This is a genomic window from Achromobacter sp. CSND-B12 (assembly GCF_052906545.1).
The window spans coordinates 3,722,122-4,617,761 of the sequence record NZ_JBREGJ010000001.1; the positions used below are offsets into that span (position 1 = coordinate 3,722,122).

The 895,640-nt window shown below is 66.1% G+C and carries 864 protein-coding genes, 13 tRNA genes, 3 rRNA genes, 2 other RNA genes, 1 riboswitch and 1 other annotated feature (2 of these 884 only partly in view); of the genes, 519 read left to right on the plus strand and 363 right to left on the minus strand.

Going from position 1 to position 895,640, the window contains the following annotated elements:
- The 3 genes in view from ACUTAG_RS17470 to ACUTAG_RS17480 are tightly spaced (at most 52 nt apart) and all read left to right on the plus strand, a layout consistent with a single transcriptional unit that may run on beyond the window.
- Positions 1-149, plus strand: partial view of an AMP-binding protein gene (locus ACUTAG_RS17470; RefSeq protein ID WP_058665312.1) — the 3' portion only. The gene continues 1,492 nt to the left of window position 1, outside the view; only the last 149 of its 1,641 coding nucleotides appear in the window; its start codon lies beyond the left edge, outside the window; its stop codon occupies positions 147-149.
- Between the two features lie 20 nt (positions 150-169).
- Positions 170-595, plus strand: coding sequence for an acyl-CoA thioesterase (locus tag ACUTAG_RS17475; RefSeq protein ID WP_148319515.1), 426 nt, complete (start codon positions 170-172; stop codon positions 593-595).
- A 52-nt stretch (positions 596-647) separates the two neighbouring features.
- Positions 648-1,052: a RidA family protein gene (locus ACUTAG_RS17480; RefSeq protein WP_006388562.1), complete on the plus strand. Its 405-nt coding sequence runs from the start codon at positions 648-650 to the stop codon at positions 1,050-1,052.
- Between the two features lie 471 nt (positions 1,053-1,523).
- Here the strand turns inward: ACUTAG_RS17480 and ACUTAG_RS17485 are convergent, their stop codons facing one another.
- Positions 1,524-2,510: an AraC family transcriptional regulator gene (locus ACUTAG_RS17485; protein ID WP_054479707.1), complete on the minus strand. Its 987-nt coding sequence runs from the start codon at positions 2,508-2,510 to the stop codon at positions 1,524-1,526.
- Positions 2,511-2,772: 262 nt separating this feature from the next.
- Here ACUTAG_RS17485 and ACUTAG_RS17490 point away from each other — a divergent pair, with 262 nt between their 5' ends.
- The 6 genes from ACUTAG_RS17490 to ACUTAG_RS17515 are packed head-to-tail and all read left to right on the plus strand — an operon-like array spanning position 2,773 to position 8,552.
- Positions 2,773-3,960 carry an ABC transporter substrate-binding protein gene (locus tag ACUTAG_RS17490; protein WP_148319517.1) on the plus strand — a complete coding sequence of 396 codons (1,188 nt, stop codon included), beginning with the start codon at positions 2,773-2,775 and terminating at the stop codon, positions 3,958-3,960.
- A gap of 41 nt (positions 3,961-4,001) precedes the next feature.
- Positions 4,002-5,246: a dienelactone hydrolase family protein gene (locus ACUTAG_RS17495; protein ID WP_058665310.1), complete on the plus strand. Its 1,245-nt coding sequence runs from the start codon at positions 4,002-4,004 to the stop codon at positions 5,244-5,246.
- 9 nt (positions 5,247-5,255) lie between these two features.
- Complete coding sequence (locus ACUTAG_RS17500) at positions 5,256-6,599, plus strand: aromatic ring-hydroxylating dioxygenase subunit alpha (protein WP_148319519.1); 1,344 nt, start codon at positions 5,256-5,258, stop codon at positions 6,597-6,599.
- Positions 6,590-7,123 carry an aromatic-ring-hydroxylating dioxygenase subunit beta gene (locus tag ACUTAG_RS17505; protein ID WP_020925298.1) on the plus strand — a complete coding sequence of 178 codons (534 nt, stop codon included), beginning with the start codon at positions 6,590-6,592 and terminating at the stop codon, positions 7,121-7,123. Before ACUTAG_RS17500 ends, ACUTAG_RS17505 begins: the two co-directional genes overlap by 10 nt.
- The gene (locus ACUTAG_RS17510; RefSeq protein ID WP_020925297.1) at positions 7,120-7,731 is read left to right on the plus strand and encodes a cysteine hydrolase family protein; all 612 of its coding nucleotides are present in this window, start codon (positions 7,120-7,122) and stop codon (positions 7,729-7,731) included. The genes ACUTAG_RS17505 and ACUTAG_RS17510 overlap by 4 nt, the downstream gene beginning before the upstream one ends.
- A gap of 14 nt (positions 7,732-7,745) precedes the next feature.
- Entirely contained in the window at positions 7,746-8,552 is an 807-nt protein-coding gene (locus ACUTAG_RS17515) for an SDR family oxidoreductase (RefSeq protein ID WP_020925296.1), read from the plus strand.
- A gap of 130 nt (positions 8,553-8,682) precedes the next feature.
- Here the strand turns inward: ACUTAG_RS17515 and ACUTAG_RS17520 are convergent, their stop codons facing one another.
- Positions 8,683-10,410, minus strand: coding sequence for a DUF342 domain-containing protein (locus ACUTAG_RS17520; protein ID WP_024067662.1), 1,728 nt, complete (start codon positions 10,408-10,410; stop codon positions 8,683-8,685).
- A 308-nt stretch (positions 10,411-10,718) separates the two neighbouring features.
- Between ACUTAG_RS17520 and ACUTAG_RS17525 the strand changes: the two genes are divergently transcribed.
- Entirely contained in the window at positions 10,719-11,462 is a 744-nt protein-coding gene (locus tag ACUTAG_RS17525; RefSeq protein WP_148319521.1) for a lytic transglycosylase domain-containing protein, read from the plus strand.
- A 101-nt stretch (positions 11,463-11,563) separates the two neighbouring features.
- Here ACUTAG_RS17525 and hemL read toward each other — a convergent pair whose 3' ends face one another.
- The 3 genes from hemL to ACUTAG_RS17540 are packed head-to-tail and all read right to left on the minus strand — an operon-like array spanning position 11,564 to position 14,354.
- Positions 11,564-12,841: a glutamate-1-semialdehyde 2,1-aminomutase gene (hemL, locus tag ACUTAG_RS17530; protein WP_026384887.1), complete on the minus strand. Its 1,278-nt coding sequence runs from the start codon at positions 12,839-12,841 to the stop codon at positions 11,564-11,566.
- A gap of 5 nt (positions 12,842-12,846) precedes the next feature.
- On the minus strand, positions 12,847-13,512 hold the full coding sequence (gene thiE / locus ACUTAG_RS17535) for a thiamine phosphate synthase (RefSeq protein ID WP_058665305.1): 666 nt from the start codon (positions 13,510-13,512) through the stop codon (positions 12,847-12,849).
- The gene (locus tag ACUTAG_RS17540) at positions 13,509-14,354 is read right to left on the minus strand and encodes a bifunctional hydroxymethylpyrimidine kinase/phosphomethylpyrimidine kinase (protein ID WP_349666361.1); all 846 of its coding nucleotides are present in this window, start codon (positions 14,352-14,354) and stop codon (positions 13,509-13,511) included. The genes thiE and ACUTAG_RS17540 overlap by 4 nt, the downstream gene beginning before the upstream one ends.
- 119 nt (positions 14,355-14,473) lie before the next feature.
- Here ACUTAG_RS17540 and ACUTAG_RS17545 point away from each other — a divergent pair, with 119 nt between their 5' ends.
- From ACUTAG_RS17545 to ACUTAG_RS17570, 6 genes are all read left to right on the plus strand, one after another.
- Positions 14,474-14,638, plus strand: coding sequence for a rubredoxin (locus tag ACUTAG_RS17545; protein WP_003814980.1), 165 nt, complete (start codon positions 14,474-14,476; stop codon positions 14,636-14,638).
- Between the two features lie 127 nt (positions 14,639-14,765).
- On the plus strand, positions 14,766-15,353 hold the full coding sequence (locus ACUTAG_RS17550) for a YqgE/AlgH family protein (RefSeq protein ID WP_006388575.1): 588 nt from the start codon (positions 14,766-14,768) through the stop codon (positions 15,351-15,353).
- The gene (ruvX, locus tag ACUTAG_RS17555) at positions 15,346-15,747 is read left to right on the plus strand and encodes a Holliday junction resolvase RuvX (protein ID WP_006388576.1); all 402 of its coding nucleotides are present in this window, start codon (positions 15,346-15,348) and stop codon (positions 15,745-15,747) included. Before ACUTAG_RS17550 ends, ruvX begins: the two co-directional genes overlap by 8 nt.
- Positions 15,748-15,766: 19 nt before the next feature.
- Positions 15,767-16,756 (plus strand): aspartate carbamoyltransferase, encoded by a 990-nt coding sequence (locus ACUTAG_RS17560; protein ID WP_020925289.1) that lies wholly within the window; start codon positions 15,767-15,769, stop codon positions 16,754-16,756.
- Positions 16,753-18,057 carry a dihydroorotase gene (locus tag ACUTAG_RS17565; protein ID WP_446650253.1) on the plus strand — a complete coding sequence of 435 codons (1,305 nt, stop codon included), beginning with the start codon at positions 16,753-16,755 and terminating at the stop codon, positions 18,055-18,057. The genes ACUTAG_RS17560 and ACUTAG_RS17565 overlap by 4 nt, the downstream gene beginning before the upstream one ends.
- A complete protein-coding gene (locus ACUTAG_RS17570; RefSeq protein ID WP_047993570.1) occupies positions 18,054-18,794 on the plus strand; it encodes a lysophospholipid acyltransferase family protein in 741 nt (246 codons plus the stop codon). Before ACUTAG_RS17565 ends, ACUTAG_RS17570 begins: the two co-directional genes overlap by 4 nt.
- Before the next feature lie 225 nt (positions 18,795-19,019).
- Here ACUTAG_RS17570 and ACUTAG_RS17575 read toward each other — a convergent pair whose 3' ends face one another.
- Positions 19,020-20,375 carry an IS110 family transposase gene (locus ACUTAG_RS17575; protein ID WP_148316867.1) on the minus strand — a complete coding sequence of 452 codons (1,356 nt, stop codon included), beginning with the start codon at positions 20,373-20,375 and terminating at the stop codon, positions 19,020-19,022.
- Between the two features lie 979 nt (positions 20,376-21,354).
- Positions 21,355-22,251: a LysR family transcriptional regulator gene (locus ACUTAG_RS17580; RefSeq protein WP_006388580.1), complete on the minus strand. Its 897-nt coding sequence runs from the start codon at positions 22,249-22,251 to the stop codon at positions 21,355-21,357.
- A gap of 166 nt (positions 22,252-22,417) precedes the next feature.
- Between ACUTAG_RS17580 and ACUTAG_RS17585 the strand changes: the two genes are divergently transcribed.
- The 6 genes from ACUTAG_RS17585 (at position 22,418) to ACUTAG_RS17610 (ending at position 27,371) form a co-directional block, all read left to right on the plus strand.
- Positions 22,418-23,092: an RraA family protein gene (locus tag ACUTAG_RS17585; protein ID WP_006388581.1), complete on the plus strand. Its 675-nt coding sequence runs from the start codon at positions 22,418-22,420 to the stop codon at positions 23,090-23,092.
- Positions 23,089-24,306 (plus strand): aminotransferase class I/II-fold pyridoxal phosphate-dependent enzyme, encoded by a 1,218-nt coding sequence (locus tag ACUTAG_RS17590; RefSeq protein WP_148319511.1) that lies wholly within the window; start codon positions 23,089-23,091, stop codon positions 24,304-24,306. Before ACUTAG_RS17585 ends, ACUTAG_RS17590 begins: the two co-directional genes overlap by 4 nt.
- A gap of 68 nt (positions 24,307-24,374) precedes the next feature.
- Complete coding sequence (locus ACUTAG_RS17595) at positions 24,375-25,202, plus strand: ABC transporter substrate-binding protein (RefSeq protein ID WP_054473862.1); 828 nt, start codon at positions 24,375-24,377, stop codon at positions 25,200-25,202.
- Positions 25,203-25,230: 28 nt separating this feature from the next.
- Positions 25,231-25,932 carry an amino acid ABC transporter permease gene (locus ACUTAG_RS17600; protein WP_006388584.1) on the plus strand — a complete coding sequence of 234 codons (702 nt, stop codon included), beginning with the start codon at positions 25,231-25,233 and terminating at the stop codon, positions 25,930-25,932.
- Entirely contained in the window at positions 25,933-26,649 is a 717-nt protein-coding gene (locus ACUTAG_RS17605; protein ID WP_020925283.1) for an amino acid ABC transporter permease, read from the plus strand.
- Positions 26,646-27,371, plus strand: coding sequence for an amino acid ABC transporter ATP-binding protein (locus ACUTAG_RS17610; RefSeq protein WP_006388587.1), 726 nt, complete (start codon positions 26,646-26,648; stop codon positions 27,369-27,371). The genes ACUTAG_RS17605 and ACUTAG_RS17610 overlap by 4 nt, the downstream gene beginning before the upstream one ends.
- Before the next feature lie 901 nt (positions 27,372-28,272).
- Here the strand turns inward: ACUTAG_RS17610 and ACUTAG_RS17615 are convergent.
- The 13 genes from ACUTAG_RS17615 to mpl all read right to left on the minus strand — a co-directional run bounded on the left by ACUTAG_RS17615 (position 28,273) and on the right by mpl (position 45,376).
- Positions 28,273-29,106: a symmetrical bis(5'-nucleosyl)-tetraphosphatase gene (locus ACUTAG_RS17615; RefSeq protein WP_024067673.1), complete on the minus strand. Its 834-nt coding sequence runs from the start codon at positions 29,104-29,106 to the stop codon at positions 28,273-28,275.
- Positions 29,103-30,281: an LPS export ABC transporter permease LptG gene (gene lptG / locus ACUTAG_RS17620; protein WP_006388589.1), complete on the minus strand. Its 1,179-nt coding sequence runs from the start codon at positions 30,279-30,281 to the stop codon at positions 29,103-29,105. Before lptG ends, ACUTAG_RS17615 begins: the two co-directional genes overlap by 4 nt.
- 91 nt (positions 30,282-30,372) lie before the next feature.
- Positions 30,373-31,107 carry a monofunctional biosynthetic peptidoglycan transglycosylase gene (mtgA, locus tag ACUTAG_RS17625; protein WP_006388590.1) on the minus strand — a complete coding sequence of 245 codons (735 nt, stop codon included), beginning with the start codon at positions 31,105-31,107 and terminating at the stop codon, positions 30,373-30,375.
- A 4-nt stretch (positions 31,108-31,111) separates the two neighbouring features.
- The gene (gene aroE / locus ACUTAG_RS17630) at positions 31,112-31,975 is read right to left on the minus strand and encodes a shikimate dehydrogenase (RefSeq protein ID WP_006388591.1); all 864 of its coding nucleotides are present in this window, start codon (positions 31,973-31,975) and stop codon (positions 31,112-31,114) included.
- Complete coding sequence (locus ACUTAG_RS17635) at positions 31,972-32,871, minus strand: TonB family protein (RefSeq protein ID WP_148317622.1); 900 nt, start codon at positions 32,869-32,871, stop codon at positions 31,972-31,974. The genes aroE and ACUTAG_RS17635 overlap by 4 nt, the downstream gene beginning before the upstream one ends.
- 38 nt (positions 32,872-32,909) lie before the next feature.
- Positions 32,910-33,998, minus strand: a complete 1,089-nt coding sequence (locus ACUTAG_RS17640) for an ABC transporter ATP-binding protein (RefSeq protein ID WP_024067676.1) — start codon at positions 33,996-33,998, stop codon at positions 32,910-32,912.
- Positions 33,991-35,769 (minus strand): ABC transporter permease, encoded by a 1,779-nt coding sequence (locus tag ACUTAG_RS17645; protein ID WP_020925277.1) that lies wholly within the window; start codon positions 35,767-35,769, stop codon positions 33,991-33,993. The genes ACUTAG_RS17640 and ACUTAG_RS17645 overlap by 8 nt, the downstream gene beginning before the upstream one ends.
- A gap of 148 nt (positions 35,770-35,917) precedes the next feature.
- Complete coding sequence (locus tag ACUTAG_RS17650) at positions 35,918-37,015, minus strand: ABC transporter substrate-binding protein (RefSeq protein ID WP_006392747.1); 1,098 nt, start codon at positions 37,013-37,015, stop codon at positions 35,918-35,920.
- 197 nt (positions 37,016-37,212) lie between these two features.
- On the minus strand, positions 37,213-39,699 hold the full coding sequence (locus ACUTAG_RS17655) for a sensor histidine kinase (RefSeq protein WP_148317620.1): 2,487 nt from the start codon (positions 39,697-39,699) through the stop codon (positions 37,213-37,215).
- Complete coding sequence (locus ACUTAG_RS17660; protein ID WP_006388597.1) at positions 39,686-40,357, minus strand: response regulator transcription factor; 672 nt, start codon at positions 40,355-40,357, stop codon at positions 39,686-39,688. The genes ACUTAG_RS17655 and ACUTAG_RS17660 overlap by 14 nt, the downstream gene beginning before the upstream one ends.
- Before the next feature lie 1,023 nt (positions 40,358-41,380).
- Entirely contained in the window at positions 41,381-43,288 is a 1,908-nt protein-coding gene (locus tag ACUTAG_RS17665; RefSeq protein WP_026383199.1) for a ribonuclease catalytic domain-containing protein, read from the minus strand.
- A 65-nt stretch (positions 43,289-43,353) separates the two neighbouring features.
- Complete coding sequence (locus tag ACUTAG_RS17670) at positions 43,354-43,956, minus strand: YqiA/YcfP family alpha/beta fold hydrolase (protein ID WP_020925274.1); 603 nt, start codon at positions 43,954-43,956, stop codon at positions 43,354-43,356.
- Positions 43,957-44,005: 49 nt separating this feature from the next.
- Complete coding sequence (gene mpl, locus ACUTAG_RS17675) at positions 44,006-45,376, minus strand: UDP-N-acetylmuramate:L-alanyl-gamma-D-glutamyl-meso-diaminopimelate ligase (protein ID WP_006388600.1); 1,371 nt, start codon at positions 45,374-45,376, stop codon at positions 44,006-44,008.
- A 96-nt stretch (positions 45,377-45,472) separates the two neighbouring features.
- Between mpl and ACUTAG_RS17680 the strand changes: the two genes are divergently transcribed.
- From ACUTAG_RS17680 to ACUTAG_RS17740, 13 genes are all read left to right on the plus strand, one after another.
- Positions 45,473-46,003, plus strand: a complete 531-nt coding sequence (locus tag ACUTAG_RS17680) for a TlpA family protein disulfide reductase (protein WP_020925273.1) — start codon at positions 45,473-45,475, stop codon at positions 46,001-46,003.
- An 89-nt stretch (positions 46,004-46,092) separates the two neighbouring features.
- Positions 46,093-46,527, plus strand: a complete 435-nt coding sequence (gene aroQ, locus ACUTAG_RS17685) for a type II 3-dehydroquinate dehydratase (protein ID WP_006388602.1) — start codon at positions 46,093-46,095, stop codon at positions 46,525-46,527.
- An 88-nt stretch (positions 46,528-46,615) separates the two neighbouring features.
- Positions 46,616-47,077 carry an acetyl-CoA carboxylase biotin carboxyl carrier protein gene (accB, locus tag ACUTAG_RS17690; protein WP_006388603.1) on the plus strand — a complete coding sequence of 154 codons (462 nt, stop codon included), beginning with the start codon at positions 46,616-46,618 and terminating at the stop codon, positions 47,075-47,077.
- 9 nt (positions 47,078-47,086) lie between these two features.
- Positions 47,087-48,433: an acetyl-CoA carboxylase biotin carboxylase subunit gene (gene accC / locus ACUTAG_RS17695; protein ID WP_006388604.1), complete on the plus strand. Its 1,347-nt coding sequence runs from the start codon at positions 47,087-47,089 to the stop codon at positions 48,431-48,433.
- 102 nt (positions 48,434-48,535) lie between these two features.
- Entirely contained in the window at positions 48,536-49,462 is a 927-nt protein-coding gene (gene prmA / locus ACUTAG_RS17700; RefSeq protein WP_006388605.1) for a 50S ribosomal protein L11 methyltransferase, read from the plus strand.
- A 25-nt stretch (positions 49,463-49,487) separates the two neighbouring features.
- A complete protein-coding gene (locus tag ACUTAG_RS17705; protein ID WP_148317606.1) occupies positions 49,488-50,867 on the plus strand; it encodes a DUF3426 domain-containing protein in 1,380 nt (459 codons plus the stop codon).
- Positions 50,868-50,879: 12 nt separating this feature from the next.
- Positions 50,880-51,821, plus strand: a complete 942-nt coding sequence (locus ACUTAG_RS17710) for a carbohydrate kinase family protein (protein WP_020925270.1) — start codon at positions 50,880-50,882, stop codon at positions 51,819-51,821.
- A gap of 220 nt (positions 51,822-52,041) precedes the next feature.
- The gene (locus ACUTAG_RS17715) at positions 52,042-52,545 is read left to right on the plus strand and encodes a glycine zipper 2TM domain-containing protein (protein ID WP_006388608.1); all 504 of its coding nucleotides are present in this window, start codon (positions 52,042-52,044) and stop codon (positions 52,543-52,545) included.
- A 414-nt stretch (positions 52,546-52,959) separates the two neighbouring features.
- Positions 52,960-53,199, plus strand: a complete 240-nt coding sequence (locus ACUTAG_RS17720) for an acyl carrier protein (RefSeq protein WP_006388609.1) — start codon at positions 52,960-52,962, stop codon at positions 53,197-53,199.
- The gene (locus ACUTAG_RS17725) at positions 53,177-54,355 is read left to right on the plus strand and encodes a D-alanyl-lipoteichoic acid biosynthesis protein DltD (protein ID WP_006388610.1); all 1,179 of its coding nucleotides are present in this window, start codon (positions 53,177-53,179) and stop codon (positions 54,353-54,355) included. Before ACUTAG_RS17720 ends, ACUTAG_RS17725 begins: the two co-directional genes overlap by 23 nt.
- Positions 54,352-54,558, plus strand: coding sequence for a hypothetical protein (locus tag ACUTAG_RS17730; RefSeq protein WP_006388611.1), 207 nt, complete (start codon positions 54,352-54,354; stop codon positions 54,556-54,558). Before ACUTAG_RS17725 ends, ACUTAG_RS17730 begins: the two co-directional genes overlap by 4 nt.
- 7 nt (positions 54,559-54,565) lie before the next feature.
- Positions 54,566-55,693, plus strand: a complete 1,128-nt coding sequence (locus tag ACUTAG_RS17735; RefSeq protein ID WP_006388612.1) for a membrane-bound O-acyltransferase — start codon at positions 54,566-54,568, stop codon at positions 55,691-55,693.
- A gap of 16 nt (positions 55,694-55,709) precedes the next feature.
- Positions 55,710-57,158: a D-alanine--poly(phosphoribitol) ligase gene (locus ACUTAG_RS17740; RefSeq protein WP_020925269.1), complete on the plus strand. Its 1,449-nt coding sequence runs from the start codon at positions 55,710-55,712 to the stop codon at positions 57,156-57,158.
- A gap of 64 nt (positions 57,159-57,222) precedes the next feature.
- Here ACUTAG_RS17740 and ACUTAG_RS17745 read toward each other — a convergent pair whose 3' ends face one another.
- From ACUTAG_RS17745 to ACUTAG_RS17765, 5 genes are all read right to left on the minus strand, one after another.
- Positions 57,223-57,783 carry a YggT family protein gene (locus ACUTAG_RS17745; RefSeq protein WP_026383203.1) on the minus strand — a complete coding sequence of 187 codons (561 nt, stop codon included), beginning with the start codon at positions 57,781-57,783 and terminating at the stop codon, positions 57,223-57,225.
- A 179-nt stretch (positions 57,784-57,962) separates the two neighbouring features.
- Entirely contained in the window at positions 57,963-58,610 is a 648-nt protein-coding gene (locus tag ACUTAG_RS17750) for a histone H1-like DNA-binding protein (RefSeq protein ID WP_006388615.1), read from the minus strand.
- 345 nt (positions 58,611-58,955) lie between these two features.
- A complete protein-coding gene (locus tag ACUTAG_RS17755; protein ID WP_006388616.1) occupies positions 58,956-60,155 on the minus strand; it encodes a ribonucleotide-diphosphate reductase subunit beta in 1,200 nt (399 codons plus the stop codon).
- Between the two features lie 20 nt (positions 60,156-60,175).
- Positions 60,176-63,106, minus strand: coding sequence for a ribonucleoside-diphosphate reductase subunit alpha (locus ACUTAG_RS17760; protein ID WP_024067687.1), 2,931 nt, complete (start codon positions 63,104-63,106; stop codon positions 60,176-60,178).
- 303 nt (positions 63,107-63,409) lie between these two features.
- Positions 63,410-66,916 carry an indolepyruvate ferredoxin oxidoreductase family protein gene (locus ACUTAG_RS17765; protein WP_049054299.1) on the minus strand — a complete coding sequence of 1,169 codons (3,507 nt, stop codon included), beginning with the start codon at positions 66,914-66,916 and terminating at the stop codon, positions 63,410-63,412.
- Positions 66,917-67,054: 138 nt separating this feature from the next.
- Between ACUTAG_RS17765 and ACUTAG_RS17770 the strand changes: the two genes are divergently transcribed.
- Entirely contained in the window at positions 67,055-67,504 is a 450-nt protein-coding gene (locus ACUTAG_RS17770; RefSeq protein WP_006388620.1) for an Lrp/AsnC family transcriptional regulator, read from the plus strand.
- 556 nt (positions 67,505-68,060) lie between these two features.
- On the opposite strand, the gene ACUTAG_RS17775 is transcribed toward ACUTAG_RS17770, so the two are convergent.
- Together ACUTAG_RS17775 and ACUTAG_RS17780 are read right to left on the minus strand one after the other, a co-directional pair.
- Positions 68,061-69,041 carry a Bug family tripartite tricarboxylate transporter substrate binding protein gene (locus tag ACUTAG_RS17775; RefSeq protein ID WP_148317604.1) on the minus strand — a complete coding sequence of 327 codons (981 nt, stop codon included), beginning with the start codon at positions 69,039-69,041 and terminating at the stop codon, positions 68,061-68,063.
- Between the two features lie 144 nt (positions 69,042-69,185).
- Positions 69,186-70,028 (minus strand): alpha/beta hydrolase, encoded by an 843-nt coding sequence (locus tag ACUTAG_RS17780; RefSeq protein ID WP_233437035.1) that lies wholly within the window; start codon positions 70,026-70,028, stop codon positions 69,186-69,188.
- Between the two features lie 83 nt (positions 70,029-70,111).
- Here ACUTAG_RS17780 and ACUTAG_RS17785 point away from each other — a divergent pair, with 83 nt between their 5' ends.
- The 3 genes from ACUTAG_RS17785 (at position 70,112) to ACUTAG_RS17795 (ending at position 73,029) form a co-directional block, all read left to right on the plus strand.
- A complete protein-coding gene (locus ACUTAG_RS17785; protein ID WP_054518085.1) occupies positions 70,112-71,011 on the plus strand; it encodes a LysR family transcriptional regulator in 900 nt (299 codons plus the stop codon).
- Positions 71,012-71,199: 188 nt separating this feature from the next.
- Positions 71,200-71,706, plus strand: coding sequence for a hypothetical protein (locus ACUTAG_RS17790; RefSeq protein WP_026383208.1), 507 nt, complete (start codon positions 71,200-71,202; stop codon positions 71,704-71,706).
- A 129-nt stretch (positions 71,707-71,835) separates the two neighbouring features.
- Complete coding sequence (locus ACUTAG_RS17795; RefSeq protein WP_006388625.1) at positions 71,836-73,029, plus strand: MFS transporter; 1,194 nt, start codon at positions 71,836-71,838, stop codon at positions 73,027-73,029.
- A gap of 73 nt (positions 73,030-73,102) precedes the next feature.
- Here ACUTAG_RS17795 and gltX read toward each other — a convergent pair whose 3' ends face one another.
- Positions 73,103-74,509, minus strand: a complete 1,407-nt coding sequence (gene gltX / locus ACUTAG_RS17800; protein WP_148317602.1) for a glutamate--tRNA ligase — start codon at positions 74,507-74,509, stop codon at positions 73,103-73,105.
- 120 nt (positions 74,510-74,629) lie between these two features.
- On the opposite strand from gltX, the gene ACUTAG_RS17805 reads away from it, so the two are divergent.
- Complete coding sequence (locus tag ACUTAG_RS17805; protein ID WP_148317600.1) at positions 74,630-77,071, plus strand: bifunctional acetate--CoA ligase family protein/GNAT family N-acetyltransferase; 2,442 nt, start codon at positions 74,630-74,632, stop codon at positions 77,069-77,071.
- Between the two features lie 47 nt (positions 77,072-77,118).
- Here ACUTAG_RS17805 and ACUTAG_RS17810 read toward each other — a convergent pair whose 3' ends face one another.
- From ACUTAG_RS17810 to yjgA, 6 genes are all read right to left on the minus strand, one after another.
- On the minus strand, positions 77,119-77,811 hold the full coding sequence (locus ACUTAG_RS17810; protein ID WP_047993356.1) for an isochorismatase family cysteine hydrolase: 693 nt from the start codon (positions 77,809-77,811) through the stop codon (positions 77,119-77,121).
- Between the two features lie 9 nt (positions 77,812-77,820).
- Complete coding sequence (locus ACUTAG_RS17815; RefSeq protein WP_026383212.1) at positions 77,821-78,657, minus strand: ABC transporter permease; 837 nt, start codon at positions 78,655-78,657, stop codon at positions 77,821-77,823.
- Positions 78,658-78,660: 3 nt separating this feature from the next.
- The gene (locus tag ACUTAG_RS17820; RefSeq protein WP_006388630.1) at positions 78,661-79,473 is read right to left on the minus strand and encodes an ABC transporter ATP-binding protein; all 813 of its coding nucleotides are present in this window, start codon (positions 79,471-79,473) and stop codon (positions 78,661-78,663) included.
- The gene (locus ACUTAG_RS17825) at positions 79,473-80,477 is read right to left on the minus strand and encodes an ABC transporter substrate-binding protein (protein WP_148317598.1); all 1,005 of its coding nucleotides are present in this window, start codon (positions 80,475-80,477) and stop codon (positions 79,473-79,475) included. Before ACUTAG_RS17825 ends, ACUTAG_RS17820 begins: the two co-directional genes overlap by 1 nt.
- Before the next feature lie 315 nt (positions 80,478-80,792).
- Positions 80,793-81,470 (minus strand): alpha/beta hydrolase, encoded by a 678-nt coding sequence (locus ACUTAG_RS17830; RefSeq protein ID WP_148317596.1) that lies wholly within the window; start codon positions 81,468-81,470, stop codon positions 80,793-80,795.
- Positions 81,471-81,485: 15 nt separating this feature from the next.
- Complete coding sequence (yjgA, locus tag ACUTAG_RS17835) at positions 81,486-82,034, minus strand: ribosome biogenesis factor YjgA (RefSeq protein WP_006388633.1); 549 nt, start codon at positions 82,032-82,034, stop codon at positions 81,486-81,488.
- A 58-nt stretch (positions 82,035-82,092) separates the two neighbouring features.
- On the opposite strand from yjgA, the gene pmbA reads away from it, so the two are divergent.
- The 12 genes from pmbA to erpA all read left to right on the plus strand — a co-directional run bounded on the left by pmbA (position 82,093) and on the right by erpA (position 93,419).
- A complete protein-coding gene (gene pmbA / locus ACUTAG_RS17840; RefSeq protein WP_148317594.1) occupies positions 82,093-83,457 on the plus strand; it encodes a metalloprotease PmbA in 1,365 nt (454 codons plus the stop codon).
- A gap of 133 nt (positions 83,458-83,590) precedes the next feature.
- Complete coding sequence (locus ACUTAG_RS17845) at positions 83,591-84,823, plus strand: TRAP transporter substrate-binding protein (protein WP_148317592.1); 1,233 nt, start codon at positions 83,591-83,593, stop codon at positions 84,821-84,823.
- Between the two features lie 257 nt (positions 84,824-85,080).
- Complete coding sequence (locus ACUTAG_RS17850) at positions 85,081-86,235, plus strand: ABC transporter substrate-binding protein (protein WP_049071171.1); 1,155 nt, start codon at positions 85,081-85,083, stop codon at positions 86,233-86,235.
- 249 nt (positions 86,236-86,484) lie between these two features.
- Positions 86,485-87,366 (plus strand): branched-chain amino acid ABC transporter permease, encoded by an 882-nt coding sequence (locus ACUTAG_RS17855; RefSeq protein WP_006388637.1) that lies wholly within the window; start codon positions 86,485-86,487, stop codon positions 87,364-87,366.
- A 2-nt stretch (positions 87,367-87,368) separates the two neighbouring features.
- Positions 87,369-88,235: a branched-chain amino acid ABC transporter permease gene (locus ACUTAG_RS17860; protein ID WP_006388638.1), complete on the plus strand. Its 867-nt coding sequence runs from the start codon at positions 87,369-87,371 to the stop codon at positions 88,233-88,235.
- The gene (locus ACUTAG_RS17865; RefSeq protein ID WP_049071173.1) at positions 88,228-89,016 is read left to right on the plus strand and encodes an ABC transporter ATP-binding protein; all 789 of its coding nucleotides are present in this window, start codon (positions 88,228-88,230) and stop codon (positions 89,014-89,016) included. The genes ACUTAG_RS17860 and ACUTAG_RS17865 overlap by 8 nt, the downstream gene beginning before the upstream one ends.
- Positions 89,013-89,726 (plus strand): ABC transporter ATP-binding protein, encoded by a 714-nt coding sequence (locus tag ACUTAG_RS17870; RefSeq protein WP_006388640.1) that lies wholly within the window; start codon positions 89,013-89,015, stop codon positions 89,724-89,726. Before ACUTAG_RS17865 ends, ACUTAG_RS17870 begins: the two co-directional genes overlap by 4 nt.
- A gap of 364 nt (positions 89,727-90,090) precedes the next feature.
- A complete protein-coding gene (gene rplM, locus ACUTAG_RS17875) occupies positions 90,091-90,519 on the plus strand; it encodes a 50S ribosomal protein L13 (protein WP_006217309.1) in 429 nt (142 codons plus the stop codon).
- Between the two features lie 9 nt (positions 90,520-90,528).
- Complete coding sequence (gene rpsI / locus ACUTAG_RS17880) at positions 90,529-90,921, plus strand: 30S ribosomal protein S9 (RefSeq protein ID WP_006388641.1); 393 nt, start codon at positions 90,529-90,531, stop codon at positions 90,919-90,921.
- A gap of 189 nt (positions 90,922-91,110) precedes the next feature.
- Positions 91,111-92,175 (plus strand): N-acetyl-gamma-glutamyl-phosphate reductase, encoded by a 1,065-nt coding sequence (gene argC, locus ACUTAG_RS17885; RefSeq protein ID WP_148317590.1) that lies wholly within the window; start codon positions 91,111-91,113, stop codon positions 92,173-92,175.
- 40 nt (positions 92,176-92,215) lie between these two features.
- Positions 92,216-92,962, plus strand: coding sequence for a DUF6776 family protein (locus tag ACUTAG_RS17890; protein WP_006388643.1), 747 nt, complete (start codon positions 92,216-92,218; stop codon positions 92,960-92,962).
- A gap of 85 nt (positions 92,963-93,047) precedes the next feature.
- The gene (gene erpA, locus ACUTAG_RS17895; RefSeq protein WP_006388644.1) at positions 93,048-93,419 is read left to right on the plus strand and encodes an iron-sulfur cluster insertion protein ErpA; all 372 of its coding nucleotides are present in this window, start codon (positions 93,048-93,050) and stop codon (positions 93,417-93,419) included.
- A 105-nt stretch (positions 93,420-93,524) separates the two neighbouring features.
- On the opposite strand, the gene ACUTAG_RS17900 is transcribed toward erpA, so the two are convergent.
- Entirely contained in the window at positions 93,525-94,634 is a 1,110-nt protein-coding gene (locus tag ACUTAG_RS17900) for an anhydro-N-acetylmuramic acid kinase (RefSeq protein WP_024067699.1), read from the minus strand.
- Positions 94,635-94,712: 78 nt separating this feature from the next.
- Complete coding sequence (locus ACUTAG_RS17905; protein WP_026383217.1) at positions 94,713-96,122, minus strand: M23 family metallopeptidase; 1,410 nt, start codon at positions 96,120-96,122, stop codon at positions 94,713-94,715.
- Positions 96,123-96,379: 257 nt separating this feature from the next.
- Between ACUTAG_RS17905 and tyrS the strand changes: the two genes are divergently transcribed.
- From tyrS to nrdR, 4 genes are all read left to right on the plus strand, one after another.
- The gene (gene tyrS, locus ACUTAG_RS17910) at positions 96,380-97,609 is read left to right on the plus strand and encodes a tyrosine--tRNA ligase (protein WP_148317588.1); all 1,230 of its coding nucleotides are present in this window, start codon (positions 96,380-96,382) and stop codon (positions 97,607-97,609) included.
- A 72-nt stretch (positions 97,610-97,681) separates the two neighbouring features.
- On the plus strand, positions 97,682-98,338 hold the full coding sequence (locus ACUTAG_RS17915; protein WP_006388648.1) for a YbhB/YbcL family Raf kinase inhibitor-like protein: 657 nt from the start codon (positions 97,682-97,684) through the stop codon (positions 98,336-98,338).
- A 296-nt stretch (positions 98,339-98,634) separates the two neighbouring features.
- Entirely contained in the window at positions 98,635-99,885 is a 1,251-nt protein-coding gene (glyA, locus tag ACUTAG_RS17920) for a serine hydroxymethyltransferase (protein ID WP_006388650.1), read from the plus strand.
- A 206-nt stretch (positions 99,886-100,091) separates the two neighbouring features.
- Positions 100,092-100,571, plus strand: a complete 480-nt coding sequence (gene nrdR, locus ACUTAG_RS17925; protein WP_006388651.1) for a transcriptional regulator NrdR — start codon at positions 100,092-100,094, stop codon at positions 100,569-100,571.
- Positions 100,572-100,618: 47 nt separating this feature from the next.
- On the opposite strand, the gene ACUTAG_RS17930 is transcribed toward nrdR, so the two are convergent.
- Together ACUTAG_RS17930 and ACUTAG_RS17935 are read right to left on the minus strand one after the other, a co-directional pair.
- Positions 100,619-101,578, minus strand: coding sequence for a GlxA family transcriptional regulator (locus ACUTAG_RS17930; protein WP_024067703.1), 960 nt, complete (start codon positions 101,576-101,578; stop codon positions 100,619-100,621).
- Between the two features lie 12 nt (positions 101,579-101,590).
- Positions 101,591-102,160, minus strand: coding sequence for a cysteine hydrolase family protein (locus ACUTAG_RS17935; protein WP_446650254.1), 570 nt, complete (start codon positions 102,158-102,160; stop codon positions 101,591-101,593).
- A gap of 240 nt (positions 102,161-102,400) precedes the next feature.
- Between ACUTAG_RS17935 and ribD the strand changes: the two genes are divergently transcribed.
- Positions 102,401-103,522: a bifunctional diaminohydroxyphosphoribosylaminopyrimidine deaminase/5-amino-6-(5-phosphoribosylamino)uracil reductase RibD gene (ribD, locus tag ACUTAG_RS17940; protein WP_085941813.1), complete on the plus strand. Its 1,122-nt coding sequence runs from the start codon at positions 102,401-102,403 to the stop codon at positions 103,520-103,522.
- Here ribD and ACUTAG_RS17945 read toward each other — a convergent pair.
- On the minus strand, positions 103,519-105,975 hold the full coding sequence (locus tag ACUTAG_RS17945) for a hypothetical protein (protein ID WP_446650255.1): 2,457 nt from the start codon (positions 105,973-105,975) through the stop codon (positions 103,519-103,521). The genes ribD and ACUTAG_RS17945 overlap by 4 nt on opposite strands.
- Positions 105,962-107,158 carry a DUF3142 domain-containing protein gene (locus ACUTAG_RS17950; RefSeq protein ID WP_446650256.1) on the minus strand — a complete coding sequence of 399 codons (1,197 nt, stop codon included), beginning with the start codon at positions 107,156-107,158 and terminating at the stop codon, positions 105,962-105,964. The genes ACUTAG_RS17945 and ACUTAG_RS17950 overlap by 14 nt, the downstream gene beginning before the upstream one ends.
- A gap of 874 nt (positions 107,159-108,032) precedes the next feature.
- On the opposite strand from ACUTAG_RS17950, the gene ACUTAG_RS17955 reads away from it, so the two are divergent.
- The 5 genes from ACUTAG_RS17955 (at position 108,033) to ACUTAG_RS17975 (ending at position 113,641) form a co-directional block, all read left to right on the plus strand.
- Positions 108,033-109,949, plus strand: a complete 1,917-nt coding sequence (locus ACUTAG_RS17955; RefSeq protein WP_370445607.1) for a PrkA family serine protein kinase — start codon at positions 108,033-108,035, stop codon at positions 109,947-109,949.
- A 12-nt stretch (positions 109,950-109,961) separates the two neighbouring features.
- Positions 109,962-111,221: a YeaH/YhbH family protein gene (locus tag ACUTAG_RS17960; RefSeq protein WP_006388664.1), complete on the plus strand. Its 1,260-nt coding sequence runs from the start codon at positions 109,962-109,964 to the stop codon at positions 111,219-111,221.
- Positions 111,218-112,768 (plus strand): SpoVR family protein, encoded by a 1,551-nt coding sequence (locus tag ACUTAG_RS17965; RefSeq protein ID WP_020925243.1) that lies wholly within the window; start codon positions 111,218-111,220, stop codon positions 112,766-112,768. The genes ACUTAG_RS17960 and ACUTAG_RS17965 overlap by 4 nt, the downstream gene beginning before the upstream one ends.
- Positions 112,769-112,946: 178 nt before the next feature.
- Positions 112,947-113,037 (plus strand) — tRNA-Ser (locus ACUTAG_RS17970).
- A gap of 316 nt (positions 113,038-113,353) precedes the next feature.
- Positions 113,354-113,641: a hypothetical protein gene (locus ACUTAG_RS17975; RefSeq protein ID WP_148317583.1), complete on the plus strand. Its 288-nt coding sequence runs from the start codon at positions 113,354-113,356 to the stop codon at positions 113,639-113,641.
- Positions 113,642-114,381: 740 nt separating this feature from the next.
- Here ACUTAG_RS17975 and ACUTAG_RS17980 read toward each other — a convergent pair.
- Positions 114,382-114,654, minus strand: a complete 273-nt coding sequence (locus tag ACUTAG_RS17980; RefSeq protein WP_316242800.1) for a helix-turn-helix domain-containing protein — start codon at positions 114,652-114,654, stop codon at positions 114,382-114,384.
- Between the two features lie 82 nt (positions 114,655-114,736).
- On the opposite strand from ACUTAG_RS17980, the gene ACUTAG_RS17985 reads away from it, so the two are divergent.
- Both ACUTAG_RS17985 and ACUTAG_RS17990 read left to right on the plus strand, forming a co-directional pair.
- A complete protein-coding gene (locus ACUTAG_RS17985) occupies positions 114,737-114,931 on the plus strand; it encodes a hypothetical protein (protein ID WP_148317581.1) in 195 nt (64 codons plus the stop codon).
- A 59-nt stretch (positions 114,932-114,990) separates the two neighbouring features.
- A complete protein-coding gene (locus tag ACUTAG_RS17990) occupies positions 114,991-115,833 on the plus strand; it encodes a hypothetical protein (RefSeq protein ID WP_148317579.1) in 843 nt (280 codons plus the stop codon).
- A 495-nt stretch (positions 115,834-116,328) separates the two neighbouring features.
- On the opposite strand, the gene ACUTAG_RS17995 is transcribed toward ACUTAG_RS17990, so the two are convergent.
- The 11 genes from ACUTAG_RS17995 to ACUTAG_RS18045 all read right to left on the minus strand — a co-directional run bounded on the left by ACUTAG_RS17995 (position 116,329) and on the right by ACUTAG_RS18045 (position 127,243).
- The gene (locus ACUTAG_RS17995; RefSeq protein WP_148317577.1) at positions 116,329-117,279 is read right to left on the minus strand and encodes a hypothetical protein; all 951 of its coding nucleotides are present in this window, start codon (positions 117,277-117,279) and stop codon (positions 116,329-116,331) included.
- Between the two features lie 3 nt (positions 117,280-117,282).
- Positions 117,283-118,419 (minus strand): DUF3696 domain-containing protein, encoded by a 1,137-nt coding sequence (locus ACUTAG_RS18000; protein ID WP_148317575.1) that lies wholly within the window; start codon positions 118,417-118,419, stop codon positions 117,283-117,285.
- Complete coding sequence (locus tag ACUTAG_RS18005; RefSeq protein ID WP_446650257.1) at positions 118,412-119,458, minus strand: DUF262 domain-containing protein; 1,047 nt, start codon at positions 119,456-119,458, stop codon at positions 118,412-118,414. The genes ACUTAG_RS18000 and ACUTAG_RS18005 overlap by 8 nt, the downstream gene beginning before the upstream one ends.
- A gap of 85 nt (positions 119,459-119,543) precedes the next feature.
- Positions 119,544-120,188, minus strand: a complete 645-nt coding sequence (locus tag ACUTAG_RS18010; protein WP_446650258.1) for a hypothetical protein — start codon at positions 120,186-120,188, stop codon at positions 119,544-119,546.
- Positions 120,189-120,198: 10 nt separating this feature from the next.
- The gene (locus ACUTAG_RS18015) at positions 120,199-121,560 is read right to left on the minus strand and encodes a DNA cytosine methyltransferase (RefSeq protein WP_148317571.1); all 1,362 of its coding nucleotides are present in this window, start codon (positions 121,558-121,560) and stop codon (positions 120,199-120,201) included.
- Between the two features lie 54 nt (positions 121,561-121,614).
- Positions 121,615-121,899: an XRE family transcriptional regulator gene (locus ACUTAG_RS18020; RefSeq protein ID WP_148317569.1), complete on the minus strand. Its 285-nt coding sequence runs from the start codon at positions 121,897-121,899 to the stop codon at positions 121,615-121,617.
- Positions 121,900-122,276: 377 nt separating this feature from the next.
- On the minus strand, positions 122,277-123,368 hold the full coding sequence (locus ACUTAG_RS18025; protein WP_148317567.1) for a phage/plasmid replication protein, II/X family: 1,092 nt from the start codon (positions 123,366-123,368) through the stop codon (positions 122,277-122,279).
- Positions 123,369-123,639: 271 nt separating this feature from the next.
- Positions 123,640-123,885, minus strand: a complete 246-nt coding sequence (locus ACUTAG_RS18030; RefSeq protein WP_148317565.1) for a helix-turn-helix transcriptional regulator — start codon at positions 123,883-123,885, stop codon at positions 123,640-123,642.
- Positions 123,886-124,073: 188 nt separating this feature from the next.
- Complete coding sequence (locus ACUTAG_RS18035; RefSeq protein ID WP_148317563.1) at positions 124,074-124,847, minus strand: transcriptional regulator domain-containing protein; 774 nt, start codon at positions 124,845-124,847, stop codon at positions 124,074-124,076.
- A 77-nt stretch (positions 124,848-124,924) separates the two neighbouring features.
- Entirely contained in the window at positions 124,925-126,124 is a 1,200-nt protein-coding gene (locus tag ACUTAG_RS18040; protein WP_148317561.1) for a tyrosine-type recombinase/integrase, read from the minus strand.
- A gap of 261 nt (positions 126,125-126,385) precedes the next feature.
- Positions 126,386-127,243 (minus strand): LysR family transcriptional regulator, encoded by an 858-nt coding sequence (locus tag ACUTAG_RS18045; protein WP_148317559.1) that lies wholly within the window; start codon positions 127,241-127,243, stop codon positions 126,386-126,388.
- 83 nt (positions 127,244-127,326) lie between these two features.
- Between ACUTAG_RS18045 and ACUTAG_RS18050 the strand changes: the two genes are divergently transcribed.
- The 3 genes from ACUTAG_RS18050 (at position 127,327) to ACUTAG_RS18060 (ending at position 129,599) form a co-directional block, all read left to right on the plus strand.
- A complete protein-coding gene (locus ACUTAG_RS18050) occupies positions 127,327-127,707 on the plus strand; it encodes a tautomerase family protein (protein ID WP_026382496.1) in 381 nt (126 codons plus the stop codon).
- A gap of 313 nt (positions 127,708-128,020) precedes the next feature.
- Positions 128,021-128,779 carry a glycosyltransferase family 77 protein gene (locus tag ACUTAG_RS18055; protein ID WP_262352238.1) on the plus strand — a complete coding sequence of 253 codons (759 nt, stop codon included), beginning with the start codon at positions 128,021-128,023 and terminating at the stop codon, positions 128,777-128,779.
- 169 nt (positions 128,780-128,948) lie between these two features.
- Positions 128,949-129,599 (plus strand): DsbA family oxidoreductase, encoded by a 651-nt coding sequence (locus tag ACUTAG_RS18060; protein ID WP_006388669.1) that lies wholly within the window; start codon positions 128,949-128,951, stop codon positions 129,597-129,599.
- A 48-nt stretch (positions 129,600-129,647) separates the two neighbouring features.
- Here ACUTAG_RS18060 and ACUTAG_RS18065 read toward each other — a convergent pair whose 3' ends face one another.
- Positions 129,648-130,919: a hypothetical protein gene (locus ACUTAG_RS18065; RefSeq protein ID WP_148317557.1), complete on the minus strand. Its 1,272-nt coding sequence runs from the start codon at positions 130,917-130,919 to the stop codon at positions 129,648-129,650.
- Between the two features lie 17 nt (positions 130,920-130,936).
- Positions 130,937-131,929 (minus strand): Bug family tripartite tricarboxylate transporter substrate binding protein, encoded by a 993-nt coding sequence (locus ACUTAG_RS18070; RefSeq protein WP_020925237.1) that lies wholly within the window; start codon positions 131,927-131,929, stop codon positions 130,937-130,939.
- A 142-nt stretch (positions 131,930-132,071) separates the two neighbouring features.
- On the opposite strand from ACUTAG_RS18070, the gene ACUTAG_RS18075 reads away from it, so the two are divergent.
- Both ACUTAG_RS18075 and ACUTAG_RS18080 read left to right on the plus strand, forming a co-directional pair.
- Entirely contained in the window at positions 132,072-132,977 is a 906-nt protein-coding gene (locus tag ACUTAG_RS18075) for a LysR substrate-binding domain-containing protein (RefSeq protein ID WP_020925236.1), read from the plus strand.
- A gap of 144 nt (positions 132,978-133,121) precedes the next feature.
- Positions 133,122-134,600, plus strand: a complete 1,479-nt coding sequence (locus ACUTAG_RS18080) for a glutamate-cysteine ligase family protein (protein ID WP_047993373.1) — start codon at positions 133,122-133,124, stop codon at positions 134,598-134,600.
- A 57-nt stretch (positions 134,601-134,657) separates the two neighbouring features.
- On the opposite strand, the gene ACUTAG_RS18085 is transcribed toward ACUTAG_RS18080, so the two are convergent.
- Positions 134,658-136,445, minus strand: a complete 1,788-nt coding sequence (locus ACUTAG_RS18085) for a patatin-like phospholipase family protein (protein ID WP_054506170.1) — start codon at positions 136,443-136,445, stop codon at positions 134,658-134,660.
- Positions 136,442-137,359, minus strand: a complete 918-nt coding sequence (locus ACUTAG_RS18090) for a hypothetical protein (RefSeq protein WP_148317555.1) — start codon at positions 137,357-137,359, stop codon at positions 136,442-136,444. The genes ACUTAG_RS18085 and ACUTAG_RS18090 overlap by 4 nt, the downstream gene beginning before the upstream one ends.
- A gap of 95 nt (positions 137,360-137,454) precedes the next feature.
- Here ACUTAG_RS18090 and ACUTAG_RS18095 point away from each other — a divergent pair, with 95 nt between their 5' ends.
- The gene (locus ACUTAG_RS18095; RefSeq protein WP_020925232.1) at positions 137,455-137,961 is read left to right on the plus strand and encodes a CesT family type III secretion system chaperone; all 507 of its coding nucleotides are present in this window, start codon (positions 137,455-137,457) and stop codon (positions 137,959-137,961) included.
- A 32-nt stretch (positions 137,962-137,993) separates the two neighbouring features.
- Here ACUTAG_RS18095 and ACUTAG_RS18100 read toward each other — a convergent pair whose 3' ends face one another.
- Genes ACUTAG_RS18100 through sctW form a run of 8 tightly spaced genes read right to left on the minus strand, consistent with a single transcriptional unit; the run spans position 137,994 to position 144,334 of the window.
- On the minus strand, positions 137,994-138,260 hold the full coding sequence (locus tag ACUTAG_RS18100; RefSeq protein ID WP_020925231.1) for an EscF/YscF/HrpA family type III secretion system needle major subunit: 267 nt from the start codon (positions 138,258-138,260) through the stop codon (positions 137,994-137,996).
- A gap of 10 nt (positions 138,261-138,270) precedes the next feature.
- Positions 138,271-138,543, minus strand: coding sequence for an EscE/YscE/SsaE family type III secretion system needle protein co-chaperone (locus tag ACUTAG_RS18105; protein WP_020925230.1), 273 nt, complete (start codon positions 138,541-138,543; stop codon positions 138,271-138,273).
- A 26-nt stretch (positions 138,544-138,569) separates the two neighbouring features.
- The gene (gene sctD, locus ACUTAG_RS18110; protein ID WP_148317553.1) at positions 138,570-139,931 is read right to left on the minus strand and encodes a type III secretion system inner membrane ring subunit SctD; all 1,362 of its coding nucleotides are present in this window, start codon (positions 139,929-139,931) and stop codon (positions 138,570-138,572) included.
- 25 nt (positions 139,932-139,956) lie between these two features.
- A complete protein-coding gene (gene sctV / locus ACUTAG_RS18115; RefSeq protein WP_070780657.1) occupies positions 139,957-142,050 on the minus strand; it encodes a type III secretion system export apparatus subunit SctV in 2,094 nt (697 codons plus the stop codon).
- 8 nt (positions 142,051-142,058) lie between these two features.
- The gene (locus ACUTAG_RS18120; protein WP_020925227.1) at positions 142,059-142,418 is read right to left on the minus strand and encodes a type III secretion apparatus assembly chaperone SctY; all 360 of its coding nucleotides are present in this window, start codon (positions 142,416-142,418) and stop codon (positions 142,059-142,061) included.
- A gap of 8 nt (positions 142,419-142,426) precedes the next feature.
- On the minus strand, positions 142,427-142,834 hold the full coding sequence (locus tag ACUTAG_RS18125) for a type III secretion apparatus assembly protein SctX (RefSeq protein WP_020925226.1): 408 nt from the start codon (positions 142,832-142,834) through the stop codon (positions 142,427-142,429).
- 22 nt (positions 142,835-142,856) lie between these two features.
- The gene (locus tag ACUTAG_RS18130; RefSeq protein WP_148317551.1) at positions 142,857-143,237 is read right to left on the minus strand and encodes a hypothetical protein; all 381 of its coding nucleotides are present in this window, start codon (positions 143,235-143,237) and stop codon (positions 142,857-142,859) included.
- Positions 143,234-144,334, minus strand: coding sequence for a type III secretion system gatekeeper subunit SctW (gene sctW / locus ACUTAG_RS18135; protein WP_148317549.1), 1,101 nt, complete (start codon positions 144,332-144,334; stop codon positions 143,234-143,236). Before sctW ends, ACUTAG_RS18130 begins: the two co-directional genes overlap by 4 nt.
- Before the next feature lie 226 nt (positions 144,335-144,560).
- Here sctW and ACUTAG_RS18140 point away from each other — a divergent pair, with 226 nt between their 5' ends.
- From ACUTAG_RS18140 to sctC, 23 genes are all read left to right on the plus strand, one after another.
- A complete protein-coding gene (locus tag ACUTAG_RS18140; protein WP_242610385.1) occupies positions 144,561-145,301 on the plus strand; it encodes a hypothetical protein in 741 nt (246 codons plus the stop codon).
- A 105-nt stretch (positions 145,302-145,406) separates the two neighbouring features.
- Complete coding sequence (locus ACUTAG_RS18145) at positions 145,407-146,126, plus strand: hypothetical protein (protein ID WP_070780654.1); 720 nt, start codon at positions 145,407-145,409, stop codon at positions 146,124-146,126.
- Positions 146,127-146,210: 84 nt separating this feature from the next.
- Positions 146,211-146,807: a hypothetical protein gene (locus tag ACUTAG_RS18150; RefSeq protein ID WP_047993380.1), complete on the plus strand. Its 597-nt coding sequence runs from the start codon at positions 146,211-146,213 to the stop codon at positions 146,805-146,807.
- Between the two features lie 35 nt (positions 146,808-146,842).
- Positions 146,843-147,154 carry a hypothetical protein gene (locus tag ACUTAG_RS18155; RefSeq protein WP_047993381.1) on the plus strand — a complete coding sequence of 104 codons (312 nt, stop codon included), beginning with the start codon at positions 146,843-146,845 and terminating at the stop codon, positions 147,152-147,154.
- 22 nt (positions 147,155-147,176) lie between these two features.
- Positions 147,177-147,680: a SycD/LcrH family type III secretion system chaperone gene (locus ACUTAG_RS18160; RefSeq protein WP_053074847.1), complete on the plus strand. Its 504-nt coding sequence runs from the start codon at positions 147,177-147,179 to the stop codon at positions 147,678-147,680.
- Between the two features lies 1 nt (position 147,681).
- Positions 147,682-148,503 carry a type III secretion system translocon subunit SctB gene (gene sctB, locus ACUTAG_RS18165; RefSeq protein ID WP_054446620.1) on the plus strand — a complete coding sequence of 274 codons (822 nt, stop codon included), beginning with the start codon at positions 147,682-147,684 and terminating at the stop codon, positions 148,501-148,503.
- A 25-nt stretch (positions 148,504-148,528) separates the two neighbouring features.
- Complete coding sequence (gene sctE, locus ACUTAG_RS18170; protein ID WP_110059815.1) at positions 148,529-149,806, plus strand: type III secretion system translocon subunit SctE; 1,278 nt, start codon at positions 148,529-148,531, stop codon at positions 149,804-149,806.
- Positions 149,807-149,832: 26 nt separating this feature from the next.
- Entirely contained in the window at positions 149,833-150,312 is a 480-nt protein-coding gene (locus ACUTAG_RS18175) for a SycD/LcrH family type III secretion system chaperone (RefSeq protein ID WP_269474960.1), read from the plus strand.
- 69 nt (positions 150,313-150,381) lie between these two features.
- Positions 150,382-150,777: a hypothetical protein gene (locus ACUTAG_RS18180; RefSeq protein ID WP_227740002.1), complete on the plus strand. Its 396-nt coding sequence runs from the start codon at positions 150,382-150,384 to the stop codon at positions 150,775-150,777.
- Positions 150,758-151,201 (plus strand): type III secretion system inner rod subunit SctI, encoded by a 444-nt coding sequence (sctI, locus tag ACUTAG_RS18185; protein WP_223821552.1) that lies wholly within the window; start codon positions 150,758-150,760, stop codon positions 151,199-151,201. The genes ACUTAG_RS18180 and sctI overlap by 20 nt, the downstream gene beginning before the upstream one ends.
- Positions 151,201-152,046, plus strand: coding sequence for a type III secretion system inner membrane ring lipoprotein SctJ (gene sctJ, locus ACUTAG_RS18190; protein ID WP_240294559.1), 846 nt, complete (start codon positions 151,201-151,203; stop codon positions 152,044-152,046). Before sctI ends, sctJ begins: the two co-directional genes overlap by 1 nt.
- Positions 152,047-152,048: 2 nt before the next feature.
- A complete protein-coding gene (locus ACUTAG_RS18195) occupies positions 152,049-152,705 on the plus strand; it encodes a SctK family type III secretion system sorting platform protein (RefSeq protein ID WP_054448755.1) in 657 nt (218 codons plus the stop codon).
- On the plus strand, positions 152,675-153,325 hold the full coding sequence (locus tag ACUTAG_RS18200; protein WP_054448756.1) for an HrpE/YscL family type III secretion apparatus protein: 651 nt from the start codon (positions 152,675-152,677) through the stop codon (positions 153,323-153,325). The genes ACUTAG_RS18195 and ACUTAG_RS18200 overlap by 31 nt, the downstream gene beginning before the upstream one ends.
- 2 nt (positions 153,326-153,327) lie before the next feature.
- A complete protein-coding gene (gene sctN / locus ACUTAG_RS18205) occupies positions 153,328-154,659 on the plus strand; it encodes a type III secretion system ATPase SctN (protein ID WP_020925211.1) in 1,332 nt (443 codons plus the stop codon).
- Entirely contained in the window at positions 154,656-155,162 is a 507-nt protein-coding gene (locus ACUTAG_RS18210; protein WP_148317546.1) for a type III secretion protein, read from the plus strand. The genes sctN and ACUTAG_RS18210 overlap by 4 nt, the downstream gene beginning before the upstream one ends.
- Complete coding sequence (locus ACUTAG_RS18215) at positions 155,159-155,719, plus strand: hypothetical protein (RefSeq protein ID WP_020925209.1); 561 nt, start codon at positions 155,159-155,161, stop codon at positions 155,717-155,719. The genes ACUTAG_RS18210 and ACUTAG_RS18215 overlap by 4 nt, the downstream gene beginning before the upstream one ends.
- A gap of 12 nt (positions 155,720-155,731) precedes the next feature.
- Positions 155,732-156,811 (plus strand): type III secretion system cytoplasmic ring protein SctQ, encoded by a 1,080-nt coding sequence (sctQ, locus tag ACUTAG_RS18220; protein WP_058665277.1) that lies wholly within the window; start codon positions 155,732-155,734, stop codon positions 156,809-156,811.
- Positions 156,808-157,476 (plus strand): type III secretion system export apparatus subunit SctR, encoded by a 669-nt coding sequence (gene sctR, locus ACUTAG_RS18225; RefSeq protein WP_058665276.1) that lies wholly within the window; start codon positions 156,808-156,810, stop codon positions 157,474-157,476. Before sctQ ends, sctR begins: the two co-directional genes overlap by 4 nt.
- A gap of 7 nt (positions 157,477-157,483) precedes the next feature.
- On the plus strand, positions 157,484-157,750 hold the full coding sequence (gene sctS, locus ACUTAG_RS18230; RefSeq protein ID WP_008163300.1) for a type III secretion system export apparatus subunit SctS: 267 nt from the start codon (positions 157,484-157,486) through the stop codon (positions 157,748-157,750).
- A gap of 15 nt (positions 157,751-157,765) precedes the next feature.
- Positions 157,766-158,566: a type III secretion system export apparatus subunit SctT gene (gene sctT / locus ACUTAG_RS18235; protein WP_047993389.1), complete on the plus strand. Its 801-nt coding sequence runs from the start codon at positions 157,766-157,768 to the stop codon at positions 158,564-158,566.
- The gene (gene sctU, locus ACUTAG_RS18240; RefSeq protein WP_045953356.1) at positions 158,563-159,621 is read left to right on the plus strand and encodes a type III secretion system export apparatus subunit SctU; all 1,059 of its coding nucleotides are present in this window, start codon (positions 158,563-158,565) and stop codon (positions 159,619-159,621) included. Before sctT ends, sctU begins: the two co-directional genes overlap by 4 nt.
- Complete coding sequence (locus tag ACUTAG_RS18245; protein ID WP_020925204.1) at positions 159,618-160,016, plus strand: CesT family type III secretion system chaperone; 399 nt, start codon at positions 159,618-159,620, stop codon at positions 160,014-160,016. The genes sctU and ACUTAG_RS18245 overlap by 4 nt, the downstream gene beginning before the upstream one ends.
- 47 nt (positions 160,017-160,063) lie before the next feature.
- Positions 160,064-161,956 (plus strand): type III secretion system outer membrane ring subunit SctC, encoded by a 1,893-nt coding sequence (gene sctC / locus ACUTAG_RS18250; RefSeq protein WP_049051217.1) that lies wholly within the window; start codon positions 160,064-160,066, stop codon positions 161,954-161,956.
- A gap of 73 nt (positions 161,957-162,029) precedes the next feature.
- On the opposite strand, the gene ACUTAG_RS18255 is transcribed toward sctC, so the two are convergent.
- From ACUTAG_RS18255 to ACUTAG_RS18270, 4 genes are all read right to left on the minus strand, one after another.
- Positions 162,030-162,596, minus strand: coding sequence for an RNA polymerase sigma factor (locus ACUTAG_RS18255; RefSeq protein WP_020925202.1), 567 nt, complete (start codon positions 162,594-162,596; stop codon positions 162,030-162,032).
- Positions 162,597-162,838: 242 nt separating this feature from the next.
- Positions 162,839-163,411, minus strand: a complete 573-nt coding sequence (locus ACUTAG_RS18260; RefSeq protein WP_148317544.1) for a hypothetical protein — start codon at positions 163,409-163,411, stop codon at positions 162,839-162,841.
- A 157-nt stretch (positions 163,412-163,568) separates the two neighbouring features.
- A complete protein-coding gene (locus ACUTAG_RS18265; RefSeq protein WP_148317542.1) occupies positions 163,569-164,765 on the minus strand; it encodes an ABC transporter substrate-binding protein in 1,197 nt (398 codons plus the stop codon).
- Positions 164,762-166,765 (minus strand): SpoIIE family protein phosphatase, encoded by a 2,004-nt coding sequence (locus ACUTAG_RS18270; protein WP_054485496.1) that lies wholly within the window; start codon positions 166,763-166,765, stop codon positions 164,762-164,764. The genes ACUTAG_RS18265 and ACUTAG_RS18270 overlap by 4 nt, the downstream gene beginning before the upstream one ends.
- 109 nt (positions 166,766-166,874) lie before the next feature.
- On the opposite strand from ACUTAG_RS18270, the gene ACUTAG_RS18275 reads away from it, so the two are divergent.
- Complete coding sequence (locus ACUTAG_RS18275) at positions 166,875-169,343, plus strand: MFS transporter (protein ID WP_187378287.1); 2,469 nt, start codon at positions 166,875-166,877, stop codon at positions 169,341-169,343.
- Positions 169,344-169,421: 78 nt separating this feature from the next.
- On the opposite strand, the gene alr is transcribed toward ACUTAG_RS18275, so the two are convergent.
- Both alr and ACUTAG_RS18285 read right to left on the minus strand, forming a co-directional pair.
- Complete coding sequence (gene alr / locus ACUTAG_RS18280; RefSeq protein ID WP_148317540.1) at positions 169,422-170,567, minus strand: alanine racemase; 1,146 nt, start codon at positions 170,565-170,567, stop codon at positions 169,422-169,424.
- A gap of 130 nt (positions 170,568-170,697) precedes the next feature.
- Complete coding sequence (locus tag ACUTAG_RS18285) at positions 170,698-171,129, minus strand: ATP-binding protein (RefSeq protein ID WP_054446643.1); 432 nt, start codon at positions 171,127-171,129, stop codon at positions 170,698-170,700.
- Between the two features lie 195 nt (positions 171,130-171,324).
- Between ACUTAG_RS18285 and ACUTAG_RS18290 the strand changes: the two genes are divergently transcribed.
- Positions 171,325-171,660 carry an STAS domain-containing protein gene (locus tag ACUTAG_RS18290; RefSeq protein ID WP_006388680.1) on the plus strand — a complete coding sequence of 112 codons (336 nt, stop codon included), beginning with the start codon at positions 171,325-171,327 and terminating at the stop codon, positions 171,658-171,660.
- A gap of 42 nt (positions 171,661-171,702) precedes the next feature.
- On the opposite strand, the gene ACUTAG_RS18295 is transcribed toward ACUTAG_RS18290, so the two are convergent.
- Positions 171,703-171,939 carry a hypothetical protein gene (locus ACUTAG_RS18295; RefSeq protein ID WP_026382474.1) on the minus strand — a complete coding sequence of 79 codons (237 nt, stop codon included), beginning with the start codon at positions 171,937-171,939 and terminating at the stop codon, positions 171,703-171,705.
- A gap of 234 nt (positions 171,940-172,173) precedes the next feature.
- On the opposite strand from ACUTAG_RS18295, the gene ACUTAG_RS18300 reads away from it, so the two are divergent.
- The 3 genes from ACUTAG_RS18300 (at position 172,174) to ACUTAG_RS18310 (ending at position 175,087) form a co-directional block, all read left to right on the plus strand.
- Positions 172,174-173,109 carry an NUDIX hydrolase gene (locus ACUTAG_RS18300; protein WP_148317538.1) on the plus strand — a complete coding sequence of 312 codons (936 nt, stop codon included), beginning with the start codon at positions 172,174-172,176 and terminating at the stop codon, positions 173,107-173,109.
- Between the two features lie 84 nt (positions 173,110-173,193).
- Complete coding sequence (gene nadC / locus ACUTAG_RS18305) at positions 173,194-174,072, plus strand: carboxylating nicotinate-nucleotide diphosphorylase (RefSeq protein ID WP_006388683.1); 879 nt, start codon at positions 173,194-173,196, stop codon at positions 174,070-174,072.
- A 28-nt stretch (positions 174,073-174,100) separates the two neighbouring features.
- Positions 174,101-175,087, plus strand: coding sequence for a tripartite tricarboxylate transporter substrate binding protein (locus tag ACUTAG_RS18310; RefSeq protein ID WP_148317536.1), 987 nt, complete (start codon positions 174,101-174,103; stop codon positions 175,085-175,087).
- A 75-nt stretch (positions 175,088-175,162) separates the two neighbouring features.
- On the opposite strand, the gene ACUTAG_RS18315 is transcribed toward ACUTAG_RS18310, so the two are convergent.
- Positions 175,163-175,840: a tellurite resistance TerB family protein gene (locus tag ACUTAG_RS18315; protein ID WP_076467589.1), complete on the minus strand. Its 678-nt coding sequence runs from the start codon at positions 175,838-175,840 to the stop codon at positions 175,163-175,165.
- Between the two features lie 179 nt (positions 175,841-176,019).
- Between ACUTAG_RS18315 and ACUTAG_RS18320 the strand changes: the two genes are divergently transcribed.
- Positions 176,020-176,418 (plus strand): OsmC family protein, encoded by a 399-nt coding sequence (locus ACUTAG_RS18320; protein WP_020925191.1) that lies wholly within the window; start codon positions 176,020-176,022, stop codon positions 176,416-176,418.
- Positions 176,419-176,491: 73 nt separating this feature from the next.
- Here ACUTAG_RS18320 and fabI read toward each other — a convergent pair whose 3' ends face one another.
- The 3 genes from fabI to gloB all read right to left on the minus strand — a co-directional run bounded on the left by fabI (position 176,492) and on the right by gloB (position 179,649).
- Positions 176,492-177,277 (minus strand): enoyl-ACP reductase FabI, encoded by a 786-nt coding sequence (fabI, locus tag ACUTAG_RS18325; RefSeq protein ID WP_006388687.1) that lies wholly within the window; start codon positions 177,275-177,277, stop codon positions 176,492-176,494.
- Positions 177,278-177,401: 124 nt separating this feature from the next.
- Positions 177,402-178,820: a transglycosylase SLT domain-containing protein gene (locus ACUTAG_RS18330; RefSeq protein ID WP_006388688.1), complete on the minus strand. Its 1,419-nt coding sequence runs from the start codon at positions 178,818-178,820 to the stop codon at positions 177,402-177,404.
- Positions 178,821-178,827: 7 nt separating this feature from the next.
- Entirely contained in the window at positions 178,828-179,649 is an 822-nt protein-coding gene (gloB, locus tag ACUTAG_RS18335) for a hydroxyacylglutathione hydrolase (protein ID WP_020925188.1), read from the minus strand.
- 20 nt (positions 179,650-179,669) lie between these two features.
- Here gloB and ACUTAG_RS18340 point away from each other — a divergent pair, with 20 nt between their 5' ends.
- The 7 genes from ACUTAG_RS18340 to ACUTAG_RS18370 all read left to right on the plus strand — a co-directional run bounded on the left by ACUTAG_RS18340 (position 179,670) and on the right by ACUTAG_RS18370 (position 186,837).
- The gene (locus ACUTAG_RS18340; RefSeq protein ID WP_020925187.1) at positions 179,670-180,449 is read left to right on the plus strand and encodes a class I SAM-dependent methyltransferase; all 780 of its coding nucleotides are present in this window, start codon (positions 179,670-179,672) and stop codon (positions 180,447-180,449) included.
- Between the two features lie 49 nt (positions 180,450-180,498).
- Complete coding sequence (gene rnhA, locus ACUTAG_RS18345) at positions 180,499-180,960, plus strand: ribonuclease HI (protein WP_020925186.1); 462 nt, start codon at positions 180,499-180,501, stop codon at positions 180,958-180,960.
- Between the two features lie 240 nt (positions 180,961-181,200).
- On the plus strand, positions 181,201-182,289 hold the full coding sequence (locus ACUTAG_RS18350) for an efflux RND transporter periplasmic adaptor subunit (RefSeq protein ID WP_006388692.1): 1,089 nt from the start codon (positions 181,201-181,203) through the stop codon (positions 182,287-182,289).
- Positions 182,290-182,318: 29 nt separating this feature from the next.
- On the plus strand, positions 182,319-185,435 hold the full coding sequence (locus tag ACUTAG_RS18355; protein ID WP_148317534.1) for an efflux RND transporter permease subunit: 3,117 nt from the start codon (positions 182,319-182,321) through the stop codon (positions 185,433-185,435).
- Positions 185,436-185,439: 4 nt separating this feature from the next.
- Positions 185,440-186,162: a DNA polymerase III subunit epsilon gene (dnaQ, locus tag ACUTAG_RS18360; protein ID WP_020925183.1), complete on the plus strand. Its 723-nt coding sequence runs from the start codon at positions 185,440-185,442 to the stop codon at positions 186,160-186,162.
- Between the two features lie 60 nt (positions 186,163-186,222).
- Positions 186,223-186,297, plus strand: a tRNA-Val gene (locus tag ACUTAG_RS18365).
- A 372-nt stretch (positions 186,298-186,669) separates the two neighbouring features.
- On the plus strand, positions 186,670-186,837 hold the full coding sequence (locus ACUTAG_RS18370; RefSeq protein WP_006388695.1) for a hypothetical protein: 168 nt from the start codon (positions 186,670-186,672) through the stop codon (positions 186,835-186,837).
- 27 nt (positions 186,838-186,864) lie between these two features.
- On the opposite strand, the gene ACUTAG_RS18375 is transcribed toward ACUTAG_RS18370, so the two are convergent.
- The 5 genes from ACUTAG_RS18375 to ACUTAG_RS18395 form a co-directional block, all read right to left on the minus strand.
- Positions 186,865-187,332: a YaiI/YqxD family protein gene (locus ACUTAG_RS18375; protein WP_006388696.1), complete on the minus strand. Its 468-nt coding sequence runs from the start codon at positions 187,330-187,332 to the stop codon at positions 186,865-186,867.
- Positions 187,332-187,595, minus strand: a complete 264-nt coding sequence (locus tag ACUTAG_RS18380; RefSeq protein ID WP_006388697.1) for a hypothetical protein — start codon at positions 187,593-187,595, stop codon at positions 187,332-187,334. The genes ACUTAG_RS18375 and ACUTAG_RS18380 overlap by 1 nt, the downstream gene beginning before the upstream one ends.
- 42 nt (positions 187,596-187,637) lie before the next feature.
- The gene (locus ACUTAG_RS18385) at positions 187,638-189,140 is read right to left on the minus strand and encodes a TAXI family TRAP transporter solute-binding subunit (RefSeq protein WP_026382468.1); all 1,503 of its coding nucleotides are present in this window, start codon (positions 189,138-189,140) and stop codon (positions 187,638-187,640) included.
- Positions 189,137-190,345, minus strand: a complete 1,209-nt coding sequence (gene gltS, locus ACUTAG_RS18390; RefSeq protein ID WP_006388699.1) for a sodium/glutamate symporter — start codon at positions 190,343-190,345, stop codon at positions 189,137-189,139. Before gltS ends, ACUTAG_RS18385 begins: the two co-directional genes overlap by 4 nt.
- A 149-nt stretch (positions 190,346-190,494) precedes the next feature.
- A complete protein-coding gene (locus ACUTAG_RS18395; RefSeq protein WP_049054739.1) occupies positions 190,495-190,998 on the minus strand; it encodes a GNAT family N-acetyltransferase in 504 nt (167 codons plus the stop codon).
- Between the two features lie 268 nt (positions 190,999-191,266).
- Between ACUTAG_RS18395 and ACUTAG_RS18400 the strand changes: the two genes are divergently transcribed.
- Together ACUTAG_RS18400 and ACUTAG_RS18405 are read left to right on the plus strand one after the other, a co-directional pair.
- Positions 191,267-192,319 carry a glycosyltransferase family 2 protein gene (locus tag ACUTAG_RS18400; protein ID WP_006388701.1) on the plus strand — a complete coding sequence of 351 codons (1,053 nt, stop codon included), beginning with the start codon at positions 191,267-191,269 and terminating at the stop codon, positions 192,317-192,319.
- On the plus strand, positions 192,319-193,908 hold the full coding sequence (locus ACUTAG_RS18405; protein ID WP_148317532.1) for an ArnT family glycosyltransferase: 1,590 nt from the start codon (positions 192,319-192,321) through the stop codon (positions 193,906-193,908). Before ACUTAG_RS18400 ends, ACUTAG_RS18405 begins: the two co-directional genes overlap by 1 nt.
- On the opposite strand, the gene ACUTAG_RS18410 is transcribed toward ACUTAG_RS18405, so the two are convergent.
- A complete protein-coding gene (locus ACUTAG_RS18410; RefSeq protein ID WP_020925177.1) occupies positions 193,865-194,260 on the minus strand; it encodes a GtrA family protein in 396 nt (131 codons plus the stop codon). The genes ACUTAG_RS18405 and ACUTAG_RS18410 overlap by 44 nt on opposite strands.
- Positions 194,261-194,296: 36 nt before the next feature.
- On the opposite strand from ACUTAG_RS18410, the gene ACUTAG_RS18415 reads away from it, so the two are divergent.
- On the plus strand, positions 194,297-195,112 hold the full coding sequence (locus ACUTAG_RS18415) for a ChbG/HpnK family deacetylase (RefSeq protein ID WP_035199457.1): 816 nt from the start codon (positions 194,297-194,299) through the stop codon (positions 195,110-195,112).
- 51 nt (positions 195,113-195,163) lie between these two features.
- Here the strand turns inward: ACUTAG_RS18415 and ACUTAG_RS18420 are convergent, their stop codons facing one another.
- Entirely contained in the window at positions 195,164-196,027 is an 864-nt protein-coding gene (locus ACUTAG_RS18420) for a LysR family transcriptional regulator (protein ID WP_026382466.1), read from the minus strand.
- Between the two features lie 111 nt (positions 196,028-196,138).
- On the opposite strand from ACUTAG_RS18420, the gene ACUTAG_RS18425 reads away from it, so the two are divergent.
- Entirely contained in the window at positions 196,139-196,630 is a 492-nt protein-coding gene (locus ACUTAG_RS18425; RefSeq protein WP_058665270.1) for a multidrug/biocide efflux PACE transporter, read from the plus strand.
- Here ACUTAG_RS18425 and ACUTAG_RS18430 read toward each other — a convergent pair.
- From ACUTAG_RS18430 to ACUTAG_RS18470, 9 genes are all read right to left on the minus strand, one after another.
- Positions 196,605-197,255 (minus strand): GntR family transcriptional regulator, encoded by a 651-nt coding sequence (locus tag ACUTAG_RS18430; protein WP_020925174.1) that lies wholly within the window; start codon positions 197,253-197,255, stop codon positions 196,605-196,607. The genes ACUTAG_RS18425 and ACUTAG_RS18430 overlap by 26 nt on opposite strands.
- Positions 197,255-198,220, minus strand: a complete 966-nt coding sequence (locus ACUTAG_RS18435) for a branched-chain amino acid ABC transporter permease (protein WP_024067728.1) — start codon at positions 198,218-198,220, stop codon at positions 197,255-197,257. Before ACUTAG_RS18435 ends, ACUTAG_RS18430 begins: the two co-directional genes overlap by 1 nt.
- Before the next feature lies 1 nt (position 198,221).
- Positions 198,222-199,124 carry a branched-chain amino acid ABC transporter permease gene (locus tag ACUTAG_RS18440; RefSeq protein WP_006388713.1) on the minus strand — a complete coding sequence of 301 codons (903 nt, stop codon included), beginning with the start codon at positions 199,122-199,124 and terminating at the stop codon, positions 198,222-198,224.
- A gap of 112 nt (positions 199,125-199,236) precedes the next feature.
- Positions 199,237-200,442, minus strand: coding sequence for an ABC transporter substrate-binding protein (locus ACUTAG_RS18445; protein WP_148317531.1), 1,206 nt, complete (start codon positions 200,440-200,442; stop codon positions 199,237-199,239).
- Between the two features lie 86 nt (positions 200,443-200,528).
- Complete coding sequence (locus ACUTAG_RS18450) at positions 200,529-201,248, minus strand: ABC transporter ATP-binding protein (protein WP_148317529.1); 720 nt, start codon at positions 201,246-201,248, stop codon at positions 200,529-200,531.
- A complete protein-coding gene (locus ACUTAG_RS18455; protein WP_006388718.1) occupies positions 201,241-201,996 on the minus strand; it encodes an ABC transporter ATP-binding protein in 756 nt (251 codons plus the stop codon). Before ACUTAG_RS18455 ends, ACUTAG_RS18450 begins: the two co-directional genes overlap by 8 nt.
- A 76-nt stretch (positions 201,997-202,072) precedes the next feature.
- The gene (locus ACUTAG_RS18460; RefSeq protein WP_020925171.1) at positions 202,073-202,984 is read right to left on the minus strand and encodes a dihydrodipicolinate synthase family protein; all 912 of its coding nucleotides are present in this window, start codon (positions 202,982-202,984) and stop codon (positions 202,073-202,075) included.
- 258 nt (positions 202,985-203,242) lie between these two features.
- A complete protein-coding gene (locus tag ACUTAG_RS18465) occupies positions 203,243-204,130 on the minus strand; it encodes an alpha/beta hydrolase (protein ID WP_148317527.1) in 888 nt (295 codons plus the stop codon).
- Positions 204,131-204,201: 71 nt separating this feature from the next.
- Entirely contained in the window at positions 204,202-205,089 is an 888-nt protein-coding gene (locus ACUTAG_RS18470; protein WP_020925169.1) for a LysR family transcriptional regulator, read from the minus strand.
- Positions 205,090-205,184: 95 nt separating this feature from the next.
- Between ACUTAG_RS18470 and ACUTAG_RS18475 the strand changes: the two genes are divergently transcribed.
- Both ACUTAG_RS18475 and ACUTAG_RS18480 read left to right on the plus strand, forming a co-directional pair.
- Complete coding sequence (locus tag ACUTAG_RS18475; RefSeq protein WP_024067732.1) at positions 205,185-205,589, plus strand: CidA/LrgA family protein; 405 nt, start codon at positions 205,185-205,187, stop codon at positions 205,587-205,589.
- A complete protein-coding gene (locus ACUTAG_RS18480) occupies positions 205,579-206,271 on the plus strand; it encodes an LrgB family protein (protein ID WP_107316670.1) in 693 nt (230 codons plus the stop codon). The genes ACUTAG_RS18475 and ACUTAG_RS18480 overlap by 11 nt, the downstream gene beginning before the upstream one ends.
- Positions 206,272-206,322: 51 nt before the next feature.
- On the opposite strand, the gene ACUTAG_RS18485 is transcribed toward ACUTAG_RS18480, so the two are convergent.
- Together ACUTAG_RS18485 and ACUTAG_RS18490 are read right to left on the minus strand one after the other, a co-directional pair.
- Complete coding sequence (locus ACUTAG_RS18485) at positions 206,323-206,967, minus strand: LysE family translocator (protein WP_020925166.1); 645 nt, start codon at positions 206,965-206,967, stop codon at positions 206,323-206,325.
- Positions 206,964-207,890 (minus strand): DMT family transporter, encoded by a 927-nt coding sequence (locus ACUTAG_RS18490; protein ID WP_148317525.1) that lies wholly within the window; start codon positions 207,888-207,890, stop codon positions 206,964-206,966. Before ACUTAG_RS18490 ends, ACUTAG_RS18485 begins: the two co-directional genes overlap by 4 nt.
- A 172-nt stretch (positions 207,891-208,062) precedes the next feature.
- Between ACUTAG_RS18490 and ACUTAG_RS18495 the strand changes: the two genes are divergently transcribed.
- The 4 genes from ACUTAG_RS18495 to fusA all read left to right on the plus strand — a co-directional run bounded on the left by ACUTAG_RS18495 (position 208,063) and on the right by fusA (position 212,805).
- The gene (locus tag ACUTAG_RS18495; protein WP_085941815.1) at positions 208,063-209,460 is read left to right on the plus strand and encodes an aminotransferase-like domain-containing protein; all 1,398 of its coding nucleotides are present in this window, start codon (positions 208,063-208,065) and stop codon (positions 209,458-209,460) included.
- Between the two features lie 57 nt (positions 209,461-209,517).
- Positions 209,518-209,862: a TIGR01244 family sulfur transferase gene (locus tag ACUTAG_RS18500; RefSeq protein ID WP_006388727.1), complete on the plus strand. Its 345-nt coding sequence runs from the start codon at positions 209,518-209,520 to the stop codon at positions 209,860-209,862.
- An 87-nt stretch (positions 209,863-209,949) separates the two neighbouring features.
- Positions 209,950-210,414: a universal stress protein gene (locus ACUTAG_RS18505; protein WP_006388728.1), complete on the plus strand. Its 465-nt coding sequence runs from the start codon at positions 209,950-209,952 to the stop codon at positions 210,412-210,414.
- A gap of 279 nt (positions 210,415-210,693) precedes the next feature.
- Complete coding sequence (gene fusA / locus ACUTAG_RS18510) at positions 210,694-212,805, plus strand: elongation factor G (protein WP_006388729.1); 2,112 nt, start codon at positions 210,694-210,696, stop codon at positions 212,803-212,805.
- A gap of 61 nt (positions 212,806-212,866) precedes the next feature.
- Here the strand turns inward: fusA and ACUTAG_RS18515 are convergent, their stop codons facing one another.
- Positions 212,867-213,823 (minus strand): DMT family transporter, encoded by a 957-nt coding sequence (locus ACUTAG_RS18515; RefSeq protein WP_026382460.1) that lies wholly within the window; start codon positions 213,821-213,823, stop codon positions 212,867-212,869.
- Between the two features lie 243 nt (positions 213,824-214,066).
- On the opposite strand from ACUTAG_RS18515, the gene ACUTAG_RS18520 reads away from it, so the two are divergent.
- Complete coding sequence (locus ACUTAG_RS18520) at positions 214,067-214,537, plus strand: Lrp/AsnC family transcriptional regulator (protein ID WP_006388732.1); 471 nt, start codon at positions 214,067-214,069, stop codon at positions 214,535-214,537.
- Between the two features lie 12 nt (positions 214,538-214,549).
- Here the strand turns inward: ACUTAG_RS18520 and ACUTAG_RS18525 are convergent, their stop codons facing one another.
- Positions 214,550-215,359 carry an alpha/beta fold hydrolase gene (locus tag ACUTAG_RS18525; protein ID WP_148317523.1) on the minus strand — a complete coding sequence of 270 codons (810 nt, stop codon included), beginning with the start codon at positions 215,357-215,359 and terminating at the stop codon, positions 214,550-214,552.
- 142 nt (positions 215,360-215,501) lie between these two features.
- On the opposite strand from ACUTAG_RS18525, the gene ACUTAG_RS18530 reads away from it, so the two are divergent.
- Positions 215,502-215,999, plus strand: coding sequence for a YbaK/EbsC family protein (locus ACUTAG_RS18530; protein WP_006388734.1), 498 nt, complete (start codon positions 215,502-215,504; stop codon positions 215,997-215,999).
- Between the two features lie 53 nt (positions 216,000-216,052).
- Here the strand turns inward: ACUTAG_RS18530 and ACUTAG_RS18535 are convergent, their stop codons facing one another.
- From ACUTAG_RS18535 to ACUTAG_RS18580, 10 genes are all read right to left on the minus strand, one after another.
- Positions 216,053-216,853, minus strand: coding sequence for an ABC transporter ATP-binding protein (locus ACUTAG_RS18535; RefSeq protein WP_054446654.1), 801 nt, complete (start codon positions 216,851-216,853; stop codon positions 216,053-216,055).
- Entirely contained in the window at positions 216,850-217,893 is a 1,044-nt protein-coding gene (locus ACUTAG_RS18540; RefSeq protein ID WP_006388736.1) for a FecCD family ABC transporter permease, read from the minus strand. The genes ACUTAG_RS18535 and ACUTAG_RS18540 overlap by 4 nt, the downstream gene beginning before the upstream one ends.
- Entirely contained in the window at positions 217,893-218,585 is a 693-nt protein-coding gene (gene ybgF, locus ACUTAG_RS18545; protein WP_006388737.1) for a tol-pal system protein YbgF, read from the minus strand. The genes ACUTAG_RS18540 and ybgF overlap by 1 nt, the downstream gene beginning before the upstream one ends.
- A gap of 85 nt (positions 218,586-218,670) precedes the next feature.
- Positions 218,671-219,171, minus strand: a complete 501-nt coding sequence (gene pal, locus ACUTAG_RS18550; protein WP_006388738.1) for a peptidoglycan-associated lipoprotein Pal — start codon at positions 219,169-219,171, stop codon at positions 218,671-218,673.
- Between the two features lie 31 nt (positions 219,172-219,202).
- Positions 219,203-220,525, minus strand: a complete 1,323-nt coding sequence (tolB, locus tag ACUTAG_RS18555) for a Tol-Pal system beta propeller repeat protein TolB (protein ID WP_006388739.1) — start codon at positions 220,523-220,525, stop codon at positions 219,203-219,205.
- Between the two features lie 16 nt (positions 220,526-220,541).
- A complete protein-coding gene (tolA, locus tag ACUTAG_RS18560) occupies positions 220,542-221,636 on the minus strand; it encodes a cell envelope integrity protein TolA (protein WP_006388740.1) in 1,095 nt (364 codons plus the stop codon).
- Between the two features lie 39 nt (positions 221,637-221,675).
- Positions 221,676-222,134: an ExbD/TolR family protein gene (locus ACUTAG_RS18565; RefSeq protein WP_006388741.1), complete on the minus strand. Its 459-nt coding sequence runs from the start codon at positions 222,132-222,134 to the stop codon at positions 221,676-221,678.
- On the minus strand, positions 222,134-222,814 hold the full coding sequence (gene tolQ, locus ACUTAG_RS18570; protein ID WP_006388742.1) for a protein TolQ: 681 nt from the start codon (positions 222,812-222,814) through the stop codon (positions 222,134-222,136). The genes ACUTAG_RS18565 and tolQ overlap by 1 nt, the downstream gene beginning before the upstream one ends.
- 2 nt (positions 222,815-222,816) lie before the next feature.
- Positions 222,817-223,239 (minus strand): tol-pal system-associated acyl-CoA thioesterase, encoded by a 423-nt coding sequence (gene ybgC, locus ACUTAG_RS18575; RefSeq protein ID WP_006388743.1) that lies wholly within the window; start codon positions 223,237-223,239, stop codon positions 222,817-222,819.
- Positions 223,240-223,296: 57 nt separating this feature from the next.
- A complete protein-coding gene (locus tag ACUTAG_RS18580) occupies positions 223,297-225,027 on the minus strand; it encodes a proline--tRNA ligase (protein ID WP_006388744.1) in 1,731 nt (576 codons plus the stop codon).
- A gap of 65 nt (positions 225,028-225,092) precedes the next feature.
- On the opposite strand from ACUTAG_RS18580, the gene ACUTAG_RS18585 reads away from it, so the two are divergent.
- The 6 genes from ACUTAG_RS18585 to ACUTAG_RS18610 all read left to right on the plus strand — a co-directional run bounded on the left by ACUTAG_RS18585 (position 225,093) and on the right by ACUTAG_RS18610 (position 231,135).
- A complete protein-coding gene (locus tag ACUTAG_RS18585) occupies positions 225,093-225,665 on the plus strand; it encodes an RNA pyrophosphohydrolase (RefSeq protein WP_006217428.1) in 573 nt (190 codons plus the stop codon).
- Positions 225,646-226,332, plus strand: coding sequence for a response regulator (locus ACUTAG_RS18590; RefSeq protein ID WP_020925157.1), 687 nt, complete (start codon positions 225,646-225,648; stop codon positions 226,330-226,332). The genes ACUTAG_RS18585 and ACUTAG_RS18590 overlap by 20 nt, the downstream gene beginning before the upstream one ends.
- A 7-nt stretch (positions 226,333-226,339) precedes the next feature.
- On the plus strand, positions 226,340-227,872 hold the full coding sequence (locus ACUTAG_RS18595; RefSeq protein ID WP_026382455.1) for a sensor histidine kinase: 1,533 nt from the start codon (positions 226,340-226,342) through the stop codon (positions 227,870-227,872).
- Positions 227,873-228,084: 212 nt separating this feature from the next.
- Positions 228,085-228,564: a tripartite tricarboxylate transporter TctB family protein gene (locus tag ACUTAG_RS18600; RefSeq protein WP_006388747.1), complete on the plus strand. Its 480-nt coding sequence runs from the start codon at positions 228,085-228,087 to the stop codon at positions 228,562-228,564.
- A 6-nt stretch (positions 228,565-228,570) separates the two neighbouring features.
- Positions 228,571-230,094 (plus strand): tripartite tricarboxylate transporter permease, encoded by a 1,524-nt coding sequence (locus ACUTAG_RS18605; protein ID WP_024067742.1) that lies wholly within the window; start codon positions 228,571-228,573, stop codon positions 230,092-230,094.
- Positions 230,095-230,205: 111 nt separating this feature from the next.
- Entirely contained in the window at positions 230,206-231,135 is a 930-nt protein-coding gene (locus ACUTAG_RS18610; protein ID WP_148317521.1) for a 2-hydroxyacid dehydrogenase, read from the plus strand.
- Here ACUTAG_RS18610 and ACUTAG_RS18615 read toward each other — a convergent pair.
- Complete coding sequence (locus tag ACUTAG_RS18615; RefSeq protein WP_006388750.1) at positions 231,129-232,070, minus strand: LysR family transcriptional regulator; 942 nt, start codon at positions 232,068-232,070, stop codon at positions 231,129-231,131. The genes ACUTAG_RS18610 and ACUTAG_RS18615 overlap by 7 nt on opposite strands.
- 124 nt (positions 232,071-232,194) lie before the next feature.
- Between ACUTAG_RS18615 and ACUTAG_RS18620 the strand changes: the two genes are divergently transcribed.
- Positions 232,195-232,827, plus strand: a complete 633-nt coding sequence (locus ACUTAG_RS18620) for an FMN-dependent NADH-azoreductase (protein WP_006388751.1) — start codon at positions 232,195-232,197, stop codon at positions 232,825-232,827.
- A gap of 52 nt (positions 232,828-232,879) precedes the next feature.
- On the opposite strand, the gene ACUTAG_RS18625 is transcribed toward ACUTAG_RS18620, so the two are convergent.
- The 4 genes from ACUTAG_RS18625 to ACUTAG_RS18640 form a co-directional block, all read right to left on the minus strand.
- Positions 232,880-233,785, minus strand: a complete 906-nt coding sequence (locus ACUTAG_RS18625; RefSeq protein ID WP_006388752.1) for an NAD(P)-dependent oxidoreductase — start codon at positions 233,783-233,785, stop codon at positions 232,880-232,882.
- 52 nt (positions 233,786-233,837) lie between these two features.
- Positions 233,838-235,442, minus strand: a complete 1,605-nt coding sequence (locus ACUTAG_RS18630; RefSeq protein ID WP_026382454.1) for a gamma-glutamyltransferase family protein — start codon at positions 235,440-235,442, stop codon at positions 233,838-233,840.
- Positions 235,443-235,645: 203 nt separating this feature from the next.
- Entirely contained in the window at positions 235,646-237,151 is a 1,506-nt protein-coding gene (locus ACUTAG_RS18635; protein WP_006388754.1) for a tripartite tricarboxylate transporter permease, read from the minus strand.
- 13 nt (positions 237,152-237,164) lie between these two features.
- Positions 237,165-237,629 carry a tripartite tricarboxylate transporter TctB family protein gene (locus tag ACUTAG_RS18640; RefSeq protein WP_006388755.1) on the minus strand — a complete coding sequence of 155 codons (465 nt, stop codon included), beginning with the start codon at positions 237,627-237,629 and terminating at the stop codon, positions 237,165-237,167.
- Positions 237,630-238,113: 484 nt separating this feature from the next.
- Between ACUTAG_RS18640 and ACUTAG_RS18645 the strand changes: the two genes are divergently transcribed.
- The 4 genes from ACUTAG_RS18645 to ACUTAG_RS18660 all read left to right on the plus strand — a co-directional run bounded on the left by ACUTAG_RS18645 (position 238,114) and on the right by ACUTAG_RS18660 (position 239,944).
- Positions 238,114-238,560 (plus strand): hypothetical protein, encoded by a 447-nt coding sequence (locus tag ACUTAG_RS18645; protein ID WP_179840948.1) that lies wholly within the window; start codon positions 238,114-238,116, stop codon positions 238,558-238,560.
- Positions 238,560-238,871, plus strand: a complete 312-nt coding sequence (locus tag ACUTAG_RS18650) for a cell division protein ZapA (protein ID WP_006388757.1) — start codon at positions 238,560-238,562, stop codon at positions 238,869-238,871. Before ACUTAG_RS18645 ends, ACUTAG_RS18650 begins: the two co-directional genes overlap by 1 nt.
- Positions 238,872-238,914: 43 nt before the next feature.
- Positions 238,915-239,099, plus strand: a non-coding RNA gene (gene ssrS, locus ACUTAG_RS18655) — 6S RNA.
- Between the two features lie 74 nt (positions 239,100-239,173).
- Positions 239,174-239,944, plus strand: a complete 771-nt coding sequence (locus ACUTAG_RS18660; protein WP_026382452.1) for an SIMPL domain-containing protein — start codon at positions 239,174-239,176, stop codon at positions 239,942-239,944.
- Here ACUTAG_RS18660 and lgt read toward each other — a convergent pair.
- Positions 239,919-240,707 (minus strand): prolipoprotein diacylglyceryl transferase, encoded by a 789-nt coding sequence (gene lgt, locus ACUTAG_RS18665; RefSeq protein WP_006388759.1) that lies wholly within the window; start codon positions 240,705-240,707, stop codon positions 239,919-239,921. The two genes, ACUTAG_RS18660 and lgt, sit on opposite strands and share 26 nt — an antisense overlap.
- A gap of 180 nt (positions 240,708-240,887) precedes the next feature.
- Between lgt and ilvD the strand changes: the two genes are divergently transcribed.
- The 3 genes from ilvD to msrA are packed head-to-tail and all read left to right on the plus strand — an operon-like array spanning position 240,888 to position 243,485.
- On the plus strand, positions 240,888-242,573 hold the full coding sequence (gene ilvD / locus ACUTAG_RS18670) for a dihydroxy-acid dehydratase (RefSeq protein WP_006388760.1): 1,686 nt from the start codon (positions 240,888-240,890) through the stop codon (positions 242,571-242,573).
- Entirely contained in the window at positions 242,557-242,892 is a 336-nt protein-coding gene (locus tag ACUTAG_RS18675) for a c-type cytochrome (protein ID WP_006388761.1), read from the plus strand. Before ilvD ends, ACUTAG_RS18675 begins: the two co-directional genes overlap by 17 nt.
- Before the next feature lie 38 nt (positions 242,893-242,930).
- Positions 242,931-243,485, plus strand: a complete 555-nt coding sequence (gene msrA, locus ACUTAG_RS18680; RefSeq protein WP_020925148.1) for a peptide-methionine (S)-S-oxide reductase MsrA — start codon at positions 242,931-242,933, stop codon at positions 243,483-243,485.
- A gap of 84 nt (positions 243,486-243,569) precedes the next feature.
- On the opposite strand, the gene hppD is transcribed toward msrA, so the two are convergent.
- Positions 243,570-244,682, minus strand: a complete 1,113-nt coding sequence (gene hppD, locus ACUTAG_RS18685) for a 4-hydroxyphenylpyruvate dioxygenase (protein WP_024067744.1) — start codon at positions 244,680-244,682, stop codon at positions 243,570-243,572.
- 156 nt (positions 244,683-244,838) lie between these two features.
- Here hppD and ACUTAG_RS18690 point away from each other — a divergent pair, with 156 nt between their 5' ends.
- The 7 genes from ACUTAG_RS18690 to ACUTAG_RS18720 all read left to right on the plus strand — a co-directional run bounded on the left by ACUTAG_RS18690 (position 244,839) and on the right by ACUTAG_RS18720 (position 252,701).
- The gene (locus ACUTAG_RS18690) at positions 244,839-245,315 is read left to right on the plus strand and encodes an Lrp/AsnC family transcriptional regulator (protein WP_026382449.1); all 477 of its coding nucleotides are present in this window, start codon (positions 244,839-244,841) and stop codon (positions 245,313-245,315) included.
- Positions 245,316-246,660: 1,345 nt separating this feature from the next.
- A 16S ribosomal RNA gene (locus ACUTAG_RS18695) occupies positions 246,661-248,191 on the plus strand.
- Between the two features lie 130 nt (positions 248,192-248,321).
- Positions 248,322-248,398, plus strand: a tRNA-Ile gene (locus ACUTAG_RS18700).
- A 30-nt stretch (positions 248,399-248,428) separates the two neighbouring features.
- A tRNA-Ala gene (locus ACUTAG_RS18705) sits at positions 248,429-248,504 on the plus strand.
- Between the two features lie 296 nt (positions 248,505-248,800).
- Positions 248,801-251,681: ribosomal RNA gene (locus ACUTAG_RS18710) — 23S ribosomal RNA — on the plus strand.
- A 200-nt stretch (positions 251,682-251,881) separates the two neighbouring features.
- Positions 251,882-251,994 (plus strand): 5S ribosomal RNA (gene rrf, locus ACUTAG_RS18715).
- The 16S, 23S and 5S rRNA genes sit together here with 2 tRNA genes alongside, the layout of an rRNA operon.
- Before the next feature lie 341 nt (positions 251,995-252,335).
- Positions 252,336-252,701, plus strand: coding sequence for a DUF4870 family protein (locus ACUTAG_RS18720; protein WP_006388767.1), 366 nt, complete (start codon positions 252,336-252,338; stop codon positions 252,699-252,701).
- Between the two features lie 124 nt (positions 252,702-252,825).
- On the opposite strand, the gene ACUTAG_RS18725 is transcribed toward ACUTAG_RS18720, so the two are convergent.
- On the minus strand, positions 252,826-253,383 hold the full coding sequence (locus ACUTAG_RS18725) for a LysE family translocator (protein ID WP_262352302.1): 558 nt from the start codon (positions 253,381-253,383) through the stop codon (positions 252,826-252,828).
- A 179-nt stretch (positions 253,384-253,562) separates the two neighbouring features.
- On the opposite strand from ACUTAG_RS18725, the gene gcvA (ACUTAG_RS18730) reads away from it, so the two are divergent.
- A complete protein-coding gene (gene gcvA, locus ACUTAG_RS18730) occupies positions 253,563-254,468 on the plus strand; it encodes a transcriptional regulator GcvA (protein ID WP_006388769.1) in 906 nt (301 codons plus the stop codon).
- A gap of 313 nt (positions 254,469-254,781) precedes the next feature.
- On the opposite strand, the gene ACUTAG_RS18735 is transcribed toward gcvA (ACUTAG_RS18730), so the two are convergent.
- Positions 254,782-255,060, minus strand: a complete 279-nt coding sequence (locus ACUTAG_RS18735; protein ID WP_006217453.1) for an SWIB/MDM2 domain-containing protein — start codon at positions 255,058-255,060, stop codon at positions 254,782-254,784.
- A gap of 147 nt (positions 255,061-255,207) precedes the next feature.
- Here ACUTAG_RS18735 and ACUTAG_RS18740 point away from each other — a divergent pair, with 147 nt between their 5' ends.
- On the plus strand, positions 255,208-256,401 hold the full coding sequence (locus ACUTAG_RS18740; protein ID WP_006388770.1) for a M20 aminoacylase family protein: 1,194 nt from the start codon (positions 255,208-255,210) through the stop codon (positions 256,399-256,401).
- A gap of 11 nt (positions 256,402-256,412) precedes the next feature.
- Positions 256,413-257,477 (plus strand): dihydroorotase, encoded by a 1,065-nt coding sequence (pyrC, locus tag ACUTAG_RS18745; RefSeq protein ID WP_148319170.1) that lies wholly within the window; start codon positions 256,413-256,415, stop codon positions 257,475-257,477.
- Between the two features lie 47 nt (positions 257,478-257,524).
- Here the strand turns inward: pyrC and ACUTAG_RS18750 are convergent, their stop codons facing one another.
- On the minus strand, positions 257,525-259,360 hold the full coding sequence (locus tag ACUTAG_RS18750) for an ATP-binding cassette domain-containing protein (RefSeq protein ID WP_446650259.1): 1,836 nt from the start codon (positions 259,358-259,360) through the stop codon (positions 257,525-257,527).
- A gap of 108 nt (positions 259,361-259,468) precedes the next feature.
- Here ACUTAG_RS18750 and rnpB point away from each other — a divergent pair.
- From rnpB to lpxC, 16 genes are all read left to right on the plus strand, one after another.
- Positions 259,469-259,874: RNase P RNA component class A (gene rnpB, locus ACUTAG_RS18755), an RNA gene on the plus strand.
- 323 nt (positions 259,875-260,197) lie between these two features.
- Positions 260,198-260,626: a division/cell wall cluster transcriptional repressor MraZ gene (gene mraZ, locus ACUTAG_RS18760; protein ID WP_006392946.1), complete on the plus strand. Its 429-nt coding sequence runs from the start codon at positions 260,198-260,200 to the stop codon at positions 260,624-260,626.
- 7 nt (positions 260,627-260,633) lie between these two features.
- Positions 260,634-261,731, plus strand: a complete 1,098-nt coding sequence (rsmH, locus tag ACUTAG_RS18765) for a 16S rRNA (cytosine(1402)-N(4))-methyltransferase RsmH (RefSeq protein WP_446650260.1) — start codon at positions 260,634-260,636, stop codon at positions 261,729-261,731.
- Positions 261,731-262,021, plus strand: a complete 291-nt coding sequence (ftsL, locus tag ACUTAG_RS18770; protein WP_006388776.1) for a cell division protein FtsL — start codon at positions 261,731-261,733, stop codon at positions 262,019-262,021. Before rsmH ends, ftsL begins: the two co-directional genes overlap by 1 nt.
- Entirely contained in the window at positions 262,018-263,745 is a 1,728-nt protein-coding gene (locus ACUTAG_RS18775) for a peptidoglycan D,D-transpeptidase FtsI family protein (RefSeq protein WP_006388777.1), read from the plus strand. The genes ftsL and ACUTAG_RS18775 overlap by 4 nt, the downstream gene beginning before the upstream one ends.
- On the plus strand, positions 263,742-266,606 hold the full coding sequence (murF, locus tag ACUTAG_RS18780) for a bifunctional UDP-N-acetylmuramoyl-L-alanyl-D-glutamate--2,6-diaminopimelate ligase MurE/UDP-N-acetylmuramoyl-tripeptide--D-alanyl-D-alanine ligase MurF (protein ID WP_148319168.1): 2,865 nt from the start codon (positions 263,742-263,744) through the stop codon (positions 266,604-266,606). The genes ACUTAG_RS18775 and murF overlap by 4 nt, the downstream gene beginning before the upstream one ends.
- Positions 266,596-267,765 carry a phospho-N-acetylmuramoyl-pentapeptide-transferase gene (gene mraY, locus ACUTAG_RS18785; RefSeq protein WP_006388779.1) on the plus strand — a complete coding sequence of 390 codons (1,170 nt, stop codon included), beginning with the start codon at positions 266,596-266,598 and terminating at the stop codon, positions 267,763-267,765. Before murF ends, mraY begins: the two co-directional genes overlap by 11 nt.
- A complete protein-coding gene (gene murD / locus ACUTAG_RS18790; protein WP_148319167.1) occupies positions 267,762-269,294 on the plus strand; it encodes a UDP-N-acetylmuramoyl-L-alanine--D-glutamate ligase in 1,533 nt (510 codons plus the stop codon). Before mraY ends, murD begins: the two co-directional genes overlap by 4 nt.
- On the plus strand, positions 269,291-270,484 hold the full coding sequence (ftsW, locus tag ACUTAG_RS18795) for a putative lipid II flippase FtsW (protein ID WP_006388781.1): 1,194 nt from the start codon (positions 269,291-269,293) through the stop codon (positions 270,482-270,484). Before murD ends, ftsW begins: the two co-directional genes overlap by 4 nt.
- The gene (gene murG / locus ACUTAG_RS18800) at positions 270,481-271,560 is read left to right on the plus strand and encodes an undecaprenyldiphospho-muramoylpentapeptide beta-N-acetylglucosaminyltransferase (RefSeq protein WP_148319166.1); all 1,080 of its coding nucleotides are present in this window, start codon (positions 270,481-270,483) and stop codon (positions 271,558-271,560) included. The genes ftsW and murG overlap by 4 nt, the downstream gene beginning before the upstream one ends.
- Complete coding sequence (gene murC, locus ACUTAG_RS18805; protein ID WP_020925137.1) at positions 271,557-272,963, plus strand: UDP-N-acetylmuramate--L-alanine ligase; 1,407 nt, start codon at positions 271,557-271,559, stop codon at positions 272,961-272,963. The genes murG and murC overlap by 4 nt, the downstream gene beginning before the upstream one ends.
- Complete coding sequence (locus tag ACUTAG_RS18810; RefSeq protein ID WP_148319165.1) at positions 272,960-273,910, plus strand: D-alanine--D-alanine ligase; 951 nt, start codon at positions 272,960-272,962, stop codon at positions 273,908-273,910. The genes murC and ACUTAG_RS18810 overlap by 4 nt, the downstream gene beginning before the upstream one ends.
- Positions 273,911-273,922: 12 nt before the next feature.
- Entirely contained in the window at positions 273,923-274,747 is an 825-nt protein-coding gene (locus ACUTAG_RS18815) for a cell division protein FtsQ/DivIB (protein ID WP_006392957.1), read from the plus strand.
- Between the two features lie 4 nt (positions 274,748-274,751).
- Entirely contained in the window at positions 274,752-275,978 is a 1,227-nt protein-coding gene (gene ftsA / locus ACUTAG_RS18820; RefSeq protein ID WP_006217473.1) for a cell division protein FtsA, read from the plus strand.
- A 190-nt stretch (positions 275,979-276,168) separates the two neighbouring features.
- A complete protein-coding gene (gene ftsZ / locus ACUTAG_RS18825; RefSeq protein WP_020925134.1) occupies positions 276,169-277,353 on the plus strand; it encodes a cell division protein FtsZ in 1,185 nt (394 codons plus the stop codon).
- Positions 277,354-277,592: 239 nt separating this feature from the next.
- On the plus strand, positions 277,593-278,516 hold the full coding sequence (gene lpxC, locus ACUTAG_RS18830; RefSeq protein ID WP_006388787.1) for a UDP-3-O-acyl-N-acetylglucosamine deacetylase: 924 nt from the start codon (positions 277,593-277,595) through the stop codon (positions 278,514-278,516).
- 199 nt (positions 278,517-278,715) lie between these two features.
- Here lpxC and ACUTAG_RS18835 read toward each other — a convergent pair whose 3' ends face one another.
- Positions 278,716-279,123: a flagellar hook-length control protein FliK gene (locus ACUTAG_RS18835; protein WP_006388788.1), complete on the minus strand. Its 408-nt coding sequence runs from the start codon at positions 279,121-279,123 to the stop codon at positions 278,716-278,718.
- 127 nt (positions 279,124-279,250) lie between these two features.
- On the opposite strand from ACUTAG_RS18835, the gene ACUTAG_RS18840 reads away from it, so the two are divergent.
- From ACUTAG_RS18840 to ACUTAG_RS18865, 6 genes are all read left to right on the plus strand, one after another.
- On the plus strand, positions 279,251-280,234 hold the full coding sequence (locus ACUTAG_RS18840; RefSeq protein ID WP_006388789.1) for a M23 family metallopeptidase: 984 nt from the start codon (positions 279,251-279,253) through the stop codon (positions 280,232-280,234).
- Between the two features lie 175 nt (positions 280,235-280,409).
- Positions 280,410-283,145 carry a preprotein translocase subunit SecA gene (secA, locus tag ACUTAG_RS18845; protein WP_148319163.1) on the plus strand — a complete coding sequence of 912 codons (2,736 nt, stop codon included), beginning with the start codon at positions 280,410-280,412 and terminating at the stop codon, positions 283,143-283,145.
- Between the two features lie 12 nt (positions 283,146-283,157).
- A complete protein-coding gene (locus tag ACUTAG_RS18850; RefSeq protein ID WP_006388791.1) occupies positions 283,158-283,877 on the plus strand; it encodes a VOC family protein in 720 nt (239 codons plus the stop codon).
- Between the two features lie 184 nt (positions 283,878-284,061).
- Complete coding sequence (locus ACUTAG_RS18855; RefSeq protein ID WP_262352301.1) at positions 284,062-284,805, plus strand: GntR family transcriptional regulator; 744 nt, start codon at positions 284,062-284,064, stop codon at positions 284,803-284,805.
- Positions 284,802-285,791 carry a tripartite tricarboxylate transporter substrate binding protein gene (locus ACUTAG_RS18860; RefSeq protein WP_446650261.1) on the plus strand — a complete coding sequence of 330 codons (990 nt, stop codon included), beginning with the start codon at positions 284,802-284,804 and terminating at the stop codon, positions 285,789-285,791. Before ACUTAG_RS18855 ends, ACUTAG_RS18860 begins: the two co-directional genes overlap by 4 nt.
- A 58-nt stretch (positions 285,792-285,849) precedes the next feature.
- Entirely contained in the window at positions 285,850-287,544 is a 1,695-nt protein-coding gene (locus ACUTAG_RS18865; protein ID WP_047992642.1) for a thiamine pyrophosphate-binding protein, read from the plus strand.
- Positions 287,545-287,633: 89 nt separating this feature from the next.
- Here the strand turns inward: ACUTAG_RS18865 and ACUTAG_RS18870 are convergent, their stop codons facing one another.
- Positions 287,634-288,170, minus strand: a complete 537-nt coding sequence (locus ACUTAG_RS18870; protein ID WP_026382384.1) for a cysteine dioxygenase family protein — start codon at positions 288,168-288,170, stop codon at positions 287,634-287,636.
- A gap of 165 nt (positions 288,171-288,335) precedes the next feature.
- Here ACUTAG_RS18870 and ACUTAG_RS18875 point away from each other — a divergent pair, with 165 nt between their 5' ends.
- The 3 genes from ACUTAG_RS18875 to ACUTAG_RS18885 all read left to right on the plus strand — a co-directional run bounded on the left by ACUTAG_RS18875 (position 288,336) and on the right by ACUTAG_RS18885 (position 290,506).
- The gene (locus ACUTAG_RS18875; RefSeq protein WP_006388797.1) at positions 288,336-289,115 is read left to right on the plus strand and encodes an SDR family oxidoreductase; all 780 of its coding nucleotides are present in this window, start codon (positions 288,336-288,338) and stop codon (positions 289,113-289,115) included.
- Positions 289,116-289,205: 90 nt separating this feature from the next.
- On the plus strand, positions 289,206-289,664 hold the full coding sequence (locus ACUTAG_RS18880) for an Lrp/AsnC family transcriptional regulator (protein ID WP_006388798.1): 459 nt from the start codon (positions 289,206-289,208) through the stop codon (positions 289,662-289,664).
- 230 nt (positions 289,665-289,894) lie between these two features.
- On the plus strand, positions 289,895-290,506 hold the full coding sequence (locus ACUTAG_RS18885) for a gamma-glutamylcyclotransferase (protein WP_045952871.1): 612 nt from the start codon (positions 289,895-289,897) through the stop codon (positions 290,504-290,506).
- A gap of 37 nt (positions 290,507-290,543) precedes the next feature.
- Here ACUTAG_RS18885 and pagP read toward each other — a convergent pair whose 3' ends face one another.
- The 4 genes from pagP to ACUTAG_RS18905 all read right to left on the minus strand — a co-directional run bounded on the left by pagP (position 290,544) and on the right by ACUTAG_RS18905 (position 294,320).
- On the minus strand, positions 290,544-291,098 hold the full coding sequence (pagP, locus tag ACUTAG_RS18890) for a lipid IV(A) palmitoyltransferase PagP (RefSeq protein WP_006388800.1): 555 nt from the start codon (positions 291,096-291,098) through the stop codon (positions 290,544-290,546).
- Between the two features lie 133 nt (positions 291,099-291,231).
- Complete coding sequence (gene mgtE, locus ACUTAG_RS18895) at positions 291,232-292,704, minus strand: magnesium transporter (RefSeq protein WP_006388801.1); 1,473 nt, start codon at positions 292,702-292,704, stop codon at positions 291,232-291,234.
- Positions 292,705-292,714: 10 nt separating this feature from the next.
- On the minus strand, positions 292,715-293,125 hold the full coding sequence (locus ACUTAG_RS18900; RefSeq protein ID WP_006388802.1) for an acyl-CoA thioesterase: 411 nt from the start codon (positions 293,123-293,125) through the stop codon (positions 292,715-292,717).
- Between the two features lie 103 nt (positions 293,126-293,228).
- Positions 293,229-294,320 (minus strand): YeiH family protein, encoded by a 1,092-nt coding sequence (locus ACUTAG_RS18905; RefSeq protein WP_024067755.1) that lies wholly within the window; start codon positions 294,318-294,320, stop codon positions 293,229-293,231.
- Positions 294,321-294,459: 139 nt separating this feature from the next.
- On the opposite strand from ACUTAG_RS18905, the gene ACUTAG_RS18910 reads away from it, so the two are divergent.
- Positions 294,460-295,356: a LysR family transcriptional regulator gene (locus tag ACUTAG_RS18910; protein WP_058666121.1), complete on the plus strand. Its 897-nt coding sequence runs from the start codon at positions 294,460-294,462 to the stop codon at positions 295,354-295,356.
- A gap of 53 nt (positions 295,357-295,409) precedes the next feature.
- On the opposite strand, the gene ACUTAG_RS18915 is transcribed toward ACUTAG_RS18910, so the two are convergent.
- Positions 295,410-296,606 (minus strand): M20 aminoacylase family protein, encoded by a 1,197-nt coding sequence (locus ACUTAG_RS18915; protein WP_006388805.1) that lies wholly within the window; start codon positions 296,604-296,606, stop codon positions 295,410-295,412.
- A 76-nt stretch (positions 296,607-296,682) separates the two neighbouring features.
- Between ACUTAG_RS18915 and ACUTAG_RS18920 the strand changes: the two genes are divergently transcribed.
- On the plus strand, positions 296,683-298,383 hold the full coding sequence (locus ACUTAG_RS18920) for an AMP-binding protein (RefSeq protein ID WP_006388806.1): 1,701 nt from the start codon (positions 296,683-296,685) through the stop codon (positions 298,381-298,383).
- Between the two features lie 19 nt (positions 298,384-298,402).
- Here ACUTAG_RS18920 and ACUTAG_RS18925 read toward each other — a convergent pair whose 3' ends face one another.
- Positions 298,403-299,278 carry an inositol monophosphatase family protein gene (locus ACUTAG_RS18925; RefSeq protein ID WP_006388807.1) on the minus strand — a complete coding sequence of 292 codons (876 nt, stop codon included), beginning with the start codon at positions 299,276-299,278 and terminating at the stop codon, positions 298,403-298,405.
- A 148-nt stretch (positions 299,279-299,426) separates the two neighbouring features.
- On the opposite strand from ACUTAG_RS18925, the gene mnmD reads away from it, so the two are divergent.
- The 6 genes from mnmD to ACUTAG_RS18955 all read left to right on the plus strand — a co-directional run bounded on the left by mnmD (position 299,427) and on the right by ACUTAG_RS18955 (position 306,807).
- Positions 299,427-301,298: a tRNA (5-methylaminomethyl-2-thiouridine)(34)-methyltransferase MnmD gene (gene mnmD, locus ACUTAG_RS18930; RefSeq protein WP_058665252.1), complete on the plus strand. Its 1,872-nt coding sequence runs from the start codon at positions 299,427-299,429 to the stop codon at positions 301,296-301,298.
- A gap of 270 nt (positions 301,299-301,568) precedes the next feature.
- Positions 301,569-303,794, plus strand: a complete 2,226-nt coding sequence (locus ACUTAG_RS18935; RefSeq protein ID WP_024067760.1) for a glycoside hydrolase family 31 protein — start codon at positions 301,569-301,571, stop codon at positions 303,792-303,794.
- A gap of 174 nt (positions 303,795-303,968) precedes the next feature.
- Complete coding sequence (locus ACUTAG_RS18940) at positions 303,969-305,057, plus strand: methionine ABC transporter ATP-binding protein (protein ID WP_054433524.1); 1,089 nt, start codon at positions 303,969-303,971, stop codon at positions 305,055-305,057.
- Complete coding sequence (locus tag ACUTAG_RS18945) at positions 305,014-305,667, plus strand: methionine ABC transporter permease (protein WP_006388812.1); 654 nt, start codon at positions 305,014-305,016, stop codon at positions 305,665-305,667. Before ACUTAG_RS18940 ends, ACUTAG_RS18945 begins: the two co-directional genes overlap by 44 nt.
- Before the next feature lie 49 nt (positions 305,668-305,716).
- Positions 305,717-306,514 carry a MetQ/NlpA family ABC transporter substrate-binding protein gene (locus ACUTAG_RS18950; RefSeq protein WP_006388813.1) on the plus strand — a complete coding sequence of 266 codons (798 nt, stop codon included), beginning with the start codon at positions 305,717-305,719 and terminating at the stop codon, positions 306,512-306,514.
- A 217-nt stretch (positions 306,515-306,731) separates the two neighbouring features.
- Positions 306,732-306,807 (plus strand) — tRNA-Lys (locus ACUTAG_RS18955).
- Here ACUTAG_RS18955 and ACUTAG_RS18960 read toward each other — a convergent pair.
- On the minus strand, positions 306,797-306,997 hold the full coding sequence (locus ACUTAG_RS18960; RefSeq protein ID WP_187378328.1) for a hypothetical protein: 201 nt from the start codon (positions 306,995-306,997) through the stop codon (positions 306,797-306,799). The genes ACUTAG_RS18955 and ACUTAG_RS18960 overlap by 11 nt on opposite strands.
- 37 nt (positions 306,998-307,034) lie before the next feature.
- Here ACUTAG_RS18960 and ACUTAG_RS18965 point away from each other — a divergent pair, with 37 nt between their 5' ends.
- The 3 genes from ACUTAG_RS18965 to ACUTAG_RS18975 all read left to right on the plus strand — a co-directional run bounded on the left by ACUTAG_RS18965 (position 307,035) and on the right by ACUTAG_RS18975 (position 311,021).
- Positions 307,035-307,541 (plus strand): sigma-70 family RNA polymerase sigma factor, encoded by a 507-nt coding sequence (locus ACUTAG_RS18965; protein WP_006388814.1) that lies wholly within the window; start codon positions 307,035-307,037, stop codon positions 307,539-307,541.
- Positions 307,538-308,527, plus strand: a complete 990-nt coding sequence (locus ACUTAG_RS18970; protein ID WP_058665251.1) for a FecR family protein — start codon at positions 307,538-307,540, stop codon at positions 308,525-308,527. Before ACUTAG_RS18965 ends, ACUTAG_RS18970 begins: the two co-directional genes overlap by 4 nt.
- A 103-nt stretch (positions 308,528-308,630) precedes the next feature.
- On the plus strand, positions 308,631-311,021 hold the full coding sequence (locus ACUTAG_RS18975; RefSeq protein ID WP_446650262.1) for a TonB-dependent siderophore receptor: 2,391 nt from the start codon (positions 308,631-308,633) through the stop codon (positions 311,019-311,021).
- A gap of 10 nt (positions 311,022-311,031) precedes the next feature.
- Here ACUTAG_RS18975 and ACUTAG_RS18980 read toward each other — a convergent pair whose 3' ends face one another.
- From ACUTAG_RS18980 to ACUTAG_RS19005, 6 genes are all read right to left on the minus strand, one after another.
- Positions 311,032-311,463 (minus strand): RidA family protein, encoded by a 432-nt coding sequence (locus tag ACUTAG_RS18980; RefSeq protein WP_446650263.1) that lies wholly within the window; start codon positions 311,461-311,463, stop codon positions 311,032-311,034.
- 101 nt (positions 311,464-311,564) lie between these two features.
- Entirely contained in the window at positions 311,565-311,852 is a 288-nt protein-coding gene (locus ACUTAG_RS18985; protein WP_006388818.1) for a hypothetical protein, read from the minus strand.
- Between the two features lie 116 nt (positions 311,853-311,968).
- Complete coding sequence (locus tag ACUTAG_RS18990; protein WP_006388819.1) at positions 311,969-313,585, minus strand: methyl-accepting chemotaxis protein; 1,617 nt, start codon at positions 313,583-313,585, stop codon at positions 311,969-311,971.
- A gap of 148 nt (positions 313,586-313,733) precedes the next feature.
- On the minus strand, positions 313,734-314,645 hold the full coding sequence (locus ACUTAG_RS18995; RefSeq protein ID WP_006388820.1) for a LysR family transcriptional regulator: 912 nt from the start codon (positions 314,643-314,645) through the stop codon (positions 313,734-313,736).
- 451 nt (positions 314,646-315,096) lie between these two features.
- The gene (locus tag ACUTAG_RS19000; RefSeq protein WP_006388821.1) at positions 315,097-315,516 is read right to left on the minus strand and encodes a hypothetical protein; all 420 of its coding nucleotides are present in this window, start codon (positions 315,514-315,516) and stop codon (positions 315,097-315,099) included.
- Positions 315,513-315,953 (minus strand): Fur family transcriptional regulator, encoded by a 441-nt coding sequence (locus ACUTAG_RS19005; RefSeq protein ID WP_006388822.1) that lies wholly within the window; start codon positions 315,951-315,953, stop codon positions 315,513-315,515. Before ACUTAG_RS19005 ends, ACUTAG_RS19000 begins: the two co-directional genes overlap by 4 nt.
- Positions 315,954-316,060: 107 nt before the next feature.
- Between ACUTAG_RS19005 and ACUTAG_RS19010 the strand changes: the two genes are divergently transcribed.
- From ACUTAG_RS19010 to ACUTAG_RS19020, 3 genes are all read left to right on the plus strand, one after another.
- Positions 316,061-316,843, plus strand: coding sequence for a helix-turn-helix transcriptional regulator (locus ACUTAG_RS19010; RefSeq protein WP_006388823.1), 783 nt, complete (start codon positions 316,061-316,063; stop codon positions 316,841-316,843).
- 201 nt (positions 316,844-317,044) lie between these two features.
- Positions 317,045-317,203 (plus strand): hypothetical protein, encoded by a 159-nt coding sequence (locus tag ACUTAG_RS19015; RefSeq protein WP_020925112.1) that lies wholly within the window; start codon positions 317,045-317,047, stop codon positions 317,201-317,203.
- Positions 317,200-318,063 carry an alpha/beta hydrolase gene (locus tag ACUTAG_RS19020; protein ID WP_006388824.1) on the plus strand — a complete coding sequence of 288 codons (864 nt, stop codon included), beginning with the start codon at positions 317,200-317,202 and terminating at the stop codon, positions 318,061-318,063. Before ACUTAG_RS19015 ends, ACUTAG_RS19020 begins: the two co-directional genes overlap by 4 nt.
- 42 nt (positions 318,064-318,105) lie before the next feature.
- Here the strand turns inward: ACUTAG_RS19020 and ACUTAG_RS19025 are convergent, their stop codons facing one another.
- On the minus strand, positions 318,106-318,579 hold the full coding sequence (locus tag ACUTAG_RS19025; protein WP_024067768.1) for a YkgJ family cysteine cluster protein: 474 nt from the start codon (positions 318,577-318,579) through the stop codon (positions 318,106-318,108).
- Positions 318,580-318,798: 219 nt separating this feature from the next.
- Here ACUTAG_RS19025 and ACUTAG_RS19030 point away from each other — a divergent pair, with 219 nt between their 5' ends.
- Positions 318,799-319,440: a DNA-3-methyladenine glycosylase I gene (locus tag ACUTAG_RS19030; protein ID WP_054496864.1), complete on the plus strand. Its 642-nt coding sequence runs from the start codon at positions 318,799-318,801 to the stop codon at positions 319,438-319,440.
- Between the two features lie 16 nt (positions 319,441-319,456).
- On the opposite strand, the gene ACUTAG_RS19035 is transcribed toward ACUTAG_RS19030, so the two are convergent.
- A complete protein-coding gene (locus tag ACUTAG_RS19035) occupies positions 319,457-321,385 on the minus strand; it encodes an LTA synthase family protein (RefSeq protein WP_035183791.1) in 1,929 nt (642 codons plus the stop codon).
- 295 nt (positions 321,386-321,680) lie between these two features.
- Between ACUTAG_RS19035 and ACUTAG_RS19040 the strand changes: the two genes are divergently transcribed.
- Positions 321,681-323,753: an AsmA family protein gene (locus ACUTAG_RS19040; RefSeq protein ID WP_020925109.1), complete on the plus strand. Its 2,073-nt coding sequence runs from the start codon at positions 321,681-321,683 to the stop codon at positions 323,751-323,753.
- 6 nt (positions 323,754-323,759) lie between these two features.
- On the opposite strand, the gene ACUTAG_RS19045 is transcribed toward ACUTAG_RS19040, so the two are convergent.
- Together ACUTAG_RS19045 and ACUTAG_RS19050 are read right to left on the minus strand one after the other, a co-directional pair.
- A complete protein-coding gene (locus ACUTAG_RS19045; protein ID WP_006388829.1) occupies positions 323,760-325,355 on the minus strand; it encodes a sensor domain-containing diguanylate cyclase in 1,596 nt (531 codons plus the stop codon).
- An 11-nt stretch (positions 325,356-325,366) separates the two neighbouring features.
- Positions 325,367-326,011, minus strand: a complete 645-nt coding sequence (locus ACUTAG_RS19050; protein ID WP_006388830.1) for a TetR/AcrR family transcriptional regulator — start codon at positions 326,009-326,011, stop codon at positions 325,367-325,369.
- 117 nt (positions 326,012-326,128) lie between these two features.
- On the opposite strand from ACUTAG_RS19050, the gene ACUTAG_RS19055 reads away from it, so the two are divergent.
- Positions 326,129-326,875, plus strand: coding sequence for a 3-oxoacyl-ACP reductase family protein (locus ACUTAG_RS19055; protein WP_026382369.1), 747 nt, complete (start codon positions 326,129-326,131; stop codon positions 326,873-326,875).
- Positions 326,876-327,048: 173 nt separating this feature from the next.
- Positions 327,049-327,124: transfer RNA gene (locus ACUTAG_RS19060), tRNA-Lys, on the plus strand.
- A gap of 268 nt (positions 327,125-327,392) precedes the next feature.
- Here the strand turns inward: ACUTAG_RS19060 and ACUTAG_RS19065 are convergent.
- Positions 327,393-328,364, minus strand: coding sequence for an AraC family transcriptional regulator (locus tag ACUTAG_RS19065; RefSeq protein WP_446650264.1), 972 nt, complete (start codon positions 328,362-328,364; stop codon positions 327,393-327,395).
- 292 nt (positions 328,365-328,656) lie between these two features.
- On the opposite strand from ACUTAG_RS19065, the gene ACUTAG_RS19070 reads away from it, so the two are divergent.
- From ACUTAG_RS19070 to ACUTAG_RS19095, 6 genes are all read left to right on the plus strand, one after another.
- Entirely contained in the window at positions 328,657-329,877 is a 1,221-nt protein-coding gene (locus ACUTAG_RS19070) for a cytochrome P450 (protein WP_241071306.1), read from the plus strand.
- A 6-nt stretch (positions 329,878-329,883) separates the two neighbouring features.
- Positions 329,884-330,108, plus strand: a complete 225-nt coding sequence (locus tag ACUTAG_RS19075) for a ferredoxin (protein ID WP_047992630.1) — start codon at positions 329,884-329,886, stop codon at positions 330,106-330,108.
- Position 330,109: 1 nt separating this feature from the next.
- A complete protein-coding gene (locus ACUTAG_RS19080; RefSeq protein WP_446650265.1) occupies positions 330,110-331,099 on the plus strand; it encodes a PDR/VanB family oxidoreductase in 990 nt (329 codons plus the stop codon).
- Between the two features lie 76 nt (positions 331,100-331,175).
- On the plus strand, positions 331,176-332,042 hold the full coding sequence (locus ACUTAG_RS19085) for a fumarylacetoacetate hydrolase family protein (RefSeq protein ID WP_232066967.1): 867 nt from the start codon (positions 331,176-331,178) through the stop codon (positions 332,040-332,042).
- A gap of 73 nt (positions 332,043-332,115) precedes the next feature.
- Positions 332,116-332,928 (plus strand): polysaccharide deacetylase family protein, encoded by an 813-nt coding sequence (locus ACUTAG_RS19090; protein ID WP_054439578.1) that lies wholly within the window; start codon positions 332,116-332,118, stop codon positions 332,926-332,928.
- Between the two features lie 113 nt (positions 332,929-333,041).
- Positions 333,042-333,968, plus strand: coding sequence for a SphA family protein (locus ACUTAG_RS19095; protein ID WP_026382364.1), 927 nt, complete (start codon positions 333,042-333,044; stop codon positions 333,966-333,968).
- 108 nt (positions 333,969-334,076) lie between these two features.
- On the opposite strand, the gene ACUTAG_RS19100 is transcribed toward ACUTAG_RS19095, so the two are convergent.
- Together ACUTAG_RS19100 and ACUTAG_RS19105 are read right to left on the minus strand one after the other, a co-directional pair.
- Positions 334,077-334,700 carry an FMN-dependent NADH-azoreductase gene (locus ACUTAG_RS19100; protein ID WP_054496861.1) on the minus strand — a complete coding sequence of 208 codons (624 nt, stop codon included), beginning with the start codon at positions 334,698-334,700 and terminating at the stop codon, positions 334,077-334,079.
- Between the two features lie 44 nt (positions 334,701-334,744).
- Positions 334,745-334,948, minus strand: a complete 204-nt coding sequence (locus tag ACUTAG_RS19105) for a hypothetical protein (protein ID WP_127481515.1) — start codon at positions 334,946-334,948, stop codon at positions 334,745-334,747.
- Positions 334,949-335,042: 94 nt separating this feature from the next.
- Here ACUTAG_RS19105 and ACUTAG_RS19110 point away from each other — a divergent pair, with 94 nt between their 5' ends.
- From ACUTAG_RS19110 to ACUTAG_RS19120, 3 genes are all read left to right on the plus strand, one after another.
- A complete protein-coding gene (locus ACUTAG_RS19110; protein WP_446650266.1) occupies positions 335,043-335,726 on the plus strand; it encodes an HAD family hydrolase in 684 nt (227 codons plus the stop codon).
- Between the two features lie 84 nt (positions 335,727-335,810).
- Positions 335,811-336,458, plus strand: coding sequence for an OmpA family protein (locus ACUTAG_RS19115; RefSeq protein ID WP_035183793.1), 648 nt, complete (start codon positions 335,811-335,813; stop codon positions 336,456-336,458).
- 11 nt (positions 336,459-336,469) lie between these two features.
- Positions 336,470-336,796 (plus strand): 4a-hydroxytetrahydrobiopterin dehydratase, encoded by a 327-nt coding sequence (locus ACUTAG_RS19120; RefSeq protein WP_020925100.1) that lies wholly within the window; start codon positions 336,470-336,472, stop codon positions 336,794-336,796.
- 56 nt (positions 336,797-336,852) lie between these two features.
- Here the strand turns inward: ACUTAG_RS19120 and ACUTAG_RS19125 are convergent, their stop codons facing one another.
- The 6 genes from ACUTAG_RS19125 to ACUTAG_RS19150 form a co-directional block, all read right to left on the minus strand.
- A complete protein-coding gene (locus tag ACUTAG_RS19125; RefSeq protein ID WP_006388841.1) occupies positions 336,853-337,308 on the minus strand; it encodes a MarR family winged helix-turn-helix transcriptional regulator in 456 nt (151 codons plus the stop codon).
- A complete protein-coding gene (locus tag ACUTAG_RS19130; protein ID WP_006388842.1) occupies positions 337,305-337,526 on the minus strand; it encodes a hypothetical protein in 222 nt (73 codons plus the stop codon). Before ACUTAG_RS19130 ends, ACUTAG_RS19125 begins: the two co-directional genes overlap by 4 nt.
- Positions 337,523-339,169 (minus strand): FAD-dependent monooxygenase, encoded by a 1,647-nt coding sequence (locus ACUTAG_RS19135; protein ID WP_446650267.1) that lies wholly within the window; start codon positions 339,167-339,169, stop codon positions 337,523-337,525. Before ACUTAG_RS19135 ends, ACUTAG_RS19130 begins: the two co-directional genes overlap by 4 nt.
- A gap of 135 nt (positions 339,170-339,304) precedes the next feature.
- Positions 339,305-340,003: a DUF6776 family protein gene (locus tag ACUTAG_RS19140; RefSeq protein WP_006388844.1), complete on the minus strand. Its 699-nt coding sequence runs from the start codon at positions 340,001-340,003 to the stop codon at positions 339,305-339,307.
- A gap of 159 nt (positions 340,004-340,162) precedes the next feature.
- The gene (gene murU, locus ACUTAG_RS19145) at positions 340,163-340,849 is read right to left on the minus strand and encodes an N-acetylmuramate alpha-1-phosphate uridylyltransferase MurU (protein WP_238926781.1); all 687 of its coding nucleotides are present in this window, start codon (positions 340,847-340,849) and stop codon (positions 340,163-340,165) included.
- The gene (locus ACUTAG_RS19150) at positions 340,849-341,889 is read right to left on the minus strand and encodes an aminoglycoside phosphotransferase family protein (protein WP_446650268.1); all 1,041 of its coding nucleotides are present in this window, start codon (positions 341,887-341,889) and stop codon (positions 340,849-340,851) included. The genes murU and ACUTAG_RS19150 overlap by 1 nt, the downstream gene beginning before the upstream one ends.
- Before the next feature lie 168 nt (positions 341,890-342,057).
- Between ACUTAG_RS19150 and ACUTAG_RS19155 the strand changes: the two genes are divergently transcribed.
- From ACUTAG_RS19155 to rsmA, 3 genes are read left to right on the plus strand one after another with little or no spacing between them, the layout of a single operon-like run.
- The gene (locus tag ACUTAG_RS19155; protein ID WP_446650269.1) at positions 342,058-344,451 is read left to right on the plus strand and encodes an LPS-assembly protein LptD; all 2,394 of its coding nucleotides are present in this window, start codon (positions 342,058-342,060) and stop codon (positions 344,449-344,451) included.
- Positions 344,448-346,013: a peptidylprolyl isomerase gene (locus ACUTAG_RS19160; RefSeq protein ID WP_026382358.1), complete on the plus strand. Its 1,566-nt coding sequence runs from the start codon at positions 344,448-344,450 to the stop codon at positions 346,011-346,013. The genes ACUTAG_RS19155 and ACUTAG_RS19160 overlap by 4 nt, the downstream gene beginning before the upstream one ends.
- An 18-nt stretch (positions 346,014-346,031) precedes the next feature.
- Positions 346,032-346,823, plus strand: coding sequence for a 16S rRNA (adenine(1518)-N(6)/adenine(1519)-N(6))-dimethyltransferase RsmA (gene rsmA / locus ACUTAG_RS19165; protein ID WP_446650270.1), 792 nt, complete (start codon positions 346,032-346,034; stop codon positions 346,821-346,823).
- Positions 346,824-346,893: 70 nt separating this feature from the next.
- Here rsmA and ACUTAG_RS19170 read toward each other — a convergent pair whose 3' ends face one another.
- Positions 346,894-348,036 carry a glycerate kinase gene (locus ACUTAG_RS19170; RefSeq protein ID WP_446650271.1) on the minus strand — a complete coding sequence of 381 codons (1,143 nt, stop codon included), beginning with the start codon at positions 348,034-348,036 and terminating at the stop codon, positions 346,894-346,896.
- A gap of 106 nt (positions 348,037-348,142) precedes the next feature.
- Here ACUTAG_RS19170 and pyk point away from each other — a divergent pair, with 106 nt between their 5' ends.
- The gene (pyk, locus tag ACUTAG_RS19175) at positions 348,143-349,585 is read left to right on the plus strand and encodes a pyruvate kinase (RefSeq protein ID WP_006388851.1); all 1,443 of its coding nucleotides are present in this window, start codon (positions 348,143-348,145) and stop codon (positions 349,583-349,585) included.
- 76 nt (positions 349,586-349,661) lie between these two features.
- Here pyk and ACUTAG_RS19180 read toward each other — a convergent pair whose 3' ends face one another.
- Positions 349,662-350,891 carry a nucleoside recognition domain-containing protein gene (locus ACUTAG_RS19180; protein ID WP_054439563.1) on the minus strand — a complete coding sequence of 410 codons (1,230 nt, stop codon included), beginning with the start codon at positions 350,889-350,891 and terminating at the stop codon, positions 349,662-349,664.
- Positions 350,892-351,039: 148 nt separating this feature from the next.
- Here ACUTAG_RS19180 and ACUTAG_RS19185 point away from each other — a divergent pair, with 148 nt between their 5' ends.
- Entirely contained in the window at positions 351,040-353,313 is a 2,274-nt protein-coding gene (locus ACUTAG_RS19185; RefSeq protein WP_446650272.1) for an acyl-CoA dehydrogenase, read from the plus strand.
- On the opposite strand, the gene def is transcribed toward ACUTAG_RS19185, so the two are convergent.
- From def to glyQ, 8 genes are all read right to left on the minus strand, one after another.
- Positions 353,301-353,834 carry a peptide deformylase gene (gene def / locus ACUTAG_RS19190; protein ID WP_049052782.1) on the minus strand — a complete coding sequence of 178 codons (534 nt, stop codon included), beginning with the start codon at positions 353,832-353,834 and terminating at the stop codon, positions 353,301-353,303. The two genes, ACUTAG_RS19185 and def, sit on opposite strands and share 13 nt — an antisense overlap.
- Before the next feature lie 119 nt (positions 353,835-353,953).
- Entirely contained in the window at positions 353,954-354,349 is a 396-nt protein-coding gene (gene gloA / locus ACUTAG_RS19195; protein WP_006388855.1) for a lactoylglutathione lyase, read from the minus strand.
- A gap of 11 nt (positions 354,350-354,360) precedes the next feature.
- The gene (locus ACUTAG_RS19200) at positions 354,361-355,497 is read right to left on the minus strand and encodes a 2-aminoethylphosphonate--pyruvate transaminase (RefSeq protein ID WP_327764121.1); all 1,137 of its coding nucleotides are present in this window, start codon (positions 355,495-355,497) and stop codon (positions 354,361-354,363) included.
- Between the two features lie 51 nt (positions 355,498-355,548).
- A complete protein-coding gene (locus ACUTAG_RS19205; protein ID WP_024067787.1) occupies positions 355,549-356,532 on the minus strand; it encodes a M48 family metallopeptidase in 984 nt (327 codons plus the stop codon).
- Positions 356,519-357,247 carry a lysophospholipid acyltransferase family protein gene (locus ACUTAG_RS19210; protein WP_006388858.1) on the minus strand — a complete coding sequence of 243 codons (729 nt, stop codon included), beginning with the start codon at positions 357,245-357,247 and terminating at the stop codon, positions 356,519-356,521. The genes ACUTAG_RS19205 and ACUTAG_RS19210 overlap by 14 nt, the downstream gene beginning before the upstream one ends.
- Entirely contained in the window at positions 357,247-357,786 is a 540-nt protein-coding gene (gene gmhB / locus ACUTAG_RS19215) for a D-glycero-beta-D-manno-heptose 1,7-bisphosphate 7-phosphatase (protein WP_446650273.1), read from the minus strand. The genes ACUTAG_RS19210 and gmhB overlap by 1 nt, the downstream gene beginning before the upstream one ends.
- Positions 357,783-359,921: a glycine--tRNA ligase subunit beta gene (gene glyS / locus ACUTAG_RS19220; RefSeq protein WP_049054156.1), complete on the minus strand. Its 2,139-nt coding sequence runs from the start codon at positions 359,919-359,921 to the stop codon at positions 357,783-357,785. The genes gmhB and glyS overlap by 4 nt, the downstream gene beginning before the upstream one ends.
- On the minus strand, positions 359,922-360,833 hold the full coding sequence (glyQ, locus tag ACUTAG_RS19225; protein ID WP_006388861.1) for a glycine--tRNA ligase subunit alpha: 912 nt from the start codon (positions 360,831-360,833) through the stop codon (positions 359,922-359,924).
- Positions 360,834-361,103: 270 nt separating this feature from the next.
- Between glyQ and ACUTAG_RS19230 the strand changes: the two genes are divergently transcribed.
- Entirely contained in the window at positions 361,104-361,871 is a 768-nt protein-coding gene (locus tag ACUTAG_RS19230) for a crotonase/enoyl-CoA hydratase family protein (RefSeq protein ID WP_006388863.1), read from the plus strand.
- Positions 361,872-362,112: 241 nt separating this feature from the next.
- Entirely contained in the window at positions 362,113-363,636 is a 1,524-nt protein-coding gene (locus tag ACUTAG_RS19235; protein WP_006388864.1) for a fumarate hydratase, read from the plus strand.
- 113 nt (positions 363,637-363,749) lie between these two features.
- Here ACUTAG_RS19235 and ACUTAG_RS19240 read toward each other — a convergent pair whose 3' ends face one another.
- From ACUTAG_RS19240 to ACUTAG_RS19260, 5 genes are all read right to left on the minus strand, one after another.
- The gene (locus tag ACUTAG_RS19240) at positions 363,750-365,201 is read right to left on the minus strand and encodes a methyl-accepting chemotaxis protein (RefSeq protein WP_238865248.1); all 1,452 of its coding nucleotides are present in this window, start codon (positions 365,199-365,201) and stop codon (positions 363,750-363,752) included.
- Between the two features lie 208 nt (positions 365,202-365,409).
- On the minus strand, positions 365,410-368,154 hold the full coding sequence (locus tag ACUTAG_RS19245; protein ID WP_446650274.1) for an autotransporter outer membrane beta-barrel domain-containing protein: 2,745 nt from the start codon (positions 368,152-368,154) through the stop codon (positions 365,410-365,412).
- Positions 368,155-368,340: 186 nt separating this feature from the next.
- The gene (locus ACUTAG_RS19250; RefSeq protein WP_054471303.1) at positions 368,341-369,567 is read right to left on the minus strand and encodes a CaiB/BaiF CoA transferase family protein; all 1,227 of its coding nucleotides are present in this window, start codon (positions 369,565-369,567) and stop codon (positions 368,341-368,343) included.
- Positions 369,564-370,424: a MaoC/PaaZ C-terminal domain-containing protein gene (locus ACUTAG_RS19255; protein ID WP_054486115.1), complete on the minus strand. Its 861-nt coding sequence runs from the start codon at positions 370,422-370,424 to the stop codon at positions 369,564-369,566. The genes ACUTAG_RS19250 and ACUTAG_RS19255 overlap by 4 nt, the downstream gene beginning before the upstream one ends.
- Positions 370,425-370,431: 7 nt before the next feature.
- Positions 370,432-371,346, minus strand: coding sequence for an SDR family NAD(P)-dependent oxidoreductase (locus tag ACUTAG_RS19260; protein ID WP_446650275.1), 915 nt, complete (start codon positions 371,344-371,346; stop codon positions 370,432-370,434).
- Positions 371,347-371,494: 148 nt separating this feature from the next.
- Here ACUTAG_RS19260 and ACUTAG_RS19265 point away from each other — a divergent pair, with 148 nt between their 5' ends.
- Both ACUTAG_RS19265 and ACUTAG_RS19270 read left to right on the plus strand, forming a co-directional pair.
- Positions 371,495-372,394, plus strand: coding sequence for a LysR family transcriptional regulator (locus ACUTAG_RS19265; RefSeq protein WP_026382350.1), 900 nt, complete (start codon positions 371,495-371,497; stop codon positions 372,392-372,394).
- 318 nt (positions 372,395-372,712) lie between these two features.
- Positions 372,713-373,696, plus strand: coding sequence for a Bug family tripartite tricarboxylate transporter substrate binding protein (locus tag ACUTAG_RS19270; protein ID WP_024067796.1), 984 nt, complete (start codon positions 372,713-372,715; stop codon positions 373,694-373,696).
- A 370-nt stretch (positions 373,697-374,066) separates the two neighbouring features.
- Here the strand turns inward: ACUTAG_RS19270 and ACUTAG_RS19275 are convergent, their stop codons facing one another.
- The 5 genes from ACUTAG_RS19275 to ACUTAG_RS19295 are packed head-to-tail and all read right to left on the minus strand — an operon-like array spanning position 374,067 to position 379,178.
- Entirely contained in the window at positions 374,067-375,020 is a 954-nt protein-coding gene (locus ACUTAG_RS19275) for an NAD(P)H-dependent flavin oxidoreductase (protein WP_446650276.1), read from the minus strand.
- Positions 375,021-375,039: 19 nt separating this feature from the next.
- The gene (locus ACUTAG_RS19280; RefSeq protein ID WP_006388874.1) at positions 375,040-376,017 is read right to left on the minus strand and encodes a Bug family tripartite tricarboxylate transporter substrate binding protein; all 978 of its coding nucleotides are present in this window, start codon (positions 376,015-376,017) and stop codon (positions 375,040-375,042) included.
- 55 nt (positions 376,018-376,072) lie between these two features.
- Positions 376,073-377,593 (minus strand): class I adenylate-forming enzyme family protein, encoded by a 1,521-nt coding sequence (locus ACUTAG_RS19285; RefSeq protein WP_346506965.1) that lies wholly within the window; start codon positions 377,591-377,593, stop codon positions 376,073-376,075.
- A 17-nt stretch (positions 377,594-377,610) separates the two neighbouring features.
- A complete protein-coding gene (locus ACUTAG_RS19290; RefSeq protein ID WP_446650277.1) occupies positions 377,611-378,783 on the minus strand; it encodes a thiolase in 1,173 nt (390 codons plus the stop codon).
- Positions 378,780-379,178 carry a Zn-ribbon domain-containing OB-fold protein gene (locus tag ACUTAG_RS19295; RefSeq protein ID WP_047992605.1) on the minus strand — a complete coding sequence of 133 codons (399 nt, stop codon included), beginning with the start codon at positions 379,176-379,178 and terminating at the stop codon, positions 378,780-378,782. The genes ACUTAG_RS19290 and ACUTAG_RS19295 overlap by 4 nt, the downstream gene beginning before the upstream one ends.
- A gap of 194 nt (positions 379,179-379,372) precedes the next feature.
- On the opposite strand from ACUTAG_RS19295, the gene ACUTAG_RS19300 reads away from it, so the two are divergent.
- Genes ACUTAG_RS19300 through paaG form a run of 3 tightly spaced genes read left to right on the plus strand, consistent with a single transcriptional unit; the run spans position 379,373 to position 382,502 of the window.
- On the plus strand, positions 379,373-380,563 hold the full coding sequence (locus ACUTAG_RS19300) for an acyl-CoA dehydrogenase family protein (RefSeq protein WP_054473649.1): 1,191 nt from the start codon (positions 379,373-379,375) through the stop codon (positions 380,561-380,563).
- A gap of 29 nt (positions 380,564-380,592) precedes the next feature.
- Positions 380,593-381,705: an acyl-CoA dehydrogenase family protein gene (locus tag ACUTAG_RS19305; protein WP_054473648.1), complete on the plus strand. Its 1,113-nt coding sequence runs from the start codon at positions 380,593-380,595 to the stop codon at positions 381,703-381,705.
- Entirely contained in the window at positions 381,702-382,502 is an 801-nt protein-coding gene (gene paaG / locus ACUTAG_RS19310) for a 2-(1,2-epoxy-1,2-dihydrophenyl)acetyl-CoA isomerase PaaG (RefSeq protein ID WP_054473646.1), read from the plus strand. The genes ACUTAG_RS19305 and paaG overlap by 4 nt, the downstream gene beginning before the upstream one ends.
- A gap of 95 nt (positions 382,503-382,597) precedes the next feature.
- Here the strand turns inward: paaG and ACUTAG_RS19315 are convergent, their stop codons facing one another.
- Positions 382,598-383,491 carry a LysR substrate-binding domain-containing protein gene (locus tag ACUTAG_RS19315; RefSeq protein ID WP_049055670.1) on the minus strand — a complete coding sequence of 298 codons (894 nt, stop codon included), beginning with the start codon at positions 383,489-383,491 and terminating at the stop codon, positions 382,598-382,600.
- Between the two features lie 136 nt (positions 383,492-383,627).
- Here ACUTAG_RS19315 and ACUTAG_RS19320 point away from each other — a divergent pair, with 136 nt between their 5' ends.
- From ACUTAG_RS19320 to ACUTAG_RS19335, 4 genes are read left to right on the plus strand one after another with little or no spacing between them, the layout of a single operon-like run.
- Entirely contained in the window at positions 383,628-384,458 is an 831-nt protein-coding gene (locus ACUTAG_RS19320) for an FAS1-like dehydratase domain-containing protein (protein WP_054473645.1), read from the plus strand.
- Complete coding sequence (locus ACUTAG_RS19325) at positions 384,455-385,648, plus strand: CaiB/BaiF CoA transferase family protein (protein ID WP_054484508.1); 1,194 nt, start codon at positions 384,455-384,457, stop codon at positions 385,646-385,648. The genes ACUTAG_RS19320 and ACUTAG_RS19325 overlap by 4 nt, the downstream gene beginning before the upstream one ends.
- Complete coding sequence (locus ACUTAG_RS19330; RefSeq protein WP_047992599.1) at positions 385,645-386,478, plus strand: HpcH/HpaI aldolase/citrate lyase family protein; 834 nt, start codon at positions 385,645-385,647, stop codon at positions 386,476-386,478. Before ACUTAG_RS19325 ends, ACUTAG_RS19330 begins: the two co-directional genes overlap by 4 nt.
- Before the next feature lie 55 nt (positions 386,479-386,533).
- Positions 386,534-387,430, plus strand: coding sequence for a sugar kinase (locus tag ACUTAG_RS19335; protein ID WP_006388885.1), 897 nt, complete (start codon positions 386,534-386,536; stop codon positions 387,428-387,430).
- A gap of 66 nt (positions 387,431-387,496) precedes the next feature.
- Here the strand turns inward: ACUTAG_RS19335 and ACUTAG_RS19340 are convergent, their stop codons facing one another.
- Genes ACUTAG_RS19340 through hda form a run of 4 tightly spaced genes read right to left on the minus strand, consistent with a single transcriptional unit; the run spans position 387,497 to position 390,766 of the window.
- Entirely contained in the window at positions 387,497-387,979 is a 483-nt protein-coding gene (locus tag ACUTAG_RS19340; RefSeq protein ID WP_020925063.1) for a 2-amino-4-hydroxy-6-hydroxymethyldihydropteridine diphosphokinase, read from the minus strand.
- 4 nt (positions 387,980-387,983) lie between these two features.
- A complete protein-coding gene (gene pcnB, locus ACUTAG_RS19345) occupies positions 387,984-389,369 on the minus strand; it encodes a polynucleotide adenylyltransferase PcnB (RefSeq protein ID WP_020925062.1) in 1,386 nt (461 codons plus the stop codon).
- Positions 389,370-390,068: an HAD family hydrolase gene (locus tag ACUTAG_RS19350; protein WP_429942251.1), complete on the minus strand. Its 699-nt coding sequence runs from the start codon at positions 390,066-390,068 to the stop codon at positions 389,370-389,372.
- Positions 390,065-390,766, minus strand: coding sequence for a DnaA regulatory inactivator Hda (gene hda / locus ACUTAG_RS19355; protein ID WP_006388889.1), 702 nt, complete (start codon positions 390,764-390,766; stop codon positions 390,065-390,067). The genes ACUTAG_RS19350 and hda overlap by 4 nt, the downstream gene beginning before the upstream one ends.
- A gap of 316 nt (positions 390,767-391,082) precedes the next feature.
- On the opposite strand from hda, the gene purM reads away from it, so the two are divergent.
- Entirely contained in the window at positions 391,083-392,132 is a 1,050-nt protein-coding gene (purM, locus tag ACUTAG_RS19360) for a phosphoribosylformylglycinamidine cyclo-ligase (protein WP_054513469.1), read from the plus strand.
- Between the two features lie 60 nt (positions 392,133-392,192).
- Here purM and ACUTAG_RS19365 read toward each other — a convergent pair whose 3' ends face one another.
- The 3 genes from ACUTAG_RS19365 to mutL all read right to left on the minus strand — a co-directional run bounded on the left by ACUTAG_RS19365 (position 392,193) and on the right by mutL (position 395,678).
- A complete protein-coding gene (locus ACUTAG_RS19365) occupies positions 392,193-392,687 on the minus strand; it encodes a hypothetical protein (RefSeq protein ID WP_006388891.1) in 495 nt (164 codons plus the stop codon).
- 84 nt (positions 392,688-392,771) lie between these two features.
- The gene (miaA, locus tag ACUTAG_RS19370; protein WP_107316015.1) at positions 392,772-393,722 is read right to left on the minus strand and encodes a tRNA (adenosine(37)-N6)-dimethylallyltransferase MiaA; all 951 of its coding nucleotides are present in this window, start codon (positions 393,720-393,722) and stop codon (positions 392,772-392,774) included.
- A gap of 9 nt (positions 393,723-393,731) precedes the next feature.
- Positions 393,732-395,678 (minus strand): DNA mismatch repair endonuclease MutL, encoded by a 1,947-nt coding sequence (gene mutL / locus ACUTAG_RS19375; RefSeq protein WP_446650278.1) that lies wholly within the window; start codon positions 395,676-395,678, stop codon positions 393,732-393,734.
- 97 nt (positions 395,679-395,775) lie between these two features.
- Here mutL and ACUTAG_RS19380 point away from each other — a divergent pair, with 97 nt between their 5' ends.
- Positions 395,776-396,414, plus strand: coding sequence for a VTT domain-containing protein (locus ACUTAG_RS19380; RefSeq protein WP_020925056.1), 639 nt, complete (start codon positions 395,776-395,778; stop codon positions 396,412-396,414).
- A gap of 48 nt (positions 396,415-396,462) precedes the next feature.
- Here ACUTAG_RS19380 and ACUTAG_RS19385 read toward each other — a convergent pair whose 3' ends face one another.
- From ACUTAG_RS19385 to tsaE, 3 genes are all read right to left on the minus strand, one after another.
- Positions 396,463-398,898: a TonB-dependent receptor domain-containing protein gene (locus ACUTAG_RS19385; protein WP_227739998.1), complete on the minus strand. Its 2,436-nt coding sequence runs from the start codon at positions 398,896-398,898 to the stop codon at positions 396,463-396,465.
- Between the two features lie 315 nt (positions 398,899-399,213).
- Complete coding sequence (locus tag ACUTAG_RS19390) at positions 399,214-400,593, minus strand: N-acetylmuramoyl-L-alanine amidase (RefSeq protein WP_020925054.1); 1,380 nt, start codon at positions 400,591-400,593, stop codon at positions 399,214-399,216.
- Positions 400,521-401,060, minus strand: coding sequence for a tRNA (adenosine(37)-N6)-threonylcarbamoyltransferase complex ATPase subunit type 1 TsaE (gene tsaE / locus ACUTAG_RS19395; RefSeq protein ID WP_026384412.1), 540 nt, complete (start codon positions 401,058-401,060; stop codon positions 400,521-400,523). Before tsaE ends, ACUTAG_RS19390 begins: the two co-directional genes overlap by 73 nt.
- 169 nt (positions 401,061-401,229) lie before the next feature.
- Between tsaE and fumC the strand changes: the two genes are divergently transcribed.
- Positions 401,230-402,621 carry a class II fumarate hydratase gene (gene fumC / locus ACUTAG_RS19400; RefSeq protein ID WP_006388898.1) on the plus strand — a complete coding sequence of 464 codons (1,392 nt, stop codon included), beginning with the start codon at positions 401,230-401,232 and terminating at the stop codon, positions 402,619-402,621.
- Between the two features lie 142 nt (positions 402,622-402,763).
- Here the strand turns inward: fumC and ACUTAG_RS19405 are convergent, their stop codons facing one another.
- The gene (locus ACUTAG_RS19405) at positions 402,764-403,663 is read right to left on the minus strand and encodes an AEC family transporter (protein WP_372587115.1); all 900 of its coding nucleotides are present in this window, start codon (positions 403,661-403,663) and stop codon (positions 402,764-402,766) included.
- A 244-nt stretch (positions 403,664-403,907) separates the two neighbouring features.
- Here ACUTAG_RS19405 and ACUTAG_RS19410 point away from each other — a divergent pair, with 244 nt between their 5' ends.
- A complete protein-coding gene (locus ACUTAG_RS19410; protein WP_006388900.1) occupies positions 403,908-404,891 on the plus strand; it encodes a tripartite tricarboxylate transporter substrate binding protein BugE in 984 nt (327 codons plus the stop codon).
- A gap of 102 nt (positions 404,892-404,993) precedes the next feature.
- On the opposite strand, the gene ACUTAG_RS19415 is transcribed toward ACUTAG_RS19410, so the two are convergent.
- Entirely contained in the window at positions 404,994-405,884 is an 891-nt protein-coding gene (locus ACUTAG_RS19415; protein ID WP_020925051.1) for a LysR family transcriptional regulator, read from the minus strand.
- Positions 405,885-406,010: 126 nt separating this feature from the next.
- On the opposite strand from ACUTAG_RS19415, the gene ggt reads away from it, so the two are divergent.
- Positions 406,011-407,768, plus strand: coding sequence for a gamma-glutamyltransferase (ggt, locus tag ACUTAG_RS19420; protein ID WP_446650279.1), 1,758 nt, complete (start codon positions 406,011-406,013; stop codon positions 407,766-407,768).
- Between the two features lie 80 nt (positions 407,769-407,848).
- Here the strand turns inward: ggt and ACUTAG_RS19425 are convergent, their stop codons facing one another.
- The 4 genes from ACUTAG_RS19425 to ACUTAG_RS19440 all read right to left on the minus strand — a co-directional run bounded on the left by ACUTAG_RS19425 (position 407,849) and on the right by ACUTAG_RS19440 (position 413,454).
- The gene (locus ACUTAG_RS19425) at positions 407,849-409,252 is read right to left on the minus strand and encodes an APC family permease (RefSeq protein ID WP_047992591.1); all 1,404 of its coding nucleotides are present in this window, start codon (positions 409,250-409,252) and stop codon (positions 407,849-407,851) included.
- Positions 409,253-409,572: 320 nt separating this feature from the next.
- Complete coding sequence (locus ACUTAG_RS19430) at positions 409,573-410,694, minus strand: CaiB/BaiF CoA transferase family protein (RefSeq protein ID WP_054496842.1); 1,122 nt, start codon at positions 410,692-410,694, stop codon at positions 409,573-409,575.
- Positions 410,695-410,707: 13 nt separating this feature from the next.
- Positions 410,708-411,685, minus strand: a complete 978-nt coding sequence (locus ACUTAG_RS19435; RefSeq protein ID WP_054473632.1) for a Bug family tripartite tricarboxylate transporter substrate binding protein — start codon at positions 411,683-411,685, stop codon at positions 410,708-410,710.
- Between the two features lie 56 nt (positions 411,686-411,741).
- Positions 411,742-413,454 carry an acyl-CoA dehydrogenase family protein gene (locus ACUTAG_RS19440; RefSeq protein ID WP_173000790.1) on the minus strand — a complete coding sequence of 571 codons (1,713 nt, stop codon included), beginning with the start codon at positions 413,452-413,454 and terminating at the stop codon, positions 411,742-411,744.
- Positions 413,455-413,595: 141 nt separating this feature from the next.
- Here ACUTAG_RS19440 and ACUTAG_RS19445 point away from each other — a divergent pair, with 141 nt between their 5' ends.
- Complete coding sequence (locus ACUTAG_RS19445; RefSeq protein ID WP_006388910.1) at positions 413,596-414,486, plus strand: LysR family transcriptional regulator; 891 nt, start codon at positions 413,596-413,598, stop codon at positions 414,484-414,486.
- A 41-nt stretch (positions 414,487-414,527) separates the two neighbouring features.
- Here ACUTAG_RS19445 and ACUTAG_RS19450 read toward each other — a convergent pair whose 3' ends face one another.
- The 6 genes from ACUTAG_RS19450 to ACUTAG_RS19475 are packed head-to-tail and all read right to left on the minus strand — an operon-like array spanning position 414,528 to position 420,024.
- Positions 414,528-415,292, minus strand: a complete 765-nt coding sequence (locus tag ACUTAG_RS19450) for a fumarylacetoacetate hydrolase family protein (protein WP_049054001.1) — start codon at positions 415,290-415,292, stop codon at positions 414,528-414,530.
- Between the two features lie 11 nt (positions 415,293-415,303).
- The gene (locus ACUTAG_RS19455) at positions 415,304-415,726 is read right to left on the minus strand and encodes a nuclear transport factor 2 family protein (protein ID WP_006388914.1); all 423 of its coding nucleotides are present in this window, start codon (positions 415,724-415,726) and stop codon (positions 415,304-415,306) included.
- The gene (locus ACUTAG_RS19460) at positions 415,723-416,880 is read right to left on the minus strand and encodes an alpha-hydroxy acid oxidase (RefSeq protein ID WP_060721183.1); all 1,158 of its coding nucleotides are present in this window, start codon (positions 416,878-416,880) and stop codon (positions 415,723-415,725) included. The genes ACUTAG_RS19455 and ACUTAG_RS19460 overlap by 4 nt, the downstream gene beginning before the upstream one ends.
- 22 nt (positions 416,881-416,902) lie before the next feature.
- Complete coding sequence (locus ACUTAG_RS19465) at positions 416,903-417,883, minus strand: Bug family tripartite tricarboxylate transporter substrate binding protein (protein WP_446650280.1); 981 nt, start codon at positions 417,881-417,883, stop codon at positions 416,903-416,905.
- Positions 417,884-417,906: 23 nt separating this feature from the next.
- Positions 417,907-418,782: a TauD/TfdA dioxygenase family protein gene (locus ACUTAG_RS19470; RefSeq protein ID WP_049055537.1), complete on the minus strand. Its 876-nt coding sequence runs from the start codon at positions 418,780-418,782 to the stop codon at positions 417,907-417,909.
- A 57-nt stretch (positions 418,783-418,839) separates the two neighbouring features.
- Positions 418,840-420,024: an iron-containing alcohol dehydrogenase family protein gene (locus ACUTAG_RS19475; protein WP_054507041.1), complete on the minus strand. Its 1,185-nt coding sequence runs from the start codon at positions 420,022-420,024 to the stop codon at positions 418,840-418,842.
- Between the two features lie 86 nt (positions 420,025-420,110).
- On the opposite strand from ACUTAG_RS19475, the gene ACUTAG_RS19480 reads away from it, so the two are divergent.
- A complete protein-coding gene (locus tag ACUTAG_RS19480) occupies positions 420,111-421,016 on the plus strand; it encodes a LysR family transcriptional regulator (RefSeq protein ID WP_026384403.1) in 906 nt (301 codons plus the stop codon).
- A 28-nt stretch (positions 421,017-421,044) separates the two neighbouring features.
- On the opposite strand, the gene purU is transcribed toward ACUTAG_RS19480, so the two are convergent.
- The 6 genes from purU to ACUTAG_RS19510 form a co-directional block, all read right to left on the minus strand.
- Complete coding sequence (gene purU, locus ACUTAG_RS19485; RefSeq protein WP_006388922.1) at positions 421,045-421,899, minus strand: formyltetrahydrofolate deformylase; 855 nt, start codon at positions 421,897-421,899, stop codon at positions 421,045-421,047.
- Between the two features lie 3 nt (positions 421,900-421,902).
- Positions 421,903-423,036 (minus strand): NAD(P)/FAD-dependent oxidoreductase, encoded by a 1,134-nt coding sequence (locus ACUTAG_RS19490; protein ID WP_006388923.1) that lies wholly within the window; start codon positions 423,034-423,036, stop codon positions 421,903-421,905.
- Positions 423,033-423,557: a flavin reductase family protein gene (locus tag ACUTAG_RS19495; protein ID WP_006388924.1), complete on the minus strand. Its 525-nt coding sequence runs from the start codon at positions 423,555-423,557 to the stop codon at positions 423,033-423,035. Before ACUTAG_RS19495 ends, ACUTAG_RS19490 begins: the two co-directional genes overlap by 4 nt.
- A 47-nt stretch (positions 423,558-423,604) precedes the next feature.
- On the minus strand, positions 423,605-424,234 hold the full coding sequence (gene pdxH / locus ACUTAG_RS19500) for a pyridoxamine 5'-phosphate oxidase (RefSeq protein ID WP_006388925.1): 630 nt from the start codon (positions 424,232-424,234) through the stop codon (positions 423,605-423,607).
- Positions 424,235-424,340: 106 nt separating this feature from the next.
- Positions 424,341-424,994 carry a gamma-glutamylcyclotransferase gene (locus tag ACUTAG_RS19505; protein WP_006388926.1) on the minus strand — a complete coding sequence of 218 codons (654 nt, stop codon included), beginning with the start codon at positions 424,992-424,994 and terminating at the stop codon, positions 424,341-424,343.
- Between the two features lie 2 nt (positions 424,995-424,996).
- On the minus strand, positions 424,997-426,205 hold the full coding sequence (locus ACUTAG_RS19510; RefSeq protein ID WP_102949893.1) for an MFS transporter: 1,209 nt from the start codon (positions 426,203-426,205) through the stop codon (positions 424,997-424,999).
- Positions 426,206-426,620: 415 nt separating this feature from the next.
- Between ACUTAG_RS19510 and ACUTAG_RS19515 the strand changes: the two genes are divergently transcribed.
- The 14 genes from ACUTAG_RS19515 to ACUTAG_RS19580 all read left to right on the plus strand — a co-directional run bounded on the left by ACUTAG_RS19515 (position 426,621) and on the right by ACUTAG_RS19580 (position 442,061).
- Positions 426,621-427,805 carry an efflux RND transporter periplasmic adaptor subunit gene (locus ACUTAG_RS19515; RefSeq protein ID WP_006388928.1) on the plus strand — a complete coding sequence of 395 codons (1,185 nt, stop codon included), beginning with the start codon at positions 426,621-426,623 and terminating at the stop codon, positions 427,803-427,805.
- 1 nt (position 427,806) lies between these two features.
- On the plus strand, positions 427,807-429,765 hold the full coding sequence (locus ACUTAG_RS19520; RefSeq protein ID WP_006388929.1) for a MacB family efflux pump subunit: 1,959 nt from the start codon (positions 427,807-427,809) through the stop codon (positions 429,763-429,765).
- Between the two features lie 5 nt (positions 429,766-429,770).
- A complete protein-coding gene (locus ACUTAG_RS19525) occupies positions 429,771-431,201 on the plus strand; it encodes an efflux transporter outer membrane subunit (protein WP_148319123.1) in 1,431 nt (476 codons plus the stop codon).
- A gap of 341 nt (positions 431,202-431,542) precedes the next feature.
- Positions 431,543-432,451 (plus strand): LysR family transcriptional regulator, encoded by a 909-nt coding sequence (locus ACUTAG_RS19530; RefSeq protein WP_104413914.1) that lies wholly within the window; start codon positions 431,543-431,545, stop codon positions 432,449-432,451.
- 192 nt (positions 432,452-432,643) lie between these two features.
- Positions 432,644-433,495, plus strand: a complete 852-nt coding sequence (locus tag ACUTAG_RS19535; protein WP_446650281.1) for a hypothetical protein — start codon at positions 432,644-432,646, stop codon at positions 433,493-433,495.
- Between the two features lie 351 nt (positions 433,496-433,846).
- Positions 433,847-434,257 (plus strand): hypothetical protein, encoded by a 411-nt coding sequence (locus ACUTAG_RS19540; RefSeq protein WP_127913772.1) that lies wholly within the window; start codon positions 433,847-433,849, stop codon positions 434,255-434,257.
- Between the two features lie 87 nt (positions 434,258-434,344).
- The gene (locus ACUTAG_RS19545) at positions 434,345-434,584 is read left to right on the plus strand and encodes an ATP-binding cassette domain-containing protein (RefSeq protein ID WP_076472555.1); all 240 of its coding nucleotides are present in this window, start codon (positions 434,345-434,347) and stop codon (positions 434,582-434,584) included.
- A 253-nt stretch (positions 434,585-434,837) separates the two neighbouring features.
- Positions 434,838-435,677 carry a hypothetical protein gene (locus ACUTAG_RS19550; protein WP_123767394.1) on the plus strand — a complete coding sequence of 280 codons (840 nt, stop codon included), beginning with the start codon at positions 434,838-434,840 and terminating at the stop codon, positions 435,675-435,677.
- A 334-nt stretch (positions 435,678-436,011) separates the two neighbouring features.
- Positions 436,012-436,422, plus strand: a complete 411-nt coding sequence (locus tag ACUTAG_RS19555; RefSeq protein WP_127913771.1) for a hypothetical protein — start codon at positions 436,012-436,014, stop codon at positions 436,420-436,422.
- A gap of 70 nt (positions 436,423-436,492) precedes the next feature.
- The gene (locus tag ACUTAG_RS19560) at positions 436,493-437,227 is read left to right on the plus strand and encodes an ABC transporter ATP-binding protein (protein ID WP_227740227.1); all 735 of its coding nucleotides are present in this window, start codon (positions 436,493-436,495) and stop codon (positions 437,225-437,227) included.
- Between the two features lie 18 nt (positions 437,228-437,245).
- Positions 437,246-438,436 (plus strand): ABC transporter permease, encoded by a 1,191-nt coding sequence (locus tag ACUTAG_RS19565; protein ID WP_110135010.1) that lies wholly within the window; start codon positions 437,246-437,248, stop codon positions 438,434-438,436.
- Positions 438,437-438,446: 10 nt separating this feature from the next.
- On the plus strand, positions 438,447-439,910 hold the full coding sequence (locus ACUTAG_RS19570) for a TolC family protein (RefSeq protein WP_233256837.1): 1,464 nt from the start codon (positions 438,447-438,449) through the stop codon (positions 439,908-439,910).
- Entirely contained in the window at positions 439,903-441,177 is a 1,275-nt protein-coding gene (locus tag ACUTAG_RS19575) for an efflux RND transporter periplasmic adaptor subunit (RefSeq protein WP_446650282.1), read from the plus strand. Before ACUTAG_RS19570 ends, ACUTAG_RS19575 begins: the two co-directional genes overlap by 8 nt.
- A 47-nt stretch (positions 441,178-441,224) precedes the next feature.
- Positions 441,225-442,061 carry a tRNA threonylcarbamoyladenosine dehydratase gene (locus ACUTAG_RS19580; protein WP_446650283.1) on the plus strand — a complete coding sequence of 279 codons (837 nt, stop codon included), beginning with the start codon at positions 441,225-441,227 and terminating at the stop codon, positions 442,059-442,061.
- A gap of 42 nt (positions 442,062-442,103) precedes the next feature.
- On the opposite strand, the gene ACUTAG_RS19585 is transcribed toward ACUTAG_RS19580, so the two are convergent.
- The 4 genes from ACUTAG_RS19585 to ACUTAG_RS19600 are packed head-to-tail and all read right to left on the minus strand — an operon-like array spanning position 442,104 to position 444,436.
- Positions 442,104-442,415 (minus strand): non-heme iron oxygenase ferredoxin subunit, encoded by a 312-nt coding sequence (locus ACUTAG_RS19585; protein ID WP_024067829.1) that lies wholly within the window; start codon positions 442,413-442,415, stop codon positions 442,104-442,106.
- 15 nt (positions 442,416-442,430) lie between these two features.
- Positions 442,431-442,904 carry an aromatic-ring-hydroxylating dioxygenase subunit beta gene (locus tag ACUTAG_RS19590; protein ID WP_446650284.1) on the minus strand — a complete coding sequence of 158 codons (474 nt, stop codon included), beginning with the start codon at positions 442,902-442,904 and terminating at the stop codon, positions 442,431-442,433.
- Between the two features lie 2 nt (positions 442,905-442,906).
- Positions 442,907-444,241: an aromatic ring-hydroxylating dioxygenase subunit alpha gene (locus ACUTAG_RS19595; protein WP_262352298.1), complete on the minus strand. Its 1,335-nt coding sequence runs from the start codon at positions 444,239-444,241 to the stop codon at positions 442,907-442,909.
- Between the two features lie 27 nt (positions 444,242-444,268).
- Positions 444,269-444,436 (minus strand): hypothetical protein, encoded by a 168-nt coding sequence (locus ACUTAG_RS19600; RefSeq protein ID WP_187378326.1) that lies wholly within the window; start codon positions 444,434-444,436, stop codon positions 444,269-444,271.
- Between ACUTAG_RS19600 and ACUTAG_RS19605 the strand changes: the two genes are divergently transcribed.
- Positions 444,435-445,337 (plus strand): LysR family transcriptional regulator, encoded by a 903-nt coding sequence (locus tag ACUTAG_RS19605; RefSeq protein WP_006388935.1) that lies wholly within the window; start codon positions 444,435-444,437, stop codon positions 445,335-445,337. The two genes, ACUTAG_RS19600 and ACUTAG_RS19605, sit on opposite strands and share 2 nt — an antisense overlap.
- A 34-nt stretch (positions 445,338-445,371) precedes the next feature.
- On the opposite strand, the gene ACUTAG_RS19610 is transcribed toward ACUTAG_RS19605, so the two are convergent.
- From ACUTAG_RS19610 to uvrA, 3 genes are all read right to left on the minus strand, one after another.
- Complete coding sequence (locus ACUTAG_RS19610; RefSeq protein ID WP_006388938.1) at positions 445,372-446,004, minus strand: aminotransferase class IV family protein; 633 nt, start codon at positions 446,002-446,004, stop codon at positions 445,372-445,374.
- 76 nt (positions 446,005-446,080) lie between these two features.
- Positions 446,081-447,217 carry an aminodeoxychorismate synthase component I gene (locus ACUTAG_RS19615; RefSeq protein ID WP_148319107.1) on the minus strand — a complete coding sequence of 379 codons (1,137 nt, stop codon included), beginning with the start codon at positions 447,215-447,217 and terminating at the stop codon, positions 446,081-446,083.
- Positions 447,218-447,225: 8 nt separating this feature from the next.
- The gene (gene uvrA, locus ACUTAG_RS19620) at positions 447,226-452,985 is read right to left on the minus strand and encodes an excinuclease ABC subunit UvrA (protein WP_020925020.1); all 5,760 of its coding nucleotides are present in this window, start codon (positions 452,983-452,985) and stop codon (positions 447,226-447,228) included.
- 238 nt (positions 452,986-453,223) lie between these two features.
- Here uvrA and ACUTAG_RS19625 point away from each other — a divergent pair, with 238 nt between their 5' ends.
- Genes ACUTAG_RS19625 through ACUTAG_RS19635 form a run of 3 tightly spaced genes read left to right on the plus strand, consistent with a single transcriptional unit; the run spans position 453,224 to position 455,600 of the window.
- Positions 453,224-454,015: an IclR family transcriptional regulator gene (locus tag ACUTAG_RS19625; protein ID WP_053498301.1), complete on the plus strand. Its 792-nt coding sequence runs from the start codon at positions 453,224-453,226 to the stop codon at positions 454,013-454,015.
- A gap of 24 nt (positions 454,016-454,039) precedes the next feature.
- Positions 454,040-454,684: a bifunctional 4-hydroxy-2-oxoglutarate aldolase/2-dehydro-3-deoxy-phosphogluconate aldolase gene (locus ACUTAG_RS19630; RefSeq protein WP_020925018.1), complete on the plus strand. Its 645-nt coding sequence runs from the start codon at positions 454,040-454,042 to the stop codon at positions 454,682-454,684.
- Positions 454,677-455,600 carry a sugar kinase gene (locus ACUTAG_RS19635; RefSeq protein ID WP_054484531.1) on the plus strand — a complete coding sequence of 308 codons (924 nt, stop codon included), beginning with the start codon at positions 454,677-454,679 and terminating at the stop codon, positions 455,598-455,600. Before ACUTAG_RS19630 ends, ACUTAG_RS19635 begins: the two co-directional genes overlap by 8 nt.
- Positions 455,601-455,726: 126 nt before the next feature.
- On the opposite strand, the gene ACUTAG_RS19640 is transcribed toward ACUTAG_RS19635, so the two are convergent.
- Positions 455,727-455,855: a hypothetical protein gene (locus ACUTAG_RS19640; RefSeq protein ID WP_006226408.1), complete on the minus strand. Its 129-nt coding sequence runs from the start codon at positions 455,853-455,855 to the stop codon at positions 455,727-455,729.
- Between the two features lie 652 nt (positions 455,856-456,507).
- Positions 456,508-457,467: a LysR family transcriptional regulator gene (locus ACUTAG_RS19645; RefSeq protein ID WP_020925016.1), complete on the minus strand. Its 960-nt coding sequence runs from the start codon at positions 457,465-457,467 to the stop codon at positions 456,508-456,510.
- A 228-nt stretch (positions 457,468-457,695) separates the two neighbouring features.
- Here ACUTAG_RS19645 and ACUTAG_RS19650 point away from each other — a divergent pair, with 228 nt between their 5' ends.
- Positions 457,696-458,631: a glycosyltransferase family 2 protein gene (locus ACUTAG_RS19650; RefSeq protein WP_006388945.1), complete on the plus strand. Its 936-nt coding sequence runs from the start codon at positions 457,696-457,698 to the stop codon at positions 458,629-458,631.
- 54 nt (positions 458,632-458,685) lie between these two features.
- Here ACUTAG_RS19650 and ACUTAG_RS19655 read toward each other — a convergent pair whose 3' ends face one another.
- From ACUTAG_RS19655 to ACUTAG_RS19720, 14 genes are all read right to left on the minus strand, one after another.
- Positions 458,686-459,429 carry an ABC transporter ATP-binding protein gene (locus tag ACUTAG_RS19655; protein WP_035199580.1) on the minus strand — a complete coding sequence of 248 codons (744 nt, stop codon included), beginning with the start codon at positions 459,427-459,429 and terminating at the stop codon, positions 458,686-458,688.
- Entirely contained in the window at positions 459,429-461,222 is a 1,794-nt protein-coding gene (locus ACUTAG_RS19660) for a branched-chain amino acid ABC transporter ATP-binding protein/permease (RefSeq protein WP_054447006.1), read from the minus strand. The genes ACUTAG_RS19655 and ACUTAG_RS19660 overlap by 1 nt, the downstream gene beginning before the upstream one ends.
- Complete coding sequence (locus tag ACUTAG_RS19665) at positions 461,219-462,259, minus strand: branched-chain amino acid ABC transporter permease (protein ID WP_020925013.1); 1,041 nt, start codon at positions 462,257-462,259, stop codon at positions 461,219-461,221. The genes ACUTAG_RS19660 and ACUTAG_RS19665 overlap by 4 nt, the downstream gene beginning before the upstream one ends.
- Before the next feature lie 128 nt (positions 462,260-462,387).
- Complete coding sequence (locus ACUTAG_RS19670; RefSeq protein WP_446650285.1) at positions 462,388-463,536, minus strand: ABC transporter substrate-binding protein; 1,149 nt, start codon at positions 463,534-463,536, stop codon at positions 462,388-462,390.
- 163 nt (positions 463,537-463,699) lie between these two features.
- Complete coding sequence (locus tag ACUTAG_RS19675; RefSeq protein WP_026382659.1) at positions 463,700-464,428, minus strand: SDR family NAD(P)-dependent oxidoreductase; 729 nt, start codon at positions 464,426-464,428, stop codon at positions 463,700-463,702.
- Positions 464,429-464,466: 38 nt separating this feature from the next.
- Complete coding sequence (locus ACUTAG_RS19680; protein ID WP_054447005.1) at positions 464,467-465,252, minus strand: cyclase family protein; 786 nt, start codon at positions 465,250-465,252, stop codon at positions 464,467-464,469.
- 31 nt (positions 465,253-465,283) lie between these two features.
- Positions 465,284-466,525, minus strand: coding sequence for an SDR family NAD(P)-dependent oxidoreductase (locus tag ACUTAG_RS19685; RefSeq protein WP_054484532.1), 1,242 nt, complete (start codon positions 466,523-466,525; stop codon positions 465,284-465,286).
- A complete protein-coding gene (locus ACUTAG_RS19690) occupies positions 466,522-467,697 on the minus strand; it encodes a thiolase family protein (protein WP_054484533.1) in 1,176 nt (391 codons plus the stop codon). Before ACUTAG_RS19690 ends, ACUTAG_RS19685 begins: the two co-directional genes overlap by 4 nt.
- Positions 467,694-469,325: an AMP-binding protein gene (locus ACUTAG_RS19695; protein WP_148319105.1), complete on the minus strand. Its 1,632-nt coding sequence runs from the start codon at positions 469,323-469,325 to the stop codon at positions 467,694-467,696. Before ACUTAG_RS19695 ends, ACUTAG_RS19690 begins: the two co-directional genes overlap by 4 nt.
- A 9-nt stretch (positions 469,326-469,334) precedes the next feature.
- Positions 469,335-469,826 carry an aromatic-ring-hydroxylating dioxygenase subunit beta gene (locus tag ACUTAG_RS19700; RefSeq protein ID WP_006388956.1) on the minus strand — a complete coding sequence of 164 codons (492 nt, stop codon included), beginning with the start codon at positions 469,824-469,826 and terminating at the stop codon, positions 469,335-469,337.
- Positions 469,823-471,136, minus strand: coding sequence for an aromatic ring-hydroxylating dioxygenase subunit alpha (locus ACUTAG_RS19705; protein ID WP_053498295.1), 1,314 nt, complete (start codon positions 471,134-471,136; stop codon positions 469,823-469,825). Before ACUTAG_RS19705 ends, ACUTAG_RS19700 begins: the two co-directional genes overlap by 4 nt.
- Positions 471,137-471,162: 26 nt before the next feature.
- A complete protein-coding gene (locus ACUTAG_RS19710; protein ID WP_054448193.1) occupies positions 471,163-472,140 on the minus strand; it encodes a PDR/VanB family oxidoreductase in 978 nt (325 codons plus the stop codon).
- A gap of 21 nt (positions 472,141-472,161) precedes the next feature.
- The gene (locus ACUTAG_RS19715) at positions 472,162-473,706 is read right to left on the minus strand and encodes an indolepyruvate oxidoreductase subunit beta family protein (protein WP_054484536.1); all 1,545 of its coding nucleotides are present in this window, start codon (positions 473,704-473,706) and stop codon (positions 472,162-472,164) included.
- Positions 473,707-473,717: 11 nt separating this feature from the next.
- Complete coding sequence (locus tag ACUTAG_RS19720; RefSeq protein ID WP_054484725.1) at positions 473,718-475,940, minus strand: indolepyruvate ferredoxin oxidoreductase subunit alpha; 2,223 nt, start codon at positions 475,938-475,940, stop codon at positions 473,718-473,720.
- Between the two features lie 371 nt (positions 475,941-476,311).
- Here ACUTAG_RS19720 and ACUTAG_RS19725 point away from each other — a divergent pair, with 371 nt between their 5' ends.
- The 6 genes from ACUTAG_RS19725 to ACUTAG_RS19750 all read left to right on the plus strand — a co-directional run bounded on the left by ACUTAG_RS19725 (position 476,312) and on the right by ACUTAG_RS19750 (position 482,691).
- Positions 476,312-476,803: a MarR family winged helix-turn-helix transcriptional regulator gene (locus tag ACUTAG_RS19725; protein WP_035199584.1), complete on the plus strand. Its 492-nt coding sequence runs from the start codon at positions 476,312-476,314 to the stop codon at positions 476,801-476,803.
- Positions 476,804-477,030: 227 nt separating this feature from the next.
- The gene (locus ACUTAG_RS19730; protein ID WP_148319103.1) at positions 477,031-478,602 is read left to right on the plus strand and encodes an ABC transporter substrate-binding protein; all 1,572 of its coding nucleotides are present in this window, start codon (positions 477,031-477,033) and stop codon (positions 478,600-478,602) included.
- A 63-nt stretch (positions 478,603-478,665) separates the two neighbouring features.
- Positions 478,666-479,655 (plus strand): ABC transporter permease, encoded by a 990-nt coding sequence (locus ACUTAG_RS19735; RefSeq protein WP_006388963.1) that lies wholly within the window; start codon positions 478,666-478,668, stop codon positions 479,653-479,655.
- Positions 479,655-480,569 (plus strand): ABC transporter permease, encoded by a 915-nt coding sequence (locus ACUTAG_RS19740; RefSeq protein WP_026382652.1) that lies wholly within the window; start codon positions 479,655-479,657, stop codon positions 480,567-480,569. The genes ACUTAG_RS19735 and ACUTAG_RS19740 overlap by 1 nt, the downstream gene beginning before the upstream one ends.
- Before the next feature lie 149 nt (positions 480,570-480,718).
- Positions 480,719-481,699, plus strand: a complete 981-nt coding sequence (locus tag ACUTAG_RS19745; protein WP_020924999.1) for an ABC transporter ATP-binding protein — start codon at positions 480,719-480,721, stop codon at positions 481,697-481,699.
- Positions 481,696-482,691, plus strand: a complete 996-nt coding sequence (locus ACUTAG_RS19750) for an ABC transporter ATP-binding protein (RefSeq protein WP_054447002.1) — start codon at positions 481,696-481,698, stop codon at positions 482,689-482,691. Before ACUTAG_RS19745 ends, ACUTAG_RS19750 begins: the two co-directional genes overlap by 4 nt.
- A 488-nt stretch (positions 482,692-483,179) precedes the next feature.
- Here ACUTAG_RS19750 and ACUTAG_RS19755 read toward each other — a convergent pair whose 3' ends face one another.
- Complete coding sequence (locus ACUTAG_RS19755; protein WP_006388968.1) at positions 483,180-483,701, minus strand: hypothetical protein; 522 nt, start codon at positions 483,699-483,701, stop codon at positions 483,180-483,182.
- Between the two features lie 110 nt (positions 483,702-483,811).
- Positions 483,812-484,600, minus strand: coding sequence for an AraC family transcriptional regulator (locus ACUTAG_RS19760; protein WP_006388969.1), 789 nt, complete (start codon positions 484,598-484,600; stop codon positions 483,812-483,814).
- Between the two features lie 98 nt (positions 484,601-484,698).
- Here ACUTAG_RS19760 and ACUTAG_RS19765 point away from each other — a divergent pair, with 98 nt between their 5' ends.
- Positions 484,699-485,625, plus strand: coding sequence for a DMT family transporter (locus ACUTAG_RS19765; RefSeq protein ID WP_148319101.1), 927 nt, complete (start codon positions 484,699-484,701; stop codon positions 485,623-485,625).
- Between the two features lie 13 nt (positions 485,626-485,638).
- Here ACUTAG_RS19765 and ACUTAG_RS19770 read toward each other — a convergent pair whose 3' ends face one another.
- A complete protein-coding gene (locus tag ACUTAG_RS19770) occupies positions 485,639-486,457 on the minus strand; it encodes an aminoglycoside N(3)-acetyltransferase (protein ID WP_148319100.1) in 819 nt (272 codons plus the stop codon).
- Between the two features lie 150 nt (positions 486,458-486,607).
- On the opposite strand from ACUTAG_RS19770, the gene ettA reads away from it, so the two are divergent.
- The 5 genes from ettA (at position 486,608) to ACUTAG_RS19795 (ending at position 489,994) form a co-directional block, all read left to right on the plus strand.
- Positions 486,608-488,281: an energy-dependent translational throttle protein EttA gene (ettA, locus tag ACUTAG_RS19775; protein ID WP_024067854.1), complete on the plus strand. Its 1,674-nt coding sequence runs from the start codon at positions 486,608-486,610 to the stop codon at positions 488,279-488,281.
- A gap of 57 nt (positions 488,282-488,338) precedes the next feature.
- Positions 488,339-488,614: a type II toxin-antitoxin system VapB family antitoxin gene (locus tag ACUTAG_RS19780; protein ID WP_006388973.1), complete on the plus strand. Its 276-nt coding sequence runs from the start codon at positions 488,339-488,341 to the stop codon at positions 488,612-488,614.
- Positions 488,601-488,978 carry a type II toxin-antitoxin system VapC family toxin gene (locus tag ACUTAG_RS19785; protein WP_148319098.1) on the plus strand — a complete coding sequence of 126 codons (378 nt, stop codon included), beginning with the start codon at positions 488,601-488,603 and terminating at the stop codon, positions 488,976-488,978. The genes ACUTAG_RS19780 and ACUTAG_RS19785 overlap by 14 nt, the downstream gene beginning before the upstream one ends.
- A 67-nt stretch (positions 488,979-489,045) precedes the next feature.
- Positions 489,046-489,579 (plus strand): isochorismatase family protein, encoded by a 534-nt coding sequence (locus tag ACUTAG_RS19790; protein ID WP_053497645.1) that lies wholly within the window; start codon positions 489,046-489,048, stop codon positions 489,577-489,579.
- Between the two features lie 190 nt (positions 489,580-489,769).
- Complete coding sequence (locus ACUTAG_RS19795) at positions 489,770-489,994, plus strand: glycine zipper 2TM domain-containing protein (RefSeq protein WP_006388976.1); 225 nt, start codon at positions 489,770-489,772, stop codon at positions 489,992-489,994.
- A gap of 129 nt (positions 489,995-490,123) precedes the next feature.
- Here ACUTAG_RS19795 and minE read toward each other — a convergent pair whose 3' ends face one another.
- The 4 genes from minE to ACUTAG_RS19815 all read right to left on the minus strand — a co-directional run bounded on the left by minE (position 490,124) and on the right by ACUTAG_RS19815 (position 494,290).
- Entirely contained in the window at positions 490,124-490,381 is a 258-nt protein-coding gene (gene minE, locus ACUTAG_RS19800; protein ID WP_006388977.1) for a cell division topological specificity factor MinE, read from the minus strand.
- Between the two features lie 3 nt (positions 490,382-490,384).
- Positions 490,385-491,200 carry a septum site-determining protein MinD gene (minD, locus tag ACUTAG_RS19805; RefSeq protein WP_006388978.1) on the minus strand — a complete coding sequence of 272 codons (816 nt, stop codon included), beginning with the start codon at positions 491,198-491,200 and terminating at the stop codon, positions 490,385-490,387.
- Between the two features lie 189 nt (positions 491,201-491,389).
- Positions 491,390-492,307, minus strand: a complete 918-nt coding sequence (minC, locus tag ACUTAG_RS19810; protein WP_102964915.1) for a septum site-determining protein MinC — start codon at positions 492,305-492,307, stop codon at positions 491,390-491,392.
- Positions 492,308-492,523: 216 nt separating this feature from the next.
- Entirely contained in the window at positions 492,524-494,290 is a 1,767-nt protein-coding gene (locus ACUTAG_RS19815; protein WP_148319096.1) for a glutamine--tRNA ligase/YqeY domain fusion protein, read from the minus strand.
- Between the two features lie 136 nt (positions 494,291-494,426).
- Here ACUTAG_RS19815 and ACUTAG_RS19820 point away from each other — a divergent pair, with 136 nt between their 5' ends.
- Both ACUTAG_RS19820 and ACUTAG_RS19825 read left to right on the plus strand, forming a co-directional pair.
- Positions 494,427-495,770: a cytochrome ubiquinol oxidase subunit I gene (locus tag ACUTAG_RS19820; RefSeq protein WP_058665156.1), complete on the plus strand. Its 1,344-nt coding sequence runs from the start codon at positions 494,427-494,429 to the stop codon at positions 495,768-495,770.
- On the plus strand, positions 495,767-496,822 hold the full coding sequence (locus tag ACUTAG_RS19825) for a cytochrome d ubiquinol oxidase subunit II (RefSeq protein ID WP_047992556.1): 1,056 nt from the start codon (positions 495,767-495,769) through the stop codon (positions 496,820-496,822). Before ACUTAG_RS19820 ends, ACUTAG_RS19825 begins: the two co-directional genes overlap by 4 nt.
- A gap of 111 nt (positions 496,823-496,933) precedes the next feature.
- On the opposite strand, the gene recQ is transcribed toward ACUTAG_RS19825, so the two are convergent.
- Positions 496,934-498,763 carry a DNA helicase RecQ gene (gene recQ / locus ACUTAG_RS19830; protein WP_006388984.1) on the minus strand — a complete coding sequence of 610 codons (1,830 nt, stop codon included), beginning with the start codon at positions 498,761-498,763 and terminating at the stop codon, positions 496,934-496,936.
- 93 nt (positions 498,764-498,856) lie between these two features.
- Complete coding sequence (locus ACUTAG_RS19835; protein WP_054447220.1) at positions 498,857-500,161, minus strand: hypothetical protein; 1,305 nt, start codon at positions 500,159-500,161, stop codon at positions 498,857-498,859.
- A gap of 222 nt (positions 500,162-500,383) precedes the next feature.
- Here ACUTAG_RS19835 and ACUTAG_RS19840 point away from each other — a divergent pair, with 222 nt between their 5' ends.
- The 5 genes from ACUTAG_RS19840 to ACUTAG_RS19860 all read left to right on the plus strand — a co-directional run bounded on the left by ACUTAG_RS19840 (position 500,384) and on the right by ACUTAG_RS19860 (position 505,905).
- Positions 500,384-501,085 (plus strand): response regulator, encoded by a 702-nt coding sequence (locus tag ACUTAG_RS19840; protein WP_006388986.1) that lies wholly within the window; start codon positions 500,384-500,386, stop codon positions 501,083-501,085.
- Positions 501,085-502,635, plus strand: coding sequence for a sensor histidine kinase (locus tag ACUTAG_RS19845; protein ID WP_026382641.1), 1,551 nt, complete (start codon positions 501,085-501,087; stop codon positions 502,633-502,635). The genes ACUTAG_RS19840 and ACUTAG_RS19845 overlap by 1 nt, the downstream gene beginning before the upstream one ends.
- Positions 502,636-502,737: 102 nt before the next feature.
- Complete coding sequence (gene ruvB, locus ACUTAG_RS19850) at positions 502,738-503,811, plus strand: Holliday junction branch migration DNA helicase RuvB (RefSeq protein ID WP_026382640.1); 1,074 nt, start codon at positions 502,738-502,740, stop codon at positions 503,809-503,811.
- Positions 503,812-503,905: 94 nt separating this feature from the next.
- Positions 503,906-504,871, plus strand: a complete 966-nt coding sequence (locus ACUTAG_RS19855; protein WP_024067862.1) for a threo-3-hydroxy-L-aspartate ammonia-lyase — start codon at positions 503,906-503,908, stop codon at positions 504,869-504,871.
- 113 nt (positions 504,872-504,984) lie between these two features.
- Positions 504,985-505,905, plus strand: a complete 921-nt coding sequence (locus ACUTAG_RS19860) for a complex I NDUFA9 subunit family protein (RefSeq protein ID WP_006388991.1) — start codon at positions 504,985-504,987, stop codon at positions 505,903-505,905.
- 130 nt (positions 505,906-506,035) lie between these two features.
- Here the strand turns inward: ACUTAG_RS19860 and ruvA are convergent, their stop codons facing one another.
- The 6 genes from ruvA to ACUTAG_RS19890 form a co-directional block, all read right to left on the minus strand.
- Positions 506,036-506,608, minus strand: coding sequence for a Holliday junction branch migration protein RuvA (gene ruvA, locus ACUTAG_RS19865; RefSeq protein WP_006388992.1), 573 nt, complete (start codon positions 506,606-506,608; stop codon positions 506,036-506,038).
- Between the two features lie 99 nt (positions 506,609-506,707).
- On the minus strand, positions 506,708-507,256 hold the full coding sequence (ruvC, locus tag ACUTAG_RS19870; protein ID WP_006388993.1) for a crossover junction endodeoxyribonuclease RuvC: 549 nt from the start codon (positions 507,254-507,256) through the stop codon (positions 506,708-506,710).
- A complete protein-coding gene (gene purH, locus ACUTAG_RS19875; protein WP_049057796.1) occupies positions 507,256-508,845 on the minus strand; it encodes a bifunctional phosphoribosylaminoimidazolecarboxamide formyltransferase/IMP cyclohydrolase in 1,590 nt (529 codons plus the stop codon). The genes ruvC and purH overlap by 1 nt, the downstream gene beginning before the upstream one ends.
- Positions 508,846-508,948: 103 nt before the next feature.
- The gene (locus tag ACUTAG_RS19880; protein ID WP_006217670.1) at positions 508,949-509,188 is read right to left on the minus strand and encodes a helix-turn-helix domain-containing protein; all 240 of its coding nucleotides are present in this window, start codon (positions 509,186-509,188) and stop codon (positions 508,949-508,951) included.
- 36 nt (positions 509,189-509,224) lie between these two features.
- Positions 509,225-510,250, minus strand: coding sequence for a tRNA dihydrouridine synthase DusB (gene dusB, locus ACUTAG_RS19885; RefSeq protein WP_035199573.1), 1,026 nt, complete (start codon positions 510,248-510,250; stop codon positions 509,225-509,227).
- A gap of 83 nt (positions 510,251-510,333) precedes the next feature.
- Entirely contained in the window at positions 510,334-511,503 is a 1,170-nt protein-coding gene (locus tag ACUTAG_RS19890) for a UbiH/UbiF/VisC/COQ6 family ubiquinone biosynthesis hydroxylase (protein WP_148319094.1), read from the minus strand.
- A gap of 80 nt (positions 511,504-511,583) precedes the next feature.
- On the opposite strand from ACUTAG_RS19890, the gene ACUTAG_RS19895 reads away from it, so the two are divergent.
- Entirely contained in the window at positions 511,584-512,048 is a 465-nt protein-coding gene (locus tag ACUTAG_RS19895; RefSeq protein WP_148319092.1) for a hypothetical protein, read from the plus strand.
- Between the two features lie 70 nt (positions 512,049-512,118).
- On the opposite strand, the gene ACUTAG_RS19900 is transcribed toward ACUTAG_RS19895, so the two are convergent.
- The gene (locus ACUTAG_RS19900) at positions 512,119-513,462 is read right to left on the minus strand and encodes an aminopeptidase P N-terminal domain-containing protein (RefSeq protein WP_020924982.1); all 1,344 of its coding nucleotides are present in this window, start codon (positions 513,460-513,462) and stop codon (positions 512,119-512,121) included.
- A 134-nt stretch (positions 513,463-513,596) separates the two neighbouring features.
- A riboswitch (yybP-ykoY riboswitch) is annotated at positions 513,597-513,759 on the plus strand.
- Positions 513,760-513,837: 78 nt separating this feature from the next.
- On the opposite strand from ACUTAG_RS19900, the gene ACUTAG_RS19905 reads away from it, so the two are divergent.
- The 5 genes from ACUTAG_RS19905 to ACUTAG_RS19925 all read left to right on the plus strand — a co-directional run bounded on the left by ACUTAG_RS19905 (position 513,838) and on the right by ACUTAG_RS19925 (position 520,974).
- Positions 513,838-514,842, plus strand: a complete 1,005-nt coding sequence (locus ACUTAG_RS19905) for a sodium:calcium antiporter (protein WP_006388998.1) — start codon at positions 513,838-513,840, stop codon at positions 514,840-514,842.
- Positions 514,843-515,284: 442 nt separating this feature from the next.
- Positions 515,285-515,617, plus strand: coding sequence for a hypothetical protein (locus tag ACUTAG_RS19910; RefSeq protein ID WP_026382636.1), 333 nt, complete (start codon positions 515,285-515,287; stop codon positions 515,615-515,617).
- A gap of 419 nt (positions 515,618-516,036) precedes the next feature.
- Positions 516,037-518,838 (plus strand): magnesium-translocating P-type ATPase, encoded by a 2,802-nt coding sequence (mgtA, locus tag ACUTAG_RS19915; RefSeq protein WP_148319090.1) that lies wholly within the window; start codon positions 516,037-516,039, stop codon positions 518,836-518,838.
- Between the two features lie 54 nt (positions 518,839-518,892).
- Positions 518,893-519,999, plus strand: a complete 1,107-nt coding sequence (locus ACUTAG_RS19920) for a porin (protein WP_054472863.1) — start codon at positions 518,893-518,895, stop codon at positions 519,997-519,999.
- Positions 520,000-520,086: 87 nt separating this feature from the next.
- Positions 520,087-520,974 carry a cytochrome c oxidase assembly protein gene (locus ACUTAG_RS19925; RefSeq protein WP_006389002.1) on the plus strand — a complete coding sequence of 296 codons (888 nt, stop codon included), beginning with the start codon at positions 520,087-520,089 and terminating at the stop codon, positions 520,972-520,974.
- 28 nt (positions 520,975-521,002) lie between these two features.
- On the opposite strand, the gene galU is transcribed toward ACUTAG_RS19925, so the two are convergent.
- Complete coding sequence (gene galU / locus ACUTAG_RS19930; protein ID WP_024067870.1) at positions 521,003-521,848, minus strand: UTP--glucose-1-phosphate uridylyltransferase GalU; 846 nt, start codon at positions 521,846-521,848, stop codon at positions 521,003-521,005.
- A gap of 72 nt (positions 521,849-521,920) precedes the next feature.
- Between galU and ACUTAG_RS19935 the strand changes: the two genes are divergently transcribed.
- The gene (locus ACUTAG_RS19935; RefSeq protein WP_162838330.1) at positions 521,921-523,429 is read left to right on the plus strand and encodes a M48 family metalloprotease; all 1,509 of its coding nucleotides are present in this window, start codon (positions 521,921-521,923) and stop codon (positions 523,427-523,429) included.
- A 43-nt stretch (positions 523,430-523,472) separates the two neighbouring features.
- Here ACUTAG_RS19935 and ACUTAG_RS19940 read toward each other — a convergent pair whose 3' ends face one another.
- The 4 genes from ACUTAG_RS19940 to ACUTAG_RS19955 form a co-directional block, all read right to left on the minus strand.
- Entirely contained in the window at positions 523,473-524,573 is a 1,101-nt protein-coding gene (locus tag ACUTAG_RS19940; protein WP_006389005.1) for a YheT family hydrolase, read from the minus strand.
- Between the two features lie 11 nt (positions 524,574-524,584).
- Positions 524,585-525,007, minus strand: a complete 423-nt coding sequence (locus tag ACUTAG_RS19945; RefSeq protein ID WP_006389006.1) for a YybH family protein — start codon at positions 525,005-525,007, stop codon at positions 524,585-524,587.
- Positions 525,008-525,041: 34 nt separating this feature from the next.
- Positions 525,042-525,254 (minus strand): zinc-finger domain-containing protein, encoded by a 213-nt coding sequence (locus ACUTAG_RS19950; protein ID WP_006389007.1) that lies wholly within the window; start codon positions 525,252-525,254, stop codon positions 525,042-525,044.
- Between the two features lie 79 nt (positions 525,255-525,333).
- Positions 525,334-526,254 (minus strand): branched-chain amino acid transaminase, encoded by a 921-nt coding sequence (locus ACUTAG_RS19955; protein ID WP_006389008.1) that lies wholly within the window; start codon positions 526,252-526,254, stop codon positions 525,334-525,336.
- 186 nt (positions 526,255-526,440) lie between these two features.
- Between ACUTAG_RS19955 and ACUTAG_RS19960 the strand changes: the two genes are divergently transcribed.
- Both ACUTAG_RS19960 and ACUTAG_RS19965 read left to right on the plus strand, forming a co-directional pair.
- A complete protein-coding gene (locus ACUTAG_RS19960) occupies positions 526,441-527,190 on the plus strand; it encodes an AzlC family ABC transporter permease (RefSeq protein ID WP_006389009.1) in 750 nt (249 codons plus the stop codon).
- On the plus strand, positions 527,187-527,522 hold the full coding sequence (locus tag ACUTAG_RS19965) for an AzlD domain-containing protein (RefSeq protein ID WP_006389010.1): 336 nt from the start codon (positions 527,187-527,189) through the stop codon (positions 527,520-527,522). The genes ACUTAG_RS19960 and ACUTAG_RS19965 overlap by 4 nt, the downstream gene beginning before the upstream one ends.
- 6 nt (positions 527,523-527,528) lie before the next feature.
- On the opposite strand, the gene ACUTAG_RS19970 is transcribed toward ACUTAG_RS19965, so the two are convergent.
- The 3 genes from ACUTAG_RS19970 to ACUTAG_RS19980 are packed head-to-tail and all read right to left on the minus strand — an operon-like array spanning position 527,529 to position 532,082.
- On the minus strand, positions 527,529-528,695 hold the full coding sequence (locus tag ACUTAG_RS19970) for an FAD-dependent monooxygenase (protein WP_262352297.1): 1,167 nt from the start codon (positions 528,693-528,695) through the stop codon (positions 527,529-527,531).
- 2 nt (positions 528,696-528,697) lie between these two features.
- Positions 528,698-529,948, minus strand: coding sequence for an MFS transporter (locus ACUTAG_RS19975; RefSeq protein ID WP_035199570.1), 1,251 nt, complete (start codon positions 529,946-529,948; stop codon positions 528,698-528,700).
- Between the two features lie 16 nt (positions 529,949-529,964).
- Positions 529,965-532,082: a TonB-dependent receptor gene (locus ACUTAG_RS19980; protein ID WP_262352296.1), complete on the minus strand. Its 2,118-nt coding sequence runs from the start codon at positions 532,080-532,082 to the stop codon at positions 529,965-529,967.
- A gap of 101 nt (positions 532,083-532,183) precedes the next feature.
- On the opposite strand from ACUTAG_RS19980, the gene ACUTAG_RS19985 reads away from it, so the two are divergent.
- A complete protein-coding gene (locus ACUTAG_RS19985; protein WP_006389015.1) occupies positions 532,184-533,134 on the plus strand; it encodes a helix-turn-helix transcriptional regulator in 951 nt (316 codons plus the stop codon).
- Between the two features lie 244 nt (positions 533,135-533,378).
- Positions 533,379-534,824: a DEAD/DEAH box helicase gene (locus ACUTAG_RS19990; RefSeq protein ID WP_109442167.1), complete on the plus strand. Its 1,446-nt coding sequence runs from the start codon at positions 533,379-533,381 to the stop codon at positions 534,822-534,824.
- Positions 534,825-534,912: 88 nt separating this feature from the next.
- Here ACUTAG_RS19990 and ACUTAG_RS19995 read toward each other — a convergent pair whose 3' ends face one another.
- Positions 534,913-535,296 carry a thioredoxin family protein gene (locus ACUTAG_RS19995; protein ID WP_006389017.1) on the minus strand — a complete coding sequence of 128 codons (384 nt, stop codon included), beginning with the start codon at positions 535,294-535,296 and terminating at the stop codon, positions 534,913-534,915.
- Between the two features lie 63 nt (positions 535,297-535,359).
- Here ACUTAG_RS19995 and ACUTAG_RS20000 point away from each other — a divergent pair, with 63 nt between their 5' ends.
- The 3 genes from ACUTAG_RS20000 (at position 535,360) to ACUTAG_RS20010 (ending at position 538,044) form a co-directional block, all read left to right on the plus strand.
- Positions 535,360-536,163, plus strand: a complete 804-nt coding sequence (locus tag ACUTAG_RS20000) for an EI24 domain-containing protein (protein WP_148319086.1) — start codon at positions 535,360-535,362, stop codon at positions 536,161-536,163.
- 47 nt (positions 536,164-536,210) lie between these two features.
- The gene (locus ACUTAG_RS20005; RefSeq protein ID WP_047992545.1) at positions 536,211-537,023 is read left to right on the plus strand and encodes a competence/damage-inducible protein A; all 813 of its coding nucleotides are present in this window, start codon (positions 536,211-536,213) and stop codon (positions 537,021-537,023) included.
- A 157-nt stretch (positions 537,024-537,180) separates the two neighbouring features.
- Positions 537,181-538,044 (plus strand): IclR family transcriptional regulator, encoded by an 864-nt coding sequence (locus ACUTAG_RS20010; protein ID WP_006389020.1) that lies wholly within the window; start codon positions 537,181-537,183, stop codon positions 538,042-538,044.
- Between the two features lie 129 nt (positions 538,045-538,173).
- On the opposite strand, the gene ACUTAG_RS20015 is transcribed toward ACUTAG_RS20010, so the two are convergent.
- Positions 538,174-539,151 (minus strand): tripartite tricarboxylate transporter substrate binding protein BugD, encoded by a 978-nt coding sequence (locus ACUTAG_RS20015; protein ID WP_006389021.1) that lies wholly within the window; start codon positions 539,149-539,151, stop codon positions 538,174-538,176.
- Positions 539,152-539,533: 382 nt separating this feature from the next.
- Here ACUTAG_RS20015 and phaP point away from each other — a divergent pair, with 382 nt between their 5' ends.
- The gene (phaP, locus tag ACUTAG_RS20020) at positions 539,534-540,112 is read left to right on the plus strand and encodes a TIGR01841 family phasin (protein WP_006389022.1); all 579 of its coding nucleotides are present in this window, start codon (positions 539,534-539,536) and stop codon (positions 540,110-540,112) included.
- Positions 540,113-540,257: 145 nt separating this feature from the next.
- Here phaP and ACUTAG_RS20025 read toward each other — a convergent pair whose 3' ends face one another.
- The 5 genes from ACUTAG_RS20025 to ACUTAG_RS20045 all read right to left on the minus strand — a co-directional run bounded on the left by ACUTAG_RS20025 (position 540,258) and on the right by ACUTAG_RS20045 (position 544,503).
- Positions 540,258-541,298 (minus strand): quinone-dependent dihydroorotate dehydrogenase, encoded by a 1,041-nt coding sequence (locus ACUTAG_RS20025; protein WP_006389023.1) that lies wholly within the window; start codon positions 541,296-541,298, stop codon positions 540,258-540,260.
- A gap of 45 nt (positions 541,299-541,343) precedes the next feature.
- The gene (locus tag ACUTAG_RS20030) at positions 541,344-542,099 is read right to left on the minus strand and encodes an arginyltransferase (RefSeq protein ID WP_020924968.1); all 756 of its coding nucleotides are present in this window, start codon (positions 542,097-542,099) and stop codon (positions 541,344-541,346) included.
- A 127-nt stretch (positions 542,100-542,226) separates the two neighbouring features.
- Entirely contained in the window at positions 542,227-542,982 is a 756-nt protein-coding gene (aat, locus tag ACUTAG_RS20035; RefSeq protein ID WP_006389025.1) for a leucyl/phenylalanyl-tRNA--protein transferase, read from the minus strand.
- Complete coding sequence (locus tag ACUTAG_RS20040; protein ID WP_006389026.1) at positions 542,979-543,560, minus strand: NUDIX hydrolase; 582 nt, start codon at positions 543,558-543,560, stop codon at positions 542,979-542,981. The genes aat and ACUTAG_RS20040 overlap by 4 nt, the downstream gene beginning before the upstream one ends.
- A 10-nt stretch (positions 543,561-543,570) precedes the next feature.
- Entirely contained in the window at positions 543,571-544,503 is a 933-nt protein-coding gene (locus tag ACUTAG_RS20045) for a LysR family transcriptional regulator (RefSeq protein ID WP_020924967.1), read from the minus strand.
- A gap of 123 nt (positions 544,504-544,626) precedes the next feature.
- On the opposite strand from ACUTAG_RS20045, the gene ACUTAG_RS20050 reads away from it, so the two are divergent.
- Both ACUTAG_RS20050 and ACUTAG_RS20055 read left to right on the plus strand, forming a co-directional pair.
- On the plus strand, positions 544,627-545,028 hold the full coding sequence (locus ACUTAG_RS20050; RefSeq protein WP_076467737.1) for a DoxX family protein: 402 nt from the start codon (positions 544,627-544,629) through the stop codon (positions 545,026-545,028).
- Positions 545,029-545,124: 96 nt separating this feature from the next.
- Positions 545,125-545,577 (plus strand): nuclear transport factor 2 family protein, encoded by a 453-nt coding sequence (locus ACUTAG_RS20055; protein WP_006389029.1) that lies wholly within the window; start codon positions 545,125-545,127, stop codon positions 545,575-545,577.
- 42 nt (positions 545,578-545,619) lie between these two features.
- On the opposite strand, the gene ACUTAG_RS20060 is transcribed toward ACUTAG_RS20055, so the two are convergent.
- The 4 genes from ACUTAG_RS20060 to ACUTAG_RS20075 all read right to left on the minus strand — a co-directional run bounded on the left by ACUTAG_RS20060 (position 545,620) and on the right by ACUTAG_RS20075 (position 547,474).
- Positions 545,620-546,210: a DUF2946 family protein gene (locus ACUTAG_RS20060; RefSeq protein ID WP_049054329.1), complete on the minus strand. Its 591-nt coding sequence runs from the start codon at positions 546,208-546,210 to the stop codon at positions 545,620-545,622.
- Positions 546,211-546,212: 2 nt separating this feature from the next.
- Positions 546,213-546,581, minus strand: a complete 369-nt coding sequence (locus ACUTAG_RS20065; protein ID WP_148319084.1) for a hypothetical protein — start codon at positions 546,579-546,581, stop codon at positions 546,213-546,215.
- A 68-nt stretch (positions 546,582-546,649) separates the two neighbouring features.
- Positions 546,650-546,723: transfer RNA gene (locus ACUTAG_RS20070), tRNA-Cys, on the minus strand.
- A gap of 592 nt (positions 546,724-547,315) precedes the next feature.
- The gene (locus ACUTAG_RS20075) at positions 547,316-547,474 is read right to left on the minus strand and encodes a hypothetical protein (protein ID WP_167310314.1); all 159 of its coding nucleotides are present in this window, start codon (positions 547,472-547,474) and stop codon (positions 547,316-547,318) included.
- A gap of 29 nt (positions 547,475-547,503) precedes the next feature.
- Here ACUTAG_RS20075 and ACUTAG_RS20080 point away from each other — a divergent pair, with 29 nt between their 5' ends.
- Positions 547,504-548,259 (plus strand): hypothetical protein, encoded by a 756-nt coding sequence (locus tag ACUTAG_RS20080; protein WP_011347601.1) that lies wholly within the window; start codon positions 547,504-547,506, stop codon positions 548,257-548,259.
- A 22-nt stretch (positions 548,260-548,281) separates the two neighbouring features.
- Here ACUTAG_RS20080 and ACUTAG_RS20085 read toward each other — a convergent pair.
- Positions 548,282-549,528, minus strand: a protein-coding gene (locus ACUTAG_RS20085; protein ID WP_157128430.1) for an IS3 family transposase whose coding sequence is annotated in 2 segments (ribosomal slippage) — positions 548,282-549,246 and positions 549,246-549,528 — 1,248 coding nt in all. Because the reading frame shifts where the segments join, the coding sequence is not laid out codon by codon here.
- Positions 549,131-549,247: a sequence feature (AL1L pseudoknot), on the minus strand. It overlaps the preceding gene by 117 nt.
- Before the next feature lie 173 nt (positions 549,529-549,701).
- On the opposite strand from ACUTAG_RS20085, the gene ACUTAG_RS20090 reads away from it, so the two are divergent.
- The 31 genes from ACUTAG_RS20090 to ACUTAG_RS20240 all read left to right on the plus strand — a co-directional run bounded on the left by ACUTAG_RS20090 (position 549,702) and on the right by ACUTAG_RS20240 (position 575,771).
- On the plus strand, positions 549,702-549,914 hold the full coding sequence (locus tag ACUTAG_RS20090; protein ID WP_011347600.1) for an AlpA family transcriptional regulator: 213 nt from the start codon (positions 549,702-549,704) through the stop codon (positions 549,912-549,914).
- 42 nt (positions 549,915-549,956) lie between these two features.
- Positions 549,957-550,832, plus strand: coding sequence for a ParA family protein (locus tag ACUTAG_RS20095; protein ID WP_011347599.1), 876 nt, complete (start codon positions 549,957-549,959; stop codon positions 550,830-550,832).
- Positions 550,816-551,064, plus strand: coding sequence for a hypothetical protein (locus tag ACUTAG_RS20100; RefSeq protein WP_011347598.1), 249 nt, complete (start codon positions 550,816-550,818; stop codon positions 551,062-551,064). The genes ACUTAG_RS20095 and ACUTAG_RS20100 overlap by 17 nt, the downstream gene beginning before the upstream one ends.
- The gene (locus ACUTAG_RS20105) at positions 551,057-552,712 is read left to right on the plus strand and encodes a ParB family protein (RefSeq protein ID WP_011347597.1); all 1,656 of its coding nucleotides are present in this window, start codon (positions 551,057-551,059) and stop codon (positions 552,710-552,712) included. The genes ACUTAG_RS20100 and ACUTAG_RS20105 overlap by 8 nt, the downstream gene beginning before the upstream one ends.
- Positions 552,713-552,727: 15 nt before the next feature.
- Positions 552,728-553,288 (plus strand): DUF2857 domain-containing protein, encoded by a 561-nt coding sequence (locus tag ACUTAG_RS20110; protein ID WP_011347596.1) that lies wholly within the window; start codon positions 552,728-552,730, stop codon positions 553,286-553,288.
- A 2-nt stretch (positions 553,289-553,290) separates the two neighbouring features.
- Complete coding sequence (locus ACUTAG_RS20115) at positions 553,291-554,538, plus strand: STY4528 family pathogenicity island replication protein (protein ID WP_011347595.1); 1,248 nt, start codon at positions 553,291-553,293, stop codon at positions 554,536-554,538.
- A 316-nt stretch (positions 554,539-554,854) separates the two neighbouring features.
- On the plus strand, positions 554,855-555,637 hold the full coding sequence (locus ACUTAG_RS20120; RefSeq protein ID WP_011347594.1) for a PFL_4669 family integrating conjugative element protein: 783 nt from the start codon (positions 554,855-554,857) through the stop codon (positions 555,635-555,637).
- The gene (locus tag ACUTAG_RS20125) at positions 555,634-556,161 is read left to right on the plus strand and encodes a DUF3158 family protein (protein WP_011347593.1); all 528 of its coding nucleotides are present in this window, start codon (positions 555,634-555,636) and stop codon (positions 556,159-556,161) included. The genes ACUTAG_RS20120 and ACUTAG_RS20125 overlap by 4 nt, the downstream gene beginning before the upstream one ends.
- Positions 556,162-556,234: 73 nt before the next feature.
- Complete coding sequence (locus ACUTAG_RS20130) at positions 556,235-556,687, plus strand: single-stranded DNA-binding protein (protein WP_010894248.1); 453 nt, start codon at positions 556,235-556,237, stop codon at positions 556,685-556,687.
- A gap of 273 nt (positions 556,688-556,960) precedes the next feature.
- A complete protein-coding gene (locus ACUTAG_RS20135; RefSeq protein ID WP_011347592.1) occupies positions 556,961-558,973 on the plus strand; it encodes a DNA topoisomerase III in 2,013 nt (670 codons plus the stop codon).
- A gap of 533 nt (positions 558,974-559,506) precedes the next feature.
- A complete protein-coding gene (locus ACUTAG_RS20140) occupies positions 559,507-561,123 on the plus strand; it encodes a DNA cytosine methyltransferase (protein ID WP_011347591.1) in 1,617 nt (538 codons plus the stop codon).
- 243 nt (positions 561,124-561,366) lie between these two features.
- A complete protein-coding gene (locus ACUTAG_RS20145) occupies positions 561,367-561,924 on the plus strand; it encodes a hypothetical protein (RefSeq protein ID WP_041855055.1) in 558 nt (185 codons plus the stop codon).
- A 332-nt stretch (positions 561,925-562,256) separates the two neighbouring features.
- Positions 562,257-562,469, plus strand: coding sequence for a hypothetical protein (locus ACUTAG_RS20150; protein WP_003290186.1), 213 nt, complete (start codon positions 562,257-562,259; stop codon positions 562,467-562,469).
- A gap of 21 nt (positions 562,470-562,490) precedes the next feature.
- Entirely contained in the window at positions 562,491-562,883 is a 393-nt protein-coding gene (locus ACUTAG_RS20155; RefSeq protein ID WP_003290188.1) for a hypothetical protein, read from the plus strand.
- A 147-nt stretch (positions 562,884-563,030) separates the two neighbouring features.
- Positions 563,031-563,717 (plus strand): hypothetical protein, encoded by a 687-nt coding sequence (locus ACUTAG_RS20160; protein ID WP_011347588.1) that lies wholly within the window; start codon positions 563,031-563,033, stop codon positions 563,715-563,717.
- A 79-nt stretch (positions 563,718-563,796) separates the two neighbouring features.
- On the plus strand, positions 563,797-564,534 hold the full coding sequence (locus ACUTAG_RS20165; protein ID WP_011347587.1) for a DUF5983 family protein: 738 nt from the start codon (positions 563,797-563,799) through the stop codon (positions 564,532-564,534).
- A 97-nt stretch (positions 564,535-564,631) separates the two neighbouring features.
- Positions 564,632-564,910, plus strand: a complete 279-nt coding sequence (locus ACUTAG_RS20170; RefSeq protein ID WP_011347586.1) for a hypothetical protein — start codon at positions 564,632-564,634, stop codon at positions 564,908-564,910.
- A 282-nt stretch (positions 564,911-565,192) separates the two neighbouring features.
- Positions 565,193-566,005: a hypothetical protein gene (locus tag ACUTAG_RS20175; RefSeq protein ID WP_011347585.1), complete on the plus strand. Its 813-nt coding sequence runs from the start codon at positions 565,193-565,195 to the stop codon at positions 566,003-566,005.
- Complete coding sequence (locus tag ACUTAG_RS20180; protein ID WP_011347584.1) at positions 566,002-566,223, plus strand: hypothetical protein; 222 nt, start codon at positions 566,002-566,004, stop codon at positions 566,221-566,223. Before ACUTAG_RS20175 ends, ACUTAG_RS20180 begins: the two co-directional genes overlap by 4 nt.
- A 79-nt stretch (positions 566,224-566,302) precedes the next feature.
- On the plus strand, positions 566,303-566,656 hold the full coding sequence (locus ACUTAG_RS20185) for a DUF3085 domain-containing protein (protein ID WP_011804748.1): 354 nt from the start codon (positions 566,303-566,305) through the stop codon (positions 566,654-566,656).
- A 365-nt stretch (positions 566,657-567,021) separates the two neighbouring features.
- Positions 567,022-567,939, plus strand: coding sequence for a DUF3577 domain-containing protein (locus ACUTAG_RS20190; RefSeq protein ID WP_041855054.1), 918 nt, complete (start codon positions 567,022-567,024; stop codon positions 567,937-567,939).
- A gap of 57 nt (positions 567,940-567,996) precedes the next feature.
- Positions 567,997-568,686 carry a DUF3275 family protein gene (locus ACUTAG_RS20195; protein ID WP_011347581.1) on the plus strand — a complete coding sequence of 230 codons (690 nt, stop codon included), beginning with the start codon at positions 567,997-567,999 and terminating at the stop codon, positions 568,684-568,686.
- A gap of 94 nt (positions 568,687-568,780) precedes the next feature.
- Complete coding sequence (locus tag ACUTAG_RS20200) at positions 568,781-569,104, plus strand: hypothetical protein (protein WP_011347580.1); 324 nt, start codon at positions 568,781-568,783, stop codon at positions 569,102-569,104.
- A gap of 100 nt (positions 569,105-569,204) precedes the next feature.
- On the plus strand, positions 569,205-569,612 hold the full coding sequence (locus ACUTAG_RS20205) for a hypothetical protein (protein ID WP_011347579.1): 408 nt from the start codon (positions 569,205-569,207) through the stop codon (positions 569,610-569,612).
- A 16-nt stretch (positions 569,613-569,628) separates the two neighbouring features.
- The gene (locus ACUTAG_RS20210) at positions 569,629-569,889 is read left to right on the plus strand and encodes a hypothetical protein (RefSeq protein WP_011347578.1); all 261 of its coding nucleotides are present in this window, start codon (positions 569,629-569,631) and stop codon (positions 569,887-569,889) included.
- A gap of 76 nt (positions 569,890-569,965) precedes the next feature.
- Positions 569,966-570,616, plus strand: a complete 651-nt coding sequence (locus ACUTAG_RS20215) for a hypothetical protein (protein ID WP_011347577.1) — start codon at positions 569,966-569,968, stop codon at positions 570,614-570,616.
- A 40-nt stretch (positions 570,617-570,656) separates the two neighbouring features.
- Positions 570,657-571,790, plus strand: a complete 1,134-nt coding sequence (locus tag ACUTAG_RS20220) for a DUF6094 domain-containing protein (RefSeq protein WP_275041783.1) — start codon at positions 570,657-570,659, stop codon at positions 571,788-571,790.
- 51 nt (positions 571,791-571,841) lie between these two features.
- On the plus strand, positions 571,842-572,162 hold the full coding sequence (locus tag ACUTAG_RS20225) for a hypothetical protein (protein WP_011347575.1): 321 nt from the start codon (positions 571,842-571,844) through the stop codon (positions 572,160-572,162).
- Between the two features lie 90 nt (positions 572,163-572,252).
- The gene (locus ACUTAG_RS20230; protein WP_446650286.1) at positions 572,253-572,558 is read left to right on the plus strand and encodes a hypothetical protein; all 306 of its coding nucleotides are present in this window, start codon (positions 572,253-572,255) and stop codon (positions 572,556-572,558) included.
- A gap of 135 nt (positions 572,559-572,693) precedes the next feature.
- Complete coding sequence (locus tag ACUTAG_RS20235; protein ID WP_011347573.1) at positions 572,694-574,973, plus strand: helicase-related protein; 2,280 nt, start codon at positions 572,694-572,696, stop codon at positions 574,971-574,973.
- Positions 574,974-575,084: 111 nt separating this feature from the next.
- A complete protein-coding gene (locus tag ACUTAG_RS20240) occupies positions 575,085-575,771 on the plus strand; it encodes a hypothetical protein (protein ID WP_011347572.1) in 687 nt (228 codons plus the stop codon).
- Between the two features lie 208 nt (positions 575,772-575,979).
- Here the strand turns inward: ACUTAG_RS20240 and ACUTAG_RS20245 are convergent, their stop codons facing one another.
- Positions 575,980-577,029, minus strand: a complete 1,050-nt coding sequence (locus ACUTAG_RS20245; protein ID WP_105839346.1) for an IS30 family transposase — start codon at positions 577,027-577,029, stop codon at positions 575,980-575,982.
- A gap of 218 nt (positions 577,030-577,247) precedes the next feature.
- Here ACUTAG_RS20245 and ACUTAG_RS20250 point away from each other — a divergent pair, with 218 nt between their 5' ends.
- From ACUTAG_RS20250 to ACUTAG_RS20370, 25 genes are all read left to right on the plus strand, one after another.
- Entirely contained in the window at positions 577,248-579,443 is a 2,196-nt protein-coding gene (locus tag ACUTAG_RS20250) for a c-type cytochrome (RefSeq protein ID WP_011347571.1), read from the plus strand.
- Positions 579,430-580,548: a hypothetical protein gene (locus ACUTAG_RS20255; RefSeq protein WP_374439704.1), complete on the plus strand. Its 1,119-nt coding sequence runs from the start codon at positions 579,430-579,432 to the stop codon at positions 580,546-580,548. The genes ACUTAG_RS20250 and ACUTAG_RS20255 overlap by 14 nt, the downstream gene beginning before the upstream one ends.
- 188 nt (positions 580,549-580,736) lie before the next feature.
- Positions 580,737-581,336, plus strand: a complete 600-nt coding sequence (gene pilL2, locus ACUTAG_RS20260) for a PFGI-1 class ICE element type IV pilus protein PilL2 (RefSeq protein ID WP_011347569.1) — start codon at positions 580,737-580,739, stop codon at positions 581,334-581,336.
- Entirely contained in the window at positions 581,333-581,959 is a 627-nt protein-coding gene (locus ACUTAG_RS20265; protein ID WP_011804738.1) for a hypothetical protein, read from the plus strand. Before pilL2 (ACUTAG_RS20260) ends, ACUTAG_RS20265 begins: the two co-directional genes overlap by 4 nt.
- A 12-nt stretch (positions 581,960-581,971) precedes the next feature.
- Complete coding sequence (locus ACUTAG_RS20270) at positions 581,972-582,697, plus strand: TIGR03759 family integrating conjugative element protein (RefSeq protein ID WP_011347567.1); 726 nt, start codon at positions 581,972-581,974, stop codon at positions 582,695-582,697.
- The gene (locus ACUTAG_RS20275; protein ID WP_011347566.1) at positions 582,679-583,269 is read left to right on the plus strand and encodes a transglycosylase SLT domain-containing protein; all 591 of its coding nucleotides are present in this window, start codon (positions 582,679-582,681) and stop codon (positions 583,267-583,269) included. Before ACUTAG_RS20270 ends, ACUTAG_RS20275 begins: the two co-directional genes overlap by 19 nt.
- Positions 583,266-583,805, plus strand: a complete 540-nt coding sequence (locus ACUTAG_RS20280) for an integrating conjugative element protein (RefSeq protein ID WP_011347565.1) — start codon at positions 583,266-583,268, stop codon at positions 583,803-583,805. The genes ACUTAG_RS20275 and ACUTAG_RS20280 overlap by 4 nt, the downstream gene beginning before the upstream one ends.
- Before the next feature lie 4 nt (positions 583,806-583,809).
- Positions 583,810-586,002 (plus strand): type IV conjugative transfer system coupling protein TraD, encoded by a 2,193-nt coding sequence (gene traD / locus ACUTAG_RS20285; protein WP_046934842.1) that lies wholly within the window; start codon positions 583,810-583,812, stop codon positions 586,000-586,002.
- Positions 585,999-586,748 (plus strand): TIGR03747 family integrating conjugative element membrane protein, encoded by a 750-nt coding sequence (locus tag ACUTAG_RS20290; RefSeq protein WP_011347563.1) that lies wholly within the window; start codon positions 585,999-586,001, stop codon positions 586,746-586,748. Before traD (ACUTAG_RS20285) ends, ACUTAG_RS20290 begins: the two co-directional genes overlap by 4 nt.
- 98 nt (positions 586,749-586,846) lie before the next feature.
- Positions 586,847-587,227: an integrative conjugative element protein, RAQPRD family gene (locus tag ACUTAG_RS20295; RefSeq protein ID WP_011347562.1), complete on the plus strand. Its 381-nt coding sequence runs from the start codon at positions 586,847-586,849 to the stop codon at positions 587,225-587,227.
- The gene (locus ACUTAG_RS20300) at positions 587,224-587,457 is read left to right on the plus strand and encodes a TIGR03758 family integrating conjugative element protein (protein ID WP_011347561.1); all 234 of its coding nucleotides are present in this window, start codon (positions 587,224-587,226) and stop codon (positions 587,455-587,457) included. Before ACUTAG_RS20295 ends, ACUTAG_RS20300 begins: the two co-directional genes overlap by 4 nt.
- 17 nt (positions 587,458-587,474) lie before the next feature.
- Positions 587,475-587,831 carry a TIGR03745 family integrating conjugative element membrane protein gene (locus tag ACUTAG_RS20305; RefSeq protein ID WP_011347560.1) on the plus strand — a complete coding sequence of 119 codons (357 nt, stop codon included), beginning with the start codon at positions 587,475-587,477 and terminating at the stop codon, positions 587,829-587,831.
- A 12-nt stretch (positions 587,832-587,843) separates the two neighbouring features.
- Positions 587,844-588,242 carry a TIGR03750 family conjugal transfer protein gene (locus tag ACUTAG_RS20310; protein ID WP_011347559.1) on the plus strand — a complete coding sequence of 133 codons (399 nt, stop codon included), beginning with the start codon at positions 587,844-587,846 and terminating at the stop codon, positions 588,240-588,242.
- A complete protein-coding gene (locus ACUTAG_RS20315; protein WP_011347558.1) occupies positions 588,239-588,931 on the plus strand; it encodes a PFL_4703 family integrating conjugative element protein in 693 nt (230 codons plus the stop codon). Before ACUTAG_RS20310 ends, ACUTAG_RS20315 begins: the two co-directional genes overlap by 4 nt.
- Entirely contained in the window at positions 588,928-589,842 is a 915-nt protein-coding gene (locus ACUTAG_RS20320) for a TIGR03749 family integrating conjugative element protein (protein WP_011347557.1), read from the plus strand. The genes ACUTAG_RS20315 and ACUTAG_RS20320 overlap by 4 nt, the downstream gene beginning before the upstream one ends.
- The gene (locus tag ACUTAG_RS20325) at positions 589,832-591,262 is read left to right on the plus strand and encodes a TIGR03752 family integrating conjugative element protein (protein WP_011347556.1); all 1,431 of its coding nucleotides are present in this window, start codon (positions 589,832-589,834) and stop codon (positions 591,260-591,262) included. The genes ACUTAG_RS20320 and ACUTAG_RS20325 overlap by 11 nt, the downstream gene beginning before the upstream one ends.
- Positions 591,243-591,683 carry a TIGR03751 family conjugal transfer lipoprotein gene (locus tag ACUTAG_RS20330; protein WP_011347555.1) on the plus strand — a complete coding sequence of 147 codons (441 nt, stop codon included), beginning with the start codon at positions 591,243-591,245 and terminating at the stop codon, positions 591,681-591,683. Before ACUTAG_RS20325 ends, ACUTAG_RS20330 begins: the two co-directional genes overlap by 20 nt.
- A complete protein-coding gene (locus ACUTAG_RS20335; RefSeq protein WP_011347554.1) occupies positions 591,683-594,550 on the plus strand; it encodes a conjugative transfer ATPase in 2,868 nt (955 codons plus the stop codon). The genes ACUTAG_RS20330 and ACUTAG_RS20335 overlap by 1 nt, the downstream gene beginning before the upstream one ends.
- A 13-nt stretch (positions 594,551-594,563) precedes the next feature.
- On the plus strand, positions 594,564-595,349 hold the full coding sequence (locus tag ACUTAG_RS20340) for a DsbA family protein (protein WP_446650287.1): 786 nt from the start codon (positions 594,564-594,566) through the stop codon (positions 595,347-595,349).
- Between the two features lie 181 nt (positions 595,350-595,530).
- Positions 595,531-596,025, plus strand: coding sequence for a JAB domain-containing protein (locus tag ACUTAG_RS20345; protein ID WP_011347552.1), 495 nt, complete (start codon positions 595,531-595,533; stop codon positions 596,023-596,025).
- 162 nt (positions 596,026-596,187) lie between these two features.
- The gene (locus tag ACUTAG_RS20350; protein WP_011347551.1) at positions 596,188-596,634 is read left to right on the plus strand and encodes a TIGR03757 family integrating conjugative element protein; all 447 of its coding nucleotides are present in this window, start codon (positions 596,188-596,190) and stop codon (positions 596,632-596,634) included.
- Complete coding sequence (locus ACUTAG_RS20355) at positions 596,631-597,578, plus strand: TIGR03756 family integrating conjugative element protein (RefSeq protein ID WP_011347550.1); 948 nt, start codon at positions 596,631-596,633, stop codon at positions 597,576-597,578. The genes ACUTAG_RS20350 and ACUTAG_RS20355 overlap by 4 nt, the downstream gene beginning before the upstream one ends.
- A gap of 9 nt (positions 597,579-597,587) precedes the next feature.
- Positions 597,588-598,985, plus strand: a complete 1,398-nt coding sequence (locus ACUTAG_RS20360) for an integrating conjugative element protein (protein ID WP_011347549.1) — start codon at positions 597,588-597,590, stop codon at positions 598,983-598,985.
- Complete coding sequence (locus tag ACUTAG_RS20365) at positions 598,982-599,353, plus strand: hypothetical protein (RefSeq protein WP_011347548.1); 372 nt, start codon at positions 598,982-598,984, stop codon at positions 599,351-599,353. Before ACUTAG_RS20360 ends, ACUTAG_RS20365 begins: the two co-directional genes overlap by 4 nt.
- A 14-nt stretch (positions 599,354-599,367) precedes the next feature.
- Entirely contained in the window at positions 599,368-600,891 is a 1,524-nt protein-coding gene (locus tag ACUTAG_RS20370; protein ID WP_011347547.1) for a conjugal transfer protein TraG N-terminal domain-containing protein, read from the plus strand.
- A gap of 6 nt (positions 600,892-600,897) precedes the next feature.
- On the opposite strand, the gene ACUTAG_RS20375 is transcribed toward ACUTAG_RS20370, so the two are convergent.
- The 3 genes from ACUTAG_RS20375 to ACUTAG_RS20385 form a co-directional block, all read right to left on the minus strand.
- The gene (locus ACUTAG_RS20375; RefSeq protein ID WP_011347546.1) at positions 600,898-601,260 is read right to left on the minus strand and encodes a DUF3742 family protein; all 363 of its coding nucleotides are present in this window, start codon (positions 601,258-601,260) and stop codon (positions 600,898-600,900) included.
- Between the two features lie 99 nt (positions 601,261-601,359).
- Positions 601,360-601,977: an RES family NAD+ phosphorylase gene (locus ACUTAG_RS20380; RefSeq protein ID WP_011347545.1), complete on the minus strand. Its 618-nt coding sequence runs from the start codon at positions 601,975-601,977 to the stop codon at positions 601,360-601,362.
- Between the two features lie 12 nt (positions 601,978-601,989).
- Positions 601,990-602,616: a hypothetical protein gene (locus ACUTAG_RS20385; RefSeq protein WP_011347544.1), complete on the minus strand. Its 627-nt coding sequence runs from the start codon at positions 602,614-602,616 to the stop codon at positions 601,990-601,992.
- A gap of 313 nt (positions 602,617-602,929) precedes the next feature.
- Here ACUTAG_RS20385 and mobH (ACUTAG_RS20390) point away from each other — a divergent pair, with 313 nt between their 5' ends.
- On the plus strand, positions 602,930-604,762 hold the full coding sequence (mobH, locus tag ACUTAG_RS20390; protein WP_011347543.1) for a MobH family relaxase: 1,833 nt from the start codon (positions 602,930-602,932) through the stop codon (positions 604,760-604,762).
- Positions 604,763-604,826: 64 nt separating this feature from the next.
- On the opposite strand, the gene ACUTAG_RS20395 is transcribed toward mobH (ACUTAG_RS20390), so the two are convergent.
- The gene (locus ACUTAG_RS20395; RefSeq protein WP_228903378.1) at positions 604,827-605,399 is read right to left on the minus strand and encodes a DsrE family protein; all 573 of its coding nucleotides are present in this window, start codon (positions 605,397-605,399) and stop codon (positions 604,827-604,829) included.
- Between the two features lie 181 nt (positions 605,400-605,580).
- Positions 605,581-606,516: a transcriptional regulator GcvA gene (gcvA, locus tag ACUTAG_RS20400; protein ID WP_011347541.1), complete on the minus strand. Its 936-nt coding sequence runs from the start codon at positions 606,514-606,516 to the stop codon at positions 605,581-605,583.
- Positions 606,517-606,693: 177 nt separating this feature from the next.
- On the opposite strand from gcvA (ACUTAG_RS20400), the gene ACUTAG_RS20405 reads away from it, so the two are divergent.
- The 7 genes from ACUTAG_RS20405 (at position 606,694) to ACUTAG_RS20435 (ending at position 612,822) form a co-directional block, all read left to right on the plus strand.
- Positions 606,694-606,975 carry a hypothetical protein gene (locus tag ACUTAG_RS20405; protein ID WP_041836231.1) on the plus strand — a complete coding sequence of 94 codons (282 nt, stop codon included), beginning with the start codon at positions 606,694-606,696 and terminating at the stop codon, positions 606,973-606,975.
- Between the two features lie 110 nt (positions 606,976-607,085).
- The gene (locus tag ACUTAG_RS20410; protein WP_446650288.1) at positions 607,086-607,385 is read left to right on the plus strand and encodes a carboxymuconolactone decarboxylase family protein; all 300 of its coding nucleotides are present in this window, start codon (positions 607,086-607,088) and stop codon (positions 607,383-607,385) included.
- Between the two features lie 73 nt (positions 607,386-607,458).
- Positions 607,459-608,127 (plus strand): cupin domain-containing protein, encoded by a 669-nt coding sequence (locus ACUTAG_RS20415; protein WP_046934841.1) that lies wholly within the window; start codon positions 607,459-607,461, stop codon positions 608,125-608,127.
- 2 nt (positions 608,128-608,129) lie between these two features.
- Complete coding sequence (locus ACUTAG_RS20420) at positions 608,130-609,278, plus strand: flavin monoamine oxidase family protein (protein WP_011347522.1); 1,149 nt, start codon at positions 608,130-608,132, stop codon at positions 609,276-609,278.
- A gap of 18 nt (positions 609,279-609,296) precedes the next feature.
- Positions 609,297-610,475 (plus strand): MalY/PatB family protein, encoded by a 1,179-nt coding sequence (locus tag ACUTAG_RS20425; protein WP_011347523.1) that lies wholly within the window; start codon positions 609,297-609,299, stop codon positions 610,473-610,475.
- A 36-nt stretch (positions 610,476-610,511) separates the two neighbouring features.
- Positions 610,512-611,540 carry an alcohol dehydrogenase gene (locus tag ACUTAG_RS20430; protein WP_011347524.1) on the plus strand — a complete coding sequence of 343 codons (1,029 nt, stop codon included), beginning with the start codon at positions 610,512-610,514 and terminating at the stop codon, positions 611,538-611,540.
- A gap of 52 nt (positions 611,541-611,592) precedes the next feature.
- Positions 611,593-612,822 (plus strand): MFS transporter, encoded by a 1,230-nt coding sequence (locus ACUTAG_RS20435; RefSeq protein WP_011347525.1) that lies wholly within the window; start codon positions 611,593-611,595, stop codon positions 612,820-612,822.
- A gap of 73 nt (positions 612,823-612,895) precedes the next feature.
- On the opposite strand, the gene cueR is transcribed toward ACUTAG_RS20435, so the two are convergent.
- Together cueR and ACUTAG_RS20445 are read right to left on the minus strand one after the other, a co-directional pair.
- Positions 612,896-613,375 (minus strand): Cu(I)-responsive transcriptional regulator, encoded by a 480-nt coding sequence (gene cueR / locus ACUTAG_RS20440; protein ID WP_011347526.1) that lies wholly within the window; start codon positions 613,373-613,375, stop codon positions 612,896-612,898.
- A 15-nt stretch (positions 613,376-613,390) separates the two neighbouring features.
- Complete coding sequence (locus ACUTAG_RS20445) at positions 613,391-615,886, minus strand: heavy metal translocating P-type ATPase (protein WP_431521322.1); 2,496 nt, start codon at positions 615,884-615,886, stop codon at positions 613,391-613,393.
- A 173-nt stretch (positions 615,887-616,059) separates the two neighbouring features.
- On the opposite strand from ACUTAG_RS20445, the gene ACUTAG_RS20450 reads away from it, so the two are divergent.
- From ACUTAG_RS20450 to ACUTAG_RS20485, 8 genes are all read left to right on the plus strand, one after another.
- Complete coding sequence (locus tag ACUTAG_RS20450; RefSeq protein WP_011347528.1) at positions 616,060-616,413, plus strand: ArsR/SmtB family transcription factor; 354 nt, start codon at positions 616,060-616,062, stop codon at positions 616,411-616,413.
- A 188-nt stretch (positions 616,414-616,601) separates the two neighbouring features.
- The gene (locus ACUTAG_RS20455) at positions 616,602-617,603 is read left to right on the plus strand and encodes a cation diffusion facilitator family transporter (protein ID WP_011347529.1); all 1,002 of its coding nucleotides are present in this window, start codon (positions 616,602-616,604) and stop codon (positions 617,601-617,603) included.
- A 243-nt stretch (positions 617,604-617,846) separates the two neighbouring features.
- Positions 617,847-619,010 carry an MFS transporter gene (locus ACUTAG_RS20460; RefSeq protein ID WP_200143507.1) on the plus strand — a complete coding sequence of 388 codons (1,164 nt, stop codon included), beginning with the start codon at positions 617,847-617,849 and terminating at the stop codon, positions 619,008-619,010.
- Positions 619,011-619,168: 158 nt separating this feature from the next.
- On the plus strand, positions 619,169-619,426 hold the full coding sequence (locus tag ACUTAG_RS20465) for a heavy-metal-associated domain-containing protein (RefSeq protein WP_011347516.1): 258 nt from the start codon (positions 619,169-619,171) through the stop codon (positions 619,424-619,426).
- A gap of 87 nt (positions 619,427-619,513) precedes the next feature.
- The gene (tehA, locus tag ACUTAG_RS20470; RefSeq protein ID WP_011347515.1) at positions 619,514-620,491 is read left to right on the plus strand and encodes a dicarboxylate transporter/tellurite-resistance protein TehA; all 978 of its coding nucleotides are present in this window, start codon (positions 619,514-619,516) and stop codon (positions 620,489-620,491) included.
- A 109-nt stretch (positions 620,492-620,600) separates the two neighbouring features.
- The gene (locus ACUTAG_RS20475; protein ID WP_011347514.1) at positions 620,601-621,065 is read left to right on the plus strand and encodes a DsrE family protein; all 465 of its coding nucleotides are present in this window, start codon (positions 620,601-620,603) and stop codon (positions 621,063-621,065) included.
- A gap of 138 nt (positions 621,066-621,203) precedes the next feature.
- Positions 621,204-622,103: an MBL fold metallo-hydrolase gene (locus ACUTAG_RS20480; RefSeq protein ID WP_011347513.1), complete on the plus strand. Its 900-nt coding sequence runs from the start codon at positions 621,204-621,206 to the stop codon at positions 622,101-622,103.
- 63 nt (positions 622,104-622,166) lie between these two features.
- Complete coding sequence (locus ACUTAG_RS20485; protein ID WP_011347512.1) at positions 622,167-622,811, plus strand: thiol:disulfide interchange protein DsbA/DsbL; 645 nt, start codon at positions 622,167-622,169, stop codon at positions 622,809-622,811.
- Positions 622,812-622,828: 17 nt separating this feature from the next.
- Here ACUTAG_RS20485 and ACUTAG_RS20490 read toward each other — a convergent pair whose 3' ends face one another.
- A complete protein-coding gene (locus ACUTAG_RS20490) occupies positions 622,829-623,512 on the minus strand; it encodes an ArsR/SmtB family transcription factor (protein ID WP_011347511.1) in 684 nt (227 codons plus the stop codon).
- Positions 623,513-623,702: 190 nt separating this feature from the next.
- Between ACUTAG_RS20490 and trxA the strand changes: the two genes are divergently transcribed.
- The 3 genes from trxA (at position 623,703) to trxB (ACUTAG_RS20505) (ending at position 625,626) form a co-directional block, all read left to right on the plus strand.
- Positions 623,703-624,023 carry a thioredoxin gene (gene trxA / locus ACUTAG_RS20495; RefSeq protein ID WP_011347510.1) on the plus strand — a complete coding sequence of 107 codons (321 nt, stop codon included), beginning with the start codon at positions 623,703-623,705 and terminating at the stop codon, positions 624,021-624,023.
- A gap of 83 nt (positions 624,024-624,106) precedes the next feature.
- Positions 624,107-624,625: a carboxymuconolactone decarboxylase family protein gene (locus tag ACUTAG_RS20500; protein WP_446650289.1), complete on the plus strand. Its 519-nt coding sequence runs from the start codon at positions 624,107-624,109 to the stop codon at positions 624,623-624,625.
- Positions 624,626-624,666: 41 nt separating this feature from the next.
- Positions 624,667-625,626 carry a thioredoxin-disulfide reductase gene (trxB, locus tag ACUTAG_RS20505; protein WP_011347508.1) on the plus strand — a complete coding sequence of 320 codons (960 nt, stop codon included), beginning with the start codon at positions 624,667-624,669 and terminating at the stop codon, positions 625,624-625,626.
- A gap of 63 nt (positions 625,627-625,689) precedes the next feature.
- On the opposite strand, the gene ACUTAG_RS20510 is transcribed toward trxB (ACUTAG_RS20505), so the two are convergent.
- A complete protein-coding gene (locus ACUTAG_RS20510; RefSeq protein WP_011347507.1) occupies positions 625,690-627,048 on the minus strand; it encodes an ATP-binding protein in 1,359 nt (452 codons plus the stop codon).
- The gene (locus tag ACUTAG_RS20515) at positions 627,045-627,713 is read right to left on the minus strand and encodes a response regulator (RefSeq protein WP_011347506.1); all 669 of its coding nucleotides are present in this window, start codon (positions 627,711-627,713) and stop codon (positions 627,045-627,047) included. Before ACUTAG_RS20515 ends, ACUTAG_RS20510 begins: the two co-directional genes overlap by 4 nt.
- A gap of 194 nt (positions 627,714-627,907) precedes the next feature.
- On the opposite strand from ACUTAG_RS20515, the gene dsbD reads away from it, so the two are divergent.
- From dsbD to ACUTAG_RS20555, 8 genes are all read left to right on the plus strand, one after another.
- Positions 627,908-629,698: a protein-disulfide reductase DsbD gene (dsbD, locus tag ACUTAG_RS20520; protein WP_011347505.1), complete on the plus strand. Its 1,791-nt coding sequence runs from the start codon at positions 627,908-627,910 to the stop codon at positions 629,696-629,698.
- A complete protein-coding gene (locus ACUTAG_RS20525) occupies positions 629,698-630,534 on the plus strand; it encodes a TlpA disulfide reductase family protein (protein WP_011347504.1) in 837 nt (278 codons plus the stop codon). The genes dsbD and ACUTAG_RS20525 overlap by 1 nt, the downstream gene beginning before the upstream one ends.
- A 2-nt stretch (positions 630,535-630,536) precedes the next feature.
- Positions 630,537-631,310 (plus strand): thiol:disulfide interchange protein DsbG, encoded by a 774-nt coding sequence (gene dsbG / locus ACUTAG_RS20530; protein ID WP_011347503.1) that lies wholly within the window; start codon positions 630,537-630,539, stop codon positions 631,308-631,310.
- 95 nt (positions 631,311-631,405) lie between these two features.
- The gene (locus ACUTAG_RS20535; protein ID WP_011347502.1) at positions 631,406-631,918 is read left to right on the plus strand and encodes a DUF302 domain-containing protein; all 513 of its coding nucleotides are present in this window, start codon (positions 631,406-631,408) and stop codon (positions 631,916-631,918) included.
- Between the two features lie 18 nt (positions 631,919-631,936).
- Entirely contained in the window at positions 631,937-632,743 is an 807-nt protein-coding gene (locus ACUTAG_RS20540; protein WP_011347501.1) for a sulfite exporter TauE/SafE family protein, read from the plus strand.
- 40 nt (positions 632,744-632,783) lie between these two features.
- Positions 632,784-634,151 (plus strand): dihydrolipoyl dehydrogenase, encoded by a 1,368-nt coding sequence (locus ACUTAG_RS20545; protein WP_011347500.1) that lies wholly within the window; start codon positions 632,784-632,786, stop codon positions 634,149-634,151.
- A 37-nt stretch (positions 634,152-634,188) separates the two neighbouring features.
- Positions 634,189-634,512 carry a DsrE family protein gene (locus ACUTAG_RS20550; RefSeq protein WP_011347499.1) on the plus strand — a complete coding sequence of 108 codons (324 nt, stop codon included), beginning with the start codon at positions 634,189-634,191 and terminating at the stop codon, positions 634,510-634,512.
- Positions 634,513-634,548: 36 nt separating this feature from the next.
- Positions 634,549-635,439: a LysR family transcriptional regulator gene (locus tag ACUTAG_RS20555; RefSeq protein ID WP_011347498.1), complete on the plus strand. Its 891-nt coding sequence runs from the start codon at positions 634,549-634,551 to the stop codon at positions 635,437-635,439.
- Between the two features lie 6 nt (positions 635,440-635,445).
- On the opposite strand, the gene ACUTAG_RS20560 is transcribed toward ACUTAG_RS20555, so the two are convergent.
- Positions 635,446-635,739 (minus strand): helix-turn-helix domain-containing protein, encoded by a 294-nt coding sequence (locus ACUTAG_RS20560; protein ID WP_011347497.1) that lies wholly within the window; start codon positions 635,737-635,739, stop codon positions 635,446-635,448.
- Positions 635,740-635,843: 104 nt separating this feature from the next.
- Between ACUTAG_RS20560 and ACUTAG_RS20565 the strand changes: the two genes are divergently transcribed.
- Entirely contained in the window at positions 635,844-636,485 is a 642-nt protein-coding gene (locus ACUTAG_RS20565; RefSeq protein WP_011347496.1) for a substrate-binding domain-containing protein, read from the plus strand.
- Between the two features lie 49 nt (positions 636,486-636,534).
- Here the strand turns inward: ACUTAG_RS20565 and ACUTAG_RS20570 are convergent, their stop codons facing one another.
- Positions 636,535-638,478, minus strand: coding sequence for a tyrosine-type recombinase/integrase (locus ACUTAG_RS20570; protein ID WP_011347495.1), 1,944 nt, complete (start codon positions 638,476-638,478; stop codon positions 636,535-636,537).
- A 226-nt stretch (positions 638,479-638,704) separates the two neighbouring features.
- Positions 638,705-638,780 (minus strand) — tRNA-Gly (locus ACUTAG_RS20575).
- A 1,267-nt stretch (positions 638,781-640,047) separates the two neighbouring features.
- Here ACUTAG_RS20575 and ACUTAG_RS20580 point away from each other — a divergent pair.
- The 54 genes from ACUTAG_RS20580 to ACUTAG_RS20845 all read left to right on the plus strand — a co-directional run bounded on the left by ACUTAG_RS20580 (position 640,048) and on the right by ACUTAG_RS20845 (position 686,908).
- A complete protein-coding gene (locus ACUTAG_RS20580) occupies positions 640,048-640,800 on the plus strand; it encodes a hypothetical protein (protein WP_057380526.1) in 753 nt (250 codons plus the stop codon).
- Positions 640,801-640,918: 118 nt separating this feature from the next.
- Positions 640,919-641,131, plus strand: a complete 213-nt coding sequence (locus tag ACUTAG_RS20585; protein WP_023103939.1) for an AlpA family transcriptional regulator — start codon at positions 640,919-640,921, stop codon at positions 641,129-641,131.
- Positions 641,132-641,173: 42 nt separating this feature from the next.
- A complete protein-coding gene (locus tag ACUTAG_RS20590) occupies positions 641,174-642,049 on the plus strand; it encodes a ParA family protein (RefSeq protein ID WP_446650290.1) in 876 nt (291 codons plus the stop codon).
- Positions 642,033-642,281 carry a hypothetical protein gene (locus ACUTAG_RS20595; RefSeq protein WP_019726333.1) on the plus strand — a complete coding sequence of 83 codons (249 nt, stop codon included), beginning with the start codon at positions 642,033-642,035 and terminating at the stop codon, positions 642,279-642,281. The genes ACUTAG_RS20590 and ACUTAG_RS20595 overlap by 17 nt, the downstream gene beginning before the upstream one ends.
- Positions 642,274-643,932, plus strand: coding sequence for a ParB family protein (locus ACUTAG_RS20600; RefSeq protein WP_057380524.1), 1,659 nt, complete (start codon positions 642,274-642,276; stop codon positions 643,930-643,932). The genes ACUTAG_RS20595 and ACUTAG_RS20600 overlap by 8 nt, the downstream gene beginning before the upstream one ends.
- Before the next feature lie 15 nt (positions 643,933-643,947).
- Positions 643,948-644,508 (plus strand): DUF2857 domain-containing protein, encoded by a 561-nt coding sequence (locus ACUTAG_RS20605; RefSeq protein ID WP_023093474.1) that lies wholly within the window; start codon positions 643,948-643,950, stop codon positions 644,506-644,508.
- 3 nt (positions 644,509-644,511) lie between these two features.
- Entirely contained in the window at positions 644,512-645,744 is a 1,233-nt protein-coding gene (locus ACUTAG_RS20610) for an STY4528 family pathogenicity island replication protein (RefSeq protein WP_446650291.1), read from the plus strand.
- Positions 645,745-646,062: 318 nt separating this feature from the next.
- Positions 646,063-646,842 carry a PFL_4669 family integrating conjugative element protein gene (locus ACUTAG_RS20615; protein WP_057380522.1) on the plus strand — a complete coding sequence of 260 codons (780 nt, stop codon included), beginning with the start codon at positions 646,063-646,065 and terminating at the stop codon, positions 646,840-646,842.
- Complete coding sequence (locus ACUTAG_RS20620) at positions 646,839-647,366, plus strand: DUF3158 family protein (protein ID WP_034084952.1); 528 nt, start codon at positions 646,839-646,841, stop codon at positions 647,364-647,366. The genes ACUTAG_RS20615 and ACUTAG_RS20620 overlap by 4 nt, the downstream gene beginning before the upstream one ends.
- Positions 647,367-647,437: 71 nt before the next feature.
- Positions 647,438-647,878 carry a single-stranded DNA-binding protein gene (locus ACUTAG_RS20625; protein WP_057380521.1) on the plus strand — a complete coding sequence of 147 codons (441 nt, stop codon included), beginning with the start codon at positions 647,438-647,440 and terminating at the stop codon, positions 647,876-647,878.
- Between the two features lie 279 nt (positions 647,879-648,157).
- On the plus strand, positions 648,158-650,170 hold the full coding sequence (locus ACUTAG_RS20630) for a DNA topoisomerase III (protein ID WP_446650292.1): 2,013 nt from the start codon (positions 648,158-648,160) through the stop codon (positions 650,168-650,170).
- Positions 650,171-650,689: 519 nt separating this feature from the next.
- Positions 650,690-652,297 carry a DNA cytosine methyltransferase gene (locus tag ACUTAG_RS20635; RefSeq protein ID WP_057380519.1) on the plus strand — a complete coding sequence of 536 codons (1,608 nt, stop codon included), beginning with the start codon at positions 650,690-650,692 and terminating at the stop codon, positions 652,295-652,297.
- 243 nt (positions 652,298-652,540) lie between these two features.
- A complete protein-coding gene (locus ACUTAG_RS20640; protein ID WP_057380518.1) occupies positions 652,541-653,098 on the plus strand; it encodes a hypothetical protein in 558 nt (185 codons plus the stop codon).
- Between the two features lie 329 nt (positions 653,099-653,427).
- The gene (locus ACUTAG_RS20645) at positions 653,428-653,640 is read left to right on the plus strand and encodes a hypothetical protein (RefSeq protein WP_057380517.1); all 213 of its coding nucleotides are present in this window, start codon (positions 653,428-653,430) and stop codon (positions 653,638-653,640) included.
- Positions 653,641-653,661: 21 nt separating this feature from the next.
- Positions 653,662-654,054 (plus strand): hypothetical protein, encoded by a 393-nt coding sequence (locus ACUTAG_RS20650; protein ID WP_057380516.1) that lies wholly within the window; start codon positions 653,662-653,664, stop codon positions 654,052-654,054.
- Between the two features lie 174 nt (positions 654,055-654,228).
- Positions 654,229-654,915 carry a hypothetical protein gene (locus ACUTAG_RS20655; RefSeq protein WP_182964925.1) on the plus strand — a complete coding sequence of 229 codons (687 nt, stop codon included), beginning with the start codon at positions 654,229-654,231 and terminating at the stop codon, positions 654,913-654,915.
- 80 nt (positions 654,916-654,995) lie between these two features.
- Positions 654,996-655,733, plus strand: a complete 738-nt coding sequence (locus ACUTAG_RS20660; protein WP_057380514.1) for a DUF5983 family protein — start codon at positions 654,996-654,998, stop codon at positions 655,731-655,733.
- A 96-nt stretch (positions 655,734-655,829) separates the two neighbouring features.
- Positions 655,830-656,108: a hypothetical protein gene (locus ACUTAG_RS20665; RefSeq protein ID WP_057380513.1), complete on the plus strand. Its 279-nt coding sequence runs from the start codon at positions 655,830-655,832 to the stop codon at positions 656,106-656,108.
- 283 nt (positions 656,109-656,391) lie between these two features.
- The gene (locus ACUTAG_RS20670) at positions 656,392-657,204 is read left to right on the plus strand and encodes a GTPase (protein WP_446650293.1); all 813 of its coding nucleotides are present in this window, start codon (positions 656,392-656,394) and stop codon (positions 657,202-657,204) included.
- 123 nt (positions 657,205-657,327) lie between these two features.
- A complete protein-coding gene (locus ACUTAG_RS20675; protein WP_049231617.1) occupies positions 657,328-657,681 on the plus strand; it encodes a DUF3085 domain-containing protein in 354 nt (117 codons plus the stop codon).
- 366 nt (positions 657,682-658,047) lie between these two features.
- Entirely contained in the window at positions 658,048-658,965 is a 918-nt protein-coding gene (locus ACUTAG_RS20680) for a DUF3577 domain-containing protein (RefSeq protein WP_023093459.1), read from the plus strand.
- A 57-nt stretch (positions 658,966-659,022) separates the two neighbouring features.
- Positions 659,023-659,715, plus strand: coding sequence for a DUF3275 family protein (locus tag ACUTAG_RS20685; RefSeq protein ID WP_057380511.1), 693 nt, complete (start codon positions 659,023-659,025; stop codon positions 659,713-659,715).
- Between the two features lie 94 nt (positions 659,716-659,809).
- Positions 659,810-660,136 carry a hypothetical protein gene (locus ACUTAG_RS20690; protein ID WP_023093457.1) on the plus strand — a complete coding sequence of 109 codons (327 nt, stop codon included), beginning with the start codon at positions 659,810-659,812 and terminating at the stop codon, positions 660,134-660,136.
- Between the two features lie 102 nt (positions 660,137-660,238).
- The gene (locus ACUTAG_RS20695) at positions 660,239-660,646 is read left to right on the plus strand and encodes a hypothetical protein (protein ID WP_057380510.1); all 408 of its coding nucleotides are present in this window, start codon (positions 660,239-660,241) and stop codon (positions 660,644-660,646) included.
- Positions 660,647-660,662: 16 nt separating this feature from the next.
- Positions 660,663-660,923, plus strand: a complete 261-nt coding sequence (locus ACUTAG_RS20700; protein WP_003050326.1) for a hypothetical protein — start codon at positions 660,663-660,665, stop codon at positions 660,921-660,923.
- 73 nt (positions 660,924-660,996) lie between these two features.
- A complete protein-coding gene (locus ACUTAG_RS20705) occupies positions 660,997-661,644 on the plus strand; it encodes a hypothetical protein (RefSeq protein ID WP_446650294.1) in 648 nt (215 codons plus the stop codon).
- A 40-nt stretch (positions 661,645-661,684) separates the two neighbouring features.
- Complete coding sequence (locus ACUTAG_RS20710; protein WP_267462693.1) at positions 661,685-662,818, plus strand: DUF6094 domain-containing protein; 1,134 nt, start codon at positions 661,685-661,687, stop codon at positions 662,816-662,818.
- A 50-nt stretch (positions 662,819-662,868) separates the two neighbouring features.
- Positions 662,869-663,189, plus strand: a complete 321-nt coding sequence (locus ACUTAG_RS20715) for a hypothetical protein (protein WP_057380508.1) — start codon at positions 662,869-662,871, stop codon at positions 663,187-663,189.
- Between the two features lie 90 nt (positions 663,190-663,279).
- Positions 663,280-663,585 carry a hypothetical protein gene (locus ACUTAG_RS20720; RefSeq protein WP_023093452.1) on the plus strand — a complete coding sequence of 102 codons (306 nt, stop codon included), beginning with the start codon at positions 663,280-663,282 and terminating at the stop codon, positions 663,583-663,585.
- A 135-nt stretch (positions 663,586-663,720) separates the two neighbouring features.
- Positions 663,721-666,000, plus strand: a complete 2,280-nt coding sequence (locus tag ACUTAG_RS20725; RefSeq protein WP_446650295.1) for a helicase-related protein — start codon at positions 663,721-663,723, stop codon at positions 665,998-666,000.
- 112 nt (positions 666,001-666,112) lie between these two features.
- Positions 666,113-666,595, plus strand: coding sequence for a hypothetical protein (locus ACUTAG_RS20730; protein WP_446650296.1), 483 nt, complete (start codon positions 666,113-666,115; stop codon positions 666,593-666,595).
- A 160-nt stretch (positions 666,596-666,755) separates the two neighbouring features.
- Complete coding sequence (gene pilL2, locus ACUTAG_RS20735) at positions 666,756-667,355, plus strand: PFGI-1 class ICE element type IV pilus protein PilL2 (protein ID WP_057380505.1); 600 nt, start codon at positions 666,756-666,758, stop codon at positions 667,353-667,355.
- A complete protein-coding gene (locus ACUTAG_RS20740) occupies positions 667,352-667,993 on the plus strand; it encodes a hypothetical protein (RefSeq protein ID WP_057380504.1) in 642 nt (213 codons plus the stop codon). Before pilL2 (ACUTAG_RS20735) ends, ACUTAG_RS20740 begins: the two co-directional genes overlap by 4 nt.
- A gap of 14 nt (positions 667,994-668,007) precedes the next feature.
- Positions 668,008-668,733: a TIGR03759 family integrating conjugative element protein gene (locus tag ACUTAG_RS20745; protein WP_057380503.1), complete on the plus strand. Its 726-nt coding sequence runs from the start codon at positions 668,008-668,010 to the stop codon at positions 668,731-668,733.
- A complete protein-coding gene (locus ACUTAG_RS20750; RefSeq protein WP_057380502.1) occupies positions 668,715-669,320 on the plus strand; it encodes a transglycosylase SLT domain-containing protein in 606 nt (201 codons plus the stop codon). The genes ACUTAG_RS20745 and ACUTAG_RS20750 overlap by 19 nt, the downstream gene beginning before the upstream one ends.
- Positions 669,317-669,856, plus strand: coding sequence for an integrating conjugative element protein (locus ACUTAG_RS20755; protein WP_057380501.1), 540 nt, complete (start codon positions 669,317-669,319; stop codon positions 669,854-669,856). Before ACUTAG_RS20750 ends, ACUTAG_RS20755 begins: the two co-directional genes overlap by 4 nt.
- Positions 669,857-669,860: 4 nt before the next feature.
- Positions 669,861-672,050, plus strand: coding sequence for a type IV conjugative transfer system coupling protein TraD (gene traD, locus ACUTAG_RS20760; RefSeq protein ID WP_446650297.1), 2,190 nt, complete (start codon positions 669,861-669,863; stop codon positions 672,048-672,050).
- Positions 672,047-672,796: a TIGR03747 family integrating conjugative element membrane protein gene (locus ACUTAG_RS20765; RefSeq protein ID WP_023093439.1), complete on the plus strand. Its 750-nt coding sequence runs from the start codon at positions 672,047-672,049 to the stop codon at positions 672,794-672,796. The genes traD (ACUTAG_RS20760) and ACUTAG_RS20765 overlap by 4 nt, the downstream gene beginning before the upstream one ends.
- A 98-nt stretch (positions 672,797-672,894) precedes the next feature.
- A complete protein-coding gene (locus tag ACUTAG_RS20770) occupies positions 672,895-673,278 on the plus strand; it encodes an integrative conjugative element protein, RAQPRD family (RefSeq protein ID WP_446650298.1) in 384 nt (127 codons plus the stop codon).
- Positions 673,275-673,508 carry a TIGR03758 family integrating conjugative element protein gene (locus tag ACUTAG_RS20775; RefSeq protein WP_009459672.1) on the plus strand — a complete coding sequence of 78 codons (234 nt, stop codon included), beginning with the start codon at positions 673,275-673,277 and terminating at the stop codon, positions 673,506-673,508. The genes ACUTAG_RS20770 and ACUTAG_RS20775 overlap by 4 nt, the downstream gene beginning before the upstream one ends.
- A gap of 16 nt (positions 673,509-673,524) precedes the next feature.
- Complete coding sequence (locus ACUTAG_RS20780; protein ID WP_012248080.1) at positions 673,525-673,884, plus strand: TIGR03745 family integrating conjugative element membrane protein; 360 nt, start codon at positions 673,525-673,527, stop codon at positions 673,882-673,884.
- 11 nt (positions 673,885-673,895) lie between these two features.
- On the plus strand, positions 673,896-674,294 hold the full coding sequence (locus ACUTAG_RS20785) for a TIGR03750 family conjugal transfer protein (RefSeq protein WP_057380499.1): 399 nt from the start codon (positions 673,896-673,898) through the stop codon (positions 674,292-674,294).
- On the plus strand, positions 674,291-674,980 hold the full coding sequence (locus ACUTAG_RS20790; protein WP_023657224.1) for a PFL_4703 family integrating conjugative element protein: 690 nt from the start codon (positions 674,291-674,293) through the stop codon (positions 674,978-674,980). Before ACUTAG_RS20785 ends, ACUTAG_RS20790 begins: the two co-directional genes overlap by 4 nt.
- A complete protein-coding gene (locus tag ACUTAG_RS20795) occupies positions 674,977-675,903 on the plus strand; it encodes a TIGR03749 family integrating conjugative element protein (RefSeq protein ID WP_446650299.1) in 927 nt (308 codons plus the stop codon). The genes ACUTAG_RS20790 and ACUTAG_RS20795 overlap by 4 nt, the downstream gene beginning before the upstream one ends.
- Entirely contained in the window at positions 675,893-677,323 is a 1,431-nt protein-coding gene (locus ACUTAG_RS20800; RefSeq protein ID WP_446650300.1) for a TIGR03752 family integrating conjugative element protein, read from the plus strand. The genes ACUTAG_RS20795 and ACUTAG_RS20800 overlap by 11 nt, the downstream gene beginning before the upstream one ends.
- Positions 677,304-677,744: a TIGR03751 family conjugal transfer lipoprotein gene (locus ACUTAG_RS20805; RefSeq protein ID WP_057380496.1), complete on the plus strand. Its 441-nt coding sequence runs from the start codon at positions 677,304-677,306 to the stop codon at positions 677,742-677,744. Before ACUTAG_RS20800 ends, ACUTAG_RS20805 begins: the two co-directional genes overlap by 20 nt.
- Entirely contained in the window at positions 677,744-680,611 is a 2,868-nt protein-coding gene (locus tag ACUTAG_RS20810; protein ID WP_057380495.1) for a conjugative transfer ATPase, read from the plus strand. Before ACUTAG_RS20805 ends, ACUTAG_RS20810 begins: the two co-directional genes overlap by 1 nt.
- Positions 680,612-680,624: 13 nt before the next feature.
- On the plus strand, positions 680,625-681,389 hold the full coding sequence (locus ACUTAG_RS20815) for a DsbA family protein (RefSeq protein WP_057380494.1): 765 nt from the start codon (positions 680,625-680,627) through the stop codon (positions 681,387-681,389).
- A 178-nt stretch (positions 681,390-681,567) separates the two neighbouring features.
- Positions 681,568-682,062, plus strand: a complete 495-nt coding sequence (radC, locus tag ACUTAG_RS20820; protein ID WP_057380493.1) for a RadC family protein — start codon at positions 681,568-681,570, stop codon at positions 682,060-682,062.
- 162 nt (positions 682,063-682,224) lie between these two features.
- Positions 682,225-682,671: a TIGR03757 family integrating conjugative element protein gene (locus ACUTAG_RS20825; protein WP_057380492.1), complete on the plus strand. Its 447-nt coding sequence runs from the start codon at positions 682,225-682,227 to the stop codon at positions 682,669-682,671.
- A complete protein-coding gene (locus ACUTAG_RS20830) occupies positions 682,668-683,615 on the plus strand; it encodes a TIGR03756 family integrating conjugative element protein (RefSeq protein WP_057380491.1) in 948 nt (315 codons plus the stop codon). Before ACUTAG_RS20825 ends, ACUTAG_RS20830 begins: the two co-directional genes overlap by 4 nt.
- Positions 683,616-683,624: 9 nt before the next feature.
- A complete protein-coding gene (locus tag ACUTAG_RS20835; RefSeq protein ID WP_023657216.1) occupies positions 683,625-685,019 on the plus strand; it encodes an integrating conjugative element protein in 1,395 nt (464 codons plus the stop codon).
- A gap of 2 nt (positions 685,020-685,021) precedes the next feature.
- Positions 685,022-685,372 (plus strand): hypothetical protein, encoded by a 351-nt coding sequence (locus ACUTAG_RS20840; RefSeq protein WP_432419698.1) that lies wholly within the window; start codon positions 685,022-685,024, stop codon positions 685,370-685,372.
- 15 nt (positions 685,373-685,387) lie between these two features.
- Positions 685,388-686,908, plus strand: a complete 1,521-nt coding sequence (locus ACUTAG_RS20845) for a conjugal transfer protein TraG N-terminal domain-containing protein (RefSeq protein WP_057380490.1) — start codon at positions 685,388-685,390, stop codon at positions 686,906-686,908.
- Positions 686,909-686,919: 11 nt separating this feature from the next.
- Here the strand turns inward: ACUTAG_RS20845 and ACUTAG_RS20850 are convergent, their stop codons facing one another.
- The 3 genes from ACUTAG_RS20850 to ACUTAG_RS20860 form a co-directional block, all read right to left on the minus strand.
- Positions 686,920-687,285 carry a DUF3742 family protein gene (locus ACUTAG_RS20850; RefSeq protein WP_049232029.1) on the minus strand — a complete coding sequence of 122 codons (366 nt, stop codon included), beginning with the start codon at positions 687,283-687,285 and terminating at the stop codon, positions 686,920-686,922.
- An 85-nt stretch (positions 687,286-687,370) separates the two neighbouring features.
- Complete coding sequence (locus ACUTAG_RS20855) at positions 687,371-688,003, minus strand: RES family NAD+ phosphorylase (RefSeq protein ID WP_057380489.1); 633 nt, start codon at positions 688,001-688,003, stop codon at positions 687,371-687,373.
- Positions 688,004-688,015: 12 nt separating this feature from the next.
- Positions 688,016-688,642 (minus strand): hypothetical protein, encoded by a 627-nt coding sequence (locus tag ACUTAG_RS20860; protein ID WP_023093422.1) that lies wholly within the window; start codon positions 688,640-688,642, stop codon positions 688,016-688,018.
- Between the two features lie 317 nt (positions 688,643-688,959).
- On the opposite strand from ACUTAG_RS20860, the gene mobH (ACUTAG_RS20865) reads away from it, so the two are divergent.
- Positions 688,960-690,798 (plus strand): MobH family relaxase, encoded by a 1,839-nt coding sequence (mobH, locus tag ACUTAG_RS20865; RefSeq protein ID WP_023093421.1) that lies wholly within the window; start codon positions 688,960-688,962, stop codon positions 690,796-690,798.
- An 80-nt stretch (positions 690,799-690,878) separates the two neighbouring features.
- Here mobH (ACUTAG_RS20865) and ACUTAG_RS20870 read toward each other — a convergent pair whose 3' ends face one another.
- From ACUTAG_RS20870 to ACUTAG_RS20925, 12 genes are all read right to left on the minus strand, one after another.
- The gene (locus ACUTAG_RS20870) at positions 690,879-693,530 is read right to left on the minus strand and encodes an excinuclease ABC subunit A (RefSeq protein WP_446650301.1); all 2,652 of its coding nucleotides are present in this window, start codon (positions 693,528-693,530) and stop codon (positions 690,879-690,881) included.
- 25 nt (positions 693,531-693,555) lie between these two features.
- Positions 693,556-695,421, minus strand: a complete 1,866-nt coding sequence (gene nhaA / locus ACUTAG_RS20875) for a Na+/H+ antiporter NhaA (RefSeq protein WP_049233167.1) — start codon at positions 695,419-695,421, stop codon at positions 693,556-693,558.
- A gap of 60 nt (positions 695,422-695,481) precedes the next feature.
- Complete coding sequence (locus tag ACUTAG_RS20880) at positions 695,482-696,795, minus strand: replication-associated recombination protein A (protein ID WP_182964919.1); 1,314 nt, start codon at positions 696,793-696,795, stop codon at positions 695,482-695,484.
- Positions 696,796-696,846: 51 nt separating this feature from the next.
- Complete coding sequence (locus ACUTAG_RS20885; protein WP_057380486.1) at positions 696,847-698,154, minus strand: NAD(P)/FAD-dependent oxidoreductase; 1,308 nt, start codon at positions 698,152-698,154, stop codon at positions 696,847-696,849.
- An 18-nt stretch (positions 698,155-698,172) separates the two neighbouring features.
- Positions 698,173-699,003: an S-formylglutathione hydrolase gene (gene fghA / locus ACUTAG_RS20890; RefSeq protein WP_023464790.1), complete on the minus strand. Its 831-nt coding sequence runs from the start codon at positions 699,001-699,003 to the stop codon at positions 698,173-698,175.
- Positions 699,004-699,061: 58 nt separating this feature from the next.
- A complete protein-coding gene (locus tag ACUTAG_RS20895) occupies positions 699,062-700,396 on the minus strand; it encodes a DUF3422 family protein (protein ID WP_057380485.1) in 1,335 nt (444 codons plus the stop codon).
- Positions 700,397-700,578: 182 nt separating this feature from the next.
- The gene (locus tag ACUTAG_RS20900; protein WP_009459624.1) at positions 700,579-700,977 is read right to left on the minus strand and encodes a VOC family protein; all 399 of its coding nucleotides are present in this window, start codon (positions 700,975-700,977) and stop codon (positions 700,579-700,581) included.
- 43 nt (positions 700,978-701,020) lie between these two features.
- A complete protein-coding gene (locus tag ACUTAG_RS20905) occupies positions 701,021-702,130 on the minus strand; it encodes an S-(hydroxymethyl)glutathione dehydrogenase/class III alcohol dehydrogenase (protein WP_011871467.1) in 1,110 nt (369 codons plus the stop codon).
- A 59-nt stretch (positions 702,131-702,189) separates the two neighbouring features.
- Positions 702,190-702,465: a formaldehyde-responsive transcriptional repressor FrmR gene (frmR, locus tag ACUTAG_RS20910; RefSeq protein ID WP_007182548.1), complete on the minus strand. Its 276-nt coding sequence runs from the start codon at positions 702,463-702,465 to the stop codon at positions 702,190-702,192.
- 282 nt (positions 702,466-702,747) lie between these two features.
- On the minus strand, positions 702,748-703,638 hold the full coding sequence (locus ACUTAG_RS20915) for a carbon-nitrogen hydrolase family protein (RefSeq protein ID WP_446650302.1): 891 nt from the start codon (positions 703,636-703,638) through the stop codon (positions 702,748-702,750).
- Positions 703,635-704,243: a hypothetical protein gene (locus ACUTAG_RS20920; RefSeq protein ID WP_446650303.1), complete on the minus strand. Its 609-nt coding sequence runs from the start codon at positions 704,241-704,243 to the stop codon at positions 703,635-703,637. The genes ACUTAG_RS20915 and ACUTAG_RS20920 overlap by 4 nt, the downstream gene beginning before the upstream one ends.
- Before the next feature lies 1 nt (position 704,244).
- On the minus strand, positions 704,245-704,652 hold the full coding sequence (locus ACUTAG_RS20925; RefSeq protein ID WP_017514126.1) for a ketosteroid isomerase-related protein: 408 nt from the start codon (positions 704,650-704,652) through the stop codon (positions 704,245-704,247).
- 154 nt (positions 704,653-704,806) lie between these two features.
- On the opposite strand from ACUTAG_RS20925, the gene ACUTAG_RS20930 reads away from it, so the two are divergent.
- Complete coding sequence (locus tag ACUTAG_RS20930; protein WP_446650304.1) at positions 704,807-705,712, plus strand: LysR family transcriptional regulator; 906 nt, start codon at positions 704,807-704,809, stop codon at positions 705,710-705,712.
- Between the two features lie 146 nt (positions 705,713-705,858).
- Here ACUTAG_RS20930 and uvrB read toward each other — a convergent pair whose 3' ends face one another.
- The 3 genes from uvrB to intI1 form a co-directional block, all read right to left on the minus strand.
- Positions 705,859-707,835, minus strand: a complete 1,977-nt coding sequence (gene uvrB / locus ACUTAG_RS20935; RefSeq protein ID WP_446650305.1) for an excinuclease ABC subunit UvrB — start codon at positions 707,833-707,835, stop codon at positions 705,859-705,861.
- A 374-nt stretch (positions 707,836-708,209) separates the two neighbouring features.
- Positions 708,210-708,641, minus strand: coding sequence for a DUF488 domain-containing protein (locus ACUTAG_RS20940; protein ID WP_150101408.1), 432 nt, complete (start codon positions 708,639-708,641; stop codon positions 708,210-708,212).
- A gap of 382 nt (positions 708,642-709,023) precedes the next feature.
- Positions 709,024-710,037, minus strand: coding sequence for a class 1 integron integrase IntI1 (intI1, locus tag ACUTAG_RS20945; protein WP_000845048.1), 1,014 nt, complete (start codon positions 710,035-710,037; stop codon positions 709,024-709,026).
- A 161-nt stretch (positions 710,038-710,198) separates the two neighbouring features.
- Here intI1 and ACUTAG_RS20950 point away from each other — a divergent pair, with 161 nt between their 5' ends.
- Positions 710,199-710,750 carry a chlorite dismutase family protein gene (locus ACUTAG_RS20950; RefSeq protein WP_446650306.1) on the plus strand — a complete coding sequence of 184 codons (552 nt, stop codon included), beginning with the start codon at positions 710,199-710,201 and terminating at the stop codon, positions 710,748-710,750.
- 168 nt (positions 710,751-710,918) lie between these two features.
- Here the strand turns inward: ACUTAG_RS20950 and ACUTAG_RS20955 are convergent, their stop codons facing one another.
- From ACUTAG_RS20955 to ACUTAG_RS20970, 4 genes are all read right to left on the minus strand, one after another.
- Entirely contained in the window at positions 710,919-711,527 is a 609-nt protein-coding gene (locus ACUTAG_RS20955) for a recombinase family protein (RefSeq protein ID WP_152960984.1), read from the minus strand.
- A 76-nt stretch (positions 711,528-711,603) separates the two neighbouring features.
- Positions 711,604-712,821 carry a TniQ family protein gene (locus tag ACUTAG_RS20960; protein ID WP_006122485.1) on the minus strand — a complete coding sequence of 406 codons (1,218 nt, stop codon included), beginning with the start codon at positions 712,819-712,821 and terminating at the stop codon, positions 711,604-711,606.
- Positions 712,818-713,726 carry a TniB family NTP-binding protein gene (locus tag ACUTAG_RS20965; protein WP_003155746.1) on the minus strand — a complete coding sequence of 303 codons (909 nt, stop codon included), beginning with the start codon at positions 713,724-713,726 and terminating at the stop codon, positions 712,818-712,820. Before ACUTAG_RS20965 ends, ACUTAG_RS20960 begins: the two co-directional genes overlap by 4 nt.
- A 2-nt stretch (positions 713,727-713,728) precedes the next feature.
- Complete coding sequence (locus tag ACUTAG_RS20970; protein WP_000935451.1) at positions 713,729-715,444, minus strand: Mu transposase C-terminal domain-containing protein; 1,716 nt, start codon at positions 715,442-715,444, stop codon at positions 713,729-713,731.
- A gap of 421 nt (positions 715,445-715,865) precedes the next feature.
- Between ACUTAG_RS20970 and ACUTAG_RS20975 the strand changes: the two genes are divergently transcribed.
- The 3 genes from ACUTAG_RS20975 to ACUTAG_RS20985 all read left to right on the plus strand — a co-directional run bounded on the left by ACUTAG_RS20975 (position 715,866) and on the right by ACUTAG_RS20985 (position 719,866).
- The gene (locus ACUTAG_RS20975; protein ID WP_446650307.1) at positions 715,866-716,807 is read left to right on the plus strand and encodes a LysR family transcriptional regulator; all 942 of its coding nucleotides are present in this window, start codon (positions 715,866-715,868) and stop codon (positions 716,805-716,807) included.
- A gap of 469 nt (positions 716,808-717,276) precedes the next feature.
- Positions 717,277-718,491 carry a glutathione-independent formaldehyde dehydrogenase gene (locus tag ACUTAG_RS20980; RefSeq protein ID WP_057380843.1) on the plus strand — a complete coding sequence of 405 codons (1,215 nt, stop codon included), beginning with the start codon at positions 717,277-717,279 and terminating at the stop codon, positions 718,489-718,491.
- 484 nt (positions 718,492-718,975) lie between these two features.
- Positions 718,976-719,866: a LysR family transcriptional regulator gene (locus tag ACUTAG_RS20985; RefSeq protein ID WP_023093405.1), complete on the plus strand. Its 891-nt coding sequence runs from the start codon at positions 718,976-718,978 to the stop codon at positions 719,864-719,866.
- Positions 719,867-719,887: 21 nt separating this feature from the next.
- Here ACUTAG_RS20985 and ACUTAG_RS20990 read toward each other — a convergent pair whose 3' ends face one another.
- Positions 719,888-720,181, minus strand: coding sequence for a helix-turn-helix domain-containing protein (locus tag ACUTAG_RS20990; RefSeq protein WP_009459591.1), 294 nt, complete (start codon positions 720,179-720,181; stop codon positions 719,888-719,890).
- Between ACUTAG_RS20990 and ACUTAG_RS20995 the strand changes: the two genes are divergently transcribed.
- Both ACUTAG_RS20995 and ACUTAG_RS21000 read left to right on the plus strand, forming a co-directional pair.
- Positions 720,139-720,954 (plus strand): substrate-binding domain-containing protein, encoded by an 816-nt coding sequence (locus tag ACUTAG_RS20995; RefSeq protein ID WP_446650308.1) that lies wholly within the window; start codon positions 720,139-720,141, stop codon positions 720,952-720,954. The genes ACUTAG_RS20990 and ACUTAG_RS20995 overlap by 43 nt on opposite strands.
- A gap of 118 nt (positions 720,955-721,072) precedes the next feature.
- Positions 721,073-722,041 carry a Dyp-type peroxidase gene (locus ACUTAG_RS21000; protein WP_446650309.1) on the plus strand — a complete coding sequence of 323 codons (969 nt, stop codon included), beginning with the start codon at positions 721,073-721,075 and terminating at the stop codon, positions 722,039-722,041.
- A 37-nt stretch (positions 722,042-722,078) separates the two neighbouring features.
- Here ACUTAG_RS21000 and ACUTAG_RS21005 read toward each other — a convergent pair whose 3' ends face one another.
- Positions 722,079-724,022, minus strand: coding sequence for a tyrosine-type recombinase/integrase (locus ACUTAG_RS21005; protein ID WP_446650310.1), 1,944 nt, complete (start codon positions 724,020-724,022; stop codon positions 722,079-722,081).
- Between the two features lie 226 nt (positions 724,023-724,248).
- A tRNA-Gly gene (locus ACUTAG_RS21010) sits at positions 724,249-724,324 on the minus strand.
- Between the two features lie 228 nt (positions 724,325-724,552).
- Between ACUTAG_RS21010 and ACUTAG_RS21015 the strand changes: the two genes are divergently transcribed.
- Positions 724,553-725,032 (plus strand): carboxymuconolactone decarboxylase family protein, encoded by a 480-nt coding sequence (locus ACUTAG_RS21015; RefSeq protein WP_026382626.1) that lies wholly within the window; start codon positions 724,553-724,555, stop codon positions 725,030-725,032.
- 50 nt (positions 725,033-725,082) lie between these two features.
- Here ACUTAG_RS21015 and pdxR read toward each other — a convergent pair whose 3' ends face one another.
- A complete protein-coding gene (pdxR, locus tag ACUTAG_RS21020; protein ID WP_148319082.1) occupies positions 725,083-726,495 on the minus strand; it encodes a MocR-like pyridoxine biosynthesis transcription factor PdxR in 1,413 nt (470 codons plus the stop codon).
- Positions 726,496-726,605: 110 nt separating this feature from the next.
- Between pdxR and ACUTAG_RS21025 the strand changes: the two genes are divergently transcribed.
- Together ACUTAG_RS21025 and ACUTAG_RS21030 are read left to right on the plus strand one after the other, a co-directional pair.
- Positions 726,606-727,052, plus strand: a complete 447-nt coding sequence (locus tag ACUTAG_RS21025) for a GNAT family N-acetyltransferase (RefSeq protein ID WP_148319080.1) — start codon at positions 726,606-726,608, stop codon at positions 727,050-727,052.
- The gene (locus ACUTAG_RS21030; RefSeq protein WP_070781315.1) at positions 727,049-727,687 is read left to right on the plus strand and encodes an FMN-dependent NADH-azoreductase; all 639 of its coding nucleotides are present in this window, start codon (positions 727,049-727,051) and stop codon (positions 727,685-727,687) included. Before ACUTAG_RS21025 ends, ACUTAG_RS21030 begins: the two co-directional genes overlap by 4 nt.
- A 251-nt stretch (positions 727,688-727,938) precedes the next feature.
- Here ACUTAG_RS21030 and ACUTAG_RS21035 read toward each other — a convergent pair.
- A tRNA-Gly gene (locus ACUTAG_RS21035) sits at positions 727,939-728,014 on the minus strand.
- Here ACUTAG_RS21035 and ACUTAG_RS21040 point away from each other — a divergent pair.
- On the plus strand, positions 728,015-728,299 hold the full coding sequence (locus ACUTAG_RS21040; protein ID WP_127481512.1) for a hypothetical protein: 285 nt from the start codon (positions 728,015-728,017) through the stop codon (positions 728,297-728,299). It abuts the tRNA gene before it with no gap.
- Between the two features lie 36 nt (positions 728,300-728,335).
- The gene (murB, locus tag ACUTAG_RS21045) at positions 728,336-729,373 is read left to right on the plus strand and encodes a UDP-N-acetylmuramate dehydrogenase (RefSeq protein WP_148316319.1); all 1,038 of its coding nucleotides are present in this window, start codon (positions 728,336-728,338) and stop codon (positions 729,371-729,373) included.
- Between the two features lie 64 nt (positions 729,374-729,437).
- Here murB and dapB read toward each other — a convergent pair whose 3' ends face one another.
- The gene (gene dapB / locus ACUTAG_RS21050; protein WP_026382331.1) at positions 729,438-730,229 is read right to left on the minus strand and encodes a 4-hydroxy-tetrahydrodipicolinate reductase; all 792 of its coding nucleotides are present in this window, start codon (positions 730,227-730,229) and stop codon (positions 729,438-729,440) included.
- Positions 730,230-730,245: 16 nt separating this feature from the next.
- Positions 730,246-730,782, minus strand: a complete 537-nt coding sequence (locus ACUTAG_RS21055; RefSeq protein WP_446650311.1) for an outer membrane protein assembly factor BamE — start codon at positions 730,780-730,782, stop codon at positions 730,246-730,248.
- Between the two features lie 156 nt (positions 730,783-730,938).
- Here ACUTAG_RS21055 and fur point away from each other — a divergent pair, with 156 nt between their 5' ends.
- A complete protein-coding gene (gene fur, locus ACUTAG_RS21060) occupies positions 730,939-731,358 on the plus strand; it encodes a ferric iron uptake transcriptional regulator (RefSeq protein WP_006223539.1) in 420 nt (139 codons plus the stop codon).
- 139 nt (positions 731,359-731,497) lie between these two features.
- Here fur and recN read toward each other — a convergent pair whose 3' ends face one another.
- Together recN and ACUTAG_RS21070 are read right to left on the minus strand one after the other, a co-directional pair.
- Positions 731,498-733,159 carry a DNA repair protein RecN gene (gene recN / locus ACUTAG_RS21065; RefSeq protein WP_006389039.1) on the minus strand — a complete coding sequence of 554 codons (1,662 nt, stop codon included), beginning with the start codon at positions 733,157-733,159 and terminating at the stop codon, positions 731,498-731,500.
- Positions 733,160-733,172: 13 nt separating this feature from the next.
- Positions 733,173-734,072, minus strand: coding sequence for an NAD kinase (locus ACUTAG_RS21070; protein WP_020924910.1), 900 nt, complete (start codon positions 734,070-734,072; stop codon positions 733,173-733,175).
- A gap of 129 nt (positions 734,073-734,201) precedes the next feature.
- Here ACUTAG_RS21070 and hrcA point away from each other — a divergent pair, with 129 nt between their 5' ends.
- The 7 genes from hrcA (at position 734,202) to dnaJ (ending at position 741,020) form a co-directional block, all read left to right on the plus strand.
- The gene (gene hrcA / locus ACUTAG_RS21075) at positions 734,202-735,206 is read left to right on the plus strand and encodes a heat-inducible transcriptional repressor HrcA (RefSeq protein ID WP_006389041.1); all 1,005 of its coding nucleotides are present in this window, start codon (positions 734,202-734,204) and stop codon (positions 735,204-735,206) included.
- A gap of 45 nt (positions 735,207-735,251) precedes the next feature.
- Positions 735,252-736,343 carry a ferrochelatase gene (hemH, locus tag ACUTAG_RS21080; RefSeq protein WP_006389042.1) on the plus strand — a complete coding sequence of 364 codons (1,092 nt, stop codon included), beginning with the start codon at positions 735,252-735,254 and terminating at the stop codon, positions 736,341-736,343.
- Positions 736,344-736,355: 12 nt separating this feature from the next.
- Positions 736,356-736,589, plus strand: coding sequence for a hypothetical protein (locus ACUTAG_RS21085; RefSeq protein WP_006389043.1), 234 nt, complete (start codon positions 736,356-736,358; stop codon positions 736,587-736,589).
- A 207-nt stretch (positions 736,590-736,796) separates the two neighbouring features.
- Positions 736,797-737,354, plus strand: a complete 558-nt coding sequence (gene grpE / locus ACUTAG_RS21090; RefSeq protein ID WP_006389044.1) for a nucleotide exchange factor GrpE — start codon at positions 736,797-736,799, stop codon at positions 737,352-737,354.
- A gap of 14 nt (positions 737,355-737,368) precedes the next feature.
- Positions 737,369-737,773 carry a thioredoxin family protein gene (locus ACUTAG_RS21095; protein WP_006389045.1) on the plus strand — a complete coding sequence of 135 codons (405 nt, stop codon included), beginning with the start codon at positions 737,369-737,371 and terminating at the stop codon, positions 737,771-737,773.
- A gap of 81 nt (positions 737,774-737,854) precedes the next feature.
- Entirely contained in the window at positions 737,855-739,780 is a 1,926-nt protein-coding gene (gene dnaK / locus ACUTAG_RS21100) for a molecular chaperone DnaK (RefSeq protein WP_020924906.1), read from the plus strand.
- A gap of 109 nt (positions 739,781-739,889) precedes the next feature.
- The gene (gene dnaJ, locus ACUTAG_RS21105; protein WP_006389047.1) at positions 739,890-741,020 is read left to right on the plus strand and encodes a molecular chaperone DnaJ; all 1,131 of its coding nucleotides are present in this window, start codon (positions 739,890-739,892) and stop codon (positions 741,018-741,020) included.
- Between the two features lie 359 nt (positions 741,021-741,379).
- Here the strand turns inward: dnaJ and ACUTAG_RS21110 are convergent, their stop codons facing one another.
- Entirely contained in the window at positions 741,380-741,769 is a 390-nt protein-coding gene (locus ACUTAG_RS21110; RefSeq protein WP_006389048.1) for a DUF4148 domain-containing protein, read from the minus strand.
- 285 nt (positions 741,770-742,054) lie between these two features.
- A complete protein-coding gene (locus ACUTAG_RS21115) occupies positions 742,055-744,808 on the minus strand; it encodes a M16 family metallopeptidase (RefSeq protein WP_446650312.1) in 2,754 nt (917 codons plus the stop codon).
- 111 nt (positions 744,809-744,919) lie between these two features.
- Between ACUTAG_RS21115 and ACUTAG_RS21120 the strand changes: the two genes are divergently transcribed.
- The 3 genes from ACUTAG_RS21120 to ACUTAG_RS21130 all read left to right on the plus strand — a co-directional run bounded on the left by ACUTAG_RS21120 (position 744,920) and on the right by ACUTAG_RS21130 (position 746,865).
- Entirely contained in the window at positions 744,920-745,519 is a 600-nt protein-coding gene (locus ACUTAG_RS21120) for a GNAT family N-acetyltransferase (protein ID WP_006389050.1), read from the plus strand.
- Positions 745,520-745,834: 315 nt separating this feature from the next.
- On the plus strand, positions 745,835-746,215 hold the full coding sequence (locus tag ACUTAG_RS21125) for a hypothetical protein (RefSeq protein ID WP_006389051.1): 381 nt from the start codon (positions 745,835-745,837) through the stop codon (positions 746,213-746,215).
- A 92-nt stretch (positions 746,216-746,307) separates the two neighbouring features.
- Positions 746,308-746,865, plus strand: a complete 558-nt coding sequence (locus tag ACUTAG_RS21130; protein WP_053497028.1) for a GNAT family N-acetyltransferase — start codon at positions 746,308-746,310, stop codon at positions 746,863-746,865.
- 40 nt (positions 746,866-746,905) lie between these two features.
- On the opposite strand, the gene ACUTAG_RS21135 is transcribed toward ACUTAG_RS21130, so the two are convergent.
- Both ACUTAG_RS21135 and ACUTAG_RS21140 read right to left on the minus strand, forming a co-directional pair.
- Entirely contained in the window at positions 746,906-748,078 is a 1,173-nt protein-coding gene (locus ACUTAG_RS21135; protein WP_020924903.1) for a vWA domain-containing protein, read from the minus strand.
- A 22-nt stretch (positions 748,079-748,100) separates the two neighbouring features.
- Complete coding sequence (locus ACUTAG_RS21140) at positions 748,101-748,982, minus strand: AAA family ATPase (protein WP_006389054.1); 882 nt, start codon at positions 748,980-748,982, stop codon at positions 748,101-748,103.
- A gap of 178 nt (positions 748,983-749,160) precedes the next feature.
- Here ACUTAG_RS21140 and ACUTAG_RS21145 point away from each other — a divergent pair, with 178 nt between their 5' ends.
- Positions 749,161-749,514 carry a c-type cytochrome gene (locus ACUTAG_RS21145; protein ID WP_006389055.1) on the plus strand — a complete coding sequence of 118 codons (354 nt, stop codon included), beginning with the start codon at positions 749,161-749,163 and terminating at the stop codon, positions 749,512-749,514.
- A gap of 14 nt (positions 749,515-749,528) precedes the next feature.
- Positions 749,529-749,891 carry a c-type cytochrome gene (locus ACUTAG_RS21150; RefSeq protein ID WP_026382324.1) on the plus strand — a complete coding sequence of 121 codons (363 nt, stop codon included), beginning with the start codon at positions 749,529-749,531 and terminating at the stop codon, positions 749,889-749,891.
- A gap of 69 nt (positions 749,892-749,960) precedes the next feature.
- On the opposite strand, the gene ACUTAG_RS21155 is transcribed toward ACUTAG_RS21150, so the two are convergent.
- On the minus strand, positions 749,961-750,386 hold the full coding sequence (locus ACUTAG_RS21155; protein ID WP_148316325.1) for a DUF1841 family protein: 426 nt from the start codon (positions 750,384-750,386) through the stop codon (positions 749,961-749,963).
- Between the two features lie 205 nt (positions 750,387-750,591).
- On the opposite strand from ACUTAG_RS21155, the gene icd reads away from it, so the two are divergent.
- The 4 genes from icd (at position 750,592) to ACUTAG_RS21175 (ending at position 756,231) form a co-directional block, all read left to right on the plus strand.
- The gene (icd, locus tag ACUTAG_RS21160; protein WP_006389058.1) at positions 750,592-751,848 is read left to right on the plus strand and encodes an NADP-dependent isocitrate dehydrogenase; all 1,257 of its coding nucleotides are present in this window, start codon (positions 750,592-750,594) and stop codon (positions 751,846-751,848) included.
- A gap of 229 nt (positions 751,849-752,077) precedes the next feature.
- Positions 752,078-753,055: a glycosyltransferase family 9 protein gene (locus ACUTAG_RS21165; protein WP_058665137.1), complete on the plus strand. Its 978-nt coding sequence runs from the start codon at positions 752,078-752,080 to the stop codon at positions 753,053-753,055.
- A 115-nt stretch (positions 753,056-753,170) separates the two neighbouring features.
- A complete protein-coding gene (locus ACUTAG_RS21170; protein ID WP_148316327.1) occupies positions 753,171-754,442 on the plus strand; it encodes an O-antigen ligase family protein in 1,272 nt (423 codons plus the stop codon).
- 244 nt (positions 754,443-754,686) lie between these two features.
- Positions 754,687-756,231 (plus strand): methyl-accepting chemotaxis protein, encoded by a 1,545-nt coding sequence (locus ACUTAG_RS21175; RefSeq protein ID WP_148316329.1) that lies wholly within the window; start codon positions 754,687-754,689, stop codon positions 756,229-756,231.
- Here the strand turns inward: ACUTAG_RS21175 and ACUTAG_RS21180 are convergent.
- The 9 genes from ACUTAG_RS21180 to kdpF form a co-directional block, all read right to left on the minus strand.
- Complete coding sequence (locus tag ACUTAG_RS21180; protein ID WP_054447103.1) at positions 756,209-757,108, minus strand: 4-hydroxy-tetrahydrodipicolinate synthase family protein; 900 nt, start codon at positions 757,106-757,108, stop codon at positions 756,209-756,211. The two genes, ACUTAG_RS21175 and ACUTAG_RS21180, sit on opposite strands and share 23 nt — an antisense overlap.
- A 3-nt stretch (positions 757,109-757,111) precedes the next feature.
- Positions 757,112-757,357, minus strand: a complete 246-nt coding sequence (locus tag ACUTAG_RS21185) for a hypothetical protein (protein ID WP_024067991.1) — start codon at positions 757,355-757,357, stop codon at positions 757,112-757,114.
- Between the two features lie 217 nt (positions 757,358-757,574).
- Positions 757,575-758,330, minus strand: coding sequence for a TorF family putative porin (locus ACUTAG_RS21190; RefSeq protein ID WP_020924896.1), 756 nt, complete (start codon positions 758,328-758,330; stop codon positions 757,575-757,577).
- A gap of 162 nt (positions 758,331-758,492) precedes the next feature.
- Complete coding sequence (kdpE, locus tag ACUTAG_RS21195) at positions 758,493-759,185, minus strand: two-component system response regulator KdpE (RefSeq protein ID WP_020924895.1); 693 nt, start codon at positions 759,183-759,185, stop codon at positions 758,493-758,495.
- A gap of 9 nt (positions 759,186-759,194) precedes the next feature.
- The gene (locus ACUTAG_RS21200) at positions 759,195-761,981 is read right to left on the minus strand and encodes a sensor histidine kinase (RefSeq protein WP_058665135.1); all 2,787 of its coding nucleotides are present in this window, start codon (positions 761,979-761,981) and stop codon (positions 759,195-759,197) included.
- Between the two features lie 51 nt (positions 761,982-762,032).
- The gene (gene kdpC, locus ACUTAG_RS21205; RefSeq protein WP_054447101.1) at positions 762,033-762,641 is read right to left on the minus strand and encodes a potassium-transporting ATPase subunit KdpC; all 609 of its coding nucleotides are present in this window, start codon (positions 762,639-762,641) and stop codon (positions 762,033-762,035) included.
- Positions 762,642-762,671: 30 nt separating this feature from the next.
- Positions 762,672-764,831, minus strand: coding sequence for a potassium-transporting ATPase subunit KdpB (kdpB, locus tag ACUTAG_RS21210; RefSeq protein WP_047992532.1), 2,160 nt, complete (start codon positions 764,829-764,831; stop codon positions 762,672-762,674).
- 22 nt (positions 764,832-764,853) lie between these two features.
- Complete coding sequence (gene kdpA, locus ACUTAG_RS21215; RefSeq protein WP_020924891.1) at positions 764,854-766,650, minus strand: potassium-transporting ATPase subunit KdpA; 1,797 nt, start codon at positions 766,648-766,650, stop codon at positions 764,854-764,856.
- Complete coding sequence (kdpF, locus tag ACUTAG_RS21220) at positions 766,650-766,739, minus strand: K(+)-transporting ATPase subunit F (protein WP_035183859.1); 90 nt, start codon at positions 766,737-766,739, stop codon at positions 766,650-766,652. The genes kdpA and kdpF overlap by 1 nt, the downstream gene beginning before the upstream one ends.
- Positions 766,740-767,475: 736 nt before the next feature.
- Here kdpF and ACUTAG_RS21225 point away from each other — a divergent pair.
- Positions 767,476-767,751: a DUF4212 domain-containing protein gene (locus ACUTAG_RS21225; protein WP_026382317.1), complete on the plus strand. Its 276-nt coding sequence runs from the start codon at positions 767,476-767,478 to the stop codon at positions 767,749-767,751.
- The gene (locus ACUTAG_RS21230; RefSeq protein ID WP_058665132.1) at positions 767,751-769,844 is read left to right on the plus strand and encodes a sodium:solute symporter family protein; all 2,094 of its coding nucleotides are present in this window, start codon (positions 767,751-767,753) and stop codon (positions 769,842-769,844) included. Before ACUTAG_RS21225 ends, ACUTAG_RS21230 begins: the two co-directional genes overlap by 1 nt.
- A gap of 73 nt (positions 769,845-769,917) precedes the next feature.
- On the opposite strand, the gene ACUTAG_RS21235 is transcribed toward ACUTAG_RS21230, so the two are convergent.
- From ACUTAG_RS21235 to trxB (ACUTAG_RS21245), 3 genes are read right to left on the minus strand one after another with little or no spacing between them, the layout of a single operon-like run.
- A complete protein-coding gene (locus ACUTAG_RS21235; protein WP_026382315.1) occupies positions 769,918-770,247 on the minus strand; it encodes a DMT family transporter in 330 nt (109 codons plus the stop codon).
- Entirely contained in the window at positions 770,244-770,930 is a 687-nt protein-coding gene (locus tag ACUTAG_RS21240) for a Smr/MutS family protein (RefSeq protein ID WP_006389079.1), read from the minus strand. The genes ACUTAG_RS21235 and ACUTAG_RS21240 overlap by 4 nt, the downstream gene beginning before the upstream one ends.
- Entirely contained in the window at positions 770,917-771,876 is a 960-nt protein-coding gene (gene trxB, locus ACUTAG_RS21245; protein ID WP_006389080.1) for a thioredoxin-disulfide reductase, read from the minus strand. The genes ACUTAG_RS21240 and trxB (ACUTAG_RS21245) overlap by 14 nt, the downstream gene beginning before the upstream one ends.
- Before the next feature lie 42 nt (positions 771,877-771,918).
- Here trxB (ACUTAG_RS21245) and ACUTAG_RS21250 point away from each other — a divergent pair, with 42 nt between their 5' ends.
- Both ACUTAG_RS21250 and lolA read left to right on the plus strand, forming a co-directional pair.
- Entirely contained in the window at positions 771,919-774,297 is a 2,379-nt protein-coding gene (locus tag ACUTAG_RS21250; protein WP_006389081.1) for a DNA translocase FtsK, read from the plus strand.
- Positions 774,297-774,932, plus strand: a complete 636-nt coding sequence (gene lolA, locus ACUTAG_RS21255; RefSeq protein WP_024067998.1) for an outer membrane lipoprotein chaperone LolA — start codon at positions 774,297-774,299, stop codon at positions 774,930-774,932. The genes ACUTAG_RS21250 and lolA overlap by 1 nt, the downstream gene beginning before the upstream one ends.
- A gap of 441 nt (positions 774,933-775,373) precedes the next feature.
- On the opposite strand, the gene ACUTAG_RS21260 is transcribed toward lolA, so the two are convergent.
- The 9 genes from ACUTAG_RS21260 to ACUTAG_RS21300 form a co-directional block, all read right to left on the minus strand.
- The gene (locus tag ACUTAG_RS21260) at positions 775,374-775,808 is read right to left on the minus strand and encodes a RidA family protein (RefSeq protein ID WP_006389083.1); all 435 of its coding nucleotides are present in this window, start codon (positions 775,806-775,808) and stop codon (positions 775,374-775,376) included.
- Position 775,809: 1 nt separating this feature from the next.
- A complete protein-coding gene (locus tag ACUTAG_RS21265) occupies positions 775,810-777,291 on the minus strand; it encodes an N-acyl-D-amino-acid deacylase family protein (RefSeq protein WP_020924883.1) in 1,482 nt (493 codons plus the stop codon).
- Positions 777,292-777,305: 14 nt separating this feature from the next.
- Positions 777,306-778,178, minus strand: a complete 873-nt coding sequence (locus tag ACUTAG_RS21270) for a MurR/RpiR family transcriptional regulator (RefSeq protein ID WP_006389085.1) — start codon at positions 778,176-778,178, stop codon at positions 777,306-777,308.
- Positions 778,179-778,210: 32 nt separating this feature from the next.
- Complete coding sequence (locus ACUTAG_RS21275) at positions 778,211-779,212, minus strand: ABC transporter ATP-binding protein (RefSeq protein WP_006389086.1); 1,002 nt, start codon at positions 779,210-779,212, stop codon at positions 778,211-778,213.
- Positions 779,209-780,216: an ABC transporter ATP-binding protein gene (locus ACUTAG_RS21280; protein WP_020924881.1), complete on the minus strand. Its 1,008-nt coding sequence runs from the start codon at positions 780,214-780,216 to the stop codon at positions 779,209-779,211. The genes ACUTAG_RS21275 and ACUTAG_RS21280 overlap by 4 nt, the downstream gene beginning before the upstream one ends.
- 2 nt (positions 780,217-780,218) lie before the next feature.
- Entirely contained in the window at positions 780,219-781,088 is an 870-nt protein-coding gene (locus tag ACUTAG_RS21285) for an ABC transporter permease (RefSeq protein ID WP_006389088.1), read from the minus strand.
- A gap of 27 nt (positions 781,089-781,115) precedes the next feature.
- Positions 781,116-782,057 carry an ABC transporter permease gene (locus ACUTAG_RS21290; protein ID WP_148316333.1) on the minus strand — a complete coding sequence of 314 codons (942 nt, stop codon included), beginning with the start codon at positions 782,055-782,057 and terminating at the stop codon, positions 781,116-781,118.
- An 85-nt stretch (positions 782,058-782,142) separates the two neighbouring features.
- Positions 782,143-783,702, minus strand: coding sequence for an ABC transporter substrate-binding protein (locus tag ACUTAG_RS21295; RefSeq protein WP_006389090.1), 1,560 nt, complete (start codon positions 783,700-783,702; stop codon positions 782,143-782,145).
- 148 nt (positions 783,703-783,850) lie between these two features.
- Positions 783,851-785,119 (minus strand): amino acid deaminase, encoded by a 1,269-nt coding sequence (locus ACUTAG_RS21300; RefSeq protein WP_148316336.1) that lies wholly within the window; start codon positions 785,117-785,119, stop codon positions 783,851-783,853.
- A 230-nt stretch (positions 785,120-785,349) separates the two neighbouring features.
- Here ACUTAG_RS21300 and ACUTAG_RS21305 point away from each other — a divergent pair, with 230 nt between their 5' ends.
- From ACUTAG_RS21305 to ACUTAG_RS21325, 5 genes are all read left to right on the plus strand, one after another.
- Positions 785,350-786,141, plus strand: coding sequence for a deaminated glutathione amidase (locus tag ACUTAG_RS21305; protein ID WP_081273456.1), 792 nt, complete (start codon positions 785,350-785,352; stop codon positions 786,139-786,141).
- Between the two features lie 135 nt (positions 786,142-786,276).
- Positions 786,277-787,617: a replication-associated recombination protein A gene (locus tag ACUTAG_RS21310; protein WP_020924876.1), complete on the plus strand. Its 1,341-nt coding sequence runs from the start codon at positions 786,277-786,279 to the stop codon at positions 787,615-787,617.
- Between the two features lie 42 nt (positions 787,618-787,659).
- Positions 787,660-789,006 carry a serine--tRNA ligase gene (gene serS, locus ACUTAG_RS21315; protein WP_006389094.1) on the plus strand — a complete coding sequence of 449 codons (1,347 nt, stop codon included), beginning with the start codon at positions 787,660-787,662 and terminating at the stop codon, positions 789,004-789,006.
- A gap of 300 nt (positions 789,007-789,306) precedes the next feature.
- Positions 789,307-789,555 carry a hypothetical protein gene (locus tag ACUTAG_RS21320; RefSeq protein WP_080564301.1) on the plus strand — a complete coding sequence of 83 codons (249 nt, stop codon included), beginning with the start codon at positions 789,307-789,309 and terminating at the stop codon, positions 789,553-789,555.
- Positions 789,542-789,703: a hypothetical protein gene (locus ACUTAG_RS21325; protein WP_153228617.1), complete on the plus strand. Its 162-nt coding sequence runs from the start codon at positions 789,542-789,544 to the stop codon at positions 789,701-789,703. The genes ACUTAG_RS21320 and ACUTAG_RS21325 overlap by 14 nt, the downstream gene beginning before the upstream one ends.
- 87 nt (positions 789,704-789,790) lie before the next feature.
- Here the strand turns inward: ACUTAG_RS21325 and ACUTAG_RS21330 are convergent, their stop codons facing one another.
- Complete coding sequence (locus tag ACUTAG_RS21330) at positions 789,791-790,129, minus strand: virulence factor (protein ID WP_006389096.1); 339 nt, start codon at positions 790,127-790,129, stop codon at positions 789,791-789,793.
- A gap of 351 nt (positions 790,130-790,480) precedes the next feature.
- Entirely contained in the window at positions 790,481-790,981 is a 501-nt protein-coding gene (locus ACUTAG_RS21335; RefSeq protein ID WP_006389097.1) for an ASCH domain-containing protein, read from the minus strand.
- 191 nt (positions 790,982-791,172) lie between these two features.
- On the opposite strand from ACUTAG_RS21335, the gene ACUTAG_RS21340 reads away from it, so the two are divergent.
- Both ACUTAG_RS21340 and ACUTAG_RS21345 read left to right on the plus strand, forming a co-directional pair.
- On the plus strand, positions 791,173-791,373 hold the full coding sequence (locus ACUTAG_RS21340) for a hypothetical protein (RefSeq protein WP_006389098.1): 201 nt from the start codon (positions 791,173-791,175) through the stop codon (positions 791,371-791,373).
- A gap of 60 nt (positions 791,374-791,433) precedes the next feature.
- On the plus strand, positions 791,434-792,633 hold the full coding sequence (locus ACUTAG_RS21345; protein WP_047992653.1) for an amidohydrolase family protein: 1,200 nt from the start codon (positions 791,434-791,436) through the stop codon (positions 792,631-792,633).
- Between the two features lie 14 nt (positions 792,634-792,647).
- Here the strand turns inward: ACUTAG_RS21345 and ACUTAG_RS21350 are convergent, their stop codons facing one another.
- On the minus strand, positions 792,648-793,526 hold the full coding sequence (locus tag ACUTAG_RS21350; RefSeq protein WP_020924871.1) for a LysR family transcriptional regulator: 879 nt from the start codon (positions 793,524-793,526) through the stop codon (positions 792,648-792,650).
- Between the two features lie 158 nt (positions 793,527-793,684).
- Here ACUTAG_RS21350 and ACUTAG_RS21355 point away from each other — a divergent pair, with 158 nt between their 5' ends.
- From ACUTAG_RS21355 to ACUTAG_RS21365, 3 genes are all read left to right on the plus strand, one after another.
- A complete protein-coding gene (locus ACUTAG_RS21355) occupies positions 793,685-794,812 on the plus strand; it encodes a mandelate racemase/muconate lactonizing enzyme family protein (RefSeq protein ID WP_148316338.1) in 1,128 nt (375 codons plus the stop codon).
- A 13-nt stretch (positions 794,813-794,825) separates the two neighbouring features.
- On the plus strand, positions 794,826-795,734 hold the full coding sequence (locus tag ACUTAG_RS21360; protein ID WP_148316340.1) for a dihydrodipicolinate synthase family protein: 909 nt from the start codon (positions 794,826-794,828) through the stop codon (positions 795,732-795,734).
- A 118-nt stretch (positions 795,735-795,852) separates the two neighbouring features.
- Complete coding sequence (locus ACUTAG_RS21365; RefSeq protein WP_148316342.1) at positions 795,853-796,830, plus strand: Bug family tripartite tricarboxylate transporter substrate binding protein; 978 nt, start codon at positions 795,853-795,855, stop codon at positions 796,828-796,830.
- 15 nt (positions 796,831-796,845) lie between these two features.
- Here the strand turns inward: ACUTAG_RS21365 and ACUTAG_RS21370 are convergent, their stop codons facing one another.
- The 7 genes from ACUTAG_RS21370 to ACUTAG_RS21400 form a co-directional block, all read right to left on the minus strand.
- Entirely contained in the window at positions 796,846-799,116 is a 2,271-nt protein-coding gene (locus tag ACUTAG_RS21370; RefSeq protein ID WP_187378249.1) for a TonB-dependent receptor, read from the minus strand.
- Between the two features lie 109 nt (positions 799,117-799,225).
- Positions 799,226-800,206, minus strand: coding sequence for a siderophore ABC transporter substrate-binding protein (locus tag ACUTAG_RS21375; protein WP_148316344.1), 981 nt, complete (start codon positions 800,204-800,206; stop codon positions 799,226-799,228).
- Positions 800,203-800,979 carry an iron ABC transporter ATP-binding protein gene (locus tag ACUTAG_RS21380; protein ID WP_054506996.1) on the minus strand — a complete coding sequence of 259 codons (777 nt, stop codon included), beginning with the start codon at positions 800,977-800,979 and terminating at the stop codon, positions 800,203-800,205. Before ACUTAG_RS21380 ends, ACUTAG_RS21375 begins: the two co-directional genes overlap by 4 nt.
- The gene (locus ACUTAG_RS21385) at positions 800,976-801,899 is read right to left on the minus strand and encodes an iron chelate uptake ABC transporter family permease subunit (RefSeq protein ID WP_148316871.1); all 924 of its coding nucleotides are present in this window, start codon (positions 801,897-801,899) and stop codon (positions 800,976-800,978) included. The genes ACUTAG_RS21380 and ACUTAG_RS21385 overlap by 4 nt, the downstream gene beginning before the upstream one ends.
- A 20-nt stretch (positions 801,900-801,919) precedes the next feature.
- The gene (locus ACUTAG_RS21390) at positions 801,920-802,861 is read right to left on the minus strand and encodes an ABC transporter permease (protein WP_026382302.1); all 942 of its coding nucleotides are present in this window, start codon (positions 802,859-802,861) and stop codon (positions 801,920-801,922) included.
- A complete protein-coding gene (locus ACUTAG_RS21395) occupies positions 802,861-804,627 on the minus strand; it encodes an ABC transporter ATP-binding protein (RefSeq protein ID WP_148316346.1) in 1,767 nt (588 codons plus the stop codon). Before ACUTAG_RS21395 ends, ACUTAG_RS21390 begins: the two co-directional genes overlap by 1 nt.
- A complete protein-coding gene (locus tag ACUTAG_RS21400) occupies positions 804,621-806,414 on the minus strand; it encodes an ABC transporter ATP-binding protein (protein ID WP_148316348.1) in 1,794 nt (597 codons plus the stop codon). The genes ACUTAG_RS21395 and ACUTAG_RS21400 overlap by 7 nt, the downstream gene beginning before the upstream one ends.
- 133 nt (positions 806,415-806,547) lie before the next feature.
- Here ACUTAG_RS21400 and ACUTAG_RS21405 point away from each other — a divergent pair, with 133 nt between their 5' ends.
- A complete protein-coding gene (locus ACUTAG_RS21405; RefSeq protein ID WP_006389111.1) occupies positions 806,548-807,177 on the plus strand; it encodes a TetR/AcrR family transcriptional regulator in 630 nt (209 codons plus the stop codon).
- A gap of 155 nt (positions 807,178-807,332) precedes the next feature.
- Here ACUTAG_RS21405 and ACUTAG_RS21410 read toward each other — a convergent pair.
- Positions 807,333-807,423 (minus strand) — tRNA-Ser (locus tag ACUTAG_RS21410).
- 257 nt (positions 807,424-807,680) lie between these two features.
- Here ACUTAG_RS21410 and ACUTAG_RS21415 point away from each other — a divergent pair.
- The 3 genes from ACUTAG_RS21415 (at position 807,681) to yaaA (ending at position 810,724) form a co-directional block, all read left to right on the plus strand.
- A complete protein-coding gene (locus tag ACUTAG_RS21415; RefSeq protein WP_262352220.1) occupies positions 807,681-809,006 on the plus strand; it encodes a cation:proton antiporter domain-containing protein in 1,326 nt (441 codons plus the stop codon).
- 148 nt (positions 809,007-809,154) lie between these two features.
- Positions 809,155-809,937: a 3-hydroxybutyrate dehydrogenase gene (locus tag ACUTAG_RS21420; protein WP_049052726.1), complete on the plus strand. Its 783-nt coding sequence runs from the start codon at positions 809,155-809,157 to the stop codon at positions 809,935-809,937.
- 16 nt (positions 809,938-809,953) lie between these two features.
- Complete coding sequence (gene yaaA / locus ACUTAG_RS21425; protein WP_020924859.1) at positions 809,954-810,724, plus strand: peroxide stress protein YaaA; 771 nt, start codon at positions 809,954-809,956, stop codon at positions 810,722-810,724.
- 77 nt (positions 810,725-810,801) lie between these two features.
- On the opposite strand, the gene ACUTAG_RS21430 is transcribed toward yaaA, so the two are convergent.
- On the minus strand, positions 810,802-813,024 hold the full coding sequence (locus ACUTAG_RS21430) for an FUSC family protein (RefSeq protein ID WP_148316350.1): 2,223 nt from the start codon (positions 813,022-813,024) through the stop codon (positions 810,802-810,804).
- Positions 813,025-813,464: 440 nt separating this feature from the next.
- Here ACUTAG_RS21430 and ACUTAG_RS21435 point away from each other — a divergent pair, with 440 nt between their 5' ends.
- The 4 genes from ACUTAG_RS21435 to pssA all read left to right on the plus strand — a co-directional run bounded on the left by ACUTAG_RS21435 (position 813,465) and on the right by pssA (position 817,832).
- Positions 813,465-815,234, plus strand: a complete 1,770-nt coding sequence (locus ACUTAG_RS21435; RefSeq protein WP_255288689.1) for an acetolactate synthase 3 catalytic subunit — start codon at positions 813,465-813,467, stop codon at positions 815,232-815,234.
- Positions 815,235-815,244: 10 nt separating this feature from the next.
- Entirely contained in the window at positions 815,245-815,736 is a 492-nt protein-coding gene (ilvN, locus tag ACUTAG_RS21440; protein WP_006389117.1) for an acetolactate synthase small subunit, read from the plus strand.
- A gap of 70 nt (positions 815,737-815,806) precedes the next feature.
- Entirely contained in the window at positions 815,807-816,823 is a 1,017-nt protein-coding gene (ilvC, locus tag ACUTAG_RS21445; RefSeq protein WP_148316352.1) for a ketol-acid reductoisomerase, read from the plus strand.
- A gap of 235 nt (positions 816,824-817,058) precedes the next feature.
- A complete protein-coding gene (pssA, locus tag ACUTAG_RS21450) occupies positions 817,059-817,832 on the plus strand; it encodes a CDP-diacylglycerol--serine O-phosphatidyltransferase (RefSeq protein ID WP_006389119.1) in 774 nt (257 codons plus the stop codon).
- A gap of 60 nt (positions 817,833-817,892) precedes the next feature.
- Here the strand turns inward: pssA and ACUTAG_RS21455 are convergent, their stop codons facing one another.
- Entirely contained in the window at positions 817,893-818,411 is a 519-nt protein-coding gene (locus ACUTAG_RS21455) for a hypothetical protein (protein ID WP_148316354.1), read from the minus strand.
- Positions 818,412-818,728: 317 nt separating this feature from the next.
- Here ACUTAG_RS21455 and rpsO point away from each other — a divergent pair, with 317 nt between their 5' ends.
- The 4 genes from rpsO to ACUTAG_RS21475 all read left to right on the plus strand — a co-directional run bounded on the left by rpsO (position 818,729) and on the right by ACUTAG_RS21475 (position 823,415).
- Entirely contained in the window at positions 818,729-818,998 is a 270-nt protein-coding gene (gene rpsO, locus ACUTAG_RS21460; protein ID WP_006223612.1) for a 30S ribosomal protein S15, read from the plus strand.
- Positions 818,999-819,088: 90 nt separating this feature from the next.
- Entirely contained in the window at positions 819,089-821,245 is a 2,157-nt protein-coding gene (gene pnp, locus ACUTAG_RS21465) for a polyribonucleotide nucleotidyltransferase (RefSeq protein ID WP_006389121.1), read from the plus strand.
- A gap of 208 nt (positions 821,246-821,453) precedes the next feature.
- A complete protein-coding gene (locus ACUTAG_RS21470) occupies positions 821,454-822,182 on the plus strand; it encodes a hypothetical protein (RefSeq protein ID WP_035199292.1) in 729 nt (242 codons plus the stop codon).
- Positions 822,183-822,197: 15 nt separating this feature from the next.
- Complete coding sequence (locus tag ACUTAG_RS21475; RefSeq protein WP_006389123.1) at positions 822,198-823,415, plus strand: threonine ammonia-lyase; 1,218 nt, start codon at positions 822,198-822,200, stop codon at positions 823,413-823,415.
- A gap of 1 nt (position 823,416) precedes the next feature.
- Here the strand turns inward: ACUTAG_RS21475 and ACUTAG_RS21480 are convergent, their stop codons facing one another.
- The gene (locus ACUTAG_RS21480; RefSeq protein ID WP_054484574.1) at positions 823,417-823,977 is read right to left on the minus strand and encodes a PIN domain-containing protein; all 561 of its coding nucleotides are present in this window, start codon (positions 823,975-823,977) and stop codon (positions 823,417-823,419) included.
- A gap of 557 nt (positions 823,978-824,534) precedes the next feature.
- Positions 824,535-825,458, minus strand: a complete 924-nt coding sequence (locus tag ACUTAG_RS21485) for a carbon-nitrogen hydrolase family protein (protein WP_054484575.1) — start codon at positions 825,456-825,458, stop codon at positions 824,535-824,537.
- Positions 825,459-825,550: 92 nt separating this feature from the next.
- On the opposite strand from ACUTAG_RS21485, the gene ACUTAG_RS21490 reads away from it, so the two are divergent.
- Positions 825,551-826,492 carry a LysR substrate-binding domain-containing protein gene (locus tag ACUTAG_RS21490; protein WP_026382290.1) on the plus strand — a complete coding sequence of 314 codons (942 nt, stop codon included), beginning with the start codon at positions 825,551-825,553 and terminating at the stop codon, positions 826,490-826,492.
- Here the strand turns inward: ACUTAG_RS21490 and ACUTAG_RS21495 are convergent.
- Positions 826,433-827,419 (minus strand): AraC family transcriptional regulator, encoded by a 987-nt coding sequence (locus ACUTAG_RS21495; protein WP_045952815.1) that lies wholly within the window; start codon positions 827,417-827,419, stop codon positions 826,433-826,435. The two genes, ACUTAG_RS21490 and ACUTAG_RS21495, sit on opposite strands and share 60 nt — an antisense overlap.
- 100 nt (positions 827,420-827,519) lie before the next feature.
- Between ACUTAG_RS21495 and ACUTAG_RS21500 the strand changes: the two genes are divergently transcribed.
- The gene (locus ACUTAG_RS21500; RefSeq protein ID WP_054445340.1) at positions 827,520-828,755 is read left to right on the plus strand and encodes an MFS transporter; all 1,236 of its coding nucleotides are present in this window, start codon (positions 827,520-827,522) and stop codon (positions 828,753-828,755) included.
- 108 nt (positions 828,756-828,863) lie between these two features.
- Entirely contained in the window at positions 828,864-830,126 is a 1,263-nt protein-coding gene (locus ACUTAG_RS21505) for a hypothetical protein (RefSeq protein ID WP_054484576.1), read from the plus strand.
- A gap of 36 nt (positions 830,127-830,162) precedes the next feature.
- Here the strand turns inward: ACUTAG_RS21505 and ACUTAG_RS21510 are convergent, their stop codons facing one another.
- Together ACUTAG_RS21510 and ACUTAG_RS21515 are read right to left on the minus strand one after the other, a co-directional pair.
- Complete coding sequence (locus tag ACUTAG_RS21510) at positions 830,163-830,795, minus strand: class I SAM-dependent methyltransferase (RefSeq protein ID WP_054484577.1); 633 nt, start codon at positions 830,793-830,795, stop codon at positions 830,163-830,165.
- Positions 830,796-831,043: 248 nt separating this feature from the next.
- Positions 831,044-831,131 (minus strand) — tRNA-Ser (locus ACUTAG_RS21515).
- A 121-nt stretch (positions 831,132-831,252) separates the two neighbouring features.
- Between ACUTAG_RS21515 and ACUTAG_RS21520 the strand changes: the two genes are divergently transcribed.
- From ACUTAG_RS21520 to secG, 3 genes are all read left to right on the plus strand, one after another.
- Entirely contained in the window at positions 831,253-832,230 is a 978-nt protein-coding gene (locus ACUTAG_RS21520) for an NAD(P)H-quinone oxidoreductase (protein ID WP_006389132.1), read from the plus strand.
- Between the two features lie 128 nt (positions 832,231-832,358).
- Positions 832,359-833,105 carry a triose-phosphate isomerase gene (tpiA, locus tag ACUTAG_RS21525; protein ID WP_054445343.1) on the plus strand — a complete coding sequence of 249 codons (747 nt, stop codon included), beginning with the start codon at positions 832,359-832,361 and terminating at the stop codon, positions 833,103-833,105.
- A 21-nt stretch (positions 833,106-833,126) separates the two neighbouring features.
- Positions 833,127-833,630 (plus strand): preprotein translocase subunit SecG, encoded by a 504-nt coding sequence (gene secG / locus ACUTAG_RS21530; RefSeq protein ID WP_054445344.1) that lies wholly within the window; start codon positions 833,127-833,129, stop codon positions 833,628-833,630.
- A gap of 87 nt (positions 833,631-833,717) precedes the next feature.
- Here secG and ACUTAG_RS21535 read toward each other — a convergent pair whose 3' ends face one another.
- Positions 833,718-833,897: a hypothetical protein gene (locus ACUTAG_RS21535; protein ID WP_006389135.1), complete on the minus strand. Its 180-nt coding sequence runs from the start codon at positions 833,895-833,897 to the stop codon at positions 833,718-833,720.
- Positions 833,898-834,230: 333 nt separating this feature from the next.
- Here ACUTAG_RS21535 and ACUTAG_RS21540 point away from each other — a divergent pair.
- Together ACUTAG_RS21540 and ACUTAG_RS21545 are read left to right on the plus strand one after the other, a co-directional pair.
- Positions 834,231-834,315 (plus strand) — tRNA-Leu (locus ACUTAG_RS21540).
- Between the two features lie 142 nt (positions 834,316-834,457).
- A complete protein-coding gene (locus ACUTAG_RS21545) occupies positions 834,458-835,450 on the plus strand; it encodes a tyrosine-type recombinase/integrase (RefSeq protein ID WP_446650313.1) in 993 nt (330 codons plus the stop codon).
- Here ACUTAG_RS21545 and ACUTAG_RS21550 read toward each other — a convergent pair.
- The 14 genes from ACUTAG_RS21550 to ACUTAG_RS21615 all read right to left on the minus strand — a co-directional run bounded on the left by ACUTAG_RS21550 (position 835,447) and on the right by ACUTAG_RS21615 (position 844,053).
- Positions 835,447-835,674: a hypothetical protein gene (locus ACUTAG_RS21550; RefSeq protein ID WP_035199289.1), complete on the minus strand. Its 228-nt coding sequence runs from the start codon at positions 835,672-835,674 to the stop codon at positions 835,447-835,449. The two genes, ACUTAG_RS21545 and ACUTAG_RS21550, sit on opposite strands and share 4 nt — an antisense overlap.
- Positions 835,658-836,383 (minus strand): hypothetical protein, encoded by a 726-nt coding sequence (locus tag ACUTAG_RS21555; protein ID WP_446650314.1) that lies wholly within the window; start codon positions 836,381-836,383, stop codon positions 835,658-835,660. Before ACUTAG_RS21555 ends, ACUTAG_RS21550 begins: the two co-directional genes overlap by 17 nt.
- The gene (locus tag ACUTAG_RS21560) at positions 836,376-836,582 is read right to left on the minus strand and encodes a hypothetical protein (RefSeq protein WP_446650315.1); all 207 of its coding nucleotides are present in this window, start codon (positions 836,580-836,582) and stop codon (positions 836,376-836,378) included. Before ACUTAG_RS21560 ends, ACUTAG_RS21555 begins: the two co-directional genes overlap by 8 nt.
- A complete protein-coding gene (locus ACUTAG_RS21565) occupies positions 836,575-837,747 on the minus strand; it encodes a hypothetical protein (protein WP_446650316.1) in 1,173 nt (390 codons plus the stop codon). The genes ACUTAG_RS21560 and ACUTAG_RS21565 overlap by 8 nt, the downstream gene beginning before the upstream one ends.
- Positions 837,737-838,618, minus strand: a complete 882-nt coding sequence (locus ACUTAG_RS21570; RefSeq protein ID WP_446650317.1) for a hypothetical protein — start codon at positions 838,616-838,618, stop codon at positions 837,737-837,739. Before ACUTAG_RS21570 ends, ACUTAG_RS21565 begins: the two co-directional genes overlap by 11 nt.
- Positions 838,611-839,570 carry a hypothetical protein gene (locus ACUTAG_RS21575; protein ID WP_446650318.1) on the minus strand — a complete coding sequence of 320 codons (960 nt, stop codon included), beginning with the start codon at positions 839,568-839,570 and terminating at the stop codon, positions 838,611-838,613. The genes ACUTAG_RS21570 and ACUTAG_RS21575 overlap by 8 nt, the downstream gene beginning before the upstream one ends.
- Before the next feature lies 1 nt (position 839,571).
- Positions 839,572-839,778, minus strand: a complete 207-nt coding sequence (locus tag ACUTAG_RS21580) for a hypothetical protein (RefSeq protein ID WP_446650319.1) — start codon at positions 839,776-839,778, stop codon at positions 839,572-839,574.
- Between the two features lie 10 nt (positions 839,779-839,788).
- Entirely contained in the window at positions 839,789-841,786 is a 1,998-nt protein-coding gene (locus ACUTAG_RS21585) for a ParB/RepB/Spo0J family partition protein (protein ID WP_446650320.1), read from the minus strand.
- 8 nt (positions 841,787-841,794) lie between these two features.
- Complete coding sequence (locus ACUTAG_RS21590) at positions 841,795-842,013, minus strand: hypothetical protein (protein ID WP_446650321.1); 219 nt, start codon at positions 842,011-842,013, stop codon at positions 841,795-841,797.
- On the minus strand, positions 842,010-842,519 hold the full coding sequence (locus ACUTAG_RS21595; RefSeq protein WP_446650322.1) for a hypothetical protein: 510 nt from the start codon (positions 842,517-842,519) through the stop codon (positions 842,010-842,012). The genes ACUTAG_RS21590 and ACUTAG_RS21595 overlap by 4 nt, the downstream gene beginning before the upstream one ends.
- Before the next feature lie 14 nt (positions 842,520-842,533).
- Positions 842,534-842,752, minus strand: a complete 219-nt coding sequence (locus ACUTAG_RS21600; RefSeq protein WP_026382276.1) for a hypothetical protein — start codon at positions 842,750-842,752, stop codon at positions 842,534-842,536.
- A gap of 5 nt (positions 842,753-842,757) precedes the next feature.
- Positions 842,758-843,084, minus strand: a complete 327-nt coding sequence (locus tag ACUTAG_RS21605; RefSeq protein WP_026382275.1) for a hypothetical protein — start codon at positions 843,082-843,084, stop codon at positions 842,758-842,760.
- Between the two features lie 3 nt (positions 843,085-843,087).
- Positions 843,088-843,414 (minus strand): hypothetical protein, encoded by a 327-nt coding sequence (locus ACUTAG_RS21610; protein ID WP_446650323.1) that lies wholly within the window; start codon positions 843,412-843,414, stop codon positions 843,088-843,090.
- 183 nt (positions 843,415-843,597) lie between these two features.
- The gene (locus ACUTAG_RS21615; RefSeq protein WP_446650324.1) at positions 843,598-844,053 is read right to left on the minus strand and encodes a helix-turn-helix domain-containing protein; all 456 of its coding nucleotides are present in this window, start codon (positions 844,051-844,053) and stop codon (positions 843,598-843,600) included.
- Positions 844,054-844,161: 108 nt separating this feature from the next.
- Here ACUTAG_RS21615 and ACUTAG_RS21620 point away from each other — a divergent pair, with 108 nt between their 5' ends.
- Positions 844,162-844,422, plus strand: a complete 261-nt coding sequence (locus tag ACUTAG_RS21620; RefSeq protein WP_446650325.1) for a helix-turn-helix domain-containing protein — start codon at positions 844,162-844,164, stop codon at positions 844,420-844,422.
- A 34-nt stretch (positions 844,423-844,456) separates the two neighbouring features.
- Here the strand turns inward: ACUTAG_RS21620 and ACUTAG_RS21625 are convergent, their stop codons facing one another.
- Positions 844,457-844,669 carry a hypothetical protein gene (locus ACUTAG_RS21625; protein WP_446650326.1) on the minus strand — a complete coding sequence of 71 codons (213 nt, stop codon included), beginning with the start codon at positions 844,667-844,669 and terminating at the stop codon, positions 844,457-844,459.
- Between the two features lie 302 nt (positions 844,670-844,971).
- On the opposite strand from ACUTAG_RS21625, the gene ACUTAG_RS21630 reads away from it, so the two are divergent.
- The 30 genes from ACUTAG_RS21630 to ACUTAG_RS21775 all read left to right on the plus strand — a co-directional run bounded on the left by ACUTAG_RS21630 (position 844,972) and on the right by ACUTAG_RS21775 (position 868,939).
- A complete protein-coding gene (locus tag ACUTAG_RS21630) occupies positions 844,972-845,361 on the plus strand; it encodes a hypothetical protein (protein ID WP_446650327.1) in 390 nt (129 codons plus the stop codon).
- Between the two features lie 988 nt (positions 845,362-846,349).
- Complete coding sequence (locus ACUTAG_RS21635; RefSeq protein WP_446650328.1) at positions 846,350-846,823, plus strand: hypothetical protein; 474 nt, start codon at positions 846,350-846,352, stop codon at positions 846,821-846,823.
- Between the two features lie 506 nt (positions 846,824-847,329).
- Entirely contained in the window at positions 847,330-847,734 is a 405-nt protein-coding gene (locus ACUTAG_RS21640) for a hypothetical protein (RefSeq protein WP_446650329.1), read from the plus strand.
- 838 nt (positions 847,735-848,572) lie between these two features.
- On the plus strand, positions 848,573-849,058 hold the full coding sequence (locus ACUTAG_RS21645; protein WP_446650330.1) for a hypothetical protein: 486 nt from the start codon (positions 848,573-848,575) through the stop codon (positions 849,056-849,058).
- Between the two features lie 77 nt (positions 849,059-849,135).
- Entirely contained in the window at positions 849,136-850,773 is a 1,638-nt protein-coding gene (locus ACUTAG_RS21650) for a terminase large subunit (RefSeq protein WP_446650331.1), read from the plus strand.
- A gap of 11 nt (positions 850,774-850,784) precedes the next feature.
- Complete coding sequence (locus ACUTAG_RS21655; protein WP_446650332.1) at positions 850,785-852,062, plus strand: phage portal protein; 1,278 nt, start codon at positions 850,785-850,787, stop codon at positions 852,060-852,062.
- Positions 852,052-852,738, plus strand: a complete 687-nt coding sequence (locus ACUTAG_RS21660) for an HK97 family phage prohead protease (protein WP_240680782.1) — start codon at positions 852,052-852,054, stop codon at positions 852,736-852,738. Before ACUTAG_RS21655 ends, ACUTAG_RS21660 begins: the two co-directional genes overlap by 11 nt.
- A 10-nt stretch (positions 852,739-852,748) precedes the next feature.
- The gene (locus ACUTAG_RS21665) at positions 852,749-854,035 is read left to right on the plus strand and encodes a phage major capsid protein (RefSeq protein WP_240680781.1); all 1,287 of its coding nucleotides are present in this window, start codon (positions 852,749-852,751) and stop codon (positions 854,033-854,035) included.
- 51 nt (positions 854,036-854,086) lie between these two features.
- Positions 854,087-854,344: a hypothetical protein gene (locus ACUTAG_RS21670; RefSeq protein ID WP_133434507.1), complete on the plus strand. Its 258-nt coding sequence runs from the start codon at positions 854,087-854,089 to the stop codon at positions 854,342-854,344.
- Positions 854,328-854,636, plus strand: a complete 309-nt coding sequence (locus ACUTAG_RS21675) for a head-tail connector protein (RefSeq protein ID WP_076415467.1) — start codon at positions 854,328-854,330, stop codon at positions 854,634-854,636. Before ACUTAG_RS21670 ends, ACUTAG_RS21675 begins: the two co-directional genes overlap by 17 nt.
- Positions 854,637-854,972 carry a phage head closure protein gene (locus tag ACUTAG_RS21680; protein ID WP_210815794.1) on the plus strand — a complete coding sequence of 112 codons (336 nt, stop codon included), beginning with the start codon at positions 854,637-854,639 and terminating at the stop codon, positions 854,970-854,972.
- Between the two features lie 52 nt (positions 854,973-855,024).
- Positions 855,025-855,426 carry a hypothetical protein gene (locus ACUTAG_RS21685; protein ID WP_446650333.1) on the plus strand — a complete coding sequence of 134 codons (402 nt, stop codon included), beginning with the start codon at positions 855,025-855,027 and terminating at the stop codon, positions 855,424-855,426.
- 9 nt (positions 855,427-855,435) lie between these two features.
- Complete coding sequence (locus ACUTAG_RS21690; RefSeq protein ID WP_026382261.1) at positions 855,436-856,044, plus strand: phage tail terminator protein; 609 nt, start codon at positions 855,436-855,438, stop codon at positions 856,042-856,044.
- Positions 856,031-856,219, plus strand: coding sequence for a DUF2635 domain-containing protein (locus ACUTAG_RS21695; RefSeq protein ID WP_035199277.1), 189 nt, complete (start codon positions 856,031-856,033; stop codon positions 856,217-856,219). Before ACUTAG_RS21690 ends, ACUTAG_RS21695 begins: the two co-directional genes overlap by 14 nt.
- Complete coding sequence (locus tag ACUTAG_RS21700; RefSeq protein WP_210815793.1) at positions 856,216-857,709, plus strand: phage tail sheath subtilisin-like domain-containing protein; 1,494 nt, start codon at positions 856,216-856,218, stop codon at positions 857,707-857,709. The genes ACUTAG_RS21695 and ACUTAG_RS21700 overlap by 4 nt, the downstream gene beginning before the upstream one ends.
- A 72-nt stretch (positions 857,710-857,781) precedes the next feature.
- Positions 857,782-858,129: a phage tail tube protein gene (locus ACUTAG_RS21705; RefSeq protein WP_026382259.1), complete on the plus strand. Its 348-nt coding sequence runs from the start codon at positions 857,782-857,784 to the stop codon at positions 858,127-858,129.
- Positions 858,126-858,464 carry a phage tail assembly protein gene (locus ACUTAG_RS21710; protein WP_026382258.1) on the plus strand — a complete coding sequence of 113 codons (339 nt, stop codon included), beginning with the start codon at positions 858,126-858,128 and terminating at the stop codon, positions 858,462-858,464. Before ACUTAG_RS21705 ends, ACUTAG_RS21710 begins: the two co-directional genes overlap by 4 nt.
- A 101-nt stretch (positions 858,465-858,565) precedes the next feature.
- Complete coding sequence (locus ACUTAG_RS21715; RefSeq protein ID WP_446650334.1) at positions 858,566-860,476, plus strand: phage tail tape measure protein; 1,911 nt, start codon at positions 858,566-858,568, stop codon at positions 860,474-860,476.
- A gap of 1 nt (position 860,477) precedes the next feature.
- Positions 860,478-861,782, plus strand: coding sequence for a DNA circularization protein (locus ACUTAG_RS21720; RefSeq protein WP_446650335.1), 1,305 nt, complete (start codon positions 860,478-860,480; stop codon positions 861,780-861,782).
- Between the two features lie 4 nt (positions 861,783-861,786).
- On the plus strand, positions 861,787-862,902 hold the full coding sequence (locus ACUTAG_RS21725) for a phage baseplate assembly protein (protein WP_210815861.1): 1,116 nt from the start codon (positions 861,787-861,789) through the stop codon (positions 862,900-862,902).
- A 2-nt stretch (positions 862,903-862,904) separates the two neighbouring features.
- Positions 862,905-863,435: a phage baseplate assembly protein V gene (locus ACUTAG_RS21730; RefSeq protein WP_241115821.1), complete on the plus strand. Its 531-nt coding sequence runs from the start codon at positions 862,905-862,907 to the stop codon at positions 863,433-863,435.
- Positions 863,435-863,845, plus strand: coding sequence for a phage GP46 family protein (locus ACUTAG_RS21735; protein ID WP_051429001.1), 411 nt, complete (start codon positions 863,435-863,437; stop codon positions 863,843-863,845). The genes ACUTAG_RS21730 and ACUTAG_RS21735 overlap by 1 nt, the downstream gene beginning before the upstream one ends.
- Positions 863,835-864,878, plus strand: coding sequence for a baseplate J/gp47 family protein (locus ACUTAG_RS21740; RefSeq protein WP_446650336.1), 1,044 nt, complete (start codon positions 863,835-863,837; stop codon positions 864,876-864,878). Before ACUTAG_RS21735 ends, ACUTAG_RS21740 begins: the two co-directional genes overlap by 11 nt.
- Positions 864,879-864,904: 26 nt before the next feature.
- Positions 864,905-865,465, plus strand: coding sequence for a YmfQ family protein (locus ACUTAG_RS21745; RefSeq protein ID WP_446650337.1), 561 nt, complete (start codon positions 864,905-864,907; stop codon positions 865,463-865,465).
- An 8-nt stretch (positions 865,466-865,473) separates the two neighbouring features.
- Complete coding sequence (locus tag ACUTAG_RS21750; RefSeq protein ID WP_446650338.1) at positions 865,474-866,451, plus strand: gp53-like domain-containing protein; 978 nt, start codon at positions 865,474-865,476, stop codon at positions 866,449-866,451.
- 10 nt (positions 866,452-866,461) lie between these two features.
- A complete protein-coding gene (locus ACUTAG_RS21755; RefSeq protein WP_446650339.1) occupies positions 866,462-866,944 on the plus strand; it encodes a tail fiber assembly protein in 483 nt (160 codons plus the stop codon).
- A gap of 81 nt (positions 866,945-867,025) precedes the next feature.
- Positions 867,026-867,505: a hypothetical protein gene (locus ACUTAG_RS21760; RefSeq protein WP_446650456.1), complete on the plus strand. Its 480-nt coding sequence runs from the start codon at positions 867,026-867,028 to the stop codon at positions 867,503-867,505.
- Positions 867,506-867,507: 2 nt separating this feature from the next.
- Positions 867,508-867,999, plus strand: a complete 492-nt coding sequence (locus ACUTAG_RS21765) for a hypothetical protein (protein WP_446650340.1) — start codon at positions 867,508-867,510, stop codon at positions 867,997-867,999.
- Positions 867,996-868,457 (plus strand): hypothetical protein, encoded by a 462-nt coding sequence (locus ACUTAG_RS21770; protein WP_446650341.1) that lies wholly within the window; start codon positions 867,996-867,998, stop codon positions 868,455-868,457. The genes ACUTAG_RS21765 and ACUTAG_RS21770 overlap by 4 nt, the downstream gene beginning before the upstream one ends.
- A 29-nt stretch (positions 868,458-868,486) precedes the next feature.
- Positions 868,487-868,939 (plus strand): hypothetical protein, encoded by a 453-nt coding sequence (locus ACUTAG_RS21775; RefSeq protein ID WP_446650342.1) that lies wholly within the window; start codon positions 868,487-868,489, stop codon positions 868,937-868,939.
- On the opposite strand, the gene ACUTAG_RS21780 is transcribed toward ACUTAG_RS21775, so the two are convergent.
- Entirely contained in the window at positions 868,940-869,611 is a 672-nt protein-coding gene (locus tag ACUTAG_RS21780; RefSeq protein ID WP_446650343.1) for a class I SAM-dependent methyltransferase, read from the minus strand.
- Positions 869,612-869,724: 113 nt separating this feature from the next.
- Positions 869,725-870,018 (minus strand): hypothetical protein, encoded by a 294-nt coding sequence (locus ACUTAG_RS21785; protein WP_446650344.1) that lies wholly within the window; start codon positions 870,016-870,018, stop codon positions 869,725-869,727.
- Positions 870,019-870,650: 632 nt separating this feature from the next.
- Between ACUTAG_RS21785 and ACUTAG_RS21790 the strand changes: the two genes are divergently transcribed.
- The 4 genes from ACUTAG_RS21790 to ACUTAG_RS21805 all read left to right on the plus strand — a co-directional run bounded on the left by ACUTAG_RS21790 (position 870,651) and on the right by ACUTAG_RS21805 (position 876,951).
- Entirely contained in the window at positions 870,651-872,345 is a 1,695-nt protein-coding gene (locus ACUTAG_RS21790; protein WP_148316356.1) for an OmpA family protein, read from the plus strand.
- Between the two features lie 45 nt (positions 872,346-872,390).
- Positions 872,391-873,854: a hypothetical protein gene (locus ACUTAG_RS21795; RefSeq protein ID WP_148316358.1), complete on the plus strand. Its 1,464-nt coding sequence runs from the start codon at positions 872,391-872,393 to the stop codon at positions 873,852-873,854.
- Between the two features lie 18 nt (positions 873,855-873,872).
- Complete coding sequence (locus ACUTAG_RS21800; RefSeq protein ID WP_070541363.1) at positions 873,873-874,724, plus strand: hypothetical protein; 852 nt, start codon at positions 873,873-873,875, stop codon at positions 874,722-874,724.
- Between the two features lie 124 nt (positions 874,725-874,848).
- Positions 874,849-876,951 (plus strand): PhoX family protein, encoded by a 2,103-nt coding sequence (locus tag ACUTAG_RS21805; RefSeq protein WP_148316360.1) that lies wholly within the window; start codon positions 874,849-874,851, stop codon positions 876,949-876,951.
- Between the two features lie 134 nt (positions 876,952-877,085).
- Here the strand turns inward: ACUTAG_RS21805 and ACUTAG_RS21810 are convergent, their stop codons facing one another.
- On the minus strand, positions 877,086-877,391 hold the full coding sequence (locus ACUTAG_RS21810) for a hypothetical protein (RefSeq protein WP_053074801.1): 306 nt from the start codon (positions 877,389-877,391) through the stop codon (positions 877,086-877,088).
- 319 nt (positions 877,392-877,710) lie between these two features.
- On the opposite strand from ACUTAG_RS21810, the gene ACUTAG_RS21815 reads away from it, so the two are divergent.
- From ACUTAG_RS21815 to ACUTAG_RS21825, 3 genes are all read left to right on the plus strand, one after another.
- The gene (locus tag ACUTAG_RS21815) at positions 877,711-879,351 is read left to right on the plus strand and encodes a methyl-accepting chemotaxis protein (RefSeq protein WP_060721145.1); all 1,641 of its coding nucleotides are present in this window, start codon (positions 877,711-877,713) and stop codon (positions 879,349-879,351) included.
- A 140-nt stretch (positions 879,352-879,491) separates the two neighbouring features.
- Positions 879,492-880,091, plus strand: coding sequence for a nitroreductase family protein (locus ACUTAG_RS21820; protein ID WP_006389142.1), 600 nt, complete (start codon positions 879,492-879,494; stop codon positions 880,089-880,091).
- A 221-nt stretch (positions 880,092-880,312) separates the two neighbouring features.
- Positions 880,313-880,927: a hypothetical protein gene (locus tag ACUTAG_RS21825; RefSeq protein ID WP_006389143.1), complete on the plus strand. Its 615-nt coding sequence runs from the start codon at positions 880,313-880,315 to the stop codon at positions 880,925-880,927.
- A gap of 15 nt (positions 880,928-880,942) precedes the next feature.
- Here the strand turns inward: ACUTAG_RS21825 and ACUTAG_RS21830 are convergent, their stop codons facing one another.
- Positions 880,943-881,875: a hypothetical protein gene (locus ACUTAG_RS21830; protein ID WP_006389144.1), complete on the minus strand. Its 933-nt coding sequence runs from the start codon at positions 881,873-881,875 to the stop codon at positions 880,943-880,945.
- A gap of 79 nt (positions 881,876-881,954) precedes the next feature.
- Entirely contained in the window at positions 881,955-882,740 is a 786-nt protein-coding gene (locus tag ACUTAG_RS21835; protein ID WP_148316362.1) for a substrate-binding domain-containing protein, read from the minus strand.
- Positions 882,741-882,926: 186 nt separating this feature from the next.
- Between ACUTAG_RS21835 and ACUTAG_RS21840 the strand changes: the two genes are divergently transcribed.
- Positions 882,927-888,980 carry a DUF3320 domain-containing protein gene (locus ACUTAG_RS21840; RefSeq protein ID WP_148316364.1) on the plus strand — a complete coding sequence of 2,018 codons (6,054 nt, stop codon included), beginning with the start codon at positions 882,927-882,929 and terminating at the stop codon, positions 888,978-888,980.
- Between the two features lie 406 nt (positions 888,981-889,386).
- Entirely contained in the window at positions 889,387-890,115 is a 729-nt protein-coding gene (locus ACUTAG_RS21845) for an META and DUF4377 domain-containing protein (protein ID WP_035200692.1), read from the plus strand.
- Between the two features lie 48 nt (positions 890,116-890,163).
- Here the strand turns inward: ACUTAG_RS21845 and ACUTAG_RS21850 are convergent, their stop codons facing one another.
- Positions 890,164-890,877 (minus strand): DUF1971 domain-containing protein, encoded by a 714-nt coding sequence (locus tag ACUTAG_RS21850; RefSeq protein ID WP_020924798.1) that lies wholly within the window; start codon positions 890,875-890,877, stop codon positions 890,164-890,166.
- Positions 890,878-891,003: 126 nt separating this feature from the next.
- Positions 891,004-891,723 carry a Crp/Fnr family transcriptional regulator gene (locus tag ACUTAG_RS21855; RefSeq protein ID WP_006389150.1) on the minus strand — a complete coding sequence of 240 codons (720 nt, stop codon included), beginning with the start codon at positions 891,721-891,723 and terminating at the stop codon, positions 891,004-891,006.
- A gap of 61 nt (positions 891,724-891,784) precedes the next feature.
- Here ACUTAG_RS21855 and ACUTAG_RS21860 point away from each other — a divergent pair, with 61 nt between their 5' ends.
- The 4 genes from ACUTAG_RS21860 to ACUTAG_RS21875 all read left to right on the plus strand — a co-directional run.
- Positions 891,785-892,780: an ABC transporter substrate-binding protein gene (locus ACUTAG_RS21860; protein WP_148316366.1), complete on the plus strand. Its 996-nt coding sequence runs from the start codon at positions 891,785-891,787 to the stop codon at positions 892,778-892,780.
- Positions 892,777-893,571 (plus strand): ABC transporter permease, encoded by a 795-nt coding sequence (locus ACUTAG_RS21865; protein WP_148316368.1) that lies wholly within the window; start codon positions 892,777-892,779, stop codon positions 893,569-893,571. Before ACUTAG_RS21860 ends, ACUTAG_RS21865 begins: the two co-directional genes overlap by 4 nt.
- Entirely contained in the window at positions 893,564-894,247 is a 684-nt protein-coding gene (locus ACUTAG_RS21870; RefSeq protein ID WP_148316369.1) for an ABC transporter ATP-binding protein, read from the plus strand. Before ACUTAG_RS21865 ends, ACUTAG_RS21870 begins: the two co-directional genes overlap by 8 nt.
- 96 nt (positions 894,248-894,343) lie before the next feature.
- Positions 894,344-895,640, plus strand: the 5' portion of a protein-coding gene (locus ACUTAG_RS21875) for a TonB-dependent receptor family protein (protein WP_024068038.1). It continues 830 nt past the right edge of the window; 1,297 of the gene's 2,127 nt are visible here — the first part of the coding sequence; it begins with the start codon at positions 894,344-894,346; its stop codon lies off the right edge, out of view.

Genomic DNA, 895,640 nt, shown 5'->3' on the forward strand with positions numbered 1-895,640 from the left:
CGAGCGAGGCGCTGGTGGCGGCGCTGCAGCAGTTCGTCAAGGCCAACATCGCGCCCTACAAGTATCCCCGTGCCATCGAGTTCGTCTCCGCGCTGCCGCGCACCGAGACGGGCAAGCTGCAGCGTTTCGCGCTGCGCAAGATGGCCTGATTCCGCATCAAGGAAATTCCATGGCAGCTCCGTTCGTCAGCCAGGTTGAAGTCCGCTTCCGTCATTGCGATCCGGCGGGCATCGTTTTCTACCCGCGCTATTTCGAGATGATCAATGATTTTGTCGAGGAGTGGTTCGACAAGGGCATGGGCTTGCCATTCCACGCGCTGCACGTGGAGCGCCATATCGGCACGCCGATGGCGTCGGTGACGTGCGATTTCAGCGCGCCGAGCCGCTGGCACGAGAAGCTGCGGCAGACGCTGCAGGTGCAGCGCATCGGCGGCGCGTCGTTCAAGGCGCTGGTTCGGTTCGAGGGGCCGGACGGGCAGTCGCGGCTGTCGGCGACGCTGACGATTGTGACGGTGGATCTGCGCACGATGAAGTCGATGCCGCTGCCGGCGGATCTGCGCGAGCGCATGCAGGATTATCTGGTTGCCGCCGAGTGAGTTCGGCGGGGGCCGCCCTGGTGTTTGTTTTTTGAAAATAGGATGAGACGTTATGAAGATTCTGCAACCGCCGGATTGGATGGCGCCGCGGGGCTATTCGAATGGGATCCTGACCGAGATGACGGTGGGGAGCAAGCTGGTGTTCGTGGGCGGGCAGGTGGGCTGGAACGGGCAGCAGCAGTTCGAGTCGGATGATCTGGCCGATCAGGTGCGGCAGACGTTGGCCAACATCGTGGCGATTCTCGCCGAGGGCGGGGCCAGGCCGGAGCATATCGTGCGGATGACGTGGTATGTGACGGACAAGGATGCGTATGTGGCGGCTTATCCGGAGATCGGGAAGCACTATCGTGAATTGATCGGGAGGCATTTCCCGGCGATGACGGCGGTGGAGGTGGCGGATCTGGTGGAGGATCGGGCCAAGGTGGAGATTGAAGTTACGGCTGTTGTGCCGGCTTGAGTATGGGCCGGCCTGGCGTGTGATGCGCTGGGTTGGGTTCTTTAGCCACGGGTGACGGGGCAGGCGGGGGATGGCGGGGCTACGATTGCGGTCCGGAGCCTTCGCTCCGGACTGCCCCTTCCTCATCTTCGTCACAGCCTTCGGCTGTTCCTTCAGATTCCGTCGGGCGCATCTACACGCCCCGCCATCCCCCGCCTGCCCCGTCACCCGCTCACGATAAGAATTAATGGCGGATGCCGGGGAGGACGCGTTTCTTGGCGATCTTAGCGGCGGTAATTCTTGTTCAGAGCGATTTGCGGGGCCCGCTTCAAGGCGGCCGCGCGGGCGGCCTTTTGAAGCTTACTTGGTGTCTTGCGGGGGCGGATGACGCTGCGCGCTTGCGGGGTGGTTTATCACATATGTAGTGGTTTTACTACGTTAGTGATTCTGTGCCCTTGGCTGCGGGGTTGGCGCATGGCGCCAGGTGGCTGGCTATTTGCCGGCCTGGAAAGTTTCGCGGGGGAGTTCGCCGAAGCGGTCGCGGTAGTACTCGGAGAATCTGCCCAGGTGGCTGATGCCTACGGATACCGCCACCTCGGTCACGCTTTCACAGGCGCCTTGTTGCAGTTTTTCGCGTGCGGCGTCCAGGCGCAGGACGCGTAGCGCCTGCATGGGGGTGGTCTCGCGGTGTTGCTGGAACAGGCGGGTGAGGGCGCTGGGGCTGGCGCCGGCGCCGCGGGCGATGTCGGTGAGGGTCAGGGGGGCGGCCAGGTGGGCGCGCATGTAGGCTTCGGCCTGGGCGACGCGGCGGGGCAGGGCGGGGGCCAGTCCGGCGTGGCGTTGCCAGGTGTTGGGCTGGTTGTAGAGCAGGTGCAGGACGAGCGTGTCTTCCAGGTGTTCGAGCCAGGCGGCGGGGGGCCTTGGGGCGCCGTCGTCCAGGGTGGGGAGCAGGTGGATCAGGCTGGTCATCATGCTGCGCCAGGCGGCGCCGACGGGGGTGTCCAGGCGTAGCGCGGGGCTGAAGTCCAGGGGGCGGGCGGCGGCGTCGCCGAAGATGCGGTGGCCGATGGCTTCGAGCTTGCCGCGCGGGATCTTCAGCAGCAGTTGTTCGCAGCCGGCTTCCCAGTGCAGTTTCAGGGCGCGGTTGGGGGCGATGACGGCGGCGCAGTCGGGGTGGGCGTCGACGCAGTCGGTGCCGCATTCGATGCGGGCGCGGCCGCGCAGCGGCACCTGCACCAGCATGAAGTCCTGCAAGCGGTCGGGTTCGATGTGGACTTCGGCGCCGTAGCGCAGCGTACAGACGCTCAGGGCGCCGAAGCGGGCGCGGTTCAGTTCGGCGTCGACACGGCCGCCTTTCCAGGTCAGGCGGTGTTCCTTGAGCGCTTCGGAGACGCGTTCGCGCGTTTCGGCGGGCTGGGTGGAACTGAAGACGCGTCGTTTGAGCAATGGCGCCAGCTCGATGCGGGACCAGCCGTGCATGGATGCCTCCGGGACGGGAACGCTCCCGTATCGCCGTCGAGCGTAATGCAATCGTCAAGCGTTTGGAATTAAGTGAATCCCGGATAGGCGTGCGCCGATTCGGATAGAGCCGCGCGCCCGGCCGTCCTAAGCTGGGGGTTGTTGGAAGGCGGCGCCGTGGCGCGTAAGCTGGCAGTTCTCATCGGTGGCTGGGTGTACCGACGGCAGACGGATTCTGTCAGCATTGCGCCGGCGGCGCCGGCGGATACCTGCGGGGTGGCTCATGAACGGAAAACTATGGCGCCGGCGCGCGCTGGCGGCGCTGGTCGCGGTGGGCTGTATGACGGCGGCCGGCGGCGCGTCGGCGGCGGGCAAGATCAAGGTCGGCCTGCTGACCACGTTGTCGGGGCCGGGCGCGGCGCTGGGCAATGAGATCCGCGACGGCTTCAATCTTGCGCTGCAGCATACCAGCGGCAAGCTGGGCGGCCTGCCGGCCGAGGTGGTGGTGGCCGATGACCAGCAGAAGGCCGATGCCGGGCGCCAGGCGGTCGAGCGGCTGCTCAAGCGCGACAAGGTCGACGTCATGACGGGGATCGTGTTTTCCAACGTGCTGCTGCCGGTGATGCCGGCCATCCTGCAGTCGGGCACGATCTACCTCAGCACCAACACCGGGCCCGAGAACTATGCCGGCGCGGGTTGCAATCCGAATTTCTTCGCGGTGGCCTGGCAGAACGAGGACATCCCGGCAGCCATGGGCAAGTACGCCGCCGACCAGGGCTTCAAGCGGGTGGCGCTGATCGCGCCGGATTATCCGGGCGGGCGTGAGTCGCTCAATGGCTTCAAGCGCCTGTACAAGGGCGGTCTGTCGGAAGAGATCTATACCCAGCTCGGCCAGCTCGACTACGGCGTCGAGATCACGCGGCTGCGCGCCAGCAAGCCGGATGCCGTGTTTTTCTTTCTGCCCGGCGGCATGGGCGTGAATTTCATCAAGCAGTTCAACGGCGCCGGCCTGGGCAAGGAGATCGCGCTGCTGGCGCCGGGCTTCTCGGGCGACGAGGATACGATCGCGGCGGTGGGCGCGCCGATCGAAGGCCTGCATAACTCGTCGCAATGGGCGGCCGACCTGGACAACCCGGCCAACCGCAAGTTCGTCGAGGACTTCAGGAAAACCTACAACCGCACCCCCACGCTGTACGCCTCGCAGGGCTACGACGCCGCCATGCTGCTGGACAGCGCGGTCAGGCAGACCGGCGGCAAGCTGGGCGCCGATGGGCTGCGCCCGGCCCTGCGCCGCGCCGATTTCAAGTCGGTGCGCGGCGAATTCAAGTTCAACCGCAACCAGTACCCGATCCAGAACTACTACCTGCGCACCATCGTCAAGGGCGCGGACGGCAAGCTGGCCAACAAGCTGTCGGGCACGGTGCTGACGCAGTATCACGACCCGTTCGCCGCCGCCTGCCAGATGAAGTGAGGCAGGCGACGCATGCATCAGCACGCATCAAGGAGAGACGCATGACCGCAACCATCACGACGCGCGAGGTGACCATCGCCTCGCACGACGGCAAATCATTCAGCGCCTACCTGGCCGTCCCGGCCTCGGGCCACGGACCCGGGCTGGTGCTGTGCCAGGAGATATTCGGCATCAACGACTTCATGCGCCGCACCGCGCAGTCGCTGGCCGAGGAGGGCTACGTGGTGCTGGCGCCGGACCTGTTCTGGCGCCAGCAGCCCGGCATCCAGCTGACCGACGGCCCGGCCGACATGCCGCGCGCCTTCGAGCTGTATCAGCGTTTCGACGTTGAGCTGGGCGTCAAGGACATTGCCGCGACCCTGGCGGCGCTGCGCGCCCTGCCCGAGCAGCAGGGCGGCGCCGGCGTGCTGGGCTATTGCCTGGGCGGCAAGCTGGCCTACCTGGCCGCCTGCCGCACCGATGCCGACGTAGCCATCGGCTACTACGGCGTGGGCATCGAGGACAGCCTGGAAGAAGCCGCCAACCTGCGCGGCCGGCTGGTGCTGCACATCGCCGAAAAGGACGGCTTCTGTCCGCCGCCCGCGCGCCAGCGCATCCTGGAGGCGCTGGGCGGCAAGCCGAACGTCGAGCTGTACGTGTACCCCGGCATGGACCACGCTTTTGCCCGCACCGGCGGCGCGCACTATGACAAGCCGTCGGCGCTGATGGCGCACCAGCGCAGCATGGCCGCGCTGCAGCGCGTGATCGGACCGCAGTTCGATTATTCGTATCTGTGGGACAAGCACTGCGAATACGAGTTCGGCACCCGTGACGTGGCCGCTACCATGGCCACCATGGTGGCCGAGCCGTACGTCAACCACATCCCCACCATGACCGGCGGCGTGGGCTACCGCGAGCTGTCGCGCTTTTACCAGCACCACTTCGTCAACAGCAATCCGCCCGACACCAGACTGGTGCCGTTGTCGCGCACCGTGGGCGCGACGCAGATCGTCGACGAACTGCTGTTCTGCTTCACTCACACCACCGAGATCGACTGGCTGCTGCCCGGCGTCGCGCCCACCGGCAAATACGTCGAGATTCCGCTGGTGGCCATCGTCAAGTTCCGCGGCGACAAGCTCTGCCACGAACACATCTACTGGGACCAGGCCAGCGTGCTGGTGCAGATCGGCGTGCTCGACCCCAAGGGCCTGCCGGTGGCCGGCCGCGAGACCGCGCAGAAGCTGCTGGACGAGACCCTGCCTTCCAACACCCTGATGGCGCGCTGGAAAGACAGCGAGAACAAGTAGGAGACCGCCATGCCGTATAGCGATCAACAGTTGGGCGAGATGGTGCGCGGCGACAGCGTGCACCGCGCCCTGTACACCGACCCGGCGATCTTCGAGCTGGAGATGCAACGCATCTACGGCCGCGCCTGGGTCTACGTCGGCCACGAGAGCCAGGTGCCCAAGACGGGCGACTATCACACCACGCGCCTGGGCGACCAGGACGTGCTGATGGTGCGCGCCAGCGACGGCCGCGTGCACGCCCTGTACAACCGCTGCCCGCACAAGGGCGCCAAGGTGGTGGCCGACGGCGACGGCTGCGTTGGCAAGTTCTTCCGCTGCCCGTACCACGCCTGGACCTTCAAGCTCGACGGCAGCCATCTCGGCGTGCCGCTCAAGCAGGGGCTGGAAGGCACCGCCTACGATCCCACCGACCCCAGCTTCTCCATGCGGCGCCTGCCGCGCGTGGAAAGCTATCGCGGCTTCGTCTTCGCCAGCCAGGCGCGTGACGGCCAGGGCCTGGCGGAATTCCTGGGCGGCGTGCGTTCGTCGATCGACAACCTGTGCGACCGCTCGCCGGTGGGCGAAGTGGAAGTGGCCGGCGGCATCTTCCGCGTGATGCAGCGCTCGAACTGGAAGGTGTTCTACGAGAACCTGCACGACACCATGCACGCCCGCGTGACGCACGAATCGTCCTTTGCCGCCGCCCGCGACGAAGCCAAGGAGATCGGCGAGATGCCGTTCGAGCTGCACATCATGGACGGCAACGGCGAGCCCTACGAGTTCTGGGAAAAGCTGGAGCTGCGCGCCTACGACAACGGCCACGGCTACATGGAAGGCATCTTCAACCCGGGCGCGGCTGAACGCGACCCGGTGTCGCGCGCCCATTTCGAGGCGCTGACCGCGGCCTACGGCGCCGACCGCGCCCGCGAGATCCTCGGCATGAACCGCCACAACACCGTCATCTACGGCAGCGGCTCGCCGCACACGGTGTTCCAGCAGTTCCGCGTGATCCGGCCGATCGCTGTCGACCGCACCCTGATCGAGATCCAGACGTTCCGCTGCAAGGGCGCGCCGGACGGCGTGTTCAAACGCGCCATGCTGTACGCCAACGTCATCAATTCGCCGTCGTCCAACGTCATGCCGGACGACATCGAGCTCTACAACCGCTGCCAGGAAGGCAACGCCACCCGTGGCGGCGAGTGGGTCAGCATGCACCGCTACCATGGCACCGACCGCAGCGACGCCGACGGCATGGTGTCGGTCAACGGCACCAGCGAGCTGCCGATGCGCAACCAGTTCCGCGCCTGGAAAAACTACATGGAGGCCGGTCCCGTGGCGCCCGCCCACGGCCAAGGAGAAGGCGCATGCTGCTAGACCTGGAATTCGACGTATCCACCGCCAACCTGGCGCCGGCCGACGTGCCGGCCGAGGCCTATCACCGCATCGCCCAGTTCCTGTACCGCGAGGCGCGGCTGCTGGACGAGCGCCGCTACGACGACTGGCAGTCGCTGTGGACCGACGACGGCATGTACTGGATGCCGCGCGAGCCGGGCCAGGCCAGCCCCTACGACCATATCTCGCTGTTCTGGGAAGACCGCATGCTGCGCGACGTGCGCATCCGCCGGCTGCAACACCCGCGCAACTGGTCGCAGCAGCCGCCCACGCGCAGCGCGCGGCTGGTGGGCGCGGTGCAGGTCGAGGGCGTGGATGCCGGCGGCAACCTGGTGGTGCACTCGGCGTTCCAGATGACCGAATGGCGCAAGCGCCAGCCGCGCCAGCTGGCCGGCCGCTACACCCACAAGCTGGCCGCCGATGGCGACGGCTGGCGCATCCGCATGAAGCGCGTGGACCTGGTGAACTGCGACGACGCGCACGACGTGTTCGAGGTGTTCGTGTGAGCGCGATCGACGCCGCGGTGCTGGCGCTGCACTACCAGAACGACGTGCTGCATCCCGAAGGCAAGATCCGCGTCGGGCTGGACGCCGATGGCGCGGAGCGCCAGCGCCTGCTGCGCGGCGCCGCCGACCTGCTCGACGGCGCCCGTAGCCATGGCCTGCCGATCGTGCACGTGCGCATCGCCTTCAGGCCCGACTATGCCGACCTGCTGCCCAACTGCGACATCTTCCGCAACGTCGCCAGCATCGGCGCCGTGGCCGAGGGGCAATGGGGCAGCGCCTTCTACGACGGCCTGCAACCGCTGGCCGGCAGCCCGCGCGAGTTTGTCGTTAAGCACACTCGCATCAGCGCCTTCTACGGCACGCCGCTGGAAGAGACGCTGCGGCTGCTGGGCGCGCGCCGGCTGGTGGTGGCGGGCGTGGCCACCCACTCGGTGGTCGAGGGCACCGTGCGGCACGCGGCGGATATCGGTTTCAATGTCATGGTGGCCGAAGACGCCTGCGCTTCGGCCGATCCGGCGGTGCATGACGCTTCGCTGGCCAGCATGCGCCTGATCGCGCAGACCGGCTCGGTGGCGCAGGCGGTGCGCTGGGCGGCCACCGCGCACTGAACGAAGGACACATCATGGATTTTTCCGGCTTTCCCGGCCTGGCCGGCAAGACCGCAATCGTCACCGGTAGCACCCAGGGGCTGGGCGCGGACATCGCGCGCGGGCTGGCGGCGGCCAGCGCCAACGTGGTGCTGGTGGGGCGCAACGCGCAGGCGGGGCAGGCGTTGGCCGCCGCCCTCGGCGACCGCGCGCTGTTCCACGAGACCGACATCGGCCAGGACGACCAGATCCGCCACTGCCTGAATGCCGCGCTGGCGCGCTTCGGGCGGGTCGACATCCTGGTGAACAACGCTTGCCAGTACAACGATCGCGGGCTGGCCTCCAGCCGCGAGGAATGGCACGCCACGCTCGACACCAACCTGGTGTCGGCCGCGATCTTCACGCAGATGGCGGCGCCGCTGCTGCCGCGCGGCGGCGTGGTGGTCAACCTGGGCAGCACCGGCGGCAAGTTCGGCGCGGCCGGGCGCGCGCTGTATCCGGCCTCCAAGGCGGCCTTGCTGCAGATCACCAAGAACTTCGCCGTGGAACTGGCGCCGGCCGGCATCCGCGTGCTGGCGGTGTCGCCGGCGTGGACCTGGTCGCCGTCGGTTGAACAACTGGCCGGCGGCTCGCGCGAAGCCGCCGACGCGGTCGGCGCGCACTTCCATCCGCTGGGCCGGGTCGGCTCGGGCGAGGAGATCGCGGCGGCGGTGTGTTTCGCCTGCTCCGACGCGGCCTCGTGGATGACGGGCGTGGATATCCCCGTGGACGGCGGTTTCTCGATCCTGGGGCCGGACCGCGGCATTTCGCCGCGCGCCTGGTTCAAGCAGTTGGCGCCCTGAGGCGGGCTGCCGGCCGGAGGGACGCGGGATCGGACCGCGCGGGCATGGCCGGCATCGCGCCGCGATCCCGGCGCGGGCCGGGCGGCGCCGGGGCGTGATGCCGGGGGCCGGCCAGGCCGCGGGGCGCGCGTCAGCGGATGACGATCTCGCCTTCTTCCAGGGCGGCCTTGCCTCCCACCTGGTCTTCCAGGAATTCCTGCATGCGGTTGCCCACCTGGATCTTGGTGCCGCCGCAAAAGCGCCGCGCGGCGATGATGGTGGCCGTATGCAGCGGCTGCAGGTCGCGGATCAGCTGGGCTTCTTCCTCGTCCAGTTCGATCAGGTCGCGGCCCAGCTTGGTGTGGGTGTTGCGGGCGCGCTCGACCACGTCGCCGGCGGCGCGTCCGGGGTTGGCGTGCAGGAACAGCAGCAGCTGCTCGAGCTTGGCCTTTTCCTCGTTCATCTTCAGGCGCTTGCGCGTCAGCGCCGAACGCTTGATGTCGGCATGCGGATCCAGGCCGGCCTGCACCAGCGTGGGTACGCCCGCCGGCGAACCGATGGTGCCGGCGCGCACCGATTGCAGGGCGCGGGTCTGACCGCCGGTGATGGCGGTCTGCTGGGTATTGGGCGGGCCGACGTTGACGCTGCCGCCGGCGGCGATGCTGCTCTGGCGGATCTCGCGTTCCACTTCCACGTTCTGGCCGGCGCTGATGATGGCGTTGGTGATGAAGCGGGCCCGCACTTCGCCGCCACAGACGATGTGGGCAGTGCGCGCGGCGGTGTTGGCGGCCCCGCCACCGGCGCCGTCCGCCACGGCCTCGGCCATGCCGATGATGCCGCCCTTGACCGTGACGTTGCCGCCGGCCTCGACCAGCGCGGCCTCCATGGTGCCGTTGACGACCACGTCGCCGGTCACCCGCACTTCCATGGTGGCGCTGATGTCGCCGCGCACCTGCAGCGAACCCTGGAAGTTGATGTTGCCGGTGGACAGGTCGACCGCGTCGACCTCGACCACCGGATTGACCTGCGCGCCCTGGTGGATCAGCTTGGGCGAGCCGGCGATGGCGGCGCGCAGCAGGTTGGGGTCTTCCGGATCGATCTCGACGCCGGACATCTCGGCATTGAACGGCGTGTCGGGCAGTTCATCCGGCAGCACCGGCTGGCCCAGCACGTTGCAGCCGTCGATGCCGGGCAGCGGCGGAATGCGGCGCATCAGCGGCATGCCCGGGGTCACCAGCAACAGGCTGCCGAGGTCGCGGTAGTCGATCTGGGCCAGTTCGTCGATTTCCTGCGCGCGCGGCTTCAGGCGGTCCAGCAGGCTCTCGAAGCGGGTCGGGGTGCCGCGCGTGGGCGGCGTGCCTTGCGCGATCAGCACGGTCTGCGCGCCGCCGCGCTCGACGGCTTCGGCCAGTTCCTTTTCCAGCACGCCGTGGACGATGCCCTGGTCGGCGATGGCCTGGCGCAGCACGGCCAGGGCCACCGGCTTGCCGCCCTTGGGCGGATGCAGGGTGACCAGGGCGGACATGCAGGTCGCGTCCACTTCCAGGTCGAACGAACCGTCGATCAGCTTGCCCACCGGCACCTGGACCGGTTCGGCGGCGTGGCGGCACAGGTCGATGAAGGCGATGACGGCGTGGTTGTCCAGCGCCTCCGTCGACCAGCCCTGGGCAGTGGCCAGGGCGGCCAGGGTATCCCAGCTGGGCAGGGTGGCGGCCAGCGGAGCGGCGATGACGGTGTCCGAGGCTTCGGCCGATTCGCCTTCGGACGGCGCGGCCGGGGGCGCGTTGGCGCCCTCCGGGGCGGATGGCGGCGTGTAGATCGCCGTCAGGACGTTGGTAGTGGCATCCAGCACCAGCTGGAGCGTGTTGTCTGCGCCCATCTCCGCCTCCCGCCCGGCGGTCTGCGCCGGGTTCCATTCATTTAGTAATTAAACGAAATATTGCGACATGTTAACCCATGAATCCGGGGCTACTGCGCAGTAGAAGGGGGCTGGAGCGCATAAAAAGATGTAGGTCCGGCCCTTATTTCAGACGGATTGCCACCCCAGCCGCTGGGGGCGGCGCGGGGCGCGCTCGAACCGCAACGCCAGCGCGTCCTAGTCCATAGGCAGGAGCGACAAAGCGCGCGCAGCGGCTCAGCATAGGCGTTCGATCCCGCGTCCCCGGACGCCGCCGGAGCCTCGATGCCATGTCATCCCCCTTTTCCTTCCCGTCGGCCAGGCCGCGCCGCTGTCGTGGGCGCGTGGCCGGCCTGGTGATCGCGGCCCTGGTGGCCGGGGTGGCGGCGCTGGCGCCCGCCAGCGGCGCCAGTGCCGCAGAAATTTATCGTTATAAAGATCCGTTCGGCGTCTGGCGCGCCATGAAGGTGCCCAATGGCTATGCCAAGTATTACAAGCGCGCCCAGGTCCGCACCGCGCTGCGCGGCGCCCGCCTCAAAGTCTGCCTGGACTGCGAACCGCGTGCGGGTGACGGCGCGAGCCTGCTGACCCTGGGCGATCGCGCCGCCCGTTGGCGGGCGGCGCCGCCGTCCACCGCGCATGACGAACTGATCGCGCAGGCAGCCAGGGATTCAGGCGTGGACCGGGCTTTGCTGACCGCCGTCATCGCGGTGGAATCCGGGTTCCGCAGCGATGCGCGCTCGCCCAAGGGGGCGCTGGGCCTGATGCAACTGATGCCGGCGACGGCGGCGACCCTGCTGGTGTCGGACGACATCGAGCGGGCGCTGGTGGATCCGGCCACCAACGTGAAGGCGGGTTCAAGCCTGCTGCGGCGCCTGATCGACCAGTATCCCAACCGCCTGGACCTGGCGCTGGCGGCCTACAACGCGGGCGAGGGCGCGGTGCGCAAGTACGACGCGGTGCCGCCCTATGCCGAGACCCAGCAGTACGTGCGCAACGTCACGGCGCTGTACCAGCAATACAAGACACCCTAGGGCTGGATACAAAAACGCCCCGCAAGCCCTTCCAGGGCCGCCAGGGCGTGTTGCAGCGCGTCCGGCAGGCTGGGGACCCGCCGGCGCGCCTCGCGCCGCGCTCAGACCGTCGCGAAGACCTTCTCGGCGATATCCAGGGTGGCCTGGATGACGGCGTCGTCGTGGGTGGCCGAGACGAAGCCGGCCTCGAACGCCGACGGCGCGAAATGCACGCCGTGGTCCAGCATGGCGTGGAAAAAGCGGTTGAAGCGCGCCGTATCGCAGGCCGAGACCTCGGCGAACGTGGCCGGCACCTTGTCGCTGAAGTAGATGCCGAACATGCCGCCGACCGAATCGGCCGAAAACGCCAGGCCGGCGGCGCGGGCGCGTTCCTGCAGTCCCCGGGCCAGCTTGGCGGTCTGCGCCGCCAGCTTGTCGTAGAAGCCGGGCGCGGCGATCAGGCGCAGCGTGGCCAGGCCGGCGGCCACGGCCACCGGGTTGCCCGACAGCGTGCCCGCCTGGTAGACGCCGCCCAGCGGCGCGATGTGTTTCATGATCTCGGCGCTGCCGCCGAAGGCGCCCACCGGCATGCCGCCGCCGATCACCTTGGCCAGCGTGGTCAGGTCGGGCTTGACGCCCGACAGGCCCTGCACGCCCTGCGGGCCGACGCGGAAACCGGTCATGACTTCGTCGAAGATCAGCAGCGCGCCGTGCTGCGTGCAGACCTCGCGCAGCCCTTCCAGGAAGCCGGCGGCCGGCTTGATCAGGTTCATGTTGCCGGCGATCGGCTCGACGATGATGCAGGCGATGTCGGCGCCGTGCTGGGCGAAGGCCTCGCGCACCGCGTCCAGGTTGTTGTATTCCAGGGTCAGCGTGTGCGAGACGAACTCGGGCGGCACGCCGGCCGAGCTGGGGTTGCCGAAGGTCAGCAGGCCCGAGCCGGCCTTGACCAGCAGGCTGTCGGAGTGGCCGTGGTAGCAGCCCTCGAACTTGACGATCTTGTTGCGGCCGGTGGCGCCGCGCGCCAGGCGGATGGCCGTCATGGTGGCCTCGGTGCCGGAGCTGACCAGGCGCACCTGTTCCAGCGACGGCAGGCGCGCGATCAGCACTTCGGCCAGCTCGATCTCGGCCTCGGTGGGGGCGCCGAACGACAGGCCATTGACGGCCGCTTCCTGCACCGCGCGCACCACGTCCGGGTGCGAATGGCCCAGGATGGCCGGGCCCCACGAGCCGACGTAGTCGATGTACTGCTTGTCTTCCGCGTCCCACACGTACGGGCCTTGCGCGCGCTTGATGAAGCGCGGCGTGCCGCCCACGGAGCGGAAGGCGCGCACGGGCGAGTTGACGCCACCGGGGATGCTGCGGCTGGCGCGTTCGAAAAGCTGGGCGTTACGTGACATGGCGATCAAGGCTTCAGGTTGCGGTTGATGGAGTACGGCGCGGCGCAGGCCGCGGCGGCGGCGCGGATGGCGGGCGCCTCGAACAGGCCGGTGATGACGGCGATCGAGTCGGCGCCGGCCGCGGCCACCTGCGCCGCGTTCTCGGGCGTGATGCCGCCGATGGCGACCACCGCGGGGCGCGGCGCGTCGCGTTGCTCGACCAGCGCGCGGGCCTCGGTCAGGACCGACAGCGGCGCGCGCACGGTGTCCGGCTTGACGCGCGAGGCGAACATGGCGCCGAACGCGATGTAGTCGGCGCCGGCGTCCAGCAGCTCGCGGGCGCGGTCCAGGTCGTCGTAGCTGGAGCCGCCCAGGATCAGGTCGGGGCCGGCCTCGGCGCGGATGCGGGCCAGGCTGTCGTCGTCGCGGCCGACGTGGGCGCCGTCGGCCCCGACCTCCAGCGCCAGGCGCCAGTCGTCATTGATGAGGAACACCACGCCCAGCTCGCGGCACAGCGGCGCCAGGGCGCGCGCCTGCTCGGCGCGCACCGCGTCGGGCACGTCCTTGCGGCGCAGTTGCAGCGCCCGCATGCCGCCCTCGGCGGCCTGGCGCACCGCGCGCATCAGGCGCTCGGTGTCGTCCCATTCGGGGGTGACGCCGTACAGGCCGGCGGGAAAACGCAGGGCTTTCATTGCGGTTGGATCCGGTTGGGAATGCGCCGGCCCATGCCCGGCAGGAAGCTGGCGGCGACCGCCGCGTCGGCGTGGGCCAGGCCCTGGCGCACCGCCTCGGGCATTTCCAGGCCGCGCGCCAGCAGGGCGGTGATGGCGGTGGCCGCCAGGCCGCCCGCATCGCCGTTGCGGTCGGGCGGCGTCTGCCACGGCAGGGTGGTGGTCTGGCCGTTGGGGCCGAGCAGCACGTTGGCATGGTGGCCGGGCCGTTGCGGGCTGCCCAGCACCAGCACCCATTCGGCGCCGGCCGCCACCAGGGCGTGCATCGGCGACGGTGCGTCCCCGATATCGATGTCGCCGTCGGCATGCCATTGCGCCAGGCGCAGGTGTTCGACGATCAGCAAATCGGTCTGCGGCAGCACCAGTTCAAGAACGGCTGCCAGCAGATCGTCGGCCTCGTCCTCGTCGGCGGCGTCGGCCGGCACCTGGGCGCGCTGGCCCAGGTGCAGCACCAGCGGCACCTGGCTGTAATCGGCCGCTACCTGTGCGGCCACGCTTGCCGTTTCGGCGGTGTATAGTCCGCCCACCTTGATCGCCTGCACCGACATGTCTTCGAGCAGGCAGCGAGCCTGGTCGTCGAGCAGGTCGGGCGACACGGGATGGATTTCTTCGATGCCGGCGGTATCCTGCACGGTCAGCGCCGTGACGGCCGCCAAGCCATGACAGCCCAGGCGGGCGCAGGTGACGGCATCCGCGGGCAAGCCGTCGGCGCCCGAAGGATCGAGCGGGCCGAAGACCAAAACGAGAGGGGGAGTAACGGGGGCCACGTGGACAGCGCTAGAGTAAGGGTGCCCGGACTCAATTGCGAAGAATCAGGGGAACCCCTATTGGGTTTCGGTAAGATTGTCCCCATTCTAATGGATGCCTCCCGCCTTTGCCCCGTAGCGGGGACGACGGCAGGGATTTGATGTAAGAGAGAACTATGCGTACTTGGATGTGTCTGATTTGTGGCTGGGTTTACGACGAAGAGGCAGGCCTGCCCGACGAAGGCATCGCGCCCGGCACCCGCTGGGAAGATGTGCCGCCGAACTGGGTCTGTCCTGAATGCGGCGCCCGCAAAGAGGACTTCGAACTGATGGAAATCTGATCCGCAGCGCCGACGTATTCCGCCAAGGCTTGCAACGAGGCGAGGCCATGTCCACCCCGCGCTCCCGACGGGCCACGCCAGTGCGGCGGGCCCCCGGTTCTATCAGACTACCCACAGAGGGGTTGCCATGACGGAAAAACACCACGAAGAAACCACCACGCAGGCCGCCAACTTCGCCAACCAGTTCCTGATCGCCATGCCCGGCATGGTCGAGGGCAGCCTGGCCGGCTCGGTCATCTATATCTGCGAACACTCCGAACGCGGCGCGTTGGGCCTGGTCATCAACCGGCCCACGGACCTGACGCTCGGCACGCTGTTCGAGCGCATCGACCTGGCGCTGGAAATCGGCCCGGTCAAGGACACGCTGGTGTTCTTCGGCGGCCCGGTGCAGACCGACCGCGGCTTCGTGCTGCACGCGCCGGCCGGCGACTACAGCTCCAGCATCAAGCTGGGCGCCATGGCCCTGACCACTTCGCGCGACGTGCTGCAGGCCGTGGCCGACGGCAACGGCCCGGCCCGCATGCTGGTCACGCTGGGGTACGCCGGCTGGGGCGCCGGCCAGCTCGAAAGCGAGATGGGCCAGAACGCCTGGCTGTCGGTCGGCGCCGACGACCACATCATCTTCGACGTGCCGCCCGAGGATCGCTACCCCGCCGCGCTCAAGCTGCTGGGCATCGATCCCGTGATGCTGGCCGGCGACGCGGGCCATGCCTGAAGAAACCCTGCTGGCGTTCGACTTCGGCGAGAAGAAGATCGGCGTGGCCATCGGCAATACGCTGACGCGCCACGCGCGGCCGCTGGAAATCATCTTCAGCGAAGTGCGTGATGTGCGTTTCGCGCGCATCGAGGCGCTGCTGCGGGAATGGCAACCGCATCGCGTGGTGGTCGGCCTGGCGCTCGATGCCGATGGCGGCGAGCAGCCCGCCACCGCGCGCTGCCGCCGCTTCGCCAATCAGCTGCACGGCCGCTTCGGCGTCGCGGTGGAACTGGTCGACGAGCGCGGCTCCAGCATGGAGGCGCAACGCCTGCTCGGCACGCACGCGGCCGACGACGCCATGGCCGCGGCCGTCATCCTGCAACGCTACCTGGACAAGCCGCCGGCGCCTTGACGCCGACGCCGGCCCGCCCATGCTCAATCCGCAACTCGACCGCCGTGGCGAACTGATTCATCTGCTGACCACGGAAGGGTTGCCGCGCCGCCATGTCGAGCGGCTGCTCGACATGGCGGCGCGTTTTGCCGATGGCTCGCAGCCCGCCGCGCCCGCCGCCGACTTGCCATTGTTCCTGAGCCTGCCGGCCGGCGACATCGACCTGCGCCAGGGTTTCGAGGCCGCCGCGGGCCAGTTGGGCCTGCGGCCGGTGCCGCTCGCGGGCAGCGCGGGCGTCGATGCGGGCGTGGATCAAGGCCATGGCGTGGGCGCCGGGGCTCCACCCTCGACGCATGCTCCCGCCGCGCCGTCGCCCGCCGCCGTTGCCGCCGGCCTGCCGGCCGGCATCCTGGTGCTGCGGCATCCCGCCAGCGGCGCGGCCGTCTGTGCCGCCGGCGCCCAGGCGCCCGGCCTGCGCATCATCAACGCTGGCGACGGCGCCCATGCCGACCCGCTGCCGGCCCTTGCCCGGGTGCAGGCGATGCTGCGCGCCAAACGCGATCTGACCAACCTGGCCGTGGCGCTGGTGGGCGACATTCGCCATAGCGCCGTGGCTCGCAGCCTGATCCATGCCATGACCACGCTGGGCGTGCCGGAAGTGCGCGCCACCGCGCCGCGCACCCTGCTGCCCGATGGCCTGCCGCAACTGGGCGTACGGGCCTGCGGCACGCTGCGCGAATGCCTGGCCGACGCCGATGTCGTGATCGTGCTGCCGCTGCGCGCCGAACGCATGAGCGGCGCGCTGCTGCCGTCGGCCAGGGACTACGCGGCCGCCTGCGGAGTGACGCCGGCCCGCCTGGCCGTGGCGAAAGCCGACTTCCTGCTGTTGCCCGCCGGCCGCTTGACGCCCGGCATCGAGATCGACGGCGACATCGGCGCCGGCCTGCCCGACACCGAGGCCAGCCTGGCGCGATCCGAACGCGATCTGCGCCTGGCCGCCCTGAGCGTGCTGGCAGGAGGCGCCGCATGAGGCTGCACATCGCCAACGGCCGCCTGATCGATCCGGCCCACGGCCGCGACGGCCAGCAAGACCTGTTCATTGCCCACGGCCGCGTGGTCGCGAGCGGCCAGGCGCCGGACGGCTTCCAGGCCGACCGGCGCATCGACGCGGCCGGCCTGGCCGTGTTGCCAGGCCTGGTGGACCTGTCGGCGCGCCTGCTGCGCCAGGACAGCGGCGCGCCGGCGGACTCGCGCCTGTCCAGCGCCGAGTTGCGCGCAGCCCTGGCTGGTGGCGTAACCACGCTGGCCATGCCCCCGGATGCCGACGCGCCGCTGGACGAGCCGGCCAAGGTCGAGGCGCTGCTGCGCGAAGCGCCGTCCGGCCACGGCAGGGTGCTGCCGATCGGCGCGTTGACAGTCGGCCTGCGCGGCGAAACCCTGGCGGAAATGGGCCTGCTGGCGCAGGCGGGCTGCCCGGCGTTCTCGCCGGGCGAGTGCGGCATCGCCGATACGCGGGTGCTGTGGGGCGCCATGCGCTACGCCGCGGGGCTGGGCCTGGCATTGTGGCTGCGGCCGCAGGACCCATGGCTGGCGCAGGGCGCCGTGGTCGCCGCCGGCGCCTACGCCGACCGTCTCGGCCTGCCGGGCCTGCCGCCGCAGGCCGAGGCGCTGGCCCTGCAAACGATTTTCGAGCTGCAACGCGCCACGGGCGCGCGTGTCCATCTGTCGCGCCTGTCGACCGCCGGCGGCTTGGAACTGTTGCGCGCCGCGCGCCGCGAGGGACTGCCGGTCAGCGCGGACGTTTCGGCCAACAGCCTGCACCTGACCGATGTGGACATCGGTTATTTCAATACCGATTTCCACCTGCGCCCGCCGCTGCGCGGCCAGCGCGACCGCGATGCGATCCAGGCGGCGTTGCGCGAGGGGCTGGTGGAGGCGCTGTGCTCGGATCACGCGCTGGTGGACGACGCGGGCAAGGCCCTGCCGTTTCCCTATTCGCAACCCGGCGCCACGGGCCTGGAATTGCTGTTGTCGCTGACGCTGAAATGGGCCCGCGACAGCCGCCTGCCGCTGACGCAGGCGCTGGCCCGGGTGACCGCGGGGCCGGCGGCGCTGCTGCGCGGCCTGTCACCGGCCTTGTCCGGCCTGGGCGAGCTGGGCGTGGGCGCGCCCGCGGATCTGTGCCTGGTGGACCTGGAAACCGAATGGCTGGTGGCGCCCGGCGCCCTGCAAAGCCAAAGCCGCCATACGCCGTTCGCGGGTATGATGCTGCCCGGCCGTGTCCGCGCCACCCTGGTGGGTGGCAACCCGGCCTGGGAGACCCCTGCTTGAAGCTGCTGCGCTTTGTCCTTCGCCTGATGCTGGTGGTGCCGTTGATCGTCTTCGGCCTGCTGTGCGTGGGCCTGGTGTATCCGCTACTGCGCCCGAAGTCGCGGGCCTGGCTCAATCGAACCTGGTCGCGCTGCCTGATGGCGGCCTGTGGCCTGCGGGTCGTCTTCAAGGGCGAGCCGCGCATGACGGGTCCAGTACTGCTGGTGGCGAACCACGTTTCCTGGATCGACATCTTCGTGCTGAATTCGGCGCGGGCGACGTCGTTCGTGGCCAAGAGCGAGATCCGCAGCTGGCCGGTGATCGGCTGGCTGGTGGCGGGCGCGGGCACGCTGTTCATCGAACGCGGCCAACGCCACGCGGTGCACGCGATGGGCGAGTCGATGCAGGCGCGCTTCAAGCTGGGCGACGCGGTGGGCCTGTTCCCGGAAGGCACGACCAGCGAGGGCTTCACGCTGCGTCCGTTCCACGCCAGCCTGTTCGAACCGGCTCGCGCGGCGGCGGTCGAGATCCAGCCGGTGGCGCTGCGCTTCCTGCAACACGGCGAACGCAGCGGTTTCGCGGCGTTCGTGGGGGAGGAAACGCTGGTGGCGAATCTGTGGCGGGTGATGGGGACGACGGGGCTGTCGGTGGAGGTGGTGTTCTTGCCGGTATTGGCAACGAAGCATGCCGATGGGACGTTGCCGACGCGGTTGGAGCTGTCGCATCAGGCTCGGGATGCTATTCAGGCGGTGCTTTGAGGTTTTTGTTGCTGCGGGCTTGGGGGGGGATTCTTGCTTGTGGCGGGTTGTGTGTTTTTTTGGCGTCGGCGTTGTGCTTCGTAGGTCGCCCCTCGGTCGGGCGGACCCGGTGGCGGGCGCCCACGATTGCGGTCCGGAGCGTTCGCTCCGGACTTGCCTAGGCGGCCCCCCCCCTTCGTCATCCTCGTTGCCGCCTGGCGGCGGCTGCCTCTCAAGAAACTCCACTTAAGTCATTGATACCTCGTTGGTTTCTCCTGAGGCGGTTAACGGAACCAAGCTGTAGCCCATGGTCTCTGCACGTTTTGTCAGGTGATGCAGGACGCGTTGGCGGTGGCGTTCTTTGTAGTACAGCTCACCTTGGTCCACGTATTCGGACCCTTTGGTCAGTAGGGTGTAAATCAGTCGAGCCAGTTTGTGCGCGGCTGCGGTGATGGCGCGCCGCTTGTCCAGGCGAGCGCACAGCCTTCGGTAGTAGGCGCCCAAAGCGGACTGGCTGTGGCGTAGCGCCATTGCCGCCAGACGCAGGGCCTGTGCGGCGCGGTTGGGTGAGCGTTTGGTGGCGCCGTTCAGAACCTTGCCTCCGGAGATGCGTGTGCCCGGGCACAAGCCTAACCACGAAGCGAAGTGCTTGGCCGAAGGGAAGCGGTTCATGTCCGGACCGACCTCGGCCAGGACGGTAAAGGCAGTCATCTCGTCGATGCCGTTGATGCGGGTCAGGTCCACGCCGCACATGGCAAATAGATGCGTGCGCAGATCGAAGGCCATGGCCTTTTTGGGCCAGCGGCGCTGCGACTTGCCCGGATCGCCGTCATGGCGGTGCAGTTTGTGCAGTTCGGCTTGGATGTGCTGATCGCAATCGTTGAGCAGTTGTTGATAGGTGTCGTACAGGGCCAGCGCTTGCCGCAGCGCGAACAAGTGCTCGTGACGCCAGTTGCCTTGCAGCGCGGCAGCGATATCGTCCTCGCTGGCTTTGACCTGGCGCTTCTTCAGGCGGGCCAGTGCATGCGGGTCGCGCTCGCCGCCGACGATGGCGCGGATGATGGCCTGACCGGTGACCCCGACGATGTCGGACAGCACTTGCGTGAGCTGAATGTTCATCTGGGCAAGTGCCTTCTGCATGTGCTGCACGTGGCGCACCTGCGAGGCAAGCAGCATCTCGCGCTGGCGCGAGAACTCGCGCAAGACGCAAATCTCGTCAGAGGGACGGAAGGCGCCGGCCAACAGGCCATAGCTCATGAGCTGTTGCAGCCACTGGCAGTCCAGGACATCGGACTTGCGGCCCGAGACGTTCTTCACGTGACGGGCGTTGACCAGGTAAACGTTGAAACCCTGGCTATCGAGCAGCTCGTAAAGCGGGATCCAGTAAACGCCGGTGGACTCCATGGCCACGGCGGTAACGCCGCAGTCCTTGAGCCATTGCGCTAGGCGATACAAATCGGCCGTAAAGCTCTTGAACTCGCGGACAGGTTGGTCGTCGCGGTCATGAGGCACGGCGACGAAGTGGCTGGCCGACCCGATGTCGATGCCCGCGGCATCGGGATGGGCCAGGCTTAGGGTTGCATCGGACTTGCGAGGTGACATGGCTTGCTCCATCATCGCTAACGGAATGCCGCCAGGCATGGGTACGTCGTTGTACTCACTCTCTCAAACGGGATGCACGCGCTAAGCGTGTGCTCACCAATGTCGGTGACGTCACCCGGGGCCATGCTTCAGTACGGGCGTGGGCAAACACGCACCATTGGAAGGTCGGTCTTTACCTGAGCGGCATTCCACCTTGCCACAGGTGCAGCCACGAAGACAGTTTCTTCGTCACGGGCGTCGTGAATGACGACTATTGGGCTTCGGATTCCCTCGGGCGCATCGAGGTTGCCCGCCACCGGGTCCGCCCGCCCGAGGGGCTACGTGTGTCTAGGCTTGTCGCGCTGCTAGACCTGTGTGCGGGGAATGGAATCTGCGGGGCTGCCAGTTGCGGCCGCGCGGGCGGCCACAACTGGCGTCTGTTCATTTGAAAGTGTTGCGGGTGCGCTGCGCGCTGGCGGCGAGCGGTTTTCTAATGATTCCGCACGTCAGGGGGGAGGGGCGGTGGTGGTCGGCGCGGCATCAGACATGTTGCGCGTGACGACCTCTCGCGCCGACCACAAACAGGCGTGGTGCCAGCAGACTTTCAATAGCAAACTATTCCGCCGCGCCCACACGCGAGAGCGTCACCACCCCGACGCAAGACGCCGCGTAAGCCGCAAAAGGCCGCCCGCGCGGCCGGCTTGCGGCGGGCCCCGCAAGGCCCTCCCTCCAGCCCCGATGTGCGCCAAAACGCCAAGCACACCGTCCGCCCCAAAGCCCGAGGCTAAGCCTCATCGCGAGCGCGTGGCGGGGTCGGTGGGGGATGGCGGGGCGTGTAGATGCGCCCGGCGGAAACCGTAGGGAGCCGAAGGCGGACGAGGTTGAGCCCGGGGCAGTCCGGAGCGAACGCTCCGGACCGCAATCGTAGCCCCGCCATCCCCCACCGACCCCGCCACGCGCGCCTCAAGAACCCAACCCCGCGACACAAAAAAAACCCGCCTCAATGCCGCCCATTAGAAGAAAAATCACAACAACTACGCGCCACCTCCGCCACACTCTCACAAAACGCGTCATCAGCCCCCTTCCGGTACATCGCGCAGTACACCGATTGCGGCGCCGCGGTGCTGGTCCGCGCTATCACCAGTTGCCTGGCGCTCACCATCTCCGCGAAATAATCCCGCGGCAGGCAGCTCACCCCGAAGCCGGCCGCGGTCAGGCCCGCCATGGCGATCAGGCTGTTGATGGTGAACATGTTGCTGGCCGGCGTATGGGGCTTGAGCCAGCCGTCGTAGATCATGTTCAGGCCCGACTCGCGGCTTTGCCGCAACAGCGGCAGGGCGGCGATGTCGGCGGGGGTGTAGACACGGCTCGGGTCGATCATGTCGGGGCTGCCCATCCAGGCGAACTCCAGCCGCTGCAACGCCACGACCTGCAGCCCGGGCTCGGCGAATTCGCCGTGCAGGAATGCCATGTCCAATTGTCCGGCCTGCAATCGCTTCTGCAGGTCCGCGCCCAGGTCGATATGCGGCTCCAGCGTGATGCGCGGATAGTGCGCGCGCAGCAGGCGGATCAGGGCCGGCAGCCAGGTCATCGCGGTGATCTCGGTGATGCCGAAGCGGAACGTGCCGGTCAGCGTGTGCTGGCCCTTCAGGCGCACCAGCAGCCGGTCGCGGTGGCCCAGCATTTCCTCGGCCAGCGCATAGACCTCGTGGCCGCGCGCGGTCAGTTCGGCGCGGTGCCCGGAGCGGTCGAACAGGGCCACGTCGAAGTCCGCCTCCAGCTCCTGGATGCGCTTGGTGATGGCCGACTGGGTGGTGTGCAGCTTCTGCGCCGACGCCGAGAACGTGCCCAGGCGCACGGTCCAGTAGAGCGCCTCGATCTGTTTGAAGGTCAGCATGCGGGGTTCCGCGAGACAGTCTGATTCATTCCGAAATTTCCGATAAGGGCTAACCCCTATATTCCTAAAAGGGATGAAGTTCGTGGAAATTTAATCCCTTTTTCGGATTGCCGAAAGCGCCGACCATTCGGTCTGACTCATTCGATTCAGGACTACGCAGACCGCCATGGCCACCCTCATCACCGGCACGCGCATATTGCCGGCCGCTCCCGTTGCCCCCGATTCCATCCTGCAGGCGCTGGCCGGCATCGTCACGCCGCATCTCAGCGACAACCTGGCGCGCCGCGAAGGCATCGCCGGGCTGCATCGCTACAACCGCGCCGGCAAGCTGGTCGGCACCGCCCTCACCGTCAAGACCCGGCCCGGCGATAACCTGATGATCTACAAGGCCATGATGCAGGTGCAGCCCGGCCACGTGCTGGTGGTGGACGCCGGCGGCGACCTGTCCAACGCCGTGCTGGGCGAGATCATGAAACGCTACCTGCAGGCGCACGGCTGCGCCGGCGTGGTGGTGGACGGCGCCATTCGCGACGTCGGTGCGTTCGAGGCCGACGCGTTTCCCTGCTATGCGCGCGGCCACATCCACCGCGGCCCCTACAAGGACGGCCCGGGCGAGGTCAACGTGCCCGTGTCCATCGGCGGCCAGGTGATCCACCCCGGCGACATCGTCGTGGGCGACGAGGACGGCCTGGTGAGTTTCGCGGCCGACGAGGCGCCTGCGCTGATCGCGGCGGCGCGCGCGCATGCCGACAAGGAGGCGCGCATCATGGCCGAGATCGACGCCGGCGCGCGTACGCAAAGCTGGATGCAGGCTGCCTTCGCCGCCAAGGGGCTGGCATGAGCGGCGCCGATACCTTGCTGCTGGCGGCGCGCGCCCGCGCCATCAAGCCTTCGCCCAGCATGGCTGCCAAGACCCGGGTGGATCAATTGCGGGCGCAGGGGCGCGACATCATCGACTTCACCGTGGGCGAGCCCGACCTGCCGACGCCGGCGCACATCGTGCAGGCCGGCATCGATGCGCTGAACAGCGGCGACATCCGCTACACCGCGTCGGCCGGCTCGCGGCCGCTGCTGGAAGCGGCGCGCGCCAAGTTCCAGCGCGAGAACGGGCTGGATTATGCGATCGATGAGTTGATCGTCGGCGTGGGCGCCAAGCAACTGCTATACACCGCGCTGGCCGCCACCGTGCAGGCCGGCGACGAGGTCATCATTCCCGCGCCGTACTGGGTCTCGTATCCCGACATGGTGCTGGTCAATGACGGCACGCCGGTGGTGGTGGCGTGCCCGGAGGCCGACGGCTTCAAGCTCACGCCCGAGGCGCTGGAACGCGCCATCACGCCGCGCACCAAGTGGCTGCTGTTGAACACGCCATCCAATCCGACCGGCGCGATGTACAGCGCGGCGGAACTGCGCGCGCTGGCCGACGTGCTGGCGCGCCATCCCCAGGTCTGGCTGATGACCGACGAGATCTACGAGCATCTGGCCTATGGCGACGAGCGCCACGCCTCGCCGGCCGCCGTCGCGCCGGAACTGGCAAGCCGCACGCTGACGATCAACGGCGTTTCCAAGGCCTACGCGATGACCGGCTGGCGCCTGGGCTATGCCGGCGGCCCCAAGACGCTGGTCAAGGCCATGGCCACGCTGATCTCGCAAAGCACCAGCTGCGTCAGCGCCATCAGCCAGGCCGCCGCGCGCGTGGCATTGAGCGCCGACCAGGCCTGCGTCGGCGAGGCAGCCGCCGTGTTCCACGCGCGCCGCGACCGCATCGTGACGCTGCTGGACGCGGTGCCGGGCATCCGCTGTCCGCGGCCGCAGGGCGCGTTCTACGTCTACCCCAACGTCGAAGGCCTGTTGGGACGACGCACGCCGGCCGGCGCGTTGATGCGCACCGACCTGGACGTGGTCATGTTCCTGCTGGACGAGGCCGGCGTCGCGGTGCTGGACGGCACGGCCTACGGCCTGTCGCCCTACCTGCGCCTGAGCTTCGCCACTTCGATGGACAACATCGAGGAAGGCTGTCGCCGCATCGCCCAGGCCTGCGGCCGGCTGACCTGAATCCGACGGCCCCGCGCAGGGGCCGCCATTGTTGGCAGTACCCATACCTATATTTCAAGGGAATCGACATGAAGCACTGGATCATCACCTGCGCGGCCGCCATCGGCCTGGCCGCCACCCTGGCGCCCGCGGCCCACGCGGACACGCTGCAGGACATCAAGGCGCGCGGCAAATTCATCTGCGGCACCATGGGCACGGCCGAACCGTTCAGCTTCCAGGACCCCAAGACCCGCGCCATCGTCGGCTACGAGGTCGACATGTGCCAGGCGGTGGCCGACAGCCTGGGCGTGCCGCTGGAACTCAAGCTGATCGCGGTCGAGGCCCGCATTCCCGAACTGATCGCCGGCCGCGTCGACGTGGTCGCGGCCAACCTGGGCTGGAGCCCCGAGCGGGCGCAGCAGATCGACTATTCGCATCAGCATTTCGTGAGCCTGCAGAAGGTGCTGGCGCGTGAATCGGACAAGGACCTGAAGGCGCCCGCCGACCTGGCCGGCAAGCGCGTCAGCGCGGTGCGCGGCTCCTCGTCGGAACAAGGCGCGCGCAAGTTCATCCCCAACGTCGAGCCGGTGACCTTCAAGGACCCCAGCGGCGCCTTCCTGGCGTTGCAGCAGGGCAAGGTCAGCGGCTTTGTCGGCTCCGAGCTGATGCTGGTCAAGCTCAAACAGCAGGCCGCGACCAGCGCAGTGCCGGCCAAGATCCTCGAACCCGCGCTGTTCGTGGAGCCGTGGGGCATGGGCGTGCGCCGCGGCGATACCGCGATGCTGAACCAGGTGAATAAGGTGCTGGACGGCCTGGAAGCCTCGGGCAAGGCGACCCAGATCTTCGACAAGTGGTTCGGCGCCGGCACCCAGTTCAACATGAAGCGCGACTTCCGCATCGAAGCGATCAAGGGTTGACGCGCCGCGCGCGCCGGAGCCTTCGCCGATGCATTATGTCTTCGACTTCTCCGCCATCTTCCAGGGGGAGTACCCGGCCTGGCTGCTCAGGGGGCTCGTCACCACCCTGGCGCTGGCCGGACTGGCCTGGATCCTGGCGTTCCTGGTGGGCAGCCTGCTGGCGGTCATCCGCCTGACGGGCTCGCCCGTGGCCAACGCGTTGATCGCGCTTTACGTGGCCTTCCATCGCAACGTGCCGATGCTGGTGCACATCCTGTTCTGGTATTTCGGCGTGCCGGCCCTGCTGCCACAGGTCGCCACCGACTGGCTCAACACGCATGGCAGCGAGTTCATCCTGTCGTGCATCGCCATCGGCCTGGTGATGTCGGCCTATGTCTGCGAAGACCTGCGCAGCGCGGTGCGCGGCATCCCGCCGGGCCAGGTCGAGGCGGCGCGCGCGCTGGGCCTCGGTTTTCTGCGCACCATGCGCTGCGTGGTGCTGCCGCAGGCCTTCCGCATCGCCATCCCGCCGCTCTTGAACCAGACGCTGTTGCTGGTCAAGAACACCAGCCTGGCCATGGCCATCGGCGTGGCCGAGCTGACCGCCGCCGGCCGCGAGATCGAGAACTACACGTTCCGCACCTTCGAGGCCTACGCGGTGGTGACTGCGATCTACCTGCTGCTGTCGTTCCTGATCATGGGCGGCGGCGCGCTGCTGCAGCGGCGCTACCGTCCGCTGGGAGGCCATTGAATGTGGGATATCCTCAAAGACAACTGGCTGCTGCTGCTCATCGGCCAGTATCCGCATGGCCCGATCGGCGGCCTGGCCGCGACGCTGGGCCTGGCCGCCGTCAGCCTGGCGCTGGCCCTGCCTTGCGGCGTGCTGCTGGCGCTGGGCCGCATCAGCCCATACCGGGCGCTGCGCTGGCCGGCCTCGGCCATGGTGTACCTGGTGCGCGGCCTGCCGCTGCTGATGTTCATCTTCTGGGCCTACTTCTTCGTGCCGCTCATCATCGGCCGGCCGGTGGCGGGCACCACGACGATGGTGGTGGCGCTGGTGTGCTACGAAAGCGCCTACCTGGCCGAGATCATCCGCGCCGGCATCCAGGCGCTGCCCCCCGGCCAGCAGGAGGCCGGCCGCGCGCTCGGCCTGTCGTACATGCAGACCATGCGCCGGGTGATCCTGCCGCAGGCGCTCTACAACATGCTGCCCAGCATGCTGAGCCAGTTCGTCTCGACCGTGAAGGAAACCTCGCTGGCCTACGTGATCAGCGTGCAGGAACTGACGTACGCCGCCAACCAGATCAACAGCGTGCTGCTGACCAAACCGTTCGAAGTGTTCGCGTTGCTGGCGCTGACTTATTTCATCCTGAATTTCGGCCTGAGCGCCCTGGTGCACCTGACCGAAAAGCGCATCGGCAGCCGCCGCGCCGGCCGCGCACCCGTTCCCAAGGTGGTCCCGACATGATCCGATTTTCCGAAGTGCAGAAGTGGTACGGCGACTATCAGGCGCTGGCCGATGTGACCGCGCAGGTGCGCCGCGGCGAGGTGGTGGTGGTGTGCGGCCCGTCCGGATCGGGCAAGTCGACACTGATTCGCACCGTGAACCGATTGGAGCCCATCCAGAAGGGCGTGATCGAGGTCGATGGTCAGGACATCTACGGCGGCAAGGTGCACCTGGACACGCTGCGCAGCCACATCGGTTTCGTATTCCAGCAGTTCAACCTGTTTCCGCACCTGTCGGTGCTGGAGAACCTGATGCTGGCGCCGCTGCAACTGAAACGCGCCCGCCGTCCAGAGGCGCGCGAACGGGCGATGCAATTGCTCGACCGCGTTGGCCTGGCGCACAAGGCCGAGGCCTATCCGGCGCAGTTGTCCGGCGGCCAGCAGCAACGCGTGGCGATCGCGCGGGCGCTGGCGATGAATCCGCCGGTGATGCTGTTCGACGAGCCGACCAGCGCGCTGGATCCCGAGATGGTGGGCGAGGTGCTGCAGGTGATGAAGGGCCTGGCTCGCGACGGCATGACCATGGTGTGCGTGACGCACGAGATGGGGTTTGCGCGGGAGGTGGCCGATACGGTCTGGTTCATGGATGCGGGGCGGATCGTGGAGGTGGCTGGACCGGAGGCGTTTTTCGGTCGGCCGGAGACGGAGCGGGCGCGGAAGTTTCTGGCTGAGATTCGGAGGTGAACGGGGTGTTGCGTTTGGGGTTGGGTTCTTGAGGCGCGCGTGGCGGGGTCGGTGGGGGATGGCGGGGCTACGATTGCGGTCCGGAGCGTTCGCTCCGGACTGCCCCGGGCTCAACCTCGTACGCCTTCGGCTCCCTACGGTTTCCGCCGGGCGCATCTACACGCCCCGCCATCCCCCACCGACCCCGCCACGCGTTCGCGATGAGACGTAATGGCGGTCTCTGGGACGAGCGGTGTGCTTGGCGTTTTGGCGCACATCGGAGCTGGAGAGGAGGGTCTTGCGGGGCCCGCCGCAAGCCGGCCGCGCGGGCGGCCTTTTGCGGCTTACGCGGCGTTTTGCGTCGGGATGATGGCGCTCTCGCGTGTGGGAGAGACCAAATCGTTTGCTAGTGAAAGCCCGTTGGCATCACGACGGTTTGTGGTCGGCGCGAGAGGTCGTCCCGCGCAACATGCCTTATGTCGCGCCGACCACCACCGCCCCTCCCCCTGACGTGCGGAACCATTAGAAAACCGCCCACCGCCAGCGCGCAGCGCACCCGCAACACAGTCAAATGCACAGACGCCAGTTGTGGCCGCCCGCGCGGCCGCAACTGGCAGCCCCGCAGATTCCATTCCCTGCACACAGGTCTAGCAGCGCGACAAGCCTAGATACGCGTAGCCCCTCGGGCGGGCGGACCCGATGGCGGGCAACCTCGATGCGCCCGACGGAATCCGAAGGAGTCGCCGAAGGCGAGGACGAGGATGAGGATGGGGCAGTCCGGAGCGAACGCTCCGGACCGCAATCGTGGGCGCCCGCCATCGGGTCCGCCCGCCCGAGGGGCGACCTACGAAGATCAACGACGACGCCAAAAAAACACCAAACCCCAAAAGCAGCAGCAGAAAAAACCCGCCACCAAGCACAATCACTCAGCCAACGGATCCTGAAACTGCGAACACTTAACCTGCACCAGCTTCCGATCCTGCAACCGCAACGCCGTCAACGCCCCGCCCCATACGCATCCCGTATCCAGGCAGATCACATCCGGCCGCACCATCAGCCCCAGCGTCGACCAATGGCCGAACACCGTCGTCACGTTGCGCGTCGCGCGGTTCGGCACGTCGAACCACGGCACCAGGCCCGCCGGCCAGGCGCCCGGCGTCACCTTGGTCGCGAACTCCATATGGCCATTCGGCGTGCACAGGCGGATGCGCGTCAGCGCATTGATGATCACCCGCATCCGCTTGCCGCCCTTGTGGTCTTCCTTCCACGTGGCCGGCTCGTTGCCGTACATCTTCTGCAGCGCCTTCTGCCAGTTCGGGCCGCGCAGCGCATCCTGCACCTCGGCCGCCAGCGACAGCGTCTTGGCCACGTCCCACTTGGCCAGCGTGCCCGCGTGCACCATCAGGTGGTCCTGCTCGAAATGCGCCAGCGGCCGCGAGCGCAGCCAGTCGATCAGGTCGGCCGAATCCGGCGCCCGCAGGATCTCGTCCAGCGTGTCCGACTTGGACGGCTTGCGCACGCCCGCGGCGGCCGCCAGCAGGTGCAGGTCATGGTTGCCCAGCACCACCGTGGCGCGGTCACCCAGGTCGATGATGCGGCGCAGGGTCGCCAGCGATTGCGGGCCACGGTTGACCAGGTCTCCGGCGAACCAGAAGCGCGACTTCGGATCGCCGACCAGTTCGGGGTGGGACAGCAAGCGATCCAGCGGCGAGCAGCAACCTTGCACGTCGCCGATCATCCAGATACTGCCGTTCATGCGGGACTCTTGCTCCAGGGCCAACGTTGTTGGACGATACGGGTGATGGTGTGGCGGTACTCCATGTAGCTCATGGCGCCCAGCGCCAGGGCCATGGCGCCGATGTTCGGCCCCAGGGCGGTGAGCCAGGGCGGCCATTTGCCCAGCATGCCTACGTTCAGCGCCAGCTGGTTGAGCATGAAGAAGCCCACGCCCAGCAGGATGCCGATGAACACCTTGGCGCCCACGCCGCCACGGCGCGTCTGCATCAGGCCGATGGGGGCGGCGATGGTGATCATCACCAGCAACGTGAACGGATACGCCAGTTTGCGCCACAAGGCGACCACCTGTCGACCATATTGCAGCTGGTTGTTGCGCAAATAATCCACATAGTCCAGCAGCGTCACGATCGACATGCGCTCGGGGGTCAGGACCCGCGCCAGCAGGCGTTCCGCGCTCAGGGTGGTGTCGACCGTGCGCTCGGGCACCTTGACCACCACCGCCGGGGGATTCTTGGGCGGACGGGCGTCGGCCAGCGTCTCGGCGGCGTTGTCGTCCAGGCGGGTTTCCGAGACGTCCTTGAGGACCAGGTCGCCGTGGGCGAACAGGCCATTGGGCGCGGTCGACAGCACCGACAGCGTCAGGTCCTTCTTGAATTCGTAGAGGGTGACGCCGGTGACCTGGCCGTCGCCCTGCAGCGCGGCGATGTTGATGATGCGGGTGCCGCCGTTGGCCGTGGGTTCCTTGAACCAGTAGCCGCTGTTCAGGCGGTCGCCGCCGGCCTTGCCGCGGAACATCAGGTTGGCCTCGCCGGATTTCATCTCGGCCCAGGGGGTGACGTACTCGGACAGCAGGGCGGCCCCGATCATCAGCGGGATGGTGACGATCCAGAGCATGCGCAGCAGGCGCATGCCGCTGACGCCCGAGACCCGCAGGATCACCAGCTCGTTGCGCTGGGCCAGGCCGGCCAGGGCCAGGATGGCGCCGATCAGCAGGCCGATGGGCAGCAGGTCGTAAAGTCGGGTCGGGATGGCCAGCGCCTGCATGTACAGCAGGGCCATCATGGAGAACTTGTCACCCACGTTGTCCAGGTCGTCCACCAGTGCGAAGAACGTGAAAAGACCCAGCAGGGCCATAAGGACCACTGCGCAAGAGCGATAGATCTCGCGGGCCAGGTAGCGACGGGCGGTACGCATGTAAGGGACGAAGGAGCGCGTAAACGTGAAAGCTTAACAAATCCGGCCGCCCAAGGTGGGCGGGAATCGGTCCGGATGGCGGGTTTCCGTATCAGGGGATGTCGACCATCTGCATCCGCCGGGTCAGGGTGTACACGCGCGAGTTCAGGTAGTTGGAATTGCGGTGGCTGTCATAGAAGCGCGGATTGGGCAGCATGGCCGCCAGACGGGCCGACTGGCTGGCTCCCAGGTTGGCCGCCGGCACGTTGAAATAATGCCTGGCGGCCGCCTGGGCGCCGAACACGCCGGTGCCCCATTCCGCCACATTCAGGTACAGCTCCAGGATGCGTTCCTTGGTCATGACGTGTTCGATCATGTAGGTCAGCACCAGTTCCTGGCCCTTGCGCAGGTAGCTGCGGGAGCTGGACAGGAACAGGTTCTTGGCCAGCTGCTGGGTGATGGTCGAGCCGCCGCGCATCTTGCTGCGTCCGGCCGCTTCCTGTTTCTGGTTGTATTCCCAGGCCTTGCGGATGGCATCCCATTCGACGCCGTCGTGTTCCGTGAAGTTGGAATCCTCGGACGCCACCACCGCCCGCTTCAGGTTGCGGTTGATCTTGTCATAGGGCACCCACTCGTACTTCAGCTGGAAATCGGGGTTGCCGTCGCGCAGGCGCGCCAGTTCCTCGCGCATGATGGCGCTGCTGCCGGGGTTCTGGTAGTTGTACCAAACCACCAGTCCGAACAGCCAGAACTGGTAGAGCAGCACCGCGCACACCAGCGCCATCAGCGTGCCGGTGATGATACGGAACCAGGAGCGGCGCTTGCCGCTCTTGCCGCGGGCGGCCATGCCCTCAGGTCCCGGCCATGAGCGCCTCGCGCAGCGCCGTCAGCACCGGGGCGGGGTCGGGCCGCACCCCGTGCCAGATGAAGAAACTCTCGGCCGCCTGGCCGACCAGCATGCCGAGGCCGTCGGCCGTCAGCGCGGCGCCATCCTGGCGCGCCTGGCGCATGAACGCCGTCGGCTGGGCGCCGTACATCATGTCGTAGGCGGCGGCGCCTTCGGCGTACAGGCCGGCGGGCAGCTCGGGGGCGGCGTCCTGCAGCCCGCTGGCGGTGGCGTTGACGACCAGGTTCCAGCCGCCGGGCAGGGCGGCATCGGGCAGGCCGCCGGCGGTAACGCGGGTCTGCGGCTCGGCGCCCGTCTCGCGCCAGCTTTCGGCCAGCTCCAGGGCGCGGGCAGCCGTACGGTTGACGATATGGATGCGGGCGCAACCGGATTGCGCCAGCGGTTGCAGCACGCCGCGGGCGGCCCCGCCCGCGCCCACCAGCAGCACCGAGGCGCCGCTCAGGCGCACGCCCAGGCGCAGCAGGTCGGAAACCAGGCCGACGCCGTCGGTGTTGCACCCGTGCCAGGCGCCGTCGCGCCAGGACAGGGTATTGACCGCGCCCGCCAGCCGCGCGCGGCTGGACAGATGCCCCGATGCCAAGGCATAGGCTTCCTGCTTGAACGGCACCGTTACATTCAGCCCCAGGCCGCCCTCGGCGGCGAACCCGGCCACGGCCGCCGTGAAGCCGTCCACCGGCGCCAGCAGGCGCTCATAGCGCAGCGGCTTGCCGGTCTGGCGGGAAAACAGGGCGTGGATCTGGGGCGAACGGCTGTGCGCGATGGGGTTGCCGATCACGGCATAGCGGGCAAGAGGGGGCGCCTCGGTCATGGGGCTTCGGTTTCCAGGGTGTCGTTGACGAAATGCCAGGTGCGGGTGATGACCAGCACATCGGTGTCGCGCGCGATGTCGGGCGGGAACGGCGGAAACGGCGCGGCCAGTTGCACGATGCGGCGGGCGGCCTGGTTCAGCACCGCGTGCGGCGACGGCTGGTCGATCTCGACATTGGCGATGCTGCCGTCGGCCCGCACCGATACGGTGATGCGCAGCGAACCGTAGATGCGGCCGCGGGCTTCGTCGGGATAGTGCCGGGTGCCGACCGCCTCGATGCGCGCGCGCCAGGCGTCCAGGTAGGCGGCGTAGCGCGAGGCCTGGGCGGAGGGCGCCACGAACTGCTTGCGCGGTTCGGCGTTGTATTGCTGGACCTTGGCCGCCAGGGCGGCGACCTGGGCGTTCTGGATGACGCTGGCTTGGTCCTCGGCGTCCTTGCCCCGCTCGTTGCCGTCTGGCCAGGGGTTGACGGCCTGGCGCTCGGCGCCGGCCTTGTCGGCGGCCCGCAGCTGGGTCATCAGGCGGGTCTGTTCGGCCTCCAGCTGGACCTGGCGCTTGCGCATGGCCTCGAGCACGATGGTCTCGGCCGAGGTGCCGGTCTGGGGCAGCGGGGTGGTGGCCAGGCCGCGTTCGGCGTTGCCGCCGCCGCTCATCTGGTTCTGCGCCTGGGCGCGCGGTGTGTCGGGCGGGGTTTCGCTGCGCGCATTGAGCAGCACGATTTCCAGGCTGGTGGCCGGCGGGCGCGACAGGGCGGGCGCGCCGAAGCGCCACGCCAGCGCGCCGGCGTGCACCAACAGCGAAATCGCGATGCCGATGCGCAGGTAGTGCTGGGCGGGCGCGCCCAGCCACCGCAGCGGCCGGCTCAGCGGGGAGGGGGAGTCAGCGAGGCGTTGCACGCACGCATTGTAGAGCCACTCCGCCCGCCGCCGTCACCCTACTTGGCCGGGCGCGGGAACACCCACACCTTGCCGGCCGGCAGCGCCAGGCGGCAGGGGCCGGGTTCGCGGCCCTCGGGGCCGTAGGCGCGCAGCGCCAGGGTATTGGCCGGATCCGCGTCGGGGGTGCGGAACAGGTATTCCCAGCGGTCGCCCAGGTACATGCTGGTCAGCAGCGGCATGTCGATGTGGTTGCCGTCGGGGTCGTCCGCCAGGCGGACCTGTTCGACCCGGATCACGGCGGTGGCGTCCTGGCCCGCGGCCACGCCTTCGCCGGCCTGGCCCCACAGCGCCCAGCCGCGGCCCTCGATGCGGGCGCGGCCATCGCGCACTTCGGTGACCTTGCCGTCCAGGCGGTTGTTGCTGCCCATGAACTCGGCGGTGAACAAGGTCTTGGGCGCGCCGTACATCTCCTGCGGCGTGCCCTGCTGTTCGATCTTGCCGTTGTTCAGCAGCAGGATGCGGTCGGAAATGGCCATGGCTTCGCTCTGGTCATGCGTCACCATCAACGCCGACAGGCCCAGGCGGATGATCAGCTCGCGCAGGAAGGCGCGGGCCTCCTCGCGCAGCTTGGCGTCCAGGTTGGACAGCGGCTCGTCCAGCAGGATCACGGGCGGGCTGTAAACCAGGGCGCGGCCGATGGCCACGCGCTGCTGCTGGCCGCCGGACAGCGCGTGCGGATGGCGCTGGCCCAGCTTGCCCAGGCCGAGCTGGTCCAGCACCGCCTGCACGCGTTCGCGCACTTCGCCCGACGGCACCTTGCGCAGCTTGAGCGGGTAGGCGACGTTGTCGAACACGGTCTTGTGCGGCCACAGGGCATACGACTGGAACACCAGGCCGAGATTGCGCTCCTCGGCCGGGATCTCCTGGCGCGCGGCGCCGTCGTAGACGGTGCGATCGCCGATGGTGATGCGGCCGCGCTTGGGGCCTTCCAGGCCGGCCACGGCGCGCAGCAGGGTGGTCTTGCCGCTGCCCGAGGGGCCCAGCAGCGACACCACCTCGCCCTGGCGCAGCTGCATCGACACGCCCTTGAGCACCGGGTTGTCGCCGTAGTCCAGGTGCAGGTCTTCTACAGAAAGCTCAATCATGAAGTTTGACTCCGAATCGCAGGGCGATGCCCAGGCCGATCACGACCAGAACGATATTGATGAAGGAAAGCGCGGCCACGATGTCGATGGCGCCCGAGGCCCACAGCGACACCAGCATGGAGCCGATGGTCTCGGTGCCTGGCGACAGCAGGTAGACGCCGGTGGAGTATTCACGCTCGAAGATCAGGAACATCAGCAGCCATGAACCGATCAGGCCGTACTTGGCCAGCGGCACGGTGACGTGGCGCGTGACCTGGCCGCGGCGGGCGCCGGCGCTGCGGGCGGCTTCTTCCAGTTCGGGGCCGACCTGCAGCAGCGTCGACGAGATCAGCCGCAGCCCATAGGCCATCCACACCACCGTGTAGGCCAGCCACACGCTGAAGATGGTGCTGCGCATGGAACGCAGCCATTCGACGAAGTTCTCGCGCGCCCACTCGGCGAACGGCAGTCCCGACAGCCAGCCGCCCAGGTCGGCGTCCAGCGCGTTGTCCAGCCACATCGGCACGAACAGGAACACCCACAGGAAGGCCAGGCCCGCCAGCAGGCCGGGCACGGCGCGCGGCACCAGCACGCTGTAGTCCATGAAGCGCGTGACGTTGTCCGGCTTGCGGTGCATGGCCAGGCCGACGAAGGTGTAGCAGATCACCGCCAGCGCGCCGCCGAACACGCCGATGGCCACCGAGTTGACGATCGCGCGCATCAGGTTGGGTTGCGAGAACACGGTGCGGAACGCGTCCAGCGACAGCACGTCGAACAGCGACACGCCCATGCCCCAGTTGGACACGAAGGCGCGCAGCAACACGCCCAGCAGCGGCACCACGATGGTGACCAGCAGCCAGAACGCCACCACGCCGCCGGCCACCCAGCGCCACTTGCCCAGCGGCAGCGGACGGGCGCGCGAGGCCTTGCCCTTGACGGTGACGAAGCGGTTGGCGGTGCGCATCAGGCGGCGCTGCAGCATGACCAGCGGAATCGTCATGCAGATCAGCACCACGGCCACCGCGGCCATCAGGTGGTACGAGGGGATGCCGAGCTTGTTGGTCAACTTGTACAGGTAGGTGGCCAGCACCAGGTTGCCTTCGGGGTCACCCAGCACCAGCACCAGGCCGAACACTTCCAGGCCCAGGAAGAACAGCAGCACGGTGGCGTACAGCATGGCCGGCCGCACCATCGGCAGGCTCACCGACACCATCACGCGCAGCGGCGAGGCGCCGCTGACGCGCGCCGCCTCCTCGACGTCCGAGCCCATGCTGCGCAGCGCCGACGAAATGTACAGGTAGGCGTGCGGCACGTGCGTCAGGCCGGCGATGATGACGATGCTGGTCAGCGAATAGACGTTCCAGGGCACGAAGCCCAGGATGTTCTGCGCCCAGGTCGAGAAGAAGCCGACCGGGCCCGCCGCCACCACGTAGCCGAAGCCCAGCACCATTGGCGACACGAAGATCGGCACCAGGATCAGCGGTTCGATCCAGCGCCGGCCCGGCAGGTCGGTGCGGATCATCAGGAACGCCAGCATGCCGCCCAGCGGAATGGCGATGATGGCCAGCCCGAACGCCAGGATGAAGCCGCTTTTCAGCGCCTTGTAGAAATCGGGGTCCGCGAAGATGAAGCGGAACGCATCCAGGCTGAAGACCTTGGACGGCGTGAAGAAGGGCGCGGATAGAAAGCTCTGGATGATGATGAACGACAGCGGCACGTAGATGGCCAAGGCTGTGATCAGCACCACCACGCCGCGTGGCAGGGACTGCCATTTTCTGCGCAATGACTGCATGGGGAAATCCTGTTATCTCGATAGACGCGGGCCGCGCCCGTGGGCCATGAACACCCGGCCTGCGGGCGGCCTGGCGGGCGGCGGTGCTGCGCCCGCCCGCGTGCTTGCGGCCGGGGGCGCGCGGCCCCCGGCTGTACCGGCGACAGCCTTACTTGCCTGCGGCGGCGCGCCAGTCCTTGATGAACTGCAGGCGCTTGTTCTGCTCCAGGTAGTCGAGCAGGGTCTCGTTGACCGGGATCGGCTTGAGCGAGGCGCCCAGCTTCTTGGTCATGCCGTCAACGTCGTTGTCGCCTTCGATGTCGTCGCGGACCGACGCCAGGTCGGCCTGGTTGGCCATGATTTCCTGGCCCTTCTGCGACAGCAGGTAGTCCATCCACAGCTTGGCGGCGTTGCGGTTCTTGGCTTTCTTGCTGATGAACGCCACGCGCGACAGCACCAGCGCGTAGTCGGTCGGGTAGGCCACGCCCAGCGACGGATCGGTCTTGGCGCGGGTCTCGGCGTACGAGCCCAGGATGTTGTAGCCGACCAGGTTCTCGCCCGACGAGACGCGTTCCATCATGGTGCCGGTGGACGACTGCACGATCAGGCCGCCCTTGGCGATGTCCTTGAGCGTCTCGAAGTACTTGGGATCGTTGGCCTTGTCCTGCACCGCCAGCATGAAGCCCACGGCCGACTTCTCGATGTCGTAGGTGGTGACCTTGTTCTTGAACTTGTCCGGCTGGCTGGCGATCAGCTTGGCCAGGGCGCCGTGCGTGGTCGGCACTTCGTTGGCCGGGATCAGGCGCTTGTTGTAGATGAACACCGCCGGTTCGTAGGTGGTGCCGTAGGCCGAATCCTTCCACACCGCCCAGGCCGGCAGCTTGCCGATCTCGGGCGACTTGTACTGCAGCGCGTAGTCGGTGGCCAGCTTGAGCGCCGAGTCCATCGACGAGCTCCAGACGATGTCGCCGCTGCTGCCGCCCGCCGCCTGCTCGCTGATGTAGCGGTTGTACAGCTCGGTGCTGTTCATGTCGTTGTATTCGACCTTGACGCCGGGATACAGCGCTTCGAAGCCCTTGATGATGGGGCCGGCCGCCTTGGTGTCGGTGGTCGAGTAGATCACGACCTTGCCTTCCTTCTTGGCGCCGTCGAGGATCTTCTGGTAGTCGGCCGGGTAGCCCGCGGGCACTTGCTGGGCGTAGGCGCTGCCGGCGGCGATGGCGAATGCTGCGGCGCAGGCGGCCGCCAGTCTGGACTTGGCAAGCATGTCTTGTCTCCGTTTGGAATTGGTATCGACAGGCGCATGGACCTGTTGGCGCCCATCTTAGGATTCGGCGTCTGTCGTCGTCCTGTCATGGGGCGACAGCCGGGATAGGGGTAATCCCGGTGTTCGCGCAAGGGGCCGATCTTTTGGGGGCGGCCGTTCGCCTGCCTTGCCGCGCGCGAGTCCGGGGCAGCCGCGCCCTACGGCCGTTCGGGCGTGTCGGTGACCAGCCGGATCCAGTTCTGCACGAAGCGCGAATGGCGCCGCTGGTCCAGCCCCACCAGCAACGCCGGCGACAGCACCACCGGCTGCACGATGCCCTGCGAGCGCGCCAGCACCGCCTCGGAGGTCCAGCGGCCGGGCGTGTCCTCCATGATCGAGCCGAGCGCCGCGTGGCTGGACGCCACCTGCTGGCCGGCAGGCGACAGCAGCCAGTCGACCAGCGCGCGCCCCAGGTCGGGGTTGGGCGCGCGCCGCGCGATCAGCACCGAGCGCGCCAGCACCAGCACGTAGTCCTGCGGGAACACCACGCCGATTTTCGCGCCCGCCGCCTGGCGCGACAGGGCGTACGACCCGAGGATGTTGTAGCCCAGGTCCATCTCGTCGTTCTCGATGGCGTCCAGCAGTTCGGCGGTGGTGGCCGACAGCCGCACGCCGACCTGGCCGAAGGCGTTGGCCAGGCCCCAGAAGTTCGACGACACCAGCTCGTCCTGCTCGGCCATCAGGTAGCCCACGCTGCTGCGCGAGATATCGTAGGTGCCGACGCGGCCATGCAGGCGCGCGCGGTCCTGCTCCAGCGTGCGCAGCAGGTCCTGGCGCGAGCGCGGCACGGTGGCTTCGCTGTAGCGCTTGGGGTTGTAGACGATCACCGCCGGCTCGAAAGTGAAGCCGTAGACCTCGTTGCGCCACACCGCCCACGATGGCAGCCGCGCGGCATAGGGAGAGGTGTAGCGCTGCGCGTAGCCGTCGTTGGCCAGGCGGATCTGCAGGTCCGAGGCCGAACTCATCAGCACGTCCACGTCCTTGAGGCGGTCCTCGATCGCCGCTTCGTACAGTTCGCGGCTGCCCATCTCGCGATAGACCACGGTGACGTCGGGCCGCTGCGCCTGGAAGCCGAGGATCAGCGGCGCCACCACCGGTGTGTCGGTGGGGCCGGCAATGGTCAGCACGCGCGATGACGGCTGCGGCGCGGGATAGCGGGTGACGATCTCAGGGACCTCGGCGGCGCGCACGTCTGCCGGCGCGGCGGACAGCAGCAGGAACGCCGCGCCGACTACGCCTATCCATCCCGCCAGCCCGCGTCCCGTCCGCGGGCGCGCCAGCGGCAGGATGACGCGCGCCGACAGGCCGCCGCCGGACCGATCCTGCAGCCACAGCGAGCCGCCGTGCGCTACCGCGACCGATCGCACGATGGCCAGCCCGAGACCCGAGCCGGGCTGCGATTCACCGGTGCGCCCGCGCGTGAAGCGTTGCTGCACGGCTTCCTTTTCATCGTCGGCGATGCCTGGGCCGCGGTCGGACACCGTCAGCGCCACGCGATACCCCGCCACCGGCGTCGCCTGGATGTCGACGTTGCCCTGCGGCGCATAACGCAGGGCGTTGTCCACCAGGTTGCGCAGCATCTCGCGCAGCGCCACGCGATCGCCCGCGATGCGGGCACGGCGCACCTCGGGGGCGATCTCGATGCGCAGGCGCTGCGCCTCCAGCGGCCCGATGCGGCGCCGGGTTTCGTTGATGGTCTCGGCCACGCCCACCGGCGCGCGCGCGCCCTTGCCCAGCCGGTGCGTGATGGTGGCGTCCATCAGCAGCTGGTTGATGAGCTGGCTGGCGTGGGTGGCATTCTGGTGGATGCGGCCCAGGCGCTCGTGCAGGCGCTTGGAGTCGGTTTCGTCCAGCGCCACTTCGGCCTGGGCGCGCAGCGAGGCCAGCGGCGTGCGCACCTGGTGCGCGGCATCGGCAACCAGGGTGTTGAGGGTGTCCATGATGCCGGACAGGCGTTGCATGAAGGCGTTCAGGGCCTCGACCAGGCGCCGCACCTCGGTCGGCACCGGCGTGACCAGCGGCGCCAGGTCGTCCGGCGCCCGGTGCCGCAATTCGCTTTCGACCACGGCCAGCGGCGCGAAGGCGCGCTGCACGCCGAACCACAGCAGGCCCAGCGCGACCAGCGACACCACGATCAGCGGCAGCACGCTGCGGCCCAGGATCTCGTCGGCCAGCTCCTCGCGCGAGCCCAGTGTCTCGGCCACGCGCACGGTGACCCAGCCGGCGTGCTGGCTGGCCGACACCAGCCGTCCCACCGTGGCCACGCGCACCGGCTCATCGTGATAGCGCAGATAGGCGAACACCGGCGTGGCCGACTGCGCCAGCGGCAGGCCGGGCGCCAGGTCGGCATAGCCGGTGATGAGCCGGCCGTTGGACGCGCGGGCTTCGTAGAACACCCGTTCGCTGCCCGACAGCATGGCCAGCGACGAGACCGGCGGTTCGACCGTGACGCCGTTGTCCTCGATCTGCACGGAGCCGGCAATCGTCAACGCCGACGCCGCCAGCAGCCGGTCGAAGGCCTGTTCGGCGGCGCGTTGGGCATAGTCGCGCAGGAAGAACACCAGCCCGATGAGCGCGCAGGCGAGCAATGCCGCGCCCAGCGTGAAGACGCGGCGGCGGATCGAGAAGCTGTCAGGCAGGGTCATGGCTGCGGGCCTGGTAGCCGACGCCGCGCACGGTGACGATATCGATGGAGGCGCCGGCCAGTTTCTTGCGCAGGCGCGAGATCAGCAGTTCCAGCGCGTTGAGGGAACCGTCGTCCAGGTCGAACAGCTGGTTCATGAGCCGTTCCTTGGCCACGGTCTGGCCCAGCTTGCCCAGCAGGATCTCCAGCAGCCGGAACTCGCGCCGGCCCAGTTCCAGCGGCGCGCCGGCCAGCGTGACGTGGCGATTGGCCAGGTCCAGGCTCAGGTTGCCGTAGGCGGTGACGCTGCTGGTCTGCCCGGCCGGGCGCCGCAGCAGGGCGCGCAGCCGCGCTTCGAGTTCGCGCAGGTCGAAGGGCTTGACGAGATAGTCGTCGGCGCCCAGGTCGAGCATGTCGATCTTGTCTTCGATTTCGGAACGTGCGGTCATGACCAGCACGGGCGCTTCCAGCCCGGCGGCGCGCAACTCGCGGATGACGCTGAAGCCGTCCTTGCCGGGCAGGTTGATGTCCAGCACCAGCGCATCCCATGTTTCGTCCAGCCCCCAGCGCAGCGCGGCGACGCCGTCGCGCACCCACTGTACGCTATGGCCCGCCGAACGCAGTTTGCTCTCCACGGCATCGCCCAGGTCGAGGTTGTCCTCGACCAGCAGAATGCGCATGTCCGTCCTCCGATATCGATTGTGATTTTTTCGGGAGTTTAACGGGAGGCTTTGGTGCTGTCGCTGTCGGGGGGGAAGTGGTGTTCTTTTGGCCGCCCGTGGCGTCGGCGGCCGGTGGGGCGCGGGGCTACGATTGCGGTCCGGAGCGTTCGCTCCGGACTGCCCCTTCGTCATCCTCGTTGCCGCCTGCCGGCGGCTGCCTTCGGATTCCCTCGGGCGCATCTACACGCCCCGCGCCCCACCGGCCGCCGACGCCACGGGCTACAGCGTGATCACTTCACCGGCGTGGGGGCGAATCGTGTGCTTGGCGTTTTGGTGGAAGATCTAGTCGGGACGGAAGATTTTGCGGGGCCGCCAAAACCGGCCGCCCGCGCGGCCGGTTTTGGCATTTAGGGGGAGGTCGGGCGAGATGCGGAGGAATCGGTGAGGCAATGCCAGAGGTGTTCCGCTTGGAGGAATCCGGGATGCATCGGGCATTCTCCCCGTGAAAGGATCAGCGACGCATCGCAGGCATCTTCCCCGTCAGCCGTTCTTCCTCAGATCAGGCGCGCGCCAAGCCCGTCACGCGCACGCCAGCCCCCATCGCGCGCCGCCCACTCTCTTCCCTCCGACTGGCTGGACGGCACCCCAAGCAAGCAACCCGCCACCCGCGCGCAGCGCCAACGCGCCAAACCAGGACACCGCGTAAGTTGCGGGGGGGGCGCCCGCGCGGCCACCCGCAACGGGCATCAGCAATCTCGTGAAGTTTCCTCGCTCTTGCAGCGCCACAGGCCAAGAAAAACGTAGCTCGTCTGGCAGGCGGCCCAGGCGGCGGGCAACCTCGATGCGCCCGACGGAATCCGAAGGCAGCCGCCGGCAGGCGGCAACGAGGATGAGGCAGGGGGGGCCGCCGAGGCCAGTCCGGAGCGAACGCTCCGGACCGCAATCGTGGGCGCCCGCCGCCTGGGCCGCCTGCCAGACGGGCGGCCTAAGAAAGCCCCCCGCCGCCAGCAGAAACAACCCAGCGACAAGCCAACCGCCGCCCTAAGCAGCAGCCTCTTCAGCCGCCGGCCCCACCTGCCCCACATACCGGCAATCCAGCTCCAGCGACAACTCATCCATCCCCAGAATCTCCACCTCCACCGCCGTCCCGCGCTCCAGCTCGGGCATCCCCCCGATCCGGGTGACGAGCGGGCAGTTGGCGAAGCGCACCAGGTCTTCGCGCAGCACGTGGGCGACCGTGCGGGTGATGTTGTGCTGCTTGAGCCAGCGCAGGCACCAGTAGCGCTCCATCGCGCTCTGGAACTCGGCCCAGGCCGCGTACTGCGCGTCGAACGCGCCGATGATCGCGAACAGGTCCGCGTCGCGCGGCTTGAAGGGAGCCACCAGGCGCGCCGAGACGCCGTGCTCGACGGCGGCGATCAGCTGCCATTGGTTCACCAGGTCCACGTAGCGGCGCAGCGGCGACGTGCTCCAGGCGTACTGCGGCACGCCGATGGCCTCGTGCGGCAGCGCCTGGGTGCTCATGCGCACACGGCCGGCCTGTTGCGAGCGGTAGATGCCCGGCACGCCATGCTGGTTCAGCAGGCCGCCCCACAGGTTATTGGCCAGGATCATGTACTCGGCAACCATCCGGTCCAGCGGCGCGTTGCGCTGGCGCGGCACCAGGCGCACCGGGGTGTCGGGATCGTCGGGGTCGCCGTCCAGGTAGAAGCTGTACTCCACCCGCGAATTGTTCTCGGGCTTGCCGCGCACGTTCTCGCGCTGCGCCGACAAGGCCTGCGCCAGTTTCCACAGCGGGCGCAGCCAGTGGCCGTAGGGCAGCTCAGTGGAGGTGTCGTTCAGGCTGTCTTCGGTGACCTGGGCGTCCAGCATGTTGTGGCGCAGGTTCTCGCGCACCACCACGCGCTCCAGGCGCGTGTCGGATTCGATGATCTCGCCGGTTTCCGGGTTGGCCACCACGTACAGCGACAGCACCGGCACTTCGCGGCCCGCGTCCAGCGAGAAGGCCTTGATGACGTTGTCGGGCTGCATCGGGATCTTGTCGCCCGGCATGTAGACCGTGGACAGACGCGCGCGCGCCAGCTTGTCGAATTCGCTGTCGCGCGTCACCGTCAGGCCGGGCGCGGCCACGTGGATGCCGACGCGCAGGTTGCCGTCGGGCAGGGTGGAAACCGACAGGGCGTCGTCGATCTCGGTGGTGGTGACGTCGTCGACCGAATAGATCTCGGCGTCCGACAGCGGCAGTTCGCGGTCGATCGGCGGCAGTTCCAGCTCGGGAAAGGCCAGGCCCCGGGGAAAGTTCACCGCCAGGAAGCGGCGCTTGTGCAGCGCCAGGGCGTGCGGCCAGGCGCCCAGTTCCAGCAACAGGCGGTCGGGGCTCTTGCCGAGCCTGGCGCAGGCGGCGTCCAGCGCCTTCCATTGCTGCGAATTCTTGTCGGGCCGGATCAACAGCGATTCGGCGACCTGGGCGATGGGCTCGGGCAGGCGGCCGGCGGCCATCTCGTCCACCCATTCCTGCTGCTGTTCGGCCTGGCGCTGTTTCTTTTCCAGCGCGGCCAGTGCGGCGGCCAGGATGTCGGGCGGGGCAGGGCGGTAACTGCCCTTGCCGCGGCGGTGGAAATAGGCTGGCGCGCCATGCAGGCGCATCAGCAGGGCGGCCTGCTCGACCGGGGTGGGGGCGTGGCCGAAATAGTCGGCCGCCAGGGCCGGGGACTCGAATTCCTCCTGGGGCGCGCATTCCCACAGGAATTGCAGGTCCAGGGTTTCGGCCAGCGCGGCCGCCTGGGCCATCAGCGCGGCGGGTTCGGGCGCGGCGAAATTGAACAGCGTATTGGCGCGCTTGATCTTGCTGCGCTTGCCCGACTCCGACTCCACCTGGAGGCTGGCGTCGGTTTCGGACAGGATATGGCCGGCCTTGAAGCTGCCGTCGTCTTCGTAAAACACATACATGGTGAGGGTCGTCCTGGGCGGCGCGCACGCGCCGCCTTGCGCAGCAATATAAAGAGTGTTGAGAGTTATCTGGGGCCGGTTGGAGCGCAGCCAAGGGCGAATTCGAGCACCTCGGGCATCCAGTCGGCGAAATCCGACAGGCCATGGTCGCTACCGGCCACGATACGCTGCCGGCAGCCCGCGTAGCGGTCACGCATTTCGCGCCAGTCCAGCACCTCGTCGCCGGTCGCCGCCACCAGGAAATACCGGTCCGGCTGGCTGATCCGGCTGACGTGCAGGGCGGCCAGTTCCTCCACGTATTCGGGCAGGAACCGGAATGGCGCGTCGGAATGATACATGCGGTGTTCGCCCACCTGGGTCGCCAGGTCCCGCGCCGCCTCGACCGCCGGGTTGAGCAGCACCGCCTTGCAACCCAGTTGCTCGGCCAGCCAGGTCGCGTAGAAACCGCCCAGCGACGAGCCGACCACGGTCAGCGCGCGCGGCTCGGTGGCACGCGCCAGTTGCTGGCGGGCGATGCCCAGCGCCAGATCGATGGCCTCGCGCGGGCTGGCCGGCAATTGCGGGCAGGCCCAATCGCCTTCCCGCCCGCGCGCGGCCATGGCGTCGGCCATCATGCGGGCCTTGAACGACGTCGGCGAGGAACGAAAGCCGTGCAGGTAAAGGATCATTTCGTGCCTTTCCGAGGGATCTGCCTGTTGCGCGGCGGGTCGCGGCCCTTCAGCCGCGCGCCTCCAGGGCTGTCAACAGCTTGCCGTGGATGCCGCCGAAGCCGCCGTTGCTCATCACCAGCACCTGGTCGCCAGGCCGGGCGGCCTGCACGACGGCCGCCACCAGGGCGTCGATGTCATCGTAACTGGAGGCGCGGTCGCCCAGCGGCGCCAGCACTTCGGCCGGGTTCCAGCCCAGCGCGTGCTTGCCGGCGCGGGCGCCGAAGCAGAACACCAGGTCGGCGTCGCGCAGGGAATCGGGCAGCCGGGCCGCCATGGCGCCCAGCTTCATGGTGTTGGAACGCGGTTCCAGCACGGCCAGGATACGGGCCGGGCCGACCTGGCGACGCAGGCCTTGCACCGTGGTGGCGATGGCGGTGGGGTGGTGGGCGAAGTCGTCGTAGACCTTGACGCCGTTGACCGTGCCGCGCAGTTCCATGCGGCGTTTCACGCCGCCGAAACGGCTCAGGGCCGCCACGCCTTCGGCCGCCGGCACGCCGGCGTGTTCGGCGGCGGCCAGCGCGGCCAGGGCGTTCATGCGATTGTGCTCGCCGCCCAGGGCCCAGCGCACGGTTCCCACGGCGGCGCCATTGCAGCGCACCTCGAAGGCGCCGTCGGCATCGGGCGCGTCGGCCTGCCAGGCGCCGTCGGCGCCGAACGTGACGGTTTCGGACCAGCATCCGCGCGCAATCACCCGGTCCAGCGCGTCGGAGTGGGCGGGGCGGATGATGCGGCCGGAAGCCGGGATGGTGCGTACCAGGTGGTGGAATTGGGTTTCGATGGCCGCCAGATCCGGGAAGATGTCCGCGTGATCGTATTCCAGGTTGTTCAGGACGGCGGTGCGCGGGCGGTAGTGGACGAACTTCGAACGCTTGTCGAAGAAAGCCGTGTCGTATTCATCCGCCTCGATCACGAAGGGGCGGCGCGCGGGGTCGTAGCGCGCCGATACGTGCAGGTCTGGCGCGACGCCGCCGATCAGGAAGTTGGGGGCGAGCCCCGCGGCTTCCAGGATCCAGGCCAGCATCGAACTGGTGGTGGTCTTGCCGTGGGTGCCGGCCACCGCCAGCACATGGGCGCCGGGCAGGATGTTGTCGCCCAGCCATTGCGGGCCCGATACGTAGCGGGCGCCGGATTCCAGGATGGCTTCCATCAGCGGATTGCCGCGGCTGACCACGTTGCCGATCACGTACAGATCCGGCTTGAGGGCCATCTGTTCGGGGCCGAAGCCCTCGATCAGCTCGATGCCCTGTTCGGACAACTGGGTGCTCATGGGCGGATAAACGCCCGCGTCGCAACCCGTGACCTTGTGGCCGGCGGCGCGCGCGATCAGCGCCAGGCCGCCCATGAACGTACCGCAGATGCCAAGAATATGCAGATGCATTGAAAAATCTCCTGCCTGCATTGTATATATAGGCAGCGGTCAAGCGCCGTCCAGGCCGCGGCGGCGCAAACCGGCCGCAACGGTTATGATCGCGCCATGAATCGACGCCTACTCCTTTCCGCCGCCGTGGCCGTGGCCGCCACGGTCGCGGGTGGCTACACCCTGCTGGGCCGCAACAAGCCCCAGCCCGCGGCGCCCGCCGCCGAGGATCCCGTCGCCGCCCTGATGCAGTTGCAATTGCCCGACCTGAACGGCGCGACCCAGTCGCTGGCCGCCTGGAAGGGCCAGCCCATCGTGGTCAATTTCTGGGCAACCTGGTGCGCGCCTTGCGTCAAGGAAATGCCCGAACTCGACGCGTTGCAGAAAAAATATCCGCAAATCAAGTTTGTCGGCATCGGCGTGGATTCTGCCGCCAACATGCAAAAATTTGTCGAGAAAGTACAGGTTTCCTATCCGTTGTGGGTCATCGGCGCCGGCGCCATCGATACCTTGCGCAAGCTGGGGAATCCGAGCGGCGGCCTGCCGTTTACCATCGTTTTCAATGCAGATGGCAGCATTAACCGGAAGATATTGGGTGAAATCCAGCCTGATGATCTCGATCGGACGCTCGCTGGTTTGAAGGCGTAAGTCTGTTGGACAAATAGTAGGAATTGGCGTAAAAAGCTGGTTTATCGGCTGTTTTGCCAACAATTGGCAATCCACTCATTGGCAAGCGCATGGCGCAAAACATACTGGTATTGCATGGCCCGAATCTGAACCTGCTCGGCACCCGGGAACCTCACATCTACGGCAGCCTCACGCTGTCCCAGATCAATGAGGGCCTGGAGCGGCTGGCCGGTGATTTGGGCGCCACGCTGAGCGCGTGGCAAGGCAATCACGAAGGCGCGCTGGTTGACCGCATTCAGGCGGCCCGGCAAGACGGCACCGATTTCATCATCATCAACGCGGCGGCATATACGCACACCAGCGTCGCGATCCGCGATGCGCTGGCCGGGGTCGCGATCCCATTTATTGAAGTACATTTGTCCAACCTGTATAAGCGAGAGCCCTTCAGGCATCACTCATACCTGTCCGACTTGGCGGTAGGCCTCATCAGCGGCCTGGGCGCGGACGGTTACGAAGCGGCTCTGCGTTACGCAGTGCGGCATTGATCTCGCACCAACTCTCAGCTTTTACATCTTATATGGCGCGGACCCGACGACCGGGACGTTGCCGACACTATCTCGGGAAGCAGCTTCTATGGACCTTCGAAAACTCAAAACCCTGATCGACCTGGTGGCTGAATCGGGCATCGCCGAGCTGGAAATCACCGAAGGCGAAGGCAAGGTTCGCATCGTCAAATTCTCGCAGACCCTGCAGCCGGTGGCCTACCACCAGCCGGAAGCCGGCGTCGCCGTCGCCCCGGTTGCGCCCGCCGCCCCGGCCGCGCCCGCCGCCGCCGCGGCCGAAGCCGCTCCGGTGATCCAGGGCCACGTGGTCAAGGCGCCGATGGTCGGCACCTTCTACCGCTCGCCGAACCCGGGCGCCGCGCCGTTCATCGACGTGGGCCAGTCGGTCAAGGAAGGCGATCCGCTGTGCATCATTGAAGCCATGAAGCTGCTCAATGAAATCGAAGCCGACAAGTCCGGCGTCATCAAAGAAATCCTGGTCGAAAACGGCGAGCCCGTCGAGTACGGTCAACCCCTGTTCGTCATTGGCTGATAGCTGAAAATGTTCGAAAAAATCCTGATCGCCAACCGGGGCGAAATCGCCCTGCGCATTCAGCGCGCCTGCCGCGAGCTGGGCATCAAGACCGTGGTGGTGCACTCCGAGGCCGACCGCGAAGCCAAGTACGTGCGCCTGGCCGATGAATCCGTGTGCATCGGGCCCGCGCCGTCTCGTGAAAGCTACCTCAACATGCCGGCCATCATTTCGGCGGCCGAGGTCACGGATTCCGAGGCAATCCACCCGGGTTACGGGTTCTTGTCCGAAAATGCCGACTTCGCCGATCGCGTCGAGAAAAGCGGCTTCGTCTTCATCGGCCCGCGTCCCGACACGATCCGCCTGATGGGCGACAAGGTCAGCGCCAAGCGCGCCATGATCGAAGCCGGCGTGCCGGTGGTGCCGGGTTCCGAAGGCGCGTTGCCCGACGATCCGCAGGAAATCATCCGCGTTGCGCGCGAAGTCGGTTATCCGGTCATCATCAAGGCCGCCGGCGGCGGCGGTGGCCGTGGCATGCGCGTGGTGTACACCGAGGCCGCGCTGCTGAATGCCGTCACCATGACGCGTTCGGAAGCGGGCGCCGCGTTCAACAACCCGGAAGTCTATATGGAGAAGTTCCTCGAGAACCCGCGCCATGTGGAAATCCAGGTGCTGGCCGACGGCGGTCGCAACGCCGTGTGGCTGGGCGAACGCGACTGCTCCATGCAACGCCGCCACCAGAAGGTCATCGAGGAAGCGCCGGCCCCCGGCATCGCGCGCCGCCTGATCGAGCGCATCGGCGACCGCTGCGCCGACGCCTGCCGCAAGATGGGCTACCGTGGCGCCGGCACGTTCGAGTTCCTGTATGAAAACGGCGAGTTCTATTTCATCGAAATGAACACCCGCATCCAGGTCGAACACCCGGTCACCGAGCTGATCACCGGCGTCGACCTGGTGCAGCAGCAGATCCTGATCGCCGCCGGCGAGAAGTTCACGCTGCGCCAGCGCGACATCACCTTCAAGGGCCACGCGATCGAGTGCCGCATCAACGCCGAGGATCCGTTCCGCTTCGTGCCCAGCCCTGGCCGCATCACCAACTGGCACACGCCGGGCGGCCCGGGCGTGCGCATCGATTCGCACGCGTTCAACGGCTATTTCGTGCCGCCGAACTATGATTCGATGATCGCCAAGGTCATCACCTACGGCGACACGCGCGACCAGGCGCTGGCGCGCATGCGCACCGCGCTGTCGGAAATGGTGGTGGAAGGCATTTCCACCAACATCCCGCTGCATCGCGAACTGCTGCAGGATGCCCGCTTCGTCGAAGGCGGCACCAGCATCCACTATCTGGAAAACAAGCTGGCCCAGCGTCCCTGACCAGCCGATAGCAGGGGGGCTCAGGCCCCCCTTTTACTGCCTTAACCGGCTGACCGGGCCGCGGCGTTTGCCGCGGCCCGTTGGCCAGATGGAAGAATCATCATGCGTGAACTCGTGCTCCACTGCCAGGAGGCGCAAGCCGAAGCCCTGTCCGATGCGTTGCTGGAGGCGGGCGTGCTGTCGGTGTCCGTCGAGGATGCCGACCTGGGCACCGATGATGAGCGTCCGCTGTTCGGCGAGCCGGGCACCGAACCCGACGTGCAGGCCTGGGAACGCAACCGCGTCGTGGCCCTGCTGCCGGACGGCGCCGATCCCGCGCAGATCATGGAGGAAGCCGCCGCGGCGGGCGAACTCGATCCCGCGCTGTTTGCCGGCTGGAGCCTGCGCGACGTGCCCGACGCCGACTGGGTGCGCCTGACGCAATCGCAGTTCGGCCCCATCCACATCGCCGAACGCCTCTGGATCGTACCCAGCTGGCACCGCGACAGCCCGGACGTGCCGGGCCTGGAAACGCCCGCCGCCGAGGACGGCGCCATCCACATCGAACTCGATCCGGGCCTGGCCTTCGGCACCGGCAGCCATCCGACCACGCACCTGTGCCTGGCCTGGCTGGAAGCCGAACTGCCCAAGGGCGCGACCCTGCTGGACTACGGCTGCGGCTCGGGCATCCTGGCGATTGCCGCGCGCAAGCTGGGCGCCGGCCCGACCCAGGCCGTCGATATCGACGCCCAGGCGGTGCAGAGCACGGTCTTCAACGCCGAGGTCAACCACGTCGAGCTGCAGGCCATGCTGCCCGACGGCCTGGCCGACGGCACCTTCGAGGTCGTGGTGGCCAACATCCTGTCCAACCCGCTCAAGGTGCTGGCGCCCATGCTGGCCGGCCGCGTGGCCGCCGGCGGCCACCTGGTGCTGTCCGGCGTGCTGGAACGGCAGGCCGAGGAAGTGGCCGCCGCCTACGCGCCCTGGATCGCCATGTCGGTCTGGCGCGCCCGCGACGGCTGGGTCTGCCTGCACGGCCAGAAGGCCTGAGCCCGGTTCCGCAGGATCCCGCGCCATGGCTCTGACCACCCGCTGCCCGCAATGCGGTACATCGTTCAAGGTGGTGCCCGACCAGCTTCGGGTCCGCAACGGCCTGGTGCGCTGCGGCGCCTGCGCCACCGTGTTCGACGGCCGCGCCTGCCTGCTGCCCGAGACGGGCGCGGGCATGCCGGCCGCGGCCATTCCCGCCTCGAACACGCCAATCGCGCCGCCTGCGCCCGCCGCGCCGCAGGCGATCGCCGCGCCGGTCCTGGTGACGCCGCCGGTGCGGCGTCCGTCTGTCGAACCGCGCGAGGTCGCGCCCTGGGACGACCTGCCCGATGAGCCCGCCTCGCCGGGCATTCATCCGGGAGCCAGCGGCGCGTCCCCGGCCGCCGCCCCGTCAGTCGCGCCGACCGAGGAACCGGCCCCCCGGCCTCTCGCGTCCGCCGTGCCGCCCGCCGTGCTGCGCGGCCGCGACGACATCCGCCGCCGCATCGAACCCGACGCCGCGCTGGCGGAAGAGGGCGACGATGACGAAGACGAAAATGAAGACCTGGATCGCTACGACGACGAACCGCGCCTGAGCCATGCGCCGCCGCGCTGGCCGGCGCCGGCCGCGCCGCGCGACGAGCCCATCGTGGCGGTGCGCGACAGCGCGAACCACGAGGCGCCGCGCCATGCCCGGCCCGCCGAACCGGTATTCGTGGTGCGTGACGACGCGCGGCCCACGCCGCCCGGCGATGACGATGAGATCGGCCTGCGTCATCCCGATGACGATGATCAGGACGCCGATGACAGGCGCGACCTCGACGGCGCCGCCGAGCCGATCCTGGGAGACACGCGCACGCGCTATTCCAGCGCCACCGACGTCGGTCGCGCGCCGCCCGAATTTCTGGACCAGGATCGCCAGGAGCGCCATGGCCTGCTGCGCAAGCTGTGGGGCTACGCCTGCCTGATCGGCCTGCTCGCGCTGGGCTTGCAGCTGCTGTACGTGTACCGCATCGACATCGCCAATTCCGTGCCGGTGCTGCGGCCGGCGCTCGAAGCCGCCTGCAAGCCGCTGGGCTGCACGGTCGGTTACGCGCGCCGCCTGGAGCGCATCGCCATCTCTTCGTCGTCGTTACAGCCGCCCACGGGCGCGGCCGCCATCGATGACGGCCGCACGCGGCTGGTGCTGAACCTGGTGCTGCGCAATCGCTACGACAAGCCACAACATTGGCCGGCGCTGGTGCTGGACCTGACTGATTTGTCGGACACGGTGGTGGTGCGCCGCGTGCTGATGCCCGAGAATTACCTGACGCCCGAACAACTGCGCGGCCCCTTCGGGCCGGCGGGCGAACTGAAGATTTCCGTGCCGATTGAAGTGACCGGTGTTCAAGTCAACGGCTATCAACTCGACAAGTTCTTTCCTTGAAGGATGACATTCATGGCGACCCCCGTTCTGGTCTGCGGTTCGATGGCGTTCGACACCATCGCGGTGTTCGAAGGCCGCTTCAAAGAGCACATTCTGGCCGACCGCATCCAATCCCTGAGCGTGTCGTTCCTGGTGCCCAGCATGCGCAAGGAATACGGCGGTTGCTCCGGCAACATTGCCTACAACATGAATCTGCTGGGCGGCAAGCCGGTGCCGGTGGCCACCGTGGGCGAGGACGCCGGTGAATACCTCGAGCGCCTGACCGGCCTGGGCATCGACGTGAGCCGCGTCAAGGTGGTGCCGGGCACGTTCACCGCGCAATGCTTCATCACCACGGACCTGGACGACAACCAGATCACCGCGTTCCACCCGGGCGCCATGTCGTTCTCGGCCAGCAATGACCTGAGCGATGCCAAGGCGAGCTGGGGCATCGTCGCCCCGGATGCCAAGGAAGGCATGTTCGCCCACGCCGAACGCCTGCACCGCAGCGGCATCCCCTTCATCTTCGACCTGGGCCAGGCCATGCCGCTGTTCGACGGCGCCGACCTGGAACGCATGCTCGGCCTGGCCCAGGCCCTGACCGTCAACGATTACGAGGCCGGCGTGGTCGAGCAGCGCACGGGCCGCAGCATGGCGGACATCGCCACCGGCTTGCAGGCGGTGGTCGTTACCCGCGGCGCCGAAGGCGCCACGCTGCTGACCGAAGGCAAGAGCTTCCAGATCGATCCGGTGCGCGCCACCCAGGTGGTCGATCCCACCGGCTGCGGCGACGCCCAGCGGGGCGGCCTGCTCTACGGCTTGACCAGCGGCTGGAATTGGGAAGACAGCTGCCGCCTGGGCAACGTCATGGGCGCCATCAAGATCGCCTCGCGCGGTCCGCAGAACCATGCTCCGTCGCGCGCCGAGATCGACGCCGTGCTGCACGCCACCTACGGCATCCACCTGCCGGCCTGAGCCGGCGTCGGATTGGCAATACGGACGCATCGGGAACCCGGGCGTGCCGCACCGGTCGAATAGCCGGCAAAAACAGGCCGTGGGGGTTTGGCGCCGCGGCCGGTTCGCAAGCTGGTTTTCCGCCCGTGGCGGTGCGTTTCAGTGTGTTGCACGTTAGGCTGCCGCCCCCGTAGGGCGGAGTATTATCAGATCGTCGGCTGTGCCCGATCGAGGAGTCCAAATGAACCAAAGCAAAACCTTTTCCTTGTTGACGCCGCGTACCGGCCGGTGGCTGGCCGTGGCTGCCGTCGTGACCTCGATGGCAGTCCTGGGCGGTTGCGCCAATCGCAGCGCCTCCAGCGGTGTGTATAGCTATGATCAAGCCCAGCGCGAACAGATCGTCCGCACGGGCACGGTGACGGGCGTGCGCCCCATCGTCATCCAGAACGACAAGTCCAGCGGCGTCGGCATGCTGGCTGGCGGCGCGCTGGGTGGCGTGGCAGGTAACGCCATCGGTGGCGGCACGGGCCGTACCATCGCCACGGTCGGCGGCGCCATCCTGGGCGCACTGGCCGGCAACGCCGTGGAAAACCAGGTTGGCAAGAATTCCGGCTACGAAATCACGGTGCGTCTGGATAACGGCGAAACCCGCGTCGTGGCCCAGGAAGCCGATGTGCCGATCAGCGTCGGCCAGCGTGTGCAGGTCATCAGCGGCGCCGGTCCGACCCGCGTCACGCCGATGTAATCCTTCTGGCGCCAGCCACCACCCGAAGCCCGCGCATGCGGGCTTTTTTTCGTTCCGGCGGGCGGCTGGACAATCGCCTTGGTGGCTGGGGACAGGGCAGTCAGCGAGGCGAGGAGGGGATTCTGTAGCACCGCTGCAACGCAACACCCGGGATTTACCCCAAGACGTTACCTTTTCGAGCCATTTATAGCGATTTGGTCTGTAAGTTTCATGGCGATTCAACGTTTGAAGTGCCATGATGGCACCCGTGAACGAAGTCGCCGCGTGAATTTGATGTAACCAAGTGCATCGGCGACTCCTTCCGGAAGGCTGAAATCTGTCAGACGACTTTCAGCTGATTTCTATATACTCGCCGTCCAGAAACTCGGGGCGGGGATGATTTTGCCAACGAGGCAATGTAACGCCGTACTAGCTATGCACACCGAGCAAGAACTCCACACCAAGATCGGCGCGATCGTCGAGTCGATCGTCATGAAGAAAGTCACTCCCGATACGCAACTGATTGCCACCGGCCTGGTCGATTCGCTCGCCGCCGTGGATATCACGCTGGCGGTCGAGGCGGAGTACGGCTGCAGCATCCCGGCTCCCGAGATCGCCGAACATCTGCAGTCGGTACGCACGCTCGCCGGCTATGTCGCTGCCAATCTTTCGTAATCCCCGCCTGCTGTCCCACGCCGCGGCCGCCATTACGGCGGCCGCGCTGGCGTACGGGGCCTTTTGCGGCGCGGACGACGTACTGTCCCGGATTGTCCGCCCCGTTTCCACGGTGGCGTCGGACAAGAACAACTATCTGCCCAACCTGGGGCCGGATTGGGGCACGCAGCACGTCAACCTGAATCGCCTGGGCAATGCGCTCAGCGACGGCACGCTGGTGGTGCTGGGTTCGTCCGAGCTGTCCAGCCACGACTTGCGCTTCGTTCCCTACCGTTTCTTCCCCGAAGAATTGAAGGTACCGACGCTGGCCTATGGGCACGCGATGTTCCAGTCCTACGGCATCGTCAGCGTGCTCGAATCCGTCGCGGATTCACTGACCCCCAACACGCGCCTGGTGATCATGGTGTCGCCGGCCTGGTTCGCCTCGGGCGGCCAGCTGCCTCGCAGCGCGTTCGCCGAACACGTCACCGGCCCGGTCTGGGATCGTCTCTGGGACAAGCCCAGCACGCGCGAACAGATGCAGAACTGGATCAGCGACAACGCCAACTGGGGCTTGCTCTGGCTGATCGCCAACGGCCAGGTTGCCGAGCTCAAGGACAAGCTGTCGCTGTGGTGGAACGCGCGCAAGGAACCCGCGCCAGATCGTCCGCGCAGCAAGCTGTCGGTGCCCGCGCATCGCTTCGTGACATGGCCCTCGTCAGCGCGGCTCAACCCGGGCCAATGGTCGCGCCTTACGCACGAAGCGCGCGAAGTCGAACACCAGCTGGGCGGCAACAACCCCTACGACGTGCGCGACGACTACTACAAGCAATACCTGGCGCCCTTGTATTCGCCGGCGCGAAACGAGTTCGCCGACGTCGATCCGCTCACGCGCACCGAGCTGGGCGACCTGTCGCGTGTCATGGCCCTGTTGCAACGGCGCAAGGTCAAGGCCTACTTCGTGATCCAGCCGTTCAATCCCAAGCTCATCCTCGACGTCGAACGCTTCGATCCGGTGGTGGCCGCCATTACCGGCATGTGCCAGCGCTACCAGATGGGTTGCCTGGATATGTACAGCATTCCCTTCGAGCCGGGCATGGTGCGCGATGACATGCATCTGGCCGAACTCGGTTGGGCGATGGCGGACCAGGGCATTGCGGAGTACTTTTCCCGATGAATCTCATTCCAGGCGCCGATGCGGCGCAAGGCGAAGCCGGCCAGAAGCAGGACGCCCGCAAGGCGGCCAAGGCCTGGGGGCGGCGCTTCTTCTGGCACCTGTGCCTGTATATCGGGGTGATCCTGGTGTTCGTGCTGCAGGCGCAGCCCACCACGGGCAGCGGCGGACCTATCAAGGTCGAATTCCAATATCAACAGTTCTGACCGCAGCATGGAATTGTTCGCAAGTTTGAGTTTTTTCGGCGGCGCCTTGTTCGGCGGGCTGGGCCTGTTGGCCTACCGTTCGGTCGGCATGCCGCTGCGCATTGGTTATCGCCATATCATCGGCGTGATCTGCCTGGGCGTGTGGATGGCGGTGTTCTGGGCGCGTCCCTACCAGCCCATCGCGCTGCTGGCCATCTCGGGCAGCGCGCTGTGGGCCATGCGCCGCAACTACATCCCGACCTGGCTGGCCGTTGTCATCACCATGACGCCGCTGCTGCTGGTCAAGACCGGCGTGTCGCACCTGGGCGCGATGCTGGGCCTGTCGTTCGCCACCTTCCGCGCCATCGACGTGCTGCTGTTCGCGCCGCGCAACGAGCGGGTGTCGCCGCTGGACTACTTCATCTACCTGTTCTTCCCCCTGACGCTGCTGGCCGGCCCGATGTACCGCTGGCGCAATTTCCAGGCCGACCTCAAGCGCGGCTATGAAGGCGTCAACCTGAACACCTGGCTGACCGGCCTGGAACTGATCATGCTGGGCGTGATCCAGAAGTTCGGCCTGGCCGAGCTGATCTGGCGCTACGGCCTGTCGACCCTGGACGCCCACGATTATTCGTTCACCGGCGTGGCGCTGAACGCCTCGCTCTACAGCGCCTACCTGTTCTTCGATTTCGCCGGCTATTCCACCATGGCCATCGGCATCGGCATGCTGTTCGGCTTCACCTTGCCGATCAACTTCCGCAACCCGCTGGCGACGCTGAATCCGCAGGACTTCTGGCGCCGCTGGCACATCAGCCTGTCCGAATGGCTGCGCGACGTCGTGTTCATGCCGATCTACAAGGCGCTGAGCAAGACCTCGTTCTTCTCGCGCCACCGTCTGGCGGCGCAGAACATCGGCATCTTCGCCACGCTGCTGGCCATGGGTGTGTGGAACGGGTTGTCGGTGCACTACATCGTCAGCGGCCTGATGTTCGGCGCCTATTCGGTCGGTCACAACCTGCTGATCAACGCCGCCCGCACCCGGCCGGCGCTGCAGGCCACGCTGGCGCGGCCCGTCATGCGTTTCCTCGGACGCGTGCTCACCCTGATCCTGGCTGCCCTGGCGCTCTACGTGTTCAGCGGCCGCAGCCCCATCTGACGCCGGGAGTTTCGGCATGCGTTTCGACCTGAAGACATTCCAGTTCGTTGACTCCGCGCGCGCGCCCGACGCGCTCGCGGTGGTCGGCGCCGACCGCAGCCTGACCTGGGCGCAACTGCGCGAGGAGGCCGAGGCCTGGGCCGCCCAGGCGCGCGAACATGGCGCCGCGCCGGACGTGCCGGTGGCCATCTATGGCCACAAGGAAGCGTCGTTCTTCGTTGCCATGGTTGGCGCGCTGCTGATCGGCGCGCCATTCGTGCCGGTCGATACCATCTACCCGCCGGAACGCCTGCGCCGCATCGTCGAGATCGTGCGCGCCGCCGCCGTCTACGACGCCGCGGCCCAGGGCTTCGAGCCGGGCGAGGGCGCCGAGCTGGCCGAGCGCGGCCTGGCCTACGTCATGTTCACGTCCGGTAGCACCGGCGACCCCAAGGGCGTGCAGATCGGCCGCGAGAGCGTCGGCCTGCTGGGTGACTGGATGCTGGGCAGCTTCGGCTTGGGCGAGGCGCCGGTGTTCATGAACCAGGCGCCGTTCAGCTTCGACCTGTCGATGTACGAGGTATTCGCCACGCTCGCCGCCGGCGGCACTTGCGTGCTGAACTCCCGCGAGCAGATCGGCGCGGCCGCCACCTGGATGGGCCGGCTGGCGCAGAACGGCGTAAGCGTGTGGGTGTCGACGCCGTCGTTCGCGCACCAGCAACTGGCCAACCGCGACTTCTCGCCGGCCACGCTGCCGACGCTGCGCACCTTCCTGTTCTGCGGCGAGCCGCTGCCGGCCGCGCTGGCGAAGAAGCTGCGCCAGCGTTTCCCGGACGCGGTCATCCTGAATACCTATGGCCCGACCGAGGCCACCGTTGCCACCACCTGGATCGCCATCACCGATGCCGTGCTGGCGATGCACGACCCGTTGCCGGTCGGCCACGCCAAGCCGGATTGCGAGCTGCGCATCCAGGACGGCGAGATCTGCATCATCGGCGACCACGTCATGCGCGGCTACCTGAACCGCCAGGACCTGAACGAGACCAAGCTGTTCGTGGCCGAGGATGGCCGCCGCGGTTTTCGCACCGGTGACCTGGGTGAGTTGGGCGCGGACGGGCTGCTGTTCTGCCGTGGCCGCATGGATGACCAGATCAAGTTGAACGGCTATCGCATCGAGCTGGCCGAGATCGACGAGGCCTTGCATGGTCTGCCGGGCGTGGCGGGCGGCGCCTGCGCGGTGCTGCGCCGGCCCGATGGCACGGCGGTGCGCCTGATTGGATTCGTCGCCGGCACGGCCGCGGGGCGGGATGATGCCTGCCTGCTTGAGCAGGATGCGCTGTCGGGTTGGAAGGAGCGACTGGCGCAGCGCCTGCCGCCCTATATGGTTCCGTCCGAGCTGGTGGCCTGCGTGGTGCTGCCCATGTCGAACAACCACAAGATCGACCGCAAGAAGCTGATCGATATCTACGCCGCGATTCCGGCGTAGCGCGCCGGTTGCGGCGCATGGCGGAAAATGGCCCGGGCGGTATTGCCGGGCCGTTTCCGTTTTTTCAGACGCCCATCAGGCCGTAGCTCAGGCGCGCCAGGACCATCAGGAGGACCTGCGCCACGATCAGCAGTACCAAGGGCGAAAAGTCGATCGAGGTGCGCGGCAGCAGCCGGCGGATGGGATCCAGCATCGGCGCGGTCAGCGCCTGCAGCAGCGGCATCATGGGCGCCATCGGGTTGACCCACGAGAGCACTGCCTGGATCAGGGTCAGCCACACGATCAGGTTCAAGGCCCACTTGAGCGCCATGAGCAGCGCCGACAGCATGGCCGAAGGCAGCAATACGGCCGGGATCAGCGCGCCGATGGCGACCAGCCAGATCAACACCAGATAGACCAGCGCCGACAGCCAGGTTGCCACCAGGCTGGTCCAGTCTATCTTGTTGCCCGCGGGGATGATCTTGCGCAGAGGCAGCACCAGCCAATTGGTGGCCTGGTAAATGACGCGCGCCAGCGGGTTGAAGGGATGCAGCCGTATCGCGTGCATCCAGGCGCGGGCGATCAGGGCCGCGCCGAACAGCGTGAATGCGATTTCGAGCAGGAAGCGGAGGATTTCACCGAGCATGGACGCTATCTACCTAATGAAGACGGCTTTTATTGTCTCACGGCAATGCGGCAACGGTGGCGTCCTGCCCCTCGAGCGGGCGTTCTTTCTAGCGGTAGGCGCGCCAGGCGGCCCGAAATAAAAACCGCCTGGCCAAGGCCAGGCGGTTTGAGGCACTGCTGCCGTTGTGACCGGTCCGATTACGGACGGCCACCCGTCGGGAACGGCCACGACGCGGCGGGGTTCAGCGCGGTCTTCGCGCCCGGAGCGGCTGCCGTGGACGGCGGCGTGACGGGCTTCTTCGGAGCGGCTTTCTTCGCAGCCGGCTTCTTGGCAGCGGCGGGCTTCGCAGCCGGCTTGGCAGCGGGCTTCTTGGCGGCCGGGGCCTTCTTGGCTACGACTTTCTTGGCAACCGCCTTCTTGGCGGGGGCCTTCTTGGCAACCGCCTTCTTGGCGACGGCCTTCTTGGCTACCGCTTTCTTGGCGACGACCTTCTTGGCAACCGCTTTCTTGGCGGGGGCCTTCTTGGCTACCGCTTTCTTGGCGACGGCCTTCTTGGCAACCGCCTTCTTGGCGACGACCTTCTTGGCCGCTGCCTTCTTGGCTACCGGCTTCTTGGCCGCGACTTTCTTGGCGACGGCCTTCTTGGCTACCGCTTTCTTCGCGACCTTCTTGGCGGCCGGCTTCTTGGCGGCAACCTTCTTCACCGCCGGCTTCTTGGCGGCGACCTTCTTGACGGCTACCTTCTTGACGGCAGCTTTCTTGGCCGGAGCGGCCTTCTTAGCTACTGCCTTCTTGGCGGCGGGCTTCTTCACCGCTTTCTTTACGGCTTTCTTGGCTGTTGCCATGGTCATGCTCCTTAGGTTCAGGGGTCCCAGAACTTAAACCCGTGCCCCGATCCGCCAACAAGGCGAACCGTGCCCGGGCTATTCATCGGCGCATGCCGCTGTTCTGTGCGAGCAACAGCTACTACGGTTTGCGCTAATGAATTCGGCACAGCCATTTGATATGGCCCCCGCTCCTTTGGCGCGAGCCATTTCAAATGGCGCCGGTGGGCAGCCTGATCACAGACCGCCTACCGCTTGTTCTACGTGTTCGAAAACACCCTGACCTGGGAGATCGCCCTCAAGGCCTGGCGCGAACGCGACGCTCTTGCAAGAGCGTGCCCGCGCCGGGCCCGAAGGCGAACTGCGTTACTCCCAGCTCAGCGTGCCACCGGTTTGGTATTCGATCACGCGAGTTTCAAAAAAGTTGCGTTCCTTCTTAAGGTCGATCATTTCCGCCATCCACGGGAAGGGATTCTCTTCCTGCGGGTACAGCGGTTCGATACCGATTTGCTGGCAACGACGGTTGGCGATGAAGCGCAGGTAGGATTTGAACATGGGAGCGTTCAAGCCCAACACACCGCGCGGCATCGTGTCTTCGGCGTAAGCGTATTCGAGTTCGACCGCTTTGCGGAAGAGTTCTCGAATTTCTTCGCGGAATTCCGGCGTCCACAGATGCGGATTTTCCAGTTTGACGGTGTTGATCAGGTCGATGCCGAAATTGCAGTGCATGGATTCATCGCGCAGGATGTACATGTACTGCTCGGCCGCGCCGGTCATCTTGTTCTGGCGACCCAGCGCCAGGATCTGCGTGAAGCCAACGTAGAAGAACAGGCCTTCCATCAGGCAAGCGAAGACGATCAGCGACTTCAGCAGCGTCTGGTCGGCTTCGGGCGTGCCCGTCTTGAAGTTGGGGTCCGCGATCGCGTCGATGAACGGAATCAGGAACTCGTCCTTGGCGCGGATGGACGGCACTTCGTTGTAAGCGTTGAAGATCTCCGCTTCGTCCAGGTCCAGGCTTTCGACGATGTATTGATAGGCGTGCGTGTGGATGGCTTCTTCGAAGGCCTGGCGCAGCAGGAACTGGCGGCATTCGGGGGCCGTGATGTGGCGGTAGGTGCCCAGCACGATGTTGTTCGCGGCCAGCGAGTCGGCCGTGACGAAGAAACCCAGGTTGCGCTTGACGATGCGGCGTTCGTCCTCGGTGAGCCCGTTCGGGTTCTTCCAGAGGGCGATGTCGCGCGACATGTTGATTTCTTGCGGCATCCAGTGGTTCGCGCACGTGGCCAGGTATTTCTCCCATGCCCACTTGTACTTGAACGGCACCAGCTGGTTGACGTCGGTCTGGCCGTTGATGATGCGCTTGTCGGCGACCTTCACGCGTTGCGAGGTGGCGTTGCCGCTGGCCGTCAGGCCGGCCGCATGCTGCGGCGCGGCCGGGGTCGGCATGGCGGTGTCGCCGAACACGCCGGTCGCCGCCCGGACTTCGGGCGCAGCCTGCCCGCCCGCCGCGGGCGCGGGGGCTTGTGCAGGTTGCGTGGCGAGGGTGTCGTCTTCCCAATTAATCATGATTCATTCTCCGGAGGCGGTTATTGGCAGGCTTCGCACTCTTCGAAGCCGGGGTCGCCCGGCCGCATGGTGCAAACCGCCCCGAGAACTTCGGGTTCCGGCAAAACAGGTGCAGCGGACACGGGGGCGGCGGCGGAAGTGCCACCGGCGCTGACGGCGTTCAGTTCGCCGCCGCGTCCCGTCGACTTCTCGGCGCTGGTGGCGCCAAGGGTACGCAGGTAATAGGTCGTCTTCAGGCCACGCTTCCAGGCCAGCTTGTAGGTGTCGTCCAGCTTCTTGCCGGAGGCGCCGGCCATGTAGATGTTCAGCGACTGGGCTTGATCGATCCACTTCTGGCGACGCGAGGCGCATTCCACCAGCCAGCTCGGTTCGACTTCGAACGCGGTGGCGTAGAGTTCGCGGAGTTCGGAAGGTACGCGATCGATGCGGGACAGGCTGCCGTCGAAGTACTTGAGGTCGGCGACCATGACTTCGTCCCAGAGACCGAGTTTCTTCAGGTCACGCACGAGGTAATCGTTAACGACCGTGAACTCGCCGGAGAGATTCGATTTGACGTACAAGTTCTGGAAAGTGGGTTCGATGCACGCAGATACACCAATGATATTGGAAATAGTCGCGGTTGGGGCGATTGCGATGCAATTGGAGTTGCGCATGCCATGTTGTTTGATGCGCGCGCGCAACGCATCCCAATCGAGGGTGCTCGATTCATCGACCTCGACATGACCACCGCGTTCGTCACGCAGCATCTTCAACGTGTCTTGCGGCAGGATGCCACGCGACCACAGCGAGCCTTCGTACGATTGATAGCGGCCACGTTCTTCGGCCAGCAGGCTCGAGGCCCAGTAGGCGTGATAGCACACCGCTTCCATCGAGCGGTCGGCGAATTCAACGGCGGCTTGCGACGCGTACGGCACGCGCATCATCTGCAGGCAGTCCTGGAAGCCCATGATGCCCATGCCCACCGGACGATGGCGCGCGTTGGAGTTGCGGGCCTTGTCGACGGCGTAATAGTTGATGTCGATGACGTTGTCGAGCATGCGCATGGCGATGCTGACGGTGCGCTTGATCTTCTCGTGGTCGAGTTCGAAACCGCCGCCAGCGGCCGGCTTCATGTGCGCGACCAGGTTCACCGACCCCAGGTTGCAAACCGCGATTTCCGATTCGTTGGTGTTCAGCGTGATCTCGGTGCACAGGTTCGAGCTGTGGACCACACCGACGTGCTGCTGCGGCGAACGGATGTTGCACGGATCCTTGAACGTGATCCACGGGTGGCCGGTTTCGAACAGCATCGACAGCATCTTGCGCCACAGGGTCAGCGCCGGCATCTTCTTGAACAGCTTCAGGTCGCCGCTGGCGACGCGCGCTTCATAGCCGACGTAGGCTTCTTCGAAGGCCTTGCCGTACTTGTCGTGCAGGTCGGGGCAGTCGGACGGCGAGAACAGGGTCCATTCGCCGCCTTCCATGACGCGCTTCATGAACAGGTCGGGAATCCAGTTCGCCGTGTTCATGTCGTGGGTGCGACGACGCTCGTCGCCGGTGTTCTTGCGCAGTTCGAGGAATTCCTCGATGTCCAGGTGCCACGATTCCAGGTAGGTGCAGACCGCGCCCTTGCGCTTGCCGCCCTGGTTCACCGCCACGGCGGTGTCGTTGACGACCTTCAGGAACGGGACCACGCCCTGGCTTTCGCCGTTGGTGCCCTTGATGTGGCTGCGCAGCGCGCGCACCGGGGTCCAGTCGTTGCCCAGGCCGCCGGCGTACTTGGCCAGCAGAGCGTTTTCCTTGATGGCGTCGTAGATGCCTTCCAGGTCGTCGGAGACGGTGGTCAGGTAGCACGACGACAGCTGCGAGTGCAGGGTGCCCGAGTTGAACAGCGTCGGGGTCGAGCTCATGAAGTCGAACGACGACAGGATCTCGTAGAACTCGATGGCGCGGGCTTCGCGATCGGTCTCGCGCAGCGCCAGGCCCATGGCCACGCGCATGAAGAACACCTGCGGCAGTTCGATGCGGGTGCCGCGGATGTGCAGGAAGTAGCGGTCGTACAGGGTCTGCAGGCCGAGGTAGCCGAACTGCAGGTCGCGCTTGGCGTTCAGCGCCTTGCCCAGCTTGGTCAGGTCGTAGCCGGCCAGGTCGGGCGACAGCAGGCCGCCTTCGATGCCGCGGGCGATGAAGGTGGGGAAGTACTCGGCGTAGCGGGCGGCCATGCCGTCCTGCGAGACTTCCTCGCCCAGCACTTCCTTGCGGATCGTGTGCAGCAGCAGGCGGGCGGTGACCTGGCTGTAGGCCGGGTCCTTCTCGACCAGCGCGCGCGCCGACAGGATGGCGGACTTGAACACTTCGTCGACGGGGATGCCGTCGTACAGGTTCTTGACCGTTTCCTTCAGGATGGCTTCGGAGTCGATGAATTCGGCCAGGCCTTCACCGGCGGCGACGATGGTGGCGCGCAGTTCGGCGATGTCCAGCGGACGGCGGACACCCGCATCCGTGACGTGCAGCACGTTTTCCTGCGGCACGGCGTCGACCTTCTGCTGGCCTTCGGCGGCCGCGGCGGCGGCGCGTTCCTGGGTGCGCTTCTCGCGGTAGAGCACGTAGGCGCGGGCGACGTCGTGCTGGCCCGAGCGCATCAGGGCCAGTTCGACCTGGTCCTGGATGTCTTCGATATGGAAGGTGCCGCCACCGGGGCGGTTGCGCACCAGCGCGTTGACGGCCTGGGTCGTCAGTTGTTCAACCAGCTCGCGCACGCGGGCCGAGGCCGCGCCCTGGCCGCCGTTGACGGCCAGGAAGGCCTTGGTCATGGCGATGGCGATCTTGCCGGGTTCGAACCCGACCACCGAGCCATTGCGGCGGATGATGTTGTAGCTGGCCCATTGCCCGCCGTTGGCGTCGGCAGGGGAATCGGTTTGCGAGGGCGGCACGGCCGAGGGCCGGGTCACAGAGGCGATCGTAGTCTGCATGGAAGCTCCTGTGCGAAAAGCGCGTAGATAGCGACATGACGACGTCATGTCAGGTACGAAATTGGATCTTATTGAGGGGGTCGCAACGCTTGGACGGACGAATCCGCATGGCGTGGCCGACGAGTATCAGCGGTTAGGCGACCACAAGATGTAGTGTAGCACCCCTCGTTGGACACTAATTCTAGTGATCGAGTACGACAGCTACAAGAAGAAGATAGGATCAGGTTCCCAAAACATTGTTACTAAATGCACTGGGCGCGCCTAGCAAGGCGCGCCCAGGAGAATGCCGCTCAGCGCGAGTGTTTATGCGGTTTTCCGCAGGGGTACATCGCGCGGGGCAGGCGCCGTATAGCTTTGCATCAAGCGGGCCAGCTCCGTCCTGTACTTCTCGACGTTCGCAGCCTTCACGTGGCCGAAGCCGCGGATGGTTTCTGCAAGGGCGGCGATTGTAGCCGCTTGCGCCAGGTTGTCGCGGTTCAACCCTGCGAGCAACTGGTCTATGGTCTGGCGGTACTCGCCCACCAGCGCGCGCTCCATCTTGCGTTCGGCGGTGTGGCCGAACGGATCGAACCAGGTGCCGCGCAGGCGCTTGAAGCGGGTCAGCAGCTTGAGCGCGGTCATGGTGCGCGGGCCCAGCGTCACCTTGCGCGGCACACCGGTGCGCGGGTCCTTGCGCGCGAAGATCGGCGGCGCCATGTGGAAGCGCAGGCTGTAGTCGCCCTCGAACTGGCCCTTGAGCTGGGCCTGGAAGGCCTCGCCCGTATAGAGGCGGGCGACTTCGTATTCGTCCTTGTAGGCCATCAGCTTGAACAGTCCGCGCGCCACCGCCATGGCCAGGCGCGGCGTCCTGGCGTCGGGCGCCAGCTCGCGCTCGCGCGCGGCGACGCGTTCGACCACCTCGCGGTAGGCCTGCGCGTAGGCGGCGTCCTGGTAAGCGGTCAGGTCTTCGACGCGGCGCGCCACGGCGCGCTCGAAGGTTTCCGGCACATGCAGTTGCACCACCTGGGCGCGCGGGCGCAGCGCGCCTTCCAGCGCTTCGGGTTGGTGCGCGGCCAGGCGGCCGCTGTCGAAGGCCGCGCGGTTGGCGGCCACGGCGACGCCATTCAGTTCGATGGCGCGGTTGATGGCGGCCTGCGACAGCGGCACGCCGCCGCGCTGCCAGGCGTAGCCCAGCATGAACATGTTCGACAGGATGCTGTCGCCGAACAGCGCCAGCGCGGCCTCGTGCGCATCGATGGCGGCGGTGTGCTCGTCGCCGGCGGCGTGGCGGATCTTGGCCAGCAGCGCTTCCGGCCGCATGGCGGCGTCCGGGTTGCGGGTGAAATCGGACACCGGGGCGACGTAGGTGTTGACGGTGACCTGCGTGTGGCCGCGGCGCAGGGCGCCCAGCGAGTCGGGCGCCACGGCGGCGACCGGATCGCACAGGATGGCGGCGTCGGCCTGCTGCCAGTCCAGGCGCACCGGGCCGGCGGCCGCGCCCGCGGGCGCCAGGCGGATGTGGCTGACGACCGTGCCGCCCTTCTGCGCCAGGCCGGTCAGGTCCAGCACCGCGGCCGACAGGCCTTCCAGGTGAGCGGCCATCGAGACGATGGCGCCGATGGTGATGACGCCGGTGCCGCCCATGCCCGCCACCAGCAGGCGGTAAGGGCGCTCCAGCGCCGGCGGCTGCGGCAGCGGCAGTTGCTGGATCAGGTGCTGCAGGCGTTCCTGGTCGGCCTTGGGCGCCGCGCTCTTTCTGGGCTTGCCGCCCATGACCGAGACGAAGCTGGGGCAGAAGCCTTCGGCGCAGGAGTAGTCCTTGTTGCAGCTGGACTGGTCGATGGCGCGCTTGCGGCCGTAGGGCGTTTCCAGCGGCACTACCGACAGGCAGTTCGATTTCACGCCGCAGTCGCCGCAGCCTTCGCACACGGCGCTGTTGATCAGCATGCGGCGGGCCGGGTCGGGGAACTGGTTCTTCTTCCTGCGGCGGCGCTTTTCGGCGGCGCAGGTCTGGTCGTGGATCAGCACGGTGACGCCGGGGATCTCGCGCAGCTCGCGTTGCAGCGCGTCGAGGTCGCGGCGGTGGTGCACCTTGATGCCGGCGCCCAGGTCCACGCCCTGGTATTTCTCGGGTTCGTCGCTGGTGACGACGATGCGGGCGACGTTCTCGCCGCGCAGTTGCTGGCAGATCTGCGGCACCGAGATCGGCCCATCCACCGGCTGGCCGCCGGTCATGGCGACGGCGTCGTTGAACAGGATCTTGTAGGTGATGTTGGCCTTGGCGGCCACGGCCTGGCGGATCGCCAGGTAGCCGGAGTGGTAATAGGTGCCTTCCCCCATGTTCTGGAAGATGTGCGGCATCTTGGTGTAGCGCGACAGGCCGATCCAGTCGACCCCTTCGCCGCCCATCTGGGTCAGGCCGCCGGTGTCGCGGTCCATCCAGGCGGCCATGTAGTGGCAGCCCACGCCCGACAGCGCCTGGCTGCCTTCGGGCACCTTGGTCGAGGTGCTGTGCGGACAGCCGGAACAGAAGTAGGGCCGGCGGCGCATGCCGTCGGCGTCGTTGGACAGCATGTCCTGGCAGTCGAAGGTGGCCAGGTCGACGCCGGGCTGCAGGCCGGCGCTGCGCGACAGCCATTGGGCCAGCGGCCGCGCCAGCAGCGACGGGCGCAGCTGGCCGGCGGACGGCACCAGCGTCTCGCCGTCGAAACCCTTCTTGCCGACCACGGTGGCGCGCTCGGGCAGGTTGAACAGCAGGTCCTTGAGCTGGGTCTCGACCACGGCGCCTTTTTCCTCGATCACGAGGATGTGCGACAGGCCGCGCGCGAACTCGAGCATGCGTTCGGCGTCCAGCGGCCAGGTCAGGCCGGGCTTGTAGATGCGCACCGGCGCGTTGGCGGTGACGGTGTCCACGCCCAGGCGCGCCAGCGCTTCCATGGCGTCCAGGTGGGCCTTGCCGACGGTGACGATGCCGACGGTGGCCTTGGGTGCCGGACAGGTGAGGCGGTCGATGCTGTGGCGGCGGGCGAAGGCGGCCACCGCCTTCATGCGCAGGTTCATGCGGGTTTCGACCGCCAGCGACAGGAAGTCGCGGGCGGAGTATTCCAGCGCTTCCGGCGGCAGGTCCGGATCGGCCGGCATGTCGTAGCTGCGCACCGGCGCGGGCGTGAAGGAGTGGCCGCTCTCGATGGTCTCGGACACGGCCTTGAAGGCGACCCAGGTGCCGGAGTGGCGCGACAGGGCCCAGCCCCACAGGGCGAAGGTTTCGTATTCGTCGATCGAGGCCGGGTGCACGATGGGCATCTGCCAGCCGATCAGCGAGGCCTCGCTGGCGTGCGGGATCGATGAGGAGACGGCGGTGTGGTCGTCGCCCACCACCACCAGCACGCCGCCATGGCGCGAGGCGCCGGCGGCGTTGCCGTGGTGCAGGGCATCGCCGGCGCGATCCACGCCGGGGCCCTTGCCGTACCACATGGCGAAGACGCCATCGACATTGCGGTCGGCGCGCATGCCGGCCTGCTGCGTGCCCATGACGGCGGTGGCGGCCATGTCTTCGTTGATGCCGGGCAGGAACGAGATCTGGTTGGCGTCCAGCGCCTTCTGCGCCTTCCACATCGCCATGTCGACGCCGCCCAGGGGCGAGCCGCGGTAGCCGGAGACGAAGCCGGCGGTGTTCAGCCCGCGCTCGCGATCGACGCGGCGCTGGGTCAGCATGATGCGCACCAGGGCCTGGGTGCCGGTCAGGAAGATGCGGCCGGTCTGGCGGGTGAGGTTGTCGGCGAGCTGGTAGTCGAGGTCCAGCGCGGGCTCGGGGGCGGGGGTGCCGTCCATCATGAATGCTCCTGTAGTCGGCACCATGATAGGTTCGCGAGGCATCGGGTTTATTGCGTTTTCGGATCGTGCTATCCCTATAATTCGCAATGAATATTTCGTGTTCGCGGAATTTCGACCCAAAAAGGAGACAAGACGATGGACAAGACCGATATCGGCATCCTCAAGGCCCTGCAGGAGGATGGCCGGGCCTCGGCACAGCAGCTGTCGGACAAGGTGGGGCTATCGGCGGCGCCGGTGTGGCGGCGGGTGAAGGCGCTGGAGGCCAGCGGCGTGATCCAGGGTTACAGCGCGCAGGTGGATCGCAGCAAGGTGGGGCTGGGTTGCATGTTTGCGCAGATCAGCCTGGAGCGGCATTCGGCGAATACGGTGGAGAACTTCGAGCGGTCGGTGCGGGATGCGCCGGAGATTCTCGAATGCTATGCGGTGACGGGGGATTCGGATTTTCTGCTCAAGATTCTTGTGGAGAGTCCGGAGGCTTATGACCGGTTCTTGCATCGGTTCTTGTTCAATATGCCTGGGATTCGGCAGACGCGGACGATTGTGGCGTTGCGGGAGATCAAGCATGAGTTGAAGTTGCCTTTGTAGGGGGCTTCTTTATTTGCTTGCGGGGGGTGGGGTTCTTTAGTCGCGGGAGCCGGGGCAGGCGGGGGATGGCGGGGCTACGATTGCGGTCCGGAGCCTTCGCTCCGGACTGCCCCGGGCTCAACCTCGTCCGCCTTCGGCTCCCTACGGTTTCCGCCGGGCGCATCTACACGCCCCGCCATCCCCCGCCTGCCCCGGCTCCCGCTTTTGATGAGACTTAACGGCCGGGCTTTGGGGCGAGTTGTGTGCTTGGCGTTTTTGCCGTCAATCTGGGGTGGAGGGAGGATCTTGCGGGGTCGCCAAAAAGTGGCCGCGCGGGCGGCCGCCTTTTGGCATTTGGGTGTCTTGCGTCGTGGCGGCGGACGCTGCGCGCTGCTGGAGAGAGGCGTTGCTCGAGGGGGCAATGGCGCGGCGCGATCGTGATGGGAGGGGCTGGTGAATCCTGCGTCATCGCGCTTGATTCGATGGGCGCGATCTTTTGATGGTCTCTACTTTTGATGGTCTCTATATTGCGACGCCCTCTATATATAGAGGGCGTTTCTTTATTTGCTGTGGGCGGTTACTGCGGCTGGATGCCGGAGATCTTGATCCATTCCTTCCAGCGGGCGGTGTCTTCCTTGACGAAGGTGTCGAAGCGGGCGGTGTCCATGGCTTCGGGGGTCAGGCCGAGGGCGCGGAGTTTGTCGGCGGTGGCGGGGTCGTTGACGGCGGCCTGGGTGGCGGCGTTCATCTTGGCGACGATGTCGGGCGGGGTGCCGGCGGGGGCGGAGATGCCGAGCCAGCCGGCGACGACGAAGTCGGGGTAGTAGGTCGACATGGTGGGGACGTCGGGCCAGGCGGGGTGGCGCTGGGCGGCCGTGACGGCGAGGGGGGCGAGGCCCTTGCCGTCGATCTGGCCCATGGCGGTCAGGTAGTCGACGAAGGCGAAGCCGATCTGCTTGCCGCGCAGGTCGGTGATGATCTGGGTGATGTTCTTGTAGCCGGCGGCGCCGATGTTGATGCCTGCGCGTTGCTTGAACAGTTCGGACGGCACTTGCGAGGACGAGCTGTAGTAGCCGAAGAAGACTTCGCCGGGATGCTTCCTGGCGTACTCCACCAGTTCCGGCACGGTGCGATAGGGGCTGTCGGGGGCGACGATGCCGACGGTGCCGAAGGTGCCGAGCATGCCGACCTGCGCGAAGTCCTTTTGCGCGTCGTAGGGCAGGCGCTTGTAGAGGAACTGGTTGGCGGCGTGGGTGGAGTTGGTGGACAGGAGGAAGGTGTAGCCGTCGGCGGCGGCGTTCCTGGCGGCGTTGGTGCCGACGATGCCGCCGGCGCCGGGGCGGTCTTCGACGATGACGGTCTGGCCGGTCTGCTTGCCCAGGAACTGGGCGAAGGTGCGGGCGGTGAGGTCGGCGGCGCCGCCGGCGGCGGATGGGACGATCAGCGTGATGGGTTTCTCGGGCCAGCCGGCGGCGTGCGTGGTGGCGGCCAGCAGCAGGCTGGCGGCGGCGAGCGCAGGGCGCAGGAAGGCGTGGGGCGCGAAGGCGGTGAGGGTCATGCTTGTCTCCTGGGGCGGCGCTGGCGCCGTCATGTTCTATGGCTTGCGGTGTGTGTCATGGCACGCTGAGCGCGGGCCAGGTGGATCTGCTTGGGGTTCGTTGGCGGGATGTCGAGGGTGTCCGGCGTGGGCGGGCGTCGCGGGTCAGCCGAACTGCTGGCGATACCAGTCGAGGATCGCGTCCGCGCCAACCTGCCATTGGTCGCCGTACATCATGCAATGGGGCTGTCCGGCGAGGACGGCGTGGGAAAAGCCGAACAGGCGCGCGATCGCGTGGTCCTGGCCGGGGGGATGGCGGTCGTGGGTGTCCAGGCCGGCCTCCAGGCACAGTCCGGGAGCGGCAATGGCGGCGGGGTCGACGGGCACGCGCAGCAGGTAGCGGTCGTTGAGCACGCGCGGGCTTTCGGGATTCAGGCGCTGGGTGACGGCGCTGACGTCGCGTGTAGGCGTGGTGGCCAGGAAGCGGGCGCGGATCTCGCTGGCGGCGGGCGTGGCGCGCACGGCGTCGGCGGGTACCGGCGGCAGGCCCAGCGCGCCGGGCAGGTTGGCGGGCGGCGACGGCGCCATCAGCACCACGCCGGCAACGCGGCGTTGGCTGGCGGCCAGCAGCGCGGGCAGGGCGCCCATGCTGTGGCCCACCACGACGGTGGGCGCGTCCAGCAGGTCGAGCGCGCTGACGACGTCGGCGGCCAGGTCCGCGATGCCCGTGTCGACGAAGCCGGGCGGCTGCGGTAAGGGGCCGTGGCCGCGCAGGTCGATGGCGGCGCAGGCCAGGCCGGCGCGGGCGAAATGGTCCAGGTAGTGCGCGTAGCACCAGGCGCCGTGATAGGCGCCGGGCACGAGCAGCAGGCCGGGCCTGCCGTTGGGCGCGGCGGCGGTCAGCAGCCGGCCCTGGCCGGCAACGCAGGCGGGCAGCCGGTCGGCGAGGCTGAAGTCGAGCGGATCGACGGCCTGGGCGCGGGCGGGGGAGAGAGTCGCGGTAGTCATTGCGGCCATGTTAAGTGCCGCCCTATGATGAGAAAACTTTATTTTTCCTATGGTTTGATAAGTTCATCAAATCGACTGCCGCGATGCCCGCCTTGCCCGAACTCTCGATTGCGCACTACCGCCACTTCCTGCTGGTGGCGGAATTGCGCAGCTTTCGCGCCGCCGCCGCGCGCGCGTTCCGCTCGCAGCCGGCGCTGTCGCTGTCGATCCGCGAAATGGAGCAACGCCTGGGCCAGCCGCTGTTCGAGCGCGGCAATGGCAACGCGCTGACGCGTTTCGGCCAGGACTGCCTGCCGCTGGCGCGCGAGCTGGTCGAGCACCACGATCGCGTGGCCGGCACGTTGGCGGGGCTGGCCGGCAACGAGGCCGGCACCCTGACCATGGCCTCGGTGGCGACGGTCGCGATGCACTGGTTGCCCGAGCTGGTGGCGGCCTATCGCGAGCGCTATCCGGGGGTGGCGCTGCGCCTGTTCGACGACAACTCGGAGGGCGTGGAACGCATGGTGCTGGCGGGCGAGGTGGAACTGGGGGTGTGCAGCCCGGTGCTGCGCGACCGGCGGCTGGCGTTCGAGCCGCTGCTGCGCGACGCATTCGGGCTGGTCTGCCATCGCGGCCATCCCCTGGCGGGGCGCAAGTCCGTGACCTGGCGCGAGATCGCCGGGCTGCCGCTGGTGGGCACGGTGGCCCATCGCCAGTTGGCGGACTATCCGCAGGCCGCATTCATGATGGAGCGCCAGGTGTTCGTGTCGAACATGATGTCGCTGTTGGCGATGCTGGAGCGCGGCGTGGGCGTGACGGTGCTGGCGCGGTTGGGGGTGCCGCCGGATTCGCCTGGTCTGGTTTTCGTGCCGCTGGCCCGGCCGCGCATCGAACGCGAGCTGGGCATCACCCGGCTGGCTGGCCGCCACCTGTCGCCGGCCGCTGCGCGCATGGAGGAAATGCTGCGCGCCAAGGCCGCGCGCGGTGGTCGCAGTGTCGCTTGAAACCAACGCATTTTTGCGCGTTGAGGCCTTAAAACACGAGGTTTTCGGCAAGGACTGTTGCGCAATTGCACACGCCACCGATCGTCGTTGATTCTTCACCAGCGCATCTTTAGAGTGCGTGATGTTTGCTGCGCGGGGGCGTGCCGGTTTGAGCGGCGCGGCGCGTCGACAGACGTGTTGAGGAAGTCATGAGCAGTGTGTATTTGCGTTCGGCGGGCGTGGCCTGCGCCGTTCTGATCCTGGCCGGCTGCGCCGCCCGGAAACCCGCCTCCATCACCGAGGCCCAGCCGGAGGGGCCGCCCAAGCCGGCCGCGTGCGTACCGGCGAAAAGCGGCGATCCCATGATAGGCACCTGGTATTCGAACTCCAGGCCGAAGGGCGTCAGCGGTGACTTCCAGGCGCTCACGGTGCTGTACGCCGACGGCCGCATGGCCTACGAAACCCAGCTGAAGATCGGCCGCAAGACGCGCCCGGCGCTGCGCGAGACCGGTTGCTGGAGCGTGGTGGACGGCGTCTACACGATGCAGACCACGCAATCGAACGGCGAGATCGTCGACGCCGCCGATCCTATCTACGTCAACCGCTACCGTGTCGAGAAAGTCGAGCAGGCCAAGCTGACGCTGCGGGAACTCAAGAGCGGCGGCCAGGTCGTTACCGCGCGCCGCATGCCGCAGGGCTACCGCCTGCCGTATTGATCCCGGTCCGGCCGGCCCGGCCGGCAACCCGACGTTGCGCCGGACGGACGGAATCCGCCGGCCGGCGTCGCCAAGCGGGCGCGCCTGCGGTAAGGTGCGGACTTCGTCCTCCATCCCCGCCGGCCTTCCATGCCCGCCCTCTCTTCCGAAGCGCGCGCCATCGCGCTGCTCGCCCTGGCCGCTTTCGTCAGCGCCAGCGCCTTTCGTATCTGTGATCCCATGTTGCCGCAGTTGGCCGCCGAGTTCGGCGCCACCACTGGCCAGGCCGCGCGCGCGGTGACCGCGTTCGCCGTGGCCTACGGCGTATTGCAGATGTTCTTCGGCCCGGTGGGCGACCGCTACGGCAAGTATCGCGTGGTCAGCGTGGCGACGTTTGCCTGCGCGCTGGGCAGCGCCGGCGCGTTCGTGGCCGAGTCGCTGGACGTGCTGGTGTTCTGCCGCGCCCTGTCGGGCGCGGCGGGGGCCGGCATCGTGCCGCTGTCGATGGCCTGGATCGGCGACACCGTGCCGTACGAAAGGCGCCAGGCGACGCTGGCGCGCTTCCTGACCGGGACCATCCTGGGCATGGCGGCCGGACAACTGGCCGGCGGCCTGTTCGCCGACACCCTGGGCTGGCGTTGGGCCTTCGCGGCGCTGGTGGTCGGCTACCTCGTGGTGGGCACGCTGCTGCAGCTGGAAGTGCGGCGCCAGCGCGCGCTGGGATTGGGCGTGGTCGACCCCAACGCGCCGCGCCAGGGCTTCGTGGCGCAGGCGCGGCTGGTGCTGGGCACGCCCTGGGCGCGGGTGGTGCTGGCCACGGTGTTCATCGAGGGCCTGCTGGTGTTCGGCGCCCTGGCGTTCGCGCCGTCGTACCTGCACGAACGCTTCGATATCTCGCTGACCGCGGCCGGCGCCCTGGTGGCGGTGTACGCCGTGGGCGGGCTGCTGTACACGGTGGTGGCGGGCCGCGTCCTCAAGCGCCTGGGCGAACGTGGCCTGGCGGTCGCGGGCGGGCTGGTGCTGGGCGTGGCGTTCCTGTCGTACCTGCTGGGGCCGGTGTGGTTGTGGAGCCTGCTGGCCAGCGTGCTGGCGGGCTTCGGCTACTACCTGCTGCACGCGACGCTGCAGACCAACGCCACCCAGATGGTGCCGTCGGCGCGCGGCACGGCGGTGGCCTGGTTCGCGTCCTGCCTCTTCATGGGGCAGGCGGCCGGTGTGGCGCTGGCCGGTTCGGTGGTGGACGAGGCCGGCGCCGCGGTGCTGTTCGGCGGCTCGGCCGTGTTGCTGCCGCTGCTGGGCGCGTTCTTCTCGCGCGCCTTGAAGGCGCGTCCCAAGGCCGCCTGATACATCCTCTGCCCGATGAAAAAAGCCCCGAACGGCCAGGCCGGACGGGGCTTTTTCGTGGGCGGATGCCCGCTCAGATCGCGGCCAGGCGCTGGAGCACGGCATCCTTGCCCAACAGGGCCAGCACCGCGTCCACTGCGGGCGTCTGGGTCTGGCCGGTGACGGCCACGCGCAGCGGGATTGCCAGTTGCGGCATCTTCAGGCCGCGATCGGCCAGCACGGCCTTGATCAGCGCCGAAATGGCCTCGCGGGTCCAGTCGGTGCCCTGGGCGCGCTGGGCGAAATCGGCCAGCGCCTCGCGCGCGGCGGCGGTCAGGTGCTGCTCGACCAGTTCAGGCGCGGCCGGCTTGAAGGCGCCGCAGAACAGCATGGCGCCGTCGGCCAGCTGTTCCAGGGTCTCGGCGCGGTCCTTGAGCAGGCCCATCACCCCCGGCAGGTCGATCTTTTCCGGATGGCCGCCGCGATGGGCGACGCGCGGCGCCACGCGTTCGGCCAGTTCGGCGTTGTCCATCTGCTTGATGTAGTGGGCGTTGACCCAGTTCAGCTTCTTCGGGTCCCACTGCGAGGCCGACTTGGACAGGTGGCGGGTGTCGAACCATTCCACCAGCTGGTCGCGGCTGAAGAGTTCGTCGTCGCCGTGGCTCCAGCCCAGGCGCGCCAGGTAGTTGATCATGGCCTCGGGCAGGTAGCCCTCGTTGTCGTACTCCATGACATTGACCGCGCCGTGGCGCTTGGACAGCTTTTCGCCGTCCGGGCCGAGGATCATGGGCACGTGGCCGTATTCGGGCAGGGTGGCGCCCAGCGCGCGCAGGATGTTGATCTGGCGCGGGGTGTTGTTGACGTGGTCATCGCCCCGCAGCACGTGGGTGATGCCCATGTCCCAGTCGTCCACCACCACGCAGAAGTTGTAGGTGGGGGTGCCGTCCGGGCGCGCGATGATCAGGTCGTCCAGCTCGGTGTTGTCGAAGCTGATGGGGCCCTTGACCATGTCGTTCCAGGCGGTGGCGCCGTCCTGGGGATTCTTGAAGCGCACCACCGGCTTGCGGCCTTCGGGCACCGGCGGCAGGGTCTTGCCGGGCTCGGGGCGCCAGGTGCCGTCGTAGCGCGGCTTGTCGCCGCGGGCGCGGGCGGCCTCGCGCATGGCCTCGACTTCCTCGGGCGAGCTGTAGCAGTGGTAGGCGGTGCCGGCGGCCAGCATCTGCGCCACCACTTCACGGTAGCGTTCCATGCGCTGCATCTGGTAGAACGGGCCTTCGTCCGGCTGCATGCCGAGCCAGTCCATGCTGTCCAGGATGGCCTGCACCGCTTCCGGCGTGGAGCGTTCGACGTCCGTGTCTTCGATGCGCAGCACGAAGGTGCCCTTGTGGTGGCGCGCGAAGGCCCAGGAGAACAGCGCGGTGCGGGCGCCGCCCAGGTGCAGGAAGCCCGTGGGCGAAGGCGCGAAGCGGGTACGGATGGGGGAGGAGGCGTTGGAAGTCATAGGTGGCAATGATAGCGGCTGCGGCGCCGCGAATGCGGCGTCGGACTGGCCCGGATCAAGCGGACGGCGGGGTTGTCTTGTTACGATGGACGCTATTTTAGATTAGTGCCTGTTCCCGCCATGCTGCGACACGCTCTTGCCCCGATGTTCGAACCCGGTTCGCTGGTGATCGTCGCCGATCGGCCGCTGCCGGCGGCGACGTCGCTGCCACCCGCGCTCAAGGCGAAAACCACGGTGGTGGCCTGCGACCCTGGCGCCGCGCCCGACCTGCCGGAGACGCTCCAGGGCTTGGCCGCTGGCGAGCGGCCCGATCTGGCCCTGGTTTGCGTTTCGCCGGCCGTGCTGCCCGAGACCCTGCGCCGGCTGTCCCCGCTGGCCCCGCGCTCGGTCATCCTGTTGCCGCACGAGCTGCCCGACCCTTACCCGCGCGGCACGCTGGCGTTGTGCCGCGCCTGGGCCGAGGAAAACCGCTGCGAATTGCTGGGGCCGCGCTCGTTCGGCGCCCAGCGCCCGCATGCCGGCCTGAACCTGAGCCAGCATCCGGTGCTGGCGCGCGCCGGCCGCGTGGCGCTGCTGGCGCAGTCGCGCTCCATCATGGCCGCCGTCATGGACTGGGCCGAGGACGTGCATATCGGCTTTTCCACCGCCGTGTCGCTGGGCGACGAGGCGGTGGTGGGCCTGTCCAAGGTGCTGGACTACCTGGCCAGCGATCCTCGCACCGACAGCATCGTGCTGTACCTGGAAGACGTCGGGCCGGCGCGCGAGTTCATGAGCACGCTGCGGGCCGCGGCCAGCGTCAAGCCGGTCATCGTGCTCAAGGCCGGCCGCGCCGACACCGACAGCGCCGACGCCATCTTCGACGCCGCGCTGCGGCGCGCCGGCGCGGTGCGGGTGCGCTACTTCGTGCAGCTGTTCTCGGCGGTCAAGGTGCTGGGCTACACGCGCCGGCCCAAGGGGCGGCGGGTGGCGCTGATCTCCAACGGCAGCGGGCCTCCGCAGCTGGCCATGGACCTGATCGGCCCGGACGCGGCGGTGCTGCGCGCCGAGCTGGCGCCGGCCACGCAGCGCGCGCTGGCGGCAATGCTGGAGCCGGACGCGGCCAGCGCCAATCCTGTCATCACCTACGTGCCGCTGACGCCGGAACGCATCCGCGCCATCCTCGACGTGGTGCTGGACGACGCCGGCGTGGACGGCGTGCTGGTGCTGCTGGCGCCCGACGCGCTGGCCGACATGCCGGCGGTGGCGCGCGAGCTGGCGCAGATCGCGCCCAAGGCCAGAAAGCCCGTGGTCACCTGCTTCATGGGCGACGCCGGCATGCGGCCGTTGCGGCGCATGCTGGACGACGCCGGCACCTCGGCGTTCCGCACGCCCGAGTCCGCTGCCGACGCCTTCGGCGTGCTGGCCACGCACCACTACAACCAGCAACTGCTGTTGCAGACCCAGCCGCCCGAGCCGGCCACCCATGTGCCCGACCTGGCCGCCGCGCGCGAGATCCTGGCGCGGGTGCGGGCCGATTGCCGGCGCGAACTGAATACCTCCGAGGTCCGCGCGCTGCTGTCCCTGTTCTATGTCCCCTTGCGCGACATGCCGCTGGACGTGGCGGCGGCCGAACCGGAATCCCGCCCCATGGCGATCCGCGTACGGCGCGATCCGCAGTTCGGGCCGGTCATCCGCTTCGGCGCCGGCGGCCCGGACGCGGTGCTGTCGCAATCGGACCGCGGCATCGACCTGCCGCCGCTCAACGGCTTCCTGGCGCGCCAGATGATCGAGCGCAGCCGGCTGTGGCGCCGGGTGCTGGCGCCGCGTGTCGGCCACCTGGCCGCCGAGGCCTTGCAGCAGGCGCTGGTGCTGGTCTCGGAGATGGTGTCGGAGCTGCCGGACATCGAAACGCTCGACATCGACCCACTGTATGCCGGCGACACCCATCTGCGCGCCGGCGGCCTGCGCATGACGCTGGCCGAGAAGCCGGGCTGCGAAACGCCCCAGACCGCCGGCTATCCGCACATGGCGATTCACCCGTACCCGGCGCGCCTAGTGCAGGTGCGCCGCTTCGCCGATGGCATTCCGTGGGTGCTGCGGCCGATCCGCCCCGAGGACGGCCAGCCGCTGCAGGATTTCATCCGCGGCCTGTCGGAACGCTCGCGCTACATGCGTTTCGTGTCGATGATGCGCGAGCTGACGCCGCGCATGGTGTCGCGCTACACCCAGGTGGACTACCACCGCGAGCTGGCGCTGGTGGCCGCCACCCAGGTGCCCAACCCGGCCAACCGCGGCCATCCGCACGAAGTGCTGGTCGGCTTTGCGCACTACCTGCGCAACCCCGACGGGCGCGGCGCGGAATACGCACTGGTGATCGGCGACGACTGGCAGCGGCGCGGCCTGGGCCGCCAGCTGATGACGGCGCTGATCGACGCGGCGCGCGAGCAGGGGCTGGAATACATCGACGGCCTGGTGCTGTCGACCAACCGGCCGATGCTGGCGCTGATGACCAGCCTGGGGTTCACCAACGATCCGGATCCGGAAGACCCGACCATGCGGCGGGTCTGGCTCAACCTGCGCTGAGCGCCGCGGCCGGCGCGTGCCGGCGCCCGGCCGCGGCCATGCCGGCTTCAGGCCGTCTTGCGCGCGGCCTGCGCTGGCCGCAGCCGCGTCGACACCTCGTCCACCGACAGCACGTCGCCGAAGAACAGCAGCCAGCCGTGCAGGGCGTTTTCGTGTTCGGCCGGCGTGACCGCCGCCAGCGCGTCGTCCACCATGATGGTGCGGAAGTCGCGCATCATGGCGTCGCGCGCGGTCGATTCGCAGCAGACGTTGGTGACCGTGCCGGCGATCAGCAGCGTGTCCACGCCGCGTCCGCGCAGCAGCGGCTCCAGTTCCGACGAGCCCGTGGCCATGGCGCTGTAGAAGCGCTTGGTGACGCGCAGGTCGCCGTCGGCCGGCCGCAGGTCCGGATGCAGGGCGAAGCCCGGTGAGTCGCGGCGCAGGGTCTCCAGGCGCCGGGCGCTGCGCTCGGGCGTCAGCATCACGCCATGGTGGTGCGACCAGAAGGCATCGGCATTGTCGGAGGCGGTCTGCACCCAGACCACCGTGCCGCCGGCCGCGCGCACCGCGTCGCACAGGCGGTTGACCGGCGCGATGATGCCGCGCGCCGCCGCGCATTCGCCTTGGTAGCCGGGCAGCGTGAAGTACTGCTGCATGTCGATCACCACCACCGCGGTGCGGGCGCCGGGCAGGCTGTCGTAGGGATGCAGGCAGCCCTGGCGGGCGATGACGCGGTCCTGCACCCATTGCGGAATCTGCATGGCGGCTCCTTATCCGTAGCGCCGCGCCACGGCGGCTTCGATGCGGTACACCACCAGGTACATGACGCTGGAGATCAGCGCCAGCATGGCGATGGCGGTCATGACGATGTTCAGCTTGAAGACCTGGCTGCCGTTCATGATGAGAAAGCCCAGGCCCGAGTCGGCCGACTGGAATTCGCCGACGATGACGCCCACCAGCGCCAGGCCGATGTTCATCTTCACCGCGGCGATCAGGGTCGGCACGCTGCCGGGCAGCACCACCTTGGTCAGCACCTGCCAGCGGCTGGCCCCGAAGGTGCGGGCCAGCTTGACCTTGTTCAGGTCGATGGCGCGAAAGCCCGCATACACCACCATGATGGTCACGAACACCGCGATCGCCACGGCCATGCCGTAGACCGCGTAGTCCGAGCCCAGCCACAGGTAGAAGATCGGCACGAAGGCGATCTTGGGCATGGCGTTGGCCACCACCAGGAACGGATCCAGCACCTTGTACAGGAAGTCCGACCACCACAGCGCGGCGGCGACGATGATGCCGATCACCATGCTGAGCGTGAAGCCGACCAGCGTGGCCGACAGCGTGGTGGCGATGTGGTGCGCCAGGTTGCCCTGGTTCCACAGTTCCAGGAAGGTCGGCCACAGCGCGCTCGGATAGCTGGTCAGCAGCGGGTTCAGGATGTGCATGCGCGGCAGGATCTCCCAGGCGCACAGGAACACCACCAGCAGCAGCGCCTGGGCGATGCGGATGTTGCGGCGGCGGGCGCGGTCGTGCCGCAGGTAGTCCAGGTACTTCTGGCTGGGCGCGGGCACGGCGCGCAGCGGCACGGTGTTGGCGATCGGTGCGTTCACGGCTCAACCCTCCACATGGACGTCCAGCTCGTCCCAGAGTTGCTTGAAGTAGGCATTGAATTCCGGCCGGGAACGGGCCTGGAACGGCGTCGGCCGCGCGCCGTCGCCATAATGGATGCGGTACTGGCTCTTGAGCCGTCCGGGCCGGCGCGACAGCACGATGACGCGGTCGGTCATGGCGATGGCCTCGCCGATGTCGTGGGTCACCAGCACCACCGTCTTGCCCTCGCGACGCAGGATGTCGACGACCTCGTCGGAGATCGCCAGCCGGGTCTGCGAATCGAGCGCCGAGAATGGCTCGTCCAGCAGGATCACGTCGGGCTCGGTCACCAGCGTGCGCGCCAGCGCGGCGCGCTGGCGCATGCCGCCCGACAACTGGCGTGGCGTATGTGACAGGAACGCGCCCAGTCCGCACTTTTCCAGCAGGTGCACGGCCCGCGCCTCGCTGCGCGCATCGCGCCGGCCCTGGATCTCGGCGCCCAGCATGACGTTGTCGAGAATGGTGCGCCACTCGAAAAGATAATCCTGCTGCAGCATGTAGCCGATGCGCGGATTGGGTTCGGTGACCGCCTGGCCGTCGATCATCACCGTGCCCGAGGTCGGCGCGTGCAGGCCGGCGATCAGCGACAGCAGCGTGCTCTTGCCACAGCCGCTCTGGCCGATCAGGCTGACGAATTCGCCGGGCGCCAGCGCGAACGACACCTGCGACAGCGCTTCGGTCTCGCCTTCCGGCGTGAAGTAGCTCAGGCAGACATCGCGCAGTTCGATCTTGGCGGTGGCCGGGTCCGGCTTGAGGTTGTGGACGACGGCGCTCATCACGGCACCTTCCTGGCGAAGTCCGCCACCACCACATCCTCGTACTTGACCCGGGCGCCGTCCTTCATTACCGCGCTGGCGACCAGCATGTCCTGCAGCCGGTTCATGGCCTCGGCCGTCACCAGCGGCGTGGTCTTCCAGATCTGGTACTGCTTGTAGCGCTCGATCGCGTCGGTCACCGCGGCAGCGTCCATGCCGGGGAAGTAGCTCATGATCTGCGGCGCCAGCGTGGCCGCGGGCGTGTCCTTGACGTACTTTTCCGCGCGCGCCACCACGTTGGTCCAGGCCTGGATCACCTTTGGGTTGTCGCGGATGTACTTGTCGGTGGCGGTGAAGACCGTGTAGTCCACCTGGCCGACCTCATGGCCGACCGAGGCCACGATGTAGCCCTTGCCGTTGCGCACCAGTTCGCCGGCCTCGGGCTCCAGGAAGATGCCGTATTCGCCCTGGCCCGCCATCCAGGCGCCGGCGCGGGCGGGGATGCCGATGTTGTTGAGCAGCTTGACGTCCTTCTGCGGGTCGAGGCCGTGCTTGCGCAGCGCGGTCTCCAGGAACACGATGGGGTTGGAACCGGGCCGAAAGCCGATCACCTCCTTGCCCTTGAGCATGCTCCAGTCGAACTTCTCGACCGGCTTGCGCGCCAGCAGGAAGAAGCCGTCGGTGGCGGTCAGGCCGGCGAAGATCTTCGGCTTGACCGGCGATTCGCTGTTCTGCACGTAAATCGAGGCTTCGGGGCCGATCAGCACGATGTCGGCGCTGCCCGAGAGCAGGGCGGTCATGCCCTTGTCGGTGCCCTGCGAGGTCTTCATGGACACGTCCAGCCCGGCATCCTTGAAGTAGCCCTGCGACAGCGCGACGTACTTGGGCACGTACAGAATCGAGCGCACCACCTCTTCGTAGCGCACCTTTACCGGGGGATTGAGGGCTTCGCCGTGGCTGGCGAACGGGGCGAACGTGGCGGCAAGCAGCGCCGCCGCCAGGCGAGGCAATGACAAGGGCTTCACGGGACTTTCTCCTGCGTCTGAATGCCTCGCCGAAACCCGGCGCGACACGGCCAATGGGATGGATCGACTGCAACAACAGGGAAGCCCGAGGCGATTGCGATCGGGCCGATACGGCTTGGATTGAATACTATATTCAACATTCGCAAGCGACAAGCGTTTTGATATTGGCGTTTTTCTCTATGGACGAGCGACGTCGCGCCTCGGAAAATTCGAGGCTGGAATACCACTTGGTATACAAAGAAGGGAATCCCCGTTCGAACGGCCCGGAGAATCCGGACCCGGGGGAGGGCGGCGGCGCGGCGCGCGCCGCCCGAGTTACACCAGCACCTGGTTCAGAAAGCGCGAGATGTCCGCCACTTCCTCGGCGCAGACTGAGTGCGGCATGGGGTAGGTGTGCCAGCGCACGTCGTAGCCCAGCCGTTCCAGCTCGGCCCGCGAGGCCTCGGCGCGCGGCAGCGACACCACCGGGTCATACAGGCCGTGGGCCAGGAAGATCGGAGTGCGCTGGTTGGCCGGGTCGCGCTCGGCCTCGGCGCTGTCCAGCAGCGGCAGGTAGCCCGACAGGCCCATCATGCCGGCCAGCTTGTCCCGCAGGCGCAGGCCCGTGTGCAGGGTCATCGCGCAGCCCTGCGAGAAGCCCGCCAGCACGATGTTCGAGGTCGGGATGCCGCGGGCGTTCTCGCGCGCGATCAGTTTGTGGATCGCGGCTTCCGAGGCGCGGATGCCCTTGGCGTCTTCCACCCGCACCAGGTCCATCACCAGGATGTCGTACCAGGAGCGCATCGCCATGCCGTTGTTGATGGTGACGCGCTGCACGGGAGCGTTGGGGAATACGAAGCGCACGCCCAGGCCGGCCGGCAGGTCCAGTTCCGGCACGATTGGCGCGAAGTCGTTGCCGTCGGCGCCCAGGCCGTGCAGCCAGATCACGGCGTGCGTGGGATTGGAGGCGGTTTCGATCTCGATGCAATCGAGCAGGTCGGTGGGGGCGTTCATGGACGGCGGGCGCAATCAGTGGGTGAGGGTCTTGAGGGCCTGGAACAGGGCGCGATAGTGCTTCTTCTGCGGTTCCTGGCCTTGCAGCAGCGAGGCGTTGGCCAGCTTTTCCTTGCGCGCGGCGCGAATCACCGCGCGTAGCTGCTGCACATCCGCCTGCGGATTGTCGTTCAGCAGCTTGGTCAGCGCGTCGTCGTCGTCGAGCAGGCGGTCGCGCAGGGTTTCCAGGCGGTGCATGGCCGCGGTTTCCTCGCGCGAGCCGTTTTCCCATACGTCGAGCTGGGCGCGGATCTCGTCGGCGGGGGCGTCGCGCATCAGCTTGCCCACGAAGTGGGTCTGGCGGCGGCGGCCTTCGCGGCTGGTGGTGCGCTGCGCCTCGCGGATCGCCTCGTAGAGGCGTTCGGCCAGGGGCAACTGCTTGAGGCGTTCGGGGGACAGTTCGATCAGTTGCTTGCCCAGGTCCAGCAGCGCGTGCATTTCACGCTTGACCTGGGACTTGCTGGGACGATCGTAGCCGTTCTCGTCGTAGCCGTCGGAGGATTCTTCTTCGATGTGGGAATTCATGGAAAACTGCGCAATGACAGACTTGGCTATGATAACCGTCTCTGCAAATTGGACAGCAATGGTCAAATCCTCCTCCTCCTTGCCGCTGGCGGCCAATCACGCGCGTTTTTCCGAACTCGTCGAGCAAACCCTGGCTTACGCGCGCCAGATCGGCGCCTCGGACGCCGCGGCCGAAGTCTCCGAAAGCCTGGGCCTGTCGGTATCGGTGCGCAAGAACGACATCGAGACCGTCGAACAGACCCGTGACCGCTCGCTCGACCTGACGGTCTACGCCGGCCAGAGCCGCGGTTCCGCCTCGACCTCCGACTTCTCCGAAGCCGCGCTGCGCCAGACGGTCGAGGCCGCCTGGCACATCGCCCGCCACACCGCCGCCGATCCGGCCGCCGGCCTTCCCGACGCCGACCAGTTGGCCACCGAATTCCCCGACCTCGACCTGCACCGCGCCTGGACGGTTTCCACCGAGGAAGCCGCCGAACTGGCCCTGCGCGCCGAGCGCGCCGCGCGCGAGGTCGATGCCCGCATCACCAATACCGACGGCGCCGCGGTCGGCACCTACGAAGGCCAGTTCGTCATGGGCAACACCCGTGGCTTCCTGGGCGGCTACCCGTATTCGCGCCACAGCCTGTCGGTGGCGCCCATCGCCGGCCGCGGCAACGGCATGCAGCGCGACTACTGGTACACCTCCGAGCGCGATCCGGCCAAGCTGGCCACGCCCGAGGCCGTCGGCCGCTATGCCGCCGAGCGCACGCTGTCGCGCCTGTCGGCGCGCCGCATCCGCACCGGCAAGTTCCCGGTGCTGTTCGAGGCGCCGCTGGCGCTCGGCCTGGTCGGCGCCCTGACGCAGGCCGCCAACGGCGGCGCGCTGTACCGCAAGGCCAGCTTCCTGCTCGACGCCCTGGGCAAGCCGATCTTCCCCGAACACATCAACCTGACCGAAGACCCGCACATCCGCGGCGCCATGGGCAGTTCGCCGTTCGACGACGAAGGCGTGCGCACCCGCAAGCGCAACGTGGTCTCGGCCGGCGTGCTGGAAGGCTATTTCCTGTCCTCCTACACCGCGCGCAAGCTCGGCATGCAGACCACCGGCAACGCGGGCGGTTCGCACAACCTGGTCTTCAGCTCCACGCTGACGCGCCGTGGCGACGATTTCGAGGCGATGCTCAAGAAGATGGGCACGGGCTTCCTGGTCACCGAGCTGATCGGACAGGGCGTGAACTACGTCACCGGCGACTATTCGCGCGGCGCGTTCGGCTATTGGGTCGAGAACGGCCAGATTCAGCACGCGGTGCAGGAAGTCACCATCGCCGGCAACCTGTCGGACATGTTCCGCCAGATCGTCGCGGTGGGCGCCGACACCATCTCGCGCGGCACCAAGACCACCGGTTCGATCCTGATCGAACAGATGGCGATCGCCGGCACCTGACCCGGCAACCGCGTCACAACGCTCTTTGCAATCCTTGACCGCTCGGGAATTCCTCTAGCCGTCAGCGGCGATGGCAACGTGTAATATCCGGCGGGTATTGCTCAAACTGGTATCGCTGTAGAGGAGCAAAGAGATGCAACGACGTTCATTCTTGAAGCAGGCCGGCCTGGGCGCCGTGGCGGCGGGGGCGGCGGTCAGCGCTCCCGCCCTGGCGCAGGATTCCCCCTCGATCAGCTGGCGCCTGGCGTCCGGCTTTCCGGCGGCGCTGGACCTGCGCTTCGGCGCTGGCGAGATTTTCCGCAAATTCGTCTCCGATGCCACCGGCGGCAAGTTCAGCATCAAGCAACTGGCCGAAGGCGAGGTCGCGCCCGCGGCGCAACTGATGGACGCGGTCGGCGCCGCCACGGTCGAATGCGCCCACGTGTCATCAGGCATCTACTTCGCCAAAAACCCCGCCTTCTGCTTCGATTCGGCGGTGCCGTTCGGGCTGGACGCGGGCCAGATGAATGCCTGGATGCTCGAAGGCGACGGCCTGCGCCTGATGCGCGAACTGTTCAAGGCGCAGAAGATCATCAACTTTCCGCTCGGCAACACCGGTTCGCAGATGGGCCTGTGGTCCAACCGCGAGATCAAGCGCGCGACCGATTTGAAAGACTTGAGGATGCGCGTCGACGGCCTGGCGGCGCAGGTGCTGGCGCATCTGGGCGTGCTGCCGCAGCAGACCGGCGCGGCCGCGCAGGCCAATGACGGGAAGGGCGCCGAGGCCGCCCAGGATGCCAAGCCGGCAGAAGCCGCCAAGGATCCCAAGGACGCCAAGCCGGCGGAGGGCAGCAAGCCGACCGAGGCCGCCAAGTCCGCCGACGCCGCCAAGCCCGCCGAGGCCGCCGCCAAGGCGGGCCCGGACGCCGTGGCCGGCGCCGGCGCCTACGACGACGGCAAACTGGGCCTGAACAAGGCTGCCAGGTTCTATTACGGCCCCAGCTGGTGGGCCGCCAGCGAACAGTTGTCGCTCTATATCAATGAAGAGGCCTGGGCCAAGCTGCCCAAGCACTACCAGGCGGTGGTCGAAGCCGCCGCCCTGGCCGCGCATGCGCGCACCACGGCGGCCTATGCCGCCCGCAATCCCGCCGCACTGGCCCAACTGGTCGCGGCCGGCGCGCAGGTGCGCGCCTTGCCGCGCTCGGTCATGGACGCCGCGTTCGAGGCGACCCAGCAGGTCTACAAGGACCTGGGCGAGAAAGACCCGAAGTTCAAGGCGATCCATGACAACTACATGGGGTTTCGCGACAACGCGATGCCCTGGCTCCGCTTGACGGAGGGCGCCTACGACCAATACCTGGGCGTGGCGCTGTCGGCCCGCAGTTGATGGCAGGTCCGTGTGCCGAATGGCATTCGGTAGGAGGTGGGGTTTTCGCTGATAACCCCGTGTTTTTTACAAAAAAATGGGCGGTTTTACGCCTTTTGTTGAACGGCATTCGAGTTTCGGCCTGATACAAAGGAGTAATATCCCGGGTCTTGACGCGCAAACGTGACGCCTTCAGGCGCCATTGGACGTCAATCCGGCGGGAACATCCTGGCCTGGATAACCAACATTCCGAGACAGACTTTAAGGTGGTATCAACCATGCAATCCAAGACCAAGAAGCTGCTGGCCGCGCTGATCGCCGCCGGCATCGTCCCGGCTGCCCATGCGGCCGACCTCAAGCTGGGCGTGGCTGAAGCCCTGTCCGGCGGCGCCGCCCAGTACGGCGCGTCGATCCGCAACGGCTTCCAGCTCGCGGCCGACGAGATCAACGCCGCGGGCGGGATCAATGGCAACAAGATCGTGCTGGTGGTCGAGGACGAGCAGGGCAAGAAAGAAGAAGCCATCAACGTCTTCAAGAAGCTGATCTTCAAGGACAACGTCCTGATGGTATTCGGCCCGACGCTGTCGAACTCGGCCCAGGCCGCCGACCCGATCGCCCAGGCCGCCAAGACGGTCGCCTTCGGCACCTCCAACACCGCCGACGGCATCACTTCCATCGGCAACTACGTGTTCCGCAACTCGGTCACCGAAGCCGACGTGCTGCCCGCCACCATCTCCACCGTCAAGGCCAAGACCGGCCTGAAGAACGTGGCCGTGCTGTACGGCAACGACGACGTCTTCACCAAGAGCGGCTACGACAACTTCAAGAAGGCCCTGGAAGACCAGAAGATCCCGGTCACCACGACCGAAACGTTCGCCAAGGGCGACGTCGACTTCAAGGCCCAACTGACCAAGATCAAGGGCACCAACCCCGACGCCATCGTGCTGTCGGCGCTGCTGGCCGAAGGCGCCCCGATCATGGTGCAGGCCCGCCAACTGGGCATCAACGTGCCCGTCATCGGCGGCAACGGCATGAACTCGGTCAAGATCTTCGACCTGGCCCCCGGCGGCGCGTCGAACAACCTGTGGATCGGCAGCCCGTGGTCGATCGAGAACAAGGCCCCCGAGAATGTCAAGTTCATCGACGCCTACAAGGCCAAGTTCAACGGCGCGCCCGACCAGTTCGCCGCGCAGTCGTACGACGCCATGTACATCGTCGCCCAGGCCCTGAAGAACACCAAGATCACCGGCGAACTGGCCAAGGACCGCGCCGCCCTGCGTGACGCGCTGCCCTCGGTGCAATGGACCGGCGCCACCGGCGCCTTCAAGTTCCGCCAGGCCACCGACCGCGCCGGCAAGCCCGCCGGCTACGACGCCGACCAGGCGCCGATCGTCAGCGTGACCAAGGACGGCAAGTACGTCATCGAGAAGTAAGCAATCCGCATCCCCGCGCGGGGGGATGCGCCTTGCGGACCGCGGCTGGCCGCGGTCCGCAAGGCGCTTTTTATCGTAGGACTCCCCAGGAATAGAACGGCTCTCTCAGGGCGGCAGGTCCACGCAATGCGCGGCGTGGAAGGCCTTACACAGGCCTGCCCCGGGTCCCGAAGCCGAGCCTGGCGAGCGGCAAGTCCACGCAGGGGGCGCGGCGTGGGGGCTCTTTTTTGATTTGGAATATGTCCCATCATGTTGGAACAACAATTCGTTAACGCCTTGTCGCTGGGCTGTGTGTACGCACTGTTCGCGCTGGGCTTCACGCTGGTATTCGGCGTGCTCGGGGTGATCAACCTCGCGCATGGCGCCGTCTTCATGGTGGGGGCCTACGCGGCGCTCTCCGTGGTGCAGCATTTCGGCCTGCCCCTGTGGGCGGCGCTGATGGTGGCATTTTTCGTCGCCGGCTTCACCGGGGTCATCATCGACTACCTGGTGCTCAAGCCGCTGCGCAAGCGTAATGCTCCCCACCTGATCCCCATGATCGCCACGATCGGCGTGGGCATCATCCTGAACAATGGCGCGCAAGGCATCTTCGGCGCCAGCAACCTGCGCTTCCCGCACGGCACCGTGCCCGAGGAAGTCATCGAGATCGCCGGCCTGCACCTGACCGTGATCGAACTGGGCATCATCTTCCTGTCGTTCGCGCTGATGGCCCTGCTGATGTTCGTGATGCGTCGCACGCAGTTCGGTCGCGCCCTGCGCGCCATTGCCGAATCGCCCAAGGCCGCCTGGCTGCTGGGCATCAACGTCGAAAAGCTCTTCATCACCACCTCGTTCGCCGCCGCCGCTTTGGGCGGTGTCGCGGGCGTGCTGATCGGCCTGTACTCGAACGCGCTGTTCCCGCTGATGGGCCAGCCGATGCTGCACAAGGGCATCGCGGTCATCATCCTGGGCGGCATGGGCGACATTCGTGGCGCCATGCTGGGCGGGCTGTTCCTGGGCTTCGCGGAAGTGCTGTCGGTGGCCTACATCGGCTCCACCATGCGCGACGCGGTGGCATTCGGCCTGCTGTTCCTGATCCTGCTGGTGCGCCCGCAAGGTCTGTTCGGCAAAGTGGTTCAACGCAAGGCTTGAGTATGAGCGGATTCGAAAACTTCTGGGCCATCTATGGCAACCTGGTGCTGACGCTCGGCACCAACGCCCTGCTGGCCCTCTCCATCTGGCTGACGCTTGCCTGCGGCATGCTGGCCATGGCCAATGCGGCCTTCATGGGCATCGGCGCCTACGCGGCGGCGTTGCTCACCATGAACTACGACGTCTCGTTCCCGGTCGCGCTGGCCGGCGGCATGGCGGCGCCGGCCCTGGTGGCGGCGTTGATCGGCTTGCCGACCTTGCGGCTGTCAGGGGTCTACCTCGCCATGGCCACGCTGGGCTTTGGCGAAGTGGTGCGGGTGACGGTGCTGAACACCGAGTCGATCACCGGCGGCGCGCTGGGCCTGAACGGCATTCCGCAGCTGACGCAGTGGTGGCACGTCATCCTGGCGGTCGTCATCGTGCTGTTCGTGCTGTGGCGAGTGCGCGCCTCCAAGATCGGACGCGCCTTCGAGGCCATCCGCGGCGACGAGACCGCGGCCGGCCTGATGGGCATCGACGTGCGCGCCAACAAGATGCTGGCCTTCGTGGCGGGCGCCATGATCGCCGGCCTGGCCGGCGCGCTCAATGCGCACCTGACCTTCTTCATCGGCCCCAACGAATACGGCTTCGACCGTGGCGTGGAAATCCTGACGATGGCCATCCTGGGCGGTATCGGCGGCCTGGCCGGCCCCGTGCTGGGCAGCTTCATCATCACCGTGCTGCCGGAGTTGCTGCGCGGCTTCGCGGATTTCCGCCTGGTCATCAACGGAGTGATCCTGGTGGTGATTGTGCTGTTCCTGCCGCAAGGCATCTGGGATCCGGCGCGCTTCAAGCGCTGGATGCGTCAAGGAGGCAAGCGCCATGCTTGAGCTGACCTCCGTTTCCAAGAGCTTCGGCGGCCTGCACGTGCTGCATGACGTCAGCCTGTCGGTGCCCGAAGGCGCGATCTTCGGCCTGATCGGACCCAACGGCGCCGGCAAGACCACGGTGTTCAACCTGATCACCGGGCTGCTGCCGCCCAGCGGCGGCGGCATCGCCTTCAATGGCGAGAGCCTGCTGCGTCGCAAGCCGCACGCCATCACCCGCATGGGCATCGCCCGCACCTTCCAGAACATCCGTCTCTTCAAGGAGATGACGCTGCTGGAAAACGTGGTGGTGGGCGCCTACCGCCACATGAACTACGGCTTTCCCAGTCTCTTGCTGGGCCTGCCGGGCTACCGCGAGCACGAAAAGCGCGCCCGCGAGCGCGCCCACGAGCTGCTGACGTGGATGCGCCTGGACCACAAGGCCAACGACCTGGCCGACAACCTGTCGTACGGCGAGCAGCGCCGCCTGGAGCTGGCGCGCGCGCTGGCCACCGAGCCCAAGCTGCTGCTGCTGGACGAGCCGGTCGCCGGCATGAACACCGGCGAGCGCGCCGAGCTGATGCGCGAGATCCTGGCGATCCGCGACCGCGGCTACACCATCCTCATGATCGAGCACGACATGCGCTTCGTGATGGGGCTGTGCGAACGCATCGCGGTGTTGAACTTCGGCAAGATCATCGCTTGCGGCGGGCCTGAAGAGATCCGCAACAACGAGCAGGTCATCGAGGCCTACCTGGGCCGCGAGGACGACGACGACACCGACAACGCGGAGGCCGCACAATGAGCAGCGCAATGCTGGAAGTCCGCGGACTCGAGGTCAACTACGGCCACATCGAAGCCGTCCGCGGCATCGACCTGGACCTGGAAGCCAAGGAAATCACCGCCCTGGTCGGCGCCAACGGCGCCGGCAAATCGACCACGCTGCTGGCGCTGTCGGGCCTGCTGCCCAAGGCGCGCGGCAAGATCCTGTTCGAAGGCGAGGACGTCACCAACCTGGCGCCGCACCAGCTGGTGGCGCGCGGCATCGTCCAGGTGCCGGAAGGCCGGGCCATCCTCACCACCATGACCGTGCTGGAGAACCTCGAGCTGGGCGCCTACCGCCGCGGCCTGAAGAACATCGACTCGGACCTGGAATACGTCTTCAACCTGTTCCCGCGCCTGAAAGAGCGGATCACCGGCATCGCCGGCAATCTCTCCGGCGGCGAACAGCAGATGCTGGCGATCGGCCGCGCCCTGATGGCCAAGCCGCGCCTGTTGCTGCTGGACGAACCGTCGATGGGCCTGGCGCCGATCGTGGTGCAGGAAATCTTCCGCTCGCTGCGGGCCATCAACGCCGACGGCCTGACCCTGTTCCTGGTCGAGCAGAACGTGCGCCAGGCGCTCAAGATCGCCCAGCACGGCTATGTGCTGGAGAACGGCGCCATGGCGCTGTCGGGCACCGGTCGCGGGCTGCTGGGCCACCCGCGGGTGCTGGAAGCCTATCTGGGCGCATGATCCGCGCGGCGGAACGGGCAAGGGGCGCCGGAGCGCGCTGGCGGGGTTCCCGGCGGCGTGCACTTGCGTCCCCTTTAAAAATGCGACAGTCGTTTCCCTCGGAACGGCTGTCCATCCACCCGGATTCGATCGCGGCTGCCCATTTTTTGAGCATCCGTGGTAGAATTTCAGGCTTTCCCTCATTTTGACCATTGCACGGGCGGGTAATAACGCTTAGGCGGGACGTCGATAGGGACCGTGGGTTGGCTGAAACCCGGCACTGAAACCCAGTTGCTGGAAAGATGCCGGCTCCATTGTCTAGTTGGGGGAAAAAGCCTGGCTGGATCGTCCAGTCAGAGACCATTTTTCATATCTAGGAACCATCATGAAGACCTTTGTGGCCAAGCCGCATGAAGTCCAACGTGACTGGTTTGTGATCGACGCCAAGGGCAAAGTCCTCGGTCGTGTGGCCAGCGAAGTCGCACGTCGTCTGCGTGGCAAGCACAAACCTGAATTCACGCCGCACGTTGATACCGGCGATTACATCGTCATCATCAACGCTTCCGATATCGTCGTTACCGGTACCAAGGCGAAGGACAAGAAGTACTTCCGCCACACCACGTACCCGGGCGGTATCCGCGAAACGAACTTCGAGAAGATGCAAGAGCGTTTTCCCGGTCGCGCCATTCAGAAGGCCGTCAAGGGCATGCTGCCCAAGGGTCCTCTGGGCTACGCCATGATCAAGAAGCTGAAGGTCTATGCCGGTGCCGAGCACCCGCACACCGCCCAGCAGCCCAAGACGCTGGATATCTAAGGAAACGCCATGATCGGTAACTGGAACTACGGAACCGGCCGTCGCAAAACTTCGGTGGCTCGCGTTTTCATCAAGAAGGGCACCGGCAAGATCGTCGTCAACGGCAAGCCCGTCGACGAATTCTTCGCCCGTGAAACCGGCCGCATGGTCGTGCGCCAGCCGCTGGAACTGACCGGCCACCTGGAATCGTTCGACATCAAGGTCAACGTGCACGGCGGCGGTGAAACCGGCCAGGCCGGCGCAGTCCGTCACGGCATCACGCGTGCCCTGATCGACTACGACGCGACCCTGAAGCCCGCGCTGTCGCAAGCTGGTTTCGTGACCCGCGATGCCCGCGAAGTCGAACGCAAGAAGGTCGGCTTCCGCAAGGCGCGCCGTCGCAAGCAGTTCAGCAAGCGTTAATCGCTGCGAAAAAAGCCCGCCTCGTGCGGGCTTTTTTTTACATCCCGGGGGCCCAGGCCCCGTCCAGGCCCGCGGAACTCCGCGGGCTTCGTCCGGTCGGACAGCGGTTGCCGCGCGGTTTCCGGCGTGGCGGCAAGGCCGGTTGTCCGAGCGATACAATCGAGCCTCGTTCTACGAAGAGCACACATCATGGCCCAAGCATCGAACTCCCGTATCAAGGTTGGTATCGTCGGCGGCACCGGTTACACCGGCGTCGAACTGCTGCGCTTGCTGTCGCAGCATCCCCATGTGGAATTGACCGCCATCACGTCCCGCAAGGAAGACGGGCTGCCGGTGGCCGACATGTACCCGAACCTGCGCGGCCGCGTGCAGATCGCCTTCTCCGCGCCGGAAAAGGCCACGCTGACCGACTGCGACGTGGTGTTCTTCGCCACGCCCCACGGCGTGGCCATGGCCCAAGCCCAGGAACTGATCGCCGCCGGCACCAAGGTCATCGACCTGGCCGCGGACTTCCGCCTGCAGGACGTGCCCACCTTCGAACGCTGGTACAAGATTCCCCATACCTGCCCGGACATCCTGGCTGAATCCCAGTACGGCCTGGTCGAGCTGAACCGCGAAGCCATCGCCAAGGCGCGCGTCATCGGCAACCCGGGCTGCTACCCGACCACCGTGCTGCTGGGCCTGGCCCCGCTGCTCGAAGGCGGCAAGCAACTGGTCGATGCGCAGACCCTGATCGCCGACTGCAAGTCGGGTGTTTCCGGGGCCGGCCGCAAGGCCGAAGTCGGCTCGCTGTTCTCCGAGGCATCCGACAACTTCAAGGCCTACGGCGTGGCCGGCCACCGTCACCATCCCGAAATCGTCGCCCAGCTCGAGAAGATCGCCGGGGGCAAGGTCGGCCTGACCTTCGTGCCGCACCTGGTGCCGATGATCCGTGGCATGTACTCGACCATCTACGCCCGCATCAAGCCCGAGGCGCGCGACACCGACTTCCAGGCCCTGTTCGAGCAGCGCTACGCCGACGAAGCGTTCGTCGACGTCATGCCCGCCGGCAGCCTGCCCGAGACGCGCTCGGTGCGCGCTTCCAACAACCTGCGCATCGCACTGTCGCGCCCGGGCGGCGGCGACCAGCTCATCATCATGGTGGTGCAGGACAACCTGGTGAAGGGCGCGGCCGGCCAGGCCGTGCAAAACATGAACCTGATGTTCGGCTTGCCCGAGACCGTCGGCCTGGACCAGGTCGCGATCCTGCCTTGATGTCCGGCCGGGCTGGCGGTTTGCCGCCGGCCCGCTCCCCATGTCCAACGATTCCTCCGCGACGCCTCGAACTTCCCGTGCCGGCCTCGGCCTGCGGGTCGCCGCCGGCGTGCTGGCCGGTGTGCTGGCGGGCGCGGCGGCGGGCTATTACTACGCGCGCGGCGTCTACCAACCCAAGGACGCCGTCGTGCTCAGCGCGGCGCAGGTCGAGACGCGCGACGAAGCCATGCGCCAGCAGGCGGTGCAATTGCGCTACCTGCGCGGCCAGCTCGATACCGCCGACGGCGAGCTGGTGATCGAGCGCTCGGCGCGCCAGGAACTCGAAACCCAGCTGCACGCCGCGCAGGCCGAGATCGGCCGCGTGCGCGACCAGCTGGCGTTCTATGAACAACTGCTGCCCCCGGGGCCCGAAGGCACCGTGGACATCCGCGGCGCCCAGATCGACCGCGAAGGCGGCGGGCTGCGCTACAAGGTGCTGCTGATGCGCAGCGGCCGCAATGGTGCCGCCCCGTTCGCCGGCACGCTGCGGTTCCAGGCCGTCGGCACGCTCAAGGGCGAAACCGTCACCGTGGACCTGGCGCCGATGCAGGTCAAGGCCGAAAGCGGTCCCGTGCCCGCCACCGGCGAAACCACCACCGCGGCGTCGCTGGCCTTGCAGTTCGACCAGTACCAGCGCAGCCAGGGCGTCCTGGCCGTGCCCGAGGGATTTGTCCCCGAAAGCGTCACCATCAGTGTCCTGGAGGGCGATGTGGTCCGCGCCTCCCGCAGCGTCAAGCTCGAACTTTGAGTCCGGGCGGCGCTGCGCTATAGTGACTACATGCGAGCGGCGCAGCCGCTCATCGGAATACGGCCCCAGCGGCCAGGAGTGAATCATGAATGCAGTGACCGAAACTGTCGACCTGCAGGCCGCCCCGCCTGCTCCCCTGGTGTTCACCGACTCGGCTGCCGCCAAGGTCAAGGACCTGCTGGCCGAGGAAGGCAACCCCGAGCTGAAGCTGCGCGTGTTCGTGCAGGGCGGCGGCTGTTCGGGTTTCCAGTACGGTTTCACGTTCGACGAAGTCGTCAACGAAGACGACACCGTGCTGGACAAGGCCGGCGTGCAACTGCTGGTCGACCCCATGAGCTTCCAGTACCTGGTTGGCGCCGAGATCGACTACAAGGAAGACCTGGAAGGCGCCCAGTTCGTCATCCGCAATCCCAACGCCAGCACCACCTGCGGCTGCGGCTCGTCGTTCTCGGTGTAAGCCGGTAGCGGCGTTGCGCCGCGATGGCGGCGGGCCACGCCCGCTCGGCCACAAAAAAAGCCCTTCGGTTTTCCGAGGGGCTTTTTGTCGTGCGGGCGGCGCGCGTCAGGCGGGATACAAGGCGCCCAGGATGCGCGCGCCACGCGCACCGGTGACGCCGGGCAGGCCGGCGGGGCGGCGCGCCAGGAAGGCCTGGGCCAGCCAGGCGAACGCCAGCGCCTCCACCTGTTGCGCCGGGACGCCCAGCGCGTCGGTGGCATGCACCGGGCGCTGCAGGCAATACGCCAACTCACGCATCAGTCCGGGGTTGCAGGCGCCGCCGCCGCAGACATAGAGCTCGCGCACGTCCGTGCCGGCGGCGTCGATGGCGTTGGCGACTGTGCGGGCCGTCAGGCGTTGCAGGGTGGCCTGCACGTCCTGCGGCGCCGGCCTGGGACCATCGTAGGCGGCCAGCCGGTCGTCCAGCCAGCGCATGTTGAACAGGTCGCGGCCGGTCGATTTGGGCGGCGGCAGCGCGAACCACGGTTCGCTCGCGATCAGTTGTTCCAGCAGCGGCGCCAGCACCTGGCCGCTGGCGGCCCAGCGGCCGTCGGCGTCATAGGACTGGCCCAGGTGCCGCTGGCACCAGCCATCCAGGAAGACATTGGCCGGGCCCGTGTCGAAGCCGCGTGGCGGCTGGTCCGGCGCCAGCAGCGTGACGTTGGCGATGCCGCCCAGGTTCAGCACCGCGCGGCCTTGCGGCGCGCCGAACACGGCCGCGTGGAAGGGCGGCACCAGCGGCGCGCCCTGGCCGCCGGCGGCCACGTCGCGGCTGCGGAAGTCCGCCACCACGTCGATGCCGGTCAGCTCCGCCAGCAGGGCGGGCGCGTTCAATTGCACGGTATAGCCGCTGTCGGGGCGGTGGCGTACCGTCTGGCCATGGGCGCCGATGGCGGCAACGTCCCGCGCTTGCAGCTTGGCGCCGGCCAGCAGGTCCGCCACCACCTGCGCATACAGGCGGGCCAGTTCGTTGGCGGCGAGCGCGGCGCGGGCCAATTCGTCGTCGCCGGCAAGGTTCAGGGCCAGGAACTCGGCCCGCAGCGCGGCGGGCATTGACAGGCTGGCGCTGGCCAGCACCTGCGGCGGCTGGCCGTCGCGCAGTCGCGCCAGGACACCGTCGACGCCGTCCACGCTGGTGCCGGACATCAGGCCGATGAAATGCTGGGGTGTCGTCATGTCAAAAGCCGCCTGTAAAAAAGCGGCCCGGCATCGAGATGCGCGGGCCGCCTTGCGGATGCGTGATGCAGGTCCGGCTCAGCGGCTGGCCACGTTGGTCAGCGCGTCGGGCAGGGTCTGCTGGAATTCGGTGAGCAGCTGGATCTGCTGCTTGTACGGCGCCACGGCCTGATTGAAGGCGCGGATTTCGGCCGGTTCCAGGGCGCGGGCGACGGGCAGGTCGACCGACAACGGGTCGATCGGCTGGTTGTCGACGCGGAACTCGTAGTGCAGGTGCGGACCGGTGGCCCAGCCGGTGGCGCCGACGTAGCCGATCAGTTGCCCTTGCGAGATCTTGCTGCCCTTGGTGATGCCTTCGGCGATGCGGCTCTGGTGCGCGTAGAGCGTCGAGTACTTGCCGTGGTGCTTGACGATGACCACGTTGCCGTAGCCGTTCTGCCAGCCGGCGAATTCCACCGTGCCGTCGGCCGTGGAGTGGATCGGCGTGCCTGACGGCGCGGCATAGTCCACGCCCTTGTGCCCCGTCCAGGTCTTGTGGATGGGGTGCATGCGCATGCCGAACGTCGAGCTGATGCGGCTGAACTTCAGGGCGGTGCGCAGGAACGCGCCGCGCAGGCTGGTGCCGTCGAAGTCGTAGTACGAGCCGGTCTTGTTGTCGGCGCTGAACCAGACGGCGGAGTAGGTCTTGCCGCCGTTGATGAATTCCAGGGCCAGCACGCGGCCGGCGCCGGCGTAGCGGCCATCGTGCGAGCGCACTTCGTAGACCACGCGGAACTGGTCGCCCTGGCGCAGGTCGCGCAGGAAGTCGATCTTGGCGCTGAGGATGTCGGCCATCTGCATGGTGACCGAATCGGGGATGCCGGCGGCATCGGTGGCGCCGAACAGCGAGGACCGGATCGTGCCCACGGCGACGCGGGTCTGGCGATCGGTGCTTTCGGTGATTTCCTCGGCCTTGTAGCCGTCGTCGGTGCGCGCCACGTGCAGCATGCGAGTGACGACCTGGCCGTCGGCCTCGTTGCCCGGCGTGTGGATGTAGCGCAGCCAGATCAGGTTGCCTTCGGCGTCGGTCGCGGCCTGCACCGACCGGCCCGGGTACAGCTTGTAGATGCTGCGCGCGCTGGCGTCGTGGGTCAGGAAGGTCTGCAGGTCCGGGGAGTCCAGCTCCAGGCGCTGCAGCACGGCGGCCAGCGTGTCGCCCGCGCGGATGCGGGTTTCGCTGATGTAGGGCGCGGCGCTGGGGGTGCTGACTTCGACCTGTTCGGTGGTCAGCGGCAGGATGCTCTGGATGACGCGGGACGGGGGGAGTTCGCTGCGGTCGGGTTGCTGCACCATGCCCAAGGCGGCGGCGCCGGCAAACAGACCCATGGCGGTGACGAGGAGAGTGCGGCGGAAAAGTCCCGAGCGATGCGGCTTGGGCTCGACGGGCGCAAATACGGCGGCAACTTTGCGTTTGATGCTACTCGCCAGGTCGTGGAGGCCACGATTCATCGTGAAGATACCCTCTCAGGTGGCATGAGCTCGCAGGGTGCGTGACACGAACGGCCCCCGCGCGCCACGTTTTCCGGGGCAAGGGCTGGCGCGGGGCGCATCTTGTGAACAACGGGTGGTAACCGGAGCACAACTGCGTATATATGACAGTTGCGTATGATTAGGGCGGTATCCTAGCTGATTCGGCTAGAATTTTCGATAGTTTTCGTCACTTTTTACACCTTTTTATCGGCTGAAGCCGTTGCGGCCCCCCAAAAATGTCACCCTCCGAAGCCCCCATCACCCCCGAAGTCGAAGCCGATCTGCGTATTGCCAAGCGCGGATGCGATGAGTTGCTGGTCGAAGCCGAATTCGCCCGCAAGCTGGCCCGCAGCCGCGCCACCGGCGTGCCGCTGCGCATCAAGCTGGGGCTGGACCCGACCGCGCCGGACATCCACCTGGGCCACACGGTGGTGCTCAACAAGATGCGCCAGTTGCAGGACCTGGGCCATGAGGTCATCTTCCTGATCGGCGACTTCACCTCGACCATCGGCGATCCCAGCGGCCGCAACAGCACCCGCCCGCCGCTCACGCGCGAGCAGATCGAGGCCAACGCCAAGACCTACTACGCGCAGGCCAGCCTGGTACTGGATCCGGCTCGCACCGAGATCCGTTACAACTCGGAGTGGTGCGACCCGCTGGGCGCGCGCGGCATGATCCAGCTGGCGTCGCGCTATACCGTGGCGCGCATGATGGAACGCGAAGATTTCACCAAGCGCTTCAAGGGCGGCATCCCGATCTCGGTGCATGAATTCCTGTACCCGCTGATGCAGGGTTACGACTCGGTGGCGCTGAAGTCCGATCTGGAGCTGGGGGGCACCGATCAGAAGTTCAACCTGCTGGTCGGCCGCGAGCTGCAGAAGGAGTATGGACAGGAGCCGCAGTGCATCCTGACGATGCCGCTGCTGGTCGGCACCGACGGTGTCGAGAAGATGTCCAAGTCCAAGGGCAACTACATCGGCATTTCGGAGTCGCCGGATTCGATGTTCGGCAAGCTGATGTCGATTTCCGACACGCTGATGTGGCGCTACTTCGAGCTGCTGTCGTTCCGTTCGCTGGAAGACATCGCCGCGCTGCGCCAGGAGATCGACGGCGGCCGCAATCCGCGCGACGCCAAGGTCATGCTGGCGCAGGAAATCATCACCCGTTTCCATTCGGCCAAGGCCGCCGAGGACGCCCTGGCCGCGTTCGAGGCGCGTTTCCGCGACGGCGCGATTCCGGAGGACATGCCCGAGGTCAGCATCGGCCGCGCGCCGGTCGGCATCCTCAAACTGTTGCGCGAGGCTGGCCTGGTGGCTTCGGGTTCCGAGGCGCAGCGCAACGTCGAGCAGGGCGGGGTGCGCGTCAATGGCGACCGGGTCGAAGACAAATCGTTGCAACTGCCTGCGGGGACTTACGTGGTCCAGGTGGGCAAGCGCAAGTTCGCGCGTGTTAAGTTGAACCCATAATCGCGAAGATTTTGATACGCTGGGGGGACGTTCAAGGCTGGGATGCCTTCGCAGCACTTCAAGGAGCACGACATGAAACTTTCGAGTTTGTCTTTTTCCGATAACGAGTCGATTCCGGAGCGCTACGCCTTCGGCAAGATCGATGCGCAATCGCACGTCGCGCTGGCTGACAACTACAACCCGCAGTTTTCCTGGGACGATGTCCCGGCGGGTACGCAGTCGTTCGCCTTGATCTGCCACGACCCGGACGTTCCCTCCAAGCCCGACGACGTCAACCAGGAGGGCCGTGAAGTGCCGGCCGACCTGCCGCGGGTGGATTTCTTCCATTGGGTGCTGGTCGACCTGGCGGCCGACATGCGTGAAATCGACGAAGGCGCTTTTTCCAGCGGTATCACGCCGCGTGGCAAGGGCGGCCCGCTGGCGCCGCTGGATGCCCGCCAGGGCATCAACTCGTACTCGTCCTGGTTCGCCAACGACCACGACATGAGCGGCGACTATTTCGGCTATGACGGCCCGTGCCCGCCCTGGAACGACGCACTGGTGCACCGCTACGTGTTCACGCTGTATGCGCTGGACGTCCATACGCTGAACCTGCAGGGTTCGTTCACCGGCGAGGACGCGCTGCGCGCCATCCAGAAGCACGTGCTGGCGCAGGCGTCGCTGACCGGCACCTACACGCTCAACCCGAAGCTGGCGCCCAAGCAGATCGGGGCGACCTCGGCGTCCTGATCGCCGTTGTCGATCCGCCAGCCGAAAGGGCCGCGTTTGTTGCGGCCCTTTTTGTTTGCGCCGCGGGCGGGGTGGCGTCCACGCATTGCATGAAAGTTTTTCAAGCCGGATTGAGCGCGTTTTCCGGTTACGGCGGATGGGAGGAACTTTCCCGTCCTTGCCGGGACTTTTACCTCTGTTCGGGGCATTTTGGCGACAGGGAAAGCGGCGGTACGCGGTAAACTATTCGTCATTATCCGGGTTTACCCACCCGGGCGCAGTTTTCTCCTCTCTTACCGCCTCAGGAACCCCCCGTCATGTTTGACCGCAACCTCACCCTCTCCAAGGCTGACCCGGACGTCTGGGCCGCCGTCCAGAAGGAAGACGTTCGCCAGGAACAGCACATCGAGCTGATCGCTTCGGAGAACTACGCCAGCCCGGCCGTCATGGAAGCCCAGGGCACGCAGCTCACGAACAAGTACGCCGAAGGCTACCCGGGCAAGCGCTACTACGGCGGTTGCGAATACGTCGACGTGGTCGAGCAGCTGGCCATCGACCGCCTGAAGCAGATCTTCGGCGCCGAAGCCGCCAACGTGCAGCCCAACTCGGGTTCGCAGGCCAACCAGGGCGTGTACATGGCCGTCCTGAAGCCGGGCGACACGGTGCTGGGCATGAGCCTGGCCGAAGGTGGCCACCTGACGCACGGCGCGTCGGTCAACGCCTCGGGCAAGCTGTACAACTTCATCTCGTACGGCCTGGACGAAAACGAAGTCCTGAACTACGCCCAGGTCGAGCAGCTCGCCAAGGAACACAAGCCCAAGCTGATCGTCGCCGGCGCCTCGGCCTACGCCCTGCACATCGACTTCGAGCGCATGGCCCGCATCGCCCACGACAACGGCGCGCTGTTCATGGTCGACATCGCCCACTACGCCGGCCTGGTCGCCGGCGGCGCGTACCCCAACCCGGTGCCGCACGCCGACTTCGTCACCTCGACCACGCACAAGTCGCTGCGCGGCCCGCGCGGCGGCGTCATCATGATGAAGGCCGAATACGAGAAGATCATCAACTCGGCCATCTTCCCGGGCATCCAGGGCGGTCCGCTGATGCACGTCATCGCCGGCAAGGCCGTGGCCTTCAAGGAAGCGCTGGAACCCGAATTCAAGACCTACGCGCAACAAGTGGTCAAGAACGCCAAGGTGCTGGCCGACACGCTGGTCAAGCGCGGCCTGCGCATCGTTTCGGGCCGAACCGAAAGCCACGTCATGCTGGTGGACCTGCGTGCCAAGGGCATCACGGGCAAGGAAGCCGAAGCCGTGCTGGGCCAGGCTCATATCACCGTCAACAAGAACGCCATCCCGAACGATCCGGAAAAGCCCTTCGTGACCAGCGGCATCCGCCTGGGCACGCCGGCCATGACCACCCGCGGCTTCACCGAAGCCGAGGCCGAGCTGACCGCCAACCTGATCGCCGACGTGCTGGACAACCCGCGTGACGAAGCCAACATCGCCGCCGTGCGCGCCAAGGTCAATGAGCTGACCTCGCGCCTGCCGGTGTACGGCAAGAAGTGATGCGGCGGCGGATCTTTCCCGCCGGCACATGACGAGGACGGCTCCGCAAGGGGCCGTCCTTTTGTTTTCGGGCCAATGGCGCTTGCGCGCCAGCGGTCATCGTGGCAAAAATAATAGGGACGAATTTGTCATAGTCGCCACGGATCGACTGTCGCCTCGTTACAATGTGGGCGAATTATTGCTTTCCGTGTTTTCAGGGATCACACATGCGGTGTCCATTTTGCGGCAACTCCGAAACGCAGGTCGTCGACAGCCGTGTCTCGGAAGAGGGCGACGCCATCCGTCGCCGGCGCCGCTGCCAGTCCTGTGACAAGCGCTTCACCACCTACGAGCGGGTGGAGCTGGCGATGCCGTCCGTGGTCAAGCGCAACGGCAGCCGCAGCGACTACGATCCCGCCAAGCTGCGCGCCAGCCTGAGCCTGGCGCTGCGCAAGCGCCCGGTCAGCACCGAGGACGTGGACGCCGCCGTCGCCCGCATCGAGGAACAACTCCTGGCCAGCGGGCTGCGCGAAGTGGCTTCCGGGCATATCGGCGAACTGGTCATGAACGAGCTGCGCAAGCTCGACAAGGTGGCCTACGTGCGCTTTGCGTCGGTGTACAAGAGCTTCGAGGACATCGGCGAATTCGTCGAGGCGATCCGCGAGATGCAGGGGCCGGTGCTGCCCGCCAAGCTGCGCAAGGAATGAGGGCGCCGCGCGGCGCCTGAGGGGCGCGGATTGACTCGCAAGGCGCGCTACAGCGCGGGTGTCCGCGCCATGCTGGGCGTCTGCGGCTGGAATCGGCGCCACACGCGGCGCAGGTGCTGGGCCGAGCCGAATCCGGATTTCTCCGCCACCATCTCCAGGTTCAGGCGGGTTTCACGCAGCATGTCGCGCGCCAGCGCCACGCGTATCTGATACAGGTAGTCCATCGGCGTGCAGCCGGCGTGCTCGCGGAACAGCCGCGTCAGGTGGCGCGAACTGGTGTGGGCCTGCTCGGCCAGCGACTGCGCCGACCACGGCGCCGCCGGGTTGCGCACCACCGCGTCCTGGACCCGGTGCACACCGGGATGCATGTGGTTGCGGTGTTCCAGCCAGGGCGACAGGGCCGAGTCGGTGCCGGCGCGGCGCTGGTAGACCACCATGTCGCGCGCCACTTCACTGGCCACGCGTGGGCCGCAGTGGCGCGACACCATGTGCAGCGCCAGGTCGATGCCGGCGGTGATGCCGGCGCTGCTGACCAGGTTGCCGTCTTCGACGAAGATGCGGTTGTCGTGCAGCCGGGCGGACGGATCCATGTCGGCCAATTGCGCCAGGCAGCTGTGGTGCGTGGTGCATTCGCGCTGGCGCGTCAGGCCGGCCGCGGCGGCGAACAGGGCGCCGGCGCAGACGGTCATCAGCGTGAAGCCGTCGACCGGATGGCGCGCCGCCAGCCAGTCGATGATGACGCGGGCCTCGGGCTCGTCCAGGCGGATGTGCTTGCCCACCACCCCGGACACGATCACCAGCGCCTCGGGCGGCAGCTTCTGGGGCAGGGGCTGGATCCGCGCCAGGTGCAGGCCGGGAATGCCGCTTTCCACTTCGGTCGAGGGGCCGCAGAAATGCTGCGCGAAGGCGTCCGGGCACAGCTTGTTGGCAACCCGGAACGCCTCGGCCGGCCCGGCCACGTCGAGCAGCACGATTCCCCGCGGCAACACGAAGTACACGGGAATCATGGCGGCGCGTCCCTATTGCGCGTCGGCGAAGACGTCGGTGGCGCGGGCGATGCGGGCAAAGCGGCCCTGCAGCACCAGTTCGGTGGCGTCGCGGATCTCGGCCGGCGTGTAGTGCTTGCCCGACGGACTCTGCATGGCGAAAGTCAGCGTGGCGTCGGTCGGGAACACCACCTTGAAGCCGTCGTCGCTGGCATGGCGGGTGGTGGTCTCGCAGCACTGTTCGGTGCGGATGCCGCTGACGATGACGCCCTCTATGCCGTGCTTGCGCAGCCAGTCCCGCAGCGTGGCGCCGTCGGCGTCCTTGGCGTAGAGGGAGGAATGCACGGTCTTGTGGAACACGGCGTCGGGCTCGATGCGCAGTTCCTTCAATGTCCTGACATGGCCGGAGGCCAGCGAGAATGGGTTGGCTGGATCGTTGGCGACGCTGGTGTGAAACACCTGCAGCACCGGGATGTCGCGGGCACGGGCGGCGTCGATCAGGCCCTGGAGTTGCGAGACGAATGCCGGATATTCCGACTCGTCCCAAAACGGACGCTGGCGGAAGGAATCCTGGACGTCGATGACGATCAATGCTTGTTTCATGGCGGCGGGCTCCGTGCCTTGGGATTTCGAGAGATACGTGGCGTATTGTGGGCCTGCCCCGGCGGCGGGGCGAGGCCGTCCCGAGACCAGCATCGGCCCAAAACGGACATGACTGCCGGGCCGCTTGAACGATCATAGCGCGCCGGCGCGGAACGGCAAGCGCGGCGTGCCGGCGATCCGCCGCGGACATACAATCCGTGCATGATGAAGAACCCCAGCGAATCCGACGACCTGTCCTGGATGCGGCGCGCCCTGGCCCTGGCGCAGACCGTCATGTACTCGACGGCGCCCAACCCCCGGGTGGGCTGCGTCATCGTGCGCGATGGCCGCGTGCTGGGCGAGGGCGCCACCCAGCCTCCCGGCGGCCCGCATGCCGAAGTGTGCGCGCTGCGTGACGCGCAGGCGCGCGGCGAATCGGTGGCGGGCGCCACCGTCTACGTCACGCTGGAGCCGTGCAGCCATTTCGGCCGCACGCCGCCCTGCGTGGACGCCTTGCTGGCGGCCGCGCCGGCGCGGGTGGTGGTGGCGATCGGCGATCCCAACCCGCTGGTCAATGGCAAGGGGTTGGCGCGCCTGCGCCAGGCCGGTATCGCCGTCACCACCGGCATTTGCCGCGAAGAGGCGCTGGCCCTGAACGCCGGTTTCATTTCGCGCATGAGCCGCGGGCTGCCGTGGACCTGGCTCAAGATGGCGACATCGCTGGATGGCCGCAGCGCCCTGCATAACGGCCTGTCGCAATGGATCACCGGCCCCGAGGCGCGCGCCGACGGGCATCTGTGGCGCGCGCGCAGTTGCGTGGTGCTGACCGGCATCGGCACCGTGCTCAAGGACGATCCGCAACTGACCGTGCGCAGCGTGCAGACGCCGCGCCAGCCGCGCCGGGCGGTGGTCGACGGGCGCTTCGAGATTCCCGAGGACGCGCGCCTGTTCGACGGCGGCGAGGTCATCGTGTTCACGGCGCGGGTCGACGCCGCCAAGCAGGCGCGGCTGGAAGCCAGGAACGTCCGCGTGGTGTCGATGCCCGCCGCCGAGCCCGACCGCGTGGACCTGCCGGCGATGATGCGCTGGCTGGCCGCGCAGCAGTTCAACGAAGTCCACGTCGAGGCCGGCGCCGGTTTGAGCGGCGCGCTGGTGGCGGCCGGCTGCGTCGACGAACTGCTGATATATATGGCGCCGATGTTGCTGGGCGACGCCGCCGGCGTGGTCAGGCTGCCGCTGCTGGAGCGGCTGGACGCCGCCCCGCGCTACGAATTCATCGAGGCGCAGCGGGTGGCGGCAGACCTGCGCGTGCGCGCCCGGGTGCCGGAGCATTGGCGCGGACTGTTGCGGCGGGTCGAATTGCCGGCCGTCCAGACGCCCTAGCGCTTGCCGCCGCGAGCCGCCGGGGTGGCGCTGCGCCAGGCCCACAGCGCGGCGCCGAGCGCCGCCAGCGCAAGCAGGCCGCCGGCCAACAGCAGGCCGGGATGTTGCTGGCGCGCGCGCTCCCAGGCTTTCCATGCCTGGATGTAGTGAAAGCGCGCGGCCGACTGGAAGTCCGGTTCAGGGCATTCGCGGCCGAAGGTGTCGCTGAAGGGCACCCGGGCGCCCTGGTCCACGTAGCGCAGATAGATGGCGGAGGCGCGTTCCGGCGTGTCGTCGATGACGTACCGCGCGCCGCGGCACAGCACGGCGGCGAAGGCCTGCGAGCGGCTGGGCAGTTCGTCGGCCGCCTTCATGGCGTAGTCGGCGGCGATCTGGCGGTAGTGGTAGCGCACGTTGGGGCGCGCCTCGCTGGCGGCATAGCGCTTGCGTTCTTCCTGTGTCACATAAGGGCCCGGCAGGTCGGCCTCGGCGCGCTGCAGCGGGGTATCCAGCGGCATGCCGGTGTCGGCGCGGGCTTCGCGCCACCACGGGTTGGCGTCGCGACCCGCGCCGGTTGAATAGTTGCCGTCATAGACGGCGTAGTCCGGGCCCTGTTCATAGCCCATGATGCGGATGCCGTCGCGGCGCGCCAGCGTCGCCGCCTGGTACCAGGCCTGGGCACGGGCGGTGCGGCCCCAGGCGCTGCCTGCCGCTCGCAGGGCGTCGCCGTACCGGGCGGCGCGCTGGCGCACGTCGGACTCCTGGATCTTCCATGCGCCGTCGTCGTAGCCCCCGCTGGCAAAGCGCGGATCGGAATCGGCCGGAAAGTAGGGCAGGGCCTCGGCCACGCGGCCCTCGCGCACCAGGCGCCGCGCTAGCAGCTGGCGCAGGCGGTCATGCGCGGGCGGCGGATTCAGGCGGCTCCATTGATAGAACTGTTCGGGCGTATAGCGGCTGAAGCCGGCCGGACGCGCAGGCGCCGGCGCGGGCGGCGGCAGGCGGTCGACATAGGCCTTGAGCTCCTCGGTCGTGAGCACGCGTTCGGCCACGTAGGCGGCATCGTTCCAGTAGGGCGACAGGGGCCAGCCTTCATCGGCCGGGCTGGCGCCGTGGCGGGTCGCGGCGGCGCGGTACAGCTGGTCCAGCGCTTCCACGTACTGGCCGCGCGACAGCGACAGCACGCCTTGTTCGGCCTTGAGCAGGGAGGCCGATCCAGGTTCGAGACTGCCATCGGCCCGCGGGAATGCCGCGATCGCGCGGGCATAGGCCTGGGCGGCGAGTTCGTTGTCACCGCGGCGGATGGCCAGTTTGGCGCGCACCCACCAGGCCAATGCCGTGTCGAGCCGCTCGGCCAGGGTCTGGGCGAGATCGTAGCGGCCCACGCGATAGGCCAGCGCCGCGACCCGATCGGCATCGGCGATGCGTTGCGGGTCCTGGGTCTGCAACGCGGCCACGAGCGATTGCAGCGCCGGGTTGGGCACGACGTTGGGCGCGCCGCCGGCGGCATCGGCCAGGCTCAGGCGGCCGGTCTGTTCGAAGTTGGCGAACGGGTCGCGGGCGCTGTCTGGCTTGCCGTCGACGATATCGCCGATACGGGCCAGGCCATACGCCACCAGCAGGCGTTGGCCCACCGGGTCGTCGATCAGGCGGCCGGCTCGCGCCGCCGAGGCCAGCGCCCAGTCGGCGATCAGGCGCAGCGATTCGCGCCCGCTGATCGAGTCGCGGGCGGCCTGGGCGGCGTACAGGCGCACCGCCTGATGCAGGTTGGCCGGGGCGATGGCGTCCAGGCAGGGCGTTGCATTGACCACGTCTTCATACGCGCATTGTCCCAGGCTGCCGGTCAGCGACAGCCGCGCCTGCTGGCCGTAGCTGGCAACGGCCAGGCCGAGCGGATCGGGGGCGCCTTGCAGCGCCATCTCGCGCACGCGCGCATAGTCCTGCGCCGCCGTGCCCGGGTTCCCGGTTTCGGCCAGCATGTAGGCGGCCCAGACGCTGCGCGTCGCCGCCTGCTCGGCAGGCAGCGCCAGGATTGCCCGCAGGCGCTGGCGCGCCCGTTCCCAGCGCTGCTCGTGCGGGGCCTGCGGCGCTGTGTGGTAGTCGACCGCGGCCGCGGCATAGAGGCGGACCGCTTCAGGCAGGCCGGCGCCCGCGGCGTACGCCTGCTCGCCGTCCGGACGGGTGCGCATCAACCGCAGCTGGTCGAGCTGTGCCGGCGTGAGCGCGGGGTCGTAGGCTTCCGGGATGGCGTCGGAGCGGTAGCTGCCGTCCGGCAGCAGTGGTGATTCATTGGCGCGCAGCGAGTCCGTGGCGGGGACCAGGCGCATCGCCTCGTAGGCGAACGAATTGGCGGGCGTGCCCTGCAGCGTGCCGGCGCGGTCGTCCAGCAGCTGTGGCGGGAAGTCGGGACCGCAGGCAATGACGATGCCCGCGCCGGCCAGCAGCAAGGCGGCGATCAGCGATTTACGGTTGTACATGGAAGCTCGGGGTTGCGGCGTCACAGCGGATCCATCCTATGGCGCGTTCGGCGCCGGCGCGCAGCAGGCCATCCCGCGCGCGCCGAAGATACCCGCCCTGCCGATCATATTCAAGGGTATAGCCGTTGATGCCGTCGGCGGCGCGGCAGCGGGCGTCCAGCCTGACGATGAAGGGCAGCGGCGCATCGGTGCTGCCACGGTTGGACAGCAACACGTCGCGCGCCCCGCCCGGCCCTGGCGCAGCGGCCGCGACCGCGAGCGCCGGCGTCAGGGGGTGGCGCGCCAGCACCGCGCGCCAGGTCGGCAGGCTCCAGGCGCGCGTGTCCGTCTGGGTCGGCAGGCGGAACCAGGCGATGCCCGCCAGCCCGGCCGGCCGATCGCGGTCGAGCGTGGCGACAAAGGCCGCGATGGTGTCGGGCGCGACCAGCAGTTCCGCCGAACGGCCGCCCGGTATCAACGCAGGCCGTTCGCTTTCGACGGCGACGATCTGGCCTTGTTCGTCCCACGCGACGCGGCTGCCGTAGGCCGGCAGCGCCACCCGCCAGGGCTTTGCGGTGCGGTCGGCGTAGGCAGCGAGCCAGGCGCGCGCGCGCCTGGCGTCGAACAGCGACCCTTGCGCCGGATTCAATACGGCGTGGACCTGCAGCACGGTTTCGTCCGGCACCGCCAGCAGCTCGGTCAGCGCGGCGCTTTCCAGCCAGGTGGGCAGAGCGGTGATGGACAGCCGCAAGTCCTGCGGCAGGCGGGCCTTGAGCTTGGCCAGCAGCGCGCTGTAGGCCGGCAATCGCGCCGTGGGGCAGTCGTAGTCGATCTCCAGGCCGGTCAGCGCGATGCCGGCGCCGCGCCAGGCCGAGAGCAAGGCGGCCGCGCGCGCGTCGATGTCGGCTTCGCTCAGGGCGCCGACGCGACCGTCGAGCCGCAGTACCAGCACGACGGGACGCCCGGTTGCCGCCAGCGCGGCCAGGTCGGGCGTTGCCTCGAACCAGGCGCCGTCGGCGCGCAGTTCGGCCGCCAGCACGCGCCACGCGCGCAGCATGTCGGCGCTGTCAGCCAGTGCGTGGTTCAGCGCGGGCGTCCAGCGCCGCTGCCAGACGTAGGCATCGTTGGGCAAGGGAGGGGCGCTGCATTCGCAGGCTGCCAGCAGCAGCAGTCCGCACAGAACCGCCAGACGCCAACAGCGCATCGACGCGCGGGCGATGCGCGGCCGGTCCGGGACAGGGCGCGGGCGTGGCAACATGATGTGCGGACGGTGTTTGAAAAAGCGGCGCGCGGCGGCTGCGGCGGTTGCGTGATTCTATCCTTGACGCCGCCAGGGGTATTAGCACTCTCATGTCTTGGCTGCCAATCGATGCCGCGATAGCGCAGCGCGATCGGGTCGATAGCGTTTGCCCGCGCGGCTTGCGGCGTGATCGCAGCAAGTTTGAGAGCGATTCCCCGACGCCGCTCCAAGGGTTGTCGATTGGTATTTTTTTACCGTGACGCCCCAAATGAATTGCCACAAAACCGTCAATTGGGCTTAAGCTAGGCCATGACTTGGCGCTACGCGCTCATGGCCCGATCCATAACCCGCCACGCGCCCTCGTCACCACGGATTCCAGTGTCGCGTACCGGCGCTTTCACACACCGGACCGATACTTGCTGAACGTAGTCGCTTTGCGCCGTTCAGACCGTTCGCTGCCATCGCATAGCGAACGCACCGGACCTGTTGTCCGGATCATAAGAATCCACCGGGATATCTCATCCCTTCAAATCATTGCTGACCATTTCATGCGTGGCTGCATCCTGCGCCCGTTCTACAGCAATATGCTGAAGGCGTACGAGTGAACTTATTCACGTTGGTTGCAATCCCTGACGGAACTTGTGTCCGAACGGTGCAGCCTAAACGGAAAGGGCCCGATCGTGCTCTTGGTTGATGTGTGGCGAAAGCAACATACAACCGTGCCGAAATTGCTTATAGCGCGTTGACCCTAGTCACGCTGAAGCACTGAGGCACACAATGGGGACACGTAGGGACGTCATGGCTTTTTCGCGTGTTGTAGGAGGTTTCCGTGCAAAACATCGTCGAAGGCTTCAAGTCGCAGTATGCAAGAGAGCAGGAGTCGGAACTTTCCCTCGAGGAATATCTGAACCTCGCCAAGCGTGACCCGATGGCATATGCCAGCCCCGCTGAGCGCATGCTGGCGGCGATTGGCGAACCTGAAATCGTGGATACGCGCAACGACCCACGTCTTTCCCGTTTGTTTTCCAACCGGACCATCCGACGCTATCCGGCGTTCCAGGAGTTCTACGGCATGGAGGACGTCATCGGGCAGATCGTGGCGTTCTTCAAGCACGCCGCGCAGGGACTGGAAGAGCGCAAGCAAATCCTCTATCTGCTCGGGCCGGTGGGCGGCGGCAAGTCGTCCATCGCCGAACGCCTGAAGGTGCTGATGGAAGTCCACCCCATCTACGCGCTCAAGGGCTCGCCGGTGAACGAGTCGCCGCTCGGCCTGTTCCATCCGGAACGCTTCGGCGACACGCTCGAAAAGGAATACGGCATTCCGCGCCGCTATCTCACGGGCATCATGTCGCCGTGGGCGGTCAAGCGCCTGAAGGAGTTCGACGGCGACATCTCGCAATTCCGCGTGGTGCGCCTGAACCCGTCGGTGCTGCGCCAGGTGGCGATCGCCAAGACCGAGCCGGGTGACGAGAACAACCAGGACATCTCATCGCTGGTCGGCAAGGTCGACATCCGCAAGCTCGACCGCCATTCGCAGGACGACCCGGACGCCTACAGCTATTCCGGCGGCTTGTGCCTGGCCAACCAGGGCCTGCTCGAGTTCGTGGAAATGTTCAAGGCGCCGATCAAGATGCTGCATCCGCTCTTGACGGCGACGCAGGAAGGCAACTTCAAGGGCACCGAGGGTTTCTCGGCGATCCCGTTCAACGGTTGCATCCTGGCGCACTCGAACGAATCGGAGTGGCAGACCTTCCGCAACAACAAGCACAACGAGGCGTTCCTCGACCGTATCTATATCGTCAAGGTGCCTTACTGCCTGCAGGTGTCGGAAGAAGTCCGCATCTACGAAAAGCTGCTGCATCACAGCTCGCTGTCGACGGCGCCGTGCGCGCCGGGGACGCTGGACATGATGGCGCAGTTCTCGGTGCTGACGCGGCTGAAGGAGCCGGAGAATTCCAGCATCTACTCGAAGCTGCGCGTCTATGACGGCGAAAGCCTGAAGGACGTCGACCCGAAGGCCAAGGCGCTGCAGGAGTACAAGGACTACGCCGGCACCGACGAAGGCATGAACGGGGTCTCGACGCGCTTCGCGTACAAGATCCTGTCCAGCGTCTTCAATTACGACCAGACCGAGGTGGCGGCCAATCCGGTGCACCTGATGTACGTGCTCGAACAGCGCATCGGGCGCGAGGACTATCCGGAGGAAATCCGCCGGCGCTACCTGGAGTTCATCAAGGGCTTCCTGGCGCCGCGCTATGCCGAGTTCATCGGCAAGGAGATCCAGACGGCGTACCTCGAGTCGTACTCGGAGTATGGGCAGAACATCTTCGATCGCTACGTCACGTTCGCCGACTGCTGGATCCAGGACGAGGAATTCCGCGACCCGGAAACCGGCGAGAGCTTCGACCGCAGCGCCCTGAACGACGAACTGGAGAAGATCGAGAAGCCGGCCGGCATCGCCAATCCGAAGGACTTCCGCAACGAGATCGTGAACTTCGTGCTGCGGGCGCGCGCCAACAACAACGGCCGCAACCCGACCTGGACCAGCTATGAAAAGCTGCGCGAAGTGATCGAGAAGAAGATGTTCTCGAACACGGAAGACCTGCTGCCGGTGATCTCGTTCAACGCCAAGGCGTCGGCCGAGGACAAGACCAAGCACCAGAGCTTCGTCGACCGGATGGTGGAGAAGGGCTACACGGAAAAGCAGGTCAGGCTGCTGTGCGAGTGGTATCTCCGTGTGAGGAAGTCTTCCTGAGCGAGGTGAATCATGAATTCACTGATCGATCGCCGTCTTAACGGGCGCAACAAGAGCGCCGTTAACCGGGAGCGCTTTCTGCGGCGTTACAAGGACCAGATCCGCAAGGCGGTCCACGGGATGATCCGCGACCGCTCGATCCAGGACATGGATCAGGGCGGCGAGATCAACCTGCCCGCCCGCGATATTTCCGAGCCGACGTTCCGGCACGGCGCGGGCGGCGACCGGGAAATGGTGCATCCGGGCAACCGCGAGTTCGCCAAGGGCGATACGTTCGACCGGCCCCAGGGAGGAGAAGGCCAGGGCGGTTCCGAGCCCGGCGAAGGCGAGTCGGTCGATCAGTTCACCTTCAGCCTGTCGCGGGCGGAATTCCTCAACCTGTTCTTCGAAGACCTGGAACTGCCTCACCTGGCCCGCAACACGCTCGGCGAGGTCAGCCAGAAGAAATGGCAACGCGCCGGCTACACCACCACCGGCTCGCCCAGCATGCTCAGCATCAGCCGCACGCTGAAGTCGTCGCTGGCGCGGCGGGTGGCGTTGAGCGTGAAGGCGCGGGCCGACCTCGAGGACGCGGAGGAGCGCCTGGCCAAGGCCAAGGCGGCGGGCGCGCCCGCGGACCAGATCAAGGCCCTGGAACAGGATGTCGAGGACTGCCGCGAGCGCCTGGCCCGCGTGCCGTTCCTGGACGACCTGGACCTGCGCTACCGCAATCGCGTGTCGGTATCGATCCCGATGGCGCGCGCGGTCATGTTCTGCCTGATGGACGTGTCCGGCTCGATGGACGAGGGCAAGAAGGACCTGGCCAAGCGCTTTTTCACGCTGCTGTATCTGTTCCTGTCGCGCAAGTACGAGCACGTGGACCTGGTCTTCATCCGCCACACCGACAACGCCGAGGAAGTGGACGAGCAGACGTTTTTCTACGATCCCAAGAGCGGCGGCACCATCGTGCTGTCGGCGCTGGAACTGATGCGCGAGATCGTCGAGAAGCGCTATCCGCCCACCGCCTGGAATGTGTACGCGGCGCAGGCCAGCGACGGCGACTCGTTCGGCGCCGACGCCGGCAAGAGCGCGCGCTTCCTGGCCGAGCACCTGTTGCCAGCCACGCGCTACTTTGCCTATATCGAGGTTCCCGACTCGCAGGAGGCGCGCAAGAGCAGCCTGTGGGCGGAGTATGAACAGAAGCTGGAGCCGCATTTCGTGATGCGGCGGATTTGCGAGCGCGGGGAGATCTATCCCGTGTTCCATGACCTGTTCAAGAAGGAAACCGCATGAATGCCATCCTGGGCGCACTGGTGGAGCCGGAATCGGCCGACAGCCCCCGGCCGTTGTCGCAAGGTTCCGAATGGACGTTCGAACTGATCCAGTCCTATGACGAAGCGATCTCGCGGGTCGCGCGCGAGTACGGGCTGGACACCTATCCGAACCAGATCGAGGTCATCACCTCGGAGCAGATGCTGGACGCGTATGCGTCGGCGGGCCTGCCCATCGGTTATCCGCACTGGTCGTACGGCAAGGAGTTCATCCGCAACGAGCAGTTCTACCGGCGCGGCATGCAGGGCCTGGCCTACGAGATCGTGATCAATTCCAACCCCTGCATCGCGTATCTCATGGAAGAGAACTCCATGACCATGCAGGCGCTGGTGATCGCGCACGCCTGCTATGGCCACAACTCCTTCTTCAAGGGCAACTACCTGTTCCGCCAGTGGACCGACGCCGACGGCGTGCTGGACTACCTGGTGTTCGCCCGCAAGTACGTGATGGATTGCGAGGACCGCTACGGCATCGATGCGGTGGAGGCGCTGCTGGATTCCTGCCATGCGCTGTCGCACCATGGCGTGGACCGCTACAAGCGGCCGACGCCGATCTCGTACAAGGAAGAGGCCGCGCGCCAGGCCGAACGCCAGGAACACGCGCGCCTGCAATACAACGACCTGTGGCGCACGCTGCCGCGGCTGGAGGCCGACAAGGACGAGCGGGTCGCCGCGTCGGTGTTCCCGCCCGAGCCGGAAGAGAACCTGCTGTACTTCATCGAGAAGTATTCGCCCAAGCTGGCGCCGTGGCAGAAGGAGCTGGTGCGCATCGTGCGCAAGATCGCCCAGTATTTCTATCCGCAGACCCAGACCAAGGTCATGAACGAGGGCTGGGCCACGTTCTGGCACTACACCATCCTGAACCGGCTGCACGAGAAAGGGCTCGTCAATGACGGCTTCATGATGGAGTTCCTGCAGAGCCACACCAACGTGGTCAGCCAGCGCGGCTTCGACGAGCGCGGCTACGGCGGCATCAACCCGTACGCGCTGGGCTTTGCGATGATGTCGGATATTCGCCGCATCTGCGAAAAGCCCACCGACGAGGACCGCCGCTGGTTCCCCGACATCGCCGGCGGCGACTGGCTCAAGACGCTGGACTTCGCCATGCGCAACTTCAAGGACGAGTCGTTCATCTCGCAATACCTGTCGCCGCGCCTGATCCGCGAGTTCCGCTTCTTCGCGATCTCGGACCACCAGGCCAATCCCAAGCTGGAAGTGGCCGCGATCCACGACGACGAAGGCTACCGCGACATCCGCCGCCTGCTGGCCGCGCAGCACAACCGCGACAACCAGGTGCCGGACATCCAGGTCACGCGCTTCAACCGCGACACCGATCGCTCGCTGGTGCTGCGGCACCTGAGGAGCCGCGGCCGGCCGCTGGCGGCCGAGGACGCGGAGCAGGTCATGAAGCACCTGGCGCGGCTGTGGGGCTTCCGGGTGCGGCTGGAGGAAACCGAGCCGGACGGCACGGTCAGCTCGTATCGCGAACAGGATCCGCCGAACGCCTGAGTGAGCATGGCCGCCCCGGACGAGCGCGGGATGGCGGCCGCGGGGCACGCAGCGGAGCCTGCGGCAAAAGGGGACGCAATAACGTCCCCTTTTTCTTTACCCCGTTCCGCCAATGCAGCTTTCCTGCCGATCTGCTAGAATCGCGGATTCGCATTTTCAGGAATGCGTATCCAGATCAGGACAGGTGGCCGAGTGGTTGAAGGCGCACGCCTGGAAAGCGTGTATACGTCAAAAGCGTATCGGGGGTTCGAATCCCCCTCTGTCCGCCAAGAATGCATCTAAGCCCCTGATTTCGTTGAGAAATCGGGGGCTTTTTGTTTGCCGCTTACAAAACGACTATCAAAAATTCGGCGGTTAGCTCTGGAACTTCCTGGATTTCTCTGAAAAATTAGAATAAAATAGGGACGCATCATAGAGTCTGTGCAAGTTCTTTGCCCTGACTCTTGCAAGGCTGACGTCGTTACGTCCTCAGCCCGCCTCAACGGCCTCTCGCGCCCGTTCTCCCTTCCCCAAGAAATTTCCCCGAGCCTGATCGATCGGCGTCGCCATGGCGCGCGTTCGCTCGTCCATACAAGGAATCATCCTATGAATCGCCAGAGCCGTTCATCGTTCTGTCTTGGCCGCATCGTCGCGACCAAAAGCGCGCTCGCCGCTTGCCAGAATTATTCCGTCTCGCCTTTGGATCTACTTCGGCGTCATGCTGCGGAAGACTGGGGCGACCTCTGCATCGAAGACTTGCAGGCGAATAGCCAAGCAATCAGAAGTGGGGAGCGCCTACTGTCTGCATATCGACTGTCGCCACAGGATCGGATTTGGGTCATCACCGAGGCTGATCGAAGCGCGACAACGCTTCTCTTGCCTGAGGAGTACTGAACAGATGCCCAAGACTTCAGCAAAGCGGAGCAGGGCGACGGCTGCAAGAGATCGAACAGATGAAAGGCTGCAAAAGACCCTAAGCTTTTGTGCTTTGCGCTCCGATTCAGCATGGTGGTTCGACGAAGAATATTTCGGGCAAGCTCATTTTCCCCAAGGCGTCTATGCAGGATCATGCGGGATCTGCTGCCTGAGCTCTGTGCTTGCATTGCATGGTCTTGTGCCGCCGTGCTCGTTACGTGACATGGCCTATCGAACTCGTGGGCTACCCGCGAGAATGTGGCGGGCCCTGGGAGGCTCGTTCTTTACAGGCCTTGGCGCGAAAGAACTGATAGCGGCGTGCTCGGAGTTGGACCTTCCTCTTCAACTGCGTAGCTCGTTCGAGGCTGGCCCGCCGAATTGCCCGTCAGCGTTCGCGTTGGAACAACTGCTAGAGGGCAGGCTGACGATGATTCAGTTGGTGAGCACGAGGGGCACCGCTATGAATCATTGGAGCCTGGGTATTGGCATCGCGATGATTGGCGCAATGCCTGACACTAGTCCTACACGGATCTTGCTCATGGATTCAAGCGCCGAGGCCCCGAAGTCCGGCCATTACAACGCGTGGCTGACGATGATGCCGCGGTCACGGCGTGGTACGAGGGTTCAGCATCCGACATGGATCTACCGCGTTCCATCTTCTCATCGGGCCGAGGTAAGAATTGCCACCGCAGTGTCGTTCGAATATGCGGTCTCTTGACTCACTTGCTGCTATCAAGCGGCGCAAGTAGTTCACCCATAGAGACGTTCAATGCAATGGCGATCCGCTCGATGTTGCAGATGGAGATATTGCGTTCACCGCGTTCTACCGAGCTTATGTAGTTCACATGTAGTTCCGCTGCTTCAGCCACCTTTTCCTGGGTGAGCTTCTGCAGCAAGCGGATGCGTCGCATGTTGGCGGCGAACAGTTGTTGCGCCCCACACTTATTCGTTGGGTTGACCATGCCGGCAGTGTTTCCGACAGGCTCGCCCATTTCCACACACTTTAAGTTTGGTTTAGTGTAAATTCACGGCAAAACCAAACGTAAAGTGTGTATTTCAACCAATGGAGTCTTTATGAAGTCATCTCATGTGCTGATTGCCCAAGGCATTGTCGTAATAGCTGGATTGGTGGCAGCTTTTGCATGGTTTGATCGGATTCGCTGCCCTGAGATTCATGGTCAGGCCATGTGCGTTCTGTTCGATCACCAAGCTGACAAGGCTGCTGCGTTCAAAAAAGTGCTTACGGAAATTCCGAAGGGGTTGAAATGACGTCGTTCAGATGCGCAGGTGCACGAAAGCCCAGCATAGTTGTTCTACTACTCTGCGCAATGCCGGCACTCGCCCAGGCGGCAACGCCTACGCACTGCAAGTCGGAAGAGCAGGTGATCTTCTCGTGCAACGTAGGCAAGAAGGTTGTGTCGATCTGCGCGAGCAATACCCTTGGCCCTGCATCAGGAACGGCGCAATACCGCTTCGGCGCTTTAGGGAAGATTGAGCTCAAGATCCCCGCTCAACCACAGCACCCCACGACGTTCAGCCGACTAGGCGTGATGCGTGGGCCGGCATGGGTAGACACACACATACGGGTAGCTAACGGTGAATACGCCTATACCGTCTATGAAGGTGAGGGGAAGGGATGGCAGCGCGCCGGAGTGCTGGTATCTAAGCAGGATAGAACGCTCGCGAATCTTTCTTGCGTTGCGCCAACGTCGGGCATTTTCTCAGATGTCGTCTATTCCGACGCGCCCGCGTTTGCTGTTGAGACGGATGATCAGATGGCCCGTTGGCTAGATGTGATAAATGCTATCCAGACTGCAGAAGATCCAAACAAAAAAGCCCCACCAGTCCGGGCTGCACCTGTGGGGACCATACGCTCGGGACGAGGTAAGGATTTCGTATTAGATGCCGATTTCAATCCTGGGATTATGCTTCCGGTCGCTGCATCGGCTGGATGCACTGTAGAGTCACCGCCGCGCTTTTCGTTGCAGACGTCGGGGGGAACGGTACACGTAGACGAGTACAGGTTCCCCTACGGCTGCTTTGGGGACAAAAAGAACGATGCGACTCTTGGTGTTGGGTACGTGATCCCTCAGAATGGCTCGCCGCCGCTGGGCTTTCGTTATCGAAAAGGTGGACGTGCTGAATTACTTCAATTCTTGGGAGCGCAATGAGCATGGCAGTTAGACTCCGGCGGCGTCGGAATAGATGGTCGTGCTGCCTGGATCGGCCAGATGTGCTCCTCGTCTCCTACTGTCAAGAAGAAAATTCTTACCGCCGCTTCGGGCGCCCGCTTGGCCAAGTCTCGAACATGGAAGCCAGCGAGAAGTCAGTGGTGAGATGCCGGAATACGTACTAGCCTAGGCTCCACGCCTGTCATGTATGTCCTCGCCTCGCCTGGGCTACTACTCGTGGCGATCGCATGGCTCGGGTGCCAGCACCGATCAACCGGACCTTTGCGAGTCCGCGTTCGTTGACTCACTTCATCGTGAGCCAACCACAGGCCGCATTCTGTTGCGTCGAGCAAACCGGCATCTACAGGTACGAAGCTGCAGAATTGACCGACGGCACATTAGCCTTGGGGTTGGTTTTGTTCTAGGAGCGCCAGGGACGAAGAGTTAGCTGCGGTAGGCTCGGCGCCGTGCTTGAACGATTTTCGAGTCATTTGGCTAGCTCGAGATCTCCCTGGTTAACTTGTAGCCAACATATGCCACGACAATTGATCTCTCATTTCCGTCGACGCGGAAATGGACGCGCCCGGGAAAGCTGCCTGTGAAGCGAACATGCCAGTCAAATAGTTCCTTCTTTCCTGTGCCCTCGTCAAGGACCCAACAAAGTCTCCTGCGTTGTTCTCCTTCCGGGCTTGGCCGACTGGAAAATTGCGGCCAACCTGCATTCTGCTCCCAATTAGTGACGTCGCGTGCAAGTGCTTCAAGTGATGCTACCGCCTGAAGGAATGGGGCTCCGCTCCCGTCTAGCGCACCGAGATCCCCTTCCACTCGCGGTAAAAAACGAAGCCCTGGAAAACGTTCTGTCCTTTCGCTCCAAATTTGGCTGGCAGAAGGAGTGTCAGATAGGCTGAGCTGTTTCAGCCATGCAAGGTGTTCATCCGCGTGTGCAGGCTGGCTAGCGTTCTTTACACGCCCTTCCGCTTCGAGCAGATTTCCGTCGTCATCAAGTTCGCAGTAGACCGTTTCAACCCAAGCAAGAGACCAGTCAGGACGGGCGTCAAAGCTGACGGTTGCGGATTCCAGAAGTGTCGCCCATGCCAATGCGCCAGAGGGAGTCCGCGTTGGTTTGGTGCGGAATTCCATCCTGCCGATCTCGTGCCGTATTCCATCTGCCAACCCTGCAGAGAAAGGAGATCGATCGCTCAGGCTTCGAATGAAGTCCCATTCCTCTCTATAGGCATTCCCTCCGAGAACCGCCTGCAGAGTCCAATCCTCGGCAATCTGATACTGGGAAATCGGTTGGGCTGTATTCAGCGCGATTCTGTTGTTGATCTTTTTAAGACGTTTGAGAGTGGAGAGAAGCGTTTTTGCCGTTTGTTCTGCACGCGCACGGTCGATGACATCAGGATGGCTCGATGCGTCATCGAGAAACAGAACTGGTGTTGTCATTGGTCAGATGTCGAGTAGTTCATCAAGTGCCTTACTCCATTCGTCGAAAAAACCTTCGGGCCAGTCGCTGAAGCGGCCGTTGGCATGTAAAACCGGCGACGAAATAGAAGACTCGAAATTTTCGACGTTACGTGAGAAGAAATGTACAGCGACATCCTGATTCGCAATCTCAGAACGCTTTGCCGCCACGCGGATGCCATTAAGTACGTGATCACTGTGAGTTTCGACCACGATTTGTATGCCATCCGCTGCACAACGTGCGAGCAGTTGCCCAAGTGCGGACTGGCCTCGGGGGTGTAGGTGGGCCTCTGGATTTTCCAAGAGCAATAGGGCGCCCTTCGGAGCAGCCAAACAAGCCACTATGACGGGAAGGCAATAGGTCAGTCCGAAGCCAACATTAGACGGCCGATATTCTCGGCTCCCTGAGTCAACTGAAGTCCCTGTGTACGAGAAGCTTAGGGAGGCAGCGTCGGCAAGTTCTACTGCTATTGCTCGGGGTCGCACTCCGGGACTGAGATGCTGCAACCACCCGGAGGTTTGATCTATGAGGCTTTCTGTAGGCGCTACTTGGGTCAACAGTTCGGTCGATAGAGTGGGGTGCTCTGGTGGGAAAAGTCGCCCTGGTGACACTTTCATGCTCTCATGCTGGAGCAGAAAATCGACCGTAAACTCCCCGCCACATCCAAGCCAGCCTGATGCCCGTTCCGGCGTGCTGGCCTGCTGATATTGAACCGCTGGAGTGATTCTGTCCGCCTGTATGAATTGGAATCCATGCCCTAGTTCATCAACGACGTCCTGTATATCCCCGTCCCAGCGAAGGGATAGGGTATCAGCACCTGGCTCCGCTAATGCGAACATGCTAGTCCGACCCTTAGAGGTTTGAATGACAAAGCCGATCTCGTCGTCAGTCGCGTTTTCGAATCGAACGTCCTCACTCCGGCCCAGACGGACCAGTGCCCCGCGTAGGGCAAGCTCCTTCTTGCCATCTCCGGCTTTGAGGCTCTGCTTCAGCAGGGCAAGCGCTTGCAAGACCGTGCTCTTTCCTGAGCCATTCAGGCCTGTGAGAACGGTAAGTTGCCCGAGTTTGACTTTAAGGTCTCGCGCAGATTTGAAATTGTGAAGCTCAATGCTCTCAAGCACGTGTCACCTCTTCGATGATTCCGTTCAACGTAGCGATACGTGCGTTGGACGACTCAGCAGATCCCGTCCCATAAGACAACGACTGGATAAACTCCCCGTCGTTGGCTAGCGCACTTTCAAATACCGCTTCGAACGTCTGCTTCTGGGCGATTATTCGAAGAGAGGTATCGGGATCCAACGCACCGAAGACTACCAACTCAGCTTCGAAAAGGCCGCGATTAATTGGCTTCCTCTGCTGTGTCCCAGCGCTTTTCCGAAATGCATGCTTTCCACGGATTTGGCAAGTGGTGTTTATAGCGTGGAAAAATGCTTCTCCGGCTTCCTTCCATTTGCCCGTGTCCCATCGGCTCAACACGTGCTCAACGGTCAAGTTTAGGAATTCATCGAGTGTTTGGTTAGCCGGTCGTCGATAGGGCGCACCAAGCTGCCATAGCGCAATGTAGCGCAACACCAGTTCCATATCCTGTTGGCGATTGGTTCGAATCTTCCCATCTGTAGCTCTAATAAATGTGTCGCTCTCAGCTAGCCGCCGGAGTTCATTGCGCCATTCGCCAGGAAAGATTGCATTCCGGATTTCTTGTGCATTGAGCGGCATTCCACCCTGATTTAAGCGCGCAAAGACGTTGAACTTTACTGCGGATGGAGTGTTGGCCCGAATGATATTTGCAGTAATTTCAAGCTCAGAAATTCTACGCTGAAACTTTCGATCTAGGTCTGTGAAGGATTTTCCCTCCAATTCTTTCAAATACTGCAAGCCTTTCAGCTGCAGGGGGGCAAGCCCTGCGCCCGTTGCCGAATTGAGAAGCGAGGTATTTTTGAAATGAAATACGGCGCATAGGCGCTGAAGCCCATCAACGACAGCATATCCACCATCCATGTCTTCGCTGAAATAGAAGGAGGGCAATGGAATCTTAAGCAGAATCGACTCGATTAGACGCGCCTTCCGTTTTGGATCCCACACATTCGCTTGACGCTGAAAGTCTGGCGTCAGATCCAGTTCACAGTTTTTTAGGCGATCTTCAAGCGAACTAATGGTCATCGGCTTCGCGATGATATCGATCTTCGTTGGATCGAAGGGGACTTCAATCTCTAGGCCGCGATTATCTTCCGGCTCGAAGCCGTCTTCATCCTCGTCGAGGATATTGACTGTCGACTCGGAGGATGTCGCCCCTTCTGAAATAGGGGGGGGGGATTCGCAGCAATGGATGCTCTGGAGGCGCTAAAAGATGGCTGTTTGCCTCGAACAAAGGGAGTAAATCCGGATAGGCTAGTGAGGTCGCTGCTTCTAAGCCAGGGAGGATACTTTCGAGTGCGCTGAATAGCGCGGACAGATCCTGTCCGGGTTCAGTGGGATCTATCCGCTGGACAACTTGGCTACTGTAGTTGTTGACGCCGAGAACTGGCATGGCGGCAATTTCTGAATAGCGTGCACTTTGTTTGGTCACGATATCCATTTTGGTCACAGATTTTGGAAGTACCACTCCAATGGAGACGTGAACGGTCTTGGTAGACCCATAATCACCATTGCCGCTGACGCCATCAATTTGACCGATAGCTCGGAGCCCTTGAATCCAGGGTGTCTTGCCGCCCTTGTTGTTATTGGTTCCGAGCCAAATGAGCGCCATATCGCCGTGCGATACGTCCTTAGGTACTTGTCTACAATTGACGTTGATAGCGAAAGAATCAGTGGTGTAGGAGTCGAATGCATCGATCTTCCTGATTTCATGTTCGCTATCAGCGCCGAGCCGAATAATAAAATAATCAGTCACAGTACAGGTTCTATAGAGCCACAAGTTTTATGTCTTGGGCGTTAGGCTGCATTGGAGGCACTTCTTTGTCTTGCTTCAAGTCGGGGCTAGCGATCTTTCTTAGCACCGCATCGAGCGGAGGGAATAAATGGCGTCCCAATTTGTCCACTCGACGCAAAATGCCCTGCACCGCATTGGCGCTCAGAAAGTAGCGCTCGTGCACGCCTTCTTTCTCAATTACATCGATGAGCTTTGATGGCACTGCAACAACAGGGCTGGAAGATACCGTTGTAGTAAAAAAACAATCCTTATACGCAAGACCACCCGACTGCCATTTCGAGGCGCCTGGCTCAGTGAGGAAAGTTTGTAGTTCACACTTGGAAGAAAGAAACGATCTTGCCAAGTTTTGAAGATGTTCCTCGCATGCAGTTTTTTTTGTGCTCGTCATCTGAGCGTCAGGGTACTGCAGTATCTGCGAAATGCGCCCTGCTACCCACTGAACGACAGGGACGCAGACAGCATTACCAATCGCGTGATATCTATTGGTTTCTATGCCTCGGATTGGAATCACGTAATCGCTGGCCGGTAAGGTCCAATTTTCCGGCAGACCCTGGAGCCGCTCGCACTCTAGCGGAGTCAACCGGCGAACTGACGCCGGATAGGTGACGTATGATCTAGCCCAATCTAGACCTGTATGTCTGCCTGAAGTGGCAGATACACAAAAAGAAACCTGAGGGACAGATATTCCCGATTCTTGGCACGTAGATGGTGTTATGAAGCCTTGTCGCTCGTGCTTCGGCTTTGGTGCAATATTGTCTTCAAATAAGGTTTTTAACGCCTTGTCGGGAGATCCTTGCCAAGCGCATATGAAAACTCTGGGGCGTGATTGCGGGGCACCAAAGTATCGTGCGTTAAGAACCCGCCATGCTACTGCATAACCAAGCTTAGTGAGCGATAAAAGGAGGGCATTGAAGTCCGCACCTTTGTGCGAATTCAACAAGCCAGCAACATTCTCTAATAACACTACCGTTGGCTTATGCACTGCCAGGAGATCGAGGAATGTATAGAAAAGGCCCGATCGTGTTCCTTTCAAACCATGACGGGTTCCGTGCGGCGTGCGCGCTAAGGACAGATCTTGGCAGGGGAAGCCGGCAGTCCATACGCTTGCCGCTGGAATATCGGCGGCATCGAGCTGTCGTATGTCTGCTGCATTGGCGACCTCAGGCCAATGTCGTTTCAATATGCTGCGGCAAAAATCATTATTTTCGCAATAAAATGTCGGCAAAAATCCATGCTTCTCGAATGCAAGATCAAATCCACCAATCCCCGCAAAAAAAGAATTGATTCGCTTTTCATTTTCTTGGGTTTCTGGTTTTTTACGAGATTTTGCCATTATTTTGCCTTCAACGTCAGTTCTTCCGAGATCATGCGCACAAGCATCTCAAGTCTACAATTCCAGCCGATTTTGCTTGTCGCCACCAAATTGTCCCGGCCGTCCTCGACCGCGAGGCTTCTTTCGATCAGTGCTAATTCTCTCAACAGCAAGCTGAAAATCGATTCCATGAACATTCATTTCTGCAAGTAGTGCAGCGATGAGTGCCAGATGACGCGGTACTTCTGCTGCCTTGGCGTAGTTCGACACTGAATTGGGATTCATGCCATTCAGGTGTGCGAAAGCTCGGACGCTTAGGCCGGCCTTTCCTAACTCAGCGAGGAATACGTCATAGTTCATGGGCTACGTCAGCAACAAGCACAGTTGCACAGGATTTTATGATGAAAACACATAAATTTGTGTAACTTGAGAGCGAAAAAGCCATATTTAGGGGCTTGTCACGGATGCAGATGTCACGATTGTCTATCAAGCACACGAGCTAGGGGGGAGGGCGGTGCGCAGCTTTGTCACTATCTGAGGGCGGTCAGGCGCACATCGACAACGGGGGACAGGGAGACCGAAGATGCGGCCTAGGGTGGTCGGGGTCTAGCGTGTCTGTCGTGGGGCGGCGACGTGGGTAGCCGCATGGGGCGATGCGGGGAACAGACACGACTTCGGAACGCGCTGTATTCGGCAGGGCCTGCGTAGCCCCGCCTCCCGTGGTTCTAAGCGTTTACTTATGGTTTTCTTGATTGAGCATCCACGTCTTGTGAAGAACCGAGTTTTCTTCGGCCAGGCGCCCAGCCGGCCTCAATGAGCCACTGAGGCGTTTTCACGACGCGGTCAGGGTCAGACATAAGATCTACCAATCTCATGGTTCGTTGCTCACGATTGGGGCAGCGCAGGTCAAGGTGGCGCTTTTCTCGAAAGCTCTTGCGGAAACGCTGAGTTGATCGCTCCGTAAACAACAATCGCATCGGCGCACCGAGTTTGTGAAAAGCGAGGTAGCGTTTTTCTGCCGGTGATAGACCTTCGAGCTCCTCGGCGGTAAGGGGCCCGGAGGTTACGTTCCAGATCGGCATGCGTGCGAAGTAACGGCAAAAGGCGTTCGTCATACTTTGGCGTGTCCAGTCGGTCACCCGAGTCATACAGAGCTTTTGGAGCTCTGGACGGCGAAACCGAAGCTCTACTCGGAGCATGCCCACAGTTTCTTCGAGCATACGTTTGAGGATTGGATTGTCGTCCTTGCGGCGGTCATGCTTTGCTTGCAGTTCAGGCCCTTTCGCATACAACGCGATGACGTAGTCCTTGCCGAGGCGTGGATTCCAGTACAGGGTTGTTGCCTGCATGAACATGGAGCGTTGACGGGAAGCGAATTGCTGGCCAAGTTGAACAAGTGCCGAATTGGCATCCTCGTCGCTCCCCAAGTTCAGATTCATTGCAAGATCAAGCCGATCCACTACTACCTGATCCGCACTCCATTGGGCGAGTTGCGTTTCGGGAAGCGACAGTTTTTCGGCAACCTTCTTCAAAAGATGACGTGTGATCCATGGGAGGTTGATTCCCGTGAAGACATTTTGTCCATACAGAAAGCCATATGCTGAGCCCTCAATCTGAAGCTCATTGCGTTGTTGGTCGTGTCGAATTTTGACCGTGTGTTGTCCAGCTTTGCCCTTTATGCAAACGGCATAACTACCCATCTGTATTATTTCGCCATCAGGCGTAAGTCGCTGCGTGTACTGAGTACGCAGCCTTTCGCCGTGGTAGGGAACGCGTAAGATGACAGTATCAATGCCTATCGCTTCGGGAGATGAAATCTGGAGCTTCAATTCAGGATTCCTTGGATGGTTCTGTCGTGACTTTGGCCATTGGGTCGTCAGGGGTACGACAGAATGTGTATCTATATAAGGTAATGACTACCTCGCAAAGCGTTAGGCTGAGCGAGGCCCGCACGCCGACAAATCGGCGGCGCGCAGTTTTCTTGCGTTCTAATCGGTGATGCGTCTTGCGGTGCTACGAGATGCCGTGAAAAGTAGCGATGCTGGGAGTGACGAACGGCGTTAGTAGCTGTGTGGAGTGTGTTTTATGGCCTGAATAGGCCTATCCGCGCTGGGCGGTGCGCTCAGACATCCATGACAGAATTTCGCGGCTGGACCAGCGGACGGCTTTCGGCCCGATCGGAATCGGTTTGGGGAATCGATCGCGCGCCATGAAGCTGTAGATCGACGAGCGACTGAGGCCGGTCATCTGTTCGACAGATTGTCGCCGCAAAAATATCGTCCCGGCCTCTGCGTCAGCGGGAAAGCGCGTTAAGTCGGGAGACACTTGGTTCGAAGGGAGCGACATTTATGTTCCTTAGAGTCGTGGTTGGAAAGCGCACGACTACTATAAGGAGACCAAAACGCTTCGTACAGATTGGCACATTACGGTACTGACGTGCTCCCCCTTATGTGCGCGTCAGATTTTCGAGGGGACCACGTTGCGGGTCAATGTGGGCCCCCTTGCGTCATTTCATTGCTTGAATGTTGTTCTTCTCAGATAAGGGCGAGAGTCAAATAGTCCTTGCTGGAAAGTCTTCGTGCTGTCTTAAAGCGATCTTTCTCTCTCTGCACTTTGGTATGCGCATCCAGTTTCTTATCCTCGTTTGGGTAAACCGTTTTGAAGCGTTCAGCAGGGCTCAGCCTGTCCTCCTTTGCTTGCCCCCTTAAGTCTAGTATCCGGAGGTGCGCAATGAGGTCTTCAGACTTGTTTATCTTCGGTTTGCGGGAAACCGGTTTTTCTAGGTTGTTTCTTTCGGCATATTTTTTCAGTCTCTCCTCTAGTTGCTTGTAGGCAAAGGCCATTCGCTTTTGAAGTAATTCGAGATCGTCGAGGCATGGAAGGATTTCTAAAAGAATTAGAGCTTGTCCTTTCTCCAGCGGGGGTATGTCAGAAAGATCCATGGTGTCTTCTTTTAGGTTGGCTCGAATACGAACTCCATCGAAGATCGGTTGGTTATCTCGTAGAGCACCATATTCCTCTTTCCAGTGTTTGAATTGAGTTAGCCCGTACTTCCTGATTAATTTTTTCAGCTTGAGAATGCGATCTTCCCTTTCTTGAGGCAAGCTATCACAAGCCTTCTGGAATTCTTTATTCCTGCGTAGAAATTCCCAAGCCCAGCGATTGACTTCCCATGTTTCGTAACCAGCGTAGTCTGTCAGCTCCCTCCCGTTTGGAAGCTCAGAATGAGGGGAGGGAACGACAGACCATGTTCCCCTTGGCTTCCGTTTCGAGGGCTTTTGCTTTTTGGGAGCAATGACTTCGTTCACCTAGGATTCCTTGGAAATGTGTTCATGTCTTGGTATGTATACGAATAAAGGTATAAAAAGTGAGTTCGATTTGAAGCTTATTGGGTCAAGAGGAAGGTGGCCCAATCGTCCATGAGGGCCATACGCTTCATGAATAGATCACCACGAGCGTAGGCGGCCTCGGACTTATCTTTAATGGTGTGCGCCAACGCAGCCTCGGCGATTTCTCGGGCGTGAGCAGTGGTTTCTCCCACCCAGTCTCGAAAGGTAGAGCGGAATCCATGTGCAGTGATATCGCCGCGGTTCATCCGTTTCAACAGTTGGAGGAACGCCATATTTGAAAGAGGGCGCCCCACCCGCTGCCCGACGAACACATAGTCATCGCCGGCCGCATGCTCCGTTCGCGTTTCATGCAGAAGCTCAAGCGCAGCTTTGGACAGAGGTACGCGATGCTCCTTGCCCGCTTTCATGCGCTCGGCAGGGATTGTCCAAGTGCCAGCCGACAGGTCGATCTCCTTCCATCGAGCCCCAATCGTTTCGTTGGTGCGGGTCGCGGTCAGGATGAGGAAGGCCAAAGCCTTTCGCGAGTTGCTGGATTGGGCGCGCAGCGTTTGAAAGAACGCAGGGGCATCCTTGTACGGCAATGCGGGATGATGTTTGACGCGTTGCACTTTGGATCGCTTGGGCAGCAGATGATCAAGGTGTCCCTTCCAGCGTGCGGGATTCTCGCCAGTCCGATAGCCGCGAACGGTCGCCCAGTCTAGGATGGATTCGATTCGGCCGCGTACCCGCGTGGCGGTTTCTGTCTTCGTTTGCCAGATCGGCTCAAGTACCTTGAGCACGAGCGGGGTATCGACAAGGGAAACAGTTGCCGCGCCGAAGACCGGGCTCGCATATGTCCTGAGAGTGTTTGTCCACTGATCGACATGCTTGGCATTCCGCCAGCCCGCCTGGTGGGCGGCGATGTATGCGTCGGCGCATTGATCGAACGTGATCGACTTGGCCGCAGAGAGCTTTTCCGCTATCTTGGCGGCGCTCTTGGCCTCCAGGGGATCGATCCCCTCAAGCAGTTGCTGACGGCAGGCGAGCGCCTTGGAGCGGGCCTCGGCGAGGCTGATCGTATGAAGAGGCCCAAGGCCCATCCCTCGGGCGCGTCCGTTGCGCATATAGCGCAGTAGCCAGGACTTCACGCCAGCCGCTGTAATCTGCAAATAGAGGCCGCCGCCATCGCTATACAGCCCCGGCTTTTCCAGGCGGGCTGCTCCAATGGCCGTGAGCCTGTTGATTGATCGCGCCATTTATTCAACTCACAAATTGACTATCAAAATTATAACGGATTTGATAGGAATTCATTAGAATCTGGCGGACAGTATTTTCCGAAAGATTGTTGTTTTTAAAGGGAAATTTAGTACTTCCTGGATTGTCTCGGAATTAATGTTGGCGGCCCCTCTGTCCGCCAAGATTTCCCCAAGCCCTTGCCCGGCCTTGCCGGCAATGTCACAAACCCGCATGAACATTGGTTCTGCGGGTTTTTTGTTGCCCGCCGTTGTTTGCCTGCCTCAGTTTCGCGCCACGCTGCGAAAGGCGGCCGAGAGCGCGGCAAGCGCGTCGCGCGCCCGGCTCTCCCTGACCCTGGTATGAAGCAGAATGGGCAGGCGCGGCAATTCCGGCAACCCCAGCCTGGGCCCGACGTCGACCGCCCCGAACGGCACCATGCGCGCGGAGAGCGCGGCAACGCCGAGCCCGGCCATCACGGCGGCCGCGACCGCCATCACGCCGCCGCCCACGAATACTTCCGTCCAGGGTATGCCTGCCTCGTCGAGCAGCTGTCCAGCCATGGCGCGCACGCCGCAGGGTTCGGCCATCGTGGCCAGCGGCAGGGGCGTTCCCGCGCGATGTTGCCAGCCCGGCATGGCGAACCAGCCAAACTTCTCTTCGGCGAGGAGGTCTCCATCGCCGCGGCCCGCGTGGAAGCGGACGATCACCGTGTCGAGTTCCCTGCGGTCGAAACTCTGAAGCAGCTCCGCTGACGATCCGATCCGGATTTCGATCAGCAGTTGCGGGTCCTGCGCGTTCATGCGGGCAATCAAGGCGGGCAGTTCCGGGCCGGCGACATGGTCGCTGATGCCGATGGCGAGACGCCGCCGCGTTTGCGCGACAACCGAGACCGCCCGGTCATGGGCCTGCATGAGTTCGCGCGCATGTTCGAGAAAGGTCGCGCCCTGTGCAGAAAGTTCCACGCTGCGAGGCGTGCGTTCGACAAGCCTGAATCCCAGCCTGTCTTCGAGCCGCTTGAGCCGCAGGCTGACCGCCGCCTGCGTGGTCTGCAAGGCTTCGGCGGCGCGGGTGAAACTCCCGAGTTCCGCAATGCGGATGAAGGCTCGGACGGCTTCCAGGTCGAGGGCGCGCTCAGTCATTTCAATAATTTATCGTTGAAATAAAGATCAATACGTTATCAGAATAGATAACATGAAGGCTGACAACCATGGAGGAATCCACGATGCCGCTCGCTCATATCTCGTTGCGTACCGGAAAGACGGAGGCTTACAGGCAGGCGATCTTCGATGGCGTTTATCGCGCGATGCGCGAGACATTCGATGTTCCCGAAGACGACCAGTTCATGTTCCTGACCGAGCACGAGGCCGCGAACTTTCGCTACGGTGCGACTTACCTCGATGTCGCCCGCAGCGACGATCTCGTGTTCATTCAGATCACCGCGAACAACACGCGCGGCGTGGAGCAGAAGAAGGCGTTGTTCCAGCGGATCGCGGCATTGCTCGGCGACAATCCCGGCATCCGGTCCGAGGACGTGTTCGTCAGTCTCGTCGAGGTCGTGAAAGAAAACTGGTCGCTGGGACGCGGCCTGGCGCAATACGCCTGACCTGGCCTGCGGCAGGCCGTAATCTGGAAAGCCAGTTGAAAGTTGTGTTGACCCGGTGGCCGGGTTTCCCAGGGAAGTCCGCAGGGCGCGTGTTTCAGCATGGCGCTTTGCATTTCGACTGATTGCAAATGCATGGACGCCAAATGCGGCGATTCATACACTCCGCCTGCGCGTCATCCCGCGCCCGCTTGCGCGGCCCGGCAAACGCGCCGCGCGGCGGCGGGATGCCGCGTTGTGCGAGCCTGCCGCCGCGCTGTCGATCCGACGTTGCCGGTACGCCCGCTTTACCTCATCTTGAAAAGCGTGGCGCAGCATGTTCGATTGGTTTCGACGCAAGTGGTTCGGGTGGTCCGCGGAGCAGACGCGCGTGGTGCCGAGCTTTCCGCGGGATACGGGAGCGCCGGACCGGCGTGGCGGTGACGCCTCCGGCGTGGTGGTCGCGTTCTTCACGCGCGACAGCATCTACGAGACGGAAAAGAACCGTCTGCTGCGATCGGCGCAAAGACTGGGACTGGCCGTCGACGCCGAGCCGATCGAATCCACCGGGTCCTGGGTGCGCAATGCGTCCATGAAGCCGTCGGTGCTGGTTGCCATGCGCCGCAAGCACGCGGGCCCCATGTTATACGTCGACGTGGACGCGGTGTTTCACCGCGACCCGTGGCCGGCGCTGGCCGCGATGGACTGCGATATCGCCGCCTACTACGAGCCGCAGGGGCATCTGCTGAGCGGCACGCTGTTCATCAACCATACGCCGGCCGCCACCGCGTTGTTGCAAGCCTGGGCGCAGGCTTGCGCGGAGAATCCGGATGAATGGGATCAATTGGTGCTCGAGCGGCTGCTTGACAGCGACGCCGCCCGCGCCGAACCGCGCTATCGGCTGGTGCGGTTGCCCGTTGCCTATTGCTGGATCTTCGACAAGACCGACAATGCGCCGTGCGACGAGATCTACGTCGAGCATCTGCAGGCCAGCCGGGAAGCCACGCAACGCAAGCGCGTGTTCGGCAGGCCGGTCCGCGCGGTCAGGCGCCGGCGGGACCGGGTGCGCGCGATCGAGCGGATCCTGTTCGAATGAAAGGGCGCGTCAGGCCACGGCATAGATGATGTGGTCCAGCAGGCATTCGACCTGCCTGTCCGCCTGGCGCCGGCAGCCGGATTTGCCCTGAATCCCTGGCAGGCCCAGGGCTTTTGCATGGCGGCGCGCGGCAATGTTCTACGCTAATCGCCTGTTCCCGGAGATCGCCATGCCCAAGATCACTATCGATTTCGTGTCCGATGTTGCCTGCCCCTGGTGCGCGGTGGGCCTGGGCGGCCTGCTGGCCGCGATGGAGCGGGTGGCGGGCGAGGCCGACGTCGAACTGCATTTCCGGCCGTTCGAACTCAATCCCGACATGCCCAAGGGCGGGCAGAACACCATCGAACGGCTGATGGCGAAATACGGCTACAGCCGCGAGCAGGTGCAGGCCAATCGCAAGGTGATCAGCGAACGCGCGGCAGCCGTCGGCATGCGCATGCGCATGGAGGATGACAACCGCTCGTTCAATACCTTCGATGCCCATCGCCTGTTGCATTGGGCCGGATTGCAGGGCCAGGCCGGCCAGACCGCGCTGAAGAAGCGCCTGCTGGAGGTCTATCACTACGAGAACCACGACACCAGCGATGCCCAGGTGCTGGCGCGGGCCGCGGCCGACGCCGGACTGGATGAAGCGCAGGCGCGCGAGGTGCTGGCGTCCGGGCGCTATGCCGACGAGGTGCGTAAGGAAGAGGCCGACTGGCGCGACCGGGGCATCACGTCCGTGCCGTCGGTGATCCTCAACGGCAAGTACCTGGTGTCCGGCGGCCAGCCGGCCGACGTGTTCGAACAGGCGCTGCGCCAGGTGGCGCGCGAGGGCTGAGGCGGCGCCCTTGCGGGCAGCCCGGCCGCCGCATTCCGTCGACCGCCTTCAAGCCCGCACGATCGGGCCCACGTCCAGCACGTACATCTGCCGCTCGCCTTCGTGCACGGAATCGATGCAGACCTGGGTGCCGTCGCGGCTCCAGCGCGGATGCAGGTCGCAGCGGTTTTCCTTGGACAGCGCGGGATCGGCGTAGAAACTGCCGAGATCGTGGCGTTGTCCCGTGCGCATGTCGTACAGGAACAGGATGCGTTCGTGCGTGACGGGATCGGGATAGGTATCGCTCAGCAGCCAGCGGGTGTCCACCGGCGAAAAAGTCATGTGGCCGTTTTCGGTGAGGATGCCGTCGCCGACCACTTGCACCTGGCCGCCGTCGGCATCCTCGTACAGGTGGTAGTGGATGCTGCCGGCGTGCGGCCCCCACACGATGATCGAGCGGTCGTCGCGCCACAGCGGGTGCGAGATCTGGTATTCCGACTTCTCGTAGTCGAAGGTGCCGACCGCGTTCGGATCGAAGTCGGCGGCCAGCTGCGGCAAGGGATGGTCGGAGCATTCCAGCAGGCGCATGTCGCTGCCGTCCGGATTCATCGTGATGAGGCGGTGCAGGAAGCAGGTTTCGTCCTCGACCCGTTCGGTCCAGCGATGCAGGAACAGGACGCGGGTCGATGACGGGTTGACCTCGATGTGGCTGACCCAGTGGATGGCGCGCTCCATCGAGGCGCGCGGGTGGAAGTTGCGCAGTTCGGCATAGCTGACCAGCAGGCGGTGGTCGCCGCTGTCCAGGTCCAGGGCGTGGATGCCGTCGTCCGCCGGGGCGTTGGCCACCGGGCCCGGCGCGTGTTCGCTGTAGCCGATGGTCTGGTGCGTGATGTAGAGCCGCCGGTAGTCCACGCACAGCGCGTAGCGGCTGTTGGGCGCGGCGACGTAGATCGGCAGCGGCAGGTAGCGGGTTTCGCCGGTGGCGAGATCGTGCACCGCCGAGCGCAGGCCGGGATAGAAACCGCTTTCGTCGTCGCGGCGGCAGTTGTAGATCAGCTGCGGTTCGGCCTTGCCGTCCAGCCATTGCAGTTGGCAGCCCATCTGCCAGTTCCAGGCGGTGGTGGCGCCGACGGCGTGGTAGCGTCCGCCGTCGCGCAGGTCGAAGTAGCCCACTTCGGCCTGCAGTTGCGGGGTGAGCACCGCATCCTTGAACGCGGTGCGATTGGCCAGCAGATAGCGGCCGTCACGGTGCCAGACGGTCTTGTTGTAGTAGCCGAAGAAATGATGATGCGGCGCGGCGCCCAGGCGGCGGCAGGCGATGGGTGTGGTCATGCGAGTCATGGGTCGGGAAAAAAGGTTCAACCGGCGCTGATGTGTTCGGCCTCGATGACCTTGTTCCAGCGGGCGCGTTCGCGTTCGACGAAGGCGCGCGCCTCGGCCGGGGTGTTGCCCACCGGGGTCATGCCCAGGCGTTCGAGCCCGGCGCGGAACGCGGGGTCGGCGTAGACGCGGCGCAGGTCGGCGCTGATCTTCTCGATCAGCGCGTCGGGCACGTCCTTGCCGGCGGCCAGCGTGGTCCAGGAGGTGACCGTCAGGCCTGGCAGGCCGGCCTCGGCGGCGGTGGGAACGTCGGGCAGCGCGGCCGAACGCGTGGCGCCGGTGATGGCCAGCGCCTTGAGCTTGCCGGACTGGATGTAGCCGATGGTGGTGGGCACGTTCTCGAACAGCAGCTGGATCTGGCCGCCGAGCAGGTCGTTGAGGGCGGCGGAGCTGCCGCGGTACGGTATGTGTACGATCGGGGCCTGGGAGGCGGTCTTGTAGAGTTCGCCTACCATGTGTACCGAAGAGCCCACGCCGGCCGAGCCGAAGTGCAGCGTTTCCGGCTTGGCCTTGGCCTGCGCGGTAAGCTCGGCAAGGGTGGTGGCCTCCAGCGCTGGATTGGCTACCACGACGTGCGGCATCTCGGCGACGATGGTGATGAGCTTCAGGTCGTCGGCGGGGCGGTAGTTCAAGGTCTTGTAGACGCCATAGGTGGCGTGCAGGCCGATGGAGCCGAGCAGCAGGGTGTAGCCATCGGGCCCGGAATCGGCCACGTATTTGCCGCCGATATGGCCGCCGGCGCCGGGCCGGTTCTCGACCACGACGGACTGGCCATAGAGCTTGCCCAGGTGTTCGGCGAGCAGGCGCCCCTGGATGTCCGAACTGCCGCCGGCCGTGAACGGTACGATGATCCGTAACGGTCGGTCGGGATAATTGGCTTGGGCCTGCACGGTGAACGGCAGGGCCGCGCCGGCGAGGGTCAGGCAAAGGGCTTGCAGGACGCGGCGGCGCCAGGGACGGCATGAAAACATGGTAATTCCCCACAGCAGTTGGATTTCAAGAGGGGCGCGAGTGACCACACCCTGGGAGCCACGAGTGTAGGAGTGGCGAGGGTATTTGAAAAAATTCTTTTTTCGGCATAGGCTATGCAGGTTTGCAATACCCTGTGACGCCATGAGCCGACCGCTGAATTTCCGTCAGATCGAAGCCTTCCACGCGGTAATGCTGGCCGGCACCACCACGGGTGCCGCGCAGATGCTGCGCACCACCCAGCCGTCGATCAGCCGCCTGCTGGCGCAGGCGCAGCAGGCCAGCGGCCTGAAGCTGTTCGACATGGAGCGTGGCCGCCTGCGTCCGACACGCGAGGCCAAGGACCTGTTCGACACCGTCAAGCGGCACTTCGTGGGCCTGGAGCGCATCGAGGATCGCGTGGCCGCCATGCGCCGCAGCGGCAGCGGCGTGCTGCGGCTGGCCTGCACGCCGGCGCTGGGCCTGGGCATGTTGCCGGGCGCGGTCGAGGAATTCGCGCAGCGCTATCCCGACGTGCACATCAACATGCAGACCGTTGGCAGCCAGTACCTGCGCGAAGGCCTGCTGCATGGCACCTACGATGTGGTGGTGACGACGGTGCCGCTGGACGGCGCGCACCTGGCGCTGCACAGCCTGCACGAGAGCGCGGCGGTCTGCGTGATGCGGCCCGACCATCCGTTGGCCGCGCTGCCCGCCATCGGCATCGCCGACCTGAACGAGCGCCGGTTGCTGGTGTTGAACGCGGACGACGACGTCTACCTGCAGCTGCGCGGCGCCATGCTGGCGCACCAGGTGCAGCCGGTGTCCGAAATCGAGACCACCTATTCCTCGACGATCTGCGCGCTGGCCGCTGCCGGCACCGGCCTGGGCATCGTCAATCCGTACATTGCCGACGTGTTCGCGCAGCAACTGGCGATAAGGCCGTTCACGCCGAGCCTGCCGGTGCGCGTCTGCATGGCTTATCCCGCGCAGACGGCGCCGTCGGTGGTGACGGAAGCCTTTGTCGACATCCTGACGCAACGCTTCCGGGCCATGGCAGACGTCGCCTGATCCGGGGCCTGGCGGAACGTCCGCGCAATTCGTGTTACTAAGTCTGCACTGCGTCCATTGTCCCTGGAGAATTCGCCCCATGTCCGCCGCCATCCCTCGAGTCCGGCATCGCCCCGCCGCCATCCGCCCGGGCGGAGCGGCGCGATGACGCCGCTCGCCGGACGCACGCTGGGGTTGGAGATGGAAATGGCGGTGGCGCGGCACGATACCGGCGCCAGCCACCCGGTGGCCGGCTACTTCGAAGCGCTCGCCGCGATCAAGGCCGCGCGCGGCGAAGCGCCGGACCTGTCGCGCATTGGCGAGCGGGCGGTGGGCGTGTCGGTGGCGGCGGGCGAGAGCGGGCTGGACAACGGCTTCAACCTGCTGGAAACCGCGTTCGCCCCGGTGTCCGAGCAGGAAGGCGGATTGGCCGAACTGGCGCGGCGCATCACGCGCGAGCTGCGCGATGCCTGCGCCGCGCTGCAAGCGGAAGGCGCGGTGCTGTTGAATGTGTCGGAACATCCGGATTGCACGCTGGATCCGCAGTGGTACGCGGCGGTGCACGTGCCGCGGCCGATCTATCACGAACTGGTCGGCCACCGCGAATGGCTGCACCGCGTGGGCATCGACGCCAAGGCCCAGAACAGTCCCTGCACCTCGGTGGACGTGTCGCAGGCGGCGCGCGCGCTGAACGTGGTGCTGGCGCTGGCGCCGGCCAGCATCGCGATCTTCGCCAACAGTCCGCTCGCGCAGGGGCGCGTGACCGGCCTGAAGGAAAACCGGCTGACCGTTTGGGACCGCATGTTCCGCCATTCGCGCTATGCCGGTGATTACTACCTGCAGCGGCTGCCCGAAAGGCCGTTCGTGGACCTGGGTGATTACTTCCGCTGGATGTTCGCGCCCGGCACGGCGAGCCGTTGCCTGCCCTTGGCCGTGGACGAGGGCTACAAGTCCGCCGCTGGTGTGTATCTGCACGGCGCGCCGTCGCTGTCGGCCTTCCTGGCGTCGGATGGCTGGCCGGGCCGGCGTTCGGACACCGGTGAAACGGTGACCATGACGCCACAGGGCGGCCATTTCGAGTATTCGCAGTTCGCGCATTTCCTGGATGCGCGCTGGCGCTACCGGCTGGCAACGCCGCCGCCGCTGGAAGCGCTGCGCGAGGCCTGGCGGCGGCCGGGCGGTATCGAGGACCTGTACGCGGGCCTGGGCGCCATCGGTTATATCGAAGGCCGGGCGCCGGGCGCCGGGTTTGCCGACGCGCAGTTGCTGCGGGAGGCGGGGGCGTCGGTGGCGGCCACGCTGGTGATGGCGCCCTCCGCGTTGCAGCTGGGCCTGATGCGCAACCTGTCGCAGGCGGAAGACTTGCTGCGTTCGTGGGGTTGGTTGCGATTGCGCGCGATGCGCGCCGATGCCATGCGCGACGCGCTGCACGATCCCGCCGTGCGGGCCTTGGCGGGCGAGGTGCTGGCGGTGGCCGAGGGCGGGTTGGCGCGGCACGAGCGCCCTTGGCTGGCCTATGCCCGCTATGCGGTGGACGCGTGCAGCACCGGCGCCGACCGCATGCTGCGCCTGTGGCGCGAGCTGGAAGGCGACCCCAACCGGTTGGCGGCGATCTGCCGCGCGCGGGCCGTGGTGCCGCTGTAAGCGGCAGACGGCGGGCAGGCCTTGCACGGGCCGCCCGCTGCTTGCGGACGGCGCGCTTCAGACGCGCAGCAGCATGGGGTCCAGTCCCGGCGTCCGGTCCAGCAGCGCCAGCAACTGACGCTGCAAGCCATCCGGTGCGGCGCCCGTGCGCAACGCCTGCTTTTCATCGTCGGTCAACAGCCCCGCCAGTTCCTCCAGGCTGCCGCATTCCATCGAGTAGGCTTGCTGGGTGCGGGCGTCGATCTGCTCCAGCGATTTCCAGGCCGACAGCATATGGGCCTGGTGCTGGGTCTGGTCGCTGATGTTCGAGGTCAGCGTGCCGATGCCGCCATGGAACACCGGCAGCGCATTAGGACCGGCCGCCCACACCTTGCGCTGGTCGGCGAGATCCGCGTCCGCCTGGTTGGGATGGCCGGTGACCAGGTTGACGAAAAACGAGGTGATCTTGCCCAGCGCGCCCGGCGCCGGCCGCTGCGGCGGTCCGCCGTGCATGATCTGGTAGGCCTTGCCGTTCTCGTCGAAGGTCAGCAGCAGGGTACGGGCGCGGGCCTGCGCCATCTCCGGGCCGGCCAGCGGGACCCGAACGCCGTGGGCGTTGACGGGCCGGGTGAACACCTCGGAAGGCATGTTGCTGCCGATGCCGCCATCGGCATAGACCTTCCTGCCGCCCTCCGCGGTTTCGATCGACACGGCCTTGAATGCGATCGGGAACGCCATCGAGATGCGCGCGGCATACGCCACCGGCATGTCCGGATGGGTGTCGGCGTCGAAGTACGTTTCGCCGGGCGGGGTCTTGCCCCAGCCGGTCAGCGTCAACTGTTTGAATTTTTCAGGCGCCAGCTGGTTCAGCAATTTCAGGTCGCCGAACGTGACCATGTTGTCCTCGTGCGGCTGATCGAAATCGGGCGTTTGCTGCAAAAGGGAAAGACGGGCGAGTTGCCGGTCGTCCAGCCGCCCCTGGTCCGCCAGGGCCACCAATCTGTCCTGGAATGCCGGGGTGTTCCAGTGTTCCGTCAGATAGCTGCGCACGCTTTGGGCCGTGGTCTGATCGATCACCTTCAGCGACGCGAAGGCGGGCGCCAGGCCGCCTTCCATCCGCACGCCGGGATAGATGCGCGCGGCGTCGGCGCCACCCTTGAGCGCATCCAGCATGCCGGGGCGAAACAATGCGTCGGCCGGGCCTTTCTCGAATTGCGCCGCGCTCAGGCCGGCCGCCAGGCAGGTGGCAGTCAGCGCGCCCGCCGAGGAGCCCGCCAGGTGCTTGATACCCGCCAGCATGCCGGCTTTCTCCAGCTGGTCCAGCCCGGCGCTGTAGCCGATCCCCTTGGCGCCGCCGCCTCGCAGCACCATGTTCTCCAGCTGGGGCGCGGGACGGATGACCACGAACTTGTCGCCGCGTGGAATGATCTGCGGGCGGGTATCGACCGGGCCCAGATTGGACAGCAGTTCGGCGCGGGCGGCGTCGACCTTGAGCCGGTCCAGGGCCATGACGGCCTGCTTGCCGGCGGACTTCATGGCGTTGGCGAAATCCTTGCCGGCGACGGAGCCGTCGTCCTTGCGCGCAAGGGCATCGAAGGTGCGCTGGACGATGGAATCGAAACGGGTCTGCACGTCGCTGGCAAAGCCCTCGATACCCTTGGCGCCCATCATGTCGGCAAGCGCGCTGGTCTCGCGCAGGAAGTACTGCTCGAAGGACTGCCTGGCCGAGTCCACATGCGCGGCGTTGCTGTCGGGGGTGACGAACAGGCCTTTCAGCTGGCCCAGCAGTGATGCGGGTTGTTGCGCGGGCGGCTGCCAGACGGAGGCGGCGGCGCTGTTCTGGATGGCGCTGGAAATTCCGTTCATGCCAGGGCTCCCGGTGTGGTCGTGCCGGCCACGGCGGCCGCCGTGCCATACGCGATCTGCGCGTCTTCCAGCGCCAGGTTGCGGAGCAGGGCGCGCGTGTCGCTCGCCTGTGCCACCTGGTATTGCAGCCAGCGCGGCCACGTGTCGTCGTCCAGGCTTGTCAGCGCGACACGGCCGGTCGCGGTGATGAACTGGCGGCTGTCCAGGCCGACCACGTAGGCGTGGCCGCGCAACGCGTTCTGGTTGATCAGCAGCGCGCTCTTGATGACCGCGCGGCGCAGGGCGCCTTGCAGGGCGGCGGCGTCGTGCAGGAAGAAGTCGGCCAGCAGCAACCGGTTGGATGGGTGCAGCGTGATGCGGCCGGGCAGGTCGTCGAACAGCAGATCGAACTGGCGCGCGCCGATGGGCAGGGCGTCCAGTCCGCAAGCCCGGGCCAGGCGCGCCAGGTCGTGCTCGGCCTGGCGCGCATCGCCTTGCGGCCCGCGCGGCAGCGCCGATGCGGAGTATGTGTCGTGCGCGAGCGGTCGCTCGAGGCGATCGAGTTCGCGCAGCAGCGCATCGGCGGTGTCATGCAGCGCCTGGGCATCGCAAGGCGAATACAGCGCAATGCTGAGACTCGGGCCGAGTTCAGGGGAAATGCCGCCGATCAGGCCTGCGCCCAGCCGTGTATCGAAGCCGCGACGCAGCAGCGCTTCGCCTTGCGGATCGTCAAAGCCGGGGGCGTCGTTGAAGGCGTGGCGCCAGGCCGTGAGGACTACGCTGCCGTCATAGGCATTGCGGGCCATGCCCACCTGATGGTGGTCGTCCACCGGCGCGGCCCACTGCGCGGGCTGTTGCGTGTCGTTGGAATGGAAATGCGCGTGCGTGTATTGCGCGGCCGCTTGCGCGATGTCGAAGAGGGAGTTTTGCGCCATGAAGAGCTCGCCGAGTGGAAATCACTCCCTGAGTAACCGCGGACCCTCTCCGGGTTCCCAGTCGGGGCTGGGATTCGCGCGATGCGGGTGCCATAATGGCGGCTCTTCAATTTCGTGCCTACGGCCAGCCGCGCAAGACGACGCCGGTATCGCCCTCCATCATCGTGTCAGACTCCCACTTCGCCCAGGCGCTTTCCGAACTTGGCCAGGCGCTGGGCATTCCCGCCTTGGCGCCGGCCGAGGGCGGGCTGTGCCAGCTGGCGTTCGATGGCCGCCACCTGGTGCAACTGCTGGCGCACGGCGCGCGCGGCCAGATTCTGCTGTCATGCGCGGTGGGCGGCGGCAAGATGGACGGGGCGCAGGCGCTGTTGGCCGCGCAGGGCAACTTCCTGCAGGCGGGCGGCGGCGTGGTGGCGTGCGCGGCGCCGGACGGCCGCATGCATCTGCAGCTGGGCGTGCCGCGCGAACAATGCAACGCCCAGGCGCTGCTGGCGGCGATCGATGCGCTGCTCAACCAGGTCGAGGCCTGGGAAAAACGCGGCGCGCGCGCCGAACCGGACGCGCCGCGGCGCACCCCCACATTCATGCGGCAGTCGGTATAGCGCCGGCGGCCGGCATGCGCCGGCCGGACGGGTCAGCTGGCTTTCTGGATCACGCCCTTGAGCGAGTCGGCGATCTGCTTGGTGATCGTGCTCTGGATTTCGATCAGCATGGTCCATTGCTGCACTTGCTGCTGCATCTTCAGCATGTCCGCCTGGGACACGCTGCCGTCGGCGTTGGTGCGCATGGTCGACAAGGTCGTCTGCAGGTTGCTTTCCTGCGAGCGGATGCTGTCGTAGATCGTGTTGTTCACGCTGTTGAAATTCAGGCCGGACGAGCCGGTCAATCCGTTCAGTGCCATGGTGCGTCTCCTAGCGGGTCGAGCGAGAGAAGGGGGAAGGCGGCGCGGCGGTGCGCGCCGTTGAATCAAGCGTCATGCCGGCCAGCACCTCGCGCGCCGCGGCGGCGGCCTGCGCCACCGCCTGGCATTGCTGGAAAGCGACGGGCACCAGGCCCGAGTCCAGACGCTCGCGGGCGGCCTGTTCGAGCGTGGCGAGCCGTTGCGACAACGTGGCGCGCAGCTCGGCGCCGCCGGGCGCGGCAAGGCGTTGTTCCAGTTCGGTCAGGGCGGTCGGTGCGTTCATGGTTGCGAAATGGGCGGTTCAGGGGGTCAGCGCGTCACGATGGCCGTGCGCGGGCCTTCGAAGATGATGCGGGTGTTTTCCACGGCCACCAGACGGTACTTGCGGTAGACGCCGCCCACCAGCAGCTTGCTGCCGTCTTCGAGCACGACAAAGGGTTGGGCGCCGCCCACCACGCTGCGGATCACGAAGGGCACGCTGTCGGCCGCCGCGGTGGCGCTGGCGGCGGCCAGCCTGGCCACGCCGAGATGGCTTTTGTTGAAGTCGTCGAGCGCCTCCTGCAGGCGCGCCTGTTGATCGTCGTCGAGCGCGCCGGCGGCGATTTCGAGGTGATCGGGTTTCCAGGTCAGGGTGACGCCGGAAAGGCCGGCATCCACCAGCCTGCTGGAGAGCGTGTCGCTCACCTGCTGGGCCAGCGCGATATCGTTGCCCAGCACGGTCATGCCGGGCAGCTGCGCCCGCAGCGCGTCCAGCGCCGAGGCGCGCTCGCGCGCGCTGCTGGCGATGCCGGCCACAATGAGGCGGCCGTCGCCCTCGTAGCGCGGCTCATAGCGCACGTTGAAGGCGCGCAGCGCCGTGCTCGCGGTGCGCACCGCGGCGTCCTCGTTGCTGATGCGCATGGCCGGCATCGGCCAGATCTGCGACAGCGCCGCCGCCACGGCGTGCTGCTCGGCGGCGTTGCGCACCCAGCCCGATACCGTCACCACGCCGTCGCGCGCCATCGAGACATGCAGCCGCGAGGCCAGCCCCATGCGTTCGAAGACCGCGGATATCTGCCCCACGGATTTTTCCGCCGCGGCCAGGCGCGGATCGACCTGCGGCGCGCGGCTGGCGGTGGACTGCGGCATCCATGCCAGGAAAATGGCGACGACGACGGTCAGCACCACGGCCGCCAGCCCGAGCAGCACCGGCCAGGAGTCGCGTTTGCGACGTCGGCCTTGTATCGGCGGCAGCGGCAGGCGTCGCTCCAGCAGACGTTCTTCGTCCGGGTTGGGCGCCGCCGCCGCGGGAGCGACGGACGGCGCGGCCGCATCGTCGGCGGCCGCCACCACCACTGCGCCGCCGGCCAGCGCATCGTTGGCGGCGTCGGGCGGATGGGCCCAGGGGTCGCCGCGGCGGGCGACGGTGATCCAGACCGGACCCAGCGGCACGGGACGGTTGAATGGCGTGCGCGGCTGGCCGCCGGCCGGATCGGCCGGCGCGCCGTCATCGGTCGCCAGGTCCCAGCCGGTCTCGCCGATGCGCAGGCGGGCGGCGCGCGGACCCATGCCGTCGTCGGCCAGCACGATGTCGCAGGCCGGGTCGGCGCCCAGCACCGCGCCATCGGCGGCCAGGCAGCGGGCGTCGCGATGCAGGCCGGACAGCACGCGCAGTTCCAGTGCTTCGCTCATGAGGGGGCTCCGGTTGCGGGTGTCTTCACAGATCCACCCGGGCCAGCGGCTGCACGTTGATTTCCTGGGTCAGCTCCTGGTAGGACAGCACCGGCAACTCGTACAGGTCCTGCTCGATCATCTTGCGCAGGTAGCGACGGATGTCCATCGAGGTCAGCAGCACTGGCTTTTGCGCGGCCGCGGCCAGATCGCCGGCGGCGCGCTTGATGTTGTCCACCAGCTTCCTGGAGGCATTGGGGTCGAGCGCCAGGTAGCTGCCGGCCGAGGTCTGGCGGATGGCGCCGCGCACGGTTTCTTCGACGTTGGGCGCCAGCAGGTAGGCCGGCAGGATGTTCTGGCCGCTGGAGTACTTGTAGCTGATGTGGCGCTTGAGAGAGACGCGCACGTATTCGGTCAGCAGCACCGAGTCCTTTTCCTTCTGGCCCCATTCGATCAGCGCTTCCAGCACCGCGCGCAGGTTGCGAACCGAGATGTCCTCGGACACCAGCCGCTGCAGGATCTCGGCGATCTTCTGCACCGGCATCACCCGCAGCGCTTCCTTGACCAGGTCGGGGAAGCGGTCTTCCATGGCCGTCAACAGGAAGCGCGTTTCCTGGATGCCGATGAAGTCCGACGAGTATTTCTTCAGCACGAAGGCCAGGTGCCAGGTCAGCACCTGGTGCGGGTCCAGGAACGGGATGCCGGCGGCCGTCAAGGTGGGCGCCAGGCCGGCGTCGACCCAGAGCGTCGGGACGTTGGGCAGGAAGCGCTTGTCGGTTTCGTAGGGCACCTGCAGCGCCTGCAGGTTCTGTTCCGTGTCGCGCACCAGCACCGCGCCCGGCCGCAGCTTGCCCTGGGAGACCGGCACTTCGGACAGCAGGATGTTGTAGCTGTCCGCCGGCAGCGCGTCGTTGAAGCGCAGCTGGATGCCGGGGAACGGCACGCCCAGGTCGAAATAGAGCGCGCGACGGATCTTCAGCAGTTCTTCGTTGAGCTCGTCGGCGTCGAAGCTGCGTTGCAGCGCGGCGGCCACGTCGATCATCAGCGGCAGGGTGGGCGCGAACTCGGCGCTGCCGTCGGCGCGCGGCCTGGCCTGGGGCTTCTGGCCATCGGCCGCCAGGGCGGGGATTTCGGTGATCTCGCCGGTCTTCTCGTCCACCACCTTGCGCGTGCCGCGCAGCAGCACGAAGCCGATGGTGCCGACCACCGCGGCCAGCGCCAGGAAGGTCAGGGTCGGCATGCCCGGGATCAGGCCCATGCCGATCGCGATGGCGGCGGCGATCAAGAGCGCGCGCGGTTGCGCCAGCACCTGGGCGCCGATGTCCTTGCCGACGTTGGAGGGGCCGTCGCCGGTCTGCACCCGGGTCACGATGATGCCGGCGCAGATGGCGATGAACAGCGCCGGGATTTGCGCGATCAGGCCGTCGCCGATGGTCAGGATCGAGTACACCTGCACCGCCTCGCCGGCGGACAGGCCGCGCTGCATGGTGCCGATGAGGATGCCGCCCAGCAGGTTGACCGCGACGATGATGAGTCCGGCGATGGCGTCGCCCTTGACGAATTTCATGGCGCCGTCCATGGCGCCGTACAGCTGGCTTTCCTTTTCCACCACCGAGCGGCGCTTGCGCGCCTCGTCCATGTCGATGGTGCCGGCGCGCAGGTCGGCGTCGATCGACATCTGCTTGCCGGGCATGGCGTCCAGAGAGAAGCGCGCCGCCACTTCGGCCACGCGCTCGGCGCCCTTGGTGATGACCACGAATTGCACGATGGTGAGGATCAGGAACACCACCAGGCCGACAATGAGATTGCCGCCCACCACGAAGTTGCCGAAGGTCTCGATGATGTGGCCGGCATCGCCCTGCAGCAGGATCAGGCGGGTGGTGGCGATCGAGATGCCCAGGCGGAACAGCGTGGTGACCAGCAGCACCGACGGGAACGACGAGAACGCCAGCGGCGATGGCAGGTACATGGCCACCATCAGCAGGATGGCCGACAGCGTCATGTTGGCGCCGATCAGCACGTCGACCAGCGTCGTGGGCAGCGGCAGGATCATCATGAAGATGATCGAGACGATCAGGACCGCCAGGACGATATCGTTGCGGCTGGTGGCGGCGGCGACGACGCGGTTCAGGGCTTGCATGGGGCGGCTCAAGTCGTTTCTGCTTCGGTGGGCGCGGCCGCCGGGGCGGGGCGCAGGGCAACGTAGGCGCGCATGGCCGCGGCGGCCTCGTCGCGCCGCTCCAGGGCCAGCAGGGCCTGCGAGCGGATCAGGTGGAACGAGGCGTCGATGCCGCCCTGCATGGCCAACAGGTCGAGGGTAGCCAGGGCGGCTTCGGATTTGCCGGCGCGCAGTTGGGCCAGCGCCAGGGTGGCGAGCTGGCGGTTGTCGGCCAGGCCCAGTGTGCGCAGCGCATTCAACAGCACCGCGCTCTTTTCCGGGCGGTTGTTTTCCAGATAGACATAGGCGAGCAGGCTGAGCAGTTCGCGGGCGTCGGGCGTCAAGGACATGGAGGTGTTCATCCCTGGTACAGCGCGCTGCGATACATGGCGACCAGTTCGCGCAGGCCAGCTTCGTCCTTGAGCAGGCGCACCGCGCGGTTGAGCGCGCGGGCGTCGTCGGCGCTGCGCTCCGGGCCCTGTTCGGCCGCGGCGCTCAGGCCTTCCAGCGTCGATTGCAGGGCCTGCGCGAACTTGCCCGGCAGCAGCAGGTCGCGGTTGGACACAGTGGGGCGCAACTGGTTGTCGAGGTAGCGGTCGATGTTGGGCGTGTCGAGCAACTGGGCCAGCTGCGCCTTGACGCCGTCCGCGGGAGGCGCCAGTTCCTGGCGTTCCGGCAGGTGCTGGCCCGCCGCCTCGCGGCCGGCGTAGGAGATGCCGTCCAGGCCGCGGTCGAAGGCAAAGCTGTTGATGCGCATGTCGGACATGATTCGGGGTCTCCGTCGTGGGTCAGTCGGTGCGCGTGTCGTCGAGCCAGCGCGCAAGCTGCTCCACCGTACGCCGCAGCGCCGGCGCGTCGGCCTGTGCCGCGGGCAACCGGGCCAGCGCCAGCAGCCGCGGGATACCGTCCTGGTCGCGCAGGGCAGCCTGCACCGCCAGGCCCTCCAGGCGCGAATGGTGGGCCCGCCGCCAGGCGCGCTGCAGGCGCTGCGCGGCGTCGTAAGGCACCGGTTCCGAGACATAGACCAGCACTTCGTCGCCGATGGGCTCGATGGCAAGGCGGCGTCCCGAATCCAGTTGCAGGGCCAGGTTGCCGCGCGCGCCCAGCTCCAGCCGCTCCAGGCCGATGCTTTCACCGAATGCCCCCAGGGCGCCATCCAGGCCATTCATTCGTATTCCTCGTCGATGGCCGCATCCAGGGCCAGTTGCGCCGCGCCCAGGACGGATTGGCGCGCGTCGGCGTCCGGGTACATCGGCACGGGCAGGTCCTTGAGCACGGCGCGCACCCCGCCCAGGAATGCGATGCGCGCCGCCACGCTGTCGACGCCGTGGCTCGCGGCCAGCGCCGCGAAGCGGGATTCGGAAATCCACTTCTCGTTGCTGATATTGACCAGATCCTGCATCAGGCGGTCGGCCGCCAGCGGCTTGCCGTGTTCATGCGCCATTTTTTCGCCCAGTTCGCCGCAGCCGTCCAGCACCGTGACCGCCACGCCGAGCTGGTACAGGTCCTGCATGAGGGCCTGCAGCCGGTCGGGGCTGGTGGACGGGCGGGCGGCGGCCAGGTCCTGGCCCAGGGCCTGGATCAGTTGCTGCAGGCCGCGGCCCACGTCCTTGCCGCCGAATTGTTCCAGCGCCAGCGACAGGGTTCTGGCCAGCGAGGCCTCCCCCAGCACCACATCCTGGTAGGTGCGCTGGAAATCAGCCACGCCGCGCGCGTCGTCGGCATAGCCGGCCGCCGCCCCGACGGTGTTCAGGCTGGCGCGTATCTGCGGGCCGCTTTCCAGTTCGAGATCGGCCAGGGCTTCGCGCAGTCTGTCCAGGATTTCTTCGGATGCGCCCTGCTGTTCACCTTGCCGCAGCGCGTATTGCAGGCCCAGGTACTGGCGGGCCGCATCGCCGAACGCCCGGGCGGCGCCCTGGCGCGGATCGGTCTGGCCGGTCAGCAGGTGGCGGGCCAGTTCCACCAGTTTTTCCTGGGCGTCGGCGTCATGCGATTCGGCCAGGTAGGCCATGATCGCCTCGGCGCCGAGCAGCTGCTGCGCGGGGTCCCGGCCAATCCTGCGTTCGGCGTGATGCTTGTCCTCGGTCTTCTCGGCCATGTGCAGGCTGAGTTCCTCGGCCGAATCCGCCAGCGAGATCTCGCCCTCCACCGTCACGACGGCCTGGCCCAGCATCGTGCCGACCTGCTGCTGGCCGTGCTGGACGTCGGCATGCGAGCTCGTGGATGAGAAGGCGGAGGCGGGCAGGCCGGCGTCGATACGGTTCATGGGGGCGCGAGGAAAGGCGGCCGGAGGCCGCGCACAGTCAGGGGTAGTAACGGTTGGGCTGGAAAAGTTCCATCTACTTTGCATGGAACCAAGGTCCGGCGGCCGTTACGTACAAGGGCAGGCCGCGGATTCCCCGGAATCCGGATGAGCCGCGAGAAATTTCAGGGTTAACCCGTGCCGTCCGATTGCCGCGTGGTGACCGGGAGGGGCGATCAAGGAGAAAGGAATGTCTACGGTTTCCGGAATGGGAGTAGGGGGTGTTGCGGGCATGGATCTGGCCAGCATGGATCTGGCCAGCATGGATCTGGAGACCGCGCTGATGGCGGTGCAGACCCAGCGCTCGCAGATGCTGGAGGACGCCTTGCGCCAGCAGCTCGATTCGGTCAATGGGCGCAATGCGCAGATGGCCGGCCTGAACGAGGCCATGAACGCCAAGAACGCTGAAAGCCTGAAGCTGGAATCGTCCAACGTGACGCTGCAGGGCCAGATCGATCAGCTCAAGGACCTGCAGGGGCGGCTGTCGGCCAGCAAGTGTCCCAACCCCGAGGGATGGTACGGATTGTCCTGGGGGCAGGGTGACGACAAGGCGCTTTCGCACGCCACGCTGGACCAGATCAAGGCGGCAGGACTGACGATCCCGACTGGCGACGACGCGCCCCGTGATGTTGATCGCAACGGGACCATGGATGCGAAGGGACGGGTGGTGCAGGGTTTCGTCGATCAGCTCGGCGCCAAGATTTCGGCGCTCGAGGCCCAGGTCGCCAACAACGCCAAGGCCATCGATGCCAATAGACAGGCGGTCAACGAGATCAAGAGCTCGCTCGACAACCTGAGCAATACCCAGCAGATGGAAATGTTGCGGCTGCAAGGGCTGACCGGCAAGCGCAACGAGGCCTTCGACGTGATGACCAACTTCATCAAGAAGATGCAGGAGAGCAGGTCGTCGATCATAGGCAACATGCGCTGATGAAATAAACGGGGGCGGATTATGGCCAGACCGGTCAACGGCAGTCAGCCCAGCCTGGGAGGCGTGGGCCTGGAAAGTTCCAGTGGCGTTCGTGGCGCCGACCTGGTGGGCGCCGACCAGGACACCGCGATGCTCAGTGTGCAGGGCGAGCGTGGGCGCCTGCTCGACAAGCAGATCGAGACGCAGATCCGGGAATTGCGGGCGCTTAACCGGCGCCTGGAGCTGCTCAACATCGTGCAGGCCGGCCTGAAAGCGGTACAGGCGCAGTTCAATGCGAGCGCCAAGTACGACAAGGAATGGGATGACGCCAGTGGTGGCTGGAGTTTCCGCTTGGCTGACCGCATCAATCGGGCGGCGGCCGAGGCGGGCATCAACCTGGGCTTCGCCGCCGACAGCAATACCTGGCGCCTGTTCGGCCACATGGGCGACATGAAGGACTTTGCCCGCGCCTATTTGCCCTCCGGGCAGGCCGACCTGCTGGCACAGTGGCGCGACAAGGGCGACCTGCGGGGCCAGTTGCTGGCCGCGCAACTGGTTGACCGGATGGCCGGCCGTGATGGCTTCATGGCGCCCGACTACCCCGGGCAAACCCTTAACCGCTGCCCTGGCGGCATTCGCTACGACTCGGAATACGGTGAATTGCGCAAGGCCGTGACCCGGGTCCAGGGCGCGATCGATGAGGCTTCGAATCTGCAGCAGGACCAGATGCTGCGGTTGCAGGCACTGATGAATCGCCGCAACGAGTCCGCCGACATGCTGACCAATTACATCAGGAAGATGCAGGACAGCCGGATGGCGATTTCCGAAAAGATTCGTGGAACCTGACGCCGGATTCCGTTACTTACGCTGCATAGTCGGTCAACCGCAACATCGAAACCAGGCGATCCGCCCGGACCAGGAGTCTCTCTCATGAGCGTGAACATGAACCCCGCCGGCGTTGGCGCCATCAACATAACCGATATCTCCGGCATGGATATCGAGACTGCCCTGATTATGGTACAGAGCGAGCGCACCAAGCTGCTGGACAGCCAGCTCAAAAGTCAGATCGAGGAAGTGCAGAAGCGCAACGAGCTGACCGGCGCGCTGAACGACATGCAGGCCAAGCTGAACGGCATGAAGGCCACGCTGGAGTCCAAGGACGCCAAGCCGGGGGACAAGGTAAGCGAAGGCGCTGGCACGCCCACCAACAAGACGCTGGCCACCGAATACGCCACGCAGGCGTTCAAGCTGGGCATGGATCCGGCGCCTGTGACGGCCACCCCGATCAAGGATGCCGCGGGTAACGTCGTTGGCGCCAATGTGACCGGCATGCCGACCCGCGAAGGTCTGGAGAAGGCGATCCCGGATCTCAAGAGCAAGCTCGATTCCGCCAGCAATAGCCAGCAGATGGACATGCTGCGCTTGCAGAGCCTGTCGAACAAGCGCAATGAAGCCTTCGACACTATGACCAACTTCATCAAGAAGATGCAGGACAGCCGTTCGTCGATCATCGGCAACATGCGCTGAGCCCCTCCCACCTGCCCGCAATCCGGAGAACGGCAATGGCCGACACCCAATATCAGAACATTCAGGACCTCATCGAACGCGCCGAAGCCGCCGTGCGCGAGGCCCAGCGGTCCCTCGAATCATCCGACGACAACCTGCGCAAGTTCGGGTTGGATCCGGACAAGGTGCGCGCCACGTTGCTGGCGCAGCCGATGGACGAGCGCCAGCGCCAGCAGGCCGAGGCGCTGTTCCGTCAGGACATGGAGGCGGTCGACCGCGAAGTCGAGCAGGAAGCCGCCTACGCCCGCCAGCGCAGCACGCCGCGCGCCTCGGGCGCGCCTGTCAAGCGTCCGCGCACGATGGTCTGATCCTGACGCCAGGGAGCCCGCCATGAATACCGCCACCCAGGCGCCGATGACCGGCGCGGAGTATGCAGCGTTGCACGACCAGATCGTCGATCAGATGGCCCGGGGCGGCAGTCTGCGGCAGCTCAAGAGTATGACCGCCGACGAATGCGAGGCGCTCTACGCGCTGGGCTACGGCTTGTATGAAAAGGGGCGCTACGCCGATGCCCTCAAGGTGCTGGCCTATCTGGTGACTTTGGACCACACGGAGCATCGCTATCTGATGGCTCTGGGCGCCACCGCGCAGGCCATGGGCAAGCATGCCGACGCGCTGCAGCAGTACATGGCCGCGACGCTGCTCGATCCGCTAGAACCGGCGCCCGTGTTCCATGCGGCGCAATGCCTGCTGGAAATGGGCCAACCCGCCGCGGCCCTGCAATCGTGCGACCTGGCGTTGGCCATGTGCAAACCGGATCGCCACGCCGCGCTGGCCGAGCGTGCGCGCGGCTTGCGTGATCTGCTGGCGGCGCGTGGCGCCAAGGAGAATTGAGATGATCAACGTTAACACCCCGGGCGCCATCAACCCGACGCTGCTCGATCCGCTGGCCGGCGTCGAAGGCGCCAAGTCGGCGGTTCCCGGTTACACCGCACTGGACGCCGCTCAGTTCGTTGGCAAGGGGGGCGGGGCCGACAAGCTGGCCGCGCTGGGCCTGCCGCCACCCGTGAGCGGGGCCTTTGCCGGCGCCACCGATGCACTGAACAAACTGATGAGCAATGCCGACACCGATATGTACGCCGTGATGGCGTTGCTGCAGAAGATCTCGCAGGAACAGCGCAATGCCGCCCGTGCCGATCGCGCCGCGTCGTTGGACGCGCAGACGCAGTCGTTGCTGGCCGCGGCCGACAAGATCAAGGAAGCGGCCGAGGAGCGTTTCAAGGGCGCTCTCGCGCAGGGCATCAGCCAGATCGTCGGCGGCGTGATGCAGGCCGGCGTCGGTGCCGGTGGCGTGGCCGCCATGGGCGCCTCGGCCCGCATGACCACCACCTCCAGCCCGCTGACCGCGCAGCAAACCGTGACGCAAGCGCGCCTGGATGGCTTTGCCAGTAATTCCTCCGGCATCGGCCAGGGCTTGAGCGGCATGGCCGGTGGAATCGGCGGCATCGTCCAGGCGGCCTACGACCGCAAGGCGGGCGAGGCCGACGCGGTCAGGGCCCAGCTGGAGGCCCAGGCCAAGGTGGCCGAGTCGGGGGCGCAGCATGCCAATGACATGATGCAGCAGATGATGGACATCATCCGCGACATCCGCGAAAAGCTCGGTGCGATCGAGCAGAGCCGTAGCGAGACCAATCGCGGCATCGCCCGCAACCTCTGAGTCCGCCACAAGAGGAGCCGACACCATGGACATCCGCCCTTCGACCGGCAACGCCGGATTGACGCCGACGCCGGATGCGTCCGGCGCTGGAGCCGCCGGCGCGGCGGCCGAGGCTGTGCTGCGTGCGGCCAGCGGCTTGGACCTGGCCGCACTGGCATCGCAGTGGGCATCCAGCGTCGCGCAAGCTCGCAGCGGCGGCGACGGCGTGACCAACGCCAACGGCAAGCCTGCCATCACACCACCGAGCCGCGAGTTCTCGGCCGCCGAAATGGTGGACTTGTTGCGGGCCCTGCAGGGCAAGACACAGGATGCGCAGTTGCGCAGCGCCAAGGAAAACATCGAAAACAACCGCATCGAGCAGGCCAAGAACAACGAGGAGCAGGCGCGCAAGGTCGACGAATGGATCCAGAAGAGCAAGGAAGCTGAAAAGGGTGGCATCCTGGGCAAGATCTTCGGCTGGATCGGCGCCATCGTGGCCGCAATCGCCGCGGCGCTGATGGTGGTGGCGGCGGTGGCGGCCACGGCCGTCACGGGCGGTGCGGCGGGTCCGGTCATGGTGACGCTGGCGGCCATCGCGGTGGCGGGTGCGGTCAGCCTGCTGGCCAATCAGATATCGGCAGAATGTGGCGGCCCCGAAATCAGCATCAGCAATCTGATCACCCAGGCTGTGAGCAAGTTGCTGCAGGCTTTTGGCGTGGAGCCGGATCTGGCGGAGAAGATCGGCAATATCGTCGCCGGCGCCTCGATGCTGATGACTGGCGCAATCCTTATCGAACCCGGCGCGCTGGGCAAGATGGCCGGCGCCATCGCGGTGGTCGCTGGGGCCGATCCGCAGACCGCGGGCTATATCGCGATGGCGGTCGGCCTTGCCGCGACGATCACGGTCGGGGTGGTGATGGCGGTGGCCTCGTTCGGCGCCGGGGCGATATCGGCCGGGGCCAACGCGGCCGCCAATGTCGGCTCGCAAACGGCGCGCACCGTGGCCGACAGCGTCAAGACTGCCGGCCAGGTGGCCTCGGGCGCGGCAGCGGTGGCCAAGGGCGCGGGTCAAGTCATTACCGGCGCCGAAACCATCAAGTCGGCGCAGGCGCAGGAGGCGGCCGACAAGGTGCTGGCCGACAAGAAGGCGCTCGAGGCGCTGTTGGTCAAGCTGCAGGCCTCAATGGAGGAAGACCGCGAGAAGATCAAGAGTGTGATGCAGGCCATGGACGAGTCGATGCAGATGGTCAGCAAGATGATCAATGCGGCGGCCGAGAGCATGAGCCAGGTCACCGCCAATATCGGCAAGCGCGCCATGGTCTGACTGGCGTCAATATCGGAGAAAACCAAGTGTCCCAATTCTCATCCGCGGCGTCGCGCAGCCCCTTCGGGCAGCAACTTTATGACGGTTTGGCGGCATTGCCGGGCAGCCAGCGGCTCACCGCCGACCAACTCGAAGTGATCTACGCCATGGCCTATGCGCACGTGGCGCAGGCCCAGTATGCCCAGGCATTGCCGCTGTTCGCCTTTCTGTCGCAGTACGGCCCCACCCGCAAGCATTACCTGGCCGGCCTGGCCCTGTGCCTGCAGATGCAGGCGCGCTACGAAGAAGCGATCCGGATCCATTCATTGATCGGCGTTCTGTATCCGCTGGCGCCGGAGGCGACGCTGCGCGTGGCGGAGTGCCAGTTGGCTCTGGAGCAGGCCGAGGAAGCACGAGAATCGTTGCAGCTCGTGATGGCCGTCGCTCAGGGTGACGACAGCTATGCCCAATTGGGGGCGCGGGCGGCAAGCCTGCTGGCACTGACCGGAAAAGGAGTCTCCTCGTGAGACGCAAACGCCATGATCGATAGGGGGGGTGCAGGCACCGCAACGGCCGTCTCGGATGAGACGGCTTTTGTGCTTGATGCGGACGATGCCCGCATCCTGGCCGAAGTAGGGTTTCTGGCCGCCGGCCGCGGCGACGTGGCGCATGCCGATTCCATCTTCCTGGCGTTGCGCGCCTTGCGGCCGGGCCGAGCTTACCCCTGGCTGGGATTGGCTGTGGCGCGGCTGAATGCGGATAGCGCGGACGAGGCGGTACGGCTGCTTGAGCAGGGCGAGGTCAGCGCGCCCGGCGAGCGCGCACTGTTGACGGCCTGGCGCGGCCTGGCCCTGCAACTGGCTGGCCGCAAAGCCGAAAGCACGCGCCTGTTGCGGGCCTGCGCGCAAGGCGGAGAGGGCGACGAGGGCGCCGCACTGGCGCGTTCGCTGCTGGGATTGCAGAACGAATTGAATGACGACAGATCTAGGTAGGGGAACCATGGAGATCACCGCGCTTTCCGCCGTAATGGCGCCCGTGCTGGACACGGTCAAGACCACGCCGTCCGAACTGGTCACGGAACGCTTTGCCCAATTGATGGCTGCGCCCGAAGCCGGAACGCCCGCGCTTACCGGCCTGCAGGCCGCGCTGCAAACCGCCTTCGCGCCCGCTGTAGACGCAGCCCCGGCCACGCTCGGCAACCAGATCCTGGCCAGCCTGCGCAGCACCACGACGGAGTATTCGGAGAAGTGGCAGAACATCTCGGGCCGCCTGGACGCGATGTCGTCCGCGCCGGCCATCGCCGACATGCTGCGGCTGCAGGCCGACCTGGTGCAGGTGTCGGTGCAGTACGAACTGGTCGGAAAGGCCGTCTCGCGCACCACCCAGAACATCGATTCGCTCGTCAGGATGTCCTAATGCAAGCTGTTCCAATGCCGTCTTCTTTCGCCGTCGATGGCCGCGCCCATGCCGGACCGCTGTCGCGCCTGCGCTGGCTGCTGCTGGGCCTGGCATTGCTCCTGGCCGCCTGCGGCGCCCGCGTGGAGCTGTTTTCCGCCGCCAACGAGAGCGAGGCCAACGAGGTGCTGTCGGTGCTGCTGGATGCCGGGATAGCGGCGCAGAAGGCCACCACCAAGACCGGCGTGGCGGTGTCGGTCGACGGGCAGCAGGTGGCCCGCGCGCTCGACATCCTGCGTTCCCGCGGCCTGCCGCGGGAACGCTTCGACGGCATGGGACAGATTTTCCGCAAGGAAGGACTGGTGTCGTCGCCCCTGGAGGAACGCGCCCGCTACATTTATGCGCTGTCGCAGGAGCTGACCAACACGCTGTCGCAGATGGATGGCGTGCTGGCCGCCAGGGTGCATGTGGTCTTGCCGGAGCGTGGCGGCGTGGGCGAGAACACCACGCCGTCCACCGCCGCGGTGTTCATCAAGCACCAGACCGGCTACAACCTGGATGCGTTGCAGCCGCAGATCCGCAAGCTGGTCACCCACGCGATTCCGGGGCTGACGGAAGACCGGGTCTCGATCGCCCTGGTGTCGGCGCAGCCGGCCGCGGCGGCATCGGCTGTCGCCGGCGGTAGCCGTCACGTCCTGGGCATCGAGGTCGGCGAGGGATCGTCGGCCACGCTGATAGCCTGGATGACGGCGCTGGTCCTGCTGGTGCTGTGCCTGGCTGGCGCCCTGGGCTACCTGCTGTGGCGCCACGGCATGCCGGGCCGCGTCCGGCCCGAGCGCCGCGAACCCGTGACCGAGGCGCGCTAGCGATGGTCGCGGCATCGACGCTGCTGGATCGCAGGTTGGTCGAGTTCAACCAACTGCCCAGTCGCACCCTGCATCCCAGCCGGCACGCCGCGTATGCGCCGCGCCCGGCATTGGCGCTGGTGGCCGCCGCGCCCGCCCTGGCGCCGGCGTGGCACCGGCACTGGTCGCGCGAGATCCTCGAGACGCTGGGCTTGCGGCAGCGCCCCGTGACCGATCCGGACCATCCGGAGCTGGCGCTGGCCTTGCTGGCGCCGGACGCGATGATGCGATGCGCGCGCCAGTTGGGGGCGGTGCTGTGCGGCCCGCGCCTGCGCCGCGCCATCGCCGGCGACGAGGTGCGCGCGCTCATCGCCGACCTGGGCGGGGACCTGCTCGCGTTCTCGCGCCGCACCGCCGCCAGCCTGCATGGCGGCCTGGCCGACAGCGTCGCCTGGACCGTGGCCGACACCACCGCCGCGATCGACTCGCTGGGACTGGGTGCGCTGCGCGCCGCCTGGAGCGGCGCCGGCCCCGAACTGGCGCGCCGCGCCGAATTGAAACTGCCCGACGTGGCCACGCCTGCGCCACCCCTGCCGGCGCCGCAGGCCCTGACGCTGGGCTTGTCGCTCCTGAAGCAAACGGATCCCACATGGCTTTCCTCATTCCCCGCGATCCGCTGACGCCGCGCAGCGCGGACACCGACGCCGCGGGCCGCATCGATCCGGCCGCGCGCGTGCTGCGGGCGGCCGAGCTGCTGGCCTGGGCCGACGCGGAGCGGCTGTTGGCGCATGCGCGGGCGCAGGCGGACGCGATCATCAGCGGCACCCAGGCGGCCTTCGAGGCGGAACGCCAGCGCGGCTACGATGAGGGCCACGAGGCGGCGCTGCTGGACCAGGCCGAGAAAATGATCGAGACCGTGGGTCGCACGGTGGATTATTTCGCTGGCGTCGAAAACGAGATGGTCGAGCTGGTGATGTCGGCGGTGCGCAAGGTGGTCGACGGCTTTGACGATCGAGAGAAGGTGATGGTGGTGGTGCGCAATGCCCTGGCCGTCGTGCGCAACCAGAAGCAGATGACGCTGCGCCTGAATCCGGCGGAAGTCGATACGGTGCGCGAACAGATCAACGACCTGCTGGCGGCCTATCCCGGCGTGGGCTATCTCGACATCCTGGCCGATGGCCGGCTGGCGCGTGGCTCCTGCATCCTGGAAAGCGAGATCGGCATGGTCGAAGCCAGTCTGGAAGGGCAGATCCAGGCCTTGCGCCAGGCCTTTCAGCGCACCCTGGGCAGCCGCGTATAGCCATGCGTCAGTTCGACTACATCTCCGAGATGATGGCGCTGGCGCTCCAGGACACGCCGACGCTGCGTATCAAGGGCCGTGTCACGCAGGTGATCGGCACCATCATCAAGGCCGTGGTGCCGTCGGTGAAGGTGGGCGAGGTCTGCATCCTGCGCAACCCGGGCGAGAATTTCGAGATGAAGGGCGAGGTGGTGGGATTCGCGCGCGACGCGGCGCTGCTCACGCCGATCGGCGACATGTATGGCATCTCCACCGCCACCGAAGTCATCCCCACCGGCCGTGCCCACATGGTGCCCGTCGGCCCGGGCCTGCTGGGCCGGGTGCTGGACGGGCTGGGCCGGCCGCTGGACGAAGCCGAGCGCGGGCCGCTGGAGGCCAGCAAGTTCTATCCCGTGTTCGCGGAGGCGCCGGACCCGCTCAAGCGCCGCATCATTTCACAGCCGCTGGAACTGGGGGTACGCGCCCTGGACAGCGTGCTGACCTGCGGCGAAGGCCAGCGCATGGGCATTTTCGCGGCCGCCGGCGGCGGCAAATCGACGCTGATGGGCATGCTGGTCAAGGGCGCGGCGGTGGACGTGACCGTGGTCGCCCTGATCGGCGAACGCGGCCGCGAGGTGCGGGAATTCCTGGAACACGAACTGGGCCGCGAGGGCCGGCGCAAGAGCGTGATCGTCTGCGCCACCAGCGACAAGTCGTCGATGGAGCGGGCCAAGGCTGCTTATGTAGCCACCGCCATTGCCGAATACTTCCGCGACCAGGGCAAGCGTGTGCTGTTCCTGATGGATTCCGTGACCCGGTTCGCCCGGGCGCAACGCGAAATCGGCCTGGCAGCCGGCGAGCCGCCGACCCGGCGGGGTTATCCGCCGTCGGTGTTCGCCACGCTGCCCAAGCTGATGGAGCGCGCCGGCATGAACGAGCATGGCTCCATCACCGCGCTGTACACGGTGCTGGTGGAGGGCGACGACATGACCGAGCCCATCGCCGACGAGACCCGCTCCATCCTCGACGGCCACATCGTGCTGTCGCGCAAGCTGGGCGCGGCCAATCACTATCCGGCGATCGACGTGCTGGCCTCCGCCAGCCGCGTCATGAACGCGGTCATCACGCCGGAGCACAAGCGCGCCGCCGGCCGGCTGCGCGAGCTGATGGCCAAGTACCAGGAAGTCGAATTGCTGGTCAAGATCGGCGAGTACAAGCGCGGCGGCGACGCGGTCACCGACGAGGCCATCGACAAGATCGGCGCGATCAACCAGTTCCTGCGGCAGCGCACCGACGAACGCGCCACGCTGCCCGAGGCGCTGGCGCAGATGACCGGCATCGTGGGGGCGGCATGAGCGTGTTCGACGAGCTGCTCGCGATCAAGCGCTTTCGCGAAGGCCAGGCCGAGATCGCGGTGTCGCGCCAGCGCCTGCGGCACGCCGAGGCCGATGCCGCGCGCCTGGCGTCGGAGCAGGCGCTGGCCGATTTCCGCGACGAATCCGAGCGGCGCGAGCGCGCCATGTACCGCGACCTGTGCAGCCGCGTGGTGCGGGTGCGGGAGATCGAGAACGTGCTGCAGGGCGTGGCCGGCCTGCGCGAAGGCGAACGCCAGCGAGAACAGGCCTTGGAGCAGGCGGCGCAGCGCCTGGGCGACGAGGCCCGGGCGCTGGCCGAGCGGCGCGATCAGCACCAGCAGGCGGTGCGCCTGACGGGCAAGTTCGTGGAGCTGGCCAGCCTCCATCTGGCCGAGCACCTGAAGGCGCTGGAGCACAAGGAAGACATGGAAATGGAAGAGGCCGCGTCGCTGTCCCGCGATCGCGAGGATTGGGAACAGCACGAGGAGTACGAGCCGGCATGAGCATCGACCGCCGCATCGGCCTGGATACCGCGATCACCCACGGCTCGGGCCTGGCCCAGTCGGATGCCCAGACGTCCGGACGCCAGGCCAGCGACGCCGATCGGCGCGCATTCGAGCAGGCCATGGCGCAAGGCGGCGACGAATCGAGCCCGGCGCCGTCCGCGGCGCCCACGCCGTTTTCGCTGTTCGGGGCCGCCGGCGCGCAGGCCGTTGTGCCCGCCGACGCGCCGTCCCGGGCACTGGCCGAGGCCCTGCTGGGCGGCGCCGAGCAGTTGCTGGTGGCCGACGGCAGCCAGGGCCGGCGCCAGGTGCGCGTGGAGTTGAAAGACGAGGTGTTGCCGGGCGTGAGCGTGTCGGTCTACGAAGCGGAAGGACGCGTCGTCGCCGATTTCGTCTGCGCCAACGAGACCTCGCGTGAACGCCTGGCCACTCTGGCGCGGCCGCTGGCCGAGCAGCTGGCCGAGAACCTGGGCCGGCCGACGCGCGTGCGCGTCGGCACCGATGACCCGGAAGACCCCTGCCTGACGGAGACCGACGCCGATGCGCCGCTCCGTTGATCCCTGGAACCCATGACCGCAAGTACGCTTTCCCCCTCGTCCTCGCTCCCGCTGCCGCGCCTGTCCGGCAACGAGGCCCGCGCCCGTTCGCTGATCGCGCGCCATGGCGCCGACCTGACGGTCACGCTGGCGCCACTGGCCGGCAGTGACGCCGAACCCGCGCGCTGGCGCCTGGGCTTCACGCCCGGGGCGCCCGACGCCGTGCAGCGCTCGGCCACGCTGTCGGCCGACCTGGAATGGGCCGGCGCGCGGCTGCGCCTGGGCCTGCCGGCCGGCGCGGCCCAGGCCTGGCTGGCGGCTCGCTGGCCCGACCTGGATGCGGGCGAGCTGCCTCCCGCCCTGGTGTCGGCCGCCATCGAAACGCTGCTGGCCGAGGTGGTCGCTGCCCTGGGCGAAACTTCCCCAGGCGGCCCGCTGCGGGTGGTCGCCCGCGACGCGCCGGCGGCGGCGCTGGCGCATGCCTGGACGCTCGCCGCGCGCCACCCTGCCAGCGGCGAGACGATTTACGCCACGTTGGCCGCGGACGGCCTTGGCCTGATGCTGTTGGCGGGTTTGATCGGCCGCGCCGCGCCGGCAGCCAACGAAATCGATGCCGACGCCGTGCCGGTGCGCATCGCCGCCTGCCTGGGCTGGACCGAGCTGGACGCGGCGCAACTGCGCAGCCTGGCGCCCCGCGACACGGTGTTCCTCGATCACTGCCTGGTGTCGCCCGAGGGCGAACTGTGGCTGGGCGCCGGCGCCCAGGGGCTGCGCGTGCGCCGCCAGGATTCTTCATACCTCGTTACCCAAGGCTGGACTTCCCTCATGACCGAGACGCCGCAATCGCCGCAGGATGCCGACGCGGGCGCCCAGACGCCGCTCGATATCGACGCCATCCCCGTCCGACTGACTTTCGAACTGGGCGAGCGCCAGATCACCCTGGGAGAGCTGCGCCAACTGCAGCCCGGCGAGACCTTCGATCTGGCGCGGCCGCTGGCCGAGGGGCCGGTGCTGGTGCGCGCCAACGGCGCGCTGGTCGGCAGCGGTGAATTGGTCGAGATCGACGGCCGCATCGGCGTCACGCTGCATCGCCTGGGCAAGGCGGGCGCATGAACGGCGCGGATCCGATCAGCCTGGCGGTTGTCCTGGCGCTGCTGGCGCTGGTGCCGCTGGCCGCCGTCATGACCACCTCGTTCCTGAAGATCGCGGTGGTGCTGACGCTGGTGCGCAACGCCCTGGGCGTGCAGCAGGTGCCGCCCAACATGGCGCTGTACGGGTTGGCGCTGATCCTGTCCGCGTATGTCATGGGGCCCGTGGTGATGCAGATCGGTGATGAGCTGCGCGCGCCGCCGGCCGTGGTGGCGCCTGGCACGCCCGAGCCGGACCGGCTCGAAGGCATTCTCGAGGCGGTGGCGCGCGGCGCCGAGCCGATGCGCGCCTTCATGCTCAAGAACAGCCGCGCGGAGCAGCGCGATTTCTTCCTGCGCACCGCGCGCGGACTGTGGGGCGAGCAGCAGGCCCGCAACCTGAAGGAAGACGACCTGCTGGTGCTGATTCCGTCGTTCCTGCTGTCGGAACTGACCGCCGCTTTCCAGATTGGCTTCCTGCTCTACCTGCCGTTCGTCATCATCGACCTGATCGTCTCCAACATCCTGCTGGCGATGGGCATGATGATGGTGTCGCCAGTCACGATTTCCATGCCCCTGAAGCTGTTCCTGTTCGTCATGGTCGACGGCTGGACGCGGCTGATCCAGGGTCTGGTGCTGTCCTATACCTGAGGCCGCCATGGGAACCGTCGACCTCGTTTCGTACATGACGCAGGCGCTCTACCTGGTGCTGTGGCTGTCCCTGCCGCCGATCGCCGTGGCGGCGATCGTGGGCACACTGTTCTCGCTGTTCCAGGCGCTGACGCAGATCCAGGAACAGACGCTGTCGTTCGCCGTCAAGCTGATCGCGGTGTTCGCCACCATCATGCTGACGGCGCGCTGGCTCAGCGCCGAGCTGTACAACTTCACGATCTCCGTGTTCGACCTCTTCTACAAGATCCACTAGGAGCGGCGCGCAACCATGACCTCGGGCATCAACTTCGTCGAAGCGAAAGTCTTCCTGGGCACGCTGGCGCTGACGCAGCCGCGGATCCTGGCGTTGTGCGCGATGTTGCCCCTGTTCAACCGCCAGCTGCTGCCCGGCATGCTGCGCTACGCCCTGTGCGCGGCCATCGGCCTGGTGCTGGTGCCAGCCTTGGCGCCGCGCTACGCCGTGATCGACCTGGACGCGGTCGAGCTGGTGCTGCTGGTGGCCAAGGAAGTCTTCATCGGCCTGGTGATGGGCTTTCTCGTGGCGATCCCGTTCTGGATCTTCGAGGCGGTGGGCTTCGTGGTCGACAACCAGCGCGGCGCCAGCCTGGGCGCCACCATCAACCCGGCCACGGGCAACGACTCGTCGCCGCTCGGGATCCTGTTCAACCAGGCCTTCATGGTGTTCTTCCTGGTGGGCGGCGGCTTCATGCTGATGCTGACGATGCTGTACGACAGCTTCCGCCTGTGGGACCTGTGGGACTGGGCGCCCACGCTGCGCCGCGAAAGCGTGCCGCTGATGCTGGACCAGCTGGGCCGCTTCCTGCGGCTGACGCTGCTGTTCGCCGCGCCGGCCATCATCTCCATGTTCCTGGCCGAAGTGGGGCTGGCGCTGGTCAGCCGCTTCGCGCCGCAGTTGCAGGTGTTCTTCCTGGCGATGCCGATCAAGAGCGCGCTGGCGTTGCTGGTGATGGTGCTCTACATGAGCACGCTGTTCGAGTATGCCGCCGAGGCCACGGGCCAGATCGGTTCGGCCCTGCCGTTCCTGGACAACCAATGGCGGGCGCCATGAGCGGCGAAAAGACCGAACAGCCCACCCAAAAGAAACTGCGCGACGCGCGCCAGAAAGGCGATGTCGCGCACAGCAAGGACTTCACCCAGACACTGCTGGTGCTGGCGTTGTTCGGCTACCTGCTGGGCAACGCCCATGGCATCGTCGAGGCGCTGGGGCGGCTGGTCCTGATCCCGTCCACGCTGGTGGGACAGTCTTTCGAACAAGCGCTGCCAATCGCGCTGGACGCGGCCCTGCGCGAAGCGGTCTACCTGGTGCTGCCGTTCGTGCTGATCGTGCTGGTGGTGGGCATGTTCTCCGAATTCCTGCAGGTGGGCGTGGTGCTGGCGTTCGAGAAGCTGAAGCCGTCGGCCAAGAAGCTCAACGTGATGAGCAACCTGAAGAACATCTTCTCGAAGAAGAACCTCGTGGAACTGCTCAAGTCCATCATCAAGATCGCCTTCCTGTCGGTGCTGGTGACGCTGGTGGTGCGTGACGCGCTGCCGGAATTGATGGCGGTGCCGCACAGCGGCCTGGCCGGCCTGGAAGCGGGCGTGGGCGGCATGATGCGCGCGCTGATCGTGAACATCGCCGTGGCCTATGTGGTGATTTCCCTGGCCGATTTCGTCTGGCAGCGCATGCAGTACCGCAAGGGGCTGATGATGAGCAAGGAAGACATCAAGCAGGAATTCAAGGAGATGGAGGGCGATCCCCACATCAAGCACAAGCGCAAGCACCTGCACCAGGAAATGGTGATGCACGGCGCGGTTGCCAGCACGCGCAAGGCCTCGGTGCTGGTGACCAACCCCACCCACCTGGCGGTGGCCATCTACTACGAGCCCGACGAGACGCCGCTGCCGGTGGTGCTGGCCAAGGGCGAGGGCGCGCTGGCCGAGCAGATGATGCGGGCGGCGCGCGAAGCCGGTGTGCCGGTGATGCAGAACATTCCCCTGGCGCGCGCGTTGATGGCGTCCGCGCTGCCAGACCAATACATTCCCAGTGAACTGATCGAGCCGGTCGCCGAAGTCCTGCGCCTCGTCAGGAAGCTGGCCGGCAATGCGGACGATCCGACATGAACGCACCCCAGCATCCCCTGATTGCCGCCTATGCGGCGCGCCATGGCCTGGCGCCGTCGACACGCGCCGACGGCCGCATCACCGTGGTGATCGACGACACCTACCGCGTCCACCTGCAGCCGGCGCGTGACGGCTGGCTGGCCATGTCCGCCCGCCTTTGCGCCTTGCCGGCCGGCGACGCCGACCGTGACCGGCTGGTGACGGAAATCGGCAAGCTGGCCGCGGGCATGCTGGCAAGGCATGCGGCCACCTGCGTGGTGGATCCGCAGGGGCGGGCGCTGTGGCTGCAGCAGTCCTTGCAGCCGGGCAGCGGGGAGCTGGCGCTGGACGAAGCCATGGGCGCGTTCGCCAATGCGCTTTCCTTTTGGGCCGGCGCCGCGCGGCGGCTGGCATGAACACGCGTGACGGGCATTCCGCCCGAGGAGAAAGAGTGTTGAAGCGGATGATTCTGGCGACCGCGTTGTCGCTGGGCCTGGCGGCCGGCGCGCAAGCCGCGCCGAACTGGCCCAACGTGCCCTACAGCTACTATGCCCGCGACGAGAACCTGCAGACGTTGCTGCGTGAATTCGCCGGGGGCTTCAGCCTGTCGCTGCAGATCGGCCCCAATGTCACGGGCACGGTCAATGGCAAATTCAACGCCAATACGCCGACCGAGTTCATGGACCGGCTGGGCGGGGTGTACGGCTTCAACTGGTTTGTCTACGCGGGCACGTTGTTCGTCAGCCGCACCAACGACATGAAAACGCGCTCGGTCAGCGCCATGGGCAGTTCCATCAGCGCCTTGCGCCAGGCCTTGCAGCAGCTGGGTGTGCTGGACCCGCGCTTTGGCTGGGGCGAATTGCCCGACCAGGGCATTGCACTGGTGTCGGGCCCTCCGGGCTACGTGGACCTGGTGGAACGCACCGTGGCCGCGCTGCCGATGGGCGCCGGCGGCCAGCAGGTGGCGGTGTTCCGGCTCAAGCATGCTTCGGTCAACGACCGCACCATCAGCTACCGCGACCAGAAGGTGGTGACGCCCGGCCTGTCGACCGTGCTGCGCAACCTGATCACCGGCGGCGGGGGCGGCGCCAATAACGAAACCCTGGCCGCGATCGCGGCGCCGTTGCGCGACAATCCGCCGGCGTTCCCGCAGGTGGCTGGCGACGGCGCCGCGGCGCCGGCCGGGCCGGCGGGCAATCAGCCTGCCGCGCCTGCCAGCACGGGCAAGTCGGGCCTGCGCCTGCGCGAGCCCACGGTGCAGGCCGATGCGCGCCTGAACGCCATCATCGTGCAGGATATCCCGGACCGCATTCCCATCTACCGCAGCCTGATCGAGCAGCTCGACCTGCCCAGCACGCTGGTCGAGATCGAGGCCATGATCGTGGACGTCAACTCCGACCTGGTCAGCGAACTGGGCGTGACCTGGGGCGCGCGCGCCGGCTCCACCACCTTCGGCTATGGCAACCTGGGCCTCGGCCCCAGCGGCGGCCTGCCGCTGGAAAGCGGCGCCGCCCTGTCGCCCGGCACCATCGGCGTGAGCGTCGGCAACACCCTGGCGGCGCGCCTGCGCGCGCTGCAGACTAAGGGACAGGCCAACATCCTGTCGCAGCCGTCGATCCTGACCGCCGACAATCTCGGCGCCATGATCGACCTGTCCGACACCTTCTATATCCAGACGCGCGGCGAGCGCGTGGCGACCGTGACACCGGTGACCGTGGGCACCTCATTGCGCGTGACGCCGCGCCATATCGAATCGAAGAACGGCGCGCGGGTCGAGCTGACGGTCGACATCGAAGACGGCCGCATCCAGGAAGAGCGCCAGATCGACAATCTGCCTACCGTCCGAAAGAGCAACATCAGCACCCTGGCCATCGTCGGCAACGACCAGACCCTGCTGATCGGCGGCTACAACAGCAGCCAGAATTCGGAGCAGGTCGACAAGGTGCCGATCCTGGGCGACATTCCGGGCCTGGGATTGCTGTTCTCCAACAAGTCCAAGACCGTGCAGCGGCGCGAACGCCTGTTCCTGATCCGGCCGAAGGTGGTCGCGATCAACGGCGAAGTGGTCGCCACGCCCGGCGCCGCGGGCACCGGCCCCATGCTCAACGCCACATGGGGAGGAGACGGGCGCATGACGGCGGGGCAGTATCTCGACCTGGCGCAAAGCCAGCGCACGCGCATCGTCTTCGGACCGAATGTGGAGTTGCGTCGCAGCAGCGGCCCGGTGCGGGCCTCCGAATGGCTCGATGGCACGCCTAGCGCCGCGCCGGTGCTGGAAGGCAAGTCCAACGCGCAGCAGGGGCCGGTGATCCAGGTCGAGCCGGTGGCGGCGCCGGGGACGGGCAGGGCGCCCTAGTGTGCTGTCCCGCAGATACGGCACGGCACATTAGCGGACAAGCCGCGAAGGGGGCGGCCTGGGCCGCCGCGGCTCAGGCGTCGAGCCGCAAGCCCTTCTGTGCCAGCTTGTCGCGCAGCGCGGCGCGTGCGCGCGACAGGCGGCTGCGCACGGTACCCACCGGCACCGTCAGCAGGGCGGCCGCGTCCTCGTACGAGATTTCGTCGATGCCCACCATCAGCAGGATGTCGCGCATGTTTTCCGGGAGTTCTTCCAGCGACTCCTGCAGCAGGGCCAGGGTCTGGTTCTGTTCCGCCACGCGGTCCGGAGACAGGTCGTCAGCGGCATGGTCGGCCAGCACGCTGTCGCTGACGAAGTCGTGGCGCCGCTCCGGCGCGCGCGAGAGGTGGTTGCGCACCAGGTTGAGCGCGATGCCGTACAGCCAGGAGGACAGTTGCGATTCGCCGCGGAAGCTGCGGTACGAACGGGCCGCTTCGACGAAGGCCTGCTGGGCCAGGTCTTCGGCCTCGCTGCTGTTGCCGATGTGCTTGACGATGAAGCGTTGCAGCCGGGTGGCGTGTTCCCGCACCAGGTCGCGCAGCAGGTATTCCTCGCCCGTGTCCCATCCCTGCCCTTCGCCGTCAGGGCGAATGGGAGGCAAATCCGCTTCCGGGGAAGCGGTTGTGCAATCGCTCGGATTGGTCATGGGTTGGGAAAAGAAACGTGTATTAAGCTACAAGTTACTACCGGCATGGCGCGAATTATCGCAGCTTACCTCTGTCACAATATTTCGAAAATCGAAATATTGAGGCAAAAGTAGCGTTTTTTAAGTCAGATATGTAAAAACAAGTAAACCGCGCGCGAGGATATTCCGGGGAGCGGAATCCTCTGCCGGCATGCGCTTCAGGCGGACTTGAGCAGCTCGCGCAGCCAGCCCGCCGCGGTGGCCAGGGAAACCGGGCTGTGGCCGGATTCGGCCGCCTGGTCGAAGCGCGCCTGCATGGCCTGGTCGAGCGCGCCGCGGCGCCCGGCGTCCAGGCCGGAGGGCGCCACGCCGGCGTCGCGACAGGCCTGCTGGAAGGCCGGCGCGTCGTTGGTGGCGGACAGCGCCAGGCGTGTCATGAAATCAACGCCCGACAGGGCGTCGCGCGAGGTTTGCGCCATGTCGAGCGCGAGCGTGACGGTGCGCGCCGACAGCGGCTTGCCCGGATTCGGTTCAAGTCCCAGTTCGCGCGACACCGCGCTGGCGATGCCCTGGCCGTAGCTGCGGGCCAACGCCTGGGCGAACATGCCGGTCGTGTCGACATTGGGCGCCACCCATGCCACGCTGCGGCCGCCGGGCGTGCTGCCCACGCCGAGAACCCGCAGCGTTTCGCCCGCGATGTCGACGTAGACGTCCTCGCCGCTCTGCGCCGCCTGGGCGAAGGCATCGAGAGAGACGAACGGCGATGATGGGGTAACCGATGAAATTGTCATGCAGCCAATAAATCCGGCGTGTCCGAGATCGGGCCCAGAGGAGATTCAACAGCCCCTGTGATTGAGTAACCCGGGTGGCGTTTTAGTTCCGTTGCCACGACACGTATGCGGATTTTATGCGATTGCGCGATTTCAGGCCGGCGCCGGATACAGGGGGTTACCGCGCCTCGTAGACTTCGTCGGCCGCCAGCAGGATATCCACGGGCGGATCGAAGCCGATCACGCGGGCGGTCTGCAGATTCAAGGCGATCTTGGCCGGATCGATCCAGACCTGGCTCAATTCGCGCGCCTTGGCGCCGTTGAAGATGCGCGCCATGGTCTCGGCATAGAACAGGCCGACGTACGAATAGTCGGCCTGCGCCAGGCTCAGCAACAGGCCATGCTTGACCTCTTCGGAACCCAGCATCGAGAAGCTGGGCACCCGCGCCTGCCGCAGGATCTCGGCCACCGTGTCGATCGACGTCGGGGTAACGCCGCGATGCACCGTGACGTAGGCCGCGTCGATCTGCGGCGCCAGCCTGGCATAGCATTCCAGCGCATTGCGGGTGGCCACTTCGGGCGCGATGCCGTTGGAGGGCGCGTTGCAGGTCAGCACCTTGAAACCCTGTTCGCGCGCCACCTGCTCGACCGCCTCGACCGCGCTGTAAGTGCGGCCTTCGGGGCTATCCTCGTATACCAGGCCGAGCCGCTTGAACGGCACGATCTCATGGAACAGGCGCACTTGCCGCTGATAGCGCTCAGGCTGGACGCGCGCGTGCAGATTGTCCAGGCCGCTGTCCTGCGCCGAGCGGGTGATGCGGGCGCCGACCGCATCGCTGGTCGAGGCCACGATCGTAGGCACCGGCGCGCCCAGGCCCGCCATGTCCTGGCCGGCCCAGGTGCCCATGGCGATGATCAGGTCGATGTCCTTCCTGCCCTCCAGGCGCTGCTTGATCGATTCGCGCACGGCGGGCCGCTGCGCGGCGTCGAAGTTGCCCGGCTGCCACCAGGCGTCGCGCACGAATTCCAGCGTGTCGCTGCGGACGTTGTCGGCCAGGTATTCCCACATCTGCCTGCCATTGAGGCCGTCGGGGATGGCGGGAACGGTGATCCAGCCCAGCTTCTGCAGGCCATCGACGGTGACGCGCAGCGTGCGCGGATATTCGCTGTAGTCGCCGCTCTCGAAATAGCCGATGCGCCATTTCCTGCCGTCGGGGCGCATCACCGGCTTGGTGGGGAACACCTGTGGCGTGGCGGCGGGCGGCGCGGCCGCGGCAGGACCGGCGGTGGGGGCCGCCGCCGCGGCCTGGGCCAGGCTCGCGGCGGGCGCCAGCAGGGCCAGGCTCAGCAATAGGGTGCACAGCGATGTCTTCATGGGCGGCGGATCACGATCAATGTGATGTCATCGGATTGCTCCGCGCCGTCGGCGAAGGCCTGCACGTCTTCCAGCAGACGCTTGGCCAGGCTGGCCGCCGGCACGGGGGGATTGGACAGCACGGCCAGCAGGCGCGGGTCGCCGTACTGCGCATTCTGCGGATTGACGGCCTCGGTGATGCCGTCGGTGTAGCCCACGAACATCTCGCCGGGCCCCAGCACGGTCGACAGGCAGCGGTACTCCAGGTTCTCCTGGACGCCGCAGGCGGGGCCGCTGCGGCCTTCCAGCAACCGCACCACGCCGTCCGCGCCCACCACCGCCGGCGGCAGGTGGCCGGCGTTGGCCCATTTGAGTTCGCCGGTGGTCATGTCCAGCACACCGACCAGCAGCGTGACGAACATCATGTTGGGATTGTTTTCGGACAGGCGATTGTTGATCTTCTGCATCATCAACGCCGGGTCGGTCTCGTCCTCGGCGGTGGCGCGGATCAAGGTGCGCGTCACCGCCATGAAGAGTGCCGCCGGCACCCCCTTGTCCGAAACGTCGCCGATGGCCAGGCACAGCCGGCCGTCGGGCAGGGTGAAGTAGTCGTACAGGTCGCCGCCGACTTCCTTGGCCGGCAGCATCACGGCATTCAGGTCGATCTGCTCCCGCGTAAGCGGCGACAGCGGCACCGGTAACAGGCCGAGCTGGATGGCGCGCGCGATATTGAGCTCGCTTTCGAAGCGTTCGCGGGCCGTGGTCTCGCGCATCAGCCGGGAGATGTTCTCGCGCAGCTTGCGGTCCATGAACAGGAACGAGGCCGCCAGCCGGCCGACCTCATCCTTGTGCCTGTCCGGCAGCGCGGCGATGTAGGCGGGCACGCTGGATGCCGCGGTCAGGTCCTGCTCGGGCAGCAGGCGGGCATAGTGGGTCAGCGTTTCCAGCGGGCGCACGATGCGCGCCGCCACCAGCCAGGCGCATACCAGCGCCACCAGCATCATGCCGACGAAGATCAGCGCCTGCCGATTCAGCAGCTCGCGCGCCGGCGCCGTCAGGTCGCTTTCGGGAACCACCGCCACCACGGTCCAGCCCAGCGGCGCGAAGCGGGCGCTGTCGATTTGCCAGGGCCCGTCGCCGCCCTCGAAGCGCAGGCTTTGCAGCGTGCCGCCGCGGTCCTGGCGCGCCAGCAGCGCGCGCAGCGTTTCGCCCTGGCCATCCTTGGCGTCGAGCAGGCCGGCGCGCGCCTCGGGAGGCGCCACGACCATGCGGCCGTCATCGGCCGCGATGAAGATGAAGCCCGATTGCGCCAGCGTCAGTTTCGACAGCGTGTCGCGCACCGAGTTTTCCAATTGCGCGCGGCGCGTCTCGATCTGCTCGATCACATCCTGGGCGCTGTCGGAGATGGCGAAGACCCAGTTCCAGGGACGGAAGTAGCCGAAATAGGCGTAGCGCGTTTCGCCATCGCCACGCTGGGCCGACGGCGGCCAGCGGTAGATGGCAAAGCCATAGCCCGAGCTGCGGCTTTCCTCGAGCAGGGCCTGGGCCAGCGGCCGGTTCTTGAAGTCGGACAGCGACGACAGATCGCGGTCGATCATGTCCGGGTTGCCGCTGGCCAGCACCTGGAAGTCGGCGTCATAGACGAAGGCGTAGCGGCGGTCGTCGAGTTTCAGGCGATTGATCCAGGCGCGCGCCATGCCCTTGGCCGCGCCGGGCGTCATGATGCCGCGCTCGGCCATGTCGGCATAGGCGTTCAGGGCCGCGGCCACCACCGTGCCGCTCTGCATCAACTGCCGCCGGCCGCTGCGCACCGTGGAAATCTTGTCCGCCAGCAGGGCGCCCCAGCGCGCCTCGGCATCCCGCAGCACCAGTTCCATCACGTTGCTGACGGCGTGGCGCTCGCTGTTGACCACCGTGCGCGTGACATTGCGCTGGGTGGTCAGCATCACGAATGCCGCGACCGCCAGGAGCAGCGCTACGACCAGTAGAAAAATCTTGCTACGGAGCGAGCGCAACGACATGGGGGCGATAGGCGGCGGATGAGGTGAAGGCGTGAAATAAGATGCAATTTGCATTAATTGTAAATACCATTGGTGCCCGTGTGTAAATACTTTGCGGCGGCGGGGCCCCATGCGTAGCGAACCAATACAAATAGTGCTCGATGGGTTGCGTCGTCGCCCCGTGCTTGAAGTCACGTTGGCCTGTCTGGCCGTGCTGCTGCTGGCGCAGGCATTGATCGGCGCGCTCAGCCTGTCCGCGCTGAACCGGCTGGTGGTGGATACCACCGCCGACCGCGTCGAGGTGGTGGCGCGCCGCGTCGCCGGCAATATCGAAAACGGCCTGCGCCTTGGCAAGCCGCTTGAACAGTACTTCGGTCTGCGCGACGCGTTGCGCGATGGGGCCGCGGGCTCGCGCGGCGTGCAGGGCGCCGCGGTGCTGCTGGCCGATGGCCAGGCACTGGCCACGCAGGGCGAGCTGCCCGAAGGCGCCGCGCGGTTGGCGCGCACGCTGGATGCGGGCGGCCCGCTCGCGGCGGGCCTGGCGCGCCGTGGCTCCGGCGCCCTGGTCGGCGTTGCCGACGACGGGGTGACGGTGGCCGTGCCGCTGAGCGCCGCGGGCGGCAAGGTGGTGGGTGCCGTGGTGCTGTCCGCCGCCAAGGACGGCGAGGCCAGCCGCCGGCTCATCATCGACAACCTGCAGGTGCTGTTGCTGGTTACGGTGCTGGTCGGATTGGGATTGGCGGCGGTCTTCAAATACGTTGTGCCGCTGACCTCGCTGGCCGCCGGCGGCCGGGCCCGTTTCGTGGTGCCGTTGCTGGCGCTGGTGCTGGCACAGGGCGTGTACGCGGCCTACACCATTTCCACTTTCCGCAGCGGCTGGCTCGACGTGACGCGCAATAACGTCGGCCTGTTGGCCGAGGGCCTGCAGCGCGACCTGAACCGGGTGCTCGGCTATGGGCTGGAAGTGGACCGGCTGCGTGGCGTCGAGGCGCCGTTCAGCCGCCTGGCCGGCACTTTCCCGGCGGTGGCGCAGATCGAACTGGCCGACCGCAACGGCCGCGTCCTCTACGGCGCCGATGCGCGCGGGGCGCTGGACGTGTCGCAGTTGCCCGTGAGCCGGCCGCAGGCCGACGACCTGACGCTGGTGCTGCCCCTTGGCGCGGCACTGGCCGATCCCAAGGCGCATGGCGACCTGGTGCTGCGCCTGTCCGGCGATGTCATCGCCGCGGGCGTGCGCAGTCGTGCGCTGGATGCCGTGACGGTGGTGGCGGTGGCGCTGGTGGCCGCGATCGAGATGCTGTTGCTGCTGGCGCTGCTGATGAACCGCGCCTTCGCCGCGCGCGCCACCCTGGCCGACGGCAGCCGCGTCGGTCCCGACGATGAATCCGAAGTGGGACGCATCGCGCGGCCGGTGATGTTCGGCTTCCTGTTCGCGTGGGCGTTGCCGCTGGGCTTCCTGCCGTTGTATGCGCGCAGCCTGCCGGCCGGCGGCCTGGACCTGCCGGCCAATCTGTTGCTGGCCCTGCCGATCTCGGTGGAAATGGGCTGTGGCCTGCTGACCTCGCTGCTGGCCGGCCGGCTGACCGACCGCAGGGGCTGGCAGGTGCCGGTGCTGGCGGGCCTGGGCGTGTCCGCCGCGGGCATGCTGGCCTGCGCCGCCGCCGCCAATCTGCTGATGTTCAGCGCCGCGCGCGGCCTGGTGGGCCTGGGCTACGGCCTGACGTGGATGGGGCTGCAGGGCTTCATCGTGACACGCAGCCCGCCGCAGTATCGTGGCCGCAACATGACCGGCGTGATCGCCGGCCTGTTCGCCGGGCACCTGTCTGGCGCCGCGGTGGGCGCGATGCTGATGGAGCAGGTGGGCTTTCGCGCCGTCTTCGCGGTGGGCGCGGTGATGCTGGCGATGCCGCTGGCGGGCGTGTTGGTGCTGATGCGCCCCTACATGGACCGCGGGCGCAAGCTGGCCGCCCAGGCGGCGGGACGCGTCCACGCGCATTTCACCGATACCTTGCGCCTGCTTTGCACGTGCGACTTCGGCCTGTTGCTGCTGGGCAGCGTGATTCCGTTCTCGATCGCCCAGGTCGGCCTGCTGTCCTTCGCCTTGCCGCTCTATCTCGAAGCCGAAGGCGTGGCCGCGTCCAGCATCGGCCGGGTGCTGATGATCTATGGCCTGTGCGTCATCTACGTCGGGCCGCTGATGGGGCGGGTGGTGGATCGCAGCAGCATCAAGAAAAGCTGGATCGTGCTGGGCGGCCTGGTGGGCAGCGCCGGCATGCTGGGCCTGTACTTCAACAGTGGCCTGCTGGCCGCCGCCGCCGCGGTGCTGCTGCTGGCGCTGGCGAGCTGCTTCGCCGGTGCGTCGCAATCGCCCTACATGCTGGCCCTGCCGGATGTGCAGCGCTACGGCGCCGCGGGCGCCACCAGCGTCATGCGGGCTGCCGACAAGCTGGGCCAGATGGCCGGTCCGCTGGTGGTCGGCGCGATGTTCGGCGCCGCCGGCATGGGCGCGGGCCTGGCCGCGACCGGCGTGATCTACCTGGGCGCGACGCTGGTGTTCCTGTTGTTCGCGCCGGCCAGGCCGCGCGAAGAAACGGCCTGACGCCGGCGACGGAACCGCCGTGGCGCGCCGCGCCGCGGCTTGCGTCGGGGAGGCGCCGCGTGTCCTGGGCGCCGTCATTCAGCGCGTGGCGCCGGCCAGCGCCACCGGCACGCGCGCGCTCAAGCCAGTCAGCAATTGCGCGGCGATGGTGCCCGCGGCCATCGCCACTTCTTCGACCGGCGGGCCGTCCGCGCCCCACAGCGTCACGGGGGAACCGATGGCGGCTTGCGGGATGGGATCCAGGTCCACCGCCATCATGTCCATGGACACGCGTCCAAGCAGGCGGGTGCGCACGCCGGCCACCATCACCGGCGTGCCGGTGGGCGCATGGCGCGGATAGCCGTCGGCATAGCCGCAGGTAACGATGCCGACGGCCATGGTCGCCGGCGCCACGAAGGCGCCGCTGTAGCCGACGCCGGCGCCGGCCCGCACGCGCTGGATGCCGACCACCTGCGAGTGCAGCGACATTGCGGGCCGCAATGCCAACTGTGCCGCGCTGCGGTCGGCGAAGGGACTGGCGCCATACAGTGCCAGGCCGGGGCGCACCCATTGCGTGCCGGCGGCCAGGCCGGCGTGCCCCAGCACGGCGGCGGAATTGCTGGTGGACACCGGGCCCGGCAATCCGCGGACCACCTCGCGGAAGTGCGCGTCGGCCTGGTCGACGCCGTCGGCTTCATCGGCGCGGGCGTAGTGGTTCAAGTGGCCGATTTCGCCGACCAGGCCGCGCGCGGCCAGCTGCCGGGCCTGTTCGAAGGCGGCGCGATAGTCGTCCGCGCAGAAGCCGGTGTGATGGATGTCTCCGGCGAAACGCAGCCAGATCGCCGGCCGCTCGCGCGCCGGCGATTGCGCCAGCCATTGCAGCTGCGCGGCGTGGGTGATGACCAGGTGCAGGTCCGGCGTGTCCAGCAACAAGGTGTCGGCGGGAGAGTACAGGCCGCCATAGACCAGCACCGGTCCGTTCCATCCGAGTTGCCGGCAGGCGCGGGCTTCGTCCAGGTGCAGCACGGCCAGGCCGTCGGCGTCGCGCAGGGCCGGCAGCACGCGCGCCAGGCCGTGGCCGTAGGCATCGGCTTTCACCGTGGCCCACAGCCGTGGCGCGTCGCTGTCCGGCAACGCGGCGCGCAAGCGCGCGAGGTTGTGGGCCACGGCGCTCGCGTCGACGCGGGCATGCAGGGGGCGGGCAAGCAATCCTTCTGGACGATAGGGAGCGTTCACGGGCGGCATCTGAGCGGGGGCCACGCGCAACCGGCGCGCAGTCTATGCATGAGTGACAGATCACCGGGTTTCGTTCGGTACTTTCTGTCTATGCATTGCAAGTTGTCGATAGCGCGTCTTGATGGGACGCGCCGGTGAGTCACGCGGCGCGCATCACGAGGGTCAGGCGATTGCGGCCGCCGTCGCGCGTGTAGCGCAGGTCGTGCAGATAGTGCTGCATCAGCCGCACGCCATGGCCGCCGATCTCGGCGTCGTCGAGCGTAGCGGCCAATGGGGGAGGCGCTGTCTTGGTGGGATCGTACGGTCGGCCATTGTCGATTATCTCCAGCGATATCCATCCGTCATCCTGGCGGCAGGCCAGGTTGACGCGGGCAGGATCGGGCGCGAGCAGGGGATCGTCGAAAGCATACGAAACGATGTTCGTCAGCGCTTCGTCCAGGCTCAAGGACAGACCGAAGCTCAGCTTGGGTGACCAGCCGTCGCGCTCGGCGATGGCCTCCAGCCATTCGATGGCGGAAGCGACGGCGCGGGCGTCGGGGACGAGGTCAAGCGTATCGGGCTGAGAGGGCATGGTCGCCTTGCGTTCAGTGGTACACGTGCAGGTGGAAGTATGCCCGAATGCGCGCCGACGGCGTACCGGCAGGCTATGGCGCGCGCGTTTTGAAGTTTGCGTTTGGCTGCGCGGGCGCCTCGCGTATCATCTCGGCATCGCGCCGCCGCCCGCAAGCGCCGGGATCGGGGCGCCGGTCAATTTCCGGGAACCACTATGAATCTCGCAATCGAGAAAGTCGGGGAAGTGCTGGTTGTCTCGCCCGAAGGGCAGATCAACAGCGGCAACGCCGCGGGCATCGAAGCGGACCTGTTGTCGCACGTGGAAAAGGGCGAGCACCGCTTCGTGCTCGACATGTCGAACCTGAACTACATCTCCAGCGCCGGGCTGCGCGTGGTGCTGGTGCTGGCCAAGCGCCTGAAGCAGAGCGCCGGCGCGCTGGCGCTGTGCGCGATGCAGCCGCACGTGCGCGAGGTGTTCGACATCAGCGGGTTCCTGGCCATCCTGACGGTGGTCGACACGCGCCAGGAAGCGGTGGCCAAGGTCGGCTGACGGCCCGCGCGCGGCGCCCCGGCCGGGGGGGGGCGCGCAGCCTCAGGGCTTGCGGTTTTCGTACGAGGTATCGAGCAGATCGTCCTCCGGCGTGATGATGCCGGGATCTCCGGGTGGCTCGATGGCGCGGCCCTGCCGTGGCATGCCGGCGACCGTGGGACTCTGGTCGGGCATCGGCAGCACGCCGGTGCCCTTGCGGGGGTCGACGGTGGCAGCCTTGTCCTTGGCCGGTTCCGGTTTGGTCGCGGCGGCGGAAGAATCGATGACGGTTTTCAGCATGATGACGTCTCCGGTTGTGGGCGTCCCAGGATGGCGACGCGCCGGGGATTTCCCTTCATCTTAGGGCCGCCATCGGCCCGCGGCGCCATTTGCGTTGTCACGTTTGCAAGGGGCTGTTGCAGCGTCCTGGCCCTTATAATGCCGAGCGCGTTGCGACGTTGCCAGACCACGAATGTCCTGGCCTCGCGACCTCCCTCCACAGCGCCCGGTTTCCTTCATTTCCAGCCATCCACCTTGACCGAATCCGTCGAACGCTCCGTCCATGCCGAACTCGTCGCCGTCCTGGTCGCCGTCACCAACGGCGAGCCGCGCGTCCTGACCACCGATGACGCGCGCGCCTTGCCGGCGGGGCCTTTCGAACTCTCGCACCGTTCGCTGCAAGCGGGCTTGCGGGCGTGGGTGGAGGCGCAGACGCATCATCCCCTGGGCTACGTCGAGCAGCTCTATACCTTCGCCGACGGCGATCGTTCCGACGAGTCGGGTGCGCGGGTCATGTCCGTCAGTTATCTCGGCCTGACTCGCGAGGCGGGCGAGACCGGCGTGGCGCAGGTCGGTTGGCAGGACTGGTACCGCTATTTCCCGTGGGAAGACCGGCGCGCGGGCACGCCCTCGGTGCTGGACGAACTGATCGTGCCACGCCTGCGGGCGTGGTGTGAAGGCGCTTCCGACACCGCCATGCGCAACCGCTGCAGCCAGCGCGTTGCCATCACCTTCGGCCTCGATGGCGCTGCCTGGAACGAAGACATGGTGCTGCAACGCTACGAGCTGCTGTTCGAGGCCGGCCTGGTGCCCGAGGCGGCGCGACGTCAGGCGGCGGGACAGGCCGCGGCGCTGCCGGGCGAGCCGATGCGCCATGACCACCGCCGCATCCTGGCCACTGGGATCGCGCGGCTGCGCGCCAAGATCAAGTACCGGCCGGTGGTGTTCGAACTCATGCCGGCGCAGTTCACGCTGCTGCAGTTGCAGCAGGCCGTCGAGGCCCTGGCCGGACGCGGCCTGCACAAGCAGAACTTCCGGCGCCTGATCGAGCAGCAGGCGCTGGTGGAAGAGACCGGCGAAATGGCAACCGGCACGGCCGGTCGTCCGGCCAAACTGTTCCGCTTCCGCCGCGACGTGCTGCTCGAGCGCGCCATCGCCGGCAGCAAGTTGCCCTTGTCGCGCGCCCTCTGACGCTTGACAAACGCATATACTCATCTTTAGCATAAGTGCATGCGCAATTGGAGCGCGCCTTTTTTTAACCAACAAATACTCAAAATGAGCATTAATGCTGAAGCCCCGTTCGCCCGATTGACCATTCCCTCCCTGCCGGATGTCATGCTGGAGCCGCTGGTGCGCGCGGCCCTGCTCGAAGACCTGGGACGGGCCGGAGACCTGACCACCGACGCCATCGTGCCGGCCGATGCCGTGGCGCAGACGCGCTTGGTGGCGCGCCAGGATGGCGTGCTGGCCGGTCTTGACCTGGCGCGCCTGGCGTTTCGCGCATTGGACCCCGCCATGGAGTTTCGCGTGGCGCAACGCGATGGCGCCGAGCTGGCGCCCGGCACCGAAATCGCGACCATCCGTGGCAACGCCCGCGCCATGCTCAGCGCCGAGCGGGTGGCGCTGAACTTCCTGTGCCACCTGAGCGGCGTGGCCACCGCAACGGCTTCGATCGCCCGCGCCATCGCCGGCCACGGCGCCCGCGTCACCTGCACCCGCAAGACCATGCCGGGCCTGCGCGCGGTGCAGAAGTACGCGGTGCGGGTGGGCGGCGGCAGCAACCACCGCTACGGCCTGGACGACGCCGTGCTGATCAAGGACAACCACATCGCGTTGGCCGGCAGCGTCGAGACCGCGGTGCAGCGGGCCCGCGCCAGCGTCGGCCACATGGTCAAGATCGAGCTGGAAGTGGACACGCTGGCGCAGCTGGAAACCGCGCTGGCGCTGGGCGTGGACGTGGTGCTGCTGGACAACATGAGCCTGGACGAATTGCGCCAGGCGGTTGCCATGGCGCGCGGCCGCGCCATTACCGAAGCCTCCGGCCGCATCACGCCCGACACCGCCGCCGCGGTGGCCGCCACCGGTGTCGACCAGATCGCCGTCGGTTGGGTGACGCACAGCGCCAAGGTGCTCGATATCGGACTGGACGCCTGAGTCCGGCCTTTTGCCAGGGATACGCATCATGAAACGCGCCCTTCGATTTTGCTTGCTGCCGCTGGCCCTGGCGCTGGGTGCCTGCGGCAATCCGCCATCCGGCGATCCCGTCGCGGACGCGACCTATCCGACCCGCCCCATCACCATCGTGGTGACCTTCCCGCCTGGCGGCGGCACCGACCTGTTGGCGCGGCGGCTGGGCGCCGACCTGCAGGAACAGTTCGGCCAGCCGGTGGTGGTCGAGAACAGGCCGGGCGCCAGCGGCAACATCGGCGCCCGCGTGGTCGCCGAATCGCCGCCCGACGGCTACACCTTGTTGATGGTCAACAGTTCGTTCGCGATCAACCCCGGTGTGTACCGCAGCCTGGGATTTGCGCCCAGGCGCGACTTCACGGCGGTGATGAATGTGGCGTTCGTGCCATCCGTGTTCGTGGTGCCGGCGGCCTCGCCGTTGCGCACGCTGGATGACGCGCTCAACGCGGCCCGACCCGAGCGTTCGCTGCCGTTTGCCTCCTGCGGCAACGGCACGCCGCAGCACCTGGCGGGTGAAATGCTGGCGCGGGCCACGGGCGCGCCCTTGCAGCAGGTGCCCTACAAGGGCTGCGGTCCGGCCCTGACCGATGTGATGTCCGGCCAGGTCGGCATGGGCGTGGTCACGGCGTCCAGCGCCGCGCCCTTGATCGCGGCGGGCCGCCTGCGCGCGCTGGCGGTGACGTCGCCGCAGCGTTCGCCCTTGCTGCCGGCCGTGCCGACCGTGGCCGAGCAAGGCATCAGCGGCTACGCGCTGGACCAATGGCACGGCCTGCTGGCTCCGGCCGCCACGCCGCCGGCGGTCGTGGCGAGGCTGAACGCCACGCTGGCGCGCATCATGCTGCGGCCCGACGTGCAGGCGGCATTGCGCGAGCAGGGCTTCACGCCGACGACGAGCTCGCCAGGCGCGTTCCAGGACATGATCAACGCCGATATCGACCGCTACACGGCGCTGACTGCCGCAATCGGCCTGCATGCCGATTGACAGGACATGAAAACGGCGGGGCCGGCGGTTGTGCCGCTGGCCCCGCCGCTGCGGGCTGGCGCGACGCGCCCGCCGTCAGCCTGCCGCGCGCGCGTGCTGTTCCAGCTGTTCCTTCAGCCCCGGTTGCAGCTTGAGCTGGCGCGCCAGTTCGTCCAGGTAGGCGCGCTCCATGTAGCTTTCCTCGTCGACCACCAGCAGGCTGGCCAGGTACATTTCGGCGGCCATTTCCGGTGTCTTGGCCGACTGCGCGATCACGGCGGGATCGAGCGGGCGCGACAACTCGGTTTCGAGCCAGCGACGGTCCTGCGCATCGCTGGACAGTTTGGCCAACTCGGTTTCCAGCAGGGCGCGTTCTTCAGGCCCGATATGACCGTCGGCCTTGGCCGCCCCGATCATCGCGGTCAGCACCGCCGTGCTGTGCTGTTCGGCCTCGGGCGCGGGCAGGCGGTCCAGCGTCTGCGGCGGGGCGGCGGGCGCCCCGGCCTGCTTGCGCTGCCAGTCGCCATAGGCGCGGTAGGCCAGGGCGCCAAGCGCGGCCATGCCGCCGTACATGGCGACCTTGCCGCCGATCTTGCGGGCCTTCTTGCTGCCCAGCAGCAGGCCCAGCGCCCCGGCGCCCAGGGCGCCGCCGCCCAACCCGGTCAGGAAGGACGATCCTTTGCCGCCCGTGGCTCCCTGCACCTTGGAACCGGCGTCGGCCAGCAGGCCCTGGCCGGATTGCAGTAATTGGTCTAGAAGTTGTCTGGCGCTCATGCGGTCTTCCTGTTGAATGCAAACGATCTTGCGGACAGCAATATCCGACCAGCGCCGAGGCTGGAAGTTCAGCTTACAGTCAGAAATGAGTGTTGCGGAAGCCCGATAGCCGGCCGCGGATGCTACAAACGGGGCAGGAGCGGCCCGTCGTGCCGCCCGCAACGCGAGGAACCCCGCCCATGACCATCCACGTGCGCCAGAACGCGCCCAAGACCCTGCAGTTCACCGCCACGGCCGAAGGCCACGACCTGCCGCTGGACATGCCGCAGCCGCAAGGCGCGGGCCCCGATCCCCACGATTACTTCGATACGGCGCTGGGCGGCTGCAAGGCCATGACGCTGATGGTCTACGCGCAGCGCAAGGGGCTGCCGCTGGAGTCGGTGGGCGTTGACGTGGTGCGCGATGCCAGCGAGGAACGCAAGGGCGTCTATCGCCTGACCGCCAAGCTCACCTTGCATGGCGAACTGTCGGACGCGCAGATCGACGAATTGCTGGCGGTGGCCGAGAAATGCCCGATCCACAAACTGATGACCGCGGTGGACGTGCAGGTGTCCACGCTGGTGGTGCGGCCGGCCTGAGGCGCCGGCAGCCCGGGCGGAAGACCCGCCCGGGGCGCAACGGCCGGGCGGCGCGCCCGGCCCGCCAACGGAATTACTCTTCCATGCCCGGGACGATGGTCGAGAAACCGGCGTCCACGTGGGTGATTTCGCCGGTGACGCCGGCGGCCAGGTCCGACAGCATGAACGCGGCGACGTTGCCGACGTCATCGATGGTGACGTTGCGGCGCAGCGGCGCCTGGGCCTCGACGAACTTCAGGATGGCCGAGAAGTCCTTGATGCCGCTGGCGGCCAGCGTCTTGATCGGGCCGGCCGAAATGCCGTTGGCGCGGATGCCGCGCGGACCCAGCGCCGTGGCCAGGTAGCGCACGCTGGCTTCGAGCGAGGCCTTGGCCAGGCCCATGGTGTTGTAGTTGGGCACCACGCGTTCGGCGCCCAGGTAGGTCAGCGTCAGCACAGAGCCGTTGCGGCCTTCCATCAGCGGCAGCGCGGCCTTGGCCATCGCGGCGAAGCTGTAGGCGGAAATGTCATGGGCGATGCGGAAGCCTTCGCGCGACAGGCCATCCAGGAAATTGCCGGCGATGGCTTCGCGCGGCGCGAAACCGATCGAGTGCACCAGGCCGTCCAGGCCGTCCCAGCGCTTGGCCAGCTCGGTGAAGGTGGCTTCGATCTGGCTGTCTTCGGCGACGTCGCAGGGCAGCACGATGTCGCTGCCGAACTCGGCGGCGAATTCGGCCACGCGGTCCTTGAAGCGGTCGCCGACGTAGGTGAAGGCCAGTTCGGCGCCCTGCTGATGGCAGGCGCGCGCGATGCCGTAGGCGATGGAGCGGTTGGAAAGCACCCCGGTGACCAGGATGCGTTTGCCGGCGAGAAAGCCCATGTGTGTGATTCCTTTGATTTTTTCCTGCTGGAGACCGCCTATTTTAAGGAGTTTGGCGGTTTCGCGGACAAAACAGAGCGGCGCCCTTGCGGGCGCCGCTGCATGAAGCGTATCGATCGCGGGGTCAGCCGCGGGCGTTGGTGCCCGGCACGCGCAGCTGGGTGCCGATCTTGAGCGCGCTGCCCTTGAGGTTGTTCAGGGCGCGCAGCGCGTCCACCGAGGTGCCGTATTGCTTGGCCAGCGAGAACAGCGTGTCGCCCTGGCGCACCTTGTGGGTGCGCACGTTGGGACGGGCATTGGCCCCGCGGGCGGCGGGCGCGGCGGCCTTGCCGCGCGGCGCCGGCGTCTTGCCGGTGCTGACGGGAGCCGAATCCAGCGCGCCCACCGGCGCGGCCAGCGAGGCCAGCTGCACGCCGCCGGTGCCCGGGTCGCCCGGCACCAGCAGCGACTGGCCCGACGCTACCTTCTGGCGCGAGCCTATGTCGTTGGTTTCGCGCAGCTTGGCTTCGGTCACGCCAAAACGCTTGGCGATCGAGGCGTAGGATTCGCCGCGGCGCGAGTGGTAGACCTTCCAGGCGCTCAGGTCGCCCTTGTAGTTGGTCAGGTTGGCGTTGAAGATCTCGACGCGGTCGGCCGGCAGCAGCAGGGTGGGGGCGTGGTCGCCGCGGATCACCGGGCGGTTGAACGACGGGTTCAACGCCTTGAATTCGTCCAGCGGCATCTCGGCCAGCTTGGCGGCGATTTCCAGATCGATGTCGCTGTTCTTCTGCACCGTCACGAAGTAGGGCGTGTTGCCGACCGGCGGCAGCGCCACCGCGTAGCGCTGCGGGTCGGCGATGATGTTCTTGATGGCCTGCAGCTTGGGCACGTAGTTGCGGGTCTCGTCCGGCATGTTCAGGGACAGGTAGTCCGTGGGCTGGCCGGCGGCCTCGTTCTTGGCCATGGCGCGCTGCACCGAGCCTTCGCCCCAGTTGTACGAGGCCAGCGCCAGGTACCAGTCGCCCTGCATCTCGAACAGCTTTTCAAGGTAGTCCAGCGCCGCGTTGGTCGAGGCGATGGGGTCGCGGCGCTCGTCGCGCCACCAGTCCTGCTTCAGGTTGAAGTGCTGGCCGGTGGCCGGCACGAACTGCCACAGGCCCGAGGCCTGGGCGCGCGACAGCGCGGTGGGGTTGTAGGCGCTTTCGACGAAAGGCAGCAGCGCCAGCTCGGTCGGCAGGCCGCGCCGGTTGATCTCGTCGACGATGAAATACAGGTACTTGCCGGCGCGCTCGGCCATGCGCTGCACCGCCTCGGGGTGGGACGCGTAGTAGTCGGTCCACTGCTGCGAGAGGTCGGTGTTCAGGTTGGGGATGGCGAAGCCGCGGCGGATGCGGTCCCAGGCGTCGACCGGCGGATTGGTCAGGTCGACCGTGCGGGACGTGTCGCGGGCGATGTAGCGCCCTTGGGAATTGGTGGTGAGGTTCTTGCTGTCGTGGGATTTGGTTCCTGCGCAACCGGCGAGGACTGCCAGCAGAAGTGGCAGAAGGAGTCGGGAGAAATTCATCGGGCGGTCACTTGAAATCGTTCTTCCATTCACGAAGGGAGGCAAAAACCTCTACCGGCGTCGGGTGGTCGTGGCCGGCCCAGTTGTCTGCGGCGCGGACGACGTCAGCTTGCTGCGTACGCAAAAACGGATTGGTCGCGCGTTCCTGGCCGATGGTCGACGGAAGCGTGGGGAGACCTTCTGCGCGTAATTGCCGGGCCCGCTGATACCACTGTTGCAGGGTGCGGTTGGCGGGTTCGACCGCCATGGCCCAGCGCAAGTTCGCTAGAGTGTACTCGTGTGCGCAAAAAACCTGTGTATCTGGCGGTAAAACAGAAAATTTTTCCAAAGAATCAGACATTTGCGCGGGAGTGCCCTCGAAAAGCCGGCCACAGCCCCCGGCAAACAGGGTGTCGCCACAGAACAGCACAGGCTGTTTTCCCGCCGCCCGCCCGGTGTAGGCGATGTGGCCGGCGGTATGTCCCGGCACGTCCAGCACGGCCAGGTCCAGGTCCAGTTCGGGCAGCACCACGCGGTCGCCTTCGACCAGCGGCACGTCGCAGCGCGGCAATTTTTCGCGCGCCGGGCCGTACACCGTGATGTCGCCGATGCGGGACAATTCGAGAACACCGCCCACATGGTCGCCATGATGGTGCGTGAGTAGAATGGCGCGCAGTCGCAGGCCTTCGCGGGCCAGCCATTGCAGCACCGGGCCGGCTTCGCCCGGGTCGACCACGGCGGCCTGGCCGTCGCGGACGATGGCCCAGATATAGTTGTCGGTGAAGGCGGGCAGGGGCAAGACCGCGGCATTGCGTTCGCGGCCGCCTGCGGGGGCGGTCAAGGCTTGCATGGGATTCGAAGGAATAAGACGTGGCAGAAGAGACTCCGCCGATTGTAGAACTGGCCGAATGGTTCCAGACTCCGCCAGGGCAATACGCCCTGGCCTGGGAGCGCGCGCAGTTCGACGCGGCGGTGGCGGACGTCTTTGGATATTACGCCTGGCAGGTCGGCCTGGCCGACCTGAACCTGCTGCGCGCCAACCGCATGCCCTTCAAGGGGTATGTCGGCACCGAAACCCCGACCGCCGAAAGCATCGCCGGTTGGCAGTCGCGGGTGGTGCTGGCGCAGCCCGAGGCGCTGCCGTTCGAATCGCAGAGCGTGGACCTGCTGATCCTGCCGCACGCCTTCGAATGCACCAGCGAGCCGCACAACGTGCTGCGCGAGGTCGAGCGCGTGCTGGTGCCGGAAGGGCGCGTGGTGATCTCCGGCTTCAATCCCTGGAGCATGTGGGGCGCGCGCACCCGCATGCCGGGCATGGAGCCCTGGCTGCCGCAACCGCCGTCGTCGCAGGTGTCGCTGCCGCGCCTGAAAGACTGGTTCAAGCTGCTGTCGCTCGAGGTCGAGCAAAGCCACTTTGGCTGCTACGCGCCGGCTTGCCGCAGCGAAAAATGGCTGCAGCGCTGGGGCTTCCTCGAATCGGCCGGCGCGCGTTGGTGGAGCGTGGGCGGCGCGGTCTACCTGGTGTCGGCGGTCAAGCGCGTGGCCGGCATGCGTATCATCGGCCCGGCCTGGAAGACCAAGCCCAAGCGGGCCCGCGCCGCGTCGGTGGTGGTCAACCGCCAGGCCGACGACGGCTTCGACCGCTCCTGAGCGGCCCGCCGCATTCACATCGAGAGTACAAGGACATACAAGCAGCACCATGCAGGACAACAACGCGAACGACCAGAAAGTGGAAATGTGGACCGACGGCGCCTGCAAGGGCAATCCCGGTCCGGGCGGCTGGGGGGTGCTGATGCGCGCCGGCGTGCACGAAAAGACCATGCACGGCGGCGAGGCCCAGACCACCAACAACCGCATGGAACTGCTGGCCGTGATCGAGGGGCTGCGCGCGCTCAAGCGTCCCTGCGCGGTCACCATCCACACCGACTCCCAGTACGTCATGAAAGGCATGACCGAATGGCTGGCCAACTGGAAGCGGCGCGGCTGGATGACGGCCGACAAGAAGCCGGTCAAGAATGCCGAGCTGTGGCAGTCCCTGGATGAGCAGGTGCGCCGTCACACCGTGTCGTGGCGCTGGGTGCGTGGCCATGCCGGCGATCCCGGCAACGAGCGCGCCGACCAATTGGCCAACCAGGGCGTCGAGTCGGTCCGACGCGGCTGAACGACCCGCCGGGGCGCCGCGGCGTCCGCCAACGGCTCTGTGTTTTCACCGATGCGGGCGCGCTGCGGCGGCCTGCCGCATCGGGAAATACCCTGGGTCGGCCGGTTTAGTGCTTTCAGTGCGCTTCAGGATTGTTCCAGGTTGTAAATCCGGTGCTAAAGTGCCAACCCTTGATCCTGTTCCTGCGGCGCCGTCCCAGCGGGGGATGCCTGGCACGCGCCGCGATACCGCCACATTCGCATGAAAAAAGCAGCATTGCTGGCCGCTATCGCGGCGGGAGTGGCCGCGGGGGCCGCTCTGGGCGTATTCGTGCCGCGCTGGCTCGCGCCGGTCGCCACGCAGGCGGCCAGCGCCGCCGCGCCCGCCCAACCCGTCTCCAAGGCGGCTCCAGTGCGGGTCGAAGTCTCCGCCGTCACGGAAATTCCGTTCGCCCGCGGCCTGTCGGCGGTGGGCAGCCTGCGCTCGGATGAGGCCGTGATGCTGCGGCCCGAAGTGGCCGGCCGGATCCAGTCGATCGAATTCAAGGAAGGCCAGCCGGTCAAGCGTGGCCAGGCGCTGATCCGCCTGGATGATTCCGTGCCGCGCGCCGAACTGGCGCAGGCCCGTGCCAACCTGGCGCTGGCGCAGAGCCACTATCGCCGCGCCGTGGCGCTGCAGGCCAAGGGCTTCGTCAGCCAGCAGGCGCGCGACGAGTCGGCCAGCACGCTCAAGGTGCAGGAGGCCGCGGTGGCGCTGGCGCAGGCGCGCCTGGACAAGATGACCATCAGCGCGCCGTTCGCCGGTTTCGCCGGCCTGCGCAGCGTGTCGGTGGGCGACTACGTCAACCAGGGCCAGGACCTGGCGCCGCTGGAAGCGATCGACCCGCTCAAGGTGGATTTCCGCGTGCCCGAGATGTATCTCAGCAAGGTCGGCGTGGGGCAGCAGCTGACGCTGCGCCTGGATGCCTTGCCAGGCCAGGAACGCCCCGGCCTGGTGTACGCGGTCAGCCCGCTGGTCGATGCGGGCGGGCGCTCCATCCTGCTGCGCGCCACCGTGGCCAACGCCGATTCGCTGCTACGCCCGGGCATGTTCGCGCGCGTGCAGTTGCTGTTCAACCAGGACAAGGCGCTGGTCGCGCCCGAGGCGGCGCTGTCGCCGTCCGGCGAGACGCAGTACGTATACCGCGTCAAGGACGGCGTGGCCGAGCGCCGCGAAGTCACCATCGGCGAGCGCCGTGAAGGCAAGGTCGAGATCCTGACGGGCGTGGCTGCGGGCGACCAACTGGTGGTCTCCGGACTGCAGCGCGTCACCGACGGCGGCCCGGTGCAGGTCGTCAACAACGGCGCCTGACGCCACTATCCCAGCGAGCGGCGGCCTTCATGCGCATTTCGGAAACCTGTATCCAGCGGCCGGTGTTCGCATCGGTGCTGTCACTGGTCATCGTGCTGATCGGCCTGATCTCGTATTCGCGCCTGACGGTGCGGGAATATCCCAAGATCGACGAGCCCATCGTGTCGGTGGACACGACCTACAAGGGCGCCTCGCCCGAGGTGATCGAGTCGCAGGTGACCAAGCCGCTGGAAGACCAGCTGGCCGGCATCGAGGGCGTGGACGTGATGACCTCGCGCAGCCGCTCCGAGCGCAGCCTGATCAACATCAAGTTCAACCTGTCGCGCAATCCGGACGCGGCGGCGGCCGAAGTGCGCGACAAGGTCTCGCGTGCGCGCCGTTTCCTGCCCGACGAGATCGACGAGCCCATCATCGGCAAGGTCGAGGCGGATTCGCAGCCCATCATCTACATCGCGGTCGAGTCCGGTTCGTATTCGGCCATCCAGACTTCCGACTACATCAACCGCTACATCAAGACCCGCCTGTCGGTGCTGCCCGGCGCGGCCGAGGTGCGCGTGTTCGGCGAACGGCTGCCGTCCATGCGCATCTACGTCGACCGCGACAAGCTCGCGGCCTACGGCCTCACGGTGCAGGACGTCGAGTCGGCGCTGCGCAGCCAGAACGTGGAGATCCCGGCCGGCCGCATCGAGTCGCGGGCGCGCGAGTTTTCGGTGGTGTCGTCCACCGACCTGCAGACCCCGGCGCAGTTCGAGAACGTCATCGTCGCCAACGTGAAGGGTTATCCGGTGCGGCTGCGGGACGTGTCCAAGGTGGAGATCGGGGCCGCCAACGACCGCATCCTGTCGCGCTTCAACGGCAAGCCGGCCATCAACATCGGGGTCACGCGCCAGTCCACCGCCAACCCGCTGGAGCTGTCCAAGGCGGCGCGCGAGGAAGTGGCGCGGCTGAACGAGAACCTGCCCGCGGGCATGAAGCTGACCATCGCCTACGACTCGTCGGTGTTCATCGAGCGCTCCATCGACTCGGTGTTCCACACCATCGGCGAAGCCATCGTCCTGGTGGTGCTGGTGATCTTCTTCTTCCTGCGCAACCTGCGCGCCAGCATCATTCCCATCGTCACCATCCCGGTGTCGCTGGTGGGCGCCTGCGCGCTGATGTACCTGTTCGGCTTCTCGATCAACACGCTGACGCTGCTGGCCATGGTGCTGGCCATCGGTTTGGTGGTGGACGATGCCATCGTGGTGCTGGAGAACATCTTCCGCCACATCGAGGACGGCATGCCGCGCAAGGAAGCGGCGCTGCGCGGCTCGCGCGAGATCGGCTTCGCCGTGGTGGCCATGACCATGACCCTGGTGACGGTGTACGCGCCGCTGGCCTTTGCCACCGGCCGCACCGGGCGGCTGTTCATCGAGTTCGCGCTGGCGCTGGCCGGCGCGGTGCTGGTGTCCGGCTTCGTGGCGCTGACGCTGACGCCCATGATGTGCTCGGTGCTGCTGCGCCACCAGAGCAGCCACAGCCGCTGGTACAACCTGATCGAAGGCTGGCTCGACGCCATGAGCAATGGCTACCGGCGGACACTGGCGCTGGCGCTGCGCCATCGCTGGCTGGTGGTGGCGATCGGCATCGCGGTGGCGGCGGCCAGCGGCGTGCTGTTCAAGGTGGTCAAGAGCGAGCTGGCGCCGGTCGAGGACCGCGGCGTCGTGTTCGGCATCGTCAGTTCGCCGGAAGGCGCGACGCTGAACTACACGCTCGACAGCATGCTCGGCATCGAGAAGTTCTACGCCGCCATTCCCGAGGCCAGCGGCAGCCAGGTCACCGTCGGTTTTCCCACGGTCACCGACGGCACCGCGATCCTGCGCCTCAAGCCCTGGGAGGAGCGCGGCCGCCGCCAGCAGGCCATCACCCAGGAACTGCAACCGTTGTTCTCGTCGCTGCCGGGGGTGCGGGCGTTCCCGACCAATCCGCCGTCGCTGGGCCAGTCGGCGCGTTCCAAGCCGGTGGAATTCATCATCATGAGCCAGGCCTCCTATGAGGAACTGGCGCGCCTGACCGAGGTGTTCCTGACGGAACTGCGCAAGTATCCCGGCCTGCTCAACTTGGACACCGACCTGCGCCTGAACACGCCCGAGTTGCGGGTGCGGGTGGACCGCGACAAGATGGCCGACGTCGGCACCAACGTCGACACCGTGGGCCGCACCCTCGAATCGATGCTGGGCGGGCGCCAGGTGACCCGCTACAAGGACCAGGGCGAGCAGTACGACGTGATCGTGCAGGTCACGCCGCGCGACCGCGCCACCCCCACCGACATTTCCGGCATCCACGTGCGGGCGCGTGACGGCAGCATGGTGCAACTGGACAACCTGGTGGCCGTGCACGAAGGCGTGTCGCCGCAGTCGCTGAACCACTTCAACCGCCTGCGCGCGGTCAAGATCGACGCCGCCGTGGCGCCGGGCTATGCGTTGGGCGAGGTGCTGACCCACATGCACCAGGTGGCGCGTGACGTGCTGCCCAATACGGTGGTGACGGACCTGGACGGCCAGTCGCGCGAGTTCCGCGATTCGTCAGGCAGCATCTACCTGGTGTTCGCCATGGCGCTGGCCTTCATCTACCTGGTGCTGGCGGCCCAGTTCGAAAGCTGGCGCAACCCCTTCATCATCATGCTGTCGGTGCCGCTGTCGATGACCGGCGCGCTGCTGGCGCTGTGGCTGACGGGCGGCACGCTGTCGATCTACAGCCAGATCGGCCTTATCACGCTGGTGGGCCTGATCACCAAGCACGGCATCCTGATCGTCGAATTCACCAACCAGCTGCGCGACGAGGGCAAGGCCCTGTTCGAGGCCGTCACCGAGGCCAGTGTGCTGCGCCTGCGGCCGATCCTGATGACCACCGGCGCCATGGTGCTGGGCACCGTGCCGCTGGCGCTGTCGTCGGGCGCGGGCGCCGAATCGCGCCAGCAGATCGGCTGGGTCCTGGTGGGCGGGCTGATGCTGGGTACACTATTGACCTTGTTCGTCGTGCCGGTGGCCTACACCCTGATCGCCACCGCACGCAGGAAACCCGGCCCGGCCGGCAGCGCAGCGCATCCCCCGGCCGGCCCGGCGGATGGCCAGGCGCCGTCGGCGCCAGCGGCCCAAGCGTCGGAATAGCTTTATGCGCCAGATCATCTTTGACACTGAAACCACCGGGCTGGATCCCGCCCAGGGACACCGCATCGTCGAAATCGGCTGCGTCGAACTGGTCAACCGGATGGCCACCGGCAACAACCTGCACATCTACCTGAACCCGGACCGCGACAGCGACCCCGAGGCGCTGGCGGTGCACGGCCTGACCACCGAGTTCCTGTCCGACAAGCCGCGCTTTGCGGAAGTGGCCGACGAGTTCGTCAAGTTCATCCAGGGCGCCGAACTGATCGCGCACAACGCGGCGTTCGACGTGAAGTTCTTCAACGCCGAGCTGGCCAAGACCGGCCGCGGCCCGATCACCGAATACTGCGCGACGGTCACCGATTCGCTGTTGCACGCGCGTTCGCTGTTCCCGGGCAAGCGCAACTCGCTGGACGCGCTGTGCGACCGCTTCGGCATCTCCAACGCGCACCGCACGCTGCACGGCGCGTTGCTCGACTCGCAACTGCTGGCGGAAGTCTGGCTGGCCATGACCCGCGGCCAGGATGCGCTGCTGATCGATGTCGACGACAACGACTCGGGCGCGGGCGGCGGCGTGGTGCTGGCCAGGTTCGACGCCTCCGGCCTGCCGGTGGTGAAGGCCAGCGAAGCCGAACTGGCCGAGCACGAAACCTACCTGGCGGCGCTGGACAAGTCGGTTGGCGGCGAATGCGTGTGGCGCAAGCTGGACGCGCCGGTGGCGGCCGCTTGAAGTTTTTTCGAGGCGACTTGCACACTTTCAAAAAAGCGTGCTAATATTTCGCCTCTTTCGGGGTGGTTAGCTCAGTGGTAGAGCACTGCCTTCACACGGCAGGGGTCACTGGTTCGAACCCAGTACTACCCACCAAAGACCCTCGAAGAGCGCCGTCAGGCTGAAAAGCCGGCAGTCGCGACTCGAGACCGGTGCAAGCGCTTTGCGCAAGCAAAGACGCAAACCCGAGCGACAATGAAGCCAACCTTAGCCGGTTGGCTTTTTTGTTTTGCGCGTGGCCTTGATATGCCGCAAGCGCGACCGCCGGATTTGCGCGCCATCGTGCCCCGGGTTGTCTATGATGAAATCTGAAGTCGCAATTTCGGCCCAAAGCTCGGTCCAAAGCTCGACCCTAAGCTCGACCCAAAGCGCGTGGCCGGGCCGCGGCAACCGGATGTGGATGCAAAAGCAAGAGCAAAGGCAAACGCAGACTGAGACGCGAAACGCGTCGTTTACCGGGAGACCTTCATGCACCCCAGCACCAACACCATGTTGATCATCATCGTCACGGGCGTGGCGCTCATGCTGCTCGGGTTTGGGCTGCGGGATCGCAACATCGGCATGGGGCTGATGGGCATCGGCCTTATCACGGCCATCGGCACCATCATCTACAAGGCGTACATCACGTTCTATTGACGCGGCCGGGCGCATTGCCCGCGTCGTTCAGGCCTTGGGCGCGGCCAGCCGCGCCGCGCGCGCCAGCAGGGTGTCGAGCTGGTTGGCGAAGGCCTTGCGGTCGGATTGGCTGAACGAAGACGGTCCGCCCGTGTCCACGCCGCTCGCGCGCAATTCCTCCATCATGTCCCGCAGCGCCAGCCGTTCACGGATGGTCTCGGGCGAATAGCGTTCGCCGCGCGGGTTCAGCGCCATGGCGCCTTTTTCCAGCACCTGCGCCGCCAGCGGGATGTCGCCGGTGATCACCAGGTCGCCGGCCACCGCGCGTTCGGCGATGTGAGCGTCGGCCACGTCGAAGCCGCGCGGCACCTGCACCGCCCGGATCAGTGGCGAAGGCGGCGTATGCAGCGCCTGATTCGCCACCAGGGTCACCGGCACCTGCCAGCGCTGCGCGGCGCGGAACAGGATGTCCTTGATGACCCCGGGGCAGGCGTCGGCGTCGACCCAGATATGCATCAGCCCAGGGCCTTCTGCAAGGCTTCGGCGATGATGTCGTTGGTGCTCAGGCCGCGTTCGGCGGCGGCCGCGCGCAGCTGGTCCGCCTGCGCCTGCGACAGCTTCAGCGGAAACGGCACCAGGCCGGCGGCCTGGTCGAGCTTGCGCTGCTCGCGGCGGTCGGGCACTTGCGAGGCGGCGCCGAAGCGGTCGGGCGTGCCGGCTTGCTTGAGTTGGCCGGCCAGTTTCAGCGCCTGGTTCTTCTGCAGATCGAATTTGTTCATGAATATTCCTGATTGGGAGCGCCATCATAAGCGCAAGCGCGGTCAGCGGGGTTTGGCGTTCTCCAGCGCGGCCAGGCCTTCCTCGGCGCCGTCGTGCAACGGCACGGTCAGGCCACGCCGGGCGTTGGCGATGTTGACCTGGGCGCCCTGGGCCGAGCCGGCGGCCAGCAGGTCCTGGCCGGTCTGGTAGACCGCCCGCACCACCTGCAGGGCCTCATCGCGTGTCAGGTCGGACGTGGTCAGCAGCAGCGCCGCGGTGCCGATGGTGGCGACCGGTTCCGATTGGTTCGGATAGGTGCCCGCCGCGATTTCCAGGGGCATCAGCGCGTTGTCCTGGGCGGCCAGCGTCTTGACCGCGGCCGGATCGAGCGGCAGCAGTTTCAGGTGGGCCTGCGTCAGGGCGTCGCGCAGGGGCGTGGCGGGAATGCCGATCACCTGCGCCGCGGCGTCGATCAGGCCGGCATTGAGCGCCGGCAGCGAAGCCGTGAAGGGCGTGGGAACCGCCTCGTAGTCGCGCCCAGGCTGCAGCCCATGCGCCGCCAGCACCGCTTCCAGCGTGGCCCGCACCGCCGAACCCTGCGCGCCGAGCGCGATCTTCTTGCCCTTGAGGTCGCGCACGCCGCGCAGCTTGGCGTCGTCGCGCACGACGATATGCACCATTTCGGGATAGAGGCTGCCCAGCGCCCGCAGGCCGGCGAACGGCCCTTGCGACGCGAACGGACCGCGGCCCTCGTACGCCAGCTTGGCGGTATCGCCCTGGGCCAGCCCGACCACGGCGTCGCCGCTGCGCAGCAGGGCGATGTTCTCGGCGCCGCCGCCGGTGATCAGCGGCGTGACGCGGATCTGGCGCGCCTGGCCCACCGCGCCCAGCGCGCGCGCGAAGGTGACGTACTCGCCGCGGTCCGGCCCGCCGGCCAGCGGATAGCCCTGCTGCATGCGCGCCAGCCGGCCATTGATGCGGGCGACCGAGCGTTCCAGTTCCTGTTGCACCACGTGCTGCGCGGTGCTGGAGGCGCTGTAGGCAACCGAATGGGTGATCTGGTCGAGCGTGTCCAGCAGCCGCTGCGTCACGGGCGGCGGCGCGCCGGTGTCCAATGAGGGCGCCTCGGCGGCCTTGAAGCCGGCGGGGGTCACCAGCGTCCAGCCTTCGCCTTCCTTGCGGTAGATGGCGCTGGCATGCGCCACGATCTGGTCGCCGGCCTGGTTGCCGCTGGATTTCACGCCGCTGATGCTGCGCGGGCCCGCGCCCAGCAGCGTTACCAGGGCGGCGGCGCCGGGTTGGTCCCAGGCGCCGAGCGCGATGTCGCGGGTCACTTCCAGCCGCAGGTCGTAATAGACCACGCGGCGGGTTTCGCCTGCCGGAGCGCTGCTGTCGGTGGCGGAGCCCATTCTCTTGAGCTGGTCGATGCGGAACAGGCCCGCGCCGTAGGTGGCGGCCAGGCCGCGTTCGACGTCGGCGCGCAGCGCGTCGGTATCGGGCGCGCGGCCGCAGGCGGCCACGAGCAGGCACAGGGCCATAAGGAGGATGCGCTTGAGCATGGTCACATTCCTCCCACGAACGGCAGCGAGATCAACGAGGTCAGCACGATCACGTTGAGGATGTCCACCAGGAATGCGCCGGTCACCGGCACCACGATGAAGGCTTGCGGCGCGGGGCCATGGCGCCGCGTCAGCGCCTGCATGTTGGCGATGGCGGTGGCGGTGGCGCCCAGCGAGAAACCGCAGAAGGCGGCCGACATGATGGCGGCCTCGTAGTCGCTCTTGAGCAGGCGGAACACCACCCAGGCCGAATACAGCGCGCAGAACAGCGTCTGCACCGCCAGGATCAGCGCCAGGGGCCCGGCCAGGCGCGCCACGCTGGTCAGGTCCAGCGTCATCATGGTCATGGCCAGGAACAGCGACAGGGTGATGGTGCCGATGATCTCGGTGGCGCGGTCGTCCAGTTTCAGGCCCAGGCGTTCGCCGCCATTGCGGATCAGCACGCCGGTCGCCAGGCACCAGAGGAAGTTGGGCAGGCTTACCGGCGCGCCTTCCACCAGCGTGGCCAGGTAGCCGCCCGCCACCAGGCAGACGAAGGCGGCGGTCATCGAGGTGATGAACGAGGCGGCCGTCGACGGCGCCTGCGCTTCGCTCAGGTCCGGCGCCTCGTGGCCCGCCGCCGATTGGCGATCCAGGCTGCCGGCCAGCTTGTGGCGGCGCATCAGCCATTCCGCCACGGGGCCGCCGACCACGCCGCCCAGCACCAATCCTATCGTCGCCGCGGTCATGGCCAGCGCCATCACGTCCTGGATATTGTTGACGTCCGCAAAGCGGGTGGCGTAGGCCGCGCCCGTGCCGTGGCCGCCGACCAGCGTGATGGTGCCGCCCAGCAGCCCCATCAGCGGATGCATGTCCAACAGCCAGGCCATGCCCAGCCCGACCGCGTTCTGCAGCACCAGGAACGGGATCAGCGCCAGCAGGAAGGCGATCAGCCGCGGGCCGCCCTTGGCCAGCAGTTTCAGGTTCGCCGTCAGGCCGATGCAACCGAAGAACAGCAGCAGCAGGGTCGGTTTGATGCTGGTTTCCAGGGAAACGGCATGGCCGCCCCAGGTCGACAGCGCATAGGCGCCGATCGCGAACAGCAGGCCGCCGACGATCGGGTCCGGAATGCTGTAGCGCGCCAGCACGCCGATCCGGGTGGTCAGGACGCGGCCGATGGCCAGCACCAGGCAGCAGGCCAGCAGGGATTGGACGGGCGAGAGTGAAATCATGGAAACCTTCGCGCCCGCGGGCGCAGCGAAGTCAGGCTGTGGAAACCGTTGCCGCCATGTCTTTCCGGGATTGCGTTCCCATCTTAACGGGACGCCGGCGGCGCGGCATGCGTGCGGCAACGAGCAGGGGCGGGGGCGTGCCGCGCCAGTCAGAGCGGAAAGGCGCGCGCCATGTAGCTGGCCTGGGGCCCGTAGCCCTCGAGTTTGTCGGCCAGTTCCCGGCCGCCGGCCGCGACGGGCGCGTAGCCATGCCGCGTCCAATAACCGACCGCCGAACCCAGCGACACCAGGCTGGCGCGTTGCAACCCGGTTTGCGCGGCATGGCCGGCGGCCGTGCGCAACAGCGCCTGTCCCACGCCCAGCCCCTGGGCCGAGGGCGCCACCGCGCAATCGTGCAGGAACCAGTGGTCCGGACGCTCGGGCAGGGCGGCAAGCGGAGCGTCCAGCGTGGGCGGCAGGCCGGCGTCCCACGGGTACGACACCAGATAGCCGAGCAGCTGCCCGGAATCCGGCACCGCGTCGGCCTGCGCCACCCAGCAATGGGCTGGCGCCAGCGTCAGCCGGTTCAGGAAGAAATCAGCGCTCTCCAGCAGGAAACCCGGATAGGCGCCGGCCTGGATTGCCAGGATGCCGTCCATGTCGCCGGCCAGCATGGGGCGGACTCGATATTGCATAACCACCTTTGAAAACAAGAGCTTCGCGCATTTTACCGATGCCGGGGCCGGGGCCGCTTTACGCCCTTTCACAAATCGGGGACAGAGGTTTACGGAGCCTAAACGGCGCTTCATACATTTGGCCGCATGCCTGCCTAGAATCGCCTCGATTGCGACGAGTCCGATACCGAAAGCATTTCATGAAAATTCGACGAGGGCTTGCGCATACTGCCGGGCATAACGTCCCGCATTCCAGTTCCAGAGCCTTATGCACATTCAATTCCGGTCCGAGCCCATGGGGCAGCAAGTCCTGGCCAAAGCGCTTCCCGTGGAAGCGATCTGGCGCACGGCCGCTGCCAACGTGCCTTACGACGCCTGCGTCACCTGCGTCATTCCCTGCCTGAATGAATGCGAAAACCTGCGCGTGCTGTTGCCGTTGCTCCGCAGCCGGCTGGCGGCCCTGTGCACCGGCTGGGAAATCATCGTGGCCGACGACGGCAGCACCGACGGCACCGAGGCCCTGATGGCTGAATGGACCCAATACGACGGCTTCCGCTACGTGCAGCTGTCGCGCAATTTCGGCAAGGAGGCCGCGCTCAGCGCCGGCCTGGAAAGCGCCACGGGTGACGCCATCATCTGCCTGGACGCCGACATGCAGCATCCGCCGGCCCTGATCGAGCAGATGCTGGCGCGCTGGGCCGCCGGCGCCGAAATGGTCTATGCCGTGCGCGAGACCCGCGCCGACGAGTCCTGGCTCAAGCGCACCGGCGCCCGCTGGTTCTACAAGCTGCTCAGCGGCGCCCGCGGCGTCGAGGTGCCGGCCCACGCCGGCGACTTCCGTCTCATGAGCCGCAACGTGGTGGACGCGCTGAACGCGCTGCCCGAGCGCACCCGTTTCATGAAAGGCCTGTACGCCTGGGTCGGTTTCAAGGGTGAAGCGCTGCCCTATACGCCCGACGAGCGCATGCATGGCGACAGCCGTTTCGGGGGCATGCGCCTGGCACGCCTCGCGCTGGATGGATTGACGGCGTTCACGACCTGGCCGCTGCGCCTGGTCAGCCTGGTGGGCGTGCTGTTCGCGGTGCTGGCAATGGCCTATGCGAGCTATCTCGTGATCGATTACCTGGTCTCCGGCAATGCCGTGTCGGGCTGGACCACCATCGTGACGGCCGTGCTGTTCTTCGCCGGCGTCAACCTGATCTCGCTTGGCGTGGTGGGCGAGTACGTGTCGCGCATCTTCGACGAGGTCAAGGGACGGCCGTTGTTCGTGGTGCGCCGCCGCCAGGGGCGAGCCTCCCATTCTGACAAGGTCGCATCCTGATGGCCGCCGCAATGCAACGGCCGGCGCGTTCCGATTGGATCCCGCCGGCGGGATGGTTCCTGCTCGCGGTCGGCGTCTGGCTGGCGTTCCTGGCCTGGGTGCGGCCGCTGACGCTGCCTGACGAAGGCCGCTATGCCGGTGTCGCCTGGGACATGCTGCGCAGCGGTTCGCACGCCGTGCCGTTGCTCGATGGCATGCCTTATTTCCACAAACCACCGCTGTATTACTGGTTGACCGAACTGTCGTTCACGGTGTTCGGCGTGCATCCCTGGGCCGCGCGCCTGCCGTCGCTGCTGGCGGCATGGGCCGCCGCCGCCGCGCTGTATGGTTTCCTGCGGCGCTATCGCGATGCCGCCACCGCGACGCTGACCGTGCTGGCGCTGGCGACCCTGCCTTTCTTCTACGGCGGCGCGCAGTTCGCCAATCTCGACATGCTGGTGGCCGGCATGATCACCCTGTGCGTGCTGGCCGCGGCCGACACCGTGCTGCGCCTGGAGCGCGGCCAGGCCTATCGGTGGATGTCGCTCGCCGCCGCCGCGCTGGCGGCCCTGGCGGTGCTGGCCAAGGGGCTGATCGGCCTGGTTCTGCCCGGCGCCATCCTTTTCATCTGGCTGGTCTGGGGGCGCCGCTGGCGCGCGCTCGGGGCGCTGTTGTGGCCGCCCGCGCTGCTGGTGTTCGCGGCGGTCGCCGTGCCGTGGTTCGTCCTGATGCAGGTCCGCTATCCGGGCTTCTACGACTATTTCTTCGTCTACCAGCATTTTCAGCGCTTCGCCGCCACCGGTTTCAACAACGTCCAGCCGTTCTGGTTTTACCTGCCGGTGGTGGTGGGACTGAGCCTGCCCTGGTCGCTGTGGGGCGGCGGCATCCTGCGCAAGGCGTTCTGGGCGGCGGGGCCGCAGCGCGATCTGCGGCGCCTGGCGCTGGTATGGTTCGTGGTGGTGGTGGGGTTCTTTTCACTGCCGAATTCCAAGCTGGTGGGCTATGTGTTGCCGGCGGTGCCGCCGCTGGCCTTCCTGCTGGTCGAAGTGATCGTGGCCGCGAGCCGCGACAAGGCCGACTCCCTGGCGCCGCGCCTGGTGCGCGTCTGCGCCGGGGTTGGCGCCGCGATCTGCGTGTTGGCCATCGGCATTGCGGCCCATTCAGCCCGCGGCAGCGCGGGCCCGCTGGCCGCGATGGTCCGTCCGCTGGCCAAGCCTGGCGATACCTATGTGTCGCTGCACACTTATCCGTTCGACCTGGCGCTGTACGCCCAGGCGCCCAGGCCAACCTGGGTGGTGGACGACTGGCTCAATCCGGAAGTGCCGGTGCGCGACAACTGGCGCAAGGAACTCTACGACGCGGCCAGGTTCGAGCCCGAGGTGGGCAGGCAAGTGTTGATCAGCCCGCAGGAATTCCAGTCCCGCCTGTGCGCGGCGCCCGAAGGCGCGCGCTACTGGGTCTGGGGCACCCGGTCGGACGCGGGCGCCTATCGGGCGTTGGCGGGCCTGGAACCGGCCGCGAACAACGTGAAATACGTGATCTGGCAGGTCGTGTCGGATGCCGCCTTTAAGCAGCGGGTTTGTGGCGGAACGCCCACAGCCGGCTCGTGATGAAGGTGGCCACCGCCAGCGCAATCAGGATCAGGGCCAGCAGCACGTCATAGGGAACCGACGTTACCCGCAGCAACCAGGCGTAAGCGGATTCATTGATGATGAAGCCGACGGCTGAAATGAAGAAGAAACGGCGTACTGCTATGGTCCAGGGTGTTTTCGAATGTCTGAACGTAAGCCGGTAGTGTCCGCTGAAGGAAACGACGAACGCCACCAGCCAGCCGAGCAGGTTGGCCAGGAGCGGAGCGGCGCCCAGGCCTTCGACGCAGGCGACCGCGACGCCCCAGTGGGTGGCGGCCGCTGCGCATCCGACGGCGATGAACAGGCTGACTTGTTGAAGCAGGGCGCGCATGTGGGGCGTGTCGAAGAAAGAAAGCGAGGTGAGAACTTGACCAAGCGCATCGTGGTTTGCGGTGATGATTTTGGCATGAATGCCGATATCGATGAAGGCATGATCGCGTTGGCGGGCATGCGTCGGCTGAGCGCCATCAGCTGCCTGTCGTTGGGCCCGACCTTCGTGGCCAACGCGCCGCGGCTGGCGTTGATGGACGCCGATCTCGGCCTGCATGTGAATCTGACCGAACGCCTGGGCGATGGCGATGCGGACCTGCCGTCTTTGTCCCGGCTGATCCTGCGGGCCTACACCGGCCGGCTGGACGCCGCCTGGGTCGACCGGCACCTGGCGCGCCAGTTCGACGCCTTCGAGGCCGCATTCGGACGCGCGCCGGATTACGTGGACGGGCATCAGCACGTGCACCAGTTGCCGGTGGTGCGTGATCGCCTGCTGCTGGCGCTCAAGCAGCGCTATGGCGCGCACCGGCCCTGGCTGCGCCAGACCGCGCCGGGCATGCTTTGCGGCATTCCCCTCAAGGAATCGATCAAGGCTCGCATCATCGGCGCGCTGGGCGCGGCGGAACTGGGCCGCCGGGCTGACCGCGAGGGGCTGCGCACCAACCGCCGGTTGCTGGGAGTGTATGGCTTCGACGGAGGCCGCCGGCGCTATGCCGACCTGCTGCAGAACTGGCTGTTCAACGCGCGCGATGGCGACCTGTTGATGTGCCACCCGGCCAAGGATGCCCGGGGCGGCGGCGCCATGGCGCGCCAGCGCCGTGCCGAATACGACGTGCTGGCCTGCCCCAAGCTGGGCGACTGGATGCTCGCCAACGGCGTGCGTATCTCGCGCCTGCCCTCGGGGGCGCGCTAGCGCCCGGGTAGTTGGCTGCGCCTGCGAGGCGCCTTTCAGCGTAAACAGGCCCTAGGCCCGCGTGAGGCTTTGCAGCAGCCACGCGCCGGCCGGCCCCAGCGGACGGCGCGTCGACCACACCGCGTCGACGCGGATCTGGCGCGGCCAGCCCGGCACCGCCAGTTCCACCAGCTGTCCGCGCCCGAAACGGTGCAGCATCCAGCGCGGCAACTCCGCCCAGCCGAATCCCAGCGTGGCCATTTCCAGCAACATCAGATAGCCCGGCGCCGACCAGGTGGACTGCGATGGCGCGGGGGCCTTGTCGTCCAGCTCGTAGGTGCTCAGGCGCAATTCACGTTCGGTCTTCAGGTGGTCCTTGGTCACCCCGGACAAGGTCGCCAGTGGATGGCCGCGGCCCACGCACAGCACGATTTCCGAGGCCTCGCGCAGCGTCGCGTGAGCCATGTCGGGCGGGTAGTCTTCCTGGGCCGCCATCAACCCCAGGTGGGCGCGGCCCTGCTGCACCAGCGCCACCACGTCCTCGTATTCGGCGATCAGGCATTCGAAGCGCAGCGCCGGATAGCGCTGGTCGATCTGGCTGAGCATGTTCTCAAAGGTTTCGGACTGAAACGTATCCGACAGCACCACGGTCAGGCGCGGTTCCAGCCCCGCCGACAGCTGGCTGGCGCTGCGGTTCAGGCGGTCGTTGGCCGCCAGCACCTGCAGGGCCTGGCCCAGCAGCACCTGGCCGGCCTCGGTCAAGGCCGGCTGGCGCTGGCTGCGGTCGAACAGCGTCACGTTAAGGTCGACCTCCAAATTGGCGATGGTCTCGCTGACAGTGGACTGGCTCTTGCCCAGCTTGCGGGCCGCCGCCGAAAACGTGCCCTCGGCGGCCACCTGGGCGAAGGTGGCCAGGGACTCGAGGGAGTGGCGCATGGCGGCGGGCGTTTTCATTATCGGTTTTTCCGATGGATACGATCTTTATCGTACCGGAAATATCGTCGAAAATCCCCCGGTCACTGAAACAAACGACCTCAGAGGTGGGTCATGACGCAAGCCAAGAAAACCATCAAAGAGCGCTTCATCCACGCTTTCCTGTTCGAAATCCTCGCCATCGGCCTGTGCGCGCCGGTGGCCGCCTGGGCCATGGGCAAGTCGCTGTTCGAAATGGGCGTGCTGACCGCCGTGATCGCCTGGATCGCGCTGGTCTGGAACATGATCTACAACGCCGGCTTCGACCGCCTGGAGAACCGCCTGGGCATCACCCGCAACCTGCGCGTGCGCGTGATCCACGCGTTTGGCTTCGAGCTCGGGCTGATCCTGATCGTGATCCCGCTGGCCGCCTGGTGGCTGAACATCAGCCTGTGGCAGGCCTTCGTGCTGGACATCGCGCTGGTGCTGTTCTACCTGCCGTACGCCTTCTTCTACAACCTGGGCTACGACCGCGCCCGCCCGCGCGTCATGGCGTGGCTGGCGCGCGGCGCCAAGGACGCCGCCGCCCCGGCCGCGAGCGTTACGCGTCAATCACCTTGCGCGTAAACATCTCCAGGTAGTCCATCAGAGAATCCGCGCCCCGGATGGCCGCCGCTTCGTCGCCCGTGGCGATGCCGGCGGCCATGGCCATGTGGCGGCGCGCGCCCTCGGCGATGTCGCCTTCGTGCTGGTAGGCGTACCAGAAGCGCCGGCACTGGATGATCAGCGGTTCCACCGCGTTCACCGCCGACACGTTGCGGCAGGCGCTGTGGCAGACGTGGTCGAGCAACTGGTCGGCCTGCATGTAGTCGTCCAGGTTGCCGCCCTCGGCCGCGCGCACCATCTGCGTCGCGCATTCGACGATCTGGGCGCGTTGCGCCGGCGTGGCGCGGCGCGCGGCGCTGGCGGCGATCAACTGCTCCAGCGCCCGGCGGGTCTGGATCAGGTCCATGTGGTCGGCCAGCTGGATCATCGACACCCGCAGGCCGCGCCGCGGCTCCTGGCGGATCAGCCCGGCCGCCACCATGCGCAGCAGGGCTTCGCGCAGCGGGGTGCGGCCCAGGCCGGTCTTTTCGACCAGATCGGCTTCCACCACCGCGCTGCCCGGCTGCAATTGCAGGGTGGCGATCATGCTTTCGATCTGGTCATAGGCGACGTCTGCCGCGCGCCTTTTGGGTTCTGCTCCTGCCATCAACGGTTGTTTTCCTTCGTTTTGCGCCACTGCGTGTAGGCCAGCCATTCGCCGACGAACCCGCGCCGGAAGAACGACACGCACAACACGAAAATCAACCCGATGACGATGGTGACGACATCGCCCAGGGTGGCCAGGTAGTTCTGCAGGCTGACGACCAGCGTGGCGCCCACCACGGGACCCCACACGGTGCCGATCCCGCCCAGCAGCGTCATCAGCAGGACTTCGGTGGAGGTGGCCAGCGACACGTCGTTCAGCGCCACCAGCTGCAGCACCAGCGCCTTGAGCGAACCGGCCAGGCCGGCCACCGAGGCCGACAGCACGAACGCCAGCAGCTTGCACCGATCCGTATCGTACCCCAGCGAAATCGCCCGCGGCGCGTTGTCGCGGATGGTCTTGAGCACCTGGCCGAAGGGCGAATGGATGACCCGGTAGACGAACAGGAACCCCAGCACGAACACGCCCAGCGTGAAGTAATACATGTTGGTGTCGGCGCTCAGGTCGACCAGGCCCAGGAACTTGCCGCGCGGAATGCCCTGCATGCCGTCCTCGCCGCGCGTCCAGCGGACCTGCACCGCCATGAAGTAGGCCACCTGCGACAGCGCCAGCGTGATCATGGCGAAATAGATGCCGGTGCGGCGGATCGCCAGCCAGCCAATCGCGTAACCGATGGCGGCGGCCATGGCCACGCCGCACAGCATGGCCAGTTCCGGCGGCAGGCCGGCCGCGCCGTACAGGATCATCATCTCGCCCGCGGCATAGCCGGCCCAGCCGAAGAAGGCCGCATGGCCGAACGACACCAGGCCGGTGAAGCCGGTCAGCAGGTTGAAGGCCAGCGCGAACAGCGCGAAGCACAGCACCTTCATGACGAAGACCGGATAGACAATCTGCGGGAACCACGGAACCAGCAGCGCCGGCACCAGCAGCAGCGCCAGGATGCGGATGGAAAGAGGAAAGCGCGACACCTTATTTCTCCTTGCCGAACAGGCCCGCGGGGCGCGTCAGCAGCACCACCGCCATCACGATGAATACGACCACGGTGGACGCTTCGGGGTAGAACACCTTGGCCAGACCTTCCAGCAGGCCCAGCGCCAGGCCGGTGACGATGGCGCCCATGATCGAGCCGAGGCCGCCGATCACCACCACCGCGAACACGATATTGAGCAGGTTGGAGCCCATCAGCGGATTGATCTGCATGACGGGCGCGGCCAGCACGCCGGCCACGCCGGCCAGCGCCACGCCGAAGCCGTAGGTCAGCGTGATCATCACCGGCACGTTGACGCCGAAGGCCTGCAGCAGCCGGGCGTTCTCGGTGCCGGCGCGCAGCAGCGCGCCCAGGCGGGTGCGCTCGAACAGGTACCAGGTCAGCAGGCACAGCAGCAGCGACGCCACCACCACGAAGGCGCGGTACGCCGGCAGGAACATGAAGCCCAGGTCGAAGCCGCCCTGCAGGATCTCGGGCGGCTCGTAGCCCACGCCGGATATGCCGTAGAAGTAGCGAAAGCCGCCTTCCATCATCAGCGCGATGCCAAAGGTCAGCAGCAGGCCGTACAGGTGGTCCAGGTGGTAGAGCCGCTTGAGCAGCGTCTTCTCGATGACCACTCCGACCGCGCCGACAATTAGCGGCGCCAGCACCAGGGCCGCCCAGAAGTTGATCTGCGCGCCCGGGCCCAGCAGTTGCGGCAGCTGGGTGAAGCCGATCCACGCCAGGAACGCCGCCATCATGAACTGGGCGCCGTGAGTGAAATTGACGATGTTGAGCAGGCCGAAGATGATGGCCAGCCCCATGCTGAGGATGGCGTAGAAGCAGCCGTTGATCAGCCCCACCAGCAGTTGGGCGAGCAGGGCGGGAAGCGAGATGTCGAACATAGTGGGCGGCGATCGGACACGGGACGCGTCGGTTTGCGGGAAGCGCGCGTTGCCGCGCGCCGCGGGCGGATCGAACCAGCGCCGGGCGCAAGCCGCCCGGCGCCAGCGGGCGTCAGGACTTGTTCAACGCGCAGGCGGCCTGCGGCTTGGGGAAGACCTCGTCGCCCTTGAGCACCGACTTCACGTGGTAGTAGTCCCAAGGCGCCTTGGACTCGGCCGGCGCCTTCACCTGCAACAGCAGCATGTCGTGCACCAGCGCGCCGTCCGCGCGCAGCTTGCCGTTGCGGATCACGGCGTCGTTGATGGTCATCTCGCGCAGCTTGGCCATGACCACCGGCGCCTCGTCGGTGCCGGCCGCCTCGATCGCCTTCAGGTACGACAGCGTGGCCGAGTAGACGCCGGCCTGCGATGCCGTCGGCATCTTTTTGGTCTTCTCGAAGAACTTCCTGGCCCAGGCGCGCGAGGCGTCGTCGTAGTCCCAGTAGAACGCTTCGGTCAGGTACATGCCCTGCGCCTTGGCCAGGCCCATGCTGTGCACGTCCGAAATGTAGGTCAGCAGCGGCGCCACGATCTGCTTCTTGGTGATGCCGAACTCATTGGCCTGCTTGACCGCGTTGACGGTGTCGTTGCCGGCGTTGGCCAGGGCGATCACGTCGGCCTTGGAGGCCTGCGCCTTCAGCAGGAACGACGAGAAGTCGTTGCCGGGGAAGGGGTGGCGCGAGACGCCGACGACGCTGCCACCGTTCTCCTGGATGACTTCGGTGGCGTCCTTCTCCAGCGAATGGCCGAAGGTGTAGTCGGCGGTGATGAAGTACCAGCTCTTCTTGCCCTCCTTGACCAGCGCGCGCGCCGTGCCGGCCGCCAGCGCGTAGGTGTTGGTGGTCCATTGCGCGTTCAGCGGCGAGCACTTCTCGCCCAGGATCGCGGTCGACAGGCCCGCGGACGGCATGGTCACGCGGTTCTTCTGGCGCGCGATCTCCATCACGGCCAGCGCGGTCGACGCGGTGGGAAAGTCGGTGATCATGTCGACCTTGCCCTGGTCGAACCATTCGCGCGCCAGGTTGGCGGCGACGTCGGGCTTGTTCTGATGGTCGGCGGCCACTACTTCGACCGGCTTGCCCAGCACCTTGTTGCCCATCTCCTCGGCCGCCATGCGCGCCGCGATCACCGAGCCGTTGCCGGCCAGGTCGGAATAGACGCCGGACAGGTCGGTCAGTACCCCGACCTTGACGATGCCGTCGCTGATGCCGGCCTCGGCGTGGGCGGCGCCCGCCAGGCCGATGGCGCACAGCGCCGCTGCGATTCGATTCAATTTCATCTGACTACGCTCCGTAGGGGAATGGGGGGACTGCGGTCGGAAGCAACACGGGAACTGCAATGACGGGGAACTGCGCGCGACGGCCTTCAGATGCCGAGCAGGGCGTTGAGCCGGTCCTGCGACCGCTCGACCTCGGCCCGCTCGATCACGGCGGCCACCTGGCCATGTTCGATGACGTAATGGCGGTCCGCCAGGTGCCGGGCGAAGCGGAAGTTCTGCTCGACCAGCACGGTGGTGTAGCCGCGCTCCTGCAATTGCCGGATCACCCGGCCCAGCGCCTGCACGATGACGGGCGCCAGGCCTTCGGTGATTTCATCGAGCAGCAGCAGGCGGGCGCCGGTGCGCAGGATGCGCGCCATCGCCAGCATCTGCTGCTCGCCGCCCGACAGCCGCGTTCCGGGGCTGTGGGCGCGTTCCTTCAGGTTGGGGAACATCGTGTAGATCTCTTCCACCGACATGCCGTCCGGCCCCACCGAGGGCAGCAGCATGAGGTTCTCCTCGGCGGTCAGCGAGGCGTAGATGCCGCGCTCTTCGGGGCAATAGCCGATGCCCCGGCGCGCGATCTTGTGCGGCGGCAGGCCGATGGTTTCCTGGCCTTGCACCTTGATGGAGCCGCTGCGCCGGCCCACCAGGCCCAGCACCGACTTCAGGGTCGAGCTGCGGCCCGCGCCATTGCGGCCCAGCAGCGTGATGCACTCGCCCGCCTTCACGTCCAGGTCGATGCCGTGCAGGATGTGCGATTCGCCATACCAGGCGTGCAGATCGCGGATCTCCAGCATGGACCGCGCCGGGGTCTTGTCATTCATCTTCCGCTCCCATGTACGCTTCGCGCACCGCGGGGTTCGCGGACACCTCGGCGTACGGACCCTCGGCCAGGATCTCGCCGCGTTGCAGGACGGTGATGGTGTCGCAGATGTCGGCCACCACCTTCATGTTGTGTTCCACCATCAGGATGCTGCGGCCGGCCGAGACCTGCTTGATCAGGTGCTTGACGCGGTCCACGTCCTCGTGGCCCATGCCTTGCGTCGGCTCATCCAGCAACAGCAGTTCGGGCTCCAGCGCCAGCGTGGTGGCGATCTCCAGCGTGCGCTTGCGGCCGTAGGGCAGGTCGCCGGCAGCCACGTCCAGCTGCGCGCGCAGGCCGACCTGGTCGAGCAGTTCCTCGACCCGTGCATGCAGGCGCTCCAGCGAGCGCTCCGAACGCCAGAAGCAATAGTCCACGCCCAGCTTGCGCTGCAAGGCCACGCGCACGTTCTCGCGCACCGACAGCTGCGGGAACACCGCCGAAATCTGGAACGAGCGCACGATGCCGCGCCGCGCCGTCTGCGCCGGCCGTTCGCCGGTGATGTCGACGCCGTCGTAGACGATCTCGCCGCGGGTCGGGATGTGGAACTTGGTGAGCAGGTTGAAGACCGTGGTCTTGCCGGCCCCGTTGGGACCGATCAGCGCATGGATCGCGCCGCGCCTGACGCTCAGGTTGACGTCGTTGACCGCCACGAAGCCGCGGAATTCCTTGGTGAGGCCCCGGGTCTGAAGGATGATGTCGCTGTGCATGGTGTCCAAGAGGCTGGCGGGAGGATGGCGCGCCCCGGCCCTGCGGGCGCGCCTGTCCTGCTTCGGGCTGGGTCGTTTACTTCGACTGGTATTGCCGCGGCCGCTTGGCCAGCGCCGCTTCGATGATGCCGGCGCAGCGCTCGCGCTCGGCGCCCACCAGCGGCAGGCGCGGACGACGCACGTGCTCGTTGCCGACGCCGGCGAGGGTCTCGGCCAGCTTGATGTTCTGCACCAGCTTGGTCGACACATCCAGGTGCAGCAGCGGCGTGAACCACTGGTACAGCGCCAGCGCTTCCTGCCACTTGCCGGCCTTCATCAGGTCGTAAAGCGCCACGGTCTCGCGCGGGAAGGCGGTCACCAGGCCGGCCAGCAGGCCGTCGGCGCCCAGCGCCAGGGCTTCGAACGACAGGTCGTCGACGCCGATGAACAGCTGGTAGCGGTCGCCCAGCTTGTTGCGCAGGTCGGTCACGCGGCGGATGTCGTCGCTGCTTTCCTTGATCGCCACCAGCCAGGGGCAATCGGCCAGCTCGGCCATGTGCTCGGGCTTGAGGTCGACGCGGTAGGCGACCGGGTTGTTGTAGATCATGCAGGGCTTGGCGGCGGCCTCGGCCATGGTGCGGATGCTCTGCATCGCCTCGCGCGCATCGGCCACGTAGATGAGCGACGGCATCAGCATGAAGCCGTCCACGCCCAGCTCGACCGCGGCCTTGATGAAGCGCAGCGCCTCGCGGGTGCTGGTCTCCGACACGTTGGCCAGCACCGGGATGCGGCCGCCGCTGACTTCCACGGCGCAACGCGTCACCGCCAGCTTTTCCTCCAGCGTCAGGGTGCTGGCTTCACCCAGCGAACCGCAGGTGACGAGGCCATGCACGCCGTTGTCGATCAGGAAGCCGAAGTGCTTGCGCATCGCTTCGAAGTCGAGGGTTTCGTCGGCATGGAACTTACTGGTTACGGCAGGAAAGACGCCCTGCCAACGCACGTTACTCAACTGGATTCTCCTCGGATGGCCGGCGCCGCGAAGGAAGGGCGGCGGGTGGGAGAAAGTCTAATATCCGTTAAATATATTTAGAAGATATTTTGATATGGGAGTTTCCCGAGAGCGGGTTTCCCCGGGGAGAACGGTGCGGGCGCCTTATCGGGCGCAGGGGGAGCGGGCCGGAAAGGGAACCGGCGAACGCCGGGCACGCATGCCCGATCCGGGAAGGATTCGACGGATGGCCCCGCCCCTGGTCGCGGGGCGCGAGGGTCAGCCGGCCTTGCGTTGATAGGCGCGACTGGCGTCGCGCATGAAGGTCTTCACGGCGTCGTCGTACTGTTCGCCGCTGCGGAACGCGCCCGAATGCGTCGCGCCCTCGATCTTGACCAGCCGCTTCAGTTCGGGCGCCACCCCCCGGGCGGCGGCGTAGAGTTCGTCGCTCATGGTGTGCGGCACTACGCGATCGGCGGTGCCATGCATGAACAGCATCGGCGTGTGGAGCTGCGCCAGCGTCTGCACCGAGTCGAACGGTTGCGTGACCAGCAGGCTGGCGCCGGGCACGCGGCCCCACTTCATGGTGGACAGCATCGCGCTGATGCTGGTGAAACTGGATTCGACGATCAGCCCGGCGAAGTCCGGTTGCTCCGGGCGCGCCGCCAGGTTGATGGCGATGGCGCCGCCCAGGCTGTGTCCGTAGACGAAGCGGCGCGCCGGGTCCGGTTGCAGGCGGGCCAACTCCTTCAAGCCCGCCATGGCGTCCTCCAGCGCGCTGGCCTCGGACGGCAGGCGCGGTGTCGACGCGCCGAACCCGCGATAGTCGATGGCCAGCACCGAATAGCCCTTGCGGGTCCAGCCGTCGATGCGGAAGGCGCTGCCGTTCAGGTTCCAGCGCGCGCCATGCAGGTACAGGACTGTGGGCGCGTTGGGTTGCGGGCTTTGCCAGTACCAGGCCCGCACCTTGTCGCCATTGGCCAGCGCCAGGTCGTAGACCTGCGTGCCCTTGGCCGGCTCGCGCCACCAGGTCTGAGGTTCGGATTGCGGCGAAAAAATGGTCTGGCGCTGCCAGGAGTCAAGCTGCGAACAGCCGACCACGCTGGCGGCGGCGAGCACGGCGGCGCCGAACAGGCGGCGGACGGTGAAGCGGGGCAGGGCGGGCATGATCAATGAAACCCGCGCCGACGGGCGCGGTCGCGCCGCCAGCATACAACGCGGATTGTTGGCGCATCGCTTCAAGCCGTGTCCGGATGCATCTCGCGCGCCAGCGCCAGCCAGGCCTGCGCCGCGGGCGACAGGTAACCGCCACGCCGCCACACCAGTCCCATCTCCCAATCCGTATGGGCATCGCGCAACGGCACCAGCGCCACGCCCGCGTGCCGTTCTTCCTCCGCCTTGACGCGCGGCAGGAAGGCCACGCCCAGCCCGGCGCTGACCAGCGCCACGATGAAGTCGATCTGGCCGCTCCTCGCGGCGATGGCCGGCGCAAAGCCGGCGCGCCGGCAAGCCTCCTGGATGATGCGGTTCAGGGCGAAGCCGGTCTCGAACAGGATGAAGGGGGAGTCGCGCAATTGGTCGAGGCCGACGGTGGCGGCCCGGGCGTGCGGGTGATCGGCCGGCAGCAACGCCACCAGCGGCTCGCGCGCCACCGGTTGCCAGTCGAAATTGTCGGAGTCCGGCCGCAGCGACGCCGCCAGCTCGATCCCGCCGGCCATCACCATTTCTTCGAGCCGGTGGCCGCCGTGTTCCAGCAGGCTGATCTCGATGTGCGGATAGCGGCTCCGAAAGCGCGCGAACATCGGCGCGAACAGCGTGCTGCTGCCCAGCGGCGGCAGGCCCAGCCGCAGCACGCCGCGCTTGAGGCCGCGCAGCTCGTCCAGTTCGGCGTACAGATCGTCGCGCTCGGCCAACATTTTCACGGCGCGCCGGTAGACGATTTCACCGGCCTCGGTCAGCCGGGGCGGCTGCGCCTGGCGGTCGAGCAACGGCATGCCGATCTCGTCTTCCAGCTGGCGCACGGCCTTGCTGACCGTGGGCTGGGTGGCGAAAACCGCTTTCGCGGCCTGGGAGAATCCGCCCTGGCGGACCACTTCCACCAGCGCGCGCAAGGGGCGCAGATCCATAGGGGTATGCCTGTTTGGAATGGGATGAATTCGACAAATTCATTTTATCTATGGCCGCGCCGAGCGTAAAACGTTTCCTGTCCGCTGGAAATTCCATGTCTCGCCCTCGCTATCCCATCGTCCTGCGCAGCCTGCTGCGCCGCAGCCGCGTGCTGCAGATCGTCCTGCTGATCCTGTTTTCCCTGCTCGGCCAGGTACTGGCCAACGCCGCCGGCCTGCCCATACCGGGCGGCGTCATCGGCATGGTGCTGGTGCTGGCCCTGCTGGCCGCCGGCCTGTTGCGGGTGCGCAATGTGCACCGAGGCGCCAGCTGGCTGCTGGGCGAGATGCTGCTGTTCTTCGTGCCCGCGGTGATGTCGCTGCTGGACCATCGCGAATTCCTCGGCGTGCTGGGCGCGAAACTGCTGGCCGTGATCCTGCTGGGCACGGCCCTGGTCATGGTCGGCACCGCGCTGACGATCGACCTTTGCTACCGCTGGATGAACCGCCATGCGGGCTGAATTCAATCTGCTGTTCTGGCCGCTGGCCACGGTGCTGGCCTATGTCTGCGCGCGCCTGTTCTATCGCCGCTATGCCTATTGGTGGACGTCCACGCTGGTGGTGGCGCCAGCCTTGCTGCTGATGCTGGCGTTGCTGCTGCATACCGGCTATCGCGACTACATGTCCGGCTCCCACTGGCTGATGACGATGCTGGGGCCGATCATCGTTGCGTTCGCGTTGCCGCTGTACGAGCAGCGCGCGCTGATCCGGCGCTATTGGCCGGTGCTGTTGGCCGGCGTGGCGGTGGGCAGCGCCATCGCGGGCGCCAGCGCCTGGCTGCTGGGCAGTCTGCTGGACCTGCCGCCGGGCCTGCGGTTGAGCCTGTTGCCGCGTTCGGTGGCCACGCCGTTCGCGGTGGCGGTGTCGTCGCACGTCGGCGGCGTGCCCGACCTGACGGCGGTGTTCGTCATTGTCACGGGGGTGTTCGGCGCGGCCATCGGCCAGTTCATGCGACGCTGGCTGCCGCTACGCTCGGCCCTGGCGCGCGGCGCGCTGTTCGGCATGGGCGCGCATGGCGCCGGCACCGCCAAGGCGCGCGAGCTGGCGGCCGAAGAGGGCGCGGTGGCGGGCCTGGTGATGGTGATGGCGGGCCTGTTCAACGTGCTCGTCACGCCCGTCGTGGTGGTCGCCCTGCTGGCCTGAGGCCAGGGTCAGTGCGTCACGAACAGCGCGGCGCGCCGGCCCCCGGCCATGTCAGTGCAGCGCTTCCAGCGCCACCGGATACAGCGAGGCCACCAGCAGCAGGGCCATGGTGATGTTGAAGGCCCGGATCGCCCAGGGTTTGTGCAGCACCCGGCGCAGCGCCGTGCCGAAGGTGACCCAGATGCCGATGCTGGGCAGGTTGACGAGGCCGCAGACCAGTGTGGCGATCACCAGGTTGGCGAAGAAGCCGGCCTGCGGCGTGTAGGTGGCGATGATGCCCACCGCCATCACCCAGGCCTTGGGGTTGACCCACTGGAAGGCCGCTGCCTGCAGGAAGGTCATCGGCTTGCCGCGCGCTTCACCCTCCTCCACGCCGCCGGAGTTGGCGATCTTCCAGGCCAGGTACAGCAGGTAGGCGGCGCCCACGTACTTCAGCACGGTGTACAGCACCGGCGCCTGCTGGAAAACCGAGCCGAGCCCGATGCCCACCAGGAAGATCATCAGCGTGAATCCCAGGTTCACGCCAAGCAGGTGCGGCATGCTGCGGCGGAAGCCGAAGTTCAGCCCGGAGGCGGCCAGCATGACGTTGTTCGGCCCGGGCGTGATCGAGCTGACCAGCGCGAACAGCGCCAGGGGCCCCAGCAGGGACAGGGAAGCGAGCGGCACATCGGCCAGGCTGGAAGGGAACAGCGTCATTTCTTGACTCCAACGATCGCGCGGCGTCCACCGGCGATCACAACGATAACGGCGGCGGCAAACAGGAAGGTGATCATGTCCGCCGATTCGCCAAAGAACAGGGTGGCGGCCAGTACCGTCAGGAACGGTTGCAACAGCTGAATCTGCCCGACACGGGCAATGCCACCCGCGGCCAGGCCGCGATACCAGGCGAAAAACCCCAGGAACATCGAGCCAAATGCCAGGTAGGCGCTGGCCCAGATGACGTCGGCCGCTGGCCAGGCCGCCTGTTGCGCAGCCATCCAGCCCACCGGTGCGACCAGCACCGGGGCGCTGATCACCAGCGCCCAGCAGATGGTGCGCCAGCCGCCCAGCGTGCGCGAGGCGCGCGCGCCTTCGGCATAACCCATGCCGCCCAGCAGCACGGCCAGCAACAGCCAGAAATCGCCCATCACCAGGCTGCCCTGGCCCTCGCGCAGCGCAAATGCGCATACCAGCGCGGCGCCCACCATGGCCCAGCCCCAGAACGCCGGCGAGGGCCGTTCGCCGCTGCGCCAGGCCGCGAAAACCGCCGTGGACAGGGGCAGCAGGCCGTTGAACACCGCGCCGTGCGAAGACGCCACGGTCTGCATCGCCAGCGACGACGCCAGCGGCCAGCCCACCACGATGCCGATCGCGGCCAGGATGACGCCGGGCCATTCGCGGCGATCGGGCCGCCGGCTGCGTGTCAGCCACAACAGCGCCAGGGCCGGCACGGCCGCCAGCAGGGCCCGGCCCAGGCCCACCAGCAACGGCGGCAGCTCGGCGACGGCGACGCGGGTCATCGGCAGAGTCAGCGAGAACACCACCACCCCCAGCAGGCCGTAGCCATAGCCTTCCCAGGAGGAGGCCGCGGACGCGGCGGGAGCGACCTGGGGCGAGGGATACAGCACGGAACGGCTCATCGGTGGACATCCGGAAGAAGGGGCGGTCCACAGGGCTTGCGGGTTGGCGCCATTGCTGTCACTCTACGCATAGTCATCGGTACAGTACCGGTACACTTTTGCATGTCACTTTAACCACTGGCCTGGTGAAATCCCCATGACAGTTGCCTCCCCCTCCATGCCCTGGCAGCCGGTGCGCCAGGCCGACGCCACCTTGGTGGCGCAACTGGCCGACGGCCTGGCCCGCCGTATCGACGAGCAGGGCCTGCGTCCCGGCACCCGCCTGCCCTCCATCCGCAAGATGGCCGAGCAATCCGGCGTCAGCCGATTTACGGTGGTGGAGGCTTACGACCGGCTGGTGGCGCGCGGCCTGGTGCAGTCGCGCCGCGGCGCCGGTTTCTTCGTGCGGGCCCGCAACGGCCCGCTGGCCGCGGCCGCCGCGGTTCCCGAAAGCCAGGGTTTCACGCCGCCCGCGCGGGTGGATATCGCCTGGCTCTTGCGCAGCATGTTCCGTGAAGGTGGCGGCCCGGGCATGCCGGGCGGCGCCGGCCTGTTGCCGGCCGACTGGCTGGATCCGGACATGGTGGCGAGCGCGGTGCGCGCCGTCGGGCGCTCGGTGCGCGGCCATCTGGTGTCCTACGGGCATCCGCAGGGATTTTCGCCGCTGCGCCAGCAGATCGCGGCGTCGCTGCAGAGCGAAGGCGTGCCGGCCCATCCCGATCGCAACCTGCTCACCACCAACGGCGTCACGCACGGCCTGGACCTGATTGCCCGCCTGCTGGTGCAGCCCGGCGACACCGTGCTGGTCGAGGATCCGGCGTGGTTCGTCATCTTCGGCCGGCTGGCCGCGTTCGGCGCTCGGCTGATCGGCGTGCCGCGCGGTCCCGATGGTCCCGACATCGCGCAGCTGGAGCAACTGGCGGCGCAGCACAAGCCCAGGCTCTTCATCGTCAACAGCGCGGTGCACAACCCCACCGGCCATACCCTGTCGGCCGGCGCCGCCTACGACATCCTGCGCATCGCCGAGCGCCACGATTTCATGGTGGTGGAAGACGACACGTATGGCGATCTGCACCCCGGCGGCGCCATGAAGCTGGCGGTGCTCGATCGCCTGAACCGCGTGATCCTGGTCAGCGGCTATTCAAAGATGCTGGCCGCCAGCCTGCGGGTCGGCTACCTGGCCGCCAATCCCGACATCCTGCAGAAACTGGCCGACCTGAAAATGCTGGCGGGCCTGACCTCGCCCGAACTGGGCGAACGGGTGGTGCACCGGGTGCTGATGGAAGGCCAGTACCGGCGTCATATCGAGCGTGTGCGCCAGCGGGTGGACGAAGCCCGCCAGCGCTGCCTGAAAGGCCTGTTGAAGCTGGGCCTGACGGTCCCTCACGAGCCGCAGGCAGGCATGTTCGTCTGGGCCGACTGCGGCCGCGACAGCGAGGTGCTGGCCCGCGCCGCCGCCGACCGCGGCATGCTGCTGGCGCCGGGCACGCTGTTCTCGCCATCGCAGGCGCCATCCACCATGTTGCGTTTTTCGGTGTCGATGGCGGACGAACGCGGGGCCTGGAGCGTATTGGAAAAACTGTTCGGCTGAAACGGCACCTGCAATAATAGGATCCAGCCCTCTCTACCTCGCCATCAAGGAATCGCCATGTCCGCACCGATCAAGCCCCTGACCGACAATTTCGCCGTCGCCCCGCAACTGGGGCCCGACGACATGGCCGACGTGGCGGCCGCCGGCTACAAGAGCGTCATCATCAACCGTCCCGATTTCGAGGGCGGCCCCGACCAGCCGACCGCCGCCGATGTGTCCAAGGCCGCCGCTGCCGCCGGTCTGAAAATCGAATACCAGCCGGTCGTCGGCAGCGCCATGACCGCCGCGGACGTGGTCCGCTTCGCCGAACTGCTGCGCACGCTGCCGGGCCCGGTGCTGGCGTACTGCCGCACCGGGACGCGTTGCACCAACCTGTTCGCTGCCGCCCAGCAACTGGGTTGACGCGCATCAAGGACCCCGGGTTCGCTTGATGTGAACCTGGCGGGTTTCCGGTAGCATGGAACTTCCTCTCAAACAGGAGCAGGCAAGATGTTCAAGAAGATCCTGATTCCCACCGACGGCTCGCCGCTGTCGGCCCAAGCCGCCAACGCCGGCATTTCCTTCGCGCGCTCGGTGGGCGCTGACGTCGTCGCCCTCTACGTGACGCAGCCGTTCGCCGCCACCATCGGTTTCGACGGCATGGCCGCGGCCTACGCCATCACCGACGAAGACTACGAGAAAGCCTCGGCCGAACAGGCCGACAAGTACCTCAAGCAGATCACCGATCGCGCCGACACCGCCGGGGTGAAGTCCGAGGCGCGCGCCGTGTCCAACTTCAACGTGGCCGACGGCATCGTCCAGGCCGCCGCCGACGCCGGTTGCGACCTGATCTTCATTGGCAGCCACGGCCGCAGCGGCCTGTCGCGCCTGCTGCTGGGCAGCGTCACCGCCAAGGTGCTGTCGCTGGCCAGCACCGCCGTGCTGGTGTACCGCGTCAAGGAAGAAAAGAAGTAACACCGCTGCCCGCCGCCGGTGTCAGGCCGCTGTCAGGCCCGCCGGCGCCGACGCATGCCAGGCCCCTCCCGCCGAGGGGCTTTTTCTTGTCCGCGCCATTCCCTATGGCGCTTATGGCTAAAGCTTGTAAACCGGCTCGCGGCGCGTAATATTCACGGATAGTGCGGGCGCGGTTTCGCAATCCCCGAGCACACCTCTCAACGCGGCATGGCGCCCGCCGCGGCAGTATCCGGTCGGACCTGCCGCCCATTCCTGGTGATTACTGCAAGGAACGAGGCCATGACTCGCAAGACGCCTATCGAGCTATACCGGAACATCGGCATCAGCGCCCACATCGACGCGGGCAAGACGACGACCACCGAGCGCATCCTCTTCTATACCGGTATCACCCACAAGATCGGCGAAGTGCACAATGGCGCCGCCGTGATGGACTGGATGGAACAGGAACAGGAACGTGGCATTACGATCACGTCCGCCGCCACCACCGCCTTCTGGAAAGGCATGGCCGGCAACTATCCCGAACACCGCATCAACATCATCGACACGCCGGGCCACGTCGACTTCACCATCGAGGTCGAGCGCTCCATGCGCGTGCTGGATGGCGCGGTCATGGTCTATGACGCGGTCGGCGGCGTGCAGCCGCAATCCGAGACCGTCTGGCGCCAGGCCAACAAGTACCGCGTGCCGCGGCTGGCCTTCGTCAACAAGATGGACCGCGTCGGCGCGGACTTCCTGCGCGTGCAGCGCCAGATCAGCGAACGCCTCAAGGGCGACGCCGTGCCGGTGCAGTTGCCGGTGGGCGCCGAAGACGGCTTCGAGGGCGTGATCGACCTGGTCAAGATGAAGGCCATCATCTGGGACGACGCCAGCCAGGGCGTGCGCTTCGAGTATCGCGACATTCCGGCGGCGCTGCAGGCGCAGGCGCAGGAGTGGCACGACAAGATGGTCGAGAAGGCCGCCGAGGCCAACGAGGCGCTGCTGGAGAAATACCTGGGCGGCGAGGCGCTGACCGAAGCCGAGATCAAGCAGGGCCTGCGCCAGCGCACGGTCGCCAACGAGATCGTGCCGATGCTGTGCGGCAGCGCCTTCAAGAACAAGGGCGTGCAGGCCATGCTGGACGCGGTCATCGACTACCTGCCGTCGCCGGTCGACGTGCCCGCCATCAAGGGCCACGACGAGCGCGACCACGAGATCGAGCGCCATCCCACCGACAAGGAACCGTTCTCGGCGCTGGCCTTCAAGATCATGACCGACCCGTTCGTGGGTCAGCTGGTGTTCTTCCGCGTCTACTCCGGGGTGGTCAAGTCCGGCGACTCGGTCTACAACCCGGTCAAGGAAAAGAAGGAACGCCTGGGCCGCATCCTGCAGATGCATGCCAACGAGCGGCGCGAAATCACCGAGGTCTACGCCGGCGACATCGCCGCCGCGGTGGGCGTCAAGGACGTCACCACGGGCGACACGCTGACCGACCCGGCGCACGTCATCGTGCTGGAGCGCATGGTGTTCCCCGAGCCGGTCATCTCGCAGGCGGTCGAGCCCAAGACCAAGGCCGACCAGGAAAAGATGGGCATCGCCCTGGGCCGGCTGGCGCAGGAAGATCCCTCGTTCCGCGTGCGCACCGACGAGGAGTCCGGCCAGACCATCATTTCCGGCATGGGCGAGCTGCACCTGGAAATCCTGGTCGACCGCATGAAGCGCGAGTTCGGCGTCGAGGCCACGGTGGGCAAGCCGCAGGTGGCCTATCGCGAGACCATCCGCAAGACCTGTGACGAGGTCGAAGGCAAGTTCGTCAAGCAGTCGGGCGGCCGCGGCCAGTACGGCCACGTGGTGCTCAAGCTCGAGCCGCAGGAGCCGGGCAAGGGCTACGAATTCGTCGACGCCATCAAGGGCGGCGTGGTGCCGCGCGAGTTCATCCCGGCGGTCGACAAGGGCATCCGCGAGGCGCTCAACGCCGGTGTGCTGGCGGGCTACCCGGTGGTCGACGTCAAGGCGACACTGTTCTTCGGCTCGTACCACGACGTGGATTCGAACGAGAACGCCTTCAAGATGGCCGGTTCGATGGCCTTCAAGGAAGGCATGCGGCGCGCCGATCCGGTGCTGCTGGAGCCGATGATGCAGGTCGAGGTGGAAACGCCCGAGGACTTCACCGGCAACGTCATGGGCGATCTGTCGTCACGCCGCGGCATGGTGCAGGGCATGGAAGACATCGCCGGGGGCGGCGGCAAGGTGGTGCGCGCCGAGGTGCCGCTGGCCGAGATGTTCGGCTACTCCACCTCGCTGCGCTCGCTGACGCAGGGCCGCGCCACCTACACGATGGAGTTCAAGCACTACGCCGAAGCGCCGCGCCAGGTGGCGCAGGAAGTGATCGCGGCCCAGGGCACGGGCCGCTGAATCCGGAGCTGCCCGTAACGAGGGCCACCCGCGCGGGTGGCCCTTTTTTCTTTCTCGCGCCTCAGGCCGGCGCGGCGGCGCCGGCCGTCGTCGTCCGCATGCGCAAGGACGCCAGTTTCACGCCCGACAGGATCATCACGAAGCCATAGGCATGGAATAGCTGCGGCGCCTCGCCCAGCAGCGGCCAGGCCAGCAACGCCGCATACACCGGCACCAGGAACATCGACAGGCCCGCGGTGGCGGGGCCGGCGCGGCTGATCAGCCGGCCGTAGACGTAGTACGCGCCCAGGCTCGGCACGACCGCCAGGAACAGCAGCACCGCCGCCAGGCGCGGATCGCTCCAGGGGGGAGTGGCGCCGGCGGCGGCCTCGATCCCGGCGAAGGGCGCCAGCGCGATCGCGCCGCCCAGCATCATCGCCGCCAGCCGCGCGCCGTCCGGCACGGCCGGCAGCGTCAGGCGCTTCTGCAGCACCGTATAGAACGCCCAGCCGGTGGCGGCCAGCAGCACCCACAGGTCGCCCTGGCCGAACGCCAGCCGCGCCAGCGCCCAGGCGTCGCCGCGCGTCAGCACCACCAGCACGCCGCCCAGCGCCAGCGCCAGCCCGGCGGCGCGCAGCGGCGAGAGAGGCTTGCGCCAGATGATCGCTTCCAGCAGCGCCACCAGGATCGGGCTGCACGAGAAGATCAGGGCGATGTTGGTGGCGCTGGTGCTCTGGGCGCCGATGTACTGCGGCGCCACCGCCACGCCCATGCCCAACACCGCCAGCGGCAGCAGCGTGGGCAGGCCGCGCCACAGCGCCTGGCGATGCCGCAGCAAGGCCGGCGCGGCCAGCGGCAACAGGATCAGGAAGGCGATCAGCCAGCGGCCGAAGGCCAGGAAAACGGGGGGGAGGGCGGCGTCGTGGGCCCAGCGGGCGGCCACCATGTTGGAGGCGAATAGCGCCGGCGCGGCCAGGAGCATGGCGGTGCCGGACAGGCCCAGGCCGGTTCTTGCGGGTACTGCTGCTGCGTGAGACATGATTTCCCGCCGCGCGGATCGGCGCGCGGCAACTGCGGTGGACTACACCGGCGCCAAGGCCGGGTTGTGCCGCGGCGCAGGCGCTGGATCCGACGGGCGGGGTAATGCCCGTCTTGCTGGAAAGTCTACGACCGGGTCGGGAAAATAGGTTTCCTGTTTCCCGCCATTTCCGCAGAGGTAGAGGAATATATATCCTATAAAATTAAGTTTTACAGGGATATTCTCTTCTGCGAATTCTCAGCCGTGTCCACCCCGCCCAAAATCGACGAAACCGACCGCAAGATCCTGCGCGCGCTGCGCACCGATGGCCGCCTCACCAACCTGAAACTGGCCGAGCAGGTGGGCCTGTCGCCCACGCCCTGCTGGAACCGGGTCAAGGCCCTGGAGGACGCGGGCGTGATCGAGGGCTACGCGGCGCTGTTGAACCAGAAGGCGCTGGGCCTGCCCGACACGGTGATGATCGAGGTCACGCTCGAACACCACGACGACGACACGCTGGCGCGCTTCGGCGAGGCGATCACGCGCCTGCCGCAGGTAGTGGAGGCGTTCCTGGTGACGGGCGAATACGACTACCTGATCAAGGTCGCGGTGGCGGGCACCGAAGGCTATGAGGAATTCCTGCGCAAGCGGCTCTACAAGCTGCCCGGCGTGCGCCACAGCCGCTCGACCTTCGTGCTCAAGCGCCTGAAGCACACGCCGTCGGTCGAACCCTGACGGCGCGCGGGGTCAGCCGCGCAGGAACGATTCGATGGCGCCATTGAAGGCGCGCGGGTTGCCCAGGTTCATGCCGTGCGACGAGCCGGCGATGTCGACGCGCCGCGCCTGGGGTAGCCAGTGCGCCAGCGCGTCGAGTACCGCGGGGTAGGGCGCGGGGCTGAGCGCGCCGCCGATCAGCAGCGTCGGCAGGGCCAGCGAACCGATCTGTTCCGGGCTCAGGGTGGCGGGCGTTTCGCGGGCCTGGCCGAACAGCGTGCCGGCGTTGTCGCGCACCATCTCCTTGAACCAGGGCACCATGCGCTGCCAGGTGTCCGGCCCTGTCACGGTGTCGACGAACAGCGCCAGGCCCTCTTCGAGCGCGCCGTCGCGGATCAATTCCAGCGCGCGCTGACGGAAGCCGCCGCGCAGATCGTTGTCTCCGGGCAGCGGCAGGCCCGGGTCGGCCAGCGTCAGGCTGCGCAGCGCGTCGGGGCGCGCCAGCGCCGCCTCCAGCGCCACGCGGCCGCCGCGAGAATGGCCTACCAGGTGGGCCGGCTGGCCCGCGACCTGGTCGATGAAGGCCAGCACGTCGGCGCCATGCTGCGCCACCGAAAACCCCTCGCCTTCGCCATCCCAGGTTTCGGGCCAGTAGCGCCGCAGGCACACCGCCAGCACCCGGAACGAGCGGCCCAGCGGCGCCATCTGCGACTTCCAGTAGCGACAGTCCGACAGCGAGCCGTGCACCAGCACCAGGGGCTCGCCCTCGCCGTATTCGGTGTAGGACATGGCATAGCCGCCGATGTCGGCGGTTTGCAGGGGCAGGACGGGTTCTGAACGCATCGGATCGGGTTGGGAAAGCCAGGCGGGCATTCTAGCCGGTTCGCTCCCCCGCCCACGGCACGCCCGCGCCCGCGGCGGGGGCATTGGCGGGGGCTGATAAACTCGTTTCCCGATCTTTTTTCCCTTGAACGGAGTTCGCCAGATGTCCCCCGCCACCCCCGCCGATCTTCCCGAGTCCGCCCAACGCGTCGCCCGACTGCTCGCCGAAATGGGTCATGACAAGCCGGTGGTGGTGCTACCGCAGACCGGCAAGACCTCGGCGGAAGCGGCCGCGGGGCTGGGCTGCGAAGTGGCCCAGATCGCCAAGTCGATCATCTTCCGCCGGGCCGCGGACGATGCGCCGGTGCTGGTCATCGCCAGCGGCGTCAATCGCGTCGATGAGGCCAAGGTCGCGCAGCAGGTCGGCGCCCTGGCCAAGGCCGACGCCAAGTTCGTGCGCGACATGACCGGCTACGCCATCGGCGGCGTCTGCCCCATCGGCCACGCGGTCAAGCCGGTCATGCTGCTCGACCAGGACCTGTTCCAGTACGACAGCCTGTGGGCGGCGGCGGGGCACCCGCACGCCGTGTTCAACCTGACGCCGCAGCAGTTGGCCGCCATGACCGGCGCGCCGGTTGCGGACGTCGCGCAGCGCGCCTAGCGTTGCCTGGCCGCCGGACCGCCGGCCTCAGGGTCCCGCGCGGGACGTAGCGGTCAGTGCGGACGCGCTTCCAGGTCGTCGATCAGCACCTGGAGCCGTCCGCGCGAGCAGGCTTCGACCCGGCCCTGCACTCCATATACAGCCGCCAGCGACGCTGGCGTGATCACCTCGGCAGGCGCGCCGGCGGCGGCCAGCCTGCCGCCATGGATCATCACCGCGCGGTCGGCATGCTGCAGGGCCACGTTCAGGTCGTGCAGCACGATCACCGTGATCAGCCCGTGCTGCGCGGTTTCCTGCCGCAGCAGCCGCATCACGTGGAACTGGTAGTTCAGGTCCAGCGCCGACAGCGGCTCGTCCAACAGCAGCACGCGCGGACGGCGCACCAGCGCCTGCGCCAGCCCCACCAGCTGCTTCTGTCCGCCCGACAGGGCGTCCAGGTAGCACAGCGCCAGGTGAGCGATGCCCAGCCGCTCCAGCAGCCGGTCGATCCCGTGCAGATCCGCCGGCGGTCCTTCGGCCTGGCTGGCGCGGGCGGCCACCAGCACCGATTCGAACACCCGCAGGTGCACGGCGGCAGGCAGGCTTTGCGGCAGGTAGACAAGATGGCGCGCGCGGGTCGCGAAATCCATCCGCGTCAGATCGAGGTGGTCCAGCCGCGCCTGGCCGGCGCGCGCCTTCACCAGGCCCGCCAGCGCCTTGAGCAGCGTCGATTTGCCGCTACCGTTGGGACCCAGCAGGGCCGTGACTTCGCCCGCGTCCAGCCGGGGCAGCGACAGATCGTGCAGCACGTCCGTGCCGCCATAGCCGGCGGTGATGCCTTCGATCGCCAGCGCCGGCTGCGGGGCGGCCGTCATGGCAGCCTCCGGCGCAGCACTACCGCCACGAAGAACGGGATGCCGATCAGCGAAGTGACGATGCCCACTGGCACGATCACGCCTGGCGCCAGGTTCTTGGAGGCGACCGAGGCCAGCGACAGGATCACGCCGCCGACCAGCGCGCTGCCCGGCAGGAAGAAGCGATGATCCTCGCCCACCAGGCGGCGGGCGATGTGCGGCGCGATCAGGCCGATGAAGCCGATGGTGCCGACGAACGCCACCGCCAGCGCCGACAGCAGGCTGACGCGCGCCAGCGCCGTCACGCGCACGCGGCGCACGTCCACGCCGAAGCTGGCGGCGCGTTCCTCGCCCAGCCGCAGGGCGGTCAGCTTCCAGGACTGGCGCAACGCCAACGGCAATGCCACGGCGAAGGCCAGTCCAAGCGTGGCCACGGTGGTCCAGCTCGAGCGCGCCAGGCTGCCCATGGTCCAGAACACCAGGTTTTGCAGCGCCTCGGCGCTGGCGGTGAACTGCACCAGCGACACCAGCGCGTTGAAAGTGAACACCATGGCGATGCCGAACAGCACCACGCCCGACGTGTTCATGCCGCCGCGCCGCGCCACGCCGTCCAGCATCAGGGCGGCAAGCAGGGCGAACAGGAAGGCATTGCCGGCGATCAGCCAGCCGTCGGGGATGCCGGGCACGCCCAGGTGCAGCACGATGGCCAGCGACGCGCCGAAGGCGGCCGCCGACGACACGCCCAACGTGAATGGGCTGGCCAGGGGATTGTTCAGGATGGTCTGCATTTCCGCGCCCGCCAGGCCCAGCGCCATGCCGACCAGCGCGGCCATGAGGGCGTAAGGTAGCCGGATATCCCAGACGATGACGCGCAGCGTCGGATCGGCCGACGCCGGCGCGCTCAGCGTGCGCCACAACTCGCCCCAGCCCAGGCCCGAGGGACCGAGCGTGAAATCGAGCAGCAGCCCAATGCAAATCGCCGCCAGCAGCAGGGCGATGAGCCCTGCCCGGCGGCGCAGGATGTGCCGGTAGGCGGCGACCGCGGTTGCGGCTTCCGCCATTACTGCAGCAGTTGCAGGCGGCTCTTGGCCGTGTTGGCGGCCGGCGTGGTCGGGTAGTCGCGGACGATGCGCTGCAACGTGGTCTTGGCGCCGGCGCGGTTGTTCATCTCGATCTGGCTGCCGGCGATGACCAGCAGGGCGTCAGGGGCGCGGGCGTTGTCGGGCGCCTTCTGCACCATGGCGTTCAGTTGTTCGATGGCGCCCTTGAAGTCCTTCAGCGCGTAGCGGCTGCTGCCCAGGTAGAACTGGGCGCTGGGCGCGAGCTGGCTGGCGGGGTAGAGCGCGGTGAAGGCGGCCAGCGATTCGGACGCTTCCTTGTACTGGCCCTTGCGGAACAGGTCGATGGCGCCGTCGTAGGCGGCCTGCTCCTGCGGATCGCCGGCCGTCGCGCCCGGCGGGTTGGCGCCGCCGGCGGCGCCGCCCGGCTTGTTGGCGCTGGGCTGTTGGCGCGACACCAGCTCGAGCTGGTCGCGCAACTGGGCGACTTCCTGCTGCAGGGCCTGGATCTGATCGGCCAATTGCAGCTTGGCCCGTTGGCTCTGCTCGTTCTGCTGCTGCACCTGCTGGCGCAAATCCAGGATGGCCTTGCGGGCCTCGTCATCGGAGAAAGCGTGGGCGGGGGCCGCCAGGGCCGCCAGCACCAGGCCAGTGGCCGCCATCAAGGGACGCAGGGACAGAACGTAATCGCGCATGAAAATTCCCGGGGATAAAAACAAACGTCGGGACGGCCGGCTGACCGTCCCGACGCGTGGTGGGGCACTTAACTATACGAAAAGCTTAGCGCTGATAAACGATATCGGCGCGGCGGTTTTCCGCAAAGTCGGCTTCCGACGAGCCAGTCGCCTTCGGCTTTTCTTTACCGAAGCTGATGGTTTCGATCTGGTTGTCGCTGACGCCCAGCAGGGTCATCATGCGACGCACGGCGTCGGCACGGCGCTGGCCCAGGGCCAGGTTGTATTCGGCGCCGCCGCGTTCGTCGGTGTTGCCTTCGATCTTGATTTTCTGCTGCTGGTGCGAAGCCAGGTAACGGGCGTGGGTTTCCACCAAGCCGCGGTACTGGTCGGACACCGTGTAGCTGTCGAAGTCAAAGTATACCGAGCGCTGTTGCGCCAGGATGCTTTGGGGGTTGAAGGGATCAAGGATCTGGCCGGAGGCCGAGGATCCTTGGCCAGCGCCTCCGCCCTGACCCGCTTTATCGTCGAGAGGGACGGAGCTGCAAGCTGCCAGGGTGGCGGCCAGAGCGGCGATGGTTAGGCTTTTGGCAATGCGCGACTTCATGATAGTTCCTTTGCAAAGAGAGTCACACGTGTTATCGGGTAAATGGGCCCCAAGTCGGTTCACGTATTTCCCCGTTCAGTACCGAAAGCGTCTGCCGTACGCGACCATCGCTCGAAACACCTGCAAGCACGCTACGTCCGTTTTGGATCGCGGCGTAGAGGACTTGCATGCCGTTCGGCGCGAAGCTTGGCGACTGATCGTCACGACCATCGGTCAACAAGTTCTCCGAGCCGGAGGACAGGTTCAACGATGCGATTCGAAACGCGCCGTCGCGTCTGGCAACGTACAGCAGCGTCGATCCATCGGGGGAAATTCGGGGTGAGATGTTGTAACCACCATTAAACGTGAGGCGGCGAGCATCGCCACCGTCCAGGCCGGTTTGGTAAATTTGCGGCCCGCCGCTGCGGTCACTGGTAAAGATAATGGAACGGCCGTCCGGCGTAAAGCTCGGCTCGGTGTCAATCCCGGGAGAACGCGTAACTCGCTTCATATTCGAGCCGCCGGCCGCGCTAACGATGTAAATTTGCGACAGACCATCACGCGTCAGGGCCACGGCAAGCTGGGTGCCATCGGGCGACCAGCCGGGGGCGCTGTTGTTGCCCTTGAAGTTGGCGACCGGCACGCGGGCGCTGGTGGCCAGGGTGTGCACGTACACCACCGGCTTGCCGGATTCGAAGCTCACGTACGCCAGCTTGGAACCATCGGGCGACCAGGACGGCGAGATGATCGGCTCACGCGAACGCAGGGCGACCTGCGGATTCTGGCCGTCGGCGTCAGCCACCTGCAGTTCGTAGGTGGCGCCTTGCTTGAGCACGTAGGCGATGCGGGTCGAGAACACGCCGCGCACGCCGGTGATCTTTTCATAGATGCGGTCGGCGATCTGGTGGGCGACGCGGCGCAGTTCCTGCTCGGTGCCGGAGAACGCGACGCCATCCAGCTGGCCCTTCTTGACCGTGTCGGCCAGGCGGTAGCGCACGTCGTAGCGGCCGTCGTTGCCGCGCACGATGCTGCCGTAGGCGATGAAGTCGGCGCCCTTGGCGCGCCAGTCGTCATGGGCGATGGGCGAATCGACGTTCAGGCCCGAACCGGCGGCGCTGATCAGGCGGAACTGGCCGGTGCGGGTCAGGTCGGCGCGAATCACTTCGGCCAGGGCGCGGCCATGGGCGTCGTCCACCGCGAAATCGGCGATGGCAACGGGGTATTGGGTGGCGCCGGTGCCGGAAATGTCGACACGCAGCTGGGCCTGGGCGGGCTTGAGGGCCATCAGGCAGGCCAGCGCCAGCAGCAACAGGCCGAATCCATACGATCGCCAGAGAACGAGGGGGGAAGCTCGTCGGCTATGGGCGGGAGTCATAATCAGCAATCTCCTGTCAATCATACATTCTGTACACAACGTCAATGATGGGCTCGTAGCGGCCGGTCGAAGGCTTGGGGAAGGGGTTGCAGCGGCGGATGCCGGTCTCGACCGCGCGGTCGAAGCCCGCGTTGCCGGAGGAACTGGTCAACGTGACCCCGTTAACCTTCCCGTCAGAACCTAACTGTACCCGGTATTGGGCCGTCGGATTGTCCGAGCCGCTGCGCGGCGGCGGCGGGTAGGCCACGCCGGGTTGCACGCAGGCGCGCACCTTGGCGCCATAGCCGCTGTCGCGCCCGCCACCGGCCTGGTTGCGGTCGGCGGTGCCGCCGGGAATGCCGGCCGCGCCCAGGGCGTCGTTGCGGAACGCATCCTTCAGGGCCTTGTCGGCCGCGGCCTTCTTGGCGGCTTCTTCCTTGGCCTTCTTTTCGGCGGCGGCTTTTTCAGCGGCGGCTTTGTCGGCCGCGGCCTTTTCAGCCGCGGCCTTCTCGGCAGCCGCCTTTTCAGCCGCTGCCTTCTTGGCGGCGTCTTCCTTGGCCTTCTTTTCGGCAGCGGCCTTGTCCGCAGCCGCCTTCTCCGCCGCAGCCTTGTCGGCGGCGGCCTTCTCGGCCGCCTGGCGTTCCTGTTCGAGGCGCTTCTTTTCCTTCAGCTCGGCCTGCTTGCGCTCTTCCTCCAGGCGCGCCTTTTCCTTGGCGGCCTCGGCGGCCTGGCGGGCCTGTTCTTCCTTCTCTTTCTTCTTCTTGGCTTCCTGCAGCGCGATCTCGGGATCGACCTCGTCGGCCTTGGGCTGGGCCTGGGGCTCCGGCTTGGGCGGGGGCGGCGGCGGCGGGGGCTCGGGCTGCTTTTCCGGCTCGGGCTCGGGTTGCGGCTTGGGCTGGGGCTTGGGCGGTTCGGGTTGCGGTTGGGGCGGGGGCGAGACCGGCGAATTGCCGTCGGCCCACAGCTGCACTTCCACCGGTCCCGGGTTTTCAGTGCGCCAGTTCAGGTTGAAGATCAACACGGCCAGCAGCAGCGCGTGCACCAGCAACGCCAGGACCAGCGCGATCCGGTTGTCGTTGTTGGGCGGCGTGGCCGGGGGGCCGCTGTGGTGTCGAATGATGGGTGGCGTCATGAGCGTTGCAGGCCGGCGGCGCCGGCGGAGGACGTCGCGTTAGCGTTTTTTCGCGGGGGCGGGCTGGTTGCCGCCGGCGGACTGGTCCACCAGCAGGCCCAGGCGGGTGATGCCATTGGTACGCAGTTCGTCCATGACCTTCACGACCGTCTCGTAGGGCACCTTGCCGTCGGCCGCGATCACCACCGGCGTTTCCGCCGTGATGCGCGAACGCACCTGCGCCACCAGTTCGGGACGGGCAATGTCCTGCATGGTGGCGCCGGGTTCGCGCATGCGCAGCGCGATCTTGCCGTCTTCCGAAATCTGGACTTCCAGCGGCTTGACGGGAACGTCGGACGCGGCGCCCACCGAGGGCAGCTGGATCAGGCCCGGCGTGATCAGCGGTGCGGTCACCATGAAGATGACCAGCAGCACCAGCATCACGTCGATGTAGGGCACCACGTTGATGTCGGCCTTCATGCGGCGGCCGGACCTGCCGCGCGAGCTTACCGAGGGCATTAGCGCACCTGCCGTTGCAGAATGTTCAGGAATTCATCGACGAAGCTGTCGAAACGGATCGAGATGCGATCGATGTCGTTGGTGAAGCGGTTGTACGCGACCACCGCGGGGATGGCGGCGAACAGGCCGATGGCGGTGGCGATCAGCGCTTCGGCGATACCCGGGGCCACCGAGGCCAGCGTGGCCTGCTGCATGTTCGACAGACCGATGAAGGCGTGCATGATGCCCCAGACCGTGCCGAGCAGGCCGATGTAGGGCGAAACCGAGCCGGCCGAGGCCAGGAAGTTCAAGTGGGATTCCAGCGCGTCCATTTCGCGCTGGTAGGCGGCGCGCATGGCGCGGCGCGGGCCGTCGAGCACGGCGGTGGCGTCATTGCTGGCGTTGCCGCGGCGGGCCTTCAGGAACTCGGTCATGCCGGCATCGAAGATGCGGGCCAGCGCACCTTGCTCGTCGCGGCGCGAGGCCACCGCCTGTTGCAGCATCGACAGGTCGCCGCCCGACCAGAAATCGTCTTCGAAACGGCGGGTCTGGGCGTGGGCGCGCTTGATGGCCAGCCGCTTGGCGAAGATGTACGTCCAGGACATGATCGAGATGCCCAGGAGCATCAGCATGATCAGCTGGACCGGCACGCTGGCGTGCGAAATCAACGAAAGCAACGACATGTCGTTGGTGGCTTGCATGGTTATTCCTGAATTGATTCCAGTTTGGCGCGGACGTCGGCCGGTAGTTCCACCGGCCGCATGTTGACGGCATCGACGCAGCAGACTTGGATATTGCCTTCGGCAAGCAGTTCCCCGTCCCGTTCTGCGCGCTGCGCGAAGTGTATCGAAGCGCGGCCCAGTCGTGTGACCCGGCTGCGTATCGTAAGCAAATCGTCCAGCTTGGCCGGTTTGCGATAAGACATGTCCAGGGCGCGGACAACGAACAGGCGCTGCTCGCCGACGGCCAGGTCGGATTGATTGACTCCCAGGTCGCGCAGCCATTCGGTGCGGGCGCGCTCCAGGAATTTCAAATAGTTGGCGTAGAAAACCACCCCGCCCGCGTCCGTGTCTTCGTAGTAGACACGGACCTGCAGGAGGGATTCGGTGGACTTCGGATCGGTCACGATGGGAGATTCGATGATGCGGGTCGGGACGCGAAAAGTCCGTAGTTACTTTAAGGTTTACAGCGTGTCGAGTTTCGTCAGCACGGTTTCAAGCGCGGACTCTACCGGAATCTTGGCCGCTTCGGTTTCCCGACGGGCCTGCAATTCCACCACACCGTCGTTCAATCCGCGTTCTCCAACTGTTACACGGAGCGGCGCGCCGATCAATTCCCATTCGGCAAACATGACGCCGGGGCGGGCGTCGCGGTCGTCCAGGATGACGTCCACGCCGCGCGCCAGCAGCGATTCGTACAGCTTCAGGGAGGTGTTACGCACGGTTTCGCTTTTGCCCCAGCCCACCGGGCAGATGACGACTTCGAACGGCGCGATGGCGCGCGGCCAGATGATGCCGCGGTCGTCGTGGTTCTGCTCGATGGCGGCGCCGACGATACGGGTGATGCCGATGCCGTAGCAGCCCATTTCCAGCACGGCCGGCTTGCCGGTTTCGTCCAGGAAGGTGGCCTTGAGGGCTTCGGAGTACTTTTTACCCAGGTAGAAAACGTGTCCGACCTCGATGCCGCGCTGGATCGACAGCGTGCCCTTGCCGTCCGGCGAAGGGTCGCCGGCGACCACGTTGCGCAAGTCGGCCACCTGTTCGGGTTCGGGCAGGTCACGGCCCCAGTTCACTCCCTGGATGTGGAAGTCTTCGCGGTTGGCGCCGCAGACGAAATCGGCCATGTTGGCCACGGTGCGGTCGGCGATGACGTGCACCGGGCGCGCGGTGCGCACCGGGCCCAGGTAGCCGGGCTTGCAGCCGAAATGCTCGACGATTTCGCTTTCGGTGGCGAAACGGAAGCCGGCCAGGCCGGGCAGCTTGCTGGCCTTGATCTCGTTCAGTTCGTGGTCGCCGCGCAGCAGCAGCAGCCAGATCTCGACCTTGCCCTTGTCGCCATCGGTGGCCAGGACGATGGACTTCACCGTGCGCTCCAGCGGCAGGTCCAGCAGGCGGGCCACGTCTTCGCACTTGGCGGCGCCCGGGGTGGCCACGTCGGCCATGGGCTGGGTGGGCGCGCCGCGCTCGGCGTACAGGCCGGGCGCCTCGGCCAGCTCGATGTTGGCGGCGTAGTCGGAATCGGCGTTGTAGACCAGCAGGTCTTCGCCGGTGTCGGCGATCACCTGGAATTCATGGCTGCGAGTGCCGCCGATGGAGCCGGTGTCGGCCGCGACGGCGCGGAACTCCAGGCCCAGGCGGCCAAAGATGCGCATGTACGCGGCGTACATGTTGTCGTAGCTCTTCTGGGCGCCGGCTTCGTCGCGGTCGAAGGAGTAGGCGTCCTTCATGGTGAATTCACGGCCGCGCATCAGGCCGAAGCGGGGGCGGCGCTCGTCCCGGAACTTGGTCTGGATGTGATAGAAATTCAGCGGCAGCTGGCGATAGCTGTGGATCTCGTTGCGGGCGATGTCGGTGATCACCTCTTCCGAGGTCGGCTGCAGCACGAAATCGCGCTGGTGCCGGTCCTTGATGCGCAGCAGCTCGGCGCCGTACTGCTCCCAGCGGCCCGATTCCATCCAGAGTTCGGCCGGCTGGACTACCGGCATCAGCAGTTCGATCGCGCCCGAGGCGTTCATTTCCTCGCGGACGATGGCCTCGACCTTGCGGATGATCTTCAGGCCCAGCGGCATGTAGGTGTAGATCCCGCCCGCGAGCTTGCGGATCATGCCGGCCCGGGTCATCAGCTGGTGGCTGGCGACTTCGGCTTCGGAAGGGGCTTCTTTCAGGGTGTTGATATGGTAGTTGGATGCGCGCATGTTTAAAGGTGGCAGCAGATACGTATAATCGACTGTAATTGTATTGAATTCGGTGGGGGTGGCCCATGCTTGACCGCGAAGGCTACCGCCCCAATGTCGGCATCATTCTCGTCAATAGCAGAAACGAGGTCTTTTGGGGCAAGCGTATCAGGGAACATGCCTGGCAGTTCCCGCAGGGCGGCATCAAGTACGGCGAAAGCCCGGTGCAGGCCATGTATCGCGAGCTCCATGAAGAGGTGGGCCTGAAGCCCGAGCATGTCCGTATTTTGGGGCGTACACGCGATTGGTTACGTTATAACGTGCCCGATCACTTCGTCCGGCGTGAGTGGCGTGGCCACTATAAAGGACAAAAGCAGATTTGGTTCTTGTTGCGCCTGGTGGGACGTGACAGCGACGTATGCCTGCGCGCGACGCAGCATCCGGAATTCGACGCCTGGCGCTGGAGCCAGTACTGGGTGCCGCTGGATGCCGTGATCGAGTTCAAGCGGGACGTCTATACCCAGGCGTTGAACGAGTTGTCGGCAATCCTCTTTCGGCGTCATCACGAAACCCGCTACCTGCGTCAGCGCGTGCATGGGCAGCGGGCGGCGGAGAACTTGCCCGAAGGAACGGACGGTCATGCGCATATTGTTGGTTGAAGATGAACGGGACATGGCGTCCTGGCTGATGCGCGCGCTCGCGCAAAGCGGCTTCGTGCCGGACCACGCGGCCGACGCCCGCACGGCCGAGGCCTTCATGGCGGGCACCGAGTACGACGCCATCGTCATGGACCTGCGCCTGCCCGACAAGCACGGCCTGGTGGTGCTGCGTGAGATGCGCAACCGCGATGACCGCACCCCGGTGCTGCTGCTGACCGCCCAGGGCGCCCTGCAGGACCGGGTCCGCGGCCTGAACCTGGGCGCTGACGATTTCCTGACCAAGCCGTTCGCCCTGGAAGAACTGGAAGCCCGCCTGACCGCGCTGGTGCGCCGCAGCCGCGGCCGCCAGCATCCGCGCCTGCAGTGCGGATCGCTGTCGTACGACAGTGAAAGCCGCGCCTTCACGCTCGACGGCTCCCTGCTGTTCCTGACCCCGCGCGAGCATGCCGCCCTGGCGGCGCTGCTGACGCGCAGCGGCTACCCGGTGGACAAGTCGCAACTGTTCGGCAAGGTCTTCACCCACGACAGCGAGGCCAATCCGGACGCCATCGAGGTGGTGCTGCACCGCCTGCGCAAGAAGCTGGCCGGCAGCGACGTGCGCATCGTCACGGTGCGCGGGCTCGGCTACATGCTGGAAAGCGTCGCCAGCGAAGCCGCCGACTCCTGACGCCCTCGTGAGCCTCCGGATCCCTGGGTTGCCGCGGGTCGGCATCCGCGCGCTGCTGATCATCCTGTTGCTGCCCGGCGTGGTGGCGCTGCTGGTCATCGACAGCCTGAACGACTACCGCACCCTGTCCGAGATCACCAACGAGGCCTACGACAGCGCGCTGGTCGAGCCTGCCCGGGTCCTCGAAAGCAGCCTGGAATTCACGCCCGACGGCTCGCTCCAGGTGGCGACGCCACTGTACGCCCAGGTCATGCTGGAATCGCGCGCCGGGCTGCGCAAGTATTTCCGCATCGAACAGATTGATCCGCCCTTGCCGGACGGCGCGCCGGTGCCCCTGGAACAGGGCAAGACGCTGCTGGGCATGCCCGAACTGCCGCGCCCGCCAAGCTGGCCGCGCTCCAACGGGCCGCCGGTGTTCTACGACGGGGTCTACCGCAACGACCCGGTGCGGGTGGTATCGCTGGTGCGCGACCTGTATTACCAGGGCGTGCATCGCCAGGTGTTGGTGCTGGTGGCCGAAAGCACGGGCAAGCGCATCGAGGCCGAGAACAGCGCCCGGCGCCAGGAAATCCTGCGCGACGCGCGCATGCTGGCGCTCGTGGTGCTGCTGGTCTGGTGGGGGGTGTCCTGGGCCTTGAAGCCGCTGCGCCGCCTGCGCGCCGACATCCGCAACCGCAGGCCCGACGACCTGACCCCGCTCGATGCCTCTCGCGTGCCCAGCGAAGTTGCGCCGCTGGTCGACGCCGTCAATCACCACATCGCCCGTTACCGCCGCGTGCTGGAAGAGCAGTCGCATTTCCTGGCCGACGCCTCGCACCAGTTGCGCACGCCGTTGGCCATCATGCTGACGCAGGCGCAATACGCCTTGCGCGAACGCGATCCGGCGCGGGCCCAGGAAGGCTTGCGCGCCATCGTCGACCAACTGGGCCGCACCCGCCGCCTGACCGAGCAATTGCTGTCGCTGGCGCACGCCAACCAGGCGGACCAGTTGCCGCGCCAACTGCTCGACATGAACGCCGTCTCGCGCGAGGTGGTGTTGCAGTACCTGCCGCTGGCGCATGAAAAACAACAGGATCTGGGCTGGGTGCAGGCCGTCAACGCGCAGGGCCAGGAAATCGGCGCGCCCGTGTCCGGCAGCGAAGCCGAATTGCATGAGGCCTTGTCCAACCTGGTCCACAACGCCATCCATTACGCGCCCGTCGGGGCGCGCATCACGGTATCGGTCAGCCGGGTCGAAAACCGCGCCGAGGTGGCCGTGTCCGACAACGGCCCCGGCCTGCAGCCGCTCCTGCGGGCCCGCGCCTTCGCCCGCTTCGAGCGTGTCGGGACCGACAAACCGGTGGCATCCTCCGGCTCGGGCCTGGGACTGGCCATCGCCCGGGCCTATGCCCGCCGCAACGATGGCGACATCGAATTGCGCGACGGCGAGCCCAACGCGCAGGGCGGGGTCGGCCTGGCCTCCGTGCTGTGGCTGCCGCTGGCGACGACCGTTTCGCAGTATCCGCGTCCCGCCGACGTCGAGTTCACCGGCGAACAATAATTCCGCCAAGCTTTCATTCCATCGCCCCGAGCCGCGTGGCGCGACGCATCTTTCTCCATCAGGGATAACCCCCGGATTCAGGATCGCGACAGCGCATAGAAAGCGGATTAGCAGCTTCCTTCCGTAATCTGCCAGCCGGCTTGTTGTAAAGAGCCGGATGGCGCACGCTCTTGGCGCCATCCCGAGGGCCCGCACGGCCCTGCTCCAGGAGGATGGAAGTGCAAAAAACAATTAATAGAAAGGACTACTACGGCGGCGCGCTGATGGTCCTTGTCGGGTTGGGGGCGATCTACGGTGGTACGGACTATCACATCGGAACGCTCAGTCACATGGGGCCGGGGTTCTTCCCCGCGGCACTGGGCGGCCTGCTGGCGCTGACGGGGATCCTGATCGCGATCTCGGCGCGCTCCGGCGAATCCACGCCGCCCGCGCCGGGCGATGGCCACGCGCACGGCCTGCCGGACCTGCGCGGCAGCGTCTGCATCCTGCTCGGGACGCTGGCGTTCCTGCTGTTGGGCCACTACGGCGGCCTGCTGCCCGCCACGTTCGCCATCGTGTTCATCTCCGCCCTGGGCGACCGCAAGAACACGGTCAAGCAGGCATTCGTGCTGTCGATCGGCATGTCCGTGATCGCGGTGGTGGTTTTCTGGTGGGCGCTGCAACTGCAGCTGCCGCTGTTTCGCTGGGGTTGATACGCCATGATTTCTCAAGCTTTGACCGATCTCTGGTACGGCTTCGGCGTCGCGTTCCAGCTCCATAACCTGATGTGGTCGTTCTTCGGCGTGCTGGTGGGCAACCTCATCGGCGTGCTGCCCGGCATGGGCGCGCTGTCGGCCATCTCGATCCTGCTGCCGCTGACCTACGTGATGCAGCCGGTGCCCGCCATCCTGATGCTGGCCGGCATCTTCTACGGCTCGCAGTACGGCGGCGCCATCGGCGCGATCCTGCTCAACCTGCCTTCGCATCCGCCGCACGCAGTGACGTGTCTTGACGGGTATCCACTGACCAAACAGGGCAAGGGAGGGACGGCGCTCGGCATCACGATGATCTGCTCGTTCTTCGCGGCCTCGGTCGGCATCATCGTCATGATCTTCGCCTCGCCGCTGCTGGTCGAGGTGGCCTTCAAGTTCGGCCCGACCGAGATCTTCTCGATCATGCTGCTGGGCCTGCTGGCCGGCGCCACGATGTCGCGCGGCTCGCCGCTCAAGGGCGTGGCCATGACGCTGTTCGGCCTGATGTGCGGCGTGGTCGGCACCGACGTGAACACCGGCACCATCCGCTTCTCGTTCGGCCTGCTGGACCTGTCCGATGGCCTGGAACTGGTGGCGATCTCGATGGGCCTGTTCGGCGTTGCCGACTTCCTGATGAGCGTCAACCGCATGACCATCATCGGCAGCGGCGCCAAGCTGCGCCTGCGCGACATGCGCCCCAGCAAGCAGGAAATGAAGACGGCCTTCTGGCCGATGGTGCGCGGCACCGCGGTGGGCACGCTGTTTGGCGCCATGCCCGGCACCGGTCCCACCATCACCACCTTCGTGGCCTACGCGCTGGAACGCAAGATCTCCAAGACGCCCGAGCAGTTCGGCACCGGCATGATCGCGGGCGTGGCCTCGCCCGAAGCCTCGTCGCACTCCAAGACGCAGGTCGACTTCATCCCCACGATGAGCCTGGGCATCCCCGGCGACGCGGTGATGGCGCTGATCCTGGGCGCGCTGCTGATCCAGGGCATCCAGCCCGGCCCGCAGCTGATCACCGAGCATCCGGACATCTTCTGGGGCCTGATCGCCAGCTTCTGGGTCGGCAACGTGCTGCTGATGGTGCTCAACGTGCCGCTGATCGGCGTCTGGGTCAAGCTGCTGCAGGTGCCATACCGCTACCTGTTCCCGTCGGCGCTGTTCTTCATCGCGGTGGGCGTGTTCAGTACCCAGAACAGCCTCTTCCAGATCTGGGAAGTGCTGGCCTTCGGTGTGATCGGCGCCATCCTCATGACGCTGGAATTCTCGGTCGCGCCCATCCTGCTCGGCTTTGTGCTGGGCCCCATGGTCGAAGAAAACTTCCGCCGCGCCTTGCTATTGTCGCGCGGTGACCTGGCGGTGTTCGTGCAACGCCCGATCAGCGCCTGGTTCATTGCCGCCAGCGCCTTGCTGATCCTGCTGCAGTTGTGGGCCTTCGCGCGCCGCAGCCGCGGCAAGAACAAGCCGCAGGTGCCGCAAGCGGCCTGACACCCGGCATTGTCCGCAGCGCAAACGGCCCGGCCTTCACGCCGGGCCGTTTGATTTGTGCGCCGTCTTCCCCCATGCTTGCGATTTCCCGAGCCCGTCCGGATCTACGCCATGCATATCCTCTTCGCCTGCCCCCTGCACGACCCCGACGTCTGGGTCCCGCGCCTGCAAGCCGCCATGCCCGGCTGTCGCATTTCCGTCTGGAATCCCGACGGCCCGCCATCCGGCGCCGAGGTCGCCCTGGTATGGAAGCCGCCGGTCGAGCTGTTCCAGCACGAGACCGGCATCGAGACGCTGTTCAACCTGGGAGCGGGCGTGGACGCCTTGCTCAAGATGAAGGAGATTCCGCCGCACGTGCGCATCGTGCGGCTGGAGGACGCCGGCATGTCGGTGCAGATGGCCGAGTACGCGCTTTACGCGCTGCTGCGCGTGTCGCGCGATTTCCAGGCCTTCGACGAATCGCAGGCGCGCCAGCACTGGGATACCCGCGAAGGCACGCGCCAGGCCGATTGGCCGGTGGGCGTTCTGGGCCTGGGCCAGGTCGGCGCGCGCGTGGCGCAGACGCTGGCCGAGTTCGGTTATCCGGTGGCGGGCTGGTCGCGCACGCCGCGCGAGATTCCCGGCGTGGAGTCCTTCTCCGGGCAGGACGCCTTGCCGGCCTTCCTGGCGCGCACCCGCTTCCTGGTGAACGTGCTGCCGCTCACGCCCGACACCCGTGGCATCCTCAACCGCGGCACGCTCGGCCAACTGCTGCCCGGGGCGCACCTGGTCAACGTCGGCCGTGGTGAACACCTGGTCGAGGAAGACCTGGTGCAGATGCTGGAAGAGGGCGAAATCGCCGGCGCCACGCTCGACGTGTTCCACACCGAACCGTTGCCCAAGGATCATCCGTTCTGGCGCGATCCGCGCGTGCATGTCACGCCGCACATCGCCGCCCGCACGCTGCGCGACGAAAGCATCGAGCAGATCGCCGGCAAGGTCGCCCGGCTGATGCGCGGCGAACCCCTCACCGGCGTGGTCGAGCGCGAGCGCGGCTACTGAGCGGCGGGCGCCGTGGCGCCTTGCTTCTCCAGCCGCTGATAGGTGGGGGGCAGGCGCTGCGACAGGAAATCCAGCAGCGTGCGCACCGCCGGCATCATGCCGCGCCGCGACGGATAGATGCAGTGGACGATGCCTTCCGGCGATTGCCACTGCGGCAGCACCGGCACCAGTTGGCCGCGGCGCAGTTCTTCCTGGGTCGCGATCGAGGGCAGCAACGCGATGCCGCGGCCGCGCACGGCGGCTTCCACCAGCACGATGAAGTCGTTGCACGAGAGCTGCGGCTTGAGTTCGATGTGCACCTCTTCGCCCTTGTCGTTGCGCAGCGGCCAGCGCACCTCGTTCTGCGGATCGCTGAAGCTCAGGGTGGTGTGCGAGGCCAGGTCCTGGGGCGTGTCGGGCGCGCCGTGGCGCTGCAGGTAGCCCGGGCTGGCCACCAGCGTGCCGCGCGCCGTGCCCAGGTGCCGCACCACCAGTTCCGCGTCGGTATCGAGCTTGGTGCGCACCCGCAGTGCCAGGTCCACCCCTTCGCGGATCAGGTCCACGCGGCGATTGGTCACCAGCAACTGCACCGAAATGGCCGGCCAGGCGTCCAGGAATTCCGGCAATAGCGGCGCCAGCACGTCCTGCGCGATAGAGACCGGGCAGCTGACCACCACCGGGCCGGTGGGTTCTGACTGCAACTGGCGCATGGCGTCGTCGGCCGCGCGCGCCGAGGCGGCCATTTCACGGCAGTAATGCAGATAGCGTTCGCCGGCGGCCGTCAGGCGCAGGCGGCGGGTGGTGCGTTGCAGGAGCCGCACGCCCAGGCTTTCTTCCAGGTGCGAGATGCGGCGCGACAGGCGTGATTTGGGAATGTCCAGGGCTCGCGCCGCCGCGCTGAAACCGCCTTGTTCGACGACTTGGGAAAAATAGTAGAGGTCGTTTAGATCTTGCATGATTGTTCTATACCTGGAACGAATAGTTCATCATACCCGGGTTTATGTGATCAATTAAGCGGTCTACAGTGACGCCATGCATTCAGGACCCGCGCCCTTCGCGGTCCGCACTGGAGATCACGTCATGAAGACCCTCGTCATCCTTTCCTCGATTCTCGGCAACCGCTCGCACAGCAAGGAGCTGGCCGATCACATGGTGGCCCGCATCAAGCAGGCCAATCCCGCTGCCGTCATCACCACCCGCGACATCGGCGCCGAGCCCTTGCCGTACTTCGACGGCGCGACCGCCGGCGCCCTGTTCACGCCCGCCGATGCGCGTACGCTGGAGCAGCAACGCATCGTCGAACGCAGCGACGCGCTGGTTGCGGAACTGCTGCAGGCCGATCGCATCGTGTTCGCGGTGCCGGTCTACAACTTCAACCTGCCCGCCCAATTCAAGAGCTACCTGGACCACGTGGCCCGTGCCGGCGTCACGTTCCGTTATACGCCGGAAGGCGTGGCCGAGGGCCTGGTGAAGGGTAAGCAGGTGTTCGTGCTGACCGCGCGCGGCGGCAAGGCGGAAGGCACGCCCGCCGATACCATGACGCCGTACCTGCGGCAGATGCTGGGCTTCCTGGGCATGGATGAAGTCACGTTCATCGCCGCCGAAGGCATGGCGATGGGCGAAGTCGCGGCGCTCGAAGGCGTGGCACTGGCGCGCCAGCGCATCGACGCGCTCGACCTGGCGCCGTCGCAAGTCTCGCGGCAGGCCGCCTGACGCAACGAAAAAGCGGACCCGGCTGGTCCGCTTTTTTCATGTCGGCGGGCGTTCAATCCCGCAGGCGCTTGATCAGGCTGGAAGTATCCCAGCGGCCGCCGCCCATTTTCTGCACGTCGCCGTAGAACTGGTCCACCAGCGCCGTCAGCGGCAGACGCGCGCCATTGTGGCGGGCCTCGGCCAGCACCAGGCCGAGATCTTTGCGCATCCAGTCCACCGCGAAGCCGAAGTCGAACTTGTCGTCGACCATGGTGCCGCCGCGGTTTTCCATCTGCCAGCTCTGCGCCGCGCCCTTGCTGATCACGTCCAGCACCAGCTTCATGTCCAGGTCGGCGGCCTGGCCGAACGCCACGGCCTCGGACAGGCCCTGCACGATGCCGGCGATACAGATCTGGTTGACCATCTTGGCCAGTTGGCCGGCTCCGGGCGGACCCACGCGCGTCACGGCGCGGCCAAAGGCCTGAGCCACCGGCTTGATGGCGTCGAACACGGCCTGTTCTCCGCCGCACATGATGGTGAGAACGCCGTTGACCGCGCCGGCCTGGCCGCCTGACACGGGGGCGTCGATGAAGTTCAGGCCAAGATCCTTGGCTTGCGCGTAAAGTTCGCGCGCCACGTCCGCCGAGGCGGTGGTGTGGTCGACGAACACCGCGCCCGGGGCCATGCCGGCGAAGGCGCCGTCGGGTCCCAGGGTGACGCTGCGCAGGTCATCGTCGTTGCCGACGCAGGCGAACACGATCTGCGCGCCCGCGACCGCCTCGCGCGGCGTCATGGCGCTGCGGCCGCCGAATTCAGCGGCCCAGGCCTGGGCCTTGGAAGACGTGCGGTTGTAGACGGTGACGTCGTGCCCGGCGCGGGCCAGGTGGCCGGCCATGGGCAGGCCCATCACGCCCAGGCCGAGGAATGCGACTTTCTGGGCCACGACCGCGTCGTAGCTCTTGGTACCGATCGATGCCATGCAGGGGACTCCGCTGTGGAAAGGAAAACCTGAGGCAGTAACCTTAACGCAATCAATAGCCGGCGGCGAGTCCATCGCGACGGCTGTCGCTGGCGCTGACGTAGCCGTCGACGGCGGGATCGCCCAGGCGCCAGATGAACTGGCCGGAGCCGAAATCCATGTACGGGTCGTCGATGCCTTCAAGCACGTGGCCGCGCGCGCGCAGGCCCTGCGTCACGGCGGCGGGCATCGAGGTCTCCACGTCGACCGCCAGCCCCTGGTTCCACTTCCAGCGCGGGGCGTCGCAGGCCGCCTGGGGCTGCTGGCCGTAGTCGAGCATGCGCACCAGCGTCTGCACCTGGCCCTGCGGTTGCATGTTGCCGCCCATCACGCCAAAGCTCATCACCGGCGCGCCGTCGCGCATCAGGAAACCGGGAATGATGGTGTGGAACGGGCGCTTGCCGCCGGCCACCGCATTGGGATGATCGGCCTGGTTGCTGAAGCAGTGGCCGCGGTTTTGCAGGCTGACGCCGGTGCCCGGCACCACCACGCCCGAACCGAAGCCCATGTAGTTCGACTGGATGAAGCTGACCATCATGCCGCTGCGGTCGGCCGCGGTCAGGTAGACCGTGCCGCCCTGCGGGGCGTGGCCGCAGGCGAATGCCTGGGCGACGTTGGGATCGATCAGCCGGGCGCGTTCGGCCAGGTAGTCGGCGCGCAGCATCTGCTCGGGCGCCAGGCGCATGTGGCGGGCGTCGGCGACGTGGGCATAGACGTCGGCAAAGGCCAGCTTCATGGCCTCGAGCAGCAGGTGCTGCGTGTCGGGATGGTCGATGGGCCGTGCGGCCAGGTCGAAGTTCTGCAGGATGCCCAGCGCGATCAGGGCGGCGATGCCCTGGCCGTTCGGCGGAATCTGGTGCAGGGTGTGGCCGCGGTACGACTGGCTGATCGGCGTCACCCATTCCGGCGCGAAATCGCGCAGGTCGGCCAGCGTCATGGCGGCCTCATGGGCCTGTGCGTGGGCCACCAGCTTGTGGGCGGTTTCGCCCTCGTAGAAATCACGGCCGCCGCTTGCGGCGATGCGCTTGAGCGTTGCCGCGGCGCCTTTCAGGATGAAGTGCTCGCCGATCAGCGGAGCCCGTCCACGCGGCAGGAAGTGTTCCGAAAAGCCAGGCTGCGGTTGCAGCACGTCGGCCTGCGCCGCCCATTTCCGATGCACCATCGGACTGACGGCGAAGCCGCGCTCGGCGTAATCGATGGCGGGCGCGAGGACGTCGGCGAACGACAGCCGGCCCAGTTTTTCATGCAGCGCCGCCCAGCCCGCGACGCAGCCCGGCACCGTGACGCTGTCCCAGCCTCGGGTCGGTATCGCGCCCTGATGCCTGCGGCGGAAATAATCCGGGTTCCAGGCCATGGGCGCGGGACCCGATGCGTTCAGGCCGTGCAGTTTCGAGCCGTCCCAGACGATGGCGAAGCAATCCGATCCCAGGCCGTTGCTGACCGGCTCGGTCAGCGTCAGCGTCGCCGCCGCGGCGATGGCCGCGTCCACCGCGTTGCCGCCGCTGGCCAATACGCGTAGCCCCGCCTGCGCCGCCAATGGCTGCGAGGTGGCGACGATATTGCGGGCGAAGACCGGCGTGCGCGTCGTGGGGTAGGGGTTGTTCCAGTCGAAATTCATGTCGAATCATCGCGTGGGGTAAACCCGTAGCTTAACGTAGATGCCGGTGTTTGCGAGCACACCTTGTATTGGGTTGTAGTGGTTTGTTTCGTATGCCGGCTCGCGCCGGCGCCGGCCCGCCAAGCCGCGCGCGCAAAGAAAAACCCCCGGCAAGCCGGGGGTCGGTAGGGGACGCGATGCCGCCGCGCGCGGCGGCATTGTCCTCAATCTTCTTCGACGAAGGTCTCTTCGCGCTTCTTGCGGATCGCCGGCAGGGCCACCAGCACCACCAGGAACAGCGCCACGGCCAGCAGCGAGGCCGACAGGGGGCGCGTCACGAAGGTGCTGAAGTCGCCGCGCGACAGCAGCAGGGCGCGACGGAAGTTCTCTTCCATCATGGGGCCGAGCACCAGGCCCAGCAGCAGCGGGGCGCCTTCGCACTTCAGCTTCGACCAGACGTAGCCGATGATGCCGAAGATGGCGGTGGTGAAGATGTCGAACGTGTTGTAGTTCAACGAATACACCCCGATCGTGCAGAACACCAGGATCGCCGGGAACAGGATGCGGTAGGGCACCTTGAGCAGCTTGACCCACAGGCCGATCAGCGGCAGGTTCAGCACCACCAGCATCAGGTTGCCGATCCACATCGAGGCGATCAGGCCCCAGAACAGCTCGGGGTGGCTCGTCATCACTTGCGGGCCGGGCTGGATGTTGTGGATCGTCATCGCGCCGACCATCAGCGCCATCACGGCGTTGCCCGGGATGCCCAGGGTCAGCAGCGGGATGAACGAGGTCTGCGCGGCCGCGTTGTTGGCCGATTCCGGGCCCGCCAGGCCGGCCGGGTGGCCCTTGCCGAAGCGTTCCGGATTCTTCGAGATCTTCTTTTCCAGCGTGTACGACGCGAACGACGACAGCACCGCGCCGCCACCCGGCAGGATGCCCAGGGCCGAACCCAGGGCCGTGCCGCGCAGCACGGCGGGAGCGGATTCCTTGAACTCCTGCTTGTTCGGGTACAGGGTACCGATCTTGTCGGTGATGTCGACGCGGTTTTCCTTCTGCTCCAGGTTGGTCATGATTTCGGCGAAGCCGAACACGCCCATGGCCACGATGGCGAAGTCGATGCCGTCCTGCAGTTCGGGGATGCCGAAGTCGAAGCGGGCCACGCCCGAGTTGACGTCGGTGCCGACCATGCCCAGCAACAGGCCCAGGATGATCATCGCGATCGCCTTGGGCAGCGAGCCCGAGGCCAGCACCACGGCGCCGACCAGGCCCAGGCACATCAGCGAGAAGTACTCGGCGGGGCCGAACTTGAACGCGACTTCAGCCAGCGGGGGCGCGAAGGCGGCCAGCAGCAGCGTGGCCACGCAGCCCGCGAAGAACGAGCCCAGCGCGGCGATCGCCAGGGCGGCGCCGGCACGGCCATTGCGCGCCATCTGGTGACCGTCGAGCACGGTCACCACCGCGGACGTCTCACCGGGCAGCGCCACCAGAATGGCCGTGGTCGAGCCGCCGTACTGGGCGCCGTAATAGATACCCGCCAGCATGATCAGGCCGGCCACCGGGGGCAGCACGTACGTGATCGGCAGCAGCATCGCGATGGTCGGGACCGGGCCGATACCCGGCAGCACGCCGATCAGGGTGCCCAGAATGCAGCCCAGCAGGGCGTACAGCAGGTTCTCGGGCGTGAACGCCACCGAGAAACCCAACATCAGGTGATCAATCAATTCCATGGCCGCTTGCTCCTTAATTCATGCCCAGAAACGACGGCCACAGCGGGAAAATCAGCCCCAGCCCCTTGACGAACGCCAGATACGAGAACACCACCAGGAAGATGCCGTTGGCGACGGCGACCTTGAGGCTGAACTCGTGGCTGGCCAGGCTGCTGAGCACCACCAGCAGGAACACCGAGATATAGATACCCAGCAGTTTCAGGACCAGGCCATAGAAAACCACGGACCCCACCACCAGGAACACGATGCGCCAGTCGAACTTGTCGACGTGGGTTTCATGGGCCTTCTTGGACAGCGAGCCAAGCAGCACGATGGCACCCAGCAATGCGAGAACAATGCCCAGCCAGAAAGGAAAATACCCGGGGCCCATCCGGGCGGCAGTACCCATTTGGTAGCTGCTGGCTTGCCAGGCGAATCCCAGTCCAAGGGCGATGAACATCACCCCCGACCAGAAGTCCTGTCGATTGCGTAGCTGCATGATTGGTTGGCTCCTGTTTACAGCATGTAGATAAAAAGGGCTTGTGGTCCGCCACGCCGCCCGAAAGGCGAGTGACAGGCACAAAAAAGGCACGTCTGGGGTGCCCTTGGGTTCTTCTGAAAGCGTCGGCGAGGCTTCTTGAAAGGGCGAATGGTAATGGACGCCCGCGGCGATGCAAACCCTGTAAGCTAGGTGAAAGCCTGGGGTTTTCCCTAAAATTGGGGAACTCCCGATCCCCAGTTGTAACGGGACGGGCCAATTGAGGGTTTTTTGAAAGCTAAGTGAAAGTTGATAGAAAGAAATGCGAAAGCGGTCGTGGTGTGATCGTCGCGTTCCTGCCGCGCGGGGGACTTTTCTAGTCGGGCTCGATCGGTTATGTTGCCCGCCGCCGGCATGACCGCCGCATTTCCTACTGAATATTGCCGTGTTTCTCACCTTGCGTGAAGAGGCCCGATTCCCCACTGGATGGTTTACGATAGCGCCCATGCTGCAAGACCTAGACCAACTCGCCGCCCGTATCGGGCAACTGGTGCAACGCACCCGGCAACTCCACGCCGAGCGTGACGCGCTGCGCGCGCGCCTGAACGACTCCGAAACCGAGCAGCGTATGCTCAAGCAACGCGCCGCCGAGCGTGATGCCGACATCGCCGCGCTGCAGGCCAAATTGCAGGACAACGACGGCGCCGTCACCGCGATGCTTGAGCAGGCGCAACAGGCCGAAGCCGCCTTGCGCGAACAGCTCGCACGCGAAACCGCCGAGCGCCAGTCGCTCGAGACGCGTTTCTCCGCCCGGGAAACCGAACTGCAGGGCAACCTGCAACGCAGCGACACCGAACTACAGCGCCTGCGCGTGGCGGCCGCCGCCGCCCGCGAGCGCATCGACGCCGTCCTGGCCCGTCTGCCGGGTGCGCCGTCCGGAGAGCAACACTGATGGAACGCGTAGATGTAACGATACTCGGGCGCGACTACTCGCTGGCGTGCTCGGCCGAGGAAAAGCCCACGCTGCTGGCCGCGGTGCGCCACGTCGACCAGCTCATGCTGCGCATCCAGGGCACCGGCAAGGTCTCCAGCAACGAGCGCATCGCCGTGATGGCCGCGCTGCAGGTGGCTGGCGAGCTGCTCGCCATGAAAGCGCCGGATGGTCCGTTGGGTGGTTTGGCGGTCGGCGACTTCAAGCGTAGAATCGAGGACATGAACGCAGTCCTGGACGACGCCCTGTCAGGGCAAGAAAAGCTGCTCTGACGTTCATACGCGGTTTTCACCAAGGTTTTTCAGTATTTTCAGTTTGTCCCTGCCGTGTCCGTGACCTGGCCATACATTCTCTGAACCTATGTCTTATGGCATATTGGTTGCGGGAGTGCAGAGCTGGAGCGATTGTCTCTCGTAGACGAACCCGACGCTCTTCGGAACGCGACCACCTTGAACCTCAGGGTTCGAGATGCCGGCCTTGACGGCACAGGCGGGGCATCTATCCCAGCGGGCCTGCCACGAGCGCAGGTCCGCGTCGGGCGCCTCCCCATCGTCGTCCCTCATAGGACCAGTCCATGTCGAAATCCCCCGTTTTTTCGCTGACCAAACTTGGCGCGGCGTGCGCAGCCGTGGCCGCTTTGTCCATGGCGCAGCCCGTCTTCGCGCAGGCCCAGGCGCCGGCTCCCGCCACGGCGGAAGCCACGGCCAACCGGTCGCCGGAGCTGACCCTGCAAGCCACCGCGTCGTCCGAGGTCAAGCAGGACACGGTGCGCATCTCGCTGTCGGCCGAGACCGAGGCCGCCGACCAGCCCACCGCCGGCAAGAAGCTGACGGAGATGCTGGACGACGTGGCCAAGCGCGCGCGTGACACCAAGGGTGTCGAGGTGCGCACGGGCAGCTTCAACGTCTGGCCCAATTCCACCAGCAGCAGCAAAGGCAAGACCAGCACCACCTGGCGCGGCCAGGGCGAGATCATCCTCGAATCCAAGGATTTCGCGGCCGCCGCCGCGCTCGCGTCCAAGCTGTCCGACAAGACCGCCATTTCCAACATCAGCTTCTCGCTGTCGCGCGCCGTGCGCGAGGCCGAGGAACGCAAGCTGCTCAAGGAAGCCGCGCAGGCCTTCAAGGATCGCGCGCTGGCTGCCGCCAACGCCTTCGGCTTTTCGGGCTACCGCCTGAGCAAGCTCGAACTGGGCGGCTCCGGCGGCGTCACGCCGATGCCGCGCATGATGGGCGCCATGGCCAAGGACGCCTCGGGTGGCGCGGGCTTCAGCGCGGACGTCCCCCTGGAAGCGGGAGACGTCACGGTCAGCGTCGCCGTCAACGGGACGATCGTTTTGCAGTAAGCGCGAACATGATGGCGCCCAGGGCGACCATCGGCAGGGACAGCCACTGTCCCATGCTCAGTCCGCCCGCGAGCAGGCCCAGGAAGTTGTCCGGCTCGCGGGTGAACTCCACCAGGAAACGGAACGTTCCGTAACCCATCAGGAAGACCGCGCTCACCTGCCCCAGCGGGCGCGGCTTGCTAGAGAACCACCACATCAGCGCGAACAGCACGATGCCTTCCAGCCCCAGTTCATACAACTGGGACGGGTGGCGCGCGATGCCGTCGCCGCTGCTCGGGAACACCATCGCCCACGGCACGTCGGTCGGGCGGCCCCACAGTTCGCCGTTGATGAAATTGCCCAGGCGGCCGAAGCCCAGCCCCAGGGGAATCAGCGGCGCGATGAAGTCGCTGACGGCGAAGAAGGGCAGGCCTTTCTTGCGCGCGAACAGCAGCATCACCACGATCACGCCGATCAGCCCGCCGTGGAACGACATGCCGCCTTCCCACAGGTAGGCCACTTCCAGCGGATGGGCCAGGTAGTAGTTCGGCTTGTAGAACAGCACGTAGCCCAGCCGCCCGCCCAGCACCACCCCCAGCACGCTATAGAAGATCAGGTCTTCCAGGTCGCGCACGTTCAGGGACGTGGTGTGGCCGCTGGTGATGCGGCGCCGGCCCAGCAGATAGACCAGCGCAAAGCCCACCAGGTACATCAGCCCGTACCAATGGATGGACAGCGGCCCGATCTGCAGGGCAACGGGGTCGAATTTTGGATATTGCAGCATGTTCCGCCCGACACAATGAAGTTGAATGATAATAACCGGCGAGCCCTGCGGTAGATCGACATGCCAGGCGGTTGCCCTCGAATGCCGATGTATCCCGAGACTCGCCCGCGAGCGAGCTGGCACCCTCCCGGGCGCGATCGCCATGTCCGCGCCCTGACGGCCGACAGGAGACAACAGACCATGTCGCACAACGAACGTTCCCGCCACATCACCCACGGCGTCGCCCGCGCGCCCAATCGCGCCATGTATTACGCGCTCGGCTACCAGGAAGCCGACTTCGAGAACCCCATGATCGGCGTGGCCAACGGCCATTCGACCATCACGCCGTGCAACAGCGGCCTGCAGCGCCTGGCCGATGCCGCCATCGAGGCCATCCGGGGCGCCAGGGCCAATCCGCAGGTGTTCGGCACGCCCACCATTTCCGACGGCATGTCCATGGGCACCGAGGGCATGAAGTACTCCCTGGTGTCGCGCGAGGTCATCGCCGACTGTATCGAGACCGCGGCGCAGGGCCAGTGGATGGACGGCGTGGTGGTCATCGGCGGCTGCGACAAGAACATGCCGGGCGGCATGATCGCGCTGGCGCGCACCAATGTGCCGGGCATCTACGTCTATGGCGGCACCATCAAGCCGGGCCATTACCAGGGCAAGGACCTGACCATCGTGTCGGTGTTCGAGGCCGTCGGCGAATACACCATGGGCCGCATGGACGAGGCCGATTTCAAGCAGATCGAAAAATGCGCCATTCCCGGCTCGGGTTCCTGTGGCGGCATGTATACCGCCAACACCATGAGTTCGGCCTTCGAGGCCATGGGCATGAGCCTGCCCTATTCCAGCACGATGGCCAACGAAGACGACGAGAAAGTCGCCTCGGCCGCGGAATCGGCCCGGGTGCTCGTGGATGCGGTCAGGCGCGGCCTGCGGCCGCGCGACATCATTACGCGCGAATCCATCGAGAACGCGGTGTCGGTCATCATGGCGACGGGCGGTTCGACCAACGCCGTGCTGCATTTCCTGGCCATCGCCCACGCCGCCGAAGTGCCCTGGACCATCGACGATTTCGAACGCATCCGCCAGCGCGTGCCGGTGCTGTGCGATCTCAAGCCTTCCGGCAAATACGTGGCGACCGACCTGCACCGGGCCGGCGGCATTCCGCAGGTCATGAAGCTGTTGCTCAACGCGGGCCTGCTGCATGGCGATTGCATCACCATCACCGGCCAAACCGTGGCGCAATCGTTGGCCGACGTGCCTGATACGCCGCGCGCCGACCAGGACGTGATCATGCCGCTGGACCGCGCCCTCTACCCCCAGGGCCATCTGGCCATTCTCAAGGGCAATCTGTCGCCGGAAGGCTGCGTGGCCAAGATCACCGGCCTGAAGAATCCGGTGATCACGGGCCCGGCGCGGGTCTTCGACTCCGAAGACGACGCCATGGCCGCCATCATGGCGCGTCAGATCCGCGATGGCGACGTGGTGGTGATCCGCTACGAAGGGCCGAAGGGCGGACCCGGCATGCGTGAAATGCTGGCGCCGACTTCCGCGCTGGTGGGGCAGGGCCTGGGAGAAACCGTCGGCCTCATCACCGACGGCCGCTTTTCGGGAGGCACGTGGGGCATGGTGGTGGGCCACGTGGCGCCCGAGGCCTTCGTCGGCGGCCCGATCGCGCTGATCCGCGAGGGCGATTCGGTTACCATCGATGCCCACAAGCTGCTGTTGCAGCTCAATATCAGCGACGAAGAGATGGCGGCTCGTCGCCAGGCCTGGGTCCAGCCCAAGCCGCGTTATACACGCGGTGTGCTTGCCAAGTTCGGCAAGCTCGCCAGCACCGCGAGCCGTGGGGCAGTAACCGATGCATTTGATACGTAGTCTGTTGGCGGTCGCCGCCGGCCTGCTGGTCGCCGGCGCGGCCCAAGGGCAAACCACCGGCCTGGATCTGGCCAAGAGCAAGGCCTGCATGGCCTGTCACCAGGTCGACGTCAAGCGCGTCGGGCCGCCGCTGGCCAGCGTGGCCGAACGCTACGCCGGGCAGGGCGACGCCATGGTGGATTACCTGGCCGGCAAGATCCGCAGCGGTGGCCGTGGCGCCTGGGGCGCCGTGCCCATGCCGGCGCAAACCCATGTCAGCCCGGAAGACGCCCGCCTGCTGGCCGAATGGATCCTGTCACTGGCGCCGGCCAAGAAGTAGTCGTATCGTTTCTGGATAGTTTCAGCAAAGGAATCGTCATGGCAGAACTACCCTCCCCGGGCAATGAGGTCGCCGTTCTCGGCGGCGGCTGTTTCTGGTGCGTCGAGGCGGTCTTCACCGACCTGCGCGGCGTCAAGAGCGTGCTGCCCGGCTACAGCGGCGGACACGTCGACAATCCCAGCTACGAGCAGGTCTGCGGCAAGGACACCGGGCATATCGAGGTCGCGCGCGTCGAGTTCGATCCCGCCGAACTGTCCTACAGCGACCTGCTGCGCGTGTTCTTCGCTACCCACGACCCGACCACCCCGGGCCGCCAGGGCAACGACATCGGCCCGCAGTATGAATCGGCCATCTTCTGGCAGAACGAAACCCAGCGCGAGCAGGCCGAGGCCGTGATCGCCGAGGTCGAGGCGCAGAAGGTCTACGACGCGCCCATCGTGACCAAGCTCCTGGCGCCCGCGCGATTCTGGCCGGCCGAAGACTATCACCGCGATTATTTCGCGCTGCATCCCGAGCAGGGCTATTGCCAGTTCGTGATCGCGCCCAAGGTCGCCAAGTTCCGCAAGCAGTTCCAGGATCGCCTGAAGAAATAGGCGGGACGAAAAAAAACCTCGCGCAAGGCGAGGTTTCAAGGCCAGCGCCGGGCACATGGGTACCGGCGCTGGAGGGGGAAGCGGTCAGTCGACGGCCTTCACCACGCCGCGGCGCATCTGGTCCAGTTCGATGGATTCGAACAGCGCCTTGAAATTGCCTTCGCCGAAACCGTCGTTGCCCTTGCGCTGGATGATCTCGAAGAAGATCGGGCCGATCTGGTTCTCGGTGAAGATCTGCAGCAGCAGGCCGCCATCGGGGGCGCCGTCCAGCAGGATACGGTTCTTCTGCAGGCGCGGCACGTCTTCGCCATGGTTGGGCAGGCGGCGGTCCAGCAGTTCGTAGTAGGTTTCCGGCGTATCCAGGAATACCACGCCGTTGGCGCGCAGCGCCTCGATGGTGCCGTAGATGTCCTCGGTAGCCATGGCGATGTGCTGGATGCCTTCGCCACGGTACAGGTCCAGGTATTCCTGGATCTGGCCCTTCTCCTCGGTGCCTTCCTCGTTGATCGGAATGCGGATGTTGCCGCAGGGCGAGGTCATCGCCTTGGACTTCACGCCGGTCACCTTGCCTTCGATGTCGAAGTAACGCACTTCGCGGAAGTTGAACAGGCGCTCGTAGAACTCCGACCACTCGGCCATGCGGCCCTTGTGCACGTTGTGCGTCAGGTGGTCTACCAGCGTCAGCCCGGCGCCGCGGTGGTTCAGGTCGGCCTGCGCGTTCTGCGGATCCACCGGCACGAAGTCGACGTCATAGATGCTGATGTCGCCGATGCCGCCGTGGCCTTCCTTGCCGTTCCAGCGGTCCACCAGGTAGATCAGCGAATCGCCGATGCCCTTGATGGCGGGAATGTTCAGTTCCATCGGGCCGCTGTGCGAGTCGAAGCCCCAGGCGCCCAGCTCCAGCGCGCGCTTGTACGCGGCGGCCGCATCCTGGACACGGAAACCGATCGCACAGATCGACGGGCCGTGCAGGCGGGCGAAACGTTGGGCGAAGGAATCGGGTTCGGCGTTGATCAGGAAATTCACGCCGCCCTGGCGGTACAGCGTCACGTCCTTGTGGCGGTGCTTGGCGATTGCCTTGAAGCCCAGCAGTTCGAACACCTTGCGCAGCGCGGCGGGGTCCGGCGCGGCATATTCGATGAATTCGAACCCGGCGGTGCCCATCGGGTTGTCCCAGGGTTGGAAAGCGCTGCTCATGAGTCTGCTCCCTTGAGTCGTTGTAGAGGCGACTTGTCGTTCAAGTCTAGGATGAAGATTGTAGGGAGGAAAGGCAGGCAGACAATTGCAAACATGTCGCGAAAGTGGCAAGGTTGAGCAATAATATTGCCCACGATAAAAAATATGGGGCTGAAAATGTCTGACATGGAGCTGGATAGGACAGATATAAGGATCCTGGCCGAATTGCAACGGGACGGCCGCCTCAGCAACCAGGAGCTGGCGGACCGCGTATCGCTGTCGCCCAGTCCCTGCCTGCGCCGGGTGCGGCGGCTGGAAGAGAAGGGCTTCATCAAGAAGTACGTGGCGCTGATCGATGCCGACAAGGTCGGGCTGGGCCTGCTGGCCTACGTCAACATTCGCCTGAACAAGCACAGCGGTTCCAGCCACGCGCCCATGAGCGACTTCGCCCGCGACGTCCAGCTCTGGCCCGAGGTGGTCGAGTGCTATGCCATGTCCGGCGACATGGACTACCTGCTGCGCATCCAGGTCGCGGACCTGGCGCATTTCTCCAAGTTCGCCATGGACACCCTCATGCGCCATCCCGCCGTGGTCGACATGCGGTCATTCTTCGCACTCCAGCAGATCAAGGAAACGACGGAGCTGCGGCTGTAGCGAGCGGGATGAGCCCCTACCTGTCTGGTCTTCCATATAGGTGTCTATATAGAGATCGGAGAGCGCCGCGGTGGGCTGGATGCTTCCCGTCCGTGATGCTCTGTATATATATAGGGTGTCATCAGGAAGAGGGGGGGGCTCGGTGGATTTCCACCGAAACATAAGTGGGGCCGAAAACGGGAACGCCTATCTACTATCTATATAGGGACGTATATCCATCTCGGCGCGCTGTGGGGGCCTTCAGCCAAGGGGCAATCCAGAGGGAGCAGCCATATGGATACGTACTCTATATAGAGCGAATGGCGCAGAACGGATGACTTTCCCATGGCAAATGCGGGGTGCGTCCCCGGAAAACATCATCTTTCTGCAAAATGGTTGTCACGCCGGCATGACAAGCCAAAATTCTGTGCTATAGTCTCGCTCCTTCGCAGTTCAAGCAGTTTTGTTGAGCGGCGAGGCCAGGCAAGTGCAACGGATCCGAGTGCTACGGCAAGTGGATCTGACGCAGGGCAGCAAGGCGGTGAGTCAGCGATGATCCTCTCGAACCGGCGGTCGGCGAGTTTTGCGTAAGTCGGTGCAAATCAGGCAGAAGCCAGTTGCACGATCTGCAAAAATTGTGCTATAGTCTTGGGCTTGGTTGGTGACAGCGAATCAGGGTTTACCCGGTAGGGTAGGGTAGGGTAGGGTAGGGTAGGGTAGGGTGGTCTGGTCAACGTTGCAAGCCAGCTGGGGCGGTAACCAACCTCCGAAGCGATTTGGGGCTGCTGCGAAGTGAAGCGATTCACGAAGCGGCGGGGTTGCAAGATAGGATGCAAGTTAGGCAAAAGCCGGTTGCATAATCTGCAAAAGTTGTGTTATAGTTTCAGGCTTGGCGGTTACCGAAAACTTAGGGTTAACCCTGATATTTCGATAGCTGCTAAAGAGAAAGCCGGGTGCGAGCCTGGTGAGGCCTGAAGAGGTCGTAGGCAAGGCAGCGAAGTGAAGCAAGCGACGCTGACTTGACAAACGATAAAAACTTCTTCATAATCTCGTTTCTCTGCTGCTGACACAGCGATCGACGCGAAAGCGAAATCGCCGAAGAAAGCAGAAGATGCAGTAAGTAGTTTGGTAGTACAGAATTTGGCAGTACCGCTCTTTAACAATTAAACAACCGATAAGTGTGGGCGCTTGATGCGGGTGCACAGTGACTGGGTTTTAAGCCCCTTCACAAGCACAATGAAATCAAGTGCTCACTAGAAGTGAAGTACCTTAGATGTCAAGTCTAAGCACATACCTCACTTCCTTTGAGTAGCGACGTATGACTCGGTTCTTCGGAACTAAGAAATACGAAACAAATACAGAGATTAAACTGAAGAGTTTGATCCTGGCTCAGATTGAACGCTAGCGGGATGCCTTACACATGCAAGTCGAACGGCAGCACGGACTTCGGTCTGGTGGCGAGTGGCGAACGGGTGAGTAATGTATCGGAACGTGCCCAGTAGCGGGGGATAACTACGCGAAAGCGTAGCTAATACCGCATACGCCCTACGGGGGAAAGCAGGGGATCGCAAGACCTTGCACTATTGGAGCGGCCGATATCGGATTAGCTAGTTGGTGGGGTAACGGCTCACCAAGGCGACGATCCGTAGCTGGTTTGAGAGGACGACCAGCCACACTGGGACTGAGACACGGCCCAGACTCCTACGGGAGGCAGCAGTGGGGAATTTTGGACAATGGGGGAAACCCTGATCCAGCCATCCCGCGTGTGCGATGAAGGCCTTCGGGTTGTAAAGCACTTTTGGCAGGAAAGAAACGTCGCGGGTTAATACCCCGCGAAACTGACGGTACCTGCAGAATAAGCACCGGCTAACTACGTGCCAGCAGCCGCGGTAATACGTAGGGTGCAAGCGTTAATCGGAATTACTGGGCGTAAAGCGTGCGCAGGCGGTTCGGAAAGAAAGATGTGAAATCCCAGAGCTTAACTTTGGAACTGCATTTTTAACTACCGGGCTAGAGTGTGTCAGAGGGAGGTGGAATTCCGCGTGTAGCAGTGAAATGCGTAGATATGCGGAGGAACACCGATGGCGAAGGCAGCCTCCTGGGATAACACTGACGCTCATGCACGAAAGCGTGGGGAGCAAACAGGATTAGATACCCTGGTAGTCCACGCCCTAAACGATGTCAACTAGCTGTTGGGGCCTTCGGGCCTTGGTAGCGCAGCTAACGCGTGAAGTTGACCGCCTGGGGAGTACGGTCGCAAGATTAAAACTCAAAGGAATTGACGGGGACCCGCACAAGCGGTGGATGATGTGGATTAATTCGATGCAACGCGAAAAACCTTACCTACCCTTGACATGTCTGGAATGCCGAAGAGATTTGGCAGTGCTCGCAAGAGAACCGGAACACAGGTGCTGCATGGCTGTCGTCAGCTCGTGTCGTGAGATGTTGGGTTAAGTCCCGCAACGAGCGCAACCCTTGTCATTAGTTGCTACGAAAGGGCACTCTAATGAGACTGCCGGTGACAAACCGGAGGAAGGTGGGGATGACGTCAAGTCCTCATGGCCCTTATGGGTAGGGCTTCACACGTCATACAATGGTCGGGACAGAGGGTCGCCAACCCGCGAGGGGGAGCCAATCCCAGAAACCCGATCGTAGTCCGGATCGCAGTCTGCAACTCGACTGCGTGAAGTCGGAATCGCTAGTAATCGCGGATCAGCATGTCGCGGTGAATACGTTCCCGGGTCTTGTACACACCGCCCGTCACACCATGGGAGTGGGTTTTACCAGAAGTAGTTAGCCTAACCGCAAGGGGGGCGATTACCACGGTAGGATTCATGACTGGGGTGAAGTCGTAACAAGGTAGCCGTATCGGAAGGTGCGGCTGGATCACCTCCTTTCAGAGCTTAGTGCTCGTGTTAAGCGTCCACTCTTATCGGTTGTTTGATATAGCTGGGATCGGTTGTGGGCTTGGGTAGAGGGACTCCTCCCTGTGTCCATGACTTCTGACTACTGATCCGGGAAGGTTTTGGGTCTGTAGCTCAGTCGGTTAGAGCACCGTCTTGATAAGGCGGGGGTCGTTGGTTCGAATCCAACCAGACCCACCAAGTATTCGCAGGTAGAGATGCCGTGAATATGGGGGTGTAGCTCAGCTGGGAGAGCGCCTGCTTTGCAAGCAGGATGTCATCGGTTCGATCCCGTTCACCTCCACCAAGACCTGTGCCTGGTGGGATGTAGAGGCTAACTCATAGCGTCGTGCGGATAGTATCTGCCCGGTCTTATGAGTTGGGTTTTACTCAACAGCTATATTTGTTCTTTAACAATCTGGAAGAAGCACAACGAAATGTGCTCATCGAGTAGTCAGCTTGCTGATGAAGATGGGTACGGGTTGTGATTGCATTAATTTTGTTCCAAGTTCTCAAGACTGGGGTGAATAACCTCAGACTGCTTTGAAACTTATGAACGGCACAAACGCTAATACTCAGGTCCTATAGCCTACAGCGTTATAGGATCAAGCGACTAAGTGCATATGGTGGATGCCTTGGCGATCACAGGCGATGAAGGACGTAGTAGCCTGCGAAAAGCTGCGGGGAGCTGGCAAACAAGCTTTGATCCGCAGATATCCGAATGGGGAAACCCACTGCGCAAGCAGTATCCCTGACTGAATACATAGGTCAGTGGAAGCGAACCGGGTGAACTGAAACATCTCAGTAGCTCGAGGAAAAGAAATCAACCGAGATTCCGAAAGTAGTGGCGAGCGAAATCGGAAGAGCCTTCACGTTTTAGCATGCAAGATAGTCGAACGGAATGGAAAGTCCGGCCGTAGCAGGTGATAGCCCTGTAGACGAAATTTTGTGTGTGGAACTAAGCGTGAGAAAAGTAGGGCGGGACACGTGAAATCCTGTTTGAAGATGGGGGGACCATCCTCCAAGGCTAAATACTCGTGATCGACCGATAGTGAACCAGTACCGTGAGGGAAAGGCGAAAAGAACCCCGGAAGGGGAGTGAAATAGATCCTGAAACCGTATGCATACAAACAGTAGGAGCCTCCTTGTGGGGTGACTGCGTACCTTTTGTATAATGGGTCAGCGACTTACATTCAGTGGCAAGGTTAACCGAATAGGGAAGCCGTAGCGAAAGCGAGTCCGAATAGGGCGATTCAGTCGCTGGGTGTAGACCCGAAACCAGATGATCTATCCATGGCCAGGTTGAAGGCACGGTAACACGTGCTGGAGGACCGAACCCACTAATGTTGAAAAATTAGGGGATGAGCTGTGGATAGGGGTGAAAGGCTAAACAAATCTGGAAATAGCTGGTTCTCTCCGAAAACTATTTAGGTAGTGCCTCAAGTATTACTGCGGGGGGTAGAGCACTGTTATAGCTAGGGGGTCATGGCGACTTACCAAACTATGGCAAACTCCGAATACCCGCAAGTACAGCTTGGGAGACAGAGCACCGGGTGCTAACGTCCGGACTCAAGAGGGAAACAACCCAGACCGCCAGCTAAGGTCCCAAATTATCGCTAAGTGGGAAACGAAGTGGGAAGGCATAGACAGTCAGGAGGTTGGCTTAGAAGCAGCCATCCTTTAAAGAAAGCGTAATAGCTCACTGATCGAGTCGTCCTGCGCGGAAGATGTAACGGGGCTAAGCGATAAACCGAAGCTGCGGGTGTGTACTTTGTACACGCGGTAGGAGAGCGTTCTGTAAGCCTGCGAAGGTGGCTTGTAAAGGCTGCTGGAGGTATCAGAAGTGCGAATGCTGACATGAGTAGCGATAAAGGGGGTGAAAAGCCCCCTCGCCGTAAGTCCAAGGTTTCCTGCGCAACGTTCATCGGCGCAGGGTGAGTCGGCCCCTAAGGCGAGGCAGAGATGCGTAGCTGATGGGAAGCTGGTTAATATTCCAGCACCGTCGTACAGTGCGATGGGGGGACGGATCGCGGAAGATCATCAGGGTGTTGGATGTCCCTGTTGACGTATCGAAGATGGCGCTTAGGCAAATCCGGGCGCGTAAATCAAGGGTACGGCACGAGCGAGCATTGCTTGCGAAGTGATTGGAAGTGGTTCCAAGAAAAGCCTCTAAGCTTCAGCTGTACGAGACCGTACCGCAAACCGACACAGGTGGACGGGATGAATATTCCAAGGCGCTTGAGAGAACTCAGGAGAAGGAACTCGGCAAATTGATACCGTAACTTCGGGAGAAGGTATACCCCGGTAGTGTGAAGCGCCTGCGCGCTTAGCATGATGGGGTCGCAGAGAATCGGTGGCTGCGACTGTTTATTAAAAACACAGCACTCTGCAAAGACGAAAGTCGACGTATAGGGTGTGACGCCTGCCCGGTGCCGGAAGGTTAAGTGATGGGGTGCAAGCTCTTGATCGAAGCCCCGGTAAACGGCGGCCGTAACTATAACGGTCCTAAGGTAGCGAAATTCCTTGTCGGGTAAGTTCCGACCTGCACGAATGGCGTAACGATGGCCACACTGTCTCCTCCTGAGACTCAGCGAAGTTGAAGTGTTTGTGATGATGCAATCTACCCGCGGCTAGACGGAAAGACCCCATGAACCTTTACTGTAGCTTTGCATTGGACTGTGAACCGGCCTGTGTAGGATAGGTGGGAGGCTTTGAAGCGTGGTCGCTAGATCACGTGGAGCCATCCTTGAAATACCACCCTGGTTTGTTTGCGGTTCTAACCTTGGTCCGTTATCCGGATCGGGGACAGTGCATGGTGGGCAGTTTGACTGGGGCGGTCTCCTCCCAAAGTGTAACGGAGGAGTTCGAAGGTACGCTAGGTACGGTCGGAAATCGTGCTGATAGTGCAATGGCATAAGCGTGCTTGACTGTGAGACTGACAAGTCGAACAGGTGCGAAAGCAGGACATAGTGATCCGGTGGTTCTGAATGGAAGGGCCATCGCTCAACGGATAAAAGGTACTCTGGGGATAACAGGCTGATACCGCCCAAGAGTTCATATCGACGGCGGTGTTTGGCACCTCGATGTCGGCTCATCTCATCCTGGGGCTGTAGCCGGTCCCAAGGGTATGGCTGTTCGCCATTTAAAGAGGTACGTGAGCTGGGTTTAAAACGTCGTGAGACAGTTTGGTCCCTATCTGCCGTGGGCGTTGGATACTTGACGGAGCCTGCTCCTAGTACGAGAGGACCGGAGTGGACGTACCTCTGGTGTACCGGTTGTCATGCCAATGGCATTGCCGGGTAGCTAAGTACGGAAGAGATAACCGCTGAAGGCATCTAAGCGGGAAACTCGTCTGAAGATTAGGTATCCCGGGGACTTGATCCCCCTGAAGAGTCGTTCGAGACCAGGACGTTGATAGGTCGGGTGTGGAAGCGCAGTAATGCGTTAAGCTAACCGATACTAATTGCTCGTGAGGCTTGATCCTATAACACTGATGGTTATGACCTGGTGATATAGCGTTCCAAGTGTCGTTCAATACAAAATCTGGCTGCCCCGTCAGCAGCCAGCCAACACCAATTACACCCACTGTGCGGGATCATCGAGACACTCTCTGATCCCCACACGTTGCGCTTCTTCCAAGATTGGAGCGGTTGTCCCTCAAAGACAATCTCTCAACCCGTTACGCCTGACGACCATAGCAAGGTGGTACCACTCCTTCCCATCCCGAACAGGACAGTGAAACGCCTTTGCGCCGATGATAGTGGACGGACGTCTGTGAAAGTAGGTCATCGTCAGGCTTTTATTGCTCAAAACCCCATAGGCTCGCGCCTGTGGGGTTTTGTTTTTGTGGCGTGTGAAACAAGAACCCCCGTGCGGCTGGCGCCGCATGGGGGTTCTTGTTTGTTGGGGCGATGACTTGCGGAGCCGGTTTCACCTCGGCGATGCTCCCTTCAAGGCGGCCCGACAGCTCGCGCAATCGACGTTCCGGCGATCTTCCCGGCGCTGAAAATGGACAGCCAAAATCTCCTCCAGCAAGCCTGCAAGCCGCGCCAGCATTGAATGTGCCTAAATAACAACGCTCGTGGGCCGGCTGGCTTTGTGCGGTAAGATTGACCGAGTCAATTGTTGGAGCGTAATCGTGAGTGATACCCAGACCCCCGCGCCCGGTACGGCATTAGACCTGCGCACGCTGACCCATGTGGCCTATGGCTTGTTTGCCCTGGGCTTTCTGACCAGTGGTTTCCTGGGCATTGCCACGCTGGCGGCCGTCGTGCTGATGTATCTGAAGCGCTCGGATGCCGCCGGCACCGTCTACGCCGCCCATTTCGACTGGCTGCTGCGCACTTTCTGGTGGGCGCTGTTGTGGCTCGCCATCAGCGGCCTGGCCCTGGTCATCTATATTGGATGGATCGGCGTGGTCGCGACGGTGGTCTGGGGCCTGTATCGCCTGATCAAGGGTTGGCTGGCCCTGCTGGAAGGTACCGCGCCGACCAGCTACGCCTGATCCCGGGCGATTTCCGTTAGAAAGGCCGACGTCACCGTCGGCCTTTTCATTTACAGCGAGCCCGGGGAATCGTGTTTGCGCAAGCCAGGGCATGTCGCCCGCCGTCCCGGCAGGAACGCCTGGCTCAGTTCAAGACGACATACAGCGCCACCAGCAGCATGGAGGTGCCAAACACCGCAGCCTGAATCCGTAATGCACGGGGCGATTCAAAGCGTCCAAGTATCACCTTGCCGCCGTAGATCCACGGGAAATGGCAGAACAGGCCCAGTACGACGAAAGCGGCGCTGAGCTGGCCGACCTGCGATGACAGGTTGGCGTCGGGCGCCAGGAACTGCGCGAACATGACCGCGATCATCGAATGGATCTTCGGGTTGAAGATCACGCAGATGAAGCCGTCGATGAAGCCGAGCCGCTTGCCGCCGGCTGTCTGGCTGGACGGTTTGGCGGAGGCGCGGAAGAACCCCCACGCCAGGTAGAGAAGGTAGACGATGCCGGCCCATTTCAGGGCCGCGTGTATCTCCGGATGCTCATGCAGGGCGCCACCCAGGCCCAGGCCGTAAATCAGGCACAACGCCAGGTTGGCTGCCTCGAAACCAGCCCAGAATGGCACCGAGCCGCCGACGCCGTGGCGGCCTCCCGCAGTGGCCAGCAAGGTATTGCCGGGTCCCGGGCTGATGATCATGGGTACCGCGTAACCCAGGAATGCCGCCCATGTTTCCCAACCCGCCATTGCCGCTCCTTTTTCGTGTATGAGCCGGCACGCGGGGATTCGATTGCCGGCGGAGCCGTTATTAGAAGAGGCTTATCCGGCGTGGCCAAACGATCTATTCTCATGCCTTCGATAACTCCAGCTAATCGACCATGCGACGCCTGCCTCCGTTGGGTGCGTTACGCGCTTTTGAAGCCGCTGCGCGGCACCTGAGTTTCACGCGCGCGGCAATGGAACTCTGCGTGACCCAGGCCGCCATCAGCCACCAGGTCCGACAGCTCGAACAATGGCTGGGCAGGCCGCTGTTCGAAAGGCGTGGCCATGTATTGGCACTGACCCGCAAGGGCGAGACCTACCTGGATGAGCTATCGCTCGCGTTTGATCGGATGGCGGCGGCGACCGAGCGGGTGCGGGAGCGCCGTGACGGGCCTTTGCGGATCACGGTGTTGCCATCTTTTGCGTCGCGCTGGTTGCTGCCGCGGTTGCCGGCGTTTCGCGAACGTCACCCCGAGATTGAATTCCGTGTTTCCAGTGCGACGCGATTGTGGGAGGGCAACGATGAATTCGATCTGGGGATACGGTCCGGCCTGGGGCGCTGGCCAGGTTTGAAAGCCGATTTGGTCGCACGGGAATATCTCAGTCCGGTATGTCATCCGGACCTGGCGCAAGGACCGCCTGCTTTGACCGAACCGGCCGATCTTGCGAAGGTCATGCTGCTGCATGACGAACCGCGTGCAGCCTGGCGTCTATGGTGCGAACTGGCTGGCGTGTCGCTCGATCTGGAGCAGGGAGTGCAATTCAGCGATGCCGCGCTGGTGTTGCAGGCCGCCGCCGATGGCGCAGGCGTGGCGCTGGGACGCCTGCTGCTGGCTGCCGACGATCTGCGCGCGGGCCGCCTGGTCCAGTTGTTCGACACGGTGCTGGCCAATGACTACAGCTACTGGCTGGTCTATCCGCGCGCGGCCTTGCAACGGCCGCAAGCCATGGCATTCCGGAACTGGTTGCTGCAAGAGGCGCAGCAAGCGCGTTTGCCGCCACATCCAGGGAAAGTTGCATGAGCCAGGCGTGGCGCGGCTTTGCGGCAATTCGTGCGATTGCTTGCGGAGCGTGGCGAAGTCATTGCGGGTGTGCAATGGCGCACTGATGACACGGCTCGCGCGCTGCAATTACGCATGATGATGCGTGGTGGGCGGAAAAGTTGGGGAGTTTGGCCATGTACCCATTGCGTGTATGGCACTGGCGCGGCAAAGCGGGGATGCTTGCCTGGCTGTGGCGTGGAGGTGCCACAGGAAGTCGGTTCCGCCCGGCGTTCAAGCCAGGGCGTCGCGACAGTATCGAGGCAGGGACGTACGGGGTACGCCCTTTGCCTGCTTACTTCAGATGTGCGTTGACCAGCTTGGTCAGTTCGAACATCGTGACCTGATCCTTGCCGAAGATCGGGCGCAGCTTGGCATCGGCGTTGATGTTGCGCTTGTTGCTCGCATCTTGCAGGTTGTGCTTCTTGATGTATTCCCAGATCTTCTTGGTGACCTCGGTGCGCGGCACGGCTTCCGAACCGATCACAGCAGCCAGTTCGGCGCTGGGAGTCAGGGGCTTCATGAATGCAGCGTTCGGCTTGCGCGCGGTCGCGGGTTTGGAGGTTGTGGCCATAATGCGGCGCTCCTTCTCTGGCTGTTGGAAAAATTGTCCTGCGGCCGGAGCATAACGTGTCTCTCCCGTAAAGACAAAGGCATTTATCCTCTGTAGCAACTAAAATATCCCAACCGTCCCCCTTCCCACGTCATTCTGTAACCTCCTATGTACGCACGTTCTCCTTTGGAATCAATTCGCCTGTTTCATGACGAATTGACGGCGCTGAGGCGCGACTTGCATGCCCATCCTGAATTGGGCTTCGAAGAAGTCCGGACCTCCGGGATCGTCGCGGGAGCGCTGGAAGCGCTGGGAATCGAGGTGCACCGGGGCATTGGCAAGACCGGCGTGGTAGGCGTGATCCGCGGCAGACGCTGTGATAGCGGGCGCATGATCGGCCTGCGTGCCGACATGGATGCCTTGCCGATGACCGAAGACAACGAGTTCGGCCACAAGTCGACCAAGCCGGGTCTGATGCATGGCTGTGGTCATGACGGCCACACGGCGGTCCTGATCGGCGCGGCCAAGTACCTAGCGCAGACCCGCAATTTCGATGGGACAGCCGTGCTCATCTTCCAGCCGGCCGAGGAAGGTCGAGGCGGGGCGAAAGCCATGATGGAGGACGGGTTATTCGATACCTTCCCCTGTGACGCGATCTATGCGTTGCACAATTGGCCGGGCCTGCGGCCCGGCACCATCGGCATCAATCCAGGCCCCATGATGGCGGCGGCCGACCGGTTCGAGATCCTGATCACCGGTCGCGGCGGACACGGCGCGCATCCTTATCAGACCATTGACCCGGTCACCATCGCCGGCCAGGTCATCACGGCATTGCAGACGATCGTGTCGCGCAACGTCAATCCGCTGGATTCCGCGGTGGTGTCCATCGGATCGCTGCAGGCCGGGCACCCGGGCGCGATGAGCGTGATCCCGCGCGAGGCCCGCCTGGTGGGCACGGTACGCACTTTCCGCAAGTCGGTGCAGGAGATGGTCGAGACACGCATGCGCGAGTTGGTCACGGCCATCGCCGGCGCGTTCGGCGGCACCGCCGAACTCACCTACGAACGCATCTATCCCGCCACGCTGAATACGCCGCAGCATGCCAATCTGGTCGCGGATATCGCGACCGAGATGATCGGCAAGGAAAACGTGGTGCGCGATCTGGTGCCTTCGATGGGATCGGAGGATTTTTCCTTCATGCTGCAAAGCAAGCCTGGCGCCTACTTCCGGCTGGGCCAGGGCGGAGCCGAGTCCGGCTGCGTACTGCACAACTCGCATTTCGATTTCAACGATGCCGTCATTCCCCTGGGGAGCGCGATGTTCTGCGCGCTGGCCGAACGGGGCATGCCGCTGGCAGATTAAGAAGCTTCCATATGTCTACGCAAAACACGACCCAACTGACGATTACCCGCCCCGACGACTGGCACCTGCACCTGCGCGACGGCGCGGCGCTGGAAGCGGTGGTGGCGGATACGGCGCGGCAATTCGCGCGCGCCATCATCATGCCCAACCTGAAGCCGCCGGTGACCACCACCGAGCAGGCGCTGGCCTACCGCGGCCGCATCCTGGCGGCGCTGGCCAAGGCCGGTGGCAAGGTCGACGCCTTCACGCCGCTGATGACGCTGTACCTGACGGACAATACCTCGGCCGAAGAAATCTTTCGTGCGCACGAATCGGGCCAGGTCTATGCGGTCAAGCTGTATCCGGCCGGCGCCACCACCAACTCCGACGCCGGCGTGACCGACCTGCTGGGCAAGTGCGCCAAGGCCCTGGAAGCGCTGGAAAAATGCGGCATGCCGCTGCTGGTCCATGGCGAAGTGACTGACCCGTCGATCGATGTGTTCGACCGCGAAGCGATCTTCGTCGAGCGCGTGATGAAGCCGCTGCGCCGTGCGTTCCCGGCCCTGAAGGTGGTGTTCGAACACATCACCACCAAGGAAGGCGCCGAGTACGTGCGCGATGCCGAAGGCCCGATCGCGGCCACGATCACGCCGCAGCACATGCTGTACAACCGCAACGCGATTTTCCAGGGCGGCGTGCGGCCCCATTGGTATTGCCTGCCGATCCTCAAGCGCGAAACCCATCGGCTGGCGCTGGTGGAAGCGGCGACCAGCGGCAGTCCGCGCTTCTTCCTGGGCACGGACAGCGCGCCGCATGCGCGCGGCCTGAAGGAGCATGCATGCGGCTGTGCGGGCTGCTATACCGCGCTGCACGCGATGGAACTTTACGCCACGGCGTTCGACGCCGTCGGCAAGCTCGACAAGCTGGAGGGTTTCGCCAGCTTCCATGGTCCGGATTTCTACGGCCTGCCGCGCAATACCGGAACCCTGACGCTGGTGCGCGAAAGCTTCCAGATTCCCGAAGAGCTGCCGTTCGGCAATACCGCGCTGGTGCCCTTGGCGGCGGGCGGGACGCTGACCTGGCGCGCGGCCATCTGATCGCGCCAGCCGCCGCCCTCTATATATAAGAGGGCGGCCGAGTCATCTCAGAGGGCGCCTTCGCGGCGCGCCTCGAGCAATTCCCAGCGCGCGAATCTTTCCTCGAGTTCGCTTTCCAGCTTGGACAGCTCGGCGTTGATGCGTTCGACTTCGGCGGGCGCATCGCGGTACAGGCCGCCGTCCGCCAGTTTGCCGGCCAGTTCGGCCTGCTGCGCCTCAAGTGCGGCGATGGCATCGGGCAGGCCTTCGAGTTCGCGCAATTCCCACGAATTCATCTTCGCCGCGCGCGCCGGTTTCGGCTTGGCGGCCTTGGCGCGGGCCGCGGCTTCGTCCGCCGCGCGCGCCGCCTTGGCGGCATCGTCGTCCGCGCTGGAGGCGGGCGCCGGGGCGGGGCGCTGGGCAACCCATTCGTCGTATCCGCCGACATAGTCGCGCCAGTGGCCGTTGCCTTCGCAGGCGATGGTCTGGGTGACGACGTTGTTCAGGAATGCGCGATCGTGGCTGACCAGCAGGACGGTGCCCGAATATTCCTGCAGCAGTTCCTCGAGCAGTTCCAGCGTTTCGATATCGAGGTCGTTGGTGGGCTCGTCCAGCACCAGCACGTTGGCGGGACGCGCGAACAGGCGGGCCAACAGCAGGCGGGCGCGCTCGCCGCCAGACAGGCTGCGCACCGGAGAGCCGGCGCGGGCGGGCGAGAACAGGAAGTCGCCCAGATAGCTCATGACGTGCTTGCGGGTGCCGCCGATCTCGACCCATTCGCTGCCCGGGCTGATGATGTCGACCAGCGTTGCGTTCTCATCGAGTTGGGCGCGCATCTGGTCGAAATAGGCCACCGACACGTTGGTGCCGGTGCGGGTCTTGCCGCTGTCGGGCTGCATTTCGCCCAGGATCAGCTTGAGCAATGTGGTTTTGCCGGCGCCGTTGGGGCCGATGATGCCGATGCGGTCGCCGCGCAGGATGGTGGTGGAGTAGTCCTCGACCACGACTTTGTCGCCGAAGCGTTTGCCGACGTGTTCCAGTTCGGCCACCAGCTTGCCGGAGCGCTGGCCTTCGGCCAAGGCCAGCGATACGTCGCCGACGCGTTCGCGGCGCTCGGCGCGTTCCACCCGCAGGCGTTCCAGGCGCCGCACGCGGCCTTCGTTGCGGGTGCGGCGGGCTTCCACACCCTTGCGGATCCAGACTTCTTCCTGGGCCAGCAGCTTGTCGAAGCGCGCCTGTTCGAGGCGCTCGGATTCCAGCCATTGGGCTTTGCGTTCCTGCCATTGCGAGAAGTTGCCGGGGAAGCTGAGCAGCCGGCCGCGGTCGAGTTCAACGATGCGAGTGGCCACCGAATCGAGGAAGCGGCGGTCGTGGGTGATGATGACCGCGGCGCCCTTCCAGGCGCGCAGCATTTCTTCGAGCCAGGCAATGCCGTCGAAGTCGAGGTGGTTGGTGGGCTCGTCGAGCAGCAGCAGGTCGGGCTCCTCGACCAGGGCGCGGGCCAGCGCGACGCGCTTGCGCGTACCGCCCGACAGGCCGGCGATCTGGGCGTCCGCGGGCAGGCCGAGCTTTTCCAGCATGGCGCGCACGCGCGACGGGCGTTGCCAGTCTTCGTGGTCGCCTTCGACGTTGCAGACCACGTCGAAGACAGTGGCGTTTTCGTCCAGCTCCGGCTCCTGTTCGACCGTGGCCACGCGCAGGCCCGAACTGCGGGCGATGTCGCCGTCGTCGGGAACGGTGCGGCCGTCCAGCAGCCGCAGCAGCGAGGACTTGCCTGCGCCGTTGCGGCCGATGAGGCCGATGCGCTCGCCGGCCTGGATGGCGAAGTCGGCGTGGTCCAGCAGTGGATGGTGGCCATAGGCCAGCTGGATGTCGGTCAGGGTGATGAGCGTTGCGAGGGCCATGTAGTGAGGTCGTTCTTGCGGCGGATAAGCGGATCAGGCCGTATTGTCGCAGGAACCCGGGATGGTGTTCGGGGACGGAGCAGCGAGCTGTACTAGAATACGCACCGCAGGGCGGATCGGGCGATCGCGGTGGATGCAAGTCCATCGAGGAAGGTCCGGACTCCACAGGGCAGGGTAGCGGCTAACGGCCGTCCGGTCGCGTCTTCGGACGCGGCCGAGGAATAGGGCCACAGAGACGAGTCTGCGGGGCGGGCGCGCCAGTCGCGCACAGATACGGCCATCTCCGTATCGCGCCGGCCGGTAACGGTCGGCGGCATCGCAGGGTGAAACGCGGCAACCTCTACCCGGAGCAACATCAAATAGGCATGCGTGCGGCTTTCGGGCCGCGAAGGGCGGCTCCGTCCGAGCATGCGGGTAGGTGGCTACAGCGGCTCAGTAATGATCCGCGCAGAGGAATGATCGTCCGCCAGGGAAACCTGGTGTACAGAATCCGGCCTATAGATCCGTCCTGCATTGGATTTCAACCGGCGCGCGGCGCCACGGGGGCTTTTTTTCGCCCCGACATCCGCCACCTGGCGCGCAACGCCCGCCAGTCTTCGGCAAGCGGGCTGGGTAAAACAATGCAAAGGCATTGTTAGCCGCCACTTCTTAAGAAGCACTTTTAGATAGTGACGCAACCTCCTGATTTATTGGGAGGTTTTTCTTTTTGCGTATTTACAAGTTGCTCTAAGTCCTTGTTGTGATTGAAAAAATTGCAACCGCGCGCTTGACCGCCCCATTGCCATACCGTAGAGTGGGAAATAGTAGGAAATTGTGCAATTAAGTGGGGTAAAAGTGGTGTTTCAGGGAAGCAGCGCGCTCACGCTGGATGCCAAGGGACGGATCTCGATTCCGACCCGGCATCGTGACGCGCTGATGGCGCAGGCCGAAGGCCGCCTGACCCTGACCCGCCATCCAGACGGCTGCCTGCTGGTGTACCCGCGGCCCGAGTGGGAAAAGAAGCGCGAGCAGATTGCCGCCTTTCCCATGACGGCGCGCGCGTTGCAGCGGCTGTTGCTGGGCAACGCTCAGGACGTGGAACTGGACGGCTCCGGCCGCGTCCTGATCGCGCCTGAACTGCGCAACGCTTCCGGTATGACGCGCGATGTGATGCTGCTCGGTCTGGGCGCTCATTTCGAGCTGTGGGATGCCGCTACCCTGGCGAGCCGCGAGGCTGAGGACCTGGCCAAGGGTATGCCGGATGTGTTGAATCAGTTTTCGTTCTGAAAGAGTTATGGAATTCGAACATCGGCCCGTCCTGCTGGAGCCGACGGTGGACGCGCTGTTGCTGGCCGATTTCGGCGGCAAGGGCGCGGCACGGTCGCAGCCCGGCGACGAGCCGGCTGCGGCTACGCGAGCGGAACGGGGTGTCTTCGTCGACGGCACCTTCGGTCGCGGCGGCCACAGCCGCGAGCTGCTCGGCCGCCTGGGACCGACGGCCCGCCTGGTGGTGTTCGACAAGGATCCCGAGGCGATCGCGGTGGCCAATGCGTTGGCGGCGGCGGATTCCCGGGTGACGGTGGTGCATGGCGGCTTTGCCACCATGGCCGAAGAGTTGCGGCAGCTCGGCATCGACAAGGTCGATGGCGTGATGCTGGATCTGGGCGTGTCGTCGCCTCAGATCGATGACGCCGAGCGCGGTTTCTCGTTCATGCGGGATGGCCCGCTCGACATGCGGATGGACACCACTCGTGGACCCACGGTGGCGGATTGGCTGGCGCAAGCCAGTGTGGATGAGATGCGGGAGGTCATAGCGGATTATGGCGAAGAACGGTTTGCTTTTCAGGTTGCAAAGGCGATTGCTGCTCGCCGCGCAACAAGGCCGCTGCGCACCACGCTCGAGCTTGCCGAGTGCGTCGCCAGCGCCGTCCGCACGCGCGAAAAGGGGCAGCATCCGGCCACACGCACCTTTCAAGCTCTACGGATTTACATCAATCGGGAACTCGAAGAGCTCGCGCGCACCCTCGCGTCAGCTCTAGACCTGCTCGCCCCGGGGGGGAGGTTGGCGGTGATCAGCTTTCATTCGCTTGAAGACCGCATGGTCAAGCAGTGCATCGCGGCGGCGGCTCGTCCGGCTGCCGCGCATGCGCGCCTGCCCCTGCGCGAAAGCGAAATGCCCCAGCCGGTGCTGCGTTCCCTGGGACGCGTGCTGGCCGAGGACGAAGAGGTTTCGGCCAATGCGCGCGCCCGCTCGGCGGTGCTGCGCGTTGCCGAACGCACCGCCACGCCCTTGCCCGCCGAGGGCGGCATGGCCTTCGTGAAAATCGGTGCGCTGCCCGGCAGCGACCTGGCTCCGCCGCCGCGCCGCGGCGGCAAGGGAGGGCGCCGCTGATGGGTCGCGTCAACCTGATCGTTGCGGCTTTGCTGATGCTGTCGGCCATTTCCCTGGTCACCAGCCGGTATCAGTCGCGCCAGCTTTTCGTGGAGCTGGGCCGCGATCAGGCGCAGGAGCGCGACCTGGAAACCAACTGGCGGCGGTTGCAGCTGGAACGCGCCGAACTGGCGCGCAACGCCCGGGTCGACGTGATCGCCCGCGACAACCTGAAGATGATTCCCATCGTGCCTGACCGCACGCTGTATCTGAATCAGGCGCCGGTCCCGGCCAGCGGAGGTGCCCAATGAAGCGCGTTCCGTTCTTCGACAATCCGGTGCTGCGCGGACAGCTGCCAACCTGGCGCGCGCGCCTGGTGCTGATCCTGCTGTTCGGCGGATTCACCGTGCTGGCCGGCCGCGCGCTGTTCCTGCAAGGGTTGTCCACGGAATTCCTGCAGCAGCAGGGCGAGCGCCGCTACGAGCGCACGCTGACGCTGGCCGCGACGCGCGGCAAGATCATGGATCGCAACGGCGCCGTGCTGGCTTCCAGCGTGCCGGCGCGAGCCATCTGGGCGATCCCGGAAGACCTCAAGCAGGCCACGCCCGCTCAACTGGATACGTTGGCCAAACTGCTGGAAACCCCGGTGGCCGACCTGCGCCGCCGGGTGGAAGAAGACAAGAATTTCGTCTACCTGAAGCGTCAGGTGGCGATGGACGTGGCCGACAAGATCAAGCAGCTCGGCCTGCCGGGCGTGCACCAGCAGCCCGAGACCCGCCGCTATTACCCGGACGGCGACGTGATGGCCCACGTGGTGGGTTTCAACAGCGTCGAGGACCAGGGACAGGAAGGCGTCGAGCTGACCTTCAACCAGCAGCTGTCGGGCCGGCCGGGCAGCCGCCGCGTCATCAAGGACCGGTTGGGCCGCGTCATCGAGGACGTGCAGGCCGTGACGCTGCCGGTGGACGGCCGCGACCTGCGCCTGTCGATCGATACTCGTCTTCAGTACCTGGTGTTCAAGGAACTGAAGGACGCCATGGACAAGCACCAGGCCAAGGGCGCCACCGCCGTGGTCGTCGACGTGCATACCGGCGAGATCCTGGCGCTGGCCAACGTGCCGACCTTCGATCCGAACAAGCGCGAGACCTTTCACGGCGCCAACCTGCGCAACCAGGCCATCACCGACACGTTCGAGCCCGGTTCGATCATGAAGCCGTTCACCGCCGCGCTGGCGCTGGACCTGGGCCGCATCACCACCTCGACCCTGTTCGAGACCGGCAACGGCCGCTTCACCTACCAGGGCAGCACCATCAGTGACGTCAGCCGCAATGGCACGCTGGACGTGGCCGGCGTGCTGCGCAAGTCCAGCAACATCGGCATGACGATGATCTCCGAGAAGCTGGAATCCCGTGAAATGTGGGATCGCTTCACCGAATTGGGGCTGGGCCAGGCGCCCCAGGTGGGATTCCCGGGCGCGGCGCCCGGCCGCCTGCGTCCGTGGGATCGCTGGCGCCTGATCGAGAAGGCCACCATGGCCTACGGCTACGGCCTGTCGGTGTCGCTGCTGCAGGTGGCGCGCGCCTACACGGTGTTCGCCCGCAACGGCGACATGGTGTCGCTGACCCTGGTCAAGCGCGACAGCGATCCGACCAGCGTCAAGATCTACACGCCCAAGACCACCGCGCTGGTGCGCGGCATGCTGGAAGCGGCCGCCGGCCCGGAAGGCACCAAGGCCGCCCAGGTCCAGGGCTACCGCGTGGCCGGCAAGAGCGGCACCGCGCGCAAGATCGTCGACGGCAAGTACAGCATGCAGCGCTATCGCAGCTCGTATGTCGGCTTTGCGCCGGTGTCCGACCCCAAGATCGTGGTGGCCGTCTCGATCGATGAGCCCACGGTCGGCGGTTATTACGGCGGCGCGATCGCCGCGCCCGTGTTCTCCCATATCGTCGGTGGGAGTCTGCGGTTGATGGGGGTGCGGCCGGACGCGCCCTTCGAATCGACAATTGTTGCTGGTATCAAGGAGCCAGGCAGATGAGCGCCAAGGGCTTCCTCTCATCCCCCGCCGCCACGGTCGAACAAGCCGTGGCGTGGTTGCATTCGCGCGTGTCGTTGACCGCGCACCTGAAGCTGGACTCGCGCGAGATCGAGCCGGGCGACGTGTTCGTCGCCTGCCCGGGCTTGTCCAGCGACGGCCGTCTATATATAGAGAAGGCGCTGGCGCTGGGCGCCAGCGCGGTGCTGTTCGAAGCGCCCGCGACCGCGGCCATCGAGGCCGCGGCCGCCGCCGGCGATACGCCGATGCTGCCGGTGACCGGCCTGCGCGCCCTGCTGGGCGAGCTGGGCGACACCTGGTACGGCCGGCCGTCGTCCACGCTGGCCGTGGTGGCCGTGACCGGCACCAACGGCAAGACCTCGTCGGTGCAATGGATCGCCCACGCGCTGGGCCGCAACGACAAGCCCTGCGGCACCATCGGCACCCTGGGCGCCGTGCTGCCCGACGGGCAGACGCTGGGCGGCCATCTTACGACCCCGGATGTGCTGACCGTGCATCGCCTGCTGGCCGCCATGCGCGATGCCGGCGCCAAGGCGGTGGCGATGGAGGCATCGTCGATCGGCATCGAGCAGGGGCGCATGGACGGCGTGCGGGTGGCGCTGGCTGCCTACACCAACCTGACCCGCGATCACCTCGACTATCACGGCACCATGGAACGCTACGAGGCGGCCAAGGCCAGCCTGTTCCGCTGGCCCGGCCTGAGCGCTGCGGTGGTCAATGCCGATGACGAAGCCGGGCGCCGCCTGATCGCTTCGCTGCCGGCGGACCTGTCGGTGATGGGCTACAGCCTGAGCGCGGATCCCGCGATTCCCGCGGCGATGCGCGCGCGCGACTTGCAGGCCACCGCGCAAGGCCAGATCTTCACGCTGGTGTCGCCGCATGGCGAGGCCCAGATCGTGACGCGCCTGCTGGGGGCGCACAACGTCTCCAACCTGTTGCTGGTGGCGGGCGTGCTGTACAAACTGGGCCTGCCGTTCGCGCAGATCGCGCGCGAACTGGCCGCGACCGATCCGGTCGACGGCCGCCTGCAGACCGTGGAGCCGGTTGCCGCCAGCACGCAGGCCCATGCGGGCCGGGGCGCGCTGGTGGTGGTGGACTACTCCCATACCCCCGATTCGCTGGCGCGCGCGCTGATGGCATTGCGCCCCGTGGCCCACGCGCGGGCGGGCCGCCTGGTGTGCGTGTTCGGTTGCGGCGGTGATCGCGATGCCGGCAAGCGCCCGGAGATGGGCCGCATCGCCGCCGAATTGGCGGATCACGTGGTGGTGTCCAGCGACAACCCGCGCAGCGAGTCGCCCGACGCCATCGTGGCGCAGATCCTGGCCGGCATTCCGGCGTCGGTGGCGGTCGAAGTGCAGGTCGACCGCGCCCGCGCCATCATGCAGGCCATCTGGGCCAGCGCGCCCGAGGACGTGGTGCTGCTGGCAGGCAAGGGCCACGAGACCTATCAGGAAATCGCCGGCGAGAAGCTGCCCTTCGACGATCGCGAGTGGGCGCGTCTGGCGCTACTGCTGCCGCTGGTCAAGGGCGTCTCCACGGATACGCGACGCATTGGCGCCGGCGAGTTGTTCGTGGCGCTGGTGGGCGAGAACTTCGACGCGCACAACTACCTGGATCAGGCCGCAGAGCGCGGCGCCTGCGCCGCGGTGGTGGCGCACGCGGTGCCGGAATCGAGCCTGCCGCAGCTGGTGCTGGGCGATACGCGCGTGGCGCTGATGCGCATCGGCGCGGCCTGGCGCGCCCGTTTCAAGCTGCCGGTGGTGGCGGTGACGGGCAGCAACGGCAAGACCACCACCAAGGAAATGATCTCGGCCATGTTGGCCGGCTGGCGCGGCGAGGCCGGCCGCCTGGCCACGGCCGGCAACCTGAACAACGACATCGGCGTGCCGTTGACCGTGCTGCGCCTGCGCCCGGAACATCGCGCCGCCGTTTTCGAGCTGGGCATGAATCATCCGGGCGAGATCGCCCAGTTGGCGGCCATCGCGGCACCGAGCGTGGCGCTGGTGACCAATGCCCAGCGCGAGCATCAGGAGTTCATGCACACCGTGGAAGCGGTGGCGCTGGAAAATGGCGCCGCCATCGCGGCGCTGCCGGCGGACGGCGTGGCGGTCTATCCGGGCGACGAGCCTTATGCGGCCATCTGGGACAGGCTGGCCGCGCCGCGCCGCGCGCTGCGTTTCGGCCTGCAGCCCGGCCTGGATGTCTACGCCGAGCAGATCCTGGCGGACGTCGATTCGACGCGCTGCCGCGTGGTGACGCCGGTGGGCAGCGCCGACCTGACGCTGCCGGTGCCCGGCGTGCACAACCTGCGCAATGCGCTGGCGGCGATCGCCAGTGCCATCGCCGCGGAGGCGCCGTTGGACGTGGCGGTACGGGCGCTGGCCGGTTTCAGCCCCGTGGCGGGCCGCATGCAATACAAGAAATTGAGTGACGGAACGTTGCTCATCGATGACACCTACAATGCCAACCCCGACTCGGTTCGCGCGGCCATCGACGTGCTGGCGCGTATCGCCGGAACCCGCGTCCTGGTACTGGGCGACATGGGCGAGGTCGGGGACAACGGCCCCGCCATGCATGAAGAGGTGGGCAATTACGCGCGCGAGCTTGGCCTCGACGCGCTCATCACGCTAGGCGATGCCAGCCGGGCGGCCGCGGCCGCGTTCGGCACGGGCGCGCACGCCTGCGCATCGGTAGACGAAGTCGTTGCCGCATTGCGCGGCCTGCGCGCGTCCTGCGTATTGATAAAGGGATCGCGCTTTATGCGCATGGAGCGGGTAGTGACGGCTTTTACTTCGAATGACGGACAGGCGTCCAAGGGGCAGGGGGACAACCATGCTGCTTGAGATCGCCCGCCTGCTTTCCGATGATGTGCGCGCCTTGGGCGTGTTCGAGTACATCACGCTGCGCGCGGTGCTGGCGTGCGCCACCGCGCTGCTGATCGGCCTGGTGGCCGGCCCGCGCGTGATCCGCAAGCTGACCGAGATGAAGATCGGCCAGGCCGTGCGTTCGTATGGCCCGGAAAGCCACCTGGTCAAGACCGGCACCCCGACCATGGGCGGCGTGCTGATCCTGATTTCCATCGCCATCAGCACGCTGCTGTGGGCCGACTGGACCAACCGCTTCGTGTGGGTGGTGCTGCTGGTGACGTTCGGCTTTGGCTGGATCGGCTGGATGGACGATTACCGCAAGGTGGTCTATCGCGATCCGGAAGGCATGCCGGCGCGCCAGAAGTTCTTCTGGCAGGCGTCCATCGGCCTGGTGGCCGCGGTCTATTTGGCGTTCGCCGTGTCGGCGCCCGCCAACACCGAGCTGTGGCCGCTGTTCAAGGCCTGGGTGGGCAGCGGCTTCACGATGTCGCTGCCGACGCGCGCCGACCTGATCGTGCCGTTCTTCAAGACCGTCAGCTACCCGCTGGGCGTGCTTGGTTTCGTGGCGTTGACGTGGGCCGTGATCGTCGGCACCAGCAACGCCGTCAACCTGACCGACGGCCTGGATGGCCTGGCGATCATGCCCACCGTGATGGTCGGCAGCGCGCTCGGCATCTTCGCCTACGTGGTCGGCCGTGTCGACTATTCGAAGTACCTGCTGTTCCCGTACATCCCCGGGGCATCGGAATTGATGGTGCTGTGCGCGGCGATCGGCGGCGCGGGCCTGGCATTTTTGTGGTTCAACGCGTATCCGGCGCAGGTCTTCATGGGTGACGTCGGCGCGCTGGCGCTGGGTGGCGCGCTGGGCACCATCGCGGTCATCGTGCGCCAGGAGATCGTGCTGTTCATCATGGGCGGCGTGTTCGTGGTCGAGACCCTGTCGGTGATGATCCAGGTGACGTGGTTCAAGTACACCAAGCGACGTTATGGAACAGGTAGACGCATATTCCGCATGGCTCCGCTGCATCATCACTTCGAAGTTGGCGGCTGGAAGGAAACCCAGGTGGTCGTGCGTTTCTGGATCATCAGCATGATGCTGGTGCTGATTGGCCTCTCTACCCTGAAGTTGCGATGAACACGATGGAAACCTCCCGCGCCGATGCGCCGCTCGTCCTGATCCTCGGATTGGGCGAGTCGGGCGTGGCCGCCGCACGCTGGAGCGCCCGCCAGGGCGCCCGCCTGCGCGTGGCCGACACGCGCGCGGAGCCGGGTGGGCTGTCCGCGTTGCGCGACGCGCTGGCGCAGGCCGAGGTCGAATACCGCCTGGGTTGCGATACGTCTTTCGATGTCGCGTTGCTGGACGGCGTGAGCCAGGTCGTCGTCAGCCCGGGGCTCGCTCCGGACGGCGTGCCGGCCGGCGACCTGCTGCGCGAGGCCAAGGCCCGCGGCATCGAGGTCATCGGCGAGATCGAACTGTTTGCGCGGGCGCTGGCCGAACTGGCCGAGACCCGCGAGTACCGCCCGCGCGTGCTGGCCGTGACCGGCACCAATGGCAAGACCACCGTCACCGCGCTGACGCGCGACCTGGTGGCAGCCAGCGGCCTGTCGGTGCTGGCCGCCGGCAACATCAGCCCGGCCGCGCTGACCGCCTTGATGCAGGCCCTGGATGCCGACGACCTGCCGCAGGTGTGGGTGCTGGAACTGTCGAGCTTCCAGCTCGAGACCACGCACACGCTGATGGCCGACGCGGCCGTCGTGCTCAACGTGACGCAGGATCACCTGGACTGGCACGGCGGCATGGACGCCTACGCGCGGACCAAGGCGCGCCTGCTGAAGATGACGCGCATCGCCATCGTCAACCGCGACGATCCGTATACCGTCGACATGGTGCCGTCGCTGGCCGCCATGCCGGTGCGCAGCTTTGGCCGCGAAGTGCCCGAGCTGGTCGGCGACATGGGCCTGGAATTGGGCCAGGGCGTGGCCTGGCTGGTGGCGGCCGAGCCGCTCGATTTCGACGAACCGGTGGCGCCGGTGCGCCGCAAGAAGGACGCGCCGGAGCCGACTCGCGCCAAGGGCCGCATGAGCCGCCTGATGCCGGTCGATGCCTTGCGCATCCGCGGCATCCACAATGCCTTGAACGCGCTGGCCGCATTGCAGCTGGCGCGCTGCCTCGACCTCGGTTGGGGCCCCATGCTGCGCGCCCTGCGCGAATACGCGGGCGAGCCGCATCGCGCCGCCTTCGTGCGCAGTATCGGCGGCGTGGACTACATCAACGACAGCAAGGGCACCAACGTCGGCGCCACCGTGGCCGCGCTCGAAGGCATGGGCCAGCCGGTGGTGCTGATCGCCGGCGGCCAGGGCAAGGGCCAGGACTTCTCGCCGCTGATCCCCGTCGTGTCGCGCCATGCGCGCGCCGTGCTGCTGATCGGCCAGGATGGTCCCGAGATTGGCCGCGTGCTGGCTGCCACCGGCGTCGACTGCATCGCCGTGGAATCGCTGCGCGACGCCGTGCGCCGCGCCGCCGAACTGGCCCAGGCCGGCGACGTGGTGCTGCTCTCGCCCGCCTGCGCCAGCCTGGACATGTTCCGCAATTACCCGCACCGCGGGCAAGTGTTCGTGGAAGAGGTCGAAGACCTGGCCCGCGACCGGGGAGAGGTGGCATGAGCCTGATCGCCGATCTCACCGCCAGCGTCAATGCCGTACGGCCCGGCCGTACCCGCATGCGCAATTTCGACATGCCGCTCGCGATTGCGGCGTCGACCTTGCTGCTGCTCGGCCTGCTGATGGTGTATTCGGCATCGATCGCGCTGGCTGACGGTCCGCGCTATGCCTCCTATGGCCGCTACTACTTCGTGATCCGCCACGGCCTGTTCATCAGCGCCGGCCTGGTGGCGGCCGCGGTCGTGCTGGCGGTGCCGATCCGTGTCTGGCAGCGCCTGGCGGTGCCGCTGTTCGTGGTGGCGATGGTGCTGCTGGTGGCCGTGCTGATTCCGGGCATCGGCCGCGAGGTTAATGGCGCGCATCGCTGGATTCCGCTGGGCCCGCTGAATTTCCAGCCGTCGGAACTGATGAAGCTGGCCGCGCTGCTCTATGCCGCCGACTACACCGTGCGCAAGCAGGAACACATGCAGGCCTTCGCCCGCGGCTTCCTGCCCATGGCGTTCGCGCTGGCCGGCGTCGGCATGCTGCTGCTGCTCGAGCCCGACCTGGGCGCGTTCATGGTGATCGTGGCGATCGCCATCGGCATCCTGTTCCTGGGAGGCATCAACGGCAAGTATTTCAGCAGCCTGCTGGCGGTGCTGGTGGGCACTTTCCTGATGCTGATCTGGCTGTCGCCGTGGCGCCGCGCGCGCCTGTTCGCCTATCTGGATCCCTGGAACGAAGACAACGCCTACGGCAGCGCCTACCAGCTGTCGCATTCGCTCATCGCCCTGGGGCGCGGGGAGTGGCTGGGCGTGGGCCTGGGCGCCAGCGTCGAGAAATTGCACTACCTGCCGGAAGCCCATACCGACTTCCTGATGGCGGTGGTGGGCGAGGAACTCGGCTTCGCCGGCGTGATGCTGGTGATCTCGCTGTTCGCCATCATCGTCTACCGCGGCTTCGACATCGGCCGCCAGGCCATCGCCATGGAACGCACTTTCGCGGGCCTGGTGGCGCATGGCGTGGCGATGTGGTTCGGCGTGCAGGCCTTCATCAACATGGGCGTGTGCCTGGGGCTGCTGCCGACCAAGGGCCTCACGCTGCCGCTGATGAGCTATGGCGGTTCGGGCGTGGTGATGAACCTGTGCGCCCTGGCCATGCTGATACGGGTGGATGTGGAAAACCGCATCATGATGCGCGGGGGACGGGTATGACCGCGTCGTCGCGCACCATCCTCATCATGGCCGGCGGCACCGGCGGGCACATCATGCCCGGCCTGGCCGTGGCCGATGTGCTGCGCCAGCGCGGCTGGCGCGTGCTGTGGCTGGGCAATCCCGACAAGATGGAAGGCAAGCTGGTGCCGCCGCGCGGCATCGAGCTGGTGCCGCTGCGTTTCGCCGGCGTGCGCGGCAAGGGCGCGGCTGCCTTGCTGAAGCTGCCGTTCCTGCTGGTGCGCGCCTTTGCGCAGGCCTGGTCGCGGTTGTCGGCGGTGCGGCCGGACGTGGTGCTGGGCATGGGCGGCTATGTCGCCTTCCCCGGCGGCGTCATCGCGGCGCTACGCGGCACGCCGCTGGTGGTGCACGAACAGAACGCAGTGGCCGGCACCGCCAACAAGTGGCTGGCGCGCATGGCCCGTCGCGTCTTGAGTGGTTTTCCCGGCGTGCTGCCCAAGGGCGAGGCCATGGGTAATCCCGTGCGCGCCGACCTGTGCGCCTTGCCCGATCCGGCGCAGCGCTATGCCGGCCGCGGCGGCCCGCTGCGGCTGCTGGTGGTGGGCGGCAGCCTGGGCGCCCAGGCGCTGAACACCGCCGTGCCGCAGGCGCTGGCGCGGCTGCCGCAGGAGCGTCGTCCGGTGGTGGTGCACCAGGCCGGCGAACAACATCTGCCGGCGCTGCAGCAGGCCTACGCCCAGGCGGGCGTGGCGGCCGACTGCCGCGCCTTCATCGACGACATGGCCGGCGCCATGGGCGACGCCGACCTGCTGATCTGCCGCGCGGGCGCCATGACGGTGTCCGAAGTGGCCGCGGCGGGCGTGGCGGCGCTGTTCGTGCCGTTCCCCCATGCCATCGACGATCACCAGACCGCCAACGCGCGCTTCCTGAGCGACGCGCAGGCCGCCTGGCTGCAGCCGCAGAACGCCTTGAGCCCCGAGTGGCTGGCGGACTGGCTGGGTCTGCGCAATCGACAAGAACTGCAAGCCGTCGCAGAACGGGCCCGCGCGCATGCGCACCCGCAAGCGGCGGCGCATATCGCCGACGTCTGTGAACAAGCAGCGGGGCGTTCATCATGAAACACAGAATCCAACATATCCATTTCGTAGGCATCGGCGGCTCCGGCATGAGCGGCATTGCCGAGGTGTTGCTCAACCTGGGCTACACCGTCAGCGGCTCCGACCTGAACGAGTCGGCCGTGACGCGCCGCCTGGCCGCGCTGGGCGTGAACATCGCCATCGGCCACGTCGCCAGCAATGTCACCGGCGCCGACGCCATCGTCACGTCGACCGCGGTGGCGGGCGATAACCCCGAGGTCATCGCGGCCCGCGCCGCGCGCATTCCGGTGGTGCCGCGCGCCATCATGCTGGCCGAGCTGATGCGCCTGAAGCGCGGCATCGCGGTGGCGGGCACGCACGGCAAGACCACCACCACCAGCCTGGTGGCCAGCATCCTGGCCGCCGGCGACCTGGACCCGACCTTCGTGATCGGCGGACGCCTGAATTCCGCCGGCGCCAATGCGCGGCTGGGACAGGGCGACTACATCGTGGTCGAGGCCGACGAATCCGACGCTTCGTTCCTGAACCTGCTGCCGGTGATGGCCATCGTGACCAACATCGACGCGGATCACATGGACACCTATGGCCACGACGTGGCCCGCCTCAAGAGCGCGTTCATCGAATTCACCCAGCGCCTGCCGTTCTACGGCAGCGCGGTGCTGTGCACCGATGACGCCAACGTGCGCGAGATTATGCCGTTCGTGTCGCGCCCCATTACCTCGTATGGCCTGAACGAAGACGCGATGGTGCGCGGCTACGAAGTGCAGGCGGACGGCACGCGCATGCGCTTCAACGTGCAGCGCAGCCACCGCGACACGCTGCTGCCGCCGCTGCAGGTGGAGCTGAACCTGCCGGGCCTGCACAACGTGCGCAACGCGCTGGCGGCGATCGCCGTGGCGACCGAGCTGGGCGTGGCCGATGAAGCCATTCGCGACGCGCTGGCGTCGTTCAAGGGCGTGGGCCGCCGCTTTACGCAGACGGGCGAATTCTCGGTGCCGGCCACGCATGGCGGCGGCACCTTCACGGTGATCGACGACTACGGCCACCACCCGGTGGAAATGGCCGCCACGCTGGCCGCGGCCCGCGGCGCCTGGCCCGACCGCCGCATCGTGCTGGCGTTCCAGCCGCACCGCTACACGCGTACCCGCGACTGCTTCGAGGATTTCGTGCGCGTGCTGGGCACGGCCGACGCGGTGCTGCTGACCGAGGTCTATGCCGCCGGCGAGCCGCCGCTGGTGGCCGCCGACGGCCGCGCCCTGTCGCGCGCCCTGCGCGTGGCCGGCAAGGTCGAGCCGGTGTTCGTCGAGGACGTGGCCGACCTGCCGCAGGCGGTGGTCGATTTCGTGCGCGATGGCGACGTGGTGATCGTCATGGGGGCGGGCTCGATCAGCAAGGTCCCGGCCCAAGTTGGAGAATTGGCATGAGCGCGAAATTCGGCAAAGTAGGTGTGTTGTACGGCGGCCGTTCCGCCGAACGCGAGGTGTCGCTGATGTCCGGGGCCGGCGTGCACCAGGCGCTGCTGAGCGCCGGCGTCGACGCGCACCTGTTCGACACCGGTGAACGCAGCCTGGCTGAACTGGCCGCCGAGGGCTTCGAGCGCGTGTTCATCGCGCTGCATGGCCGCTTCGGCGAGGACGGCTCGATCCAGGGCGCGCTGGAACTGCTGGGCATCCCCTATACCGGCAGCGGCCCGCTGGCCTCGGCCCTGGCCATGGACAAGACCATGACCAAGCGCGTGTGGCTGCAGCATGGCCTGCCCACGCCGGAATTCGAGTTGCTGGATGCCGACACCGAACTGCGCCTGGTGCCGGACCGCCTGAGCCTGCCGCTGATCATCAAGCCGCCGCACGAAGGTTCGACCGTGGGCATCACCAAGGTGGTGGGCTATTCCGACATGAAGGAAGCCTATGCCCTGGCCGCCAAGTTCGACGCCGAGGTGCTGGCCGAGCAGTTCATCCAGGGCCGCGAGCTGACCGTGGCGATCCTGGGCGGCGGCAAGGCCGCGCGCGCGCTGCCGGTGATCGAGATCGCCGCGCCCGGCGGCAACTACGACTACGAACACAAGTACTTCTCCGACGACACGCAGTACTTCTGCCCGGCGGCGCTGCCGCCTGCCGTTGCCGACGAAGTCGCCGACATCGCGGTGCGCGCCTATCGCGCGCTGGGTTGTGAAGGCTGGGGCCGCGCCGACTTCATGCTGGACGCCGACAACCGCCCCTGGCTGCTCGAAATGAATACCTCGCCCGGCATGACCAGCCATTCGCTGGTGCCGATGGCGGCCCGCGCCACCGGCATGAGCTATGCCGAGCTGTGCGTGGCGATCCTGGCCGACGCCTCGTGCAAGTTGCACAGCGCCGCTCGCAATACTTGACCCGGACATTCTGTGTGGAACGACGCTCGCACGACCAACCTGATCGCCAACACGCTTGCCGTGCTGGCGGTCTGCGCCATGCTCCTGGCGGGTGTGGTGTGGGTGGCGCAGCGTCCGTACTTCACGCTGTCGGCCATCGAGCTGGAGTCCACGCCGGACACCGAGCTGCACTATGTCTCGCCGGGCGCGGTGCGCGCGGCGATCGCGGGGCGCTTCAAGGGCAACTTCTTCACGGTGGACCTGGACGACGCGCGCGAGATCTTCGAGTCGGTGCCATGGGTGCGCCACGCCACGGTGCGGCGGATCTGGCCCAATGTGCTGCGCGTGCGCATCGAGGAGCAGCAGCCGCTGGCGCTGTGGAACGAGAACCAGATGATCAACACCTGGGGCGAGGCGTTCACGGCCAACACGGGCGAAGTGGACGACGAGACGGTGCTGCCGCAGTTCTCCGGGCCCGAGGGCACCGAGTCGCTGGTGGTGCAACGCTACGCCGAGCTGGCGCGCTGGTTCGCGCCGCTCGATATGCACGTCAAGCAGCTGGAGCTGAGTCCGCGCTACGCCTGGCGCGTGGTGCTGTCCAACGGCATGCTGCTGGACCTGGGCCGCGATCCGGGCGCCGATGCGCCGGACCCGCACGGCCTGCCCGGCGCGCTGCCTTTCGCGGCGCGCATTCAACGTTTTGTGCAGGCCTGGCCCGCCGTGGCGGGGCGCCTGGAAGGGCGCACCATCACGCAGGCCGACCTGCGCTATCCCAATGGTTTCGCCCTGGCGCTGGCCCCGTTGCCCGCGTCGGCAAACAAACCCAAATCCACACCGAAACCTCCCAAGAAACGCTAACGCCATGACCCGTGACATCAAGGACCTCATCGTCGCCCTCGATATCGGCACCAGCAAGGTGGTGGCTGTGGTGGCTGAAATCCTGCCCGAAGGGCGATTCGAAGTGCTCGGCCTGGGCCAGCACGAGTCGCGCGGCATGCGCAAGGGCGTGGTCGTCAATATCGAGACCACTGTGAATTCGATTCAGCGCGCGCTTGAAGAAGCCGAGCTGATGGCAGATTGCAAGATCCGAGACGTCTACACCGGCATCGCCGGCAGCCATATCCGCAGCTTCAATTCCAGCGGCATGGTCGCCGTCAAGGACAAGGAAGTCACCGCCACCGACGTCGCCCGCGTCATCGAGACCGCCAAGGCGGTGAACATCCCGACCGATCAGCAGGTGCTGCACGTGCTGACGCAGGAGTTCATCGTCGACGGCCAGGAAGACATCCGCGAGCCGATCGGCATGAGCGGCCTGCGCCTGGAAGTGCGCGTGCACATCGTGACCGGCGCCGTCAGCGCCGCGCAGAACATCGTCAAGTGCGTGCGCCGCTGCGGCCTGGAAGTGCAGGACCTGATCCTGCAGCCGCTGGCCTCCAGCCTGGCCGTGCTGACCGCCGACGAAAAGGAACTGGGCGTCGTCCTGGTGGATATCGGCGGCGGCACCACCGACGTCGCGATCTTCACCGGCGGCGCGATCCGCCACACCGCCGTGCTGCCGATCGCCGGCGACCAGATCACCAACGACATCGCGGCCATGCTGCGCACGCCGACGCCCGATGCCGAGGAAATCAAGCTGCGCTACGGCGTGGCCAAGCAGGTGCTGGCGAGCCCGGACGAGTCCGTGGAAGTGCCGGGCCTGGGCGACCGCGGCCCGCGCCAGGTCAAGCGCCAGGCGCTGGGCGCCGTGATCGAGCCGCGCGTGGAAGAACTGTTCACGCTGGTGCAGCAGGTGGTGCGCGACTCCGGCTACGAGGACCTGCTGGCTTCCGGCGTGGTGCTGACCGGCGGCTCGGCGCAATTGCCCGGCATGATCGAACTGGCCGAGGACGTGTTCCTCAAGCCGGTGCGCGTGGCGGTGCCCGAATACGAAGGCAGCCTGGCCGACGTGATGCGCAATCCGCGCTTCTCGACCGTGATGGGGCTGTTGCAGGAGGCGCGCATGCAGCGCGTGCGTGGCCGCAAGGTGGCCGCGCAGACCGGCAATTTCAAGAGCCTGCTGGCGCGCATGAAGGAATGGTTCATGAATTGAAGAGGGGGGCAGGTTGGGGCCTGCTCCTTGGCACGATCCGCGGCGGTAGGGCGGGCCGGGCCAGAAAGGGGAGGCGTCTCAAACCCGTTGCGGACCAAAGCAGTCGGCTTCGGCTTTGAGGCGATTCACAAAATATAGGTTGTTGGGGAATTTTTGTGATTTGCAAAATCGGACTTGTGAGGGAGTCATCATGATGAACTTTGAGATGCTTGAGAACAACACCAAAGGGACCGTAATCAAGGTCGTTGGTGTGGGCGGTGCGGGCGGCAATGCCGTCGCGCACATGATTCGCAGCGGCGTGCACGGCGTGGACTTCATCTGCGCCAACACCGATGCGCAGGCGCTGGCGGCGACCAACGCCCCGGTGCAGATCCGCCTGGGCCGCACCGGCCTGGGCGCGGGCGCCAAGCCCGAGCAAGGCCGCGCGTCGGCCGAAACCGCGCGTGAAGAGATCCGTGCCGCCCTGAACGGCGCGCACATGGTCTTCATCACCGCGGGCATGGGCGGCGGCACCGGCACGGGCGCAGGCCCGGTCGTGGCCGAAGTCGCCAAGGAGCTGGGCATTCTGACGGTGGGCGTGGTCACCAAGCCCTTCTCGTTCGAAGGCAACAAGCGCCTGAAGATGGCCGAGGACGGCATCGCCGAACTGGCCAAGCACGTGCATTCGCTCATCGTGGTGCTCAACGAGAACCTGTATGAACTGATGGACGAGGACGCGACGCAGGAAGACTGCTTCCGTTCGGCCGACGACATCCTGCACAACGCCTGCGCGGGTATCGCCGAAATCATCAACGTCGAAGGCAACGTCAACGTCGACTTCGAAGACGTCAAGACGATCATGGGCGAGCAGGGCCAGGCCATGATGGGCACGGCATCGGCTTCGGGCGCTGACCGCGCCCGCGTCGCCGCCGAGCACGCCATCGCCTGCCCGCTGCTGGAAGGCGTGGACCTGAACGGCGCGCGCGGCGTGCTGGTCAACATCACCGCCAGCCGCTCGCTGAAGATGCGCGAAACGCGCGAAATCATGGAAACGATCCGCAGCTACGCTTCGGACGACGCCACCGTGATCTTCGGCACCGCCTACGACGAATCGATGGGTGAAAACCTGCGCGTGACCGTGGTTGCGACCGGCCTGGGCCGTGCGCAGGCGCGTCCGCAACTGGTGCAGAACACCGCCGAGGCGCTGCGCACCGGCACCGACAACCTGCCCATGGGCACGATGCCGGCCGCCGGTCAGGGCGACTACCGCAATCTGGACATGCCGTCTGTCATGCGCAACCCGCGCAGCCAGGCGTCGGCCCAGGTGCGCGCGCTGGAAAGCTCGGGCATGGATCATTTCGACATCCCGGCATTCCTGCGCAAGCAGGCGGATTGAACCTGGAGCCTGGTTTCAGGCTCCTATGCACTCCCTCATCTCCGGCCTGCCTGTCCCCGCGGGCAGGCCGGAGGCGGAGCGGTCCGTTTTTCGTTTGTATGATTTGAATCGGGGACGGTTTTATCGGTCGGTCCTGACGCTTTGATGGCGTTGAGAACCGGACAGAGTTACAATACGTCAGTTACGCCGGCAATCTCTTGTCATCTTGCCGGCTTCCTGGCTCAAAATACCTTAGTCTCATGTTCCGACAGCGCAGCATTCAGAATCTCGTCCGCACGACAGGCGTCGGCGTCCACTCCGGACGGCGGGTCGAGCTCACTCTGCGTCCGGCGGCGCCCAATACGGGCATCGTGTTCCACCGCGTCGATCTGCCCGAAGTCGTCGACCTGCCCGCGCAGGCCACTGGCGTGGGCGATACGCGCATGGCCTCGGTGCTGCAGCAGGGCAACGTGCGCGTGTCCACGGTGGAACATCTCATGTCGGCGCTGGCCGGCCTGGGCATCGACAACCTGCATATCGACCTCACTGCCGAAGAAGTCCCCATCATGGACGGCAGTGCGGCAACCTTCGTGTACCTGTTGCGCTCGGCGGGTATCGTCGAGCAGAACGCGCCGAAGCAGTTCATCCGTGTGTTGAAAACGGTGGAAGTGCGCGAGGGCGAAGGCCGCAACGAGAAGTGGGCCCGGCTCGAACCCCATGAAGGGTACGCGCTGGCGTTCTCGATCGACTTCCGCCACCCCGCCATCGACTCAACCGCCAATTTCGCCGAAATCGACTTCGCCACCCATTCGTACGTGCGCGAGATCGCGCGCGCCCGCACCTTCGGCTTCGTCAACGAAGTCGAGGCGCTGCGCTCCATGGGCCTGGCCCGCGGCGGCAGCCTGGACAACGCCATCGTGATGGACGAGTACCGGGTGCTGAACAGCGATGGGCTGCGCTACGACGACGAATTCGTCAAGCACAAGATCCTGGACGCCATCGGCGACCTGTATCTGCTGGGCAAGCCCCTGGTGGCGCGCTACGTGGCCTGCAAGTCGGGCCACGGCCTGAACAACCAGCTGGCGCGCGCGCTGCTGGCGCAGCGCGATGCCTGGGAACTGGTGAGCTACGAATCGCAGGCCGAGGCGCCCCAGGCGTTCCGGCACGAATGGCAGCTGGCCTGAGGCCGGCTTGCCGCTGATGGTCGGTGCGCCGGGGGCCGTCCCCGGCTGACTACCGGCCATTTTCATTTGGATGGCGCCGATGGTTGCCATCCGACCGTCGCGCCAACGCCTTGCGGGGGCAGGCCGCGGGTTCATCCTGTCGCGCCATCCGGCCATTGCGGCCATCCGAAAGGCTGGCATCCGGACAAGCCCGGCTATCTCAGCTACTCTTGTGGTGCTTCAATAGCCTGGCGACCGCGTCGGCCAGCGGACCGGGACGCAGGTTGTCATGCAGGGTTTCAAAGGCGCCCAGCGCCGCGTCTCCCAGCGGTTGCGCCTCTTTGGGAGGCAGCGGCTTGCGGGCGCCGGGCTTGGGCAGGCCGGCTTGTACCTTCACGGCAATTTCGTTAAGGTTCCAGCCTTGGTCGGCCAGGGCCTGCGCGATGCGCGGGGCCAATTGACGCATCTTCGCCGCGTGCGCGGCACTGGGCACCACCAGTTGAAGGCGCTGGTTTTCCAGCTTGCCTACCTGGCAGACGGAGCCCAACGGGGCGGGCAGGATCGCCGCCACCGCATATTGGATTTGCAAGTGCTTGCGGGCGGTCGCCAGTACCCCGGCGCCCCGCATGTCATGACCCAGCCATCCCAGGGCGGTATTTTCCCCTCGCCGGCTGGAACTGGAACGTTGACGGTATGAAGTGGGTCTATTCATCCCGGCTCTGAGAATTAGGAAGCAAACCTTGAAAATCGTGATTATGCACGCCCGCGACGGGCAGGACGGGCATTTCACCCTGGGAGGCGCGCGCTTGGCGTTGTTTCTGGGGGGCGCCCTGGTGACGGCCGCCATCTTCGGCGCCGCGCTACAGCGCTACATTACTCCCATCCTGCCCGCCGTACATACGGTGGGATGGCCTTTGTCCGAACAGCCGGGGCGCGACGCCGATTTCCTGCGCGGCAACATGAACCTGCTGGCCGCCAAGGTGGGCGCGCTGCAGGCCAAGCTGGCCAGCATCGACGGGCTGGGCCAGCGGGTGGCCCAGGTCGCCGGGGTGGCCTACACCGATCCTGAAGTGGCCAAGCAACTGGCCTCCGCGCCAGCCGAGGCGCCCCATGCGCCCGAAGCCACCCAGGTCATGGATGATCTTTTCACCGAGGGCACGCCGCCTTCCGCGGCTTCGGCCGAGGAGCTGGGACGCCAGCTGGACGAGATCCAGGAACGGCTGGCCCTGCAGACCGACAACCTCAAGCTGCTGGATGCGGCGCTGACCCGGCGCTCGGCCGATCAGGCCCGCATGCCGACGGCGATGCCGATCACCGACTATCCCTACCTGAGTTCTTCCTACGGTTGGCGCCGCAATCCGGTGACCGGACGTTCCGCCATGCATGAAGGGCTGGATTTCGCCGCGCCGCCGGGCACGCCCATCCTGGCCGCCTCGGGAGGGGTGGTGCTGGAAGCCAAATTCCATCCCGGCTACGGCAATATGGTCGAAATCGACCATGGCGATGGTCTGATTACGCGTTACGCCCACGCCTCGTCGCTGATGGTCAAGCAGGGCCAGTTGGTCGAGCGCGGCCAGCAAGTGGCGCGCGTCGGATCCTCGGGCCGTTCCACCGGGCCGCACCTGCATTTCGAGGTCCGGCTGGCGGGGCAGCCGCTGGATCCGCGCCTGTTCCTGGGGCCGCAGCAGAACGCGCCGCCGACGGTGGCCCAGGCCGGCGCCGGCACGGCCGCGCGCTGAATCCCGATCCGGGCTACAGTGCCTGCCTGGCCATAGTGCCAGGCTATTACGCGCCAGGTGCGTTAAACTGGTTCGTTTCCCAGCGGACCCCCGCTCAACCAATAACATCAAGTCACGGGCGACGCCGCCCTCTGCCCATCGCGGGCGCGGCGGGGCTCGTGCGGCCGACATACGCATGGTTTCTCTGCTCAAAAAACTCATAGGCAGCCGCAACGACCGGCTGCTTAAGCAGTATCGCAAGCTGGTAACCCAGATCAATGGGCTGGAGCCCAAGATCTCCGCGCTCTCCGATGCGGAGCTGGCGGCCAAGACCGAGGAGTTCCGCTCCCGTCATGCCCAGGGCACGTCGCTCGACGACCTGCTGCCCGAAGCCTTCGCCGTCGTGCGCGAGGCGGGCAAGCGGGTGTTCGGCATGCGCCACTTCGATGCGCAGCTGCTGGGCGGCATTGCCCTGCACAGCGGCAAGATCGCCGAAATGCGCACCGGTGAAGGCAAGACGCTGATGGCGACGCTGCCGGTCTACCTGAACGCGATCGCGGGCAAGGGCGTGCACGTGGTCACGGTGAACGACTACCTGGCCCGCCGCGACGCCGAGTGGATGGGGCGCCTGTACCAGTTCCTGGGCCTGACCACGGGCGTGGTGGTGCCGCAGCAGCCGAACGAGGAAAAGAAGGCCGCCTACGCCGCCGACATCACTTACGGCACCAATAACGAATTCGGTTTCGACTACCTGCGCGACAACATGGAATACCGTGTTGAGGACCGGCGCCAGCGTGCGCTGTTCTATGCGATCGTCGACGAAGTGGACTCGATCCTGATCGACGAGGCGCGCACGCCGCTGATCATCTCCGGCCAGGCCGAAGACCACACCGAACTCTACATCCGCATGAACGCGGTGCCGCCGCTGCTGACCCGCATGGCCAGCGAGCCCAAGCCGCAGGAGCCGGAACCCGAGGGCGACTACTGGGTCGACGAAAAGAGCCAGCAGGTCTACCTGTCGGAAGCCGGCCACGTCCACGCCGAAGGCATCCTGGCGCGCCTGGGCATCCTGCCCGAAGGCGAATCGCTGTACGACCCGCGCCACATCGCGCTGATGCACCACCTGATGGTGGCGCTGCGCGCCAACACGCTGTTCTTCCGCGACCAGCAGTACGTGGTGCAGGACGGCGAAGTCATCATCGTCGACGAATTCACGGGCCGCCTGATGGTGGGCCGCCGCTGGTCCGACGGCCTGCACCAGGCGGTCGAGGCCAAGGAAGGGGTGAAGATCCAGCACGAGAACCAGACGCTGGCCTCGATCACCTTCCAGAACTACTTCCGCATGTACGAGAAGCTGTCCGGCATGACCGGCACGGCCGACACGGAAGCGTACGAATTCCAGGAAATCTACGGGCTCGAGACGGTCATCATCCCGACCAACAAGCCCATGATCCGCAAGGACCAGAACGACCAGGTCTTCAAGACGGACACGGAAAAGTACAACGCCATTCTCGAAGACATCCGCGATTGCCACGAGCGCGGCCAGCCGGTGCTGGTGGGCACCACCAGCATCGAGAACTCCGAGCTGCTGTCGGGCCTGCTGAAAAAGGCCAAGCTGCCCCACGAAGTGCTGAACGCCAAGCAGCACGCGCGTGAAGCCGAGATCGTCGCCGAAGCCGGCAAGCCGGGCCACATCACCATCGCCACCAACATGGCGGGCCGCGGCACCGACATCGTGCTGGGCGGCAGCGTCGACAAGCAGGTCGACCTGATCCGCGCCGACGAATCGCTGTCCGAAGCCGAAAAGACCGCCCGCATCGAAAAGGTGCGCGCCGACTGGAAGCCGCAGAACGAGCAGGTCAAGGCCGCCGGCGGCCTGCGCATCATCGGCACCGAACGCCACGAATCGCGCCGTATCGACAACCAGCTGCGCGGCCGCGCCGGCCGCCAGGGCGACCCGGGTTCGTCGCGCTTCTACCTGTCGCTGGAAGATTCGCTGATGCGCATCTTCGCGGGCGACCGCGTGCGCGCCATCATGGAACGCCTCAAGCTGCCCGAGGGCGAGCCGATCGAGGCCGGCATGGTGACGCGCTCCATCGAGACCGCGCAGCGCAAGGTCGAGGGCCGCAACTTCGACATCCGCAAGCAGCTGCTGGAATACGACGACGTCGCCAACGACCAGCGCAAGGTGCTGTACTCGCAGCGCAATGAAGTGCTGGAAGCGGCCAGCGTCGGCGCAATGGTCGAGAACCTGCGCGATGCCGCCGTGGTCGACCTGTTCAATACCTACGTGCCGCCGGAATCGGTGGAAGAGCAGTGGGACATCCCGGCGCTGCAGAAGGCGCTGGAGGCCGACTGGCAGATCCATCTGCCGTTGACCGAGATGCTCGAGAAGGAAGCTTCCCTGACCGACGAAGACCTGCGCGAACGCGTGGTCGCCGCGGCCCGCGATGTCTACCAGGCCAAGGTCGACCAGGTCGGCACCGAATCGTGGTCGCAGTTCGAGCGTTCGATCATGCTGCAGGCGATTGACACGCACTGGCGCGAGCACCTGTCGGCGCTGGACTACCTGCGCCAGGGCATCCATCTGCGCGGCTATGCGCAGAAGAACCCCAAGCAGGAATACAAGCGCGAGGCCTTCGAACTGTTTTCGGGCATGCTGGACCGCATCCGCGACGACGTGGTGCGCGTGCTGATGACGGTGCGCGTGCAGTCGTCCGAGCAGGTCGAGCAGGCCGAGGCCGAAGCGGCCCAGTCGCACGTGCAGAACGTGCAGTACCACCACTCCGACTACGACGAGGCGCTGGCCCAGTCGGCCGACGACACGGGCGCCCAGCCGGTGCGCAACGCGCTGCCCAAGGTGGGCCGCAACGATCCGTGCCCGTGCGGCAGCGGCAAGAAGTACAAGCAGTGCCACGGCAAGCTGGTCTGAGCGGATAACGCCATGCTGCATGCCGTCGGCCAGACCGAGTTCGACCACGCCGTGGTCATGGTGCGCGACCGGCTGGATGCGCTGGCGCCGCACTTCGAGCGCCAGGGCTTTCACCTGAGCGAAAAGGCGGTGCACAACCTGGGTTCGTGCAACCGCCTGATCGTGCTCGAAGGCACCTACGTCGAACTGCTGGGCTGGCCGCCCGGCGCGCCGCCGGCGCGCAAGGAAATCGCCGATTCGCCCTTCGGGCTCGAAGCGCTGGTGTTCCGCACCTACGACGCCGAGGCCACCCGCGAGCGCCTGCTCGCGGCCGGTTTCGCCGTCAATCCGATGCAGGAACTGTCCCGTCCGGCGATGCTGGACGGCCAGGAAGTCGAGGCCCGTTTCCATACCGTGCGTTTCGCCGAGCAGCCGCTGCCCGGCATCCGCATGTATTTCTGCCGCCACCTGACGCCCGAGTGCGTCTGGTCGCCCGAACTGATGGCGCATCCCAACGGCGCCCGTAGTCTGCTTCGCATCGACGCCCGCGCCGCGCAGCCGCGCCAGGTGGCCGAGCGGCTGGCCCTGGTGGCAGGCGTGACGGCCGAGGCCGTCGCGGGCGGCTGGGACGTGCCGCTGGCCAACCTGCGCATCCACGTGCGGGAAGACGCCATGGCGGCGACGCCGGTGTTGTCCACGCTGACGCTGGAAAATCGCGACGGCGCCCATTACACGCTCGATACCGGCGTCTGATCCTGTCCCGCCCGCGATCGCCGGGCGGGCGCCTTCCCCTTCCTGAAATCTTCCCGCTCACCCTTCTTGGGGGACGGATCGTGGCCGTGCGCGTTGCGGGCAAACCCGGGTTGTGAGGCGAAGTGTATGCACTTTAGTATGCACTTCATCCCCACCCCGGAGCGCCCTGGCGGCCCGCACGCTCATGACCTCATCCCGACCCGCAGCCCGCACCATGGCCGGCCAGGCCGAGCTGTACAACGCCGTCAAGGCGATGGCGGTGAGTTTCGAGTTCAAGCCGGGCGAACGCATCAACGAAGTCGAACTGGCCCGGCGGCTCAACGTGAGCCGCACGCCCCTGCGCGAGGTGCTCAACCAGTTGATGGTGGAGGGGTTCCTGACCCGCTCGGTTAACCGGGGGTTCATCGCCCGCCTGCTGGATGCCAAGCAGATTCACAGTCTCTATGAATACCGCGCGGTGCTCGAAGCCGGCATCGTGCGCGCTGCCTGCGAGCGCGCCACCGACGAGGAACTGGCAGCCTTGCGCGCCTTTGTCGAACGGTCCCGCGACGTGCCCGAAGACAGCGATGCGACCCGCCTGCTGGAACTGGACGAGGCGTTTCACCTGACCCTGGCGCGCTACTCGCGCAACGACGAATTCGTGCGGGCGCTGGAAAGCGTCAATGCCCGCATCCATTTCGTGCGCTGGATCGACATGCAGCAGGGGCGCCGCAGCCATACCCAGGCCGAACACATGCGCATCGTCCAGGCGCTGGAGCGACGCGACGGCGACGCCTTGCCGGACATGATGCGCAGCCACATCGGCCGGCGGCTGGACCAGATCACCGATGTCATCCGCACCGGCTTTTCCACGATTTACATGCGGGACCAGGCCGAACCCGCTATCGCAGCGCCGGCCAACACCACAACAGCAGGGGAAAACACATGACCTACACAACCTTGCGGCGCGCCTTGGCGGCCGTCTGCGCGCTCGCCGCGCTGGGGGGGGGCCTGGCCGCCGCGCCCGCCCGGGCGGAAGAAAAGCCGCTGATCCTGGTGGTGCCGTATCCGCCGGGCGGCAGCACCGACATCCTGGCGCGCATCCTGCAGCCACGGCTGTCCAAGGAGCTGGGCGGCCGCGCCGTGGTGGTGGAAAACCGCCCGGGCGCGGCCAGCCAGATCGCCACCGCCTTCGTGGCGCGGGCCGAGCCTGACGGCAGCACGCTGCTGGTCAGCTTCGACAACCACGGCATCAATCCGGCGGTGAAACCCAAGCTGCCGTACGACACCTTCAAGGACTTCGTCGCCATCACCCAGACCGTGCGCTTTCCGCTGGTGCTGGGCGCCAATCCGGGCGTGCCGGGCGACAACCTGAAGGAATTCCTGGCGGCCGCGGCCAAGCAGCCGCCCAACAAGTTCAACTATGCCTCCACCGGCGTGGGGTCGCTGAACCACCTGGCGCCCGAAGAACTCAAGCGCCTGTCCAAGGTGGAGCTGCTGCACGTGCCGTATGGCGGCGGCGGGCCGGCCATCCAGGCCGTGGTGGGCGGCCAGGCCAACATGACCTGGCTGAGCTTTGCCGCGCTGCGCGGCCAGATCCAGGCCGGCAAGATCAAGCCGCTGGCGGTGGCCGGCGAAAAGCGCCTGCCGGACCTGCCCAACGTGCCGACGGTGGCCGAGTCTGGCTTCCCAGGGTTCGTGGCCTATTCGTGGAGCGGCATGTTCGCGCCCAAGGGCACGCCCGAGGCGACCATCAAGAAGCTGACGCAGGCATTCAACACGGTGTTGGCCGATGCGGACGTCAAGAAGAAGCTGGAAGAGGCGGGCTTCGAGATCGTGGCGTCGAACGGCCCGGCGCTGGATGCCTACGTGAAGGCGGAGTACGACCGCTGGAGCAAGTTCATCAAGAGCAGCAACATCAATCTGGATAACTGAGCGGCCGGGGCGGGGCGCGATGGCGCGCCGCCCGGTCCGCGCATCGCGTGGAGAAGACATGGATACATTGACCGGCGCCGAAGCAATGGTGCGGATGCTGCAACACAACGGCGTCAAACATATTTTCGGCCTGTGCGGCGATACCAGCCTGCCGTTCTACGACGCGCTCTACCGGCTCGATCACGGCATGCAGCACATTCTGACCCGCGACGAACGCAGCGCCGGCTACATGGCCGACGCCTACGCTCGCGTGACCGGCAAGGTCGGCGTGTGCGAAGGGCCGAGCGGCGGCGGCGCGACCTATCTGCTGCCGGGGCTGGTGGAGGCCAACGAGTCGTCCATTCCGGTGCTGGGCATTACGTCCGATGTGGCGGTGGGCTCGCGCGGCAAGTACCCGCTGACCGAGCTGGACCAGGAGGCGTTGTACCGACCGCTGACCAAATGGAACCGCACCATCGATCGCGCCGATCAGATTCCCGGCATGGTGCGCGCCGCGTTCCGCGCCATGACCACCGGCAAGCCCGGCTCGGCGCACCTGTGCTTTCCCTATGACGTGATGAAGCAGCAGGTCGATGCCGCCGACGTCTGGGCCCAACCGGAACACGCGCAATTCCCGTCGCTGCGCTACGCGCCGGATCCGGCGGACGTGGCGCGCGCGGCGCAGCGCCTGGTGGGCGCGCGTTCGCCTGTCATCATCTGCGGCGGCGGCGTGGTGATCGCCGGCGCCAGCGGCGCGCTGCAGGAACTGGCCGAGAGCCTGAAGGCGGCGGTGTGCGTGACCGTCAGCGGCCAGGGCAGCCTGGCCGACACGCATCCGCTGAACGCGGGCGTGGTGGGGTCGAACGGAGGCGTGATGGCCACGCGCGACGTGGTGGCCGCCGCCGACGTGGTGCTGTTCGTCGGTTGCCGCGCGGGTTCGACCTCGACCGAGCACTGGCGCTTCCCGAACCGCGACGTGCCGATCCTGCACATCGATATCGACCCGATGGTGATCGGCGCCAACTACCTGACCGAGGTCGGCATGGTGGGCGATGCCAGGCTGGCCTTGCAGGCGCTGGGCGCCGAGGTGCGCGAGCGCCTCGCGCACCGGCCATCCGACGCGACCGATGGCGCGGTGCTGGCGGGCCGCGCCAAGGCCGCGCGGCGCGCGCAGCTGGAGCCGCTGGCGAGCAGCCTGGACGCGCCGATCCGTCCGGAACGCGTGGTGCAATCGCTCAATCGCCTGCTGCCCGACGACGCGGTGGTGTGCGCCGACCCCGGCACGCCATGCCCGTACTTCTCGGCCTACTACGATGTGTCGCGGCCCGGCCGCCATTTCATCACCAACCGCGCCCATGGCGCATTGGGGTTCTCGATGTCGGCGGCGCTGGGCGCCTGGGTCGGGCGGCCGAATGCCAAGTGCGTGTCGGTGATGGGCGACGGCAGCTTCGGCTTCACGGTCGGCGAGCTCGAGACCATCGTGCGCCACAAGGCGCCGCTGCTGATGGTGGTGTTTTCGAACTCGGTCTATGGCTGGATCAAGGCCAGCCAGAAGGCCGGCTACGACAAGCGCTATTACAGCGTGGACTTCGACCGCACCGACCACGCCCGCATCGCCGAGGCCTATGGCGTGAAGGCCTGGCGGGTCGAGGACCCGGCCAAGCTGGACGCGGCGATCAAGGCGGCCATGGAGCATGACGGCCCGGCGTTGATCGACGTGGTGGCGCAGCCGTTGCAGGATGCGGCGGCGCCGGTCAGCCAGTGGATGGGCTGAAGGCCAGGCAGGGAATGCGAAGCGGGGCCAGGGTTGGCCCCGCTTTTTTCATGGGCTCGATGCCGTGGGACGGGCGCCGTGGCGCGCGTTCAGTGGGGCGCCGGCGTGGGCACCAGATGGTTGACGCCGGTGCAGAGGTCGGCCTGGTCGACTCCGTAGATGTGCAGCGACACGGCGACGCCCGGGCCGGCGTTGCCGAGGCGGTGGATCTGATGCAGGCCCTGGGTGGCGGTGACGATGTCGCCCGGGCGGCGGCTGACCTGGCCGCAGGGCCGGGCCGCGCCCGCCGCCGGATCCCAGCGGTAATGGGTTTCGACCAGCTCGCCTTGCAGCACCTGGTAGGTGCACCAGGTCTTGTGGCCGTGCACCGGGCTGAATTGCCCCGGGCGCCAGATCAGGTAGGCGACGGTGAAGGCGCCATGCGGATCGGCATAGGCGATGTGGCGGGTGTAGTGCTCGGGCCGGCCGTCGCGCAGGTCTGGTGGCAGCGCGCGCAGCATGTCGCCCGCATTGGCGACGCTGGCGGCAAGCTCGCGCAGGAAGGCGCGCGCCGCGCTCATCTGGGCGGCCTGCACCGATTCACACAGCGTACGCAGGTCGGCGGTGGCGAGTGGAAGGTTGGGCATGGTGGCACGCCTGAAGGACAAGCCTTCATCTTAGGGATTCGGGTTGGAATGCCTTTGCCAAATTGGCCCGTGTCGAACCGATGTTTAGAAAAAAATTCCACCCCCGCGCGCCGCCCCGGCTCCTATACTGGTTCGCTTCTTGGTACCACTCTGGAGGGGGTTGGCATGGATCTCGGGATCAGCGGCAAGACGGCACTGGTATTCGGCGGCAGCCGCGGCATGGGCCGCGCCTGCGCCCTGCAATTGGCGCGCGAGGGCGTGGCGGTGACGATCGCCGCCCGCAATCCGCAGACGCTGGAGCAGGCGGCGGCCGAGATCTCGCGCGTGGCGGGCATCGGCGTGGGCTGGGTCTCGGCCGACCTGACCCGTCCCGAAGGGCGCGATGCCGCGTTGGCCGCCTGCCCGCGTCCGGACATCCTGGTGAACAACGCCGACGGTCCCATGCCGGGCGATTTCCGCGATTGGTCGCACGACGACTGGATCGCGGCGCTGGACGCGATGATGCTGGGCCCGATCGACATGATCCGCCGCGTGGTCGACGGCATGATCGAGCGGCGCTTCGGCCGCATCGTCAACATCGTGTCGCGCAGCGTCAAGGCGCCGCATGCCGAACTGGGGCTGTCCAATGGCGCGCGGGCGGGGCTGATCGGCTTTGTCAGCGGCCTGGCGCGGCAGACCGTCAGGCACAACGTCACCATCAACAACTTGTTGCCCGGCGCCTTCGCCACCGATGCGCAGGCTCGCCACATCCGCGGCATGCTGGAAGAGGGCGGCAAGACCTTCGAGCAGCTGTGGGACGAGCGCGGCCGCGCCAGCCCGGCCGGCCGCTATGGCCAGCCCGAGGAGCTGGGCGCGCTGTGCGCCTACGTCTGTTCGGCGCAGGCCGGCTACATGACAGCGCAGAACATCCTGCTCGATGGCGGCGGCTACCCGGGCACGTACTGACGCCGCGCCAAGGGCCGCCTAGGGTGTTCCTCGGGTGGACGGCGCGCAGGCGCCAAGGCAAGATGCGCCGATACCGCTTGAGGAGCCTCCATGGACCAGACCGACATCAAGATCCTGGCGTTGTTGCAGAAGGATGCCACCTGTTCGGTCGCCGAAATCGCCGAGCAGGTCAACCTGTCCGTCACGCCGTGCTGGCGCCGCATCCAGAAACTCAAGGACGACGGGGTCATTGCGCGCAATGCGATCCTGCTGGATCCCCGCGCGCTGGGCCTGAACCTGACCGTGTTCGTGTCCATCAAGACCAGCCAGCACAACGAGAAGTGGACCCAGAGCCTGATCAATGCCGTCATGGCGCTGCCCAACGTGGTTGAATTCCATCGCATGGCCGGGGATATCGATTACCTGCTCAAGGTGGTGGTCGAGGACATGGCGGCCTATGACCGCTTCTACCGCCGCCTGATCGCCGCCGTGGACCTGCTGGACGTGAGTGCCAGCTTTTCCATGGAAGTGATCAAGAGCACCACCGAGCTACCGCTGGACGCGCTCTGACCGGCTGCCGGCGCGCGGGCGGCATGTGCCCGCGCCGCGCCGCCGCGCGCGGTCGTGGCGACGGCCTGGCGTCCGGACGCAATTTTTTTCTCCGGCGCGGGGCCGCCGCGAATACAAATTTCTTTCCGCGTGTTGCAGGCGCCCCATCTCGCAATTCTTTTGCGCGGCAGGCGGCGTAGCATATCCATCGTTCCCGCCATGGGAATGAACCCGGGATATCAGAGGACCCTATGTCGTTGGCAGTACCCGCCGGCTGCGCCGGACTGGCGAAGACGCTACCCGCGTCGGTGGAAGATCTTTTGGTTGGATGGAATGGCGCCGACGACCTGTGGGTGTTCGCCTATGGTTCCCTGATCTGGCATCCCGGCTTCGCGTGGCGCGAACGCCGCCTGGCCACCGTGCGTGGCTACCATCGTTCGCTCTGCCTGTGGTCGCACGACCATCGCGGCTCGCCCGACAATCCCGGACTGGTGTTCGGGCTGGACCGCGGCGGCTGCTGCCGCGGCGTGGCCTTCCAGATCGCGGCCAGCGATGTCCCCACGGTGTTCGCGGCGCTGTGGCGCCGCGAGATGGTGACCGGCGCCTACACGCCGCGCTGGCTGACCTGCCATACCGACCAGGCGCCAGTGCGCGGGCTGGTGTTCCTGCTCAATCGCGCCTGCCAGGAATACGCCGCCGACCTCACCGATGACCGCCTGCTGGCGTCGGTGCGCAATGCGGTGGGACATTCGGGTCCGTGCCTGGACTACGTGGTGGAGACCGAGAAGGCGCTGCGCGCCCACGGCATCGACGATTGGCGCCTGGGCGAGCTGGTGCGCCGCCTGGGCATGCAGCCCTGCTGAACGCGCGGACCGCCGCCGGCGCGGCGGTGCCTGGCCGTCAGAAGGACCAGCGGCCGAACATGAACAGCACGTTGCCGGCGCCACGCGAGCCGGGGATGTAGGTGGCGTACAGCATGGTGTCCTTGTAGCCGGCCGAGACCAGTGGCAGCACGCCGGGGAACGGCACGTAGCTCATGATGTCGTGGCGTGCCGTCAGGAACACGGTGTAGCCGGCGCCGAGCCGGAAATTCTCGCTGACCCGTCCGATCTTCAGGAAGCCGTAGCCGGCGATCGGTTCGACCTTGCTGTGCGAATCCAGGAACGCCATGGCGTACAGGCCCTGCCAGTCGCCGTCTTCGTCGTAGATGCTGCGTCCGTAGCCGCCGCCCCACGCCAGTTCGTTGAAGCTGTTGATCTTGTCGCGGCTGTACATGGCGCGGTTGTGCCAGGCGTAGCCGCTGAAATAGAGGTCATTGCCGCCTTCCGTCCAGATCTGGTCCAGGCGGTTGCAGGCGGATTGGGCCCACGAGGGCAGGTTTTCGCAGGCATGCGCGGCGGCGCTGAAGGTCGAGAGCAGCAGGCAAAAAAGCACTGCCCGGAGTCTGGCGGTCATTGCGGAAACACGAAAGATGATGACAACCCCGTTACTGTAACGGAGCGCCTGTCATCTTTACTGTCACGCAGCTGTCAAATGCGGGCCTGGGACATGCCGTGAAACAATCACGTGCAGGTCCGTTGTGGACGCGCTACAGCAGGAAAATGGTGGCCAGTCCCAGGAAGATGAAAAAGCCCAGCGAGTCCGTGGCGAAGGTCAACAGCACCGACGAACCCATGGCGGGATCCTTGCCGAAGCGGGCCCGCACCATCGGCACCAGCACGCCGACCGAGGCGCCCACCAGCATGTTGCAGACCATGGCGGCCATCATCACCAGCGCGATCGAGATCGAGTGCGAGATCGCCCAGGCGAACAAGGCCGCCACCAGGCTGCCGCACAGGCCCACCATCAGGGTCACGAACAGTTCGCGCTTGACCAACTGCCACAGGTTGCGGCCGGTGATGCGGCCCATGGCCAGGGCGCGGATGATCAGCGTCATGGTCTGGTTGCCCGAATTGCCGCCGATGCCGGCGACGATGGACATCAGGAACGCCAGGATCACGATCTGGCTGACCGTGCCCTCGAATTGCGAGGCCACGAACGAGGCCGTGGCGGCGGTACAGAGGTTGAACAGCAGCCAGGGCGCGCGGTTGCGCAGCGCCGTGCTGACCGGAGCGAAGATGTCCTCTTCCTGCAGGCCGGCGCGCGACAGCGCCTGTTCCTGGGAGTCTTCGCGCATCACGTCGACCACGTCGGCGATGGTGACGCGGCCGATCAGGCGGCCCTGGTCGTCCATCACGGGGGCCGAAACCAGGTCGTAGCGCTCGAATGCGCCGGCGGCGTCGGCGTCGGAGTCGAGCGGGTTGAGCGTCAGGAAGTCCGAGTTCATGACCGCGCGCACTTCGGTCTCGGGTTCGCTGACCAGCAGGCGCGACAGCGGCAGGATGCCTTGCAGCTTGTCCTGGCGGTCGACCACGAAGATCTGGTCGGTGTGGTCGGGCAGTTCGTGCAGGCGGCGCAGGTAGCGCAGCACCACTTCGAGCGTGACATCCTCGCGCACCCGGACCATTTCGAAGTCCATGATGGCGCCGACGCTGTCTTCCGGATAGCCCATGGCTTCCAGCAACTGGGCCCGTTCTTCCTCGGTCAGGCCCTTCTGCACCTCGGCCACCACGTCCGGCGGCAGGTCGGGCGCCAGGTCGGCCAGCTCGTCGGCATCCATGTTGCCGGTGGCGGCCACCAGGTCCTGGCGGTCCATCGCTTCGATCAGCGATTCACGGACCCAGTCCTCGACCTCGAGCAGCACGTCGGCGTCGTGCTCGGGGCTGACCAGCTTCCAGATGGACTGGCGTTCGTCCTTGGGCAGCGACTCCAGGATGAACGCGATATCCGCGGGATGCAGGCCGTCCAGCAGGGTCTTGAGTTCCGCCTCGTGCTGGCGGTGCACCAGGTCCTCGACCAGGTTGGCCTTGGCGTCGCCTTCTTCCTGGCGATGCACCAGGTCGGCGACCAGTTGCTGGCGGCGCAGGCGTTCCTGGACTTCGGCCAGGGCGTGCTGCGCGTCTTCCGGGTCGAGGCGGCGGGGCGTCGCGGGCGGTTTCTGCGCGGCGGCGGACTGCGTCATGCGTTACGACTCAAAGAATGGGAAGAGGGCGGCTGCGCCGCGCTTCGTCGGTGGCGACGTAGGTCAGCGTGGCCTCGGTGACCTTGACGACTTCGGCGTCCAGGCGCTGGCGTTCCGCGTAGACCTCGACCGACACGGTGATGGAGGTCTTGCCGGTCTTGACGATGGACGCGTAGAAACTGAGCAGGTCGCCCACGAACACGGGTTGCTTGAACTGGAAGGCGTTGACGGCGACGGTGGCCACGCGGCCCGCCGCGCGGCGCGCGGCGGGGATGGACCCGGCGATGTCGACCTGGGACATGATCCAGCCGCCGAAAACGTCCCCGTGGATGTTGGCATCCGCCGGCATCGGCATGACGCGCAATACGGCGTCGCGATTGGCGGGCAAGGTCGTGAAGGGAGTTTTGGTGCTGGAGGTCATGCGGCCGGCTCCAATGCAAGGCAACCAGCCGATTATGCAGGAAAAACGGGGCGCCGGCGCGGGCCGGCGCCCCGCCGAGGCGCTTTATCGAAGCCGGCGCGGATCAGGACGCAAGCTTGACGATGCCGTAGCCGCCGACCAGCAGCCAGGCGTACAGGATCAGGCCCAGCGCCATCACGCGCGGACCGGCCTTGCGGATGTTGGCGAAGCGGGTCTCGATGCCCAGCGCCGTCATGGCCATGGTCAGGGCGAAGACGTCCAGGCGGCGGATGGCGGCGACGACGTCGGCCGGGATGATGTTGAGCGAGTTGACGATGGCCAGGACCAGGAAGCCGACCGCGAACCAGGGGATCGGCAGCTTGGCGCCCTTGGCGTTGCCGCCGGCGTGGCTGGCGGCGCTGCGCAGGTACAGGCCGAGGATCAGCAGCACCGGCACCAGCAGGGCGACGCGGGTCATCTTGACGATGGTGGCCACTTCCGTGGTGGCGGGGTCGATGTTGCTGGCCGCGCCGACCACCTGCGCCACTTCGTGGATGGTGCCGCCGATGTAGATGCCCAGCGCCTGGGTGTCGAAAGGCAGCCAGCCGGCGTGGTAAAGCACCGGATACAGGAACATCGACAGCGTGCCGAACAGCACCACGGTGGCCACCGCCACGGCGCTCTTGTGCGGCTGCGCGCGCAGGGTCGGCTCGAAGGCCAGCACGGCCGCCGCGCCGCAGATGGCGCTGCCGGCGGCGGTCAGCATGGCGGTGTCGCGGTCCAGCCCCAGCATGCGCTGGCCGACCCAGGTGCCCAGCAGCAGCGTGCCCACCACCACCGCCACCGACACCGCCAGGCCGGGCAGGCCGACGGCGGCGATCTGCTGGATGCTGATGTTCAGGCCGTAGAAGGCCACCGCGATGCGCAGCAGGCGGCGCGCGGTGAAGTTGACGCCCACGCCCCAGTCGACCGGCATGGTGCCGCGCAGGAAGTTGCCGTACAGCATGCCGCAGACGATGCCGACCACCAGCGGCGAAAAGCCCAGCTGGCGGATGGCGGGGAAGTCCGCCAGCTGCATGACCGCGGCCGACATGAGGCCGACGAACAGGACGCCGTTGAGCTTGTCGCGCCAGGGCGTGGCGGTGGCGGCCGAGGCGCCGGGAGTTGCGGCAGGCGCGGCGGCGGGTGGCGGGGCGGTCGTGGTGGCGGTGCTCATGGCGGGCCTTTCTGCATATCTAAATAACTAGGCGAAATATTAATTTCGGCGCTGTTATTTGGAAAATTTTCATTTTTGATATGAAATATCAGGAATTCTGATATCAATGCCGCCATGGCCGCCGGCTCGCCAGGAACTCATGACTCCCGATCAATTGCTCACCTTCGCCACCGTGGCCGACGCCGGCAATATCAGCCGCGCCGCCCAGCAGCTGCATCTGTCGCAGCCGGCGGTTTCGGGCCAGTTGCGGGCCTTGCAGGAATGGTTCGGCGAACCGCTGTATCGCCGCAGCGGCCACGGCATCGCCTTGACCGAGGCGGGCGAGCGCCTGGCCGAGCAGGCGCGCCAGCTGCGCCAGGTGTACCGCCAGGCGCAGGCCGTGCGCGAATCGTGGCGCGGCCTGGAAACCGGCGTGCTGCGGCTGGGGGCCAGCACCACGCCGGCCAGCTACCTGCTACCCGGCCTGGTGGCCGATTTCCGCCATGCCTTTCCGGCCGTCAGCTTGCACCTGTCCGATGGCAACACCCGGGAAATCGTCGAACGCCTGCCGGCGCTGGACCTGGCCTTCATCGAAGGCGACGTGCCCGCGGGCCTGCCGGCCGAGACCGCCGTGCATGCCTGGCGGCAGGACGAGGTGGTGGCCATCGTGCGCGCCGACCATGCCCTGGCGGGCAAGGGCGCGGTCACGCTGCGGGATCTGGCGGCTTCGCCGCTGGTGATGCGCGAACCCGGTTCGGGCGTGCGGCGGCTGGTCGAGCGCGCTTTCACCGATGCCGGCCTGGCGCCCTCGGTCGGCTTGGAGCTGGCCGGGGTGGAAGGCGTGAAGCAGGCCGTGCGCGCCGGCCTCGGCGTGGGGTTCGTGTCGGCCATGTCGATGCGGCACGAGGATGGCGCGCTGGCGGCGCTGCGGCTGTTGCCGCGGCCATTGACGCGCACCTTGAGCATCCTGGTGCCGCATGCCGACGCGGCCGCGCGCGCCGCCCAGCGCTTCCTGGCGATGTGCCAGGCAGTGCGGGCGGGGCAGGGAGTCATCTAGCGCGGGGAAGCCGTTGCCTTCTTCGTGAGGCAGGCGCCTTTCCCGGCGCCGCGTCAGGCCTTGGCCAGGCGCTTGAGCGCCAGCTGTACCCAGTAGGTGCCGCCCAGTGGCAGCAGTTCGTCGTTGAAGTCATAGCTGCCGTTGTGCAGCATGCACGGGCCCAGGCCATGGCCGGCGGCGCGGTGATCGCCAACGCCGTTGCCGATCCAGACGTAGCAGCCCGGCAATTCCTGCAGCATGAAGGCGAAGTCCTCGGCGCCCATGGTGGGCTGCACGTGGTCGTTGACCTTGTCGTCGCCGACGATGTCGCGCATGACTTCGGCACAGAAAGCCGCTTCTTCCGGATGGTTGATGGTGGGCGGGTAGTTGCGCTGGAAGGTGAATTCCACTTCGCAGTCCATCGCCGCGCAGGTATGGCGCGCGATCTCTTCCATACGGCGTTCGATCAGGTCCAGCACCTCCAGCGTGAAGGTGCGCACCGTGCCGCGCAGTTCGGCGTGGTTGGGCACCACGTTGTCGGCGCTGCCGGCGTGGATCTGCGTGATGCTCAGCACCGCCGCGTCGAGCGGGTTGCGGTTGCGCGTGATGATGGTCTGCAGCGATTGCGCCAGCTGCACCGCCGCCATGACCGGGTCGATGCCCAGGTTGGGCATGCCGGCGTGGGTGCCCTTGCCCTTGATGACGATGGAGAACTCGTTGCTGGAAGCCATGATGGGGCCGGCGGTCACGCCGAACTGGCCGGGCGCCATGCCGGGCCAGTTGTGCATGCCGAACACCGCTTCCATGGGGAAGCGCGTGAACAGGCCGTCGTCGATCATGCGCTTGGCGCCGCCGCCGCCTTCCTCGGCGGGTTGGAAGATGACGTAGACCGTGCCGGCGAAGTCGCGGTGCTGCGCCAGGTAGCGCGCGGCGGCCAGCAGCATGGCGGTGTGGCCGTCGTGGCCGCAGGCGTGCATCTTGCCGGCGTGCTTGCTGGCGTGGGCGAAGGTGTTGGCTTCCTGCATGGGCAGGGCGTCCATGTCGGCGCGCAGGCCGACGGCGCGCTCGCCGGGACGGTCGCCGCGGATGATGCCGACCACGCCGGTGCCGCCGAGGCCGCGATGGATTTCAATGCCCCATTCCTCGAGCTTGGCCGCCACCACGTCGGCGGTGCGGAATTCCTCGAACGCCAATTCGGGATGCGCGTGGATGTCGCGCCGGATCTGGGAGATATCGTCGCGCCAGGCAACGATGGGATCGAGCAGTTTCATGGGAAGAACCAGGCGGAATTTGGGAACGCAACAAGGTTATCATCATTCAAAAACCAATTTAATGGAGACAAACACCATGACTCGCCCGTGGCTTGCCCATTACCCGCAAGGGGTTCCCGCCGACATCTCCATCGACGGCTATGCATCGCTGACCGACCTGCTGGACCGGGCCTGCAAGCAGTACGCGGGACGCGTCGCCTGCACCGCCATGGGCAGCGACATCACCTATGCGCAGCTGGATGCGCACGCCCGCGGATTCGCCGGCTGGTTGCAGGGCCTGGGGCTGCCGAAGGGGTCGCGGGTCGCGCTGATGATGCCCAACGTGCCGGCCTACCTGGTGGCCCTGCTGGGCACCTTGCGCACCGGTCATGCGGTGGTCAACGTCAACCCGCTGTACACGGCCGACGAATTGCAGCGGCAGTTGCTCGACAGCGGCGCGGCGGTCATCGTCATTCTCGAGAATTTCGCCCACACGCTGCAGAGCGTGGCCGACCGCGGCCAGCTCAGGCACATCGTGGTGACCGGACCGGGCGATCTGCTGGGCGGGCTGAAGGCGCCGCTGGTGAACCTGGCGGCGCGCTACATCAAGAAGATGGTGCCGCCCTGGCGGATCGATGGCGCGCTGACGCTGCCGAAGGTGCTGGCCAAGGGAGCCGGCCTGCCGTTCACCGCGCCGACCATCTCGATGGACGACCTGGCGGTGCTGCAATATACCGGCGGCACCACCGGGGTGCCCAAGGGCGCCATGCTGACGCATCGCAACCTGACCGCCAACGTGAAGCAGATGGAGGCGGTGGCGGCGCCGGCGCTGCGCGACATGGCGGATCGGCAGATCACCGTGCTGAGCGCGCTGCCGCTTTACCACGTGTTCGCCATGACGGTCTGCGGCCTGTATGGCATGTACGCGGGCATGCGCAACGTGCTCATCATCAATCCGCGCGACCAGCCGTCGCTGATCAACGCCTGGCGCAAGACGCCCATCAACGTGTTCCCCGGCGTCAATACGCTGTTCAACGCGCTGGTGCACAACGAGGATTTCGCCAGGCTGGATTTTTCGGGATTGCGCCTGGCGCTGGGGGGCGGCATGGCGGTGCAGCAGGCGGTGGCCGAACGCTGGCTGAAGATCACCGGGCGGCCCCTGATCGAAGGCTATGGCCTGTCGGAAACCTCGCCGGTGGCCACGGTCAATCCCTGCGATGCCACGGCGTATTCGGGTTCCATCGGCCTGCCGTTGCCGTCCACCTATGTCGCCATCCTGGACGATGCGGGCAACGAGGTGCCGCTGGGCGAGCGCGGCGAAGTCTGCATCCGCGGGCCGCAGGTCATGGCCGGCTACTGGCAGAAGCCCGAAGAGACCCGTCATGTCATGACGGCGGACGGCTATTTCCGCACCGGCGATATCGGCATCATGGACGACAAGGGCTACACGCGCATCGTCGATCGCAAGAAGGACATGATCACCGTGTCGGGCTTCAAGGTCTATCCGAACGAGGTGGAGGCGGCGGTGTCGCAGATGCCCGGCGTGCTCGAATGCGCGGCCATCGGCGTGCCGGACGAGCACTCGGGCGAGGCGGTCAAGGTGTTCGTGGTGAAGAAGGATCCCGCGCTGACCGAGGCCCAGGTGCAGCAGTGGTGCAAGGACAAGCTGACCGGCTACAAGCGGCCGCGCTTCGTGGAGTTCCGTGACGAGCTGCCCAAGAGCAATGTCGGCAAGATCCTGCGGCGCGAGTTGCGTCCGGATGCCGAAGCCGCTGCCGGACAGGGCCAGGCGGCTTGACCCTGTGGGCTGCCGGGCGTCAGTCCGGCTGGTCCAGGTGCGGGGCGATCATCGCGTGCAGGGCGCGTTCGATGTCAGGGTTGCCGGCCACGACGCGTCCGCCGATGGGCCAGGAATCCCGCTGGTGCATATCGCTGCAGGCGCCGCCCGCCTCGCGCACGATCAGGGTGCCGGCGGCCACGTCCCACGGCGCCAGGCCCATTTCCCAATAGCCGTCGTAGCGGCCGCAGGCGGTCCAGGCCAGGTCGAGCGCCGCCGCGCCCATGCGCCGCACGCCGCGGGCGCGGTTGATGGCGTCGTGCAGCATGGGCATGTACTGGCTGGCGAAGGAGAAATCGCGGAAAGGGAAGCCCGTGGCCAGCACCGAGTCTTCGATCGTGCGGGTGCGCGAGCAGCTGATGCGGCGGCCATTGAGCCAGGCGCCCAGGCCATACACCGCGGTGAAGAGTTCCTCGCGGCTGGGATCGTAGACCACGCCGGCCACCGGCATGTCCTGCGCCAGGCGTTCATTGGCCGAGATGGCGGTGCCGGCGTGCGCGATCAGGGCAATCGAGACCGCGTAGTGGGGAATGTCGTGCAGGAAGTTGGTGGTGCCGTCGAGCGGGTCGATGTACCAGGTGGCGGCGCCCTGCGCCTGGCCGCCGGTTTCCTCGGCGACGATGCCGAACCGGGGCGTGCGGGCCCGCAGTTCGTCGATGATGGCCGCCTCGGCCTCGCGATCGGCTTGCGAGACGAGATCGTTGCGCGCCTTGCGATCGATCACGAGGTCGGCGCGGTGATGCGCGTAGGATTGCAGGATGGCCGCGCCGGCATGGGCCGCTGTGACCGCGGCGTCCAGTGCCGCGCACAGGTCGATGGGCGAGGTCAGCGAGCGGGGCGTGTCGTAGGTTTCCATGAAACCAGTGTAAGCCCAGGTATGCGTCAGGACCGTTGCGGCGGGGCAAAAGCCGCGCCGCGCGTGGTGTGCATCCAACGCACGCGGCCGCGTCGTCCGATAATCCCGCCTTGCCGATATTCCCGATTTTTACTTGAGCCGCCGTCCCATGTCTTCGTCCTATGTGCCCCTGACCCCCGCCGTTGCCGGATTCGACGAGCAGGGCCGGCTCTACAGTCCCGCGTATGGCGATGTCTACCATTCGCCGTCCGGCGCCCTGGGGCAGGCCGAGCATGTATTCCTGCGCGGTAACGGCCTGCCGGAGCGATGGCGCGGGCGCGATGCGTTCACGGTGTGCGAAACCGGCTTTGGCCTGGGCCTGAACTTCCTGGCGCTGTGGCGCGCGTGGCGCGACGACCCGCAACGCGCGCGTCGCCTGCACGTCGTATCGCTGGAGGCGCATCCTTTCGGCGGTGAAGACCTGGCAGCCCTGCTGGCGCGGCATGCGCCCGAGGCCCTGGCGCCGCTGGCGGCGCAGCTGGCGGCGCAATGGCCGCCCTTGCTGCCCGGGCTGCACCGGCTCGAATTCGAGGGGGGCGCGGTGACGCTGACGCTCGGGTTCGGCGACGCGCAGGCGCTGGCGCCGCGGCTGTCAGCGCGCGTGGACGCGTATTTCCTGGACGGCTTTGCGCCCGAGCGCAACCCGCGCATGTGGGAAGCGCCCTTGCTCAAAGACCTGGCGCGGCTGGCTGCGCCGGACGCCACGGTCGCCACCTGGGCCTGCACTGGAGAGCTGCGGCGGGCCTTGCAGGAGGCGGGTTTCGCGGTGCGGCGCGCGCCGGGCTACGGCGGCAAATGGCACATGACGGCGGGCACGGCGACTGCGGGCGCGGACGCCGCGCCGGCCGCGGTCGGCGAAAACGCCCGGCATGCGCTGGTGGTGGGCGGCGGATTGGCCGGCGCGGGCATCGCGCAAGCGCTGGCCCTGCGCGGCTGGGGCGTGACCGTGCTGGACGCCGGCTTGGCGCGGGGCGTGCCGGCCCATGCCGGCCATGTGGCGGCGGCGCTGACGCCGGTGCTGGCGCGTGACGACAATGCCCGGGCGCGATTGTCGCGCGCCGGCAGCGGCCGCGCCCTGGCGCGTTGGGCCGGCCTGCCGGGTGGCGCGGCGCCGCGGGTCTGCGGCACGGTCCAGCTCGAGCGTGATGCGGGCCGCGCGGCGGCACTGGCGGACACCTTGGCAACCCTGGCCTTCCCCGCCGACTGGGCGCGCGCGGTGAGCCGCGACGAAGCCAGTGCGCTGGCGGGCCTGCCGCTGGCGCGCGGCGGCGTTTTTTTTGGGCAGGGCATGTTGGTGCAGCCCAGCGAATTGATTCCGGCCTTGCTGGCAACGCCGGGCGTGCGGGCGGTGCCGGGCAGTGTGGCCCGGGTGGAGCGCGGCGCCGACGGCTGGCGCGCGCTGGATGCGGCGGGGGCGACGCTGGCGCGGGCCGATCATGTGATCCTCGCCAACGCTTTTGGCGCGCAACAGGTGCTGGCCGCCAGCAATCTGCTGGCGCCCTTGCCGCGGGTGGCGCAGATGCATGCGCTGGCGGGTGAAGTCACGCTGGTGCCGGCGGCCGCGCTGGGCGGCGGCCCGCGTTGCGTGGTGGGAGGCGAAGGCTATCTGCTGCCGGACACCGGTCGCGGCTGTGTGGCGGGCAGCACCTACGTGCATGGCGCCAGCGAGGCGCGCATCGGCGCCGAGGGCCAGCGCGTTACCTTGGATAAGGCGGCCGGCCTGCTGGGCGAAGGTTTTGCCGCCTTCCATGCCCTGGCGCCGGGCAGCCTGCCGGGCTGGGCGGGGTGGCGCGCGGTGTTGCCGGGGCGCCTGCCGGCGGTGGGCGAATTGCCGCATGCGCCAGGCCTGTGGCTGGCCGTCGGCTATGCCTCGCGCGGCCTGTCGTGGTCGGCGCTGATGGGCGACCTGATCGCGGCCCGCCTCTGCGGCGAGCCGTCACCTCTTGAAACGGATCTGGCTGGCCTGATCGCGCCCCGCTGAAAAAAACTTCGGGCTGGCGCGGGGCGCTGCGTCCGCTAGCGTAGAATTGTGGCAAATGCCAGGATTTGGCGCCAAATGGGTTCGCGTTGCGGACAAACCAGGCGTTTCGGCGGCGCGTCGGCAACGCTCTGGATGCCGGCCCGCCGGGGCTTTGTGACCCCTTTTTTGGATGATATCGCCGTCCAAAAGAGGGACCGAGTTTATTTCAAAGCTCAAATCCGTCAAAATAGCGTCTTTTGATGGTTTTTGGCTTAAGCCGGGGGATGCTCTGTGCCGCCCAAGTTCGACTTTGCCCATACTACCCAGCTCGACAACATCGAGCTGCTGACGTCCCGCCCCAGTCGCATCGATTTCGACGCGGGCGATGGGTTGCACCTGGTAGTCGAGGCGCATGCGCCTGGTGTGTTCCGCCTGCGCTGCGGCGAGGCGAACCACCTTACCGATGACAAACCCGGCGCGCGCGCGCGCGCCGTGGCCGAGATGTTGCTCGCGCGCCAGGAGGCGGTGGGCGAGGCCGCCATCGCCCCGCGCGACGGCGGCGACGGTTGGCGCATCACCCAGGGCGACGTGGCCCTGGAAATCCAATCCAATCCCGTCCGCTTCGCGCTCTACCGCAACGAAGAGCGGGTGTTCGAGTCCGAGGTTTCCGCGCATACGCCCGCATTCGGGCACAACGCGCTGGACCAGGCCGACGCCGCAGCCTGGACCGCCGGTTTCACCCTGCTGCCGGACGAACGCGTCTACGGCCTGGGCGAAACCCCGGGCGACCTGAATCGCCGCGAAGAATCCGTCGTGTCCGACGACCCCGAGCATCGCGCCCTGCCGCTGGCATGGAGTCCGCGCGGCTGGGGCCTGTACGTCAACACGATGCGCCGGGTCGAACACTCGGTCGGCGTGGCGCCGGCCGATTCTGCCTATGTCGTCAGTGTCGACGACGTGGTGCTGGACGTGTTCCTGTTCGCCGGCGAACCCGCCGAAATCCTGAACCAGTACACCGCGCTGACCGGCCGCGCCGGCCAGCCGGTGCTGTGGGCCATGGGCGCCTGGCTGCAGCAGGCCAGCGGCGAAATGCCGACGCAGACCGTGGCGCTGCTGGGCCGCATGCGCGAGAACCAGATCCCGGTCGACGCCGTGACGCTGGCGCAGCCGGCGGCCTGGGGCTTCCAGGCCGACAAGACCGTGTTCGAATGGGACGCCCAGCGCTTCCCCGACGCCAAGCAGATGCTGGCGCTGTTCCACAAGCACAACGTGCACGTGGCGGCCTCGGGTTTCCCGGGTGTCATCAAGACCAGTCCGCTGTTCGAGGAACTCGAGGACCGTGGCTGGCTGCTGACGCGCGAAGACGGTTCGGCACAGGTGTTCGACGGCAATGCCGCCACCTCGGGCCAGCCCTATGGCCTGCTGGACCTGACCTATCGCGACATCTACAACCTGTGGGTCGAGCGCCATCGCCAACTGGTCGAGGACGGCCTGGACGCGCCGGCCTGCGACGCCCAGATCGCCATCCCCGACGGCGTATCCGCCCGCAATGGCGAGACCGGCCCGGCGCTGCGCAGCATGTATCCGCTGCTGGTGCGCCGCGCGCTGTTCGACGCCGTCGCCGGCCTGAAGGTGCCGCCCGAAGGCGTGGTGCCCAGCACCGACCTGTTCCCGGCCGCGCAGCGCCTGCCGTGGCAGGTGGGGCCGCAGGTCGACAACACCTGGGAAGGCCTGCGCCACACCCTGCGTACCGCGCTGTCGATCGGCGCCTCGGGCCTGCCGGTCCAGGTGCACGGCATCGGCACGGGCGGGCGCGGCACCGCCGACATGACGCCCGAGTTGTACCTGCGCTGGCTGACCGCCGGCGTGTTCTCGGCGAATTTCTCGTTCCAGGGCGTGGCCGGCCTGCTGCCGTGGGACTTCGGTGACGAGACCCTGGCCCACGTCAAGACCTGGATGCAGTGGCGTTACCGCCTGGTGCCCTACGTGCTGGGCGCCATCGAGGATGCCGCGCGCACCGGCCTGCCGGTGCAGCGTTCCATGGCGCTGTCGTTCCCGAATGATCCGCATGCCCACGAATGGGACCTGCAATACCTGCTGGGGCCGGCCTTGCTGGTGGCGCCGATCACCGCGCCGGGCAAGCAGGTGCGGGTGTATCTGCCCAAGGGCGAAGCGTGGTGGGACCTGAACACCGGCCATCGCTATGAAGGCGGCACCACCTGGACCATCGACTGCGAGCCGGGACAATACCCGGTGTTCGGGCGCGAAGGGCACATGCTCTGTCTCGGCCCGGCGGCGCAGCATACCGGCGAATTCAATTCGGCCCGCATCCTGGACGAAGTCTGGATGTTCGGCATGCCGGTGCACAACCCGGTAGTCATGCGCAACAAGATCCGCGTCATGCAGATGCAGGGCTCCAGCTACATCAAGGGGCTGGAAGGCCTGCGCATTTCGCCGTCCGAGGGGCTGGAGGTCAAGCGCCGCGGCGCGGAAGTCCGCATCTCGCGCGCTCGCTGAAGCCAGGCGAGGCCGGCGCGCCGGCCGCCGATAAAAAAAGGGCAGTCAGGAAGGCTTTCCTTCCCGACTGCCCTTTACGTCTTTGCGCGGACGTCTTTTATATTACTGTTAGTTATTAAAAATGGAAAAAACGGTCGTTCTCTTTAGAAGAGAAAAGATACAAAATCGCTTGCCATGATTCAGATCGAGAACCTATCCAAGACCTACGCCACACCGCACGGCCAGTTCCAGGCGCTGCGTGGCATCAACCTGCATATCCAGCAGGGCGAGGTCTTCGGCATCATCGGCCCCAGCGGGGCCGGTAAAAGCACGCTGGTCCAGTGCATCAACCTGCTGGAGCGCCCGAACGAAGGTTCCATCGCCATCGGCGGCCAGGCCCTGACCGGGCTGAGCGAGGCGCAGTTGCGCGCCCAGCGCCGCCGTATCGGCATGGTGTTCCAGGGCTTCAACCTGCTGTCGCGCCGCACGGTGTATGGCAACGTGGCGTTGCCGCTGGAAATCGCCGGCGTCGCCAAGAGCGAGATCCCGGCCCGCGTCGAGCGCCTCTTGGCGCTGGTGGGCCTGGAGCACCTGCGCGACCGTTATCCCAGCCAGATCAGCGGCGGCCAGAAGCAGCGTGTCGGCATCGCGCGCGCCCTGGCCAACAATCCGGACGTGCTGCTCAGCGACGAAGCCACCTCCGCGCTCGACCCCGAGACCACGCACAACATCCTGGCGCTGCTGCGCGACATCAATCGCAAGACCGGTGTCACCGTGGTCATGATCACGCACCAGATGGAAGTGGTGCGCGAGGTCTGCGACCGCGTGGCCGTGCTGTCGCAGGGCGAAGTGGTCGAGATGGGCAGCACGCGCGAAGTGTTCGCGCAGCCGCGCCACGAAGTGACCCGCGCCATGGTGTCGGCCGCGACCGCGTCGGACCTGACCGACGCCACGCTGGCTGCCGTCAAGCAGCGCATCGAGACGCTGGCCGCCGCCAAGCCGGGCCAGGCCGTGCGCCTGCTGCGCCTGTCGCTGACCGGCACCGACGCGTCGGGCTCGTTCCTGTCCGACCTGTCGACGCAGTATTCGCTGGACGTGGGCCTGGTGCAGGCGCGCGTCGAAGACATCCAGGGCGTGGCCGTCGGCACGATGTTCGTGCTGGCCCAAGGCGCGCCCGCCGCGGTCAAGGACGCCATCGCCGCGTTGACCGCCCGTGACATCACCGTTGAAGAAATTGCCCATGAGTCCGCAACTGATCGACCTGCTTATTACGTCGCTGCTTGACACCCTGCTGATGGTGGGCGTGGCCAGCGCCATCGCGGTGCTGGTCGGCATTCCGCTGGGCGTGATCCTGACCGTCACCGCGCGCGGCAACATGCTGGAGAACCAGGCCGTCAACCACGCGCTGGGCGCGGTCATCAACGCCACCCGCTCGGTGCCGTTCGTGATCCTGATGGTCGCCATCATCCCGTTCACGCGCCTGGTGGCGCAGACCTCGATCGGTACCACCGCCGCCATCGTGCCGCTGTCGGTGGCCGCGATCCCGTTCATGGCGCGCATCGCCGAAAACGCCATGCGCGAAGTCGATCCGGGCCTGATCACCGCCGCGCGCGCCATGGGCGCCTCGCCGATGCAGATCATCATGAAGGTGCTGTTGCCCGAGGCGCTGCCCGGCCTGATCGCCGCCACCATCGTCACCGTGGTCAGCCTGATCGGCTACTCGGCCATGGCCGGCGCCATCGGCGGCGGTGGCCTCGGCGACCTGGCGATCCGCTACGGCTACCAGCGCTTCCAGTCCGACGTGATGGCCGCCGTGGTCATCGTGCTGATCGTGCTGGTGCAACTGATCCAGAGCCTGGGCGATCGCTACGTGCGCCGCATCTCGCACCGTTGAGCACACCGAACATTCTTCTCCTCCTTCCGACATTCGGGATATTCGCAACATGAGCATCAAGGTTTTGAAGTCGCTGGCCGCGTTCGCCCTCGGCGCCGCCGTATTCGCCCAGCCCGCGCTGGCCCAGGACAAGCCGCTGAAGGTCGGCGTCACGGCCGGCCCGCACGCCCAGATCTTCGACGTGGTCAAGCAGGAAGCCGCCAAGCAGGGCTTGAACATCCAGGTGATCGAGTTCACCGACTACGTGCAGCCGAACGTCGCGCTGGCCTCGGGCGACCTGGATCTGAACAGCTACCAGCACCAGCCGTACCTGGACAACGCCAACGCCGATCGCGGCTACAAGCTGGTCAGCATCGCCAAGACCGTGATCTTCCCGATCGGCATCTACAGTAAGAAGATCAAGTCGCTGTCCGAGCTGAAGGACGGCGCCCGCATCGCGCTGCCGAACGACCCGACCAACGGCGGCCGCGCCCTGTTGCTGCTGCAGGCCAATGGCCTGATCAAGCTGCGTCCGGAAGCGGGCCTGAAGGCCACCCCGATCGACGTCATCGAGAACCCGAAGAAGCTGCGCTTCATCGAACTGGACGCCGCCCAGCTGCCGCGTTCGCTGGACGACACCGACGCCTCCGCCGTGAATACCAACTTCGCGTTGGAAGCGGGCCTGAACCCGGCCACCGACGCCATCGCCCAGGAATCGCCCAACTCGCCGTACGCCAACGTGCTGGTGGTGCGTGAAAAGGACAAGGACCGTCCCGAGTTCGCCAAGCTGGTGAGCATCTACCACAGCCCGGCCGTGAAGCAGTTCATCGAGACCAAGTTCAAGGGCGCGGTGGTCGCCGCCTGGTAAGCCAGGATCGCCTCTCCGATGCAGAACGGCCGCGCAAGCGGCCGTTTTTCGTTGGCGCGCGCGGGCCGGCCATTTTTCATGGTCCCACCGGGGCGACCGAGGGGGCGTGTGCACTGGCGCGTTGGGCGGGGCGCGAACGGATGTTGCGTCACTGAGGCGCCTCGTCTCTATTTTTTGACAAGGTCTGCGAAATCAGCCATAATTTCTGGCTTCGGTCGGGCTGATAGCTCAGTCGGTAGAGCAGCGGACTTTTAATCCGTTGGTCGCGAGTTCGAGTCTCGCTCAGCCCACCACCCAAATTTGTTGGAGCCAAGTGCCTGCGAGGTTGTTCAGGTCTTTGTTCCTGGCGGCCAGATTGCCTCTGGCGCTGCCGCATCGAAAAGACGCCGCTTTCATAGCGGCGTTTTTTTTTGCGACGCAGGCCTTGCCGCGGTTTTCTTCTGGCAGGGCCAGCATCGCATCCCGGCGGGGGAATCGTGTCATAATCAATAACGATTCCTATTTCCCTATTTTGTGCGCCGTGGACTCCCATCTGGCCAGAAACGCCCGCTTCGCCAGCATCTACAAAGACGATCATCCGTGGCTCGAGCGGCGCCTGCGCGATGGCCTGCGCAACCGGGAAGATGCGCAGGACGTCGCCAGCGAGACCTTCACCCAGCTGCTGCAGGCGCCGGCGCTGCACCAGTTGCACGAGCCGCGCGCGATGCTGGTCACGATCGCGCGGCGCATCACCTGGCGGCTCTGGCGCAGGCGTGAACTGGAGCGGGCCTGGCTCGACATGCTGCGCATCCAGCCCGAACTGGTGGAACCCTCGGCGGAGAGCCGCTACCAGACCTTGCAGGCATTGCAGGCCCTGGATGCCGTGCTCGATGGCTTGTCCTCCAAGGCCCGCATGGCGTTTCTCTACAGCCAGCTCGACGGCATGACGCACGTCGATATCGCCGGCCGCCTGGATGTGTCTCCCACGATGGTGCGCAAGTACATCGCCCAGGCCTTGCAGCGCTGCTGCGCGGTGTTCGACGCATGAGCGCCACTTCCGCCGCCGCGGCGCGCGAAGCCGCCATTGCCTGGCGGCTCTGTCTGTCCGGGGGCGCGGCCACGGAGGCCGACCAGCGCGCATTCGAGGCCTGGTTGGCCGCCAGCCCTTTGCACCAGGCGGCCTGGCAGCACCTGGAGGCCGCGCTTGGCAGTGCGCTGCACGCCATCGATCCCCGTCTATTGAGCGCTTCCGGCGCGTTGCGGCGCTCCTTGCTGCGGCCGCAGGAGGCCCAGCGGCGTCGGCTGAACAAGCTGCTCCTGACCGCTGGCGGACTGGTCGGCGGCGCCGTCTGCCTGGACCGGTTCCTGCCGCTGACCCACGTGGCGGCGGACTACCTGACCGCCACCGGACAGCGCCGCACCGTGGCCTTGCCCGATGGCGCCGTCATGGAACTGGACGCGCGCAGCGCGGCCAGCGTCGATTTTTCGGGCGGGCGGCGGCGGGTGCGACTGGAGGCGGGCGCCATTGTCTTGAAGTTGGCCGACGGCGCCGGCGCGGTTGGCGGGGCGCCACCGTTGCGCATCCAGACCGCGCAAGGCGCGGTGCTGCCGCGCAGCGGCAGCGTCCTGGTGCAATGCGCCGAGGATCGCAGCCAGTGCGTGGCGCTGACCGGACAGGCCGGGATCGTCACCGTGGGCGGCCAGCAGCGCCTGCTGGCCGAGGGGGAGGGCGCGTGGTTCGACGCGCACAGGATCGACCCGGTCCAGGCGGCGCAGACCCATGCGGCCGCCTGGCAGGAAGGGCGGATCGAGGTCCACGACGAGCCGCTGCAACGGGTGGTCGATGCGCTGGCGCGCTATCGCCCCGGCTGGATCCGGGTGTCCGCCGCCGCCAGCCGCCTGCGGGTGTCCGGCCTGTTCCCGCTGGACGATACCGAGCGCGCCCTCGAGGCCCTGCGCCACACGCAGCCGATCACCCTGCGCCGCTTCGGCGCCTGGCTGGTGATGATCGACGTCGCTGCGCGGCAGGCCTGAGGCGCGCTTGCCGCGCCATGGAAAATTTTCCGCGCCGGGTGTTTTTTTGGCGATGCCATTGCACATACATGGAACGCGTCTTCACGCAATCACGGAGTGCTCCATGTTCTGCTTCAGGTCCCCGGCTTCCCGCGCGCTGGCCGCGCTCGCCTTCGCCAGCGCCGTCCCGGTCCAGGCGCAAGTCGCCCAGGAGGTCCGGTCGTATCGCATCGCGGCCGGCCCGCTCGACGTCGCGCTGACCCAGATCGCGCGGACCGCGGGCGCGGTGATCTCGTATTCGCCCGAATTGGTGGCCGGCAAGATGGCGCCGGCGGTCACTGGCGACCTGACGCTGCGGCAGGCCGCCGGGCGCGCGCTGGCCGACTCGGGCCTGGAGCTGTCCACGGCGGTGGACGGCACTTTGACGCTGCGGCGTAGCGCGACAGGCGTTGCCACGCTGGCGCCGGTGAATGTCGAGGGCGCCACGCTGGGGCCGGTCACCGAGGGCTCCGGCGCGTACACGATCGGTTCGATGAGCACCGCGACCAAGTTCCAGTTGTCCCAGCGCGAGACGCCGCAGTCGATCAGCGTGGTGACGCGGCAGCAGATGGATGACCGGGGCTTCCAGTCATTGGATGAGGTGGCGCGCGATACCACGGGCCTGACCACGCGCCAGATCGGCGGCGGCGAGCGGACCCAGTTCTTCTCGCGCGGGTTCGAGATCAGCTCCTTCCTGGCCGATGGCGTGCCGCTGGCCTATGACTACGACACGCAGGGCGTCGCCACCCTGGCGATGTATGACCACGTGGAGGTGCTGCGAGGCGCCTCCGGGCTGATGACCGGCGTGGGCAATCCGTCGGGCACGATCAATCTGGTGCGCAAGCGGCCGACCTCCACGCCGCAATTCTCGGTGACGACCAGCGCGGGCAGCTGGGACAACTACCGTGGCGAGGTCGATGGGTCGGGGCCCCTGAACGCCAGCGGCAGCGTGCGCGCGCGTGGCGTGGTCGCCTACCAGGATTCGCGCACCTTCAAGAAGGCGTACGAGCATCAGCGGCAGCTGTACTACGGCACGATCGAGGCCGACCTGGGCGCGAACACCACGCTGAGCGTGGGCGGCTACTACAACCGCGAGGACAACCCGGGCGCCGACTGGAACGGCCTGCCGACGCGGCGTGATGGCTCGTTCTATGACTTCAATCGGTCGACCCGCCTGACCCCCGACTGGGCCTACTGGAACAAGGAGAACTCCAGCCTGTTCGCCGAGCTGGACCACGGTTTCGCGAACGGCTGGAAAGGCCGGGTGACGGCCCGCGTGCTGCGCTCGAAGCTGGACATGCTGGGCACATATCTCTATCCCCTGGAGGATTCCGAGGACTTCGGCCAGGGCGCGGGCCAATACGCCTACGACAAGACGCAGCACAGCATCGACGGCTACCTGAGCGGTCCGTTCCAGCTGCTGGGCCGCACCCACGAACTGGTGCTGGGCGGCAGCTTTCGCCGCAACAAGGACGATGACGGCCCGGGCGGCTGGCCCACGGATTACAACGTGATCGTCGATCCCATGAACTGGGATTCCAGCGCGGTGCCCAAGCCCGCGTTCACCTACCCGTGGTCGCGCAAGGGCCACCAGCGCTTGTCCAGCGCGTACGCCACCACCCGGCTCAGCCTGGCTGATCCCCTGACGCTGATGCTGGGGGCGCGGGTCGATTCGTATGAATACCGCATGACGCTGAAGTCCGGCGACTACGTCGATCCGGCCGGCTACAAGGTGAGCAATGAGATCACGCCCTACGCCGGGCTGGTCTACGACCTGGACGCCCACCACTCGGTGTATGCCAGCTGGACCTCGATTTTCCAGCCACAGAACTACCAGACGGCGACGGGCGCGTTGCTGGATCCGGTGACGGGCACCAATCTGGAGGCCGGGGTCAAGGGTGAGTACTTCGATGGCAGGCTCAATGCCAGCGCCGCGATTTTCCAGATCAACCAGCGCAACCTGCCGATCACGCAGTTGCAGTCCACTTGCGCGAATCCGACCCAGTCGTGCTATTCGCAAGCGGGCGAGGTGCGGAGCCGGGGGGTGGAGCTGGAACTGGGCGGCACCTTGACGCCGGGTTGGCAGGTCATGGCCGGCTACACCTACAACCAGTCCACGTACCTCAAGGATTCGGAGAACGGTCCGGCCGGCACGCGCTATGACACGCAGACGCCGCGCCACCTGTTCAAGCTGTCCACCATGGTCACGCTGCCCGGCGCGCTGAACGCATGGCGCGTGGGCGGCGCGGTCCGCCTGCAAAGTCCGATCAGCCTGCCGCGCTACAACGTGCGGCAGGCGGGCTATGGCATTGTCGATACGGTCGTGTCGTACCAGGCGAGCCGCAACCTGGATCTGCGCCTGAACGTGTACAACATCTTCGACAAGTACTACTACCAGGCGATCGGCAGCACCCAGGACAACAACCATTTCGGCGCGCCGCGGTCGTTCCTGCTGACCGCCAAATACACTTTCTGAGGCAGGGGGATCAGAGCGGCAGCAGCGCCGTCGCCTCGATCTCGACCAGCATGCCGTCGAGCGCCAGCCGCGGCACCGGGATCAGGGTGCAGGCGGGCGCCAGGTGGATGCCCCAGCGCGACTTGATCTCGTTGGAGAACAGCGCCAGGCGTTCCTGGGTGTGGTCGACCACCAGCACCGTCAGCTTGGCCACATCGAACAGGGTGGCGCCGGCCGCGTGCAGGGCGGTCTGCACGTTGTCCAGCGCCTGGCGCACCTGGACGAGGAAGTCAGGGGATAGTTCGCCCCGGCTGTTTTCGCCACCCTGGCCGGCCGCGAACACCAGCCGGGCGGGCGTGTCGGCCACGGCCACATGCGAGTAGCCATTGGGGCGGGGGTCGTACAGGCCCGGCGGGTTGATGAAGGCGAGCGAGGACAAGGCGGGGGTGATGCGGGGCGACATGCGGAACTCCGGGAACAACCGTATTGGCGAAGCCGGAGTATCGAACCTCAACCGCGGTTGAGGTCAAGCGATCGCCCGCAATCGTCGGCGGGCCCCAAGGATCAGGACAGGGTGCGGGGCGGCATTGCCGACAGGTCGGCCAGGCTCAGGCCGCAGCCGCGCGCGCGTTCGGCCAGGGTGGCGCTTTGTTCCAGCGCCCGTTTGCTTTCGATCAGCAGTACGTCGAGCTGCTCGTCCAGCGACGACGCCATGGCCCAGGCCCGCTCGGCGAATTCGGCGGAGAAGGCGTCGACACAGGATTTGCAGATGGACGAGCCATTTCTTTCCAGCAGCGGCGCGCCTTGGGCCAGCGTCGATAGGCAGAAATGGCAGGCGAGGGCGCGGTTCATGCGTCGGGGCTCGTGGTCGGGTGGAGGCCCGCCGCGGCAACGGCTGCGGCGGGCCTGACCTACAGGACAACGGCCGATCCGGCGAAGTCTTAAATCGCCGTCTTCCCAGGCGTGTTTCAGGCGACGTAGGCCGCGCGCAGCGGCGCGGCAATGGCCTGCGGCGTCACGTCGATGACGGTCTCGGCCGGCAGCTTGAAGAACGCCGCGGTGGCCGCCAGGCGCTTGGCCTGCTCTTCCAGCGATGCGGCCGCGGCCGCGGCTTCCTCGACCAGCGCCGCATTCTGCTGGGTGACGTCGTCCATCTGGGTGACGGCGCGGTTGATCTGGTCGATGCCGAGGGACTGTTCGGTCGAGGCTTCGGTGATCTCCGCCATGATGTGGGTGACGCGCTGCACCGAGGCGACGATTTCCTGCATGGTGTCGCCCGCCACGCGCACTTGCTGCGCGCCGTTGTCGACATTGCTGGAGGATTGCTCGATCAGGTCTTTCACTTCCCGGGCGGCCTGGGCGCTGCGCTGGGCCAGCGTGCGCACTTCGCCGGCGACCACGGCGAAACCCTTGCCCTGCTCGCCGGCGCGGGCCGCCTCGACCGCGGCGTTCAAGGCCAGGATATTGGTCTGGAAGGCGATGCCGTCGATCACCGAGACGATCTCGGCGATGCGGCGCGAGCTTTCCGAGATCCGGGCCATGGTTTCCACCACCTGGCCGACCGCTACTCCGCCGCGCAGCGCGACCCCGCGGCTTTCGGCCGCGAGACCGTTGGCCTGGTGCGCATGCTCGGTGTTCTGCTTGACCGCGGTGGCGAGCTCTTCCATGGAGGCGGCGGTTTCCTCCAGCGAGGCGGCCTGTTCCTCGGTGCGGGACGACAGATTGGTGTTGCCCGAGGCGATCTCGGCGGCGCCGGTATTGATTTCGGTGACGCTGCGGCGCACCTCGGCGACAGTACGGGTCAGGCTCTCCTGCATGCGCTTGAGCGCCGTGAACAGGACGCCGATTTCGTTGTCCGAGTTCACCGCGACGCGCTGGGTCAGGTCGCCCGACGCGATGCGGTCGAAATGCAGGGCGGCGTCTTTCAGCGGTTGCAGCACCTGGCGGCTGATGAAGCGCCAGCAGCCCAGCGCCAGGACGGCGGCCAGGGCCAACATGATGATGGTGGACAGTTCCGCCCGGTCGTAACGCTGGTCGGAAGCCGTGTTGATGGCGGCACTGCGGCGTTCGGTGTGCTCCAGGAAGCCATTGACCCGCTCGACGAAGCGGGCGTCGGCGCCGCGCGTGTCGGCGACCGCGGCCGCGTAGCCTTCCGCCGACTGCTTCTGCAGCGCCTGCTCCAGGGTTTCGATGCTGCGCACGTAGCCGTTGAAGACGCTGTCCAGTTCGCTGGCAAGCCTGGCGCCGGCCTCGGTGTTCTTGGGCACCTGCTGGTAGACGGCGAAGCGCTTGCGCGCCTCGCGCAGGTATTGCGTGGCCTGGTCGATGCTGCCTTGCGCCTGGCTGCCCTTGCCGGACACGATGTCCAGGTAGGCGGCCACCAGCGTCAGCCGGCTGCGCAGCAGCAACGTCTGGGTGTCATAGAGCGGGCGGGTCTGCTCGGTGGCGACTGAGTTCAGGTCGTCCACCGCCGTGTCGGCGTCGAGCGCATACAGCCAGCCCATGCCGGTGGCGACCGCCAGCGCCAGGACGAAGATGGCCAGGACGGCCAGCAGGCCGGTGCGTATCTTCAGGTTCTTCAGCATGCTCGCAGGCTCCTATGTATGTCTTGGTGCTGACCCGTCAAAGCGCGGTGTCGGAAAAATCCGGATTGACTGTAAATTTGAATTACATATTTAACAATTGATCATTTTTCATCGGGGCATTCTGGTTTCGGCAATGCCAGCCGGCCGGCTAGAAAAACCGGTGCGTGTCGTTGCGGATGAAGCGCAGGAACCGGTGCGCGGCATCGGACAAGGGACGCGAGGCATGCGTCTGGAACTGCAGCTGGCCGGCGTTGAGCAGGGCATCGTTGAGCGGGCGGCAGATGAGCCGGCCGCTTGCCAGGTGATCGGCGGCCGTCAGGCGGGCGCACAGGGTGATCGCGTCGCCCGTCAGGACATAGTGATAGGCCGCTTCCGGCAGATTGGAGGTGAATGCCGCCGACAGCGTGATGTTGTACAGGCTGCAGGCCGTGTCCAGGATCTGGCGCAGGGCGCTGCCTCCGTCGGGCAATGCCAGCGGATACGCGGACAGCTGGGTGAGATGCAGGGATTCGCAGGCGGCCAGCGGGTGGTCGGGCCGCATCACGGCGACGATCTCCGCCGGATGCGCGTAGAAGACGGCAATGTCCTTTTCCGCGATGTGGCTATAGGTGACGCCAATGTCGGCCTGTGCCGAGCGGACGCTCTCGGAGACCTGGCCGGCGTCCAGGATATGCAGGTTGAAGCGGACCGAGGGGTGCTCGGCCTGGAAAGCGGCGAATTTGCGTGGCAGCGCATAGGTGGCAAAGCCGGGAGCGCCGGCGACTTTCACGGTCTGGGTATAGCGGCCGTTCTGGCCGTCGATCTCCGCATAGGTGCGGGCGGCGTCGGCTTCCACCCGGCGCGCATGATCCGCCAGGATGCGGCCGGCTTCGGTCACCCGCATGCCCTTGGGATGGCGTTCGAACAACTGGTTGTGCAGGCGTTGTTCCAGGCCGGCGATCTGGCGGCTGACCGCCGAACTGACGACATTGAGCCGCGCGGCGGCGCCATTGACGGATCCTGTGTCGACGACGGCGAGAAAGTAACGAAGCGCGGTGCTGTCGAATTGGAATCGCTTCATTGATATGAGTGCCGTAAATCGCAGTGTCGAGTCCGGGCGGCTGGCAACCGTAAAAGCAGCGCGCGAGACGGTGGCCCCCTGGCATACCGGTAAGCAAAGCGTACCGATACCCGTCGGGGGCGGCCGCGCGCCGTGGCGTCTTGTGAACGCCGCGGCCAACGGCGTCGGACCACGGAAGCGATGGCGGGTTGCGCGGCCGGCGGGACGGATGCGCCGTCCGGGGAGCCCGGTGCGCGGGGATGCCAGTCCCGGGGCCTGCGGGACAGGCGATTGGGCCAGAGGTGGAATTTATTCCAGCAACACCTTTTGCCACAATCGCAAATTTATCAATATTGCATTCTAATTTCGGCAATAAGACGCTGTGGCTGGAGTTGCGGCCGGGCGCGGGCGGAAGACGAAAAAAAGCGCGCCGGAGGGCGCGCCTGCAAAGTGGACCGTGGCGGAGGGAGGATCAGTCCAGCACGAAGCCGCCGGGGCCGGCCTGGCCCAGCAGTTCACGGGCGCATTGCACCGCCTCGTGGGCCGTCGCCACGGCCAGGAACGGCATGCCGAAGGCGCGCGCCATTTTCTCGCCGCGTTTGCGGATCTTGTCCAGCGCGCCGGCGTCGCGTTCGACGGCGATGAAGGCGCGGCAGCGCGCCTTCAGCCGCGACATGTTGCTGGTCTGCCATTCGATCATGGCCTTGCGATCGTCGTGGCTGGCTTCGTTGCGCATGTCGGGCACCACCATGACGAAGGTCTGCGGGTTGTTCACCAGCATCTCCATCTCGCGGATCCAGCTGGCGGAATAGCCCGCCGGGGCGCTGCCGTGCTTGGCGGTGACGATGGGGAACTGGGATAGGTCGTGGAAGAAAAACTGGTCGCGGTTCATTCGAATTCTCCGATGGAAAGGGCGGGACCGCCCTTGTGGCAGCCGCAGCCGCCGTAAAGCACCAGGCTGTAGGAGTCCAGCGCGAAGCCGCTTTGCCTGGCGATCTTGCGCACCAGTTGCGTCATTGCGCTGTCGCTGGACTCCTGGATCCGGCCGCAATGGCGGCAGACCAGGTGGTCGTGGTGTCCCTTGTCATTCAACTCGTACACGGTGGAGTGCGAGTCGAGCTGAGTACGTTTGAGCAGTCCGGCGTCCTCGAGTTGCGTGATGACGCGATAAACCGTGGCCAGGCCGATGCTGCTGTGTTCCGAGATGAGGCTGCGGTAGATGTCCGCCGCGCTCAGGTGCTGGTCCGCGTGCTGGTGGAAGATGTCCAGGATCTTCAGGCGCGGGAAGGTGGCTTTGATGCCGGCCACCCGCAGGCGGGTATGGTCCATGATGATTCTCCATTCCGGGGCTGCTGCCCGAATGATGAGAATGATGTACATTTTCAAAAAGTCCCGCTAACGGGAACCCGTCAACCTGTAGCTCAAATCTGCCAACCATGTCCGACCTGGTCGTGGTCCACCACGCCATCCCCGATGTCTTGTTGACGCCCTTCAGCATCCAGCACCCCCGGGCGTCCAAGGGCATCTCCGTGCCCGACCATTCCCACAACGAGGGCATGCTGGTGCTCGTGCATGCGGGTCTGGTGCTGGTGCAGGTCGGCACCCAGGTCTGGACGGTGCTGCCCGGCAGCCTCGGCTGGATTCCACCCGGGGTGCAGCATGCCGCGCGCTGGTTCGGCGAGGCGCGTGGTTCGTTCCTGTACGTGCGGGCCGACGCCTGCGCCCGGCTGCCGGATCATTGCCGCTCCTGGCCGTCGTCGCGGCTGATCGACGCGTTGATCGAGCGCTTCACCACCAGCCAGTCGGGCGAGCTGTCCGACGTCTACCTGGAGCAGCTGTTCGACGTGCTGCTGGCCGAGATCACGCAACGCGAGCACGCGCCGGTGTTGCTGCCGATGCCGCATGATCCGCGCCTGCAGGACCTGGCCAATTCCCTGCTGGGCACGCCCGACGACACCTCCGGCATCGACGAATGGGCGCAACGGTTGAACATGTCGTCGCGCACCCTGATGCGCCGTTTCCGCCAGGAGACCGGCGTCACGCTGGGCCAATGGCGCCAGCAGGCGCGGCTGTTGCGCGCGCTGGAAATGCTCTGCCGCGGCGGGTCGGTGACCGAGGCGGCGCTGTCTGTGGGCTACGAAAGCACCAGCGCCTTCATCGGCAGTTTCCGCAGCGCTTTTGGCATGACGCCCACGCGCTACCTGGCCGGCCGGGAATAGGCCGCCTGCATTTCCCGCCGGCCGCGTCCGGCCGCCGAGCCGGTTGCCCCGGCCACGCCCGGACGCGGTGGCCGTCCAGCCTTTACGCATCTTCACTTTTTCCCGACAGATTTGCGGATCTTCCCGCGCGCCCCTTGCCTACCATGGCGCCAGGGTAGGACAGGTCTTCTCGTCCCGCCCTCCATGCATCAAGGGTGTTCCATGACTTGCCAACCAATCTTCGCTTTCCCGCCGGCCGGGAGCGCCGGCGGCGCCGCGGCGCCGGCCCCGGTTATCGCCTTCGCCCACGTCCTGGCGCGCCTGCTGGCCGCCACGCGCAACGCCTGGCAGCTCGACGCCGTGGCCGGGAGCGCGCCGTGACGACGCCTCGCACCGGAGCGCTGCTGATCCATGGCCTGGGCGGCACCGAATTCGACATGGGCTCGCTGCACAAGGTGCTGGCGCGCGCGGGAGTGGAAACCCATGGCGTGACGTTGCCCGGCCACGCCGGCCGGCCCGAGGACCTGCTGGACGTGCGGGTCGAGGACTGGATGGACGTGGTGACGCGCCGCTACCGCGAGTTGTGCGAGCAGTACGAAGTCGTGCACGTCATCGGCATGTGCCTGGGCGCGCTGCTGGCCGTGGAGCTGTGCAAACGCGAATCGCATACCCGGGGCGCGCTGGTGTCGCTGTCCGCGCCCGTGTTCCTGGATGGCTGGAGCACGCCGTGGTATCGCGGCCTGCGCTACCTGCTTTACCACGTGCCGGGGGTGCCGCGCCGCATCCGGGTCGAGGAAGAAGACCCCTACGGCGTCAAGAGCGAACTGGTGCGGGCCTTCATCAAGGCCGGCTTCGCGCGGGGCGACGGCTTCCATTACCAATGGGTGCCGCTGGCCTGCGTGCGCCAGGTCGACCGGTTGCGCGGCATGGTCAAGCGCGGGCTGGAGCAGATGCGCTGCCCGACGCTGGTGATGCACGCGGTCGAGGACGAGCTGACCAGCCCGCGTTCGGCGCGCCTGCTGGGCGCGCGGATTCCCGGCGCGTCGGTGGTGTTGCTGCAGGACAGTTACCACATGATCTGCGTGGATCACGAGCGCGAGCGCGTGATGCAGAACGTGCTGGCATTCCTGGGCAAGGATCCGGGCATCGTGCGTGTGCGGCGGCGCGCCGCAGAATCGCGGCGAACCCGCGGCGCAACCGCGCCGGACGAGGCGCAAGGCCTGCTGGTGGCCGCCCGCTAGCGGCGCTTGTCTGCGCAGGGCCGGGACGCCTTGCGCGGGGGCTCAGGCGGCCGCGGGCTGGTCGGGCTGATTGGGATGCGAAGGGCCCTGCGGGTCGTTTTCGGCATCGGGGCGCGGCGGCACTGCCGGCAGGCCCAGGGCCAGCCTCAGGCGCTGGCAATCGGGGTTGGGCGAGCCGTCGGGCTGCCAGATGTCGAATTCGCGGCAGGGTGTCGGGCGGTTTTCGTAGATGGCGCAATGGATGCCCGGCCGGCCCAGTTCGCCGCGCAGCGAGATGCAGCGGCCGCCGCCCATTTCGGTGCCTTTCATGCAGGCGCGCAGCGGGCTCATCTGGGTGACCAGATCCAGCGGCACCTGGCCGCCATTTTCACCGGCCAGTTCGCCGATATAGAACGACACCCGGAAATGCGAGCAACAGGCGCCGCAGTCCAGGCAGGGATTGGTGGCGGGGTTGTTGTCGCCGGCCAGCAGGGCGGGCGACATCAGGGTCAGGGCGGCTGTCTCGAGCAGGGACATGGCGGAGGATCCGAAAGCCCCGTCCGGGCCCCGGCATGGACGCAAAACGGGCTTGCATGCCGCAAGCCCGCCAGGCCGATCCGGGACGGCGCGCGGACACGGCCGGCGCGGGATCAGGGTGGGGAAATAGTAGCTGGATTCGGCTTGCGGCCGCTACGACTTTTTTCGGGGACGTTGCTGCGGTAGCATCGGAAACCCGACAGCCGCCAGGACGCTTCCATGAACGCCAATTCCGACTTCTCCGACGGCCTTGCCCGCTGCGGCTGGGTCGACACATCCGCCGAATACATGGCGTACCACGATACCGAATGGGGCTTCCCGCAAGGCGACGACCGCGCCCTGTTCGAGCAATTGTGCCTAGAAGGCTTCCAGTCGGGCCTGAGCTGGCGCACCATCCTGAGCAAGCGCGAGGCGTTCCGCCGCGGCTTTGCCGGCTTCGATCCGGCCAAGGTCGCGCGCTTCGGCGAAGCGCAGATCCAGGCGCTGCTGGCCGATGCCGGCATCGTGCGCCATCGCGGCAAGATCGAGGCCGTCATCAACAACGCGCAACGCGCGCTCGAAATGATCGAGCGCGAGGGCTCGCTGGGGGCGTTCCTGTGGCGCTTCGAGGCCCCGGCCGGGGCCGCGTCCACGCGCGGCGCATCGACCTCGGCGCAATCCGAGGCTTTGTCCAAGGCGCTCAAGAAGCTGGGCTGGAAGTTCGTGGGGCCGACCACCGTCTATGCGTTCATGCAGTCGGTGGGCATGGTCAACGACCACCATCCCGACTGCCATTGCCACGCTCCGAGTGAGCGGGCCCGCAAGGCGTTCCGGCGGCCGGCCCAGGCTGCCGCGCACAAGGGCGGGGCCGCCGGCCCGTGATCGGCCGCCGCGTGGCTCAGCGCGTGGCCGTCAGCGGCGCGGACGCGGTTTGCGCGGGCGCGGCCGCGGCGGGGATGCAGTAGCGGCCTTCGCGGTAGGCCCAGCTGGGCCACAGCGCGTGTGCCAGCGCTTCCTCGGCCAGTTCCGGGTCCAGCGCCACCGGCGCGTAGTCTTCGGGCGCGGTGTAGCGGTATTGCACGGGCGTCTTGTTCGGCGCCATCACCAGCAGGTCGTTTTCCTTCAGGTAGCCATAGGTGTTGTCGTACTGCATGATGGCGCGGCCCGGGGTGCTGCGGGTCAGGTCGTGGCCCAGCATGGGGTGCTCGGTGTCGACGCCGATCAGCGACAACAGCGTCGGCGCCAGGTCGATCTGGCTGATCAGGCGATCGTCGCGCCGCGCTTCGATACCCGCGCCCAGGATCACCGCCGGTATATGGAAATGGCGCACCGGCACCAGGCTGGCGCCGAACACGCGCGAGTCATGGTCGGCGGCAATCAGGAATACGGTGTTTTCCCAATACGGCGCGTCCTTGGCGCGCTCGAAGAAGCGGCCCAGCGCCCAGTCGGCATAGCGCACGGTGTTTTCCACCGTGGCCGGATTGCCGTCGGTCTGGATGCGGCCCGCCGGATATTCCCACGGCGAATGGTTCGACACGCTGAAGGCCAGGGTGAAGGTGGGCTGGTCGCCATCTTCGCGCAGCAGGCGGTCGAGCTGGTTGAACATGTCCTCGTCCGACGCGCCCCAGGTGCCGACGAAGGCGGGATCGACGAAGTCCTCGCGGTCGACGATCTGCTTGAAACCGTTGCCCAGGAAGAAGCCTTTCATGTTGTCGAAGTGCGATTCGCCGCCGTAGATGAAGCGCGAGTGGTAGCCGTGGCGGCCCAGCAGGTCGGCCAGCGAGAAGAAGCCGCGCTGCGATCGCGGCAGCTTCAGCACCGCCTGCGCCGGAGTCGGCAGGAAACCCGTCACCACGGCCTCCAGGCCGCGCACGGAGCGCGTGCCGGTGGCGTAGGCGCGGGTGAAGGTCCAGGCCTGGCGCGCCAGCGCGTCCAGTTCGGGCGTCAGGTCCATGCCGCCCAGGCCGGCGCTGTATTGGGCGCCCAGGCTCTCTTCCAGGATGATGACCAGGTTGAGGGGGCGGGCGGTTTTACGGCTGGCGGGCTGGCGATGCAGGCTGGGGTGGTCGGCGTTGGCCGGCGGGTAAGGCAGGCCGGCTTGCGTCAGCACGCGGCGATGCATGTCGTCGTCGTCCATGCCGCCATACACGGCCGAGGCCGACTTCTCGTTCTTCATGCTGTAGACGGCGTAGAACACGTTGTACAGCGAGTTCAGCGCCAGGGTGTTGAGCATGCCGTCCGAACTGTAGGCGACCGATGACGGATTGATGGGACGGTGGCCCAGCGTGCCGCGGATCGCCAGGATCACCACGGCCAGGATCGCCAGGCTGGCCAGCGGCATCTGCCACCAGGCCAGTGGCGCATCGGGCACGGCGTGGCCGAACAGCTCATACGCGCCCCAGCCGATCAACCCCAGGGCGCCGAAGCCGCCCAGCAGCGCACCCTTGTAGCCACGCCACAGCATGCCGGAGACTTCGCGCGGGTGCTTCAGGTATTCGACGAACAGCCGGTTGGGACGGGTGTCGTATTCCAGGATGAAAGGCGGCGTGGCCACCTCGAGGAACGCCATCAGGATGAAAGCCACCAGATACCAGATGCCGGCGGCCGTGGCGGCAAATGGCAAATGCCCGAACCATGGCGACAACACCGCCGGCAGCGCCGCCATGACGCCGATCTGGTGGGCGTCGATGCGCAGGCCGCCCAGCAGCAGCGGCAGCAGGCCGCCCGCGTTGCGTACGCGCTGCCATTGCCATGCGGCCAGGGCCAGGCGGCTGAGGGTGAGCAGCGCAAAGGCCGCCACCACGAAAATCAAGCTTGAATGCCGCATCGGGCCTCCAGGTAGTGCCGCGGTTCCGCGCCGAACGCGCGGCGGGTCGATCGCCCCGCGCATTTGAACAGGGCCGGCGTCAAAAATTCGGTATGGATTATTCCTGCCATGCCAGCGAAACCTCCGCTTTCGCCCGGCCGCTTTGTAACTTTTGCCGACCGGGCTCTCTATGACATGGAAAAATCCGTACACATTATGGGGCCGGCAAGCTTAACCCGCCTGGCCGGGCGCGCTACCCTTGAGGGTAAATAGGGCCGGTATCGGCGTTCCGGCGGCAACGGCAAGGATCATAACGATGACACGCAAAACAAAAATAGCGGGCGGAATCGTGGGGGGCATTGTCCTCCTGGTGGCGGTGCTGGTGGTGGTGGTCGCGACCTTCGACTGGAACCGTGCCCGGCCGATGATCAACGAGCGGGTCAGCGCGGCCATCGGCCGTCCCTTCGCCATCAATGGCGATCTCAGCGTGGAATGGTCGCGGGAATCGGACGAAGGCGGCTGGCGTGCCTGGGTGCCATGGCCGCGCGTCGTGGCCAATGACATCAGCGTCGCCAACACCGAATGGGGCAAGGCGCCGCAGTTCGCCACCCTGAAACGCGGCGAGTTCAGCCTGTCGCCGCTGCCGTTGCTGAGCCAGCGGGTGGTGATACGCCGGATCCAGCTGACCGAGCCCGCCGCCGACCTGGAGCGGCTGGCGGATGGCCGCGCCAATTGGGTTTTCACGCTGCCCGAGTCGGGCGAGCCGTCGCCCTGGGTGCTGGATATCAATGAAATCGGCTTCGACAAGGGGCGGGTCGGCCTGTCGGACGCGATCCTGCAGGCCGACCTGACCGTGGTGGTCGACCCCTTGGGCAAACCGGTGCCTTTCGCCGATGTCGCGGGCGCTTCCTTCGTGCCGGAGGATGCGGCCGCCACGGCGCCGCGCGACTACGTTTTCGGCTGGAAGGCCGAGGGCAAATACAAGGGCCTGGCGACCAAGGGCGAAGGCAAGGTGGGCGGCATGCTCGCCTTGCAGGACCCCAGGCAGCCCTTCCCGGTGCAGGCCGATGTGACAATCGGCGGCACCAAGGCAGCGGTCGCCGGCACGCTGACCGACCCGGTGAACCTGGGCGCGCTGGACCTGCGGCTGAAACTCTCCGGGGGGTCGATGGCGCAACTGTATCCGCTGACCGGCGTGACCCTGCCGGACACGCCGCCGTATTCGACCGACGGCCATCTGGTGGCCAAGCTGCGCAACGCCGGCGGCGCCGTCTTCGATTACCGCGACTTCAACGGCCGGGTCGGCGGCAGCGACCTGCACGGCGACGTGTCGTTCGCGTTGAGCGCGCCGCGTCCCAAGCTGACCGGCAAGCTGACGTCCAGGCAGTTGCGCATGGAAGACCTGGGGCCGCTGATCGGCGTGCCCTCGGGCAAGCAGGCGCCGGCCCAGGACAAGCCCAAGGATGCGCCGGCCAAGCGGGCCGGCGGCAAGGTCCTGCCGACCCAGGCGTTTCGTACCGATCGCTGGCGCGACATGGACGCCGACGTGGCGCTGGAGGCCGGCCGCATCGTGCATGACGCCAAGTTGCCCCTGTCCGATCTGTCGGTCCATCTGGTGCTGCAGGACGGCCAGCTGACGCTGGACCCGCTGCGCTTCGGCATGGCGGGCGGCAGCATGGCCGCGACGGTGCGGCTGGACGGTTCCCAGCAGACGCTTACGGGACGCGTCGACATGCATGCGCGGCGGCTGCGCCTGAAGCAGTTGTTTCCCTCCGCGCAGGCCATGCAGAAGACGCTGGGCGAACTCAATGGCGACCTGGCGTTGTCCGGCACCGGCAATTCGGTGGCCGCGCTGCTGGGATCGGCCAGCGGTGATGTGAAGATGCTGGTCAACGATGGCGTGATCAGTCGCAGCCTGATGGAGATCGCCGGACTCAATGTCGGCAATTATGTGGTCTCCAAACTGTTCGGTGACGACGAGGTGAAGATCAACTGCGGCGCCGCCGATCTGTCGATGAAGAACGGCGTGATGACACCGCGCGTATTCGTGTTCGACACCGAGAACGCGCTGATCAACATCACAGGCACCACCGATTTCAAGAACGAGAAACTGGATCTGGACATCACGCCGGACAGCAAGGGTTTTCGCATCTTCTCGCTGCGTTCGCCGCTGTACGTGCGCGGCACCTTCGGATCGCCGGACGTGGGCGTGCACGTGGGACCGCTGGCGGCGCGCGGCGCGGGCATGGTGGCGTTGGGCGTGATCCTGACGCCCGCCGCCGGCCTGCTGGCCCTGATCGCGCCCAGCACGACCGACGACAATTCTTGCGGCACGCTGCTCAAGCAGATGCGGACACCGCCCAAGGCGCCCGCGCCCAAGGGCAAGTAGGCGCGGTCAGCGCGGCAGCGCCATGCGCGCGCCGTCCGCGGCATGGTTGTCCGCCACGCAGACCGCGTTGCGGCCGTGGTTCTTGGCGTAGTAGAGGGCGCGGTCGGCGCGTTGCATGACTTCGTCCAGCGTCGCGCCATGGGCGGGGTAGCAGGCCACGCCGGCCGACAGGGTGATGGGGGCGGGCAGGCCCGTGTCGGTCCCCAGCCGTTCGAGTTTCAGGCGCAGGCGCTCGGCGGCGCCCACCGCGGCCGCCAGCGACGCGCCGGGCATCAGCATCACGAATTCCTCGCCGCCGCTGCGGGCGACGGTGTCGCCGCCGCGTGAACCTTCGGTCAGCAACGCCGCCAGAATCTGCAGGGCGCGGTCGCCGGCGGCGTGGCCGTAGCGGTCGTTGATGTTCTTGAAGTGATCGATGTCCAGCGCCACGATGGCCAGCGGCGTCTCGGCCGCCTGCAGCAACGCCATGGCCTCGTTCAGGCCACGCCGGTTCAGCAGGCTGGTCAGGGTGTCGGTGGTGGACGCGCGGCGCAGGTCGCGGATCTTGTGCTGGATCGACGTCAGTCCCATCAACAGCGCGCGCTTGAGCTGCGAGGCCTCGAAATACCAGGAGCGCACCTTGCGGATGCGCTCGGCGGAATCGGGGTCCTGCATGCGCTTGGCAATGCCGGCCAGCTCGCCGAGCGGGCGGGCGATCCAGCGCGACAGCAACCAGATCAGCACGATCGACATCACCAGCAACGGCAGGGTGTTGCGCGCCGTCGCCATCAGCAGATCGTTCAGCGGCAGCAAGGTGCTGGCGACCGGCCGTTGCGCGATGATGGTCCAGCCGGTGCTGGGCACGGGCGCATAGCCTGCCAGGATCGCGTTGCGGGAGGCGTCGGTGAAACGGATTTCGCCGGTCTCGCCGCGCAACGCCGCGGCCAGCGCGGCCTTGTCGGCGGACGCCTGGCCGAGGCGGCTGCGGTCCGGATGGTAGATCAGGGTGCCATCGCGCGACAGCACGTACAACAGGGAATCGTCGCGGTTGAAATGCTGGCCCAGCAGGCGGTCCAGCACGTTGTCCTCGTGCAGGTAGAGCGTGCCGGCGATATAGCCGAGATAGCGGTAGTCGCGCGAGAAGATGGGATGGGTGTACAGGATCAGCCAGCGCCCGTTGCTGGCGCGAAACGGTTCGCTGATGAACGGCCGCCGCGTGGTCAGCGCCGTCTTGGCGGCGTCGCTGGTCATGTGCTGGCCCCGCAGCTGCGGATACGAGGTCGACACCGCCAGCACCTCGCCTTGCGCCGATACCACGAAGCTGGAGTTGAAATGGCCCAGCTGCTCTTCCTGGCGGCGGGTTTCCGACGCCATGAGTCCGGGATGGGTCTCCATGTCCGCCAGCACATCGGCGCTATAGGCCAGGTGCCGGCGCAGGTCGCCCAGGAAATATTCGGTGGTGGCCGCCAGCTTGGCCGCGTAGACCCGGTTGCTCTCGAGCGCGTTATGCAGCAGCAGGTCGCGCTGCACCAGGTAGCTGGCATGCAGGCCCGCCGCCAGTACCAGGAAGATCGACAGCAGGCTGATCCAGAGGATGAGGCGCCGTAGGTCGATGCGGAGCATGGAAGGGGGCGTCAGGCGTGAGCCCGGCCGGAGGGCGGGTCGGATTGGGGCGCGCTGCCCGTGAGCGCATCCCAGGCGCACATTGCCTGGCGCGCCACGGCTTGCAGGGTCTTGCGGCTGGCGCCGTCGCGCGCCTGGATCGACATTCCGTGAAGGATCGTGGTGTAGAACGCCGCGAGGCCTTTCAGGTCGGCCCCCGCGGGCAGCTCGCCGGCGCTGGCGGCAGCGGTCAGGCGGGCGAGGATGCGGCTTTGCATTTCGCGGCGGTTGTCGCCCAGGAAGACGCCCACGCCGTCGTGGCTTTCCGCGCCGGACGGCGCGCCCAGCACGATCAGGCAACCGGGCGGGGCGCCAGGGGCGGTGAAGCGCTCGGCCGCCGCCAGCAGCATGCCGCAGACCCCTTCGCGGGCGGTGGCGCCCGCGGCCAGCGCGCGGCGCGAAGCGGCGCCATCGGTGTCGCGATAAAGCTGCACGGCCTCGCGAAATAGTCCTTCTTTTGAGCCGAATGCGCCGTAGAGGCTGGGCGAGTTGATGCCCATCGCGGCCGTCAGATCGGTTAGCGATGCTCCTTCGTATCCCTTCGACCAGAAGACTTCCATGGCCTTGCGCAAGGCCTGGGCTCGGTCGAAGTTCCGGGGGCGCCCACGTTCTGCCATATGCGCATGATTTTACTCGGGACAGATATTTTGTGTTGATCGATAAAAAAATCATTGACGTCCGTTCGTGGGCGTCGGATCATATTTGTACTGATCACTACAAATTAAGGTTGAACCATGCAGAATCTGAACGGAAAAGTGGCTTTCGTAACCGGCGGCAGCCGCGGCATCGGCGCGGCGATCGTGCGGCGCCTGGCGGCGGATGGCGCCGATGTCGCCTTCACCTATGTCAGCGCGTCGTCGCGCGACAGCGCCGCCGCGCTGGCACGCGAGCTGGAAGCCGGCGGCCGCCGCGCGCGGGCCATCCAGGCGGATTCGGCCGATCCGGCGCAGGTGCGCCAGGCGGTGGAGCAGGCCATCGACGAACTGGGGCCCGTGGACGTGCTGGTGAACAACGCGGGCATCTTCCTCGCCGGCCCGCTGGACGAGGTCACGCTGGACGACTACGAGCGCACCATGAACATCAACGTGCGCGCGCCATTCGTGGCCATCCAGGCGGCGCAGGCGTCGATGCCGGACGGCGGGCGCATCATCAATATCGGCAGTTGCCTGGCGGAACGCTCGGGCCGCGCGGGCGTGACGCTGTACTCGGCCAGCAAGTCGGCGTTGCTGGGAATGACGCGTGGACTGGCGCGCGACCTTGGCGCGCGCGGCATCACCGCCAACGTGGTGCACCCGGGGCCCATCGACACCGACATGAACCCGGCCGACGGCGAACGCGCCGGCGACCTGGTGGCGGTGCTGTCACTGCCACATTACGGTGAGACGCGCGACATCGCGGGCATGGTCGCCTTCCTGGCCGGGCCGGACGGGCGCTACGTGACGGGAGCCAGCCTGGCGGTGGATGGCGGCTACGCGGCCTGATCGCGGCGCTTCGGTTGTCCCCGGCTGGCAACTTTTTGCGGCGGATCGACAACCGACTTGCACATTTAAAAAAAGCTCCCTATAATCTCGCTTCTTCGCAGTTCAAACACAACGAAACGCAGCGGCAACGACGCGAAAGCGCCGGGTCCCAAGCAGATGTGGATGAGCATGCAGGGCTGTTAGCTCAGTTGGTAGAGCAGCGGACTCTTAATCCGTAGGTCGAGTGTTCGAGCCACTCACAGCCCACCAGAATTCCTAATGAAATCTACGCCCTGGTTGCCTGGCAACCAGGGCGTTTTTCATTGCCCGGTTGAGCCACCTGGGCTGGTCCCCTCAGCTCGGGGAGCGCGGTGCGGTAGCGATGCCTGGCGGCGGTTCCGCAGGTCCGATCATCCAGAGGCGAGCATGCCCTGGTAGGGCCACGAGCCAGTCACAGTCACAGTCACAGTCACAGTCACAGCGCACCAGGATTCAAGCAAGCGTCCACCCTTTGCGGTGGGCTTTTTGTTTTGTGGAGTCAGTGCTTGGACGGCGTGTCGGCGCCGGGAGTGCCGGTGCCGGCGCCCCCGGCGCCACCGCGAAACTGACGCGGCTGCACGCCGCTGTATCGCTTGAACGCGATCGAGAACGCGGCTTCGGATCGATATCCCACCTGCCAGGCGATCTGGCCGACCGATGCCGAGGTATCGGCCAACAGCCTTGATGCTTCCTGCATTCTGATGCGCGTGACGTAGCTGAAGAGACCTTCACGCAGTTCGCGCTGCGCCGCGGCGATCAAACGCGAGCGCGATGTTCCCGCCACGTCGGCGAGCATTTCCAGCGTCCAGGGCCGGGAGATATCGCGATGGAACTCGCGCAAGGCCGCCGCCACTCGGGAGTGATCCGGCAGCGATATCCACGCGGGCAGCGTGGGCGTATGCGAGGCGATGTAATGGCGGATCAGGTTGAGCACGGCCAACTCGGCCTGGCGCAACGCCACCGCTCGAAATCCCGGGCGCTGCCAGGTCAGCTCGTCGCGAATGGCATCCGTTGCCTGGCTCAACCACGCCGGCAGTTCGTCGAAATCCAGCAGCAATACGTCCGGCAGCGCGTCGAACAGCGACGTGTTCGCACCCCTTGCCGGCGCCATTCCCACGAAAAACGTCGATGTCACGCCCGTTTCGGGGGATTCCCCGAACGCGATCGTCTGGAAGCGGTCGGCCTTGGCGGGGTTGCGCAGATCGACGGGCTGATTGGGCCGGGTGAGCAGCGAATCCTGGACGAGGTGTTCCTGCGCACGCAGGATCAGGCACACGCTTTTGTCGCGCAGGGTTTTGCGTTGTCCGGACCGCGTCATGAACAGACTGCAGGCCGCGCCGGTGAAGACATACATCGAGACTGGCCATACGCCGCCCGGCATATGTACGGCCCATGGATTGCTCGATTGTGCCTGGCCTGCTTCGATCTCGGCGAAGCGGCACGTATCAAGCGCAGCGGTTATCGGGTCCATTTTCCGTATTCCATCGATCCTGCCCGGCAATTCCTCCGGCGCCGGTTGTCATTCCCGACTCCAGGGCATAAGGGAAGCACCGCGGGCCGCCGCGCGCAATCCGTGGATCCCCTAGCGTGGTTCAGACCCTGCTCATACCCGAACGGCTCTCTTGCGAAAGGAAACGAGTCCCTCGCGATGCTGGAGAAAACCATACTAGCGCCAGACCGACGTGCAAGCGCCTCGCATACCGGAGACACCAGGGCGGGGCGCGGCAAGCACGACGGATTGCCGACCTATTTTCAAAAGAACGATGCAATCTCTCGACACCCCCGATCTGAAATCGGCCGACTTTCTCGCCGACCGCTATCCCACCTATCGCAGGCTGCAGAAGGATTTCCCGCTTTTCGATATCGAGATCAACGGGGAAAGTTGCAAAGTCCTGACGCGGTACCGCGACGTCGACGAGGTGCTGCGCAACCCCTTGGCCACGGTGCAGCAGGCGCCTGGCGAATTCCCCGAACGGATCGGCAAGGGCGCCGCGTCGCGCTTTTACCGTGAATCGCTGCCGAATATCGACGCGCCGGACCATACGCGTATCCGACGCATCGTCACGCCCGCGTTCAATCCAAAGACCGTGGCCAACATGCGCGGCTGGGTGGAGAAGGTCATCGTGGACCATCTGGACAGGCTCGCCGGCGCCGGCGAGATCGATTTCGTCTCGGCGTTCGCGGATCCAGTGCCGGCAGAGATCGCGTGCCGGCTGCTGCATGTGCCGGTTTCGGATGCCGCCGAACTGTTCGCGCGGCAGCATGGCCTGAACGCGGTGCTGAGCGTGGCTGACATCACGCCGGAGCGCCTGGCCGAAGCGGATGCGTCCGCCGCCTTCTACTACGAGTACATGGATGATGTGCTGGATGCGCTCAAGGGAAAACTGCCGGAAGATGATTTCGTCGGTGCGTTGATGGCGGCCGAAGACGCGGACAACGGCCTGACCCGATCCGAGCTGGTCACGACCCTGATCGGTTTTCTTGTCGCCAGTTATCACACGACCAAGGTGGCGATGAGCAATGCGGTGCTGGCCTTCCTGAACCATGACGACGAGAGGGCCCGCCTGGTCGCGCAGCCGGATCTCGCCCGCGCGGCTTGGGAAGAATCGTTGCGCTACGACGCTCCCGTGCATTTCGTGCACCGCTACGCATCGGAAGCGTTTGTGGTCGGTGGCAGCGAAGTCAAAAAGGGCCAGCGCCTCTTGCTGGGGCTTCATGCGGCGAGCCGCGACGAGGCCCGCTTTCCCCATGCCGACCGATTCGTGATCGACCGTTCCGACAACCGTCATCTGGCTTTCGCGGGGGGAGGGCACTTCTGTCTGGGGTCGCAGCTTTCCCGCCTTGAGGGCGATGTCCTGCTGCGAACGATCTTCCAGCGCTTTCCCCGGATGCGCCTGACGGAGACCCGACTCGATCGCGTGCCGGACCTGACCTTCCCGATGTTGTTGCGCATGACGGTCGATCTGCGCGGCTCCGAAGGTTGAGCGATCATGAACCAGGTCATCGTACAGATACAGGGCGGCATGTGTTGCGGGTTTGGCAACTGCGCAGGCCTTTGTCCTCAAGTGTTCAGGCTCGACTATGAGACGAATCGCGCACAATTGGTGCCCGATGCGCAGCTCGATGTCCATGCCGAGCAGATCGCGCGGGCGGCGAGCGAGTGCCCGACGCAGGCGATCTTCTTTTTTCGCTCCGGCGACGACGCGTGGGCATAGCATGGACGACCAGACCCGACGCCGCGCGATGAGCGAATGGCGGCCCATGCGCCTGGCGGACCGCTATCGCCTGGCCGAACGGATATTCGCGCTCAAACTCGTGGACGAACATGGCGCGTCGCTCTCCGAAATCGCGCCTGGCGATCATGTCGAGGTGCGGGTGCCGGGAGGCACCCGGGCGTACTCCTTGTGCAATGCCCCCGGCGAGCGCGACCACTACTTGCTGGGCATCCACCATTCGTCGTTGCACGGTGGCGCGCATTATCTGTGCGACACCTGCGACGTGGGCGACACGCTGCAGGTGAGAGGGCCTGGCAATTTCTTTTCCCTGTCGCCCCAGCACCGGCGCATCGTGCTGGTTGCGGGAGGTATCGGCATCACGCCCATCATCTCGATGGCGCAGCATCTGGCATCGCAGGGGCTGGACTTCGAGATGCACTACTGCGCGCGCAGCTACGCCGCCGCAGCGTTCGTGGATCGTATCGATGCCAGCGCCTACCGTGATCGGGTCCGCTATCACTTCGACGATGATCCCGCGCACCAGAAGCTGGACCTCGACGCGCTCTTCGGCGGCCTGAGCGCAGACCAGCACGTCTATCTGTGCGGCCCCAACGCCATGCTTGCCGAGGCCTTGACGCTGCGTGAGCGCTACGCCCTGTCCCATCGCCTGCACTATGAGCGTTTCGGCGCAAGCCCGTCGGATTCGACAGGCGCAGCCGTGGATACTGGCTTCGAGGTGTGCACGGCGCGCAGCGGAAGGCGCATCGAAGTGCCCGCGGGTTGCTCGATAGTTACCGCGCTGAACCGGGCAGGTGTCGAGGTGCCGCTGTCCTGTGAACAGGGCGTCTGCGGCATGTGCCTGACGCGGGTGCTCGACGGCATCCCGGACCATCGCGACGACGTGCTCTCCGATGCGGAGCGCGCGGCCAACGACGTCATCCTGCCTTGCGTATCGCGCGCGAGATCGGCCGTGCTCACGCTGGATCTGTGAAACGGCCTGGCGCTGCCTGGAATCTCCGTTCGGAAGCACCCTCATCCACCCTTCAGGAAAGAAGATGAAACTAGCCATGTTCCGCGAAGGCGGCAAGGACCGCATCGGCGTGGTCGAAGCAGACACGATTGTCGACGTGACCGCCGGTTTGCCGTCGCTGTCGCCGGATCTCTTCGACTGGCTGCCCGGCCTGGCCACTTCCTGGCAAGTGCTGGCGCTGCTGGCGCGGGAATCGAAGACGCGCTTGCCCTTGTCCTCGGTCCGGTTGTTGCCGCCGATCCGGCGTCCGTCGACGTTTCTGGCGATTGGCGGCAACTACGAATCCCATCTGCGCGAAATCGCCCGTTTGAAGATACAGGTCGGCGAGCACCAGGTCTGGTTCAACAAGCAGGTCTCCTGTATTTCCGGGCCGTTCGATGACCTCGTCATCCCGGCCGGCATGTCGACGCTCGACTACGAGGTGGAACTGGCGGTGATCATCGGTCGCCGCTGCCGCAATGTTCCGGCGCGGCATGCCGTCGACTACATCGCCGGCTATACGGTCTGCAACGATGCCAGCGTCCGTGAACGGCATGGCCGCAGCCCGACCATGACGCTGGCCAAGTCATTCGATTCGCTGGGGCCGTTGGGGCCCTGGATGACGACGGTCGATGAGATTCCGGACCCGCATGCGCTGCGGATCCGCACTTGGGTCAATGGCGACTTGCGGCAAGACGGCAGCACGGCGGACATGCGTTTCAACATCTTCGAGCAGATTGAAGAACTGAGCCACGCCATGACGCTGGAGCCCGGCGACGTGCTGGCCACGGGTACGCCGGCCGGTATCGGAGCCGCGCGCCAGCCTCCCATTTTCCTCGCGCCTGGAGACGTCGTGCGCATGCAGATCGAAAACATCGGAGAAATCGAGAACCGGGTGGTGGCCGCGGGCGCGGTTCGCGCCTGACCCGTTTCGCCGCAAGATCGGTGCCCTCCAGCGGGACGGCCATCAACATCCATTTCAAATTGAGCGACAGATCATGCTGTGTATCACCTTTGACAATTTCGGCAGCGCGGCGGGTGAACAGCTGCCATGGGGGTGCCCCGCGGACGTGCCGTCGGCGGAGTGGGATGCCTACAACAGGCTTGGGCTTGAACTGGGCCATCCGCGCATTCTCAAGCTGCTGGCGGATCTGAAAATCCGTTGTACCTATTTCGCGGAAGGGTATGCGGCCGAGCGGTATCCGGAAGAGATGAAGCGCTGGCATGGCGCGGGCCACGAGATCGCGGTTCATGGCTGGCGGCATGAATCGTGGCTGGACATTGCTTCGCGTGAGGAGGAAAACCGCCTGATTGAACGCGCGGTGACGAGCATCCGTACTCTGACCGGCGAGGCGCCGGTGGGGTTTCGGCCGCCGGGGCTGGCCATCAATGGCTGGACCGACGATGTGCTGCAAGCGCATGGCATCCGATATGTGTCGCAGGCACTTCCTGCGACCGACGGCGGCGCATCCGGCCGCGCGTCGACGGTCGTGAGCCGGCTCGACGTTCTGCCCACCGAGCCCGCGCTGATCGATGGCGCCATGATCCATCCGCGCTTTGGCGGGATCTTCGGCGCGCTCGATGACGCCGCCGCCTACGACAAGTTCTATCAATTGGCGGTGGCCCACGAGACCTCCCGGCCGCAGGAGCCCTGGGTGCTGGTGGTGCATCCGTTCACATCAGGCAACCGGGCATGGTTCGGATTCGAAGACTTCATGAGACGCCTGGCAGGTGAGTTCGGTTCCTCTCGTTTCGGGCTGGCCAGGGACCTGGCGTCAAAAACGACGGCGGCAGGCGCGGGCCCGCGCTGATGCGGGACGGGCCTTTGCAGGCGCAGTGATCAGGGTCCATGCAGGACGCTGGCAGGACCCGGCCATGCCGGGCGGATTGCAAAAACAGAAAACACGAACAAGGGAGACAAACCATGAGGCGACTCATCATTCCAGGCATGCTGGCCCTGGCGCTGTCGCGCGGCGTGATGGCCGCGCAGGGCGTGACATTTGGCGGTCCGGTCGGCGGCACCGACATACAAAGCGCCTACCTGCCGCCTGAGGCCGGGTTCTACGGCTCGCTCATCGCCGTGGGCGCATATGGAGACAGGTTCTATGACAACGCCGGAATGAGTCCGACCACCTCGGTGCGTCTGCCAGGCGGGATCGCCGAGTTCGGCCTGCTCTACGTCTATCCCCAAAAACTGTTCGGCGGCACCTTGGCCAGTTCCGTCGCCTCCGGGTATTCCTGGGGCAGCATTACCGTCAATGGCAAGCGCCAGAATTTCCAGGGCATGAACGACATCTATACCGACGTCCTCATGTGGAGCAAGCACCTGGGGACTATCGAGGGGGGCAGGCCGCGAGGGCTGACGATGAAGTTGGGATACTCGATGGTGCTGCCCACCGGCAAATACGATTCCGCCGATCTGTATTCACCAGGGCGCCATACCTACTACTACATCCCGAACGGCGCGTTCACCTATCTGACCGGCCCCAACTTCCTGGGCGATGGCACGGAGTTCAGCATGAGCTACTTTCTGGACATCGCTGGCAAGAACTCCGCGAACGGCTACAAGAACGGTCTGGTCGCGGACGTCGATGTCGCGGTCAGCGAAGTGGTCGGCCGGTGGCAGTTGGGCGTGGCGGGCTACTACGCACGGCAGTTGACCGACGACAAAGTCAATGGAGAGCGCAGGTCGGGGAACCGGTTCGCCGGCGCGGCGGTGGGACCGGTGGTGTCGTACAACATTCCCGACTGCAAGTGCAGCGTCAAGTTCAAAGCTCAATTTTCCGTGTTCACGCGCAATTCGCTGGCGCCCAATGCGGCCTATCTGTTTTTCAACAAGGCATTCAACTAGAGGGCCAGGCTCCAGCCACGGCCTTACCGGGTGGATCCTCGCCCGGTAAGGCGTATTCTCGTGCCTGTCGGACCCGGCGGACACGGATTCCGCGGGTAGCCGGCGGGGCTAGAAATCCGCCGCCATCGTCGCGGCGTCAGCCCGGCCGCGCGCAATGGTCTCCGTCGCCCTGCCATCCCAGGTGTGTTCCACCATCAGGCGCCGGATCTCCTTGACGCCGATGAAGCGGAGCCAGAAGTCGAGATAGTCGGCCTGATGCGCGAAGCCGGGGCTGGCCGCGTACGTGGATGGATCGTGGCTCTGTCCGCGCACGTGGATGACCAAGGCGCGCGGGATGCCGAGCAGCGGTTCGTAGGCTTTGCCGTCGAAGCCGAACAACATTCCGCGCTGGCTGACCAGGTCGATCAGCTGCTTGAGCTTGTAGGGGTAGTCGAAATTCCACATCGGCACCCCCAGGACGATCCGGTCCGCTTGCTGGAAGCGCCGCGCGAGCGCGCCGATGCGTGTCCAGATCGACGCTTCGGCAGGGTCCAGCGGTTCTTTCGACACGCCTTTGTACTTGGCGCCTATCGCCTTGCCGTCGAATTCCGGCAGGTCTTCCTCCCAGACATTCAGCGTATCGACCTGCAGCGCGGGGCAGGCCTTGCCGTAGGCATCGATGAAGGCGTTGGCGATGGAGATCGACGCGGAGCGGGGGCCGCGCGGGGAGGATTCGATGTTCAAGAGACGCATGCTGCGTGATCCGGAGAAGGGCGGGAAGGGCTGGCCGCGGCCAATCACGCCACGCCGGGCAAGATAATTGCAATTGCAATTGTTTCGAAGGCAATTTTATCGTGACCCGATTCAATTGCAAGCCCGGCCGCTCCGCGCGTTCGCGCGCCGCCGGACGGCACGTTTTCGTGATCGTGGCGATCGCCCGCACTGCCCTGGATCGCGCCGCGCACGCCTGCCGTGCCCACTTCGCGCAGGCCTGCCAGCATTAAGGTTCAACTTAAAGGTGCTTGCATTCAGGCTAAATCACGGCCAGCGGCCATGTCTCTATAGTGGTGCCATCGAATTCCAAGGAGTATTGCCATGTCCGCCGTTGCCGCGCCCGCCGCCTATCCCCGTGTCGTGCTGTTCGATCTGTTGACCGCGTTGCTGGATTCCTGGACGGTGTGGAATGCCGCCGCGGGGTCCGAGGCGCGAGGCCGGGCCTGGCGCGCGGAATATCTGCGCCTGACCTATGGCTGCGGCGCCTACCAGCCGTATGAGCAACTGGTCGAGGCGGCGGCCTTGGCGGTCGGATTGCCGGCCAGCGCGCCGGCGGCGTTGGAGGCGGGTTGGGATCAGCTTGCGGCGTGGGATGGAGCGCGGGAGTTGCTGGCTGCCTTGCGGCCGCACTGCCGGCTGGGCGTGGTGACCAATTGTTCGAGGCGCCTGGGACACCGCGCGGCGGACCTGCTGGACGTGGATTGGGACGTGGTGGTGACTTCGGAAGAGGCGGGCTACTACAAGCCGGACCCGCGGCCCTACCAGCTGGCGCTGGCGCGCCTGGAAACGCCGGCATCGCAGGCGGCGTTCGTGGCGGGTTCCGGATATGACCTGTTCGGCACCAGCAAGGTGGGGCTGGCCACCTACTGGCACAATCGTGTCGGCCTGGCATTGCCGGCGGGCGCGCCGGCGCCCGCCGCGCAGTCGGCGCGACTGGAAGATGCGTTGCCGTGGCTGGCCCGGTTCGGCGGGGCCGGCCGCGACGGTACAAACTGTTGCGCGTAGCCGGCTGACACGGGGGACGGACCTGGGCTTAACATGATCCTGCCGGCATGGTGCCGGCGCACCGACAGGATCGTGGAGGTTGTCATGTACTCAAGAACAATGCTCAAGCGTATCGCTGTAGTCGCGGCATCGGGCGCCCTGCTGGCGGGTTGCGCCACCCAGCAGCAAACCAATACCGCCGTGGGGACCGGGGCCGGCGCCGCCGTGGGGGCCGGCATCGGCGCCCTGATCGGCCATGGCACCGGCGCGGCCGTGGGCGCCGGCATCGGCGCGGTGGCCGGCGGCCTGATCGGCTACAACTGGAAGGTGGTGAAGGACGATGTGCAGCGGTCGGGCGCGACTTCGCTGGGCATCGACGTGGTCGAAATGCCGGATGGCAGCCTGAAGGTCAATATTCCCAGCAATGTGTCCTTCGACACCGACAAGACCGATCTCAAGCCGGCGTTGCTGCCGGTGCTGGACAGCGTGGCGCGTTCGCTCAACCAGCATCCCGAGTTGCGCGCCAAGGTGGTGGGCCATACCGACAGCACGGGCGCGTTGGCGCACAACCAGACCCTGTCGGTGAACCGGGCGCGCAGCGTGACGGATTATCTGTCGCGCCAGGGCGTGGCGGCGACACGGCTTTCGGTCGAGGGACGCGGACCCAGCGATCCGATCGGCGACAATGCCACCGCCGAAGGCCGGGCGCTGAATCGCCGGGTCGAAGTCTATCTGTACGCGGTCAAGTCGTAGCGGAGTTCACCATGAGCATGTTTCCTCCAGCCCGCATTGGCACCGACACCGCGGTCGCCGCCCTGTCCGGTTGGCAGGCGGTCGCGATGCGCGACGCCATCGAAAAGCGCTTCCGGTTCCCCAATTTCAACGCCGCTTTCGGCTTCATGGCGCGCGTGGCCATGTTCGCCGAGAAGCTCAATCACCACCCCGAATGGACCAACGTCTACAACCGGGTGGACGTCATGTTGACCACGCATGACGCGGGCGGCGTGACCGAGCTGGATGTGCGCATGGCGCAATTCATGGACGAGGCCGCCGCGCAGATGGGCGCGACCGCGCCGAAAGCGGGCCTCTAGGAGGCGGCGGGAAGGCAGTCCGCCCGCCCACCGGCGGGCGGACGAGCCGGCGGCGCTCAGTCTTGCGGCGCCTCGGGGCGTTCGCGCTGGTGCGCGATCAGGCGGTCGAGCATGTCGCCCAATTGGCGCTGCTCTTCGGCGCTCAGGCAGCCGAAGATATCCTGGTTGCGGCGCGCGATCAGGTCGATGATGCGCCGATACTGCGCCTGGCCGGTGGGGGTCAGGGACAGCACGACGCCGCGGCCATCCGCGGCCGAATCCTTTTTCTCGATCAGCCCGCGCCCGGCCAGGGCCTGGGCCGAACGGCTGGCCTGGCCCTTGTTCAGGTTGGCGGCCCGGGCCAGGTCGTTGACCGATAGCGGCGCGTAGCGGCCGATGGCCGCCAGGCAGCGCGCTTCCCCCAGCGGGATGCCGCAATCTTCCAGGTAGGCGCGATTCGTGTCCCGGTCGGTGATCTTGTTGATCACGTGGAGGCGATAGGTCAGGAATCGTTCGAGGGCGGGCGTGGTCACGTCGGGCTGTCGGCGGTGGCGGCGGGATAGTTTGCCACAGGGGCGGCGCAGGCGGCCTCGGCCTGCGCCAGCAAGGCGCAGGCCGCCTGGGCGTCGGGCAGGCGCGCCAGCGCCGACAGGCCCAGGATCGACAGGAACAGCGGCGCCCGCGCTTCGCCCACCCGTGTCAGGGCCTGCGCCATCCGGGTGTAGACCTGGTCCAGTTGGTCGTCGTTCATGGTTGTGTCTCCTGGCGGGACGATTCGAGCATGGGGTAGTAGGGCGCCAGTGCGGCGCGCAGGGCCGTTGCGTCGGGCATGGCCCAGCGGCCCATCACGTAGCCGTCCGGGCGCAGCAGCCAGGCCGTGCCGGGTTGCGCGCCAAACCGCTCGTGCAGATGCCCGTGCGGATCGCTCCAGGCGCCCGGCGCGGGCCCGCCCACCACGATCGTGACCAGCGGGTCGGGCGCCTGGCGGGTGGCGGCGGCCAGCCTTTGCAGGCCAGCGGCCATCGCCGCATCCGGCGCGCAGGCCAGCAGCACGAAGCCCTGGCCGAAACAAGCGCTGAGGTAGCGCGGAACGGCGTCGGCATCGGCCAGCAGCAGGTCGGGAGCCGGCTGGCCGGGCGCGGCGGCCAGGGGCTGCGCGGCGGCATCGTCCGCCAGGTTCAGCGGCGAGCCCTCGTAGGAGAGGGGGGCGGACTGGCGCGGATTGATCAGCGGCCGCACTCGCTCGTCGCTCAAGGCCAGCCGCAGCGCGGCCTCGCGCATCAGCCGAAAGCCGAAGTCGGGGGGCGCCATGAATTCGGTGCTCTTGGCGCCGTAGGCCAGGTTCTGGCGGGTGGCGTGGACGCGTTCGTCGCTGTAGCTGTCGAGCAGGCTGTCGGGCGCCTGGCCGCGCAGGACCCAGGCCAGCTTCCAGGCCAGCTTCCAGGCCAGGTTGCCGGCATCGTCCAGGCCCGAATTCAGGCCGCGCACGCCGAAGATCGGCACCAGGTGGGCGGCGTCGCCCGCGAACAGCACGCGGCCATGGCGGTAGCGCTCCAGCGTCAGGCATTTGGCGTTGTAGAGCGAGATCCAGAGCGGCTTCCATGGCGCTGTTTCGCCAATCATGTCCAGATGGCTCTGCACGCGGGGCAGCACGTTGCCGGGGGCGACGGCGTCGGCCGCGTCTTCGTCGTCGCGGATCTGGTAGTCCACCCGCCAGACATTGCCGGGTTGGCGGTGCATCAACAGCGTCGAGCCGGGATTGGAGGGCGGATCGAACCAGGCCAGGCGTTCCACCGGCCGGTGGGACGCCTGTTCGATATCGACGATGACGTAGCGGCCTTCGTATTGCATGCCCTCCAGCTTCAGGCCGAGCGCTTCCCGCACGCTGCTGCGCCCGCCATCGCAGGCCACCAGCCAGTCGGCCCGCAAGGCATGGCGGTGTCCGGCGATGTCCACATCGACCTGCACGCCGTCCGCCGTCGAGCGCACGCCGACGGCGCGGGCGGACCAATGCAGTGCCGCCGGGCCTGGCTGGCGTTGCAAGGCCTGATGGGCGTATTCCTCGACGAAGTACTGCTGGATGTTGACCATGGGCGCGAAGCGCTGCAGCGGGTCGTGCGGCATTTCGAAGTGCAGCACTTCGCGGTCGCGGTAGTAGCTGCGGCCGCCGGTCCACGGCAGTCCGGTGGCATTGAGCGCCGCGTCGGCGCCGATCCAGCCGAGTATTTCCTGCGAGCGGCGCGAGATGCAGATGGCGCGGCTGCCGTCGCAATAGCCGTCGTCGGCTTCCAGCGTGAGCGAGGCGATGCCGTAGTGCGCGAGCAGGGCGGCCAGGGTGAGCCCCACCGGACCGCCGCCGACGATCAGGACGGGCACGTGGGCAGGCAGTGTCATGAGGTCTCCGATAGTTGGTTGTTTGCGCAACTATATGATCGAAATGGTTGAGTGCGCAACCATTTCGACTGGACCAAAAAAAACCCGCCGGCGAGGGCGGGTTCCGTGTGGCGCGATGGCGTTCAGTTGCGCACTTCAGTTGCGCACGTAATAGATGCGCATCGCCTGCTGTTTCTGGTTGCCGTCCATGACGCGCAGCACCACGACCTTGGGCGTGAAGCCGTCCGGCAACTTCAACTGGCCCAGGGCGTAGTCGTAACGGTCGACGTTGAGGGCGGGGCCTTCCGGCGTGACGGTGGCGGCGCGGCCATTGGAGTAGCTGCCATCGATCGAGAAGGTGAGCGTGCCCTTGAAGGGCGCGCCGGTGCGCTCTTCGCGCATCACCAGCACCTGGTAGTCGAGCAGGCCGGGCTGGCGCTTGAAGGTGGCCGAGCGGATGCCCAGGTTGCCGCCGCGCGGATCGGGCGGCATGGCGTCCTGGAACAGCACCAGTTCCTTGTTCAGCGTGTCCAGCTTGGCGCGGGCGTCGGCCAGGTCCGCGGTGAGCTTTTCATGACCGGATTTGTTGGCGTCGCGCTGCTGCGTGGCTTCTTCGAGCTGGCTTTGCAGGCGCTGGTTTTCCAGCTTGGAGGCGCTGAGTTCGGTGTGCAGTTGTTCGGATTGCTCGACGGTCAGCCGCTGCGGGCCGTAGTTGGTCTGCAGGAAGAGCACGCCGCCCGCGCCGAGGGCGATGCCCACCAGCAGCAGGACCAGCCAGCGCGGCATGCGGCGCGTGCGTTGGCCGGGTTGGTATACGGAGGGCTTGAATACGGCCCGTTGCGATCTTCCAAACATCCCCATTCCTAGAAAACGTCCTGTGTGTTGTGCCTGGCCGCGCGCCGCGCGCACTGGCCAAAGCGTCAGAGAATACCCGGTTAACCGGGCGCGATGGGTACGCGGACAAGCCTGGTTGCGCACCTTGATATTGTGAAATATGTGGGCATCGAGCGGACCTCAGGCCGGACTGGAACCGAGCTCGGCATCGAGGTCTGCCAGTCGTTGGGGGGTGCCGACGTCGACCCAGCGGCCGGTGTGGCGCGCGCCGCGGACGTGATCATGCTCCATGGCCTGCCGCAGCAGCGGTGCGAGCCGCGCGGCCGTGCCGCGGGCCACGCCCGCGAATAGCATGGGATGGTAGACGCCGATGCCGGAGAAGGTCAAACGGGGTTCGCCGTCAGCGCGGACGCGGCCGTCGCGGTCCAGCGCGAAATCGCCGAGGGGATGTTGCGGCGGATTGTCGACCATCAGCAGCCAGGCGCCGCCCGTGGGCAGCGCGGTTGCCAGGGCGGGGGCGGCGGCCGGGTTCCAGTCGCACCAGATGTCGCCGTTGATGACGAGGAACGGATCCGGTCCCAGCAGCGGCAGCGCCTGGGCAATGCCGCCGGCGGTTTCCAGGGCGGCGGCCTCGGGGGAATAACGGATCCGCAGGCCGAAGGCGGCGCCGTCGGCCAGGGCGCGCTCGATCTCGTGGCCGAGCCAGGCGTGGTTGATGACAACGTCCCGGAAGCCGGCCGCGGCCAGCCGTTCCAGGTGCCAGGCGATCAGCGGCTTGCCGCCGACCGGCAGCAGCGGCTTGGGCAGCCGGTCGGTCAGCGGACGCATGCGTTCGCCGCGGCCCGCGGCGAGGATCATGGCGCGCATCAGAAGGTGTATCCGACGCTGACCTGGCGGTCGTCGAGCCTGTCCAGCAGGCGCAGCAGGGGCGTGAAGACGCCGTAGCGCTGCGCCACTTGGCGCACGTAGCCGTTCACCCGCGGCATATGGGCCAGGTAGTGGGCCTTGCCGTCGCGGTGGTTCAGGCGCGCGAACACGCCCAGGATGCGCAGGTTGCGCTGCAGGCCCATCCATTCGTAGGCGCGGTGGAACTCGGCGAAATCGGCGTCGACCGGCAGCCCGGCCGCGCGCGCCATTTCCCAGTAGCGGATGGCCCAGTCGAGCTGCTGGGGCTCTTCCCAGGTGGTCCGGGCATCCGTCACCAGCGACGCCAGGTCATAGGTGATGGGGCCGGCAAGGGCGTCCTGGAAGTCGATGACGCCGGGGTTGGGGCCGTATTGCGGCTGGTCGCAGACCATCAGGTTGGGCGAATGGTAGTCGCGATGCACCAGCACCGTGGGCTGGTTGCCATTGCTGGCCGAGAGCAGGGCGAAGATCTTTTCCAGCGCCTGGGCGGTCTTGTCGTCGAGCGTGGCGCCGTGGTGCTTCTGTACGTACCACTCGGGAAACAGCTTGAGTTCTTCGGCCAGCCGCGCGCTGTCGTAGTGGGCCAGGCCGGTGGTCCTGGCCTGCTGCAGGCGCACCAGCGCCGCCAGGGCGTCGCGGTACATCGATTGCAGGCTGGCGTCGTCCACGCCGTCCTGGATGCGCTGGTAATAGGTCTGCTCGCCCAGGTCGGACAACAGCAGCAGTCCCTGGCTGAGGTCCTGCTCGATGACGGCGGGCACGTTCAGGCCGGCGTCGCTCAGAAGCTGGTCCACATGCAGGAAGGGGCGGCAATCTTCATGCTGGGGCGGGGCGTCCATCACAATCAGGGTACGACCGGCGGCGTCCAGGCGGAAATAGCGGCGGAAGCTGGCGTCGGCGGAGGCGGGGCGCAGGGTATCCACCGCCAGTCCCAACGCGGCGGGCAGGCCCTGCAGCCAGGCGCGGATCTGCTCCAGGCGGGGGTCATGATCGTTTTTCAAGGAAGATCCGTGTCAGAAGTGCAATATTGCGGAAAAATGGGTTGCGCGCACATAAGGCTGGGCGTCTGGCGCGGCTTCTCTATAATACCGGCTCGTTTCCGTTAGCATTGGCCCTTCCCGGGCGCCTTTGCCTGGTTCCCCCATCGTAAAAAAGGGCTGTTTTCACTCGTGCGCAAGGTTCGGTGGTTGATCCTATCTGCTATCAGCGTCGCCGGGGCCGTTCAGGCCCAGGGCAGCCAAGGTTCGGCTTCCTCGGCGACGTCGATCACCGCGGCTCCCGAGCTGCGCACGTCCCCCGGACTGCGGATGCACCGCCTGCCGGACGGCAACATCCCCGCCTACATGGAAGCGGACACCATCGAGGGTGATCCGGACTCCGACCTGACCCTGACCGGCGCGGCGCAGGTGCGCCGCATCGACGGCGTGATCAAGGGCGACCGCATCAACTACCGCAAGGACACCGGCGAGGTCGACGTGCAGGGCAACGCGCGCATGATGCGCGATGGCACGCTGGTCACCGGGCCCAACGCCAAGTTCAACGTCGACAAGTATTCGGGCGAAGTCGAAAAGCCGAATTTCTGGCTGGGCGCCACCGGCGGCTTCGCCGTGGCCGACAAAGCCGACATCTTCAGCAAGTCGCAGATGCGGCTGCACACGGTGACCTACAGCGGCTGCTCGTGCGAGACGCCGTCGTGGTACATCAAGGCCAACATGGTCGACATCGACTTCGACGAAAACGAAGGCGTGGCGCGCAATGGCGTGCTGTACTTCAAGGACGTGCCGATCCTGGCTTCGCCCTACATGACCTTCCCGGTCAAGAAGGAGCGCAAGTCGGGTTTCCTGATGCCGACCTACGGCACCACCAGCAAAGGCGGTTTCGACTTCTCGCTGCCGTATTACCTGAACATCGCGCCGAATTACGACGCAACCCTCCAGCCGCGCTACTTCTCCAAGCGCGGGTTGCAACTGGGGGGGGAATTCCGTTACCTGGGGGCGAGCTACGCCGGCAGTGTCTACGGCGCCTATCTGCCGCATGACAACGTCAGTGGCGAAGACCGCTGGATGTACTGGTGGCGTCACCAGCAATTGCTCGGCAACGGCTTCTACGCCGACTGGGACGTGGCCAAGGTCTCGGACGACGATTACTTCCGCGACATTTCCCAGCTGGGTTTGAACCAGGCATCCACCACCTACCTGCCGCAGCGCGCGCGGGTGGGCTGGTCCTCGACGTACTGGAGCGCCTATGCGCAGGTCTACAAGTACCAGACCCTGCAGGATCCGGATGCGCTGTTGACGCCGCCCTATGACAAGCAGCCCGAACTGTACCTGCGCGGCGCCCGCTACGATTGGGGCGGCTTCGATGTGGACTGGACCTCGACCGCGGTGCGTTTCAGCAAGCCGCTGTTCCTGGGCAATCGCAACGGCCCCAACGGCGACCGCCTGCAGACTTACCCGACGGTGTCGTATCCGATCGTCCGTCCGGGCTGGTTCGTGATTCCCAAGGCCGGGGTCAATTACACCCAATACCAGACCGATTGGTATAACGGCGACTGGCTCGGTTTGAACTCGGGCACGGCCAACTCCGGCACCTCGTTCGGCTATCCGCGCTCGCAGTCGCGCACGGTGCCCATCATGTCGCTGGATGCCGGCCTGATCTTCGAGCGCGACACCACGCTGTTCGGCAAGGATTCGATCCAGACCCTGGAGCCGCGGCTGTACTACCTGCGCGTGCCGTACCGCGACCAATCCAAGATTCCGGTCTACGACACGTCGCTGTCCGATTTCAGCTTTTCGCAAGCCTTCGACGAGAACATCTATACCGGTGGCTGGGACCGTATTTCCAACGCCAATCAGCTCACTGCTGCGCTGACCACGCGCTGGCTCGATGCGTCGACCGGTTTCGAGCGCGCCTCGGTGGCCGTGGCGCAGCGCCTGTACTTCGCCGACCAGAAGGTCACCTTGCCGGGAGAAACGCCGCGCGAGAATGTCCGGTCGGACTTCCTCGTGGGCGCCAGCGCGGCGTTGACCGATACCCTCACCACCGACGTGGCCGCGCAGTACAACCCCTATGACAACCAATGGTCGCGCGGGCTGCTTAGCGCCCGCTGGTCGCCGCAGCGCTTGACGACGGTGGCGCTGGCCTATCGTTATCAGCGCGATCCGCAGCCCGGCGTGCTCTACCAGCCGCAAGGGCAGAACCAGATCAGTCTGGCGGTGCAATGGCCGTTCACCAAGCGTTGGTACGGTGTGGGCCGGGTCGACTATTCCTTGCGCGACGGCCCGTCCAGCACGGTCAATGGCACCACCGATTCGCCCCGTGTCACGCAGGCCATCGCCGGCCTCGAATACAAGGGCGACTGCTGCTGGGTCGGCCGCATGGTCTTCCAGCGCTACGCCGTGTCGGCCACCGACGCCAATACGGCACTGTTCTTCCAGCTCGAGTTGACCGGCCTGGGTTCCCTGGGAACCGATCCGATGAACCTGCTGAACAGAAGTATCCCCGGTTACTCGCGCATCACCCCGCCCGCGCCGACCGGGACCACATTTGAAAGGTATGAATGATGCGTAGGTTGCACTCTTTGCGCCGCTTCTCCGGCAATGCGCTGTTGCTGGCTGTTTGCGCCGCCTTCTCCGCCGCGCATGCGGTGGAGCCGAATGGCAAGGGCGCCAGGAACGCGCCCGCGGCACAGAAAAGCGCGCCGCCCGCGGCCGGAGAGCAATTCGTCGACGGTATCGCCGCCGTGGTCGACAAGGACGTGATCACCCTGCGCGAACTGCGCGACGCTTCCCAGCGCATCGCCGGCGAACTGAAGGCCCGCGGCATCCAGGTGCCCGACGACAAGACCCTGCAGCACCAGGTGCTGCAGCGCCTCATCATGGAGCGCGTGCAGCGCCACGAGGCCGACCGCCTCGGCATCCGTGTCGATGACGCCCAGGTTGACCAGGCCATCGCCACGATCGCCGGACGCAACAAGATCACCGTGGCGCAGCTGCGCCAGGAAATCGAGAAATCCGGCGTCAACTGGGATAGCTACCGCAAGTCGCTGAAGGACGAAATCCGTTCGGATCGGTTGCGCCAGCGCGCGGTGGATTCGAATATCGTCATTTCCGATGCCGAGGTCGACGCCTTCCTGAAGGACCAGCGCCGCAATCCGGCCTTCGCGGCCGCGCCGCAGCAGGCCCAGCCGCAGCCGCAACCGGAAGCCGCGCCCGAGCAGGCCGCCGCGCCGGCCGGCCCGATGCTCTATGCCGTGGCCCAGATCCTGGTGCGGGTGCCGGAAGGCTCGTCGCCGGAGCAACTGGCCGCGCTGCGCAAGAAGGCCGAAGACCTGCTGGCGCGCGTCAAGCGCGGCGACGACTTCGCCAGCCTGGCCGCCGCCAGTTCGGACGGTCCCGAAGCGCTGCAGGGCGGCGTCATGGGCGTGCGCCCGCTGGACGGTTGGCCCGACCTGTTCGCCAAGGCCATCGCCAATCTGCAGAAGGGCCAGGTCAGCGGCCTGCTCCAGAGCGGCAACGGCTTCCATATCCTCAAGGTGATGGATCGTGGCACGGCCCAGCCGGCGCCCAGCCGCACCGCCCGCGCCCCGGTTCCCACGCCGGCGCCGCAACCCCGTCCGCAGCCGCAGGCCCAGGCGCCGCAAGGCCCGGTGGAAGTGATGCAGACGCATGCGCGTCACATCCTGATCAAGACCTCGACGGTCATGAGCGACGAGCAGGCGCGCCAACGCCTGGAGCAAGTGCGCCAGCGCCTGGTGGCCGGCGATGCCAAGTTCGACGACATGGCGCGCCAGTATTCGCAGGACGCGACCGCGCCGCAGGGCGGCGACCTGGGCTGGCTCAACCCCGGCGAGACCGTGCCGCCCTTCGAGGCTGCCATGAACGCGCTCAAGCCCGGCGAGATCAGCCAGCCCATCCAGACGCCGTTTGGCTGGCACCTGATCCAGGTCGAAGAGCGCCGCCAGCACGACGCCACCGACGACCTGGCCCGCATGAAGGCGCGCCAGACCTTGTTCGAGCGCCGCGCCCAACCCGCTTTCGAAGACTGGCTGGATCAGTTGCGCGCCCAGGCGTACATCGACAACCGGCTTGAAAAGCAGGACCGTATCAACCAGAACAACCGCTGATCGCAGCCCGGGTTTTTCATGTCTCAACACCAGGCGCGCAAGCGCTTTGGCCAGAACTTCCTGACCGACGAAAGCGTGGTCGAGTCGATCGTGCGGGCGGTCAATCCCGCCCGCGGCGATACCGTGGTCGAGATCGGCCCCGGCCTGTTGGCGCTGACGCGGCCCTTGCTCGAGCGGCTCGATCACCTGACCGCGGTCGAGATCGACCGCGACCTGGCGGCGCGCCTGCGCAAGCAGTTCGAGGAAGGCCGCCTGACGGTGGTCGAGGCCGACGCGCTGACGGTGGATTTCTCGCAGTTCGGCGCGGGCCTGCGGGTGGTCGGCAACCTGCCTTACAACATCTCCAGCCCGCTGCTGTTCCACCTGATGGCCTGGGCCGATCACGTGCGCGACCAGCATTTCATGTTGCAGCGGGAAGTGATCGACCGCATGGTCGCGCAGCCCGGCAGCGGCGATTTCAGCCGCCTGTCCGTGATGCTGCAATCGCGCTATCGCATGCACAAGCTGTTCGACGTGCCGCCGGAGGCGTTCGATCCGCCGCCCAAGGTGGTGTCGGCCATCGTGCGCATGGTGCCGCTGCCGGCCGAGCGCCTGCGCCCGGTCAGCGCGCGCGCGTTCGAGACCGTGGTGGCGCGCGCCTTCTCGCAGCGCCGCAAGATGCTGCGCCGGGTGCTGGCCGACTGGGCGCCGCAGGTGCCCTGGGAGGCGCTGGACATCGCGCCCACCGCGCGCGCCGAGGATATCTCGGTGGACCGCTACATCCACCTGTCGGATGCGCTGGTCGAGGCCGGCGTGTTGCAGGGCGGTTGATGCCGCGCCGCCACAGGCAAGCAAAAGCCCGCGATCAGCGGGCTTTTTTTCGTCAATGACGCGGTGACCACTACAGCATGCGCTTCTGCGCCGCCATCCACAATTGCATGACGTCGCGCGCGCGGTCATGCAGCAGGCGTTCGGCATCGGCCAGGGCCTGTTGCAGGGTGATCGGACCGGGCGCCAGGCTGAAGGCGGCGCTGATGCCGCCTGCATGCAGGGCCTCGTAGCCCTCGCCCAGCGAGCCGGCCAGCGCCACCACCGGCACGCCGGCTCGTTGCGCGATGCGGGCCACGCCCGCGGGCGTCTTGCCGCGCAGGGTCTGCGCGTCCATGCGGCCCTCGCCGGTGAAGGCCAGCGTGGCGCCTTCCATGGCCTGGGCCAGCCCGCCCAGCTCGGCGACGATCTCGACACCGGGCCGGAAGTCGGCGTTCAGGAAGGTCTTGGCGGCGAAACCCAGGCCGCCGGCCGCGCCCGCGCCAGCGTCATGGCGGCGGTCGCTGCCCAGCTGGCGCGCGCAGATGTCGGCAAAGTGGCCGAGCATGGCGTCCAGCGTCTGCACCTGTTCGGGCGTGGCCCCCTTCTGCGGGCCAAAGACATGCGAGGCGCCTTGCGGGCCGCACAGTGGATTGTCGACGTCGGATGCGATGATGATGCGCGTGTTCGCCAACCGGGAGTCGAGGCCGCGTGGGTCGATGCTGGCCAACTGGCCCAGCGCGCCGCCGCCGGGCGGCAGGCTGCGGCCGTCCTTGTCGAGCAGGCGCAGGCCCAGCGCGGTCAGCATGCCGGCGCCGCCGTCGTTGGTGGCGGAGCCGCCCAGGCCGAGGATGATGCGCACGGCGCCGGCGTCCAGCGCCGCCAGGATCAATTCGCCCACGCCGTGACTGCTGGCGCGCAGCGGGTCGCGCCTGGACGGCGCGATCAGTTCCAGGCCGGCGGCCGCCGCCATTTCGATGACGGCGGTGCCATCTTCCAGCAAACCCCACATGGCATCGACCTTGTGGCCCAGCGCATCGTTGACCGTGCGTTGGCGCGCCTGGCCTCCCGCCGCCGCGAGCACCGCCTCGACCGTGCCTTCGCCGCCGTCAGCCATCGGGATGCAGACCGTGTGCGCGCCGGGACAGGCGGCCTTGACGCCGCGCGCGATGGCCGCGGCCGCGTCGGGGGCGGAGACGCTTTCCTTGAAGGAGTCGGGTGCGATGACGATTTTCACGAGGTCGGCCACGGTGCGTTGAGGGACGGGATGTCGATCATGATACCCGCGTGTCCGCCGCCGTCGTACCATAGCGCTTTCGTTGTTCATGTGAGAGTGGATCGCCATGCCTGTATTGCGCCGCACCAAAATTGTCGCCACCCTGGGCCCCTCGACGTCGACGCCGGAACGCATCGACGCCATGATCAAGGCCGGCCTGGACGTGGCGCGGCTGAACTTCTCGCACGGCAGCGCCGACGACCACCGCGAACGCGCCCGCCTGGTGCGCGAGAGCGCCGCGCGGCAGGGCCGCTTCGTCGCCATCATGGGCGACCTGCAGGGCCCCAAGATCCGCATCGCGCGCTTCACCGACAAGCTGGTGCAGCTGCAGGTCGGGCAGCCGTTCACGCTGTCGCGGGTGCATCCGAAGGACGCCGGCACGGCCAGCATCGTCGGCATCGACTATCCCGAACTGGTGACGGACTGCCGCGTCGGCGACGAGCTGCTGCTCGATGACGGCCGCGTGGTGCTGGTGGTCGACAGCGTCGAGGGCGACGAGGTCCACACCACCGTCACGGTGGGCGGCCCGCTGTCCAACAACAAGGGCATCAACCGCCGCGGCGGCGGCCTGTCGGCGCCGAGCCTGACCGACAAGGACCGCGTCGACATCAAGCTGGCCGCCGAAATGCAGCTGGACTACGTGGCGGTGTCGTTCCCGCGCTACGGCAGCGATATCGACGAGGCGCGCGAACTGCTGCGCGCCGCCGGCAGCGAGGCCTGGATCATCGCCAAGATCGAACGCGCCGAGGCCGTGGCCGACGACGAGGCGCTGGACGCGCTGATCCGCGCCAGCGACGGCGTGATGGTGGCGCGCGGCGACCTGGGCGTGGAAGTGGGCGACGCCGAACTGGTCGGCATCCAGAAGCGCATCATCCAGCATGCCCGAACCCTGAACAAGGTGGTGATCACCGCGACCCAGATGATGGAGTCGATGATCTCCAGCCCGATGCCCACCCGGGCCGAAGTCTCGGACGTGGCCAACGCGGTGCTGGACTACACCGACGCGGTAATGTTGTCGGCCGAGAGCGCCTCGGGTTCGTATCCGGTCGAGACGGTGCAGGCCATGGCGCGCGTCTGCCTGGGCGCGGAAAAGCATCCCACCAGCACGCAGTCGCATCACCGCCTGGGCGAGACCTTCACGCGCTGCGACGAAACCATCGCGCTCGCGGCCATGTACGCGGCCAACCACTTCCCCGGCGTCAAGGCCATCATCGCGCTGACCGAAAGCGGCCACACGCCGCTGATCATGTCGCGCATCCGCTCGGGCGTGCCGATCTACTGCTACAGCCCGCACAGCGTCACGCAGAACCGCGTGACCATGTTCCGCGGCGTCTACACCATCCCGTTCGCGCCGTCGGACTACGAGCCGGCTGATCTGAGCAACGCCGCCATCGACGAGCTGAAGAAGCGCAATCTGGTGAAAGAGGGCGACTGGGTCATCCTGACCAAGGGCGACTTCTACCGCGACAGCGGCGGCACCAACGGCATGAAGATCCTGCTGGTGGATTGATCGGTCTCGCGGCGCGCGGTGCCTGTAGGCAGGCCTGGCGCGCCGTCGAGGCAGCGTGGCTGGCGGCCGGCGCCGTTCAACCGAAGAACCAGTAGCACACGCCGATGGCCGCCAGCACCCCGGCCAGGTCGGCGACCAGCGCGCAACCCACCGCATGGCGCGCGCGCAGGATGCCGACCGAGCCGAAATACACCGCCAGCACGTAGAAGGTGGTCTCGGTGCTGCCTTGCACCACCGCCGCCAGCAGCGCGGGGAAGCTATCGACGCCGAAGTGCGTCATGGTTTCGAGCATCATGGCGCGGGCCGCGCTGCCCGAGAACGGCTTGACCAGCGCGGTGGGCAGCGCGTCGACGAAGCGCGTGTCCCAGCCGGCATTGGCGGCCAGCCAGCGGATGCCGTCGAGCAGGAAATCCAGCGCGCCCGAGGCCCGCAGCACGCCGACCGCGCACAGCATTGCCACCAGGTACGGCAGCAGGCTCCTGGCGATGTCGAAGCCTTCCTTGGCGCCTTCGATGAAGGCCTCGTACACCGGCACCTTCTTGCAGGCGCCGACGATGAGAAAGGCCAGCAGGATGCCGAACAGCGCCAGGTTGCCCATCAGCGACGACAGCGCGGCGATGGCGCTGGCCGACATGCTGGCCAGCAGCGCCATGAAGCCGCCCAGCAGCAGCGCCGCGCCGCCCAGCCACAGCATCACGACGGGATCGACCAGCCGCAGGCGCTGGCACGCCGCCACCGCCAGGAAACCCGCCAGCGTCGACGCGCTGGTGGCCAGCAGGATCGGCAGGAACACCAGAGTGGGATCGGGCGCGCCCTGCTGCGCGCGGAACATGAACAGCGTCACCGGCAGCAGCGTCAGCGACGAGGCGTTGAGCACCAGGAACAGGATCTGGGCATTGCTGGCGGTGTCGGGTTTGGGATTGAGCGATTGCAGTTCGCGCATGGCGCGCAGGCCGATGGGCGTGGCGGCGTTGTCCAGTCCCAGGCCGTTGGCGGCGAAGTTGAGCGTGATCAAGCCGATCGCGGGGTGATTGCGCGGCACCTCGGGCATCAGGCGCGCGAACAGCGGCCCCAGCAGCCGCGCCAGTTTTTCCACCAGCCCGGCGCCCTCGGCGATGCGCAGGAACCCCAGCCACAGCGTCAGCGTGCCGAACAGCAGCACCATCACCTCGACGGATACGCGCGCCATGTCGAACAGGCTGGCGACCATGGCGCGGAACACGTCCGGGTCGCCGATGGCGAGCCAGCGGTACAGCGCGGCCGCGGCGGCGGTCAGGAAGAAGCCCAGCCAGAGTTTGTTCAGCATGCGGTGTGTGCCCGGATAGCGATTGGATTGCGCACCAGCGCGGGGAGGCCCATTGTCGCAGAGTCGGACCATCGCGGTTTGGCCCCGATGGCGCAATTCTGGTACTTTGCCCCGATATGCCCAGTGGCATCGAACGACAGGGGGTCACATGGATTTCAACGCATGGCGCCGGCGCCGCATCTCCGAACCCGCGTACCGTTGGGCCCGCAACGCGATGCCGCCGCTGTCGGCCACCGAACGCGAGGCCATCGAGGCCGGCGACACCTGGTGGGAGGCCGACCTGTTCACCGGCAACCCCGATTGGCGCAAGCTGCTGGACGTGCCCGCCGCGGCCCTGACGCCGGATGAGCAACGCTTCATCGACGGCCCGGTGGCGCAGCTGTGCGCCATGCTGGACGAATGGGATATCACCTGGCACCGGCGCGACCTGCCGCGGGAAGTCTGGAGTTTCCTGAAGGCGCAGCGCTTCTTCGGGATGATCATCCCCAAGCGCCACGGCGGCCTGGGCTTCTCGCCCTACGCCCATTCCGAGGTGGTGCGGCGCATCTCCGCCTATTCGATCACCGCCGGCGTCACGGTCATGGTGCCCAACTCGCTCGGGCCGGGCGAGCTGTTGATGCAGTTCGGCACGCAAGCCCAGCGCGACTACTGGCTGCCGCGCCTGGCCGACGGCCGCGAGGTGCCGTGCTTCGGCCTGACCAGCCCCGAGGCCGGCTCCGACGCTGCCTCCATGGTCGATACCGGCGTGGTCTGCCGCCAGGTGGTGGACGGCCGCGAGCTGATCGGCGTGCGCTTGAACTGGCACAAGCGCTACATCACGCTGGGGCCGGTGGCCACGGTGCTGGGGTTGGCGTTCAAGATGTCGGATCCCGACGGCATCCTGGGCGGCGGTCCGCGCGACATCGGCATTTCGGTGGCGCTGGTGCCGACCGACGCGCCCGGCGTCGAGATCGGCCGCCGCCACCTGCCGGCGATGCAGGTGTTCCAGAACGGCCCCAACCGCGGCCGCGACGTATTCGTGCCGCTGGACGCGCTGATCGGCGGCGTCGAGCGCGCCGGGCACGGCTGGCAGATGCTGATGAGCGCGCTGGCGGCGGGGCGTGGCATTTCCTTGCCGTCGCTGTCGGCGGCGGCGTGCGTGATGAGCGCGCACGCCACCGGCATGTACGCGCGGGTGCGGGAACAGTTCGGCATCCCGGTCGGCAAGTTCGAGGGCGTGCAGGAAAAGCTCGCCAGCCTGGCGGGCAACGCGTACCTGGTGGAAGCGGCCCGGCGCCTGACCTGCGCGGCGCTGAACCAGGGCGTGAAGCCGGCGGTGGTGTCCGGCATCATGAAATACCACGCCACCGAGCGCATGCGGATATCGGTCAACGACGCCATGGATGTGCATGCCGGCCGCGCCGTGATCGACGGGCCCAGCAACTACCTGGGCGCGCTGTACCGGGCGGTGCCCATCGCCATCACGGTCGAGGGCGCCAACATCCTGACGCGCAACCTGATCATCTTCGGCCAGGGCGCGATCCGCGCCCACCCCTACCTGATGCCGGAGATCCTGGCGCTGGGCAATCCCGACGAAGAGCGCGGCATGGAGGTGTTCCACGACGTGTTCTGGCGCCACCTGCGCCACACCGGCATGAACACGCTGCGCGCCATCGGCCGCGCCTGGAGCGGTGGCGTGCTGGCGCCGTCGCCGGTGTCCGGCCCCACCGCCGGCCACTACCGCCGGCTGGGACGCTATGCGGCCGGCTTCGCGCTGCTGGCCGACGCCGCGCTGGCGCGGCTGGGCGGCGGTCTCAAGCGCCGCGAGCTGCTCTCGGCTCGGTTGGGCGACATCCTGGCCGAACTGTACCTGCTGTCGGCCGTGCTCAAGCGCTGGGAGGACGAAGGGCGCAAGCACGACGACCTGCCGCTGGTGCGCTGGTGCATGGAGCAGGGCTACGCCGAGATCGAAAAACGCATGGACCAGGTGTTGTCGAACCTGCCTGGCCGACCGTTGGCCTGGGCGCTGCGCGCGGCCATCCTGCCGCTGCGACTGGCGCGGGGGCCGGGCGATGCGCTGACCCGCGAATGCGCGGAACTGCTGCTCAAGCCGTCGCCCACCCATGCGCGGCTGGCGGCCGACCTGCAACGTTCAGCGGGCGGTGGCCAGGGCGATGACGATCCGCTGGCGCTGTTGACCCGCGCCTTCGCCGTGGTCGATGCGGTGCAGCCGATCCGTGACCGGCTGCGGCAGTCGGGCGTGCGCGATTGGCGCGAGGCGGACCGGCACGGCGCCATCACGGCGACGCAGGCGGCGCAGTTGGAGGAGGCCGAGGCGATCGTCTCGCGGGTGCTGCAGGTGGACGATTTCGCGCCGGAGGAACTGGCTCCGGGGCAGGAGCCGAGCCCGGCTCCCGCCCCGAAGGACGATCAGTCGTCCTGATTCGGGTCCATGCCGGGGAACAGGATTTCGGTGAAGCCGAATTTCGAGAAATCCTGGATCCGGGAAGGATAGAGCCGGCCGATCAGGTGGTCGCATTCGTGCTGCACCACGCGGGCGTGGAAGCCCTCGGCCTCGCGGTCGATGTCACGGCCGTAGGGATCCTTGCCCTGGTAGCGGATGCGGCGGTAGCGCGGCACCAGGCCGCGCAGCCCCGGCACCGACAGGCAGCCCTCCCAGCCGTCTTCCATGTCGTCGGACAGCGGCGTGATGACCGGGTTGCACAGGATGGTCTGCGGCACCGCCGGCGCGTCGGGATAGCGCTCGTTGCGGTCAAAGCCGAAGATGACCAGTTGCAGGTCGACGCCGATCTGCGGCGCGGCCAGGCCCACCCCTTGCGCCGCCGCCATGGTCTCGAACATGTCTTCGATCAGGGCGTGCAGTTCGGGGGTATCGAAGCGCTCGACCGGCGGCGCGACGCGCAGCAGTCGGGGATCGCCCATTTTGAGGATGGAGTGGATCATGGCGATGGTGGAAAAAGTGGTCGGTCGTTAGAAGGGGCCTTTCCCCGCCGGGCCGCCCCAAGGGGAAAGAGCCCCCTCGGGGGGCAGCTAGCCCACGTAGTGGGCGCGGCGTGGGGGCCTCAATCTACTCGTCCTTTTTTCTGGATGAATTCGATCTTGTAGCCGTCCGGATCTTCCACGAAGGCGATCACGGTGGTGCCGTGTTTCATCGGGCCGGCCTCGCGGGTGACCTTGCCGCCGCGTTCCTTGACCTTGTCACAGGCTTCGTAGGCGTTGTCGACTTCCAGGGCGATGTGGCCGTAGCCGGTGCCCAGGTCGTACTTGTCGGTGTCCCAGTTGTGGGTCAGCTCGATCACGGCGCCTTCGGATTCATCCTGGTAGCCGACGAACGCCAGCGTGAACTTGCCATCGGGGTAGTCGTTGCGGCGCAGGACGCGCATGCCGAGCACGTTGGTGTAGAAGTCGATGGACTTGTCGAGATTGCCGACTCGCAGCATGGTGTGGAGCATACGCATGGTGGAATTCCTTAAGCGATGAGAGGTGGCGGGAAACCCTGGACGTGGGGTTCCCCGGTTATGCCGAGGTCTTGCAGCGCGCCGCCCATGGCGTCGACCGCAAGCCGCATCTGGTCGGGCCCGAAGGCGCCGATGCAACCGACCCGGAAAGTGGGCGGTTCGGTGTTGGTGAAATTGCTGAGCACGAAGCCACGCTGCTTGACCGCGTCCACGAACAGCTGCAGGTTCCAGGTCGGTGCGTCGGGCGCGTGCACGTTGACGACGATGGGGCCTTGCAGCGCGGGCGGCAGGTAGGGGCTGAGCCCCAGGCCGGCCACGCCGTCGTAGAGGGCGCGCATGTTGGCGGTGTAGCGCGCCAGGCGGGCTTCGCGGCCTTCCCGATGATACAGCTCCAGCGCCACGGCCAGCGCCGCCAGTGTCGGCGCCGGCGGCGTGAAGCGCGGGCCGGCGTTGGGCGCCAGGGTGTGCTGGTAGATGTCGGCCAGGTCCAGCGACCAGCTGCCGGCGTTGCCGCGCGCCGCTTCCAGGCTGTCGCGGCGGCCCACCACGAAGGCGGCGCCGGGCAAGCCCTCCAGGCATTTGTTGGCGGTCAGCACCACGGCGTCCACGGCGGGCAGGGCGCGCATGTCGAGCGGCAATGCGCCGAACGCCGAGACCGCGTCAACGATGACGCGGCGGCCCAGAGAATGGGCGATGCGGGCCAGTTCCGGCACGTCATGGCAGATGCCGCTGCCGGTCTCGCTGTAGACCAGCGCCACGTGCGTCAGGCTCGGGTCCTGCTCCAGCGCCTGCGCCACGGCCAGGGGATCGACGCGGTCGCGCGCGCCCACGTACAGCGGCACGGCGACGCGGCCGGCCTCGGCGGCCAGTTTCTGCAGGCGGCCGGCGTAGGCGCCGGTGGAGGGCACCAGCAGGCGGCCGCCGGGCGGCACCAGGGTGCGGATGGCGGCTTCCACCGCGAAATGGCCGCAGCCCGGCAGCGCCAGTGCCACGTGCTCATTCGCATCGGCCTCGGCCACGCGCAGCACGTCGGCGCAGACCTGGCGGTACAGCGCGCGGAATTCGTTGTCCCAGGGCGCGTAGTCCTGCGCCATGGCGGCCTTGACCCGCGCATCGGTCGTGACCGGGCCGGGAATCAGCAGAAGCATGGGGTCGTCTCCGTGGGGCTGGGCCGATTGCGGGAGCGTCTCGCACCGACCCTAGAATTGCGGCAGCGAGGCCGGGTCGTGGCGCCGCAGCACGTTCTTGGCTTCCTCGAAATCGGGCAGGATCTGGCCGACCTCGCGCCAGAAATCCTGGCTGTGGTTCATTTCGCGCAGGTGCGCCAGTTCGTGCGCGATGACGTAGTCGATGATGGCCGGCGCGAAATGGATCAGGCGCCAGTTCAGCATGATGTTGCCGTCGCTGGTGCACGAGCCCCAGCGCGTGGCGGCGGACGACAGGCGCCAGCGGCGGATCTTCAGGCCGCTGATCTGCAGGAAGTGCGCCAGCCGGGCGCCGAACCAGGCGCCGGCGCGCTGCTGCAGCCAGGCCTGGGCGGCGTCGCGGATGCGGCCCTGGTCGGCGTCGGCCGGCAGCGCCAGCCACAGCGTGTCGCCGTCGGCCGGGGCTTCGGCATCGCCGGACAGGCGGGTCTGGCGGCTGTCGCCGCCCACGCCCAGGACGATGCGCCTGCCCAGGTAAGGCAGCTCGCCGCCGGCCTGCCAACGCGTGTGCGCCATGGCCAGCTGCTGCTTGCGGGTGTGCCATTCGCGCAGCTTGGCGACGATCCAGCGGGATTTCTCGCGCACCGCGTCGTCGATCTGTGCCAGCGTGACCCAGTTGGGCGCCGTGACGCGCAGGCCGTCGTCGGTGATGACGAAGCCGATGCTGCGGCGGCGCGAGCGCAGCAGCACGAAGCCGATGGGCTGCGGATCGGTGTCCACCTCGCGCCAGCGCGCGCCGGGTGGCAGCGGATCGGGGCAGGGGGTGGGCACGCGCGCCGCTGCATTGGGCGACAGCGTCAGCAGGGGTTCGCCGGCCGGCTTGGGCGCGGATGGCGCGGGGGGAGGGAACAGCGGGGCGGGCGGCGTGGCCACGGGTGCCGGGCGCGCCGCGGGGGACGCGGTCAGCGGCGACGCGTCCGTGGACGCGTCGGAGTCTTGCACGTCGAACAGGAGTTCGAGCTGGTCAGTGCTGGGCATACCTTTCTGGATTGAGACGCCGCATTTCCCCTTCGATCCAGTCCTGCACTTTCTGGTTCAGTTCCTCGGGGGAGATTCCCTTCGATTCTATCGCGGGACCGATGGACAGCGTAACCAGGCCTGGATATTTGACGAAGGCATTGCGGCGCCAGCATTCGCCGGCGTTGTGCGCCACCGGGATGACCACCGCGCCGGTGCGCGAGGCCAGCAACGCGCCGCCCATCTTGAAGCGCGCGGTCTTGCCGGGCGGCACGCGGGTGCCTTCCGGGAACAGCAGCGGCCAGCGGCCTTCGTCCAGCCGGACCTGTCCCTGCTTGACCACCTGCTCGAAGGCGTCGCGGCCCTTGGAGCGGTCGATGGCGATCATGCGCAGCAACGCCAGGCCCCAGCCGAAGAACGGCACCATGTGCAGTTCCTTTTTGTAGACGAAGCAGACTTCGCGCGGCATGTAGGCCGGGAAGAACAGCGTTTCCCAGGCCGACTGGTGCTTGGACAGCAGCACCGCCGGGCCGTCGGGCAGGTTTTCCCAGCCCTTGACCTGCCAGCGGATGCCGCAGAACACCTTGGCGCCCCAGATGGCCAGGCGCGGCCAGCCCACCGTGAGCTTGTAGCGCAGGTGCAGCGGCAGCGGCGCCCACAGCACGCAAGCGAAGGCATAGGGGATGACCGTGATGGCCAGGAACAGGAAATACAGGAGCGAGCGCAGCCGGGCCATCAGTTGTCCTGCAGCAGGGCGTCGGCCACGGCCGACAGGTCGTCGCAGACCCGGGTGTTCTCGGGCAGGCCGCCCTTGGCCAGCGTCTTCTTGCCGTTGCCGGTCAGCACCAGCCAGGGCGAGCAGCCCGCGGCGCTGGAGGCCTGCAGGTCGCGCAGCGAGTCGCCCACGGCCGGCACGCCGGCCAGGTTGACGTCGTAGCGATGGCCGATCTGCTCGAACATGCCGGGACGCGGCTTGCGGCAGGTGCAGTCGTCGTCCGGGCCGTGCGGGCACATGAAGACGGCGTCCACGCTGCCGCCGGCGGCGGCCAGCTCGCGCCGCATCTTGGCGTGGATGGCGGTCAGCGTGTCCATGTCGAACAGGCCGCGCGCCAGGCCGGACTGGTTGGTGGCGACCACCACCGTCCAGTCCGCCTGCGTCAGGCGGGCGATGGCCTGCAGGCTGCCGGGCAGGGCGATCCATTCGTCGGGATTCTTGACGAACGCATCGCTGTCCTGGTTGATGACGCCGTCGCGGTCGAGGATGATGAGCTTCACTGTGCCAGCCTGGAAATGTCAGCGACCTGGTTCATCAGGGTGTGCAGCTGGCCCAGCAGCGCCAGCCGGTTGGCGCGCACCGCCGGGTCCTCGGCCATGACCATGACGTCGGCGAAGAAGGCGTCCACCGGTTCGCGGGCCTGGGCCAGCGTGCGCAGGTTGGCGGCGAAGTCGCCGGCGGCCAGTTGCGCCTCGGCCTGCGGGCGCAGCGCGGCGATGGCGGCGGCCAGCGCCTTTTCGGCGGGCTCGACCAGCGCGGCGTCATTGACCGCGCCGATCTCGCCTTCGGCCTTCTTGAGCAGGTTGCCGATGCGCTTGTTGGCGGCCGCCAGGCTGGCGGCCTCGGGCATCTGCGCGAAGGCGGCGGCGGCGCGCACGCGCTCGGCCACCTGGTGCAGCGGCGGCGCCAGGGCGATGACGGCCTCGACCGCGTTGCGGTCGTGTTCGTTGATCAGCTGGTTGCGGTAGCGTTCGTAGATGAAGGCGCGCACTTCCGCCAGCGTGTCGGCGGGGATCTTGCCGGCCGGGAAGGTGGCGGCGGTGGCGGCCAGCAGGCCGTCCAGCGACAGCGGGCCGTCCTGGTTGAGCTTGAGCCAGCCGCCGGCGGCCAGTTGCTCGAAGGCGCTGATCAGGCCCAGCGCGGCGCGGCGCAGGCCGAAGGGGTCGCGTTCGCCGGTGGGCGCCAGGCCGATGGCCCAGATGCCGACCAGCGTCTCGGCGCGTTCGGCGATGAACAGCGTGGCGGCGGTCAGGTCGTCCTGCGAAACCGGCGTGTCGTAACGGTTGCGGTACTGGGTGCGCAGCGCCTGCACGACGCTGTCCGGCTCGCCGTCGCCGGCGGCGTAGTAGGCGCCCATGATGCCTTGCAGCTCGGGGAACTCGCCCACCATGTTCGAGCCCAGGTCGGCCTTGGCCAGCAGCGCGGCGCGGTCGGCGGCGGCGACATCGCCGCCCAGCTTGCCAGCCACGTCGCGGGCGATGGCGCGCACGCGCTCGACGCGTTCGAGCTGGGTGCCCAGCTTGTTGTGGTAGACGATCGAGCCCAGTTGCTCGACGCGCGCGGCCAGCGGCGTCTTGCGGTCGGTCTCGAAGAAGAACTGGGCGTCGGCCAGGCGCGGACGCACCACGCGCTGATTGCCTTCGACGATGTTCACCGGGTTGTCCGTGCGCATGTTGCTCACGATCAGGAAGCGGTGCGTCAGGCGTCCGCTGGCCGGGTCGAACAGCGGGAAGTACTTCTGGTTCAGGCGCATCGTCAGGATCAGGCATTCCTGCGGCACTTGCAGGAACTGTTCCTCGAACTCGCCGACGTAGACGGTGGGGTGTTCGACCAGGGCGGTGACTTCATCGAGCAGGGCGGCCACTTCGGGGTCGTCGCCCAGCGTGGCCGACAGACGGCCGGCGTGGTCCAGCAACTGGCGCTGGATCTCGTCGCGGCGGCCTTCGAACGAGGCCACCACGCGGCCCTTCTCGGCCAGGGTGGCGGCGTAGGCGTCGGCATCGGCGATGGCGATGGCGCCGCTGCTCATGTAGCGGTGGCCCAGCGTGTCGCGGCCGGCGGTCAGGCCGAGGGCGCTGACGGGAACCACGTCGGCGCCGAACAGCGCGATCAGGCCGTGCGCCGGGCGCACGAACTTGACGGTGGTCTCGCCGTCGGCCAGCTGGTAGCGCATGACCTTGGGGATCGGCAGGCCGTCGATGGCCGCGTCGATGCCTTCCTGCAGGCCGACGGCCAGCGCGGCGCCGGGGGCGGTGCCGCGGGCGACCAGGTAATCCTGCTTGCCGTCGGATTCACGTTCCAGGGTGGCCAGGTCGATGTTTTCCAGGCCCTTGGCGGCCAGCTTCTTCTGCAGCGCCGGGGTGGCCTTGCCGTCTTCGGTCAGGCCGATCTTCACCGGCATCAGCTTTTCGGCGTAGGCCTGATCGGGCGCCTGCGCCAGCACGGCCGACAGGCGCACCGCCAGGCGGCGCGGCGTGGCGTACGGCTCGACGGCGCAGCCATCGGCCAGCAGGCCGTGGCGCGCCAGCGTGGCGCGCACGCCTTCGGCGAAAGCCTGGCCCAGCTTCTGCAGGGCCTTGGGCGGGAGTTCTTCGGTCAGCAGCTCGACCAGCAGGGGGCGGATGTTCGTCGTCATTTATGCAGCCTCCCCGGCGGCCTTGTCGCGGCCCAGCATGGGAAAGCCCAGTCGTTCGCGGGAATCGTAGTAGGCCTGCGCGACGGCGCGCGACAGGTTGCGGATGCGGCCGATGTAGGCGGCGCGCTCGGTGACGCTGATCGCGCCGCGCGCGTCCAGCATGTTGAAGGTGTGTGCGGCCTTGAGCGTGGCTTCATAGGCCGGCAGGGCCAGCGGCACGTCCATCAGGCGCTTGGCCTCGGCTTCGTAGTCGTTGAAGTGCGCGAACAGCATCTCGGCCGACGAATATTCGAAGTTGTAGGTGGACTGTTCCACTTCGTTCTGGTGGAACACGTCGCGGTACAGCACGCGGCGGCCGTTGGCGCCTTCGGTCCAGACCAGGTCGTACACGCTCTGCACGTCCTGCAGGTACATGGCCAGGCGTTCCAGGCCGTAGGTGATCTCGCCCGTGGTCGGGGTGCAATCCAGGCCGCCGACCTGCTGGAAGTAGGTGAACTGGGTCACTTCCATGCCGTTCAGCCACACTTCCCAGCCCAGGCCCCAGGCGCCCAGCGTCGGGTTTTCCCAGTCGTCCTCGACGAAGCGGATGTCGTGCTGCGTGGGGTCGATGCCCAGCGCCTTGAGCGAGCCGATGTACAGGTCCAGGATTTCCGGGGGCGCGGGTTTCAGCACCACCTGGTACTGGTAGTAGTGCTGCAGGCGGTTGGGGTTCTCGCCGTAGCGGCCATCCTTGGGGCGGCGCGAGGGCTGCACGTAGGCCGCGCGCCAGGGCTCCGGGCCGATCGCCCGCAGGAAAGTGGCGGTGTGCGAGGTGCCGGCGCCGACTTCCATGTCGTAGGGCTGCAGCAGGGCGCAACCCTGCTTGTCCCAGTATTCCTGGAGCGTAAGGATGATTTGCTGAAAGGTGAGCATAGGATTCTTGGAATTCGGTCGCCGGGCGACGTCTGCCGTGGGCGTGGGAAACCGGGCATTTTAACTGGCCCGGGGCGGCCCCGGGGCGGGACCCCGGGATGGGGGTCGCATCCAGGCGGTTACATCCTCGCGGTTACATATCGGGCGGGGCGTGCTCCAGGCGGACGTTGCTCCGCCGGCGCCCTGCGGCGGCCGGGCATTGGTCGTATCATTCCAGGTTGACCAGTCTTATATAAAACCAATATCCAAAACCCCGGAAGGAGCATCCGCATGTCTGACCTGATCAAGGTGGAAGTCGCCGACGGCATCCAGATCATCACCATCAACCGTCCCGAGGCCAAGAACGCCATCAACCTGGAAACCGCCCAGGCCATGGCCGCCGCGCTGGACCAGCTGGACAGCCGCGACGACGTGCGCATCGGCATCCTGACGGGCGCGGGCGGCACGTTCTCGTCGGGCATGGACCTGAAGGCCTTCGCCAAGTCGGGCCAGCGTCCGTACGTGGAAGGCCGCGGTTTCGCCGGCCTGAACGAAGCGCCGCCGAAAAAGCCGCTGATCGCCGCGGTCGAAGGTTATGCGCTGGCCGGCGGTTGCGAGATGGCCCTGGCGTCCGACCTGATCGTGGCCGCCAGCAACGCAAAGTTCGGCCTGCCCGAAGTCAAGCGCGGCCTGGTGGCCGGCGCCGGCGGCATGCTGCGCCTGCCGCGCCGCCTGCCGTACCACATCGCCATGGAAGTGATCCTGACCGGCGACATGCTGGGCGCTGAGCGCGCCTACGGCTTCGGCCTGGTGAACCGCCTGACCGAGCCGGGCGGCGCCCTGGCCGGCGCGCTGGAACTGGCCCGCGCCATCGTCGAGAACGGCCCGCTGTCGGTGCAGACCGCCAAGAGCATCGTGGCGCAGTCCGGCGACTGGACCCAGGAAGAGATGTTCAACCGCCAGCGTCCGCTGATCGCCCACATCTTCTCGTCGGCCGACGCCAAGGAAGGCGCCACGGCTTTCGCCGAAAAGCGCAAACCGGTCTGGCAAGGCAAATAAATGGATGCCCCCACGCCGCGCTCGCCATGCGAGCTAGCTGCCCCCCGCGGGGGCTCTTTTGCCTTGGGGCGGCCCGGCGGGGGAATAACCCCCACGCCACGCTCGCCATGCGAGCTAGCTGCCCCCCGCGGGGGCCCTTTTGCCTTGGGGCGGCCCGGCGGCAAAAGTATTCCTTTCACCAGCGCGGCTGGCCGGTAGGTCGGCCGCGTTTTCACGTTCCCTTCGTTAATCGCATATCGCCATGTCCGTCCTCATCAAAGAAGAAGACTTCATCCAGTCGATAGCCGATGGCATCCAGTTCATCAGCTATTACCACCCCGTCGACTACATCCGCCACCTGGCCCGCGCCTACGAGCGCGAGGAAAGCCCGGCCGCGCGCGACGCGATGGCGCAGATCCTGACCAACTCGCGCATGTGCGCCGAGGGCAAGCGCCCGCTGTGCCAGGACACCGGCATCGTCAACGTGTTCCTGAAGGTCGGCATGGGCGTGCGTTTCGACACCAAGCGCACCCTGCAGGAACTGTGCGACGAAGGCGTGCGCCGCGGCTACCTGAACCCGGACAATCCCCTGCGCGCCTCGGTGCTGGACGATCCGCTGTTCGCCCGCAAGAACACCCGCGACAACACGCCCTGTATCCTGCACGTCGAGCTTGTCCCGGGTGACAAGGTCGACGTGCAGCTGGCTTCGAAGGGCGGCGGTTCGGAAAACAAGTCCAAGTTCGCCATGCTCAACCCCAGCGATTCGCTGGTGGACTGGGTGCTCAAGACGGTCCCGACCATGGGCGCCGGCTGGTGTCCGCCGGGCATGCTGGGCATCGGCGTCGGCGGCACCGCCGAAAAGGCCATGCTGATGGCCAAGCAGTCGCTGATGGAAGACATCGACATGTACGAACTGCTGGCCCGCGGCCCGCAGAACAAGCTCGAAGAACTGCGCATCGAGCTGTACGAAAAGGTCAACGCGCTGGGCATCGGCGCCCAGGGCCTGGGCGGCCTGACCACCGTGCTGGACGTCAAGATCAACACCTTCCCGACGCACGCGGCCTCCAAGCCCGTCGCCATGATCCCGAACTGCGCGGCCACCCGCCATGCCCACTTCGAGCTGGACGGCTCGGGCCCGGCGCGCCTGGACCCGCCGTCGCTGTCGGAATGGCCGGAAGTGCACTGGGCGCCGGACTACAACAAGTCCAAGCAGGTCGACCTGAACACGCTGACCAAGGAAGAAGTCGCCAGCTGGAAGCCGGGCCAGACCCTGCTGCTGTCGGGCAAGATGCTGACCGGCCGCGACGCCGCGCACAAGCGCATCCAGGACATGCTGGCCAAGGGCGAGCCGCTGCCCGTGGACTTCACCAACCGCGTCATCTACTACGTCGGCCCGGTCGATCCGGTGCGCGACGAAGTGGTGGGCCCGGCTGGTCCGACCACCGCCACCCGCATGGACAAGTTCACCGACATGATGCTGGAGCAGACCGGCCTGATCGCCATGATCGGCAAGTCCGAGCGCGGCCCGGTCGCGATCGAGTCGATCAAGAAGCACGGCTCGGCCTACCTGATGGCCGTGGGCGGCGCGGCCTACCTGGTGTCCAAGGCGATCCGCGGCGCCAAGGTGCTGGGTTTCGCCGACCTGGGCATGGAAGCCATCTACGAGTTCGACGTGAAGGACATGCCGGTGACCGTGGCGGTTGACGCCCAGGGCACTTCGGTCCACACCACCGGCCCGAAGGAATGGCAGGCCAGGATCGGCAAGATCCCGGTCGCCACCGCGTAAACGGGCGACATGAACGCGAGAAGGGCGCCGGTGACGGCGCCCTTTTTTTATCCCTGGGACGATTGGCGGCCTGCCGTCGGCACGGGCGCCCGTGGCCGCCCGATCAGGGCCGCTCAGTAGCGCACGTACTCCAGCGCCGATTGCGAGGACGCCGGCGCGCGGGGCGCCACGGCTCGCGCCGATGCTGTCTCCCGCGCCGCCTCGGGGCGGTCCTGGGCCTCATAGGCGCTCTGCAGTTCGTGCGCCGCCTCGGCCGTCATCTGGGTGATGTCCTCGGTGACCTCGCCCAGCTTGGCCGACTGCGCCAGCGACACTTCGACCACCTCGCCCATGATCTCCGTGACCCGGCGCGACGAAGTGACGATGTTCTCCATGGTGGCGCCGGCGGATTGCACCTGCTCGGCGCCGCTGCCGATCTGCTGGACCGAGGTGGTGATCAGGTCCTTGATCTCCTTGGCCGCGGATGCGCTGTTCTGGGCCAGGCTGCGCACCTCGGCCGCCACCACCGCGAAGCCTTTGCCGTGCGGGCCGGCGCGCGCCGCCTCGACCGCGGCATTGAGCGCCAGGATGTTTGTCTGGAACGCGATGCCATCCATCACGCCGATGATCTCCGAGATGCGCCGCGAGCTTTCGGTGATGGTGCCCATGGTGGCCACCACGCCGGCCACGGTCTTGCCGCCTTCCTCGGCCACCTGGCAGGCGTCGCGCGCCAGCGTGTTGGCCTGGCTGGCGCGCTCGGCGTTCTCGGTCAGGCCCTGCACCGCCACCCGCAGCGTCTGCGCGGCGGTGAAACGGCGGGTGATGTCGGTGGCGAACTTCACCACCTTGAAGGGCCGGCCCTCGGCATCGAAGATCGGGTTGTAGCTGGCCTCGATCCAGACGCGGCGCCCGTTCTTGCCGATGCGCAGGTATTGGCCGGTGTCGTATTCGCCGCCGCGCAGCTTGCGCCAGAATTCCTTGTAGGCGGGGCTGCGGACTTCCTCGGGCAGCACCAGCATGCTGTGGTGGCGGCCGCGCAGTTCGTCTTCGCGGTAGCCCATGGCGTCCAGGAACAGGTCGTTGGCGCGAATGATGGTGCCGTCCAGTTCGAACTCGATGATGCCCTGCACCTTGGAGATGGCGGCAAGCTGGCCCTCGGTGTCGGCCTGGCGGCGCTGCTGCTCGGTGACGTCGGTGGCGTACTTGACCACCTTGAAGGGCCGGCCGGACTCGTCGAGGATCGGGTTGTAGCTGGCCTGCAGCCAGACGTCGCTGCCGTCCTTGTGGATGCGGCGATAGCGGCCCGCGTCGTACTCGCCGCGCTTGAGCTTGTCCCAGAACGCCTGGTATTCAGGAGAGCCGCGCCGGTCGGGCGCCACGAAGATGCGGTGGTGCTGCCCCAGCAGTTCGTCGAGCGTGTAGCCCATGGCATCGAGGAAATTCTGGTTGGCCATGAGCACATGGCCGTCCAGGTCGAACTCGATGACCGCCTGCGCCTTGTGGATGGCCGCGATCTGGCCGTACAGATCCGCATTCCGTGTGTCTCGCTTGCGACGGAACAGGCGCTTGAAGGGAAACCAATGCATGTTGAACTCGAACGAAAAATGCCGTGCCGCCCGATGGGGGGCAAGGCCACGCGCCGTTTTGGAAGGGACGCCGCCATCGGTTATCAGGAGCCTTCTTGATGGGTGAGCCGAATCATAAGGTTTGCAAGGCGCCCGATCGCCGTTCTGGTCCTGTTATGCCGTCTGATAAAGGGCCACCTCGGCCCTCTATCTGTCGGGAAAGGTGCGGTCAGAATGTCCAGCGCCAATTCAGCATGGCGCTGTGGTCGCGATTGCCCGAGCCGAACTGTCCTGCGTAGTTCAGGCCGACCGTCGCGTTGCGGCCGGCTCGCGCCTGCAAGCCGGTTTCGAGCAGCGCGGCGTTGCGGGCGATAGGGGCGCCGGTCACGGTGAACGCCTCGCCGGCATCGAATGCCAGCGTCGAGACCGGGTGCAGATTGCCGAAGGCGCGGCGCCATCCCGCCCCGGCAGTGAGCGTGCCCTGGAACGCGCCCGCGCTCAGAGCCTGCCGCAGGCGCATGCCCAGAGTCGTAGTCGCGGTGCGGAGGCACTGGCTGTCGCCTGAAAGCGCGGCGCTGCCGCCCTTTTCCTGGAACGCCCGGTTGCGCTGGCCGGCCCATGCCAGACCGGCGTAGGGTTCGAGCGTGAGGGTCTGGTTCATCGGCATGGCATAACCCAATTCCCCAAAGAGCTGGGTCGTACCGGCGCGATAATCGGCGCGCAGCGTCTGATCCAGCCCGCCCACGGCGATGCGCCGCCGCGTGTTGACGTCGTGCCAGGTGTGGGACGCGCCCAGCATCAGGTTGAACGTACCTGTCCCCCGGGCGAAGGCTTTGCCGCCATAGATGCTGGCGCTGTAGCTGGCGATGCTGCTCCTGTCATCCGCGTCGTCGATACGCGAGCGGCTGTCGGTATACCCAAGCGCGACGCCCAGGCGCCAACCGTCGCCAATGGCATGGTCGGTACCCACGAAAATGCCAGCGGTATGCAGGCGCACGGCGGCGTTGTCGTTGCTTGCGGACTGGCGCTGCCAGTTGCCGACGAGCTGCGCCCATATGGGACGGGCGGCGCTGGCGGGCAGGGCCGACGCAGCGGGCGGCATGTCGGAGGCGCCCGCCGCCGCCATCGGCGCGCCGGGCTGCAGGCCGGCGGCCAGGTTCGCGCGCAGGTGTGACAACGGCAGCGCGCTGGCCGGACGGCTAAGACCGGCCAGCGCGTTGCGTGTGCTGGCATGCGCCTCTCCCGTCAGTGCCGAGAAGTACGCTTGCGGGGCGTCCTCAGGCAGGCTCAAGGCCCGGCGATAGATCTCATGTGTGCGCGGCAGGCTCTCGATGGCGTCGCTCACGGCCATGGCATTGCGGCCGGTGATGAGGTCCGCGAAGCGGATCGGCCGCTGGTCCGCACCGCCCTGTACGGGTGGCGCAGGCTCGGATGCCACCGGTGGCATCGGGTCGGCAGCCACCGGCGGGACTGGCTCTGAAGCCACGGGTGGAGCCGGATCGGAAGCCGCGGGCGGAGTCGGATCGGAATCCGCGGGTGGAGTCGGTAAGGAAGGTGCCGGCGGCACAACCGGCACCGATTTGCGCGCCAGCGTCAGAATGACGTCGCTGCTGCCAGCCATGGCATCTGTGGTGTACTTGAGCGAGGGAGTGAGATAGGCGAGATTGATTGACACGTCCCCGAAACGCGTATCCCCATTGAACCCTTTCCCGGCATGCAGAATCGTGTAATCGTGGTTCTCGTCATATAACTCCGCGCCTAAGGGAAGGCCGATGATCGAGACGTTTGCACCGTTGAGTCTGGCGGTACCCGTGACATCCACCCGGTCCGCCGTCGTGGGGGAGACCCGCACTACGTACTTGCCATTGGTGCCAAAATCAATCGAGCCTTCTACCTGGATGGCTCTATTGATCGGAGTGTCATCAGAAGAAGGACCAGAACCGCTGCCGAACGTCAGCCTGTTGTCCGCGCCCGCGAACTTGACATCGCCAACGAAGCGGGATCCCTCCCACATGATAAGGGAGTTGTGGTCGGCTTCGAACAGGACTGCGTTAAGGCCGCTCATGAGCCCTCTGTTGATGACCGCAGTATCGTGGTTCGCGCGCAGGGCATCGCCAGTCCGGCCGAAGGTGGAACCCGTGGGAGACTCTCTGTCGCCGCGTTGGCCACCGCGCACGGTGCCATTATTGGTGACATCCCCCGTGCCGATCGATATGCCAGTACCGCCGTCCCCGCTGGCCGAGACCGGGGAGACACTTCCACGCCTGCGCACACCGCCCTTGCCGCCGTCGATGAAGGCGCCTTTGTCGATAATTATGCCTCCGCCGGTTCCAAGCACCACACCATCGCCACCGCCCCCCGGATAGCTGTTGGAGCTTCCTCCCGCACCTCCGGCGACGTTGCCATACAGAAACAAGCTACCGGACTGGACGGCAATACCTGCGCCGCCGCCACCACCACCGCCGTTATCGGCGACTGTGCCATCCGGGTATACCGTTCCAATGTTTCCGCCAGCACCCGCTCCACCGCTCACGGTTATCCCGGGCATGACTGTCAAAGCGGAATCCGCTCCCCCGATGACGCCAACGCCGCCACCCCCACCCGAGCGGCGCTCGGCTCCTACAGCATTGGGACCGCAAGGCGCCTTGCATATTCCGTTCATCCCGGTGACATTGCTCAGAACGGTCGTGTAACCGGAGAACGTCAACCCCGGGGCGCCACCTGTGCCGGAGGTTTGCGGCGCCATGCCGCCGGCACCAGCAACGCCGCCCGGATCAATCACTGCCAGGCCGCCACCTTCGCCCCCCATCCATGCCCTGTTGGGCTTGCTGTCGTGTACACCTGCCCCCCCCTGGCCGCCGCCCCGCGTTCCCGCGTCGGCACGAGCCACACCCGGGACGCTCAACGGGACGCTCAACACGAGCAGGGTAACGGTGGCGGGAAAAAGGTTCTTTCTGAACGTTTGCGTGGTCATAGCCAACATTTACCGATCACTTGAATTGCGTGGCGGTTAGTGTAGGTATGGCGCACGGACGTTTTATCACCCGTTGGCGACTAATAAGACCAAGTCGGTAATGGCATGCGGCGGTCTTTATTGTTGATATGGAAATATAGGCGAGCACCGCGAAATAACACCGCGGGTGCGAAACAAATCAGACCGCTAAACGGCGCTCGCCTTGAACTCGGCAATCGCCTGCGGCGACTTCCCCAGCACCTCGCGCAGCACTTCCTCCGTATGCTGCCCCAGCAGCGGCGGCGCGCGCCGGTACACCACCGGCGAATCCGAAAAGCGCAACGGACTGGCCGTCACCGGCGCCACGCCGCCGCCCGGATGCGGCAGGTCGCGGCGCAGCTGCCGCGCCTGCGCCTGTGGGTGAGCGAAAGCCTGGGCGATGTTGTTGATCGGGCCGCAGGGCACGCCCACGGCTTCCAGCTTGGCGATCCAGTCGTCGCGCCGGCCCTGGCGCATGATGGCGGCCAGCATCCCCACCAGCTCGTCGCGGTTGGTCACGCGCAGCCGGTTGGTGGCAAAGCGCGGATCGTCGCCCAGCTCCGGCGCGCCGATCGCCGCGCAATAGGCGCGGTACTGCGATTCATTGCCGGTGGCCACGATCAAGTGGCCGTCGCTGGCGGCGAAGACCTGGTAGGGCACCACGTTCTGGTGCGCGTTGCCGGCGCGCGTCGGCGCCACGCCGGAATTGAAGTAGTTGGAATTCTGGTTGGCCAGCAGCGCCACGTGGCTGTCGAGCAGCGCGATGTCCAGGTGCTGGCCGAGGCCGCTGCGGTGGCGTTCCTGCAAGGCCGCCAGGATCGCCACGGTGGCGTACATGCCGGTGACGATGTCGGTCACCGCCACGCCGGCTTTCTGCGGTCCGCCGCCGGGCAGGTCGTCGCGTTCGCCGGTGATGCTCATCAGGCCGCCCATGCCCTGGATCATGAAGTCGTAGCCGGGGCGGCGCGCGAACGGCCCGTCCTGGCCGAAGCCGGTGACCGAGCAGTAGATCAGGCGCGGATTGATGGCCTTCAGGCTGGCATAGTCCAGGCCGTACTTGGCCAGCCCGCCGACCTTGAAGTTCTCGACTAGGATATCGCTGACCGCCGCCAGTTCGCGGATCAGCGCCGCGCCATGCGGCGTGGCCATGTCGGCCTCGACCGAGCGCTTGTTGCGGTTGGCGCTGAGGTAATAGGCGGATTCGTTGGTGTCGACGCCATTGCCGTCCTTCAGGAAGGGCGGGCCCCAGGCGCGGGTGTCGTCGCCGACGCCGGGGCGCTCGATCTTGATGACGTCGGCGCCCAGGTCGGCCAGGTTCTGCGTGCACCACGGGCCTGCCAGGATGCGCGACAGGTCCAGCACGCGGATGCCGTCCAATGCGGGCGGGCGCGTCATGATTGCACCTCGGCGGCGCCATGGCTCATCACGATGATGTCGCGTTCGACGGCGCGGGCGATGAAGCGGATCTGGCCGTCCGGCATGCGCCACATATCGCATTGCAAGGTTTCGCCCGGGTAGACCGGCGCGGAGAATCGCGCATCCAGCCGGGTCAGGCGGGAGGCGTCGTAGTCGCACCAGGTCTTCACCAGCGCGTGCGCGGCCACGCCGTAGGAACACAGTCCATGCAGGATCGGCTTGGGATAGCCGGCCTGGTGCGCGACCTCGGGGTCGGCGTGCAGCGGATTGCGGTCGGCGTTCAGGCGGTACAGCAGCGCCGCCTGCGGCGGAATGCGCAGTTCGCAGCGGCGCTCCGGCTCGCCCTGCGGCGCGGCGGGCAGCGGCTCGGGGCTGGCGTCGCCCTGGCCGAAGCCGCCGTCGCCACGGCAGAAGGTGCTTTGCCGCAAGGTGGCCAGGTGCGTGCCGGCGCTGTCGTGCAGCGTGCGTTCGGTGACCACGATGGCGCCCTTGTCCGCGCCCTTGTCTATCACGTGGGTAACGCGGCTCCTGCCGATCACGGTGCCGGACGTGGGCAGCGGCGCGTGTACCGCCAGTCGCTGTTCGCCATGCACCAGCCGGACCCAGTCGATGCCGGCGCGCGGATCGCTCATCCAGAATCCCGGATAGCCCAGCACCACGCTCATGGTGGGAAAGGCGCGCAGGTCCTTTTCGTACACGTAGCGCAGTTGCCGGGTGTCCTCGGGATCCTGTCCCAGGCCGATGCCCAGGGCATACAGCATGGTGTCCTTGTCGTCGTAGTGCTGGCGCACGTCGTCGAAGCGCCAGTGCTTCACGGTTGCGTAGTCGAGCGGCATGGCGGTCTCAGATGGGGTCCCAGTCGATTACGTCGGGCGAACGCTCCAGCGCGTAGAAATGCTTGCGCATGGCGGGCACGGCGATCTCGCCGATCAGTTCGGGCGTCCAGCCCTCGCTGTAGTGCACGGTGCGTAGCGGCCGCGGCTGGCTCATCAGCATGATCTCGTTGGCGCGCACCGCGAACACCTGCGCGGTGATGGCGCTGGCCGCGTCGCTGGCCAGGTACACGGCCATCGGCGCGACCTTGTTGGCCTCCATCTTCTTGAGCTTCTCGACGCGCGCCTTCTCTTCGTCGGTCTCGGCGGGAATGGAGCTGGTCATGCGGCTCCAGGCGAACGGCGCGATGCAGTTCGAGCGCACGTTGTAGCGCGCCATGTCCAGCGCGATCGACTTGGACAGCGCCACGATGCCGAGCTTGGCGGCGGCGTAGTTGGCCTGGCCGAAATTGCCGATCAGGCCGGACGTGGAAGTCATGTGCACGAAGGCGCCCGACTCCTGTTCACGGAAATACGGCGCGGCGGCGCGGCTCATGAAGAACGAGCCGTTCAGGTGCACGTCGATGACCTGGCGCCATTCCTCCTCGCTCATCTTGTGGAACACGCGGTCGCGCAGGTTGCCGGCGTTGTTGACCACCGCGTCGATGCGACCGAAGGCGTCGATGGCGGTCTGGACGACGCGGCTGGCGCTGTCGTAGGCTGCCACGCTGTCGGTGTTGGCGACGGCCTGCCCGCCCGCCGCCACGATCTCGCGCACCACGGCCTGCGCGGGGCCTTCGCCGCCGCCCTCGCCGGTGAGCGAGACGCCGATGTCGTTGACCACCACCTTGGCGCCCGCCTGCGCCATGGCCTGCGCGATGCCGCGGCCGATGCCGCCGCCCGCGCCTGTAACGACCACTACCTTGCCGGAAACAATACCGCTCATTGGGGCTTACTCCAGATGCCGCGGCGCGCGCCGCGTGGGAAACAGTTCCGCGTCAAACCGTATGGTTTACGGGGTTGCCCCATGGTATGGTCGTCACGGCATTCGAAGAATTCAAAATTAGAAATGCCCCCCTTCTGTGTGGTGGAACATGAGACATGATCTGACTGACCTGCGGCTATTCGTGAACGTGGGGGAAACGCTCAATCTGACCCGCGCGGCCGAACGCACCTTCCTGTCGCTGCCCGCCGCCAGCGCGCGCGTCAAGCACATGGAAGAGGCCTTCAAGGCGCGGCTGCTGGTGCGCATGGCCACGGGCGTGGCGCTGACCCCGGCCGGCGAGGTGCTGCTCAAGCACGCCAACGCGGTGTTCCGCCAGCTCGAATGCCTGAACGCCGACCTGCAGCCCTACGCCAGCGGCCTGAAGGGGCGGCTGCGCCTGCTGGCCAACACCACCGCCACCAATTCCTTCCTGGCGGACGCGCTGTCGACCTTCCTGGCCGAGAACCCCGACGTGGACGTCGAGCTGGAAGAGAAGATCTCGGGCGACATCGTCATCGCGATCCGCGCGGGCGCCGGCGACCTGGGGCTGGTGGCCGGCAACATCGACGTCGAGGGCCTGGATGTGACGCCGCTGTTCCGCGATGAGCTCACCGTGGTCACGGCGCTGGACCATCCGCTGGCGGCGTCGAAGTCGGCCCATTTCGCCGACCTGATCGATGCCTACCAGTTCGTCGGCATCCATCCCGACAGCGCCATCCAGACCTTCCTGGAGGACATCGCCAGCGGCCTGGGCAAGCGCATCTGCCAGCGCGTGCACGTGGGCAGTTTCGAGGCCGTGTGCCGCATGGTCGAGGCCGGCGCCGGCATCGCCGTGGTGCCGCGCGCCTGCGCGGCGCGCTACAGCCGGCCCGATGCCTTGCACGTGTTGAAACTGGAAGATCCCTGGGCCCTGCGCGACCGCCTGCTGTGCCGCCAGCGCGGCCGCGACCTGCCGAGCTTCGCCGAGTGCTTCATCGAGCACGTGCAGCGCGCGGCGCGGGGACAGTAGCCGCGGCGGGCGCGGTGTCATGCCGCGGCGAACGCGGTGTTCCGCCCGTCCTGACGGCTTGACGGTCCGCATGGCCGTCGCCGTGGCGCCACATCGGACCTGCGATAGTGTCCGATCAGCGAACACGGCATCGCGGCGAAAGAGGGGCTTTTGAAAATATGTAGCGGCAAAAGCGGCCGCGCGGCAAATAATAAAAAAAGCCCCGGCCGCGCCTGATGCGCGGACAGTAGAAAAATGGGGCCGGCAGGCGGCAAGCACCGCGTTGTTCCGGTGTGGTTTGCGGCCGCGCCACCGACAAGAACGACTCAGGAGACTGCCTTGCTAAATCCCCAACGCCGCCGCGTCATCGCGGGGCTGGGCGCTGCGTGCGCCACGACTCTGCTGCCCACTTTCGCCCGCGCCGCTGCCTGGCCTGGCCACGCCGTCACCTTCATCGTGCCGTTTCCGGCCGGCGGTCCGGTCGACACCACCGCGCGGTTCACCGCGCAGCCGCTGGGCCACCTGTGGTCGGTGCCTACTGTGGTGGACAACCGCTCGGGCGCCGGCGGCATCGTTGGCGCGCAGTTCGCCGCCAAGGCCGAGCCGGACGGCTACAACTTCTTCTTCGCCTCCATCCATCACGCGGTGCTGCCGAGCCTGCGGGACAACCTGACCTACGACATCAACCGTGATTTCGTGCCGGTGGGCATGGCGGCGGTGTTTCCGATCGTGCTGGTGGTGAACCCGTCGTTGCCGGTGACTTCGGTGAGCGAACTGATCGCCTATGCCAAGGCGAATCCGGGCAAGCTGTCGTTCAGTTCCTCCGGAACGGGCGGCGGCACGCATCTGGCGGGCGAGCTGTTCAATGCGATGGCGGGCGTGAAGATCCAGCACATTCCTTACCGGGGCAGCGCGCCGGCGATGCAGGATCTGCTGGGAGGGCAGGTGCAGGTGATGTTCGCGGACGGGCCGTCGGCGGTGCCGCATCTGAAGACGGGCAAGGTGCGCGCGTTGGGGGTAGGGAATCCGACGCGGTCGAGCATGTTGCCGGACGTGCCTACGATCGCCGAGTCTGGGTTGCCAGGCTACGAGGCGTACTCGTGGAGCGGGGTACTGGCGCCGAAGGGGACGCCCGCCGACATCGTGGCGCGGGTCAATGCGGACATGGTGAAGGTGTTGTCGGATCCCGCGACGGCCAAGGCGATGGTGGCGGCGGGGGCGGAACCCAAGCCCGGCAGCCCGGAGGCGTTTGGGGCGTTCGTGCGCGGCGAGGTGGCCAAGTGGCGGGATGTGATCAAGAAGGCGGGGGTCAAATTGGAGTAGGGCTTTTGGGTTCTTTAGACGCGTGTGCGGGGGCAGGCGGGGGACGGCGGGGCTACGATTGCGGTCCGGAGCGTTCGCTCCGGACTGCCCCGGGCTCAACCTCGTACGCCTTCGGCTCCCTACGGTTTCCGCCGGGCGCATCTACACGCCCCGCCGTCCCCCGCCTGCCCCCGCACACGCTCGCGATGTGACTCAGCGGCGCGGGTTGGGGAGGGGGGTGTTCTTGGCATTTTGGCCATCTTCGGCGTGGGGTTGGAGTAGCTTGCGGGGCCCGCCTCAAGGCGGCCGCGCGGGCGGCCTTTTGAGGCCTACGTGGTGTCTTGCGGTTTGGGATGACGCTGCGCGCTGGGGGTGAGTGCGCGTCAGCGCGTCAGCGCAGCAGCGCGGTCTTGGCTTCCTGGTATTCCGTTTCCAATTGGTTCACTAGTTCGGCCACCGACAGGACTTCCTGCGCGGCGCCCACGCCTTGGCCGGCGCTCCAGACGTCTTTCCAGGCTTTGGGCCGGGTGTTCTTGTCGAGGTTGGGCGGGGGGGCATCGTAATCGGGAAGTCGGGCGGGGTCGAGGCCCGTGGCGCGGATGCTCTCGCTCAGGTAGTTGGCGGGCACGCCCGAGAAGTACGGGGTGTAGGTGACGTCGGCGGCCTGGGCGCGCAGGATCATTTCGCGGTAGGCGTCGTTGGCCAGGGATTCGCGGGTGGCGATGAAGCGGGTGCCCATGTAGGCGAAGTCGCAGCCCAGGGCCTGGGCTGCGAGGACGTCCTTGCCGTGGCTGATGCAGCCGGACAGGGCCAGGGGGCCGTCGTAAAAGGCACGGATTTCGTTGACGAGGGCGATCGGGTTGAGCCGGCCGGCATGGCCGCCGGCGCCGGCGGAGACCAGGATCAGGCCGTCGACGCCGGCATCCAGGGCGCGGCGGGCGTGGCGTACCGTGGTGACGTCGTGGTAGACCTGGCCGCCGTAGGCATGGACGGCGCGCACCACGGCTTCGGGCGGATGCAGCGAGGTGATCACCAGGGGCACGCGGCGCTCGGCGCAGACGGCCAGGTCGCCCTGCCAGCGGGCGTTGCTGGGGTGGACGATGAGGTTGACGCCGTAGGGCGCCACCCGCGCGCGCGGATCCGCGCGGCGGGCGGCGGCCAGGCGTTCTTCGATGCGGTTGATCCAGTCGTGCAATTGTTCCTGCGGCCTGGCGTTGAGCGAGGGGAAGGTGCCGATGATGCCGGCGCCGCATTGCGCCGCCACCAGGTCCGGGCCGGAGACCAGGAACATGGGAGCGCCGATGATGGGCAGTCGGGTCTGCGCGCGCAGTGCGGATGGCTTCATGGGCGGGTTCCGGTCGGGGTCAGTTGGCCTGGATGTTGGCGCTCTTGATCACATCGGCCCACAGGGCATATTCGCGGTCGATGCGCTGTTGCAGGGCGGCGGCGTCGCCGCTGTTGATGGTGTAGCCGCCGTCGGTCATGGCGCGGCGGAAGGCGGGGTCCTTCGATACCTCGGATAGCGCGCGTTTCAGGCGCGCCTGCACCGCGTCGGGCAGCTTGCGCGGGCCGACCAGCGCATACCAGCCGACCACCTCGTAGTCCTTCATGCCGGCCTCGATCATGGTGGGCACGTCGGGCAGCTCGGGGTTGCGGGTGCGCGAGGTGACCGCCAGCGCGCGCGCCTTGCCGCTCTTGATGAACGGAATCGCGGTGCTGGTGATGTCGAACATGAAGGTGATCTTGCCGCTGACCACGTCCATCATCGCCGGCGAGTTGCCGCGATAGGGCACGTGCAGCATCGGCACGCCGGCCTGCTTCTTCAGCAGTTCGGCCGAAAGGTGGTTCGACGCCCCGATGCCGGCCGAGCCGAACGACACGGCATCGGGATGGGCGCGGGCGTAGTCGACCAGCTCGCCCACGCTCTTGGCCGGGGCCTGCGGGCCGATCAGCAGAACGTTGGCGTAGTCGACCACCAGGCCGATCAGCGAGAAATCCTTGCGTGGATCGAACAGGGTGCTGCGCTGGACCAGTGGCGACATGGTCAGCGTGGGGCTGGCGGCAAAGCCCAGCAGGTAGCCGTCGGGCGGCGCCTTGGCGGTGGCGTCGGAAGCGATCATGCCGCTGGCGCCGGCGCGGTTCTCGACCACGACCGCCTGGCCCAGCTTGTCGCCCAGGTATTTGGCGAAGACGCGCGCGGTGGTGTCCACGGGGCCGCCGGGGGCGTAGCCCACCAGCAGGCGGATGGGACGGTCGGGGTAGGCGCTGTCGGCGGCGGCGCTGGCGCCGGTCGCCATGGCCGCCACGGCGGCGGCCGCGGCGAGCAGGGTCTTGATGTTCACGCTCATGTCTCCTTGTGGAATGAGCCGGTCGCGGAGCGGAACAGCGGGGCCGCGCCTACGCCAGCCTTTCTTTCAGCGGCTGCTTGAGGATCTTGCCGCTGACGGTGGTGGGAATCGTGTCGATGCAGTGGATCTGCGCCGGCCGCTTGTACGGCGCCAGCTGGGCGCGCAGGTGCAGCATCAGCAGATGGGTGTCCAGGCGCGCGCCGGCCAGGGGTTCGACGAAGGCGATGACTTCCTCGTTGTGGTCCTCGGTGGGGCGGCCCACCACCGCCGACAGGCGCACGCCGGGAAAGGCGTTGATGACCGCCTCCACCTCGATCGGGTAGACGTTGAAGCCGGAACGGATGATCAGGTCCTTGGAGCGGCCGGCGATGTAGAGCGCGCCGCGGTCGTCCAGGTAGCCGATGTCGCCGGTGTTGAGCCAGCCGCCAGGCAGCAGCGCCTGCGCGGTCTGCGCCGGGTCGCGGTAGTAGCCCAGCATCACGCCGGGGCCGCGGATCAGGATGTCGCCGCGTTCGCCCGGGCGCGGCGCGTCGGCGTCGGGACGGCCGATGCGCAATTGCACGCCGTCCACCGCGTAGCCGGCGCTGCAATCGGTCGGCGGCGCATCGATGTCGGTGATGAACATGGAGCCGGCGTACTCGGTGATGCCGTAGCCGTGGTGCATGGCGATACCGAAGTAGCGTTCGGCGTCGCGCTTGAGCGTGGGGTCGAGCGCCGCGCCGCCGGTGTAGAGATAGCGCAGCGCCGGGGCGCGAAATTCAGCGCGAGGCGGCGCGGCCGCCAGCATGCGGTTGAACATGGTCGGCACGCCCTGCAGGATGCTGACGCCGGGGTGGGCCAGCGCCTTGAAGGCATCCTCGGGATCGAAACGGCTGCGCAGCACCAGGCTGGCGCCGGCGTGCAGCGTCGCCATCAGCACGGTGGCGATGCCGAAGATGTGCGACAGCGGCAGGGCGGCGTAGCCGATGTCCCGGGGCGTCAGGCGGCGCGACGCCGCGGAGACGCCGGCGAAGTGCAGCAGGCCGCGGTGCGGCACCATGACGCCCTTGGGCGCGCCGGTGGTGCCGGATGTGTAGATCAGGGTGGCGACCTCGGCGGCCGGGGCGCCGGTTTCGGGTTGGGTCGGAGAATCCGCGCGCCGTGCCCGTACGCCAGGCCCCCAGGCGGCGGCATCGGCGGGTTGCGCTCCGGCCGCGTCGGCATGGGCGGCGGCGGCGCCGGAAACCCCGCTGGTGTAGAGCGTGATCTCGGGTTGGGCGTGGGCGCTGATCGCGGCGATTTCCCGCGCCGACAAGCGCGCGTTCACGCCAACCGGCCAGGCCCCGATGATGCCGCAGCCGAACAACGCGGCGATCATGGCGGCGCAGTTCTCGCCGACCATCAGCACGCGATGCCCCGGCCGTACGCCCGCCGCTGCCAGCCAGTCGGCCGCATCGCGGGCGCGCTGCCACAGTTGCGCATAGGTCAGGATGCCGCCGCCTTCCTCGTACAGGCAGATGGCGTCGGGCTGGCTGCCGGCCTGGCGGGCCAGCAGTTGGTGGATGCGGGTGAGCGGTTCGGCGTGCGACATGGTTGCTGCGGTCGGAATCAAAGCGTGGCGGCGGTGCCGAGGATGGCGGTGGCCTGGCTGGACAGCGTGCCGCCGTTGCCGTGCACCAGCGCCAGTTCGGCGTTGGCCACCTGGCGCGCGCCGGCCTCGCCACGCAGCTGCCGCACGGCCTCGATCATGATGAAGACGCCGTACATGCCCGGATGCACGCAGCACAGGCCGCCGCCGTTGGTGTTGACCGGCAGCCGCCCGTCGGGCGCGATGGCGCCGCCGGCGATGAAGTCCTTGCTCTCGCCCTTGGCGCAGAAGCCCAGGTCCTCCAGGAACAGCAGGGTGTTGATGGTGAAGGCGTCGTACAGCTCGACCACGTCGATGTCCTGGGCCGAGACGCCCGCCATGGCATAGGCGCGGCGGCCCGATACGCTGGCGGCGGTGACGGTCAGGTCTTCCATCGACGAGATCTGCCGGTTCCAGACGGCGGTGGCGTTGCCCAGCACGTAGACCGGCGGGCGCGGCAGGTCGCGGGCGCGGTCGGCGCGCACCAGCACGTAGGCGCCGGCGCCGTCGGTGACCAGGCAGCAATCGCGCACGCTCAAGGGATCGGACACCATGCGCGCGGCCAGGATCTGCTCCAGCGTGGCCGGCTCGCGCAACTGCGCCTCGGGATTGAGCTGGGCCCACTGGTTGGCGGCCAGCGCGACCTGCGCCAGGTGTTCGCGGCGGGTGCCGTACTGGTGCATGTGGCGCGCCGCGGCCAGCGCATACGACGACAGCGGGCTCAACGGTTCGTACGGCGTCTCGTAGGGCTGCGGATCGAACTGCTTGCGCACGCGGCCGATCTCGGCGCGGCTCAGCGTCGAGGTGCGCTGGGTGCTGCCATAGCAGACCAGCACCGCGTTGCATTGGCCCGAGGCCAGCGCGTGCAGCGCCGGCAGCAGGTGCGCCACGAAGCTGGAACCGCCCAGCATGGTGCTGTCGATGAAGCTGGGGCGGATGCCCAGGTGCTCGATGACCGGCATCGCCCACATCGGCGCGGCCACGCTGGCGGTGCAGATGCCGTCGATGTCGCGCATTGACAGGCCGGCGTCGGCCACGGCGCGCTGTGCCGCCTGCACCAGGATTTCCATTTCGGTGTAGCCGTTGGCCTGGCCCAGGCCGGCATGGCCGACGCCCGCCACCGCGACGGCGCCGCGCAGATCGTTCAGCGTCATTGCGCCTCCTTGTTGGGAACAAAGACCAGCAGGCCGCGGCCTTCCGTCACGGCCACCTGGGCCCGCACCGCCATGCCGATGCGCACGGCATCGGGCGCCACGCCCTCGACCCGGCTCATCAGGCGCACGCCCTCGGCCAGGTCGACCAGCGCCACGTTGTAGTCGCCGCCCGCCTCGGGCTTGCGCCGCACGATGGTGGTGGAATAGACCGTGCCGCGCCCGTCCGGCGTGCGCCAGGACAACTGGTCCGCGCCGCAATGCGGGCAGATCATGCGGGGATAGAACACGGCGCGGTCGCAGGCGTCGCAGTGCTGGATCTGGAAGCGTCCCTGGTCGAGCGCCTGGCGGTATTGCGCCTCGGCGCCTTCGGCGGCGCGTGGGTCGGTTGCGGTCATTGCATGGGTTCCGGATGGACGAGCCGCCAGTGTCGGGGCTGGCGCCGGCCGGTGCCATTCTTCATTGCTGAAGCAGGCCTTTTGCCGGCCCGTAGTGCCCGTGCCCTACACCGAGGCAAAAGGCGGTCTTCCGCAACCGCAGATTGTCCGGCGCCGGGTCGGCATGGCTAGATAGCCGCCAAAGGAGGTAGGCCATGAATCTGACCTGGACGCCGGAGGAGATCCGGTTCCGCGAAATGGTGCGCGCGTTCGCCGCCGACCGGCTGCCGCGGGACATCCGCGACAAGGTGCGCCGGCATCAGCGGCTGGAACGCGACGACTACGTGCGTTGGCACAACATCCTGGCCGACCAGGGCTGGGGCGCGCCGAACTGGCCGGTCGAACATGGCGGCACCGGCTGGAACGCGCTGGAACGGCTGATCTTCGAAGTGGAATGCTTCAAGGCCGGCGCGCCGCGCCTGCTGCCGTTTGGCCTGTCCATGATCGGCCCGGTGCTGATGAAGTACGGCAGCGCCGAGCAGCAGGCGCGCTTCCTGCCGCGCATGCCGCGGGTGCAGGACTGGTGGTGCCAGGGCTATTCCGAGCCCGGCTCGGGGTCGGACCTGGCCTCGCTCAAGACCCGCGCGGAGCGCGATGGGGATGAATACGTGGTCAACGGCCAGAAGACCTGGACCACGCTGGCGCAGTACGCCGACTGGATGTTCTGCCTGGCGCGCACCGATCCCGACGCGCGCGCCCAGCGCGGCATCTCGATGCTGCTGCTGGACATGCGCGCGCCGGGCGTGACCGTTCGCCCGATCCGCACGCTCGACGGCGGTCACGATGTCAACGAAGTGTGGCTGGAGAACGTGCGGGTGCCCGTGGCCAACCTGGTGGGCGAGGAGAACCAGGGCTGGACGTACGCCAAGTACCTGCTGGGCCACGAGCGCACCGGCATCGCCGGCCTGGGCCATTGCCATCGCGAACTCGGCATCCTCAAGGACATGGCTGCGCGCGCCACTTCGCGCGGCCGGCCGCTGCTGGCCGACAGCCGCATGCGCGACCGCATCTCGCGCATCGAGGTCGACATCATGGCGCTGGAAATGCTGCTGCTGCGCGTGGCCGCCAGCAACGGCGGCACGCCCGGCCCGGAGGCCTCGGTGCTCAAGATCCGGGGTTCCGAGATCCAGCAGGACCTGGCCATGCTGCAGATGGAAATCGCCGGTCCCGACGCCTGGCCCTACGACCCCGAATGGATGCTGGCCGATGCCGCCTATCACGGCCCCGGCCCGGAGATGGCGGCGGCGTCGGGCGCGGGCTATGCCGACATGCGCAAGACCTCGATCTACGGCGGCACCACCGAAGTGCAGAAGGGCATCATCGCCCGCCTGGTGCTGGGCCTGTAGGCCCGGCCCGCATCCGCAAGGAACGACGCATGGATTTCCTCTATACCGAAGAACAGCGCATGCTGGCCGACAGCCTGCGCCGCCTGGTGGACCAGGCATGGACCCGCCCGCAGCGCCGCGCCCGCGAGGCCGCGGGCCGGCTCGATCCGGCGGCCTGGAGCGCGCTGGCCGAGCTGGGCGTGCTGGGGCTGAACATTCCGCAGGAAGCGGGCGGCTTTGGCGAAGTGCCGGCCAGCCTGCTGCCGGTGCACCTGGAGCTGGGGCGCGGACTGGTGGCCGAGCCGGTGATTCCCAGCGCGGTGATGGGCGCGGCATTGATCGGCGCCTGCGGCGACGCGGCGCGCGCCCGCTGGCTGCCGCACATCGCGTCGGGGGACAAGGTGGTCAGCGTGGCCTACCAGGAACCCGGACGCCGCTACCAGGCCGATCCCGAGGGCTGCCGCGCGACGCGCAGCGGCGACGGCTGGCGGCTGGATGGCGCCAAGCACCTGGTGTGGCACGGCGCGGCGGCCCAGGCCTGGCTGGTGAGCGCGCGCGGGGAAGACGGCGTCACGCTGCTGCTGGCGGTGCCGGCGCAGGCCGCCGGGGTGCGCGTCACCGATACGCCAACGCTGGACGGCGCGCGCTGCGCCCGGCTCGATTTCGATGCCGTATCGCTTGGCGCCGACGCCCTGCTGGCGCAAGGCGAGGCGGCCGACGCGGCCTTGGCGCAGGCGTTGCAATGGGGCACGGCGGCGCTGTGCGCCCATGCGGCGGGCGCGATGGAACGGTTGCTTGAGATCACCGTCGACTATCTCAAGACGCGCAAGCAGTTCGGCCAGCCGCTGGCCTCGTTCCAGGCGCTGCAGCATCGCCTGGCCGAGATGCTGGTGGCCAAGGAACTGGCGCTGTCCATGGCCTATGTGGCCGTGGCCGCGCTGACCGAAGCGGACCTGGCGCAGCGCCGCCGCATGCTGGCCTCGGCCAAGCTCGAAACCGCGCGCGCCGGCCGGCTGGTGGCGCAGATGGCGGTGCAGCTGCACGGCGGCATGGGCATGACGGACGAACTGGAGGTCGGCGATTACTTCAAGCGCCTGACGGTCGCGGACCTGCTGCTGGGCGACAGCGCCGAGCAACTGGCGGTGCTGGAGGAACTGGCATGAGCGCCGCCGACTATACCCAGATCACGTTCACCCTGGAGCGGGGCGTGGGCGTCATCACGCTCAACCGCCCCGAGCGTCTGAACAGCTTCACTGCGGTCATGCACGCCGAACTGGCGCGGGCGCTGGACGCACTGGAAGCGCACGCCGGATTGCGCGGCGTGATCCTGACCGGCGCCGGCCGCGGCTTCTGCGCCGGCCAGGACCTGGGCGAGCGCAAGCCGGCCGAGGACGGCTCGCGCCGCGACCTGAGCGAGAACCTGGAAAAACTGTACAAGCCGCTCATCCTGCGGTTGCGCGCGCTGCCGGCGCCAGTGGTGTGCGTCATGAACGGCGTGGCGGCCGGCGCTGGCGCCAGCCTGGTGCTGGCGTGCGACGTGGTGTTCGCGGTGGAGTCGGCGCGCTTCATCCAGGCCTTCAGCAAGATCGGTCTGTTGCCGGACGCGGGCGGCACCTGGTTCCTGCCGCGCCTGGTGGGTACGGCGCGGGCCATGGGCGCGGCCCTGTTCGGCGAGGCCGTCAGCGCGCGCCAGGCCGAGGCGTGGGGGCTGATCTGGCGCGTCGTGCCGGACGCGGCGCTGGCGGCAACCCTGGCCGACGTGCGCGCCACGCTGGCGGCCGGACCCACCCGCGCCTATGCCGCCACCAAGGCCGCCCTGCATGCCTCCAGCGGCAACACGCTGGCGCAGCAGTTCGATCTGGAATGCGCCTTGCAGCGCGAACTGGGCTACACCGACGATTACCTGGAAGGCATGCGCGCCTTCGCGCAGAAGCGCGCGCCAGCGTTCACCGGGCGCTAGGGCCCGCGGCGCGAGGCTCCTTGTCGTGTGAACAGCCTGCTGGGCGTGGCATCGCGGCGCGCGGGACGGCTGGGGCGCCTGCCGCCGCCAGCGCGTCACGCGGCCGCCGGCTGCCGGATCTGTTCGATCAGTTCGCGGGCGCAGCCGGGCAAGGCATCGATATCGCGCACCAGCAGCTTGCGCTCGCGCACCACCCATGGCTCGTCCAGTTCCACCACCCGCAGCTTCATTTCCGCGCCATAGCGGCGCGCCGCCGAATCCGGGATCACGCCGACGCCGACGCCCGCCTGCACCATGCGGCAGATCGAGTCGAAGCTGTACAGCTGGATGCGCTGCGGCAGGCGCTGGCCGATGCGCTCGAGCTGGTCGCGCAGGAACGCCACCAGCGTCGAGCCTTCGTGCATGGTGATGAATGGATAGCGCACCGCGTCGGCCAGCTTGACCTTGTCCTGCTCCTGCAGGGGGTGGCCGTTGGGCACCACCAGCACCAGCCGGTCGGTGCTGAAGTGGATGGTCTGCAATTCAGGGGCGTCGACCGGGCCGGCGACGATGCCCAGGTCGGTGGTGCCGTCCAGCACGCCGCGCACGATGTCGCGGGTCAGGCGTTCCTGCAGGTCGACCGTGACGCCGGGGTGGCCCGCCAGGAAGCGCGCCAGGATGTCGGGCATGAATTCCGTCACCGCCGTGGTGTTGGCGAAGATGCGGATGTGGCCGGCATCGCCGTCGGCCTGCTCCTGGAAGTCGTGCTTCAGGTGATCGACCTGGCGCATGATGACCCGCGCGTGCTGCAACAGCCGCTGGCCGGCCGGGGTGATTTCCACGCCGCGGCTGTCGCGGTACAACAGGCGGGTATTGAGCTGGTTCTCCAGCGCCTTGATCCGCACGCTGACGGCGGCCAGCGACAGGTGCGCCCGCTTGGCGGCCTGCGTCAGGCTGGGGGATTCGGCGATGTGGATGAACAGGCGGAGGTCGGCGAGATCGAAGTGCATGGCGCCTATATTACGGCGGCCGGCGCCGGGCGCACGATTCAGGCGCCCCAAACCCGGCCTTGAGTAAAAATGAATTCACAGCGCCCGCGGCATGCGGGATGCTAGCCGCCAGGACATTTATCAAAGGAATATCGGCATGACATCGACAGACCCGGCCGGCTGGATCGGCAGCGGCGAGCGCCAGGCGGACGCGCTGGACCCCGGCCATGCGGCGCGCATCGCCGCCACGCTGGGCGGCCCCGCGCCCGCCGTGGGCGATCCCTTGCCCCCCTTGTGGCAGTGGGCGTTCTTCATCAGCACGGTCGCGGCCGACGGATTGGGGACGGATGGGCACCCGGCTCGCGGCGGCTTCCTGCCGCCGGCGCAGGACCGCAACCGCATGTGGGCCGGCGGCCGCGTCGAATTCCGCCAGCCGCTTCGGGTGGGCGTGCCGGCCGAACGGGTCTCGGTGGTGGCCGACGTCAAGGAAAAGGCCGGCCGCACCGGCGCGCTGCTGTTCGTGACGGTGCGCCACGAATACCGCCAGGACGGCGAGGTGGCCATCCTGGAAGAGCAGGACATCGTCTACCGCCAACCCACGCCGCCCAAGCTCACCGGCACCGAGCCGGCGCCGCAGGCCCAGTGGCGCGACACCATCGAACCCACCTCGGTGCTGCTGTTCCGCTATTCCGCCGTGACCTTCAACGGCCACCGCATCCACTACGACCATCCCTACGTCACCGGCACCGAAGGCTATCCGGGGCTGGTGGTGCACGGCCCGTTGATCGCCACCGAGATGGTCGCCGCCTTCCTGCGCGCCCACCCCGGCGCGCGTCCCTCGCACCTGTCGTACCGCGGCCTGCGGCCGCTGATTTCACCCACGCCTTTCCAGGTGGCCGGCCGGGTCGAGGAACCGGGCCTGGCCCGGCTCTGGGCCGAGCAGGACGGCACGCTGGCCCACCAGGCCGAACTGAGGTTCACCGCATGAGCACGCCAGCCCCCCGCCCACTGGACGGCATCACCGTCGTCAGCCTCGAGCACGCCATCGCCGCGCCGTTCTGCACCCGCCAGCTGGCGGACATGGGCGCGCGCGTCATCAAGATCGAACGCCCCGGCGCGGGCGACTTCGCCCGCGGCTACGACGAGCGCGTGCGCGGCCTGTCGTCGCACTTCGTCTGGACCAACCGTTCCAAGGAAAGCCTGACGCTGGACCTCAAGCGCGACGAAGCCAGCGACATCATGGAACGCCTGCTGCAACAGGCCGACGTGCTGGTGCAGAACCTGGCCCCCGGCGCCGCGGCGCGCCTGGGGTTGTCGTTCGAGGCGCTGCACGCCAAGTATCCGCGCCTGATCGTCTGCGACATCTCCGGCTATGGCGAAGGCGGTCCCTACCAGGACAAGAAGGCCTACGACCTGCTGATCCAGAGCGAAAGCGGCTTCCTGTCGGTCACCGGCACCGCCGACGACCCGGTCAAGGCCGGCTGTTCCATCGCCGACATCTCGGCCGGCATGTACGCCTATTCCGCCATCCTCAACGCGCTGCTGCTGCGCCAGAAGACCGGCCTGGGCAGCCGCCTGGACGTCTCCATGCTCGAAAGCATGGTCGAGTGGATGGGCTTCCCGATGTACTACGCGTTCGAGGGCGCCAAGCCGCCGGTGCGCGCCGGCGCGGCCCACGCCTCGATCTACCCGTACGGCCCGTTCCCCACCGGCGACGGCAACACCATCATGCTGGGCTTGCAGAACGAACGCGAATGGCGCGTGTTCTGCGCCCAGGTGCTGCGCCAGGCCGAACTGGCCGAGGACCCGCGCTTCGCCACCAATTCGCTGCGCACCGCCAACCGCGAGGCCCTGCGCGCGCTGATCGTGGCGGCCTTCGCCGACCTCAGCGTGCAGCAGGTCACCGACCGGCTGGAGGACGCGCAGATCGCCAACGCCCGCGTCAACGACATGGCCGGGGTCTGGGCCCACCCGCAATTGCGGGCGCGCGATCGCTGGAGCCAGGTCGACAGCCCGGCAGGCACGCTGCCGGCGCTGCTGCCGCCGGCCAGCAGCAACGCCTTCGCGCCGCGCATGGCGGCGGTGCCCGCCGTGGGCGAGAACACGGATGCGGTGCTAGCATCATTGGGATACGCGCCCGAACAGGTGGCGCGATTCCATGCTTCGGAGGTGGTGTGATGCATTCCGTCGTTCGTACCGCGCTGTTCGTGCCGGCCTCCCGTGCCGAACGCATCCCCAAGGCCCTGGCCAGCGGCGCCGACGCCGTCATCGTCGACCTGGAAGACGCGGTCGAGCACCTGGCCAAGGCCTCGGCGCGCGAAGCGCTCTGTGACTTCCTGGGCACCCAGCCGCAGGCGCGGGTCTGGGTGCGCATCAACGACGCCTCCACCTCGTGGCACGACGACGACCTGAAGGCCTGCCGCGGCAAGCCCGCGGTGGCCGGCATCCTGCTGCCCAAGGCCGAAAGCCTGGCGCAGGTGCGCCACGTGGCGCAGACCGGGCTGCCGGTCATTCCCATCCTGGAAACCGCGCGCGGCATCCTCAACGCCGCCGAGGTCGCGGGCACGCCCGGCGTGGCGCGGCTGGCGTTCGGCAGCCTCGACTATGGCCTGGACCTGGGCGTGGCGCCGGACACGGCCGGCGCCGAGACCGTGCTGGACCAGGCCCGCGTGCAGGTGCTGCTGCATACCCGGTCCGCCGGCCTGGCGCCGGCGCTGGACGGCGTGTTCCCGGGCGTGGAGGACCAGGACGGCCTGTCCGCCGCCGCCGCGCGCGCGCTGCAGATGGGATTCGGCGGCATGCTGTGCATCCATCCCGCGCAGGTGCCGGTGATCCACGCCGCCTTCGCGCCCGATCCGGCCGAGCTGGCCTGGGCCCGCCGCGTGGTCGACGCGCATCGCGACAAGGCCGCCGGCACCTTCATGCTCGACGGCAAGATGGTGGACGCGCCCGTCATCACCCGCGCCCGCCGCGTGCTGGCGCAGGCCGGCGAAGCCAGCGCCGGTTGATCCCGTCCGGCGTTGTCCGGCCTACAATCCGGCAACCCTTTCCGCGGACGGTCTCATGAGTGCAGCGCTTTTCATCGGGCATACCTACATCGACGTCACCGTGCTGGCCGACGAATGGCCCACCGGCGACGAGAAAAGCGTGGCGCGCGACTACGCCGTGTCGTTCGGCGGCAATGCCGTCACCGCGGCGTTCGCCTGCGGCAGGCTGGGCACGAAGCCCGACCTTATCTGCTCGCTGGCGCCGGACTGGCTCGGCCACATGTACACCGACATGGCGGCCGCGCACGGCGTCACGCTGCACGGGCGCCAGGTGCGGCGCTCGTCGCTGTCGTTCATCATGCCCAACCATGGCAAGCGCGCCATCGTGCGGGCGCGCGATGCCGACTACCTGAACGATTTCCCGCGCCTGGACGTCAGCGGCTACCGCGCGCTGCACCTGGACGGCCACCAGCCCGACGCCGCGCTGCACTATGCGCGCGCCTGCCGCCAGGCCGGCATCCTGACCTCGCTCGATGGCGGCGGCGTGCGAGAGAACACCGACGAACTGCTGCGCCATATCGACGTGGCCGTCTGCGCCGAACGCATGTGCGAGCAGCTGGACCTGTCGCCGCATGGCTTGCTGGACCTGCTGAAACAGCGAGGATGCCGCATCGGGGCGGTGACGCTGGGCGAGCGCGGCATGCTCTGGTACGACGAAACCGGCGCGGTCGACACGCTGCCGTCGCTGGACGTGCCGGCCGACCGCATCATCGATACCTCCGGCGCGGGCGACGTGTTCCACGGCGCCTATGTCTGGTCGTACGTCAACCGGCCCGAGCTGGCCTGGCAGGAACACTTCACCTTCGCCCGCGCCGCCTCGGCGCACAAGATCCAGCACCTGGGCAACGAGGCCGGACTGCCCGGCGTGGACGACGTCGAACGCGCCATGCTGGCGTTCGCGCCCAAGGCGTGACGCGGCCGCAGGGCCGATCTTCAAGGTAATCAGGAAGGCGGCGGCAACCGTGCCGCCAGGCGCTGTTCAGTCCAGCCGTTCGATCGGCTGGTCGGTGATGTCGCCGAGCCAGGCGTCGAGGCCGCGGCCGGCCAGCGTCAGCGTCGGCGCCAGGTCGCGCAGCGGACGCAGCACGAAAGCGCGCAACTGCATGCGCGGGTGAGGCAGGACCAGGCGCTCATGCGCCATGGCGGCGTCGCCATGCAGCAGCAGGTCCAGGTCGAGGGTACGCGGCGCGTTGCGATAGGGCCGCTCACGGCCATGGCGCAATTCCAGCGCCTGCAGCAGATCCAGCAGGTCGAGAGGCGCCAGCGTGGTGTCGAGCGCGGCGACCGCGTTGACGAAGTCCGGGCCGGTGGCGTCCACCGGCGCCGTGCGGTAGAACGGCGAGGCCGTCACCGCGATGATGCCGTCGGTGGCGGCCAGCTCGGCCAGCACGCTGCGCAACGTTGCCGCGCTGTCGCCCAGGTTGGCGCCCAGCCCGATGTAGGCGCGCACGGGGGCGGCCATGGCTTTATTCGGCGCCGCCGGCACTGCCCGCGGCGCTGCCCGCGCCACGCGAGGACGAACGGCGGCGCGGCCGGCGCTTGCGCGCCGATGGCGCCGGGCCGTCGCTGGCGTCGCGCGGTAGGCGCGAGACTTCCTCGATCATGTCGGCGCGAGTGGCGTCGTCGGCGTTGGCCAGGTCCATCCACCACTGCGCCAGCACGCTGTCGAACTCGCCGGCGGCGGCCCGCAGTTGCAGGAAGTCGCAGGCGGCGCGGAAGCGCGGCTGCTCGATCATGCGGAAGATGGTCTTGCCCATGCGGCGCTCGAAGCGCGGCTGCATGAACCAGATCTCGCGCATGTCCGACGAGAAGCGGCGCTGGATCGCGAGCTTCTCGGTCTGCTCGTCGAGCACCGAGTCGGCGGCCTGCGACAGCGCCGGGATGGTGTGTTCGCCCTGGGCGCGCAGCTGCTTCCAGCGCACCTCCACCTGTTGCCACAGCAGCGCGGCGAACAGGAAGCTGGGGCTGATGGTCTTGCCGGCGCGCACGCGGGCGTCGGTGCGTTCCAGCGCCAGTTCCACGAAGTGCTCGCCGCCCGGCTGTTCCAGCACCACGTCCAGCAGCGGCAGCAGGCCGTTGTGCAGGCCGTCGGCGCGCAGCTGGCGCAGGCAGTCCATGGCGTGGCCGCAGGTCAGCAGCTTGAGCATCTCGTCGAACAGGCGCGAAGCCGGCACGTTCTCGATCAGGTCGGCCATGGTGCGGATCGGCTGGCGCGTGGCCGGGTCGATCGTGCCGTTCAGCTTGGCGGCGAAACGCACCGCGCGCAGCATGCGCACCGGATCTTCGCGGTAGCGCTTGGCCGGGTCGCCGATCATGCGGATCTGGCGCTTTTTCAGGTCGGCCACGCCGTTGTGGAAGTCGATGACTTCCTCGTTGTGCGGGTCGTAGTACAGCGCGTTCATGGTGAAGTCGCGGCGCGCCGCGTCTTCCTCGTGCGTGCCGAACACGTTGTCGCGCAGGATGCGGCCGTGCGCGTCGGTTTCCTGGTCTTCCGAGGCGGGCGCGCGGAAGGTGGAGGTCTCGATGATTTCCTGGCCGAACACCACGTGCACCAGCTGGAAGCGGCGGCCGATGATGCGGGCGCGGCGGAACAGCGGGCGGATCTGCTCGGGCGTGGCGTTGGTGGCGACGTCGAAGTCCTTGGGTTCCAGGCCGACGATCAGGTCGCGCACCGCGCCGCCGACGATATAGGCTTCATAGCCATGCTGGCGCAGCACCTCGCATACCTTGATGGCGTGGCGCGAGACGTTGCGGCGGTCGATGCCGTGCTTGTCGCGTCCGATGCGCAAAGGCCCCCGGGCTGCCGGCGCGAACAGTCGGCCGACGAATTTTTTTATGGTTTCGGTGATCATTTAGGACTTGGCATCCATGACGTGGTCGAACAGATCGATCACTTGCCAGCCGCGTTCCTGCGCGATGGCGCGCAGGGCGGGGCTGGGGTTGGCGGCGATCGGGCGGGTCACCTTTTCGAGCAGCGGGACATCGTTGACCGAATCACTATAGAAAAACGATTCGGGGAAATCCGCAAGCCCCAGGCCCATGGCCGCCAGCCAGTCGTTGACGCGCACGACCTTGCCTTCCTTGAAGCTGGGGGTGCCGAGGATGCGGCCGGTGTAGCGGCCGCGCTGGACTTCGGCGTCGGTGGCCACCAGGTGGGGGATGCCGAAGGCGCGGGCGATGGGGGCGGTGACGAAACTGTTGGTGGCGGTGACCACGGCGCACAGATCACCCGCCATCAGGTGCGATTCGACCAGCGCGCGCGCGGCGGGCGTGATCGACGGGCGGATGACCTCGGTCATGAAATCCTCGTGCCAGGCGGCCAGCTCGAACGGCGCGTGCGCCGCCAGCAGCCCCAGCATGAACTCGGCTGCCTGCTCGGCGGTGAGCTCGCCGCGGTTGTAGCGGTCCATCAGGTCGTCGTTCTGGCGGCGGGCCTCGGCGGGATCGCCGGCGCGGCCGGTGCGCGCCAGGTAGTCGGCCCATTGGTAGTCGCTGTCCAGCGGCAGCAGGGTGTGATCCAGGTCGAACAGGGCGAGACGTCGGGAGGTCATGTGCGTTGCGAATCGGGGTCTGCGAGCATGGCGCGCAGCAGGGGCAGGGTGATGGGACGGCCGGTGGCCAGGGAGTAGCGGTCCAGCGCGTCCAGCAACGCCGCCAGCTTGCGGATGTCGCGCTCGTGGTGCGTCAACATCCAGTTGATGATTTCGGGCGCCAGGTGCAGGCCGCGTTCGGCCGCCTGGGCCGCCAGCGCCGCCAGCTTGTCGGCGTCGGAAAGGGGATCGAGGCGGAACACCAGGTCCCAGCCCAGCCGGGTGCGCAGGTCTTCGCGCAGCGGCATCGACAGCGTCGAGCGGTCGCCGGCCACGGCCAGCGCGAAGGCGCGGCCGGTGGCGGCCGATTCGCGCCAGCGGTTGTACAGGGCAAAGAGGCCTGCCTGGCGGTGCTCGTCCATGAGGTGCACGTCGTCCACCGCCACGAACTTGGGCATGGGCGACTTGGAATCGGCCTCGGCCAGCACGCGCAGGATGTTGGCGCTGTTGGCCGCTTCGATGTAGACGGCGTCGGGGCGCGCGGTCAGCGCGCGCAGCAGATGGCTGCGGCCACAGCCGGCCGAGCCCCAGATGTACAGCGCGCGGCCGGGAGCGAGCGTGCGCACGGCCGCCAGCGCCTCTCCGTTGGGACCGGCGATGAAATTGTTCAGCGAGGGCGCTGGCGCGGGAAGAACGTCGAGCAGCAGCTGGCGGTTCATGAGAGGTTATCGATCAGGCGGGTAGAGCCAGGCTCCGGGGTGAGCCCATGGCCGGCGGCGGCGTTGCCCGCCAGAAACTGGCAAAATCGCTATCGGCCAACCCTACACTTTAAACCACCCGGGGCGCCGGTGTCGCGTCCAAGCCCTTTGCCTGGCTTGGGTTTGCGCCAAAATGGCGCCGCGCCGGGCCGGAGCCGTCCCGCCCGCCGCTGGCGGCTTTCGCCGGGCGCTGGCCAGGACCGGGCCGCAACATCGTAAAATGCAGGGCGTTCCACCCCAATTCCCAGCAATTGTTACATATCCCACGGCATTTCTCATGACGAATCAACCCAAAGCTCCCCTGACCTACCGTGACGCCGGTGTCGACATCGACGCGGGCGACGCCCTGGTCGACCGTATCAAACCGCTTGCGGCGCGCACCATGCGCCCCGGGGTGCTGGCCGGTATCGGCGGCTTTGGCGGCCTGTTCGAAGTGCCCAAGAACTACAAGGAGCCCGTGCTGGTCTCGGGCACCGACGGCGTCGGTACCAAGCTGCGCCTGGCGTTCGACTGGAACCGCCACGACACCGTCGGCATCGACCTGGTGGCGATGAGCGTCAACGACATCCTGGTGCAGGGCGCCGAGCCGCTGTTCTTCCTGGATTACTTCGGTTGCGGCAAGCTTTCGGTGGACACGGCGGCGTCGGTGGTGGGCGGCATCGCCAAGGGCTGCGAACTGTCGGGCTGCGCCCTGATCGGCGGCGAAACCGCCGAAATGCCGGGTATGTACCCCGACGGCGAATACGACCTGGCTGGGTTCGCGGTGGGCGCGGTCGAGAAGTCGGCCATCATCGACGGCAAGTCGATCAAGGTCGGCGACGTGGTGCTGGGCCTGGCGTCCAGCGGCGCGCACTCGAACGGCTATTCGCTGCTGCGCAAGATCCTGGAGCGCGCCGGCGCCAAGCCCGACGACGACTTCCACGGCCAGCCGCTGGTCGACGTGGTCATGGCCCCCACCCGCATCTACGTCAAGCAGGTGCTGGCCGCGCTGGCCAAGCACGGCGCCGCCATCAAGGGCCTGGCCCACATCACCGGCGGCGGCCTGCTCGACAACGTGCCGCGCATCCTGCAGGACGGCCTGTCGGCCCGCCTGCGGCGCGACAGTTGGGAAATGCCCAAGCTGTTCCAGTGGCTGCAGGAGCAGGGCGGCGTCGAGGACACCGAGATGTACCGCGTCTTCAACTGCGGCATCGGCATGGTGCTGGTGGTGGATCCGGCCCAGGCCGACGCCATCGCCGCCACGCTGCGCGAGCAGGGCGAAACCGTCAGCAAGCTGGGCGAGATCGTCGCGCAGACCGAAGGCATGCCCCAGACCGTGGTGGTCTGAGCCGGCTGGCCTCGCAATCAACAACCCGCCCTGGTGGCGGGTTTTTCTTTCGCAGTCCGGCTAGAAGAACTTGACCCGGCCCGCGTCCTCGCGGAATGCTTCTCCCGTATCCAGGTCCGTGCGCCAGATGGTGTCGTGAACGGACAGAAAGCCACGCACCTCCCGGTTGGCGTCCCGCGCGTCGCGCCAGGCCGCCTGGAACCAGGCGAGGTAGGTCTCCGTCATTATTTCGCGCAGTTCGTCGCCGAAATCGTCGTCCTCGTTGTCCATGGCTTCGGTCAACGCGGCGTCGACATCGGGCGCAATCAACGGGTACTGCAATGCCAGCCGCAGGCCCCGTCCACAGTAGCCGGAGCGTGTGTTCAGGGGAATCGCGACGGGAGTGAACGACTCCCAGTCGTACTCGAAGTGGATGGCGTCCACGGTTTCCCTGGAAACTCCCTCCTCCAGCGTGAACGGACGTTCCCGCAGCAACCGCTGGATTTCACTGATCAGGGCCTGGCCCTGCTTGCGCAGTCCGGCGGCAAAAGACTGGTTCGCTTCGTTGATTTCCATCCGTTCGATATCCCGTGGTCAGGCGCTGCCGCAAGGGCCGGCTGCGGCGAAAAGGTCAGGCGCGAAAGCAGGCAGCCTCTTGCGTCAGGATGCGTCGGCCAGTGCCGCGGCCACCGCGTCGATGGTCTGCGCCACCGCGTCGGCCGCCAGGCAGTCGACGATCACGCGCTCGGGCTGGGCCCGCAGCCAGGTGATCTGGCGCTTGGCCAGCTGGCGGGTGGCGGCGATGCCCTGTTCGCGGGCTTCCTCCAGGCTGATCTCGCCGTCGAGATGGGCCCACATCTGGCGGTAGCCCACGCAGCGCACCGACGGCAGGCCCGGGTGCAGGTCGGCGCGCGCATGCAGGCCGCGCACTTCTTCCAACAGGCCGCTGGCCAGCATCGCGTCGAAGCGCTGTTCGATGCGCGCGTGCAGCGCAGCGCGCTCCGAGGGTTCCAGGCTGATGGTCAGGTAGCGGTTGTCGTCGTCGCCGGCGGCGGCGCGCTGGCGGCCGAGCAGCGCCGACATGGGCTGGCCCGATAACTGGCAGATCTCCAGCGCGCGCTGGATCCGCTGGCTGTCGTTGGGCGCCAGGCGCGCGGCGGTGACGGGGTCGAGCCGCGCCAGCTCGGCGTGCAGCGCCGGCCAGCCGTCGCGGGCGGCGCGCGCTTCCAGTTCTGCGCGCAGCGCGGGGTCGGCCTGCGGCAGGTCGTCCAGGCCGTCGCGCAGCGCCTTGTAGTACATCATGGTGCCGCCGGCCAGAAGCGGAATGCGGCCGCGCGCGCGGATCTCGTCGATCAGGCGCAGCGCGTCGGCGCGGAATTCGGCAGCCGAATACGACTGCGCCGGGTCCCGGATATCCAGCAGATGCTGGGGCACCTGCGCTTGTTCGGCCGGCGACGGCTTGGCGGTGCCGATGTCCATGCCGCGGTAGATGGTGGCCGAATCGACGTTGACGATCTCCAGCGGCCAGCGTTCGGCCAGCGCCAGGGTGGAGGCGCTCTTGCCGGCCGCGGTGGGGCCGGCCAGGCAGATGACGAGGGGAGGGGCGGACACGGGCAAGACCTATTGCCCGCGCAGGAACAGCTTGTCCAGGTCGGACACCGACCACTGCACCCAGGTGGGCCGGCCGTGGTTGCACTGGTCGGCGCGCTCGGTGGCTTCCATCTGCCGCAGCAGGCCGTTCATCTCTTCGATCGTGAGCTTGCGGTTGGCGCGCACCGAACCGTGGCAGGCCATGGTCGAGAGCAGTTCGTTGCGCTGTTCGGTCAGCAGGCGCGACACGCCCACGCCGGCCAGGTCGCGCAGCACGGCGCGCGCCAGCGTCTCGATGTCGCCGCGCGCCAGGATCGCCGGCACCGAGCGCACCGCGATCGAGGTGGGGCCGGACGGTCGCATCTGGAAGCCGAGGTCTTCCAGCTGTTCCTCGAATTCCTCGACCACCGCCACATCCTTTTCCTGGGCGTGGAACACCACCGGCACCAGCAGGTCCTGGCGCGGCAGGCTGCGCGCGTCCAGCGCCTGCTTGAGCTGTTCGTAGACCACCCGTTCATGGGCGGCGTGCATGTCCACCAGCACCATGCCGCGGCGGTTCTGCGCCAGGATGTAGATGCCGTGCAACTGGCCCAGCGCCATGCCGAGCGGGTGTTCCTCGTCGGCCGGCAGCGTCGGCGCGGGCGCGGCCTGCGGCGCCAGCGCCGCCACGTCGCGCAGCGGCTCGACGCGCGCGGCGGTGTCTTCGGTCAGCGGGCGATACAGCGATTGCCAGTCGGCGGCGGGAATCCCGGCCGGCTCGGCGTGCAGGCGGAACGGCACCTGTGTATGCGGGCGCTGCGGCGCCGGCGTGGGCCGCAGGCCGTAGGCGGGCGCGGCGCCCGGGCTGGCGCCGGTATAGCCGGGGCGAGGCGTGTCGGCCGGCGTGGAGGCGGGCAAGCCGTCGGCTGCCGCGGGCGCTGACGGCGCCACGGTCTCGAATCCATCATCGTCATCGCGCGTCGCCGCGGCCGGCGCCACCGCCGACGATCCGCCGGTCTGCGCCAGCGTCTGGCTGACCGCGTGGTTGACGAAGCGGTGCACCGCGCCGCTGTCGCGAAAGCGCACCTCGTGCTTGGCCGGATGCACGTTGACGTCGACCGCGGCCGGGTCGATGTCCAGGAACAGCACATAGGCCGGCTGGCGGTCGCCATGCAGCACGTCGGCGTAGGCGGCGCGCAGCGCGTGGCTGACGGTGCGGTCGCGTACGTAGCGGCCGTTGACGTACAGGTACTGGCGGTCGGCGCGGGCGCGGGCCGCGGTGGGGCGGGTGATCATGCCGGCCAGGCTGACCGTGCCGACGCTGTGCGACAGCAGCAGGCCGTGCTCGGCGAACTCCGCGCCCAGCACGTCGCGGATGCGCTGCGGCGGTTCGGCCGGCAGCCATTGGCGTTGCGCGCGGTCGTGGTGGAACAGGCGGAAGGCGATCTGCGGATGGGCCAGCGCGATGCGCTCCATGGCGTCGACGCAGTGGCCGAACTCGGTGGCTTCCGAGCGCAGGAACTTGCGCCGCGCCGGCACCGCGTCGAACAGCTGGCGCACGTCCACGGTGGTGCCCGGCGGACCCGAGGCGGGGGTGACCTGCATGTTGCCGGCCTGGATCTGCCAGGCATGCTCGCCGTCACGGGTGCGCGAAATGATGGACACCTGCGCCACCGAGGCGATCGAGGCCAGGGCCTCGCCGCGGAACCCCATGGACGCGACCGATTCCAGTTCGTGCAGGTTGCGGATCTTGCTGGTGGCGTGGCGCGCCAGCGCCAGCGGCAGTTCCTCGGGGGGAATGCCGCCGCCATCGTCGGTCACGGCGATGCGGCGGATGCCGCCGCCCTCCAGGCGCACCTCGATCGCGCGCCCGCCGGCGTCGATGGCGTTCTCGAGGATTTCCTTGAGCACCGAGGCGGGTCTCTCGATCACTTCGCCCGCGGCGATCTGGCTGATCAGCAGATCGGGCAGCGCAAGAATGGAGCGGCGTTCTGTCATGGGGTGTTCCGGTATAGCCATAGGGAGGATTTTAGCCTCTGGATGGGCTGGGCTATAGTCGTGGCCTTATTCCCCTTCCGCTTCCAGGGACGTATTGATGCTCGATTTTTTCCAAATGGTGCTCCACATCGACCAGACCCTCGGCGTCTGGGTCCAGCAGTATGGCGTGTGGGTCTATCTGGTGCTGTTCCTGATCGTTTTCGCGGAAACCGGGCTGGTGGTGCTGCCGTTCCTGCCGGGCGATTCGCTGCTGTTCATCGCCGGCGCCTTCGGCGCCACCGGCAGCCTGGATCCGGTGCTGCTGGGGGCGCTGCTGATCGTGGCCGCCATCACCGGCAACAGCGTGAACTACGCCATCGGCCGCTACATCGGGCCGCGCGTGTTCTCGATGAACCTGCGCTTCCTGGATCGCGGCGCCCTGATGCGCACGCACGCGTTCTACGAAAAGCACGGCGGCAAGACCATCGTCATGTCGCGTTTCATCCCCGTGGTGCGCACGTTCGCGCCGTTCGTGGCCGGCGTGGCCGACATGCCGTTGTCGCGCTTCCAGCTGTTCAATATCCTGGGAGCCCTGCTGTGGGTGGTGAGCCTGGTGGCGGCGGGTTATTTCTTCGGCAACATCCCGCTGGTGAAGGAACACCTGAACACCATCGTGCTGATCGGCCTGGCCGCGGCCATCGTGCCGGTGGTGGGCGCGGCGTTGTTCAAGCTGCTGCGCGCGCGCCGGGGCGGCTGACCGCGGCAATGCGAGCCTGGCCACCCCGGAAATGGGATAACGACGGAATCAGAACATCGCGGTGAGGCTTAGCTGGTAGGTCCTGCCGGGCGCGGCGCCCAGGGCGATATCACGCAGATCCTGCTCCGAGGTCGTCGTCATTTTTCTATTGCTGGCGTATTCCCAGTATCTGCGGTTGGTGAGGTTGTAGACTCCCATCGCCACTGTCAGGTGTTTCTTCACGTTGTAGTAGGCCGTCAGATCGAAAATGCTGTATCCGGGGACGCGCAGGTAGTTCTTTTCGTACTTCCCGGAATATTCTTCGAATGAGAGGCTGCCATTGTTCGGGAAATTCTGGCGGACAGGATCGACGGCTTGCTTGCCCTTGACGAAGGTGGCGGTAAGGCTCGCGCCGTAGCGGTTCTGAGGATCATCCCACGCCAATGATGCAATGGCCTTGACAGGCAACACGCTGTCCAGCTCCACCCAGCCATCACCCGAATACGATGATTTCGATTTGCCCTGGTTGTAACCCACGGCAAAAGTGCTGCTCAGTCCGTGGCCGGCGCCGAACAGCGCGCCATAATCGATCCGGGTGACGACCTCGGCGCCATAGATGTATGCCTTGTCGCGGTTCTCCGCGATGGTGAGGCTGGAGATCGAGGCCGGAAGCCTGGCCAGCAGGCTTTGCACGCCCGGTTTCGGCGCGCCTGTCTGGTAGTCCCTCAAGGCGTATTTCCGGTTATAGATGAAATTGTCGTAGCTGTTGTAGAAGACATTGCCGCGCACCGTAAGGCCACGGGCTGCCTTGCCAACCACCCCTAATTCAAACTGGTTGCTGGTTTCGGACTTGAGGTCGGAATTGCCCACCATGGCGGGCGAGGCGCGCCCGATCCTGGGGTGCAGCCAGATTCCCGCTATCTGGCTGCTGGTGGGGTAGGAGACCCCGCGTTTGTACTGCAGGTAGGTATTGAACCCCTGCTTGGACGCATACATGACGGTCAACGAAGGCAATAGCTTCCAGTCCGTAAACGTCTTGCCATGTATCTCGTTGATTTCCGCCAGCGTCAATGCGCCCAGCGCCTTGTCGTCGGACGGCGCCTCAAAGCCCTGCGGGTTGATTTTGTGCCACGAGTATTTCAGGCCCGGCATTACCGAAAGCGCGCCGATGGTGATGGTGTCGCTCAGCCACACATTCGTGTCATAGGTCCTGTTGTTGCCCTGTGGCTGCAAGGTGGGATGGTCCGCGCCGACCTGTTCAAACGGCCGGGAAAAATCCGTTATCGAGAAATTCACGCCGTAATTCAATGCCTGGGCGCCATAGTCCTTGGTGATTTCGCTTTGCAGGCCATAAGTCTTGGTGTTCATGTTGGAGAAGGTCGAAACATTCTCCAAGGGGTTCTCCGTCTCCATGCCGGTCGACCTCCACCTGGAGGAAGTGACGATATCCTGTGCTGACACCGTGTCGTCGCCAACGCGCGTGCGCTGATAGAAGACCTTGCTTTCCATCGTGTCTATCAGGGTGTTGTTTCGTGGCGTGAATACGTGCGCCAGGCTGATTGAGTCGCGTTGCGTGGAGTTCTTCTGCCCGTGTGAGCCCACGATGCTCTCGCGGGCGGCGCTGCTGTTCAGCTTTTTATACATGGGCGCGCTCTCCCTGCTGGATTTACGGTAGAAATCCAGGGTGCCTATGATCCGGCCGCTGCCGCCGGTATCGATCACGCCATTGATCAGCGCCGCATCAGAATGCCAGCGCATCGGATAAGTATCCAGGTAGCCGCTGTTGTTTTGCGTCTGCCTGCCATCACGGCGGCTGTAGGCGAACAATGCCCGGGCGCTGTCATTGCCGAACGCGGTGGTCACGCCGTTGTGCCAGCCATGATCGGTCGTGTCGAACTCGCCGGTGTATTCCAGGTAGCTGCGTTTACCGTCCGTGAGATAGGCATCCGGTGATTTGCTGACGAATGACACGGAGCCGCCGACCACGTTCTTGACCGTGTTCTGGCGTGATCCGGAAGCGATGTTCACCTGGCCGTACAGATAGGGATCGATGTAATCGCGGCCAATGCCAAAAGTATCTTCACCGCTGGAGACCGCGTAACTGCGCCCGGTGGCGTCCGGCAAGGGGATGCCGTTGACATCCAGCGCCACCCGGTTGCCGTCCAGGCCGCGAATGTTGTAGCTGCTGTAACCGCCACGGTCAAAACCCGATTTGCCGTTGCGGGACCCGCTGTTCACGCCCGATGCGCTGATCAGCGGTTGGTAGCGCATGATGGTGCCAAAGTTGTTGCCACCCGTCCTTTTCAGCTCATCGGCGGAAATGGATTGCGTGGTGACATCTTCCGGCTTGATGGTTGCGCTAACAGTGATCGGCGAAAAAATCTTCAACCCATCACGAGCGTCGTGCCTGGCCTCGCCGGGCGTGGCCTCGTTCGGGACGGTCTGGCCATAAGAGGTTGTGGACAACAGGAGGGCTGCCGCCAGCGATATTTTCGTGCGTTTCATGTTCCAGAATCCCTGCATGATGAATACAGGATTGCGCTGGAACGCAAGGCGGAGCGGATAGCAGGCGGACGGCCATGGATCTTTCCAAAAGATGGCCGCTAATCTACCGGGGTCGCCTTTCGGTATCTGTATGGATCCGTCTGAAAATCCGGAGACAAGTCTCGCACCTGCCGGTATATAGGATGGTGTAACCCGGCGCTTGTGATAGCCGCACCGTATTCAAGCCGCAGCCGGATCGTCCGAAGGCATTGATGGCGCGGGCGCAAAAGAAAAGGGCCATGCGCAGGCATGGCCCTATTCGTATCCGGCGTAGTCTCAGCTGACGTCGCCGAGCCGCGCCAGCGGCGGGTTGGCGGTGAAGTAGCGCTGGATGCCGGTCAGCATGGCCTGCGCCAGTTTCTCCTGGTGCGCCGAGGTCTTGAGCAGCGCCTCTTCCTGCGGGTTGCTGATGAAGGCGGTTTCCACCAGCACCGACGGGATGTCCGGCGCCTTCAGCACGGCAAAGCCGGCCTGTTCGACGCTGTTCTTGTGCAGCCGGTTGATCTTCTTGATCTCGTCCAGGAAGGCATTGCCGACCTTGAGCGAGTCGTTGATCTGCGCGGTGGTGGACAGGTCCAGCAGCACCTTGGCCACCTGACGGTCGTGGCTGCCCAGGTTGACGCCGCCGATCAGGTCGGCCGCGTTTTCCTTGTCGGCCATCCAGCGTGCCTGGGCGCTGCTGGCGCCGCGCTGCGACAGCGCGAACACCGACGAGCCGTTGGCCGACGGCTTGATCCAGGCGTCGGCGTGGATCGACACGAACAGGTCGGCGTGCACCCGGCGCGCCTTCTGCACGCGCACATGCAGCGGCACGAAGAAGTCGTCGTCGCGCGTCAGGTAGGCGCGCATGTAGGGTTGGGCGTCGATCAGCGCCTTCAGGCGCCGCGCGATGCGCAGCACCACGTCTTTTTCACGCAGGCCGCTGCCGCCGATGGCGCCGGGGTCCTCGCCGCCGTGGCCGGGATCCAGCGCGATGGTCAGCATGCGTTGCTTGCCACGGCCGGCGGAGGCGGGCGGCGACTTCGGCACCGGCAGCGGCGCGGCGGGCTGCTGGCCGCGCACGCGCGGCGGTTCAGGCGGGTCGGCGCGAGTGGCCGGGTTGCGCTGGATGTCTTCGAGGATGCGCGCCAGCGGATCGTCGGCGTCGGGACCGGTCTTGTTGAGGATGGCGACCAGCGGATCCTGCGCGATCTTGGGATACAGGTCCAGCACCAAACGGTACTGGTAGTCGGCCACCGGCTTGAGCGTGAATACCTGCGGCGCCACGGCCTGCTTCAGGTCGAACACCAGCCGTACCACGTTGGGACGGTTCTGCGCCACGCGCAGGCTCTGGATGTAGGGATCGTCGGGGCGGACCTTGGACACCAGGTCGTTGAGCGCCGCGCTCAGGGTCAGTCCCTCGATATCCACCACCAGGCGGTGCGGATTTTCCAGGGTGAACTGTTCGGCCTTGAGCTCGCTGTCCAGTTCCAGCGTGACGCGGGTGTATTCGTCGGCCGGCCAGGTGCGCACGGCCAGGATGGTGGCGGCCTGCGCCAGCCGCGGCACCACCGGCAGGACGAGCAGGGTGGCGGCGACGCTGATCAGGCGACGTCGGGTGGCGCCTGCCGCTGGGAGGGCGCCGTGTCGGGCGGGGGGACAATCGCGTTCAACCATGTTTGTCCTCGAGCGGTGTGCGCGGTCAGCGTGACATCGCGTCCTTGGCCGGCGTATGCCAGGGAAATCTGCAGGTCGGGAGGGGGCAAAAGGCCCTCGGCCCGTTCCGGCCATTCAATCAAAACGACCGCATCCTCACGCAGCAAATCCCGGAATCCGGCGTCCAACCATTCGCGCGAATCACTAAATCTATAAAAATCAAGGTGATAGAAGTATAAGTTAGAAACTTTATAGGATTCAAGCAGCGCGTAGCTCGGACTCTTGATTCGGCCTGTGATGCCGCATTCCCGCAACAATGCCCTGGAGAAGGCCGTTTTTCCTGCCCCCAGGTCCCCTTGAAGGTGGATACATGCGCCTGCCAGCCCGGTTTCACGACCCGAGACAAGAGGCGCGAGCTGGCGTGCCAGCGCTTCCGTGGCGGCTTCATCGGGCAGGTGCAGGGTCAGGCTGCTGAGGGGAGCGGACATGGCGCGGGTCGGGGGCGAGTGGTAAAAGGTCTGGATGGGAACACGGATCGAACGCAATTATAGGAATTCGGGTTTCTGCTAATCTTATAAGTGATTGCTATTCTCAAATAAGTCCGGCCAGGCGGAATCCGCCGGCCGCGACGGACGCCGCCACGGAGCAGTAAGCGCCATGAAGACCCGCATCGAAAAAGACACCTTTGGCCCCATCGAAGTCCCGGAGGATCATCTCTGGGGCGCGCAGACGCAGCGTTCGCTGCATTTTTTCGCGATCTCCACCGAAAAGATGCCCGAGCCGCTGGTCATCGCGATGGCGCGCCTGAAGCGTGCGGCCGCCAAGGTCAACGCCGACCTGGGTGAGCTCGATCCCAAGATCGCCGATGGCATCATCCGCGCCGCCGATGAAGTCATCGCCGGCAAGTGGCCCAACGAATTCCCGCTGTCCGTGTGGCAGACCGGCTCGGGCACGCAGAGCAACATGAACATGAACGAGGTGCTGGCCAACCGCGCCTCCGAATTGCTGGGCGGCGTGCGCGGCGAAGAACGCAAGGTGCACCCCAACGACCACGTCAACCGCGGCCAGTCGTCCAACGATACCTTCCCCACCGCCATGCACGTGGCTGCCGCCGTGCAGGTCGAGCACCACCTGCTGCCGGCCCTGAAGACCCTGCGCGCCACCTTCGCCGCCAAGAGCGCCGAGTTCTACGATATCGTCAAGATCGGCCGCACCCACTTGCAGGACGCGACCCCGCTGACGCTGGGCCAGGAACTGTCCGGCTACGTCGCCCAGCTCGACCTGGCCGAACAGCAGATCCGCGCCACGCTGCCGGGCCTGCACCAGCTGGCCATCGGCGGCACCGCCGTCGGCACCGGCCTGAACGCCCATCCGCAATTTTCCGCCAAGGTCTCGGCCGAACTGGCCCACGCCACCGAAACCGCCTTCGTCTCCGCGCCCAACAAGTTCCAGGCCCTGGCCTCGCACGAAGCCCTGCTGTTCGCCCACGGCGCCCTCAAGTCGCTCGCCGCCGGCCTCATGAAGATCGCCAACGACGTGCGCTGGCTGTCCAGCGGCCCGCGTTCCGGCCTGGGTGAAATCAGCATCCCCGAAAACGAACCCGGCAGCTCCATCATGCCGGGCAAGGTCAACCCGACCCAGTGCGAAGCCATCACCATGCTGGCCGCCCAGGTCATGGGCAACGACGTCGCCATCAACATCGGCGGCGCCAGCGGCAACTTCGAGCTGAACGTCTACAAGCCCCTGGTGATCCACAACTTCCTGCAGTCGGTGCGCCTGCTGACCGACGGCATGGCCAGCTTCGACCAGCACTGCGCCGCCGGCATCCAGCCCAACCGCGAGCGCATCGCCGAACTGGTCGACCGCTCGCTGATGCTGGTCACCGCCCTGAACCCGCACATCGGCTACGACAAGGCCGCCCAGATCGCCAAGAAGGCGCACAAGGAAGGCCTGTCGCTGAAGGAATCGGCCCTGGCCCTGGGCTACGTCACCGAAGCCCAGTTCGCCGAATGGGTCGTGCCCGGCAGCATGACCAACGCCGGCAAGTAACGCTGCCGTCGCCAAACACGAAGCCGCCCAGTAGGGCGGCTTTTTTTTCAGGTCCAGCAGCGCAACATGCTTCAAAACCCGCCGCGACAGGCGACCTACGAAGAAAAACAAACCCGTGCAATACCCGCGGACAGAAACCTCGCTAAGCGTTCCCCGTCAACAGTAACCACCCCGGAATCGTCAAGGCAGAAAACAACGTCCCCAGGGAAATGAGCACCGCCACCATCCTCCCATCGCCCCCCATCCGCATCGCCAACACATAAGCCGCCGAAGCCGTGGGCAACGCCGCGAACAGCAGCAGCATGCGCGCCTCCAGCGGCGCCAGCCCCAGCAACCTGGCCACGCCGAGCGCCACCAGCGGCAATGCCACCAGCTTCACCGCCAGCATCCACGCGATCAACCCGCCATAGCCCTTGCCGCCTTCCCACGCCAGGCTGGCGCCCACGCACAGGATCCCCAACGCGATCGCCGCCGCGCCCAGGCGGGCCAGCACCGTGTCCACCGGCCCCGGCAGGTGCAGTCCCGCGAGGTTGCACGCCAACCCCGCCAGCGTCGACACCACCAGCGGATTGCGCGCCAGCTCGCGCAGCAGATTGCCGCCGTTGTGGCGCGCCAGGCCGTACACCGCCGCCACGTTCGCCATCGGCACGGCGAAACCGATGATCAGCGCCATCACCGTCTGGCCCTGCGCGCCGCCCAGGCTGGCGGATAAAGCCAGTCCGATATAGGTGTTGAAGCGGAAGCCGCATTGCGCCGATGACGCCAGCCCCAGCGACGTGGGCCTGAGCGCCAGCCCCGCCAGCCACGACAAGGCCACCCCCGAGACGATCACCGCCGCCGTCGCCTGCAACAGTATTGCGGCGTTGCCGGCGCTGATCGGCGTGCGCAGGATGGATTGGAACAACAGGGCGGGGAACAGCACGAAGTACACCAGGCGCTCGGTGCCGGCGAAAAACTCGCGCGAGAAATTGAGTTTGTGGCGCAGCGCCCAACCCAGCGCGACCAGCATGAAATCAGGGAAAACGAGCAGTGCAACCGACATGGATAAGCTATTTTTTCTGGCGCGGGCGCGGGGGATCGGCTCGCTATGCGACTGTAAGCATTTGCTGCTATTCTCCGTCATTCTGGCGGGCGCGTGTGCCACAAGCAACCCATAACAGCACGGCTTTCAGCCCTGCACAACAAGCGATGCCCCGCCAACGCTAACTGCTGACTCGTCCACAGACGAGTGCGCCACAAGACGGTCCGTTCACACCCGGGCTCGCATATTCGGAGGAAACACACCAATGATTAAAGTTCGCTCCCTGGCCATCGCCATCGCGCTGGCTGCCGGCACGGTCGGCGCCTCGGTTGCCCATGCCGCCGACAAGTATCCCGACAAGCCGATCCGCGTCATCGTCCCGTTCGCGCCCGGCGGCTCCACCGACATCATCGCGCGCCTGGTGACGCAGCGCATGAGCCAGGAACTGGGCCAGCCCATGGTCGTCGAGAACAAGGGCGGCGCCGGCGGGGCCATCGGCGCGGCCGAAGCCGCGCGCGCCGCGCCGGACGGCTACACGCTGTCGATCGCCACGGTCTCGACCATGGCCGTCAACCCTGCGTGCCGCCCCAACGACCTGCCCTACGATCCGATCAAGGACTTCCAGCCGGTCACCAACTTCGCCAACACCGCCAACGTGGTCGCCGTGAATCCGAAGTTCCCGGCCAAGGACTTCAAGGGCTTCGTCGAGGAACTGAAGAAGAACCCGGGCAAGTACTCGTACGGCAGCTCGGGCACTTGCGGCGTGCTGCACCTGATGGGCGAATCGTTCAAGATGGCCACCGGCACCGACATCGTGCACGTGCCCTACAAGGGCTCGGGCCCGGCCGTGGCCGACGCCGTCGGCGGCCAGATCGAAATCATCTTCGACAACCTGCCGTCCTCGATGCCGCAGATCCAGGCGGGCAAGTTGAACGCCATGGCGATCGCCTGGCCGGAAGACATCGCTTCGCTCAAGGGCGTGCCGAACTTCAAGCAAGCCGGCTTCCCCGTGCTGAACCAGCCGGTCTGGTACGGCCTGCTGGCGCCCAAGGGCACCCCGATGGAAGTCGTGAACAAGCTGCGCGACGCCGCCGTCGTGGCCCTGAAGGACCCCAAGGTCATCAAGGCGCTGGACGACCAGGGCTCGGCGCCCTCGGGCAACACGCCGGAAGAGTTCGCCAAGGAAATCAAGGAACAGTACGACTGGGCGAAGGACGTCGTGAAGAAGCAGAACATCAAGCTGGATTGATGGCCTGACGGCGCGGGCTCCGGCCCGCCGCCGGCCTGGCAGAGAAGGCGCCCCGCGGGGCGCTTTTTTTTCTTTGCGCGCGGGGCCCGCGCCCAAGGGGCGTCAGCGTTCCAGCGCCGCCTGGCTTGCGTCGCAGGCCGCGCGCAACCGGTCGATCAGGTCTCGATGCACGGCCGTCAGCGGATCCTGGCTGCGCGTCAACACGCTGATCGGCACGCCCAGCGTGGGCGACAGCCGCCGCAGGCGCATGTCGGGTCGCAGCATGGCCTGGGCCGTGATGGCGTCGACGATGGCGTCGCCGGCCCCGGCCTGCGCCAGCGCGCAGGCGACGTAGTGGGTCTGCACCCGGATCGCGGCGTGCGGGTCCACGCCCTGCGCGTCCAGCGCCATTTGGAGCAGGGCGCCGGCGGCGTCGCTGGCGTCCAGCAGGATCAGGTTGTCGCCTGCGACGTCGGCGAGCGCAAGCGGGCCGCCGGCGGGGCCGCGGCCCAGGTGCACCAGTTCGGTCTGGCCCAGTTCGGTGCGCGTCAGGCCGGGCGTCTCGCTGGTGTCGAAGGTCACCGCCAAGTCCAGCTCGCGCGTCAGCATGCCGCGCACCAGCTCGCTGCTGTGGTAGGTGTGGATATCGAAGGTCAGGCCGGGCTGCGCCTCGCGGCTGTCGCGCACCACGCCGGGCAGCAGGCCCAGGCCCAGCGCCGGCGCGCAGCCCAGCCGCAGGTGCGCGTGGGGCCGATCGCGCAGGCTGGCGGCCAGCCTGCGCACGCTGTCCAGGTCCTGGTTCAGGCGCGCCACTTCGGGCGTGAGGATGTCGGCTTCGCGCGTGGCCACCAGACGGCCCTTGACGCGCTCGAACAGCTTGAAGCCCAGTTGCGACTCGGCGCTGGCCAGCAGCTTGCTGGCGGCCGGCTGGGTGATGTGCAGCGCCGCCGCGGCCTGGGTCAGGGAGCCGGTGCGGCGGATCGCTTCGAAGATCTCGATGTGGCGCAGGCGCATGATGCGAAGGGTGGGTCGGCGCAATCCCGCATTCTACGGCGCGACGGGGCACTGCGACAGCGGCGCGGGTCTTGTCTATCATGGACGTCCATGCCGGCCATCCGGCGCCATCCTGGAGCCCTTTCCATGCGCGTGTGCCGTTCCACCGCCGCTCTTTTGCTCGCCGCCGCGCTGGCCGCGGCGCCGTCCGCCTGGGCCCGTTCGCCGGTGGCCGCCGACGACCTGAATCCCGAGGCCGCCACCGGCAGCCAGGCCCGCAAGCTGGTGCGCGCTCCGCATTTCATGATGGTCGCGGCCAACCCCCTGGCCACCGCCGCCGGCGACGAGATGCTGCGGCGCGGCGGCAGCGTGGTGGATGCCGCCATCGCCACTCAGCTGGTGCTCAATCTGGTCGAACCGCAATCGTCGGGCATCGGCGGCGGCGCCTTCATGGTGGTGTATTCGGCCAAGGATCGCGCCATCGTGACCTACGATAGCCGCGAGACGGCGCCCGCCGCGGCGCGTCCCGACCGCTTCCTGGATGCCGACGGCAAGCCGCTGCCGTTCGCGCAGGCGGTCAACAACGGCATGGCGGTGGGCGTCCCGGGCCTGCTGCGCGGCCTGGAAATGGCGCACCAGCGCCAGGGAAAGCTGCCGTGGGCCGACCTGTTCCAGCCCGCGATCCGGCTGGCCGAGCAGGGTTTCGCCGTGTCGCCGCGCTTGCACAAGCTGCTGGCGGGCAACAAGGAATTGCCGCGCCAGCCGGCCGCCGCGGCCTATTTCTACGCGCCCGATGGTAGCGCCTGGCCCGTCGGCCACGTGCTGAAGAATCCCGCCTTCGCGGCCACGCTGCGGGCCGTGGCGCAGGGCGGCGCGGACGCTTTCTACCAGGGCGATATCGCCCGCGACATCGTGGCCGCGGTGCATGCGCATCCCAAGCCGGGCGACCTGACGCTGGCCGACCTGGCGGGCTACCAGGCGCGCCAGCGTGAACCGGTGTGCGGCGCCTATCGCGGCTACGAGCTGTGCGGCATGGGGCCGCCCAGCAGCGGCCCGATCGCGGTGCTGCAGATGCTGGGCGAACTGGAGCAATATCCGATCGGCGATTTCGCGCCTGGCAGCGTCGAAGCGGTGCATTATTTCGCCGAGGCCGGCCGGCTGGCGTTTGCCGACCGCGACTTCTACGTGGCCGACCCGGATTTCGTCCGCGTGCGGGTGCGCGCGATGCTGGATCCGGCGTACTTGCGCGCGCGCGGCGCGCTGATCCGGCCCGACCGCAGCATGAAGGTGGCGCTGCCCGGCGACCCCGAAGGCAAGCTGCTGTCGCTGGGCCGCGACAACGCCCTGGAGCAACCTTCGACCAGCCATCTGGTGGCGGTGGACGCCGACGGCAATGCGCTGTCGATGACCACCACCATCGAGAACGAATTCGGCAGCAAGATCTTCGTGCGCGGCTTCCTGCTGAACAACGAGATGACGGACTTTTCGTCCTCGTTCAAGGATCCCGAAGGGCGGCTGGTGGCCAATCGCGTCGAACCTGGCAAGCGCCCGCGCAGCGCGATGGCGCCGATGATCGTGCTACGCGACGGCAAGCCCTACCTGCTGGTGGGATCCCCGGGCGGCAGCGCCATCATCAACTACGTCGCCAAGACCATCGTGGCGGTGCTCGACTGGAAGCTCGACATCCAGGCCGCCGCGGCCTTGCCGAACCTGGGCAGCCGCAACAAGGAGACCGAACTGGAAAAGGGCACCGCGCTGGAGGCGCTGGCGCCGGCCCTGGAGCGCATGGGGCATCCGGTCAAGGTCACCGATTTCCCCAGCGGCATCCATGGCATCGTGATCGACGCCGACGGCCTGCAGGGCGGGGTCGATCCGCGCCGCGAGGGTTTGGCGCAAGGCGGCTGAGGAGGATTCCCGGCGCGCCATCCGCCGTTCCCGCATGGGCCGGGGCAGGCCCCGCGCCAGGCAGGGCCTGGCGCGCCTTCCTATTCCAGCGCCGACGGATCCAGCCGCATCTTTTCCTCGCGGCTGCGTGCCAGGTAGGTGACGCCCCACATCACCACGCCCAGCAGCAGCAGCCAGCCGGCCACCTGGTACTGGATCACGTCGCGGCCGGTCAGCGGCGTCACCAGGAACAGGCAGGCGGCCGCGCCCAGCCACGGCACGATGCGGTTGATGCGGAAATGCTCGTGCTTGACCTGGTCGCGGCGCAGCACCAGCACCGCCACGTTGACGAAGGCGAACACGCCCAGCAGCAGCAGGGCGGTGGTGCCGCCCAGCGCGCGAATGGCCTCGGAGTCGGCCAGCGCCACCAGGATGATCAGGCCGAACGCCAGCGCGGTGGTGAACAGGATGGCGGTCCACGGCGTCTGGTTACGGCGATGCACGTGGGCCAGGAAGGCCGGCAGCACGCCCTGGCGCGACATGCCGTACAGCAGGCGGCTGGCCATCATCATGTTGATGAGCGCCGAGTTGGCGACGGCGAACATAGAGATCACCGGCATGATGTATTCCACTGGCAGGCCGGGCGCGGCGCGCTTGACCACCAGCACCAGCGGCGTGCTGCTGCCGGCCAGTTCGCCCACCGGCACCAGCGCCACCGCGCAGATCGACACCAGCACGTAGATCACCGCCGTCAGCCCCAGGCCGGTCAGCATCACCTTGGGAAAGATGCGGCTGGGGTTGTGGGTTTCCTCGGCCATGTTGACGGAGTCCTCGAAGCCGACCATGGCAAAGAAAGCCAACGCGGTGGCCGAGGTGACGGCCAGGAACACGCTCTTGTCTTCCGGCGTATCGAAGGCGATGACGCGCGAGAAGTCGGCCTGGCCTTCCGACATGGCGTAAAAGCCCAGCAGGATCACCATCAGCAGGCCGGACAGTTCGATCAGCGTCAGCACCACGTTGGCGCGCACGCTTTCGGACGCGCCGCGCAGGTTCACCAGCATCACCAGCGCCATGAATCCCAGCGCGCCCATGGTGATCCAGGTCTTGCTGGCCTCGATGCCGAAGGCGGCGAACAGATTGGCCGCGAAGGCCTGCGACGCGGTCGCGGCCGACGTCAGGCCCGAGCACATCACCGTGAAGCAGACGATAAAGGTCAGGAAGTGCAGGCCGAACGCCTTGTGCACGTAGAGCGCGGCGCCCGCCGCTTTCGGATACTTGGTCACCAGTTCCAGGTAGGACAGCGCGGTCAGCAGCGCCACGCCGAAGGCCACCAGGAACGGCAGCCAGGCCGCGCCGCCGACTTCCTTGGCGACCTGTCCGGTCAGGGCGTAGACCCCGGTGCCCAGGATGTCGCCGACGATGAAGAGCAGCAGCAGCTTGGGGCCCATCACCCGCTTGAGCGCGGCGTTCTGTTGCGGATCGCCGCTGGGGGCGTTCGTAGCCATAGTCTTTCTCCTTGTTCTCGTTCGATGGGGAGTCGCGCCAGGGCAACGTCGAGGGAGCGGGCATGCAGCGCGGGTATCGCCGCGCATCGCTCCCTCGGTGCCCGCCATGAAGGGCGGGCCGGTGTGATGGGAAAAGTCTAAATCGGCCGGGAGGCGGGCAATGCAACAGTCATGCAACGAATTGTCTGTGCATGCAAGACATGCAAGCGGGTGTAGGGAATGGCGGCAATCGCCGGCGCGGCTCCTGGTTAGGCAGGCATGAAAAGGCCCGCGCAAGGCGGGCAGGGCGGCGCATGGAGCGAGCGCTGATGCCGCGGCCGCTATGGCTGGGGCGGCTCCAGATCGGGCGGCAGGCGGCGCAGCGTGGCGGGCGTGCGCGACAGTTTGATGGGCGAGCCGACGCCGCGATAGTCGCCCTGTTCCAGCACCATGCCGCGATGGCGCGTGTGCGGATGCGCCAGCGCCTGGTCCACCGTCTGCACGGCCGCGGCCGGCACGCCGGCGCGCAGCAGGCGGTCGGCCAGGGCCGCCGCCTCGTGATGCGCGAGCAGGGCGGAGAGGTCGTCGCGCAGGGCCTGGCGATGCGCCAGCCGGTCGGCGTTGGCGGCATAGCGCGGGTCCGCGGCCAGCGCTGGCGCTTCCAGCACTTGCGCCAGCTGCGCGAACTGGCGGTTGTTGCCGACCGCCAGGAAGATCGGGCCGCTGGCGGTGGGCAGGGTCTCGTAGGGCGCGATGTTGGGATGCGCGTTGCCGCTGCGGCCCGGCGTCTTGCCGCTGTAGAAGTAATTGGGCGCGTGCGGATGCAGCAGCGACAGCGCGCAGTCGTACAGCGTGATGTCGAGGAACTGGCCCAGCCCGCTGCGCGCGCGCTCGTTCAGCGCCAGCAGGATCGCCACCGCCGCGTTCAGGCCCGTCACCATGTCCACCACCGGCAGGCCGACGCGGGTGGCGTCGCCGTCGGCTTCGCCGTTCACGCTCATCAGCCCGCACATGGCCTGCGCGCAGGCGTCATAGCCGGGCAGGCCGCCCAGCGGGCCGTCGGCGCCGAAGCCGCTGACGCGGCAGTGGATCAGTTTCGGGAAGCGTTCTTTCAAGGTGTCGTAGCCCAGCCCCCACTTCTCCAGCGTGCCGGGCTTGAAGTTCTCGACCAGCACGTCGGCATCGGCCAGCAGGTGGCGCAGCAGCTCCTGGCCGGCCGCCTGCGACAGGTCCAGCGTCATGCCGCGCTTGTTGCGGTTGACGCCGACGAAGTACGACGCGGTATCGCCCAGGAACGGCGGACCCCAGCCGCGCGTTTCGTCGCCGCCCGGCGGTTCGATCTTGAGCACGTCGGCGCCGTGGTCGGCCAGGATCTGGGTGCAGTAAGGACCGCCCAGCACGCGCGACAGGTCGATCACTTTGCAGCCGGCCAGGGCGCCGGCGTCGGGGAGCTTGGGAGCCATGAAGCCTCTGCGGTCAGTCGATGGAAACGTTGGCGCTCTTGATGAGCGTGCGCCACTTGGGCACTTCGGTCGTGATGAAGCGGGACAGCCCCTGCGGCGTCTGGTCCTGGGCGCGCACGATGCCCTGGTTGCGCAGGGTCTGTTCGATCGCGGGATCGGAAAGCGCGGCCTGGAATGCCTGGTTCAGCCTGGCCACGGTCTCGGCCGGCGTGGCCTTGGGCGCGACGATGCCGAAGAACACGCTGACGTCGTAGCCGGACAGCCCTTGTTCGGACAGCGTCGGCAGGTCGGGCAGGGCCTCGGAGCGCTGCGCGCTGGCCAGGCCGATGGCGCGCAGCTTGCCGGCCTTGATGTACGGCAGCGCCGTCAGGATGTCGGTGAACGACATCGACACCTGGCCGCCCAGCAGGTCGTTGAGCGCCGGCCCGGTGCCCTTGTAGGGAATGTGCATGATGCGCGTGCCGGCCATCTGGTTGAACAGGATGCCGGCCAGGTGCGACGACGCGCCGTTGCCGGACGAGGCGTAGCTGAGCTTGTCCGGGTTCTTTTTGGCGTAGGCGATCAGTTCCTGCGCGTTGGTGGCCGGCACCGAGGGGTTCACTACCAGGATGTTGGGCAGGTGGCCGATGCGGATGATGGGGGCGAAGCTGGTCTCGGGGTTGTAGCCCTGGTTCTTGTACAGGCTGACGTTGATGGCCAGCGGCCCGGAGGTGCCGAACAGGATGGTGTAGCCGTCCGGCTTGGCCGTGGCCACGTATTCGGAGCCGATGTTGCCGCCGGCGCCGGCGCGGTTCTCGACGATGACGGTCTGGCCCAGCGGCTGCTTGAGCTTTTCGGCCAGGCGGCGCGCCAGGGCGTCGGTCGGGCCGCCGGGCGGGAACGGCACCACCAGCGTGACCGGCCGCGACGGATAGGCGTCGGCGGCCAGCGCGGCGGGCGCGGCGGCGATGGCGGCGACCGCCAGCAGCAAAGGGGTGAACAGGCGTTTCATGGTTGTCTCCAGTGGTGGACGCGCCGGCTGTGCCGCCGGCGTCGTGGTGCGCCAGGCTACAGCGCGTGTTGCAGGATGCCGCGGCAGGCGGCGCTTTCGTCGGCGGGAATCGCGTACGGGTCGCGCGGGGCCAGGCGATGTTGCAGCACCTGGTCGGCCAGCAGGGCGCGGCTGGCCAGGCCGTCGCCGGCGGCTTCCCAGCGCAGCGCCGCCATCGATACCGCGTGGTACAGCAGCGAGGCGGCCTGCCGCGCCAGTTCGGCGTGGTCGCCCTGCGCGGCATGTTCGGCCAGCGCATAGGTCCGTTCCAGCGCGTCGGCCTGGGTGGCGGCGAGCGCCGGCGGGCAGGGCAGGCCTTCGGCCAGCAACTGGTCGACATGCCGGCGCAGCGCGGGCAGCGAGCCCTCTTTCCTGATGGCGCGCAGCACGTCCAGCGCCACGATGTTGCTGGTGCCTTCCCAGATCGAGCCCAGGTGCGCGTCGCGCACCAGGCGCGGCTCGGTCCATTCCTCGATGTAGCCGCAGCCGCCGCGCACTTCCATGGCGTCGCCGGTGACCTTGCGCGCATCGCGGCAGGCGCGGAACTTGATCAGCGGCGTCAGGATGCGCGCCAGCGCCGGATCGCCCCGGCCCTGGTCGGCGTCGGCCAGGGCGCGGGCGGTCTGGAACATGACGCTGCGGGCTTGTTCGGCCCATACCGTCATCTTCACCAGCTGGCGCTGCATCAGCGGCATGTCGATCAGGCGCTTGCCGAACGCGCGGCGGTGTTGCGAGACGTAGGTGGCCTCGGTGACGGCGCGGCGCATCAGGCCGGCCGCCCGCATGCCGTTGGACAGGCGCGAGTTGTTGATCATGTCGGCCATGTGCTTGAAGCCCTTGCCGCGCTCGCCCACCAGCCACGCCACCGCGCCTTCCAGGCGGATTTCGCCGCTGGCCATGGAACGGGTGCCGAGCTTGTCCTTCAGGCGCAGGATGCGGTAGTGGTTGTGCGTGCCGTCGGCCAGGTCGCGCGGCAGCAGGAACAGCGACACGCCCTTCAGGCCGGGCTCGCTTTCGCTGCGCGCCAGCACCATGGCGAAGCCGGCGTCGGGGTTGGAGCAGAACCACTTGTCGCCGTGGATGCGCCAGCTGCCGTCGTCCTGGCGCGTGGCCGTGACCTCGGTGGCGCTGACGTCCGAGCCGGCGCCCTGTTCGGTCATGAACATGGCGCCCTGGCGCAGGGCATCGAAATCCTGGCTGGTGACCTGCGGCAGCACCCGTTCGACCAGCGCCGGGTCGCCGAACTTGCGCAGCGTGCGCGCCAGCGAGTCGGTCATGCTGACCGGGCAGCACAGGCCGAATTCAGCCTGTACGAACAGGTGGCTGAGCGCGTACTTGGCGGCGGCGGGCATCGGCTCGGGCCAGCCCAGCACGCCGCCGCGATGCGACAGCGCCGCCAGGCCGAATTCGCTGTAGGCCAGGCGTTCCAGCTCGACATAGGCGGGATGCTTGTCGATGCGTGACTCGTCGGCGCCGGCGCGGCTGCGCACCGACAGGGTGGGCGGATGCTTGTCGGCGGTGGCCGCCAGTTCGTCCATCACGCCGCCCGCCAGTTCGCCCAGGCGGTCCAGGTGCGGCAGCAGGTGCGCGTGCAGCGCCGCGGGCAGATAGCGCCGGGCCAGGGGCGCGGCGTACGGATCGGCGCGGAACAGGTTCAGGCCGCGCGCGTCCGGGACGGGCGTGGCGGTGGCGCGGGTGGGGGCGACGGGGGGCTGGGCGGGGGTATCCATGGCGGCATCCTGCGCAAAAGGGGAGTTTCCGGCATGGTGCGATGATGGATTAATCTATACAAATACCGTTTTTGTGTAGACCTATCCAATAAAAATATGAATCTCGGGTGCCGCCGGCAGGCGCGCCCCGGGAGGAGACCGATGGACCTGGATCCGCGCTTGTTGCGCTATTTCATCGCCGTGGCCGAAGAACGCCATTTCAGCCGCGCCGCCGCGCGCCTGCACATTTCCCAGCCGCCCTTGAGCTACGCCATCCGCCAGCTCGAGGACAACGTCGGCGCGCGCCTGCTGGCGCGCACCAGCCGCCACGTCGAACTGACCGCCGCCGGCCAGGTGCTGTACCGCGAGGCCCTGACGCTGCTGCGCCAGGCCGAGGACGTGCGCATGCTGGTGCAGCGGGTCGACGCCGGCCTGCGCGGCCGCTTGCGCATCGGCTTCGTGGGGTCGATGCTGTACCGCGGCCTGCCGGCGCTGCTGGAGTCCATGCGGGCCGAACTGCCGGACGTCGAGCACGTGCTGACCGAATTGAATTCGCACGACCAGATCGAGGCGGTGCGGCGCGGCGAACAGGACCTGGGCTTCATCCATGCCAACCCGGTGCCGGCCGGCGTGGCGGCGCGCGATCTGTTGGCCGAACCCTTCGTGGTGTGCCTGCCGCAAAGCCATGCGCTGGCCGGGCGGCGTTCGTTGGCGTTGGCGGACCTGGCCGGCGATGATTTCGTGTTCTTCGCCCGCGCCGCCTCGCCGAGCTATTACGAGACTGTGCTGTCGCTGTGCGTGGGGGCGGGCTTCATGCCCGTGGTCCGCCACGAGGTGCGCCACTGGCTCAGCGTGGCTTCGCTGGTGTCGCAGGGCCTGGGCGTGTCGATCGTGCCGTCGTGCCTGTCGCGCAGCGGCCTGGCGGGCACCCGGTTCATCGCGTTCGAGCACCAGGCGCGCTCGGTCAGCCAGGTGATCTGGCCGCAAGAGGGCCGGTCGCCGCTGCAGGAAAAGGCGCTGGCGCTGGTCGAGCGCCAGTTCCCCGCGGGCTGAACGGGCGTCCGGGTGTTGTCACCTGACCGGCCCGCCTGAAATCAGTCCGGCAGCCGAGCGAAGCGGTTGGTGAGCGTGCCCAAACCCGTCAGCGTCACGTCGACTACGTCGCCGTCGCGCAGGTCGGGCGAATGGCCGTCGGTGCCCATCCACAGGATGTCGCCGGGCTGCAAGGTGAGGTAGCGGCTCATCGTGCTGATGAAGGTATCCACGCCGAACAGCATGTCGCCGGTGCCGAAGCGGGTGCTCTCGCGGCCGTTGACGCTGACCACCGTCTCCATGCGCGCCAGGTCCGGGTCGGTCTCGATCCAGGGCCCCATCGGCTTGAAGGTGTCGGTGTTCTTGGAGCGCCAGAAAGTGCGGTCGGAGGCCTGCCAATCGCGCGCGCTGACGTCGTTGCCGATGGTGTAGCCGAGGATGCCGGCGCGCACCTCGTCGGGCCGCACGTGCTTCATGCGCTTGCCGATCACCACCACCAGTTCGCCCTCGTAGTGCACGCGGTTGGCGTCGGCCGGCATCAGCACGTCCTGTCCATGCGCCAGCAGCGCGTTGTTGGCGCGGTAGCCGACGTCGGGCTGGGTGGGAATGTTCTTGCCCTCGGTGCCGATGTGCTGGACATAGTTCAGGCCGACGCAATAGAAGGTCGGCGGGATCACCGGCACTTCGATCCGCACGTCGGCCAGGCGCAGCGATTCGTTGCGCTTTTCATGGCCGTTGAACGGGTCGCCGCGCACCGGCGTGATGCGGTCGTCATCGAGGATGCCGTAGAACGTTTCGCCGTCGTGGGTGCAGCGTATCCATTTCATGGTGGGTTCCTTCAGGCCGCCTGGGCGGAAAAACTGGGTTCGTCATTGGTCATGCGGGCGATGAGCCATTCGCCGTCGCGGCGCGCCAGTTCGACGCGCAGGGTGCGGATGGTGTCCACGCCCGCCAGCGGCGCCGGGCCGGACAGCGGGCTGCCGCTGTCATGCCGCACCACCAGCATGTAGCCGCGCAGCGCGCAGTGGTCCGCGCTCCAGGCATGCGCCGCCAGGTTGCAGATCAGGTGATGGATGCGCTGGGTCGCGGAGCGGCGCGCCAGCGCCGCCAGCACGGCGTCGCGGCCCGCCAGCGTCTGGCCCTGGCGCAGCCAGACGCCGTCGGGAGCGAGGCGCCGCACCAGGTCGTCGTAGCGGCTTTCATCCAGGTCGCGAAAGAACGCCATGACCTGGTTGTGGCAGAGGGACAGGGTGTCGCTCATGGGGATGTCATCCTCAGCATGGTTTCATCGATGGCGGCCAGCGTCTCCGCGCCGCACAGTTGCATGGTGCGCGCCAGCTCGTCGCGCAATATCTCCAGCGCCTTGCAGGCGCCGGGGTGACCGCCCGCCAGCACGCCGTAGAGCGTGGCGCGGCCGGTCAACACACCGGCCGCGCCCAGCGCCAGCGCCTTGAAGATGTCGCTGCCGCGCCGCACGCCGCCGTCCAGCAGCACCGGCACCCGGCCGCGTGCGGCGGCGATCACTTCCGGCAAGGCGGCCAGCGTCGCGATGCCGGTGTCGAGCTGCCGCCCGCCGTGGTTGGAGACGACCAGCGCGTCGGCGCCGATAGCGACGATGGCGTCCACGTCCAGGGCATTGACCACGCCCTTGACGATGAGCTTGCCCTGCCAGTCTTCGCGCAGCCGCGCCAGGTCGTCGAGCTTGAACGCCGGATCGTAGTTGCGGCCGGCGACGGATTTCATGGCCTTGCGGTCCGTGGCGACCCGCGCCAGCCCCGCCAGGCTGGGCATGGCCGGCGGCCGCCGCAGCAGCATGTCCAGCGACCAGGCGGGCTTGCGCGCGAACTGGAAGAAGTTGCGCGGGTTGATCTTCATGGGAAACGCCAGGCCGTGCGCCAGGTCGCGTTCGCGCTTGCCGCCCACTGGCAGATCCACCGTGATCATCAGCGCCTCGTAGCCGGCGGCCCCGGCGCGCCGGATCAGGTCGGCGAGCCGGGCCTTGTCCTGCAGGATGTAGGCCTGGAACCAGAGCCGTCCGGGCGCCCGGTCGGCGATCTCCTCGATCGACGCGGTGGCGGACGTGGACAGGGTGTAGGGAATGCCGGCCTGGGCGGCGGCGCGCGCCAGCGCCACGTCGCCGCCGCGCCAGCCGAAGCCCACCGCGCCGGTGGGCGCGATGGCGCAGGGCAGGGCGGCGGGGGCGCCGACAAGCATCGCCGTGGCATCCACCCGCGAGACATCGCGCAGCACCCGCGGCGCCAGTCGCAGGCGCTGGAACGCGCCGGCGTTCTCGCGCAGCGTGATCTCGTCCTCGGCGCCGCCGTCGAAGAAGTCGAACACCGGCCGCGGCAGGCGCGCCCGGGCCGCGAGCCGCAGGCGCTCGATGGAATAGCAATCGTCCAGCCGGGCGGTCATTGCATGCTGCTCCGATGGACCATCATTCGCCTTTGACATTGCCTTTCTTGATCACGTCGGCCCAGCGCTTGCGGTCCTGCACCAGGAATTGGCTGAACTGTTGCGGCGTGCCGCCGTCGGCCAGGGCGCCGAGCGAGGCGAGCTGTTGCCGCACCGCCGGATCGGCCAGGGCCTCGTTGGCGGCCCGGTTCAGCTTGTCGACGATGGCCTTGGGCGTGGCGGGCGGCGCCAGCATGCCCACCCAGGTGGCGGCTTCGTCGAAGCCGGGATAGCCCAGGCTTTCGAGCGTCGGCACGCCGGGGAAGTCGGGCTGCGGCTCGCGCGTGCCGATGGCCAGCACGCGCAATTGCTTCTGCGCCACGTAGTTGGCGATGCCGACGCTGGGATAGAACATGAACGAAATGCGGCCCGCCAGCATTTCCTGCAGGGCCGGACCGTTGCCCTTGAAGGGCACGTGCATCATGCGCGCGCCGGTCATGTTGGCCAGCATCTCGGCCGTCAGGTGCGCCGACCCGCCGATGCCCGACGAGCCGAAGGTGAGCTTGTCCGGACTGGCCTTGGCCGCGGCCACCAGCTCCTGCATGGTCTTGTAGGGCGAGCCATAGCTGGTCACCACCACCATGGGCAGCTTGGCGAAGTTGCCGACGGGCGTGAAATCCTTGACCGCGTCATAGTTGTAGCGCTCGGGGTACAGCAACGGATTCACGTTCAGCGTGAGCGAGGTCACCAGCACCTTGTAGCCGTCGGGTTCGGCGCGCATCACGTCGTTGGCGGCGATGGACGCGCTGGCCCCCGGCTTGTTCTCCACCACGATCGAGGTATTCAGGCTCTCGGACATGCGCTTGGCGAGAATGCGCGCGATCACGTCGGTCGGCCCGCCGGCGGCGTAGCCGACTTCCATGCGGATCGGCCGCGACGGGTAGTCGTCGGCCCGGGCGGGCGCGGCAACGCCCGCGCCGATCAGCGCGGCGCACAGCAGCTTGGTCCATTTTTTTGTGTTCATGATGTCTCCTCCTTGTGTTGGTATCAGTATTGGTCGGGGAAGTACCGGTCCGCCATGACCTGGCAGCGCTTGATCAGGCGCGGCTCGTCCGGCCGGTAGTCGGCCACGGCGTTATGGATGGTCCCCATGTTGTCCCACATCAGCACATCGCCTTCCTGCCACTGGTGGCGATAGCGGTACTTCTCCTGCAGCTGGTGCCTGAACAGGAAGTCCAGCACCTCGGCGCTGCGCGCCTCGGGCAATTCGTTGATCCTGACGGAATAGCCGGGGTTGGCGTACAGCACCTTGCGGCCCGTGATCGGATGCGTCAGGAAAACGGGGTGCGACACCGGTGGCTTGCGGCGCTTCTGCTCCTCGGTCAACGGGGGCCGGGTGCTGCCTTTTTCCCGCCGCATCATTTCCCAGAACTTGTTGAAGTCGTGGGTGATGGTCATGCCGTCCAGCTCGTCCTTCAATGCCTGCGGCAGGTCGTCATAGGCGGCGTGCATGTTGCAGAACTCGGTGTTGCCCAGCGACTTGCCGTCGCGCATCGGGATGCGGATGCCGTACAACACGTTGCTGAAGGCGATGGTTCGGCTGTAGGACATGTCGGTGTGCCAGTCCTGGCCGGCGTCGCTCAGGCCCACCGGCTTGCCGTTCTCCACCATGTTCGACAGGATCATCACTTCCGGCAGGCCGGGCTCGAAGTACATGTTGGCGACGTTCACTTCCAGCGTGCCGAAGCGCTCGGCGAACGCCTTCAGGTGCCGCGCCTCCAGCGCCTGTTTCGGGAAGCTGACCACGCCATGCCGGCCCAGCGCCGCCTCGATGGCGCGATAGTCGGCGTCGGCCAGGGGGCGGGCCAGGTCGATATCCAGGATGCGGGCGCCCAACGGGCCTTCGCCAGCAACGATTTTCATGATCTCTCCGTTTTCGGGATGGGCAAGGCCAGGGACGGCCTTGCGGGGATGCCAGGGCTAGAAAGCGGCCTGCAGAATTCCTGAGGCCTCGGCTTCGGATACCGGCCGGGGATTGAGCGCCAGCCCTCGTTCGGTCAGGACGTCGCGGGCCATGGCGCCGAGCGCCTCGCGTGCCACGCCAAGTTCCGACAGCCGCGCGGGCATGGCGTGGCGCCGCTGGATGTCCCGCACCCAGGCCGACAGCGTGACGTGCGGCCGGCGCGCCCGCTGGTTGATTGCGTCGAGCGCCGGCCGCAGCGCGTCGGCCGCTGCCGCTTCGTTGAACGCCAGCGCATGCGGCAGGATCACGCTGTTGACCGCGCCGTGCGACAACCGCTGGCGCGACGCCACGACATGGCAGATGGCGTGATGCAGGCAGCTGCGCGCCATCGACAGGGCCAGCCCGGCCAGATGCGCCGCTTGCAGGATCGCGCCGCGCGCGTCGCCAGCGGCGAGGCTGTCGCCGTCGAGGGCGCTGTCGAACAGCCGGAGCGCCTGCACGGCGATGCAATCGGACACGGGCGATCGTCCCCGCGAATACAGGGCCTCCAGCGCGTGGGCGATGCCGTTCATGGCGCTGTCGCGCAGCAGCGCGACGGGTTGGCCCGCGCTCAGGCGCGGATCGATCAGCAGGGTCGCCGCGGCCACCCTGCGGTTCCAGAACATCAGCTTGTGGCCGTCTTGCCGGCGCACGCCGAACGACGACGTGGTTTCCGCGCCCGAGGCGGTCGTGGGGATGCCGATGATCGGCAGCTGCGGTCGGACACGGCGCGGAATGCGCACCGTGGCGGGCGGTTCGAAGGTGGTGACGTGGTCGGCCAGCCGGCCGCCTTCGGCCAGCAGCAGCGCCAGGGCCTTGGCGCTGTCGGCCACGCTGCCGCCGCCGATGGCGATCAGGCTGTCCGCGCCGAATGTCCGCACTTTTTCGGCCATTGTTTCCACAAAATCGACACTGGAGTGCCGCGGGACTGCCGGAAGCCGCAGGTGATCGAGTCCGCTCCAACAGGCGGACAGGGTCTCGAAAGCGGCGGATCGCGCCATCGCCTCCTGTGCCAGAATCGCCGGCCGGAAACAGCCTAGCGCGTCCAGTTCCTTTAATATCAAGGCCGATACGCCATCACCGAAACACACATGGGTGCCGAACAGGTGGTAGTCGAAAGCGGCGGCGCTGGCGGCGGCAGTGGGGGGACGTTCTTGGCTCATGCGGCCAGTATAGAGAGACCGATCGCCCTGAAAAATCACCAAAAAAGGAAATCGTTTTTTCCTTTTTGGAAACACACGAGTTGGAAATGAACGTCATCGATTGCCTGGAAGTCTTCGTCGAAGTCGGCAAGAGCCTGAGTTTCTCCAAGGCGGCGGAAAGCCTGGCGTCGAGCCGCTCGGCGGTCACCAAGAAGATCGCCTGGCTCGAAGCGCACTTCGAAGTGCAACTGCTCAACCGCAATACCAAGCACGTCAGCCTGACCGAGAGCGGCCGCCTGCTGCTGGAAAACGCCGATACGCTGGCGCTGAGCCTGATGAACCTGAAGGAGCTGGTGCAGGGGCCGGTGCTGACCGCCAGCGGCCGCATCCGCATCGGCACGCCGCCGTCGTTCGGCACCGTGCACATGGTGCCGGCGATCCAGGACTTCCTGGCGCGCTATCCCGCGATCAAGGTGTCGCTGCTGATCGATGACGGCCGTGGCGACCTGATCGCCGAAAATCTGGACCTGTCCGTGCGCATCGCGCCGAGGTTGAAGGATTCCAACCAGATCGCCTACAAGATCACGCTGGTGCCGCAAGTGGTGGTGGCGACGCGCGACTATCTGGCCCGCCACGGTCGGCCCGGGAAGCCGCAGGACCTGGAACGGCACAACTGCCTGGTGCACAACCTGAAGGCGCCCACCGGGCAATGGAGCTTCACCGACGCCCAGTCGAACACCCACGTGGTGCGGGTGGCGGGCTCGTTCAATTCGAACCTGGGGGAAGCGCTGATGAACATGACCAAGCGCGGCGGCGGGGTGTCGATGCACCCGCGCTACATGGTCGAACAGGACATTGCCGATGGCGCGCTGGAAGTGCTGCTGCCGGGCTACGAGCCGCAGGGGCTGGACATCCATGCGGTCGTGCAGACCCGCCGCAACCAGCCCGACAAGGTCAGGCTGGTCGTGGAACACCTGCGCAACTGGTTCAAGGACGCCGACTGGAAGCGCTGAGCGCGCGCCAGCGGATGCCGGTGCTGTCCTAGCGGAACACCACGGTCTTGTTGCGGTTCAGCAGGATGCGGTGCTCGACGTGGCTGCGCACGGCGCGCGACAGCACCAGCGATTCGATGTCGCTGCCGACCTGGGTCAGGTCCTGCGCCGTCATGGTGTGGTCGACGCGCTCGATGTCCTGGTCGATGATCGGGCCTTCGTCCAGGTCCGAGGTGACGAAGTGGGCGGTGGCGCCGATGATCTTCACGCCGCGCGCATGCGCCTGGTGGTACGGGCGGGCGCCCTTGAAGCTGGGCAGGAAGCTGTGGTGGATGTTGATGGCGCGGCCGTTCAGCGCGCGGCACATGTCGGCCGACAGGATCTGCATGTAGCGCGCCAGCACCACCAGGTCGATCTCGTAGCGGTCCACCAGCGCCAGCACCTGGCGTTCCTGTTCGGCCTTGGTGTCGGGCGTGACGGGCAGGTGGTGGAACGGGATGCCATAGGACGCGGCCAGGCTGGCGTAGTCGTTGTGGTTCGAGACGATGGCGGCCACTTCGGCATGCAGCTGGCCGCTGTGCACGCGGAACAGCAGGTCGTTCAGGCAATGGCCCTGCTTGCTGACCATGATCAGCAGGCGTTCCTTGCGGCGGGCGTCATGCAGCTGCAACTCCATGCCGTACTCGGCCGCCATCTCGTCCAGGCGGGCGCGCAGCGCGTCCGGAGCCGCGCCGGCCGGCAGGTCGAAGTGCACCCGCAGGAAGAAGCGGCCGGTCTCCTCGTCGCCAAACTGCTGCGAATCGAGGATGTTGCAACCCGATTCGAACAACAGGCCGCTGACGCGGAAGACGATGCCGGTGCGGTCGGGGCAGGACAGGGTCAGGATGTAGTCGTTGTGCTGCATTGTTCAGGGAAAGGAAGGAGAGGAAGCGTCGTCGGCCAGGCGCGCCAGGGTTTCTTCCGCCAGCGCCAGGCTGGAAGTCAGTCCGGGCGATTCTATGCCAAACAGGTTCACCAGGCCGGACACGCCATGCGTGGCCGGGCCGGCGATGACGAAATCGGCGGCCGGCTCGTGCGGACCGGAGATCTTGGGGCGGATGCCGGTATAGCCAGGCGCCAGGGCGTCGTCCGGCAGGGCCGGCCAGTAGCTGCGCACGGCGGCGTAGAAGACCTCGGCGCGGGCCGGGTCGATGGTGTAGTCCTCGGTGCCGACCCATTCGGTGTCGGGGCCGAACTTGGCCTGGCCGCCCATGTCGAGCGTCAGGTGCACGCCCAGGCCGGCGTGTTGCGGCACGGGGTAGATCAGGCGCGAGAACGGCGCGCGGCCGGACAGCGTGAAATAGCTGCCCTTGCACAGGTAGTCGGTGGGGATGCTGGCGGCCGGCACGCCTTCGATGCGGCGCGCCAGCGCCGGGGCCTGCAGGCCGGCGGAATTGATCAGCACGTTGCAGCTCAGGCTCATGGCCTCGTCGCCGCCGAACTGCAGGTCGAAGCCGCCTTCGGGGCGCACCCGGCCGGACACCAGCGGGGTGTGGAACACGCACTGGGCGCCAGCGTTCTCGGCATCGCCCTGGTAGGCCAGCATCAACGCGTGGCTGTCGACGATGCCGGTGGACGGCGACACCAGCGCCGCCGTGCAGCGCAGCGCCGGTTCCAGCCGCATGGCGTCTTCGCCGGAAATGAACTGCAGATCGTCCACGCCGTTGGCGCGGGCGCGCTGCGCGATGCCTTCGAGCTGCGCGGCCTGCTCGGTGCTGGTGGCCACGATCAGCTTGCCCAGCCGCTTGTGCGGAATGCCGCGTTCGGCGCAATAGGCGTACAGCAGGTGCTTGCCGCGCACGCACAGGCGGGCCTTGAGGCTGCCCGCGGGGTAATAGATGCCGGCGTGGATCACTTCGGAATTGCGCGAGCTGGTGCCGGTGCCGATGGCCTCGGTGGCCTCGGCCACCAGCACCTCGCGGCCCGACTGGGCCAGGGCGCGGGCGATGGCCAGGCCGACCACGCCTGCGCCGATGACGACGCAATCGATGTCGGCGCTCATGACTTCCTGCCCTCTGCACGGGCGCCGGCGGGCGTCAGGTCGAAACCGCCGGCGTGGAAGACCAGCGGCGGCTCGCCGCTATGTCCGCATCGTTCGACTTCTCCCACCATGATGACGTGATCTCCCTCGACATAGCGGCTGCGGTTGTGGCATTCGAACCAGGCGGCGCAATGGCCGTCCAGCATCGGCGTGCCGCCGGGCGCGTGGTGCACGGTCAGGCCGGCATAGCGGTCCGGCGTTTTGCCGGTGGCGAAGCGCCGCGCCAGCGCGATCTGGTCGGCGCTCAATACATTGACCACGTAGCGCTGGCACTGCTCGAAGGCGGCCAGCGACGAGGAATTGCGCGACAGGCTCCACAGCACCAGCGGCGGATTCAGGGACACCGAGTTGAACGAGCTGACCGTCAGGCCGATGGGGGCGCCATCGAGGTCGGCGGTGGTCACGACCGTGACGCCGGTGGCGTAGCGGCCGAGTGCGGTGCGGAAGAAGGCTGCGTCGAAATCAGGGGAGGAGGCTGGCATGCAATTGATAGATGGGGCGGGCGCCGCGGGAGCGGCGCCCGGCGGCGTCAGGGCGACAGGCGTTCGATCTTCCAGCCCTGGCCGTCGGCGACGTAGCGCAGGCGGTCGTGCAGGCGCGAGGGCCGGCCTTGCCAGAATTCCATCGCGGTGGGCTTGAGGCGGTAGCCGCCCCAGTGCGGCGGGCGCGGCGGCTGGTCGCCGTAGCGGGCGCGGAACTCCTGCTCGCGGGCTTCGAGTTCGGCGCGGGTGATGGGCTGGCTCTGGCGCGAGGCCCAGGCGCCGATGCGCGAACCGGCCGGGCGGCTGTGGTAGTAGGCGTCCGACTCTTCGGCCGGCACTTTTTCCACCACGCCCTCGATGCGCACCTGGCGCTCGAGCGGCTGCCAGAAGAACAGCAGGCAAGCGCGCGGCTCGGCCAGCAGGTCGGTGCCCTTGCGCGACTCGTAATTGGTGAAGAACGTGAAACCCTGCTCGTCGAAGCCCTTGATCAGGACGATGCGGGCACTGGGCTGGCCGTTGGCGTCGACCGTGGCCAGGGTCATGGCGTTGGGCTCGGGCACCTTGGCGGCCAGGGCCTCGTCGAACCAGCGGGTGAACTGCTCGAACGGGGACGCGGCGGCGTCGCTTTCCAGCAGCACGTTCTTTTCGTAGCTTTGACGCAGATCGGAGACAGACATGGGACGTTTGATTCAGCGTTGATAACAAGCAGTTTATACCGCCGAAGAAACGCTCCCCTCATTGACCCCGCGCAGGGCCCGGGCAAGTTTTTGCGCCGGGGGCGCCTCAGGCGCCTTCGGGCAGCGCGTGGCTGTCCTGTTCCAGGCGCCGGGCGATGGCGTCCAGGCGGGCATCGTGGATGCCGGCGGCGCGCAGGGCCTGGGCGGTCTGCACCACGTAGTCGGTGCAGGGGCCATAGCGGCCGGCGGCGCGGCGCACGATGGCCAGCAGCTCGGCCTCGGGCAGGGCGCGGATGTAGGCCGGGTTGTCCCGGTTCATGATGAAGACCAGGGCGCGGACCGGGCCGGCCTCGGTGCTGCAATTGATCCAGCGGGGCAGGTAGGCGCCGGTGGACATCTCGCGGTCCCACAGGGCGGGGAAATAGGTCGGCACCTGGTTGCCGGCCAGGCGGTAGACCACGCCGCGGCAGGAGCCGCCACGGTCCAGCCCAAACACCAGGCCGGGGCATTCCGGCGTGCCGCGGTTGACCCGCGACCACAGGCACAGCGCGCGGTGATGGCCGCGCAGGGTGGCCAGGCGGCGTTCCTCGAAGTCGAAGTCGGGGCGCCAGATCAGTGATCCGTACCCATATACCCAGACGTCTTCCCCGTCCCGCCAATGCTGCAAGGCCGCCTGCAGCGATGCCTGCCGCTCTTCGGGGGTCCACAGGCGAAAAGGCAGGCTGGCGCCGGCCACGGGAGGAGAAGACTGCATGTTCACGACTACGGTTTCCGGTCAGATTCGAGCGGGGGGTTGCGATTGGCCCAGCCGCCAGCCATCAGGGCCACGGAATAGGCCCAGAACAGCGGGGCGACGCCAATGACCGCGCCCAGCGCGCCGAAGGTCAGCGGCAGGGAAACCTGGGAGCCGTTGATCAGCGCCATCCGCAACCCCACGGCTTCGGCGGCGCGGCCCGGCGGCGAATGCTGGTGCAGCAATGAAAGCATACTCGGTTGGCAGCAACCCAGCGCAAGCCCCAGGATGAAGGACAGCACGATCAGGACGCCAACGTCGGTGAACAGCGGATAAAGCATGAAATCGATGGCGGCGGTGGCCATGGCCACCCGCACCAGTGTCCAGGACCGCACCCGGCGCTGGATCAGGGGCAGTACCAGGCGGATGATGAACGTTGCCGCCGCGAAGGACGCGAGAATGACGCCGATGGTGGTGGCGGACAGGCCGATGGCGACACCGAAGATCGGCACCACGAACAAGTGCGTGTCCCAGGCGCCCGACAGGATGGTGTTGACCATCAGGATGCGGCGCAGCGCCGGCACCGCCAGCAGTTCCGTCACGCGGCGGCGCTGCGCTTCCTTGGTGCCGGCCAGCTGCGAATCCACCGCCTTCAATTGGTGCCGCAGCGCATACAGGCCGCCGGCCGACAGTAGCGGACCGAGCGTCAGCAGGCCGAAGGCCAGCCGGGTGCCCAGATGGTCGATCGCCAGGCCGGCGATCAGCGGTCCCGAGAAGCCCGAGCCCGCCAGCGCCAGCGACATCAGCGAGAAATTGCGCAGCCGCTGGGCCGGCTCGGCGTGGCCCAACAGGTCCTGCGTGGCCACTTGGTGCAGCATGAAGCCGATGCCGATGCAACAGGACGCCACCAGCAGCGCGAACTGGGTCTGCGACAGGAACGGCAAGGCCGTGCCAACCGCCACCAGCGTGGTGCCGGTGACCAGCGGCCGGACGATGCCGACGCGGTCCACCCAGCGTCCGGCGCGCACCGAGAACAGCATCGGCAAAACCGCGAACACCGCCACCAGGGTGCCCACCTTGAAGGTCGACAGCCCCATTTGCAGCGCCGTCAGGGATACGGTGATCCGTCCCCCTGTCAGCGCCACATGGTTCAACATGGCCAGCAGGCACAACAGCGCCGCCCCGGAAAACTCCGGGGCGGCGCTGTGTGAAGAGGGGGGAGGGGGCGAATTGGACACGGATACGGCTTAACTGCATTCATTCTGTCCCTATCGTCGCCCTATGTCGAGACGTGGATTTTTTGCGCCGCCGCAATTCTCGATTGCCAATGGTGACAAGATAGGCGCCATCTATGGTCCAACTGAGATGGGGATGCGGCAAGATGGCATCACGTTGCCGGCAAGGTTCCATAGAATGGAAACGCTAATGCGCCGCAACAGATGTATCGTTCGTGCAACGGAACAATATTGCCTGCCCACGACCCAATGCCGGGTGCTTTACCGTTTTTCACCCTTTCGCCACAGATTGGCCATGCTTTGACGCAGCCCCCCGTTTAGGATGAGCGGGCAGTATGGGTACGTACAGCCGGCCCGATCCGTATCGAGTTATTCGAGTGGTGGACGATGCCTCCGCCGCCTCCTCCGAACTGGTTCAATGAAAAAGCCTCGTAGCAAAGTCCAGCGTTACGTCCTGATCGCCGTCGTTCTCCTGATCATCGCCTTTGGCGTCCGCGCCGCCTTTTTCTCATCGCCGCCGCCGCCCACCTTCGCCGTGGCCGAGGTCGTTCGCGGCAATCTCGAAGACAGTGTGCTGGCCAGCGGCACCATGGACGCCATCGAGCGCGTCAGTGTCGGCGCGCAGGCCACCGGTCAGTTGAAGTCGCTGAAGGTGGCGTTGGGTGACCGCGTGACGCGCGGCCAACTGGTCGCCGAGATCGACGACCTGACGCAGCAGAACGAACTGCGCAATACCCAGGCCGCCCTGCAGACACGCCGCGCCGAGCGCGCCGCCAAGGTCGCCACCCTGAAGCAGGCCGAGCTGGCTTTCCGCCGGCAGCGCCAGATGCTGGCGGCCGATGCCAGTTCGCGCGAGGCCTTTGAATCGGCCGAGGCCACGCTGGGCGTGACCCGGGCCGATATCGCCGCGCTCGACGCCCAGATCGTCCAGGCCGAAATCGAGGTCGACAAGGCCAAGGTCAACCTGGGCTACACCCGTATCGTGTCGCCGATCGACGGCGTGGTGGTGGCGGTGGTGACCAAGGAAGGCCAGACCGTCAACGCGATCCAGAGTGCGCCCACCATCATCAAGGTGGCCCAGGTGGCCACCATGACCATCAAGGCGCAAATCTCCGAGGCCGACGTGACCCGCGTCAAGCCGGGCCTGCCCGTGTACTTCACCATCCTGGGCGAGCCGGACCACCGCTATCACGCCACGCTGCGCGCGGTGGAGCCGGCGCCGGATTCGATCCAGAAGGACGACGCCGCCACGTCGCTGACCTCGTCCAGCTCCACATCCACCAGCGCGGCCGTCTATTACAACGGGCTGTTCGACGTGCCCAACCCGGACGAGAAGCTGCGCATCTCCATGACCGCGCAGGTTTCCATCGTGCTGGGCGAGGCGCGCGACGCCGTGGTGGTGCCGGCCTCGGCCTTGGGCAAGCGCGGCGAGGACGGGCGCTACGAGGTGCGGGTGGTCGGCAAGGACAACCAGACCGAGACCCGCAAGGTCAAGATCGGCATGAACAACAACGTGCAGGCGCAGGTGCTGGAAGGCCTGGAGGTGGGCGAGCGCGTGGTGTCGGCCGACGCCGCGCCGGTGGCCGCCGCGGCGGGACGCTGATATGGCCGAACCGTTGATTTCGCTGTCCGGCGTCCGGCGCGAATTCCCCGCTGGCGAGCAGACCATCGCCGTTCTCAAGGACATCAACCTGACCATCGAGGCCGGGGAAATGGTGGCCATCGTCGGCGCGTCCGGTTCGGGCAAGTCGACCCTGATGAACATCCTGGGCTGCCTGGACCGCGCCACCAGCGGCGACTACCGCGTCAGCGGCCGCAGCACGGGCGAACTGGATCCGGACGAACTGGCCGAATTGCGGCGCGAGCATTTCGGCTTCATCTTCCAGCGCTACCACCTGCTGTCCGACCTGACGGCGCAGGGCAACGTCGAAGTGCCGGCCGTCTACGCCGGCAAGCGCCGCGAGGCCCGGCTGGAACGCGCCGCCGACCTGCTCGAGCGCCTGGGGCTGGGCGAACGCACCGGCCACCGCCCGGGCCAACTGTCCGGCGGCCAGCAGCAGCGCGTGAGCATCGCCCGCGCGCTGATGAATGGCGGCGACATCATCCTGGCCGACGAGCCGACCGGCGCGCTGGACACGCACACCGGCCAGGAAGTGCTGCGCATCCTGGAGGAACTGAACGCCGCCGGCCACACCATCATCCTGGTCACCCACGACATGAACGTGGCGCGGCACGCGCAGCGCATCATCGAGATCAGCGACGGCGAGATCGTCTCGGACCGGCGCAACCCCGACGCGCCGCGCATCGAGGTCGTGCGCGAGGAGGCGGCGCCGCTGCCGCCGCGGCCGGCCTGGCAGGCCTACCTGGACCGCTGCGGCGAGGCGTTGCGCATGGCGCTGCTGGCCATGAACGCGCACCGCCTGCGCACCTCGCTGACCATGCTGGGCATCATCATCGGCATCGCCGCCGTGGTGTCGGTGGTGGCGCTGGGCGAGGGCTCGCGCCAGAAGATCCTGGAAGACATCAGCGAGATCGGCACCAATACCGTCGAAGTGTTTCCCGGCAAGGACTTCGGCGACGAAAAGGCCCTGACCATCCGCACCCTGGTGCCGGCCGATGCCGAGGCCCTGTCACGCGAGTCCTACGTGGACAGCGTCACGCCCGAGGTTTCCACCAGCAACACGCTGCGCTATCGCAACGTGGCGGTGAATGGCTCGATCCAGGGCGTGGGCGAGCAGTACTTCCGGGTGCGCGCGGTCAAGCTGGCGCAAGGCAAGTTCTTCGACGCCACCAGCGTGGCGCGGCGCGCCCAGGAAGTGGTGATCGACGAGAGCACCCGCAAGACCCTGTTCGGTTCGCACACCGACCCGATCGGTCAGGTGGTGTTCCTGGGGTCGATGCCGGCGCGGGTGATCGGCGTCACCAAGAAGAACGACACGGTGTTCGGCAACAACGAAACCTTGAACGTGTGGATTCCCTACACCACGGCGCTGTCGCGCGTGCTGGGGCAGCAGCACCTCAAAAGCATCACCGTGCGCGTCAACGACGCCGCGCCGCCGGCGGCGGCCGAGCAGGCCATCACCAAGGTGCTGCTGCGGCGCCACGTGGTGAAGGATTTCTTCGTGTTCAACACCGACGCGATCCGCAAGACCATCGAGCGCACCACGGCCACCATGACGCTGCTGGTATCGCTGATCGCGCTGATCTCGCTGATGGTGGGCGGTATCGGCGTCATGAACATCATGCTGGTGTCGGTGACCGAGCGTACCCGTGAGATCGGCGTGCGCATGGCGGTGGGCGCGCGGCGCAGCGACATCATGCAGCAGTTCCTGATCGAAGCCGTGCTGGTCTGCCTGATCGGCGGCGCCGTGGGCATCGCGCTGTCGCTGGGCCTGGGCGTGCTGGTCTCGAAAGCGACCGGCGGCTCCTTCCGCATGATCTATTCCACCGCGTCGATGGTGGCGGCATTCACCTGCTCGACCCTGATCGGTGTGCTGTTTGGTTATCTCCCGGCGCGCAACGCGGCGCGCCTGGATCCCGTCGAGGCCCTGGCCCGGGAATGAGAACGATGAAAGCTGTTTCCCTGATCCGCAAACCCGCCGCCCTGGCCCTGGCGCTGGCCCTGACCGGCTGCGGCGGCCTGCTCAAGAGCGAATACGAAACGCCGCGGACGCAGTCTCCGGCCGCCTGGCGCCACGGCGCGGGCGCCGACGCGCCCGCCAACGCGCTGGCCGCTGGCGGCGCCTGGTGGCGCAATTTCAACGACCCGGTGCTGGACGGCCTGGTCGATGGCGCGCTGGCGCGCAACAACGACCTGGCCGCCGCCGCCATCCGCGTGCGCCGCGCGCAATTGCAGGCCGGGCTGGCGCAGGACCAACTGATCCCGCAACTGTCCGGCACCGGCAACGTGACGCGCGCGCGCAACCTGCGCGGCGAACGCGAAATCACGCGCACCAACAGCGCCGAACTGTCGATCGGCTACGAGGTCGACCTGTGGGGCAAGCTGTCGCGCCAGCTCGACGCCGCCGAGTGGGAAGCGCTCGCCAGCGAGCAGGACCGCCAAAGCTCCGCGCTGTCGCTGGTGGGCACCACCGCCACGCTGTATTGGCAGACGGCCTTCATCAACCAGCGCATCGCCAGCAGCCTGGAGAGCATCGCCTACGCCCGCAAGACGCAGGAACTGGTGCGCGCGCAATATGCCGCCGGCGGCGCCTCGGCGCTGGAAGTGGCCGAGGCCGAGCAGACCGTGGCCAGCCAGCAGGCGGCGCATGCGCTGCTGGTGCAGCAGCGCGTGGAATACGTGAACGCGCTGGCGATCCTGTTCGACGGTCCGCCCGACCGCGTCATGGCCGACCCGCAACGCCTGCCGCAGTACCCGCTGCCGCAGGCGCGCGAAGGCGTGCCGGCCGAACTGCTGGGCCGCCGTCCCGACCTGCGCGCCGCCGAACTGCGCCTGCGGGAGTCGCTGTCGAACATCGACGCGGCCCGCGCCAGTTTCTACCCGACGCTGAACCTGACCGGCGCGCTGGGCAGCTCCAGCCCGACGCTGTCGAATGTGCTGCAGAACCCCGTGGGCACGCTGACGGGGGCGCTGACGCTGCCGTTCCTGCAATTCAACCGCCTGAACCTGAACCTGAAGGTCTCGCGCGCGGATTTCGACGAACGGGTGGTGAGCTTCCGGCAGGCCTTGTACCAGGCGATGGCGGATGTGGAAAACGCGTTGTCGAACCGGACGCAGTTGCGCCTGCAGGCGGAGCAGTTGGACGCCTCGCTGAAGGCGGCGCGCGAGGCGGAGCGCCTGTACGAGGTGCGCTACCGAGCCGGTTCGGTCTCGTTGCGGTTCTGGCTGGATGCGCAAGAGAAACGGCGCGCAGCCGAGATCGCGCGGGACGAGAATGCCCTGAATCGGTTGGTGAATCAGGTGAAGGTCTATCAGGCGCTGGGAGGGGACGATGCCGTCGTCATGGCCGGTGCTGCTGGCGCGGTGGACGGCCGATGAGCGGATCGCGCCCATAGCGCGTTGAAAAAGCCCCGGCGTCGGCGCGCGATATCGCCGGCGCCAGCGCTGAAATCCGATCGCGTTCGACCCTCCGGGCAGCGTCAACTTCGATATTGGCTCGGACAGTTCGCAAGCTGACCCGCAGCGCTTCGGCCTGTTCCCGAATCGTCGCCTATGCCGTCAGATTCGGACGGTTTCACCTGATGCAATAGAAGACGGAAAGCAGCGTCAGCCGACGCTGAATCATGAAGGCCGTCGCTACAATCTATTGACCGCGCAATACCCCGCCAGACTGATCACGTTCACCGCAACGTACGATCACCGTCACCGAAATACTCAGAATGAACTTGCGACTGCTGAAGTACTTCGCTGTGTTGGCCGACGAGTTGAACTATCGCCGCGCCGCCGAACGGCTGCATATTGAAATCTCGCCGTTATCTCGGGCGATTCAATCGCTGGAAACCACCTTGGGAGTGTCTCTTTTTGTGCGGTCCAACCGGGGCACCCTGCTCACGCCGGAGGGGGAGGCGCTACGGGAACACATCCCGGCCATATTCAGTGCAATCGGCCATGCACGCGACAGCGTCCTAGGCGTGGCCGTTGGCAATCGCGGCGCGCTACATATTGCCCTGTCAGAAGGAATGAACCCGACGCGACTGGCCACGTTGATGGCCGGTTGCCGCGCGGACGAGCCGCGCGTGGTCATCCATTTTTCGGAGGTGCCGTTCGCCCAGCAGCTCGCAGGCCTGGACCAAGGCCTTTACGACCTGGGTTTCGCGCCATCCGACCACGTGGGCCGCGGCATCGTGGCTGAACGAGCCTGGCAAGACCCGATCCATGTGGTCCTCCCCACCGGCCACCCGCTGCTGGCGATGGAAGTGATTCCCTTGAGCGAGGTTCTCAGGCATCCCCTGGTACTTGGCGATCCCAAGTATTGCGAGGGATGCCGCCAGCAAATCGACCGCTTGATCAGTAAGGGTTCGGCCCAACCTCTCGTGGCGGCGCAGGTGCAGTCGACCTATCTCATGCTTTCGATGGTGGCCGCTGGCGTCGGCCTCGCACTGGTGGGCGCTTCCCAGGCCCTTTCAAACTGGGAACTCGGCATCCTCAGCCGCCCGCTGGCCGAGCCGGCGGCGTTGACGACTTGGCTCCTGCGCTCAACCCGTGTCGCGCGCCAGAGCGTGACGCGCTTCGTTGAGCGGGTGATTGCCATGCGCGAAGACACCTCTCCACCTTCCCGCGCGCGGTAAACGGCCACTATCGGCGCGTGAGCCCGGCTCGATCACATCCCCACGTTACCTTTTGGGCCTATCACGTTGCCCATAAGGCAACGTGATAGGCCTTTCGCCGTTCTAGATTGAAAGATCCAATTCCCTGTCTTTGTGGCGCTTTTGGAAAAGAAGTCAGGGGTGTCAATTGCTGGAATCAATCAGGAGCTGCTTGTGCAAGTATCCAATTCAACGCTGTCAGGTCCGAGCGGCCCGCTCGGTTTCAACTATTCGTCGACGCGGTTCACTACGGACGCGAATGGGGAAGCCCGCTTCACCGAAGTCATGGGTTCTGCGAAGCAAAAATATATCGAAAGCCTCCCCGCATCGAAGGCCGTGACCCTGTCTGATAAGGCGGTGGCGCTGTCAAGCCAGGAGACCGAAGATGAGGATGCAGATCTCAGCTTGTTGGCGTGCTGGACACCGGCTGAGCTGGCGCGGTTCACCAGGAACTATACGGAAAGCGAGCGGCTCGAGGAACTGGATATTATGGTTTTTAACAGTCAATATTCACCGGGGTGCGATTGCAGTGAGCTCACTGAAGATGGTGGTCAGATTTACTATGCGACCACGAAGATTCCGGTTACCCCAGAAAGTGAAATTGTCGACAGGCGGCAGTCAGATACGTTCGTTGCGCAGTTGAAATCGATGTATAAGGCCGAAAGGAACAAAGGCAGCTCAGCGCTGGATATCTACAAGAAGATCGGAAAATTGATTCTGTCCCAACCGGATGATTTTGCTTATAGGTTCGGATTCAGTGTCACGTTTCGCGAGAGGGTGGAGTCCATGCAATTGGGGGGACGTGCTAACCCGGTCGAACGGCAGCGCGGTGATTTTTCTACCCTTAGTCACGCCGCTTCAGACGAATCGAATGTCGCGATGTTGAAAAAAATGAAAGATGGGTTTTCGCACAACACGCTGCAACAGAAAGTACATGATATGGAGCGAGACAGGCAGCATCAGTTGATGGACCTGTTGTATGGGAAAGTGAACCATAAGTCGAAACCCACAGGTCGCCAGGCGTAAATCAGGTTTCTCCGAAAAATGCGCATGTCGCATTTTCGGAAAGGCGTCGGCATATTGGATTCGCCGGGCCTAATAAAGATGGTCAGACAGAACCCCGCTAGGCGTAGCGCTTCGTGGGGATCGGGCTGACCATAGCTTTTTATGGCTAGGGGCAAAACCATATTTTTCTGACCGATACGGTAACGCGTGTTCCCAAAATAGCAATAAACGACGCCGTTGCTGCGTTCAAATTGATGTGCAGGTTGTCAACCTGTCCACCCCGTATGTTGTCAAGCTGAAAGCAAGTCATCTAAGGGGGGGCATCAATCGCTGATTGATGCGTAGTTTCATACCTAGCCCTGGAGAGATGTCATGAAAACCCCATTGCTGCGTGCATTGGTTATTACTTCGCTTTTTTTCTCCGGCAGCGCGTTTGCCGGTGATTATGTGTGGTCCACCTATAAGAGTGGCGACTATGTGTCGAGAAGAGGAGGAACCGCCACGGTTGTGTATCAACCCAGCAATTTCCTTGTTTCGCCGGTGGGGAAAACAATCAAGGGTGTGCAAGTTCAGCTTCAGGATAGTAGCCAGGCAAGCGTATCTATGCAGGTTTGCTATAACGGTCCGTTTGATTGCATTCCTTTATCCAACAACGGGCAGATATCGCAGTATTTTAATGGCAAACTCGCCGATAAGCCTTTCCATGTGAAATATACTGGAACAGGGCTTGGGCCATATCCTCGCTATATCCTTGCCACGATGGTGGTTTATTACAACGACTGAGAAAACAGCAATGGATGGCGATTTGTTTTCGATTTGAAAATAAATTGCCATCCGAAATATATAAGCTGATTCTGGACATCGTGACCGATGCAGAGCAAAGAGGCGTCGTCGGGCCATCCGCTCGTTCAAATCACACATGTCAGCCATGCCTATCGCATGAGCAGCCAATCCGTATCCGTGCTACGGGACGCGACGCTCGAAATCCATCCTGGCGAAACCTGCACGCTGCTTGGAGCGTCCGGTTCCGGCAAGAGCACCTTGCTCAATATCCTGGGCTTGCTCGACCGGCTTTCGGCGGACCGGTTCCTACCTGGGAAACCCCGCTAGGGGGCAACTCCCGGCAACAGAAAAACCTCATCAGGTTGACTAGCCATTGCCGGGCGAATTGCTCCCATGTGTGCAGTGAGTACCGCCTTCGGGTGGGGTGCCCGTACGTTACCTTTTCGGTCTGGCGCGTTTCTTATAAGGCAACGTCAAGGGCCACTCGCCGTTCTAGATTGAAAGATCCAATTCCTTGCCCTTGCGCCCATTTGGAGAACAGCCAATGGCATCAATGGCTTGAATCAATCAGGAGCTACTTGTGCAAGTATCCAATTCAACGCTGTCAGGTCCGAGCGGCCCGCTCGGATTCAACTATTCGTCCACGCGGTTCACTACGGACGCGAATGGGGAGGCCCGCTTCACCGAAGTCATGGGTTCTGCGAAGCAAAAATATATCGAAAGCCCCCCCGCATCGAAGGCCGTGACCCTGTCTGATAAGGCGGTGGCGCTGTCAAATAAGGAGTCGGAAGATAAGGATGCAGACCTCAGCTTGTTGACGGCCTGGACACCTGAAGAGTTGGCTCGCTTTGCTAACAACTATACCGAGGAGGAACGGTATCAACGGCTCGAGACTTGGGCTTTCTTCGGCGATGGGGCCGCATGTGACTGCAGCGACGCAATTTATGGGGGGCCGGATTACTACGCGACTACGAGAATTCCGATCACTCCTGAAAGTAAAATGATCGATAAACGACAAGCCGATGCGTGCAATGCCGAATTGAAAGCCATGTATGCCGCCGAGAAGGCAAAGGGCAGTTCAGCAATGGATATCTATAAAAAAATGGGGCATGTGATTTTGTCTCAGCCGAACGATTTCGCCTACAGATTCGGATTGAGTGTCAAGTATCGTGAAGCGGTAGAGTCAATGGATCCGTGGGGAGGTCACGGGAATCCGTTCGTTAATGGTATTACGTCCATCACGTATGTCCCACCAGATGAATCAGACGCTGGGACGCCTACGCAGACAAAGGATGAAATTTCCCGAAGCGTGTTGCAGCACAAAGTGCATGCTATGGAACGGGACAGGCAATACCTGCTGATGGATTTGCTTTATGGAAAATTGGGTCATACGTCGAAGGCATCCAATCGCTCGGTATAGATTATTAATTTCAGAGTGGCACGCTCTTATGTGCCTTTCCGAAAAAAACCCGATGCGTTCCGTCGGGTTTTTTTATGATCGTGACTCAATCTGATTTTTCTCTTTGATGTAGCGACGGTCCGCTAAGCAATGATGGGATTTTTCATGGTCTGACCAATTCGGTCGCGCGTGTTCCAAAAATAACAATATGCAATCCCATTGTGGTGCTCAAATTGAGTTGCAGGTTATCAACCTGTCGTCCTGTATGTTGATCGGGCCTCGCCAGCAAAAGCCGGGGAAGTTCAGCATCAGCCGATGATCGATACGAAGTTCACTTTTTTTTGGAAGAGATTTTATGAAGAATGGATTGCTGAATGCGTTGATGGCTGCTTCGCTGCTGTTCTCCGGCAGCGCATTCGCCGGGGATTATGTTTGGTCCGCTGATAATGGTAGCGACTCCGTGTCAAGGAAGGGGGCGACAACAATTGTTATGTATCGGCCGGCTAATTTTCTCGTCTCACCCTCGGGTAAAAAAATAAAGGGTGTGCAAGTGCAGCTTCGAGATAGCGCCCAGGCGGATGTATCGATGCAGGTTTGCTACGGTAATACAGTTAATTGCCTTCCGATATCCTACGATGGGAGGATTTACCAATATTTTGTTGGCAGTCCTGCCGATAATACGTTCTATGTCAAATATACCGGTACGGGTGCCGGGCCGTACCCCAGGTACATAATTTCCTCGATGGTGGTGTATTACAACGACTAAGCAAGTTCCGATCGATAGTGGGTCATTGCCGGTTTGGCTATAACCTGCTATCGAATACATTTGAATCGATTTGGACCTTTTGACTGATGCGGCTTGCAAGATGCTGCACCATCCGCTCATTCACGTCACACATGTCAGCCATGCCTATCGCATGAGCAGCCAATCCGTATCCGTGCTACGGGACGTGACGCTCGGGATCCATCCTGGCGAAACCTGCGCGCTGCTTGGGGCGTCCGGTTCCGGCAAGAGCACCTTGCTCAATATCCTGGGCTTGCTCGACCGGCCGTCGGCCGGCCAGTTCCTGTTTCGCGGAAGCGACATGCTGGCTATGGACGAGAACGCCCGCGCCTGGGTTCGCAATCGAGAGATCGGGTTTGTTTTTCAGTCCTTCAACCTGTTGCCCCGTATGAACGCCCTCGATAACGTTGCCTTGCCACTGTTCTATCGTGGTATCCCGCGAGCGCCGGCGCGGGCCACGGCCATGGATTGGCTTCGTCAAGTTGGATTGGCCGATCGCGGCGGGCATCTCCCTGCCGATCTCTCCGGCGGGCAGCGCCAGCGGGTCGCCATTGCCCGCGCCTTGGTCGGCAATCCCTCCGTCATTCTTGCGGACGAACCGACCGGTAATCTGGATCAAGCTTCAGCCGAGAGCATCATGGCCTTGCTCATGGGGCTGAATCGCGAGCGGGCGGTCACGATCGTGATGGTGACGCATGATGCCAACCTGGCTGGCCGCTTCTCGCGCCAGCTTCATGTGCGCGACGGTGTATTGCATGAACCCTGCCACTGCGATGAAAGGCGTTGATTTCCGGTGTTCCAGTGCATGGGCGGTCCATCGCTGACGCAAACTGCGCTGCAAGCGGCTGACAGCCTGCGCCAGATGGGTCGCAGGGCCTTGTTGGCTTTGCTCGGCATCGTGGTCGGCAGCACCGCCATCATCGCGCTCCTGAACATCGGGCATAGCGCCGCCGAACAGGTGATGCGCATGTTCAAGGACATGGGTACGGACGTCCTGGTGGTGACTTTCCCGGTGACGGGCGCCAAGCCGCGCGCGCTGCCCCGCACGCTGGATGCCGGCGCGTTGGCGCAAGCCGTGCCGGGCATCCGCCATGCGGCGCCCCTGTCGGTCTACAACGTGCCGCTGCGTTTCCCGGGGCGTACGATGGTTCCCAGGATCGTAGGCACGACGCCGGATCTTGCCGCCGCGATGAATCTGCGCATGGATCGCGGCCGTTTCCTGTCGCCGTTCGATCGTCATGCCACGTTTGCCGTCGTGGGTGCGGAAATCGCGCGTGAACTGGGCAGTCCGGCGCATCCGCTCGCCCTGGGTGCCTCGCTGCAAATTGGCGGCTACTTCTATCAGGTCATCGGCGTCGCGCGCAGCATGAAGGGGAATCCGCTGATTCCGGTCGATGCGGACCGATCGGTGATCGTTCCCATTGAAGGGCTGCACCGATTGTTTCCCAAGCCTGAACTCGGCGCCATCCTGGCCAAGGCGACGCCTATGGCCGACCTTGTGGAAACGGCCAGCGCGCTGCGCGAGTATGTCGGCACGCAGGTGCCCGGCAGGGAGGTCCAGGTGGATATTCCCCGGCAGTTGATCGACGGTCTCGAGCGCCAATCCCGAACCTTTTCATATCTGCTCGCGGGGCTGGGCGCGATCTCATTGCTGGTGGGCGGCGTGGGCGTGATGAACGTGATGCTGATGAGTGTCTCCGAAAGGCGGCGCGAGATCGGCGTTCGCCTGGCGCTCGGGGCGACCCGGCGCGACATCCGCCTGTTGTTCCTCGCCGAGGCGGGTCTGTTGGCCATGGTGGGCGCGGCGCTGGGCGCAGTGTGCGGCGTTGGCGCGGCCTACGCTTTTGCGCGTTTCTCCGGTTGGGATTTCGTGCTGGCGCCCGCGTCCTTGCCCTTGGGGATGGGCACGGCGCTGCTGACGGGCTTGTTCTTCGGTTGGTATCCGGCCGTCGCGGCTTCGCGGCTGGAGCCTGTCCAGGCCTTGCGCGATGCGTAGTGCGGCGCGGATGCTCATCGTGGCGCTTGGGTTGGCGGCGCTGTCACCCGTGGCACGCGCGGGTGATGAGCCGTTGCCGTCTCGCCCGACCATGCCGTATCAGGCGCCGGCCGTGTTGGGCGAAGGCGTCGTCGATCTGACCTTGACCGATGCCGTCTTTCTCGGGTTGCGCGCCAATCGCGGCATACGGAGCGCCTACCTGACCCGCGTGGCGCAGAAGTTCGACCTGCGCGTGGCCGAGGATTTCTTTTCGCCCAAGCTTCTCGTTACCGGGCAGATCACCGGCAACCGCAATCAGGACGATCGTTCGCGGCAGGGGGTGCTTTCGCCCGCGGCAACGATGGTGGGGGAATTCGGCACGCGTTTCAGCCTGGGTTGGACCAGCCAATTGAGCAAGGCCAACCGGGCGGGCGGGTTCCGGGACGACGGCGTCACGCTCGCGATCATCCAACCCTTGCTGCGCGGCGCGGGCCGCGAGGTGGCAACCGCGCCCTTGCGCATGGCGCGCTTGATCGAGCAAAGCAATCGGCTGGCCTTGCAGGATTCGGTTTCCCAGACCGTCACGCAGATCGTCCAGGCCTACTGGCAATTGATGCGGGCGCAAGAGCAAGTCACCCTCGCCAAGGCGGCGTTGCAGCGTTCCCAAGCGCTTCTGGAGATCAACCAGGCGCTGATCGCCGCCGGACGCATGGCGCGGGTCGACCTGGTGCAGACGGAGGCCGATGTGGCCGCCCAGGAATTCAATGTCGAGAATGCCGATAACGATCTCAACGCCAGCCGATTGGTGTTGCTGCAACTGCTGGCCCTGGATCTGCGCAGCCGGATCCGGGCCAGCGACACGCCCGGGAAAAAGCCCTCGACGCTCGGCGTGCAGGATGCGCAGCGCATCGCGTTGACGCACCAACCGCGCTATTTGCAGCAGGTGATCGCCCGGGAACAGGCCGATATCAATCTTGTGGTCGCGCGCGACAACCGCCTGTGGGATGTTTCCCTGATGGGCGGCGCCAGCCAGGGGCGAACGAGGCGGTCGAGCCGTGCGGACGCGGTGTCCGATCGCCATTGGGACGGGTATGTGGGTGTCCAGGTCCAGATACCGATCGGGGACCTGAGCGCACGACAGGCTGAAGTCCATGCAAAAGCCGACGCGGACAACCAGGCGCTGCTGCTCGAAGACGCCGAACAGCAGTTGGCGCTGGACGTGAACAACGCGGTGCGGGAACTGGCCTCGCGATGGCGCCAGTACGAAATCGCGGGGCGCGTCCGCGATCTTTCACGCAAGAAGCTCGAGATCGAACACCAGAAACTGCAGGCAGGACGATCGAGCAATTTTCAGGTGCTGGCCTTTGAAACCGATCTACGCGGGGCGGAGAACGCCCGACTCAATGCCTTGATCGGCTATCTGGATGCACAGGCGCAGCTGGACCTGAAGCTTGGCATGACATTGCAAAGTTGGGGTATCTCGCTGAATGACTAAGCTCTCTGCCTATAAATCCGGCCTGATGGCGGCGGGCGTGGCCCTGCTTGCCGTCGCGGCGATCGCCTTTGCATGGCATCGGCCGTCTGGCGGCAGGGCGCAAGATAAACCCTCGCTCTGGACATTGGTTTCTCCTCGGCCGGTCGAGATTCGTCTGGGCGTGGCGGGAAAGATCGTTTCGGCGCAGATCGTCACAATCACGGCGCCTTTCGATGGCAATATCAAGTCGCTTGAGGTGTCGGAAGGGCAGCGGGTGGAGGCGGGCCAGCGCCTGCTCGAGATGGATGTGACCCAACTCGACATACAGCGACGCCAGGCGCTGAGCGAACAGATCAAGGCGCGCAAGGTCCTGAGCGACATCGATCACTGGGAGTCGGGCCCTGACGTCGCCCGCGCTCGTCAAACCCTGTCGAGCGCGCGTCTCAGCGTGAGCGACACGCATCAGAAGCTGGTTGAGACCAGGCAGCTCTATGAGCGCGGAATCGTGCCCCGCATGGAGCTGGATGCTTTGATCCAGCAGGAAAAGATGCAATCCCTGTCGGTGGCCTCGGCAGAGGCGGAACTCGCCAACGCCCGGGAACGCGGCAAGGGGCAAGCGCGGCAACTCGCGGAAATGGAACTGGCCAATGCCACGGCCAGGCTCAATGCGCTGGCCGATGAGGCCTCGGGCGGGGTGGTGGCGCCGTTTTCCGGCGTTGTGGTCCGAGTTCCGGGCAACGTCGATGGCAGGCAGGATGCCGCGGGAGCGCCATTGCAGGCGGGTACGAAGGTAGGGCAGGGCCAGGGGCTCTTGGCCATCGCCAACGTCGCGCGGGTCCATGTCGTGGCCAAGGTCGACGAGACGGATCTGAATCAGCTGCGTCCAGGCCAGCCGGTGGAAATACGTGGCGAAGGATTCAGGGACCTGGCGCTTTCCGGCGAATTGAAATCGATCGGGGTGCAGGGACTCGAAGGAGACTCGCAGGCGGGCACGATGTATCCGGTAGTGATTGCATTGCCGCCGCTGACGGCGGCGCAACAGGCGGTGGTGCGGCTGGGAATGACGGCGAGCGCCTCGATCGTGATATTTCATGATGAGCAGGCGATGGTGGTGCCGGCCACGGCGATTCGTACTGACGCGGGAAAGAGCCTTGTCCGGTTTCGCGAATCGGCAAGCTCCCCCGAGCGGTCGGTCGTGGTCTCGGCCGGGCCGGCCACGCCGGACGGGGTGGTCGTGACGGGCCTTGCACCGGGTCATGTCCGGGATGAATGGCAACCTTCGCCCTGAAAAGACACGGGGGGATCGCCCGACGCGCGCCCATATAAAATACCCCCATGACCGCTCCAGAAGAAAAAGCCGACATCGCCCGCCGCTTCGGCAGCCTGTCCCGCCTCTACGGCCCCGACGCTCCCGCCCGCCTCCAGAACGCCCACATCGCCGTCGCCGGCCTGGGTGGCGTAGGCTCGTGGACGGTGGAAGCGCTGGCCCGCTGCGGCGTCGGCGCCCTGACGCTGATCGACCTGGACCACATCGCCGAATCCAACGTCAACCGGCAGATCCATGCGCTCACGGAAACCCTGGGGCAGTCCAAGGTGGATGCCATGGCCGAACGTATCCTGGCCATCAATCCCGAATGTCGCCTGACCCGTGTGGACGATTTCGTTTCTCCGGAAAACGTCGCGCAAGTGCTGCCCGGCCCCTACAGCGCCATCATCGACTGCACCGACCAGGCCGCGGCCAAGATCGCCATGATCCTGCATGCGCGGGCGCTGGGGATTCCGATGCTGCTGTGCGGCGGCGCCGGCGGCAAGACCGATCCGCTGGCGTTGCGCGCCGGCGACCTGTCGGCCGCGGTCAATGACGCCTTGCTGTCCAAGCTGCGCAACAAGCTGCGGCGCGAACACGGGTTGCCGCGCGCATCGGACAAGAATGGCAAGGCGCTTAAGCGCATTCCAAAAATGGGCATCCACGCGCTGTGGTTCGACCAGCCTGCCATCCTGCCCGATGAATGGACGCGGCAGGCCGAAGCCGAGGACGATATGGGCGTTTCGGCGCAGGCCGTGGCGCCGCAGGGGTTGTCCTGCGCCGGCTATGGCTCGGTGGTCACCGTGACCGCGGCCATGGGCATGGCGGCCGCCAACGAGGCCTTGCGGCTGGCGTTGCAAGGCTAGCTGGGCGGCGACGGCCCGTCACGGAACGCCGCCGCGCCCGGGTCACAGCGCCACGAACACCACGCCGTCCTCGATCCTGACCGGATAGGTCGCCAGGTTGTCGCGCAGCGGCGAACAGAGCGCGCGGCCGTCGCGCACGTCGAAGCGGCCCTGGTGCAGCGGGCACTCGATCTCGTGGCCCGTCAGGAAGCCGTCGCACAGGCGCGCATTGCCGTGCGTACAGAGGTTGTCGGTGGCGTAGACGTTGCCTTCCACGCCGTACAGCGCGATCTCGCGGTCGCCCGCCTGCACGGCGATCACGTCTTCGTCCGGCACGTCGGCCAGCGCGATGGCCTTGATCCAGTTCGTACTCATGTCTTGGTGTCCTGGTCAGATGGGGTAGATCAGCGAATTCGGGATCAGCTCGCTGTCGAAGATGCACAGCCGCGACTCGAACTTCAGCCCGCCGGGCGTCTGCCGGATCACGTCCAGGTAGCGGCCGACGTTGTAGACCGTGGTCAGCTGGTTCGGCTTGGTGCGGAACACCGCGTAGTTGGCTTCCGATTCGATGCGGTCGCCCTGCACCGACAGCACGCGCGGCGCGCCGACCACGTGGCGCTGGTAGTAGGGGTCGTGGAAGATGGTGTCGGTGGCGCCGTAGATGCGGTCCTTGAGCATGCCGCGGCTCTCGAACGACATGGTCGCCAGCGGGTAGCCGCGCTCGTGGTTCTCGCGCGGCAGCACCTTGTAGACGCAGTCCTCCAGGAAGAAGTCGGGCCATTGCTCCCACTGTTCGGCGTCGAGCGCGGCGGCGTAGTCGGCGTACAGCCGGGTCAGCTGGTAGTAGAGGGGGAAGTCCAGCATGTTCACGCCTCCGCTTCCATCACGCGGCGCCAGTAGGCGTACATCCCGCGGATCAGGGTTTCGGTCACCATGTGGTCGGTGTTCTCGGCGGTCTTGCCGCCCAGTTCGGCCACGCTGCGGTGCCAGGGCTTCTGCGCGAAGCCCGATTGCGAGAATTCGATGACCTCGCCATCGTCCGCCGAGACGAAGCCGGCCGGGCCGAACAGGTTTGCCTGGCGCAGGCGGCGCTGTGTCATCTCGGGGGTGTCGTCGGCGAAGCCGAAGTGGGTCCAGACGAAGTCGAAGGCGTCGTGGCCGACCGGCTGGATGTGGCGCGTGGACAGCGAGTTGACCTGCTGCTGGATGATGACGCTGGGGAACAGCGTCATCAGCACGGCGGTGGGGCCGTTCCACCAGGGTTCCGGCACGATGTCCAGGAAGCGGTCATCGTTCAGCGTCATCTGTTCCTTGAAGCTGGACACGCCGCTGGTGACGCTGCCCTTGCCGCCCTGGCCGCGGGTCGAGATCATGGCCGCGTGGCGGAAATGGCGGTCCATCTTCAGTTCCGAGCGGTTGTCGGCGCGCCACAGGCCGAAGGTGACGAACCAGGTGTGAAGCAGGCCGGGGTGGTACGGGTCCTTGATGTTCTCCTGCATCAGCTTCCAGTTGCCCGGGATGCGCTGGCGGCTGTAGCCGTGGATGACCAGTTGGCGGCCGTCGAAGACGCGGTCGAAGTAGTGAAGGATGTCCGGGCCCAGGTAGTCTTCCAGCGGCTCGACGTCGTGGTCGAACGAGGCGAACACCACGCCGTTGCGGCAGGCCACGGCCAGCTTGGTCAGGCCGTGCTCTTCCGGCTTGAAGTCGGGCGGCATGCCGCCGTTGACGCGGCCGTCCTGCTTGACGCCGCGGCGGAATGGCACGCCGATCAGATTGCCCTGCAGGTCGTAGTTCCACTGGTGGTAGGGGCAGACGAACTCGCTGCGGTTGCCGGAGCGTTCGCGGCAGAACTGCACGCCGCGATGGGCGCAGACGTTCTCCACCACGCGCACCTGTCCGTCGTTGTCGCGCAGCAGGATGACGGAACGCTCGCCCACGGCGGTGCGCTTGAAGTCGCCGGGATTGGGGATTTCCGCTTCCAGGCCGACGTAGCTCCAGTGGCCGCGATAGAAGAAACGCTCAAGCTCGCGCTGGTGCAGGGCGGCGTCTGTGTAGACGCCGAAGGGAATGCGGTGGCTGCCGTCGCCCTGCCAGGGCGGCACGAACGACAGCGGCTGTTCGCGGGCGGCGCTGGCGGGGCAGGCAGAGTTGGCGGCGGCGCCGGCGATCGAGTCCGGCGCGCTATCCAGGGGAGCGTTCATCGGCGGCCTCCGGCGAGGCGGCCGCGCCTACAGGGCGTGACGGGAGGATGGCGCATGGTTGTCTCCTTCATCCATCGGGGCCTGCGCGACATCGGCGCGGGCGTTTGTTGCATCATCGGCCAGGGTGTGAAATAAATAAATAGAATCTGGATGATGACAACAATCACCAAAATAAATATTGGTGGAGACAAGCATGAACCTCCAAGACATGGACTTGAACCTGCTGGTCGTGTTCAACGAGCTGTGCAAGCACGGCCGGGTGTCGGCGGTGGCGCAGAACCTGGGCATTTCGCAGCCGGGGGTCAGCAACGCGCTGGGGCGGTTGCGCAAACTGCTGGGCGACGAGCTGTTCCTGCGCACCTCGCGCGGCATGGTGCCCACGCCCTATGCCGAGGCGCTGGCGCAGCCGATCGCCGACGCGCTGGCGGCGCTGCACGGCACGCTCAATGCGCGCGCCAGCTTCGATCCTGCGCGCAGCGAGCGCGCCTTCGTCATCGGCGTCAACGACGTCGGCGAGACCTACTTCCTGCCGCGCCTGATGCGGGCGCTGGATGATGCCGCGCCCGGCGTCACCATCCGCACGGTGCGCACCACCTCGATCGACGTGAAGGATGAGATGGAGCGCGGCCGCATCGACCTGGCGATGGGTTTCCTGCCGGGCCTGAAGCACGGTTTCTTCCAGCGCCGGCTGTTCCGCCAGCCCTACGTGTGCATCTTTCGCGAGGATCATCCGCTGGCGCGCACCGGCGTGTCGGCGCGGCAGTTCCGCGCCGCCGAGCATGTCGCCATCGTGTCGGAGGGCACCGGCCACGGGGTGGTGGACCAGGTGATCGAGCAGGCCGGCATCCGCCGGCGTCTGCGCCTGACGGTGCCGCACTTCATGGCGGTGGGGCCGGTGCTGCAGGCCACCGACATGATCGCGGTGGTGCCGAGGCGCTTCGCCGATTGCGCCTGCAAGCCCTTCGGCCTGGCCACCGCGCCCTGTCCGGTGAAGATCCCCGAGTCCGTCATCAACGTGTTCTGGCACGCCCGCAACCACCGGGAGCCCGCCAACCAGTGGCTGCGGCAGGTGGTGGTGGAGCAGTTCGCGGATTAGGGGACCGCGTACTCACCGCCCGGCGCGGCGGGATTCAGGTTTCGCGCAGCGTGACCTTGAACCAGCCGCGCAGGGCGTTGGACAGCCGGATCTCGTCGGCGGCGTGCAGGTCGGCCAGGGTCAGCACGCGTTCGCTGACGTTGCCGGTATCGAGCAGTTCGGCGCGCTGCACGCCGGGCAGGCAGCCGCTGTCGACCGGCGGCGTGTACCAGTCGCCATCCAGGCGCAGGTAGACGTTGCTGCGGCTGCCTTCGCACAGCTCGCCGCGTTCGTTCAGGTAGACCAGGTCGAAGATGTGCGGATGGGCCGGCAGCCATTCGATGGTCTTGGTGTACCAGGGCCGGTAGGTGGTCTTGTAGCGCAGCAGCGGCTCGGACGAGCGCAGCGCCTCGGGCGCCAGCATGATTTCCTGCGCCGCCGGCAACGGCGGCAGCACGGCGGTCTGGATGTGGCGGCTGCCGTCGCGCGCCACCAACAGGCGCAGGCGGTGCGCGCCCGGGGTGTTCAGGCTGAGCGCGGCGATCATGATGTCGCTTTGCACCGCGTTGCCGCCCCAGGTGTAGCCCAGCGCCTTGCAGGAATGCTCCAGGCGATGCAGGTGGCGCGCCAGCAGCGGCACGCGGCGCTCGGCGTCGACCAGGATGGTCTCGATCAGTTCGGGTTGCATGCGGGCTCCTGGTAAACGGCGGGCGAAGGAGGGCGGGGCCGGGGTCTATCCTACCCCGCGGCCACGGATTGCGCACTCAGGCGCGCAGGATGCGGGCCTTCCAGTGGCATTCCTGCCATTCCTCGGCCGGATCGGAGTCGTGCACGATGCCGCCGCCGACGCTGTAGACGCCATGGCCGGCCGCATCCAGCACCAGCGTGCGGATCGCCACGTTGAGCGAGAAGTCGCCGTCCGGCGCCAGCCAGCCGATGCTGCCGCAATACAGACCGCGCGGCGCGGCCTCCATTTGCCGGATGCGGCGCATGGCGGCGACCTTGGGCGCGCCGGTGATGGAGCCGCACGGGAACAGCGCGCGCAGCACGTCTTCGAGCGTGGCGCGCGGCGCCTGCGCCGACACGGTCGAGGTCATGGTCCAGACGGTGGGATAGCGCTCCAGCGAGAACAGCGCCTCGACCTTGACCGAACCGGGCTCGGCCAGCCGGCCCAGGTCGTTGCGCAGCAGGTCGACGATCATCAGGTTCTCGGCGCGGTTCTTGTCGCTGGCCAGCAGCGCCTGGCCCAGGCGCTGGTCCTCGGCCGGGTCGGGGTGGCGCGGCGCCGTGCCCTTCATCGGCCGGGTGGTCAGTTGCGCGCCGCGGCGGGTCACGAACAGTTCGGGCGAGAACGACAGCACCGTGCGCGCGCCGTCCTCGATATAGGCGCCGTGCGCCACCGGATTGCGGGCGGCGATGCGGCGGTACAGCGTGGCGGCGTTGCCCTGGTACTGCACGTCGAGCGGCTGGGTGTAGTTGACCTGGTACAGCTCGCCGGCGCCGATCAGTTCGCGGATGGCGTCGATCTGGCGCACGTAGCCGGCCTCGGTCATGCGCGGCGCGGGGATGCTGAGGGCGCCCGGCGCGCTGTCGGCCGCTGGCGCGTCCCACGGGGCTTCGTCGATCTTGCGTTCGAATACCAGGGCCGTCAGGCGCGCCCGGCCGTCGTCGCGCGGCGGCGTCCAGGGCCCGGCGGGCGCGGGCAGGGTGGCTTCCGGCAGCAGCCATTCGCCCAGTTCGTAGTCCAGCAGCAGGGCGACCCAGTGTCCGCGCTGGCGCGCCGCGTCGATGGCGGCCAGCGCGGGGCCGACCTCGGCCGCCGTGCGCGCCTCGATGCGGGCCAGGAAGCCGTCCAGTCGCAGGGCGCGGCCGGCCAGCCGGTCTTCAAAACGACAATGCATGACGCTCTTTACTGTTGTGCCAGGAACTCCGTCAGCACCCGGCCCGTGTGGGAGTGATCGCGCAAGGTCATGACGTGTTCCGGCGACCCCTGCGCCACCAGCTTGCCGCCGCCGGTGCCGCCCTCGGGGCCCAGGTCCAGCAGCCAGTCGGCCTCGGCGATGACGTCGAGATTATGCTCGATCACCACCACCGTATTGCCGGCTTCCACCAGGCGGTGCAGCACGTGGATCAGCTTTTCCACGTCGGCCATCGACAGGCCCACGGTCGGCTCGTCCAGCACGTACAGCGTGTGCGGGATGCGCGAGGCGCGGCCGGTCTTGATCAGGCCGTCGGTCAGGCGGGCCTTGGACAGCTCGGTCACCAGCTTGATGCGCTGCGCCTCGCCGCCGGATAGCGTCGGCGACGGCTGGCCCAGCGTCAGGTAGCCCAGGCCGACGTCCTGCATCAGTTGCAGCGGGCGATGGATCTTGGGATGGGCGGCGAAGTATTCGATGGCGTCATCGACTTCCATGGCCAGCAGCTCGCCGGCGTTCTTGCCGCGCATCTGCACGCTCAGCGTGTCGCTGTTGAAGCGCGCGCCGTTGCAGGCGTCGCACGGCACCTTGACGTCGGGCAGGAAGTTCATTTCGATGGTGCGCATGCCCTGGCCTTCGCAGATCGGGCAGCGGCCGTCGCCGGTGTTGAAGGAGAAGCGCGCCGAGGTCCAGCCGCGCATGCGCGCTTCGCGGGTGTCGGCGAACTGCTTGCGCACGTCGTCCCAGAAACCGACGTAGGTGGCCGGGCACGAGCGCGGCGTCTTGCCGATCGGGGTCTGGTCCACTTCCAGCACGCGGTCGATCGCTTCCCAGCCCTTGATGCTTTCGCAGCCGGCCCAGCCGGGCGCCTTGCCCTGCGAGACGGCCTGCATCAGGTTGTCCAGCAGCACTTCGCGCGCCAGCGTCGATTTGCCGGAACCGGACACGCCGGTGACCACGCTCAGGCGGCCGACCGGGATCTTGGCGTCGACGCTGCGCAGGTTGTGCAGGCGCGCGCCCTTGATCTCGATCATGGGGGTGTCGGCCTCGACCGGACGGCGGCCTTGCAGCGGGTGCTGCAGCGGCTTGGCCAGGTAGCGGCCGGTGACGGATTCGGGCGCGTCGATCAGGTCCTGCGCGCTGCCCTGCGCCACCACGCGGCCGCCGCGGATGCCGGCGCCGGGGCCGATGTCGATGATGTGCGAGGCGCGGCGGATGGTGTCGTCGTCATGCTCGACCACCACCAGCGTGTTGCCGTTGCCTTCCAGGCGCGCCAGCGCGTCCAGCAGGATGCGGTTGTCGCGCGGGTGCAGGCCGATGGTGGGCTCGTCCAGCACGTAGCAGACGCCCTGCAGGTTCGAACCCAACTGCGCCGCCAGGCGGATGCGCTGCGCCTCGCCGCCCGACAGGGTGGGGGCGGCGCGGTCCAGCGCCAGGTAGTTCAGGCCGACTTCCTGCATGAAGTTCAGGCGCCCGCGGATCTCGGTGAGGATGTCGCGGGCGATCTCGCCTTCGCGGCCGCGCGCCACCAACCCGGTGAAGAAGGTGTGCGCGTCCGACACCGGAAGCGAGGCCAGCTCGGCGATCGACTTGTCGCGCCAGCGCACGGCGCGCGCGACTCGGTTCAGGCGTTGGCCGTCGCACTGCGTGCAGACCTTGGCCTCGCCTTCGTACCAGGCGTTCCAGGCGGTTTCCTCGCCGGTCTGTTCTTCGTCGAAGCCCTGCAGTTGCAGGCCGGTGCCGAAGCAGCCGGTGCACCAGCCATGCTTGGAGTTGTACGAGAACAGGCGCGGATCGGGCTCGGGAAAGCTGGTGCCGCACGAGGGGCAGGCGCGCTTGACCGAGAAGTGCTGCTGCTGCAGTTCGCTGTTCAGCGCCTCGTGCAGCTTGTCCACCGGCCACACCACCGACATCACGCCCTGGCCGTTTTCCAGCGCGCTCTTGACCGCGGCGCGCAGGTCGGCCTCGTTGGCCGGGTCGACCACCACGTCGGCCACGGGCAGTTCGATGGTGTGTTCCTTGTAGCGGTCCAGGCGCGGCCACGGCGCCACCGGGATGAATTCGCCGTCGACCCGCAGGTGCGTGTGGCCCTTGGAGCCGGCCCACTTGGCCAGGTCGGTGTAGTAGCCCTTGCGCGCGGTGACCAGCGGCGCCAGCAGGCCGATGTGCTCGCCCTTGCGCTCGCGCAGCAGGCGCGCCACGATCTGGTCGGTGTTCTGCGGTTCGACCGCGACGTTGCAGTCCGGGCAGTACTGCGTGCCCAGCTTCACGTACAGCAGCCGCAGGAAGTGGTGGATCTCGGTCATCGTGGCCACGGTCGACTTGCGGCCGCCGCGGCTGGTGCGCTGCTCGATGGCCACGGTGGGCGGGATGCCGAAGATGGCGTCCACATCCGGCTTGCCGGCAGGCTGCACGATGGCGCGGGCGTAGGCGTTGAGCGATTCGAGATAGCGGCGCTGGCCTTCGTTGAACAGGATGTCGAAGGCCAGGGTCGACTTGCCCGAGCCGGACACGCCGGTGATCACCGTGAACTTGTCGCGCGGGATCTCGACGCTGACGTTCTTCAGGTTGTGTTCGCGCGCGTTGCGGATCTCGATCGCCATGTTGTCCTGGCGGCGCTTGCGCATGACGGATTGCAGCGGCGTGCCTTCGCCGGCGCCATAGGCGGCGGTCGGCTCGGCGATGCGGGCCGTCAGGCCGGCCTGCTCGGCTTCCTGCGCGTCGATGTCGCTGCTGACCACCACGTCGGCGGGCAGGATGCTGACTTCGTAGTCGCGCAGCGCCGCGCCGGTGTGCGAGGCGGGGTTGGCCATCAGGTCCTGCGGCGTGCCGACGCCGATCACCAGGCCGCCGGCGTCGCCGCCTTCGGGGCCCAGGTCGATCAGCCAGTCGGCCGCGCGGATCACGTCCAGGTTGTGCTCGATGACCAGCAGCGTGTGGCCCGCGGCCAGCAGCTTGCGGAAGGCGCGCATCAGGCGCGCGACGTCATCGAAGTGCAGGCCGGTGGTGGGTTCGTCGAACAGGAACAGGCTGCCCTTCTTGGCGACTTTGGCGGTGGAGATGCCGCTGCGCGCCGCTTCGGCCAGGTGACCGGCCAGCTTCAGGCGCTGCGCCTCGCCGCCCGACAGGGTCGGCACCGGCTGGCCCAGCCGCACGTATTCCAGGCCGACGTCGGCCAGCGGCGCCAGGCCCGTCTGCACGTCGCGCAGACCCTTGAAGAACTCCAGCGCCTCGCTCACGGTCATTTCCAGCACCTCGTCGATCGAGGCGCTCTTGCCCAGGTGCTCGACGCGCACTTCCAGCACTTCAGGGCGGAAGCGCTTGCCGTCGCAATCGGGGCAGCGCAGGTAGACGTCGGACAGGAACTGCATCTCGACGTGTTCGAAGCCGGTGCCGCCGCAGGTTGGGCAGCGGCCGTCGCCGCCGTTGAAGCTGAAGGTGCCGGCGGTGTAGGCGCGTTCCCGCGCCAGCGGCGCCTGCGCGAACAGCTTGCGGATCGCGTCGAACGCGCCCACGTAGCTGGCCGGGTTGGAACGCGCGGTCTTGCCGATCGGGGTCTGGTCGACCATGACGACGTCGGCGATCTGCTCGGCGCCCAGCAGGCGCTCGAAGGCGCCCGGCGCTTCCGACGGCTTGCCCTTCTGCTTGAGCAGGGCGGGGAACAGCACGTCCTGCACCAGCGTCGACTTGCCCGAGCCGGACACGCCGGTGACGCACACCAGGCGGCCCAGCGGCAGTTCGACCGAGACATTCTTGAGGTTGTGCGCGCTGACGCCTTCGAGCAGCAGGCGCGGCGTGTTGGCCGCCACCGGCATGGGGCGCGGCGCTTCGACGCGCTGGCGTCCGCCGAGATAGTCCCCGGTCAGCGTGCGGGCGGCGCGCAACTGCGCCGGCGTGCCGTCGAACACGATCTGGCCGCCGCGTTCGCCGGGGCCGGGGCCGATGTCGATGATGCGGTCGGCGGCCACCATGACCTGCGGGTCGTGCTCCACCACCACCAGCGTATTGCCGGCGTTGCGCAGCCGGTGCATGACCTCGACCACGCGGTGCATGTCGCGCGGGTGCAGGCCGATGGACGGCTCGTCCAGCACGAACAGCGTGTTCACCAGCGAGGTGCCGAGCGCGGTGGTCAGGTTGATGCGCTGCACCTCGCCGCCGGACAGCGTGCGGCTCTGGCGGTCCAGCGTCAGGTAGCCCAGGCCGACGTCGCACAGGAATTTCAGGCGCGCGCGCACCTCGGTCATGAGCAGGTCGGTGGCGGCGTCGAGCGCGCCTTCGAACGACAGCTTGTCGAAGAACGCGCGCACCCGTTCGATGGGCAGCAGCATCACGTCATGGATCGACAGGCCGTCCAGCTTGTCGAGCTGCTCGCGGCTCCAGTTGGCGCCGACCGGCATGAAGCGCTTGTAGCGGCCGTCTTCCGGCGGCAGCACGCTGTCGGCCTCGGCCTTGGTGCCCAGGCGCCACAGCAGCGCATCGGGCTTGAGGCGCGCGCCGTTGCAGGTGGGGCAGGGGGTGTAGCTGCGGTACTTGGACAGCAGCACGCGCACGTGCATCTTGTACGACTTGGTCTCGAGCCAGTCGAAGAAACGCTGCACGCCGTACCACTGGTGCTTCCAGGCGTCGTTGCCGCCCTTCCAGTCGGGCGTGCCGTACAGCACCCAGCGCTTGTGCTCCTCGCTCATGCTCTTCCACGGCACGCCCAGCGGGATGCCGGCGCGCGGCGCGTACTTCTGCAGATCGTCCTGGCATTCCTTGTACGAGGGCGTGGTCCAGGGCTTGATGGCGCCTTCCAGCAGGGTCTTGTTTTCGTCGGGGATGACCAGGCCGAAGTCGATGCCGATCACGCGGCCGAAGCCGCGGCAGGCCTCGCAGGCGCCCAGCGGCGAGTTGAACGAGAAGCTGCTGGGCAGCGGGTCGGTGTATTCGATGTTGCAGTCGGCGCAGTGCAGGCGGTCGCTGTACTTCCAGATGTGCGCGTCGGCGCCCTCGGCGTCCATGACGTACACGGCCAGGTGGCCGGCGCCCATGCGCAATGCCGTATCCAGCGCTTCCATCACGCGTTCGCGTTCGGTGCCGGCGAAGCGGAAGCGATCCTGGATGACGTGCAGGATGCGGCGTTCCTCGGTGGCGGCCTTGGCCTTGCCCTTTTCCTTCTTGGCGCCCTTGGCCGGCGCGGTGGCGTTCGGCACGGCGGTTTCCTCGGCGTGCACGCGGGTATAGCCCTGCTGTTCGAGGAAGCCGCGCACTTCGTCTTCGGTGAAGTTGGCCGGCACGGCGATGGGGAAGGTCACCACCAGCCGCGGATCGCCGGCCGCGGCCGAGCGTTCGGCCAGCGAGCGGTGGATCGATTCCGGCGTGTCACGCTGCACCACCTTGCCACAGCCGCGGCAGTGCAGGCGCGCGCCGCGCGCGAACAGCAGCTTGATGTGGTCATTGAGCTCGGTCATCGTGCCGACCGTGCTGCGCGAACTGCGCACCGGATTGGTCTGGTCGATGGCGATGGCAGGCAGGATGCCTTCGATGCGGTCCACCTGCGGCTTGTCCATGCGGTCCAGGAACTGGCGCGCATAGGGCGAGAAGGTTTCCACGTAGCGGCGCTGGCCCTCGGCGTAGAGGGTGTCGAAGGCCAGCGAACTTTTGCCGGACCCCGACACGCCGGTCACGACCACCAGTTCGCCGGTGGCGATGGTCAGGTCCAGGTTCTTGAGATTGTTCTGGCGGGCGCCAACGATGCGGATTTGGGAGCTCATGGACGGTATCGTAGCCTGAGGGAGGAGGCGGCCCCGGACGGCGGCCTGTGGCTGGTTCCGGGCGCGGCGATGTGGAATAATTGCCTATATCGTGAGGCATGTGTCCACAATGTGGTCAATCATGCGCTCCGCTGCTGTACAAATAAACAGTATCGCAGATTCGTCTGAAATTAGCGCGATTTGCTTCGAGCGGCCCGCATTCTGCACGGGCATTGTTAACGCTGGGCATCTTCCCGAGATGGGGGTGATGGTGTCGGAATCCAAGGTGGCGGGCGCCGCGGCGTTCGCCAAATTCATGACGGTGCTGCAGGCGGTGGCGGATGCGCCCAGTCCGCCCACGGCGGCGGCGCTGGCGCGCGGCTGCGGTTATCCGCGGCCCACGGTCTACCGCATCGTGGCGGCGCTGGCCGAGCAGGGCATGGTGGCCGAGACCGACGGCGTTTACCGCCTCGGACCCCGCCTGCTGTCGCTGGCCAGCCGCGCCTGGTCGCAGTTCGACCTGCGCGCCACGCTGGCGGCCGACCTGCGGGCGCTGCGCGACGCCACCGGCGAAACCGTGCACCTGGCGGTGCCGGCCGGCACGGAAATGGTCTATATCGACAAGCTCGAAAGCCCCGGCCCGGTGCGCATGGCCTCGCGCGTGGGCGCGGCGGTGGCGCTGCATTCGAGCGCGGTGGGCAAGGCCTATCTGGCGGCGCTGGGCGACGCCGCGCGCGAACCCCTGCTGCGCGATCTGCCCTTGGAATCGCGCATGCCCGGCACGCTGGCGAGCCTGCCCGCATTGCGCGCGGCGCTGGCCGAAACGGCGGCGCGCGGCTACGCCATGGACAACGAGGAAAACGAGCCCGGCATCGTCTGCTATGGCGTGGCGCTGCGCGATGCCGCGGGCCACCCGGTGGCCTGCGTCAGCATCAGCACCTTGCTGTTCCGGCGCCGCGACGATCCGCAGTCCGCCTATATCGAACCCCTGCTGCGGCTGCGTGATGCGGCCACGGCCAAACTTGCCGTGCTGCCGTCCGGCGGCGCCTGAACGATCCGCCCCGAAAGGAATGCCATGACCGCTGCTCCCCTTGCCTCGAAACTCGACGCCTTGCTCGCCGCGCGGGTGGTGCCTGTGCTGCGCTACCAGGACGCCGCCACCGCGGCCTATGCCGCCGAGGTGGCCGTGGCCGCCGGCTGCACCACCCTCGAACTGACCTGGACCATTCCCGGCGTGACCGATCTGGTGCGCGCGCTGCGCGACAAGCATGGCTCCGCGCTGCTGCTGGGGGTGGGCACGGTGCTGGATGAAACCCAGGCGCGCGAGGCGCTGGTGGCCGGCGCCGATTTCCTGGTGTCGCCGGCCCTGGCCAGCGAGATCGTCGATCTGGCGCACGCCGCCGACGCCCTGTGCCTGTTGGGCGCCTTCACGCCCACCGAAGTGCTGGCCGCGCGCCGCGCCGGCGTCGACGTGGTCAAGGTGTTCCCCGCCGACACGGGCGGCCCCAAGCACCTGGCGGCGTTGAAGTCGGTCTACCCGGACACGGTGTTCTGCCCCACCGGCGGCGTCACCGCCGAGAACATGGCTTCCTATTTCGCCGCTGGCGCCGGCCTGGTCGGCATCGGCAGCAACCTTTACGACAAGGCCGCCTTCGCCGCGCGCGACACCGCCGCGCTGGTGGCCCAGATCACCCGCACCCGCGAGGCCGCCCATGGCTGATTTCGACATCGTCGCGCTGGGCGAGCCGCTGGTCGAACTGAACCAGACCAGCCAGGACCAGCGCCAATACCTGCAAGGCTTCGGCGGCGACACCTCCAACGCCGTCATCGCCGCGGCCCGCCAGGGCGCGCGCTGCGCCTACCTGACCCGCGTGGGCGACGACGCCTTCGGCGCGCAGTTCCTGGCGCTGTGGCGCGACGAGGGCGTGGACACCTCGGGCGTCGAGGTCGACGCCACTGCGCACACCGGCCTGTACTTCGTGCAGCACGGCCCCGACGGCCACGCCTTCAGCTACCTGCGACGTGGCTCGGCCGCCAGCCTCATGACTCCCGCCAGCCTCGACGGCGGCCTGATCGAACGCGCCCGCTTCCTGCACGTCTCCGGCATCAGCCTGGCGATCAGCACCAGCGCCTGCGACACGGTCTTCGCCGCCATCGCCCGCGCCCGCGCCGCCGGCGTGCAGGTCAGCCTGGATTCGAACCTGCGGCTGCGCCTGTGGCCGCTGGACCGGGCCCGCGCCGTACTGCGCGAGGCGCTGCGCCACGCAGACCTGTTCCTGCCAAGCATGGACGACATGCAGCACCTGACCGGCAACGACGACCCCGAGCGCACCCTCGACTGGATCCGCGACGCCGGCGCGACCGGCGTGGTGGTGCTGAAACTGGGCAAGGACGGCTCCATCATCGACGACGGCAAGACCCGCACGCCGGTCGCGGCATTGCGCGTGGATGCGGTGGACGCCACCGGCGCCGGCGACTGCTTCGCCGGCAGCCTGCTGGCGCGCCGCTGCCAGGGCGACGGCTGGGCCGACGCGGTGCGCTACGCCAACGTGGCGGCGGCGCTGTCGACGCTGGGCTATGGCGCCGTCGACCCCCTGCCGCGGGCGGAGCAGGTGCTGGCCAGGCTGCGGACCTGAGGCAGGGGCGTCCCGACAGCCGGCCCCAACCGCCGGCCCAAACAAAAATCCCCGCCGGTTCGCACCAGCGGGGATTTTTTTTCGATCAGGCGGCACACCAGGAACCTGGCGCGGCCCGCGTGTCATTTAGACGCGCTTGATCTTTTCCAGCATCTTGAACACACCCTTGGGCGACTTGACGAACAAGCGCTTGAAGGCCTTGCCCAGGCAACGGCGTTCCAGGGTGTTGCGACGCACGCGTTTGCGTTCAGCCATGTTGATTCTCCTGTTGAATTTGCGGAAATCGAATTAGCGGGGCGAAGCCGCCTTCAAGCTTGGCTTGCGGGTGTCTTCGACCCGGCCGCACAACCGGAAACTGGGCTGGCGGGGAAATTGGGTAACTCGGCATTCTAGCCTGAAAGTGGCGAGGGTGCCAATTTGGGGGCTTGCCTGGAGAGCCGGGAACGCCAAAAAATAGGGACGTATTTGGCTTGGTAAGCCCTCTTTCGGTCCGCTCCGTGTGCAGGACATGCATCAACAGGCCAGCTGATTGGCCCCTTCGCACACGCGAGAGCGCCATCATCCCGACGCAAGACACCGCGTAAGCCTCAAAAGGCCGCCCGCGCGGCCGGTTTGAGGCGGGCCCCGCAAGATCCTCCGCTCCACTCCTGATAGTCACCTGCACGCCAAGCAAGCCGACCGCCCCAACGCCCGACGCCAAGTTTCATCGTGAGCGCGTGGCGGGATCGGCGGGGGATGGCGGGGCGTGTAGATGCGCCCGACGGAAACCGAAGGGAGCCGAAGGCGTACGAGGTTGAGGCAGGGGGTAGTCCGGAGCGAAGGCTCCGGACCGCAATCGTAGCCCCGCCATCCCCCGCCGATCCCGCCACGCGCGGCTCAAGAACCCCGCATCGCCCAAAAACAAAGACTATTCAGCCGGCCCCAACTTAGGCCGAATGAAATCCATGAACGCCCGCGTCTTGGCCGGCTGAATACTCGACGGATACACCACGTAGATCGAAATGGGATCCACCGACCACCCGGGCAACACCCGCCGCAGCGAATTGCGCTTGATGATCGGATCCAGCGCCTGGCAGTGCGGCATGCGCGTGATCGCCAGATCCAGCCCCGCGAAAGTCCCCGCGATGCTCATGTTGTTCGCGGCCAGATGGCCGCTCACCGGCACCTGCTCGGTCACCTTGCCGTTGTGCAGCGTCCAATAGGAATGGGCGTCGTCGATGGTGGTGCGCAGGCACTGGTGCTGCATCAGGTCGCTCGGCGTTTTGGGCTCGCCAAAGCGCTCCAGATAGCGGTCCGATGCATACAGGTAATTGTCCAGCGACACCAGCTCCTGCACCACCGCGCCATCGCTGCGCGGCACCGGCGCGACGCCATTGCCGTTGTCCGCGGCGGCCGAAGGATAGTCGCCGTCGCGCCCGAAGCGCAGCACGATGTCGAACGGCGTACCCTGCGCGTCCGATGCCGTCATCATGCTCAGGTCGAACTCGCACTCCACCTCCGGATAGCGGTCGGTGAAATCCTTGATCGTCTCCGGCAGCAGCCAGATCGCCAGGCTATAGGGCATCGACACCCGCAGATTGCCGGACGGGCCGCCCGACAACGCCTGCAATTGCTCGTGCGCCAGGCGCGCCTCGTCGATCAGGCCCTGGCAGCGGCTCATGTAGGCCGCGCCCGCCTCGGTCAGGTCCAGCCGGCGGGTATTGCGGTTGATCAGGCGCAGCCCGATCGCCCGTTCCAGCTCGTTGATACGGCGTGACAACGTCGATGTGGGCATGTTCAGGGCCCGGGCGGCCAGGCTGAAGCTCTTGCGCTTGGCAACCTCTACGAACAAGGCGATGTCATTGAGCTGAACGGTCGAAGCTTCCATAGGCGTTCCGGTGTGGGCCGCCCGAGTTTACGCCACTCCGGCCAGGTGCCCAACGGCCGGAGCGGAAGCTAGGAAGCGTCTGGAAATCCGCACATTGTCAGATTTGATTGCAAATTTGCATGCCATGGCATCAGTTGGCACAGGCATATCCCCTAAACTTCAGGCGAAAACAACACACAGACCAAGACCGCAGCGGTTTGCCGGAAATCGCAAAGGGGCACAGTTCGCATGACCGCTACGCCGACGTTCTTCACCGTCCTCACCCCCACTTACAACCGGGCGGGCACGCTGCATCGGGTGTATGAATCGCTTTCCCGCCAGACCTACCGGGATTTCGAGTGGGTGATCGTGGACGACGGTTCCACCGACAACACCCACGAAGCCGTGCTCGACTGGCAGCAGCGCGCCGCCTTCCCCATCCGTTACGTCTGGCAGAACAACCAGCACAAGAAAACCGCCTTCAATCGCGGCGTGCGCGAGGCGCGCGGGGAACTGGTCGTGGCGCTGGACAGCGACGACGAAATGCCTCCCGAGGCGCTGGCCACGTTCAAGGCCGCCTGGGACGCCATTCCGCCGGCGCGGCGCGATTCGTACGTGGCCATCACCGGCCTGTGCGCGCGGCCGGACGGCAGCATCGTCGGCGACCGCTATCCGCAGGACGTGTTCGACAGCACCGCGGTCGACGTGTATTTCCGCTATCGCATCAAGGGCGAGAAGTTCGGCTGTATGCGCACCGACATCCTGCGCAAGTTTCCGTTCCCCGAAGACGTGGCCGGGTTCGTGCCCGAGAGCCTGGTGTGGTGGGCGATCGCGCGGGCCGGCTATCTCAGCCGCTTCATCAACCAGGTCGTGCGCACTTACCACGACACCCCGGGCGGGCTCAGCCAGGGGGCGGTCTCGGTGCACAACAACGCCCAGGGCCTGTACCTGCTGGCCTGGGACATGCTGCAGCACCACCTGGAATTCTTCCGCTTCCGGCCACGCGAATTCATCATGGCCGCCGCGCGCTACACGCGCTTCCGGCTGCACCTGAAGCACTCGGGCGTGCCGACGGCGTTGCAGGCCTACCGCCTGACAAACCCGTGGGCGCGGTTGATGGTGGGCGTGATGTGGCCGCTGGGCTATGCACTGTACCGCCGCGACCGGCGGCGCGGCGTTGCCTGAGCACCCGGGAAATGCCGGCGCGGGGCGGGCCCGCGCCCGTCCGCTTGGCCGCGGCTACGCCGACGCCGCCGTGGCGTGCCCCAACCCCAGGTACACCTCGACCACGCGCGGGTCCTCCGCCACCTGCGCGGCCGGGCCTTCGAGGGTGACCGCGCCGGTCTCCAGCACGTAGGCGTAATCGGCCACCTGCAGCGCGGCGCGCGCGTTCTGTTCGATCAGCAGGATCGACACGCCCATGCCGCGCAACTGCTCGACGATGCGGAACACCTCGCGCACGATGCGCGGCGCCAGGCCCAGGCTGGGCTCGTCCAGCATCAGCAGGCGCGGCTTGGCCATCAGCGCGCGGCCCACCGCCAGCATCTGGCGTTCGCCGCCGGACAGCGTGCCCGACAACTGCGCGCGGCGTTCGCGCAGGCGCGGGAACAGGTCGTAGACCTCGGCCAGCGTCTGGTCCTGGTCGCGCAGGCCGCGGCGGAAGCGGTCGAAGCCGCCCAGCATCAGGTTGTCTTCCACCGACATCTCGGCGAACAGCTCGCGTTTTTCCGGCACCAGGTTCATGCCGGCCGCCACCATTTCCTCGATCTCGGCGTGTTCCTGGCGCTTGCCGCCGAACACGATCTCGCCGTGCGAGGGCAGCACGCCCATGATGGCCGACAGCAGCGTGGTCTTGCCGGCGCCGTTGGGGCCGATCACGGTCACGATCTTGCCTTCGTCCACCGACAGGCTGACGCCCGAGACGGCCTCGACCTTGTCGTAGGCCACGCGCAGGTCGCGCACTTCCAGCAGTTTCGCGCTCATCATTCCACTCCGCCCAGATAGGCTTCCAGCACCGCGGGGTTGTGCTGGATCTCCGCCGGCAGGCCCTCGGCGATCTTTTCGCCGAAGTCCATCACCACCACGCGATCCACCAGGCCCATCACGAAATCCATGTCGTGTTCCACCAGCAGGATCGCCATGCCCTCGGCGCGCAGCTTTTTCAGCAGCTCGGCCAGTTCGCATTTTTCCTGGTAGCGCAGGCCGGCGGCCGGTTCGTCCAGCAGCAGAATGCAGGGATCCGACGCCAGCGCCCGCGCGATCTCCAGGATGCGCTGCTGGCCCAGCGCCAGTGAGCCGGCCTCGTCGTGCAGGTGTTTGCCCAGGCCGACGCGCTCGACCTGGCGCGCGGCCTCGGCCAGCAGGCGGGCCTCCTCGGCGCGGTCCAGGCGCCAGGCCGCCGGCAGCACGCCGCGATGGCCGCGCAGGTGGGCGCCGATGGCGACGTTCTCCAGCACGCTCATGCGGCCCAGCAGCCGCACGTGCTGGAAGGTGCGCGACAGGCCCAGGCGGGCGATGCGGCGCGCGCCGGCGCCGGCCACTGGCTGGCCCAGCAGCGTGACCTGGCCCGATGTGGGTGTGTCCACGCCCGAGATCTGGTTGAACATGGTGCTCTTGCCGGCGCCGTTGGGGCCGATCAACGCCAGGATCTCGCCGGCGCGGATCTCCAGGTTCATGGCGTTGTTGGCGACCAGGCCGCCGAACTTGCGGGTCACGTCGACCGCCTTCAGCACCACTTCGCCGCGCGGCGGCATGGGCTTGCGCGGTAGCGGCTCGGCCTGGCTGTCGATCTGGCGCTGGCGCCTGCGCACCGGCACGCAGCGCGCCAGCACCGGCCACAGGCCGCCGCGGAAGCGGTGCAGCAACAGCACCATGCCGAAGCCGAACACGATCACCTCGAAGTTGCCGGTCTGGCCCAGCAGCTTGGGCAGCCAGTCCTGCAGCCACTGCTTGAGCACCGTGAACACGCCGGCCCCGACCAGCGCGCCCCACACCTGGCCGGCGCCGCCGATGACGGTCATGAACAGGTACTCGATGCCCATCTGCAGGCCGAACGGATTCGGATTGACGAAGCGCTGCATGTGCGCGTACAGCCAGCCCGAGGCGCAGGCCTGCAGCGCGGCGATGATGAAGATCACCATGCGCGAGCGCGCCGTGTCCACGCCCATCGATTCGGCCATGACGCGGCCGCCCTTGAGGGCGCGGATGGCGCGGCCCTCGCGCGAGTCGAGCAGGTTGCTGGTCGACCACATGGCCACCAGCAGGAAGGCCCAGATCAGGTAGTAGATCTCATCGCCCTGCGTCAGCGACCAGCCGAACAGGTTGATGGCGGGCACGTCGGGGATGCCGGTGTGGCCGCCCAGGCCCTCGACCGAGCCGAAGGCGAAGTACAGCGACAGGCCCCAGGCGATGGTGCCCAGCGGCAGGAAGTGGCCGGACAGCTTGAGCGTGATGGCGCCCAGCAGGTAGGCCACCACCAGCGTCAGCAGCAGGCCTGCCAGCAGCGTCAGCCAGGGCGAGGCGCCCAACCACGCCAGCCAGGCGGGCAGGGCGTCGGCGCGGGTGGTGAGCAACGCGGTGGTGTAGGCGCCGACGCCGACGAAGGCCGCCTGGCCGAAGCTGGTCAGGCCGCCCACGCCGGTCAGCAGCACCAGCCCCAGCGCCACCATGGCATACAGGCCGATGTAGTTCAGCAGGGTGACGTAGAACGGCGGCAACGCCAGCGGCGCGGCCGCCAGCAGCGCCAGGAACACGAGGACGAGGTGGCGCGGGGTCATTCTTCTTCTTCCTCGACGTGGTGGCTTTTCAGGGAACGCCAGAGCAGCACGGGGATGATCAGCGTGAAGACGATGATCTCCTTGTAGGCGCTGGCCCAGAACGAGGAGAAGGCCTCGATCAGGCCGACCAGCACGGCACCGGCGGCGGCCAGCGGGTAGCTCACCAGGCCGCCGATGATGGCGCCGACGAAGCCCTTCAGGCTGACCATGAAGCCGGAATCGAAATACATGGTGGTGATGGGCGCGATCAGGATGCCCGAGACGGTGCCGATCAGCGCCGCCAGGAAAAACGTGGCCTTGCCGGCGAACACCGGCGAAATGCCCATCAGGCGCGCGCCGAGCCGGTTGAAGGCGGCCGCGCGCAAGGCCTTGCCGTACATCGAGCGCTCGAAGAACTGGTACAGCACCACGATCAGCAGCGCCGACACGGCCACCACCCACAGCGCCTGGCTGTTGACGTTGACCGGGCCCAACGCCAGGCTGGCGTCGCTGAACGGCGCGGTGCGCGCGCCTTCGGCGCCGAAGGCCAGCAGGCCCAGGCCGACCAGCGCCAGGTGTACGGCGATCGACACGATCAGCAGCACCAGCGTCGAGGCCGAGGCGATCGGCTGGTAGAACAGGCGGTACAGCTGCGGGCCCATCGGCACTACCAGCAGCAGCGTCAGCAGCGCCTGCACGGCCATCGGCAGCTGCGCCAGCGGCAGGCGGTAGAACAGCGCGGCCAGCAGCAGCGGATACGCCACCTTGGCGATGATGCGCCACAGCGGCGCGCGGCGTCCCGGCCGCCTGGCGCGCGCCATCAGGTCGGCCACGGCCTCGGCCAGCGCGAACGCCAGCAGCAGCCACACCAGCAGCACCGGCTTGCCGGCCTGCAGCGCGGCCATGGTGAGCGCGCCGAAGGCGACGAACTCGCCCTGGGGGATGAACAGCACGCGGGTAACGGTAAAGACCAGCAGGATGGACAAGGCCAGCAGCGCGTAAATGGCGCCGTTGGTGATGCCATCCTGCCCGAGTATCAGGGCGATCTGAGCATTCATCGGTACTTCCGGATAACGGACAAATATCACCCCCCGAAGCGCTGCGCGCCTCCCCCCAGGGGGCATGCCTGCGGACCGGCAAAGCCGGCGCCGCGGCATCTCGATGGGGCTGCGTTCAAGAGGAGGCTTTACTTCACTAGCGTCCAGTTTCCGTCTTTGACGGTGATGAGTTCGCGGCCGCGGTCGTCGAAGCCGCTGTGGTCGGCGGCGCTCATGTTGTAGACGCCCTGGGTGCCGACCAGCTCGCGGGTCTGTTCCAGCGCGTCGCGCAGCGCGCTGCGGAACTCCTTGGTGCCCGGCTTGCCGGCCTTTTCGGCCAGCGGAATGGCCTTCTCCAGCAGCAGGCCGGCGTCGTAGACGTTGGCGCCGAAGGTGGCGGGCTTGGAGCCGTTGAGCTTTTCGTAGGCGGCGATGTAGTCGCTGGCGACCTTCTTGGACGGGTTGCTGTCGGGCATTTCCGGCAGCACCAGCATCAGGCTGGCGGCCAGCACGGTGCCTTCGACCTTCTTGCCGCCGAGCTTGAGGAAGTCGGGCAGCGCGGCGCCGTGGGTCTGGTAGAACTTGCCCTTGTAGCCCTGGTCGAACAGCGTCGCCTGCGGCAGCACGCTGGCGGCGCCGGGGGCGGCCACCAGCACGGCGTCGGGCTTGGCCGCCAGGATCTTCAGCGCCTGGCCGGTGACCGAGCTGTCAAAGCGCAGGTAGCGTTCGTTGGCGGTGATCTTGATGCCCTTTTCGGCCGCCAGGCCGGAGAACACCTTGTACCAGTTCTCGCCATACGGATCGTTCAGGCCGATGAAGCCGACCGTCTCGATGCCGCTCTTGGCCATGTGGTCGACCAGCGCGCGGGCGATGATGTCATCGTTCTGGGTGGTCTTGAAGACCCACTTCTTCTGCTCGTTCATCGGCAGCACCACGGCGGCGGTGCCCACCGGCGCCAGCATCGGCACGCCGGCCTCGGCGGCGAACTGGATCACGCCCATGGCGTTGGGCGAGCCCGACGGCCCGATCAGGGCGTCCACGTTCTGTTCGGTGATGAGCTTCTTGAAGGCCGTGACCGAGTTGGTGGAATCGCTGGCGTCGTCCAGCGAGATGTATTCCACGGTCAGGTCGCCGATCTTCTTGGGCAGCAGCGGCACGGTGTTCTTTTGCGGGATGCCGACCAGCGCGGTGGGGCCGGTGGATGAGGTGACCACGCCGACCTTGACCTGGGCCAGGACGGGCAGGGAGACCAGCGTGGCCAGCACGGCGGCGGCCAGGGGGAGTTTCTTCGACAGCATGGCAAAACCTCCGGATAGGGGGCAGAGTGGGTGCGGCTGGAAAACGGAGAAAACGGATACCGCGGAAATTGCTTTTGGTTTCAACTTTCTGGCACTGCACTGTAGACGCGGTCTGCGTGCTTACCTATCCGTCAAAACCCGAAGCGGATGCGTGGGACGCCGGTCAGATGGTGATGGAACTGACGCTGGCGCCGCCGCAGACGAACAGCGTCTGGCCGGTGACGAAGCTGTTGGCGGGGTCGGCGAAGAACATCACCGCCCGCGCCACGTCGTCCGAGCGTCCCAGGCGCTTGACCGGGATGCCGTTGGCAAGCTGCTTTTCGCGTTCGCTGCCGGGTTCGATCACTTCGTAGAACATGTCGGTCTGGATCGGGCCGGGCGCCACCACGTTGACGGTGATGCCAAAGGGGGCCAGTTCCAGCGACCAGGTGCGCGCCATGCCGACCATGCCGGCCTTGGTGGCCGAATAGGCGGTGCGGGTGGGCAGGCCCAGCGCGCCGCGCGAGGACATCATGACGATGCGGCCGAAATGGCGTTCCTGCATGCCGGGCAAGGCCGCCTGCACCAGGCTGATGGCCGCGCCCAGGTGGATCTGGGTCAGGCCGTGCAGTTCCTCCTGGGTCACCTGCGGCAGCAGGTTGGGCCAGATGACGCCGGCGTTGTGGATGACGTGGCTGACCGGAAAGCGCGCCGCGATCTCGGCGCCCGCCTGGGCGGTGGCGTCGGCGTCCAGCAGGTCCACCTGCACGTTGTGCAGGCGCGGGTGGCTGAAGTCGGCGGCGCGGCGCGCCATCGAGATCACCTCGTAGCCCGCGTCGAGCATGCTGCGACAGATTTCGGCGCCGATGCCGGCGCTGCCGCCGGTGACGATGGCGACGTTGGTTTGCGTCATGGTGAATCCCCCTGTGTTCTGTTGTTCTTGGCGGCCGCTCAGGCGCGCGGCGCCAGCGCCAGCACCCGCAGCGGGCTGCCCGAGCCGCTGCGGATCTTGAGCGGCGCCGAGAAGATCACCGCGCCGGTCGGCGGCAACTGGTCCAGGTTGGTCAGGCACTGCAGGCCGTAGCGGTTGTTGCCGTGCATGAAGTAATGGCAGGGGTAGGGCGGATTCAGGTGATGGGCCTGGCCGGCGTCGGTGCCTACCGACTCGGTGCCGAAGCCGTGCACGTCGCGTTCCTTGATCAGCCATGGCACCACCTCGGCGTCGGGGCCGGGCGAGTGGGCGCCGTCTTCCCGCATGTTCAGGTATTCGGCCGGCTTGGCGCGCTTGGACCAGTCGGTGCGCATCAGCACCCAGGAACGGGCCGGGATGCGGCCATGCTGTTCCTCCCACTTCTTGACGAAGTCGATGGTCAGCAGGAAGTCGGGGTTGTCGCGCGCCTCGGCCGAACAGTCGATGACGCAGGCGCCGGCGATGAAGGCCTCCACCGGGATGGTGTCGACGGTGTTGTCGGGCTGGTCCTTGCCGGTGACCCAGTGCACCGGCGCATCGAAGTGGGTGCCGGTGTGCTCGGAGCACGAGAAATTGTTCCAGTACCAGGCTGGGCCGCGCTCGTCATAGCGCGAGATTTCCTCGATGCGGAACGGCCAGGCCTGGCCGAATTCCGGCGGCAGCACGATGGTGGGGAATTCGGGCGTCAGCGTCTCGGTCAGGTCCACCAGGCGGATGCGGCCCGACACCAGTTCGGTCATGAATTGGGCAAGTATGGGTTGGCTCATCTGTTGCTCCTTTGGTTTTCGTGTCGGGGCGTCAGGCGCCCAGTTCCCGTTCCAGTCCCTTGGGGTTCTCCGCCAGCCGCGCGCGGAATTCCTGTGCCACGTCGCCGACGTACACGTCCTCGACGCCATCCTTCAGCGCACGCACGATGGCGCTCGCGATGGCCGCGGGCGCCACGCGCGGGGGCGGCGTGCGCTGCTCCCATTCGTGGTCGACTGGGCCGGGGAACACGTTCACCACCCGCACGCCGGACGGCCGCATTTCGGCGCGCAGGCATTGCGCCAGCGACAGCGCGGCGGCCTTGGAGGCCGACCACATGCCGCGCGCCGGCAGGTTGAGGTGGGCGTAGATCGACAGCACGTTGACCCAGGCCGTGGCGTTGTTGACGCCGTCGGCGGCGCGGCCGCACAGCGCCGGGCCGAAGCCCTGCGCCAGCCGCATCAGGCCCAGCACGTTGACGTCCAGGGCGTCGCGCGCGGTGTTGACGTCCTTGCGGCCGAGCAGGCCGCCTTCGCGTTCCAGGTCGGCGGTGTTGACCAGGATCTCGACCTTGCCGCCGATCGACGCCGCGGCGCGCTCGACCGAGTCGCTGTCGGTCACGTCCAGCGCCAGCGCCTGCACCCGCGGATCGGCCGCCAGCGCGTCGAAGGCGGCGTCGCGGCGCCAGGCCTGCGGGTCGCCCAGGAACACGGTCGGGCAGCCGGCGTCGAGCAGGGCGCGCGCCACCGCCTGGCCCACCGCCGACTTGCCGTCGGTGACCAGCGCCCGGCGGAATTTCGGATCGCACGAGGTCTCGCGCAGGGTCTTGTCGTCTTCCATATGGGGCGTATTCCTTTCGGGCAGGGCGATCATCACGGCCTGGCCGCCGCGGTCGAGCTTGAGCGCCAGCCGCACGCGGGCGCCGTCGGCGCAATCCTGGTGCACGTGCGCCACCACCGACGGGCCGGCGTCCATGCGCACCGTGCCCACCCGCCACGGCAGGCGTTCACGGAAATAGAGGTCGTTGCTGTGGTGCAGGGTGGTGCTGACCAGCAGTTCCCCATGCGGGTCCACCGGCCGCCACGGCAGGCGTTCCGACAGGCAATGGCCGCAGACTTCGCGCGGCGGGTACTGCACCGCGCCGCAATCGGCGCAGGTCTGCAGTTCGAAGCGGCCTTCGGCGGCCGCGGCCGTCAGGCCCAGGGCGGCGCGGCTGCGGGCGCCCGGCGGCAGGGTCGGCTGGCGCGTGCGCGCCACGGGATTCTTGCGCGGCGGCTTGGCTAGCGGCTCGGTCATGCGTCGCTCCTGGCCAGGATGGCCGCGGCGGTGCACAGCCCACGGTCGTAGTTGATCATGCCGAAGCCGCTGACCAGGCCCAGGCGCGCGTCGGCCACCTGGGTGCCGCCGGCCGTGCCGGTCAGCTGGCGCAGCGCCTCGACCATGCCGAGGTAGCCGCCGGCGGCGCCGGCCTGGCCCACCGACAGCTGGCCGCCGTTGGTGTTGAACGGGAAGCTGCCGTCGACGGTGAAGGTGTTGGCGCGCACGAATTGCGGCGCCTCGCCCTTGGCGCAGAAGCCCAGGTCTTCCATCTGCATCAGGTTGATGACCGGGTAGTCGTCGTAGGCTTGCAGAAAGTCCATGTCGGCCGGGGCCGCGTCCGCCATGCCGTAGAGTTCGTCGATGTCCATGGTCCAGCCGCCGCGGGTCTGGATCGGATCTTCGATCCAGGCGTTGTGGCGCTCGATGGTGGACAGGATGCGGGCGTAGGGCAGGTTCAGCGCCCGGGCCCGGTCTTCGCTCATCACCAGGAAGCCGTCGGCGCCAGCGCAGGGCATGACGCAGTCGAACAGGTGGATCGGGTCGGTGATGACGCGCGCGTCCAGGTATTGCTTGAGGGTCAGCGGCTTTTTCATCAGCGCGTGCGGATAGCGCAGGGCGTTGTCGCGCTGCGCCACGCAGACCTTGCCGAAGTCCTCGCGGGTGGCGCCGGTGCTGCGCATGTAGTGCGCGGTCAGCAGCGCGAAGCTGGCGTTGGGGCCGCCGGCGCCATAGGGGTAGACGGCATCCTGAGCGAAGCGCGAGAACTGGCTGACGGTGTTGCGGAACGAGTCGACCTGGTTGGTATCGCCCGCGATGCAGGCGACGATGCCGGCGTCGCCCGCCTGCACCGCGCGGGCGGCGCGGCGCAGCGCGGCCACGCCGCTGGCGCCGCCCATGGGGATGTGGTCGAGCCAGCGCGGGCTCATGCCCAGGTGCTGCGTCAGACCCACGGCGGTGTCCGGCGCCAGCGTGAAGCTGGACACGCACAGGCCGTCGACGTCGGTCTTGGCGATGCCGGCCTGGCGGATCAGCGCGCCCAGCGCGCGGCCCAGCCACCAATGCGCGGCATGGGTGGAGTAGCGCTCATACGGAATGCTGACGGGCAGGGCCGCCACCACGCCGTCGTAGCGGGCGCGCGGCGTACTCATCGGGCGGACTCCTGGCGCTTCTTCATGGCGGTGGTGTCGACGCAGCTGGCCGTGCCTGGCAGGGTCGGCGCCAGCGCCTTCATTTCGCCGCGCTGGATCTTGTTGGTGGTGGTGAGCGGCAGGCTGTCGACGAAGGCGACGTAGCCGGGCGCCTTGTAATAGGCCAGCTGTTGCAGGCTCCACTGGACGATGTCGCGGGCCGCGTCGGCGCGGGCGGCGGCGTCGGCGGGCGCGGTTTCCGCCACCACGCAGGCCAGCACCTCGTCGCCGCGCACCGGGTCGGGCACGGCGGCCACCGCCACGGCCTTGACCAGGGGATGCTGCAGCAGCACGCTTTCGACTTCCACGGCCGAGATGTTCTCGCCGCTGCGGCGGATCACGTTCTTCTTGCGGTCGACGAAGCGCAGCGCGCCGTCGGCCTCGCGGCGCACGATGTCGCCGGTGTGGAACCAGCCGTCCTCCCAGGCCTGCGAAGTGGCCTCGGCGTCCTTCAGGTACCCGGCGAAGAAGCCGTAGCGCGGGTCATCGCCAGCATGGCGCACCAGCAGCTCGCCCGGCTCGCCGGCCGCGGCCTCGCCGCCGTGGTCGGCGACGATGCGCACCTCTACGTCGTCCTCTTCGCGGCCGAAGCAACTGCTGCCGATGTGGCGCGGCTCCTGGTTGGCGATGATGACGGCCCCGGCGCCGGTTTCGGTCATGGCCCAGGCTTCCAGCAGCGGAAAACCAAAGCGTTCCTCAAAGGGCTGGTGCAGCTTGCGGTCGACGCCCGCGCCGAAACCGAATCGGATGGCCGGCTGCCTGTCCCGGGCCGAGGGTTCGGCCTTCATCAGGATCGCCGGCATCACGCCCAGGTAGTGCAGCACGGTGGCGCCCGAGTCGCGCACGCTGTCCCACCAGGTCTTGGGATGGAAGCGGTCCAGCGGAATCAGGCAGCCGCCGGTCAACACCATGGCCATGGCGGAATAGGCCATGGCGTTCATGTGCACCAGCGGCAGCGGCGTCAGCATGCGTTCCTCGCCGGGGCGCAGCGCGGCCAGGCCGCCGATGCGGGCGTACCAGCCGCCCGCGTGCAGAGAATAGCGGTTCGGCAGGATGCAGCCCTTGGGACGGCCGGTGGTGCCGGACGTGTACAGCAGCGCGCACTCGGTCAGTTCATCCGGCTCGCCCGCCAGCGGCGCGGGGAAGGGCGCGGCGGGCGGGGCGTCGTCCGGCCCCATCACGCGCAGCGGCCGGCCGGCGCGCTCGGCGGCGGACAACAGGTCGGCGTGGCGCTCGGGCAGGGCGACGGCCAGCGCGATTTCGGAATGGCCGGTCAGATACTCCAGTTCGGCCGCGCGCAGGTCGGGATTGATCGGCACCACCGACACGCCCAGCGCGTTGAGCGCGAACCAGTGCAGGAAGAAGGCGGGACGGTTTTCCAGCAGCAGGCCGGCGCGGTGGCCGTGGCCGTAGCCGGCGCGGGCATAGGCCGCGCGCAGCGTCTCGATGGCGCTGGCCGCCTGGGCGTAGGTCAGCTCGCCGGCGCCGATGCCATAGATGCCGGCGGTTTCCGGCAGGATGCACAGGAAGGGCCGGGCGCCATGCCGGGCCGCGGTGTCCAGAAAAGCCTGGTGGACGGTGGGGCTCACAAGCCGCTCCTACATGAACAATTGGATGTTGCCGAATGCGGCGTCGCAGTTCACCAGGTCGACGCGCTTGAGGCGGATGCGCAGCGCGCCGTCCTGCTCGACCAGATGATGCGTGGCCCAGCCGGCGTACAGGGTCTGCGCGTCCTGGCGCGTTTCGACGTAGTGGAAGGCAGTGCGCACCACATGGCGCCCCTGCCCGGGCGCCGAGTCGGGATGGTCGCGTTCTACCGTGGGCGCCTGTAGCAGGTGATGGCAACGGCTCTTGGGTTGCTGCGAGAAGGTGCGCTGGCCCGCCAGGCGCTCGACCCGCACGCGCAGCAGCAGCTTGTCCTCGTACATCAGCGAGGCGTGCAGGCGGGCGTCGGTCTGGCCGTGGGCCAGCGGCATCCAGTAGTGGCCGTCCTCGGTGTACAGATCCAGCCAGTCCTCGAAGCGCAGCTCGTCGAGCAGGCGCGCCTCGGCGTAGACGAAATCGATCAGGTCGCGGTCGCTCAAGCTCATGCCTGCTCCGTCATGTAGCGGCCCCATGCGCGGTACTGGTTGCGCATCTGCCATTCGTTGGTGCCGTTGGTGGTGACGTTCTTCTGGCCGAGCTCGGCCGGGTCGTACAGGCGGCCGACGTTGACCCAGTCGCGGGCGCGCGATTGCAGGCCGTCCTGGGCGCGCTCGTACATCTCCAGGTCGTCGTGGCCGACCACCGAGGTGGGCGCGTTGATCAGGCGGTTGTACATGAGGGTGCGTTCCAGCAGCAGGTCGGGCGCGCCGACCAGGCGGAAGGTCCACGACTCCACCAGGGTGCGGTCGGCGGCGATCGGCTTGAACACGCGCAGGGTCTGGATCGGGCCCTTGACCATGATGTTGGGGAAGTACACGGTGTTGTGGCGCACGTCGCCCAGGATCTGGCGGGCGCGCTCCTCGCCGTAGGCCGCGACCATGGACTCCCAGTAGCCGGGAATGCCGGAATACGCGGCATGGATCGAGTCGGACACGCCGGTATGGCCGTGGCCGTTTTCCCAGACGCGGATGCCCATGTTCTCGAAGAACTCATACGGCGAGATGAACGGCGCGAACAGTTCCACCGCCATCGGCTTGGGCGTGCCGGCCGGGGCCTGTTCCCAGACCTTGACCGCGGTGCCGGCCGATGATTCGTGCGCCACCATCGGGTGGCAGGTGTCGGTCTGGTTGTCGACCAGCATCTTCCAGTTGCAGCGGTGCATGTAGCGCAGCACGCCGCCGGCCACTTCCAGCCGGCCCTCGGGCGAGCGGTCGACCATGTTGTCCAGCGTCGATAGGGCGTCGCCGAAGAAATCCTCGAACGACTGGCCGACGGGATTCAGGCGGCAGAACACGAAGCCGCGGTGGTTGCGCACGTCTTTCACCGCCGCCATGCCCTGGCTGGCCTCGCACTGCTCCAGGCCGGTGTTCTCGTAGCCCTTTTTCAGCGGGATCGACAGCAGGCTGCCGTCGGTCTTGAAGGTCCAGGCGTGATAGGGACAGCGGAAGAACTTGCCGGTGTTGCCGCAGGCGTCGCCCGCCACCATGGTGCCCTTGTGCGGACAGCGGTTGTGCAGCACGCGCACCGAGCGGTCGCTGTGGCGCACCATCACCACCGGCTGGTTGCCGACGGTGGTGGTGATGTAGTCGCCGGGGTTGGGCACCTGGCTGTCGTGGCCGACGTAGACCCAGGTGTTGGCGTACAGCCGTTCCATCTCCAGGTCGAACAGTTCATCGTCGATGAACAGGTCCTTGTGCACCTCGGTCTCGCGCAGCAAGGCGCGGATGGCATCGGGGTTGTCGCGGTATTTGGCCATCGTGGTCTCCTCTTCTCGCGCCCGGCCTACAGGTCCAGCACCAGGCGCGCCGACTTGGCGCGCGAGATACAGATCTGGATGATCTTGCCGCTGGCTTTCTCGGTGTCCGACAGGTAGTAGTCGCGGTGGTCCGGCTCGCCTTCCAGCACGGTGGCCTGGCAAACGCCGCATTCGCCGCGCTTGCAGTCGTACATCGGGTCGCAGCCTTCTTCTTCCATCACCTCGACGATGGTCTTGTCGGCGGGAATGGTCAGCACCCGGCCGGACTGGCGCAGCTCGACCTCGAAGGGCTGGTCGCCGGCCTGCGGCGCGGCGCTGGTGAACAGTTCGAAATGGATGTGGGCGTCGGGCCAGTGGCGCGCGCGCGCTTCCTGGATCACGGCGTCGATCAGGCCCTTGGGACCGCAGACGTACAGATGCTGGCGTGGACTGGCGGCGTCCAGCAGCGCCTTCAGATCGAAGCGGCAGGAGGCATCATCGTCGGCGTGCAGCACCAGCGCGTCGCCGGCCAGCGCCTGCAGTTCCGGCAGGAAGGCCAGTTGGTCGCGGCTGCGGCCGCTGTAGTGCAGTTCAAAGGCGCGGTTGGCGGACTTGAGCGCCGCCGCCATCGACGCCACCGGCGTGATGCCGATGCCGCCAGCGATCAGCACCACCGGCTCGTCGCCGGCGGGGGCTTCGTGCAGCGGGAAGTCGTTGCGCGGCCCTTCGACGCTGAGCGTGTCCCCCACCGCCAGCCCGTGCATGTGGCGCGATCCGCCCGCGCTGGCTTCTTCCAGCCGCACGCCCAGGCGGTATTCGACGGGTTCGGCGAAGCGGCCGGCCTCGGGCGCCAGCTGCACCAGCGAGTAGCAGCGCGGCTCGCGCAAGCCCGGCACGCTGACCTTCAGGTGGGCGCCGGGGCCGAAGGCGGGCAGGGCGCCGCCGTCCTCGCGCGCCAGGCGCAGCGAGCGGATCAACGGCGATTCCTGCCGGACTTCACGGACGATGAGTTTCAGGGTTTGCACGGCGTCGTCTCTATATCGATGTCAGGCGGCCAGTTTCTCGGCCAGTTGGCGTTCCATGGGGCCGCATTTCTCGTCGGCCAGCGCGGCCTGGCGCAAGGCGCGCAGCGAAGCCGCGGCATCGGGCCGGCCCGCCAGTTGGGCGGCGGCCGCGATCAGTTGGCGGTACTTGCCGCCGCCGCGCGCGTGGGTGTCGCTGTAGCCCTTGACCAGGCGGCGGCAGTTGACGGTTTCGACCGCCAGGTCGTAGTCGCGCGGCGCCAGGCTGGCGATCAGGTCGAGCCATTGGGTCAGACCCTCGGATTCGATCTGGTGGCGCAGCGTGCGGCGGCGGAAGCGGCGCATGCCGGCCAGCGTGTACAGCATCAGGAAGCCGCCCAGCGTGCCGCTCTGCATGCGGCGGCCCTTGCCCAGGCGGCGTTCGACGAAACCGCCGAAGGCCTTCGACCGCTCCAGCCAGCGGCCCAGCCCGGCCGGCAGCGTGCCGCAGATTTCCTCCAGCCGCGGATGCATGAATTCGGTGGTGTAGACCAGCTGGTCCGGCTTGGCGCCGATCTCGGCGCGCACCCGCTCGAAGCGGCTGCCGCGCGTCTTCAGGTCGGCCACGCGGATCACGTCGTCATAGGCCATGGCGGTGGCCAGGTAGCGCGCGGCGGCACAGGTCAGCGCCCAGTGTTTCGATTCGCCACCGTGGCGCGCGTCCAGTTCGCGGATCGCGGCCATGCGGGCCAGGTAGTCCTCGGCGTATGCCAGGTCCTGGAATTCGATCTGGCGGCGCGCGCCGGCCGTCAGCATCGGCTGCGCACAGGCGGGAAAGTCGCGGGTGATGCGGTCGAGCAAGGCTTGCGCTCTCGGGCTGGCGGCGCGCTCGGGCACGACAGGGACCGGGCGCGCCAGATCGATCGCGGCCGGCTGCGCGGGCGCCTGGTCGGCGGCCTCGAAGCCGAGCGCGAAGGCGCGCAGGCTGGCGTCCACGCCGACGCCGGCGCGGCGCACGGTGGCCTCGAAGTCGTCGCGCGAGAACGGCAGCGCGCCGCTGCCGGCGACGGCGCCGAACAGGCTGGCGCTGATGACGCTGCCGGCGCGGTCGGCCAGGTCCTGCAGGTCGAAGCAGAGGAAGCGGCGGGCCGCCGCGCGGCCGGCCTCCAGCACCTTGTTGGGATCGGCGATGCCGTTGCCGGGAGCCGATTTTTCGCTGACCGCGTAGCTGCGGTGCGACGAGGCGATCAGCACGCTGCGGTCGGGCGTCACCAGCCCGCGCTGGATGGCGCGGCCGCCTTCCATCAGCTCGGCCGCCACCACCAGGTCGACGTCGCCCGGGGTGGGCATCAGCGCCAGCGCCGGCGGGCGGCCGGCGCGGGTTACGTCGGATTCGGGCAGCAGTTCCAGGTAATAGATGGTGGCGCCGGTGCGTTGCGCCACGCCTGGCACCGAAGTGGTCTGGGCCCACCAGCCGGCGTGCTCGGCCATGTCGACGATCCAGTCGGCCAGCACGCCGCCGCCCTGGCCGCCCATGGCCAGGATGGCGATCTTGATGGGAGTGCCTTGCTGCAATGCCACCGGGTTCATGGGGCGGGTCCTCACAGGGCGAATTTGGCCAGGCGCGCTTCGCGGCGGCGCTGCAGGTAGCCGATCACGCCCTGGCGCAGGCGCGCCAGGAAACGGTCGCGGCCGCTGGGGTTGTGGACGATGTCGGCGCGGTAGAACGACGGGCACAGCACGGCGGCGTGCGCCACTTCGCCGCAGTTGCCGCAGCCGACGCAGCTGCTCTCGACGTGGGCCACCGGATCTTCCTTGAGCGGATCGCCGCTGTCCTTGACCGTCAGCGACGGGCAGCCGGACAGCCGGATACAGGCATGGTCGCCGGTACAGACGTCGGGGTCGACGCCGAAGCGTTCCTTGATCACGCGCTTGCCCGCCTTGACCGCCTGGTTGAACAGCGGCTTGATGCGGCGCTGCTTGTTCAGCATGCATTCCGACTGGGCGATGATGACCTTGGGGCCCTTGACGTCGGTGGTCAGCGCTTCCTCGATGGTGGCGCGCACCTTGGCGACGTCATAGGTGCGGTCCAGCGTGCGCACCCACTTCACGCCCACGCCGCGCACGGCCTGGTCGATGGGATTGTTGGTGGAGCGGTCCGGATTCTCGGCGCGCGAGGACAGGATGTCCTGGCCGCCGGTGGCCGAGGCGTAGAAGTTGTCGACGATGACGATGACGCCGTCGTACTTGTTGAACACCGCGTTGCCGATGCCCGAGGCCAGGCCGTTGTGCCAGAAGCCGCCGTCGCCCATGATCGAGATGGGCCGCTTGGCCGCCGGCACGTTGAAGGCCGCGGCGCTCGATGCGCCCAGGCCGTAGCCCATGGTGGTCGCGCCCAGGTTGAACGGCGGCAAAATCGAGAACAGGTGGCAGCCGATGTCGCAGGAAATGTGGTGCTGGCCCAGCGTTTCCTGCGCCAGCGTCAGGGCCGAGAAGATCGGCCGTTCCGGACAGCCGGTACAGAAGCCGGCCGGGCGCGGCGGCACCACCGCGGCCAGTTCGGCGACGTGCTTGTGGAAGGTGATGGGCTGCTCGGCCGGCCGCGGCGCGGGCTTGGGCCGCGTGATCTCGGTGACCTGCAATGTGGCTTCGGCGGCGGCGTCGGCGGCCACGGCCGGATGGGTCTGCAGCGATTCGGGGCGTTCGCGCTTGAGGAATTCACGCAGGCCGTCGCGCATCACCTGGGTGGTGTATTCGCCGGCCATCGGCAGCACGTCCTTGCCGGACAGCTTCGTATCGACGCCGGCCTTGCGCAGCACCGCGTGCAGGGCCTGTTCCAGGTAATCGGGCTGGCCTTCCTCGAGCAGCAGCACGGCGCGCTTGCCGCGGCAAAAGTCGATGACCTCGTCTTCGATGACAGGGTAGGCCACGTTCATCACATACAGCGGAATGCGGCTGTTGCCGAAGTGGTCCGCCAGGCCCAGCAGTTGCAGGGCGCGGATCACGCCGTTGTACAGGCCGCCCTGCAGGATCAGGCCGATGTCGTCCTGGTCGCCGTCGAAGTGCTCGTTGAGCTTGTGTTCCTTGATATAGCGGATGGCGGCGGGCCAGCGTTCCTTGATCTTTTCCTGCTCGTGCAGGAACGAGGCCGGCGGCAGCACGATGCGGCTGGTGTCGCGCGCCGGGCTTTCCAGCGCCTGGGCCAGCGAGAACGCCGGCCGCTGGTTGTCCTTGGCGATGAAGCGGCCGTGCACGTGGCAGCCGCGGATGCGCAGTTGCAGCATCACTGGCGTTTTGCTGGCTTCCGACAGCGCGAAGCCGTCTTCCACCGCCTTGACCATGCTTTCCAGGTTGGGACGCGGATCGAGCAGCCAGATCTGCGACTTCATGGCGAACGCGTGCGAGCGTTCCTGCATGATGGACGAGCCTTCGCCGTAGTCCTCGCCGACGATGACCAGCGCGCCGCCGGTGACGCCGCCCGATGCCAGGTTGGCCAGCGCGTCGGAGGCGACGTTGGTGCCGACGGTGGATTTCCAGGTGACCGCGCCGCGGATCGGGTACATGACCGAGGCGGCCAGCGTGGCGGCGGCGGTGGCCTCGGAGGCGCTGGCCTCGAAGTGCACGCCGAGTTCCTGCAGGATGTCGTTGGCGTCGGCCAGCACGTCCATCAGGTGCGAGATGGGCGAGCCCTGGTAGCCCGCGACGTAGCCCACCCCGGATTGCAGCAGCGCCTTGGTGACCGCGAGGATGCCCTCGCCGCGGAACTCTTCGCCCGCGCCGATGCGCAACTGCTGGACTTCTTTCTTGAAAGACCTTTCAGCCATCTCGAACTCCTCCACGCGGACCGGCATCCGGGTCCCGAAGCCATGCTGCTGCGCAGCACGCCCATGTCACGAAATTTCGCTCTGAAAAATACTTTAGGAGTCAACGTTTTAGCTGTCAACAAAAAAGATGAAATTTCATGGAATCAAAAAAATATCACGCTAAAACAAGGGTGTATATACTGGTTGTTCTCTATCCGAAGGACCGGGAAAAGGCGCTTTGATGGTGCAAAAACGGGTTGCGATTCGGGGTATACCCTGTGCTGCGCAACAGCATTGCGCCGCGTCATGGCGCAGGCCGGCGCCAACGTGGTGCAATGCGCCTGCCGGCCTCGGGTCGCCTATTCAATATTGATGCGTGGGAGCAGAACAACATGCGGTCGGACAAGCACGGCGATACCCTGGCCGGCGGCGCGCGGTTCGTCGACGACTACCTGGCCTACCTGCTGGCGCAGGCCAGCCAGCGCATTTCGGCGGAGTTCCACCAGCAGGTGAAGGCGGCCGGCCTGTCGGTCACCGAATGGCGGGTGCTGGCCAGCCTGGAAGGCAGCGCCGGCGAGACCATCGGCGACCTGGCGGTGTTGGCCATCACCAAGCAGCCGACGCTGAGCAAGGTGGTGCAGCGCATGGAGGCCGAAGGGCTGGTGGCGCGCAACGGGGTGCGGGCCGACCGGCGCCAGACCCGGGTCTGCATCACCACCAAGGGCCGCAACCTCATTGCCGCGCTGTGCGAGCAGGCGAAGCAGCACCAGAAGGCGGTGCTGGCCCCTTTCGGCGAAGAAAAGGCCGCCCTGCTGATTGACATGCTGCGGGTGCTGATGACCGAGCATGTGCCGCTCGACCTGCCGCTGGACGCCGACGAGTAGGGCGGCACCGGGCCGCCAGGGGACTCAGCCCTTGATGAGGCGCGTTGCGGTCGGGTGAACACCGTTTACATCAAGAGAACAGCGATTTTTTTGTCATATTTTTATACGTCCCTAAATAGGTTCTCCCTGGGAAAACCCCCTCCGGTACGCATAAACCCTTAATTGACGCGGGTCTCGGCGCTAGGCAATATCGCGCCGGTATTCAGACTACAGTCAGGAGTTGAACCATGCGCCGCACTTTGATTGCCATCGCGATCGCCGCCGCCGTGGCCGTGCCCTCGATCGGGCAGGCCAAGACCTTCCGTTGGGCCGCCCAGGGCGACATCCTCACCTTCGATCCGCACTCGCAGAATGAAGGCATGACGATCGCCGCCAACAGCTATGTCTATGAACCGCTGGTGGACTACGACAAGGACTTCAAGGTGGTGCCGCGCCTGGCAACCGAATGGCAGCAGGTTTCGCCCACGCTGTACCGCTTCAAGCTGCGTCCCGGTGTCAAGTTCCACGACGGCGCCGCCTTCACGGCCGACGACGTGGTGTTCTCGGTGCATCGCGCCATGGCGCCGACCTCGAACTACAAGGCCTACACCACCGGCATCAAGGAAGCGCGCAAGATCGACGACCTGACGGTCGAGATCGAGACCACGGCGCCCAACCCGGTGCTGCTGCGCCAGCTGCCCAACGTGTTCATCATGAACAAGGCCTGGTCGGAGAAGAACAACATCGCCAAGCCGCAGGACTTCGTCAACAAGGAAGAGACCTACGGCGCGCGCAACACCAACGGCACCGGCCCGTACAAGCTGAAGTCGCGCGAAGTCGACGTGCGCACCGTGTTCGAAGAAAACAAGGACTGGTGGAACAAGGCCGGCAAGGTCGGCAACGTGACCGAAGTGGTGTTCACGCCGATCAAGCAGAACGCCACGCGCACCGCGGCGCTGCTGTCCGGCGAGATCGACTTCGTGCTCGACCCGGCCGCGCAGGATCTGGACCGCCTGCGCCAGTCGGCCAAGGTGGTCGAGGGCAACGAGTACCGCACCATCTACCTGGGCCTGGACCAGAAGCGTCCCGAGCTGCAGTATTCCAACATCAAGGGCAAGAACCCGTTCCAGGACATCCGCGTGCGCGAGGCGCTGTACCGCGCCATCGACGTCGACGCCATCAAGCGCGCCGTGATGCGCGGCCTGTCGGCGCCCACCGGCACCATGATCGCGCCGCAGGTCCACGGCTGGACCGAGTCGCTGCACAAGCGCGTGCCCTACGATCCCGAAAAGGCTCGCGCCCTGCTCAAGGAAGCCGGCTACGACGGCACCCTGAACTTCACGCTCGACTGTCCCAACAACCGCTACATCAACGACGAAGCCATCTGCCAGGCCGTGGTCGGCATGTGGGCCAAGGTGGGCGTGAAGGCGACCATGAACGCCATGCCGCGTTCGACCTACTTCCCCAAGGTGCAGAGCTCCGACACCAGCGCCTACCTGTTCGGCTGGGGCGTGCCCACGTTCGACGCCATGTACACGCTGCAGAACCTGATCCGCACCAAGGGCGAGGGCGCGGACGGCATGTACAACCTGGGCAACTACAGCAACAAGGAACTGGATGCGATCATCGACCGCATCAAGACCGAAACCGACGCGGCCAGGCGCGACGCCGACATCCACAAGGTGCTGGAAGTGCATGCCAAGGAATTCGGCCACATCCCGCTGCACGACCAGGTCATTCCCTGGGCCATGCGCAAGAACGTGTCGGTGATCCACCGCGCGGACAACCGCCTCGTTGCCGACTGGGTCAAGGTCGACTGACCCCGCCCCGGCTAACCAGACAGCGAAGCCCCGTGGGGCTTCGCCGTTTTGCCTTTCCCGCCTATGTTTGCTTTCATACTGCGTCGCCTGTTGCAGGCCGTAGCGGTGATGCTCACCGTCGCGCTACTGGCCTTCGTGCTTTTCCAATACGTCGGCGACCCTGTCACCATCATGCTGGGGCAGGACGCCACCGATGCCGAGCGCATCGAGTTGCGTGAGCGCCTGGGGCTGAACGAGCCCGCCATCGTCCAGTTCGGCCATTTCGTGGCCAACGCCGCGCAGGGCAATTTCGGCATTTCCCTGCGCCAGAGCGAACCGGTCTCGAGCCTGCTCAAGTCGCGCCTGCCGGCCACGCTGGAGCTGTCCCTGGTGGCGGCCCTGCTGGCGCTGGTGGTGGGCGTGCCGCTGGGCGTGTACACCGCGCTCAAGCGCAACAGCCTGCTGTCGCAGCTGCTGCTGGCCGGTTCGCTGCTGGGCGTGTCGTTGCCGACCTTCCTGATCGGCATCCTGCTGATCCTGGTGTTCTCGGTGCAACTGGGCTGGCTGCCCAGTTACGGCCGTGGCGACACCGTGGCGCTGGGCTGGTGGACCTCCGGCCTGTTCACCGCCAATGGCTGGAAGCACCTGATCCTGCCGTCGATCACGCTGTCGCTGTTCCAGATGACGCTGGTGCTGCGGCTGGTGCGCTCCGAAATGCTGGAGGTGCTGCGTTCGGACTACATCAAGTTCGCCCGCGCCCGCGGCCTGAAGCGGCGCGCCATCCATTTCGGCCACGCGCTCAAGAACACCATGGTGCCCGTCATCACCATCACCGGCCTGCAGCTGGGCGGCATCATCGCCTTCGCCATCGTGACCGAGACGGTGTTCCAGTGGCCCGGCATGGGGCTGCTGTTCATCCAGGCGGTGCAATTCGCCGACGTGCCGGTGATGGCCGCGTACCTGTGCCTGATCGCGCTGGTGTTCGTGGTGATCAACCTGATCGTCGATCTTCTGTATTTTGTCGTGGACCCGCGCCTGCGCTCCGGGCTGACCCGCGGCGGAGGTGGCCACTGATGCGTGCCGTACTGAAACGCTGGTGGGACAGCGACATTGCCTGGGCCTGGCGCCGGGCGCCCGTGGCCATCGTGGCCACCGTCATGCTGGCGCTGCTGCTGATCGGCTCGTTCGGCGCCGGCTGGGTGGCGCCGCACAATCCGTTCGACCTGACCAAGGTCGAGCTGCTGGACGCGCTGCTGCCGCCGGCCTGGTCGCCCAACGGCCAGTCGACCTATCTGCTGGGCACCGACAGCCAGGGCCGCGACCTGTATTCGGCGATCCTGTACGGCACCCGCGTGTCGCTGCTGATCGGCCTGGCCTCGGTGCTGCTGTCGATGCTGATCGGCATCGTGCTGGGGCTGATCTCGGGCTACGCGGGCGGACGCATCGATGCCTTCATCATGCGCATCGCCGACGTGCAACTGTCGTTCCCGGCGATCCTGATCGCGCTGCTGATCGATGGCGTGGCGCGCGCGGCGGTGCCGCGCGAGCTGCACGAGATCATCGCGTTCCCGGTGCTGATCGGCGCCATCGCGCTGGCCGGCTGGCCGCAGTACGCGCGCACGGTGCGCGGTTCGACCCTGGTGGAAAAGAACCGCGAATACGTGCAGGCGGCGCGCGTGATCGGCGTGGCTTCGCCCGTCATCATGTTCCGCCACGTGCTGCCCAACGTGCTGGGGCCGGTGCTGGTGCTGGCCACCGTGCACCTGGCGACGGCCATCATCACCGAGGCGACGCTGTCGTTCCTGGGCGTGGGGGTGCCGCCGACCGCGCCGTCGCTGGGCACGCTGATCCGCATCGGCAACGATTTCCTGTTTTCCGGCGAATGGTGGATCACCATCTTCCCGGGCGCGGCGCTGGTGCTGCTGGTGCTGTCGGTCAACCTGCTGGGCGACTGGCTGCGCGACGCACTCAACCCGCGCTTAGGGTGATGGCCCACCCCCGAAGCGCTGCGCGCTTCCCCCTCAAGGGGGCATGCTGGCGGACCGGCGAAGCCGGCTCCGCGGCATCCCGATGGCCCCGTCGGCATTTCATCGGCCTCGGGGGCGCTGTACGTGGAACACGAATTTGAGAAATACCTATGAGCGCATTACTTGAAGTCCGCAACCTGCGCGTGGAGTTCCCCACGCGTCGCGGCACGCTGCTGGCCCTGGACGACGTGTCCTTTTCGATCCAGGCGGGCGAAGTCCTGGGCGTGGTGGGGGAATCGGGCGCCGGCAAGTCGCTGACCGGCGCGTCGATCATCGGCCTGCTGGAACCGCCTGGCCGCATCGCGGCCGGCGAGATCCTGCTGGCGGGCCGGCGTATCGACAACCTGCCCGACGAGCAGATGCGCCGCGTGCGCGGCCGCGAGATCGGCGCGGTGTTCCAGGATCCGCTGACCTCCCTGAATCCGCTGTACACGGTGGGCCGGCAACTGGCCGAGACCATCGTGACGCATCTGGACATGAGCTGGTCGCAGGCGCGCAACCGCGCGGTCGAGCTGCTGGCGGCCACCGGCATCCCGGCGGCGCGCGAGCGTATCGATCATTACCCGCACCAGTTCTCGGGCGGCATGCGGCAGCGTGTGGTGATCGCGCTGGCGCTGGCGGCCGAGCCGAAATTGGTGGTGGCGGACGAGCCGACCACGGCGCTGGACGTGTCGATCCAGGCGCAGATCATCGAGCTGCTCAAGCGCCTGTGCCGCGAGCAGGGCACGGCGGTGATGCTGATCACGCACGACATGGGCGTGATCGCGGAAACGGCGGACCGGGTGGCGGTGATGTACGCGGGACGCGTGGCCGAGATCGGCCCCGTGCGCGACGTCATCCACCAGCCGCGCCATCCGTACACGATGGGGCTGATGGGGTCGATCCCGTCGCTGCAAGGACATGCCGAGCGGCTGGTGCAGATCGACGGCAGCATGCCGCGGCTGAACGCGATTCCGCCGGGCTGTGCCTTCAATCCGCGTTGCGGGCGGCGCTTGCCGCGCTGCGGCCAGGATCGGCCTGAATTGATGCCGGCGGGCACGTCCCGAGCGGCTTGTTGGTTGCATGAGAGCGAAGTCGAGGTGACGCCATGAGCACGCCGTTGGTGCAAGTGAAGGACGCGGCGCGCTGGTTCGATGTGTCGCCGCCCTGGCTGGAGCGCAAGCTGGCGGGCAAGCCGCGGGTGATGCTGCGCGCAGTGGACGGCGTGTCGTTCGAGATCAATCGCGGCGAGACCCTGGCGCTGGTGGGCGAGTCGGGCTGCGGCAAGTCGACGGTGGCGCGCATGCTGGTGGGGCTGTATGGGCTGACGCGCGGCGACATCCGTTTCGACGGCCAGCCGCTGTCGCGCATGTCGGAGCCGGGCGGGCGCGAGCTGCGCAAGCGGCTGCAGATGATTTTCCAGGATCCGTACGCGAGCCTGAACCCGCGCTGGCGCGTCGGCCGCATCATTGCCGAGCCGATGCTGACGCATACGAAAATGACGCCGGCCGAGCGCACGGCGCGGGTCGGCGAGCTGCTCAGGCAGGTGGGGCTGGATCCGGCCGACCAGAGCCGCTATCCGCACCAGTTCTCGGGCGGGCAGCGCCAGCGCATTTCGATCGCGCGGGCGTTGGCGGTGAATCCGGAGTTCCTGGTGTGCGATGAGCCGACCTCGGCGCTGGATGTGTCGGTGCAGGCGCAGGTGCTGAACCTGATGAAGGACCTGCAGCGCGAGCTGGGGCTGACCTATCTGTTCATCTCGCACAATCTGGCGGTGGTGCATCACGTGGCCGATCGGGTCGGGGTGATGTACCTGGGGCGGATGGTGGAGGTGGCGCCGCGCGACGAGCTGTTCGCGCGGCCCCGGCATCCTTATACGCGGATGCTGCTGGCGGCGATTCCGGATATCGATGGGGCCGGCAAGCCGCGCACGGCGGTGGCGGGGGAAGTGCCGAATCCGTTGAATCCGCCGTCGGGGTGCACGTTTCATCCTCGGTGTCCGCATGCGAATGAGCGGTGCAGGGGGGAGGCGCCGGTGGGGCGGATGGCGGGGGGGGCGGTGGTGGCTTGCCATGCGGTGGAGGAGGGGCGGATTGCGGGGTGATTCCAGTGTGGGCAGTTTGTTGAGTTCTTGAGGCGTCTGTCGCGGCGGTCGGCGGCGGGCGCGGGGCTACGATTGCGGTCCGGAGCGTTCGCTCCGGACTGCCCCATCCTCATCCTCGTTGCCGCCTGCGGCGGCTGCCTTCGGATTCCGTCGGGCGCATCTACACGCCCCGCGCCCGCCGCCGACCGCCGCGACAGACTTGCGTCAGCGGCTCATGACGGGTGCTGGGGCGACAGGTGTGCTTGGCGTTTTTGCAGGCACTGTCGTGGGGGGGGGGGAGCGTCTTGCGGGGCTGCTGCAGCGGGGCCGCGCGGGCGGCCCGTTGCAGCGTCTGGGTGGCGGGGCGTCGAGGCGGTGCTGGTTTGCCCGCTTGCCGGTTTTTTGGCGGGGCGGTGTCGCGGGGGCGTGATTTTGGCAAAGGGCTTCTTTCTAGAAGCCCTTTTGCTTGTTGGCGGCGGCTTATTGTGTCTTGCCGCCTGCCTGCTGGTTCAGTGACGGTGGCCGGGGTCGTTGTGGTCGTGAGCGTGGTCGTGGGCGTCGTCCTCGTCCTCGTCGTCGTCTTCCTCGTCTTCCTCATCCGGGTCGGGCAGGGGTTCCTCGGTCAGGGCGAAGGGCAGGACATCTTCCAGGTTGTCGGACCAGGCGGATTCCTCGCCGTCGTGGTCGAGCTTGATGAAGCGTTCGCCTTCGTTCAGCGAGATCTGGATGGCCCAGAGGTAGAGGCAGTCGTAGGTGTCGTCGCCGGTCGGGGGCAGGCCGCCACGGTTGCCGAGCAGGCGGGCGCCGGGGCCGCCGAGCTGGACGTGGGTCTGGTCTTCGTCGGGCTCGGCGTTTTCGTCAATGGGCACGCCATAGGTGACCCATTCGGTGCCTTCTTCACCCAACACGACTTCGGCCAGGACGGGCTTGCCCAGGTAGGCGCTGAGGGCGTCGGCGGTCTTGGCGAGCATGTCCAGCTCGGTCGCGCTGAAGTGGGTCAGGGAGGGCGGGGGCGTGGCGGAGGCGGACATGAGGGTTCCTGGCGCGATGATGCCGCGGGGACGGCGTTACGAAAAAAATGCAGACGCTATTGTCTCGCGATCGCGCGCGGCTTGCATCGGGCGCTTGGATTACGCGGCCTTCAGGCGGCCGCCGGGGCGCGCTTGCGGGCGCTGTCGGGTGACTGGCCGGTCAGGCGCTGGAACATGGCGATGAAGGCGGACGGCGTGCTGTAGCCGAGTTCGCGCGATACGGCCTGTACCGGTTGGCCGGCGTCGAGCATTTCCAGCGCACTGACCACGCGCAAGCGTTGGCGCCATTCGTTGAACGACATGCCCAGGTGTTGCTGGCAGTGGCGCAGCAGGGTGCGTTCGGTGATGCCGGCGGTGGCGGCCCAGTAGGCGGCGCCGCGCTTGTCGCCAGGCTGGCGTTGCAGGGCGGTCAGGATGGGGGCCAGCACGGGTTCGGTCGCGGACGGCAGGTAGCTGGCGTAGGCGGGGGCGACGCGGATCTGGTCGATGACCACTTGCGCCAGGCGCCGGTCTTCCGGCGTATCTGGATAGGCGATGCCGCGCCGTTCGAAGTCGGCCAGAATGGCGCGCATGACGGGACTGATCTCCAGCGTGCAAGGCCTGGCGGGCAGGTCGGCGCAGGCGGCGGCCGGAATGTCGATGCAGGCGTAGTGCACTTCCCCCTGGTTCTGGCAGCAGTGCGAGACGCGCGGCGGTATCCAGATGGCGTATTGGGGCGGCGACAGGTAGGTGCTGTCCTCGATGCCGATTTCCATGATGCCGGACAGGGCGAAATTCAGTTCGCCCCAGGGCGAGCTGTGGCGCTGGACGCGCGAGTGCGGCAGGAAGTGCAGGATACGGCAGGCCAGCGGATAGGGCCGGCCCGGGCCAAGGCTGGGCGGCGATACGGCGAGGTCCATGTCCGAAGTTCACTGGCGTTTGTCGGTTTTTCATTATATACATCAAGTCGGACAAATCCTACACTGGCCAGCCGTAATCCTGTTTTGGCAGTTGTTCCATGACGCGCGCAGATGCTTCGCCCACCCCGGCTCGCTATTTGTTGTTCCCGCTGCTGGCGGCTTTGATCTGGTCGGTCAACATGATCGTGACCAAGATGGCGGCCGGCGTGATCGCGCCGGCCGCCATCGGCTTTTACCGCTGGGCGCTGGCCGGGCTGCTGCTGACGCCGTTCGCGCTGCCGGCCGCCTGGCGCCAGCGGCGCGCGCTGTGGCCGTACCTGCCCAAGTTCGCCGTGCTGGGCGGCCTGGGCATGGCGTTGTACCAGGGCCTGGCCTACGTCGCGGCCGGCAGCACCACCGCCACCAACATGGGCATCATCACCGCGATGATTCCGTTGCTGACCATCGCGGTCGGCGCCGTGGTGTTGCGCGAGCGTCCCTCCCTGATGGCGCTGCTGGGCGGCCTGCTGTCGCTGGCGGGGCTGGCGTTGCTGATCGGCGAAGGCGATCCGGCGCGCCTGTTGTCGGTGGGCGCGAACCATGGCGATGTGCTGATGGGCGTGGCGGCGTTGGCCTATGCGCTGTACGGCGTGCTGCTGCGGCGCTGGGGTTTGCCGGCCGGGCCATGGGTGTCGCTGTATGTGCAGGTGGCGTTCGGCGTGCTGTTCCAGTTGCCCGCCTTTCTGATGGCGCCGGCCTCGCCGCTCAATGGCGATAATCTGCCGCTGGTGCTGTATGCCGGCCTGTTCCCGTCGCTGTTCGCGCCGTTCCTGTGGATGCAGGGCGTGCGCCACCTGGGGCCGGCCCGCGCCAGCGTGTTCCTGAACCTGATGCCGGTGGCCACGGTGGCGATCGCGGCGCTGTTCCTGGACGAGAAACCGCACCTGTTCCACATTGTCGGCGGCGCGATGGCGCTGGCCGGCGTGATGCTGGCGCAGATGCGGGCGCCCTTCGCCGGGGCCCGCCGCGCGCGGGCAGCCTCGTAGGGCGCCACGCGCCTCAGTCGGGCACGGGCTTGCCGTGCCAGTACCGCAGGGCGTGTTCCACCGCCACCTTGGCCGGCACGCGCAGGCCGTGGCCCGCGCCCAGCGCGAAGCGCCGCGCCAGTCCGGCGTCGATCAACGACTGGCCGACCGGCAGGAAATGGTCGGAGTCGAGCAGCGCGGGCTGGTCATAACGCTTCCAGACACGCCGGCCGTGCTCGATGATGGGCGAGGCCTCGGGCTGGCGCGGCCGTGTCGGCCAGGCGCGTTGTTCGGCCAGGTGCAGCATGGTGCAGACGTCAAAGCCGACGCCCAGCAGCAGGATCTCGGCGTCGGCGCGCAGCAGCTTTGCCAGCGGCGAGGTTTCGCCCAGCGGGTCGTCCAGCCGGTGGTTGGCGGTCAGCGCGTCGGCGCCGGCGCCGACGGCCGCGAACGAACAGGTGGGATGCAGGCTGCGCACGGCGCCGGGCCAGGTGCGGAACAGCTCGGCCACCGCGCCCATGCCACGCGTGGGCGTGATGGCGGGATCGTAGGCCGGCATGTGCTCGTACAGCGTGTCGAGCCAGGCGGCCGGCACCGGCGGCGCCTGCCACTGCGCGGGATCGGTCAGGTTGGAGGAGTGCGCCGGCATCGCCACCAGGCCAGCGTCGCCGACGCAATCCAGCAAGGCCTGGATCAGCGCCACCGGGCCGCCCGCGATCCAGCCCAGGGCGCGCAGCGAGGTGTGGACCAGCACCGTGGCGCCGGGCCTCAGGCCGGCCTCGCGCAATTGCGCGGCCAGGCTGTCGCGGGTGGCGGGAAACGGGGTGCGGGCCAGCAAATCGGCTTCGGTCATGGGAACGAACGGGGCGCCACGCGGGCGTCACGGAAGGGACACAAGCCGTAAATATAGCCTTGCCGCCAGCGCGCGGACGCCGCCCGCACGCCTGTCCGGGTTCCGGCCTACAATCAGCGATTCATCAGCTTTCTTTCCCTATACGAGCCCATGGCCCAATACGTCTACACCATGAACCGCGTCGGCAAGATCGTGCCGCCCAAGCGGCAGATCCTGCGTGACATCTCGCTTTCGTTTTTTCCTGGCGCCAAGATCGGCGTGCTGGGCCTGAACGGCTCGGGCAAGTCGACGCTGCTGAAGATCATGGCGGGCGTGGATCGCGAGATCGAAGGCGAAGCCATCCCCATGCCGGGCCTGAACATCGGCTACCTGCCGCAGGAACCGCAGCTCAACCCCGAGCACACGGTGCGCCAGGCGGTTGAGGAAGGCCTGGGCGCGGTGGTCACCGCCAAGAAGCGCCTGGACGAGGTCTACGCCGCCTACGCCGAGCCGGACGCCGACTTCGACGCGCTGGCCGCCGAGCAGGCCGAGCTGGAAGCGATCATCGCGGCCGCCGCCTCCAGCGGCGCCGACGACATCGAACACCAGATGGAAATTGCCGCCGACGCGCTGCGCCTGCCGCCCTGGGATGCCATCGTCGGCAACCTGTCCGGCGGTGAAAAGCGCCGCGTGGCGCTGTGCCGCCTGCTGCTGTCCAAGCCCGACATGCTGCTGCTGGACGAACCCACCAACCACCTGGATGCCGAAAGCGTCGAATGGCTGGAACAGTTCCTGCACAAGTTCCCGGGCACCGTCGTCGGCGTGACCCACGATCGCTACTTCCTGGACAACGCCGCCGAATGGATCCTCGAACTGGACCGCGGCTACGGCATTCCCTGGAAGGGCAACTACAGCTCCTGGCTGGAGCAGAAGGAAGATCGCCTCAAGCAGGAAGAGGCGTCCGAATCGGCCCGCCAGAAGACCATCAAGAAGGAACTGGAGTGGGTGCGCCAGAACCCGAAGGGCCGCCAGGCCAAGGCCAAGGCGCGCCTGGCCCGCTTCGAGGAACTGTCGTCCTACGAATACCAGAAGCGCAACGAGACCCAGGAAATCTTCATTCCGGTGGGTGAGCGCCTGGGCAACGAGGTCATCGAATTCAACAACGTCAGCAAGGCCTACGGCGACCGCCTGCTGATCGACAACCTCAGCTTCAAGATTCCGGCCGGCGCCATCGTCGGCATCATCGGCGCCAACGGCGCCGGTAAATCGACGCTGTTCCGCATGATCGCGGGCCGCGAGCAGCCGGATTCGGGCGAAGTGAAGATCGGCCAGACCGTCAAGCTGGCCTACGTCGACCAGTCGCGCGACGCGCTCGAAGACAAGAAGACCGTGTTCGACGCGGTCGCCGACGGCGCCGACCTGCTCACCGTGGGCAAGTTCGAAATGTCCTCGCGCGCCTACCTGGGCCGCTTCAACTTCAAGGGCGGCGACCAGAACAAGGTGGTCGGCCAGCTGTCGGGCGGTGAACGCGGCCGCCTGCACATGGCCAAGACGCTGATCGCCGGCGGCAACGTGCTGCTGCTGGACGAACCGTCCAACGACCTCGACGTCGAAACGCTGCGCGCGCTGGAAGACGCGCTGCTGGAGTTCCCCGGCAGCGTCATGGTCATCAGCCACGACCGCTGGTTCCTGGACCGTATCGCCACGCACATCCTGGCTTTCGAGGGCGATTCGCAGGTGGTGTTCTTCGACGGCAACTACCAGGAGTACGAAGCCGACAAGAAGCGCCGCCTGGGCGAAGAGGGCGCCAAGCCCAAGCGCCTGCGCTACAAGGCGCTGAAGTAAGCCGGCCTGCCAGGCGGTGCGAAAATCCCGGCCATTGCGCGCCGGGATTTTTTTCGGATGATAGAATCAAAAAGTTCATCATTTGATGCGAATTTTTGCTCCAATCATTTCAAGGAGGCCAGTGTGCGTACGACTGTGACGCTCGATGACGACCTGCTCGAATTGGCCCGTACCTATACAGGCGTCCAGGAGACATCGGCGCTCGTAACGCGAGCGTTGACCCAGCTCGTGCAGAAAGAGGCCGCAAAGCGGTTGGCCAAGCTTGGTGGTAGTTCGCCCAAGTTGAAGCCTATCCCGCGGCGGCAGACGGAAACCTGCAATGATCCTGGTTGACACTTCCATCTGGATAGATCATTTATCCGACGGCGAGCCATATCTGGTGCGCTTGCTGGAGGAAGAAAGTGTATTGATGCACCCGTTCATCGCGGGTGAATTGGCGCTGGGTTCGTTGGGCCGACGTGATGTCGTATTGGGTGCGATGTCGCTATTGCCTCAAGTCGTGCGTGCGAGTCATGACGAAGTCATGCACTTTCTTCATAGCGAGAGATTGTTTGGAAAGGGCATTGGTTATGTGGATTTACACTTGTTGGCGTCCACGCGACTGACGCCTGGCGCTGCGCTATGGACCAGGGACAAACGGCTGCGGGCACTCGCCAACACCTTGAGCCTGGCGGTTGATCCCCCGAGATATCATTGAATGAAGCGGTTTGGCGTGATGGTCATACCGTATCGTCGATACCGCCTTCAACCTCAGGAGACCTCCCATGCTGCTGCAAGCCTCCGATTCCACGCTGCTCATCGTCGACATGCAGGGCCGCCTGATGCCTGCGATCCACGACGGCGACGCGGTGGTGGCGGCCAACGCCAAGCTGGCGCGGGCCGCGCGGCTGCTGGATGTCCCCGTGGTCGCCACCGAGCATCACAGCAAGATGCTGGGCGTCACCGTGGCGCCGATCGCCGAACTGGTGCAGTCCACTTTCCAGAAGATGCACTTTTCGGCCGCGCGCGAACACGGCTTCGATGCCTGGCTGCCGGCGGCGCGAAAAACGGTGCTGGTGACCGGCTGCGAAGCCCACATCTGCGTGTTGCAGACCGTCATCGGTTTGACCGGGCTGGGTTACAAGGCGGTGCTGGTGGCCGATGCGGCCGGTTCGCGCAAATCGTCCGACCACCATGCCGCGTTGCGCCGCGCGCGCGCCCACGGCGCCGAGATCGTCACCACGGAAATGGCCATTTTCGAGTGGATGGAGACCTGCGAGCACCCGCGCTTCCGCGACGTGTTACGTCTGGTCAAATAGCCGGCCGCGCCTGCAACATCGTCCCTGGGAGTCGCAAAGATTCCCTCGCCCTTTGACACAATTCCTGGGCAAACCTAACACCGCAGGACGGGATATTTTGCGATCCTGAAGGCTCTAAACCCATAAGGGGTATCGTGCGCTCGCGTCTGGATCTAGGTGCGGCCCCGGGTACAAGAATAGGAGCCTCATCATGAAAATCGCATCTCTTTCCAAAATCTGTGTCGCTGTCGCCATGGCCGCCGCCATGGCCGGTTGCTCGTCGTGGGACAGCATGAGCCACCGCCAGAAAAGCACGGTGGGCGGTGCGGCGCTCGGCGGTGTGGCGGGTGCCGTCATCACCAACGGCGGCATCCTCGGCACGGTGGGCGGCGCGGCGATCGGCGGCGTCATCGGTGATCAGGTGGGCAAGCACTAAGCCGCGAACCAGGCAGTCGCCAGCATGCGCTGGCGTACCGTGCCAAACGCAAAAACGCCCGGCATTGCCGGGCGTTTTTGCTTGGTGGCGCAGAACGAGGCGCGCGCCGGCGGGCGGCGCGCGCGGACATCAGGTTTCGCTTTGCGGCATCTCGATCTTGACCTCGAGCACTTCGAGCGTGTCCTGGCGTTCCAGGTGCACCTTGATGTCCTCGGGATTGATCTTCACGTACTTCGAGATTACCGCGATCAGTTCCTGCTGCAATTGCGGCAGGTAGTCGGGCGAATCGCCACGGCCCCGCTCGTGGGCCAGGATGATCTGCAACCGTTCCTTGGCGACGGAAGCGGAGGTTTTCTTTTGACCAAGCAGAAACGACAGGAAGGACATTGCTTACTTGCCTCCGAACAGGCGTTTCAGGAAACCCGGCTTTTCGTAGTCGGTAAAGCGCAGGGCCTTGTCTTCGCCCAGGTAGCGGGCCACGACGTCCTTGTAGGCCTCGGAGACGTCGGTATCTTTCAGGTGGATGGCGGGCAGGCCCTGGTTGGAGGCTTGCAGCACGGCTTCGGACTCGGGAATGACGCCGATCAGCTTGATGCGCAGGATGTCCTCGATGTCGCCCAGCGACAGCATTTCGCCGTCGACCACGCGCTTGGGGTTGTAGCGCGTCAGCAGCAGGAATTCCTTGACCGGCTCGCCGCCTTCGACGGCGCGTTTGGACTTGGCGGCCAGGATGCCCAGGATGCGGTCGGAATCGCGCACCGACGAGACTTCCGGGTTGGTCACGACCAGCGCGTCGTCGGCGAAATAGGCCGCCATCAGCGCGCCCGTCTCGATGCCGGCGGGCGAGTCGCAGACGATGTAGTCGAAGCCCATTTCCTTCAGGTCGTTGATGACCTTTTCCACGCCTTCCTGCGTCAGCGCGTCCTTGTCGCGCGTCTGCGAGGCGGGCAGGATGAACAGGTTTTCAAGCTGCTTGTCCTTGATCAGCGCCTGGTTCAGCGTGGCTTCGCCCTGGATCACATTGACGAAGTCGTACACCACGCGCCGCTCGCAACCCATGATGAGGTCGAGGTTGCGCAGGCCGACATCGAAGTCGATGACAGCGGTCTTGTGGCCCCGCATCGCGAGGCCCGCGGAAAAACTGGCGCTCGTCGTGGTCTTGCCCACGCCGCCTTTGCCGGAAGTCACCACAACAATGCGTGTCATGACGATCAAACCCTTATGTTCGAATAAATCGCGTTATCGTAAAGCAAAAAGCCCGTGTAAGGCTTCTTACAGAATGTGTTGAACGGGCACGGCCCGTTCGAGACTGACAGAGTATTGCGTTGCAGGACCATTCCGCGTCCGGCGCCGGCTCGCGCCAGCCTGGCTGGCATGGATCGCGGGCGGGGCATTTCAGGCTTTCAGGGCCTCGATGCGCAGCGTGTCGCCGTCCAGGCGTACCAACGCAGGCTGGTTCTGCAGAGAGCGGTCAAGCTTGTCTTCGACCACGCGGTACACGCCGGCCACGGCCAGCAGCTCCGCGTCCAGGTGGGTGGTGAAGATGCGCGCCGACGTGTCGCCGCGCGCGCCGGCCATGGCCTTGCCGCGCAGCGGACCGTACACGTGCACGTTGCCGTCGGCGATGACCTCGGCGCCCTGGCTGACCATGCCGATCACGACCAGGTCGGTATGGCGCGCGTAGACGCGCTGGCCCGAACGCAGCGGCTTGGTGATGACCAGGGCCGATGACGATTGCGGCGCGGCCGGCGTGGGGCTGGGCGCCGACGTGGTGCTGGCGGCGGCGCGCTCGGGCAGCGGCTCGGCGGCCGCCTTGTCGGCGGGCTTGTCGGTGGCCTTGTCCGCGGATTTATCGGTGGTCTTGTCGGCAGCCTTGTCGACCTGCGCTTCAGCGGCGGGGGTGGGGGCGGGGGCGATCTCGACGGCGGCGGCCGGCACCGACGGCACCGGCGTGGCGACATCGTTGGGCGGCGCCGTATCGATGACCTGCGCCGGCCGGGCTGCGGGGGTGGACAGCTCCACCGGCGTCAGGCCGACGGCGCGGGCCGCGGCCAGATTGGCGCCCTCGGCCACGACGCCGATGGGGGGCAGGTTGTGCCCGCGCAAGGCCGCGACCAGGGCGGGCCAGTCGATGGTTTCCTCGACACGGCTGGCGTCGATCACCACGGGCTCGTTCTCGAAGAAGCTGCCCGCGTCCGCCATGCGCTTGGCCAGCGCGGCGTTCAGGCGTTCGGGATCGGCACTGTGCAGGACCACCCGGATGGCATACAGGGTGGCGCTCTTGAAGTCCAGGGCTAGGGATTCAGTGTTCATCTTGATCGGGGGCTGGCGGTTCCGGGCGCCTGGAAGGGGCGCGCGCAACCGGCTGCGGAATGTCGGGCATGATAACCCGCCCCGGGCCCGTTCAATCGATTCGGCAAGGGGAAAAAACCCGGAATCGCGGCGGATGGCGCAGGCGCCGCCGGACGCGGCGCCATCCGGCGGGTCTTTCATGCGGGTCCCGGCCCTGGCAGCCGGTCCCGCCGACGATCAGCCCTGCACCCAGGAGTCGCGCAAGGTCACGATGCGGTTCAGCACCGGCTTTTCCGCCGTCGATTCCTTGATGTCGGCCGTGAAGTACCCCAGCCGCTCGAACTGCCAGGTCGCGCCCGGCGTCGCCACCGTGCCCGGTTCCAGCCAGGCCATCACGGTCTCCTTCGAATTCGGATTCAGGCAGGCCAGGAAATCCTTGTCGCCGCCATCGGGCCGCGGATCCGCGAACAGGCGGTCGTACAGATGGATCTGCGCCGGCACCGCATGCGCCGCGCTGACCCAGGTGATATTGCCCTTGACCTTGACGCTGTCCGCGCCCGGCGTGCCACTGCGCGTTTCCGGCAGGTATTCGGCCTGCACCTCGACCACTTCGCCGGCCTCGTTCTTGGTGAAGCCGGTGCAACGCACCACGTAGCCGTATTTCAGGCGCACCAGGTTGCCCGGGAACAGGCGGAAGTACTTCTTGGGGGCTTCCTCGCGGAAATCGTCACGCTCGATCCACAGCTCGCGCGACAGCGGGAACTCGCGCAAGCCGGCCTCCGGATCGTGCGGATTGCGCGGCGCCGTGCAGATTTCGGTCTGGCCTTCCGGATAGTTGGTGATGACCAGCTTGAGCGGGTCCAGCACCGCCACCGAACGCGGCGCGATCGGGTCCAGGTCGTCGCGCACGGCCTGTTCCAGCAGGCTGTAGTCGATGCGCGAATCCGACTTCGACACCGCCGTGCGGTCGCAGAACAGGCGGATCGAGGCCGGCGTGTAGCCGCGGCGGCGCAGGCCGAAAATGGTCGGCATGCGCGGATCGTCCCAGCCATCCACGTGGCCTTCGCGCACCAGTTGCAGCAGCTTGCGCTTGCTGGTGACCACGTAGCTCACGTTCAGGCGCGAAAACTCGTATTGGTGCGGCAGCGGCCGGGCCAGCTTGCCCAGTTCCGCCAGGCGTTCCAGGATCCAGTCGTAGAACGGCCGCTGGTCTTCGAACTCCAGCGTGCAGACGCTGTGGGTGATGCCTTCCAGCGCGTCTTCCACCGGGTGCGCCCAGCTGTACATCGGGTAGATGCACCACTGGTTGCCGGTGCGGTGGTGGGTGGCGTGGCGCACGCGGTACATGACCGGGTCGCGCAGGTTGATGTTGGGCGACGCCATGTTGATCTTGGCGCGCAGCACCAGGCTGCCATCCGGATGCTTGCCGTCGCGCATCTCGCGCAGCAGCGCGATGGACTCCGCGGCCGGGCGGTTGCGCCAGGGCGAGTCGGTGCCGGGTTCGGTCAGGGTGCCGCGGTTGGCGCGGATCTCGTCGGGGCTCTGTTCGTCGACGTAGGCATGGCCGGCCTCGACCAGCGCCTCGGCGAACTCATACATATAGCCGAAGTAGTCGCTGGCGAAATACAGGTTGTCGCGGCCGTCGGCCTTCCAGTCGAAGCCCAGCCAGTGCACGGCCTCGATGATGGCGTCGACGTATTCCTGGTCTTCCTTCTCGGGGTTGGTGTCGTCGAAGCGCAGGTGACAGACGCCGCCGAAGTCGCGCGCCAGGCCGAAGTTCACGCAAATGCTCTTGGCATGACCGATGTGCAGGTAGCCGTTGGGCTCCGGCGGAAAACGGGTGCGGATCTTCGCCGGGTCGGGCTCGCCCTGCTGCTGCACGGCGGCCGGGCCAGGCTTGCCGGCCCAACGCTTGCCCTGGAAGCGGTTGGCTTGCAGGTCGTCCTCGACGATGTTGAGCAGGAAATTGGATGCGGCAGGGGTCGGCGTCGTGGCGGAGGTCATTCTTGAAAGAATAGGAAAAAGCAGCGACAAAGCGTCAATTTTGCCACGTTCCCGGGACAAGCCATTTTTGGCTCGCTGCAAGCGGTTTCAAACCGGCCCCCATTGTCGTGTAACTGGCTCTACACTACGGGCCATCATGGATATTTCCACCCTTTCCCTGGCCCGCGCGCAATTCGTGGCCAGCCTGAGCTTCCTGGCGTTGTTTCTCGCCGTGGCCCTGGCGCTTGCGTGGGTCCTGCTGTTCTTCAAACTCCGGGCCCGGTTCTCGGGCCTGGGCGGCTGGACCGCCGCCTACCGCTTCTGGGTCCGCATCTTCGCCCTGTCCTTCGTGCTGACCCTGGCCGCCTGTGTACCGGTGCTGATCCAGCTTGGCAGTCTGTGGTCCGGCCTGATGGACAAGATTGGCAACGTCGCCGGCCCGCTGCTGGGCTACGGCATCCTGTCGGTCTTCATCCTCAAGTCGTGCTTCCTGGGCGTCATGCTGTTCGGCCAGCGCCGCGTGTCCGACGGCGCCCATACCCTGGCGGTGCTGATGGTGGCGGTGGGGCAACTGGTGGCGCTGTTCTGGGTGCTGGCGCTGCAATCCTGGATGCAGACGCCTGATGGCGCGGTGCTGGTCGATGGCCGCTACCAGGTCTACGACTGGACCGCAGTGGTATTGAACCCCTCCGTCGGCTGGCGCATGGCCGTGGTGGTGGTGGGATCGGCCCTCGCCGCCGCCTTCCTGATGATGGGCGTGACCGCGCTGCAGGCATTACGCCGCCCGCTGGGCGATGGCGAACGCACCACCTTCAAGACCGGCCTGGTGATTGCCGCCCTGGCCGCGGTGCTGCAGGTGCCGGTGGCGACCGGCGCCGGCCAGATGGTGGCCAAGTACCAGCCCGCCAAGGCCGCCGCCGCCGCGGGCTATTGGGAAAGCGGCAGCGAACCGCGCCTGGTTCTGTTCGGCTGGCCGGACGCCCGCGCCCATGCCAACGTGGCCGACTGGACCTGGAACAACGCCGGCGGCATGTGGCTGCATCGCAATGACGACGGCACCTATCTCGGCCTGGACAAGTATTCGGGCATGCTGCCGCCGGTGGCGCTGACTTTCTGGTCGCTGCGGGTCGCGGCCGGGCTGGGCCTGTTGATGCTGGCCGTCTCCTGGATCACCTTCCTCTGGACCTGGCGCCGCGGCCTGGACGTCTCGGTGCTGCCGCAATGGTGGCAGCGCGTGCTCTGCGGCATGATGTTCTCGGGCGGTATCGCCGTCGTGGCCAGCTGGTGGGTCTCGGTGATCGGCCTGCAGCCCTTCGTCGTCAACGGCACTGTCACCCAGACCGAGGTGCTGGGCACCATGTCCTCCAGCACCGTGCTGTATGGGCTGGTCGGCTATGGCCTGTTGTACGCGCTGCTGCTGGCGGCGTTTGCCGGCATGCTGTTCCACGCGGCCCGCTACGGCGTGGTGCCGGTGCGCAAACTGGGCGGAGGCACGCCATGATCGCCATGCTGGCCGCTTCGCAGGGGTTGAGCCCCGATGATCCTTCCTTCTGGATGCCGCTGGCGTTCATGGGCCTGCTGTTCGTCGTCATCGCCGCCGGCGTGGTGCTGGACGGCTTCGACCTGGGCGTGGGCATCCTGCTGCAGCTGGCGCCCGAGCAGGAGCGCGGCCGCATGATGAGCCTGCTGAGTCCCTGGCGCGACGCCAACGAGTTCTGGCTGCTGCTGGGCATGGGCCTGTTCGCTTCCGCGTTTCCGTTCGCCTGGGGCGCGGTCCTGGGCAAGCTGTACGGGCCGCTCACCTTCATGGTGCTGGGCGTGGTGTTGCGCAGCGTGGCCTTCGAGTTCCGCATCCGTGCCCGCAACGAGGCCAAGCCGCGCTGGATCTTCGCCTTCTGGGCCGGGTCGCTGATGACCGCTTTCGGCCAGGGCATGCTGCTCGGTCGCATCGCCACCGGCTACCAATCCGACGCCGGCTATGGCTGGTTCGCGCTGTTCGTCGGCCTGTGCGCCGTGGCCGCCTATGTGCTGCTGGGCGCGTCCTGGCTGGTGATGCGGGTCGACGGCGACCTGCAGCGCCGCGCCGCCAACTGGGCGCGCCATGCGATCCGCTGGACCGCGGTCGGCATGGTGGCCATTGCCGTCACGCTGGGCCTGGCCAACGCCGGCATCTTCTACAAGTGGAGCAACATCGCCCACCTGAGCCTGGCGGCCACGGTATGGGTGCTGATGCTGGCGGGCTTCGTGGCCGCCGAAATGCTGCTGGCGCGACTGCCGGGGCGCGCCGACCGCTTCAGCTGGCTGCCGTTCGTGCTGTGCGTGGCGCTGTTCCTGCTGATGCTGAGCGGGCTGGCCTACAGCCTGTTCCCCTTCCTGATCCTGGACGACATGACGCTCTGGGACGGCGCCGGCGCGCTGGGCTCGATGCGGCTGGTGATGGCCGGAGCGGTGGTGGGGATACCGGTGGTGCTGGTGTTCAACATCCTGGCCTACCGCTCGGTGTTCGGCAAGGAGCGCGCGCCCTTGCCGCTGTTGCCGCCGCCGTCGCCCTGAGGTCCGAGGCGGCAGGCGCCGGCGGATGGCCATGTCATCCGCCGTGCCGGGCCGCCCTGGTCGGCCACCCCGGCCGCTCCGGTCGCGGCTCCCGGGAGCGGGGGGCCGGCGTTACAGCACCGGCCGCGCCACCCTTTGCAGGATTTCCTCGCCGTAGGCTTCCAGCTTGCGCGCGCCGACCCCGCTGATGTGGCTGAGCGCGTCCATCGACTCGGGCTGGGCCAGCGCGATCTCGCGCAGCGTGGCGTCGTGGAAGATCACGTAGGCCGGCACGCCGTGGCTCTTGGCCACTTCGCCGCGCCAGGCGCGCAGCGCCTCGAATACCGGTTGCAGTTCGGCGGGCAGGTCGATCGCCGCGGCCTTGGCGCGGCTGCCGCCGCTCTTGCCGGAGCGGGCCTTCTTTTCGGATTCGCGCCGCAGCATCAGCTGGCGCTCGCCCTTGAGCACGGCGCGGCTGCCTTCGGTCAGGGCCAGCGTGCCGTAGCCTTCGTTGTCGACGGTGAGCAGGCCCTGCGCCAGCAACTGGCGCAGCACGCCGCGCCAGGCCGTGTCGCTGAGGTCTTCGCCCACGCCGAACACGCTCAGGGTTTCGTGGCCGTGCTGTTTGGTGCGGTCGGTGACCTTGCCGCGCAGGATGTCGATGATGTGACCGGCGCCATAGCGCTGGCCGCGTTCCTTCCACAGCCGGTACACGGCCGACAGCACCTTCTGCGCCGCCACGGTGCCGTCCCAGGCCTGGGGCGGATCGAGACAGACGTCGCAATTGCCGCAGGCGCTGATCTGCTGGCCGAAATACGCCAGTAGGCGCACGCGGCGACATTCCACGGTTTCGCACAGGCCCAGCATCGCATCCAGCTGCTGGCCGAGGCGGCGGCGGTAGGCGTCGTCGCCCGGGGATTCGTCGATCATGCGGCGCTGTTGCACCACGTCCTGCAGGCCGTAGGCCAGCCAGGCGGTGGCGGGCAGGCCGTCGCGGCCGGCGCGGCCGGTTTCCTGGTAATAGCCCTCGACCGACTTGGGCAGGTCGATGTGCGCCACGAAGCGCACGTCGGGCTTGTCGATGCCCATGCCGAAGGCGATGGTGGCGACCATGACCACGCCGTCCTCGCGCAGGAAGCGCGCCTGGTTGGCGGCGCGCACCTGCGGGCTGAGCCCGGCGTGGTACGGCATGGCGTCGATGCCCTGGTTGCAGAGGAATTCGGCGGTTTCCTCGACGCGCGCCCGCGACAGCGCGTAGACCACGCCGGATTCGCCTTCGTGTTCGGTGCGGATCATGTCCAGCAACTGCTTGCGCACCTCGTTCTTTTCGACGATGCGGTAGCGGATGTTGGGGCGATCGAAACTGGAGACGAAGTGGTGCGCGTCGGTCAGCGACAGGCGCTGGGCGATCTCGTTGCGGGTTTCGGCGGTGGCGGTGGCGGTCAGCGCGATGCGCGGCACGTCCGGCCAGCGCTCGTGCAGCATCGACAGGCCGAGGTACTCCGGCCGGAAGTCATGGCCCCATTGCGAGACGCAGTGGGCTTCATCGATGGCGAACAGGGCAATGTTGCCGCGCTCCAGCAGTTGCAGGCAGCGGTCGGTCAGCAGGCGCTCGGGCGCGACGTAGAGCAGGTCGAGCTCGCCGGCCAGGAAGGCCTGTTCGACGTCGCGCGCCACGCGCCAGTCCTGGGTCGAATTCAGGAAGGCGGCGCGCACGCCCAGTTCGGTCAGCGCGTCGACCTGGTCCTGCATCAGCGCGATCAGGGGCGAAACGACGATGCCGGTGCCTTCGCGCACCAGCGACGGGATCTGGTAGCAGAGCGACTTGCCGCCGCCGGTGGGCATCAGGACCAGCGCGTCGCCGCCGTCGATGACCTGCTGGACGATGGCTTGCTGGTCGCCGCGGAAGGATTCGTAACCGAAAACGCGCTGCAGGACTCCGAGGGCGCGCGCGTCAGACATGGGGATAGGCGGTGAGCATCATGGCAGGGATTTTAAGCCGCAAATCGGACCGCCCGGGCGCGGGCGGACATTTCCGTCCGCGGGCGGGCCGGCTCACCAGCTCAGCCAGGTGCCGCGCATGAAGGTGTCGACCGGCATGCTGAGATTGGCGCGCCATTCGTAATTGCCGGAGATGATGTCGCGGTCGGCTCCTACCGCCAGCTTGACCTTGGGCGCCACGAACATGCTGTGCGACAGGCCGAGCCGCTGCTCGGCCAGCGCCGATCCTTCATGCAGGCCGGAATAGGTGCCGCTGAGCGTGCCCCAGCCGGTGATCGGTACGCCGGCGGTCAGGGTGTTGCGGGTCTGCGGTGCGGCGGCCACGCCACCGGAATAGGTGGACAGGTCGCCGAAGCCGGCGCCGATCTGTTCGTTGGTGTAGCCCAGGTTGACCGCGTCGGCCACGTCCACGCTGTAGCCGAAGCGGTAGCGCCAGGCGCTGGCCGCATCGAACGAGCTCTGGGTGGCTCCCGCCTGGAAAGTGCCGTACTCGCCTGCGGTGTAGGTGGTGCCCATGCCCCGGGTGGTCAGGGAGGGCGCGCTCTGCATCTGGCCCTCCAGCGTCAGCACCGGCGTCAGCCCGTAGCGCACGGTGCTGTTGCCGACCGAGGCGCCGTAGTCGACCGCGCCGGAAGTGGCGGACGGGTCCATGCGGTTGAGTCGTCCGAGCGACGACGAATAGCCAAAAGTGCCTTCCGCCAGCGGCGCCGTGGTGCTCTGCAGATTGGATATCTGCAACCCGCCCACCGGCGCGCTGCTGCCCCAGGTGGGGGCATTGGCGTTGATGTTGCCCACCGCGAACGACGGACCGCCGGTATTGCGGTAGATCCAGTTGCGGTCGCCGCCATAGCGCAGGCCGTCCTGGCCGCTGACCGAGGCGAACCAGGGGCGGCTTGGCCGCGAAACGCCGGAGATCACCACCACCGGCACTCTTGGTATGTCTCCGCTTTCCAGGTCAAACGAGTAGCTGGGGGCGTCGGTCGGCGCCGTGGCGGCCTGCGTGTCGTCGCAACCCAGCGGGCTCGCGGGGGCGTCTCCGGACAGGGTCGAGCCCGTCCCCGGTATTGCTTCGGCGCCGCCTCCGGCCACGCTGGTGTCCATGGCCGGTTCGCTGGTCTGCAGGTCGCAGGGCGTCGGATCCAGCGGCACCGCCCGTGACGCCATCGACGGCGCCGGCCGCACCGGTATCGGCTGCACCGGCGCCAGCACGCCGATACCGCGCGCGACGTAGGCCGGAGCCGACGGGGAGGGAGAGGGCGCAGCGGGCGTGCCGCCAAACGCCGGCATCAACGGGCAGGCCAGGCCAGCCGTCAATGCCGAGTGCAGCAGCCGCCTGCGCCAGGATGCAGGGGCGACCATAACCGACAGTGTAAAAAGGGGGCGTTGCCCCTGCTGTAAACGATCTTTAGCAAACCGCACCAGCGTATGCGAGGCAATGGCGATATTTTAGGGCCAGTCCTGTCCGGCGGGTGACGCTGGCGCCAACGGGCGGGCATCGCCGGCAAACATCGTGCAACAGGTATATTTCAGATGATTTCCCGGCTCTTGCCGCCGCGGGCGGACGGCTCCACTATGGCATCCATGGACAATCACCACACCAAGCTGCTGGTCGTCGACGACGATCCGGCCTTGCGCCAGTTGCTGGCCGACTACCTGAACCGTCACGGCTATGACACGCTGCTGGCGCCCGACGCCAGCGACCTGCCGTCGCGCATCACCCGCTACGCGCCCGACCTGCTGGTGCTGGACCGCATGCTGCCGGGCGGGGACGGCGCCGATGCCTGTCGCCGCCTGCGCGAGCAGGGCGAGGACATCCCCGTCATCCTGCTGACCGCCCGCGACGAGGCCGTCGACCGCATCATCGGCCTGGAGGCCGGCGCCGACGACTACGTCGGCAAGCCCTTCGATCCCCGCGAGCTGCTGGCCCGCATCGAAGCCGTGCTGCGCCGCAAGCGCGGCCCCTCGGCCCTCACCAAGGACGCGCCGGTCGCGTTCGGCCCGTTCCTCTTCGACCCCTCCACCCGCCAGTTGTCGCGCGACGGCACGGTGGTCAAGCTCACGGGCGGCGAAATCAACCTGCTCGAAGCGCTGGTGCGCAACGCCGGCAAGCCGCTGTCGCGTGAACGCCTGCTGGCGCTGGCGCGCGACGATGACGCCGGCGAACGCAACGACCGCGCCATCGACATCGCCATCCTGCGCCTGCGCCGCGTCATCGAGGACGATCCCAAGCAACCCCGCTGGATCCAGACCGTCTGGGGCATCGGCTACCGGTTCTCGCCCTGATGCGCTTCTCCGCCAGTTCCCTGGTGCCGCGCTCGCTGCGGGCGCGGCTGATCCTGCTGATCCTCGGGTCGGTGCTGCTGACGCAGGCGGCCACGCTGGTCACGGTTTCGTACTTCCGCCACAAGTTCATGGAAGACGTGGCCATCGGCTACATCACCACCACCATCCGCACCCTGCGCGCCGCCGTGTCGCAGGTCCCCGCCGAAGACCGCGCCGATTTCGTGCGCGCGGCCTCGCAGAACCAATGGCGCCTGTGGTCGCGGGTGCTGCCGGCCGAAGCCAAGCTGCAGCGTTTCAACGGCCGCCGCCCGCCGCCGCGCGGCGCGCAACGGCCACCGCCGCCGCCGCCGCCACCGCCGAGCGCGCAGATCCAGGGCCCGCCACTGCCGCCGGAGATGCGCGACGAACACGAAGTCGAACAGGAGCGGGCCGAGCGCGAACGCCAGCGCGAGCATGAAGAACACATGCGCCGCTACAAGCCCGAACCCGACGATATCCGGCGCGATCTGAAGGGGCTGGTGCAGCAGCTGAACGAACGCCTGAACGACGGCACCCGGGTGGCGCTGTCGCGCGGCCCCACGCCCGAGATCTTCATCTCGCTGGCGCCCAATCCGGCCAGCGAGGACGCGCCGCGCCTGCGCGAATGGCTGGTAATTCCGCTGGACCGCCTCGACCCGCCGGTGGCCACGCCACTGATCGCCGCCTGGCTGGGCGGGCTGGGGCTGCTGCTGTTGCTGGCGGTGGGGTTCTCCTGGCACATCACGCGTCCCATCACCCGCCTGGCCGACGCCGCCGACCGCCTGGCCGCCGGCCAGCCGCAACGGGTCGAACCTTCAGGTCCGCACGAAACCCGTGTGCTGGGCGAGCGCTTCAACGCCATGCTGGATGCGCTGGCCGAATCCGACTCGGTGCGCCGCACGCTGCTGTCGGGCCTGCCGCACGACCTGAAGGGGCCGCTATCGCGCATGTGGCTGCGCATTGAGCTGGCCGACGATTCGGCCCTGAAGGAGGGCCTGCGCACCGACCTGCAGGACATGCAGCACATGGTCGACCAGTTCATCGGCTTCGTGCGCGGCACCGATCCCGCGGCCTACCGCTACGCGTCGATGGTGCTGCCCGATTGGCTCACCGAGCGCGTCAACGCCTGGCGCGGCGCGGGCACCGACATCCACCTCAAGACGGCCGACAGCGACGACGCCCTGGTGGTGCAGGGCGATGCCGTCGCGCTGGGCCGCCTGCTCGACAACTTGATCGGCAATGCCCTCAACCACGGCGCGCCGCCGGTTGACGTCAGCCTGCGGCGCGAAGGCCGCCAGGCGGTGCTGGACGTGGCGGACCACGGCCCCGGCATTGTGCCGGAACGCCGCCAGGAAGCGCTGCGTCCGTTCAGCCGCCTGGACGATGCTCGGACCCGTACCGGCAGCGTCGGCCTGGGGCTGGCGCTGGCCGAAGCCATCGCCCGCGCCCATGGCGGCTCGCTGGAATTGTTGCAGGCCGAGTCCGGTGGCCTGTGCGTGCGGGTCAAGCTGCCGGTGGCGGAAGGCGCCTGACCCCGCCCCCGCCAGGGCGTGGCGGGGCGGAATCCGGTCCCGGGGGGCGGTGGTTACGGTACGATGCAGCATCCCGCTCAGTATCCAGTCGTTTTCCGCACCATGGCCATCCAGTCCGATTCGCTTTCCTCCCGTCCCGACGCGCCTCGCATCGTGGCGCCCCAGCCGGCGTCGCCCAACGAGGAGTCGATCGAACGCGCCCTGCGCCCCAAGGCGCTGGAGGAATATGTCGGCCAGCAGCGCGCCCGTGAACAACTCGAGATCTTCATCGCCGCCGCCCGCAAGCGCGGCGAAGCGCTCGACCACGTGCTGCTGTTCGGTCCGCCCGGATTGGGCAAGACCACCCTGGCCCACATCATCGCCCACGAAATGGGCGTGCAATTGCGCCAGACTTCCGGCCCCGTCCTGGAACGCCCGGGCGACCTGGCGGCGCTGCTGACCAACCTGGAAAAGAACGACGTCCTGTTCATCGACGAAATCCACCGCCTGTCGCCCGTGGTCGAGGAAATCCTCTACCCGGCGCTGGAGGACTTCCAGATCGACATCCTGATCGGCGAAGGTCCGGCCGCGCGCAGCGTCAAGCTCGACCTGCAACCGTTCACGCTGGTCGGCGCCACCACCCGCGCCGGCATGCTGACCAACCCGCTGCGCGACCGCTTCGGCATCGTGTCGCGGCTGGAGTTCTACAACGCCGACGACCTCGGCCGCATCGTCACCCGCAGCGCCGGCCTGCTCAATGCGGTCATCACGCCGGATGGCGCCGCCGAAGTGGCGCGCCGCGCCCGCGGCACGCCGCGTATCGCCAACCGCCTGCTGCGGCGCGTGCGCGATTACGCCGAGGTCAAGGCCGGCGGCACCATCGACGCCGATGTCGCCGGCCGCGCGCTGGCCATGCTGGAAGTCGATCCGCAAGGCCTGGACCTGATGGACCGCAAGCTGCTCGAAGCCATCATCCACAAGTTCGACGGCGGCCCGGTCGGCGTCGACAGCCTGGCCGCGGCCATTGGCGAAGAGCGCGACACCATCGAGGACGTGATCGAGCCCTACCTGATCCAGCACGGCTACCTGCAGCGCACGCCGCGTGGCCGCACGGCCACCCTGACCACCTGGCGCCACCTGGGCCTGACGCCGCCCGCCGGCGCCGCCAGCACCAGCGGCGAGCTGTTCGGCAAGTAAACCGTCCGGGCGTGGCGGCGGCGGGAACGCCGCCACGGGTTTATGATCCGGAGGTTTCGCTTCCGACTCTTTCCGCGTTCAAAGGACTGTTTCCATGTTGCCCGAACTGCCCACTTTCGACGATGTCGCGCGCGCCAGCGAGCGCCTGGCCGGCCACGCGCACCGCACGCCGGTGCTGACCTCGACCACGGCCGACGCCATCGCCGGCGCCTCGCTGTTCTTCAAGTGCGAGAACTTCCAGCGCATGGGGGCGTTCAAGTTCCGCGGCGGCTTCAACGCCATCGCGCGCCTGACGCCCGAGCAGCGCGCCGCCGGCGTGGTCACGTTCTCGTCGGGCAACCATGCGCAGGCGATCGCGCTGGCCTCCAAGCTGCAGGGCGTGAAGGCCACCATCATCATGCCGCTGGACGCGCCGGCGGCCAAGCGCGCCGCCACCGAAGGCTATGGCGGCCAGATCGTCACCTACGACCGCTACACCGAAGATCGCGAAGAGATCGCGCGCCGCATTCAGGCCGAGACCGGCGCCACGCTGATCCCGCCCTACGACCACGAGGACGTGATCGCGGGGCAGGGCACCGCGGCCAAGGAACTGTTCGAGGACGTCGGCGAATTGGATTACCTGTTCGTGTGCCTGGGCGGCGGCGGCCTGCTGTCGGGGTCGGCGCTGTCGGCGTACGCGCTCAGCCCGCGCTGCCTGGTCTACGGCGTCGAGCCCGAGGCCGGCAACGACGGCCAGCAATCGCTGCGCAAGGGCGAAGTCGTTCGCATCCCCGCGCCCAAGACCCTGGCCGACGGCGCCGCCACCACCCACCTGGGCCACCTGACCTTCCCGCTCATCCAGAAGCACGTGCGCGACATCGTCACCGTGACGGATGACCAGCTGGTCTCGACCATGAAGTTCTTCGCCGAGCGCATGAAGATGGTGGTGGAACCGACCGGCTGCCTGTCGTCCGCGGCCGTGCTGCAGGGCGTGGTGCCGGTGCGCGGCGCGCGCGTGGGCGTGATCATCAGCGGCGGCAACGTCGACCTTCCGGCCTACGGCAAGTTGCTGGCAAGCTGAGGGTCGGCGCCGGGCGTCGGCGGGATATCGTCCGGCGCTTTGGCCGCGCGCTTGCGGATGCGGCCCGTGCAGGGCAGAATCGGGCCTGAATCCTGAAGAACAGGGGCTGCTCCATGCGTATCCTTGTCATCGGCGGCACTGGCTTCATCGGCCGTCATCTCATCGCCCGGCTTTCGGGTGGACAGCACCAGATCCTGGTGCCCACCCGCCGCTACGGCCAGGGACGAGAACTCCAGATCCTGCCCACCGTCACCCTGCTCGCCAGCGACGTGCACGACGACGACGCACTCGACCGCCTGGCGCGCGACTGCGACGTGGTCGTCAATCTCGTCGGCATCCTGCACGGCAATGCGGGCCGCCCCTATGGCTCCGATTTCGCGCAGGCGCACGTGCACCTGCCGCAACGCATCGCCCGGGCCTGCCGCCGCCAGGGCGTGCGCCGGTTGCTGCATGTCAGCGCGCTGGGGGCGGATTCCAATGGCGGCAGCATGTACCAGCGTTCCAAGGGCGATGGCGAGGCCGCCATCCGGCAGGAGCTGGCCGATTGGCGCGAAGGGGGGTGGACGATGTTCCGCCCCTCGGTGGTGTTCGGGCCGGACGACAATTTCACCAACATGTTCGCGCGCCTGGCGCGCTGGCTGCCGGTGCTGCCGCTGGCCGGCGCGCACGCGCGCATGCAGCCGGTGTACGTGGGCGACGTGGTGTCGGCGATGCTGTCGGCGTTGGCCAACACGCATGCCTGCGGCAAGACCTACGAGCTGGGCGGACCGCAGGTCTACACCCTGGGCGAGATCGCGCGCCTGTGCGCGGGCTGGAGCGGCCATCCGCGTCCGGTGATGAGCGTGCCGATGGGCGTGGGCCGGATGCAGGCGTTGCTGTTCGAATGCTTGCCGGGGCGGCCGCTGATGTCGCGCGACAACCTCGATTCCCTGCGCAGCGACAACATCTGCGGGGCGCCGATGGCCCCCGAACTGAATGTGGTGCCGACCGGCCTGGAGGCGGTGGCGCCCGGCTACCTGGCGCCGGCGCGCTAGTACCTGGCGCCGGCGCGCTAGTGCGCGAAGCCTGCGTCGACGGGGGCAGCCCTGGGGCGTATCGCGCCTGTTGCCGCGACCAGCCCTGGTCGCAATGATCTGCGGGCGGCGCGGCCCAGGTGGCGCCCCTTCAGCGCACCAGGGCTTTCAATGCCTGCTTGATGCCGTCGGAGACGCCCACTCCCTCGGGCAACGTCTTCAGGGCCGACAGCGATTCCTTCTCGGAGTATCCCAGCGCCAGCAACGCGTTCAGGATGTCGGACTGGTTGTCGTGCACCGCGTGCGCGGTGGCGCCGATGTCCGCGCCCAGCTTGCCGCGCATTTCCAGCAGCAGGCGTTCGGCGGTTTTCTTGCCGATGCCGGGCACCCGCGTCAGGCGGCCTGATTCCTGCAGCGTGATGGCCTGCGCCAGGTCGGCCACCGACAGGCCCGACAGCACCGACAGGGCGGTGCGCGCGCCGATGCCGCTGACCTTGATCAGTTCGCGGAAGGCGCTGCGTTCGCCGGCGGTGGCGAAACCGTAGAGGATGTGGGCGTCTTCGCGCACGGTCAGGTGCGTGTACAGCGTGACGCGGGCGCCGGTTTCCGGCAGCGAGTACAGCGTGCTCATGGGCACGTCGATGTCATAGCCCAGACCGTTGACGTCCACGCAGACGGTGGGCGGCAGTTTCTCGATCAGGGTTCCGGTGATGCGTCCGATCATGGTGGCAGTGGCCTGGCAGAAGAAGAGGCCGCGTCAGTCGCGGCGAATGCGGGGATTCTATACGGGTCCGCGCGCCGCGTGGCGCGGGCCGCGGCGTTTTCAGCCCAGCAGGCGGCCGTTGCGGATGCGGGTCTTGCCGCTCAGGCTCAGGCGCGTGCCCAATTCCGTCAGCCGATCCTGCAAGGGCCCGACGTGGGCGTGGCAGATGGCGCAGGCCAGCGCGTCGGCCGAGTCGGGCGCGGGGGTGCCGTCCAGCGCCAGGAGGTGCTGCACCATCATCTGGACCTGTTCCTTGGCCGCGCGGCCGGTGCCCACCACCGCTTTCTTGATCTGCAGCGCGGTGTACTCGTGCACCGCCAGCGAACTGTCGGCCAGCGCGCACAGCGCCGCGCCGCGGGCCTGGCCCAGCAGCAGGGTCGAGGCCGGATTGGTGTTCAGGAAGACGATTTCCAGCGCGGCCACGTCGGGTTGCGTGTCGCGCGCCACCTGGCGCAGGTTGTCCAGGATGACCTTGAGGCGTTCGGATAGCGTCAGCGCCGGCGGCACCACGATGGTGCCGCTGGCGACATAACGCAGGCGCGGGCCGTCGGCATCGATCACACCGAAGCCGGTGCGGCGCAGGCCGGGATCGATGCCGAGGACGCGCATCAGTGGCGGAAGTGGCGGGTGCCGGTCAGCACCATGGCGATGCCATGCTCGTCGGCCGCGGCGATGACTTCGTCATCGCGCACGCTGCCGCCGGGCTGGATCACGCAGGTCGCGCCCGCGGCCACCACCACGTCCAGGCCGTCGCGGAACGGGAAGAAGGCATCCGACGCCACCGCCGAGCCCTTCAGCGTCAGGCCGGCGTTTTCGGCCTTGATCGAGGCGATGCGGGCCGAGTCGATGCGGCTCATCTGGCCGGCGCCGACGCCCAGCGTCATGCCGCCGCCGACGAACACGATGGCGTTGGACTTGACGTACTTGGCGACCTTCCAGGCGAACGCCAGGTCGTTCATTTCCTGCTCGGTGGGCTGGCGCTTGGTGACGACCTTCAGGGCGTCGCGCGGCACGTTGTAGGCGTCCGGACTTTGCACCAGCCAGCCGCCGCCGACGCGCTTGACGTCGAAGGCGTTCTGGCCCGTGCCCATCGGCACTTCCAGTACGCGCACGTTCTTCTTGGCGGCCAGGATGGCCAGCGCGGCGCCGTCATAGGCCGGGGCCAGCAGCACTTCCAGGAACTGGGCGCTGACGGCTTCGGCGGTGGCGGCGTCGACCGGGCGGTTGAAGGCGATGATGCCGCCGAAGGCCGAGGTCGGGTCGGTCTTGAAGGCCTGCTGGTACGCGCCCAGCGTGTCGGCCGCGACCGCCACGCCGCAGGGGTTGGCGTGCTTGACGATGACGCAGGCGGGCGCCTCGAAGCTGCGCGCGCATTCCCAGGCGGCATCGGCGTCGGCGATGTTGTTGTACGACAGTTCCTTGCCCTGCAGCTGGCGGTAGTTGCCCAGCAGGCCGGCCGGACGCTGCGCGTCGACGTAGAACGCGGCGGTCTGGTGCGGGTTCTCGCCGTAGCGCAGGGCCTGTTCCTGTCTGACCTGCAGGGTCAGGGTGCCGGGCCATTCCTGGCGGGCCGGCACGGCGTCCTGCGCCGGTTCGGCTTCGGTCAGGCTGGTCAGGTAGGCGGCGATGGCGCCGTCGTAGGCCGCGGTGTGGGCATAGACCTTGGCGGCCAGCGCCAGGCGCAGGCCGTAGGAAGTGGCGCCGCCCTGGTCCATCTCGGACAGCACGCGCGAGTAGTCGACCGGGTCGATCACCACGGTCACGCCGCCGGCTTCGGTGCCGTGGTTCTTGGCGGCGGCGCGCAGCATGGCCGGGCCGCCGATGTCGATGTTCTCGACCGCGTCGGCGAAGGTGCAATCCGGCTTGGCCACGGTTTCGCGGAACGGGTACAGGTTGACCACCAGCATGTCGATGCGATCGATGCCGGCCGCCTTGATGGTGTCCATGTGCTCGGCGCTGTCGCGACGGGCCAGCAGGCCGCCGTGGATCTTGGGGTGCAGCGTCTTGACGCGGCCGTCCAGGATCTCGGGCGAGCCGGTGTGGGCGGCCACTTCGGTGACGGTCAGGCCGGATTCGGCCAGCAGCTTGGCGGTGCCGCCGGTCGACAGCAGGCGCACGCCGCGCGCGGCCAGGGCGCGGGCAAATTCAACGATGCCGGTCTTGTCGGACACCGAAAGCAGGGCGGTTTCGATTTTCATGGTGAGGGACGGGAGTGGGGCGCGTGCGCCTGTCTCGCTTCAGGTCGGGATGGGAAATCTGTCATGCGGGGCGCGCCAGCCGGCCCGCCCGCGCGGCAATGCGCTATACCTGGATGTTGTGGGCCAGCAGCTTCTTGCGCAGGGTGTTGCGCGTGATGCCCAGCATTTCGGACGCCCGCGACTGGTTGCCGCCGGACCGTTCCAACGCCACTTCGAGGACCGGGCGCTCCACGCAGCGCATCACCATGTCCCACATGTCGTGGGGCTCGGATTCGCCCAAGTCTTCGAAATAGCGCTCCAGGCTGGCGCGCACGCATTCTTCCAGGACATCTTTCTTGCTCATCGGAGTACAGATATTTTTATGTTGGTGTTGAGGCGGTCATGCCGCCAGCAGGGCTTTCGCGACAGGCGCCGGGTTGGGGTTGCCGTCGCGGGAAAGATTGAGGAACCAATCCGACACCGCCCGCCACTGGTCGCGGGTGTTGTCGATCAGGTTCATGCGGTCGCGGAACGAGTCCGCGTCCGGCAGGCCGTCCAGATACCACCCTATGTGCTTGCGCGCCGTGCGTACGCCGGTGTGTTCGCCATAGAAGCGGTAGTGGTCGTCGAGATGTTCGAGCAGCAGTTCGCGCATTTCCCCATAGCCGGGAGGGGCCAGTGTTTCGCCCGTGCGCAGGTAGTGGTCGACTTCGCGGAAAATCCAGGGACGGCCCTGGGCCGCCCGGCCGATCATGACCGCATCGGCGCCAGTGTAATCCAGGACGCGTTTGGCTTTTTCGGGCGAGTCGATATCGCCATTGGCGATCAGCGGGATTTTCAGCTCGGCGCGGACGGCGCGGATAGTGTCATATTCCGCCTCGCCCGTATAGAGGTCGGCGCGGGTGCGCCCGTGCAGCGTCAGGGCGGCGATGCCGGCATTTTCGGCCAGCCTGGCCACCCGCAGCGCGTTGCGGCTGTCGCGGTCCCAGCCGGTGCGGGTCTTGAGGGTCACGGGGACCCCCAGCGGCGCGCAGGCCTCGACCACGGCGTCCAGGATGCGGGCGATCAGGTCTTCGTGGCGCAGCAGGGCCGAACCCGAGGCCACATTGCAGACCTTCTTCACGGGGCAGCCCATGTTGATGTCGATGATGCGCGCGCCCTTGTTGGCATTGAACACGGCCGCTTCGGCCATCATGGCCGGGTCGGCGCCGGCGATCTGCACTGAAATGGGCGCGATCTCGCCGTCGTGGTTCAGGCGGCGCGAGGTCTTGACGCTGTCCCACAGCTTGGGGTTGCTGGCGGCCATTTCCGACACGGCGTAACCGGCCCCCAATTTCTTGCAGAGCTGTCGGAAAGGACGATCCGTCACGCCCGCCATGGGCGCGACCAGAACGTTGTTGGGAAGAGTCCACGGGCCGATGCGCATGGTCACATTTTAACCGGCTCGATCGAACCCCCATTTTTTGCTCCGCAACCGCTTGGTAACAGGCGGGCAAAAAAAGGGCGAGATCAGGCCCGGAAACCCTGCAGCAGATGGCGCGCCAGCGGCGCGCGCAGGGGCGCGGCCAGGTCCAGGCCCAGCAATGCCAGGCCACAGGCGTGTTCGACCGGCGCCAGGCCGGTGGCGAAGATGCGCGGCATCAGGTCGGTGACCCCGGCGGTGATGACCCGGTCGACTTGGCGCGCGCGGGCGAAGTCGTGCAGCGCGGGGTGGGGGGTGGCGTTTGGCTGGGCCAGCCAGCCGCCCAGGGACTGGGCCAGCCTGGCGGCGTCCCGCAGCCCCAGGTTGAGCCCCTGTCCCGCCACGGGGTGCAGGGTCTGCGCCGCATTGCCGATCACGGCCACGCGGCCCTGCACCAGGGCGCGGCGCGCGCTCAGCGCCAGCGGGAAGACATGGCGCGGCGCCTGGCAGCTCAGACGACCCAGGCGGTCGCCAAAGGCCGTGCTCAGCGCCTGCGAGAAGGCGGTGTTGTCCAGCGCCGCCAGCTCGGCCGCGCGCTCGGGCGCGCTGCACCAGACCACCGAATAGGCGTCCGGCGTCTGCGGGTGCGGCAGCAACGCCAGCGGTCCTTCGGTGGTGAAGCGCTCCCAGGCCCAGCCGCGGCGCGGCAGGCTGGCGTGGGCGGTGGTCAGCAGGGCGTGCTGGCCGTATTCGCGGCGCACGTCGCTGCCCCCGGCGCCGTCGGACTGCACGGCGATGCGGCAGCTCAGCGCGGCATCGCCCTGGCTGATGCGCACGCCGTCGGCATCCTGGCCGTCCACCACGGCCGGCGGCCCGGACAGCAGCGTGACGCCGCTGGCGGCCACGCATTCTTCGAGGCGGGCGTGCAGCGCCGAGTAGGCGACCACGCAGCCCAGCTGCGGCACGTCGAAATCGGTATTGCGGATCACGCTGCGGCCGAGCCGGCCGCGCTGCGAGACGTGGATGTTGAGGATGTCCGCCGCCTTGGCGGGCCAGGCGTGCAGCGATTCCAGCAGCACGCGGCTGCCGTGGTTCATGGCCAGCACGCGCGGATCGGCCGCGGGCACGGCGGCGGCCGGCGTGACGGGCGCCGGCGACGCGCCCTGCAGCAGGGCGATGCGGGACGGGTCCGGCGCCGCGCGCGCCAGCATCAACGCCAGGACACGCCCCACGGGGCCGGCGCCGAGAATCGCAATGTCGAAGGCGGAGATAGTCATGCCGGGATTTTACCCGTCCACTACAATCCGGGTCTGCCGGCGCGGCTTGGCGTGCGCCCCCCCTGCACAGGTTGATTGACATGACGCAGCTCCAGGCTTCATCTTCGCTGTCCGCCGCAATCCCGCGCCGTCCGCGCGGCAAGGTCGCCGTCGGCCTGCTGGCCTGCCTGTTCGGCTGGCTCGGGGCGCACTGGTGGTACCTGGGCCGGCGCCATGCCTGGCTGGTGACCGTGCTGGCGCTGCTCAGCCTGTTCTGTGCGTTCCGCTATTTCCCGGTCTGGTACGACAACCCGGCCTTCTTCCTGCTGTTCATTCCCATGATCGACGGTTTCATCGAGAGCGCGGTGTTCTCGCTGATGCCCGACGAGAAGTTCGACCGCCTCTACAACTCCGGGCTGCCGCCATCCCGCAAGACCGGCTGGGGGCCGGTGCTGGTCGCCATCCTGGCCTGCCTGGTCGGCGCCACCGTGTCCATGTTCGCCATCGCGATGGTGGTGGTCTACGTCTGGGTGGCGATGGGCTGGCTGGACGGCCTGACCCTGTAGACACCTGTAGGCAGATCCCCCCCCCCCGGTCCCCCGCGGGCGGGCCTGGCGCGGCGCCCCGCCCGCGCCATCATTCGCGCATCAGCGCCTCGATCTCGCCGGCCTGCACCGGCACGCCGCGCGTGATCAGCTCGCAGCCTTCGTCCGTCACCAGCGCGTCGTCCTCGGTGCGGATGCCGATATTCCAGTAGGCCTCGGGCACGTCGTCGGCCGGGCGCACATAGATGCCGGGCTCGATCGTCAGCATCATGCCGGTCTCCAGCGTGCGCCACGGACGTTCGGCGCCGGGCGCCGCGCCCGGTTGGCGGTAGTCGCCCACGTCGTGCACGTCCAGCCCCAGCCAATGGCCGGTGCGGTGCATGTAGAAGCGGCTGTAGTCGCCCGACTCGATCACCCCGTCCAGCGAACCCTTGAGCAGTTTCAGGTCCAGCATGCCCTGCGCCAGCACGCGGACGGCGGCTTCGTGGCCGTCGTTCCAGCCGCGGCCGGGCGCGGTGGCCTGGGCCGCCGCTTCCTGGGCCGCCACCGTCAGATCGTACAGGGCGCGCTGCGGGCCGCTGTAGCGGCCGTTGACCGGAAAGGTGCGGGTGATGTCGCTGGCATAGCTGTCGACCTCGCAGCCGGCGTCGATCAGCACCAGGTCGCCGTCGCGCAGCACCGCTTCGCCGGCGGGGTAGTGCAGCACGCAGGCATTGGCGCCGGCCGCCACGATGCTGTTGTAGGCCACCGCCTGGGCGCCATGCCGGCGGAACTCGTACAGCAGTTCCGCTTCCAGTTCGTATTCGCGCATGCCGGCGCGCGTGGCCCGCATGGCGCGCGCATGGGCACCGGCGGAGATCTTGGCGGCCCGCCGCATCGCGGCGATTTCGCTGGCGTCCTTGACCAGCCGCATCTCGGCCAGGATTGGCCGGATGTCCTGCTGGCGCGCGGGCGGCTGGTGGCCGCCGCGGCTGGCTTCGCGCGCGGCCGCCAGCCAGCGGTGCAGGCGGCCGTCGCCGCGCTTGTCGCCCGCCAGCGGCGCATACAGGGTCGGCTGGTCCTGCAGCAGCTGCGGCACCAGTTCGTCCAGGGCGTCCAGCGCGTGCGCGTCGTCGAAGCCGAAATGCTCGGCCGCGGCTTCCGGGCCGAAGCGCCGGCCCTCCCAGATCTCGTGTTCGATGTGGCGCGGGCGGCAGAACAGCAGGGCGCGGTCGGTGGCGCCGGCGATCAGCACCAGCCAGGCGCCGGGCTCGGTGAAGCCGGTCAGGTAGAAAAAGTCGCTGTCGTGCCGGTACGGGTATTCGGCGTCGCGGTTGCGGATCGCTTCGGGCGCGGTGGCCAGGATCGCGATGCCGCCGCCATCGGCGCGCATCCGGTCCATCAAGCGCTGGCGGCGGGCGGCGAAGGGGGCGATATCGGTGGGAGGCAGGCTCATGGGCAAAGGGGCGCAAGGCCCGGCGGGAAGCTGTGGTGCCACTTACTTTACCCGTCGTGCCGCCGATGCGACAGTCCGGCGCCATTCCCGCGCGCGGCGCGCGGATTCACTGGACTGTCACGGGCGGACTGCTACAATCGCGGCTCTGTCATTGGGGAGTAGCCATCCTTTGTCCCCAAAGGAGTTAGCGTCAACAGACTTGGTGGTTCGGTGCCGCACCGCGGTTTCCAGGACTCCATGGCGCTAACGGTCTCCATGCCGCGGTCCGCCCGCGCATGGATCAGCCAGGCGAGACCTTTGGCCGCGTAGCGTTCACCCTGGCCGGGCGAGCCGCTGCGTCGCGCCAATTGGTTTCTGCTCGTCCGGCTCGCCTATATGTTGCTCACCCTGTTCCTGTTTTTCCTGTCCGCGGCAGTGATCTATCTCGCCTGCGAATTCTTCGTCAATGGCGTTGAATGGGTCGGACATCGCTTCCAGCTCGGCGCCACCGCGACCGGCACGGTGCTGGCCGCCTTCGGCACCGCCTTGCCGGAAAGCGCCGTGACCTTCATGGCCGTGGTGTTCGGCGACACGCCCGAACAGAAGGACATCGGCGTCGGCGCGGCCATGGGCGGCCCGCTGGTGCTGGCGACGCTGGCCTATGCCGTGGTCGGCCTGGCCTTGTGGCGCGCGCGCCGCGGCCAGCCCGCGCAAGCCAACTGTATCAACGCGGACCAGCGCCGGCTGGCCCGCGACCAGGCCTGGTTCATGGGCATCTTCGTCTTCAAGGTCGGCCTGGGCCTGCTGGCCTTCGCCTGGAAACCCTGGCTCGGCATCCTGTTCCTGGCCACCTACGGCCTGTACATCAAGCGCGAACTGAGCAACGACGAGGACTGCATCGATTGCGAGGACCTGGAACCGCTCAAGCTGCGCCCGCGCGACGACAATCCGTCGATGTTCTGGGCCGCGACCCAGACGCTGCTGGCCCTGGTCGTGATCGCCGGCGCCTCGCACGTGTTCGTCAACCAGATCGAACTGCTGGGCATCGCCATGGGCGCCTCGCCGCATGTGGCCGCGTTGCTGCTGGCGCCGGTGGCCACCGAACTGCCGGAAATCATGAACGCGCTGATCTGGGTGCGCCAGGGCAAGGAACGCCTGGCGCTGGCCAACATCTCGGGCGCCATGATGATCCAGGCCACCATTCCCAGCGCGCTCGGCATCTTCCTGACGCCCTGGCTGCTCGATGGCCCGCTGCTGGCCGCCGGCCTGTTCACCATGCTGTCCATCAGCCTGCTGTGGCTGCGTTTCCGTCGCGCCGGCATGAGCGTGCCGGCCTTGTCGGCGGTGGGCGGCTTCTACGCCCTGTTCGCGGCCTATCTGGGCTGGCATTTCTACGCGTGATCGGGCAAGGGCGCGAGGCGCCGCGGCCTCGCGCTTTTTTTGCGCACAAAAGCAATTTTTATGCCGGCAAACCTTGTCCATCAGTGGAAACCCGCGTAAAATTCTGCCCGTTATCCATCCCAGGAGCAGTCTTCGTGAATACCGATTCCGGCGAAAGTAGTCGATCTTGCATCGACGCCGCTGTTTGACAGGTCCACGCAGAACTCCGTCTGCCGCAGCCTGTTGAACAGGTTGCGGTTGTATCCCTCGGCCCGGGTTTCGTTCCGGGCAGCAGCGCAAGCCCACGGCTTGCGGGGATTCTTCCCAACATAAACGCCAGAACCGCCGCTAGTCGCAGCGTCAACGCGCGCGCACGTCTTTCCGTGCCCGTTCGCTTGGCGCCGTGTGCCTCGCGTGCGCGCGTATGCGCGAAAGCCGCTCCCATTACGCAATGGAGGTCGCTATGCGTTTCTTCGACTTGTTCCTGCGCCGCGCCGGCGTCGATCGTGCCACCGCCATGGGCCGCCGCCGCGGCACGTCGCGCCTGACGGTCATCTGCCCGCGCGATGAACTGGGCGCCCTGCGCAAGCAGATCTGCCTGGACTTCAGCGCCGCCGGGCTCGATGTGTCGCAAGTGCAGATCGACCAGGGGCGCGACCCCGGCATGGCTTCGGCCTGCATCACCGTCAATTGCCCGCCCGAACTGCGTGGCGAACTGATGTCGCAAGCCCGTCGGCTCAGCGCCAACCCCGCCGTGCGCCACGTGCATTTCGGCGCGCAACCGCTGGCGGCCTGAAGCCGCCCGTCACCCCCAGGAGAGACCATGCCCAGTGCCTTAGACCCCGAGCCTCGATTGCGCCACGTGCGCGGCGCCGGCATGCCTGTCTGACCCGTCTTCTCCCTTGCGAGCCGACTGGCCGGATAGTCACCCGGTCTAGTACGGAATCCGCAGCCCCGAACCTCCGGCCAGGCCCGCTCCTCGCGCGCCACTGCCGCCGGCCCCGGTTCTCCCGCTAGTTTCCCGTTCCGTTTTCACGCACCCGGCGCGCCTCGACGCGATCCGGACACCGGCAACATCGCCCCGGTGCCTGCGCACGCCCGTACGGGGCGACCACGACCCGCCCGGGCGGGTCGCGGCCCCGTGCTGCCCGCGCGCGGCGCCTGGCGCCTGTCGTCCGTGTCTTCCATAACAACACCAATAACGGGAACACTACGATGTTCAAATTCCTCAAGACTTTTTTCTCGTCCGCGGCCGGGCTGCGGCGCTCTGGCCGGCACTTCCGGCGTTCGCCCATGCTGGAGCAGGGCGGCGGGCAGGCCGCGGCCGACACTTCCGATGCAGCGCGCCGCGCCAACCGCCGCATGCTGGATGTGGCGCAACAGGATTTCGACGCGCTGTTCGCCCTGTTCCGCAGCGGCCGCGGCGGCCTTTCCCAGGTCCAGGCCGAAGAGGCCCGCGCGCGCTACGGCGCCAATGAGGTCGACCACGAAAAGCCGCTGACCTGGTATGCCCATCTCTGGCAATCGTTCCGCAATCCCTTCAACCTGCTGCTGACCGGCCTGGCTTCGCTGTCCTGGGTCACGGACGTGTACATGGCCGAGCCCGAGGACCAGTCGTGGAAGGGCGTCATCATCATCGGCACGATGGTGGCGATTTCGACGCTGCTGCGTTTCGTGCAGGAACGCCGTTCCAACCGCGCCGCGGAAGCGCTCAAGGCCATGGTGCAGAACACCGCCACCGTGCTGCGCAGCGACCCCGCGGGCATGGCCGAGGGCGATGCCCGCCGCTTCTTCGGCGCCACGCTGCACGCCTCCGGGTCGCGCCAGATCGAGGTGCCGCTGGCGGAACTGGTGCCCGGCGATGTGGTGCTGCTTTCCGCCGGCGACATGATCCCGGCCGATTGCCGCATCCTGGGCGCCAAGGACCTGTTCGTGGCCCAGGCGGCCCTGACCGGCGAGTCGCTGCCGGTGGAAAAGTACGCAGTGCAGCGCACCGCGACGGGCAACGCCCTGGAGTTGGAGAACATGGCCTTCATGGGAACCAACGTGGTCAGCGGCTCCGGCAGCGCCCTGGTGGTGGCGACCGGCTCCGGCACCTACTTCGGCCAACTGGCCGGGCGCGTGACCCAGGCTTCGCGCGTGCCGACGCAGTTCCAGCAGGGCATCAACCGGGTGAGCTGGGTGCTGATCCGTTTCATGCTGGTGATGGCGCCGATCGTGCTGCTGATCAATGGCTTCACCAAGGGCGACTGGCTCGAGGCGCTGCTGTTCGCGCTGGCCATCGCCGTCGGCCTGACGCCGGAGATGCTGCCGATGATCGTCACCGCCACGCTGGCCAAAGGCGCGGTGAGGATGTCCCGGCGCAAGGTCGTGGTCAAGCGGCTCGACGCGATCCAGAACCTGGGCGCGATGAACGTGCTGTGCACCGACAAGACCGGCACGCTGACGCAGGACCGCATCGCGCTCGAGCGCCACACCGATGTGTACGGCGCCACCAGCGACGACGTGCTGGCCTACGCCTATCTCAACAGTTACTACCAGACCGGCCTGAAGAACCTGCTCGACGTGGCCGTGCTGCGCCACGCCGAGGTCGAACGCAAGCTGGACCTGGCCGCCCGCTACCGCAAGATCGACGAGATTCCGTTCGATTTTTCGCGCCGCCGCATGTCGGTGGTGGTCAGCGAAACCGAAAACGGGCGTGAGCACCACGAACTTATCTGCAAGGGCGCGCTGGAGGAAATGCTGTCCGTCTGCACCCGCCTGCGGGTCGGCAGCGAGGTGCATCTGCTGACCGAGGCACGGCGTGCCGATATCCGTCGCGTGACGGCCGAACTGAACCGCGACGGCTTGCGCGTGATCGCGGTGGGCGTGCGCGAGCTGCCACCCACCCAGCAGGCCTATGGCGTGGCGGACGAGGCCGACCTGGTGTTGGTCGGATACATCGCCTTCCTCGACCCTCCCAAGGAATCCACTGGCCCGGCCCTGGCCGCGCTGCGCGATTCCGGGATCGAGGTCAAGGTCCTGACCGGGGACGTTGAACTGGTGACCCAGAAGGTATGCCGCGAAGTCGGGTTCGAAGTCCGCAAGGTGTACCTGGGCGCCGAGATCGAGGCCATGGACGACGTCAGGCTGGCCGCGGCGGTGCGCGAGGCCAATGTGTTCGCCCGCCTGACCCCGGCGCACAAGGAGCGCATCGTGCGCATGCTGCGCGCCCAGGGCAACACCGTCGGCTTCATGGGCGACGGCATCAACGACGCGCCGGCCCTGCGCGCCGCGGATGTGGGCATCTCGGTGGACTCGGCCGTCGATATCTCCAAGGAGGCCGCCGACATCATCCTGCTGGAAAAGAGCCTGATGGTGCTGGAGGATGGCGTGATCGAAGGCCGCAAGACCTTCTGCAACATGCTCAAGTACCTGAAGATGACCGCCAGCTCCAATTTCGGCAACGTCTTCTCGGTGCTGGTGGCCAGCGCCTTCCTGCCGTTCCTGCCGATGTTGCCGATCCACCTGCTGCTGCAGAACCTGATGTACGACATCTCGCAGACCGCGATTCCCTTCGACAATGTCGACGAGGAATTGCTCAAGAAGCCGCAGCAGTGGGATCCGGCCGGACTCGGGCGCTTCATGGTGTTCTTCGGCCCGATCAGCTCCATCTTCGACATCGCCACCTACGCGCTCATGTGGTACGTGTTCCAGGCCAACGCCCCCGAGCACCAGACCCTGTTTCAGTCCGGCTGGTTCGTCGAAGGCCTGTTGTCGCAGACGCTCATCGTGCATATGATCCGCACACGCAAGATTCCGTTCCTGCAGAGCCGCGCCGCCTGGCCGCTGATGGCGATGACGGTGATGGTGGTCGGGCTGGGGCTGTTCCTGCCGTTCTCGCCCCTGGCCGGCTACTTCCAGCTGCAGGCGTTGCCGTGGAGCTATTTCCCCTGGCTGGCCGGGATCCTGCTGAGCTACTGCGTATTGACCCAAATGCTCAAGGGTATCTGGGTGCGTCGCTACGGCTGGCAATAGTCAATTCGATATGTCCGGCGGCGGAGGGCCCGCCGCCGGGTTCAGGAGATGTGCATGAAAATCTCGACTGTTGCCACCACCCTGGTGGCGGGCGCGGCCAGCTGGCCGTTGGCCACCTGTGCGGCCGGCGGGGCGTCGGGCGTAGCGCTTTACGGCGTGGTCGACGCGGGCGTGGCCACCACCCATACCTCCGGCCAGGGCACGCACAACGGCCTGCTCAACGGCGGCCTGACCGACTCCCTGTGGGGCCTGCGCGGTTCCGACGACCTGGGCGACGGCTGGAGCAGCCGTTTCCAGCTCGAAAGCGGTTTCGATCCGTCCACCGGCAAGCGCGCCGACGACGACCGCCTGTTCAACTACGGCGCCTGGGTCGGTCTGGCCCATGATCGCTACGGCGACCTGCGCCTGGGGCGCCAGTACACGGTCGGCAAGACCTACGGCAACGCGCTGGAGCTGGCGTCATGGAAGGAAATGGGCATGGGCGCCACCTTCAAGGCCTCCGACAACTACCAGTTCAGCAACCTGGTCAACTATTACACGCCCACCTGGCAGGGCTTGCAGGCGGGCATCGGCTATTCCTTCGACGCCGACGGCCGCGACCGCTTCAAGACCGCGGCCAACAACCGCGCGCTGAGCCTGGGCCTGAAGTACGAGGACGGTCCCTTGCTGGCGGTCGCCACCTGGGACCAGTTGCGTCTGGCCGAGCCGCCGGCGGGCCAGGCGGGGCGGCCGCGGGCGGTGCAGCTTGGGGCGTCCTACGATTTCGAAGTCGTCAAGGTGTCGGTCGCCTGGTCGCGCCAGCGCAATGGCTACGTCGGGCTGGATGGTGGCGATCCGGACAGCCTGGGGCAGAACCTGGGGCCGGCGGCCTTTGCGCGCGGCGGCAGCGTCAACGCCTGGCTGCTGGGCGCCAGCGTGCCAGTGGGCCACGGCGCCGTGGTGGCGCAGTGGTCGCTGGCGCGGCCCGACTGGAAATGGGAGGACGGTTCGACGGCGCGCAATGCGCAATTGGTGACATTGGGGTATACGTATGACCTGTCGCCGCGCACCACGCTCTACGCGTTCGCCGGTTACGCGTCCAATTACACCCTGGACAACCAGTTCGACCCTGGCCATTCCCACACCTCGCGCTTCGGTACGGGCATTTCGCACCGGTTCTGAGCCGTACGGGGGCGGCCGGGTCTACTACAATCGACCCGGCTGCGTGTTCCGGCCCGAACCCGCCACGCCCCCGTCGGCATTTTCCGGATGACCCGCATGGACAGTCTCGAATGGCTCATACCCTGGGAGTTCTCTCCCACGCTGGTGGCCTCCTTCCTGGTGGCCATCGTGCTGTTCGTGCGCGGCCAGCGTGTGCATCACGTCACGGGCGCGCGCCGCGTGCTGTTCTGGACGGGCATGGTGCTGCTGTACCTGTCCATGCACACCCGGCTGGACTACTACGCCGAACGCATGTTCTTCATCCACCGCATCCAGCATCTGGTGCTGCACCACCTGGGGCCGTTGCTGGTGATGGCGGCATTTCCCGGGCAGGTCATGCGCGCCGGCCTGCCGATGGCGTGGCGCATCCGGCTGCGTGACTTCCTGCGCACCGGCGCCGGCCGCCTGACCGTGGCGGTGCTGACCAACAAGATCTTCGTGCCGACGCTGTTTGTGTTCCTGGTGCTGGTCTGGCTGATCCCGTCAGTGCAGTTCTATTCGATGCTCGACTGGCGGCTCTACCGCCTGATGAACTGGTCGGTGGTGATCAGCGGCTTCATGTACTGGAACCTGATCCTGGACCGCCGGCCCGCCCCGCCGGCCGCGATGACCCCGGGCGGCCGGGTGATTTCGCCGATCCTGACCATGTTGCCGCAGATGGTGGCGGGCGCCGTCATCGCCTTCACCGAAAGCGATATCTATCCCTTGTTCGAGCTGTGCGGCCGGGCCATCGCCATGTCGGCGCAGACCGACCAGACCATCGGCGGCCTGACCATGTGGATTCCCGCGGCGCTGGTCGAGGTGATCGGGTTGATGGTGGCCCTGGGGACGCTGATGCGTTTGTCGGCCAAGGGCCGCCTGCGCAAGGCCGATCGCGACGCCCTGGCGCGGGCGCGTCATGCGCGGCCGATTGGCCGCGCCCACGCAAGCGATTGATCAGGCGGCCCGTGCGGCCGCCTCGTCGTCATTCCGGCAGCAGGCCGTGGTACTTCCTGCCCAGCGCCACGGTGGCCTGGAACATCCCGGCCTTGTTGCCGCAGTCGTAGCGCGTGCCGTCGTAGCGGTGCGCATAGACAGCGCGTTCGCGCATCATCGAGGCGATGCCGTCGGTCAGCTGGATCTCATTGCCGGCGCCCATCTTGGTCGAACGCAGGTGATCGAAGATGGCGGCTTCCAGCACGTAGCGTCCCACCACCGCAAGGGTCGAGGGGGCGGCGTCGGGATCGGGCTTTTCAACGATGTGGGTGACGCGTTCGGTGCGGCCATCGCCTTCGCCATCACGGGTGGCGACGATGCCGTACTTGCGCGTGTCTTCGCGCGGCACGTCCTGTACCCCCAGCACGCTGGCGTTCTGGGCCATGGCGATATCGACCAGCTGCTTCATGGCCGGCGTGTCGGCGTCGATCAGGTCATCGGCCAGCAGCACGGCGAACGGCTCGTCGCCCACGGCCGGCGCGGCCGACAGCACGGCATGGCCCAGCCCCAGCGGCGCCGATTGACGGATATAGAGGCAATTGACGTGGGCGGGTAGAATGCCCCGCACCATGGCGAGAAGCTCGTGCTTGCCCTTGCTTTCGAGGTCGGATTCGAGTTCGGGCGCGGAGTCGAAATGGTCTTCGATGGCCCGCTTGTTGCGACCGGTGACGAAAATCAGGTCGGTGATGCCGGCGGCCACGGCTTCTTCGACGGCGTACTGGATCAACGGCTTGTCGACGACGGGCAGCATTTCCTTGGGCATCGCCTTGGTGGCGGGCAGGAAGCGCGTGCCCATGCCGGCGACGGGGAAAACGGCTTTACGGACGGGACGCATTGAAACCTCGTTGGGGGTATCGATGAAACATTTTAAGCGCATCGCTATCATAGGCTCATGAACCGCAGGAAAATGCCATCCATTTGCTCGATTGCGCAGCGGGGCGCGATCTTCGGAATCTGTGCCGCGCTGGCCGTCCCGGCCCTGCCGGCGACGGCCTGGGCCCAGCCGGTGGGGTTGCCCTCGATGGGCGCCGCATCCTCCGCGGATCTCTCGCCCGCGCTGGAGCGCAGCCTAGGCGAAGCCATCATGTCGCAGGGGCGCCGCGATCCGACCTATGTCGACGATCCCGAACTCAGCCAGTACCTGACCACCATGGGGCGCAAGCTGGCGGCGTTCTCGCCCGGGGCGGTGCCCGATGTCGAGATGTTCGGCGTGCGCGATCCCGAGATCAACGCCTTCGCCATGCCGGGCGGCTTCATCGGCGTGAACACCGGGCTGATCGTCTCCTCGGGCAGCGAATCGGAACTGGCGGCGGTGCTGGCGCACGAAATCGGCCACGTGGTGCAGCGCCATATCGCGCGCGGCATGACGCAGCAGAGCCAGAACAGCATGGTCATGCTGGCGAGCCTGGCGGGCGCGCTGCTGGCGGCCCTGGCCGGCGGTGGCGGCAACCTGGCGATGGGCGTGGCCGCGTTCGGTCAGGCCGCCGCCATCAACCGCCAGCTCGGCTTCTCGCGCGACGCCGAACGCGAGGCCGACCGGGCCGGTTTCACCATGCTGACCAAGGCCGGCTACGATGCCCAAGGCATGGCGCAGATGTTCTCGCGCCTGATGAACGCCTCGCGCCTGAACGAAGGGGCGGGCGGCGGTTCCTGGGCCAGCACCCACCCGCTGTCGATCGAGCGGATGTCCGACGTGCAGAACCGCGTGCGATCGCTGCCCGTGTCGCGCCATGTCGACAGCGACGACTTCTGGTACATCCGCGCCAAGATGCGCGTGGTGCAGGGCCGCGACGCGGTCAGCCTGCGCACGGCCGGCCAGCAGCTGCAAGACGAGGCCCAGGCCCTGTCCGGCGTGCGCCGCTCGGCGGCCTACTACGGACTGGCCTTGCAGGCCTTCCAGCGCAACAGCCTGGACGAGGCCGAGCGCCAGCTCGCGCAGGCCCAGGCCGATGGCCGCGATTCGCCGCAGATGGCCAGGCTTGCCGTCGACATCGCGCTGGCCCGCAAGGACAACCGGCGCGCGCAGGACCTGGCCCAGGCCGCCACCCGACGCTGGCCCGAGCAGCGGGCCCTGGGCATCGCCTACGCCACGGCCTTGCAGGCCAACGGCCGCCACGCCGAAGCGCAGGACTACCTGCGCGCCAAGATCAAGCAATGGGGCTCGGATGAGCCCAGCCTCTACCAGATGCTGGCGCAGAGCGAGGAACGCACCGGCAAGCCGGTGCAGGCGCGGCGCGACCTGGCGCGCTACTACGTGATGACAGGCGCCTTCGCCGCGGCGGAATCGCAACTGCAGCAGGCACGCGGCATGTCCAGCGACTTCTACGAGCAATCGCAGATCGACGTGCAGATCAAGGAAGTCAAGGACAAGCTGGCCGAAGAGCGCCAGCTGCTGGAGCGCTTCAAGTCAGGCTGACGCTCGCCGGATGCGCCGTGGGGAGCCGCCCGACGGCGGCCGTTTACAGCCCGGTTTCGAAAAAGCGGCCCAGGCGCTGCGGCAGCCAGCCCAGGTGGGCGGGAAAGGCGCCGGTCGGAAAGCCCGCGTGGCCGCCATCGGTGGGCTGGTGCAGCAGGATGCTGGACGAGCATTCGTCGGGCTTGGGCAGCGCGCTGGCGGGAATGAAGGGATCGTTCAGCGCGTTCAGCACCAGCGTCGGCACCGAGATGCGCGGCAGCCAGGGCTTGCTGGAGGCGCGCGTCCAGTAATCGAGGGCATTGCGAAAGCCGTGCATGGGCGCGGTGTAGGCATCGTCGAAGTCGCGCAGGTCGCGCGCGTGGGCGATGCGCATCACGTCGATGGCCCCGGGGTAGCGATGGGCTTTCTCCAGCACCTTGTGCTTGAGGGTCTTGAGGAAGTGGTTGGTGTAGACCTTGCGGTTGAAGAATCCGGTCGACAGGGTCTTGCCGCAGGCCACCAGGTCCAGCGGCACCGAGACGCCCGCGCAGGCGGTCAGCCAGCCGGTGTCCTCCTGGTGTTCGCCCAGGTATTTCAGCAGCGCATTGCCGCCCAGCGACACGCCCACGGCGTGCCAGCGCGCGTGCGGGATGCGGTTGCGCACCGTGTTCAGCAGGAAGCCGACTTCGGCCGAATCGCCCGAATAATAGGCCCGCGCCAGGCGGTTGGGCACGCCCGAGCAGCCGCGGAAGTGCGCGATGACCACGATCCAGCCGCGCGCCCGGAAGTGGTGCGCGATGGATTGCGCATAGCGGCTGTTGCTGCCGCCCTCCAGGCCGTGGAACAGCAGCAGCGCCGGCGTGTCGGCCGTCTGCGGCAAGGATTTCCAGTCGGCCTCGGTCATCCAGCGCGCGGCCGCGGTCTTGCCGTTGGCCACGGGTTGCTGCCCGCTGACCGGCGCGCCGTCGGCGGCCTTGTGCGGAAACAGCCCCGGCCCGGTCCAGTCGAAGTCGACGAAGTCGGTGTCGGGCGTTTCGACCCGGTCGCGCACGAAAGCGATGCGGTGGTATTGCGCGAACAGCGCGGCGTAGACCGTCTGGGCATCGCCTCCGGGGAGCCAGGAGGGAACGGGGCAGGGCGTGGTATCGAAACGAGCAGCAGCCAAAATCGACCCGATCAGTGCAGCATGTCGGGCACGTCGTGCAAGTCGAGCACCCCGGCTTCGGTGGGCGCCGAGGAGGCGTGGTGCATGACCATGCGCCAGCCCGTGGGGCCCTTGTGATAGATGTTGGTGGCGTAGCAGTTGGCGAACTGCGTGCCTTCCCGCGTGCGCACCGCCACCTGCTCGACCAGCACGTGCACCGCGCACATCATGCTCAGCATGACCAGCGGGCGCAGCGGCCGGATGTGCAGCGGGCCGTTCGCCAGCACGTGTTGCCAGGATTCGTGCACGGCCGAGTGGCCGACGATGCGCAGGCCTCCCGGATGGATGCAGACGACTTCCTCGTCGTCCGCCCACACTTGCATCAGGCGGACGGCGTCCCCCTGCTCAAGGGCTTCGTAGAACGCGTGTTCTGCTTCTTCGGGCGTGGCGAACATGATGGCGGGGCGGATGGCTGTTGAGCGGCGATTCTCAGTGGTGGCCGTGCAGCACGGTGCCGGGCTTGAGCTTGTACTCGGCGCCGCAGTAGGCGCAGCGCGCCGAGCCGGTGTGGGCGACGTCCAGGAAGACGCGCGGGTGCATGCTCCACAGCGGAGCCTTGGGGCCCGGACAGAACACAGGCAGGTCTTCGGCGCCGACTTCGATGACTTCGTGGGGGGCGGCGGCCGGGGCAGCGGCGGTCATGGAATTTCCTGAATAAAAAATACCGGTAGGACGGTAGGTTGGGGCAGTAATGCCGTCCCGCCAGGCAGGACGGCGCGAATCAGACTTTGCTCAGCCAGTGATGGTACTTCGGGTTGCGGCCATTCACCATGTCAAAAAAGGCTTTCTGCAGCTTCTCGGTGATGGGGCCGCGCCGGCCCGAGCCGATCTGGCGGTTGTCGACCTCGCGGATCGGCGTCACTTCGGCGGCGGTGCCCGTGAAGAAGGCTTCATCGGCAATGTAGACGTCGTCGCGCGTCAGGCGCTTGGTCACCACGCGCAGGCCGAAATCGGCGGCCAGCGCATGGATGGTGGAACGGGTGATGCCGGTCAGGGCCGAGGCGATCTCGGGTTCGCACAGCACGCCGTCCTTGACCAGGAACAGGTTCTCGCCGGAGCCCTCGGCCACGAAGCCTTCGGTGTCCAGCAACAGGGCCTCGTCGTAGCCGTCCTGCAGCGCCTCGGTGTTGGCCAGGATCGAGTTGGCGTAGGTGGTGGCGACCTTGGCGCGCGGCATCGTCACGTTGACGTGCTGGCGCGCGAACGACGAGACCTTGACCCGGATGCCCTGCGACAGGGCTTCCTCGCCCAGATAGGCGCCCCAGGGCCAGGCGGCGATCGCCACGTGCACCTTGGCGCCCTTGGGCGACACGCCCATCTTTTCAGGACCGTAGAACACCAGCGGCCGCAGGTAGCAGGATTCGAGCTGGTTCTCGCGCACCACCGTCCGCTGCGCCTCGTTGATCGTGTCGCGATCGAACGGCATGGGGATCTGGTAGATGTGCGCCGAGTTGAACAGGCGGTTGGTGTGGTCTTCGAGACGGAAAATCGCCGTGCCGATCTCGGAACGGTAGGCGCGCACGCCCTCGAATACCGACAGGCCATAGTGCAGGGAGTGGGTCAGGACGTGCGTGGTCGCGTCGCGCCAGGGCACGAGCTTGCCGTCATACCAGATGAAGCCATCGCGGTCAGCCATCGACATGGCCTGTCTCCCTCTCTAAACCCGAGGGCCGTATTGTATCAAGCGGCGAGGTTACAATAGCGGCCTATTCGCGCACCGGCGCGGTGCCTTGCGGCGCCCGCGGCCCCGGCGGGCGAGCAGGTTGTCGTGAGTTTCCTTCCAACAGAGTTTCCATGTCGTCCTGTCCGATTCCCCAGGGGCTTGCCGTTGTCCTCTGAGTCCGCGTTTCCCGAAACCGAAGACCCACGGGCGGTCCGCCAGGAGCGTGTCGCCGCTTTCCGTGCCGGCGTGCATGCCATCGTGCCCGCGCTCATCGCCACCGCCACCTGGGGGCTGGTGACCGGCGTGGCCATGGTCAAGTCCGGCCTCACCGAATCCATGGCCCTGGCCATGACGCTGCTGCTGTACGCCGGTTCGGCCCAGCTTACTTCGCTGCCCCTGATCGCCACCGGCGCGCCCCTGTGGCTGATCTTCGCCGCCGGCTGCGTGGTCAACCTGCGCTTCCTGATCTTCGGCGCGGCATTGCAACCCTATTTCCGCCACCTGTCGTGGCCCAAGCGGCTGGGACTGGGCTATTTCACCACCGACATGGGCTTCGTGCTGTTCATGCCGCGTTTCGGCGATGCGGCCGAGCGCGGCACCCGTGAACAGCTCTGGTATTTCATCGGCACCATCGCCCCGGGCTGGTTCGTGTGGCAGACCTCGTCGATCGTCGGCATCTACCTGGGCACCATGGTGCCGGCCGCGTGGTCGCTGGATTTTGCGGCGGTGTTGGCATTGCTGGCCATCACCGTGCCGCTGGCCAATTCCAAGCCCATGCTGGTGTCGATGCTGGCCGCGGGCGTGGTCGCCTGGACCGGCCAGGTGCTGCCGCTGCGCCTGGGCCTGGCTGCCGCGGTCATCGCCGGCGTGGTGGCCGGGATGTGGGCCGAACGCTTCTTCAAGGCGCGCGCATGACTCTCTGGCCTTCGGAAATCTACGTCTATTCTGCGATCCTGCTGCTGGCGCTGTGCAGTGTGCTGACGCGCGCCGGCTTCATGCTGTTCGGCGACTACATTCCTCTGCCCGACGGCGTGCGCCGTGCCCTGCGCTACGCGCCGGCCGCCGCGCTCACCGCCATCGTGGTGCCCGACCTGCTGCCCTGGAAGGCCGGGCTGGGCCCCATCTTCGACTACAAGCTGGTGGCAGGCATCATCGCCATCCTGGTGTTTCTGCGCACCCGCAGCGCCGTGCTGGTCATCGTGGTCGGCATGCTGGTGCTGTGGGGGCTGCGCTGGCTGGCGGGCTGAGGCCGGTCAGCCAAGCGCGGCGGCAGCCTCCATTTCGGATTTCAGCCCGCTGAGGAAGTAGCGCTTCAGGATCAACCTGGGCAGTAACCGCAGGGCCGTGTTGCGCAGGCCGAAGGCGAATGCCGAGGCGGGCACGTAGACGGGCGCAAGCCTGCGGCTGCGCTGCTGCAGGCTGTCGATCACGGGACGCAGCCGTCGGTCATGGGCCGCCAAGGCCTGTTCAATCGGCAGCCTGCCCAGTTCCTGGGCCAGTACGTAGGCGCTGGCCAAGGCCATTCCCGCTCCTTGCCCAGAAATAAGGGACAGGCTGTGCGCGGCATCGCCGACCAGCAGGACGCGGCCTCGGTGCCAACGGGGCATCTCGACCAAAGCCAGGTCATCCATGACGATGGGCGCGGCGGCGGTCAGCCTGTCCAACTGCCGTCCCACCTCGGCATGGCAGCCGCGCGCCAGATCCCGCAACAGGCCCAGGCGGCGTGGCGGCTCCACCCAACCGGTGTCGTGGCTGCGCCAAACGTGCAGGGCAGCCTTGCGGCCGCTGTCCAGGCCGTGGTACTCGACCTGGTGGCCCGGCGCGGCATAGGAGACGAAGTCGCGCGACATGCCGGTGTCGTCTTCGGTGTCATAGGCGGCGTAGCGGTATCCCAGCGGCGTCGGTGATGCCGCGTCGGCACCGAAGACCTGCGCGCGCAGCGCCGAGCGTACGCCATCGGCACCGATCAACAGGTCGGCGCGCAGCGAAGTACCGTCCGACAATGTCACGTCCACGCCTCCCGCGTTCTGGCTACAGCCCGCCACGGTGGTGGCCAGCCGGATTTCGGCGTGGTCCCGGATGGCGGCATGCAGCACCTGCACGAGATCGGTGCGGCGCAGGGTGATCCAGTCCAGTTCCCGCAGCAGCTCGCGATAGCGGATCCGCATGACTTCGCGGCCCCGGCGGTCGCGGTAGACGTTCTCGCCGATTTCGCGCTCCACGGCGCGCAGGGCGGGCACCAGCTCCATGCGGCGGGCGGTCAGCAGGCCGGGGCCGGACAGGCCCATCATGTAGCCGCCGTCACGCAGGTGCGGGGCGCGTTCGGCGATCATGGCGCGCCAGCCCTGCCGGGCCAGCCACCAGGCGCAGGCCAGTCCGGCGACGCCGGCGCCCGCGATGACCACGGTGCGTTCAGACATGTTCATTCTCCAGAAGATGAAAGCGGCGCGGCGCGCCGCATCAGGACGGAAAGGACAGGCAGGCCGGCCGCGCCCAGTGCGGCGGCGATGCCGAAGCAGGCGCCGTAGCCCAGGTGCTGCGCCAGCCAACCGGCGGCCACGCCGCCAACCATGGCGACCAGCGCATCGGCGCACTGGAACAGCGTGAAATCGACGCCGGCCTGGGCCGGCGACGCCAGGCCCATGAGAAAGGCGTACAGCGTGACGAAACCCGTGGCGGCGGTGGCTGCCTTGAACAGCGTCAGCGCCACCAGCCAGCCGGGGCTGGCGGCCGGCAGCCCCAGCCCGGGCGCGGCGACGCCGGCCACGAACAGGATCAGCGCGGCCGCCTGCAGGGCCATGGCCGCGACCACCGCGCGCGGCGCGCGCCAGCGTTGCAGCGCCAGCGCCCCCAGCAATGTGCCCGCCAGGCCCGCGACGACCGCGCCGGCGCCGTTGATCCAGCCCACCGAGGCCAGCGGCACGCCGCGGTCCAGCAACAGTGGCGAGGTCATGCCGGCGCCGAGCCGCGAACCGATCTGGAACACCACGGTGATGAGCAGGCCCAGCCGCACGCCGGACCGACCCAGCGCGTGCGGCAGGCTGGGCCGATGCGGTGGCGTATCGGTGGCGCGGGCCGGTTCGCGCAAGCCGGCGAACGGCAGGGTCAGCAGCAGGACCAGCAGGCCCATGGCGGCGGCCGCCACGCGCCAGCCATGGCTGCCCGCCAGCACCACGAACAGGCCGGCCCCGAGGAACATGCCCACGTAGCTGGAGCCGACCTGGGTGGCATTGCCCCAGCCGCGCCGGCGCGCCGCCAATTGCTCGACCGCGAAGGCGTCGCCGGCAATATCGACGGTGGCCGCGGTAAGCGAGATCAGGCCGAGCACGGCCAGCAGCGCGGGCAGCGTCGGTTGCCCCAGGACCGCCAGCAGGAACAGCAGGGCGGCCAGCAGCCACTGGCCGGGCAGCACGATGCGGCGGGTGCGGCGCCCCGCCTGCCCGTGGGGCAGCCGATAGCGCTCGATCCATGGCGCCCACAGGAATTTCAGGGCCCAGGGCAGGAAGGCCAGGTAGGCCAGGCCAACCTGGTCCAGCGGCGTGCCGCTGTCGCGCAGCAGCGTCGGCACGCCCTGGAAGGCGATGCCGCTGACCAGGCTCTGGACCATGCAGATGCCGCCAATGGCGGCGATGACCCGCGCGGTGGGCAGGCGCGCGAGGGAGGCGTTCGGCATCGCGTTGGGTCCCGGGTCAGTATTCGAAGGCGACGTTCAGGCCCACCGTGCGGCCGGGATCGACCTGCGCGTAGCTGCCGCGCGCGCCGCCGCCGAAGGCGTAGGTGCGATAGCGCCGATCGGTCAGGTTGTTGACGTACAGCGTGGCCTCGACCTGTGGCCGAATGCGCCACGCCAGGCTGAGATCGACCAGTGTGTAGGCGTCCTGGCGCAGGCTGTTGCCGATGTCGAAGAACTGCGCGCCGATCCGGCGCACGATCAGGGCCGGCGAGAGTCGCCCGACACCCGGGTCGAAATGGCCGCGGGCGCTGGCGTTCAGGCCATAGCCCGGCGAAAACGGCACGCGGTTGCCATCGCAGCCGGGGCAGACGGCGCGGCTGTGGAAGCTGCGGAACGTGGTGTGGTTGAGAAAGCCATCCAGCCCCAGCGTCCATTGCGAGGTCACGTCCCAGCTCAGGTCGAATTCGACGCCGGTGGAGCGCGTGTTGCCGACGTTCTCGATGTGCTGATAGCCGATCTGGTCGCTGACATAGAGCTGCGCGTCGCGGATGTCGGTGCGGTAAAGGGCGGCGCCCGCGCGCAACGCATCGCCGTCAAAGCGCGCGCCGGCTTCGTAGCTCACGCCACGTTCCTTGCCGAAGGGGCGCGCATCGGCGGGGTTGGACGGGGCCAGGTTGTAGCCGCCGGGTTTGTAAGCTTGCGCCGCGTTGACGTATGCGCGCCATTCGGGCGACAGGCGGTAGCCGGCGGACAGCTTGCCGAGCACCGTGTTGCCGGAGGCCGTGCCCGCGCCGCCGAAGGGGGCCTGACCGTAGGTCATGCCATTGAGCGTCGAGCCGTCGTAGCGGGTGGACGCCTTGTCGCGGGAATAGCGCAGGCCGGCCGACAGGTCGAGCGCGCGGGTGGCATGCCAGGTGGCGTCGCCGTAGACGGCGGTTGACTCGCTGGTGTTGCGGGAACCGGCCGAGAACGCGTCGAGCTGCATCCCGGGCATCTGCATCTGGCTGAGTGCGGAACGTGACTGCGTGACCCGCTGGCGGTACAGGCCCAGGACGCCGTCGACCGCACGCGTGCCGGTGGTGGACAGGCGCAGCTCCTGCACCTGCTGGCGCCAGCGCTCGGGTTGGCTGGTAAAGGTCGAGCCGAGCGAGAAGTGGCGGTCGTAGTGCAGGCGTTGCCAGGCGGCCACCGCATCCAGTCGCCAGCCGTCGAAATCGTAGCGGCCCGTCAGTGCCTGGCTTGCGCTGCAGCGCTTCTGGTAGGGATCGGCCAGCGTTGCGGGCATGTTCGGGGAAATCGCCGCTTGTCCGCTGCCAGGGGTATCGAAGGGCACGTAGACATCCTGGCTGCCGCGGGTGCATTCGCCGCTGACGGCCAATCCCAACTCCCAGGGGCTGCCGGCTGGCGCCAGCCGCAGGCGCGCCGTTCCCGCGTTGGCCGAGGTGCCGCCGATATGGCTGGCGCCGGTGACCGGGCTGTCGAGCCGGCCGGGGGCGTCGTTGACCGCGGCGGCCACCGAGCCATACAGCAGATTGTCGAGCAGCGGCCCGCCGCCGCTGGCCTTGAACAGGTAGCCATCGCGGCTGGCGACACCCGCGGTCGCGCGGAAATAAGGCGTGTCGTCCGGCTGTCGCGACACGATATTGAGCACGCCGCCCATGGCGCTTTTGCCGTACAGCGTGCCCTGCGGGCCTTTGAGCAGTTCCACGCGATCGACGTCGGTCAGCAATTGGGAGGCGAACGTGGGCAATTGCGGCACGCCGTCCACATACACCGTAAGCGCGGGGTTGTAGAAATCCTGCGCCGAGGTGATGCCGCGCACGGAAATGACGGGGAACAGGAACGATCCGCTGCCCGACATCTGCACGCCCGGCAGCACGCGCGACAACTGCAGGGTGTTGTCCACCTGCGCGGCGCGCAGGGTTTCGGCCGGCACCACGATGGCGGCGCCGTTGATATCCCGCAGCGCTTGTTCCTGTTTGCTGGCGGTGACGGTGATGGGAGCGAGCTCGCTGACGGATTGGGGCTGCGCGACGGCGGGAAGTGTCAGTGCGCAGAGCGCGGCCGTCAGCGCGGTGTGGCGGAAAGGGAGCGAAAGTGTCATGTCGTCGAAGCGGGTTTTCAGTAGAATCATTAATGAGAATTATTGTTATTTGTTCGGGCGCGGACTAACGCTTTCGGTGCCGCCACTATTCAATTCGGGGTCTAAATTTGGATTTCGCCACTGGCACGCGCGTGCAAACCGCCCACGGACCCGGGCACCATTGCGGCCATCCGCTCCTGCCGGCCGCGGTCATCCCGGCCGCCTGGGAGGCGCTGTCCCGCCTGGAAGCGTTCGACGAAGACCTGACCATGTCGGTCTGGAGCGGGGCGCCGGGCGTTGACCTGGATGTCGCCGCCGAAGGGCCGCCCATGTTCTGCATCGCGGTCTTCCTTGAGGGCCAGGCCTGCATGTCGATCGACGGCGGGGTGCCGCTGCGCGCCGGTCCCGGCATGGCGGTGGTGCAGACGGGCGAACGCGGGGCGCGCGGCCGTTTCCAGATGTCGGGCGGGCAGCTCGTCCGTCTGGTGGACATTCGTTATTCGCCCGCCGGGCTGCTGCGTGCCGGGGGCAGGCCGCTCGCGGCCTTGCGTGGCGCGTTCGTGCTGGATCACAGCGTGCCGACGGCCGGCTCGCTGATGGCGGGATTCCCGGCCCCGCCGGGCCTGTTACGGCTGGCCGCCGACGTGCTGGACTGCCGCCACGAAGACGCCACCGCGCGTCGCCTCTACATGCGCGCCAAGGCGCTCGAAGCCCTGGCCATCGTGCTGGAAACCATGAGCGGCGCGGCCGGCGAACCGCCGGTGGCGGCCCGCGAACGGCGCCAGTTGGCCCAGGCCCGGCGTCTGATCGAAGTCCGCTATGGCGAGGAATGGACGGTGCCGCGGCTGGCGCGCGAGGTCGGCCTGAGCGAGAAAAAGCTCAAAGCGGGCTTTCGCCAGGTGGCCGGCCGCTCGGTCCACGCCTACCTGAAGTCGGTCCGGCTGGAGGCCGCGGCGTCCATGCTGGAGGCCGGATACCGGGTCACCGACGCCGCGTTGGCCACCGGATTCGCCAACCTGAGCCATTTCAGCAAGAGCTTTCGCCAGGCCAAAGGAGTCGCCCCCCGGCACTGGCTTGACCGCCCCGGCGCCCGGCTGCGCTAAAATCAAGTTATCCACAGCAATCCGGGCCTGGTACTGCCCTCATAAGTATCGAAACCAGAATGCGCCACCTGGCCTGCAAGGCAGGGTGCTGATTGCCTGCGATGCGCTTGCGCCTCGCGGTGGTTCGCACGTGGCCGCGCGAGCGTGGCGCGCGTTCTGGTTGTCCTGATGCATATGCAGTGCAGTGCTCGCAGCACTCTCGTTTTGTTCTTTTTTTACTGGTCCCGGTATCTGCCAAACCCTGATGACTGAATCCACTCAATCCGCAGCACCCGCCGCCGCGCCCGCGCCGACGCCCACGTTTTCCGATTTCGGGCTGCATCCCCTGCTGTTGCAATCGATCGCCGAAACCGGCTATACCACGCCCACCCCGATCCAGGCGCAAGCCATTCCCGTCGTGGTCGAAGGGCGTGATGTCATGGGCGCGGCCCAGACCGGCACCGGCAAGACCGCGGCGTTCACGCTGCCGATCCTGCACCGCCTGATGCCGCTGGCCAATACCAGCGCCTCGCCCGCGCGCCATCCGGTGCGCGCGCTGATCCTGACGCCGACGCGCGAGCTGGCCGACCAGGTCTACGAAAGCGTCAAGCGCTACAGCAAGCAGACGCCGCTGCGTTCCGCCGTGGTGTTCGGCGGCGTCGACATCGGGCCGCAGAAGGAAGCGCTGCGCCGTGGTTGCGAAGTGCTGGTGGCCACGCCCGGCCGCCTGCTCGACCACGTCGAGCAGAAGAACGTCAATCTGAGCCAGGTCGGCATCCTGGTGCTGGACGAAGCCGACCGCATGCTGGACATGGGCTTCCTGCCCGATCTCGAACGCATCATCCGGCTGCTGCCCGCGCAGCGCCAGGGCCTGCTGTTCTCGGCCACCTTCAGCAACGAGATCCGCAAGCTGGGCCGTTCCTACCTGAATCACCCGGTGGAAATCGAAGTCGCGGCGCGCAATGCCACGGCCAACACCATCACGCAGATCGCCTACAAGATGAGCGGCGACCAGAAACGCGCCGCGGTGGTGCACCTGGTGAAGTCGCGGGGCCTCAAGCAGGTCATCGTGTTCTCGAACACCAAGATCGGCACGGCGCGCCTGGCGCGCGAACTCGAGCGCGACGGCGTCAAGGCCGAATCTATCCACGGCGACAAGACCCAGGCCGACCGCATGAAGGCGCTCGAGGCCTTCAAGGCCGGCGAACTCGAAGTGCTGGTGGCCACCGACGTGGCCGCGCGCGGCCTCGACGTCGCCGGCGTGCCTTGCGTCATCAACTACGACCTGCCGTACAACGCCGAAGACTACGTGCACCGCATCGGCCGTACTGGCCGCGCCGGCGCCACGGGCGAAGCCATCGCCCTGTTCACCGCCGACGAAGAACGCTTCCTGCTCGACATCGAAAAGTTGATCAAGCGCGAAGTGCCGCGCGGCACGCTCGACGTGCCGGCCGAACTGGTCGCGCGCAGCCATGGCCGCCGCGAGGAACGCGGTTCATCGTCGCGCGAAGGCGGCCGTGAACGTAGCCGCTCTTCCGAGCGCCGCTCGGGCGGCGGCGCTTCGCGCCAGCCGGTGGACGACTTCTTCCTCAAGCCCTACGAACCGTCGGCTCCGTCGGCGCCGGCCGAGGAACAGGCGCCGCGCCAGAATGGCAATTCGTCCGCGCCCAAGCGCCAGCTTGCCGTGTTGCTGGGTGGCAGCCGCAAGTAGGGCGACGATCGCCGCCCCGGCGTCGCGGCCGCGCTGCGCGCCCAACGGAAAAGCGCCCTGGCAGGGCGCTTTTTTCATATGTGCGGATTCAGGCGGCGAGCAGCCGTGGCAGGTCGGGCAACGGTGCGGTGACCGGCGCGCTGTGTTCGTCCAGGCTTTCCAGCAGCCGCTCGAGATGGCCGATATGGGGCAGCATGGGGCCGTAGAAGACCACGCGCCCGCCGACCTGGACCAGCAGGGTGGGGAAGTTCTCGACGTCGACCTCGCCCAGCAGTTCGGCGTGGTCTTCGATGTCGATCCAGGCGAAGACGTGGTGCGGCAGGGTACTGGACAGGGCCCGCAGCTTGGGTTTGTATTCTTCGCAGGTGTCGCACCAGGCGGCGCAGAAGCACGCCACCAGCCAGGCCTTGGGCGAGGCCGCCAGTTGGGCGCGCAGGGCGGTGAGATCGGAGCCGGGAACCAGTAATGTCATACGAGCGCGGGAAAGCGTGTTTGACTATCATACCCGGGATGATCACCTTCCATTGTTCCCGCCATGCCTGTCCTGCGCCCTGATACCGAGATGCCCGGCGCCAGCCGCTACACCCGCAGCATGGCGGGTGTGGCACAGGCCTTCAAGCGCGCGCTGGTGTCGCAGTGCCACCCGACCATGCTGTTCGCGCTGCTGCTGCCCTTCCTGATCGCGCTGGTCGGCGCGCTGCTGTTGTTCTGGCTGTTCTGGACGCCCCTGACCGACTGGCTCGCCGCCCAGGCCTCGCACTGGGACTTCATCAACCGCACCGACGAATGGCTGCTGGCGATGGGGCTGTTCTCGCTCAAGCTCTATCTGGTGCCGCTGGTCGCCGTGTCGATCCTGCTGCCGCTGTCGGGCGTGCTGGGCCTGGCGATCGCCGCGGTGTTCGTCATGCCGCTGGTGCTGCGCCACGTCAGCCAGCGCGAATACGCCGGTCTCAGCCGGCAGGGCAAGCTGGCCACCACCGTCAGCGTCTGGAACGCGGTATGGGTGTCGGGCGCGTTCGTGCTCGGCTGGCTGTTCACCATGCCGTTGTGGCTGGTGCCGCCGATGGCCCTGGTGCTGCCGGTCTTCTGGTGGACCTTCGCCTTCTCGCGCATGATGCGGGTCGACGCCATCGTCGAGCATGCCAGCCCGGCCGAGCGCAAACTCATCCTCGAACGCAACAATGGCGGCTTCTGGATCATCGGGTTGATCTGCGCGCTGCTCAACCTGCTGCCGCCGGCCTGGATCATCCTGCCGGTGTTCTCGGCGCTGGTCTATGCCCACTACGGACTGGACGCGGTGCAACGGCTGCGTCAGGATCGCACCATCGACATCGCCTGACGCGGCGTCGTCCCGCCTCCCTCAACCGCCACTCTCTGGAACCGGACATGGCAGCAGAACCCGCCTCCCGCCGCATCGGCCTCATCATCGTCGGTGACGAAATCCTTTCGGGCCGCCGGCAGGACAAACACTTTTCCAAGGTCGTGGAACTGCTCGGCGCGCGCGGCATGCAGTTGGGCTGGGCGGAATTCCTGCCGGACGACCGCGATACCCTGGTGGCGGCCTATCGCCGCAGCTTCGCCACCGGGGATGTGGTGTTCTCGTGCGGCGGCATCGGCGGGACGCCCGACGACCATACCCGCCAGGCCGCCGCCGCCGCGCTCGATCTGCCACTGGCCCTGCATCCCGAGGCCGAACAGGCCATCGCGCTGCGCACCGCTGAAATGGCGGCCAAGGGGCAGGGCACGGCCGACATGAGCGCGCCCGAGAACCAGCAGCGGCTGCAGATGGGCGTGTTCCCGGAGGGCTGCGAGATCGTGCCCAACCCCTACAACCGCATTCCGGGCTTTTTCATCCGTGACCACACCTTCGTGCCGGGCTTCCCGGTGATGGCGTGGCCGATGCTGGAATGGACGCTCGACACGCGCTATCGTGCGTTGCAACATACGCGCCGCCACGCCGAGCATTCCTTCCTGGTGTTCAGCATGCCGGAATCCCGCATCACGCCGGCCATGCAGACGGTGGAAACACGCTGGCCCGGCGTGCGCGCCTTCAGTCTGCCCAGCGTCGGCGAAGCCGGCGGCACGCCGCACATCGACCTGGGCGTGAAGGGCGAGCCCGAGGCGGCCGCCGAGGCATTGGCGTTTCTGCGAGCCGAAGTGTTGCGCCTGGGCGGCAAGCTGGCGCCGCCCGCGGCCTGAGGACAGATGCCGGCCGAATCGGGGAGTGTCCCCAATAGGCCGGCCAAAAAACGGTTGCCAAATGGCTCCGTAAATTTCACAATACGGGAAAGAACTGTTTGCTGCGTTGCCGCAAGTTTGCTCTTCCGGTGGCGCGGCGCGAGCCCTTTCCCCGCCTATGTCCCGCCCTTCCTCCACTCGCAACGCCCTGGATGCCGAAACCGACGGCGCCTCGGGCAGTCCCATCGCCATCCAGGTCATCGAGCGCGCCATGCGCCTGCTCGACGCGCTGGCCGCGCAGCCCGATCCCGTCACGCTCAAGGAACTGTCCGCGACCACCGGCCTGCACGCCTCCACCGCGCACCGCATCCTGAACGACCTGGTGGTGGGGCGCTACGTCGAGCGGGTGGACAACGGCCTGTATCAGCTGGGCATGCGTTTGCTTGAACTGGGCTCGCTGGTCAAGGGACGACTCAACGTGCGCGAGGCGGCCATCGCCGCCATGCGGTCGCTGCACAAGCTGACCGGGCAGACCGTCAACCTGTCGGTGCAGCAGGGCGACGAGATCGTCTATATCGACCGCGCCTGGAGCGAGCGTTCCGGCATGCAGGTGGTGCGCGCCATTGGCGGGCGGGCGCCGCTGCACCTGACCTCCACCGGCAAGCTGTTCCTGTCCACCGCCGACACCCGCCAGGTGCGCGCCTATGCGCTCCGTACCGGCCTGGCCGGCCACACCCGCAATAGCCTGACCGACCTGGAGCGCCTCGAACGCGAGCTGGCGCTGGTGCGCCGCCATGGCTATGCGCGCGACAACGAGGAACTGGAACTGGGCGTGCGTTGCATCGCCGCGGGCATTTTCGATGACACCGGCAAGCTGGTGGCCGGGCTGTCGATCTCGGCGCCGGCCGAACGGCTGCAGGACGACTGGATCAAGGCGCTGGTCGATACCGCCGCCAGCATTTCCGAGGCGCTGGGCTACGAGCCCTCGGTGTCCAGCGGCTTCAATGGCCTGGGCATGGCGGCCGAGGCGATGCGCACCTGATACGCCTGCCGCATCCCCCAACGAAAAAGCCCCGCGGTTTCAGCAACCGAGGGGCTTTTTCACTGCCGGGGACAGGATGTCCACCAGGCGTGATAGGCAGCGCAGGCCCCGCCTGGCGGGGCTCCTGGCTTACTGCTGTTCGACGCCGGCCTTCTTGAACAGCTCGGCCCATTGCGGGACCTGCTGCTTGACCTTGGCCTCCAGCGCCTGCGGGTTGGCTTCCTTGGTCAGCACCGTCGCGCCCAGTTGCTTCATGCGCTCCTGGAACTTGGGGTCGGCCAGGCCGGCCTGCAGGCTCTTGACGAGCTTGTCGACCACCGGCTTGGGCGTGCCCTTCGGCACCCACATGCCATGCCAGATACCCACTTCGAAGCCCTTGAAGCCGGACTCGTCCATGGTGGGCAGCTTGGGCAGGGTGGGCACGCGCTGCAGGCTGGTGACGGCGTAGGCTTTGACCTTGCCGCCGTCGATCTGCTGCGTGGTGTTGGTGGTCTGGTCGCACAGCAGGTCCACCTGCTTGCCCAGCAGGTCGTTCATGGCCGGCGCCGTGCCCTTGTACGGGATGGTCAGCAGTTGCACGCCCAGGGCCTCGACCAGCATGGTGCCGCACAGGTGGCTGGCGGCGCCGATGCCGGCATTGGCCAGCGAGACCTTGTCCTTGTTCTTTTTGACGTAGTCGGCCAGTTCCTGGATGGTGTTGGGCGGGAAGTCCGAGCGCGCGATGATGGTCATCGGCACGTCGACCACCAGGCCGATGGGCTCGAAGCTCTTGTAGGGGTCGTACCCCGGATTCTTGTACAGCGAGGGCGCGGTCGAGAAGCCGGCGTGCATCAGCAGCACGGAATAGCCGTCCGGCTGCGAGCGGGCGACCTGCGTGGTGCCGATCGTGCCACCCGCGCCACCCTTGTTTTCGACCACGACAGTCTGGCCCAGGGATTGCCGCATGGCTTCAGCCAGCGAACGCGCGACGTTGTCCGTCGGGCCGCCTGCGGCGAAAGGCACCACCATGTTGATGGGGCGTTCCGGATATTCCGCGTGGGCGGCGCCGGCCGCGAGCATGGCGCTGGCCGCGAGCAGGGCCGAAAGCGTGCGGGGGATGAGGGTCATGAAGTCTCCAATTGCAGGGTTTTGCTTGCTGCGATGTGTTTTTGACCGCTGACTTATCGTTTGTGTTTGTCTGTCATCAGCGTGCAAGCAGTGTAGAAAAGAATTGATACGCCGTCATGTCCGGTATTTCCCGAATCATGGGAAATCCTTGTGCTGGATCAAATCGGCACCGGCGCCTGCACTGTTAATGTGCAAATAGTTGTTGCGTTGCACCAATATTGCTTGACAAGGTTTTTTTGGCCCGTAGAATGTCAATTGTGCAGTGCATCAAACGGGCCGGCGGTAGCTTGTAGTACCAGTTTCCGCGCACGTTCCTTATTTCGTCGCAGACACCATCCTTACCTGCCGGACAGCCTCCGGCTACCCTAAAAGGAGCAATTCTATGAGCGCTATCCCGCAACAAGTCCTGGACCGTCAAAAAGCCAGCATCAACACTTTCGTGGCCGCCCAGTCGGCCGTGTTCGCCGGCTTCGAAAAGCTGGTCGAACTGAACCTGAAGGTCGTGCGCGCCACCCTGGACGAAGTCGCCCAGAAGTCGCAGCAAGCCGCCGACGTCAAGGACCCGCAGGAAGCCGCGGCGTTCGCCTCGGGCCTGCTGCAACCGGGCGCCGAAAAGGCCCTGGCCTACACCAAGCACGTGTATGACATCGTCGCTGGCGTGCAGGGCAACCTGGTCAAGCTGACCGAAGAACAGATCGCCGAAGGCCAGCAGCAGCTGACCGACGCCGTCGAGCAGTTCTCCAAGAACGCCCCCACGGGTTCGGAAAGCGCCGTCGCCCTGATCAAGTCCTCGCTGGCCACCGCCAACAGCGCCTACGATTCGCTGACCAAGGCCGCCAAGCAGGCCGCCGAAGTCGCCGAGTCGAACCTGAACGCCGCCGCCAACGCGACCTTCAAGGCCGCGACGGACGCCGCCGACGCCGCCACCAAGGTCGCCAGCCGCAGCCGCCGCAGCGCCTAAGTATTTGGCGCAGCGGTGCTGCGCAAATTGCAGTTATGTAGTACTGTTGAGTGACAGAGCAGAGCTGGAATTAGGGCCACCCCTCGGGGTGGCCTCTTTTTTTGCCTGTCGTCCGCTTGCCGTAGTTGGCGCGCAAGGCTGCCGTTCAGCGGCGGACGGCCCGCACGCACTCGCCCACCAGGGCGGGGCCGCGATAGATCAGTCCCGTATAGAGCTGCACGGCATCGGCGCCGGCCTGCATTTTCTCGCGTGCCTGCTGCCCCGACAGCACCCCGCCCACGCCGATGATCGCCAGGCTGTCGCCCAGGCGCTCCTTCAGGCGCCGGATCACCGCCAGCGACAGTTCATGCACCGGCGCGCCGGACAGCCCGCCCGCTTCCTCGGCGTGCGCCATGCCATTGACCGCGTCGCGCGACAGCGTGGTGTTGGTGGCGATGACGCCATCGATGCCGTGGCGGGGCAGGGTGTCGGCAATGGCGTCGATCTGCTCGACCGTCAGGTCGGGGGCGATTTTCACCGCCATCGGCACGCGCCGCTGGTGTTGGTCTTCAAGCGCGCGGCGCTTGTCCGCCAATTGCCCCAGCAATGCCGAGAGTTCGTCCCCGCCTTGCAGTGCCCGCAGGTTCTTGGTGTTGGGCGACGAAATGTTCACCGTCACGTAATCGGCATGCGGGTACACGCCCGCCAGCCCGATCAGGTAGTCGTCTGCCGCGCGCTCGATCGGCGTGTCGGCGTTCTTGCCGATGTTCAGGCCGAGGATGCCGCCCTGCTTGCGCCATTGGCTGCGCTGCACGTTGGCCAGGAATGCGTCCAGGCCCTGGTTGTTGAACCCCAGGCGATTGATCAGCGCATTGGCGCGTGGCAGCCGGAACATGCGCGGCTTGGGATTGCCGGGTTGCGCGCGCGGGGTCACGGTGCCCACTTCGATGAAACCGAACCCCAGGTTGCCCAGGGCGTCGATATACGCGCCATTCTTGTCCAGGCCGGCCGCCAGTCCGATGGGGTTGGCCAGATGCATGCCCATCAGCGTGCATGGCGCCTTGGGCTGCGCATGCAGGAGCTTGCGCGTGGCGCCGCATTCATAGGCCCGTTGCAGCCCCGACAGGGTGACTTCGTGGGCGGTTTCCGCGTCCATGGCGAACAGCGCCGGGCGGGCCAGGGGATAGGCGTGGAAGAGGATCGACATGGAGCGGGATTGTAGAACGTCTTTGGGCGCGCCCGCCGCCCCGGGTCAGGCGGCGCGATCGTCGGCGCCGCCGGCCGGCGCCGGAGGCTCGCCCCAGGCGCCGTCGATCAGGTACTGGGCGGGATGGAAGCTTGCCTTGTAGGACATCTTGCGGCTGTCCTCGATCCAGTAGCCCAGGTAGAGCCAGGGCAGGTTGAGGGTGCGGCACTGCTCGATCTGCCACAGGATGCTGTAGGTGCCCAGGCTGCCAGGCACGTCGGGGTCGTAGAAGGTGTAGACGGACGACAGGCCGTCGTCCAGCACGTCGATGATCGACACCATCATCAGCACGCCGCCCGGGTCACGGAATTCGACCAGGCGGGTATTGACGCGGCTGGTCAGCAGGAACTGCGCGTACTGGGTGCGACTGTCCTCGTCCATGCCGCCGCCTGGGTGGCGGCCTTGCTGGTAGCGGGTATAGAGACGGTAGTGTTCGGGCGACCAGGCCAGCTCCGCCACGAACGACTGCAGGTCGCGGTGGTCGCGCCAGGCCCGGCGCTGGCTCCGGTTTGGCGCGAAGCCGGCGGTATCGACCCGCACCGGCACACAGGCGTGACAGTTGTCGCAATGCGGGCGATAGGTGAACAGGCCGCTGCGGCGAAAGCCCTGCTCGACCAGTTGCGAATAAGTGCCGGCATTGATCAGGTGGCCGGGCGCGGCGACCTGCGACCGGGCCTGGCGTCCTGGCAGGTAGCTGCAAGGGTAGGGCGCGGTCGCGTAGAACTGCAGCGTGGAGAAAGGTAATTCTTTTAGCTGGCTCATTTGGAATCCCGGTGTCCGGCGCCAAGTCCGTGACGGGGACGACTACATAGTAACGCCTAACCCGCGATCCGATGTGGCCAGGGGACGCATGAACGCCGCGGCCATGGCGGCGCCCGTCGTGCCGCGGCTAGCCTGCCGAGGCCGCGAACGGAATCAGCCGCCCGGTGCTGTCCAGCCTGCCGGGCGCCCAGGCGATGGCGGGCCGCGAGGTCGCCGCGCGGATGTGCGCCAGGAAGCGCGAGCGCGGGATCGGCCGGGCGCCCAGGCTGGCCAGGTGCCGTGTCTGCTGCTGGCAGTCGATCCACTGCACCCCCTGGGCGCTGACATAGCGCACCAGGTAGGCCAGCGCGATCTTGGAGGCGTTGGGCGCGCGCGTGAACATCGATTCGCCGAAGAACATGCGCCCCAGGCTGATGCCGTACAAGCCGCCCGCCAGTTCGCCGTCGATCCAGGTTTCGACGCTATGGACGTAGCCGGCTTCGTGCCAGGCGCGGTATGCCTGGCGCATGGCGGCGGTGATCCAGGTGCCCGGCTGGCCCTCGCGGGGCGCGGCGCATTCGGCCATGACGGTGGCGAAGGCGGTGTCCACCCGTACCTCGATGCGCGGCGCGGCCTCGTGTTCGTGGCTGGCGACCTGGCGCAGCAGCTTGCGCAGCGAGTGCGAGGGGGCGAAGTCCTGGCAGGCCAGCACCATGCGCGGGTCGGGGCTCCACCAGAGGATCGGCTCGCCCTCGGAATACCACGGGAAAATGCCGTTGGAATAGGCCTGGACGAGGCGATCGATGGACAGGTCCGCGCCAGCCGCCAGCAGCCCGTCCGGATCCGTCAGGGCGAATTCGGCTGGCGGGAACGGCGTGTCTGCGGCGAGCCAGGGCAGCTTCAACGGTGCGATTCTAAGGTGTAGTGGTGAGGGCCGAACGTGCCGCGCTTGCGGTCCTCGAAGTAGCGTTGCAGCGTGGTCGCCACGGTGCGGAACGCCAGGTCGTCCCAGGGAATGTCGGCCTCGTCGTAGAAGCGGGCTTCCAGGCTCTCGGGGCCGGGATCCAGCTCGGGGCCGAGGACTTCGGCCAGGTAGAAGACGTGCACCTGTTCGATCTGCGGCACGTCGATGATGGTGTAGATGTCGCCCAGGCGGATACGGGCGCCGGATTCCTCCAGCGTTTCGCGGCCGGCGCCCTGCGCGGTGCTTTCGCCCAGTTCCATGAAGCCGGCCGGCAGCGTCCAGGTGTTGTAGCGCGGCTCGATCGCGCGGCGGCACAGCAGCACGCGGTTGTCCAGCACAGGCACCGTGCCGACCACCAGGCGCGGATTCTGGTAGTGGATGGCGCCACAGTGGTCGCAGATGTCACGTTCGCGGTTGTCGCCCTCGGGCACCCGGCGGTTCACGGGCGAGCCGCATTGGCTGCAGAAATTCGCACGGCGCGGCGCGGGGAAATATTCGAGGGGCGATTTGGCGGTCATGGATACGATTCTAACGGCTGCGGCGCCGGCTGGCGCGCCGCGCGGGCGGAGTCGGCGCGTTGCCACCGAAGCGCGTTTCCAGGTGTTCGACGAAGGAACGCACCTTGGGCGACAGGAAGCGGCGATGGGGATAGGCCGCGTACATGGAAATCGGGGTGTGGACATAGTCCTGCAGCAGGGCGACGAGGCGGCCGGCGCGCACGTCATCGCCCACCAGGAATTCCGGTTGCAGGATCACGCCGTGCCCGGCCAGCGCCGCGGTGCGCAGCACGTCGCCGTTGTTGGCGCGCAAGGCCGCGTTGACCCGCACCAGGTGGCTGACGCCGTCCTTCTCGAAATGCCATTCGTTGCCGGTGCTGGCGTAGGCATAGTGCAGGCAGCGGTGCTGTTTCAGGTCTTCGGGGACGAGGGGCACGCCATGGCTTTCCAGGTAGGCCGGCGCGGCGCACACCAACAGTTGCTGCGGGGCCAGCGGCCGCGCCACCAGGGATGAATCCTGCAGCGGGCCGATGCGCACCGCGACGTCATAGCCGTCCTCGACCAGATCGACCACGCGGTCGTTCAGGTCCAGGTCGATCACCACGTCCGGATAGCGCAGCAGATATTCCGCGATGGCGGGGCCCAGGTGCAGGATGCCGAACGATACCGGGGCGCTGATGCGCAGGCGGCCGCTCGGAGCCTGGCCTTCGGCCTGCAGCGACAACTCCAGGTCGGTCACTTCGGCCAATATCGGCCGCACGCGCTCGTAGAAGGCGCGGCCGGCGTCGGTCATGCTGAGCTTGCGGGTGGTGCGATTGAGCAGGCGCACGCCGTACTTCTCTTCCAGGAAGGCGATCTGCCGGGTCACCACCGAGCGCGCCTGGCCCATCTTGTCGGCGGCCGCCGCGAAGGAGCCCAGTTCGACGACCCGGACATAGGTCTGCATGGCGGTATGGGTGTCCATGATTGTTTCCTAATGGGGAACAATAAGTTGCGATTTTGCATGTTTATCTTTGTTTTTGGAATCGCAAGAATAGCGGCCATCAAGAATCTTCCCGTCCTGGGCGATTCGCTCCCGGAGAATGCAATGATCGATACCCGTACCGCGCCGTATGCCGCGCTTTTGCTCCGCATCGCGCTGGGCGTGATGTTCCTGGCCCACGGCTTGACCAAGCTGCTGGTGTTCACGCTGCCGGGCACCGCGCAGTTCTTCGCCAAGATCGGGTTCGCCGGTTGGCTGGCCTATCCCGTGACCTTCTTTGAAATCGGCGCTGGCGTGCTGTTGATCCTCGGCGTGTGGCCGCGCTGGATCGCCGTGATCGCGGCGGTGCAGTTGTTTGTCGCGTCCAGCGTCCACTTCGGCAACGGCTGGGGTTTCGGCAACCCGGGCGGCGGCTGGGAATATCCGGTGTTCCTGGCCGTGGCTGCCGCGGTGCTGGCGCTGCTGGGCGACGGCAAGTTCGCGTTGCTCAAGAGCGGCCGCGGCTGATCGCCCCGCGCATCAAACTGTCTACTGGATTGGGCATCGTTCCCGGCGCGGCCGGCCCTAGAATGGGCCGGCCGCCTTGGCTTACCTGGAGATCCCATGTCACCCGTTATGCGAGTCCTTGCTGCCGTCCTGTTCGCGGCCGCCCTGTCGTCCACCGCCCAGGCCTCGCCCGAGCAGGAAGCCGCCAACAAGGCGGCCGTGCTGGCCTTCTACGAGAAGGGCCTGAACCAGAAGGACGCGGATGCCGCCTTGCGCTATCTGGGCGACCGCTACGTGCAGCACAACCCCAACGCCGCCGACGGGCCCGAGGGATTCCGCAAGTTCGTCGCCTTCTTGCGCGACAAGTACCCGCAGTCCAGAAGCGAGATCAAGCGTGTCTTCACCGATGGCGACTACGTGATCCTGCACGTGCACGCGGTGCGCGAGCCGGGCACGCGCGGCAACGCCATCATCGACATCTTCCGTCTCGAAAAGGGCAGGATCGTCGAGCACTGGGACGCGGTCCAGCCGATCCCCGAGCAGTCCGCCAATGGCAATGGCATGTTCTGAACGGCATGCGGCGCGGCGCGCGGCCGCAGTGGGGGGTGAGATTCAGGCGGTGGGATTTGCCTGGAAGCCGAGCACCAGCGGCACGTCGGCGCGCTCGACCTGCCGCAATGGCGCGGCGGGATAGGCGCCGGGCAGCGTGACGGGCAAGGGATGCGAGCCCGCCAGCGATTCCACGGCGTCCAGCAATGGCACGCCGTCGGACGTGGTCAAACGGTCCATCAGCGCGGGCAGATCGCGGTCCAGCACGATGCCGGGCCCTTGCGGCGCCATGGCATACAACTGTCCGGCGTCATCGAGCCACCAGGCGGTGATGGTATCGACCGGTGCGTCGGTATGCGTGACCAGGCTGCCGCCATCATCGCCCAGGCGCAGCACGTATGGCGCCGCGTCCAGCCGCACGAACACGCGTTGCGGCCCGTTCTGGAAATACCAGCGGCCATCGTTGTCGCGTTCGTAATTGCGGTTGATGAATCCCAGGATCTGCGGGTTGGTGATCGATTCGCCCGCGCCGCCTTGCGCGGCCTGTCCCAGGGGATGCAGACGCCAGCGGCCGCGCGCGTCCAGCGACAGCCAGCCGAATACCGCCGGCACGTCGGGCCAGCGGGCAATGGCGTCTTTCACCAAGGGGTCCATGGTCAGGGGCGAATGATGATGGGGGGCGGGTTGATGACGATGGCGGGCGCCGGCATCGCCGGCACCAGAACCGGCTGGGGCGCGTAGCCATAGCGGTAGTCGTCGCGGCATTTACGCTTTTCGCGATAGTCGCCGTTGCGTTTCCATTTGCGCTCGACTTCGCAGGCGCCATCCCAATACTTCTCTTTATACTCGCCGCGGCCATGCCCATGTCCATGGCGATGGTGATGGCGATCGGAATCCGCTTCGGCGGCCAGCGGCGCCAGCGTCATCAAGGCGGCGGTGGACAATGCCAACAACGTAGGGGAGGGGCGGCGGGATTTTTGATTGTTGAGCATGGGATCGTCGTCAAATGAAAACGGCGTCACCATAGCAATCAATCGATTGACCGGGCGTAGGGATGGGTAACGAGATGCAGGGGGGATTGCAGGAAAGGTACTGGAGGCGCAAGCCGGAATCGAACCGACGTACACGGATTTGCAATCCGCTGCATAACCACTCTGCCATTGCGCCAGTACTGCAAGAAAAAAGGAAGCTCGGTATAGGCCGGTGCTTCCTTTTTGTATTTGGAGCGGGAAACGAGACTTGCACTAGGCGCATAAGTCGTTGTTTCCCAAACCCTTTCTTCGCCGAGGTGGCCAGCGAAGACCTAAATTGTAGCCTAATTTTTCATCCTCGCCAACAAGATCTTCCAAAGAATTCCACTGACCTCTATAGACCTGCACGCAGCACACCCGACCCACACTCGGCGCTACGTCGGCGGCGGTGGTCTCGAACTGGCCTCCTACCTCTCACTCTCTGCTTCCGCATCCCACGGCGATGAGGGCTAGGCCGATGTTCCGGTGCTGACCTAGTTCGGATGCTGTCAAGGAGCGGCACGCACCGCACGTTGCCTTTGTCGATATATCAGGATGCGGAAACAAGCATCACAGGCGCGGGTTTACTACGTCCGGCCGGACGTTCGGCGGCCACTGCCGCCCCCTCGCACCTCGTGAAACCGCTGGCATATCTAGTCATACCTAGTGGGTTTTGCAGGGGCCGCAATTTCTTACGACCCTGATAGCGTGCGCGTCGCTGTCGAACCCACCTTCCGGCGATTGACCTTCTAGCGATCAATGGATTTTTGCACACCGAGCATACGACGGCTACCAGCGGCGCGAACTGGTGAGAAGTACTCAAGCCCCATGACGAAGCGAGCCTCGGGACTCGTTTCCTGCACAGGTAACAGGCCGACCATGATGTCGGCGGCAAAGGAGTCGGCCATGTAGTTCTTCTCCTGGAAGGAGACCGAGCATGTACGAGAACAAGAATGATGCACCAACATCAAAGGTGTTCTACCTCCCGATCGAAGCGTCCATCCGCTGGGCCGGGCTGCTGCGGTACGAGCAGGTGATCCTGGCCTCGATTTCGTCGCCCCGGAACCTGCCACTTTCGCTGGACTGCCCACGCTGGGGCGAACTGCGGCTGTACACCGAACGCATCTATGACGGCATCCTCAATGGGGAGCTGCCCTTCGGGCGGGACGGCATCACGATGCACGACACCGAGCTGATCGACTCTCCCGACCTCACCGTCCGCCATGTCGATCTGAAGCGCTGGATGCGCCAGCACTACCCCGAACAGCGACCAGGCTTTCTCTTCTCCCGCAGCGAGCGCATCGCCCATCCCTTCATCTCGCTGGAGACTGGGCAAGCCATGCTGGTTGAGCAGCTCGCCCTGAAATCCGCCCTGGAACAGTCCAAGCGCCAACTTCGCGAGCTGCAGGACAAGCACGACGCGCTGCTCAAGCAGTCCACGGTGATTCCCGCCTGCGCGCAGTGCCCGATCAGCGATCGGGCCGAGGCCACCTACCTGAACATCATCGGGGGCATGCTGGAGCTGATGCTCGGCCAGTCGCCCTCGGGCACGCCGTACTCCAGCTTCAAGACGCAGGAGGCTGTGGTCAGCGCACTGGTCGCCCATCACCACGGCGTCATGGGGATCGCCGAGCGGACGCTGAACGGCAAGTTCGCCACGGCCAGGCGCCGGCTGCATAGCGCCACGCTCTGAATCGCACCGGGTTTGGTGGAGGCTAGTTTGTTGAAGTGCAGGCGCTAGCCTGCACGGTATTGGCAACTTGCCGCCAGTAGTTTGCCTCAGCTTCCGCTGGCGGTATATGCCCTATGGACTCCAGCAATCTGCCGTGGTTGAACCAGTGCACCCATTGCAGTGTTGCCAGCTCCAGTGATTCCCGTGTTTTCCACGGTCCTCGCTTGTAGATGACCTCCGTTTTGTAAAGACCATTGATGGTTTCGGCCAAGGCGTTGTCATAGGAATCGCCGGTACTGCCCACCGAAGGCATCAGGCCAGCTTCCTCCAAACGCTCTGTGTAGCAAATAGACACATACTGGCTCCCCCTATCGGAGTGGTGAATCAGTTTCGTATCGCTTGAAGGTTGTCTGGCATACAGCGCCTGCTCCAGCGCATCCACCACAAAGTCCGTACGCATGTGGCTGCTGACCCGCCAGCCCACTATGCGGCGGGCATAGACATCAATCACAAAGGCCACAAACATTTGCCCTTGCCATGTTGATATATAGGTGAAGTCTGCAACCCAAAGCTGGTCAGGGCGCTGGGCTGTGAACTGGCGGTTGACCAGGTCTAGCGGGCTTGGCCGTGCCACATCTGGGCGTGTCGTACGTACCTTCTTGCCTCGCCTTGCACCTTCAAGGCCCAGCTTGCGCATCAGGCGTTGCACTGTGCAGCGGGCAATCGGCAAACCCTCTCGGTGCATCTGCTTCCAGACTTTGACGCTGCCATACACCTGCCAATTGGCATGCCACACCCGTTGAATATGACTGCAACGTTCTTCATCTGATTGGCTGCGCTTGCAGCGCAGCCAAGGGCAGTTTCTTTGTTGAACCCTGCGCCTGTAGCCCGATGGGGCAATTTGCAGCAACCTACAAATTGGCTCGACCCCATAGGCATCACGATACTGGTCTACAAAGTCAATTAACTCTTGATGCGACGGTCCAGCTCCGCCTGCGCAAAAAAAGCGCTCGCAGCCTTGAGGATGTCATTGGCTCGGCGCAGTTCCTTGTTCTCTCGCTCCAGTTGCTTGAGCCGCTCACGTTCATCCGTGGTCAATCCTGGGCGTTGGCCTGCATCTATTTCTTTGCGCTGAACCCATCCATGCAAGGTGCTGACAGAGCAGCCAATCTTGGGGGCTATCGATTCACATGCGCCCCACAGCGATGCGTAATCCGCTTGGCATTCCTGCACCAAACGTACGGCACGTTCACGTACCTCAGGGCTAAAACGAGCAGCTTTAGTGTTCATGACTCAATCCTCACAGGAGTTGAGCCTCCACGGAAGCCGGTGTGATTCACTCTGAGGATTGCCAGCTTGTATGTGCAGTCGCGGAGATTGCATTTGCAATGTCTTTCCGCAGCCGTGTCTATTGAATAGAGGTCACGCCAACAAACGCCACTGAGCGTTCAGGAGTGACCGCCATGTCGCAAACACCTGTACTGCCACCCAACGAGCGCCGCATTCTGCGTCTGGAAGAAGTCGAAGCGAAGTCCGGCTTCAAGCGTGCCCACATCTACAACCTGATGAAGAAGCGCCAGTTCCCGCAGGCGCTGCGCCTGGGTGTGCGCGCCGTCGGCTGGGATTCCATCGAAATCGATCAGTGGATCGCCGAGCGCGTCAACAACCGGGCCTGACCCGTTCTCCCGCGGACCTTCCATCCTCACACGGAGAACGCCATGCAGGTTGTATCCATCATTTCAACGAAAGGTGGCGTCGGCAAGACCACCACGGCCGCGAACCTGGGCGGGCTCGTCGCCGACGCGGGGCTGCGCGTGCTGCTGCTCGATCTCGACGTGCAGCCCACCTTGTCCTCGTACTACGAGCTGGCCCACCGCGCGCCCGGCGGTATCTATGAATTGCTGGCCTTCAACGAGCGCGACCTCGGCCAGCTCGTGTCCCGCACAATCATTTCGGGCTTGGACCTGGTGCTGTCCAACGACCACCGGGGCGAGTTGAACACCTTGCTGCTGCACGCGCCGGATGGGCGCCTGCGGCTACGGCACCTGCTGCCGGTCCTGGCTCCCCTCTATGACCTGGTGCTGATCGACACCCAGGGCGCGCGCTCGGTGCTGCTGGAGATGGCGGTGCTCGCCTCCGACGTTGCGCTGTCGCCCGTGACCCCGGAAATCCTCGCGGCGCGCGAGCTGCGGCGCGGCACCATGCAGTTGCTCGAAGACATCGCGCCGTACCGGCACCTCGGCATCGAGCCGCCACCGCTGCACCTGCTTATCAACCGCGTCCACCCCGTGTCGGCGAACGCCCGGCTGATCCAGCAGGCCTTGCGCGACCTGTTCCAGGACCACGCCGGCATCCGCGTGCTGACCACCGACGTGCCGGCCATCGAAGCCTATCCGCGCGCCGCGACGCGCGGCCTGCCAGTCCATCGGGTCGAATACCGCCAGCCACCGGGCAGAGTCGCCCCCGCCGCGCTCGAAACCATGCGCGGCCTCGCTGGCGAGCTGTTCCCGCAGTGGCAACACCGATTTGCCGCGGTGTCCGGCCGTTCGCCAGTCCCTCTTGATGGCAGGAGGCCCCATGGCGAATGCACATGAACTGGCCCGAGGCCACAAGCGGCTGCGCGCCCTGATCGAGTTCGCTGTCGGTGAAGGCTGGCACGTCAAACGCACGCCGGGCGGCCACCTCAAATTCACCAAGACAGGCTGTGCCGCGATCTACACCAGTTCGACGGCCAGCGACCACCGGGCCGCCCTCAACGCCCGTGCGCAGATCCGCCGCGCCGAGCGCGAGGCCCGATCCCAGGCGCAGGGAGGCAGCCATGGCTGAGATCACCTCCCAGCAGATGGCCGGCAAGCTGCTCGCGGCCGGGTTCGAGCGCAGCGGCCCGGCCGCGTCGGCCTTGAGCGATCCGATCGCCGACACACCCATGGTCGTGACCCTGGACCAGTTACGCCCCTACGACCATGACCCGCGCAAGAAGCGCAATCCGGCCTATGAGGAAATCAAGGCATCCATCCGCGAGCGCGGCTTGGATGCGGCACCGGCCATCACCCGACGGCCTGGCGAGGACCACTACATCATCCGCAACGGCGGCAACACGCGGCTGGCGATCCTGCGCGAACTGTGGTCGGAGACCAAGGACGAGCAGTTTTTCCGCATATCGTGCCTGTTCCGGCCGTGGCCCAGCCGCGGCGAAGTCGTCATGCTGACCGGCCACCTGGCCGAGAACGAACTGCGCGGCGGCCTCACCTTCATCGAGCGCGCCCTCGGCGTCGAGAAGGCGCGCGAGTTCTACGAGCAGGAAAGCGGCGCCGCCCTGAGCCAGTCCGAACTAGCCCGCCGCCTGGCCGCCGATGGCTTCCCGGTCCAGCAGTCGCACATCAGCCGCATGAACGACGCGGTGCGCTACCTCCTGCCGGCGATCCCCGCCGTGCTCTATGGCGGCCTCGGCCGCCACCAGGTCGAACGCCTGTCGGTCATGCGCAAGGCCTGCATGTTCGCGTGGGAGCGCTACGCCAAGGGCCGCACGCTGGTTCAGGACTTCGACGAGTTCTTCCAGGAAGTCTTGTCGCAGTTTGATGTGCAGGCCGACGAGTTCTCCGCGCAGCGCGTACAGGACGAGCTGATCGGTCAGATGGCCGAGCTGCTGGGCGTCGATTACGACGTGCTCGCGCTGGACATGACCGAATCCGAGAGCCGCCAGCGCGCTCTGGTCAGCGATCCGACGCCATCCTCGACGCCGCCCGCCTTGCCGGAGCCTGGGGTTATCGCGCGCCCACCTGCCAACGCCTCGCCGCCCACCACAGGGCCAGCACCGACAGCGCAGCCTGCAAGCCCTGCGTCTCCCACCTCAACGCGCGAGAGCGACGCAGATGCCAACGAGGCGGGCACGGCCAGTCCGACAGCGGACGACCACCTGCTTCAGAAGCACATCGTCTCACCGGCGCCAACGACCGAACGGCTTCAGTCCATCCAGCGCATGGTCGCCGACCAGTTGGGCGATGCGCTGCCGCCTGACTTCTCGGCGAACGTCTTGCAGTCCATCCCCGTACAGGCCGGCGGGCTCTATCCGATCTCTGATGTCTGGTACATCGACGCGAGCCTGGACACGCCCGAGCGCCTGCGCATCCACGTCGCGCAGTTCGCCCGCGAGATCGCGGACGAGGCCCGCCTGGACGAGTGCATCGATGACCGTCCAGACGGCATCGGTTTCGCCTGCCGTGCCTACGCCCAGGACCCGGGGCCGCTGGGTCGTGCCGTTCTGGCGCTGCTGGCATGCCTGTCCGGTCAGCAGCCCGCCGACGTCCGCCTGGACAACGGGCAATTCGTCATCGACCTGTCGGCGCTGCTGCACGGACAAGGCGACGCAACCCGGCGACTGAGCGACACCGCACTGGTCAAGTTGTTCCGGCTGCTGCGGCTGGCCCGCCGTCTGCTCGACCTGGACGCCGGCGCTGCGGACGCTGGAACGTAAGCGAGGGAGGCCAGCATGTCCGCACCACACCCACTCAACCAGGCCGTCATCGCCCAGGCCCTCTATGACCTGCGCAATGGGCAACTGCGCCGCTGCAAGCTGATGGGGTTTGGCGAGGAAGAGCTGGACGCCCTCAAGCATCCCGCGCTGATCAGCGTGCTGGCCAATGCCAACGTCTCGTGGTGCTCGGTGACGGTCAACCGCGAAGTGCTCCTGCGTCTGCTCAGGCAGGCGCAGGACGTGGAGAAGGAGATCGCCACGGTCGATCGCATGCTGCGCCTCGGCGCGAGCACCGAAATGGTCAGCCGCTTCTACGGCCTGACCCACCAGGAAGTGGCGCTTCGCCGCGAAATCCTCGGCCTGCCCAAGCGCAAGGGTCGCCATCCCGTGCTGGACGAGAAGCAGGACACGGAGCTGTGGCGGCAATGGAAGGCCGTGACCAGCAGCAGGAACGTCGATCTCGAAGACGAGACCTCCATCCTCGATGCCGCCATGGACTTGGCCGAAGGCATGTCGCTGCCTCTGTCGGTGGTCTGGGCCTCGATCAAGAGCTGGGTCGATCAGGGATTGGGTTGACCATGGCCGTGGACGACACCGCACCACGTCGTGGCCCCATCGCACTCGCAGACCTGTTCGACGCTGCGCTGAAAGACCTTGTGCCCAAGCCCAACGCCGATGCGCCCCCGCCCACACCCACGCCTGTCGCGATGCCCACGGGCCCGGCGTCTGGCGATGCCTTCCTGTTCAGCGGCAACCGGCACGAGACCGTACCGCGACGGCTGTTCCTCGACCGTCGCCTGACGCCGCTGGAGCGCAACGCCTGGCAGGTCTTCCGGCTGATGCTCAACGACGATGGCGTGACGGCGTTCCCGACGTATGAACAGCTTCGGCCCTGGCTGGCGTCGATGCCGTGCGCCGGGCAAGCCTCGCACGAAACCGTGGCGCGAGCGCTGACGCTGCTGCGCCTCACCCGATGGTTGAGCCTGGTGCGGCGCCGCCGCGATCCCAAGACCGGCCGCATCCTCGGCAACCTCTATGTCCTGCACGACGAGCCGCTGACGCCCTTTGAAGCGATGCAGCTCGACGCCGATTACCTGGCGCTGGTCAGCCATTCCCTCGGCCACTCGGCCAAGGCCGTCCAGATGGTCGGCCTGAACACGCTCAAGGAAATCGCGGAAGACCCGCTGCTGTCCGGCCGCACGCTGCCGTCACGGCTGCAGGTCCTGGCCGAACGCCTCGCCAGCCAAGGCATCACGGCGACCGAAAGTTATCCACATGAGGATGCCACTCACGATTCCGAAGAAGGGCCGACGAGCCTTCTTCGGAATCCCGATGACCCCACTTCGGAATCCGAAGCAGGGCCGAAACCCGCGCCAGACGCCTCTCTTCGGAATCCGAAGCAGGCCCGTACAGTACGTAGTAGTCGTATTGATGAAGTACGTACTACCGCGCAAGCGCGCGCGCTGGGCGATCTGCAATGGCCCAAGCGCTTCGCGGAACTGAAGGCAGAGCAGCAGACAGGCGCCAGGGTGGCATTGCAGCAGGTCGATGCCTCGCTGAGGCAGGCCGTGCTGGACGAATGGGCCACGCGATGCAGCAGCCACGGCATCCGCAATCCTGCGGGGTATCTGTTCGGCATCATCCAGCGGGCCATCCATGGTGAGTTCAACGCCTGGGCCAAGAAAGACGCGCCGTCGGCACCTGCTCCACCCAATGAGCGGCCACCACCAGCACCGCCACCATCCCAGCCGCAGGGCAAGCCTGTGCCGCCAGAAGTCGCCAAGCTGCACATCGAGCGACTGCGCAATCTGCTCGCCAGCAAGTAATCAGGCGTGCAAGGCGGTGAAGTGGATGCCGGTGGCTGTCAGTGGAACTATCCCCAGGGGATAGTTCCACTGACAGCTACGACGTCGAACCGCTGCACGCCAAGCCCCGATCGCCTGCCGCGGGATCGTCCTTGTCCGCACTGATCCGGGTTTGCAGCGTTCCTTGGCGTTCCATGGAGCTATCCCCTGGGGATAGCTCGCGCCGCATGCACCTGCCGCGCCCTGAACCGGGGACGGGCGGGTTTCGGTTTGTTGACTGACTGCCTTCCGCTTCCTGCCGAAGCTGGCCGCTCTTTTCCAACAACGAGCGGACACCATGGCAACCACCAACGAACCCCTGCAACTGAATCTCGGCTCCTTGCGCAGCGCGATGTCGCTGACGCTGCACACGCACCACGCCTCGCGCATCTGGCACGGCCGCGCCGCCGCCGAGGGACGACCGGGCATCGTCGGCCTGAACGGCTACATCGCCCAGATGAACAAGATGCGGCGCGGCTCGGAGCAGGACGACCCGTACAGCGACTTCTGGATGCTGCGCATCGAGGACAAGCTCGACCAGACCAAGGCCACGCTGCAATCGCTGCGCGAGCAGGTGGACCAGGCTCTCGCGAGCGTGCCGCCGGCACTCACCCTGGGCGAGAACCTCAACGTACAGCCCGTCAAGCTGCCGCTGTTCGTCAATGCGCAGCTCGGCTTTGCCGCCGTTTATCTGCTCGCCGACTACGACGACATCGCCCGCAAGCTGATCCTCGCGCACCACACTGCGCTGATCGATCGCTCGACGCTCGAACGCTGGCTCAACGAAGGCGCCCATGCACTGCGCAGCCTGTTCTCGCTGGCCCAGCAGTACCGCTACTCGGGCTGCACCCGCGACGACTTCGCCGCGAAGAACGCCGCAGCCCGGGCGGCGCTGGAGAAATTCGGCGAGTTGCCGCAGGACGTGCTGGAAGGCACGCGCCGCTCGAAGTTCGCGCCGCCCATCGTGCGCCGTGGCCTGCAGCAGCGCGGTGACGGTCCTGCCGCAGCACCATCCGCCAGTGACGAAGCCGCCGCCACCGAGGCCTCCGAAGCGACAGCCGGCGAGGACGAGCAGGCATGAGCGACCCGAATCGCGAAACCCGCTACTTCCGTCCCCTGCAACAGACCGCCTTCATGAGGCTGGAACACGCAGGCTCTCAAAAAGGCCTTTTAAAACCCTTTAAAGGTAAAGGGGACTTGGAGGCCTGGGCCAGCCAGTGCTTCGCCATGCGCGACGAATTGATTGGCTTGGCGCAGCGACAGGTGCTGCAACAGGCAGCCGGGCATCCCTTCCATCTGCTGCCCGTGGAGCTGGCCCAGCAGGCAACTGGCGCGGGAACGACGTTCCTTCGCTGGCGCAGGCACGACCGCTCGGCCATGGGCGTGGCCCTGTGGCAGGAGCTGATGGCGAGCATCAGCACGCCGGTCAACCTGCTGGCCGACCTGCACGCGATCGAGCTTCAACGCATCACGCTGAACATGCAGATCAGCCTGTTGCACACCTTGGGCAGGCAGGCCCAGGAGTGCGCCAGCAAGGCCGCCGAGGCGGAAGACGCCTACCTGCGCCGGCTCAAGTCCACCCCACCCGCACTGCGCGATCGGTGATCGCGCCGGGCACCCCAGCACGCGCCCGTCGCCGACCAGGTGCGGGTATTTCAACCACCACGGAGATTGCAACATGAGCACGCATTTTTCTGGCGAGGGCAACATCGGTTCGCCCCCCGAGTACCGGGAGTTCCCCAACGGCAACGACGAACCGCGGCGCCTGCTGCGGCTGAACGTGTATTTCGACAACCCCGTCCCCACCAAGGGCGGCGACTTCGAGGATCGCGGCGGCTTCTGGGCGCCGGTGGAAATCTGGCACCGCGATGCCGCGCACTGGAAGGACCTGTACCAGAAAGGCATGCGCGTGCTGGTCGTCGGCCGCATGGAGCGCGAACCCTGGACGGACAACGAGGATCAGCCGCGCGAGACTTGGCAGATCAACGCGCGCAGCGTCGGCATCCTGCCGTTCCGCATCGAGTCCGTGACCCTCAGCCCCAGGCAGCAGGAGACCACGCAGGACACGCAGCCGAATCCCCAAGCCGCCCAGGAACCGGCCGCGCCGAAGGAGCCGAAGCGCAGGAAGTGATGCAGCATGGGGCGGCGGCAGTCGTCCGTCGTCCCACGCCCTCGCGAGCTATCCCCAGGGGATAGCTCCATCAACGTCCACCGGCTTCCACGCGCTCCCGAAAACCGCGGCTCCCGAACCGCACACCCCAGGCCGCACGCCACTCCCGTCCCCGCCATTCCATCCCGTGAAAGTGGTCGCCACCGCATGCGGCTTGTTTGCTGCTGCCCCTGGTGGTGCTCGGCATCCTCGATTCCAGCAACTCAATGAACCACGGAAATCGGATGGACGGACATGCGGCTGTTCTTGTGCGAGAAGCCCTCCCAGGGCAAAGACATTGGCCGGATTCTCGGCGCGACGCAGCGCGGTGAAGGCTGTCTCAGCGGCTCTGGCGTCACCGTTACCTGGTGCATCGGCCATCTCGTAGAAGCGGCAGCTCCCGAGGTCTATGACGCGGCGCTCAAGCGCTGGTCGCTGGAGCAGTTGCCCATTGTTCCGCAGCAGTGGCGGGTCGAGGTCAAACCGAAGACCGCCACGCAATTCAAGGTCGTCAAGGCGCTTCTGGCGAAGGCGACCCATCTGGTCATCGCCACCGATGCCGACCGTGAGGGCGAGCTGATCGCCCGCGAGATCATCGACCTGTGCGGCTACCGCGGCCCCATCGAGCGGCTATGGTTGTCGGCGCTCAACGATGCGTCGATCCGCACCGCGCTCGGCAAGTTGCGGCCCTCATCCGACACGCTGCCGATGTACTACTCGGCGCTTGCGCGCTCACGCGCCGACTGGCTCGTGGGCATGAACCTCAGCCGGTTGTTCACGGTGCTCGGGCGTCAGGCCGGCTACGACGGCGTGCTGTCCGTCGGTCGCGTCCAGACGCCGACCTTGAAGCTCGTCGTGGACCGCGACCGCGAGATCGCGGCCTTCAAGTCGGTGCCGTTCTGGGCCATCGACGTGTCCCTGTCCGCAGGTGGACAGGCTTTCAGCGCGCAGTGGGTTCCGCCCGATGGCTGCACCGACGATGCCGGCCGCTGCCTGCAGCAGCCTATCGCCCAGCAGGCCGCGCAGCAGATCCGCGCTGCGAGCAGCGCCCAGGTCGTGTCAGTCGAGACCGAGCGCGTGCGCGAAGGGCCACCGCTGCTGTTCGACCTGGGAACGCTTCAGGAGGTTTGTTCCAAGCAGCTTGGGCTGGATGTGCAGGAGACGCTGGAGATCGCCCAGGCCCTGTATGAGACCCATAAAGCCACCACGTACCCGCGTTCCGATTCGGGCTACCTGCCCGAAAGCATGTTCGCCGAGGTGCCGACTGTTCTGGACAGCCTGCTCAAGACCGACCCCTCGCTGCGCCCGATCATGGGCCAGCTCGACCGCTCCCAGCGCTCGCGCGCCTGGAACGACGGCAAAGTGACGGCGCACCACGGCATCATTCCCACCTTGGAACCCGCGAACCTCTCGGCTATGAGCGAGAAGGAACTGGCGGTGTACTGGCTGATCCGCGCGCATTACCTGGCGCAGTTCCTCCCTCACCACGAGTTCGACCGCACGATCGCCGAGCTGTCCTGCGGCCAGCAGAAGCTGGTGGCCACCGGAAAGCAGGTGGCCGCCCAGGGTTGGCACCTGGTGCTGGCCGAGCCGCAAGCGGACGAGGACGGGGAAACCACCGCGCGCAGCCAGGTACTCCCCGCGCTGCGCGAGGGCCTGGCATGCCAAGTGGCCGAGGCCGAAGTCAAGGCGCTCAAGACGCTGCCTCCGAAGCCCTACACGCAGGGCGAACTGGTCAAGTCGATGAAAGGCGTGGCGCGCTTCGTGACCGACCCGCGCCTGAAGCAGAAGTTGAAGGACACGACGGGCATTGGCACCGAAGCCACGCGCGCCAACATCATCACCGGCCTGCTGACGCGGGGCTATCTCGTGAAGAAAGGACGCTCCATTCGCGCATCGGATGCGGCATTCACGCTGATCGACGCTGTGCCCGCGGCGATTGCCGACCCCGGAACCACCGCCGTGTGGGAGCAGGCGCTCGACATGATCGAGGCCGGACAGCTCACCCTGGATGTGTTCATCGGCAAGCAGGCCGCATGGATTTCGCAACTGATCGTGCAGTACGGCAGCACCTCGCTGTCCATCAAGGTTCCCCAGGGTCCCGCTTGCCCGCAGTGCGGCGCACCGACGCGCCAGCGCACCGGCAAGACCGGCCCCTTCTGGTCGTGCAGTCGCTACCCCGACTGCAAAGGCACGCTGCCGGTCGATTCCGGCACGTCCAAGCGCGGTGCCTCGCGCCCGCGCAGTAGCGGCCGCAAGGGCTCCTGACCGACCCCGCTCCCCGAGAGCCGTGCCCGCCATCGGCGGCGTGGCCCATGTCCCGCACGCCCTGCGGGACGCCCAGCGCGCAACGCCTTCTCTTGTCCGTGTGCGCGTCCCGCTCGGCCGCCCCCGGCCGCGGGGCCTGAAGGTAGCTTCTCCGCGAACCGTGTCCGGGGTTTCCCGGCGTGTTCTGCTGATCTGCATTTTTCCGCCTCTGCGAAGGGTCCCCCGATGGCTTGCCAGGCTGCGAGCCACCCGGAGACCCTTCGTGGTCAGCGGTATTCGATGCCGTGCCCAACGGCGAAAAACTGGGCTCCTTTTGTGCGCGGATGTGCGCCAGAAGATGCCGGCGCCAACCACGATATGCGCCGGGTGCGATTGCTGACAGCAGACGGTTCTAGCGACGACCGGCCTGCAACAGCCCACGGGTGGTTCCGTCCTCCCGAGCCGAAGGCCGCAAGGCCTTCGGCGCCTTTCTCCTGCCAATCAACGTCCGGCCAGGCCACACGGTCCAGGGCCACACGAACAGGAGACCCGCCATGAACCCGCAACCTCGCACCCCACGCGGTGCGCCCCAGGCCGCGCCACTGCTGTACGGCAGCGTGTGCAGCGGCATCGAGGCCGTGAGCCTCGCCTGGCAGCCCATCGGCCTCGAAGCCGCGTGGTTCGCCGAGATCGAGCCGTTCCCGAGCGCCGTGCTCGCCCACCGTTACCCCCGCGTGCCCAACCTGGGCGACATGACCGCGATCGCCCGCCAGGTGCGCGCCGGCACCGTGCCGGCGCCCGACATCCTGGTCGGCGGCACGCCGTGCCAGTCGTTCAGCGTTGCAGGTAGCCGTCGCGGGCTGGATGACCCGCGCGGAGCCCTTTCCCTTGCCTATGTGGAGCTTGCCAATGCCATCGACCAAATCCGCCACCAAGACCGCCGCCCCGCGGCCACACTCGTCTGGGAAAACGTCCCCGGCGTGCTCAATGACCGCTGCAATGCCTTCGGTCAATTCCTCGCTGCACTGGCCGGAGAAAGCCGTGCGCTCCAGCCGCCAGGGGGTCGGTGGGCGCACGCTGGTTGTGTGTCTGGACCCCGCCGCCGCATCGCCTGGCGCGTGCTCGACGCTCAATATTTCGGTGTCGCCCAACGCCGCAAGCGCGTGTTTCTTGTGGCAAGTGGTGGAAATGACCTCGATCCCGCAGAAGTACTTTTTGAGCGCGCAGGCCTGCTCGGGGATTCTTGTGCGGGCCGCGCGCCGTGGCAAGAAGCTGCCCACGATGCTGGACCGGGTGCTGAAGCAGCAGGCGCATGCGCAGGACTTGCAGGATTCGCAGGACTGAAGCAGCCCTACGGCAAGATCACGACGACGTTCGGATTCAGCGGCGGCATTGGCCCTGTCGATGTGGCGGCATGCCTGATGGCCGCTGGCCCCAAGCACGACATCCGCACCGAGACGTTCATGGTGCAGTCGGTCGCCGGCAGCATCGCCCACACCCTCGACACCGCCAACAACGGCAAGGGCAGCAGCGAGGACGGCACCGGCAAGGGCGTTCCGATCATCGCCTTCACCGCCCAGGGCAGCGGCGCGGATGCCACGCTCGACCTGACGCCGACGCTGCGCGCTGGCGGCCATCGCAACAGCCATGCGAACGCCGGGGTCGTGCCCGCCATCGCGTTCGCGCAGAACAACCGCGGTGAAGTGCGCTTCGAGTCGGGCCATGGCCAGGTCGCTTGCACCGTGCTGTCCAACGGCAAGCCGGGCTACGGCGTGCCTATGGTGGCCTGCGTGTCTCTGCGCGGCCGCGAGCAGGGTCTTGCCGCCGAGCTGGGCGGCACCGTAGCGGGCGCACTGCGCACCAGCGGCGGCGGTGCGGACAAGCCCTATGTCCTGGCTCCCGACTTCGAGGCGCATTTCCGCTACGACTGGAACGACCCTGGCCCCGGCGACTGGTCGCACTGGCGTGTGCGGCGGTTGATGCCCGTGGAGTGCGAGCGGCTGCAAGGTATGCCCGACGACTACACGCTGATCCCGTACCGCGGCAAGCCCGCCGCCGACGCTCCACGCTACAAGGCGATCGGCAACTCCATGGCTGTCCCGTGCATGGCATGGCTGGGCCAGCGCCTGGTGCAGTACCTGCACAAGACGGGCTCAACCGCTTCGGATTGATCGGCGACGCAGCCTGCGGGCCGCGCCATTCTCCCTCCTGCATTGCCGATGGTTCGGCAGCAGCCCGCAGCCAGGGTGTCAAGGCTGCCGCGGGTTCCACCCGCGCCACCCACCAGTTCGCCTCGGCATCTCACCGGCGAACGCTGCCCACCGGGGCATCGATGCCTCTTTTCTCCAACCCACGGGATGGCCGCCACGTCCCGTCGGGGGCATGTCGCCACCCGGTCGATTTCAGGACTTCCCATGGACAACATCACCAAGCAAGACCGCATCACGCTGAAGAACCTCAAAGTGGCCGACTTCGCCAGCGAAGAAACGATGTGCTTCAGCGCCACCGTCGTGTTCGACGGCACTCCCATCGCCGAGGCCCGCAACGACGGCCACGGCGGCTCGACTTTCCTCCACGCGCTCAACGGCAAGGCACCGCTGCTGGCGCAGGCCGAAGCCTTCGCCAAGGGCCTGCCGCCTGCGCCGCTCGACCTCGGCCAGGAGGGCGAAGACCCTCACTACATCGACATGACGCTCGACTTCCTGGTCGATGAACTGGCTGACGCCATGCACGCGGAACGCAAGATGCGAGCCGCGTTCAACCGCGACATCGGCAACAAGGTGCTGTTCATCAAGGACGGCAAATTGCTGTTCATCAAGGGCATCAAGCTCAAGGCCATCGCCGACCGCAAGGCGTACTTCGCTTCGCTGCGCGCTCGGCAGGCCCAGCCCATCGTCATCCTCGCCGAGCTTGCACCCGAGCAGGCATTCGAGCTGTGGAAGCAGCATGTCCTGGGCGACAAGCCCGACTGACACAGCACCGACGCACTCTCCTGACAGCCCCGCACTCGATGCGGGGTTTCTTTTTTTTTCGGTGCCCATCAATCGGGGCTGGGCCGGATACCGTTTTCCAACTGACGCAGAGCGGCCCGCACACGAAGCTGCCCGCATGTTCGCTGATTCGTCAGCACATGCCAGCAGCCAGGGTTCCAGGCTGCCGCGGGTCTCTCCCGCGTTGCCCACCAGTCCGCATCGCATCAGGTCTGCGGACGCGCGTCCCCGTGACGTCGATGCTTTTTATCAACCGCGTGCGGGAGCTGCCATCCCGTGAGGGACGAGGCCCCGCTTTTCCAAGGAGCCCGTCCATGTCCCAGCAAGCCTCTTTCGGCCAACTGGCCCTGACCTACTGCGGCAAGTTCCTGCCGCTTGAAGTCCTGCAAAGCGCCGCCGGCCACTACATCGGCACGCGCGACACCGAAGGCCCGGTTTCGCGGGAATCCCGCGAGTACTTCCGCAGCTATGCCGCGGCCCAGCGTGCCCTCGAAAGAGGCGGCTGGTCCCAGCTCGCCATTCCCTGATCCAACTGGAGGAATCACGTCATGAACCAGCTTCTACCACGGGAAGTCGTCGATCAGATCATGCGGGAAGAACAGCATTTCGCGGCCGCGCCCCAAGCTTTTTTCGAGGCCTGGAAGCGCGGTGTCGAGATCGCTGGCCCCGAATGGTTCGGCGACGGCACCCGCGAAGGTCTGAACCAGGCCAAGAGCAAGTGGGATCTGCGTCCCAACATGCTGCAGCTCAACGACGCCCTAGGCGTCCTGAGCAGCGGGGAACGCATGTTCCTGTCCGCCATGGTCAGCTTCTACAACGCGCGCGAGGGCGGTGCCATGCTCAAGCGCTGCCACTTCAACGGACTGTCGGACTTCGACGGTCTCGATCTGCAACGCCGCAAGGTCATCGCTGACCTGCTGGTGAACTACAACGGCTGGTGAGCCGGTCCCCGGCGCACCACTGCTTTTCGTTCCCCCCCCCCGAGAGGGACATGCGCCCACAAGGCCATGTCCCTCAATTTCTTCTTCATCACCCTGCGGATGCCATCGTCCGCATGGGCTGGCTCCGCTTTCTCGAAAGGAGCCACCATGGCGAACAACTACTACGAAGGCACGGGCGTTCTCGTTCTGGAGCGTGTTACCCCCGTCATCAAGGCGCTGTTCAGCGCGTTCGCGCTGGACGAAACCTACCCCGGCAATGGGGCGGCCTATATCGCCCAAATCGCCGAGAACAATGATCCGCAATGGACGGATGTGCTGGACGGTCTTGAAGACCTGGCCGTACAACTCGGCATCCCCATGCCCGACGACGAAGAGTTGTCGATTCCGTCTCTGCTCGAACGACTGGCCTCTCACTTCGGTGCCGAGCAGGACGCGGAGCTGGAGAACCTGATCGAACACCACCAGTTCGAGGACAGCGCCGACCTGGATGCCTTGCTTCTGATCGCCTCCTGCTTCGATGACGGCCATCGCCTGACCGCTATCCAGTTCGAGGGTTGTTGGTACTGCAGCAAGCCGAGGCTGTTCGAGTTCGGCGGCAACGGCTGCTACCTGAGCCGCGAGGTGCAGGTCTTCAGAACGTCCTCGCAAGCGCTCCAACTCGGCGACCAACTACGCAAGACCATCCTGGCCGCCGACATCGAAGAGGCCTCGGCGTTGATCGCGCTGGAGGCCGCCAACCTGCTCGCAGGCATCAACGACGAGCAGTTCCGCCTGAATGTGCGCCGTCGCGTCGCCGACCGACTGGCCCAGATGCCAACGATCAGCGCCGCCTGACGCATTTTCCATTTTCAACCCACCGGGTCCAATTTCCGGTGGCGGGAATTGGCTCCATTATTCAATCTGGAGAGTTCCCATGTCCCAGAAACCTAATCCCTTTCTCCGCGGCTACTGGAATCTGAAAATCGTCCGCACGCTGTCCATCAGCTACGAGGACGGAAGCCCGCATGTCTGGCGAAACATCCACCCGAGCCAACAGCACTTCTCCGACGAGGAACTGGTTTCATCCTCCTGCATCGTCAGCAGCGATGTCGCGGTGGTCAGCAACAGCCCCGAACCCCTGGGTGCCGAAGCGCTGGCCGAGTGCGATGCCGGTGAAGGCGTCGGCGGCGAGGGCGTGATCGGTGCCGTGGTCTATGCCATCCATGGCGAGGACTTCGACGGTCGCCCGGTTCACGTCGGTGACACCTATTCGGCAGAGGCCGCGCGGGAAGCCGTGCAGCGCCTGAGTTTCGAGACCGGCTATTACAGCCGTTGCTGGGAAATCAGCACCGCACACATCAGCCAGGAAACCGGCCAGTACCTCGCCAACCTGGCTGACCTCGCCACGCCGGAGGCCTTTCTGTTCATCGCGTTCCGGGTTCCGTACAGCCCGGCGATCGGCGTCAAGCTGATCTCCACGCCCTGGACGGACCATAACCTGGAGCACGCCGTGGGCATCAGCGCAGAGCAGCTTCGACAAGAGCACCGGAACAAGGGCATGCCGGACGACTTGGCGAACATCCTTGAACTGGCTGGCCAGGCCGATGTTCGCATCCTGATCCTCGACGCCGACGCTCCCGTGCTGCTGGGCCTGCCGCTAGTCGAGTCCTAGCAGCCTCGCCACGCACCGGCCTTCCTCTTTGTCTCCCCCAAGCCGGCCCGACTCCTCGCCAGGAGCCGGGCTGGTCCATTTTCATAGGAGCACCCTCATGTTCCCTGAACTCACCTCGCGCGTACCCGACTTCGAGCACCAACTCGGAGCCTGCGTCAATGCCATGAGCCAGGACGACGCCATCGGCCAGATCCTGGTATTCGAGCGCATGCGTGGCACGCTGCACATGCGCCATATCGCCAGCGCCGACTTGGTAGATACCGACATTGACGACTACGAAATGGTCGTCTTCGACGGTGGCAACACCAACGGCGACACGTGGAAGCATGTCTTCTTCCCGCGTCAGCGCGAGCACTACTTCGTGTACGAAGCCTGACCCGACCAGCCCCTTTCGAGGGGCTTTTTCTTGCCCGCAGCACAGGAAACCGGGTGCGGCGAAATGCCATTTCATGCAGGCGAGTAGCCCGGCCCAGGGCCATCCTTGCGCCATGTTCGTCGGCGTTGCCGACACATGCCCAGGCAGCCGAGACCTTCGAGGCTGCAAGCGCGGGAAACCGTGCTGGTCGTTTCTTCCTACGGACGCTCCGCGTCCATCCACCCACAAGGGACCTCTCCCTTGCGGGCGGGGAATCCCTTGTTCTTCCTCAAGGAGATTCCCATGGACCGTTCCCTCATCAAATCCATGATGCCTTCGCTTGTCGCAGGCCATGTGCCCCGCAACGTGCGGTCGTTCAAGTACCGCGTGTTCGATGATCAGCCGCAGTCCTCGACGCTGGGCTTCGCCATCGATCCCCAGCCCTTCGACGGCAAGGTGGTCGCGGCCAACGACGACGCCATCGTCGTCAAGCTCAAGCCCAGCGAGTTCGCGGTGCTCGATCCCAACCTGGTCACCACCGTTCCCAGCGAGGGTGCCAAGGTGCATGTCCAGCCCTACGCACGGCGCCGTTTCGACGGCCTGCGCGCGGACACGCCGGAAGAGCGCACCGAGTACACGTCAGATGGCAGACCCTACACCATCAAGACGCACATCCTCGGCTCCGCGCCGGCCAAGCTTCCCATCCCCGAGCCGCAGTGCATGGAACTGGGCCAGCTCATCCAGCAGTTGGAGGAAATGCCGGCGCCCGACGGGTTCCGGCGCATCACCCACATGCTGGTCGACGCGGGCGCCCGCGACTTCACCTGGGTCGATCCCAAGCCGTCCAAGATCATCGAGACGCCTCCGGCGATCAGCTTCACGGTCTCGACCGCGAAGTTCGAGGGCCAAGTGACGATCCTCTACGACCGCGGCGGCGACACCTACGTGGTGGAACTGCATCGGGACGGCGCACTGGTCGATCGGCATGACGAGGTCTATTTCGACATGCTCGGCGAAGTGCTGGAGCGGCTCATCGATGACGGGCGCTGGCGCCTGATCGACGTGAGCGTGATCGACGCCAAGGCCACCCGGCGACGCCAGGCGGTTGCGGCATGACGTGCGAGACAAGCAACTGCTGGGTGGTGCATTCGCCCAACGAGTCAGCCATCAGCAACGATGGTGCCGGCTTCTGGTCCAACGAGTTCGGCTGGGTTCCGTTCGACCAGGCGACGCGCTTCTCGACGGAAGAGACCGGGCGCTTGCGCCTTCCGTTCTCGACTGGTGGCGATGCGCGCTTCGTTCCGTGGCAGGAAGCCCTGCGGCACTACGGCTGAATCCGCAGCCCACCGGCGACTTGTCCCACAGGCCTTCCATCCATTCGGGTGGAAGGCCTTTTTCTTCAGGAGATCAACCATGTCACTGCGATTCAAAGGCTCCGACATGCGCCCCGTGCTGACCGAGGCCATTGCCAACCAATGCCGCATTGTCCTCGCCAAGGACCAAGGCGTGTACTTCCTCGCCGAGCACGGGGAGCGCCGCCCCGATGGCCGCGTGAAGCTGCTGGCCTATGCCGTCGGCTGCAACCCGGATACCGACCCGTTCGATGACTGGTGGGAACTGGCGCGCGCCGAGCTGGGTGGCGACGACTTCGGCGAGTTCTTCGACCCGACGGACCGCGTTTTCACCCGCATTCTGCAAAGCTCGGACGATCTGGAGCTGACCGTCACCTCGACGTATCTGTCACTGGCGGCGGTGGAATGGGCGTAGCCCAGAAATGTCCCCGTCCCCCTTGAAGCCCCCAGTTTGGGGGCTTTCTTTTGGGCGGAACCAGGCAACCCGGAAAAAAGGAAACGCCCGGATGCCGATTGATTGCTGCCGCGCGCGCGAGGCCCGGCCATGCTGACCCCATGCCTGCTGACGTTGTCAGCGACATGCCAGGCAACCATCGGTCTTCGAGGTTGCCGCGCAGTTCCCACTGCGTGACCGAGCCAGCTCGCACCGCATCCATCCGCGAGCGGCCACCAGTCCTGGTGGCGGATGCTTTCGCCTTATCAACCCACCGCGGGGTTACGCACCTTTCCCCGCATGCGTGGGGCCGGTGTGTCTCCGCTTCATCCCTATGGAGATTCACCATGAGCACCACGTCCAACGAGAAATCGTATTTCGACCTCCACACCTCGGGCATCGGCTACATCCAGCGTGCTCGCGAGGTTCCCGTCCGGGGCGGCCGCCGTGCGCAGCCCTTCCTGGCATGCACCATCGCCGCGCTGGTCGGTTCCGCCAAGGACCCCAGCTACCGCTACTTCGACGTCAAGGTCTCGGGTGCCGAGGCCAAGAAACTGGTCGAGCGCTACATCGGCGTTGACGATCCCAAGCAGCGGCCGCTGGTGCGCTTTCGCCTCGGCGACCTCTGGGGCGATGCGTACATCCGCGACAAGGGTGAGCACAAAGGCCAGGCCGCCGCGTCTCTGAAGGCGCGACTGCTGAAGGCCGAGCCGCTTGACCGGGCCGAACTGGCTTCGATCAAGCAGCACGAGCTGATCACCCGCGGCATCGGCTACCTCAGCCGTCCGAAGGACGTCTCCCCCAAGGATGGCGATCCGTTCCTGTCGTGCTGCGTCGCGGCGCTGGCCGGACCTGTCGGTGAACCGGAATATCGGTACTTCGACACCATCGTCGCCACCCCTGAAGCCGAGCACCTGGTTCGCCGGTGCGTGCAGGCCATCGAAGGGGACCGCAAGGTGCTGATCGCCTTCCGTCTGAACGACATGAAGATCGATCCGTACATCCGCACCAAGGGCGAGCGCGCCGGGGAACCGGGAGCGAGCCTGGAATCGACGCTGGTCCACATCGGTCTCATCAAGATCGACGGCACCCAGGTCTATCCGACGAGCCAGACGCAAGCCGAGGCGCCGCAAGCCGAGGACGCACCCGCGCCCGAAGCCGAGGTTGCCGCCGAAACCGCTGCCGACCAGCCTGTCGAGCCCGCCGAGCGCGAGCCCGCAGGTGAAGTCGAGGAGCAGGAGCCGGCATTGGCTGCTTCGTTCTGATCCGGCATGGCCCCTCACGGGGCCTTGCCTTTTTCCTATTCCCCAAGGAGAACCATCATGGCAGCCACATCGGCATCCACAAGATCGGCACTGCCCATCGTCGTATCAGGCCAGCTTTCGATTCGCACAATCCACGGCCGCAATGGTCCGTTCTGCGTCGGCTACCTCGTCACTCCTATCGGAAACTTCGCGGTGAAGGACGCGGAGCTGGAGCAATACCCCGAAGGCAAGTACGACGGGGAGTTCGTGATCCGCTACATCTTTCCGAACCCGATCCCCATGCGGGGCGGCATCAAGTTCGAGATTCGTTGCAACCTGGATGGCATGACGCTCTTCGGCGTTGACAAACTGAGCCGCGACGATATTCGCAGCTTTTCCACCCAGGACATCGATCCGCTCGATGAAGAACTGGGGGCGCAGCCTGCGGCAACGCCGGCCAAGTCCACCAAGGCATCCAGACCCGCCAAGCCCGCATCCGTGCAGGCGTCCGCGGACCCGATGGTCGATACCACGCCTTTCGGCGTGGATGCGCCGACGCCCGCTGCGGCGGCTGCCCCCGGCAGCACCGAAGATGGCGACGCCGCACTGTTCGGGCTGCTCTGGCCGCTGGGTGAGTCCGTGAAACTGGATTCGACCATCGACCGTCGCACCCTGCGCGCGCAGATCGCCCGCCTGGGTGAACTGGGCTACGCGCTGGACTTCAAGACGCAGGAGTGGAGCCGCCAGGCCGAACTGCAACCTGCGTGATCGCAGACGCCGCATCCGCGGTGTTCTTCATCCACCCGCCGGGGTTCCTTCCCCATGCGGGGGAGGCTCCGGCTTTCTTCTGGAGGTCTCCATCATGTCCACCATCGCTTGCGATGCACCTCATTCCACGCTGGACGAACCCGCGTGGCGCGCTGTCTGCAAGACGGCCGCCGAGCACGCCCAGCGTGGTTGCGGCCTGTCCTGGGATCACTGGGTCACGCTTTTCAGTTCGGAGATCGACGCGCAAGCCAGTCGGTTGCCGGAAAACCAGCGGGCTCAGGCCCTGGAAATCGCGACCCAGGAATGGGACTACGCAACGCCTGCCGAACGGCAGGAAACGCAGGAGTGGAACGCTGCAAACGGCTACTGCTCCCATGGCATCGAACTGGGCTACTGCCCAGCCGGTTGCGGTTCCTAGTCCGCACCGGACTCCATCGCCGCACGCGCGGCACTCCATCACCCGCTGGGGGCTCTCCCCCACGGGGAGGCCTCCGGCTCGATTCTTCAGGAGGCCTTTCATGGGCTGGTATTTCTCCCCCCAATCGCGGTCTGAACTGATCGCGGAACTGATCGCACCGCAAGAGACCGAGCGCGCCAGCGTCAAGGTCATCGCCCACGCTCTGCGCGGCAACGTCCTGTGGTCCGTCGCGGAAGTGACGGCCAAAGTCGAAGGCGTGCATCGTCATCTGGAGCCGGGTCAATCCCTGCGCTACATCCGTTGCGATCTGCTCGAACGCAACGGCGGCCAGTGGGGCTACAAGCCGCTGGACGAGTCCATGCACCCGTACTACTACTCGTGCCCGCTGTCCTATCTGGATCTCGCACCGGAGCAGTCCGCCGACTGGCGCGCAGGCGTTCGCGCCTACCACGCGCGGCGGCGCACACCCACGGCACCTGCGGCACCCACCGCAGCGCTGATGGCCTGAGCCAGGAGGAACCGACATGGACCCGATCCTGGCTGCGCTTCCGCCCTCGCTGTTGAAGCTCGTTGAAGGGAGTCTGTCCAACGACGAAGTTTCGTCCGACGAGGAAATGCTGGAGTACTTCATCAGTAACGGCCTCACTGAGGAACAGGCACGGCAGGCACTGACCTACCGCGACCAGTACCTCAACAACATCTACCTGGAGGGCTTCACGCCAATCACTTCGGTAGATGAGGCGCTGCACTTCAACCCGCACACCCGGCAGTTCGAGCCGGACTGAGCGGCTTTCTTCCACCCCCTGGGGCAGTACTTGCCCCAGCGGGCGGTGCTGTTCCCGTTGATCCGAGGACACCACCATGCCCGCACACACTTCTTCCACCACGCTGTATCGCATCGACGAATGCTCCGACGTGATGGCCGACGCTTGCGTCGGCGATGACCAGGGCAATCTGATCTTCCTGTCGATCTGGGCGCGCGACACCGCCGTCCAGCAGTTCCTCGCTCGTCTGACCCTCGGGCGCGACGAACAGGGCCTGGACCAGTTCCACGTCATCACCGACCAGGGCGGCAGCGTCCCGGTGTTCGTCAGCAACGTCGATCGCCTGGAAAAGCGCATGACCCGCGCCTACCGGCGAACGCTGTTCGGTTCGCTGTCCAACGTGTGGCTGTTCGACCGCCGCTGCGTCAAGCCCGACAAGGCCAACGCCAGCGCACTGGCATTGCTGCCCAAGGGCAGCGCCCACCGGCTTGACCGCCTGTGGATGCTGGTACGGGACACCTGCCCACTGCCGCTGCTCGACCACTGGCGCGAAACCGTGCTGGAGCTGCTACAGACCCGCGAGATGCTGGCCCGTCTTCCGTTCGCCCTCGGGCCGCTGGAAGGCCATCGGCTCGCCATCGACGTGCCGGCGCTGACCCTGGCGCTGGGCTCCCTGATCCACAGTGACGTGCTCACCGCCTATCCCTATCCGGCCAAGATTTGGACGCCGGAAGCGGTAGCGGCTTGACCCACCCGCGAGAGCACGCCAAGGCGTGCTCTCGCACTTCATCCCCGCCAACCAGGAGACTTCCATGGCCCTCATGTTCCCGCGGCTCGCCCGCAATTTCGCCAAGAACGGGTATTACCCGACCGACGAACCCACGCTCGAAAGAGCCCTCAACGCACTGATGCCCAGCGATGGCCCGATGTGCATCCTCGATCCCTGCGCCGGCGAAGGCGTGGCGATCGCCGAAGCCGCTCATGCCCTCGGGCGCGAGCAGGCCAAGGCGTTCGCCGTCGAGTTCGACGCGGAACGGGCGCGCCATGCCCGCGGCCTGGTCGATCACTGCCTGCACGCGGACCTGATGGACACAATGATCTCCAAGCAGTCCTTCGGGCTGCTCTGGCTCAACCCGCCGTATGGCGATCTGTCCAAGGACGTCAACGGCAACATCGGCTATCAAGGCCAGGGCCGTCCCCGCTTCGAGAAACTGTTCTACCAGCGCAGCCTGTCGCTGCTGCAGTATGGCGGCGTGCTGGTCTTCATCGTCCCCGGCTACGTGCTCGATGCGGAGCTGGTCGGCTGGCTGACACGCCACTACACGGACCTGCGGATCTACCGAGCGGTGGAGACGCAGTTCAAGCAGGTGGTGATCTTCGGCCGCAGGGTGCGTCAGCGCGAGCTGGCACCCGATGGTCTCAAGGCCGTGCGCAATCTGCTGCTGCAGGTTGGGCTTGGCGAAGTCGAAGCCGAGGAACTGCCGAGCGAATGGCCGTTCCTGCCGTACATCGTCCCCGCCAGTCCGGCCGAACCGGAGCACTTCTTCCGCGTGACGATGGAGCCGGAGCAGTTCGCCGATGAAGTCGGCCGGCTGCAAGGTCTCTGGCCATCGCAGGACACGCACCTGGGGGCCGCGCAGCAGTCGCTGCGTCCACCGGCGCGTGCCTTGTCCCACTGGCATCTCGCCCTGGCCCTGGCCGCAGGCGCGATCTCGGGGGTTGTGCGCTCCAAGACCGGGCGCGTACTCGTCGTCAAAGGTGACACCCACAAGGACAAGACGCTTCAACGCGAATTCACCGAACGCGAAGACGGTTCCGTCGCCGAGACCCGCATCCTCACCGACAAGTTCGTGCCTGTCATCCGCGCGTGGGACATGACACCCGACTCCGCTACACGGGGCGAGGTCCTGACCATCCGTTAATCCACCGGACGCCCTGCCGTCCTGCTGTACCACATCGAAGGAGAAACACCCATGTTCTCAAGCCTGTTCAAGCGGCCCGCGCCGCAGAAACAACCGTTGTTCGCACCAGGTACGTTGCAGTTGAGCGAGAAGGTGCATTGGCTGGCCCGCAAAGGCCTGATCGATCCCTTGGCCTATGTCCAGCGCCATGTGCGCGGTGACTGGGGCGAGACCGACGAGGCCACCCGCCAAGCCAACGACGTCGCAATCCGTGGGGACGATCTGATGATCTCCCACTTCAGGATCACGCCCGAACTGGTGTTGATCGTCAAGACCAGCGAGGACCACCAGACCACGGTGATCCAGCTTCCCGAAGAACGCGACATGCTCTGAAGGAGCTGCCTCGTCAACTTCATCCATCTGACGGAGCTACTTCACTCCGTCAGGAGTGTCGTGGCTCAATGACTCATCAAGGAGGAAGCCATGGCATCACATCGCATCGAAACCTATAGCCAAAGGCTGGCGTTCACAATCGGTGCTCTCATATTCAGTAGAAGCGTTAATCGCCTCATGCAAGCGGGTTATCTGGACCCGATTCCGTACTTCAGACGGCACGCTCGTGGCGACTGGGGTGATGTCAGCGTTCAGCAATGGCAAGCCAATACCACTGCACTTCAATCGGGTGCGCCGCTGGAATCGCACTACGAGATCCACCCAGGGCTCGCCATCCGCATCATCACAGATGGAGGCCGTAACGTCACCGCCATCGTGCTGTCGTCCGAAGACTGAGCACGATTCACCAGCAGGCCGCCACGGCCGGCAACTTCGACCACCTCGGCCAAGTGCCGATTTCCTTCCCACTGCGGGGCATGCCATTGCCCCGCTGGGGGTGGTGCATGCCCCATTTTTCTTTGGAGCATCACCATGTCCCTCGATCTCGAAACCACCGCCGCTGAAGCCACGCCCGTACAGGGCGAACTGCTCGATGCGGAATCTTCCCCTCTGACCCTGAGCCTTCAGGATTTCGTCGGCGAATTCGGCGACGAACTGCTCGACGCCCTCAACAGCGCAAACCCGCCGGTCTATAACGGCCAGCCACAGACGCGCCGGCAACTCATCGTCGCCGGCCTCAAGCGCAAGCTGTTCCCGGCCCAGGCCGAAGTTGTCCACGCCGCTGCCGAATTGCTGATCGACCGTGGCGAACGCGCTGCGATCGTCAACGGCGAGATGGGCTGCGGCAAGACGACCGTCGGCATCGCCACGGCCGCGGTGCTCAACGCCGAAGGCTACCGCCGCACCCTAGTTCTCTCGCCACCGCACCTTGTTTACAAGTGGCGGCGTGAGATCCAGGAAACCGTAGCAGGTGCCAAGGTCTGGGTGCTCAACGGACCGGATACGCTGGTCAAACTCATCAAGCTGCGCGAGCAGTTGGGTGTACACCCCACGGGCCAGGAGTTCTTCATCCTGGGGCGCGTGCGGATGCGGATGGGGTTCCACTGGAAGCCCGTCTTCACCCAGCGGCGTACCCGCCACGGCCACGTGGCTGCGTGCCCGGACTGCGGCACGGTCATCACCGACCTCGATGGCGAGCCGGTCAATCCGGTCGCGCTCCAAGCCGAGGAATACCGCAGGAAGTGCAGCCATTGCGCCGCGCCCCTGTGGACGCTGATCCGCCCGCGCAGCCTGTCCGGCAGCGACCAGTCCTCGGCCGTGCTGAAAGCCTTGAAGCGCATCCCGACGATCGGGGAAGTCACCGCGCAGAAGCTGATGCAGAAGTTCGGCGACGGGTTCCTGGCGTCGATGCTGGGCGACAACATCCACGAGTTCATCAACTTGATGGATGGCAACGGCGAACTGGTCTTCTCTGACCGCCAGGCGCATCGCATGGAAAGAGCGATGGCCAACATGGAGTTCGGCTTCGGCGAAGGCGGCTACCAGCCGTCCGAGTTCATCAAGCGCTACCTGCCACAGGGCACGTTCGACCTGCTCATCGCCGACGAGGCGCACGAGTACAAGAACGGTGGCAGCGCCCAAGGCCAGGCCATGGGCGTGCTGGCGGCGAAGGCTCGCAAGACCTTGCTGCTGACCGGCACGTTGATGGGCGGCTACGGCGACGACCTGTTCCACCTGCTGTTCCGGGCACTGCCTGGACGGATGATCGAAGACGGCTACCGCCCGAGCACGAGTGGGAGCATGACTTCGGCCGCGATGGCGTTCATGCGCGATCACGGCGTCCTGAAGGACATCTACTCCGAGAGCGCCGGCACGGCGCACAAGACGGCCAAGGGCACCAAGGTATCGGTGCGCACGGTCAAGGCTCCCGGCTTCGGGCCGAAAGGGGTCTTGCGGTGCATCCTGCCGTTCACGATTTTCCTCAAGCTCAAGGACATCGGTGGCAACGTCCTGCCGCCGTATGACGAGGAGTTCCGTGAAGTCGCAATGGACACGGCGCAAGCCGCGGCCTACCGCGACCTGGCGGGTCGGCTGACCGCGGAGCTGAAACAGGCTCTGGCGCGACGCGATACGACGCTGCTGGGCGTGGTGCTCAACGTGCTGCTTGCCTGGCCGGACTGTTGCTTCCGGTCGGAAACCGTGGTGCATCCGCGCACGCGCAACACCTTGGCGTTCGTCCCGGCTCAGTTCAACGAGTTCGAGGTGACGCCGAAAGAGCGCGAGCTGATCGACATCTGCAAGGAAGAGAAGGCGCAGGGCCGCAAGGTCTTGGCGTACACGGTCTATACCGGCACGCGCGACACCACATCGCGCTTGAAGGTGCTGCTGGAACAAGAAGGTTTTCGGGTGGCGGTGCTGCGCGCAAGCGTGGACGCCAGCCGCCGCGAGGACTGGATCGCCGAGCAACTGGACCGTGGCATCGACGTGCTCATCACCAACCCCGAGCTGGTCAAGACGGGCTTGGACCTGTTGGACTTCCCGACGATCGTTTTCATGCAGTCGGGCTACAACGTGTACTCGCTCCAGCAGGCGGCACGCCGCTCCTGGCGCATCGGACAGAAACAGCCGGTGCGCGTGATCTACCTCGGCTACGCCGGTTCCTCGCAGATGACCTGCCTGGAGCTGATGGCCAAGAAGATCATGGTCTCGCAGTCCACCTCGGGCGACGTACCCGAATCGGGCCTGGATGTGCTCAACCAGGACGGTGATTCCGTCGAGGTCGCATTGGCCCGGCAACTGGTCGCCGCCTGATCCCCACGCCAACGCCGGCCTAGCGCCGCCGGCTTTCCGTTGTTCCCACCTAGCAGCCACGTTCACGGTCTCCGTGTACGTGGCTGCGCTCTTTATCCCAAGGAGATTTCCATGAGCACCAACACCCAATCTTCCGAAACCGTCAGCGCCCGCCTGAAACTGGAAGCCGAGATCGCTGATTTCCTGCGACAGCGCATCGAAGACGGAAACCTGTGCGCAGAAGATGTCCCGGCACGCTTGGCGCGCTACGGTCTTATGCCTCCCGAGACGTTCGTCTCCGAAATGCGGGAGCGCATGGGCTTGGATGACGGCGACGAGGCTGCGGCCACCGTATCGACCGCGGTCACGCATCGTAGTGACTTCGGCACGCCAGTCATGGTCGCCTGCGTCAACGCTTCGGGCATGCCCGACATGCCGGTATTCATCGTCAGCGCCACCCAGGAGGAATACGACCTAGGTGTCCACTACGACAAGGCCGAAGCACTGGCCGAGGAATCCGGGTATGAAGGACCGTTCGTTTGCTTTGATATGGCCGAACAGGAAGCCATCGTGTCGGCAGCGCGCGAACTGGGCCTTGTCCCGCAGGTCGTCGTAGTCGATATGACCGACGGCCAGATCCACTCCATTCGCTGCGACAGCGGCGAGATCAAGGTTGTCTGCTACGACACCAGCGACACCGACGAGCATTCGGCGGCCGTGGCGAATCGGCCCCTCGGCGAGAACGGGCAGCTCGTGCGCTGCTGGTCGCACGCCCAACTGGCGCAGGTCGATCCCGGCCTGAAGCCGGCTCAGATTTGATCGGCAAGTTCGATGTGCGTTTTCACAGGCCCTTCGGGGCCTGTTTTTTTGACACGCGGACGCAGACCAGGAGTTACGTCCCGCAGCAAACCAGAAGATATTTCAATCACCCATCGACGCATCGGAAAAGAAAACAACCAGTCGCCGCCTTTATTTCCACCGAGCCATTAAAACGAGGCGGTGTCAAGCACCAAGTGCAACAGCGGAATCACTGAAGGGAGTGGCTGGCTTGGGTGAGCTTTTCCAGCATGGCCTGGTAGACGGCGATCGGAGGGTAGAAGCCGTGGATGGCGCGCGGGCGGTTGTTGAGCCGGTCGGCGATCGCATCGAGCTCTTCCTGGCTGTAGACCGACAGGTCCGTGCCCTTGGGCAGGTACTGGCGCAGCAGACCGTTGATGTTCTCGCAACTGCCCCGCTGCCACGGACTGCGCGGGTCGCAGAAGTAGACCCGGATGCCGGTGGCCTCAGTCAGCTCCGGGTGGCGCGCCATTTCCTTGCCGCGGTCGTAGGTCAGGGTCTTGCGCATCGGCTCAGCAATGCTGCGCAGCTTGGCGGTGAAGCCCTCCAGGGCCGAGGCTGCCGTGGCATCCTTGAGCTTGGCCAGCATCACCAGACGCGAGCTGCGCTCGACCAACACCCCAACGGCCGAGCGGTTGGCCGCCCCCTTGAGCAGATCGCCTTCCCAGTGCCCCGGGAAAGCCCGCTCGTTGGCCTCGGGCGGACGCAGGTGGATGCTGACCGCCTCGGGCAGCTGGCCACGCCGGTCCTGGCCTCGCGAGCGCGGCATGCGCTTGGCTTGCGCACGCCTCAGACAGGCGATGAGTTCCTTGCGCAGCTCACCGCGCGGCATCGCGTAGATGCAGTTGTAGATGGTCTCGTGCGAGACGCGGCGATCCGGATCGTCGGGCCACATGCGCTTGAGTGTGCCGGCAATCTGAGACGGCGACCAGCCCTCCAGCAGGAAGTGGTGCACCACGCCGAAGAGCACACCGTCTTCGGAGAGCTTGCGGCTGCGTCGGCGCTTGAGCCGCATCACATGGGCACGCGCCCCGGCTGCCCGCGCGTCATAAGTGCTGCTGCCTGCCGGCACGAAGGCCGCGCGCTGCGGCCAGTCCAGCGCTCGCCGGATCTCGCGCGTGATCGTCGACGGCGAGCGTTGCAGCGTGCGGGCAATGCTGCGAGCCGAGCAGCCCTGCTGCAGCATGATCATGATGGTGGCGCGCTCTTCGGCGCTCAAGTGCTGGTAGCGGGTTCCCATGGGTCGGCGGCAGGGTCGGGTACAAGGCAGATCAGGGGTGTTGCACTTGATTATTGACTCCGCCCGATAAAGAACGAGTCTTAATTTTCAACTAATCGACATATGAAATAATCTATCAGGGATTTATTTTTCAATATAAATCATAAACTTACCGATTGATTTAGATCAATCAAACAAATTCGGCCAGCACCCATACTTCAGTCATTGGACGTCAATGGATGCTCGCAATGGCCAAGAGGCACCTTCTCGAATCCACACATCCTTCCGGCAGGAAGCGCCGCCTATTGATGCTTTCGGTCGCATTGGTGGGAGCGGTATTTTTGATATGGCTGGCGGTGGCCGTGTTCAACACGCGCACTTCCCGTGTCGCAGTGAATGATGATGGTCTCCCGGTCAGCGGCGCGACCGAGTTGACCCCGCAGCAGCACCAGCTGGTTGAACAGGGCCGCTACGTCGCGCGCTTGGGCGATTGCGTTGCCTGCCATACGTCTGAGCCTTCCAAGCCCATGGCAGGTGGCCTTGCGCTGGAAACGCCTTTCGGCAAGCTCTATTCCACCAATATCACGCCGGACAAGGCCACGGGCATCGGCGGTTACAGCCTGGAGCAGTTTGACCGCGTCATGCGCCTTGGGGTGGCGGCCGATGGTCACAACCTGTATCCGGCCATGCCGTACCCGTCCTACGCGAAGATGACGCCGGACGACATGAAGGCGCTTTATGCCTACTTGATGCACGGCGTCACGCCCGTCGAACAAGCGAATCGGCCTTCGGATATGGGCTTTCCGTTCAACCAGCGCTGGGGGCTGGCGCTTTGGAACGCGGTGTTCCTGGAAGACGAACCCTTCCAGCCTGTGCAGGACAAGAACGAGGTGTGGAACCGAGGGGCGTACCTCGTGCAGGGGCTAGGCCATTGCGGTGCCTGTCACACGCCTCGCGGCGTTGGCTTCCAGGAGAAGACCATGACCAGCGAGGGCTCCGCCGGCCACCTGTTCCTGGCCGGTGAAACCGTCGAAGGCTGGCGTGCTCTGAGCCTGCGCAACCTCTGGACCCCGGAGGAAACCGCCGAGATGCTCAAGACCGGACGCAACAAGCACGGCACCGTCTCCGGCAACATGGTGGATGTGGTGCAGCACAGCACCCAGTACATGACCGACGACGACCTGATGGCCATCGGCATCTTTCTGAAATCGTTGCCGCCCGGCGAGGACGACCTACCCATGCAGCTCGCCCAGGGCCCGGAGTCTGGCATCCCACCGTACCGGACTGGTGGCATGGCCAAACCCGGCGAAGTGCCCGGTGACATCTTCACTACGCGCGGTGGCCTTGGCTACCTGCAATTCTGTGCCGACTGCCACCGCTCCAACGGCGATGGTGTACCCAATGCGTTCCCGTCGCTGGCCGGCAACAACACCCTGCAATCGCAGGACCCGGCCACGCTGATCCACATCATGCTGACGGGCTGGCAGGCGCCGGTCACGCAAAGTCATGCACGGCCACTGACGATGCCTTCGTTCGCGCAGTTGAGCGACCAGGAGATCGCCGAAATCCTGAACTTCACACGCCGCGCCTGGGGACGGGCCGACGCTCATGAAATCAGAGCCAGCGAAGTAAGCCGCGCCCGCAAGCACCTTGACGCCACCGCCGACAATCACCGTCCGTTCGAGACACCGCGCCTGGCAGAGATGCTCAAGGAAAAGAACGCGGAGCAACTGGTGTTGGGGGCACGCCTGAACATCGACACGGCGCGCATGCTGCCGAGCAATGTGGGCAACAAGCTCAACTGCGCCAGTTGCCACCTGAATGCCGGCACGGTGGCCGACGGCTCGCCCTATGTCGGGGTCTCCGCGTTCTTCCCCAGCTACGCCTCGCGCGCAGGTCGCGTCATCACGCTGGAAGAGCGCATCAACGGATGCTTCCAGCGCTCGATGCACGGCAAGCCATTGCCCATCACCAGCGACGAGATGAAGGCGATGGTCGCCTACTTCGACTGGATGAAGCGAGAAACCAAGCCCGAAGACAAGGTGGAAGGCCGCGGCGTGGGCAAGGTCGATCAAACGCTCATCCCCAACACCGAGAACGGCAAGCGCATCTATGCCGCCCAGTGCGCGCTGTGCCACGGCGCGAACGGGGAAGGTGTCAGGAACGCCAAGGGCGAGATGGTCTATCCACCGCTGTGGGGCGGCGAGTCCTTCAACATCGGCGCCGGCATGGCCCGCACCTACACAGCGGCGGCCTTCGTCAAGCGGAACATGCCCATCGCATTTGGCACCCATTTCCCACTCGGCCAAGGAGGGCTCACTGACCAAGAGGCCGTGGACGTGGCCGAATATTTCACCCACATGGATCGCCCGGATTTTGCGCCCAAGGGTAAGGACTGGCCCAACGATAAGAAGCCCGCTGATGCGCGCTATTAAGGGTGTTGATAGACATATGGGGCTGCACGCACCCTATGGGTCGCATGCAGTCGAAGGCATGCCACGCGCAGCAACCGAGACCAGGGGAGAATCAGTCCGGCTCATTCCTTGGAAAACACTGCCGGTGGTACTGATGTTGTCCTGCGCACCGGCGCTGGCAGTGAATGTGGCACCTGCCACCGACGTGTCGGCGCAAATATTCATCAACGCCAGCCAGCTCGACCGAGGCGACGTGACCAGCGCCGACGAAGACCCGGCGCTGGATCTGAAGCGCACTTTTATTACCCTTGACCATCGCTTCAACCAGAATTGGTCAGCGCAGGTAACGACCGACGTGCAGTGGCTGCGCAACGACGATCCGAGCGACGTGTGGCTGCGCCATGCCTACCTGCAGCGCAGCTTCGGCAAGGGCCGCTGGCTGCGTCTGGGTAATGCGCCGACGGCATGGATTCAACAGGAGTCAATGCGTGAAGGCTACCGCTACATCGATGCCGGCCTGATCGCACGTACCAAGATGGGCGCACCGGCAGACTACGGAGCGCACGTCCAGTATGTGCGTGGGGATTTCACCTATGCCGCATCGATCGTGACCGGCGCGGGCTTCCAGCGACCTCGCCTGGGCAAGCGGGCCGATGTTGAGATGAGGCTCGGCTGGACGCCAGGCAAACGCCTAGAGCTGGCAGTGGGCGGTTACCGCGGCACCCGCGCCCAGGATGCCGGTCACAAACCGCGCGAGCACACCGCGCGGCGCTGGAATGCCATGGCCAGTTGGGTCGGCGAACGTGGACGCATCGGCGGGCAGTATTTCCACGCCGACAATTGGACCCGGGTCACCAAGCCCGGTGACGATGACCAGCGTGGATGGTCGGCATGGGCGAGCCACCAGATCACCCCTCGGTATGCGCTGTTCACCCGCCACGACATGACTCGCATGAGCCTGGACATCGACCCACGCATGCAGGAGCGTTACCACGTGATCGGTGTGGAGTGGAAACCCAATCGTCACCTGCGTCTGGCAGCAGTAGGCAAGCGCGTGCTGCAGGAGATGGCGAACGTGCGGATAGAGAGTCACGAGGCAGGCTTGTGGACGCAACTCGCATTCTGAACAGACGATCATGACCCACCGCTGGCGCAGGGCTTCTGATCCACCCGACATGGCTTCTGTCCTAGGGGAGCGACCCGGCCGTCACTAACGGCATGCCGATAATCGGATAATCCGCAGATCGTATTGTTTGCTGCCGCGCACCGCTTGAGCGGCGATGGTGAGGGCTCGATGTTTCAGGACGCCGAGCCATGTGCCCCTCTCCCCCCTGGTTTCACCATCCCGAACGCCGCCTGCTGGCGGGTTTTCTCGGCCTGCTTTGGTCGGTGCTGGCTGGCGGCTGCGCGACGGCGAGCGCGCCGGTCGCGCCCGACACCATCGAGGAAGTCTCGGCCGCGCCCGTACCCGAGGCGCCCGAGTACATCCCCGTCGTGCGCTACGACCGCTACACCCTCGTGGAACTGGCACCAACAGCAGCGCAGCGCGACCTGCTGTTGCAGACCATCGACGTGTCGATGCCCGAGGATGCACGCGCCACGGTCGGCGACGGGCTACGGCATGTGCTCAAGCGCAGCGGTTACGGCTTGTGCCGGACGGCGCACGCGGTGATCGAGCTGTACACCCTGCCGCTGCCGGCGGCGCACCTGCACCTCGGCCCCATGACCCTGCGCGATGCGCTGCTCACCCTGGCTGGTCCGGCCTGGGAACTGCACGCGGATGACCGCGCGCGGCAAATCTGCTTCGAGCGGCCCGGCGACAGCATGACCGCCGACAACGTACCCGCGCCGCCCGCCACCGAGGCGGTGCAGACGTTCCCGCTGGTGCCCGAGGCATCGGAAGGTCAGCCATGAACGCCCCGCAGCCCGCCCACCGTTCAACGGCCGCCGTGGTGGTGCAGAGCCTGATGTGGCTCTGGCTGATCGGCCTCAGTGTTCTGGTGGCCCTGGGCTACCAGGCCATGAACGACCAGGCCGACCAAGATCGCCTCGATTCCCGCCTGCAACGCTTGGAAGCGCAGGCAACAGGCCTGGCCGAGGCCGTCGAGGCCATCCAGCAGCGTCCGGCCGTCGCCACGGCGGCAGACCTCAAAGACACCCGCCAAATCCTGGAAGCACGCGCGGCCCAGGTCGAGAAATCGCTCAGCGGCTACGCCGCTGCCGACGATCTTCAGGCACTGCGCGCCGAGGTCGAGCAGATCAAGACGCGCCAGACCGCTGCGCGCGCGGCTCGCGCACCGAGCAAGCCCGCCGCCAAATCCGAACCACCGCCGTTCCCGTTCCGCATCGTCAGTGCCGAACTGCGCGCCGGCCAGCGCAGCGTGTCCGTCGCGCCGAGCGGCGGGGACTTCACGCCCGACCAGCTCCAGGTGCTGCTGCCCGGCGATGCGGTCGGCCCGTGGCGCTTGCAGACCGTCGAGGGCAGCACCGCGGTGTTCCAGGCCGGCGCCCAAATCCGCCGCGTGGCGATTCCCTGATCGGAGCACACCATGAAGCCGTCGATCATCCTCTCCGCGTTCCTGCTGGCCTCGGCCCAGTGGCCCGCCTGGGCCCAGCAGCCCACCTCCGCTCCCGCCCGCAATGCGCAGAGCCAGGAGCGCCCGCTGGCCACCCGCGCCCTGGACGACCGGGTGGCAAGCGACTGGGGGCTGCAACCACAGGAATGGGCGCGCTACCGCGAACTGATGGACGGGCCCTTGGGCATCTACTCGCCCAATCTGGACCCGCTGTCGGCCCTGGGCATCGAGGCCCGCACCGATGAAGAACGGCGGCGCTATGCCGAACTGCAAGTGCAAGTCGAAGCGCGCCGCGTGGAGAAGCTGCTCGCCTATCAGCGTGCCTACGACGAGGCCTGGCAGCGCTTGAACCCCGGCATGCAACGGGTAAACCTGCCTGACGACAAGCCAGCGGCCGGAGCCACGCGCGGCTCGGGTCGCACGGCGGTGTTCGTGAAGGACGGTTGCGCGGCCTGCGACCAGCTCGTGCAGCGTCTGCAATCGGCGGGCACCGAGTTCGACCTGTACATGGTGGGTAGCCGCCAGGACGACGGGCGCATCCGCGATTGGGCCAAGCGCGCGAACGTCGATCCTGCGCGCGTGCGCGGCGGCACCATCACGCTGAACCATGACGGCGGCCGCTGGCTGTCGCTGGGCCTGCCCGGCGACTTGCCCGCGGTCGTGCGCGAGGTGAACGGCCAATGGCAGCGCCAGCCGTAGCCGTCCCCCTGCGCGCACTGATGCTCGTCGCTGGCTTGTGCGCCTGCGTAGCCCAGGCCCAGGAGGTTCCGCCACCGGCCTACCAGCTTGCCGCCCAGCGAGCAGGCATCCCTTCGACGGTGCTCTACGCCGTGGCCTTGCAGGAGAGCGGCATCCGCCGCAACGGTCGCACCGTCCCGTGGCCGTGGTCCCTCAACGTCGCCGGCCAGTCGCGCCGCTTTGCCACGCGCGCCGATGCCTGCGCAGGTCTCCAGCAGGCGATGCGCTCCACGCCGCACACGCGCATCGACGCGGGCCTGGGCCAGATCAACCTCGGCTATCACCAGCGGCGCTACGCCAATGCGTGCGACTTGCTCGACCCGTACCGCAACCTCGCCACCGCTGCCGAGATCCTGAAGGAACAGCACGCCCCCGGCGAGGACTGGTTGCTGGCGATCGGCCGCTACCACCGCCCCGCGGGCGGTGAACCCGCTGCCCGCTATCGCCGTAGCGTGTCCCGCCACCTTGCCCGTGTGCAGGGCGCGCGCCCAGCCGCCGCGGCCCTCGCCGCGCGCCAGGAGACATCCCCATGACGACATCCCATCTGGCCTTTCGGGGTCTGCTCGTACTGCTGGCGGGCCTGCCGCTGGCCTCGCGTGCCGGCGAGCCGCTGATCGTGGTCGAAGACCGGGGCGGCGCGGCGGCGCTGCCGTACTACGAAGCCCTGAACCTCCAGCCGCGCGCCGGAGCGCCGGCCCGGCCGCCGATCCCGATGCCCCAGGTTCCCTCCACGCCGGCAGACGAGGCCGCGATGCTGCCGGTACGCAGCGCCAAGCTCACACCCGGCACCGTCGCGCAGCGGGTCATCGAGGCTCCGGGTCTGCGGCCTTTCGTGGTCGTCGGCGACGACGAAACTTCCCGGGCCTGGCTGCGTCGCCGTGCGGTTGCGCTGCGCGAGCGCGGCGCGGTCGGCCTGGTGGTCAACATCGAGACCGTGCAGGCCTTGGCGCGGTTGCGCGCCCTGGTGCCCGGCGTGCCGCTCGCACCCGTGTCCGGCGACGACCTGGCCGAGCGCCTGGGCCTGCAGCACTACCCGGCGCTGATCACGGCCACCGGCATCGAGCAATGAAGCCATGTCGGGGAAACAGCCAGTTGAGGTACTGCTTCGCCCAGCGGTGGAGCTATATACCGTCGCGGCGTGTGCAGGCGCCGCGTTTCTGTCCCTGGTGGCACCCTGGTCGCTCGCGCTGAGCCCCGCCATGGGCGTCGGCAGCGCGCTGGCGTTCGGGGCCTACGGCGCCATCCGCTACCGCGATGCCCGGGTCATCCTGCGCTACCGGCGCAACATCCGCCGCCTGCCGCGCTACGTGATGACCAGCAGGGACGTGCCGGTCAGCCAGCAGCGGCTGTTCGTGGGGCGTGGGTTCTTGTGGGAGCAGAAGCATACCCATAGGCTCATGCAGACGTACCGGCCGGAGTTCCGCCGCTACGCCGAGCCGACACCGGCCTACCGGCTGGCGCGTCGCCTGGAAGAACGGCTGGAGTTCGCCCCGTTCCCGCTGTCCCGGCTGCCTGCGCTCACCGGCTGGGACGTGCCTTTCAACCCGGTGCGGCCGCTGCCGCCTGTTGGCGGCCTGCCGCGCCTGCACGGCATCGAACCCGACGAGGTGGACGTCAGCCTGCCGCTGGGCGAGCGCGTCGGGCACTCGCTGGTGCTGGGCACTACGCGCGTAGGCAAGACGCGACTGGCCGAGTTGTTCGTGACCCAGGACATCCGGCGCAAGAACGCCGCGGACGAGCACGAGGTCGTGATCGTCATCGATCCCAAGGGGGACGCGGACCTGCTCAAGCGGATGTACGTCGAGGCCAAGCGAGCGGGCCGCGAGCGCGAGTTCTACGTCTTCCATTTGGGCTGGCCGGACATTTCCGCGCGCTACAACGCCGTGGGCCGCTTCGGCCGCATCAGCGAGGTGGCCACCCGCGTCGCGGGGCAGCTTTCCGGCGAAGGCAACTCAGCCGCCTTCCGAGAGTTTGCGTGGCGATTCGTCAACATCATCGCCCGCGCCCTGGTGGAGCTGGGACAGCGGCCCGACTACATGCTGATCCAGCGGCACGTCATCAACATCGACGCGCTGTTCATCGAGTACGCCCAGCACTACTTCGCCAAGACGGAGCCCAAGGCCTGGGAGGTGATCGTCCAGATCGAGGCCAAGCTCAACGAGAAGAACATCCCGCGCAACATGATCGGGCGCGAGAAGCGCGTGGTGGCGCTGGAGCAGTACCTCTCGCAGGCGCGCAACTACGACCCGGTGCTGGATGGCCTGCGCTCGGCGGTTCGCTACGACAAGACGTACTTCGACAAGATCGTCGCATCGCTGCTTCCGCTGCTGGAGAAGCTGACAAGCGGCAAGATCGCCCAGCTCCTGGCCCCGAACTATTCCGACCTGACCGACCCGCGCCCGATCTTCGACTGGATGCAGATCATCCGTAAGAGGGCCATCGTCTATGTGGGCCTGGACGCGCTGTCCGACGCCGAGGTCGCCGCAGCGGTGGGCAACTCGATGTTCAGCGATCTCGTGTCGGTCGCCGGGCACATCTACAAGCACGGGATCGACGATGGCCTGCCGGGAGCATCGGCCGGTGCGCGCGTGCCGATCAATGTCCATGCCGACGAGTTCAACGAGTTGATGGGCGACGAGTTCATCCCGCTCATCAACAAAGGCGGCGGTGCCGGCCTGCAAGTCACGGCCTACACGCAGACCCTCTCGGACATCGAGGCCCGCATCGGCAACCGCGCCAAGGCCGGTCAGGTGATCGGAAATTTCAACAATTTGTTCATGCTGAGGGTCAGGGAGACCGCGACGGCCGAACTCCTAACGAGGCAGTTGCCGAAGGTCGAGGTCTATACGACCACCATCGTGAGCGGCGCGACCGACAGCTCGGACATTCGCGGGGCGACGGATTTCACGTCGAACACCCAGGACCGCATCAGCATGTCCAGCGTGCCGATGATCGAGCCGTCGCATGTCGTCGGCCTGCCCAAGGGCCAGTGCTTCGCGCTGCTGCAGGGCGGCCAGCTTTGGAAAGTGCGCATGCCGCTGCCGGCGCCGGACCCGGACGAGGTGATGCCGGCAGACTTGCAGCAACTGGCCGGGTACATGCGCCAGAGCTACAGCGAAGCGACGCAGTGGTGGGAGTTCACCAGCTCCCCGGCCTTGCAGGAGACAGGCCTGCCCGACGACCTGCTGGATGACGCCGCTCCGGCCGAACCTCCCGCGGTGGCCACCGTCAGCGACGATGGCGCCGGCAACGAGGCCTCGCAATGAAGGACGCCGCCTCGACTGCGCAGAGGGAGCAGAACCAGCGCCAGGGCCTGATCGTCGGCACCATCACCTTGCCGTTCCGGCTGCTCGGGGTACTGATCGGCTCGCTGCTGTTCTCGATCGTCGTGGAGTGCGTCGGCATGCACCTGTTCTGGAAGGACCAGGGCTGGCGGCACTCGCAGGAGATGTTGCAGTACGAACTGGGGCACCTGTCCAGCCACTTCACGCGCAGCGTGGTCGTGCAGGAGCCGGGGCGCACGGCGCACGAGCTGGTGGACACCGGCTACGAATGGGTATTCGTGCGCTCCGGTCTGCTGGAACGCATGAGCCAGACCGCCGGACGCGCCCGCGCTCCCAGCCAGGGACAGACGCACAATTTCCGCTACTACATCAGCCAGGTTTATGTCTGGACCGAGAGCTACCTGATCGCCGCTGCTTTCACGACGCTCACGTTCCTGGTGCGCCTTCTGATCCTGGTGCTCACGCTGCCGCTGATCTTCACCGCCGCGTTCGTTGGCCTGATCGACGGCCTGGTGCGCCGGGACGTGCGCCGGTTCGGCGCAGGCCGGGAATCCGGCTTCATCTACCACCGCGCGAAGGCGAGCCTGATGCCGCTGGCCGTGCTGCCGTGGGTCACGTACCTCGCGCTGCCGATCTCGGTGCATCCGCTGCTGATCCTGCTGCCGAGCGCCGCCTTGCTGGGGCTGGCGGTCTCCCTGACCGCGGGGAGCTTCAAGAAGTACCTCTAGGTCATCAATCCGGGCATGCGCGAGTTCCTATTGTTTGCGGCCTAAAAGCCCCTCGCTGCCCACGATCAAGCCATTGCTGATCACACAGGAATGGCGCGATGTTGGCTCCGATCTGGCAGCGTGCCGCGCATCGCGGCGTGCCCATCTTTCTCGTGACGGCCCTGCTGGGTCAGTCCCCGATGGCGTTGGCCGAATCCCCCGCACAGCGCCAGGAGCTGGTCGCCGCGCTGCGCCAGCTCGGCGCGCTGGAGCGCTCCGTCGCCGACAGCGCCGCGCATGCCCCCGTCCAGCCGGGCGAGCGCTACCACTTCGACTACCCGCGGCTGCTGGCTGACCTGGCGCGCGTGCGCGCCGGCATCCAGGCCCATCTCGCACCGTCGCGTGCCCAGCCGCGCGATCCCTCCGAACTGGCCGGCGACTACCGCGCCGAGCGGGCCGCTTCGCCATCGCCGACGGCGACTGCGGAAGGCAAGCCATGAACGGTGCCCAAATCTCGGCATTTCAAGCCAATAGCGGCATTGCGCCTTCCGCGATGGCGACCGTGCTGATCGGCGTCGTGTTCGCGGTGCTCCTCGTGTGGGGCGTTTGGGCCATCCGCACGGCCTATGTCGGCTGGGCCGAGAACCGACTCAACCAGCGCCAGTTTCTCGGCGTCGTCGTCCGCTTCCTGGCGATGTACCTCGTGCTGACTTTTTTCCTCCTCTCCTGACCCTGAAGGGACTGACTATGCAAACCATCCTCACTTCCCGCATCGCCCAACGCATCGCCGTGGCGCTGGCCTTCGCCACGCCTCCGGTTCTGTCGTATCCGCAAGGCTTGCCGCAGTTGGAGAACCCGACCCGTGGCACCGGCAACGGCATCATGGAGACCATCCGCAATTACGGCTACGACATCATCATGCTGGTGGCCCTGCTGGTGGTGGCCTCCATGTTCATCGGCGTCTGCTATCACGCCTACGGGACCTACGCGGAGATCCATACCGGCCGCAAGACCTGGGGCCAGTTCGGCCTCACCGTCGCGATCGGTGCCGTGCTGCTCGTAATCGGCATCTGGCTACTCACCGAAGCCACCGGCATCCTGTAAGGCGAGGCCGGTATGTCCGAGCAGCAGCACGTCCGTGCGGACGGGACGGTCACGTTCCTTCCGCACCGGCTCAACCGTCATCCCGTTGTCGTGCGCGGCCTCACCGCCGACGAGCTGTGGATCTGCTGCGGCCTGTCCGGTGCCGCCGGCCTGCTGGTCGGTGCCCCGTTGTCCTGGGTGTTCCGCACCATCGCCATCGCGCCGACGTTCGTTGTCCTGGGTGTGGCCCTGGGCATCTTCGTCGGCGGCGGCATCCTGCGCCGGCTCAAGCGCGGACGTCCCGACACCTGGCTGTATCGGCAACTGCAATGGCGAATCGCCACTCGCCATCCACTGATGGCCGGCTGGGTGGGCGGCCATGCGCTGATCTCGCGCTCGGGCTTCTGGACCACACGCAGGAGCACGCAATGAGCCGTTTCAAGAACGAAATTTCGCACCTGCAGGCGCACATCAAGACGCTCCGCCTGGGCGCTGGGGCCCTGGTCGTCGTCGCCCTGGTCATGGGCGCCGGCTGGTGGAGCGCCCCGCGCGACCTGACCATCCACGTCCCGCCCGACCTGCGCTCCGGCAGTACCCGCAAATGGTGGGAGGTACCGCCCGAATCGGTCTATGCGTTCACGTTCTACGTGTTCCAGACGCTGAACCGCTGGCCGACGAATGGCGAAGAGGACTACGCACGCAACCTCCATACGCTCTCGCCGTACCTCACCCCGTCCTGCCAGGCCTTCCTGCGCGCGGACTATGACTACCGCCGCAGCACGGGCGAGCTGCGCCAGCGCGTGCGCGGCATCTACGAAATCCCCGGCCGCGGCTACGGCGACGACCCCACGGCGCGCGTGCGCGTGGTCTCCGACCGCGACTGGGTGGTGACGCTCGACATCACCGCCGACGAGTACTACGGCGCCGAGCAGGTCAAGCGCGCTCTCGTGCGCTACCCGGTGAAAGTCACGCGGGTGGACGTCGATCCCGCCCGCAACCCGTTCGGCCTGGCGCTGGACTGCTACGACGGTGCGCCCCAGCGCATCAGCGCCCCGGAGCCGACGCGCCCGGCGCCTGGCGGCCTGTCTCCGCAAGCGCCCCAAGGAGAAAACACCCCATGAAGCATCCTGTACTCACGCTGCTGGGGCTGCTGGCCGTCGCCGTGGCCCCCGCTCAGGCGGTGGAAATCCTGCGCTGGGAGCGCATGCCGCTGGCGGTGCCGCTGAAGGTCGGCCAGGAGCGCATCGTGTTCATCGACCGGAACGTCCGCGTGGGCGTGCCCGCAGGCGTGGGCGAACGCCTGCGCGTGCAGAGCGCGGGTGGCGCGGTGTACCTGCGCGCCAGCGAGCCGATCGAGCCCACGCGGCTGCAATTGCAGGACGCCGACACCGGCGCGCTGATCCTGCTCGACATCGCGGCCGAGCCGCCCAAGGACGGCGAAGCCGAGCTGGAGCCGGTGCGCATCGTCGAGGGCAGCAGCACCCCGGCGCGCTATGGCGATCAGGCAGGCGGTGCCGACGAGGACCCGGCGCGCGCCCAGGACCAGTCAGTCGCTCGGGCAGCGCGGCGCGAGACGCCGGTTCCGGTCGTCCTGACGCGCTTCGCCGCGCAGAACCTCTACGCGCCCCTGCGCACCGTGGAGCCGCTGGCGGGCGTCATGCGGGTGAACCTGCGCCGTGGCCTCGACCTTGGCACGCTGATGCCGACGCTGCCCGTGCGCGCGGTCGCTCTCGCGTCGTGGCGTCTGGAAGACCAGTGGGTCACCGCCGTGCGTCTGACCAACAGCAGCAGCGGCTGGGTCACGCTCGACCCGCGCGTGCTGCAAGGCGATTTCCTCACCGCCACCTTCCAGCACGAAGCGCTCGGCCCCCGCGGGACGCCCGAGGACACGACCGTCCTGTACCTGGTGACACGCGGACGCGGCCTCGCGCAATCGCTGCTGCCGGCGATCCACCGCTTCGACCCGGCTGCGCACCTGCCGCAGCCGGAAGCGGAAGCCGAGGACGGCAAGGAGGCCCGCCATGCGCAGTAACGGCTTGCTCAAGTGGCTGATGATCCCGGTCGCCTTGCTGGTGCTGTTCGTTGCCATCCGACTGTTCTCCGGCGGAAGCACGTCGGCACCGCCCGCCGCGGATGCCGGTTCCAAGCTCACGCCCGAGGAAATGAAGGCGTTGGGCATCGAAGGCGATACCCCGCGCGATACCGTGGCAACGCTCGTCGCCCAGGTGAAGCAGTTGCGCACCGAGCTTCAGACCGCGCTGACCGACAACAAGTCGCAGCGCGAGGAAAACCAGCGCCTGCGCCAGCGCGAGAACTCCATCGATCAGCGCATCAATTCGGCCCTCGAATCCGAACGCTCGAACCTGCGCCGCGACCAGGAACAGGCGGCCAGTGCGCGCCAGCAGACCGAAGGGCTGCTCGCCGACCTGCAGCGGCGTCTGGACAGCATCGGCGGGCGCGGCGGCGGCCATGCCGATCTGCCCGTGGGCCTGGGGCTGCGCGACGGCGACGAGGCCGGCATGGAAGGCGGCATGCGCTGGGTCGAACCGGACGACGCGAAGAAGGCCGAGGGACGCAACGGCAGTCGTGGCGCGGGCAGCGGCATGAGCTTCCCGACGAGCTTCGGCCCGGCGCAAAGCACGCTGGAAACGACCGCGGAAACCGTGGCGAACGCCGGCGCACGTGCGGCAGGCGTCAAGAGCGCCAAGCCGGTCTATACCGTGCCAACCAACTCGACGCTGATGGGGTCGGTCGCGATGACGGCGCTGATCGGCCGCGTGCCGATCGACGGGACGGTGAACGACCCGTATCCGTTCAAAATCCTGGTCGGCCCAGACAACCTGACCGCGAACGGGATTGACATCCCGGACGTGGCCGGCGCCGTGTTCTCCGGCACCGCATCGGGCGACTGGACGCTTTCGTGCGTGCGCGGTCAGGTGCGCAGCATCACCTTCGTCTTCCACGACGGCACGATCCGCACCATCCCCGAAGACCGCGACGGCAACCAGCAGAACAACCAGCAGCAGAACTCTCAAACCGGGGGCCTGGGCTGGATCAGCGATCCGTATGGCATCCCTTGCGTCAGCGGCGAGCGGCGCAGCAACGCCCAGCAGTACCTCGGCTCGCAGGCCCTGATCACCGCGGCCGGTGCCGGCGTGGCCTCGCTGATCGACAGCGACAGCGGCCAGATGTCCTACGTCGGCGCCGACGGTTCCATCGGCAGCGTCGGCATCTCGGGCAACGAGGCCGTGGGCCGCATCCTGGCCGGTGGCGTGCGCGACATGGCGGACTGGGTGAACAAGCTGTACGGGCAGGCGTTCGCGGCCGTCTATGTCCAGCCCGGCGCGAAGGTCGCCGTCCACCTCGAAAAGCCGCTCGCCATCGACTTCGATCCCGAAGGCCGCAAGGTCGATCACCGCGCAGGAGAAAGCCATGCTCTCGAACTTGAATAGGGGCCTGGCGCTGGCCCTCGCCGTCGCGGTGCTCGGCGGCTGCGCCACCAGCAAGGAAAAGCTGCTGCCCCACGGCGACAGCACGATGATGGACATCTGGCAGCAGAACGCCGGCGACGGCGGCGGGAGCGCCGGCCAGGCGGCACGCCGGCAGTTGCTCGATGCCCGCCAGAGCCTGCGCCGGCCGCTGACCGAGGCCGACGTGCAGGCCGCGCCCGCCGAGCAGACGCGCTACACGCGCACCGCGCGCAACGAGGTCTATCGCCAGTTCCACCGGCTGCCGAATCCCGATCTCGTCATGTACGTGTATCCGCACCTGGCGGGCTCGGACCCTGTACCTGTGCCGGGCTACACGACGGTCTTCCCCCTCTATCAGCGCGTGCAGTACGCCATGCCGGGCGAGCGCGTGGAGGAATACTGATGCGCTGGAAACTTCCCTGGCCGAAGCTGGCCGCATCCAGCGCCAGCGACGACGAGCAGCCGGACGGTTGGCAGCGCCACGTCGATGCCTTGCGCCAGGCCGGCATCCCCGAACCTGGCGCAGCGGTCCAGGGCCGCAGGCCGGCGACGGTAGCCGACGAGCAGGCGCTGTACGACGTCGCACCGTCGTTCGCGGAACTGCTGCCTTGGGTGGAGTTCCTGCCGCAGTCGAAGTCCATGCTGCTGGAGGATGGGCAGTCGGTCGCTGCCTTCTACGAGCTGGTGCCGCTGGGCACCGAGGGCCGGGAACCCGGCTGGCTTGCGCATGCCCGCGATGCCTTGGAGAACGCGCTCCAGGACTCGTTCGATGAGCTGGACGAAAACCCCTGGGTGCTCCAGCTCTACGCCCAGGACGAGCCCAGCTTCGACCAGTACATGCAGACCCTGCGCGACTATGTGCAGCCGCGCGCCCGGGATACCGCGTTCACCGAATTCTACCTGCGCTTCTTCGGCCACCATCTGCGCGCGGTCGCCAAGCCGGGCGGCCTGTTCGAGGACACGGTAGTCACGCGGCTGCGCTGGCGCGGCCAGACGCGGCGGGTGCGCATGGTGATCTATCGCCGTGCCACCGGGCAGGCAAGCCGCCGCGGCCAGACACCCGAGCAGATGCTGAACATCGTCTGCGACCGCCTGTGCGGCGGCTTGGCGAACGCCGGCATCCAGGCACGGCGCATGGTCGCAGCCGACGTCCACGACTGGCTGCTGCGGTGGTTCAATCCGCGCCCCGCGATGCTCGGGCCGAGTGCAGAGGACCGGGAGCGCTTCTACGCGCTGGCGCGCTACCCCGACGAGACCGAGGAAGGCGAAATCGAGCTGGCGAGCGGGCGGGATTTCAGCCAGCGGTTGTTCTTCGGCCAGCCACGCTCCGACGTGGAGCACGGCACCTGGTACTTCGACGGCATGCCGCACCGTGTGCTGATCACCGACCGGCTCCGCATGCCGCCCGCCACGGGTCACCTGACGGGCGAAACCCGCAAGGGCGATGCGATCAACACCCTGTTCGACCAGATGCCGGAAGACACCTTGATGTGTCTCACCATGGTCGCCACACCGCAGGATGTGCTGGAAGCGGACTTGAACCACCTGGCGAAGAAGGCCGTGGGCGAGACGCTGGCGTCGGAGCAGACGCTCAAGGACGTGCAGGAGGCGCGGTCCCTGATCGGCAGCGCGCACAAGCTCTACCGGGGAACGCTGGCGTTCTACCTGCGCGGGCGCGACGAGGCGGAACTGGACCGGCGCGGCCTGGACCTGGCGAACGTGATGCTCAACGCCGGCTTGCAGCCGGTGCGCGAGGACGACGAGGTGGCGCCACTCAACAGCTACTTGCGCTGGCTGCCGTGCTGCTACAACCCCGGCCAGGATCGGCGCAGGTGGTACACCCAACTGATGTTCGCGCAGCACATCGCGAACGTATCGCCGGTGTGGGGCCGCGCCCAGGGTACCGGGCATCCCGGCATCACCGTGTTCAACCGCGGCGGCGGCCCGATCACGTTCGATCCGCTCAACCGCCTAGACCGACAGATGAACGCCCACTTGTTCCTGTTCGGCCCCACCGGCTCCGGCAAGAGCGCCACGCTCAACAACCTATTGAATCAGGTCACGGCCATCTACCGGCCAAGGCTGTTCATCGTGGAAGCCGGCAACAGCTTCGGCCTGTTCAGCGACTTCGCCAAGCGCCTGGGCCTGACCGTGAACCGGGTCAAGCTGGCCCCCGGCTCGGGCATCAGCCTGGCCCCCTTCGCCGACGCGCGCCGGCTGATCGAGACGCCCAGCGACGTGCAGACGCTCGATGCCGATGCGCTGGACGAAGACCTGCCACCGGATGTCGCGGCGATGGAGGCAGACGAGCAGCGCGACGTGCTGGGCGAACTGGAGATCACGGCACGGCTGATGATCACCGGCGGCGAGGACAAGGAAGAAGCCCGGATGACGCGGGCCGATCGCTCGCTTATCCGCCAGTGCATCCTCGACGCCGCCGAGCACTGCGTGGCCGAGAAGCGCACGGTGCTCACGCGCGACGTGCGCAATGCACTGCGCACCCGCGGCCAGGACCCAACGCTGCCCGAGATGCGCCGCGTGCGACTGCTGGAAATGGCGGATGCGATGGATATGTTCTGCCAAGGCACAGATGGCGAGATGTTTGACCGCGACGGCACACCATGGCCGGAAGCCGACATCACCCTGGTCGATCTGGCGACCTACGCCCGCGAGGGCTACAACGCACAGCTCTCCATCGCCTATATCAGCCTGATCAGCACGGTGAACAACATCGCCGAACGCGACCAGTATTTGGGGCGCCCGATCATCAATGTGACCGACGAAGGACACATCATCACGAAGAATCCGCTGCTCGCGCCCTACGTCGTGAAAATTACAAAGATGTGGAGGAAATTGGGGGCCTGGTTCTGGCTCGCGACGCAGAACATCGACGACCTGCCACGCGCCGCGGAGCCAATGCTCAACATGATCGAGTGGTGGATCTGCCTCAGCATGCCACCCGATGAAGTCGAGAAGATCGCGCGGTTCCGCGAACTCTCGCCCGCGCAGAAGGCGCTGATGCTGTCGGCCCGCAAGGAGGCGGGCAAGTTCACCGAGGGAGTCATCCTCTCCAAGAGCATGGAAGTGCTGTTCCGCGCCGTGCCGCCAAGCCTGTACCTCGCGCTTGCGCAGACCGAACCCGAAGAGAAGGCCGAGCGCTACCAGCTCATGCAGCAATACGGCTGCACCGAACTGGAAGCGGCCTTCAAGGTAGCCGAGAAGATCGACCAAGCACGCGGCATCGAGTCGCCGGCCTTGGAACTGTCGTAAGCCGGAGAACGCCATGGAACCGAAACGTCCCTCCATCCCGATGCAGGTCCAGGCGTTCCGCCGTCGCAATCGGCGGCTCCGCTGGCCTTGGGTATTGGCTGCTGCGCTGGTCGCGCTGCTGCTGATCTGGCTGGTGTCCCGGTCGCCCGGTGATTCCTCGCCACAGCCGCCCGCGCCGGCCAGCATCATGCAGCCCTCCGGCCCGCCCTGGCAGATGGGCAACCCGGAGGGTCGCTTCACGCTGACGCTCTATGCCGACCTGGAATGCCCGTTCTGCCGGGAGTACTTCCCCCAGCTCAAGCACTGGGTCGGCAACAACACCGACGTGGCGCTGCAATGGCACCACCAGCCGCTGGCCGCGCACGAGCCGGCCGCGTCGGCCGAGGCCCGCCTGGCCGAGTGCGCCGCCGAAGCAGGCGGGCATGCAGCGTTCTGGCAGGCAGTCGAATGGGTCTATGCCCATACGCGCAGCGACGGCCAGGGCTTGCCGGATGGGCTGCGCTACCCCGAATCCACACCGGCCGTCGAGCAGTGCATGGCAAGCGAACATCCCGATGCGACCATTCGCGCCCAAGCCGCGGAAGCCACCAAGAGCGGCGTAACCGCAACGCCGTCGCTGCGCCTGCTCGATCGCCAGACGGGACAGGCCATCCTGCTGCAGGGGCCGATCGAGGGCGACGCCTTGCTGTCGGCGATGGACATGCTGGCGGCCGATAACCCGGCCAGCGATGCGGCGGCCGTGGTCACCACCCCCACATCCGAAATGCCTGCCGACGTTGTCGGCGACGTGCCCAGGTAGCCCTCGGTCTTGGAGGCTACGGCTCGGCTTGCCGCGCTGACCGCTACCCGTTCGCTTCGCATCCTGGCTGCGAACAATCACCGCTGCGCGGTGGTGGATGCAACTTGCTCCGCTGTTTCCATCCCCAGGAGGGCTTGCCCTCCCAGGGTGGCGCCTTCCGTCTACATTCTGGAGGTTCGCCATGTCTCTCATCGTCAATGGCTCCTGCGTGGAGCCACGTTTTGCCCCAGCGTCCCAATCTGATGACCGGATCATCCGGCAAGCCATCGCGCTGCTGGAACAGCGGATCTTCAAGAAGGGGCCATTCCTGGATGGGCCCACCGCTGTCAAGGATTACCTGCGCCTGAAATTGGTCGCCGAGCCGAACGAAATCTTCGCTGTCGTTTTCCTCAACAACAAGCACGAGGTACTCGCCTACGAACCGATGTTCAAGGGCACGATCCATTCGGCCACGGTACATGCGCGCCCGATCATGCAGCGTGCCCTGGAACTGAACGCCGCAGCCGTCATTTTTTCGCACCAACATCCTTCTGGCTGTACGGAGCCATCAAGCGCAGACTGCGCGATAACGCAAACATTGAAGACTGCCTTGGCACTGATCGATGTGAGGGTGCTGGATCACCTCATCGTCGGCCAGGGTACACCGTACTCGTTCGCGGAATCCGACATGCTGTAGCAATGACATCGGCTCCTTGATCTATGCGGAGGCTTCGGCCTCCGCTTTTTCATGGGTGGAAGACAAGCAGGTATGCGGGCAGTCCGCGATGCGCATTGTTTGTTGGGGCCGCATCGGCTTCGCGTTTGACTACTGTCCTGATCAACTTCAAGGGCACGCGACATGCCAGCATCTCTTTCCAGGTTCGCGCCGGGCTGGCGAACCCTCGGCCTGGCCGTCGCGCTGCCGGCCGCCCTGGCCGTTTTCAGCCCGGCCACCTTCGCCGCCGACGTAGTGGTCGTCACCGACAGTCGCCACCCGGTCAAGACCATGGGCGGCGAACGGCTGATCGAACTGGACGAAGCCCACCGGATTGAAGCGGAGCTTTCGGCGGGACTGTCCGCCGACTCCGAACAGGCAACAGTCATCGTCAGGCGCCGGCTCTCCAGCGGCGGTGCCGATCTCCAGCGACACATCGCTTCCGCATACCAGGGCGTCACAGACGCATGGAGCCTGGGCATCACCGGCATCCCGGCCGTCGTCGTAGACCAACGCTACGTGGTCTACGGCGAACCGGACGTGGCTCGCGCCGTCGCGCGCATCGAGCAGTACCGGAGGAACCAGCCGTGACCCGACCATTCGACCTGTTGAGGCGCCTGCGCGCTGGCGTGGCGTCCGTGCTGCTACTCAGTGCCACCGGAAGCTACGCCCTCGACACCGCCACCGTCGTCGGCTCGGTGGCATCGCCCGACTGCCTCGAATACCGGGTCGTCGGCATCTGCTACTGGCTCTACTGCACTTGGACCGGCTGCACCGTGCGCACGTCTATCAAGGTTCGCCACTACATCCCCGATGCCGTCGTCTCCAGCTACAGCAATACCGGCGAGAACCCCTGGGTCGAAGTCCGGGCGATGAGCACGCCCAACCCATCCGCCCAAGCAGGCGGCGACGGAACCACGAACGAAGACCACGAGAACGACCTCGCCAAGTTCAAGAACGCCGACGTGATCGGCCACCCTGGCGTCGAGGTGTTCAACCAGTTCGTCTCGTCGTCGGGCTACTTCTGCGAGGGCGCGGGTACGGCGTTCATGCCGTACTTGCTCAGCACGCTGGATACGCTGGCCTGGCGCTACAACGTGCCCGAGATGGCCTACCCGGAAGCGCTGGTTCCAGGCATGCGCGAGGTCGGCGCACGCACCACGATGAACCTCTGGGGCAACGTGTATCCCCGTGGCGGCTTCCTGCACCAGACCGACGACCACAAAGCTGGTGCCGTGGTGGCCCAACGTGCAGGTGATGTTGTCACGCGCCGCGGGCAGATCCACGTCTATCAGCCGCTGCTCGCCGATTCGCGGCCCGGCTACTGGCCTGCCGGCGCGCTGGTGGAGGGCGACGCATCGACCGGGAAGTGGCAGGAACTCACGCCCGTTCTGTCCTCGTCCTGCACGGTTTTCCCGCGTAACGATTTCCTGACCCAGGCCCAGCAAGGCGACTACGCCTGGGCATTGTGGCGGCCCTATGCCTGCTGCGAACGCAAGGGCCAGGTCTTCCTCGGCAGCGTCGATTTCAACTGAGGTGGCACCATGAAGATTCGTACCGCACTCAATCCGCTCTCCCGCCAGGCACGCCACACGAAGATCGTCCTGGCGCTGGCCGGCACGCTCGCGCTGGCCAGCGGCGTGGCCTGGGGCCAACTGGGCTACCAGACCAGCGGCAGCGTCATCGGCGATGACGTCATGTACTCGATCGGCGGCGGCAGTGCCGTGTCGATGGGACGCGCGGCCGGCATGCGCTCCCTCGGGGTGGGCGTGGGCTGGAACAGCAACTTGATCTGCGGCGACATGAGCATCCAGACCACGTTGAAGAACCAGCTCAACGGCATCACCAACGGCTTCCAGCAAATCATGTCGTCAGTGATCCAGAGCGCCACCAGCGCGGTGGCGTCTTTGCCTGCGCTGATCATCCAGCGCGCCGATCCCGGCCTCTACAACCTGCTTACCAATGGCGTGCTGCAGGCACGTCTCGATTTCGACCGCTCCAAGCTGACGTGCCGTGCCATGGCCGAGAAGATGGCCGACACGGCAGGCGGCCAGCTCGGCTGGAGCCAGATGGCCGAAGGCTTGGCGCTGCGCGATGCTGTGTCGAGTACGGATGCGGTCTCGGCCATCGAGCAGGCCGAGACGCGCCGCGGCAATGACGGCGTGCCGTGGATCGGGGGCAGCAACGCGGGCGGCTCCGGTCAGCCCGCAATCAAGGTCGTCGGCGATGTCACCCGCGCCGGCTACAACCTGGTCAACGGCCGCGGCGTGACCGATACGTCGTCCATCGCGCCGTCCAGTTGCAGCAGCCTCTCGTGCCAGACCTGGGCCTCGCCGCAGGCGGCCGTCGAGTGGGCCACGCGCGTGCTCGGCGAGAAGGAACAACGCACTTGCGATGCCTGCACAAAGACCGAGACGACGCCCGGCGTCGGGCTGACGCCGCTGATCCAGGAAGAGTACGACGCGAAGCTGCAGGCGCTCCAGGGTCTCGTCTCCAAGGCGAAGAACACGACGCCGGAGAACCTGCGCGAGGCCGGCAGTGCATCGCTGCCGATCACGCGCGGCGTGATCGAAGCACTGCGCGACGAGCCCGACCAGCATCTGCTGTCGCAGCGCCTGGCGTCCGAGGTCGCGCTGTCGTCCGTGCTGGAGAAAGCGCTGCTGCTGCAGCGCACGCTGCTCACGGGGAAGAAGGAGCCCAACGTCGCGGCCAACGAGCTTGCGGTGGATGCCGTAAACAAGGAGAGCGACACACTCGACCGCGAAATCCGCAACCTCAAGACGGAACTGGAGCTGCGGCGCGAGCTGGCGAACAATTCGCCCATGGCGATCATCCAGCGCCACGGCGCGCGCGCGACTGGCTCGCGCGGCATCTACGAGGGCGACCCGGTGCCTGATCGTCTCGACCAGCTCCAGAAGGGCAATCCGGGGAGTCAGCCATGAACCAGGCGCGCATGACTTGGCGCCCCCTGCGCTGGCTGTTCAGCCGGCGCGCGGCGAAAACCCTGCTGTGGTTTGTGCTGGCCGTTGCCGCCGCTGTGGGGGTCAACGTCGCGGGCATCTACCTGGTCGGCAGTGTTTCGGCCTGGGAGCGGTGGCTGGCGGCCTCGGCAGGGTATTTCTTCATCTGGCGGCTGGGCGTGTATGGGGCAACGGCCTACGGATGGCTCTGGATGCGCCGCCGGGTGCTGGCCCGCGAAGACCAAAGCGGGACAGATGGGCAGGCGCGGCGCAGGCTGATCCGCGCCGAGATCGCCGGCGTCGCCGCCATCGTCGCGCTGGAGGCCGGCCTGCTGACCCAGGCCGCTTGAGGGAGATCAAGGCCATGACGCTTTTCACGACCGACTACCTGGAGTACTACCTCACCCTCGTGTCCTGGATCGTCAACAACGGCATCTGGGCCGTACTGGTGTCCAGCGGTGTGTTCGCGCTGCCGTTCGTCGCCATCGTCGTGCAGGAATGGCTGAAGGCCCGCGCAGAAGGCGCTGACGAAGGTAACAAGGGTGTGCTCTCGGCCGCGCGCATCGAGAACCGGGTCTTCGTCGCCATCGTGGTGGTGATGTTCGCCGGCATTCCGTTCATCGACGTGGACCTCAGCACCATCCAATACGACAGCTCACGCTCGGCACAGTGCCAAGTCAGCGTGCCGCAGCCCGCGGAGACCGGCTGGTCGCAGTCTTTCAGCACCATCAACAACCAGTCGGCGAAGGTGCCGGTCTGGTGGGCCTTCATGCACGCGCTTTCGCGTGCCGTCACGAGCGCCTCGGTGGCTGCGATCCCGTGCGGCACTGACCTGCGGCAGATGCGGATGGAGATCGACGCGACCCGTATCGACGACCCGGTGCTGGCCCAGGAAGTGGCGGATTTCTCGCGGGACTGCTACGGGCCGGCGCGCGCCAAGCTGTTCATGCAGCGCCCGGATCTCGATGAGCAACAGATGCACGACGTGACCTGGATCGGCTCGCGCTTTTTCACGGACACGGGTGGCTACTACGACAGTTACCGCTCCAGCACGGCGCGCGAAGCATGGCCCTATGACGACACCCGCGATGCGGGGCTCGCGCAGGTAGCCAATGGCGGCGGCTACCCGACTTGCAGGCAGTGGTGGTCAGACGGCAGCAACGGCCTGCGCGCGCGGCTGCTGGGGCAAGTGGACCCGAGCCTGCTGAATCGCCTGGCGGGCTGGGCCGGGTTCCTGAGCCGGGCCGAGGTGGACGATTCGGTGATCCGCGCCATCGCGTCACCGCGGCAGCAGAAATTGAACCAGGGCAGCGTCTATACGGACTACGGCGGTCAGATCGACAAGTCCTTACCGAACATCGTCACCCGTGCCGCGGGCGATGTGGGGATGACAGTCGGGGCGATCGCCGCATTCCCCGCCATGGATGTAGTACGCCAGGCCGTACCGATGGTGCTCGCCCTGCTCAAGATGGCGCTGGTCATCTGCATCCCGCTTGTGCTGCTCGTGGGCACCTACGACCTCAAGACAGTCGTTACCGTCAGCGTCGTGCAGTTCGCGCTGTTCTTCACGGATTTCTGGTTCCAACTCGCCCGCTGGATCGACAGCACCATCCTCGATGCGCTCTATGGGTGGGGCTTCGGGTGGAACCGGCCGCATACCAACTTCGATCCGCTGGTGGGGCTGAACAACGCCTTCGGCGACATGCTCATGATGTTCGTCATGGGCACGATGTTCATCGTGCTGCCTACGTTCTGGATCATGGCGCTGGCTTGGGCGGGCGTTCGCGCCGGCAACGTCCTGCAAGGCCTCGCCGGGGCGACCGCTGATGCCAAGGCCGCCGGCGGGAAAGGCGGAAGTATCGCGATCAATGCAGTGGCGAAGAAGTGAACACCGCTAGTCATCCTCGACATGAGGATCGATGCGGAAACCATCGTAGGTGTAAAGGCCGAAACCTGCCGGTCCGTTTCGCCACTCTGGCTCGGGCAACGCTTCGCCCGAGTCGGCGTTGCGGGCCATCCAGGCAACCACCATGACGAACAACAGCAACAGAGCCAGCCAGAAGGCGGTGTAGAGCAATACCCCCAGCGCGGCCAGCTTGACCATCCACACCAGCACGGCAGCGGCGGCCAGCGGCATCCCCTTGGATGCCAACCAGTTCGACACACGCCGTTCGCCTCGCGCATACGCACGCCATCCGCGGCCAAATGCGCGGCCGAGGCGTTCTGCGGTGCTGATGCGGGTGGTGGTGGTGTTCATGGTCGTCTCCTACTACTGAGGAATACCTATTCCAGTTTGCTCCACTTCATTCGGTTCGTGGCGTCAACGTGTCTTCTTGCTACTTCAGGACGCTTCGTCCTATGGCCCAGCCGGACCGGGATCGGGCTCCACGCCGATGCGGTAGGTGGCAACGAAACGCGGCCAGTCCACATGGTCAACCAGGTCGATGTCCTCGACAACGCCGACTTTCGATCCCGTCCGCTCGAACAGTGCGATGCTCTTGTCGGGATAGTTGTTGCGCGACGGATAGAGCACGCCGTCGAACAGAGGCTGGCGGTCGTCTCGGCACATCGCATGCACCTGGGCAGACACCTGCTGCGTGTACGTGTAGTCGCGGCTGGCCAACTGCTCCAGGTTCAGGCCGAAGTAGCCCGCCATGACGCCCGGTGCCGTGAGGTCGGCCAGGCGCACGTCTTCCAGAACGCCTACGGCACGCACCAACCGGCTCTGGACTTCTTTCAGCGCGATCGAGCGTTGCGTGTCCGCGAGCCACTGGTGCTTGTGAAACACCGACTCCATCAGCGCCGTAGGCAGGTCGCGCCCCAGATAGAGCACGCCATAGGCCCGTGCCGGGTCATCGTAGCGATTCGTGCCGCTGCGGCCGTAGTAAAGGGGGCTGCCCCGATAGGCGACGCGGCTCACATGCTGGAGCAGTTCACCGGCATCGATCAGGAACGAAGGCAGCTCGTGGCTCATGACGGTCTCGCTTCAATGCACCTGCACGCCCAGCACGTTGAACACGGCCTCGGCCACGTCGTCGATCGTGCCATGCGTCACCGCATCCACCGGCGAGCGGCCGCCCAAGCCTTCGAGCGGTTCGGACAGCGCGCGATAGATCGTCCAGTGGTCGATACCATCGATCTCCTGGAGCACGGTTTGGGTCAATTGCTGCTTCACCGGGTCGAGCTGCCAGTCGGGCAGCTTCTGGCCGCGCGGCCCCACGTTCAGCGCCAGCAACCGGCGCGCGAGGATGTCCTTGTAGATCTGCTGGCGCGACTTGTCGGCCAGCTTGGCGAACTCGGCGGGCGGCAGGTTGTGCGGCTGGTTGAAGGCTTCGAGCAGCACGGCGCGGCCTCGCTGGACGTCGGTTTCAGTCGGTGCCCAGCGCGTGTCGGCGCGCAGCGCAGCCGCCTTGCGCTCCAAGGCCTGCGCCACCGTTTCGCCTTCGAGGTTGGCGGGCAGCTTCACCGCTTCCACGCGCTCGTGAATGAACGCCTGCAACTCGGCCGCGAAAGCCGGGGCATTGCGGATTTCGACGGTATCCGCGAAACGGCGCACATCCTCCACGGTGACGCGCGGCAGACGGTCGGCAATGAATTCGATCGCAGTGGGCATGGTCATCTCCCAAGTAGGTTTGAGACAGGATTCACTCTAGTCGCCTTTGTCGCCTTTGTCAACTTTGTCGCCTTGGCAACGACCTACCTGGTGAAAGCGCTCTCGGAGCATAGGCCGAGGGCGGTGCTGGGTCCCCGTCCAATCCATTCAAGCGAGTTCCGCATTGACGCTGGAGCCGCAGCTCAAGCCCCGCTATACCAAAACGGTGAAAGGCCAAAGGGCCGAAACGGCACGGGAATGGGGCGCAAGGGGAAAGGCCCTACCTCGAAAAGGCCAAAAGGCCTCCTGGCCGGCCCGCCATGAGGACATCGACATGCTCTCCCTGTTCCAGCGGAAACGGCCCCCGGTCGCCGCCGCTCCATCGCCACCGCCCGCCATCGACCTCCCGAAAGGGTTGATGCGGCCGGAGTCGGCCGCATCGCTGCTGGCCACCCCGCGCCGGCAGAAGTTGCTGGAGCACATCTGGCAACGCACCTCTCTTTCGCGCAGACAGTTCGCCACCTTGTACCGTGCGCCGCTGGAGCGTTACGCCGAGCTGGTCCAGGGCTTTCCGGCCTCCGAGGCACATCACCATGCCTACCTGGGCGGCATGCTCGACCACGGCCTGGAAATCGTCGCCTACGGCCTGAAGCTGCGGCAGTCCCATCTGCTACCCGTCGGTGCCAGCCCCGAGGATCAGGCGGCGCAGGCCGAAGCCTGGACTGCGGCCGTCGCCTACGCGGCACTGTTGCACGACATCGGCAAGGTGGCGGTCGATCTGCACGTCGAGCTGGCCGATGGCAGCACCTGGCACCCATGGCACGGCCCCCTACGTCAGCCGTACCGCTTCCGCTACCGCGACGATCGCGAGTACCGGCTCCACAGCGCCGCGACGGGCTTGCTCTACCGGCAACTGCTCGACCGAGATCTGCTCGACTGGCTCAGCGGCTATCCGTCCCTGTGGGCACCGCTGCTCTACGTGCTGGCTGGGCAATATGAGCACGCCGGGGTGCTGGGCGAGCTGGTCGTGCAAGCCGACCGCGCCTCCGTCGCCCAGGAGCTGGGCGGCGATCCCGCGCGCGCCATGGCCGCACCCAAGCACTCGCTCCAACGCAAGCTGGTCAACGGGCTGCGCTACCTGCTCAAGGAAGAGCTGAAACTGAACCAACCCGAAGCCTCCGATGGCTGGCTCACCGAGGATGCGCTATGGCTGGTGAGCAAGACCGTTTCCGACAAGCTCCGCGCACACCTACTGTCCCAGGGCGTCGATGGCATCCCTGCGAACAACACCGCCGTGTTCAATGTGCTCCAGGACCACCGCATGTTGCAGCCGACGGCCGAAGGCAAGGCGATCTGGCGCGCGACCGTGACCAGTTCGACCGGCTGGTCCCACTCGTTCACCCTGTTGCGCCTCGCACCGGCACTGATTTGGGAGCCTGACGAGCGGCCGCCTCCGTTCGCAGGCACGGTAGCGATCGATACGGCACCCGCGGACAAAGAGGCCGAGGCATCGCTTCCCCTTCCTGTGGACGGCAAGACGTCCACCGTGGAAAGCCAAGAGGCTCCGCCGTGGGAAGGCGGCAGCATCGCGCCGTCTCCCCAAGCCAAGGCCCCGGCCATGCCCGACGTGATGGAAGACATGCTGGCGATGGTGGGAATGGGCGATTCGCCCGACGCCACGCAGAACGCGGAAGCCATCTTGGACAAGGCGCCTGCCGCACCACCCAATACAGCCGCGCCGGTTCCGGCTCCTGTACCCGTACCCACGTCCTCGGCGACGCAACCGTCTGGCGAGCACTTCATGGCATGGCTGCAACAGGGCATCGCCTCCCACCGGCTCATCATCAACGATGCGAAGGCGCTGGTGCATACCGTGAGCGATACCGGATACCTGGTCAGTCCCGGCGTGTTCCAGCGGTATGCGCAAGAGCACCTGCAGGTAGGCGCGCTGGCCAAGCAGGAGAACCTGCAGGATTGGCAGTGGGTGCAAAAGCGCTTCGAGCGGCTGCAATTGCACCGTAAACATGCCAACGGCCTGAACATCTGGACCTGCGAAGTCACTGGCCCGAGGAAGTCCCGCCGATTGCATGGCTACCTGCTGCAAGACCCTGCGGGACTGTTCGGCGAACTCCCGCCGAACAACCCCTACCTATCCGTGCAGCCGTAGCACCTTGGCTCGGCACCCCGGTCCAGCGATGTTTCTTGAACGGGCCTGCCCAATGCTTGAATCGTCAACCGGAGATCAGCGCCCAGCCCTTCAACTGAAGGGTCGCAAGCGTAGTCATCGCTGCGACGTCGATGGTTACATCCTTGGCAACGGCGCTCCTCTCAATCTTCTGATTGGCGAGTGCGTAGCTGCACACGTGGACGCTGACGCCGGCCTGTTGCAGTGCCGCTACCAGCGCGGCATTCGGATTTTCCGTGTGGAACCGCGCTTGATAAGCGGCATCGGTCAGAATCGACGGTGTGGCCGGGCCGTGAATCACCACCACGATGTCGCCCTGAGCGGGATGGACTCCCGATGCTCCCAGCAAATTCACGAAGCGGGCAACCCGATCAAGCGCAGGGTTGACCTCTTTGTTGTCGCTTGCCGACCGCGTAACCTCGAACGCTACCCGATAGCGCAGCGATGGGTCTGGGGCATTGGCGACATCCTTCGCAGGCATGATCGCGCCATAGCCAGCGATGACGGGATGGCTTGCATCCTGGGCAGCGGCCCCACCTGTCATGGTCAATCCCAGAGCCAGTCCTGCTACAGCCACCCGCCAAGAAAGCGCCAGCCCGCGAATCTTGCTCGATTGCATGAATCCCTCCGTATGCTCTTCTGAACAATTCAGCCTAATACATTGGCACCATCGTCCCACGGCGGGCAGATTCGCCTCAAGCGTTCCATGCCGGGCGATCTGGAACGGGGCAATCGTCCCGAAAACGCGAACATACGAAGGCACCGCCCCGGCGTTCTGGCGGCCCACGCGAAGGGATCGCCTAGATAGCGGATGGCTCGTTCTGCGACGCCGCCTCATCCAACAGCCAGTTCCTGAAAGCCACCAGCCTTGGCAGGCTGGCGCACTCGGGGCGATAAACCACGTAGTAGGCGACCTCCAGAGCAAAGCTGACGTCGGGGAAGAGCCGCACCAGGCGGCCACTTGCCAGGTCGTCGCGCGCCATGACGCTGCGCGCGAGCGCGATGCCGTGTCCCTCGATTGCCGCCTGCAGGACGGCCGCTGAATTGTTGATCTGCAAGCCGCGCCAGATCATCGCGGCATCTGCCACTCCGGCTTTCTCCATCCACGCCTCCCATGTGGGGAAGCCCGCATGGCCGACCATCGACAGGTCATGGATGAGGGTCTGCCGTGCCAGATCGCCCGGCTTACGCAGCTTTCCGCGCTGGCGCAGCAGATCCGGGGAGCACACCGGGAACACTTCTTCATCCATGAGCTTGTCGGCCTGCAGGCCCGGCCAGTTCCCCAGGCCGTAGCGCACGCCGATATCGATCCGCTGGGCCACGAAATCCACCGACTTGTGATTGGTGTCCAGGCGCACGTCGGTATCCGGGCACGCGGCCTGGAATCGGTCGATGCGCGGCAGCAGCCACTTGGCGGCGAACGCCGGGCTGACCGTCACGGTGAGCACCCCGCTGGTCGATCCCTCGCGCAATCGCTCCATACCCAGCGTCAACCGACTGAACCCGGCCCGGATATCGGGTAGCGCGCGCTCGGCCGCCTCGGTCGGCACCAGCCGCACCTTCCCACTGCTGCTCCGCTCGAACAGCGGCGCCCCCAGCGCGTCCTCCAGCGTGCGCACAAGCTGACCAACGGCTGCCGGCGTCACGTTCAGTTCGGCCGCTGCCGCGGAAAAGCTCTGGTGGCGCGCGCTGGCCTCGAACGCCCGCAAGGCATTCAGGTGGACGGGTGATTTCATTGCAATAAAGTTTTTCTTCTACACAGAAAAACTTTATCTCATTTGTCTAGGAATGGGAATCGAGGAAAAATTCATATACCCCAGTGGATTGAATATATCCGTTGAGGCACGACGGGTAAGCATTGGCGCTTGCCCCTACCTGCGTTTGTTTCATCACCCTATCTAGGAGAAATTCACATGGTCTATCTGCAAATCACCCTCAAGATCGCCGACGCCAACCGCGCGGCCGCCGCCGGTGTCTACCAGAAGTACAAGGGCCCGTTCCTCGACACCATCGCCGGCGCGAAGTCGAAGGAATTGCTCGTGCGCGACGAAGACGTGCAGGTGCTGCACGGGTTCGACACCAAGGAGAACGCAAGCGCCTACCTGCAAAGCGAGCTGTTCACCGCCGACGTGGTGGCGGGTCTGAAGCCCCTGCTCGAAGCCGATCCCGACGTGCGCATCTACCAGGTTGCGTGATGCTCATCGTTGCCGGGTGTGCCCACCGCCCACCCGGCATTTTTTGACAAAGAAAGGTTGATCTCATGATGCAAGACTGGAACGCATACCGAGGCGCGCTGTAAGAGCGTGTGGGCGATTTCGCTGCGTTGGTCCCCGACGTGATGGAGGGCATGGCCAAGTTCAGTGAATTCGTCGCCAAGCCCGGGCACCTGGACCCCAAGGTTCACGAGCTGATCGCCCTGGCCGTCGCCGTGACCACGCGCTGCGATGGCTGCATCTCCGTGCACACGCAAAAGGCAGCGGAGTACGGTGCCACCAAGGAAGAGATCGCTGAAGCGCTTGGGGTCGCCATTGCCCTGAATGCCGGTGCAGCACTCGTCTATTCGGCGCGGGTACTCGATACCCACGCGCAACTGCCCAGCAAGTAAGCCATGCAGGCAACGACGGGTTGGCCCGCGATCCGGGCCAATTCGCGTTTCTGCTGCGACAGGAATATTCCCAATGCGCATCAACGCCGATTTCTCGCGCCGAGCCATCGTGACGCCCAGCCAGCATCAGTGGGTCGCTTCCCCCCAAGGAGGGGTCGAGCGCGTAATGCTGGACCGCGTGGGTGCGGAGAAAGCCCGGGCTACCAGCATCGTGCGCTACGCACCGGATTCCTGGTTCCCGCATCACCCGCATCCGGGTGGAGAGGAAATCCTCGTGCTGTCGGGGACCTTCTCCGAAGGTGACGCCCACTTCCCGGCAGGTTGGTACTTGCGCAACCCGCCTGGCTCCAGCCATCAGCCCTCTAGCGGCGAAGGCGCGCTGATCTTCGTCAAGCTCTGGCAGATGCAGCCGGACGACCGGCAGAGTGTGCGCATCGATACGCTGGACCCGGCCGCCTGGTCCCATCAGGATGGCCGCCAGGTCTGCCGGCTGTTCTCCAGTGCTGTTGAGCAGGTCAGCTTGCAGCGGTTGGCAGCGCATGAGGTGCTGCCGGCAGATCCCGACGGCGGCACCGAGCTGTTGGTACTGTCCGGCGAGATGATGGTGGATGACCAGCGCTGCGACAGCAGAAGCTGGATACGCCTGCCCGTGGGTGATCGTGCGCAGATCAGCGCCGGTGAACACGGTGCCACGGTCTATCTCAAGACCGGCCATCTGGCCGCGGCGGCGGTGGAGGTATAGCCATGCAGCATGCACGCATCGCCATCGTCGGTGGCGGCCTCAGCGGACTGTACGCGGCTGCGCTGCTTGAGGAGCGCGGCATCCACGACTACGTGGTGCTGGAGGCCCGAGGGACCTTCGGCGGCCGGATCGTTTCCTGGCCGGATGCTTCCAGAAACCATGACGATGGCACGGCCGAGAGGTCGATCATGGGGCGCTTCGACCTGGGTGCGACCTGGTACTGGCCGGCAATGCACCCGACCCTGCAGCAGCTCGTGCAACAGCTCGGCCTGGAGACCGTCCAGCAGCATGAAGACGGCCAGATGCTGATCGAGCGGTCCAGGGCGCATGCGCCAAGCCGTGTCGATGGCTTTACCTCCGCGCCGCCCGCGCTGCGCCTGGCTGGCGGCATGGGCGCGCTCGTGGACGCCATCCGCGCCCGCCTGCCTGCCGACCGGCTCGTGCACGGTCGCCAGGTGACGGGTCTGCGGCAGCATGACGATCGCATCGAGGTGCAAACCGACAACGCGCTCGGACAAGCCGCCTCCTACCACGTCGCGCATGTCCTGCTGGCGGTCCCGCCCAAGCTCGCCACCAGCACCATCGAGTTTACGCCGGCCCTGCCGGACGTGCTGCAGCGGCGATGGCAGGCATGTGGAACCTGGATGGCGCCCCATGCCAAGTACGTCGCTGTCTATGACGCGCCGTTCTGGCGTGAGCAAGGCCTGTCCGGCGAGGCGCGCAGCGCGGTCGGGCCGATGGGCGAGATCCACGACGCCTCGTCCAACCAGGGCGACGCCGCGCTGTTCGGGTTTCTGGGCGTGCCCGCCCAGGTGCGGCGCCAGACACCGGACGCGGTATTGCTTGCCCACTGTCGCGCCCAGTTCGTCCGGCTGTTCGGAGACAAGGCAGCGCGGCCGAAGGCGGAATTCTTGAAGGACTGGGCCGCCGACCCGTACACCGCGGTTGCCGGCGATGACAACCCGGACCTCAACCATCCGATTCCACCGCCCAGGAGTTCGACCGAGGGCCCTTGGCGAAACCGGATCGTCGGGATCGCCAGCGAATGGTCGCCCAACTTCCCCGGCTACGTGGCCGGAGCTATCGAGGCAGCACGCCTTGGGGTCGAAGCGTTGTGCGCCCCCAACACGGCGGCGTCCGTCCTGCATTGACAGAGGAAAGAAACAGCGATGTACGACTTCGACACCCTCATCGACCGGCGCACCACCAACTCCATGAAGTGGGAACATGGGCGAGCGTTCCTGACGCCCGAGCAACAAGCGGCCGATCCGCTGCCGATGTGGGTGGCCGATATGGATTTCCGGGTAGCTCCACCGATCCTCGACGCCCTGCGCAAACAGGTGGAGATGGGCGTGCTCGGCTACGGCGGCACACCGGACAGCTACCGTGAAGCCGCGGTGGACTGGCAAGCGCGCCGCTTCGGCTGGCAGGCCCGGCCCGAATGGCTGGTGCAGTCGCCGGGCGTCATCAGCGCGCTGAACATGGCGGTCCAGGCGTTCTCCCAGCCAGGCGACCACGTGCTGGTGCAGACGCCGGTCTATTTCCATTTCCTGCACGATGTCGTCAACAACGGCCGCCGCCTGGCCCTGGCACCGCTGACGCTGGATGCGGGCCGCTACCGCTTCGATCCCGAGGCGTTCGAGGCCGCCATCCAGCCGGGCACCCGGTTGTTCATCCTCTGCAATCCGCACAACCCGACCGGCAATGTATGGACGGCCGAAGAGTTGCTGGCGATGGCCACAATCTGCGAATGGCACGGCATCCTGATCGTCTCCGACGAGGTGCACCAGGATCTGGTGTTCGGCGAGGGGCGCTGTCATGTTCCGCTGGCGATGCTCGACGAAGAGATCGCATCGAACACCATCGTCTGCACGGCACCGAGCAAGACCTTCAACATCGCCGGGCTTTCCTGCGCCAACATCTTCATCCCCAATGAACGCCATCGGCAGCGGTACTGGACGCAGTGCGAGCGCAACGGCGTGTTCCTCGTCAACACGATGGGCACGGCGGCCTGTGAAGCGGCTTACCGGCACGGCGAACCATGGATGGACGCCATGCTCGACTACGTGCGCGGCAACCAGCGGCACTTCGCCGCGCAGGTCGAGGCCTTGGGGCTACCGCTGACCGTCACGCCCACCGACGCGCTCTACCTGGCCTGGGTGGACTTCCGCGCACTCGGGATGCCGCCGGCCGAGTTGCATGACTTCCTGCTGCGTCGCACGCGGCTCTGGCTGGACCCGGGGCACAAGTTCGGAGCGGCCGGCGAAGGTTTCATGCGCATCAACCTGGCTTGCCCGCGCAGCGTGGTCGATGAGGCATTGAGCCGCCTGGCCTCGGCCTTGCCCTGACGCCCTTGGCCTATTTCAACGATTTTTGGAGCGACCATGAAGACTACCTACCGCGCGATGCAAGTCACCCGGCCGGGCTTCCTTGAGCTGGTGGAGCGCCCGGCACCGCTGCCGGGTATCGGCGAGGTGCTGATCGAGGTCGAAGCCTGCGGCATCTGCGGTGCCGATGCCAGCGACATCGAGCGAGCCGATCCCGCACTGCAACCTCCGCGCGTACCGGGACACGAGGTGGTCGGCCGCATTGCCGCGCTCGGCGAGCACACCCCCTCGATCTGGAAGGTGGGACAGCGCGTGGGCGTGGGCCGCATGGGAGGACACTGCAATGAATGCGTGCAGTGCCGGCAGGGACGCTTCCAGCTTTGCCTGAACCAGCCCATCACAGGAGCGAGCCGCGACGGTGGCTACGCCGAAATGATGCTGGCGCGGGCCACCGGGCTGGTATCGATCCCGGACGAACTCGATGCCGAGGAAGCCGCGCCGATTCTGTGCGCCGGCATTGCGACCTTCAACGCGCTCAAGAAATGCGGCGCGCAGGCCGGCGACACGGTGGCCGTCCTGGGCATCGGCGGCCTGGGGCACATGGCATTGCAGTACGCGCGTCGCATGGGATTCAAGGTCATCGCCATTGGCCGGGGCAGCGACATCGCGCAAGATGCACTGAAGCTGGGTGCCCACCTCTACATCGACACCAACGAGGAGGACGCGACCGCCCGGCTCAAGAGCCTGGGCGGCGCACAGGCCATCGTGACCATGATCGACCATGCCGAAACGGTATCGGGGCTACTGGCCGGTCTGGCACCCGAGGGGCGACTGGTGGTGCTCAACCCGAGCAAGCAGCCCCTGCAAGTGCCCGCCGGCCTGCTGGTCGGCGGCCAGCGCAGCATCCTCGGCTCGATCACCGGCACGCCCTACGAGAACGAGAAGACATTGAACTTCAGCGTCCTGGCAGACGTGCGACCCTGGATCGAAACCATGCCTCTGGAAAAGGCCTACGACGCCTATCAGCGGATGAAATCCGGCGACGTGAAGTTCCGCATGGTGTTGACCATGAACCGCCCAGATTGAATTTGACCAATCCAGCCCTGCGCGCAGGGCTTCCGAGCGAAAGCCAGAACTTATGACAGATAACGGTACAGCCTCCATCGGAGGCGCTTCGGACGAACTGCCCGAGAAAGTGCAGAGCGGAAACATCTGGCGCCTTTCCATCGCGCAGGCGCTGGCGGGGGCCAACTCGACCGTGCTTTACGCCACCGGGGCAATCGTCGGCGACATGCTCGCGCCGGTTCCCGTGTTGGCTACCTTGCCCATCTCGATCTTCGTGGTGGGCATGGCCGCGTGCATCTTGCCTGCGGGAGCGATAGCCCGGCGTCACGGGCGTCGCACAGCCTTCCTCGTGGGAACCGGGGCCGGCGTGCTGACTGGGCTGCTGGGCATGCTCGCGGTCATCATCGGCTCGTTCTGGCTGTTCTGCCTGGCAACCTTCCTGGGTGGCGGCTACGCCGCCGTAGTGCTGACCTTCCGATTCGCGGCGGCTGACGGCGTGGCACCGGATCGGCGTGCGCGTGCGCTATCGCTCGTCATGGCGGGCGGCGTTGCGGCCGGAGTCGTGGGGCCGCAGCTCGTGAACTACACGATGAACATGTGGCCGCCCTACATGTTTGCGGCCACCTTCCTCGCACAAGGCGCTGTCGCAGCGGTGTCGGCGCTCATCCTGCTGGGGGTTCGGTTGCCGATGCCCACGGCGGCCGAGGTGGCCGGAGGCAGGCCGCTGGCGGTGATTGCGCGACAACCGCGCTTCGTTGCGGCGGCCATCACCGGCGCGGTGACCTACATGCTGATGAACTTCCTGATGACGGCCGCGCCGCTGGCGATGCACATGTGCGGCCATTCGCAGGAATCGGCCAACCAGGGAATTCAATGGCACGTCATCGCCATGTACGGGCCGAGCTTCTTTACCGGAAGCCTGATCAAACGCTTCGGCGCGGGCCGCGTGGCAACCGTGGGTCTGCTGCTGACCGGGCTCTCCGCTGCCGTGGGCCTTGCAGGTATCGACGTCGCCCATTTCTGGGCAACGCTGATCCTGCTGGGCCTGGGGTGGAACTTCGGCTTTCTGGGAGCATCCGCGATGGTCCTGGAATGCCACCGCCCCGAGGAAAAGACACGGGTTCAATCCCTCAACGATTTCATCGTCTTTGGATTGATGGCCGTAGGCTCCTTCTTGTCCGGTGGATTGCTCAGTACCTATGGCTGGACCACGGTACTCTGGGTGTCTTTCATTCCTCTGGCATTGGCCGTGCTGTCGCTGGCGGTCGCCTTGAGGAGGAAACCCGTATCTCTCGCTGGCTAAGGACGCTCTAGTCGCTCAGCGGCAGGAACATTTCACTGATCCTGATGGAGAGTTCCTGTCCCGCCCGACGTCCTCAGCGTGCTCGTGAGCCCTTCTTTGATGCAGGAGTGCGCCGTCGGCGTTGCACTGCCCCCGTGCGCGCCTCGGGTTCTCCATCGTTGTCGTCCGGCTGCTCAAGGGTATGCAGGATGGGGCAGTCAGGCCGGTCATCGCCCGCGCAGCAACTGATCAGCGTCTTAAGCGTCTCGGCCATCTGCAACATGCTCTCGATGCGTCGCTCAAGGTCCTCGATGTGCTCTTGGGCCAGGCGCTTGACGTCGCTGCTCTGGCGCGACTTGTTGTTCCAAAGGCCCAGCAGGTCCCTGATCTCGGCGACCGAGAATCCGAGATCACGCGCGCGCCGGATGAAATGCAGCCGGTGCACATCGGACTGCGTGTAGGCGCGGTAGCCCGCGTCGGTTCGGTTCGCCGGCGGGATCAGGCCGATTTCCTCGTAGTAGCGGATCATCTTGGCCGAGACCTTCGATGCCGTGGACGCTTCACCGATGTTCATGGTCGTCCTCCTTTCTCAGTGTGAAGCCGCGGAGGCCGTATCCAGCGGCGGCTGGAAGCGGCGCAGGCGCAGTGCGTTGCCGAGCACGAACACGCTCGACATGCCCATGGCCGCAGCGGCGAATACCGGCGACAGCAGCACGCCCCAGGCCGGGTACAACGCCCCGGCGGCCACGGGGATCAGCGCCGTGTTGTAGGCGAAGGCCCAGAACAGGTTCTGGCGGATGTTGCCGATGGTGGCCTTGGACAGCGCGATGGCATTGGGCACGCCCTGCAGGTTGCCGGACATCAGCACCACGTCGGCCGATTCCACTGCCACATCGGTGCCGGTGCCGATCGCCAGACCCACGTCGGCCTCGGCCAGCGCAGGCGCATCGTTGATGCCGTCGCCCACATAGGCGATCTGGCCGTGGGTGGCCTTCAGCCGGCGCACCGCCTCGACCTTGCCCTCGGGCAGCACCTCGGCCACCACCTCGTCGATGCCCAATTGCCTGGCGATGGCCTGCGCCGTGCGCGCGTTGTCGCCGGTGATCATCGCCACCTTCAGGCCGAGCTGGTGCAGGGCCGCGATGGCGGCGGGCGTGCTGGACTTGATCGGATCGGCAACCGCGATGATGGCGGCCAGCCGGCCGTCGATGGCGGCATACAGAGGCGACTTGCCTTCGTTGCCCAGCCGCTCGGCCGTTCCGGCGAAGCCGCCGACGTCCAAACCCAATTCGCGCATGAAGCGATCGGCACCCACTTCGACACGAACCCCATCCACGGTGGCGCGCACCCCCATGCCGGTGACCGAATCGAAATCGGCCATGGTCGGCAGCGTGGTGCCTCCCTCCGTCGCAGATTCGACGATGGCCCGGGCGATCGGGTGCTCGGAACGCGATTCCACGGCAGCGACCTGCATGAGTACCTGCCTGCGGTCGAAGCCGGGCGCGATCTCCAGGTCGGTGAGCACCGGGCGGCCTTCGGTGAGCGTGCCGGTCTTGTCCACCGCGACCACCTTGGCGTCCCGAAGCAACTGTAGCGCCTCGCCCTTGCGGAACAGCACGCCCATTTCCGCGCCCCGGCCGGTGCCGACCATGATTGACGTGGGCGTGGCCAGCCCCATGGCGCAGGGGCAGGCAATGATCAGCACGGCCACCGCGTTGACCAGTGCGAAGGTCAGCGCCGGGGACGGCCCGAAGATGAGCCAGGCCAAGAAGGTCAGCGTCGCTGCCAGCATCACCGCCGGCACGAACCACAGTGTCACCTTGTCCACCACGGCCTGGATCGGCAGCTTGGAGCTTTGCGCCTGTTCGACCAAGCGGATGATCTGCGCGAGCATCGTCTGACCACCCACGGCGGTGGCGCGCAGCGTCAGCGCCCCCTTCTGGTTGACGGTGCCGCCGACCACCGTGCTGCCGATCGTCTTCTCGACGGGGATCGGCTCGCCGGTGATCATCGACTCGTCCACGAAGCTGCGGCCGTCGGTCACTTCGCCATCGACCGGCACCCGTTCGCCAGGACGCACCTCCACCATGTCGCCCAACGCCACATCCTGGATCGGGATATCCACCGCGCGGCCATCGCGCAGCACGTGCGCTTCCTTGGCCTGCAGCTTGACCAGCCGCTTGATGGCCTCCGAGGTGCGGCCTTTGGCGCGCGCCTCCAGGAACCGCCCGAGCAGGATCAGCGCCACGATGACCGCGGCTGCTTCGTAGTAGACGTTGACCGTTCCCGCCGGCAGCAGGTTGGGAAGGAAGGTAGCCACCACCGAGTAGCCGAACGCCGCGGCCGTGCCGACCGCGACCAGCGAATTCATGTCCGGCCCCAGGCGCATCAGGGCCGGGAAGCCTTTCGTGTAGAAGCGCCGTCCAGGGAAGGCCAGCACCAGCGCCGTCAGCACGAACTGCAGATACCAGCTCTGCTGGATGCCGATGGTGGACTTGATCCAATGGTGCACCCCGGGGACCAGGTGCGAGCCCATTTCGAGCACGAACACCGGCAGCGCCAGCACGGCGGCCAGGATCAGGTCGCGCTTGAGTCCGGCCCGTTCGGCGTCTTTCTTCTCCGCAGCCTCGTCGTCGGCCTGGGCGCTGTTATCGACAGCCCTGGCTTCGTAGCCGGCTTTCTGGACCGCGGCCACCAAGGCATCCATCGAGGCCGTTCCGCGCACGGTGGCGCGCTCGGTCGCAAGGTTAACGGCAGCCTCTGCAACGCCGGGCACCGCCTTAAGTGCCTTTTCGACACGGCCCACGCACGAGGCGCAGGTCATGCCCTCGACCGCCAGCTCCACGACGCTGGCAGGCACCTCGTAGCCCACCTTCTCCACGGCCTGGATCAGCGCCGCGCGATCCACCGGGCCGGCCAGGCGGATCTCCGCTTTCTCGGTGGCAAGGTTGACGGACACGCTGTCCACGCCCTCGACCTTGGTCAGGGCAGCCTCCACGCGGCCGACACAGCTCGCGCAGGTCATGCCCTCGATGGGCAGACTGATAGGGGCTAACGCGGCCCGGCTATCTGAGATGCTTGGCATGCTCATGGTTTACTTTCCACAGTTGAAGTTCGACATGGGCATAGCTTGCGGCTTACCATCGTGGGAAGGTAAAGCACTATGTTGCAGATGGGCACCGTTCCCTGTCGATGGCCGCAGCTTCGTCGGTCCCGGGAAGGCAGGGACGACCTTCCAAGGATAGGAGTCTCCGAGAAATGACCAAAAGCAAGAAATCAACCGACAGTCCCCGCAGTAGCATCGATCTGGCATCGCTGTCCGGCAACGACGTGACCATCCTGGCCGAGACGTTCCGGCTGCTGGGCGATCCGTCGCGGCTGCGCATCCTGCTGTTCTGCATGAAAGGGCCGTCCGCGGTGGGCGACATCGCGGAAAGCCTCGAACTCTCGCAATCGCTGGTGAGCCACCATCTGCGCCTGCTGCGCGGGGCTCGCCTGGTCAAAGGCGTGCGCCAAGCCAAGCAGATCTTCTACGAAGTGGCGGACAAGCACGTGAGCCACGTGCTGCTGGATATGGCCATCCACATCGCCGAAGACCACGGCGACGAATAGCCGGGCGCGACGCCAGGTCGGTCATGCCAAACAGCGGCCCGTCGAGGGTCGCTGTTGCCCAACCCCAAGCCTTATGCCCCGGATACCGCCGCCACGTTGCGAGCGAGCTTGATTCATATAGTTCATATGAACATATGTTCATGTGTTATATTTTCTTGCATCGTCAATCCAAGCGGCCGAGGCCCCCGATGTCCCACTCCCACTCTCATCATGGTCACAGTCATGACCACGACCATTCGCACGCGCCGACCGTCACCAGCACGAACGAGCGCAAGGTGCTGCTGTCCTTCGTCCTGATCTTCACCTTCATGGTGGTGGAGGCGCTCGGCGGAGCCTTCTCTGGCTCCCTCGCCCTGATGGCCGATGCAGGCCACATGCTGACCGATGCGGCGGCGTTGGCCCTGGCCTATGCCGCATTCCGGTTCGGCCGGCGCGCTGCCGACAGCAAGCGCACCTTCGGCTATCTACGCTTCGAGGTGATCGCCGGATTCGTGAACGCCGTGACGCTGTTCGCCATCGTGGGCTGGATCGCATACGAAGCCTGGCAGCGCTTCTTCGCGCCGCCTGAAATCCTGGCCGGCCCCATGCTGATCGTGGCCATCGTCGGCCTGCTGGTCAATTTCCTGGTGTTGTGGATCATGACGCGCGGCGAGACCGACCACGTCAACGTCAAGGGGGTCATCCTGCATGTAATGGGCGACCTGCTGGGCTCGGTGGGCGCGATCGTCGCTGCGATCGTGGTCTATTACACGGGCTGGACGCCCATCGATCCCATCCTCTCGGTGGCCGTGGCAGCACTGATCCTGCGCAGTGCCTGGAAGCTGTTGGCCAAGTCGCTGCACATCCTGCTGGAAGGCGCGCCCGAGGACGCTTCTCCAGAGAAGGTGGAGCGTGGATTGCTGGGCGCCGTGCCCGGCTTGGCGGCCGTCAGCCATGTCCATGTGTGGCAGCTCACCTCCGGCCGGACGATGGCAACGCTGCACATCCGTCCGCAGAGCGACGATGAAGCCAAGGCGGTGGTCAAGCTCGTCAACAAGGCACTACGCGAGCAGTTCAACATCCAGCACGCCACCGTTGCGATCGACTGGAACTCGGAGGTGGACGAGAACGCCTGCAATCTGCGCCAGAGTCCGGGGCGGCACGACCACGACCACGACCACGATCACCCGGCGTTCGGTCACCGGCATTGAAGCAATGCAAGGAAAACCACGGTTTGGGCGGGGACGATGTCCCGCCTGGCCGCAGTGACGCATGACCGTGTTTCCACGCCCCCGTTGACATTCCAACGATGGCAAGGCCGACCATCGCAGGGCGTCGCCAGGCATCGCCGAAATCCGGCCGATTGAGGTGAACGGGTCGATTCGACACGCCCGCACTCGAAATCCTTCCCGTTCGTTGAACCGAACCTGTGGCGTCGCACCACCAGGATCGGCATGCAAGAACAGCAAATCACCTCAAAGAGCCCGTACCGTCCCGCCGTTGCGATGTTCGCCGTCGGATGGGGAGCGAACATGTTCGCCCCGATGCTCCTCGTCTACGCGAAGGTCCTCAGCGGTACCGCCATCGCCGTGGTGTTCGCCGCCTACTGGCTCGGGCTCTTTCCGTCCTTGCTCTTCGGTGCGCGGCTGTCGGACCGTTGGGGGCGACGCAACCTGATGCGGGCGGTGATCCTCGTGTCGATCGTCGGCTCCGGCGTGCTGCTATTCGCCGGCAGCTCCTTCGGGCTGCTCGCCCTCGGCAGAGTGATCGTCGGCCTTGCTGCCGGCGCTGCCTTTGGTCCAGGAACGGTGTGGCTCAGCGAGTTGAACGACCGCTCCGGCTCCCGACGGTCGGCCCCCATCCTGACGGCGGTCGCGCTTACCAGCGGCTTCGCACTGGGGCCGCTGGTGTCGGGCGGACTGGCTCAATGGCTGATCCTCCCTGCAGCGCTTCCGTATCTCGTCCATATCGGACTGATGCTTTGTGTCGCTCCGATCGTCTGGTCCGCCCCGGAGACCGCGCCGCGCACGTCGGCGAAGAACCGGCCGACAATCGGCGCGGCGCTTCGGAACCCGCTATTTCTTCGCCTGGTGCTTCCCACCGCTCCCTGGGTGTTCGGAAGCATAGCCGCAGCCATTGTCGTGCTCCCGCAGACCGCGGATCTCGGGGAGGCCGGCATTGCCGCAACGGGGGCCGTAGCCGCCTTGACCTTGCTGAGCGGCGTCCTGGTGCAGCCGGTCGCTTCGCGGCTGGCGCTACGCCAGGGACTCGGCACCGCATTCGTCGGCGGCCTGGTGCTTCTGTGCCTCGGCATGATCGCCGGTGCGGGAATGGAATTTACTCGGTACACGCCTCTGTTGTTCCCCGCGGCTGTGCTTCTGGGTTGCGCCTACGGGTTCCTGCTCACCGCTGGCCTGCGGGCAATCCCGCTCATCGCTCGAATTGAAGACCGCTCGCTGCTCACCGGCATCTTCTACGTGCTCGCATACAGCGGATTCTTCTGGCCCATCCTCGTCAACGTCCTTGCGCCCGCGATCCCGAAGACTGCGATGTTCGCTCTCTCGGCAGCCGTTGGCCTTGCCACCGTGATCCCCGTGCGCAAGCAGCGGATCGGATGATCCGAAACCATTGCATATCGTGCCGCAGGTCACTTCTGGACCAGCGACGCGCGGCATCTGGCGGCATGGATTACCGAGAAAAAATACCCCTTGACCTTCCCACCGTGACAAGGCCCACAGTGCCAGTTCCCTACCAGTAACTCCATTGGAGAAATCTCATGATCAGTTTTGAAGTCAAGGACATGACCTGCGGGCACTGCGTCAGCATGATCACGAAGGCGCTGAAGGCAGCGGATCAGGATGCCAAGTTCACCATCGATCAAAGCCAGAGCCTGGTGCAAATCGAATCGAGTAGCGCTGATCCGAAGGAACTCCAGGACGCCATCGCCGATGCGGGTTATACCCCCGTCCTGATCGAACAAAACCGCGCCGCCGCATCGGCTTCGGCGAAGACCTGCTGCGGCGGCGGCAAGTGACACCGCTTGACCGTCATCAGGCTCGCCGACTCCTCGGCGGCGCTGCGCAGCGGGCCTAGACCACCTGTGAACGATAGGGGTCTGGAGATGGAAGCCCATCGCATCAAGCGGAGGCAAATTCCGGCATCGTATTTTGGGGTCGTCCTTGGAGTCGCCGGCCTGGGACAGGCCTGGCGCTCCGCTGTGCAGCTCTGGCATTTGCCTTCTGCCATTGGCGAAGCCCTGCTCGCGATGGCCGGACTGATCTGGGCTGCGCTCATCATCGGCTACGTCTGGCAGTCGATTCGGAATTTCGAGGCGGCAAAGGCCGAGTTCCTGCATCCGGTCCAGGGTGGAACGCCCGCACTGATCGCGGTTTCCACCTTGCTCATCGCCATCGCGGTGATCCCGTATTCCATGGCCCTTGCGTGGCTCCTGACGATCGGCGGCATTGCCTGGAATATCGGCTTCGCGCTTTGGCACACCGGCACGCTCTGGCAAGGCGGGAGGAACTCGGAGGACATGCTTCCGACCTTGTACCTGCCCACGGTCGCAGGAAATCTCACCACGGCGGCCGCGCTGGGCGCGCTAGGCAGCGCTGATTGGGGATGGATTTTCCTGGGCGCGGGATTCTTCTCGTGGCTGGCCCTCGAATCCCTGGTCATCCATCGCCTATGGCACTCGACATCGATACCGGCGCCGCAACGTCCGCTGATTGGTATTCAATTCGCGCCACCCGTCGTTTGCGCCATGGCCTGGCTGGCCCTGTCTCCCGGCAGCACGGACCACTGGCTTCTCATGCTGTGGGGCTATGGCCTTTTCCAGCTATTGCTTGGCCTGCGCCTTGGCCTTTGGTTGGGCGTGCAGCCCTTCATCCCCGCCTACTGGGCCTATACGTTCGGTGTGGCCGCTGCAACCGTCAGCGGCCTGAAGCTGGCACAGGCCGGCATCCATTCGGCACAGGTTCTGGCCGTGCCGGTTTTCGTCGGCGCCAACGTGTTCATCGGCTACCTGGTCATACGGACGGTCCACCTGCTCATTACAAGCAAGGACACACCGCAACGGGCTACCGGGGGACAGCGATGAAGATGGCCGGCGGTCCAGCCCCCCAGGCACGGCTTTATTTTCGCTTAATCGGACCAGCCCAGCATCCGGCTTTTGGCCAGTTCTCTTTCACCACGCGAGGAAACGAAAAATGAAAACAACAGTCTTTTCCCTCCTTCTTGCAGTACTGGCTTTTTTCGCCTCCCCAACGAACGGCTTTGCCCAAGGCCCGCAGATGCCCGACATCAACAAGATGCCGGACATCGTAATTCCCTATGAAGGCACCTCCACCAAGTTCGCGCTGATGGTTTCGGACGTGCTGCACTTCAAGGCCGCGGTGTTGACCGCCAAGCAAATGGACGTGAAGAAGAAAGGACTGACCTTTGAAATCGTGGCCGTAGGCGCGGTGGTCAAGGATCTTGCAAACGACCATTCACTGGCCGAGTGGTTTGCAAAAAGCGAGGACTACGGTGCCAAGATCGTTGTCTGCGAGAACGCGATGGCCGTGTTCGGGGTCACGAAGGACCAACTGGACAAGAGACTGAGCACAACCCGAAGCGGAACCATCCATCTGCTTGAGCTTAAGGACAAGGGATACAACACCTTGCACATCTAGTTCCTATTGAACTGGGCACGGATGTTTGCCGGGAAACCGCTTTCGTTCACTTTTTCGGCTTGGTGGGCCCGGCAAATATCCGGGCTCGCGGCTGTGCAATTCACTTCGCCAAGCCATTACTTCAGGAGAACCCTATCCATGTCCATGAAAGAACTGATACGCAAATATGCAAGCCTGCTCATTGCGGGCTTTATCGCCGCAGGAGCTGCTGCCAGCGCGTCCGCCGAATCGGCACCAGCGTCCAGTGCTGGAACGAAATCGTTTGTGCTGCAGCAGATAAGGAACGCGACGATCAAGATCGACTACGGCGACGTCAGGTTTCTGGTCGATCCGATGCTGGCGAAAAAAGGCTCATATCCCGCGGCACCGGGAAGCTTCAACAGCGAAATCCGCAACCCTACCGTAGACCTTCCCATACCCCTTGAAAAAGTGATCGACGTGGATGCGGTAATCGTCACGCATCTGCACTTCGATCATTGGGACAACGAGGCCAAAGAACGCATCCCGAAAGACATGCCGATCTTTGCGCAGAACGATGAGGATGCCAGGACGATCCGAGGCTCCGGCTTTCGGGACGTGCGCGTCTTGAATGAGGCAACCGAATTCAAGGGAGTCCGCCTGATCAAGACAAGCGGCCAGCATGGCAGCGACGCTGCAATGGCCGTCCGCGGGAAACTTCTGGGCACGGTGTCTGGCGTGGTCTTCCAGCGCCCAGGCTTCAAGTCGCTCTACGTGGCTGGCGATACCGTCTGGAATACCCACGTCCAGGACGCTCTCGCCACATACCGCCCGGACGTCATCGTCCTGAACGCGGGCTATGTGCGATTCAACGATATCGATGGCGCCATCATCATGGGCAAAGAGGATCTATATCGAGTGAATCAAGCCGCCCCTGGCGCTTATATCGTGGCGGTGCACTTGGAATCCCTGAACCATGCGACGCAAAGCCGGCAGGAACTGAAGGATTACATCAAGGAGAAATCGCTCGACCCTCAGCGAGTCCTCGTTCCCGATGATGGCGAAAGCTACAGCTTCTGAATGGCCCTTTCACCAGACCGACAGTGGTATCGGAGCAGTCCCGACCCTGGAGATACCCCCCGCATGAAACGACGTCATTTTCTGATTGCCGCTGCGATGGTGCCCTTGGCGCCGCTGGCCAATAGCGTTTCCGCCCAAGAGGCTTTCAAAGCGGGCAAGGATTTCCTGGAGCTGGACAAACCCGTGCCGGTCGATGCGCCGCCTGGCAAGGTGGAGGTCATTGAGTTCTTCTCGTACAACTGTCCGCACTGCGCTGCCTTCGAGCCGCAGCTCGAAATCTGGACGAGGCAACTTCCCTCCATCGCATCCTTCCGGCGCGTTCCTGTGCCCTTTGTAGGCAGTGACGTGGAAGCCAAACAGCGCATGTACTACGCACTGCAGGCTCTGGGCAAAGAGGACGAATTCCGACCCAGGATCTTCCGGGCCATCCATCAAGAGCACCAACGCCTGTTCGGCGACGATGCCATCTTAGCTTGGGCCGACAAGCAACCTGGACTGGACGGCAAGAAGTTCGCCGAGGCGTATCACTCGTTCTCGACCATGACCAGAGCCAAACGCGCAACGCAGACGACCAGTGATTTCAAGGTGGCGGGTGTGCCGGCGCTAGGCATCGCCGGACGTTGGTACGCGGACGGAGAAACCGCCGGCAGCCCCGAGCGCGCGCTTCAGGTAACCAGTTTCCTGATTCGGGAAGCAAGCCGGGCGTGAGGATTGCCCGGTACTGCTCAGGAGACGGGGCCGGTGCTGCCTTGCAGCGCAAGGCCCGCCGCCCGCCATTCGGGCACGCCCCCCGCCAGTGGCGTGGCCTGCATCCCGTGAGCCTGCAAGATGCTCACGGCCTGCATGGATAGCACACAGTACGGACCGCGGCAGTAGGCCACGACCTCCGTATCCCGGGACAGTTCACCGATCCTGTCGGCCAGTTGCTCCAGCGGGATATTGATCGCGCCCGGCAAATGAGCCTGCGCGAACTCCTCATCGCCGCGAATGTCCAGCAGCACCACGGCCCCTTCATCCATGCGATCAAGCAGGCCGTCGATCGAGACCGATTCCATCTCCTGGGGCCGTTGACGGCTATCGGCGATGGCCTCGCGGATGCGGGAATGCTGGAACTCCACGTAGTCATGCAGCGCCACGACCACCGAGGCCAACGGTCCCGGCCCGAGGCGATAGAGCATGTGCTTGCCATCGCGCCGCGTCTGCACGCAGCCAGCACGCTTCAGGTGCTGAAGGTGCTGAGAGGCGTTCGCCACCGTGATCCCGGTCAACTCGGCCAGTTTCTCGACCGACCTTTCCCCTCGCACGATCTGCTCCAGCAGCGCCAGGCGATGCGGATGCCCCAAGGTCTTGGCGACTTCGGCCAATGGGTCCAGACGGCTGCTGCCGTCGATGTGGGCGGGCGGGTTCATTGACGCCACGATACCATCGCACTATCATTCAATCAAATAATTGAACGTATATTGCAAAGCATATCCCCGCCCGCGCACGACTGCCGCAACCGGCAGCCATCCCTCCCATCCGCTGCTCAACCAAGCCTCTCTGCTTGCAGCGATCCGCACTGGCTGCGCCAGTGACTCCTTTCCAACTTCAGGACCCCCCATGCTTCAAGAGCTGAACAACGACAATTTCGATACGACGCTCGGCCAGGTGCCCGGCGTCTATGCCGTCCGCTTCTGGGCCGAATGGTGCGGCCCGTGCAGGGTGATGTCCCCGATCTTCAAGGACGTCGCCCGCGACATGCAGGATCGCGCGCACTTCGGCGAGGTCGATATCGACCAGGCCCCGGAATTGGCTGGCCGCTTCGGCGTGCAGAGCATCCCAACGGTGGTGCTGTTCAAGGATGGCCAGGTGATCGACCGGATGACCGGCGCAGCGCCCAAGCCCAACGTCCTTCGCTTCATCAACAACCACCTCGATTGAACCGGACGGTGCGACCGCTCGGCATCACCGCGTCGGCCGTAGCGCACCTGCAGCCCCCCGACCGCCCATAGAGAACAACACCAATGACCCATGTAAAAGTGAAACCTTGGCAGGACGGCGATAACGCTCCCCCCGAGCTTCTGGAAAACATGCAAGCCCGTCGCCCGAACGGCGAGCTGATCGGTATCGATCGCGTCTTGCTCAAGAGCTTTCCCCTGGCGACCGGCTGGAACGGTTTGCTCGGTCGCGTGCGGGCAGAGTTTGAGCTGCCCCTCGAATACCGAGAACTCATCATGTGCCGCGTTGCCGTGCTCAACCGGGCCGAATTCGAGTGGAATGTCCACAAGCCCGCCTACCTGCAGGCCGGGGGCACGCCAGAAAAATGCGATGCGATGCGCGCCGACGGTATCGCTTCGCTTTTCGACGGCAAGGAGCGAGCGCTGCTGGAACTGACGGACCAGTCCACCCGCAACGTCGAAGTCGATGCTGCCGTCATCGAGAAGCTCAAGGCCTTCTTCGGAGAGCAGCAGACGGTAGAGGCGGTCGCGACGGTCGCCGCCTACAACATGGTGTCCCGCTTCTTGGTCGCCCTTGCGATCTGAGCATGCCGACCCGCCTTCCAATTGATCAACCGACACTCATCATGACCATGGCAACACACCATCAGCTCATCATTCTCGGCTCCGGGCCGGCCGGCTGGACCGCCGCGGTCTACGCCGCCCGTGCCAACCTCAAGCCATTGGTTCTCACCGGCCTGCAAATGGGCGGCCAGCTCATGACCACCACCGAGGTGGACAACTGGCCGGGCGATGCCCATGGGCTGATGGGGCCGGACCTGATGACGCGCATGCAGGCCCATGCCGAGCGCTTCGAGACCGAGGTGGTATTCGACCACATCCACACCGCCGATCTGTCCAAGCGCCCGTTCACCCTGACCGGCGACAGCGCGCAGTACACCTGCGACGCGCTGATCATCGCCACCGGCGCCACCGCCAAGTACCTGGGCATTCCGTCCGAGGAGGCGTTCAAGGGCCGCGGCGTCTCGGCCTGCGCCACCTGCGACGGCTTCTTCTACAAGGACCAGGACGTGATCGTGGTCGGCGGCGGCAACACCGCGGTCGAGGAGGCCCTGTACCTGTCCAACATCGCCCGCAAGGTCTACCTGGTGCACCGCCGCGACACCCTGCGCGCGGAGAAGATCATGCAGGACAAGCTGTTCGCCAAGGTCGCCGCCGGCAAGGTCGAGACCGTCTGGCACCACGAGGTGGACGAGGTGCTGGGCAACGACATGGGCGTGACCGGGGTGCGGGTGAAGTCCACCCTGGACGGCAGCACCCGCGACATCGACGCCCACGGCTTCTTCGTCGCTATCGGCCACAGCCCGAACACCGAGCTGTTCAAGGGCCAGTTGGCGATGAACAACGGCTACCTGGAAATCCGTTCCGGCTTGGGCGGCAACGCCACCCAGACCTCGGTGGAAGGCGTGTTCGCCGCCGGCGACGTGGCCGACCAGCACTACCGTCAGGCCATTACCTCGGCCGGCTTCGGCTGCATGGCGGCACTGGACGCGGAGCGATTCCTCGACTCGGCCGTTGTCCGATAAGGAACGCGCCATGGCCGGATGGAGAGGCAGGCGATCAACCCCTTGCATCGAGGCATCGAGCCTCTATCCAGGGAAAGTGCTGTCCCTCGGTGCGTTTGTTCCCGGCAGGGAAATCTCCGCGATCAGGCCGCCTCCATCCCTTGGCCTCAATTCAAGACTGCCACCGAAACGCGCCGCAATCGCACGCACGATCGAAATGCCCAGGCCTGACCCATCCTTGCTGTTCCGGCCCTGGTCGCCACGCCAAAAGCGCTGGCCGATTTGCGCTGCCTGCTCGGTAGTGAGGCCAGGGCCACGGTCCGATACAGTGATCAAGCACCGCGGCGCATCCTGTTCCAAGAGCACGCTGACATCGATCACGGCATCTTGGGGCGAATAGCGCATCGCATTGTCAACCAGGTTGCGAACCGCCGTTTCCAGCATCGACCTGGGCACTGGAGTTCCGATGCTTTCGCCGTTGACGGTCAGCGACAGGCGCTTGCCTTCGTCGGCGTTCCATTGCCCCAGCACGCCACGGACACAATCGGCCACGCAGGTGCAGCCGTCCGCTTTATCGGCAGGTGCCTCGGCACGGGCCAGGGTCATCATCTGGTCCAGCGTGCGCCGCAGTCGCTTCACCCCTTCCTCTGCACTGGAAAGCGAGGACGCCACCTCGTCGCCCTCGCTGATCCTGGCTACCTGCAGGTGCGTGTCGATTACGGTCAGCGGCGTGCGCAGTTCGTGCGCCGCGGCATCGGTGAATGCCCGTTGGCTGGAGAGCGCCCGTGCCAAGCGCCTGAGAAGCCCATTCATCGCATCCAGAACCGGACGCAGTTCGGAGGGCGAGTGGTTGACGGCGATCGGGGATGTATCGTCCGCATGCTTGTCGCGCAACTGCTGTGAAAGCGCCTTCAGCGGGGACAGCCCCCGGCCGATGCCGATCCAAAGCGCAGCCAAGCCGCCGAGGAAGGCGATCACGAACGGTACGCCAGCCACGCTCAGCAATTCGTTGATCAGCATGTCCCGCTGATCCACGCGATCGGCCGTAGTGATCTGATAGCCATCGGCACGAAGAACGTAGACCCGCCACTGGTGCCCCAGAACCTCCCGCGTACTGAAGCCTGTCGGCAGCGACTCAAATTCCGAATGAGGTCCAGTGGTCGTGCGTGCCAGGATCTCCCCACGCAGGGATCGAATTTCGCATGCGATGCCTTCCTTGCCGCTGACGCGCACGGCCTCGGTGAAGTCGGTGGAGGCCGAGTTGGGGGCCAGTGCCGCGCGTTCAAGAAGCCCCGACACCATGCGTGCCGACATGGCAAGGCGACCGTCGAGCGTTCGGTCGAGATTGGAATGAACGCCGCGCATCATCCAGCCCGCGGCAGCGCTCCACAGAACCAGCAGCGAAATGCCGGCGATCAGAACGGCGCGAAGGCGCAGGCTCATGACGTAAGCCTCCAGCCCAGCCGATAACCGAGTCCGCGAACCGTCTCGATCGCCTCGGCCCCGAGCTTGCGGCGGATGTTGTGGATATGCACGTTGAGCGCATTGCTGCCGATTTCTTCCCCGAGTCCGTACAGGCGTTCGTTAAGCATGTCGGGGGGCACCCACCGGCCATCGGCGTTGGCGAGATGGGCCAGCAAATCGACTTCGCGGCGCGACAAGGTGACGGCCTCGCCCTGGAACCAGGCCAGCCCGCTCTCCGGCTCCAATCGCAAAGGGCCGGCCGAGATGACCTGGGCAGCGCGACCTTGCGTGCGCCTGACCAGCGCGTGCAACCGGGCCGCGAGTTCCCGCAGGTCGAACGGCTTGACCATGTAGTCGTCGGCACCGTCATGCAGCCCCTTGAGCCTGTGCTCGATGGCGTCGCGTGCGGTGAGGATCAAGACGGGCAACTGCGGTTCGACCGCCCGCATGCTGGCCAGCAATTCCATGCCATCCCGGTCGGGCAGACCGAGATCGAGTACCAAGGCATGAAAGGTTTCTTCTGCGTGCACGGTTTCCGCGTCCTGTGCCGTGAGGACATGCTGGACGGAAATGCCGTGCTTTCGCAAACCGGCGACGATTCCCTTGCCGATCAACTCGTCATCCTCTACCAGCAGTACCCGCATTTCCGCTTCACCTTGCCTCGATCAAATGCTCATGGTAGGACAGAAATCCCTTTCACGTCAGCGAAAAGATAGGCCCTCACGGCACTTTAGTTTCGCTTAATCGAGCGAGCGCATCCTTCAAGCAGCTTTGCTTGGAGGATTCGGATTTGGCTTTTTATCGGCGCATAGTTGCGATCTTTCTACTGTGTTGTTGCATGGTCGGCAGCGCCTGGGCGAATGGCCTTCTTCCCTCCTGGGGCAGTAGCGAACGGCAGTTTTTGGACGTTGCCGAAGTATTCAAGCTGGACCCAGCGCAGCAACAAGGCGACTCGTTCTTAATTGCAGGACATATCGCCGATGGCTACTACGTTTACCGCCATGCCATCAAATTGGTCGATGCGCGGGGCCATGAGATCAGCCTGACCCTTCCAGCAGGAACTGCCAAGCACGACGAGTTCTTTGGCGACACGGAAATCTATAAGGGTGATGCGCTCAATCTGCGCTTTCCCGTCACTGCCGCCGGCCCGCTGACACTCCATTGGCAAGGGTGCGCCGAAGCAGGCATCTGCTATCCGCCGCAGACCGTGAACCTGGCACTGCCGGAAGTGGCAGCAGGCACATCTACCGCAGGCAATGGCTCCACACACGAGAGCCCAACCGCGGCACCCGCCAGCCAAGGCAGCGTGGCGGGGGCGACCGAGATCGCCGAGGATCAAGCGGCAGCGCAGCGGCTTGCCGCACTCGGCCCCGTATGGGGAACGCTGCTGTTCTTCGGCTTCGGGTTGCTGTTGGCCTTCACGCCATGCTCGCTGCCGATGATCCCCATCGTCTCCTCCATGGTCGTAGGCAGCCAAGCCAAGCCGCGACGGGCCTTCTTCCTCTCGCTGTCCTATGTCGTGGCAATGGCGGGCACCTACGCGGTGGTGGGTGTGGCCGCTGGCATGGCCGGTGCCAACCTGCAGGCCACCCTGCAATCGCCTTGGCTGCTGGGAGCGTTCGCGGCCCTGTTCCTCGTCCTGGCGAGTTCGTTGTTCGGCCTGTTCGAGCTGCAGATGCCTTCGGCCCTGGTCAATCGTGTCGAGTCTGCCGGCAGAGACCGCTCGGGCGGCAGCATCCCCGGCGCTGCAGCACTGGGCTTCCTCTCGGCGCTCCTGGTCGGCCCCTGCATGACCGCGCCATTGGCGGGTGCATTGCTGTACATCGGACAGACCGGCAGCGCGGTCTATGGCGGAATGGCATTGTTCGCGCTGGGTTTGGGCATGGGATTGCCCCTGTTGGCCATCGCCGTGTTCGGTGCCCGGGTCCTACCTCGCCCGGGCGCATGGATGGATCGCGTGCGCGTGGCATTCGGCTACGTCATGGTCGGCATGGCCGTGATGATGCTAACGCGCTTCCTGCCCGGCACCGTGGGCCTGGTGCTTTGGGGGGCCTGGGTCTTGTCCGTGGCGATTGGCCTGATCGCCTGGGGTCAGGCCGTGGCGGCGAAGCATCGGCTGGCATGGACGCTGCGGTCCGGTGCTGTCTTCGCCGGCTTGTGGTCCGTCCTGATGCTGGTCGGCGCTGCATCCGGGGGCGAATCCGCTTTGCAGCCGTTGGCGCATCTGCGCGGTGGATCGACTTCGGCCGCATCCGCTGAGGCTGGTGTCGCTTTCGTCCAGGCGAAATCGGTCGAGGACGTGGATGCGCATTTGGCCCAGGCGGCTTCGCGCGACCAATGGACCCTGATCGACTTCTACGCCGACTGGTGCGTCAGTTGTCATGTGATCGAGCGCAACGTATTCGGAGACCCCGCTGTCGCGTCCCGGCTGGCGCGCATGCAGGTGGTGCGGCCGGACGTCACGCGCAATGATGCAACCGACCAGGCTCTGCTCAAGCGCTGGGGCGTCATGGGACCGCCCACACTCATTCTGGTTGGCCCGGACGGCAAGGAACGCCGGGATCTGCGCGTGGTGGGTGAGATCGATGCTCGCACCTTCCTGGATCATCTGGACAAGGCGGGCTCCTGATGATCAGCGTGGGGCCTTTCTCCGTCCAGGTCGTGGCTGTCTTCGCTGCCGTGCTGCTGGCCTGGGCAGTAGCTCGCATGGTTGCCAAGCGACTGCCCGACTCGCCGTACAAGGCGGCCGGCGGAATGCTTATGGACGCGGTGTTCCTGGGATTTGTAGCAGCTCGCCTGGGCTATATCGCGCAGTGGTGGGACGAGTACGCGCAGTCGCCAATGTCCATGTTCTTCATCGGCGACCAAGGCTTCACCTGGTGGATAGGTGTCGCGGCAACGCTGGTGTTCATCTGGTGGCGCACCCGTTCGACCCGGGCATTGCGCCGCCCTGTACTGGTAGGTGTTACAGCCGGACTTTTGGCGTGGTTTGCCGCAGGTGGCGTGCTTGAGCTGTTGCAGCGCTCGGCACCGCCGCTGCCAGCCTTGGCGCTCGCCACGCTCGACGAAAAGCCTGTTGTCCTGAACTCCTATATCGGACGGCCAGTCGTGCTCAACCTCTGGGCTTCATGGTGTCCGCCATGCCGTCGCGAAATGCCGGTGTTCGAGCAGGCGCAAGCGCAGTATCCCGAGATCGCTTTCGTCATGGTCAACCAGGGTGAAAGCGCCCAGCAGGCGCGTGCTTTTCTCGAAGCCCAAGGCCTGCAGCTCAAGGATGTGTTGCTCGACCCGGCTTCCCAAACCATGCAGGCGGTTGCTTCGCGAGGCCTGCCCACCACGTTGTTCTTCAATGAGCACGGACGCCTGGTGGATACGCACCTGGGCGAACTCTCGATGGCCAGCCTCAAAAACACGGTGTCGCGCCGTTTCGCGCAATCCCAACAGATCAAGACAGAAAAGGAATAACCATGTTTGCAAAACGCTCTCGCATTTCCCTCTTTTTGGCCGCCAGCCTGCTGTTGGTCACCGGCTGCAGCCAGGCGGAAACCGCCAACCAGCCGCCCGCCCTGAAGGCGCTGGAGGATCAGGGCCTGACCGTCATGCAGGAATTCAAGGTCGGAGGCGGACTGCGCGCTTTCGCGGCAGTTGCCGGTGACAGGCCCGTCGCCATTTACATCACGAGCGATGGCAATGCCATCGTGGGAACACGCCTGAATGCCAAGGGAGAGCCGATCGATGAGGCAGCCCTGAACAATCTGGCGGCCAAGCCGCTCAGCGACAAGGAATGGGCGCAGCTCCAATCTGCAACCTCTGTCCGGGACGGGCAAGCGAATGCCCCGCGCATCGTGTATGCCTTCTCCGACGCCAACTGTCCCTATTGCCATCGCTTCTGGGAAGCCGCACGTCCTTGGGTCGATGCTGGCAAGGTCCAGATTCGGCACATCATGGTCGGAATCATCAGGGAAGACAGTCCCGCCAAAGCTGCGGCAATCCTGGGTGCCGCTGATCCCTCGGCAGCGTTGCTGGAAAACGAGCGGAAGTATTCCCAGGGCGGGATTACACCGGCCAAGAGCATTCCAGCAAATGTACGGAAGACCCTCGATGACAACCAGATGCTGATGTTGAGCATGGGCTTCCGCGGAACTCCTGGCATCGTCGTTCGTGGCCCCGATGGCGTACTCAAGAAATATAACGGCATGCCTCAGGGGCCCCAGTTGGCCGAGGTGCTGGGACCACGCTGAGACCCATCCTTTGGCGCGCGAATGCGATATGTGCCGCATCGCGCGCCAGAGCTGCACCTACTGGGCTAACCAACTGCAATTCAAGGAGGTGAATCATGTCCACTAACCATCGCCTGATTGCTGGCTTGTTTTTTGGCCTGGTGTGCCTGCTTGTCGCCGCTCCGTCGGCCGCAGGAGTCGATTGGCCCAAGGATGGCTGGAGGGTGATTGAGACGAGCCAGAGCTATTCGGAATTGCTCGCCAATCTCAAGAAAGCGGTCTCCGCGAACGACTTGAATGTTGTCTTTGATGTTGGCCCGACGGAGGCTGCTGCAAAGCGCGGCATCCACATTCCGGGAAACCGGGTGGTGGGGGTCTTCAACAACAAGTTTGCCGTCGATATTTTGCGCCTCAGTGTGCCGGCGATGATCGAGGCACCAATCCGGTTTTATGTGACTGAGCGGGATGACGGGCATGCAACGCTGTCGTGGGTCGAACCCAGTCATATTTTCGCGCCATATATCGAGGACGTTGGCAGCAGCGATGACGCAAAAATGCTGCGTCAGGAGGCGGAGGAACTCGATGCTCGCTTCTCTCGGATTGCATCCGAGGCTGCACAAGGAAAATAGCTGAAAGGGGCGTTCACTATGCTCTCACTGACAGGTGGGCTGCTGGGCCTCATCATCGGAGCCGTGCTGGGATTGACCGGCGCCGGCGGCGGCATCTTCGCGGTGCCGGCGTTGGTTTTCGGCTTGGGCATGGACATACGTAGTGCCGCACCCGTGGCGCTGCTTGCGGTGGGTGCGGCGGCGGCATTGGGCGCTGTACAGGGACTGCGGCGGGGTATTGTCCGGTACAAGGCCGCGATGGTGCTGGCGGCCGCCGGCACCGTGACTGCCCCGCTGGGTGTTCAGCTCGCGCACTGGCTTTCGCCGCGGTGGCTGAACATGGTCTTCGTGGCCATCATGCTCATCATCGCGTACCGGATGTTCCTGTCCTCGCGCAGCCCCCAAGCCGATAGCGACTTGGGCGACGAGCAGGCCAAGGCGTGCAAGGTCTCCAAAGACACGGGGCGCTTTCTCTGGAACCTGCGAACCGCGACCACGCTGGGGAGTATCGGCGTCGTGTCCGGCTTGGCCACGGGCATGCTGGGCGTAGGCGGCGGCTTCATTATCGTCCCAGCCTTGGCGCATTTCAGCGAGCTGCGCATGCACAGCATCGTCGCGACCTCGCTCATGGTGATCGCGCTGTTGTCCGCCGTGACCGTGTTCATCGCATGGAGTCATGGCCTGCTGCTTACCGCGCCTACTTGGGCATTCGTACTCACCGCGCTGGTGGGCATGGCGGGTGGTCGCGCTGTGGCGCTAAGGATTCCTTCAAAGATGCTGCAGCGGGTGTTCTCGATCACCTGCGTGTCCGTGGCGGCTCTCATGCTCATGCGCAACGTGGGCTAGAGATTCGCTATTTGGTTAATTGATTGGACGGAGATTTCCAATGCAGGCAAGGAAAGTAGATATCGCCATCATCGGTGCTGGAACCGCCGGCATCACGGCATTTCATGCACTCAAGGCGGCAGGAAAGGATGTCGTCCTGATCGATCGTGGACCGCTGGGGACGACCTGCGCGCGCGTAGGCTGCATGCCGTCGAAGGCCGCTTTGCATGCGGGGATGCGCTGGACGACGGCCAAGGAGTTGCCCGCGGGCGTCACGCTCTCCGCACAAGGGCCGCAGGCTTTGTGGCGGCATACCCGCCAGACGCGGGATGCTCTGGCCGGTGCTGCCGCGGAGCGCACGCGCAAGGCCGTCGGCGAAAACCTGATCATGGCCGAGGCTCGCTTTGTCGCGCCAGGCACCTTGGAAGTCGGCGACCAGCGTATCGAAGCGAAGGCTTTCATCGTGGCCACGGGCTCGCATCCGGTGGTGCCCAAGTCGCTGGACGGCGCGGCCTCCCACATCCTCACCACCGACACCCTTTTCGAGCAGAAAGAACTGCCGCAGCGCCTGGGGATTCTAGGACTGGGAGCGATCGGCCTGGAACTTGGCCTGGCCCTGTCGCGGCTTGACGTGCAGGTGATCGGTGCCGACCAACAGGACACGATCGGCGGTATTCAAGATCCCGAGGTGCAGGATCGGGCGCTTTCGAGGTTCGGCGGCGAGTTTCCCATGTGGCTGGGAGCACCCGTCGAAGTTACCCTGGCAGGCGACAAGGTGCGCATGCGCACCGACAAACATGAAGCGCTCGTGGATCGCTTGCTGGTCGTGACTGGCCGCCAGCCCAATACCGAAGCGCTCAATCTGCAAGCGGCAGGCATCCTATTGGACAAGGCAGGCCGGCCGAACATCGACGCCTCCACCATGCAGGCATCGGATGCACCGATCTTCTTCGCGGGCGATGTGCAGCCGGATCGTCCGCTGATGCACGAGGCCGCCGACGAAGGCCAGATGGCGGCCCAGGCCGCCTTGACGCGCCTGCGTGGCGAACAATGGCAGGGGGCGCCGCGTCGGGTGCCGATCAGCATCCTGTTCACCGATCCCGACGTCTGCGCTGTCGGCATGTCCTACCAGGCCGCAATGAAGAAAGATGCCGTGGTCGGCATCGCGGAAGGTAGTGGCAACGGGCGCTCGAAGATTCTCGGTGCCCAGGACAACCTGCTGCGCATCTACGTCGAACCCGGCACTGGCTTGTTGCTTGGGGCCAGCATGTTGCTGACGCAAGGCGAGCATCTGGCGCACCTGCTCGCCTGGGCAATCCAGGCCAAGCAGACCGTCAATGACCTGCTGACGATGCCGTTCTACCACCCATCCATCGAGGAGATGCTGCAGAGCGCCTTGAAGTCGGCATCCCAGCAACTCAACCCGTAAACGGACTCCTTCTTTCCGCCATCACGCCCGAACCATCATGAGCCAAAACATCCAGAACCAAGCATTGAAAGTGATCCTGCATGCGCCAACTCCCGCAGCACTGGAGCGCGCACGCAAGAATGCGGTCAATCTCCTGCGCGAAGCGCCTGATGCCGAGCTGCGCATCATTCTCAATGCAGAGGCTGTCAAGGCAGCACTCGATCAAGCGCATGCCGAGGTGGACATCCACACCTGGGTGTGCCCGACGACGCTGACCCGGATCGGCAGGGAGAACCGGCCGCCGCTCCAGGTGATGGCAGGCCCAGCCGTGATCGAAATCGCGCGCATGCAGCGGACAGGATGGGTCTATATCAGATCATAGCAACAGGCCGCCCAGGCGGCAGAAGGGGCTGGGGACATGGAACTGCGACATCTTCGCTACTTTGTCGTCTTGGCTGACGAGCTGCATTTCACGCACGCCGCGGAGCGGCTGCATATCGAACAACCGCCCTTGTCTCGGGCGATCAAAGAGCTGGAAGACGAACTAGGGGTCGTACTCTTTGATCGTGATCGCAGAGGAACGCGGCTGACCGCCGCAGGAGTTGCCTTCCTGCAAGACTCTCGCAGGCTTTTCACCGTTCTCGAACAAGCCCGGGAGAACGTCAAGGCCGTCGCGGCGGGTTTGCGGGGTAGCCTGCGTATCGCGGTGTCTGATGGAGCAATCGACCCTAGGCTTTCATCGTTCCTGGCCCGTTGCCGCGCCGAAGAACCAGAGATCGAAATACGCCTGTCCGAAGTACCCTTGGCCGAACAGATGCGGGGGCTTCGATCCGGCGATTTCATGATCGGCTTCGCACACACCGCGGATGTCAACGACGGTATCGTTGCCGAACCAATATGGCGAGACCCGCTGGTAATTGCCGTACCGGCACGGCACGCGCTACTCGCTCACAAGGAAGTGCCACTTCATGAACTTAGCGGTCACCCGCTTGTCTTGTGCGATCCGCAAGTCTGCGAGGGTTACTGCCGCGAGCTGGCGCGCCTTCTAGGACCTCTGGGACACCAGAAAAACGTCGTTGAGCATGTAACCTCTTTGGACATGATGCTCACGCTGGTCGGTGCCGGTTATGGTGTTGGCTTCATGGCCGCGAACAGAACTCCAGCCACACAGCGGCCTGATGTCGTAATACGCCCGTTGGCTGTTGAATCCGCAATTATTACGACCTACGTGCTTCGGCCCGACAATAGCGCCTCTTCGGCCTCTCTGGAGCGGTTTATCGCGCGCCTGCGCGAAGGGCTGGGTAACTAACCTGGCTCAAGATTCGACAGTGGAATCCATATTGCGCTCTGTGGCGGCCATTAGATCGGTCCCACTCATCTTCAGCGCAGTGGCGATTTTCAGTATCAGGGCCAAGGAGGGCAAATGCTCCCCTCGTTCGATCTTGCCCATGTGGGAACGCTCTATTCCAGCCAGCCCGGCCAGTTCCTCCTGAGCGATGCCCTGGTCCATGCGGAACGCGCGCACAGCCTTGCCAAAAGCCTGGGCTGGCTCGGCTTCATATCTGGTTGTGCCAGGGGGACGCCCCCGTTGAACAGTACGCCTCTGCATCGGCAGAAGCGTCAGGCAGTCACTAGAATTTAACCACGTTAAATTTAACTCATGGGTATCATGTCGGATTGGTTTCTTGATCAATTCTCTTCTTGGGGGCTCTTATGCACGATGCCACCAGCCCGTCCCCCCGTCTTAGGCTTGCGGTAGCACCGGGCGTATCGTCATCTCAACTCTCGGCGCTTCTCGCGCGTCAACGCGCAGAGGAGCCGGGCGTCACCCTCGCGGTTTTCGAGGTTGCAGGTGACGTCCTGCTTGAGGGGCTTCTTGAAGGCCGCTATGACGTCGGGATGTCGCTTCAGGGGTATAGCGACCCCGCTCTCAAAACGCAGCTCTTATGGACCGAGACCATGGCTGTCGCCATGCCGACACGGTTCCACTTATTCGACGAGGCGAAGCTCGCCATCGCCGATCTTCGGGACTATCCCGTCTATCGCTGGCAGGCAGAAGCCTGCCCCCTGCTGGATGAGAGGCTGGCCTCCCTCATGCCAGTGGACCAGGAGAACCTCCAACGGGTGACTTCCTTCGAGATGATGGCGCTATGGGTCGCAGCGGGCTATGGCGTCGGGGTATCTACGCGATCGCGCATTGAGCGTGCCCATGAATGGGGAATCACCGTGCGACCGCTCGCCGGCGGTCCCTACGAGATCGCGACATACCTGCAGCGGCCCCACGCGCATGCCAATTCCACTTCGGAGCGGTTCGAGCGCAGAGCGCTGCAAGTCACCGGGGCTGGCGTCACATAGTGGCACCTACGGCCGGGGCCATCATCCCGGCCATAGCTGACGCGCAGGATCAGGCCCCCTCAAACACTACCGCGCTGTCCACCAGCCGACGCACGCTCTGCCGCACATCGCCGGGGGTGGGCCATATGGCAACGGCCTCGGGCGCATCCGCATGGCGCTGGTAGTCGCCCATGATGACCCGGATGATTGTGGGCACATTGGTCGGCGTGACCGCATCGATGGCCGCGCGATCCCCCAGATCGGGGTGTGGCTGGGTCAGCATGCGGTATAGCTCCCACGAATCCGCGCGAGGGCACTGGTTCATGAGCACCTGGGCCAGCTTGTGCTTGAGCGGCACCAGTTGCCAGTCGGGAACCCGCTGCCCCCGGTTGCCCAGACTGATGGACAGCAGCTTGCCCGCTTTCAGCTCCCGATTGATCTGATCCTTGGACTTCCCAGCCAGCTTGCCGAACAGCGGGACCGGCAGGTTGTTCGGCGACTCGTACATCGCCAGCATTTCCTCGCGCTCGCGCTGAATGGCGGAGACTTCCGGCTCCGGGGCATGCGTCGGGGGTGGCGGCACCTGCGACAGCCTCTGGAACGTGATTCCGCCGCTGTTGGGGGTCACGACGATGGGCGTGGCCACCACGGGCGAGACACCGGAGGCAACAGGCTCGGCCACCGTGGGGGCCGCACTCACCACATCCTCCGCTTCTGCCATCACCGGCACCCCGTCGATACGAATGGTCAGGTGCGCGCTCGCAGCTTCCACTTCGCCCTGTTCGAGCAGGTCCAGGCGATCGGCCCAGTCCTGCATCATCCGGCGGCGCGGCTCCACGTACTTGGCGTGGTTGTAGGCCGAGCTGACCTTGTTTGGATCGGAGTGCGAAAGCTGCGCGTCCACCCAAATCTTCGGGTATCCGATCTCGTTGAGTGCGGTCGAGATGGTGCCGCGGATGCCGTGGCCGGTCAGGCGCCCCTCGTAGCCCATGAGCTGCACGGCCTTGTTGAGGGTGTTCTCGCTGATGCGCTTCTTGAGTTCGCTGCGGTGCGACAGCAGGTACTTCTGCGCCGGCCGCATCACGCCCAGGAGATAGCGGACGATCTCGATGGCCTGCAGGGACAGGGGCACGATGTAAGGCGGCACGTCCTGCGGCCGCTTGCCGGCCTTGCGCATTTCGTCCTGGAGCTGCTTGACGACCTGGGGCGGGATGATCCACAAACCGCGGTCGAGGTCGAATTGCTCAGGCTCGGCCAGCCGCAGTTCGCCCGTGCGCACCCCCGTCAGGAACAGCAGCCGGACGCCAAGCTGGGTCTGCCAGCCGCGGGGGTTGTAGCGCCGGAGCTTCTGAAGGAACTCGGGCAGCTCGGGCAGGTGCAGGTAGGGGTTGTGCGCCACTGGGGGCTTAGGTTCGGCCACCACGTCCAGGTCCGCAGCCGGGTTGACTTCCAGCCCCTCGGCGATGACTAGGGCATAGCGAAACATCTGGTTGAACCAGGTACGCACCTTCTCGGCGGTGGTGAACGCCTTGCGCTTCTCGATCGCCGCCACCACGCCCACCAGCTGGGGCCGGCGAATGTCGTAGATCGACATCTTTCCCAAGGTAGGCAGCACGTCCTTGTTGAAGATGCGCAGGATCTGCGACAGCGTGCTTTGACGGCCTTCCTTGAGTTCCTTGCGGCGATGCTCGACCCAGGCATCGAAGACGTTCTTGAAGGTGTATTCGCCTGCCAGCCTGGCCGCGTGCCGGCGCTGATCACGCTCGATCCGGGGATCGATCCCCCTGGCGATCAGGGCTTGGGCCTTGTCCCGCTCGGCACGGGCCTCCCGCAGGCTGAGGGCGGGATAACTGCCCAGGGACATGCGCTTTTGCGTGCCCAGCCAGGAATAGCGGAAGATCCATGACTTGCCGCCTGCGGCAGAGACCATCAGGCTCAGGCAGTCGTTGTCGTGGAGGGTATAGCGTTTGCCGGTGGTCTTGGCCTGCCGGACGATCAGATCAGAGAGTGCCATTTCGAGGCTCCTAAGTGATGACTTAGGCCTTATGCTCGTCATGGTTCCCGCTCAGCCCCAGCAACTATACGGAAGCCGCCTCACCCGTATTCCTGTGCCTAAATTGGCGCCTAAAAAAGGCTGGCTGTGGGTGGATTTCCGTGGCGCTCGCTGGAATGAAAAAAGGGGCCGAAGCCCCTCTTTTCAACGACTTACAGACGTCAGTAGAAGTCTGTAGATCATAACTTGGAGCGGGAAACGAGTCTCGAACTCGCGACCTCAACCTTGGCAAGGTTGCGCTCTACCAACTGAGCTACTCCCGCGGGGGCACTGCGTTCTGGTGTGTTGCCAGTATTGCTGCCGACACATCGACACGTTCTGAAAGAGCTCGTGTCCACCAAAGACAGCGATTATACACAGTTTTTAGGACTTGTGCGGGCTCGACGTTGCTCTACCGGAAAAAACCGCCGCGGCATCGCGCTCGTTGCCAGCGAGCAGGTCTCGCTCGCGCATGGCGCGCCCATTGCCGCTCGTGGCTCGCCTCGTCTATCGCGGTCCACCCATTGCGGTTCGATCCTTGCGCATATCGAATCCGCAGGCGCGCGACCACGAGTTGCCGCTACGACGCGATGTTGCGGCGGGCGTTGCTTTGGGGGCATTGCCCGGGAGCACTGCGGGAGCGTTGGGAACTGTAATGGGGGGCTGCTGCTGAGCGGACCCGATTGTGGTCCAGGCGGCTTTGGCGATCCCGGCGGTGGGGTCCAATGATGCGGTGGCATTCAGCCAACGACGCATCGACTGGAGCGGGAAACGAGACGTGTACTAGGACAGTAAGTCGTTGTTTCCCAAACACTTTCTTCGTTGGGCTGGCCAGCGAAGACCTCAATTGTAGCCTTGTTTTTCGTCCTCGGCAACAAATTCGTCCAAAGAGTTCCACGGACGTCCATAGAGCTGCACTCAGCACACCACACCCACGATCGGTACATCGTCGTAGGCGACTGCCTCGAACTCATCACCCACGCCCGGTTGTCTGCCCGCATCCATCATCGCGAAGACAACCCAGGTAGATGGTTCTGGTGATGGCACAAGTCGGATGCCACCTGGAAGCGCCAGCACCACAACTCACAGGCGACCTTCTGTCCAAGCTCCTTTGGAAGAACGCGCACGCTGGTCACCGCGTTTCCGCACACGATTCTTTGTCGATATATCAGGATGACGGGGCAAGCATGACAGGTGCGGATTTGCTGCGTCCGGCTGGACATTCGAGGACGATTGCGGCCCCCTCACGCTTCCTGAGACCGCTGGCATATCAGGTCATACCTAGACGGTTTTGCAGAAACCGTAACTTCTCACGACCCTGATAGCGTGAGCGTCGTTGTCGAGCCTACGTCCCGATGCTCGACCTTCTAATCGATGATTTTTGCACATCGAACACACGACGACTACCAGTTGCGCGAACTGGTGAGAAGTATTCAAACCACATGACGAAGCGGCCTTCGGGACCCACTTCCTACACAAGCGACAGGCCGACCATGAGGTCGGCGACAAAGGAGTCGGTCATGTAGTTCTTCTCCTGGAAGGAGACGGAGCATGCACGAGAACAAGAATGATGCACCAACATCAAAGGTGTTCTATCGCCCGATCGAAGCGTCCATCCGCTGGGCCGGGCTGCTGCGATACGAGCAGGTGATCCTGGCTTCGATTTCGTCGCCAAGGCGCCTGCCGCAGTCGTTGGACTGTCCACGTTGTGACGAGCTGCGGCTTTGCACCGAACGTATCTTCGACGGCATCCTCAATGGAGAACTGCCCTTCGGACGGAACGGCATCACGACGCGCGATTCCGCGCTGATCGACTCCCCTGATCTGACGGTGCGCCACGTCGATCTGAAGCGCTGGATGCGCCAGCACTATCCCGAGCAACGACCGTGCTTCCTCTTCTCCCGGAGCGAGCGCATCGCCCATCCCTTCATCTCGATGGAAACTGGGCAGGCGATGCTAGTCGAGCGCCTGGCCCTGAAGTCCACCTTGGACCAGTACAAACGCCAACTGCATGAGTTGCAGGAAAAGCACGGAGCGCTTCTCAAGCAGATGGCGCCCTCTGCTGGCGCACAGTGCCTGATCAGTGATCGCGCCGAAGCCACCTACTTGAACATCATCGGCAGCATGCTGGACCTGATGCTCGGCCAGTCGCCTTCCGGCGTTCCGTACTCCAGCTTCAAGACGCAGGAGGCGGTGGTCAGCGCGTTGGTCGCACATCACAGCGGCGCCATGGGGATCGCGGAGCGGACGCTAAACGGCAAGTTCGCCACGGCCAGACGCCGGCTGCGTAGCGCAGCAGTCTGAGGTTTTCCACCTTGTATGTGCAATCGCGGAGATTGCATTTGCAATGTCTTTTCGCATCCATGTCTATTGAATGGAGGGCACGCCAACAAACGCCACTGAGCGTTCAGGAGTGACCGCCATGTCGCAAACACCTGCACTGCCCGCAAGCGAGCGCCGCATCCTGCGGCTTGATGAAGTCGAAACCAAGTCGGGTTTCAAACGCGCCCACATCTACAACCTGATGCGCAAAGGCCTGTTCCCGAAGGCGCTGCGCCTGGGCGTGCGCGCGGTCGGCTGGGACTCCATCGAGATCGATCAGTGGATCGCCGAGCGCGTCAACAACCGGGTCTGACCCGTTCTCCAGCGGACTTCCCATCCTCACACGGAGAACGCCATGCAGGTCGTATCCATCATTTCAACTAAAGGTGGCGTCGGCAAGACCACCACGGCCGCGAACCTCGGCGGACTTGCCGCGGACGCGGGGCTGCGTGTGCTGCTGCTCGACCTCGACGTGCAGCCCACCCTGTCCTCGTACTACGAGCTAGGCCACCGCGCACCTGGTGGCATCTACGAGTTGCTGGCCTTCAACGAGCGCGACCTCGGGCTGCTTGTGTCCCGCACGATCATCGCGGGCCTGGACTTGGTGCTCTCCAACGACCACCGAGGCGAGCTGAACACCTTGCTGCTGCACGCGCCGGATGGGCGCTTGCGGTTGCGCCATCTCTTGCCGGTCCTGGCGCCCCTCTATGACCTGGTGCTGATCGACACCCAAGGTGCGCGCTCGGTGCTGCTGGAGATGGCGGTGCTCGCCTCCAACCTCGCGCTGTCGCCCGTGACCCCGGAAATCCTTGCGGCGCGCGAGCTGCGGCGCGGCACCATGCAGTTGCTCGAAGACATTGCGCCATATCGGCACCTGGGCATCGAGCCTCCACCTCTGCATCTGCTCATCAATCGCGTCCATCCTGTGTCCGCCAATGCACGGCTGATCCAGCAGGCCCTGCGCGATCTTTTCCAGGATCACGCCGGCATCCGCGTGCTGGCCACCGACGTGCCGGCCATCGAGGCGTATCCGCGTGCAGCTACGCGCGGACTGCCGGTGCATCGGGTCGAATACCGCCAGCCGCCGGGCAGAGTCGCCCCCGCCGCGCTCGACACCATGCGCGGCCTCGCAGACGAACTATTTCCGCAATGGCGGCACCGATTTGCCATGGTGTCCGGCCGTCCGCCACACCCTCTTGATGCCGGGAGGTCCCATGGCGAACGCACATGAGCTTGCCCGAGGCCACAAGCGGCTTCGCGCCCTGATCGAGTTCGCGGTTGGCGAAGGTTGGCACGTCAAACGCACGCCTGGCGGCCACCTCAAGTTCACCAAGCCTGGCTGCGCCGCGATCTACACCAGCTCGACGGCCAGCGACCATCGGGCGACCCTGAATGCCCGTGCGCAAATCCGCCGCGCCGAGCGCGAGGCCCGATACCAAGCGCAGGGAGGCGGCCATGGCTGAGATCACCTCCCAGCAGATGGCTGGCAAGCTGCTCGCGGCCGGGTTCGAGCGCAGCGGCCCGTCAGCCTCGACCTTGAGCGACCCGATCGCCGACACACCCATGGTCGTGACCCTAGATCAGTTGCGCCCTTACGACCACGATCCCAGGAAAAAACGCAACCCGGCCTACGAGGAAATCAAGGCATCCATCCGCGAGCGCGGTCTGGACGCGGCGCCGGCCATCACTCGCCGACCAGGTGAGGACCACTACATCATCCGCAACGGCGGCAATACGCGGCTGGCGATCCTGCGCGAACTATGGTCGGAGACCAAGGACGAGCAGTTCTTCCGTATATCGTGCCTGTTCCGGCCGTGGCCCAGCCGCGGCGAAGTCGTCATGCTGACCGGCCACCTGGCCGAGAACGAATTGCGCGGGGGCCTCACGTTCATCGAGCGCGCCCTCGGCGTCGAGAAGGCACGCGAGTTCTACGAGCAAGAAAGCGGCACTGCCTTGAGCCAGTCCGAGCTAGCCCGCCGCCTCGCCGCCGATGGCTTCCCGGTACAACAGTCGCATATCAGCCGCATGAACGACGCGGTGCAGTATCTCCTGCCCGCGATCCCCACCGTGCTCTATGGCGGTCTCGGTCGCCATCAGGTCGAACGCCTGTCGGTCATGCGCAAAGCCTGCATGCTCGCGTGGGAGCGCTACGCCAAGGGCCGCCCACTGGTTCAGGACTTCGACGAATTTTTCCAGGAAGTGCTGTCGCAATTCGACGTCCAGGCCGACGAGTTCTCCGCGCAGCGTGTACAGGACGAGCTGATCGGCCACATGGCCGAGATGCTGGGTGTCGATTACGACGTGCTCGCCCTGGACATGACCGAATCCGAGAGCCGGCAGCGCGCCTTGGTCAGCGACCCAACGCCGCCCTCGACGCCGCCCGCGTTGCCGGAGCCGGGAACCAGCGCGCGCCCACCTGCAAACACTGCGCCACCCATCGCAGGGGCTGCATCCGCAGCGCCGCCTGCAGGCCGACCTGCGGCAACGCCCTCGACGCGCGAGAGCGGCACGGATGCCAGCCAGGCAAGTCCGGCCAACCCTGCGGCGGGTGGCGATCTGCTTCGGGAGCACATCGTCTCGCCGGCATCGACGACCGAACGGCTCCAGTCCATTCAGCGCATGGTCGCCGACCAGTTGGGTGATGCGCTGCCGCCCGACTTCTCGGCGAGCGTCTTGCAGTCCATCCCCGTACAGGCTGGCGGGCTCTATCCGATCTCCGATGTCTGGTACATCGATCCCGGCCTGGACACAGCCGAGCGCTTGCGCATCCACATCGCACAGTTCGCCCGCGAAATCGCGGGCGAGGCAGATTTGGACGAGTGCATTGATGACCGTGCAGAGGGTATCGGTTTCGCCTGCCGGGCCGGCACCCAGAACCCAGCGCCACTGGGCCGTGCCGTCCTCGCGTTGTTGGCGTGCCTGGCCGGTCAGCGGCCCGCCGACGTCGGCCTGCACGACGGGCAAATCGTCATCGAACTGCCGGCGCTGCTGCACGGCCAGGGTGATGCGGCCCAGCGATTGAGCGATACCTCGCTGGTCAAGCTGTTCCGGCTGCTGCGGCTGGCCCGGCGCCTGCTCGACCTTGAAGCCGGCGCTGCGGGCCTTGGAATGTGAGCGAGGGAGGCCAGCATGTCCGCACCACACCCACTCAACCAGGCCGTCATCGCCCAGGCCCTCTATGACCTGCGCAATGGGCAACTGCGCCGGTGCAAACTGATGGGGTTTGGCGAGGAAGAACTGGACGCCCTCAAGCATCCCGCGCTGATCAGCGTGCTCGCCAACGCTAACGTCTCCTGGTGCTCGGTGACGGTCAACCGCGAAGTGCTCCGGCGACTGCTCAAGCAGGCGCAGGATGTGGAGAAGGAAATCGCCACGGTCGATCGCATGCTCAGGCTGGGCGCGAGCACCGAGATGGTCAGCCGGTTCTATGGCCTGACCCACCAGGAGGTGGCGCTTCGCCGCGAAATCCTCGGCCTGCCGAAGCGCAAGGGCCGCCACCCCGTGCTGGACGAGAAACAGGACACGGAGCTGTGGCGGCAATGGAAGGCCGTGACCGGCAGCAGGAATGTCGATCTCGAAGACGAAACCTCCATCCTCGACGCCACCATGGACTTGGCCGAAGGCATGTCGCTGCCTCTGTCGGTGGTCTGGGCCTCGATCAAAAGCTGGGTCGATCAGGGATTGGGTTGAGCCATGGCCGTGGACGACACCGCACCACGCCGTGGCCCCGTCGCACTTGCTGACCTGTTCGACGCCGCCTTGAAAGACCTCGTGCCCAAGCCCAACCCCAGTGCGCCAGCACCCATGCCTGCGCCGACGCCCGCCACGTCCGGCGATGCCTTCCTCTTCAGCGGCAACCGGCATGAGACCGTGCCGCGGCGGCTGTTCCTCGACCGTCGCCTGACGCCGCTGGAGCGCAACGCCTGGCAGGTGTTCCGGCTGATGCTCAACGACGATGGCGTGACCGCCTTCCCGACGTATGAGCAGCTTCGACCATGGCTGGCGTCGATGCCCTGCGCCGGGCAGGCCTCGCATGAAACCGTGGCCCGAGCGTTGACGCTGTTGCGCCTCACCAGATGGTTGAGCCTGGTGCGGCGACGGCGTGACCCCAAGACCGGCCGCATCCTCGGCAACCTCTATGTTCTGCACGACGAACCGCTGACGCCCTTCGAGGCCATGCAGCTCGACGCCGACTACCTGGCACTGGTCAGCCAGTCCCTTGGCCATTCGGCCAAGGCCGTCCAGATGGTCGGCCTGAACACCCTCAAGGAGATCGCGGAAGATCCGCTGCTCTCCGGGCGCACACTGCCGTCGCGGCTGCAGGTCCTGGCAGAACGCCTCGCCAGCCAAGGCATCACGGCCGCCGAGAGTTATCCACAGGAGGATGCCGCCCACGAATCCGAAGAAGGAGCATCGAGCCTTCTTCGGAATGCGGATGACCCGTCTTCGGAATCCGAAGCAGGGGCGAAACCTGCGCCAGACGCCTCTCTTCGGAATCCGAAGCAGGCCCGTACAGTACGTAGTAGTCGTATTAATGAAGTACGTACTACCGCGCAGGCGCGCGCGCTGGGCGATCTGCAATGGCCCAAGCGCTTCACGGAACTGAAGGCAGAGCAGCAGACAGGTGCCAGGGTGGCATTGCAGCAGGTCGATGCCGCGCTGAGACAGGCCGTGCTGGACGAATGGGCCACGCGATGCAGCAATCATGGCATCCGCAATCCTGCGGGGTATCTGTTCGGCATCATCCAGCGCGCCATCCATGGCGAGTTCAATGCCTGGGCCAAGAAAGACGCGCCATCGGCATCCGTCCCGCCAAACGAGCGGCCACCACCAGCATCGCCACCTCAGCCGCAGGGTAAGCCAGTGCCGCCGGAAGTCGCCAAGCAGCACATCGAGCGGCTACGCAATCTGCTCGCCAGCAAGTGAGTCGTCATGCAAGGCGGTGAAAGTAGATGTCCATGGCCGCCAGTAGAGCTATCCCCTGGGGATAGTTCCGCTGCTGGGCACAACGCCAGGCTGTCGCAGGCCTGGGATCGACCCTCTGCCGCAGCATCGGTGTTGTCCCCCCTGATCCCGGCGTGCAGCGTTCGTTGGCGCTCCATGGAGCTATCCCCAGGGGATAGCTCATGCCGCATGCAACCGCCACGCCCTAAACCGGGGCCGGCCGGGATTCGGATTCTTGACTGACTGCCTTCCGCTTCCTGCCGAAGCTGGCCGCTCCTTTTCCAACAACGAGCGGACACCATGGCAACCAATGAACCTCTGCAACTGAATCTCGGCTCCCTGCGCAGTGCGATGTCGCTGACCCTGCACACCCACCACGCTTCCCGCATCTGGCACGGCCGCGCCGCCGCCGAGGGGCGACCGGGCATCGTCGGCCTGAACGGCTACATCGCCCAGATGAACAAGATGCGGCGGGGCTCGGAGCAGGACGACCCGTACAGCGACTTCTGGATGCTGCGCATCGAGGACAAGCTCGACCAGACCAAGGCCACGCTGCAATCGCTGCGCGAGCAGGTGGACCAGGCGCTGGCGAGCGTGCCGCCAGCGCTTAGCCTGGGCGAAAACCTCAACGTGCAGCCGGTCAAGCTGCCGCTCTTCGTCAACGCGCAGCTCGGCTTTGCCGCGGTCTATCTTCTGGCCGACTACGACGACATCGCCCGCAAGCTGATCCTCGCCCATCACACCGCGCTCATTGACCGCAGCACCTTGGAACGCTGGCTCAACGAGGGCGCACATTCACTGCGCAGCCTGTTCTCGCTGGCCCAGCAGTACCGCTATTCGGGCTGCACCCGCGATGATTTCGCGTCGAAGAATGCCGCCGCGCGAGCCGCGCTGGAGAAGTACGGCGAACTGCCGCAGGACGTGCTGGAAGGCACTCGTCGCTCGAAGTTTGCGCCGCCCATCGTGCGCCGTGGCCTGCAGCAGCGCAGCGACGGTCCTGCCGAAGCACCTCCGCCCGGAGATGAAGCCACCACCGCAGAGCCGCCCGAAGCGTCAGCCGGCGAGGACGAGCCGGCATGAGCGACCCGAACCAACCGACCCGCTACTTCCGAGGCCTGCAACAGGGTGCCTTCATGCGGCTGGAACACGCAGCCTCTCTAAAAGGCCTTTTAAAGCCTTTTAAGGGTAAAGGGGACTTCGAGGCCTGGGCCAGCCAGTGCTTCGCCATGCGCGACGAGTTGATTGCCCTGGCACAGCGACAGGTACTGGAGCAGGCATGCGGGCACCCCTTCCACCTGCTGTCCATCGAACTGGCCCAACAGACCACCGGCGCAGGAACCGTCTTCTTGCGCTGGCGCAGGCACGACAGGTCGGCCATGGGCGTGGCGCTGTGGCGGGAGCTGATCGCCAGCACCAGCACGCCCGTCAACCTGCTGGCCGACCTGCACGCGATCGAGTTGCAGCGCATCACGTTGAACATGCAGATCAGCCTGCTGCACACCCTGGGCAGGCAGGCGCAGGAATGCGCCAGCAAGGCGGCCCAGGCGGACGACGCCTACCTGCGCCGACTCACGCCCATTCCCGCCGCAATGCGCGATCGGTGATTGCGCCGGGCATCCAGCACGCTCCCGACGCCGACGAGGCACGGGTATTCAACCACCACGGAGATCACACCATGAGCACGCATTTTTCCGGCGAAGGCAACATCGGCTCGCCACCGGAGTACCGCGAATTCCCCAACGGCAACGACGAACCCAGCCGCCTGCTGCGCCTGAACGTCTATTTCGACAACCCCGTACCCAAGAAGGATGGCACCTTCGAGGATCGGGGCGGCTTCTGGGCGCCGGTGGAAATCTGGCACCGCGACGCCGAGCACTGGAAGGACCTGTACCAGAAAGGCATGCGCGTGCTGGTCGTCGGCCGCATGGAGCGCGAACCCTGGACGGACAACGAGGATCAACCGCGCGAGACCTGGCAGATCAATGCGCGCAGCGTCGGCATCCTGCCGTTCCGCATCGAATCCGTGACCCTCAGCCCAAAGCCGCAGGAGGCAGAGTCCAAGCCCCAGGCCGCGCAGGAACCGGCTGCGCCGAAAGAATCCAAACGCAGGAAGTGAACCAGCTTGGAGGGCGGTGGCACGTCTTCGCCGCCCTCCATGCGCTGGTGGAGCTATCCCCAGGGGATAGCTCCACCAGCGTCCACTGACTTCCACGCACTCCCGCAAATCGCGGCTCCCGATCCGCACACCCGCGGCCACGCGCGCCTCCCGCACAAGCCATTCCATCCCGTGAAAGCGGTCGCCGCCGCATGCGGCTTGTTTGCTGCTGCCCCAGACGGCGCTCGGCATCCTCGATTCCAGCAACTCCATAAACAACGGGAATCGGGATGGACGGACATGCGGCTGTTCTTGTGCGAGAAGCCCTCCCAGGGCAAAGACATTGGCCGGATTCTCGGTGCCACGCAGCGCGGTGAAGGCTGCCTCAACGGTTCCGGCGTCACCGTCACCTGGTGCATCGGCCATCTCGTCGAAGCGGCAGCCCCCGAGGTCTATGACGCGGCGCTCAAGCGCTGGTCGCTGGAGCAGTTGCCCATCATTCCTCAGCACTGGCGGGTCGAGGTCAAACCGAAAACCGCCACGCAGTTCAAGGTCGTCAAGGCGCTTCTGGCGAAGGCGACCCAGCTTGTCATCGCCACTGATGCCGACCGCGAAGGCGAGTTGATCGCCCGCGAGATCATCGATCTGTGCGGCTACCGCGGTCCCATCGAGCGGCTGTGGCTGTCGGCGCTCAACGATGCGTCCATCCGCGCGGCACTCGGCAAGCTCCGGCCATCAGCCGAGACCCTGCCGATGTACTACTCGGCGCTGGCACGCTCTCGGGCGGACTGGCTCGTCGGCATGAACCTCAGCCGCTTGTTCACGGTGCTAGGACGACAGGCCGGCTATGACGGCGTGCTGTCGGTCGGCCGCGTCCAGACCCCCACGCTCAAACTGGTCGTGGACCGCGACCGCGAGATCGCCGCCTTCGTGTCCGTGCCGTACTGGGCCATCGACGTGTCCCTATCCGCTGGTGGCCAGACTTTCACCGCGCAATGGGTTCCCCCGAAAGCATGCACCGACGACGCCGGCCGCTGCCTGCAGCAGCCCATCGCACAGCACGCCGCGCAGCAGATCCGCGCGGCGGACAGCGCCCAGGTGGTGTCGGTCGAAACTGAGCGCATGCGGGAAGGCCCGCCGCTGCCGTTCGACCTGGGGACCTTGCAGGAGGTGTGTTCCAAGCAGCTTGGGCTGGATGTGCAGGAGACCTTGGACATTGCTCAGGCCCTGTACGAGACGCACAAGGCCACGACGTACCCGCGCTCCGATTCGGGATACCTGCCAGAAAGCATGTTCGCCGAGGTACCAACGGTTCTCGACAGCCTGGTCAAGACCGATCCCTCGCTGCGACCGATCATGGACCAACTCGACCGCACTCAACACTCACGCGCCTGGAACGACGCAAAGGTGTCCGCGCACCACGGCATCATCCCGACGCTCGAACCGGCGAACCTCTCGACCATGAATGAGAAGGAACTGGCAGTGTATCGGCTGATCCGAGCGCACTACCTGGCGCAATTCCTTCCTCACCACGAGTTCGACCGCACCGTGGCGAACCTCTCCTGCGGCCAGCAGACGCTGGCGGCCACCGGCAAGCAGGTCGTCATCAAGGGTTGGCGCCTGGTGCTGGCCGAACCGCAATCCGAGGAGGATGGCGACCCTGCGGCGCGCAGCCAGGTACTGCCCGCGCTGCGCGAGGGGCTGGCATGTCAGGTGGCCGACGTCGATCTGAAGGCGCTCAAGACGCTGCCCCCTCGGCCCTATACGCAAGGCGAGTTGGTCAAGTCCATGAAGGGCGTCGCCAAACTGGTCTCGGACCCGCGCCTGAAACAGAAGCTCAAGGATACGGTCGGCATCGGCACCGAAGCGACGCGGGCCAACATCATCAGTGGCCTGCTGACGCGGGGCTACCTCGTGAAGAAGGGCCGCGCCATCCGTGCCTCGGATGCGGCCTTCACCCTGATCGACGCGGTACCCACAGCGATTGCCGACCCAGGGACAACCGCCGTCTGGGAACAGGCGCTGGACATGATCGAAGCTGGGCAGCTCACGCTGGACGTATTCATCAGCAAGCAGGCTGCATGGATCTCACAGTTGATCGCGCAGTACGGCAACACGTCCCTGTCCATCAAGATTCCCCAAGGGCCGGCTTGCCCGCAGTGCGGTGCGCCCACGCGCCAGCGCACCGGCAAGAGCGGCCCGTTCTGGTCGTGCAGCCGCTACCCCGACTGCAAAGGCACGCTGCCGGTCGAATCCGGCACGTCCAAGCGTAGTGCCTCGCGTCCGCGCAGTGGCGGCCGCAAAGGCTCCTGACCGCCCCCGTTCCCCGTGAACCGTGCCCGCCATTGGCGGCACGGCCTGTGTCCCGCACGCCCTGCGGGACGCCCAGCGCGCAACGCCTTCTTGTCCGTGTGCGCGTCCCGCCCGGTCGTCCCCGGCCGCGGGACCTGAAGGTAGCTTTTCCGCGAACCGCCTCCCGCGCGTTCTGCTGATCTGTATTTCTCCCGCCTCTGCGAAGGGTCCCCCGATGGCTTGCCAAGCTGCGCGAGCCACCCGGAGACCCTTCGTGGTCAGCGGTATTCGGTGCCGGTGCCCGCCGGCGCAAAAACGGGCTCCCTTTGTGCGCGGATGTGCGCCAGAAGATGCCGGCGCGAACCACGACATGCGCCGGGTGTGATTGCTGATGAGCAGACGGTTCTAGCGACGACCGGGCCTGTACCAGCCCACGGGTGGTTCTGTCCTCCCGAGCCGAAGGCCGCAAGGCCTTCGGCGCCTTTCTCCTGCCTATCAACGTCCCGGCCCGCCCCGGGCCACTCGAACAGGAGACCCGACATGAACCCGCAACCTTGCACCCTTCGCGGTGCGCCCCAGGCCGCGCCACTGCTGTATGGCAGCGTGTGCAGCGGCATCGAGGCCGCGAGCCTCGCCTGGCAACCCCTCGGCCTTGAAGCCGCGTGGTTCGCCGAGATCGACCCGTTCCCGAGCGCCGTGCTCGCTCACCGTTACCCCCATGTGCCCAACCTGGGCGACATGACCGCGATCGCCCGCCAGGTGCGCGCCGGCACCGTGCCAGCGCCCGACATCCTGGTCGGCGGCACGCCATGCCAGTCGTTCAGCGTTGCCGGCGCCCGCCAGGGACTGGATGACCCGCGCGGCGCCTTGACCCTTGCCTATGTGGAGCTTGCAAATGCCATCGACCAAACCCGCCACCAAGACCGCCGCCCGCCGGCAACGCTCGTCTGGGAAAACGTCCCCGGCGTCCTCAACGACCGCAGCAATGCATTCGGACATTTCCTGGGGGCACTGGCCGGAGAAGGCCGTGCGCTCCAGCCACCAGGGGAAAAATGGGCGCACGCTGGTTGTGTGTCTGGACCCCGCCGCCGCATCGCCTGGCGCGTGCTCGACGCTCAATATTTCGGTGTCGCCCAACGCCGCAAGCGCGTGTTTCTTGTGGCAAGTGGTGGAGATGGTCTCGATCCCACCGAAGTACTTTTTGAGCGCGCAGGCCTGCTCGGGGATTCTTCTGCGGGCCGCGCGCCGTGGCAAGAAACTGCCCGCGCTGCTGAACCAAGTGCTGCAGCAGCAGGCGGATACGCAGGATTCGCCGGGCTGACACAGCCCTACGGCAAGGTCACGACGATGTTCGGATTCAGCGGCGGCACCGGCCCCGTCGATGTTGCTGCATGCCTGATGGCCGCGGGTCCCAAGCACGACATCCGCACCGAGACGTTCATGGTGCAGTCCATCGCCGGCAGCATCGCCCATACCCTCGACACCGCCAACAACGGCAAGGGCAGCAGCGAGGACGGCACCGGCAAGGGCGTGCCGATCATCGCCTTCACCGCCCAGGGCAGCGGCGCGGATGCCACGATCGACCTGACGCCAACGCTGCGTGCCGGCGGGCATCGCAACAGTCATGCAAACGCCGGCGTCGTACCCGCCATCGCCTTCGCGCAGAACAACCGCGGCGAAGTACGCTTCGAGTCAGGCCATGGACAGGTAGCTTGCACCGTCCTGTCCAACGGCAAGCCTGGCTACGGCGTGCCGATGGTGGCCTGCGTTGCCCTCCGGGGACGGCCGCAGGGTCTTGCCGCCGAGCTGGGCGGCAGCGTAGCGGCCGCGCTGCGTACCAGCGGCGGCGGTGCTGACAAGCCCCATGTGCTGGCCCCCGACTTCGAGGCGCACTACCGCTACGACTGGAATGAACCCGGTGCAGCGGACTGGTCGCAATGGCGGGTGCGGCGGCTGATGCCGATGGAGTGCGAGCGGCTGCAGGGCATGCCCGACGACTACACGCTGATCCCGTATCGCGGCAAGCCTGCCGCTGACGCTCCGCGCTACAAGGCGATTGGCAACTCCATGGCCGTCCCATGCATGGCTTGGCTGGGCAACCGGCTGGTGCAGTGCCTGCACAAGACGGGCTCGACCGCTTCGGATTGATCGACGACGCAGCCTGCGCGCCGCGCCATTCTCGTCTCTGCATTGCCGATGTATCGGCAGCAGCCCGCAGCCAGGGTGTCAAGGCTGCCGTGGGTTCCGCCCACGCCACCCGTCAGTTCGCTTCGGCATCTCACCGGCGAACGCTGCCCACCGGGGCATCGATGCCTCCTTTCTCCAACCCACGGGATGGTCGCCACGTCCCGTCAGGGGCATGTCGCCACCCGGTCGATTTCAGGACTTTCCATGGACACCATCACCAAGCAAGACCGCATCATGCTGAAGAACCTCAAGGTCGCCGACTTCGCCAGCGAGGAAACGCTGTGCTTCACCGCGACCGTCGTGTTCGACGGCACTCCCATCGCCGAGGCCCGCAACGACGGGCATGGCGGCTCGACATTCCTCCGCGCGCTCAACGGCAAGACGACGCTGCTGGCTCAGGCCGAAGCCTTCGCCAAGGAACTGCCGCCTGCGCCTCTCGATCTCGGCCAAGAGGGTGAAGACCCCCATTACATCGACATGACGCTCGACTTCCTGGTCGATGAGCTGGCCGCCGTTATGCGCGCGGAGCGTAAGGTGCGAACCGCGTTCAATCGAGATGTCGGCAACAGGGTGCTGTTCGTGAAGGACGGCAAGCTGAAGTTTCTCAAGGGCATCAAGCTCAAAGCCATCGCCGACCGCAAGACGTATTTCGCTGCGTTGCGCGCCCGGCAGGACCAGCCCATCGTCATCCTCGCCGAGCTGGAACCGGACGAGGCATTCGTCCTGTGGAAGCAGCATGTCCTGGGCGACAAGCCCAACTGAGCCAGCGTCAACGCACCCTCCTGACAGCCCCGCACTCGATGCGGGGCTTTTCTTTTCTGCGCACATCAATCGGGGCTGGGTCGGATGCCGTTTTCCAACTGACGCTGCATGGCCCTCGCAGGAAGCTGCCGGCATGTTCGCTGATTCGTCAGCACATGCCAGCAGCCAGGGTTCCAGGCTGCCGCGGGTCTCTCCCGCGTCACCCACCAGTCCGCATCGCATCAATTCTGCGGATGAGCGTCCTTGTGACGCTGATGCTTTTTATCAACCGCGTGCGGGAGCTTCCATCCCGTGAGGGACAAGGCCCCGCTTTTCCAAGGAGCCCGTCCATGTCCCAGCAAGCCTATTTCGGCCAATTGGCCTCGACCTACTGCGGCAAGTTCCTGCCGCTCGAAGTCCTGCAAAGCGCCGCCGGCCACTACATCGGCACGCGCGATACCGAAGGTCCTGTTTCGCGGGAATCCCGCGAGTACTTCCGCAGCTATGCCGCGGCTCAACGCGCCCTCGAAAGAGGCGGCTGGTCCCAGCTCGCCATTCCCTGATCCAACTGGAGGAATCACGTCATGAATCAACTTCTGCCACAGGAAGTCGTCGATCAGATCATGCGGGAAGAGCAGCATTTCGCTGCCGCGCCCCAAGCCTTCTTCGAGGCCTGGAAGCGCGGTGTCGAGATCGCTGGCCCCGAATGGTTCGGCGACGGCACCCGTGAAGGTCTGAACCAGGCCAACACCAAGTGGGATCTGCGTCCCGACATGCTGCGGCTCAACGATGCCCTCGGCGTCCTGAGCAGCGGCGAACGCATGTTCCTGTCCGCCATGGTCAGCTTCTACAACGCGCGCGAGGGCGGCGCCATGCTCAAGCGCTGCCACTTCGACGGGCTGTCGGACTTCGACGGTCTCGACCTGGAACGCCGCAAGGTCATCGCCGACCTGCTGGTGAACTACAGCGGTTGGTGAGCCGGTCTCCGGCACGCCACTGTCCTCTCGATCCCACGTGAGGGACATGCGCCCATGAGGCCATGTCCCTCAATTTTTCTTACCCATCGCCCGGCGCCAACGGCCTTGGGCTATTCCCGCGGATGCCATCGTCCGCACGGGCTGGCTCCGCTCACTTCCCCGAAAGGAGCCACCATGGCAAACAACTACTACGAAGGCACGGGCGTTCTCGTGCTCGACCGCGTTACTCCCGTCATCAAGGCGCTGTTCGGCGCCTTTGCGCTGGATGAAAACCATCCCGGCAATGGGCAGGCTTACATCGCCCAGATCGCCGAGACCAATGACCCGCGCTGGACGGATGTGCTGGATGGCCTGGAAGACCTGGCCACACAACTCGGCATCCCCATGCCCGACGACGAAGAACTGTCGATTCCACCTCTGCTTGAACGGCTGGCCGCGCACTTCGGTGCTGACCAGGACGGAGAGCTGGAGAACCTCATCGAGCACCACCAGTTCGAGGACAGCGCCGACCTGGAAGCCTTGTTTCTGATCGCCTCCTGCCTCGATGACGGTCATCACCTGACCGCCATCCAGTTCGAGGGTTGCTGGCATTGCAGCAAACCGAGGCTGTTCGAGTTCGGCGGCAACGGCTGCTACCTGAGCCGCGAGGCCCAGGTCTTCAGAACGTCCTCGCAGGCACTCCAACTCGGCGACCAACTGCGCAAGACCATCGTGGCCACCGACATCGAAGAGGCCTCGGCATTGATCGCGCTGGAGGCCGCCAACCTGCTTGCCGGCATCACCGACGAGCATTTCCGCCTGAATGTGCGCCATCGCATCGCCGAACGGCTGGCCCAGACGCCAACGATCAGCGCCGACTGACGCATTTTCCACTTTCAACCCACCGGGTCCAATTCCCGGTGGCGGGGATTGGCTCCATTATTCAATTCTGGAGAGTTCCCATGTCCCTGAAACCCAATCCCTTTCTCCGCGGCTACTGGAATCTGAAAATCGTCCGCACGCTGTGCATCGGCTACGACGACGGAAGCCCGCATGTCTGGCGAATCATCCACGCCAGCCAACAGCACTTTTCCGACGAGGAGCTGATTTCATCCTCGTGCATCGTCACAAGCGATTTCGCCGTGGTCAGGAATGGTCCCGAACCCGTGAGTGCCGAGGTGCTGGCCGAATGCGATGCCGGTGAAGGTGTCAGCGGCGAAGGCGTAATCGGCGCCGTGGTCTATGCCATCCATGGCGATGACTTCGACGGCCGCCCCGTCCACGTCGGCGACACCTATTCGGCTGAAGCTGCACGGGAAGTCGTGCAGCGCCTGAGTTTCGAGACCGGCTACTACAGCCGGTGCTGGGAAATCAGCAGTGCACACATAAGCGAGGAAACCGGCCAATACCTCGCCAACCTGGCAGACCTCGCCACGCCGGAGGCATTCCTGTTCATCGCGTTTCGGGTTCCTTACAGCCCGGCGATCGGCATCAAGCTGATCTCCACCCCCTGGACGGACAAGAACCTGGAGCACGTCGAGGGGATCAGTGCGGAGCAGCTTCGCCAGGAGCACCGAAGCAAGGGTATGCCGGATGACCTGGCGAACGTCATTGAACTGGCTGGCCAAGCCGATGTGCGCATCCTGATTCTCGACGCCGACGCACCCGTGCTGTTGGGCCTGCCGTTGGCCGAGTCCTAGCAGCCACGCGACACAACATCCTTCCTCTTTGTTCTCCCCATACCAGCCCGTCTCCCTCCCGGAGCCGGGCTGGTTCATTTTCATAGGAGCAACCTCATGTTACCCGACCTCATCCCTAGCACGTCCGACTTCGAGTACCAGCTCGGTTCCTGCGTCAATGCCATGGGCCAGGACGACGCCATCGGCCAGATCCTGGTATTCAAGCGCATGAGCGGCACGCTGCACATGCGCCATGTCGCCAGCGCCGAACTGGTGGACACCGACATTGACGACTACGAAATGGTCGTCTTCGACGGTGGCAACACCAGCGGCGATACATGGAAACATGTCTTCTTCCCACGTCAGCGAGAACACTACTTCGTGTACGAAGCCTGACCCAACCAAGCCCCTTTCGAGGGGCTTTTTCTTGTCCGAAGCACTGGAAAGCGGGTGCGACGCTGTGCGATTTCTTGCGGGCAGGCCGCCCATTTCAGAGCCATCCTTGCTCCATGTTCGTCGGCGTTGCCGACACATGCCCTGGCAGCCGAGGCCTTCAAGGCTGCAAGTGCGGGACACCGTGCTGGTCGATTCTTCCTACGGACGTACAGCGTCCATCCACCCACAAGGGACCTCTCCCTTGTGGACGGGGAATCCCTTGTTCTTTCTCAAGGAGATTCCCATGGATCGCTCTCTCATCAAGACCCTGATGCCTTCGCTTGTCGCAGGCCATGTGCCCCGCAACGTGCGGTCGTTCAAGTACCGCGTGTTCGATGATCAGCCGCAATCCTCGACGCTGGGCTTCGCCATCGATCCCCAACCCTTCGACGGCAAGGTGGTCGCGGCGAATGACGATGCCATCGTCGTCAAGCTCAAGCCCAGCGAGTTCGCGGTGCTCGACCCCAACCTGGTGACCACCGTCCCGAGCGAGGGCGCCAAGGTTCATGTCCAACCCTACGCCCGGCGACGTTTCGACGGCCTGCGCGCGGACACCCCGGAAGTCGTCACCGAGAAGACTTCGGATGGCACGCCTTACACCATCACGAGGCATATCCTCGGCAAAGCGCCCGCCAAGCTGCCCATTCCCGAGCCGCAGTGCATGGAACTGGGCCAACTCATCGAGCAGTTGGAGGAGATGCCCGCGCCCGACGGGTTCCGGTGCATCACCCACATGCTGGTCGATGCAGGTGCCCGCGACTTCGTCTGGGTCGATCCCAAGCCCTCCAAGATCATCGAGACCCCGCCGGCGATCAGCTTCACGGTTTCAACCACCAAGTTCGAGGGTCAGGTGACGATCCTCTACGACCGTGGCGGCGACACCTACGTGGTGGAGCTGCATCGCGACGGTGAATTGATCGATCGGCACGACGAGGTGTATTTCGACATGCTCGGTGACGTGCTAGAGCGGCTCATCGACGACGGGAGCTGGCGCCTGATCGACGTCAGCGTGATCGACGCCAAAGCTCCTCGGCGACGTCAGGCGGTTCCAGCCTGACATGCCAGACAGGAAGCCCAGCGGCACGACTGACCAGTCCATAGCCTACCGGCGACTGCCCCACAAGCCTTCCATCCGTTTGGGTGGAGGGCTTTTTCTTCATCCATACAGGAGATTTCAACCATGTCACTGCGATTCAGAGGCTCCGACCTGCGCCCCGTGCTTGCCGAGGCCATCGCCAACCAATGCCGCGTCGCCCTGGCCAAGGACCAGGGCGTGTACTTCCTCGCCGAGCGCGGAGAGCGCCGCCCCGATGGCCGCGTGAAGCTGCTGGCCTATGCCGTCGGCTGCAACCCGGATACCGACCCGTTCGATGACTGGTGGGAACTGGCACGCGCCGAACTTGGAGGCGACGACTTCGGCGAGTTCTTCGACCCGAAAGACAGCGTTTTCACTCGCATTCTGCAAAGCTCAGATGATCTGGAGCTGTCCGCCACCGCTACGCATCTGTCACTGGCGGCGGTGGAATCGGCGTAGTCAAAAATGTCCGCATACCCTTTGAAGCCCCCATTTTGGGGGCTTCTTTTTGGGCGGAACTGGGCAGCCTGGAAAAAATGGGAAGCGCCCGGATGCCGATTGATTGCTGTCGCACGCGCGAGGCCCGGCCATGCTGACCCCATGCCTGCTGACGTCGTCAGCGACATGCCAGGCAACCATCGGTCTTCGAGGTTGCAGCGCAGTTCCCACTGCGTGACCGTGCCAGCTCGCACAGCATCCCTTCGCGAGCGGCCACCAGTCTCTGGTGGCGGATGCTTTCGCCTTATCAACCCACCGCGGGGTTACGCACCTCTCCCCGCATGCGTGGGCTGGTGTGTCTCCGCTTCATCCCTATGGAGATTCACCATGAACACCACTTCAAACGAGAAATCGTATTTCGACCTCCACACTTCGGGCATCGGCTACATCCAGCGTGTCCGTGAAGTGCCCGTCAGGGGCGGCCGCCGAGCGCAGCCTTTCCTGGCATGCACCATCGCCGCGCTGGTCGGCCCTGCCAGGGACCCCAGCTACCGCTACTTCGACGTCAAAGTCTCGGGTGCCGAGGCCAAGAAGCTCGTCCAGCGCTACATCGGCGTTGACGATCCCAAGCAGCGCCCACTGGTGCGCTTCCGCACTGGCGATCTGCGCGCCGATCCCTTCATCCGCGACAAGGGTGAACGCAAGGGCGAAGTAGGCGGGTCTCTCAAGGCCCGGCTGCTCAAGACCGAACTGATTGACCGGGCCGAACTGGCCTCGATCAAGCAGCACGAGCTGATCACCCGCGGCATCGGCTACCTCAGCCGCCCGAAGGACGTCACTCCCAAAGACGGTGATCCCTTCCTGTCGTGCTGCATCGCAGCGCTGACCGGCCCTGTCGATGAACCGGAGTATCGGTATTTCGACACGATCGTCGCCACCCCTGAAGCCGAGCACCTGGTTCGCCGGTGCGTGCAGGCCATCGAAGCGGATCGCAAAGTGCTGGTCGCCTTCCGTCTGAACGACATGAAGATCGATCCGTACATCCGCACCAAGGGCGAGCACGCCGGGGAACCGGCCGCGAGTCTGGAATCGACGCTGGTCCACATCGGTCTGATCAAGATCGATGGCACCCAGGTCTATCCCACGAGCCAGGCGCAAGCCGAGGCACCGCAGGCCCAGGACGCATCCGCGCCCGAAGCCGAGGACGCTGCCGACACCGCTGCCGAGCAGCCTGCCGAGTCCGCCGAGCGCGAGCCCGCAGGTGAAGTCGAGGAGCAGGAGCCGGCATTGGCTGCTTCGTTCTGATCCGGCATGGCCCCTCACGGGGCCTTGCCTTTTTCCTATTTCTCAAGGAGAAGCATCATGGCAGTCACATCGGCACCCGAGAAATCGGCCACGCCCATCATCGTCCCGGGCCAGCTCGCGCTGCGCACCATTCACGGCCGCAACGGAAAGTTCAACGTTGGCAAGCTCGAATGCCAACTCGGCAAGTTCACGATAAAAGATGCCGAACTGGAGCAGTACCCCGAGGGCAAGTACCAAGGGGAATTCGTCCTCCGCTACATCTTCCTCAAAGGCTATCCGATCAGCGACGGCAGCATGCGTTTCGAGATGCGCGCCAACCTGGACGGCATGACACTTTTCGGCATCGACAAGCTGAGCAAGGCCGAAGCACATAGCTTCGCCCCGCAGGAAGTCGATCCGCTCGATGAAGAGCAAGGGCCGCCGCCTGCGGCAACGCCGGTCAAGGCCGCCAAGGCATCCAGGTTCGCCAAATCTGCACCCGTGCAGGCCTCCGCGGACCCGCTGATCGATACCACGCCCTTCGGCGTGGACGCGCCGCCGCCTGCTACGGCTGCTGCCCCCGGCAGCACCGAGGATGGCGACGCCGCACTGTTCGGCCTGTTGTGGCCGCTGGGCGAGTCCGTGAAGCTGGATTCGACCATCGACCGCCGCGCCCTGCGCGCGCAGATCGCCCGCCTGGGCGAACTGGGCTACGCGCTGGACTTCAAGACGCAGGAGTGGAGCCGCCAGGCCGAACTGCAACCTGCGTGACCATGGGCGCCGCATCCGCGGTGTCCTTCATCCACCCGCCGGGGTTCCTTCCCCATGCGGGGGAGGCCTCGGCTCCTTTTTGGAGGTCTCCATCATGTCCACCATCGCTTGCGATTCCCCTCGCTCCGCTCTGGATGAACCCGCTTGGCGGGCTCTCTGCGAGACGGAAGCCGCACAAGCCACCAAGGGGTGCGGACTGTCTCACGACTACTACGTCGAACGCTTCAGTTCGGCGATCGACGAGCAAGTTGCTCGACTGCCCGAAGACCAACGCGCACAAGCGCTGCAGATCGCACAGGAATGGGACTACGCGACACCGGCCGAAAGGCAGGAAGCCCAGGACTGGAACGCTGAACACGGCTATTGCTCGCACGGAATCGAACTGGGTTATTGCCCGGCCGGTTGCGATTCGGACTACTGAGGTCCGGCACACGTAATCGCCGCTTGATCGGCTTTTCACCACCCGTCGGGGGTTCTCCCCCTGCGGGCGGCCTCCGACTCTACTTTTTCCAGGAGGCCTCTCATGGGCTGGTATTTCTCTCCCCAATCGCGGTCTGAACTGATCGCGGAACTGATCGCACCGCAGCAGACCGAGCGCGTCAGCGCGAAGGTCATCGCTCACGCACTGCGCGGCAACGTGCTGTGGTCCGTGGTCGAAACGACCGCCAAGGTCGAGGGTGTGCATCGTGATCTCGCGCCGGGCCAGTCCCTGCGCTACATCCGCTGCGATCTGCTGGAACGCAGCGGCAACCAGTGGGGCTACAAGCCGCTGGAAGAGTCCATGCACCCGTACTACTACTCGTGCCCGCTGTCCTATCTGAACCTCGCACCGGAGCAGTCCGCCGACTGGCGTGCAGGCGTTCGCGCCTACCACGCACGGCGACGCACACCCACGGCTGTCACTGCTCCCGCCGCGACGCTGATGGCCTGAGCCAGGAGGAACCAACATGGACCCGATCCTGGCTGCGCTCTCACCCTCGCTGCTGGCACTCGTTGAAGGAAGTTTGTCCAACGACGAAGTGTCCTCCGACGAGGAGATGCTGGAGTACTTCATCAGCAACGGCCTCACCGAGGAACAGGCACGGCAGGCACTGACCTACCGCGACCAGTACCTCAACAACATCTACCTGGACGGCTTCACGCCGATCACGGCGGTGGACGAGGCGCTTCACTTCAACCCGCACACCCGGCAGTTCGAGCCGGACTGAGCGATTTTCTTCCCACTGGGGCAGTACTTGCCCCAGGGGGCGGTGCTGTTCCCGTTCATCCGAGGACACCACCATGCCCGCAAACACTTCTTCCACGCTGTACCGCATCGACGAATGCCCGGACGTGATGGCCGACGCCTGTGTCGGCGATGACCAGGGCAACCTGATCTTCCTGTCCATCTGGGCGCGCGACACCGCCGTCCAGCAGTTCCTTGCTCGCCTGACCCTCGGGCGCGACGAGCAGGGACTGGACCAGTTCCACATCATCACCGACCAGGGCGGCAGCGTCCCGGTGTTCGTCGGCAACGTCGATCGCCTGGAAAAGCGCATGACCCGCGCTTACCGGCGAACGCTGTTCGGTTCGCTGTCCAACGTGTGGCTGTTCGACCGGCGCTGCGTCAAGCCCGACAAGGCCAACGCCAGCGCATTGGCATTGCTGCCACGCGACAGTGCCCACCGGCTTGACCGCCTGTGGATGCTGGTGCGGGACACCTGCCCGTTGCCGCTGCTCGACCACTGGCGCGAGACCGTGCTGGAACTGCTGCAAAGCCGCGAGATGCTGGCCCGCCTTCCGTTCGCCCTCGGGCCGCTGGAAGGCCATCGGCTCGCCATCGACGTGCCGGCGCTGACCTTGGCGCTGGGTTCCCTGATCCGCAGTGACGTGCTCGCCGCCTATCCATACCCGGCCAAGATCTGGACGCCGGAAGTGGTAGCGGCCTGACCCACCCACGGAGGCACGCCTTGGCGTGCTTCCGTGTTTCATCCCCGCCAACAAGGAGACTTCCATGGCCCTCATGTTCCCGCGGCTCGCCCGCAATTTCGCCAAGAACGGGTACTACCCGACCGACGAACCCACGCTCGAAAGAGCCCTCAACGCACTAATGCCCAGCGACGGGCCGATGTGCATCCTCGATCCCTGCGCCGGCGAAGGCGTGGCAATCGCCGAAGCCGCCCATGCCCTCGGGCGCGAGCAGGCCAAGGCGTTCGCCGTCGAGTTCGACGCGGAGCGGGCACGCCATGCCCGAGGTCTGGTCGATCACTGCCTGCACGCGGATCTGATGGACACGATGGTCTCCAAACAGTCCTTCGGGCTGCTCTGGCTCAACCCGCCGTATGGCGACCTGTCCAAGGACGTCAACGGCAACATCGGCTATCAAGGTCAGGGACGTGCCCGCCTCGAAAAGCTGTTCTATCAGCGTTCGCTGTCGCTGCTGCAGTACGGCGGCGTGCTGGTCTTCATCGTCCCCGGCTACGTGCTCGACGCGGAGCTGGTTGGTTGGCTGACACGCCACTACACCGATCTGCGGATCTACCGAGCGGTGGAAACGCAGTTCAAGCAGGTGGTGATCTTTGGCCGAAGGGTGCGCCAGCGCGAGCAGGCCCCCGATGGCGTCAAGGCCGTGCGCAATCTGCTGCTGCAGGTTGGGCTTGGCGAAGTCGAAGCCGAGGAGCTGCCGAGCGATTGGCCGTTCCTGCCGTACATCGTCCCCGCCAGTCCGGCCGAGCCGGAGCATTTCTTCCGCGTGACGATGGAGCCCGAGCAGTTCGCCGACGAGGTTGGCAGGCTGCAAGGCCTCTGGCCGTCGCTGGACACGCACCTGGGGGCCGCGCAGCAGTCGCTGCGTCCACCGGCGCGGGCCTTGTCCCACTGGCATCTCGCCCTGGCCTTGGCCGCGGGCGCGATCTCCGGCGTTGTGCGCTCCCAGACGGGCCGCGTGCTCGTCGTCAAAGGTGACACCCACAAGGACAAGACGCTCCAGCGGGAATTCACCGAACGCGAAGACGGCTCCATCGCCGAGACCCGCATCCTCACCGACAAGTTTGTGCCCGTCATCCGCGCATGGGACATGACGCCTGGCTCCGCGACACGGGGCGAGGTGCTGACCATCCGCTGATCCACCGGACGCGCTGCCGTCCTGCTGTACCACATCGAAGGAGAAACACCATGTTCCCCAATCCGTTCAAGCGGCCGGCGCCGCGCAAGCAACCGTTGTTCGCACCGAGTACGTTGAAGTTGAGCGAGAAGGTGCATTGGCTGGCCCGAAGAGGCCTGATCGACCCCTTAGCCTATGTCCAGCGCCATGTGCGCGGGGACTGGGGCGAGATCGATGAGGCCACACGCCAAGCCAACGACGTGGCGATCCAACAGGACAACCTGATGATCTCGCAGTTCAGGATCACGCCGGATCTGGCGCTGATCGTCAAGACCAGCGAGGACCACGAGACCACGGTGATCCAGCTTCCCGAAGAGCGGGACCTGATCTGACGTCCCCACATCGTCATCCTCATTCTCCTGACGGAGCCACTTCACTCCGACAGGGGTGTCGTGGCTCAATGACTCATCAAGGAGGAGCCCATGGCATCACATCGCATCGAAACCTACTGTCAGAGCCTGGCGTTCCCCATCGGGGCGCTTATCTTCAGCAAAGGCATTGACCGCCTGGTCCGCTCGGGTCGCCTCGACCCGATCCCGTACTTCAGGCGCCACACCCGTGGCGACTGGGGCGACGTCAACGTCCAGCAATGGCAGGCCAACAGCACCGCGCTTCAATCAGGCGCATCGCTGGCATCGCACTACGTGATCCATCCGGGGCTGGCCATTCGCATCGTTACCGACGCGGAGCGCCACGCCACCGTCATCGTTCTGCCGTCCGAGGACTGATCACGGTTCAGCCGCTGGCCACCCAGGCCAGCACCTTCAACCACCGTCGGCCACGCGTCGATTTACTTCCCACCACGGGGCATGCCACTGCCCCGCTGGGGGTGGTGCATGCCCCTTTTTCTTTGGAGCATCACCATGTCCCTCGATCTCGAAACCAATGCCGCTGAAGCCGCGCCCGTACAGGGCGAACTGCTAGACGCGGAATCTTCCCCTCTGACCCTGAGCCTTCAGGATTTCGTCGGCGAGTTCGGCGACGAACTGCTCGACGCCCTCAACAGCGCCAACCCGCCGGTCTATACCGGCCAACCGCAAGCACATCGCCAGCTCATCGTCGCCAGCCTCAAGCGCAAGCTGTTCCAGGCCCAGGCCGAAGTCGTCCACGCCGCCGCCGAGCTGCTGATTGACCGTGGCGAGCGCGCCGCGATCGTCAATGGCGAGATGGGCTGCGGCAAGACGACCGTCGGCATCGCCACGGCCGCTGTGCTCAACGCCGAAGGCTACCGCCGGACCTTGGTTCTCTCGCCCCCGCACCTTGTTTACAAGTGGCGGCGCGAGATCCAGGAGACAGTAGCGGGCGCGAAGGTCTGGGTGCTCAACGGCCCCGATACCTTGGTCAAGCTCATCAAGCTGCGCGAGCAGTTGGGTGTGCAGCCGACCGGCCAGGAGTTCTTTGTCCTGGGGCGCGTCAGGATGCGGATGGGGTTCCACTGGAAGCCTGTCTTCACCCAGCGGCGCACCCGCCACGGCGACGTGGCGGCCTGCCCGGACTGCGGCACGGTCATCACCGACCTCGACGGCGAGCCGGTCAACCCGGTCGCGCTCGAAGCCGAGGAGTACCGCAGGAAGTGCAGCCATTGCGCAGCGCCCCTGTGGACGCTGATCCGCCCACGCAGCCTGTCCGGCAACGACCAGTCCTCGGCCGTGCTGAAAGCCTTGAAGCGCATCCCGACCATCGGGGCAGTCACCGCGCAGAAGCTGATGCAGAAGTTCGGAGACGGCTTCCTGGCCTCGATGCTCGGCGACAACATCCATGAGTTCATCAATCTCATGGACGGCAACGGCGAGCTGGTGTTTTCCGACCGTCAGGCCACCCGCATGGAACGGGCGATGGCCAACATGGAGTTCGGCTTTGGCGAAGGCGGCTACCAGCCGTCCGAGTTCATCAAACGCTACCTGCCGCAAGGCACGTTCGACCTGCTCATCGCCGACGAGGCGCACGAGTACAAGAACGGCGGCAGTGCCCAAGGCCAGGCCATGGGCGTGCTGGCGGCGAAGGCTCGCAAGACCTTGCTGCTGACTGGCACGCTGATGGGCGGCTACGGGGACGACCTGTTCTACCTGCTGTTCCGAGCCCTTCCGGGGCGGATGATCGAAGACGGCTACCGCCCGACCACGAGCGGCAGCATGACCTCGGCCGCGATGGCGTTCATGCGCGATCACGGAGTCTTGAAGGACATCTACTCCGAGAGCACCGGCACGGCGCACAAGACGGCCAAGGGCACCAAGGTATCGGTGCGCACGGTCAAGGCCCCGGGCTTCGGCCCCAAGGGCGTCTTGCGCTGCATCCTGCCGTTCACGATCTTCCTCAAGCTCAAGGACATCGGCGGCAACGTCCTGCCGCCGTATGACGAGGAGTTCCGAGAAGTCGCGATGGACACGGCGCAAGCCGCGGCCTACCGCGATCTGGCGGGTCGGCTGACCGCGGAGCTGAAACAGGCTCTTGCACGACGCGATACGACTTTGCTGGGTGTGGTGCTCAACGTGCTGCTGGCCTGGCCAGATTGCTGCTTCCGGTCGGAGACCGTGGTGCATCCGCGCACGCGCAACACCTTGGCGTTCGTCCCGGCTCAGTTCAACGAGTTCGAGATCAGTCCCAAGGAGCGCGAGCTTATCGACATCTGCAAAGAGGAGAAGGCGCAGGGCCGCAAGGTCCTGGCCTATACGGTCTATACCGGCACGCGCGACACCACGTCGCGCCTGAAGGTGTTGTTGGAGCAGGAAGGCTTCAAAGTGGCGGTGCTGCGCGCAAGCGTGGATGCCAGCCGCCGCGAGGACTGGATCGCCGAGCAACTGGACCGTGGCATCGATGTGCTCATCACCAACCCCGAGCTGGTTAAAACGGGACTGGACCTGTTGGAGTTTCCGACGATCGTGTTCATGCAGTCGGGCTACAACGTGTACTCGCTGCAGCAGGCGGCACGCCGCTCCTGGCGCATCGGGCAGAAGCTGTCCGTGCGCGTGATCTACCTCGGCTACGCCGGTTCCTCGCAGATGACCTGCCTAGAGCTGATGGCCAAGAAGATCATGGTCTCGCAGTCCACCTCGGGCGACGTGCCCGAATCGGGGCTGGATGTGCTCAACCAGGACGGTGATTCCGTCGAGGTCGCACTGGCCCGGCAACTGGTCGCCGCCTGATCCCCACGCCATCGCCGGCCTAGTGCCGCCGGCTTTTTGTTGTTCCTACCTCGTAGCCATGCCCGTGTTCTTCGCGGGCATGGCTACGCATTTTCATTTCAAGGAGATTTCCATGAACACCAACACCCCTTCGATCGAACCCGCCGACGGCGGCGAGATCGAGATGCAAGTCGCTGTCGCCTGCGTCGATGCTTCCGGCACCCCCGACATACCGGTCTTCAAGGTCAGAACCACCCAGGAGGAATACGATCAGGGCGCCCACTACTACAAAGCCAAGGATCTGGCCGAAGAAGCCCGGTACGAAGGGCCGTTCATCTGCTTCGATGCTGCCGAATATGGCTCCATCCTGTCGGCCGCCCGCGAACTGGGCCTTGTCCCGCAGGTCGTCGTGGTCGATATGACCGACGGCCAGATCCACTCGATCCGCTGCGACACCGGCGAGATCAAGGTCGTCTGCTACGACACCAGCGACACCGACGAGTACTCGGCGACGGTAGCGGACCGGCCGCTCGGCGAGAACGGCCAGCTCGTGCGCTGCTGGGCGCATGCCCAACTGGCACAGGTCGATCCCGGCTTGAAACTGGCTCTGGATTGATTCGGCAGGGTCCGATCTGCGCTTTCACTGGCCCCTTCGGGGGCCTTTTTCTTTGGAGTGAGGCTGTCGGGAAATCGGGCGCTGCCTGGTTCGCATTGTTTGCTGCTGCTCGTGACCCGAGCGGCGATGGTGAGGGCTCGATGTTTCAGGACGACGCGCCATGTGCCCCTCTCCACCCTGGTTTCACCATCCCGAACGCCGCCTGCTGACGGGATTTCTCGGCCTGCTTTGGTCGGTACTGGCTGGCGGCTGCGCGACAACGACTGCGCCGCACGCACCCGATGCCTTCGAGGAAGTCTCGACCGCGCCCGAACCCGAAGCGCCCGAGTACATCCCCGTTGTGCGCTACGGGCGCTACACGTTGGTCGAGCTGGCCCCCACGGCGGCGCAGCGCGACCTGCTGTTGCAGACCATCGATGTTTCGATGCCGGCGGATGCCCGCGTCACGGTCGGCGATGGGCTGCGGCATGTGCTCAAACGCAGCGGCTACAGCCTGTGTCAAACGGCACATGCCGTGATCGAGTTGTATGCGCTGCCGCTGCCGGCGGCGCACCTGCATCTCGGTCCCATGACTCTGCGCGACGCGCTGCTCACCCTGGCTGGTCCGGCCTGGGAACTGCACGCGGATGACCGCGCACGACAGATTTGCTTCGAGCGGCCCGGCGACAGCATGGCCATCGAACCAATGCCCGAACCGGCCGCCGCCGATGCGGTGCAGACCTTCCCACTGATGCCCTCCATTCCAGGCGGTCAGCCATGAACACTCCCCAATCTTCGCGGCGCCCGGCTGTCGCCGTGGTGGTGCAAAGCCTGCTCTGGCTCTGGCTGCTCGGTCTCAGCGTCATCGTGGCCCTCGGCTACCAGGCGATGAGCGACCAGGCCGACGAGAAACGGCTCGACTCCCGTTTGCAACGCCTCGAAGCGCAGACGGTGGCCCTGGCTGAGACCATCGGAACCATCCAGCAGCGTCCGCCTGTCGCAACGGCGGCGGACCTCAAAGACATCCGCCAAATCCTGGAAGCACGCGCTTCCCTGGTTGAGAAAACATTGAGCAGCTACGCAGCCGCCGACGACCTTCAGGCGCTGCGCGCGGAGATCGAGCAGATCAAGACGCGCCAGACCGCTGCGCGTGCAGCAACACCCACCCAGCCGCGCACATCGAGCAAGCCCGCCGCCAAGCCTGAACCGCCGCCACTGCCGTTCCGCATCGTCGGCGCCGAACTGCGCGCCGGCCAGCTCAGCGTGTCCGTCGTGCCGAGCAGTGGGAACTTTACGCCCGACCAGCTTCAGGTGCTGCTGCCCGGTGATGCGGTCGGTCCATGGCGCTTGCAGGCAATCGATGGCAGCGCCGCGGTGTTCCAAGCCGGCGACCAGACCCGTCGCGTGGCGATTCCCTGATCGGAGCACACGACATGAAGCCGTCGATCATCCTTTCCGCACTCCTGCTGGCTTCAGTCCAGTGGCCCGCGTGGGCGCAGCAGCCAGCCACAGCTCCCGCCCGCAATGCGCAGAGCCAGGAGCGCCCGACGGCCGCCCGCGTCCTGGACGACCGAGTAGCAAGCAACTGGGGCCTCCAACCCCAGGAATGGGCGCGCTACCGCGAGCTGATGGATGGGCCGCTGGGCATCTACTCGCCCAACCTGGACCCGCTGTCTGCCCTAGGCATCGAGGCACGCACCGACGAAGAACGGCGGCGCTATGCAGAGCTGCAGGTGCAAGTCGAGGCACGCCGCGTCGAGAAGCTGCTCGCCTACCAACGTGCCTACGACGAAGCCTGGCAGCGCCTGAACCCTGGTATGCAGCGCGTAAACCTGCCCGACGACGGGCCGGGCACCGGCACCGCGCGCGGCAGCGGTCGCGTGGCGGTGTTCGTCAAGGACGGCTGCGCGGCCTGTGGGCAGCTCGTGCAGCGGCTGCAATCCTCGGGTGCCGAGTTCGACCTGTATATGGTGGGCAGCCGCCAGGACGACGCACGCATCCGCGACTGGGCCAAGCGCGCGCAGATCGACCCGGCGCGCGTGCGCAGCGGCAGCATTACCCTCAACCACGACGGCGGCCGCTGGCTGTCGCTGGGCCTGCCCGGTGACTTGCCCGCGGCTGTGCGCGAGGTGAACGGCCAATGGCAGCGCCAGCCGTAGCGGCCACCTCCGTCTCGCAGCTCTTGCGCGCACTGGTGCTCGCTACCGGCCTGTGCGCCTGCGCCGTCCATGCCCAGGAGATTCCGCCACCTGCCTACCAGCTCGCCGCCCAGCGGGCGGGCATCCCCTCGACCGTGCTCTACGCCGTGGCCTTGCAGGAGAGCGGAGTTCGACGCAACGGGCGCATCGTCCCGTGGCCGTGGTCCCTCAATGTCGCCGGCCAGTCGCGCCGCTTCGCCACGCGCGCCGATGCCTGCTCGGGCTTGCAACAGGCAATGCGCGCCACGCCCCACACGCGCATCGATGCAGGCCTGGGCCAGATCAACCTCGGCTACCACAAGCACCGCTTCACCAGCGCATGTGACCTGCTGGACCCGTATCGCAACCTCGCCATCGCCGCTGAAATCCTGAACGAGCAGCACACGTCCGGCGAAGACTGGCTGCTCGCGATCGGCCGCTACCACCGTCCTGCGGGCGGCGAGCCCGCCGCCCGCTACCGGCGCAGCGTGTCGCGCCATCTCGCGCGTGTGCAGGGCGCACGTCCAAACGCCGCGGTGTTCGCCGCGCGCCAGGAGACTTCCCCATGACGAAATCCCATCTGGCCCTGCGGGGCCTGCTTGTGCTGCTGGCAGGTCTGCCGCTGGCATCGCGTGCCGGCGGTCCGCTGATCGTGGTCGAAGATCGCGGTGGCACGTCGGCGCTGCCGTACTACGAGGCCCTCAACCTCCAGCCGCGCGCCGATGTCCCGGCCCGGCCGCCCATTCCGACACCACAGGTTCCCGCCACACCCGCGGACGAGGCAGCGATGCTGCCGGTGCGCAGCGCCAAGCTCACGCCCGGCACCGTCGCGCGGCGCGTGATCGAAGCGCCCGGCCTGCGGCCGTTCGTGGTCATCGGCGACGACGACGCCTCCCGGGCCTGGTTGCAGCGCCGAAGCGTTGCTTTGCGCGAACGCGGCGCGGTCGGCTTGGTGGTCAACGTCGAGACCGCGCAGGGCCTGGCACGGCTGCGTGCCCTGGTGCCGGGCGTGCCACTCGCGCCCGTAGCCGGAGACGACCTGGCCGATCGCCTGGGCCTGCGGCACTACCCGGCGCTGATCACGGCCACCGGCATCGAGCAATGAAGCCATGTCGGGGAAACAGCCGGTCGAGGTTCTGCTACGCCCAGCGGTGGAGCTATACACCGTCGCAGCGTGTGCAGGCGCCGCGTTTCTGTCCCTGGTGGCCCCATGGTCGCTCGCGCTGAGCCCGGCCATGGGCGTCGGCAGCGCCTTGGCGTTCGGCGCCTATGGCGCGATCCGCTACCGCGATGCCCGCGTGATCCTTCGCTACCGACGCAACATCCGCCGCCTGTCGCGCTACGTGATGACGAGCAAGGACGTGCCCGTCAGCCAGCAGCGGCTTTTCATCGGGCGCGGGTTCCTGTGGGAACAAAAACACACCCATAGGCTGATGCAGACGTACCGGCCGGAGTTCCGCCGATACGTCGAGTCGACGCCTGCCTACCGGCTGGCACGGCGACTGGAGGAGCGGCTGGAGTTCGCGCCGTTCCCGCTATCCCGGCTGTCCGCGCTCACGGGCTGGGATGTGCCTTTCAACCCGGTGCGTCCGCTTCCGCCTGTGGGCGGCCTGCCACGCCTGCACGGCATCGAACCGGACGAGGTGGACGTCAGCCTACCGCTCGGCGAGCGTGTCGGGCACTCGCTGGTGCTGGGCACCACGCGCGTGGGCAAGACGCGACTGGCCGAGTTGTTCGTGACCCAGGACATCCGCCGCAAGAGCGCTGCCGGCGAGCACGAAGTCGTGATCGTCATCGACCCCAAAGGGGATGCGGACCTCTTGAAGCGCATGTATGTCGAGGCCAAGCGCGCGGGCCGTGAAGGCGAGTTTTACATCTTCCACTTGGGCTGGCCGGAGATCAGCGCCCGCTACAACGCGGTGGGCCGATTCGGTCGCATCTCGGAAGTCGCCACCCGTATCGCAGGGCAACTCTCCGGTGAAGGCAATAGCGCGGCCTTCAGGGAGTTCGCGTGGCGCTTCGTCAACATCATTGCCCGTGCCCTAGTGGAACTGGGACAGCGCCCGGACTACATGCTGATCCAGCGGCACGTCATCAACATCGACGCGCTGTTTATCGAGTACGCCCAGCACTACTTCGCCAAGACTGAGCCCAAGGCCTGGGAGGTGATCGTCCAGATCGAGGCCAAGCTCAACGAGAAGAACATTCCGCGCAACATGATCGGGCGCGAGAAGCGCGTGGTTGCGCTGGAGCAGTATCTCTCCCAGGCGCGCAACTACGACCCGGTGCTCGACGGACTGCGCTCGGCAGTTCGGTACGACAAGACCTACTTCGACAAGATCGTCGCGTCATTGCTGCCGTTGTTGGAAAAGCTCACCAGCGGCAAGATCGCGCAGCTCCTGGCACCGAACTATTCCGACCTGGCCGACCCGCGCCCGATCTTCGATTGGATGCAAGTCATCAGGAAGCGCGCCATCGTCTATGTGGGACTGGACGCGCTGTCCGACGCCGAGGTTGCCGCAGCGGTCGGGAACTCCATGTTCTCCGACCTGGTTTCGGTGGCGGGCCATATCTACAAGCACGGGATCGACGATGGCCTGCCGGACGCCTCTGCTGGCGCGCGCGTGCCGATCAACGTCCATGCGGACGAATTCAATGAACTCATGGGTGACGAATTCGTGCCGCTTATCAACAAAGGCGGCGGCGCCGGGCTGCAAGTCACCGCGTACACGCAGACCCTCTCGGACATCGAGGCCCGCATCGGCAACCGCGCGAAAGCTGGCCAGGTGATCGGCAACTTCAACAACCTGTTCATGCTGCGCGTGCGCGAGACGGCCACCGCCGAACTGCTGACGCGGCAGTTGCCGAAGGTCGAGGTCTATACCACTACCATCGTCTCAGGGGCAACCGACAGTTCGGACATCCGCGGCGCGACGGATTTCACGTCGAACACCCAGGACCGCATCAGCATGTCCAGCGTGCCGATGATCGAGCCATCGCACGTAGTCGGCCTGCCCAAAGGCCAGTGCTTCGCGCTGCTGCAGGGCGGCCAGCTTTGGAAGGTTCGCATGCCGCTGCCGATACCAGACCCGGATGAAGTGATGCCGGCGGACCTGCAACAACTGGCGGGGTACATGCGCCAGAGCTACAGCGAGGCTACGCAGTGGTGGGAGTTCACCAGTTCCCCGACCTTGCAGAATGCGGCCTTGCCCGATGACCTGCTGGATGATGCGGCTCCAGCCGAGTCTGCTGCGGTGGCCACCGCCACCGACCACAATGCCGACGAGGCCGCGCCATGAAGGACGCCGCATCGACCGCGCAGCGGGAGCAGAACCAGCGCCAGGGCCTGATCGTCGGCACCGTCACCTTGCCGTTTCGCTTGCTTGGAGTGCTGATCGGCTCGCTGCTGTTCTCGATCGTGGTGGAGTGCGTCGGCATGCACCTGTTCTGGAAGGACCAGGGCTGGCGCCATTCCCAGCAGATGTTGCAGTACGAGCTTGGACACCTGTCCAGCCACTTCACGCGCAGCGTGGTCGTGCAGGAGCCGGGGCGCACAGCGCACGAGTTGGTGGATACAGGCTACGAATGGGTGTTTGTTCGCTCCGGGCTGCTGGCGCGCATGAGCCAGACCGCCGAGCGCGTCCGCGCGCCCAGCCACGAGCAGGCGCGCAACTTCCGCTACTACATCAGCCAAGTCTATGTCTGGGCCGAGAGCTACCTGATCGCCGCGGCCTTCACGACGCTGACCTTCCTAGTGCGCCTGCTGGTCCTGGTGCTCACGCTGCCGCTGATCTTCACGGCCGCTTTCGTCGGTCTGATTGATGGTCTGGTGCGACGCGACGTGCGCAGGTTCGGCGCGGGCCGCGAATCCGGGTTCATCTACCACCGCGCGAAAGCCAGCCTTATGCCCCTGGCCGTGCTGCCGTGGATCACGTACCTGGCACTGCCGATCTCGGTGCATCCATTGCTGATCCTGTTGCCGAGCGCCGCCTTGCTGGGACTGGCCGTGAGCCTGACTGCGGGCAGCTTCAAGAAGTACCTCTAGCCGATCAATCCGGTCATCCGCAGGTTCCTATTGTTTGCGGCCTGAAACAGCGCTGATCTCCACGATCTAGCCATTGCTGATCACACAGGAATGGCGCGATGTTGGCTCCGATCTGGCTGCGCGCCGCGCATCGCGGCGTGCCCACTTTTCTCGTGACGGTCCTTGTGTTGGGCCAGTCCTCGATGGCGTTGGCCGAGTCCCCAGCGCAGCGTCAGGAGCTGGTCGCAGCGCTGCGCCAACTCGACGCGCTGGAGCGCACGGTCGCCGACAGCGCCGCGCATGCCCCCATCCAGCCGGGCGAGCGCTACCACTTCGACTACCCGAGGCTGCTGGCTGACCTGGCGCGCGTGCGCGCCGGCATCCAGGCCCATCTCACACCGTCGCGCGCCCAGCCGCGCGACCCGTCCGAATTGACCGGCGACTACCGCACGGAGCGGGTCGTCCCGCCATCACCGCCGACGACCGCGGAGGGCAAGCCATGAACGGCGCCCAGGTCTCGGCATTTCAAGCCAACAGCGGCATCGCACCTTCAGCGATGGCGACCGTCCTGGTCGGCGTCGTGTTCGCGGTCCTGCTCGTCTGGGGCGTCTGGGCCATGCGAACGGCCTACGTGGGGTGGTCCGAGAGCCGCCTCAACCAACGCCAGTTCCTCGGCGTCTGCATCCGATTCGTCGCGATGTACCTCGTCCTGACTTTCTTCCTCCTCTCCTGACCTGAAAGGCATGACCATGCAAAACCGCATCCTCACTTCCCGTCTTGCCCAGCGCGCCGCCGTGGCCCTGGGCGCCGCTGCGCTGCCTGCGCTGTCGTTCGCGCAGGGTCTGCCGCAGTTGGAGAACCCGACCCGCGGCACGGGCAACGGCATCATGGAAACGATCAGGAACTACGGCTACGACATCATCATGCTCGTTGCCCTCCTGGTCGTGGCGTCGATGTTCATCGGCGTCTGCTACCACGCCTACGGGACCTACGCGGAAATCCACACCGGCCGCAAGACGTGGGGCCAGTTCGGCCTCACGGTCGCCATCGGCGCCGTCCTGCTCGTGATCGGCATCTGGCTGCTCACCGAAGCCACCGGCATCCTGTAAGCGAGGCTGGTATGTCCGAGCAGCAGCACGTCCGTGCGGACGGGACCGTGACGTTCCTTCCGCACCGGCTCAACCGCCATCCCGTTGTCGTGCGCGGCCTCACCGCCGACGAGCTGTGGATCTGCTGCGGCTTGTCCGGCGCCGCCGGCCTGCTGGTCGGCGCGCCGCTGTCGTGGGTGTTCCGCACGATCGCGCTAGCTCCCACGTTCGTCGTCCTGGGCGTGGCCTTGGGCGTGTTCATCGGCGGCGGCATTCTTCGCCGCCTCAAGCGCGGGCGTCCCGACACCTGGCTGTATCGGCAACTGCAATGGCGCATTGCGACACGTCATCCACTGATGGCGGGCTGGGTGGGCGGAAATGTGCTGATCTCGCGTTCCGGCTTCTGGACCACCCGAAGGAGCGCGCGATGAGCCGCTTCAAGAACGAGATCACCCACCTTCAGGCGCACATCAAGACGCTTCGCCTGGGGGCTGGTGCCCTGGTCATCGTCGCCCTGGTCATGGGTGGCGGCTGGTGGAGCGCTCCGCGCGATCTGACCATCCACGTTCCGCCTGACCTGCGCTCCGGCAGTACCAGAAAGTGGTGGGAAGTGCCGCCCGAATCGGTCTATGCGTTCACGTTCTACGTGTTCCAGACGCTCAACCGCTGGCCGACGAATGGCGAAGAGGACTACGCGCGCAACCTCCACACGCTCTCGCCGTACCTCACCCCGTCCTGCCAGGCCTTCCTGCGCGCGGACTACGACTACCGCCGCAGCACGGGCGAGCTGCGCCAACGCGTGCGCGGCATCTACGAAATCCCCGGCCGCGGCTACGGCGACGACCCCACGGCCCGCGTGCGCGTGGTTTCCGACCGCGACTGGGTAGTGACGCTGGACATCACCGCCGACGAGTACTACGGCGCCGAGCAAGTCAAGCGCGCTCTGGTGCGCTATCCCGTGAAGGTCACGCGGGTGGACGTCGATCCTGCCCGCAACCCGTTCGGTCTGGCGCTCGACTGCTATGAGGGCGCACCCCAGCGCATCAGCACGCCGGAGCCGACGCGCCCGGCGTCTGGCGGCCTGTCTCCGCAAGCGCCTCAAGGAGAAATCCCATGAAGCATCCTGTACTCACTTTGCTGGGGCTGTTGGCAGTGGCCGCGGCTCCCGCTGTCCAGGCGGTGGAGATCCTGCGCTGGGAACGCATGCCGCTGGCGGTGCCGCTGAAGGTCGGCCAGGAGCGCATCGTGTTTATCGACCGCAACGTCCGCGTGGGCGTGCCCGCGGGCGTCGGCGAGCGCCTGCGGGTGCAGAGCGCGGGCGGTGCGGTGTACCTGCGCGCCAGCGAGCCGATCGAACCCACGCGGCTGCAATTGCAGGACGCCGACACGGGCGCGCTGATCCTGCTGGACATTGCGGCGGAACCAGCCAAGGACGGGGAAGCCGAGCTGGAACCAGTGCGCATCGTCGAGGGCAACAGCACCCCGGCGCGCTATGGCGATCAGCCCGGCGATGACAACGAAGCTCCGGCGCGCGTCCAGGACCAGGCCGGCGCGCGAGCGGCGCGACGCGAGACCCCGGTGCCGGTTGTCCTGACGCGCTTCGCCGCACAGAACCTCTACGCGCCGCTACGCACAGTGGAGCCGCTGCCGAGCGTCATGCGGGTAAACCTGCGCCGTGACCTCGACCTCGGCACGCTGATGCCGACGCTGCCCGTGCGCGCGGTCGCGCTCGCGTCGTGGCGTCTGGAAGACCAGTGGGTGACCGCCGTGCGCCTGACCAACAGCAGCAGCGGCTGGATTACCCTGGACCCGCGCGTGCTGCAAGGCGATTTCCTCACCGCCACCTTCCAACACGAGGCGCTTGGCCCGCGCGGGACGCCCGAGGACACGACCGTCCTGTACCTGGTGACGCGCGGGCGTGGCCTGGCGCAATCGCTGCTACCAGCGGTCAACCGCTTCGACCCGGCCGTGCATCTCCCGCAACCGGAAGCCAGTTCCCAGGATGGCACCGACCGCAAGGAGGTCCGCCATGCGCAGTAATGGACTCCTGAAGTGGCTGATGATCCCGGTTGCCGTGCTGGTGCTGTTCGTCGCCATCCGGCTGTTCTCGGGTGGCAGCACTTCGGCACCACCGACCGCGGATGCCGGCGCCAAGCTCACTCCAGCGGAAATGAAGGCGCTGGGCATTGAGGGCGATACCCCGCGCGACACCGTGGCGACGCTCGTTGCCCAAGTGAAGCAGTTGCGCACCGAGCTTCAGACCGCGCTCTCGGACAACAAATCCCAGCGCGAAGAAAACCAGCGACTGCGCCAGCGCGAGAACTCCATTGACCAGCGCATCAATTCGGCCCTCGACTCCGAGCGCACCAACCTGCGTCGCGACCAAGAGCAGGCAGCCAGCGCGCGCCAGCAGACCGAAGGGCTGCTTGCCGACCTGCAACGGCGCTTGGACAGTATCGGCGGACGTGGCGGCGGCCATGCCGACCTGCCGGTGGGTCTGGGGCTGCGTGACGGCGACGAGGCCAGCATGGAAGGCGGCGTGCGCTGGGTCGAACCCGACGATGCGAGGAAAGTCGAGGGGCGCAACAGCAGTCGTGGCACGGGTAGCGGCATGAGCTTCCCGACGAGCTTCGGCCCCGCGCAGAGCACGTTGGAAGCCACGGCGGAAACCGTGGCGAACGCGGGCGCACGCGCCGCAGGCGTGAAGAGCGCCAAGGCGGTCTATACCGTACCGACCAATTCGACGCTGATGGGGTCGGTGGCGATGACGGCGCTGATCGGCCGCGTGCCGATCGACGGAACCGTCAACGATCCGTACCCCTTCAAGGTGTTGGTCGGATCGGACAACCTGACCGCCAATGGCATCGACATTCCCGACGTGGCCGGTGCCGTGTTCAGCGGCACCGCATCGGGCGACTGGACGCTCTCGTGCGTGCGCGGCCAGGTACGCAGCATCACCTTCGTCTTCCACGACGGCACGATCCGCACCATCCCCGAAGACCGCGACGGCAACCAGCAGAACAACCAGCAGCAGAACTCTCAAAGTGGAGGCCTGGGCTGGATCAGCGACCCATACGGCATTCCCTGCGTCAGCGGGGAGCGGCGCAGCAACGCCCAGCAGTACCTTGGCTCGCAAGCCCTGATTACCGCCGCCGGTGCCGGCGTCGCCTCGCTGATCGACAGCGACAGCGGCCAGATGTCCTACGTCGGCGCCGACGGCTCCATCGGCAGCGTCGGTATCTCGGGCAATGAAGCCGTGGGCCGCATCCTGGCCGGTGGCGTGCGCGACATGGCCGACTGGGTGAACAAGCTGTATGGCCAGGCGTTCGCCGCTATCTATGTCCAGCCCGGCGCGAAGGTCGCCGTCCACCTCGAAAAGCCTCTCGCCATCGACTTCGATCCCGAAGGCCGCAAGGTCGATCACCGCGCAGGAGAAAGCCATGCTCTCGAACTTGAATAAGGCCCTGGCGCTGGCCCTCGCCGTCGCGGTGCTCGGCGGCTGTGCCACCAGCAAGGAAAAGCTGCTCCCCCACGGCGACAGCACGATGATGGACATCTGGCAGCAGAACGCCGGTGACGGGGGTGGTGGCGCCGGCCAGGTGGCGCGCAGGCAATTGCTCGATGCACGCCAGAGCCTGCGCCGGCCGCTGACCGAGGCCGACGTGGAGGCCGCGCCCACCGAGCAGATGCGCTACACGCGCACGGCGCGCAACGAGGTCTATCGCCAGTTCCACCGCCTGCCGAACCCCGATCTTGTCATGTATGTGTACCCGCACCTGGCGGGCACCGATCCCGTGCCGGTTCCGGGCTACACGACGGTCTTCCCCCTGTACCAGCGTGTGCAGTACGCCATGCCGGGCGAGCGCGTGGAGAACTACTGATGCGCTGGAAACTTCCCTGGCCGAAGCTGGCTGCATCCGATGGTGGCAATGACGAGCAGCCGGACGGCTGGCAGCGCCACGTCGAGGCGTTGCGCCAGGCCGGCATTGCCGAACCCGGAGCGACGGTCCAGGGCCGCAGGCCGGCGACCGTGGCGGACGAGCAGGCGTTGTACGACGTTGCGCAGTCATTCGCGGAGCTGCTGCCGTGGGTGGAGTTCCTGCCACCGTCGAAGTCCATGCTGCTGGAGGACGGGCAATCGGTCGCGGCCTTCTACGAACTGGTCCCGCTAGGCACCGAAGGTCGGGAGCCGGGCTGGCTCGCGCATGCCCGCGATGCGCTCGAAAACGCGCTCCAGGACTCGTTCGATGAGCTGGATGAGAACCCGTGGGTGCTCCAGCTCTATGCACAGGACGAGCCCAGCTTCGACCAGTACATGCAGACGCTGCGCGACTACGTGCAGCCGCGTGCCCGCGATACCGCCTTCACCGAGTTCTACCTCCGCTTCTTCGGCCACCACCTGCGCGCAGTGGCCAAACCGGGCGGACTGTTCGAGGACACGGTGGTCACGCGGTTGCGCTGGCGCGGCCAGACGCGGCGCGTGCGCATGGTGGTCTATCGCCGGGCCACCGGGCAGGCGAACCGCCGCGGCCAGACACCCGAGCAAATGCTGAACATCGTCTGCGATCGCCTCTGCGGCGGCCTGGCGAACGCCGGCATCCAGGCCCGGCGCATGGTCGCGGCCGATGTTCACGACTGGCTGCTTCGTTGGTTCAACCCACGCCCCACGATGCTCGGGCCCGGCGCTGAGGAGCGAGAGCGCTTCTATGCGCTGGCCCGCTATCCCGACGAGGTGGAGGAAGGTGAGATCGAGCTGGCGAGTGGTCGGGATTTCAGTCAACGGCTGTTCTTCGGTCAGCCTCGCTCCGATGCCGAGCACGGCACCTGGTACTTCGACGGCATGCCGCATCGCGTACTGGTCACCGACCGGCTACGCATGCCGCCCGGTACGGGGCACCTGACCGGCGAAACCCGCAAGGGGGACGCTATCAACACGCTTTTCGATCAGATGCCCGAAGACACCACGATGTGTCTGACCATGGTGGCGACGCCCCAGGACATCCTCGAATCGCACCTGAACCACCTGGCGAAGAAGGCTGTCGGCGAAACACTGGCATCGGAACAAACGCTCAAGGATGTGCAGGAGGCGCGCTCGCTCATCGGCAGCGCGCACAAGCTCTACCGCGGCACGCTGGCGTTCTATCTGCGCGGACGCGATGAAGCCGAACTTGACAGGCGCGGCCTGGACCTCGCCAACGTGATGCTCAACGCGGGGTTGCAGCCTGTGCGCGAGGACGATGAAGTCGCGCCGCTCAACAGCTACCTGCGCTGGCTACCGTGCTGCTACAACCCTGCGCAAGATCGACGGAACTGGTTCACCCAACTGATGTTCGCCCAGCATGTGGCGAATCTCTCGCCGGCGTGGGGTCGCAGCCAGGGTACGGGTCATCCGGGCAACACGTTCTTCAACCGCGGCGGCGGGCCGATCACGTTTGATCCACTGAACCGCTTGGACAGGCAGATGAACGCCCATCTGTTCCTGTTCGGCCCCACCGGCTCGGGCAAGAGCGCAACGCTCAACAACCTCCTGAACCAGGTTACGGCCATCTACCGGCCGCGGCTGTTCATCGTGGAAGCCGGCAACAGCTTCGGCTTGTTCAGCGACTTCGCAAAGCGCCTGGGTCTGACCGTGAACCGGGTCAAGCTGGCTCCTGGCTCTGGCATCAGCCTGGCGCCGTTCGCCGACGCTCGCCGGCTGATCGAAACGCCCAGCAACGTGCAGACGCTTGACGCCGATGCACTGGATGAAGAATTGCCAGCCGATTCCTCGATCATGGAGGAGGACGAGCAGCGCGACGTGCTGGGTGAACTGGAGATCACGGCACGGCTGATGATCACAGGCGGCGAGGACAAAGAAGAAGCCCGGATGACGCGGGCTGATCGCTCGCTGATCCGCCAGTGCATCCTCGATGCCGCCGAGCACTGCGTGGCCGAGAAACGCACGGTGCTCACGCGCGACGTGCGCAACGCGCTGCGCACGCGCGGCCAGGACCCCACGCTGCCCGAGATGCGGCGTGTGAGGCTGCTGGAGATGGCGGACGCCATGGACATGTTCTGTCAAGGCACGGACGGTGAGATGTTCGACCGCGACGGCACGCCGTGGCCCGAAGCCGACATCACCCTGGTGGATCTCGCGACCTATGCGCGCGAGGGCTACAACGCGCAACTCTCCATCGCGTACATCAGCCTGATCAGCACGGTGAACAACATCGCCGAGCGCGACCAATACCTGGGCCGTCCGATCATCAATGTGACCGACGAGGGCCACATCATCACCAAGAACCCGCTGCTTGCACCCTACGTCGTAAAAATCACAAAAATGTGGCGCAAGCTAGGGGCCTGGTTCTGGCTGGCGACCCAAAACATCGACGATCTGCCACGTGCCGCGGAGCCCATGCTCAACATGATTGAGTGGTGGATCTGCCTGTCGATGCCGCCCGATGAGGTCGAGAAGATCGCACGCTTCCGCGAACTCTCACCCGCGCAGAAAGCGCTGATGCTTTCTGCTCGCAAGGAGGCGGGGAAATTCACCGAGGGCGTCATCCTCTCCAAGAGCATGGAAGTGCTGTTCCGCGCCGTGCCGCCAAGTCTCTACCTTGCGCTCGCGCAAACCGAACCCGAAGAGAAGGCCGAACGCTACCAACTTATGCAGCACTACGGCTGCACCGAACTGGAAGCGGCCTTCAAGGTGGCCGAGAAGATCGACCAGGCGCGCGGCATCGAGTCGCCGGCCCTGGAACTGTCGTAAGACGGAGAACGCCATGGAACAGAAACGTCCTTCCATTCCGATGCAGGTCCAGGCGTTCCGCCGCCGCAACGGGCGGCCCCGCTGGCCCTGGGCATTGGCTGCTGTGCTGATCGCGCTGCTGCTGATCTGGCTTGTGTCGAGGTCGCCCGGCGAATCCCCGCCGCAGCCGCCCACGCCGGTCAGCATGGCACCGGTGGCCGGGCCGCCCTGGCTAATGGGCAACCCCAAAGGCCGTTTCACGCTGACGCTCTATGCTGACCTGGAGTGCCCGTTCTGCCGGGAGTATTTCCCGCAGCTCAAGCGGTGGGTGGGCTCCAACGCCGACGTGGCGCTGCAATGGCACCACCAGCCGCTGGCCGCGCACGAGCCGGCCGCCTCGGCCGAGGCAGGTCTGGCCGAATGCGCAGCCGAAGCTGGCGGGCATGCCGCGTTCTGGCAGGCGGTCGAATGGGTCTATGCCCACACGCGCAGCGACGGCCAGGGCTTGCCGGATGGCTTGCGCTACCCCGAATCGACGCCAGCCATCGAGCAGTGCATGTCAAGCGAAAGACCCAGTGCGGCTATCCGCGCCCAGGCTGCGGAAGCCACCAAGAGCGGCGTAACCGCCACGCCATCACTGCGCCTGCTCGATCGCCAGACGGGCCAGGCCATCCTGCTGCAGGGGCCGATCGAGGGCGATGCCTTGCTGTCAGCCATGGACATGCTGGCGGCTGACGGTTCGACCAACACACCCACATCCGAAATGCCTGCCGACGTCGTCGGCGACATGCCCAGGTAGCCCCGGTCTTCAAGGCTACGGCGCAGTCCTCTGCGCTGACCGCGACTCGTTCGCCTTGCATCCTGGCCGCGAACGGTCACCGCAATCGCGGTGATGGATGCACCTTTTCATTCTCATCCCCAGGAGGGCTTGCCCTCGGGGGCGCGCGCCCTCCGATCTCACCGTCTGGAGGTTCGCCATGTCTTTCGCCATCAATGACTCCTGTGTGGAGTCGCTTTCCGCCGTAGCTGCCCAGCACGAGGACTGGATCATCCAGCAGGCCATCGTGCTGCTGGAAAAACGGATCTTCAAAGCTGGACCGTGCCTCAGCCGGCCGGCCGCCGTGCGGGACTATCTGCGCGTGAAACTGGTCGCTGAACCCAACGAGATATTCGCCGCTGTGTTCCTGGACAGCATGCACCAAGTGCTGGCCTACGAGCCATTGTTCAGGGGCACGATCAACTCGACTTCTGTTTATCCACGTGTCGTCGTACAGCGTGTGCTGGAGCTGAATGCCGCCGCGGTGGTCTTCGCCCACCAGCACCCCTCGGGCATCTCCGAACCGTCGAGCGCGGATCGCATGCTGACCCAGCAACTGCAGGCCGCGCTGGCGCTCATCGATGTGCGGGTACTGGACCACATCATCGTCGGCCAGGGTTCCCCGTTCTCCTTTGCGGAGTCCGGCCTGCTGTAACGGTCGCATTGCTTCATTGATCCTCGCGGAGGCTTCGGCCTCCGTTTTTTCATTGGTGCGGGGCAAGCAGGTATGCGGGCAGTCCGCGATGCGCATTGTTTGTTGGGGTGGCATGAGGTTCGCGTTTGACTATGGCCCTGATCAACTTTCGGGACACGCGACATGCCGGCATCCTTTTCCACGTTCGCGTCGGGCTGGCGAACCCTTGGCCTGGTCGTGGCGCTGCCGGCGTCCCTGGCCGTGTTCAGCCCCGTCATCTTCGCGGCCGACGTATTGGTCGTCACCGACAGCCACCACCCGGTCAAGACCATGGGCGGCGAGCGGCTGATCGAGCTGGACGAAGCCCGCCGGATTGAAGCGGAGCTTTCTGCGGAACTGCCCGCCGACCCCGAACAGGCGGCGGCCACCGTCAAGCGTCGGCTGAACCAGGGCGGCACCGACCTACAGCGCCGCATCGCTTCCGCATACCAAGGCGTCACCGACGCATGGAGCCTGGGCATCACCAGCATCCCGGCTGTCGTGGTGGATCAGCGCTACGTCGTCTATGGCGAGCCGGATGTGGCGCGCGCCGTCGCGCGCATTGAGCAGCGTCGGAGGACCCAGCCATGACGCGGCCATTCGACCTTATGCGCCGCATGCGGGCTGGCGTGGCTTCCTTGCTGCTGCTCAGCGCCACGGGTAGCTACGCCTTGAACACCACCGCCATCGTTGCCTCGGTGGCCTCGCCCGATTGCTTGGAGTACCGGGTGGTGGGTATCTGCTACTGGCTCTACTGCACCTGGGGAGGCTGCACGGTGCGCACCTCTGTCAAGGTGCGCCACTACATCCCCGATGCGGTCGTCTCCAGCTACAGCAACACGGGCGAGAACCCGTGGGTCGAAGTCCGGGCGATGAGTACGGCCAACCCGTCCGCCCAAGCGGGCGGCGATGGAACGACGAACGAGGATCACGAAAACAATCTCGCGAAATTCAAGAACGCCGACGTGATCGGCCATCCTGGCGTCGAGGTGTTCAACCAGTTTGTTTCGTCCTCGGGCTACTTCTGCGAGGGCGCGGGAACGGCATTCATGCCGTATCTGCTCAGCACCTTGGACACGCTTGCCTGGCGCTACAACGTGCCCGAGATGGCCTACCCGGAGGCATTGATTCCCGGCATGCGCGAGGTCGGCGCACGCACCACGATGAACCTTTGGGGCAACGTGTATCCCCGCGGCGGCTTCCTGCACCAGACCGACGACCACAAATCGGGAGCCGTGGTGGCCCAGCGTGCGGGCGATGTCGTCACGCGCCGCGGGCAGTTGCACGTGTACCAGGCGCTGCTTGCCAATGCCCGCGATGGCTACTGGCCCGCCGGCGCGCTGATGGAGGGTGATGCCTCGACTGGAAAGTGGCAGGAACTCACGCCCGTCCTGTCCTCGTCCTGCACGGTTTTCCCACGCACCGGCTTCCTGACCCAGGCCCAGCAAGGCGACTACGCCTGGGCGCTGTGGCGGCCGTATGCCTGCTGCGAACGCCGTGGACAGGTGTTCCTTGGCAGCGTTGATTTCCTTTGAGGTGTCGCGATGAAGCGTTCCGACTCTATGCAGTTCTCCCCACCGGCTCGTGGCAAGAGGATCTGTTTGGCGCTTACCGGCGCGTTGGTTCTGGCAAGCGGCGTGGCCTGGGGCCAACTGGGCTACCAGACCAGCGGCAACGTCATCGGCGATGACGTCATGTACTCCATCGGCGGCGGCAGCGCCGTTTCGATGGGCCGCGCAGCCGGCATGCGCTCGCTCGGCGTGGGTGTCGGCTGGAACAGCAATCTGATCTGTGGCGACATGAGCATCCAGACCACGTTGAAGAATCAACTCAACGGTGTCACCAATGGCTTTCAGCAGATCATGTCCTCGGTGATCCAGAGTGCTACGAGTGCTGTGGCGTCCCTGCCGGCGTTGATCATCCAGCGGGCAGATCCAGGCCTCTACAACCTGCTCACCAACGGCGTTCTGCAAGCGCGGCTGGATTTCGACCGCTCGAAGCTGACGTGCCGCGCCATGGCCGAAAAGATGGCCGAAACGGCTGGCGGCCAACTCGGCTGGAGCCAGATGGCCGAAGGCATGGCGTTGCGTGATGCAGTGTCGAGCACGGATGCCGTCTCGGCCATCGAGCAGGCCGAGACGCGCCGTGGCAACGATGGCGTGCCCTGGGTCGGGGGAAGCAATGCCGGCGGCTCCGGTCAGCCCGCGATCAAGGTGGTCGGTGACGTCACCCGCGCGGGCTACAACCTGGTCAATGGCCGCGGGGTGACCGACACGTCGGCAATCGCTCCGGCCAGTTGCACGAGCCTGTCGTGCCAAACCTGGACCACGCCGCAGGCGGCCATCGAGTGGGCAACACGGGTGCTCGGCGAGAAGGAGCAGCGCACCTGCGACGCCTGCACCAAGACGGAGACGGTGCCCGGCGTCGGGCTGACGCCCCTGATCCAGGAGGAGTACGACGCCAAGCTGCAGGCGCTCCAGGACCTGGTATCCAAGGCGAAGAACACGACGCCCGAAAACCTGCGGGAGGCCGGCAGTGCGTCACTGCCCATCACGCGCGGCGTGGTCGAGGCACTGCGCGACGAGCCGGACCAGCACCTGCTGTCGCAGCGCCTGGCGTCCGAGGTTGCGCTGGCGTCGGTGCTGGAGAAGGCGCTACTGCTGCAACGCACTCTGCTGACCGGCAAGAAGGAGCCCAACGTGGCGGCCAACCAGCTCGCCGTGGAGGCGGTGAACCACGAGAGCGACACGCTCGATCGCGAGATTCGCAACCTCAAGACCGAGCTGGAGCTGCGCCGGGAGCTGGCGAACAACTCGCCCATGGCGATCATCCAGCGCCACGGCACGCGCGCGGCGGGCTCGCGTGGCATCTACGAAGGCGATCCAGTGCCTGACCGCCTCGATCAGTTGCAGAAGGGCAATCCGGGAGGCCGGCCATGAGCCTGATGCGTGCGACCTGGCTACGTCCGCGCTGGCTGTTCAGCCGGCGCGCAGCGAAGGCGCTGCTGTGGACGGTGGTACTCGCGGCCGTCGCCGTGAGCGCCAACATCGTTGGCATCTACCTCGTCGGAAGCGTCGCGGGCTGGGAGCGTTGGCTGGCGGCAGCAGCGGGCTACTTCCTGGTCTGGCGGCTGTGCTTGTATGGCGCGACGGCCTACGGCTGGGTCTGGATGCGTCGCCGGCTGCTTGCGCGTGAGGACGACGCGCAAGCGCGGCGCCGCCTGGTGCGCAGCGAAATCGCCGGCGTCGTTGCCATCGTGGCGCTTGAAGCCAGCCTGTTGATGCAGGGTTGAGGGGAGGGCCGAGCCATGACGCTTTTCACGACCGACTACCTGGAGTACTACCTGACCCTGGTGTCCTGGATCGTCAACAACGGCATCTGGGCGGTACTGGTATCCAGCGGGGTATTCGCACTGCCCTTCGTGGCGATCATCGTGCAGGAATGGCTCAAGGCCCGTGCGGAGGGTGCCGACGAAGGCAACAAGGGCGTGCTCTCGGCCGCACGCATCGAGAACCGGGTGTTCGTCGCCATCGTAGTGGTGATGTTCGCCGGCATCCCCTTCATCGACGTGGACCTCAACACCATTCAGTACGACAGCTCGCGCTCGGCCCAGTGCCAGGTCAGCGTGCCGCAGCCCACGGATACCGGCTGGTCCCAGTCCTTCAGCACCATCAACAACCAGAGTGCCAAGGTGCCGGTCTGGTGGGCCTTCATGCACGCGCTCTCGCGCGCCGTCACCAGCGCCTCGGTGGCGGCAATCCCGTGCGGGACAGACCTGCGACAGATGCGCATGGAGATCGACGCTACCCGCATCAACGACCCGGTGCTGGCTCAGGAAGTGGCCGATTTCACACACGACTGCTACGGACCTGCACGCGCTAAATTGTTCATGGCACGGCCGGAGCTGGACGAAGCTCAAATGAACGACGTGACCTGGATCGGTTCGAGGTTTTTCACGGACACCGGCGGCTACTACGACAGCTACCGTTCCGGCACGGCACGCGAGTCATGGCCCTATGACGACACCCGCGACGCAGGGCTTGCGCAGGTGGCCAGTGGCGGCGGTTACCCGACCTGCAGGCAGTGGTGGGCCGATGGCAGCAACGGCCTGCGGGCACGGTTGCTGAGCCAGGTGGACCCCAGCTTGTTGAATCGCTTGGCGGGCTGGGCCGGGTTCCTGAGCCGTACCGAGGTGGACGATTCGGTGGTCCGTACCATCGCGTCACCGCGACAGCAGAAGCTCAACCAGGGTTCGGTCTATACCGACTACGGCGGCCAGATCGACAAGACCCTGCCGAACATCGTGACGCGGGCCACGGGGGATGTAGGAATGGCGGTCGGGGCACTTGCCGCATTTCCCGCCATGGACGTGGTGCGCCAGGCGCTGCCCATGGTGCTTGCCTTGCTCAAGATGGCACTGGTCATCTGCATCCCGCTGGTGCTAGTCGTGGGCACCTATGACCTGAAGACGGTCGTCACCGTCAGCGTCGTGCAGTTCGCGCTGTTCTTCACCGATTTCTGGTTCCAACTCGCACGCTGGATCGACAGCACCATCCTCGATGCACTCTATGGGTGGGGCTTCGGCTGGAACCGGCCACACACTAACTTCGATCCACTGGTGGGGCTGAACAATGCCTTTGGCGACCTGCTCCTGATGTTCGTCATGGGCACGATGTTCCTGGTCTTGCCGGGCTTTTGGCTTGCGAGTCTTACCTGGGTTGGGATTCGGGCCGGGCACGTCATCCAGGGGCTTTCAGATGGCAGCAAGAGCGCCGGCCAAGCAGGCGGTAAGGGCGCTGGGGCCCTTACCGGAGGTAAGCTGAAATAGCGCGGTGCCGATCAGTCGTCGGTGTACAACTCGTGCGACGTATCGTTGTACAGATTGGGATCGTAGCCGGGTGTCTTGCGTAGTTCGGTGAGGTCGGTGAACGGCCACTCGTCTTCTTCCGAGGTATTGGCAGCCGCCGCCCATCCCGCCACCACGACTCCCAGCAACACGAGTGCGAACCAGAAGGCGGCGTAGAGCAGCGCGCCCAGCACAGCCAGCTTGACCGCCCACAGCAGCACTGTGACACCAACCGAAGGCACCCCTTTGGCCACCAACCAATTCGATACCCGCCGTTCGCCACGCGCATAGGCACGCCATCCGCGGCCAAAGGCGCGGCCGATACGTTCTGCGGTGCTGGTGCGGGTTGTGGTGTTCATGGTCGTCTCCTGCTACTGAGGAATGCCTATTCCAGTGTGCTCCACTTCATTCCGTTTCGGGCTTCCAATGTGTCTTCTCGCTGCTTCAGGACGCTTCATCATCCGGTTCTATCGGGCCGGGGTCGGGTTCCACGCCGATGCGGTAGGTGGCAACGAAACGCGGCCAGTCCACATGGTCAATCAGATCGATGTCCTCGATGACGCTGACCTTCGTTCCCGCACGCTCGAACAGGGCGATGCTCTTGGCGGGATAGTTGTTGCGCGACGGATAGAGTACCCCGTCAAACAGAGGTTGGCCGTCGTCGCCGACCATCGCATGCACATGAGCGGACACCTGCTGCGTGTGCGTGTAGCCACGGCTGGCCAACTGCTCCAGGTTCAGGCCAAAGTAGCCCGCCATGACGCCTGGTGCCGTGAGATCGGCCAGAAGCACGTCGGCCATCACCCCTACGGCGCGCACCATCCTGCCCTGGACTTCTTTCAATGCGATCGAGCGCTTCGCGTCATCAAGCCACTGATGCTTGTGAAACACCGACTCCATCAGCGCCGTGGGCAGGTCGCGCCCCAGGTAGAGCACGCCGTAGGTCCGGGCAGGGTCGTCGTAGCGATTGGTGCTGCTGCGGCCATAGTACAGCGGGCTGCCCCGATAGACGACGCGGCTCACATGCTGGAGCAGTTCACCGGCATCGATCAGGAACGAAGGCAGCTCGTGGCTCATGGCAGTCTCGCTTCAATGCACCTGAACGCCCAGCACGTTGAACACGGCCTCGGCTACGTCGTCGATCGTGCCATGCGTCACCGCATCCACCGGCGAGCGACCGCCCAAGCCTTCGAGCGGTTCGGACAGTGCGCGGTAGATCGTCCAGTGATCGATACCCTCGACCTCCTGAAGCACGGTTTGGGTCAACTGCTGTTTCACCGGGTCGAGCTGCCAGTCGGGCAGCTTCTGACCGCGCGGCCCCACGTTCAGCGCCAGCAGCCGACGCGCGAGGATGTCCTTGTAGATCTGCTGGCGCGACTTGTCCGCCAGCTTGGCGAACTCCGCGGGCGGCAGGTTGTGCGGCTGGTTGAAGGTTTCCAGCAGCACGGCGCGGCCTCGCTGGACGTCGGTTTCATTCGGTGCCCAGCGCGTGTCGGCGCGCAGCGCGGCCGCCTTGCGTGCAAGGGCCTGCCCAACGGTCTCCCCCTGCAAGTTGGCGGGCAGTGTCACCGCTTCCACGCGCTCGTGGACGAACGCCTGCAACTCGGCCGCGAAAGCCGTGGCATCCCGGATTTCGACGGTATCCGCGAAGCGGCGTACATCTTCCACCGTGACGCGCGGCAGACGGTCGGCAATGAATTCAATGGCAGTGGGCATGGTCATCTCCCGAGTAGGTTTGAGACAGGCTCCACTCTAGTCGCCTTTGTCGCGTTTGTCAACTTTGACGCCTAGAGAGCAACCTACCCGGCGGAAGCAGCGCCTTCGCAGCATAGACCGAGGCCAGCGCCTGGTCGCCGTCCAATGCATTCGAGCGGGTTCCACATTGACGGTGGAGCCGCAGTCCAGGCCCCGCTATACCGAAACGGTTAAAGGCCAAAGGGTCGAAATGGCAAGGGAATGGGGTGCAAGGGGAAAGGCCCTACCTCGAAAAGGCCAAAAGGCCTCCCGGTCGGCCCGTCATTAGGACACCTCACATGCTCTCCCTGTTCCAGCGAAAACGGCCCCCGGTCGCTGCCGCACCGACGCCACCACCCGTCACCGACCTCCCGAAAGGGCTGCTGCGTCCTGAGTCGGCCGCATCGCTGCTGGCCACCCCACGCCGGCAGAAGCTGCTGGAGCACATCTGGCAGCGCACGTCGCTCTCACACCGGCAATTCGCCACCCTGTACCGCACGCCCCTGGAACGCTACGCCGAACTGGTCCAAGCCTTTCCGGCCTCCGAGGCGCATCACCATGCCTATCCGGGCGGCATGCTCGACCACGGCCTGGAGATCGTGGCCTACAGCCTGAAACTGCGGCAGTCCCATCTGCTGCCCATCGGTGCCAGTCCCGAAGACCAGGCGGCGCAGTCCGAAGCCTGGACCGCCGCCGTCGCCTATGCTGCGCTGCTCCACGATATTGGCAAGATCGCCGTCGATCTACACGTCGAACTGGCCGACGGCAGTACTTGGCATCCGTGGCATGGCCCGCTGCACCAGGCGTACCGATTTCGCTACCGTGACGACCGCGAATACCGCCTGCACAGCGCCGCAACAGGCTTGCTCTATCGCCAACTGCTCGACCGCCACGTCCTGGACTGGCTCAGCGACTATCCGGCTCTCTGGGCACCGCTGCTCTATGTGCTGGCCGGTCAGTACGAACATGCCGGTGTACTGGGGGAACTCGTCGTGCAAGCAGACCGGGCGTCGGTGGCCCAGGAGCTGGGCGGCGATCCGGCGCGCGCCATGGCCGCGCCCAAGCACGCACTGCAACGCAAGCTGCTGGACGGGTTGCGCTACCTGCTCAAGGAACAGTTGAAGCTGAACCAGCCGGAAGCCTCCGATGGCTGGCTCACCGAGGATGGTTTGTGGCTGGTGAGCAAGACAGTCTCGGACAAACTGCGCGCACACCTCCTGTCTCAGGGGATCGATGGCATTCCTGCGAACAACACCGCCGTGTTCAACGTGCTGCAGGACCACGGCATGCTCCAGCCCACCTCGGACGGCAAAGCGGTCTGGCGCGCGACCGTCACCAGCACGACCGGCTGGTCCCATTCGTTCACCCTGTTGCGTCTCGCTCCCGCGCTGATCTGGGAGTCTGGCGAGCGACCAGCACCTTTCGCAGGCACGGTAGAGATCGACGCGACGCCGGCGGAAAACGACGCCAGCATGTCGGCTCCCGCGCCAACCGTCTCGGTGAACCCAGCGCAGGGAGGTCAAGAGCCTCCAATTTGGGAGGACGACAGCACCACCATCGTTTCACCGCCCGCGGCCCAGCCCGTGCCCGACGTCATGGAGGACTTGCTCGCGATGGTGGGCTTGGGTGAGTCGGCCGGCGTTGGTCAGGATGCCGAAGAGTTCCTCCACCCTCCCGCGCCAGCAACAGCCGCGACGTCCATTCCATCACCTGTACCCGCGCCTACGCCTGGGTCATCGGCAACGAAGCCATCCGCGGAACAGTTCATGGTTTGGCTGAAGCAGGGAATCACCTCACGACGGCTCATCATCAACGACGCGAAGGCGCTCGTGCATACGGTGAATGACACGGCCTACCTGGTCAGCCCGGGTGTGTTCCAACGCTATGCGCAGGAGCATCCCGAAGTGGCCGCGCTCGCCAAGCAGGAGAATCAACAGGATTGGCAGTGGGTGCAGAAGCGCTTCGAGAAGCTGCAGCTACATCGCAAGCACCCCAATGGCCTGAACATTTGGACCTGTGAAGTCACGGGCCCGAGGAAGTCCCGCCGACTGCATGGCTACCTCCTTGAAGATGGGTCCTTGGCGTTCCCCGAAATACCGCCCAACAATCCCTATCTTGCTCTGACTCAGGAAGGATGACGCGATTCGGGCATTGATCGCCACCGTCGTTTGGCGACGATCAATACCCCGCGAAAGCTGGCAACATTTGGCGAACTGAGCTACTCGGCCCGCGCCAGCTCTTGGGCAAGGAACGGACCGGTTCTGCTGCCAGACGTTCGGGCCACCTGCTGAGGGGAACCCGCCACCACGATGCTGCCGCCGGCATTGCCCGCGCCGGGCCCCACGTCGATCACCCAGTCGGCCTGAGCCACCGCGCGCATGTCGTGCTCGATCATCACCACGGTGTTGCCGGCATCGACCAGGCGCTGCAACTGCACCAGCAGCCGGTCGGCATCCGACGCATGCAGCCCGGTGGTCGGCTCGTCGAGCACGTACAGGCTGCGTCCGCGCTGACTGCGCTGAAGTTCGGTCGCCAGCTTGATGCGCTGCGCCTCGCCACCAGAAAGCTCGGTCGCCGGCTGTCCCAGGCGCAGATAGCCCAGTCCAATATCGCGCAGCAGTTGTAAAGGCCTTGCCACAGCGTCTTCACCCGCGAAGAATTCGCTGGCCTCGTCCACGGTCATCTGCAGCACCTCGGCGATGTTGCGCCCGTTCCACTGCACCTTCAGCGTGGCCTCGTTGTAGCGTGCGCCATGGCACGTCGGGCACGGCGCGTACACGCTGGGCATGAACAGCAGTTCCACGCTGACGAAACCCTCGCCCTCGCAAGTCTCGCAGCGCCCCTTGGCGACGTTGAACGAGAACCGTCCGGCGTCATAGCGGCGGCGTCGCGCATCGGGCGTGGCGGCGAACAGCTTGCGCACATGGTCGAACAGGCCGGTGTAGGTGGCCAGGTTTGACCGCGGCGTGCGCCCGATCGGCTTCTGATCCACCTGCACCAGGCGCTGTATGGCATCCACGTCGCCGGCCAGATGACCGCCGGTTGCTTCGATCACTGCCGGCCCTTCGCTGGTGGCGCTTTCGGCCGCATCGTCTTCAGGCTCGTGGCCCAGGTGCAGCAGCACCAGTTCCGGCAGGGCCTGCGCGACGAGGCTGGACTTGCCCGAGCCGGAGATGCCGGTGACGGCCGTCAGCACGCCCAGCGGAATGCGTGCGTCCACGCCATGTAGGTTGTGACGATGGATGCCCTGAAGCTCCAGCCAGCCGGTCGCTTCGCGTGCCCGGCTTCCCGGCGCGGCGATTTCGTCGAACAGATAGCGGGCGGTGCGCGATTCGGCAATCTTGCGCAGGCCGTCCGGCTCGCCGCTGTAGAGCACGCGGCCGCCACGCTCCCCGGCATCCGGCCCCACATCCACCAGCCATTGCGCGCGGCGCATCAGGTCCAGGTCGTGCTCGACCACGAACACCGAGTTGCCGGCGTCACGCAGCCGGTCGAGCGCGTCGTACAGCGCCTGGCTGTCGGAGGGGTGCAGCCCCGCCGAGGGCTCGTCGAGCACATACACGACGCCGAACAGCAGGGAACTCAATTGCGTGGCCAGCCGCAGGCGCTGCAGCTCCCCGGCCGACAGCGTCGGCGTGGCCCGATCCAGCGTCAGGTAGCCCAGGCCCAGCCCGCGCAGTTGGCGCAGGCGTGCCATCACGCCACCGGCCAGGCGCTGCGCGGCGAGGCGCTTTTCTTCCGACAGTGCTGAGGTGCGGCGCACGTCGGGCGATACCGCATGGACGGCACGGCCGGAGGCCGCGCGTTCGGCACGGTCGCGCCGGGTCGCTTCCTTGTCCGTAGCAGCCCCCGCTGCATGGGCGCGGAAATCGCCCTGGGCAATGGGTTCGAGCAAGGCCGCCAACTGGTCCAGCGGCATCTGCATGAACGCGCCGATGTCCACGCCGGCGAAGGTGACCGACAGCGCCTCGGGCTTGAGCCGCTTGCCGTGGCAGGTTGGGCACGGCTTGCCCTCCATGAACCGGGACACGCGCTTTCTCATCAGCGCGCTCTGGGTGTTGGCGAAGGTATGCAGCACATATCGCCGGGCGCCGGTGAAGGTGCCCATGTAGCTCGGCTCCATCTTGCGCTTGAGCGCGGCGCGGGTTTCGGCCGGCGTGAAGCCCGCGTACACCGGCACCGTCGGTGTTTCCTCGGTGAACAGAATCCAGTCGCGGTCCTTCTTCGGCAGGTCCTTCCACGGTCGGTCAACGTCGTAGCCCATGCTGACCAGGATGTCGCGCAGGTTCTGGCCTTGCCAGGCGGGTGGCCAGGAGGCGATCGCCCGCTCGCGGATGCTCAGGGAGGGATCGGGCACCATGATGGCCTCGGTCACCTCGTACACATGGCCCAGGCCGTGGCAGGTCGGGCACGCTCCCTGCGGCGTGTTGGGCGAAAAATCCTCGGCGTACAGCATCGGCTGGTTGGCCGGATAGGCGCCGGCGCGCGAATACATCATCCGCACCAGGCTGGACAGGGTGGTCACACTGCCCACGGAGGAACGCGCGTTGCTGGAGCCACGCTGCTGCTGCAGCGCCACCGCCGGCGGCAGGCCGTCGATCGCATCGACGTCGGGCACGCCGGCCTGGTCGATCAATCGCCGCGCATAGGGGGCCACCGACTCGAAGTAACGTCGCTGAGCCTCGGCATAGATGGTGCCGAAGGCCAGCGAGGACTTCCCGGAGCCGGAGACTCCCGAGAACACCACGAGCGCGTTACGCGGGATAGAAACGTCCACCTCTTTGAGGTTGTTCTCGCGCGCCCCGCGCACCTGCACGAGGCCGCTGGCCGCAGCGGTACAAGAGGATTCACCGAAAGAATTTTTTGGCATGTTCTTATCCTGTAGTTCGTCCCGCTCAGGACGGGACTTCCTGAGTTCGTGGGCCGCGGCGACTGGCTTCGAGCGCCGCGGTGACAGTGCGGGCGTCGTAGCTGCCGCGCAGACGACGACCCTCGACGAAGAACGTCGGCGTGGCGTGCGCACCGCTGGCGACCGCACTGGCGAGGTCGCGCTCGACACGCTCGATCACCGCGGTGCTGTCGAGATCCGCGATGAACCGTTCGACGTCGAGCCCAAGCTCGGCGGCGTAGCCGATCAGATGCTCGCGCTCCAGCGCATGCTGACGGGTGAACACGAAGTCCAGCCACGGCCAGAACATCCCCTGGTTCGCCGCTGCCTCGGACGCCCGCGCGGCGATCGGCCCGTGCGGGTGGTGCGGCAGATGGCGCACCACATACCGCAGGTCGTCCCCGAAGTGGGCACGCAGATCGTCCCAAGAACCGGTCGCGTGCGCACAGTACGCGCACTCGAAGTCCACGTACTCGACGAGTGTGAGCTGGGCGTCCTCCGGCCCGCGGATGTGATCGATCTCCGGATCGACCGGTGGCTCAAGCACCATCGGCAGGTCAGCGGTCTTCTCACCCCACCGCTTGGCGGCGACCTTGAAGATCAGCCACCCGAGCAACGTGGCGAACACCATCGACACGAGCACGCCGACCGTCGCCTGGCGGCCCAGGTCGGAGGTCGTGCCGAACGCGAGCCCGATGATCAGCAGCGACACGGTGAAGCCGATCCCGGACAGTGCCGCACCACCGAACACGCTCCCCACCCCGACGCCCTCGGGCAGCCGGCCCAGGCCGAGACGGACGGCGACGAGAGTGATGAGCCCGATGCCCAGGAGCTTGCCGAGCACGAGCCCTGCGATGACGCCCCACGTGACTGGCGAGCCGAAGGCCTCGGCGAGCAGCCCGCCACGCACGTCCACTCCGGCGTTCGCCAAGGCGAACACCGGCACGATCAGCAGCGCCGTCGGCAGCCGCAGGAACTCGTGCAATCGCTCGTTCACCGAGATACCCCGGGACAGCCCGCAGTCCACCGCGCGGGCCGATGCGGCACTCGGAGACTGCCAGAAGTCGCGGAACAGTTGTTTTGCCGCGACGACCTTGTGACGTTGCGTCGCGTAGGCGGGGATCAGCAGCCCCGCGGCCATCCCGGCGAGAGAGGCATGGATGCCGGAGTACACGGTTGCGAGCCACAGCACGATCACGATCAGCACATACGGCATTGCCCGCCACTGGCGGGTGCGCCCTAGCCACCACAACGCAACGAGACTGGCGAGGGCGATCAACAACGGGACGATCCGAATCTCCTCGCTATAGACGATGCCGATGATGGACACGGCGAGGAAGTCATCGACCACGGTCAGGGTGAGCAGGAACACGCGCAACTGACCAGATAGCCGCGGGCCGACGATCGCCAGGGTGCCCAGCATGAATGCCGTATCGGTGCCGACCACCGCCCCCCACCCGTGCAGGCCCTCACTTCCGGCCAGCCCCACGATCAGGACATACACCAGCGCGGGAAGCACGACACCTGCGACACCCGCGATCAGAGCGAGACGGGCACGGCTGCGGTCCCTGAGCGATCCGTGGGCGAACTCCTGACGCACCTCCAGGCCGATCAGGAAGAAGAAGACCACCATCAGGCCGTCGTTGACCCAGTGATGCAGATCCATGTGCAGGCCCAGCGGCCCGAAGTCAAACCCGACGTCCAGGTGCCACAACGCGAAATAGGCATCGGATAGCGGCGAGTTCGCCCACGCCAGCGCCACGACCGTGACGATCACCAGCAGCACCGCAGCACCAGACTCCGTGCGCAGATAGCGGGCAACGCGTCCCCGGCTGATATTCGCCGAGGATGCACCGAAAGAAGTGGCTGACATGTTCTTATCCTGTTCCTGTAGTTCGTGAAGGCGCGATGAGCCGGTTTCGGAGGCGACCGGTCAGGCGTCCGCCTCTGGCAGCGTCCCATCATCCAGCGAGCGCAGCCAAGTAAGCCTTTCTCCCAGCCTGCGCTCAACACCTCTGTCCGTTGGCTGATACCAGCCCGGCCGCGCCACGCCCTCGGGAAAGTAGCTTTGCCCAGCGGCATAGCCGTTGGGCTCGTCATGGGCGTAGCGGTAGCCTTCGTGATACCCCATCTGCTGCATCAGCTTCGTCGGCGCATTGCGAAGATGGAGAGGCACAGGCAGGGAGCCGCTGTTCTTGACGAAGGCCTTCGCCTTGTTCCAGGCGGCATAGGCAGCGTTCGACTTGGGGGCGGCAGCAAGGTAGGTCGCCGCGTGGGCAATCGGTATTTCGCCTTCGGGGGAACCCAGCCTCTCATAAGCCAGCGCGGCATTGAGCGCCAGTTGCAGCGCCTGCGGGTCGGCATTGCCGATGTCTTCGCTGGCCACTACCACCATGCGGCGGGTCACCTGGCTGACGTCGCCGCTACCGTCGAGGATGCGGGCCAGCCAATACAGGGCCGCATCAGGGTCGGAGCCCCGTAGCGATTTGTGGAAGGCTGAGAGCTGCCAGTAGAACTCGTCGCCGCCCTTGTCGAACCTGCGCAGCGATGGACTGGTGGACAGCCTGGCGAACTCGCCATCGACCACGGTCTTGCCAGCGCCCGACGCAGCATTCGTCACCTGCTCAAGCAGATTGAGGAAGCGCCTGCCATCGCCATCGGCAAAGCCCTTGAGCAGATCCAGCGCGTCCGCGTCCAACGCGACGCCCTGGAGATGCGGCAGTGCGCGTTCGTAGAGCTGGTTCAGGTCGTCGCCGGACAGCGGTTCGAGGGTATAGACCTGTGCGCGCGAGAGCAGAGCGGAATTGACCGCCAGCCCCGGATGCTCGGTCGTCCCCCCCACCAGGGTCAGGAGCCCCGACTCGACATGGGGCAGCAGGGCATCCTGCTGCGCCTTGTTGAAGCGATGGATCTCATCGACGAAAAGCACCGTCGATCGACCATGGTTGTCCAGTTCTGCCTGGGCCTCGTCGATGGCTTGCCGGATGTCCTTCACCCCGGCAAGCACGGCCGAGATGGCGATGAATCGGCTGTCGGTCGCACTGGCGGCCAGGCGCCCCAAGGTGGTCTTGCCCACGCCTGGCGGCCCCCAGAGGATGAACGAGTGCAACTTGCCCGCCTCGAACGCGAGACGAAGCGGCTTGCCGGGGCCGAGCAAGTGCCGTTGCCCGACGAATTCATCCAGCGTCTTGGGCCGCAGGAGTTCGGCCAAGGGAGGCTTGGGCTTTGTCGTGAATAGATCGGTCAAGTTCCTCTCCCTGGCATTTCTGATAGTTGACGTTCCGATAAGGTGGGCACCTCAATCCAGAGAGCCGGATTTATCCAACGCCGTGGGCTCTTTGTCGCTAATCGCATGCATGATGATGCGAGAGCCACGGTAGCCGATGCTATGGTTCCATACCCAGCTCAACGCGACGCTGAGACGATTTCGCGTACCGATCAGAAAGTAGATATGCGCGAGCTTCCAGATCCACCACGCAAAGGCTCCACGCAGCTTAACCCGCCCCATGTCAATTACGGCCAGGCTGCGGCCGATGGTGGCCAGGTTCCCCTGATGCCGGTATTTGAAAGGCCCGTCAGCGGGCTTGTCTTTCAAACGCCGTTCAATGAGGTTGGCGACGTACTTACCTTGCTGTTTGGCGGCGGGGGCGATGCCCGGTACGGGCTTCCCATCGGCCATGGTGCACGAGGCGGTATCGCCGATGGCGAAGACCTCCGGGCGACCGGCCACCGTCAGGTCGGGACCAACGACCACTCGACCCGCACGATCAGACGCAGCACCCAACCAGCGAGCCGCGGGAGACGCCTGGACGCCGGCGGCCCAAACGATGGTCTTGGCCGAAAGAGGCTTGCCGCCATACACCACGCCGTCGGCCGAGCATTCGGTGACCGGCGTACCCAGCACGACCTCGACCCCGAGCTTTTCGAGTGCCTGGCGCGTATAGGCCGAAAGATCCTCTGGAAAGACGGACAACAGACGCGGGCCCGCCTCGATCAGTACAACCCGGGACGTGCTCGGGTCGATCGAGCGGAAGTCACGCGCCAGCGTGTCTCGTGCAAGCTCGGCGATGGTCCCGGCCAATTCAACCCCGGTGGGACCACCACCGATGATGACGAACGTCTGCAGCGCGGCACGCTGCTGAGGATCGCTCGTGCGCTCGGCCTCCTCGAAAGCCGCGAGGATTCGGCCTCGAATGGTCGTAGCATCTTCCAGCGTCTTCAACCCCGGCGCGAAAGCCCCCCATTCGTCGTGTCCGAAATAGGCATGGGTAGCACCTGTCGCGAGTACGAGCGTGTCATAGGTTTGGCGCGAGCCATTGTTGAGAATGACCTGACGCGCGTCCTGGTCGATACCTTCCACTTCCGCCATCAAGGTGTTCACTTCCGGGCGATTTCGGAATAGATAGCGAATAGGCCAGGCGATCTCGGATGTCGAAAGTGACGCACCTGCAACCTGGTAAAGCAAGGGTTGGAACAGGTGATGATTGCGCCGATCGATGATCGTCACATCGACCTCGGCACCAGCAAGCTGGTTGGCAACCTCGATCCCGCCGAAGCCCGCTCCGATAATGACGACGTGATGTCGGTTTTTGGAGGTCTTTGTCATGACCTGATCTCCTCTCTCTCAGCGTTTCAGCGCCGATGCGTGGTGTGCCATATGCTCGCCAATGAAACTGGCAATGAAGTAGTAGCTGTGGTCGTAGCCTGGGCGCAGATTCAACGTGAGCGGGTGCCCCGTCTCGTCGCAGGCCTTGCGCAGCAGATCGGGCTGAAGCTGACTCTCCAGGAACTCGTCGCCCAAACCCTGGTCCACCAGCAACGGCAAACGCTCCTGCACGGTGCGAATCAGCTCCACGGTGTCGTACTGCTTCCACGCCTCCCGGTCGCTGCCCAGGTACGCCTCGAAGGCCTTGTGTCCCCAGGGAACCTGGGTGGGGGCGACGATGGGCGAGAAGGCCGAGACGCTTCGATAACGGCCCGGGTTGCGCAGGGCGATGACCAGAGCACCGTGCCCCCCCATGGAATGGCCACTGATGCTCCGCTCCGCTGTCACGGGAAAGTGGGCCTCGATCAGCGCCGGTAGTTCCTGCACGACGTAGTCATACATCCGATGATTCGCAGCCCAGGGTTCCTGTGTTGCATTGACGTAGAAACCCGCCCCCTGTCCGAGGTCATAGGCGGGATCGTCGGCAACGCCTTCGCCGCGAGCGCTGCTATCGGGCGCGACGACGGCAATGCCATGCTCGGCGGCGTAGCGCTGGACGGCGGACTTGGTGATGAAGTTCTGCTCGGTGCAGGTGAGGCCTGAAAGCCAGTACAGCACCGGCACCTTGCCGTGTTGTGCCTGCGGAGGCAGATAGACGCCGACTTTCATCGTGCAACCGAGCGTCGTGGATTCATGCTGATAAACGTCCTGCCAACCATCAAAGCTGGCGTGATGTTCGATGCGTTCCATGTAGTTCTCCTATGTTCAAAGGAACGGCGCAGCTCTCGCGCGCCAGGACGGCAGCTCGTCAGGAAGATTTTTCTTCCGCTGCCGTGTCGCCGTGGGCGTGTCTGATCCTGCGCACGATCCACCAGATCGTGAGCATCACCGCAGGCACCAGAACCGCCATCACCGGCGCCACGCTGTCGTGAACCATCGGAATGCCCTTGAGCAAATAGCCGAGAAGACTCACGACGTAATAAGAAATTGCCGCGACCGACAGGCCTTCGACGGTTTGCTGAAGGCGCAACTGCATCTTGGCCCGGTTGTTCATCGACGCAAGCAGATCGCGGTTCTGGCGTTCAAGCTCGACGTCGATCCAGGAACGCAGCAACGCGATGGCCCGGGTCAGCTTGTCGGAGAGCTTGGCCTGACGCTCCTTTACGGATTGGCATGTCCGCATGGCGGGAGCGATGCGACGCTGCAGGAAATCCGCCCAGGTGCAGTACCCGGATACGGCCTCTTCCGAAAGCGCTGCCAGCCTTTCCTCGACGATCTCGTAGTAGGCACGGCTGGCGCCGAAGCGATAGAGATTCGCCGCAACGCCAGCTTCCAGCTCGGCAGCCAGGCCGGTTAATTCGGACAGCAGCACGTCGCTGTCGCGCCGTTCCACCAAGCTCGTACACATCTCGTCGGTGATCGCCGCAAGGCGCGACTCCATGCGTCGCAGCTCCGACGTCATCGATCGTGTCAACGGCAGGGACAGCAACGCCAAGGTGCGGTAAGTCTCGATCTCCAGCAGACGTTGAGCCAGCGCACCGGCCCGCGCCGGGGTCAAATCACGGGCCAGGACGAGGATCTGCGTCAGGCCATCCTCATCCTGTCGGAAGTCGGTCAGGATGGCGGCAGAGCCGTTCTCCACCAGCGAGTAGCACAGGCTGGCAGGATCGAAGCGATAGGCCTCCTTCTCCGTTTCCGGCGTCCACGGAAGAAGTCTCAAACGGATGCCGGATACGACCGGGCCGGGAGGAACAAATCCATGCTTGAAAGGATTTTCGCCGCACGGCTCTCCCGTCTCGGAATCCAGCGAAGCGCACCAGAGATACGTCGAGAACTCGGTGTGCTTTTCGCAGTGCAGGTCTCCTTCGTCCCATGTCACGCCGTGAAGCGGCGTAGCATGGTCGGGTTCGGCAACGCCGAAGCGATGAGACAACTCGCTCATCGCCACCTGATCCTTGGCCACGTCGCCTTCGGTCATGAAAGCGAGCTGCAATATGCCGCGGGGGGCCTGAATCAACAGATGCGGGCGCGCATGCACTTCACCCACGGCGGCAGCACGATCGGTATAGGCCGGCATGCCGTACACGGTGGCGGTCGGGGTGGGTTGTACGGTCGTCGTATTGATGTTGGCCGGCTCTTTCATAACGACCTCATTTCTTCTTGGTTGGAAAACACGCTTCAAAGCAAATGCCCGCAGCCATGCGTTTCGCACATGGCTGCGGGCCGATCTTCATGAGCAGGCACCGCTCTACACGGTCCGTCTAATAGGCTCGCCGTGTAGAGGCTTGTGCTGGCCCTTTCAGAACGCCCTCAGCTTCCTAGCTTTCAGACGAAGGTGTACGAGCAAACCTTGTTGCCCGCCGGATCACGCAGGTAGGCCGCATAGGCACCCGGCAGGTGGCCACGCGGGCCAGGCTGGCCCTCGTCGGTGCCGCCTGCGGCAAGGCCGGCGGCGTGGAAGGCATCCACTTCGGCGGGAGTGGCGGCCGCAAAGCCGACCGTCACGCCGTTGCTCGAAGGCGCTTCACCATTGCCCGGACGGGCAATGATGAAAGCCGGCTTTTCGCGACCGAAAAGCACCCATCCGTTGCCGAAAGGACCGAGGTTCTTGATGCCGAGAGCACCCAGAGCGGCGTCGTAGAACGCGGCCGACTTCTGGACGTCGGCGGCGCCGATGAAGACGTGCGAGAAGATGCCGTCGCCGGAAATGACAGGAGTGGACATGGTTAGTTTCCTTGATGGTTGGTGTTGAATGGATAGTGGGTGATCAGTAGTGGATCACCGTGCGAATCGACTTGCCTTCATGCATCAGGTCGAAGGCGTGGTTGATCTCGTCGAGACCCATGGTGTGGGTGACGAACGGGGCGAGATCGATCTCGCCTTTCATTGCGTCTTCCACCATGCCCGGAAGTTGGGTACGCCCCTTGACCCCGCCGAAAGCAGAGCCCTTCCAAGTCCGGCCGGTGACCAACTGGAACGGACGGGTCGAGATTTCCTTGCCGGCACCGGCGACCCCGATGACGATCGACTGGCCCCAGCCACGGTGGGCAGCTTCCAGAGCCGAACGCATGACGTTGACGTTGCCGATGCACTCGAAGGTGTGATCGACACCCCAGCCGGTCATCTCGATCAGAACCTCGTGAATCGGCTTGTCGAAGTCCTTCGGGTTGAGGCATTCGGTCGCGCCGAAGGTACGAGCCAGCTCGAACTTCGCCGGATTGGTATCGATGGCGATGATGCGGCCCGCTTTGGCCTGGCGCGCACCCTGAATCGCAGCGAGACCGATGCCGCCGAGGCCGAAGATGGCCACCGAGTCGCCGGGCTGTACCTTGGCCGTGTTGTGCACGGCGCCGATGCCGGTGGTCACGCCGCAGCCCAGCAGGCAGACGTGTTCGGGATTGGCGTCCGGATTGATCTTGGCCAGCGAGACTTCGGCGACGACCGTGTATTCGCTGAAGGTCGAGCAGCCCATGTAGTGGTAAAGCGGCTGACCGTTGTACGAGAAGCGAGTCGTACCATCGGGCATCAGCCCCTTACCCTGGGTTGCGCGAACCGCGACACACAGGTTGGTCTTGCCGGACTTGCAGAACAGGCACTCGCCGCACTCGGCGGTATAGAGCGGAATGACGTGATCGCCAGGCTTCACGCTGGTCACACCTTCACCCACCTCCACGACGATGCCCGCACCTTCATGCCCCAGCACGACCGGGAAGAGACCTTCGGGGTCGTCGCCCGACAGAGTGAAGGCGTCGGTATGGCAAACGCCGGTGTTCGTGATCTTGATGAGCACCTCGCCCTTGCGCGGCGGCTCGACGTCGATCTCGACGATTTCCAGCGGCTTTCCTGGCCCGAAGGCAACTGCTGCACGTGATTTCATGATGTCGCTTCCTTTACTAGCTAACTAAATTTGCCCTCATCGAGGGCACCCTGGTGCCTCTACCGCAGATAGGAGCGGACGATAGAGATGGTCTCGTCAATGGACTTGTTCTGCGAATCGCTCCTGATTTCGCTACTGGGAAACTCTTCCCGCAGATAGCTCTCCAGAACGGTCGCCATCAATCCGTTGACTGCCCCACGAACGGCCGCAAGCTGCTGAAGAATTGCAGGGCATTCCGCACCTGCATCGAGCGCTTGCTCAAGAGTCGCGACCTGACCTTTGATGCGCCGGATGCGCGTCAGGGCTTGCTTCTTTTCTTCCGGGCTATGTGGCATCGAACACCTCTCAACTTGGGTACACCGCCGCATTATACAATACTCCCCCATAGTATATGCGGCCGAACTTCGCCACAAATTCTGTGCTCTTCGAGCACTCTTACAGGCTAGTACAGGTTTGTTCCCAAGAAGCGCAAAATATTCAAATCAATGAATATTTCTTGCATGTACCGACAGCATCGGGGCAAGTTCAAAACTGGTCAAACTGGAAAAATCTATGCTCAGATAGATATGGCCTATCTAAACCAACTCATCGAGCTGAAGCTATCAAGATGAGACCGGCTAGGCGACCTGACGACCCGAGTACCGAGCCTTCCGCAGTGCAGGCAACATCTGGCCGTCCCAGTCGCGATCGACGGCAACCTGGGCCTGTTCCTGGTTTCGTTCGAGCGCATCGACGTCAAGATCTGTGATTGCCCATGCCTGCGTGCCGCACGTCGTCGCGAGAATGCCGTCCTCAGGGAATCCGCGATCCATGGGTGCGTAGATCGTTGCCTCGCCAGTGTTCGTGTCCAGCGCCGGACTCCAGTCGGCGGCTCCGGTCGTCACGGCCTGCGCGATGAACATTCGGTTCTCCAGTGCCCGCGCCATGCAGCCCACACGGACGCGGGTTGCACCGGCTTGGGTGTCGGTACAGCTCGGGACCAGCAGCAGGCGCACTCCCGCCTCTCGCTGGGCTCGCACGGGCAATGGAAACTCGCTGTCGTAGCAGACAGCGATGCCGGCACGCACGCCATTCAGGTCGAACACCTTGAGTTCGTCGCCACCCTCGATGACGCCGGTGTCTTTCTCGAACCCCGTCAACTGCAATTTGTCCTGGTAGTCACGCGTGCCGTCCGGCGCAAACCACCACGCCCGGTTGCGATAGCGATCAGGTCCAACCCGGGTCAAGAACGTACCGGCCTGAATGGTCATGCGCAGCTCGCGCGACAGGTCGGCGTACAGTGCCAGCCACGCAGGCTGCAAGGCCTGCAGCGCGGCCAGCGAGGCGTTGAAATCCTGCCGGATGCCAGGCTCGAACATCGCAGCCAGTTCGAGGGACAGATATTCGGGCAACACGGCCAGTTCCGCTCCGGCATGGCACGCCTCCTCCAGAACCCGCCGCTGCCGCGCTGCGAATGCCTCGAAGCCCGTGGGCTGCCCCACCGCGTATTTCGCCACTGCCACTTTCATTTCGCGTTCTCCAGGGCGTGCAGCCACATCGTGAGCATCTGCTCGGTTTCGCTCGGTTCGCCCACCTGCTTCCAGGGCAGCGTAACCTTCATGTCCGGCTGCCGCACGTAGCCACGACGGGTCCAGAAAGGATCATTACTGCGGTAGTTGGAAGGACGTCGGGGATCGTCGTCTGCTCGATCCACCGACGCGAATGATGTCCACTGCATGCCGCCCAACGAACGGGCATGCGCTTCGCGTTCGTCAAAGAAGCGGTGACCCAGGCCAAGACCCCGAAAGGCCGGGAGCAGCACTGATTCGCCGCAGTAAAACACTGCCTCCATCGGGATTCCTCGATCGGCGAACGGCACCTGGAAGGCCGGCTCCGCATCGCCGAGCGGCAACCCCGTGGACGCACCCACGACCACGTCATCAGCGAGCGCGAGCACCAGCAGGCTGTCTGCCGAACGGGCGTACATGGAAAGGTAGTGCTTCTCGTATTCGATGTCGCCCTCGTACAGGTATGGAAAGCTGCGGAAGACCTTCGCCCGCAGATGTGCCACGGTGTCGAACCATTCGGCAATGTCCCGCCCACGACGAACCAGCACCTGCACGTTGCTGGTCATTTCAGGCGTCCCCTCCGACCTGTGCGATCCAGTCGCCGAGGTTGTAGTAGTTGGTGACACGAGCGATCTTGCCATCGCGGATCTCGAAGAACGCGCCGCCCGGCAGCACATAGCGCTGGCCCTGAGCTTCCGGCAGCCCGTCGTCCGTCACCTTGTATTCGCCATGCACCACGTACTCCGCGCCTGCGCGCAGGCCGTCGGCGCTGACCATCACCACGATCCCGCGCAGTTGCTCGCCATAGCAGCGGTCCATGCGCTGCAGGAAGGCGCGGAAGGCTTCGCGACCGACCTCACGAGCGCCCTGGTTCAAGTCGTGCGCGACGTCATCGGTCAACATGGACAGCATGGCCTCGCGGTCGCCGCGGTTGAAGGCGTCGTAGTAGGCAGTGATGAGAGTCGCAGCGTTCATTCGCGTTCCTTGTTGTGTTGTTCGGAGCGGAGCATTCCGGGGTGTTGCCAGTCTGGGCAACCGCGCCTCCCTTGTATATGGAATTGTTGCGATTTTATAATTCCAGAATCTGGAACAATTAACGAGCAGCGAAACCGGCCATGAGGCGTGCGTCATGAACAAGGAAATGGAACTGCTGCGCATCTTCCGGGTGGCGGCCGAAAGCAGCAGCTTCCGCGATGCGGCCGTCCGGCTGGGAACTTCCCCGCAAGGCGTCACCCGCGCCGTCCAGCAACTGGAGCAACACTACGGCGAGGTGTTGTTTCATCGAAGCACGCGCCAGGTGCGCATCACCGCCTTCGGCGAAGGGCTGTTGGACCAGGTGCGCCCGGCATTGGAGCGGTTCGAGGATCTGTGGCGAACGCCTGGCTCCGACCAGCAGGCATCCCTGTCCGGTACGGTTCGCATCACCGCACCGCACAGCTTGGGCACCAGAGCGGTGCTGCCGGCACTGGAGCGCGTGGCCGCGCGTCATCCCGGCATCACGCTGGATGTGCGCCTGTCCGATCGCATCAGCAATACGGTTGACGAAGGGATTGACGTCGGGATCAGGGTCGGATTCATGCGCGATAGCCGCTTCGTCGCACGCAAGGCAGCCGACATGAGGCTCCCCATCGTTGCCGCCCCGCGCCTGATCAAGAAAGTGGGCGTACCTAAAAACATCGATGCGCTAAGCAGCCTGCCAGTTACCGTAGCCTTGGATATCAATACCGGCCGTCCCTGGCCTTGGCACTTCAAGGCGGGACGCCAGTGGACACCTACCGCACCCACTCTCGTCGCCGACAATGCCGACATGGAAATGGGAGCGGCGCTGGCCGGGATCGCGTTCGCGCAACTGGCGGACTACATGGCCGCCCCCTACATTGCCAGCGGGAAGCTCGTGCGAGTGCTGGAGAACGAAGAACCTCCGGCATGGGGCCTGTACGTCTATCGGCCTCAGCGTGGCCCCATTCCGGGAAGGGTTCGAGCGGTATTTGATGAAATGCTGGTCGCCGTTGGATCGTTGCCAGCTTTGCGCTGACACGTCGCAAGACGCTGTAGGGCACACGCCTTGGAATGCGGGGCACTGAGCCTCGGCGCCCCCACCGGTTGAATGATGAGCCGACCGTCTGCCCGCTTGCGCCAGATGCAGATCGGCCGGCCATGCAATCCAATGCTGGCGAACGATTAGATGTAAATGAATTGCCGGTACAACCCATCCAACTGACGACGAATGTCTTCGACGCGCTGCTCGTCACCGGTATCGGTAAATTCGAGTAGCTGATGTTCCTTGGCAGTGATCTGATCGCAAAGGTCGGACAAGTTCTCGCAGAAAGCCTCGGAATGAACGGTGGGTTCCTCCGTATTCGTCTCTTCTCCTGCTAGTTTTCGCACAGACGAGGCCGGAGAAATCCCATTTTCCTCGTTAAAGGCAATTTGAAGCTGCCTGCGCCTATTGGTCTCATCGATCGCCTGTTTCATCGCCGGCGTCACCGCGTCGGCGTACAAGATCGCCTTGCCGTTTTCATTCCGAGCGACTCGACCGATCATCTGAATGAGCGCATGGGCCGAACGCAAGAACCCTGCACGGTCTGCATCGAGAATGGCAACCAATGATGCCTCTGGAATATCCAGCCCTTCGCGCAAAAGACTAATCCCAATCAAAACATCGAACTCTCCAGCGCGAAGGCCATTGATGATCTCAACACGATCCTCCGCTTTTATGTCCGAATGCATGTAGCGCGCTCGAATCCCATGGTCCGTCAAGAAATCCGTTAGCTCTTCTGCACTGACCTTCGTCAGCGTGGTCACGAGCACGCGATTTTTCTTCTTCACGCACTTCGATATTTCAGCAAGCAGATCATCTATGTACCCATCCGATTTGCGCACCTCAACCTCGGGATCAAGCAGTCCCGTCGGCCTGATAACCTGTTCGACAACCCTGTCTTTCGACACCTTCAACTCGTAGTCACCCGGCGTCGCGGAAACGAAGATGGTCTGTGGCTTGACCTTCTCGAATTCACCAAAGTTCAACGGGCGATTGTTCTTAGACGAAGGCAAGCGGAACCCGTAATCTATCAACGTCTCCTTGCGCGCCTGATCCCCCCGGTACATTGCGGATATCTGTGGCACCATGACGTGGGATTCATCGACGAACAGAAGCCCATCTTTCGGCAGGTAATCCAGCAATGTGATCGGAGGCGAGGCCGGGTCCCGGTCGCTGAAGTAGCAGGAATAATTCTCCATCCCCGAACAATAGCCTACCTCGCGCATCATCTCCACGTCATGCGTGATCCGCTCGTACAGCCTGTTTGCCTCGACCAAGCGATTATTTCTGTTAAGCTCGGCAACCCGCTCTTCCATATCAGCGAGTATCTTCTTGGACGCGGAATCTATTTTATTCGTGGGCGGTGCAAAAAGCGTCTTTGGCGAAACCAAGTAATGGTCAATTGCCCCCAGCGTTTTACCTGTAACAGGGTCTAGCCATTGAACAGACGCAACAGAGTCATCCAGCAGTTCCACCCGAACTGCCCTATGCTCGGAATCAGCAGGAAAGATATCGATCACATCACCTTGCACCCGAAACGTTGCACGTTTGAGAGTGCGCTCAGTGCGATCATATTGCAGCAAAGCCAAGCGACGAATTAGCTCTCTCTGGTTTAGTTTGACCCCAGGGGACAGAGCGATCTGTAGCGCTCGGTACGCATCTGGATCACCCAGGCCGTAGATTGAAGACACCGAAGCGACGACGATCACGTCACGACGCTCAATCAAGGATTTGGTCGTGGACAGGCGCAGGCGCTCAAGGTGGTCATTGATGGCCGAGTCCTTTGGAATGAAACGATCGGTGCCCGGCATATAGATCTCGGGCTGAAAATAATCGTAGTAGGAAACGAAGTACTCGACCGCGTTCTCAGGAAAGAAGTGCTTCATTTCACCATAAAGCTGCGCGGTCAACGTCTTGTTAGGAGCCAAGATCAACGTAGGCCGCTTCAGACGATGAATCACATTGGCCATGGTGAAGGTCTTACCTGAGCCGGTGATACCTTTCAGCGTCTGGTGCGTCGCACCTTCTTCTATGTCCGACAGCAGGCGCGCTATCGCCTCTGGCTGGTCCCCCGCCGGCGTATAGTTGGAGTGCAGAATAAACATACCGGTTGACATTAGATATCTCCTAATTGAGCTACTTCAATTTGTCCTGATGTATCGGCTATTTCAGAAGACCTATAGCAGTACCAAACTGGGGTGTAAATGACGGCGATCCTGCCGCGCCCCACCTGGGCGTAGGCGTCGCCAACATGATAGCCCAACACACGGGGGGCTTCCCGGTACATATCCGCCAAGCACCACGACGCCAGCCAGCGGCCCGTCTGCCAATGCACCTGAAGCACTTGCCTTGTTGAGCACCGACATCGAGCCGTGGCAGGTGAGCTTGCCCTGTAGGCCAAATGTGTAGCGCTGGCTCCCGTCGATACGTGACCTTTGTCGCTCTCAGCCCTCAAGACGAGGTGCTGGAGGCGCGGAGCTACGTCGCCCCTCTAAAGATGCACGATCTCGACATTCGGCCATTTGCCTGCAAGGTACTCGGCCACTAGCCTCCGATGGCAGTGATGGGGCTTGTCTTCGCTACAAAGCAGGCAACTGTTATCAATCTTCTCTTTATCGATTGACTCGATCTTTCGGGACGACATTAAATCCAAAAATTTACTGGCGTAGATATCCCAATCCCCACCTTTTATTTTATATTCATCGAACATTTCTTTGGTTGGAGCAAGTGCTGGCAGATGCTCATATTCCATCCCACACAATGCCTCGGAGAAATACCGAAGATCCTCGCGTTTTGCGAAACCCGCCAATTGCGAAACATTATTCAGGCGTACATCGACAAGGCGCTCGGCACCAGAAGCACTCAACTTGGTGAAGAAGGATCGTGCGGAGGTCTTGGTGAATCCAATCGTGAATATTTTCATCTACCTTATTCCCCTTGTTCCTTTATCCATAAATGGCTGCTATTGAGACACCGTCAGGTACGCCCACCAATCGCAGCCAAGGAAACGCTGGGGCCATGGTGTACTGGCTACTCCACAGCGGGCCCAGCAGGCTCCATTCTCTTGCCGCTTCAACCACTCGCGACCACGACCCGAACAGCTTGTCGTTTTCAGAAGACGGCTGCACTGAACGTCAGAAGCCGACTGCACTATAGCAGCGGAGGGGTTGGATCCATCAGGCAACGACGGGCTGCTGCCGGCCATCAGCGGACGCAGGGAGGACTTTCCGCAACCGGCCGTTCGATGCGGCACCGATGGCCTTCGCGCAGGGGTAGTGAATCCGCCAGGATTGACTTGCGCTGCCCTACCTCTCACTAGTGAGGGGCGGCAGCGCATCAAGCGGTGAGCGCACTCCGGCACCGCCAACTTTCAGCACATGCGTGTAAATCATCGTCGTAGAGACGTCGGAATGGCCGAGCAGATCCTGCACGGTTCGAATGTCGTAACCGCTGCGGAGCAAGGCCGTCGCGAACGAGTGGCGGAGGGTGTGCGGTGTGGCGGGCTTCGTGATGCCTGCTTGTTCTACGGCACGTTTGAAGGCGCGCTGAAAGGTCTGGTCATACATGTGATGGCGACGCACGACACCGCTCCGTGGATCGGTCGAATGCGTGTGCTGCGCAAAAACCCAGAACCACGGCCAGGAATGCCCGGCGCGCGGATACTTCCGCTCAAGGGCGTCGGGAAGCGCAACGCCGCTGCGGCCCTCGGCCTGGTCCTTCAGCCACCATGCCCGTGCACGCGACAGCTGCTCGCGCAGGCTGGGTGCCAAGCTCTCGGGTAACATCAAGGCCCGATCCTTGGAGCCCTTGCCCTCCCGCACGATGATCGTGCCGTGATCGAAATCCAGATCCTTGACCCGCAGTTGCAAACCCTCACTGATCCGCATGCCCGTTCCATACAGAAGCTGGGCGAACAAACGATGCTCGCCTTCCAGAAAACCGAGGATGCGAACCACTTCATCCGGGGTCAGCACCACCGGCAAGCGCCGCGACGGCCGAGGTCTTCCGATCTCCTGAAGCCAGGGCAGATCCGTGCACAGCACCTTGCCGTAGAAGAACAGCAAGGCCGCCAATGCCTGACGATGCGTGGAGACCGAAACCTTGCGCTCGTTCGCCAGCCAGGACAGAAATGCCTCGACTTCGCTGCTGCCCAAGGTTGCCGGGTGACGCACACCGTGGAAACGGATGAAGGCACGAACCCAGTGGACATAAGCCTGTTCGGTTCGTAAGCTATAATGCAAGTAGCGTATGCGCTCACGCAACTGGTCCAGAACCTTGACCGAACGCAGCGGTGGTAACGGCGCAGTGGCGGTTTTCATGGCTTGTTATGACTGTTTTTTTGTACAGTCTATGCCTCGGGCATCCAAGCAGCAAGCGCGTTACGCCGTGGGTCGATGTTTGATGTTATGGAGCAGCAACGATGTTACGCAGCAGGGCAGTCGCCCTAAAACAAAGTTAGGCATTCACAACAACTCGTCTCATGAACAACCATTACTCATTCATCGGTGGCACCGAAGGCATCTGGCAGGTCACAAGCTGCGAAGCGGTCGTTGGCGCGTCTCTCGACACTGTGCAAAGACTGAATGTTGTGAATGCACCATCAAATACCCTGGCATTTCGTGGCACATGGGTGCTTCAAGGCTTCACAAGCAATGTGCGCTATGCCGAGCGCCACGAAATCAATCAACTTCGCGCAAAACAAGAAGGTTTGGGTCGTCCCGCTTCATCGTGTGCCGCGCTCATTCCAATCAAGAAAACACCGGAGTGGTGGGCCATGTCACAAGAGGAGCGGCGAGCCATTTTTGAGGCTCAGTCGCACCATACTGAAATTGGGCTGGCCTATCTGCCACAAATTGCAAGGCAGCTACACCATTCCCGTGACCTCGGCGAGCCATTTGATTTTTTAACTTGGTTCGAGTTCGCACCCGAACACACACCTGCCTTCAACAAATTGCTAGTTCAACTCCGCGCGTCAAAGGAGTGGGAATATGTTGAGCGTGAGGTTGACATTCGGCTGGTAAAAGATGCCTAACAGGGCACTCCAGCCGACCGTTTTACCTTCGCTTCGCTGCGGCAAAACGGCGGCTGAGTTTCGGCGTTGAACGACAGCTTTCCCAAAAGCTCTACGGCTGCTCTGGGTCGACACCGGTAATCGGATCGTTGCCGCACTGAACAGCGCCCCGTTCCAGGTCGCCTCCATTTATGCGGCTGAACCGAGGGAGAGCAGCTTTACGCCGTCTGGCCGCAGTTCGCCCTTGGGCGACACGTGCCGGTAGAGCGTCTGCCGGGTAATCCCGAGTTCTTCGCAGAGATCGCCCACCTTGGTTTCCGGTTGCCCCATGCTGGCCATCGCCAGGCGTAGCTTGGCGGCGGTCATCTTGAAGGGGCGCCCCCCTTTCCTGCCGCGAGCGCGCGCCGAGATAAGTCCAGCGACTGTTCGCTCGGAAATCAACTCACGCTCGAACTCGGCCAGCGCGGCAAAAATACCGAACACAAGCTTGCCGGCGGCAGTCGTCGTGTCGACCGCCGCACCGTGACCGGTCAGGACCTTCAGGCCCACGCTACGCGCAGTTAGGTCGTGCACGGTGTTGATCAGGTGGCGCAGATCACGGCCAAGCCGATCGAGCTTCCACACGATCAGCGTGTCCCCTTCACGAAGCGCCTTCAGGCAAGCAGCCAACCCTGGGCGATCATCGCGCCTGCCCGAGGCCAGATCCTCGTAAAGGTGCGCAAGGCTCACACCAGCGGCGATGAGCGCATCGCGTTGCAAATTGGTGGACTGGGATCCGTCCGCCTTCGATACCCGCATGTAGCCGATCAGCACCTTTTCACCCGTCACGTATACGTTCGATTATGTGACAGTGTGAGCCGGAAAGCTCTATCCGTCAAAATTTGTCACTTAACCCGTCATTTTGTTTAAGACATGCAAAGGGTGCATCAGGCAGGTAATGTGACAGAAATTCCGGCGGGATGCCTTCCTTCACGAAGGTGGCGCGCAACCGTTCCAAGGAAGCGGGATCGCGCCGACCATAGGAAGCCAACGCGAACAGCGAGCGTGCCGTCTCGGGGTTGTGTCGCGCTTCAATGATGGCCTCGTCGATGGCCTGGACTGCACGCTGCCAGTGATTGATGGGCTCGGGCTTCGGCGCTTTCGTCGGCAGGCCACTGGTGAACCCGGTTTGGGGCTCGGACCAGAATAGCTTTGCCTGCTCGCCTGGCGGGCTGATGTCCCTCACCTCAATCAAGCTGATTGCCGTTGCCGCCGCCTCCAGCATCTGTAACCGTACTATCGGATTCAGGGTTTCATACGGTCGCCACAGACTTTGCCCAGCACGCAGCGGATGCCCGCAGCCTTCCCAGACTTGGCGGGGATACCCCGCGCAGGTTCCGCACGCGGAAAGCGGGGTGTTCAGCTCATCGAGCAGCGTGCGAAGAAGTCGAAACCACAATCCGGCGTGGATGCGTCGGCGCGGCAGCTCCACGTGACCGGTTGTCAGTGCCTGCCAGGTACGCTGGTCCATCGCCGCAATCGCGTCGCTGGCGGTGCGCGGTTCGGCGTCGGCGTTCTCCCAGCCGAGAAACCGCCCTGGCACGCCCCAATAGGATTCCAGCCAGCAGCCATGCAGCGGGCAGCTCAGCATCAGGGGCAGCTTCCACGCGAGCAGTACGGCTTGGTTCTCCGGATCGCTCAGGCAGAGCGGACAGGCGCGGTTTATCGGCTGGCTGGGCAGCCAGGCACGCCAGCTCGTGATGGATCGCGTCTTACGGCGGAGTCTTGGCAGCAACACCGAGAGCTGAAACGCATAGGTTTCCAAGGCGTCTGGAATCTGGTCATCAAGGCTGTCCAGTAGCCAAGGCACCCATCCGGCGAAACTCATACAGCGCAGCCGGTCCAGCTCGATGCCGCTCCGCTGGGAAAGCAACGCCAGCAGCGAGAGTGGTGGCGCGGTGTCCAGGTCATCGACCTGGCCGTGACCAAGATCGTGCTCCAGCAGGTCGGGCTCCTCCATGTGATAGCAAAGGGCCACGCGGTTGAGCCATGAGGACAGCGCCTCGCCTTCTTTCGGGGCGGGATGCAGCGGCCAGCGCGGCGCAGGCTTCACATCAGTTCCCGCTCGAATTGCCGCCGCCGCTCGCTGGGTCCGGTGTAAACGGCCATGCTGAGTGTGCGATGGTTGATCGCTTCCTCGCCGCTCTCCACGGCGACGATGGCCGCCGCCATCAGCAAGTGCGCCAGTTCCCCTATGGTGCCCTCGCTGCGTGTGAGCAGGTAGCGAGCCATGTCCAGCGTGGCAATTGGGGAAGGCCGGCGCAGCGGGAGCGAAGCGGCGAAGCTGGCCAGCAGTGAGCAGCAATCGTCGTTGGCCTCCCATACCGGCAGCATCATCGGCTCGAAGCGATTTTCCAACTGGTCATCGGAGCGGATGGCTAGGTAGGCGTCGCGCGTGCCTACCCCAACCAACGGGATGCGCAGTTCGTTGCCGAGGAAGCGCAGCAGGTTGAGGAATTCCCGGCGGTTGACGCTGTTGCCGGCCAGCACGTTGTGCAGCTCGTCGATCACCAGCATGCGCACGCCGACCTTGCGCAGCAGTGCCAGAGCCAGTTGCTCCATTTCCGGCAACCGTGGGCGTGGGCGCAGCGGCGCGCCCATCGCGGCGAGCAGCGCGACGTAGAAGCGGATCACGGACGGCTCGGACGGCATCTGCACGACCAACACCGGGATGTGCTCCTGGTCGGCGTCGGAGCTGGCCGGGTGGGTGCGGCGGAACTTCTCGACGATCATCGACTTGCCATTGTTGGTCGGGCCAACCAGCAGCAGGTTGGGCATGCGTTGCTTGTTTGGCCACGCATAAAGGGCTTCCAGCCGGTTCAGCGCCTCGACTGCGCGCGGATAGCCGATCCAGCGGTCGGCGCGAAGGCGCTGGATGCGCTCGTCCGCCGGAAGACGGGCCAAGCCCTGGGCCGCCGGCAGCAGGTGGGACAGGTCGATGATGGGATATTCGTCCACGGCTACCACTCCTCAATCTGGTCGAACGGTTTGGCGGGTGGCAAGTTGTCTGCCTGCGGGTCGGCAATATCCGTATCCGGCGGAACGGGCTTGTCCGGCCGAGCTGATGTCTTGAGGTGCTGGCGGCGATCCGCGTCACGCCGCGCCTTGCGTGTGGCCTTCTGCGCGCTGGTCACAATCTCACGCATCTGGCCGATCATGCGGAACAGCGCCGACTCATCCACCTGTTCGCGCCCTTGCTGCCGCAGTTTCGCCAGCGCCTGCCGTTGTTCCCAGAGGGTGACAGCCGGATGCGACAAGGTACGGTAGGGAATTTCCAGGTAATGCTGTCCCTCCGGTTCCAGGACCCAGATACGGCTGATGTCGCGCGGATCGCGCCGGATCAGAAAGGACGGCCAGCGTTCACGCCGCGCAATCCACGGCTTGAGCGCATCGGCGTAGTAGTGGATGTGGTCGATGACAAAGCCGGTGCGGGTCAGCGTGCGCCGGAGGATCGGCAGAAAATCGACCAGGAACGAAGTAGCGCGTGTGACGACGGCCGGTACGCCGACACGCGCCACGGCCTCGGCCCAGCGCGCGGCCGGCGGTTGGAGCAGGCCGTTGTGCACCGAACCGTGGTAGGTGCCGACCGCCAATGTGAGCCAGCGCTCTAGCTCGCGCAGCGTCAGGGCGGCCTTGTTTTCGGAATCGTAGTCGCCGCGCTGGTCAGGGTTGGAGAAGGTCGTTCCCGGCAGTTCGTCGTGAATCATCTGCATCGCCGTGCCGATGATCCGTTCCACGATGCCGCCATAGTGCGGCTGTCCCAGCGGGCGATAGTCCAGCCGGATGCCATGCTGCTCGCAACCCCGGCGCAGGGCCTCGCTCTTGAACTCGGCCGCGTTGTCTAGGTAGAGCAGCAAGGGCTTGCCGCTCATCTGCCAATCCATTTCCACGTTCAGTCCTTCCAGCCAAGGGCGCTTGTCGCAGGCGACATGCACGAGGCACAGGCCAACCGAAACGGCAGACGGCGCTTCCAGCGTGACGACCATGCCGAGCACGCAGCGGGTGAACACGTCGATGGCGAGGGTCAGGTACGGGCGGCCAATAGGTTGCCGGTCGCGGTCATCGACCACGATCAGGTCGATGACCGTATGGTCTATCTGCACCTGCTCCAGCGGCGCGGTCACGGCAGGAGGCTCGCCGCCCACACCTTGTAGGTCACGAGCGGCATCCTGGCCTTCCCGCCGGCGGATGACCTTGCGCGGGTCAAGGCTAGCGATCCGTAAGGCCACGGTATTGCGCGCCGGCACTCGCAGTTTTTGAGCCTTGCACACCTGAGTGACTTCGCGGTGAAAGGCCGCTAGGCTGCGCTTCTGCTTGGTCAGGAACCGCTTTTGCAGTAGCTCGTGGATGACGCGCTCGACCGGTTCCGGCAAGCGCCCCTTACCTTTACCTCCACCGGACTGGCCGGGCACCAGATCCGTCACGAGGCCGCTGCCTTGCCGGGCACGCCGGATCAGAACGTATACCTGGCGCCGAGACAAGCCCAGCGCCTGAGCCGCCATATCGGCCGCTTCGTGCCCGACCGTCTCCGACTGCGCCAACGGACTGATGATCTCCGCACGACGGCGCGCACGCTCCCAAGCCTCATCAGGCAGAGTGGCCACGCCTTGTTCTGGAATCCGTGGGGTGTCCGTCGCCATGCTCACCTCGCTTTGGTGCACACGAGTATTGAGCATAGTCGAGATTGGTGCAGATCACTTCTGATATTGAACTGTCAGGAGCTGGCTGCACAACAGCCATTACGCCCAATCAACTGGTGCAGTCGTCTTCTGAAAATGACACAGCTCAAGAGCTTAGCATCGCCTTTTGCGGTTGCGGGCCTCACTACTCCCGTTCGTTCCTTCCAGAACGCGCCAACTGCTAAGCTACAGTGAGGATGATCGCCCAACAGCGCGAACCACCTTTATTCGCGCTGTTGGCCGTCCCGTGCGTGGTGGTGTTGACCGTCAATGACGAATCGGGCCTATTGCATGGGCACTGCGCGCAACAGCTTCTCATGCGTGCCAGCCACGTGACCAGGATCGGACGCGGGTCGAAGCGTGCAGCGGATTTTTCGCAAAAGTATAAAATGTCATTAACTTTATCAGAAGAAAATTTATGATCGTAAGGAACTTTGAATACTTGCTTGCTTTGCACCGCGAAGGCCATTTTGGCAACGCAGCCAAAAGCTGCAATGTTTCTCAGCCGACACTCTCCGCGGGCATCAAGCAACTGGAGGAAGACATGGGTGTCGAGATCGTGCGTCATGGCCGGCGCTATGACGGGCTTACTTCTGAAGGGATGCGCGTACTGTCCTGGGCCCAGCAGATGTATGACGACTGCAAAGGGCTGGAGCGAGAACTCTCCGCACTACGGCGAGGTATAGAGGGGCAATTCCGGCTAGGGATACTCCCAGGAACTGCCGGTGTAGCGCCCACATTAAGCATTGCCCTTGCTGAAAAAACACCTTTACTTCAACAATCAGTTCTAGTCTCCGGCGCTTCCTCCCTGCTGCAGGCGATTCGAGAAAACAATTTGGATATGGCACTCATGCATTTGGAGGGTATCCCAGGGGAAGACTTCGATACTCACCTTCTGTACCGTGAACGCATTTTCCTCTTTCACGCCACTAGAACACAGCAACCCCGAAGCACAACATGGGAGCATGTTCTTAATAAACAACTCTGCCTGCTGAACTCGGCAGTACCTGAGCCCATTCAAGATAGGCTGACGCAGTGCACCGCGCAGATTATTCGCACTGATTCAATTGACGTGCTATCAGCACACGTAGCGACAGGAAAATATTCGGCAGTTCTTCCGCAATCTCTGGCCGGCCGACTCGCACACATTCCAAATCTCCACGCAATTGCGATCAATGGACCAATGTCACACTCAAATGTCGGATTCGTTGCTGGGAAAAATGCATTCGAGGCACCGTCATCGCGCGCATTGCTCGAAATGGTGCACACCCCCGAACTGGCCGCCACTCTTCAATCCGTTATATCCATCCATCGTCGGTTCCAGCCCAAAGCAGACTCACCCCAAAGCCCCCTGAAATAGCGAGTCTTGAAGAGCAACCCTGTATTGCTTCAACCAGGCGAAGATTGCAGACATGCCGTGTGCGCCGCTAACAGGCGCCACGTGCTGAGCAACCCATCGAAGGCCACCAGGGGGGCCAGGGGCAACACGGGGAACAGGAGGACCTGCGGTATGCGGCCTCCACATGTCTCGCTGAGTCGAGCTGACTGTTCCTGGATCGGACTACGAGGCGCGATGTACTGATGATCGTTGTCCCCTCCCAGCGAGGAGACGAACACGGCTCGACGAGCCAGCGTAGATAGATCGTGCCTATCTGCACATAGATTATTCCAGTTTGACCACTTCTGAGCTTGATCCGATGCTGTCAAGACCGCAGAAGGAGACGCGGCCAACGGCTAGGCAGTACCACCATCGTTCTTCTTGACAGCGGTAAGTCTCGTTTCCCACTTCGATTTAGAAGATGGAAACATTAACGCACAGAGGTGACGAAATGACTCCGACCGGCAACCGAATCGTGACTTTCGAGAAGCCCTTGGAAATGAAGGTCAACACCTTCAAATTTCCAGAGCTGATAACCCCTCAAGGGAAAAGCGCACCCCACGGCGCCATCCTCAAAATAGTTACCACGAATATCTGTGGCAGCGACCTTCATATTTATCGCGGTTCGTTTGCTGTTCCCAAGGGAATGACCATGGGCCATGAAATGACCGGCGAAGTGATCGAAGTGGGATCAGACGTCGAAGTCGTGAAGAAGGGCGACATCGTTTCCGTTCCCTTCAATGTGGGTTGTGGGCGTTGCTACAACTGTAAGCATATGCGGTCTGATGTATGCGAGAACACCAACCCGGAAATCGACTGCGGAGCCTACGGGTTCAACCTCGGCGGCTGGACGGGGGGCCAAGGTGATTATCTCTTCGTACCTTATGCGGATTTCAATCTCCTGCGCTTCCCTGACAAGGATGCCGCTATGGAAAAAATCCGCGACCTGACCCTTCTCTCTGACGTACTACCCACAGCTTTCCATGGGTTCGCTGGTCCTGACTGGCCAGCCGCACCGGCCTACGTCGTCGGCGAAAACATCCTGATCTTCGGTGCCGGGCCTGTCGGCAGAGCGGGTGCCGCCTGCGCCAGACTTCTGGGTGCAGGCGCCATTATCGTTGCCGATTACATTCAAGAGCGGCTGGACCTTCTCAAGCCGCACGGAGTGGAAACCATCAACCTTTCCGACGGCGTGCCGATCGAGGACCATCTCGAACGAATTACCGGGCACAGGCAGGTGGACCGCGTCATCGACTATGTTGGTGTGGACTGCCGCGGGTTTGGTGCGGAAGCTGACAAGATCGTGGAGAGCGCTGTTACCAACGCAATGCTCAAATATGTCCGCTTCGGCGGAATGACCAGCACGGTCGGCGTGTACTGCGCAAACCCGATCTCGAAAGACCCGAAAGCCAAGAAAGGCCATATGGACCTGGAATGGTCCAACGCCTGGATCAAGTCGCCGCGAATGTCGGCTGGTCAATCTCCGACGGCCAATTACAACCATGCGTTAATGCGGGCGATACTGAACGATCGCATGCCTTACCTTTCGCCGATGATGAACACCAAGTTCATCAAGCTCGAAGACGCGCCCGCCGCGTACAAAGAGTTCGACGCGGGTTCTGCATACAAGTACGTCATCGACCCGCATGGTTCAGTGCGGCATTAAGCATCCGGCGCGGGCTAAGCATCAGGATGCCTCACACTTTCTGGTGAGAGGCATCCTGGTCCCGCCAGCCTCCGGCCAGCAACTAGAGCCGGCGAATATTTTCGCCGGCATTTGCCGTCTGCCCCAGGGTGCTTGCCTTGGCTCGGGTCAGGAGCAGAGCCGCAGCAATCCGCAGGTGATGATCAACCGCAAGCGTGTTCGAGCGCTTGGTTCGCAATCGGCCAAGGGTCAGACGGGGACGATGCACGGCATCCATTGACGTGTGTGGCTGGAGATAGCCTTCGTCTGATCCTTACCGCCCCACGGACTTGATCAGGCTCGCCTGGTGTTGTGCCGGCCTCGGGCCATCGCACGGTCAACCCAGCCCTGGCTCATTCAGCCAGAAGTTTCCAAAGACGTGGCCGAACTCGCCGCCGCCAGAATGGCAGTCACTTCTATAGGGAGATAGCACAGTGTTGGATAAGTCGGAACGGGAGGGTGGCCTATGGAGCTGCGCCATCTTCGCTGCTTCGTAGTTCTTGCTGAGGAGCTACATTTCACGCGGGCGGCTGAGCGCCTGCATATCGAACAACCACCGCTATCACGAGCCATCAAGGAACTTGAGGACGAGTTGGGCGTAGTGCTCTTCGACCGAAACCGACGAGGAACAGTTCTAACGGCGGCGGGCGCGGTCTTCTTGCAAGATGTTCGCCGTCTATTCACAGTGCTGGAACAGGCTCGTGAAAATGCCAAGGCTGTGGCATCGGGCTTGCGCGGTAGCCTGCGCATCGCTGTATCAGATGGGGCTATCGATCCACGGCTGTCGGCATTTCTGGCTCGTTGCCGCGCCGAGGAGCCGGAGATCGAAATACGCCTGTCAGAAGTGCCTCTGGCAGAGCAAGTGCGTGGCTTGCGTTCGGGCGACTTCATGATCGGGTTCGCGCACACGGCCGATGTCGGCGACGGTATCGCCGCCGAACCAATCTGGCACGACCCGCTGGTGATTGCGGTGCCAGCTCGTCACTCATTGCTCACCTACAAGGAGGTGCCACTTCAAGAACTTCAAGGCCATCCACTTGTCCTGTGCGACCCGCAGGTGTGCGAGGGCTATTGCCGCGAACTCAAGCGGCTGCTCAACACGTTGGAGCACAAGCTGAATGTTGTCGAGGAGGTGTCCTCGCTGGACATGATGCTCACGTTGGTCGGCGCCGGCTACGGCATCGGCTTCATGACGGCGACCAAGATTCCCATCTCCCAACGGCCGGATGTGGTGATCCGCCCCTTGGCGATGGATTCTGCCGTGATCACCACCTACCTGCTTCGGCCCGACGGCGGCAATTTATCGGCTTCGGTGGAGCGATTTATCGTTCGCCTTCGCGACTCTTCGGACGGTTGACGGAGCTGGCAGGCTAGACACTCAGGGATCAGTGTCGGCACGCAGATTGCGTTCGGTCGCCGTCATCAGGTCAGCCGCGCTTATGCCAAGTGCCGTAGAAATTTTCAGTATGAGCGGAAGCGTGGGCACGTGCTCACCACGCTCGATCTTACCCATGTGAGAGCGCGAAATGCTTGCCCGAGATGCGAACTCGTCTTGCGCGACTCCTTGAGCGACGCGCGCAGCGCGCACGGCCTGTCCGAAGGCTAACGCCGACTCGGATTCATACGTCGATGTGCCAGAAGGACGGCCTGGCTGAATTGTTGATTTCTGCATTAGCAGAAGCGTCAAACAATCTGCCACAATTAACCACGTTAAAGATAACGACGTTAAACTTCACTCTTTCCTGCAACGCTGGTTTGCCTTTCTGGACAGATCGCTTATTGGGGGCCCTCATGCATGACGCCACCAGCCAGTTTTCCCATTTCAGGCTTGCTATCGCGCCCGGAGTGCCATCCTCTTGCCTCACTACGCTTCTTGCCCTACAGCGCGCGGAGGAACCAGAAGTCACCATCACGTTCTTTGAGACCTCAGCCGATGATCTGTTGACGGGCCTTGAGGAAGGCCGCTACGACGCCGGCATGTCGCTTCGGAACGTTGGTGCTCCGGCCGTGAAAAGCCAACCGCTCTGGGTAGAGAACGTGGCTATTGCAGTGCCGCTGGGGTCCCCCTTAGTTGCCCAGGCGAAGATCACGCTTGCCGAGCTTCTGGACTATCCGGTGTTTCGCTGGCCGGCGGAGGCTTGCCTACTGCTGGATCAACGACTGTCGTTTCTTCCGTTGAGCCAGCAGAGCATTCAGCATGTGACTTCGTTCGAGATGATGGCGCTCTGGGTGGCCGCTGGCTACGGAGTAGGGCTCTCCGCGCAATCGCGCATTGAGCGTGCCCATGCGTGGGGGATCACTATGCGACCGCTTTCAGACGGCCCCTACGAGATCGTGACATACCTGCAGCGGCCCCACGGACAAGCCAATGCTGTTTCTGAGCGGTTCGAGCACAGGGCAATGCTGGTTGCCAGGGACAGGGTGGCTTGCTCGAATAACCCATAGCCCGCTCTCGTCGAGGCTGCGTGCGGGTAATTACAGCGGCACGCGCCTGTTAGCGCGCCAGTGATAGCGCTTCCATCTCTGGCAATATGATGAATTAACATGGTCTTTGGAGGCACGAATGGTTGGAAGTGGTTGGGACCGAGTACCAATTGACTCGCAAAGCATCGATGCGCCGCTGTCGCGCGCGGCGGTGTTTCTCACGTTGACGGTCGCCGAGGACCACGAGGCCCTTCAGGCGGTCGCCGGCGTCTTGGACGGGCTGGACGACCTGATCAAAACAGTGGGCTTCCGCGATCTCAACGGCCGGCTGTCGTGCATCACTGCGCTGGGATCGGCGCTATGGGACCGTTTCCAGACCGGGAAGCGCCCGAAGGAACTGCGGCCCTTCGCGCCCATCGAGGGTGCCAAGCACACCGCGCCTGCCACGCCCGGCGACCTGTTCTTTCACATCCGTGCCGAACGCGAGGACCTCTGTTTTGAATTCGAGCGCCTGCTGCTGGACCAACTGGGCAGCAGCGTGACGGTGGCAGACGAGGTGGTCGGTTTTCGCTACTTCGACTCCCGCGACCTGCTTGGCTTTGTCGATGGCACGGCCAACCCGACCGGGCACGACATCGGCGCCTCGACGCTGGTCGGCAGTGAAGATCAAGCGTTCGCCGGCGGCAGCTACTTGGTGGTGCAGAAGTATCTGCACCAAATGCAGCCGTGGGCTCGGCTCGCCAAGGACGAGCAAGAGCGGATCATCGGCCGGGAGATCGTCAGCAATGTCGAATTGCCCGACGCGACGAGCGGCCAGAAATCGCATAAGACCCTCGCCACGATCGTGGACGACGACGGCACCGAGCACGACATCCTGCGCGACAACATGCCCTTCGGCCGCCCCGGCCAGGGCGAATATGGCACCTACTTCATCGGCTACTCCAGGCATCTGTGGGTGACGCAGAAGATGCTGGAGCGCATGTTCCTCGGCGATCCGCCAGGCATGCACGACCGCCTGCTCGATTTCTCGACGGCGCACACCGGCGCCGTGTTCTTCGCTCCCGCACCGCGCACGCTGAGCGAACTCGTGGAGGCGGTGCAAGCGTAATGCAGGGGCCGCAAGGCCCCTGCAAGGTTTGGGAGCCCTATGCTCCGTCTAGAACTACTGCGCTATCCACCAGCCGACGAACGCTTTGCCGCACATCCTCGGGGATGGGGTATGGGGCAATGGCCTCGGGCATATCCGCATGGTGCTGGTAGTCGCCCATGATGACCCGGATGATCGCCGGCACGTTGGTCGGCGTGACCGCATCAATGGCCGCGCGGTCCCCCAGGTCAGGGTGCGGCTGGGTCAGCATGCGGTACAGATCCCACGAATCCGCGTGTGGGCACTGGTTCATGAGCACCTGAGCCAGCCTGTGTTTGAGCGGCACCAGTTGCCAGTCAGGAACGCGTTGTCCCCGGTTGCCCAAGCTGATGGACAGCAGCTTGCCCGCCTTCAGCTCGCGGTTGATCTGGTCCTTGGATTTTCCGGCCAGCTTGCCAAACAGCGGGACCGGCAGGTTGTTCGGCGACTCGTACATGGCCAGCATTTCCTCGCGTTCCCGTTGGATTGCGGAGACTTCCGGCTCAGGGGCATGCGTCGGCGGTGGCGGCACCTGCGACAGACGCTGGAAGGTGATCCCGCCGTTGTCCGGGGTCACGACAATGGGCGTGGCCACCACCGGCGGGACGCCAGGGAACGCAGGCTCGGTCATCATTGGGGCCGCATCTACCACTCCCTCAAATTCCGCCATCGCCGGCACCCCGTCGATACGGATGGTCAGGTGCGTGCTCGCGGCCTCCACTTCACCCTGTTCAAGCAGATCGAGGCGGTCGGCCCAGTCCTGCATCATCCGACGACGCGGCTCCACGTACTTGGCGTGGTTGTAGGCCGAACTCACCGTATTCGGGTCCGAGTGCGAAAGCTGCGCATCCACCCAAATCTTGGGGTAGCCGATCTCGTTGAGTGCCGTCGAAATGGTGCCGCGGATGCCGTGGCCGGTCAGCCGTCCCTCATAGCCCATGAGCTGCAAAGCTTTGTTGAGGGTGTTCTCGCTGATGCGCTTCTTGAGTTCGCTACGGTGCGACAGCAGGTATTTTTGCGCCGGCCGCATTGCGCTCAGGAGGTAGCGGACGATCTCGATGGCCTGCAGGGACAGCGGCACGATATAGGGAGGCACGTCCTGCGGCCGCTTCCCGGCCTTGCGCATTTCGTCCTGGAGCTGCTTGACGATCTGCGGCGGGATGATCCACAAACCCCTGTCGAGGTCGAACTGTTCAGGTTCTGCCAACCGCAGTTCGCCGGTGCGCACCCCGGTCAGGAACAGTAGCCGGACGCCAAGCTGGGTCTGCCAGCCACGGGGGTTGTAGAGCCGGAGCTTCTGAAGAAACTCGGGCAGTTTGGGTAGGCGCAGGTAGGGATTGTGGGCCACCGGGGGCTTGGGTTCGGCCACGACGTCCAGGTCTGCGGCCGGGTTGACTTCCAGCCCCTCGGCGATGACCAGGGCATAACGGAACATCTGGTTGAACCAGGTGCGGACCTTTTCTGCAGTAGTGAACGCCTTGCGCTTCTCGATCGCCGCCAGGACGCCCAGGAGCTGAGGGCGGCGAATGTCGTAGATCGACATCTTCCCCAGAGTGGGCAGCACGTCCTTGTTGAAGATGCGCAGGATCTGGGAAAGCGTGCTCTGACGGCCTTCCTTGAGTTCCTTGCGGCGATGTTCGACCCAGGCGTCGAAGACGGTCTTGAAGGTGTATTCGCCCGCCAGCTTGGCTGCGTGACGTTTCTGGTCGCGTTCGACCTGGGGGTCGATCCCCCTTGCGAGCAGGGCTTGGGCCTTGTCCCGCTCGGCGCGAGCCTCGCGCAGGCTGAGGGCGGGATAGCCGCCCAAGGACATGCGCTTCTGCTTGCCCAGCCAGTAGTAGCGGAATATCCACGACTTGCCACCTGCGGCAGAGACCATCAGGCCCAGGCAGTCGTTGTCAGAGATGGTGTAACGCTTTCCGGTAGTCCTTGCCTGCCGGACGGTCAGATCAGAGAGTGCCATTTCGAGGCTCCTAAGTTATGACTTAGGCCCTATGCTCGTCATGGTTCCCGCTCAGCCCCAGCAACTATCCGGTAGCCGACCCACCCGTATTCTTGTGCCTTATTTGGTCACTCAAAAACGGTAGCTGTGGGTGGATTTCCGTGGCACTCGCTGGAATGAAAAAAGGAGCCGAAGCTCCTTTTTTCAATGACCTACAGACCCCAGTAGAAGTCTGTGGATCACAATTTGGAGCGGGAGACGAGTCTCGAACTCGCGACCTCAACCTTGGCAAGGTTGCGCTCTACCAACTGAGCTACTCCCGCGCGGGCACTGCTTTGAAGAGGCGTGAGTATACAGGATTTTCACATGTGGTCAACGAAGGCGGGACGCGGCCGTCGGATAGCGCCCTGCCCGGGGTGGGCCTGATCCGACAGCCGCATGGCCCAGGCCGAATGACGTTTCTTGGCGCTTTCTTCGCCTTGGCGACTGGCCGCAATATGCAGCCATGCGGCGATGTCGTCCGCAGGTCATCCCACCAAGGTGTTTCTGAAATGAGCCAGCGTCTGAATTACTTCCAGGTTTCCGCCGAACTGTCCAAGTACTACCTCGACTTCAGCGCCTCGCTGAAAAAGAAGGCGGTGATCAAGGAGTTCAACGACCTGGTGACCATTCGCGCCTCGCAGATCAACGGCTGCGGCTTCTGCCTGGACATGCACATCAAGCAGGCCAGGATAGCCGGCGAGCGCGAGTTGCGCCTGCACCATATCGCCATCTGGCGCGAATCCCCGCTGTTCAGCGCGCGAGAAAGGGCGGCGCTGGAATGGACCGAGGCCTTGACGGTGCTGCACCCGCATGGCGTGTCCGACGCGGTGTACGAGCAAGTGCGTGCCCAACTGTCCGAAGAGGAAATCTCGGATCTGACTTTCCTGGTCGTGGGCATCAACGGCTGGAACCGCTTGAATGTCGCTTTCCGCACCGTACCGGGCTCTGCGGATGTCGCCTTCGGCCTGGACAAGGCCGGCCTGGATTGAACCCGCGGCAATGCCCGCGCCGCTCCTTCCGGGGCGGCAGGCCGGGCGCGCTACATCAGTTCGAGTATGCGCCGGCCGAGTTGCTCGGCGCGGTCCTGCGACTCGATGTTGGTGAAGCTCATCAGCAGGCCCGAACCGCATGACGCGGCGGTAGCCCAGCGCGACAGCGCGTGCGCGTAGAGGCCATTGCTGAGCATGCGCTGCGCCAGTTCGCGGTCGGTATGGCGCCCCTTCATGCGAACCAGCAGGTGCATGCCGCCCGGCTGTGGATCGATCGGCATGCCAGGGCCGAAAACCTTGGCCAGGCCCGCCGCCGTGGCATTGCGCCGTTCCGCGTAGAGCCTGCGCATGCGCTGGATGTGGCGGGCAAAATGTCCCTCCGTCATGAATGCGCTGACCAGCGCCTGGGTCAGCCCGGGAATGCCGTTGCCCAGCACCCGGTTGACGATCTCGAAGCGCTGCACGAGCGCTGCGGGCGCCACCAGGTAAGCCAGGCGTATGCCGGGGAACATCACTTTGCTGAAAGTGCCTGCGTAAAGCACGCGGCCGTGGCGATCCAGGCTCTTGAGCGCCGGCAGCGGCCGGCTGACATAGCGGTACTCGCCGTCGTAATCATCCTCCACGATCCAGCGCTGGTGGCGCTCGGCCCAATCCAGCAATGCCTGGCGCCGGGTCAAGGACAACGTTACGCTCAGCGGGCTCTGGTGCGCCGGTGTGACGATCGCGGCGCGCGCCTGGGGAGCCTGGGCGATGCCTTGCGACACGATGACGCCTTCGCTGTCGACCTCCACGGGCGCGAACGTCAGGCCCGAGTGCTTAAGCAGTTCGCGCGTGGGCGGATAGCCGGGGTCTTCCACCCAGACCCGGTCGCCTGGTTGCAGCAGCGCCTGGATCACCAGGTTGAGGCTCTCGCGATAACCCGATGTGATGAATACTTGGTCCGGAGTGCAATGGATGCCGCGCGCGACCTGCAGGTGGGCGGCGATGGCGGTGCGCAATGCGGGCAAGCCGTCGGCGGGCGGGTAGGACAGGTCGGCCGCCTGCGTGGCACGCAGGTGCCGGGCGCCGAGCCGCGCCCAGATCTTGCGCGGAAAGGCGTCCAGCGCGGGCAGTCCCATCTGGAACGGCAGCGGCTCCGGCGGCTGGCGCCAGGTGTCGGGGTCCGGCCGTGCCGGCGGCGGCGACGGTCTGGCCGCCGGTTGGGCCTGCAGGCCGGGGGTGACCACGGTGCCGGCCTGGCCGCGCGGCTGCACGTAGCCTTCCGCGTGCAGCAGCGAGTAGGCCATTTCGATCGTGCCGCGCGCCACTCCCAGGTCCTTGGCGAGCGCGCGTGCCGAGGGGATCCGGTCGCCCGGTTTGAGCGTGCCCTGGGTGATCGCGCCCCGGAAGCGTTCATAGACCTGGCGGTACAACGGCTCGCCGCTGGTCGCGGGCGGCAGGCTGGCAAGAGGCGGGGGCATCATGGCCTAGTTGAAAGATCAATTTATGGTTCTTCAAATTATGGCATGGCTTCCCTAGCATGGTGTCTGTTCCCGCCGTCGCGGCGGGAGGCTTCATTTAGGACAGGACCGTCATGAGTCATCAGGAAATCCGTCACATCGAAACCACCGGGGAGCTGCGCGCCTGCTTCCCGGTGATGCGGGAGTTGCGCCCGCACCTGGCCGGCGAGGCCGATTTCGCCGATCGCGTCGCGCGCATGCGCGGCGAGAACTACGCCTTGCTGGCGGTGTGGGAGGAGGGCGTACCCGTGGCGCTGGCCGGCTACCGCTTTCAGGAAAACCTGATCTACGGGAGCTTTCTCTATGTGGACGATCTGGTCGTCACCGAGCGCAGTCGTGGGGCGCGCCATGGCGCCAGTCTGTTGCAAGCGCTGGAGCGCATGGCCCGCGAGGCCGGTTGTGCCAAGCTGGTGCTGGATACCGGCCTGGGCAACGCATTGGCGCAGCGCTTCTACTTCCGGCAGGGGCTGCTGACCGGCGCGATGCGCTTCAGCAAGGTCCTGGGGGGGCAAGCGGCATGAGCGTCCTGCGTTTGACTTGCAGCCCGCGCGGCGCGGATTCCGAAAGCCATCGGTTGTCGCAGTTCATTGTCGATGGCCTGGCGCGGGTCGACGCCGAGCGTGGCCATGACCTGGTCGAGCTCGACGCCAACCGGTTGCCGCATGTGGATGCCGAATACGCCTGGGCGCTGGGCTCATCCCGCGATCCGGACGGCGATCCATCGGGATCGTTGCATCAGTCCGACCGCTTGATCCGGTCCCTGGCCGATGCCGACTACGTCGTCATCGCCACGCCGATGCACAACTACACCGTGCCGTCGGCATTGAAGGTGTGGATCGATCATGTGGTGCGGGTGCGCAGCACATTCAGTGTGACGCGCGAAGGCAAGGTCGGCATCCTCGTGGACAGGCCGGTGTTCGTGGCGGTGTCCTCGGGAGGGCTGTTTTCCGGGTCCGACGCGCGCCAGCCTGATTTCCTCACGCCCTACCTGAAGGCGGCGCTGGCCACCATCGGCCTGAAGCGGTTGACATTCTTCTCGGTGGAAGGCACCGCGATGGGAGGGCAGGCCCTGGAGGCGGCCCGCTTGCGAGCCCAGGCGGATATCGCCGCGCATTTCGCGGCGTCCCCGTTCCGGACCGACCTGCTGTCCGCCTAGGGTTCCATCCACACGTCTTCGTGGCCTTGGGGCGTCGATGATGAATCGCGCGCCGGGGCGACGGGCGCAGGTCGTCGACGCCTCCAGGCAGCAGCGCGGCCAGGTGCGCGGCCGATGATCCAGCCGATGGTGTCCGCGCGCGATCGAGCGGCAGCGATGAAGAGAGAGTGTGAGGGTGGTCGTGGAAATGAAAAAAGGGCCCGCAGGCCCTTTTTCATCATGCGCAGTGTGAAGACGCTGCGCAAAAAATCTGGAGCGGGAGACGAGTCTCGAACTCGCGACCTCAACCTTGGCAAGGTTGCGCTCTACCAACTGAGCTACTCCCGCATGGGCTTGCATGTCTGGCGCCGTGGCGCACTTTTCAGTGGCGCCGCCGGCCTTTCAGCCTGCAAACCATTTCTTATTGCCAACCGCTTTCGCGATTGCCTGATCAACTTGGTTATCGATCAGAAGGCGCGCATTCTACATGATTTTTTTCGATCGTGCTTGCCGTCGCTAATTTCAGGCGCATGTTTCATCGCTTGTTTGCCAGGGCCAGCGGATCGCTTCAAGCGCTTTAAGCTTTACGCCGCCGGGGTTGAATCGGCTGCCAAGCTCAATCAAGTAATATGAGCGAAGACAGAAAATATAGCATACCCAATAGTATCCATGTCAAATCCCTCCGCTACGGCGCCCGTGTTGACCGCGGCGCCGCAGGACCTTTCCGGGCTCAATACCCTCGGCCTGGTGTCCATGGCCCAGGCCTGCGTGACGCTGGATGATGTCGCGCAATTGCCGTCCTTGTCCGAGTTGGCCGCGGGCCATGCCTCGTTGCTGGTGCTGGGCGGCGGCAGCAATCTGGTGCTGCCCGAGGCCGTGCCCGGCCTGGTGGCGCGGGTGGCGTTGCGGGGTGTGCGCCTGCTGCGGGCGCAGCCCGATGCCTGGCTGGTGGAGGCCGCTGGCGGTGAAACCTGGCATGGCTTCGTCGCCGAGTGCGTGCGGCAGGGCTGGGACGGTCTGGAAAACCTGGCCCTGATCCCGGGCACCGTGGGCGCGGCGCCGGTGCAGAACATCGGTGCCTATGGCGTCGAGCTGGCCGACCGTTTCCACAGTTTGACGGCCTGGGATGTGCGCGCGGGCCGCTACGTGGAGATGACCGCCGCCGATTGCCGCTTCGCCTATCGCGACAGCGTGTTCAAGCATCAGCCGCCCGGCGGCTGGGTCATCGTGGCGGTGCGCTTGCGCCTGCCACGGCCGTGGCGTCCGGTGCTGGCATATCCCGACTTGCAGCGCCATCCGGGCCTGGCCGCGGGGGAATCGACCGCGCGCGCCATCTTCCATGCGGTCTGCGAGATCCGGCGCGCCAAGTTGCCGGATCCCGCCGTTACCGGCAATGCCGGCAGCTTTTTCAAGAATCCCATCGTCGCGGCCGCGCAGCGTGATGCGCTGCTCGAGCGTTTCCCAGGGCTGGTTTCCTATGCGCAACCGGACGGGCGTTTCAAGCTTGCCGCGGGCTGGTTGATCGATCAATGCGGCTGGAAAGGACGCCAGCTGGGCGCCGCCGGCGTGCATGATCGGCAAGCGCTGGTGCTGGTGAATCGCGGCGGCGCCACGGCGGCCGACATCATGGCGCTGGCGCGTGCGATCCAGGACGCGGTCATGGATCGCTATGGCGTGGCGCTGGAACCCGAACCCGTGGTCGTGTAAAGCCGCCGGCACACAAATGAAAAAGGACCCGCGCGGGTCCTTTTTTTCATGGTGGCGGCCGGGCTTAGAGCCCCAGCACCGCCTGCATGTCGTACAGGCCGTTGTGCTTGCCTTCCAGGAAACGCGCCGCGCGCAGCGCGCCTTCGGCGTAGGTGGCGCGGCTGGCCGAACGGTGCGTGATCTCGATGCGTTCGCCGATGCCGCAGAACGACACGGTGTGATCGCCGACGATGTCGCCGCCGCGCAGCACCGAGAAACCGATGGTGCCCGGTTTGCGCACGCCGGTGTCGCCGTGGCGGCTCCACGTGGCCACGTCGGGCAGGGCGACGTCCCAGGCCGAGGCGATGGTCTCGCCCATCTTGAGCGCGGTGCCCGAGGGGGCGTCGACTTTGTTGCGGTGGTGGGCCTCGAAGACCTCGACGTCATAGCCCGAATTCAGGATGCGGGCGGCCATGTCCAGCAGCTTGAGCGTGGCGTTCACGCCCACGCTCATGTTGGGCGCGAACACGATGGCGGTTTTCTGCGCGGCCACTTCGATGGCGGCGCGGCCGTTGTCGTCGAAGCCGGTGGTGCCGATGACGGCCTTCACGCCCAGCCTGGCGCAGGCCTGCAGGTGTTCCAGCGTGCCCTCGGGGCGGGTGAAGTCGATCAGGCAGTCCGCGTTGGCCAGCGCGCCCAGGTCGTCGGTGATGGCGACGCCGGTCTGCTGGCCCAGCGGGGCGCCCGCGTCCTGGCCCAGCGAGGGCGAGCCCTTGCGGTCGAGCGCGACCGCCAGTTGCAGGCCGTCGGCCTTCAGGACGGCGTCGATCAGCATCTGGCCCATACGGCCGCTGGCGCCGGCGATAGCAATACGCATGAAGAAAATCCTTGGGTTAGCGCAGCGGCTCGGGCGCGTTGCCGGGCTGGCCGGGGTACTGGTTCATCGGGCTGGTGGGGGCGGCGGCGTCGCGCTTCTTCTGTTCTTCTTCCTGCTTGAGCCGGGCCTCGTCCTCGCTCAGGCGCTTGTCGGCCTTTTCGTCGGCGGCGGTGCTGGGCGTGTTGATCTGGTAGGGCTGCAGGTCGGGCTGCTTGTCGCCTTCCCAGCGGGTCAGCCGGTCATTCTCGAACCAGACCGTGAACTTGCGTTCCTGGGCCTCACCGTAGCCGGGCTTGTAGTAGTAGGGGTAGTCCCAGCGGTTGGCGTGCAGCACGCTGGTCAGCGTGGGGCTGCCCAGCGCGAAGCGCACCTGCTCGCGCGTCATGCCCGGCTGCAACAGCGCGACCTGTTCCTGGGTGATCCAGTTGCCTTGCTGGACACCGGCCTTGTAGGGAAAGCCCCACTTGTCCCCCGTGCAGCCGGCGAGGGCGACGGCCAGGGCGGCGATGGCCAAACCGGTCTTGAGCGAGCGGGAAGGAATTCGTGCAATCATGGACACTACGCGCCCCTATTATTTGGAAGCAGACAAAACCGTTATCATAAAGGTTTCATAAGGATAGTTCTGCGGGGCGGCAGGAATTCTGGGGAGCCGGCTCGCGGTTACCGAGTATCCTTGCCCATGCCAACGCGGACGGAGAGCGATTACACCATGAGCGACCAAAGCGAACTGAAAAACATGGGTTTGAAGGCGACTTTCCCGCGCCTGAAAATTCTTGATATCTTCCGTAAGTCGGACCAGCGCCACCTCAGCGCCGAGGACGTCTACCGTGCCCTGATCGGCGAAAACGTCGAAATCGGCCTGGCCACCGTCTATCGCGTCCTGACCCAGTTCGAACAGGCCGGCATCCTTGCCCGCAGCCAGTTCGACAGCGGCAAGGCCGTGTTCGAACTGAACGACGGCGATCACCACGACCACCTGATCTGCACCAACTGCGGCAAGGTGGTTGAATTCTCCGACCCGGACATCGAAAAGCGCCAGCAGAAGATCGCCAAGGACAATGGCTTCGCGCTGGAAAGCCACGCCATGGTGCTGTACGGCATCTGCGGCAGCTGCCTGAAAGGCCGCTGAGCTTTTTCGCGTCGGACCTGACCGCGGCCGCGCTCGCCGCGAGTCAGTGAAAGCAAAAGCCCCTTCTCCAGGAAGGGGCTTTTTTTATTCCCGGACCGAGTCCGCTTTGGGGAATGGGGATCGCTGGGCCTGAACAGTCTCAGGCCGGCGCGCGGCCGAAGCCTGCGAGCATTTCGCGGGCGTGCTCGCGGGTGGTGGCGGTGAGCTTGATGCCGCCCAGCATGCGGGCGATTTCCTCGACCCGGGCGCCGTCGTCCAGCTCCTCGATGCGCGAGCGGGTGGTGCCGCGCGATTCGGTCTTGCTGACCAGGAACTGGTTGTTGCCGCAGGCCGCGACTTGCGGCAGGTGGGTGACGCACAGCACTTGGTGGCGCTCGCCCAGTTCGCGCAGCAGCTTGCCGACGGCTTCCGCCACGGCGCCGCCGACGCCGCTGTCGACTTCGTCGAAGATCAGCGTGGGCACGCGCGCGGCGCGGCTGGCGATGACCGACAGCGCCAGCGAGATGCGCGATAGTTCTCCGCCGGACGCGACCTTGGCCAGCGGCCGCGGCGTGGTGCCGGCGTGGCCGGCCACCAGGAATTCGACGTGTTCATTGCCATGGGCCGACGGCGCGGCCGCGGCCAGCGTGGGTTCGAACTTGCCGCCCTGCATGGCCAGGGTCTGCATCGCCTGGGTGACCTGCTTGCCGAGATCCTTGGCGACCTTGCGGCGCGCCGTGGTGAGCTTGGCGGCGGCGGCGTCGTACTGCGCCTGCGCCGCCTGCGCCTGGGCGCGCAGCGCGTCGATGTCGGCGGCGGCCTGCAGGGCCGAGAGCTCGGCGTGCAGGCTGTCGCGCAAGGCGCATAGCGCCTCGGGTTCGGTGCGGAACTTGCGCGCCGTCTCGAACACCGCGCTCAGGCGCGCCTCGACGTCGGCCAGCCGGCGCGGATCGAGATCGACGCGGCTGACATAGTTGTTCAGGTCGGACACGGCTTCGCTTATGGCGATGCGGGCCGATTCGAGTTCGTCGTAGATGCCCTGCAGGCCGGTGTCGTGGCGTAGCATCTGCTGGATGCGCTGGTTGGCCGCGGTCAGCCGGTGGTGGGCGGAGTCGCCTTCGCCATCGAGCGCGTCCAGGATCTGCGTGGCGCCGTCCAGCAGCGACTGCGAGTGCGACAGGCGGGTGTGCTCGGATTGCAGGGCGTCCCATTCGTCCGGCGCGAGGCCGAGACGGTCGAGCTCATCTACCTGCCACTGCAAGCGCTCGCGTTCGGCCGCCAGGCCTGCGGCGTCTTTTTCGGCCAGCTCCAGCTGCCGCGCCAGCGCGCGCCATTGCTTCCAGGCCTGGGCTACCCCCTGGCGCAGCTCGCCGTGGCCGCCGTGCGCGTCCAGCAGGTCGCGCTGGGCTTCCGGGCGCATCAGGCTCTGGTGCGCATGCTGGCCGTGGATATCGACCAGGCTGTCGCCCAGTTCGCGCAATTGCGCCACCGTGGCGGGCGTGCCGTTGATGTAGGCGCGGCTGCGGCCCTGCGCGTCGATCACGCGGCGCAGCGCCAGTTCGTCGTCGGCGTCGATCTCGCGTTCGGCCAGCCAGGCGCGCAGCGCCGGCGGCGTGTCGAAGACGGCGGTGATGTCGGCGCGGGCGGCGCCTTCGCGCAGCACGCTGACGTCGCCGCGCTCGCCCAGCGCCAGCGCCAGCGCGTCGATGAGGATGGATTTGCCCGCGCCGGTCTCGCCGGAGAAGACGGTGAAGCCGGGACCGAAATGGATCTCGGTCTGCTCGACGATGACGAAGTCGCGGATGTGCAGGGTGCGCAGCATGTCGGGGCGCTTACTACTCTACGTTGTCGGTGGCCTGCGGCATCAGGTTCCAGTGCAGCTTGCGGCGCAGGGTGGAAAAGAAGCTGTAGCCTTCCGGATGCACGAAGCGGATGGTGTAGGGCGCGCGCTGCACCACGATGCGGTCGCCGGGCTGCAGGTCGGACCAGGTCTGCATGTCGAAATGCACGCTGGCGCCGACCTCGACGCGGCCCATGGCGGTGAGCGTCATGTTCAGCACGCCGCTGTCGGGAATGACGATGGGGCGGTTGGACAGGGTCTGCGGCGCCACCGGCACCAGCACCATGGCGTTCATGCCGGGGTGCAGGATCGGGCCGTTGGCCGACAGTGCATAGGCGGTCGAGCCGGTCGGCGTGGCGATGATCAGGCCGTCGGCGCGTTGCGTGTACATGAAGGCGCCGTCGAGTTCGACGCGCACCTCGATCATGCCGCCGCGCCCGGCGCGGTTCAGCACCACGTCGTTCAGGGCCGAGGCCGCGTACATCTGCTGGTCGCCGCGCCAGGCGCTGCCTTCGAGCAGCATGCGCTCTTCGATCTGGAAGTTGCCCTCCAGCACGCGCGTCAGCGCGCCGTGCGCGTCCTGCACGGGAATGTCGGTGATGAAACCCAGGTGGCCGTGGTTGATGCCGACCACCGGCACGCCGTAGGGCGCGAGGTGGCGCGCGGCGCCCAGCACCGTGCCGTCGCCGCCCATGACCACCGCCAGCGACGCATCCTTGCCGATCTCTTCGTAAGTGGCGACCGGGTATTCCGTGAGGCCGGTGTTGCGGGCCGTGTCGGCATCGACGAGCACCTGCCGCCCGGCCTGCGTGAGCGCGTGCGCGAGCGCCCTTAGCGGAGTGGCCAGGCCGGTGTCCTGGTATCTGCCGATCAGCGCGACGGTAGGAAAGTGCATGGTGGCAAGGCGAATCAGAAAAACGAAATCGGTCCGGAATCGGGCCTGTTAGCCGATTATATGGGGCCGCATATCGGCTTGCGGGACAAAAATCGCCTTAATTGGAAAAGATTCCCTAAAATACCCGCTATGGATGACCGCGCACGCGCATTACTGAAAGCGTTGATCGAACGCTACATCGCCGATGGGCAACCAGTCGGCTCGCGGACGCTATCGAAGGTTTTCGATCTGTCGCCCGCCACCATCCGCAACGTCATGGCGGACCTGGAAGAACTGGGCCTGATCCACAGTCCGCACACCTCCGCGGGGCGCATTCCCACGCCCCGTGGCTACCGCATGTTCGTCGATTCGCTGCTGGCGGTGCAGTCCTACCAGCTCGAACCCCACAACATGGGCGACATGCTGGCGGCGGCCGAACCCACCCGCGCGGTCAACGCCGCCGCGGCGCTGCTGTCGAACCTGACCCAGTTCGCCGGCGTGGTGCTGACTCCCAAGCGGGCCCAGGTCTTTCGCCAGATCGAATTCATCCGCCTGTCCGACAAGCGCGTGCTGCTGATCATCGTCACGCCCGACGGCGACGTGCAGAACCGCATCCTGTTCGTGCAGCGCGACTACGCCGAGGCCGAACTGCTGGAGGCGGGCAATTTCTTCAACGTCCATTTCGCCGGCAAGTCCTTCGACGCGGTGCGGCGCACCCTCTCGACCGAACTGGCGCAGTTGCGCGAGGACATCTCCCGGCTGATGCAGGCGGCGGTCGAGGCCAGCGCCGAAGCGGCCGAGGATGGCGACGCCGTGGTCATCTCGGGCGAGCGCAAGCTGCTCGACGTCACTGACATCGCGTCCGACATGGACCGCCTGCGCAAGATGTTCTCGCTGTTCGAGAAAAAGACCGACCTGCTGCAGCTGCTCGACGTGTCGAGCCGGGCGCAGGGGGTGCAGATCTACATCGGCGGCGATTCCCAGCTGGTGCCGATGGAAGAGGTCTCGGTCATCACCGCGCCCTACGGCGTGGACGGCAAGGTGGTCGGCACGCTCGGCGTGATCGGCCCAACCCGCATGGCCTACGAGCGTGTCATCCCGATCGTGGACATTACGGCCCGCCTGCTGTCCAACGCCCTCAGCCACAACCAGTAGTCCCACCCGAACCGACATCCTCCTGGCGGAGGAAGGGGAGTTTTTGTGTTTCTTCGCCTGTTCAAGTATCTCTGGCCTGAACGCTACCTGCCCGAAGCCGAGCAGGAAGACCCCTTCAACGAAGATCCGCCGCCGCGGGTCGAAGGCAAGGTCGGCGTGCTGCTGGTGAACCTTGGCACGCCGGACACCCCTGGCAAGAAGGACATCCGCAAGTACCTGGGCGAATTCCTGTCGGATCCCCGCGTGATCGAGATCCCGCGCTATCTCTGGAAGCCGATCCTGCACGGCCTGGTGCTGACGCTGCGTCCCAAGAAACTGGAGCCGCGCTATGCCGGCGTCTGGCTCAAGGACGGCTCGCCGCTGATGGTCTACAGCCGCCGCCAGGCCGAAGGCGTGCAGGCGGCCTTGAGCGCCGCCGGCGTCGAGGCGGTGGTCGAGCTGGGCATGCGCTACGGCAATCCCTCGATCCCCGACGCCATCTCGCGCTTGCGGGCGCAAGGATGCGAACGCATCCTGACCGTGCCGCTGTACCCGCAGTATGCCGCCAGCACCACCGCCACCGTGGTCGATGCCGTCACGCGCCATGCGGCCCGGCTGCGCGACCAGCCGGAAATGCGCTTCATCAAGCGCTTCCACCAGGAACCCCTCTACCTGGATCCGCTGGCCGCCAGCATCGAGGCGCATTGGCGCGAGCACGGCAAGCCGCAGAAACTGGTCATGAGTTTCCACGGATTGCCGCGTTATTCCATCGAGCTGGGCGATCCGTATTACCGCGACTGCATGGAAACCGCGCGGCTGCTGTCGCAGCGTCTCTCGCTGCCGCGCGAGCAGATCGAAGTGACCTTCCAGAGCCGCTTCGGCACCGCCCGCTGGCTCGAACCCTATACTGAACCGACCCTGAAGGCGCTGGCCGCCTCGGGCGTGACCGAGGTGGATGTGGTGTGTCCGGGATTTGTGGCAGACTGTCTGGAAACCCTGGAAGAGATCAGCCTGGAGTGCCGCGACGCCTTTCTTGGCGCGGGCGGCAGGCAATTCCGTTACATTCCGGCGCTGAACGACGATCCGGCCTGGATCGCAGGGTTGGCCACTCTGGTGGAACGGCACTTGCAGGGGTGGCCCACGCATTCACGGACTTGAAGGAGAGGGCGCATGCACCATGATCCCAAGACGGGCAAGATTGTGAAAAAGGGGAACGTCAGCACCCCGGTGGACGAGGATCAGGTCGAACACGAGCTGGACGAGGCGCTGGCCGAGACCTTCCCCGCAAGCGACCCGATCGCCATCAACCCGGAACCCGACGACGACCCTGCCGTCGACCGGGCCCTGAAAGACACCTTTCCCGCCAGCGACGCGCCGGCCCCGGCCCAGCCGGGCAAGAAATGACCTGTCGTTGACCGGGCCGGACGGGCATTTTGCCCCCTGATCCTGGGCGTCTGAAGGGGCTCCAGGAGAACGGCGGGCTTCTTGCCGTGGATTCCGCCCCGTCCCAAGGGTGGTCCGCGACGGGGAATATTTGCTTTCCCGGGCTTGAAATAGGGGTATTGGCCCCCATTCATGTCTGCGAAAGCCATTCTTTTTGGAGGATTCCCCATGACGGCACCCAACGAGCCTGTAGATCAGACGCCCGGATTCGGCGATGACGCCGATGCGGCCCCCGCCGCCCAGGACGCCGCGCAGGCCGAGCTGAACGAGTTGCGCGCCCAGCTGGACGCGGCCCAGGCTACCGTCAATGAGCAGCAGGACCAGCTTCTGCGCGTGCGCGCCGAAGCCGAGAACGTGCGCCGCCGCGCCCAGGAAGAAGTGTCCAAGGCGCGCAAGTTCGGCATCGAGTCGTTCGCGGAAAGCCTGGTGCCGGTCAAGGACAGCCTGGAGGCCGCGCTGGCCCAGGCCGACCAGACCGTGGACACGCTGCGCGAAGGCGTCGAAGTGACGCTCAAGCAGCTGGCCGCCGCCTTCGAGCGCAACCTGCTCAAGGAAATCGCGCCGGTCCAGGGCGACAAGTTCGATCCGCACCTGCACCAGGCTATTTCGTCGATTCCCGCCGAGCAGCCCGCCAACACGGTGGTGCAACTGCTGCAGAAAGGCTACGTCATCGCCGATCGCACGCTGCGCCCGGCGCTGGTAGTGGTGTCCGCCGGCCAAGGCTGAGCGGGCGGCGCGCCATGACCGATCCCCGTTTCGACCCGGCGCAGGTCTTCGCGGTCTTCGACATGCGGCATGTCGACTCCGCGGGATTCGACGCGGCCGTGGTCCAGGCGCCGGGATCGGACCTGCGCTGCGTGTTCCTGTGGGGCCAGGATTGCTATAACTGCAATCTCTTCAAGCAGGCGGCATTGCTGCACCAGGAAACCCTGCTGGGCCTGGGCCTGACCTGGTTCGAGGCTGACGTCTACGCCGACGAACCCCTGGGCCGTCGCTTCTCCCTGCATGGCGTCCCCACTTTTGTGCTTTACCGGGCCGGAAAGCGGCTCGGCCGCATTACCGGTTGGCCCGGATTGCCCCAGTTCACGGCGGCGATCCGGCGCCTGCAGGAGACCCCGGCGGAAAATTCCAGCCAGGCGTCTTGAAAAACCCTGCGGGCAGCCCCAGTTATGTGGGGACAGGAAATTTCTCTCCAATTTCACAGATTTATCCAAGGTAACCCGACCATGAGCAAAATTATTGGCATCGACCTGGGCACGACCAACAGCTGCGTGGCTGTCATGGACGGCGGTCAGGTCAAGATCATCGAAAACGCCGAAGGCGCCCGCACCACCCCCTCGATCGTCGCTTACATGGACGACGGCGAAACCCTGGTGGGCGCGCCCGCCAAGCGCCAGGCAGTGACCAACCCCAAGAACACCCTGTACGCGGTGAAGCGCCTGATCGGCCGCAAGTTCGAGGAAAAGGCGGTGCAGAAGGACATCAACCTGATGCCCTATGCCATCGTCAAGGCCGACAACGGCGACGCCTGGGTGGAAGTGCGCGGCAAGAAGATGGCGCCTCCCCAAGTGTCGGCCGACGTGCTGCGCAAGATGAAGAAGACCGCCGAGGACTACCTGGGCGAGGAAGTGACCGAGGCCGTCATCACGGTGCCGGCCTACTTCAACGACAGCCAGCGCCAGGCCACCAAGGACGCCGGCCGCATCGCCGGCCTGGAAGTCAAGCGCATCATCAACGAGCCGACCGCGGCCGCGCTGGCCTTCGGCCTGGACAAGACCGAAAAGGGCGACCGCAAGATCGCCGTGTATGACCTGGGCGGCGGCACGTTCGACGTGTCCATCATCGAAATCGCCGACGTCGATGGCGAAAAGCAGTTCGAAGTGCTGTCGACCAACGGCGACACCTTCCTGGGCGGCGAAGACTTCGACCAGCGCATCATCGACTACATCATCGGCGAGTTCAAGAAGGAACAAGGCGTCGATCTGTCCAAGGACGTGCTGGCCCTGCAGCGCCTGAAGGAAGCCGCCGAAAAGGCCAAGATCGAGCTGTCCTCCAGCCAGCAGACCGAGATCAACCTGCCGTACATCACGGCCGACGCCTCCGGTCCGAAGCACCTGAACCTGAAGATCACGCGCGCCAAGCTGGAAGCGCTGGTCGAGGAACTGATCGAACGCACCATCGAGCCCTGCCGCGTGGCCATCAAGGACGCCGGCGTGAAGGTTTCCGACATCGACGACGTGATCCTGGTCGGCGGCATGACCCGCATGCCCAAGGTCCAGGAAAAGGTGAAGGAATTCTTCGGCAAGGATCCGCGCAAGGACGTGAACCCCGACGAAGCCGTCGCCGCCGGCGCCGCCATCCAGGGTTCCGTGCTGTCGGGCGACCGCAAGGACGTGCTGCTGCTGGACGTCACCCCCCTGTCCCTGGGTATTGAAACCCTGGGCGGCGTGATGACCAAGATGATCCAGAAGAACACGACCATCCCGACCCGGTTCTCGCAGACGTTCTCGACCGCCGACGACAACCAGCCGGCCGTGACGATCAAGGTGTTCCAGGGCGAGCGCGAAATCGCCGCGGGTAACAAGGCCCTGGGCGAGTTCAACCTCGAAGGGATCCCGCCGTCGCCGCGCGGCATGCCGCAGATCGAAGTCACGTTCGACATCGACGCCAACGGCATCCTGCACGTGTCGGCCAAGGACAAGGGCACCGGCAAGGAAAACAAGATCACCATCAAGGCCAACTCGGGTCTGTCGGAAGACGAGATCCAGCGCATGGTCAAGGATGCCGAGGCCAATGCCGAGGAAGATCACCGCGTCGCCGAACTGGCCCAGGCCCGCAACCAGGCCGATGCGCTGGTGCACGCCACCCGCAAGTCGCTGACCGAATACGGCGACAAGCTCGAGGCGTCCGAGAAGGAAAGCATCGAAGCGGCCATCAAGGCGCTGGAAGACACGCTGAAGGATGGCGACAAGGCCGCCATCGACGCCAAGGTCGAAGCCCTGTCGACCGCCTCGCAGAAGCTCGGCGAAAAGATGTACGCCGACATGCAGGCGCAGCAAGCGGCCGGCCAGCAGCAGGCCGCCGACAACGCGAAGCCGGTGGACGACAACGTCGTCGACGCCGACTTCAAGGAAGTCAAGCGCGACCAATAATGGCCGGGCGCTGACCTGCCTCTGCCGCCCGGTAGCCGGAGAAATCCGCCTACCGGGCGAACTCATTCTGTAGCACTGAAAAGAAGGCTCTCCCCCGAGCCCACCGATCATGGCAAAACGCGACTATTACGACGTCCTGGGCGTGGCAAAAAATGCCTCGGACGACGAACTCAAGAAGGCCTATCGAAAGCTGGCCATGAAATACCATCCGGACCGCAATCCGGACAGCAAGGAAGCCGAAGAGAAGTTCAAGGAAGCCAAGGAAGCCTACGAGGTCCTGGGCGATGAACAGAAGCGCGCCGCGTACGACCGCTACGGCCACGCGGGCGTCGACCCCAACGCCGCGGGCATGGGCGGCGGCGGCATGGGCGGTGGCTTCGCCGACGCCTTTGGCGACATCTTCGGCGAGATCTTCGGCGGTGGCGGCGGTGGCCGCCGCGGCGGCGGTCCCCAGGTGTATCGTGGCGCCGACTTGAAGTACGCGCTGGAAATCACGCTGGAGCAGGCCGCGGCCGGCTTCGACACCGAGATCCGCGTGCCCAGCTGGGAAAACTGCGACACCTGCCACGGTTCCGGCGCCAAGCCCGGCACCTCGCCCAAGACCTGCCGCACCTGCGGCGGCTCTGGCGCTGTCCGCATGCAGCAGGGCTTCTTCAGCGTGCAGCAGACCTGCCCGACCTGCCACGGCAACGGCAAGGAAATCACCGATCCGTGCGTGGCCTGCGATGGCGTCGGCCGCATCCGCCGCAACAAGACCTTGCAGGTCAAGATCCCGGCCGGTATCGACGACGGCATGCGCATCCGCTCCAGCGGCAATGGCGAGCCGGGCATCAATGGCGGCCCTCCGGGCGACCTGTATGTGGAAATCCACATCAAGCAGCACAAGATCTTTCAGCGCGATGGCGACGACCTGCACTGCGAACTGACCATCCCGTTCACCACGGCGGCGCTGGGCGGCGAACTGCAGGTGCCGACGCTGGGCGGCAAGGCCGAGATCTCGATCCCCGAAGGCACGCAATCCGGCAAGACCTTCCGCCTGCGCGGCAAGGGCATCCGCGGCGTGCGCGGCAGCTATCCGGGCGACTTGTACTGCCACGTGGTGGTCGAGACGCCGGTGCGCCTGAGCGATGACCAGAAGAACATCCTGCGCCAATTCGAGGCCTCGCTGAACGACGGCGGCGACCGCCACTCGCCGCAAAGCAAGTCCTGGACCGATCGCGTCAAGGAATTTTTCAGCTGAATCGCCTGACCTGACTCCCGCCATTGCGGCGGACCGCGGCCCAGGGTCTGGAGGTATCCGGACCCTGGGCCGCTTTCATTGTGGCAGGCGGCACGACGTCGGGGCGAAAAAAAACCGCGGCTTGCGCCGCGGTTTCACTACGGGTACTGCTACTTCTTGCTTCAGACTTCGTACTGCTGACTACGGGTGCTGCTAACTACGGGTCTTGCTAACTACAGTTGCTGCCTCTTCCAAAACAGACTTCGTACTGCTACTACAGGTCCTGCTACTTCCACTGCTACAGTTCTGCCGCCGTTGCCGGAAAATACCGACCCCGAACCATGATGCCGTCCGAGGCCGGTCGGGCTACAGCAAGCAGCTCACCGGGTGATCGGCGGGTATTCGAGCTCGCCGAACGTGTATTGGCCGCTGGCCTTGGCCTGGGCGAGTTCCTGCTGGACTTCGGCACGGCTCTTGCCGGCGGCGGGCGCTGCCACGACCGGCGGGTATTGCAGTTCGCCGAAGGTGTATTCGCCGCTGGTCTTGGCTTGTTGCAGCTGGGCCTGCACTTCCTGCGAGCTCAGGCTGGTGGCCTGGGGCAGGGCGGGCGGGTAGTCCAGCTCGCCGAAGGTGTATTGGCCGCTGACCTTGGCTTGTTGCAGTTCGGTCGCGACCTGGGCGCTCGACTTGGCTTGCTCGACACCGGCGGCTTGCGCGCCGGCGCCGGCCAAGGCTAGGGAAATCAGAAGGGTAGTCGTCAGGGTTTTCATAATGACCTCCAATGTTGTAGACGGGGCCGAATCCGGCGGCCCTCCGTCGTGGTTCGTTGTTTGTTCCCGATGACTGAATTGTGCGCGTCATCCCACTTGGGATAAACCCGTATATCTTGAAAACATCTTTCCAAATGGATGGGTAATAAACATTTGGATAAGAAATTTCCCCGTTTATGGCATGGTCATGCGCCCAGCCCGTCCCTCATGAGGGGAGCGGGGTGGCGGATAGGCAAAAAAAAGCCCCTGCCGGAGCAGGGGCGTGGGATGACGGAAGGCGTGGCGTCAGGGCGCCTTTTTCTTGAAGTCGCCGGCGACGGCGGTGCTGAAGCCGTCCGGGCGCAGGTACTTGCGCAACGCCGCGTTGACCACGTCAGGGGTGAGGGCGGTGATCTTCCTGTCCATTTCGGCCGACCATTCGAAGGTGCGGCCGCGTTGCAGGTAGTCGAGCCAGGTGCCGGCCAGCACATCGTCCTGGGCGCGGGCCAGGTTGCGGTAGTTCAGCAGGGCGGTGATGCCTTCGGAGATTTCCTTGTCGGTGAAGCCGTCCTTGAGCACACGGGCCAGTTCCTCGCCGATGGCTTTTTCCAGGCGCTCGCGGTTCTGCGGCGCGTAGATGGCGTACATGGTCCAGCTGGCGCTGGGTTCGAACGAGGACACCGACAGCGAGCTGCGCACGTTGTAGGACAGGCCTTCGGTCTCGCGCACACGGTTCCACAGGCGCGAGGTCTCCGAAGCGCCGAACAGGTAGTTGGCCAGGTACAGCGCCGGGTAGTCGGCGTCGCTGTCCTGCAGCTTCAGGGGCATGCGCGAGATATAGAACGCATTGGCCTTGTCCGGAGTCTCGATGTCGAACTGCTTGGCCGGGATGTCGCGGTACGGATTGCCGACACGGGTGTAGGCGGGGGCGCGTTTCCAGCCCGCCAGGCCATCCTTGACGGCCTTCTCGACGGCTTCGGGCTCGAAGTCGCCGACGGCCGAATATTCGATCTTGCCGGCGCCGTAGAACTTGGCGTGGAACTTGACCAGTGCGTCACGGTTCAGTGCGCGCACGCCGGCCAGGGATTCCTCGAACGTCGGCACGTAGCGCAGGTCGTTGGCGGGCCACGGATTGTCCTGGCGGGCCAGGGCACGTCCGGCCAGGGCCTGCGGCTCGGTCATGGCGTTCTGGATCGAGGTTTCGAGCTGGCGCTGGTATTCCTCGAGCTGTTCCTTGGGGAAGTTGGCGTTGCGCACGATGTCCAGGGCGAGGCGGGTCAGTTCGGGCAGGTTTTCACGCTTGGTCGACATGGCGATCCTGAGCGTGGTGCCGCCGCCGCTGAAGCCCAGCTCGGCCTGCAGTTTGTCGAGGCGGTCCTGGATGTCCTGGCGCGACAGCTTGGCCGTGCCGCGGGCCAGCAGGTCGGCCACGGCGCTGGAGTTCACGCGCTGGCCGAGCAGGTCTTTTTCGTTGCCGAACTGGATCAGCATCTGCGCCTGCACGCGGTTGCCGCGGGTAGCCTTGGGCAGCAACGCCAGCTGCACCGGACCGTTGGGCAGGTCCAGCGTCTTGCGCTGGGTCAGGCGGTCGATGTTTTGCGGAGTGGGATCGAACGCGGATGCCGCCTTGAAGTCGGGGTCGCCCTTGTAGTCCTTGAACACCGCGGTCAGGTCGACCCGTTGCGTCTGCGGCGCGCGCAGCGGCTTGTCGGTCGGGATGTAGCGGCCTTCGATGCGATTGCTTTGCACCAGGTAGGTGGTGGCCGCCTGCTGCACCTCGGCCAGCGTGGCCTTGCGGGCGCGGTCACGCTGCAGGAAGAACAGGCGCCAGTCGCCGGCGGCGATGGCTTCGGACAGCGCTACGCCGACTTGTTCGGGATCGCTGTAGGTCTGCTCCCACGAGGTCAGCCATTTGCTGCGCGCGCGGTCGAGTTCCTGTTGGGTGAAGGGTTTCTTGCCCAGCGTCTCGAGCGTGCTGGTGAGCGCCTTCATGGCCGCGTCCTGGCTCTTGCCCGGGGTCAGTTGAGCGGCGAACATTGCCAGGCCCGGATCCAGGTTTTCCATGGTGAAGCCGAACACGCCCGAAGCCAGCTTGGTCGGCACCAGCGCGTGGTAGAGGCGGCCGGACGGCGTATCGGCCAGGATGGTGGTGGCGAGGTCGAACGGCACGAAGTCGGCGCTGCCGGCGGCCGGGATGTGGTACATCGCCGCGACCAGCGGCGTGCCGCCGGTACGGCGCAGGGTGACGGCGCGCTCGCCATCCTGGGCCGGTTCGACGGTGTATTCAGGTGGCAGCTGGCGGTCCGGCTTGGGCAGCTTGCCCAGCGTGGATTCGATGTCGGCCAGCGTGGCCTGCGGATCGAACTTGCCGGCCACGATCAGCACCGCGTTGTCGGGCTGGTAGTACTGGTGATAGAAGGCGCGCAGCTGGCCGATGTCGACGTTCTCGACGTCGGAGCGGGCGCCGATGGTGTTCTTGCCGTAGCTGTGCCACTGGAAGGCGGCCGCCTGCATCTTCTGCATGAGGATGCGGAAAGGGCTGTTCTCGCCGCTTTCCATCTCGTTGCGCACCACGGTCATTTCGGAATCGAGGTCTTCCTTGGCGATCAGGGAATTGACCATGGCGTCGGCCTGCCAGCCGAGGTACCACTTGAGGGTGTCGGGGTTGGCGGCGAAGCTGGCGAAATAGTTGGTGCGGTCGCTGGAGGTCGAACCGTTGGCCTGCAGGCCGCGGCGCGAGAATTCGCCCATGGCGTTGCGGGTGGTGGACGTGCCCTTGAACAGCATGTGTTCGAGCAGGTGGGCCATGCCGGTCTGGCCGTAGTTCTCGTTGCGTGAGCCGACCAGGTAGGTCATGTTGACCGTGGTCGAGGGCTTGGATTCGTCGGGAACCAGCAGGACGCGCAGGCCGTTGCTGAGGCGGTACTCGGTGATGCCTTCAATCGAGGCGGTCTCCGTGACGCCGGCCGGCAGGCTGGCGGCTCCGGCCTGGAAGGCCAGGAAGGATGAAAACAGCAGCGCGCCCAGGGGGCGCGGCAGCTTCGATATGGACAGGCGCATGGCGGACTATTCCTTTGGCATGGCAGAATCCGTTGGAGTGTATACGGTGTGAATGGTTCAGGGCCTTGGGCCCTCGCACGCCGCTCCGTCATTCTGTCTGGAAAACCGCGCATGTCGCTATCCCTTGAAATCGAGACTCCCCGGCTGGTGCTCCGACAGTGGCTGGCTGCCGACCGCAAGCCGTTCGCCGCCATGAATACGGATGCGCGCGTGACCCGCTACCTTCTGCCGATGAGCGCGGCGCAAAGCGACGCGTTGGCCGATCGGTTGGCCGCGGGCATCGACGAATACGGTTGGGGATTCTGGGCCGTCGAAGCGCCGGGCGTCGCGCCGTTCATCGGATTCGTCGGGATCAAGGCGCTGGCGCCGACGCTGCCGTTCGCGCCTGGCGTGGAAATCGGCTGGCGCCTGGCCGCGCCCTATTGGGGCAGGGGCTATGCCAGCGAAGCCGCGCAGGCCGCGCTGCGGGTGGGATTCGAGCAGGTCGGTCTTTCCGAGATCGTGGCGTTCACGGTTCCGGAGAACGAGCCGTCACGCGCGGTGATGCGGCGCCTGGGCATGCGCGAGGAAGCAGCGCGCTTCGCGCATCCGGCGGTGCCGGACGGTCATCCCTTGAAGACGCATGTGTTGTATCGGCTGGCGCGCGAGGCCTGGCGGGCGCGGAAAAATGGTGACGCAGGAACAGGCGCGGAGCCGGTCGCGGCCGCATAAGGACTGATGGGGGGGGCGATAAGGGCCGGCAAGCCTTGGCAACCGGGGCTGGTGCAACGCAACACGCTGGCGTGGCCAGGCCGATTTGAGGTCGGGACGGGCGCGGGTGTAAGCTTTGCAGAACGTAGTTGCTGTTGTCGACGGGACGCGCGACAGCCGTCTACAGGTTTCCCGTCCAACGCCAGCCGCCGCCCCGCCGGGTCGCAGACCTGCCCCATGCCGGATCGCGCCCCCGCCTAGCGGGCGACGACGGTGCTTGCTGTTCGCGCCTTCGCCGCCGGCATCCTGCCGGCGCATCTTTCGGAGGAACGACCCATGCTGACCGAGATCGTCACGCGTGCCTTGTCCCAATTGACCGGCAGCCCCATGAGCGGCGACCGCATCAAAGGACAGTTTCAGTACGCTTATGCCAGTGATGACGGCCAATTCGTGGCCATACTGACCCATGACATGACCACCTATGTGGTGGACCTGCGCACGCAGCGCTATTTCGCCGAATGCGGAGGCTCGCCGCGAGGCTTTGCGGGGCATGTGCTCGAGATGGAGGGCGCCGAGGCGCGCCAGCATCCGTGGCCCGCGGCCAATGACCTGTTCGACCTGGATATGGACGCCGACGAGCTGTCCTGGCGCCAATGCCCCGGGATGCGCAGCATGGCCGAAGGCGCGCACCGATCTGTGGAGAGCCGCGCCGCCTGAGAGTGGCCAGAAGCGGCAGTACCGTCACTGAACCGGCGCCATCGCCGGTTTTTTTTGTCCCATCGGCAAGGCGGCTCGCTACAATCCGCGCCATGACTACGCACGCTGACAACGGCGCCCCGGGCGGCGCCATCCTGGTCGATTGCACGCACGAGCGCCATGCGGACCAGATCCTGGCCATCTTCAACGAAGCCATCGCCACTTCCACCGCGCTGTACGACTACAAGCCGCGGCCGCGCGAGGCGATGCTGGGCTGGTTCCAGGCCAAGGCCGCCGGCGGCTTCCCGGTGGTGGGATTCGAGAACGCGGCGGGCGAGCTGATGGCGTTCGCCAGCTACGGCACGTTCCGCGCCTGGCCGGCCTACAAGTACTCGGTCGAGCATTCCGTGTATGTCGACGGCCGCTTTCGCGGGCGGGGCTTGGGCGAGGCGCTGATGCGCGTGCTGATCGAACGCGCCCGCGCCAACCAGGTGCATCTGATGATCGGCGGCATCGACGCGGCCAACCAGGGCAGCATCAAGCTGCATGAGAAGCTGGGATTCGTGCATGCCGGCACCATCCGCGAGGCCGGCTTCAAGTTCGGTCGCTGGCTCGACCTGGCTTTCTACCAGTTGACCCTGGATACGCCGGTGCAGCCGGTGGACGGCTGAAGCGAGCCACGGGGACGGCGCCGCCAGGCGCGGCGGCGCGTCACTTCGACAGCACTCGCATCGCCTGTTCCAGGCCCGCGACCGTCACGGGGTACATGCGGTCCTGCATGATGTCGCGCATCAGCGCGATCGACTGGCGGTACTGCCACGACGCGGTGGGCTCGGGGTTGAGCCACACGGACTTGGGCCAGGCGTCCAGCAGCCGGCGCATCCACTGCGCGCCGGGTTCCTTGTTGTAGTGCTCGACCGAGCCGCCCGGCTGCAGGATCTCGTAGGGGCTCATGGTGGCGTCGCCGACGATGATCAGGCGCCAGTCGGGGTTGTACTTGCGCAGCACGTCCCAGGTGTCGAAGCGTTCGTTCTGGCGCCGGCGGTTGCTCTGCCACAGGCTCTCGTAGGGGCAGTTGTGGAAGTAGTAGACCTCGAGGTTGCGGAACTCGCTGCGGGCCGCGGAGAACAGTTCCTCGACGCGGCCGATGTGGTCGTCCATGCTGCCGCCGACGTCCAGCAGCATCAGCACCTTGACCGTGTTGTGGCGCTCCGGGACCATGCGCAGGTCCAGGTGGCCGGCATTGCGCGCGGTGCTGGCGATGGTGTCGTCAAGGTCCAGTTCGAGTTCGGCGCCTTCGCGCGCGAAGCGCCGCAGGCGGCGCAGCGCGACCTTGAAGTTGCGCGTGCCCAGCTCGACCTGGTCGTCGTAGTCCTTGAACTGGCGCATGTCCCAGACCTTGACCGCGCTGCGGTTGCCGGCCGACTGGCCGCCGACGCGGATGCCTTCGGGGTGGTAGCCGCCGTTGCCGAAGGGCGAGGTGCCGCCGGTGCCGATCCATTTGCTGCCGCCGGCGTGGCGTTCCTTTTGCTCTTCCATGCGTTCCTTGAAGAGCTCCATCAGCTTGTCCCAGCCGTGCTTCTCGATGGCGGCCTTCTCTTCCGGCGTCAGGCTCTTCTCGAACTGCTTGATGAGCCAGTCCAGCGGGATGTCCTTGCCCGCCGGCAGCGCGGCCTCGATGCCCTTGTAGTAGGCGCCGAAGGCCTTGTCGTAGCGGTCGTAGAGCGCTTCGTCCTTGACCAGCGCGGTGCGCGCCAGGAAGTAGAAGTCGTCCAGCGTGGGCGTCATCACGTCCTGGCGCAAGGCGTCCACCAGCGTCAGGTATTCCTGCACCGAGACCGGCAGCTTGTGGGCCCGCAGGTGGTAGAAGAAGTCGATCAGCATGGCGGCCGCCGTGATTGGAACGTCAGCGGCGCTGGGCGCCGCGGGTCATGGCGGCGAGCCGTTCCAGCAGGTGCACGTCCTGTTCGTTCTTGAGCAGGGCGCCAGCCATCAGCGGCACCGCGGTGGCGGTGTGCGCGTCGATCTGCGCCGCGCTGACGTCCTCGGCCAGCAGCAGGCGCAGCCAGTCCAGCAACTCGGAGGTCGACGGCTTCTTCTTCAGGCCCGGCGCGTCGCGCAGGCTGAAGAAGGTGTCGAGCGCCGCGCGCAGTACGTCCTGCTTGAGTTCGGGGAAGTGCACCGCGACGATGTCGCGCATGGTCTCGCGGTCGGGGAAGCGGATGTAGTGGAAGAAGCAGCGGCGCAGGAAGGCGTCGGGCAGGTCCTTCTCGTTGTTGGAGGTGATGATGACCAGCGGGCGGTGGCGCGCGGCGATGGTCTGGCGCGTTTCGTACACATGGAACTCCATGCGGTCCAGTTCGCGCAGCAGGTCGTTGGGGAATTCGATGTCGGCCTTGTCGATCTCGTCGATCAGCACCACCACCGGCTGCTCGGCCTCGAAGGCCTGCCACAGCGTGCCCTGCACGATGTAGTTGCGGATGTCGCGGACTTTTTCGTCGCCGAGCTGCGAGTCGCGCAGGCGCGACACTGCGTCGTATTCGTAAAGACCCTGATGCGCCTTGGTGGTGGACTTGATGTGCCACTGCAGCAAGGGGCGGTCCAGCGCGCGCGCCACTTCCTCGGCCAGCATGGTCTTGCCGGTGCCGGGTTCGCCCTTGATCAGCAGCGGGCGCTGCAGTGTCAGGGCGGCGTTTACGGCGAGCTTCAGGTCATCGGTGGCGACGTAGCGATCGGTGCCATCGAAGCGTGCTTGCGGTGCGGAAGGAGCGGTCTGGGCAGCGGACATGGATCAGCGGACTTCTCAGGGTTGATGGGGATCAAGGCCATTTTCAGGTATTAATCCTGAGCAATTATCGTACAATCAGGCGGTTTTGCAGTTGGGTTCGACCCGCAACGTGTTTGCCGGGGGCCTTTCCGTGTGAGCAGGCCCTAGTCCTCAAGCCATACCAAGAAGAGCCATCCCAATGAAGTTGCGATTCTCTCGGAAGTACTCGGTTTCCCTGCTGGCCGCGCTGGCATCCTGTGCGATCGCCGGCCAGGCAAGCGCCGCAGATGCAGCCCCGGTCGGCAATGTCCAGAACGCCCGCGACAAGGTGTCCATGTGCATCGGTTGTCACGGCATCGAAGGCTACAAGGCAACGTTTCCCGAGCTTTACCATGTGCCGATGATCGCTGGGCAGAACGCGAAATACATCGAAACCGCCCTCAATGAGTACAAGAAAGGCGCGCGCAGCCATCCCACGATGGACGCCATTGCCGGCAGCCTGTCCGACCAGGACATCGCCGATCTGGCCGCGTACTACTCGAATCTCAAATAACCGGGGGCAATCACATGAACCGTACCATGCTTGCCCTCGCGGGCGCGACGTTGGCCATTTCGGGCGCTGCCGCCCAGGCCCAGGACCTGGTGGCCGGCAAGGCCGTCTTCGAGAAATTCCAGTGTGCGTCGTGCCACGGCGCCGACGCCAAGACGGCGGTGGACCCGGCCTATCCGACGCTGGCCGGCCAGCATGCCGACTACCTGGTGCATGCGCTGAAGGCCTACCGGCGGGGCGCTTCGGGCAGCGCGGCCACGGCCAATGTGCGCAAGAACCCCATCATGGGCGCCTTCGCCACCCAGTTGTCGGACCAGGACATCAGCAACGTGGCCGCCTGGCTGTCGTCGTTGCCCAGCGACCTGGGCGTGCGCAAATAAGGCCGCGTTCGATCTGGCGCAAGTGAAAAAACCCTCGGCATGCCGAGGGTTTTTCGTTGGGCGGGCGGTTCAGCGTTCGGCGCGCTGGCGGATCAGGTCGATGTAGGTATCGCTGTCCAGCGGCGTGCCCAGGCGCTGCGCTTCCCAGACCACCCGGCCCAGGCATTCCATGATCTCGTGCGCGGCCTGGTGCGCGTCGGTGCGCGCCACCAGCCGCTGGTAGGCGCTGCGGATGCCGGAAGGATGGTCGATCGACAGCTGCTCGGCGATGGCAAGGTGCATCGACAGGTGCAGGAACGGATTGGTGCGGCCTTTTTCGACCGCGTACTCGGCGGTCATGGCGTCCGGGCTTTCGAGGTCGGGATGGTATTCCGGATGTTCGATGATCCAGTCCAGGGCCATGGCCTCCAGCGGGGTCAGGACCTGGTTGGCGCGGTGCTTGCGCCAGGTTTCGATGAAGAATTCGCGGACTTGGTCGCGGGAGGGGTTGAACATCGGTAGAAGGATGCCATGCGGGCTATAGATGGCTTTATTTTACCGCCCGCGGGTCCGCCGCCCGCCCGCCGGCCCCAATGCGATATAGAATTGGTTGCTATCCGCCATCCAGTGCGCGTTTCGCCGGGGCCGCGCGGCCCTGCGGACCACACGCCGGCCGATGGGCGCGCGTGCAGAAAAACCACTCGGAGCAAATGGAGCATTCATGTCCTACCAACATATCAAGGTGCCCGCTGGGGGCCAGAAGATCACGGTCAACGCTGATTTCTCGCTGAACGTGCCCGATCAGCCCATCGTGCCCTATATCGAGGGCGATGGCACGGGCGCGGACATCACCCCCGTGATGATCAAGGTCGTCGACGCCGCCGTGCAAAAGGCCTACGGCGGCAAGCGCAAGATCCACTGGATGGAGGTCTATGCCGGCGAGAAGGCCACCAAGGTCTACGGCCCGGACGTTTGGCTGCCCGACGAGACCCTGGAGGTCGTCAAGGACTACGTGGTGTCGATCAAGGGCCCGCTGACCACCCCGGTCGGCGGCGGCATCCGCTCGCTGAACGTGGCGCTGCGCCAACAGCTGGATTTGTACGTCTGCCTGCGTCCGGTGGCGTATTTCAAGGGTGTGCCGTCGCCGGTGCGTGAACCGGAAAAGACGAACATGGTGATCTTCCGTGAGAACTCGGAGGACATCTACGCCGGCATCGAATACATGGCCGAAAGCGAGCAGGCCAAGGAACTGATCCAGTTCCTGCAGACCAAGCTCGGCGTCAAGAAGATCCGCTTTCCCAACACCTCGTCCATCGGCATCAAGCCGGTGTCGCGCGAAGGCACCGAGCGCCTGGTGCGCAAGGCGGCGCAGTACGTCATCGACAATGACCGTACCTCGCTGACCCTGGTACACAAGGGCAACATCATGAAATTCACGGAAGGCGGGTTCCGTGACTGGGGCTACGCGCTGCTGCAGAAGGAATTCGGCGCGCAGTTGATCGACGGCGGCCCGTGGTGCAAGTTCAAGAATCCCAAGACCGGCCGCGAGATCATCGTCAAGGACGTCATCGCCGACGCGTTCCTGCAGCAGATCCTGCTGCGTCCGGCCGAATACGACGTGATCGCCACGCTGAACCTGAACGGCGACTACATCTCCGACGCGCTGGCCGCGCAGGTGGGCGGCATCGGCATCGCCCCGGGCGCCAACCTGTCGGATTCGGTCGCCATGTTCGAGGCCACGCACGGCACGGCGCCGAAGTACGCGGGCAAGGACTACGTCAACCCGGGTTCGGAGATCCTGTCGGCGGAAATGATGTTGCGCCACATGGGCTGGACCGAGGCGGCCGACCTGATCATCTCCAGCATGGAAAAATCGATCCTCTCAAAGAAGGTCACTTACGACTTCGCGCGCTTGCTCGAAGGCGCGACCCAGGTGTCCTGCTCGGGCTTCGGCCAGGTCATGATCGACAACATGTGATCGGGAGCGTCTCTGCGCTTCGCCCCAAAAACCCGCATGCCGCGAGGCCTGCGGGTTTTTTTGGGGCGCGATGCGCCGATTCCACGCCCGTTTCCATCGAGCAGCAAGAATTTGTGTGGATTTGTGCGTCGCACTGAGACAAAAAGCATCAAATTGTGATTATTACGCCGTTATAATTCCCGCGTTTCCAATACGGTAATCCTTTTCAGTCCGCGGATATTCCTTCGACATGGCACAACCAGCCCCCAATATGCCGCCCTATGACGCTTCGGCGAGTGTCCGAGGCCTGCGTGACGCCAAGCGGGTCGCGCTGCTGATGGCGCCCCGATTGGGCGACACGCTGCTCATGATGACCATGGCGCACAACCTGATCGCGCATGGGCGCGACGTGACCATTTTTGGCGATTACGCCTATGGCTTGCGCGATTGGTTTCCAGGGATGGACATCCGGCCTTCGCTGCCCGAGGAACAGGCCGCCGCCGTGCTGAAGGACTACGATTGCGCCGCGCAGATGCATGTCGGGTGGCCCTATGCCCTGCATGCTTTTGCTCCGTCCTATTTCTATTACGACGCCCATGTGGTGATTACCGGCAGGGGCTTCGTCAAGCTCAACCAAATCCGGGATTATTGCCGCGACCAGCTCGGGCTGGCGCTGGCGGACACCGACATCGGGCTGCGCCCGCCGGTGGCGGGACGCCACCGCATCTTCGAGAAGCGGGTGGCGGTGCATCCGTCGTCCACCGGCCCGGATCGTTGCTGGGCACCGCGGCATTTCGTCGAGCTGGGCCTGCGGTTGCAGCGCCAGGGCTATGAACCGGTGTTCATCCTGGCTCCCCACGAGCGTGCCGACTGGGCCTGCCTGACCGAGGCCGGCCTGGCCATCCAGCAGTCCCCCGCCCTGGTGGACGTGGCGGCATTCATCCACGAATGCGGCTGGTTCATCGGCAATGAATCCGGTGTCGGCCACCTGGCGTCCAGCGTGGGCGTGCCGACGCTGACCTTGACCGGGCGCCCAACGCGCACCAAGGCGTGGCGGCCGGGATGGTCGATGTCCCGCATCGCCTACCCTGCCTATATCCCTGGAGGCCGCTGGCGCGACCGCCTGTGGCGCGAGTGGTTGCGGCCGGGCAGCGTCATGGCGGCGTTCGAAGGCCTGACGCGAGACTACAAGAAATCCATCATGGCTTCGAAAGTCGCTCGACCGTAAATAATATAGGCCCGCGGGACGGCAGCCATTGCCGGCCCCCGCCGATGCCCGCGGGCTGGCACCCACTTTTCCTCGAAGCGCCGACTGGTCGCCGCAAAGGCCAGGCTGAACAACTATGCCCATTCTTCTTTTACGCAGCGTTGCGGTCCTGACGCTGTTGATTCCCGCCCTGGCGTTGACCAGCGCCGTAGGCGGACCGGTGATCATCTATCTGACGGCCCTGATTGCCCTGGCGACCATGGCGGTCAACCTGTCGCGCCGCTGGGAGCCGTTTGCGCTGAAAGAGCTGGTCCCGATGGCGATTGCCCTGGGTGTCCCGCTGCTGGTGATGTTCATCAACAACGTCAGCCTGGGCATTTGGAGTTCCTCCGAGTTCGAGAAACTGCTGCGCTTTGCGCTGGCGATTCCGGTTTGCTGGATGTTGATGCGGGTGCCGCGCAACTGGTTGCGGCATGTGCAATGGAGCTTGTTGTTCGGCGCTGTCGCTGGCTCGTTGATGCTGATCTTCATCGTCCTGTCGCCGAGCCTGGGGCGGGGTGCGGTATCGGATTTTGGCGGGCGCTACAACGCGGTGGGTTTCGCCGATCTGACCATTTTCTTCGGCTTGGCGTCGCTCTTGACCTTGCCTTGGACGCTCTCTCGCTGGCCGCGCCTGGAGGCCGCGTTGAAACTTGCCGCGGTGCCGCTCAGCATCTACGCGGTGTGGGTGTCGCAGACGCGCAGCAGCTGGGCATTGCTGGTGGTTTTCGGCGTGGTGTATTTGCTGACCAAGCGTCGCTGGACGCGGCGTACCAAGCTGCTGTTTCTGGCTGGACTGGTGTTGCTCATGACAGCCGTTGCGGCGATTTCGTGGCAGTCCAAGGACAGTCGTTGGAAGAATGTGGTGTCGGATCTTAACCGGTATGAACAGCATGATCGCGACACGTCGGTGGGTATACGGATTCAACTCTGGAAAGCTTCCTGGTTGATGTTCCAGGAGCGCCCGCTGGTGGGGGTGGGCGTGCCCAATTTTCGTGCCGAGTTGTCCAAGCTGGAACATCAGGGCGTAGTGACTCAAGAAGTCTCGATTGGCTACGGCGAGCCACACAACGACATGTTAGGTGCATTGGCTGGTTACGGTTTGCTGGGAGTGTTGAGCATTCTGGCCCTGTACCTGATTCCCGCGGCGATCTTCTGGCGCCGTTCCGCCAGCGACGACCCGGTGGTGCATGTCGGTTCGCAGATCGGCTTGCTGTTCTGCCTGGGATACTTCGTTTTCAGCCTGTCGGAAATGATGTTCCGCAACATGCGCAGCGTGCCGATCTACGCGCTGACGGTGGTGGTGCTGTACGCGCTGACGTCGGCCCGCACCGGGTTGGCGCAGCAGCGCCTGGCGGCGCGGCGCTAGCCGCCAACGGCCGCCGGCGCGGGCGGCTTGTCCGCATGAAAAGCAAGGCTTGTATGGCCTTGCTTTTTTTTTGCGCGCGCGTTGCGCGGCAAATGCCCGCCGGGCTTGACGTAGATCAAGCCGGGCCGGCCTCGTTGGTGAAAACCCTGCTGCTCCCCCGTATTCTGATCAGACGCAACATATAAATCGTCACATTTCGCTGTCTTTGGTTGCGGGCGCGGAAGGACATCAGGAAAGAGGGCCTATGAAGAATTCTAGCTTGCGCAGGGAGTTGCTGTGGTTCGTGCTGGCGATCGGGGTCGCGGTGCTGGCCCTGGGTGGCTGGGATGCCTGGGAACGACGCGCCGAGATGCTGGCCGAGCGCAAGACCGAATTGCGCCACGTGCTCGACCTGGCGGCCAGTATCGTGCGCAATGGCAAGCAACGCGCCGTCGAGGAGGGGCTGTCCGTCGAACAGGCCAAGCGCAATGTGGCGCAGCGCCTCGCGCAGCTGCGCTATGGCGCGGACGGCTACGTCGGCGTGTTCGATGACGGCTATGCGTTGCTGGTGCATCCGGATGCGAAGCTCGCGGGCACCAATGTGCGCGCGGTCAAGGACAGCGATGGCCTGCCGATCTTCGAGAATCTCCACGAGCGGGGCAGGGCGGGCGGTGGTTTTGTCGAATACCGCTTCCCGCGGCCGGGGTCGGAAGCGTCGCTGCCCAAGATCAGCTATGCCGCTTATGACCCGGAATGGGGCTGGCTGATGTTCACGGGCCTTTATGTGGACGACGTCGACGCGGCGTTCAGCGCCACACTGTGGCGCCAGGGCGGCGTGACGCTGTTGCTGCTGGTGGTGCTGCTGGCGGCGGCGCTGCGGTTCTTTCGGTCGCACATCATTCGTCCGCTCGATGAAGCGGTGACGGTCTGTGAACGCGTGGCGCACGGCGATCTGTCGAGCATCGTCTCGCGCCATCATCGTGGCGAAATCGGCCGGCTGTTCGATGCCATGGCGCTGATGCAGGAGCGGCTGGACGTGGCGGTGCGCAGCATCGTCCATTCCACTGGTTCGATCGCGGCCGCATCGCGCCAGATCGCCGCGGGCAGCATGGATTTGCACGACCGCACCGAGAAGCAGGCTGCGGCACTGGAGCAGACCGCGGCCAGCGTCGAACAGATCACCGCGACCGCCAGGCAGAGCGCCGATCACGTGCAGCAGGTGAGCGCGCTGGCGGGCGAATCGGCGCAGCTGGCGCGCCAGGGCAGCGAAGAAACCCAGCACGCGATCGACGCGATGCACGAGATCTCGCAAAGCTCGCAGCGGATCGACGAGATCATCCGCCTGATCGACGAAATTGCTTTCCAGACCAATATCCTGGCGCTCAATGCCGCCGTGGAGGCCGCGCGCGCCGGCGAGCAGGGCCGCGGGTTCGCGGTGGTGGCAGGCGAAGTGCGGGCGCTGGCGCAACGCTCGGCCACCGCCGCCAAGGAGATCAAGACCCTGATCGAGGCGTCGTCGGATTCGGTCGCGCGCGGCAGCCAGCGGGTGGAACAGGCCAGCGCCACCATGGGCAGCGTGCTGCAATCGGCCGCGACCAGCGCGCCGTTGATGGGCGAGATCGCCACCGCGTCGGCCGAGCAGAGCGTGGGCATCGAACAGATCAACCAGGCGGTGACGCACCTGGACAGCGTGACGCAGCAGAATGCGGCGCTGGTCGAGGAGTTCGCCGCGTCCGCCGCCACGCTGCACGATCAGGCCGACGACCTGGCGCGCGCGGTGGCGGTGTTCAAGCTGTCTGCAGCCTATTAGGCGACCCCTGCACCACGCTCATCGCGCGTTGCAGGCGTGGCGTCAGTTCGCGGCTGGCGCTGGTCATGGGCAGGCGCAGTTCGTCGGCGATCAGGCCCTGCAGCGCCAAAGCCCGTTTGATCGGCGCCGGGTTGGGTTCGGCGAACAGCAGGCGGACCAGGCCGCGCAGCGGCTCGAACAGCTCGCGCGCGGCCTCGGCGTGGCCGTCGCGCGCCAGCTGCATGACCTCGACGAAGCGCTCGGGGAACAGATGGGCGGCGGCGGGGATGGCGCCGCGCCCGCCGGCCAGAAAATGGTCGGGCAGCGCCAGGTCTTCGCCGCACAGCGCCTCGAGACGGCCGCGCGCGTTCAACGCCATCAGCGCGGCCGGATTGCATTCCTTGACCGCGCGCAGATTGGGTAGCAGCGCCAGCGATTCCATGGTTTCGACGGTCATGGAGACGCCAGCGCGCTTGGGAATGTTGTAGAGGATGATGGGGCGTTCGGTGGCCCAGGCGATCTGCCGGTAGTGCCACAGGATGCCCTGCTGCGACGGGCCCAGGTAGTAGGGCGGCGGCACCAGGTAGCCGGCGGGGGCGTACTTGTCCAGGCGGCGGATGGCGGCGGCCACGCCGCGCGTGTCGACGCCGCCGGCGCCGAACACCAGCGGCAGGGCGTGCGGATCGCGGCGGATGGCCTCGATCATCTCGATCTTTTCGGGGATGGACAGCAGGTTGCCTTCGCCGGTGGAGCCGAACAGCACCAGGCCGGCAATGCCGGCATTGCGGTAGTAGCGCGCCAGGGCCTGGGCGGCCTCGCAATCGACGTAACCGCCGCGCATCGGCGTGACCATCGGCAGCCAGATGCCGGGGAACGTGGCTTGGACCGAGGTATCCATGGCTCACTGCACCGTGATCGCGGCGGCCGGGCGCAGCGGACCGAACTCGGCCTGGGGCAGGCCACACATCACCGCGTGCATCAGGGCATCGACCTGGCCGCGGTCGCATTGCAGCTGCAGGATGCTCTGGCCGTGCGCATGATCCACCGACAGCACGTAGACGCCGATGCGCTCGCCCAGTTCGCGGTGCAGCGCCAGCCGTACCTTCAGGGCGTCCAGGGTGTCGATCCTGACGGTCAGGGCAACCATCTCCGCGGGCCGCGGCGCATGGGCCGGGGCGGGGTGATCAAACGAGGCGCGCGTGCTGCGTTCTTGGCGGGGAATCATGGTGTCGGGCGGGGCGGCGGCCGTGCGGGCTGGCGCGTATCCGGTTGGTTGATGACGATTCCACTATAGAAAGCGGGCCGTAAAACCTGCCGATAAATGCGGGCGCGTAGCGTAAAAAGCGCGTCAACGCCCGGGCGCGTCAGAACGTCTTGGTCAGCGACAGCAGGCCGGTGGCGCGGCCCATGTAGCGGCCGCGGCTATTGGTGTAGACCGCGCGGTCGGCATTGGTGTCGATATAGGCGACCGAGATGGCCAGGCCCTGGCCCAAGTCCTTGGTCAGGCCCAGCTTCCAGTCGGTGTAGGCGCCGTCGGTGAGGTTGCGGACCGTCTGGCGGCCGACGTGGGCATTGACCGTCAGGCCCCAGAAACCGGTGTCGAAGTTGCCGCTCAGGTCGAAGTACTGGCTGTACTTGCTGTCGGCGAAGCCGAACAGGTTGGTCATGGCGACGGAATACTTGAACATGACCGGGCCGTAACCCACGCCGGCGTACAGTTCGGTGGTGTCGGGGCTGGTGTAGCCGGAGGGGTAGTCGCCCGGGTAGTAATACTGCAGCACGCCCAGGTCGAACGGCACGTCCGGCGCCAGGTTGCCCTTGTAGCCGCCGTAGAAGTCCATTTCCACTGGCGCCGACACATCGCTGTTGCCGTCATTGAGCCAGCTGACGCTGGAGTTCCAGTTGCCCAGGTACAGGCCGCTGGCATGGGTGAAATCGAAGCCGCCCTGGATGGCGGGCTTGTTGTTGGTCTGCATCAGGCCGCGGTAGCGGTACTGGCTGGCCAGGGTGACGTTGGCGGTCAGCGTGTACTCGGGGGCGTCGGCGGCGGCGCTGTCGGCGGCATGCGCAGGGGCGGCCAGGGCCACCAGCGCAAGCGCGGCCAGGGTGTTGCGGGACATGGGATTCTCCTGTGTTGGACGGGACCGCCAAGATAGGAGAAGCGGCGTAAACGGCGAGACAAGACTTACGTGGCCGGCGTAAAAGGCGCATCAATGATGATGGGTGTAGTGCGCGCACGCGCCTGGCACGGCGCTGCCAGGTTCAGTTCAGCGCGCCCGCGCCTAGCCGGCGAAGCGGTAGCCCACGCCGATTTCGGTCAGCAGATAGACCGGCTGGGCCGGATCCGCTTCGAGTTTCTGCCGCAGGTGGCCCATGTAGATGCGCAGGTAGTGATTGCTTTCCACATGCGAAGGCCCCCAGACCTCGCGCAGCAGTTCGCGGTGGGTCATGACCTTGCCACGATGGGCCAGCAGCGCGGCCAGCAGGCGGTATTCCATCGCGGTCAGGTGCACGTGCTGGCCGCCGCGCTCGACCACGCGCCTGGCGAAGTCGACGCGCACGTCGCCGAAGCTGATCTCGGCGGCGCTGCCGGCGCCGCCGCGGGCATGGCGCCGCAGCAGCACGCGCAGCCGCGCCAGCAGTTCGCTGACGCCGAATGGCTTGGTGAGGTAGTCGTCGGCGCCGGCGTCCAGCGCCGCCACCTTGTCGGCCTCGGCGGTGCGCGCCGACAGCACCAGCACCGGCACTTCGGTCCAGCCGCGCAGTTCGCGGATCAGGGTCATGCCGTCTTCATCCGGCAGGCCCAGGTCCAGCACCACGGCGTCGGGTTGGCGCGTGCCGGCCTCGATCAGGCCGCGCTTGACAGTGTCGGCTTCGTACACGGCACAGCCTTCGCTCTCGAGGGCCTGACGCACGAAGCGGCGGATATTGGCGTCGTCCTCGATGATGAGGACGGTGGGCTGAAAGTCGAACATGCGATGGGCTCAGGCGATTTCAGGTTGGATCGGGGGCGGCGTGCCCAACGGCAGGGTAAAGACGAACTGCGCGCCGCTGGACTGGCCCGGCGCGTGTTCGACCCAGATGCGGCCGTGGTGGGCGCTGACGATGGCTTCGCACACGGCCAGGCCGAGGCCGACGCCGGGCGTGGCGGATTCGCGTTCGCCGCGGGTGAATTTCTCGAAGATGCGGCGTTCGGCGCCGGGGGCCACGCCAGGGCCGTTGTCGCACACCGCGACGCGCAGCTCGCCGTCCTGTGCCGTGGCATGCAGGCGGATGGCGCTGCCGGCCGGGGTGTACTTGGCGGCGTTCTCCAGCAGGTTGCACAGCACTCGCTCGATCAGCACGCCGTCGCATTCGACCAGCGGCAGGCCGGAAAGGCTGTCGACCGAGATCCGATGCGATGCCAGCGGCTCGCGCATGGCGGCCAGCGAGGCGCCGACCAGTTCCTCGATCGACTGCCACTCCAGCCGCAGCGGCGTCTCGCGGCTCTGCAGCCGCGCCATGTCCAGCAGGTTGGCGACCAGCGCGTGCATGCGCTGCGCCTGGTCGCGCATGGCGCGGATGGTGTCCTGGATGTCGGCCGGCAGCGCGTCCTGGCGCCGCATCAGCGTGTCGGTCATGCCGACCAGGCTGGTGAGCGGGGTGCGCAGGTCGTGCGAGACCGCCGCCAGCAGCGAGTTGCGCAGCTTTTCGGATTCCATGCTGACCAGCGCCTGCTGCGCCACTTCCACGTAGTGCAGTCGTTCCAGGGCGATGGCGATGAGCGTGGCGTAGGCCTCGATCTGGCGGCGCGAGTCGGGCTGCGAGAACAGGCTGCGGCGCGGCGCCGCCAACGCCAGCACGCCACGGGTACGCATCGGCGCCTTCAGCGGCAGGTACAGCAGGTCGCTGTTGGACAGCGTGGCGGTGCCGGCGCCGGCCGGCTGGCCGTGGTCGTAGACCCACTGGGCCAGCGCCGATTCCAGCGGCGGCATGTCCGCGGCGGCGGGCGAGGCCAGCTTGAGGCGATCGTCCAGTCCCAGGATGTAGAGCGCGCAGCGCGAGCCGAAGGTGGCGTGCACGAAGGCGCCGGCGGACGCGACGATCTGCTCGGGCAGCAGCGCCGAGGAAAGCTCGCGCGCGAATTCATACAGGCTGCGCGCGTCGGCCTCGCGCTTGACCGAGGCCTGCGCCTGCAGCCGCAGGCCGGCGGTGAGCTGGCCGATCAGCAGGCCCACGGCCAGCAGCACGCCGAAGGTCAGCAGGTACTGCACGTCCGAGACCGCGAACGAGGCCAGCGGCTGCACGAAGAAGAAATCGAACAATCCCACGCTGACAATGGAGGCCAGGGCGGCCGGACCGCGCCCATGGCGCAACGCCACCGCCACCACCGCCAGCAGGAACAGCATGACGATGTTGGTCTGGTGCAGCGCCGGAAAGGCCAGCGCCGACAGCGCGGTGGCCACCGCGCAATAGCACAGCGCCCAGGCGTAGCCGGCCAGCGCCAGCGGGCCTCGTTCGTCGGCCGCCTGGCGGCCGCGGCGGCCCAGCGTCAGCGGATCGCGGCCGGGCGCGCTGCTGGCGGGCAAGGGCGGCGCGCCCAGGCGGATGATGTCGATCTCGGGGCAGCCCGCGGCCAGCATGTCGGCAAAACTGTGGCGGCGCCACAGCCAGCCCGGGCTGATGGCCGCCGTCAGCAGCGCCGACAGCGACAGGCGCAGGCGCTGCAGGCCGCTGGCGCGGGTGCGGCCGATGATGGCCTTGGTGATGTTGTGGCGGCGCACGTAGCGCACCACCGCGTCGACCATGTCGCCGCCAGCCAGGGTTTCGCAGCGCGCGCCGAGCGAATCGGCCAGCGCCAGGCTGCGTTGCAGCCGTTCCTGCTCGGCCTGCGGCGGCGGCGCGGCGCGCGGCGCGTCGATGGTGACGACGTGCAGGTCGCATTCCAGCTGCTGGCTGAGCCGATGGGCGCTGCGGATCACGTAGTCGGCGTCGGCATCGGAGCCGATGCAGGCCACCACCGCTTCGCGGGTGCGCCAGACGGGTTCGATGGCGCGGTCGCGGCGATAGGCCTGGACGTCGTCGTCGACGTGGTCGGCGGTGCGGCGCAGCGCCAGTTCGCGCAGCGCGATCAGGTTGCCCTTGCGGAAGAAATTGCGGGTGGCGTGGCGCGCCTGCTCGGGCAGGTAGACCTTGCCTTCCTTCAGGCGGCGCAGCAGTTCGTCGGCGGAAAGATCGACCAGGATGACTTCGTCGGCGGCATCGAAGACCTCGTCGGGCACGGTCTCCCAGACCCGCACGCCGGTGATGCTGCCGACGGCCTCGTTGAGGCTGTCCAGGTGCTGCACATTGAGCGTGGTCCAGACGTCGATGCCGGCCGCCAGCAGTTCCTGGATGTCCTGCCAGCGCTTGGCGTGGCGCGAGCCGGGCGCGTTGGAATGGGCCAGCTCGTCGACCAGCACCAGGTCGGGATGGGCATCGAGCGCGCCGTCCAGGTCGAATTCCTTGAGCGTGTGGCCGCGATAGACGACGTCCTTGAGCGGCAGGGTCGCCACGCCCTCGAGCAGGGCGGCGGTTTCGCGCCGGCCATGCGTTTCGACGATGCCGGCCAGCACGCGGGCGCCTTGCGCCGCCTGGGCGCGCGCGGCCACCAGCATGGCGTAGGTCTTGCCGACGCCGGCGGACGAGCCGAAGTAAACCCGCAACTTGCCGCGCACCGCCTGGCGCGCGGCATCGTCGAGGTCTTTCAAGAGCGCGTCCGGATCGGGACGCTCGCCAGCATTGTCAGCCATGAACGCGCAGGTGAAGGAGGGAAACGGCTGGCAATACTATACGCCGGCGCGTCATTGCGCCGGCGCCAGTTGGTCCAGCGCCAGATTCAGCTTGAGCACGTTGACGACCGGGTCGCCCAGCACGCCCAGCCAGGGCTTGCTGGTATGGGCTGCTATCAGGGCGTCGACTTTTTCCCGCGGCAGGTGGCGGGCACGGGCCACGCGCGCGGCCTGGTAGGCCGCGGCGGCTGGACTGATGTGCGGGTCCAGGCCGCTGCCCGAGGCGGTGACCAGGTCCACCGGCACCGGCGTGGGGTTGTCGGGATCGGCCGCCTTGAGGGCGGCGATCCGCGCCTGGATCGCTTCGGCCAGCGCCGGATTGCGCGGGCCCAGGTTCGAGCCGCCGGAGTTGGCGCCGTTGTACGGCATCGGCGAAGTGGCCGAGGGCCGGCCCCAGAAGTACTGCGGCGCGCTGAACGATTGGCCGATCCATTCCGAGCCGACCACCTTGTCGCCCTGGCGGATCAGCGAGCCGGAGGCCTCGTGGGGAAACACGGCGGCGGCGATGCCGGTGGTCAGGAACGGGTAGGCCAGGCCGGTCACCAGGGACAGGGCGGCGAAGACCACCAGCGCGGGGCGCAGGATGCCGCCTTGGCGCGGCAGGGGAAGAGCTTGTTTCATGACGGGTTCCTTCGTAATGGCGGGCGCGGGTCAGACCCAGCCCAGGGCGGCCAGCACCATGTCGATCAGCTTGATGCCGACGAACGGCACCAGCAGGCCGCCCAGTCCGTAGATGAGGAGATTGCGGCGCAGCAGGACCGAGGCGCCCAGCGGGCGATAGCGCACGCCCTTGAGCGCCAGCGGGATCAGCACGATGATGATGAGCGCGTTGAAGATGACGGCCGACAGGATGGCCGAGGCCGGCGTGGCCAGGCCCATGATGTTCAGCAGGTTCAGCTGCGGATACACCGTGGCGAAGGCGGCCGGGATGATGGCGAAGTATTTCGCCACGTCGTTGGCGATGCTGAAGGTGGTGAGTGCGCCGCGCGTCATCAGCATCTGCTTGCCGATCTCGACGATCTCGATGAGCTTGGTGGGGTTGGAGTCCAGGTCCACCATGTTGCCGGCTTCCTTGGCGGCCTGGGTGCCCGAGTTCATCGCCACCGCGACGTCGGCCTGCGCCAGCGCCGGCGCGTCGTTGGTGCCGTCGCCGGTCATCGCCACCAGGCGGCCTTCGCCCTGGTAGGCGCGGATCAGCTTGAGCTTGGCTTCCGGGGTGGCTTCGGCCAGGAAGTCGTCGACGCCCGCTTCGGCGGCGATGGACGCGGCGGTGAGCTTGTTGTCGCCGGTGATCATGACCGTCTTGATGCCCATGCGGCGCAGCTCGGCGAAGCGCGACTGGATGTCGGGCTTGACGATGTCCTTCAGTTCGACCACGCCCAGCGCGCGGTTGCCGTCGCTGACCATCAGCGGCGTGCTGCCGCGGCGCGCCACGTCCTCGGCCAGGCGCAGCACCTGCTCGGGCACGGTGGCATCCTGCGCGGCCAGCCAGGCGCGTACCGCGTCGACCGCGCCCTTGCGGATGACGCGATCCTTCAGGTTGACGCCGCTCATGCGGGTCTGCGCGGTGAAGGGCACGTATTCCGCGTCCGGGGCGCGCACGGCCGGGGCGTGGATGGCCTTGTCGGCCAGCGCCACGATGCTGCGGCCTTCCGGCGTTTCGTCGGCCAGCGAGGCCAGGCGCGCCGCATCCGCCAGTTCGCGCGGCGACACGCCGGGCGCGGGCAGGAAGGTCGAGGCTTGGCGGTTGCCGAAGGTGATGGTGCCGGTCTTGTCCAGCAGCAGCACGTCGACGTCGCCGGCGGCCTCGACCGCGCGGCCCGAGGTGGCGATGACGTTGGCGCCCATCATGCGGCTCATGCCCGCCACGCCGATGGCCGACAGCAGGCCGCCGATGGTTGTGGGGATCAGGCAGACCAGCAGCGCCACCAGCACCGTGACCGTGACGGCGCTGCCGCCGCCCGCGGCCGAGACCGAGTAGATCGAGAACGGCATCAGCGTTGCGACCACCAGCAGGAACACCACCGTCAGGCCAACCAACAGGATCGTCAGCGCCAGCTCGTTGGGGGTCTTCTGGCGCTTGGCGCCTTCTACCATGGCGATCATGCGGTCCAGGAAGCTCTCGCCCGGATCGGCGGCGATGCGCACGAAGATCCAGTCGGACAGCACTCGCGTGCCGCCGGTGACCGAGGAGAAGTCGCCGCCGGATTCGCGGATGACGGGCGCCGATTCGCCGGTGATGGCGCTTTCGTCCACCGAGGCCACGCCGGCGATGACCTGGCCGTCGCCGGGAATGGTCTCACCGGCTTGCACCAGCACCACGTCATTGCGGCGCAGCAGGCCGGACGCCTGCTTGACGGCCCGGTCGCGCCAGCGCGCCGGGTCGGCGGTGGCCGCGTCTTCGTCGCGAAAGCCCTTGAGCAGGCGCGCGTCGATGGTGGTGCGCAGGCCGCGCAGCGTGGCGGCCTGCTGCTTGCCGCGGCCTTCGGCCAGCGCTTCGGCGAAATTGGCGAACAGGACCGTGAACCACAACCATACCGTGATCGCGAGGATGAAGCCCGCCGGCGCCTCGGCCTGGCCGCGCAGCGCCATGATCCACAGGATGGTGGTCAGGATGCTGCCCACGTAGACCACGAACATCACGGGGTTCTTGAGCTGCGCCGCGGGCGAGAGCTTGCGCAGGCTGTCGACCACGGCGGGGCCGACCAGCGCGCCGGACCACATGCCGAACGTGCGTTCGTGCGGCGCGGCCGAGGGCGCGCGGGCGGCGCCGCCGCCGGCGCCTTGGGTTGGCATATCAATCTTGGCCATTTTCTTTCCTAGCCTGTTGCATTCAGGGTTGCAGGTGTTCCGCGACCGGGCCCAGGGCCAGCGCGGGCACATAAGTCAGGGCGCCCACCAGCAGTACCGCGCCGATCAGCAGCACGACAAAGAGGGGGCCGGTGGTGGGCATGCTGCCGGGCCCGGCGGGCAGGCGGCGCTTGGCCCCCAGCGAGCCGGCCATCGCCAGCACGGCAACGATGACGGCGAAGCGGCCGAACCACATCGCGATTCCCAGCAGCACGTTGTAGAAGGGCGTGTTGGCCGAGAGGCCGGCGAAGGCGCTGCCGTTGTTGTTGGCGGCCGAGGACAGGGCGTACAGGACCTCGGAGAAGCCGTGGATGCCGGGGTTCAGCACGCCAGCCTGGCCGGCCGTCACCGAGACCGCCAGCGCGGTGCCGCCCAGCACCAGCAGCGGCGTCGCCAGGATCACGATCGAGACCATCTTCATGTCGTAGGCCTCGATCTTCTTGCCCAGGTACTCCGGCGTGCGGCCGATCATCAGTCCGGCGATGAAGACGCCGAGGATGGCGAAGGCCAGCATGCCGTACAGGCCGGAGCCGACCCCGCCGTAGACCACCTCGCCCAATTGCATCAGCAGCATCGGCGTCAGGCCGCCCATGGCGTTGAGCGAATCGTGCATGCCGTTGACCGCTCCGCACGACGCCGCCGTGGTGACGGTGGCGAACAGCGAGGTGGCGGCGATGCCGAAGCGGGTTTCCTTGCCTTCCATGTTGCCGCCCGGCGAAAGCACGCTCATGGCGCTGTCGGCCCCGGCCTGCGCGGCCATCGGGTTGGGCTGTTGTTCGAAATAGGCGGCGCTCAGCGCGAACACGGCGAACAGCAGCGTCATGGCCGCGAGGATGGCGATGCCTTGGCGACGGCTGCCCACCATTTCACCGAAGCTGAAGCACAGCGCCGCCGGGATCACCAGGATCGCCAGCATTTCCAGGAAGTTCGACAGCGCGGTCGGGTTCTCGAACGGATGGGCCGAGTTGGCGTTGAAGAAGCCGCCGCCATTGGTGCCCAGCATCTTGATTGCCTCCTGCGAGGCGACCGGGCCCATGGCCAGCGTCTGCGTGCGGGTGATTGCCGGGTCGGTCACGGGCTGGCCCTTGGCGTCCAGCACCGGCTGGCCCTGGGCGTCGACGCGCGGCTGGTCATAGTGCAGGGCTTCGACCGTCTGCACTTCCTGGTAGTCGTTGAAGTTCTGCAGCACGCCCTGGCTCACCAGCGCCAGGGCCAGCACCAGCGACAGCGGCAGCAGCACGTACAGCGTGCAGCGCACCATGTCGGCCCAGAAGTTGCCCAGCGTGGCCGAACAGTGGCGCGCCAGTCCGCGGATCAGCGCGAACAGCACCGCGATGCCGGTGGCGGCCGAGACGAAGTTCTGCACCGTCAGCGCCAGCATCTGCGTCAGGTAGCTCATGGTCGATTCGCCACCGTAGCCTTGCCAGTTGGTGTTGGCCACGAAGCTGATGGCGGTGTTGAGCGATGAGTCGGGCGAGACGGCGCCCATGCCGGCCGGGTTCAGCGGCAGCAGGCCCTGCAGGCGTTGCAGCGCATAGACCGCCACGATGCCCAGGATGTTGAAGGCCAGCACCGCCAGCGCGTAGCGCTTCCAGCCCATTTCGGCCTGCGGGTCGATGCCCGCCAGCCGATAGATGCCGCGTTCCAGCGGGCGGCCCCAGGCGGTCAGCCGGGATTGCCCGTTTTCCATGGCGATGCGGATGTAGCGCCCGAGAAAGGGCGCGATCGCGAGCAGGACCGCCAGGTACACGACCAGCAGTCCGACGAATTCGGCAGTCATCAGAACTTCTCCGGTTTGAACAGGGCGACCAGCAGGTACACGAACAGCAGCGCGGCCGTGAGGCCGCTCAGCCAGTAGAGCCAGCTCATGATTGCTCTCCCGAGGACAAGGCTTCGCAGAATCGGAGCAGGGCGTAGGTCAGCCCCGCCATGACGGCGAAGATCGCGATATAGATGGCATCCACGTTTTTCCTCCCGGGAGCCAGGCTCCCTTCGAACGACGAACCGGCGCGGCAAAGGGGATGCGGACCGCGCGGGCGTAGTGACCAATCAGGACACCGGCAGGTTACGGAGCGGGGGGTAAAAACGGGGTATAGCTTTGGCGGGGGGGTGTAAACGGAACGTAAAGACGCGCTGCCATAATCCCGGTCACGGATGCGCCGAGATGGCGCGACGCGGGTGCCCGGATCCGGGCGGCGGCGCGGGCGTTGTTGAGGCTGGCTCAAAACCGGGTGCGCCGCCCCCTTCCGGAAAGCGGTTTTGGTCGGGAAAAATCCCAATATTTAGAACAGAGACGCCAAAATGCACTGATGTGGTGCATGGAATATGTAAATGAATGCGCCGAATTAGGGCATTCCCCTAGTGTGGCATTCCCGCATCTGGTGCAGAATCTCTTCCCATGCAGGTGAGGAGACAAAGCCCTGCATGGGCAATTACCGGCGGCACCGGTACATAAAAAAGTAGCAGTACTCAAGAAAAGCAAAACGCACAACGGCTGGCACCAGGCAGTGCCGGCCGTTGTCGCATAAAAAGCCCGTATTTCGTCCAGCCAGGGTTTTCTAGCGCCGCGTTTCGCGATATTCCTCAGGTTTCGCTCACGCCAGCTATGCCGGAATCCCGCGTTTCCCCCGAACCCACCCCGTCCCGCTATTGGCGTCGCAATGTGCGCCTGATCGCGCTGCTGGCGCTCGTCTGGGCAGCGCTGACGTTCATCCCCTCCTACTTTGCCCGAGGCCTGTCGTTCGATTTCATCGGCTGGCCATTTTCGTTCTGGATGGCGGCCTACGGCGCCCCCTTGGCGTACCTCATCATCATCTGCATCTACGCCCGGATCATGAACCGCGCCGACCAACGCGGGGAAGAGGCCAAGGAGAGCCGCTGATGCCGTTCGGCGGAGACACCCCGCAGCAATTCAGGATCCGGCTGCGCCGCATCTACGTGCTGTATACGGCCGGCTTCGCGCTGATGATCCTGCTGATGGCGCTGGCCGAGATCCTGGGCCTGCCGCGCAACTGGATCGGCTACGTCTTCCTGCTGGTGACCGTGAGCCTGTATGCCGGCATCGGCATCGTCTGCCGCACCTCGGATCAGGTGGAATACTACGTCGCCGGCCGGCGCGTGCCGGCCATCTACAACGGCATGGCGACTGCGGCCGACTGGATGTCGGTGGCTTCGTTCATCGGGGTCGCCGGCACGCTCTACCTGACGGGCTACGGCGGCCTGGCCTACATCATGGGATGGACCGGCGGCTATGTGCTGGTGGCGATGCTGCTGGCGCCGTACCTGCGCCGCTTCGGCCAATACACCATTCCCGACTTCATGGGCGCGCGCTATGGCGGCAACCTGCCGCGGCTGGCGGGCGTGGCCTGCGCCATCCTCTGTTCGTTCACCTATCTGGTGGCGCAGATCTACGGCGTGGGCATCATCACCACGCGCATGACCGGCATCTCGTTCGAACTGGGCATTTTCGTGGCGCTGGGCGGCATGCTGGTCTGTTCGTTCCTGGGCGGCATGCGCGCCGTCACCTGGACCCAGGTGGGGCAGTACATCATTCTGGTCATCGCCTACCTGGTGCCGGTGGTGTGGCTGTCGATCAAGCACACCGACATGCCGGTGCCGCAGTTGTCGGCCGGTGTGGTGCTGCAGGAAGTGACGGAAAAAGAGGTCTACCTGCGCAACGACCCCGCCGAAATCGAGGCGCGCCGCCTGTGGCAGGAGCGCGCCGACGAGATGGCGCAACGGGTCCATGACCTGCCCGAGTCCTGGGCGCTGGAAAAGGACAAGCTGCGCAGTCGCCTGGCCCAGCTCAATGCCAGCGATGCGCCCATGGTCGAGATCCGCTCGGTCGAACGCGAGCTGGCGGCATTTCCGCCGACGGTGGAAGAGGCGCGCATCGCCTGGTCGCAGGCCAAGGCTACTTTCGAGGCCCGCGCCGCGCCGCCTACCCCGCATGCGGAACCGTTCCCGTCCAGCGATCCGGACGAGCGCCGCAACATGCGCATCAATTTCCTGGCGCTGGTGCTGTGCCTGATGCTGGGCACCGCGGGGATGCCGCACATCCTGATGCGCTCATATACCACCTCGTCGGTGGTGGAAGCGCGGCGTTCGGTGTGCTGGTCGCTGCTGTTCATCCTGCTGCTGTATTTCATGGCGCCGGCGTTGGCGCTGCTGGTCAAGTACGAGGTCTACACGCAGGTGGTGGGGTCGAATTTCCTCAGCCTGCCGAATTGGGTGCATGCCTGGAGCGCGGTCGACAGCAACCTGCTGGACGTCACCGACATCAATCGTGACGGCGTGGTCCAGCTCAGCGAAATCAGCATGGGCGCGGACGTGGTGGTGCTGGCGATGCCCGAGATCGGCGGGCTGCCCTATGTGATCTCGGGGCTGGTGGCGGCCGGCGGCCTGGCGGCGGCGCTGTCCACCGCCGATGGCCTGCTGCTGACCCTGTCCAATTCGCTGTCGCACGACATGTGGTACCGGATGGTGTCGCCGCGCATGTCGGCGGCGCGGCGGGTGATGGTGTCCAAGATCCTGCTGCTGGTGGTGGCGTTCGGCGCGGCCTGGGTGGCGGCGCGCAAGCCGGCCGACATCCTGTTCATGGTGTCGGCGGCGTTCTCGTTCGCGGCCTCGTCGTTCTTTCCGGCGCTGGTGATGGGCGTGTTCTGGCGCCGCGCCAACAAATGGGGCGCCACGCTCGGCATGGCGGCGGGGCTGCTGGTGACCTTTGCCTACATGACGCATACGCATCCGTGGCTGCGCGAGTGGGTGCTGGGGATTTCGCGGACCCAGCCGGTGGACCTGTGGTGGGGCATCCAGCCGATCGCGGCCGGCGTGTTCGGCGCGCCGGTGGCATTCCTGACGATCATCGTGGTGTCGCTGCTGACGCCGCCGCCGGACCGCGCCACGTTGGCGTTGGTGGATTACCTGCGTCATCCGGGCGCGCCGAAGCCGCCAACGGAGAACGGCACGGTCTGAAACGAAGGCAGGCGCCGGGTGGTTCGGATATATGCCGGGAGCGGGCCGGATCAGGGCTCGCGCCCGGAACGGCTCAGTGCGACACGGACTTCGAGAAGACGTTCATGACCACCACGCCGGCGATGATTAGGCCGATGCCGACCAGCGCCGGGGTGTCCAGGTGCTGCTTGAAGAATAGCGCGCCGATCAGGGAGATGAGCACGATGCCCACGCCCGACCAGATGGCGTAGGCGATGCCGACCGGCACCTCGCGCAGCGTCAGCGACAGGAAGTAGAACGAGATCATGTAGCCGAACACCGTCACCACCGACGGCACCAGGCGCGAAAAACCCTCGGAGCTTTTCAGGGCGCTGGTGGCGAAGATCTCGGCGACGATGGCGATGCCCAGGTAGAGCCACTTCATTTGCGCGGCCCTTCCGATTGCCGCAGCAGCACCAGCAGGGCGCCCGCGCCGCCTTCGCGCTCGGGCGCCTCGGAAAACGCCAGCACCTCGTTCTTCTGCACCAGCCAGGTGCGGGCCTTGTCTTTCAGCACCGGTTCCAGGCCCTGCGAGCCATAGCCCTTGCCATGCACGATGCGCACGCAGCGGATGCCGTGTTCCTGGCACTCGTCCAGGAACGACAGCATGGCGTGGCGCGCCTGTTCCACGCGCAGGCCGTGCAGGTCGAGTTCGGCGCCGGCGCGCCACTGGCCGCGGCGCAGGTTGCGCGCGGTGTCGGGGGCGGCGTCGCCGCGCACGAAGGCGGTGCCGCCTTCGGACAGCAGGTGCGTGATTTCGCCGCCATCCGAAACGCCGGCGTCGGCTCGCGTGGCGGTTTCGCCCAGCGCGTTGGCGCGGCGCAGGGCCGGGGCCGGTTGCGGCGCCGGCTTGTGTTCGGCGCGCGCGACCTGCTTGATGGGCTTGACCGACTGCATGGTGCGCCGGAACGCGGCCATGTCGTCGGCCGGATCGGTGTCCGCGCCGGGCGCCGGCGCGGCTTTCTTCAGCGCCGCCACGCGCTGGGCGAGGGCGGCGCGCTCCTGCTCGGCCTGCAGGTCTTTCTTGAGGCGTTTCAGGTCGGCCGCGCCGACCTTATTGCCCCGCATTCTCCAGCCACCGTTGTGCGTCCAGGGCGGCCATGCAGCCCGTGCCGGCGCTGGTGATGGCCTGGCGATAGACGTGGTCCTGCACGTCGCCGGCGGCGAACACGCCCGGCACCGAGGTCATGGTGGCCATGCCGGACAGGCCGCTCTTGGTGACGATGTAGCCGTCCTTCATTTCGAGCTGGCCCTCGAAGATCCCGGTGTTGGGCTGGTGGCCGATGGCGATGAAGGCGCCGGTGGCTTTCAGGTCTTCGGTGGCGCCGGTGTCGACGTGGCGCACGCGCACGCCGGTGACGCCGCTGTCGTCGCCCAGCACTTCTTCCAGCGTGTGGAACAGCTTCAGTTCCATGTTGCCGTTCTCGACCTTGCTCATCAGCTTGTCGACCAGGATCGGTTCGGCGCGGAACTTGTCGCGGCGGTGGATCAGGGTGACCTTGCGGCAGATGTTGGACAGGTACAGGGCTTCTTCGACGGCGGTGTTGCCGCCGCCGACCACGACCACGTCCTGGTTGCGGTAGAAGAAGCCGTCGCAGGTGGCGCAGCCGGACACGCCGCGGCCCATGAAGGACTCCTCGGAAGGCAGGCCCAGGTACTTGGCCGAGGCGCCGGTGGCGATGATCAGGGCGTCGCAGGTGTAGACCTTGCCGGTGTCGCCGGTCAGGGTGAACGGTCGCTTGGACAGGTCGACCTTGGCGATGTGGTCGAACAGCATTTCGGTGTTGAAGCGCTCAGCGTGCTTCTGGAAGCGCTGCATCAGGTCCGGACCTTGCACGCCTTCGGCGTCGGCCGGCCAGTTGTCGACGTCCGTGGTGGTCATCAGCTGGCCGCCTTGGGCCAAACCTGTAACAAGGACAGGGCTCAGATTGGCGCGTGCCGCATAGACGGCCGCCGTGTAACCGGCGGGGCCGGATCCGAGTATCAAAACTTTAGCGTGCGTAGGCGTGGACATGGGCGGGTATCTTTAGGTTAACGCCCAATTATAATGAGCCGCATGCCGCGTATCTCGACTGCTTCTCCGCGCGCTTCGCGCAACACCCGCAACGGGCCCTCGCCGCTGCAGACGCGTATCTCCGCGTTGCTGCGCGAAGCCCGCTGGATCCTCTTCGCCGCCCTGGCGGCCTGGCTCACCCTGGTGCTGGCCACCTGGAGCGCCGCCGACCCGGGCTGGTCCCATTCCGTCCCCGCCGGCGTCATCCACAACAAGGGCGGGACCCTGGGCGCCTACCTGGCGGACATCCTGCTTTATCTGTTCGGTTTTTCCGCCTGGTGGTGGGTGATCCTGCTGCTGCACCGCGTGCGGGCAGGTTACCGCCGCCTGGCCAGTCATCTTCGTGTTACCAATGGTAAGCAGCCTGAGGTGTTGCCTCGGGTCCACTGGGAAGAGGGCATCGGTTTCTTCCTGCTGCTGGTCGGCTCGCTGGGCATGGAAGCCCTGCGCCTAGCCAGCCGCGGCACGCATCTGCCGGGCGCCTCGGAAAGCGCCAGCGGCGCCGGTGGCGTCATCGGCCATACCCTGGCCGACCTGATGAGCCGCAGCATCGGCTTCACCGGCAGCACCCTGGCCTTCCTGGTGATGCTGGCGATCGGCCTGAGCCTGTTCTTCTCGTTCTCGTGGCTGACCGTGGCCGAGCGCGTCGGCACCTGGATCGAAGGCCTGGTGCGCCGGGTGCGCAATTCCTACGCCGCGCGCGAAGACCGCAAGGTCGGCGAGGTGGCCAAGGCCGTGCGCACCGAGCAGGTGGTGGCCAAGCAGGAAAAGCTGGTGCACGAGCAGCCGGTGCGCATCGAGCCGGCGATCACGGTGGTGCCCAAGTCCGAACGCGTCGAAAAGGAAAAGCAGCAGTCGCTGTTCTTCGCGCCGCCGCCGGGCGGCGAGGGCGACCTGCCGGCCATCAGCCTGCTGGATCCGCCGCTGGCCAACCAGGAAACCGTGTCGGCCGAGACCATCGAATTCACCTCGCGCCTGATCGAAAAGAAGCTGGCCGACTTCGGCGTGTCCGTCACCGTGGTGGCGGCGCAGGCCGGTCCGGTCATCACGCGTTACGAAATCGAGCCGGCCACCGGCGTCAAGGGCAGCCAGATCGTCAACCTGGCCAAAGACCTGGCGCGCGCGCTCAGCCTGGTCAGCATCCGGGTGGTGGAAACCATTCCGGGCAAGAACCTGATGGGCCTGGAGCTGCCCAACCCGCGCCGCCAGGTGGTCAAGCTGTCCGAGATCCTGGGGTCGCAGACCTACCACGCCAGCCATTCGGTCGTGACCATGGCGCTGGGCAAGGACATCGCCGGCAATCCGGTGGTGGCCGACCTGGCCAAGATGCCGCACCTGTTGGTGGCGGGCACCACCGGGTCGGGCAAGTCGGTCGGGATCAACGCCATGATCCTGTCGCTGCTGTACAAGGCCGACGCCTCGCATACCCGCCTGATCCTGATCGACCCGAAGATGCTCGAAATGAGCGTCTACGAAGGCATTCCGCATTTGCTGGCGCCGGTGGTCACGGACATGCGCCATGCCGCCAACGCGCTGAACTGGTGCGTGGGCGAGATGGAAAAGCGCTACCGCCTGATGAGCAAGATGGGCGTGCGCAACCTGGCCGGCTACAACACCAAGATCCGCGACGCCATCAAGCGCGAGGAGCCGATCCCGAATCCTTTCTCGCTGACGCCCGACCAGCCGGAGCCGCTGTCGCCGCTGCCCACCATCGTGGTGGTCATCGACGAGTTGGCCGACCTGATGATGGTGGTGGGCAAGAAGATCGAAGAACTCATCGCCCGCCTGGCGCAGAAGGCGCGCGCGGCCGGCATCCACCTGATCCTGGCGACGCAGCGTCCCAGCGTCGACGTCATCACCGGCCTGATCAAGGCCAACATCCCGACCCGCATCGCGTTCCAGGTGTCGTCCAAGATCGACTCGCGCACCATTCTCGACCAGATGGGCGCGGAGACTCTGCTGGGCCAGGGCGACATGCTCTACATGCCGCCGGGCACCGGTCTGCCGGTGCGCGTGCACGGCGCCTTCGTCAGTGACGATGAAGTGCACCGCGTGGTCGAAAGCCTGAAGGCGCAGGGCGAGCCGAACTATGTCGAGGGTCTGCTGGAAGGCGGGCTGGACGGCGACGGCGGCGAAGGCGCCAGCAGCGTCACCGGCATCGGCGGCGACGCCGAGTCGGACCCGATGTACGACCAGGCCTGCGAGGTGGTGCTCAAGCATCGCCGCGCCTCGATCTCGCTGGTGCAGCGCCATCTGCGCATTGGTTACAACCGTGCGGCGCGGTTACTGGAACAGATGGAGCAATCGGGTATCGTGTCGGCGATGCAGTCCAATGGCAACCGGGAGATCCTGGTGCCCGCCGCCGCTCGAGAGGAAGCATGATGAAGACGTTTCGTGGCCTGGCCGCCGGCCTGGCCCTGTGCATGGCCCCGGCGTTGGCGCCGACTGCGGCCGTGGCCGCCACGGCGCAGGAACAGTTGCGCGCGTTCGTGAGCACGGTGACGGCGGCCACGGGGACGTTTTCCCAATACACCGTCAGCACGCAAGGGCGCACGCAGCCGGCGCAGACGGGGGTGTTTTCGTTCCAGCGGCCGGGCAAGTTCAAGTGGGCGGTGCAGAAGCCCTATGAGCAATTGGTGATTTCCGACGGCAAGCAGGTGTTCCAGTTCGATCCGGACCTGGCGCAGGTGACCGAGCGCAAGGTGGATGCCGCCATCGGGACGTCGCCGGCGGCGATCCTGTTCGGGTCGGGGTCGCTGGAGCAGTCGTTCGATGTGTCGGCGCTGCCTTCCAAGGATGGGGTCGACTGGCTGCGGGCGAAGCCGCGCACGGCGGACGCGGGGTTCTCCCGGGTCGATATCGGGATGAAGGACAATCTGCCGGTGCGGGTTGAGCTGCTGGATTCGTTCGGGCAGACGACGCGGGTGGATCTTTCCGGGATCGTTCCCAATCCCAAGCTTGGGGAGGGGGAGTTTCGGTTTGTGGCGCCCAAGGGCGTGGATGTGGTCAAGATGTAGTTGAAGTTGGGCGGTGCTTGCTTTGTAGGCCGCCCGTCACGGGGCGCGCAGGCGGTGAGCGCGCCAACGATTGCGGTCCGGAGCGTTCGCTCCGGACTTCCCCTTTGTCATCTTCGTTGTCGCCTGCGGCGACTGCCTTCAGATTCCCGCGGGCGCATCGACGGCGCGCTCACCGCCTGCGCGCCCCGCGCCGGGCTACCGGTTTCGAGAAATGACGCGCTGCTGGACCCTGGGGGCATGGGGGAGGTTTGCGTTGCCCGCAAAAAACGGCCGCGCGGGCGGCCGTTTTTTTCATACGTGGTGTCTTGCGTCGTGATGTGGGTCGCTGCGCGCTTGCGGCGCGGGGTGGGCGGTGTACCTGAAGCGCGCAGCGGATGGCTTGGGCCAGGAGGCGCGCCCGGCCGTCCGAAGGCCGGGCAGCCCCCTTGGGAGGCAGCTAGCTCACGCAGTGAGCGCGGCGTGGGGGCGTTTGTACGCCACACAATCAATTTCTACTTTCGCATCCACCATCAGCGGCGACTGCACGCAGGCGCGGGCGGGGGGATTGTTGCCGAAGTATTCCTTGAAGACCTTGTTGAACGAGGGGAAGTCGCGGGCGTCGTCGAGCCAGACGCCGCAGCGCACGACGTGTTCGGGGCCGTAGCCGGCTTCCTTGAGGATGGCGAGGACCTGCTGGATGGCCTTGTGCGACTGGGCGACGGTGCCGCCTTCGATGACTTCGCCGTTTTCCATCGGGACCTGGCCCGAGACGTAGAGCCAGCCGTCGGCGGCGACGGCGCGGGCGAAGGGCATGTGGGAGCCGCCTTGGCCGGTGCCGCCGGCGACGCCGTAGCGGGTGATGCCGTTGTTGTCGGGGGTGGGGGTGGTGCTGCTCATGTCAGGGCTCCTGAAGGGCGGGGGTTGAGGCGGCGAAGCTGGCGCGCAGGTCGCCGTTGCGGGGCAGCCAACGGCCGGCGCGGTCGCCGGTGGGCTGGCCTTGGCGGTAGGACAGGACGCCGTTGACCCAGACGGCCTCGATGCCGGCGGCGGTCTGGACGGGGGCGGCGAAGGTGGCGCGGTCGATGATGGTGGCGGGGTCGAACAGCACCAGGTCGGCGTGGAAGCCTTCGCGCACCAGTCCGCGTTCGGCCAGGCCGAAGCGGGCGGCGGACAGGCCGGTCATCTTATGCACGGCTTCGGCCAGCGGGAACAGGCCGACGTCGCGGCTGTAGTGGCCCAGCACGCGCGGGAAGGCGCCCCACAGGCGCGGATGCGGCATGGGGTCGTTGGGCAGGCCGTCGGAGCCGACCATGGTGAGCCGGTTCGACAGCACGCGGCGCACGTCGTCCTCGTGCATGTTGTGGTAGACGGCGCCGGCCGGTTGCAGGCGCTTCGCCGCCTCCAGCAGCGTCACGTTCCAGTCGGCGGCGATGGCGGACAGTTTGCGGCGGGCCTGCTCGGGGTGCGGCACCGACCAGGTGATGTCGATGTCGAATTCGTCGGTGACCTGCTTGAGGTCGAGCGTGGACGAGCTGGCCGAATACGGATAGCAGTCGCAGCCCACGTGCTGCATGCGGCCGGCGTTCTCCAGCTTGAACAGCACTTCCTTGGTGCGGCCCCAGTTGCCGGCGCCGGCGCATTTCAGGTGCGACACCACCACCGGCACGCGGGCGTGCAGGGCGATGTCGAAGGCTTCCTGCATGGCTTCCAGGATGGCGGCGAATTCCGAGCGCAGGTGGGTGGTGTAGAGCGCGCCGAATTCGTCCAGGACCTCGGCCAGCAGCTTGACCTCGGCGGTGTCGGCCTCGATCGCCGAGCCGTAGGCCAGGCCGGTGCTCAGGCCGATGGCGCCGTGGGCCAGCGCTTCGCGTAATTGATCGCGCATGGCCATCACCTCGTCGCGCGTGGCGCTGCGGTCGAGGCGGTCCATGTGGTTGTTGCGCAGGGCCGTGTGGCCGACCAGCGCGGCGACGTTCACGGCGGGCTGCGCGGCTTCGATGGCGCGGGTGTAGTCGGCGAAGGTCGGGTAGGCGAAGTCGTCGCGCTGGCCCAGCAGGTTCATCGGGTCGGGCGGCTCGCCACGCAGCGAGACCGGCGAGGCGCTGATGCCGCAGTTGCCCACCACCACGGTGGTCACGCCCTGAGACAGCTTGGGCAACATGCCGGGGGTGCGGATGACGTTGGTGTCGTCGTGGGTATGGACGTCGATGAAGCCGGGCGCGAGCGCCAGGCCGGCGCCGTTGATGATCCGACCCGCCGACTGGCCGGACAGGTTGCCGATGGCGGCGATGCGGCCATGGGCCAGCGCCACGTCGGCGGTGTATTCGGCGCCGCCCGAGCCGTCGAGCACGCGGACGTTGCCGATGAGGGTGTCGTACATCTTGGGTTCCAGTTTCAATCGCCCAGCGGCAGCCGGTTGGGGCCGCCGCGGTGCTCGTCCAGCGCCAGCTTGATGCGGCGCAGGCGTTCGCGGTTCTCTTCTTGGTTCAGCATGGCCAGCTCGGTCGACAGCAGGTCGATCGCCAGCATCATGGCGTAGCGCGAGGCCGAGGGCTTGTAGATGAAGTCGGTTTCGTCGGTGCGGATCGGCAGCACTACGTCGGCCAGCTTGGCCAGTTCCGAGGTGGCGTCGGTGACCGCGACGATGCGGGCGCGGTACTGCTTGACGATGCGCGCGGCGCCAACGATTTCCGGCGTCAGGCCGGAGGCCGACAGGATCACCACGGCGTCGCGCTCGTCGAGCGTGGCGGCCACCATGCGCAGCAGCACGGCGTCGCTGTAGACCGCGATCGGGTAGCCCAGGCGCACCAGGCGCGACTGCACTTCCTGCGCCAGCACGGCCGATGCCCCGCCGACGCCGAACACGTAGATCATGCGGGCGCCGTCGACGATGCCGGCGGCAGCCTCGAACAGCGGTTCGGTGAAGGTCGGCAGGTGCGCGCGCAGCGTGCTTTCGATGTCGGCGTAGATGCGCGCGTAGAACGTGCTTTCCTCGGCCGGCGTGCTCTGGTCCAGGAAGCGGCTGCCCACGGTGCTGGCCTGCGCCAGTTTCATCTTCAGGTCGCGGGTGTCGTCGCAGCCCACGGTGCGGGCAAAGCGCGAGATGGTGGCGATGCTGACGCCGGCCTTGGCCGCCAACTGGTCCACGGTGGCGCTGGCGCTCCAGATGATGTTGTCCAGGATGGCGTCGGCGACCTTGCGCTCGGTCACGCTCAGGTCGTCCCGGCGGCTGCGGATCTGGAAGACGATGTCGCGGATGATGTTCATGTGGTGTTCCTGGGGCATGGCGGGCGCGGCCCTTACGCGGCCAGTTCGGGATCGCCGAGGCGCGAACAGGCCGCGAAGTGGCCTGGCCCGACGCTGACGTCGCGCGCTTCGATCGTGGCGCAGGCGTCGATGGCGTGCGGGCAGCGGGTGCGGAAGACACAGCCGGAAGGCGGGTTGACCGGGCTCGGGATGTCGCCCTTGAGCAGGATACGCGAACGCGGCGCGCGCGGATCCGGCACCGGCGCGGCCGACAGCAGGGCGCGGGTATAGGGATGGCGCGGCCGCGCGTAGACCTCGCTGGTCGGGCCGCGTTCCATGACGCGGCCCAGGTACATCACCACCACCTCGTCGCACAGGTAGTCGACCACGGCCAGGTCGTGCGCCACGAACAGCATGGTCAGGCCCAGGTCGCGCTGCAGGTCCTGCAGCAGGTTCAGCACCTGCGCCTGCACCGACACGTCCAGCGCCGAGACTGGTTCGTCGGCCACGATGAAGTCGGGCTCCACCGCCAGGGCGCGGGCGATGCCGATGCGCTGGCGCTGGCCGCCGGAGAATTCGTGCGGATAGCGGCGGCGGTGATCGGCGTTCAGGCCGACGCGTTCGAGCAGTTCGCCGATGCGGGCCTCGCGGCGATGCTGCGCCAACTTATGGGTGTCGAGCGCCTCGCCCAGGATCTCGGCCACGGTCATGCGCGGGTTGAGGCTGGCGTAGGGGTCCTGGAACACGATCTGCATGCGGCGGCGCCACGGCAGCATTTCTTTCTCGGACAGTTTGGTGATGTCCTGGCCGTCGAACAGCAGGCGGCCGGCGGTGGGCGCGAACAGGCGCAGCAGGGCGCGGCCGGTGGTGGTCTTGCCCGAGCCGGACTCGCCCACCAGGCCGACGATGGTGTTGCGCGGCACGTCGAAGCTGACGCCGTCCACCGCCCGCACCACCGGCGCGTTGCGCGCCTGCGAGGTGGGGAAGTGGACCTTCAGGTCTTCGATGCGCACCAGCGGTTCGGCGGCGCGCGCGGGTTGGGGGCTTGCGGTCATAGCGGGGTCACCTTGATGCAGCGGGCGTGGTGCTGGGCCTGCACCGGCACCAGTTCGGGCACGTCGCGCCGGCAGTTGTCGTCGGCCAGCGCGCAGCGCGGCGCGAAAGTGCAGCCGGCCGGCAGCGACAGCACGCTCGGCACGTTGCCCGGGATGGCGCGCAGGCGCTCGCCCGAGGCCAGCAGCGCGGCGGTCGGCAGACAGGACAGCAGGCCTCGCGTGTACGGATGGGTGGGCTTTTCGAACAGGTCGTAGACGCCGGCGTCCTCGACCACGCGGCCGGCGTACATCACCGCCACGCGATGCGCGATCTCGGCCACCACACCGAGGTTGTGGGTGATGAACAGAATGCTCATGTTCATCTCGGCCTGCAGCCGGCGCAGCAGGTCCAGGATCTGGGCCTGCACCGTCACGTCCAGCGCGGTGGTGGGTTCGTCGGCGATCAGCACGGCGGGGTTGCAGGCCAGCGCCAGGGCGATCATGACGCGTTGGCGCATGCCGCCGGACATCTGGTGCGGATACTCGTTGACGCGCCGGTCGGCCGCCGGGATCTCGACGCGGTCGAGCATGTCGCGGGCGCGCTTCATGGCCGCCGCGCGCGATCCGCCCTCGTGCTGCAGCACGGCTTCGGCGATCTGGTCGCCCACCGTGTACAGCGGGTTCAGGCTGGTCATCGGCTCCTGGAAGATCATGGCGATCTCGGCGCCGCGGATGCGCCGCAGGGTGGCCGGCGAGGCGTGGGCCAGGTCGTGTTCCTGGCCGCGGCGGTCGCGAAAGCGGATCTTGCCCGCTTCGATGCGGCCGGCCGGCTTGGGCAGCAGGCCCATGATGGACAGGCTGGTGACGGACTTGCCGGAGCCGGATTCGCCGACGATGGCCAGCGTTTCGCCGCGGGCCAGGTCGAAGGTGACGCCGTCCACCGATTTGGCGACGCCGTCGCGGCTGTGGAACCAGGTCTTCAGGCCTTCCACCGACAGCACGATGTCTCGGGTGCTTGCGGTCATGATTACAGCTCCTTGCGCAGGCGCGGGTCGAGCACGTCGCGCAGGCCGTCGCCGACCAGTTGCAGCGACAGCACCGACAGGACGATGGCGATGCCGGGGAAGATCATGATCCAGTCGGCCGAGCCCATGTACTGCTGGCCGGCGTTGATCATGGTGCCCCAGGTGGGGATGTCGGGCGAGACGCCCACGCCCAGGAACGACAGGCCGGCTTCGGCCAGGATCGCGTAGGCGAAGATGAAGGTGCCTTGCACCAGAATGGGCGACAGCAGGTTGCGCAGCACGTGCACCGTGACGATGCGCCAGGTCGACACGCCCAGCGCGCGGGCGGCCTCGACGAACGGCAGTTCGCGGATTACCAGGGTCGAGGCGCGCACGATGCGGGCCAGGCGCGGCGTGTAGACGATGCCCAGCGCGATCACCACGTTCACCAGCGACGGTCCCAGCGCGGCCACCAGCGAGATCGCCAGCAGGATGTCGGGAAACGCCATCATCGCGTCGATCAGGCGCGACACGAACTTGTCGGCCGAGCGGAAGAAGCCGGCGATCAGGCCCAGCGCGATGCCCAGCACGCTGGACACGATCACCACCGAAAAGCCCACCATCAGCGACAGGCGGCCGCCGTAGATGACGCGGCTGAACACGTCGCGACCGAAGTCGTCGGTGCCGAACCAGTGCACGGCGCCGGGCGCCTTGAGGCGGTTCATGATGGACAGCTTGAACGGGTCGTAGGGGCTGACCCACGGCGCCAGCAGCGCCGCGGCCACCAGCACGATCAGCACGATCAGGCTGATGAGCACGGTCTTGCGGGCCACCAGCAGGCGCAGCACCTGCCAGCGGTCCGTGCCGGCGTTAACGGTAGTCGGATTAGTCATTTCGGTCGTTTCGTTCGCAATTCATCATCAATAACGGACGCGCGGATCGACCAGCAGGTACAGCAGATCGATGAACAGGTTGATGAGCACGTAGATGGCCGCGATGATCAGCAGCGCGCCCTGAATGACGGGATAGTCGCGGCGCAGCACGGCCGACACCACCAGGCTGCCCACGCCGGGCAGGCCGAACACGGTCTCGGTGACCACGGCGCCGCTGATCAGCAGGGCCGTGGTCAGGCCCAGCACCGTCAGGATCGGGATCAACGCATTGCGCACGGCGTGCTTGAGGATCACGCGGCTTTCCGGCAGGCCCTTGGCGCGGGCGGTGCGCACGTAGTCGTCACGCAGCACGTCCAGCATGCTGGCGCGGATGAAGCGGGTGATCAGCGCCGAGTTCACCAGTCCCAGCACCACCGCCGGCAGTATCAGGTGCGACACGCGCGTGGCGAACGAGGCGTCCGGCCCGCCATAGCCCGACACCGGCAGCCAGCCCAGCTTGACCGAGAACACCTGCATCAGCAGCAGGCCCAGCCAGAAGCTCGGCACGCTGGAGGTGAACATCGAGAACGACAGCACCGACTGGTCCAGCGTGGTGCCGCGCTTGACCGCCGACAGGATGCCCACCGGCAATGCGATCAGCGTGGCGATGCACAGCGACATCAGCGTCAGCAGCAGGGTCGGTTCGGCGCGGTCGGCCAGCGCCGCCAGCACCGGCTTGTTCATGAAGATGGATTGGCCCAGGTCGCCCTGGACCAGCTTGCCCAGCCAGGAGACGTACTGCACCGGCAGGGGCTGGTCCAGGCCCAGCTGGTGTTCGAGCGCGGCGATGTCGGCCTGGCTGGCCTGGGGCCCGAGCATCACGGCGGCGGGGTTGCCGGGCGTGACGCGGATGATGACGAACACGATGGTCGCGACGATGAACATCACGGCCACCAGCCCGACCAGCCGGTTCAAGAGATAACGCAACACAGTGGCATCCTAAGGATCGGCGCGCCGATGCCGGCGCTGTGGTTCAGGCGGGGCGGGCCCTGAGCGGACCGCCCCGCGGCCTGGTTTACTTCTGCGCTTTCCAGGCGTTCCAGAAGAACGGCCACGGCGCCGGCTTGACGCCTTGCAGCGACGGCGAACGGGCCGCCTGGGCGTTGAAGTCGCCGACCTTCACGAACGGCACTTCGTCATACACGGCCTGCTGCACGTCGGCCCAGCGCTTGACGCGTTCTTCCTGGGTGCGGGCCTGGTTGAAGGCATCCATCACCTGCGCGCGGCGCGGCGTGTCCCACCAGCCCGGCGCGTCCTTGGACGGGAAGTCGATCAGCGCGGGTTCCGGCAGGAACACGCTGTGGGTGATGAAGATGTCCCACACGGCCGGATCCTGGCGGCGCTGCGTCAGCGTGGCCCAGTCGACCACCTGCATGTCCACCGTGAAGCCGGCGGCCTTGAGGTATTCCGCCGCCACCAGCGCCATCTTGTAGTGGAACTCGTACTGCTGGCTGGTCAGGATGCGGATCTTCTTGTCGGCCACGTTGGCGCTGTCCAGCAGCTTCTTGGCCGCGGCGGCGTCGCCCTTGTTGTAGACCTTGCCGCCCAGCGACGTGGCCCACGGGTAGCCTTCCGGATACAGATCGCCGTTGAGTTTGTAGAAGTCCTTGTTGCCGAAGGCGGCGAACAGCATGTCTTCTTCGTTCAGCGCCAGTTGCACCGCCTGGCGCACGGCCAGGTTGGACATGATGCCCTGCTTGGTATTGAGCACCAGGCGCGGCCAGCCGAAGGGCTTGAGCATGACCGGGTCGGAACGGCCGCCCTTGAGCTTGTCCAGCGCTTCCACCGGCAGCGAGTCGACGTAGTCGAACTGGCCCGCGGCGGCGGCTTCGGAACGGGTGTTGGCGTTGGCGACCGGCACGAAGCGGATCTCGTCCAGGTATTGCTTGCGGGCGCCGCCGTAGCCGTCGGGTTCGCCTTCGCGCTGCTTGTAGCCCTCGAAGCGGGTCAGTTGGATGTACTGGTCCGGCACGCGCGCCTTGAGCTGGTAGGGGCCGGTGCCGACGATCTCGGTCAGCACCGGGGCGATCTTGCCCTTGGGCATGATCACGGCGGCGGCGTTGTTCATGGCCAGCAGCGCGGTCAAGGGGGCGTAGGGCTGCTTGAGCGTGATGCGGATGGTGTTGGCGTCGGGCGCCTCGATGTTGGCGATGACCTTGGCGGCCATCTTGCCGCGCGTGGCGGTCTCGGTCCAGCGCTTGAGCGAGGCCAGCACGTCCGACGAATCCATCTTGGAGCCGTCATGGAAGGTGATGCCCTGGCGCAGCGCGATGGTGTAGACCAGGCCGTCCGGCGTCACCTCGGGCATCTTGTCGGCCAGCAGCGGCGTCAGGTTCCACTTGGCGTCGAAGGTGTACAGCGTTTCGAAGAAGTGCTGCGTCAGGATGCCGACCAGGTCGGCGGTGCTGCTCATCGGGTCCAGCGTGGGCGGCTCGCCGATGGTGGCGACGGAAATCGTGCCTCCCTTGACCGGCGTGGCACAGAGGGCGGGGGACGACAATGCGGTCAAGCCAATTGCGCCGGCCACGAGCAGGCTTTTCAGCCCACCGCCTTGCCGGGAGGTGCGGAAGTTCATGATTCTCTCTCCAGAGGGTCAAAAACAGGTTGTCGCGTGATTCAGTGAAAGGCCGGTAAGGCGCCGGATGCCCGAGTTCGTTCTTGCCCCCGGGCGCGGGGCTTGTCGGTAGCGCAACGGAGCGCGCGGCCGCGCCGCGCGCAAAGGCTCAGAAAAAGGTGTCCGCGACGTCGATGACGCGGTACTGCTCGTCCACCAGCAGGACCTGGCGCCACTTGTCGAACGTCAGGCAGGGATGGGAGATGTCGAAGGCGATCATGTCGCCAACCTGGATGTCGTCGTGCTCGCCGATCTGCATGAACGCGTGCTGGTCCATCATGGCGGTGAGCTTCCATTGGGACGGCGCGGCGCCGGGCGCGCTTTGCCCGGGACGGAAATGCAGCGAAGGCGTCGGCAGGCCGGCGTCGAAGGCGGCGTCGCGCTTGCCCATGGCCACGATGGCGCGGCCAGGCTCGGGCAGCGACTGCACGTAGGCCCAGACCTGCAGCGCCGGCTGCAATCCCGGCTCCATCTTGTGGGCGACGGGATTGTTGGCATTGATGCGCTCGGCGGCCGAGCGGTAGACGCCGACGTCGTGCGACAGGTAGCAGCCGGGGCGCAGCACGATCTCCAGCGGCGCGCCGATGTCCAGTTGCGAGAATTCCTCGGCCACCACGTCGAACCACGCCGAACCGGCGCCGGAGATCAAGGCGGGGCCGTTCTTGCGCAGCCGGCCGGTGCTGGCCAGCCCGCGCAGGGCGTCGGTGGCGCGGCGCAGGAAGGCGCGGATCGCGGTTTCCTCCTGCAGCACGCCTTCGTAGACTTCGATGCCGGCCAGCGCCAGCCCGGGCCAGCGGCCGATTTCTTCGGCCACAGCCTGCAGTTGCGCGTCGTCGCGCACGCCGGTGCGGCCGCCGGCCGGGCCCAGCTCGATCAGCACGGGCAGCACCAGGCCCTGCTCGCCAAAGTAACGGCCCAGCTGGGCGGCGTTGGCGACGGAATCGACAATGCAGAAGTAGGTGAACGCCGGGTCGCGCAGCAGCTTGGCGATCAGCGCCATGTTGGCGCGGCCGACCAGTTGGTTGGCCATCAGTACCCGGCGGATGCCATGGTTGTAGGCCGCCACCACCTGCGGCGCGGTCGCCAGGGTGATGCCCCAGGCGCCGTTGTCGACCTGGCGCTGGAACAGCGCGGGGCTCATGGTGGTCTTGCCGTGCGGCGCCAGCTTGACGCGGTAGGCTTCCATGAAGCGCTGCATCCATTGCAGGTTGTGCCGCACGCGGGCCTCGTACAGCACCGCCACCGGCAGGCTGACGTCCTCGGCCAGCAGGTTCCAGTTCAGCGCCGCCACGCCGGCGTTGGTACAGGCGGCGGGAAAGGCGCCCAGGCCCTTGCCGTTGGCGTCCAGGGGGGCTGCGGTGATGGAGGAGTGGGGCATGGCGGCGGTTCGTCTCTGGAAAATATTTACGGCAAATTCGTTTTTTTTAATTATCCTGAAAGAAATTTACAAGCGGCAGTTGGGAGTTACCCGTAGTCGGCGACCGCCATGGCAGACGCCGGCAGGCGCCGGCCAGGCGAACCGACAGGCGGCTGCACTCTCGCGGCCATTGGCGCGACAATAGGCAATCCGCGGCGATGCCTGTTTGCCGCCCCACACAAGGAAGATTCATGCTGAAAGTCGCTTTGGGCCAGTTCGCCGTCAGCCGCGTCTGGGAAGAAAACGCCCAGGTGTGCGTCGATCTCATGGCGCGCGCCCGGGATGGCGGGGCCGGCCTGCTGGTGCTTCCCGAGGGCATCCTGGCGCGTGACATCACCGATCCGCAGATCGTGCTGAAGGCCGCCCAGCCGCTGGATGGCCCCTTCATGACGCGGCTGCTCGAGGCCAGCCGCGGCTCCTCGCTGGCCACCATGATGTGCGTGCACGTCCCGACCGGCGACGGCCGGGTCTGGAACACGCTGGTCACGCTGCAGGACGGCCGCATCGTGTCGCAGTATCGCAAGCTGCACCTGTACGACGCCTTCACCATGAAGGAATCGACCAACGTCACGCCCGGCAACGACATTCCGCCGCTGCTGGAGATCGGTGGGCTGAAGGTCGGCCTCATGACCTGCTACGACGTGCGCTTCCCGGAACTGGCCCGGCGCCTGGCGCTGGACGGCGCCGACCTGCTGGCGCTGCCGGCGGCCTGGGTGCGCGGCCCGTTGAAGGAAAAGCACTGGGAAGTGCTGGTGACGGCGCGCGCGCTGGAAAACACCTGCTACGTCGCCGCCACCGGCGAGTGCGGCGAACGCAATATCGGCTGCAGCATGGTGGTGGATCCGCTGGGCGTGGTCACCGCCCAGGCCGGCGAGGCCCCGGCGCTGGTGTTCGCCGACATCGATCCCGAGCGCCTGGCGCACGCCCGCAAGGTGCTGCCGGTGCTGGCCAACCGCCGCTTCGGGACCCCGGAACTGGCCTGAAGCGACGGTTTCTCGCGGGGCTGCCGGGTGGGCCGCCGCACGCGGGCTCCCGGCCGGGCCGCCCGGGGCGGAGGGCAGCCGGACATGTTGTAATACTGGCTTGATTTCCTTGCCGTCTTCCCCCATCTGCTGCCAATGAGCAACGATCTCTTCGCGGCCGATCCCGCCCATCGGCCTTACGTGCCCCTGGCCGAACGCCTGCGCCCGCGAACGCTGGCCGACGTCGTCGGCCAGTCGCACCTGCTGGGGCCGGACAAGCCGCTGCGCGTGGCCTTCGAGTCGGGCCGCCCGCACTCCATGATCTTCTGGGGCCCGCCGGGCGTGGGCAAGACCACGCTGGCGCGCCTGATGGCCGACGGTTTCGATGCCCAGTTCATCGCCATTTCCGCCGTGCTGGGCGGCGTCAAGGACATCCGCGACGCCGTCACCGTGGCGCAGGTGGCGCAGGGCCAGGGCCGCCGCACCATCCTGTTCGTCGACGAGGTGCACCGCTTCAACAAGGCGCAGCAGGACGCGTTCCTGCCTTACGTCGAAAGCGGCCTGTTCACCTTCATCGGCGCCACCACCGAGAACCCCTCGTTCGAGGTCAACTCGGCGCTGCTGTCGCGCGCCCGCGTCTACGTGCTGCAATCGCTCACGCCCGAGGAACTGCAGCAACTGGTCGACCGCGCCATCACGGCGTTCAACGACGGCCACGAAGAGGGCGCGCGCATCCACATCGACGCCGACGCGCGCGAACAGCTGGCGGCCTGGGCCGACGGTGACGCGCGCCGGCTGATCAGCGCGGTCGAGGTGGTGGCCGAATCGGCGCAGGCCGCCGGCCGCGACACGGTCGACGCGGCCTGGCTGGAGATCTCGCTGTCGCAGAACCTGCGACGCTTCGACAAGGGCGGCGACGCCTTCTATGACCAGATCAGCGCGCTGCACAAGTCGGTGCGCGGCTCCAATCCCGACGCCGCGCTGTACTGGTTCTGCCGCATGATCGATGGCGGCGCCGATCCCAAGTACCTGGCGCGCCGGCTGGTGCGCATGGCGGTCGAGGACATCGGCCTGGCCGACCCGCGCGCCACCGACCTGGCGGTCAACGGCGCCGACATCTACGAACGGCTGGGCTCGCCCGAAGGCGAGCTGGCGCTGGCCCAGGCGGTGGTCTACATGGCCTGCGCGGCCAAGTCCAACGCCGTCTACAACGCCTACAACCAGGCGCGCAAGTTCGCCGCGGAACATGGCAGCGCGCCGGTGCCAATCCATCTGCGCAATGCGCCCACCAAGTTGATGAAACAATTGGGCCATGGCAAGGCCTACCGCTATGCCCACGACGAGCCGCACGGCTACGCCGCGGACGAGCAATATTTCCCCGATGGGCTCAAGCCTTCCTTCTACCGGCCGACCGATCGCGGCCTGGAGGCTAAAATCCAGCAGAAATTGGCATTCCTACGCGAGCTGGACGCGCAGGAACGCGCCAAGAAACGGTAACGGGCGCCGCCCGTTGCTTCCCGCAATCTCACCGACATCACCATGCTAGACCCGATACTGCTGCGCAAAGACCTGCAAACCGTCGTAGACCGCCTCAAGAGCCGTGGCGTGTCCTTCGACACGGAACGGTTCAACGAGCTGGAGTCTCGCCGCAAGGCGGTCCAGACCGAAACCGAATCCCTGCAAGCCCGCCGCAACGCGCTGGCCAAGCAGATCGGTCAACTCAAGGCCAAGGGCGAGGACGCCAGCGCCGTCATGGCCGAATCGCAGGCCGTGCCCGAGCGCCTGAAGCAGCTGGAAGAAGAGCTGGCCGCCCTGCAGCAACCGCTCAACGAGTTGCTCATGTCGGTGCCGAACCTGCCGCACGCCAGCGTGCCGCTGGGCGAGTCCGCCGACGATAACGTCGAAGTGCGCCGCTGGCTGCCGGCCGCCGCGGGCGCCGATGGCAACCCGCCCGCGCTGCCGTTCGAGGCCCGCGACCACGTCGCGCTGGGCGAACCGCTGGGCCTGGACTTCGATACCGCCGCCAAGCTGTCGGGCGCGCGCTTCTCGTTCATGCGCGGTCCCATTGCCCGCCTGCACCGCGCGCTGGCGCAGTTCATGCTCGACCTGCAGACCGGCACGCACGGCTACACCGAGTGCTACACCCCGTACATCGTCAACGCCTCGACGCTGTACGGCACCGGCCAACTGCCCAAGTTCAAGGATGACATGTTCGCCGTGTCCAAGGGCGGCGGCGACGACGATCCCAAGGTCGACGAGCACGGCAAGCCGTTCGTGCGCGAAGACCAGTACCTGATCTCGACGTCGGAAATCACCCTGACCAGTGTGGTGCGCGACACCATTCAGGCCGCCGCCGACCTGCCGCTCAAGCTCACCGCCCACACCCCGTGCTTCCGTTCCGAAGCCGGCAGCGGCGGGCGCGATACCCGCGGCATGATCCGCCAGCACCAGTTCGACAAGGTCGAAATGGTGCAGGTTACGCAGCCCGACCAGTCCTATGAGGCGCTGGAGGGCATGGTCGGCCATGCCGAGCGCGTGCTGCAATTGCTGGGGCTGCCGTACCGGGTGATGCTGCTGTGCACCGGTGACATGGGGTTCGGCTCGGCCAAGACCTACGACCTGGAGGTGTGGCTGCCGGCGCAGAACACCTGGCGCGAGATTTCGTCGGTGTCCAACTGCGAAACCTTCCAGGCGCGCCGCATGCAGGCGCGATTCCGCAACGCCCAGGGCAAGCCCGAATACGTGCATACCCTGAACGGCTCGGGACTGGCCGTGGGCCGCGCGCTGGTGGCGGTGCTGGAAAACCATCAACAGGCCGATGGCAGCATCCTGGTGCCCGAGGCGCTGCAACCTTACATGGGCGGCCTGACGGTATTGAAGCCTTGACCCTGGCCGGAGCGATCCGCAAATAAAAAACGGAGCCCGCGGGCTCCTTTTTTTATTGTTCGCATGGACCGGGCACGCCACTTGCTGATTATGCAAGTCGACCACACGGCGGATGGGGCGGAAAGTCCGGCCTATTTATGATCGAGACATATTTCTGTCGCGTCCGTGGATTATGTTGGCGGCGTGACTGCCTGATTTTGATGTGAGCAATTGTGTATTTTCAATAAAAGGGCCGGATAGTTCGGCACAATACATCTGCGTTTTACACGCCTCATTCACACATATAACAAGGAGTTGTCCATGACTTCAAGAATGATTGGAGATTTTCGGGTGAGATGCGCTGTGAGTCAGGATGACGAGCAGGGCTACCGCGTGCAGATATGGACCCGCCGGGTAGGCGGAACCGCACCGGAAAAATGCTGGACCGTGCCGGGGCAGGCGCCGTTCGCAAGCCTGGACGAAGCGGAACAGGAAAGCCGGCAACTGTTTGAAGAAATCAACGGCGTTCGTTTCAACGGTGAACCGGAGTTTGCTCATGCGTCCGCATAATGGTTGGTGGCGGGCGTCGAGCGCGCCGCGCCGCTGGATCGATCTCGTCCAGGAATCGCCGCGTTGGGCCGTTGCCAAGCCCAATCCGGCGTCGCAGCAACCGCCCGCCGTCATGACGGGCAAGTCCGTCCAGGTCCCCACGACCTGACACGAGTCCCGCCGGGCACCGGAAATTGCCCCGCAGGAAAAAAGGCCACTCCTGGGAGTGGCCTTTGTTTTTCGTGCCGTCGCGGGATCAACGATGCCAGCCGCCGCGACCGTGGTAGTAGCCTCGATCGGGACCACGCCAATGGCCTCGATGGCCGCCCCAGTAGCCGCCCCCGCGGATATAGACCGGGGCGGGGTACACGACCGGCGGCGCGACGTAGACGGGCGCCGGACGATAGTAGACCGGGGGCGGCGGCGCGTAGACGGGCGCCGGGGCCACATAGACCGGGGCGGGGGCCGCGTAGACGGGGGCCGGGTAGACCACCCCTGGCACGCCAATCGAGATGCCGACGTCGACCCGGGCCAATGCGACGCTGGAGATCAGCAGGCCGGCGGCGCCGACCCCTGCGATTAACCATTTTTTCATGTTGCACCTGCCTACTGCGTGACGCAGCAAAGTTGAGTATTCGTTGACGCTATTTTCGACCTTTTCGGCGCGGCGAAGGTAAGCGACCCGTCCTCAATAGCGACAATCCGCAACGGTTGCCGCCGTGCCGGCGGCGCCGATGTTGCGGCGCGTCAGCCCGCTTCCACTCTGGCGAACCCCGGGGTGAAATCGACTGAAATAAGGCGGCGCCGACTTCGGCGGGGCGGACGGGTTACAGGTAGTCACCATCAGCGCGGGCGGATTCCCCTGTCGGCAACACCGGTACGCCTGCGCCAAGGCGGTGCCCCGGGGCCGTGCCTCGCTCCGGAGGGTCGTTTTCCCGACTTCGCCCTAGCGCTCGTCAGGCTGTTGGCAGCGGAACTCGACCACCCAGACCCAGGGATTGGCGGCCCAGGCATGCGCGCCATAGCGCTCGCACCAGGTCAGGGCGAACGCGGTCTGCAGCGGCACGCCCGGCAACAGCGCCGAGGAGTGATAGAGCGCCTGCGTGCCTTCGGCCCGCGCATCCGCTTCGGACAGTCTCTGCAGGCGCTGGATGCGCACGCCGACCACGACGGCGGTGGCGAAGGGTTTGCCGGATTCGTCCTCGAGGGTGATGCTTTCGCCGGATTTGCCATAAGGGCAACTTATCCAGGGGGAAGTCTTGCGCAACTCGCCCTCGCCTTCCGCGGGACCCATGGCGACCCACTTCCCGGAATCGGCCGCGTCGGCATACCAGGCGGTGGTCAGCTTGGTGGGCTGCGGTTTGACGATGCGCCGGGTTTGCACTTTATAGCCATCGAGAATGGCTTGCTTGAGTGGCTCGCTGAATTGGAGTGCTTGCCTTTTCATACCTGTGTTGTTCCCCTCACGTCCGACGCTTGCATACCAATGGTGCTGCGGCCGAGTCGACACGTGCCAACATGGCGGGCTTTCCGAAACCTCGCATGAAACAGTATGACGCGTCGCAATCGTCGTGTCAGGCAAAGGGTTACTTGTGTGTCTTTTTGAATACGCCCCGGCGTTGTTTGTATACTCGGGGCATGAATACTGACCTGCACGATCTCAAGCCCGGTTACTACTGGTACACCATGGCCAACGACCCGCTGGCCGTCATCCATATTCACGACGACGGCGGCGCCACGTTGATGGGCACCGACTATCGCCTCAGCGCCGAAGGCGTCGCGGACATGCTCCGCCAGGGCCAGCGCTTCTTCTGGATCGAACCGCCGCAGCAAGCCTGATCCGGCCGCCGCCCGGATACCCGGGGCATGCAGGCGAGAGGCGAGGCCAAGGACGTCCCCATGACCGATATGTTGTTAAACGACGTTCGACTGCCCGATGGCGCGGCGGTCGACGTATTGATTTCCCGCGGCCGTATCGAACGCATCGGGCCGAACCTGCAGGCGCCCGCCGGCGTGGCGCGCGAGCCGGGGGCGGGCGCGCTGCTGTTGCCGGGACTGGTCGAAGGGCACACGCACCTGGACAAGACCACCTGGGATTCTCCGTGGTACGTGAACCAGGTGGGCCCGGCGCTGACCGACCGCATTGACAATGAGCGCGCCTGGCGCGCCGCCAGCGGCCATGACGCGGCCAGTCATTCGCGCGCGCTGGCGCTGGCCTTCCTGCGTGAAGGCACCACGCGCATCCGCAGCCACGTCGACGTCGATACGGATGCCGGCCTGCGTCACCTGGAGGGCGTGCACCGCACGCGCGCGGCGCTGGCCGGCCGGGTGGAGATCCAGACCGTGGCGTTTCCCCAATCGGGCCTGCTGGTGCGGCCGGGCACGGCGGCGTTGCTGGACCGGGCGCTGGCAGAGGGCGCGGACGTGTTGGGCGGACTCGACCCTTGCGCCATCGACCGCGACCCGGCGCAATCGCTCGACGTGCTGTTCGGCCTGGCCGACAAGCATGGCAAACCGCTGGACATCCACCTGCACGAACCGGGTGAACTGGGCGCGTTTTCGCTCGACCTGATTCTGGACAGGGTGCGCGCGCTGGACATGCGCGGCCGTGTCGTCATCAGCCATGCGTTCTGCCTGGGCGGCGTGGATGCCAGGCGGCTGGATGGCCTGCTCAAGCGCCTGGCGGCGCTGGACGTGGCGCTGCTGACCACCGCGCCGCCGTCGCGGCCGGTGCCGCCGCTGCGCGCCTGTCGCGACGCCGGCGTGACGCTGTTCGGCGGCAACGACGGCATCCGCGATACCTGGACGCCCTATGGCAGCCCCGACATGCTGGCGCGCGCCATGATGATCGGCCTGCGCAACGACCTGCGCCGCGACGACGAGATCGGCTGGGTCTTCGACTGCGTCAGCACCGCCGCGGCCCGCGCCTGCGGATTCGCGCACTACGGGCTTGAGCCCGGCGCGCGCGCCGACCTGGTGCTGGTGGCGGCCAGCGGCGTGGCCGAAGCCGTGGCGCAACGCGCGCCGCGCCGCCTGGTGATCTCGGGCGGCAAGGTGGTGGCGCGCGATGGCCGCTTGCTGGATGGCGCGGCGGCGTAGGCGCCGCCTGGCCGTCAGCGTCGCGCGGCCGCCTGATCCTCGGCCAGTTCCACGAATACCCGCATCAATTCGGAGCGCACCCCCGAGCGCGGCCAGATCGCGCCGACCGTGCGCACCGGACAGGGCGCCGGCAGCGGCCAGCGCTTGACCGGCGCCGACACACCCGTGGTGGCCCAGTCGGGCAGCAGCGCCACTCCCAGCCCCTCCGAGACCAGCTTGGCGATCGAATCGATGCCGTCCAGCTCGAAGCGCACCTGCGGCCGCAGGTCGCGGGCACGCAGGTAGTCGTCGGCCATGCGGCCGCCCACCACGCTGCGGTCGTAACGGATATAGGGTTCGCGCGCAATCACCGCAAGCGGGTCGCGCACCGGCATGTCGACCGGGGTCACCAGCACCAGCGGCTCGCGCCGCAGGTCGCGCCAGACGCAGGACTTGGGAATGGCGAACAGCGGATGCACCAGCAGCGCGCCGTCCAGCTCGCCCGACAGCACCTTGCCGTAGAGCAGGGTGGTGGGGGCCGGCTCGATGTAGATCTCGATGTGGGGATGGCGCGCCGCCCAGGTGCGCAGCACCGGCGGCATGATGCCGGTGAGCGCGGTGGGCGTGGCGCCCAGGCGCAGCGGGCCGGCGGGCAGGTCGGACTCGGTGGCCGCCGAACGCAGGTCGCGCAGGTCGCGCAGCACGTTGCGGGCTCGTTCCAGGATGCGGGTGCCGGCGGCGGTCGGCTTGACCGTGCGGCCCGAGCGGGCGATCAACGCGCTGCCCATGTCCGCCTCGAGCGCGCGCAGCCGCTGCTGCACCGTGGCGGGCGTCAGCCCCTGGTGGCGCGCGGCCTGCGCGATGGAGCCCAGCTCCACCACGTGCACATAGGTCTGCAGGAATCTCGAATCCATCGTCGGGCGCTCTCGGAAGATGCTTTTTCCATATTCTAAATATGGTTCAAGATAATTGTTTGTTTCTTTGATGGCGGCAAGAATGCGTCTGAGCGTTGCGCCGGCGCAAGGCGCGCCGGCCGTGCAACCCGCAATATTCCCCTCATCAGGAGCCAGCCGTGCCCATCATTGAATCCATCGACGTTTGCGCAGCCGCCGTGCCTTTGGACAAGGTCACCTCGTTTTCGAACCGCACCGTCTCCACCCGCCACTACGGACTGGTAAAGGTCCGCAGCACCGACGGCATCGAAGGCATCGGCTTCTGCTACGTCGGCAGCGCCGGCGGCGTGATCTTCGAGGCCGCGGTGCAAAGCCTGCTGGCGCCGGTGCTGCTGGGCAAGGATTCGCACGCGGTCGAGGGGCTGTGGCAGGCGATGTACCAGGAGGCCCTGTTGCAGGGGCGCCAGGGCACGGTGATGCGCGCGATCAGCGCGCTGGACATCGCGCTGTGGGACCTGAATGCCAAGGCCGCCGCCCTGCCGTTGCACAAGTTCCTCGGCGCGGTCGAACTGGAATCGGTGCCGGCCTATGCCAGCGGCGGCTACTACCTGGATGGCAAGACGCCGCAGCACCTGGGCGAGGAAATGGCCAGCTACGTCGCCAAGGGCTTCTCCGCCGTCAAGATGAAGACCGGGCGCCTGTCGCCGCGCGAGGAAGAGGCGCGGCTGAAGGCGGCGCGCGAGGCCGTCGGGCCGGATGTCGAGCTGATGATGGACTGCAACAACGCCTGGCAGGACGTGACCCAGGCCATGCAGTACATCCGCCGCTTCGAGCAGTACGAGCCATACTTCATCGAGGAGCCGTTCGGCCCCGATGACATCGACAGCCACGCCAAGCTGGCGCGCCTGACGCACCTGCCCATCGCCACCGCCGAGATCGGCTATGGCCGCTGGTATCACAAGGAGCTGCTGGACAAGGGCGCGGCCGGCATCCTGCAGACCGACGCGGCGGTGTGCGGCGGCATCACCGAATGGAAGCGCATCGCGGCGACCGCGGCGAGCTATGGCGTGGTGGTGTGCCCGCACTGGTTCCACGACGTGCACGCGCCGCTGGTGGCCGCCACGCCCAATGCGCGTTATGTTGAATTTTTCTGGGACGACCAGGTCCTGAATTTCCGCAAGCTGGTGGACCGCCAACTGAGCCACAAACAGGGCCGTGTGGTGCTGCACCAGGAGCCGGGGTTGGGATTCGGTTTCGATGAACGCATGGTCGAGCGCTACGGCAAGTGGACCCGCATCGGCCGCTGACAGGAGAGTCTTCATGAGCACACGCGCCGCGGACCGGCCGCAAGGCGTCTATTCGCCGGTCCTCACGCCCTTCAACGCGGACCTGTCGCCCAGCGTGCCGCGCTTCGTCGGGCATTGCCGCGCCCTGCTGGAGCAGGGCGCGGGCCTGGCGATCTTCGGCACCAACTCCGAGGCCAATTCGCTCAGCGTGGCCGAAAAGCGCCAATTGCTGGATGCCTTGCTGGAAGCCGGGCTGCCGGCCGCGCGCATGATGCCGGGCACCGGCGCCTGCGCGTTGCCGGACGCCGTGGAGCTGACCCGTCATGCCGTCAGCGCGGGCTGCGGCGGGGTGCTCATGCTGCCGCCGTTCTATTACAAGGGCGTCAGCGACGAGGGCCTGTTCCGCGCCTATGCCCACGTGATCGAACGGGTCGCCGACGAACGCCTGCGGATCTACCTGTATCACATCCCGCCGGTGTCGGGCGTACCCATCAGCCTGGGTCTCATCGACCGCCTGCTGGGCGAGTTCCCCGGTATCGTCGCCGGCATCAAGGACAGTTCGGGCGACTGGGACAACACGGCGGCGATGCTGCGGGACTTCCAGCCGCGCGGCTTCGACGTGTTCGCCGGCACCGAGACCGTCCTGCTCGAAACCATGCGGGCTGGCGGCGCGGGCTGCATCACCGCCACCGGCAACGTCAACGCCGCGCCCATCGTCGCGCTCTACCGCGCCTGGCGCGAACCCGACGCCGAAGCGCGGCAGCGCGCCCTGAACGACACCCGCGCCATTTTCCAGGCCTATCCGATGATCCCGGCCATGAAGGCGGCCATCGCGCAACGACGCAATGATCCGGTCTGGGCCACGGTGCGGCCGCCGCTGGTGGAGCTGACCGCCGCGCAGGCGGCGCAACTGGCCCAGCGGCTGGCGGTACCCGCGGCCTGAGCCGCATCGCAGGACGCCGCGTCATCGGCCGGCCACCTTGAGTGGCCGATGGAAGGCGAGGGCGGGCAAGGTTTACCAACAGTCGCCGGGCACGAACCCGGCGCGCGAGGAGACACGCATGCAACGTAGGGACTTCATTACCGGCGCCGCGGCGCTGGGGGCGGCGCTCGTCCTGCCGTCAGCCCGGGCGCAGGAGCTGCCGCCGGGGCCGGTCAAGATCGTGGTCGGCTTTCCGGCCGGGGGCGGCACGGATGTGCTGGCTCGGCTGCTGGGACAGAAGCTGGGCGTGATGTGGAACATCCCGGTGATCGTCGAGAACCGCGCCGGCGCGGCCGGCATCATCGCCGCCGAACAGGTCGCGCGCCAGCCGGGCGACGGCAACACCCTGTTGATGGCGCACGTCAACAGCCACGGCATCGCGCCGGGCCTGCAGCCCAAGCTGACCTATTCGGCCGAACGCGATTTCTCGCCCATCGCGCTGGTGGGCAAGACGCCCACGCTGCTGATCGGCGGCGCGGCGCAGCCCGCCAGGACCCTGCCCGACCTGGTGGCGTTGTGTCGCGCGCAACCCGGCAAGATCATCTTCGGCTCGGCCGGCAGCGGATCGGCCCAGCACCTGGCGCTGGAGATCTTCAAGGCCCGCGCCGGCATCGATGTGCTGCACGTGCCCTACAAGGGCTCGGCGCCGCTGATGAACGATCTGCTGGGCGGCCACGTGCAATATTGCTTCGAGGGCATGACCACGGCCACGCCGCTGATCCAGTCCGGCAAGGTGATGGCGCTTGCGCAGACCCTGCAGCAGCGCTCCAGGAGCCAGCCCGATGTGCCGACGGTGGCCGAGCAGGGCTACCCGGGCTTCGAGGCCAGCATCTGGTTCGGCATGGTCGGCCCGGCCAGAATGCCGGCCGACATGATAGCGCGCATGAACCGGGACATCGACCGCGTGCTGGCCATGACCGACGTGCAGGAAAAGCTGGCGCAGGTGGGCGCGGAAGACGGCGGCGGCAGCGCGCAGCGGTTCGCCGATTTCATGCGCGCCGAGCAGCGCAAATACGCCAAGACCATCCAGGACGCGAAGATCGTGGCGGAAGGTTGAAATCGGCGGCCGGGATCAGAAATCCACGGTTGCCGACAGCATGACCGTGCGCGGCGCGCCCATGGCCAGGCTGGTCCATTGGGGCATCGACCAATAGGCCTTGTTGGTCAGGTTGTGGACGGTGGCGCGCAAGGTCAGCGGTCGGCCCGCCACCTTCGTGGCATAGCGCGCGCCGACATCGTAGATCGTGCGTCCCGCCACCGACAGCGAATTGGAGGTATCGATGTACTGCTTGGATGCCGACGTCGCGTTGGCGGTCAGCGTCAGGCCGCGCAGCTGCGGAACATCCCATTCCGCGCCCAGTTTGCCTTGCAGCTTGGGAACGCCGGTCGCTGTGTTGCCCTGGTTGATGCCGCCGGCCGTCTTGGTCAGCTTGGGATCCATGTAGGCAATGCCGCCCATCAGGCGCACGCCCTCCAGCGGCGAGCCGAAGAAGGTCCATTCGATGCCGCGGTTGCGCTGTTCCCCGCCGAAGGAAAAGGTGTTGGTCGCCGGGTCGGTGTAGCTGCTGGGTCGGGTAATTTCATACAGACTCAGCGTGTGCGCGAAATCGCCCAGGTCGAGCTTGAGGCCGACTTCCTTCTGCTTGCTCTTGTAGGGGGCGAACACCTCGCCCGCATTGGCCGCGCTGATCGGGGCCGTGGCGCCCTGGCTCAGGCCTTCGATGTAGTTTGCGTAAATCGAGAGCGAGTCGGTGGCCTTGAACAAGATCGCGGCCGCGGGGGTGACGGCGCTTTCGTCGTAGCGCGAGGTGCGCGCGCCGGTCGCGACGTTGTACGAATCGGCCACCACCTGCTGGTGCCGCGCGCCCAGCGTCAGCTGCACCCGGCCATCGGCGAAGGACAAGGTGTCGGCCAGTCCATAACTGCTCAGGCGCAGTTTGGTCTTCGTGATCTGCGGCGCGATGAACGTATCGGGCGCGGGACCCCATACCGGGTGGTAGATGTTGGTGATCCAATCGGGTCCGAGCGCGTTGCGCCGGCCGAATTGCTCGTCGGTGTGAGCGTAGTAAGTGGCGTTCAGCGCCCATTCATGGGCGACGGCGCCGGTGCGGAACTTGCCGCGCAAACCGGCCTCGGCCGACTGCTTCTCGACTTCGAAGCGCAGGTCGCTGACGTTGGTGCGATAGTCGCCGGCGTTGTTGAAGACTTCCACCGTTTGTACGCTGGTTGTCTTGTACTTGGTGTCACTGGTGCCGACCGCGGCGTAGGCCGTCAGTTGGTCGCTCAGGTCGATCTCGCCACGGGCCATCAAGCCTTCGTCGCGGGTGTCGAAAAAGGCCCAGGTCGGGTTGAGCAGGGTATCGGGCTTCGGCGGCTTGGGCACGCTCACGCCGCGCGCCAGGTTGATGCCCCGGGTTGGACCGTCCACGCGGTCCTGGCTGCTGTAGACGTCGATGGAAATGCGGGCCCGGTCGGCGCGCAGGTCCAGTCCCAGCGCGGCCAGCTGGGACTTCTGGTCCTGCTGCTTGACCGCCGTACCGCCATCCCGGTAGACGCCATTGAAACGGATGCCGAACTGCTGGTTCTCGCCGAAACGCCGACCCAGGTCGATATGGCCGCCGAACTGCGAGTCCGACATGTAGGTCGCGGTCAGGCTCGCTACCGGCACGTCGCCGGCCCGCTTGGGCACGAGGTTGACGGCGCCGCCGACCGAGCCGCCCGGCGGCATGCCGTTGAGCAGGGCCGAGGGCCCTTTCAGGACCTCGATGCGCTCGAACATCTCGGGCGAGGCGCGGTAGTAGGGCGAGATGCCGTAGAGCCCGCCGAACGAGACATCGTTGATGTTGGAACTGAAGCCGCGGATCGAATAGTTCTCGGCGATGGTGCCTTGCACGCCGGTGGAGAACACCGAGGGATCGGTGGCGGAAATCACGTCGGTGATGTCGCGCGCTTGCCGGTCCGCGACGAATTTGTCGGTGTAGCTGACGGTGCTGAAGGGCGTTTCCATGAAATCCTTGTCGCCCAGCATGCCGACACGGCCGCCGGTGGCCACCTGTCCGCCGGCGTAGGGCTGCACGGTTTCGCCCTGCCCATGGACGGTGACGGCCTGCAGGGTGGTCACGCCCTCCGCCGTGGCGGCCGCGCGCGGGGTTTCAGTGGCGTCCGCGGCCAAGCCGGCAGTCTGCGCCCGCGCGGACGGAACCGCCGCCGCGGCGAGTATCACGCCCAGCCAGATCGCCGCCTGTACGGCGGCCGCGGTGCGCTTCAACTCGAAGGCGGTGGTGCGGCGGATAGCCTGCGGCGCGGGGAGGGCGATACGGTTTTGACGGCACAGTGCGTTCATGCCGATTCCTTTCAATGTAGGTTGAAAAATTGCTTCGGTTTGAAAACAAGAAAACGAGTGAGATCGAGAATTGTTTATGAAAGAACCCGCCAGGAAAAACGGCCGGGTTTCAGTCCTGGTAGCCCTTGATGACGTCGTCGATCACCAGCTGCAACGAAGTCACGCTGGCGGCGGTGGTGTACCAGGCGTCGGCGTCGACGAACACCACGCGGCCGTTCTTCCAGGCATTGGTCTGCCGCAGCAGCGGGTTGCTCATGCGCTCGGCATCCATGACGGGGCGCCGTTCCATGACCGCGGTACGGTCGACCACGTACAGGATGTCGGGATTGGCTTGCTGAATGAACTCGCTGGAAATCGGCTGGCCGTGCAGGCTGGAATCGACGAGTGTGCTGGCGGGTCTGACGCCCAGCGCGTCGAAGACAAAGGCGTAGCGCGACTGCACGCCGAAGGAGCTGAAGGCCCCGTTGTTGAACATAACGATCATGGCCTTCTCGGGACGGCCTTCCGTCAAGCGGCGGGCGGCTGCCACTTTGGCATCGAGCTCGGCAGCCTTGCGGCGGGCCACGTCCTCTTTGCCGAAGAGACGTCCCAGCGTCATCAGGTGATCTTTGATGACGGCGAGGTGCTGGCCCTTGCTGTTGCCGAAGTCCACATCGAAATGCAGCGTCGGGGCGATTTCGGTCAGCTCACGGTAATGGTTGGCCTGGATCGGGGAGATCAGGATCAGGTCGGGCTTGAGCGCGTGCACCCGTTCCAGGTTGGGCTGGACGATGGCGCCCAGGTCCAGCACGCTGGCGTCTTCCTTGTAGCGCGCGAGAAAGTGCGGCACATAGTCCTTGGTCATGCCCACGATCGGCACGCCCAACTGGTCGAGCGTATCGGCTTCGTTCATGTCCAGCACCGCGACGCGCCGGGGCGGGCGCGTGATCGTCGTCGTGCCCAGCTTGTGGGTGATGCTGATGGGCGAGTCGAATGCCGGCGAGGCCTGCGCCGCCTGGGGCGGCTGGGCGGGCTTGTCGCCGCACGCCTGCAGGACGACCATCGCGATCATTGCCAGGCCCAGGGCGCGGCAGGTGCTTTTCCAGCTCATATCGGAACTCCGGATGGATTGAAGTAGTTGCAGAGACAGCCGCGTTCGTTGCGCAAGACCTCGAAATCCAGCTCGTACAGCGCGCGCAGGCGCGGCTCGGTCACCACCTGCGCCGACGGGCCGCTGCCATGCAGGGCGCCGTCCTTGAGCGCGACGATATGGTCGGAATAGTTGGCGGCGAAGTTGATGTCGTGGATCACCAGGATCACGGTGCGGCGTTGCTCGTCGCACAGGCGACGCAGCGCCCGCATGATCTGCACGGCATGCTTCATGTCGAGGTTGTTCAGCGGTTCGTCCAGCAGCAGCACATCCGTCTGCTGCGCGATCGTCATCGCCAGGAACGCCATCTGGCGCTGGCCGCCGCTGAGTTCATCGAGATAGGCATCGCGCAGCGGTGTCAGGCTCAGGAAGTCGATGGCCGAGTCGACCGCGCTGCGGTCGGCGGCCGTCAGCGTGCCGCGGCTGTAGGGGAAGCGGCCGAAGGCGACCAGCTCCTGCACCGTCAGGCGCAGGTCGAACCCCGGTGCCTGGCGCAGGGTGGCGACGCGCCGCGCGTACTCGGCGATCCGCAAGTTCGTCACCGGCTGCCCATCGAGCAGGATCTCGCCGCCGCTGGGTTCCAGCAGCCGCGCCATCAGCATCAGCAGCGTGGATTTGCCGGCGCCGTTGGGGCCGATCAGCGAGGTCACGCGCCGCGCCGGGAATTCGGCGTCGATGCCGTCCAGGACGGTTCTGGCGCCGTAGGTCTTGCGAAGATTGCGGACGGTGATCATCGTGTGGCTCGGCCTCGGAACGTCAGGGCAAGGAAGTACGCGCCGCACACCAGGTTGACGAGGATGCTGACCGAGGTCTTGTAGTTGAAGGCGTGTTCGACCAGCAGCTGGGCGACGATGAATACGGCAATGGCGACGCCGCAGCCCAGGGGCAGCGTGATCCGGTGCCGGTTGCTGCCCGCCACCGCGTAGGCGATGTTGGCGACAAAGATGCCCATGAAGGCCGTGGGCCCGATGAGGCTGGTCGATACCGCCACCAGAATGGCGATCAGCGCCAGGTAGCGGCGGACATATCGGGCATGGTGCACGCCCAGCGACATCGCCTGGTCGCGGCCGAGCGCCAGCACGTCGAGCGCGGGCGGGCCGCCGCGAGCTGCGAAGCACACCGCCGCCAGTGCCACCGTTGCGTAGAGCAGGGTTTCGGTCGTCGCTCGATTGAACGAGGCGTAGCCCAGTCCCTGGAACACGGCGAATTCGCCCGGGCTGATGCGCAGCTGAACGAACTGCGTGAAAGTCGTGATCACCATCGTCAGCACCAGGCCGAGCAGCAGCATCCGGTACACATCGTTGCCGCCGCGCAGCAGCCAGCGATGCACCACCCAGGAATAGGCCAGCATCAGCCCCACCGAAACCAGGAAGTTTCCGGCCACGCCGAGCATCGCCATGCCGTGCGTGCCCATCAACAGAAGCAGCAGCGACTGCCACAGCAGATACACCGCCTCGTAGCCCATCACGGCGGGCGTCAGGATGCGGTTGCCGGCAAGCGTCTGAAAGACGATGGCCGAAAGCGCGACGCAGATGCCGCCGACGACGATGGCCGCCAGGCGGATCAGGCGCTTGGGAATCACGTAACCGAAGTCCCCCCCGGCGCCCGCGAATACGAAGGCGATTGCCAGGGCGGCCAATGCCAGGCCGAACATCCAGAACCGGGGCGCGCGCTTCACCGCAACCCCCGCAGGATCAGGACCAGGAACATGACGCCGCCCACGCCGCCGGCCGTCAGGCCAATGGGCACTTCGAACGGGTGGATGAGCAGGCGGCCGATGATGTCGCAGGCGAGCAGCAGCGATGCGCCGCCCAGCGCGACGATGGGAAGCGTGCGGCCGAGGTTCTCGCCGTAGCGCAGTGCCACCAGGTTGGGCACGACCAGTCCGACGAATGGAATCGCCCCGACGATGATGACCGTTACGGACACCGTCACCGCGACCAGCACGAGGCCCAGCGCCGCGGTAGCCGCATAGCCGAGCCCCAGGCTGGATGCCATGTCCTCGCCCATGCCGAGCACGGTGAAGCGATGCGCGTACAGATAGGCCAGGGCGACGATGGGCAGGACCAGATAGATGATCTCGTAATGGCCCTGAACGACGCGCGAGAAATCGCCCAGCAGCCAGCCCTGCATGCTTTGCAGGATGTTGTGGCGATAGGCGTAGAACTCGGCCACGGCGCTGAGCACGCTACCGTACATCAGGCCGACGACCGGCACCAGTACCGTATTGCGCCAGCGAATGCGGCGAATGATGCCTACGTACAGCAGGCTGGAGGCCAGGCAGAACACCAGCGCGAACAGCATGCGGCTCGTCGTGCCGGCCGCCGGCGCCAGCGTCAGCGACACCAGGATGCCGAGCTTGGCGGCATCCAGCCCACCGGAAGTGCCGGGCTCGACGAAGCGATTGCGCACGATGTGCTGCAGGATGACGCCGCAGACCGACAGGCCCACGCCGGTCAGCACCACGGCCGCCAGGCGTGGCAGGCGGCTGGCCGTCAGCGTCAGCCAGGCGTCCCCCGATCCGGCAAGCGTCTGCGACCACGTCAGCGGGCTGGAGCCGACCAGCAGGGAGACGCCGCACAGCATGGCCAGCAGGCAGCACAGGCGCGCGGGCATCAGCGTTCCCGACCGGGCGCCGCCGGCGCGATGCGCCAGCCCTTGGCGGCCTGGCGCTGGGCCAGGAAACGGGCGTAGTGCCCTGCGCTTGCGCGCAACTGCGCGGGCGTTCCCGATTCGACGATCAGGCCGTCTTCCAGTACCACGATCTGGTCGGCCATGGACACGGTGGATAGCTGGTGCGCGATCACGATGAGGGTGCGCCGGCCACGCAATCGCGCCAACGTGTCGGCGATGGCCGCCTGGTTCTCGGCGTCGAGCGCGGCAGTGGCTTCGTCCACCAGCAGGATGGGCGCATTCTTGATCAAGGCGCGCGCAATGGCGATGCGCTGCCGTTCTCCGCCGGACAACCGCGCGCCGCCTTCGCCGACCGGCGTCTCCAGCCCTTGCGGCAGGCGCTCGATGATTTCGGTCACGCCGGCCAGGCGCGCGGCTTCCATGAGGTCGGCGTCGCTCGCTTCGGGCCGGCCGAGGCGGATGTTGTCGGCAATGCTGCCGGTGAACAGGTAGCTGTCCTGGAAAATCTGGCTGATCTGGCCCGCCAGTTGCGTCTGCGACATGTCGCGTACGTCGACCCCGCCGACCCGCACGCTGCCCTGGTCGGCGTCGAAGAAGCGCGCAATCAGGCGTACCAACGTGGTCTTGCCCGAGCCGGACGCGCCGATCAGTGCCGTCATGCTGCCGGGAGCGACACACAGGTTCACGCCGCGCAGCACATCGGTCTGGCCGGGCGCGTAGCGGAAGCAAACGTCGCGTAGTTCCACGCCGGCGTCCCGCGGCGGCCGCGGCGCTTGCGCCGCCGGCAACGGCGGGACCGCCAGCAGTTCGCGTATGGCGTCGAGCTGGCCGCGCGCGCCGCGCAGCGCTTCGCCGTAGGCGGCGACTTCCAGCAGCGGGTCGATGTAGCGGCCCACCAGCAGCAGTGAGACGACAAGCGCGACGATCTCGGCGGCGGCCAGCGGGTTTGCCAGTTGGACATTGAGCCATAGCGTCGCCGCGACCAGCAGCGCGGCGAACACCGCCTGCACGGCCCAGGCATTGAGAACCGAGGACAGGGATGACAGCAGGATCAGCCGCGTGCCGGAGCGCTGTTGCCGCGCCACGGCCTGCTCGACGAAGCGGGCGCCGGCGCCGTCGCCGTTGAAGGCGCGCAGCACCGACTGGGCCTGCGCGAACTCGACCATGCGCTGGCTGGTATCGGCGAAGTGGCGATGGAAGGCCCGGTCCGCGCGCCCCGACAGCCGTCCACTCAGCGCGAGCACGCCGGCCAGCAAGGGCAGGGCCGCCAGCGCGATCAGGCCCAGTTGCCAGTGCAGCGCGAGCAGGACGGCCACGATGACCACCGGCGTCACCAGACCGCCGATCACGGGCGTGAAGACATGCGCCGGCAATTGAGCCACCGCCATCATGCCCTGGGTGATCAGGTGCCCCAACCAGGCAGTGTTGTCGGCAGTGAACCAGCCCACGGGCAAACGCGCGACGTGGTCGCCCAGTCGCTGGCGCCCGCCTTGCAGCACGCAGACGCCAACGCGCACACCGGCCTGTTCCACATAGCGCCGGCCGATCCAGCAGAGCGCGACCCCGGCCAGCAGTAACGCCAGCCAAGGCAGCGCCGCGCGCGCATCGCCCGCCAGCAGATGGCTGAGCACGGGTACCTGCGCGCTGATGGTCAGGCCGCACAGCAGGCTGTAGGCCACGGCCTGGCAGGCATAGCGGCGCAAGAGGACGGCATCCGGGCCCAGCAATTGCAGCAATGTTTTCAGCATGACGCCTCCTGCAAAGGGGCGCCCGCGTGGCCGCCCAGCCGCCACATGCGCGCATAGCGGCCCTGGCGAGCCAGCAGTTGTTGGTGCGTGCCTTGCTCGACGATCACGCCGCGGTCGAGCACCAGGATGCGATCGGCGTGCATGACGGTATCGAGGCGATGGGCGATGACCAGCACGGTGCGGCCGCGCGCGAAGCGCGACAGCGCGTCCTGGATCGCCACCTCGTTGCCGGCATCCGCGGCGGCGGTGGCTTCGTCCAGAACCAGCACCGGTGCGTCCAGCAACACTGCGCGGGCAATGCTCACGCGCTGGCGTTCGCCGCCGGACAGCTGCGCATCCTCGCCCACCACCGAGTCGTAGCCTCGTGGCAGGGCCAGGATACGTTCATGGATGTTGGCCGCGCGCGCCGCGTCCTCGACTTCGCGTCGGCTTGCCGAAGGCCGTCCCAAGGCGATGTTGTCGTGGAGACTGGCGTGGATCAGGCGCACATCTTGCAGCACGAACCCGATAAGGCGGTACAGCCGCGACGTCTCGATCTGCCGCAGGTCGACGCCGCCGAGCGTGATGCGTCCATCGGTCGGGTCGAAAAAGCGCAGCAGCAATCGCGCCAATGTCGATTTGCCCGAACCGGAGGGACCGACGATCGCCGTCACCGAGCCCGGTTCCAGGGTGAAACCGAGATTCGTCAGTGCCGGCTGTTCGGCGTCATAGGCGTAGCTGACGTTTTCGAAACGGACCTCGTGGCCCGTCGGCGGGCTGTGCCGATCGGGCGAGGGCGCCGCCAGCATCGGCGTTCGCAGCAGCGCCTGGACGCGCTGGGCGGCGCCAGCGGCATTGCCCAGGTCGTGCAGCAGCGTGTGGAGCAGCAGGACCGGGGCGCAGATGCCCGGCGCCACCAGGGCGAACGGCAGCAGCTCGAGCGGCGTCATCCAGCCCAGCCCCACGAACAATGCGCCGCAGGCCAGCACCAGGCCCAGCACGGTCACCGGCGCGATCATGGCATGGGCATGCGCCATGGCCACTACCAGCGGGCGGGTGAAATCCGCGAATGCCTCGGCAAAGGCGTCAACGGCCTTGCGATACCCGTCATGTGCGCGGCCGTCTGCGCCGAATGCCTTGACCACCGGAATGCCGCTGACGAATTCGATCGTCGCGCTGTTGACCCGTCCAAGGCGGGTGACGAAGGCCTGCATGTTGGCGCCGCTGGCCCGCATGGCGCGGCGCAGGAACAGGAAGAAGCCGGGAAACGGCAACAGCGTGACGATCGCAAGGCGCCAATCCATGGCGAACAGGTAGAGCACGGAGATCAGGATCGCGCCGCCCGCGCGCCCCACCGCGGTGTAGAAGTGCGCGGTCAGGCTGTGCAGGGTGGCGATGTCGTCCTGCATGGCCTGCTTGACCTCGCCCGAGGCGCGGCTGTTGAACCACCCCAGCGGAACCCGCGCCAGCCGGTGCGTGACAGCCAGGCGCAGTTGGGCAGTGAGCCGGTTGTCGGCCAGGTGGGCGAGCAGCTCACCGGCCAAGACCAGCGTCATGCCGGCCAGCAGGCATACGGCGCTGGCGATGGCGACCCGCCAGATTTCATCCCGCGTCGACGCCGCCGCGGCGTGCTCGCCCAGGGCGAGTTGCGCGATATGCGCGATGCCCGCCAAAGGCGCGAGCGTCAGCATCGTGCCGATGGCGGCGCAGAGGGCGGCGAGAGCCAGGCGTGCGCGGATGGGTCGCAACAACAGGCTGATCGGGCCGGATTTCTGGGGCGGGGCCGCAGCCGTATCGCGCGTGCTCATGCAAAGAATAAGGCGTCTGAATAATTAGTTGCATGACTATAAACTAAATAAGAGTTACTTGCATCCAACTAAACTAAATGGACAGGCGGATCAAAGTCATTACGGGTCCGTCGCCATCAGCGGGAATTGCCATATGAAATCGTCACCCCGGTCCGCGGCGCGCGGGCGTCCACCCTCCATCACGCGAGAACGGATCGCGGACGCGGGCATCGCCATCGGCCTGCCGAACATCACCTTCGTCGGCGTTGCCGCGGCGCTGGGGGTCAGCCACATGGCGCTCTACAAGCATGTGCCCAGCCTGGAGGCGCTCAAGCACCTGGTGGCCGAGGAGATCTTCAGCCGCTGGCGAATCCCGCTGCCCTGTGATGACGGACGCAGCGGGTTGAAGGAATACCTGCTCGCGTTCTCGGCGTCGGCCCAGCAATTGGTCAAGCAGAATCTCGGACTGACACCCTACGTGCTGCGCCGGTTGGCCGCGACGCCGCCCATGCTCGTCAAGATCGATGAGCACCAGAGCCGCATCGCGCGCATCTACGGCATTCCGAAAGAGCAGGCGCGCTGGCTGCTGGCCACGGTGGCGTTCCATTGCATCGCGGTGGCGGACACGGTGTATTCGGTGGCGGGCCGCGAGCCACTGGTCGAGGCCGAACGCGCGGCGGAAGAGGCCGAGATGGAGGCGGAATTCGCGCAGGGCATGCATGCGCTGATCATGGGCGCGCTCGCCATGCTCGATGCCGGGGCGGTGCCTCAGGCGCAGGGCTGAGGCATGGGCGCCCCTGCCCGCAGGCCCGCTGGCTGGATATGGTCGGATATGGTCGACACGCCCGGCCAACAAAAAACCCGCACAAGCGGGGCTTATGCGGGTCGTCTGTGTTTTTGCTTGCCTGCGAGACCGCGGTGGGGCTCACAAGCCAAAACTGGCGGAGAGGGTGGGATTCGAACCCACGGTACGGGGATACCGTACGCCTGATTTCGAGTCAGGTACATTCGACCACTCTGCCACCTCTCCGTGGCTGGGTTCCGCAACGGTGAAATTCCAGTGGCCGGCGCCGGGCTTGAGCCCATCGGCGGTTCCTGGTTTCCCACGATCAGATCCCTGGTCGGAAGAATCTGCGTTGTCGGAGCAGCGAAGCCCGCAATTCTACAGCAAAAAAAAGTTTTGTGTAAAGCCCGTCGAGATCGGCGGCTACAGCGGGTTTCATCCGCTTCCCAGCTGGGCGATCCTTGCGCAGAATCGGGTTGTTCCGACCCGTCCGTTTCGCGCCGATGAACCTGATTCTCATCCTGTTGCTGGCCGCCGTCCTGTGCGTGCCCCTGACCCAACGGCTGGGGCTGGGCGCGATCCCGGGCTATCTGGTGGCCGGCGTGCTGGTCGGGCCGTCCTGCCTGAAGCTGGTGACGGACGTGAGCGATATGGTCAACGTCTCGCAATGGGGCGTGGTGATGATGCTGTTCGTCATCGGCCTGGAGTTGGCGCCCAAGCGCCTGTGGGCCATGCGCCGCGAAGTGTTCGCGCTGGGCGCGATGCAGATGCTGGCCTGCGGCCTGCTGCTGGGCCTGGTGTTCGGCGCGGCCCTGCGGCACATGGCAGGCATGGGATGGCAGGCGGCGGTCCTGTGCGGCCTGTCGTTGGCGCTGTCGTCGACGGCGGTAGCGCTGCGGCTGCTGGAGGAGCGCGGCCTGACGCGCACGCCCATGGGCAGGTCGGCGCTGGGGGTGCTGTTGTTCCAGGACATGGCGGCAATCCCGATGCTGGTGGCGGCGGGGCTGTTGGGCGCGGGCGGCGCATCGGCGCCGTCCTTCAAGGAAGCGCTGGTCGCCGTCGCGGTGGTAGCGGTGGCCTACCGTTTGCGCCTCCTGGGCTGGGCAGCCAAGGCGCAGCTGAAGGAATTGTTCACGGCGGCGGCGCTGCTGATGGTGGTGGGCACCGCCCAGCTGTTCGACTATGCGGGCTTGTCGGCCGGCCTGGGCGGTTTCCTGGTCGGCGTGCTGATGGCCGAATCGCGCTACCGCGACGAGTTGGAAACCGCCATCGAGCCCTTCAAGGGGTTGCTGCTGGGCCTGTTCTTCGTCGCGATCGGCATGTCCGTGAACCTGAGCGTGGTCGCGGACCACTGGGCCTTCATCCTGGCGGGGGTGAGCGCGCTGCTGGCGGTCAAGGTGGCGGTGCTGTATGGCTTTGCGCGCGTGCTCGGCCTGCCCCGCTACCACCGCCTGTTGTTCGCGATGGTGCTGGCGCAGGGCGGCGAATTCAGCTTCGCGATCTTCAACGAAGCCTGGGACAACCACTTGATGGACCTGGATCAGCGCGACGTGCTGGCGGTGGTGGTGGCGGTGTCGATGGGGGTGGTGCCCATCCTGATCAAGCTGCTCGAACGGGTGCCCGAACGCCTGGGCGGCATGGCGGACCTGCCCGAGCCGGAGCCGGACCCGGACCCGGACCCGGCGACGGCCGGCGGGCGGCCGGATGCGTCGCCGCGCGTAGCGCCGCCAACCGCGTCGGATACGGTGGCGGATACAGAGACGGATACAGCGACGGATACAGCGACGGATACAGCGACGGATACGGCGCCGGGCCGGCCGCGCGCTTGACCCCGTGCGCCGTGGGGGCATGGCATCATGGGCGCCTTGCCGGGCAGCTACACTTGACGCAGTTTTTCAGTCCGTGTTTCGCCCACGGCGCCGGCCGGTGTGTTCCGGCCGCCGTCCGCCCTTCGCGCCCCGCCACAGGAGAACATCTATGCTCAAAGGTAAAGTCGCAGTCGTCACCGGTTCCACCAGCGGGATCGGCCTGGGTATCGCCACCGCGCTGGCCGCGCAGGGCGCCGATATCATGCTGAACGGTTTCGGCGACGCCGCCGAGATCGAAAAGGTCCGCGCCGGCCTGGCAGCCCAGCATGGCGTCAAGGTGCTGTACGACGGCGCCGACCTGTCCAAGGGCGACGCCGTGCGCGGCCTGGTCGACAACGCGGTGCGCCAGATGGGCCGCATCGACATCCTGGTCAACAACGCCGGCATCCAGCATACCGCCCTGATCGAGGATTTCCCCACCGAAAAATGGGACGCAATCCTGGCGCTGAACCTGTCGGCCGTGTTCCACGGCACCGCCGCCGCGCTGCCGCACATGAAGAAGCAGGGCTTCGGCCGCATCATCAACATCGCCTCGGCGCACGGCCTGGTGGCTTCGGCCAACAAGTCGGCCTACGTCGCCGCCAAGCACGGCGTGGTCGGCTTCACCAAGGTGACCGCGCTGGAAACCGCCGGCCAGGGCATCACCGCCAACGCCATCTGCCCGGGCTGGGTGCGCACTCCGCTGGTCGAAAAGCAGATCTCGGCGCTGGCCGAAAAGAACGGCGTCGACCAGGAAACCGCCGCGCGTGAACTGCTCGGCGAAAAGCAGCCGTCGCTGCAGTTCGTCACGCCGGAACAACTGGGCGGCACCGCCGTTTTCCTGGCATCCGATGCCGCCGCGCAAATCACCGGCACCACCGTCTCCGTCGATGGCGGCTGGACGGCGCGCTGATCAAAGGAATCTTCGAATGCTGTTTCTGCTTTCCCCCGCCAAGAAGCTGGACTACGACTCGCCGGTGCATGTCGAGACCCATACCCAGCCGCTGTTCGTGGATCAGGCCGCCGCCCTGATCAAGGTGCTCAAGACCAAGACCGCGGACGATATATCCGAACTGATGAGCCTGAGCCCGGCGCTGTCCGAGCTCAATGTGCAGCGCTATGCGCATTGGAAGCGCACCTTCACGCAGGCCAATTCGCGCCAGGCCGTGCTGGCTTTCAACGGCGACGTGTACGAAGGCCTGGAGGCCTCGACGCTGTCGGCCAAGCAGCTGGACTGGGCCCAGGAACACGTGGCCATCCTCAGCGGCCTGTACGGCGTGCTGCGGCCGCTGGACCTGATGCAGCCGTACCGCCTGGAAATGGGCACGCGCCTGGAAACGTCCAAGGGCAAGAACCTGTACGAATACTGGGGCAGCGGCATCGCCGACTACCTGAACGAACGCCAGGCCGGGCAGAAGGCGCCGGTCATCGTCAACCTGGCGTCCGAAGAGTATTTCAAGGCGGTCGACCTGAAGGCGCTCAAGGCGCGTGTGGTGCAGTGCGTGTTCCAGGACTGGAAGAACGGCGCCTGGAAGATCATCAGCTTCCACGCCAAGCGCGCGCGCGGCCTGATGGCGCGCTACGCCATCCTGCACAAGGTGTCCAAGCCCGAAGGCCTGCACGGCTTCGACCTGGAAGGCTACAAGTACGACGCCTCGGCCTCGACCGAGGACAAGCTGGTGTTCCGCCGCAAGCTCTGAGCGGGACGCGGGTAGCGCGAAAAACCGGCCCCGAAAGGGCCGGTTTTTTTTGTTCCCGCGGAGCGCGGCGGCTCGATTCAGGCCGGTGCCGCGACAGGCGGCGCGTGCTGCGGATCGGCCAGCGCCAGCAGTTCCTGGCGGATCATGTGCGCGGCCTTGATCATCTGCTTGACCGGATAGACCAGCGCCGCCTGCTCGCCTTCGGTGTCGAACTGGGTGGGCAGGTCGGCGGGGGCCTGCGCGCGGTTCTCGTCGAGCAGGTCGACCATGCCGGTGAGCGCGCGCTGCACCGCCTCGGGCGTGGCGGGCAGGGCGGCCAGGATGGGAATGGCGGCGGTGATCTGCGAGGCCAGCACGTGGTTCTGGATCAGCAGGTTGTTCAGCTCGGGCACGCTGACCTGGTGCGACTTGGGCTCGCTCATCATGCGATAGAAGGCCTCGGCGAAATTGCTGAAGGCGATGTGCACGTTCTTGCGCGCCAGGCGCCAGGCAATGTCGGCGTCGGTGACCGCGGGCGTCGCGTCGGCGGCCGCGCCCATCGGCGCGCCGTGTGCCTGCATCGCTTCCACGTAGCGCATGCCGGCCATCAGGTATTCACGATTGGCGCGCGTGGCGGCGGCGGCCAGCGGCTTGAGGTAGCGCGCTTCCCACCAGGGCAGGATGTAGCTGCACACCAGCGCCAGCGTGCAGCCGATCAGCGTATCGATGGCGCGTTCGCCGATCACCGCCATCGACACCGTGCCGGGCGAGACGAAGTGGAACACCAGCACCACGAACAGGGTGTTGAAGATGGCGCTGGCCATGTAGTTCAGCTGCACCATGCTGTTGCCCATGACGCAGGCGCCCAGCAGCACCGCGAACAGGATCTCGGGGCGGTCGGTGACGTTGAACAGCAGCAGCGCGCAGAGGCAGCCGATCAGCGTGCCCATCAGGCGCCAGCCGTTGCGCTGGCGGGTCAGCGCGAAGCCCGGCTTCATGATGATGACGATGGTCAGCATGATCCAGTAGTTGTGCGCCGAGAACGCCGGCGACAGCCAGCGGCTGGCCAGCGTCATGGCGATGGCGGCCGCCGCGGTCACGCGCAGCGCATAGCGAAAGTGCGGCGAATCCAGGCGCAGGTTGCTGGTCAGCAGGCCGAAGCGGAATTCCTGGCGCGAGATGAAGCGCGTCAGCGACTTGTTGATGCGCAGCACGTCGGTGGGTTTGGCGTGAGGCGAGGCGGCGGTGTGGTCGGCCAGGCGGTCGACGATGCGGGCCGAGTTGCGCAGCCGGCGCAGCACCTGCACGATCAGCGCCAGCATCTCGGGCTCGCGCTCGCCCAGGCCCTGCTGCTTGAGTTGCTCGATCTCGTACTCGATGGCGCGCAGTTCGGCCTTGGCGCTGCTGCGGTACTGCACCTTGCGGCCGCGCGACACGTCCAGCGCGATGCGGTTCAGCTCCAGCGACATCTTCACCAGCGCGTCGCGCATGAACATCAGGCAGTCGTTGCCGGCCAGCGCGCGCCGCAGCGCGGCGTAGTCGGTGTGGGTGGCCACCAGCGTATCCAGCAGTTGCAGCATGTCGACGAACATGTTCCAGATCATCACGCGCTGGCGGTCGCCCAGGCCCTTGCCGCGGGGCAGGGCGCGCAGCACCATGTCGCGAGCGGCCTGGTGCTTTTCGGTCATGACGGACTGCCGCTGGATCAGGTTGCGGTAGGCCTCGTCCAGGTCGGCGGTTTCGTCGTAGAAGGCGGCGCGCGCGGCGACGTAGTCGGCGGTGGCGAACAGCGCCACCGACATCGCCTGTTGTTCTTCCCGCAGCCAGAACAGCCGTGAAAATCCCAGACTGAATGCCACGTAGAACAGCGCCCCGCCCAGCGTCGCGGCGGCATGCGCCAGCACCTCGTGCGGTTCCAGCGGCGAATGCATGGTCAGCGTCATCAGCAGCAGGCCGGCAAAGCCGATCAGGCCGCCGCGCTTGCCGAACACCGTGAACATGGAATAGACGAAGCACTGCGCGATGACCACCAGCCAGATCAGCACCGGGTTGGTCGAGGCCAGGCCTGTGATGATGACGGTCAGCGTGCCCAGCGCGGCGCCGCCCAGCATCTCGTTGGTGCGGTGCCGCTGCGGGCCCCCGGGCTGGTCGATGATGGCCAGGCACTGGGCGCCGAAGGTGGCGACCAGGCCGGTGGTGTAGTGGCCGAACAGCCCGCCCAGCACCAGTACCGGCAACAGCATGCCGACTCCCTGCCGCACCCCTCCGAAGAAGTAGTGGCTGTAGAGAAAGCGGCGAATGCTGGCAATGCGCAGATCCATGGACGGCGGGGCTCGAATCCGGGTGACGCGTCAAGTATAGAGAGAGCGGTCGCGTTTTAGGGGCCAGATGGTTACCAGACTTTCCCGCATGGCCGGGCGCGACTTCCGTGCAACGTCCGCGAAACCTCGATTTGCTAGCTTTGACGCAACGCGGTAAATTGCTCCACTTGCGCCGGTCTGCCTATCCGAAACCGGCGCGATGAGGCGGATGGCCAGGGTCACCTCCCAGCCATCCCGCAGCAGATACATTTGCCGTTGGCCGCGCCACAAGCGTGTGTTGCCAAGGCTTCCATTTCGACCTCCAGCGTCCCCCAGGGGCGTTTGCACTGCGTTCTGTCGAACGTGTGCCGGGTCGGCAGGGTGTCCGGGTGGCGTGGCTCCGTGAGCCGCTAAGCGCCGGATCATGTTGCCGTAGCCGGCATGGGTTCAGTTGCCGCCGTATCCGGGCGCGCAGCAGTCAGGGTTGCAGGGCCGGTTTTGAAAGGAATGACAACATGGAAATGAATGGCGCCGATATCGTCGTGCGCTGCCTGGCCGATGAAGGCGTGGAACACGTTTTCGGCTACCCTGGCGGCGCGGTGCTCTACATCTACGACGCGATTTTCAAGCAGGACAAATTCCAGCATATCCTGGTTCGTCACGAGCAAGCCGCCGTGCACGCGGCCGATGCCTATTCGCGCTCGTCGCAGAAGGTCGGCGTCTGCATCGTGACCAGCGGTCCGGGCGTGACCAATGCCGTCACCGGCATCGCCACCGCCTACATGGACTCCATCCCCATGGTCATCATCAGCGGGCAGGTGCCCACTGCGGCCATCGGCGAGGACGCCTTCCAGGAATGCGACACCGTCGGCATCACCCGTCCCTGCGTCAAGCACAACTTCCTGGTGCGTGACGTCAAGGACCTGGCCGAAACCATGCGCCGCGCGTTCTACATCGCGCGCACCGGCCGTCCCGGCCCGGTGCTGGTGGACATCCCCAAGGACATCACCGTCGCGCAGTGCAAGTACACCCCGCCCAAGGGCGAGATCTCGATGCGTTCCTACGCGCCCGTCAACAAGGGCCACCAGGGGCAGATCAAGAAAGCCGTGCAGATGCTGCTGGCCGCCGAGCGGCCGATGATCTACACCGGCGGCGGGGTCATCCTGTCGAACGCCGCGCCCGAACTGAACAAGCTCGTGTCGCAACTGGGCGCGCCCTGCACCAGCACCCTGATGGGCCTGGGCGGATTCCCGGCCAGCAGCGGCCAGTTCGTGGGCATGCCCGGCATGCACGGCACCTACGAGGCCAACATGGCGATGCAGCACTGCGACGTGCTGCTGGCCATTGGCGCCCGTTTCGACGACCGCGTGATCGGCAACCCCAAGCACTTCGCCCAGAACGCCCGCAAGATCATCCATATCGATATCGATCCGTCGTCGATCTCCAAGCGCGTGCGCGTGGACGTCCCGATCGTCGGCAACGTCAAGGATGTGCTGGCCGACCTGAGCGCGCAGTACGAGGCCGCCTCGGCCGAGCACAAGCCGGCTTCCATCGCCAAGTGGTGGGAGCAGGTCGAGACCTGGCGCGGCAAGGAATGCCTGAAGTTCGCCAATTCGGACGAAGTCATCAAGCCGCAATTCGTGGTGGAAAAGCTCTGGGAAGTGACCGGCGGCGACGCCTTCGTCACCTCCGACGTGGGCCAGCACCAGATGTGGGCCGCGCAGTACTACAAGTTCGACAAGCCGCGCCGCTGGATCAATTCCGGCGGCCTGGGCACCATGGGCGTGGGCCTGCCGTACGCCATGGGCGTGCAGATGGCCAATCCGGGTCATGACATCGCCGTGATCACCGGCGAGGCCTCGATCCAGATGAACATCCAGGAACTGTCGACCTGCGCCCAGTACCGCCTGACGCCCAAGATCGTCTGCCTGAACAACCGCTTCCTGGGCATGGTGCGGCAGTGGCAGCAGATCGACTACGGCTCGCGCTATTCCGAGTCGTACATGGATTCGCTGCCCGACTTCGTCAAGGTGGCCGAGGCCTACGGCCACGTGGGCCTGCGCATCGAGCGCCCGGCCGACGTCGAGCCGGCGCTGCGCGAAGCGTTCAAGAAACACAAGGAGCGCCTGGTCTTCCTGGACTTCATCACCGACCGCACCGAAAACGTGTGGCCGATGGTCAAGGCCGGCCGCGGGCTGACCGAAATGCTGCTCGGCTCTGAAGACCTGTAAGGAGGCCACCATGAAGCACGTGATTTCCGTCCTCCTCGAGAACGAGCCCGGCGCGCTGTCGCGCGTGGTCGGCCTGTTTTCGGCGCGGGGCTACAACATCGAGACCCTGACCGTGGCGCCGACCGAGGACGCCACGCTGTCGCGCATGACCATCGTCACCACCGGTTCGGATGAAGTCATCGAGCAGATCACCAAGCACCTGAACCGCCTGGTGGACGTGGTCAAGGTCGTGGACCTGACCGAAGGCGCGCACATCGAGCGCGAGCTGATGCTCGTGAAGGTGCGCGCGGTCGGCAAGGAACGCGAGGAAATGAAGCGCATGGCGGACATCTTCCGCGGGCGCATCATCGACGTCACCGACAAGTCCTACACCATCGAACTGACCGGGGTGCAGGAAAAAGTACAGGCCTTCCTGGAGGCCCTGGACCGCAGTGCCATTCTGGAAACCGTGCGCACCGGCGTGTCCGGCATCGGCCGCGGTGAACGGATCCTGAAGCTTTGACCGGCCTTCCAGGCCAAGCCGCACCTTACATCCCGAACCAACGAATATCCAAAAATATCTGGAGCACCCCATGAAAGTTTTCTACGACAAAGACTGCGACCTCTCCCTCATCAAAGGCAAGACCGTTGCCATCATCGGCTACGGCTCGCAAGGCCACGCCCATGCCCAGAACCTGAATGATTCGGGCGTGAAGGTCATCGTCGGCCTGCGCAAGGGCGGCGCCTCGTGGGACAAGGCCGCCAACGCCGGCCTGCAGGTCAAGGAAGTGGCGGAAGCCGTCAAGGCCGCCGACATCGTCATGATGCTGCTGCCCGACGAGAACATCGCCTCGGTCTACAACAAGGAAGTGCACGCCAACATCAAGGCCGGCGCCGCCCTGGCGTTCGCCCACGGCTTCAACGTCCACTACGGCCAGGTCGTGCCGCGCGAAGACATCGACGTCATCATGATCGCCCCGAAGGCCCCCGGCCACACGGTGCGCAACACCTACAAGCAGGGTGGCGGCGTGCCCCACCTGGTGGCCGTGTACCAGGACAAGTCGGGCGCCGCGCGCGACGTGGCCCTGTCGTACGCCAGCGCCAACGGCGGTGGCCGTGCCGGCATCATCGAAACCAACTTCCGTGAAGAAACCGAAACCGACCTGTTCGGCGAACAGGCCGTGCTGTGCGGCGGCACCGTCGAACTGATCAAGGCCGGTTTCGACACGCTGGTGGAAGCCGGCTACGCGCCCGAAATGGCGTACTTCGAGTGCCTGCACGAACTGAAGCTGATCGTCGACCTGATCTACGAAGGCGGCATCGCCAACATGAACTACTCGATCTCGAACAACGCCGAGTTCGGCGAGTACGAGACCGGCCCGAAGATCGTCACCGACGAAACCCGCAAGGCCATGCGCCAGTGCCTGACGGACATCCAGACCGGCGAATACGCCAAGAAGTTCATCCTGGAAAACGCCGCCGGCGCCCCGACGCTGACCTCGCGCCGCCGCATCAACGCGGAATTGCAGATCGAAGTGGTGGGCGGCAAGCTGCGCGCCATGATGCCCTGGATCGCCGCCAACAAGCTGGTGGACAAGTCCAAGAACTGATCCCGGTTTCCGCGCGGGGTTTGCGCCCCGCGCGCGCCGACGGCAAGCGGCATGCCTCGCGAGGGCATGCCGTTTTTCTTTGCGCGGAGAATGCGCGAGGCAGGCGCGTCAGCGGGGCGCGAGCGGGGCTTTTCGCGCCGGCGGGGCCGGATCGGCGCGGGCACGGCCCTTGCTGCGGCCCGTTGTGGGGCCAGATGAGTTAACCTTTCAATGTCTGTCGTAAGTAATTGAGACCATGCCCAATTTTTCCATGCGCGATTCCGAGAACCGCCACCGAAGCATCTACCTGCTACCCAACGCATTCACCACCGCGGCGTTGTTCGCGGGGTTCTATGCCGTGGTGCAGGCCATGAACAACCGCTTCGAGGTCGCCGCCATCGCCATTTTCGTGGCCATGGTGCTGGACGGCATGGACGGCCGGGTGGCCCGCCTGACCAACACCCAGTCCGCCTTCGGCGAGCAATACGATTCGCTGTCCGACATGACCTCGTTCGGCGTGGCGCCGGCGCTGGTGATGTACGAATGGATCCTGAACGACCTGGGACGCTGGGGCTGGCTGGCGGCGTTCGTCTACGTGGCGGGAGCCGCGCTGCGCCTGGCGCGCTTCAACACCAATATCGCGGTGGTCGACAAGCGTTACTTCCAGGGGCTGCCGAGCCCGGCGGCGGCGGCATTGGTGGCCGGTTTCGTCTGGCTGGCGGTCGACAACAAGCTGCCGATCCACGACAGCGTGATGGCCTGGGTCGCGTTCACGCTGACCATGTACGCCGGCATCACCATGGTGTCGAACGCGCCGTTCTTCAGTGGCAAGAGCTTCGCCCTGGGCCGCAGCGTGCCGTTCTGGGGCATCCTGCTGGTGGTGGCGGTGTTCGTGTTCGTGTCCAGCGATCCCCCGGTGGTGCTGTTCGGCCTGTTCGTGCTGTACGGATTTTCGGGCTGGGTCATCTGGGCCTGGCGCTGGAACCGCGCCCGCCGGCTGCAGCAGGAGCGCCGCGGCCAGTCGTCCTGAGCCCGCCGCCCGGCAAAAGAAAAACCCGCCTGGATGAAGGCGGGTTTTTTCATGGGGGAATCAACGCCACATGAAGCGGTCATCGTCGTACATCGGGTCCGGCCCGGGGTGGAAGTGGGTCAGCGAATTGCCGTCACGGCCCATGTAGACGTACATCAGCGAATTCCAGACGCCGTTTTCCTTGTAGCGATACGACCATACGACTTCGCGCTTTTCGCCCAGGCCGGCTTCCTCAATGCGGGCGGGCGGGCCGAACTCGCAGCGCACGCGGTCAGGCCCCCACTGGCCCTGTTCCAGCACCTTGAAATGGGCGTCGGTCAGCAGCGGCACCACGCGGTCGACGCGGCCGTCGGCGCCGACGTTGGCGCCCCAGGCATACTGGCCCATGGGTTGCTGCGTCCAGATCACGCGGCGGCCGCCGTTGGCCTGCGGGCATTCGAAGTTGGGGCGGCCAAACTGGGCCTGGACGTCGGCCAGCGGGGTGCCGGGGGCGACCTGGGCAAGATTGGCACAGGCGGCCAGGCCGGCCAGGGCCGCAGCGGCCAGGGTGGTGCGGGCAAGTTTGTAATAATTTGACATATTATGGCTCCTGGTGCCTCCCGCGAGGGCGGCGGCGCGACGCCCGGCGGCGGGCCGGCGGTCTCACTGGGGTAATTCTAGCGAATCGGCTATAATCGTCGGGCTTTATCAAGTGTATTGATTTTGCAAGATGCTTTGCGCCGGCAACGGGGCTGGGCTGGACATGCGGCAAACGGGGCGCCAAGCCTTGTCTTGCGGCACTTCCAGGCTAGCCTTGAAGCAGCAGTGAGAACGCAATAACGCTTTTCGCCGGCCGCGATTTTTTCCAAACCACGTCAGGGCGCCTCGGCCCTGTCGCATGTCCGAAGAGGTCATCAATGTCTGTAGCTGACATCAAGAAATCCGATATCGTTGCGCAGTTCCAACGCGCTCAAGGCGATACCGGCTCCCCCGAAGTCCAGGTGGCTCTGCTCACCGCCCGTATCAACGAACTGACCGGTCACTTCAAAGAACACATGAAGGACCATCACTCGCGCCGCGGTCTGCTGCGTATGGTCAGCCGTCGCCGCAAGCTGCTCGACTATCTCAAGGGCCGCAATCCCGATTCGTACCGCGCACTGATCGAAAAACTCGGTCTGCGCAAGTGATCGACGGGGCTGGCTCCCCATGACGCAACCGTGGTCGGTGCGACGCATGTCGCGACGGCCACGGTTTTTCATTTGTAAGGAATAATCGTCATGTTCAATAAAGTGACTAAATCGTTCCAGTACGGCCAGCACACGGTCGTCCTGGAAACCGGCGAAATTGCTCGCCAGGCCTCCGGCGCCGTGGTGGTGTCGATCGAGGACACCGTCGTCCTGGCCACTGTCGTGGCCTCCAAGAAGGCCAAGCCGGGCCAGACGTTCTTCCCGCTGACCGTCGACTACATCGAAAAGACCTACGCCGCCGGCCGCATCCCGGGTGGCTTCTTCAAGCGTGAAGGCAAGCCGTCCGAGAAGGAAACGCTGACCTCGCGCCTGATCGACCGTCCCCTGCGTCCGCTGTTCCCCGAAGACTTCTACAACGAAGTCCAGGTGGTCATCCACACGCTGTCGGTCAATCCTGAAATCGACCCCGACATCCCCGCGATGATCGGTGCCTCGGCCGCGCTGGCCATCTCCGGCATCCCCTTCAACGGCCCGATCGGCGCCGCCCGCGTGGGCTACATCGATGGCCAGTACGCCATCAACCCGACCGCGTCGCAGCTGAAGTCCTCGAAGCTGGACCTGGTGGTCGCCGGCACCGAAAACGCCGTGCTGATGGTGGAATCGGAAGCCGACCAACTGTCCGAGGAAATCATGCTGGGCGGCGTGGTCTACGGCCACGAGCAGATGCAGGCCGTCATCAACGCCATCCACGAACTGGTCAAGGACGCTGGCAAGCCCGATTGGGACTGGCAGCCGCCCGCCAAGGACGAGGCCCTGATCGCCGCCGTCACGTCGGCCGCCCAGGAAGGCCTGAACGCCGCCTACCAGATCCGCGAAAAGCAGGCCCGCACCACCAAGCTGCGTGAAGTCTACGCCGACGTGTCGGCCAAGCTGAACGCCGCCGCCGCCGAAAAGGGCGAGCCGGCGCCGGACGCCGTCACCGTCGACAACATCCTGTTCTCGCTGGAATCGGCCATCGTCCGCGGCCAGATCCTGAACGGCGAACCGCGTATCGACGGCCGCGACACCCGCACCGTGCGTCCCATCAGCGTGCGCCTGGGCGTGCTGCCGCGCGCGCACGGCAGCGCCCTGTTCACCCGCGGTGAAACCCAGGCGCTGGTCGTGGCCACGCTGGGCACCAAGCAGGACGAGCAGATCATCGACGCGCTCATGGGCGAGTACCGCGACCGCTTCATGCTGCACTACAACATGCCTCCGTTCGCCACCGGCGAAACCGGTCGCATCGGCGTGCCCAAGCGCCGCGAAATCGGCCACGGCCGCCTGGCCAAGCGCGCGCTGATCCCGCTGCTGCCGGCCCCGGAAGACTTCCAGTACACCATCCGCATCGTCTCGGAAATCACCGAGTCCAACGGCTCGTCGTCGATGGCTTCGGTCTGCGGCGGCTCGCTGGCCATGATGGACGCCGGCGTGCCGGTCAAGGATCACGTGGCCGGCGTGGCCATGGGCCTGATCCTGGACGGCGGCAAGTTCGCCGTGCTGACCGACATCCTGGGTGACGAAGATCACCTGGGCGACATGGACTTCAAGGTCGCAGGCACCGAAAACGGCGTCACCGCGCTGCAGATGGACATCAAGATCCAGGGCATCACCAAGGAAATCATGCAAGTGGCGCTGGCGCAAGCCCGCGAAGGCCGCCTGCACATCCTGGGCAAGATGAAGGAAGCGCTGGACGGTTCGCGCGGCGAGCTGTCGGCTTTCGCCCCGCGCATGCTGACCATCAAGATCAACCCCGAGAAGATCCGCGACGTGATCGGCAAGGGCGGCGCCACCATCCGCGCGCTGACCGAGGAAACCGGCACCCAGATCGACATCTCCGACGACGGCACGATCGTGATCGCCAGCGTCGACGAAGCGCAGGCCAAGGAAGCCCAGCGCCGCATCGTCGAGCTGACCGCCGACGTCGAAGTGGGCCAGGTCTACGACGGCTCGGTCCTGCGCCTGCTGGACTTCGGCGCCATCGTGCAAGTGCTGCCGGGCCGCGACGGCCTGCTGCACATCTCGGAAATCGCCAACTACCGCATCGCCAACATCAACGATGTGCTGAAGGTCGGCCAGCAAGTCCGCGTCAAGGTCATCGAGGCCGACGACAAGGGCCGCCTGCGCCTGTCCATCAAGGCGATCGGCGGCATCGAGCAGCAGCAGGCCGCTGCCGAGGCCGCCCCGCAAGCGGAACCGCAAGCCGAATAAGGCCTGCCTTTCCCCTGCTCAAGAACGGCGCCGCGAGGTGCCGTTTTTCTTTGCTTTGGTGGCAGGCGGATTCATCTTCTTTCGTCTTCGAATCTCCCGCATCTCCCATCTTCGCGCGCCTTACGGTAAAGTCTTGCGCGTGACACGAGCGCCGGCGCGGCGCAAGCCGGCAGGGCGCCAGACAGAGGGGGATACGGATGGATCGAGCATGACGCGATGGCGAGGACCCGCCACGGCGGTGGCCATGCTGCTGGGAGCGTTGTTGGCCGGATGCATGTCCGCGCCCGGGCCGGGCCAGGGTTCGCCCAAGGGCGAAGGCATGTCGGCCGACCAACTGGTCCAGACCGACTTCAACCGCACCGTCACCCTGGAGGTGCGCGACAACCTGGCCAGCCTCTACAGCCTGCTGGACAAGCTCTACCGACGCAACCCGCGCGAATGGCGCAAGACCGGCGCGCCCGACCACGCGACCGCGGTGTCGCGGGTCAAGCATGCGATCGAGGTGCGGATCCCGCCGGCCGACCTGGCCGGCCTGCACGACATTCAGATCCTGGCGGTGTCGCTCGATCCCAGCTACAGCGGCGACCGCGTCGGGGCCTTCATCTACGGCCTGGCCGACACCATCATCGCCGCCCACAATGGCAAGACCCGCTTGTACGCCACCGACGCGCTCGACGGGCAGCGGGTCTACAATGCCGCACGGAACGTCGAGGCGGCGGCCTGGCTGCTGGCGTCGCGCCGCAACAACCAGGGCGAGCCGCTGCTGCTGGCCAACGAGATGTCGGCGCAGGCCACCAACCTCAGTTTCGAACGCGAGTTCGGCGCCATCATCGGCCGGCTGGACCTGATCGCCAATCTGCTGGGCGAGAACTCGCGGCGCATCGGCATCAACTATGCGCAAGGCCTTTTGCTGTTCAATTTCCTGCCGGTGCGCTAACAGGATTTTTCCACCGTGATCGACATCGCTTCCATCCAGACCGCCCGCGAGAACCTGCGCGGCCAGGTGCTCAAGACCCCGTTCACCCTGTCGCGCACGCTGTCCGACATCTTCGGCGCCGAGATCTGGCTGAAATTCGAGAACCTGCAGTTCACCGCCAGCTTCAAGGAGCGCGGCGCGCTCAACCGCATGCTGACGTTGTCGGAAGACGAGCGCCGCGCGGGCGTGATCGCGGTGTCGGCCGGCAACCATGCCCAGGGCGTGGCCTACCATGCGCAGCGCATGGGCGTGCCGGCCGTGATCGTGATGCCGCGCTTCACGCCGACCGTGAAGGTCGCCAACACGCGCCGCTTCGGCGCCGAAGTGGTGCTGGCCGGCGATACCTTCGACGACGCCAAGGCGCATGGCTACGAGCTGGCCAAACAGCGCGGGCTGATCATGATCCACCCCTACGACGACGAGGCGGTGATCGCGGGGCAGGGCACGGTGGCGCTGGAAATGCTGGAAGACCAGCCGCAGCTGGACATGTTGGTGATCGCCATCGGCGGCGGCGGCCTGATCTCGGGCATCGCCACGGCAGCCAAGGCGCTCAAGCCCGGCATCGAGATCATCGGGGTGCAGACCGAGCGCTTTCCCGCCATGTATGCCGCCGTCAAGGGCGTGTCGATGCCGCAGGGGCAGTACACCATCGCCGAAGGCATCGCGGTGAAATCGCCGGGCGGGCTGACGCAGCCCATCGTCAGCCGGCTGGTCGACGACATCGAACTGGTCAGCGAGGCCGACATCGAGCACGCCATCGTGGTGCTGCTGGAAATCGAGAAGACCGTGGTTGAAGGCGCCGGCGCGGCCGGCCTGGCGGCGCTGCTGCGCGCGCAGGAGGCGGGCAGCGAGCGCTTCAAGGGCAAGCGCATCGGCCTGGTGCTGACCGGCGGCAACATCGACCCCTTGATGCTGGGCGAGCTGATCGAGCGCGGCATGGTGCGCGCCGGCCGCCTCGCCCGCATCCGCGTCGATCTGCGCGACCTGCCGGGCGCGCTGGCCCACGCCACCAAGCTGATCGCCGATGCCCAGGCCAACATCACCGAGGTGCATCACCAGCGCGCGTTCACCTCATTGCCGGTGCGCAATGTGGAAGTGGATTTCGTGCTGCAGACGCGCGGGCCGGAGCACATCCAGGAAGTGATCGACATCCTGAACGCGGCCGGTTTCGCGGCCAGCAACCACGACCATTGAGTCAGGGGCAGCCCAGCTCCGGATCCCGGCCCACCTGGTTCTTCAGCCGGTACAGCCGCTCGCGGTGCAAGGTCGCGGCCAGCGGCTCGGGCTCGCGCCCCAGCGCCACGTAGTCGGCCGGGATCTGCGCGATGGCGTCGCGCATGCGCCCGGCGCCGTCCTGCCACCATTGCGCCAGCATGCGGTCGGGGTTGTACACGTCCAGGCCCTGGCGCCGCAGTTCCGAGCGGTTGAAATCCTTCAGGTTCCAGGTCAGCACCTGCACCACCGGCGTCTGCGGCAGGCCGCAGCGGGCGCGGCGCGCCAGGCCGGCGGCGATGACGTGGAAGTCCTTGGGGTCGCTGTAGCGCAGCGCCGCCTCGTAGACCTGGGTGTCGTGCTCGATGGCCTGCGGGAAGCGGGCGTTCATCTCGGCCCAGAACTCGGCCATCACCTCGGGCGGGATGTCCCAGATGCGGCAGGCGTTGCGGCGCCATTCCTCGCCGATGCGCTCGGTCCAGACCGGCTGGAACACGCCGGCGTCGGCCAGGCGCAGCAGCAGGCGGCGCAGGATGCCGGACATGAGGACACAGGCGTCCAGGACGATGAAGGGCGGGGCGGCGGGTGTAGCGGTCAAGATCGGGCGGTCCGGGCGCGCGGGCAAGGCAGGCGCGGCGGCGCCTGGCATAGGGGTGGTGCCCGAGACCGGAATCGAACCGGTACGGCCTTGCGGCCGAGGGATTTTCGTACCACTTCGACTTTCGCCGCCGGCGCGTCAAGCGCCGTTCGTGGTCTGGAGCACGCCTTCACCATAGCCTTGCGGCCTTAGGTGCCCGCCGTCTGCTCTCTACACCTTCCCGGTTCTTTCGAAGCGGGCTTGGCTCGGCGTTGGCTCGGACCGGGTCCAGGGCATTCGCCGAGTTTGACGGGCTACACCTCTGGAGTTTCCTCCGGAGGGCTCAAATGGATTCAAGTCCCTTGTGTCTACCAATTTCACCACTCGGGCATCGCCGACCCCGCGGACGGGGCGGCAACGGGATACCGGGTGAGCCGCGCGGGCGCGGCATGGGTATCCAGCGGCCGTGACTATACCACTGGAGCCGGGGGCTTCCCGCCCTGACGGACGCCGGCCGGGTGAAGTCAGGCGGTGAAACGCACGCTCTGGCGCACGCGTTCATCCACGTCCAGGGTGAAAACGTCGGGACGCGCGTAATGGCCGACCACGTCGAAGTCGTAGCGCGCGCGCACCAGGTCCTCGATGTCGATGGTTGCGGTCAGCAGGCCGGTCTGGCCGTGCAGCGGGCCGGCCAGGACGTCGCCCAGCGGGCCGACGATGAGCGAGCCGCCATTGATGAGCGGGCGTTGCGGATCCCAGCCGGGCACGTCCAGGCCCAGTTCGGCGGGCGACGGTTGCACCTGGCAGGCGCTGATGACGAAGCAGCGGCCTTCGTGGGCGATGTGGCGCATCGAGCATTGCCAGATGTCGCGTTCGTCGACGGTGGGCGCGCACCAGATCTGCACGCCTTTGGCGTACATGGCGGTGCGCAGCAGCGGCATGTGGTTTTCCCAGCAGATGGCGCCGCCGACGCGGCCCGCGGCCGTCTCCAGCACGGGCAGGGTCGAGCCGTCGCCCTGGCCCCAGATGAGACGTTCGGTGCCGGTGGGCATCAGCTTGCGGTGCTTGGCGGTCAGGCCGGTGGCCGGATCGAAGTACAGCGCTGTGCAGTACAACGTGCTGCCGGCGCGTTCGATGACGCCGATCACCAGACTGGCGCCGGTGCGCTGTGACAGCGCGGCCAGCGCGTCGGTCTCGGGACCGGGCACATCGATGGCGTTCTGGTAGTAGCGGGCGTAGGCTTCGCGCCCTTCGGGCAGGCGGTAGCCGAGGCGCGTGCCGAAGATCTCGCCCTTGGGATAGCCGCCGAGCAGGGCCTCGGGCATGACCACCAGCGCGGCGCCCGAGGCGGTGATCTCGGCCTCGAAGGCCAGGATCCGTTCCAGGGTGGCTTCCTTGCCCTCGGGCGAGGCGCCGATCTGCAGCGCGGCAACGGTCTGGGTGGTCATGCGGGTTCCTTGGCTGGGGCTGACGGGGTGTCGGGAGCTGCCAGTGTCGGCGCCAGCCTAAAATCGATCAATCCCATTTGACGATAAATGATATGAGCCAGATCGATATCGAGTCCACCGACTTGAACCTGCTCAAGGTGTTCGAGGCGATCTACGACGAAGGCGGCGCGGGCCGCGCGGCGCTGCGGCTGGGCGTGACGCAATCGGCCGTCAGCGCTTCGCTGGCGCGGCTGCGCACGCTGTATGCGGATCCGCTGTTCGTGCGCACCGGGCGCGGCCTTTCGCCCAGCCTGCGGGCCCGCGAGCTGCGGCCGATCATCGGCGAGGCGCTGGACAAGTGCCGGCAAAGCCTGTCGCTGGCCCGGCCGGGGCCGGCCGGGTTTGCCGGGCGTTCGGTCACGCTGGGGCTGTCGGACGACTTCGAAATCGCGCTGGGGCGCGAGGCCATCGCGGCGCTGGCCGAGGCTGCGCCGGGACTACGTCTGATCTTTCGCCAGACCCACAGCCGCCTGGCCGCCGACATGCTGATGGCGCGCGACGTCGACCTGGTGATCGCGTCCGGTGGACTGACCGCGCCCGCATTGCAGCGCGTGACCGTGGGGCAGGGCGACTATGCCTGCCTGGTTGATCCGGCCAGTCTGGCGCCGGGCCAGGAAGCGCTGTCCGTGGAGGATTTCACCGGGCGTGCGCACGTGCTGGTGTCGTCGGGCGGATTCATCGGCGTGGTTGACGAGGTGTTGCACGCGCAGGGATTGACGCGGCGGGTGCTGGCCGCGACCACGCACTTTGCGGCGCTGGCGTTCCTGCTGCGTGGCGGCGACGCGCTGGCGACCCTGCCGACCCACGCGGCGCGCGGCCTGGCGGCGGTCGCGGGGCTGCGGCTGCTGCCGTGCCCGGTCGCCATGCCGGGCTACGCCATCGAGATGGGCTGGCGCGCCGATGCCTTGCGCGATGAGGCCGTGGCGGTGGCACGCCTATCCCTGCTGGGCCTGCTGCAGGGCTACGGTTGGGCCGCGGCGCCTGGCGCCCGGTGATTGACCGGTGACGCGTTTATAGGCGCGGCTGAAGGCGGCTTGGGAGGTATAGCCGAGGCGCTCGGCCACGGTGTCGATCGGCAAGCGCTCGTGGGATAGCCATTGGCTGGCCAGGCGCATGCGCAATTCGGTGGCGTAGCGCAGCGGCGGCGTGCCGATGGTGGCCTGGAAGCGTTGCGCGAAGACCGATCGCGAGACATTGCATTGCGCCGCCAGTTCTTCCACGGTCCAATCGCGGCCGGGCTGGCGATGCAGGGCCAGGATGGCGCGCGCCAGCCGCGGGTCGCGCAGGGCGGCCACCAGGCCGGCGGCATCATCGCAACCGCTTTCGATCCAGCCGCGCACGATCATGGCGGCCACCACTTCCGCCAGGCGCGCCAGGATGCCGGCAAAGCCGATGCGTCCGGCGCAGATTTCGCGCTTCATGGCGTCCAGCAGCGCCAGCGCGCCCGGGTAGCGTTCGCTGGCGGCGTCCACCAGCATCAGACCAGGCATCAAGGGGCCGAGGCCCCGCATGCCGCCCAGGTCGAACGCCATGCAGCCATAGAAAAGCACGGCGCTGGGCGTGTCATGCGTGCTGGGGCAGGTGTCCACGCCGCTGACCTGCTCGCCCAGCGGCGCCGCGGCCACCTCGTCGATATCGCGCACCGGGGCGCGCGGGTCGGATAGCAAGTGATGGGCATCGCCTTGGGGAATGAGCACGGCGTTGCCCGCGGACAGCGGATGCAGCGCGCCGTCGGCGCTGCGCAGCACCGCGTTGCCAACCGCCAGGTAGTGGAAGTAGGCGTGGCCGGGGCGGGCGCGGAAACCCAGGCCGACCGGCGCGCCGACCTGGATGCGGCGGTATTGCACGCCGCGCAGGCGCATGCCGGTCAGCAGTTCGCTGATCAGGTCGGACGAAAGCGCAAAGGCATCCGTGGCATTCATTCAGGTGTTTGGATCAAAAATTGAAGATTCTTCATCATAGATCATCCTGGGCGCCATCCCTAGACTGGCCGCTGTGATGTTTTCCTGAGGATGTTCTGCGATGAGTCATGGTGTCTGTGAAGCGGTCTGCGATGGCCGCATGTCGCGCGCGGCGGATGCGCCGCCCGCCTGGATGGCGGTGTTTTCGCTGGCGATGGGGGTGTTCGGCTTGCTGACCGCGGAGTACCTGCCGGCCAGCCTGCTGACGCCGATGGCGCTCGACCTGGGCGTTTCCGAGGCGCTGGCCGGGCAGGCGGTGACGGTGACGGCGGTGGTGGCGTTGTTTGCCGGACTGCTGGTGCCGGGTCTGACGCGCGCGCTCGACCGGCGCGTGGTGCTGCTGGCCTTCAGCACCCTGATGGTGGCCTCCAATCTGTTGGTGGCAATGTCTTCCAGCCTGGCGGTGCTGCTGGCGATGCGTATTTTGCTCGGCGTTGCCCTGGGCGGTTTCTGGAGCATGGCGGCGGCGGTGGCCATGCGCCTGGTGCCGCCCGCCTTGCTGCCGCGCGCGTTGTCGATCATCTTCAGTGGCATTGCCGTGGGGACCGTGGTGGCGGTGCCGCTCGGCAGCTATCTGGGCGGCAGGTATGGCTGGCGCAGCGCCTTCGTCGCCGCGGCCGTGGTCGGCGTGGCGACGCTGGCGTTCCAGTGGCTCACGCTGCCCCGGCTGGCGCCGGGCCGGACCGCGCGGTTGCGCACGGTGCTGGAGGTATTGCTACGTCCCGGCATCGCCGTGGGCATGTTGGGATGCGTGCTGGTGCACACCGGCCACTTCGCGCTGTTCACCTACATCCGGCCGTTCCTTGAAACCACGACAGGCGTCGGCGCCGACGGACTGGCCTTGATGCTGCTGGGTTTTGGCGTGGCGAATTTCGCCGGCACCCTGCTGGCGGGCTGGTTGCTGGGCCGCAGCGCCCGCGCCACGCTGGTGCTGATGCCTGCGCTGGTGGGGACGGCGGCCCTGGCGCTGGCCTTGCTGCCGGCGTCCGTGACGGGACAGGCGCTGCTGGTGGCGCTATGGGGAATGGCGTTCGGCGGGGTGCCGGTGGCGTGGTCGAACTGGGTGGCCAGCGCGGTGCCCGACCAGGCCGAAAGCGCGGGCGGCATGGTGGTGGCGTCGGTGCAGTCGTCGATCGCGGCGGGCGCGGCGGCCGGTGGCGCGATGTTCAGCGCCAACGGCATTGTCGGCGTGTTCGTGGCGGCCGGCATCCTGATGCTGCTGGCGGCGCTGCTGATCGCATTGCGGGTGCGCATCCACGCGCCCGGACGCGGCCCCGGTCCGGCAGTGCATCTTTGAGACCTGCGCCGCCTGAGGCCGGCGCGGTATGAGGCCGCGCCGGCCGGGCGCGTGAATGCGGCGACGGTATCATGTGCCATCCTCGTCTTGGCAGCCCGCCGTACATCCATGGTCCCTGCATCGACCCCGCTTCTCGACCGCCTGCTTGCCGACGGCGTCATTCGCCCGGACCACCACGCCGCCGCGCGCCAGCGCCTGGGCGAGAGGGGCGCCGAACCGTGGACGTCGCTTGGCGAGGCGTTGTTCTGGCTGGTGGACGAGCACATCGTTTCCGACGAGGACCTGGCGGCCATCGGAGAGCTGTCCGTGACCGAAGCCGCCTTCGCCGGCAACGCCACCCGTCGCCAGGCGCTGGCCGAGATGGACGCGCTGATGCAGCGCAAGCTTGAAGAATACGAACGGCAGGTGCGCCAGGTCGCGCTCAAGCGCGCTTTTCCCGGCCCGCGCTGGGCATGGCTGGGCGGCGGCGTGATCGCGGTGGCCGCGGCGGGCTGGTACCTGTTTGCGCCGGCATCGCCGCCGCAATGCGATGACGCCGATGTGCAGAAGACCCTGCGCGCCAGCATGTTCACCTCGCGCATCCAGCAGATGTCCAGGAACCCGCTGGCCGGGGGCGCGGCACCCGCGGACCTGTACCTGGCGACATTTGCGGACGTGAAGGAGGTCGGCTACATCAAGCCGGAACGTTCGCGCGGTTGCACCGCCACGTTGAAGGTGGGCGAGGCCACCTCCAGCCTGGCCTACACCATCGGACCCAATGCCAAGGGCGAAATGATGATCGCCGGCGCGGACCCGCGCGTGGTGCGGGTCCGCTACGGCCAGCTCGATGCCAGCGGCAAGCCGCGCGACGTGGGCCAGCCGGCCGGCGCCGTCCGGCTGGCAGCCGCGTTCGAGCAGGGCGTGGCGGCATTCGACCAGACCACCCGGGGCGAAGCGCGCAAGGCGGCGTACGAGCGCCAACGCCAGCGCGTGGGCCTGCCGCCGGAAACCGATACGCGTACGGTGCGCAACGTCCAGCCGCTGGGCGACTGCAAGGAGCTGGGAGGCGGCAAATGGTCGTGCCGCCTGCAGGCCGAATATCGCGACCGGCTGCTGTCGGCCATCGGTCGCGCCGACTGGCAGGTGCTCGAAGGCGATTTCGATTTCTTGCGCGACGGCGATGCCTGGCGCGTGGGCGAAACGTTCACGCGCCAGTACATGGATGCGATCGTGCGCGGCCGGGTGGCCGAATTGAAGGGCGACGAGGCGGCGGCGCAACTGGAGCAGATCCAGCGCCAGCGGCCGGAGGCCGCCGCGCCAACGCCCGATGCAGCACCCCCCGCGGCGCGTGGCCGCGAGCATCGCGGTGATGGCGCCGTGATCAACAAATGACGGGCGCCGTGCCACAAGGCGCGACGCGGTCCGCCGCTACGCCGCGATCGCGGCGGACTCGCGCCGCCGGGCGAACACGAACACGTGGTGGAATTTGTCGCGGATCGGGTGGCGCGCCGCGGTCACGCCGGCGATCGGAGGCACGAACGGTTCGAACAGGCCCAGCGCGTCGATATGCACCGGGAACGGCGCCCGTTCCGGCGTATCGTTGTAGCCCAGCACCAGCAGGCCGCCGGGCTTGAGCACCGCGTGGCACTGCGCCAGCATGCGTTCGTAGCCGGATTGTTCATTCAGGCCGTAGCCGATCAGGCCGTTGGCCACCACCACGTCGAAGAAGCCCGGCTCGTAGAACGCGGCCATCTCGGTTGCGCTGCCTGTCAGATGGCGGCCGGGCGCGCCATAGCGCGCCTGTTCCGGATCCATGTCGAGCGAGTGGAAATCCAGCTTCAGCAAGCGTGGGTAGTGCCAGGTGTATTCGCCCATTCCCAGGAACAGGCAGCGTCCCGGCGCTGCGGGATTGTCTACCTGGCTGTTGAGATAGCCGAAGATGTCCCGCTCCAGGAACTGTCGGTTGGGCACGCGCAAGGGGAATTTCACCCCGCAGCGCGCCGCCAGGGCGGGAGATAGCCGGAACAGGCCGGCCTTGACTGCGTCTTTGAGTTTGGGCATTGGGTTGCGCCTGGCTGTGTCGCCGATTCTTTTGCCGGGTTCGCCACGGCAGCTACCCGGAATGCGCCAGATAGTAGACGAAATTGCTTCCGTTCAGGGCTTGCTCAGCTGTTAATGGTAAGCGTGCCAAGCAATGCGCGGCCGAAGAAGGGCGGCGGCGCTCGCCAGGGCCGAGCGCGGTCGATCCTGCCGCCGGCCGATGGGCAGGGCAATGTCGCAAAAAAAGGGGGGAGAGACGGACGGATTCCTGGCGGAAGCGGTGAGATTCGAACTCACGAACGGTTGCCCGTTGCCGGTTTTCAAGACCGGTGCAATCGACCACTCTGCCACGCTTCCTGGTGCCGCACTGTACTGCGGGGGCGGCAATCCGGCCGCCAGGCAAACACTCTACCTGACGAAAACGCGACTTGCCGTAAAGGGCGCAATAATAATCCATTTGCCGCGAAGGAGGCACGCGATGCACTGTGTAGAAATCTCACGCCCGGGCGGCCCCGAGGTCCTGGTTCCCGCCGAACGTCCCACGCCCGAAGCCGGCAAGGGTGAAGTGCTGATCAAGGTCAGCGCCGCGGGCGTCAACCGTCCCGACGTGTTCCAGCGCAAGGGCAACTACGCGCCGCCGCCCGGGGCGTCCGACCTGCCGGGCCTGGAAGTGGCCGGTGAAATCGTCGGCGGCGACCTGGCCGGCAGCGGCTTCGCGCTGGGCGACAAGGTGTGCGCCCTGGTCGCTGGCGGCGGCTATGCCGAATACTGCGTCGCGCCCGCGGCCCAGTGCCTGCCGATTCCCAAGGGCCTGTCCGATATCGAAGCGGCCGGCCTGCCGGAAACCTATTTCACCGTCTGGAGCAACGTGTTCGACCGCGGCCGCCTGGCCGACGGCGAGATCCTGCTGGTGCACGGCGGCGCCAGCGGCATCGGCACCACGGCCATCCAGCTGGCCCGCGCCATGGGCAACCCGGTCTACGCCACCGTCGGCAGCGATGACCGCGCTCGCGCGGTCGAGGCCCTGGGCGCCGCGCGCGGCATCAATTACAAGACGCAGGACTTCGTCAAGGAAGTGAAGGACGCCACCGGCGGCCGCGGCGTCGACGTGATCCTGGACATGGTGGCCGGCGACTACATCGCCCGCGACATGCAATGCCTGGCCGACGACGGCCGCATCGTCATCATCGCCCAGCTGGGCGGCGCGCAGGCCAATGTCGATACCAGCCAGGTCATGCGCCGCCGCCTGACCATCACCGGCTCGACCCTGCGTCCGCGCCCGGTGGACTTCAAGGGCGCCATCGCCCGGGCGCTGCGCGAGCGCGCCTGGCCGCTGCTGGAGCAGGGCGCCATCAAGCCGATCGTGCACGCCACCTTCCCGCTGGCCCAGGCCGCCCAGGCCCACGCCATGATGGAAAGCGGCGAGAACATCGGCAAAATCATCCTGACCGTGTAAGAAACGCGCGGCGTTCGGCGCGGCGCCGCGCAACAGGATACAATCACGGGTTTCGCCTGGAATTATTTCCAGGCCAGCCCGTGGGCGGGTGTTTTTCCCCCGGGTTCACCCACTCTGACATTTGCGCCATGACTTCAGTCGAACACCGCGCCCGCCTCGTGCTGGGCAACTGGAAGATGCACGGCAACCTGGCCGAGAATGCCGCGTTGCTGACCGAACTGCGCGCCGCGGATGCCGCCAGCCACTGCGAAATCGGCGTCTGCGTGCCGTTTCCGTACCTGGCGCAGGCCGCCTCGGCCCTGACCGGCAGCGCCGTGTCCTGGGGCGCGCAGGACGTCAGCGCCCACGACAAGGGCGCCTACACGGGCGAAGTCGCGGGCGCCATGCTCAAGGAATTCGGCTGCCGCTATGCGCTGGCCGGCCACTCCGAGCGCCGCGTGCTGCACGGTGAAACCGACCAGATGGTCGCCGACAAGGCTCGCGCCGCGCTGGCTGCCGGCCTGACCCCGGTGGTGTGCGTGGGCGAGTCGCTGGCCGATCGCGAAGCCGGCAACATGCTGGCCGTGATCGAACGCCAGCTCAAGCCGGTGCTGGCGCTGGGCGCCGAGGCCGTCTCGCGCATGGTGCTGGCCTACGAACCCGTGTGGGCCATCGGCACCGGCCGCACCGCCAGCCCCGAGCAGGCCCAGGAAGTCCACGGCGCCATCCGCGCCGCTCTGGCCGCGCTGGGCGCGGCCCAGGTGCAGGTTTTGTACGGCGGCAGCGTCAAGGCTGCCAATGCCGCCAGTTTGTTCGCCATGACTGATATCGACGGAGCCCTGGTCGGCGGCGCGTCGCTCGTGGCCGAAGAATTTTTGCGAATCGCCGCCATCTAAGTTTCCGTTCCGGAGTCTGTAATGCCCTTGATGCTCAAACTTCTGCTGGCCGTCCAAGTGATCTCGGCGCTGGCTATCATCGTGCTGGTCCTGCTGCAGCAGGGCAAAGGCGCCGACATGGGGTCCGCTTTCGGCAGCGGCTCGTCGGGCAGCCTGTTCGGCGCCACTGGCGCGGCCAACTTCCTGTCGCGCGCCACCAAGTGGGCCGCGGTGGTCTTCTTCGCGTCCACCGCCGGCCTGGCCTACGTCAGCCACAAGGGCACGAGCGGCCCGGCCGTTGATTCCGGCGTGATGCAGAACTTCCCGGCCGACCGTTCGGTGCCGCAGGTGCCGGGCGCCGCGCCGGCCCAGCCGGGCGCAGGTGCCTCGTCGGTGCCGGGCGCTTCGTCCGTCCCTGGCGCCGGTTCGTCGGTGCCTGGCGCCGGCTCGGCTCCTGCCCCGGCCCCGGCTTCCAAGCCGGACGCTTCGGTGCCGTCGGCGCCGGCCGCCGCGGGCGACAAGCCGGCCGAGACGCCTGCCAAGTAAGCGTCCCGCCCCAATGAGAAAGGCCGGCTATAGCCGGCCTTTTTTCATGGCGGCGCCGCAATGGCGCCCTTTGCGGGAAAGGCGTGTTCAGGCGCCCGGCAGCATGTGGCGCGCCGACACCGCGAGGATGCGTTCGGCGGATTCGCGCAACTGGCGCGCTTCGCGGTAGGCCCGCAGGGACACGACGGCGTCGTAACGGCGCGAGCTGCGCGGGCCGGCGAGCAGCGTGGGGCGACGGGCCAGGATGGGGGATATCAGACGTTGCATGGTGGAGCCTTTTCTACGGGCCTGAGGCCCTGTTGTGTATGGCTGGCATCGTAAGCCGGCCAGGCATGCGCGCCAACGAATTCCCTTTTATATGAATATCCGGAGGAAATTCCCCGGGAACATCCCGGGTGTGCGCATGAGGATGCCAGTATTGCCCGGCGACATGACAGATTGATGCCATGGCCTGTCGCGCTTGTAAGGGCTTGTTGCCCGGGCGTGGCTCGCCGGGCGGCTGGGTCTGGAGCGACACGGCGGGCGGATGCACGCGAATCGTCAATTACGTGATAGAATGTTCGACTTTCCAGGAAGCCACGGCTTTTCTGGATGAAGTTAGCCGACGTGGTGAAATTGGTAGACACGCTATCTTGAGGGGGTAGTGGCGAAAGCTGTGCGAGTTCGAGTCTCGCCGTCGGCACCAATGATTTGAAATCCGTTGAACTCATATAATCAATAACGTTCAATTTCAACGGGTTGCGGGAATGGGCTGATACCCGTTGACTGCTGAAAATCAAATTTTCGCAGTCGACGGCCCCATATAAGCCCCAGGCAATGCCCCACAAATGGCAAGCATCCAGAAGACAGCGAAAGGCTATCGGGCCCAGGTCAAAACTCTTGGCGTCAGAGACAGCCAGGTATTCCCAACGCGGCGCGAGGCCGTCGAATGGGGCGCGCGCCGTGAGCTCGAGATCAAGGAAGGCAAGTCCAAGCATCCGGGCGAGCTTCATACGCTCCGCGAGGCCCTGCGACGCTATGCTGAGGAGGTTTCCCCCAGCAAACGGGGCGAGCACTGGGAAGTCATCCGCCTTGCTGCGTTTGAGAAGCCCAGCTATGGGCTGCCCCTAGATCTGCCCATCGCCCACGTGACGCCGCAGCACGTCGCCGATTTCCGGGATGTTCGTGGCGCGAAGCTTAAGGACTCCTCCGTCTTGCGAGAGCTTACGGTCCTGTCGTCAGTTTTTGAGGCGGCGCGCCTGGAATGGGGATGGGCCAAGCACAATCCATGCAAGGACATTCGCAAACCGCGCGAAGGCAAGCACCGTGAGCGCGTGATTCTCTGGTGGGAGCTACGGCGAATCTTCCGCAAGATGGGGCATCGTCCTCGGGCTCAGCGCATCGAGACGGTCAGCCAGGCCGTGGCGCTTGCCACGTTGACTGCGCTGCGCACCGGAATGCGTGCCGGCGAGATCTGCAACTTGACCTGGTCGAGAGTGTACGAGGCGCACGCGCACCTGCCGCTAACCAAGAATGGGGGATCGCGCAATGTGCCGTTGTCTCGGCGCGCGCTCGAGCTTCTTGAGAGGGCCAAGGGATGGGATGACGAGCGGGTGCTCGGACTGACCACGGCTACGCTTGATGCCCTGTTCCGAAAGTACCGGGCTCGAGCGGGCCTCGAGGGCTTCACCTTCCACGATACGCGCCACACCGCGGCGACCATGTTGGCCAAGAAATTGCACATCCTGGATCTGTGCAAGATGTTTGGTTGGAAGGATCCCAAAATGGCGATGGTCTACTACAACCCGCACGCGTCGACCATCGCCGCCCTGCTTAACTAATTGAGTTTTAGATAGCGCCGGATCTCGGCGCCGGTGATGCGTCCATCGACGACGTTGATCTTGCCCTCGAGGATGCGCTTCTGCAGCGTGTTGTAGCTGATGCCCAGGCGTGCGCATGCGTCTTTGAGGTGGTACAGCGTCAGATCCTCAAACGCGATATGCGCGCCACGTCGCGCCGCCTCTTCGAGCAATTCTCGTAGCTGGGCCTCATGCAGCGTGACCATTGCCGCCTCCGGTCTCATTGTTCGCGCTGGCCAGGACGCGGAACTCAATCACCCATACCCAGGGATTGGCAGCGACACTGCCGTCGCCGTTGATCGCCTCCCACAGGCCGAGGAAGCTGACGCGGGGATCCGTGGCATGGTAGTGCGTGGAGTCGGCCAGGCCGAACCCGTCATCAGGCTGGCGCACGATGCCCTCGGCCATGGCATCCGCCTCGCTGATGGCGTTCAGGCGCTCCACGCGTACGCCGGCCACCTCCAGCACCAGGCGGCAGGCTCGGCGCGGCATATGGATGCTGGGCGTCCATTTCCTCCTGACGCCAAGCGTGTCGCCCAGTCGGCTGCCGTGGCGATATGTGGCGGCGTAGTCATACTCGATCGGCTGGCCGCCGTTATAGGCTGGATCTTGAGGGTAGATGGGACGGACCGTTTCGCGCACCCAAAGGCGGTCGCCGGGCTGGCCATAGGGCGTGCGCAGGCTATGGCACGGGAACGTGCTGATGTACATCTGCTTGATGTGTTCGGGGGCAGTCTGACGGAACATCCCGTCCCCGCAAGACACAATCTCGCTGACGGCCGGGTGCACGGTCTTCTGCCCCAGCTGGGCATACAGCCCGTTCGGATCTTTGACGATACGCCGCGTCTGCGTCTTGTTGCCGGCCAGGATCGCGCGCACCATCGGGCCTTTGAAAAGGATAGGGCGTTCACGCATCGTGGGCCTCCAGTGTCTGTCCCGTGATGCGCCCGGTTTCCTTGAGCGCTTCGAGTTGCAGCCGGGCGTGGTCGTCGCTGATGGCTGAAATGTGGCACTCGTAGGCGCCGTCCGGGCTGTAGAACTTGACCGAGTAGGCGTGCCATACGCGGCCCTGGGCATCCTTGCAAGATGTGGGGTAGGGGATATGGTCAGGCATCCCGCTCTCCTTGTTCGGCCAGGGTGGCAGAAAGGGCGGCGTTCTGCTTGCGTCCCGTCGCGACTTGCCACAGGTGGAACAGAAAATCGTCGGACTCCCATTCCCAGCACTCTTCACCGAGGTGCTTCGCGCCCGCCGCAACCATATCTGCTGCCCACGCCGTGCGTTCGTCCACATCCCCGGCGCGCTGCTGGCCGCCGTCCTTGTCCGCCTGGGAGCGTTTGAGGCCACGGATAAGGGCGGCCCCGTTGCTGCGGAGCGTCTGGTCCATCAGCTTCGCCGCTTGCTCCAGCGCCGCATTGCGCACGTCCTCGGCGCTGGCCTGGGGCGCGGCAAGGCGCTGGGCATCAGCGATCACCTCCCGAATGGCGTCAGGGGTATGGAGCGCCCACTGAATGCCGTACTTCTCGGCCCATTGCAGCGCCTGCAGGTCATTTAGCGCCTCCCCGGCTACAGGGGCGCTTGCCTCGGCGGCGCGCTGCTGGCCGCCGTCCTTGTCCGCCTGGCTCTTGAGTGAGCGGATAGCTGCGTCGATCAGGCCTGGCGTGCGGTGTGCAGGGTCGGGCGTGTCAGCGTCCGGCATGCGGATGTAGCCAAACTCGATGCCGTTGCGGATGAATCGCTGCGCAGACTCCAGCGCTGCCAGCACCTGGGTGCGCACCGCCTCGCTGGCCTGGGGCGCGGCACGATGAGCAATATGCTTGCGCCAGATCGTGGCCGCCGCGTACAGATCACTTTGCGCCTGTGACCCCGGCGGCTGGTCGTCGGCCATGTTGTCCAGCCGCTCGGCCACGTTTTCGCCTGGGTAGTTCTTCGCCTCCCCGGCTACAGGGGCGCTATCAGGCAGCGTCGGATCTTTCGGCAGCACCCACGGTGAACGCTCGCGTTCCTGGCGGTGGATTTCCTCCATCGTGCCCGGCTCGGCTACAGGGGCGCTTGCCACGGGTGCGGCGAGCCGGCACGACGGGCACCCGGCACCCTGGAACACCGCACCGCAGTTGGCGCAACGATGAGTCAACGGCACATCGGCTACAGGGGCGCTTGCCAGGGCGGCGAAAGCCGCCACCACTTGAGCGCGGGCGTGGGTGGATAGGTCTTGTCCGAAGCGTTCGCAACGGAACCCGTACACGTCCAGCAGCCTTTCAAATTCTGCTTTATCTGTCATTTCGATTCCCTTGCGAGGCCCGCAGCGCCTTCATAGCTTCGTACAGAAGTTGCGTGCCCGAGTTCATCCGCCCATCCTGGGCGAGATACTGTTCAATGCGTTGGGCCACATCCGCCGGACTGCCGTACTCCTGGGCAGCCCGCTCATCGGCTACAGGGGCGCTTTCCAGGGCGCAAGGGCTATACCCGTTCACGCCGTGAGAGCCGATGATGGCGAGCATGTGCCGCCCTTTAGGCAGCGCAGCCAGTTGTTCGTCGGTCAGGTCGGTGCCCATGTCCATATAGCCGCCAGTGCCCAGGTCGAGATACGCCACGGCCTGCCGCTCATCGGGTGCGGGCAGGCTTGCCAGGGCGGCGCGAAACTCGTAGACGGCCTGGCTGATGGTGCAGAGGTTTTCGCTGCCGACCTGCGTTGATTTTCCGCGATAGACGGCGCCGCGCTTGGTCGTATAGGCGACAGGCTTAAGGGCCAGCGCGAAGCGCTCGGCGAACGTCTCCGCCGCCCGCTCATCGGCTACAGGGGCGCTTGCCAGGGTGGCGCGGGCTTTCCAAGCAATCCACGACTCATTGGTGAAAACGCTGATGTAGTCGCCGTCCTTTTCGCAGATCCGCAATTCCTCCGGCTGAAAGCCTTCCGCCAAAGCCCAAGTTTCAAATGCTATCCGCTCATCGGCCAATGGGGCGCGTGGCCGGTGCAGCGCATCGGCCAGCAACGCTTTGACGCGGCGGAACTGCTCGCTGTTCTGGTATGGTGCGGACGCGGGCACGACGGCGCGTAGCCTTTCGTATCCCGGGGCAATGTGCTTGAGGGCGAGCGCTTCGATTTCGTCGTCGGTTAGCCCGAGCTGGGCGATGCTGGCAGGGTTATTCATGACTGGCCCCTTTGATCCCCTCATAGGCCGTGGCGGCGTCGTGGTGTTCTGTCGAGCAATAGCCCTTGCCCATGTGCAGGATGTTGGACGGACGGCCGCAATAGCAGGTGGGGAATGGGTCGGCCTTGTTGGCGTCGTACCAGGCCTGTGCATCCTTGCCATAGGGTTCGGCCTCGTTCGGAATGTGTCCCGGTCCAGCGAGGCCGTTGCCAATCCAGTGCATTGCCGCCTCGGCGCCCTCGCCGTGCTGCCATTCGATCCAGGCCGCCTGCTCGGCGACGACCATGTTATGCACGATCTTGCTCAGTATGTCGCACAGGCGTTGCAGGGCCACTGTGTCGCGTCCACCATCCTCGGCCGGAGCGATGGCGGGGTGCTGCGCCCGCCCGGCTGCGGAGGAACTCGCCAACAGTTCCCCGATCCGATCGCAAGCGGCCGTGTAAGCGCTTTGCAACTTGGCGAAATCGCGCGGGCTGGCCTGGGGCGCGGCATCCCGGAACAGCGCTACCACTGAGTAGGTGCCGCCCTCGGGATTGTCGCGGTTCAAGTGGTCGACCACCTCGGTTTGCAGTTCGCTGCGGTCGCCGGACACGCAAAACTCTTCGAAGTGCGCCTTGCCGTCCGGCCCCATGATTCCGTACATGAACGGCTTCCCGGCTACAGGGGCGCTTGCCACGGGCGCGGCCACGGCTGCATCGAGCGCTGCCTGTGCTGCTTCGTATTTGTCCCCCGTATCCAGGCTGGTGCGTATGCGTCGCAGTGCCCATTCGAGGTGTGGCCGAAGGTCGGTTATAGGCGCGCGCAGCTTGGTGACTGCCGCGCGCCAGCCGTTGGCGAAGTGCCCCAGCTCGATCGCGCTCGCAGGGTCATCCGCATCCATGGCATAGCGACGTTCAAATTCTTCGTGGATCTCTTTGTCGGCCGCTTGAGTGGTGTTGTTGCTGGTGGTCATGTCAATGCTCCTGCGGTGCGTGCATGGCGGCTTGGGCGCGGGCGAGCTCCTCCGCGACTGCGGCGACGTCGTCGACCCAGGCCGGATACACCGGCTCGCCGCCGGCGTGGATTTCCGCGTGGTATTGTGCAAGCGCCTCGGCGGCGAGCGCGTTGAGCCGCTGCATGGGGCCGGCCAGGCCGGGTCGCTCCTGAATAGTGGTTTGCATCGTCGGCTCCTCAGTTGCCAGCGGGCAGCGGGTTCGGGTAGGGCCAATCGCTGTCAGCGTAGGCAGCGCTCGGCGGCTCGGCGGCGGTGTCGTCAGGCGGTAGCGGTGCCGTGGCGGACTTGCTCGCGCGCTTGGCTGGCTTCTTCGCCGGCTTGGCTGCTGCCTTGTTCTCGGTGGCGGCGCTGGTGTCCGCCTGTCCGTCGACCTGGTGCGCCGCGTTGTCTGCTGCCGCCGGCGCCGGCGTCGCCTTCTTCGTGCGGGCTGCGGACTTCTTGGGCGCGGGAGCGGCGGCCGGCGTCGAGTCAGCCGCGCCGACCTCGTCGACCTTGCCCTTCGCGGTCGGCTTCTTAGCGGCGCCCTTACTCGCCTTCTGCGCCTTGGGTTTGGCCTTCTCTCGGGCCTCGGCGCGGAGCGCCTTCTTGGCGGCGTCGGGGTCGACGCCGTAGCGTTCGGCCGTCGCGACGAGATAGGTCGGCTCGTTGGTGGAGTAGGAATTGACGGCCAGTTCGGGCGCAATGGCGATTTCCATGAGCAGCAGGGCCAGCTGGCCAGCGGAAAGCCCGTCCACGCCTGCTCGGACCTCATCGTGGTTCTTGTGGTCCCAGCCCCACAGGCGGCATACCGTCGGCCGGTGGTCGTTCCACAGCCGCGCCATGGAAGCCTGCGCGATCATCAGCAGGTCTTCGTGCTTGAGCGTCTCGCCTGCGCTGATGCGTTCCGATACAGCTGCGTGAATGCTCTCGAGGGTGGCGCGGCGCGAGTCGCGCTCGAGCTTGCTCTTGGCTTCTTCCTTCTTGACACGCTCCCGGTGCTCGTCCTGGCTCGTCTTGATGCCCTTGTCGGCCAATGCCTTGAAAACCTCCTTCTCGGGGATCATCGAGATCAGTTCACCGCTGTGCGGATTCTCGATCATCACCGCCGGCGGCATATCGTCGCCAAGAATTTCCGCATACGTCTTGGCCTTGGTGATGTGCTGCCAAGGGGTGGAGTCGGGCTTGATGTAGCCGCGCGGAGACGAGTGCTCGTAAGGAAAGATCTTCTCGGCCGTCTCGCCACGAATGACCTTCTGCCCGGTCTTTTCAGCAGCCTCTGCCAGCCTGGCGATGTGCGCCTTTTTCTTTTGGTCGAAGCAGGTCGGGTCCGTGCAGACGTCTGCACTCTCCACATCCGAGTACAGCTCGGGCTGCGCGCCCGTCCGCTTGATGCAGCTGGTGCAGGGGCCGGCGGTGGCGACCAGGTCGGCCTGGGCGATGGGAAACACCGCGCGTTTCAGCTCGAGCATGTAGTTTTCCTGGATATGCTCGGCCGCTCGGCGTGCGGACATGGGGCCATCCTCGTCCGAGTAGTATTCCTCCGTCTCGCCCGTGGTGACCTCGTGGAGTGCCTTGAGCTGCAGCTCACGCACGGGGATCCGCGCCACCAGCAGCGCGACGGATGCGGTCAACTTGTCCTCGTAGAACGCCGTGCGCGCCTCCGGCTCCAGGTCGCACAGCTTCAAGCGAGCGTAGATGTAGGCGCGTGACTTCTTGAGGCGCACCGCCATTTCATTGACGCCATAGTCGGCGTTGTCCTTGTTCGCCGCGAGCAGCGCCTCGTAGCTTTCCGCTTCCTCGATCGGGTGCAGATCCTGGCGCTGCAGGTTCTCGATGACCTGCAGCTCGAGCATTTCGAGGTCGTCGACCGCGATGATGCGGACCGGGACATGCGTCAGCTTGGCAATGCCTGCGGCGCGCCACCGGCGCTCCCCGGCGATCAGCTCGAGCTTGCCCGCCTCGGTGGGGTGTTCGCGGCACAGGATGGGCTGCAGGATGCCGTGCTTGCGGAGGCTACCAGCGAGCTCCTGCAGGGCTTCCTGGTCAAAGCGCTTGCGGGGGTTGGTCTTGGACGGGATGACGTCGTCGCGGGGATACAGGGCCTCGCGATACTCGCGAGGGGTTTCCTCGCTGACTTCCCAGTCTGCGGGTTGCGGCGCCTCGGCGGGGACGGCGATCATGGTTTCGGTGGTCATGGTGTGTCCTACGCTTGCGGGTTGGCCGGCGTGGCGCCGGCGTAGACGATGCGGGCGAGGCCTTCGGTTTCGGCCTCGAGGCGCTGCAACTGCTGGGCGAGCTCGTCGCGGTCATGGGCGGCGGTGCCGGAGCGCAGCGCGAGCGTCTGCAGCGAGGTGAGAAAGGCGCGGGCGGCGGAGATCTGGCGCTTGGCCTGGCCGCGCAGCTCGTTGTGGCGGGCGGTCATTGGAATGCTCCAGCGGTGACGCGGCCGAGCTGGGCGCGCATCACGGGCACGTACTCGGCCGGAATCTTGATCGTGTGGCCGTCAGCGATGATGAGAAACTCGCCGGTGTTGAGGAGCCCGAACGCCGGCGCGCCTTGTTCGGCTTGGCGCGTCTGGCTGGTGTGCGGTATGGCATCAAGCAACTTTGCGCGGGGCTCGGGCTCAGCGGCTTCTCGTTTGGCCGGCCGCATTTGAGAGTCGGCCAGGTCATCGAGCGAGGTTGGCGTGCTCGGATGTGCTGCCCGGGCACTGGCCGGGACGAGTGACCGACCGAGATCGGTAAGGCTATATGCGGCTTTGCCGTCGATCTGGCCGTCGGTCTTGATCTTCTTGTTCATGCGCATGAAGCTCACCAGCTGCGTGGCTTTCTTCGTGTCGCAGCTGATCTTTGCGGCCAACTGGGGGGTATTGAGGCGTCCGTGCTTGGCGAGCGCCTGCAGGATATGATCGGAATAACTGGTTGACATGGTGCGATCCTGGTCTAGTCGTCGTTGGCGGCGATTGAGCGCCAGTCGGCCCTGCCGACGTAGCGCTTGAGCTGCTCCTTGATCGGGGCTGCTCTGCGGCGGGCCAACGCCTCCGCCGTGTTGGTCAGCGCGATCGCAAGGGCGGGGATGGACATGGCTGTCTCCAGGTCGTAGACGCAGCGCGTTTCGCGGAGGGCGAGCAACAGGTCATCCCGGCTGGGTTGCGATCGCATGGGAATCACCTGCGGGCGGCTACGAGCTGAGCGCCGGGGGCCGGCTCCCAGGCGTCGAGGTAGGGCGCATCCGGCAGTGCTCGGACCAGCGCCTCGCCGTCCGGGTTCGTGTAGATGCACGCGTATTCGCCCGTGCTGGGCTCGCGCCAGAGCTTGCCGCGCGGAGCGCAAGCGCGGGCGATCATGCGCTCGCGGCGCGCATCGTCCGCAGCGAGGAGACGCTGGTCGTTCGTGGTGGTCAGCTGCGCCCATGAAAAGAGGGCTGCGACACCTGTGACGACGCCCATGGCGGCGAGCAGCAGGCACATTGAGGCTTTGAACTTGGCTCCCATGGCTCAGGCCTCCCGGGTGGGCGTGAGCGCGTTGACGTACGCGTCTCGCGTGCCACGCATAAGGAACCGGGTTTCGTGCATTACCCCGAGGGCTTCGCACTCGATGGCGTGCAGCGCGTACCGGGGCAGCGTGTCGGCCGCCAGTTCGACCAGGCCGGACAGGAACGCAGAGATAGCCTCCCGGGTGTAGAGGCTGGGAAGCCAGCCATTCAGCCGGCACTTCAGGCAGTGCTTGCGGACATGCAGGAGGAGGGTGCGGATCCGGGCGAGGATGGCCTCGGCCAGCTCCTCCACGGTCGTGGGTAAGTCGGGTGCGTTGAAGGGGTTCACGTTGGGCTCCGTTGAGTAGGCCATTGAATTCAACGGAATAATAGACAGACTATTTTTAATGGTCAATAGACTGGCTATTAAATTTCAAGACGCTATCCCACCCTTGGGACAGAGAGGCTGAATGGGGGTACTAGGGCTCGCCCGTTGGACCAGACCAAGGTGATAGGCGGGCCTTCCTGGAGCTTAGGCGGCGTCGCTTTTGACGGATGCCTGGGCTCCGTCTATGAAATCTTCGACCTTTTCGCCAAGACGCCGCTTTTGCGCAGCGTCGAGAGCCAGGTAGGCTTCAAACGGCACGGCAAACGGCCACCCTTCTATGCTGGAACCGCCCCGACTTGAGTCCAGGGACGGCCAAATCGCTTTGACCAGGGAGACCAAGCGTGGGCTTATCTCGCTGGGATCTGCGTTGATCTCAGCACAGATCTTGAGCAGGGCGTCTAGGTTAAGAGCCATGCGGCCATTGAGGTAATGGCCCAAGTTGCCCTGAGTCCATCCCAGCTTATCAGCTAGAGCTTCCTGGGTAACCGGCGTACCTCGGTCATGACTGCGAGCCTTGAAGTGTTCCCAGGATTGCTTGAGGCGGCGGCACTCGTCCGCTTCTTCTACGGAGAGCTGGCGCTTACGGGTGTTGGTGGGCATGAGCATACCGTAATAGCCCCTGTATTGATTGACAAATAGCCACGCTGCTTCTACGATAAATAGAACAACTATTATTTGTCGGCTCTGCTTCCTCATCCACAGCCTCTTATGCGACTTGACCAGTACTTGCGCGCCGCCAAGATGACCCAGTCAGCGTTTGGCGAAAAATTAGATCCGCCCGTGACTCAAGGAACGGTTTCCCATTGGTGCCAAGGCAGAACCAGGGTGTCGTTGGCGTATTCGATCCAAATCGAAAGGCTCACCCAGGGCAAGGTCTCCCCATCAGATTGCGCGCAGATGTTCGAGGCGGAATGTCAGAGGGTGTTGCCACGGCAAGCCTTACTTCCGATCGGAGCGCCGGATGCTTGACGGCGCGAATCGATTGGTTGTGCTGACCGTCAGCCTATTGCAGTTCGCGGCATCGCGCCTCGTCACTGGCGCTCCGAAAGCAAAGTTGCTCGAAGACTGCTGCGACGAGAGGCCCGTCCGCAAGTTCTCCTGCCACGTCATACGCGATGCGCTTTGCCAATCGCAGTTGATGACGAAGCCACAACTCGGCGTGCGTCTCTTGCAACTCGTCGTTGATCCGCGGCCCATCAGTCTTCAATCGGTTCATTCCCACGTCTCCCGGTTGGGTAAGGCAGCGTCATCGTATCGCCCATGTCCGCGTGCAGCTATGAGAAAAGCGTTTGATTTTCGGGTGAAGCTGCGCTGCAGCTGTGCCCTCGTGCAAATGGTGGGAGCGGTATGACAAAGCGGCACAGTAGTACACATTGGCGCGGTGCACTCTATAACGCTCTACGGCGCTCCGCAGACGGCGTGCAGGGCTTCTGCGTATGGGCGATGGGAAATCGCGACAGGAGAATCGCCGTCAAGACGCTATACAAGCGCCTTGACGGAACCGCTCCTCCGGAGCGAATGCCCATAGAGGACGCCGAGCTAATCACAGAGTATCTCCTGAGAGACGTGCACACGAAAGACTGCGCGCTGGACTGGTTAAAGGCGCTGTGCGCGCGCTTCGGCCTGATCGCAATCGAGATCGATGCGCCTCCGCCTGGTGGCAGGTGGCCGTGTGAGCTAACTGCGATCCTAGAAAAAGGAATTCGGCTAGCCGAACAGGGCGGGCTAGTTGCCGGCCTTCTTGGCAAGGCGATCGCAGACCGCCGCATCTCTCAACGAGAGGCCGAGGACATTCGTGAGCATGCGTACGCAGAGATTCAGACCTTGCTACGCCTTGTGCGCAATGTGGAGCGAGCGGCAGACGAACGCGCGACGCTGAGGTCAATTGAGGGGCGTGATGGTCCCTAGCTGCGAAGTAGGCCGACGATGGAGACGAGGATGCCGCGCCCAATAGGCCCTTCGGCTCGCGTCGTGCTCCACGCATTGACGAGCGGGCCGCTGTCGATGGCCGCTCTCTCGGATTGCACCGCTCTTTCGGTTGCTGAGCTGCGGTGTGTCTGCTATCGCCTATGCGTTTCCGGCCGGATCGTGATCGTAGGTGCGAGGAAAAGCGATCGCTGTCGGAGGCCTGTGGCCGTGTATGCGCTGGCTCGATCCGTACATTCGGGCCGGTCCTATGTGGACCTTGCCGAGGTTTGGCGATGACTAGGGATCTTTTTGGCCGATTGCCTGCAAATCATCGCTCGCGGCAGGTCGCAGCGAGGCAGGCGCCGCAACCGCCGCCTCTAGGACGCGGTCCGCCCGGGCCGTCCGAGTACTTCGTACTTGGAAATCGTTCGATCAGTCGCGAGGAACTGCTGCGCCTTCTCAACTTTGACCAGGCCTGCATTGACACGCCCGACCACGACCTAATTGCGGTGTTGGAAACCGTTGACGGGCGGTCGCGGGCCTATCTGGTCGCACTGCCGCGAAACCATCCATCAAGGTTCGACGCCGCCGGGCGCCGAGATCCTTCGCTCGCGCCTTTCTGGCGTCACGGAGAAGTCATGCACATCAAGAAGCAGAGTCAGCCGCCGTAGGCATGTGATGCTCAGGGACGAAGAGGCTAAATACGCGGTTATCCCTGGGCGCAATGCCCCAAACCGAACCCAAGGGGCAGCGTGGGTGCGAAAGGCTAGAGCGCGGGTAGGAGTGCCGGTACGGGTGCTGACAGTCTGGCCAAGTCCTGGGGCGTACATCCGCCAGGACGCCCTGATGCATACCGTCGGCTCCGGCGAGGCAATGCAAGGGTGGGCATTGCTCCTGTTATCCGTAACGGGCTAGGGGGAGCTCTGCCCATTCGCACCCATCTCACCAACGAAGCAAGGCCGTAACCCCACATACGCATAGGTGTTTCATGACAGACCTAATTCTGAGCATGCAAGAAAATTTCGCGCATGGCGCGCCTAAAAAAGGCCACGCCGGGCCCGACTTTTCCACATTTTGGGCGCAGTGGCCCCGCAAGACTGCAAAGAAGGCTGCAGAAAAGGCGTGGGCGAAGTTGCGTGCAGCGGATCGGCGCGCGGCGCTGCACGTCCTGCCCAATCACCTCGCCTTTTGGAAGGCTGCGCGCACGGCCACCGAGTTTATTCCGCACCCTGCGACTTGGCTCAACGGCGAACGCTGGAAAGATGAGGTGGTCATGCCGAATTCGCGATTCGAGCCAAGGGCGGCGGCGGGTCCGGCCTGGTGGACGTCTCATGTGGCGATGGACCAAAAGGGCCGCGAGGTCGGCGTGGGTCCCGCTCGACCTGGCGAAACTTCCGAGCAGTACCGTGCGCGCATCCAGCAAGCGATTGCGGAGCGAGATCGGTTCGGGGGTGGGCGATGACCACGGCTCGGATTCCCGAAATACGCGAGCGACTGGATTCCTGGGCTGTATGGCTGAGGACGGGAGCCACGGGTAGTGGGTCGAGTCCTCTCGCGTCGCTCGACTGGGTCAGCGATGGGTATAGGCCGTGGGTGCCGGTGGACGCCATTGAATGCTCAATCACTGACGACGCTGTATCGAAGCTCCCATTGGAGCTGAAACATGCGGTAGCCGAATGGCATATGAATGACGGAACACTCGAGGCGGCGGCGAAGAGGATCGGCATATCCAGATTGACTTTATGCAGGCGCCTTCGCGCCGCAGATGAGGCGATCGCAGAATGGCTTGATCTTCGTAGCCGCCGAGTTCCCTCGTGCGGGCCGTCCCGGAAGCTGGCTGCAGCGTGATTTGCTTCCGCGTTTGTATACTCGCCCCTGATCTTGACTTTCCAGGGTGAAATAATGAGGAAAATATGCATTTGCGCGACTTTGGTGGGCAGTGCCTTGAGTGCGTTTGGCGCTCAGGCAATGGAGCTCACAAAATCCCAATTTGAGAATGGGTTCCAGACCTACATTAAGGAAGTGCCGCAGTGTGCTGCTGGCAAGTTCGCCGCTGGTGTGGCGGTCCCTGGCGGCTGGTACTATCAATGGAAAAACAAGTCTGAGCTTGATGTTCGAATACTTGCGGAAGGGAACAGAATTCAGAGGATTGAGATAACTGCGACGGATCGTGATAGCACCGCACTGCAGGACATTATGTGCGCCACGATCGCGCTCATGCGTGCGATCCAACCGGAGTATGTGACTACCTCGGATGCTGTGCGCGACGCCAAGCACCTCTGGGAGAACGCAGGCTCCAAACCGTTTGTTAAGGCGTTCTTCTTCGATACCTTTGTCGCTCAGATGACACCAGTTATGCTGACAATAAAGTAGGTGAGTGCGCGAGCTATCGTCTGTGTGGTAACAAACAGAATTAAATGACGTAAACCCAAATCTGCATAATTCGCTACATTCCTGCGGAGCTTGCGTCAAAGCGCTCCACCACATCAAGGCCCGGCCCTCACGCCGGGCCTTTTCTTTTGGTGTCTCAAATGCCAGTAGCCCGTCCTCGCCCATGCCTGCATCCGGGGTGTGCAGCGCTTGTGCGAAACGGCGGCTACTGCGAGCGGCATGCCGTCGCTCAGCAGGAACGTGCGCGCGAGAAAGATCGCGAGCGCGGCAGCGCCGCCAGCCGGGGGTACGGATATCGCTGGGCTAAGACCAGCCAGGGCTTTCTACGCAACAACCCATTGTGTCGCCATTGCGCTGACCGTGGGCGAGTTACTGCGGCCGAAGTCACTGACCATATCGTGCCGCACCGGCTGGCGGAAGCGCTGGCGTCCGGCGAGCCGGAGCGAATCGTTGAGGCGCGTTCTCTCTTTTGGGATCGGAGCAACTGGCAACCGCTGTGCTGGGCGTGTCACTCGCGCAAGACCGCGAGAGAGGATGGTGCGTTCGGCAACCGGCGGGCCATGGCTGGAGGCTCGATGCAGACGTCTGCACCGGATCCGCGCGCGAAGGGGGCGCGCAGGGGCGCCCGCTATACGGGGACGGGTCGGGGACGGGTAGGGGGGTCGAAAGTCGGGGCGAACGGCGTCGGGACCGAGCGCCCAGCTGAATTTTTATGGGAAAGGTTCGAAAAAGGGGGGGAGGGGTGAAATAGCAGCCCCTCTAGCGCATCGAAATCTAAGTACTCGACTCGCGTGGCCCCTCAATCTGAAATGGAGTCACGATGGACCAGATAAAGCCCCCGCTGGGGGTCATCCAAGGCGGGGGAGGCGTAACCCCTTGGCGGTCGGCAAAGTTCGGCATCGAGCTGCCGATGCCACCGCCGTCGATCCAGGTCGACGAAGAATGGCGCCGCATCTATATCTGGCTGTGCGATCAACTTCTCAGCAGCAAGCGGGATATCACCGCCGCCGCGATGCAGCTGACCTTGCTAGTGGAGTGCATCCGGGCTTGGGTCCAAGACAGGGCTCTTTGCGAAAAGCACGGTCGGTACGCGACCTCGAAGGAAGGCAACCGCTACGAGCTTCCGCACAGCTACAACGAGCGCAAAGGCGCCGAGCAACTTAAACGGGATCTGCCTGAAGCATGTATGACGGTGATGTCTCAAGTCGAGGCGAAGCTCAAGGAGAGCAAAGTCGGCGAGAGCGGCCAGGACGATCTGTTCGGCGATCTCGTCGAGCACGGCCGAAGCCGCCCAAGCGCCGCCTAAAGCTCGTTCCGCCGGAAGACGCCTGGGAGGTTTGGGACCGCGAGTATGGCGTCCCGGTCCTGCGCGGCGAGATCCTGGTGGGCGAGCTGGTGATGCTGGCAGTCGAGCGGCACTACCGAGATTTGCAGACGTCTGCACAGCGCGGCTTGTATTTCAGTCCGGCGCATGCCTGGCACATGATCGAGTACATAGAAAAGTACTTTGTCCACGTCAAAGGTCGCCTCGCCGGACAGCCGATCTTGCTGGACCCTTGGCAGAAGTTCTGGACCGCCGTGCTGTATGGCTGGCGTAAAGCCGGCAGCGGGTTCAGGCGGTTCACGCGTGCTTATGAGGAGGTGGCGCGCAAGAACGGGAAATCTACGTGGAAGGCTCCGCAGGGAGCGTACTTGTTCATGATGGATGGGGAGCCAGGCGCGGAAGTCTACGCGGTGGCCACAACTCGCGAGCAGGCCATGACGGTATTCCGGCCGGCGTTCGAGAACTTCCGTCGATGGGCTCGTAAGTCGCGTGGCGTGGCCCGATCATTCCGCATATTTGAAGGCCAGAACCAGGAGCGCATCGAGGCAGGCGCGTCAGTATTCAAGCCCATCGCCAGCAACGCAGATGCCCAGGACGGCTTCAACCCGTCGGCGGTGTTGTATGACGAGTTGCACGCTCAGCGGTCGCGCGAGCAGTGGGACGTGCTGGAATCTGGATTCGGCGCGCGGGAACAGCCTCTACTGTCGGCGATCACGACGGCAGGCTTCATCCTCGATGGAATCTGCACGGAGGTTAGATCGTACCTGATCTCGTTACTGCGCCGAGAGCGCGAGGACGATAGTTTCTTCGGGTACGTCTACACGCTGGACAAGGACGATGACCCGTTCGATGAGGAGGTCTGGATCAAGGCAAATCCAGGCCTCGGCCGATCCAAGACGGTTGACTACATGCGGGACATGGCCCGCAAGGCGCAGGCGCTGCCCTCCGCTCTGGCGAACTTCAAGACGAAGGACTTGAACCTTTGGTGCAACGATGCGGAGGGGTGGCTGGATCTGACGCAGTGGGATCGAGGCGCAGCGGAGGTAAAGATCGAGCAGTTGCTCGGACGAAAGTGCTTCGGCGGTATGGACTTGTCCGCGACGCGAGATCTCACTTCTTTCGCGCTCGTGTTTCCTCCTACGGACGATGATCCGCGCTGGTATGTGCTGGTGTGGACCTACTGCCCTCGGTCCAAGGTGGATGAGCAGTCCAAGGCCGATGCCGCGCCCTATGGAAAATGGGAGGCGGCGGACGCGCTACACGTCACCGATGGCGATGTTGTGGACTATCGCCCGATGAAGGAACAGGTGCTCCAGGCTGCGCAGCTGTTCGATCTTGAGGAACTGGCTTACGACAAGTGGAACTCAACACAGCTAGCAAACGAGCTGGCGGACGAAGGGATAACGCTAGTCGAGGTTCCTCAGAATACGCAAGGCATGTACCCGGGTTCAAAGAAGCTCGAGGAACTTGTCTATAGCGGACGTTTGGCTCACGGCGGCAATCCTGTGCTGCGCTGGGCCGCGGGCAACGTGTCATTGCTCTACGACTCGAACGGAAACTTTAGGCCGGACAAGAAGCGGTCTAAGCCGAAGGGACGAATAGACCCGATCGTCGCGGTCGTCATGGCTCTAACGCGCGCGAGTGCGCACAACCAGCAGGATCTATCGGACTTCCTGCGTAACCCGATCGTGTTCTGATGAAAATCTCAATGAAAGCCGCCGCATCTTGGCTGGGGAGGGTAATAAGCCTTCGCCAGCCCGGATTCTGGCGTTACTACGCGTCCACGACAAACTACTCAGGCAAAAGCGTTTCGGCCCAGACGGCGCTGCAGCTCGATGTCGTCTGGGCGTGTGTGAAGCTGATATCGCAGCTGGTGGCGACCCTGCCCCTATCGGTGTACGAAAAGAAGGACGGTCGACGACGGAGCGCCAGCGAGCATTGGCTTCACAAGGTTATTGCGGCCGCGCCGAATGCCGATATGTCGGCGGCGGATTTCTGGGAATCGCTGCTGACTTCCATTCTGCTTTGGGGAAACGCCTACGCGCTGATCGTGCGCAATGGTGCTGAAAAAATCATTGCCCTCGAGCCGCTGCGGCCGGAGCGCATGGCGCCGAAGCTGCAGCGCGACGGCTCAATGCTGTTCGTGTATGTCGATGAGAACGGTCATCGCTTTGAATACAGCGAGACCGAGATCCTGCACCTCAAGGGCTTCACCCTTGATGGCCGGATGGGGCTGTCGCCCATTTCTTACGCGCGTCATACGCTGGGCGCGGCGATGGCGCAGGAGGAAACGGCGGCCACCATATTCAAGAACGGTTTGCGCCCATCCGGCTATGTCACCACGGACCAGATTCTCACCAAGGGGAACAGGGAAGAGGTGCGCGAGAGCGTAATCACTCAGGTCGCCAGCGGTTCGGAGTCGGGGCGAACGCTCGTGCTTGAGGCTGGCATGAAGTACGCGCCCGTCGCGATGAATCCGGAGGACGCGCAGCTCCTGCAGAGCAGGGGCTTCTCCATTGAGCAATTATGCCGGTGGATGTGCAACGTACCGCCGGTGTTGATTGGGCACGCCGCCCAGGGTCAAACGATGTGGGGCTCGGGCGTTGAGCAACTGCTGATGGGCTGGAAAGTCACGGGGCTCAACCCGCTGATTATCAAGATTGAGCAGTCGCTCAACGGCCTGTTTCCTCCCAACGAGCGGGAGCGGTACTACGTCAAGTTCAGTTTGCAAGGGTTGCTGCGCGCGGATGCGAAGGGGCGGGCGGCGCTCTATGCGTCCGGCTTGCAGAACGCCTATCTCAGTCCGAACGAGATCATTGAGCTGGAGGACGGAGAACCGTACGAAGGGGGGGATCGGCACTTCGTGCAGGCGAACCTGGTGCCGGTAGACCAGATCGGGAAGGAGGATGCGACGCAGGGCAAAGCGCGCGAGGCGCTGCTTGATTGGCTGGGGAGACCCAAACAGGAAACTCACGATGAAACGTAAAAACGCGTCCTTGAAGATCAGGGACTTCAATCTCGAAATCAAGGCCGTCAGCGATGACGGCCTTTTTTCTGGCTACGGCAGCGTGTTCGACGTGGTCGACAGCTACGGCGAAGTGGTCGAGCGCGGCGCCTTCACGGAGACGCTTGCCAGCATCGCCGAGAAAGGGCGCGCGGTGCCGGTGCTGTGGCAGCACCGCAGCGGCCAGCCGATCGGTGTGTACACGAGCATGAAAGAAGACAGCCATGGCCTGTGGGTCGAGGGGCGCCTTCTGAAGGATGACGTGCAGCAGGCCAAGGAAGCGTACGCCTTGCTGCAAGCTGGCGCCGTCTCTGGTCTCTCGATCGGGTACTACGTGCGTGACGACACGTTCGACCAGAAGGCTGGCGTGCGCCGGCTCAAGAAGCTCGAGCTGGTCGAAGTGAGCCTTGTCACGTTTCCCGCGAATGAAGAATCGCGCGTGGACGCGGTCAAGTTTGCTCTCAGCCAGGGCACACTGCCCGACCTTCCGGGATTTGAGCGGCTCCTGCGCGAGGCAGGCTTCTCCAAATCCCAAGCCGTGGCCATTGCGAGCCACGGGTTCAAGCATCTGCTCCGGAGCGAGTCCGAGGGTGGGCTTGTGACCGACCTGCAGCCGCTCGCCGAGCGCCTGCGCAACTTCACTCTCCCCCAACTTTGAAGGGAAAACTATGCAATCCAATCTGTCTGAACAAGGCGCGCTGATGGGCGCGGTGGCCGGTGCGCTGGGCGAAATGGCTCGCAAGAGCGGTGGCGGCTCCGGCAGCGACGAGCGCGTCGAGATCAAGAGCCTGCTCGAGGATCTCGCCAAGCGTGACGAGACGATCAAGAAGTTCGCCGAAAAGGCCGGCGAGGAGATCAGGTCGCTGGGCCAGATCTCGGCCGAAACGAAAGCCGCCCTGGAGAAGATCGCCGGCGAAGGGCTCGAGGTGCAGCAGCGCCTATTCGATCTGGAACAGAAAATGGCCCGACGTGGTGCGGCCGACCAACCTCGGGTTAAGACCTGGGGCGAGGTGGTCGCCGAATCGGACGGCTACAAGAGCGTTGCGGAAGGCCGTGCATCTCGTTCCGGCCGCATCGCCGTCAAGGCCGTCACCAGCGCCGCGACGTCTGCCGGCGTCATGGTACCCGCTGACCGTCTGCCGGGCGTTGTCGTGGCGCCGCTCCGTGAGCTGGTGGTCCGTGACCTGCTCCTGCCCGGTCGTACGACCAGCAATTCGGTCGAGTATGTGCGTGAGGATGTGTTCACCAACAACGCCGCAGCGGTGGCCGAGGGTGCGCAGAAGCCGGAAAGCGATATCACGTTCGAGCTCGCCAATGCCGGCGTCAAAACGATCGCTCACTGGATCCCGGCCAGCAAGCAGATCCTCGATGACGCGCCGCAACTGCAGTCCTATATCGACATGCGCATGCTGTACGGCCTGCAGCTCAAGGAAGAACAGCAGATCCTGCTGGGCGACGGCACGGGCGCCAATATGCTGGGGATCATCCCTCAAGCTGCGGCGTACCAGGTGGCGCGCAACAAGGATGGCGACACCATGATCGACGTGGTGCGCCATGCGTTGCTGCAGGTGCGGCTGTCCCTGTATCGGCCCAGCGCCATCATCATGCACCCGGAGGAGTGGGAGGCGATCGAGCTGACCAAGGACAAGAACGGGAACTATATCTGGTCGAATCCGACGCTCTACAACGGAAAGAACCTGTGGGGCTATCCGGTCGTGGAGTCGATGGCGATGGCTCCGGGCGATTTCCTGGTCGGCGCATTCAACGCAGGCGCGCAGCTGTTCGACCGTGAAGACGCGACCGTCGAAATCTCGGCCGAGGATCGTGACAACTTCATCAAGAACATGCTCACGATTCGCGCCGAAGAGCGCGCGGCGCTGGCTGTGTATCGCCCGGCGTCGTTCGTGCATGGGACGTTCCCCTCGACGGCGGTGGCGCCGCCGGCGGGCGAGTAACCCCGTCAACGTCTACACATGGAGGGCGGCGGCAACGCCGCCATAGCAACGATGAAAGCAATTGCACTCAGCACGTTCGAGAATGAAACCGAGGGCTTGGTACGCCGGGGGACGGTGCTGCTGGACCTCGACTCCCGCCGCTTCAAGGCGCTTCAACTCGCAGGCCTGGTTGACGAGGAGGGGCCCGGCCGCAAGAAGCTCGAGGCCGGTCAGGTGCTGCCGAAGCGCGCTCCGGATCATGCCGACAAGAAGGCTCCCGAACCGCAAAACAAGGGCCGCGGAGGGACGCGCAATGGCGGGGGTTCCTGATCTCAACGAAGTCAAAGAGCACCTGCGTGTCGACGGGACAGAGTTGGACCGCATTCTCACCAGGCTTTTAGGTGCGGCAGTCGACAGCGTGGCGAGGACGCTGGGGAGGTCGGTTCCGTGGGTCGAGCTCGACGATCAAGGGCGTGAGGTCCAGACATGTCCCGATGCGGTTGCTGCTGCGATCCTCTTGCAGGTGGAAGCTCTTTACGGGCCGAAAGGCAGTTCGCCGGATGTGAACAGTCGCGCTGTACTTGCGCTGCTCACTCCTTATCGCATCAACATGGGGGTTTAGATGGACTACCCAGAGGCAGGAGAACTGGACAAGCGGGTGCGATTTCGACGGGTCGAACACCTTCCTGTGGCCGGTGGCGGGCTTGAGGCAAGTTTCCCGTCGGAGTTCGATCGATGGGCCAAGATAGTCCCTGTTGGTACGGCCTCTTACCTGGCTGGGATGCAGACGGATCGCAAGATCACTCATCGCATACTGGTGCGCTATCTCGAGGGAGTTGAAAATGATTTCGAGATAGTCCACCGCGCAACGGTGTACAGAGTGGAGCGATCCGCGCCGCTTAAAGGCGGCCGGGATTTCACGGTCTTTGAGGTGGAGCAACTGACCCATGGCAGCTAGGGGCGGTCTTTCAGGGTACATGCACGTTGAGGGCTGGGACAGCTTCCGCCGCTTGGATTTCAACAAGGGCCCGATACGCAAGGGAATGCGCGCCGGGGGCCGCCTGGTGCAACGGGCGAGCCGCTTCAAGATCAGAAAGGGTGCTGCCCTGGAGGATTACCCCGCCGGCCGCTCGGGTGCGCTCGCGCGGAGCATATCGGTCAAGGTCAGTCGCCCGGGCTTTCTCGTCCGCGTGGGGCCGAATAGGACCCCGGCCATGGGTAAACATTTCTACCCGGCTTACCTGTTTTACGGTGTGACGGGAAACCCGGCGCGCAAAGACGGGAGGGCGCAGCCGAAGAACGGGAAATGGAGGATCAAACCACGAGGAAACTACATGGTCGACGCGCTGCAGGAGCAGACCGGAAACGTCCGCTCCGTGCTGCAGGGCGCGTTCGCCGCTGCGTTGAAGTGAGGTAACGCAATGCGTGTCTCTTTGGTTGCGGAGCATTTGAAGGCGCACGCGCCCGTATTTGAAGGGCGCGTTGCCGGCGGATTGGATGTTGATGTGGTCCTGGGATCGGCGAAACAGCCTGCGCCTGCCGCCTACGTCATACAGGCGGAGGATGACGCCGGCGACCTGGGGTCGCAAACATCATATTTACAGGAGGTCAGAGACTCGATTGACATACTGGTTGTCATGCCAGTCAAGGACGAGCAAGGCGTGTTGGTGGCCGACATGCTGCACGAGGTTCGCCGGGAGCTCTTTGTTGCGCTGGCGGGGTGGGAGCCCGACGAAGGATATGACGGCCTGGTCTACGACGGGGGCTCGCTGACGAAGATCGACCGGGCACGCTGTTCGTATCGGTTCAGCTTCTCGGCTGCATTCATGCTTGGGCGAGCGGGCGTCAAGGGCGAGGTGCCGGCCGAGACCTGGCCAGAGCGCGAGCTTGACCGCCTCGCGATGCTGGAGGGGATGACAGTGCGCGTCGATGCGATTGATCCGATGGCGGACCCCAACCTCAAGAAGCCCGGCCCCGACGGCCGGATTGAACATGAAGCAAGAATGGAGTTGCCGCATGGCAAAGATTGAAATCTACGTGGTGCCCCAAGAGGGGCGGACGGTGCCGGATCCCGCGCGAGGCGATGTGCTGCCGGTGGAGGGCCGTCTGGTGGTGCGGGACCCGTACTGGATCCGCCGCATCGAGGATAAGGACGTGGCCGTCGCCAAGCAAGGGACGGGTAAAGCGGGGAGCGGAAGTAAATGATCTCGTTCAACCAAATCTCCAATGACAACCGCGTACCGCTGTTCTATGCAGAGATGGACCCGTCCCAGGCGAATAGCGGATCGACTCAGCTGCGTCGCCTGATCATCGCGCCGGCGAACGATGACACGACGGGTAGCCTGGATCTGGTCATCGCCACCCAGGAAAGCGAGGTGCGCGCGCTCGCCGGCGTCGGGTCACCCTTGGCGGAGGCCTACGCGCAGTGGCGCAAGGGCGATCCGATGGGCGAGGTGTGGGTGCTGCCCGTGCGAATGGAAGGGGCCGCAGCCGTGGGTAAGGTGGCCATCACGGGCGCCGCGACCGAGCCGGGCGTGCTTTGCTTCTACGTGGGGGACGACCGGATCCAGGTGACGATCGTCAATGGCATGGCATCGAGCGCCGTGGGCGCGGCTCTGGCCTCCGCGATCAATGCCAGGGGTCTTTGCGTCTCTGCGCAGTCGGCTGTGGCAGGCGAAGTCGTCGAGGTCTCCCTGACGGCCAAGTTCAAGGGGCTGCTCGGCAATGACATTCGGATCGGCGTCAACTTGCGAGGCGCGGCTGGTGGTGAGCGCACGCCGGCGGGTCTCGCGCTGACGCTGACGCAGCCGACCCAGGGCGCTGGAGCGCCTGACGTTGACGAGCTGCTGTCCAAGGTCGGCGACGCTGAGTTCGAGTTCATCTTTCACCCGTTCACCGACCCTGCCTCGCTGGACTCGTTCAAGGTGTGGATGGACGATGTGTCGGGCAGGTGGGCCTGGTCGAAGATGCTGTACGGCCATGTCTACGCCGCGCGTCGGGGTGCGCTGGGAGAGCTGGTCACGGCTGGCCGCGACCGCAACGATCAGCATCACACTGTGCATGGATTCGAAATGCAGACGTCTGCACCGTGCTGGAAGGTGGGCGCGGCCTATGTCGCACGTCAAGCGGTGTTCATCTCTGCCGACCCGGCGCGGCCGACGCAGACCGGGGAACTGGTCGGGATCTCGCCGCCACCGGCTGGCAAGCAGTTCACCATGCTGGAGCGGCAGTCGCTGCTGTGGTCCGGGATCGCGACGTCGTATTGCTCGGTCGACGCGGTGCGCATCGAGCGCGCCATCACGACCTACCAGCGCAATGCGTGGGGCCAACCAGACGACTCGTATCTCGACAGCGAGACGATGCACCAATCGGCGTACATCATCCGCTTCTTGAAAGGCAGGATCACGAGCAAGTATGGGCGCCACAAGCTGGCCAACGACGGCACGCGGTTCGGGGACGGCCAGGCGATCGTTACGCCGAGCATCATCCGCAACGAGCTCATCGCGGCCTACATGGAGCTGGAGAGCAGGGGCATCGTGGAAAACGAGGAGGCGTTTCGCGAGCATCTCATCGTGGAGCGTGACAGCTCCAATCCGAACCGGGTGAACATCCTGTTCCCGCCGGACTACGTGAATCAGCTGCGTGTGGTGGCGCTGCTCAATCAGTTCCGCCAGCAATATCCGCAGTCCGCCTAGTCGGTCGCGTGTTGTTGTATGTGGGGCCCGCACGCTGCGGGCCCTTTCTTTTTCAGATGAAGGAGCTTTGCCATGGGGCAAAAAGTAGCGGGAACCGTCTATTTCAAGGTTGACGGCCAGCAGCTGGAAGTGACCGGATCTGCCGAGGTGCCGACCAGTGATTACACGCGGGAGAGCCTGCGCCCGGGCTACTTCTCGGAGACGGACCGTATTCCGTATGTGAAGGTCGATGCCCTGTTCACGCCCGGGTTTCCGCTCAAGAAGCTGCAGGATGCGATCGACATGACGGTAACTGTCGAATTCAAGAACGGGCGCACCTACGTGCTGTCGCAGGCGTACCAGGTCGGCGAGCCTGTCGCGACCGGCGACGACGGCAAGGTGCAGTTGCAGTTCGACGGCGTGCGCGGGGTGTGGCAATGAGCGAACAGATCTTCCCTCTGAGCAGTCCGATTACCGCCCACGGCGAGGAGCTCACCAGCCTCGCGCTGCGCAAGTTGGGGCCGGCTGACGCCCGAGCGATCCGCGCGCTCCCGTACCTCATCGCCTCGGACGAGAGTGTCCGTATCGATCCCGAGGCCGCGGCGAAGTACATCGTCAGGATGGCCGGCATCCCTATGTCGTCCATCGATCAGCTGGACATGGCCGACTTCAATGGCCTGGCTTGGATGGTCGCCGGTTTTTTCTTGAAGTCGGAGCCCGAACGTACGACGAGCTCCGGCGGCTCGTCTATGACGTTGCCTACTTCTGGCGTATAGACCCCGAGGTGGCAATGCAGCGCCCGCTCGAGCTATTGCTCGAGCAGGCTCGCGAGTGCGAGCGGATCGTCCGAGAGCAGCGTAACGAGGAGGGCTGAGGGATGGCGGGAGAGAAGTTCCAGCTCAAAGCGCTCATAACGGGCGTTGATAAGCTGTCGCCGCTTATGGGCGGCGCGAAGAAGAATGTCGCGGCGTTTCGCAAGTCGTTGGAGTCGAGCAGCCTGTCAAAGGGCTTTAGCCTCGGCGACCTTGCAAAGGGTGGGGCCTTCGCCGCGCCGTTTATCGCTGGCGCGAAGGCCGCGATTGAATTCGAGTCGGCCATGGCGGACGTCCGCAAGGTCGTCGATTTCGATAGCCCGGCCCAGTTCAAGCAGATGGGCGACGACGTGATCCGTATGTCGACTCGGCTGCCGATGGCGGCGAAGGACATCGCGGCGATCGTCGCAGCCGGCGGGCAGGCGGGCCTAGCCCGAGGCGAGCTTACCCGGTTTGCCGAAGACGCAGTAAAGATGGGTGTTGCCTTTGACAGCACGGCGGAGGAGTCCGGCGAGATGATGGCGAAGTGGCGCACCTCATTTCGTTTGACCCAGGATCAGGTCGTCGGCCTGGCCGACAAGATCAACTATCTGAGCAACAACGGCCCGGCATCGGCTAAGCAGATCGCCTCGATCGTCACGCGCATTGGACCGCTGGGCGAGGTGGCTGGCCTGGCGTCAGGCCAGATCGCGGCCATGGGCGCCACCCTCGCCGGCATGGGGGTACAAGAGGAGGTGGCGGCCACCGGCATGAAGAATTTCATGTTGACGCTGACTGCGGGCGCGTCTGCCACCAAGCAGCAACAGCAGGTTTTCAAGGCGTTGCGTATGGACGCCAAGAAGGTTGCAGTCGACATGCAAAAGGACGCTCAGGGGACGATTGTTCGCATCCTGACGGCCATCAGCAAAGTCGACAAAACCAAGCAGGCCTCCGTGCTGCAAACGCTGTTCGGGCGCGAGTCGATTGGCGCGATCGCGCCGATGTTGAACAACCTGGATCTTCTCAAGAAGAACTTTGCGAACGTTGGCGACGAGACCAAGTATGCCGGCTCAATGAGCAAGGAGTACGAGGCGCGTGCAGCGACTACTGCGAACAACATCCAGTTGTTGCAGAACCGCGTTGTAGCGGCCGGCGAAGCGATCGGATCAATCCTTCTCCCGCCCATCAATGGATTCATTGGTGCGGTGGGGCCGATGGTTGACCAGATCGCAGCGCTTATCCGGGCCAATCCGTGGTTGATCAAAGGAATCCTGGGCGCTGCGCTGGCGTTTGGCGCGATCCGAGTAGCGATGGTCGGCGCCTCTGTTGCGATGCGAGTGCTCAATGCTGTCGTGGGAATGAGCCCGCTCGGTCTTGTTGTCCGAGGTATGGCGCTGGCTGCCGGCTTTTTGCTTGCGAACTGGGAGACGGTCGGCCCATGGTTCCGCGAGCTTTGGACCAACATTTCGGCTTGGGGCGACTCCGCATGGAAGGGAATCCAAGATGTTTGGTCGACCGTCAGCGGCTTTTTCGACGGTCTTTGGACTTCGCTTGTATCGGGCGCGGAAGGCGCGTGGGAGGGGCTCAAAGGGGTATTTCTAAACGCGACACCGCTCGGCCTCGTTATGAAGAATTGGGAGCCGTTGGTCGACTGGTTTAAAGGCCTTTGGGAGCGGGTGAAAGGTTACATCGAGCCGATCACTGGCGGCTTGCAATGGCTCAAGGAGAAGTTCGGCGGCATCTTTGGAGGAGGAGACAAGCCGGCCGCGGCGCCGGCGCAGAGTGTCGCGTCTTATGAGGCTGCGCGGGCCGGTGGCGGCGCTGCAGGAATGGCGCTCGGCGCAGCTGCGCAGCAACCTGCAAAGCTCGACGGCGACCTTCGGATTCGCTTCGAGGGAGCGCCGCCCGGGATGCGCGTCGAGCAGGCGCAGACAAATCAGTCAGGGCTGAGCGTCACGCCGTCGGTCGGCTACCGGACGCTTGCGGTTGGGGGCTGAGATGGCATGGAAGGATGAAAAGGAAAAAGCCTCGTTTCGCGGCGTCCCGTTTCTGGTTGATTCGGAGCGCAGCAAGCGAGGCAGGCGTACGGTACTGCATGAGTACCCGAAACGTGATGTGCCCATGATCGAGGACATGGGCCTGGCCACGCAGACATTCAGCTTTTCCGCCTGGGTCGCCGGTGCGGATTGCTTCGGCCAGCGGGATGCGCTGCTCAAGGCGCTGGAGGAGGAGGGCGCTGGCGAGCTCGTGCATCCCTGGTATGGCCGCGAGATGGTGGTCGCTACGATGGTCGAGGTCTCGCATTCGGAGAGCGAGGGCGGTGTCGTTCGCTTTGATCTTGAGTTCACGAAAGGGGAGAGCTCAGCTTTTCCGGTGGGGTCGGCGAGTACCGGCACGCGCGCAGGCCTCGCCGCATCGTCTGTGCAGACGTCTGCACAGAGCAGGTTCTCGGCGGCGATGGGGGCCGTCAACGGCGCCAAGGCGCAGGTCGGCCTGGTGCAGGGACGGCTGCGCGAGATATCGCAGATCTTGGATGATGGCTCCTTGCCCTTTAAGGAGCTGTTTCGCGACGCCCAGGCGGTGTATGCGGAGATAACGACCGCGCCCGGTGCATTCGCTGGGCGCGTGTTCGGCCTGGTCGACGAAGTCATTCGAGAGTTTCGGGGGTTTGGTGACGCCTCGAGGGGCGATGGCGTTGTGTCGCTCGCAGGCGTGGCAGGCAAGAGCTCAGCCGTGTCGCGAGTGCGTTCTATCTCGCCGCTCGCTGATCCGACGTCCGCGTCGATTGTCGGGGCCGTCGTTGATCTCGTCGGCGATGCTGCGCTGGTTGATGCCGTACGCGACGTGGCGGTGTTGCCCACGGCCAGTCCCCCCGCCCGTTCGGACTCTGTGCTGCCGGTGGACGCGTTGAGGGACGTGCCTGTAAGAGTGGACGGGGGAAATGGGCGCGACTTGGCGGATGCGCTGCTCGGTGGAGGGCGCCGCGACCTGCCGGTCGTTGAGGACGTGCGAGACGCGCGGGATCAGTTGGGACAGGCGGCGTGGGCGTTGGCGCTCAATGCGGATACGGGCCATTACGAGGCGCTCACCTCGGCGAGGGTAGCGGCCGGGCGGCATTTGGACGCTGTGGGCACCGGGGGGCTGAGGCTTAAGAGCTATACGCCTGCCGCAGTTTTTCCCGGGTTGGTTCTTGCCTACAAGGAATATGCCGACGCCACGCGCGCCGGAGAAATTGTGACGCGAAACCGTGTCATGCATCCCGGGTTCTTGCCGGTCCGCGAACTCAAATTGATAGGAGGGTGAGGTGGTGGCTAAGCCGGATCCGGATACCGTGGTAACGCTGGTGGTCGATGGTGATGAGTACCGTGGCTGGAAGCAGATTTCTATCGGTGCGGGCATAGAACGGCTCGCGCGGGACTTCACGCTCGCGGTGACCTGGAAATGGCCGGGTAGCACGGAGAGGCCTATCCGCATTAAGCATGGTGCCAGGTGCGAGGTGCGAATCGGACGGGATCTGGTATTGACGGGCTACGTGTACGCGTCGCCGATACGTTACTCCGCGACGGAGGTGACCGTCTCGGTGTCCGGTCGATCGCTTACCTCGGATCTGATCGATTGCACGGTTGACGAGAAGCCTGGGCAATGGCGTGGCCAAACGGTGGCATCGATCGTGCGCGCCCTGGCTGGCACCTATGGCGTCAAGGTCGTCGACGAAGCAGAGGACAGCGCATCAGTGGCCGATCACAGCATCGAGCCGACGGAGACGGTTTTCGAGTCCATTGATCGGCTGCTTAGCTTGTCCGAGTTGTTTGCGACGGATGATGGCCGGGGCCGGCTGGTGATGGCCAGGCCTGGCAGTGAAGGCCGGGCGGTCGACACACTCAAGCTTGGCGCGAACATCAAGGCAGGCGATTCACCGCTAGATTTTTCGCGGGTGTATTCGGAGTATCGGTGCATCGGGCAGCGGTCCGGCACCGACGACGAGTTCGGTGAATCGGCCTCCGAGGTTGCCGCTGCCGTGACTGACTCGCGTGTCGGGCGGCGGCGCATGCTTAAGGTGAACCCTAGTGGGCAGCTGACGCCCGCGCTCGCCCAGCGCCGGGCCGAATGGGAGCGCGACTACCGAATTAGTCGCGCCCTGAAGACTACCTACCAGGTGCAAGGTTGGCGGCAGAGTAACGGCGAGTTATGGAGGCCAAACCTCGTCGTAAGGGTGCAGGACGACTTAATCGGCTTCGACCGCGACATGCTCATAACCGAGGTTTCTTATGAGCTGGGGGACGGCGGCATGCTGACAACGGTGACGGTAGCGCCGCCGGACGGCTACGTGCCGGAGCCTACGCATAAGAAAGGGCGCAAGCGCAAGAAGGGAAAAGGCGGTGACGCCTTCGAGTACTTGCTCCCCGAGGACTGGGAGAACTAGAGATGGCCATTGCGGAATCGCTGCGCGGGATGATCGCGCGCGGTGTGCTGATGTTGGTGGATGCGGGGCGCAAGCTGCAGAGTGTGCAGATGCGGATCACCGCAAGCGAGGTTAAGGGTGGGCTCGAGCATTTTGAGCCCTATGGCTTTACGTCTCACCCCAAGGCCGGGGCCGAGGGCATAGTGGTTTTCCTCGGCGGCGACCGTTCGCATGGCGCCGTGATTTGTCTGTCCGATCGGAGGTTTCGATTGAAGGCGCTGGAGCCTGGAGAGGTTGCGCTCTATTCGGATGAAGGTGATTCGATCGTCTTTAAGCGCGGGCGCGTCGTCGAGGTGACGACGCAGACATATCGAGTCAATGCGGATCGATATGAGGTTGTTGCGCCGGGTGGGATGCAGTTCACGACGCCCGCCCTGGACGTGTCGGGAAGCGCCGCGGTTGCAGGGGATGTGACCGTCGGGAATATCAGCTTCAGGGCGCACGGCCATAAGGAGGTCACGCGAGGCGACGAGGTTAGCGGGGGACCGGTCTGATGGACATTCGCTACAGCACGGGAGTAACGACGCCATTGGATCGGGCGATTGTTATCAGCCTTTTCACCTGGCGGCGCGCGTTGCCCAGTGATCCTGTCGACGACGCAGATCTGCAGGGCTGGTGGGGGGACTCCTTTCCTTCGGTCGCGGATGACCGCATCGGCTCTCGGCTCTGGCTATTGCGCCGGCGCACATTGGTGGAGGCGACCATTCGGGATGCGATCACCTACGCCCGCGAGGCTTTGGCCTGGCTGGTCGAGGATGGGCTGGTGGTGGGCTTTGAAGTGGAGGCGGAACGTCAGGGGCGCGAGCGCTTGGCAATGCGTGTTATCGGAATACGGGCGGACGGCCAGCAGGAGCGGCTGGCCGAGTTCAACGACGTTTGGCAGGTGATCAAGAATGCCTTTTGAAACCCCTACGCTACCGGCGCTGGTCGCGCGCGCTGAAAGCGACCTATCGGCACAGGCCGATTCGGTACTGCGGCGCTCGGACCAGCGGGTACTGTCTCGCGTGCATGGAGGGACGGCCTACGGACTTTATGGATTCCTCGGGTGGATTGCCCTGCAGGTTTTGCCGGACAGCTGCGACGCAGACATTCTCGCGCGATGGGCTGCGATGCGAGGGGTTTCCCGGACGCCCGCGACAAGCGCCGTCGGGAGTGTCGTGATTCGGGGAGCCGTCGGCGTGGTGGTGGACGAGGGCGTGCTGCTGCAGACGCAGGACGGCAGGCAATACGCGACCAGCGGCGCTGTCACGCTGACGGTCCCCAGTCAGGAGATTCCGGTGCGCGCAGTGCAGGCCGGAGCTGCAGGTAACGCGCCTCCCGGGCTGCGTGTTTCGCTGGTATCTCCTGTGCAGGGTGTGCAGGATCAGGCCGAAGTGGGGGAGGGCGGCCTCACGGCCGGCACGGACGAGGAAACGCTGGAGGCTTGGCGGTCGCGGGTGGTGCGGAGTTTCCGGCGCATCCCCCATGGAGGGGATGAGGAGGATTACGTGGACTGGGCTACTGAGGTGCCCGGTGTCACGCGCGCATGGGCGCGCCGTAATTTCCTCGGGCTGGGAACGGTCGGCGTGTTCTTCGTGCGAGACAACGACCCCGACCCTATACCGAGTCCGTCGGCTATCGCCGCAGTGCAGGCTCACCTGGATAGCAAGCGTCCGCTATGTGCGGAGGTCTACGCGATGGCGCCTGTGCCGCTGCCTGTGGTGTGCCGCCTTTCGGTAACGCCTGATACCACAGCGCTGCGCGCGAGGGTTGAAGCTGCTCTGCGAGAACTCTTTGTCCGTGAGGGCGACCTAGGCGCTCGGCTCATCTGGACGCATATCGGTCAAGCGATCAGCGAGACTGCTGGCGAGGAGGATCATCGTCTCGTGGCGCCCGCCTCTGACGTCATTCCCGAGGCCAGCGAGCTCCCGGTGTTTGGAGGTGTGGAATGGTTGTGAGGTCGGAGGCGGATTATAGGCAGCAGATGGCGACCCTGCTTCCTCCGGGGCCAGCGTGGGAGCCGGACGCGGTGCCCGAGTTCTGCGCCGTTCTGGCCGGCCTGGCACCGGAGTTTGCCCGGATCGATGCTCGGGCCGAGGATCTCGTCGCCGAACTTGTCCCGTCTGGCGTGCGCGAATTGCTCCCGGATTGGGAGCGAGTCCTCGGGCTCCCCGACCCATGCCTCGGAGGTGAGGGGACATTTGCGGAGCGTCGGGCGGAGGTGGTGCGCCGTTTCGGTGAGGTCGGGCGCCAGGATCCGGCCTACTTTGTCGAGATCGCGCGCAAGTTGGGATACCCGGACGCTTGGATTGAGGAGTACAGGGCGCCAAGGTTTGGCAGATCCCATTTCGGGCTTTCCCGATTCGGTACGCGGCGGCAACAGTTCCTATGGAAATTCCACCTTGGCGCACGTCGACCTGGCGGGGCCCGGTTTGGAATCACGCAATGGGGGGAGCGCTTCGGCGCCAACCCAAACAACATTATCGAGTGCATCGTGCGCCGCTATCAGCCTGCGCATACGCATGTCCTTTTCGAGTATCAGTGAGGTAACGCATGGATTTTCCTAAGAGTGTGCCGGGTGTTGGCCTGGTGGATGGTCGCTTTATCGACGAGGATCCCATTGCTGGTCGCGCCGGCTCGTTGATTCCGGCGAAATGGGGTAACGCCTTGACCGATGAGGTCCTGGCAGTGATTAGGGCGGGCGACCTGGATCCAGACGAGCAAGATAATGGGCAACTGCTCAAGGCGATTCAGACGTTGACTGCGGCCGCCAATCGGCGCTATGCGATAGACGTCGGTACGACGAATAGCTACCGAGCTAATTACACGCCGGCGGTCACTGCCCTTGTCGATGGGGCTGTCTTGCGGTTTCGCGCGACGTCCGCGAATACGGGGGGCTGCTCCTTCGCGGCCAATAGCCTTCCTTCAAAGCCGTTGGTGGGGCTGGCGGGTAGCCCATTGCAAGGCGGCGAGATTGTTGTGGGTAGCGTCTGCGAGGTGGTGTATGCGCAGTTGGTCGACAGTTGGGTAATGGTGTCTTCCAGTGGAGGGCGGCTGCAGATCCCCGACGCCACAAAATCCAGGCACGCGGTGACGTTGGGCCAAGTGCAGTCAATGATTCCCTCCGTGCCTAGTGCATCGACTGCGGTAGCGGGCATCTCGCGGTTCTCTACGGCAGCTGAGGCGCAGTCCTGGTCGGAGGCGGCCACGGTATTGACACCCTCTTCGCTGGCACAGTCGTTTGGAGCCGCCAACCAGTCGCTCGCGCCAAACGGATATCAGCGGCTGCCTGGCGGCCTGATCTTCCAGTGGGCGCTGGGCCCGGGGGCAAACCCGGCACAGGACAGCACGATCAGCTATCCGATCCCGTTTCCGACGCGCACTTTGCAGGCAGTGGCGTCCCTGACAACGGATTGCGACTGCGTAGCCCAAGTGATGTCATTCAACCAGAACTCTGCGACGGTTCGGCTGGACGCTATCGGCTCGAATCCGTCAGGATCGGCGCCTCGCGTCTTCGCCATCGGCCATTGAGGATTCGGATATGTACTTCTATAGCGCAAAGATGAATGCCTTTTACCCTGCCGCCATGCGATCGGATTACGAGGCGGTTGGGTCGTGGCCTGAAGATCCTGTTGAGGTGAGCGAAGAATGCTTCGCCGAGTTCGCGCTGGCAGTTGCGCCAGAAGGAAAGCAGCGAGAAGCTGGCTCGGACGGTATGCCCCGATGGGGCCAAGTTCCGGCGCCGACCCGTGAAGAGCAGATCGCGTTGCTGAGCGCGGCGGTCGAGCGGCATCTGAACGTCGTTGCCCGAAGCTATGAATTCAAGGGAATTGATGATGCCATTTCATATGCCGACGAGGCCGCCGTGCCGAAGTTCCAGGAGCAGGGGCGAGCGTTTCGCGCATGGCGAAGCGTGGTTCGAGGTCGGTGGTTCGACATAAGAGATGGAGGTGCCGAACTGCCCACGGTGGCAGGGCTGCTGGCCGAGCTGCCACCGTTCGACTTGGCGAACACGTCCACTTGATCAAAGGCCCGCTTCGGCGGGCTTTTTTTCGTCCATACGGGAGAGGCAATCATGCACACCATCAACAGGAGCAGAGAATTTATGGAACCGAGTTCCACGGGGTTGGGCGGCTTGGCGGCCCTGAAGGGTCTGGAAGGTCTGGGAGGGCTGGCGGCGGTGAAGGTCGCCATGGCCTACGGTGTGCCGGCGGCAATCGCGGCGATTCTGGGGCTACTCATCATGCCCCCGCGTACCGGCCGCGAGTTCACGGTACGCACCATCTGCACGGTCGCATGTTCCTTCATGTTCGGCCCTGCGCTCGCCGGGGCAGTCATCGCCTGGAAGCCGGGGTTGATGGAGGCCATGACGTGGCTTGCCCAGCACGGCGCCGGCAGCGATGACGCGTTGCTGGCCAAGTTCTATGTACTGGGGCCGAGCATGTTGCTTGCAGGGTTGCCTGCCTGGTGGGTATTGGGCGCTTACATGCGCTGGATGGCGAGCATGCGGCAAAAGGGATTCTTGGAATGGGTCGCCGAGGTGCGGGCCAAGTTGCTGGGCGCGCGGTCGGGCGGGGAGGGCTGATCATGGATCTGAAGACGATCGTCGGTGCCGGCGTCAGCCCTGCGCTGGCGCTGCTGCCGGCCAGCATGGATACGCCGACGGCGCGCGTCATACTGCTGGCGATCGGCCTGCAGGAAAGCCGCTTCGTTCACCGGCGGCAGATCGGCGGCCCGGCCCGCGGATTCTGGCAGTTCGAGAAGGGCACCCGCGCGAGCCGCGGCGGCGTGTGGGGCGTGTACCTGCACGCGGCCAGCAAGGACCGCCTGGCGGCGGTGTGCAAGGCCCGCAGTGTGGCATTCGACCCGGACGCGATCTATGCGGCGCTGGAGTATGACGACGTGCTGGCGGCCGGCGTTGCGCGGCTCCTGCTGTGGACCGATCCCCAGCCGCTGCCGCCGGTCGGTGATGCTGACGCCGGCTGGGCGCTCTACCTGCGCACCTGGCGCCCGGGCAGGCCGCATCCCCAGACCTGGCCAGTTCTCTACCGCCAGGCCGTCGCGCAGGTGCAGCCGTGAACCCGTTCCTGCGCATGGCGCTGCCCTGGATCGGCGGCGCGGCGGTGGTGATGGTGCTGGGCGCCGGCGTGGTGCTGTACGGCGCGCACCGGGAGGCCGCCGGCGTCACCAAGGAGCGCGCCCGTGCCGAGGCGGCGCAGCGCGCCATCACCGAGGCCTACCAACTGGAGAAAGACCGTGCTGATGCCCAATACCGTGGTGCCGTCCTGGCGCGCGAGGCTGCGAAAACTGGCCTGGCTGCTGCCCGTGCTGAGCTTGACCGCGTGCTCCGCGCCAACGGCCGTGATCCCGCGAATCCCCGAGCCAGCCGCCGACCTGATGAGGCCGGCCCCGACTGGATCGGAGGTTTTGCAGCGTGCTACGCGGAATATGGAGACCTGGTTGCCGATGCCGCAGGATGGGCCGACCAAGTGAACGGCCTGCAGGGCTATATCAAAGCCCTCCAGCGTTCGGAATAGAATCCAGCCATTGTTACGGAGGCTTCACGATGGAACGAGATTGGCTGGCCAAGGGCAAAGATATTGCCCAGATTCTCTCGATGATTGCTATCCCTGTCCTCGTCGCCTTCTTCGGGTGGCAGTTTCAGGCGGCGGAGAAGGACAAGGAGGTCCGGCGGGATTATGTGCAGCTCGCAATATCCGCGCTCACGTCGGATCGCTCCAGTGGCGAAACGCGAGAATGGGCTGCTGCGGTCTTAGCCCAATACTCGCCGGTGCCGATTGGGCCCTCGCAGGCTTCAGCGTTGAAGAAGGGCGAGGCGGCGGGGTGGGGCGCAGGCCGGCCCCAACTGCCGGCCAACCTGGCCCAGCCGTGCCCGCCGGTGCCGGAAGTGACCAGCGATAGTTGGGACGACTTCGCGCGCAGCTATATGGCTCTGGCGGTGCAATATGGTCAGTGTGCCGCACGCCACCATTCAATCACTGAGGCATGGCCGAGATGACTATGCGAGCAGTTGATAGCCGCCCGCTAGGTTCTTGTGGATCACGGTCGCAATGAGGCGCTCTTGCGGATCTGGGTGAAAGCCTGGCCCAGAATGGCTGAACGGCCTGTTCTCTACTATGGAAAAGTGAGGGAAAGCGGTGAACATCCGCTCGTACTGATACTTGTGCGTAAAGATTCCGCTACGGTGCGCATATGGCCGCTTGGTGGGAACGTCGGGCGCGAAGTCAGTAATGCCGACAAAGCCGCCATCTTTCAGGCATCTATCCGCTTCAGCTACAACTCGGCTGAGCAGGTCTCGATCGATGAGATATAGACAGAAACCGAAAAGAATGAAATCGAAAGATTGATCTGGGAATTCCAGTTTGTCGGCAGTCCCCACGCTCAGATTCAAACCGGGGTATAGAGCAGATCCGCTGGAAATGGCCTTCGCTGAAGGGTCAATGCCATACCCAGCACAATCGGTGGCGCGCCGTAGGGCGTCTAGGTTCGTCCCGCTTGAACTACCTATCTCCAAGACAGCATCGCCCGCCCTGATGTAGCTCGCATAAACCGAATTGGGAATGCTCAGCTCATCCGCGTCTACCATCGCGGCATAGACGCCCTCGTTACGGGAAAAATAGCGGTCTCCTTCCTGGCCGCTGGTGAATACCGATTTCTGCGTGGACTGCATTGCCGGGCGTCCCTATTTATTTGTTAAGGTATTCGTCAATTCTAACTGTGTCAGTAGTTTCCGGATATGTCTCCAGGATGAGCCGCCGCGCCCGCTCCGTTGTGAGACGTTCATTACCGCGGTGCCATCCCCTTACGGAGTTTGCGCGGCTCCTCGAGCAGCTCGGCCGTGGTCTGTTTGAACTCGACCACACAGGGCTCGACGGCCAGCGCCGCCATCAGGTCGTCGTAGATCTCGCCCACTATGCTGGCGGGCCGCTTCAGGTCGCCGGACAGCTGGTTGAGGCGCAGCAGCATCGACCGCATGCGCTTGATCTCCCAGAGGAGGTCGATCACATCGGGGTTCCAGGGCTGGCGCTCGCGGATGGCGCGCAGCTGCTCGGTGGTGAGTGGGTCTTTGAACGGCATGGCAGAAAACACCTGTATGGACATACAGTGTAATCAAGCCTAGAATTCGCGCAAAGCAGCAGCTCGGCATCCTTTAAGGTCTGGTAGTGGCTACACATGAGACGCTCCCATCGAGTTCCTCAGTATAGGATCCGTACGCCTACCCCAATCTCTCAATCAGTGCAGCCGTCTGCATTTCCTGTTCGGGTCTTGCATGAGGCCCCGTCAAAGCGCCACGCGCAGGCCCCAAAATGGCCCCATATTTAGCCGAAAGCCGCATAAACGTTAATGGTACGTTTCCCGCCGTCGGCACCAAGAATTTGTCCGGACATCCGGACAGCAAAGGCCTGTAAGAACTGGATTCTTACAGGCCTTTTGTCTTTGCGTTCGTCTCTTTGCGCCTGCCCTGTCCGGGGGCCGCTCTGCAATTCCCCTTCGATTCGCCATTTGAGCCCCATGCCAATGCACGGGAGGGGCGCCATGGGTCGTCATCTTCTGTCGATCTGAAATAATTTGTATTGCATTTGGCGCATCACAATGCATCTATTACAATGCAAATCCTTCAAAATGTAATTTATCTAAATCAATATCGGGCTACGGCGCAGATAAATACACATTTATAAATTTATATTTGTAATTGTAGTGAGGGGTTGATGGCTTTTGGTTTCGATGTGGGCACGACAATCACGTCCGTTCTGCGAGTCACGACGCTTCGCATTCTTCCCACCGTGCTTTGTGCCAGTCTTGCCTCCCTCGGCTTGGCGGGGTGCCAGACCTTACCCGGCGACAGCAACGCGCTGCAAAGTACGTTCGCGAGTAATGATCCTTGCTCCGATAGTTCGCGCAATACAGGGATTGCCGTGGGCGGCGCCCTTGGCGCGGTCGCCGGGGCTTTGCTGGGCGGGAAGAACGCCAGGGACAAGGTGATTGTCGGGGCCATCGGCGCGGCGGCAGGCGCCTTGGTCGGCGGTGTGATCGGTCACAACATTGACGAGCGCAGATGCGCGCTCTTCAAGGTGGCGCAGGCCAATAACCTCGACCTGGTTGTTTCCGACATCAAGGTGGCCGATACCCAAGTGGATCCGCTGGCCATGCCCAAGCCGCAAGGCGGCGGATCCGCGGACGCTGCCAAGACGACCGCTGGCCTGAGCGTGTCCATCATCGACAAGGGCGAACAGTTCGCGCCGGGCTCGGCGATTTTGACGCCGCAGGCGGCGAAGGCCATGGCGGATCTGGCCGACACCTACCGCGATGTGGCGGCGGCCTCCGCCAGCGCCAAGGATCGAGACGCCGTCAATGCGCGGAACAATGCGATGCGCATTCTTTTGGTCGGACACACCGATGACACGGGTTCTTCCCAGCTCAACGCCGACCTCTCCGAAGCTCGCGCCCGCGCGGTGGCCAAGATCTTCGTGTCCCGCGGTTTCAGGGCAGATCAGATCTTCTATCAAGGCGCGGGCGAAACGCTGCCGATTGCGGACAACCACAGTGCAGCGGGACGCGCGCGTAACCGCAGGGTCGAGGTGGTCGATCTGGGCGAAGACGAGGCCATGGCGGGCTATCTGGCCAACCGCAAGCCCGTGCTGGCGTACTACCGGACGCCCGGGCCGGCAGCCTCGGGGCAGCGTAAGGAAACAGCAGGCGGGGCGCAGCCGACCTCTTCCCGCAAGGCGTCCGTCGGCCAAGCGAACCGGAACGACAGGCCGTCAGTTGCCAGCCCGGATCCGTCGGCGACGGATGCAACGCCTTCGGCGCATGTGAGCACTGCCGCCCAAGACATTGATTTCGGTGGCACGCCAGTGCACGGCGACTATGTACAGGTCAGCATCGGCAAGCTCTCGACGCAGAAATCGACTTTCAGCTTGCTGAGCACCGCGCACGCCGCCGAGCCTTCCATCGTGGGCAGTTGCGCGGATGATCGCCCCCGCATTTCGAAGGGCGTCAAGTCGCTCAAGAACGATCGGGAGGCCAAGTTCTCCACCAACGACTATCTGCCTGGCGTGTACGACTCGAGCTGGGCGGGCTTGGTAAATGGGCACTTGGTGGCACTGACGCATGTCGCCGTGTTGCGCGATGGCGGCTCGCCGGCGCGCCGTCCTGAACTGCTTGTCTACACCAATTATTCGGGCGATAAGAAGGCTGAACCGACCCTCCGCAGCAAGCCGGAAGTCAATGCCTATCAAGGCTCGGATGCTCTCCTGTACCGGGTGTTCGTAGGCGATTCCTTGCAGTGCATGGACATCGTCATTCCGAACAAGGATCCCCGCCACGCCCCTGATTCGAATCTGGTCTATACGTTGAACAAGCAGTCCTACCAGACCGCTTTCGCTCCCAGCTTGGCTAAGTGACGCGACACCAGCCTCGGATCGGTTGATACATACAAAGGACGCAGGATGCTTGAATCCCTGAATAATTTCTACGCGGCAAACACGGCATTTATCTACTTCGTCATTGCCATGATCCTATTGGCGATAACAGTGGCTTTGTTCCGGTTCAATCTGTGGTTCCGTGATCTGTGGGTATCTTTGCCCATCATCGGCAGCCTGGCTCGCCTCGCCAAGGATCGCACCAAGGGGAACGAGGGCTGGCTACGCGCGGAGGAAAGCCTGTGCGCTATCTACAAGCCGTTCTGCAACTTCATGTCGCAAGGCCAGTTCGCGCACTATAGCGACTATCTGCGCAAGGCGTCGGACAAAGGCCAAAAGCCGGCGCCTCTTTTCATCTGGGCGCTGCTGGTAGTGCTGGTGATCGCCGAAGGGATCGGGTTCTCGTACATGTTGTCGTCGTGGATGGCCAGCGAGGCGAGCAGCAATATGGTCGCCATCATTTCGGTCTGCGTGGTGTTCGTCATTTGCGTGATCATGGTGATGATCACGCACCAGGCCGGTCACCAATACCGTCGGACGAAACTGCTGCGCGCCTGCTTCGCTCAGTTCAAGGAGGGCGACAGTAGCGCGAACCTCGAAGTTGAGCAGGTCGGCCTGAACGACCACGGCCGCGACGATCGTGCGCCCTATTACAACCAGATCCTCAATCGAATCGCCAAGAATCCCTATGACCGCGGCAGCTACGGTTGGGTCTACTCCGCCATCATCCTGATCGTGGGCATCGCTGTGCTGTCCACTGGCCTGCGCTACACGCACATGCTCAATGAACAGACGCGGGAATCGGCGCAAATGAATGGCAGCGCGGCGTTCAATCCGTTCGCGAGCACCTTGCCCGATGCCGTAAGCGCCCCGCAGCGTGCTGCGGACGCCAAGGCAAAAAGCGACGCCGATAGCGGTACCTCCATCGAGGGCATGACGGCGTTTCTGATGCTGGGCCTTATCTATGTAGCGACACAGGCGATTGGTTTGCTCATTGGCTACAAATATGGGTTTGTGGGCAATGAGTCGAAGAACGCCTATGATTCCACCGGGGGGTTCAGCGACTACGGCGCCTACAAAAGTCACTATCAGCCGATCCGAGACCTGGTCAACGGCCGGCTCAAGGACCTGCAGCAGCGCCTGGAGGCCAACGCCAACAATCGCATGAAGTTGTCCAAGACCTTCGACGATTACCTGCGCGAAGCCAATCGGAATTCGGCGGCGCTCGATATCGTGGACCATCTGACGCCTCCCAAAATGCCCGCGGCCGTCCCCGGGCCGGAAATGCCGGCTCAGGTTGAGCCGGGCTACGATCTGCACCATATCAAGACCGAAATCGACTGTTTGAACGACCCGGAGCGGGAAAAGGCGTATTTCGTGGCCCTGCCCGCTGCGGTCCGCGGCGATGCGGATTTGCGTGCGTGGCTCAAGGAGCGAAAGGAGCGGCGTGAACGGGAAGCACAGGACGCACTGGCCGATGATTTGTTTTGACGCCAAGGGAAAAGTGCCATGAAGCGATTTACGATCGGAGCGGCCGTCATGCTGGCGCTGGTGACGGGCACGACGGCATATGCTGGCGCGCAGAACGACGTACCCAGTTGCTATGAGGCGAGCAAAGTGGGCGTGCCGGCACCGGCGCCCCGTACCGAACTGTTCATCCTGGTCGATCAGACCACGCCTTTCGATGCGATGCTGCAAGGCTTGGCCAACGAGAATGCAGGACGGCTGATCCAGCCGGGTTCCGCCTACGTCGTCGCGACTTTTTCTTCGTTCGGGCAGGGGCGCTACATGCAGGTCCTGAGTGCCGGTACGCTGGAACAGCCGATCGACGAAAGCCTCCGAAACAGCATCGGCATGAAGGTCCTGCGGACGTTCGATGCGTGCATGCGCGACCAGCTCGACTACGGGCGGCTGAAGGCGGCCACCGCGCTCAAGACGGCGTTCGCCGGCGTCAGCGCCGAACTGGCCAAGTCCGACATCTTGTCCGCGCTCAAGGAGTTGTCCAGCCGGGTCAGGCAGTCCGGCGCGCGGGACATGATTGTGTTCGTGTTATCGGACATGCTGGAAAATTCCAGCATCTCCAGCTTCTATGCCAACCATAACGTTCGCGCGATAGATCCTTCCGTCGAGATAAAGAAGGTGGAGGCCGCGCAGCAATTCGGCGACTTTGGCGGGGCGCGGGTCTTTGTACTGGGTGCGGGCCTGGTTCAAGGGGACGGATCCGCGCGCAGAGACCGGGGGGTATATCGAGACCCCAAGACCATGGCCAAGCTGCGGACGTTCTGGGAGCAGTACTTTGCCCGCAGCAATGCTCAGTTGGTGGAGTTTGGCGCGCCAGCGCTGTTGTCTCCTGTCCGCTGAAACCACATACAGACGCAAACCTTTCATTCATCTGTTATTCCACCGTCATTTTTGACAGTCATCATGCCGTGAGGCTGGCCCGCGGGTGCGCCAGCCAAGAACACCGACAATGACAGGAAAACTGATGAGTTCTTCGGACCAGGACGACATCCCGTCCAACCCCTCCCAGGCAGTGCATTTCAACGAAGTGGTGCGCCGCGCGGTGTCGCGTCGCGGCTTTCTCAAGGCCGGCCTGGGCGCCGGCGCGGTCGGCTTCATGGGCGCGGGCCTGACGGCCTGTGGCGGCGATGACGACGATGACGATTCGTCGGGCACCAATCCGGGCACGAACCCGGGCGGCGAGACGCCGGCCAAGCCCGTGGAACTCAATTTCAAGGCCGTGCCGATCAGCACCGCCGATACCGTGGTGGTCCCCGAGGGCTACCAGTTCGCCGTGATCAACCGTTGGGGCGATCCGCTCTTTGCCGGCGCGCCGGCCTTCAAGGCCGACGCCAGCAACGGCGGCGACGACCAGGCCCGCCAGCTCGGGTACAACCACGACGGCATGCATTTCTTCCCGATCGATGGCACCGACAGCGTCAACGGCAGCAGCGTGGAAGGCCTGATGGTCACCAACCACGAATACACCACGCCGGACTACTTCTATCCGGTGGGTGTGCAGCCGGGCAACGCGCAATGGAACCTGGACTGGGTGCGCAAGTCGCAGCACGCCCATGGCGTTTCGGTGCGTCATATGCGCCTGGCCAACGGCAAGTGGGAACCGGTGCTGGATTCGCCCTTCAACCGCAGCGTCAACGCCAACGTCGCGATGCAACTGGTGGGGCCGGCGGCGGGCAACCGCCTGGTGCGCACCAACGCCGATCCGACGGGCACGCGCTGCTTCGGCACCTTCGGCAACTGTGGCAACGGCTACACGTTGTGGAACACCTACCTGACGTGCGAAGAGAATTTCACCGACTACTTCGGCGTCGGCACGGCCGACCCGACTACGGTGAACTATCCCGATGCCGAGTACCAGGCCCACATGGAACGCTACAAGGGTTCGGGCAAGACCTCCAGCAGCTCGTACCGCTGGGACCACTACGACAACCGCTTCAACTGGGCGCAGGAGCCCAATGAGTACAACCGCTGCGGCTGGGTGGTCGAGATCGACCCGTTCGACCCGAACTCCACGCCCAAGAAGCTGACCGCGCTGGGCCGCTTCAAGCACGAGAACGCCGCGATGACGCTGGCCGACGACAAGCGCGTGGTGGTCTACATGGGCGACGACCAGGTCAGCGAGTACATCTACAAGTTCGTATCCGACGGCAAGTACGACCCGGCGCGCCCGGCGCTGAACCGCCTGCTGCTGGACAAGGGCACGCTGTACGTCGCGCGCTTCCTGGACGGTGCCGCGCAGGGCGACGCGATGGGCGTGGGCGAGTGGATTGCGCTCAAGCTCGATACCCCGGCGCTGGCCGGCGGCACGCTCGGCGCGATGTTCAACCAGGACATGGGTGAACTGCTGGTCAAGACGCGCCAGGCCGCCGACGCGGTGGGCGCCACGCCGATGGACCGGCCCGAGTGGATCACCACCCATCCGACCACCCGCGAAGCCTACGTCACGCTGACCAACAACAGCTCGCGCGGCACCGGCGGCACCCGCTATCCGAACGGCCCGCAGCATCCGGGCGCCGACGACGCCAACCCCCGTACCGCCAACCAGTATGGCCAGATCGTGCGTTGGCGCGAAAAGAACGGCGATCCGGCGTCGCTGACTTTCGAATGGGACATCTTCGTGCTGGCGGGCAACCCGACGCTGTACCCGCGCACCGACCTGCGCAGTGGCTCGGCCAACGTCACCACGGACAACACTTTCAACAGCCCCGACGGCCTGGCCTTCGACAAGCGCGGCCTGCTGTGGATCGAGACTGACGGCAACTACTCCAACACCGGCCCCTACGCCGGGCAGGGCAACAACCAGATGCTGGTCGCCAATCCGGCCACCAAGGAAATCCGCCGCTTCATGACCGGCCCGATCGGTTGCGAAGTGACCGGGCTGACCTGGACGCCCGACCAGAAGTACCTGTTCATCAACATCCAGCACCCGGGCGAAGGCCCGAGCGTGACGGATGCGCAGAACAATCCCCTGATGGCCTCCAAGTGGCCCGACGACGCCACTGCCAGCCGGCCGCGCCCGGCCACGGTGGTGATCTGGAAGCAGGACGGTACCGCCGTCGGCACCTGACGACGATGCTGCCGATGGTCGCGGACCTGGCGTCCGCCGCCGCCATGGCAAAGCGATCGTGACTGGCCGGCACCTCGCGTGCCGGCCTTTTTTTGCGGCTCGGATCCGCGCCCGAGCCTGAAGTAATGCGTTCCTTAGTGCAGGTGGTGGCCGAAGGCGATGGCCGCCGTCACGAATGTCGCGGCGCCGATGCCGGCCAGTGCGTAGGCCCGCCTGGCCGCCGTGGCCTCGTTACGGCCGAAAGCCACCAGTAGTGCGACCAAGGACCACACGCCGCTGAAGCCGAGCAGGGCGAGCGTGTAGACGAACCCGGACAGGTCGTAGCCGCCGCCGCCGATGGACGGGTATTGCGGGCTGCGCGGCCACAGCAGGGCCACGAGCGGCATGGCGACCAGCGCGAACACGGCCAGCCAGATCTGGAATCGGCGGTCTTTCAGCATGGGCGGGGCTCCAGCGTTGGCGACCAGGCTCGGCGCTCTGGCCATCGTCATGTGGCGATCAGGGGAACGACGTAAGCGGATGAGGAAGATGCCGCCTAGTTTACCGATCGCGCATCGCGGCCGGGACCGCGACCGGATCCGGGCTCTCGGTATGTCCTGGGCACGTCGATGCAGCGCGAAACCCCCGCGCGGAACGGGGCGAAAAGGCTGTATTCGTCACGATAGTTATATATAATTAAAAAACTATATTTGATAGCTTTATTAAATTAAATCGATAGGCACCGCCCGGCTCATCCGGCGGGCTGCCGCAGGAGGTTTCATGCAGGATTCCCATTCCCCTTCGCGCGGGGTGCGCAGCACGGGCGGTTCCATCATGCTCGGCTTCACCGTCGTTCTCTGCCTGATGGTGCTGTTGACGGTGGTCGGCATCACCCAGGTCAACCGGATGAATGGCGCGCTCGCCGCCATCAACGATGTTCACGGCGTCAAGCAGCGTTATGCCATCACCTTCCGGGGCAGCGTGCATGACCGCTCCATCGCCTTGCGGGACGCCGTGCTGGCCGCTCCCGCCGAACTGCGGACGCTGGTGGCCGAGATCGACCGCCTCAAGCGCCAATACGACGAGGCCGCGGCGCCCATGGACGCGCTGTTCGTCCAGGGCGCCGACGTGTCGGCCCAGGAACGCGAGACGCTGGCGGGCATCAAGGCGATCGAGACGCGCACGCTGCCCGTGGTGCAGCGCCTGTTGACGGCGCTGGAGCGGGGCGACGCCGCGCAGGCGCGGCCGCTGCTGGATCAGGCGCGGCCCCTGTTCGTGCAGTGGCTGGCGGCGATCAACCGCATGATCGACCTGGAGGAACGCCTGATGAAGGACCAGAGCGATATGGCGCGGCGCGTGGGCGTCGATTTCCAGCAATTGATGCTGGCGCTGACCGGCGCCGCAATCCTGCTGGGCGCCGGCCTGGCCTGGTTGATCGCGCGCCGCATCACGCGCGCCCTGGGGGCGGAACCGGCGACGCTCAAGCGTATCGCGCAAACCGTCAGCGCCGGTGACCTGGCCAGCCCGATCGCGGTCAGGCAGGGCGACGACAGCAGCATCCTTGCCACCCTGGCCGGCATGCAGCGCAACCTGGCTTCGGTGGTGGGCGGGGTGCGCCAGCACGCCGACGCCGTATCGGTGGTCAGCGTGCAGTTGGCGCAGGGCAATGCCGACCTGTCGGCGCGTACCAGCGACGAGGCGCGCGCGCTGCGCCAGACGGCCGAATCCATGGAGGAACTGACCGGCGCGGTCAAGCGCAATGCCCGTGATGCCCAGGAGGCGGGCGACATGGCAGGCCAGGCGATGGACGCGGCGCGGCAGGGCAGCCAGACCATGCACGCCGTGATCGACACGATGGAACACCTGTCCAGGGCGTCGGCGCAGATCTCCGACATCACCTCGGTGATCGAGGGCATCGCCTTCCAGACCAATATCCTGGCGTTGAACGCGGCGGTCGAGGCGGCGCGCGCGGGCGAGCAGGGCAAGGGCTTCGCGGTGGTGGCCAGCGAAGTGCGCTCGCTGGCGCAGCGGTCGGCCACGGCGGCCAAGGAAATCAATGCCTTGATCTCGCAGTCGGCCGACACGGTGCGCCAGGGCGTGGACCGCGTCGGCGCCGCCGGCCAGACCATGGACCTGATCCTGGAAGCGATCACCCAGACCACGGCCACCATGAATGGCATCGTGCAGGCGTCGGTGGCGCAGACCGGCCGCATCGAGCACGTCGCGCAGGTCATCGCGCAACTGGACGAGGATACCCAGAAGAACGCGCGCCGGGTCGAGGAGGCGTCGGCCGGCGCCGAGGCCTTGCGGGTGCAGGCGGCCGACTTGCGGCAGGCCGTCGCGGCGTTCCGGGTGAGGGCGGGCGGTGCCTTGCAGGCGCGCGCCACGCCCGTGGGCAATGCGCGATTGCTGCCGGCGTGAGACCGGGCGGCATTCGCTACAAAACTGGAACAGTTTGTTCCGGCAAAAACCGCGCTTGAACGGTGGTCGCCCGCGGCACCGGCCAGTAGAATTTGTTCACTCCCTACCCCTCTATCTACCAGTCGAAAGGCAATATCCTCATGAGCAACGCATACCTCGACGCACTGAAGAAGCGCCGCACGCAGTATTCGCTGGGCCGCAACCTGTCCGCCTCGAAAGAGGAACTGGCGACCCTGATCCAGGACGCGATCAAGCACAGCCCCTCGTCGTTCAACTCGCAAAGCTCGCGCGCCGTGATCCTGTTCGGCGCCGAAAGCGACAAGCTCTGGAACCTGGCCATCGAGGAAGTGCGCAAGGTCGCTCCGGCCGAAAGCTTCGCCCAGACCGAAGCCAAGCTCAAGAGCTTCGCCGCCGGCGTCGGCACCGTGCTGTTCTTCGAAGACCAGGACGTGGTGCGCAGCCTGCAGGAAAAATTCGCGCTGTACGCCGACAACTTCCCGGTGTGGTCGGAACAGGCGGGCGGCATGGCCCAGCTGTCGGTCTGGACCGCGCTGGCCAATGCCGGCGTGGGCGCCAGCCTGCAGCACTACAACCCGCTCATCGACGCCGGCGTGGCGCGTGAATGGAATGTGCCCGCCAGCTGGAAGCTGCGCGCGCAGATGCCGTTCGGCTCGAACGAAAACGGCTTTGGCGAAAAGGCCTTCATGGACGACGCCGAGCGCTTCCGCGTGGTCGGCTGAACCGGCGCGCGCCTGGCGCGCCGCGCCGGGCCGCCCCTCTCGAAACCCGCACGTCCCGATTCCGGGACCTGCGGGTTTTTCTTTGGCTGAACCCTGGCCGGCGACAGCGGGCGGCCAGACCCTGGGACGCCGCGTGTGCGGCCATCGGCAGCGGGACGCGCTGCGCGTGCAGGCATAATCCGGGGTTTTCCGCCCGCATATAGAAAGAGAAAGGCCCCGCCGTGACCGACGCCGTACCGATCAGCCAAGCCGACTACGACCTGCCCCTGGAAACGCTGGAGGCCCATCTGCTGGCGCAGCGCCAGCGCGCCGCCGACGTGGTCAACGCCGCCACGCGCACCTGGACCTGGATACGGCATGGTGCCTTCCTGGCTTCCATCGTCATCGTCGGCATCGAGAAGCTGACCACCGGCAAGGTGGGCGCGCACACGGCGGTCTTCGCCAGCGTGATGCTGCTGATGGCCTTGAGCTTCATCGCCGCCGCCAAGACGCGGCGCATCATCAAGGGCCTGGGCAACGGCCAGCCCACGCCCAAGTGGGTGCTCAGGCGCATGATCCGCAAGACCATCTTCAAGGGCGCCGCCAGCCTGAAGGGATCGGCGCGCTTCTACCCGGACCGCTTCGTGCTGGACCAGAACGGCAGCCATTTCGAATCCGGCTATGAAGACGACAAGATCTCGTTGATCGCGCTGACGCCGGATTATCTGCAGATCATTCCGGTGCAGCGTCCGGATGTGGCGGACGAGGTGTATTTCATTCCGCTGGCGCAGGTCAGCCAGCCCGAGGAACTGTTGAAATTCCTGGGCGGCAAACCGAATTACGTGGATGCGGCCTGAACGGCGGCGCGGCGCCTATTCGTACGCCTGCTTGCCCGCCGACCACTTGAACGTGCGCTTCCACTTGCCGCCCTGCTGGCGCAGCTGGATGTCGAAGTAGCCGCCGGTCTTGCCCGGCAGCACCAGCAGCGAATTGCTGGCGTCGGATTCGTCGTGTTCGCGCGTGCCATCGGGGTTCCAGTCGCCCGCGATGCTCTTGACGAACGACATGGGCCGGGCGAACACCACCTTCAGGGTCGCGCCGTCGATGCGGAACAGGTACAGGGCCTCGAAATCGGCGCCGCCGCCCGCATAACCCTCGCTCCAGCCCGCGCGCAGGCCGAAGGCGGTGGTGTCGGGGGCGATCCTGTAGGCGGCCAGATCGAAGCGCTTCCAGCTGTCGGGCGTGGACAGCATGGGCGCGCCGGCATCCTGCATGGCCAGGTCCATGGGCGGGTCGATGTCGGTGTCGCTCCAGTCGGTCGGTTCCGTCACCGGGGCCTCGGTGCGCGCCACCAGGCGCGGCGCGGCGCCTGGCGTCGATTCGAACACGCCGACCCATATCTCGTTCCTGTCCTGGTCGCGCGACAGGTTGGCGCAGTCGCCGCCGCCGAACTGCTTGAGGCGCTCGGCCCGTTCGGCGCTGGCCGCCAGGCACACCAGCGCCACGTAGGATCCGGGGCGCTGCGGCCAGGCCTTGGCGCCCGCCAGCAGCAGGCGCGCGGGATTCTGGCCGGGCGCCAGTTGCTGCAACAGGAAGGCATTGCTGAAGCCCGCCGGCAGTTGCACGCCCAGGCCGTCGGGTCGGGGCGCGCCGCTCATCTGGCTGTCGTACATCTTGCGGGCGTCCTGGGTCTTGATGGCGCCCGGCACCTGGTCCAGGGATTGCACCCGGGTGTCGGCGCGCGTCATCGGGGCGTGCAGGGCAAGGGCCAGCGGGCAGAGCAGCAGGGCGGCGCGGATACGCATCGGCGTGACCCGGCGGCGGCCGGGCGGTCATGGAGTTGCCCGATTATCGCCGAATGCCGCTGACGCGCAGCCGTCGGCGTCAGTCCGTTTTCCAGCCCCACTTCTTGAAGATCGCGCGGCCCTCGGCGGACGCGAGGAATTCGACGAAGGCCTGCGCTTGCGGATTGGCCTTGCCGCGGCGCGTCACCACCGCGCCGGCGTCGCGGTAGATGCGGTAGGGCTCTTCCACCGCCACCACGTCGGCCAGCGTCGGATTGGACACCTGCCAGATGTTCCAGATCAGCCACGCGTCGATGCTCTTGTCCTCGGTCCACTGGCTGCGCGCCTGGGCGCTGTTGCCGGCTTCGGGCAGCACCAGGTTGGCGCGGAAGGCGCGCACCGTCTCGATGTCGCCGAGGCGGCCGGCCACGTCTTCCCACAGTCCGGTCTGGCCCGCGCCGGAGACGGCCATGACCTTGATGCCCGGCTTGAGCAGGTCCTTGAAGCCCTGGATGCCCTTGGGGTTGCCCGGCCGCACCAGGATCGCGGATGGCCTCAGGTACAGCGTGCGCGCATCGCGCAGGTCGAACACGCCCGGCAGCGTGGCGGCGAAGCCGCTCATCATGTTCTCGGCGCCGCTGAACAGCACGTCGGCATTCTGCCGGGCCTGTTCGGCCCAGGCCGGCGTGGGGCCGGCGGTGACCTTGACCTCGATGCCGCGCTGCTTGCCGAACGCCTCGGCCGCTTCCTTCATGGCCGGGGCCGGGCCGCCCGGGCCATAGACGTTCAGGTCCTGCGCGGCCCAGGCGGCGGGGCCGGACACGGCGGCCAGCGCCAGCAGGGCGCCGGCCAGTGTCTGTTGCAATGTCGATCGATTCGATTTCATGTCGGGGATTCTCCGGCGGGCCGGCCAGCGCGCCGAGGCGCTTGGCCGGTGGGTTGGGATACGAGGCGCGGCGCCGTCGCGGCGTGGGTCCCTCCTGTTGTGGACGTTGGGGCGGACGCGAATATTCCATCGATTTCGGTCTATAGTCCCTGCCCAATGGGCGAAGAACCGAGCAGAGAGAAATCGATGGACAAGCGACTGGACCTGGAATCCCCGGCGATGCGGGAGGGCGCCGCGCATGGCGCCGGCATGGCGGCGCTGGAGCCGGTCGGACAGGACGTCGCGACACGGGATGGCGTGATGATCGAGATCGAGGCCGATCCGACGCTGGGCTACGCCTCCATCCAGAATGCGGTGCCGGTCCTGCGATCGCTGCGCCTGGTCAACCGCTCGCAGGAGACTTTCGAGAACGTCGAGGTCCAGATCCGCTGCAATCCGGCCTTCGCGCAGCCGGTGAGGCTGCGCTTCGATGTGCTGGTGCCCGGCGAAATCCGCCGCATCGCGCCGCTGGACCTGGCGCCCGACCATGGCTACCTGGCCGATCTGCAGGAAGCGCAGCGCGCCGCCATCGAGGTGACGGCGCAGGCCGATGGGCGCGAAGTGGGCCGCGCCGCGCAGCCCGTGGCGGTGCTGGCCTATGACCAGTGGGCCGGCACCCGCGCGCTGCCGGAATTGCTGGCCGCGTTTTCCATGCCCAACAACCCGGCCGTTGACGGGCTCATCGGCAAGGCCGCCCGGCTGCTGCGCGAACAGCACAGCGACCTGACCATGAACGGCTACCAGTCCAAGAGCCGAGACGTGGTCTGGAAGCAGGTGTCGGCCATCTACAGCACGCTGGCGGCCGAAACGCTGCATTACGCCGAGCCGCCCGCATCGTTCGGCGTCGACGGCCAGAAGATCCGCACGCCCGACCGCATCCTGGAGGCCCGCGTGGCCACTTGCCTGGACCTGGCGATGTTGTTTTCGTCGTGCCTGGAGCAGGCCGGGCTGCGCCCCGTGATCCTGATGAAGGAAGGCCACGCCTGGGTAGGCGTGTGGCTGCATCCGGCCTGCTTCGCCGATCCGCTGACCGACGACGTGCAGGCCGTGCGCAAGCGCGTGGACAGCGGCGAATTCCTGGCCTTCGAGACCACCGGCATCGCCCAGCATCCGAGTTTCCGGCCGTCGCTGCGGCTGGCGCTGGAACAGGGCGCCGCGCACCTGCGCGAAGACGATACGTTCCGCTACGCCATCGACGTGTACCGGGCGCGCGAGCTGCAGATCAAGCCGCTGCCGTCGCGTGCCGGCGCCACGGCGCCGGGCGAAGCCGATGCCTCCGAGGCGCCCGCCGCCATCGAACCCACGCCCCAGCTGCCGCCGCTGGATCCGGAGTTCGTCATCAGCCTGGAGCCGGCCGACGACACGCCCGAAGGCCGCCTGGCCAAGTGGAAATCGCGCCTGCTGGACCTGACGCTGCGCAACCGGCTGCTGAATTTCAAGAACACCAAGTCGACCCTGCCGCTGGTGGTGCCCGACCTGGGACGGCTGGAAGACGCCATTGCCGACGGCGGCGAGTTCCGCATCCGTCCCTTGCCCGCCGCCTTGATGGAGGGCAGCGACCCGCGCGTGGCGCAGGTGCACGTCGACCGTGGCGGCCGCGCGCCGCTGGACGACATGGCGCTGGAGGCGCTGGGCAACAAGGAACTGATCGCCCGCGTGGCGCAGGAGGCGCTGGACGCCAACCTGCTGACCATCTTCGGCGCCGCGCGCACCGGGCTGGAGGAAGGCGGCGCGAATACGCTGTACCTGGCCCTGGGCATGCTGCGCTGGACCGAGCATCCCGCCGCCGAGAGCAGTCACCTGGCGCCGCTGATCCTGGTGCCGGTGTCGCTGCAGCGCCAGTCGGTGCGCAGCGGTTTCCGGCTGGTGCGCCACGATGACGAGACCATCATCAACCCCACGTTGCTGCAGATGCTGCGCAACAACTACGAGTTGCGCATCCCCGGCCTCGATGCGCTGCCGGCCGACGATAAGGGCGTGGACGTGGCGCGGGTGTTGCAGGCGTTCCGCCTGGCGGTGCGCGAGATCGCCGGCTGGGAAGTGCTGGAGCAGGTGCACCTGGGGATTTTCTCGTTCACCAAATACCTGATGTGGAAGGACCTGCAGGACCGCAGCGGCCAGCTCAAGGCCAACCGCGTGGTGCGGCACCTGATCGAGCACCCCGGCCAGGCTTTCGCGCAGGAACCCTGGGATCCGCGCTTCGAGCGCCTGGACGAAAGCTACCGGCCGCAGGACCTGCTGACGCCGCTGTTGTCGGATTCCTCGCAGTTGAAGGCGATCTGCGCGGTCGATGCCGGCCGCGACCTGGTGCTCGAAGGCCCGCCCGGCACCGGCAAGAGCCAGACCATCACCAACCTGATCGCGCACCTGCTGGCGCGTGGCAAGACGGTGCTGTTCGTTTCGGAAAAAATGGCGGCGCTGGAGGTGGTGCATCGCCGCCTGGCCAATATCGGCCTGGGACCGTTCTGCCTGGAATTGCATTCGTCCAAGGCGCGCAAGTCCGAAGTGCTGCAGCAGCTCGGTCGGGCGCTGGAACTGGGCGGCCAGCGCAGCAGCGATGAATGGAACCGCGAAGCCGAGCGCCTGGCGGCGCTGCGCCAGGAACTGAACGGCCTGGTCCAAGCCCTGCATCAGCGGCATGGCAACGGCCTGACGGTCTACGACGCCATCGGCACCTGCATCCAACACAGCGGCGAGGAACCGTCGCCGCTGTCCTGGCCCGATGCCCAGGCGCATGGCGAGGACGAGCTGGCGCAGTTGCGCGAGGCGGCGCGGCGCATGTCGACGCTGTCCGGCGAACTGGGCGCGCTGCATGGCCACGCCCTGGCCCACATCGGCATGACCGGGTGGAGCCCCAGCTGGCAGGACGAGCTGCTGGCGGCGGCGCAGGCCCTGGACCGGGCGGCGGACGCGTTCAAGGCCTGCGTGGACGTCGCCGGCGCCGAACTGGGCGTGCCGGTCGCCGGCCTGGGCCTGGAGGCCTATGCGCGCCTGGATGCATTGATCGACGTATTGCTGGCGGCGCCGCGGGTGCCCACGGGCCTGGCCGCGCAGGCGCATGATCCCGCGGCGCGCCAGCGGGTGCAGGCGCTGGCCCGTCACGGCCTGGCGCGCAATGCGCATTGGGCCGAGGTCGGCGCGTCCTGGCAGGCGCGCCTGGCGGACCTGGACAGCACCGCGCTGCAGGCCGAATGGCAGGCCGCGCGTGCCGCCTGGTGGCCCAAGTCGGCCTTCGCCAAGCGGCGCCTGCGCAAGCGGCTGGCGGCGTTTCGTGTCGACGCGCGCCGTCCGGACGATGCCGCCATCGACGCGATGCTGGCGCCGCTGGCGCGGGTCAATGCCGAAGACCGGGAACTGGCGTCCCTGAAGGCCGATGCCGAACGCCTGTTGTTGAACGATTACGCCGGCCTGGACACGGATTGGGAACAGGTCGGGCGCCACGAACAATGGGCCGAACGCTTCGCCGAGGCGGTCACGCTGATGGCCGGCGATCCGGCCGCGGCCGGCGCGCTGCGCACGCGCCTGCAACCGCTGGTGGGCGAGAATCGCGCCTTCCTGCAGCCGGGCGCCGCGCTTGGCGGGCGCCTGCTCGACACCCGCAATGCCTGGCGCGCGCTGCGCGACCAGCTTGCCGTGGTGGAGGGCCTGGCGCATCCCACCATGCCGTTGCAGGGGCAGGAACACGACGGCGGAGCGCTCGAACGCATTCAGGCCGTGCTGGCCGGATGGCGGCTGAACAAGCAGAGCCTGATGCCGTGGTGCGTCTGGCGCCAGGCGCGCGACCAGGCCATCGGCATGCAGCTGCAGGGCCTGGTTGCGACGCTGGAGCGGGGCCGCGTGCCGCTGGCCCGGGTCGAGGCGCATTTCGAGTTCAGCTATCGCAACTGGTGGGTCAAGAAGGTCATCGACCATTCGCCGCTGCTGCGGTCGTTCTCCAGCGCCGACCACGATCGCAAGATCCGCGAGTTTCGCCAGGCCGATGACCGCTTCCAGCAACTCACGTCGGCCCATATCGCGGCATTGCTGGCCGGCAAGGTGCCGGCCAGCAATGCCGTCCTGGTCAGTCCCGACAGCGAACTGGGCCTGTTGCGCCGGGAATTGCAGAAGAAGGCGCGCCACGTGCCGGTGCGCCAGCTGATGCAGCGCCTGCCGTCGCTGCTGCCGCGCCTCAAGCCGTGCCTGCTGATGTCGCCGCTGTCGGTGGCGCAATACCTGGACGCCGGTCATTCGCAGTTCGATGTGGTGGTGTTCGACGAAGCCTCGCAGATTCCGGTGTGGGATTCGATCGGCGCCATCGCGCGCGGCCAGCAGCTGGTGGTGGTGGGCGACACCAAGCAGCTGCCGCCCACCAGCTTCTTCAGCAAGTCGGCCAACGACGACGACGGCGCCGGCGACGATGGCCAGGTGGAAGACCTGGAGAGCATCCTGGACGAATGCCTGGGCGCCGACATGAACCGCCTGCGCCTGCAATGGCACTACCGCAGCCGCCACGAAAGCCTGATCACCTTCAGCAACGTGACCTACTACGATTCGCAGCTCATCACCTTCCCGTCGCCGGTCACCGACGACGTGGCGGTGCGGCTCGAGCGCGTGGCCGGCGTCTACGACCGCGGCGGCAGCCGCACCAACCGCGCCGAGGCCGAGGCCATCGTGCAGGGCATCGAGCGCCATTACCTCGACCCGGCGCGGCGCCGCCAGAGCCTGGGCGTGGTGACTTTCAACCAGCCGCAGCAGTCGCTCATCGAAACGCTGCTGGATGCGCGCCGCCGCGCCAATGCCGCTCTCGACAAGGCCATTGCGGCGCAGGCGCGCGAACCGCTTTTCATCAAGAACCTGGAGAACGTGCAGGGCGACGAGCGCGACGTAATCCATTTCTCGATCACCTATGGGCCGGATGCGGCCGGCAAGATGACGATGAACTTCGGCCCGCTCAACGGCGAAGGCGGCCACCGCCGCCTGAACGTGGCGATCTCGCGGGCCCGCGAAGGCGTGGTGATCTACAGCACGCTGGCGCCGCAGCAGATCGACCTGTCGCGCGTGCGCGCCGCCGGCGTGCGCGACCTGAAGCACTATCTGGAGTTCGCCTTGAAGGGGCCGCGCGCGCTGGTGGCGCAGTCGCTGCCCACGGGGCGCGAGCCCGACAGCCCGTTCGAGACGCAGGTGATCAAGGTGCTGCGCGAGCGCGGCTGGGTGGTGCATCCGCAGGTCGGCTGCTCGGGATATCGCATCGACATGGGCGTGGTCGATCCGCGCGCGCCGGGGCGCTACCTGCTGGGCATCGAATGCGATGGCCGTGCCTATCATGCCGGGGCCACCGCGCGCGACCGCGATCGCCTGCGGCAGGTGGTGCTGGAAGGGCTGGGGTGGCGCCTGCACCGGATCTGGTCGACCGACTGGTGGATCAATCCCGAACGCGAAGTGGACAAGCTGCTGGCCCGCCTGGACGCGGAACTGGCGCGCGAGGAGGAAGCGCCCGCGCCCGAACCGGAGCCTGACCCGCAGCCTGGCCCACAGTCTGGTTCCGACGAGGACGACGCGGCGCAGGCGGACGACGTGGCTTTCACCATCACCACCGAGGATGGCGTGGACGCGGCCGGCTCCGGCACGATGCCGGGCCAGGCGCCGCCGCGGCCGAACACGGCGGCGGGCGCCATCACGACCTACCAGGTGACCGACCTGGCGCCGGGCGACGCGCAGGCGTTCTACGACCGCGCCAGCAATGCGCGACTGACCGCCGAGCTGCGCCAGGTGATCGAGACCGAGGGCCCCCTGCCCGAAAGCGTGCTGCATCGGCGGGTGGCGCGGGCCTGGGGCCTGGAACGCACCGGCGCGCGCATCGTCGAGCGCCTGCGCCAGCTGACGCCGGCCGACAGCGGCCGCACGCACGAAGGCGAGGTCACGTTCCTCTGGCCCGCCGGTGCGCGGCCGGCGGCGTGGGCGGACTTTCGCGGCGCCGGCGAGGACGAGGCCTCGCGCCGCCGCGTCGACGATGTCTGCCTGGAAGAACTGGCCAACGGCGTGCTGCGGGTGCTGGCCACGACCGGCAACGCGCCGCGGGCCGATGTGATCAAGTCGGTCTGCCGCCTCCTGGGCCTGTCGCGCACGCTGGCGGATGCCGAGGCGCGGCTGGGACTGGCGTTGTCGGCGCTGCAGGCGCAAGGCCGGGTGCGCGACGATGCCGGGATGCTGCGGGTGGATTGAGGCGCGGCGGGCGCCCCGTCACGCGTGGGCGCCCGCAAAGATCTGCATTACTGCGCAGAGTGTTGCGCCGGGGCGTGGCCCGTGAGTGTCAGACTGTAATTGCGCGGCGGGCCGCGATCCGCCCGCGCCGCGTACCGGGATTGGCCGCGCCGCCGCAGGGGGAAGGCGCGGGCGGAGATGCTTGCAGGTGTCAGCCTGAGTTCAGTCAGGCGGCAAGATTTTGATACGTCCAAGGACAGAACCCGCCCATTTCGTCCATGGCGCGGACGTAGAATCCGGGTTTTCACCAGTGCCGCACGGCTGATAGGAACCCACCATGAAAAAAACAATTCTCCTGGCGTCTGTCTGCGCCGCGCTGCTGCAGGCTTGCGCACCGGTTACCACCCCTGGCGAAGGATCGTCCTCCATGTCCACTTCTTCCGCGACGCCCGCCGCGAACGCGGTGAGCCTGCCCGCTTACTACTGGCGCCTGGTGTCGGCCACCGATGCCTCGGGCAAATCCATCCCCGCCCTGCAAAAGGGCGTCGAACAGCCCTTGCGCCTGTCGTTCACGGCCGATGCCCTGAACGTGCGCGGCGGCTGCAATGCGCAGTTCGGCGGCTATACCTACAAGAACGGCGTGCTGCAGGTCGCCAATCTGGCTTCCACCATGAAGGCCTGCGAGCCCAGCCTGATGACGCTGGACGCCGAGATCGGCCAGCGCCTGAAGGGCGACCTGCGCGCCACGCTCGGCGGCGACCCGGCCGAGCCCGCGCTGGAGCTGGTGGCGCGGGACGGCAGCGTGCTGAAGTTCGTCGGCGAACCGACGCCGGAGACCCTGTACGGCAGCGCCGGCGAGATCATGTTCCTGGAAGTGGCGCCCAAGCGCGCCGACTGCAGCCATCCCATGATTCCTCGCTACCAGTGCCTGATGGTGCGTGAGCGCCGCTACAACGACGCCGGGGTGCAGCTGCCGCCGCAGGAAGACTGGCATCCGCTGTACCAGTCGATCGAAGGCTACGATCACCGCGATGGCGTGCGCACCGTGCTGCGGGTCAAGCGCTACGATTGGAAGAACCCGCCGGCCGACGCGCCGTCGAAGGTGTACGTGCTGGACATGGTGGTCGAGCAGGACGCCTCGGGCAAGAAGAAGTAAGCACCTGCCGCGCCCGATCGGGCGCGGCCTCCCAGGGCCCCGGGGCGACTACGCCGAACGTTCGGCGTCTGCCGGCGAGGCCCCATCCGCGCGGCAGAACGTGATCTGGAAGCTTCCAGGCAGTTCGAAGGCGACGTGATGCCGCACTTGCGGCGCGATCAGCACGCGCTGTCCGGCGGCCAGCACCACTTCGGTGTGCGGCGGATCGTCCAGCGTGTAGCGCAGCACGCCGCTGTACACGGTCAACAATCCCCAGGTTCCCGCCTTGGTCGTATGCGCGGCGCGCAATGCGGCGGGCAGGTTGTCGGGCGTGAACATGGGGCTGTCGCGGTAGGGACGCACGTTCGCGGGCAGGGTATCCGGCAGGCCGGGCATGGCGTGCCGCTGCTGCCAGACGTGCCACAGCTTGGCGGCGATGCGTTCGGCCATGGCGTCGGCCTGCGCCTGCAGCAGCGGCGGCCCGACTTCCGCGGTGACCTGGTGGAACAGCGCCAGCCAGCGCTGGAACAGTGGCCATGACAGGTCTGGAATGCGGGCGTGCGCCGGAATCGGCGCGCCCTTGAAGCGGCGCGTGCCCAGCAGCAGCGCGGACCAGAAATCACACAGCATGGCCAGGTGCGCATCCCAGTCGGTCACGCGCGCGTCGAAGATAGGCGCCAGCGTGTCGTCCTGGCGCACGCGGGCATAGAACCGGTGGACCAGGCGGCGGATGTCATCCTCGCTGATCGGCGCGGCGGGAAGGTCGGGGAAATCGGGCGGCATGATGGGGCAGGGGGCAAGACCAGTCCCATTGTCGGCCGGAGGGGAGGGCGGCGCCGATGACGAATGTCATTGGCGGGCCCGGCATCACGGCCGGCGTCGCGGCGCGCCGGGCGTGGCAGCCGGCCGTCAGAACGGCCGTTTGGCCGTCGTCGCCAGTTTTTCCAGGTAGGCCGGCGTGTGCAGTATCCATTCGCGGCGCTTGCCGCTGACATGGCCCTGGGTCTGCCAGTCATTCAGCAGGCGGCTCAGGGTTTCGGCGCGGATACCGAGGTGCGCGGCCAGCTGGCGCTGGTTCAGCGGCAGCGTCACCGTGTCGCCCTGGCGCTCGCGCAGTCCCATCAGATAGTTGGCCAACCGCTCCGGCGCGGAGCTGGACGTCATCCAGTCGACCCTGTTGACCTGGTCGTAGAGGTTCTTGCTCAGCCCTGCCAGCAGCGCCAGCGCCAGGTCCGGCCACTGGCGGCAGGCCTCGTGCAGCCGGCGACGGCACAGCCGCCAGCCCTGGAAAGCCGTGCGCGCCCGCGCCTGCATCGGATAGCGGCCATGCGGCATGAACATGGCGGCATGGGCCATCAGCGTGCCCGGCTCGAACACGCGGAAGACGCGTTCGTCGCCGTTGTAGCCATAGCGCATGACCTCGGCCTGGCCGTGGCCCACCAACAGGTAGTGGCGGGCGACGTCGCCTTCGCCGAACAGGATCTGTCCGGCCTCGGCGCGCAGCGGCACGGCGTCGCCCACCAGGTACGTGGCGACTTCGGCGGCCGCCGGCGGCGGCAGGCTGCGCAGCAGCGGATGGCGGGCGAGCAGGTCCGCCGCGACCGGGTCGGGCAGATTGATATTTGTCATTCTGGGTCTTTGCGCGTGAATGGGAAAATTTTAAACGATAACAATTCCCATTTGATATTCCATGAAGAACATCCCGACGCGCCGCCGTTTCTGCGCCGCGGTCAGCGCCGCGGCGCTGCTGCCGCGCTGGGGCGTGACCGGCCCCCGTCCACGCGCCACGCTCACGCTGGCCGGGCCTGGCGCCGTGGTCAGCTATCCGTTGATGCACATGGCCGCGACCGGCGCCCTGGCCGGGCAGGCGGACGCGGTGCGCTTTCGCCTGTGGCAAAGCGCCGACCAGCTGCGCACGCTGCTGGTGAAGGGCGACGTCGACTTCAGCGCCGCGCCCAGCACGCTGCCGGCGCTGTTGCGCAACCGCGGGCTGCCGGTGCGGCTGCTGAACATCTCGGTGTGGGGCATTCTCTGGCTGGTCAGCCGCGACCCCGCCATCCAGTCGTTCGAGGACCTGGCCGGCCGCGAGCTGGCGGTGCCATTCCAGCGCGACCTGCCGGCGGTGCTGCTGGATACGCTGCTCGAGGCCCAGGCCGCGCGCGGTCTGGCGCCCGTCAGGCTGCGCCGCACACGCGACGGCCAGGACGCGATCGCGCTGATGCTGGACGGCCAGGCTGAACAGGCGCTGCTGGTCGAACCCATGGCGTCGCTGCTGCTGTGGCGCGCGCGGCAGCAGGCGGGCGCGCCCACGTTGCACCGCGGTCCGAGCCTGGAGCAGGCCTGGCGCGCCGCGTTCCCCGCGCAGCCTGCCTTGCCGCAGGCGGGCATCATGGCCGCCGCGGGCATGGCCGACGACGTGGCGCTGTGCCAGGCGGTCGACACGGCCTATGCCGCGTCCGCGCGCTGGTGCATGGATCATGCGGCCGAATGTGCGGCGTTGGTGCGCGAGCATCTGCCGCACATGCCGCAGGCCGCCCTCGAAGCCGCGATCCGCCAGACGCGCCTGCGGAGCCGCAGCGCTCGCGAGGCGCGTGCCGACATCGAGGCCCTGTACCAGTTGCTGGCCAACCGCTATCCCCAGGCCATCGGCGGCGGCCTGCCGCCGGTCGGCTTCTACGGGCCATGAGCGGCCCGCGTTTTTCGCGCCAGGGGGCGCCGGCCCTGCGCACCTCGCGCGCCTGGAGCGCGGCCGGCGTGCTGCTGCTGTTGCTGGCCTGGCACCTGGCCGCGCGCCGGCTCGGGCCGCTGCTCATGGCGACGCCCTGGGAGGCGCTGCGCGCCATCGGCCCGCTGGTGCGCGGCCCGCAATTCTTCGCCAACGCTGGCGTCAGCCTGATGCGCATCGGCGTCGGTGTGCTGGCCGGCGCATTGCTGGGTTTCGCGCTGGGCATGCTGGCCGGCCACAGCGCCCGCCTGCGCGGCCTGATCGAGCCCCTGCGCTGGCTGCTGATGGCGATGCCGCCGGTGGTCGTGGTGGTGCTGGCAATGCTTTGGTTCGGCCTGGGTTCGTCGATGGTGATCTTCATCACCACGCTGATGATGGCGCCCGGCATGTATGTCAACACCGTCAAGGGCATGCTGCACGTGGACCGCAAGCTGATCGAGATGACGCAGGTCTACCGCTATGGCCCCTGGCTGCGCTTGCGGCACCTGTACCTGCCCGCGCTCAGCGCGCCGCTGCTGGCGGCGCTTCTGATCGCCGCCTGCGGCGGCGTGCGGCTGGTGGTCATGGCCGAGGTGCTGGGCGCCGAGAACGGCGTGGGCTACGCGCTGGCCAATGCCCGCAGCACCTTCGACACGGCCGAGCTGTATGCCTGGGTGCTGCTGATCCTGGGCCTGGTGGCCTTGTTGGAATTCGCCTTCCTGCAACCGCTGCAGCGGCGCCTGGGGCGCTGGATGGAGCCGAGCCATGCTTGAGTTGCGCGGCCTGTCCCTGCGTTATGGCGCGCAATCCGTGTTGCGCGATGTCGACCTGCGCCTGCGTCCGGGCGAGCGGTTGGGGCTGATCGGCCCCAGCGGCGCCGGCAAGAGCAGCCTGTTGCGCCTGGCCGCCGGCTTGGCGCGGCCCAGCGGCGGCTCCTTGCGCAACGATTTTCGCCACGCCGCGCTGATGTTCCAGGAGCCGCGGCTGCTGCCCTGGCGTCACGCGTTGGACAACGTGGCGTTGCCGCTGCGTGCTGTCGGCCATGCGCCCGCCAGGGCGCGGGCGCTGGCGGCGCAATGGTTGGCCCGGGTGGGGCTGGACGCGGCGATGCAGTCGTGGCCGGGCGAGTTGTCGGGCGGCATGGCGCAGCGTGTCGCCCTGGCCCGCGCGTTGGCGCTGGGACCCGACCTGCTGATGCTGGACGAACCCTTCAGCGCGCTCGATCCGGCGCTGCGCCGCCAGCTGGTCGCCAATTGCCGCGAGGAACTGGTCCGCAGCGGCGCGGCCTTGCTGTGCATCAGCCACGACCCCGAGGAATTGCTGGGCCTGGTCGACCGCTGCGTGCTGGTGCGGCAGGGGAGCGTCATTGCCATCGAGCCGGACGCCACTGGCGCCTTGTCGGCCGTGCGCCTGCGCGCCCTGTTGCTGGAGGCCGGCGCCGGGCCGTGACGCGGCCATTGCCGGGATTTCCGCCGTTCCGATTTCCCCGTTCGCCGGCTCCGCCATGAACGCTCTTTTGTTTCCTTGCTACGTGGAAGTACTCGTATGACATCCCCCCTCCTACGCCAGTTGGCGTCCAGCCTCACCCTGGGCGTGCTTGGTCTGTCCGCGGCCCATGCCCAGCCGCAGCCTCCCGCGGCCGGCCAGGCCGTGCCGTCGTTGTCGCCGGTGGTCGTGTCCGGCGAGTCCGTCACGCGCGGGCTCGATCCCGGTCCCCGGCGGATCCAGGCCGAACAACAGGCCGTGCCGGGTGGCACCAACCTGATCCTGCCGCAGCAGGAGGTGCGCCTGATCACGCTGCGTGATGCGCTCGACTACCAGCCGGGCGTGGTGGTGCAGGAATTCTTCGGCGGACTGGACCAGCCCCGGCTGAACATCCGCGGTTCCGGCATCCAGAGCAATCCCCTCAGCCGCGGCATCCTGCTGATGCAGGACGGCTTGCCGCTGAACGATGCCGACGGCTCGTTCGTCATCAGCCTGCTCGAGCCTCGCAACGCGGGCCTGGTCGCCGTGCGGCGCGGGGCCAATGCGCTGGCGCCCGGCGCCACGACGCTGGGCGGTGAAGTCGACTTCCGGTCGCTCACAGGCACCCAGGGCGACCAGATCCGGCTTGGCACTGGCAGCTTCGGTACGCGTTCGGTCACCTTGTCCAAGGGCTTCGAGGACGAGCGCCTGGATGGCCGCTTCAGCTTCGGCTACGACAAGTCGGATGGCTATCGCCATCATTCGGCGTCCGAACGCTCCAGCTTCCAGGGCAATCTGGGCTTTCGTCGCGGGACGTTCGAGAACCGTACCTATCTGTCCTACACCGACCTCAGGTTCGACATTCCCCAGCCGGTGCCCAAGGCCCGCATGTATGCGGATCCGCGCGGCGTGCTGGGCGACGGCAATTCGCCGCAGGACCTGGCCAACAACGTCTACAACCGTGATCCGCACCGCGATACCAGCCAGTTCCGCATCGCCAACCGCAGCTACTGGGGCAGCGACGACTTGAACCAGACCGCCGGCCTTTATTGGCAGCGCACCAATGACGACTTCACCAACCCGCAGGTCGCCAACGTCACGGACGGCGATACCTACGGCCTGGCGTGGCAGCTGGCCGGCAAGGCGGGCAGTGTCGATTACCGCGTGGCGCTCGACTGGCAGCGTAGCAATATGGACCGCGACTTCTACGCCATCCGTCCCGCCGATGGCCGCCGCCTGCAACGCTTCGGCAACTATGCCTTGACGGCCGAGAACCGCAGCGCGCTGATCGGCCTGGATTGGCACCTCACCGGGCAGCTCAGCCTGGTCGGTGACCTGAAGTACACCCAGGCGGTGCGCGATGCGCGCGAGCGCGGCA

Coding starts and splice junctions, on each gene's coding strand:
- ACUTAG_RS20650 (WP_057380516.1), top strand. CDS start 653,662: ATGAATCAACTTCTGCCACAGGAAGTCGTCGATCAGATCATGCGGGAA.
- ACUTAG_RS19825 (WP_047992556.1), top strand. CDS start 495,767: ATGATCGCCATGCTGGCCGCTTCGCAGGGGTTGAGCCCCGATGATCCT.
- ACUTAG_RS17845 (WP_148317592.1), top strand. CDS start 83,591: ATGCAACGACGTTCATTCTTGAAGCAGGCCGGCCTGGGCGCCGTGGCG.
- ACUTAG_RS21635 (WP_446650328.1), top strand. CDS start 846,350: ATGACAGACCTAATTCTGAGCATGCAAGAAAATTTCGCGCATGGCGCG.
- ACUTAG_RS21545 (WP_446650313.1), top strand. CDS start 834,458: ATGGCAAGCATCCAGAAGACAGCGAAAGGCTATCGGGCCCAGGTCAAA.
- ACUTAG_RS17545 (WP_003814980.1), top strand. CDS start 14,474: ATGCGTACTTGGATGTGTCTGATTTGTGGCTGGGTTTACGACGAAGAG.
- ACUTAG_RS21715 (WP_446650334.1), top strand. CDS start 858,566: ATGGCGGGAGAGAAGTTCCAGCTCAAAGCGCTCATAACGGGCGTTGAT.
- ACUTAG_RS17765 (WP_049054299.1), bottom strand. CDS start 66,916: ATGGACGGCACCCCCGCCCCCGAGCCCGCGCTGGACCTCGACTACCAG.
- ACUTAG_RS20430 (WP_011347524.1), top strand. CDS start 610,512: ATGAAGACTACCTACCGCGCGATGCAAGTCACCCGGCCGGGCTTCCTT.
- ACUTAG_RS20235 (WP_011347573.1), top strand. CDS start 572,694: ATGTCCCTCGATCTCGAAACCACCGCCGCTGAAGCCACGCCCGTACAG.
- ACUTAG_RS21680 (WP_210815794.1), top strand. CDS start 854,637: ATGGACTACCCAGAGGCAGGAGAACTGGACAAGCGGGTGCGATTTCGA.
- ACUTAG_RS20635 (WP_057380519.1), top strand. CDS start 650,690: ATGAACCCGCAACCTTGCACCCTTCGCGGTGCGCCCCAGGCCGCGCCA.
- ACUTAG_RS20105 (WP_011347597.1), top strand. CDS start 551,057: ATGGCTGAGATCACCTCCCAGCAGATGGCCGGCAAGCTGCTCGCGGCC.
- tolA (WP_006388740.1), bottom strand. CDS start 221,636: ATGACGCCACCCATCATTCGACACCACAGCGGCCCCCCGGCCACGCCG.
- ACUTAG_RS20005 (WP_047992545.1), top strand. CDS start 536,211: ATGGCAGCAGAACCCGCCTCCCGCCGCATCGGCCTCATCATCGTCGGT.
- ACUTAG_RS18160 (WP_053074847.1), top strand. CDS start 147,177: ATGAATACCGCCACCCAGGCGCCGATGACCGGCGCGGAGTATGCAGCG.
- ACUTAG_RS19790 (WP_053497645.1), top strand. CDS start 489,046: ATGCTGCTGCAAGCCTCCGATTCCACGCTGCTCATCGTCGACATGCAG.
- ACUTAG_RS20655 (WP_182964925.1), top strand. CDS start 654,229: ATGGCAAACAACTACTACGAAGGCACGGGCGTTCTCGTGCTCGACCGC.
- ACUTAG_RS18120 (WP_020925227.1), bottom strand. CDS start 142,418: ATGTCCTTGACGCCCGACGCCCGCGAACTGCTCAGCCTGCTCGCCTAT.
- ACUTAG_RS20855 (WP_057380489.1), bottom strand. CDS start 688,003: ATGAGCCACGAGCTGCCTTCGTTCCTGATCGATGCCGGTGAACTGCTC.
- ACUTAG_RS21740 (WP_446650336.1), top strand. CDS start 863,835: ATGCCTTTTGAAACCCCTACGCTACCGGCGCTGGTCGCGCGCGCTGAA.
- ACUTAG_RS19910 (WP_026382636.1), top strand. CDS start 515,285: ATGCGTTTCTTCGACTTGTTCCTGCGCCGCGCCGGCGTCGATCGTGCC.
- ACUTAG_RS21580 (WP_446650319.1), bottom strand. CDS start 839,778: ATGCAAACCACTATTCAGGAGCGACCCGGCCTGGCCGGCCCCATGCAG.
- ACUTAG_RS19335 (WP_006388885.1), top strand. CDS start 386,534: ATGAGTGCAGCGCTTTTCATCGGGCATACCTACATCGACGTCACCGTG.
- ACUTAG_RS19385 (WP_227739998.1), bottom strand. CDS start 398,898: ATGAAACGCACGAAAATATCGCTGGCGGCAGCCCTCCTGTTGTCCACA.
- sctV (WP_070780657.1), bottom strand. CDS start 142,050: ATGCAAGCCCTGAACCGCGTCGTCGCCGCCGCCACCAGCCGCAACGAT.
- mobH (WP_011347543.1), top strand. CDS start 602,930: ATGCTCTCCCTGTTCCAGCGGAAACGGCCCCCGGTCGCCGCCGCTCCA.
- ACUTAG_RS21295 (WP_006389090.1), bottom strand. CDS start 783,702: ATGAACTTCCGCACCTCCCGGCAAGGCGGTGGGCTGAAAAGCCTGCTC.
- minC (WP_102964915.1), bottom strand. CDS start 492,307: ATGAACACTGAATCCCTAGCCCTGGACTTCAAGAGCGCCACCCTGTAT.
- ACUTAG_RS21370 (WP_187378249.1), bottom strand. CDS start 799,116: ATGAACGCACTGTGCCGTCAAAACCGTATCGCCCTCCCCGCGCCGCAG.
- ACUTAG_RS19965 (WP_006389010.1), top strand. CDS start 527,187: ATGACTCTCTGGCCTTCGGAAATCTACGTCTATTCTGCGATCCTGCTG.
- uvrB (WP_446650305.1), bottom strand. CDS start 707,835: ATGTCAACCGGTATGTTTATTCTGCACTCCAACTATACGCCGGCGGGG.
- prmA (WP_006388605.1), top strand. CDS start 48,536: ATGCGTGAACTCGTGCTCCACTGCCAGGAGGCGCAAGCCGAAGCCCTG.
- ACUTAG_RS20165 (WP_011347587.1), top strand. CDS start 563,797: ATGTCCCAGAAACCTAATCCCTTTCTCCGCGGCTACTGGAATCTGAAA.
- ACUTAG_RS19035 (WP_035183791.1), bottom strand. CDS start 321,385: ATGCGGCATTCAAGCTTGATTTTCGTGGTGGCGGCCTTTGCGCTGCTC.
- ACUTAG_RS21795 (WP_148316358.1), top strand. CDS start 872,391: ATGCTTGAATCCCTGAATAATTTCTACGCGGCAAACACGGCATTTATC.
- ACUTAG_RS21415 (WP_262352220.1), top strand. CDS start 807,681: ATGAACCTGATTCTCATCCTGTTGCTGGCCGCCGTCCTGTGCGTGCCC.
- ACUTAG_RS19895 (WP_148319092.1), top strand. CDS start 511,584: ATGACGCAGCTCCAGGCTTCATCTTCGCTGTCCGCCGCAATCCCGCGC.
- ACUTAG_RS19120 (WP_020925100.1), top strand. CDS start 336,470: ATGAGCATGTTTCCTCCAGCCCGCATTGGCACCGACACCGCGGTCGCC.
- ACUTAG_RS17785 (WP_054518085.1), top strand. CDS start 70,112: ATGCCCGCCTTGCCCGAACTCTCGATTGCGCACTACCGCCACTTCCTG.
- ACUTAG_RS21760 (WP_446650456.1), top strand. CDS start 867,026: ATGGAACCGAGTTCCACGGGGTTGGGCGGCTTGGCGGCCCTGAAGGGT.
- ACUTAG_RS19665 (WP_020925013.1), bottom strand. CDS start 462,259: ATGAATGCTCAGATCGCCCTGATACTCGGGCAGGATGGCATCACCAAC.
- ACUTAG_RS21615 (WP_446650324.1), bottom strand. CDS start 844,053: ATGCCCACCAACACCCGTAAGCGCCAGCTCTCCGTAGAAGAAGCGGAC.
- ACUTAG_RS18905 (WP_024067755.1), bottom strand. CDS start 294,320: ATGAGCACCGCCACCACGACCGCCCCGCCACCCGCCGCCGCGCCTGCC.
- ACUTAG_RS18870 (WP_026382384.1), bottom strand. CDS start 288,170: ATGCCCAACCTTCCACTCGCCACCGCCGACCTGCGTACGCTGTGTGAA.
- ACUTAG_RS19295 (WP_047992605.1), bottom strand. CDS start 379,178: ATGACCGCAACCGACCCACGCGCCGCCGAAGGCGCCGAGGCGCAATAC.
- ACUTAG_RS19480 (WP_026384403.1), top strand. CDS start 420,111: ATGAACGTCATCGATTGCCTGGAAGTCTTCGTCGAAGTCGGCAAGAGC.
- ACUTAG_RS20125 (WP_011347593.1), top strand. CDS start 555,634: ATGAGCGACCCGAATCGCGAAACCCGCTACTTCCGTCCCCTGCAACAG.
- tolB (WP_006388739.1), bottom strand. CDS start 220,525: ATGACTCCCGCCCATAGCCGACGAGCTTCCCCCCTCGTTCTCTGGCGA.
- ACUTAG_RS20215 (WP_011347577.1), top strand. CDS start 569,966: ATGCCCGCACACACTTCTTCCACCACGCTGTATCGCATCGACGAATGC.
- ACUTAG_RS17575 (WP_148316867.1), bottom strand. CDS start 20,375: ATGTCACCTCGCAAGTCCGATGCAACCCTAAGCCTGGCCCATCCCGAT.
- ACUTAG_RS18515 (WP_026382460.1), bottom strand. CDS start 213,823: ATGTCTCACGCAGCAGCAGTACCCGCAAGAACCGGCCTGGGCCTGTCC.
- ACUTAG_RS17725 (WP_006388610.1), top strand. CDS start 53,177: ATGTCGCTGCCAATCTTTCGTAATCCCCGCCTGCTGTCCCACGCCGCG.
- ACUTAG_RS20915 (WP_446650302.1), bottom strand. CDS start 703,638: ATGAAAGTGGCAGTGGCGAAATACGCGGTGGGGCAGCCCACGGGCTTC.
- ACUTAG_RS18990 (WP_006388819.1), bottom strand. CDS start 313,585: ATGCTGAAGAACCTGAAGATACGCACCGGCCTGCTGGCCGTCCTGGCC.
- ACUTAG_RS20970 (WP_000935451.1), bottom strand. CDS start 715,444: ATGCTCAATACTCGTGTGCACCAAAGCGAGGTGAGCATGGCGACGGAC.
- ACUTAG_RS19770 (WP_148319100.1), bottom strand. CDS start 486,457: ATGACCGAAGCCGATTTGCTGGCCCGCACCCCGTTTCCCGCCACCCGC.
- ACUTAG_RS17795 (WP_006388625.1), top strand. CDS start 71,836: ATGCCCGCCCTCTCTTCCGAAGCGCGCGCCATCGCGCTGCTCGCCCTG.
- ACUTAG_RS21135 (WP_020924903.1), bottom strand. CDS start 748,078: ATGCTGATCGACTTCTTCTACCACCTGCGGGCCCACAAGCTGCCGGTC.
- sctU (WP_045953356.1), top strand. CDS start 158,563: ATGAGCGGCGAAAAGACCGAACAGCCCACCCAAAAGAAACTGCGCGAC.
- ACUTAG_RS19130 (WP_006388842.1), bottom strand. CDS start 337,526: ATGAACGACGACCAACTGGACCAGGTCTACACCCGGATGGCGCAGGCC.
- ACUTAG_RS19890 (WP_148319094.1), bottom strand. CDS start 511,503: ATGACTATCTCCGCCTTCGACATTGCGATTCTCGGCGCCGGCCCCGTG.
- ACUTAG_RS18040 (WP_148317561.1), bottom strand. CDS start 126,124: ATGGCGCGATCAATCAACAGGCTCACGGCCATTGGAGCAGCCCGCCTG.
- ACUTAG_RS21595 (WP_446650322.1), bottom strand. CDS start 842,519: ATGTCAACCAGTTATTCCGATCATATCCTGCAGGCGCTCGCCAAGCAC.
- ACUTAG_RS19525 (WP_148319123.1), top strand. CDS start 429,771: ATGAAAGCTGTTTCCCTGATCCGCAAACCCGCCGCCCTGGCCCTGGCG.
- ACUTAG_RS20170 (WP_011347586.1), top strand. CDS start 564,632: ATGTTCCCTGAACTCACCTCGCGCGTACCCGACTTCGAGCACCAACTC.
- glyQ (WP_006388861.1), bottom strand. CDS start 360,833: ATGCTCACCTTTCAGCAAATCATCCTTACGCTCCAGGAATACTGGGAC.
- ACUTAG_RS18450 (WP_148317529.1), bottom strand. CDS start 201,248: ATGAATGACAAGACCCCGGCGCGGTCCATGCTGGAGATCCGCGATCTG.
- sctQ (WP_058665277.1), top strand. CDS start 155,732: ATGACCGCAAGTACGCTTTCCCCCTCGTCCTCGCTCCCGCTGCCGCGC.
- ACUTAG_RS20645 (WP_057380517.1), top strand. CDS start 653,428: ATGTCCCAGCAAGCCTATTTCGGCCAATTGGCCTCGACCTACTGCGGC.
- yjgA (WP_006388633.1), bottom strand. CDS start 82,034: ATGAATTCCCACATCGAAGAAGAATCCTCCGACGGCTACGACGAGAAC.
- ACUTAG_RS20860 (WP_023093422.1), bottom strand. CDS start 688,642: ATGCCCACTGCCATTGAATTCATTGCCGACCGTCTGCCGCGCGTCACG.
- ACUTAG_RS19460 (WP_060721183.1), bottom strand. CDS start 416,880: ATGACCGCCCGGCTGGACGATTGCTATTCCATCGAGCGCCTGCGGCTC.
- ACUTAG_RS20450 (WP_011347528.1), top strand. CDS start 616,060: ATGACCAAAAGCAAGAAATCAACCGACAGTCCCCGCAGTAGCATCGAT.
- ACUTAG_RS18970 (WP_058665251.1), top strand. CDS start 307,538: ATGAGCGCCACTTCCGCCGCCGCGGCGCGCGAAGCCGCCATTGCCTGG.
- ACUTAG_RS18095 (WP_020925232.1), top strand. CDS start 137,455: ATGGCGGCTCTTCAATTTCGTGCCTACGGCCAGCCGCGCAAGACGACG.
- ACUTAG_RS18275 (WP_187378287.1), top strand. CDS start 166,875: ATGCGTAGCGAACCAATACAAATAGTGCTCGATGGGTTGCGTCGTCGC.
- pssA (WP_006389119.1), top strand. CDS start 817,059: ATGCCCAATTTTTCCATGCGCGATTCCGAGAACCGCCACCGAAGCATC.
- ACUTAG_RS21835 (WP_148316362.1), bottom strand. CDS start 882,740: ATGAAATCGAATCGATCGACATTGCAACAGACACTGGCCGGCGCCCTG.
- ACUTAG_RS17640 (WP_024067676.1), bottom strand. CDS start 33,998: ATGATTGAGCTTTCTGTAGAAGACCTGCACCTGGACTACGGCGACAAC.
- ACUTAG_RS20370 (WP_011347547.1), top strand. CDS start 599,368: ATGACGCTTTTCACGACCGACTACCTGGAGTACTACCTCACCCTCGTG.
- trxB (WP_011347508.1), top strand. CDS start 624,667: ATGACCATGGCAACACACCATCAGCTCATCATTCTCGGCTCCGGGCCG.
- ACUTAG_RS19920 (WP_054472863.1), top strand. CDS start 518,893: ATGAAAATCTCGACTGTTGCCACCACCCTGGTGGCGGGCGCGGCCAGC.
- ACUTAG_RS20245 (WP_105839346.1), bottom strand. CDS start 577,029: ATGGGAACCCGCTACCAGCACTTGAGCGCCGAAGAGCGCGCCACCATC.
- ACUTAG_RS19995 (WP_006389017.1), bottom strand. CDS start 535,296: ATGACATTACTGGTTCCCGGCTCCGATCTCACCGCCCTGCGCGCCCAA.
- ACUTAG_RS21405 (WP_006389111.1), top strand. CDS start 806,548: ATGAAATCGTCACCCCGGTCCGCGGCGCGCGGGCGTCCACCCTCCATC.
- ACUTAG_RS19230 (WP_006388863.1), top strand. CDS start 361,104: ATGTCTGACCTGATCAAGGTGGAAGTCGCCGACGGCATCCAGATCATC.
- ACUTAG_RS19305 (WP_054473648.1), top strand. CDS start 380,593: ATGGATTTCCTCTATACCGAAGAACAGCGCATGCTGGCCGACAGCCTG.
- ACUTAG_RS21805 (WP_148316360.1), top strand. CDS start 874,849: ATGAGTTCTTCGGACCAGGACGACATCCCGTCCAACCCCTCCCAGGCA.
- ACUTAG_RS19090 (WP_054439578.1), top strand. CDS start 332,116: ATGCTGTGTATCACCTTTGACAATTTCGGCAGCGCGGCGGGTGAACAG.
- ACUTAG_RS19110 (WP_446650266.1), top strand. CDS start 335,043: ATGTCCGCCGTTGCCGCGCCCGCCGCCTATCCCCGTGTCGTGCTGTTC.
- ACUTAG_RS19475 (WP_054507041.1), bottom strand. CDS start 420,024: ATGAGCCAAGAACGTCCCCCCACTGCCGCCGCCAGCGCCGCCGCTTTC.
- ACUTAG_RS20705 (WP_446650294.1), top strand. CDS start 660,997: ATGCCCGCAAACACTTCTTCCACGCTGTACCGCATCGACGAATGCCCG.
- ACUTAG_RS20675 (WP_049231617.1), top strand. CDS start 657,328: ATGTCACTGCGATTCAGAGGCTCCGACCTGCGCCCCGTGCTTGCCGAG.
- gltX (WP_148317602.1), bottom strand. CDS start 74,509: ATGACTTCCAACGCCTCCTCCCCCATCCGTACCCGCTTCGCGCCTTCG.
- ACUTAG_RS19630 (WP_020925018.1), top strand. CDS start 454,040: ATGACCGCTGCTCCCCTTGCCTCGAAACTCGACGCCTTGCTCGCCGCG.
- ACUTAG_RS18675 (WP_006388761.1), top strand. CDS start 242,557: ATGCATTTGATACGTAGTCTGTTGGCGGTCGCCGCCGGCCTGCTGGTC.
- ACUTAG_RS21340 (WP_006389098.1), top strand. CDS start 791,173: ATGAATACTGACCTGCACGATCTCAAGCCCGGTTACTACTGGTACACC.
- ACUTAG_RS18880 (WP_006388798.1), top strand. CDS start 289,206: ATGGACCAGACCGACATCAAGATCCTGGCGTTGTTGCAGAAGGATGCC.
- ACUTAG_RS20360 (WP_011347549.1), top strand. CDS start 597,588: ATGAAGATTCGTACCGCACTCAATCCGCTCTCCCGCCAGGCACGCCAC.
- ACUTAG_RS21185 (WP_024067991.1), bottom strand. CDS start 757,357: ATGGTTGCCCTGACCGTCAGGATCGACACCCTGGACGCCCTGAAGGTA.
- ACUTAG_RS20385 (WP_011347544.1), bottom strand. CDS start 602,616: ATGCCCACTGCGATCGAATTCATTGCCGACCGTCTGCCGCGCGTCACC.
- ACUTAG_RS20460 (WP_200143507.1), top strand. CDS start 617,847: ATGCAAGAACAGCAAATCACCTCAAAGAGCCCGTACCGTCCCGCCGTT.
- ACUTAG_RS21400 (WP_148316348.1), bottom strand. CDS start 806,414: ATGAGCACGCGCGATACGGCTGCGGCCCCGCCCCAGAAATCCGGCCCG.
- msrA (WP_020925148.1), top strand. CDS start 242,931: ATGGCAGAACTACCCTCCCCGGGCAATGAGGTCGCCGTTCTCGGCGGC.
- ACUTAG_RS20455 (WP_011347529.1), top strand. CDS start 616,602: ATGTCCCACTCCCACTCTCATCATGGTCACAGTCATGACCACGACCAT.
- ACUTAG_RS19160 (WP_026382358.1), top strand. CDS start 344,448: ATGATGCGTAGGTTGCACTCTTTGCGCCGCTTCTCCGGCAATGCGCTG.
- ACUTAG_RS20190 (WP_041855054.1), top strand. CDS start 567,022: ATGAGCACCACGTCCAACGAGAAATCGTATTTCGACCTCCACACCTCG.
- ACUTAG_RS19040 (WP_020925109.1), top strand. CDS start 321,681: ATGACACGCAAAACAAAAATAGCGGGCGGAATCGTGGGGGGCATTGTC.
- ACUTAG_RS19860 (WP_006388991.1), top strand. CDS start 504,985: ATGCGTATCCTTGTCATCGGCGGCACTGGCTTCATCGGCCGTCATCTC.
- ACUTAG_RS21420 (WP_049052726.1), top strand. CDS start 809,155: ATGCTCAAAGGTAAAGTCGCAGTCGTCACCGGTTCCACCAGCGGGATC.
- ACUTAG_RS18875 (WP_006388797.1), top strand. CDS start 288,336: ATGGATCTCGGGATCAGCGGCAAGACGGCACTGGTATTCGGCGGCAGC.
- ACUTAG_RS21700 (WP_210815793.1), top strand. CDS start 856,216: ATGATCTCGTTCAACCAAATCTCCAATGACAACCGCGTACCGCTGTTC.
- ettA (WP_024067854.1), top strand. CDS start 486,608: ATGGCCCAATACGTCTACACCATGAACCGCGTCGGCAAGATCGTGCCG.
- ACUTAG_RS21040 (WP_127481512.1), top strand. CDS start 728,015: ATGGGCTTGCATGTCTGGCGCCGTGGCGCACTTTTCAGTGGCGCCGCC.
- ACUTAG_RS20075 (WP_167310314.1), bottom strand. CDS start 547,474: ATGGCCGACTCCTTTGCCGCCGACATCATGGTCGGCCTGTTACCTGTG.
- ACUTAG_RS20270 (WP_011347567.1), top strand. CDS start 581,972: ATGAAGCCGTCGATCATCCTCTCCGCGTTCCTGCTGGCCTCGGCCCAG.
- ACUTAG_RS18500 (WP_006388727.1), top strand. CDS start 209,518: ATGTCCGCACCGATCAAGCCCCTGACCGACAATTTCGCCGTCGCCCCG.
- sctE (WP_110059815.1), top strand. CDS start 148,529: ATGGACATCCGCCCTTCGACCGGCAACGCCGGATTGACGCCGACGCCG.
- ACUTAG_RS18245 (WP_020925204.1), top strand. CDS start 159,618: ATGAACGCACCCCAGCATCCCCTGATTGCCGCCTATGCGGCGCGCCAT.
- serS (WP_006389094.1), top strand. CDS start 787,660: ATGCTAGACCCGATACTGCTGCGCAAAGACCTGCAAACCGTCGTAGAC.
- ACUTAG_RS19340 (WP_020925063.1), bottom strand. CDS start 387,979: ATGGCCGCCCCCGTGCGCGCCTACATCGGGCTGGGCGCCAACCTGGGC.
- ACUTAG_RS20670 (WP_446650293.1), top strand. CDS start 656,392: ATGGATCGCTCTCTCATCAAGACCCTGATGCCTTCGCTTGTCGCAGGC.
- ACUTAG_RS20155 (WP_003290188.1), top strand. CDS start 562,491: ATGAACCAGCTTCTACCACGGGAAGTCGTCGATCAGATCATGCGGGAA.
- ACUTAG_RS21030 (WP_070781315.1), top strand. CDS start 727,049: ATGAGCGTCCTGCGTTTGACTTGCAGCCCGCGCGGCGCGGATTCCGAA.
- sctS (WP_008163300.1), top strand. CDS start 157,484: ATGGGAACCGTCGACCTCGTTTCGTACATGACGCAGGCGCTCTACCTG.
- ACUTAG_RS21230 (WP_058665132.1), top strand. CDS start 767,751: ATGCCGTTCGGCGGAGACACCCCGCAGCAATTCAGGATCCGGCTGCGC.
- ACUTAG_RS21455 (WP_148316354.1), bottom strand. CDS start 818,411: ATGTCAAATTATTACAAACTTGCCCGCACCACCCTGGCCGCTGCGGCC.
- kdpE (WP_020924895.1), bottom strand. CDS start 759,185: ATGTTCGACTTTCAGCCCACCGTCCTCATCATCGAGGACGACGCCAAT.
- ACUTAG_RS20805 (WP_057380496.1), top strand. CDS start 677,304: ATGCTCTCGAACTTGAATAAGGCCCTGGCGCTGGCCCTCGCCGTCGCG.
- ACUTAG_RS17860 (WP_006388638.1), top strand. CDS start 87,369: ATGAGCGGATTCGAAAACTTCTGGGCCATCTATGGCAACCTGGTGCTG.
- ACUTAG_RS19655 (WP_035199580.1), bottom strand. CDS start 459,429: ATGAGCGCGAAACTGCTGGAAGTGCGCGACCTGCGCGTGGCCTACGAC.
- ACUTAG_RS20850 (WP_049232029.1), bottom strand. CDS start 687,285: ATGAACACCACAACCCGCACCAGCACCGCAGAACGTATCGGCCGCGCC.
- ACUTAG_RS18470 (WP_020925169.1), bottom strand. CDS start 205,089: ATGGATCTGCGCCCCTTGCGCGCGCTGGTGGAAGTGGTCCGCCAGGGC.
- ACUTAG_RS21510 (WP_054484577.1), bottom strand. CDS start 830,795: ATGCCCAAACTCAAAGACGCAGTCAAGGCCGGCCTGTTCCGGCTATCT.
- ACUTAG_RS20900 (WP_009459624.1), bottom strand. CDS start 700,977: ATGTCCACTCCTGTCATTTCCGGCGACGGCATCTTCTCGCACGTCTTC.
- ACUTAG_RS18020 (WP_148317569.1), bottom strand. CDS start 121,899: ATGAACTATGACGTATTCCTCGCTGAGTTAGGAAAGGCCGGCCTAAGC.
- ACUTAG_RS20750 (WP_057380502.1), top strand. CDS start 668,715: ATGGCAGCGCCAGCCGTAGCGGCCACCTCCGTCTCGCAGCTCTTGCGC.
- ACUTAG_RS21710 (WP_026382258.1), top strand. CDS start 858,126: ATGAGCGAACAGATCTTCCCTCTGAGCAGTCCGATTACCGCCCACGGC.
- ACUTAG_RS21120 (WP_006389050.1), top strand. CDS start 744,920: ATGTCGCTATCCCTTGAAATCGAGACTCCCCGGCTGGTGCTCCGACAG.
- ACUTAG_RS21335 (WP_006389097.1), bottom strand. CDS start 790,981: ATGAAAAGGCAAGCACTCCAATTCAGCGAGCCACTCAAGCAAGCCATT.
- ACUTAG_RS20665 (WP_057380513.1), top strand. CDS start 655,830: ATGTTACCCGACCTCATCCCTAGCACGTCCGACTTCGAGTACCAGCTC.
- mgtA (WP_148319090.1), top strand. CDS start 516,037: ATGTTCAAATTCCTCAAGACTTTTTTCTCGTCCGCGGCCGGGCTGCGG.
- accC (WP_006388604.1), top strand. CDS start 47,087: ATGTTCGAAAAAATCCTGATCGCCAACCGGGGCGAAATCGCCCTGCGC.
- dapB (WP_026382331.1), bottom strand. CDS start 730,229: ATGCGTATTGCTATCGCCGGCGCCAGCGGCCGTATGGGCCAGATGCTG.
- ACUTAG_RS20310 (WP_011347559.1), top strand. CDS start 587,844: ATGTCCGAGCAGCAGCACGTCCGTGCGGACGGGACGGTCACGTTCCTT.
- ACUTAG_RS20345 (WP_011347552.1), top strand. CDS start 595,531: ATGTCTCTCATCGTCAATGGCTCCTGCGTGGAGCCACGTTTTGCCCCA.
- ACUTAG_RS19140 (WP_006388844.1), bottom strand. CDS start 340,003: ATGTTTGGAAGATCGCAACGGGCCGTATTCAAGCCCTCCGTATACCAA.
- pilL2 (WP_011347569.1), top strand. CDS start 580,737: ATGTGCCCCTCTCCCCCCTGGTTTCACCATCCCGAACGCCGCCTGCTG.
- ACUTAG_RS21145 (WP_006389055.1), top strand. CDS start 749,161: ATGAAGTTGCGATTCTCTCGGAAGTACTCGGTTTCCCTGCTGGCCGCG.
- ACUTAG_RS19530 (WP_104413914.1), top strand. CDS start 431,543: ATGAACTTGCGACTGCTGAAGTACTTCGCTGTGTTGGCCGACGAGTTG.
- ACUTAG_RS20135 (WP_011347592.1), top strand. CDS start 556,961: ATGCGGCTGTTCTTGTGCGAGAAGCCCTCCCAGGGCAAAGACATTGGC.
- pnp (WP_006389121.1), top strand. CDS start 819,089: ATGTTCAATAAAGTGACTAAATCGTTCCAGTACGGCCAGCACACGGTC.
- hemL (WP_026384887.1), bottom strand. CDS start 12,841: ATGTCACGTAACGCCCAGCTTTTCGAACGCGCCAGCCGCAGCATCCCC.
- pmbA (WP_148317594.1), top strand. CDS start 82,093: ATGGTCAAATCCTCCTCCTCCTTGCCGCTGGCGGCCAATCACGCGCGT.
- ACUTAG_RS19010 (WP_006388823.1), top strand. CDS start 316,061: ATGTCCGACCTGGTCGTGGTCCACCACGCCATCCCCGATGTCTTGTTG.
- ACUTAG_RS19595 (WP_262352298.1), bottom strand. CDS start 444,241: ATGAACGCTCCCCTGGATAGCGCGCCGGACTCGATCGCCGGCGCCGCC.
- ACUTAG_RS17865 (WP_049071173.1), top strand. CDS start 88,228: ATGCTTGAGCTGACCTCCGTTTCCAAGAGCTTCGGCGGCCTGCACGTG.
- ACUTAG_RS19240 (WP_238865248.1), bottom strand. CDS start 365,201: ATGCATTGGTTTCCCTTCAAGCGCCTGTTCCGTCGCAAGCGAGACACA.
- pilL2 (WP_057380505.1), top strand. CDS start 666,756: ATGTGCCCCTCTCCACCCTGGTTTCACCATCCCGAACGCCGCCTGCTG.
- ACUTAG_RS19415 (WP_020925051.1), bottom strand. CDS start 405,884: ATGCGCCTGCGCCACATCGAGATCTTCGAAGCGATCCGCCGCACCGGC.
- ACUTAG_RS20025 (WP_006389023.1), bottom strand. CDS start 541,298: ATGTCGATCCTCTTCCACGCCTATCCCCTGGCCCGCCCGGCGCTGTTC.
- ACUTAG_RS21695 (WP_035199277.1), top strand. CDS start 856,031: ATGGCAAAGATTGAAATCTACGTGGTGCCCCAAGAGGGGCGGACGGTG.
- sctC (WP_049051217.1), top strand. CDS start 160,064: ATGATTCTGGCGACCGCGTTGTCGCTGGGCCTGGCGGCCGGCGCGCAA.
- ACUTAG_RS19000 (WP_006388821.1), bottom strand. CDS start 315,516: ATGAACCGCGACCAGTTTTTCTTCCACGACCTATCCCAGTTCCCCATC.
- ACUTAG_RS20300 (WP_011347561.1), top strand. CDS start 587,224: ATGAACGGTGCCCAAATCTCGGCATTTCAAGCCAATAGCGGCATTGCG.
- ACUTAG_RS19255 (WP_054486115.1), bottom strand. CDS start 370,424: ATGCCGCTCGACTACGCAACCGTGAAGCACTGGCGCTTCGACGACGTG.
- ACUTAG_RS18455 (WP_006388718.1), bottom strand. CDS start 201,996: ATGCACAGCGACATCATCCTTCAGACCCGGGGCCTCACCAAGGAATTC.
- ACUTAG_RS20500 (WP_446650289.1), top strand. CDS start 624,107: ATGACCCATGTAAAAGTGAAACCTTGGCAGGACGGCGATAACGCTCCC.
- ACUTAG_RS17890 (WP_006388643.1), top strand. CDS start 92,216: ATGTCCAACGATTCCTCCGCGACGCCTCGAACTTCCCGTGCCGGCCTC.
- ACUTAG_RS20175 (WP_011347585.1), top strand. CDS start 565,193: ATGGACCGTTCCCTCATCAAATCCATGATGCCTTCGCTTGTCGCAGGC.
- ACUTAG_RS17665 (WP_026383199.1), bottom strand. CDS start 43,288: ATGTATGTGTTTTACGAAGACGACGGCAGCTTCAAGGCCGGCCATATC.
- recQ (WP_006388984.1), bottom strand. CDS start 498,763: ATGTCTGACGCGCGCGCCCTCGGAGTCCTGCAGCGCGTTTTCGGTTAC.
- ACUTAG_RS19185 (WP_446650272.1), top strand. CDS start 351,040: ATGGATTTCAACGCATGGCGCCGGCGCCGCATCTCCGAACCCGCGTAC.
- murC (WP_020925137.1), top strand. CDS start 271,557: ATGAAACACAGAATCCAACATATCCATTTCGTAGGCATCGGCGGCTCC.
- ACUTAG_RS20555 (WP_011347498.1), top strand. CDS start 634,549: ATGGAACTGCGACATCTTCGCTACTTTGTCGTCTTGGCTGACGAGCTG.
- ACUTAG_RS17915 (WP_006388648.1), top strand. CDS start 97,682: ATGAAACTTTCGAGTTTGTCTTTTTCCGATAACGAGTCGATTCCGGAG.
- ACUTAG_RS18055 (WP_262352238.1), top strand. CDS start 128,021: ATGTTCGATTGGTTTCGACGCAAGTGGTTCGGGTGGTCCGCGGAGCAG.
- ACUTAG_RS17990 (WP_148317579.1), top strand. CDS start 114,991: ATGCCGGCACTCGCCCAGGCGGCAACGCCTACGCACTGCAAGTCGGAA.
- ACUTAG_RS17650 (WP_006392747.1), bottom strand. CDS start 37,015: ATGCTTGCCAAGTCCAGACTGGCGGCCGCCTGCGCCGCAGCATTCGCC.
- ACUTAG_RS20810 (WP_057380495.1), top strand. CDS start 677,744: ATGCGCTGGAAACTTCCCTGGCCGAAGCTGGCTGCATCCGATGGTGGC.
- ACUTAG_RS19265 (WP_026382350.1), top strand. CDS start 371,495: ATGAGACATGATCTGACTGACCTGCGGCTATTCGTGAACGTGGGGGAA.
- ACUTAG_RS18310 (WP_148317536.1), top strand. CDS start 174,101: ATGAAACGCGCCCTTCGATTTTGCTTGCTGCCGCTGGCCCTGGCGCTG.
- ACUTAG_RS18565 (WP_006388741.1), bottom strand. CDS start 222,134: ATGCCCTCGGTAAGCTCGCGCGGCAGGTCCGGCCGCCGCATGAAGGCC.
- ACUTAG_RS18210 (WP_148317546.1), top strand. CDS start 154,656: ATGAGCGTGTTCGACGAGCTGCTCGCGATCAAGCGCTTTCGCGAAGGC.
- ACUTAG_RS18100 (WP_020925231.1), bottom strand. CDS start 138,260: ATGGCACTGAACGGATTGACCGGCTCGTCCGGCCTGAATTTCAACAGC.
- ACUTAG_RS17580 (WP_006388580.1), bottom strand. CDS start 22,251: ATGCTGACCTTCAAACAGATCGAGGCGCTCTACTGGACCGTGCGCCTG.
- pdxH (WP_006388925.1), bottom strand. CDS start 424,234: ATGTCTGTCTCCGATCTGCGTCAAAGCTACGAAAAGAACGTGCTGCTG.
- ACUTAG_RS19455 (WP_006388914.1), bottom strand. CDS start 415,726: ATGAGCGACACCCTGTCCCTCTGCCACAACCAGGTCATGGCGTTCTTT.
- mpl (WP_006388600.1), bottom strand. CDS start 45,376: ATGCATCTGCATATTCTTGGCATCTGCGGTACGTTCATGGGCGGCCTG.
- ACUTAG_RS19465 (WP_446650280.1), bottom strand. CDS start 417,883: ATGAACACAAAAAAATGGACCAAGCTGCTGTGCGCCGCGCTGATCGGC.
- ACUTAG_RS20780 (WP_012248080.1), top strand. CDS start 673,525: ATGCAAAACCGCATCCTCACTTCCCGTCTTGCCCAGCGCGCCGCCGTG.
- ACUTAG_RS17905 (WP_026383217.1), bottom strand. CDS start 96,122: ATGAATCGTGGCCTCCACGACCTGGCGAGTAGCATCAAACGCAAAGTT.
- ACUTAG_RS17980 (WP_316242800.1), bottom strand. CDS start 114,654: ATGGGCGAGCCTGTCGGAAACACTGCCGGCATGGTCAACCCAACGAAT.
- pyrC (WP_148319170.1), top strand. CDS start 256,413: ATGTCTACGCAAAACACGACCCAACTGACGATTACCCGCCCCGACGAC.
- ACUTAG_RS17740 (WP_020925269.1), top strand. CDS start 55,710: ATGCGTTTCGACCTGAAGACATTCCAGTTCGTTGACTCCGCGCGCGCG.
- ACUTAG_RS17995 (WP_148317577.1), bottom strand. CDS start 117,279: ATGACAACACCAGTTCTGTTTCTCGATGACGCATCGAGCCATCCTGAT.
- ACUTAG_RS17670 (WP_020925274.1), bottom strand. CDS start 43,956: ATGATCCTTTACCTGCACGGCTTTCGTTCCTCGCCGACGTCGTTCAAG.
- rsmA (WP_446650270.1), top strand. CDS start 346,032: ATGTCTCAACACCAGGCGCGCAAGCGCTTTGGCCAGAACTTCCTGACC.
- ACUTAG_RS19470 (WP_049055537.1), bottom strand. CDS start 418,782: ATGAAAATCGTTGCTGGCGAAGGCCCGTTGGGCGCCCGCATCCTGGAT.
- ACUTAG_RS18285 (WP_054446643.1), bottom strand. CDS start 171,129: ATGCCCTCTCAGCCCGATACGCTTGACCTCGTCCCCGACGCCCGCGCC.
- ACUTAG_RS20050 (WP_076467737.1), top strand. CDS start 544,627: ATGATCGATACCCGTACCGCGCCGTATGCCGCGCTTTTGCTCCGCATC.
- ACUTAG_RS18465 (WP_148317527.1), bottom strand. CDS start 204,130: ATGCCCGCCCTGCCCCGCTTCACCGTCCGCCGCCTGTTCGGCGCCGCC.
- ACUTAG_RS21765 (WP_446650340.1), top strand. CDS start 867,508: ATGGATCTGAAGACGATCGTCGGTGCCGGCGTCAGCCCTGCGCTGGCG.
- ACUTAG_RS19030 (WP_054496864.1), top strand. CDS start 318,799: ATGAACGCCAATTCCGACTTCTCCGACGGCCTTGCCCGCTGCGGCTGG.
- ACUTAG_RS19250 (WP_054471303.1), bottom strand. CDS start 369,567: ATGACGCGCCCGCCCGCATTGGACGGCATCCGCGTGCTGGACCTGTCG.
- ACUTAG_RS20930 (WP_446650304.1), top strand. CDS start 704,807: ATGAACAAGGAAATGGAACTGCTGCGCATCTTCCGGGTGGCGGCCGAA.
- ACUTAG_RS19435 (WP_054473632.1), bottom strand. CDS start 411,685: ATGAAACGCCTGTTCACCCCTTTGCTGCTGGCGGTCGCCGCCATCGCC.
- ACUTAG_RS20940 (WP_150101408.1), bottom strand. CDS start 708,641: ATGAAAATATTCACGATTGGATTCACCAAGACCTCCGCACGATCCTTC.
- sctJ (WP_240294559.1), top strand. CDS start 151,201: ATGCAAGCTGTTCCAATGCCGTCTTCTTTCGCCGTCGATGGCCGCGCC.
- pyk (WP_006388851.1), top strand. CDS start 348,143: ATGCCTGTATTGCGCCGCACCAAAATTGTCGCCACCCTGGGCCCCTCG.
- ACUTAG_RS20350 (WP_011347551.1), top strand. CDS start 596,188: ATGCCAGCATCTCTTTCCAGGTTCGCGCCGGGCTGGCGAACCCTCGGC.
- ACUTAG_RS19275 (WP_446650276.1), bottom strand. CDS start 375,020: ATGAAGCCATCCGCACTGCGCGCGCAGACCCGACTGCCCATCATCGGC.
- ACUTAG_RS21365 (WP_148316342.1), top strand. CDS start 795,853: ATGCAACGTAGGGACTTCATTACCGGCGCCGCGGCGCTGGGGGCGGCG.
- ACUTAG_RS21820 (WP_006389142.1), top strand. CDS start 879,492: ATGAGCAACGCATACCTCGACGCACTGAAGAAGCGCCGCACGCAGTAT.
- ACUTAG_RS21850 (WP_020924798.1), bottom strand. CDS start 890,877: ATGCCGCCCGATTTCCCCGACCTTCCCGCCGCGCCGATCAGCGAGGAT.
- aroE (WP_006388591.1), bottom strand. CDS start 31,975: ATGACCGAGGCGCCCCCTCTTGCCCGCTATGCCGTGATCGGCAACCCC.
- ACUTAG_RS17735 (WP_006388612.1), top strand. CDS start 54,566: ATGGAATTGTTCGCAAGTTTGAGTTTTTTCGGCGGCGCCTTGTTCGGC.
- ACUTAG_RS21660 (WP_240680782.1), top strand. CDS start 852,052: ATGAAACGTAAAAACGCGTCCTTGAAGATCAGGGACTTCAATCTCGAA.
- gloB (WP_020925188.1), bottom strand. CDS start 179,649: ATGCAAGCCTTGACCGCCCCCGCAGGCGGCCGCGAACGCAATGCCGCG.
- glyA (WP_006388650.1), top strand. CDS start 98,635: ATGTTTGACCGCAACCTCACCCTCTCCAAGGCTGACCCGGACGTCTGG.
- ACUTAG_RS21590 (WP_446650321.1), bottom strand. CDS start 842,013: ATGACCGCCCGCCACAACGAGCTGCGCGGCCAGGCCAAGCGCCAGATC.
- minE (WP_006388977.1), bottom strand. CDS start 490,381: ATGTCCTTCCTGTCGTTTCTGCTTGGTCAAAAGAAAACCTCCGCTTCC.
- ACUTAG_RS19245 (WP_446650274.1), bottom strand. CDS start 368,154: ATGACCACGCAAACGTTCAGAAAGAACCTTTTTCCCGCCACCGTTACC.
- ACUTAG_RS20010 (WP_006389020.1), top strand. CDS start 537,181: ATGTCCCGCCCTTCCTCCACTCGCAACGCCCTGGATGCCGAAACCGAC.
- ACUTAG_RS19580 (WP_446650283.1), top strand. CDS start 441,225: ATGACCGCTCCAGAAGAAAAAGCCGACATCGCCCGCCGCTTCGGCAGC.
- ACUTAG_RS21115 (WP_446650312.1), bottom strand. CDS start 744,808: ATGCGCCTGTCCATATCGAAGCTGCCGCGCCCCCTGGGCGCGCTGCTG.
- ACUTAG_RS20570 (WP_011347495.1), bottom strand. CDS start 638,478: ATGGCACTCTCTGATCTGATCGTCCGGCAGGCCAAGACCACCGGCAAA.
- ACUTAG_RS19840 (WP_006388986.1), top strand. CDS start 500,384: ATGGACAATCACCACACCAAGCTGCTGGTCGTCGACGACGATCCGGCC.
- ACUTAG_RS21600 (WP_026382276.1), bottom strand. CDS start 842,752: ATGCGATCGCAACCCAGCCGGGATGACCTGTTGCTCGCCCTCCGCGAA.
- ACUTAG_RS19380 (WP_020925056.1), top strand. CDS start 395,776: ATGCTCGATTTTTTCCAAATGGTGCTCCACATCGACCAGACCCTCGGC.
- ACUTAG_RS21705 (WP_026382259.1), top strand. CDS start 857,782: ATGGGGCAAAAAGTAGCGGGAACCGTCTATTTCAAGGTTGACGGCCAG.
- ACUTAG_RS17730 (WP_006388611.1), top strand. CDS start 54,352: ATGAATCTCATTCCAGGCGCCGATGCGGCGCAAGGCGAAGCCGGCCAG.
- ACUTAG_RS17720 (WP_006388609.1), top strand. CDS start 52,960: ATGCACACCGAGCAAGAACTCCACACCAAGATCGGCGCGATCGTCGAG.
- ACUTAG_RS18005 (WP_446650257.1), bottom strand. CDS start 119,458: ATGACCATTAGTTCGCTTGAAGATCGCCTAAAAAACTGTGAACTGGAT.
- ACUTAG_RS17945 (WP_446650255.1), bottom strand. CDS start 105,975: ATGTACAACCGTAAATCGCTGATCGCCGCCTTGCTGCTGGCCGGCGCG.
- lptG (WP_006388589.1), bottom strand. CDS start 30,281: ATGCGTACCGCCCGTCGCTACCTGGCCCGCGAGATCTATCGCTCTTGC.
- ACUTAG_RS20120 (WP_011347594.1), top strand. CDS start 554,855: ATGGCAACCACCAACGAACCCCTGCAACTGAATCTCGGCTCCTTGCGC.
- ACUTAG_RS21250 (WP_006389081.1), top strand. CDS start 771,919: ATGCCGCGTATCTCGACTGCTTCTCCGCGCGCTTCGCGCAACACCCGC.
- ACUTAG_RS18750 (WP_446650259.1), bottom strand. CDS start 259,360: ATGGCCCTCGCAACGCTCATCACCCTGACCGACATCCAGCTGGCCTAT.
- ACUTAG_RS19715 (WP_054484536.1), bottom strand. CDS start 473,706: ATGAACCCGGTGGCATTGCAGCAAGGCACTCCCATCAAGATCGCCATC.
- ACUTAG_RS17480 (WP_006388562.1), top strand. CDS start 648: ATGAAGATTCTGCAACCGCCGGATTGGATGGCGCCGCGGGGCTATTCG.
- ACUTAG_RS18380 (WP_006388697.1), bottom strand. CDS start 187,595: ATGAACAAATTCGATCTGCAGAAGAACCAGGCGCTGAAACTGGCCGGC.
- ACUTAG_RS20870 (WP_446650301.1), bottom strand. CDS start 693,530: ATGCCAAAAAATTCTTTCGGTGAATCCTCTTGTACCGCTGCGGCCAGC.
- murF (WP_148319168.1), top strand. CDS start 263,742: ATGAGCGCCAAGGGCTTCCTCTCATCCCCCGCCGCCACGGTCGAACAA.
- ACUTAG_RS17755 (WP_006388616.1), bottom strand. CDS start 60,155: ATGATTAATTGGGAAGACGACACCCTCGCCACGCAACCTGCACAAGCC.
- ACUTAG_RS21845 (WP_035200692.1), top strand. CDS start 889,387: ATGTCCACTTCTTCCGCGACGCCCGCCGCGAACGCGGTGAGCCTGCCC.
- radC (WP_057380493.1), top strand. CDS start 681,568: ATGTCTTTCGCCATCAATGACTCCTGTGTGGAGTCGCTTTCCGCCGTA.
- ACUTAG_RS21025 (WP_148319080.1), top strand. CDS start 726,606: ATGAGTCATCAGGAAATCCGTCACATCGAAACCACCGGGGAGCTGCGC.
- ACUTAG_RS18425 (WP_058665270.1), top strand. CDS start 196,139: ATGACGCAAGCCAAGAAAACCATCAAAGAGCGCTTCATCCACGCTTTC.
- ACUTAG_RS18475 (WP_024067732.1), top strand. CDS start 205,185: ATGTCTCGCCCTCGCTATCCCATCGTCCTGCGCAGCCTGCTGCGCCGC.
- ACUTAG_RS20475 (WP_011347514.1), top strand. CDS start 620,601: ATGAAAACAACAGTCTTTTCCCTCCTTCTTGCAGTACTGGCTTTTTTC.
- ACUTAG_RS18940 (WP_054433524.1), top strand. CDS start 303,969: ATGATTCAGATCGAGAACCTATCCAAGACCTACGCCACACCGCACGGC.
- ruvA (WP_006388992.1), bottom strand. CDS start 506,608: ATGATCGGACGCATCACCGGAACCCTGATCGAGAAACTGCCGCCCACC.
- ACUTAG_RS21550 (WP_035199289.1), bottom strand. CDS start 835,674: ATGGTCACGCTGCATGAGGCCCAGCTACGAGAATTGCTCGAAGAGGCG.
- ACUTAG_RS20275 (WP_011347566.1), top strand. CDS start 582,679: ATGGCAGCGCCAGCCGTAGCCGTCCCCCTGCGCGCACTGATGCTCGTC.
- ACUTAG_RS19720 (WP_054484725.1), bottom strand. CDS start 475,940: ATGGCTGAAAGGTCTTTCAAGAAAGAAGTCCAGCAGTTGCGCATCGGC.
- ACUTAG_RS17810 (WP_047993356.1), bottom strand. CDS start 77,811: ATGCAGATTCCGCAATGGGTGCAGGACCGCGTCATCGCCCGCCAGGGC.
- ACUTAG_RS20090 (WP_011347600.1), top strand. CDS start 549,702: ATGTCGCAAACACCTGTACTGCCACCCAACGAGCGCCGCATTCTGCGT.
- ACUTAG_RS19425 (WP_047992591.1), bottom strand. CDS start 409,252: ATGGCTACGAACGCCCCCAGCGGCGATCCGCAACAGAACGCCGCGCTC.
- ACUTAG_RS20490 (WP_011347511.1), bottom strand. CDS start 623,512: ATGAACCCGCCCGCCCACATCGACGGCAGCAGCCGTCTGGACCCATTG.
- ACUTAG_RS18060 (WP_006388669.1), top strand. CDS start 128,949: ATGCCCAAGATCACTATCGATTTCGTGTCCGATGTTGCCTGCCCCTGG.
- ACUTAG_RS17500 (WP_148319519.1), top strand. CDS start 5,256: ATGCCGTATAGCGATCAACAGTTGGGCGAGATGGTGCGCGGCGACAGC.
- ACUTAG_RS19705 (WP_053498295.1), bottom strand. CDS start 471,136: ATGGCCAAATACCGCGACAACCCCGATGCCATCCGCGCCTTGCTGCGC.
- dnaQ (WP_020925183.1), top strand. CDS start 185,440: ATGCGCCAGATCATCTTTGACACTGAAACCACCGGGCTGGATCCCGCC.
- ACUTAG_RS20445 (WP_431521322.1), bottom strand. CDS start 615,886: ATGCCAAGCATCTCAGATAGCCGGGCCGCGTTAGCCCCTATCAGTCTG.
- ACUTAG_RS18605 (WP_024067742.1), top strand. CDS start 228,571: ATGATTTCTCAAGCTTTGACCGATCTCTGGTACGGCTTCGGCGTCGCG.
- ruvC (WP_006388993.1), bottom strand. CDS start 507,256: ATGCGCGTCCTCGGCATCGATCCCGGCCTGCGCCGCACCGGCTTCGGT.
- ACUTAG_RS17475 (WP_148319515.1), top strand. CDS start 170: ATGGCAGCTCCGTTCGTCAGCCAGGTTGAAGTCCGCTTCCGTCATTGC.
- ACUTAG_RS19610 (WP_006388938.1), bottom strand. CDS start 446,004: ATGCAACCCGAACTGATCGAGACCATCCTGGTCGACGCCGAGCGCCGC.
- ACUTAG_RS21535 (WP_006389135.1), bottom strand. CDS start 833,897: ATGCAACGTCTGATATCCCCCATCCTGGCCCGTCGCCCCACGCTGCTC.
- ACUTAG_RS17710 (WP_020925270.1), top strand. CDS start 50,880: ATGGCGACCCCCGTTCTGGTCTGCGGTTCGATGGCGTTCGACACCATC.
- ruvB (WP_026382640.1), top strand. CDS start 502,738: ATGGCCATCCAGTCCGATTCGCTTTCCTCCCGTCCCGACGCGCCTCGC.
- rnhA (WP_020925186.1), top strand. CDS start 180,499: ATGCAGGACAACAACGCGAACGACCAGAAAGTGGAAATGTGGACCGAC.
- ACUTAG_RS20660 (WP_057380514.1), top strand. CDS start 654,996: ATGTCCCTGAAACCCAATCCCTTTCTCCGCGGCTACTGGAATCTGAAA.
- ACUTAG_RS19205 (WP_024067787.1), bottom strand. CDS start 356,532: ATGCCCAGCACTGACCAGCTCGAACTCCTGTTCGACGTGCAAGACTCC.
- ACUTAG_RS17960 (WP_006388664.1), top strand. CDS start 109,962: ATGAATTCACTGATCGATCGCCGTCTTAACGGGCGCAACAAGAGCGCC.
- ACUTAG_RS17490 (WP_148319517.1), top strand. CDS start 2,773: ATGAACGGAAAACTATGGCGCCGGCGCGCGCTGGCGGCGCTGGTCGCG.
- ACUTAG_RS20545 (WP_011347500.1), top strand. CDS start 632,784: ATGCAGGCAAGGAAAGTAGATATCGCCATCATCGGTGCTGGAACCGCC.
- ACUTAG_RS20295 (WP_011347562.1), top strand. CDS start 586,847: ATGTTGGCTCCGATCTGGCAGCGTGCCGCGCATCGCGGCGTGCCCATC.
- ACUTAG_RS19745 (WP_020924999.1), top strand. CDS start 480,719: ATGAGCGCATTACTTGAAGTCCGCAACCTGCGCGTGGAGTTCCCCACG.
- ACUTAG_RS20585 (WP_023103939.1), top strand. CDS start 640,919: ATGTCGCAAACACCTGCACTGCCCGCAAGCGAGCGCCGCATCCTGCGG.
- ACUTAG_RS18740 (WP_006388770.1), top strand. CDS start 255,208: ATGTACGCACGTTCTCCTTTGGAATCAATTCGCCTGTTTCATGACGAA.
- ACUTAG_RS19570 (WP_233256837.1), top strand. CDS start 438,447: ATGCTCATCGTGGCGCTTGGGTTGGCGGCGCTGTCACCCGTGGCACGC.
- ACUTAG_RS18615 (WP_006388750.1), bottom strand. CDS start 232,070: ATGCAAGATCTAAACGACCTCTACTATTTTTCCCAAGTCGTCGAACAA.
- ACUTAG_RS21490 (WP_026382290.1), top strand. CDS start 825,551: ATGAGCCAGATCGATATCGAGTCCACCGACTTGAACCTGCTCAAGGTG.
- ACUTAG_RS21285 (WP_006389088.1), bottom strand. CDS start 781,088: ATGACTAATCCGACTACCGTTAACGCCGGCACGGACCGCTGGCAGGTG.
- ACUTAG_RS20955 (WP_152960984.1), bottom strand. CDS start 711,527: ATGCGGGTATCGAAGGCGGACGGATCCCAGTCCACCAATTTGCAACGC.
- ACUTAG_RS18725 (WP_262352302.1), bottom strand. CDS start 253,383: ATGATCATCAGCCCGGGACCCGGCAATACCTTGCTGGCCACTGCGGGA.
- yaaA (WP_020924859.1), top strand. CDS start 809,954: ATGCTGTTTCTGCTTTCCCCCGCCAAGAAGCTGGACTACGACTCGCCG.
- ACUTAG_RS18915 (WP_006388805.1), bottom strand. CDS start 296,606: ATGAAACTGCTCGATCCCATCGTTGCCTGGCGCGACGATATCTCCCAG.
- ACUTAG_RS18215 (WP_020925209.1), top strand. CDS start 155,159: ATGAGCATCGACCGCCGCATCGGCCTGGATACCGCGATCACCCACGGC.
- ACUTAG_RS21000 (WP_446650309.1), top strand. CDS start 721,073: ATGGTTGGAAGTGGTTGGGACCGAGTACCAATTGACTCGCAAAGCATC.
- ACUTAG_RS19755 (WP_006388968.1), bottom strand. CDS start 483,701: ATGTCCGCCTCCGCCACGCCCCCGCCCTCCCTGACCCACTTCAGCGCG.
- tpiA (WP_054445343.1), top strand. CDS start 832,359: ATGACTTCAGTCGAACACCGCGCCCGCCTCGTGCTGGGCAACTGGAAG.
- murG (WP_148319166.1), top strand. CDS start 270,481: ATGACCGCGTCGTCGCGCACCATCCTCATCATGGCCGGCGGCACCGGC.
- ACUTAG_RS18735 (WP_006217453.1), bottom strand. CDS start 255,060: ATGGCCACAACCTCCAAACCCGCGACCGCGCGCAAGCCGAACGCTGCA.
- ACUTAG_RS20620 (WP_034084952.1), top strand. CDS start 646,839: ATGAGCGACCCGAACCAACCGACCCGCTACTTCCGAGGCCTGCAACAG.
- mraY (WP_006388779.1), top strand. CDS start 266,596: ATGCTGCTTGAGATCGCCCGCCTGCTTTCCGATGATGTGCGCGCCTTG.
- ACUTAG_RS18635 (WP_006388754.1), bottom strand. CDS start 237,151: ATGGAATTGATTGATCACCTGATGTTGGGTTTCTCGGTGGCGTTCACG.
- ACUTAG_RS19085 (WP_232066967.1), top strand. CDS start 331,176: ATGTTCCGCGAAGGCGGCAAGGACCGCATCGGCGTGGTCGAAGCAGAC.
- ACUTAG_RS21500 (WP_054445340.1), top strand. CDS start 827,520: ATGAGTCATGGTGTCTGTGAAGCGGTCTGCGATGGCCGCATGTCGCGC.
- ACUTAG_RS21320 (WP_080564301.1), top strand. CDS start 789,307: ATGACTTCAAGAATGATTGGAGATTTTCGGGTGAGATGCGCTGTGAGT.
- ACUTAG_RS21520 (WP_006389132.1), top strand. CDS start 831,253: ATGCACTGTGTAGAAATCTCACGCCCGGGCGGCCCCGAGGTCCTGGTT.
- ACUTAG_RS19095 (WP_026382364.1), top strand. CDS start 333,042: ATGAGGCGACTCATCATTCCAGGCATGCTGGCCCTGGCGCTGTCGCGC.
- ACUTAG_RS21200 (WP_058665135.1), bottom strand. CDS start 761,981: ATGGCTGACAATGCTGGCGAGCGTCCCGATCCGGACGCGCTCTTGAAA.
- ACUTAG_RS20690 (WP_023093457.1), top strand. CDS start 659,810: ATGTCCACCATCGCTTGCGATTCCCCTCGCTCCGCTCTGGATGAACCC.
- ACUTAG_RS18015 (WP_148317571.1), bottom strand. CDS start 121,560: ATGGCAAAATCTCGTAAAAAACCAGAAACCCAAGAAAATGAAAAGCGA.
- ACUTAG_RS20040 (WP_006389026.1), bottom strand. CDS start 543,560: ATGACCGCCAAATCGCCCCTCGAATATTTCCCCGCGCCGCGCCGTGCG.
- ACUTAG_RS21665 (WP_240680781.1), top strand. CDS start 852,749: ATGCAATCCAATCTGTCTGAACAAGGCGCGCTGATGGGCGCGGTGGCC.
- fumC (WP_006388898.1), top strand. CDS start 401,230: ATGAAGACCCGCATCGAAAAAGACACCTTTGGCCCCATCGAAGTCCCG.
- ACUTAG_RS21745 (WP_446650337.1), top strand. CDS start 864,905: ATGGCGACCCTGCTTCCTCCGGGGCCAGCGTGGGAGCCGGACGCGGTG.
- ACUTAG_RS20510 (WP_011347507.1), bottom strand. CDS start 627,048: ATGAGCCTGCGCCTTCGCGCCGTTCTGATCGCCGGCATTTCGCTGCTG.
- paaG (WP_054473646.1), top strand. CDS start 381,702: ATGAGCGCCGCCGACTATACCCAGATCACGTTCACCCTGGAGCGGGGC.
- ACUTAG_RS18980 (WP_446650263.1), bottom strand. CDS start 311,463: ATGTCGCCCCGCATCACCCCCGCCTTGTCCTCGCTCGCCTTCATCAAC.
- ACUTAG_RS20905 (WP_011871467.1), bottom strand. CDS start 702,130: ATGAAATCACGTGCAGCAGTTGCCTTCGGGCCAGGAAAGCCGCTGGAA.
- ACUTAG_RS20720 (WP_023093452.1), top strand. CDS start 663,280: ATGGCATCACATCGCATCGAAACCTACTGTCAGAGCCTGGCGTTCCCC.
- ACUTAG_RS19670 (WP_446650285.1), bottom strand. CDS start 463,536: ATGCTGTCGAAGAAACTCCCCCTGGCCGCCGCCGTGCTGGCCACGCTG.
- ACUTAG_RS19880 (WP_006217670.1), bottom strand. CDS start 509,188: ATGAGCAAGAAAGATGTCCTGGAAGAATGCGTGCGCGCCAGCCTGGAG.
- ACUTAG_RS17560 (WP_020925289.1), top strand. CDS start 15,767: ATGCTCAATCCGCAACTCGACCGCCGTGGCGAACTGATTCATCTGCTG.
- ACUTAG_RS17525 (WP_148319521.1), top strand. CDS start 10,719: ATGTCATCCCCCTTTTCCTTCCCGTCGGCCAGGCCGCGCCGCTGTCGT.
- frmR (WP_007182548.1), bottom strand. CDS start 702,465: ATGCCACATAGCCCGGAAGAAAAGAAGCAAGCCCTGACGCGCATCCGG.
- ACUTAG_RS18375 (WP_006388696.1), bottom strand. CDS start 187,332: ATGCATATCTGGGTCGACGCCGACGCCTGCCCCGGGGTCATCAAGGAC.
- murU (WP_238926781.1), bottom strand. CDS start 340,849: ATGCGCGCCATGATCCTCGCCGCGGGCCGCGGCGAACGCATGCGTCCG.
- ACUTAG_RS17855 (WP_006388637.1), top strand. CDS start 86,485: ATGTTGGAACAACAATTCGTTAACGCCTTGTCGCTGGGCTGTGTGTAC.
- ACUTAG_RS17820 (WP_006388630.1), bottom strand. CDS start 79,473: ATGAGCGCCGTCGTCCACAACCTCAAGCCGGACCCGGCCACCGCCAAG.
- sctW (WP_148317549.1), bottom strand. CDS start 144,334: ATGAACCGTATCGACGCCGGCCTGCCCGCCTCCGCCTTCTCATCCACG.
- ACUTAG_RS18590 (WP_020925157.1), top strand. CDS start 225,646: ATGCGCATATTGTTGGTTGAAGATGAACGGGACATGGCGTCCTGGCTG.
- ACUTAG_RS20330 (WP_011347555.1), top strand. CDS start 591,243: ATGCTCTCGAACTTGAATAGGGGCCTGGCGCTGGCCCTCGCCGTCGCG.
- ACUTAG_RS21505 (WP_054484576.1), top strand. CDS start 828,864: ATGGTCCCTGCATCGACCCCGCTTCTCGACCGCCTGCTTGCCGACGGC.
- ACUTAG_RS21175 (WP_148316329.1), top strand. CDS start 754,687: ATGAAGAATTCTAGCTTGCGCAGGGAGTTGCTGTGGTTCGTGCTGGCG.
- gloA (WP_006388855.1), bottom strand. CDS start 354,349: ATGCGTATGCTCCACACCATGCTGCGAGTCGGCAATCTCGACAAGTCC.
- ACUTAG_RS20895 (WP_057380485.1), bottom strand. CDS start 700,396: ATGAAAGAGCCGGCCAACATCAATACGACGACCGTACAACCCACCCCG.
- ACUTAG_RS19025 (WP_024067768.1), bottom strand. CDS start 318,579: ATGTCCCTGCTCGAGACAGCCGCCCTGACCCTGATGTCGCCCGCCCTG.
- ACUTAG_RS20795 (WP_446650299.1), top strand. CDS start 674,977: ATGAAGCATCCTGTACTCACTTTGCTGGGGCTGTTGGCAGTGGCCGCG.
- ACUTAG_RS21300 (WP_148316336.1), bottom strand. CDS start 785,119: ATGCCCCACTCCTCCATCACCGCAGCCCCCCTGGACGCCAACGGCAAG.
- ACUTAG_RS18865 (WP_047992642.1), top strand. CDS start 285,850: ATGGATACATTGACCGGCGCCGAAGCAATGGTGCGGATGCTGCAACAC.
- ACUTAG_RS17900 (WP_024067699.1), bottom strand. CDS start 94,634: ATGACGACACCCCAGCATTTCATCGGCCTGATGTCCGGCACCAGCGTG.
- ACUTAG_RS18835 (WP_006388788.1), bottom strand. CDS start 279,123: ATGCGGGGCGCCGGGGTACTGGCGACCGCCCGCAAGCACTTGCAAATC.
- ACUTAG_RS20715 (WP_057380508.1), top strand. CDS start 662,869: ATGTTCCCCAATCCGTTCAAGCGGCCGGCGCCGCGCAAGCAACCGTTG.
- dsbG (WP_011347503.1), top strand. CDS start 630,537: ATGTTTGCAAAACGCTCTCGCATTTCCCTCTTTTTGGCCGCCAGCCTG.
- ACUTAG_RS21690 (WP_026382261.1), top strand. CDS start 855,436: ATGCGTGTCTCTTTGGTTGCGGAGCATTTGAAGGCGCACGCGCCCGTA.
- ACUTAG_RS20985 (WP_023093405.1), top strand. CDS start 718,976: ATGGAGCTGCGCCATCTTCGCTGCTTCGTAGTTCTTGCTGAGGAGCTA.
- thiE (WP_058665305.1), bottom strand. CDS start 13,512: ATGAAAGCCCTGCGTTTTCCCGCCGGCCTGTACGGCGTCACCCCCGAA.
- pcnB (WP_020925062.1), bottom strand. CDS start 389,369: ATGATCACCGAAACCATAAAAAAATTCGTCGGCCGACTGTTCGCGCCG.
- ACUTAG_RS18295 (WP_026382474.1), bottom strand. CDS start 171,939: ATGCTGAAAACCGTCATCGATTCTTCCGCCGCCGCGACCAAACCGGAA.
- ACUTAG_RS19660 (WP_054447006.1), bottom strand. CDS start 461,222: ATGACCCCGCGCCACCTCGTCCTCGTGTTCCTGGCGCTGCTGGCGGCC.
- ACUTAG_RS18030 (WP_148317565.1), bottom strand. CDS start 123,885: ATGTCGCTCCCTTCGAACCAAGTGTCTCCCGACTTAACGCGCTTTCCC.
- ACUTAG_RS17965 (WP_020925243.1), top strand. CDS start 111,218: ATGAATGCCATCCTGGGCGCACTGGTGGAGCCGGAATCGGCCGACAGC.
- ACUTAG_RS18140 (WP_242610385.1), top strand. CDS start 144,561: ATGTCTACGGTTTCCGGAATGGGAGTAGGGGGTGTTGCGGGCATGGAT.
- fur (WP_006223539.1), top strand. CDS start 730,939: ATGAGCGACCAAAGCGAACTGAAAAACATGGGTTTGAAGGCGACTTTC.
- ACUTAG_RS21130 (WP_053497028.1), top strand. CDS start 746,308: ATGACTACGCACGCTGACAACGGCGCCCCGGGCGGCGCCATCCTGGTC.
- sctI (WP_223821552.1), top strand. CDS start 150,758: ATGACGACAGATCTAGGTAGGGGAACCATGGAGATCACCGCGCTTTCC.
- tyrS (WP_148317588.1), top strand. CDS start 96,380: ATGTCACCCTCCGAAGCCCCCATCACCCCCGAAGTCGAAGCCGATCTG.
- ACUTAG_RS18960 (WP_187378328.1), bottom strand. CDS start 306,997: ATGACACGATTCCCCCGCCGGGATGCGATGCTGGCCCTGCCAGAAGAA.
- ACUTAG_RS21720 (WP_446650335.1), top strand. CDS start 860,478: ATGGCATGGAAGGATGAAAAGGAAAAAGCCTCGTTTCGCGGCGTCCCG.
- ACUTAG_RS20325 (WP_011347556.1), top strand. CDS start 589,832: ATGCGCAGTAACGGCTTGCTCAAGTGGCTGATGATCCCGGTCGCCTTG.
- ACUTAG_RS20685 (WP_057380511.1), top strand. CDS start 659,023: ATGGCAGTCACATCGGCACCCGAGAAATCGGCCACGCCCATCATCGTC.
- sctD (WP_148317553.1), bottom strand. CDS start 139,931: ATGAGCGAAGCACTGGAACTGCGCGTGCTGTCCGGCCTGCATCGCGAC.
- ACUTAG_RS19795 (WP_006388976.1), top strand. CDS start 489,770: ATGAAAATCGCATCTCTTTCCAAAATCTGTGTCGCTGTCGCCATGGCC.
- nhaA (WP_049233167.1), bottom strand. CDS start 695,421: ATGTCAGCCACTTCTTTCGGTGCATCCTCGGCGAATATCAGCCGGGGA.
- ACUTAG_RS20800 (WP_446650300.1), top strand. CDS start 675,893: ATGCGCAGTAATGGACTCCTGAAGTGGCTGATGATCCCGGTTGCCGTG.
- ACUTAG_RS19675 (WP_026382659.1), bottom strand. CDS start 464,428: ATGACGCAAACCAACGTCGCCATCGTCACCGGCGGCAGCGCCGGCATC.
- ACUTAG_RS18155 (WP_047993381.1), top strand. CDS start 146,843: ATGGCCGACACCCAATATCAGAACATTCAGGACCTCATCGAACGCGCC.
- ACUTAG_RS21305 (WP_081273456.1), top strand. CDS start 785,350: ATGCTGAAAGTCGCTTTGGGCCAGTTCGCCGTCAGCCGCGTCTGGGAA.
- ACUTAG_RS20280 (WP_011347565.1), top strand. CDS start 583,266: ATGACGACATCCCATCTGGCCTTTCGGGGTCTGCTCGTACTGCTGGCG.
- ACUTAG_RS18630 (WP_026382454.1), bottom strand. CDS start 235,442: ATGAATTTCGACTGGAACAACCCCTACCCCACGACGCGCACGCCGGTC.
- ACUTAG_RS18610 (WP_148317521.1), top strand. CDS start 230,206: ATGCATATCCTCTTCGCCTGCCCCCTGCACGACCCCGACGTCTGGGTC.
- traD (WP_046934842.1), top strand. CDS start 583,810: ATGTCGGGGAAACAGCCAGTTGAGGTACTGCTTCGCCCAGCGGTGGAG.
- ACUTAG_RS19050 (WP_006388830.1), bottom strand. CDS start 326,011: ATGGCAGAACGTGGGCGCCCCCGGAACTTCGACCGAGCCCAGGCCTTG.
- ACUTAG_RS19625 (WP_053498301.1), top strand. CDS start 453,224: ATGGGGGTGATGGTGTCGGAATCCAAGGTGGCGGGCGCCGCGGCGTTC.
- lolA (WP_024067998.1), top strand. CDS start 774,297: ATGAAGACGTTTCGTGGCCTGGCCGCCGGCCTGGCCCTGTGCATGGCC.
- ACUTAG_RS19690 (WP_054484533.1), bottom strand. CDS start 467,697: ATGAGTACGCCGCGCGCCCGCTACGACGGCGTGGTGGCGGCCCTGCCC.
- ftsW (WP_006388781.1), top strand. CDS start 269,291: ATGAGCCTGATCGCCGATCTCACCGCCAGCGTCAATGCCGTACGGCCC.
- ACUTAG_RS19820 (WP_058665156.1), top strand. CDS start 494,427: ATGGATATTTCCACCCTTTCCCTGGCCCGCGCGCAATTCGTGGCCAGC.
- ACUTAG_RS17780 (WP_233437035.1), bottom strand. CDS start 70,028: ATGACTACCGCGACTCTCTCCCCCGCCCGCGCCCAGGCCGTCGATCCG.
- ACUTAG_RS20630 (WP_446650292.1), top strand. CDS start 648,158: ATGCGGCTGTTCTTGTGCGAGAAGCCCTCCCAGGGCAAAGACATTGGC.
- ACUTAG_RS21755 (WP_446650339.1), top strand. CDS start 866,462: ATGTACTTCTATAGCGCAAAGATGAATGCCTTTTACCCTGCCGCCATG.
- ACUTAG_RS21675 (WP_076415467.1), top strand. CDS start 854,328: ATGGCGGGGGTTCCTGATCTCAACGAAGTCAAAGAGCACCTGCGTGTC.
- secA (WP_148319163.1), top strand. CDS start 280,410: ATGGTTTCTCTGCTCAAAAAACTCATAGGCAGCCGCAACGACCGGCTG.
- ACUTAG_RS21670 (WP_133434507.1), top strand. CDS start 854,087: ATGAAAGCAATTGCACTCAGCACGTTCGAGAATGAAACCGAGGGCTTG.
- ACUTAG_RS18900 (WP_006388802.1), bottom strand. CDS start 293,125: ATGACCTCCAGCACCAAAACTCCCTTCACGACCTTGCCCGCCAATCGC.
- ACUTAG_RS20380 (WP_011347545.1), bottom strand. CDS start 601,977: ATGAGCCACGAGCTGCCTTCGTTCCTGATCGATGCCGGTGAACTGCTC.
- ACUTAG_RS19925 (WP_006389002.1), top strand. CDS start 520,087: ATGACCCGCATGGACAGTCTCGAATGGCTCATACCCTGGGAGTTCTCT.
- ACUTAG_RS21565 (WP_446650316.1), bottom strand. CDS start 837,747: ATGACAGATAAAGCAGAATTTGAAAGGCTGCTGGACGTGTACGGGTTC.
- ACUTAG_RS20610 (WP_446650291.1), top strand. CDS start 644,512: ATGGCCGTGGACGACACCGCACCACGCCGTGGCCCCGTCGCACTTGCT.
- ACUTAG_RS19080 (WP_446650265.1), top strand. CDS start 330,110: ATGGACGACCAGACCCGACGCCGCGCGATGAGCGAATGGCGGCCCATG.
- ACUTAG_RS19015 (WP_020925112.1), top strand. CDS start 317,045: ATGACTTGCCAACCAATCTTCGCTTTCCCGCCGGCCGGGAGCGCCGGC.
- ACUTAG_RS18540 (WP_006388736.1), bottom strand. CDS start 217,893: ATGGCGGAAGCCGCAACCGCGGTCGCCGCCTACCGGCACATCCTGCGC.
- ACUTAG_RS19760 (WP_006388969.1), bottom strand. CDS start 484,600: ATGGACCTCGCCGTATCGCCGCCCAGCCTTGGCCCGGGCCGGCCCTAT.
- ACUTAG_RS21240 (WP_006389079.1), bottom strand. CDS start 770,930: ATGCGGGGCAATAAGGTCGGCGCGGCCGACCTGAAACGCCTCAAGAAA.
- ACUTAG_RS18265 (WP_148317542.1), bottom strand. CDS start 164,765: ATGAAGACATCGCTGTGCACCCTATTGCTGAGCCTGGCCCTGCTGGCG.
- ACUTAG_RS21140 (WP_006389054.1), bottom strand. CDS start 748,982: ATGTCCGCTGCCCAGACCGCTCCTTCCGCACCGCAAGCACGCTTCGAT.
- ACUTAG_RS21430 (WP_148316350.1), bottom strand. CDS start 813,024: ATGGATCTGCGCATTGCCAGCATTCGCCGCTTTCTCTACAGCCACTAC.
- murB (WP_148316319.1), top strand. CDS start 728,336: ATGTCAAATCCCTCCGCTACGGCGCCCGTGTTGACCGCGGCGCCGCAG.
- ACUTAG_RS18850 (WP_006388791.1), top strand. CDS start 283,158: ATGCTGCATGCCGTCGGCCAGACCGAGTTCGACCACGCCGTGGTCATG.
- ACUTAG_RS19905 (WP_006388998.1), top strand. CDS start 513,838: ATGTTGCTCACCCTGTTCCTGTTTTTCCTGTCCGCGGCAGTGATCTAT.
- ACUTAG_RS18090 (WP_148317555.1), bottom strand. CDS start 137,359: ATGGCGCAAAACTCCCTCTTCGACATCGCGCAAGCGGCCGCGCAATAC.
- ACUTAG_RS21390 (WP_026382302.1), bottom strand. CDS start 802,861: ATGCCCGCGCGCCTGTGCTGCCTGCTGGCCATGCTGTGCGGCGTCTCC.
- ACUTAG_RS18045 (WP_148317559.1), bottom strand. CDS start 127,243: ATGACTGAGCGCGCCCTCGACCTGGAAGCCGTCCGAGCCTTCATCCGC.
- sctR (WP_058665276.1), top strand. CDS start 156,808: ATGAACGGCGCGGATCCGATCAGCCTGGCGGTTGTCCTGGCGCTGCTG.
- ftsA (WP_006217473.1), top strand. CDS start 274,752: ATGACCCGTGACATCAAGGACCTCATCGTCGCCCTCGATATCGGCACC.
- ACUTAG_RS20195 (WP_011347581.1), top strand. CDS start 567,997: ATGGCAGCCACATCGGCATCCACAAGATCGGCACTGCCCATCGTCGTA.
- ACUTAG_RS20740 (WP_057380504.1), top strand. CDS start 667,352: ATGAACACTCCCCAATCTTCGCGGCGCCCGGCTGTCGCCGTGGTGGTG.
- trxA (WP_011347510.1), top strand. CDS start 623,703: ATGCTTCAAGAGCTGAACAACGACAATTTCGATACGACGCTCGGCCAG.
- ACUTAG_RS19210 (WP_006388858.1), bottom strand. CDS start 357,247: ATGGCCCGGCTGCGCTCGCTCCTGTATTTCCTGTTCCTGGCCATCACG.
- ACUTAG_RS17760 (WP_024067687.1), bottom strand. CDS start 63,106: ATGCAGACTACGATCGCCTCTGTGACCCGGCCCTCGGCCGTGCCGCCC.
- ACUTAG_RS21570 (WP_446650317.1), bottom strand. CDS start 838,618: ATGAATAACCCTGCCAGCATCGCCCAGCTCGGGCTAACCGACGACGAA.
- alr (WP_148317540.1), bottom strand. CDS start 170,567: ATGCCGCCCGTGAACGCTCCCTATCGTCCAGAAGGATTGCTTGCCCGC.
- ACUTAG_RS20340 (WP_446650287.1), top strand. CDS start 594,564: ATGGAACCGAAACGTCCCTCCATCCCGATGCAGGTCCAGGCGTTCCGC.
- ACUTAG_RS19405 (WP_372587115.1), bottom strand. CDS start 403,663: ATGTCGGTTGCACTGCTCGTTTTCCCTGATTTCATGCTGGTCGCGCTG.
- ACUTAG_RS17770 (WP_006388620.1), top strand. CDS start 67,055: ATGGACAAGACCGATATCGGCATCCTCAAGGCCCTGCAGGAGGATGGC.
- ACUTAG_RS18065 (WP_148317557.1), bottom strand. CDS start 130,919: ATGACTCGCATGACCACACCCATCGCCTGCCGCCGCCTGGGCGCCGCG.
- ACUTAG_RS17610 (WP_006388587.1), top strand. CDS start 26,646: ATGATCCGATTTTCCGAAGTGCAGAAGTGGTACGGCGACTATCAGGCG.
- ACUTAG_RS20950 (WP_446650306.1), top strand. CDS start 710,199: ATGAACAACCATTACTCATTCATCGGTGGCACCGAAGGCATCTGGCAG.
- ACUTAG_RS19635 (WP_054484531.1), top strand. CDS start 454,677: ATGGCTGATTTCGACATCGTCGCGCTGGGCGAGCCGCTGGTCGAACTG.
- ybgF (WP_006388737.1), bottom strand. CDS start 218,585: ATGCGCGATTACGTTCTGTCCCTGCGTCCCTTGATGGCGGCCACTGGC.
- ACUTAG_RS20830 (WP_057380491.1), top strand. CDS start 682,668: ATGACGCGGCCATTCGACCTTATGCGCCGCATGCGGGCTGGCGTGGCT.
- fghA (WP_023464790.1), bottom strand. CDS start 699,003: ATGGAACGCATCGAACATCACGCCAGCTTTGATGGTTGGCAGGACGTT.
- ACUTAG_RS20110 (WP_011347596.1), top strand. CDS start 552,728: ATGTCCGCACCACACCCACTCAACCAGGCCGTCATCGCCCAGGCCCTC.
- ACUTAG_RS17595 (WP_054473862.1), top strand. CDS start 24,375: ATGAAGCACTGGATCATCACCTGCGCGGCCGCCATCGGCCTGGCCGCC.
- ACUTAG_RS18690 (WP_026382449.1), top strand. CDS start 244,839: ATGTCTGACATGGAGCTGGATAGGACAGATATAAGGATCCTGGCCGAA.
- ACUTAG_RS19515 (WP_006388928.1), top strand. CDS start 426,621: ATGAAAAAGCCTCGTAGCAAAGTCCAGCGTTACGTCCTGATCGCCGTC.
- ACUTAG_RS19600 (WP_187378326.1), bottom strand. CDS start 444,436: ATGCTTGTCTCCACCAATATTTATTTTGGTGATTGTTGTCATCATCCA.
- ACUTAG_RS18440 (WP_006388713.1), bottom strand. CDS start 199,124: ATGTTCGACATCTCGCTTCCCGCCCTGCTCGCCCAACTGCTGGTGGGG.
- ACUTAG_RS19315 (WP_049055670.1), bottom strand. CDS start 383,491: ATGCACTTCGATCTCGCCGACCTCCGCCTGTTCATCCACATCGCCGAA.
- ACUTAG_RS19835 (WP_054447220.1), bottom strand. CDS start 500,161: ATGGTCGCCCCTGCATCCTGGCGCAGGCGGCTGCTGCACTCGGCATTG.
- ACUTAG_RS18645 (WP_179840948.1), top strand. CDS start 238,114: ATGCTGCAAGACCTAGACCAACTCGCCGCCCGTATCGGGCAACTGGTG.
- ilvN (WP_006389117.1), top strand. CDS start 815,245: ATGAAGCACGTGATTTCCGTCCTCCTCGAGAACGAGCCCGGCGCGCTG.
- ACUTAG_RS21840 (WP_148316364.1), top strand. CDS start 882,927: ATGGACAAGCGACTGGACCTGGAATCCCCGGCGATGCGGGAGGGCGCC.
- ACUTAG_RS19765 (WP_148319101.1), top strand. CDS start 484,699: ATGACGCGCGCAGATGCTTCGCCCACCCCGGCTCGCTATTTGTTGTTC.
- gcvA (WP_006388769.1), top strand. CDS start 253,563: ATGCGACGCCTGCCTCCGTTGGGTGCGTTACGCGCTTTTGAAGCCGCT.
- ACUTAG_RS19300 (WP_054473649.1), top strand. CDS start 379,373: ATGAATCTGACCTGGACGCCGGAGGAGATCCGGTTCCGCGAAATGGTG.
- ACUTAG_RS18400 (WP_006388701.1), top strand. CDS start 191,267: ATGCACATTCAATTCCGGTCCGAGCCCATGGGGCAGCAAGTCCTGGCC.
- ACUTAG_RS18620 (WP_006388751.1), top strand. CDS start 232,195: ATGAAGACCCTCGTCATCCTTTCCTCGATTCTCGGCAACCGCTCGCAC.
- ACUTAG_RS17645 (WP_020925277.1), bottom strand. CDS start 35,769: ATGCAGTCATTGCGCAGAAAATGGCAGTCCCTGCCACGCGGCGTGGTG.
- sctB (WP_054446620.1), top strand. CDS start 147,682: ATGATCAACGTTAACACCCCGGGCGCCATCAACCCGACGCTGCTCGAT.
- ACUTAG_RS21630 (WP_446650327.1), top strand. CDS start 844,972: ATGCCCATAGAGGACGCCGAGCTAATCACAGAGTATCTCCTGAGAGAC.
- ACUTAG_RS17680 (WP_020925273.1), top strand. CDS start 45,473: ATGAATCGACGCCTACTCCTTTCCGCCGCCGTGGCCGTGGCCGCCACG.
- ACUTAG_RS18490 (WP_148317525.1), bottom strand. CDS start 207,890: ATGAGCCGTTCCGTGCTGTATCCCTCGCCCCAGGTCGCTCCCGCCGCG.
- ACUTAG_RS21830 (WP_006389144.1), bottom strand. CDS start 881,875: ATGCGTATCCGCGCCGCCCTGCTGCTCTGCCCGCTGGCCCTTGCCCTG.
- ACUTAG_RS19200 (WP_327764121.1), bottom strand. CDS start 355,497: ATGCTTCTGCTGATTCCCGGCCCGGTCACGACCGATGCGCGGGTCAAG.
- ACUTAG_RS20225 (WP_011347575.1), top strand. CDS start 571,842: ATGTTCTCAAGCCTGTTCAAGCGGCCCGCGCCGCAGAAACAACCGTTG.
- ACUTAG_RS20625 (WP_057380521.1), top strand. CDS start 647,438: ATGAGCACGCATTTTTCCGGCGAAGGCAACATCGGCTCGCCACCGGAG.
- ACUTAG_RS17985 (WP_148317581.1), top strand. CDS start 114,737: ATGAAGTCATCTCATGTGCTGATTGCCCAAGGCATTGTCGTAATAGCT.
- ACUTAG_RS19105 (WP_127481515.1), bottom strand. CDS start 334,948: ATGCTGGCAGGCCTGCGCGAAGTGGGCACGGCAGGCGTGCGCGGCGCG.
- ACUTAG_RS19450 (WP_049054001.1), bottom strand. CDS start 415,292: ATGAAATGGATACGCTGCACCCACGACGGCGAAACGTTCTACGGCATC.
- ACUTAG_RS17975 (WP_148317583.1), top strand. CDS start 113,354: ATGAATCGCCAGAGCCGTTCATCGTTCTGTCTTGGCCGCATCGTCGCG.
- ACUTAG_RS19115 (WP_035183793.1), top strand. CDS start 335,811: ATGTACTCAAGAACAATGCTCAAGCGTATCGCTGTAGTCGCGGCATCG.
- cueR (WP_011347526.1), bottom strand. CDS start 613,375: ATGAACATCGGTGAAGCGTCCACGGCATCGAAGGTCTCGGCCAAGATG.
- ACUTAG_RS17870 (WP_006388640.1), top strand. CDS start 89,013: ATGAGCAGCGCAATGCTGGAAGTCCGCGGACTCGAGGTCAACTACGGC.
- fusA (WP_006388729.1), top strand. CDS start 210,694: ATGACTCGCAAGACGCCTATCGAGCTATACCGGAACATCGGCATCAGC.
- ftsZ (WP_020925134.1), top strand. CDS start 276,169: ATGATGAACTTTGAGATGCTTGAGAACAACACCAAAGGGACCGTAATC.
- ACUTAG_RS20000 (WP_148319086.1), top strand. CDS start 535,360: ATGCCTGTCCTGCGCCCTGATACCGAGATGCCCGGCGCCAGCCGCTAC.
- dnaJ (WP_006389047.1), top strand. CDS start 739,890: ATGGCAAAACGCGACTATTACGACGTCCTGGGCGTGGCAAAAAATGCC.
- ACUTAG_RS20080 (WP_011347601.1), top strand. CDS start 547,504: ATGTACGAGAACAAGAATGATGCACCAACATCAAAGGTGTTCTACCTC.
- ACUTAG_RS18420 (WP_026382466.1), bottom strand. CDS start 196,027: ATGCGCCACTCCCTCGAGTCCCTGGCCACCTTCGCCCAGGTGGCCGCC.
- pal (WP_006388738.1), bottom strand. CDS start 219,171: ATGAAGTCGCGCATTGCCAAAAGCCTAACCATCGCCGCTCTGGCCGCC.
- ilvD (WP_006388760.1), top strand. CDS start 240,888: ATGTCGCACAACGAACGTTCCCGCCACATCACCCACGGCGTCGCCCGC.
- ACUTAG_RS19575 (WP_446650282.1), top strand. CDS start 439,903: ATGACTAAGCTCTCTGCCTATAAATCCGGCCTGATGGCGGCGGGCGTG.
- ACUTAG_RS21190 (WP_020924896.1), bottom strand. CDS start 758,330: ATGTCCCGCAACACCCTGGCCGCGCTTGCGCTGGTGGCCCTGGCCGCC.
- ACUTAG_RS21560 (WP_446650315.1), bottom strand. CDS start 836,582: ATGCCTGACCATATCCCCTACCCCACATCTTGCAAGGATGCCCAGGGC.
- ACUTAG_RS19970 (WP_262352297.1), bottom strand. CDS start 528,695: ATGTCTGAACGCACCGTGGTCATCGCGGGCGCCGGCGTCGCCGGACTG.
- ACUTAG_RS17615 (WP_024067673.1), bottom strand. CDS start 29,106: ATGAACGGCAGTATCTGGATGATCGGCGACGTGCAAGGTTGCTGCTCG.
- ACUTAG_RS19070 (WP_241071306.1), top strand. CDS start 328,657: ATGCAATCTCTCGACACCCCCGATCTGAAATCGGCCGACTTTCTCGCC.
- ACUTAG_RS20785 (WP_057380499.1), top strand. CDS start 673,896: ATGTCCGAGCAGCAGCACGTCCGTGCGGACGGGACCGTGACGTTCCTT.
- ACUTAG_RS20200 (WP_011347580.1), top strand. CDS start 568,781: ATGTCCACCATCGCTTGCGATGCACCTCATTCCACGCTGGACGAACCC.
- ACUTAG_RS18585 (WP_006217428.1), top strand. CDS start 225,093: ATGCTTGACCGCGAAGGCTACCGCCCCAATGTCGGCATCATTCTCGTC.
- ACUTAG_RS19350 (WP_429942251.1), bottom strand. CDS start 390,068: ATGACCTCCCGACGTCTCGCCCTGTTCGACCTGGATCACACCCTGCTG.
- ACUTAG_RS21380 (WP_054506996.1), bottom strand. CDS start 800,979: ATGATCACCGTCCGCAATCTTCGCAAGACCTACGGCGCCAGAACCGTC.
- ACUTAG_RS18525 (WP_148317523.1), bottom strand. CDS start 215,359: ATGCGTTCAGAACCCGTCCTGCCCCTGCAAACCGCCGACATCGGCGGC.
- ACUTAG_RS17715 (WP_006388608.1), top strand. CDS start 52,042: ATGAACCAAAGCAAAACCTTTTCCTTGTTGACGCCGCGTACCGGCCGG.
- ACUTAG_RS17950 (WP_446650256.1), bottom strand. CDS start 107,158: ATGCGCTGTTGGCGTCTGGCGGTTCTGTGCGGACTGCTGCTGCTGGCA.
- ACUTAG_RS20565 (WP_011347496.1), top strand. CDS start 635,844: ATGCACGATGCCACCAGCCCGTCCCCCCGTCTTAGGCTTGCGGTAGCA.
- ACUTAG_RS20605 (WP_023093474.1), top strand. CDS start 643,948: ATGTCCGCACCACACCCACTCAACCAGGCCGTCATCGCCCAGGCCCTC.
- ACUTAG_RS19495 (WP_006388924.1), bottom strand. CDS start 423,557: ATGCCAGCCTCCTCCCCTGATTTCGACGCAGCCTTCTTCCGCACCGCA.
- minD (WP_006388978.1), bottom strand. CDS start 491,200: ATGACACGCATTGTTGTGGTGACTTCCGGCAAAGGCGGCGTGGGCAAG.
- ACUTAG_RS21125 (WP_006389051.1), top strand. CDS start 745,835: ATGCTGACCGAGATCGTCACGCGTGCCTTGTCCCAATTGACCGGCAGC.
- ACUTAG_RS19935 (WP_162838330.1), top strand. CDS start 521,921: ATGCCATCCATTTGCTCGATTGCGCAGCGGGGCGCGATCTTCGGAATC.
- ilvC (WP_148316352.1), top strand. CDS start 815,807: ATGAAAGTTTTCTACGACAAAGACTGCGACCTCTCCCTCATCAAAGGC.
- ACUTAG_RS19735 (WP_006388963.1), top strand. CDS start 478,666: ATGTTTGCTTTCATACTGCGTCGCCTGTTGCAGGCCGTAGCGGTGATG.
- ACUTAG_RS18985 (WP_006388818.1), bottom strand. CDS start 311,852: ATGAACCGCGCCCTCGCCTGCCATTTCTGCCTATCGACGCTGGCCCAA.
- ACUTAG_RS18625 (WP_006388752.1), bottom strand. CDS start 233,785: ATGGCATCGATCGGTACCAAGAGCTACGACGCGGTCGTGGCCCAGAAA.
- sctT (WP_047993389.1), top strand. CDS start 157,766: ATGACCTCGGGCATCAACTTCGTCGAAGCGAAAGTCTTCCTGGGCACG.
- ACUTAG_RS19740 (WP_026382652.1), top strand. CDS start 479,655: ATGCGTGCCGTACTGAAACGCTGGTGGGACAGCGACATTGCCTGGGCC.
- ACUTAG_RS21155 (WP_148316325.1), bottom strand. CDS start 750,386: ATGTTCAACCCCTCCCGCGACCAAGTCCGCGAATTCTTCATCGAAACC.
- ACUTAG_RS19680 (WP_054447005.1), bottom strand. CDS start 465,252: ATGAGCCAACCCATACTTGCCCAATTCATGACCGAACTGGTGTCGGGC.
- ACUTAG_RS17505 (WP_020925298.1), top strand. CDS start 6,590: ATGCTGCTAGACCTGGAATTCGACGTATCCACCGCCAACCTGGCGCCG.
- ACUTAG_RS21005 (WP_446650310.1), bottom strand. CDS start 724,022: ATGGCACTCTCTGATCTGACCGTCCGGCAGGCAAGGACTACCGGAAAG.
- ACUTAG_RS20615 (WP_057380522.1), top strand. CDS start 646,063: ATGGCAACCAATGAACCTCTGCAACTGAATCTCGGCTCCCTGCGCAGT.
- ACUTAG_RS21360 (WP_148316340.1), top strand. CDS start 794,826: ATGAGCACACGCGCCGCGGACCGGCCGCAAGGCGTCTATTCGCCGGTC.
- ACUTAG_RS18070 (WP_020925237.1), bottom strand. CDS start 131,929: ATGTTTTCATGCCGTCCCTGGCGCCGCCGCGTCCTGCAAGCCCTTTGC.
- ACUTAG_RS21375 (WP_148316344.1), bottom strand. CDS start 800,206: ATGAGCTGGAAAAGCACCTGCCGCGCCCTGGGCCTGGCAATGATCGCG.
- ACUTAG_RS20210 (WP_011347578.1), top strand. CDS start 569,629: ATGGACCCGATCCTGGCTGCGCTTCCGCCCTCGCTGTTGAAGCTCGTT.
- ACUTAG_RS19950 (WP_006389007.1), bottom strand. CDS start 525,254: ATGACCGCCGCTGCCCCGGCCGCCGCCCCCCACGAAGTCATCGAAGTC.
- hda (WP_006388889.1), bottom strand. CDS start 390,766: ATGAACCGCCAGCTGCTGCTCGACGTTCTTCCCGCGCCAGCGCCCTCG.
- dnaK (WP_020924906.1), top strand. CDS start 737,855: ATGAGCAAAATTATTGGCATCGACCTGGGCACGACCAACAGCTGCGTG.
- ACUTAG_RS21645 (WP_446650330.1), top strand. CDS start 848,573: ATGGACCAGATAAAGCCCCCGCTGGGGGTCATCCAAGGCGGGGGAGGC.
- argC (WP_148317590.1), top strand. CDS start 91,111: ATGGCCCAAGCATCGAACTCCCGTATCAAGGTTGGTATCGTCGGCGGC.
- nadC (WP_006388683.1), top strand. CDS start 173,194: ATGAGCATTAATGCTGAAGCCCCGTTCGCCCGATTGACCATTCCCTCC.
- ACUTAG_RS19055 (WP_026382369.1), top strand. CDS start 326,129: ATGCAGAATCTGAACGGAAAAGTGGCTTTCGTAACCGGCGGCAGCCGC.
- ACUTAG_RS18080 (WP_047993373.1), top strand. CDS start 133,122: ATGACGCCGCTCGCCGGACGCACGCTGGGGTTGGAGATGGAAATGGCG.
- ACUTAG_RS20600 (WP_057380524.1), top strand. CDS start 642,274: ATGGCTGAGATCACCTCCCAGCAGATGGCTGGCAAGCTGCTCGCGGCC.
- ACUTAG_RS19815 (WP_148319096.1), bottom strand. CDS start 494,290: ATGACCTCCGCCACGACGCCGACCCCTGCCGCATCCAATTTCCTGCTC.
- ACUTAG_RS19325 (WP_054484508.1), top strand. CDS start 384,455: ATGAGCACGCCAGCCCCCCGCCCACTGGACGGCATCACCGTCGTCAGC.
- ACUTAG_RS21495 (WP_045952815.1), bottom strand. CDS start 827,419: ATGAATGCCACGGATGCCTTTGCGCTTTCGTCCGACCTGATCAGCGAA.
- purH (WP_049057796.1), bottom strand. CDS start 508,845: ATGAAAATCGAAACCGCCCTGCTTTCGGTGTCCGACAAGACCGGCATC.
- ACUTAG_RS19545 (WP_076472555.1), top strand. CDS start 434,345: ATGCAGAGCAAAGAGGCGTCGTCGGGCCATCCGCTCGTTCAAATCACA.
- ACUTAG_RS21750 (WP_446650338.1), top strand. CDS start 865,474: ATGGATTTTCCTAAGAGTGTGCCGGGTGTTGGCCTGGTGGATGGTCGC.
- ACUTAG_RS19605 (WP_006388935.1), top strand. CDS start 444,435: ATGAACCTCCAAGACATGGACTTGAACCTGCTGGTCGTGTTCAACGAG.
- ACUTAG_RS21275 (WP_006389086.1), bottom strand. CDS start 779,212: ATGACCGCAAGCCCCCAACCCGCGCGCGCCGCCGAACCGCTGGTGCGC.
- ACUTAG_RS21280 (WP_020924881.1), bottom strand. CDS start 780,216: ATGACCGCAAGCACCCGAGACATCGTGCTGTCGGTGGAAGGCCTGAAG.
- ACUTAG_RS19650 (WP_006388945.1), top strand. CDS start 457,696: ATGACCGCTACGCCGACGTTCTTCACCGTCCTCACCCCCACTTACAAC.
- ACUTAG_RS17600 (WP_006388584.1), top strand. CDS start 25,231: ATGCATTATGTCTTCGACTTCTCCGCCATCTTCCAGGGGGAGTACCCG.
- ACUTAG_RS20540 (WP_011347501.1), top strand. CDS start 631,937: ATGCTCTCACTGACAGGTGGGCTGCTGGGCCTCATCATCGGAGCCGTG.
- ACUTAG_RS18950 (WP_006388813.1), top strand. CDS start 305,717: ATGAGCATCAAGGTTTTGAAGTCGCTGGCCGCGTTCGCCCTCGGCGCC.
- ACUTAG_RS21235 (WP_026382315.1), bottom strand. CDS start 770,247: ATGAAGTGGCTCTACCTGGGCATCGCCATCGTCGCCGAGATCTTCGCC.
- ACUTAG_RS18530 (WP_006388734.1), top strand. CDS start 215,502: ATGTCCCCCGCCACCCCCGCCGATCTTCCCGAGTCCGCCCAACGCGTC.
- ACUTAG_RS21855 (WP_006389150.1), bottom strand. CDS start 891,723: ATGACAAATATCAATCTGCCCGACCCGGTCGCGGCGGACCTGCTCGCC.
- ACUTAG_RS20550 (WP_011347499.1), top strand. CDS start 634,189: ATGAGCCAAAACATCCAGAACCAAGCATTGAAAGTGATCCTGCATGCG.
- ACUTAG_RS20700 (WP_003050326.1), top strand. CDS start 660,663: ATGGACCCGATCCTGGCTGCGCTCTCACCCTCGCTGCTGGCACTCGTT.
- ACUTAG_RS20045 (WP_020924967.1), bottom strand. CDS start 544,503: ATGGACACCCATACCGCCATGCAGACCTATGTCCGGGTCGTCGAACTG.
- ACUTAG_RS20365 (WP_011347548.1), top strand. CDS start 598,982: ATGAACCAGGCGCGCATGACTTGGCGCCCCCTGCGCTGGCTGTTCAGC.
- intI1 (WP_000845048.1), bottom strand. CDS start 710,037: ATGAAAACCGCCACTGCGCCGTTACCACCGCTGCGTTCGGTCAAGGTT.
- ftsL (WP_006388776.1), top strand. CDS start 261,731: ATGGGTCGCGTCAACCTGATCGTTGCGGCTTTGCTGATGCTGTCGGCC.
- recN (WP_006389039.1), bottom strand. CDS start 733,159: ATGCTGCGCACCCTGCACATCCGCGACTTCGTCATCGTCGAGCAGACC.
- ACUTAG_RS20755 (WP_057380501.1), top strand. CDS start 669,317: ATGACGAAATCCCATCTGGCCCTGCGGGGCCTGCTTGTGCTGCTGGCA.
- ACUTAG_RS20775 (WP_009459672.1), top strand. CDS start 673,275: ATGAACGGCGCCCAGGTCTCGGCATTTCAAGCCAACAGCGGCATCGCA.
- ACUTAG_RS18660 (WP_026382452.1), top strand. CDS start 239,174: ATGTCGAAATCCCCCGTTTTTTCGCTGACCAAACTTGGCGCGGCGTGC.
- ACUTAG_RS20060 (WP_049054329.1), bottom strand. CDS start 546,210: ATGGACCCCTTGGTGAAAGACGCCATTGCCCGCTGGCCCGACGTGCCG.
- ACUTAG_RS20150 (WP_003290186.1), top strand. CDS start 562,257: ATGTCCCAGCAAGCCTCTTTCGGCCAACTGGCCCTGACCTACTGCGGC.
- icd (WP_006389058.1), top strand. CDS start 750,592: ATGTCCTACCAACATATCAAGGTGCCCGCTGGGGGCCAGAAGATCACG.
- ACUTAG_RS18130 (WP_148317551.1), bottom strand. CDS start 143,237: ATGAATGGCCTGGATGGCGCCCTGGGGGCATTCGGTGAAAGCATCGGC.
- ACUTAG_RS20765 (WP_023093439.1), top strand. CDS start 672,047: ATGAAGGACGCCGCATCGACCGCGCAGCGGGAGCAGAACCAGCGCCAG.
- ACUTAG_RS17750 (WP_006388615.1), bottom strand. CDS start 58,610: ATGGCAACAGCCAAGAAAGCCGTAAAGAAAGCGGTGAAGAAGCCCGCC.
- ACUTAG_RS21480 (WP_054484574.1), bottom strand. CDS start 823,977: ATGTCCGGCATCCTGCGCCGCCTGCTGCTGCGCCTGGCCGACGCCGGC.
- ACUTAG_RS21110 (WP_006389048.1), bottom strand. CDS start 741,769: ATGAAAACCCTGACGACTACCCTTCTGATTTCCCTAGCCTTGGCCGGC.
- ACUTAG_RS20180 (WP_011347584.1), top strand. CDS start 566,002: ATGACGTGCGAGACAAGCAACTGCTGGGTGGTGCATTCGCCCAACGAG.
- ACUTAG_RS19645 (WP_020925016.1), bottom strand. CDS start 457,467: ATGGAAGCTTCGACCGTTCAGCTCAATGACATCGCCTTGTTCGTAGAG.
- grpE (WP_006389044.1), top strand. CDS start 736,797: ATGACGGCACCCAACGAGCCTGTAGATCAGACGCCCGGATTCGGCGAT.
- ACUTAG_RS18920 (WP_006388806.1), top strand. CDS start 296,683: ATGACTCGCCCGTGGCTTGCCCATTACCCGCAAGGGGTTCCCGCCGAC.
- ACUTAG_RS20590 (WP_446650290.1), top strand. CDS start 641,174: ATGCAGGTCGTATCCATCATTTCAACTAAAGGTGGCGTCGGCAAGACC.
- ACUTAG_RS17485 (WP_054479707.1), bottom strand. CDS start 2,510: ATGCACGGCTGGTCCCGCATCGAGCTGGCGCCATTGCTCAAACGACGC.
- ACUTAG_RS17590 (WP_148319511.1), top strand. CDS start 23,089: ATGAGCGGCGCCGATACCTTGCTGCTGGCGGCGCGCGCCCGCGCCATC.
- ACUTAG_RS21810 (WP_053074801.1), bottom strand. CDS start 877,391: ATGCTGAAAGACCGCCGATTCCAGATCTGGCTGGCCGTGTTCGCGCTG.
- ACUTAG_RS20335 (WP_011347554.1), top strand. CDS start 591,683: ATGCGCTGGAAACTTCCCTGGCCGAAGCTGGCCGCATCCAGCGCCAGC.
- ACUTAG_RS21860 (WP_148316366.1), top strand. CDS start 891,785: ATGAAGAACATCCCGACGCGCCGCCGTTTCTGCGCCGCGGTCAGCGCC.
- ACUTAG_RS21165 (WP_058665137.1), top strand. CDS start 752,078: ATGGCACAACCAGCCCCCAATATGCCGCCCTATGACGCTTCGGCGAGT.
- ACUTAG_RS19730 (WP_148319103.1), top strand. CDS start 477,031: ATGCGCCGCACTTTGATTGCCATCGCGATCGCCGCCGCCGTGGCCGTG.
- ACUTAG_RS19725 (WP_035199584.1), top strand. CDS start 476,312: ATGCGGTCGGACAAGCACGGCGATACCCTGGCCGGCGGCGCGCGGTTC.
- ACUTAG_RS21730 (WP_241115821.1), top strand. CDS start 862,905: ATGGCCATTGCGGAATCGCTGCGCGGGATGATCGCGCGCGGTGTGCTG.
- ACUTAG_RS18195 (WP_054448755.1), top strand. CDS start 152,049: ATGGTCGCGGCATCGACGCTGCTGGATCGCAGGTTGGTCGAGTTCAAC.
- ACUTAG_RS19135 (WP_446650267.1), bottom strand. CDS start 339,169: ATGACACTGCCTGCCCACGTGCCCGTCCTGATCGTCGGCGGCGGTCCG.
- ACUTAG_RS21350 (WP_020924871.1), bottom strand. CDS start 793,526: ATGGATTCGAGATTCCTGCAGACCTATGTGCACGTGGTGGAGCTGGGC.
- hppD (WP_024067744.1), bottom strand. CDS start 244,682: ATGAGCAGCGCTTTCCAACCCTGGGACAACCCGATGGGCACCGCCGGG.
- ACUTAG_RS21150 (WP_026382324.1), top strand. CDS start 749,529: ATGAACCGTACCATGCTTGCCCTCGCGGGCGCGACGTTGGCCATTTCG.
- secG (WP_054445344.1), top strand. CDS start 833,127: ATGCCCTTGATGCTCAAACTTCTGCTGGCCGTCCAAGTGATCTCGGCG.
- uvrA (WP_020925020.1), bottom strand. CDS start 452,985: ATGAGCTCCCAAATCCGCATCGTTGGCGCCCGCCAGAACAATCTCAAG.
- ACUTAG_RS20230 (WP_446650286.1), top strand. CDS start 572,253: ATGGCATCACATCGCATCGAAACCTATAGCCAAAGGCTGGCGTTCACA.
- ribD (WP_085941813.1), top strand. CDS start 102,401: ATGCGGCGCGCCCTGGCCCTGGCGCAGACCGTCATGTACTCGACGGCG.
- ACUTAG_RS21640 (WP_446650329.1), top strand. CDS start 847,330: ATGGAGCTCACAAAATCCCAATTTGAGAATGGGTTCCAGACCTACATT.
- ACUTAG_RS20815 (WP_057380494.1), top strand. CDS start 680,625: ATGGAACAGAAACGTCCTTCCATTCCGATGCAGGTCCAGGCGTTCCGC.
- gltS (WP_006388699.1), bottom strand. CDS start 190,345: ATGATTTCACTCTCGCCCGTCCAATCCCTGCTGGCCTGCTGCCTGGTG.
- ACUTAG_RS21310 (WP_020924876.1), top strand. CDS start 786,277: ATGAGCAACGATCTCTTCGCGGCCGATCCCGCCCATCGGCCTTACGTG.
- ACUTAG_RS18885 (WP_045952871.1), top strand. CDS start 289,895: ATGTCGTTGGCAGTACCCGCCGGCTGCGCCGGACTGGCGAAGACGCTA.
- ACUTAG_RS18480 (WP_107316670.1), top strand. CDS start 205,579: ATGCGGGCTGAATTCAATCTGCTGTTCTGGCCGCTGGCCACGGTGCTG.
- ACUTAG_RS18050 (WP_026382496.1), top strand. CDS start 127,327: ATGCCGCTCGCTCATATCTCGTTGCGTACCGGAAAGACGGAGGCTTAC.
- ACUTAG_RS17745 (WP_026383203.1), bottom strand. CDS start 57,783: ATGCTCGGTGAAATCCTCCGCTTCCTGCTCGAAATCGCATTCACGCTG.
- ACUTAG_RS19555 (WP_127913771.1), top strand. CDS start 436,012: ATGAAGAATGGATTGCTGAATGCGTTGATGGCTGCTTCGCTGCTGTTC.
- glyS (WP_049054156.1), bottom strand. CDS start 359,921: ATGACGACGAACATCCGCCCCCTGCTGGTCGAGCTGCTGACCGAAGAA.
- ACUTAG_RS19990 (WP_109442167.1), top strand. CDS start 533,379: ATGACTGAATCCACTCAATCCGCAGCACCCGCCGCCGCGCCCGCGCCG.
- ACUTAG_RS20525 (WP_011347504.1), top strand. CDS start 629,698: ATGATCAGCGTGGGGCCTTTCTCCGTCCAGGTCGTGGCTGTCTTCGCT.
- ACUTAG_RS21170 (WP_148316327.1), top strand. CDS start 753,171: ATGCCCATTCTTCTTTTACGCAGCGTTGCGGTCCTGACGCTGTTGATT.
- ACUTAG_RS21605 (WP_026382275.1), bottom strand. CDS start 843,084: ATGGGAGCCAAGTTCAAAGCCTCAATGTGCCTGCTGCTCGCCGCCATG.
- galU (WP_024067870.1), bottom strand. CDS start 521,848: ATGCGTCCCGTCCGTAAAGCCGTTTTCCCCGTCGCCGGCATGGGCACG.
- hrcA (WP_006389041.1), top strand. CDS start 734,202: ATGGATGACCGCGCACGCGCATTACTGAAAGCGTTGATCGAACGCTAC.
- ACUTAG_RS20055 (WP_006389029.1), top strand. CDS start 545,125: ATGTCACCCGTTATGCGAGTCCTTGCTGCCGTCCTGTTCGCGGCCGCC.
- ACUTAG_RS21585 (WP_446650320.1), bottom strand. CDS start 841,786: ATGACCACCGAAACCATGATCGCCGTCCCCGCCGAGGCGCCGCAACCC.
- tsaE (WP_026384412.1), bottom strand. CDS start 401,060: ATGTCCGCTCCCCTCAGCAGCCTGACCCTGCACCTGCCCGATGAAGCC.
- ACUTAG_RS21625 (WP_446650326.1), bottom strand. CDS start 844,669: ATGAACCGATTGAAGACTGATGGGCCGCGGATCAACGACGAGTTGCAA.
- ACUTAG_RS19585 (WP_024067829.1), bottom strand. CDS start 442,415: ATGAGTACGAACTGGATCAAGGCCATCGCGCTGGCCGACGTGCCGGAC.
- ACUTAG_RS19100 (WP_054496861.1), bottom strand. CDS start 334,700: ATGCGTCTCTTGAACATCGAATCCTCCCCGCGCGGCCCCCGCTCCGCG.
- ACUTAG_RS21345 (WP_047992653.1), top strand. CDS start 791,434: ATGACCGATATGTTGTTAAACGACGTTCGACTGCCCGATGGCGCGGCG.
- ACUTAG_RS20255 (WP_374439704.1), top strand. CDS start 579,430: ATGCGCGCTATTAAGGGTGTTGATAGACATATGGGGCTGCACGCACCC.
- dsbD (WP_011347505.1), top strand. CDS start 627,908: ATGGTCGGCAGCGCCTGGGCGAATGGCCTTCTTCCCTCCTGGGGCAGT.
- ACUTAG_RS17850 (WP_049071171.1), top strand. CDS start 85,081: ATGCAATCCAAGACCAAGAAGCTGCTGGCCGCGCTGATCGCCGCCGGC.
- ACUTAG_RS21070 (WP_020924910.1), bottom strand. CDS start 734,072: ATGCACTTTCCTACCGTCGCGCTGATCGGCAGATACCAGGACACCGGC.
- ACUTAG_RS18535 (WP_054446654.1), bottom strand. CDS start 216,853: ATGACGGCCGCCCCGCAGCCGGCGCTGGCGATCGAAGGCATCACCGCC.
- ACUTAG_RS21265 (WP_020924883.1), bottom strand. CDS start 777,291: ATGTACGACACCCTCATCGGCAACGTCCGCGTGCTCGACGGCTCGGGC.
- ACUTAG_RS18320 (WP_020925191.1), top strand. CDS start 176,020: ATGACCATCCACGTGCGCCAGAACGCGCCCAAGACCCTGCAGTTCACC.
- sctN (WP_020925211.1), top strand. CDS start 153,328: ATGCGTCAGTTCGACTACATCTCCGAGATGATGGCGCTGGCGCTCCAG.
- ACUTAG_RS19410 (WP_006388900.1), top strand. CDS start 403,908: ATGATTAAAGTTCGCTCCCTGGCCATCGCCATCGCGCTGGCTGCCGGC.
- ACUTAG_RS18350 (WP_006388692.1), top strand. CDS start 181,201: ATGAAAAAAGCAGCATTGCTGGCCGCTATCGCGGCGGGAGTGGCCGCG.
- ACUTAG_RS20990 (WP_009459591.1), bottom strand. CDS start 720,181: ATGCAGAAATCAACAATTCAGCCAGGCCGTCCTTCTGGCACATCGACG.
- ACUTAG_RS20305 (WP_011347560.1), top strand. CDS start 587,475: ATGCAAACCATCCTCACTTCCCGCATCGCCCAACGCATCGCCGTGGCG.
- ACUTAG_RS19320 (WP_054473645.1), top strand. CDS start 383,628: ATGACATCGACAGACCCGGCCGGCTGGATCGGCAGCGGCGAGCGCCAG.
- ACUTAG_RS17790 (WP_026383208.1), top strand. CDS start 71,200: ATGAGCAGTGTGTATTTGCGTTCGGCGGGCGTGGCCTGCGCCGTTCTG.
- ACUTAG_RS19045 (WP_006388829.1), bottom strand. CDS start 325,355: ATGCTCCGCATCGACCTACGGCGCCTCATCCTCTGGATCAGCCTGCTG.
- ACUTAG_RS18125 (WP_020925226.1), bottom strand. CDS start 142,834: ATGTCCGACATGCGCATCAACAGCTTTGCCTTCGACCGCGGCCTGGAC.
- ACUTAG_RS19490 (WP_006388923.1), bottom strand. CDS start 423,036: ATGAGCGCCGACATCGATTGCGTCGTCATCGGCGCAGGCGTGGTCGGC.
- ACUTAG_RS18505 (WP_006388728.1), top strand. CDS start 209,950: ATGTTCAAGAAGATCCTGATTCCCACCGACGGCTCGCCGCTGTCGGCC.
- ACUTAG_RS19540 (WP_127913772.1), top strand. CDS start 433,847: ATGAAAACCCCATTGCTGCGTGCATTGGTTATTACTTCGCTTTTTTTC.
- ACUTAG_RS17585 (WP_006388581.1), top strand. CDS start 22,418: ATGGCCACCCTCATCACCGGCACGCGCATATTGCCGGCCGCTCCCGTT.
- ACUTAG_RS18290 (WP_006388680.1), top strand. CDS start 171,325: ATGAATCTCGCAATCGAGAAAGTCGGGGAAGTGCTGGTTGTCTCGCCC.
- ACUTAG_RS20065 (WP_148319084.1), bottom strand. CDS start 546,581: ATGGTGACGCCGTTTTCATTTGACGACGATCCCATGCTCAACAATCAA.
- ACUTAG_RS19955 (WP_006389008.1), bottom strand. CDS start 526,254: ATGTCGATGGCTGACCGCGATGGCTTCATCTGGTATGACGGCAAGCTC.
- ACUTAG_RS20920 (WP_446650303.1), bottom strand. CDS start 704,243: ATGACCAGCAACGTGCAGGTGCTGGTTCGTCGTGGGCGGGACATTGCC.
- ACUTAG_RS18445 (WP_148317531.1), bottom strand. CDS start 200,442: ATGAAATTGAATCGAATCGCAGCGGCGCTGTGCGCCATCGGCCTGGCG.
- ACUTAG_RS20015 (WP_006389021.1), bottom strand. CDS start 539,151: ATGACCCTCATCCCCCGCACGCTTTCGGCCCTGCTCGCGGCCAGCGCC.
- ACUTAG_RS19005 (WP_006388822.1), bottom strand. CDS start 315,953: ATGGACCATACCCGCCTGCGGGTGGCCGGCATCAAAGCCACCTTCCCG.
- ACUTAG_RS18580 (WP_006388744.1), bottom strand. CDS start 225,027: ATGCGCGCATCCAACTACCATATCAACACCCTGAAAGAAGCCCCTTCC.
- ACUTAG_RS20725 (WP_446650295.1), top strand. CDS start 663,721: ATGTCCCTCGATCTCGAAACCAATGCCGCTGAAGCCGCGCCCGTACAG.
- ACUTAG_RS20745 (WP_057380503.1), top strand. CDS start 668,008: ATGAAGCCGTCGATCATCCTTTCCGCACTCCTGCTGGCTTCAGTCCAG.
- ACUTAG_RS21800 (WP_070541363.1), top strand. CDS start 873,873: ATGAAGCGATTTACGATCGGAGCGGCCGTCATGCTGGCGCTGGTGACG.
- ACUTAG_RS18860 (WP_446650261.1), top strand. CDS start 284,802: ATGACCTACACAACCTTGCGGCGCGCCTTGGCGGCCGTCTGCGCGCTC.
- ACUTAG_RS18855 (WP_262352301.1), top strand. CDS start 284,062: ATGACCTCATCCCGACCCGCAGCCCGCACCATGGCCGGCCAGGCCGAG.
- pagP (WP_006388800.1), bottom strand. CDS start 291,098: ATGACCGCCAGACTCCGGGCAGTGCTTTTTTGCCTGCTGCTCTCGACC.
- ACUTAG_RS20240 (WP_011347572.1), top strand. CDS start 575,085: ATGAGCACCAACACCCAATCTTCCGAAACCGTCAGCGCCCGCCTGAAA.
- accB (WP_006388603.1), top strand. CDS start 46,616: ATGGACCTTCGAAAACTCAAAACCCTGATCGACCTGGTGGCTGAATCG.
- ACUTAG_RS19260 (WP_446650275.1), bottom strand. CDS start 371,346: ATGAGCGGTATTGTTTCCGGCAAGGTAGTGGTCGTTACAGGCGCGGGC.
- ACUTAG_RS21095 (WP_006389045.1), top strand. CDS start 737,369: ATGACCGATCCCCGTTTCGACCCGGCGCAGGTCTTCGCGGTCTTCGAC.
- ACUTAG_RS18910 (WP_058666121.1), top strand. CDS start 294,460: ATGACTCCCGATCAATTGCTCACCTTCGCCACCGTGGCCGACGCCGGC.
- trxB (WP_006389080.1), bottom strand. CDS start 771,876: ATGTCCACGCCTACGCACGCTAAAGTTTTGATACTCGGATCCGGCCCC.
- rplM (WP_006217309.1), top strand. CDS start 90,091: ATGAAGACCTTTGTGGCCAAGCCGCATGAAGTCCAACGTGACTGGTTT.
- ACUTAG_RS20730 (WP_446650296.1), top strand. CDS start 666,113: ATGAACACCAACACCCCTTCGATCGAACCCGCCGACGGCGGCGAGATC.
- ACUTAG_RS21575 (WP_446650318.1), bottom strand. CDS start 839,570: ATGACCACCAGCAACAACACCACTCAAGCGGCCGACAAAGAGATCCAC.
- ACUTAG_RS20375 (WP_011347546.1), bottom strand. CDS start 601,260: ATGAACACCACCACCACCCGCATCAGCACCGCAGAACGCCTCGGCCGC.
- ACUTAG_RS18640 (WP_006388755.1), bottom strand. CDS start 237,629: ATGCAGCTACGCAATCGACAGGACTTCTGGTCGGGGGTGATGTTCATC.
- ACUTAG_RS20405 (WP_041836231.1), top strand. CDS start 606,694: ATGGTCTATCTGCAAATCACCCTCAAGATCGCCGACGCCAACCGCGCG.
- ACUTAG_RS21815 (WP_060721145.1), top strand. CDS start 877,711: ATGCAGGATTCCCATTCCCCTTCGCGCGGGGTGCGCAGCACGGGCGGT.
- ACUTAG_RS20580 (WP_057380526.1), top strand. CDS start 640,048: ATGCACGAGAACAAGAATGATGCACCAACATCAAAGGTGTTCTATCGC.
- ACUTAG_RS18775 (WP_006388777.1), top strand. CDS start 262,018: ATGAAGCGCGTTCCGTTCTTCGACAATCCGGTGCTGCGCGGACAGCTG.
- ACUTAG_RS17655 (WP_148317620.1), bottom strand. CDS start 39,699: ATGACCCTGCCTGACAGCTTCTCGATCCGCCGCCGCGTCTTCACGCTG.
- mutL (WP_446650278.1), bottom strand. CDS start 395,678: ATGACAGAACGCCGCTCCATTCTTGCGCTGCCCGATCTGCTGATCAGC.
- ACUTAG_RS20485 (WP_011347512.1), top strand. CDS start 622,167: ATGAAACGACGTCATTTTCTGATTGCCGCTGCGATGGTGCCCTTGGCG.
- ACUTAG_RS20315 (WP_011347558.1), top strand. CDS start 588,239: ATGAGCCGTTTCAAGAACGAAATTTCGCACCTGCAGGCGCACATCAAG.
- ACUTAG_RS20595 (WP_019726333.1), top strand. CDS start 642,033: ATGGCGAACGCACATGAGCTTGCCCGAGGCCACAAGCGGCTTCGCGCC.
- aroQ (WP_006388602.1), top strand. CDS start 46,093: ATGGCGCAAAACATACTGGTATTGCATGGCCCGAATCTGAACCTGCTC.
- ACUTAG_RS18600 (WP_006388747.1), top strand. CDS start 228,085: ATGGAAGTGCAAAAAACAATTAATAGAAAGGACTACTACGGCGGCGCG.
- erpA (WP_006388644.1), top strand. CDS start 93,048: ATGAATGCAGTGACCGAAACTGTCGACCTGCAGGCCGCCCCGCCTGCT.
- ACUTAG_RS19065 (WP_446650264.1), bottom strand. CDS start 328,364: ATGGACCCGATAACCGCTGCGCTTGATACGTGCCGCTTCGCCGAGATC.
- ACUTAG_RS17805 (WP_148317600.1), top strand. CDS start 74,630: ATGCTGCGACACGCTCTTGCCCCGATGTTCGAACCCGGTTCGCTGGTG.
- ACUTAG_RS20535 (WP_011347502.1), top strand. CDS start 631,406: ATGTCCACTAACCATCGCCTGATTGCTGGCTTGTTTTTTGGCCTGGTG.
- ACUTAG_RS18270 (WP_054485496.1), bottom strand. CDS start 166,765: ATGTCGTTGCGCTCGCTCCGTAGCAAGATTTTTCTACTGGTCGTAGCG.
- ACUTAG_RS20435 (WP_011347525.1), top strand. CDS start 611,593: ATGACAGATAACGGTACAGCCTCCATCGGAGGCGCTTCGGACGAACTG.
- ACUTAG_RS20925 (WP_017514126.1), bottom strand. CDS start 704,652: ATGAACGCTGCGACTCTCATCACTGCCTACTACGACGCCTTCAACCGC.
- ACUTAG_RS17605 (WP_020925283.1), top strand. CDS start 25,933: ATGTGGGATATCCTCAAAGACAACTGGCTGCTGCTGCTCATCGGCCAG.
- ACUTAG_RS21055 (WP_446650311.1), bottom strand. CDS start 730,782: ATGATTGCACGAATTCCTTCCCGCTCGCTCAAGACCGGTTTGGCCATC.
- fabI (WP_006388687.1), bottom strand. CDS start 177,277: ATGGGCTTTCTCGCCGGCAAACGCATCCTGGTCACCGGGGTGCTTTCC.
- ACUTAG_RS21225 (WP_026382317.1), top strand. CDS start 767,476: ATGCCGGAATCCCGCGTTTCCCCCGAACCCACCCCGTCCCGCTATTGG.
- ACUTAG_RS19700 (WP_006388956.1), bottom strand. CDS start 469,826: ATGAGCTTGAGCGACCGCGACCTGATCGATTTCGTCTACGCCGAGGCG.
- ACUTAG_RS18395 (WP_049054739.1), bottom strand. CDS start 190,998: ATGCTGGCCGGCGACATGGACGGCATCCTGGCAATCCAGGCCGGCGCC.
- ACUTAG_RS20980 (WP_057380843.1), top strand. CDS start 717,277: ATGACTCCGACCGGCAACCGAATCGTGACTTTCGAGAAGCCCTTGGAA.
- ACUTAG_RS21260 (WP_006389083.1), bottom strand. CDS start 775,808: ATGAGCAGCACCACCCCCACCCCCGACAACAACGGCATCACCCGCTAC.
- ACUTAG_RS19780 (WP_006388973.1), top strand. CDS start 488,339: ATGATAGAATCAAAAAGTTCATCATTTGATGCGAATTTTTGCTCCAAT.
- lpxC (WP_006388787.1), top strand. CDS start 277,593: ATGTTCCGACAGCGCAGCATTCAGAATCTCGTCCGCACGACAGGCGTC.
- ACUTAG_RS18975 (WP_446650262.1), top strand. CDS start 308,631: ATGTTCTGCTTCAGGTCCCCGGCTTCCCGCGCGCTGGCCGCGCTCGCC.
- purU (WP_006388922.1), bottom strand. CDS start 421,899: ATGCAGCACAACGACTACATCCTGACCCTGTCCTGCCCCGACCGCACC.
- ACUTAG_RS20825 (WP_057380492.1), top strand. CDS start 682,225: ATGCCGGCATCCTTTTCCACGTTCGCGTCGGGCTGGCGAACCCTTGGC.
- ACUTAG_RS21655 (WP_446650332.1), top strand. CDS start 850,785: ATGAAAGCCGCCGCATCTTGGCTGGGGAGGGTAATAAGCCTTCGCCAG.
- ACUTAG_RS19615 (WP_148319107.1), bottom strand. CDS start 447,217: ATGCATTGTCGTTTTGAAGACCGGCTGGCCGGCCGCGCCCTGCGACTG.
- ggt (WP_446650279.1), top strand. CDS start 406,011: ATGCGCGTGTGCCGTTCCACCGCCGCTCTTTTGCTCGCCGCCGCGCTG.
- ACUTAG_RS21775 (WP_446650342.1), top strand. CDS start 868,487: ATGGAACGAGATTGGCTGGCCAAGGGCAAAGATATTGCCCAGATTCTC.
- ACUTAG_RS19565 (WP_110135010.1), top strand. CDS start 437,246: ATGGGCGGTCCATCGCTGACGCAAACTGCGCTGCAAGCGGCTGACAGC.
- ACUTAG_RS17515 (WP_020925296.1), top strand. CDS start 7,746: ATGGATTTTTCCGGCTTTCCCGGCCTGGCCGGCAAGACCGCAATCGTC.
- ACUTAG_RS17495 (WP_058665310.1), top strand. CDS start 4,002: ATGACCGCAACCATCACGACGCGCGAGGTGACCATCGCCTCGCACGAC.
- ACUTAG_RS20640 (WP_057380518.1), top strand. CDS start 652,541: ATGGACACCATCACCAAGCAAGACCGCATCATGCTGAAGAACCTCAAG.
- ACUTAG_RS20515 (WP_011347506.1), bottom strand. CDS start 627,713: ATGCGGGTACTGCTGGTAGAGGATGACGAGTTGATCGGCAAGGGAATC.
- ACUTAG_RS18405 (WP_148317532.1), top strand. CDS start 192,319: ATGGCCGCCGCAATGCAACGGCCGGCGCGTTCCGATTGGATCCCGCCG.
- ACUTAG_RS19845 (WP_026382641.1), top strand. CDS start 501,085: ATGCGCTTCTCCGCCAGTTCCCTGGTGCCGCGCTCGCTGCGGGCGCGG.
- ACUTAG_RS19980 (WP_262352296.1), bottom strand. CDS start 532,082: ATGATTCTACTGAAAACCCGCTTCGACGACATGACACTTTCGCTCCCT.
- ACUTAG_RS18150 (WP_047993380.1), top strand. CDS start 146,211: ATGAGCGTGAACATGAACCCCGCCGGCGTTGGCGCCATCAACATAACC.
- rpsI (WP_006388641.1), top strand. CDS start 90,529: ATGATCGGTAACTGGAACTACGGAACCGGCCGTCGCAAAACTTCGGTG.
- ACUTAG_RS18410 (WP_020925177.1), bottom strand. CDS start 194,260: ATGCGCGCCCTGCTTCAACAAGTCAGCCTGTTCATCGCCGTCGGATGC.
- ACUTAG_RS17520 (WP_024067662.1), bottom strand. CDS start 10,410: ATGGGCGCAGACAACACGCTCCAGCTGGTGCTGGATGCCACTACCAAC.
- ACUTAG_RS18650 (WP_006388757.1), top strand. CDS start 238,560: ATGGAACGCGTAGATGTAACGATACTCGGGCGCGACTACTCGCTGGCG.
- ACUTAG_RS18810 (WP_148319165.1), top strand. CDS start 272,960: ATGAGCGCGAAATTCGGCAAAGTAGGTGTGTTGTACGGCGGCCGTTCC.
- ACUTAG_RS20790 (WP_023657224.1), top strand. CDS start 674,291: ATGAGCCGCTTCAAGAACGAGATCACCCACCTTCAGGCGCACATCAAG.
- ACUTAG_RS18355 (WP_148317534.1), top strand. CDS start 182,319: ATGCGCATTTCGGAAACCTGTATCCAGCGGCCGGTGTTCGCATCGGTG.
- ACUTAG_RS19945 (WP_006389006.1), bottom strand. CDS start 525,007: ATGTTCGCCACGCCCGAAGAAGCAGAACACGCGTTCTACGAAGCCCTT.
- ACUTAG_RS20130 (WP_010894248.1), top strand. CDS start 556,235: ATGAGCACGCATTTTTCTGGCGAGGGCAACATCGGTTCGCCCCCCGAG.
- kdpB (WP_047992532.1), bottom strand. CDS start 764,831: ATGGCCAAGATTGATATGCCAACCCAAGGCGCCGGCGGCGGCGCCGCC.
- ACUTAG_RS21270 (WP_006389085.1), bottom strand. CDS start 778,178: ATGAACATCATCCGCGACATCGTCTTCCAGATCCGCAGCCGCCGGGAC.
- ACUTAG_RS21330 (WP_006389096.1), bottom strand. CDS start 790,129: ATGAAAAAATGGTTAATCGCAGGGGTCGGCGCCGCCGGCCTGCTGATC.
- ACUTAG_RS19430 (WP_054496842.1), bottom strand. CDS start 410,694: ATGGCTCCCAAGCTCCCCGACGCCGGCGCCCTGGCCGGCTGCAAAGTG.
- ACUTAG_RS19975 (WP_035199570.1), bottom strand. CDS start 529,948: ATGCCGAACGCCTCCCTCGCGCGCCTGCCCACCGCGCGGGTCATCGCC.
- ACUTAG_RS18200 (WP_054448756.1), top strand. CDS start 152,675: ATGGCTTTCCTCATTCCCCGCGATCCGCTGACGCCGCGCAGCGCGGAC.
- ACUTAG_RS19365 (WP_006388891.1), bottom strand. CDS start 392,687: ATGGAAATCAACGAAGCGAACCAGTCTTTTGCCGCCGGACTGCGCAAG.
- mgtE (WP_006388801.1), bottom strand. CDS start 292,704: ATGACGCAGTCCGCCGCCGCGCAGAAACCGCCCGCGACGCCCCGCCGC.
- def (WP_049052782.1), bottom strand. CDS start 353,834: ATGATCCACTCCATCCTCAAAATGGGCGATCCCCGACTGCTGCGCGTC.
- ACUTAG_RS20250 (WP_011347571.1), top strand. CDS start 577,248: ATGCTCGCAATGGCCAAGAGGCACCTTCTCGAATCCACACATCCTTCC.
- ACUTAG_RS17930 (WP_024067703.1), bottom strand. CDS start 101,578: ATGATTCCCGTGTACTTCGTGTTGCCGCGGGGAATCGTGCTGCTCGAC.
- ACUTAG_RS21015 (WP_026382626.1), top strand. CDS start 724,553: ATGAGCCAGCGTCTGAATTACTTCCAGGTTTCCGCCGAACTGTCCAAG.
- mobH (WP_023093421.1), top strand. CDS start 688,960: ATGCTCTCCCTGTTCCAGCGAAAACGGCCCCCGGTCGCTGCCGCACCG.
- ACUTAG_RS20415 (WP_046934841.1), top strand. CDS start 607,459: ATGCGCATCAACGCCGATTTCTCGCGCCGAGCCATCGTGACGCCCAGC.
- ACUTAG_RS20770 (WP_446650298.1), top strand. CDS start 672,895: ATGTTGGCTCCGATCTGGCTGCGCGCCGCGCATCGCGGCGTGCCCACT.
- ACUTAG_RS20425 (WP_011347523.1), top strand. CDS start 609,297: ATGTACGACTTCGACACCCTCATCGACCGGCGCACCACCAACTCCATG.
- ACUTAG_RS20320 (WP_011347557.1), top strand. CDS start 588,928: ATGAAGCATCCTGTACTCACGCTGCTGGGGCTGCTGGCCGTCGCCGTG.
- ACUTAG_RS20680 (WP_023093459.1), top strand. CDS start 658,048: ATGAACACCACTTCAAACGAGAAATCGTATTTCGACCTCCACACTTCG.
- ACUTAG_RS20845 (WP_057380490.1), top strand. CDS start 685,388: ATGACGCTTTTCACGACCGACTACCTGGAGTACTACCTGACCCTGGTG.
- mtgA (WP_006388590.1), bottom strand. CDS start 31,107: ATGGCCGCCCGCGGCAAGAGCGGCAAGCGCCGCTCCTGGTTCCGTATC.
- ACUTAG_RS21620 (WP_446650325.1), top strand. CDS start 844,162: ATGCGACTTGACCAGTACTTGCGCGCCGCCAAGATGACCCAGTCAGCG.
- ACUTAG_RS21470 (WP_035199292.1), top strand. CDS start 821,454: ATGACGCGATGGCGAGGACCCGCCACGGCGGTGGCCATGCTGCTGGGA.
- ACUTAG_RS20560 (WP_011347497.1), bottom strand. CDS start 635,739: ATGCAGAGGCGTACTGTTCAACGGGGGCGTCCCCCTGGCACAACCAGA.
- ACUTAG_RS21865 (WP_148316368.1), top strand. CDS start 892,777: ATGAGCGGCCCGCGTTTTTCGCGCCAGGGGGCGCCGGCCCTGCGCACC.
- ACUTAG_RS20205 (WP_011347579.1), top strand. CDS start 569,205: ATGGGCTGGTATTTCTCCCCCCAATCGCGGTCTGAACTGATCGCGGAA.
- ACUTAG_RS20420 (WP_011347522.1), top strand. CDS start 608,130: ATGCAGCATGCACGCATCGCCATCGTCGGTGGCGGCCTCAGCGGACTG.
- ACUTAG_RS21555 (WP_446650314.1), bottom strand. CDS start 836,383: ATGCGTGAACGCCCTATCCTTTTCAAAGGCCCGATGGTGCGCGCGATC.
- gcvA (WP_011347541.1), bottom strand. CDS start 606,516: ATGAAATCACCCGTCCACCTGAATGCCTTGCGGGCGTTCGAGGCCAGC.
- ACUTAG_RS20160 (WP_011347588.1), top strand. CDS start 563,031: ATGGCGAACAACTACTACGAAGGCACGGGCGTTCTCGTTCTGGAGCGT.
- ACUTAG_RS20030 (WP_020924968.1), bottom strand. CDS start 542,099: ATGAGCCAGCTAAAAGAATTACCTTTCTCCACGCTGCAGTTCTACGCG.
- ACUTAG_RS17550 (WP_006388575.1), top strand. CDS start 14,766: ATGACGGAAAAACACCACGAAGAAACCACCACGCAGGCCGCCAACTTC.
- rsmH (WP_446650260.1), top strand. CDS start 260,634: ATGGAATTCGAACATCGGCCCGTCCTGCTGGAGCCGACGGTGGACGCG.
- kdpF (WP_035183859.1), bottom strand. CDS start 766,739: ATGAGCTGGCTCTACTGGCTGAGCGGCCTCACGGCCGCGCTGCTGTTC.
- kdpC (WP_054447101.1), bottom strand. CDS start 762,641: ATGAAACAAGCTCTTCCCCTGCCGCGCCAAGGCGGCATCCTGCGCCCC.
- mnmD (WP_058665252.1), top strand. CDS start 299,427: ATGTCTTCGTCCTATGTGCCCCTGACCCCCGCCGTTGCCGGATTCGAC.
- ACUTAG_RS18370 (WP_006388695.1), top strand. CDS start 186,670: ATGCACCCCAGCACCAACACCATGTTGATCATCATCGTCACGGGCGTG.
- ACUTAG_RS20095 (WP_011347599.1), top strand. CDS start 549,957: ATGCAGGTTGTATCCATCATTTCAACGAAAGGTGGCGTCGGCAAGACC.
- murD (WP_148319167.1), top strand. CDS start 267,762: ATGAACACGATGGAAACCTCCCGCGCCGATGCGCCGCTCGTCCTGATC.
- ACUTAG_RS20465 (WP_011347516.1), top strand. CDS start 619,169: ATGATCAGTTTTGAAGTCAAGGACATGACCTGCGGGCACTGCGTCAGC.
- ACUTAG_RS18330 (WP_006388688.1), bottom strand. CDS start 178,820: ATGAATTTCTCCCGACTCCTTCTGCCACTTCTGCTGGCAGTCCTCGCC.
- ACUTAG_RS19520 (WP_006388929.1), top strand. CDS start 427,807: ATGGCCGAACCGTTGATTTCGCTGTCCGGCGTCCGGCGCGAATTCCCC.
- ACUTAG_RS18085 (WP_054506170.1), bottom strand. CDS start 136,445: ATGAACGGAATTTCCAGCGCCATCCAGAACAGCGCCGCCGCCTCCGTC.
- lgt (WP_006388759.1), bottom strand. CDS start 240,707: ATGCTGCAATATCCAAAATTCGACCCCGTTGCCCTGCAGATCGGGCCG.
- ACUTAG_RS20885 (WP_057380486.1), bottom strand. CDS start 698,154: ATGACAAAGACCTCCAAAAACCGACATCACGTCGTCATTATCGGAGCG.
- ACUTAG_RS19390 (WP_020925054.1), bottom strand. CDS start 400,593: ATGGTTGAACGCGATTGTCCCCCCGCCCGACACGGCGCCCTCCCAGCG.
- tehA (WP_011347515.1), top strand. CDS start 619,514: ATGGAAGCCCATCGCATCAAGCGGAGGCAAATTCCGGCATCGTATTTT.
- rpsO (WP_006223612.1), top strand. CDS start 818,729: ATGTCTGTAGCTGACATCAAGAAATCCGATATCGTTGCGCAGTTCCAA.
- ACUTAG_RS21870 (WP_148316369.1), top strand. CDS start 893,564: ATGCTTGAGTTGCGCGGCCTGTCCCTGCGTTATGGCGCGCAATCCGTG.
- ACUTAG_RS20480 (WP_011347513.1), top strand. CDS start 621,204: ATGTCCATGAAAGAACTGATACGCAAATATGCAAGCCTGCTCATTGCG.
- ACUTAG_RS21385 (WP_148316871.1), bottom strand. CDS start 801,899: ATGTTCGGCCTGGCATTGGCCGCCCTGGCAATCGCCTTCGTATTCGCG.
- ACUTAG_RS20145 (WP_041855055.1), top strand. CDS start 561,367: ATGGACAACATCACCAAGCAAGACCGCATCACGCTGAAGAACCTCAAA.
- ACUTAG_RS17705 (WP_148317606.1), top strand. CDS start 49,488: ATGGCTCTGACCACCCGCTGCCCGCAATGCGGTACATCGTTCAAGGTG.
- tolQ (WP_006388742.1), bottom strand. CDS start 222,814: ATGCAAGCCACCAACGACATGTCGTTGCTTTCGTTGATTTCGCACGCC.
- ACUTAG_RS21085 (WP_006389043.1), top strand. CDS start 736,356: ATGCACCATGATCCCAAGACGGGCAAGATTGTGAAAAAGGGGAACGTC.
- ACUTAG_RS17935 (WP_446650254.1), bottom strand. CDS start 102,160: ATGAAACAAGCATTGATCGTCATCGACGTCCAGGATTCCTTCCGCCAG.
- traD (WP_446650297.1), top strand. CDS start 669,861: ATGTCGGGGAAACAGCCGGTCGAGGTTCTGCTACGCCCAGCGGTGGAG.
- ACUTAG_RS19235 (WP_006388864.1), top strand. CDS start 362,113: ATGTCCGTCCTCATCAAAGAAGAAGACTTCATCCAGTCGATAGCCGAT.
- ACUTAG_RS20995 (WP_446650308.1), top strand. CDS start 720,139: ATGTGCCAGAAGGACGGCCTGGCTGAATTGTTGATTTCTGCATTAGCA.
- ACUTAG_RS20395 (WP_228903378.1), bottom strand. CDS start 605,399: ATGCAATCGAGCAAGATTCGCGGGCTGGCGCTTTCTTGGCGGGTGGCT.
- ruvX (WP_006388576.1), top strand. CDS start 15,346: ATGCCTGAAGAAACCCTGCTGGCGTTCGACTTCGGCGAGAAGAAGATC.
- kdpA (WP_020924891.1), bottom strand. CDS start 766,650: ATGACTGCCGAATTCGTCGGACTGCTGGTCGTGTACCTGGCGGTCCTG.
- ACUTAG_RS19590 (WP_446650284.1), bottom strand. CDS start 442,904: ATGCTGGACTTCCCCCTCTACTACCAGCTGACCCGGCTGTACGCCGAC.
- ACUTAG_RS18925 (WP_006388807.1), bottom strand. CDS start 299,278: ATGGAAACCTACGACACGCCCCGCTCGCTGACCTCGCCCATCGACCTG.
- ACUTAG_RS21180 (WP_054447103.1), bottom strand. CDS start 757,108: ATGGATACCTCGGTCCAAGCCACGTTCCCCGGCATCTGGCTGCCGATG.
- ACUTAG_RS17565 (WP_446650253.1), top strand. CDS start 16,753: ATGAGGCTGCACATCGCCAACGGCCGCCTGATCGATCCGGCCCACGGC.
- ACUTAG_RS19290 (WP_446650277.1), bottom strand. CDS start 378,783: ATGACGCTGAACGATCTGCGCGGCGCCGTCGCGGTGGCGGGCGTCGGC.
- ACUTAG_RS20265 (WP_011804738.1), top strand. CDS start 581,333: ATGAACGCCCCGCAGCCCGCCCACCGTTCAACGGCCGCCGTGGTGGTG.
- ACUTAG_RS20835 (WP_023657216.1), top strand. CDS start 683,625: ATGAAGCGTTCCGACTCTATGCAGTTCTCCCCACCGGCTCGTGGCAAG.
- ACUTAG_RS18315 (WP_076467589.1), bottom strand. CDS start 175,840: ATGAGCGCCAGACAACTTCTAGACCAATTACTGCAATCCGGCCAGGGC.
- ACUTAG_RS19180 (WP_054439563.1), bottom strand. CDS start 350,891: ATGCTGAACAAACTCTGGCTGGGCTTCTTCCTGACCGCCGCCGCGGCC.
- phaP (WP_006389022.1), top strand. CDS start 539,534: ATGAGCGCTATCCCGCAACAAGTCCTGGACCGTCAAAAAGCCAGCATC.
- ACUTAG_RS21785 (WP_446650344.1), bottom strand. CDS start 870,018: ATGCCGTTCAAAGACCCACTCACCACCGAGCAGCTGCGCGCCATCCGC.
- ACUTAG_RS21780 (WP_446650343.1), bottom strand. CDS start 869,611: ATGCAGTCCACGCAGAAATCGGTATTCACCAGCGGCCAGGAAGGAGAC.
- ACUTAG_RS20975 (WP_446650307.1), top strand. CDS start 715,866: ATGATCGTAAGGAACTTTGAATACTTGCTTGCTTTGCACCGCGAAGGC.
- ACUTAG_RS21325 (WP_153228617.1), top strand. CDS start 789,542: ATGCGTCCGCATAATGGTTGGTGGCGGGCGTCGAGCGCGCCGCGCCGC.
- ACUTAG_RS20290 (WP_011347563.1), top strand. CDS start 585,999: ATGAAGGACGCCGCCTCGACTGCGCAGAGGGAGCAGAACCAGCGCCAG.
- ACUTAG_RS19750 (WP_054447002.1), top strand. CDS start 481,696: ATGAGCACGCCGTTGGTGCAAGTGAAGGACGCGGCGCGCTGGTTCGAT.
- ACUTAG_RS17775 (WP_148317604.1), bottom strand. CDS start 69,041: ATGACCCTCACCGCCTTCGCGCCCCACGCCTTCCTGCGCCCTGCGCTC.
- ACUTAG_RS21395 (WP_148316346.1), bottom strand. CDS start 804,627: ATGCTGAAAACATTGCTGCAATTGCTGGGCCCGGATGCCGTCCTCTTG.
- pdxR (WP_148319082.1), bottom strand. CDS start 726,495: ATGATGCCCCCGCCTCTTGCCAGCCTGCCGCCCGCGACCAGCGGCGAG.
- dusB (WP_035199573.1), bottom strand. CDS start 510,250: ATGCGCATCGGCCCGTGGACTCTTCCCAACAACGTTCTGGTCGCGCCC.
- ACUTAG_RS18995 (WP_006388820.1), bottom strand. CDS start 314,645: ATGAAGCGATTCCAATTCGACAGCACCGCGCTTCGTTACTTTCTCGCC.
- ACUTAG_RS21735 (WP_051429001.1), top strand. CDS start 863,435: ATGGACATTCGCTACAGCACGGGAGTAACGACGCCATTGGATCGGGCG.
- ACUTAG_RS19075 (WP_047992630.1), top strand. CDS start 329,884: ATGAACCAGGTCATCGTACAGATACAGGGCGGCATGTGTTGCGGGTTT.
- ACUTAG_RS19855 (WP_024067862.1), top strand. CDS start 503,906: ATGTTGCCCGAACTGCCCACTTTCGACGATGTCGCGCGCGCCAGCGAG.
- ACUTAG_RS18075 (WP_020925236.1), top strand. CDS start 132,072: ATGAGCCGACCGCTGAATTTCCGTCAGATCGAAGCCTTCCACGCGGTA.
- purM (WP_054513469.1), top strand. CDS start 391,083: ATGACGAATCAACCCAAAGCTCCCCTGACCTACCGTGACGCCGGTGTC.
- ACUTAG_RS21790 (WP_148316356.1), top strand. CDS start 870,651: ATGGCTTTTGGTTTCGATGTGGGCACGACAATCACGTCCGTTCTGCGA.
- ACUTAG_RS18430 (WP_020925174.1), bottom strand. CDS start 197,255: ATGGCAGGAGCAGAACCCAAAAGGCGCGCGGCAGACGTCGCCTATGAC.
- ACUTAG_RS19785 (WP_148319098.1), top strand. CDS start 488,601: ATGATCCTGGTTGACACTTCCATCTGGATAGATCATTTATCCGACGGC.
- ACUTAG_RS18260 (WP_148317544.1), bottom strand. CDS start 163,411: ATGACAATTTCATCGGTTACCCCATCATCGCCGTTCGTCTCTCTCGAT.
- ACUTAG_RS17830 (WP_148317596.1), bottom strand. CDS start 81,470: ATGAACGCCCCCACCGACCTGCTCGATTGCATCGAGATCGAAACCGCC.
- ACUTAG_RS18945 (WP_006388812.1), top strand. CDS start 305,014: ATGAGTCCGCAACTGATCGACCTGCTTATTACGTCGCTGCTTGACACC.
- ACUTAG_RS20115 (WP_011347595.1), top strand. CDS start 553,291: ATGGCCGTGGACGACACCGCACCACGTCGTGGCCCCATCGCACTCGCA.
- ACUTAG_RS18485 (WP_020925166.1), bottom strand. CDS start 206,967: ATGACGCTGTTCCCTTCCAGCCTGGCCGATGTGCCGCTCGCTTCCCTG.
- ACUTAG_RS20185 (WP_011804748.1), top strand. CDS start 566,303: ATGTCACTGCGATTCAAAGGCTCCGACATGCGCCCCGTGCTGACCGAG.
- ACUTAG_RS17660 (WP_006388597.1), bottom strand. CDS start 40,357: ATGCGCATTCTGCTGGTCGAGGACAACCTCGACCTGGGCGATGCCGTG.
- ACUTAG_RS19285 (WP_346506965.1), bottom strand. CDS start 377,593: ATGTCGCACGCCGAACCGCTCACCCGCATCCACCAACTGCTGGCCCGC.
- ACUTAG_RS18840 (WP_006388789.1), top strand. CDS start 279,251: ATGCACGCCCGCGACGGGCAGGACGGGCATTTCACCCTGGGAGGCGCG.
- ACUTAG_RS21485 (WP_054484575.1), bottom strand. CDS start 825,458: ATGACCACCCAGACCGTTGCCGCGCTGCAGATCGGCGCCTCGCCCGAG.
- ACUTAG_RS20695 (WP_057380510.1), top strand. CDS start 660,239: ATGGGCTGGTATTTCTCTCCCCAATCGCGGTCTGAACTGATCGCGGAA.
- ACUTAG_RS20100 (WP_011347598.1), top strand. CDS start 550,816: ATGGCGAATGCACATGAACTGGCCCGAGGCCACAAGCGGCTGCGCGCC.
- ACUTAG_RS19445 (WP_006388910.1), top strand. CDS start 413,596: ATGGACCTGGATCCGCGCTTGTTGCGCTATTTCATCGCCGTGGCCGAA.
- ACUTAG_RS20140 (WP_011347591.1), top strand. CDS start 559,507: ATGAACCCGCAACCTCGCACCCCACGCGGTGCGCCCCAGGCCGCGCCA.
- ACUTAG_RS19900 (WP_020924982.1), bottom strand. CDS start 513,462: ATGAGCCTGCCTCCCACCGATATCGCCCCCTTCGCCGCCCGCCGCCAG.
- ACUTAG_RS19640 (WP_006226408.1), bottom strand. CDS start 455,855: ATGGCTGAACGCAAACGCGTGCGTCGCAACACCCTGGAACGCCGTTGC.
- ACUTAG_RS19440 (WP_173000790.1), bottom strand. CDS start 413,454: ATGGATACCCCCGCCCAGCCCCCCGTCGCCCCCACCCGCGCCACCGCC.
- ACUTAG_RS19685 (WP_054484532.1), bottom strand. CDS start 466,525: ATGACCGAGCCGCTAGCCAAGCCGCCGCGCAAGAATCCCGTGGCGCGC.
- nrdR (WP_006388651.1), top strand. CDS start 100,092: ATGCGGTGTCCATTTTGCGGCAACTCCGAAACGCAGGTCGTCGACAGC.
- ACUTAG_RS18105 (WP_020925230.1), bottom strand. CDS start 138,543: ATGAACGCACCGACCGCCCTGACCGAACTGGAACAACGCCTTGCCGCG.